671 protein-coding genes, 6 tRNA genes, 2 rRNA genes, 10 pseudogenes, 4 riboswitches and 2 other annotated features are annotated in these 745,719 nt (G+C 46.5%); of the genes and pseudogenes, 497 read left to right on the plus strand and 192 right to left on the minus strand.

What is annotated here, in order from left to right:
• From BLS14_RS15210 to BLS14_RS15230, 5 genes are all read left to right on the plus strand, one after another.
• Positions 1-89, plus strand: a 23S ribosomal RNA gene (locus tag BLS14_RS15210); the annotation flags it as partial.
• Between the two features lie 80 nt (positions 90-169).
• Positions 170-286 (plus strand): 5S ribosomal RNA (rrf, locus tag BLS14_RS15215).
• Between the two features lie 225 nt (positions 287-511).
• A complete protein-coding gene (locus tag BLS14_RS15220; protein WP_063568458.1) occupies positions 512-1,135 on the plus strand; it encodes a deoxynucleoside kinase in 624 nt (207 codons plus the stop codon).
• On the plus strand, positions 1,132-1,788 hold the full coding sequence (locus BLS14_RS15225) for a deoxynucleoside kinase (RefSeq protein ID WP_072735026.1): 657 nt from the start codon (positions 1,132-1,134) through the stop codon (positions 1,786-1,788). The genes BLS14_RS15220 and BLS14_RS15225 overlap by 4 nt, the downstream gene beginning before the upstream one ends.
• 264 nt (positions 1,789-2,052) lie before the next feature.
• Positions 2,053-2,535 carry a hypothetical protein gene (locus BLS14_RS15230; protein WP_090952694.1) on the plus strand — a complete coding sequence of 161 codons (483 nt, stop codon included), beginning with the start codon at positions 2,053-2,055 and terminating at the stop codon, positions 2,533-2,535.
• A gap of 385 nt (positions 2,536-2,920) precedes the next feature.
• On the opposite strand, the gene BLS14_RS15235 is transcribed toward BLS14_RS15230, so the two are convergent.
• The 12 genes from BLS14_RS15235 to BLS14_RS15290 form a co-directional block, all read right to left on the minus strand.
• Complete coding sequence (locus BLS14_RS15235; RefSeq protein WP_090807608.1) at positions 2,921-3,664, minus strand: MerR family transcriptional regulator; 744 nt, start codon at positions 3,662-3,664, stop codon at positions 2,921-2,923.
• 172 nt (positions 3,665-3,836) lie between these two features.
• Positions 3,837-4,502 (minus strand): thiamine phosphate synthase, encoded by a 666-nt coding sequence (thiE, locus tag BLS14_RS15240; protein ID WP_090807610.1) that lies wholly within the window; start codon positions 4,500-4,502, stop codon positions 3,837-3,839.
• A complete protein-coding gene (thiD, locus tag BLS14_RS15245; RefSeq protein WP_090952696.1) occupies positions 4,502-5,314 on the minus strand; it encodes a bifunctional hydroxymethylpyrimidine kinase/phosphomethylpyrimidine kinase in 813 nt (270 codons plus the stop codon). The genes thiE and thiD overlap by 1 nt, the downstream gene beginning before the upstream one ends.
• Positions 5,314-6,123, minus strand: a complete 810-nt coding sequence (gene thiM, locus BLS14_RS15250; protein ID WP_090952698.1) for a hydroxyethylthiazole kinase — start codon at positions 6,121-6,123, stop codon at positions 5,314-5,316. Before thiM ends, thiD begins: the two co-directional genes overlap by 1 nt.
• A gap of 257 nt (positions 6,124-6,380) precedes the next feature.
• Positions 6,381-7,448 carry an ABC transporter substrate-binding protein gene (locus BLS14_RS15255; protein WP_090953342.1) on the minus strand — a complete coding sequence of 356 codons (1,068 nt, stop codon included), beginning with the start codon at positions 7,446-7,448 and terminating at the stop codon, positions 6,381-6,383.
• A gap of 49 nt (positions 7,449-7,497) precedes the next feature.
• Positions 7,498-8,310 (minus strand): ABC transporter permease, encoded by an 813-nt coding sequence (locus tag BLS14_RS15260; RefSeq protein ID WP_371121641.1) that lies wholly within the window; start codon positions 8,308-8,310, stop codon positions 7,498-7,500.
• On the minus strand, positions 8,297-9,091 hold the full coding sequence (locus BLS14_RS15265) for an ABC transporter ATP-binding protein (RefSeq protein ID WP_256336495.1): 795 nt from the start codon (positions 9,089-9,091) through the stop codon (positions 8,297-8,299). Before BLS14_RS15265 ends, BLS14_RS15260 begins: the two co-directional genes overlap by 14 nt.
• A gap of 149 nt (positions 9,092-9,240) precedes the next feature.
• Positions 9,241-9,343: riboswitch (TPP riboswitch) on the minus strand.
• Positions 9,344-9,450: 107 nt separating this feature from the next.
• A complete protein-coding gene (gene hisC, locus BLS14_RS15270; protein ID WP_218133142.1) occupies positions 9,451-10,578 on the minus strand; it encodes a histidinol-phosphate transaminase in 1,128 nt (375 codons plus the stop codon).
• An 18-nt stretch (positions 10,579-10,596) separates the two neighbouring features.
• Positions 10,597-11,373: an ATP-binding cassette domain-containing protein gene (locus BLS14_RS15275; protein ID WP_090952704.1), complete on the minus strand. Its 777-nt coding sequence runs from the start codon at positions 11,371-11,373 to the stop codon at positions 10,597-10,599.
• Positions 11,374-11,396: 23 nt separating this feature from the next.
• A complete protein-coding gene (locus BLS14_RS15280) occupies positions 11,397-12,182 on the minus strand; it encodes an ABC transporter permease subunit (RefSeq protein WP_063568384.1) in 786 nt (261 codons plus the stop codon).
• A gap of 27 nt (positions 12,183-12,209) precedes the next feature.
• Positions 12,210-13,265, minus strand: a complete 1,056-nt coding sequence (locus BLS14_RS15285; RefSeq protein WP_072735036.1) for an ABC transporter substrate-binding protein — start codon at positions 13,263-13,265, stop codon at positions 12,210-12,212.
• Positions 13,262-14,404, minus strand: a complete 1,143-nt coding sequence (locus BLS14_RS15290; protein ID WP_090807622.1) for an iron-containing alcohol dehydrogenase family protein — start codon at positions 14,402-14,404, stop codon at positions 13,262-13,264. The genes BLS14_RS15285 and BLS14_RS15290 overlap by 4 nt, the downstream gene beginning before the upstream one ends.
• A gap of 295 nt (positions 14,405-14,699) precedes the next feature.
• Here BLS14_RS15290 and BLS14_RS15295 point away from each other — a divergent pair, with 295 nt between their 5' ends.
• From BLS14_RS15295 to BLS14_RS15335, 10 genes and pseudogenes are all read left to right on the plus strand, one after another.
• Positions 14,700-15,575, plus strand: a complete 876-nt coding sequence (locus tag BLS14_RS15295) for a radical SAM/SPASM domain-containing protein (RefSeq protein WP_090952706.1) — start codon at positions 14,700-14,702, stop codon at positions 15,573-15,575.
• A 365-nt stretch (positions 15,576-15,940) separates the two neighbouring features.
• Complete coding sequence (locus BLS14_RS15300) at positions 15,941-16,609, plus strand: pectate lyase (protein WP_090952708.1); 669 nt, start codon at positions 15,941-15,943, stop codon at positions 16,607-16,609.
• A 313-nt stretch (positions 16,610-16,922) separates the two neighbouring features.
• Positions 16,923-17,033, plus strand: a riboswitch (TPP riboswitch).
• A 241-nt stretch (positions 17,034-17,274) separates the two neighbouring features.
• Positions 17,275-17,868, plus strand: coding sequence for an ECF transporter S component (locus tag BLS14_RS15305; RefSeq protein ID WP_063566052.1), 594 nt, complete (start codon positions 17,275-17,277; stop codon positions 17,866-17,868).
• A 90-nt stretch (positions 17,869-17,958) separates the two neighbouring features.
• A pseudogene (locus tag BLS14_RS33565) lies at positions 17,959-18,309 on the plus strand (ATP-binding cassette domain-containing protein); the annotation flags it as partial.
• Positions 18,310-18,330: 21 nt separating this feature from the next.
• Positions 18,331-19,377 (plus strand): ATP-binding cassette domain-containing protein, encoded by a 1,047-nt coding sequence (locus BLS14_RS15310; RefSeq protein WP_371121648.1) that lies wholly within the window; start codon positions 18,331-18,333, stop codon positions 19,375-19,377.
• Positions 19,352-20,146 (plus strand): energy-coupling factor transporter transmembrane component T family protein, encoded by a 795-nt coding sequence (locus BLS14_RS15315; protein WP_072735040.1) that lies wholly within the window; start codon positions 19,352-19,354, stop codon positions 20,144-20,146. The genes BLS14_RS15310 and BLS14_RS15315 overlap by 26 nt, the downstream gene beginning before the upstream one ends.
• A 109-nt stretch (positions 20,147-20,255) precedes the next feature.
• Positions 20,256-22,538 (plus strand): outer membrane protein assembly factor BamB family protein, encoded by a 2,283-nt coding sequence (locus BLS14_RS15320; protein WP_090952712.1) that lies wholly within the window; start codon positions 20,256-20,258, stop codon positions 22,536-22,538.
• Between the two features lie 131 nt (positions 22,539-22,669).
• Positions 22,670-23,488 carry a methionine ABC transporter ATP-binding protein gene (locus BLS14_RS15325; RefSeq protein WP_090952714.1) on the plus strand — a complete coding sequence of 273 codons (819 nt, stop codon included), beginning with the start codon at positions 22,670-22,672 and terminating at the stop codon, positions 23,486-23,488.
• Complete coding sequence (locus tag BLS14_RS15330) at positions 23,478-24,146, plus strand: methionine ABC transporter permease (RefSeq protein WP_090952716.1); 669 nt, start codon at positions 23,478-23,480, stop codon at positions 24,144-24,146. The genes BLS14_RS15325 and BLS14_RS15330 overlap by 11 nt, the downstream gene beginning before the upstream one ends.
• 76 nt (positions 24,147-24,222) lie before the next feature.
• A complete protein-coding gene (locus tag BLS14_RS15335) occupies positions 24,223-25,062 on the plus strand; it encodes a MetQ/NlpA family ABC transporter substrate-binding protein (protein WP_090952719.1) in 840 nt (279 codons plus the stop codon).
• A 126-nt stretch (positions 25,063-25,188) separates the two neighbouring features.
• Here BLS14_RS15335 and BLS14_RS15340 read toward each other — a convergent pair whose 3' ends face one another.
• The gene (locus tag BLS14_RS15340) at positions 25,189-26,052 is read right to left on the minus strand and encodes a helix-turn-helix transcriptional regulator (protein ID WP_063566046.1); all 864 of its coding nucleotides are present in this window, start codon (positions 26,050-26,052) and stop codon (positions 25,189-25,191) included.
• Between the two features lie 140 nt (positions 26,053-26,192).
• Here BLS14_RS15340 and fabF point away from each other — a divergent pair, with 140 nt between their 5' ends.
• The 5 genes from fabF to BLS14_RS15365 all read left to right on the plus strand — a co-directional run bounded on the left by fabF (position 26,193) and on the right by BLS14_RS15365 (position 34,977).
• A complete protein-coding gene (gene fabF / locus BLS14_RS15345; protein WP_090952721.1) occupies positions 26,193-27,431 on the plus strand; it encodes a beta-ketoacyl-ACP synthase II in 1,239 nt (412 codons plus the stop codon).
• Positions 27,432-27,738: 307 nt separating this feature from the next.
• On the plus strand, positions 27,739-28,158 hold the full coding sequence (locus BLS14_RS15350) for a hypothetical protein (protein ID WP_063566044.1): 420 nt from the start codon (positions 27,739-27,741) through the stop codon (positions 28,156-28,158).
• Positions 28,159-28,181: 23 nt separating this feature from the next.
• Entirely contained in the window at positions 28,182-33,167 is a 4,986-nt protein-coding gene (locus tag BLS14_RS15355) for a DUF4132 domain-containing protein (RefSeq protein ID WP_090952723.1), read from the plus strand.
• A 313-nt stretch (positions 33,168-33,480) separates the two neighbouring features.
• Positions 33,481-33,939: an acetyltransferase gene (locus tag BLS14_RS15360; protein WP_063566042.1), complete on the plus strand. Its 459-nt coding sequence runs from the start codon at positions 33,481-33,483 to the stop codon at positions 33,937-33,939.
• 51 nt (positions 33,940-33,990) lie between these two features.
• Complete coding sequence (locus BLS14_RS15365; protein ID WP_090952727.1) at positions 33,991-34,977, plus strand: WXG100 family type VII secretion target; 987 nt, start codon at positions 33,991-33,993, stop codon at positions 34,975-34,977.
• 203 nt (positions 34,978-35,180) lie between these two features.
• Here the strand turns inward: BLS14_RS15365 and BLS14_RS15370 are convergent, their stop codons facing one another.
• The 4 genes from BLS14_RS15370 to BLS14_RS15385 all read right to left on the minus strand — a co-directional run bounded on the left by BLS14_RS15370 (position 35,181) and on the right by BLS14_RS15385 (position 37,673).
• Positions 35,181-35,969, minus strand: coding sequence for a formate/nitrite transporter family protein (locus BLS14_RS15370; RefSeq protein ID WP_053784134.1), 789 nt, complete (start codon positions 35,967-35,969; stop codon positions 35,181-35,183).
• Positions 35,970-36,073: 104 nt separating this feature from the next.
• Positions 36,074-36,292 (minus strand): hypothetical protein, encoded by a 219-nt coding sequence (locus BLS14_RS15375; RefSeq protein ID WP_256336496.1) that lies wholly within the window; start codon positions 36,290-36,292, stop codon positions 36,074-36,076.
• 36 nt (positions 36,293-36,328) lie between these two features.
• Positions 36,329-36,712, minus strand: a complete 384-nt coding sequence (locus BLS14_RS15380; RefSeq protein WP_090952729.1) for a hypothetical protein — start codon at positions 36,710-36,712, stop codon at positions 36,329-36,331.
• Positions 36,684-37,673 carry a quinone oxidoreductase family protein gene (locus tag BLS14_RS15385; RefSeq protein WP_090952731.1) on the minus strand — a complete coding sequence of 330 codons (990 nt, stop codon included), beginning with the start codon at positions 37,671-37,673 and terminating at the stop codon, positions 36,684-36,686. Before BLS14_RS15385 ends, BLS14_RS15380 begins: the two co-directional genes overlap by 29 nt.
• A gap of 137 nt (positions 37,674-37,810) precedes the next feature.
• Between BLS14_RS15385 and BLS14_RS15390 the strand changes: the two genes are divergently transcribed.
• The 4 genes from BLS14_RS15390 (at position 37,811) to BLS14_RS15405 (ending at position 41,399) form a co-directional block, all read left to right on the plus strand.
• Positions 37,811-38,686 (plus strand): LysR family transcriptional regulator, encoded by an 876-nt coding sequence (locus tag BLS14_RS15390; protein WP_090952733.1) that lies wholly within the window; start codon positions 37,811-37,813, stop codon positions 38,684-38,686.
• Positions 38,687-38,692: 6 nt separating this feature from the next.
• Positions 38,693-39,793 carry a threonine aldolase family protein gene (locus BLS14_RS15395; protein ID WP_090952735.1) on the plus strand — a complete coding sequence of 367 codons (1,101 nt, stop codon included), beginning with the start codon at positions 38,693-38,695 and terminating at the stop codon, positions 39,791-39,793.
• Positions 39,794-40,002: 209 nt separating this feature from the next.
• Entirely contained in the window at positions 40,003-40,473 is a 471-nt protein-coding gene (locus tag BLS14_RS15400) for an SMI1/KNR4 family protein (RefSeq protein WP_072735051.1), read from the plus strand.
• Between the two features lie 32 nt (positions 40,474-40,505).
• A complete protein-coding gene (locus tag BLS14_RS15405; protein ID WP_090952737.1) occupies positions 40,506-41,399 on the plus strand; it encodes a LysR substrate-binding domain-containing protein in 894 nt (297 codons plus the stop codon).
• 45 nt (positions 41,400-41,444) lie between these two features.
• Here BLS14_RS15405 and BLS14_RS15410 read toward each other — a convergent pair whose 3' ends face one another.
• A complete protein-coding gene (locus BLS14_RS15410; RefSeq protein WP_090952739.1) occupies positions 41,445-42,434 on the minus strand; it encodes an aldo/keto reductase family protein in 990 nt (329 codons plus the stop codon).
• A 141-nt stretch (positions 42,435-42,575) separates the two neighbouring features.
• A complete protein-coding gene (locus BLS14_RS15415) occupies positions 42,576-43,607 on the minus strand; it encodes a PocR ligand-binding domain-containing protein (RefSeq protein ID WP_072735054.1) in 1,032 nt (343 codons plus the stop codon).
• Between the two features lie 370 nt (positions 43,608-43,977).
• On the opposite strand from BLS14_RS15415, the gene BLS14_RS15420 reads away from it, so the two are divergent.
• The 4 genes from BLS14_RS15420 to BLS14_RS15435 all read left to right on the plus strand — a co-directional run bounded on the left by BLS14_RS15420 (position 43,978) and on the right by BLS14_RS15435 (position 49,900).
• Positions 43,978-45,120 carry a glycerol dehydrogenase gene (locus BLS14_RS15420; protein WP_090952741.1) on the plus strand — a complete coding sequence of 381 codons (1,143 nt, stop codon included), beginning with the start codon at positions 43,978-43,980 and terminating at the stop codon, positions 45,118-45,120.
• Positions 45,121-46,890, plus strand: a complete 1,770-nt coding sequence (gene dhaK, locus BLS14_RS15425; RefSeq protein ID WP_090952743.1) for a dihydroxyacetone kinase subunit DhaK — start codon at positions 45,121-45,123, stop codon at positions 46,888-46,890. It begins immediately after the preceding gene.
• A gap of 450 nt (positions 46,891-47,340) precedes the next feature.
• Positions 47,341-48,519 carry an alanyl-tRNA editing protein gene (locus BLS14_RS15430; RefSeq protein ID WP_090952744.1) on the plus strand — a complete coding sequence of 393 codons (1,179 nt, stop codon included), beginning with the start codon at positions 47,341-47,343 and terminating at the stop codon, positions 48,517-48,519.
• Between the two features lie 76 nt (positions 48,520-48,595).
• A complete protein-coding gene (locus tag BLS14_RS15435) occupies positions 48,596-49,900 on the plus strand; it encodes a DUF1963 domain-containing protein (RefSeq protein ID WP_090952746.1) in 1,305 nt (434 codons plus the stop codon).
• Between the two features lie 207 nt (positions 49,901-50,107).
• Here BLS14_RS15435 and BLS14_RS15440 read toward each other — a convergent pair whose 3' ends face one another.
• Positions 50,108-50,449 (minus strand): DUF1801 domain-containing protein, encoded by a 342-nt coding sequence (locus tag BLS14_RS15440; RefSeq protein WP_064641114.1) that lies wholly within the window; start codon positions 50,447-50,449, stop codon positions 50,108-50,110.
• A gap of 2 nt (positions 50,450-50,451) precedes the next feature.
• Positions 50,452-51,027 (minus strand): GNAT family N-acetyltransferase, encoded by a 576-nt coding sequence (locus BLS14_RS15445; RefSeq protein WP_079694987.1) that lies wholly within the window; start codon positions 51,025-51,027, stop codon positions 50,452-50,454.
• Between the two features lie 256 nt (positions 51,028-51,283).
• On the opposite strand from BLS14_RS15445, the gene BLS14_RS15450 reads away from it, so the two are divergent.
• The 7 genes from BLS14_RS15450 to BLS14_RS15480 all read left to right on the plus strand — a co-directional run bounded on the left by BLS14_RS15450 (position 51,284) and on the right by BLS14_RS15480 (position 65,505).
• Positions 51,284-51,739 carry a GNAT family N-acetyltransferase gene (locus BLS14_RS15450; RefSeq protein ID WP_090952748.1) on the plus strand — a complete coding sequence of 152 codons (456 nt, stop codon included), beginning with the start codon at positions 51,284-51,286 and terminating at the stop codon, positions 51,737-51,739.
• Positions 51,740-52,096: 357 nt separating this feature from the next.
• A complete protein-coding gene (locus BLS14_RS15455; RefSeq protein WP_143021545.1) occupies positions 52,097-53,449 on the plus strand; it encodes an amino acid permease in 1,353 nt (450 codons plus the stop codon).
• A 253-nt stretch (positions 53,450-53,702) separates the two neighbouring features.
• The gene (locus tag BLS14_RS15460; protein WP_090952750.1) at positions 53,703-56,804 is read left to right on the plus strand and encodes a hybrid sensor histidine kinase/response regulator; all 3,102 of its coding nucleotides are present in this window, start codon (positions 53,703-53,705) and stop codon (positions 56,802-56,804) included.
• Positions 56,779-57,882: a response regulator gene (locus BLS14_RS15465; RefSeq protein WP_079694990.1), complete on the plus strand. Its 1,104-nt coding sequence runs from the start codon at positions 56,779-56,781 to the stop codon at positions 57,880-57,882. Before BLS14_RS15460 ends, BLS14_RS15465 begins: the two co-directional genes overlap by 26 nt.
• Before the next feature lie 199 nt (positions 57,883-58,081).
• On the plus strand, positions 58,082-60,535 hold the full coding sequence (locus BLS14_RS15470; protein WP_090952752.1) for a X2-like carbohydrate binding domain-containing protein: 2,454 nt from the start codon (positions 58,082-58,084) through the stop codon (positions 60,533-60,535).
• Between the two features lie 4 nt (positions 60,536-60,539).
• Positions 60,540-63,452 carry an InlB B-repeat-containing protein gene (locus BLS14_RS15475; protein WP_090952754.1) on the plus strand — a complete coding sequence of 971 codons (2,913 nt, stop codon included), beginning with the start codon at positions 60,540-60,542 and terminating at the stop codon, positions 63,450-63,452.
• A 298-nt stretch (positions 63,453-63,750) separates the two neighbouring features.
• The gene (locus BLS14_RS15480) at positions 63,751-65,505 is read left to right on the plus strand and encodes a methyl-accepting chemotaxis protein (protein WP_090952756.1); all 1,755 of its coding nucleotides are present in this window, start codon (positions 63,751-63,753) and stop codon (positions 65,503-65,505) included.
• A 191-nt stretch (positions 65,506-65,696) separates the two neighbouring features.
• On the opposite strand, the gene BLS14_RS15485 is transcribed toward BLS14_RS15480, so the two are convergent.
• Both BLS14_RS15485 and BLS14_RS15490 read right to left on the minus strand, forming a co-directional pair.
• Positions 65,697-66,206, minus strand: coding sequence for a GNAT family N-acetyltransferase (locus BLS14_RS15485; RefSeq protein WP_090952758.1), 510 nt, complete (start codon positions 66,204-66,206; stop codon positions 65,697-65,699).
• A 167-nt stretch (positions 66,207-66,373) separates the two neighbouring features.
• Complete coding sequence (locus BLS14_RS15490; RefSeq protein ID WP_143021546.1) at positions 66,374-67,141, minus strand: AraC family transcriptional regulator; 768 nt, start codon at positions 67,139-67,141, stop codon at positions 66,374-66,376.
• Positions 67,142-67,335: 194 nt separating this feature from the next.
• On the opposite strand from BLS14_RS15490, the gene BLS14_RS15495 reads away from it, so the two are divergent.
• Positions 67,336-69,657 (plus strand): glycoside hydrolase family 127 protein, encoded by a 2,322-nt coding sequence (locus BLS14_RS15495; RefSeq protein WP_090952760.1) that lies wholly within the window; start codon positions 67,336-67,338, stop codon positions 69,655-69,657.
• 82 nt (positions 69,658-69,739) lie between these two features.
• Positions 69,740-70,306 carry a Uma2 family endonuclease gene (locus tag BLS14_RS15500; protein ID WP_090952762.1) on the plus strand — a complete coding sequence of 189 codons (567 nt, stop codon included), beginning with the start codon at positions 69,740-69,742 and terminating at the stop codon, positions 70,304-70,306.
• On the opposite strand, the gene BLS14_RS32615 is transcribed toward BLS14_RS15500, so the two are convergent.
• Entirely contained in the window at positions 70,289-70,477 is a 189-nt protein-coding gene (locus BLS14_RS32615) for a hypothetical protein (RefSeq protein WP_090952764.1), read from the minus strand. The genes BLS14_RS15500 and BLS14_RS32615 overlap by 18 nt on opposite strands.
• 189 nt (positions 70,478-70,666) lie before the next feature.
• On the opposite strand from BLS14_RS32615, the gene BLS14_RS15510 reads away from it, so the two are divergent.
• The 3 genes from BLS14_RS15510 to BLS14_RS15520 all read left to right on the plus strand — a co-directional run bounded on the left by BLS14_RS15510 (position 70,667) and on the right by BLS14_RS15520 (position 74,320).
• Complete coding sequence (locus BLS14_RS15510) at positions 70,667-71,398, plus strand: hypothetical protein (RefSeq protein ID WP_063566066.1); 732 nt, start codon at positions 70,667-70,669, stop codon at positions 71,396-71,398.
• Between the two features lie 12 nt (positions 71,399-71,410).
• A complete protein-coding gene (locus BLS14_RS15515) occupies positions 71,411-73,099 on the plus strand; it encodes a vWA domain-containing protein (protein ID WP_090952766.1) in 1,689 nt (562 codons plus the stop codon).
• Positions 73,100-73,180: 81 nt separating this feature from the next.
• Positions 73,181-74,320, plus strand: coding sequence for a toxic anion resistance protein (locus tag BLS14_RS15520; RefSeq protein WP_063566020.1), 1,140 nt, complete (start codon positions 73,181-73,183; stop codon positions 74,318-74,320).
• A 108-nt stretch (positions 74,321-74,428) separates the two neighbouring features.
• Here the strand turns inward: BLS14_RS15520 and BLS14_RS15525 are convergent, their stop codons facing one another.
• From BLS14_RS15525 to BLS14_RS15535, 3 genes are all read right to left on the minus strand, one after another.
• Positions 74,429-75,157 (minus strand): YoaK family protein, encoded by a 729-nt coding sequence (locus BLS14_RS15525; RefSeq protein ID WP_090952768.1) that lies wholly within the window; start codon positions 75,155-75,157, stop codon positions 74,429-74,431.
• 80 nt (positions 75,158-75,237) lie between these two features.
• Entirely contained in the window at positions 75,238-76,278 is a 1,041-nt protein-coding gene (locus BLS14_RS15530; RefSeq protein WP_063566019.1) for a cupin domain-containing protein, read from the minus strand.
• Between the two features lie 167 nt (positions 76,279-76,445).
• Complete coding sequence (locus BLS14_RS15535; RefSeq protein ID WP_063566018.1) at positions 76,446-77,054, minus strand: TetR/AcrR family transcriptional regulator; 609 nt, start codon at positions 77,052-77,054, stop codon at positions 76,446-76,448.
• Between the two features lie 190 nt (positions 77,055-77,244).
• Here BLS14_RS15535 and BLS14_RS15540 point away from each other — a divergent pair, with 190 nt between their 5' ends.
• Positions 77,245-78,003, plus strand: coding sequence for an SDR family oxidoreductase (locus BLS14_RS15540; RefSeq protein ID WP_064640518.1), 759 nt, complete (start codon positions 77,245-77,247; stop codon positions 78,001-78,003).
• Positions 78,004-78,127: 124 nt separating this feature from the next.
• Here BLS14_RS15540 and BLS14_RS15545 read toward each other — a convergent pair whose 3' ends face one another.
• A complete protein-coding gene (locus tag BLS14_RS15545; RefSeq protein WP_090952770.1) occupies positions 78,128-79,156 on the minus strand; it encodes a LacI family DNA-binding transcriptional regulator in 1,029 nt (342 codons plus the stop codon).
• A 457-nt stretch (positions 79,157-79,613) separates the two neighbouring features.
• Between BLS14_RS15545 and BLS14_RS15550 the strand changes: the two genes are divergently transcribed.
• The 4 genes from BLS14_RS15550 (at position 79,614) to BLS14_RS15565 (ending at position 84,629) form a co-directional block, all read left to right on the plus strand.
• Positions 79,614-80,900, plus strand: coding sequence for a sugar ABC transporter substrate-binding protein (locus BLS14_RS15550; protein WP_063566015.1), 1,287 nt, complete (start codon positions 79,614-79,616; stop codon positions 80,898-80,900).
• A 94-nt stretch (positions 80,901-80,994) separates the two neighbouring features.
• On the plus strand, positions 80,995-82,350 hold the full coding sequence (locus tag BLS14_RS15555; RefSeq protein ID WP_063566014.1) for a carbohydrate ABC transporter permease: 1,356 nt from the start codon (positions 80,995-80,997) through the stop codon (positions 82,348-82,350).
• Positions 82,347-83,183 carry a sugar ABC transporter permease gene (locus BLS14_RS15560; RefSeq protein ID WP_024628944.1) on the plus strand — a complete coding sequence of 279 codons (837 nt, stop codon included), beginning with the start codon at positions 82,347-82,349 and terminating at the stop codon, positions 83,181-83,183. Before BLS14_RS15555 ends, BLS14_RS15560 begins: the two co-directional genes overlap by 4 nt.
• A gap of 159 nt (positions 83,184-83,342) precedes the next feature.
• A complete protein-coding gene (locus tag BLS14_RS15565) occupies positions 83,343-84,629 on the plus strand; it encodes an MFS transporter (RefSeq protein WP_090952772.1) in 1,287 nt (428 codons plus the stop codon).
• A gap of 99 nt (positions 84,630-84,728) precedes the next feature.
• Here the strand turns inward: BLS14_RS15565 and BLS14_RS15570 are convergent, their stop codons facing one another.
• Positions 84,729-86,888 carry an alpha-amylase family glycosyl hydrolase gene (locus BLS14_RS15570; protein ID WP_090952774.1) on the minus strand — a complete coding sequence of 720 codons (2,160 nt, stop codon included), beginning with the start codon at positions 86,886-86,888 and terminating at the stop codon, positions 84,729-84,731.
• A gap of 714 nt (positions 86,889-87,602) precedes the next feature.
• Between BLS14_RS15570 and BLS14_RS15575 the strand changes: the two genes are divergently transcribed.
• The 3 genes from BLS14_RS15575 to BLS14_RS15585 are packed head-to-tail and all read left to right on the plus strand — an operon-like array spanning position 87,603 to position 91,803.
• Positions 87,603-88,976 (plus strand): alpha/beta hydrolase, encoded by a 1,374-nt coding sequence (locus tag BLS14_RS15575; RefSeq protein WP_090952776.1) that lies wholly within the window; start codon positions 87,603-87,605, stop codon positions 88,974-88,976.
• 2 nt (positions 88,977-88,978) lie between these two features.
• Positions 88,979-90,394 carry a cysteine peptidase family C39 domain-containing protein gene (locus BLS14_RS15580; RefSeq protein WP_090952778.1) on the plus strand — a complete coding sequence of 472 codons (1,416 nt, stop codon included), beginning with the start codon at positions 88,979-88,981 and terminating at the stop codon, positions 90,392-90,394.
• On the plus strand, positions 90,391-91,803 hold the full coding sequence (locus tag BLS14_RS15585) for an ANL family adenylate-forming protein (RefSeq protein WP_090952780.1): 1,413 nt from the start codon (positions 90,391-90,393) through the stop codon (positions 91,801-91,803). The genes BLS14_RS15580 and BLS14_RS15585 overlap by 4 nt, the downstream gene beginning before the upstream one ends.
• A gap of 194 nt (positions 91,804-91,997) precedes the next feature.
• On the opposite strand, the gene BLS14_RS15590 is transcribed toward BLS14_RS15585, so the two are convergent.
• Together BLS14_RS15590 and BLS14_RS15595 are read right to left on the minus strand one after the other, a co-directional pair.
• A complete protein-coding gene (locus BLS14_RS15590; RefSeq protein WP_090952782.1) occupies positions 91,998-93,767 on the minus strand; it encodes an alpha-glycosidase in 1,770 nt (589 codons plus the stop codon).
• 255 nt (positions 93,768-94,022) lie between these two features.
• Positions 94,023-94,601, minus strand: a complete 579-nt coding sequence (locus BLS14_RS15595; protein WP_063566008.1) for a hypothetical protein — start codon at positions 94,599-94,601, stop codon at positions 94,023-94,025.
• Between the two features lie 386 nt (positions 94,602-94,987).
• Between BLS14_RS15595 and BLS14_RS15600 the strand changes: the two genes are divergently transcribed.
• Together BLS14_RS15600 and BLS14_RS15605 are read left to right on the plus strand one after the other, a co-directional pair.
• Positions 94,988-97,072 (plus strand): pectate lyase family protein, encoded by a 2,085-nt coding sequence (locus BLS14_RS15600; RefSeq protein ID WP_090952784.1) that lies wholly within the window; start codon positions 94,988-94,990, stop codon positions 97,070-97,072.
• Between the two features lie 266 nt (positions 97,073-97,338).
• Positions 97,339-100,818 carry a glycoside hydrolase family 2 TIM barrel-domain containing protein gene (locus tag BLS14_RS15605; protein ID WP_090952786.1) on the plus strand — a complete coding sequence of 1,160 codons (3,480 nt, stop codon included), beginning with the start codon at positions 97,339-97,341 and terminating at the stop codon, positions 100,816-100,818.
• Between the two features lie 122 nt (positions 100,819-100,940).
• Here BLS14_RS15605 and BLS14_RS15610 read toward each other — a convergent pair whose 3' ends face one another.
• Positions 100,941-102,509: a stalk domain-containing protein gene (locus tag BLS14_RS15610; protein ID WP_090952788.1), complete on the minus strand. Its 1,569-nt coding sequence runs from the start codon at positions 102,507-102,509 to the stop codon at positions 100,941-100,943.
• Positions 102,510-102,708: 199 nt separating this feature from the next.
• On the opposite strand from BLS14_RS15610, the gene BLS14_RS15615 reads away from it, so the two are divergent.
• Positions 102,709-103,179: a DUF4362 domain-containing protein gene (locus BLS14_RS15615; RefSeq protein ID WP_090952790.1), complete on the plus strand. Its 471-nt coding sequence runs from the start codon at positions 102,709-102,711 to the stop codon at positions 103,177-103,179.
• A 102-nt stretch (positions 103,180-103,281) separates the two neighbouring features.
• Here BLS14_RS15615 and BLS14_RS15620 read toward each other — a convergent pair whose 3' ends face one another.
• Together BLS14_RS15620 and BLS14_RS33185 are read right to left on the minus strand one after the other, a co-directional pair.
• Positions 103,282-103,692 carry a VOC family protein gene (locus BLS14_RS15620; RefSeq protein WP_090952792.1) on the minus strand — a complete coding sequence of 137 codons (411 nt, stop codon included), beginning with the start codon at positions 103,690-103,692 and terminating at the stop codon, positions 103,282-103,284.
• 78 nt (positions 103,693-103,770) lie between these two features.
• Entirely contained in the window at positions 103,771-103,905 is a 135-nt protein-coding gene (locus BLS14_RS33185; protein ID WP_256336499.1) for a hypothetical protein, read from the minus strand.
• 236 nt (positions 103,906-104,141) lie between these two features.
• On the opposite strand from BLS14_RS33185, the gene BLS14_RS15625 reads away from it, so the two are divergent.
• The 13 genes and pseudogenes from BLS14_RS15625 (at position 104,142) to BLS14_RS15695 (ending at position 115,134) form a co-directional block, all read left to right on the plus strand.
• The gene (locus BLS14_RS15625; RefSeq protein ID WP_090952794.1) at positions 104,142-105,305 is read left to right on the plus strand and encodes a CdiA C-terminal domain-containing protein; all 1,164 of its coding nucleotides are present in this window, start codon (positions 104,142-104,144) and stop codon (positions 105,303-105,305) included.
• Positions 105,306-105,322: 17 nt separating this feature from the next.
• Positions 105,323-105,811: a hypothetical protein gene (locus BLS14_RS15630; protein ID WP_090807708.1), complete on the plus strand. Its 489-nt coding sequence runs from the start codon at positions 105,323-105,325 to the stop codon at positions 105,809-105,811.
• A 109-nt stretch (positions 105,812-105,920) separates the two neighbouring features.
• Positions 105,921-106,355 carry a hypothetical protein gene (locus BLS14_RS15635; protein WP_090807709.1) on the plus strand — a complete coding sequence of 145 codons (435 nt, stop codon included), beginning with the start codon at positions 105,921-105,923 and terminating at the stop codon, positions 106,353-106,355.
• Positions 106,356-106,411: 56 nt separating this feature from the next.
• Positions 106,412-106,885: a hypothetical protein gene (locus BLS14_RS15640; RefSeq protein ID WP_090807711.1), complete on the plus strand. Its 474-nt coding sequence runs from the start codon at positions 106,412-106,414 to the stop codon at positions 106,883-106,885.
• Between the two features lie 216 nt (positions 106,886-107,101).
• The gene (locus BLS14_RS15645) at positions 107,102-107,650 is read left to right on the plus strand and encodes a hypothetical protein (RefSeq protein WP_143021547.1); all 549 of its coding nucleotides are present in this window, start codon (positions 107,102-107,104) and stop codon (positions 107,648-107,650) included.
• A 423-nt stretch (positions 107,651-108,073) separates the two neighbouring features.
• The gene (locus tag BLS14_RS15655) at positions 108,074-108,355 is read left to right on the plus strand and encodes a hypothetical protein (protein WP_090807715.1); all 282 of its coding nucleotides are present in this window, start codon (positions 108,074-108,076) and stop codon (positions 108,353-108,355) included.
• Entirely contained in the window at positions 108,352-108,597 is a 246-nt protein-coding gene (locus tag BLS14_RS15660; RefSeq protein ID WP_090807717.1) for a hypothetical protein, read from the plus strand. The genes BLS14_RS15655 and BLS14_RS15660 overlap by 4 nt, the downstream gene beginning before the upstream one ends.
• A gap of 271 nt (positions 108,598-108,868) precedes the next feature.
• A pseudogene (locus tag BLS14_RS33570) lies at positions 108,869-109,095 on the plus strand (hypothetical protein); the annotation flags it as partial.
• Positions 109,076-109,285 (plus strand): EndoU domain-containing protein, encoded by a 210-nt coding sequence (locus tag BLS14_RS15665; protein ID WP_256336500.1) that lies wholly within the window; start codon positions 109,076-109,078, stop codon positions 109,283-109,285. The pseudogene BLS14_RS33570 and the gene BLS14_RS15665, both read left to right, overlap by 20 nt.
• A gap of 128 nt (positions 109,286-109,413) precedes the next feature.
• Positions 109,414-109,854 (plus strand): hypothetical protein, encoded by a 441-nt coding sequence (locus BLS14_RS15670; RefSeq protein ID WP_090808755.1) that lies wholly within the window; start codon positions 109,414-109,416, stop codon positions 109,852-109,854.
• A 722-nt stretch (positions 109,855-110,576) separates the two neighbouring features.
• Positions 110,577-111,059, plus strand: coding sequence for a hypothetical protein (locus tag BLS14_RS15685; RefSeq protein ID WP_090807721.1), 483 nt, complete (start codon positions 110,577-110,579; stop codon positions 111,057-111,059).
• A gap of 197 nt (positions 111,060-111,256) precedes the next feature.
• Positions 111,257-111,736: a hypothetical protein gene (locus tag BLS14_RS15690; protein WP_090807723.1), complete on the plus strand. Its 480-nt coding sequence runs from the start codon at positions 111,257-111,259 to the stop codon at positions 111,734-111,736.
• A gap of 260 nt (positions 111,737-111,996) precedes the next feature.
• Positions 111,997-115,134, plus strand: coding sequence for a DUF3427 domain-containing protein (locus BLS14_RS15695; protein ID WP_090952796.1), 3,138 nt, complete (start codon positions 111,997-111,999; stop codon positions 115,132-115,134).
• Positions 115,135-115,296: 162 nt separating this feature from the next.
• On the opposite strand, the gene BLS14_RS15700 is transcribed toward BLS14_RS15695, so the two are convergent.
• Positions 115,297-116,148, minus strand: a complete 852-nt coding sequence (locus BLS14_RS15700) for a hypothetical protein (protein ID WP_090952798.1) — start codon at positions 116,146-116,148, stop codon at positions 115,297-115,299.
• A gap of 243 nt (positions 116,149-116,391) precedes the next feature.
• Between BLS14_RS15700 and BLS14_RS33575 the strand changes: the two are divergent.
• The 3 genes and pseudogenes from BLS14_RS33575 to BLS14_RS15710 all read left to right on the plus strand — a co-directional run.
• Positions 116,392-116,582: pseudogene (locus tag BLS14_RS33575) on the plus strand (hypothetical protein); the annotation flags it as partial.
• A 122-nt stretch (positions 116,583-116,704) separates the two neighbouring features.
• Entirely contained in the window at positions 116,705-116,989 is a 285-nt protein-coding gene (locus BLS14_RS33580) for a DNA/RNA helicase domain-containing protein (RefSeq protein ID WP_090952800.1), read from the plus strand.
• Positions 116,877-117,242 carry a DNA/RNA helicase domain-containing protein gene (locus BLS14_RS15710; protein WP_371121642.1) on the plus strand — a complete coding sequence of 122 codons (366 nt, stop codon included), beginning with the start codon at positions 116,877-116,879 and terminating at the stop codon, positions 117,240-117,242. Before BLS14_RS33580 ends, BLS14_RS15710 begins: the two co-directional genes overlap by 113 nt.
• Before the next feature lie 73 nt (positions 117,243-117,315).
• On the opposite strand, the gene BLS14_RS15715 is transcribed toward BLS14_RS15710, so the two are convergent.
• Positions 117,316-117,657, minus strand: coding sequence for a helix-turn-helix domain-containing protein (locus tag BLS14_RS15715; protein WP_090952804.1), 342 nt, complete (start codon positions 117,655-117,657; stop codon positions 117,316-117,318).
• 141 nt (positions 117,658-117,798) lie between these two features.
• On the opposite strand from BLS14_RS15715, the gene BLS14_RS15720 reads away from it, so the two are divergent.
• The 4 genes from BLS14_RS15720 to BLS14_RS15735 all read left to right on the plus strand — a co-directional run bounded on the left by BLS14_RS15720 (position 117,799) and on the right by BLS14_RS15735 (position 120,590).
• Positions 117,799-118,320 (plus strand): hypothetical protein, encoded by a 522-nt coding sequence (locus tag BLS14_RS15720; protein WP_090952806.1) that lies wholly within the window; start codon positions 117,799-117,801, stop codon positions 118,318-118,320.
• A gap of 173 nt (positions 118,321-118,493) precedes the next feature.
• Complete coding sequence (locus BLS14_RS15725; protein WP_090952808.1) at positions 118,494-119,528, plus strand: WXG100 family type VII secretion target; 1,035 nt, start codon at positions 118,494-118,496, stop codon at positions 119,526-119,528.
• Positions 119,529-119,536: 8 nt separating this feature from the next.
• Positions 119,537-120,040: a hypothetical protein gene (locus BLS14_RS15730; RefSeq protein WP_256336567.1), complete on the plus strand. Its 504-nt coding sequence runs from the start codon at positions 119,537-119,539 to the stop codon at positions 120,038-120,040.
• Between the two features lie 229 nt (positions 120,041-120,269).
• Positions 120,270-120,590, plus strand: a complete 321-nt coding sequence (locus tag BLS14_RS15735; protein ID WP_090952811.1) for a nucleoside triphosphate pyrophosphohydrolase — start codon at positions 120,270-120,272, stop codon at positions 120,588-120,590.
• A gap of 76 nt (positions 120,591-120,666) precedes the next feature.
• On the opposite strand, the gene BLS14_RS15740 is transcribed toward BLS14_RS15735, so the two are convergent.
• From BLS14_RS15740 to BLS14_RS15755, 4 genes are all read right to left on the minus strand, one after another.
• On the minus strand, positions 120,667-121,338 hold the full coding sequence (locus BLS14_RS15740) for a metal-dependent hydrolase (protein ID WP_090952813.1): 672 nt from the start codon (positions 121,336-121,338) through the stop codon (positions 120,667-120,669).
• Between the two features lie 68 nt (positions 121,339-121,406).
• Complete coding sequence (locus BLS14_RS15745) at positions 121,407-122,174, minus strand: MerR family transcriptional regulator (protein ID WP_090952815.1); 768 nt, start codon at positions 122,172-122,174, stop codon at positions 121,407-121,409.
• On the minus strand, positions 122,149-123,075 hold the full coding sequence (locus tag BLS14_RS15750) for a DUF2268 domain-containing putative Zn-dependent protease (protein ID WP_090952817.1): 927 nt from the start codon (positions 123,073-123,075) through the stop codon (positions 122,149-122,151). The genes BLS14_RS15745 and BLS14_RS15750 overlap by 26 nt, the downstream gene beginning before the upstream one ends.
• Before the next feature lie 202 nt (positions 123,076-123,277).
• On the minus strand, positions 123,278-123,742 hold the full coding sequence (locus BLS14_RS15755) for a hypothetical protein (protein WP_072735102.1): 465 nt from the start codon (positions 123,740-123,742) through the stop codon (positions 123,278-123,280).
• Positions 123,743-123,876: 134 nt separating this feature from the next.
• Between BLS14_RS15755 and BLS14_RS15760 the strand changes: the two genes are divergently transcribed.
• The 18 genes from BLS14_RS15760 to BLS14_RS15845 all read left to right on the plus strand — a co-directional run bounded on the left by BLS14_RS15760 (position 123,877) and on the right by BLS14_RS15845 (position 141,000).
• Positions 123,877-124,617: a hypothetical protein gene (locus BLS14_RS15760; RefSeq protein WP_090952819.1), complete on the plus strand. Its 741-nt coding sequence runs from the start codon at positions 123,877-123,879 to the stop codon at positions 124,615-124,617.
• Positions 124,618-124,642: 25 nt separating this feature from the next.
• Positions 124,643-125,416 (plus strand): hypothetical protein, encoded by a 774-nt coding sequence (locus tag BLS14_RS15765; RefSeq protein ID WP_371121643.1) that lies wholly within the window; start codon positions 124,643-124,645, stop codon positions 125,414-125,416.
• A 162-nt stretch (positions 125,417-125,578) separates the two neighbouring features.
• Entirely contained in the window at positions 125,579-126,874 is a 1,296-nt protein-coding gene (locus tag BLS14_RS15770) for a galactokinase (protein WP_090952820.1), read from the plus strand.
• A gap of 388 nt (positions 126,875-127,262) precedes the next feature.
• Positions 127,263-127,709 (plus strand): tellurite resistance TerB family protein, encoded by a 447-nt coding sequence (locus tag BLS14_RS15775; protein WP_090952822.1) that lies wholly within the window; start codon positions 127,263-127,265, stop codon positions 127,707-127,709.
• 38 nt (positions 127,710-127,747) lie between these two features.
• Positions 127,748-128,341, plus strand: coding sequence for a TerD family protein (locus BLS14_RS15780; protein WP_090952824.1), 594 nt, complete (start codon positions 127,748-127,750; stop codon positions 128,339-128,341).
• A gap of 63 nt (positions 128,342-128,404) precedes the next feature.
• Complete coding sequence (locus tag BLS14_RS15785) at positions 128,405-128,980, plus strand: TerD family protein (protein WP_090952826.1); 576 nt, start codon at positions 128,405-128,407, stop codon at positions 128,978-128,980.
• 111 nt (positions 128,981-129,091) lie between these two features.
• A complete protein-coding gene (locus BLS14_RS15790) occupies positions 129,092-129,673 on the plus strand; it encodes a TerD family protein (protein ID WP_090952828.1) in 582 nt (193 codons plus the stop codon).
• Between the two features lie 24 nt (positions 129,674-129,697).
• Positions 129,698-130,942, plus strand: coding sequence for a TerD family protein (locus BLS14_RS15795; protein ID WP_090952830.1), 1,245 nt, complete (start codon positions 129,698-129,700; stop codon positions 130,940-130,942).
• Between the two features lie 29 nt (positions 130,943-130,971).
• The gene (locus BLS14_RS15800; RefSeq protein ID WP_076290336.1) at positions 130,972-131,706 is read left to right on the plus strand and encodes a TerC family protein; all 735 of its coding nucleotides are present in this window, start codon (positions 130,972-130,974) and stop codon (positions 131,704-131,706) included.
• A 122-nt stretch (positions 131,707-131,828) separates the two neighbouring features.
• The gene (locus BLS14_RS15805) at positions 131,829-133,043 is read left to right on the plus strand and encodes an HpcH/HpaI aldolase/citrate lyase family protein (protein ID WP_176854606.1); all 1,215 of its coding nucleotides are present in this window, start codon (positions 131,829-131,831) and stop codon (positions 133,041-133,043) included.
• Positions 132,979-134,379: a phosphoribosyltransferase family protein gene (locus BLS14_RS15810; RefSeq protein ID WP_090952834.1), complete on the plus strand. Its 1,401-nt coding sequence runs from the start codon at positions 132,979-132,981 to the stop codon at positions 134,377-134,379. The genes BLS14_RS15805 and BLS14_RS15810 overlap by 65 nt, the downstream gene beginning before the upstream one ends.
• An 11-nt stretch (positions 134,380-134,390) precedes the next feature.
• On the plus strand, positions 134,391-135,542 hold the full coding sequence (locus BLS14_RS15815; protein WP_090952836.1) for a cysteine protease StiP family protein: 1,152 nt from the start codon (positions 134,391-134,393) through the stop codon (positions 135,540-135,542).
• Positions 135,539-136,366: an HAD family hydrolase gene (locus BLS14_RS15820; protein WP_090952838.1), complete on the plus strand. Its 828-nt coding sequence runs from the start codon at positions 135,539-135,541 to the stop codon at positions 136,364-136,366. Before BLS14_RS15815 ends, BLS14_RS15820 begins: the two co-directional genes overlap by 4 nt.
• The gene (locus tag BLS14_RS15825) at positions 136,363-137,403 is read left to right on the plus strand and encodes an ATP-grasp domain-containing protein (RefSeq protein ID WP_090952840.1); all 1,041 of its coding nucleotides are present in this window, start codon (positions 136,363-136,365) and stop codon (positions 137,401-137,403) included. Before BLS14_RS15820 ends, BLS14_RS15825 begins: the two co-directional genes overlap by 4 nt.
• A gap of 153 nt (positions 137,404-137,556) precedes the next feature.
• A complete protein-coding gene (locus BLS14_RS15830; protein ID WP_090952842.1) occupies positions 137,557-138,279 on the plus strand; it encodes a hypothetical protein in 723 nt (240 codons plus the stop codon).
• Positions 138,280-138,294: 15 nt separating this feature from the next.
• The gene (locus tag BLS14_RS15835) at positions 138,295-139,398 is read left to right on the plus strand and encodes a toxic anion resistance protein (RefSeq protein ID WP_090952843.1); all 1,104 of its coding nucleotides are present in this window, start codon (positions 138,295-138,297) and stop codon (positions 139,396-139,398) included.
• Positions 139,399-139,766: 368 nt separating this feature from the next.
• The gene (locus BLS14_RS15840) at positions 139,767-140,336 is read left to right on the plus strand and encodes a hypothetical protein (RefSeq protein WP_090952845.1); all 570 of its coding nucleotides are present in this window, start codon (positions 139,767-139,769) and stop codon (positions 140,334-140,336) included.
• Positions 140,337-140,718: 382 nt separating this feature from the next.
• On the plus strand, positions 140,719-141,000 hold the full coding sequence (locus BLS14_RS15845) for a hypothetical protein (protein WP_076290328.1): 282 nt from the start codon (positions 140,719-140,721) through the stop codon (positions 140,998-141,000).
• 132 nt (positions 141,001-141,132) lie between these two features.
• Here the strand turns inward: BLS14_RS15845 and BLS14_RS15850 are convergent, their stop codons facing one another.
• A complete protein-coding gene (locus BLS14_RS15850; protein ID WP_090952847.1) occupies positions 141,133-141,663 on the minus strand; it encodes a hypothetical protein in 531 nt (176 codons plus the stop codon).
• A 148-nt stretch (positions 141,664-141,811) separates the two neighbouring features.
• Between BLS14_RS15850 and BLS14_RS15855 the strand changes: the two genes are divergently transcribed.
• Together BLS14_RS15855 and BLS14_RS15860 are read left to right on the plus strand one after the other, a co-directional pair.
• Entirely contained in the window at positions 141,812-142,180 is a 369-nt protein-coding gene (locus tag BLS14_RS15855; RefSeq protein ID WP_090807760.1) for a hypothetical protein, read from the plus strand.
• A 192-nt stretch (positions 142,181-142,372) separates the two neighbouring features.
• Positions 142,373-142,702, plus strand: a complete 330-nt coding sequence (locus tag BLS14_RS15860) for a hypothetical protein (protein WP_063565967.1) — start codon at positions 142,373-142,375, stop codon at positions 142,700-142,702.
• A gap of 154 nt (positions 142,703-142,856) precedes the next feature.
• Here the strand turns inward: BLS14_RS15860 and BLS14_RS15865 are convergent, their stop codons facing one another.
• Genes BLS14_RS15865 through BLS14_RS15875 form a run of 3 tightly spaced genes read right to left on the minus strand, consistent with a single transcriptional unit; the run spans position 142,857 to position 146,615 of the window.
• Positions 142,857-144,020, minus strand: coding sequence for a Ger(x)C family spore germination protein (locus BLS14_RS15865; protein WP_090952849.1), 1,164 nt, complete (start codon positions 144,018-144,020; stop codon positions 142,857-142,859).
• On the minus strand, positions 144,017-145,522 hold the full coding sequence (locus BLS14_RS15870) for a spore germination protein (protein WP_090952850.1): 1,506 nt from the start codon (positions 145,520-145,522) through the stop codon (positions 144,017-144,019). The genes BLS14_RS15865 and BLS14_RS15870 overlap by 4 nt, the downstream gene beginning before the upstream one ends.
• Positions 145,479-146,615, minus strand: coding sequence for a GerAB/ArcD/ProY family transporter (locus BLS14_RS15875; RefSeq protein WP_090952852.1), 1,137 nt, complete (start codon positions 146,613-146,615; stop codon positions 145,479-145,481). Before BLS14_RS15875 ends, BLS14_RS15870 begins: the two co-directional genes overlap by 44 nt.
• A gap of 196 nt (positions 146,616-146,811) precedes the next feature.
• Between BLS14_RS15875 and BLS14_RS15880 the strand changes: the two genes are divergently transcribed.
• From BLS14_RS15880 to BLS14_RS15905, 6 genes are all read left to right on the plus strand, one after another.
• On the plus strand, positions 146,812-147,705 hold the full coding sequence (locus BLS14_RS15880; protein ID WP_064640470.1) for an NAD(P)-dependent oxidoreductase: 894 nt from the start codon (positions 146,812-146,814) through the stop codon (positions 147,703-147,705).
• Between the two features lie 247 nt (positions 147,706-147,952).
• Positions 147,953-148,687 (plus strand): nuclease-related domain-containing protein, encoded by a 735-nt coding sequence (locus BLS14_RS15885; RefSeq protein ID WP_063565963.1) that lies wholly within the window; start codon positions 147,953-147,955, stop codon positions 148,685-148,687.
• A 338-nt stretch (positions 148,688-149,025) separates the two neighbouring features.
• The gene (locus tag BLS14_RS15890) at positions 149,026-149,925 is read left to right on the plus strand and encodes a hypothetical protein (protein ID WP_090952854.1); all 900 of its coding nucleotides are present in this window, start codon (positions 149,026-149,028) and stop codon (positions 149,923-149,925) included.
• A gap of 307 nt (positions 149,926-150,232) precedes the next feature.
• Positions 150,233-151,996 carry an ABC transporter ATP-binding protein gene (locus BLS14_RS15895; protein ID WP_090952856.1) on the plus strand — a complete coding sequence of 588 codons (1,764 nt, stop codon included), beginning with the start codon at positions 150,233-150,235 and terminating at the stop codon, positions 151,994-151,996.
• Positions 151,977-153,818: an ABC transporter ATP-binding protein gene (locus tag BLS14_RS15900; RefSeq protein WP_090952858.1), complete on the plus strand. Its 1,842-nt coding sequence runs from the start codon at positions 151,977-151,979 to the stop codon at positions 153,816-153,818. The genes BLS14_RS15895 and BLS14_RS15900 overlap by 20 nt, the downstream gene beginning before the upstream one ends.
• Positions 153,819-154,175: 357 nt before the next feature.
• Positions 154,176-154,598, plus strand: coding sequence for a hypothetical protein (locus BLS14_RS15905; RefSeq protein ID WP_090952860.1), 423 nt, complete (start codon positions 154,176-154,178; stop codon positions 154,596-154,598).
• Between the two features lie 186 nt (positions 154,599-154,784).
• Here BLS14_RS15905 and BLS14_RS15910 read toward each other — a convergent pair whose 3' ends face one another.
• A complete protein-coding gene (locus BLS14_RS15910) occupies positions 154,785-156,776 on the minus strand; it encodes a DUF4832 domain-containing protein (protein ID WP_090952862.1) in 1,992 nt (663 codons plus the stop codon).
• Between the two features lie 642 nt (positions 156,777-157,418).
• Between BLS14_RS15910 and BLS14_RS15915 the strand changes: the two genes are divergently transcribed.
• From BLS14_RS15915 to BLS14_RS15935, 5 genes are all read left to right on the plus strand, one after another.
• Positions 157,419-158,519: a Gfo/Idh/MocA family protein gene (locus tag BLS14_RS15915; RefSeq protein WP_072735120.1), complete on the plus strand. Its 1,101-nt coding sequence runs from the start codon at positions 157,419-157,421 to the stop codon at positions 158,517-158,519.
• Positions 158,520-158,530: 11 nt separating this feature from the next.
• Positions 158,531-159,421: a carbohydrate ABC transporter permease gene (locus BLS14_RS15920; protein ID WP_072735121.1), complete on the plus strand. Its 891-nt coding sequence runs from the start codon at positions 158,531-158,533 to the stop codon at positions 159,419-159,421.
• A 12-nt stretch (positions 159,422-159,433) separates the two neighbouring features.
• Positions 159,434-160,267: a carbohydrate ABC transporter permease gene (locus BLS14_RS15925; protein WP_053784043.1), complete on the plus strand. Its 834-nt coding sequence runs from the start codon at positions 159,434-159,436 to the stop codon at positions 160,265-160,267.
• A 70-nt stretch (positions 160,268-160,337) separates the two neighbouring features.
• Positions 160,338-161,681 carry an ABC transporter substrate-binding protein gene (locus BLS14_RS15930; protein WP_064640458.1) on the plus strand — a complete coding sequence of 448 codons (1,344 nt, stop codon included), beginning with the start codon at positions 160,338-160,340 and terminating at the stop codon, positions 161,679-161,681.
• Between the two features lie 252 nt (positions 161,682-161,933).
• Entirely contained in the window at positions 161,934-162,962 is a 1,029-nt protein-coding gene (locus tag BLS14_RS15935; protein WP_063565955.1) for a LacI family DNA-binding transcriptional regulator, read from the plus strand.
• Between the two features lie 59 nt (positions 162,963-163,021).
• On the opposite strand, the gene arr is transcribed toward BLS14_RS15935, so the two are convergent.
• Positions 163,022-163,438 (minus strand): NAD(+)--rifampin ADP-ribosyltransferase, encoded by a 417-nt coding sequence (gene arr / locus BLS14_RS15940; RefSeq protein WP_072735123.1) that lies wholly within the window; start codon positions 163,436-163,438, stop codon positions 163,022-163,024.
• Positions 163,439-163,679: 241 nt separating this feature from the next.
• A complete protein-coding gene (locus tag BLS14_RS15945) occupies positions 163,680-164,585 on the minus strand; it encodes a helix-turn-helix transcriptional regulator (RefSeq protein WP_072735124.1) in 906 nt (301 codons plus the stop codon).
• 187 nt (positions 164,586-164,772) lie between these two features.
• On the opposite strand from BLS14_RS15945, the gene BLS14_RS15950 reads away from it, so the two are divergent.
• The 3 genes from BLS14_RS15950 to BLS14_RS15960 are packed head-to-tail and all read left to right on the plus strand — an operon-like array spanning position 164,773 to position 167,376.
• Positions 164,773-165,414, plus strand: coding sequence for a carbohydrate-binding family 9-like protein (locus tag BLS14_RS15950; protein ID WP_072735125.1), 642 nt, complete (start codon positions 164,773-164,775; stop codon positions 165,412-165,414).
• Positions 165,415-165,461: 47 nt separating this feature from the next.
• On the plus strand, positions 165,462-166,310 hold the full coding sequence (locus BLS14_RS15955; RefSeq protein ID WP_072735126.1) for a sugar phosphate isomerase/epimerase family protein: 849 nt from the start codon (positions 165,462-165,464) through the stop codon (positions 166,308-166,310).
• 55 nt (positions 166,311-166,365) lie between these two features.
• Positions 166,366-167,376: a Gfo/Idh/MocA family protein gene (locus BLS14_RS15960; protein WP_072735127.1), complete on the plus strand. Its 1,011-nt coding sequence runs from the start codon at positions 166,366-166,368 to the stop codon at positions 167,374-167,376.
• A gap of 381 nt (positions 167,377-167,757) precedes the next feature.
• Here BLS14_RS15960 and BLS14_RS15965 read toward each other — a convergent pair whose 3' ends face one another.
• Entirely contained in the window at positions 167,758-169,395 is a 1,638-nt protein-coding gene (locus tag BLS14_RS15965) for a bifunctional metallophosphatase/5'-nucleotidase (RefSeq protein WP_090952864.1), read from the minus strand.
• A gap of 252 nt (positions 169,396-169,647) precedes the next feature.
• On the opposite strand from BLS14_RS15965, the gene BLS14_RS15970 reads away from it, so the two are divergent.
• From BLS14_RS15970 to BLS14_RS15990, 5 genes are all read left to right on the plus strand, one after another.
• Positions 169,648-170,631: a phosphate/phosphite/phosphonate ABC transporter substrate-binding protein gene (locus BLS14_RS15970; RefSeq protein WP_072735129.1), complete on the plus strand. Its 984-nt coding sequence runs from the start codon at positions 169,648-169,650 to the stop codon at positions 170,629-170,631.
• A gap of 181 nt (positions 170,632-170,812) precedes the next feature.
• A complete protein-coding gene (gene phnC / locus BLS14_RS15975) occupies positions 170,813-171,613 on the plus strand; it encodes a phosphonate ABC transporter ATP-binding protein (RefSeq protein ID WP_063565947.1) in 801 nt (266 codons plus the stop codon).
• Positions 171,610-172,473 carry a phosphonate ABC transporter, permease protein PhnE gene (gene phnE / locus BLS14_RS15980; RefSeq protein ID WP_083584827.1) on the plus strand — a complete coding sequence of 288 codons (864 nt, stop codon included), beginning with the start codon at positions 171,610-171,612 and terminating at the stop codon, positions 172,471-172,473. The genes phnC and phnE (BLS14_RS15980) overlap by 4 nt, the downstream gene beginning before the upstream one ends.
• Complete coding sequence (phnE, locus tag BLS14_RS15985) at positions 172,470-173,276, plus strand: phosphonate ABC transporter, permease protein PhnE (RefSeq protein ID WP_063565946.1); 807 nt, start codon at positions 172,470-172,472, stop codon at positions 173,274-173,276. Before phnE (BLS14_RS15980) ends, phnE (BLS14_RS15985) begins: the two co-directional genes overlap by 4 nt.
• 239 nt (positions 173,277-173,515) lie before the next feature.
• Positions 173,516-173,929 carry a hypothetical protein gene (locus tag BLS14_RS15990; RefSeq protein WP_090952865.1) on the plus strand — a complete coding sequence of 138 codons (414 nt, stop codon included), beginning with the start codon at positions 173,516-173,518 and terminating at the stop codon, positions 173,927-173,929.
• Positions 173,930-174,022: 93 nt separating this feature from the next.
• Here BLS14_RS15990 and BLS14_RS15995 read toward each other — a convergent pair whose 3' ends face one another.
• Together BLS14_RS15995 and BLS14_RS16000 are read right to left on the minus strand one after the other, a co-directional pair.
• Positions 174,023-176,833: a chitinase N-terminal domain-containing protein gene (locus BLS14_RS15995; RefSeq protein WP_371121644.1), complete on the minus strand. Its 2,811-nt coding sequence runs from the start codon at positions 176,831-176,833 to the stop codon at positions 174,023-174,025.
• A 206-nt stretch (positions 176,834-177,039) separates the two neighbouring features.
• Positions 177,040-177,516 (minus strand): RNA polymerase sigma factor, encoded by a 477-nt coding sequence (locus BLS14_RS16000; RefSeq protein ID WP_063565944.1) that lies wholly within the window; start codon positions 177,514-177,516, stop codon positions 177,040-177,042.
• 206 nt (positions 177,517-177,722) lie between these two features.
• Here BLS14_RS16000 and BLS14_RS16005 point away from each other — a divergent pair, with 206 nt between their 5' ends.
• The 7 genes from BLS14_RS16005 (at position 177,723) to BLS14_RS16035 (ending at position 187,518) form a co-directional block, all read left to right on the plus strand.
• Positions 177,723-178,436: a response regulator transcription factor gene (locus BLS14_RS16005; protein WP_024628875.1), complete on the plus strand. Its 714-nt coding sequence runs from the start codon at positions 177,723-177,725 to the stop codon at positions 178,434-178,436.
• On the plus strand, positions 178,433-179,896 hold the full coding sequence (locus tag BLS14_RS16010; protein WP_090952869.1) for a sensor histidine kinase: 1,464 nt from the start codon (positions 178,433-178,435) through the stop codon (positions 179,894-179,896). Before BLS14_RS16005 ends, BLS14_RS16010 begins: the two co-directional genes overlap by 4 nt.
• Positions 179,893-181,050, plus strand: coding sequence for a hypothetical protein (locus tag BLS14_RS16015; RefSeq protein ID WP_090952870.1), 1,158 nt, complete (start codon positions 179,893-179,895; stop codon positions 181,048-181,050). The genes BLS14_RS16010 and BLS14_RS16015 overlap by 4 nt, the downstream gene beginning before the upstream one ends.
• 233 nt (positions 181,051-181,283) lie before the next feature.
• Positions 181,284-181,988 (plus strand): ABC transporter ATP-binding protein, encoded by a 705-nt coding sequence (locus BLS14_RS16020; RefSeq protein ID WP_063565941.1) that lies wholly within the window; start codon positions 181,284-181,286, stop codon positions 181,986-181,988.
• Positions 181,985-183,349 (plus strand): ABC transporter permease, encoded by a 1,365-nt coding sequence (locus BLS14_RS16025; RefSeq protein ID WP_090952872.1) that lies wholly within the window; start codon positions 181,985-181,987, stop codon positions 183,347-183,349. Before BLS14_RS16020 ends, BLS14_RS16025 begins: the two co-directional genes overlap by 4 nt.
• 136 nt (positions 183,350-183,485) lie before the next feature.
• Positions 183,486-184,535, plus strand: a complete 1,050-nt coding sequence (locus tag BLS14_RS16030) for an efflux RND transporter periplasmic adaptor subunit (protein ID WP_176854546.1) — start codon at positions 183,486-183,488, stop codon at positions 184,533-184,535.
• Positions 184,536-185,085: 550 nt separating this feature from the next.
• Positions 185,086-187,518 (plus strand): glycoside hydrolase family 6 protein, encoded by a 2,433-nt coding sequence (locus BLS14_RS16035; RefSeq protein ID WP_090952876.1) that lies wholly within the window; start codon positions 185,086-185,088, stop codon positions 187,516-187,518.
• Between the two features lie 165 nt (positions 187,519-187,683).
• On the opposite strand, the gene BLS14_RS16040 is transcribed toward BLS14_RS16035, so the two are convergent.
• Complete coding sequence (locus BLS14_RS16040) at positions 187,684-188,148, minus strand: hypothetical protein (protein WP_090952878.1); 465 nt, start codon at positions 188,146-188,148, stop codon at positions 187,684-187,686.
• 491 nt (positions 188,149-188,639) lie between these two features.
• Between BLS14_RS16040 and BLS14_RS16045 the strand changes: the two genes are divergently transcribed.
• Entirely contained in the window at positions 188,640-190,982 is a 2,343-nt protein-coding gene (locus BLS14_RS16045; RefSeq protein WP_090953354.1) for a rhamnogalacturonan lyase, read from the plus strand.
• Between the two features lie 251 nt (positions 190,983-191,233).
• Here the strand turns inward: BLS14_RS16045 and BLS14_RS16050 are convergent, their stop codons facing one another.
• A complete protein-coding gene (locus BLS14_RS16050) occupies positions 191,234-191,836 on the minus strand; it encodes a histidine phosphatase family protein (RefSeq protein WP_090952880.1) in 603 nt (200 codons plus the stop codon).
• A 188-nt stretch (positions 191,837-192,024) separates the two neighbouring features.
• Between BLS14_RS16050 and BLS14_RS16055 the strand changes: the two genes are divergently transcribed.
• A complete protein-coding gene (locus BLS14_RS16055; RefSeq protein WP_256336506.1) occupies positions 192,025-193,032 on the plus strand; it encodes an AraC family transcriptional regulator in 1,008 nt (335 codons plus the stop codon).
• Between the two features lie 232 nt (positions 193,033-193,264).
• The gene (locus BLS14_RS16060) at positions 193,265-194,770 is read left to right on the plus strand and encodes an alpha-glucosidase/alpha-galactosidase (protein ID WP_090952884.1); all 1,506 of its coding nucleotides are present in this window, start codon (positions 193,265-193,267) and stop codon (positions 194,768-194,770) included.
• A gap of 48 nt (positions 194,771-194,818) precedes the next feature.
• Here the strand turns inward: BLS14_RS16060 and BLS14_RS16065 are convergent, their stop codons facing one another.
• The gene (locus tag BLS14_RS16065) at positions 194,819-195,406 is read right to left on the minus strand and encodes a hypothetical protein (protein WP_143021550.1); all 588 of its coding nucleotides are present in this window, start codon (positions 195,404-195,406) and stop codon (positions 194,819-194,821) included.
• 146 nt (positions 195,407-195,552) lie between these two features.
• Between BLS14_RS16065 and BLS14_RS16070 the strand changes: the two genes are divergently transcribed.
• From BLS14_RS16070 to BLS14_RS16100, 7 genes are all read left to right on the plus strand, one after another.
• Positions 195,553-195,912 carry a PadR family transcriptional regulator gene (locus BLS14_RS16070; protein ID WP_090952886.1) on the plus strand — a complete coding sequence of 120 codons (360 nt, stop codon included), beginning with the start codon at positions 195,553-195,555 and terminating at the stop codon, positions 195,910-195,912.
• Positions 195,909-196,601: a permease prefix domain 1-containing protein gene (locus tag BLS14_RS16075; protein ID WP_090952888.1), complete on the plus strand. Its 693-nt coding sequence runs from the start codon at positions 195,909-195,911 to the stop codon at positions 196,599-196,601. Before BLS14_RS16070 ends, BLS14_RS16075 begins: the two co-directional genes overlap by 4 nt.
• Positions 196,598-197,155 carry a DUF4825 domain-containing protein gene (locus BLS14_RS16080; RefSeq protein ID WP_090952890.1) on the plus strand — a complete coding sequence of 186 codons (558 nt, stop codon included), beginning with the start codon at positions 196,598-196,600 and terminating at the stop codon, positions 197,153-197,155. The genes BLS14_RS16075 and BLS14_RS16080 overlap by 4 nt, the downstream gene beginning before the upstream one ends.
• A gap of 130 nt (positions 197,156-197,285) precedes the next feature.
• The gene (locus tag BLS14_RS16085; protein ID WP_090952892.1) at positions 197,286-198,056 is read left to right on the plus strand and encodes an amino acid ABC transporter substrate-binding protein; all 771 of its coding nucleotides are present in this window, start codon (positions 197,286-197,288) and stop codon (positions 198,054-198,056) included.
• A 109-nt stretch (positions 198,057-198,165) separates the two neighbouring features.
• A complete protein-coding gene (locus tag BLS14_RS16090; RefSeq protein ID WP_090952893.1) occupies positions 198,166-198,825 on the plus strand; it encodes an amino acid ABC transporter permease in 660 nt (219 codons plus the stop codon).
• Between the two features lie 62 nt (positions 198,826-198,887).
• Positions 198,888-199,643 carry an amino acid ABC transporter ATP-binding protein gene (locus tag BLS14_RS16095; protein ID WP_090952895.1) on the plus strand — a complete coding sequence of 252 codons (756 nt, stop codon included), beginning with the start codon at positions 198,888-198,890 and terminating at the stop codon, positions 199,641-199,643.
• A 176-nt stretch (positions 199,644-199,819) separates the two neighbouring features.
• A complete protein-coding gene (locus BLS14_RS16100; protein WP_090952897.1) occupies positions 199,820-200,158 on the plus strand; it encodes a DUF4190 domain-containing protein in 339 nt (112 codons plus the stop codon).
• A 128-nt stretch (positions 200,159-200,286) separates the two neighbouring features.
• On the opposite strand, the gene BLS14_RS16105 is transcribed toward BLS14_RS16100, so the two are convergent.
• Positions 200,287-202,473, minus strand: a complete 2,187-nt coding sequence (locus tag BLS14_RS16105; RefSeq protein ID WP_090952899.1) for a YhgE/Pip domain-containing protein — start codon at positions 202,471-202,473, stop codon at positions 200,287-200,289.
• Positions 202,474-202,553: 80 nt separating this feature from the next.
• Positions 202,554-203,132: a TetR/AcrR family transcriptional regulator gene (locus BLS14_RS16110; protein ID WP_063567826.1), complete on the minus strand. Its 579-nt coding sequence runs from the start codon at positions 203,130-203,132 to the stop codon at positions 202,554-202,556.
• Positions 203,133-203,427: 295 nt separating this feature from the next.
• Between BLS14_RS16110 and BLS14_RS16115 the strand changes: the two genes are divergently transcribed.
• Positions 203,428-203,829, plus strand: coding sequence for a hypothetical protein (locus BLS14_RS16115; RefSeq protein WP_072735144.1), 402 nt, complete (start codon positions 203,428-203,430; stop codon positions 203,827-203,829).
• A 308-nt stretch (positions 203,830-204,137) separates the two neighbouring features.
• On the opposite strand, the gene BLS14_RS16120 is transcribed toward BLS14_RS16115, so the two are convergent.
• Positions 204,138-204,689, minus strand: a complete 552-nt coding sequence (locus tag BLS14_RS16120; protein WP_176854548.1) for a CGNR zinc finger domain-containing protein — start codon at positions 204,687-204,689, stop codon at positions 204,138-204,140.
• Positions 204,690-204,780: 91 nt separating this feature from the next.
• Here BLS14_RS16120 and BLS14_RS16125 point away from each other — a divergent pair, with 91 nt between their 5' ends.
• From BLS14_RS16125 to BLS14_RS16220, 20 genes are all read left to right on the plus strand, one after another.
• Positions 204,781-205,689 carry an arginase family protein gene (locus BLS14_RS16125; protein WP_090952903.1) on the plus strand — a complete coding sequence of 303 codons (909 nt, stop codon included), beginning with the start codon at positions 204,781-204,783 and terminating at the stop codon, positions 205,687-205,689.
• A 158-nt stretch (positions 205,690-205,847) separates the two neighbouring features.
• Positions 205,848-206,057 carry a tautomerase family protein gene (locus BLS14_RS16130; RefSeq protein WP_063567830.1) on the plus strand — a complete coding sequence of 70 codons (210 nt, stop codon included), beginning with the start codon at positions 205,848-205,850 and terminating at the stop codon, positions 206,055-206,057.
• A gap of 56 nt (positions 206,058-206,113) precedes the next feature.
• Entirely contained in the window at positions 206,114-207,031 is a 918-nt protein-coding gene (locus BLS14_RS16135) for an ABC transporter permease (protein ID WP_063567852.1), read from the plus strand.
• A 12-nt stretch (positions 207,032-207,043) separates the two neighbouring features.
• Positions 207,044-207,922: a carbohydrate ABC transporter permease gene (locus BLS14_RS16140; RefSeq protein WP_063567831.1), complete on the plus strand. Its 879-nt coding sequence runs from the start codon at positions 207,044-207,046 to the stop codon at positions 207,920-207,922.
• A gap of 42 nt (positions 207,923-207,964) precedes the next feature.
• Positions 207,965-209,002 (plus strand): response regulator transcription factor, encoded by a 1,038-nt coding sequence (locus tag BLS14_RS16145; protein ID WP_090952907.1) that lies wholly within the window; start codon positions 207,965-207,967, stop codon positions 209,000-209,002.
• Positions 208,999-210,837 (plus strand): cache domain-containing sensor histidine kinase, encoded by a 1,839-nt coding sequence (locus tag BLS14_RS16150; RefSeq protein WP_090952909.1) that lies wholly within the window; start codon positions 208,999-209,001, stop codon positions 210,835-210,837. The genes BLS14_RS16145 and BLS14_RS16150 overlap by 4 nt, the downstream gene beginning before the upstream one ends.
• Before the next feature lie 29 nt (positions 210,838-210,866).
• The gene (locus BLS14_RS16155; protein ID WP_090952910.1) at positions 210,867-211,634 is read left to right on the plus strand and encodes an SDR family NAD(P)-dependent oxidoreductase; all 768 of its coding nucleotides are present in this window, start codon (positions 210,867-210,869) and stop codon (positions 211,632-211,634) included.
• A 34-nt stretch (positions 211,635-211,668) separates the two neighbouring features.
• Positions 211,669-214,038, plus strand: coding sequence for a DUF4962 domain-containing protein (locus tag BLS14_RS16160; protein WP_090952912.1), 2,370 nt, complete (start codon positions 211,669-211,671; stop codon positions 214,036-214,038).
• 141 nt (positions 214,039-214,179) lie between these two features.
• The gene (locus BLS14_RS16165) at positions 214,180-215,730 is read left to right on the plus strand and encodes an extracellular solute-binding protein (RefSeq protein WP_176854550.1); all 1,551 of its coding nucleotides are present in this window, start codon (positions 214,180-214,182) and stop codon (positions 215,728-215,730) included.
• Positions 215,731-215,753: 23 nt separating this feature from the next.
• Positions 215,754-220,109, plus strand: coding sequence for an alpha/beta hydrolase fold domain-containing protein (locus BLS14_RS16170; RefSeq protein WP_256336507.1), 4,356 nt, complete (start codon positions 215,754-215,756; stop codon positions 220,107-220,109).
• Between the two features lie 227 nt (positions 220,110-220,336).
• On the plus strand, positions 220,337-222,322 hold the full coding sequence (locus BLS14_RS16175) for a CotH kinase family protein (RefSeq protein WP_090952914.1): 1,986 nt from the start codon (positions 220,337-220,339) through the stop codon (positions 222,320-222,322).
• A gap of 112 nt (positions 222,323-222,434) precedes the next feature.
• Positions 222,435-223,079, plus strand: a complete 645-nt coding sequence (locus tag BLS14_RS16180) for a Vat family streptogramin A O-acetyltransferase (protein ID WP_072735152.1) — start codon at positions 222,435-222,437, stop codon at positions 223,077-223,079.
• Between the two features lie 248 nt (positions 223,080-223,327).
• Positions 223,328-223,774 (plus strand): DUF1453 family protein, encoded by a 447-nt coding sequence (locus tag BLS14_RS16185; protein ID WP_072735153.1) that lies wholly within the window; start codon positions 223,328-223,330, stop codon positions 223,772-223,774.
• A gap of 54 nt (positions 223,775-223,828) precedes the next feature.
• Positions 223,829-225,046, plus strand: coding sequence for a sensor histidine kinase (locus BLS14_RS16190; protein WP_170867918.1), 1,218 nt, complete (start codon positions 223,829-223,831; stop codon positions 225,044-225,046).
• A complete protein-coding gene (locus BLS14_RS16195) occupies positions 225,046-225,732 on the plus strand; it encodes a response regulator (protein WP_090952916.1) in 687 nt (228 codons plus the stop codon). The genes BLS14_RS16190 and BLS14_RS16195 overlap by 1 nt, the downstream gene beginning before the upstream one ends.
• A gap of 203 nt (positions 225,733-225,935) precedes the next feature.
• Positions 225,936-227,747, plus strand: a complete 1,812-nt coding sequence (locus BLS14_RS16200; RefSeq protein ID WP_090952918.1) for an ABC transporter substrate-binding protein — start codon at positions 225,936-225,938, stop codon at positions 227,745-227,747.
• Between the two features lie 89 nt (positions 227,748-227,836).
• Positions 227,837-228,847 carry an ABC transporter permease gene (locus BLS14_RS16205; RefSeq protein WP_063567843.1) on the plus strand — a complete coding sequence of 337 codons (1,011 nt, stop codon included), beginning with the start codon at positions 227,837-227,839 and terminating at the stop codon, positions 228,845-228,847.
• A gap of 1 nt (position 228,848) precedes the next feature.
• Complete coding sequence (locus tag BLS14_RS16210; protein WP_063567844.1) at positions 228,849-229,685, plus strand: ABC transporter permease; 837 nt, start codon at positions 228,849-228,851, stop codon at positions 229,683-229,685.
• Positions 229,686-229,689: 4 nt separating this feature from the next.
• The gene (locus BLS14_RS16215) at positions 229,690-230,826 is read left to right on the plus strand and encodes an ABC transporter ATP-binding protein (RefSeq protein WP_083584831.1); all 1,137 of its coding nucleotides are present in this window, start codon (positions 229,690-229,692) and stop codon (positions 230,824-230,826) included.
• A 60-nt stretch (positions 230,827-230,886) separates the two neighbouring features.
• Positions 230,887-231,687 (plus strand): ABC transporter ATP-binding protein, encoded by an 801-nt coding sequence (locus BLS14_RS16220; protein ID WP_090952919.1) that lies wholly within the window; start codon positions 230,887-230,889, stop codon positions 231,685-231,687.
• A gap of 271 nt (positions 231,688-231,958) precedes the next feature.
• Here BLS14_RS16220 and BLS14_RS16225 read toward each other — a convergent pair whose 3' ends face one another.
• Both BLS14_RS16225 and BLS14_RS16230 read right to left on the minus strand, forming a co-directional pair.
• On the minus strand, positions 231,959-232,231 hold the full coding sequence (locus BLS14_RS16225) for an HU family DNA-binding protein (RefSeq protein WP_053783990.1): 273 nt from the start codon (positions 232,229-232,231) through the stop codon (positions 231,959-231,961).
• A gap of 134 nt (positions 232,232-232,365) precedes the next feature.
• Positions 232,366-232,566: a cold-shock protein gene (locus BLS14_RS16230; RefSeq protein ID WP_062320808.1), complete on the minus strand. Its 201-nt coding sequence runs from the start codon at positions 232,564-232,566 to the stop codon at positions 232,366-232,368.
• 169 nt (positions 232,567-232,735) lie between these two features.
• On the opposite strand from BLS14_RS16230, the gene BLS14_RS16235 reads away from it, so the two are divergent.
• Positions 232,736-233,662 carry a tyrosine-type recombinase/integrase gene (locus BLS14_RS16235; RefSeq protein ID WP_090952921.1) on the plus strand — a complete coding sequence of 309 codons (927 nt, stop codon included), beginning with the start codon at positions 232,736-232,738 and terminating at the stop codon, positions 233,660-233,662.
• Positions 233,663-233,728: 66 nt separating this feature from the next.
• On the opposite strand, the gene BLS14_RS16240 is transcribed toward BLS14_RS16235, so the two are convergent.
• Complete coding sequence (locus tag BLS14_RS16240) at positions 233,729-234,229, minus strand: hypothetical protein (RefSeq protein ID WP_176854553.1); 501 nt, start codon at positions 234,227-234,229, stop codon at positions 233,729-233,731.
• A 237-nt stretch (positions 234,230-234,466) separates the two neighbouring features.
• On the opposite strand from BLS14_RS16240, the gene BLS14_RS16245 reads away from it, so the two are divergent.
• From BLS14_RS16245 to mglC, 6 genes are all read left to right on the plus strand, one after another.
• The gene (locus BLS14_RS16245; RefSeq protein WP_090952924.1) at positions 234,467-236,086 is read left to right on the plus strand and encodes a response regulator; all 1,620 of its coding nucleotides are present in this window, start codon (positions 234,467-234,469) and stop codon (positions 236,084-236,086) included.
• Positions 236,083-237,900, plus strand: coding sequence for a cache domain-containing sensor histidine kinase (locus BLS14_RS16250; RefSeq protein ID WP_090952926.1), 1,818 nt, complete (start codon positions 236,083-236,085; stop codon positions 237,898-237,900). The genes BLS14_RS16245 and BLS14_RS16250 overlap by 4 nt, the downstream gene beginning before the upstream one ends.
• On the plus strand, positions 237,887-239,107 hold the full coding sequence (locus BLS14_RS16255) for a sugar ABC transporter substrate-binding protein (protein ID WP_176854555.1): 1,221 nt from the start codon (positions 237,887-237,889) through the stop codon (positions 239,105-239,107). Before BLS14_RS16250 ends, BLS14_RS16255 begins: the two co-directional genes overlap by 14 nt.
• Positions 239,108-239,228: 121 nt before the next feature.
• Positions 239,229-240,290, plus strand: a complete 1,062-nt coding sequence (locus BLS14_RS16260) for a galactose ABC transporter substrate-binding protein (protein WP_076290272.1) — start codon at positions 239,229-239,231, stop codon at positions 240,288-240,290.
• A 74-nt stretch (positions 240,291-240,364) separates the two neighbouring features.
• A complete protein-coding gene (locus BLS14_RS16265; protein WP_090952930.1) occupies positions 240,365-241,870 on the plus strand; it encodes a sugar ABC transporter ATP-binding protein in 1,506 nt (501 codons plus the stop codon).
• Between the two features lie 15 nt (positions 241,871-241,885).
• Positions 241,886-242,905, plus strand: a complete 1,020-nt coding sequence (gene mglC / locus BLS14_RS16270) for a galactose/methyl galactoside ABC transporter permease MglC (protein WP_076290270.1) — start codon at positions 241,886-241,888, stop codon at positions 242,903-242,905.
• Positions 242,906-242,968: 63 nt separating this feature from the next.
• Here the strand turns inward: mglC and BLS14_RS16275 are convergent, their stop codons facing one another.
• A complete protein-coding gene (locus BLS14_RS16275; RefSeq protein WP_090952931.1) occupies positions 242,969-243,304 on the minus strand; it encodes a hypothetical protein in 336 nt (111 codons plus the stop codon).
• A gap of 274 nt (positions 243,305-243,578) precedes the next feature.
• Here BLS14_RS16275 and BLS14_RS16280 point away from each other — a divergent pair, with 274 nt between their 5' ends.
• The 4 genes and pseudogenes from BLS14_RS16280 to lpxA all read left to right on the plus strand — a co-directional run bounded on the left by BLS14_RS16280 (position 243,579) and on the right by lpxA (position 248,020).
• Positions 243,579-245,135 (plus strand): ATP-binding protein, encoded by a 1,557-nt coding sequence (locus BLS14_RS16280; RefSeq protein ID WP_256336509.1) that lies wholly within the window; start codon positions 243,579-243,581, stop codon positions 245,133-245,135.
• Positions 245,136-245,414: 279 nt separating this feature from the next.
• Positions 245,415-246,201, plus strand: a pseudogene (gene lpxC, locus BLS14_RS16290) (UDP-3-O-acyl-N-acetylglucosamine deacetylase).
• Positions 246,202-246,221: 20 nt separating this feature from the next.
• Positions 246,222-247,247: a UDP-3-O-(3-hydroxymyristoyl)glucosamine N-acyltransferase gene (gene lpxD, locus BLS14_RS16295; RefSeq protein WP_090807864.1), complete on the plus strand. Its 1,026-nt coding sequence runs from the start codon at positions 246,222-246,224 to the stop codon at positions 247,245-247,247.
• Entirely contained in the window at positions 247,244-248,020 is a 777-nt protein-coding gene (gene lpxA, locus BLS14_RS16300; RefSeq protein ID WP_079695096.1) for an acyl-ACP--UDP-N-acetylglucosamine O-acyltransferase, read from the plus strand. The genes lpxD and lpxA overlap by 4 nt, the downstream gene beginning before the upstream one ends.
• Positions 248,021-248,117: 97 nt before the next feature.
• On the opposite strand, the gene BLS14_RS16305 is transcribed toward lpxA, so the two are convergent.
• The 9 genes from BLS14_RS16305 to BLS14_RS16345 all read right to left on the minus strand — a co-directional run bounded on the left by BLS14_RS16305 (position 248,118) and on the right by BLS14_RS16345 (position 258,847).
• Positions 248,118-249,953: an ABC transporter ATP-binding protein gene (locus BLS14_RS16305; RefSeq protein WP_176854612.1), complete on the minus strand. Its 1,836-nt coding sequence runs from the start codon at positions 249,951-249,953 to the stop codon at positions 248,118-248,120.
• Positions 249,937-251,658: an ABC transporter ATP-binding protein gene (locus BLS14_RS16310; RefSeq protein ID WP_063568244.1), complete on the minus strand. Its 1,722-nt coding sequence runs from the start codon at positions 251,656-251,658 to the stop codon at positions 249,937-249,939. Before BLS14_RS16310 ends, BLS14_RS16305 begins: the two co-directional genes overlap by 17 nt.
• Before the next feature lie 70 nt (positions 251,659-251,728).
• Positions 251,729-252,163: a MarR family winged helix-turn-helix transcriptional regulator gene (locus tag BLS14_RS16315; RefSeq protein ID WP_176854559.1), complete on the minus strand. Its 435-nt coding sequence runs from the start codon at positions 252,161-252,163 to the stop codon at positions 251,729-251,731.
• Positions 252,164-252,364: 201 nt separating this feature from the next.
• Positions 252,365-253,312: an iron-hydroxamate ABC transporter substrate-binding protein gene (locus BLS14_RS16320; protein ID WP_090952940.1), complete on the minus strand. Its 948-nt coding sequence runs from the start codon at positions 253,310-253,312 to the stop codon at positions 252,365-252,367.
• A 90-nt stretch (positions 253,313-253,402) separates the two neighbouring features.
• Positions 253,403-254,419, minus strand: coding sequence for a FecCD family ABC transporter permease (locus BLS14_RS16325; RefSeq protein WP_063568241.1), 1,017 nt, complete (start codon positions 254,417-254,419; stop codon positions 253,403-253,405).
• A gap of 2 nt (positions 254,420-254,421) precedes the next feature.
• Positions 254,422-255,393, minus strand: a complete 972-nt coding sequence (locus tag BLS14_RS16330; protein ID WP_063568249.1) for a FecCD family ABC transporter permease — start codon at positions 255,391-255,393, stop codon at positions 254,422-254,424.
• Between the two features lie 202 nt (positions 255,394-255,595).
• On the minus strand, positions 255,596-257,314 hold the full coding sequence (locus tag BLS14_RS16335) for a helix-turn-helix domain-containing protein (RefSeq protein ID WP_090952942.1): 1,719 nt from the start codon (positions 257,312-257,314) through the stop codon (positions 255,596-255,598).
• 33 nt (positions 257,315-257,347) lie between these two features.
• Entirely contained in the window at positions 257,348-258,097 is a 750-nt protein-coding gene (gene fetB, locus BLS14_RS16340; protein ID WP_090952944.1) for an ABC transporter permease, read from the minus strand.
• A 9-nt stretch (positions 258,098-258,106) separates the two neighbouring features.
• Positions 258,107-258,847 (minus strand): ABC transporter ATP-binding protein, encoded by a 741-nt coding sequence (locus tag BLS14_RS16345; RefSeq protein ID WP_090952946.1) that lies wholly within the window; start codon positions 258,845-258,847, stop codon positions 258,107-258,109.
• A gap of 227 nt (positions 258,848-259,074) precedes the next feature.
• Between BLS14_RS16345 and BLS14_RS16350 the strand changes: the two genes are divergently transcribed.
• Both BLS14_RS16350 and BLS14_RS16355 read left to right on the plus strand, forming a co-directional pair.
• Positions 259,075-260,076: a Gfo/Idh/MocA family protein gene (locus tag BLS14_RS16350; protein WP_090952948.1), complete on the plus strand. Its 1,002-nt coding sequence runs from the start codon at positions 259,075-259,077 to the stop codon at positions 260,074-260,076.
• 21 nt (positions 260,077-260,097) lie between these two features.
• Complete coding sequence (locus BLS14_RS16355; RefSeq protein ID WP_176854561.1) at positions 260,098-260,718, plus strand: pyroglutamyl-peptidase I; 621 nt, start codon at positions 260,098-260,100, stop codon at positions 260,716-260,718.
• Positions 260,719-260,979: 261 nt separating this feature from the next.
• On the opposite strand, the gene BLS14_RS16360 is transcribed toward BLS14_RS16355, so the two are convergent.
• Together BLS14_RS16360 and BLS14_RS16365 are read right to left on the minus strand one after the other, a co-directional pair.
• A complete protein-coding gene (locus BLS14_RS16360; RefSeq protein ID WP_063568235.1) occupies positions 260,980-261,822 on the minus strand; it encodes a 1,4-dihydroxy-6-naphtoate synthase in 843 nt (280 codons plus the stop codon).
• Entirely contained in the window at positions 261,819-262,691 is an 873-nt protein-coding gene (locus tag BLS14_RS16365; protein WP_176854563.1) for a futalosine hydrolase, read from the minus strand. The genes BLS14_RS16360 and BLS14_RS16365 overlap by 4 nt, the downstream gene beginning before the upstream one ends.
• Before the next feature lie 480 nt (positions 262,692-263,171).
• On the opposite strand from BLS14_RS16365, the gene BLS14_RS16370 reads away from it, so the two are divergent.
• The 10 genes from BLS14_RS16370 (at position 263,172) to BLS14_RS16415 (ending at position 273,946) form a co-directional block, all read left to right on the plus strand.
• Positions 263,172-263,561, plus strand: a complete 390-nt coding sequence (locus tag BLS14_RS16370) for a GntR family transcriptional regulator (RefSeq protein WP_053783970.1) — start codon at positions 263,172-263,174, stop codon at positions 263,559-263,561.
• Positions 263,554-264,456, plus strand: coding sequence for an ABC transporter ATP-binding protein (locus tag BLS14_RS16375; protein WP_072735169.1), 903 nt, complete (start codon positions 263,554-263,556; stop codon positions 264,454-264,456). Before BLS14_RS16370 ends, BLS14_RS16375 begins: the two co-directional genes overlap by 8 nt.
• Positions 264,431-266,455: a hypothetical protein gene (locus tag BLS14_RS16380; protein ID WP_090952949.1), complete on the plus strand. Its 2,025-nt coding sequence runs from the start codon at positions 264,431-264,433 to the stop codon at positions 266,453-266,455. Before BLS14_RS16375 ends, BLS14_RS16380 begins: the two co-directional genes overlap by 26 nt.
• A gap of 446 nt (positions 266,456-266,901) precedes the next feature.
• A complete protein-coding gene (locus tag BLS14_RS16385) occupies positions 266,902-267,795 on the plus strand; it encodes a hypothetical protein (RefSeq protein ID WP_176854565.1) in 894 nt (297 codons plus the stop codon).
• Positions 267,796-267,903: 108 nt separating this feature from the next.
• The gene (nikR, locus tag BLS14_RS16390; protein WP_090952953.1) at positions 267,904-268,371 is read left to right on the plus strand and encodes a nickel-responsive transcriptional regulator NikR; all 468 of its coding nucleotides are present in this window, start codon (positions 267,904-267,906) and stop codon (positions 268,369-268,371) included.
• 363 nt (positions 268,372-268,734) lie between these two features.
• Positions 268,735-270,378 carry an ABC transporter substrate-binding protein gene (locus BLS14_RS16395; RefSeq protein ID WP_090952955.1) on the plus strand — a complete coding sequence of 548 codons (1,644 nt, stop codon included), beginning with the start codon at positions 268,735-268,737 and terminating at the stop codon, positions 270,376-270,378.
• Between the two features lie 41 nt (positions 270,379-270,419).
• Positions 270,420-271,415 (plus strand): ABC transporter permease, encoded by a 996-nt coding sequence (locus BLS14_RS16400; protein ID WP_090952957.1) that lies wholly within the window; start codon positions 270,420-270,422, stop codon positions 271,413-271,415.
• Positions 271,412-272,395, plus strand: coding sequence for an ABC transporter permease (locus tag BLS14_RS16405; RefSeq protein ID WP_256336511.1), 984 nt, complete (start codon positions 271,412-271,414; stop codon positions 272,393-272,395). Before BLS14_RS16400 ends, BLS14_RS16405 begins: the two co-directional genes overlap by 4 nt.
• Positions 272,396-272,397: 2 nt before the next feature.
• Positions 272,398-273,354, plus strand: a complete 957-nt coding sequence (locus tag BLS14_RS16410) for an oligopeptide/dipeptide ABC transporter ATP-binding protein (protein ID WP_090952959.1) — start codon at positions 272,398-272,400, stop codon at positions 273,352-273,354.
• Positions 273,344-273,946 (plus strand): ABC transporter ATP-binding protein, encoded by a 603-nt coding sequence (locus tag BLS14_RS16415; RefSeq protein WP_090952961.1) that lies wholly within the window; start codon positions 273,344-273,346, stop codon positions 273,944-273,946. Before BLS14_RS16410 ends, BLS14_RS16415 begins: the two co-directional genes overlap by 11 nt.
• A 239-nt stretch (positions 273,947-274,185) precedes the next feature.
• Here BLS14_RS16415 and BLS14_RS16420 read toward each other — a convergent pair whose 3' ends face one another.
• On the minus strand, positions 274,186-275,382 hold the full coding sequence (locus tag BLS14_RS16420; RefSeq protein WP_090952963.1) for a MalY/PatB family protein: 1,197 nt from the start codon (positions 275,380-275,382) through the stop codon (positions 274,186-274,188).
• A 353-nt stretch (positions 275,383-275,735) separates the two neighbouring features.
• Entirely contained in the window at positions 275,736-277,736 is a 2,001-nt protein-coding gene (locus BLS14_RS16425; protein WP_090952965.1) for a S9 family peptidase, read from the minus strand.
• 343 nt (positions 277,737-278,079) lie between these two features.
• Between BLS14_RS16425 and BLS14_RS16430 the strand changes: the two genes are divergently transcribed.
• From BLS14_RS16430 to BLS14_RS16455, 6 genes are all read left to right on the plus strand, one after another.
• Positions 278,080-278,649 carry an STM3941 family protein gene (locus tag BLS14_RS16430; protein WP_090952967.1) on the plus strand — a complete coding sequence of 190 codons (570 nt, stop codon included), beginning with the start codon at positions 278,080-278,082 and terminating at the stop codon, positions 278,647-278,649.
• A 35-nt stretch (positions 278,650-278,684) separates the two neighbouring features.
• Positions 278,685-279,551: an aldo/keto reductase gene (locus BLS14_RS16435; protein ID WP_072735180.1), complete on the plus strand. Its 867-nt coding sequence runs from the start codon at positions 278,685-278,687 to the stop codon at positions 279,549-279,551.
• A gap of 189 nt (positions 279,552-279,740) precedes the next feature.
• Positions 279,741-280,151: a GntR family transcriptional regulator gene (locus tag BLS14_RS16440; protein WP_090807902.1), complete on the plus strand. Its 411-nt coding sequence runs from the start codon at positions 279,741-279,743 to the stop codon at positions 280,149-280,151.
• The gene (locus BLS14_RS16445) at positions 280,144-280,842 is read left to right on the plus strand and encodes an ABC transporter ATP-binding protein (RefSeq protein WP_063567684.1); all 699 of its coding nucleotides are present in this window, start codon (positions 280,144-280,146) and stop codon (positions 280,840-280,842) included. The genes BLS14_RS16440 and BLS14_RS16445 overlap by 8 nt, the downstream gene beginning before the upstream one ends.
• Positions 280,839-281,579 carry a hypothetical protein gene (locus tag BLS14_RS16450; protein WP_076290239.1) on the plus strand — a complete coding sequence of 247 codons (741 nt, stop codon included), beginning with the start codon at positions 280,839-280,841 and terminating at the stop codon, positions 281,577-281,579. The genes BLS14_RS16445 and BLS14_RS16450 overlap by 4 nt, the downstream gene beginning before the upstream one ends.
• 134 nt (positions 281,580-281,713) lie before the next feature.
• Positions 281,714-282,211, plus strand: coding sequence for an LURP-one-related family protein (locus tag BLS14_RS16455; protein ID WP_090807905.1), 498 nt, complete (start codon positions 281,714-281,716; stop codon positions 282,209-282,211).
• Positions 282,212-282,362: 151 nt separating this feature from the next.
• Here the strand turns inward: BLS14_RS16455 and BLS14_RS16460 are convergent, their stop codons facing one another.
• A complete protein-coding gene (locus tag BLS14_RS16460; RefSeq protein ID WP_090952969.1) occupies positions 282,363-283,256 on the minus strand; it encodes a WYL domain-containing protein in 894 nt (297 codons plus the stop codon).
• A complete protein-coding gene (locus BLS14_RS16465) occupies positions 283,204-284,559 on the minus strand; it encodes a helix-turn-helix transcriptional regulator (protein ID WP_090952971.1) in 1,356 nt (451 codons plus the stop codon). Before BLS14_RS16465 ends, BLS14_RS16460 begins: the two co-directional genes overlap by 53 nt.
• 435 nt (positions 284,560-284,994) lie before the next feature.
• On the opposite strand from BLS14_RS16465, the gene BLS14_RS16470 reads away from it, so the two are divergent.
• The 4 genes and pseudogenes from BLS14_RS16470 to BLS14_RS16485 all read left to right on the plus strand — a co-directional run bounded on the left by BLS14_RS16470 (position 284,995) and on the right by BLS14_RS16485 (position 288,056).
• On the plus strand, positions 284,995-286,488 hold the full coding sequence (locus BLS14_RS16470; RefSeq protein ID WP_090952973.1) for a TROVE domain-containing protein: 1,494 nt from the start codon (positions 284,995-284,997) through the stop codon (positions 286,486-286,488).
• A gap of 24 nt (positions 286,489-286,512) precedes the next feature.
• Positions 286,513-287,319, plus strand: a complete 807-nt coding sequence (locus BLS14_RS16475) for a nucleotidyltransferase domain-containing protein (RefSeq protein ID WP_090952975.1) — start codon at positions 286,513-286,515, stop codon at positions 287,317-287,319.
• Positions 287,306-287,557, plus strand: a pseudogene (locus BLS14_RS16480) (polynucleotide kinase); the annotation flags it as partial. The gene BLS14_RS16475 and the pseudogene BLS14_RS16480, both read left to right, overlap by 14 nt.
• 247 nt (positions 287,558-287,804) lie before the next feature.
• Positions 287,805-288,056, plus strand: coding sequence for an RNA-binding protein (locus tag BLS14_RS16485; RefSeq protein ID WP_063567677.1), 252 nt, complete (start codon positions 287,805-287,807; stop codon positions 288,054-288,056).
• A 196-nt stretch (positions 288,057-288,252) separates the two neighbouring features.
• On the opposite strand, the gene BLS14_RS16490 is transcribed toward BLS14_RS16485, so the two are convergent.
• Positions 288,253-289,173 (minus strand): AEC family transporter, encoded by a 921-nt coding sequence (locus BLS14_RS16490; RefSeq protein ID WP_063567676.1) that lies wholly within the window; start codon positions 289,171-289,173, stop codon positions 288,253-288,255.
• 120 nt (positions 289,174-289,293) lie between these two features.
• On the opposite strand from BLS14_RS16490, the gene BLS14_RS16495 reads away from it, so the two are divergent.
• From BLS14_RS16495 to BLS14_RS16505, 3 genes are all read left to right on the plus strand, one after another.
• A complete protein-coding gene (locus BLS14_RS16495; protein WP_072735185.1) occupies positions 289,294-289,809 on the plus strand; it encodes a mismatch-specific DNA-glycosylase in 516 nt (171 codons plus the stop codon).
• Positions 289,810-290,008: 199 nt separating this feature from the next.
• Positions 290,009-290,581 carry an RNA polymerase sigma factor gene (locus BLS14_RS16500; protein WP_090952979.1) on the plus strand — a complete coding sequence of 191 codons (573 nt, stop codon included), beginning with the start codon at positions 290,009-290,011 and terminating at the stop codon, positions 290,579-290,581.
• Positions 290,562-292,163: a DUF4179 domain-containing protein gene (locus BLS14_RS16505; protein WP_090952981.1), complete on the plus strand. Its 1,602-nt coding sequence runs from the start codon at positions 290,562-290,564 to the stop codon at positions 292,161-292,163. Before BLS14_RS16500 ends, BLS14_RS16505 begins: the two co-directional genes overlap by 20 nt.
• 112 nt (positions 292,164-292,275) lie before the next feature.
• On the opposite strand, the gene BLS14_RS16510 is transcribed toward BLS14_RS16505, so the two are convergent.
• A complete protein-coding gene (locus tag BLS14_RS16510; protein ID WP_072735188.1) occupies positions 292,276-293,334 on the minus strand; it encodes a LacI family DNA-binding transcriptional regulator in 1,059 nt (352 codons plus the stop codon).
• Positions 293,335-293,581: 247 nt separating this feature from the next.
• Between BLS14_RS16510 and BLS14_RS16515 the strand changes: the two genes are divergently transcribed.
• Positions 293,582-294,901 (plus strand): glycoside hydrolase family 125 protein, encoded by a 1,320-nt coding sequence (locus tag BLS14_RS16515; RefSeq protein WP_090952983.1) that lies wholly within the window; start codon positions 293,582-293,584, stop codon positions 294,899-294,901.
• A 51-nt stretch (positions 294,902-294,952) separates the two neighbouring features.
• On the opposite strand, the gene BLS14_RS32620 is transcribed toward BLS14_RS16515, so the two are convergent.
• The 3 genes from BLS14_RS32620 to BLS14_RS16525 all read right to left on the minus strand — a co-directional run bounded on the left by BLS14_RS32620 (position 294,953) and on the right by BLS14_RS16525 (position 297,267).
• Complete coding sequence (locus BLS14_RS32620; RefSeq protein WP_176854567.1) at positions 294,953-295,129, minus strand: hypothetical protein; 177 nt, start codon at positions 295,127-295,129, stop codon at positions 294,953-294,955.
• 119 nt (positions 295,130-295,248) lie between these two features.
• On the minus strand, positions 295,249-296,304 hold the full coding sequence (locus BLS14_RS16520; RefSeq protein WP_090952985.1) for a Gfo/Idh/MocA family protein: 1,056 nt from the start codon (positions 296,302-296,304) through the stop codon (positions 295,249-295,251).
• Between the two features lie 75 nt (positions 296,305-296,379).
• Positions 296,380-297,267 carry a sugar phosphate isomerase/epimerase family protein gene (locus tag BLS14_RS16525; protein WP_090952987.1) on the minus strand — a complete coding sequence of 296 codons (888 nt, stop codon included), beginning with the start codon at positions 297,265-297,267 and terminating at the stop codon, positions 296,380-296,382.
• A gap of 130 nt (positions 297,268-297,397) precedes the next feature.
• Between BLS14_RS16525 and BLS14_RS16530 the strand changes: the two genes are divergently transcribed.
• Positions 297,398-298,285, plus strand: coding sequence for a helix-turn-helix transcriptional regulator (locus BLS14_RS16530; RefSeq protein WP_090952989.1), 888 nt, complete (start codon positions 297,398-297,400; stop codon positions 298,283-298,285).
• A 126-nt stretch (positions 298,286-298,411) separates the two neighbouring features.
• On the opposite strand, the gene BLS14_RS16535 is transcribed toward BLS14_RS16530, so the two are convergent.
• Entirely contained in the window at positions 298,412-299,095 is a 684-nt protein-coding gene (locus tag BLS14_RS16535) for a hypothetical protein (RefSeq protein ID WP_063567667.1), read from the minus strand.
• A 264-nt stretch (positions 299,096-299,359) separates the two neighbouring features.
• Between BLS14_RS16535 and BLS14_RS16540 the strand changes: the two genes are divergently transcribed.
• Positions 299,360-300,277, plus strand: a complete 918-nt coding sequence (locus BLS14_RS16540; RefSeq protein WP_063567666.1) for a PD-(D/E)XK nuclease family protein — start codon at positions 299,360-299,362, stop codon at positions 300,275-300,277.
• Positions 300,278-300,428: 151 nt separating this feature from the next.
• Here BLS14_RS16540 and ald read toward each other — a convergent pair whose 3' ends face one another.
• Complete coding sequence (ald, locus tag BLS14_RS16545; RefSeq protein ID WP_090952990.1) at positions 300,429-301,562, minus strand: alanine dehydrogenase; 1,134 nt, start codon at positions 301,560-301,562, stop codon at positions 300,429-300,431.
• A gap of 190 nt (positions 301,563-301,752) precedes the next feature.
• Here ald and BLS14_RS16550 point away from each other — a divergent pair, with 190 nt between their 5' ends.
• The gene (locus tag BLS14_RS16550) at positions 301,753-303,423 is read left to right on the plus strand and encodes a PucR family transcriptional regulator (protein WP_072735194.1); all 1,671 of its coding nucleotides are present in this window, start codon (positions 301,753-301,755) and stop codon (positions 303,421-303,423) included.
• 51 nt (positions 303,424-303,474) lie between these two features.
• Here the strand turns inward: BLS14_RS16550 and BLS14_RS32320 are convergent, their stop codons facing one another.
• On the minus strand, positions 303,475-303,759 hold the full coding sequence (locus BLS14_RS32320; protein ID WP_143021552.1) for a hypothetical protein: 285 nt from the start codon (positions 303,757-303,759) through the stop codon (positions 303,475-303,477).
• 344 nt (positions 303,760-304,103) lie between these two features.
• Between BLS14_RS32320 and BLS14_RS16555 the strand changes: the two genes are divergently transcribed.
• Positions 304,104-306,173 carry an nSTAND1 domain-containing NTPase gene (locus tag BLS14_RS16555; protein WP_090952992.1) on the plus strand — a complete coding sequence of 690 codons (2,070 nt, stop codon included), beginning with the start codon at positions 304,104-304,106 and terminating at the stop codon, positions 306,171-306,173.
• A 280-nt stretch (positions 306,174-306,453) separates the two neighbouring features.
• Here the strand turns inward: BLS14_RS16555 and BLS14_RS16560 are convergent, their stop codons facing one another.
• Complete coding sequence (locus BLS14_RS16560) at positions 306,454-308,148, minus strand: sigma-54 interaction domain-containing protein (protein ID WP_090952994.1); 1,695 nt, start codon at positions 308,146-308,148, stop codon at positions 306,454-306,456.
• Positions 308,149-308,600: 452 nt separating this feature from the next.
• On the opposite strand from BLS14_RS16560, the gene BLS14_RS16565 reads away from it, so the two are divergent.
• The 3 genes from BLS14_RS16565 to BLS14_RS16575 are packed head-to-tail and all read left to right on the plus strand — an operon-like array spanning position 308,601 to position 312,588.
• A complete protein-coding gene (locus BLS14_RS16565) occupies positions 308,601-310,283 on the plus strand; it encodes a beta strand repeat-containing protein (RefSeq protein ID WP_143021553.1) in 1,683 nt (560 codons plus the stop codon).
• Positions 310,284-310,341: 58 nt separating this feature from the next.
• Positions 310,342-310,698, plus strand: coding sequence for a hypothetical protein (locus BLS14_RS16570; RefSeq protein WP_072735198.1), 357 nt, complete (start codon positions 310,342-310,344; stop codon positions 310,696-310,698).
• Positions 310,699-310,752: 54 nt separating this feature from the next.
• The gene (locus tag BLS14_RS16575; protein WP_090952997.1) at positions 310,753-312,588 is read left to right on the plus strand and encodes a beta-propeller fold lactonase family protein; all 1,836 of its coding nucleotides are present in this window, start codon (positions 310,753-310,755) and stop codon (positions 312,586-312,588) included.
• Between the two features lie 219 nt (positions 312,589-312,807).
• On the opposite strand, the gene BLS14_RS16580 is transcribed toward BLS14_RS16575, so the two are convergent.
• Positions 312,808-313,731: a proline dehydrogenase family protein gene (locus BLS14_RS16580; protein WP_063564617.1), complete on the minus strand. Its 924-nt coding sequence runs from the start codon at positions 313,729-313,731 to the stop codon at positions 312,808-312,810.
• A gap of 246 nt (positions 313,732-313,977) precedes the next feature.
• On the opposite strand from BLS14_RS16580, the gene pruA reads away from it, so the two are divergent.
• Both pruA and rpoN read left to right on the plus strand, forming a co-directional pair.
• The gene (gene pruA / locus BLS14_RS16585) at positions 313,978-315,525 is read left to right on the plus strand and encodes an L-glutamate gamma-semialdehyde dehydrogenase (protein ID WP_090952999.1); all 1,548 of its coding nucleotides are present in this window, start codon (positions 313,978-313,980) and stop codon (positions 315,523-315,525) included.
• Positions 315,526-315,643: 118 nt separating this feature from the next.
• Positions 315,644-316,948 carry an RNA polymerase factor sigma-54 gene (gene rpoN, locus BLS14_RS16590; protein ID WP_090953001.1) on the plus strand — a complete coding sequence of 435 codons (1,305 nt, stop codon included), beginning with the start codon at positions 315,644-315,646 and terminating at the stop codon, positions 316,946-316,948.
• Positions 316,949-317,106: 158 nt separating this feature from the next.
• Here rpoN and BLS14_RS16595 read toward each other — a convergent pair whose 3' ends face one another.
• Positions 317,107-318,537, minus strand: a complete 1,431-nt coding sequence (locus BLS14_RS16595) for an aspartate ammonia-lyase (protein WP_063564614.1) — start codon at positions 318,535-318,537, stop codon at positions 317,107-317,109.
• Between the two features lie 321 nt (positions 318,538-318,858).
• Here BLS14_RS16595 and BLS14_RS16600 point away from each other — a divergent pair, with 321 nt between their 5' ends.
• The 3 genes from BLS14_RS16600 to BLS14_RS16610 all read left to right on the plus strand — a co-directional run bounded on the left by BLS14_RS16600 (position 318,859) and on the right by BLS14_RS16610 (position 322,112).
• On the plus strand, positions 318,859-320,136 hold the full coding sequence (locus BLS14_RS16600; RefSeq protein ID WP_090953003.1) for a methyl-accepting chemotaxis protein: 1,278 nt from the start codon (positions 318,859-318,861) through the stop codon (positions 320,134-320,136).
• A gap of 169 nt (positions 320,137-320,305) precedes the next feature.
• Positions 320,306-321,151, plus strand: a complete 846-nt coding sequence (locus tag BLS14_RS16605) for a hypothetical protein (protein WP_090953005.1) — start codon at positions 320,306-320,308, stop codon at positions 321,149-321,151.
• Positions 321,152-321,398: 247 nt separating this feature from the next.
• Positions 321,399-322,112, plus strand: coding sequence for a stalk domain-containing protein (locus BLS14_RS16610; protein ID WP_064640268.1), 714 nt, complete (start codon positions 321,399-321,401; stop codon positions 322,110-322,112).
• 103 nt (positions 322,113-322,215) lie between these two features.
• Here the strand turns inward: BLS14_RS16610 and BLS14_RS16615 are convergent, their stop codons facing one another.
• A complete protein-coding gene (locus BLS14_RS16615; RefSeq protein WP_063564610.1) occupies positions 322,216-323,190 on the minus strand; it encodes a ring-cleaving dioxygenase in 975 nt (324 codons plus the stop codon).
• A gap of 225 nt (positions 323,191-323,415) precedes the next feature.
• Here BLS14_RS16615 and BLS14_RS16620 point away from each other — a divergent pair, with 225 nt between their 5' ends.
• On the plus strand, positions 323,416-324,177 hold the full coding sequence (locus BLS14_RS16620) for a YwaF family protein (protein ID WP_090953007.1): 762 nt from the start codon (positions 323,416-323,418) through the stop codon (positions 324,175-324,177).
• Positions 324,178-324,333: 156 nt separating this feature from the next.
• Here the strand turns inward: BLS14_RS16620 and BLS14_RS16625 are convergent, their stop codons facing one another.
• Together BLS14_RS16625 and BLS14_RS16630 are read right to left on the minus strand one after the other, a co-directional pair.
• Positions 324,334-325,128: an SDR family oxidoreductase gene (locus BLS14_RS16625; RefSeq protein WP_063564608.1), complete on the minus strand. Its 795-nt coding sequence runs from the start codon at positions 325,126-325,128 to the stop codon at positions 324,334-324,336.
• 157 nt (positions 325,129-325,285) lie between these two features.
• Positions 325,286-325,543: a YqkE family protein gene (locus tag BLS14_RS16630; RefSeq protein ID WP_063564607.1), complete on the minus strand. Its 258-nt coding sequence runs from the start codon at positions 325,541-325,543 to the stop codon at positions 325,286-325,288.
• Positions 325,544-325,671: 128 nt separating this feature from the next.
• Here BLS14_RS16630 and BLS14_RS16635 point away from each other — a divergent pair, with 128 nt between their 5' ends.
• A complete protein-coding gene (locus BLS14_RS16635; protein ID WP_024632483.1) occupies positions 325,672-325,854 on the plus strand; it encodes a hypothetical protein in 183 nt (60 codons plus the stop codon).
• Positions 325,855-326,041: 187 nt separating this feature from the next.
• On the opposite strand, the gene BLS14_RS16640 is transcribed toward BLS14_RS16635, so the two are convergent.
• Positions 326,042-326,692, minus strand: coding sequence for a peptidylprolyl isomerase (locus BLS14_RS16640; RefSeq protein WP_090953009.1), 651 nt, complete (start codon positions 326,690-326,692; stop codon positions 326,042-326,044).
• Positions 326,693-326,949: 257 nt separating this feature from the next.
• On the opposite strand from BLS14_RS16640, the gene BLS14_RS16645 reads away from it, so the two are divergent.
• The gene (locus BLS14_RS16645; RefSeq protein ID WP_090953011.1) at positions 326,950-328,161 is read left to right on the plus strand and encodes an MFS transporter; all 1,212 of its coding nucleotides are present in this window, start codon (positions 326,950-326,952) and stop codon (positions 328,159-328,161) included.
• 177 nt (positions 328,162-328,338) lie between these two features.
• Here the strand turns inward: BLS14_RS16645 and BLS14_RS16650 are convergent, their stop codons facing one another.
• From BLS14_RS16650 to BLS14_RS32625, 3 genes are all read right to left on the minus strand, one after another.
• Positions 328,339-328,548 carry a hypothetical protein gene (locus BLS14_RS16650; RefSeq protein ID WP_063564604.1) on the minus strand — a complete coding sequence of 70 codons (210 nt, stop codon included), beginning with the start codon at positions 328,546-328,548 and terminating at the stop codon, positions 328,339-328,341.
• 38 nt (positions 328,549-328,586) lie between these two features.
• Positions 328,587-328,955, minus strand: coding sequence for a hypothetical protein (locus BLS14_RS16655; RefSeq protein WP_090953013.1), 369 nt, complete (start codon positions 328,953-328,955; stop codon positions 328,587-328,589).
• Between the two features lie 205 nt (positions 328,956-329,160).
• The gene (locus BLS14_RS32625; RefSeq protein ID WP_017690239.1) at positions 329,161-329,322 is read right to left on the minus strand and encodes a hypothetical protein; all 162 of its coding nucleotides are present in this window, start codon (positions 329,320-329,322) and stop codon (positions 329,161-329,163) included.
• 144 nt (positions 329,323-329,466) lie between these two features.
• Between BLS14_RS32625 and BLS14_RS16660 the strand changes: the two genes are divergently transcribed.
• Both BLS14_RS16660 and BLS14_RS16665 read left to right on the plus strand, forming a co-directional pair.
• Positions 329,467-329,748 (plus strand): hypothetical protein, encoded by a 282-nt coding sequence (locus BLS14_RS16660; protein WP_063564602.1) that lies wholly within the window; start codon positions 329,467-329,469, stop codon positions 329,746-329,748.
• Between the two features lie 205 nt (positions 329,749-329,953).
• On the plus strand, positions 329,954-331,813 hold the full coding sequence (locus BLS14_RS16665; protein ID WP_256336516.1) for a sensor histidine kinase: 1,860 nt from the start codon (positions 329,954-329,956) through the stop codon (positions 331,811-331,813).
• 77 nt (positions 331,814-331,890) lie between these two features.
• Here BLS14_RS16665 and BLS14_RS16670 read toward each other — a convergent pair whose 3' ends face one another.
• Together BLS14_RS16670 and BLS14_RS16675 are read right to left on the minus strand one after the other, a co-directional pair.
• Positions 331,891-332,151, minus strand: coding sequence for an NHLP leader peptide family RiPP precursor (locus tag BLS14_RS16670; RefSeq protein WP_231952686.1), 261 nt, complete (start codon positions 332,149-332,151; stop codon positions 331,891-331,893).
• A 36-nt stretch (positions 332,152-332,187) separates the two neighbouring features.
• Positions 332,188-333,135 carry a hypothetical protein gene (locus BLS14_RS16675; protein ID WP_090953018.1) on the minus strand — a complete coding sequence of 316 codons (948 nt, stop codon included), beginning with the start codon at positions 333,133-333,135 and terminating at the stop codon, positions 332,188-332,190.
• A gap of 219 nt (positions 333,136-333,354) precedes the next feature.
• Here BLS14_RS16675 and BLS14_RS16680 point away from each other — a divergent pair, with 219 nt between their 5' ends.
• Positions 333,355-334,089, plus strand: a complete 735-nt coding sequence (locus tag BLS14_RS16680) for a hypothetical protein (RefSeq protein ID WP_079695152.1) — start codon at positions 333,355-333,357, stop codon at positions 334,087-334,089.
• Positions 334,090-334,139: 50 nt separating this feature from the next.
• Here BLS14_RS16680 and BLS14_RS16685 read toward each other — a convergent pair whose 3' ends face one another.
• Positions 334,140-335,390 carry an acyltransferase gene (locus tag BLS14_RS16685; protein WP_090953020.1) on the minus strand — a complete coding sequence of 417 codons (1,251 nt, stop codon included), beginning with the start codon at positions 335,388-335,390 and terminating at the stop codon, positions 334,140-334,142.
• Positions 335,391-335,553: 163 nt separating this feature from the next.
• Complete coding sequence (locus BLS14_RS16690; protein ID WP_064640246.1) at positions 335,554-336,543, minus strand: LCP family protein; 990 nt, start codon at positions 336,541-336,543, stop codon at positions 335,554-335,556.
• Positions 336,544-336,727: 184 nt separating this feature from the next.
• Between BLS14_RS16690 and BLS14_RS16695 the strand changes: the two genes are divergently transcribed.
• The 5 genes from BLS14_RS16695 to BLS14_RS16715 all read left to right on the plus strand — a co-directional run bounded on the left by BLS14_RS16695 (position 336,728) and on the right by BLS14_RS16715 (position 347,120).
• Positions 336,728-337,279, plus strand: coding sequence for an undecaprenyl-diphosphatase (locus BLS14_RS16695; RefSeq protein WP_079695154.1), 552 nt, complete (start codon positions 336,728-336,730; stop codon positions 337,277-337,279).
• A gap of 200 nt (positions 337,280-337,479) precedes the next feature.
• Entirely contained in the window at positions 337,480-339,216 is a 1,737-nt protein-coding gene (locus BLS14_RS16700; protein WP_256336519.1) for a methyl-accepting chemotaxis protein, read from the plus strand.
• 330 nt (positions 339,217-339,546) lie between these two features.
• Complete coding sequence (locus tag BLS14_RS16705) at positions 339,547-342,540, plus strand: glycoside hydrolase family 9 protein (protein WP_090953368.1); 2,994 nt, start codon at positions 339,547-339,549, stop codon at positions 342,538-342,540.
• A gap of 77 nt (positions 342,541-342,617) precedes the next feature.
• The gene (locus BLS14_RS16710) at positions 342,618-345,893 is read left to right on the plus strand and encodes a glycoside hydrolase family 48 protein (RefSeq protein ID WP_090953021.1); all 3,276 of its coding nucleotides are present in this window, start codon (positions 342,618-342,620) and stop codon (positions 345,891-345,893) included.
• A gap of 426 nt (positions 345,894-346,319) precedes the next feature.
• The gene (locus tag BLS14_RS16715) at positions 346,320-347,120 is read left to right on the plus strand and encodes a C40 family peptidase (RefSeq protein ID WP_063564594.1); all 801 of its coding nucleotides are present in this window, start codon (positions 346,320-346,322) and stop codon (positions 347,118-347,120) included.
• An 88-nt stretch (positions 347,121-347,208) separates the two neighbouring features.
• Here BLS14_RS16715 and BLS14_RS16720 read toward each other — a convergent pair whose 3' ends face one another.
• Positions 347,209-348,117 carry an ArsR/SmtB family transcription factor gene (locus BLS14_RS16720; protein ID WP_082935196.1) on the minus strand — a complete coding sequence of 303 codons (909 nt, stop codon included), beginning with the start codon at positions 348,115-348,117 and terminating at the stop codon, positions 347,209-347,211.
• Positions 348,118-348,296: 179 nt separating this feature from the next.
• On the opposite strand from BLS14_RS16720, the gene BLS14_RS16725 reads away from it, so the two are divergent.
• A complete protein-coding gene (locus tag BLS14_RS16725) occupies positions 348,297-349,802 on the plus strand; it encodes an arabinosylfuranosidase ArfA (RefSeq protein ID WP_090953023.1) in 1,506 nt (501 codons plus the stop codon).
• Positions 349,803-350,015: 213 nt separating this feature from the next.
• Here BLS14_RS16725 and BLS14_RS16730 read toward each other — a convergent pair whose 3' ends face one another.
• On the minus strand, positions 350,016-350,789 hold the full coding sequence (locus BLS14_RS16730) for an MBL fold metallo-hydrolase (protein WP_090953024.1): 774 nt from the start codon (positions 350,787-350,789) through the stop codon (positions 350,016-350,018).
• A gap of 127 nt (positions 350,790-350,916) precedes the next feature.
• Between BLS14_RS16730 and BLS14_RS16735 the strand changes: the two genes are divergently transcribed.
• Positions 350,917-351,348, plus strand: coding sequence for an Lrp/AsnC family transcriptional regulator (locus BLS14_RS16735; protein WP_090953025.1), 432 nt, complete (start codon positions 350,917-350,919; stop codon positions 351,346-351,348).
• A gap of 12 nt (positions 351,349-351,360) precedes the next feature.
• Here BLS14_RS16735 and BLS14_RS16740 read toward each other — a convergent pair whose 3' ends face one another.
• The 3 genes from BLS14_RS16740 to BLS14_RS16750 form a co-directional block, all read right to left on the minus strand.
• A complete protein-coding gene (locus tag BLS14_RS16740; RefSeq protein WP_090953026.1) occupies positions 351,361-351,876 on the minus strand; it encodes a hypothetical protein in 516 nt (171 codons plus the stop codon).
• 105 nt (positions 351,877-351,981) lie between these two features.
• Positions 351,982-353,727: an ABC transporter ATP-binding protein gene (locus BLS14_RS16745; protein WP_090901879.1), complete on the minus strand. Its 1,746-nt coding sequence runs from the start codon at positions 353,725-353,727 to the stop codon at positions 351,982-351,984.
• Between the two features lie 106 nt (positions 353,728-353,833).
• Positions 353,834-355,576 (minus strand): ABC transporter ATP-binding protein, encoded by a 1,743-nt coding sequence (locus tag BLS14_RS16750; protein WP_090894077.1) that lies wholly within the window; start codon positions 355,574-355,576, stop codon positions 353,834-353,836.
• 359 nt (positions 355,577-355,935) lie between these two features.
• Between BLS14_RS16750 and BLS14_RS16755 the strand changes: the two genes are divergently transcribed.
• The 8 genes from BLS14_RS16755 to BLS14_RS16790 all read left to right on the plus strand — a co-directional run bounded on the left by BLS14_RS16755 (position 355,936) and on the right by BLS14_RS16790 (position 367,691).
• Positions 355,936-356,859, plus strand: a complete 924-nt coding sequence (locus tag BLS14_RS16755) for an S-layer homology domain-containing protein (RefSeq protein WP_063564589.1) — start codon at positions 355,936-355,938, stop codon at positions 356,857-356,859.
• A gap of 1,197 nt (positions 356,860-358,056) precedes the next feature.
• Positions 358,057-359,028, plus strand: coding sequence for an ABC transporter permease (locus BLS14_RS16760; RefSeq protein ID WP_063564588.1), 972 nt, complete (start codon positions 358,057-358,059; stop codon positions 359,026-359,028).
• A 16-nt stretch (positions 359,029-359,044) separates the two neighbouring features.
• Positions 359,045-359,953, plus strand: coding sequence for a carbohydrate ABC transporter permease (locus BLS14_RS16765; protein ID WP_063564587.1), 909 nt, complete (start codon positions 359,045-359,047; stop codon positions 359,951-359,953).
• 42 nt (positions 359,954-359,995) lie between these two features.
• Positions 359,996-361,591 (plus strand): extracellular solute-binding protein, encoded by a 1,596-nt coding sequence (locus tag BLS14_RS16770; protein ID WP_064640230.1) that lies wholly within the window; start codon positions 359,996-359,998, stop codon positions 361,589-361,591.
• Between the two features lie 33 nt (positions 361,592-361,624).
• The gene (locus tag BLS14_RS16775) at positions 361,625-362,911 is read left to right on the plus strand and encodes an alpha-L-fucosidase (protein ID WP_090953027.1); all 1,287 of its coding nucleotides are present in this window, start codon (positions 361,625-361,627) and stop codon (positions 362,909-362,911) included.
• A 63-nt stretch (positions 362,912-362,974) separates the two neighbouring features.
• The gene (locus tag BLS14_RS16780; RefSeq protein WP_090953028.1) at positions 362,975-363,997 is read left to right on the plus strand and encodes a carbohydrate-binding family 9-like protein; all 1,023 of its coding nucleotides are present in this window, start codon (positions 362,975-362,977) and stop codon (positions 363,995-363,997) included.
• Positions 363,998-364,004: 7 nt separating this feature from the next.
• Positions 364,005-366,638 (plus strand): transglutaminase domain-containing protein, encoded by a 2,634-nt coding sequence (locus BLS14_RS16785; protein ID WP_090953029.1) that lies wholly within the window; start codon positions 364,005-364,007, stop codon positions 366,636-366,638.
• 6 nt (positions 366,639-366,644) lie between these two features.
• Positions 366,645-367,691: a glycoside hydrolase family 18 protein gene (locus BLS14_RS16790; protein ID WP_063564582.1), complete on the plus strand. Its 1,047-nt coding sequence runs from the start codon at positions 366,645-366,647 to the stop codon at positions 367,689-367,691.
• A 113-nt stretch (positions 367,692-367,804) separates the two neighbouring features.
• Here the strand turns inward: BLS14_RS16790 and BLS14_RS16795 are convergent, their stop codons facing one another.
• Positions 367,805-370,105: a helix-turn-helix domain-containing protein gene (locus tag BLS14_RS16795; RefSeq protein ID WP_063564581.1), complete on the minus strand. Its 2,301-nt coding sequence runs from the start codon at positions 370,103-370,105 to the stop codon at positions 367,805-367,807.
• Positions 370,106-370,510: 405 nt separating this feature from the next.
• On the opposite strand from BLS14_RS16795, the pseudogene BLS14_RS16800 reads away from it, so the two are divergent.
• Both BLS14_RS16800 and BLS14_RS16805 read left to right on the plus strand, forming a co-directional pair.
• A pseudogene (locus tag BLS14_RS16800) lies at positions 370,511-370,600 on the plus strand (helix-turn-helix domain-containing protein); the annotation flags it as partial.
• 42 nt (positions 370,601-370,642) lie between these two features.
• Positions 370,643-371,002: a winged helix-turn-helix transcriptional regulator gene (locus BLS14_RS16805; RefSeq protein WP_063564580.1), complete on the plus strand. Its 360-nt coding sequence runs from the start codon at positions 370,643-370,645 to the stop codon at positions 371,000-371,002.
• A gap of 86 nt (positions 371,003-371,088) precedes the next feature.
• Here the strand turns inward: BLS14_RS16805 and BLS14_RS16810 are convergent, their stop codons facing one another.
• Together BLS14_RS16810 and BLS14_RS16815 are read right to left on the minus strand one after the other, a co-directional pair.
• Positions 371,089-371,616 (minus strand): NAD(P)H-dependent oxidoreductase, encoded by a 528-nt coding sequence (locus tag BLS14_RS16810; RefSeq protein WP_176854569.1) that lies wholly within the window; start codon positions 371,614-371,616, stop codon positions 371,089-371,091.
• A 222-nt stretch (positions 371,617-371,838) separates the two neighbouring features.
• Positions 371,839-372,756, minus strand: coding sequence for an ArsR/SmtB family transcription factor (locus BLS14_RS16815; RefSeq protein ID WP_063564578.1), 918 nt, complete (start codon positions 372,754-372,756; stop codon positions 371,839-371,841).
• A gap of 351 nt (positions 372,757-373,107) precedes the next feature.
• Between BLS14_RS16815 and BLS14_RS16820 the strand changes: the two genes are divergently transcribed.
• The 7 genes from BLS14_RS16820 to BLS14_RS16850 all read left to right on the plus strand — a co-directional run bounded on the left by BLS14_RS16820 (position 373,108) and on the right by BLS14_RS16850 (position 381,762).
• Entirely contained in the window at positions 373,108-374,067 is a 960-nt protein-coding gene (locus BLS14_RS16820) for an arabinan endo-1,5-alpha-L-arabinosidase AbnA (RefSeq protein WP_090953370.1), read from the plus strand.
• Between the two features lie 132 nt (positions 374,068-374,199).
• Positions 374,200-375,540, plus strand: coding sequence for an ABC transporter substrate-binding protein (locus BLS14_RS16825; RefSeq protein WP_063564577.1), 1,341 nt, complete (start codon positions 374,200-374,202; stop codon positions 375,538-375,540).
• A 242-nt stretch (positions 375,541-375,782) separates the two neighbouring features.
• The gene (locus BLS14_RS16830) at positions 375,783-376,673 is read left to right on the plus strand and encodes a carbohydrate ABC transporter permease (protein WP_062324023.1); all 891 of its coding nucleotides are present in this window, start codon (positions 375,783-375,785) and stop codon (positions 376,671-376,673) included.
• A 26-nt stretch (positions 376,674-376,699) separates the two neighbouring features.
• Positions 376,700-377,542: a carbohydrate ABC transporter permease gene (locus tag BLS14_RS16835; protein WP_063564576.1), complete on the plus strand. Its 843-nt coding sequence runs from the start codon at positions 376,700-376,702 to the stop codon at positions 377,540-377,542.
• A gap of 56 nt (positions 377,543-377,598) precedes the next feature.
• Complete coding sequence (locus BLS14_RS16840) at positions 377,599-379,020, plus strand: arabinan endo-1,5-alpha-L-arabinosidase (protein ID WP_063564647.1); 1,422 nt, start codon at positions 377,599-377,601, stop codon at positions 379,018-379,020.
• A gap of 714 nt (positions 379,021-379,734) precedes the next feature.
• The gene (locus tag BLS14_RS16845) at positions 379,735-380,715 is read left to right on the plus strand and encodes a glycoside hydrolase family 43 protein (protein WP_090953033.1); all 981 of its coding nucleotides are present in this window, start codon (positions 379,735-379,737) and stop codon (positions 380,713-380,715) included.
• A 201-nt stretch (positions 380,716-380,916) separates the two neighbouring features.
• Positions 380,917-381,762, plus strand: coding sequence for an EcsC family protein (locus BLS14_RS16850; RefSeq protein WP_090953035.1), 846 nt, complete (start codon positions 380,917-380,919; stop codon positions 381,760-381,762).
• A 323-nt stretch (positions 381,763-382,085) separates the two neighbouring features.
• Here BLS14_RS16850 and BLS14_RS16860 read toward each other — a convergent pair whose 3' ends face one another.
• Positions 382,086-383,354: an MFS transporter gene (locus BLS14_RS16860; RefSeq protein WP_371121649.1), complete on the minus strand. Its 1,269-nt coding sequence runs from the start codon at positions 383,352-383,354 to the stop codon at positions 382,086-382,088.
• A gap of 217 nt (positions 383,355-383,571) precedes the next feature.
• Here BLS14_RS16860 and BLS14_RS16865 point away from each other — a divergent pair, with 217 nt between their 5' ends.
• Complete coding sequence (locus tag BLS14_RS16865) at positions 383,572-383,784, plus strand: hypothetical protein (protein ID WP_090807974.1); 213 nt, start codon at positions 383,572-383,574, stop codon at positions 383,782-383,784.
• 151 nt (positions 383,785-383,935) lie between these two features.
• Here BLS14_RS16865 and queF read toward each other — a convergent pair whose 3' ends face one another.
• From queF to BLS14_RS16895, 6 genes are all read right to left on the minus strand, one after another.
• Positions 383,936-384,427: a preQ(1) synthase gene (gene queF / locus BLS14_RS16870; RefSeq protein WP_063564570.1), complete on the minus strand. Its 492-nt coding sequence runs from the start codon at positions 384,425-384,427 to the stop codon at positions 383,936-383,938.
• Positions 384,428-384,553: 126 nt separating this feature from the next.
• Entirely contained in the window at positions 384,554-385,306 is a 753-nt protein-coding gene (queE, locus tag BLS14_RS16875; RefSeq protein WP_063564569.1) for a 7-carboxy-7-deazaguanine synthase QueE, read from the minus strand.
• Complete coding sequence (gene queD / locus BLS14_RS16880) at positions 385,299-385,790, minus strand: 6-carboxytetrahydropterin synthase QueD (protein ID WP_063564568.1); 492 nt, start codon at positions 385,788-385,790, stop codon at positions 385,299-385,301. Before queD ends, queE begins: the two co-directional genes overlap by 8 nt.
• Positions 385,787-386,476: a 7-cyano-7-deazaguanine synthase QueC gene (queC, locus tag BLS14_RS16885; RefSeq protein WP_090953372.1), complete on the minus strand. Its 690-nt coding sequence runs from the start codon at positions 386,474-386,476 to the stop codon at positions 385,787-385,789. Before queC ends, queD begins: the two co-directional genes overlap by 4 nt.
• A gap of 360 nt (positions 386,477-386,836) precedes the next feature.
• The gene (locus tag BLS14_RS16890; protein WP_090953039.1) at positions 386,837-387,541 is read right to left on the minus strand and encodes an AIM24 family protein; all 705 of its coding nucleotides are present in this window, start codon (positions 387,539-387,541) and stop codon (positions 386,837-386,839) included.
• Between the two features lie 18 nt (positions 387,542-387,559).
• A complete protein-coding gene (locus BLS14_RS16895; RefSeq protein WP_024632428.1) occupies positions 387,560-388,015 on the minus strand; it encodes a hypothetical protein in 456 nt (151 codons plus the stop codon).
• Between the two features lie 340 nt (positions 388,016-388,355).
• Here BLS14_RS16895 and BLS14_RS32630 point away from each other — a divergent pair, with 340 nt between their 5' ends.
• The 3 genes from BLS14_RS32630 (at position 388,356) to BLS14_RS16905 (ending at position 390,563) form a co-directional block, all read left to right on the plus strand.
• Positions 388,356-388,523, plus strand: a complete 168-nt coding sequence (locus BLS14_RS32630) for a hypothetical protein (protein WP_170867871.1) — start codon at positions 388,356-388,358, stop codon at positions 388,521-388,523.
• Between the two features lie 207 nt (positions 388,524-388,730).
• Entirely contained in the window at positions 388,731-389,435 is a 705-nt protein-coding gene (locus tag BLS14_RS16900) for a hypothetical protein (protein WP_139295681.1), read from the plus strand.
• A gap of 108 nt (positions 389,436-389,543) precedes the next feature.
• A complete protein-coding gene (locus BLS14_RS16905; RefSeq protein WP_256336528.1) occupies positions 389,544-390,563 on the plus strand; it encodes a helix-turn-helix transcriptional regulator in 1,020 nt (339 codons plus the stop codon).
• A 54-nt stretch (positions 390,564-390,617) separates the two neighbouring features.
• Here the strand turns inward: BLS14_RS16905 and BLS14_RS16910 are convergent, their stop codons facing one another.
• Positions 390,618-391,289 (minus strand): 3'-5' exonuclease, encoded by a 672-nt coding sequence (locus BLS14_RS16910; protein WP_090953043.1) that lies wholly within the window; start codon positions 391,287-391,289, stop codon positions 390,618-390,620.
• Positions 391,290-391,819: 530 nt separating this feature from the next.
• Here BLS14_RS16910 and BLS14_RS16915 point away from each other — a divergent pair.
• On the plus strand, positions 391,820-393,589 hold the full coding sequence (locus BLS14_RS16915; RefSeq protein ID WP_090953045.1) for a proline--tRNA ligase: 1,770 nt from the start codon (positions 391,820-391,822) through the stop codon (positions 393,587-393,589).
• A 582-nt stretch (positions 393,590-394,171) separates the two neighbouring features.
• Here BLS14_RS16915 and BLS14_RS16920 read toward each other — a convergent pair.
• From BLS14_RS16920 to BLS14_RS16930, 3 genes are all read right to left on the minus strand, one after another.
• Positions 394,172-395,971, minus strand: coding sequence for a 5'-nucleotidase C-terminal domain-containing protein (locus tag BLS14_RS16920; protein WP_090953046.1), 1,800 nt, complete (start codon positions 395,969-395,971; stop codon positions 394,172-394,174).
• A 191-nt stretch (positions 395,972-396,162) separates the two neighbouring features.
• Entirely contained in the window at positions 396,163-396,570 is a 408-nt protein-coding gene (locus BLS14_RS16925; RefSeq protein ID WP_062323893.1) for an ImmA/IrrE family metallo-endopeptidase, read from the minus strand.
• A gap of 42 nt (positions 396,571-396,612) precedes the next feature.
• Entirely contained in the window at positions 396,613-397,059 is a 447-nt protein-coding gene (locus BLS14_RS16930) for a helix-turn-helix domain-containing protein (protein ID WP_090953048.1), read from the minus strand.
• Positions 397,060-397,808: 749 nt separating this feature from the next.
• Here BLS14_RS16930 and BLS14_RS16935 point away from each other — a divergent pair.
• The 7 genes from BLS14_RS16935 (at position 397,809) to BLS14_RS16965 (ending at position 403,775) form a co-directional block, all read left to right on the plus strand.
• A complete protein-coding gene (locus BLS14_RS16935; RefSeq protein ID WP_053783401.1) occupies positions 397,809-398,291 on the plus strand; it encodes an ArpU family phage packaging/lysis transcriptional regulator in 483 nt (160 codons plus the stop codon).
• Positions 398,292-398,386: 95 nt separating this feature from the next.
• A complete protein-coding gene (locus tag BLS14_RS16940) occupies positions 398,387-400,057 on the plus strand; it encodes a GAF domain-containing sensor histidine kinase (protein WP_090953050.1) in 1,671 nt (556 codons plus the stop codon).
• An 18-nt stretch (positions 400,058-400,075) separates the two neighbouring features.
• On the plus strand, positions 400,076-400,798 hold the full coding sequence (locus tag BLS14_RS16945; protein ID WP_090953052.1) for a response regulator: 723 nt from the start codon (positions 400,076-400,078) through the stop codon (positions 400,796-400,798).
• Positions 400,799-400,980: 182 nt separating this feature from the next.
• Complete coding sequence (locus BLS14_RS16950) at positions 400,981-401,556, plus strand: NADPH-dependent FMN reductase (protein WP_090807990.1); 576 nt, start codon at positions 400,981-400,983, stop codon at positions 401,554-401,556.
• Between the two features lie 18 nt (positions 401,557-401,574).
• Complete coding sequence (locus BLS14_RS16955) at positions 401,575-402,045, plus strand: VOC family protein (protein WP_090807991.1); 471 nt, start codon at positions 401,575-401,577, stop codon at positions 402,043-402,045.
• On the plus strand, positions 402,042-402,677 hold the full coding sequence (locus BLS14_RS16960) for a VOC family protein (protein WP_090807994.1): 636 nt from the start codon (positions 402,042-402,044) through the stop codon (positions 402,675-402,677). Before BLS14_RS16955 ends, BLS14_RS16960 begins: the two co-directional genes overlap by 4 nt.
• Before the next feature lie 144 nt (positions 402,678-402,821).
• The gene (locus BLS14_RS16965; protein WP_090953374.1) at positions 402,822-403,775 is read left to right on the plus strand and encodes a hypothetical protein; all 954 of its coding nucleotides are present in this window, start codon (positions 402,822-402,824) and stop codon (positions 403,773-403,775) included.
• 55 nt (positions 403,776-403,830) lie between these two features.
• Here BLS14_RS16965 and BLS14_RS16970 read toward each other — a convergent pair whose 3' ends face one another.
• Positions 403,831-404,313, minus strand: a complete 483-nt coding sequence (locus tag BLS14_RS16970; protein ID WP_090953054.1) for a hypothetical protein — start codon at positions 404,311-404,313, stop codon at positions 403,831-403,833.
• Positions 404,314-404,893: 580 nt separating this feature from the next.
• Here BLS14_RS16970 and BLS14_RS16975 point away from each other — a divergent pair.
• From BLS14_RS16975 to BLS14_RS17175, 42 genes are all read left to right on the plus strand, one after another.
• Positions 404,894-406,747 (plus strand): DUF4127 family protein, encoded by a 1,854-nt coding sequence (locus BLS14_RS16975; protein WP_090953056.1) that lies wholly within the window; start codon positions 404,894-404,896, stop codon positions 406,745-406,747.
• 327 nt (positions 406,748-407,074) lie between these two features.
• Positions 407,075-407,986 carry a hypothetical protein gene (locus BLS14_RS16980; RefSeq protein ID WP_176854572.1) on the plus strand — a complete coding sequence of 304 codons (912 nt, stop codon included), beginning with the start codon at positions 407,075-407,077 and terminating at the stop codon, positions 407,984-407,986.
• Between the two features lie 181 nt (positions 407,987-408,167).
• Positions 408,168-408,368: a YqzN/YkzM domain-containing protein gene (locus BLS14_RS16985; RefSeq protein ID WP_090953060.1), complete on the plus strand. Its 201-nt coding sequence runs from the start codon at positions 408,168-408,170 to the stop codon at positions 408,366-408,368.
• Positions 408,368-409,831, plus strand: coding sequence for a phage tail sheath family protein (locus BLS14_RS16990; protein ID WP_090953062.1), 1,464 nt, complete (start codon positions 408,368-408,370; stop codon positions 409,829-409,831). The genes BLS14_RS16985 and BLS14_RS16990 overlap by 1 nt, the downstream gene beginning before the upstream one ends.
• 94 nt (positions 409,832-409,925) lie before the next feature.
• A complete protein-coding gene (locus tag BLS14_RS16995) occupies positions 409,926-410,333 on the plus strand; it encodes a phage tail tube protein (RefSeq protein ID WP_064640174.1) in 408 nt (135 codons plus the stop codon).
• 190 nt (positions 410,334-410,523) lie between these two features.
• Positions 410,524-410,958: a phage tail assembly chaperone gene (locus BLS14_RS17000; protein ID WP_053783415.1), complete on the plus strand. Its 435-nt coding sequence runs from the start codon at positions 410,524-410,526 to the stop codon at positions 410,956-410,958.
• A gap of 14 nt (positions 410,959-410,972) precedes the next feature.
• A complete protein-coding gene (locus BLS14_RS32635; RefSeq protein WP_162842432.1) occupies positions 410,973-411,116 on the plus strand; it encodes a hypothetical protein in 144 nt (47 codons plus the stop codon).
• Between the two features lie 25 nt (positions 411,117-411,141).
• Entirely contained in the window at positions 411,142-413,016 is a 1,875-nt protein-coding gene (locus BLS14_RS17005) for a hypothetical protein (RefSeq protein ID WP_090953064.1), read from the plus strand.
• A gap of 54 nt (positions 413,017-413,070) precedes the next feature.
• Positions 413,071-413,700 carry a LysM peptidoglycan-binding domain-containing protein gene (locus BLS14_RS17010; RefSeq protein ID WP_063564643.1) on the plus strand — a complete coding sequence of 210 codons (630 nt, stop codon included), beginning with the start codon at positions 413,071-413,073 and terminating at the stop codon, positions 413,698-413,700.
• The gene (locus tag BLS14_RS17015; RefSeq protein WP_090953066.1) at positions 413,697-414,683 is read left to right on the plus strand and encodes an XkdQ/YqbQ family protein; all 987 of its coding nucleotides are present in this window, start codon (positions 413,697-413,699) and stop codon (positions 414,681-414,683) included. The genes BLS14_RS17010 and BLS14_RS17015 overlap by 4 nt, the downstream gene beginning before the upstream one ends.
• Positions 414,676-415,086: a hypothetical protein gene (locus BLS14_RS17020; RefSeq protein ID WP_090953068.1), complete on the plus strand. Its 411-nt coding sequence runs from the start codon at positions 414,676-414,678 to the stop codon at positions 415,084-415,086. The genes BLS14_RS17015 and BLS14_RS17020 overlap by 8 nt, the downstream gene beginning before the upstream one ends.
• Positions 415,079-415,534 (plus strand): DUF2634 domain-containing protein, encoded by a 456-nt coding sequence (locus tag BLS14_RS17025; protein WP_090953070.1) that lies wholly within the window; start codon positions 415,079-415,081, stop codon positions 415,532-415,534. Before BLS14_RS17020 ends, BLS14_RS17025 begins: the two co-directional genes overlap by 8 nt.
• Before the next feature lie 4 nt (positions 415,535-415,538).
• Positions 415,539-416,678, plus strand: a complete 1,140-nt coding sequence (locus tag BLS14_RS17030) for a baseplate J/gp47 family protein (RefSeq protein WP_090953072.1) — start codon at positions 415,539-415,541, stop codon at positions 416,676-416,678.
• On the plus strand, positions 416,671-416,940 hold the full coding sequence (locus tag BLS14_RS32325; protein ID WP_143021555.1) for a hypothetical protein: 270 nt from the start codon (positions 416,671-416,673) through the stop codon (positions 416,938-416,940). Before BLS14_RS17030 ends, BLS14_RS32325 begins: the two co-directional genes overlap by 8 nt.
• Positions 416,900-417,490, plus strand: coding sequence for a YmfQ family protein (locus tag BLS14_RS17035; RefSeq protein ID WP_090953074.1), 591 nt, complete (start codon positions 416,900-416,902; stop codon positions 417,488-417,490). The genes BLS14_RS32325 and BLS14_RS17035 overlap by 41 nt, the downstream gene beginning before the upstream one ends.
• On the plus strand, positions 417,490-418,605 hold the full coding sequence (locus BLS14_RS17040) for a tail fiber protein (protein ID WP_090953076.1): 1,116 nt from the start codon (positions 417,490-417,492) through the stop codon (positions 418,603-418,605). Before BLS14_RS17035 ends, BLS14_RS17040 begins: the two co-directional genes overlap by 1 nt.
• 20 nt (positions 418,606-418,625) lie before the next feature.
• On the plus strand, positions 418,626-419,051 hold the full coding sequence (locus BLS14_RS17045) for a phage tail terminator family protein (RefSeq protein ID WP_090953078.1): 426 nt from the start codon (positions 418,626-418,628) through the stop codon (positions 419,049-419,051).
• A 56-nt stretch (positions 419,052-419,107) separates the two neighbouring features.
• Entirely contained in the window at positions 419,108-419,317 is a 210-nt protein-coding gene (locus BLS14_RS17050; RefSeq protein ID WP_090953080.1) for a YqzN/YkzM domain-containing protein, read from the plus strand.
• Positions 419,317-420,633, plus strand: a complete 1,317-nt coding sequence (locus BLS14_RS17055) for a phage tail sheath family protein (RefSeq protein WP_090953081.1) — start codon at positions 419,317-419,319, stop codon at positions 420,631-420,633. Before BLS14_RS17050 ends, BLS14_RS17055 begins: the two co-directional genes overlap by 1 nt.
• A gap of 1 nt (position 420,634) precedes the next feature.
• On the plus strand, positions 420,635-421,093 hold the full coding sequence (locus tag BLS14_RS17060; RefSeq protein WP_017690162.1) for a phage tail tube protein: 459 nt from the start codon (positions 420,635-420,637) through the stop codon (positions 421,091-421,093).
• A 172-nt stretch (positions 421,094-421,265) separates the two neighbouring features.
• Positions 421,266-421,688, plus strand: coding sequence for a phage tail assembly chaperone (locus BLS14_RS17065; RefSeq protein WP_090953083.1), 423 nt, complete (start codon positions 421,266-421,268; stop codon positions 421,686-421,688).
• A 201-nt stretch (positions 421,689-421,889) separates the two neighbouring features.
• A complete protein-coding gene (locus BLS14_RS17075; protein WP_090953085.1) occupies positions 421,890-423,863 on the plus strand; it encodes a phage tail family protein in 1,974 nt (657 codons plus the stop codon).
• Positions 423,864-424,559, plus strand: coding sequence for a LysM peptidoglycan-binding domain-containing protein (locus BLS14_RS17080; protein ID WP_090953087.1), 696 nt, complete (start codon positions 423,864-423,866; stop codon positions 424,557-424,559).
• Positions 424,560-424,572: 13 nt separating this feature from the next.
• Positions 424,573-425,583, plus strand: coding sequence for an XkdQ/YqbQ family protein (locus BLS14_RS17085; RefSeq protein ID WP_090953089.1), 1,011 nt, complete (start codon positions 424,573-424,575; stop codon positions 425,581-425,583).
• A 6-nt stretch (positions 425,584-425,589) separates the two neighbouring features.
• Positions 425,590-425,847 (plus strand): DUF2577 family protein, encoded by a 258-nt coding sequence (locus BLS14_RS17090; RefSeq protein WP_256336534.1) that lies wholly within the window; start codon positions 425,590-425,592, stop codon positions 425,845-425,847.
• Entirely contained in the window at positions 425,844-426,257 is a 414-nt protein-coding gene (locus BLS14_RS17095) for a DUF2634 domain-containing protein (RefSeq protein WP_063564533.1), read from the plus strand. Before BLS14_RS17090 ends, BLS14_RS17095 begins: the two co-directional genes overlap by 4 nt.
• Positions 426,250-427,308: a baseplate J/gp47 family protein gene (locus BLS14_RS17100; RefSeq protein WP_090953091.1), complete on the plus strand. Its 1,059-nt coding sequence runs from the start codon at positions 426,250-426,252 to the stop codon at positions 427,306-427,308. Before BLS14_RS17095 ends, BLS14_RS17100 begins: the two co-directional genes overlap by 8 nt.
• Entirely contained in the window at positions 427,305-427,850 is a 546-nt protein-coding gene (locus tag BLS14_RS17105) for a putative phage tail protein (protein WP_090953093.1), read from the plus strand. Before BLS14_RS17100 ends, BLS14_RS17105 begins: the two co-directional genes overlap by 4 nt.
• On the plus strand, positions 427,851-428,702 hold the full coding sequence (locus BLS14_RS17110) for a tail fiber protein (protein WP_143021556.1): 852 nt from the start codon (positions 427,851-427,853) through the stop codon (positions 428,700-428,702).
• Positions 428,702-429,325, plus strand: a complete 624-nt coding sequence (locus tag BLS14_RS17115) for a hypothetical protein (RefSeq protein WP_090953095.1) — start codon at positions 428,702-428,704, stop codon at positions 429,323-429,325. Before BLS14_RS17110 ends, BLS14_RS17115 begins: the two co-directional genes overlap by 1 nt.
• Complete coding sequence (locus BLS14_RS17120; RefSeq protein WP_090953097.1) at positions 429,326-429,721, plus strand: hypothetical protein; 396 nt, start codon at positions 429,326-429,328, stop codon at positions 429,719-429,721. It abuts the gene before it with no gap.
• Between the two features lie 167 nt (positions 429,722-429,888).
• Positions 429,889-430,386, plus strand: a complete 498-nt coding sequence (locus BLS14_RS17125) for a phage holin family protein (protein ID WP_090953100.1) — start codon at positions 429,889-429,891, stop codon at positions 430,384-430,386.
• Positions 430,387-430,510: 124 nt separating this feature from the next.
• Entirely contained in the window at positions 430,511-431,440 is a 930-nt protein-coding gene (locus BLS14_RS17130; protein ID WP_090953101.1) for a glycoside hydrolase family 25 protein, read from the plus strand.
• Positions 431,441-432,252: 812 nt separating this feature from the next.
• Positions 432,253-433,911, plus strand: a complete 1,659-nt coding sequence (locus BLS14_RS17135; RefSeq protein ID WP_371121645.1) for an ABC transporter substrate-binding protein — start codon at positions 432,253-432,255, stop codon at positions 433,909-433,911.
• Positions 433,912-434,065: 154 nt separating this feature from the next.
• Entirely contained in the window at positions 434,066-435,070 is a 1,005-nt protein-coding gene (locus BLS14_RS17140; RefSeq protein WP_090953103.1) for an ABC transporter permease, read from the plus strand.
• A 253-nt stretch (positions 435,071-435,323) separates the two neighbouring features.
• Entirely contained in the window at positions 435,324-436,223 is a 900-nt protein-coding gene (gene nikC / locus BLS14_RS17145) for a nickel transporter permease (RefSeq protein WP_090953105.1), read from the plus strand.
• Between the two features lie 844 nt (positions 436,224-437,067).
• On the plus strand, positions 437,068-438,948 hold the full coding sequence (gene htpG / locus BLS14_RS17150) for a molecular chaperone HtpG (RefSeq protein ID WP_063564526.1): 1,881 nt from the start codon (positions 437,068-437,070) through the stop codon (positions 438,946-438,948).
• 691 nt (positions 438,949-439,639) lie between these two features.
• Positions 439,640-440,890 (plus strand): hypothetical protein, encoded by a 1,251-nt coding sequence (locus BLS14_RS17155; RefSeq protein ID WP_176854574.1) that lies wholly within the window; start codon positions 439,640-439,642, stop codon positions 440,888-440,890.
• Between the two features lie 609 nt (positions 440,891-441,499).
• Positions 441,500-442,915: a deoxyguanosinetriphosphate triphosphohydrolase family protein gene (locus BLS14_RS17160; protein ID WP_063564524.1), complete on the plus strand. Its 1,416-nt coding sequence runs from the start codon at positions 441,500-441,502 to the stop codon at positions 442,913-442,915.
• A 30-nt stretch (positions 442,916-442,945) separates the two neighbouring features.
• Positions 442,946-443,941 (plus strand): LLM class flavin-dependent oxidoreductase, encoded by a 996-nt coding sequence (locus tag BLS14_RS17165; protein WP_240321366.1) that lies wholly within the window; start codon positions 442,946-442,948, stop codon positions 443,939-443,941.
• A gap of 362 nt (positions 443,942-444,303) precedes the next feature.
• Positions 444,304-446,016 carry a methyl-accepting chemotaxis protein gene (locus BLS14_RS17170; protein WP_176854578.1) on the plus strand — a complete coding sequence of 571 codons (1,713 nt, stop codon included), beginning with the start codon at positions 444,304-444,306 and terminating at the stop codon, positions 446,014-446,016.
• A 44-nt stretch (positions 446,017-446,060) separates the two neighbouring features.
• On the plus strand, positions 446,061-447,035 hold the full coding sequence (locus tag BLS14_RS17175; protein WP_256336535.1) for a TRM11 family SAM-dependent methyltransferase: 975 nt from the start codon (positions 446,061-446,063) through the stop codon (positions 447,033-447,035).
• A 137-nt stretch (positions 447,036-447,172) separates the two neighbouring features.
• Here the strand turns inward: BLS14_RS17175 and BLS14_RS17180 are convergent, their stop codons facing one another.
• Positions 447,173-448,129: a D-2-hydroxyacid dehydrogenase gene (locus BLS14_RS17180; protein WP_090953111.1), complete on the minus strand. Its 957-nt coding sequence runs from the start codon at positions 448,127-448,129 to the stop codon at positions 447,173-447,175.
• Positions 448,130-448,318: 189 nt separating this feature from the next.
• Here BLS14_RS17180 and thpR point away from each other — a divergent pair, with 189 nt between their 5' ends.
• Positions 448,319-448,927 carry an RNA 2',3'-cyclic phosphodiesterase gene (gene thpR / locus BLS14_RS17185; RefSeq protein ID WP_090808044.1) on the plus strand — a complete coding sequence of 203 codons (609 nt, stop codon included), beginning with the start codon at positions 448,319-448,321 and terminating at the stop codon, positions 448,925-448,927.
• Between the two features lie 130 nt (positions 448,928-449,057).
• The gene (locus tag BLS14_RS17190) at positions 449,058-449,915 is read left to right on the plus strand and encodes a cell wall hydrolase (RefSeq protein ID WP_063564519.1); all 858 of its coding nucleotides are present in this window, start codon (positions 449,058-449,060) and stop codon (positions 449,913-449,915) included.
• A gap of 277 nt (positions 449,916-450,192) precedes the next feature.
• Here the strand turns inward: BLS14_RS17190 and BLS14_RS17195 are convergent, their stop codons facing one another.
• A complete protein-coding gene (locus BLS14_RS17195) occupies positions 450,193-451,413 on the minus strand; it encodes an MGDG synthase family glycosyltransferase (RefSeq protein ID WP_090953114.1) in 1,221 nt (406 codons plus the stop codon).
• 357 nt (positions 451,414-451,770) lie between these two features.
• On the opposite strand from BLS14_RS17195, the gene BLS14_RS17200 reads away from it, so the two are divergent.
• Both BLS14_RS17200 and BLS14_RS17205 read left to right on the plus strand, forming a co-directional pair.
• The gene (locus BLS14_RS17200; RefSeq protein WP_063564517.1) at positions 451,771-452,352 is read left to right on the plus strand and encodes a TetR/AcrR family transcriptional regulator; all 582 of its coding nucleotides are present in this window, start codon (positions 451,771-451,773) and stop codon (positions 452,350-452,352) included.
• Positions 452,353-452,561: 209 nt separating this feature from the next.
• Positions 452,562-454,844, plus strand: a complete 2,283-nt coding sequence (locus BLS14_RS17205; RefSeq protein WP_072734356.1) for a YhgE/Pip family protein — start codon at positions 452,562-452,564, stop codon at positions 454,842-454,844.
• 422 nt (positions 454,845-455,266) lie between these two features.
• Here the strand turns inward: BLS14_RS17205 and BLS14_RS32640 are convergent, their stop codons facing one another.
• A complete protein-coding gene (locus BLS14_RS32640) occupies positions 455,267-455,407 on the minus strand; it encodes a hypothetical protein (RefSeq protein ID WP_176854580.1) in 141 nt (46 codons plus the stop codon).
• A gap of 110 nt (positions 455,408-455,517) precedes the next feature.
• On the opposite strand from BLS14_RS32640, the gene gltB reads away from it, so the two are divergent.
• Both gltB and BLS14_RS32645 read left to right on the plus strand, forming a co-directional pair.
• Complete coding sequence (gene gltB, locus BLS14_RS17210) at positions 455,518-460,116, plus strand: glutamate synthase large subunit (RefSeq protein WP_090953116.1); 4,599 nt, start codon at positions 455,518-455,520, stop codon at positions 460,114-460,116.
• 221 nt (positions 460,117-460,337) lie between these two features.
• On the plus strand, positions 460,338-460,493 hold the full coding sequence (locus tag BLS14_RS32645) for a hypothetical protein (RefSeq protein WP_157258495.1): 156 nt from the start codon (positions 460,338-460,340) through the stop codon (positions 460,491-460,493).
• A 102-nt stretch (positions 460,494-460,595) separates the two neighbouring features.
• Here BLS14_RS32645 and BLS14_RS17215 read toward each other — a convergent pair whose 3' ends face one another.
• Positions 460,596-460,964, minus strand: coding sequence for a helix-turn-helix domain-containing protein (locus BLS14_RS17215; protein ID WP_063564514.1), 369 nt, complete (start codon positions 460,962-460,964; stop codon positions 460,596-460,598).
• A gap of 332 nt (positions 460,965-461,296) precedes the next feature.
• Here BLS14_RS17215 and BLS14_RS17220 point away from each other — a divergent pair, with 332 nt between their 5' ends.
• The 24 genes from BLS14_RS17220 to BLS14_RS17330 all read left to right on the plus strand — a co-directional run bounded on the left by BLS14_RS17220 (position 461,297) and on the right by BLS14_RS17330 (position 483,763).
• Complete coding sequence (locus tag BLS14_RS17220; RefSeq protein ID WP_063564513.1) at positions 461,297-461,731, plus strand: hypothetical protein; 435 nt, start codon at positions 461,297-461,299, stop codon at positions 461,729-461,731.
• A gap of 151 nt (positions 461,732-461,882) precedes the next feature.
• Positions 461,883-462,641: a tyrosine-protein phosphatase gene (locus tag BLS14_RS17225; protein WP_072734354.1), complete on the plus strand. Its 759-nt coding sequence runs from the start codon at positions 461,883-461,885 to the stop codon at positions 462,639-462,641.
• 66 nt (positions 462,642-462,707) lie between these two features.
• Positions 462,708-463,460 carry a YveK family protein gene (locus BLS14_RS17230; RefSeq protein ID WP_063564511.1) on the plus strand — a complete coding sequence of 251 codons (753 nt, stop codon included), beginning with the start codon at positions 462,708-462,710 and terminating at the stop codon, positions 463,458-463,460.
• The gene (locus BLS14_RS17235) at positions 463,438-464,121 is read left to right on the plus strand and encodes a CpsD/CapB family tyrosine-protein kinase (RefSeq protein ID WP_063564510.1); all 684 of its coding nucleotides are present in this window, start codon (positions 463,438-463,440) and stop codon (positions 464,119-464,121) included. Before BLS14_RS17230 ends, BLS14_RS17235 begins: the two co-directional genes overlap by 23 nt.
• 260 nt (positions 464,122-464,381) lie before the next feature.
• A complete protein-coding gene (gene galU / locus BLS14_RS17240; RefSeq protein ID WP_063564639.1) occupies positions 464,382-465,290 on the plus strand; it encodes a UTP--glucose-1-phosphate uridylyltransferase GalU in 909 nt (302 codons plus the stop codon).
• Positions 465,287-465,955 carry a sugar transferase gene (locus tag BLS14_RS17245; RefSeq protein ID WP_205412004.1) on the plus strand — a complete coding sequence of 223 codons (669 nt, stop codon included), beginning with the start codon at positions 465,287-465,289 and terminating at the stop codon, positions 465,953-465,955. The genes galU and BLS14_RS17245 overlap by 4 nt, the downstream gene beginning before the upstream one ends.
• Before the next feature lie 33 nt (positions 465,956-465,988).
• Positions 465,989-466,951, plus strand: a complete 963-nt coding sequence (locus BLS14_RS17250) for an SDR family NAD(P)-dependent oxidoreductase (RefSeq protein ID WP_063564509.1) — start codon at positions 465,989-465,991, stop codon at positions 466,949-466,951.
• 25 nt (positions 466,952-466,976) lie between these two features.
• Entirely contained in the window at positions 466,977-468,170 is a 1,194-nt protein-coding gene (locus BLS14_RS17255) for a glycosyltransferase (RefSeq protein WP_072734353.1), read from the plus strand.
• Between the two features lie 113 nt (positions 468,171-468,283).
• A complete protein-coding gene (locus BLS14_RS17260) occupies positions 468,284-468,610 on the plus strand; it encodes a hypothetical protein (RefSeq protein WP_090953118.1) in 327 nt (108 codons plus the stop codon).
• On the plus strand, positions 468,607-469,770 hold the full coding sequence (locus tag BLS14_RS17265; protein ID WP_256336536.1) for a glycosyltransferase: 1,164 nt from the start codon (positions 468,607-468,609) through the stop codon (positions 469,768-469,770). Before BLS14_RS17260 ends, BLS14_RS17265 begins: the two co-directional genes overlap by 4 nt.
• The gene (locus tag BLS14_RS17270) at positions 469,763-470,845 is read left to right on the plus strand and encodes a glycosyltransferase family 4 protein (protein ID WP_063564637.1); all 1,083 of its coding nucleotides are present in this window, start codon (positions 469,763-469,765) and stop codon (positions 470,843-470,845) included. The genes BLS14_RS17265 and BLS14_RS17270 overlap by 8 nt, the downstream gene beginning before the upstream one ends.
• Before the next feature lie 39 nt (positions 470,846-470,884).
• The gene (locus BLS14_RS17275; protein WP_063564505.1) at positions 470,885-472,030 is read left to right on the plus strand and encodes a glycosyltransferase family 4 protein; all 1,146 of its coding nucleotides are present in this window, start codon (positions 470,885-470,887) and stop codon (positions 472,028-472,030) included.
• A 31-nt stretch (positions 472,031-472,061) separates the two neighbouring features.
• The gene (locus tag BLS14_RS17280) at positions 472,062-472,958 is read left to right on the plus strand and encodes a glycosyltransferase (RefSeq protein ID WP_063564504.1); all 897 of its coding nucleotides are present in this window, start codon (positions 472,062-472,064) and stop codon (positions 472,956-472,958) included.
• Positions 472,958-474,343 (plus strand): lipopolysaccharide biosynthesis protein, encoded by a 1,386-nt coding sequence (locus BLS14_RS17285; protein ID WP_090953120.1) that lies wholly within the window; start codon positions 472,958-472,960, stop codon positions 474,341-474,343. The genes BLS14_RS17280 and BLS14_RS17285 overlap by 1 nt, the downstream gene beginning before the upstream one ends.
• The gene (locus tag BLS14_RS17290) at positions 474,309-475,301 is read left to right on the plus strand and encodes a polysaccharide pyruvyl transferase family protein (RefSeq protein WP_090953122.1); all 993 of its coding nucleotides are present in this window, start codon (positions 474,309-474,311) and stop codon (positions 475,299-475,301) included. Before BLS14_RS17285 ends, BLS14_RS17290 begins: the two co-directional genes overlap by 35 nt.
• A gap of 47 nt (positions 475,302-475,348) precedes the next feature.
• Complete coding sequence (locus BLS14_RS17295) at positions 475,349-476,737, plus strand: sugar phosphate nucleotidyltransferase (protein WP_090953124.1); 1,389 nt, start codon at positions 475,349-475,351, stop codon at positions 476,735-476,737.
• Complete coding sequence (locus BLS14_RS17300; protein ID WP_090953126.1) at positions 476,734-478,065, plus strand: UDP-glucose dehydrogenase family protein; 1,332 nt, start codon at positions 476,734-476,736, stop codon at positions 478,063-478,065. Before BLS14_RS17295 ends, BLS14_RS17300 begins: the two co-directional genes overlap by 4 nt.
• A gap of 39 nt (positions 478,066-478,104) precedes the next feature.
• Complete coding sequence (locus BLS14_RS17305; RefSeq protein ID WP_072734349.1) at positions 478,105-479,022, plus strand: LCP family glycopolymer transferase; 918 nt, start codon at positions 478,105-478,107, stop codon at positions 479,020-479,022.
• Positions 479,023-479,042: 20 nt separating this feature from the next.
• Positions 479,043-479,633 carry a VanZ family protein gene (locus BLS14_RS17310; RefSeq protein ID WP_083584748.1) on the plus strand — a complete coding sequence of 197 codons (591 nt, stop codon included), beginning with the start codon at positions 479,043-479,045 and terminating at the stop codon, positions 479,631-479,633.
• A gap of 88 nt (positions 479,634-479,721) precedes the next feature.
• Positions 479,722-480,240, plus strand: coding sequence for a hypothetical protein (locus BLS14_RS17315; RefSeq protein WP_072734348.1), 519 nt, complete (start codon positions 479,722-479,724; stop codon positions 480,238-480,240).
• 243 nt (positions 480,241-480,483) lie between these two features.
• Positions 480,484-480,735, plus strand: a complete 252-nt coding sequence (locus tag BLS14_RS32330; protein ID WP_064640103.1) for a hypothetical protein — start codon at positions 480,484-480,486, stop codon at positions 480,733-480,735.
• A 32-nt stretch (positions 480,736-480,767) separates the two neighbouring features.
• Positions 480,768-481,676, plus strand: coding sequence for an ABC transporter ATP-binding protein (locus BLS14_RS17320; RefSeq protein ID WP_064640101.1), 909 nt, complete (start codon positions 480,768-480,770; stop codon positions 481,674-481,676).
• Complete coding sequence (locus BLS14_RS17325; RefSeq protein WP_063564496.1) at positions 481,669-482,463, plus strand: ABC transporter permease; 795 nt, start codon at positions 481,669-481,671, stop codon at positions 482,461-482,463. Before BLS14_RS17320 ends, BLS14_RS17325 begins: the two co-directional genes overlap by 8 nt.
• Positions 482,464-482,665: 202 nt before the next feature.
• Positions 482,666-483,763 carry an AI-2E family transporter gene (locus BLS14_RS17330; protein ID WP_063564495.1) on the plus strand — a complete coding sequence of 366 codons (1,098 nt, stop codon included), beginning with the start codon at positions 482,666-482,668 and terminating at the stop codon, positions 483,761-483,763.
• 352 nt (positions 483,764-484,115) lie between these two features.
• Here BLS14_RS17330 and BLS14_RS17335 read toward each other — a convergent pair whose 3' ends face one another.
• Complete coding sequence (locus BLS14_RS17335; RefSeq protein ID WP_063564494.1) at positions 484,116-485,459, minus strand: hemolysin family protein; 1,344 nt, start codon at positions 485,457-485,459, stop codon at positions 484,116-484,118.
• Between the two features lie 376 nt (positions 485,460-485,835).
• Between BLS14_RS17335 and cls the strand changes: the two genes are divergently transcribed.
• Positions 485,836-487,275 carry a cardiolipin synthase gene (cls, locus tag BLS14_RS17340; RefSeq protein ID WP_064640097.1) on the plus strand — a complete coding sequence of 480 codons (1,440 nt, stop codon included), beginning with the start codon at positions 485,836-485,838 and terminating at the stop codon, positions 487,273-487,275.
• A 347-nt stretch (positions 487,276-487,622) separates the two neighbouring features.
• Entirely contained in the window at positions 487,623-488,531 is a 909-nt protein-coding gene (locus tag BLS14_RS17345; RefSeq protein ID WP_072734452.1) for a YitT family protein, read from the plus strand.
• A gap of 59 nt (positions 488,532-488,590) precedes the next feature.
• Here the strand turns inward: BLS14_RS17345 and ligD are convergent, their stop codons facing one another.
• The 5 genes from ligD to BLS14_RS17370 form a co-directional block, all read right to left on the minus strand.
• Positions 488,591-489,481 (minus strand): non-homologous end-joining DNA ligase, encoded by an 891-nt coding sequence (gene ligD, locus BLS14_RS17350; protein WP_063564492.1) that lies wholly within the window; start codon positions 489,479-489,481, stop codon positions 488,591-488,593.
• A 75-nt stretch (positions 489,482-489,556) separates the two neighbouring features.
• Positions 489,557-490,522, minus strand: a complete 966-nt coding sequence (locus BLS14_RS17355) for an ATP-dependent DNA ligase (protein ID WP_090953128.1) — start codon at positions 490,520-490,522, stop codon at positions 489,557-489,559.
• A 68-nt stretch (positions 490,523-490,590) separates the two neighbouring features.
• Positions 490,591-491,688: a GerAB/ArcD/ProY family transporter gene (locus BLS14_RS17360; RefSeq protein WP_063564490.1), complete on the minus strand. Its 1,098-nt coding sequence runs from the start codon at positions 491,686-491,688 to the stop codon at positions 490,591-490,593.
• Between the two features lie 217 nt (positions 491,689-491,905).
• Positions 491,906-492,775: a VOC family protein gene (locus BLS14_RS17365; RefSeq protein WP_090953130.1), complete on the minus strand. Its 870-nt coding sequence runs from the start codon at positions 492,773-492,775 to the stop codon at positions 491,906-491,908.
• A 306-nt stretch (positions 492,776-493,081) separates the two neighbouring features.
• Entirely contained in the window at positions 493,082-493,993 is a 912-nt protein-coding gene (locus tag BLS14_RS17370; protein WP_072734330.1) for a non-homologous end joining protein Ku, read from the minus strand.
• A 198-nt stretch (positions 493,994-494,191) separates the two neighbouring features.
• Here BLS14_RS17370 and BLS14_RS17375 point away from each other — a divergent pair, with 198 nt between their 5' ends.
• The 8 genes from BLS14_RS17375 (at position 494,192) to BLS14_RS17410 (ending at position 500,414) form a co-directional block, all read left to right on the plus strand.
• Positions 494,192-494,488: a hypothetical protein gene (locus BLS14_RS17375; protein WP_063564487.1), complete on the plus strand. Its 297-nt coding sequence runs from the start codon at positions 494,192-494,194 to the stop codon at positions 494,486-494,488.
• Positions 494,489-494,490: 2 nt separating this feature from the next.
• Positions 494,491-494,667 carry an H-type small acid-soluble spore protein gene (locus BLS14_RS17380; protein WP_053783520.1) on the plus strand — a complete coding sequence of 59 codons (177 nt, stop codon included), beginning with the start codon at positions 494,491-494,493 and terminating at the stop codon, positions 494,665-494,667.
• 193 nt (positions 494,668-494,860) lie between these two features.
• Complete coding sequence (gene tsaE, locus BLS14_RS17385; RefSeq protein ID WP_090953132.1) at positions 494,861-495,343, plus strand: tRNA (adenosine(37)-N6)-threonylcarbamoyltransferase complex ATPase subunit type 1 TsaE; 483 nt, start codon at positions 494,861-494,863, stop codon at positions 495,341-495,343.
• Between the two features lie 2 nt (positions 495,344-495,345).
• A complete protein-coding gene (tsaB, locus tag BLS14_RS17390) occupies positions 495,346-496,194 on the plus strand; it encodes a tRNA (adenosine(37)-N6)-threonylcarbamoyltransferase complex dimerization subunit type 1 TsaB (RefSeq protein WP_090953386.1) in 849 nt (282 codons plus the stop codon).
• Positions 496,195-496,211: 17 nt separating this feature from the next.
• Positions 496,212-496,733 (plus strand): ribosomal protein S18-alanine N-acetyltransferase, encoded by a 522-nt coding sequence (rimI, locus tag BLS14_RS17395; protein ID WP_063564485.1) that lies wholly within the window; start codon positions 496,212-496,214, stop codon positions 496,731-496,733.
• Entirely contained in the window at positions 496,730-497,785 is a 1,056-nt protein-coding gene (gene tsaD, locus BLS14_RS17400; RefSeq protein ID WP_063564484.1) for a tRNA (adenosine(37)-N6)-threonylcarbamoyltransferase complex transferase subunit TsaD, read from the plus strand. Before rimI ends, tsaD begins: the two co-directional genes overlap by 4 nt.
• A gap of 88 nt (positions 497,786-497,873) precedes the next feature.
• Positions 497,874-498,231 (plus strand) — a binding site (T-box leader).
• Positions 498,232-498,297: 66 nt separating this feature from the next.
• Positions 498,298-498,644 (plus strand) — a binding site (T-box leader).
• Between the two features lie 5 nt (positions 498,645-498,649).
• The gene (locus BLS14_RS17405) at positions 498,650-498,874 is read left to right on the plus strand and encodes a hypothetical protein (protein WP_176854584.1); all 225 of its coding nucleotides are present in this window, start codon (positions 498,650-498,652) and stop codon (positions 498,872-498,874) included.
• Positions 498,858-500,414 (plus strand): 2-isopropylmalate synthase, encoded by a 1,557-nt coding sequence (locus tag BLS14_RS17410; RefSeq protein WP_079695244.1) that lies wholly within the window; start codon positions 498,858-498,860, stop codon positions 500,412-500,414. The genes BLS14_RS17405 and BLS14_RS17410 overlap by 17 nt, the downstream gene beginning before the upstream one ends.
• Before the next feature lie 524 nt (positions 500,415-500,938).
• On the opposite strand, the gene BLS14_RS17415 is transcribed toward BLS14_RS17410, so the two are convergent.
• Complete coding sequence (locus BLS14_RS17415) at positions 500,939-502,897, minus strand: ABC-F family ATP-binding cassette domain-containing protein (RefSeq protein ID WP_063564481.1); 1,959 nt, start codon at positions 502,895-502,897, stop codon at positions 500,939-500,941.
• Between the two features lie 278 nt (positions 502,898-503,175).
• Between BLS14_RS17415 and BLS14_RS17420 the strand changes: the two genes are divergently transcribed.
• The 10 genes from BLS14_RS17420 (at position 503,176) to BLS14_RS17465 (ending at position 510,178) form a co-directional block, all read left to right on the plus strand.
• Entirely contained in the window at positions 503,176-503,814 is a 639-nt protein-coding gene (locus BLS14_RS17420; protein WP_063564480.1) for a 5-formyltetrahydrofolate cyclo-ligase, read from the plus strand.
• Between the two features lie 15 nt (positions 503,815-503,829).
• Positions 503,830-504,333, plus strand: a complete 504-nt coding sequence (gene moaC / locus BLS14_RS17425; RefSeq protein ID WP_305367634.1) for a cyclic pyranopterin monophosphate synthase MoaC — start codon at positions 503,830-503,832, stop codon at positions 504,331-504,333.
• Positions 504,334-504,370: 37 nt separating this feature from the next.
• A complete protein-coding gene (locus BLS14_RS17430; protein ID WP_024630749.1) occupies positions 504,371-504,856 on the plus strand; it encodes a MogA/MoaB family molybdenum cofactor biosynthesis protein in 486 nt (161 codons plus the stop codon).
• Positions 504,857-505,058: 202 nt separating this feature from the next.
• A complete protein-coding gene (tatA, locus tag BLS14_RS17435) occupies positions 505,059-505,307 on the plus strand; it encodes a twin-arginine translocase TatA/TatE family subunit (protein WP_063564479.1) in 249 nt (82 codons plus the stop codon).
• Positions 505,308-505,385: 78 nt separating this feature from the next.
• On the plus strand, positions 505,386-506,168 hold the full coding sequence (gene tatC, locus BLS14_RS17440) for a twin-arginine translocase subunit TatC (RefSeq protein WP_063564478.1): 783 nt from the start codon (positions 505,386-505,388) through the stop codon (positions 506,166-506,168).
• An 86-nt stretch (positions 506,169-506,254) separates the two neighbouring features.
• A complete protein-coding gene (locus BLS14_RS33190; RefSeq protein WP_256336542.1) occupies positions 506,255-506,389 on the plus strand; it encodes a hypothetical protein in 135 nt (44 codons plus the stop codon).
• A 228-nt stretch (positions 506,390-506,617) separates the two neighbouring features.
• Positions 506,618-506,899, plus strand: coding sequence for a co-chaperone GroES (gene groES / locus BLS14_RS17450; RefSeq protein WP_024630746.1), 282 nt, complete (start codon positions 506,618-506,620; stop codon positions 506,897-506,899).
• Between the two features lie 73 nt (positions 506,900-506,972).
• Positions 506,973-508,604, plus strand: a complete 1,632-nt coding sequence (groL, locus tag BLS14_RS17455) for a chaperonin GroEL (protein ID WP_063564477.1) — start codon at positions 506,973-506,975, stop codon at positions 508,602-508,604.
• Positions 508,605-508,719: 115 nt separating this feature from the next.
• Positions 508,720-508,932, plus strand: a complete 213-nt coding sequence (locus BLS14_RS17460) for a hypothetical protein (RefSeq protein ID WP_256336543.1) — start codon at positions 508,720-508,722, stop codon at positions 508,930-508,932.
• A gap of 199 nt (positions 508,933-509,131) precedes the next feature.
• Positions 509,132-510,178, plus strand: a complete 1,047-nt coding sequence (locus tag BLS14_RS17465) for a flavin-containing monooxygenase (RefSeq protein ID WP_090953137.1) — start codon at positions 509,132-509,134, stop codon at positions 510,176-510,178.
• 178 nt (positions 510,179-510,356) lie between these two features.
• Here BLS14_RS17465 and BLS14_RS17470 read toward each other — a convergent pair whose 3' ends face one another.
• The 3 genes from BLS14_RS17470 to BLS14_RS17485 all read right to left on the minus strand — a co-directional run bounded on the left by BLS14_RS17470 (position 510,357) and on the right by BLS14_RS17485 (position 512,361).
• Positions 510,357-511,130 carry a hypothetical protein gene (locus BLS14_RS17470; RefSeq protein WP_143021557.1) on the minus strand — a complete coding sequence of 258 codons (774 nt, stop codon included), beginning with the start codon at positions 511,128-511,130 and terminating at the stop codon, positions 510,357-510,359.
• Between the two features lie 173 nt (positions 511,131-511,303).
• Positions 511,304-511,567: a DUF2642 domain-containing protein gene (locus BLS14_RS17475; RefSeq protein ID WP_064640066.1), complete on the minus strand. Its 264-nt coding sequence runs from the start codon at positions 511,565-511,567 to the stop codon at positions 511,304-511,306.
• 209 nt (positions 511,568-511,776) lie between these two features.
• Positions 511,777-512,361 (minus strand): TetR/AcrR family transcriptional regulator, encoded by a 585-nt coding sequence (locus BLS14_RS17485; protein ID WP_072734318.1) that lies wholly within the window; start codon positions 512,359-512,361, stop codon positions 511,777-511,779.
• Between the two features lie 265 nt (positions 512,362-512,626).
• Here BLS14_RS17485 and BLS14_RS17490 point away from each other — a divergent pair, with 265 nt between their 5' ends.
• From BLS14_RS17490 to BLS14_RS17550, 13 genes are all read left to right on the plus strand, one after another.
• Positions 512,627-513,691, plus strand: coding sequence for an LLM class flavin-dependent oxidoreductase (locus tag BLS14_RS17490; protein ID WP_072734317.1), 1,065 nt, complete (start codon positions 512,627-512,629; stop codon positions 513,689-513,691).
• A gap of 28 nt (positions 513,692-513,719) precedes the next feature.
• Positions 513,720-514,688, plus strand: a complete 969-nt coding sequence (locus BLS14_RS17495; RefSeq protein WP_090953389.1) for an alpha/beta hydrolase — start codon at positions 513,720-513,722, stop codon at positions 514,686-514,688.
• A gap of 221 nt (positions 514,689-514,909) precedes the next feature.
• Positions 514,910-515,821, plus strand: a complete 912-nt coding sequence (locus BLS14_RS17500) for a helix-turn-helix domain-containing protein (RefSeq protein ID WP_090953141.1) — start codon at positions 514,910-514,912, stop codon at positions 515,819-515,821.
• 26 nt (positions 515,822-515,847) lie between these two features.
• Positions 515,848-516,336, plus strand: coding sequence for a DinB family protein (locus tag BLS14_RS17505; protein ID WP_090953142.1), 489 nt, complete (start codon positions 515,848-515,850; stop codon positions 516,334-516,336).
• 179 nt (positions 516,337-516,515) lie between these two features.
• The gene (locus BLS14_RS17510; protein WP_090808113.1) at positions 516,516-516,803 is read left to right on the plus strand and encodes a hypothetical protein; all 288 of its coding nucleotides are present in this window, start codon (positions 516,516-516,518) and stop codon (positions 516,801-516,803) included.
• A gap of 235 nt (positions 516,804-517,038) precedes the next feature.
• Positions 517,039-517,560 (plus strand): GNAT family N-acetyltransferase, encoded by a 522-nt coding sequence (locus BLS14_RS17515; protein ID WP_090953144.1) that lies wholly within the window; start codon positions 517,039-517,041, stop codon positions 517,558-517,560.
• A gap of 388 nt (positions 517,561-517,948) precedes the next feature.
• Positions 517,949-518,800: a rhamnulose-1-phosphate aldolase gene (rhaD, locus tag BLS14_RS17520; RefSeq protein WP_090953146.1), complete on the plus strand. Its 852-nt coding sequence runs from the start codon at positions 517,949-517,951 to the stop codon at positions 518,798-518,800.
• Positions 518,801-519,084: 284 nt separating this feature from the next.
• Complete coding sequence (locus BLS14_RS17525) at positions 519,085-520,902, plus strand: APC family permease (RefSeq protein WP_063564464.1); 1,818 nt, start codon at positions 519,085-519,087, stop codon at positions 520,900-520,902.
• 498 nt (positions 520,903-521,400) lie between these two features.
• A complete protein-coding gene (locus BLS14_RS17530) occupies positions 521,401-522,267 on the plus strand; it encodes a carbohydrate ABC transporter permease (protein ID WP_371121650.1) in 867 nt (288 codons plus the stop codon).
• The gene (locus BLS14_RS17535; RefSeq protein ID WP_090953150.1) at positions 522,264-523,085 is read left to right on the plus strand and encodes a carbohydrate ABC transporter permease; all 822 of its coding nucleotides are present in this window, start codon (positions 522,264-522,266) and stop codon (positions 523,083-523,085) included. The genes BLS14_RS17530 and BLS14_RS17535 overlap by 4 nt, the downstream gene beginning before the upstream one ends.
• A gap of 293 nt (positions 523,086-523,378) precedes the next feature.
• On the plus strand, positions 523,379-524,752 hold the full coding sequence (locus BLS14_RS17540) for an ABC transporter substrate-binding protein (protein WP_063564461.1): 1,374 nt from the start codon (positions 523,379-523,381) through the stop codon (positions 524,750-524,752).
• A 487-nt stretch (positions 524,753-525,239) separates the two neighbouring features.
• Positions 525,240-530,804, plus strand: a complete 5,565-nt coding sequence (locus BLS14_RS17545; RefSeq protein WP_090953151.1) for an S-layer homology domain-containing protein — start codon at positions 525,240-525,242, stop codon at positions 530,802-530,804.
• Positions 530,805-530,960: 156 nt separating this feature from the next.
• On the plus strand, positions 530,961-531,173 hold the full coding sequence (locus BLS14_RS17550; protein WP_064640044.1) for an immunity 17 family protein: 213 nt from the start codon (positions 530,961-530,963) through the stop codon (positions 531,171-531,173).
• A gap of 167 nt (positions 531,174-531,340) precedes the next feature.
• Here the strand turns inward: BLS14_RS17550 and BLS14_RS17555 are convergent, their stop codons facing one another.
• Positions 531,341-533,932 carry a glycine betaine ABC transporter substrate-binding protein gene (locus tag BLS14_RS17555; protein ID WP_090953153.1) on the minus strand — a complete coding sequence of 864 codons (2,592 nt, stop codon included), beginning with the start codon at positions 533,930-533,932 and terminating at the stop codon, positions 531,341-531,343.
• Positions 533,898-535,127 carry a quaternary amine ABC transporter ATP-binding protein gene (locus BLS14_RS17560; protein ID WP_063564457.1) on the minus strand — a complete coding sequence of 410 codons (1,230 nt, stop codon included), beginning with the start codon at positions 535,125-535,127 and terminating at the stop codon, positions 533,898-533,900. Before BLS14_RS17560 ends, BLS14_RS17555 begins: the two co-directional genes overlap by 35 nt.
• Before the next feature lie 497 nt (positions 535,128-535,624).
• On the opposite strand from BLS14_RS17560, the gene BLS14_RS17565 reads away from it, so the two are divergent.
• Positions 535,625-536,197: a GbsR/MarR family transcriptional regulator gene (locus tag BLS14_RS17565; protein WP_063564456.1), complete on the plus strand. Its 573-nt coding sequence runs from the start codon at positions 535,625-535,627 to the stop codon at positions 536,195-536,197.
• 97 nt (positions 536,198-536,294) lie between these two features.
• Here BLS14_RS17565 and BLS14_RS17570 read toward each other — a convergent pair whose 3' ends face one another.
• The 4 genes from BLS14_RS17570 to BLS14_RS17585 all read right to left on the minus strand — a co-directional run bounded on the left by BLS14_RS17570 (position 536,295) and on the right by BLS14_RS17585 (position 541,292).
• Positions 536,295-537,923 (minus strand): helix-turn-helix domain-containing protein, encoded by a 1,629-nt coding sequence (locus tag BLS14_RS17570; protein ID WP_176854586.1) that lies wholly within the window; start codon positions 537,921-537,923, stop codon positions 536,295-536,297.
• A gap of 198 nt (positions 537,924-538,121) precedes the next feature.
• A complete protein-coding gene (locus BLS14_RS17575; RefSeq protein WP_063564454.1) occupies positions 538,122-539,408 on the minus strand; it encodes a hypothetical protein in 1,287 nt (428 codons plus the stop codon).
• Positions 539,409-539,560: 152 nt separating this feature from the next.
• On the minus strand, positions 539,561-540,394 hold the full coding sequence (locus BLS14_RS17580) for an ABC transporter permease subunit (RefSeq protein WP_064640038.1): 834 nt from the start codon (positions 540,392-540,394) through the stop codon (positions 539,561-539,563).
• A complete protein-coding gene (locus BLS14_RS17585) occupies positions 540,387-541,292 on the minus strand; it encodes an ABC transporter ATP-binding protein (protein ID WP_176854588.1) in 906 nt (301 codons plus the stop codon). The genes BLS14_RS17580 and BLS14_RS17585 overlap by 8 nt, the downstream gene beginning before the upstream one ends.
• A gap of 448 nt (positions 541,293-541,740) precedes the next feature.
• On the opposite strand from BLS14_RS17585, the gene BLS14_RS17590 reads away from it, so the two are divergent.
• Positions 541,741-543,576 (plus strand): HSP90 family protein, encoded by a 1,836-nt coding sequence (locus BLS14_RS17590; protein ID WP_090953159.1) that lies wholly within the window; start codon positions 541,741-541,743, stop codon positions 543,574-543,576.
• Positions 543,576-544,631, plus strand: coding sequence for a hypothetical protein (locus BLS14_RS17595; protein WP_090953160.1), 1,056 nt, complete (start codon positions 543,576-543,578; stop codon positions 544,629-544,631). Before BLS14_RS17590 ends, BLS14_RS17595 begins: the two co-directional genes overlap by 1 nt.
• Before the next feature lie 160 nt (positions 544,632-544,791).
• Here the strand turns inward: BLS14_RS17595 and BLS14_RS17600 are convergent, their stop codons facing one another.
• Both BLS14_RS17600 and BLS14_RS17605 read right to left on the minus strand, forming a co-directional pair.
• On the minus strand, positions 544,792-546,972 hold the full coding sequence (locus BLS14_RS17600; protein WP_090953162.1) for a serine hydrolase domain-containing protein: 2,181 nt from the start codon (positions 546,970-546,972) through the stop codon (positions 544,792-544,794).
• A 157-nt stretch (positions 546,973-547,129) separates the two neighbouring features.
• On the minus strand, positions 547,130-548,380 hold the full coding sequence (locus BLS14_RS17605; protein WP_090953164.1) for an MDR family MFS transporter: 1,251 nt from the start codon (positions 548,378-548,380) through the stop codon (positions 547,130-547,132).
• Between the two features lie 140 nt (positions 548,381-548,520).
• On the opposite strand from BLS14_RS17605, the gene BLS14_RS17610 reads away from it, so the two are divergent.
• A complete protein-coding gene (locus BLS14_RS17610) occupies positions 548,521-550,350 on the plus strand; it encodes an ABC transporter substrate-binding protein (RefSeq protein WP_090953165.1) in 1,830 nt (609 codons plus the stop codon).
• 43 nt (positions 550,351-550,393) lie between these two features.
• On the opposite strand, the gene BLS14_RS17615 is transcribed toward BLS14_RS17610, so the two are convergent.
• Positions 550,394-551,887 carry a serine hydrolase gene (locus tag BLS14_RS17615; protein WP_090953167.1) on the minus strand — a complete coding sequence of 498 codons (1,494 nt, stop codon included), beginning with the start codon at positions 551,885-551,887 and terminating at the stop codon, positions 550,394-550,396.
• Between the two features lie 295 nt (positions 551,888-552,182).
• Between BLS14_RS17615 and BLS14_RS17620 the strand changes: the two genes are divergently transcribed.
• The 6 genes from BLS14_RS17620 to BLS14_RS17645 all read left to right on the plus strand — a co-directional run bounded on the left by BLS14_RS17620 (position 552,183) and on the right by BLS14_RS17645 (position 560,851).
• Positions 552,183-553,385, plus strand: a complete 1,203-nt coding sequence (locus BLS14_RS17620; protein WP_090953168.1) for an outer membrane lipoprotein-sorting protein — start codon at positions 552,183-552,185, stop codon at positions 553,383-553,385.
• Positions 553,386-553,845: 460 nt separating this feature from the next.
• Positions 553,846-555,033 carry an alanine racemase gene (gene alr / locus BLS14_RS17625; protein WP_063564444.1) on the plus strand — a complete coding sequence of 396 codons (1,188 nt, stop codon included), beginning with the start codon at positions 553,846-553,848 and terminating at the stop codon, positions 555,031-555,033.
• 261 nt (positions 555,034-555,294) lie between these two features.
• Positions 555,295-555,576, plus strand: a complete 282-nt coding sequence (locus BLS14_RS17630; RefSeq protein WP_090953170.1) for a CopG family ribbon-helix-helix protein — start codon at positions 555,295-555,297, stop codon at positions 555,574-555,576.
• A 3-nt stretch (positions 555,577-555,579) separates the two neighbouring features.
• Complete coding sequence (locus BLS14_RS17635) at positions 555,580-555,930, plus strand: type II toxin-antitoxin system PemK/MazF family toxin (protein WP_024630714.1); 351 nt, start codon at positions 555,580-555,582, stop codon at positions 555,928-555,930.
• A 234-nt stretch (positions 555,931-556,164) separates the two neighbouring features.
• Complete coding sequence (locus tag BLS14_RS17640) at positions 556,165-558,354, plus strand: alpha-galactosidase (RefSeq protein ID WP_063564443.1); 2,190 nt, start codon at positions 556,165-556,167, stop codon at positions 558,352-558,354.
• Positions 558,355-558,628: 274 nt separating this feature from the next.
• Complete coding sequence (locus BLS14_RS17645; protein ID WP_063564442.1) at positions 558,629-560,851, plus strand: Tex family protein; 2,223 nt, start codon at positions 558,629-558,631, stop codon at positions 560,849-560,851.
• A gap of 153 nt (positions 560,852-561,004) precedes the next feature.
• On the opposite strand, the gene cmpA is transcribed toward BLS14_RS17645, so the two are convergent.
• Both cmpA and BLS14_RS17655 read right to left on the minus strand, forming a co-directional pair.
• The gene (cmpA, locus tag BLS14_RS17650; RefSeq protein WP_090808144.1) at positions 561,005-561,148 is read right to left on the minus strand and encodes a cortex morphogenetic protein CmpA; all 144 of its coding nucleotides are present in this window, start codon (positions 561,146-561,148) and stop codon (positions 561,005-561,007) included.
• 233 nt (positions 561,149-561,381) lie between these two features.
• Positions 561,382-561,738 (minus strand): hypothetical protein, encoded by a 357-nt coding sequence (locus tag BLS14_RS17655; RefSeq protein WP_024630711.1) that lies wholly within the window; start codon positions 561,736-561,738, stop codon positions 561,382-561,384.
• 120 nt (positions 561,739-561,858) lie between these two features.
• On the opposite strand from BLS14_RS17655, the gene BLS14_RS17660 reads away from it, so the two are divergent.
• The 5 genes from BLS14_RS17660 to BLS14_RS17680 all read left to right on the plus strand — a co-directional run bounded on the left by BLS14_RS17660 (position 561,859) and on the right by BLS14_RS17680 (position 565,000).
• Positions 561,859-562,320 carry a SprT family protein gene (locus BLS14_RS17660; protein ID WP_072734302.1) on the plus strand — a complete coding sequence of 154 codons (462 nt, stop codon included), beginning with the start codon at positions 561,859-561,861 and terminating at the stop codon, positions 562,318-562,320.
• 139 nt (positions 562,321-562,459) lie between these two features.
• Positions 562,460-563,161 carry a response regulator transcription factor gene (locus BLS14_RS17665; RefSeq protein ID WP_090953172.1) on the plus strand — a complete coding sequence of 234 codons (702 nt, stop codon included), beginning with the start codon at positions 562,460-562,462 and terminating at the stop codon, positions 563,159-563,161.
• A gap of 244 nt (positions 563,162-563,405) precedes the next feature.
• Positions 563,406-564,704 carry a sensor histidine kinase gene (locus BLS14_RS17670; protein WP_256336544.1) on the plus strand — a complete coding sequence of 433 codons (1,299 nt, stop codon included), beginning with the start codon at positions 563,406-563,408 and terminating at the stop codon, positions 564,702-564,704.
• 126 nt (positions 564,705-564,830) lie between these two features.
• A tRNA-Asn gene (locus BLS14_RS17675) sits at positions 564,831-564,906 on the plus strand.
• A 5-nt stretch (positions 564,907-564,911) separates the two neighbouring features.
• A tRNA-Ser gene (locus BLS14_RS17680) sits at positions 564,912-565,000 on the plus strand.
• Between the two features lie 115 nt (positions 565,001-565,115).
• Here BLS14_RS17680 and BLS14_RS17685 read toward each other — a convergent pair.
• Positions 565,116-565,814 (minus strand): ArsR/SmtB family transcription factor, encoded by a 699-nt coding sequence (locus BLS14_RS17685; protein ID WP_090953174.1) that lies wholly within the window; start codon positions 565,812-565,814, stop codon positions 565,116-565,118.
• A gap of 100 nt (positions 565,815-565,914) precedes the next feature.
• Here BLS14_RS17685 and BLS14_RS17690 point away from each other — a divergent pair, with 100 nt between their 5' ends.
• The gene (locus BLS14_RS17690; RefSeq protein ID WP_090953177.1) at positions 565,915-566,583 is read left to right on the plus strand and encodes a flavin reductase family protein; all 669 of its coding nucleotides are present in this window, start codon (positions 565,915-565,917) and stop codon (positions 566,581-566,583) included.
• 210 nt (positions 566,584-566,793) lie between these two features.
• Positions 566,794-567,465 (plus strand): MgtC/SapB family protein, encoded by a 672-nt coding sequence (locus BLS14_RS17695; RefSeq protein ID WP_079695276.1) that lies wholly within the window; start codon positions 566,794-566,796, stop codon positions 567,463-567,465.
• A gap of 57 nt (positions 567,466-567,522) precedes the next feature.
• Here BLS14_RS17695 and BLS14_RS17700 read toward each other — a convergent pair whose 3' ends face one another.
• Both BLS14_RS17700 and BLS14_RS17705 read right to left on the minus strand, forming a co-directional pair.
• Positions 567,523-568,419 carry a Cof-type HAD-IIB family hydrolase gene (locus BLS14_RS17700; RefSeq protein WP_063564437.1) on the minus strand — a complete coding sequence of 299 codons (897 nt, stop codon included), beginning with the start codon at positions 568,417-568,419 and terminating at the stop codon, positions 567,523-567,525.
• 3 nt (positions 568,420-568,422) lie between these two features.
• Positions 568,423-569,199, minus strand: a complete 777-nt coding sequence (locus tag BLS14_RS17705; RefSeq protein WP_063564436.1) for a DeoR/GlpR family DNA-binding transcription regulator — start codon at positions 569,197-569,199, stop codon at positions 568,423-568,425.
• A gap of 307 nt (positions 569,200-569,506) precedes the next feature.
• Between BLS14_RS17705 and BLS14_RS17710 the strand changes: the two genes are divergently transcribed.
• The 4 genes from BLS14_RS17710 to BLS14_RS17725 all read left to right on the plus strand — a co-directional run bounded on the left by BLS14_RS17710 (position 569,507) and on the right by BLS14_RS17725 (position 570,456).
• A tRNA-Glu gene (locus BLS14_RS17710) sits at positions 569,507-569,578 on the plus strand.
• A gap of 113 nt (positions 569,579-569,691) precedes the next feature.
• Positions 569,692-569,767, plus strand: a tRNA-Lys gene (locus tag BLS14_RS17715).
• Positions 569,768-569,784: 17 nt separating this feature from the next.
• Positions 569,785-569,867: transfer RNA gene (locus BLS14_RS17720), tRNA-Leu, on the plus strand.
• Between the two features lie 172 nt (positions 569,868-570,039).
• On the plus strand, positions 570,040-570,456 hold the full coding sequence (locus tag BLS14_RS17725; RefSeq protein WP_063564435.1) for a helix-turn-helix domain-containing protein: 417 nt from the start codon (positions 570,040-570,042) through the stop codon (positions 570,454-570,456).
• Between the two features lie 168 nt (positions 570,457-570,624).
• On the opposite strand, the gene BLS14_RS17730 is transcribed toward BLS14_RS17725, so the two are convergent.
• Genes BLS14_RS17730 through BLS14_RS17755 form a run of 6 tightly spaced genes read right to left on the minus strand, consistent with a single transcriptional unit; the run spans position 570,625 to position 575,397 of the window.
• Complete coding sequence (locus BLS14_RS17730) at positions 570,625-571,530, minus strand: urease accessory protein UreD (protein WP_161490572.1); 906 nt, start codon at positions 571,528-571,530, stop codon at positions 570,625-570,627.
• On the minus strand, positions 571,502-572,224 hold the full coding sequence (gene ureG / locus BLS14_RS17735; RefSeq protein WP_053781689.1) for an urease accessory protein UreG: 723 nt from the start codon (positions 572,222-572,224) through the stop codon (positions 571,502-571,504). Before ureG ends, BLS14_RS17730 begins: the two co-directional genes overlap by 29 nt.
• A 33-nt stretch (positions 572,225-572,257) precedes the next feature.
• Complete coding sequence (locus tag BLS14_RS17740) at positions 572,258-572,956, minus strand: urease accessory protein UreF (RefSeq protein ID WP_063564433.1); 699 nt, start codon at positions 572,954-572,956, stop codon at positions 572,258-572,260.
• 15 nt (positions 572,957-572,971) lie between these two features.
• The gene (ureC, locus tag BLS14_RS17745) at positions 572,972-574,690 is read right to left on the minus strand and encodes an urease subunit alpha (protein WP_090953181.1); all 1,719 of its coding nucleotides are present in this window, start codon (positions 574,688-574,690) and stop codon (positions 572,972-572,974) included.
• Positions 574,687-575,076 carry an urease subunit beta gene (locus BLS14_RS17750; RefSeq protein ID WP_063564431.1) on the minus strand — a complete coding sequence of 130 codons (390 nt, stop codon included), beginning with the start codon at positions 575,074-575,076 and terminating at the stop codon, positions 574,687-574,689. Before BLS14_RS17750 ends, ureC begins: the two co-directional genes overlap by 4 nt.
• Before the next feature lie 18 nt (positions 575,077-575,094).
• Complete coding sequence (locus tag BLS14_RS17755) at positions 575,095-575,397, minus strand: urease subunit gamma (RefSeq protein ID WP_063564430.1); 303 nt, start codon at positions 575,395-575,397, stop codon at positions 575,095-575,097.
• Positions 575,398-575,657: 260 nt separating this feature from the next.
• Here BLS14_RS17755 and urtA point away from each other — a divergent pair, with 260 nt between their 5' ends.
• The 5 genes from urtA (at position 575,658) to urtE (ending at position 580,521) form a co-directional block, all read left to right on the plus strand.
• The gene (urtA, locus tag BLS14_RS17760; RefSeq protein ID WP_064640007.1) at positions 575,658-576,908 is read left to right on the plus strand and encodes an urea ABC transporter substrate-binding protein; all 1,251 of its coding nucleotides are present in this window, start codon (positions 575,658-575,660) and stop codon (positions 576,906-576,908) included.
• Positions 576,909-577,057: 149 nt separating this feature from the next.
• Positions 577,058-577,963, plus strand: coding sequence for an urea ABC transporter permease subunit UrtB (gene urtB / locus BLS14_RS17765; protein WP_072734293.1), 906 nt, complete (start codon positions 577,058-577,060; stop codon positions 577,961-577,963).
• An 18-nt stretch (positions 577,964-577,981) separates the two neighbouring features.
• Positions 577,982-579,076, plus strand: a complete 1,095-nt coding sequence (gene urtC, locus BLS14_RS17770; RefSeq protein WP_063564427.1) for an urea ABC transporter permease subunit UrtC — start codon at positions 577,982-577,984, stop codon at positions 579,074-579,076.
• On the plus strand, positions 579,039-579,848 hold the full coding sequence (gene urtD / locus BLS14_RS17775; RefSeq protein WP_090953183.1) for an urea ABC transporter ATP-binding protein UrtD: 810 nt from the start codon (positions 579,039-579,041) through the stop codon (positions 579,846-579,848). The genes urtC and urtD overlap by 38 nt, the downstream gene beginning before the upstream one ends.
• Positions 579,826-580,521 carry an urea ABC transporter ATP-binding subunit UrtE gene (gene urtE, locus BLS14_RS17780; RefSeq protein ID WP_090953185.1) on the plus strand — a complete coding sequence of 232 codons (696 nt, stop codon included), beginning with the start codon at positions 579,826-579,828 and terminating at the stop codon, positions 580,519-580,521. The genes urtD and urtE overlap by 23 nt, the downstream gene beginning before the upstream one ends.
• Before the next feature lie 25 nt (positions 580,522-580,546).
• On the opposite strand, the gene BLS14_RS17785 is transcribed toward urtE, so the two are convergent.
• From BLS14_RS17785 to BLS14_RS17795, 3 genes are all read right to left on the minus strand, one after another.
• The gene (locus BLS14_RS17785) at positions 580,547-581,200 is read right to left on the minus strand and encodes a nitrogen regulation protein NR(II) (protein WP_063564424.1); all 654 of its coding nucleotides are present in this window, start codon (positions 581,198-581,200) and stop codon (positions 580,547-580,549) included.
• Between the two features lie 27 nt (positions 581,201-581,227).
• Complete coding sequence (locus BLS14_RS17790; protein WP_063564423.1) at positions 581,228-581,431, minus strand: hypothetical protein; 204 nt, start codon at positions 581,429-581,431, stop codon at positions 581,228-581,230.
• A gap of 277 nt (positions 581,432-581,708) precedes the next feature.
• Positions 581,709-582,410, minus strand: coding sequence for an urease accessory protein UreF (locus tag BLS14_RS17795; RefSeq protein WP_072734289.1), 702 nt, complete (start codon positions 582,408-582,410; stop codon positions 581,709-581,711).
• Positions 582,411-582,830: 420 nt separating this feature from the next.
• On the opposite strand from BLS14_RS17795, the gene BLS14_RS17800 reads away from it, so the two are divergent.
• Both BLS14_RS17800 and BLS14_RS33585 read left to right on the plus strand, forming a co-directional pair.
• Positions 582,831-582,913: transfer RNA gene (locus tag BLS14_RS17800), tRNA-Leu, on the plus strand.
• A 106-nt stretch (positions 582,914-583,019) separates the two neighbouring features.
• Positions 583,020-583,085, plus strand: a pseudogene (locus BLS14_RS33585) (hypothetical protein); the annotation flags it as partial.
• Here BLS14_RS33585 and BLS14_RS17810 read toward each other — a convergent pair.
• Positions 583,064-583,540: a glutathione peroxidase gene (locus BLS14_RS17810; protein WP_024629320.1), complete on the minus strand. Its 477-nt coding sequence runs from the start codon at positions 583,538-583,540 to the stop codon at positions 583,064-583,066. The pseudogene BLS14_RS33585 and the gene BLS14_RS17810 sit on opposite strands and share 22 nt — an antisense overlap.
• A 367-nt stretch (positions 583,541-583,907) precedes the next feature.
• Positions 583,908-584,083: riboswitch (cyclic di-AMP (ydaO/yuaA leader) on the plus strand.
• A 120-nt stretch (positions 584,084-584,203) separates the two neighbouring features.
• Between BLS14_RS17810 and BLS14_RS17815 the strand changes: the two genes are divergently transcribed.
• Entirely contained in the window at positions 584,204-584,599 is a 396-nt protein-coding gene (locus BLS14_RS17815) for an HAD family hydrolase (protein ID WP_024629322.1), read from the plus strand.
• Between the two features lie 165 nt (positions 584,600-584,764).
• On the plus strand, positions 584,765-585,457 hold the full coding sequence (locus BLS14_RS17820; RefSeq protein ID WP_176854590.1) for an HAD family hydrolase: 693 nt from the start codon (positions 584,765-584,767) through the stop codon (positions 585,455-585,457).
• A gap of 140 nt (positions 585,458-585,597) precedes the next feature.
• Here the strand turns inward: BLS14_RS17820 and BLS14_RS17825 are convergent, their stop codons facing one another.
• Entirely contained in the window at positions 585,598-586,893 is a 1,296-nt protein-coding gene (locus BLS14_RS17825; RefSeq protein WP_090953393.1) for an Nramp family divalent metal transporter, read from the minus strand.
• A 446-nt stretch (positions 586,894-587,339) separates the two neighbouring features.
• On the opposite strand from BLS14_RS17825, the gene BLS14_RS17830 reads away from it, so the two are divergent.
• The 16 genes from BLS14_RS17830 to BLS14_RS17905 all read left to right on the plus strand — a co-directional run bounded on the left by BLS14_RS17830 (position 587,340) and on the right by BLS14_RS17905 (position 601,750).
• Positions 587,340-587,759 carry an organic hydroperoxide resistance protein gene (locus tag BLS14_RS17830; RefSeq protein ID WP_063564421.1) on the plus strand — a complete coding sequence of 140 codons (420 nt, stop codon included), beginning with the start codon at positions 587,340-587,342 and terminating at the stop codon, positions 587,757-587,759.
• Positions 587,760-587,964: 205 nt separating this feature from the next.
• Entirely contained in the window at positions 587,965-588,210 is a 246-nt protein-coding gene (locus BLS14_RS17835; protein WP_024629326.1) for a zinc ribbon domain-containing protein, read from the plus strand.
• 98 nt (positions 588,211-588,308) lie between these two features.
• Complete coding sequence (locus BLS14_RS17840; RefSeq protein WP_024629327.1) at positions 588,309-588,587, plus strand: hypothetical protein; 279 nt, start codon at positions 588,309-588,311, stop codon at positions 588,585-588,587.
• Between the two features lie 143 nt (positions 588,588-588,730).
• Positions 588,731-589,153: a thiol-disulfide oxidoreductase DCC family protein gene (locus BLS14_RS17845; RefSeq protein WP_063564420.1), complete on the plus strand. Its 423-nt coding sequence runs from the start codon at positions 588,731-588,733 to the stop codon at positions 589,151-589,153.
• A 99-nt stretch (positions 589,154-589,252) separates the two neighbouring features.
• On the plus strand, positions 589,253-590,116 hold the full coding sequence (locus BLS14_RS17850; RefSeq protein WP_079695286.1) for a DUF6612 family protein: 864 nt from the start codon (positions 589,253-589,255) through the stop codon (positions 590,114-590,116).
• A gap of 266 nt (positions 590,117-590,382) precedes the next feature.
• The gene (locus tag BLS14_RS17855) at positions 590,383-590,766 is read left to right on the plus strand and encodes a VOC family protein (protein WP_063564418.1); all 384 of its coding nucleotides are present in this window, start codon (positions 590,383-590,385) and stop codon (positions 590,764-590,766) included.
• Between the two features lie 159 nt (positions 590,767-590,925).
• A complete protein-coding gene (locus tag BLS14_RS17860; RefSeq protein WP_090953190.1) occupies positions 590,926-592,149 on the plus strand; it encodes a nucleotide-binding protein in 1,224 nt (407 codons plus the stop codon).
• A complete protein-coding gene (locus BLS14_RS17865) occupies positions 592,146-593,450 on the plus strand; it encodes a TadA family conjugal transfer-associated ATPase (RefSeq protein WP_090953192.1) in 1,305 nt (434 codons plus the stop codon). The genes BLS14_RS17860 and BLS14_RS17865 overlap by 4 nt, the downstream gene beginning before the upstream one ends.
• Positions 593,451-593,469: 19 nt before the next feature.
• Positions 593,470-594,237 carry a type II secretion system F family protein gene (locus tag BLS14_RS17870; RefSeq protein ID WP_063564416.1) on the plus strand — a complete coding sequence of 256 codons (768 nt, stop codon included), beginning with the start codon at positions 593,470-593,472 and terminating at the stop codon, positions 594,235-594,237.
• Positions 594,238-594,249: 12 nt separating this feature from the next.
• Positions 594,250-595,119 carry a type II secretion system F family protein gene (locus tag BLS14_RS17875; RefSeq protein ID WP_063564415.1) on the plus strand — a complete coding sequence of 290 codons (870 nt, stop codon included), beginning with the start codon at positions 594,250-594,252 and terminating at the stop codon, positions 595,117-595,119.
• Between the two features lie 12 nt (positions 595,120-595,131).
• Positions 595,132-595,323 (plus strand): Flp1 family type IVb pilin, encoded by a 192-nt coding sequence (locus tag BLS14_RS17880; RefSeq protein ID WP_072734282.1) that lies wholly within the window; start codon positions 595,132-595,134, stop codon positions 595,321-595,323.
• Complete coding sequence (locus BLS14_RS17885; protein WP_090953194.1) at positions 595,304-595,981, plus strand: TadE/TadG family type IV pilus assembly protein; 678 nt, start codon at positions 595,304-595,306, stop codon at positions 595,979-595,981. The genes BLS14_RS17880 and BLS14_RS17885 overlap by 20 nt, the downstream gene beginning before the upstream one ends.
• Positions 595,982-596,056: 75 nt before the next feature.
• Entirely contained in the window at positions 596,057-598,189 is a 2,133-nt protein-coding gene (locus tag BLS14_RS17890; RefSeq protein ID WP_176854592.1) for a hypothetical protein, read from the plus strand.
• Positions 598,190-598,218: 29 nt separating this feature from the next.
• Entirely contained in the window at positions 598,219-599,286 is a 1,068-nt protein-coding gene (locus tag BLS14_RS17895) for a pilus assembly protein (protein WP_090953198.1), read from the plus strand.
• A gap of 8 nt (positions 599,287-599,294) precedes the next feature.
• The gene (locus tag BLS14_RS17900; RefSeq protein ID WP_072734279.1) at positions 599,295-599,807 is read left to right on the plus strand and encodes an A24 family peptidase; all 513 of its coding nucleotides are present in this window, start codon (positions 599,295-599,297) and stop codon (positions 599,805-599,807) included.
• 26 nt (positions 599,808-599,833) lie between these two features.
• Positions 599,834-601,750, plus strand: a complete 1,917-nt coding sequence (locus BLS14_RS17905; RefSeq protein WP_090953200.1) for a DUF6382 domain-containing protein — start codon at positions 599,834-599,836, stop codon at positions 601,748-601,750.
• Here BLS14_RS17905 and BLS14_RS17910 read toward each other — a convergent pair.
• Positions 601,739-602,650, minus strand: a complete 912-nt coding sequence (locus BLS14_RS17910; protein ID WP_090953202.1) for a TIGR01777 family oxidoreductase — start codon at positions 602,648-602,650, stop codon at positions 601,739-601,741. The two genes, BLS14_RS17905 and BLS14_RS17910, sit on opposite strands and share 12 nt — an antisense overlap.
• A 149-nt stretch (positions 602,651-602,799) precedes the next feature.
• Positions 602,800-603,270, minus strand: coding sequence for a DUF2621 domain-containing protein (locus BLS14_RS17915; protein ID WP_063564408.1), 471 nt, complete (start codon positions 603,268-603,270; stop codon positions 602,800-602,802).
• 170 nt (positions 603,271-603,440) lie between these two features.
• Here BLS14_RS17915 and BLS14_RS17920 point away from each other — a divergent pair, with 170 nt between their 5' ends.
• Together BLS14_RS17920 and purU are read left to right on the plus strand one after the other, a co-directional pair.
• A complete protein-coding gene (locus tag BLS14_RS17920; RefSeq protein ID WP_063564407.1) occupies positions 603,441-604,568 on the plus strand; it encodes a deoxyribonuclease IV in 1,128 nt (375 codons plus the stop codon).
• 22 nt (positions 604,569-604,590) lie between these two features.
• Complete coding sequence (purU, locus tag BLS14_RS17925) at positions 604,591-605,484, plus strand: formyltetrahydrofolate deformylase (RefSeq protein WP_072734276.1); 894 nt, start codon at positions 604,591-604,593, stop codon at positions 605,482-605,484.
• 80 nt (positions 605,485-605,564) lie between these two features.
• On the opposite strand, the gene BLS14_RS17930 is transcribed toward purU, so the two are convergent.
• Positions 605,565-606,065 carry a hypothetical protein gene (locus BLS14_RS17930; protein WP_090953204.1) on the minus strand — a complete coding sequence of 167 codons (501 nt, stop codon included), beginning with the start codon at positions 606,063-606,065 and terminating at the stop codon, positions 605,565-605,567.
• 433 nt (positions 606,066-606,498) lie between these two features.
• On the opposite strand from BLS14_RS17930, the gene tkt reads away from it, so the two are divergent.
• The 5 genes from tkt to BLS14_RS17955 all read left to right on the plus strand — a co-directional run bounded on the left by tkt (position 606,499) and on the right by BLS14_RS17955 (position 611,946).
• Positions 606,499-608,541: a transketolase gene (gene tkt / locus BLS14_RS17935; RefSeq protein WP_064639968.1), complete on the plus strand. Its 2,043-nt coding sequence runs from the start codon at positions 606,499-606,501 to the stop codon at positions 608,539-608,541.
• Between the two features lie 140 nt (positions 608,542-608,681).
• On the plus strand, positions 608,682-608,999 hold the full coding sequence (locus tag BLS14_RS17940; protein WP_053781719.1) for a pyrimidine/purine nucleoside phosphorylase: 318 nt from the start codon (positions 608,682-608,684) through the stop codon (positions 608,997-608,999).
• 186 nt (positions 609,000-609,185) lie between these two features.
• Positions 609,186-610,541: a glucose-6-phosphate isomerase gene (locus BLS14_RS17945; RefSeq protein ID WP_090953207.1), complete on the plus strand. Its 1,356-nt coding sequence runs from the start codon at positions 609,186-609,188 to the stop codon at positions 610,539-610,541.
• 164 nt (positions 610,542-610,705) lie between these two features.
• The gene (locus BLS14_RS17950) at positions 610,706-611,338 is read left to right on the plus strand and encodes a YigZ family protein (protein ID WP_090953209.1); all 633 of its coding nucleotides are present in this window, start codon (positions 610,706-610,708) and stop codon (positions 611,336-611,338) included.
• A gap of 5 nt (positions 611,339-611,343) precedes the next feature.
• Positions 611,344-611,946 (plus strand): TetR/AcrR family transcriptional regulator, encoded by a 603-nt coding sequence (locus BLS14_RS17955; protein ID WP_063564400.1) that lies wholly within the window; start codon positions 611,344-611,346, stop codon positions 611,944-611,946.
• Between the two features lie 194 nt (positions 611,947-612,140).
• Here the strand turns inward: BLS14_RS17955 and BLS14_RS17960 are convergent, their stop codons facing one another.
• Positions 612,141-612,542, minus strand: coding sequence for a secondary thiamine-phosphate synthase enzyme YjbQ (locus BLS14_RS17960; protein ID WP_090953211.1), 402 nt, complete (start codon positions 612,540-612,542; stop codon positions 612,141-612,143).
• 364 nt (positions 612,543-612,906) lie between these two features.
• Here BLS14_RS17960 and cysT point away from each other — a divergent pair, with 364 nt between their 5' ends.
• From cysT to BLS14_RS18040, 16 genes are all read left to right on the plus strand, one after another.
• The gene (gene cysT / locus BLS14_RS17965) at positions 612,907-613,722 is read left to right on the plus strand and encodes a sulfate ABC transporter permease subunit CysT (RefSeq protein ID WP_063564398.1); all 816 of its coding nucleotides are present in this window, start codon (positions 612,907-612,909) and stop codon (positions 613,720-613,722) included.
• On the plus strand, positions 613,719-614,516 hold the full coding sequence (locus BLS14_RS17970) for a sulfate ABC transporter permease subunit (protein WP_090953213.1): 798 nt from the start codon (positions 613,719-613,721) through the stop codon (positions 614,514-614,516). The genes cysT and BLS14_RS17970 overlap by 4 nt, the downstream gene beginning before the upstream one ends.
• A 1-nt stretch (position 614,517) precedes the next feature.
• Positions 614,518-615,582, plus strand: a complete 1,065-nt coding sequence (locus BLS14_RS17975; RefSeq protein ID WP_072734271.1) for a sulfate/molybdate ABC transporter ATP-binding protein — start codon at positions 614,518-614,520, stop codon at positions 615,580-615,582.
• A 55-nt stretch (positions 615,583-615,637) separates the two neighbouring features.
• Complete coding sequence (locus BLS14_RS17980) at positions 615,638-616,702, plus strand: sulfate ABC transporter substrate-binding protein (protein ID WP_072734270.1); 1,065 nt, start codon at positions 615,638-615,640, stop codon at positions 616,700-616,702.
• Positions 616,703-616,925: 223 nt separating this feature from the next.
• Positions 616,926-618,533: an ABC transporter substrate-binding protein gene (locus tag BLS14_RS17985; RefSeq protein ID WP_090953215.1), complete on the plus strand. Its 1,608-nt coding sequence runs from the start codon at positions 616,926-616,928 to the stop codon at positions 618,531-618,533.
• Positions 618,534-618,804: 271 nt separating this feature from the next.
• Positions 618,805-619,755, plus strand: coding sequence for an ABC transporter permease (locus BLS14_RS17990; protein ID WP_064639956.1), 951 nt, complete (start codon positions 618,805-618,807; stop codon positions 619,753-619,755).
• A 7-nt stretch (positions 619,756-619,762) separates the two neighbouring features.
• A complete protein-coding gene (locus BLS14_RS17995) occupies positions 619,763-620,608 on the plus strand; it encodes an ABC transporter permease (protein ID WP_053781729.1) in 846 nt (281 codons plus the stop codon).
• 260 nt (positions 620,609-620,868) lie between these two features.
• Positions 620,869-621,894: an ABC transporter ATP-binding protein gene (locus BLS14_RS18000; protein WP_090953217.1), complete on the plus strand. Its 1,026-nt coding sequence runs from the start codon at positions 620,869-620,871 to the stop codon at positions 621,892-621,894.
• Positions 621,891-622,826, plus strand: coding sequence for an ABC transporter ATP-binding protein (locus BLS14_RS18005; protein WP_063564391.1), 936 nt, complete (start codon positions 621,891-621,893; stop codon positions 622,824-622,826). The genes BLS14_RS18000 and BLS14_RS18005 overlap by 4 nt, the downstream gene beginning before the upstream one ends.
• A 55-nt stretch (positions 622,827-622,881) precedes the next feature.
• Positions 622,882-623,328 (plus strand): hypothetical protein, encoded by a 447-nt coding sequence (locus BLS14_RS18010; RefSeq protein WP_090953219.1) that lies wholly within the window; start codon positions 622,882-622,884, stop codon positions 623,326-623,328.
• Positions 623,329-623,485: 157 nt separating this feature from the next.
• Positions 623,486-624,265 carry an MBL fold metallo-hydrolase gene (locus BLS14_RS18015; protein ID WP_072734267.1) on the plus strand — a complete coding sequence of 260 codons (780 nt, stop codon included), beginning with the start codon at positions 623,486-623,488 and terminating at the stop codon, positions 624,263-624,265.
• Between the two features lie 133 nt (positions 624,266-624,398).
• Positions 624,399-625,265, plus strand: coding sequence for an RNA polymerase sigma factor (locus BLS14_RS18020; RefSeq protein WP_090953221.1), 867 nt, complete (start codon positions 624,399-624,401; stop codon positions 625,263-625,265).
• An 18-nt stretch (positions 625,266-625,283) separates the two neighbouring features.
• Positions 625,284-625,865 (plus strand): ATP-dependent Clp endopeptidase proteolytic subunit ClpP, encoded by a 582-nt coding sequence (gene clpP / locus BLS14_RS18025; RefSeq protein WP_062326868.1) that lies wholly within the window; start codon positions 625,284-625,286, stop codon positions 625,863-625,865.
• Between the two features lie 217 nt (positions 625,866-626,082).
• On the plus strand, positions 626,083-626,463 hold the full coding sequence (locus tag BLS14_RS18030; protein WP_063564387.1) for a GntR family transcriptional regulator: 381 nt from the start codon (positions 626,083-626,085) through the stop codon (positions 626,461-626,463).
• Positions 626,463-627,329 (plus strand): ABC transporter ATP-binding protein, encoded by an 867-nt coding sequence (locus BLS14_RS18035; protein ID WP_063564627.1) that lies wholly within the window; start codon positions 626,463-626,465, stop codon positions 627,327-627,329. The genes BLS14_RS18030 and BLS14_RS18035 overlap by 1 nt, the downstream gene beginning before the upstream one ends.
• Positions 627,322-627,948 carry an ABC-2 transporter permease gene (locus tag BLS14_RS18040; protein WP_072734264.1) on the plus strand — a complete coding sequence of 209 codons (627 nt, stop codon included), beginning with the start codon at positions 627,322-627,324 and terminating at the stop codon, positions 627,946-627,948. The genes BLS14_RS18035 and BLS14_RS18040 overlap by 8 nt, the downstream gene beginning before the upstream one ends.
• 186 nt (positions 627,949-628,134) lie before the next feature.
• On the opposite strand, the gene BLS14_RS18045 is transcribed toward BLS14_RS18040, so the two are convergent.
• The gene (locus BLS14_RS18045) at positions 628,135-629,583 is read right to left on the minus strand and encodes an aminotransferase-like domain-containing protein (protein ID WP_090953222.1); all 1,449 of its coding nucleotides are present in this window, start codon (positions 629,581-629,583) and stop codon (positions 628,135-628,137) included.
• A gap of 93 nt (positions 629,584-629,676) precedes the next feature.
• Between BLS14_RS18045 and BLS14_RS18050 the strand changes: the two genes are divergently transcribed.
• Positions 629,677-630,615 carry a DMT family transporter gene (locus BLS14_RS18050; protein ID WP_090953224.1) on the plus strand — a complete coding sequence of 313 codons (939 nt, stop codon included), beginning with the start codon at positions 629,677-629,679 and terminating at the stop codon, positions 630,613-630,615.
• A gap of 23 nt (positions 630,616-630,638) precedes the next feature.
• On the plus strand, positions 630,639-630,962 hold the full coding sequence (locus tag BLS14_RS18055; protein WP_176854595.1) for a hypothetical protein: 324 nt from the start codon (positions 630,639-630,641) through the stop codon (positions 630,960-630,962).
• A gap of 111 nt (positions 630,963-631,073) precedes the next feature.
• On the opposite strand, the gene BLS14_RS18060 is transcribed toward BLS14_RS18055, so the two are convergent.
• Positions 631,074-631,877 (minus strand): Cof-type HAD-IIB family hydrolase, encoded by an 804-nt coding sequence (locus BLS14_RS18060; protein WP_076291747.1) that lies wholly within the window; start codon positions 631,875-631,877, stop codon positions 631,074-631,076.
• A gap of 243 nt (positions 631,878-632,120) precedes the next feature.
• Positions 632,121-633,122: a lipoate--protein ligase gene (locus BLS14_RS18065; RefSeq protein ID WP_064639935.1), complete on the minus strand. Its 1,002-nt coding sequence runs from the start codon at positions 633,120-633,122 to the stop codon at positions 632,121-632,123.
• A gap of 211 nt (positions 633,123-633,333) precedes the next feature.
• On the opposite strand from BLS14_RS18065, the gene cobD reads away from it, so the two are divergent.
• The 11 genes from cobD to BLS14_RS18120 all read left to right on the plus strand — a co-directional run bounded on the left by cobD (position 633,334) and on the right by BLS14_RS18120 (position 644,549).
• A complete protein-coding gene (cobD, locus tag BLS14_RS18070; protein ID WP_090953228.1) occupies positions 633,334-634,482 on the plus strand; it encodes a threonine-phosphate decarboxylase CobD in 1,149 nt (382 codons plus the stop codon).
• A complete protein-coding gene (locus BLS14_RS18075; RefSeq protein WP_090953230.1) occupies positions 634,463-635,281 on the plus strand; it encodes an adenosylcobinamide amidohydrolase in 819 nt (272 codons plus the stop codon). Before cobD ends, BLS14_RS18075 begins: the two co-directional genes overlap by 20 nt.
• 44 nt (positions 635,282-635,325) lie before the next feature.
• Positions 635,326-636,306 carry an adenosylcobinamide-phosphate synthase CbiB gene (gene cbiB / locus BLS14_RS18080; RefSeq protein ID WP_090953395.1) on the plus strand — a complete coding sequence of 327 codons (981 nt, stop codon included), beginning with the start codon at positions 635,326-635,328 and terminating at the stop codon, positions 636,304-636,306.
• The gene (locus BLS14_RS18085) at positions 636,297-636,944 is read left to right on the plus strand and encodes a histidine phosphatase family protein (RefSeq protein WP_176854597.1); all 648 of its coding nucleotides are present in this window, start codon (positions 636,297-636,299) and stop codon (positions 636,942-636,944) included. The genes cbiB and BLS14_RS18085 overlap by 10 nt, the downstream gene beginning before the upstream one ends.
• Before the next feature lie 166 nt (positions 636,945-637,110).
• Positions 637,111-637,248, plus strand: a riboswitch (cobalamin riboswitch).
• A 199-nt stretch (positions 637,249-637,447) separates the two neighbouring features.
• The gene (locus BLS14_RS18090) at positions 637,448-638,452 is read left to right on the plus strand and encodes an ABC transporter substrate-binding protein (protein ID WP_371121646.1); all 1,005 of its coding nucleotides are present in this window, start codon (positions 637,448-637,450) and stop codon (positions 638,450-638,452) included.
• A complete protein-coding gene (locus BLS14_RS18095; RefSeq protein ID WP_090808224.1) occupies positions 638,449-639,495 on the plus strand; it encodes a FecCD family ABC transporter permease in 1,047 nt (348 codons plus the stop codon). Before BLS14_RS18090 ends, BLS14_RS18095 begins: the two co-directional genes overlap by 4 nt.
• Entirely contained in the window at positions 639,492-640,313 is an 822-nt protein-coding gene (locus BLS14_RS18100; RefSeq protein ID WP_371121647.1) for an ABC transporter ATP-binding protein, read from the plus strand. Before BLS14_RS18095 ends, BLS14_RS18100 begins: the two co-directional genes overlap by 4 nt.
• Before the next feature lie 47 nt (positions 640,314-640,360).
• The gene (gene cobT, locus BLS14_RS18105; protein WP_090953398.1) at positions 640,361-641,491 is read left to right on the plus strand and encodes a nicotinate-nucleotide--dimethylbenzimidazole phosphoribosyltransferase; all 1,131 of its coding nucleotides are present in this window, start codon (positions 640,361-640,363) and stop codon (positions 641,489-641,491) included.
• Positions 641,488-642,048 carry a bifunctional adenosylcobinamide kinase/adenosylcobinamide-phosphate guanylyltransferase gene (gene cobU / locus BLS14_RS18110; protein WP_090808227.1) on the plus strand — a complete coding sequence of 187 codons (561 nt, stop codon included), beginning with the start codon at positions 641,488-641,490 and terminating at the stop codon, positions 642,046-642,048. Before cobT ends, cobU begins: the two co-directional genes overlap by 4 nt.
• A complete protein-coding gene (gene cobS / locus BLS14_RS18115; RefSeq protein ID WP_090808229.1) occupies positions 642,045-642,935 on the plus strand; it encodes an adenosylcobinamide-GDP ribazoletransferase in 891 nt (296 codons plus the stop codon). The genes cobU and cobS overlap by 4 nt, the downstream gene beginning before the upstream one ends.
• Before the next feature lie 72 nt (positions 642,936-643,007).
• Positions 643,008-644,549 (plus strand): cobyric acid synthase, encoded by a 1,542-nt coding sequence (locus tag BLS14_RS18120; RefSeq protein ID WP_090953400.1) that lies wholly within the window; start codon positions 643,008-643,010, stop codon positions 644,547-644,549.
• A gap of 151 nt (positions 644,550-644,700) precedes the next feature.
• Here BLS14_RS18120 and BLS14_RS18125 read toward each other — a convergent pair whose 3' ends face one another.
• The gene (locus BLS14_RS18125; protein ID WP_090953234.1) at positions 644,701-646,401 is read right to left on the minus strand and encodes a methyl-accepting chemotaxis protein; all 1,701 of its coding nucleotides are present in this window, start codon (positions 646,399-646,401) and stop codon (positions 644,701-644,703) included.
• Positions 646,402-646,735: 334 nt separating this feature from the next.
• On the opposite strand from BLS14_RS18125, the gene BLS14_RS18130 reads away from it, so the two are divergent.
• Complete coding sequence (locus tag BLS14_RS18130) at positions 646,736-648,133, plus strand: L-cystine transporter (RefSeq protein WP_072734253.1); 1,398 nt, start codon at positions 646,736-646,738, stop codon at positions 648,131-648,133.
• Between the two features lie 259 nt (positions 648,134-648,392).
• Positions 648,393-649,076: a queuosine precursor transporter gene (locus BLS14_RS18135; protein ID WP_063564370.1), complete on the plus strand. Its 684-nt coding sequence runs from the start codon at positions 648,393-648,395 to the stop codon at positions 649,074-649,076.
• A gap of 104 nt (positions 649,077-649,180) precedes the next feature.
• Here BLS14_RS18135 and BLS14_RS18140 read toward each other — a convergent pair whose 3' ends face one another.
• Positions 649,181-650,272: a M24 family metallopeptidase gene (locus BLS14_RS18140; protein WP_064639917.1), complete on the minus strand. Its 1,092-nt coding sequence runs from the start codon at positions 650,270-650,272 to the stop codon at positions 649,181-649,183.
• A 262-nt stretch (positions 650,273-650,534) separates the two neighbouring features.
• On the opposite strand from BLS14_RS18140, the gene BLS14_RS18145 reads away from it, so the two are divergent.
• Positions 650,535-651,743: a PQQ-dependent sugar dehydrogenase gene (locus BLS14_RS18145; protein ID WP_090953236.1), complete on the plus strand. Its 1,209-nt coding sequence runs from the start codon at positions 650,535-650,537 to the stop codon at positions 651,741-651,743.
• Positions 651,744-651,844: 101 nt separating this feature from the next.
• On the opposite strand, the gene BLS14_RS18150 is transcribed toward BLS14_RS18145, so the two are convergent.
• The gene (locus tag BLS14_RS18150) at positions 651,845-652,576 is read right to left on the minus strand and encodes an MBL fold metallo-hydrolase (RefSeq protein ID WP_079695321.1); all 732 of its coding nucleotides are present in this window, start codon (positions 652,574-652,576) and stop codon (positions 651,845-651,847) included.
• 71 nt (positions 652,577-652,647) lie between these two features.
• Positions 652,648-653,193 (minus strand): hypothetical protein, encoded by a 546-nt coding sequence (locus BLS14_RS18155; RefSeq protein ID WP_090953238.1) that lies wholly within the window; start codon positions 653,191-653,193, stop codon positions 652,648-652,650.
• A 129-nt stretch (positions 653,194-653,322) separates the two neighbouring features.
• On the opposite strand from BLS14_RS18155, the gene BLS14_RS18160 reads away from it, so the two are divergent.
• Positions 653,323-654,186, plus strand: a complete 864-nt coding sequence (locus tag BLS14_RS18160; RefSeq protein ID WP_076291763.1) for an SDR family oxidoreductase — start codon at positions 653,323-653,325, stop codon at positions 654,184-654,186.
• A 120-nt stretch (positions 654,187-654,306) separates the two neighbouring features.
• Here the strand turns inward: BLS14_RS18160 and thrS are convergent, their stop codons facing one another.
• The 3 genes from thrS to BLS14_RS18175 all read right to left on the minus strand — a co-directional run bounded on the left by thrS (position 654,307) and on the right by BLS14_RS18175 (position 659,287).
• A complete protein-coding gene (gene thrS, locus BLS14_RS18165) occupies positions 654,307-656,286 on the minus strand; it encodes a threonine--tRNA ligase (RefSeq protein ID WP_256336553.1) in 1,980 nt (659 codons plus the stop codon).
• Between the two features lie 476 nt (positions 656,287-656,762).
• Positions 656,763-658,523 (minus strand): sensor histidine kinase, encoded by a 1,761-nt coding sequence (locus BLS14_RS18170; protein WP_090953240.1) that lies wholly within the window; start codon positions 658,521-658,523, stop codon positions 656,763-656,765.
• On the minus strand, positions 658,520-659,287 hold the full coding sequence (locus BLS14_RS18175) for a response regulator transcription factor (protein ID WP_090953242.1): 768 nt from the start codon (positions 659,285-659,287) through the stop codon (positions 658,520-658,522). Before BLS14_RS18175 ends, BLS14_RS18170 begins: the two co-directional genes overlap by 4 nt.
• Before the next feature lie 217 nt (positions 659,288-659,504).
• Here BLS14_RS18175 and BLS14_RS18180 point away from each other — a divergent pair, with 217 nt between their 5' ends.
• Positions 659,505-660,653: a M23 family metallopeptidase gene (locus BLS14_RS18180; protein WP_256336554.1), complete on the plus strand. Its 1,149-nt coding sequence runs from the start codon at positions 659,505-659,507 to the stop codon at positions 660,651-660,653.
• A gap of 100 nt (positions 660,654-660,753) precedes the next feature.
• Positions 660,754-661,257 carry a GNAT family N-acetyltransferase gene (locus BLS14_RS18185; protein WP_063564362.1) on the plus strand — a complete coding sequence of 168 codons (504 nt, stop codon included), beginning with the start codon at positions 660,754-660,756 and terminating at the stop codon, positions 661,255-661,257.
• Positions 661,258-661,344: 87 nt separating this feature from the next.
• Here the strand turns inward: BLS14_RS18185 and BLS14_RS18190 are convergent, their stop codons facing one another.
• The gene (locus tag BLS14_RS18190; RefSeq protein ID WP_090953243.1) at positions 661,345-661,845 is read right to left on the minus strand and encodes a DinB family protein; all 501 of its coding nucleotides are present in this window, start codon (positions 661,843-661,845) and stop codon (positions 661,345-661,347) included.
• 281 nt (positions 661,846-662,126) lie between these two features.
• Here BLS14_RS18190 and BLS14_RS18195 point away from each other — a divergent pair, with 281 nt between their 5' ends.
• From BLS14_RS18195 to BLS14_RS18230, 8 genes are all read left to right on the plus strand, one after another.
• A complete protein-coding gene (locus BLS14_RS18195) occupies positions 662,127-662,540 on the plus strand; it encodes a hypothetical protein (RefSeq protein WP_063564360.1) in 414 nt (137 codons plus the stop codon).
• A gap of 2 nt (positions 662,541-662,542) precedes the next feature.
• Complete coding sequence (locus BLS14_RS18200; protein WP_090953245.1) at positions 662,543-663,832, plus strand: ammonium transporter; 1,290 nt, start codon at positions 662,543-662,545, stop codon at positions 663,830-663,832.
• Between the two features lie 155 nt (positions 663,833-663,987).
• Positions 663,988-664,932: a DUF1963 domain-containing protein gene (locus BLS14_RS18205; RefSeq protein WP_072734245.1), complete on the plus strand. Its 945-nt coding sequence runs from the start codon at positions 663,988-663,990 to the stop codon at positions 664,930-664,932.
• A gap of 175 nt (positions 664,933-665,107) precedes the next feature.
• The gene (locus BLS14_RS18210; protein WP_256336556.1) at positions 665,108-665,575 is read left to right on the plus strand and encodes a DinB family protein; all 468 of its coding nucleotides are present in this window, start codon (positions 665,108-665,110) and stop codon (positions 665,573-665,575) included.
• 336 nt (positions 665,576-665,911) lie between these two features.
• Positions 665,912-666,634, plus strand: coding sequence for a response regulator transcription factor (locus BLS14_RS18215; RefSeq protein WP_063564620.1), 723 nt, complete (start codon positions 665,912-665,914; stop codon positions 666,632-666,634).
• A gap of 54 nt (positions 666,635-666,688) precedes the next feature.
• Complete coding sequence (locus tag BLS14_RS18220) at positions 666,689-667,825, plus strand: sensor histidine kinase (protein ID WP_090953247.1); 1,137 nt, start codon at positions 666,689-666,691, stop codon at positions 667,823-667,825.
• A 168-nt stretch (positions 667,826-667,993) separates the two neighbouring features.
• On the plus strand, positions 667,994-668,788 hold the full coding sequence (locus BLS14_RS18225; protein WP_090953249.1) for a HAMP domain-containing protein: 795 nt from the start codon (positions 667,994-667,996) through the stop codon (positions 668,786-668,788).
• Complete coding sequence (locus BLS14_RS18230) at positions 668,782-670,644, plus strand: transglycosylase domain-containing protein (RefSeq protein ID WP_090953251.1); 1,863 nt, start codon at positions 668,782-668,784, stop codon at positions 670,642-670,644. Before BLS14_RS18225 ends, BLS14_RS18230 begins: the two co-directional genes overlap by 7 nt.
• A 243-nt stretch (positions 670,645-670,887) precedes the next feature.
• On the opposite strand, the gene BLS14_RS18235 is transcribed toward BLS14_RS18230, so the two are convergent.
• The 12 genes and pseudogenes from BLS14_RS18235 to BLS14_RS18285 all read right to left on the minus strand — a co-directional run bounded on the left by BLS14_RS18235 (position 670,888) and on the right by BLS14_RS18285 (position 680,694).
• On the minus strand, positions 670,888-671,337 hold the full coding sequence (locus BLS14_RS18235; protein WP_063564353.1) for a threonine/serine exporter family protein: 450 nt from the start codon (positions 671,335-671,337) through the stop codon (positions 670,888-670,890).
• Between the two features lie 19 nt (positions 671,338-671,356).
• Positions 671,357-672,052: a threonine/serine exporter family protein gene (locus BLS14_RS18240; protein ID WP_231952780.1), complete on the minus strand. Its 696-nt coding sequence runs from the start codon at positions 672,050-672,052 to the stop codon at positions 671,357-671,359.
• 365 nt (positions 672,053-672,417) lie between these two features.
• Positions 672,418-672,723, minus strand: a complete 306-nt coding sequence (locus BLS14_RS18245; protein ID WP_063564352.1) for a hypothetical protein — start codon at positions 672,721-672,723, stop codon at positions 672,418-672,420.
• Between the two features lie 64 nt (positions 672,724-672,787).
• Positions 672,788-673,831 carry a S66 family peptidase gene (locus BLS14_RS18250; RefSeq protein ID WP_072734240.1) on the minus strand — a complete coding sequence of 348 codons (1,044 nt, stop codon included), beginning with the start codon at positions 673,829-673,831 and terminating at the stop codon, positions 672,788-672,790.
• Positions 673,832-673,943: 112 nt separating this feature from the next.
• Positions 673,944-675,263: a DUF4179 domain-containing protein gene (locus BLS14_RS18255; protein ID WP_090953253.1), complete on the minus strand. Its 1,320-nt coding sequence runs from the start codon at positions 675,261-675,263 to the stop codon at positions 673,944-673,946.
• The gene (locus BLS14_RS18260; RefSeq protein ID WP_090953255.1) at positions 675,260-675,775 is read right to left on the minus strand and encodes an RNA polymerase sigma factor; all 516 of its coding nucleotides are present in this window, start codon (positions 675,773-675,775) and stop codon (positions 675,260-675,262) included. Before BLS14_RS18260 ends, BLS14_RS18255 begins: the two co-directional genes overlap by 4 nt.
• 233 nt (positions 675,776-676,008) lie before the next feature.
• A complete protein-coding gene (locus tag BLS14_RS18265) occupies positions 676,009-676,416 on the minus strand; it encodes an NUDIX domain-containing protein (RefSeq protein WP_256336572.1) in 408 nt (135 codons plus the stop codon).
• A 201-nt stretch (positions 676,417-676,617) separates the two neighbouring features.
• Positions 676,618-677,109 (minus strand): annotated as a pseudogene (locus BLS14_RS32650) (GNAT family N-acetyltransferase); the annotation flags it as partial.
• Positions 677,110-677,338: 229 nt separating this feature from the next.
• Positions 677,339-677,749, minus strand: coding sequence for a flagellar basal body rod protein FlgB (gene flgB, locus BLS14_RS18270; RefSeq protein ID WP_079695340.1), 411 nt, complete (start codon positions 677,747-677,749; stop codon positions 677,339-677,341).
• A 181-nt stretch (positions 677,750-677,930) separates the two neighbouring features.
• The gene (gene speD, locus BLS14_RS18275) at positions 677,931-678,746 is read right to left on the minus strand and encodes an adenosylmethionine decarboxylase (RefSeq protein WP_064639879.1); all 816 of its coding nucleotides are present in this window, start codon (positions 678,744-678,746) and stop codon (positions 677,931-677,933) included.
• A 121-nt stretch (positions 678,747-678,867) separates the two neighbouring features.
• Positions 678,868-679,446: an SLOG family protein gene (locus tag BLS14_RS18280; RefSeq protein WP_072734237.1), complete on the minus strand. Its 579-nt coding sequence runs from the start codon at positions 679,444-679,446 to the stop codon at positions 678,868-678,870.
• A 114-nt stretch (positions 679,447-679,560) separates the two neighbouring features.
• Complete coding sequence (locus BLS14_RS18285; RefSeq protein WP_063564345.1) at positions 679,561-680,694, minus strand: RluA family pseudouridine synthase; 1,134 nt, start codon at positions 680,692-680,694, stop codon at positions 679,561-679,563.
• Positions 680,695-680,883: 189 nt separating this feature from the next.
• Between BLS14_RS18285 and BLS14_RS18290 the strand changes: the two genes are divergently transcribed.
• Positions 680,884-681,300 carry a hypothetical protein gene (locus tag BLS14_RS18290; RefSeq protein WP_063564344.1) on the plus strand — a complete coding sequence of 139 codons (417 nt, stop codon included), beginning with the start codon at positions 680,884-680,886 and terminating at the stop codon, positions 681,298-681,300.
• A 111-nt stretch (positions 681,301-681,411) separates the two neighbouring features.
• Here the strand turns inward: BLS14_RS18290 and BLS14_RS18295 are convergent, their stop codons facing one another.
• Entirely contained in the window at positions 681,412-682,122 is a 711-nt protein-coding gene (locus BLS14_RS18295; RefSeq protein ID WP_079695341.1) for a GT-D fold domain-containing glycosyltransferase, read from the minus strand.
• A 355-nt stretch (positions 682,123-682,477) separates the two neighbouring features.
• On the opposite strand from BLS14_RS18295, the gene BLS14_RS18300 reads away from it, so the two are divergent.
• The 5 genes from BLS14_RS18300 to BLS14_RS18320 all read left to right on the plus strand — a co-directional run bounded on the left by BLS14_RS18300 (position 682,478) and on the right by BLS14_RS18320 (position 687,581).
• A complete protein-coding gene (locus tag BLS14_RS18300) occupies positions 682,478-683,167 on the plus strand; it encodes a glycosyltransferase (RefSeq protein ID WP_063568332.1) in 690 nt (229 codons plus the stop codon).
• Between the two features lie 18 nt (positions 683,168-683,185).
• On the plus strand, positions 683,186-684,175 hold the full coding sequence (locus BLS14_RS18305) for a polysaccharide biosynthesis protein (protein WP_063568331.1): 990 nt from the start codon (positions 683,186-683,188) through the stop codon (positions 684,173-684,175).
• A 25-nt stretch (positions 684,176-684,200) separates the two neighbouring features.
• Entirely contained in the window at positions 684,201-685,628 is a 1,428-nt protein-coding gene (locus BLS14_RS18310) for a nucleotide sugar dehydrogenase (RefSeq protein ID WP_256336574.1), read from the plus strand.
• The gene (locus BLS14_RS18315) at positions 685,615-686,361 is read left to right on the plus strand and encodes a class I SAM-dependent methyltransferase (protein ID WP_063568330.1); all 747 of its coding nucleotides are present in this window, start codon (positions 685,615-685,617) and stop codon (positions 686,359-686,361) included. The genes BLS14_RS18310 and BLS14_RS18315 overlap by 14 nt, the downstream gene beginning before the upstream one ends.
• Positions 686,362-686,441: 80 nt before the next feature.
• Positions 686,442-687,581 carry a glycosyltransferase family 2 protein gene (locus BLS14_RS18320; protein ID WP_090953408.1) on the plus strand — a complete coding sequence of 380 codons (1,140 nt, stop codon included), beginning with the start codon at positions 686,442-686,444 and terminating at the stop codon, positions 687,579-687,581.
• Positions 687,582-687,661: 80 nt separating this feature from the next.
• Here BLS14_RS18320 and BLS14_RS18325 read toward each other — a convergent pair whose 3' ends face one another.
• Together BLS14_RS18325 and BLS14_RS18330 are read right to left on the minus strand one after the other, a co-directional pair.
• A complete protein-coding gene (locus BLS14_RS18325; RefSeq protein WP_090953257.1) occupies positions 687,662-688,183 on the minus strand; it encodes a DUF5412 family protein in 522 nt (173 codons plus the stop codon).
• 22 nt (positions 688,184-688,205) lie between these two features.
• A complete protein-coding gene (locus BLS14_RS18330) occupies positions 688,206-689,099 on the minus strand; it encodes an AraC family transcriptional regulator (protein WP_063568328.1) in 894 nt (297 codons plus the stop codon).
• 91 nt (positions 689,100-689,190) lie between these two features.
• Between BLS14_RS18330 and BLS14_RS18335 the strand changes: the two genes are divergently transcribed.
• The 14 genes and pseudogenes from BLS14_RS18335 (at position 689,191) to BLS14_RS32655 (ending at position 703,942) form a co-directional block, all read left to right on the plus strand.
• Positions 689,191-691,050, plus strand: a complete 1,860-nt coding sequence (locus BLS14_RS18335) for an ABC transporter ATP-binding protein (RefSeq protein ID WP_090953259.1) — start codon at positions 689,191-689,193, stop codon at positions 691,048-691,050.
• Entirely contained in the window at positions 691,043-692,851 is a 1,809-nt protein-coding gene (locus BLS14_RS18340; protein ID WP_176854598.1) for an ABC transporter ATP-binding protein, read from the plus strand. The genes BLS14_RS18335 and BLS14_RS18340 overlap by 8 nt, the downstream gene beginning before the upstream one ends.
• Before the next feature lie 19 nt (positions 692,852-692,870).
• Positions 692,871-693,139: pseudogene (locus BLS14_RS18345) on the plus strand (Rpn family recombination-promoting nuclease/putative transposase); the annotation flags it as partial.
• Positions 693,140-693,483: 344 nt separating this feature from the next.
• Entirely contained in the window at positions 693,484-695,364 is a 1,881-nt protein-coding gene (gene recQ, locus BLS14_RS18350) for a DNA helicase RecQ (protein WP_072734229.1), read from the plus strand.
• Between the two features lie 72 nt (positions 695,365-695,436).
• On the plus strand, positions 695,437-697,473 hold the full coding sequence (locus tag BLS14_RS18355; RefSeq protein ID WP_090953263.1) for a B12-binding domain-containing radical SAM protein: 2,037 nt from the start codon (positions 695,437-695,439) through the stop codon (positions 697,471-697,473).
• Complete coding sequence (locus BLS14_RS33195) at positions 697,474-697,596, plus strand: hypothetical protein (RefSeq protein ID WP_256336561.1); 123 nt, start codon at positions 697,474-697,476, stop codon at positions 697,594-697,596.
• A 209-nt stretch (positions 697,597-697,805) separates the two neighbouring features.
• The gene (gene xerA, locus BLS14_RS18360; protein ID WP_305367635.1) at positions 697,806-698,921 is read left to right on the plus strand and encodes a site-specific tyrosine recombinase/integron integrase; all 1,116 of its coding nucleotides are present in this window, start codon (positions 697,806-697,808) and stop codon (positions 698,919-698,921) included.
• Between the two features lie 184 nt (positions 698,922-699,105).
• The gene (locus tag BLS14_RS18365) at positions 699,106-699,978 is read left to right on the plus strand and encodes a phosphotransferase family protein (protein WP_090953265.1); all 873 of its coding nucleotides are present in this window, start codon (positions 699,106-699,108) and stop codon (positions 699,976-699,978) included.
• Between the two features lie 212 nt (positions 699,979-700,190).
• Complete coding sequence (locus BLS14_RS18370) at positions 700,191-700,886, plus strand: DUF1643 domain-containing protein (RefSeq protein WP_090953267.1); 696 nt, start codon at positions 700,191-700,193, stop codon at positions 700,884-700,886.
• A gap of 121 nt (positions 700,887-701,007) precedes the next feature.
• Positions 701,008-701,517: a GIY-YIG nuclease family protein gene (locus tag BLS14_RS18375; protein ID WP_090953269.1), complete on the plus strand. Its 510-nt coding sequence runs from the start codon at positions 701,008-701,010 to the stop codon at positions 701,515-701,517.
• Between the two features lie 152 nt (positions 701,518-701,669).
• Positions 701,670-702,053, plus strand: a complete 384-nt coding sequence (locus tag BLS14_RS18380; RefSeq protein WP_072734200.1) for a hypothetical protein — start codon at positions 701,670-701,672, stop codon at positions 702,051-702,053.
• Between the two features lie 262 nt (positions 702,054-702,315).
• The gene (locus BLS14_RS18385) at positions 702,316-702,720 is read left to right on the plus strand and encodes a DUF4259 domain-containing protein (protein ID WP_090953271.1); all 405 of its coding nucleotides are present in this window, start codon (positions 702,316-702,318) and stop codon (positions 702,718-702,720) included.
• A gap of 202 nt (positions 702,721-702,922) precedes the next feature.
• Positions 702,923-703,519: a GNAT family N-acetyltransferase gene (locus BLS14_RS18390; protein ID WP_090953272.1), complete on the plus strand. Its 597-nt coding sequence runs from the start codon at positions 702,923-702,925 to the stop codon at positions 703,517-703,519.
• Positions 703,520-703,741: 222 nt separating this feature from the next.
• The gene (locus BLS14_RS32655) at positions 703,742-703,942 is read left to right on the plus strand and encodes a hypothetical protein (protein ID WP_176854600.1); all 201 of its coding nucleotides are present in this window, start codon (positions 703,742-703,744) and stop codon (positions 703,940-703,942) included.
• A 365-nt stretch (positions 703,943-704,307) separates the two neighbouring features.
• Here BLS14_RS32655 and BLS14_RS33590 read toward each other — a convergent pair.
• A pseudogene (locus BLS14_RS33590) lies at positions 704,308-704,490 on the minus strand (hypothetical protein); the annotation flags it as partial.
• A 602-nt stretch (positions 704,491-705,092) separates the two neighbouring features.
• Positions 705,093-705,800 (minus strand): CAP domain-containing protein, encoded by a 708-nt coding sequence (locus BLS14_RS18410; RefSeq protein ID WP_090953276.1) that lies wholly within the window; start codon positions 705,798-705,800, stop codon positions 705,093-705,095.
• A gap of 622 nt (positions 705,801-706,422) precedes the next feature.
• Between BLS14_RS18410 and BLS14_RS18415 the strand changes: the two genes are divergently transcribed.
• From BLS14_RS18415 to BLS14_RS18540, 25 genes are all read left to right on the plus strand, one after another.
• Positions 706,423-706,977: a GNAT family N-acetyltransferase gene (locus tag BLS14_RS18415; RefSeq protein ID WP_090953279.1), complete on the plus strand. Its 555-nt coding sequence runs from the start codon at positions 706,423-706,425 to the stop codon at positions 706,975-706,977.
• A 122-nt stretch (positions 706,978-707,099) separates the two neighbouring features.
• On the plus strand, positions 707,100-707,483 hold the full coding sequence (locus tag BLS14_RS18420; RefSeq protein WP_256336562.1) for a nuclear transport factor 2 family protein: 384 nt from the start codon (positions 707,100-707,102) through the stop codon (positions 707,481-707,483).
• A gap of 189 nt (positions 707,484-707,672) precedes the next feature.
• On the plus strand, positions 707,673-708,440 hold the full coding sequence (locus tag BLS14_RS18425) for a nucleotidyltransferase domain-containing protein (RefSeq protein ID WP_090953281.1): 768 nt from the start codon (positions 707,673-707,675) through the stop codon (positions 708,438-708,440).
• Positions 708,441-708,650: 210 nt separating this feature from the next.
• Positions 708,651-709,055 carry a hypothetical protein gene (locus tag BLS14_RS18430; protein WP_090953283.1) on the plus strand — a complete coding sequence of 135 codons (405 nt, stop codon included), beginning with the start codon at positions 708,651-708,653 and terminating at the stop codon, positions 709,053-709,055.
• A 325-nt stretch (positions 709,056-709,380) separates the two neighbouring features.
• On the plus strand, positions 709,381-709,611 hold the full coding sequence (locus tag BLS14_RS18440; protein ID WP_063563999.1) for a hypothetical protein: 231 nt from the start codon (positions 709,381-709,383) through the stop codon (positions 709,609-709,611).
• Between the two features lie 29 nt (positions 709,612-709,640).
• On the plus strand, positions 709,641-709,898 hold the full coding sequence (locus tag BLS14_RS18445; RefSeq protein WP_256336576.1) for a retropepsin-like aspartic protease: 258 nt from the start codon (positions 709,641-709,643) through the stop codon (positions 709,896-709,898).
• A gap of 534 nt (positions 709,899-710,432) precedes the next feature.
• Complete coding sequence (locus tag BLS14_RS18450) at positions 710,433-711,494, plus strand: LacI family DNA-binding transcriptional regulator (protein WP_090953288.1); 1,062 nt, start codon at positions 710,433-710,435, stop codon at positions 711,492-711,494.
• Between the two features lie 599 nt (positions 711,495-712,093).
• Positions 712,094-713,056, plus strand: coding sequence for an ABC transporter permease (locus tag BLS14_RS18455; protein ID WP_090953290.1), 963 nt, complete (start codon positions 712,094-712,096; stop codon positions 713,054-713,056).
• Positions 713,057-713,071: 15 nt separating this feature from the next.
• Positions 713,072-713,956: a carbohydrate ABC transporter permease gene (locus BLS14_RS18460; protein ID WP_090953293.1), complete on the plus strand. Its 885-nt coding sequence runs from the start codon at positions 713,072-713,074 to the stop codon at positions 713,954-713,956.
• Positions 713,957-713,997: 41 nt separating this feature from the next.
• Positions 713,998-715,623 carry a type 2 periplasmic-binding domain-containing protein gene (locus BLS14_RS18465; protein WP_090953295.1) on the plus strand — a complete coding sequence of 542 codons (1,626 nt, stop codon included), beginning with the start codon at positions 713,998-714,000 and terminating at the stop codon, positions 715,621-715,623.
• A 43-nt stretch (positions 715,624-715,666) separates the two neighbouring features.
• Positions 715,667-716,938: a Gfo/Idh/MocA family protein gene (locus tag BLS14_RS18470; RefSeq protein WP_090953297.1), complete on the plus strand. Its 1,272-nt coding sequence runs from the start codon at positions 715,667-715,669 to the stop codon at positions 716,936-716,938.
• A gap of 319 nt (positions 716,939-717,257) precedes the next feature.
• Positions 717,258-718,382 carry a GntR family transcriptional regulator gene (locus tag BLS14_RS18475; RefSeq protein ID WP_072734219.1) on the plus strand — a complete coding sequence of 375 codons (1,125 nt, stop codon included), beginning with the start codon at positions 717,258-717,260 and terminating at the stop codon, positions 718,380-718,382.
• A gap of 419 nt (positions 718,383-718,801) precedes the next feature.
• On the plus strand, positions 718,802-720,103 hold the full coding sequence (locus tag BLS14_RS18480; RefSeq protein WP_090953299.1) for an ABC transporter substrate-binding protein: 1,302 nt from the start codon (positions 718,802-718,804) through the stop codon (positions 720,101-720,103).
• Positions 720,104-720,173: 70 nt separating this feature from the next.
• The gene (locus tag BLS14_RS18485; protein ID WP_063564007.1) at positions 720,174-721,109 is read left to right on the plus strand and encodes a carbohydrate ABC transporter permease; all 936 of its coding nucleotides are present in this window, start codon (positions 720,174-720,176) and stop codon (positions 721,107-721,109) included.
• A 17-nt stretch (positions 721,110-721,126) separates the two neighbouring features.
• A complete protein-coding gene (locus BLS14_RS18490; protein ID WP_072734216.1) occupies positions 721,127-721,963 on the plus strand; it encodes a carbohydrate ABC transporter permease in 837 nt (278 codons plus the stop codon).
• A gap of 341 nt (positions 721,964-722,304) precedes the next feature.
• Positions 722,305-722,889: a chloramphenicol phosphotransferase CPT family protein gene (locus BLS14_RS18495; RefSeq protein WP_079695367.1), complete on the plus strand. Its 585-nt coding sequence runs from the start codon at positions 722,305-722,307 to the stop codon at positions 722,887-722,889.
• Between the two features lie 111 nt (positions 722,890-723,000).
• Positions 723,001-723,297 (plus strand): hypothetical protein, encoded by a 297-nt coding sequence (locus BLS14_RS18500; protein WP_090953302.1) that lies wholly within the window; start codon positions 723,001-723,003, stop codon positions 723,295-723,297.
• Positions 723,298-723,433: 136 nt separating this feature from the next.
• Complete coding sequence (locus BLS14_RS18505; protein ID WP_090953304.1) at positions 723,434-724,474, plus strand: ABC transporter substrate-binding protein; 1,041 nt, start codon at positions 723,434-723,436, stop codon at positions 724,472-724,474.
• A gap of 1 nt (position 724,475) precedes the next feature.
• Entirely contained in the window at positions 724,476-725,252 is a 777-nt protein-coding gene (locus tag BLS14_RS18510) for an IucA/IucC family C-terminal-domain containing protein (protein WP_090953306.1), read from the plus strand.
• A gap of 45 nt (positions 725,253-725,297) precedes the next feature.
• Positions 725,298-727,019 carry a helix-turn-helix domain-containing protein gene (locus BLS14_RS18515; RefSeq protein ID WP_090953308.1) on the plus strand — a complete coding sequence of 574 codons (1,722 nt, stop codon included), beginning with the start codon at positions 725,298-725,300 and terminating at the stop codon, positions 727,017-727,019.
• Positions 727,020-727,312: 293 nt separating this feature from the next.
• Positions 727,313-728,050 (plus strand): UMP kinase, encoded by a 738-nt coding sequence (pyrH, locus tag BLS14_RS18520; RefSeq protein ID WP_063564016.1) that lies wholly within the window; start codon positions 727,313-727,315, stop codon positions 728,048-728,050.
• A 585-nt stretch (positions 728,051-728,635) separates the two neighbouring features.
• Positions 728,636-729,235 carry a hypothetical protein gene (locus tag BLS14_RS18525; protein ID WP_090953310.1) on the plus strand — a complete coding sequence of 200 codons (600 nt, stop codon included), beginning with the start codon at positions 728,636-728,638 and terminating at the stop codon, positions 729,233-729,235.
• A 375-nt stretch (positions 729,236-729,610) separates the two neighbouring features.
• On the plus strand, positions 729,611-730,216 hold the full coding sequence (locus BLS14_RS18530; RefSeq protein ID WP_090953312.1) for an oxidoreductase: 606 nt from the start codon (positions 729,611-729,613) through the stop codon (positions 730,214-730,216).
• A gap of 219 nt (positions 730,217-730,435) precedes the next feature.
• Positions 730,436-730,849: a hypothetical protein gene (locus BLS14_RS18535; RefSeq protein ID WP_090808340.1), complete on the plus strand. Its 414-nt coding sequence runs from the start codon at positions 730,436-730,438 to the stop codon at positions 730,847-730,849.
• Between the two features lie 37 nt (positions 730,850-730,886).
• On the plus strand, positions 730,887-731,435 hold the full coding sequence (locus BLS14_RS18540; RefSeq protein WP_090953314.1) for a hypothetical protein: 549 nt from the start codon (positions 730,887-730,889) through the stop codon (positions 731,433-731,435).
• Positions 731,436-731,941: 506 nt separating this feature from the next.
• On the opposite strand, the gene BLS14_RS18550 is transcribed toward BLS14_RS18540, so the two are convergent.
• Together BLS14_RS18550 and BLS14_RS18555 are read right to left on the minus strand one after the other, a co-directional pair.
• A complete protein-coding gene (locus BLS14_RS18550) occupies positions 731,942-732,382 on the minus strand; it encodes a hypothetical protein (RefSeq protein WP_090953316.1) in 441 nt (146 codons plus the stop codon).
• An 88-nt stretch (positions 732,383-732,470) separates the two neighbouring features.
• The gene (locus BLS14_RS18555; protein ID WP_090808345.1) at positions 732,471-733,304 is read right to left on the minus strand and encodes a hypothetical protein; all 834 of its coding nucleotides are present in this window, start codon (positions 733,302-733,304) and stop codon (positions 732,471-732,473) included.
• A 270-nt stretch (positions 733,305-733,574) separates the two neighbouring features.
• Between BLS14_RS18555 and BLS14_RS18560 the strand changes: the two genes are divergently transcribed.
• The 10 genes from BLS14_RS18560 to BLS14_RS18610 all read left to right on the plus strand — a co-directional run bounded on the left by BLS14_RS18560 (position 733,575) and on the right by BLS14_RS18610 (position 743,827).
• Positions 733,575-733,823, plus strand: coding sequence for a hypothetical protein (locus tag BLS14_RS18560; protein WP_090808347.1), 249 nt, complete (start codon positions 733,575-733,577; stop codon positions 733,821-733,823).
• 97 nt (positions 733,824-733,920) lie between these two features.
• Positions 733,921-734,331 (plus strand): hypothetical protein, encoded by a 411-nt coding sequence (locus BLS14_RS18565; RefSeq protein ID WP_090953318.1) that lies wholly within the window; start codon positions 733,921-733,923, stop codon positions 734,329-734,331.
• Positions 734,332-734,415: 84 nt separating this feature from the next.
• Positions 734,416-734,724, plus strand: a complete 309-nt coding sequence (locus tag BLS14_RS18570) for a hypothetical protein (RefSeq protein WP_090953319.1) — start codon at positions 734,416-734,418, stop codon at positions 734,722-734,724.
• A 143-nt stretch (positions 734,725-734,867) separates the two neighbouring features.
• Positions 734,868-735,332, plus strand: a complete 465-nt coding sequence (locus BLS14_RS18575; RefSeq protein ID WP_090953321.1) for a hypothetical protein — start codon at positions 734,868-734,870, stop codon at positions 735,330-735,332.
• A gap of 47 nt (positions 735,333-735,379) precedes the next feature.
• The gene (locus BLS14_RS18580; RefSeq protein WP_090808350.1) at positions 735,380-735,835 is read left to right on the plus strand and encodes a hypothetical protein; all 456 of its coding nucleotides are present in this window, start codon (positions 735,380-735,382) and stop codon (positions 735,833-735,835) included.
• Positions 735,836-735,886: 51 nt separating this feature from the next.
• Complete coding sequence (locus tag BLS14_RS18585; protein ID WP_256336564.1) at positions 735,887-736,321, plus strand: hypothetical protein; 435 nt, start codon at positions 735,887-735,889, stop codon at positions 736,319-736,321.
• Between the two features lie 108 nt (positions 736,322-736,429).
• Positions 736,430-738,235, plus strand: coding sequence for a serine hydrolase domain-containing protein (locus BLS14_RS18590; RefSeq protein WP_090953325.1), 1,806 nt, complete (start codon positions 736,430-736,432; stop codon positions 738,233-738,235).
• Positions 738,236-739,492: 1,257 nt separating this feature from the next.
• Positions 739,493-740,134 carry a hypothetical protein gene (locus BLS14_RS18600; protein WP_176854602.1) on the plus strand — a complete coding sequence of 214 codons (642 nt, stop codon included), beginning with the start codon at positions 739,493-739,495 and terminating at the stop codon, positions 740,132-740,134.
• A gap of 1,043 nt (positions 740,135-741,177) precedes the next feature.
• Positions 741,178-742,635 (plus strand): TIR domain-containing protein, encoded by a 1,458-nt coding sequence (locus BLS14_RS18605; protein ID WP_090953332.1) that lies wholly within the window; start codon positions 741,178-741,180, stop codon positions 742,633-742,635.
• A gap of 289 nt (positions 742,636-742,924) precedes the next feature.
• Positions 742,925-743,827: a DUF981 family protein gene (locus BLS14_RS18610; RefSeq protein ID WP_090953334.1), complete on the plus strand. Its 903-nt coding sequence runs from the start codon at positions 742,925-742,927 to the stop codon at positions 743,825-743,827.
• A 679-nt stretch (positions 743,828-744,506) separates the two neighbouring features.
• Here BLS14_RS18610 and BLS14_RS18615 read toward each other — a convergent pair.
• Complete coding sequence (locus BLS14_RS18615) at positions 744,507-744,758, minus strand: helix-turn-helix domain-containing protein (protein ID WP_090953336.1); 252 nt, start codon at positions 744,756-744,758, stop codon at positions 744,507-744,509.
• Between the two features lie 164 nt (positions 744,759-744,922).
• Between BLS14_RS18615 and BLS14_RS18620 the strand changes: the two genes are divergently transcribed.
• Both BLS14_RS18620 and BLS14_RS18625 read left to right on the plus strand, forming a co-directional pair.
• Positions 744,923-745,108 (plus strand): hypothetical protein, encoded by a 186-nt coding sequence (locus BLS14_RS18620; RefSeq protein ID WP_090953338.1) that lies wholly within the window; start codon positions 744,923-744,925, stop codon positions 745,106-745,108.
• Positions 745,109-745,145: 37 nt separating this feature from the next.
• Positions 745,146-745,448: a hypothetical protein gene (locus BLS14_RS18625; protein ID WP_090953340.1), complete on the plus strand. Its 303-nt coding sequence runs from the start codon at positions 745,146-745,148 to the stop codon at positions 745,446-745,448.
• A gap of 101 nt (positions 745,449-745,549) precedes the next feature.
• Here BLS14_RS18625 and BLS14_RS18630 read toward each other — a convergent pair.
• Positions 745,550-745,719 (minus strand): IS3 family transposase (locus BLS14_RS18630; RefSeq protein ID WP_143021564.1); only part of this gene is annotated, 170 nt, incomplete at its 5' end.

The following is a 745,719-nucleotide window of genomic DNA, read 5'->3' on the forward strand; positions in this document are numbered from 1 at the left end:
CCTTGAAGACGACGAGGTAGATAGGCTGGGGGTGGAAGTGCAGCAATGCATGGAGCTGACCAGTACTAATCGGTCGAGGGCTTATCCAATATGCAAGTTATAAATCACACATTTCGTTTCGGATCTAGTTTTCAGAGAATGATCTCTGAAGTGTAAGCTATGCTATGCGTTTGGTGGCGATGGCGGAGGGGTTCCACACGTACCCATCCCGAACACGACCGTTAAGCCCTCTAGCGCCGATGGTACTTGGACCGCAGGGTCCTGGGAGAGTAGGACGCCGCCAAGCAATCAAAAGACACGATCGTAGATAAGCGATCGTGTCTTTTTCTGTTATTATGATCATGGGAATGAATTATAACTCCTGTAGGCTGTTTTATATATCTTGGTCTTAGAGATAAAACTCATTTTATACATAAAATACTGGCCTTCCCATCATCCAAGCTGTGATACAATAGGTGGGGTCTATATAGAAACGGAAACACGCATGAGTACGAGGAGGAACTGAATCACGATGAAATCAGCCCCGTTTATTGCCGTGGAGGGTCCGATTGGTGCGGGGAAAACAACGTTAGCAACGATGCTTTCTCAGGAATTGAACCTTCCGCTGGTCAAGGAAATTGTAGAAGAGAATCCCTTTTTGGCTTCCTTCTATCAGGATATAGATGAGTGGAGCTTCCAGCTTGAAATGTTTTTTCTGTGTAACCGGTTTAAGCAACTGGAAGACACAGGCGTGCACTACATTAAGAAGAATACACCCGTCATTTCGGACTATCATATCTATAAAAATATGATTTTTGCCGATCGTACCTTAAAGGGCACGAAACGGGACAAATACCGTCAAATCTATCACCTCTTAACGGATGATCTGCCGAAACCCAATCTGGTGCTCTATATTGAGGCTGAGCTCGATACATTGATGAACCGGATCAACAAACGTGGACGGTCTTTTGAGCAGGATATGGACCCCGCTTATATGGAGCAGTTAATTGCAGATTATAAAACAGGTATGGACTACCTGGCTAGCAGCCCGAATCCGCCAATTATCATTAAGGTGAATGCGGAGCAGCTCGATTTTGTAGAACATCCCGAACATTTCAAACAGATTGTTAATCAGGTAAAGGAGTACATCACATGAACAATTATGGCATTCCGGCCAATGCATTAATTACGGTAGCAGGTACCGTTGGGGTGGGCAAATCCACTCTGACAGCGGCACTGGCAGACCGTTTGAGCTTCAAGACTTCGCTCGAGCAAGTCGACCACAATCCATATCTGGAGAAGTTCTATCATGACTTTGAACGCTGGAGCTTCCATTTACAGATTTATTTCCTGGCAGAGCGTTTCAAGGAACAGAAGAAAATCTTTGAACTGGGCGGTGGATTTGTACAGGATCGTTCCATCTATGAGGATACAGGTATCTTTGCACAAATGCATGCGGATCAGGGCACAATGTCGGCTACGGATTTCGAGACGTACAGCAGTTTGTTTGAAGCTATGGTGATGACACCGTATTTCCCTCATCCGGACGTACTGATTTACCTGGAAGGTAGCCTACCATCCATTCTGAATCGGATTACGGAACGCGGACGGGAGATGGAGATTCAGACGGACCGTTCCTACTGGGAGCATATGCATGAGCGCTATTCGGTATGGATTAATCAATTTACGGCCTGTCCGGTACTGCGTTTGAACATCGATGAGTATGATGTGAATGACCCAGCATCGGTGGATGCCATTTTGGCGCAGATTGCTGCTGTCATTAATCCTTCCAACGCGACGCAATTATAAACATTAACTTATCTAAGTATGTTATTCATAGGTTAATGAAAGAGTTATTAAATTAATAAGATTAAATGAGATCCCCTCGCTGCCAATTCAAGGCTGATAGAGGGGATTTTTTGCGTTATATTGAGATAAAAGCATTGGTGCAGAACCTATTTTAATGATTATAAGATAGTAGAAATTTGTTGAATAAAAGGAGTATTTGTGGTTTCATAGGAAAGGTGAATTCTGGAAAAGAAGCATAAGCATGACTCAGGAGGGAAAGACAACGTGGAAGAGAAACAAGGGATCAAGATCGGCATGCCAATCGTTGGTGGATTATTGGCAGCAGTTGTAGGGAGCATTGTGTGGGCAGTGATCGCTGCCATGACGGAAAGGGAGCTTGGGCTCATTGCTATCGTTATTGGGGCGCTCACAGGCTACGCGGTTGTATTGTTTTCGAACAAACGGATCGCGACAGTACACAAAGCCATTGCAGTCATCTTTGCACTTATCGGCATTTTGCTTGGGAAGTATCTGACGGTGGTGTATTTTACTTCCGAGTTGTTCAGCGATGCAAGCATGTTGGATCTGGTGTTCGATGGTGAGATGGTTAGTGCATTTGTGGACACCTTTACGGATTATTTCAGCGAGCCGGTTGACCTGTTATTCATCGTACTTGCGATCGTATCGGCATGGCAGATTCCAGGACGGATGGCGAAGACCAGTCTGGCATCGGATGCTTCCTCGTCAGATCACGCTCCTAGAGCTTAACCGATGGATAGAAGGAAGCAAGACCTGTGTAATACAGGGATTGCTCCATTAAAAAAAGTACTCAGAGTGAATAACTGTAAATGGCTTATTCACATTGCGGCTGAGATACTAAAAGAGGGACGTGACGCCTTAGGGCGTGCGTCCCTTTTTGTGTAAACTGAGTAATTGTTGAATCCTGGGCTGTCCAGCACATTGCATGAATACGGAAAAGATGTGACAGAACGGAGTTCTATTTAATACGAGCATATTGCCTATAACGAGAGAGCAAGTTTTCATTAGCAATAGAAAGTTCGAAATGGAACTACTTGTCTACAACGTATACCTGATTGCGAGGGGCATCGGATAATACGGATAATGCTATAGGTGGAATCAATGTAGGCCTAGATTAGCTGTTTCGATCAGCAAACACAGCCATGGCATCCCTCATAAATACAGCCAAGCCTTCGCCGAATTGATCAATATTACGTGTAAAACGTTCGTCGTCTACGTACATTTGGCCTAACCCTCTGAAGACTTCAGGAGAATAATTGCCCATGTTGTTCAGATAGCTGTACCATTCCGAGATTCCGGCTTGAGCTTCGGCAGAGTTTGGATCCGTGTGACGAATTGCTGCAAGACGAGAGTAGATTGAATTCATTTGATCGGATAGAGCTTTTTGCTCCCCAGTAGACTGGTTGTGTAACTTTTGATTAGCCTGATCCACTGCTTGGTCTCCCCAACGTTCCCGCGCTTCCTGCTCATACGGATTATGACTGAAATTAAACCCTTCAAATTGTTCTTTGGCTGTCATCTTAATTTCTCCTCTCACGTGTTGAACCGATTTATCAATGGTGGCGATCATTTGGTCCAACCGCTGGCGTTTCTCCAGCAAAATACGGCGATGCATATTCAGGGCTTCTTCTCGATCGAACGATGGATTGTTTGTAATCTCCTTGATATCTTTCAGAGAGAAATCGAGTTCTTTAAAAAATAAAATCTGCTGCAGCATTTCCAGATTGGCATCTGAATACAGTCGATATCCGGCAGAAGTCACTTCGTCCGGTGTTAACAGTCCGATCTCATCATAATGATGCAGTGTGCGCACACTGATCCCGACAAGTTCGGCCACTTCTTTTACTTTCATGGCCATGATGGAAACCTCCTTACACCACCGATTGTACAGCGTCACGTTACGTGAGAGTCAACAGGTGAAAATGAAAAAAATAAGATGCAGGCACGGAAGCTGCATCTTGAGAATAACTGAATGTGCTGCACCATCTATCTGGTGCAGCACACGGGCTAGCAGTGCAGGGAGCGCATGGCTACGCCTGCATCCCGTGCACCGCCGCAGCGAACTGCGCAGCCGCTGCGCGCACATCGGCCGCGCCCGCGATGGCGGAGATGACGGCTACGCCGTCGGCTCCTGCCGCCATCACGGCGGCCGTGGTATCGGGCGTAATGCCGCCGATACCCACCACCGGAACTGCGATGCCTGCGGCGCGCAGTTCGGCAACCCCAGCGGGGCCCAACACAGCGTGGGCATCCGCTTTGGACCGCGTCGGGTACATTGGCCCGACGCCAAGATAGTCGGCGCCCGCCTGCACCGCACGGCGGGCTTCCAGCGCGGAGTGGGCGGATACGCCAAGCATCCGCCCTTCTCCGATGCGGGCGCGTACCAGCGCCGCGTCCGCATCGTCCTGGCCGACATGTATGCCGTCGGCCTCCACCACCACAGCCAGCTCCACATCATCGTTCACGATGAACGGTATCCCGTGCTGGCTGCACACCTCGCGAAGCCGCATCGCAAGCGTGATGCGTGCTTCGCCAACCAGAGCGCCAGTTCCTTTTTCACGGAACTGGAACAGCGTAATGCCGCCAGCGATGGCTTGGCGCAGCACTTCCACGGGGTCACGCGTCGTATTCACGCTGCCCATTACCAAATACACCTGCATCGCATGCCGTACCGCTTCTGCATCCAGTGGGCGCATTACTGTTCACCCCGCAGTCTGCGCTGATAGGCAAAATGATTCGTCGGCCCATGTCCGGCCCCAATCCCCAGCTCATCTTCGATGGCTGCCTGAATGAATGCTCGCGCGGTGGTGACGGCAGCCGGCACAGCTGAGCCTTTCGACAATTCGGCAGTAATGGCCGCAGAATACGTACATCCCGTTCCATGGGTATGCCTTGTCACTACCCGAACGTTCTCCAGATAGTGAAAAGACTGCCCATCATAGAGCACATCGACAATGATGCCATTTCCCCCATCATGACCACCTTTCACCAAAGCATACGTGGAGCCCATCTGCACGATCTGCCTTGCGGCTTCTTCACGCTGACTCAAATTCATAATAGACATTCCTGTAAGAAGCTCGGCTTCCGGAATGTTCGGGGTCGTGATCAGTGCATGAGGCAGCAGCTCCGTAATTAGCGCTTGAACGGCCTCCTGTTGCAGCAGGGGAGCGCCGCCTTTGGCAACCATAACCGGATCGATGACCAGATTGCACCATCCGTATTGCTGCCATTTCTCGGCAACCAGTCGAATAATCTCAGCACTGTAGAGCATGCCCGTCTTCACGGCTGTAGGCTGAAAGTCATCACCGGTCGAATCCAACTGTTGAGCAATACCTTCATATGAAATAGGGAAGACGCCCTGCACACCTGTTGTATTTTGGGCAGCGATAGCTGTAATTATAGTCATGCCGTATACACCGAGCTCCTGAAAGGTCTTCAGATCAGCTTGAATTCCGGCGCCGCCACCATTATCGGAACCAGCAATCGTCAAAGCCTGCGCAATACTCATTACGCACCTCCATCAAACTGGCGAACCTGTGCCCGCTCTGCGAGAACGTCAGGTGTCACTTGGGCCAGTTGATTCAGCAATTCGATCTGGAAGCTGCCCGGTCCCAGGTCAGCGGTGCGTTCCGCCGCAATCTCTGCTGCAACGCCATAGAAAGCGAGTGCCTCCACAACACTGCCCAGCAAGTCTTCTCCCGGTTTAGCAATGGCTGCAAAAGCACCAATCACGGAGCTGAGTAAGCAGCCTGCACCAGTTACTTGGGTAAGCAAGGCATGTCCATTACTCGTCAGGAACGTTGTTTGTCCATCCGTAATGACATCCTCGCGTCCGGTAATGACGACCACACAGCCGAGTTTTTGTGCTGCCCGTTCCGCTATTCCGATTCGATCTCCATCGCCTTGACCTGCATCCACACCTTTGATGCTCCAACGCTCACCGATGACATTGGCGACTTCTGCCACATTGCCCCGCAACACCGTGAGGCGAAGCTCACGAACGAGCATCTGAATGGTTTCCGTACGATAGGCGGTTGCGCCAGCTCCAACCGGATCGAGCACAACAGGTACGTTATTTGAATTAGCTGATCGACCAGCCAAACGGATCGCCTCAACCACCTTTTCGTCCAGTGTGCCAATGTTCAGTACAACTGCTCCCGACATCTTGGCAACATCAGCAACTTCTTCATGCGCATAAGCCATAAAGGGAGATGCACCTAGTGCGAGCAAACCGTTGGCCGTAAACGGAGCGACGACAATATTCGTAATGTTATGAACAAGCGGATTTTGCGTACGAACACGTTCCAGATAAGACATATAAGTTCCTCCTAATAAATAAGCAAATTAATCAATAAAAGTGTCAGGGCAGGGTGGGCCATTAAATCATGGGAACTAAACGCTATTCTCGGATAGCTGGAAAGTCCATATAGAAAGCTTAATTAAAGAGTCCTTATCCTCGATAAAGATTCTAATCGTACAGTTATTGAATTCCGTAACTACTCATGTTATCGACATCTGATAATGAATTTACAACTTTCAAATTTCCCTTGATCTCGTCCAGTAATCGATTTTACTTACTCACCCTGCAAGTTGATAAAAGCATCCTCAGCCTTTACGGAATCCGGAATCAGTTCACTTTGAACCAACCATGCACGTACATTTTCCCAAGAAGAGGCGTCCTGCCTGCCAAACGGCTGACCTTCTTCATTCATCAGTGGCAGTAAAATGTTTAGACTTTTGATTTCGATCTCCGGGTCAAGTGGAGACGTTTCGTTCTCATGTGCGAGCAGAATGTTCAGCGCGTCCTCGGGGTGCTCTGTTACATATTTCTGTCCTTCCTGCATCGCTTTGATGAAGCGGGTAAGCTGATCTTTCTTCGCTTCAATGCCCGCATCACTTGCAGTGAGGACCAGTTCATAATAATCAGGTACGCCGTAATCGACGGGATTGATCGCTTTCATGGCATGGCCTTCCTTTTCCAGAATCAATTGTTCATGGTTAATAAAACCACCCATAATGGCATCTGCCTGCCCGGAAGCCAGGGAAGGGATCAGGTCAAATCCCACATCCACCAAATTCATCTTGTCGGGATTACCGCCATCCTGGCTGATCATGGTACGCACCATTGCTTCATACAAAGGGATTGAGGAATAGCCGACCGTCCTCCCTTCAAGATCTTTTGGCGATTTCACTTTACCGTCTGCTTCAGTCAACAGATGCACGAGCGGATGGCGAACGACGGCTGCAATCGAACGTACAGGAATGTTCTCCCCACGCGCGAGCAAAATTTGCGGCTGGTAGCTTAGTGCAAGATCGATTTTCCCGGCGGCAACAAGTTTGAGTGCATCATTCGTATCGGCAGGCATCTGGATATCGACATCCAGACCTTGATCCGCGAAGTAACCATTCTCCTGAGCAACATAGATGAAGGAATGCACTGCATTTGGGTACCAATCGAGCATGATGGACAGCTTGTCTTTGGATGTCGATGGCGTTTCTATCGCAGATGAGTCTGTATCGTTTGCATTGGAAGTTGAGCCTGTGGAGGGCGTATTGATGCCCGTTTTACCGCATCCGCTGACGATTAGCAAAAGAGACATGAGCAGAATGGGGAGCAGGGAATAGATATGCTTTTTATTCATAACGTAAAGTTCCTCGTTTCTTTTGTTTTTTTGTTTTGAAATCCGAAAGTTATCCAGCTTTTCTTCTACCTGCATGACGTGGTGTACCAAATCTTCTCTCCATCCATGCAATGAGTACAAACAGCGCGATACCAAGCAGGGATAATAGCATAATGGCGGCGAACATCGCATCCGTGTTCATATTGCTCGACATTCTGCGGCTGAAGTAGCCAAGCCCCTTGCTTCCACCAAGCCATTCACCGATCGTTGCACCGACCACACAATACACCACGGACATTTTCAGTCCCGAAAAGAAGGAGGGAAGGGCAAGTGGAATCTGGAGTTTGCGAAAAATATCCCACTTGGTGGCCCCCATCGTCAGCAGCAGTTCACGCTGCTCCGGATCACCCTTGCGCAGGCCATCGTAGGTGCTCACCACAATTGGGAAAAATGCGATCAGGAACACCACCGCCACTTTACTCCACAGCGTGTAGCCAAACCACAGGATAAAGACGGGGGACAGGGCAATCAGCGGGATCGTCTGACTGATCACGATGAAGGGATATAACGCTTTTTCAATCGACCGATTCATATACATACCCGTTGCAAGTGCAATTCCGGCACCAATGGACAAGCCAAAACCAACGACAACCTCCATCAAGGTAGCAGGCAGATGTGTAGCCAGCAGAAGGTGGTGATGTTCATACAGCGAACGGACAATCGCCGTCGGGGCTGGAATGATGAAGGAAGGCACCCATCCCATACACACAATCCACTCCCAGAGAGCAAGCAGCAAGATCATGAGCAAAAGAAACAGACCATAACGGGCAAGCCAACCTCTTACGCTATGCTTCATGCTATCTCTCAAGTTACCGTCTCGCATGCAATTGTTCCTCCAGTAGTCGTCTCATCTGAACGAGAGCCGGTTCGTAGATCATGTCCGAATGTCTTGGACGTGGCAAAGGTACCGTCAGATCCTGCAGCTGTTGGCCTTGGCCCACCGGAGTTAACAGGATAATTCGATCACTGAGCAGCAGGGCTTCTTCAATGTCATGTGTGATGAACAACACGGTTTTGCCCAGGCCTTCCCAGAGCTCCAGCAGCCAGCGATGCATCTCACGTTTGGTCAGGGCATCGAGTGCGCCGAATGGTTCATCCAGCAGCATCAGTTGGCCACCTGTCAGCAAAGTACGAAGCAGCGCGACACGCTGGCGCATGCCACCTGAAAGCTCGTCCGGGTAAGCATGCGCGTGGCCGGATAAGCCAAATCTGTCGAGGCCAGCCAGGATATCTGCTCGAATCCTTATCTTATCCTGCCGACCTGCAGCCAGTTCAGAGGGAAGCATGCAATTCCCCATGACGGTTCTCCAGGATAATAGGAGGTCCTTTTGCGGCATGTAGGCCACCTGCCCCAGTCGCTTTCCTTCTTGAACCCAAGGAATTTCAATGGTTCCGTGTGTTGGCTCAAGCAAGCCTGCCAGCAGCTTGAAAAGGGTACTTTTACCGGAGCCGCTGGAACCGATGAGCGAGACGAATTCGCCTTTGGCTACACGCATCGACACATTGGAGAGCACGGGGGAATCCCTTTTTCCCGGGAAAGCGTAGCTCATGTTGTGAATGGTTATATCGTTATCCATCTCGTTCCGTCCCCCCTTGTTATTCATAATTCAACTTCAAACCGCGGGATCTTTAATTACACCTTCTGATCTGCCCGCAGAACGCGAAAAAGACCCACCCATTTCCGGAGAAATGAGTGGGTCTGTAAGTTCAATTCACATTAAATTCCATCATCAACATGAAAAAATCCGCTTACTGAGAGGCCGCTCCACTTCCCTCCGCTGGTATGATCCAGATCAGGTTCAAAGGGTCCGAATCGTTCGATTCGTCTCAGCCGCAAGGCTCCCCTAGTGCAATGTTCAAGATATGCAGTTGTGTGTTCAGCATATATCACATGCAAGTGGAATGTAAAGAGGGCGGCTTAAAAGAAGTGTGCGTAATGTGAGTTAGGAAAGTAACTAGGATTCTAATCGTTTGAATGTAACAGTGAATCAAGCTCCCCGATCAGACGGGCAATCTGCTCCGGTGTACCAATCGTAATCCGAAGCCAGGTAGGCATACTGAATTGGGCACCGCCGCGGACAGAGATGCCTCTGTTCAACAATTCTTGGGTAATCGGGCCACTATCCTGCAACAGATCAACCATGATGAAATTTGTTTCGGAAGGGATGTAGGGTAAGTTCCACTGATCAAAGGACTGCATTAACGTTTCCCTTCCTTGACGATTGTAGTGCAGGCAGTGAGAAACAAATTCATGATCATCCAGGCTGGCCAAAGCAGCGGCTTGGGATGTGGCTGTCAGACTGATGGGCAGCTTGACCCGGTTAATGCCTTCAATAATGCTTTCATTCCCGATGCCATATCCAATTCGCAGGCCGGCAAGTCCATATATTTTGGAGAAGGTCCGCAAAATAATCAGATTATTATACTGCTCCAGCAGCTTAACCGTATCAGGATAATCTTCACTTTCCGCGAATTCATAATACGCTTCGTCCAGGACAACCACGACATGGGAGGGAACATGTTCGAGTAAACCAAGTAGGGCATCTGCCGTGAAAATGGTTCCGGTTGGATTATTCGGATTGCACAGCCAGATAATTCGGGTAGAAGCATTGATCCGTTGCCGGAATTGCTCCAGGTCCAGTGAATGGTTGACCAAAGGCACTTCATGAATGACCCCGCCTGCCAGCAGCGTAGCGCCCTTATACCAGTTAAAGGAGGGCACTGGAATGAGTGATTCCTCGCCGGGATTAAGATAGGCTTGGGCGGTAAGGGTAAGGAGCTCGAATGAACCACTGCCAAATACCAGTTGGGAGGTACGCACACCCAGACGGTCCGCAAGTTTGTCACGCAGCAGTTGGCTGGAACCGTCGGGGTATTGAGCCAAAAGATCGGAACCCAGCGATCTGACCGCTTCCGCTGCCAGGGGAGAAGAACCGAACGGATTCTCGTTCGCTGCAAGTCGATCTACACTTTCCAGTCCCAACTCCCGCCGGATCTGTTCCATGGATTTGGCAGGCGTATAAGCCGGAATTTGAGTTAAAAGGTCTTTAACAGGTGGAGAGGGAACGGGTGAGAGGGATTGCATAATCATGCCTTCTTTCCAGTGGAATTAGATCGAGAATGATATCTGTTTCTGGGCAATCTGCTGTGGTGTCTCTTGTGGCGGAGTCAACAAGCGATTCAGAATCAGGTTTTCAAAATGAGCAAACCCGCTGTCCCGAACGCGTGGCCGCTCCAGCGTAATTCGGGTATCCATCGTTATATGACCATCCTCAATTAACAGCACTCTGTCTGCCAGCGCAACCGCCTCACTGACATCATGCGTGACCAGAATGACAGTCAGATCTTCTTCTACCCACAAGCGTTCGATTAATTGCTGCATCTCAATTCGTGTCAATGCATCCAATGCACCCAGCGGTTCATCCAGCAGCAGTAAACGCGGATGACTTGCGAGTGCCCGTGCCAAGGCGACACGTTGTTTTTGTCCGCCAGATAATACCCCCGGCCAATCACCTTCACGCTCTCCAAGTCCTACATTGCGAAGCGACTGGCGTGCATCTTCCTTGTTCTTGTCGGGGATACCTAGTCGTACATTGTCGAGCACGGATTTCCAAGGCAGCAGCCTTGCTTCCTGAAACAGAAACCGTGTCTCGGGTGCTGTACTGCCAAGCTTTCTGTTGCCCAGCATAATGCTCCCGGAAGAGGGGGGTTCCAGCCCGGCGATCAGACGCAGCAAAGTACTTTTGCCACAGCCGCTTCGTCCAACGATGGCTACAAATTCCCCTTGTCTTACATTGACGTTGATGTCGGATAGTATCGTCCGCTGATCATACGATTTCTGAACCCCATCTACTTGAAGAATAGGACTGATCTGACTTGTGCTCATGGATCAATACACACTCCTTTGCTTTACTTGCGGGATAGGGCCGGGTTCCAGCGCAGCCAGCGCCGTTCCAGCCATTTAGCGATGGTATCGGACAGCTTGCCCAGCAGGGCATATAGCAGAATGCTTAAGACGATTACGTCCATCTGCATGAATTCCCGTGCGTTCATCGCCATGTATCCAATCCCCGCATCCGCCGCAACCGTCTCGGCTACGATAAGTGTCAGCCACATAATGCCAAGTGCATAACGAATGCCCACCAGAATGGAAGGCAGTGCACCAGGCAGGATAATGTCCTTATAAAGGGACCAACGGCTGAGGCCATATACTTTGCCCATTTCAATCAGACCGGGATCGACTGATCGTATGCCGTGAAACGTATTCAGATATACCGGAAAGAATACACCCAGGGAAACGAGGAATAATTTTGCTTCTTCACCGATCCCGAACCACACAATAACGAGGGGGATCAAGGACAGATGCGGAATGTTGCGGATCATTTGCACCGAGGAGTCGGCGATCTTTTCCGCAAGGGAGGAGATGCCGTTCAGCACACCCAGCAGGAAACCGAGACCCCCACCAATGAGGAATCCTCCCAAAGCTCGTCTGGCGCTAATACTGATATTGTTCAGTAGTTCACCGTTACGAAGCAGACGAATGAAGGCCTCCAGTACCTGAGCGGGCCGGGGCAAAATATTGGCTGCAACAACTCCAGATGCAGTCAGCCATTGCCACAGAGCCAGAATGAGTAGTGGTACAACAAAAGGAATGAACTGGTTAAACCATGCCCGGTTAAAGGTTTTGGACCGCACGTTATGCCTACCTCCTTGCTTCATTCGTTATTGGCTACCTGGAGCTGGAAGTTGATCTTGAAGTGCATCACTCCAGAATGTGCTCACATCGACTGCCTGCTCAAAAATTCCCGCTTGCTGAAACGTATCCGCTACGTCCTGTTCAGACTTGATGGCCTTTTCAGAAATGGCAACAATACGTGATGGGCGTTGTGCTTCTCCATCCGTGTAGGTTTTAAGGGCTTGATCCACGGGCTGGTGGGTGTTGTCTGCTGTAATTTGAGCCCACGCATCCTTATTGGCACGAGCCCAATCATTGAAATTGTTGATTCGCTCCAGATAATCGGCAAGGGCCTCTTTCTGTTCCGCATTTGCAATAGCCTGATCGGAGGCGGCTACAAGGAAGCTGCCTGACAGGATATCTTTGGCGCTGGCGAGCGTTGTTGCTTCATTCTGATGTGCTGAGATGATGGCATTGCCGTAACTGGCAAGTGCATCCACTTTCCCGCTTATCAGGGCGCTGAGTCCATCGGCTGTTGAAAGTTCGACCGGACTGATGTCACTCCAGGTTAATCCGGCTTCTTCCAGCATTTTGAGCAGGAAATAGTGGGCCGTTGTATTTTTTACGAAAGCAACTTTCTTGCCTTTCAGGTCAGCAACCGATTTGATCGATGAACCTTTGGGAACAACGACCTCCTGATTTAAGGTGCTGCCTTGTTGTACCGCAATAATCTTGAAGCTTCCACCATTGGCAGCTTGAGATGCAAAAATGGGCGGAATTTCACTGGTCACACCAAAGTCCAATTGGTTTGCAGCCATCGCTTCAAGGATCAGGTTACCTCCCTGAAATACGTTATAAGTGACTTTATAGGGGGTTTCATCGAGTCCGGCGGCTTTTAGCCCCAATTCGAGATTGCTCCATCCGGTCTGACCAACACGAATGGTAACGTCTTTATTCGAAGCAGCTGATGCCGCTGTCGGTGTTGTGCCTGTACCCGCGGCCTGATTGTCAGTTCCGGCAGAGCAGCCGGAGATCAGCATCAACAGAAGCGCGCTCAGAAAGGCAGTTAAGGGAAGAGTGTAATGGCGGTTTGGACGGATCATAGGGAGGAAACCTCCTTGGTGTATGTACTGCTTTCACTGGACTGACTGGATTCTATGAATGTTTGGCCGATACGGTCTGCCTGAAGAATGGCTTCGGTTACCTGCGCCGTACTAACTCCGAAGGAGAGATGCGCCGCACTGCCTTCCCGCAGCTGTAGTCCTGCTGCAATGCGCGCAGCAGCTTCCTTAGGCTGTTGTTGTATGCCAAGCTCGGCAAGAGTGATAGGCAGATTCAGCTTATGTAACAGAGTGATCAGCTCATGAAGCTCATCCCCTGCTTTGCCTTCAAGAATCCACTGGGTGAAGAGTCCAAAGGCTACCTTTTCTCCATGTAGTGAAGCGTGTGTTTCGGGTAATTTGGTGAGGCTATCATGTAGCCCATGAGCAATCGCGGCATGAAGTGATCCATCGCTAATGCTGCCTACAAGGCCTGCGAGCACAATAATGGCATCGGCAACATCACGGAATTGAGGTGTACTACCGGTTGTATCGGTGGATTCATAGACATCGATGGCGTGCGCTTCAAGAATATCGAGTGCAAGCTTGGCGGTGCTGACACTGTTTCGGAGAGTGAGGCTGGTGGCGTTGCCACTTAGATTAACGGCGAACTCATGCCATTTTACGAGTGTGTCACCGATCCCTGCGGCCAAATATCGCCTTGGTGCACTCGCCAGAATATGAGGATCAGCCAGAACGAGATCAGGCGAACGACGCAGGGGACGATATCCTGCAGATTTCCCCTGTTCATCATAGAGCACGGTTAAGGCGGACCAGGCAGCGCAGGTTGCGGCAATCGTTGGGACCGTTACAATGGGCAATTGGGCTTGCTCGGCCACCGCTTTGGACAGATCGAGCACTTTACCACCACCGACGCCGATAATCAGATCAACATCCAAATCGAAGGCTTGCTGTGTGAAAGTATCAATCTGGCCTGTTGTAACCTCACCGTGAAACAATTGCACATGGAACTTGATCTTATGCTCCTCCAATGAAGGAAGAAGGTAAGGCTGTACGGCTTTTAATGCAGACTCACCGGCGATGATGAGAACATGCTGCCCAAGCTGTGCAATCCGCGAACCACTTTGCTCAAGAATGTTAGCCTCGTGTACATATACTGCGGGTGCCTTAACAGTAATCATGAATACACTCTCCTTATAACTTATTATTCTTACGTTTTAACTTGGTTTTAAATTGCTTAGATTCTAGCATCGCGTCTCGGCAACTACAATGACCTGGACAATCAATACATCCTATACTTCGATTGAAAGAATCTATAGGTGAACGTAGTTAACGAATTCGATGAGAAAAAGGGAATTAACATCCTAGTCGATTTACCTTGTCCCTTGAACCCGATATAATAGTGGTGGCACACATGGGCCGGATCACAAATGAGGGTGGGACTGTTCTCCCTCTAAGCAGAATGGGGACCCCGAGTTGAAAACGTTCAAGAAAGTATATATTGAGATCACAAGTATATGTAATCTGGCATGCAGCTTCTGTCCACAGACCAAACGTGCCAAAAATTTCATTGACCCTGAAGTCTTCAACAATATATTGGATCAGATCAAACCCCATACCAAACATATTTATTTACATGTCAAAGGTGAGCCGCTGCTTCATCCCAAAATTGATCTGTTACTGGATTCAGCGCATGAGAAGGGATTCAAGGTCAACATTACGACGAACGGTACGCTGCTGCCCAAGACCCAGCACAAACTGCTCGGCAAACCGGCACTGCGTCAGATGAATTTCTCCCTGCACAGCTTTGATGGTCACGAGGGTTCCACAGACCGTGAGGGCTATCTGGGCAATGTGTTGTCTTTTGTCCGGGAAGCAGTGAAGCATAATGTCATTATTTCATTTCGACTCTGGAATCTGACACAGGATAACCTCACGAATGCGCAGATGAACCGAAACAGGGAGACGCTGGAGGTTCTTGAACGGGAGTTCAATCTAGATTTCCGTATTGAGGAGAAAGTGGTGCCGGGGAGCGGTGTCAAAATTGCCCCGAATGTGTATCTGAATCAGGATCATGAATTCCAGTGGCCGAGTCTGGATGCACCCGAAGATGATGGTAAAGGTTTCTGTCATGCACTTCGTAGTCAGGCAGCCGTGCTTGTCGATGGAACTGTGGTACCTTGCTGTCTCGATGGTGAAGGTGTCATTAACTTGGGCAACGTTCATGAAAAATCGTTCTCGGAGATTGTGGATGGTGAACGAGCCAACAATCTGTTCTATGGTTTCTCCAAACGGGAAGCCGTGGAGGAATTATGTCGGAAGTGCGGATATCGTCAGCGGTTCGGCGCTTAAAGCGTAATTTAATAAATAAAATGAGATTCAAAATAATAGAGATCACGTTGTCTGGAAACAGATGAGGTGGTCTTTCGTTTTTTCTAGAACGATAAAGGAGCATATCGCCATAGATTACAAGTTGTAAAAGAAGCATACCCGAAGTTGAGATCGGCACATTACACAATGGAGTACGATGCAAAAAATGCCGAGAACACAGGCATAATGCTATCATTTCTATATCTAAGCTAATGATTATTATCGTAACATCCCTTTTTTGGTAGGATCAGGGTAGGTTCCGAGCCGGAGGTGCACCTCTGATCGGTTCCTTGAGGACAAGCTTATGCTTGTACGCCAATTCATCAGAATAAGGGAGGATTTAAGTTATGAAAAAAATGTTGACGTTGCTGCTGTCTGCGGGTCTGGTCGCTTCATTATTCGGTGCAATTCCAGCTTTTGCTGCACCTGCTGTTGTAAACTCAACGATTATTGTAGCCAAGGGAGAAACTTTTGATGGCAAAGGCCAAACGTATGTAGCCAACCCTTCCACCCTGGGAGATGGATCTCAAGCGGAAGATCAGAAGCCGGTATTTCGGTTGGAGGCAGGCGCCACGCTCAAAAATGTGATTATCGGTTCACCTGCAGCTGACGGTGTTCATTGTTACGGTAACTGCACAATTTCAAATGTGATTTGGGAGGATGTCGGTGAGGACGCTCTGACTCTGAAATTAGCCGGAACGGTTAACATCACTGGTGGTGCAGCTTACAAGGCCTATGATAAAGTATTTCAAATGAATGCAGCCGGAACGATTAACATTAAAAATTTCCGTGCAGACGATATTGGCAAGCTGGTACGTCAGAATGGCGGAACAACCTTCGCCGTGAACATGACGCTCGACAACTCAGACATTTCCAATGTCAAAGATTCTATTATGCGTACGGACAGCAGTACATCGCAAGGGAAAATTACAAATACCCGTTACTCCAAAGTACCGACCTTGTTTAAAGGCTTTGCATCGGGCAAAACAAGTCAATCCGGGAATACTCAATATTAAAACAGAGCTTACCGGTTCTCAATAATTTTCCTCTAAAGGATATGAAGCATAACAATTAAAGGGGATGTCCTCATGAATATGACGGGGACATCCCTTGTTCGCGTTATCTTGGTCTAATGAACCTGGCACACATTATTCGCTCTCATTTGCACCTTTCTGAGATGTAACGAATTACAGAGACGTTATTTCTTGAAGCAGAGGTATATGACGCATAAATGAGACATATAGTTAATCACTCTTTCTTCTAGTTTAAACTGATTTTTTCTTATCGGGATTGTCACAAATACCCATGTGTTGTACAGTAGAAGCAATGAAATAAGTGAACCGGGTGCTCAATGAAGTTGGGCTGAGAGAGCGGCCTTGTGCTGCTGACCGTATATCTGATCTGGGTAATGCCAGCGTAGAGAACATGAATTTGCGATGAGCAATGGTAAGTGATAAGGGATAGAACATAAATGTCAGCGTTTCTTGGTTGCAACGGGATTTCTCTGATGTGACGGGGATGGTGTCGTTTGTTTTCTTCTTTCTCTATATCTGCCTAATGCGTTGCATCGTGAGAATTGTAAACTGTGCGTATGGCCTGCCTGTGAACCGGGGAGGCTTTTTTTGTTTGTTTTATTGTTTTTTTTATAAATCTAGGGAAACAGAGGAAGGAAGTAGAGAACATGTCAACAGCAGTAGGCAGCAACAGATTGAAGTTAACCGATATTTTGGTAACAATTGTGATTGCGGTAGTCTTTGGGGTGATCTACAAAATATGGGGACCTACATATGATCTGATGAAGCCATTCGGCGTTCATGCGGAGCAGATGATTTACGGCATGTGGTTCATGGCGGGCACCTTTGCCTTTGTAATTATTCGCAAGCCGGGTGTAGCCATTCTGGCCGAAGTTGCGGCATCAACGGTGAGTGCTTTTCTAGGTAGTGAGTGGGGCATGTCGACACTGGTGTATGGGCTGCTGCAAGGGCTGGGTGCAGAGATCTTCTTCGCCGCATTTCTGTATCGGAAAAGCAATCTGTTCGTTACCTGCCTTGCGGCTATTGGTGCAGCAGCGGCTTCGCTTGTACTCGATTATCAGTATGGGTACATTGATTCCCTCACGGCTTGGAACTACACGCTGTTTATCGGATTCCGCTTCATTGGAAGTATTCTGATTGCGGGTGTATTCACCTATTATCTCGCCAAAGCGCTGGAGCTTACAGGTGTAACACGATCCCTTAGACCGGTGTCGAAGCAGGATTATGAGGCGCTGGACTAGATGAATGAAGTGGAGAATGTGCAAGCGGTAGGTGTTACGAATCTAAGATGTAAGTTCCCGGGAGAGAAGGCCTTGGTGTTCCAAGGCTTGTCTCTCTCTGTGCGTCAAGGGGAGAAAGTGTTGTTGCTTGGACCAAGCGGCTCTGGCAAATCAACCTTGTTGCAAATTCTGAGTGGTCTGATTCCGCGATCTGTGGAGATTCCGATGAAATGTGATGACATTCAGGTGCCTGAGCAGCCCGGTATTGTTTTTCAAGATCCGGATACCCAGTTCTGTATGTCATATACGGATGAAGAGATTGCATTTGTACTGGAAAACCGGAATATTCCACGCGAGCAGATGCCTGCTCTTATCCATCGATATCTGGAACAGGTGGGGTTATGCTTTGAACATAACCGAACACTCATTCAATCCATGTCACAGGGGATGAAGCAGCGTCTTGCGATGGCTTCGATTCTGGCTATGGAGCCAGACGTACTCTTTTTGGATGAACCAACGGCACTGTTGGATGATGAAGGAACCTCTCAGGTGTGGGATACGGTGAAACAGATTGCACAGGACAAAACACTCATTATCGTGGAACATAAAATTAATGAAATTGTCGAGTGGGTAGACCGAATCATCGTATTGTCGCCTGAAGGAAAGATTGTGTCAGATGGCCCGGCGAATCAGGTATTTACAGATGAGCGGAATATGCTCAGGGAATACGGAATCTGGTATCCAGGAGTTTGGGAAGAGCGAGGGCAGACGAAAGCACAGACGTTGGTCACAGGAGAGTTTATTCGTTATGGGGCAACAGAAACTGAAAGTATGGATAACAAGGAGGAGCGAGCTTCTGCGCAGCCCCAACCAGCCCTGGAAATGCAGCAATTCACCGGATGGCGCGGAAAAACACCTTTCATTCAGGTGGAACAGGCCAAGGTATGGCACGGAGATTGGGTGGGGATTGTCGGGGCTAACGGGGCAGGTAAAAGTTCGTTATTGCTATCCATAATGAATATTCTAAAAACGACAGGTCATTATGTTGTGGAAGGACAATCGGCCGGAAAAACCGAGCAGCTTGCAGATCACATTGCCTTTGTATTCCAGAATCCTGAATTTCAATTCGTGACCAATACAGTCCGGGATGAAGTGGGATTCTCCTTGCTGAGCGGCAAGTTAACTGCCGAAGAAAGAGTTATCAAAACCGATAATATGCTGGAGCAATTCGGACTGAGTGAGCTGTCCGGCAGGCATCCATACCAATTGTCGATGGGACAGAAACGACGACTGAGTGTAGCATCAGCTCTGGTACGGGAACAGCGTATTTTGTTACTGGATGAACCTACCTTTGGACAGGATGCGCGGAATACTTTTGCCATGTTATCACAGCTGGAATGGCTGCGGCGTGAAGGGACCGCCATTGTGATGGTTACACATGACCGTGAAATCGTGAAGCGTTATTGCACCCGGATCTGGACGGTGCATGAGGGGAGGTTAACGGATGCAGCTCTCGTTTCCTCATCGTGAGACTTGGCTTCACGCGGTGAATCCGGGGTTGAAAATGATTTTCCTGACATTGCTGTTTGTCTTCGTCATCCTTATTCACAACCTGAATGTAATGGCTAATGTGGCAGTTGTCATGCTGTTACTGCTGGGCTGGACAGGTCACGCATGGCCCAGATTATTGCTGTATGCATCTCCGTTCATTCTGGTATTTATATCAACTTCCACAGGTATGATCATGTTTGGTAAAGGGGAGACCACCTGGTTTCAGTGGGGATTGATTCATATTACCGAAGAGAGCTTCTACCGCGGGTTGCACCTAGGATTTCGTTCCCTAAGTATGGCGGCAGCTGGATTGTTGTTCGGTCTGACGACCAAGCCTGTCCGTCTCTTTTATTCCCTCATGCAGCAGTGGAGGCTCCCACCCAAGTATGCCTATAGTTTTCTGGCGGCTATGCGTATGATTCCGATTTTGCTGGATGAATTCCAGACGCTGCGTTATGCCATCCGCATTCGGGGAACGAGGCAGCATGGTTCCCGCTGGAATGTATACGGCATACTGAAACGATATGCAATTCCACTACTTGCCCAGAGTATTCGCCGTGCGCAACGTATGGCGGTGGCGATGGAAGCAAAAGGATTCAAGGAAGGCGGGAGCCGGACCTATTACATTCAGATCGGGTATTCCCGAGCGGATGTATGGTTTATGGGGTATTTTATCATCATGTTAACGGCTGCTTATATATTGGGAACCACATTCCCTTATAATTCAACCCTATTGGATGTAAGGTGAGACCTGTAATTATTTCGTACCTTGTAAATATATTTGGGAGTAACAGTAACTTTTCCTAGTTCAAAACGTCTTAAATGGAAATAACTTCAAATGATTGGAGTGGACTGACGTGAAGACGGGGCGTAAAAGGCAATGGACGGGCTACCCATGGAATATCGCTGCGGGTGTCTTAGTTGTGCTGGTTACGGGGGGACTGCTGTTGTACAACCATGCCAGGGCGCTGGAGGGGCAAGGTTCGGGTTCAGTAACGCAAGTGCTATCGGTGAAGCTTAATTATAAAAAGGGGGATAAGGTCACAGTTGCAAAGGGAGTACCTATTTACAGCCAAGTGGTCGAGAGCAGTGTTTCCCCTGATCGGATGGACATAGACGGGTATAGCTCCGCTCAAGGGAGCTTGCAAATCGACGCTGTTCGCGGGGAATGGGTCAAACTAAAAGGTAGCGATTACACTGAATTCTGGATACCTGGCTGGTATACCTCCAAAGAAAGCCGAAGCCTGACGAAATCCATTCCACAAACGTTCAAGCTTCAATCGGGCAGCAAGCTGTACCTGTTTCCCGGAAGTCAGGCAACATGGTCTTCAGGGGCATTCCTGAAAGAGCAGGCGTTCATTGTTGCAGCGACGAAGGACTGGTATGGCGTGTCCATTGCCCCGCGCGTCTGGAACAAGGAATCGTCCACTTATCGTCCAGCATTGCTTTGGGTTAAGGCACAGGATGTAGCACAGCATACCAAGGTAGCGGATGGCTGGTTCAGTAGACAATTGGCGATGCCCACGTCCACTATACGTCATTTGATAGATATTTTGCTGAATTCAAAAACGACCTCAAAACAGGTGGCGCAGTGGCTTGGCGAACCGGATTGGCAAGAGCATTCCGGCAATTTAAACGATACGGGTTATGCCATGAGCATAGGAAAGACCTGGCGGTACGAACGAGCAGATGCTCATTTTCTCGTGACATTTAACAAGAACGGCAGGCTGGTTCGTACGCGCTGGAATATACCCCAGGACGATCGAAACGGTGTAGTGTCTAATTGGGAATTTGGTGGTTCAGATGAATATCAGTTCACGACTAAAATCTATGGCACAATGCTGCCTGCCACCTTACCCTGGAAATCGGTATGGACCAATCAGGGGGATATTAATTACACCTTTCTACAAGCAGCAACGGAGGATGTGCTCCTGATGAAAGGGGATGACGGTGGATTTAGCGGTGGATATTACGAAGGTTCCATATATGCTCTTGACCGACATTCCGGCCAAAAATTATGGGCGATCAATGGTGGGTTTGGAAGACAGCAGGCAGAGGTGGATGCGGGACGCCAATACGTTACCATCTACACCGATTATGACCCTGACAAGAAAAAATACGTGGATCGTATACGCCATCTGGGCTTGAAGAACGGAAAGGTCGAGTGGGAGTATATCCCCAAGCAAAATTTCAGATTGAATGGGATCACGGCAGCGAAGAATGTCGTCATTGTGGACAGCGCGGTTGTTGAAGGCTCAAGCAATAGCTGGTTAACGGTGCTGGACAGTGCAAACGGAAAAACATTATGGAAGCGAAAACTGACGACCGGTTATGAATTATTGAATAAGAGCGCGGAAGATCCTTATGTCATGTATTGGGAAAAGGATAAACTGATTGCAGCTGATCCGCGATCAGGCCGCACCGTGTGGAGCATTGCAGCAGGGAAGTCAACGATAGAGCATCCCGAACGGAATCCTTATTTTGACGGAATTGCTCGTATCGATCCGTTTGTGCCCGCACAGCCAGAACGCTGGATGCTGCTGGATGACCAGTGGGTGCTGGTTGATCTGAACAACGGACAGAAGCTTGCACATTTTCCGGCCCGGGTTGGACAGCAAATTGAGGTGCTGAATGACGGCATGGTGCTCATTCGAGAGAACAACAACGGGGAAATGTATGGTGAATACGAGGATTACATAACCACCTTGTATGATCCCAAGACCGAAAAAAAATGGTGGACGCAGAATAACAAGATCGAACGCGCACTTGTGGAGGGCGATCAATTATATGTAATCAAGAACGGTTATCCTGTAGCCCTTGCCTATGATACAGGGGAGACCCGCTGGACTGCACAAAACACGATTGCTGCCTTTCAATACCCTACCAATCAGGGGAGTTACGTGGTGATTGAAGATCAGCTTTTGCTACCGATGGGTGAGGATCTCCTGATCATGGATAAAAATGACGGTACCTTGATCGGCCGTGTGCATGACGTCGTGATGGGAAACCCAGAACATCGTGATCGGGATGCGAAGAATGGAACCATGAACCGGCTTGGAAATGAAGTCTATATTGGGTCATCCAACGGACGGTTTAGTATATATGATGCTAATGATTTGCACACAGATATCTCACGTTAAAGCTTGTTTCATGTCGAATGATGATTTATTATGAATAAACAGGATTGCTCGCGCTCCGGTTATCGGCTGTGCGGGCTTTCTTCATGTGTTCTTGAAGGACCATGTACGATCAATCGCAGGAGGAATCTCCCATGATTTCATTATACGGGGTAAGCAAGCGTTATAACGAGCGTGGGTCCCGTGAAGATCAGGGATTCGAAGCATTAAGCTCGGTTTCCCTGGAAGTAGGCCAGGGAGAGATCCACGGCATTATCGGCTCTAGTGGTGCAGGGAAATCCACACTTCTGCGCATGCTCAATGGATTGGAGAAGCCGGATGACGGCGAAGTCATTGTGAATGGGCAGCATTTGACCCGGATGAGTGAGCCGAGTCTGCGTCAGGTACGGAGGTCCATTGGCATGATTTTTCAGCACTTCAATCTGGTCAGCAATCGGACCGTAAGTGGCAATGTCTGCATGCCTCTGGAACTTGCGGGTGTCTCCCGGACCGAGCGGGTTGCACGAGGACTTGAGGTATTGAGATTTGTCGGACTTGAAGATAAGGCCAACCAGTATCCTGCGCAGTTAAGCGGAGGGCAAAAGCAACGTGTTGCCATCGCCAGAGCACTTGCCAGCCGCCCGGATGTGCTGCTCTGTGATGAACCAACATCTTCGCTTGATCCGCAGACCACGAGTGGAATTCTGGATGTGCTGCGTCATGTCAATGAAACGCTGGGGGTAACTATTGTACTCGTTACACATGAGATGGAGGTTGCCCGAAAGCTCTGCGACCGGATATCGGTGATGAAAGAGGGACGGATCATCAAAACGCTGTCGGAAGCGGAAGTAAGAAGCATACCGGCACCGAAGCCTGATCTTTTAACATCCTTGTTGATGGGCGAAGATGTATCCATGAGCGGACGAAATACCTCTAATCATGGCGATCAGGAGGACCATAAAGATGTTACCTGAGTCCGTTGTGAAGTATCAGCATGAAATTTGGCAGGCCATCGGAGAGACGTTTGTCATGGTGGGGATCTCTATCACGGCAGCCTTGTTAATCGGGTTGCCTCTGGGTACACTGCTGTATCTGTTCAGGAAAGGGCAACGTTATCAGAATCGACCTCTGTTCACGATTTTGGGAAGTCTCGTCAACATCATTCGTTCCTTCCCGTTTCTGCTGCTAGTCGTATTTATGATTCCGTTCACACGTCTGATCGTTGGAACATCCATCGGGACGCTCGCAGCAACCGTGCCGCTCTCGGTCATCGCCATTGCGTATTACGCCAGACTGGTAGAACAGGCCTTGCTTGATGTCCCGAAGGGTGTGGTTGAAGCTGCTTCTTCCATGGGTGCATCGACCATACAGCTTGTGGTGAAATTCCTGTATGTGGAGGCTCGCTCAAGTCTTGTACTCGGCTTAACAACGGCAACCATCAGTTTTATCTCTTACTCTACGGTCATGGGTATTGTCGGTGGTGGCGGTGTTGGTGATTTTGCGATTCGTTACGGTTATCAGCGATTCGAGACGGAGATTATGGTATTTACGATTATCATTATGATTATCCTGGTACAGATGATCCAATTTACTGGCAGCAGACTGTCCCGCTGGCTCGATCGCAGATCCTGAAGAAGGACAAGCATTGCAGAAAGATTGAATTACAGCATGAACAATACAGATTACATGATGAAGGGGTTTATATCAGATGAAAGCAAAACTAATGCTCATGCTGCTGGCAGTGACGCTGGTAGCAGCCGGATGCGGCAAAAAAGAAGAAACACCTGCGGCGGAAGGAAATAAGGAAAGCACTCAAGCCGGACAAGAAGTGACGTTGAAAGTAGCTACTTTGATTCCGCCAATGACGGATGTGCTGGATATTGTGAAGCCATTGCTGAAAGAAGATGGCGTTAATCTGGAAGTTGTTGTACTTTCCGATAATGTTCAACCGAATACTGCACTGGCGAACAAAGAAGTAGACGCAAACTTCTTCCAGCACGTTCCTTACATGAATCAGTACAATGAAGCAAATAACGCTAACTTGGTGGCTGTTCAACCGATCTACAATGCCATCTACGGAGCATATTCCAAAAAGTTTAAATCCATTGAAGAATTGCCTGAAGGTGCAACGGTAGCGATTGCCAACGATCCGTCCAACATTGGACGCTCGCTGGTGATGATGGAACAGAACGGCCTGATCAAGCTGAAAGAAGGCGTCGGTTTTAATGCAACGCAAGCAGACATCACGGAAAACACGAAGAACTTCAAGTTCAAAGAAGTGGATCTGTTGATGCTCGCCCGCATGTTGGATGATGCGGATCTGGTTGCCATGACTCCAGCCTATGCGAGTCCACTGGGACTTACACCGAAGAAGGATGCGCTGTTCACTGAGAAGGATGATTCCCATTTTGCCATTACCTTGGTTGCCCGGGAAGATAACAAGGATTCTGAAGCTATTCAGAAGCTGGCGAAGCGTATGGCGGGTCCAGAAGTGAAAGCCTTCTTTGAAGAGAAGTATGCAGATATTGCGATCCCGGCGTTTAAATAACATCCGTTAATCTGCAACTGAAATGATTGTACAGATAGGTTTCAAGACAAACATGAAGACCCAGGCCTCATCGCCTGGGTCTTTTTTTGTTAACTTGTATTACGGAGTAAAGAAGAAAAAGCAACATCAGCTTTTGTCAGAGTCGTGTTCTACCTTTGGTTCCATGAGGCGAATCAGTTTCCGCTCTGTAGCCGTGTCTGTTGCAGGTGTGTAGATGCTGCACCGCAAATCGGCATTTCCCTGAACCTGGAGTGAGGTAAGATCAAAAAGCATTTTGCCAGCTCTGGAATGTCTGAATTCAATCAACACATCCGGGGCGCTGCTAACACTGCTTTGTTTCCAAAGGGGTTGAAAATCGGGATATCTGTCCATCATGTCATCCAAAAACAAGTTGTACCATTCATCATCGACATATTGACCATAATAAGCACGGAAAATAGCCAGAAATCCGCTAACAAAATCCTCCCAATTGACGGCCAGTCTTCGAAATTCTTTTCGTTCAAACAACAAACTGATCATGTTCCGCTGTTCAGCCGGAATCTGTTCAAAGTCCATAAACACATGCCGCGCTGCGTCATTCCAGCCCACAATGTGGCAGCGTCGGTCTGAGATGATTGTGGGACAATTGCGAAGTTCCTGCAATATTTTTTGCAAAGAGGGATGTATTTGGAGTGGCTTCTCATCCAGGATATGAAGTTCCGAATGGTAGTCCAGACCAAGGGAAAACAAATACTTCCGTTCATCCGCTGTCAGCCTGAGAGCTGAGGCGATGTTATCCAATACGGAATGAGATACCTGAATATCCCGGCCCTGTTCAAGCCAGGTGTACCATGTAGTGCTCACACCTGCCAATTGGGATACTTCTTCTCTTCTTAATCCAGGCGTTCTTCTCCGGGAGCCCGCGGGTAATCCGACAGATTCTGGCGAGATTTTGGAGCGCTGGTTTTTCAGAAAAGCGGACAGTGCCTGCAGCCTGACATCATGGTTCATTCCATCACCTTCGTTCCTGAGTTTATCATGGTAGTCATTATACTATTATAATTGACAACTTGTAATAGGATAATACGAATGGCAATATAAGTGCATAACTTAACTAAACAAGTATGAAAAGCACTAAAGGAGGATGCATTATGGAGCGTGTTGTTATTACAGGAATGGGGATTATCTCTCCTTTGGGGAATGATGTGCATACATTTTGGAATGGATTGGTGGAAGGCAAATCAGGAGTTTCGCCAATTGAAGCATTTGATACAACGTCCTATAAAACGAAGATAGCAGGGGCGGTCCGTGATTTTGACGGAGAAGAACGGTTTGGACGGAAGGAAGCACGGCGTATGGACCGGTTCGTGCAATTTGCTGTTGCGGCAGCAGATCAGGCTTTATCTGACTCCGGTCTCGATATGGATCATGTGGACAGGGAGCGCGTAGGCGTGTATATTGGGTCCGGCATTGGCGGAATCCAGACCCTGATGGAGCAAGGTAAACTTCTGTCTGAACGCGGGCCTGCAAGAGTCAGTCCAACACTGGTACCCATGATGATATCCAATATGGCGGCGGCTATGGTGAGCATGAGATTTGGCTGTTGGGGACCTACTCTCTCGCCAGTGACAGCCTGTTCGATCGGCAACACCGCGATAGGTGAGGCTTTCCGGCTGATCCGTCACGGTGGAGCAGATGTAATTTTTGCTGGAGGGACGGAGGCAGCTGTCACCGAAGTATCACTGGCAAGCTTCGGCAATGCGACGGCACTATCTACACGAAACGAAGCGTACGAAGGAGCGAGTCGACCATTTGATGCAGGCAGAGATGGTTTTGTTATGGCTGAGGGTGCCGGGGTCTTGGTTGTGGAGTCTTTGTCCCACGCCCTTGCGAGAGGTGCAAACATCCTTGCAGAGATCGTAGGTTATGGTGCCAGTTCAGACGCGTATCATATGGTAGCAACCCATCCGGAAGGACGTGGTGCATACTTGGCCATGAAAGCCGCTCTGGCGGATGCACAGCTTCAGCCACATGAAATTGATGTCATTAATGCTCATGCTACCAGTACGGAAGCGGGTGATCTTTCCGAGACACGAGCAATTAAGCAGCTGTTTGGTGCGGAAGCCTATCATATTCCGGTAACAGCAAACAAATCGATGACCGGACATATGCTGGGTGCGGCTGGTGGGGCGGAAGCCATATCGCTCATTCAAAGCTTGCGTAGCGGTATCATTCCCCCGACAATCAATCAAGAGCAGAGCGATCCGGAATGTGATCTCGATTATGTACCCAACGTTGCAAGAGAAGCTGACCTGAAGATTGGCATGTCCAACTCATTTGGCTTCGGTGGCCATAATGCGGTCATTATTTTGCAGAAATATTCATCGTAAGCTTACAGAGAGCAGTGACTGCCCGAGGGCGCACTGTTCTCTTTTTATTTGCTGTGGGAAGACTGTTCCGACTGCGAAAGTGCAATATAGGCCATTAGTTCGCTGGTTGCATGTAAACATGAGAAATGGCCCATGAATATGGTCGGGATATTCGTTAAAATGTTCAATAGGGGCACATATGTACGTATAATTAAATGGATAACGAAATAGGCCGAAGTTTAAGTTTGGTCCGTTTTCCATGGTGGTATAGATATAAGGGCTGATAGAGGCTTCTTCTAACATAAAGCTATACATAGGAGGGTAAGCAGTGAATGTATGGATTACGGTGAAAAGTCTGGGTAAACGCAAGCCGGCACTTGCCAAACAGGCTGCCGAACTTCCGGAAACAACCGATACGTTGAGACAGCTTATTAAGAACATGGTGGCTCAACAGCTCAAGGCTCTTCAGGACAAGAAGAATGAAGCAGAATGGCTTGCCTACCTGATGCCCGAGGACATTCAAGAGCAGGGAGCAGCAGGAAAAGTAGGCTTTGGCACGATATATAACGAAGGGGTTCCCGATGTAGAAGGCGCCATGGATACAGCTGTAACCGCATATGAAGATGGGTTATTTAAAGTGTTTCTCAATGAGGAAGAGTTGCAGGCACTGGATGAGCCGTTAATTTTAAAGGAAGACGATAACGTGGTATTTATTCGCTTTACAATGCTTGCCGGGCGTCTGTGGTAGAGAGTGACGAGGAGGAGAATGGAATGAATCAGGAAGATAAAGTTCAACAGTATCAACAAGAGTTGCAGGAAAAAGTGAAATCGCTGAAGGGTGTGGAGCAGGAACTCGCGGGCTATGTTGCAGAGATGGCTGGATTTACCTATTTGCGCGAAGACGAAAAGGCCTATTTGGATGCAGAGCAGCAATTGCAACGTATGTCTGCTGAGACGAAAACTCCATTGTTCCCTCCATTATTGGATGTATTGGAGCAACTGGTCAGTGAATCCTTTTTGGCTCGGTTCCGTTACATTGCAGAACGTGCCGCAAATTTTCCATATAGTAAGAATTATGAGCGCAGACCATTTCGTACGACCGATCCCGAACAGCATATTGGACAGGTTCTTCGTAAAATGATTGCCTTGTTCCGTATGGAGATGCATGGCTTCTCTCTGAACGAATATGTATCCATTCGGGAGTACAAGTTTGATTATCTTCATGAGATTAGAGCCGTTTTACCGGATTGCATTGCCTATGAACTGGATCATGAAACCGGCGATATGAAGCAGGCGCTGCATGATATTATCTATGGCGACAATCAGAATGCATTGCTGACCACTGAAATGATCAAAGGTATCTTTATGAGCGATCAGGTGGATGCTTACCAGATGGTTGGAGAATTGCTGGTAGCAGCCAGACTGCAGGAGGGTTTGCGCCAGAGCATTGTGGAACGGATGGATGAAGGAACGCTTGAGGCGTATATATACATATTAAAAATAATCATCGACAACAACCTGATTCGGTTCAGTTCGGTAGTGAGAGCGCTCGCCGTATGGACAGGAATCGGAATTGAAGCGGCGAATCAGCGTGTTGCTGCGCAACTAATTACACAAGCACATCAAGCATTAACTGATCCTGCGGTGCGAGAGGAATGGCAGGAAAGCGCCAATGCAAACCAATTATTTATCAGTCTCTGGGCAACGGCAGTCATCGAAGAGAATGAGTTGGAGCGAAAAGTCATCCAGATCATGGATCATGGGCAAGTATATCAGCAGATTGTTGCACAATACGTACTTGCTAACAGTCAGAACAGAGGACTGCGCTTAAACATGGCACGTCAGTATCTTGAAGTACAGGATCTGGAGTTGCTGCATTGGGTGATTGAGAATTATGATGCCATGTACATGTTTAACTGGAGCTTTGAAAATGGGGAGAATCAACGTAGTGTTCATGTCTGGCCGCTGTCTGTTTTTGAAGATAAAGCCGTGCGTCGGCGTGACTTTGATCTGTTTAAACAAATGCTGGCCTACATTCCGCAGGGAGGTGCAGGTGGGCCATCCGGTGTTCTTGAATTTGTTCAATATCGGATCGATCCGGATGATGTAGTGAAAAAAATGCTGTACCTTGCTGCGTATGACATGGACCCGGAATGGATTGGCGAGGTCATTGCACTCAAGGACAAACTAAGCCCGGATTTGCGAGGAGAATTGTTGTCCCAATTTGTCCATCATCCCGAGAACGAAGTACAAAGACAGTTTATTTTTGATAGTCTGTCGGATAAGAGCATGAACAATCGTGAGAATGCTCTGCTCAAAGCCAAGCTGCTGACGCTTACGCTCGAAGAGATGCTGCAAATGGAGGCGTTGCTCAAACTGAAAACGGGATCTTTGCGTCAGAAGACCATTCAGGTGTTACTGCTTCAGCCAACCGATCAGCTGATGGTATCCCTGAAACGACTTGTACAATCCAAAACTGAATTGCAACGATTGGGTGCGCTGGAACTGTTGACCGAGATCTCCGCAGATTCACAACGCATGGAGCAGCAGGAGCAGATGCAGCCAATCATAGCGTTAATCAAGACACCAACAGCCAAGGAGCAGAAGCTGCTGGACAAGCTTACAGAGCAGAGCAGCAGGTATACGGCGGCTAATGGATTCGGTTTGTATGATCCTTCATGGGAAAATCCATTGCTTCAGGAAGAACGTGATCTCGGCAGCTTCAAGCCGAAGGACATGTTTACCCTTTCCCTGGAAAAAGCGAAGCAGTTTCTTGATGGTTTGGATGCGTTGTTACATGAGCACAGAGACCATGAATATGAGGCAGAATATTATGCCGGTTACAAAGAAACCTTGCTTGTAGGTGCGACATTGCGTGCCATGGTCTTCATTCCTTATGATCAGCGGCAAGATATAAAATTATTGGAGCAGTTCCCTCTCCATAACATATGGGGAGAATATGTTCAGAAGAGTGGTCTGGATAGTAAAGAACTGCTGCAAATTTTGTTTGTGATTCGTTTGGAGGATCTGAACAAGAAGCTGGATAGTTATTACCGTTACTATTCCAACATATACGAATATAGTGAATTGGAGAAACACTGGCTGCTGGAAGGATGGCGCAAGGAATTTGCCGAAGAGGTCTATCCGGTTCAGTATATCCAGGACATGAAAAAGATGGTCAGTGAGCTTCGTTACACAGATCAGGTGAAAACGCTGATTGAGGCCGTTTATGAGGACAGTGATAAGTCAGATACATTTGAAATCGCTGAGCGGACATTGTATGCGTTGATGAAAATGATGCCTGAGGAACAAATGGAAAAGGAATCGGGCATACTTGCTCTCTTGTCTGGTCCATGGTTCTATATTGTCCGGGATCGTGTATATGACGATGAGAGTTTCATGCGATATTTCCAGACGATAAGCCAATTCGACCGATTAAATAAGGAAAGTAACCGAGGCTCCTTCCTCACTCTGGACGATTACCTGCGTGCTTATGAATTGGACTTCATTGATGCACAGGAAGTCTACAAGCAGCTGCTTGTGGGAGATTCTCGTGCCCAGTTTATTCGGGAATTGACATCAAGCCGGTCCGACTGGATTACGGAGAAACCGGTATTGGCAGAACTGCGAAGAACAGTTGTTGAACGAATTTTGGAGATTGAGTTAACCCGAGGAGAGCTCTCAACAGAAGTAAGTACGCTGGCCATGAAGCTTGAACGCATTGAAGGTATGGAGCATTGGGTGCATCTCGTTGCAGCCATGGATCAGGATACCTTTGTCCGTGGATATATCTACAGCTACGGTGACAATACGACACGTAAAGAAACGTTCAGCCATCTGATCCAGGTTTGCCATCCACGTGATGGAGAGGACGAAGTACTGTTGGGACAATTGCTGGCGAAGCATCCCATCCAGGAGAAGAAGCTCCTGGAAGCCGCAATGTACGCACCGCAATGGATGGAGATTGTTGCGAAGCATCTCGGATGGGAAGGACTGCGCAGTGCAGCCTGGTACTTCCATGCTCATATCAATGAACGGTTCACTGCTGAAAAGGAAACCATTGTGGCGCATTATTCTCCAATTTCACCTCAGGACTTTAACGAAGGTGCATTTGATATCGCCTGGTTCGAGGAGGCATATGAAGCCGTCGGTGAGGAACGGTTCAGTCTGTTGTACGATTGTGCCAAATATATCTCCGGGGGAGCCAATCACCGCAGATCACAGTTGTTCGCGGATGCGGCACTTGGGAAACTGAAACTTGAAGATATGCGTCAGTCCGTGGAAGATAAGCGTAATAAAGATCATTTGTTGACCTACAGCCTGATTCCATTTGCAGAAGAACGGGAACAGGACCTGCGTGAGCGGTACGACTTCATTCAGAAGTTTCTGATGCAGAGCAAACAGTTTGGTGCACAGCGCCGTGCCAGTGAAGGTCTGGTATCCCAGATAGCGCTGGGCAACCTTGCCCGTAATGCAGGATATGCCGATGTTACCCGGCTGATGTGGGATATGGAAGCTCGCAAGCTGGATGAGATGAAATCCTATTTTGAGCCGCATGAACTGGATGAGGCTACTACAGCCCAATTGGTCATTGATGAAGAAGGCCAGCCGGAACTACTCATCGTAAGCAAAGGCAAAACACTCAAATCTGTACCTGCTCGGTTCAAGAAAGATGGATACATCACCGAATTGAATGAATTAAAAACAGATCTGGTTGATCAGTATCGCCGGGCAAGACAGGAATTGGAGCGTTCCATGACGGCAGGAACATCCTTTACGAGTGAGGAAGTTTCAAGTCTGCTGCAGAATCCGGTTCTTCGTCCACTGGTTCGCACGCTTGTGTTCCAAGCAGATGACAAGCTTGGAAGATTCGATGTAACGTCCGGTGGGTTGGTTACTCCGGCTTCGGATGATTCGACAAGCACGATACAAACCTTGGCGGCACATGATCGCCTACTGATTGCGCATCCATTGCATCTGTTCCAGAGTGGAAGCTGGAGTGAATTCCAACGGGATCTGTTCAACCGTCAGGAACGTCAGCCATTCAAGCAGGTGTTCCGTGAACTCTATCTTCCAAATGAGGATGAGCTGGCTAATGGAACGGTATCCCGTCGGTATGCAGGTTATCAGATTCAGCCGAAAAAAGCAGTTGCTCTGCTTAAAGGACGTCAATGGACCGTCAGCTATGAGGAAGGGCTACAAAAGGTAAGCTATGAGCATAATCTGATTGCCAATCTCTATGCCATGGCAGACTGGTTCTCGCCCGCAGATACAGAAGCGCCTACTCTGGAGACGGTGCAGTTCTATGATCGAAAAACGTATAAACCTGTTGCGTTGAAGGATGTACCGCCGGTCTTCTTCTCGGAAGTCATGCGTGATATTGATTTGGTGGTTAGCGTTGCGCATGTTGGCGGAGTAGATCCGGAAGCCAGCTTGACCACGATTGAGATGCGTCATGTGATTGTGAATGAGTCACTGCGTCTGTTGAAGGTCGATAACGTACGTCTCGATGGAAATTACGCTCGAATTGATGGTGAACTGGGCGAGTATGCCGTTCATCTTGGCAGCGGCAATGTGTTCAAACAGGCGACGGGCGCGCTTCATATCGTTCCTGTGCACAGTCAGCATCGAGGCAGAATATTCCTGCCATTCCTTGATGAAGATCCGAGAACGGCAGAAATTTTATCCAAAGTGATGTTATTGGCTGAAGACAAGAAGATCAAGGACCCGCAAATCCTTGCACAATTGCAGCATTGATTAGTAATGTTGAATGATGCTGCAGCCAAGCGGCATTAGATTGACGATGCCGAGTGAACTTATCGAATATCAGGCAGCTAGAGCACCAGGGTCAAGGTGACTTTAGCTGCCTTTTATTTTCTGTTTTTTTGGTAAGGAATCCTTAAATAGCAGTAAAAAGCTGTCTCAAGATTGGTAATGGTGGGTACAGATTGAGTATTGGGCATGGTAAAATATACGTAGAGTTATATAAAATTTGATGTATTAACCAAGTCCAATCGCAGGATCGAATGTTTACATAATTGTTTTCTAGGAAAAGGAGAATACGTTGGACATGTTAATCACTTCATATCGTGAACAGGATCATAACAAGTTGGTAGAGATTTGGGAGAGAGCCGTTCGGGCAACACATACGTTTTTGGAAGAACATCACATCCAGTTCTATAAAAAAGTAGTGAGCGACGTGTTGCAGCAAAGGCAAGTCGAGGTATGGGAAGCGCTGGATGCTGACAATGAACCCGTTGGTTTTATCGGTTTGGATGATAACTTTATTGAGATGTTGTTTGTAGATGTCAGTCAGCACGGGCAGGGCCTGGGGCGTCTTCTGATCAACCATACCCTTAACATCAAAGGTCGTCACCTCAAGGTGGATGTCAATGAGCAGAATGCTGGAGCAGCCCGATTCTACGAGAAAATGGGATTTGTACAAATGGGTCGTTCCGAGTTGGATGGTTCCGGTAATCCGTTTCCGCTGCTGCATCTGGAGATCAAGGCAGATCAGGCTGCAAGATAAAGAACGGTGGACCACGAAATAGGAGGAATATGACGAAGAGGAGCGTGCAGGATGACACAGATTAAGGTAACACCGGAACAACTGGATACAGTCAGTGGGCAATTCGCCCAGGCACATCAGCAATTGTCGGGGTTTATGTCCACATTGGATAGCCAGATCCGTGTCATGCGCAGCAATTGGGACGGAATGGAGCGGGAGCGCTTTTATAACGATTATGCAACGGCCCAAGCTACAATGAAGTCTGTCCTTGAGCTGGTCTTGTCCATCCAATCCGAACTCAAGAAAATTGCCGAGCGTTTCCGCACCACGGATGAAGATGTTGTGAACAAGGCTCTTATGGTGGCTTTGGCTGCGGCACAGACTCTTACGTCCCTCGGTAAACATAAAGGTGATGGCTCGGGCAAAACGTCAGGTCCTCCGGAGAATATGGAGGATTGGGATAAGAAGGACGCCGAGGATTACAAAAACTATGAGGAAATGTTGAAGAAAGCCGAGGAAATGGGTGACGAGAAACTGGCGCAGCAGCTTCAGGCCAGCATGAACGTTATTCGGCTTCAATATGAGGACGAAATCTATCAAACCGATCCGAACACAGGCAAGACGGTGAAAATTACCGAGGATTCGATTGTAGGTACGTATCAGGTTAAAAGCGACAAGGGTGAAACGACCAGCATCAGCTTGGATAAACAGGGTAACGTCGTGGATTACAACAAGGATACGAAAAAATACGAGTATTGGGAACAAACCCATACGACCAGTCAAGGGGAGCATCTCTTTGGCAAAGGAGCACAAACGGCTACAGCTTATGGAATCGGCCTGCTGTTGACCAGCAAGAGCGGATCTGCCTTTACAGAACATGCGACAGGGCTCGGTTCCTCCTTTGTTGCGGACAAGTTCCTGTTCTCCGTGCCGGAAGAAGGCGAGACGCGTACGATGATCTACCGAACCAACAAGGATACAGGCAAAATCGAGAATATGATTGTGGTCACGCGTGGCGACAACGATATTGAATATATTCCGTGGCGTGAGTATAACTAAGCCACGGAGCAAGCCTTGTATCCTCCATTCGGATACAAGGCAGATATAACCGAGGGCAGGCACATAGTGAGCCTGCCCATAAACAAACACCCGCGCAACCTTCATCACAGGATGGAAAGGTTGCGCGGGTGTTTGTGGTTTGGCTTACCGTCCAGCCAAGGTCAGGTGACCGGGCTAATAAGGGGGATTTTTTTGCCCAAAAATTAGTGTGTCTCTTCGTCCAGAAAAGGTTTGTTCACCGCATAATACATGAAACCCATCAGCAGCACGCCGCCCACCAGATTGCCGAGCGTTACCGGAATCAGGTTGTGAATAACCCCGCCGAATGAGATCGTCCCTGGATGGTTCAGTACCAGCGCAATCGCAAACGTACACATATTGGCGACGCTGTGCTCATATCCCGAGATGAAGAAACAGAAGACAAAGAGCATCATGGCGAACATTTTCGCACCATTCTCCTTCATGAACATTGGCACAAAGAACGCCAAACATACGAGCCAGTTACACAGAATGCCCCGGAAGAAGAGCTGCATGGCTGGTGCCTCCATCTTGTGCTCTACGACACTCAGCAGAAAACCATTCACCTGAGATGAATCGAACAGACCCGTCAGGTAGATTAACAGGGCAAATACCGCTGCACCCATCAGATTCCCACTGTAACTCGCGATCCACAGCTTCACCACTTCGAACCATTTCAGTTTTTTGCGTAAGGCAGCATAAGTGTAGTAAAACGTATTTCCAGTGAACAGATCACCGCCACCATAGGCAATCAGAATAATTGCCGCGCCGAACGTGAGGGCAGCCATAGGGTATGTAAAAGGGGAATCCTCCATATAAAAGAAGTTACCCGTCTTGAACGCCACGATGACGCCAAACCCGATAAACATGCTGGCGAGCATGGAGCGTGCAAGGTACCTGATCAAGCTTTGTTTGTAAATCTTGTGTTTCTTCAGCGCCAACTTCTCAACGTTGCGTAAACCTTCCGTTTCCATAATTCTCCTCCCGTTTTCCTGATGTCTTGTTTACATTATAACGAAAATATGGAAGTTGGGGAGGGTTGGCCTGGATTTGTGATGTTTATTTAATAGGATAAGAACTAAGGGCTGGGCGGAAGAATGATTGGACGAGCAGCTAGCGCCTCCTCCACAATCTGTTCGGGTGTCAGGTCTCGATCATCCCAGAAAATCAGATTGCTGATCTCCGCGTAAGGCATCTCTTGCTCTAACTCGGTTAGCATCTCATCCAGTTCATCTTCGGTTCCTTCGGCATTCATCAGCTTGCGAACCCTTTCTACCAAATGCAAATGGTTAGACATATCGATACCTCCTGAATGATTCATAGAGTGAACAAACTAGTCTTTCATGGGTTGATCCAATGGATCATACGTAACGATCACCGGTAAAAATTTGGGCTCAAGCATCAGGCTAATGAGTTGTTCGTCTTGATCAGCATAAGAAATGAGATAGCTTCCAAAATGAGATTCATAGATGAAATCCCTGTATTGAAAGGAGCGTTCGGGGTACTTTATGTTCACATATAGCGTAGTTACCCCGCGGGCAAAGGTTGCTTTCAACATCGGAATTTGGGACAAAAGTATAATTGCGACAAGAACAATGGCTGTACGTTTAGCGAGACGGGTCAGATGGATTCCCCCATTATCGTAAAATGATTTGTACCAATTAAGGAAGGTCCATCTAAACCAGATGTCACTCCACGAGTATAGCAAGATTGCCAAACTGCTCTCCCTTTTCCATACGTTCGAAAGCTTTCGCTGTGTCCTGTAGCGGATATATACCATCGATTACAGGATGTAAATTATGTTTCTCCACCCATTGCAGCATCTGGATAAACTCTTCACGGCTGCCCATGGAGGTGCCAATCAGGCTAACTTGCGGGAAAAAGATCGAGCGGATTGGAACAGCCAGATCATCTCCCGAGCTTGCGCCATACATCACGATACGGCCACCTGGTCTAATTATATCAAAATATTTTGGGAACATGCTTTGTCCGATGCTATCCAAGATGAAATCAACAGGATCAAGATCGTTCTGCAGACTCCAGTCTGCATGACTGTCCAGAGCTTGGAAAGCGCCCAGACGCAGAGCCTCATGTCTCTTGGCTTCACTTCTGGATGTAACGGTTACCTTGGCACCCGCAGCTACGGCCATGAGCAGGGCATAGGTCGCTACACCGCCGCCAATACCGGGAATGAGGATATGTTCACCCTGCTTAAGTCCGCCACGAGTGAATAAGGCGCGGTATGCTGTCAAAGCCGAAAGGGACAACACCCCTGCTTCCGCCCATGATAGATGAGAGGGTTTGGGCAAGGCATTTCTAGCAGGCAGCGTAATATATTGTGCGAGAGTTCCATCCGTAGGGCCTCCTACAATATCGGGCACAATGGGTACTTCAACAGCGTGGTCCCAACCGAGAGTAGGGTGGATAATGACCTCATCACCTACAAATAAGTTCTCTACATCATCTCCAATCGCTATGATTACACCTGCTCCATCGGAACCAAGAATGAGTGGTGTGTCCTGCAATGTACGACCTGCCATGATGAACAGATCACGATGATTAATTCCAGCAGATTTTAGTTGGATCTGTACTTCACCGGCTTTTGGTGCCCGAGATGTTGACTCTGTATATTGAAGACCTTCAAGGCCGCTTTGGCCGGAATGTATAATAGCTTTCATTTTCAAAATTCCTCCTTGTGTATACAAAAACTTCACTACTGAGCCTCATTGTACAGATGGGGCAGATTCACGTAAAATGAACAAAAATGAATGTCAGTATCAATTCAGATAATAGATAACAAGCAGGTGATCAGTGCATGGATGCAGGAGATTTGAAAATATTTCAGACGGTTGCCCGCGAAGGCAGTATCAGCAAAGCAGCATTAGCGCTGAATTATGTGCAATCCAATGTAACAACACGAATTAAACAGTTGGAAGATCAGCTGCAAGTACCGCTGTTTCATCGCTCCAACCGGGGCATGTCGCTCACACCAGCGGGTGAGAATTTACTGGGATATGCGGATAAAATATTACATTTGTTATATGAAGCGGAGCAGGCAACGCAGATCGGAAATCCACCTGCAGGGATGCTTCGTCTTGGTGCGATTGAGACCGCTGCCTCCAGTTATCTGACGCCGCTGCTCGCTGAATATCGTTTACGTTACCCCGAGGTTCAGCATTCGTTAATTACAGGGGGGACACATGAACTCAATCAGAAGGTCATTCAACATGAGCTGCATGGAGCTTTGGTATATGGCCCGATCGACCACCCTGAGCTGAACTATATGAAAGTGTACGACGAAGAGTTGGTACTGATTGCAGAACCCGGAACCCATGAAATGCATGCTCTATTGTGCAAACCGATGTTGTTTTTTGAAGTAGGCTGTACCCATCGCGCGCAGGCAGAAGCCTTTTTGAAAGATCAAGGCGTGCACACCCTCAACGTTACGGAATATGGAACACTGGACACCATTATGAATGGCGTATCTGCGGGAATAGGTGTGTCATTGCTCCCACGCTCCTCGGTTACGAAAGCAGAAGGGAGAGGCGAAGTTACAGTGTTATCTTTGTCTGATCCGTATCGCAGGTTGGAGGTAGGATTTGTGCATTCACGGAGTGAGCATCGATCCGGAGCGCTGGATGCATTGGTGCAGATCATAACGAACCAAAAAACCAGAACAATAAAGGAGTAAATAACCTTGAAGAATACAGAGTTAACATTAGCGGAAGCTTTTAATCAGGCAGAGTTTATTATAGGCGGCCACGGAAGACGTAAAGTCAAAGTACTTCAGGAAGCGCTGGAGCAGGTGGATGGGGAACAATATAGTGATCATTATGGCAACGGCAAAATCATTGATCAATTCCAGCAGCAGATGGCTGACGTTCTGGGTAAGGAATCGGCTGTATTTTTCCCCAGTGGTACGATGGCCCAGCAAATTGCCTTACGTATCTGGTGTGATCGCAAAGGCATCAAGCGAGTAGCCTATCACCCATTATCTCACCTGGAAATCCATGAGGAAGACGGACTGAAGGAACTGCATCAGATTGAATCCATTTTGCTGGCGGATAAGGACCGATTGATTCGATTAGAAGATGTGGAGGGGATGAATGAAGAGATTTCCTGCCTGCTGCTTGAACTGCCCCAACGCGAGATTGGTGGACAATTGCCTGCCTATGAAGAGTTGGAAGCAATCTCGGCTTATTGCCGTGAACGCGGAATCAAGCTTCATCTAGACGGGGCACGTCTATTCGAAATCACGCCTTATTATCAGAAGACACCCGCCGAGATTTGCAGTCTGTTCGATAGTGTCTACGTGTCTTTTTACAAAGGCATTGGAGGAATCGCTGGGGCTATATTGGCAGGAGATACGGATGTTATGCAAGAATCGAAAATATGGAAGCGTCGGCACGGCGGCGATCTGATCGGCCTATATCCATATATTCTTAGTTCTCAATATTATTTCAATGAACGGATTGGCAAAATGGGGCTTTATTATGAGCAGGCGAAGGAACTTGCTTCCTTGTTAAATGCGTGTCACGGTACACGTACATTGCCAGAAGTACCCGTCTCCAATATGTTTCACGTACATTTTCCCTTGGCCCAAGCCGAGGTGGAGCGTATTCTAGCATCCATGACCCAGCAATTCGGGATAGGGATTACTTCATACTTGCAGCAGACCAGTGCTCATAGCTGTGCCTTTGAATTGTCAACGGGGGATCGTTATCAGAATGTACCCAAGGACAAGCTGCATTCAGCGCTGCAATGGCTGGATGAAGAACTGCGGAAACATGTGAACTAAAATATGCCATGGTTATTATGTTTTATTCTGCCTTATCCACTTGCTGGATAGGGTATTTTTGTTGCAGGAAAAGAAAGATAGGTGACGAAAGGTACTTTAATGCAGCAATAACAGTAATAATGTAGCTTCTGGTATCATCGTGTCGTTAATAGTGAACATATTTTTGGACCAAAATTTCATTGATTTTCATTTATAGAGGAGGAGTTCAAGTGGAGTCGAAAGAATTGGAACCCATTCGTGATCTTTTGGTTGAAGCTTACAATACAACAATGGGAGAAGGGTGTACTCCTGAAACGCAACAGAGCATTGAGGATTTTGAGCAAAAGTATAACGTGAAATTGCCCGCAGTGTATCGTGAGCTCTTGCTTGAATTTGGTGCATGCAACTTCGGCGATCCTGCCTTGTATTCGGTGAAAGAATTGAATTGGGCATATCCCGAGTTCCTGGATGTATATCGTGAATATGAGAAGGAATACGAGTTGCCCGCTGATCTGCAACCATTTCCAATTGGTGGGTTTGGCGAAGGAAGCATTGCTATACTGGATCAAAATTCTGGCAAGGTCCTGATGTTAATCCACGATGCGGGAGAACTGCCTCTTCGTGAGATTGCCGTGGACTTTAATGAATTAATGACGATGCTGGCTGAATCAGCTGTTTGGGTTCAGGAACAGATGAAGTAACAGGCTAGTCGGAAGGGAAGTACACCAGACGTATGGATATTCGAAAACTACGATACTTTATCACCGTGGCGGAGGAGCTTCATTTCCACCGTGCGGCTGAGAAATTAAATATGACGCAGCCGCCGCTGAGCCAGCAGATTCAGAATCTGGAAGAAGAGCTCGGGGTGAAGCTGCTGGAACGCACGAAAAAAATGGTTCGTCTCACGGCAGCCGGTGCCGTATTTCTGGAACAGGCGAGGCTGATCATGGCCCAACTTGAGCGATCCATCCAGCTTACGCAGAAGGCTGACCAGGGCATCATTGGACATTTAACGGTTGCTTTTGTGGATTCGGCTTCAGGGAGTATTATGGTCGATGTGTTGAGAAAATTCCGTGCGGCGTACCCGCAGATTGAACTTACGTTGCACGAGATGACCTCGTCCGAACAATTGCAGGCACTAGCAGATGGACAGATCCATATTGGATTTTTGCGGTATCAGGATCATACCGGACATTTGTCGTTCCGGGTCTGTCAGACGGAAACATTAATCGCAGTGCTGCCAGACCATCACCCTTTAGCTTCACAGACTCAGGTGTCAATAACAGAACTAGCGGACGAAGATTTTATTTTATTCCCACGGCATCTGGGTTCTCCGTTCCATCGTCTCGTTCTGGATTATTGCAGGGAGCATGGTGTAGATCCTCGTATTACACAGGAAGCCATTCAGATGTACACGATTGTGAATCTCGTGGCAGCGGGTATGGGTATATCCATCGTTCCTTCTTCAGTAGATGTGTTCGAGCGGAGGGGTGTGGTATTTCTACCATTAGCAGAAAGTCCGCCCTCCGTACCGTTGTACACGGCATGGCGGACGGACATGAATCAGGAAGTGATTTCCCGTTTTATGAATATTGTAGATGAAATCGTTGATGGGAATATAAGTTGAGCTAAAGATTATTACACTTGCACTACGATGACCGAACAACCTGTTCTAACCCGTCTTGGCAGGGTTTCTCTCAATCCATTCACCTAATATTTCATCAATGCGGGACAGGATGTCCCGATCCAGTTGAACACCAGAGGCTTTCACATTCTCAAGGACTTGCTCTGGGCGCGATGCACCAATAATGACGGATGACACATACGGATGCTGGAGAACCCAGGCAACGGCGAGTTGAGGGAGTGTCAGTCCGATCTCTTTCGCCAATGGAACAAGCTGTTGCACAGCAGTTAGAACATCGTCACGTAACCACCGACCAGCCAGATTGTTGAAAAAGGGTGCTCCAGCATCGGCCGCTGCACGTGATCCGGCTGGCAGCGCTTCGTGCGGAATATATTTACCAGATAGTATGCCCTGGGCCAGGGGAGACCATGTAATGTGGCCAAGGCCTGCTTGTGTACTTGCTGGTACAACTTTCTGCTCAATAACCCGCCATAACATCGAATACTGTGGTTGGCTCGCAATAAAAGGCACGCGAAGCTCCCGAGCTAATGCGGAACCTTCTTCAATCTGAGCAGCAGTCCATTCGCTAACTCCAATATAGTGAACCTTGCCCTGACGAACCAGATCAGCAAACGCAAGGAATGTTTCCTCCAGCGGCGTATTTGGATCATAACGGTGAGCATAATAGACGTCGATATAATCCGTTTGCAATCTTCGCAATGAAGCGTTGCAGGCCTCCATGATATGTTTGCGGGAAAGTCCTCTGTCGTTGCGACCTGAGCCGGTTGGATGACAGACTTTGGTGCACAGTTCAATACTTTCTCTTCGGATCTCCTTTAGAGAATGTCCTAACACCGTTTCTGCCTTGGTGTTGGAATAAACGTCTGCCGTATCAAATGTCGTGATGCCAGCCTCCAAAGCAGCCCGGACACAGGCTTTTGCAGTTCCATCATCCACTTGTGCTCCATGTGTAATCCAGTTGCCCAGTGAAATCTCACTGACGGTTAAACCGCTGTTTCCCAATTTGCGATATTCCATTCGTGACGCCTCCCTAAGTAATCTGGACTCCATTGTAGCAATGGCAGATTAATAGGTGAAATATCTTTTAACCCCATCTTTGATACGAAAAAGATATCAATGGATCTTCCTCTGGTAACAAAAACGTATAGTTAAGCTTGCTCATTGTTCCTGCATGTATTTGCGATAGAGGGCAGGCGTAATCTCCTCGAATTTTTTGAATATTTTGATAAAATACCCCGATTCATTGAACCCCAGTTCATCACTAATCTGTGACACGGGCATGTCCGTAACCTCCAGCAATTGCTTGGCCCATTTGATTTTGAGTCGTGCAATATAAGTCGTGAAGTTCTCACCCGTTTCCTTGGCAAACAGCCTGCTGAAATAACTTGGACTCAGGTGGCACAGATCGGCCATTTGTTTAAGCGAGACCTGCTCACTCTTGTGACTGTGAATATATTCAAAAGCAGGTTGGAGCACCGGGCTGGAGCTCTCTGTATCACTTGCACTATTTTTAAGATAGGCATCCGCAATCGCATTGGTCATTTCTTTTTTGATCGACTCAATATTACGAATGGAGTATCCGGGCAGAATAGTGGACAGATTCAGAGACTCCTGATGACCCGAAGCTTTCTCGAACATTTCCACCAGTAAATTTTTGTTTAGTGCTTCCTCCACGATGTAGTTACAGAGTAAAGAAAGCATGTTGGAAATTTTCACAACCTCTTCATAGGTCATGACAGGCAACTGGTCATAATCGTCCTGTAATTCCTTTAGCTTTGCAGCATGCATAGGCACGTTCTTGGACGTGACGATCTGTTCCAGTTCCGTCCCTTTCTCCGGGTCAGCGAGCTTCACCTGTCCTGCCATTACCGCACCGATATATTTTCCATCAATGGTGATTGGAATCGCGATATCCACGATATTAAAATGACACAGATATACATAAGGCTCGTTCAATCGAACGGCTTCCAGACCACCACGAGAATCACATTTCTGGCAGTAGGGGAGCAGTTCGGGATCTTTGCGAACATTTTGGCAAAAGGCCTGACAGCTGCTATGGCTGGTTACGGGAATGCCTTTATAATCAACGGTTAGAATAGCCAGCTTGGTCACAGTGGCAAGAGAATCCTGTAGACGCTTCCATTTATTCAGGTCGAGGATTTTATTGATGTGCAGATATTCTTTAATCATGGGTGGAACCCTCCATAGCTAACCTGATGAATGATTTCGTTCGTTAAAAGTTAGCAAGTTGTACATATTAAGATGAGTTAATGACGGGTAATGTATAGATGATGTCAAAAATTAACCTATCGCATGACAATAAGATACCATGATTCCATTGAAAAGCAAAAAATTACGATTGCAAATTATAATAATTTGTTATCAAAATCCACTGTAAACCTCACATACATGGTATATATTTAGGTTAATTGTGAGTATTTAAATTTTAATGTTTAAGTTCATCTAAGAATTACATCAATTAGCCTTGTTGAAGGTATGCAGGACATTTATGCAGTAAACGAAAACGAACTTATATCATCCATAGGAGGCTTATATCATTATGAGAAAAGCATTTATTAGTCCAACGAAATATGTGCAAGGCGAAGACGAATTGTTGAACCTCGGTTACTTTGTAAAATCCTTTGGTGAATCTGCATTGCTGATCGCACATCCGGATGATGTACAGCGTGTAAAAGCGAAGCTCGATGCAACGGCACAAAAATTCAATATTACATTTGTTGAAAGCGGTTTTAGAGGGGAATGTTCCCGCGAGGAAGTTGCTCGTCTCCAGGAAATTGCGAAAGAAAAAGGATGCACATGTACAATTGGCCTCGGTGGCGGTAAAGCGATCGATGCAGCCAAATGTGTGGCAGAAGGCGAAGCGCTAATCATCTGTCCTACCATCGCAGCAACGGATGCGCCAACCAGTCACTCTGCTGTGTTGTATACGCCGGAAGGTGCTTTTGATGACTATGCGTATTTCAAACAAAGCCCAAGTGTTGTTCTCGTGGACACAACGGTTATTGCAAACGCACCAACACGTTTCCTTGTATCGGGTATGGGTGACGCGTTGTCTACGTACTTCGAAGCAAGAGCTACAGCGAAGTCGTACTCTCGTGTGAACGCAAGTCTGCCGATGGGTTCCCGTGAAGGATACACGCCATCCGCAGTAGGTACGAATGCAGCACTTGCTCTTGCAAAACTTTGTTATGAAATGCTGCTGACGGATGGATTGAAAGCAAAAGTAGCCAGTGACAGCAACGTCGTGACTCAAGCGCTGGAAAACATCGTTGAGACAAACATTCTGTTGTCTGGTCTTGGATTTGAGAGTGGCGGTCTGGCTGCAGCCCATGCGATCCACAATGGTTTGACTGTTCTGGAGGGTACACATCACTTCTTCCACGGTGAAAAAGTATCATTCGGTACGATTGCACAACTCGTCCTTGAAAATGCACCAACCGAAGAGCTGCATGAAGTCATGGACTTCTGTCTCGCAGTGGGACTGCCTGTAAGCTTGGCGGATATCGGTGTAGATACCATTAGTCAGGAAGAGTTGTTGAAGGTGGCCGAGATCGCGTGTATTCCTGAAGAATCCATTCACGCTATGCCGTTCCCGATTACTGTTCCTGAAGTGGCTGCTGCCATTGCGGCAGCTGACCGTATGGGACGGGACTACAAAGCAGCTCGCCGGGAGGCGAAATAAATGAAGAAAATCATCAATCAGGCTGAAAATGTTGTCATGGAAATGTGCAACGGCATTGCGCTGGCGCACCCGGAGCTTGAATTTTTGAAAAAATATAAGGTCATTAAACGCAGAGAGATTAATGGGGATAAAGTTAGCCTCATCAGCGGCGGTGGTAGTGGTCATGAACCTGCCCATGCAGGTTACGTTGGTAAAGGCATGCTGGATGCTGCGGTCTGTGGAGATGTATTCGCATCTCCTTCCCAGATTCAGGTATATCAGGCGATCAAGGCCACAGCTAGCAAGAAGGGCACGCTGCTAATCATTAAGAACTACAGCGGCGACATGATGAACTTCAAGAACGCGGCGCATCTTGCCGAGGAAGATGGCATTGATGTGCAATATGTACGGGTTGAGGATGACATTGCTGTTCAAGACAGTCTGTATACGGTAGGGCGCCGCGGCGTTGCCGGAACCGTACTGGTACACAAAATCGCTGGAGCTGCAGCCGAAGAAGGCCGCAGTCTGGCAGAGGTGAAATCCGTTGCTGAGAAAGCAGCCCAGAACGTTCGCAGCATCGGATTTGGATTCACTTCCTGTACCGTGCCAGCCAAAGGAACACCGACATTTGAAATCGCTGAAGATGAGATGGAATTCGGTGTGGGAATTCATGGTGAACCAGGCATTCGCCGCGAGAAATTAGTATCTGCGGATGAGCTTGCAGGACGCATGGTTGAAGCACTGCTTGCAGAAATGAAGCTGGACAATAATGCATCCGCTGAGATTGCAGTGCTTGTCAATGGATTTGGTGCGACACCTTTACAGGAGCTCTATCTGCTCAACAACTCGGTTCAGCGTGAGCTGGCACAGCGTTCAGGACTGGGTGTAGCCACTACGTTTGTTGGCAATTACATGACGAGTATCGATATGGCAGGAGCATCGGTAACCATCCTGAAACTGGACGATGAACTGAAAACATTGTTGTTTAAGGAAAGTGATACACCTGCTTTCAAAGTGTCTGGTCCTCCAGTAGCGCAAGTGGCATATTCCGAAGCATTGGAAGCCGTCGTAACTGAAGATGCTCCCGTATCCTATGAAGTGGAGACACCTGCAACGTCTGCGGTGATCAACAACAATCAATTCTCCCTGGATAATATCGTCTACCTGATCGATAAGATGAGTGAGATCATTATCAAGAACGAAGTGCCGTTCTGTGAACTGGATTCCCATGCGGGTGACGGCGACTTTGGTATGAGCGTAGCGAAGGGCTTCAGACAGCTCAAGCGCGAATGGAACCATATCGTGAACGAAGAGAAAAAGAATATCGGTTCATTCCTCGATGCCTGCTCTCTTGTCATTATGGAATACTGCGGCGGTGCATCCGGCCCAATCTGGGGTTCGGCATTCCGGGCAGCAGGCAAAGCCGTTGGTGACAAGCAGCAATTGAACGTTGCAGAGTTCGCTGACATGATGCAGGCGGCAGTGCAGGGGATTCAGTCTACAGGTGAACGTTCCTTCGGACGTGGTGCCGTTGTAGGTGACAAGACATTAATTGACGCACTTGTCCCTTGTGCAGACTCATGGACGCAAAGTTCGAAGTCTGGAGATGACTTCAAAACGGCGTTTGCCAAAGGTGCAGAAGCGGCAGTAGAAGGTGCGAAGAAAACAGAAGACATCGTGGCACGTATGGGCCGCGCGGGTGCTGTTGGCGATCGCAGTCTGGGCTACCCGGATGCTGGAGCGTATGCACTGGGTGTTATTTTCACAGAGCTATCCGAGTCAATGAAATAAATATGGAGTGCAACGAGATTACACTTGGCCACTCCGCTTGCAGACCATACTTGATTTAGACACTCAGGAACTACACAGACAGAAAACCTTTCGATCTCTCTTACCCCCGGATTTCAATGAGTTTCCCCTGAAGGGAGAAATTCGGTGATAAAGGAGCACGCTCCGCTTCTTCAGGTCCTTTCTGTCTGTTTCGCTCTTGTGTCTATACCAAATTAATATGACTGCATCTCGTTTTTGTGTAATTATAAGGTTCAATCCATATCCAACGTTTCATTAACGTGGATAGTGGATATAAGTATGGAGACCGATCTGTAGCTTGGCTTACAGAGCGGTCTTTTTTGATATGGAAAAGCGAAGATGTGAGTCGAAAAATTTGGCTTGGAGGTTCCAGATAGTGTAATCTGGAGAGTATGGACAGCCATTTGAACGAGAAGGGATCGGGATGATTCGATGACGCAAAAAATCTATTATGACTCCGCGTACACACGGGAGTGGCATACACAAATTACAGGCAGAGTGGACAAAGACGATGGTTTATATGTCACGCTGGCGGAGACGGCTTTTTATCCACATGGGGGTGGACAGCCTTGTGATCTGGGGCAAATCGGCGGCATTGAAGTGTTGGATGTAATTAGTGAAGACGGTGAGGTGCTGCATAAGCTGGAGCGTGCGCCGGAGCAGAACGATGTGGATTGCCACATCGATTGGCAGCGCAGATTTGATCACATGCAGCAGCATAGTGGGCAACATTTGCTATCGGCTATTACGCTGAAGCTGGCAGATGCGATGACGCTCAGTTTTCATCTGGGGACAGATTATATCTCGATTGATGTGGCTGCAGCCGAACTGGGAGCGAATCAACTGGCTGCAATTGAAATGGAAGTTAATCAGCAGATATACCGGAATGCCAGAATCAGCAGTTCATGGGTCACTGCGGAAGAGGCGGCACGTCTGCCGCTGGTGAAGCAGCCTTCCGTAACCGAAGATATTCGCATCGTGGAGATCGAGGGCGTGGAATATAACGCTTGTGGTGGAACACATGTGTCAGCCACAGGAGAGATCGGAATTATTAAACTGTTGAAAACCGAGAAAGTGAAGGGCGGCACCCGGATTTATTTTAAATGCGGATACCGAGCACTGAATGAGTTCAACGCCGCGCAAAGCGTGCTGACCGGAATTACAGCCAAATTGAAGACCAGCCGGGAAGAGCTTGCGGATCGGATCGACAAAATGGAAGCAGAGCAAAAGCAGCTGCAAGCAGAGCTGAACGCTGTGAAATCTTCCAATGACGCTTATTATGCACAAGAGCTTTTATCTGCACGGGAAGGGCTTGTCATTGCCCAAATCTTTGAAGACAAATCGCTCAAGGATATGCAGAGTCTGGCGACCAAGCTGACATCAGAACATGAGGGACTTGTACTCTTTGCGAGCATCTCGGAGGCCAAAGTTGTATTAGCACAGAACGGGCAGCCGCCGGAGTGGGCTTGTGGACCTTTCTTCAAGGGCAATCTCGGAGCCTACCAGGGCAAAGGTGGCGGCAGCGAAAAAATGGCTCAGGCGGGTTTTGCCAGCAGCGAAGATGCGCTCGCATTTTATGAATTTACGAAGGACCAACTGGGACATCACTAATCTACCATCCCACTGATCGACATGATTGAGCTTGTAGAACGTGAAGAAGGATCAAAAGCATAGGGGGTACCCATAGATGACAGAACGCATTCCGTGCATACGAGAGGGGTGCCCAAATACGATTTTGCCAGCAACGGCTGCCAGAACAGGTGGGTACTGCATGCCTTGCAAGCAGGAGATGGAGCGCGAGGCACATCAGAGATACATTGAAGCCAATCGGCGCGACGTTGACTTGTATGAGGGAATCACGGACCCTGTGGAGATTTTGAAAATCATGCATACACGTCAGGATCATGATCCACTAATCCGTTATGTGGCATACGAGCATTCCAAAGAACAGGTGTATCTGTCCTTGTCTACGGAGCAGCAAGCCCTCATGATCGATTATGCGATGCAACTGATTCGTACGGGGGATGACGATACAGGTAAAGATATTTTGGTGTATCTGGTCTGTTACCATGATACGTCGTTGTCTGCACAGATTCCTGAGCTGTTGGAGCACGAAATCTATTATCCTGTCATTTTGTATAAGAGCGCCTCGGCTGAAGTACGTGATCAACTGTTGCAGCGGGTGAACACCGATGATGAGAATCGGAATAATCTGTTGCTCATGCTCGCCTATATTGGAGATGAAGTGGTTGTACGTCAGTTCCAGCAATGGAGGCAGTCTCCGCCTCGCTGGGCAGATCAGCTGCATGTCGCACCTGAGCACTATACTACCGAAGCCGGTTGGGAGTTATCGAATGAAGGCCAGCGCAGGGATTTATTTATCACTCCAAGTTATTCACTCTATAAAGTAAAAGAGAATGAAGGGGCTGACGACACATCTATTGGCAATTCGATCTCCATGCTGTTGACCAGTACCGATAACTGTGAGTGGTGTGGCGGTCCGTTAACGACCTTAATTGATCTGGATGTACAGCATCCAGCACTGCAGGATGTTGCATGGAATAGTGAGCGGCTTCAAGTGCAGACTTGCGTTATATGCAGTTGTTATGGCGTCGTTTATATGGAGATGGATTCAGTAGGTGAACCGTGCTGGAGTGCGCATAATGTGATGCCGATGGGAGCGGATGATCTTGACCCGGACGACTATGTTCAGCTTGCACCGGATGCAGGCCGGCAGTTTTGGATTGCGACTGCACCACGTCATGCGTTCCATGGCAGTGAGTGGGCGATGGAGCCTTCTACATCCCAGATTGGGGGCCATCCCGGATGGGTTCAGGATGCGGAGTATCCGAATTGTCCATGCTGCTCTTCTAGGATGAGGGCCGTTGGACAAATGGACTGGAACGAGGTTGAGGAATACGGGGATGGCATGTATTACATGTTCATTTGCGAGCCGTGTCAGATGACGGCGGTAACTTATCAACAATCCTGATGAGGGAACTCTAATGATCTGTTATTGCATAGATGCGATTTAAATTTGTATTGACAGCTGCATACCCAAAAGGGGCTATCCCATATGTATTAACATTCTAGGAAGCCCCCTCGTATGATTAGGTCAACCAGATATGCTGGTTGGCCTTTTTAATAGTTGCTATAGTCGGTTGAAAGAAACTGAGACACCTTATATCTCAATTCCAGCTTAAAGTTCTGCGGATGCTTGTGTCAGAAGTGCAGCCAGCCACTCATAGTCAGGCGTATCTTTTTCCTTAATCTTAATTGTTTTACGTTCCGCTGGGCCTTCAAATATCCCATCTGGCAGCTCAAGTCCGGTTGCATTGAAGATCGTGAAGGATACTGCCGGCTTGGAAGGGGAGATGACCGCTGCATATTTACCGTTTTTCAGGAAATGCGGTTTCTTATATTGCACACGTTCCTCTACTTCAGGGATGGATTCATGTACCAACTCCCGCAGTTTACTTGCAACCTCGGCTTGCCAGGGAACCGGGATCTGTTCGATAAATTCAGTGACTTCCGCATTCATATTCATGCTTGTCCACCCTCCACATTGATCTGATTGTGTATTTCCCATTCCGGTCTTAGAATTCCCATCAATAAGCGATCAAAGCGTTTTCCATCACGATAAACGGCTGATCTAGCACGACCTTCCAACTGAAAGCCGACCTTCTCATAGGCACGGATGCCCTTGGCATTATAGGCGATGACATCAAGACCGACCCGGTCCAGATTCAATTCATGGAAGGCGTACCGCAAAATAAGATTCAACGCTTCCGTGCCGTATCCCTTGTTGCGATGCTCTGCGAGTCCAATGCCAATGGCAAGTTGTCCGCATCGGTTGTTCCATTCAATGCTGTGAATGACAACGAATCCGATCAGTCGTTCATCCTCAAGCGTTCGAAGCCGAAAGTAAACTTCCTTGTCCTTCGTCTCGCCTTCATCTTCAAGCTGCTTTTCCGAAAATGGAATGGCAATATCCGTATCCACATTTCGCAAATATTCGGGATCTTCATTCCATTGCAGCATGGTCTGCACATCTTCTGCACGGGGCGGAGTCATTTTCAATCGTTTGCTATAAAACAGATTTTCAGTCGATAGTGTCATGATGGTCTCCTTTTCACAAATTAAGTTTGCTTCACCTCAGTACGACAATTAGCTATATGCTTTCTACGCAATATTCCTCGCTCCTTTGTAATCAGATAGCCTCACTATAATGGAAATTTAAGGGTATCACAATAGACATTTCATTTGTGTTTTTGAAGCTGTTGTCAGAAAACCTGCCATGGTAGTACTATATAATCATTGGACATGTATTCAGTGTAAACAACACACAACAAAATTGTCGGCAGGAGTGGTAGATATGGAGATCAAAGTAGACGATTTGAGCGGTCATCAAGTCATTGGATTAATTGCAGAACATTTGCAGGGTATGGCAGCAGATTCGCCGCCGGAAAGCATTCACGCTCTGGATCTGGATGGGTTAAAGAAACCTGAGATTACATTCTGGTGCGCATGGGAAGCGGAAGAGCTGCTGGGCTGCGGTGCCATGAAGGAATTGAATTCGGAGCATGCAGAATTGAAATCGATGCGCACAGCATCGGCTCACCTGAGAAAAGGCGTAGCAAGACAAATTCTTGCTCATATTATCGAGGTTGCCAAGGATCGGGGTTACAAACGGATCAGTCTGGAGACGGGTTCGATGGATTCTTTTATTCCGGCGCGCAAGCTGTATGAAGACTTTGGGTTTGTATACTGTGAGCCATTTGCAGATTATAGTTTGGATCCGAACAGCGCTTTTATGACGAAGGAATTATAAATTACACGATAGGCAGTAAACATAGCAGGAACATTGGAAACCAGCATTCTGCTGCATACAGACCGCTGGTTTTTTTGCGTTTAATGATTGTTTTGCGAAGTGCTAGACTGCAACAAATCATACATATTGGAGATCGTAAGAAGAGTAGAATGTATTCAAATGAACGGATTGAATGGCATACAGATTGCTTTGTATCATTGTGGGGTATAAAACATAGGTCATGTCAGCATTCGTTTGGGATGAATTGGCCGTACGGAACTGCTGGGCTGATCCATGAACAATAGGGTATACTGGAAGTTATGTTTCAGAAAACATAACAGAAGATTACAGACGTTTTTTACATCAGGAGGACTTGAATTGGCTCAGACAGAAGGAACATTGCAGAAGAAACTTAAACCAAGGCATATTAGCTTTATGGCTATGGGCGGTGTCATTGGAACCGGAATTTTCAAAGGAAGCGCCGAAACGATTGGACTTGCAGGTCCAGGAGTCATTGTAACGTACATTTTTGCAGGCTTATTGTTACTGGTTGTCATGGCTGCGATGGCGGAAATGGCTACAGTGTACAAGAACAAAAATATGAAAGACTTTGTGCAGGAAGCGTTCGGCAGCAGAGTCTCCTTTATCATGGGATGGATGTATTGTTTCCTCTGGTTGTCGGTTTGTGTAATTGAGGTCATCGCAGCAGGGAGCTTTTTGCAGTACTGGTTCTCGGAAGTACCGCTGTGGATGCTGAGCTTGGCATGTGCGGTGTTTATTATACTGATTAATCTGCTGAGTGTAGGGGTATTTGGGGAATTTGAATTTTGGTTGGCTGGTATTAAAATCGCCATGATTATTATTTTTATTATCCTTGGGGCGGGTCTGATCTTCGGGATCATTCCAAGTGACAATACGCCTTATCTGCATAATTACACGCAAGCAGGCGGTTTCTTCCCTAATGGATGGTCATCGATCTTCTCAGCATTATTGGTTGTCATGTTCTCGTATGGAGGATCTGAGCTTATTGGCTTAACCTTAACGGAGACGGAAAATGCGGACAAGGTGATGCCCAAAATTGTAGGGAACTTCATGCTGAGAATTATTTTATTTTTCACGCTGCCGATTCTCATCATCTGTGGGCTCATTCCGTGGAATGAGTTGGGGCCCGAAAGCAGTCCGTTTGTACAGGTGCTGGCTTCCACGGGACTTCCGGGTGCAGCACATATTATGAACTTTATTCTGGTGACCGCCGTTCTGTCTGCTGCGAATTCGGGCATTTACGGCGCATCCCGTATGATGCATTCCATGGCGGTAGGTGGTGAAGCTCCCAAGGCATTATCACATACGAATCGCAACGGCAGTCCGGTAAATACACTGCTGGTATGTGCTGTGATTCTGCTTGGGGGCTCCATGCTGGGGCTATTCGCACAAGATCAGCTCTTCCGCGTGCTGCTGGCGGTTCCGGGGTTTGTCGTGATGCTCGTATGGATCTGTATTGCCACCTCACAGCTGAAGCTGCGGAAAAAATATCCGGTGCAACCGACATTTAAAGTTTGGGGATTTCCTTACGTAACTGGAGCTGCTGTGCTGTGTCTCGGCGTTATTGCAGTCATGTTCGTGTTTGATGAAGGCAACCGTTTCAGCATAAGCATCTGTCTAACTGTACTCGTATTACTGATTCTCTGGTCTCTGATTCGATTCAGGAAGACAAAGGGACGGGTTTTATAATCCTGTAAGAGTATAATATTTGTACAATATCAAAACATCCTGGCGCTTGCGTCAGGATGTTTTTTTGTCGAAAACGAGAAGCAGACAGCTCATTTGAGTTGGGTGAGATGTTTAATTTATACAATCAGCGGACGATCGATGTCAAAATTGTTATGATAATGTCGAAGGCTTTTTAATAGTTTTTTTTGAAATACTTCGATATGATAAATCTATTTCGAATCTTTTCTCCGATGACAGGAAGGAATACGCAGTCATGAGAACACAATTACTTGTTCTAATTGGTATGGTCGGCGTTTTTGCTGGAGCGACCTCAATCTTTATCTATGAATGGCTTCATCCCAACGTGCACTATCCGGAGGCGAGGGAAGGCGTACTGGATGCCAGACAGTGGGATTTTGCTGAACAGGGGATCATCCCGCTTCGCGGGGAATGGGAATTCTACAAGGATCAACTGCTGACACCCAGCGACTTCGCCAATCGGGGCGCGAATCAGCAACTAAAACCGCACATTCTTCCTGTTCCCGGAGGATGGAAGGGAGAAGTGTCGGAAAGCGGCTATGGTGCGGGGACGTACCGTCTGCGACTGTTGGTAAACGATCCCGAGGATTATGGACTTAGAGCCAAAAAGATTCGGATGGCGAGTCGTATTTATATGGAAGACGAGGAGCTTGGCGGTACTGGACAACCCGGATTATCGGCAGCCGAATTTGTGCCCAGCAATTTTCCGTTCTTTGGAATGATCAAGTCCGAAGACCGGACCATTGAGATTCTTGTCCAGGTGTCGAGCTATCGGTACTTGCAAGGTGGACTTGTGCAAGCACCTGAGTTTGGACTGGCAACGGATGTTATGACCCGGCGGGACAATGCCCGAATGGCTGACGTCATCGTTATCACCACGTTGTTCGTTTTTGGCATTTATTTTGCAGGCATGTTCAGGCAATGGCGGCGGGAGCCTTATCTAATTTTCTTTAGCTTGTTCTGTCTGACACTAGGATTGTTTTTCAGCATCGACAACGAGATCGTTATGGCGACTCTGTTTCCCTCGATGTCGTTTCTGCTGCTGCAGAAGCTGCTCTTCATTCTTCCGTATCTGGCGATCATGTTCTTCATTCACTATGTACGCATTTATCTAAACGAGAGAAGCGGATATTTGTTCAGGGGAGTTCGCTGGTTTTCCTATGTGTATCTGGTTTTACTGATTGGGTTTCCCAATGATCACCTTTTGTATCTGTTGTGGCCTGGCGTATTTTTGCAGATAGTGGCCTTCGGATTTATCTTTGCTTCAATTTTTCGCAATCGCCATCACGGGGTCAGAATTTACTATATTTTACTTGGTGTGTTCTTTTTGATTATTAGTTGGATTTTCGCACTGACCCGTTATCAATTGGCGCTGGACAGCCCGTATTACATCATCGTTACGCTACTGCTAGTCGTGTTGTCGCAATCATTCCTGATGGGGGACCGGATTCGTGAGGCTCTCCTGCGCAGTGAACGCCTGGCTGATCAATTGCTTATCTATGACCGGCAAAAAGATGAGTTTCTGGCCAAAACGTCGCATGAGCTTCGCACGCCTTTACATGGTATCATCAATCTGTCTGAAGCCCTGCTGGAGAATAAAGAAGCACCGCTTGCAGCGGAGCATCGTGAGAACGTCAGGTTGCTTCACCTGATCGGAAGGCGACTTGCCGGACTGGTGAATGACATCCTTGATATGAATCGGATTCGGTACGGTCAACTCTCCGTGCAAACGAAACCTGTAGACCTTTACATATCAACCGATTTTGTTATGGAGACCTTATCGATCTCGCCCGTTAAGAGCGGAGTCAGGCTTGTAAATGAGCTGCCTCCCAATCTACCTCTTATCATGGCTGATGAGAACCGGCTTCGGCAGATTTTGCATAATTTGTTGGAGAACGGATTGAAGTATACGGATCGTGGAACGGTCTCCATCTCAGCGGAGAGAAGGGCTAATATGCTGGCGATATCCGTTAGCGACACCGGAAGGGGTATTCCTCCGGAGATCATGGACGACCTGTTTCAGACGTTCTTTCAATATAATGAGCAGGGTGCGCATTCGCGGGGCGGTATTGGACTGGGGCTTGGCATAGCGAAGCAACTTGTCGAGTTGCAGAGCGGACATATGCAGATAGAGTCTGAGGTCGGCAAAGGTTCCAGGTTTACATTCATGCTGCCAATTGCACGGCGCGGGGAGAACCAGGTGGCGGCCACTATTGAATACGCTGGACATACCGAGTATAAGAATTATACGGAGTGTGAGGCACATATCAAGCCTGAAGAGAACCCAGCGTTGCTCCCTAGGGTTCAGCTAGCTGTGGAGGTGCCAGATGAGGCGCTCCATATTCTGATTGTTGACGATGAACCCTCCAATCTGAAGGTCGCCATGGACGTGGCAGCTTCCATGGGGTACACGTATACGGCTGTGGGAGGCGGCGAAGAGGCACTGGGGGTGTTAAGGCGCAAGAAGCCGGACCTTGTTCTACTCGACCTGATGATGCCCGGCGTATCGGGATTGGACATCTGTAAGGACATCCGGTCGATTCACGGGCTGGCTGAGCTTCCGGTGCTGATGCTGACCGCTTCGGGGCAGACGGGGGATATTCTGGCAGCCTTTGCAGCAGGGGCCAATGATATTGTGCAGAAGCCTTTTGAGCTGGCAGAACTTAGAGCACGAGTGCAATCGCTTCTGGCGATGAAAAGCTCCTCTGAGCAGGCGGTACGCCGGGAGATGGACTTTTTGCAGGCCCAGATTCCGCCGCATTTTCTGTACAATAGCCTGAATGCACTAGTTGGGCTCAGCTATAAGGACGTGGACAAGCTGCGGGAAACGATCCACCATTTGACCACCTATCTCCGCTCCAAGTTCACATTTATCTTCCAGGGTGATGCAGTACCGTTAGAGCGGGAACTGGAATTGGTACGCGCCTACCTTGCCATTGAGCAGCTTCGCTTCGGTCAACGGCTGAACGTGAGCTACACAATCGATGAAGATGCGCACGGTATGGTGCCCCCACTTACCCTCCAGCCTATAGTCGAAAATGCCGTCCGTCACGGGATCGGACAGAAGCCTGAAGGAGGGACCGTGAACATTATTGTCACCCGTAGCATTAACGGTGTGGAGATCGTTGTCGAGGATGACGGGGGTGGAATGGACGAACAAACGCTAAGATTACTGGAGCAAGGCAAGACTGGGGGAATCGGCATTGGTAATGTGAACCGCAGGCTACAAATGAGATACGGGCGGACTCTGGAGATTCATAGTCGCTTGGGCGAAGGAACCCGAATTACAATTTACTTGACGGAGGAGCCTTATGTGGAAAGCCATTCTGATCGATGATGAAGAGATCGCGCTTGACGTCATGGATATTATGCTGGCCGAAGTTGGCGGTGTGAAGGTTGTCGGCAGGTTTCAGCTGGTCGCCGAAGCGCTCGAACAATGTGGCGCGCTGCAGCCGGATTTAATCTTTTTGGATATCGAAATGCCTGGAGTAAGCGGGCTGGAGGTTGCGGAGGAGATCACTGCGTGCTTTCCCTTTGCTAAGATCGTTTTTGTAACGGCACATGATCAGTATGCGATTGATGCGTATGACACCGACGCCATCGGATATTTGCTTAAACCGGTCGCCAAGGACAAGCTGGCCAGGACACTGCACCGTTATTCCAATCTCCAGGCCAAAAATCGGATTCTAAGTAGCAGTCCTCTAGATCTTGACAGGGGAGTTGCCAACGTTGGTTCAAGCGAATTGGACACTGTCGTTGAAGGTAAGGTATTGCTTTCGCTTAAAGTACTAGGCAGCATGGAGCTGTATGCTGCAAACGGAAGGCTATTAACGTGGAGGACCAAGAAAACGAAGGAGTTATTCGCATTCCTCTGGCATCATCGCGGACAGCCCGTTTACAAATACGCCATATTGGAAAACTTATGGCCGAATGATGCGCCGGAGCGCGGGCAAAAATTGTTGCACACTTCCCTGTATTATTTGCGGAGTCTGTTTAAGTCGGTGGGCTATGGCGAAGTAGTAAGGTACGGCGACGAGCGCTACTGGATTAATCCGGTGTTTATCCGAAGCGATCTTGAAGAGTTGCTTGGTCGAATGAAGAGGGGAGTTGCCGGAACCGAAGCCAAGGACATGCTTCATCTATATAGCGGCAATTACTTCGAGATGGAGCATTATGAATGGGCGGATACTTACCGAATCGAGTTGCGTTCCATCCTGATGTCCTACTTGACGAATGCTCTGAATGGGGCGACGAACGAGCCACGGATAGCGATGCTTCGAAAGCTGATCGATCTGGAGCCCAGTCGGGAGGGTTACTACGATCTACTCATTGACTCCTTGAGGCATGCGGGAGATCTGGGCGGAGTCGGAAATGTGCAGGCTTTGAAGAAGCGAATGCTGCTGGAGGAAAATTAGAGTGTGACAAAACCGATCACAAAAAAAAGTATGGGTCTTAAGGTTTACGCCTTTAGCCCCTTTTTTTGTCGTTTTATGGGTGGAATGTTGTGAAAATGTTGAGAAGTAATTTGCTAGACTAATGCTGTTGATTGATAGATATCGGACAGCGGTCAACGGATTTGGGATGGGAGCAAAATGAGGGGGAGTGAAAGAAAAAATGATGACATTCAGAAAATGGATCTCGGTGATATTAGCGTTCCTAATAGTAGGAATGCTGGTTCCGCAGTATGCAATAGCCGAGTCGTCCGCATGGGAACTTCGAAGTCCTCTGCCGACGTCTCAGACGATGAACACGGTGGCCTATGGAAATAACATCTTCGTGGCAGTGGGCGAGTATGGAACGATTGTTACTTCCACAGACGGTGTAAGCTGGGCGAGTCCCAAGAGCAATACGTTATTCACTTTGTATAGCGTTGTATATGGCAATGGGAGATTTGTGGCAGTGGGAAGCAGTGGAACGGTTCTCACCTCAACCGATGGAGTGACCTGGCAAAGTCAAAAGGTGGGGAATACCAATATGTTGAGTGTTACTTTTGGTGCCGGCAAATTTGTGGCAGTAGGAGAAGCGGGATTAATACTGCTGTCAAGTGATGGTTCCACCTGGGTTAGCCAAACCAGTAGCGCAACGGGCTATCTCTGGGACGTAACCTATGGTGGAAACTGGTTTGTTGCTGTTGGTTTATCTGGTACGAGGATTGTCTCGAAAGATGGAGTGTCCTGGAAGGCGTACAACAGCACCAATGGAGATTCATATATCGGCGTGACTTATGGGAACAACCGCTTCGTGGCAGTTGATAACCAGGGAGCTATCGTATATTCGCAATCTATCTCGGATTCATCATGGACCTGGGCAATAGGCAAAAATAAAGGTAGTTCCGCTTCAGAGGGCTTTTCTGATGTCAGCTATGGCAACGGAAAGTTCGTGGCGGTAGGACATGGTGGTAAGGTGTACACTTCTTCCGATTCAGCCAGTAGCTGGCAAGTGCAGACTAGCGGCACGGGCAATAATCTTAACGGTGTTGTCTATGGCAGCAACAAATTTGTGGCAGTGGGCATTCGGGGAGCCCTCTTTAGCTCGGCAGATGGGACGATATGGACGAATCGGCTTCAAGGCTCCAGGCAAGCCATCAGAGAAATTAGTTTCATTAATAACCATTTTGTAGCGGTCGGTCCTTACGGAGAGTTGTTTTCCTCTACAGACGGTACATTCTGGGACAGAAAATTGATCGACTCCTCCGTTGGTTTAACAAATATCGAGTATGGTAATGACACTTACGTAGGGGTGGGGTTTAATGGGGCACTCCTTACTTCGACGGACGGAACAGTCTGGGCAAACAGGGCGTCAACCTGGACAGATGCTATATATGGCTTGAGTTATGGGGCTGGGAAGTTTGTAGCGACAGGTAATGCCGGTAAAGTTTGGACTTCGGCTGACGGAGTAATCTGGGCCTCCATTACGAGTCCTACATCAAATACGCTAAATGATACGATATACGCACATGATCGGTTTGTGGCGGTGGGGGTGGGAGGAACGATTATAACTTCGCCTGACGGGGAGAACTGGACGCTCCAAACGAGCGGTTCCCAGGTGAATCTGAAAAAATCAAGCTACGGAAGTGGAAAGTTTGTGGCAGTTGGTGAGTCCGGGACAATCCTGACTTCTGTCAACGGAATGGATTGGGTCGTGCAAGCAAGCGGGACAGCGAACACGCTTAATGGCGTGGGTTACGGCAATGGAACTTTTATAGCGGCAGGAAAAAGTGGGTTACTCTTAACATCAACGAATGGTACGAATTGGACAACTCAAGCGAGCGACAGGCAGGAAGAGCTTAACAGTGTAGGCTATGGTAACAATACCTTTGTGGTGGTTGGGCAAGATGGCATTATATTAAAGAAAATAGTGGAAGCAAACAGCATGATCAATCCGTTGGAGGAAAACTTCGACAAAAATACTACATCAGCGGGTTATGTCAATGTGAATGTTACGCTGACGTTGAACGGAAACATGTTAACCGGTATTGATAATCAGGCATCCTTATTGACTGCAGGCGAGGACTACACAGTTAGCGGTAATATAGTTACCATCAAAAAGGCGTATCTAGCGACACAAGTAGTAGGGACGACAAGTCTGAATTTCACGTTCAGCGCAGGAACATCCCAGACGCTGGACATTTCAATTCGTGATACGACACCGCAAGTTGCTACTGTCAGCTACGGATCAGGCGCTCATGGCACGATCAGCGGAACGAGTGAACAGGTGACAATTGGTGGGCATCCGGTGGCAGTTCCAACAGTGACGCCTGCAAGCGGCTACCGATTTGCAGGATGGAGCAGTGACGGTGGAGTTACGAAGTTCAGCAGTCAGCAGGTAGCGGCTACTAAGATAACTGCGGATGTTACCTACACGGCGCATTACACGTCGTTTGTCATGGGTGACGCGGATGGGGATGGTGTAGTTACGCCTGCTGATGCGCTGTTGTTGACAATGCATATTAAGGGCAAGATCACGCTGACGCCGGAGCAGTTGCAAGCGCTCGATATGAATGGCGACGGACAATGGGACGAAGCGGATATAAAAGCGATTCTCGCCATTGCCGCAGGAAAGGGCTGATTTTATGCTTTGGAAGAGATTAATATCGATTTTACTGACGGTTAGTATGATCTTGCCTTTTGGTACGTTTGTCAGCGCTGGTGCACCAGCTTCTAACTCGATGAAGGTGAGTGGTGGTGAAGGCTACCCTGGAGATACCGTTGACGTGGAGGTATACCTGATACCGAATCTTATCATCAACGAATACGATATTTCGATTGGTTTTGACACTTCTTCGTTGGAACTTGTGACTGGAAATGAAATTACGAATAATCTAGGTGTGAGTTCAAATGGAGATAGCTTCAATACGGATTTCTCCAGTGATGGGACTATCAATGTACAAGCTGATCTGGTGAACTACTCGATTTTTGATGAAGCGAAGGTATTCACTCTTCATTTCAAGATCAAGGATACCGCACAGCCTGGGGAACTGACGCTGAGTGTACCTACGCACAATCTCTATGAAGGGGGGACACTTTCGTCGACAACGGTTGAAATGGGCAAAATTCAGGTTAATGCTGTAAAGCATACTGTGGCGTTTGATGCACAGGGAGGTAGCGCCGTTGGCAGCATTACAGATGTAAGCAGCGGCACAACGATCAGTGAGCCGCCAGCGCCGACAAAGGCCGGTTATACCTTCGCAGGCTGGTTCAAGGAGGAAGCAGGCACGAATGTCTGGAACTTCGCAACAGATAGGGTAACGTCCGATGTGACGCTATACGCAACATGGACGGCTGTTCAGTTGGCACAATATACCGTTACGTTCGATTCAAAGGGAGGCAGCGTTATTGACAGCACTGCCAATGTGAGTAGTGGAACGACGATTAGCGAACCGCCAGCGCCGACGAAGGCCGGTTATACCTTTGCAGGCTGGTTCAAAGAAGAAGCAGGCACAAATTCCTGGAACTTCGAAACGGATATGGTAACGTCCGATGTGATGCTATACGCAACATGGAAGCGTCATGCAGCAGAGATTCAGATCGGCTCGGTGAGCGGAACGCCCGGAACTACGGTAAAAGTACCTGTCTCCGTAGCCAACTCAACATATGGAATCGGAGCCTATGGAATACAAATTGATTTTGATACAGAAGCGTTGGAAGTAACGAAGATTGAAGGGGAAACGGGCAATAACTTCGACTCCAACTTCGATAACGTAGCAGGTTGGTTGAAAGCGATGTGGGCAGACAGCGATGCAGGTGACACACCGATTGCATCGGGAGAAAAACTGTTCACCGTCAGCTTCAAGATCAAAAGTGGAGCAACAACAGGGAGCAAGAAATTAACAGTAGAAACGGAAGAATTGAGCCATTTCTCCATAGCTAACTCGTTCGCGGTTGGAATGGAAAAAACACTGATGCCTGGTAAGGTTACGGTTAATGATGGACCGGTGCAATACACAGTGACGTATGATTCGCAGGGAGGTAGCACAGTTCCTGGGCTTACCCAGGTGAACAGTGGCACCACGATAAGTGCTCCGACAGAACCAACAAAGGTTGGCTTTATGTTTGCGGGATGGTATAAGGAAGTAGCGGTAACGAATGTGTGGAACTTCGCAACGGATAAAGTAATATCTGATGTGACGTTATACGCAAAGTGGACGAGTAGTACTTCCAACAATTCAAATAACTCTGTTGCGCCTTCAACAAACTCAAGCACAACAACAGTTGAGAAACCTGCTGGTCTGCAAATCATCGTCGATGGTGTCTTGAAAGATCAGATTGCGACAGGTTCCCTCACTAAAGAGAACGGTAAGACTGTACTGAGGGTCACAGTCGATCAAGCCAAACTGGTTGATCAGCTGAAGCAAGCAGCAGACAAGTCCACCGTAGTCATTCCCGTGACTACTAATGTGGAAAAGGTATCGGTGGTATTGACTGGCGATGCTGTGAAGAGCATGGAAACCAAGCAAGCCGTTTTGGAGGTTCAAACGCCAGGCGGAATCTACAAACTTCCTGCAGGGCAAATAGCCATCGACAAGATTTCCTCGACACTTGGGATACAGGTCAAACTGTCCGACATTGTCGTTCGTGTAGAGATTGCCAAGAGTGATGAGGCTACGGTCCTTCTTGCAGAGAAGGCAGCTGTTCAAGGAAACTATGCTGTTGTAGCTCCACCAGTCACTTTTAATGTAACGGCTTCCTACAATGGCAAAACGGTAAACGTAGAACAATTCAGCAGTTATGTGGAACGAGAAATTCCACTTCCCGCAGGTCTTAATCCAAGCAGGGTGACAACGGCTACGGTGCTCAATCCAGACGGCAGTGTTCGTCATGTGCCTACGTTCATCACGACTAGAGAAGGGAAATATTATGCGGTCGTGAACAGCCTTACCAATAGCGACTACTCGCTGATTTGGCATCCAAAGACATTCGCGGATGTAGAAGGTCATTGGTCGAAACAGGCTGTAAACGATATGGCTTCACGAATGATCATCAAGGGGATAGATGAGAATCATTACAATCCGAATGCGGTCATTACACGGGCGGAATTCGCAGCGATTATGGTGCGCGCGCTGGGATTGGCCGACAATGGAAGCCAAACCACATTCATAGATGTGAAGTCCAGCGAATGGTATGCAGGAGCTGTTGCGAAGGCTGTGGAATACGGTTTGATCGAAGGCTACCAGAACCAGACATTTGCGCCTGCTCAGACGATTAGTCGTCAGGAAGCATTGGTGATTATGTCCCGGGCAATGAAACTCACATCGATTGAAACGGAAGGGGCAGATGTGGAGTCTGTGCTATCTCCGTTTGCAGATCAGACGGCGATTTCTTCTTGGGCCAAGTCGGCAGTAGCCTCAGCTGTGAATAACGGACTTGTGGAGGGCTCAGAAGAAGGTTTGATGCCGACAGGCAAGCTTACTCGGGCCGAAACTGCGGCGATTGTTCAGAGACTTTTGATCAAGGCCAAGTTGATCAATAACGGCGATTCTATCTAAAGTTAATCGAAAAAATTAAGACAGTTCAAAACCAGCCTCTTTTCCGATTAAGGTGGAAGTGAGAGCTGGTTTTGTCTGTTTATCGATGAATGGCATTCTGATTAGGAAAGGGACAAAGCATTAGACTCGGAGAAGGCCGTTATCTGGAAATCATCTTCCTGTGGGTGACCCGATATTTTCTTGCCTAATTCGACAACTTCATATAATATTTTCACATTACATAGTGCTTCAAGCATGTAGTTTTTGGGTAGTCGTAGTCGAAAAGGCTTACATACAGGTGTGAGAGGAAGAGGATTGGATGGTCGGTTTTTTCAAGAAACGTTTGGTTGTTCGCATTGTTGCCATTGTTACATTGGTCATTGTGATTATATCTGCGGGAAGCATGCTGCTTCAGCTGGCGAATATGAAGCTAGCCGCGCAGGAGGCCATATCGAGTTACAATATTCAAATTGCCGAGAGTTATGTGAAACAGCTGGATGCAGGGCCGTATGTGGAATTTGCCAAAGATCCCAAGGAAAATGACGTGTTCTTGAAGATTCGTGATGAGCTGGATGATTTTCGTGTGAGCATCGGTGCGATGTATGTGTATTTTGTGAAAATAGACGATACAGGCACGCCTCTCATTATGGTGGACGGCATGAAAGATGCAGATAAAGCATCACCGATCAATGAAGTGACGGATATCCCAGGTGATGCAGTCCAAAAGCTCCTGCAAGGGAAAACAGCCAGTTCCCCTATCATTAATAATGAAGAGTATGGCGAATATATTTCCTCATACGCTCCGATTTTGGACAGTAATGGAGCTTTGACAGGTGTGATTGGAATTGATACGGCTGTGTCGGTCATTGGAAGTATTGAGTCAGATATTATGAAATCCAGCATTCCGCTGTATGCCCTGTTATTATTCATTACGCTTGCAGGCATCGCGGTTGTATTGTGGTTCATCGTAAGAGGCCTGCGACCGCTGAAACCGTTGAAGGCAAGCGTCGAACAAATGGCGCAAGGTGAGCTGGCGGAAGCTAACCGAATCCTGACAGCCTATCGGCTGCAGAGTGAGGATGAGATTGGCAGCACATTCAAGGCGATGATTCATATGTCTGGGGACTTAAATAAAATGATCGGCGACATGGTCGCGGGTGTTTCGGTAACCACTGATATTCTCGCGGAATCAACGGAGCAATTCAATCGTGATGCAGAAGACATGCTTGAGATGAATAAGAGCGTTGACCAGTCCGTGCAGCAGATCAGACAGGGAGCACATACCCAGAAGCAAGGTGCTAGCGACAGCGCTAATGCGATGGAAGAGATCGCAAAAGGCATTACCGATATTTCAGAGTCCTCTACAGCCGTGTCCGACGCTGCAACAACTGCACTTGCTACGGCACAATCAGGTAAGCAGAGCATGACGCAAATGAAGAAACAGATGGAGAGCATTTCGGCTGTATCTGCTGAAGTTGTAGCCATGGTCCAAGTGCTTAACAACTTCTCGCAGCAAATCAGCGGTGCGCTTCATACGGTGCGGGATTTTGCGAGTCAGACTAAGCTGCTGGCGCTGAATGCTTCAATTGAAGCCGCTCATGCAGGAGAACATGGAAAGGGATTTGCCGTTGTAGCGGATGAAGTACGAAAATTGGCGGAGGCTTCAGGCACATCTGTGCAGACAATATCGGATTTGTTAATCGGTATTCAGCAGGAGTCACAGCATATCGGATCACAGATGGATGTTACCTCGCAAGAGATCGGCCAGGGGGTGACGAGCACAGCAGAAGCAGAGCTTGCCTTCACGCATATGGTTGAGGCGTTTCGTGTGGTGACACGTCGTATCCAGGAGGTTTCCGCAGCAGCGGAAGAGATATCGGCGGGTTCCGAGGAAGCGGCAGCATCGGTCAACACCATCTCGCAAATTTCATCCGGCGTTTCAGATCATTCAGATGACATTTATCGCTTAACAGGGGAGCAGTCGAGCATGTTCCAGAAGGTGGCACAAACGTCCATGCTGCTGAGGCAGCAAACGTTTGAGATGAGCGAAGCTGTAAGAAAAGTAAAGGTATGACCGACAAGAGCCATGCAAAAATTCTGGTGGAAATCGGCTGTTAATAGTGTGGAAAATGGAGCGAATAGCATTTGCTGCTCGATTTCGATTCTTTAGATTAGAATAACGCTAAAAAGGGATACCCTCTGTCATGTTAATGACTTATGGGCATCCCTTTTTGTGTTATCCACGCTTATTACCATTTGCGAGAATTATGAATCATAACGGTAGCAAATTGCTTTGCCTCCACCACTCTCGGAACTGAATTCCGGGTCTTCTACAAAACCGAAACGTTCGTATAATCGGATCGCGTTGACCATCTGGCCGCCCGTATATAAATACACCGTATTTTTGCCCATGTCTTTGGCAGATTCAACACATTGTTGAAGCAGTTCTCTGGCAATGCCGTGACCTCTCCATTTGGGATCAACACCCAACAGTCGAATAAACGGATAATCAATAGGCAACTCGAAGTTCGGGTAAGCCTTATGCGCTGTCTCAAACAATTGCACCGTTCCAACAATCTGATTATTAATTTTGGCAATCCATAATTGCTTAATATAAGGATTGCTCGGCGATTCCCGAATGTCCTTCAAATAATGTTCCCATTGTTCCTGTGTTTGGAACGTGTCCCGGTACTCGGAGTAACTTTCAATGAGAATATGTACAATTTCTTCATGGTCAGCTTCTGTAGCGGGATGAATCTTTACTGCCGTTGTCATCTCAAGTTCTCCTTCTGATCTTGGTTTGATAAGAGATATAGTTGACTTGAATTGTATCACACCCAATGGTACTGGATTAATTCAAATTTTCTATATATGACTCATGAAATTCTATGAGTTGGTATAATCCGCACAAGCACATCCAAGGTTCGCACGTATAAGGTTCATTATAGGCGATTGAGCTGTGTGGAATACAAATTATTGCGATATTCGGTGGGTGTATTGCCTTCGTATTGTTTGAACATGCGCAGGAAAAGTTTGTAATCCGAAAAACCGCATTGCCCCGCGATTTCTTTCACACTGGCATTGGTATTGAGCAGCATCTGCTTGGCCCGGCGAATCCGTTCCGTGAGGATATAGGTTTTGAGCCCAATGCCTTTCTCACGTTTCACCATTTTGGAGATATAGTCCTTGTTAAAATTAAAAGTCTCGGCAATCTTACCAACCGTAATGTCGGTATGCAGATGAATATCCACCCACTTGCAGATGTGGTCAACGATCGCATTGTGCGGCCGATAACCCGCCTGTGTGTTGCGTTCCAGTTCTTTGAGCAGCAGCAGCAATGCCGCGTCTGCTTCTTCTGGTGAGAACGATGAACTATGCAGCAATTGCTTGAACAGCTGATTGGCGGTGGACGGAACCTGAATAGTCGCATGGGTGGGATACTGGTCGAACTCTTTCTCAATCGAATCATAATGAACCCAGTAAAAGCTGACGGGAGCATCGCTAACCTGATATCCAGAATGGGTGCGTCCAGCTCTCAGAAATAGCAGATCATTTGCACGAACCACAAACTGCTCGTCCTCCTCGGCAATGTACATCTCGCCTTGCAACATCAAAATGACCTCGTGAACAGGCATGCTGCGCTTCATATGGCTCCAATTGCCTTCGGTTATGAACTTGCCGCACAAGTAATGTTCCAATGGCTTTTGCATAGGACGGATTTCTCCACCTTTTCTTGGATTATGAGTCTGATGTAGTTGTATTTTATTTGATAATATGAGGATATTCAAGGCCTGTATGAAGAAATTTCGTAAAGGACACATGAATTTAAACACGGATTTTACCCTTTGTACACTTATATAAATACTTCTAAATATCCACTATATACCGAGGAGGAGCGAGCAGAATGATTGAAACCAAAAAGGGATTTCTGGGACCTGAGCATGTAGATCTGTTAAATGGCGTTTTTCAAACGTCACAGGAAGTTGGAGAAAAGTATTTGTTATCACTGGACATTGATCGTTTTCTGGCACCGTGTTTTGAGGCCCATGGGTTACCGGCGAAAAAGGAACGATACGCGGGTTGGGAGGCACGCTCGATTAGCGGGCATTCTCTTGGACACTATCTGTCTGCCCTGGCTGTGACCTATCAGGCGACAGGTAATGAAACGTTAAAGCAAACGCTGGATTATGCCGTCAGTGAGCTTGCATCTATTCAGCTGACAACGGGCAGCGGGTATGTCGGCGGCTTATCCGAAGAAGCTTTCCGCATTGCATTTCGGGCAGAACACATTGGTGGTTTTAACATCGGTGAATATTGGGTTCCATGGTACAGCGTGCACAAGATCTATCGCGGACTAATTGATGCATACAAATTAACGGGCAATCAACAGGCCCTTGACGTGGTAACGCGGTTTGCTGATTGGGCGGTGGACGGTCTAAGCCCGATGACCGAGGAACAGATGCAGATCATGCTTCAATGTGAACACGGTGGAATGAATGAAGTGTTTGCCCATTTGTATGGAATCACCGGGAAGTCTGTATACCTTGAGATAGCCAACAAATTCACACATCAATTAATCCTCGAACCGCTGGAGCACAAGCAGGAAGATCTTCAGGGCAAACATGCGAATACGCAGATTCCGAAAGTCATCGGTGCAGCCGAAATATACAATCAGGATCATAATCACGAGAGCTACCGGACAGCGGCGGAGTTTTTCTGGGACACTACGATTCATCATCGGTCTTATGTATTTGGTGCTACGAGCATTTCGGAGCATTATGAAGCGAAAGGCATGGAGAGTCTCGGCATCAAAACCGGAGAGAGCTGCTGTACCCACAACATGATGCATCTGACGAAGCAGCTCTACACATGGAATCCCGACAGTGCCTACATGGACTATTATGAAAATGCGATCTACAACCATATCCTGGGCACACAGGACCCGGACACAGGCAACAAAACGTATTTTGCATCAACACTGCAAGGGCACTACAAAATCTACGGTACTCACGATACTTCCTGGTGGTGCTGCACAGGATCTGGCATGGAGAACCCGGGCAAATACGCCGAGGCAATTTACTTCGAGGATGAGCAGGATCTATACGTAAATCTATATATCGCGTCCCAATTGGACTGGAAATCCCAAGGCATATCACTGAAGCTCGAAACCGACTTTCCTTATTCGGAAAAGGTAACCCTTACGATCACCGAAGGCAGCGCCTCGGCCAATCTTAAACTACGCGTGCCCTCATGGCTGCAGGAGCCAATGACGGCAACGGTCAACGGGGATACGGCCCATCCGCATACCCGGATGGAACCCGGATACCTCGACATCGAGCGTACATGGACCGCTGGTGATGTCATCACCATCACGCTGCCGATGTCGCTCCACCAATACACGTCCAGGGACGATGCACACAAGGTGGCATTCCAGTACGGCCCAATTGTACTGGCAGGTGCTCTGGGAAGCGAAGGGCTGCCCGAGGATACCATCGTGGACGAAACGGCATTGAACCCCAAAACCGCACCTGTACCTGTAATTTGGACAGAGCAGGAGGATGTGCGTGAATGGATCAAGGTTGTAGACGCAAGTACGTTAACGTTTGAGATCAGCAAGGATGTCACCTCGGACGGCAATCCGGTGAGGCTGATCCCGTTCTATGATGTGCATCATGAGTTCTATACGGTCTATTGGCCGTTCAACGATGAAGGGGATGCGCTGGAGAAGGAATTGAATGATATCACCATCGACAGGGTGCAACCTGACGGTCAGCAGGATGAGATTGGACATCATCTGGATAGCAATTGCCGTGCAGAACAGCATAACGGTTCATATACAGACAGCCGCAATAAGCTGCATATGTGGCGAGAAGCATATGGTGTCAGCGGGGCTTACTTCAGCTACCAGCTGGCGGTGGATGGTTCTGCACCGAACTATGTATGCGTGGCATACTGGGGCGGGGATCATTCTCCTTTTGAACGGGAAGGAACACGGCATGAAAGAATATTTAGTATCGCCGTCGATGGAAATGTGGTCGGTGAACAGCGGATTCATATGAACAAGATCGGTGAAGTGTTCTTCGTTACCTATGACATCCCTCAGACGGTTACGTCAGGTAAAGACAGTGTGCGAGTTGCATTCCAAGCGTTGGACGACAACGGATGTGCCGGAAAAGTGGTGGAGGTACGTACAACGCGCAGCAAACCGGAATCTATCTTTTCGTAAAAGAGGCATTGTATGAAATTGGGCAAACACAATGGTATAATAATAGTAAAATGCTGATTAGGTAAAAGAGGAGGATGGAAGTGTGGCAAAACCGGATAATAAAGGCATCTATAGTTTTCAGGATTGGTTAACTTGGGAGGGGACTTGGGAGTTAATTAACGGCAAAGCTTTCAATATGTCTCCAGCCCCCACCTCATTACACCAGTTTATTGTGGGTGAGCTGCACTTCTCCTTGCGTACTTTTCTTCAGAATCGGAAATGTATCGTCTTTGTTGCTCCCTTTGACGTGTATTTCAGCGAGAATGAACAGTATGACGTACCTGATCATGTTGTCCAACCGGATTTATCGGTGGTTTGTTCCAAAGACCAAATATCCAAAAACGGCTGTCAAGGTGCACCGTCTCTAATCATAGAAGTATTGTCTCCATCAACTGCGTTGAAGGATTTTAACGAGAAGTTTAATCTGTATCAGAAATATGGTGTGAATGAATATTGGATTGTAGACCCTGGCAATCAGACCGTTCATGTGTACACATTGGAAGAAGGCAGTTACCAGAACCGTCATCTGTACACGGAGCAAGAAACGATTCAATCGGTGTTATATCCGGAACTGGAAATTCCGCTTCGGAATTTATTCAAGCTGAATTAGATTAGACAACAACATCATCACTCCGGCGCTGGCGTCGGGGTGTTTTTGCTTTTTATCGTATCGAATAAGCCCTATATAAAAAATGACACGTACTGCAAATTTCCACGTATTACCTGATAACATTTCTTTTTCCGCCACCGATTGTTCAAGGGCGCCAGGCTCGGTTCCCAAAGGTTACAAAATCTTATCCGCGTTGTCCCTCTAAAGATGAAATGGGATAAGCCCAAGCCACGTATATTATGAATATCCATATTAATCCACCCGAATGCGGCAACATCATGTACAATGAAATAAAGTTCCAATGGTAAATATCGACATAAAGCTTCAACACATAGCGCGAAAGGAGGTCTGATGATTTACATGATAAAGTACATAAAACTGCTGGGGCTGATCTTCGGCGTTGTGGTCATGAATGTTCTATTGTTCTCACCAGGATTCATCGGACTGGAGTTTGGCGGGGGAGCATTTACAACAGCGCTCTCGGTGACATTTCTGTTCGGTAGCGTGATGGCTCTTTTCTATGGAAGCTACACTTTATTGTTCAGACAGCCGGTAGTCTTGCCTGTGAAGAATATCGAAACCCATGAAGATTATGTGGAAGCGTTATCCTTTTATCGACGAATTAAAGTACTTGAGGAAGATATCACATTGGGATTATCTCAACTAAGCCGCATGAAGAAAAAGAAAGAAACCCTCCTGAACGTGTTGAATCAGCGATTTGATCCAGGGGAACTGAGTTACAAGAAATTTGCTTCGGTCACCCTCGAGGTGGAGAAGCTGTTATACCTCAACATCCGAAGTGTACTTAACCGACTCAATGTGTTCGATGAAGCGGAGTACGCCAGCCTGATGAAGTCCAAATCCGCTACACTTCCCCAAAAGCTCTTTCAGGAAAAGACCAAAGTATATAACGACTATCTGAGCTATGTGAAAAACTCGCTTCATACCAATGAGGAAATTCTTTTGAAGCTTGACCAATTGATGCTGGAAATCTCCCGCTTGGACAGCTTTGAAGCAGGAGATATTGAACAAATGCCATGTATGCAAGAAATTGACCAATTAATCAAGCACACCAAATTATACAGACAGTGAGGGGTTGTACGTATGGCTAAGAAGGGAAAGTTTTTTTTCATATCGATCGTGATGCTGGTACTCGTGTTTGGCCTCGTATATGCAGGGATTACGCTGACGTCGAACGTTGGTAAATCCAGTACACAGGTAACGACAGAGAATGCAGGCAAAGAGTTAGGCAAGTTGTATGCGGACATTGCGCCGGCAACGGCTGAACCTGTGAAGGGACAGATTGATCTCGATCCGGTGGATGTGGCTGAATCACTGCCGGACATCTCCAAATTTCCGATCACGGTCGAGAATACAACGAATGATTATGTAGAGATCTTTTCTTCCATTGAAAAGGCGGGAACCGGAGCAGATGGCTGGTTGACCGAGGTCACCGAAGAGTTCAACAAGGCTAACATTACCGTTGGCGGCAAACAGGTTTCAGTGAAATTACGTAATATCGCATCCGGTACGGCTGCTGATTATATTAAGTCTGGTAAATATGTGCCTGATGCGTTTACCCCTTCGAATGAGTTATGGGGTGAGATGGTAGCTGCCAGCGGAGTAAAGACAGATCTCATATCCAAAAGACTGGTGGGGAACGTTCCCGGTATCGTCATCTCCAAAGCCAAATATGATGCGTTGGTCGACACGTACGGCTCAGTTAATGTAAAAACCGTGACCGAAGCAATTGCCAACAATGAGCTCGCGATGGGGTACACCGATCCATTTGCCAGTTCCACGGGGCTGAACTTTCTCGTGACGGCACTCAACACATACGACAGCTCCAATCCGCTTGGTGAGAAAGCGATTGAGGGTTTTGAGAAGTTCCAAGCGAACGTACCGTTTACGGCGTCCACAACCATTCAGATGCGTGAGGCAGCCAAGTCAGGGCGACTGGACGCATTTGTACTGGAGTACCAGACTTACGTAAACACCGCAGATCTGAAAAGCGGATACGTCTTTACACCTTTTGGCGTAAGACATGACAGCCCGCTGTATGCACTGGGCCAATTGCCGCAGAACAAGCAAGAAATCATTAAGAAGTATGCGGAATTCGTAACCCAAGCGAAGTATCAGCAATCGGCTGAGGAATTCGGCTTCAATGGCTTGCAGGATTACAAGTCCGAATTGAACACAGTGGATGGTGGCACCTTGTTGTCCGCTCAGAAAGTATGGAAAGAGAAAAAGAACGGCAGTAAACCGATTGCAGCCGTATTTGTAACCGACGTATCCGGGAGTATGGACGGCGAACCGCTGAACCGACTCAAGGAATCATTGCGCAAAGGCCAGAAGTTCCTGGGCACAGATAACAGTATCGGCCTCGTCTCCTACTCTAGTGGAGTAACGGTGAATCTGCCAATTGCCAAGTATGATACGAATCAACAGTCGATGTTTGTTGGTACGGTGGATAGCCTGCAAGCGGGTGGCGGTACGGCAACCTTTGATGGAATCGTCGTGGCGATGAAGATGCTGGAAGATTATATGGCTACCAATCCAAATGTGAAGCCACTGATTTTTGTCCTAAGTGATGGAGAGACCAATGAGGGTCATACACTGAAGGATATTCGTGATCTGGTTGAGACGTACAAAGTGCCGATCTACACGATTGGTTATAACGCGGACATCAAAGCTTTGGAGAGCATCTCCAGCATTAACGAAGCGGCGAGCATTAACGCGGATACAGACGATGTTGTATACAAAATCGGTAACCTGTTCAACGTGCAGATGTAGCACGGGGATTGCACTCAAATTGACCTAATGTAAGGTACATTATTCCATTTTATATAGCACGTAATTGAAGGGGGAACTTGGATGTCGTTTTCGATGGAGATACCTAGCCAGAAGGAAATTCAGAAGGTGATTGAGGAGGAAATAAAGCCCGTACCTGCCGAGGTGGCGGAGCTGCAGCAAGTCGCAAATGCCAACGTGGAGATGATCATGACACTGGATCTCGAATCGTTGGAGAAACGCAAGGAGATTCTGCAATCCATTGATGGCTTTGGCATGAACACGATGAGATCCTCTTCCGAGAAAAACGCGTTGCTTCAAGTTTCCGTTGGACATCTGTCCAAGACGGGAGACGAGGGCGGGCAGGTCGCCAAAGGCTTGACCGAGCTGCATATGCAACTGAAGGATCTCGACCCTAGCGTGGTCGACTTTGCCAAGACCGGATTCCTTGGCAAATTGTTCAATCCGCTGCGGGCTTATTTTCTCAAATACCAGAAGGCTGACGCGGTCATCGCCGATATTGTGACCTCGCTGGATAAAGGCAGAGCGACCTTGAGAAACGACAATACAACACTGGAAATTGAACAGCAAAATCTGCGGGAACTCACCAAACGACTGCAAAAGGAAATTCAGCTTGGGGTGCTGATGGATGAGTCGATTGACGCACAGATCGAAGCCGCCAAAGTGCGTAATGAGGACCCGGAGAAAGTCCGTTTTATCACGGAAGAAGTGCTATTCCCGCTACGTCAGCGGGTCATGGATTTACAGCAAATGCTGGTGGTGAACCAGCAGGGCATCATGGCGATTGAAGTTGTCATTCGCAACAATAAGGAATTGATCCGCGGTGTGGATCGGGCCAAAAATGTAACGATCTCGGCATTGAAAATTGCCGTCACCGTCGCGAGTGCACTGTACAATCAGAAGATTGTATTGCAGAAAATTGAACTGCTTAACCGGACGACCAACGACCTGATCGCAGGTACGTCCAAAATGCTGAAAGATCAGGGCATTGCCATCCAGAAGCAAGCTTATGAGGCCAGCATTTCCGTGGATACGATGAAGCAGGCCTTCACAGATGTGCTTTCCGCGCTCGACTCCATCAGTCTCTATAAGCAGGAGGCTTTGCCACGGATGCGGGAGACCATTAATCAGTTCCGTGAACTGGCGGATACCGGAGAGCAGCAGATTCAGCGGTTGGAGAAAGGGCAGAAGCTGGGGCTGTAGTTTGAAAGGTAGTTAGAGGGGTATAGTGGAAGTATCGTACATGAGATCAAAAAACGGTTGAACACAGATAAGATCTGGTTCGACCGTTTTTTTTTACCTTTCTGCTGCTTAGGTCAAATCACGTTGAACATGGAGGACGTAGGGGATCAGCAGAAGAAGCAGAGCCAGTGAAGCTATCAGGGCAAGCAGCAGGCTTCCTTGGGTTAATAGTAATGCTCCCAGAGCTGCACCGAACACAAAAATAACCCAGGACAGGGCGAGTACTGCCCATTCGGAAGCAGGAGCCTTACCCCGAACGGCTTTGGCCAGTGCCTGTCCAATACCGAATAATGTGCCTGTCACAAAACCTTTGCCCACATCAGCATGAGCAACCATCTGGTGCATGGTGTTTTGCATACCCATGGCAACTGCAATCGGGAAAAGCACGCTCTGTGTATGGAGGAACAGCAAGAATACAATGGCGCCGGCAAACAGCAGGGATTCAAAGCCCAAGATGCCCGCCAGTCGCCATTTTCCCAATCGATCTGTGATCAACGTACCGATAAAGGCGCCTACAACGAATAAAAAAATGACCAGGCCTATATTCGTTAATACAGCGGAGTCTCCTTCAAATAGCGCGATACCAAGCTTGGTACTGTTACCACTCATGAAAGAAAGATAGATTTTCCCCAGCTGCAGATAGCCGACGGCATCAATGAAACCGGAGATCAGCACAAGTACACATGACAGTAGAAGCCGGGAAAGACCTGGCTCCAGTCGTTCTACGGTATGTCCCACACGTTTGCGATCACTGGTCGAATCGGAAGCAGAAGCCATGATGTCCAACCCCTTTTCCATGATAATGGATCGGTTCCGTGATATATGACAGAAGGATCACTACCGGTACCTATATTCAATAGGTACCGGTAGTGGTTGGACTATGACTTCGATTTATTCGGGTCCGGTGCGATAAAAAGAGTGTCATTCGGAAGCTGTTCGGCTTCCTCTTTGGACATTTCCAGATTTGTGGACAGCACATCATCCGGATTGCCCGCGAGCCACTCGCTCAGATCAATAGCTTCATAGTGTCCGCTGTTGAACCCGATTAACACACGGCAAACCTCATCTCCCGTATTTTTGATATAGTGACCTGCACCCATCGGTGCATAGCCCACATCACCTGCTTCGAATTGTTCTGTCACCGCATGACCTTCTGCCAGAAATACCGTCATTTCGGCAGTGCCGCTAATGTAATACTGCCATTCGTCGGCGTTGGGATGCCAATGCATTTCTCGTAATGCGCCTGGTTGCAGCTCGATCAATGATCCGGCCATCGTGGTGGAGATGGGGAAATCTTCGACAGTAACCGTGCGCTGGGTTCCGCCGCCTGGCGCGCGTCTTGGCTGTTTGGCATGCAGCGGGTATCGGTGGGGAGTCGTCAGCTCCGAATTGCGGCGATAGGTTCCAGAAGATGAGCTGTCATTAGGGACAGGCCCTTTGACGAAATAGGCTTCTCCCTGAGGCAGCTTCGCTGCACGCTCTGGGGTAATTCCAAGATTCTGGGCAACAATGTTGTTCGGTGTATGAGACAGGAAATCGGTAATACTGAACGTGTGATCTTCCGAGAAATCACCATTATCAAATATCAGAATAAAATGGCATTCGTCCGGTCCCAATCCCTGAATGGAGTGTCCGTAACCACGTGGGAAATACCACACATCTCCTGGCTCAAATGTATCGGTGTACGCATGTCCGTCCGGATGAATGACAGTGGTGCGACAGGAGCCGCTGATCACATAAGCCCATTCTGCCGCATTCGCATGCCAGTGCAATTCACGCATGCCTCCCGGTTCGAGGCGCATGGATACGCCTGCTATTCCAATGGACGCAGGAAAATCCCGAACGGAAGCACCGCGGGTAATACCGCCAGGGCCCGTACGGGGTTCTTTTTGTTCAAGCCGATATTTGAAAGATGTCATCATGATTCCTCCTCATATTATATTAGGTACACATGTAAATAGTTAAATATGGCGTTCATATCTTTTACCCATATTTTGCGAAACTATTCAATTGATTCCTGATTAATATGAGGCAAAAGAGAGACTTTCATTCAAACTTTATGCTGATCTGTATGTACATGTTGTACTTAGGGTGCTTTATACGAGGTGTGATACGCTACATTGCCAGGTTTGTAATTAATGATTTTAAATAACTCATCTGCCATATAAGTGGGACTATGCTTGAATTCCTGCCGAATCCATTCAATAATCATGCCAAAGATCGCATGAGATTGATAACTTGCCAGCAGCTCGCGATTGATGTGGGACGGAAATATTTCGTTGAGGTCCTGAAGAGCAAGGTCACGCAGAACATCGCAGATCATTTGCTGAAAATTGGACGATGCCTCCGATTTCACGACAAGGGTGTAGAATTGCGCATGCTGATGCACATGTTCGAAAATTTTGATTGCAGAAGAGGGCATATGACTTACTTCAAATATTTCTTTATCCAGATAGGGCTCACGATAGGATAAGACCAGATCCTTAATGATGTCATCAATAATCTCATTGAACAGGTCTTCTTTGTATTGATAGTGTCTGTAAAAGGTGCCCCGATTCAGATCTGCCAGCTGCACAATATCGGTAATGGATATTTCTTTGAATGACTGCTTTTGCATTAATTGAATGAGGGCATCCTTCAGCGCCGCTTTGGATTTCTTGATTCTTCGATCCATGGAACTCGGAAGTTCGGTCATATGCAGTACTCCTCGTAAATAGGTATTTTAAGATAAAGTACATTCGGTATTAGAAGTGTTGATTAACGTACAATTGGGAAAGCTTTTACTGATTGAACAGGAATGCTATGACTTATTATACTAAGGATAAGAGTTAATGAACATTTGTTTGTTAACTTATTGTAAACGAATACATGGAGGATGATACAACATGAGACTTCAAGATAAAGTGGCTGTAGTAACAGGTGCGGGTTCCGGCATGGGCAAAGCAATTGCAACACTGTACGCGCAAGAAGGTGCTAAGGTGGTTGTATCGGATATCAATGAAGCCTCAGCGCAGGCGGTGGCTGAGGATATCAAGGCAAATGGTGGAGAAGCGACGTTTGTGGTTGCGAATGTGGCGAAGGAAGAAGATATTCAGAACCTGATCGATACGACAGTTAACACATATGGAACAGTGGACATTCTGGTCAATAATGCAGGCATTATGGACAGTATGGAACCAGCTGGTGACATTGTGGATGACAAGTGGGAGCGTATCTTTGCAATCAACACAACAAGTGTCATGCGTGCTACCCGCAAAGTGCTGCCAATCTTCCTGGAAAAACAAAAAGGCGTTATCGTCAACATCGCTTCAGCCGGCGGGTTGCATGGTGCACGTGCAGGCGCGGCTTACACGGCTTCCAAACATGCAGTTGTGGGATTCACCAAAAATACAGGCTTCATGTATGCTCAACAAGGTATTCGCTGTAACGCAATTGCTCCGGGTGGGGTTGAAACCAATATTGCTTCCACAATGACAAACATTAACCACTTCGGTGCCAGCAGACAACAGCTGGGAATGGCGATCAATCCGCGTGCAGGTAAAAGTGAAGAAATTGCACAGGTGGCCCTGTTCCTTGGTTCGGACGAATCCAGCTTCGTGAACGGAACAGTCGTAACGGCAGATGCAGGATGGAGTTCATACTAATCCGTCGTCCATAACTGAAATATGCAAAGAAGCTCATACCAGTGTATGGGCTTCTTTTTGCATGTCCGTAACAGGCGAGAATGTGGAACATTAGGCAATAGGACAAACGTTTGCACAAACATGTCTACGCATTCCCGGATAACGTAAATAGGGACGAATCCCGAACAATCAAGCGGTGCGGAATAATAACTGGATTCTGAGGCAGGTGTTCACCGTTTAGAATTTTTAACAATACCTGAACAGCAGTATAGCCCAGCTGATAAGTTCCGATATCAATGGAACTAAGCGGCGGCGAAGCAAGTTCTGATAAAGCAATATTGTTAAAGCTCACAACACTTATATCTTCAGGAACGTTATATCCCAGCTCGGCCAGAGCACGAAGCACGCCAAAGGCAACATTGTCGTCGATGACAACGAGGGCGGTTGGTCTGTCGGGTAGCGACATGAACAGGGACATCGCCCGGAAGCCGCTTTCCTGCAGGAATTCTCCTTCCACGATCCAGTCATTGTTAGCATCAAGACCGGCTTCTTCAAGCGCATTTTTGTATCCGAGCATGCGATCATGAGACAACGTCAAATCTGGTGGTCCGCTAACAAATCCCACTCGTTTATGCCCTTGGGCAATCAGATGTGTGGTTGCATCGAATGCTGTCTGTACATTGTTATTGTCCACCATCGGTGCATCGGGATGCGTTTCACTACGGCCAATCAGCACAAAAGGAAACTTTTCCGCCTCCAAAAACGAAATAATCGGATCTTCCCTTTTGGAGCCAAGCAGCAAAATACCATCCACGCGTCGCCCATGTACCAGGCGGGATATAGCATTCAACTCATCGCTGGAAGACGTTTCGGTGGAGAGAAGAAGTTCATAATTCATGCGGGTGGCATGCGTAATGATTCCCCGAAGCAATTCTCCGAAAAAGTAGTTCTGAAACAGCTCTTCAGCAGGTCGGGGCAGCATGATACCCAGGGTTTGAGTCGTTTTGGAAACAAGGCTTTTGGCCATCATATTTGGATGATAATTCATTTCTTTCATGATTTGCTTCACTTTGAGTGACGTTTCCGAACTGATTCTGGGATGGTTGGAAATAACCCGTGAGACCGTAGAAGGGGATACACCCGCCAATTTGGCAATATCTTTGATTGTAATCATGTGAAAAATCCCTTCTGTACAAGCATTTCAACATGTCTCCTATGTTAATTCAAAGACTTCGATAAATCAATTGCTAACTGCATCATGGTGAAGAGGGAGAAGCAAAACAAAGGAAGACGGCGGGAGATCAAGCAAATCGGAAATTACAGGAACATAAGCCATAAAAGTGAAGGAAAATGGACGAAAATGACTTGTGCAAACGTTTGTGCAAATAAAGTTCGCTATTGTATGATGTGATTGTTATTATAGCGCTTACATGACTTGAATCAACATACTTCCTAGAAAATTCATCCCGATTACATAAGGATTGTACCCATCTGAGGTTAATATGAGCAAACGTTTGTATTACGTTCAAACGGATATAAGCTGAACTTCGGAATACAGGAACAGTACACAGAAAAACGGGTGAAAAGCGCGAGTACAGCATCGATCATGACTACGAAAAGGGGGAAATTCAATGAGAAAATGGCAGCAAGCAGCACTTGCAGGATTCATGGCACTCACACTTACCGCGTGTTCAAGCGGAGGTGGAGGCGCTGCGCCAACCACAACAGACAGCGGTGAGACTGGAGAAACCACAGTAACCGCGGAAAATATTCAGCCAGAAGAGGGCGCAAGCCTTGTCATATGGGAGGATAAAAATCAGCGCAGCTTTATTGAAGAACGGGCGAAGAAATTTGAAGAGAAATACGGCGTTTCTGTAAAAATCGAGGAATTGCCGCCGACGGATCAAGTGACCAAGCTCACTACGGACGGACCCGCGGGATTGGCTGCGGATGTGGTCGTTTTCCCACATGACAAGATTGGTAGCGCTTCAGAAGCTGGACTGATTTTGCCGAACGATATTTTTGAGCAACAGACTACACAATCCACTAGTGACAATGCGGTTAAAGCCGTTACCTTCAAAGACATCTTATACGGCTATCCCTACAGCGTAGAAACCTATGCGTTGTTCTACAACAAAAAGCTTTATCCCGAAGCACCGAAATCATTTGATGACATTATCAGCTTTGCCAAAACCTTTAATGACACCAAAAACAACAAGTACACTCTGATGTGGGAGCTACAGCAGTTCTATTACAACTTTGCTTATCTGGCTTCCCAGGGCGGATATATCTTCGGTGATGAAGGCATGAACAGCGAGGATATTGGCCTCAACAATGAGGGAGCCATCAAGGGCGGTCAGTTCTTGCAAACGCTGAAATCGGAAGTACTGCCTGTGAAGATGGGCGATGTGAACTATGACATCAAGAAAGGTCTCTTCTCAAGCGGGAAACTGGCCATGGATATTAACGGACCTTGGTCCATCGCCGATTATCGCAATGCTGGCATTGACTTCGGTGTTGCGCCACTTCCGGCGATTGAAGGCAAACCGATGACCTCCTTCTCTGGAGTCAAGGCCTATTACGTCAATGCATTTACAACCTATCCGAATGCTGCCAAGTTGTTTGCAGCTTATCTCTCCAGTGCCGAATCCCAGATGGTCAACTTTGAGATGAACGGCACTCTCCCAGCCAATAAAGACGTGGCGGCAGATCCGAAGATTCAAGGGGATGAAATCACGAAGGCATTCCTTGAGCAATTCAACAACTCTACCCCAATGCCTTCGCTTCCTGCCATGGATAGCGTATGGGGCCCCATCAGTGCAGCAATTACCGACATATGGGATGGAGGCAAGGATGTGAAAACCTCTCTGGATAACGCAGTCAAACAAGTCAAGGAGAGCCTTGCAACTGTCCAATAAAAAAGAAAGAGCAGGTGCAGAGGAAGTCAACATGTCCTCTGCACTCTGCTATAACTGATCGGTAACTTCGCTTGCCGGGAAGGAGTAGGAATGAATGAAACAACAGCATGTTCCAGTCACTGTTAAACCGAATCGAGAAAGACAGCATCGCATGACAGCGGCTGTGTTGTCCCTTGTCCTGCAAGGACTTGGACAGTTGTATAACCGTCAATGGATTAAGGGAATTTGTTTTCTGATCCTAGAGGGAGTAGGACTCGCTTATCTGATTCCCCGTTTGAATCAGGCTGTATGGGGAGTATGGACGCTGGGCGAGCAGACGCAGCGTTTCGTCAAGGTCAATGGATCAACGGTGCTGCAACAGGGCGACCACTCCATCTTTTTGCTGCTCAACGGAATCATAGTACTTTTGGTATTTTTCGTCTTTCTTCTTCTATATATTTTCAATATTCGGGATGCGTACATCACGGGAAAATTAAGAGAGGAAGGCAAGCAGGCCACTGGAGCTTCTGCTTCCCTGAGATATCTGCTCGATAAACAATTTCCGTATCTTTTCTTATCCATCCCTGCACTCGGCATCCTGTTTTTCACCATTATGCCGATTTTATTTACGATTACCCTGGCCTTCACCAATTACTCGGCACCGGATCATATTCCGCCCGCCAAGCTGGTGGACTGGGTCGGTTTCAAGACTTTTACGGATCTAATTCAGCTTAAATCGTGGAGCCATACCTTCTTTGGAGTATTAACATGGACCGTGATCTGGGCCATTTTGGCAACGGTGACTACGTATTTTGGTGGGGTGCTGGTTGCACTTCTCATCGAGCAGAAGGGTATTCGTTTCAAAAAGCTGTGGCGGACGATCTTCATTCTACCGTATGCCATTCCGCAGATTATCTCACTGCTTCTGATGCGTAATCTGTTCAACGGACAGTTTGGTCCCATTAATACGTATATGAAGGCTTTTGGCCTTGAGGGGTTGCCATGGTTAACCGATCCATTCTGGGCAAAAGTTACAGTCGTCATTGTAAACATGTGGATCGGAATCCCGGTCAGCATGGTGCTCATACTGGGCGTGCTAACGGCGATTCCACGGGATTTGTATGAAGCGGCTGAGGTAGACGGTGCGTCTGGCTTTCAGAAGTTCCGCATCATTACGCTTCCTTTTATCATGTTCGCTACGACACCGGTGCTCATTATGCAATTTGCCGGGAATTTCAACAACTTCAATGTCATCTTCCTGTTGACGAACGGTAATCCGCTGCGTGGGGATTATCAGTATGCGGGATCAACCGATCTTCTCGTGACCTGGTTGTACAAACTGACGTTGGATAACAACAAGTTCAATATGGCTTCGGCGGTCGGTATCATTATTTTCCTGATTATTGCGTCGTTCTCCATCTGGAATTTCCGTCGTTCCAAATCGTTCAAGGAGGAGGACATGATTCAATGAAAAAGCGCAACAATCCCATGCGTCTGACGATCAGCTATGTGCTGCTGGTTATCATTGCCATCGTATCGGTGTATCCCGTCTTGTGGATATTTCTCTCGTCACTGCGTCCAGGTGCGGCCCTGTTCAGTGAACGTCTGTGGCCTGAAGCGTTCACGCTGGCACATTATGGGGAACTGTTTAATAACCCGTCGTTCATGTATGGAACATGGTATCTGAACACGTTGAAGATCGCCTTTTTCACCATGATTTTCTCAACGCTCATGGTCACTTTAGGCATGTATGCCTTATCCCGGTTCCGGTTTCGCGGTCGCAAGACCATACTATCCACCATGCTGATTCTCGGGATGTTCCCGAGCTTCATGAGCATGATTGCCATTTATATTATTTTGCTTCAGATCAAATTGCTGGACACTCATGCCGCGTTGATTCTGGTCTATTCGTCTGGGGCCGTGCTGGGTGGATTTATTGTCAAAGGGTTCTTTGATACCATCCCGCGCAGTTTGGATGAAGCAGCACGAATTGATGGTGCCAGTCATCTGCGTGTGTTCACCAGCATCATTCTGCCGTTGTCCCGGCCGATGCTGACCTATGTAGCCTTAACCAGCTTTACTGGTGCATGGATGGACTTTATCTTTGCCCGGCTGGTACTTCGGACAAAAGAGAACTGGACACTTGCGGTTGGAATGTGGGATCTGGTTAGCCGCTATCAGGACAGTAACTTTACGATGTTTGCTGCCGGGGCGGTACTGATCGCTATTCCGATTACGTTGTTGTTTGTATTCTTGCAACGCTTCCTGGTGCAGGGGCTGACCTCTGGCGCCTCCAAAGGATAAAAGGATAAGAGGATAAACACCCAAATCGCATAGACAGCCTGTAGAACATACCCAGGCCACCAATCAGGCGCTTCTGAGAGGTTCCATTCATCGCTGGAACTGCTCCGGAAGCGCCTGCCTGCTGTTTGAGATCCGAATGACAAGAGGAGGAAAAGATCGATGGGAACGCTACAGTCCCCAGAACCGGAATTGGGACCGAACGGGGCTCTTGCTGCTGCGGAGAGTCAGAAAATGGCCAATAGGGCGCTTTGGCGTAATGTTGCTTATCGCAGAATTTTGTGTGGCTATGGCATCTCCGTATTTGGTGATTGTTTCAACGGCATTGCCATCAGTCTGTGGGTGTTGCAGACCACAGGAAGTGCGAAGAGCATGGCAGCTGTACAAGTATGTAACATGGTCGTCAGTTTTCTGTTCGGATCATTCGCAGGTACGTTTGCCGACAGACTGGATCGCAGAACATTGATGCTGTCGTCGGATTTGTTTCGTGGGGCTATGGCGTTTATCATCGCGGTGAGTCTGTTTGTGCTGCACGCTCCTTTTCCAATCGTACTGCTCATGCTTTCCCTTTCGATGTTTTCCAGTCTGTTTCAGGCGCCAGCATTTCATGCTTCGGTAACCAGTCTGGTGGGGAGGGAGCATCTGCAACAAGCTACAGGAACCATCCATCTGGTTGATAATATTGCCCGGATCAGCGGACTGGCCGCAGCGGGCATTGCAGTTTCTGCATTTGGAGGATTTACGGCTATTATGATTACAGGTGTGACCTTTCTGCTGTCTGCGATATGTGTGATATTGGCTGGGCGTTTTCCGGATGTACAACGCTCTTCCATGCATAGAGGATCGTTCGTAAAGGAGTGGGGCAGTTCATTTTCCTACATCTTCGCACATCCCCTGATTCGTTCAATCGTTATTCTTAATCCGCTGCTGATTCTCTTCTTCATGTCAGCCATCATGCTTGTTCAAGTCATGGCCGTCAAAGTATGGCAGGCGAATCCTGTCCAGTTCGGACTGATCGAGACATGTATTCCGCTGGGGTACATGCTGGGTTCCGGAATTCTGATTGCCTCAGGCAATCGGCTGAAACGAAGGGGGCGATGGGTGTTCATCGGTCTGCTGGTTCTCGGCCCACTGTATATGCTGTTAGCCAATGTATCTTCTCCTTTGGTGGCCTTGCCGCTGATCATTGCTGGGGGAGCCATGTTTGCGTGCTGTACGATGTTAACTCAGATCATGATGCGTGCCGAGGTTCCCGATGAGCTGCAGGGTAGAATCTACGGGTTGCTCGGAACCATAACAAGTACAGCCCCGATCCTGGGATTAACGGTGGTTTCTGTTTTGGCTGATCAGTGGGGTGCTCAAACCGTGCTGGAGAGCCTCGGAGCATTGCTGTTGGTGGTAGGAATTATTGCGGCAGCAGGATTAAAATCCATTCGGAACTATCGATAGTAAATGCATGCCATAGATAAGGACGAGCCTAATCAAAGAACCCGGAAGCAGGCGCTTGTCGCGTCTGACTCCAGGTTGAATGATAGGACGGTGAAGGAATTAAGGCTGCCAGTCCACTGTAACGGTTGCGGTTCCACTGGTTGGTGTGGTGAAGGTATGATTATTGCCATTTTCCCACGTAATCGTTGAGCCGTTCTTTTTGAAAAACTTGAATTCCAGATTCGTTCCGGCAGGCACGCTCACGTCATAATACCAGGTTGGATAAGAATAGATCACCTGATTGAAGACCGGACCAATGGCGAGAGGGCCTGTAGACCAGTTCCCTAGCTCCGCAACATTGCCTGTCAAATAGAGATTCTGACCGAGTGAAGTAGATGCATTGTTGATGACAAAACGGACGGAAACCTGGTTGCCACTAAGAATCGTGAAATTGTTATAAGTGTTGCTGTTGACTCCGCTCGCTGCGACTTTAACTGCATAGTTGCCGGCGGCAACAGCAGGGATGGTCACTTTGATCTGAGTATCTTCCCATGATGTGATGGCTGAACCGGTAACAGCGGTTGTACCGAAATAGACAGTGCCTTTGGTAGTACCAAATCCACGACCATCAATGGTAACAGTATTACCCGCTTTACCCATTACAGGGCCCACATGCCCGATAGTTGGTGTAGTGGTATTGGCTGTATACTGCCAGACCGCTGTAGCTCCTGCTGCCAAAGTGAAGTTAGCGACGTTACCTCCTGTAGAGGTAATGTTATTACCGCTTAATGCACCTGCAAGAACATCGTTGTATGTACCCGAAGGGAGTGAAGTGGTCAGACCACTGATGGATGTGGACGTCGAAAGATTACGGTTAACCGCTACGACAGCCACGTTGTTGCCGAATTTACGTTCATACACATACACATCGTTGTTAATCCAGCGCTGCTGAGTTGTTCCATAGGCGATGGCTGGATTGGTTTTGCGCAATGGAGCCAGCTTGCTGATGACGTTAAAAGCAGTTGTTGTTTTGGAGAACGAAGGCATTTTGGCACGGTTGTTAGGGTCGCCGTTACCTGTCAAATACTGCTCAGTGCCATAATAGATGGCTGGTACGCCCCGCGAGGTAAGTGTAAATGCAAGAGCTTGTTCCAAGCGACGGTTATTGACAGCACTTGTTTTGAAGCGATCCATGTCATGGTTATCAATGAAGGTCACTTGGTCATTCACCTGGGCATAATCAGCGGCTGTGCTGGTGATCATGGAATCCAGGGCAACCATCGTGGATGTGTTATCACGGAACACGTTACGTACTTCATTGTTGAAACGGAAGTCGAGCAGACTCATACCGGATTGGTTGGCGAAGTTGGTATTGTCCGCATCGGATGCAGATGAACCCAGGAACCATTCACCAAACGTGAATACCGGTTTGTAGCCATAGATGGAGGACATCCAGTTTTTTTGCCATCCCATCGGCATATGCTTCACCGCATCCACCCGGATTCCGTCAATACCCATATCCAGCCAGAGCTTGATCGCATCCTTGAAGTAGGTGTCAATGGTGCTGTTATTGTGGTTCAGGTCAGCGAGATCATAGAGATTTTTGTAGATACCGTTCTCCAGTGTGGAGAAGTCGGAGCCGCCATTGTGGTGGAATAATTTGTTCGTATCATTGGTGTAGCCACCAAGCAGAGTGCCGTTATTGTATAACTTTCCATTCTCTGCGAACGAGGTGTCGGTTTCCATGGCAGGAGAGGTATGGTTAGGAGCAAAATCAATGATGACTTTAATGCCTTTGGCATGTGCCGTATTGATCAGGTTCTGAAAATCGGTCATCGTACCGAAAGCAGGATTGGTCTTCTTGAAGTCACGTGCCCAATAGCCGTGATAAGCCGTATTGTTGACACCGGAATAGTTAATCAGTGAGTATATGTTCTCCACAGGCTGGGAAATCCAGAGTGCCGTAATACCCAGATCGGAAAAGTAGTTGTCATTAATCTTGTTGATCAGTCCTTGCCAGTCGCCCCCGCAATAGAGCTTCAGGTTAGAACAGGAGGCGTCATAGGCAGCCCCAGTAGGGTTGTTGGAGGGATTTCCGTCCAGAAAACGGTCGGTAAATACTTGATAAATAACATCGGTGCTGAAGTTCTGCTTGTTGGTTACAGCCGTATCAGCATCTGCAAATACGGAGGCCGCCGGGAATAATGGCAGTGCACTTCCGGCCAGCAAGCTGAAGCTCAGCGTGGTACTGAGGATGATTCGCTTGGTCCATTTGAACATTGGTAATCCACCCTTCGTTTATTATATAAATTGAACTAAAGAATATTTACACTTACCACTCCGATGACGGAACAACCTTCCGATCGCTGTTATCCCCAGATTTTTTTGATGCCCTTTTCAAAGGGGGAAATCCGGGGATAAAGGCGAAGCGTATGCTTCCGATGCAGCTTTCCTTCAGAAAGCTTTTAGCTTCACTTCTTCAGGTTATTTCTGTCCTCTCCGTTCTCGTGCAAATGTGTAGTTCAATTTATATAGATTTGTGGTCTCTTTTTTTGATTAGAAAAGCGCTTTCAACATTGGACGTTGGTAGGTTATTCTTAACGTTATCCCCCCTTTATGAATGCCAACAACCCCGGCACCTCCTGCTGGAGTTACCGGGGTTGTCCTAAACCGATTGGGTTTAAAAGCATGGCCCTCTAGTTATAATCACAACGTTATGATAATTAAATAATGGTTTGGTTGTCAATAACTTTTTCCTGAGCATTTTTTTTCTATTTCTATATTTACAAATCAGGCTCAACAGATTTAAACTATTCGCAGACCCACCAATATAAGGGCTATGCATTTTAGAACATTTCGGTGTTTTAAAACAACCCCGTCTCTTCAGAGACGGGGTTGTTTGTCGATGTAGCCAAGGGAAGAACGAAGCAGGACTAACAAGTAAATCCCGGTAGTTTAAAAGGGAAATCTATAGGAGAGGCGGTTGATGGATCAGTGAACACTCATTCTGTCATCGAATGTGTGGAAGGTTTCAAGGCATCCAGGCTGGACAACACAAGAAAGATTTTTGTCTATTTGCCACCAGGCTATAAGGAGCATGTGGATCAACGCTATCCGGTGTTATACATGCATGCGGGTCAGAGGGCCTTCGGCTCTTCGACTGCGGGAAATGAAACGTGGCACGTAGATCAGGCGGCAGACCAACTGATTGATCAAGGCTTGATGGATGGGCTGATCATTGTCGGAATTGCCCATGTTCGTCCAGTTACACACAATGAATTCTATCATTTCATTGCGCCTGCAAGAGAAGCGGTGAGTGTGGGCTGCTCAGGCCTGGATTATGAACACTTTATCATTCATGAACTGAAACCATTCATTGACGAGCATTACCGCACACTTCCAGACAAGGACAATACGGGACTGCTTGGTTCTTCCGCAGCGGCACTCAGCACCTTCCATATAGGAACACGTCATCCTGATATTTTTGGCAAACTGATCATGCTCTCTCCCTTTTTCGTGGATGTGCAGCTGGATGAAACGTCGGAGAGCAGGTTACAGGAAGAGGATATGTACTTCATGCCTGAGGGCAGTGCTCCCATTCAAATGTGGATGGATATTGGGGACGCAGAAGGATTGTTTCTGCCTTCCCAGGTAAGGAATGTCGTCCATCAGATGCTCGAACTGGGATATAAGCCTGGCAAGGATATCGCATTTCTGGAACAGCAGGATGCAGGTCATCAGGAAGCGGATTGGGGAGAGCGGGTTCACCTTCCGCTTCTGTACATGTTTGGCCGAATCGGCAATCCAGTCTCTCTGGAGCTGATGGGAAGGGACGTTATTGGATTGAAGGGCGGCATGAGCGGGTACATCAATGCGCTGCTTCATTACGACAGCGGGTTCACCATGAGTGTGCTTGAAGGGGATTATAGGTCCGATCACCCTGATGTTCTTGAGGTTCGACCCAATGGGGAACTGTTTCCTGTCAAGATAGGTCATGCAGTGGTTAGCCTGACGGTGGGAGAGTTGTCGGCATCACGCATGTACACGGTTGTGGAAGAATTATCGGGTCACGTGACTGTCTGCATGAGTGCCGAGGTACCCTTCCAGGACATGTATGATGACTCGATCTACGGAGGCATGGGCATGAAGCTTCTGCACACCGGAGGTGGTCATTATGAAGGCTGTTTCGAGGTTCCACGTGACAGCGGATTTCGGTTCAGGTTCACGCGAGGCTTCCGGCAGTTTGAAACCGATGCAGATGGCAAGGCACTGCCCAATCGGGTGTTTCGTGCCCATGCTAATCTGTCTCTTCATTACAAAATCCAGTCTTGGGGCAGCACGGCTGCCAAAGCCGGGAACAGGAGGTAGCCATGATTAGTCAACCATTTCAACCAACGATGGATATTCCGTATTATTATCCCTGTAATTTTCCTTTGATTCACGAAATCCTTCAGCGTCAGGGCTCGATAAGCAGTCTCGGCCTGTTAGCTTCCAGCCGCTTATATAGTCTGACTTCCTGTTCAGATCGTGGCCTGATTAAGCCTTACTTTCATAAGTTGGATTATGAGGGGCCGATGTGGGAAGTGTTTGGAGAACGGGAGTTTGACAGCTTCGAACAAGGAAAGGCCTATATTCGGGAACGGCTTGAAAATGAGGGGCCTTTGGTCGTTACAGGCACAAGTTACTGCTTGCCTTATGGGGATGATTATCGAAATCCCGAATATATTCATAAACTCGTTAAACAAGACTCACGCCTGCATCTGGTCGATCATTGGTTGGCTGTGTACGGAATGGATGAGGAGCAGTTCTATGTCTATGACCCCGTTCCCTCCAAATACATGGGAGCTGTGTCATCACCTGATTTCCAAGAGTTCTGGAAAGGAAACAAAAATATCTCCGAGCTCGAAATAGCCCGGCGCAAAGAAACATTACGAACATATGGCACGATGGAGATCCGTGCAGTGGAAACACTCGACTCCGCAGGCTATCGGAACATGCTGCGCTCTGCGCTGGCGACACAAGCCCATGAATTCATCGCGGGCAGAACGATCTGGGAGGGCAATCGAAGCTATTATTTTGGACAGGCTGTCACATCACAATTGTTACAAAGATTGCACCCGGATGCCGAGGTGGATCGGGAACAGGAGAAGGCTATCTCCGCGTTCCTGTTCGACATGCGCTGGAGCCGCTACTTTTTCCGCGATTTGCTGGAGGAGGCCGCCCAATGGCTCGATTCTCCTCATGATCAATATGTTGCGGAATTCGGCGCAATGATAGCCCGGTGGGAACAGGCGCATAAGCTGCTGCAGATCGCCAGAATGAAACGAAGCCCTGAATGGCGGGAGCAGTTAACAGATATTATCGAACAATTGGCGGCGGACGAATTACGCTGGTACGAAGCGCTAATGACGACACATCAGCATGCTGATCGCTTCAGACAGATCTCATCGACTGTGGAAAATCCCGCGCCTTCACATCGGGAAGTCATTGAGCGGATTGTGCTGGACAGCTGCGATGAGCTTAATCGGTACCATAACGCGCCCATTCCTCTAGAGCATGGCTTGCAGGCGCCCCTATATGGAAGTCGGGGAAGACTGGACTCCCTAGAACTTGTAACTTTACTTGCGGTTGTCGAGCAAAGTGTTGAAGATGCGTTCGGTGTAGGGATAACCCTCGCGGAAATGGCGGCAGCTTCCATGCCAGAAAGTCCTTATCGAACGGTGGAATCACTGGTTGAATATCTGGAGGCGCAATTGAAACCTTGCCCAAAGGATGATGAGGGATGAATATCACTTTTCTTCTGGAACGGTTCGCCGCGTATGACCATCTCCCTGCGTTAATATGGAAGGACGAGCAGTATAGTTATAACTGGTTATTGGATCAGGTTCACACCTTTAGCCAGTGGATTTCCAGAGAAGGGATTGAAGGGACAACCGTTGCGCTTGAAGAGGATTATTCTCCTTATGCGGCAGCGGCATTGATCGCTCTACTGGAGCGGAATTGTATTGTGGTTCCGATGGATCGACACTTGGTCGAGGCTAAAAGGAATGAGTATACAGCGCTCGCTCAGGCAGAATGGCGCATGAGTGTTGGGGAAGGGGAAGCTATAGCCAGACGTTGCTCCGTGCAAGGCTCTCGGTCCCCGATTTTGGATAGGCTGAGTCAGGAAAAGAACGCAGGTCTGGTAATCTTCTCATCCGGATCGACAGGGCAAAGCAAAGCTGCTGTTCACAGCGCGGATCGTCTGTTGCACGGGTTCAGGCGGCAAGTTCGGCCGCTCTGTACCATTCCGTTCATGATGTTTGATCACATTGGCGGATTGAATACGATGCTGCAATCCCTGTCTAGCGGCGGCTGTTTATGCGTCATACCGGATCGCTCCCCCCTGGAAGTATGCAAAGCCATTGAAAAGTACCGTGTTCAGGCCTTGCCAGTCTCACCAACGTTCATGAATTTGCTGCTCCTTAGTGGGGTCTATCAGGAGTTCGATCTATCCAGTCTCGAAGTGGTCTCCTATGGTTCAGAGGTTATGCCAGAGGCGCTGCTTACCGCATGGAATAGACAATTTCCGAATGTACGTACGGTGCAGGCTTATGGTATGTCGGAGCTTGGTATTCTGCCGACACGCTCCAAAAATTCCGGTTCATTGCTATTTACGGTTCGTGACGGAGAAGTCCGTTATCGGATTGTGGACGGGTTGCTTGAGATCCAAACAAAAACGGCCATGATCGGGTATCTGAACGCCCCTTCTCCGTTCACGGAAGATGGTTGGCTTCAGACCGGAGATGAAGCGGAGATGGAGGATGGTTACATTCGCATTTTGGGTCGCCGCTCCGAGATCATTAATGTAGGCGGACGTAAGGTTTATCCTGCGGAAGTGGAGAGTATTCTGGAACAAATGGAATTCATTGAAACAGCAGTCGTGAGTGGCGAGTCAAGTGGGATCATGGGACAGATGGTAAAGGCCACGGTCAGACTTACAGGTGAACAGCCTCTTACGGAACTGCGCAGACAAATCTGGGATTTTTGCCGAGACAAGCTACCCCAGTACAAAATCCCGCAAAAGATTGTGATTACTCAGGAGACATTAACAAGTTCAAGAATGAAGAAAATAAGAATTCCCGGTCCTATCTCCTCCGTTCGGGATGAGGTTGCGGCTAGCCTGGAGGAGGATATGGAAGGGACACAATACTGATTGAACGAATGAATAAAGTGACTCATGAATGCCAATGCAGCAGGGGACATCATGAGTTGTAATAGGAGAGGGGAACCTTCGGATGCATGACGCACCGATGGTTCCCCTTTTTTCACTTTGAGAGATAAACATACACAGTATTCTTGCGAATGATCTGGGATAGCATCTAGAAGGGCTGTTCATTAATGTAATTGTTATGCCTTAACGTGTGATTTGACATCCAACTGCAACAGGGAGAAACCGTACGCTTCCAAGTCCAGCTTCAGCTTGTTCTGCTGAGTTTCCCGTGCTGTGGCTGAGAATACATTACGCCAAGTTCCTTGGTGTATTGGCAACTCCATACTGCGCGGTTCTTCACTTGCATTCAGGACAAGCACGAATTGTTCCCCGGTCTCCTGATCCTTGCGTCCGATGGCAATGCACGGGTCTCCGGCTTCCGCGTAAATCATGGTGATGTCCGCACTGCGCAATGCAGCGTGTTGTTTACGCAGGGCAATGGCTTGGGTGAAGAAATCGAGCAGATCCTTGTTCTGCTTCTGTTCGTCCCACTCCATACATTTGCGACAACCTGGATCATAGCCACCATCCAGCCCTACCTCGTCACCATAGTAAATACAAGGAGCACCTGGGTACGTAAGCAGCAGAATGACAGCTAGCTTCATCTTGCGTACATCCCCTTCACATAGGGTGAGGAGTCTTGGCGTATCATGACTGCCGAGCAGGTTGAAAGCTGCTTCGGTTACAGGCTGTGAATAAGCAGCAAGCAGTTTGCCAACCTCGTTGGCAAATCCGAGGCCGTCCAGCTTGCCAAGCACAGCGTAATCCATGACTGAATTCGTGAAAGGGTAGTTCATGACTGCATCAAATTGATCCCCCTGCAGCCACATAATGGAATCATGCCAGATTTCGCCGAGAAGATAGGCATCCGGGTTAAGTGATTTGACCGTTTGCCGGAATTCACGCCAGAATTGATGGTCTACCTCATTGGCAACATCCAGTCTCCAACCGTCGATACCCATATCCTGAATCCAGTAACGGGCCACCTCCAGCAAATATTCCTTAACCTCGGGATGCTCCGTGTTCAGTTTAGGCATAAGGGGTTCGAAGGCAAAGGTATCATATGTGGGAATACCATCCTCGATACGTGCCGGCCATTCTCTGACATGGAACCAATCTGCATAACGGGAAGCAGCCCCTTTTTCAAGCACATCTGCGAATGGAAGGAACTCTCTGCCTGAGTGGTTAAACACCGCGTCCAGAACTACCCGTATGCCGCGTTCATGGCATGCATCCACAAGTTCCTTCAATTTCTCATTGGTGCCAAAGTGCGGATCGACCCTCAGGTAGTCTGCGGTATTGTACTTATGGTTGGTTGTAGCCTGGAACACCGGGCAGAAATAAATGGCGTTAATGCCAAGTGCGCTCAGATGATCGAGGTGGTCCAGAACACCTTGCAAGTCACCTCCGAAAAAATTGACAGGCGTCGGTTCACCGCCCCAGGGTTCAGCATTCTTTGGACTGATCGACGGATCACCATTGGCAAAACGTTCAGGGAAGATCTGATAGAATACAGCATCCTTAACCCAAGCAGGTGCCTCGAAGAAATCCACCGGATTCATAAATGGAAAATCGAAAAATTCCAACGGATGATCAGGCAGAGCCTGTTCGAATCCCCGTTCCGTCATCCAGACCGATTTCTCTCCCTCGATCAGTTGGAAGCCGTAGCGTAATCTGCGGTAGGGTGGTTGCGCTTCCACTTCCCAATAATCGAACAGGGCATCACGGGCAAAGATTCGCATCGGAAGGTGGAGAACCGTACGATCCCATGCATATTTATCCCCGATGATGGCGATAACAGCATCCAGGTCGCCCCGCTTGGAACGGAGCCTCAGGTGCATGGTGGAACGGTCATATACGTAGGACCAATTCATTTTGGGACGATGATAAATAGCTTCAAGTAACATAGCATTCACTCCTTATCTGGGATGGATCATGCGGCTATAAACGCAAAAAAGGCACAACCCCAATGTTTACGAGGTTGTACCTTTCGGCAGCATAGCCTTTTGATTATAGTGCTATTATACGAACTAAATCGGAAAAAGAAAACACTTTTTTTTCCTGAAATCTCAATATATCGAATTCGAAACACAGGGTGCTTTTCGCTTCATATATGAGGTGAAGGTGACTTGAATACACCGTTTAAATTTGGGTGTTATTTTTTAAAACTCATACCCGAGTTTATTGGCATAGGCAGACAATTCTTTTTGGAACTTCTCGATATTTTTCTTGCCAGTATCAATTTTGGCGTTGGCTTGTTTCAGGACAGCGCTGTTTACCGTTGTTTTGGAGACCGCTTTTTTCGCGAGTTGGAATCCTTCCAACTGAGTATAGCTTCCTTTGATCAAGTTGGCATGAATTTTTTGCAGCTCCGTATTTTGTGGTTTAATCAATTTCAGCTTGGATACATATTTGGTGTAGTTAGGAATCGCTGTGTTGGTCAATTTGAGGAAAACGGACTTGCGATTGGAAGATGTAATGTAAAATCCCCCGCCCAAAGCATCGAAAGCTTTCTCCTCATATACGGATGCGCTATCCAGTTGATCCATGTAGTTCAAGAAATCTGCTTCGTCGGCTGTAAGTTCCGGCTCTTCTTCTGTTGTGTCAACTTCGGAGTATGCGTCTTCCGAATATGTAGTAGTTGAGTCATCCGCAGCAGCGGCATAGGACCCTGCAGGTGCAAATACCCCGCCAAGCAAAACAAAACTCATAATGATGGATAGTACCCATGATTTCTTCACGTTCTAATTTCCCCTATCTATATATGTGATATTATTCCAATGGATAATCTAACATAGCGCGACAAGAAATTACAGGAATCGATTGACAGTAAATTGGTTGTTTTATATTGTTTCATGCATTTTCATATTGGTACACCATCATAGAAAGCTGTAATGACGGGGATGATTAAGTAGGTATAAAGAGATATCTCGATGTTTAAACGTGTACATTTGTTCGGGAAAAATGAGGCATCTGGTTCTTTCAGAATATTTTCAGAAAGGATATATATGAAAAATCATAATGAATTTTGGGTTTATTTATTAATACTTTAAACCTATTTCCGTTTATAACGGTACGCCCGATAAATAGCATTGGAGTTGATTCATAAATATTGGAGGAATAATTCATGAGTAGAAACAAACGATTTACCAAAATGATAATCCTGGCGTTAAGCATAAGTCTTGTGCTCTCGCTTGGGCTAATTCATCCCGTTCAAGCGGGTGGATGGACGCAGGATTCCTTTGAGAATGGGGATGCCCAATGGACGTCCACGAGTGGCAGTTGGTCTGTCGTTCAGGATCAGGGAAACGCAGTATATTATCAATCGGGCAAGAGCGAGGGCAGAAGTTCGGCGGGAGATGCGGAGTGGAGTAACTATGCCATTGCAGCGGATGTGAAAGTCGTCGATTTCAACGGATCGACTCGCACGTATGTAGCAGGCCGATATGCGGATGCCAACAATTATTATGCAGCGTCCTTGTACAACAGCAGTGGCGGGAAACTTGAAATTCGGAAAAAAGTGAATGGTTCTACCACAACGCTCGCCACAAAATCCGATTATAAGCTGACTGTGGATACATGGTATAACGTCAAACTTGAAATGAACGGTTCATCCATTAACATGTACGTGAATGGTGTATTAGAGCTGTCTGCTACAGATACCGACATGACCAAGGGGAGTGCAGGGTTGGTGACATTGAAGTCTCTTGTCATGTACGATAATGTGAATATCTGGAATATCGGAGATCCAACACCAGTCACACCACCGACAGATCCAACAACGGAACCATCCACGGGTACACCAAGCGATCCGTCAACAGAAACACCACCGACCGATCCTGGAACTGAACCTACGGAGCCAGATCAGACAACAGAATGGGCTGCGTATAATTTGACTGGTTTTGCCGCAGCGAATACGACCGGTGGTGGTATCATCTCGGATACTGATTCACGTTATATGCGGGTATATACCGCCAGTGATCTGGCTCTGGCCTTGAAGAAAGGCTCCAAAACCAAAGTAATTGAGATCATGAATGATCTGGATCTGGGATGGAACGAGCTTCCTGCGGCAGCTCAGGCTGCTCCTTTTAGCGCACATAATAATGCGCTGACACATCCTGTTCTGATGAAGACAGGGGTTAGCAGAGTGAGCATTGATAACTTCGATGGCCTGACCATTTTCTCGGCTAATGGAGCAACAATCAAGCATGCAGCTTTCACGTTCAAACGGAGCAACAACGTAATTATTCGCAACCTGGCATTCGATGAACTTTGGGAGTGGGATGAGGCTACCAAGGGCAATTATGATAAAAACGATTGGGACTACATTACCGTTGAGAATAGCAGCAACGTCTGGATTGATCATGCCACATTCCACAAAGCATACGATGGACTTGTTGATGTGAAAAAGGGCAGTACAGGCGTCACTATTTCCTGGTCATCCTTTGTAGGGGACGATCAAGGCCCTAATAGCTGGGTCACCCAGCAGATCAATGCGCTGGAAGCCAATAAATCGGCCTACCCGATGTATGCCTATCTGAGAAGCAATGCTGTTGGCATGAGTATGGAACAGATCATCGCAGTGGCGGCGAGCCAGAAGAAGGGACATCTAATTGGCGCTACTGAGTTCGCAAGTGACAATGCTGATCTGGAAGTCACCCTACACCACAATTACTACAAGGATATCCAGGATCGTATGCCACGCCTGCGTGGAGGGAATGTGCATGCATACAATATCGTCATGGATAATGCCTCTACCTGGGATTTGAAGAAAAACATCACGTCCAGTATGTCTAAAGCTATCTCGGCCAAAGGGTATCATTTTGGGATTACCAGCAATGGTGCAATTTCTACGGAAAGTGGTGCGGTGCTGTTAGAGAATTCGGTCATCCTTGGCGTGCAATATCCGCTGCGTAATAATCAGGCCGATGAGTCGAAAAGTAATTACACGGGGAAGATTGCAGCGATAGATACGACCTATTCACTGGATGGAAGCATCTTTAGAGGCAACAGCGACGATGCCAAAAGTCCACTTTCACCAGTACCGGCATCCTTGAAGCCGTTCTCCTGGAATGGATTAACCGCGCTGCCATACAGCTACACGGCAGAAGATCCTGCCGGACTTCAGGCAAGACTGAATTCTACATCCGGCGCCGGGGCAGGACAACTGTCTTGGACTCCGGCCCAGTGGCTGGCGACGAGTTATAATTAAGTTCACCAATTAAAATAGTAACAGACCAGGGGCTGCCTTGAAGTAGATCTTTCTACGGATGAGGCAGTTCTTTTCTATTGTCATATCTATTTTGAATGTAGTTTTTTCGATATAAATTCTCTGAGAAGTGACGTATAGAGGCGGTCAGGTGATATAATCAAGTGAAGTGTTATTATCTCACCAAGTATTTTCGAAAAGGTTTTCGGTAAATGTTCTATTTTTGTTTGTAACCGCAATCATAATACACACAGAAAGTGAGAGCTGAGATGAATCAGAAAAAGATTTTTACGGATGGATGGCAATTTGCGAAAAGTAAGCTGGATGTTACGGAGCCTGTGGGGTTACCGTTTGAACCGGTTGAGCTTCCTCATGATTGGCTGATCTATAATACGCTTGAACTGTATGAGGACAGCATTGGATGGTATCGCAAGACATTCCCATATACGAAGGATGAGCAGCAGCTTCTGCTTTGCTTTGACGGAGTGTACATGGATTCTTCCGTATATGTGAACGGGCAGCTTGTTGGGGAATGGAAGTACGGTTATTCGGCTTTTGAGCATGAGATCACGAGTGCTTTGGTGGAAGGTGACAATGAAATTGTAGTCAAAGTTGTGCATCAGAGTCCCAACAGCAGATGGTATTCCGGGGCCGGAATTTACCGCAATGTGTGGCTCAAAACGAGAGATCGGAATCATATCGTCACAGACGGTACTTATGTTTCGATTCAGCAGCAGCCAGAAGGCTGGCAGGTTGAGGTGGATACGGAGCTAAGTCTCAATCAGAACGCACAACTTGTACACACGATTTGGTATCAGGGTAATAAGATCGTATCCAGCAAAGAGGACGTTACAGCTACAGCGGGTCAAGACGCCGGACATGGAAAGATACAATCCAACAGCCAACAGCTGACGGTCGATCTTCCGAAGTTATGGAGCCCGGATGAACCGAATCTGTATGATCTGGTAACGGAACTGCAAGTAGCTACAGGTGAGCAGGGCTATGAGACGATCGAGACCGCCACACAGCGGATTGGTTTCAGGGATATCAAGTTGGATGCAAACGAAGGATTCCACCTGAATGGGGTCAAGATGAAGCTGAACGGCGTGTGTGAACACCATGATCTTGGGGCGCTGGGGGCTGCTTTTAACCTAACGGCGCTGCGCAGAAGATTTGTGCTGTTGAAGGAAATGGGCGTTAACGCTATCCGGACCGCTCATAACATGCCTGCCAAAGAGTTCATGGAACTTGCGGATGAGATGGGTATGCTGATCGTTTCGGAAGCGTTCGATATGTGGGAGAGAGCCAAGACCCCTTACGACTATGCGAGATTTTTCCCGGAATGGGCACATACTGATGTGAAGAGCTGGGTGAAGCGTGACCGTAACCATGCAAGTCTGATTATGTGGAGTATCGGTAACGAGATTTACGACACTCATGCGGATGAGCGGGGGCAGGAAGTAACCCGCATGCTGATGGATTATGTATTGGAATTTGATCCAAAAGGGAATGCAGGCGTGACGATCGGTTCGAACTACATGCCGTGGGAAAACGCACAAAAATGCGCCGATATCGTGAAGCTCGCAGGTTATAACTACGCGGAAAAATACTACGACAAACATCACGAAGAACATCCGGACTGGATTATCTATGGTAGTGAAACGTCGTCTGTGGTGCAGAGCCGTGGGGTCTATCACTTCCCATTCGAGCAATCCATACTGGCAGATGATGATGAGCAGTGTTCGGCACTTGGGAACAGTACGACAAGTTGGGGCGCGAAGTCGGCAGAATACTGCATTTTGGCAGAACGAGATACGCCGTATTCCTTGGGGCAGTTCCTGTGGACCGGATTCGATTATATTGGAGAACCAACACCGTATCATACAAAGAATTCATATTTTGGACAGCTGGATACAGCAACGTTCCCGAAAGATTCCTACTATATCTACCAAGCAGCCTGGACGGATTACAAGAAAAGTCCGATGGTTCACCTGTTCCCTTACTGGGATTTCAGTCCTGGTCAGCTGATCGATGTACGCGTGTGCAGTAATGCGCCGAAGATTGAATTGCAGCTGAATGGCAAGACAATCGGCACGTATGATATCGATCATGCAAAGGGAACCCAGCTGGTAGGCTGGTGGAAAGTCCCATATGAAGAAGGTGAGCTCAAAGCGATCGCTTATGATGAACACGGCAACGTAATTGCAACGGATGTGCAAAGATCCTATACAGATGCGAAGAAGATTCGTCTGAAAGCCGATCGAGAGCAGCTGCAAGCGGACGGTACAGATCTTATTTTCGTGGAAATTCAAGTGGAAGATGAAGCGGGCAATCCCGTGCAAAATGCAAACAACCGTGTGCAGGTCCAAGTGACAGGTGCAGGTCGTCTATTGGGTCTGGATAATGGAGATAGCACGGACTATGATCCATACAAAGGTCTTAGTAGAAGATTGTTCAGCGGCAAGCTGATGGCAATCATCGGGGCAACGAACGAATCAGGAACGGTACGGATCGAGGTGACCTCGGAAGGATTGGAAAGTGCAGCTGCCGAGTTCGAATCACGAGCTGTTGCAGGCGCAGGAGATCGTACCTTAGGTGATTTCGGGGCCGCTGCAGGTCAGAAGCAAACCGTACTCTTGAGTAATACGGAACGTCCGGTTCTGACGGGACGCGCGCAGGAGATTCCTTTGCGGAAAATCGAGATTATCAGCGAAGGTGGACAGCTATTCGATCCATCGAAAAAGCAGATGACGGTGAGCGCCAAGCTGTATCCGGAGAACACATCCTATCGGGATATTGAGTGGGCAGTTGTGAACGACGCAGGTATCGAATCCAACATTGCCAAGGTCGAAGCCAACGGTCTGGAAGTCATCGTATCCGCTCTGGGCGATGGGGAATTCCGTCTTCGTGCGACGAGCAGTAACGGTACCGATAAAACGAAACTGATTTCTCAACTGGAGTTCAAAGCAACAGGTCTGGGTACGGCTTACAAAGATCCATACGGCTTTATTACTGGCGGGCTGTACGATTACACCAAAGGGGATGTCGGTAACGGCAATGAACGAGGGGTAGCGACAAGCCGGGACGGGGAGACGCATGTGGGCTTCCGCAATATCGACTTCGGGCCGTACGGCTCCGATACCATTACGATTCCAATCTTTGCGTTGTCCAGTGAAGAGTACTTCATTCAGATCTGGGAAGGTATGCCGGATGAAGAGGGAAGCACACTGCTGGCAGATGTGGTATATGACAAAGAATCCAGATGGAATGTGTATCAGGAAGAGACGTATCATCTGTCCAAGCGGCTGAGCGGGATTACGTCGATCTGTTTTGTACTGAAGCAGAAGATTCATATCAAAGGCTTCTCATTCGAGCGCCAAAGCAGGGCATTTGAACAGAATACGGCTGCATCATGCGATCATCTCTACGGGGATACGTTCAAGATCGAGGGTGATCATGTTGAGGGGATCGGAAACAATGTGTCGTTGGAGTTTGAAAATATGGACTTCACGGCAGAAGGCACGTCCAAGCTTGTGATCTATGGACGTTCAACAATCGATAAAAACACGATTCATATCCGCTTTGCAGGTGAGGACGGACAGAGCAATCAGCTGGTCGAATTCACACAGTCCGATGGATATGAGGAGCGAGTGTTTGAGCTTGAGCAGGTTAAAGGTGTGCAGAAGGTGACCTTTATTTTCCTGCCGGGTAGTCAGTTTGACTTTGGCTGGTTCCGGTTCGAGAAGTAGGACGAAAGATATAGTAGTTCAGGGATAGAGATGATTTATATCAATCCTCTTCAAGTAAACGGTATTTGTTAAGAACAAGACGTTTACCTGAAGGGGATTTTTTTGTATGTTAAACGATTCGTTTAGCTTCCTGAATCTTTCTTATCAGCATCGTCAATGGTCAGCATTGCTTTCTCTGAATCCCAGGACACGTTCAATCCCAAACCATGCAATATCTCAAAAGGCACTGTAGTTGCTCCCGAGTAATTATTTATGGGTTCAGGTATCTGCACGACTCGCTCCCCAGAGGAATCGGCGGAGGTTATAACATACTGTGTCTCGTTAGGTCGCATTGTGATTGTCCGATTGTCGTATTTCAACGTATAGTAGTCCAGGCTACCTTCTCCCTTAAGAATCTCAAACTTTGCTCCGAGTGCTGTGGCGATTGATTTTATTGGAATTTGCACGGTCTTAGGCGTTTCAACAGCGGTATACATCGACTGGAACAGCTCGCCGTTCAGATATACATCTGTGCCAATTTTGGCTTGAACGGGTTTGTAGACCATTCCTCCAGATGACGTTGCAGGTGCACCCGCTTCCTCGTATTTATCACTTCCCCAGCCCCAGACGGTTCCATCCGAGGATAGGGCAAGACTGTGGTAATATCCTGCTGAAATATCGGTAATACCGGATAAATGGTTTACTTTTCCTTCTTTGCCGTTCACGCTTTTTCCGTAGCTGTACACCTCACCGGATGTCGTGAGTAATAACATATATTGCGTATTTCCATCCATCTTCTTCACCTTGAAGTCGTAATGAAAGGCAAATGCTTTCCCTGTCTCGTCCACACCCCAGACTTTCCCGTTCTTATCCAGTGCAAGCAGGGACGTATCTGTTCTTGTGATCGAAGATATGTTGGTCAGACCTTTTATCTTGGTAGGTTTGGACAGGACTTTCCCGGATTCGTCTGGCTCGTTCCACGTCCATACGGAGCCATCTTTCTTCAGAGCATAACCGTGCAGACCTGCGGAACCAACCTGGATGACATCTTTCAGTCCGCTAATTGCATGCGGTTTACGTACGAGATCAGAATCGCTTCCTTGAGCGGTAGGGCGCTGCCATGACCAGACTGTCCCGTTCTGGAGAAGGGCGACAGTGAAAAAACCTGTGACCACATCCTTCGCAGAGTTGATGCTTTCGACTTTGCTTGGTAGTTTGCCAGCACCCCACTCCCAGACCGTTCCATCTGCCTGAACGGCTGCGTTGATTCCACCACCGGCGGCTGAAATAGCTATTACATTAGATAGTTCCGGTACGCGGATGGGACTAAATGTATGACGATATCGAATGTTCTCGCTCACACCCAGCTCTCCCAACAGATTGCGGCCCCAGGTCCAGACCGAACCATCACTTCTCAAGGCGACTGTGTAATAATAAGCTCCCTCTACAGCGATATAGTGAAGTTTCTTCTCTGTGTTTGCTGCATTCGATTGAACAGAAGTGTTACTGGCGGAATGCTGTACGTTAGGGGCTGCATGAGTAGTTGGCTCAGCTGTCAGCTCCATCAACAAGCTTGATGCAACTAATGCGGCAGCCATTGCAATGGCGAATCGTCGGGACGATTTACTTTTACTATTAGGTCTATGATTCAAGCGTGAAGTGGAGCGTGGTTTTTCTTTTGCTATGTCATCGGATGGGTTAATCGAACGCATGGGTATCGCCTCTTTTTCAGATGAGATGGACGTGAATGATGCATTGTTATATAAACACTTTATGGTGGGTTGGAGTTACATACAAATGATAAAAATCCCTTTATATTGAAGATCCGTGCTGAGTGTGTTTACGTTATTTCTAACAGCACATAGGTAACATGTACGGAGAATTTAGCGTCTTAATTCATGAGGTGATTGGATGAAAAGAGTACTGCTCACGCTTTCGTTAGCGTTAATGCTGTTAACAGCCTGTGAGGCAAACGATCCAACAGTGGATTCTCCAGTGGTTTTGAATTCATTTCCGGAAATTATTGAGCCCCATAACCCTGAGCAAGCGGAGCAAAGCGGGGATGTCGTTGTGCTTCTCGAAGGCATGCGGAACAAGGATAAGTGGAAAACATTTGTGAAGAATGTGAAGAACAAGCAGCAAGATCAGGTTCGTGTGACGATGTATACCATTGAAGGTGGGGCCATCATCTATGAGTTGATATACGATGGTAAATCCATTCAATCGACTTATGATAACTCAAGGGATGCCTATGGCTCCAAACAGGGGATCACGACCAACACCTGCAAAGGGATCGGTACGATGAAGAGTGAGCAAGGACGTGTTTTTAACGTGTTAACCGGTTGTGAGAAGGAAGGCAGTACCTTTTCGATTCCCAAGTGATGAGAGCGGTATCTAACCGTAAATAGTTGAGCTATGTAATTATTCATGCTGTAAATCAAAAAAGATCCTGCGAAGCCGAGGCTTTTCAGGATCTTTTTGCTGCTATATGGAGAGCGAGAGCTGATGGTTTATGCATACAGCATTGGATAGTTCGATCAGATTACCGTCAGGATCACGTATATACACCGAACAGATTGGCCCCAGTGCACCTGTTCTCTTGACTGGTCCTTCTTCGATCTTCGTGTTCTGTCGTGTTAAATGCGCAATGACTTCCTCCAGCGGTGTGCTGACCAGAAAACAAAGATCTGCTGAACCCGGTGTGGGGATATGAGCTTTGGGTACAAACTCTTTGCCACGTTCATGCAGATTGATTTTTTGCTGTCCAAACTGTAATGCTTTTCGGCCTTGGCCGAATTCGACTACCTGCATACCTAAAACATTCGTATAAAATGCAATCGTTGCTTCCAGATTTTCCACGGTTAACACGAGATGATCAAGTCGTTCTATTTTCATGGATGAGCCTCCTTTGAATTGGATCATTAGCTCCTGTAAAACGAGGGTTGTATATAATAGTATGTCGTTTATTATACCTTAGAGCTTGGTGTGGTTAATCGGTTTAGGCAACGCCGATCCTTCGGACATATTAGTGGAAAAGTAGAATATAAAGGGAAGAGCGAGCAAGATAAGACCGATGATTACGGCGGTGATGATACTCTTTTTGTTCAATTTATAGCTCCTTTCGGAAAAATAGAATCTAGCACAATGGGTATATAACCTATATATTAACCAATTGATTGAAATTTGGAGTAATATGCACGAATGCGCAATAGTTCTGACGAAGAGTGTTTACCACGGCGCCGGATGATATATGTGAAAATGAATCCTCCGTTTGATTCCAATCCCCATTCTAACTTGTTAAAATTTAGGTACATATACTACGGTCAGGTTGGCGGTGAAGATAGATGCAGCGTATTCAGGTACATCCCGATGTATTAGAGGAAAAAGCCCGATTAGTTCAGCAAAAGAAGCTGGAACTGGAGCGAATGGTACGGGAACTTGAAAAATCAATTTACCTGTTGCAGTCCGAATGGTCTGGTGTCACAGGAGAGCGGTTCTTCTGGGATTTTATGCAGGTGAAAGAAGTTTTTCCTGCTACACTGGGTCTTTTGGATAAAATTCAGAACGAATTTATTTTTATAGCGAAGAATTTCAGAACAGCCGATGGTTCGGGTGAGGTTGCTCTATATATACCTGAAGAACTGAAACGAAATTTCGGTGTTGGACTGCTGGACAAGTCGGTGGGAGAAACAGTAACTGGAATTGGACAGACAGCGGAGGCGCTCTTTTATGATCCATTCGGCACGGTCGCTAGTGTGGCCTATGGGCTGACTTTGGGCAGAGTGGTCGATGTTGGACGAGGAATCGGATTCGCATGGGATGCCGCTTGGGGCACAGGAACAGCCAGGTCTGACATTGAGCAGTTTGTAGATGAGCAGAAGAAGCAGATTGATCAGGATGGACTGGGCTACTATGGTGGAGCCATAACGGGCCAGGCCTTGGCTTATGTTTTGTTTGGTAAAGCTTTTCGTTCGAAGGATGATATTGGATCGGGTGGTGGATCAACAGGAGGTAAAAAAGAGCCTGGAAAGGGAATTGACAGTCCAAGAGATCTAATAAAGCCCAGTGGATTACCTAATCCAGAAGCCTTACCAAGTGGAGCGAGAACAAAAATTCCGAATAATGCGGATAAGGCGACTAAACAGTCTTTAGAATTAGAAAATGATGCTGCTGATCAATTGGCGAAAAGTGGATATCGAATTGAACAGAACCCAAAAGTTCGGGATAGTGATGGAATTGATTCCAACAGAGATCCCGATTTTAGAATTGAAGAGCGTATATTTGACTGCTATGCACCAAATGAAAATAAAGGCATTAGAGGTATTTGGAGTGAGGTTCAAGAAAAGGTTGTGATTAAGCAACAAACCAAGAATGTAGTAATTAATTTAACAAAGTGGTCTGGAGATGACGCTGCGTTGCTTAAGCAATTTAAAGAATGGGAAATCCAAGGTTTACAAGAAGTTATTGCAATTAAAAAGGATGGTAAGATTATATCAGTATTCCCTTAAAGTAGAGGAGACAAGTTATGGAATATTCACTGAAGTTGAATGGAAAACAAGATGCGTCATGGTTAAAAAAATTAATTGAAAGTAAGAATGTTGAAGTGAATTATATGAACCGAAAAAACAATTCATTGTCCATTGATGAGTTTGATCTAAGCAGTGGTTTGAAAATAACTACTTATGATAATAATTTTCCACCTGATCATCCAGCAGCATCTTATGAAACGATGTTTCAAGAAGAGGATTTTATTTATCAACAAACGATATCTTATGAATTGGAGAATAACCAGCAATATGAATTATGGTATAAAACAATGTATGAAATTTCTTTTGCTATATTAGAATCACTTAGAGTAGATGGCGTCTTCTATCACACTTCTGGAGAAGAGATATTTTTCTTTAAAAACGGAAAGTATACGTTCAACGGAACATACCTTGAATTGCTCCAGACGCATTATGGAGAACTTCTTAAGAATATCGAGTATTCGGCTTTTACAAAATCTCACAACTGAATTACAGATAATGCATAAAGGCACTTCTACCGCGTAGAGGTGCTTCTTACTATAAAATCACTAGATTGGACAGATAACGAGATTAAAACCTGAAAAAGGAGAAAAAAATATGTTTGGTAATTTTTATTTTGGAGGTTACTCTGAATACAGAGAATTAAAAAATTCATTAACTAGATTATTTCAAAATGTTGAAATAATAGAAGAGAATAATAAGCTAACGGTCCCTTGCGACGGGTTCACACTATCCATTAATGAGGGAGGGCCTGGTACTATGTTTGCAAGTGAAGATTATAATATTGAATTAAAATTTTGTTGTTACATTGATATTATATCTTCTTATAGTCATTGGGCAGACGATCTAATGGTCTTCATTGGAAAATTAATTAATGGTATGGATGGAGACTGTCTTCTAGAGTTGAATGATAAACCAATATTAATGCGAAAAAACAGTGTAATAACTGTGGATGATAAAAAGCTAAATGGATCAGTTGAATTCCCTTTTCATGGATTAGGACTAAGTTATCAGGTTGGAGATATAATCTAGGGGATGCTCAGAAGTTTGCGTGGGCAACAAAGTCGAATTTGGGGAAGAAAAATAAAATGGATTTCGAATTATTTCTACGATCTAATTTAGATCTTAATTCTCTAGGAAAACTGTTAAAAAGATATACCACTGAATTTGTTAACGGATCGGCTTTTTTTAATAGTAACGATGAAGAAATTGTAATTGGTTCTGATTTTTTCTCATTGACTCTTGAGATAGAGGATATTTCCGATATCGCTTTTGTTAAAAAACATTATAACTTAGATGTTAATGTATGTATTAGGCTTCAATTGTTTGGTAGTACTTTTTATAAAGGGATAGAGTATACTTTCAGAATTATTAGTAAGCTTATAAAACATACTGAGGGTAATCTTTTATTCCTAGAAGATGGTTCTACTCAACTACTTAGAATGAAGAATGGTCTGTTGACGGTCAATAATCAGTTGGATGAATATCAAACTAAATATCTAACTTCAAGCCTTCTTCTTCTACTTGACCGTCCTTATATTGAAAGGGAGCTATCAAGCTAAAAAAATCAGCAGGTAAATGGAATAATGATACTACTTAAAGGCACTTCTACACACAAACGTAGAGGTGCTTCTTACTATAAAATCTTAGGAGAAAAGCTTGCCATGATACTAAAAAAACGACTTTTAATAATCGGATGTTGTATTGCCTTGGTGATCTTACTTGTTCTAACTTATAGCCTCTATAAAGAAAAAAGAATGTATGAGCAGTATCTAACGATGAATGTACGACAAGATATGGTTGATATGAAGAGTGCGATTATAAATAATGATATTTTATTTAACCGAATACTTAAGAATGAAATAATAACAAACGAGATGGTTGAGGATGGAGAACAAGGCAGCCAGCTCTATTACAACTTTACAGATATGACGCAGATTATGGATAAGTATAACTTGATGAATCTAAGTTTCAGCGAAGAAGCCAACTGGCTGGTAAAACCCGCAGCATTATTTACAAACGAATTAGGCCAAGATGACATTTTGCCACTTACACTTCACCGCATGCGAATGACGTTCGAGAGACTGGACATAACCAGTTATCCTGTAAAAGCTGAACTTAAAGCCAGAATCGAGGAGTACCAGCAGTTAAATCATCGATGGCTGAACATTGTTGGGGACTTTGAATCCAAGGAAATTAATGAGAATGATTGGCCCCAAATCTTGAATGATCTGGAGCAAGTGACCCGAGCTTATTTTAGTGAGAAAAAGGTTAATTTCGTGGATGATGACGTTTGGAGAGATGCTTTGAATCCAAGGTACGAATGATAATTATGAGTGTGATTGATGTCTAATAAAATTTAAGAGGTTCTTTAGTATGAAAGGAGATGAGGAGTATATCCATCCTAGAAACAATTAATGAATTAGCAGTGATTCTTTTACTCATTGGTACCTTCTTTTACTTTCTAGAGTTACGTAAAATCATAAGGCAAAGGAAACTAACGGTTATAGAATACATCATGTATGTCACGATTCAATTTGGGTACTTACTTTGGGCAGGAAGCCGATTACTAATGTTAATTTCATAATAGCTCACACCCAAAGTGTAGCACTACTACCGTTCAGAATGGGTAGAGAGTGCTCTTTTTTTATAACCAAACAACTAATGAATTTTCTCCCATGCTGGACGATAATAGAGCAGAGACCATATTTACTAATAACAAGCATCTAATGGTACCACTTACATAAGGCATGCTTGGGGAAGAAGAGTACAATGAATTGCAACTGGATGAGCAGGGGGAAGTACTGACCCATGTGTATTCCAAACTGAACAGCATTCGTGCGGTAGAGAATATGCATAGTGATCTGGGCGGATCGAGTGGAGGTAAGCGGCATAGTGGAGAAATTAAGTCTTTTGACCCGAATTATCAACAGGCTTTAGCTTGGGAGCGATTAATGAAAGGAAGCTATAATAAAAATGACATCTTATTACTCAATCATGAATTATTTAATATTAGGGAGGTAGAACATTGACTACTTATGTTCTGTTAGTTAAAGAAGAAGAGACAAGGGATTTTGTAGTATATAAATTTGGCCCGGATGAAAATTCATTAGGGAAAATTAAGTTAAGTAAGTCGGATGGGGAATGTGAAGAAATCGAAAAGGTTCCGGGTTCAACCACAAATTTCTATTTCTTACGCGCAGCTTCAAAATTAATTAGAATCTTAAAAGAGAATGATGGTATTTTCCCAGATAGAACATCCTACGCCTCTTAAGGGTCTAAGTTCATTTACACTTCAAATAGCATGTTTTTACAATTTACCAACAATCGTGTACTCTAAAAAATCCAAACTTTTTGATTAGAGAAATTTAAAAGCTTATTCCAACTTTTTCGAAGGAGGAATAAGCCTTTTTTATAGAAAAGAGGAGTGTCCTGCCATTCATAGGCAATAAAGAGCGCTCTTTTTTTATATACAAACAACTAATGCATATAAAATGATATCACTTACATATCCACAGCCATCCTAACTCTCGCGAGGTATATTCATGAACCAAGACATATATGAACAGCTTATTAACACTATCACCAGACAGGAGATTTCGGCGCTGAACCCAGATTAGAGCAGATTCGAACGTGTAATGAGATTATTGCTACTCTGAAAGGCACGCTTGGGGAAGAAGAGTACAACGAATTGCAACTGGATGAGCAGGGGGAAGTACTGACCCATGTGTATTCCAAGTTGAACAGTATTCGTGTGGTCCGGGATACCAAATATTAACGGTAAGATTGTCGGGAAAGTTGATACACCTAATGAGTTTGGTGTCTATCAAGCCAATGTTGAAATTAATGGAGTACCAAAAGGACCCAAATCCACATTTTTTCCAAAGGAATGGACACCACAACAGGTAATTGATTCAGTAAATGAAGCTTTTAATAGTAAAGTAAATATAATAAAACAATAAATATATAGGGAAAACAAGCACAGGTATGGAAATAGAGCTTATTTTGAGAAATGATAAGATAATCTCAGCATACCCATGAATTGGAGGGTACATTAGTGAAGATAAAATATAAATATAAATTAAAATATATGGATGAATTTAATTTGGTTGTAATGGATTTTGACGAGGAAAAATCACTTGAGTTCGCCACTATGATAAGTGATCCTTTAGGATCTGATATTTCTTGGAGATTTGAAGATTTGAGAAAAGATATTGAGAATTATTTTGAATTATTAAGGGGAGGAATCTCCGAATATAGACATGGAGGAAATGCATCCAGCGTTATATCACATAAAGACTATACAATAATTGAAGATCCATTTTATGATGAGGAAGAAGATGAAATTGAACCGATCTGTAAATTAGAGACAGTTGAATTTGTGAAAATTATATTACTATGGGCTTACGAAACTTACAAATTTAAAAGTAAAAAGGGAGTGATTGCTTTAAAGGAGGCAGAAATGGTTATGAAATGGGTTGAACAAAAGATGTTAGAAGTTGAGAGTATAGAAAATGAATCTATACAATAGATGATGTAGAGCTCATTCCTAATCATGGTCGGCAAGCAGTGAAGAGTTGTATCATCTTATTATTGGGAGATTTAATTCATGGGGATATCATCTTTTATACTATTTAGACTTGGAAAGAGCATGCGGACTTATCTTTTATCGAGTGCTGCTCGGAACATATGTAGAAAAGAGAAACTTTTCTTTGATAAGGATGAAGAAACTTACAATAGTGTAACCAGTCTTACATATGCTATGACAGTGGGCAAAATTGTGGACGTTAGGCCTGGGATAATTCGCAAATTTCGGAGGGAATTAAGGAATGTCTATTAGTGCTGTGATACATGAACCACAAAATGATTTTGAAAAGAGTTTTTTGTTCCAGTTGCAACAGAAACTTTTTTTAAGGATTGATGGTCACCCGCAGTTGAAGTATTAGATTTAAAATGGATAGATCTCTTCTCAACTGGTGTTGATATAGAAGGGGAAGATGTGCCGATGATTATTGAGGAACTACTTCTGGTAAAGGAATGGGCTATAAAGAATTAAAAAGGTGAGCAAAGGGATAAAATAGTCGAAAGAATAGAGGGACTTCGAGAAAAGTTGCCACTTGCATTTCAAAGACAGGACGTAATTGTTTTTATAGGGTAGAGGATCTAAATTTTAGGAGTTGCAAAATCAACTTCGGAGACGGATTATGAGATCGGGAAATCTAATCGAGAAGAATTGAAAGTGGGCTGTTTGAGATGAGTTCTGTCATATTCCTAAAAAAGATAGAAAATTATGTTCCTGAAAAAGCCATTGAGGATTTTAAGAAAGCAGCGCAAAAAGCGAATATGTTTTGCATCTTGATAAAAGATAAATACCGTGATGATCTCTTTATATCTGCTGAAGGGACTCTATCAGAAGTTGATGAATCTACTTTTAAAACCATAGATAATAAAGACAACTTAAAGTATTTCACATTTAATGTTAATCAAGTAGAAGAAGACTCAATTGATAGTTTCACTTGGCTTACTCAAGACGAAAATTACTTCTGGGCTTTAGATATTGAAAATATAAATCATGAGTACAAATTTATCTTTAGATTCGTTGTAGAGTATTTTAAAGATAACGGCGAGGATTATTTATGGTTTGATGATGCCGAATGGTATTACACCGCTGACGATATTATAAAATTAAGTAAGATGCCATATGACCCGAAGTGGTGTAGTGAAAAGATTGTATAGTCTTATACATCTATAGATAATTCATTTAAAGTGATTAAGCACTTCTACAAGAGAGAACCTAAATTAGAATTGCTTTTCTTCAAGAACGGGTGCAAGAGAAATCAGACATCGTGATGAAAGAACTTACTTTAGCGTAAGGGCAGTAAAATATACTCGACTATATAAGTGACACGCCATTCAAAAAGGTGGGTTGAACAATGAATAAAGATTTTCTTTACACTAAGCCCTATGTTCCCGGGATAATAGACGATACACCAGTGGACCTTGAATCGTGGTTTCTAGATGATTCAAGAGAGAGGATGGAAGAGAAATTAAGAAATATTCCTCTGAATGACCTTATCATTGAGTTAATTAATATATTTAAAGACGGAGATCCGAATTATCAAGTTCTCTTAGGGTTATTAGGAGAAAAAGTGGTTAAGGAGGCTAGAGAAGATAAGATTGTCTATTGTCTAGCTGATATTTTGCGTGCTGACGATGATATACAGAGAATTGAGATCGAAATTGATGATGAGGGTCTGAATATAAAGAAAATGAATGTTTTTGTTATTCCAGCCGAGCTTTTGGTACTACAAAAGGAGATAACTAGCCTGTTTGTTGATATTCAAACTCAAAAAACAAGCAATTACTTATCAATCTCTATTAAAGATAAAATGATAACCTTATTTTCAATTTAAGAGAGTAGACTGTCATACTAACTTATAATCCAATCGTTACAGTGAAAAGATGATATGAGCTGCGCGTATCTATGCATGACTTAAAGTCATATCATTGAGCACTTCTACCAAACCAAAAGTAGAGGTGCTTTTTCCTATGAAATCAAACAACTAATGAAATCTTCCATAGATTGGTCGATAATATAGAAGAAACAATTTTTAGCTCATCATATATATAGAGAACTATCCACAACTATCCTACACCCACACGAGGTACATTCATGAAACAAGGCATATATGAACAGCTTATCAACACCATCACCAGACAGGAGATTTCGGCGCTGGACCCGGCTGTGTATAACATTGGGACCGAGAAGCTGGATGCAGAGGAAGCACGTAAGCTGCTGGCTACATATTTGGCGGCCGTGACCCGGCGAGCGCTCAAGATTGTACGGGAACAGACAGAAGATAAGACAGCAGTGTTGGCACAGATCCGAACGTGTAATGAGATTATTGCTACCCTGAAAGGCACGCTTGGGGAAGAAGAGTACAATGAATTGCAACTGGATGAGCAGGGGGAAGTACTGACCCATGTGTATTCCAAGCTGAACAGCATTCGAGCGGTCCGGGATAGCAAAATCGTTCGTCCTGATACGCCAATCTCCCAAAGTTCATTATTCACAGGCGCGAAGTCCGAACCGAGTATGTTACTGGAGCTGCAAAAGGAGATCGTGACCGCCGATCGGATCGACTGGTTGGTGTCATTTATCAAATTCAGCGGGCTTCGCCTGCTTCTGGAACAGCTTCAGCAATTTACAGCAGGCGGCGGGAAACTGTGGATCATCACGACCACTTATATGGAAGCAACCGACCTCAAGGCCATTACTGAACTCAGCAAATTACCTAACACAGAGATCCAGATTTCGTATGATACCAAAGTGACTCGGCTACACGCCAAAACGTACATTTTCCACCGTGATACTGGATTCACCACAGCTTATGTCGGCTCCTCTAACCTATCCAACCCGGCGCTGACCAGTGGGATGGAGTGGAACCTCAAGGTGACGGAGAAGGACTCACTCGACGTGCTGCGCAAGATTGAAGCGACCTTTGAGAGTTACTGGAATGACAGTGAATTTACGCGATATGTAGCTGAGGATGAAGTGCATGAGGCACAGTTGAAGGCGGCTCTGAATCGTAAAAAAGATCAGTCCAACCACTTTCACCTCGACATTCAGCCTTACGATTATCAGAAAGAAGTGCTGGAGCAGCTGGACGCCGAGCGTACGCTGTATGGACGAACCCGCAACCTGATCGTTGCCGCCACAGGCGTTGGCAAAACGGTCATCTCTGCCTTCGACTATAAGAGATTCCGCGCAAGCCATGTGGGAGCAAAGCTGCTTTTTGTCGCCCATCGGGAAGAAATCTTGAAGCAAAGCCGGGACACGTTCCGGTATATCCTGAAAGATATGAACTTTGGCGAGCTGCATGTCGGGAATCACCGAGCGGAGGCGCTGGATCACCTGTTTGTTAGTATTCAAAGTCTTAACTCCATGAAGCTGACGGAGATCACTAGCTCAGACTATTACGATTACATCATTGTGGATGAATTCCATCATGCGGCGGCTCCTTCATACCAGAAGCTGTTGTCCCATTATGAACCTAAGATTTTGCTAGGACTTACTGCAACGCCGGAACGGATGGATGGCAAAGACATTACCGCCTACTTCGATCATACGATTGCCGCCGAGATCCGTCTAACCGATGCCATTGACCGGAAACTACTGAGTCCTTTTCAATATTTTGGCATCACCGATACTGTCGATCTATCCCAGGTAAAGTGGTCGCGCAAAGGCTACGATCTGAACGAACTGGAGAAGCTCTATACCCATAACAAAATCCGTGCCAACCAGATCATCCAAAGTCTGAACAAATACGTAACTGATCTGGACGATGTGAAGGGGCTTGGGTTCTGTGTTGGGGTGGATCATGCGATGTATATGGCAAAAATATTTAACGAAGTCGGCATTCCATCCATAGCCCTGCATGGCGGGTCGAGCGAACAGGAACGTCATTCTGCGAAAGGACAGCTGGTGAACGGGGAACTGCGCATGATCTTTGTCGTTGATCTGTACAATGAGGGCGTGGATATCCCTGAGGTGAACACCATCCTGTTCCTGCGTCCTACCGAGAGTCTGACCGTATTCTTGCAACAGTTAGGACGTGGACTGCGGATGGCGGAGGGCAAAGAGTGCCTGACCGTGCTCGACTTCATCGGGCAAGCGCATCAGGAGTACAGGTTCCAGGATAAATTCCGCGCCCTGATCGGCGCCACCAAACATTCCATCTCGTACTACGTCGAGAACGGCTTCTCGAACCTGCCTCGCGGCACGTTCATTCAATTGGAAAAGCAAGCGAAGGAATACATTATGCGCAACCTCAAGCAGATGAGTCGTAATCGCAGAGCGTTGATCCAGAAGCTGCAAACGTTCCAGCAAGACACCGGACTGCCGCTGACCTTGGCTCATTTTGTAGAGCATCACGGGATGACACTCTATGAATTCTATGGTGGACGTACGGGGAGAAGGTATTTTCGCGGTATGTTAGCCGAAGCTGGACTGACAGAGCCAATCGAGAGTGAGCAGGATGAGTATATCCGCAGACTGCCATCTGTGCTGACGATTAACTCCCGAAGCTGGCTGACGTTCCTGATCGACTTTATTGAAAAAGGCAAAGAAGCAACCACCGCCGATGAACAGCGGATGTTCACCATGTTCTATTACACCTTCCACCGGGCTGCGCCCGAAAAGCTGGGGCTGAGCAGCATCGAAGAGGGTGTGCAGCGTGTGCTGTCTTGTGAGGCATTCCGAGCAGAGCTTGTGGATATTTTCAAATATAATTTGGCTCATCTACGATTTGTGGATAAAAGCAATTCGTTCCCATACACTTGTCCACTGGATATCCACTGTATGTACTCCATCGACCAAGTTCTCGCCGCCTTCGGTTACTGGAATGCCCAGCAATCACCCGCCTTCCGTGAAGGTGTGAAGTATTTTGCCGATGAACAGACGGATATCTTCTTCATAACGTTGAACAAGTCGGACAAAGACTTTTCACCCTCAACGCTGTACGAGGATTATGCGATCAACGAGCGTTTATTCCACTGGCAGACACAGAGCAGGGTGTCGGAGCATACGGCTACGGCGCAGCGGTATATTCATCATCGAGAGACGGGCAACCGGATTGCCCTATTCGTGCGGGAGTATAAGGAGGAGCATGGATATACGTCTCCATTTGTTTTCTTGGGGGAAGCCGATTATGTGAGTCATGAGGGGAACAAACCGATGAGCTTTGTGTGGCGACTGCGTGAAGAAATGCCTGCGAAGATGGTGGCGGTGGCAAATAAGTGTATTGTGTAAATATTTTTTATTATTGTGCTATTGAGCATTGATCAAAAAAATTAAAAACGAGGTCTGAATGAAATTTAGATTCTAAAATACTCAAAAACACAACAGAATCTCTCTGGATTTGAGGAGATTCCGTTGTGTCTTTCAAACAAGAGTTTAAATAAACGCAGTGTTTTAATTTTTAAATTGAGGCCCTTCGTATCCATTGTTATCTGCTCCAGAGGGCCCAGCATCTATCCCTTCTTCAATTGTTGCCGGAACCTTGTCTTTACTAGTAGCTGATTCTTGACTTTCTGGTTTGGTTTTTGTCCAAACTTCATCGCCTAGAGCAGGGGACTGCCACCAATAAAAATCGCGGTACACTAGATCTGTTGTCAAATATAACAACGTTGAATTATTACTTTTATCATTAATGGTGAGTTCATATTGAGAAACTCCAATGCCATCAGAATTATTAAGCGCTGTGATCCATTGCTCAATTTTGGGAACAAGACTGTTCACCTCTGAGATTTCCGTTGTTAGCACGATCGAGGCGAGTTTTCCACCCAGTTCGTTATCCGTTACATTCGTCGATTCCACCATTACATCATTTGCTTTCAGTTCACTAATAATAGCGTTCTGGACTGATTCAGAATCAAGCTTGCCTACAATTTTAGCTGAGAAGTCTGGTATTTGGGTAATGTCGTTAGAGACACCGTTGTATATATTCCGGCCGTTTTTGTCTGTAATCGTAAGATCAACATTTTTAATTTGCGAGGTTCCATTAGAACCACTTCTTACTTCATTCCGAATTTTTCGGATGGTTTTAATATCATCTATCGTTGCTTTTCCAGAAGTGGAAGCTGAGTTTGTTTCCAATTTTAAATCATGCTCGTGGGTAGAAATCTTTGCAACCTCCACTCCTCCCTTAACAAGCTGATCTGGGATTAGTTGGGTAGGACTTTCAGCAGAAATAGAGTTCATGTAAAACGCCCCGCTTAGGACGATAACTGCTGCTACGACAAGAAACCACTTTTTATTTCTCATTATAATTATCCTCCTTATAAAAGGTTGAATTTAAGGACCATAGACTCGGAAATTTGCATTACTGGTCTTACTGACTGAATAAGGGCTTTCAGCGGTTGGAGCTGTGTCATTTACAGTCCAAACGCCACTTGAATTTTTATAAGATACACTTGTAAATCTAAACGGTCCCATCTGTGTATTTGTTGCATGACTTTCTGCGTTTGCTTGAACATTGTTATACGAACTTAGATTCCAAGGACAAAGGGCAAAGAATGCCTCAACGCGCTTGGACAAGCGCATCAGGAGTACAACTTTCAGTATAAGTTCCGGGCCTTGACCGGCACTACCAAGCACTCCATCTCACATTACATCGAGAACGGGTTCTCAAATCTGCCTCGAGGCACGTTCATTCAGTTGAAAATCAGACGAAGGAATATATCATGCGCAACCTCAAGCAGATGAGCTTAATCGCAGAGCGTTAGTTCTGAATCTACAAACGTCCCAGCAAGACATCAGACTGCCGCTGACCTGGGGTTGATGATGCATTGGAGATTCGTCCTACCGCTAATTTCGATGGATGGATCAAGATTCTTTTGAATTTAAGTTAACGAACACATCAAACGAAGTGTACGATCTAGTCAAAAGTAAAAACGATCAGGGGTATACGGCGAGGATGTTGGCAAATTTTGCTTGGAATTGGACAGCTGATAAAGAAGGTAATCGCAATGGAGAAATTCCGGATGCAATTATTGAAGAACATCGTTTTGCTATGCCTTGGAATGCTCGTTCAATATCAAGTACTTGGGCTATTCATGAGAGTGGGACTCCAGATTGGATGTGTTCATACTTCTCAAGGTCTTGAATTTGATGATGTAGGCGTAATTATAGGGAATGATCTAAAATATGATTCGGATAAAATGGAACTTTATTCAGATTATTATGAGTACAAAGATAGAATGGGAAGACGAGGGCTTAAATTTAAGAATGAAGAACTAGCCAAGCTTGTTAAAAAACATTTATTAGATTTTATGTCTAGGGGTATGAAAGGTTGTTATGTTTACTGTCGAGATCAAGAATTGATGAATTATTTATGTAGCAGAGCAAATTCAAAATGATGTGCACCACGGAATGGGCAAAGTAGAGAGAAACCCTATCATTCCATAAATGGACGGATAGGGTTTGCCGTTTTCACATCAATATTCCTTTAATAACATTTTTGGCTACACGAATATTATCAGGAGAAGAATCTCTTAGCAGCTGTACAATTTCTTTGATTTGTTTCTCATCTTCAGTTACCTCAAACTCTTCTTCTATATAAGCAAATAATTGAATCAAATTAACATCCAACGACTCAGCGATTTTCGCCAAGTTCACCAAAGAAACATTCTTTTCTCCACGTTCGATCTGTCCTATGTATGAAAAATGAAATCCACCTTTTTCTCCGAGGGCTTCCTGTGAATACCCTCTTTCTTTGCGTAGTGCGCGAATTCTAGCTCCGACCAGCTTCAAAACTTCTCTATCCTCGTTCATGGTATTCACCTCTCTATGTTCAAAAGTGTAGACAAGTTTCCTCAAGGTAAACACCAAACGAAGAATACAAATAATTTATTTGATTACTATATGTATCATTTTATTGTATAATACTGGTATTAACTCTTTGGAGGGATGACAATGGCAAGTAATTGGTCTATAACCGAAGCACATTGTAGTCACCAAGTAGATTTTACCCCACGTTTGCAAGACCATGATATCTCCACACAACCTAGGTCCAAACACATTCCTGCTTACCATATGCTAAGTACCACAATAATGGCCTATCACCAACATGCTAAGTATCATCTCAAACTTGCCACCATCATGCGTAATCACAATCAGTTCAAAGCCTGCCTCATTCTCTGCGATTGGGCTCTAGCCTCCATGATTAAGGCACTTTATATCCATAAGTATTATTCAGTTCATCCACCCAAAGAACTCACCATGAATGAAATCTTGCCATTAGTGCATACGGACACTGAACTCGGATTGGATATCGCTTTGTTCATCGGCACGATGCAACATATGTCATCTTTAGAGGAACGCCAAGAGGATCAATATTTAGACCTTGATAACATCGAAAAGCTTTTTCAACGAACAGAAGACATATTGGAGGAGTTAGCCACTCGATTGAATGATAATTCATCAAAATTTTTCTGATACAAGGCGTGCCATGATGATATGGAAGTTCCTTTCACAGGAATGGGACTGGAGGATTATAAGTACTGAAAGGTATTCATTTGAAAAAAGGGGAATCAGGATAATAGGTGGATGTATTTGTAACAAACTTCTGCTAACATTGTAAAATCCTAATTTTAACGGCGGAGAATACTATGAGTACAATTAAAGTGACACCAGAGCAACTGCTGCATGTATCCAGACAGATCGAGCAGGGTAGGCAGCAGTTGGAGGGTATACGTAATGACCTGACCGCACGGATTGGATTTATCCAGTCTCAGTGGGCGGGAGCAACGCAGGAACGATTCTTCTATGATTTTCAGCAATCACGTCCAGTACTGGACCGAGCACTGGAAAGTATGGTGAAGTCCTCTCAGGATCTAATGGCGATTGCCGAGAGATTCGAACAAGCAGATCAGGAACAGGTGGGCTTGGGAGCCGTTGCTGGACAGATTGCTGCCCATACAATGATGAACCATAATACAGGTAACACAGAAGAGCAACGAAGAATGGTATATAATCCTTTGTTTGGAGTTAACATGCCTGCCAGTGAAGCAGAGGATGGGATGCCAGGGCAAAAAGAGTTTGTTAAGTATTGGGAATATGGTGGCACCTATGAAGAAATGAGAGCCGGACCGAAGCAACCGGAGTCTGGTGGTGAGGATATATATGATGAACAGATCAGTGCATTTAAGGAAGGTCATCATCCCGTAACTGGAGAATCCATACCTGCATGGCAAGCAGCAATTTCTATAGGTGGTTTACAGACTGCTAAGCTCGTGTTGGCTTTTACTGGAACGTATAATAGGGGTTATAAGGTTCCCAATGGTGGATTAAAGTTTCCGAAGTCCAAGCTGGATAACTTGAATGGTGTAAACCCTGTGATATTTAACAGAGATACCGTTATTAGTTCTGCTATTGCCCCCAAAAAAGGTGGAGAAACCGTTGTAGGACATGCTTTGCAGAAACACGCAGGGCGAAACCCAGATATATGGGGGAGAGTTAGAGGTGGGCCTGAACAAATTAATCAAGTAGCCCAAAAACATTTACAAGAAATACTTGATGCTCCAGGTGAATTTAAGAAAATTACAAACAATAGAGGTATTACTTTCCTTGAAAAGGATTTATCTGATGGTCGCGGAGTAAGGCTTAACCAAGATGGTTCATTCAAAGGATTTATCGATCAATGATGGAGGTTGTGAATTTGGAAAGTTTAGAAATCATTTTAATTGATTTTAACAAAAATATTCTGGATCAATTCATTAAGAATGATTTAAACATTCAGGTGGATCAGATCAAAAGTTCTCACTTTTATGATAACCGTAGTGAGAACGATATTGAATTTCAGCAAATAGAGAGCCTTGAAGAGGTTCTTTCTCCTAAGGGAACGGGGAATATATTATTTTCTCAGCTTAACCTGGGTCATACCTTTAACGACGTGATGATTGTATTTTCATTCGATGAGGAATCTGGAGATATCGTTATGAATTTTCCTGAAGAGGAATTGTTCAGCGGAGAAAATCCAGAGACGATGTTAAAAGCTCAGACATTAATAGAGTATATTCTTAATATTAAGAACAAGTATGCAATTGAGAAGGTTAGAATCGGTTATGAACCAGCTATGGATGATGATACTTGCTTGGTCGAGATTGATAAAGAAACAACGAATATGAATGCTATTGTCGCAAAACTGTTGGCTTAGATCCTTCTGAACCAGAGTTGGATGCTGAACAATTAGACATTACGAATTACCGAAAGCCCATTTCAACTCGAATACAAGTAGTTATGGGCTATTTCTATCTCCTCATTCCAATCCAATTGCTTTACAAAATCAACCTATCTCCTTCCATAGCAAAGGGTATAATGGAAAAATGGGAGATTCTGGCGCGTGAGGCTGGAGAACTTTCACAGCAGAAAGGATGTTATACCACATGCCTACATACAACAAATTGGTACGGGACAAGATTCCGCATATTATCACATCCAGTGGTAAGGAATGCCGCACACGTATTCTGGACCCGGAGGAGTATAAGCAAGAGTTAAGAACGAAGTTGCAAGAAGAATCGGGTGAGTACGTAAATGCAGCGAGTGATCAGGAAGCTTTGGAAGAACTAGCCGACATGCTGGAGGTCATCCGGGCGCTGGCGGAGGTTCATGGTGCGAATGCGGCCCGGCTGGATAAGCTTCGGGCGGACAAAGCCGAGGCGCGTGGTGGATTCCAGGAACGGGTGTATCTGATCGATGTCGATTAAGTTTAACGTTAAAATCAACTCATTTCAGATAACTTGGCCGAGTAACTGATCACCCGGATGCATCATGCGTCCGGGATTATTTTGTCACTGTGAAATAGCTTCCCTTGCCGGAAATAATAGTGAGTTCATCAATTCTTACATAATAGTCCCAGTGAAATGGGGTGTTATCTGGATAGACAATAATATATTGTGGATCATTATAGGAATAACTTTGTTGCAAAGAATAACTTATTATTGCATTAGAGATTCCCAAGCTTACAACAAATGAAGCCGCTAGTACTAATAGAACTGTTGCAAGTGGTTTAACCTTTTTATAAATGAATGTGATTGCAGTGGCAATGGCTAACAAAGCAGAAATGATGAGTTCATTATTTGATCCCAAGATCGCGAAATTCTGTTCTTGGTTCGTAAAAGGATAGAACAAATTAATTCCATTACCAAGAAGGTCTATAAGAAGATGCCCGATGAATAATGTGGCCATCGTACTTATCCATGCCCAGAAGAATCGAACGTTTAAGGTTTTATAGATGATCCAGCCATATGCAGCTCCAATTAAGGGAACCATAGCAAGAGAATGTAACAATATATCACCAAAGTACTTAGTGATGTCAGGAGTGATAGCAATAATACAACCCAAAACAATAGTAATTATATAGTCTTTAGTAAGAAATAACCGCTTATTTAGAAAAAGTAATAGAATCGTTCCGCTTGTAATCAAGTGTATAGCCATATGAAGAAACATTTGCATCAAGTTACCTCCTGAGCCTAGTTCATACATTTAATTCTTTTAGTGATGTTTTCTCAATTCACACAAAATCACTTTTCCCCACCCTCCACATAAACCATAATCGCTTGATACAAAAACCTCAAAAAATCCTCATCACCAAACTGATCAAAATAACCCGCATAGCGACGATCTGTCGTATAGGCTTCTGCGATGCACCTCAGAATCTCTGCATTACAGACCATGAACTGTTCCAAACAACTCTTCCATTCACGCACTAACGCTTGCACCGCACCAGAAGCAGGGGACAGATCCTGATGTCTCGCCAACGCATGAAATACCTGCTCCATGTTGACCGAGAACTGCTGGTAGGCTTTTTCTTGCTCTTCCGCAGACAGTTGGTTCACATTGGCTTCAAATTCCTGATATTTCTCGGTGTCTCCATATACAAACTTCGCCTCGGATTCATATTGCTCTTGAATGGACAGAATGGAAGAGTCGTCAAACAGATGAAGATGAGAGATAATCGTCCCATTTACATACTCGTCCAATTGGTCGATGATGGTTTCAAGCTTTTGTTTTCGTTGAACGAGTTTACTGCGGTGCTCTCTTAGGATATCTTTCTGTTCTTCTTTGGAGAGTTGCATCATGGCTGCAATGTCTTTTAATGAGAAATTCATTTCTTTAAACAATAGAATCATCTGCAGATTCCCCAGTGCTTCCTGATCGTAATACCGATAGCCATTGTCCCCGACTTTGCTCGGTTTTAATAGATCTGTTTTATCGTAATAATGTAATGCGCGTTTGGTGATTCCAGTGATCTGAATGATATCTTTAACGGTGAAATAGGGTGTCTTCATTCCAAAATTCCTTTGTTTCAGCAAGGATAACACTTGCCGGAGTGATGGTTGCTTCGGTAATCGGTGTACCTGTCTTGTTCAGATAATATTGGATTAGGTGATAACCGCAGGCATAGCCAGCCGCATAGGGCATACCTACGGGAGTGAAGTTTTGCAGTGTGGCAAGTTCATCGCCGTATAGATAGGGATTAATCTGGTCAAAACCGGTGACATGCAGTTGGTCTTTTAATTTTGGTTTGATAACTTTATTCAAAGTCTCCATATCCGTTTTGGCTACCCAGGGGCCTAGCAACTCTTCTCCATACAGGGATGTCGCAAAGCTCTCGGCCAACCCCTCGCTAACAACCATTTCCCCAAGCGTAATCTGTGGATTCCACTGGATATATTGATACCTCACATTATGATTGCATTCATGGGCTAACACGGATTGGATACGAGGTAGAGTATATCTATTGGGGATCAGATTCGCAATAATATAACCCGGAATTCCACCATCTCCGCTGATGCCTTCGTTCATGGTGAGTGAAGGGCTGTTCTTATCGCCTAATAAAATCGTATATAGATATTCGGAGACCGATAGTTCAATTCCATGATCTGTAAACGTAGATAGACTCGTACAAACAGCTTCATGACACTGTTGCCAAAATGCTTCAGACGAGATCGCTGCTAACGATTCGTTAATCTCAGGTGTGATGTCTGCGGGAGCGATATTCATAAAGTTATTCATCATGATCACGTCGAAGCCGTGAGGCTCATGAGAGCGAAACGGAATCTGTTGAATGTTCCATTTGTTCATGAATGGACTCATCATTCGCTCGCGGTATAACTCCAATTTGTCATCAGGTGCAGCCTTGATGATCTCTTTATAGATTTTATCTGAGCGTAACGCGGTAATCTTCATCATTAATCTCTCCTTTAGGTGAACTTGAGCCCATTATCAAGTATGACCTTACGTAACAGTCAAGGAGGAAGTTGCGATACGTTTAAGTGCATTAATCGATCCGATTCTGAGATAAGATGTAAAAAACTTTGGCTGCAATCCAGATATCTATGGAGAAAACAACCAAAGTTTTTGAACGTTTATAATCGCCTCACACACGTTATTATCCACGTTTCATTAATCCCCAAACCACATATATGAACAACGCTACCAATAGAAATGCAGGTACGAAGATAGGTTGTGCCAGGTTGCCAACGGACATTGACGTGACCTGTGAACCAACCAAACTGACCGCGCCAACCCCAACAAACAAAGCGAGATTCCACAAGGCAAAAGGGAGTAATCTTTCTACATTTCTTCGGTACCGGGTAATCATCGTGATCATCACCAGTGTGAAGAGAACGAGGAACAGCGATTCAGTGATAGACGTCCCTTTTCCCAGCTGACTCATTGACTCGATCGCTTGGTCGCTTATGGAACCACCGGAAGTCCACTGTTGTGATTGAGCTATCCGATCCGATTCCAAGGAAACATAAATGCCATAAAATAAAATCATTAGTACGAGATACATAAGCATCGCTACGTTTATACGACGTTTATCTGGTTCTTTGTTTAAAATAACGTTCATAGATTCACCTCTTAACCTGAATAGTGGTTATCTCATGAAAATAACATTGAAACCGATCTGACACCAAAAATGGATATTTTTGTAGTATAATCCATTTGGTTCTGGATCGAAACCATGCACGAAGGAGGAGTGCTATGAAAAAGAAAATGTTCTTTTTGCTACTAGTTATAGTACTCGTTACTTCAGCGGTAATTATGATATGGTTTTCTGGGTTAGAACCTTCCGCATATCAGGTGGAAAATGATAACGATACCAACTCTTCAGGCTTGTATAACAAGGCATCTTCATTACCCAATATCATTGAAATCATGAATGAAGAAGCAACCCTACAATTACCTCTTAACGACGTCCCAGAGTATAAGCGCTACCTGATGAACGAACAGGACTTCCAAACTGAAATAGATCGTACACAATTGGAGGTATTGGAGGTGCCTTCTTCGGAAACATATTCGATGCTGAAGTATGGCTGTGGAACCAAAGCCTGCTCTACCCTTTTCGTGAAAATTGATGGTAGAGAGACCCATAGCTTGCCGATGCCTGAGGGCATTTTACAAGATTATAAACTTTCCTCTGACTATCAGCAGGTGTTAATTCGATATGCTTATGATGAAGGCGGTCTGGTTAAGAGACAAATCCTTGTTGCCGTGGATCTCAAAAAATTAGAAATCATCCCATATGCATCAACTGATTTGGAAGAAGCATTCATGTTGAAACCGACTTGGCCCATCATCTCTTATGAATGGATAGACAATAACCATTTCACGATTGAAACAGCAGCATTAGAAACAAGTGAATATAACGTACTTAAAGACTGGTTTGATTCCAATGATCGTGAAACGAGGAAGGTAACCATTCGGTTAAATTCATTGGATTAATTTTAGCTATTTAGATGAGAGGGGCATGGATTTGAAAAAAGAAATAGCTTCATTGATATTGTTGAGTGCAGTTCTTTTTGGAGGATGCCAATCAGATTCGTTAGTTTCTATACAGCAGGAACGGGTTGTGTCTCCCATCATGCAGGTAACTAAGAAGCCGAAACAAGAAACAAATTCAAAATTGAAATTAATCGGATCTTCTAAGGATGAACAAGTAAAACTTTATGCAATTAAAGAAACGAAAGATGCAATTGAAAGAGTAACTCTAGATATAAATGGGCGCGCAAAAGATTTTGATTGGAGCATTTCTCAACATTCGGGAACGGAGCCGCAGTTATTTTATACCGATCTTACCGGTGATGGTAAGGAAGAGGCTGTAATAATCTTTCAGACTGGCCGAGGGACAGGCTTGGATAACTATGAAATTCATGTCGTTAACTCCGATAACTTATCTGAAATTAAAGTACAGCGTTATGAGGATATTGTTGCTGAGCATATTGAATCGCGTGTTTCTAAAAATGGTGATGGTACATTAGCGATTACAGTGATTTCACAAGGACAAGAAAAAAACTTCAATTATGATTATGATCCGGCACCAGACTACCATCAAGATGAGCTTGCTTTCGGCGGTGTTGTTATTTATACATTGGATAATCACAAAATAAAATTAAGTCTTCCCGGCTCTGTTGGTATATCTCCTACATATGTGTGTGACTTCAATATCACGTATACCTTCGATAAAGCCGACAACGAATTTATCGTTGATCAGATTGAAGTTAAACCTGTTGAAGTAAGATAAAATGTCTTCAAAAAGCGCTTACAAACTTTCAATTCTACCCTACCTTTTACGAAACGAAGCTGAGATAATGGGAGAGTAAACGGGCATGAATTAATCCCTATATCGTCCATCATGCACCCACAATAGAAAAATAAATGCTGCATATCCATAGGAGGATTATCAATGACTACACAACCACTGGAACTGATCCAATCCACTTCAGGCCAAGCGTTGCTTGTCCAAATGTACGGTCAGCAACAACTAGAAGAACAGACAGCACGTTACACAAAGCTCAATGAATCATTCGAACAGTATTTTGGCGTACAAGAGGGCAGCAAATTGTTCAGCGCGGCTGGACGTAGCGAAATTGGGGGCAACCACACGGATCATAACCATGGTAAGGTGCTGGCGGGCAGTATTACGCTGGATACGATAGCGGTGGCTGCGCCAACGACGGAATCGGTGATTACCTTTTATTCAGAAGGCTATGACCAGAAATATGTAATCGATCTCACGGATCTGGCACCGAAGGGGGAAGACGACGGCACTACGGCGTTGATTCGTGGTATGGCTGCGGGATTTGAGAAGTTCGGATACAAAGTGGGCGGCTTCCAGGCGTACATCTCCAGTAACGTGTTCTCGGCGTCCGGGCTGAGCTCGTCGGCATCGTTCGAGATGCTGATTTGTACGATTCTGAATCATTTCTACAACGATGGATCACTGGATGTGGTGGTCATGTCCAAGATTGGTCAGTATGCGGAGAATCAATATTGGAACAAACCTTCCGGTCTGCTGGATCAGATGGCTTGTGCCTATGGTGGACTGATTGCGATTGATTTTGAGAACCCGGCCGAGCCTGTAATTGAGTCTGTAAAATGGGATTTCCAACAAAACGGTTACTCCTTGGTCATTGTAAACACAGGTGGGAATCACGCGGATCTGACGGAGGATTACGCTGCTGTACCATATGAGATGAGAGCGGTTGCTAAAGCGTTGGGCAGCGAATATGTCCGAGAAATTACGGCCGAGGCGATTTATGCCAATCTCAAACAGGTACGTGAAGCAGCGGGGGATCGTGCGGTACTGCGTGCGTTGCATTTCTTGGAGGAAAACAATCGGGTGGATGGTCAGGTACAGGCCTTGCGGGAAGGGCGTTTTGCTGATTTCCTGAATCTGATTACGGCATCCGGGAATTCTTCCTGGAAGTGGCTCCAGAATGTATACCAGAGCGGCTCGGTGAAGGAACAGGAGATTGGTATCGCACTGGCGTTAACTGAAAAATATCTGCAAAAGCTGGGTGATGGCGCTTGCCGTATTCACGGCGGTGGATTTGCAGGGGTCATTCTGACGATTCTTCCCAACGAAAAGGTTGAGGAGTATATGTCCTGGATGCACGGCATGCTGGATACGCCAATTATTGTGGTTAATGTGCGTACGCAGGGTGCGGTATGTTTGAATAAATGGCTAGATCGTTGTTAAACTAGATGTATGAAGTTATACGAATTTAACAGTCTTTATAAATGCATAAATGTGCATTGCTATGGGTATGTAAAATCTATAATATGGATCAAAAGTGAAGAACAGCCTCCTGAAACAAGACTATTTGGGGGTTGTTCTTTTTCTTTGTGTCGAAAATTGTAATTAAATGTAGAACATTAAAAAAATAGATGATATCTCTTTATAGATAACTTGATGGTATAGAAGTGATTTTTGTTTTTATATGTAGAAAAATGACAAAATATAGAGTATAGTAAAGGGATAATTTAACTATTTTTTTCTATGAATTGGGATGTAAAGACGATTGTTGGATTTTTCTAGTTTATAAAGGAAATTGAAGTGAAATGAATCTAGTAACGGAGGATATAGAATGAGCTCATTCAGAAATTGGCTTAACTCGACGAAACAGGGTCTTGAGGACCAGGTTAAACGATTCAAGAACAAGGATTTTATGGACGCTGTAGTTGCAGGTTGCGCTTTAGTTGCTTTCGCAGATGGAACCATCGATGCTTCGGAAAAGAACAAGATGGCGGGATACATAAACTTAAGTCAGGAATTGAAAGTGTTTGATATGGCTGTTGTCATTGAACGCTTCAACCATTATGTGAATAATTTTGAGTTTTCCCCCGAGATTGGGAAGCAGGAAGCTTTGAAAGCGATTGCCAAGTTTAAGTCTAAGCCGGAAGTTGGTCGTGTCATTGTGGGTGTATGTAGTGCCATTGGTTCTGCTGATGGCAACTTCGATGATCAAGAGCGTAGAGTCGTAGCTGAAATTTGCACTGTTCTTGGGTTGAACCCCGGTGAATTCAGCTTGTAACTCAATAAACAACTCAAACTGAAAGGGGGTGAATATCAGTGGCTGGTATTAATTTGGTTAAGGGACAAAAAATTGATCTAACCAAGGGTAAAGCAGGATTAACTCAAGTCATAGCTGGTTTGGGTTGGGACCCAGTAGCCTCCAAAGGATTTTTCGGAAGAAAAAAGCAGGCCAATATTGATTGTGATGCTTCGGCTCTGCTGTTGGATGAGAATGGGAAGTTAACGAAGGAAACCAATCTGGTTTGTTTTCATAACAAGCAAAGCTTGTGTAGATCTGTAGTTCATTCAGGAGATAATCTAACTGGCGAAGGTGAAGGGGACGATGAGCAAATCAAAATAAACCTCTCCTCCGTACCTGTCGATGTTCATAAAATTCTTATCGTCGTTAACATTTATGATTGCGTGAATCGCAAACAGGATTTTGGGATGATTGAGCGTGCATATATCCGCATTTTGGATGGAGGCAACTCACAGGAATTAGTAAAGTTTAATCTATCCGATAGTTATGCAGGTATGACAGCCCTCATCTGTGGCGAATTGTATCGACATGGTGCAGAGTGGAAATTCTCTGCAATCGGTGAAGGTGCTCATGCGGTACATATCGATGAGCTCGCTCGTCGCTATACGTAGAAAATAAATGGATTTCCAGAATAAAAGTTTATCTAATTTTATAGCGAAGCGGAGATGAGTAGAATGGCTATCAATCTATCCAAAGGTCAAAAGATCGACTTAACGAAAACTAATCCGGGGTTGGCCAAAATCACTGTAGGTTTGGGTTGGGATACGAACAAATATGATGGCGGTAAGGACTTTGACTTAGATGTATCCGTTTTTTGCACCAATGCGGACGGTAAGGTTGACGGAGAGAAGAATTTTATTTTCTTCAATAACCCGCAAAATGAGAATGGTTCTGTAGTGCATACGGGCGACAATCGTACGGGTGAAGGGGATGGCGATGATGAGCAAGTAAAAATCGATCTGCCTAACGTTCCGGCAAATGTCGAAAAAATTGCTTTTACGATTACGATTTATGAAGCTCAGGAACGTAGCCAGAATTTTGGACAAGTCTCCCGTGCATATGTACGTATCGTAAACGAAGCCAACTCCGAAGAACTGATCCGTTTCGATTTGGGTGAAGACTTCTCTATTGAAACGGGCGTTGTTGTTGGGGAGTTGTATCGTCACAGTGGCGAGTGGAAATTCAGCGCTATCGGTAGTGGTTATCAGGATGGTTTGGTTGGCCTTACGCGTGACTACGGTCTGCAATAGAACTCATTCATTAATTTGTGACCATATAAAAGACAGGGAAGCCGTCGATTTGGCGGTTTTCCTTTTCATTAGGGAAAAGGATTTTCAACATAAAGAAAGGTGGACGAATATATGACAATTAGCTTGGCTAAGGGACAGCGTATTGATTTAACTAAAACGAATCCAGGATTGACACGAGTTGTAGTGGGACTTGGATGGGATACCAATAAATATAGCGGCGGCGTCGACTTTGACTTGGATGCTTCAGCATTTCTGCTTCATGAAGATGGCAAAGCCAAAGGTACAGACGATTTTGTCTTCTACAACAATCCAACGGGTGGTGCAGGTTCTTTAACTCACACGGGGGATAACCGTACAGGCGAGGGAGAAGGCGATGATGAGCAGATCATCGTGGATTTCAGCAAAGTCCCTGCAAATATTACACGAATTGGTATTACAGTAACTATTTATGATTATGAAGCGCGCGCACAAAATTTCGGTCAGGTGTCCAATGCTTTTGTTCGCGTGGTAGACGCATCCAATGAGCGAGAGGTTTTACGTTATGACCTGGGAGAAGACTTCTCGACCGAGACAGCTGTTGTTTTCTGTGAATTTTACCGCTCGGGTACGGATTGGAAGTTCCAGGCGATTGGCAGCGGTTTTGCTGGCGGACTCGCAGCTCTATGCCAAAACTACGGATTGGACGCCCAATAAGCGAAGAAGAAAGGTGAATCTGTTATGGCTGTAACTGTCGTCAAAGGGCAAAAGACGGATCTAACCAAAACCAATCCCGGACTTTCCCGTCTTACGGTTGGCATTGGCTGGGATTCCTCCTCAGCGCTTGAACTTGATACATCTGCATTCCTACTTGGTGTTGGCGGCAAAGTATCGGGTGATGAAGATTTTATCTTTTATAACCAGCCGACAACAGCATTTATTACTTACAAAGACACACCCCAGCAATCCGATAAAAAGCAATTTGATATTGATTTGAGCAAAATCCCTGCTCGCATTGAGAAGATTGCGTTCAGTCTGACCATTTATGAAGGTGAGTCCAGAAACCAAAGCTTTGGGCAGGTTCAGCATACCTATATCCGCTTTGGGAATGCAATTAGCGGACAGGAAGCATTGAGATATGACCTAGCTAGTGGATTTACAGTGGAGACGGCGATCGTCATTGGCGAGCTGTACCGACATAATGGAGAGTGGAAGTTTAATGCGGTGGGTTCCGGTTTTGCTGGAGGGCTGAATGCGCTGTGTGGCAATTTTGGTGTGAGTGTTGAGAATGATGCTTCATCTTCACAGCCTGCTCCCCCCGTACCTCAGTCGCCCGCACCGAAGCCTCCAGCTCCGCCTGCTCAGCCACCTCAACCTAAGATTGAACTGAACCTTAACAAGATTGAGCTGAAGAAAAAGGGCGACACGATCAACCTGAAGAAAAATTCAGGCGGACTTGGGGAGATCCTGATTAATCTCAACTGGAATCAACAGACCAATCGGGGGTTGTTCGGGCGAAACAAGAGTGTGGATCTGGATCTCGGTTGCCTGTTTGAAATGAAAGACGGTAGTAAAGGTGTAATACAGGCCCTGGGAGAATCGTTCGGGTCCCTGAACCGATATCCGTACATTGCTCTGGACGGGGACGACCGGACGGGGTCAGTGAGGACCGGGGAGAATCTACGCATTAATGGTGAACGTATTTCCGATATCAAGCGTATACTCGTGTTTACTTACATTTATGAAGGCGTTACGAACTGGTCACAGGCCGATGGGGTCGTAACGATTAACCAGAAAGACGGTCCTGACATTATCGTCCGCATGAATGAATACGGCAGTTCCTTGGGGATGTGTGGGATTGCTATGTTCCAAAACGTGAATGATGAGACGTTCAGTATCGAGAGAATTGTCCAGTTCTACAAAGGACATCGAGCTCTGGATGAAGCCCATGGGTGGGGTATGCGCTGGACTGCCGGCAGTAAATAACAATTTGAGTTAGCGGAGGCTGCCTTTTCATGTTAAGCGATTTTTTCAAAAGTATTAGCGAGAACTATGGTCATTTTTTCTCTTGGACTGAGATTGTGGCTACACTCTCTGACCCTGTAAGTTGGGGGATTATTGGCAGCTTGATCTTGCTGGAAGGGCTTCTATCTGCAGATAATGCTTTGGTACTGGCTGTTATGGTTAAACATTTGCCTAAAGAACAGCAGAAGCGGGCGTTGTTTTATGGTATTTTAGGAGCTTATATTTTCAGGTTTATTGCCATCGGACTAGGGACATTCCTCGTCAAGATCACCTTAATCAAAGTGCTCGGAGCATTGTACCTCTTGTATATCGCCTACAAAGGACTATTTAAGTCTCAGGCAGAGGAGAATCAGGAAGGTAAGCAATATTCCTTCTGGAAAACCGTGCTTATGGTCGAGTTAATGGATATTGCCTTCAGTATTGACAGTGTTATTGCCGCGTTTGGTATTAGTGAGCAGATTTGGGTACTTTTCCTCGGAGGTATTATCGGGGTGCTCATGATGCGTGGTGTCGCACAGATTTTCCTTAAACTCATTGACAAGTTTCCTGAACTGGAAAAAGCAGCATTTATCCTTATTGCTATTATTTCTGTGAAAATGATGCTGAGTGCTTTTGGATTCCATATCTCAAACGTTATCTTCTTCTCATTACTGATTGCTGTATTTGCTGGAGCCATGCTTCTCAGTTCAGCAAGAAGAAAAAAAGAAAACAAAGGTCAAGCCTAACCATTTTGTCACATTTGCCACCAATCCCTCCGCATCTCGGAGGGATTGGTTTTTATACCCCGACAGCAATCATTTCATGATGCAGACTGACTCTAAGTCAGAAGTGCAAGGAGGAGAATAACCTGAAATATTTTAGTTTTTTAAATTCAGAGGAGGAAGAAGCACTGTTTTTTTCTTCGCCCGTATCGTTTAGTCACCGGACCTCCAAAGAAATACTGGCATACGCTGTTGGGGCTGCTTTGTACATGCCAGCCACCCGTCCGCATATTGCAGACGATATTATGAACGGTAAACATGAAGGACTCACAACCATCATTATTGATTTGGAAGATGCTGTAGGAGATGAGCAAGTCGAATTTGCGGAACAATGTCTGGCCCAGCAACTTACACTTGTAGCAGAGTACATGGACACGGGAATGTTGTCATCGAACAGATTGCCCTTGCTTTTTGTCCGGGTGAGATCCCCGAAGCAGTTGGAACATCTTTTTGAAATATTAGGAGAGCGAATGTCCTTGTTGACAGGTGTTGCTTTGCCAAAGTTCGACTGTGAAAATGGACGTGCTTATTTGCAACTTGTTCACGAATATAATCAGCAGAAAGATAGCGCACATCCGATCCTATACGCCATGCCAATTTTGGAGACGGCGGAAGTAATTTATCGAGAGACACGCTGGGATACATTGCTCCAGTTGAAGCAGATCGTAGATGAGCACGCACAGTATGTGTTAAACATTCGAATCGGAGCGACGGATTTCTCAAGCCTCTTTGGACTGAGAAGAAGTCCGGAACTTACCATTTATGATATTGCAACCATACGTGATTGCATTTCCGACATCATCAATTTGTATGGACGCATAGACAATGGATATGTGATATCCGGTCCGGTCTGGGAATATTTTAGCCAGCGTGAACGAGTATTCAAGCCGCAATTAAGACAGACGCCATTCGAGGAATCACTGGGTAAGACAGGTCGGAATCTCAGAATGAAATATATTACGAACTCTATGGATGGATTAATGCGTGAAGTCATGATGGACAAGGAGAACGGCATTGTGGGAAAAACGATCATTCATCCGACACATATCAAGCCGGTTCAGGCGATGTATGTCGTCACGCATGAAGAATTCATGGATGCACAGGGTATTGTAGCCCGTAACGACGGAAGTCTAGGCGTTTTCAAGAGCACATATACCAACAAAATGAACGAAATCAAGCCGCACTTGAGTTGGGCTAAACGAATTTTAATCCGATCACAAATATATGGGGTGTTACATGAACAGCAGCATTTTGTCGGGCTCCTGCCCAAACACGAACAAACTTACGTTTCCTATTCTTGATCAGTTCAATGTCACTATTGAGGCTACTCACAATCCTCTGGAGATCCCATTGGAGAATCTGTTCTCCATGGCGGCCCGTTTGAATAAAAAAAGATCATTTCTCTTTGTTAGTAAGTTGCTTGGCAAGCATATTGCCGTCAATCCCTATACCTCGCTGTTAAGCGGCGCTGCCTTAGCTATTCTTCTGTTTGAAGATCTAAGTCACGGAGAAGACAAGCGTATTTCGGAATGGAAACAACGAATGGTTAGCGGATTGATAGATCCGGATCAAGCCCGTGAGGTTTATGAGTATTTAATGAATGTTGAGATGACCTTGCCTGAAGAGGTGAAATTCGTCGGTTTCGCTGAGACAGCCACCGCTCTGGGGCACAGCATGTACGAGCTGTTCACTGCTCGTGCAACGTATATTCATTCCACAAGAGAGTACCTGCCTGAAATGGAACCGGATATTCAATTCGAGGAGGAGCATTCTCATGCGATGTCTCATCGCTGTTATGCTCTGGATTCCGAATCACTCGCAGAGGGTGGACCTCTTGTTCTTGTGGATGACGAGATTACAACAGGCAATACCACATTGAACATTATTCGGGATATCCAGCGCACTTATCCACGTAAACAATACTATATCGCTTCTTTACTAGATTGGCGCACAGATGCTGATGAGCAGAGATTCTCTGCACTGGAAAATGAACTTGGAATAACAATCATTCCATTAAGTTTGTTAAAAGGAAAAATTAAGGTAATGGGTGAACCATCCATCAATGCTTCTACAGAGAAACTAGCAAATGAATCCACATCGTTGATATGTGTTATGTCTGTAGCAGGTGAACTGGAGCCATGGGCCGCTGTATCTGCGGATTCGGAGGGGAATCGCTGGTCGGCTCCTTATCTTCGGTATACAGGACGATTCGGAATTCATTCAAGTCATAATGCTGGTCTGGGTTCGGGCATTTCTAGGATCGCAGCCATTTTGCGGGGGAAAAGGAAGGGTCAGCGTACCCTTGTCATGGGTACAGGGGAGTTTATGCATATTCCGATGCGAATTGCAGCTGAGATGGGCGACGGGGTTATGTACCAGTCCACGACTCGGAGTCCAATCCATACGGTAAATCGCTCAGGATATGCGGTTACTGCAGGGGAAGGATACGCTTCTCCAGAAGATCCAACTGTCCGGAATTATATCTACAATGTATCTCCAGGGCAATATGATGAGATTTTTGTACTGATGGAACGACATATGTCCGAAGAACGCATGCAGCCCATGCTGGATGTATTGTCACAACTCGGATGTAAGCAAATATACGTGGTGTACTGCGGTGTTCCACAGGAGGACTGAGAATACAAGCTATGAATCTATCTACAATTGAAAGTATGATCAAGCGCAAGATTAAACCACCTGAGCCACTGGGCAGTTATGACCCATCCGATGTTGTTTTTTTGCTAAAGGATTTAAGTAACATTCATTTGGAAAAAGAGACCGGAGAGCGTGAACACGCCATTCAGTCGGGTGTGCATTACTCGGAAATGCTACCCGTTGAGTATCACCCTACGGATGAATATATTGAGTTGTTCCATGATACATTAGCGCAATCGGCGGAGAAGGTAGCCATGGCTGCGGCCACGGTAGCAGAGATGATCGTGCGCAAGAGGGGAATGGATACCGTTCTGATCTCACTCGCTCGTGCCGGAACGCCAATTGGCATTCTGGTCAAACGTTATATTTCCATGAAATACAATGTGGATATGCCTCATTACAGTATTTCCATTATCCGCGGAAAAGGGATTGATGAGAACGCCATTCTATATATTTGGCAACAGCATGGAGTGGGTGCACCGATTCAATTTATCGATGGTTGGACGGGTAAGGGAGCTATTCGGAATGTGCTTGTGGAAGCTTGTGAAAGCCTGAATGAACGTTATGGCATCCAATTGGATGATGATCTTGCGGTGTTGGCTGATCCGGGGCAATGCTCGGCAACCTATGGCACCCGAGAAGATTATTTGATCCCAAGCGCATGTCTGAACTCGACAGTTTCGGGTCTGATGAGCCGGACCGTACTACGAGATGACCTTATTGGGCCAGATGACTTCCATGGGGCCAAGTGGTATAAGGAATGGGCTTCTTCAGATCTATCGACTGTTTTTGTGGACAAGGTGGCAGGTTATTTCTCCAAGGTAGAACAAGAGGCATCACTCCAAGCAGATGAAGCGTTGTCTCATCCCTCAGAAGTGACTTGGCAGGGAATGGAGGATATCAAATCCATCCAACATGCATTTGATATACAAGACGTAAATCTGATCAAGCCGGGGATTGGAGAGACTACACGCGTACTATTGCGGCGTGTACCTTGGAAGATTCTAATAGATCGCCCAAACAACCCTAATTTGAAACATATTATGCTGCTCGCAGAAGACCGAGGGGTTCCCGTTGAAGTGTTCCCCGGATTGAGCTATTCATGCTGCGGCATTATTCAATCTGTAAGGGGGGGCAGCGAATGATCTATGCAAGTGATCTGGATCAGACGCTGATCTATTCCCGCCGTTCAATGGGCGTCTCCGATGATGCCTCAGGAATAGCTCCAGTCGAATGGATCCGCGGAGAATTATCATCCTTTATGTCAGACGAAGCATTAAATCGGCTCAAAGCCCTTCCCGAAGATATCATTTTTATGCCTGTTACTACACGAACAGTAGAGCAGTACCAGCGCATTCAGATTTTTCAGCAAGACGTAATTCCGGCATATGCGGTAACTAGTAATGGGGGGAATATTCTGATTGCGGGGGAAGTGGACCAATCCTGGAATGGTTATGTCCGTTCTCAACTTCAACAGCATTCGGCTGAAGCAGTTGAGGTGAGACAGATGTTTGGCGATGTGCTAAATAGCGACTGGGTCGCGGGGGAGCGACTCTGTGATGAGTTGTTTTTTGCCTTTGTGATTCACCGTGATCGTATGCCAATAGAGCAAGTCACAGAGAAGATTCAGGCTTTGGAGTCGCTAGGATGGGAGGCCTCAATTCAAGGTCGCAAGCTCTACCTTGTTCCTTCTGGAGTGAACAAGAGAGCTGCAGTAGAATACGTTCGACATCAGATCGGAAATGTGCCTGTTATTGCTTCAGGAGATTCTCTACTGGACCGTTGTCTACTCGACTTCGCAGATTATGCTATTGCTCCACGTCATGGTGAACTTTACCGGGAAAAACAGCGGAATCCCGAGTTGATCCCTTACCGATTTACCGAAAAATCCGGTATATTTGCCGCCGACGAGATATTGGAATATGTCTGTTCTACACATCAAGTTGCGATAGGAGATGCTGTCTCATGAAAAAGACCCGTATTTATTTTAATCGTTGGTTTTCGGTGGCGTATCATTATATGAATCTGATTCGAAACAACGAAGATGGTTTAGAATTCGAGATCTACGGCACGCATTCCGATCCTAACAACATGGCGCTTCAGGGTTGTGACCATGCTGAGGTGGAGCCGAAAGTTACGGGAAGAGAGTATGTTGATTTCTGTCTAGATTTTTGCAGTAGACATCAGATCGATGTGTTTATTCCACGTCTCCATATGCTGGACATTAGCAAGCATGTTGACCTCTTTGAAGAGATCGGAACCAAAGTCTTGGTTTGCACGGATACGGAATTACTGGAGCAATTGATGGAGAAGGACCGTTTCTATGAATCCGTGCGTCAATTGGGAATTCTGAGCATCCCGGATTATTTCACCGTTTGCAACGCATCACAGTTCAAACAGGCTTATGACACACTCTCCGACTCTGGGCATGAGGTGTGTTTCAAACCATGTAACGGAGAAGGTGGGATGGGATTCAGGGTGATCGATAACAGTCGCAATCCGCTAGAGGAGTTGTTCGGGCATACCCAGAACCGTATCTCTTTTGAGGATGCATTCCGTGCATTTTCTTCCGTGGAATCCTTTCCCAATATTATGGTCATGGAACGCCTCGAAGGTTATGAATACAGTATTGATTGTCTAGCCGACAGCGAGGGGAAACTACTGGCGGCTGTCCCTCGCTGCAAAGCAGGTGGGCGTTTAAGAAGGCTTGAAGAGCATACTGAACTATTGAAAGTTGCCAGTGATGTCGCTGCTGCTTATCGTATTCCGTATAACTTCAACATCCAGATGAAGTATCGCAAGGAGACCCCGAAACTTCTGGAGATCAATCCACGAATGTCTGGAGGATTACACGTATCCTGTCTATCGGGAATCAATTTCCCTTATCTGGCTGTGAAGCTGGCTCTGGGATATGAGGTGGGGCCTCTTTATCCTCAATACGGTATACTGGGAAGTCATGTAGAACAGCCACTGATTATGGATGCGCAGAAGGTTAGGAACCATTAAAGATTAGTTTCCAAACATTGACACCTTCTGACTAGTTTTTTTACAATACGATTATATAGATGACCTTGAGAGTTACACAGAAACGAAGTGATCAAGTGTAGTCTTCATTTGTTCATTGTATACCATGTGTTGTTAAAGGCAGGAGGATAAAGGATGTTACGCAAAACAAAAATTGGACTGGGAGCTCTGATTGGTTATGTTTTAGCAGCCGTAAGCAGTCCCTTTGTTCCTGAATTTGTATCATGGGCGATTCCTGCTCTCGCTACAATGGTGGGCGCATTGATTCCATCACAGCAACGACAGCAACAAATTGAAACATCAAGTGCTACCCAACGGTCCGTTAAAGGTCAAGGTCATGGTGGAGAATTGGAGAGAACCACCCATGAGCAGTCTATCGTTCCACGCACGGATGAAAGATCCGATAAGATAGTACAGTCAATGGTACCGGGACATCAGCAGGATCAGCTCGAGCAGGACCCCGTTTTTGGACCTGTCATTGAATATCTCGAAGTGTTGGAAGATATGGTAATCTCTGAGGGACAAAAAAATGAACTGGACAATGAAATTGTCGAGAAGTCTTTAGCTCTATTTGCCAGATTACAGCGAGTCATTCCGGCACTAAAAGAGTTAAACAACGGTGATATTAACCATACGATGCGCAGATTGATTTTGAAAGATCTGAATGGTTTTATTAATCCATTTCTCCGTTTGAGTGGAGAAGCAAAGCGCACAAATCGTCGAATGTTGCTAAATGGCCTCAAGGATGTAGATTCCAAGATTTCAGAGATTGTATCCACGATCGAGCATAAAGATTTATTGGAGCTTCAGAACAAAGCAGAGCTTATTCATCAAAGGTATAATAGCTCCGAATTATAGGAGGCATGGTTGAGTATGGCAACGGAATATGTTCAATTAAAACAGGATGACCAGCAGCGGATTAACCAGGAGGCAACTCAATTGATTCAGAAGGTATCGCAGAGTGATGTGGTTCATCTGGATACTCTAATGGATGATATAGGAAAGCTGGGTGTAAGAACTCAGGAAAAGGCCGGTCAAACGCTAAAAATGCTGGATCGTCCTGTAAATGATCTAATGTCCGGCAACCGGGCTGAAGTGTCGAGCATGATATTGAAATTGCGTGATGAGTGTGAAAGTCTGCAACAGAGCAAAAACGTCAGCTTTGTTGGGCGTTTACTCCGAAAAAGTCCTTTGAAGAACTATGTATATCGTTATCAATCTGTTCGAACCAACATTGACAGTATTATCAACGGGTTACGTGACGGGAAGGACAATCTGGAAGAGAGTATCGTTAATATGCGTCAGCTGAAACGGTCCTCTATCCAAGAGATTTACAACCTGCAGACGAAGATTGCTTTCGGTAATCAGCTTAAAGGGTTGTTTGAGGCAGAGATTAGCAAGCCAGAAAATGAGAACCGTAAAGCACATCTGGAGCGCGGATTACGTAAAGTTGTTACACGTACACAATCTATGAGCGAGATGATCATGTTGTATAATCAGGCGATTGCGGCGACAGATATTATTAATGACAACAATGACAAACTCATTGATTCCGTGAATAATGCCATAGACAAAACCGCTAATCTGATTACGGTATCTGCCATGATTGCTATGGCATTAAATGATCAGGAGAAGGTCATTTCTGCTGTGGAAGCTACGAACAAGACGATTGAAGATCAGTTCAAGGAAAATGCGAAATTGCTTCGTACCACAACCGAGAAGACCAATGAGTTGTTATCCAAACCGTCTATGTCTATTGAGTCCGTCAATCAGGCGATCGGGGACTTGATGTCAGCGCTTGATCTGTCTGAACAGTCCAATCGTCGTATTATTGAGAGTTGCAATGACTATACGACCAAGATGACTGCACTAAACGCAGGTATGAGTGAGAGATTGGGACTGGAGGCTCCGAAGGCTGCAGCCATTCAGGGTAAAAGTCAACCTGATGCCAATTCATTGAGCTCTTATTTGGATTAATTAATTTTTTGTGAAGCAGAGACGCCGCGGCGTCTCTTTTTGCATTCATAGCATAGATTTATAGTAAAGCCTCACGCTACTATGGAAATTTGGTTTATAAGGATATTTACCCGGGAATAATAAGCATACATTGAACTCTCCTGCATACAATCTGGTAAGTACAGAATGATGCATTTTTCATAGAAAAGGGGTAGATTTATGCTTACGTTCGTTATTATCGGTATTGCTAGTGTGTTAATCATTGTCGCCAGTAGCGAGAAAGCTGAGTCAATTGCGGAGTTGAATGACCGTTAATCTTCTGTATTTTTTCAAGAGCGTTTGATAGAATGAAGGTAAACTTTGGAAGTGTGTGAAGGAGCTTACTCAACATGCTGGAATTTTCATTCGAGATTATTGATGAGACTAAGATTAATATTCAGTACAAATACGGCAATCAGTTTTTTAATTTTAATCTGTTTTTGTTCAATGGAAATTGGACATTGCATCCATTTGATGGCATTCTTATTGAAAATCGGGAGATGTGCAGCCTAATTGTAGCCGACCTTTTGAAGAACAAGGATTTTCACGTCATGCTTGCAAAAGAAAAGATTATGCTTTCTCAATTGCGTACTACCGTAAACCTTCAGCCGGAAGATCCAGAAGAGTTCGGAATAAATCATCGAATTGATGATCGGTCATACCAGGAAGATGATGGTCTGATGAGTTACATAGAAAATCATAGTTTTGAAGAGATCCTCCAGCTGGAGCAGCAGCAGATCCATGCAAGAGTGGAGTTTTTTCAGCAAATTATTCAGAGAATGTTTATGGAAGGTATTGGACCAGAAGATGCTGATTTTGGCAAGGTTCAATCGATTATTCGGATTTACAAGGATACGTTCGATAGGCTGGGGAATATCAATGATACCAATATGGGCGATTACAATAGTAAAAGATGGTAAAGTTATGGATTTGATGATATTTTGATGAGAGGTTGAATTAAAGATTGATAAAGAAGGGATTCCGATCTCTTCTTTTTTTAATTTTCACGCCCAATTTATTCATTACTATAGCGTTAACGAAAGAAGGAAAGCCCAATGATTATAACAATATATGAATTGCATCATGCCTGCCCGGGATTTTTGTTGCGTCCGAGTCGATCTGTTAAGAAAACATGTATAGGGAGCAAGTAGGATCTAAAATAAACACCAATAAAAAGTAAAACTCTTCATGTCGTTTACGTGTTTATTGGTTAGTAGATAAAAGGTATCTACAGGATAAGACGATGTGTTGTTTGGAGTTATATCAAGTACGTATATGTTTACATGGGAAGGAGAGAAGGCGATGAGTAGAGCCGCTGTACTGGATACGGAAGAGGAGCAATTGTATGATGAATTGCGACGTATGCTTGAAGAAGTGGAAGAGACGGATCAGCGGAAAAGGGAATTGAATCGTATGATCAGACAACTCAAGTTTACAAAATGGTGGAAAGAACGTCTGGTCAGAAGTGACGCGTCTTCGCAGAACATAAAACCTGCTAGGCTATGGATCATGCTGGCGACAGGGGCATTGACACCAGTGGTGGTATTTACCATTTTCATATGGGTATCGTTATGGGTTGAATGATGAAGTAATCTATCGGGTAACTTCCTCCAATCGATAAATTTGATTTAATGTTAGGCGATAATAGCAAGCGCTGGATCAGAAAGTAATTTCCGATCTAGCGCTCATTTGTTTTTTTACTGGTGTGCAGGTAGGTCAATGAGTCACACGGATGTCCTTTTCCGAATCCTCAACCTTCTTAGTCATATACTGGTGATACTCGCGAAAACTGCTGATGTGATGCAATGAATCGGAATTCTCAGACTGGATCTTAATTTTACCGTCCTGAGGCAGTTTTTTCATCTCAGCAACCACTTGTTTCGAGCCTTGAATATCTCCTGCCATTTCCTGGATTCGTTGTAACAGCGTTGGATGGCCCTCATGTTGCAACATTTCAGCGAGAGGTCTCATTTCCTCCAGCTTCTGGCTTGACCGCTCAAGTGTGGTCATTACTTTGTCTTCATCCATGCTCGCATTCAGCGAAACCATGCGATGAATATGATCCTTTTCCATCCGTTCCAGCGCTTCCAGATGGGAAGCCTCCAGTCGTTTGGGATCGTTCCAGCTCTCGGTTTGAACGGTATCCTTCTGCTCCGAAGTATGGTTCGTATTGGCATTGCCACAGCCCCATAACAGAGTCGAGCAAGTTAACACCGTTCCAACGGCGATGATGCTTTTTAACCTCATGTTGTCACTCCTTCAATAATTTCCTTATGGTAGTATGAGCCGTAAAATGGTAATTATGCATACAAACCAATGGATCAGAAGGTCCAACTTTTTAGCATGGGTATTGTTTATAGAGTAAAAGGGTTGTTTGTTACAAAGGGGGAAGCTTATGAGACTGTACACTAACAACATTTGGAAATGGAGCACGACGCTGTTGTATCCACTGCTAATATTCTTAGTTTGGAGCTGGATGGTTCCACTTCAAATGTGGTATCTGTTAACCATTTCCATTGTGTTTTGTTTTCTGTGGAGCGGGGTGAAGGAGTTGTTTATCTCTACCGGACTGACCTGCCTTGTTGCCATCCCGTGCTGGTGGTACTTCATTGAGCTTCCCAAACCATCGTTTGGTGCAGAGAATTTTGCCGCTCATCTGGTGATGATTGTGCCGCTTTTTATATTTGTGGTGCTACTGCCACAGACCCTGATTTTGACCACACGTATGCGAATAATGGAGTACTATAGGCAGAATGGAAAATAGTCTGATAGACGGTCGCTGCATAGGGTAAATACGATAATTTAACATCATTAATGACTTCCTAACCTGTATGGTTGGAGGTCTTTTTATTAATCAGTAAGGAATAAACTATTTATATTTCCATATCCATCCTGTAAAATCTTCTGATAAGGTTATTCAAGTTGGGAGATTACGTTCAGGCAATCAGGAGGGCATATGAGCAAGAGAAAAAATGAGAAGTTATACAATTATTTATTATTATTTTTGATTTTATATGGAGTTACTTTGTTTATTTGGCCTATGGCTCTTTTTGGACTTGGTATGTCCTTATCGGCACCGTATCCACACACATATGATACTTCCCGTGATCTAATGGGTAAAATTCTTTTCACCTATCCTTTGGGTGTATTATTCGCGATTTTTTATTGTGGGATTAGTTACGAGAACGGGCGATATAAAGCCCCTTACTGGGTCGTTCATGTTCCATTACTTTGGCCTGTTTCATGGATCGTAGTTGAATATTTAGGATTAAAATTTAGCTTTTAAAGAAAAGAAAGGTTGCATTTGCATACATCCCTGGACAACGAAGATTAGATGATCTGACGAATGTTATGAAACGTTTCAACCCCTACACAAAGTAATCGCAGCATCAAACCAAACAATCCCCTATCCGTTTCATACGGCAGGGGATTTGTTATGGCTACACTTTCCTACGGAATTTACCCGTATATGGAATCGTAATATGAATGTCCAGCTTCTGAATGGAATCTTCCGTCAAGATCATCTTTGTGCCGTTGTTGGACAGCTTGCGCCACAGGCTTGGATTTTTGCGATAAACCTTCTCCTGAAGTCCATAGACATCGACCCCACGTTTCAGACCTTCACGATACGTTTGCAAGATTTGCTCCCGCAATGTCTTCTCGCTGAATTGGACCATCTCGTCATAGGAAACAGGGGTGAGATATTCATACAAGGCGGTCAGGTATTTGGCATCGATGTTGAAATGAACCTCATTCCCACGAATGACAGGCACAATTTTGACGTTGGGCAAACCAACGCTGAGCGCGCCATAGATGGTTCCTTCGTTTTCAATAATCAATGGCGCACGCCGCATATCCTTAAGTAACCAATGAAATCCAGGAATTGTGCTATGGGGCAAATATTCAAATTTATCCCCGGTTCTTTCAAAAAAAGCACCGTCAATCATAAACAGTTCATAATTTTTTTTGTTCTGAGACCAGTGCTCCTTGTTCAAGGTGATGCAAGGCAGATAAGTTGTCGTGGACGCATCATTATGGGTGGCAATGAGTTTGAAACTAAGCACTGGAGGAAACAGCGATTCTTCCAGGAATGAGGGAAGAGGGTTATGCAGAATACTGTCCAGCGGCGACATATTGTATATGGACGTGGCGCTCAGAATATTTTCCAATGGATCGCGAGTGCCGTATACCCAAGTTGTATAACGTGATTCAGGGAAACGTCCAAGCATGTCGAACACTTCCGTAATATGCTTGCTTGTCAGGACATTTTCGGCCATGACAATGGCCGTCACATGGCCCCAAGCGATATGGAGCTGGGAACTTCGGAACAGTTCGTTTACCGCCAGATTCAATGTTCTCCCCGATGCATGTCCAACCCATACGGGTGGAGCTTCCGCAGTTTTGGTTGAATTTTCGCTCTTGGCTACACTGGCAAAGTCCATGCTTTGAACATACATGTGATACATCCCGTCCTTGTAATCGATCCCGATCGCTTTGGCATAGTCCACCTGTTGGATCTCATAGGCACTCCAGCACCCGCTGGTCACAAAACAAAGAGAGAGACTTAGCAGTCCTAGCAACCATCGTTGTACAAGCCGCTTCATCGCTCATTCCCTTCTTTGCGCGGCTCCTGCGTTTCCAAATAGACAGGTCTGCGTTTCATCCATCCTTTCGGAAGTTTGAACAACGAGGCCAGCGCCTGTTTGAAATTAAGCGGACTGAGCGGGGTCAGATAAGGAATACCGAACGATTTCAGATCGGTCAGATAGATCAGGAACAGGATAATGGACAGAATGAACCCATAGATGCCAAGGGATGCCCCCAGTACAAAACAGAAAAAACGCAGAATCAGAACAGAACTGGTCATAACCTGATTCACAATCGTTGCTCCGGCCACTACGGTTACGGCAATGACGACAATCATGAGCGGGGAAACCATGCCTGCACGGATGGCGGAATCCCCAATAATCAATCCGCCAACAACGGTCAGCGTCTGACCAATAGCGCTGGGAAGCCTCACCCCTGCTTCCCGGAATAGCTCCATCAGAAGCATAATGAGAAACATTTCCACACCAGACTCCATAGGTAAACCCATGCGCCCAACCGAAATCGTGGCTACGAGCGGAAAGGGTAGCTGGTCCATGTGAAAAGAAGTCAGCGCAATATAGAAACCAGGCAAGAACACGGTTATTAATAGCCCGATAAAACGCAGCATACGGCCCACATTCACCGGAAGAAACGGGAAGCTGGCATCCTCAGGGGATTTGAGAAGCAGAAACAAATTGACGGGTCCGATGATGACGCTGGGATTGCCATCCACGATAATGACGAAACGTCCGTTCAGAAGACATTCCGCCGCAAAATCAGGTCTGCCCGTGTAGTGGGTTACCGGAAACAATGTGACTTTGGAAGGGGACAATAATTCCTCCAGTTCATTGGCGGTCATAATGCGTTCGATATCGATTTTGCGCAGCCTATTCTTCACATCATCAATCAGCTCAGGATTGGCAATGTCCTTAATATACATCAGGGCGACTTTGGTCACGGAGCGAGAACCGATTAATTCAATGTTACAGGCTAATTCGGCCGTACGCAGGCGTGTACGAATTAACGCAATATTGACTGATAGTCGTTCGATAAAGCCATCTCGTGCCCCGCGGATCGATACTTCCGTAGTGGATTCATCCGGCGACCGTGTAGGAATGTTGGATATATCTATGCTCCACATCTTCTGGATGGAAGGAATGCAGATGAGCATGTGTCCCTCAAACACCCGTAAGGACATGAGTTCCTTTCCCAACGGATTGTTCTGTATGTCTATACTTGTCCATTGCAGGGTAATGGACTTCTCGATATCCGATGCACGAACAAAGTGAGTACTCTCGTACGTTCGCGTCAATTCGGGAAGAATAATATCATATATGGATTTGCTGTCGACCATACCGCTGCAATACACGATGACAATCTGCTGCGGAGACTCCCCAATCATATGGCTGCTGATGATCACATCGTCTGAACCTGTAAAAAACGTCGTCAGATTATGCTCATTGATTCGGAATGGTTCAGCCAGATGGGGGTTCTTCTTTGGTGTGGTTGTGAGCGGCATGGGCGGGAGCCTCCTTGTCTTTTTTGTGTATGAATGCGGCGAGGGTTAACAGGATTGTTACCGTGGATACATAGGTCAGCATCACGGGGAATTGAATATGGTTTACATAATAGTCAACGTAATCAATTCTCCACCACTGTACAGCTATGCCACACATGATGAAGGTGACAATTAGAACGGCAACGTACCTTTTCTTGGGTCTGTGAAAATCGAGCAGATCGACGATAAGATAGATGGAGATCGCCACTCTGGCAAATGAACCGCTTAGCCATTGATAGATGGACAAGAAGTCCACGTGCTGGAGCAATTTTCCTATATTCACCAGCTTCCATTGCTCATAGGGGCTATTTCGCTGTTTTGCTGCTTCCTCCGGACCGAACTCAACGATGGCTCCCAGCGTTGGACCAATCGCCATACTGAGCATGAATAACCCGAGCAGCAGAAGATGCCACCAGCGAATTTTACTTTTGATATCGTGTTGGAACAGCATCAAGATCCAGATTTCCATCAGTCCAGCAAGTGAATAGATCATGCCCCTTAGGACAGGACCGGCACCGTATTCCATGATGGGAAACAACTGACTATAGTCCTTGTATTTTATGTTGGCTGACATCACGAAATATCCAAGCAGGATCACGAACGGAAGCAGAAGACTTGAAGTCATGGCAATGGAACGGATACCTTTGGCAGCCGCCCAGGCAGCAACCAGTGCTCCCACGCCTGCGAGCACATAGGGTGGGGTGAATTGCAGATAGGTGGATACCGTCCAGTTTGTTGTTTCATATAAGGTATGTGATCCAAGTGCAAGCAGCATGAGTGAGGCAGTGATACGGAAAATCCATGAAGGAATTGCGCCAAATTCCCGCGTGATCCAGTCCGTCAAACGCTGTCCGCGTACCCGCCGGATAATAACGAACATCATACATAGAAATAACAAAAAGAAGGGAGCAGCAGCGACTACGGATAGCCAGCCGTCTCTGCCTGCATAATCCAGAATCGCTGGAATGGACAGAACATGGCACACGAGGCCTGCACTTAACAAAATGATGGAAAAGGACAGCCATATCGTGATTTCTCCCTTTTCACGGCTCATGGGGATCCTCCTTTCCGTTCAAGGAAGTTTCCGTTAGGTTGTACAGGAAATGGATTTTCGATTCCTATTTTATTTTTTTGAACAATAGAAGACGAAACAAGATAGACGGAAGAGACAGAAAGCATTAACATACAGATATAGCAAGTTTAGAAGACAAGCTCCAAACGAAGTATAGAGAAATAGGAGGAAACCTACGATGACAAATACAACGAAGGCACCTGGAGAGACGAAAGTTGGCTTTATCGGTACAGGCGTTATGGGCAAAAGCATGGCAGGGCACATCCAGCAGGCAGGCTATCCGCTCCATGTCTATACGCGCACGGCCGCCAAAGCGGAAGCGTTGGTGAAGGAAGGTGCCGTATGGCATGACACACCAGGCAAACTGGCAGCCGAGTGTGATGTCATCATCACGATGGTGGGGTATCCGAAGGATGTCGAGGAGATTTATCTTGGTGAAGATGGTCTCGTGGCGAACGCCAAACCGGGCTCATACCTGATTGACATGACCACATCCAGTCCACTGCTGGCTGAACGGATCTATGAAGCCGCGGAGGCTAATGGACTGCATGCATTGGATGCACCGGTTTCCGGTGGGGATATCGGAGCAAGGGATGCCAAACTGTCCATTATGGTAGGTGGTAGTACGGAGGCCTTTGAAGCGGTTCGTCCGTTGTTCGAGCAAATGGGCACCAATATTGTGCTGCAAGGCAAGGCGGGGGCAGGACAGCATACCAAAATGTGCAACCAGATCGCCATTGCTTCAGGCATGATGGGTGTTTGCGAGGCACTCGCTTATGCCAAGACATCCGGTCTGGACGCGGAGAATGTGCTGAAAAGCATCGCTACCGGTGCAGCCGGAAGCTGGTCACTTAGCAATCTCGGTCCGCGCATGATCGCAGGTGATTATGAGCCTGGATTCTATGTGAAACATTTTATCAAAGACATGGGTATCGCTCTCGAATCTGCCAAAGCCATGGGTATGAAGACGCCAGGGCTGGCCTTGGCTGAATCCTTGTATCAGGAAATATCCAGCAACGGTCTGGATGAGAAGGGTACACAGGTGCTTTACACATATTATTTACAGGCTTAATCCTAACAACCAAGACAACAGCGTGATCTTTTTCTTCAATAGAAAGGAATGCGCTGTTTTTATAAAAATTCTCCTTCCCGTATGCGTCTAAAGTCACAGTATTGGTTAAATATTGGTATATACTTTAGTTGAACAATGGATTTTTGGTCCTCTTCCCTTTATTTTTGCCCCTCTTTATCCGACATAAGTAATAGAAGTATACATAATGGATGTGCGAAACCCACACTACATAGAACGGAGCTTGCCCATGTTCAAAAAAATCCTGTCTCTGTTCAAGTCACAGCCAGAGCTCGCGAACCAGATCACAGCTTCCGCTTCATCTTTACCGTCAACGGCTCCCATTCCCACGCGTATGGTACGCAGTAGACGCAAAAAAACGAAATCAGATGGAGATTGGACCCGTCAGCCAGAGGAACCAAGCACTGCCCAGCAGCTGCATGCTCTTCCGGGTGAATACAAAGTGCTGAACGACTTGCTTGTTGCCAATACCAAGTCCCGCTCGGGTTACTCATCGATTGATCATGTCGTCATCGGTCCGCGGGGTATCTTCGTGATTGAGACACGAAACCTGACGACGGGTGAGATTCGTGGTGGTCGAAGAGAGGCCAACTGGACAGTCAGCAGCAGCCGAATCAAGATGTACAACCCATTGATGCAGCACCGAGGGCATGTGGAGGCCATTCAGGCACACCTCGGCGATTATAAAAGGGTTCGTCTCGTCTCCATGGTGACCTTCACCAATCGCTGCCGGATCAGTGTTGATCCCGCTGTGAGATATGTCAATTCGGATGAACTGATTATCTATGATCATGAATTGGTGGAGACCATTCTGCGCAAAACGGAAAGGCTTGAGACCGAAGTCCCCGAAACGTTGTATAAAGAACAGGATATTCAGGCGATCTACAACATGCTGTCCGCAGTCAATTCCACGGATCCCCAGATTCGGGCTGATCATATGGAGAAGGCGAAAGGCATTAAATAAGAGGAATCTGAATCTGTGGCAACATCCATGCGCGATGAATTGAAACGAATAATGCAACATAGCCAGTCAGACTTATCAACACGGTTGTCCTTCATGGATGACCGTGTTTTTTTGTTCTCTCCGTAAGTGAGAATAGGACAGGCAGAAATGTAGCATGAGCATGCAGGCACATTGTCTTATACACCCAGTATTTAACTTATGATAAAATAAAGACCAGATTTCATAGTGATCTATCTATGTTATCCGAAAGGATATTTATGGAGTGAACTGTTCATGGATTGAAGTAGAAGTGGATGTAATACAGGTACATACATAAGATAAGGGGAAGATTATACGATATGAGATGGAATCATAGAATCAAAATGTTTACGGCCATTTTCAGCTTGGTTGCCGTTCTGACCGCATGTGGCGGTGGGGCGAAGGAAGCAACAACGAAGGAGCCAATCCAGGATGCTGGTACAGTAGCAACAGCGACCAATAGCTCGGACACATCGACGGCTGACTCGTCGGCTGCAGATACGAATGCAGAAGACTCTGCGGACACCTCCTCAACTTCCGATACAACAGGGGCTTCATCTGAAGAAGGCAAGATCGGAGTGGACTCTACACTGGAGGAATTGAAGCAGAAGTATGCGGACAAGCTTGGCTATATCCGTGTGCCGCTTAATGATCATCCGGTGCGCAGGGTAAGTGAAGAAGGCTCCAAAAATATTAATATCGCCAACTATAGTGATGCGGTAGTGAATATGAACACAGGTATTCCAATCCATTCCGATTCACAGCGTTTGATCGATGATGCCTTTCCTTTTTTCACAACCGTTCAGGCACCAGAAGTATCCTATGTATCATGGGAAGAAGCAACCAATCTGGAGCGTGCCATGGTGAAGACGTTGTTTATCTCTCGTCAGGCGCTGCTACTTACGGAGGATGCCATGAAGAACAAGGATTACACCAGTCAGTCCTTTACGGACTCGATGGAATTTTTCAAGAATGCAGCGGAGTTCGACTCCATGGCACCTGTCGCGCAGCATACGTATGACATCACTTTAACGAAACTTTACGATAAAGCCCGCGAGTCGTGGGCCAAACTGGCTGCAATAGATCCGGAACAGGACGAAGCTGCATTTGCCGAGAAGTATACGGAAGCCAGAACAGAAGCGAATAACGTGATGGGGCTGCTGAACATTTTGCTGTCCACCAATGAAGAAGAACGTTTGGAACAGACGTACGGCAAATAAATGTGATCTGTCGTTGTAAGAGTAAGTTTGCTGTAACTGGAACATTTCAATCGAAAACAAAATCATCGCACCTGGGCAGTCTGCCCAGGTTTTTTTGTTGCAGATGCATGTTCTCTCACCGCCTATTTCAGGTTAATAATAAGAAGGAAAGAAGATATTAGCGATTTGAAGGTTCAAAATGCGATATAATAAGCGTATTGGATACGTGAAATTTTACATAGAGTTATGGAAAGAGACTAACGGAGCTGGCTGCGTGAACATACCAAATCGTCACGAAGATTAAACGCTCTGGGCCGGAGGAATGGTTATGATCAAGCTGTTGTACTACTTGAAGAAGTATCGAGTCGCCGCCATCGCAGCACTGGTCATGATGCTGATTGAATTGACGGTTGAATTGGCTCAACCCTATTTGATCTCGAAGATCATTGATAACGGTATCCAGCAAGGAGATCTGTCAGTGGTTTGGCTATGGGGTGGGGTGCTTGTGGGCAGTGCCGTCGTGGCGTTTGTCGCGGGTATTGCGAGTTCTTTTTTTGCGTCACATGCGAGTCTCGGCTTCGGTTACGATCTGCGGGAGAAGTTGTATGATAAAGTGCAAGCGTTCTCTTATGCGGTGTTTAACCGTTTTGCCACATCATCCTTGATTACCCGATTGACCGGGGACGTTACACAGGTGCAGGATACGGTGTTTATGAGTCTGCGATTCATGACACGTGTACCGCTGGTGGTGATTGGGAGCATGATTATGGCGGTTGTGGTGAATCCGAAGCTGGGTCTGCTGCTCGTTGTGATGGTGCCTGTACTGCTCGTGTTTGTCATCTGGATGATCAAAAAGGCAGCGCTGCTGTTCCGCAATGTGCAGCGCAGACTGGATGCCGTCAACGGAGTCATCCAGGAAAATCTGACAGGCATTCGGCTGATCCGTGTCTTCGTCCGGATGGGCCACGAGATTGAACGCTTTGCCGGATATAGCGGCAAGCTGATGAAGGGCACGATCTCCGCGCTGCGCTTGACGGAGACGACGATGCCATTCATGCTGCTCATGATGAATGGTTGTATCATCGCCGTACTATGGTTTGGACGACGTGACATTACTACCGGAAGTGCAACCGTGGGTGAAGTCGTCGCAGTTATTAACTATCTGCTTCGCACCATTGGCGCCATGTCTGCACTGTCCTGGATTCTGGTGACCTTCTCCAGAGCGAGTGCTTCGGCACAGCGGCTTAACGAAGTTTTTGATACGGAGGAAGTTTCTGAATCAGCTCAAACATTGAATACAGATCGTTCTGCACAAGCTATGAAAGGGAATCCTGTTATCCAGGGTGCAGTTGATTTTCAGGGTGTAGGATTCAGCTATCCGGGCAGTGAAATTACCGTGCTGGAGGATATTACATTCTCAGCCAAACGAGGCGAGCGTATCGCGATCATGGGAGCGACAGGCTCGGGTAAATCCTCACTGGTACAGCTCATTCCAAGGCTTTATACCGAAGATCAAGGCGAGGTTCGTATCGATGGTAATGACGCAGAGCGGTTGGACATTGCCACATTGCGCGGAGCTATCGGTTATGTGCCGCAGGAAGTGGTTCTTTTTACCGGATCGGTAAGGGATAACATCGCCTGGGGCCGGGAGGACGCAACGCTCGAAGAGATTAAGGAAGCAGCGCGGCGTGCCCAGATACACGAGACCATTGAGAAGCTGCCAAATGGCTATGATACACAGCTGGGTCAGCGGGGAGTCAATCTGTCGGGTGGACAGAAGCAGCGGCTCTCGATTGCTCGTGCATTGATTCGTCGTCCAAGCATCTTGATTCTGGATGACAGTACAAGTGCTCTTGATGTAGCCACGGAAGCAAGGCTGCTGGGTGCACTGGAAGATTTATCGTGTACAACGTTTATCATTACGCAGAAGATCAGTTCAACCACCTCTGCCGATCTGATTCTGTTGTTGGACGACGGGCGTCTGATTGGACAGGGGAAACATGAGGATCTGATGGATTCATCTGAATTGTATCGCCGAATCTATGAATCACAATACGGGGAGGGTACACCACATGTTCAAAGCATTCATTGAACCTTTCCGTCAGCCCCCACCGCCGATTGATCCCGAGACGCTGAAGGCAGGTGGAGGTCGTAAGCCGAAGGCACGGGCGAAGAACTGGTCCGGTACGTTAGGCCGGATCTGGGCGTATCTGGCCCGTCGCAAGGTCAAGCTGACGATGGTGCTGTTGATGGTATTTGCCAGTTCCGCGCTCGCTTTGCTTGGACCTTATATGGTCGGTGTAGCTGTGGATAAATTCATTGATGGAGAAGCAACGAGTTCCAGCTGGACGACATTTTTATTGGGCCTGTTGGCAGTCTATGTTCTCTTCTCCTTGTCGTCATGGCTTCAAAATATCTGGATGATTGAAATTGCACAGGAGACCGTATTCCGCATGCGGTATGATCTGTTCTCCCATCTGCACAAACTGCCGATTCCATTCTTCGGCAAGCGTCAGCAGGGGGAGATCATGAGCCGGGTTACCAACGACATTGAGAATGTCAGCGGTACGCTGAACAGCTCAGCGATCCAGATTTTCTCCAGTGTGTTAACACTGATCGGAACGTTTGGCGTGATGCTCTGGTTAAGTCCGCTGCTGACCTTGCTTACATTTATCGTGGTACCGTTGATGGCCATTGGTATGCGCTGGATTACGCGCAGAACCGGGCCGTTGTTCAAACAACGTCAGCGTAATCTCGGCGAACTCAATGGGTACATTGAGGAAACCTTATCCGGACAGAAGATTATCAAGGCTTTCTCGCAGGAAGAACGGGTCATTCGCGGGTTTGAGGAACGAAATACGAAGATCCGGTTGTCCGGTTTCTGGGCACAGACCATCTCCGGTTTTATTCCAAAGCTGATGAATGGCCTGAACAACCTGAGCTTTGCGATTGTCGCAGGCATCGGCGGGATCTTGGCGATTCAAGGTTCCGTTACCGTCGGCGTGATTATCATTTTCGTAGAATATGCCCGTCAGTTTACCCGGCCGCTCAACGATCTGGCCAACCAGTGGAACACGTTGTTGTCTGCGATTGCTGGTGCGGAGCGCGTGTTCGAGGTATTGGATGAGGATGAGGAAGCGAAGGATGAAGGCGCAGCAGTATCTCTCGAAAAGGTGGAGGGAGCCGTTCGCTTCGACAAGGTATCCTTTGGATATGATGAAGGACGCAATATTTTGCGTGAAATTAACTTTGAAGCCAAGCCTGGCGAGATGATTGCTTTGGTAGGTCCGACCGGGGCAGGGAAAACAACATTGATTCAGCTGTTATCCCGCTTCTATGATCCTACATCCGGTACACTAACGGTGGATGGACGTGACATCACGACCATTCGGCGTGAGAATTTGCGCTCGCACATGGCATTTGTCCTTCAGGATTCATTCCTGTTCCAGGGCACGATTCGTGAAAATATCCGTTTCGGCCGCTTGGATGCGACCGATGAAGAGGTGGAAGCTGCTTCGAGGCTGGCGAATGCCCATTCGTTCATCATACGGATGAAGGACGGATACGACAAAGTGCTTCAGGCCGACGGAAGTGGCATCAGTCAGGGACAGAAGCAGCTGCTTGCGATTGCACGGGCAATTCTGGCCGATCCGTCCATTCTAGTATTGGATGAGGCGACCAGCAGTATCGATACCGTCACGGAGATTAAAATCCAGGAAGGGCTGCAGCGCCTGATGCAAGGCCGCACCAGCTTTGTTATCGCTCACAGGCTGAACACGATCCGCCAAGCCGATCGCATTCTTGTCCTGAAGGATGGTCAGCTCCTGGAGCAGGGTTCGCATGATGCATTGCTGGAACAAGGCGGCTTCTACAGCGAACTGTATTACAGTCAGCTGCGGAACAAGGCACAGTAGTAAAAAAGAGGAATTACCTGAATCTTAAGCAGCCATAGCTGCATCAAGTAATCACAATAAAAAAAAAGAAATGCTCTTAATCGACGACTTGTTCCCAGATCTCTATCGGGGAAAGGTCGTCGTTTTTTGAGAGCATTTCTCTTTGTATAACATGGTCCATAATTTGGTTTAGTGTTCTTTCCAGATTCTGAGGCTTCTCCTCAGGAATGTGAGATGTAATGTATCTATAAATTTTTTTGAAAAAAATCAATAATTCAACAGGTGTTGTATCGCAATATATAGAATAACAAGATTATAAAAAAAGGTATTAAAACGGGAAATTATAATATCTCAATGAATTAAGGGGCTGATAAAACTATGGTTAATAGTAAAGTGAAGAAGATAAGTCTGTTTGGTGCAATTTCTGTTACGTTAACCATGATTTTTGTTTGTTCGTATCAAGTCTATCAAAATGTTGAAACGGTACATAATTATTTTTCTCCTAAAACGACTTCAATTCTCGCTCTTAATGTAGAAAATGATGAATGGAACAGTGTTAAATTTAATGGGAATGACTCTGTTAAATTTGATACTGTATTCTGGGATAAAACAATCATTAATGATGCAAACAGTGCGGGTAACATACGGATGAGAGTTAAAGATGAAAAGGGTAATATTGTAATAGCTGAGTTCGAAGTATTTCCAGGAACAAGTAAAAGCTTAAAGGATTTAAATAAGGATCAGCAGTACTACTTCGAGGTAAAAGCTGAAAATGGTCAATTTATCATTAATTTAATATAAGAAGAGGGACTCGGAAAAAAATCTGAGTCTCTCTTCTTTAGCATAATTAGAAAAGGTTTCAAATTATATACCTTCCTGGTCCCAAAAATTCAGAGTTTCAACGTTATGTCCATACAAAGCAGGAATGAGAGCATAGTGCCCTCATTCCTGCTCTTTTTCATCTTCACTAGTCGAAGCAACCTGAGATTACTTTGTTACACTGCTCAGTTTGAACGAGCCGTCGGTCAATTTATTTGTATTGGCAAAATCTACACCAGGTTTATTCGTTTCCGGGTCAATGATCGCAATTGCGATATCATAGGTTCCGGCAGCAAGACTGGAGACCGGAATGGAATCGGTCAGGGTGTAGGTACCCGTTTTCCACGTGGTCAGATTAACGGTTGTTGTTTTCTTGGCGACCACGGTATTGCCGCTGCGCAGTTGAATTTCAACCGGCCAGGCAAACGGGAAGTGCTGTACGCCTTTATTCTCCACCTTAATCATTGTTGTAAACGTGCTTCCGCTAATGGTGGATGGATGCGAAATTTCCTTCACCACAAAATGATATCCCATTCGTTTCTTGAGTGCATCGATATTGGCCTGTAAGGCATGATTCAGAGGAAGCGAGGCAGGGGAATTTGGTCCCAGCCAGCTTGGTTTACTTAGCTCCGTTTGACGCAACGTTTCCGTAAATCCGCTACCGGTAGTTAATGCTGCAAGCATGCCGGAAGCTCCCCCGTAAAATTCGCCGCCTGAGATACGTGTCTCCCAGAAGTTCGCATGTGCAGGCTGCTGTTGACCAATGTCATCCCAATAGCCATTCTGGGTGCCTGTGTACCAGCCCCAATCCGCATCGAAGCTGTCTTTATGTCCAAACACATCGTTGAACATGCCCATGACCATGCCTTTATTATTGGTTTTGGCGAGGGCGATACTGCGCCGGATCAGAACCTGCATTTTGTCCTCTTTGCCAGCAAAGGCATCAATATAATGCTGAACGTATTTGTTCGAGATGTCATTGGTAGGGAAAGCTCCTGTGTAATTGGTTTCACCATTTGGTCCGACATAAGGCCATGTATGGAACTCGCCCCAGTGCCCGAGGGAACCGATCTGGACAAAGGCGACCGGACGATCATTGGTGTTGTATCTTGCCGCAATGGCTTCGATGGCTAATTTGTGCCGTTCTTGCAGATAGGTGGAGTTGTAGTTGGGAGAGAAGCCCATGTTGTTCCCAGTACCCATGCCTCCGGTTGTATCGTTATATACGGTTCCAGGTGATTCTCCACGGGCAATCATGTCATTGTAGAGCCAGTCGGGAATATCTCTGTGAGCCTGTCCTGTCGGGCTGTCCAGAATGAAGCGGAACACCACTTTGACGCCTTTACTTTTCCAGTAGGCAAAATTGTTGGCGGCTTCAATCGCACTAAAATCAAATGTGCCTTTGGTGGACTCGAGCTCCTTCCAAGTCACTCCGGCATATACGAGCCTGTGTGGCTGTGCATAAGTTGTGCTCTTGGCCGAAGGGGCCCAGCCTTTGAATGGATTGTTGAGTGGGCTGTCCAGCTCTACGGGATTCACTACGGTATTGTTCCCCGTACCACCACCTGATCCACCCGAGGTCAGAAGGTAAGCTGGCAGTGTTTGTCCAGACGCGGGCAATCTCGACGAATCCGAGCTGTTGTCAATATACCCGACCCGCACTGTGCTGCCTGCACTGATTTGCAGTGTGGCGAGAGGAATAGCGATCTCAATGACGGTGGAGCTGCGGTAGAATTGGGAGCTGGTCAACGTGCTGTTGAAGTTCCAGACCCAGTCGGTTCCGCTGCCGCCATAGCGATATAAACCCGTATTTTCAAGCAGCCACTCCACACCTGTAACTCCCCAGCCCGCAGCCTGGTAACCGGTTGAAGTATTGTTATCGGTGTTGATCCAGAAGTTGCCCATCGTTGTACTCAGACCAGAGCCTTGAATAAGCAGATAGAGGTTAGTTCCATCATTGGTTACTTTGAGCGTCTGGGCAGTGCCGCTATTGGTGGTGAGAGCACTAACGCTGCTCCAGTCGCTGACATTGCCATCAATGGTGATGGTTGCAGCAGAGGCTTTGGGTAAGGCTGCTGCAGGCAATAGCAGGGTAATCATGAGGACAAAAGCCAAAAACAATCCAAGGCTCCGCTTGCTTCTATCAAATAATCTTGTCATGGTATACCTCCTGAATAATGGATTTTGAATGATGACTCGTTCTGCCCACCCCGAATTTCGTTATGAGGGGAGAGTTAGGAGAGCTCAACTCCTTTCTGATCCACATGAAGTAGCGGAATAGTAACGTTTTATGTAAGAGTCATGTTAGTAATCGGGAAATAAACAACTAAAAAGGTGTGAATTTGGTTTGCGGCAAATATAAAATGTGTTTTTGGTTCTTGGATTCCGTGTCTAAATTGCATTATAGGGGATGAATACGGGAGATTCAACAGATATTTTTCCAGGATTTATTGTGTTTTCTATTGAAAATAGGCTTGTTTCATTGAATTTTGAACATGATTATTCATAACTGGAATAAAATATTTGCCGCAAATAAAATAAATACAAATTAAATTATATGATAATAAAACAAAAATGTAAACGCTTAATTTATGATGAATAAAGAGTTATACTGTTTAGTAGTATATAAAATAGAGTGCAAATATGTTGCCGCAAAATAATATAAAATTTAGCCAAAATCAATTGACAAGGAATAAAAACTATTTTACTATCGTTACATAGTCACAGTCCTGTTAGATTTATTAACATCGAATTGGCTTCATGGCATTTGCCGCAAATTTACGAGCAACGGAGAGTGTAAGCATGGGGAAGATAAAAATGGCTTTTATCGGTGTAGGAGACATGGGGTCACATCATTGCATTGGTTTTGATTTGCTCGAGGATAGTGAGGTTCGTTATATCTGTGATATGAATGAAGCCAATGTGGCACGTACGCTGGCTGAACTCAAGAATAGCAACCCCACCATAGTTAGTGATTATCGTGAACTGCTTGCTAAGGAAGATTTGGATGCGGTGGTTATCAGTGTTCCGAACTATTTGCATCGCGAAGTGTCAGTCGCTTTTCTGGAAGCTGGCAAGCATGTATTTCTGGAGAAACCGGTCGCCCATACCATTGAGGACTGTGATGCCATTATAGAAGCAGCGGAAGCCTCGGGAGGGGTATTGCAGATCGGATTGGTTTATCGATATTCGAATCTGTATCGCCGAATGGAGAAGGAATTGGAGAACGGACGTCTTGGTGATGTGAAATTGATGTGGTGCAAGGAATTCCGTGACCCGTTCCCGCCTGCGGATTGGTTCTATGACAAGACCAAGTCTGGGGGAGCCATTGTAGAGAAGGATTGTCATCACTTCGATATTTTCAACTGGATGATCCAGGCGAAGCCTGTCCGCGTGTTTGCCTCTGGAGGCCAGCATGTCATGAAGCAAGGAGAGCCCAATCGGATTCAGAATTCATACAGTCACTATCCGACGAAAGAAATTTCGGATACCTCCATCGTCGACCATGCATTTATCACCATTGATTATGATAACGGCAGTAAGGCCAATCTGGGCTTGTGCATGTATTTAAAACCGCGCAATCTGATGGGAGAAGGGCTTGAGATTGGCCTGATCGGAGAGAACGGTGGCCAGATGGTTGCCCGTAATGACAAGACGATTGATATCGTTGGCGGGCAGGACTGGACGAAGGACCATCTGGAGATTGATGTGACCTCGGATTCCATTATGGGTGGACACACGGGTGGACAGACCCAACGCATTGATTTTCTGAAATGTGTACAGGAAGGCAGAAAGCCTTTTGCTAGTGCGCAGGTTGGTCGTAACGCGTTGCTTATTGCCCTGGCGGCAGAGAAATCCATTTTGGAAGAACGGTACGTCTATTTAGAAGAAATTTCAGGCTGAGGGGTGTCATCATGAACAGGTTGAGAAAATATGACACACTGCTGTTTTTTCTCTTCATTTTGCCTTGGATTATCGGATTTATCACCTTTTTCCTATTTCCTTTTGGGACTTCGGTTTTCTACGCCTTTACGGATGCGAGACTTCCGGGAGCGACCAACTTCAACTTTGTCGGCATTGATAATTTTACGCACATGATGGATGATCCCATCTTCTTGAAAAGCTTGATGAACACGATGTTTTTCGTTGTATTCGGTGTTCCGATCGTAACGGCAGGTATGCTGGGTCTGGCGATGCTGCTTAATTTCAATGTCAAAGGTATTGCCTTGTTCCGCACCTTCTTCTATTTACCGACCCTGGTGCCCATTGTGGCAACAGTTATTATCTGGCGGCTGGTGTTCAACTCCGAATTCGGCATCCTGAACGCCGGACTTGGCGCGCTGGGTATAGGCAAAGTGGACTGGATTGGCGGGGAGCATACGATCAAGCCAGTCATCATCATGCTTCAGGTCTGGATCTCGGGCAGTGGGGTTCTGATCTTCCTGGCTGCACTGAAAAATGTACCCAGACATTTGTATGAAGCTGCTGCCATTGACGGTGCAAGCGGGATTCGCCGATTTTTCCAGATTACACTGCCGATGATCAGTCCTTCCATCCTGTTTGTCATCATTATTCAGACGATGTATAACTTTCAGATGTTTACGGAAGCGCTGCTGCTATCCAAGGGTGGTCCGAACTACTCTGCTTATACATTTGTCTACAATATTTACAAGTCGGCCTTTACCGATCTGAAATTCAGCATGGCGATGACGCAGTCGATTTTCCTGTTCGCCGTGATCTCGCTTGTCACCCTGATCCTGATGAAAGTATCAAACCGCTTTGTGTATTACGAGGGAGAACGATAGGAGGAGAGTTACATGAACAGCCGAAAAATAGCGGTAAAAGCGTCCCAATATACCATGCTGATCGTAGCATTAATGCTGTTCGCAGGGCCTCTTGTATGGATGCTCTCGACCATGTTGAAAACCAAAGCGGAAACCTACAAGGTACCTCCAACCATCCTGCCAGACACATTCAGTCTGGAAGCCTTTGAACGGTTGTTCGCTGTGCAGCCGATGATGTGGCAGTGGATTCAGAACTCATTTATCATTTCCTTTTTTGTTGCGGCGGGAGCGGTGGTGTCCAGTTCACTTGTCGCTTACGGTTTCTCCCGTTTTGCAACCAAGTATCGGAATATTCTGTTCCCGGTTGTACTTGTTACCTTAATGATCCCTCCATCCATTATGATGATTCCCTCGTACGTTCTTTTTTCTAAACTGAACTGGATTGATACCTGGTTGCCTCTCATTGTGCCAGCCTGGCTCGGAGGCGCCTATTATATCTTCCTGTTCCGACAGTTTTTCATGACCATTCCCCAGGAGCTGGACGAGGCTACATATCTGGACGGCGGCAATCGTTGGACGGTATATGCACGAGTCATTATGCCGCTGTCCAAACCGATTATTATGACGACCATTATTTTTGCCTTTGTGAACTCTTGGCTCGATTTTCTGGGGCCGTTCCTGTATATCAAAAACCCAGAAATGTTCACGCTGAGTGTGGGCTTGCAGCTGCTGATTGGTCAGACGAGCCAGGATTTGCCGGCGCTCGCTGCGGGTGCATTTATCAGTATTGTACCTATCGGTCTGCTGTATCTGTTTGCACAACGTTATATCGTCGAGGGGGTGGTGCTTACGGGCACCAAAGGGTAGAGTGGCTGCCTGCTTTCCGGTTTTCAGGTGAACAGGACTTATTGATATGACTTAAAGGGGAGCTGTGTATATGAGAGCGAAGAGTAAACGGCTATTCAATGTTTGGGCACTTGTACTTGCTACAATGGTGGTGATCAGTGGATGTGGAAACGGGGGATCGTCCGAAAACGCCGACTCTTCTGGTTCCGGCGGCAGCCAGAGTGAACCTGTAACAATCACATACTCCCAGTGGGGGACGGCAGAAGAGCTTCATCGTACACAGGAACTGTTGGATCAGTTCATGAAGGCCAATACCGATATTAAGGTCAAACTCGAAGGCAAGGATTGGGGCAGCTACTGGGACGGACTGACAGCGAATGCAGCAGGGGGCACACTTCCGGACGTGTTCAAAACGAGTTATGCATACGTGGAGAAATACGCCGAGCTGGGCATTTTCAAGGAATTGGACGGCTTGCTCGCGGAAAATCAGTTTGATCTGAACAATGTGGACAAAAGTCTGCTCGGTCTTCACCAATATCAGGGCAAACAAGTATCCTTGCCTATCGATGCCAACGTCATCGTATGGTATTACAACAAAGCGATCTTTGAGAATGAAGCCACGAACCCTCATAAAGCTCCCGTTCCATCGCTTGAGCCAACTTGGGATGAAATTACCGACATTGCAACCAAGCTGACGCTGGATAAGAACGGGAAAAGCGCAGACGAAGCGGGTTTTGATGCCGGAAACATTGTGCAGTGGGGCTTGTCCATTTCACCGGGATCAACGATGGATTGGTTTCTGGAGCCAGAGCTGTGGTCCAACGGAGCGAAGCTGGTGAATGACGATGGTTCCCTTGCGCTTGAGACACCTGAAGCGATGGAAGTGCTAAACTATTTTATCGATATGACCAAAAACAAAAAGATTAACACCACACCTGCACAGATTGAAGGTTTAGGTGGACAGGTGAATCTTGCGATCACTACATCCAAAGTAGCGATGAATCCGGGTGGCAGCTGGAATACAACCAACTACCAGGAGGCGGGCGTGGATTACGGTATCTCCTATCTGCCGAAATTCAAAACCAACCAAACCGTTGTTCAGCCAGCAGGTCTTGCCATCAGCTCCAATACAAAGCATGAAGAGGCAGCTTACAAGCTGCTCGCTTGGCTAGCAGGTCCGGAAGGACAGACAGAACTGGCGAAACAGGGATACTCGATTCCCGCGAACAAGGCCGCAGCGGATGCTTATATTGCCACTGTAGGTGAAGATAATAAAATCTTCCTGGATGCGCAGCAGTATGGCATTGTATCTCCCTTTACAACCAAGAAAACCGATCTGGTCTGGACGTATGGTGAGCAATCACTCAAACTTCCACTTGCCGGAGATGGTGATCTGAACGCAGCGCTTAAGGATTTGGCCTCCAAGATGCAATAAGCAGATAAAGAGGTGGCAAAGCTTCATACGTTTTCTTAAAAAGAATTAAAATTGCGGCAGTTATGGGGGACAGCAAGCTCCCTGACTGCCGCTATTATTTTATAAAAGACTGCGCCTGTGCACCATTTCATTGACTTCTGTCCAGTAGAAATATAGAATTATATTTGCCGCAAATTTGTGTTTGCAGAGATGAAATTGCCCCAATACGAATGGGGTTTAAATACATAGGTTGAGAAAGGTGGGGGACTTCACATGGCAAAATTGAAGGATATTGCAGACCGCGTTGGTGTATCGATCTCTACCGTTTCACGTGTGATGAAGAACGATGTCAATCGATCAGTCAGCGATGAAACCCGCAAAAAAATATGGGACACCGCTGAGGAACTGGGCTATCGTTCACAGCGTCCGGCCAAGAAGAAGAAGGTCCAGCCCAAAACGGCATATGCGATCGGCTGTGTGGTGGCTATTCCCCAAAATAAATACAACAGTCCTTATTTTTCAGTCATTATGGAAGGGATTGAGAAGCAGCTTGCTGAAGCAGGCATGCGCCTGGAATTTGTGTATAGCATCGAAAACGATGGGGATATTGTTCAGTTGCAGTCTCTGGTGAAGGAACATCAGATTGATGGCATGATTGTGGTGGAACGGATTGATCCGGAAGCCTATCGCTGGCTTAAGACCAATGTAAGGACTGTTGTGGGTGTGGATATTACGGACCCGGACATTCCGGTCGTCGGTTATGATCGTGAAGAGGCTGCGAGGGAGGCAACGAATCATCTGATTGCCCAAGGTCATCGGATCATTGCTTACATTGGCGGAGCAGAATTCAAGAATGATTTTCTGGAGGAAAAACGATTTCTTGGTTACCGGCGTGCCATGACGGATGCGGGATTACCTATTGATCATGATTGGGTGATCGATGTGAAATGGGATGTTTCTCTGAGTTATGAATTGACCAAGCAGGCATTTACCAACAATGCGAACAGACCTACAGCCATCTTTGCAGCCAGTGATATGATGGCAATTGCGGCCATGCGTGCTGCAACCGAACAAGGGCTCCGCATTCCGGAGGATATCGCCTTTTTTGGGGTAGATAATATTGAAATATCCGAATTCACTTCTCCCCCGTTGTCGACCATTCATGTACCCAAGCTGGAGATGGGTATGTTCGCGGTTAAACAGCTGCTCGATTATCTGGATCATCCGTATGAAGTGGCTGTCAAAATGATCGTCCCGTACCGCTGCATATTCCGCCAGTCTTCCAATGGCAAAATAGAATAGCTTTTAACCAAAGAGTTCCCTTGTCCAGACTTGGACGAAAGGAACTCTTTGGTTATAAATTAATCGTAGATCACATTTTTCCCTTCTTCACTTAATTTTTTTAAAGATGTAAGCATATGATTGATCTCTTCATCGGAGTGTCTCTCCCATAAAGCTAATTCAGCTACTATTTTTAGAGGTGATTTAGATCTGTATGAGCGTGTTGGGTTGCCGGGAAATTTTTTATCCGTTAAGTTAGGATCATTTTCAAAATCTCCTAGTGGTTCTACAATGTAGATTCTTTCTTTTGCATTCGTTTTTGCTAATTCAGCACCCCACTTGGCAGCATTTAATGTTGCCGTAAAGTAAATATGGTTAGATTTTTTATCTTGGTAATTGGATAAGTATAGCGGTTCTAATACATCTCCAATGTTCAGTTCTGCTTTAGTACCATGAAAAAAGGGTCCATTATCTAAGACATTTTTTTGGTCATCCATACTGATGCACCTCTTTTTTTAGATTTGTATTAAGCAGTATAGTGTAGGAATCGCCAAAAAAACAGTCTATAAAAAACATAAAAATAAAGGTATAATCTAAGTAGAGGGAACGATATTGAGCGAAAATTACCTATATAAGCTGAATTAAAGGTTATGGTTTGACATGGGAAAATGAACCATTTGTCTTAACGTTATTTCAAAAAGCATGGAGCAGACTGCACATTGGCAGGCTGCTCTTTTTTTATAACATTCTGGACAATTTCCGGTATTCCCGGGGGGAAATGCCCTCATATCTGCGGAACATGCGGCTGAAATAATGAATGTCCGGGTAACCACTTTGTACACCGACAGCCTCAATGGAATGATCGGTTTCTCGCAATAGTTTGCGTGCCTCACTCAGGCGGATGGATTGAATGTATTCGTTGGGAGGCATACCCGCAATCTGTTTGAACAATTTGGCCATATGATCCACACTCAGGTTCAATTGTTTGGCGATGCCCGAATTGGTCCACGGGTCGGAAGGGGCGGCCTCTATACGTTTCATGAGTTCGAGCAGCTTCTCTCCGTGTACCGAATCATGGCGTGACGAACTTCGCCAGGATGAACGCAGGAGATGGGTCAATATTTGCAGCATCAAGGCTTTACATACCAGTTCATATCCCGGTAGGCGCATCGTAAATTCATGTACCAATTGCTCCATAAGCTGCACGGTAGCTGGAGAAGGGGTATACACCGGGTTGATAGATAGCGGCGTCATGCCCTCTGCGCAAGCTTCCACTGCAAATTTATGGTGCAGAACAGTCTCTTCGTTAACAACCATATCTGCCTCGGTCTGAATGGTCAATTCGTTGAAGAAATCAAAATGAATGCCAATGAAACGTGCTTCCGGGCTCGAAACCACCTCATTCTGATGATAGACACCGGCAGATAGCAAGATTAGCTGACCTGCCTTCAAAATATGGTGTTTATCCTTCATATAAGTTGCAGCTTCACCTTGAGAGACGTACAGAAGTTCAAAATCATACAAACGCCGCTTTGCCAGCTTGCCGGGAGGAAGACTCTGGAACTGAGCATAATGCACGTTGGGAGACCATTCTTTGTAAGTGACGGTTCGTTGCAGAGGATATACCGCTTGCTGGAGAGACATAAATTCCATCTCCTTTTTCAATGAGATTGGCACAAACAGATTTAATTAAAACTGAACGGAATTGTGCAAATAATCTCTTTATCTCCTAAATAAATAATCAGGTAATTTATTTATAATATATGTATTATCACATGTTCTTACGAGAGTGACAATATCACGGATTAAGCTAAAAAAGGAGAGGATTCAGATGGACTCTCTCCCTGTGGACCGGAGCACGAGTTATTGCTGCGAACCACTTAGGTCAGTTGCACAGAGTGGATTCCCCTCGACTGCGGATTGGGAACGATGTGTTCCAGTGGAACTGGTGGACACGGTAACAGGCAGACCACCTCATCAATCCACAGAAGTCCGTTTTGGCTGGAGTCCCGAATATTTGCATATTCGGTTTGTATGCCAGGATGATCACGTTGTATCTGATTTCACGGAAAGGGATCAGCCATTGTATGAGCAGGATGTGGTTGAACTGTTCATTGATGAACAGGGCGATGGCAGGAATTACATCGAACTGGAGGTCAGTCCGCACAACGTAATATTTGATGCACTCATTCACAATAACAGCGAAGGTTCCGAATTGAAGGCAGATGTAACCTGGCAGCTGGAGGGGTTGCAAACGGCTGTAGAAGTGGATCGTCAGGGCCATCGGGTGTATTTGATCCATATTCCAGCGAGTAACTTCAAGTCGCCCCTGACTAAAGGCGTATGCTGGAGGATCAATGTTTACCGCATTGATGAGAATGTGCAGGGAGATCGGGAGTATCAGGCATGGCAGCCCACGGGGGCTGTAAACTTTCATTTACCTGCCCGGTTTGGTCATTTTCAATTAGGATAGCTACGCGATGCTGAACAGGTATTCATATTTTGAAGGAGGGTATTCGGATGAAAAAAGGGATTAACATATGGTCGTTTCCAGGAGAGGCATCTATTGCGGATTGTATTCAGACGGCGAAGCAAGCTGGCTTTGAGGGGATTGAACTTTCGCTTAATGGAGAAGGCGAGCTGAGTCTGTCTGCCACGGATCAGGAGGTTCGTGATATTCAGGGACGTCTCGAAGAGGCCGAACTCGAAATCGCGGGACTAGCAACCGGATTGTACTGGGATTACCCGATGACGAGCGCTCGTCCAGAGATCCGAACGAAAGCTCTGGATGTGTGTAAAAAACAGCTGGAGCTTGCCGCAGCATTTGGTGTGGATACCATTCTGGTCATTCCGGGTGCGGTTGGTGTGGACTTTATTCCAGATAGCGAAGTGACGGATTATGAAGTTGCTTACGAACGAGCGCAAGAAGCCCTTGCGCATCTGCTGCCGTACGCGGAAAGTGCTGGAGTATCGATTGGTATTGAGAACGTATGGAACAAATTCTTGGTGTCACCGCTTGAGCTGCGTACCTTTATTGATTCTTTTAGCTCAGATTATATAGGTTCGTATTTCGATGTGGGCAATGTGGTGCAGAATGGTTACCCAGAGCAGTGGGTTCGCATTCTGGGTCACCGGATCAAGAAAGTGCACTTCAAGGATTACCGGCGTCAAGCGGGAGGACTTCATGGATTTGTGGATCTGCTGGCTGGAGATGTGAATTATCCGGCGGTTATGCAGGCATTACAGGATATTGGTTATGACAACTACGTGACTGCCGAGATGATTCCGCCATACACCCATCATTCGAAACAGATCATATTCAATACATCCAAAGCGATGGATGCTATTCTTGGACGTTCTCAGGGTTAAGTACAGATAACAACGTTTATTCGATATAAAATCTATTTTTATGGGAGGTAAAAACATGTTAAAAGTGGGATTGATCGGTTTTGGGTTTATGGGACGTATGCATTTTGACAACTATGTACGCCTTGCCTCAGAAGGGGAACCCGTGGAATTGGTAGCCATCTGCGATCTGAGAATAGAGGAACTGAAGAACGGTAAAGCAGCCGGCAATATGGCGACGGAGCAAGAGGTATATGATCTCACACCTTATCGTTTGTACGACAACATCGACGCAATGCTGGAACAAGAAGAACTGGATATCATTGATATTACGCTGCCTACGCCACTGCATGCTGAACTAACGTGTTCCTTGCTGGAGAAAGGCTTTCATGTGCTGTGTGAGAAGCCGGTTGCGCGCCATTCGGCGGAAGGCTGGAAGATGGCACAGACGGCCAAAGCGACCGGGAAAACACTGATGATTGGTCAATGTTTACGCTTCTGGCCAGCCTATGCGTATCTGAAATCCGTAGTAGAAGACGGGCGTTATGGAGCGGTCAACGCAGGTTATTTCTTCAGGGGTTCAGGTTTGCCTCAAGAGTGGTTTTTGGATGGGGAGAAAAGCGGTGGCTGCATATTAGATATGCACATCCATGATGCGGATATTATTCACTGGGTGTTTGGCAAACCGGATCAAGTATCCACGCTGGCTCGCAACGTCATTCCGGGAAGCGGCTATGATACCGTGTCGACCAATTATGTATACCCTGACGGAAAAGTACTGAATGCCCAAGCGGACTGGACGCTGGGGGGAGACTACGGTTTCTCGATGACCTATCGCGTTAATTTGGAGCAGGGGAATCTGGTCTTTGAGAATGGTGAGCTGAAAGTAAATCCGAACGATGCTCCCGGTTTCGTCGCTGAGCTGTCACCCGACTCGGGATATTACCACCAACTCAAATATTTTATCCAGTCTGTTCAAGCAGGTACGCCTGTATCTGTATGTACACCGGAAAGTGCAACAGGTACACTTGAGTTAATTGAAGCCGAGATGCGCTCGGCGGATGAGCGGGGGGCATTGGTTTCATTATAATAGAAAGAGCAGAACCTGTGATGCAGGTTCTGCTCTTTGCATTTCTGAAGTAGTACGGTCTTTGAAAAGAGAGGATTTATGAATTTATTTATATTCTTTTAAACTTTCGTTATTCATTGTGCGTTCAATTTCGGCAAGTCTACTATTAATTCTCTTGATCTTATTATTCATAGTAATCAAAAAGTAAACTAGAGATATAATGCCTATAATAAAAACGAATTGAATTATAGTTGCAGACCATATAAAGCTCATTCGTACACCTCCCGAATTTCTGTTGATTAACTATAATTATACATAATTTGGGAGGCGTACGATGAGAAAATTAATTTTATGATCTTGTGGTAATGATTATACTTCTTCAATTACAGTAATTACTCCGTACTATCCAACAACCCGCCAGTTATTCGCCTGCTCCACTGTTAGTGGTTGATGTCTGCGAATATAATCCTCCACCAGTGCCGCCATATCCGTGGCGCCTTCATGAAGTACCTTTTTGCCTGGATACATCGCATAATCACCGCCACCTGCTGCGCGATAACTGTTCATCACTACAGAGTACGTCGCGTCCACAGCAACAGGTATGCCCTCACGTTCCAGCTTCACCACACGACTTCCCACAGGTTTGGAGATATTCAGCTCATATTCGACGCCCGCCCACATGTCATAATTATAATGCTGTGGTTTCGGCTGCATGTAAGCAGGATTAACGACAACTTCGCCTGATGTCTCCACTTCAAAGTAACGCGCCGTTTGCTCTAATGCATCCCGAATTTCCTGACCACGAAGCTCCAGCACCGTTAGTGTATTGGGATAGATAAAGTTAGACAACACATCCCGGATGGTAATGAGGGAACCGAACCCACGGGCCTCTTCACTGAGTAATGCGGTATTCGATATTTGTGCTCCCGTTGCTTCCATCTGCACCTGATGTACAAAAGAAATAAAGGGATGCGCCGCGAGCCGCAATGCGGCAGGATCGGTGATGGATAAGTCTCCGGCTACCTCGCCAATCGGCTGGTCCAGCCATGCCTGTGCTTTTGCTTCCAACTCGTCCGTCAGTTTCATAACAGCCGCATCGGGCTGTACATCACTATCTTCATCCAAGAGCAACAAGCGAGCCTGTTTTCCGGCAATCTGCCACTTTCCATTCGATAACCGCTCCAACTGGGCGGATACATGACCCACACCGTTCCCACTAAATCCAGGCTGAACCACGGTCACACCATGTATTTCAGCGGTAAGCTGACGGTGTTGATGTCCGGTAAGCAGAACGTCAATCCCTTCAATGTCACGGCAGATCGCGTACGCCTGATTTTCCCCGGTTAACCGCTCAGCAGGTTCGCCTGTCTCCAGGTCACTCTCAAAACCACCATGGTAACTGACCACGAGCACATCCGGCTGTTCATGTTCACGAATATAACCAACCCACCCTCGAATAGTCTCCATAGCATCAAGGAACTGTAAACCTTCTATATTTTTCGGATGCTCCCAATTCGGAATATAGTGCGTCGTTGCGCCCAGCAAAGCAATTTTAACGCCTGAAGACAAGGTTTTGATCAGATAGGGAGGACCGAAGGCGGGAATGGCTGCTCCAGTAGGTGCAGTGTGTAGAACATCTTCGTCAGGCTTTCCTTCATTAACAATATTTGCAGATAGCCAAGGGAAATGGGAATCTTCAATTGCTTTACGCAGCAAGTCCTGGCCGTAGTTGAATTCATGGTTGCCCATTACGGCAGCATCATAGCCCAGTTCATTCAGAACATTAATGAAGGGATGCACTTCGTGATTCGAAACAAAGGAAGCAGCATACGAGGCCAAAGGAGAGCCCTGCAACAGATCACCGTTATCCACGAGCAGCAGTTCGGGTGAACGATCCCGTTCACGCCGGATCAGCGAAGCAAGCAAAGCAAGTCCGGCTGGACGATAGGCATTGGTGTTGTAATGTATGGGACGAATGGCCCCATGAAGGTCACTGGTTACCATGATGTCGAAGTTTGCCGTAGTTGTTATGGATGTCATTTTACAATCTCCTCTAAATATATAAGTTTAAACATATCAAATCACAGGTCATTCTAGCGGCAGAGTACAAGGGAATTCACCATTTCTACTTGTATTATCAACTGTAATGAGGCTATTCTAACAGATCAAAGCCGCTCTGACAGCCTGACAGGAAACTTTACAAAACTCCAAATTTCGTTTCACATCGCGCAAATAATTGACGACTATAGTAGACAAGTAATGAAAAATAGAAACTCTTTGGAGGGTGTTCGCTTGAAGAAGTCTGCTTTATTTTTACCATTGTTGATTTTGGTTCTGTTTCTAAGTGCTTGTGGGTCTAACAGTAGTACAACAGGTTCGGCTAACGGGGCTGATACGAGCTCGGATTCATCCAGTACTGACACGGCAGAGACAGACAAAGCCGCTGAAGGTTATGTGCCGACTGAGCTGACTGTACAATTCGTTCCATCACAAAATGCAGATACACTCGAAGCCAAAGCAAAACCGCTCGAGAAGCTGCTGGGTGACAAATTGGGTATCCCGGTGAAGGTCAGCGTATCCACAGACTACAACACAATTATTGAAGCAATGGCTTCCAATAAAGTGGACGTAGGTTTCCTGCCTCCGACGGCTTATGTACTTGCCAAAGAAAAAGGCGCAGCTGAAGTTATTCTTCAGGCACAACGTTTTGGTGTAAATGATGAGACTGGCGCTCCAACTGAGGAACTGGCAGATTCGTATAAATCCATGATTATTGTGAAAAAAGACTCGCCGATCCAATCCGTTGAGGATCTGAAAGGCAAAAAAATCGCTTACCAGAACGTAACTTCTTCTGCAGGTTATGTATGGCCGGCAGCCCTGTTGCTCGACAGAGGCATTAATCCTTTGAAAGATGTACAGGCAATCACGGTTAAAGGCCATGACCAAGGTGTGCTGGCAGTGCTGAACGGCGACGTTGATGCCGCAGCGATTTTCCAGGATGCTCGTAACACTGTAGTGAAAGACTACCCGACTGTATTTGAAGATACGCGTGTACTGGCGTTCACTGAGCCGATTCCTAACGATACCATCACAGTACGTACAGACATGAATGCAGATTGGACAGCGAAGATCAAACAAGCATTCATCGACATCGGTAAAGATCCACAAGGTCACGAAATTATCAAAGAAATCTACACACACGAAGGTTATGTAGAGTCTGATGACAGCAAGTTTGATATCGTTCGTGAGTACGGGGAGAAAGTAAAAACCGAGTAGTTCTCTGTTCAAGAAATATCGTGATGGATTGATCGCATTGTATTGCATTGATTATCTTTTCATTGGATAACTTCATCGGTTCAGCGGGCAGGCCAGTTCAGCGTGATACACGCTGCGCTGGCTTGTCCCATTACAGCGTGACCCTACGAAATACCATATTAATGAAAGAAGGATTACAGCCATGATTGAGCTTCACAACGTAACGAAAACATATGCTAACGGCACCAAGGGCCTGAATAATATTAATCTGAAATTTAAACAAGGGGAATTCATTGCCGTAGTTGGTTTGTCTGGTGCGGGAAAATCGACGCTTCTGCGTTCCATTAACCGACTTCATGATATCAGTGACGGTGAGATTTTGATCAATGGCAAGTCGATCACGAAAGCTCATGGCAAGTCACTTCGCATGATTCGCCGGGATATCGGTATGATCTTTCAGAGTTTCAATCTTGTGAAACGTTCCAGTGTGCTTCGTAACGTGCTTGCTGGACGCGTGGGATATCATTCCACGATGCGTACCATTCTGGGCCGTTTTCCCAAAGAAGATACAGAACTCGCATTTGGAGCACTGGAACGGGTAAATATCGCAGAAAAAGCCTATTCCCGTGCTGATCAGCTGTCCGGTGGGCAACAGCAACGTGTGGCCATAGCGCGAGTACTTGCACAGGAAGCCAAAATCATTCTGGCAGACGAGCCTGTCGCTTCACTCGATCCACTAACAACGAAGCAGGTAATGGATGATCTGAAACGCATCAACCAGGATCTTGGTATTACCACGATCGTGAACCTTCACTTTATCGACCTAGCCAGAGAGTATGCGACCCGTATTGTAGGATTGCGTGCCGGCGAAGTGGTGTTTGATGGTCCGGTATCCGAAGCAACGGATGAGCGTTTTGCAGAAATTTATGGCAGACCTATTCTGGCAGACGAGCTGCTGGATAAACAGGCTGTACAGGAACAGCGGGGAGAAGTTCTGGTATGAAGCAACCCGTAGACGTATCGATAGATGGATCATTGCAGAATGAATCAGGAAAGGGAAAGCGTCCTGACACAGGTTCAGGTTCGGCTGTCCATCGTCCCAAACCACCAGGGCGTACCAAACATCTGCTCACGCTAGTGATCATTCTGCTGCTTTTGTGGGCAAGTGCGAGACAGACTGATGCCAGCTTCAGTGAGCTGTTTGAAGGTTTACCCAACATGCTGGATCTGCTGCGTGAGATGTTCCCGCCGCGGTGGACTTACTTTGACAACATCGTTCAGGGCATGCTGGAGACGATCCGTATGGCTCTAATCGGTACAACGATCGGTGCGATCATCGCAATTCCGGTCTCGATTATCTGTGCAGGCAACTTAATGCCTAGCCGTTGGATCTACTATCCAGCGCGTTTTGTACTGAACCTAATCCGTACCGTGCCTGACCTGCTACTTGCGGCGTTGTTCGTTGCTGTGTTTGGACTGGGACCGATTCCTGGTATATTGGCACTCGCTGTATTCTCGGTGGGACTGATTGCCAAGCTGACCTACGAAACGCTGGAAACGATTGATCAGGGACCGCTTGAAGCGATGACGGCTGTCGGCATGAACCGGATTCAACTGATTGTTTATGGCGTGGTGCCACAACTGGCTGCCCAGTTTACTTCCTATGTACTGTATGCCTTTGAGATTAATGTACGTGCCGCTGCAATTCTCGGATTGGTTGGAGCTGGGGGCATCGGACTGTATTATGAAGCAACACTTGGATTCCTGGAATATGACAAAACGAGTGTAATCATTCTGTTTACCCTTGTCATTGTTCTGATCATTGATTATGTAAGTACTAAGCTGCGGGAGAAATTGTTATGATGAAAAATGAAACAAGCGTAATCCGGCGCAAACCACGGAAGAACCCGCTTCGCTGGGTCATTGTAATCTTGCTTATACTTGTGTACGCTTGGGCACTTGCCGGTGTACCGTTCACCGGTTTGAAAGAAACCGCTGGTCAGATCATGAAGGCGATTGTCGCCGGGATTTTCTCCCCGGATTGGGACTTTGTTTATCTGCCTGAGGGTGAAGATTTGCTGCGAGGATTGCTGGATACGCTGGCGATCTCGGTGCTGGGTACCGTCATTTCCGCTGTACTGTGTATCCCGTTTGCATTCTGGTCTGCCCGAAATATGAGCAGCTTCCGTCCTGTATCGGGTACGGGCAAAATGGTGCTCAGCTTTATCCGTACGTTCCCGGAGATTATTATGGCTTTGCTGTTCATCAAGGCGGTGGGTCCGGGTTCCTTCGCGGGTGTACTCGCCCTTGGGCTGCATTCCATCGGGATGCTAGGTAAACTGTTCGCTGACGAAGTGGAAAATATTGATTATGGTCCTTCTGAAGCGTTGCTCGCTTCTGGGGCGACTCGTATGCAGCAGCTGTGGTTTGCTGTACTGCCACAGGTTTTGCCTGGATTCCTTAACTACACGTTGTATCGGTTCGAGATTAATGTGCGTTCCGCAACCATTCTGGGGGTTATCGGGGCAGGGGGGATCGGTACACCGCTGATCTTTGCACTCAGCACACGGAACTGGCCGCGAGTAGGGATTATCCTGCTGGGGATTATCGTGATGATCACGATCATTGATCTGATCTCTGGCTACATTCGCAAGAAGCTGGTATAGAGAAGTAAAGGTAAAGTTTGTTTGCTAATAAAGACGAATAAAATAAAGAACATGATGGATATGTTTCAATCCATTATTGATCTACCGGAAGAGCAGCCCATGCAATAGCAGGTGCTGCTTTTTGTATTTTATAGGAAGTTAATATCAGCAAAATGTTGAGCCTATATGAAATTACTGTTTTAGAAGTAGACTCATCTTATGATACTGTATAGTTATAAATTTAGTAATGGAGGTAAATTGTGAGAAAAAACAATAACGTATTATGGGTGTCTATTTCTATACTTATTTTAATAGTCGCCATGTCTCTCACTGGTTGTTCAAAAATGCAAACAAGAATTAATCTCATGGGAGAGAGTGAACATTGGAGAGGCGAGCTAGATACGACAGTAACAAATGAAAGAGCGGAAAATGGAGAATATACTATATTTTATAAAAAAGATAATTTGGAAGATATTAAAGAATATAAAATTAACATTAATGAAGGAAGAATAATTAGAAAGGAGAGCGATTTAACTTCGAAATCTATAGGGTTCCCTATAACGAGTACAAAAGGTTCAATGGTTAGTAGGAATGAAGACCAAACTATTGTCATTGAGTGGACAGATATGAATGGTAACAATTTTGAAGAGAAACTGATCTTATCAGAAAAATAACCGAAAAAAAACCGAAGCGAGTGCCTGGAGTCCCGGCAAACTTGCTTCGGTTTTTCAATGCTTGGTTAAACGTTAGGCATTCCTTAGTGAGGCCTAGCTTGCTGCTGGCAGAGATACAGTGGATTTCGTTACTTGTACCGTAATCGTTTCAGTGCTTGTCACACCCGCTGCATTGATCAGCTCGGCGCGATACGTGTACGTTCCATTCGCGTGGCCGGATACATCTGTCACAGCGCTTTGTGCATTAGGTGTTACTGCGTTCAGTGCTTTGGTATCGATCAGTTGACCATTCTCATAGAGACGGTATTCTGATGCGTTTGTTCCCCACCACAGATTCATCGTCACTTTGTAGTTGCCGTCCCCATCCCAATTGTCTTGGGAGAGAACTGCTTTGCCAGGGGCAGCATTCGCAACTTGCACCGTGAGTACTTCACTGCGAGTTGTACCCTTGGAGTTCGTCAGCTCAGCTACGTAGGTATAAGTACCGTTAGCTTTACCATTGATCGTTGTTTGGGCCGATTGCGCCGCTGGTGTAGCGTCTGTCAGCTTTTGTGTGTCAATCAGCACGCCATCTTCATACAGCTTATAGCTTGTGCCATTGTCACCCCACCAGAGGTTCATAGTAACGGTATAAGACCCTTCAGAGAGACCGTTGCTGTAACCATTGTTGGATGTAAGCGCCGGCTTACCTGGTGCGCCAACAGCTGGCGTCGAAGGTCCTTCTTCGCCGCCTTCTTCAACGGCTACGAAATCGTTCAAGCTTCTAGGCTTCAGTTGAAATACATCTTTGAAAATAGCGGCAACACCTGTCACGCTGATTTTATCGCCTGCTGCATAAGGGAAGGTCGTTTGCGTTACACCTGTACGTGTATCCACACGTACATGCGTGCTTGTTCCGTCCGCTGCAACTGCATCGAATTCAAACGAACCTACCGGTGTTGCACTGATGATGTTCTGAACAGTTACTTCTTTCAATTGAACGAGTTGACCCTGGTTTGCAGCCGTAACTGCTGGCACTTCAATGGCAGCAGGGATGGAGGCTGTACCCGTTTTCTCGATCGCTACGATATCCGTAAGCTCAAATTCACTGTTGTATAGCGCCGTTGCTGCGGTTACTTTAACCACATCTCCAGCGTGGAAGCCGGCAGTACTTTGGAAAACATAAAGGCCACCGGTGGTGTCTTGAAGATAGAAGGATTGTCCACCAAAAGCACCTGGCTCTGTAGTAACTACACCCTCAACTGTAACCGTTGAACCAGCTGCTTTGGTGCGTGCATCAGCAATGCTGATCGTTGCCGGGATTGGTCCTTCTTCTTCCGGAAGCTGCTCAGCCGGAACATTGCCGACGGTAACTGCAGTCGTGATCAGGTTGCTGCCGTTCAGACGCAGACGCAAGCTGGCAGCGCCCGTTGTACCTGATTTAATGCGGACATTCAGGTCTTTGATTGCGCGACCTTTGCTGTCGGAAGTTACGCTAAAGTTGGAGCTATAACCGTACGAAGTCGGCCATGTACCACCTTCATTCTGAATCATGGCGACCTGTGTTCCGCCAGTCAGGTAAATTCCTGCACTGTAACCGGAAACGGTTGTGTTAGCAGGCATGTTCTCTACAACCACACGGATCTGGAAATCCTCCGCATTAGGCAGGGTTTCCTGCTTCACGATGCTGTAGGAAGCGTTCGCGCTTGAAGCTGGTCCACCATAAGAACCTGCTTTGAACGTGGAACGATCATACCACTTGTATCCTGCAGCTGGTGCAGCCCAAGGTTCAGCCTGTGGTTCTGTGGAAGCAGCAGGTTGTTCGAACGGAAGCAATGCTGTTGCATTATCCAGTTGAAGTCCGTTCACTTGAGTCAAGCTAGTGTAATTTTCTTGATTAGCAAGCCAGTTAACGGTATTGACCAGCAATTTGCCGTCATCAACTTCTTTGAAGCCGTCATACGTTGTTTTGCGAGCGCCAGTCTCTTCGCGAAGATACTTCGGTGAAGCATCTTCAACCGGAGAGGAATCGCCGATAAATGCTGCTTTACCTGCACCCAGCTTGGAAACGGCTACGTAAGGACCTTCCTCAACTCCACCGCCATTGTATACGCCCTGGTCAACAGCGTTCGGCCAAGCGTCATTCGTTTTCGGCAGGTATACAATACCTTTAGCCTTTGTTGGATCGGTGATCGCAAGAGTGGACCCTGCGTGCATGGCTACCGCAGATACACCTTCTGTAATGCCAAATGCCTGTCCAGCAGGCACAATGTTAGTAGCATTAATATCGCCTAATGCGTTGTAACGGAAGCGTACGCCGAAATTATCGGACAGCCAGTCGCTGCTAGTTACATTTTGCATAGCCTCAGAGTTACGCTCCTCTGTGCTCATGCCTTTGGCTGGATCTTCGAATGCGCCACGACGATAGCCGTTAATCGCTTCAGAACCGTCCCAGCGGTTTTTGTTACGGTCAGCATTGTAGTGATCTCCAATGAAGAAGATGCTGCCGCCTTTTTCTACATACTCTTTCAAGGCTGCCTGTTCTGTCGTTTTGAAGGGAACATTGGGTTCAGCAATGACAAACACGTTATATTCTTTCAGATCGTCATAGGTAAAAGGAGTCGTCTTGCGCAGTTCCTTTACATAATATCCATCATTCGCGAGTGCATTGCCGAAGTCTGAGAAGCCTCCGTCAATGACCCAGTCAGCTGCTCCAGCTGTCTGTGCATGAGTATTGTCGAACAATACTTTCTTGCCTGCATTACCGTTAACAACCTTTGCCTGAATGAACGGTGCAGGGTCTGTCGCCCATTCGGCCTGAACCGATGCATCTCCATTCCACAATCCAATCTGAAGCGGCAATGCCATGGACAATGCCAGGAGTGATTTTACCCATACTCCTCGCATACGTGTCAATTTACCCAACCAAATCCCTCCCAAATATTAGTTGAAACATGAGTTCGTCCATATTCTAACACACCAAAATCTCACATAGTCATAACAATTTGTAAAAACGAACTCGACTTTTGTAAAAATGAGTCCTTTGTCATGCTCCATCTAACAAATTTTGATACTTTCTAACATCAGATGTTGATTTCACGTCATTTCTGCTCATGAAAAAAAGCCATCTCTTATGAGATGACTTTGGCCCGAATCCGATTGACAGCATGGAATACTGAGGATTTGATCATGCCTTCACTACGGTTAACGAGCTGGGCGGTTTCTTTGATGCTGTACCCGTGAATCACGCGTAATTCAAGAATTTTGCGATGCTCTGTATTGTTAATGATCGACACAAGGTCGTTAACACCTTCAGAGATCTCCAATTCGGATGTATCACAGTGATACGTCTGCATCTCCAACTTACTGTCCCGCTTCAGTGTACGGGTCCGCTTGCGGAATGTATCCATGGCGAGGTTACGGGCAATTCTTTTGAGGTAGTAGAGAAGTCGTTCTTCCGGAATGTCTGCCGATACATTCATCATTCGAATGAAACACTCCTGCGTGAGATCCTCTGCATCCTGTTGATTTTTGACGATCTGAGATAGATACCGTGTCACTTCTGATTTATAGTTTACATAAGCATCATGAATGGTTGTTTTGTTCACGTGATGTTTTCCCCTTTGGATACCGATCTGGCTTTGTCCGGTCTGGTTTGTTCTCTGTGTTCCAAGTATATCGGGATGATGTTTCCAAAGACGCCAGACTTGTATCCGAGTTGTAACATTTCCGGTGAACCTCTGTTCAATCCAAGAGCAGAGATACAGAATATAAGGCAGATGAAATTCATAGAGCAGGGAGATTAAGATTCATCATGAGACCGAAACAGATTTTGATTATTGAAGACGAAGAGTCCATTCGCGACATCCTATCCTATTCGTTGCGTAAGGAAGGATTTGAGATGACCGAAGCAGCAACAGGCAGAGAGGGCTTGGATCTGCTCAGAGAGTCCAGACCAGACTTGATCCTGCTCGACCTGATGCTGCCGGACATGAGCGGGTTCGATGTATGCAGACAACTTTCCGTGAATTCGAAGATTCCTGTAATTATGATTACGGCGAAGTCCGATATGCTGGACAAGGTGCTCGGCATGGAGCTGGGGGCGGACGATTATATTACCAAGCCATTCGACATTCGTGAGGTGGTTGTGCGCATTCGGGCCATTTTCCGTCGGATTGATCTAATCAGCGAGACGCTGGAGAATCAGTCTTATGAAGTGGTACGGCTTGGCAGACATATTGAGATCCGCAAGGATGAGCGTGAAGTCTGGAAAGATGGGGAACGCGCCGGACTGACCAATAAGGAGTATGATCTGCTCTTATATTTGGTCAACCATCACCGCAAAGTACATACAAGGTCCGAGTTGCTGGATAAAGTGTGGGGATTTGATTTTCCCGGAGATACCCGGACGGTAGACATTCATATTCAGCGTATCCGCAAGAAGCTGGATAGCGGGGAGCAGGGGATTTCACTTATTGAGACGGTCTTCGGCGTGGGTTACAAACTGAATATTCAGGTGCATACATGAAGTGGACGATCCAGTTCAAAATGGTCGTTCTTTTCTCGGTCATCGTATTTATTGGTTTTTCGGCCTTGCTCATTATTTCGAATAAAGTGGGTGAGGAGAACATGTACAGGGAAGTGCAGGAAGACATGGTGCAATCCAAAAAAAATCTGGATATCGCGCTCAATCAATACTTCCTGATTCATAATAAACGGATTAGTGAGGACTCCCTGGGAACAGGGAATCGGGACCTCGCAGAACAGATCGGCTCCGCAGTAGGCGGCAAGGTCATAGTCTATCGGTCTGATGGAACTCTCTTTAGCAGCACGGGTGCGAAGGCGAAGCTGGCTGCTGCTCAAACCTCTGATCTACAGGCTGCCATGAAATCAAAGATCGCCTATACAACCGTGGTGGACAAAGGCAGAGTAACAGGGAATCTGTCTTTCCCTGTGCTGTCGGAGGGGAGCATCCTTGGCATTATCCAGCTGGAAAGGGATTATACGGATCTGTTCAAACGGCATCTGCGATTTCAGAACACCATCAAGGGCTTTGCAGCCGTCATTTTTGTGTTTGTTTTCATTGGATCTGTCTTTATTTCACGCCAGATTACGAAGCCGATTCGTGTGCTGACAAAACGTTCAGCCGAAGTTGCACAAGGCAGCCTGAATGCAGACATCCAGATCTCCACGAAGGATGAGATTGGAGAGCTGGCTTCCAGCTTTACCGTCATGATTGCTCGGGTAAAGGAGCAGATTGACGTGATTGAGAGAGAACGGGATGAGGTCAAGCATTTACAGGCACGCAACAAGGTTTTTTTTGACAATGTGACGCATGAATTAAAGACACCGCTGACCACGATACTGGGGTATGCCCAGATTCTACGGGATAATGGATTTACGGATCAAGCATTCTTCGATAAAGGGTTGAAATATATTATCAACGAGAGCCAACGCCTCAACGTCATGGTTGCGGATATCCTTGAAGTGACCGTATCGTCCACACCGATTCAGACCTTCCGTTTTGAGCGGGTGAATGTATCGAATATTATTCGGGAAGCCTGCGAAGACATGTCCATCAAGGCGGGCAAGTACAATATTGGCATTCGCTATGAGCTGGAAGAATTGCTGTATGTCCAGGGGGACTGGAATAAGCTCAAGGAAGTTTTTTTGAATGTGCTGGATAACTCGGTCAAATACGGGAATGTGAATTCCATCATTCAGGTCCAATCGTTTCGGCTGGGGGATTCGGTAGCCATACTGATTCGTGATGAAGGAGAAGGCATTCCGGAGGAAGCGCTGAAGCATGTATTTGAACCCTTTTACCGGGATAACGGGATGAACAGGACAGAGAAGGGAAGCGCGGGGCTGGGCTTGTCAATTGTGAAAAACACGGTGGAGCAGCATGGGGGAACGGTGGAGATGAAGAGTATATTAAACAAGGGAACACAGGTGAATATCAGTCTGCCTGGAGAATCGGACGTATGAAGAAACGAGGATTTTGGAGCAGATATCGCGATATGCTTATGTTATCCGGTTTGCTGATTGTATTTGTCGGAGGTATCTTTGGCATTGGTAGTCTGTTCAGCATTGGACATGGGAAGCCCAGGACCGTCATTCTGCCGGATAAACAGTTCAACAGCCGCCTCGCCCCACCGCCAAGCAGCACCATTCAGATTGAGTCGGCTACCAAGCTGCCCAATGACTTTGCCATTTATGATTTTGAGGTAGCTGATCCCAACACGGTCATATTGAATCGGCCGGATCGTTCCTATACCGGGATCAAGCTGTCGCAGCTGCATATGGATGATAATCTCTTGAAGGACATCGCCACGAATACAGAGTATGGGATTACTTTGAGTCCGGATCAGAGCAAGCTAATTTATTCACAGTACCGATCGACTCAGGCGCAGAAGACAACCTATGAATATGATTTGAAAACAGGAGAACATCTCAAGCTGAAGAATGACAACTCCTATTCACGCGTCTTTGTAGGTAATGAATCCTACATCGGATATGATGACCTGGTGTTCAACATGGTGGAGCTAAAGTCAGGAAAGAAACATGAATTGTACAGTTATGATGAGTTAGTTGCCAAGGTCGCAAAGACGAGCAACATTTCCAGTCCGGATGATACCCTGATTATGCTGGATTCATATGAGATTAGCCGGGATTTATCACGGGTGTATGTGCTGGTTAAATTGAAAGAAAATTACGCCGTCTATAGCTTCTCTCTGAACGACAAAAATGATATCACTGCCTACACCCCTGCCCAGGATATACAGCAGTTTAAGGTTTTGAAGAATGGGGACATGCTGATTCAGGGCATGATCAACAACGAACAGGGATTGTACAGATATCGAGTGGATACCAAGAAGTTTGAGCTGCTGGTCAAAGGGCCTATCTGGAGCTTCGATCTGGATGAGGAGGAGTCCCGCATTGCCTATTTTTTGACACTCGAAGGACAGAAGAATGAGGTGCACATTGCTTACCTGAATGACCGCAAGCTGGGGTCCGATACGGTTGTTTACCGGAATATCGATTACTTTATCAAGTTGAAATGGAATGACAGCAATCTCTTTGTTGTCGGGAGCTCCATGGAAAAAAGCGAGTTATACCGGTTTAGCTTCCGTGCTTGGTAAAGATGTGAATATGAAAGCTCAGAAATTAGGCCCTATGGAATGAAGTCGCTATGTTAAGGACTGAACCCATAGGGTCTTTTTGTGATTTGAACATGTTGCATAAATCCAAAGAAGGCCATTCGATCCAATGGTGTAAAAGGCTGATTTTACAAATTGGATACAAGTCCAGATTGGACCGATACATCTGATGGCTATAATTACCTCTATTACATCGATGAGAGGAAGCCGGATTCATGCTGCGAGTTGAACAGGTATCACACACGTTCCGCAATGCACAAGGGATTGTTCCCGTATTGCAGGACATTAACATATCCGTGGGTAAGGGTGAGATGGTTGCACTGCTGGGAAGCTCCGGTTCAGGCAAATCGACGTTATTGCATCTGATGGCAGGTCTGATGAAGCCGGACACAGGCAAGATCCTTATTGCAGATCAGGATATTGTGCGTATGAGTGAGAACCGACTGGCGGAATTCCGCCGGACACATATTGGCTTTATTTTTCAGGCGTATGAGCTGCTGGCGAACCTGACAATTCGGGAAAATGTGGAGCTGCCGCTCGTATTTCAGGGCATTCGCCCATCACGGCGTAAGCAAAAGGCGATGCACCTGCTGGAACAGGTTGGCCTTGTCGGCAAGTCCGAATTATTCCCTTCCCAGCTATCAGGAGGGCAGCAGCAGCGCGTCAGCATTGCGCGTTCACTGATTACGGAGCCGTCCGTCATATTCGCGGACGAGCCTACCGGGAACCTGGATACCCGAACGGAGGAAGAGATCATTTCCATTTTGCAACAGCTGAATCGGGAGATGCATACAACATTCGTTATTGTCACGCATGAGGCTGAAGTGGCGGAGCAGATGCAGGTTGTCATTACATTGCAGGACGGATGCTTGGTGGAGAGCGGCCAGTCCAAGGCAGTAGAGCAAGGAGAGCGGTTGTGAGAGTTCTGGATGTGTTGCGAATGTCATGGGGACAGATTGTGCGCAGAAAGGTGGTTACTCTTCTGTGCATGATTGGCCTGTCCATCGGCTGTGCGGCCATGATTATCGCATTAAGTGTGGGGCAGTCGGTACAGGTCTATGGTGAGAAAACGTTAAACGAGAATTACAAAATGGATGAGATTACAGTATCCCCCAATGAGGGAATCGGTTCGAGCGGAAGCAATGGGCAGACGTCCACCTTCGAACGAGGAGCGCTGACGGCTCGAAAAATCGATATTATTGCCAGCCTTCCGCATGTCGTCGCCGTTGCTCCGATGCTGAAGCTGGATATGCTGGAGATGGCTACATTGGATGGCAAAAGCTCCAATGTGGAAGTTATCGGTACAGAGCTTGGATCATTGAGCCGTTTCGGCTACCGTTTTGACAAAGGCGGGGCATCAGGGATCAGCGGAGCCGCTATTGTGAATTACGGTGCAACCTTCGGACTTGTGGACGCCGAGGTGATCCGCGAACTGAACAACAAGCTCATGGAGGATTCGTTTAATGACGAGTTTCTACAGCAATACATGGCGTTGATGTCAACCAAAACCGAATTGTTTCAGGCACAGTTTAACCTGAAATATCAGGACATGAATGATTCATCCAAAGCCAAAACAAGCTCGCCTTTGCGAGTGACGGGTGTACTGAAGGTGCCTGGCGGCATGAGTGAGAACAATGCCATGTATGACAAAAAGGTCTATGTTTCCCTCGAAACCGCCCGAATGCTCGCTGAACAGTTCCAGAGCAGTCAGGCACAGGCCGCAGCAGCAGGACGGTTGAACTCGGCGCTCGTGAAGGTAGAGGACAAGAAGTATGTGGCACAGGTGCAGGAGCAGATTCAGAAGCTGACGCTGATGACAGACAGCAATCTGTATCAGGAGCAGGCGATGAAGGAACAGCTTGGCATGTACCAGAAGGCCGCTATGGGCATAGGGATATTCGTTATGCTGCTAGCTTCTCTATCCATTATCGTTGCGATGATCATGTCCACACATCAGCGCCGCAAACAGATTGGCGTCATGAAGGTGCTGGGAGCCAATCTGTGGCAGATCAGGCAGATGTTCATTACTGAAGCTGCTGTACTTGGAGTGTTGGGCGGCATTGTTGGTGTCTTCATCGCTTACGGAGCCATTCAGGGGGTAAATGGACTACTCCAAGGACAAATCTCGATGGAGGCAAGCACACCTCTCCAAGTGGTTATTGAGACGTCGGCCCTGCCTGCTGGTATAGCGTTTGCGGTGTTGACCGGAGTACTCTCGGGAATCTATCCGGCGATTAGCGCCTCGCGTACAAATGCGTTGCAGGTAATTAAATCGGCATAAATATAAAGCAGAGATACAGGAAAGCACAGTTTAGGGATTTAAGGATTTAACAGACGGAAATCACCAGACAGATTCAATGAAGGGACATACGGCAATGAAGAATTCGGCAATAGGCAAATGGATAAAGAGAATCATCATGATCGGACTGCTCGCAGGCGCTGGATATTTTCTGTACCAGCAATATAAACCGGTACCCGAAGCGCCCATCGAGGCTCCGCAGCCCATTACATTTGGAGTCACACAGGAGACGATCACGCAGGAAATTCAGGTCAAAGGCAAGTCGGCTTATGCCAAACAGACGGATGTGTACGCTCCTTTTGCCTCGAAGATAAAGCAGTGGAATGTGGAGAATGGGGAGCCCATTCACAAGGGAGCCGTCATGTTCTCGCTTGATTCGAAAGCATTGCAGACGGAAGTGCAGCAGTTGGAGACCGATATTGAGAAATCGAGGCTGGAAGCTCAATTGAATGAGATTGGTCTTACTCAGGGAGAGGGTCCCGAGCAATTGGGGGTTACTGAAGAAGAACGGAAGAAAGCCTTCGCCGAGCGGGAAACCAAGCGACTGAGCAACGAAATGAACAAGGAATCCATCGCCGTAAAGGAGCAGGAGGTTCAGGCCAAGAAAGCGGTCATGGGTTTATCCACCGTGTACGCGCCTGTATCCGGTGTGTTTCTGATGAACGATACGGAGACCAAGACACGTATGGTGAGCGAAGGTCAGTATGTGGGTACCATTGTGGACACAGGCAAATTACAATTTGTGGCGGCCATTAGCGAGCAGGAGCTATTCAAAATCCAAACAGGCATGCCTGTAAGTGTACATATGACGGGAAACAAGGAGGTTCCGTTAACCGGAAAGGTCATCAAAATCTCCCAGTTTGCCAAAAAGGGAACGGAAACAGATCTGAAGCAGCCTTCCCAATTCGATATTGTCATTGATTTGAAGCCAAACGCCAAGCTGATCGGTGGATTAAGTCTGGAGGGCAAGATTGAAACGCTGCGCAAGGAGAAAGCGACGGTCGTTCCCACGCTGGCGGTCATGCGAGATCAGGATACGGCATATGTGATGCTGGATCAGGGCAACGGGCAATATGTACAGCAGACGATTCAAACAGGCATCGAGACAGATGACAAGACTGAAGTATTGAACGGCTTGAAACCAGGAGATATTGTTGTGCTTCCATAAAAAAATAGCATGAGAATATGCTATGTCAATTAGCTCATTACGGGGAATAAGCCCGTGATGGGCCTTTTTTATGGCTTGGGGAGGCACATCTCAGAATTCCTGCCTGATTTATGGAATTAAATATAATAATTTTTAATAAATTCAATTTACAGTAATATTTACATGGGTTATAATCGATTCATAAGGAGGTGGACACGCGATGTGAGGTTTGTATCGAGGGTAAGCCTTTTTTTAAAACCTCTAAAAGTAAGCGCTTACTTAACTTGAGTCTGAGCAATGCCTTGAAATCCGTTCACCAAAGATCACCCGCACACACCTACAGATGTTATCCCCCTTGCTTTGTCCCTTAACCTCAGTGTAAGACACCATTTCTGTTTCTTGTTTCACACCTTATTGTTGTTGACCTGGATTGTCCCAATTGAACTACATTCATGGAGGTGAAGTCCCTACAGCTCATCCATACGTTCTCTACCGTGCATAGCATCTTGCCGACACAGAGGATCAGACATGAGTATATACCCAATCCAAGTACAGGAAAGGTGGAACCCTAATGACTAAATCGAAAACCTTATCGAAAGGCGGAAAGGTGCTTCGCAGAAGTGTAAAACAAATGCTGGCAGCAACGCTGCTCGCGGCGGGCATTTTCCCGGGCATGGCTCCAGGAGTGAGTCAGGCAGCTGAAGCGCATGTGGATAATCCGTTTGTCGGAGCTACGTCGTATTTAAACCAGGATTATTCCGCTCTCGTGGATACGTCCATTGCTCTAACCAGTGATGCAGCGTTAAAAGCCAAGATGGAAACGGTGAAATCCTATCCAACGGCAGTCTGGATCGACCGTATTGCTGCCATTAATGGTGGAACAGACAATGCCGGACGCAAAAGTGTGGAGCAGCATCTGGATGCCGCCTTGGCACAAAAGAAGTCAGGTACTCCAATTACCGCTTCATTCGTTATCTACAACTTACCTGGGCGGGATTGTCATGCCCTTGCATCCAATGGTGAACTTCCACTAACACAGGCGGCCCTACAGACGTATAAAAATGATTATATCAATGTAATTGCCGATATTTTTGCAAAGCCCAAGTATCAGGACATTCGCATCATCGCCATCATTGAGCCAGACAGTCTGCCCAATCTGGTAACTAATCTCAGTACACCAGCTTGTGCCCAAGCGAGTTCAACAGGAATCTATGAAGCTGGCGTGAAATACGCATTGGAAAAGCTGCATGCTATTCCGAATGTGTACAACTACCTGGATATTGGTCACTCCGGCTGGCTTGGTTGGGATAACAACCGTAAAGGCGCAATCTCGCTGTATACCAGCGTTGTCCAAGGAACAGCAGCAGGTCTGAATAGCGCCGATGGCTTCATTACGAACACAGCGAATAGCACACCGCTGAATGAACCGAATCTGCCTAATCCCGATCTGAACATCGGCGGACAACCGATCAAGTCTTCCAAGTTTTATGAGTGGAACCCTTACTTTGACGAAACCGATTTCACTGCGGCACTGTATAGCGGATTTGTACAAGCTGGCTGGCCGGCCAGCACGGGCTTCCTCATTGATACCAGCCGTAATGGATGGGGCGGGGTGAATCGTCCAACGTCTGCCACAGGCAGTGATATTAACACGTACGTGAACTCCGGGCGTGTGGATAAGCGCGATCACCGGGGGAACTGGTGTAATAACAGTGGAGCAGGCATAGGTGAAGCTCCTAAAGCAGCACCAGGACCAGCCCATCTGGATGCCTATGTATGGGTCAAACCTCCAGGGGAGTCTGATGGCTCCAGCTCGGAAATTCCGAACAACGAAGGAAAAGGCTTCGACCGGATGTGTGATCCAACCTTTACAACTCGTGATGGTGTATTGACGGGTGCACTGCCTAACGCACCAGTGTCAGGTCACTGGTTCCATGACCAATTCGTCATGCTGGTGCAAAACTCATTCCCTGTTCTTCCAGCCAGCAATGGTGGAGGGGGTGGAACGACAGCTCCAGCAGCTCCGGCAACACTGTCTGCGACAGCAGGCAACGCACAGGTTTCCCTGAGCTGGACAGCCTCCACAGGTGCGACTAGTTATAACGTGAAACGGGCGTTGAGTGCGTCGGGTCCATTCACTACGGTTGCTGCGGGCGTGACAGGCACATCGTATGCCAACACAGGTCTGATCAATGGTACAACCTACTATTATGTGGTTAGTGCCGTGAATGCTGCGGGTGAGAGTGTGAATTCGGCTGTAAAAAGTGCGGTACCAGTAGCAGGTGTGACTGCCCCTGCTGCACCAACAGCGCTGACAGCTACGGCAGGCAATGCTCAAATCAGCTTGACCTGGGCGGCTTCGGCAGGAGCGACAGGTTATAACGTGAAACGGGCGTTGAGTGCATCGGGTCCATTCACTACGGTTGCTGCCAATGTGAGCGGCACATCCTACACCAATACGGGTCTGACCAATGGAACGACCTATCATTATGTGGTTAGTGCCGTGAACGCTGCCGGGGAAAGTGTCAATTCTGCCGCAGCTTCTGCAACACCGCAAAGTGTAGTTGTCCCGACCAGTGACCTGGTTCTGCAATATCGTGCGGGAGATACCAACGCGGCAGATAACCAAATCAAACCGTATTTCAACATCAAAAACGTAGGTAACACGGCTGTAAATCTGAGTGATCTGAAAATCCGTTATTACTTCTCCAAAGAAGGTACCGCAGCGATGGACTCTGCTATCGATTACGCTCAGGTTGGCGGAGCCAACATCCAGCGTACGTTCACTGATTCCTATGTGGAACTGAGCTTCACTTCTGGAGCAGGCGCGATCCAGGCAGGTGGACAATCCGGAGATATCCAGCTCCGCATGTACAAAACGGACTGGAGCAACTTAGATGAAACCAATGATTATTCCTACGATCCAACCAAAACATCCTATCAGGACTGGAACAAGGTGACCCTCTACAAAGGCGGTACCCTGGTCTGGGGCATTGAGCCTTAAAAGGGTGGCCAGATGATGGCCGAAGTGTTCAGTAATTAAGGCGAGTAAGATGATCTGATGCAGTGAAGGTCATAAGGGCGTTTCCAGCCCAACATAAAGTAGGGGCGTTTCGAAGTCATGTTCATGACCTTGGAACGCCCTTGCTGTTATTTTCAGCTTCACGTATCAACTGTTAATAGCTATGCACCAACTCTCATGGAGAGGGGCTTCAAAATCAGAGAGAGTAAGAGTGGAACGGGATAAGTTTTTTCTTGTAATGACTTCATCTTCATAATCATAGCCAAACCAGAGATGCCAGATTTCCAAATTTATTTCTTTATTAAGTGTAGTAACATAATTATATAATTCTTTCGTTAGATCTATTGGAGGAACATCAAATTTATAAATATGATTGAGATTAGTATATTTGCTCATGATTTTTAAAGCATATGAAGCACTTTCTATGTGAAAATGATTAGACGCTACCGGATCACCATAAAGAACCTTTGCATGTTCATTCATTTCTTTCCAAGGAATCAGGCCATCCGGAACATTCATACGAATCATATCCCCTACAGTTAAAATCTCTTGTCCTCTAAGTTTGATCTCGGGAATTGGACGATCTGCTGCTATGTAGAATTCGAAACTCATCTTCAATCACCCTGCCTTCATAAGGTACTCTTATATTATTGCATACAAGGGAATATTTTGAATATAAAATAACCGAAACGGCTGCTCCGCTGAACCGAAAGTAATATTTTCACATTAATCCTTCCTGAACAACACTGATTATTGATCGTTTTGGACGGATATTTGCCTATGTAAGCAGCAGGCAGGATGTCTATAATAATACCCGATGGGCAGGATGAAGCTGCTCTGATTGATGACAAAATGGAAAGGGGAGAGTCGAGAGAATCAGTATAGGAGGAAGCTTTTCTCTTGCACTTTTTGTAAGCGCATTCAGTAAAATTTGAAGGATATGAACGTCTGTATGGATTGACGGATGTCGCAACGATCAAGCACAGCCATAAGCATCACCCATTCTGTCTCAAGGAGAGTGAAGGTCGATGAAATCCAAAACATTAGCGCCGATACATAAAGGATCGGTTTCAGGTATGTACTCCAATCGCAGGAAGGTGCGTATGCCACTTGCAGCCAAAATGCTGTCTTCGGCACTAAGCGTTGCTTTGCTCGTTGCGGGAACAGCGGGTGCGAGCGGAGCAGCAGCTTCCAGTGAGAACAGCGCGGCAGAGGCCAGCGTGCAGTCACACAAGGGAGGGAGTTCTTTGAAAGAAATTCAGCTTGAGTATCTTGATCGCGGTCTGGTTGCGGCGTCTACTTCCGAGGGTGTTTTTCTCAGTTGGAGGTTGCTTGGTGACGAGGCCACAGGTTATAGCGATAAAGGTCTGACAGGCACGGATTTCAATGTATATCGGGATGGCAAGAAGATTGCTACGGTCACCGACAGCACCAACTATCTTGATGCCGCAGGCAAATCGTCGTCCCGTTATGAAGTGGCAGCGGTAAGCAAGAAGGGCAAGGAGAGTAAACACAGTGCATCCGTCAAACCTTGGGCGAACGGCTACGTCGATATTCCTTTGCAAAAACCGGACGATGGTGTGACGCCAGTGGGAGAAGCCTACTCGTATTCTGCGAATGACATGAGTGTGGGCGATGTGGACGGGGACGGTCAGTATGAGTTTTTTGTAAAATGGGACCCTTCTAACTCCAAGGATGTCTCGCAAAAAGGCTACACCGGTAAAACGTACGTGGATTGTTACACGCTGGACGGACAATTGTTGTACCGGATCGATCTCGGGGTTAACATCCGTTCGGGTGCTCATTATACACAGATGCTCGTTTATGATTTTGACGGGGATGGCAAGGCCGAGATGATGTTCAAGACTGCACCAGGAACCAAGATCATCCAATATAACAAAAAAGGAAAGGTCACTTCCGAAAAATACATCACCCTTCCGAAGCAGGATCGTAAGGCAGGATACTCCAACGAAGATGATTACCGTTTAAGTGCAGATGGCTACTATGATCATGTCGTGGATATGTTCAAAAACTGGCATAAACATGAAGAGGTCGTGAAGGGCAACTGGCCTGCTACGTTGGAGGAAGCTTTTGGGATTGAGAAAAAGTATAGTTATCCATTGTCTCAGAAGGATGCTGAGAGCTTGGCAGATTACTTCATTGATGTGTATGCACCAAGCCGCAGTGACAAGAATGAGCTGCGCAAGTTCGAAGGTTTTATCGTCGATGGACCTGAGTATGTAACGGTGTTCGAAGGAGAGTCGGGCAAAGAGCTGGAGACCATTCCTTATGAGCCGGGACGGCAGGACGATGGGTTGATGTGGGGCGATTACGCAATGGCGCGTATTGAACCAGCGAACCGGGTAGATCGTTTCCTGGCAGGCGTGGCATATCTAGATGGAAAGAAACCGTCTGCGATCTTTGCACGCGGGTACTACACACGTTCGACCATGGTCGCCTACAACTGGGATGGCAAAAAGCTCAAGCGTGAATGGAAAGTGGACAGTGGCTGGACGCCAATGAAGAACCCGTTCAATGACGGTCCGCATGGAGTGGACGGTACAGATCCGGTGTATGGCTCAATTACAACACAAGGCGCGCACTATTTCAGTGTCGCTGATGTGGATGGAGACGGTAAACAGGAGATTGTGTACGGCTCGGCCACGATTGATCATGATGGCAGTGTGTTGTACAGCTCCAAGGACCTGATGCCAGCGGAGAGTGCTGCTCCGGGAACGATTGCACGTCTGGGGCATGGGGATGCGCTTCATGTAGCGGATATTGATCCGGATCGTCCGGGGCTGGAGATCTTCATGGTGCATGAGGGTGGCCCTTGGGCACCATACGGATATTCCCTGCGGGATGCGAAGACTGGGGAAGTGATCTATGGCGGGTACACGGGCAAAGATACCGGACGTGGCATGATCGGTGATGTGGACCCGACTCGTCGTGGATTGGAGACATGGGCTGTGGGATTGTGGACAGCCAGCGGTGAGAAAATAACCGATAAAGCCCCTGGTACCAATATGAATATTCGCTGGGCCGCTGATATGACAACTCAAATCGTGGATGGTGCCATTAATGTCACGCCTACGATTAAGGATTGGAATCGGGGCACGCTGCTGACCGCGAACGGCACGTTGACCAACAATTATACCAAGGGTACGCCATCTCTCGTAGCGGATATCTTCGGGGACTGGCGGGAAGAGATGCTGGTGAGAACCGAGGACAGCTCGGCGATCCGCATCTACCTGAGCACCGAGAAGACTGACCGTAAACTGTACACGCTGATGCACGATGCGATGTATCGTGTCGGCATTGCTGGACAGAACAGTGGATACAATCAGCCGTCCTACCCATCCTTCTACATGGCATCGGATATCGACTGGTCGAAGGTTACGCTGCCGAAGTTCCACACGCCCAAGTCGGGTAAGGGTGAAAAGTGAGATTTGAGAAGTGTCCCAATCCTCAGATGATCATATGATGGTTGGGGTTTGAGGACGTAATACCAGTATGTTGATACTGTTGAACGTATTTGGAAAACCTAAATCCAAGTGTTTCCAACAGTATTATTTTGTTATAAAAAGTGTTTACTGTTGTATTAAGAGGCTCTGGAGTAACCTCGGTGCGTTTAGGCGTACGGGAGGTTACCCGGAGTTTTTTTGATATGGCTAAACTGAAGCAACAGACTACATCATCATTTCAAATGTGCTACGGATGCAAAATCTTGAATGGTGTACTTCCCGTTTTCATGAATCAATGTGGTGATGGAGCATTCGGGAATCAGTTGACTTTGCATGGCGATAAAATTAGGATGCCAGACGTTAAGTTCAAGCTCTGGGAATGTGTTTACTAGAAAATCCGTAATTAACCCGCCATGAGTAACGATAACGATATGGCTATCTGGTGGCTCTACAGTCGTCAATTCCGCTAGGAAAGAGGCCAGACGTTCGCCAGCCTGCTTAGAGGAATCACCCACGGGTGGGAGGTAGTCTGGTTCAATTGTACATCTGTCCCACATCGCGATGAATTCTTCAAAGGTTTGTTCAGGCAGGTCACCCCAGTTGGCGCGTTCCCGCAGACGCGGGTCTTCCATCACTGTAACGTTTGTTTGGTGAGCAATATGCGCCGCAGTGTCGATCGCTCTTTGAAGTGGGCTTGCAATGATCTTGGTGACAGGTACGTTAGCTAAACGAAGTGCTGTCGACTTAGCTTGTACAACTCCCTCGGATGTGATGGGAACATCACCGATGCGCTTTTCTTTTAATGCATGCCTCACCAGAAAAAATGTAGTTTTCATAGTCTCACTACCTCCTCGTTATAGATTAGATTAGATTAGATAAAATAAAATTGATTAGATTTATAACTAATTATATGTTTATCTAATTTATAATCGCAATGATTTTTCAATTACATGGTGAAATACATCGCCGAGACTTGCTACAATGGAAAAAAGTGAGGATCGTTGCAACAACGGAGGTGCAGGCATTGGAAGCAAAACATTGGACAGGCAGTCTGTTTCAGGAGAAACTGCGCACAGAGGACTATGGACCGCGTTTTTACGCGTATTATTACAAGCAATGGGACAACTACCAGATGTCCTATCACGATCATGATTCCACGGAGATCATGTACATTATTTCGGGAATGTGCCGGGTCGATGTACAGATGCCGGATGGCAGCTCGGAACAGGCAGTGTTAAAAAAAGGGCAGTTCATTCTGCTGGACGCGGGGGTTCCACACCGTCTGCTGGTGAAGGATGGCGTACCGTGCCGCATGCTCAATGTGGAATTTGGAGTTGCCAGATCGGAGCCAGGGCATCCATCCATTCGCCAGCTTGCGCTGGAAGAGGAAGAAGTCCATGCTTTTCTATCCGATGCCTCGCCTTATCTGGTTTTGCCTGACCCCGAAGAGGTGTACCATATTATGAAAAGCCTGGTGCTGGAGCTGGATCAGCGTGGACTGATGGAGCAGGGACGATCTTCTGCACCCATGCGGATCATTCCGCCGGAGGAACGCTCGCATCATCGCGAAGCCCGTGATCTGAAGTCACCTGAGCAAGGTACGCTGGTACGCACGTTGTTTATCCAACTGCTCGTTCGGGTCGCACGACTTCGCGGGGAAATCAACCGAAGTGCGCTGGATCAGACAGAGCTGTACGTAAAACGGACGATTGAATTCATGCATCACAATATGGATCGCAATATTCAAATGAAGGATATCGCGGCAGCGGTGAATCTGCATCCAGGCTATTTGCACCGTATTTTTCGCCAATACACGAAGCGCACGCCTACCGATTATCTCACGATGCTCCGAATGGAAAAGGCGAAGATGCTGCTGCAACAGACCGATATTCCAATCTCCGAAATTTCCGATTACGTGGGCGTGGGGAGCAGACAGTATTTTCATATGTTGTTCAAGAAATATACAGGCCGAACTCCGGTTGAATTCCGTTCCTCGATGGAGCGACATGTCAGTCATTATCCACTGGAATAATAGGGGGAATAGGTACTCTGTTTTTATCTGAGCAGGATAGGCTGAATGATCTTCGGACACAAAAGTGAGGATTTTTGACAGCTACTTCGTGAACTGGTCATGATTTTGATAACGCTTCCTTATGTACCGTTGTTACAATGATTTCATCAGGCAACTTCAATTCAATTGCAAGTGTTACTGAATGAAGTCATTAACCGAAGCCAATCGTTTCGGATTACGGGAGGAACTGTGCATGTCGTTTAAAGTGGCATTTATCGGGGCAGGCAGTATCGGATTTACGCGGGGGTTGCTGCGGGATTTGCTCGCGGTACCGGAATTCAACAATATTGAGATTGCGTTCTGTGATATCAATCAGCACAATCTGGACATGGTCACCGAGCTGTGTCAGCGCGATATCCGCGAGAATGGACTGAATATTCAGATTCAGCCGACAACGGACCGGAGAGAAGCGCTCAAGGACGCGAAGTATGTACTGTGTACAATCCGAGTGGGCGGGTTGGAAGCTTTTGCAACCGATGTGGATATTCCGCTCAAATATGGGGTAGATCAATGTGTCGGCGATACGTTGTGTGCAGGTGGGATTATGTACGGCCAGCGCGGAATTGCTGAGATGCTCGACATCTGTAAGGATATTCGTGAGCAAAGCGCACCGGATGTGCTGCTCCTCAATTATTCCAACCCAATGGCTATGCTGACATGGGCCTGCAACAAGTATGGCGGTGTTCGCACGATTGGATTATGTCACGGGGTACAGCATGGGCATCACCAGATTGCGGAAGCGTTTGGACTGAAAATGAATGAAGTGGATATCGTATGTGCCGGAATTAATCATCAGACCTGGTACATCAAGGCGTCCCATGAAGGTAAAGACCTTACAGGCGATTTGCTCCAAGCCTTCGAGAAACATCCAGAGTATAGTCGTACCGAGAAAGTGCGGATTGATATGTTGCGCCGATTTGGTTATTACAGCACGGAATCGAATGGTCACCTTAGTGAATATGTGCCTTGGTACCGCAAACGTCCGGAAGAGATCAAGGACTGGATTGATCTGGACAGCTGGATTAACGGCGAGACGGGCGGGTATCTGCGTGTGTGTACAGAGGGCAGAAATTGGTTTGAGACTGATTTCCCGAACTGGATGAAGGATGAGCCGATGCAATTTGCCCCGGAAAAACGAGGCGGAGAACATGGTTCCTACATTATAGAAGGATTGGAGACGGGACGCGTATACCGCGGACACTTCAATACCGTCAATAACGGTGTGATCTCCAATCTGCCGGATGATGCGATTATCGAAGCACCGGGATATGTTGACCGTAATGGTATTTCGATGCCACATGTAGGCGACCTGCCACTCGGCCCGGCTGCCGTGTGTAATGTGAGCATTTCCGTACAACGGCTTGCGGTTGAAGCTGCGGTACATGGTGACGACAAACTATTGCGTCAGGCGTTCATGATGGACCCACTCGTAGGTGCAGTATGTAATCCAAAAGAGATCTGGCAAATGGTTGACGAGATGTTGGTCGCCCAAGCCGAATGGTTGCCGCAATATGGTGATGCGATTGCCGCGGCAGAAGCAAGACTTGCTGCAGGCAACCTGATTCCTACGAAGGAATATGAAGGTGCTGCACGTCTCAAAGTGAAAACCGTTGAGGAGATGCAGCAGGATCGCGATGCTGCCAACAAAAATGCGGGTGAATCGGATAAAGGGAAAGATCGTGAGAAAGTGCAGCAATAGATAAAAATGAGTAGGGCCTCTCCAAAATTGGAGGGGCCTTGTTTGGTTCTATTTTTTTTCGACACCACGGATTACAAAGGCAAAAGAGGTATCACCCAAGGAAACCTGCGAATTTTTTGGGGAAGACCAGCCGATAAAGGCTCCATAATAATGAGTACCTTTTTCCTGTGCAAACTGGAATGATCCTTCTCGGAAAGAGATGGGACGTGCCTCCCCGTTCACATATTCAACCAGAGTGAATTCGTTAGGCGGTACATCCGTACTCAAGTTAATAGATATGTTCTCGCCCACCAACACCGAGACAGGTACTTTACCTTCCAGCAATTCCACATCACCTGCATAGTCAGCACACATACCTCCCCAGCAATAACTGCCCTGTACAGCTGGAATAGAGATGCCGCTTTCGCTCTGGATAGTTGGCGTAGGCAGTTCCTGGGGTAAGTTGGGTCCAGATTCCTTAGCGTTCTCCTCTAGTGAACCCAATTCAGCTTCCTTTGTATCTGGCGATGGGAGAGAGGGAGGTTCGTTTGTGCCGTTACTTGGAGTAGGATTACAGCCGGATAATATCAGCAAAGTTGTAAGGAACACGAGTGAAGCCAATGTTCTTATAGTAATGAGAAAATTTATTTTAGCCACCCCCCTAATATCTTCCAGACGAAGAAAAAGAGAAGAATGTTGCTCATTGCGACGCATATGTACCATGCGATACATATTACCTTTACAGACATAGTAATATGTCTTATAGTATACCCAGGATTGAAGAAAGTCGGTGAATCTGGCAGATGGATGAACAAGCGATTAACAGTGACCTCATTCGAGGCAACATTGACCCCATTATTCTGAGTGTACTTATATCGAAGGATAACTACGGCTATAGCATTATTAAGGAAATTTATCGCAAGAGTGGAGAACGGTTTGAATTAAAGGAACCGACACTCTATTCCAGTCTGAAAAGGCTGGAGAAGAGTGGATATGTGGAATCCTACTGGGGGGAAGAGACCCAGGGAGGACGACGCAAATATTACCGGATTACAACGCAGGGGCAGGAAGCTTATACCCAGCAAGTTCACGCTTGGCACGCAGCCAAAACATTGATTGACTGCATGATTATTTCCGGGGAAAAGGGAGATGAAGAGATATGACATTGGAAGATCGCATTACCCGCTATGTGAATCGTCTGTTCAATGATGCGCAGGATACATTGGCCAATCAGGAGTTAAAAGAAGAGATTCACAGTAATCTCGCTGCACGAATTGAAGATTATATGGAGCAGGGTATGGACGAGGAGCAGGGTTTTCAGACTGCCATACAACATGTGGCTGGCATGGAGCAGATCATGAGTAATCATCGCAGGGTGCATCGCGTTCCTTATTGGACTGCGGTGTTGCAGTCTGCCTTGATCTATAGTCTTATCGCCTGGATCATTACCATTCCAATGAGAGTCATGGTCCAGGGCGCAACCATTAACAATTTGCTTATGATCATGAGTGTGATCGTTGGTGGAGCGTATGTATTTTACATGATGAAAAATAAAAATACTTCGACTGATCCAGAGGACACTGCCGTTATTCGTACACCTGTGTTCTTACAATGGACGCGCAGAGTGTGGTGGTTATGGGCAGGGCTCATCGTTGTGTTATGGGGTACACAAGCGGCGCTGCGATTTGGAAGCAACATCTGGTATAGTCGACCGATTCAGGTAGAGGGGCCCTATCAATTTACGGTAATCGCGATTGCCTTTGCCATACCTTTATTAAGTATTATTATCCCTTTGATTGTGCAAAGGGCGTATCGGATCGTGGGCAAGTATGAGGTAGGTGATGTCATATGACGGGAAAGAATAAATGGATTATTGCATTGGTCATGCTCGGTATCTTTGGTGTTATTGTGGTTGAGGGCGTCGTTAATCCGAGAATAGAGGCGAAGCAGTCGCAGTATGAAGCAGAGCAGCAAGATCCGTTGACCCATGATTTTGCGGCATTAGTGAAATATCGCAGTGCTTATATGGGAGACTTCTCTAATCTCAGCCATTTGAATCAAGCCTTGCCTCTAAACGGCCAATTGAATGGGTATCAGTTGGTTCCAGAGACATTTACGGCTCAGATCAATTACAGGATGAATACCAGCGAGATGAAGCCCGAAGAGTTGGAACGAATACTTGTATATAATGCTGCTGCCAATTTTGTATGGATTGATAATTTGGAGCATGTGCTTTATTCATTTGAGGATGTTCAATATACTTTGAGCCGTGAAGCCGCCCAGCAATGGGCCGGAACGGAACTGAAAACCCTTCAGGAACCTGAGGAGTGGGATACATTGGTGCGTAAGAAGCTAGTGGAGCCCGCGCAAGTGAACGAAGCTTTTTCACAAATTGTTGACAATTAAGCTGGTTCAAAGATAAGGAAAAGGTAAGAGGCTCGACTCTTCTCCTATGCTATGTTATTATAAGACTCTGATAACGTGGTAACGAACTAAAGCGTTTGGGTTTGGTTATAGACATGGAGGGGTTAGAGAGATGAGAAAACAAGCGATATTTCTATTATTGATCAGCATATGCATGATTGTTGTTGCGGGATGTTCCAGCTCGGGAAGCAAAGATGAACATGCCATTATTGTGGGGATAGATGATAAATTTGCTCCAATGGGCTTCCGGGATGACAAGAATGAAATTGTTGGTTTTGATATTGACTATGCAAGAGCGGCAGCGGAGAAAATGGGTAAAGAAATTACGTTTCAGCCCATTGATTGGTCTTCCAAAGAATCGGAGCTGAACAGCGGCCGAATCGACCTGATCTGGAACGGGTACACGATTACGGATGAGCGAAAAGATAAAGTGCTGTTCACGAATCCGTATCTGGAGAACAGCCAGGTTGCAGTCACACTCGCGGACTCACCGATTACGAAGCTGGATGAACTGGATGGCAAAAATGTAGGATTGCAGGCGCTGTCCTCTGCGGCAGATGCACTCGCGGCAAGTCCTCTGAAGGATAAAGTGAATGCTTCCGAATTCCCGGACAACGTACTGGCCCTGACCGATCTCAAGACGAAACGTTTGGATGCTGTCATCATCGACGAAGTGGTTGCGAGATATTACATGTCCAAGGAAGAGGGAACGTTCAAACTGCTGGATGAATCCCTTGCTCCGGAACAATACGGCATTGGTGTGAAAAAAGGCAATGAAGAACTACTGAATCAGCTGCAAAAAGCATTGGATGAGCTGAATGCCGATGGCACAGCAGCCGAGATTTCCACCAAATGGTTTGGTGAAGATGAAGTTTTGAAATAGGATCAGGCCACTTGCCTGACATATGTAGTAAACAACATGACCCCGGATTCCAAAAAGGAGCAAGACTCCTGCGGAATGCGGGGTTAACAGATTAGAGGAGCCGATTGCGATGAGCTGGGAGTATTTATTGGGCGTCATGAAGCCCATGCTTGAAGGTGCACAGACCACGATCTTTTTATTTTTGCTGGCCATTATAGTGTCTGTACCACTTGGATTTGGAGTAACCTTATTGATGAAAAGCCGATTCAAGCCGTTGGCATGGATCGCTCATACGTACGTATATGTGATGCGGGGAACGCCGCTGATGCTTCAGCTGTTGTTCTTTTGCTTCGGTCTGCCGCTGCTTCCAGGCGTAGGAGAGTATCTTGTATTTGACCGCTTTACGGCGGCAACGTTGGCTTTTATTTTGAATTATGGTGCGTACTTTGCCGAGATTTTCAGAGGTGGATTGCTCTCGATTGATAAAGGACAACATGAAGCTGCACAGGTACTGGGCCTAAGCAAATGGCAAACGATGACGAAAGTCATCATCCCGCAGATGTTTCGGGTAGCATTACCTGCCACTGCAAATGAATCCATAAGCCTTATTAAAGATACGGCATTGTTGTACGCTGTTGCTGTACCTGAGCTGCTTCATTACGCACAGGCCGCAGTAAACCGGGATTTTAAATTGATGCCGTTTGTTATAGCAGCTATTATGTATTTGCTGATGACCATGGTACTTACCTTGTTCTTCAAGGCACTGGAGAAACGTTATACATTTGAGTAAACGCGCACGGAACAGAAGTATATAAAGTTATCTAATCTCATCAATTAAAGGACTGTCTGCATATGACACATATTATAGAAGTAAATCAATTAAGAAAATCATTCGGTACACTTGATGTGCTGAAGCAGGTATCGTTCAACGTGAAGCCAGGTGAGGTTATTGCCGTAATCGGGCCTTCGGGTTCGGGTAAAAGTACGATGCTGCGCAGCCTGATTCATCTTGAGGATATTTCGGGTGGCACCATTCGTATCCAAGGCCAGGCGCTGGCTGAGAACGGATCGTATGCAGGTGCCGCGGATATTCGAAAGATTACGGATCGCATGGGCATGGTCTTTCAGCATTTCAACCTGTTTCCGCATTTGACGGTACAGGCGAATCTGGAACTGGCACCGAAGACGTTGAAAAAAGAAAGCTCAGCGATCATCCGGCAGCGAAGTCTGGAGTTGCTCGGTAAAGTAGGGCTGTCTGACAAGGCGGATGCTTATCCCGCTAACCTGTCCGGTGGACAGAAACAGCGCGTAGCGATTGCACGCGCACTGATGATGCAACCCGACATTCTGCTGTTCGACGAGCCGACCTCGGCACTCGATCCCGAGCTGACTGGAGAAGTGCTGCGCGTCATCAAGCAGCTGGCACAGGAGAATATGACGATGATGATCGTCACCCATGAGATGAGCTTTGCCCGCGATGTTGCGGATCGCGTCTTCTTCATGGATAACGGCGAAATCGCCGAGGCGGGTCCGCCGGAGCAGATCTTCGGTAATGCCAAGCTGGAGCGCACGCGTACGTTTTTGCAGCGGGTGGAAGTGGAAGGGTAGAGGTTAAGACGAGTTAAGATATGAATGTAAACGGGATCCGAATTCATTGGTTCGACGAAAGTCGACGATGGATCCGGATTTTTTTAATAAAATCGGAATATTTACAAATAATGGAGCATATTTTTCCAGTTAATCAAGTATAATAAGACTACTTATTAAACAGGGAGGATTTACCTTTGGATCAACGTCACAATGATGTGGATCGTTATTATAGCGATCCGCTTCCGCCACCACCTTATGTAGTACCAAAAACCAATAGCAAGTCTATCGCAGCTCTTGTCTTGGGGATTTTGTCGCTAACCATACCTTACTTGGGATTTTTTATTGGTATCGTAGCTATCATATTTGCGTCGCTGGCACTGAAAGAACTTAGAATTCGTATGGAACAGGGGAAAGGTTTGGCCATTGCGGGTCTCGTCTGTGGAATTATTGGGACGGCCCTCTATGCTATTCTCATTATACTTGTACTGCTATTTACTTTTATGGTAAGTACCAATGTTACTTCTACATACTAAGTGTTTGAGCAGTTTCCTACCTCTTTTTCTCATGATCAAAAAAAGCAAGGCCGTGTATAAGCAAACACCCGCTGTTGTTGTGGCGAGGGTGTTGCTTACAACATGCCTTGCTTTTTATTTTCCATTTTTTATACGTGAAGCACTGCCTCACTATTTACTTCTTCTACCTCATTCGTGCGATGCATCATGAAATAGGTAAAGGTAGCTGCCAGACCAATCACCGCAAAGATGCACAGAATTCCGATCTGATCCCATGCCACATTAAACTGTCCACTCGAAATAACAGCTTTATACCCGGTTACCGAATAGGTCATCGGCAGCCATGGATTGAAACCTTTCAGCCAATTCGGAATGAGCTCCAACGGGAACGTACCTGCACTGGTGGTCAATTGGAAGATTAACATGAGGATCGCCAGGAAGCGGCCGGGATTCTCCAACCAAGTAACCAGAGCCTGAATGATATACATGAAGGTCAGGCTGGTAACGAAACTGAATAAAAGGAACAAAGGCACGCTTTGAACTTCCAGACCCAAGCCGGACAAGACAAGCCAGGAAGCGAGTAGGGATTGCACGGCACTCATGATCGTGAAAGCCAGCGTTCTGCTCACAAAACGATTCCAGCTGCTCGCATCGGCAACCGAGCTGCCGCGTGTGGGTACAACCAGCGTTGCAATCAATGCCCCGACAAACAGCCCCAATGATAGGAAGTATGGCGAGAATCCTGTTCCATAGTTGGGCACCTCATTATGTTTATGTTCATCCACCTGAACGGGCTCTGCATACATCGTTACAAGTTCATCCGTCTTTTTCACACTGCCCGTTTGATCGGCGGCATCATTCAGTTTGGTGGCAAGCTCACCAGAGCCATCGCTCAATTTGGCGGTACCTTCTTTTAAATCTCCTGCGCCGTTATCCAGCTTGCGGGAACCATCGGCAATGGTGGTGATTCCGTCTGAAAGTTGGTTCAACCCATCAACCAGTTTCCCTGCACCTGCGTTTAATTGACTAGAACCCTCTGAAAGTTTGGCTCCGCCAGCGGCAGCTTCAGACAACTTGGAGTTGAACTGCTGGAGGCCAGTCCCAAGCTGTACCTGTCCAGCGGATAATTGCGATGCTCCTTCTAGAAGCCGCTGCTCACCCTGCACTAACTGGCTGCTGCCTTGGTGCAGCTGCTGTTGAGCAGCTTGCAGGTTTTGGCTGCCTTCGAGCAATTGCTGTCCACCTTGATATACCTGTTCGCTACCAGCGGCAACAGCCTGGCTTGCTGCCAGAAGTTGCTGTACAGCTGGGTTAGCAGCTAACTCTGGACTAGCTTCAGCTAATTGGGCAAGACCTTGCGCAACGGCCTTGGCACCTTCACTTACTTTGCCACTGCCTCCGACTGAAGCCTGCAATCCAGCGGTCAGTTTGGCACTGCCCTCCTCAGTTGCTGCCAGTCCAGCATCCAATTTTGCGACTCCTTCCTGAGCAGATTGAATCCCAACCTGTAACTTTTTGCCGCCAGCTTCAGCCTGTGCTGCTCCGTCACCAAGCTTCGTACCTGCTGCCGCCAATTGGGACAAACCATTGGAAAGGGAGCTGGCTCCTGTATGAAGCTCATCAATACCCTGAGCTAAGGTGTTCGTGCCTTCTTTTAACGGGATAATGCCTGTTTCTAGTTTGTTGGTTCCATCGGCCAGTTTGGATAGGTTCTCTTTCAGCTTGGAGGCACCTTCATCCAGCTTAACCGCACCCTCGTTGATCTGACCTGCGCCGTCTCCGGCATCTGCCAAACCGCTAGAGATTTTCTCTACCTGATCCAGCAGGGTTTCCGTATATGATTCCGTCACTTTCGCAGAGACTTTGGATTTAATCTGTTTGACCGCTGTCCCGCCAATCTGACCCGCAAGGAAGTTGTATCCTTCATTGGGTTCATAGATCAGCTCTGCCGGTTGTGGATGGTCATCCATCAGAGTGGTTGCTTTCTCGGAAAAATCCTCCGGAATAACAATCGTCATGTAATATGTGTTGTCTTCCATGCCTTGCTCGGCTTCTTCTCGGGTCACAAATTGCCAGTTGAAGTCATCACTTTTTTTCAATTCATCGACCAGATTCTGTCCGACTTCCAGCGATTTGTCATTGTAGGTTGCCCCCTGATCCGTGTTGACCACGGCAACAGGCAGTTCATTCATTTTGCCGTAAGGGTCCCAGAACGCATTGAGGAACAGACCGCTATACAGTACCGGAATGAACAGCACCACGAGAATCGGAATAAATACTTTTGGTTTCTTGAAGGCGGATTTCAAATCCTGCCCAAATACAGTGAATGATTTCATCATGTTCTCTCCCCATCATTACGCTACTCGGTTGCTATATCTATCTCTAATCGATAAAGGATTCATATTCACATCTTTCTTTATGTAGGGGATAGTCCACTTTTGAGAAAGAGGCCCACGAAATCCTTGATCTGATCCTTATGCAGCGAAGGATGCGCTTTGTTCCAATCGGAAGTTAAGGTAACATACAGCTTCAGCAGGACAAAAGAGACCAGTCTGGGATCGTCTTCACGAATCTGCTCTAGTTCCATGGCGCGCTGAACTTGGCGTTCCAAATATTCGAGAATCGCGGTCTCTACTTTCTGCAAACCTTCTTTCGCCTGAGGCGTGCCGAACTCGTTCACCTCCTGAAACAGCTTGATTAACAGCTCATGTTCCTCTCTATACTCCAGCAAAGCGTCCATGCTCTGGTGTACGTTCTCAAGAAATGGTTTGTCGTCCTGCACAGTTTGCTCTGTAATCCGCTTCATATCAGTAATAATCGAGTGGAGGATCTCTCCGAACAGTTCTTCCTTGTTCTCGAAAAAAGTATAGATCGTACCTTTGCCCACATTAGCCAGTCTTGCAACTTGCTCCATTGTAGTGGCTTTGTATCCAAACAACGCGAACGATTTCTCAGCAGAATCAATGACCTGCTGCCTTCGATCGATGGTTTTCATGGCAGCTAACACCTCCTAATCATATGCAATGATAAAAGATAACTTAAAGTTGACTGGATTACTTATTCGGTCAATTGGTCGTAAACAAATGTACCATTGAATGGGGAGGGAGGAAGTGATGTTTATCATAATGTTGGATAAAAGCTTTTGAGGGGGATTAAGTGAAGCTAGTATGTATTCAGACAGGTGCTAACGAAAAAAAACGAGTTTTTGATAAGTAAGACTTTTTTTGTTTCAGAGAAGGATAAGATCTAGGGGGAAATGCCGATAACTGAAATGCATCTTATTTTAAACTATGTTATCAGCTAAATGGTTAAGAATCACAGATGAAGAATCGATAGATGAAGTTAAATATTATGCAGAGATCTCTAAAATTAATTTGATGGTATTAAATTTATTGGAAGGCAAAACAGAGGTTTTAGATGAATATGTATCATTTATTCTGCAAAGTAAGGAAGAGTTGATTACTGGGCTCTTAACGCTACTTGAAGCAAACCGATTAAGTGGGTTACCAATAAAAGAATATGAAAGTTTATTTGAAGAAAATATACAGATCATTGACTGGAAGAACATTTCAGATACTGATGCCTCATATTATCTAAAATTCTGCTATGAACTGGCGATGTATTACGGAAGGAGTGGGAGAAACACCCAAGCAGTAAGAGTATTATTAAACTGTACTGTAAGTCATACGTAGTTGAAATATCATGTTTGTCTAGGTTGAATAAGGTTTTTAAATAGAATAAATAACGTGGTTGAGTTACACTTGGATTTGTAGGTTTTGACGATAAAAAATGACTTTTATTGATTAGAGATTAACTTCCAAATTGCCTTTTGAAATTGCATAGATTTAGTTTTATGTATGACTCATAGCGCAAGGATAACGCTTGTCGATTTTCACAATGAAGGCCGCGTATTAACTCATTATCTGTTCGCCCTCCATACGGAGAGCGAGCAGAAGGTCTTATAACAGTTAAAAGAAAATTTCATAAACCAATAACTACTTCACAGATGGCCGAGCTGTCTGTGTTTTTTGACATGATATCGGGTGGAGCAACGTTTACTACAGAAGCGTTGCAGCCCGTTTTTGGAATGATCCATAAATATTTCCTCGCAAGGTGCAGAAGCACACGCTTTAAGGCGTGATCTACCGTATTCGGTTAATTCCATCCCTAATACCAATGAGCAGATGGAAAGCAGTGAATCGCTCAACGAATATCCTTTTCCTTCCGGTTGATCATATACAAACAAGAATTGCCCATCCGTAGTTGTAGATATGCTGGATTGGATTGGGGCACGTAAGAGATGTGTGTTTAGGAAAAGAGAGAGTTCTTCGTCCGTTGCCGTTCGAATAAGATCACGAAACGTATCGCGATAAGAATGTACAGCTATTAAATCTTTCGAGGCAGGTAACTTGCTTGAAAGCAACCCATGTTTACTCAGAAGTTCTGTGAGTAGAGCCACGCTACCGATTCTTTCGGGTTCTTCGTAAAAGGGATCATAGGTGTTGATTAGTTCAAATGTGAAAGAAAACCATGTTTCGTTGTAAGACTTCATATTAGTTTGACTCCTTACATTTTTCATTATATAGTAATGCTTAAATTATGTTTTAGTACTTACATAAAGTCAAGTGAGGAGATAGAAATCGGTGAACAAAACCATTCAAATGATACATGCACCTACGAATCTGGGGCTCCGCAAACATCCAGATGGACGTGAAAGAGGATGTGACAAGCTTCCAGATACACTTGAGCAGTTGGGCTTGCATTCAGCTATTGATGCGAAAGTTACTCAACGAATATCCAAGCCTGAGCATCCTATCGAAGAAGTTTTCGATGAAGGAACATTAAATGGCCGACAAGTGGCTACTTACTCCGTTAATTTAGCTAATGTGGTCCAAAAGGTAATAGAAGATGACGATTTTTCATTGGTATTGGGTGGGGATTGCAGTGTCCTGGTGGGGAGCGCTCTTGCCCTCTCGCGGAAGGGGACATATGGATTAATTCATATCGATGCTCATCCGGATTATTATCATCAGGGGAACAGAAAACAGGCTGTTGTTGGCGGAATGGATCTGGCAATCGTTACTGGAACGGGGACAAAGTTTCTTACCAATTTAGAGGGACGAGCTCCTTATATTCAACCAAAACACGTTCTTTCGATAGGTTACCGAGAATCTGATCCTGAACAGGACATTATAGAGGAAGCCACAATAGCTGGTATTTCTTTTTGCAGTGCGGAACAGATCAGGCGGGAGGGGCTAGAGAAGACGACAACGTTAATACAGAACTATATGAACCGAACCAATGAAGTTGAAGGTTATTGGCTTCATCTGGATGCAGATGTGCTGGATGCTTCGATTATGCCTTGTGTGGATTGCCCGGAATCCAATGGTCTTACCTGGCATGAACTGGAGCACATACTCCAGACGATTTTGGCTTCCAATCTAATTATAGGGATGACGGTAGCTATTTTGGACCCCGATTTAGACTTTACTCAAGAGGTTTCTCGAAAATTTTGCAATCTGCTTATTAAAGTGCTGCAAGGCAAAGAGTAAGCCCATCCGAAATATTAGTTATTAGCCCTCTCACCATCATCCCCACCTAAAGAAAACACAAGTGAACGAAAAGACAGTCCATTGTTGCTCTCTCACAGGAACGCTAAGATGAAGTTGTTGAAGCGTTTACATTATATGGTGAAGGGAGCTTAACTCGGATGCCAGAAATTACGATCAGGCTGTATGAAGGCAGGACGGATGAGCAAAAGCAGGAGATCGTGGAGGTGTTCACACGCGAGCTATCTCGTATTATCGACCGTGAGCCGGATTACATTTCCGTTGAATTCAATGAAATCCCATGGGATGAGAACGTTCCTGATAATTTGAAAGCCATGCAATCACAGAAGCAAGGAGGGGAGAAGACGTGAAGCCGGCGGATATTGCGCCGCCAAGCCGGGGAACAGCCAGACTTAACTCGTCTGGTCTGGGCACTCGGCTCGGAGATGCGGGACGTTATCTGTGGCGATACCGGATACTATATCTGCTCTCCGTACCGGGCATTTTGTATTTTTTCCTTTTCAAATATGTGCCTCTGTTCGGCTCGATCATTGCTTTTCAGAACTACAACATTTTCAAAGGCATTACCGGAAGTGATTGGGTAGGCCTGGAGCATTTCCAGAAGATGTTCAGCCATTATGACTTTTTACGAATTCTCAACAACACACTTCTGCTCGGACTATATGATCTGGTGATTGCATTCCCGGTTCCGATCTTACTGGCCATTCTGCTGAATGAAGTACGCATGATTGTGTTTAAGCGTTTGCTGCAAACGATTGTTTACATGCCTCACTTTCTGTCCTGGGTCGTCATTAGTGGTATCTTCATGGGTATTTTCTCGATGGATGCCGGGGTGGTGAACAAGGCACTTGGATTTCTGGGCATGCAGCCGATCTACTTTCTTGGAGAAGACTCGTACATTCGTTCCATTCTGATCGGTTCTGGGATCTGGCGCGACTCCGGTTACGGAACGATTATTTTCCTGGCTGCCATTGCGGGAATTAATCCCGATCTGTATGAGGCGGCAGAGGTGGATGGAGCCGGACGTTTGAAGCAAATATGGTCGATTACCCTGCCATCCTTACTGCCGACGATTATGATCCTGCTACTGCTGCACATCGGGAAGTTCCTCGATCTGGGCTTTGAGCGTGTGTTTGTATTCCTGAATCCGCTCAATCTGGAATCTGGAGAAATTCTCGATACGTATATCTACAAAGCCGGCCTGCTCTCACAGCAATACAGCTATACAACGGCCATCGGATTGTTCAAGTCGGTCGTGGGTTTGATGCTTGTTCTACTCGGTAATTTCTTCAGCAAAAAAACAACCGGCGAAAGCCTGTATTAGGAGGCGAGATAGATGCGTACCCCCAGTGTCCGTTACCGTATATTCCGCATTGGAAATCTCGTTTTTCTTACGCTGCTCTCGTTGACGATGATTCTGCCTTTCATTAATGTGCTGGCTCAATCTCTTAGCAGCTCGGAAGCGATCATGGGCGGAAAGGTCAGCTTCTGGCCAGTTGCTTTTACCTGGATCAATTATGAATATGTATTCGGCGATGCTTCGTTCTGGCGGGCATTTGCGGTATCGGTTGGGGTGACGTTGTTCGGGACGCTGGTCAATCTCGCTGCAACGGCATCGTTGGCGTATCCCGTTTCCCGTCCAGAGTACAAGGGGCGCTCCCTGGTTGTCATGTTTGTCCTAGTGACCGTTGTGTTCTCGGCGCCGCTCATTCCGAACTTCATCTTGATGAAGGAACTACATCTGGTCAACAACCCGCTGGTTCTGATTGTGCCAGGAGCGATTAATGCCTTTAACTTTTTCGTCATGCGCTCGTTCTTCGCACAGCTACCGGGTGAACTGATCGACGCTGCCCGTATTGATGGCTGTGGGGAATTCGGCATCATCTGGCGTATCGTCATTCCATTGTCCAAACCGGCCATGGCATCACTCGGCATTTTCTATGCGGTGGGCCACTGGAACGCCTATTCCACCGCGCTTTATTATCTGAATGATCCGGCCTGGTGGCCGATCCAGGTAACACTCAAGAAGCTGTTTGAGAGTGACGATATTTCCGTCGATCCAGGTTCTGCCGTCTACAGTACCCTTGCACATACATCGCCGGAAGGCATCAAAATGGCAACCATCATCATCGCCACCCTGCCGATTATTATCATTTACCCTTTCCTGCAAAAGCATTTTGTAAAAGGAATCATGGTCGGCTCCGTCAAATCTTAAGTACAAGAAGCATACAGATCTGACGGAAACGGGGGAATGGCGATGTTCAGAATCTTGATTACAGACGATGAACCGATGATTCGGATGGGTCTGGCGAAGATGATCAAGCAAGCGGGACTGTTCGACTGTGAGATACGTCAGGCAGCGCATGGGGAAGAGGCCCTTCAGGTGGTAGAGGCCTTTCGGCCACACATCCTGTTTACGGATATCCGCATGCCGACGATGGATGGTATTGAGCTGTGCCGACGTTTATCCGAGCAAGGAAGTACGATGCGCATTATTGTGGTTTCCGGTTATTCGGACTTTGAATATGCAAGAGCTTGTATGGATTATGGAGTAAAGCGATATCTGCTAAAGCCTGTGGGACGACAGGAGCTTCATGAACTGCTGCTCAAATTGCTGGCAACCGAAGAAGATAAACCTACGGTTTCCCTTGTACCCGTGAGGGAGCTGAATGATTGGGCGATGCGTCTGGAAGATGCCATATGGGAGCTGAGACAATCAGATGTCACGGAGCTGCTCGCAGCATGGTCTGGTCGTTACCCGTCATATTCCTTGATGCCTGAGCAGACAGCGGAGCTTTTTCAGGAATTGCTGGAATTGATTGTGGCCCGCATGAACGCACGTGGCAACGGAACGATGAGTACATCCTGCGAGATAAATGAAAGCGCTTCCTCTAAAGAATGCTTTGAGGCGCTGGGCAACGAGATCCACACGTTAATGAAGACGATCAAGGAAAAGCGCAGTGGCAAGCGCAAGCATCCAGTGGAAGAAGCAAAAGCCTATCTAGAGAAGCACTTGCGCCGCGAAGTGTCACTGGACGAGATTGCCGCCACGCTGGGCCTTAACCCGTCCTACTTTAGTCAACTATTTAAGCAGACGACAGGGCAGACCTTTATCCAATACCGGATACGCAGCAAAATGGAACTGGCCAAACGCATGCTGGAACAGCCGGGCAACCGGATTACGGATATATCCTACGAAGTGGGGTATGCGGATCATCCCCATTTTACGAAGACATTTAAGAAAATTACCGGACTGACCCCGTCCGAATATCGTAGCAAGTTGGGCATTGAATGATGAAGCGCAGCCTGTCCATCCGTCTGTTCTTTCATTTTGCCGTCGTGATTACGTTGTCACTGTCCGCCATCGGCCTGTTCACCTATACCTATGCCTCGACTGAAATGAACGACCAGCTTGCGGACAACATCGCCCAAACGATGCGCAATACGGCGTACCAGACCGATCTGTATTTGCAAAATTATGATCGTGCGACCTACTCCATTCTCTCGAACGGAAGTGTGAAGCATTTCCTCGATATGAATTCGGAGGACAGTTATGCCTATTACGAGTACAGCCGTCAGATTAAGACGAACGTGTTCCCGCCTGTTTTTATGTTATACCCACAGATCAAGTTCCTGTATGTTATCGGGGATAACGGGCGTGTTGTGATTGATGACAACCAGAATTCAGCTGGCATACCGGATATCGACGCGGCACAGCAATATAAGGAGTTGCTGGCTGCAACCCCTGCAAATGGAGAATCGACGTTGCTTACCCGCAGTATTCGCAGTGGACAGAGTGCCAATGTGATTACGATCGCTCGCCGGATTAGAGGGGTATCCTCCTATACGCCAAACGGAGTACTGGCGATGGAAGTAAATGTGCTGGAGCTTGACAAAATATGGGGAGAACTCGACCTCGGTCAAGGTGGGTATCAGTATGTGATGGATCAGAACGGAACTGTAATCTACACACCCGGGGACGAAGAGGCGCAGACAGCGATGCCGTCCAACACTGTGAACAGGCTTATGCACATGGAGGCAGGATCACTGGAACAGAACACGGATGGCACCAAACGGCTGCTCATATCGGAGCTTTCTGCATATTCGGGTTGGCGTTTTGTCGCTTCCGTGCCGCTGTCGGAGCTGCAAAGACCGATTGCAACGATCCGTTCAGCCACATTATGGGTTGGTGCAGGGACCTTGCTCGCCGCGCTTGTCGTGGCCTACCGGATCGGAGCATCTCAAGTGGAACCTATTCGTGTGCTGATGAACGGAATGAGACAGACGGAGAAGGGAATCTGGAACAAGGTGGAGATGAAGGAAAGGCGCGATGAAATTGGTGTGCTGATCCGCAGCTATAATCTGATGGTCAGCCGCTTGTCGGACATGATTGAGAGTGTATACGAGTCGGAGCTGCGCCGCCAGAAGTCGGAAATCGAGCTTCAGCAGGAGGCGCTGGAACGGCACCGTGCGGAATTTCAGGCGCTTCAGTTGCAGATCAATCCGCATTTTCTCTACAACACCCTGGAAACGATCAAATGTTATGCCGTCGTACAGGACTCCGAAGAAATTGCACAGATGGTGGAATCCATGGCTCATATGCTCCGTTATTCCATTCAGACCAATCTGGAGGAAATTACGGTTGCTAATGAGTTGAAGCATGTGCTGGCCTACCTTTCCATCATGAAACATCGCATGGATCGAGAGCTTGAAGTTGAGGTTATCATTGCGCCGGATCTGTTGTTGGAAAAAATGGTTCGACTCACCCTTCAGCCACTGGTGGAAAATGTGTTACAACACGCATTTCCGCGAGGCATGGAGCCCGGTCACTTTATCCGTATCGATGCTCGGCGCCTGGAAGATCGCTTTCTTGTCATCGTCCAGGATAACGGCATGGGCATGAGCGAGGAACGCCTAGAGAAGCTGCGTGACCGTCTGGAATTGAATCGTCTGGCAGGCGAAGATTCCGATGATGTCTACCATCGTGGGGGTATCGGACTCATGAATGTCCATCGGCGGATTCAGCTTGTATTTGGAGAAATGTATGGCTTGATGATTGAGAGTGAGCGAGGCTTGGGAACGACCATTACGATGGCGCTTCCCGCAGATCAGCATAGCAAACGGATTTAATTGAACCTATAACAGGGAGGAAGATCAAAATGAATATTAACTTGCAGAACAAAATTGCGCTGGTTACCGGCTCCAGCGGAGGAATTGGTGCTGCCATTGCTGGGGCATTGGCTCGTTGCGGAGCAAAGGTGGCTGTGAATGGCCTGCATAATATGGAGCGGGCGGAGGAGGTCGTGGCCGCCATCCGGGATGCTGGAGGTGAAGCAGCTGCATTCCAGGCAGATGTGACCGATACGAATGCCATAGAATCAATGGTTGGGGAGATTACGCTCCGCTTTGGCGGTCCGATTGATCTGTTGATTAATAATGCAGGGCATCTGGTGGAACGAAGCCCCATTGAAACGATGAGCGAGGAGCTTTACAGCCGAATTATGGATGTCAATCTGAAGAGCGCCGTATTTGTCTCCAAAGCGGTCATTCCTGGTATGAAAGCGGCTGGAGGCGGCCGAATTATCAATCTGACCTCGGTAGCGGCTCATAACGGGGGCGGTCCGGGTGCAGCTATTTACGCAGCCTCCAAGGCGGCTGTCATTGCGTTAACCAAAGGACTTGCCAAAGAACTGTCTCCTGGCGGGATTACAGTTAATGCCCTATCACCGGGCTTCATCGGGCAAACGGCATTCCACGCAACGTTCACCTCGGCGGAAGGTCGATCTTCTGCGGTAAGCAGCATCCCGCTTGGACGGGAAGGGACTCCCGATGATGTCGCAGGAGCGGCGCTATACCTGTGTTCCGAGCTGGGTTCTTTTATAACCGGAGAAACGATTGAAATCAATGGCGGAATGTACATGCGTTGATGCTACACCATTACGATAAGGAGGGGACGATACGATGGAAGTGAAGCGGAAGCTTGCAGAAAGACCGTTGTACCAACCAATCAGCGGGCCGTTCCATGTGGACTATGCTCCTGATGAACATACCGTTCTGGCAGAGAATCCGCCGAGATTTACCTGGATGGCGGCGCAGCAAGAGGATGAAAATGCTTATCTGCTGCAGGTGTCGGTGGGGCCTTCTTTTCAGGAAGAAGAGACGATGACCTATGCGCCGCTCCCGTATAACTTTTTCACGCCTGACCGGGTGCTGCAACCTGGGGAGTATTATTGGCGATATGCGCTGCTTGTAGATCAACCAGTGCAGCAAGATAGCGAAGTCAAAGCGGACGCCGTGCTGGGTAAGCAGCAGGAAATTTCGGCATGGAGTGAGGTGAGGCAGTTTACGGTGCCAGCGGGATTGCCCGAGACACCGTTACCTTCTCGAGCTCAGCGGTATGTTGCCACGGACACGTCTCACCCTCGGCTATGGCTCGGAGAGAGTGGGCTAAGGGCACTTGCGGATGGTATTGCATCAGATGCTACATATTGCGGCTGGGATGTGTTTATGGCAAATTCCGTGGAGCCGTGGGCCAATCGCGAACTGATCTGTGAACCGCTGCCTTACCCGGAGAACAAACGTGTCGCCCCGCTCTGGAGGCAAATGTACATTGACTGTCAGGAAACGTTATATGCGATTCGTCATCTCAGCATCGCAGGGCGGGTCCTACGTGACGAACGGTTGCTTGAAGCAGCCAAAACCTGGCTGTTGCATGTGGCGGCTTGGGATACGGAGGGAACGACCTCCCGTGATTATAACGATGAGGCGGCTTTTCGGGTCGCCGCCGCGCTCGCTTGGGGCTATGACTGGCTGCATGATGAGTTGACCAGTGATGAGCAAGAGGTGGTAAGGCGCAGCTTGCTGCGGCGGACAGAACAGGTGGCCCAGCATGTGATGGTTCGCTCGAAAATCCATCATGTGCCTTATGACAGCCATGCCGTGCGTTCATTATCCTCCGTGCTTGTGCCCTGCTGTATGGCCTTGTTGCATGAGGAGCAGCAGGCTGCAGAGTGGCTAGATTATGCGATCGATTATTATGCCTGTCTGTACTCCCCTTGGGGAGGAAGTGATGGAGGTTGGGCTGAAGGTCCGATGTACTGGACAACAGGTATGGCCTATGTGACCGAAGCGATGAATTTATTACGAAACTATGCGGGCATCGACTTCTTCCGTCGGCCATTCTTCCAGCGTACCGGAGATTTTCCACTCTACGTGTACCCGCCCGACGCTCGGCGTGCCAGCTTTGGAGATCAGTCTACGCTGGGTGACCCGGTAAACTTGAAAACAGGCTATCTTGTCCGCCAACTGGCAGGTGTTACAGGCAACCACTGGTACCAGTGGTACTTTGAGCGTGTACGCCAATCCGATCCGGGGACAGAGGGGGCTTTTTATAACTACGGTTGGTGGGACTTTAACTTTGACGACTTAGTATACCGCCATGATTATCCGCAGGTGGAGGAAGAGTCGCCTGTGGACATCGAGCCGCTCAAGTGGTTCCGTGATGTGGGGTGGGTAGCCATGCATCACCGGATGGACGATCCGGATGAGCATATTATGCTTCTTCTCAAATCGAGCCGTTATGGTTCCATCAGCCACAGTCATGCGGATCAGAACAGCTTTACCCTGCATGCATTTGGTGAGCCGCTTGCGGCGGATACGGGCTATTATATCGCGCACGGCAGCTCCTTTCACCGGGAATGGCGCAGGCAGACACGCTCCAAAAACAACCTGCTGATTGGCGGAGCAGGTCAGTATGCCGAGAACAACAAGGTGCTGAACATGGCTGCCACCGGGCAGATCGAAGAGGCCTATTGGCGGGATGGCGATGGTTATGTGCGCGCGGTAGCGACCGATGCCTATGCCAGCACCGTACCCCATGTGAAGCGTGTTGTACGGGAGATTCATTTTCTGCAATCCTCCTATTTCGTAATTGTGGACCACATTGATCTGGAGAAGCCGGACAGCGTTCAATGGCTGTTCCATGCACTGCACCCGCTACAGCTGAAAGGGCAGAGCTTCCGTCTGAACGGTAATAAGGCGGGGCTTGAAGGGACGTTTGTATATGCTTCCTCCGGTGAGTTGTCGCTCAGCCAGACGGATCAATTCGCAGAGGTGGACCCGGCAGAGTACGAAGGGTTGGAAAGACATTATCATCTGAGCGCAGAAACGCGGCCTGCCTCAAGCCATAGAATTGTAACGCTGCTTGTGCCATATAAGATCGAGGAGCCGAAGTATATCCCTTATTTCATTGATGACCAGGATCACGGTATTCATCTCTATTTTACCGACAACGGTGTAACGAAGAAGATCGAGGTATCCAAGACGTACTAGGGAGTGCTGACCTAAAGAAAACGCAATCTCATCTAAAACATCCCCATTGTTGCAGGCGGTGGGGATGTTTTAACATCTATTTGAAAGCGCTTCACCAACGAGTGGTACCTAAATCTAAATTAGGATGAAAAGAGGGGTAGCATGAAAAAGTGGATGGTCTCAGGCATGGCGCTATTGCTGGCGGCAGCTGTTATGACGGGGTGCAACAAAGGGAGCGGAGCGGCATCCGGTGAGGGAGGGGGAGACGGCAAAACAAAATTCTCCATTTCACTACGGACGCTGGCGTATACGTATGTGGAGAAGTCACCCGACATTAACAAGGATCAATGGGTGAAGAAACTGGAGGATCTGACCAATACCGATCTGAAAATTGTCCTGGTGCCCCATAAGGAATATGAACAGAAAATGGTCCAGATGTTTGCCACCAATGATATTCCTGACGTGGTGCAGGGTGACGGCGGCGTCAACGGCAAAGAGATGGCCGGATCGGTCGAAGCCGGGGTATTTCAGCCCCTGGATGAACTGTTGCAGCAGTACGGGCAAGATTTGCTCAAAGTCGTGCCGAAGGAAGCCTGGGACCAGGTAACTCATGACGGTCATATCTATGCCATCCCTGAATATTTATCCAATCCATCCCGCCGGGCAACCTGGATTCGCAAAGATCTGCTGGATCAAACGGGACTACCGGTACCAACTACAGTTGAGGAAACGATGGACGTTTTGCGCGCCTTTAAGAAGCTCGGCGTGGAGAATCCCTATATGGGACGTGAGGATTTCAAATATGCAGATACCTTTTTCGGTGCCTATGACGTACAGCAGTTCCTGTCCATGATGGAGCAGCAGGGCGACCAGGTTGTACCGAAGTTCATGGATAACGAGAATATGCAGCAAGCCCTAACTGTCTATAAGACGATGTACGAGGAAGGGCTCATCAACAAAGAGTTCGCCACCATCAATTCCACCGTATTCAAAAATACGATTCTCTCGGGCAAGGCAGGTATGTGGTCCATGAACGCCAACGAACTGATCCAATGGGAGAAGCAGATTAAAGCGTCGGTTCCCGATGCCAAAATCGAGATTATCCCTTCCCCAGTCGGCCCCGACGGAAAGGGCGGTTATTATCTGTACGGTCCGGTGACACGTGCCTACTTTATTAATAAGGATGCGGCTGATCCGGCTTCCATTATCCGTTTCTTTAACTGGATGGTGTCTGACGAAGCGGAGAAGTTCTTCACGTACGGTACAGAAGGAGAGACCTATACAGAGGATAATGGCGTGATTTCATATACAGCTCCAACAGACTCTGCTGGCGTGGACGAAGAGCGTTACCGTCAGTCGTTCTTATGGTTCGTACAGGACACGACGTACAATAAAGGCTCGTTATCGCTGACAGAAGAAGGCAGAAAGCTGATGAATATTTACGATACCATCTTAGCCAAAGAAGGTAGGGATGGCATCAACTTTGATCCGCGTTTGGAAGCTTTTGTACAGAATCCCGATATTGCTCCCAATTCGGATACACCTCCTCAGGTATTGCTCACACACATGATCAAGATGGTTTATGGTAAGGAGCCAATTTCCGATTGGCCGAAAGTGGTAGAGGAATGGAAATCCAAGGGCGGCGATCAGGCAATCGAAGAAGCCACGGAGAAATTTAAAAAAGGTGAAGGCGTGTCCGCACCTCGTCGCTAACTAAGAAGGATGGAACCAGTGTAGTGAGTCAGCTGAATACGGAGGGGATACAAGTGAATGACGTGTTCAAAACGTGGAAGAAGCGGGTTGTACTTGTTGCCATGTCTGTCATACTCATTAGCGGTATTACCGTTCCCGTGCATGAAGTCCGGGCGATGGAAGACGCTGATCCTCATTCTATTTTAAATACTACGCAGGAAGAAAATATCCCAGATCCGGAGGGTCCGGAGCTGGAGATTTACGCGGAAAACTTTGATGACCCGGACAATTTTGGCTCTACAGGCGGAATTGCACTGAGAGCTCCCTGGCTGCAGGAAGGAGTAGGTGGAAGCAAGGCCAAAACATCATCTTCCACAACTGCACCCTCGCTGCCCAACATGATCAAGATTGACGGAACCGATGCACTCGCGCTGCCACTTGATCTGACTGGATACGGAAATATTCGGCTGAGCTACTACACACGTGCGTCGTCCTATATAAGCGGAAGCATCATTATCGAATGGTCGAAGGATGGAGGCAGTTCCTGGGCAACGCTGGAGACATTTGAACTTCCCCCAGGCACTCCAGATGTGAAGAACAAGGAAGGGAATACGCTAAAAAGCTGGACGCTGGGTTCGGAAGCGAACAATAACAGCACGGTGAAAATTCGTTTTCGGACAGGAGATGCCATGCAGGCCAACATGTATATCGACAATGTTGCCATTTATGGTCAGGCTATTCCCGGTATAACGCCTGCCCCATCGCCAGTTCCGCCTGGAGAGGAGAATACTGAATTTACGCCACCACAAGGAGTGACTTTATACGAGGATGTGGAGATTGGCACGGCTGGTGGGCGAGCAATCTATTCATCCATTGCTGTTCCTGAGACAGCGGCAGCTGAACCGATGCCGGTCATGGTCTATATCCATGGAGGTGGATGGAATCACGGGGACCGAAAGCAGGCATTGAACTCCATTTGCAATTATGTACTCAAACGCGGTTACATCGGTGTATCTCTGGACTACAGGCTGACGCCTGAGGCGCCTTTCCCTGCCCAGATTCAGGATGTAAAGCTGGCTATCCGATATTTGCGGGCCCATGCGGCGCAGTACAACCTGGACCCGAGTCGTATAGGCGTCTGGGGATCATCTGCGGGCGGCCATCTGGCTGCATTGCTCGGTACAACAGGGGACATGGTTGCTGGTCACACCGTAATGCTCGATACAGGAGTGACGGTAGATGCACCTGATCTTGAAGGTTCTGGCGGATGGCCTGAGTATTCCGACAAAGTGCAGGCCGTTGCCGACTGGTACGGACCCGCTGATTTTACAACGACATTTGCCAATAACTATAGCTCGGTCACGGCTCTGCTTGGTGGGCAACGTGCGTTTGATGTTCCGGAGCAGGCCAGACTTGCCATGCCGGGCACGTATGGTTCACCGGATGATCCACCGTTCTGGATTCGGCACGGTGATGCTGATGCCACCATTCCTTACACAGACAGTGTTACTTTCGCGGGACAGCTTCAATCGGCGGGTGTCCCGATAGTGGATATGAAAGTCGTACCTGGTCAGGGCCATGGATTTACAGGGACGGCTTCCGAGGTTGCCAATGCGGAGGCATGGGCCTTTCTTGATGAACATGTGAAGAACCGGATCGTTACGGAGCCCATTATGTTCAAAAACAATCCCGAAGACACTTCGCCTGGAGCCGAAGAAGAGGAAGAAGAAAAACCGTTGATTGAAAAGGTCATCGCCAGCAAGCTGCCAAGTGACGATGCGGCGATTGACAGCAGCAAGCCTGATCTGAATTTCAATCAGGCAACGGGCTCCAGCACCGGATTACTAAGCATCTCTTCCACTTCATCGACCAAGAAATATGTGTATTTCAAATTTGATATGTCCGGAAATGAGCCCGAAGGAGATCGGTATCGACTACGGATTGCCGCCAAAAAAGGCACATCAAATATCAATACAGAGTTGTCTCTTTACGGTTTGAATGAAACAGACTGGAGCGAATCATCGTTAACCTGGTCGAATGCTCCGGTCCAAAGTCTCAGCGAAAGTTCGCTGCTTGGCAAATTCCAGGTCACGGCAGATCGTAGTGGAAGCCCGGCCGTCTGTGAAGTGGATGTAACCGATTATGTGAAGAGTCGTCCAGATGCGGGGCAGGTTGCATTTTTGCTCGCAGATGCGGAATCAACAGGTATTTCCGTGAACGTATACACCAAGGAAGCCAACGGAACGAACAATCCGCGTCCACAGTTATCGGTCATTGCTTTAATCGAAGAAGGCAGTGACGCGCAGTCACCAGAATGGGAGCAGGGAGCTATACTTGAGATTCGCAACTGGGGAACGGATTTTGCGGAACTGAGATGGCCCGCTGCCAGCGATGATACAGCTGTATCTGCCTACCGGATTTTTCGGGATGGAGTTTTGCTGGCTGAACAAGGCAAACAGTCATTTCGTGACAGCGGACTTGCAGCCGGAACATCGTACACGTTTCAAGTGAGGGCGATTGATGAAGCTGGCAACGTCAGCAGTGCCCTATCATCCGATTTGACCACCCTTACCGTTCCGGTATCGTCCCTTCCTGTTGCTTCCGTCTCGGCAAGTGGTAGCGACGGCAACCTGGCGACCAATACCATCGACAATAACAGTTATACACGCTGGTCTGTTGCCGGAGAGGGGCAATGGATCACATTTGATCTGGGGCAGGCACAGCAAGTGGGCTATGTTGGGATTGGTTTTTACAAAGGGGATGTCAGGAAGACCTTTTTTGAAATAGAAACGTCTGTTGACGGTGATCATTGGACCCAGGTATATGGCGGCGAAAGCAGCGGGGATACAACAGAAATGCAGGCATTTGATATCCCGGATACTTCTGCACGTTATGTACGGATCACCGGACATGGCAATTCTGATTCCAGTATTTATACAAGTCTGACCGATGTGCATTTGTATGCTCCTTTTGCAGGGGGAGGGACGCCTGTTGCCCTGATTCCATACATTGAGCCTCAACCACCGGAGGGAACAGAGCCCTTTATCGCTCCAGGTCTGACGGAGACAGATGGAACACCACATGCAGTCCATCCTCCTCATGCTGTAACCGGACGTACGATTGATGTACGGGATTACGGAGCAGATCTGGCTGATAATACGAGCGATGACCGACCTGCAATACAGGCTGCCATTGATGAGGCCAGCGTTGGTGATGAAGTATTTTTGCCTGATGGAGTGTACAATTTGTTGTCCGGGCCGGATGGAACTACCAACCTGATGCTCAAATCCGGGGTGAACCTGAGAGGAGAGAGCAGTGGAGGGACCGTGCTCAAGACATCGTTGGATCAGGTGACGGGCAGCGCCGTCCTGAAAGCATCGGCTCAGCACAGCATTCTCGTATCCAATATGACCCTAACTTCATCCTGGTCTGGCAGTTACACGACCGATCACAAATCCAACAATCCCTCCGCAGGGGGGCCGGATAGCATGATTCACATCGCTAACTATGGTGAGGAACCATCGTATGACATTACGATCGACGGTGTAATTGTGGAGAAATTCAAACGAATGGCTATCCGCATCGAACACAGCCGAGATGTCGTTGTGAAGCATGCAACATTCCGTAATGCAACAGATCTGGGCCCTGGGGGTTCAGGCTACGGAATATCCATTCAGGGAACGGCCAAGACTGATCGGCTCGGCTTTGACAATGATACGATATGGAATGTGGTGGAGGATAGTACGTTTGAGGGCCCTTATCTCAGACATGGAGCGTTGATCCAGTTTGTTGCCCATAACAACGTACTGCGTGGCAATACATTTAACGGAACAAAGCTGGATGCTATTGATCTTCATGGTGAACTGGAGTATTTGAATGAAATCTCGGGCAATGTGATTACGGATGTGCTGACAGGCGCAGGGATTGGACTTGGCAATACAGGGGGTTCAGCACCCAGCAACCACAGCAAGTCGGGCAAAGGAAACTACATTCATGACAACACGATCAGGAACAGCCAAATCGGCATTTCGGTAACCATGGGCACCCCCGATACTCTAATCGAGGATAATCTCATCGAGAATACAACCACGATTGCAGATGCGTCAGGAATCAAAGTGCTGAATGGACCGGGTACGGTGGTTCGAGGCAATGTGATCCGTAACAATACCGCCAGCGACTACTGGGGCGTGCGTCTTGAGCGCGACAAAGGTGATGCCGGAGCCGGCAATATTGGCGAAGGAAACCCCGAGAATGTGTTAATTGAAAATAACCGAATCGAAGGTAATACAAACGGAATCGGACTCTTTGCCGGAGTCGGTATTCTGCTGAAGGCCAACATTCTAAACAATGTGAATGAGGACTATTACAAAGCAGCAGGTGTTACAGTTACCGAGCTGTAAAGGATCAGAGCAAGTAGCCTAGCAGGCGTCTATATAAGTTGAAGCTCAATTTTACACCATACTGCAATCGGAGTGATCAGGTGTAACATTTATAGTTCAACTTATGTAGCCTGATGGGCTACTTTTTGTTGTGAATCATTTATTTAAGATTCATTAAAGGTTTGTCCTCTACCATGGTTTCATAAGCCTAAGTTGCTTAACAGAAACCAAGAAGGAGGATTCATCATTTGAATAGTTTACTACGTAAAGTTGCAGTAACGGCCTTGTCCGTGACGATGGTAACTTCATCTTTTGCCCTGGTAGGAAGCCCGAACGCTGCGTTTGCCGCAGAGGATACAAGCACTAGCACAGGCGTCACGCAAGCCTATGAATCGTTGTTCCAAACGGACAACGTCATTGATGTGAATGTTACGATTGATGATGCAGACTGGAAGAGCATGCTCGAAAGCCCGCTGGATAAGGATTATAAGAAGGTAAGTGTGGAAGTGGACGGCAACAAGCTAGATAACGTTGGTTTCTCCACCAAGGGTAATCTGACTTTGAAATCCGTAGCCTCCATGCAAGATTCTGACCGTTACAGCTTCAGACTGAAGTTCGATAAATACGACAAAACACAAACCTTGCTCGGTCTGGATAAAATGGTCCTGAACAACAACTATTCCGATCCATCGTACATGCGTGAAGTTCTTCACTATGAAGCGCTGCGCAGCATTGGCATGGATGTACCGATGACGAACTACGTTAATCTGTATATCAACGGCGAACTGGTTGGTTTCTATACCGGGGTTGAAGCAGTAGATGACAGCTACCTGGAACGCAATTACGGTGAAGATTATGAGGACGGTGTCCTCTACGATACGGATGAGAAGAGTTATCTGCAATATTCAGAAGGCAGTGACTACAGCACCATCACCGAAGATTTGGGTACGGACGAGAATAAAACCAAACTCAAAAACTTCATCAAAACGCTGAACGACATGCCTGAAGGTGAAAAAGGTGATATCGAGAGTGTGCTGGATGTGGATTCGACACTGAAATATATCGCGGGCAACATGGTCTTTGGTAACTATGACAGCTATAGCGGCGACAAAGGGCATAACTACATGCTTTACGGAGATGCGGCTGGCAAATTCACCGTTGTACCTTGGGACTTTAACATGTCCTTTAATGGATACTCGGGTGGAGGCGGACGTGGTACAACAACAACTGGATCAACCACGACCAACACCAATGCAACGAACGTATCCGTGGACGAGCCAGTACTGGGCATTAGCATGGAAAATGTACCGATGATTAACAACCTGTTGGCCGTGCCTGAGTATAAGGAAAAATACTTGAGCTACGTCAATGAGTTGACGGATTATATGGAAGGCATCCAGGACCGTATCACAGGTCTGGCTGACATCATTCGTCCATATGTAGAAGCAGATCCAACGAAGTTCTACACAACAGAACAGTTCGAATCCAACATTGCATACTCCGCCAACGCTGATGCAACAGGCGGAATGGGTGGCATGGGTGGTACACCACCAGAAGGATTCGAAGGCATGACACCACCAGAGGGCATGGAAGGTATGACGCCTCCGGAAGGTTTTGAAGGCATGACACCTCCCGATGGTACAACACCGCCGGATGGCACAACGGGAACAGGAACAACAGACAGCACAGGCAATACCCAAACACGTCCGGGCGGTAACTTTGGCGGAGGTGGAGGAATGGGCTCCATGGCAGCGGGGTCGCTGACGACGTTTGCCCTGAACCGACTTGCCAATCTGCAAGAGCAGCTTGGACGTGAAGTAACGCCTTTGCCAGAGACTTCAGAAGATACAGGCACGGATAACGGAACAGGAACGACCGACAAAGCGATTACGGTAACTCTCGATGGCAAAGCGATTACGTTCCCGGATCAGGACCCGCTAGAGCAAAGTGGCCGGGTTATGGTACCAGTGAACGCCATCCTTGAAGCTTTGGGTGCAGAAGTAACGTGGGACAAAACAGCGAAAACGGTAACAGCTGTACTGAATGACCAGACGCTTGTGCTCCAGATCGGAAGCAGCACAGCAACGGTGAATGGTGAAACGCTCGAAATTGATGCACCAGCCATTATCAAAAACAGTCGCACGCTTGTGCCGGTACGCTTCATCTCTGAAGGACTGGGACTGACCGTGGATTGGGATCAAACGGCTGCACAAGTAACACTTACATCCAAATAAGAAAATCTCTCAGGTATAGTTAGTAATGTTGTACTACGGAGAACAAGAAAAGGGATTCGATGATCAGATCGAATTCCTTTCTGGTACAATGAGGGAAAAGGAGGGAACACATATGGCTCCCGATAAAACAAAACTTTTCCCTAACGATAATATTCGTACCGTTTGTTACATTCAAAATTTGCCGCCGCGCTCTAATGTGCTGATCGGTGATTATACGTATTATAGTGACAACAGTCGTCCACCCGAACAATTTTATGACCGCATTCAGCATCATTATGATTTCCTAGGCGATCGTCTGGTGATCGGTAAGTTTTGTGCAATTGCCGAAGGTGTGACATTCATTATGAATGGTGCTAATCATCGGATGGAGGGCATGACAACCTATCCCTTCAATATTTTTGGTGGTGGTTGGGAGAGAGTAACTCCTACGCTGGATCAACTGCCTTTTAAGGGAGACACTGTATTGGGCAATGACGTCTGGATTGGGCAAAATGTAACTATCATGCCGGGTGTCACGATTGGAGACGGTGCCATCGTTGCTTCCAATGCGACAGTCACCAAGGACATCGAGCCTTACACCATTGTGGGTGGCAATCCGGCCAAACCAATCAAAAAGCGTTTCGACGACGAGATCATTGCTTTACTGCTGGAACTGAAATGGTGGGATCAAGATGAGGCGTGGTTGGACACACATTTGGAACGACTGGTCTCTACATACGATCCGCAGACATTGCGTGAGCTTCTGAAGAGTAAGTAGGTTGGTGTACGTGAATTGATTTGCAAAAAAACGAGAATATCGCTGGTTCCTTATGGAGCCAGTTTTTTTATTTTGCACTCCATATGCTCATCATCATCACACTTCATGGAACCTTGCATATCCACAATAAGCCCTTGGATGGAAGAAGTTAAGAGAGCCAATCCATCTATAGGTGGACTTAACTCCCGTTAAATTCGGCTACACTAAATGTAGATCAGAGAACACGTGGAGAAGGTGAGGAAAAAAACATGATGAATATTGTTATTGTAGCTGTCATTGTTCTATTGTTATCGCTAAGGGAGAAGGAAGTGAAGACATCCCGTTTATGGGTCTTTCCAGCGATTATTGCGTATTGGGTGCTTTCGAGCGTAGTAAATACACCATTAACGGTGGGCAACATTCTGTTATATATTGTTTTTCTCATCATAGGTTGCGGGATTGGTGCGTGGCGGGTACATCTGGAACAGCTTCGAATCCATCCAACTACAGGTAAAATGATGTCTAAGGGATCGCTGGCCAGCAGCTTGCTTCTGATCGCGGTTATGGTGTTAAGACAGCTCGCCAGCCAATGGGATGTGCATCATACGGTGGTTTCACTGAGCAATGCTCTTTTGTTTCTACCTCTGGGAAGCATCGTTGCCCGGCGTTATTTTCTGTATGCTAAAGTCCAGCGTTTTCAAGGCAGAGGTGTATAATATTTTCAAACTTTAGGATTGGAAAGGATAGCTATGCAGAACGATTCGAAATGGATGCAGATTCGAAAGGTGGTACTGGATCATACAGCAGATCTTATTTTAACGTTGTTGCTGCTCTCCAGTCTGATTGAGCCCTTCAAAGAATTGGCGTGGGTCGATTTGGGTGCAGGACTGATCGTTAGACTGCCCTACCTTATGTTGGTTTGGGTTCCACAGTCACTTCGAAATGAGCGGATGCGAACGTTAGGGATATTGGTGATTTGGATGGTGACGCTGCTCTATGCCCAGTTCTTCCAGGCCGAGTATCGCATATTTGAATTAACCTTTTATCTCATCGGATATACTGCGCTAAAATTGCCTATACATCGTTCTTCGTTGCTTGGCTTCGTTATCATCATTGGGAATGCGGCGCTGCTCTATATGGATGAATACGAACCCAATCAGATTCTGGTGTATTCGATGGCTCACGCTGTAACCTATATTCTATGCTGGGCTGCGAGAATCAGGCGGGAAAGCAGACAGGACAGCAAACGACATTATGAGGAATTGCAGAAGGTGCACGCTGAACTGACACATGCCCATCAGGAGCTTCAGGATACACATCAGGAGTTGGAGCAGGCTACCGTGCGATTGATGCAGTATGCCGTACTTGAAGAACGAAGCCGAATCTCAATGGATTTGCACGACAGTGTTGGTAACCGATTGACATCCATTATTGTTCAGCTTCAGGCATTGCCATATATGATGAAGATGGATGCAGCGGAAGCCGACAAAGCGATGGGTACGGTGCTTGAAGTAGTCCGACAATGTCTCCAGGAGGTTCGGACTGTTGCTCATCAGATGGGCAGCAATGAAGCAGGCCTCGGGCTGGTCGCCTTGACGAGTCTGGTGAATGAGATACGGGAGATGGCAGGTTTCACGATCAAACTGACCCCCCAAGAGCAGACGAGTCATTGGACGCCAGAAACGTCCGAATTATTGTATCGTGTACTTCAGGAAGCGTTAACGAATATCATTCGTCATGCCCAGGCTTCGCAAGTGAAGGTGGACATCTTGGAGAAGGAGCATCAGCTACATATGATTGTGGAGGACAACGGAATGTATCGCAAAGAGAATCCGATCTCTCCCGGTTTCGGACTGTCGAGTATGAGAGCAAGATGTGAAAGGGCAGGCGGTTCCTTATCCATTGATGCAGTCGATCCACATGGAATGAGGTTAACCCTTACCATCCCTCAAGATGTGAAGGAGATTATGGGAGGTGATGAACAATAATGAAGCAAGACATACAGGACATACGTGTACTCCTCGTGGATGACCAGCATCTGGTCCGGCATGGTTTACGTTTTATTATTAATGCACAGCAGGATATGGAAGTGGTAGGCGAAGCGGGCGGGGGACATGAAGCAGTCCTTCTGGCAGCAAAGGTTCGTCCACATGTCGTATTGATGGATGTGCAGATGGAAGCAGGAGACGGACTGGAAGCGACAGCGGAGCTGATTCAGATACTGCCTGACTGCAAAGTGGTCATCCTGACCACATTCGATCATGAGGACTATGTGTACAAAGGAATACGTGCCGGAGCTGTTGGTTATCTGCTCAAGGATGCGGCGCCAGACGAACTCGTTGATGCGGTTCGTGCTGCATACCGGGGGGAGGCGATCTACCGCACGGCGGTGGCAGCCAAGGTGATCGGTCTTGCTATTCGTTCAACTCCGAGTCATTCGGATTCAGTGAAGGAGACGGTAGCAAACGAACCATTGCCGGAACCGTTTACGGGACGGGAATTGGAGGTTTTGCAGCAGATGGCATATGGATTACGGAATGAGGAGATTGCTCGCAAGCTTTTTATCGGAGAGAGTACGGTCAAGACTCATGTACATCGCATTTTGCAAAAGATTCAAGTGGAAGACCGCACACAGGCGGTCGTCTTTGCCATTCGTAATGGATTCGTCAAGTAAACCTTTCTTGATCTTCTGTGGAGTAGTGATCCAAATTCAGCAAATAACCAGCTGCCCCATGCGGAGCTGGTTATTTTGTATGATCGCATAAACAATGTCTCAAAATTGAGAAAAGAGATGGAATGTTGTGTGAGATAAGTCATAGAATAACTTTAAGTAAGCGCTTCCAATAACATCAATATGAATTCACGGAGGGGTTCAGAATGCGATTTAAGAGAGCTGCCACACCGCTCGTCGCTCTGTTCATGTCGGTCACATTGTTTGCCGGATGCCAAAGTGTTCAGCCGCCATCAGTAAGTGAACCACAAGGGACGGTGGATACACCGACCACGACAACCCAGAACGAACCTGCGCCTCAGACCAACAAGGAGACACCACGTAATGAGACCTTGTATATCAATGGGTTGCAATGGGGGCCACCAACCAACTTCAATCTGTTGAGCGGAAATCCCGCATTTCCAGTGAATTACGGCAACTCCAGGGAACTGGTGTACGAAACCCTGTTTATGGTAAACCAGCTGGACGGTGGCCTTGAACCTCTCTTGGGCAATTCGTATGAATGGAAGGATGAAACGACTCTGCGCATTGAGTTGAATGCGGATGCGAAGTGGAGCGACGGAACGGCTTTTACAGCAGATGATGTTGTATACACCTATGAACTGGGCAAAAAATACGATATCAACTGGAGTAGCTTCTGGACCTACATCAGTGAAGTGAAAGCAGATGGAGCGCAGGCCGTGGAAATTAAGCTGAACCCTGAAAACCCTAACAAGCTTACCGTACTGGACAGCATTGAACTGATCCCGATGCTGCCGAAGCATATCTGGGAAGAGATCGAGAAGAAGAACAATAATGATCTGACCGCGATTCGTAAAGAGGTTAATGATAATCCAGTGGGAACCGGAGCCTATAAGCTTCATTTTTACAACGACCAGAAAATTACGATTGTCCGTGACGATAACTACTGGGGGCAGAAATTGTTCGGCAAATTGCCCGCACCGAAGTACATCACTCACGTGATCTACAAGGATAATGCCGCAGGTGATCTGGCGTTCAAGAGTGGGCAAGTGGACGTCTCCCAGCAGTTTATCCCTCAAGTGTGGAAGATGTGGGAAGGCGGGGCTGCTGTAAAAACGTATCTGAAGGATGCGCCGTATTATCTGCCCGGTTCCATGCCAAGCATTTTCTTCAATCTGTCCAAAGCCGGACTCGATAATGCTGACGTTCGCCGTGCGATAGCCATGAGCATCAACTATGACAAGATCTCGGAGTTGGCCATGAGCGGATATTCCGCACCGATGCAGCCTTCCCTGACCTTGAACTCGGATGCCGAGTCCAAATATATTGACCAAGATGCCATCAAGTCGTTGCAATGGACGATGGATATTGAAGGAGCCAACGCTCTGCTCGACAAGATTGGAGCAACCAAAGGTAAAGACGGCATCCGTGTTCTTAATGGCAAACGCCTTGGACCTTTCGAGGTTGAATGTCCTTACGGCTGGTCTGACTGGAACGCTGCCCTGGAGATCGTAGCGCAGAGCGCCAAGGCCATAGGGATTGAGATTCGCACCAAATTCCCGGAATCCCCGGTATGGACCAATGATCTGCAAACCGGCAAATTCGATATTATCATGAACACGCCTGCAGGCGGGGTCAGCCCAAGCCAGCCGTGGAACCGTGCGATGACGATCATGTACTCCAAAGGGGTTGCCCCAATGGGTGAGATGGCTTTCTGGAACTGGGGACGGTACCAGAATGACCGTGCAGACGCCATTATTGAAGAGATTCCATCCGTGTCTGACGAGGCGAAGCTGAAGTCACTGTACACTGAACTGAATACCATCTGGCTGAAAGATATCCCTTCTATTCCGCTAATGTACAGACCATGGGTGTTTGACACCGTGAACGAATCGGTTTGGAAAGGTTTCCCGACAGAAGGAGATGGCACCAACATTCCGCCGCAAATCTCGATGGACGGCGCAGGTATTAAGGCATTGTATCAGATCCACAATTAAGGAACTCATATTGAATCAGGACACGATGAAGTGACACGCCACTTCAGACATAAGGCCCTTATCCGCTAAACTCGGGGGTGCTAAATCCTATGAATGCCTATTCCAGATATGTCGCCAAAAAAGTATTCTGGTACGGCCTGACCCTGGTCATTGCCATCGGACTAAATTTTATTTTGCCTAGACTGATTGAAGGTAACCCGGTGAGCATGATCGCTTCCAAAATGACGTCAGGGATGACTGACTCGGATTCCATCAAGCGGGTGTATGAGACGTTTACGGTTGAATTCGGCATTGATCAGCCACTATGGACCCAATTCGGCATCTATTTGAAAAATCTGTTCACAGGCAATCTGGGCACGTCCTTTGGACTGTATCCGAAGCCTGTGACGGACATTCTGGCCTCCGCCGTCCCTTGGACGGTGGGGCTTCAACTTCCGGCCATCCTGGTCGGCTGGATCATTGGTAATTTGCTCGGTGCGATTGCAGCGTACCGGAAAGGTGTTTTTGATAAAGTACTGTTTCCGGTAGCTTTATTTATCAATTCCATTCCTTTTTTTACTCTGGCTATTATTATGCTGTATGTCTTTGCGTTATCACTGAAATGGTTCCCTTTATCGGGCGGATATGACTTCCAGATGGTACCGCAGCTGAGCTTCGACTTTATCATGTCCGTGGTTCGCCACCATACCTTGCCGTTCCTCTCCATCGTGCTTGTGACCATTGGTGGTCAGGCCATTGGCATGCGGGAGATGTCCATCTATGAGCTCAATTCAGACTATGTGTTATACAGTAAACTGCTGGGTATTCGCGACGGCCGAATTGCGCGTTATGTGTTCCGTAACGCTATGCTGCCGCAAATTACGGGACTTGCGCTCTCCATCGGTACGATGGTCGGTGGGTCACTCATCTGTGAGATTGTCTTCAGTTATCCAGGCATCGGCACATGGTTGTTCACGGCCATAAGGCAACTGGATTACCCACTAATCTCGGGGTGTACGCTGCTGATTGCCATTGCTGTATTGCTGGCGAATTTCACTATTGATGTCATCTACGGTTTCATTGACCCGCGCATCAAGGCCGCTCAAATGGAGGAACAGTGATATGAAGCATTCGATCTCTATTTTGCTGAAGTCACCCAAATTCATGATCGGTGCGGTGACTTTTGTCGGCATGCTGCTCTTGGTTACGATCTATCCACTCATTAATCGCAGTGATCCACTCGAGATGATTGCGATGGCGTTCCAGCCACCTGGCGATGGCCTGCTGCTAGGATCGGACAATTTTGGACGGGATATTTTCCTTGAATTGATGTATGGCATCCAGACATCCGTACGTGTGGGGCTAATTGCAGGTGTGTTTGCGACCGTTATCGGTTTGGTTATGGGTCTGGTGTCGGGATATATCGGGGGAATGCTGGATAACTTTCTGACGGCGATCACCAATATTTTCATTGTTATTCCTTCGTTCATCATCCTGATCTTGATCTCCGTCAGCATTGATTCACGCAGTTCCCTGGTGACGGCGATCATTATCGGTATAACTAGCTGGCCTTGGACGGCCCGGGCTGTGCGAGCCCAGACGACATCTCTGCGTAGCAGGGATCATGTGCATATTGCAAAAATTTCGGGACACAGTACGCCGCGTATCATTATCCATGAGATTTTGCCCTATATCGCGTCTTATGTGGTGATGGCTTTTGTGCTCCAGACGGCATCGGGCATTCTGTCCGAAGCATCCATCTCCATGCTGGGACTGGGGCCGTATAATACGATCTCGCTCGGCATCCTGATGAACTGGGCACTGGTGTTTGAAGCGCCAGTAGCAGGGGCGTGGTGGGCGTTCATTCCTGCGGCGCTGGCGATTGCCGTCATTACCTTCTCGCTTTATCTGATGAATACGGGCATGGACGAAATTTTTAATCCGAAAATAAGGAGCTAAGACCATGAACCAACCTATACTTCAGGTCAGCGGTCTGAAAACCTATTACCGTACCCGGCTCAAGGAGAATGTATTTGCCGTCGACGGGGTGGAGTTCGGACTGAAAGAAGGGCAGACGCTGGGCATTGCAGGTGAATCGGGCTGTGGAAAATCGACGCTGGCGCTCAGCCTGATGGGCTTTTATTTCCCGCCGCTTCATTATGGCAGTGGTTCGATCCGGATTAATGGTACCGATATTATGCAGCTGAACAAAGAGCAGCTTCGTTCGCGCATTCTGGGCAAGGAAATTGCTTATATTCCGCAGGCTGCCATGAATGCACTGAACCCAACGCTGCGTATTATCAGGTTTATTGAAGATATCATGAAGGAGCATCGTCCGGAGATGAAACGGTCGGATGTGCGGAAGATGGCTACGGAGCGCTTCCAATCACTGAACTTGTCGCCGGATGTGCTGGATATGTATCCAAATGAATTATCCGGCGGCATGAAGCAGCGAACGGTTATCGCCATCTCAACAATTCTGAATCCCAACGTGCTCATTGCGGATGAACCTACTTCGGCACTGGATGTAACCTCCCAGAAGGCGGTCATTCGTCTATTGAAGGATTTGTTGAAGCGCAAAGTAATCAAATCACTGGTGTTCATCACGCATGAGCTGCCGCTACTGTACCATGTCACGGATGAAATTATGGTGATGTATGCCGGTGAGATTGTGGAACGAGGCACGGCAGAGCAGATGATTTTCAATCCGCTGCATCCGTACACTCGCAAACTGATGGGTTCCATCATTGTGCCGGAAGAGGGCATGAAGGAGCACAAACTGGCTGCCATTCCTGGTGCACCACCAAATCTGAAGAATGTGCCGGAAGGCTGCCGCTTTGCAGAGCGCTGTACACTGGTGACCGACGAGTGCCGCCAGGGCAAAATCGAGAACATTCATGTCGATGGGCGCATATATCGCTGTCTCCTGACACCAGAAATGCTGGAGCAGATCAGGGAGCAGGAGCAGGACAGTCACTTACAGCAGGAGAGCATGAACGAAGAGCCCCAGGAGAGGGAAGAAAATCAGGAGGAGAATGACTCAAATAAAGAAGATGTCCGAGATGTTCAATCTGACACAGACGATATCGCAGACCAATGAAATGATTCTTTCTGGGCGTAATGGGCTCGGATCAAGGCTCCCCGAAAGGAGTGAGGTAGTATGGCGATGAGCAAGGTGCTGATCAGCGGCCGCCATCTGACCAAGGTGTACGGTACAGGCAATCGCAAAAAGGCAGCCGTGGACGATGTGAGCTTTGATTTTCATGAAGGGGAGATTATCTCCATTGTCGGAGAGAGTGGCAGTGGCAAGACGACACTCGCGAAAATGATCATGGGCTTGCTCAAGGAAACGGGTGGAGCGATTGAATACGATGGCAAGCCCAGACAAATGAAGCGGTACCGTGAGCGTAAAGCCTATTGGAAGGATATACAGGCCATTTTCCAGGACCCGTTCTCTTCGTTCAACGTATTTCACCGGGTGGAAAAGCTGCTGGTGGACTGTATCAAACTTCAGGGGCTGAAGCTGAACAAGGACGAGGAATATGCCAAAATGAAGGAAGCCTGTTCTTTCGTCAACTTGAAGTTCGAAGAGTTATACAACAAATATCCGTTTGAGCTGTCCGGTGGACAGATGCAACGGCTCATGATTGCCCGCATTTTCATGCTGCATCCTAAGGTGTTGATCGCCGATGAACCAACGTCCATGGTGGACGCATGCTCGCGTTCAACGATTCTGGATATGCTGCTCAAGCTGCGCGATGAGAACCGCATGACGATTGTGTTTATTACGCACGACGTGGGTCTGGCTTATTATGTGAGCGACACGATCTGTATTATGGAGCATGGACGAATGGTGGAGGCGGGGAGAGCGGAGGAAGTTATTCACCATGCGGAGCATCCCTATACCAAACAATTAATCAATGACGTACCCAAAATTCATTCTCCCTGGGTGCTCGATTGACACAAATCAAGCCCTGGACCGTTTTGAGCGGAACAGGGCTTCTTATTGTCCAAGATGAAAGGTTCGTTTTAGCGAGTGGGTAGTTGTGGTGTCTGTGCAGACTCTGTTGATGGGGGTGTTGAATGGGTGTGATCTTCCGCGTTATTCTGGTTTGTCTGCTTGCCCGAATAAAAGTTAATGATATCATCAACCGTAGAAAACACGACATTTACATCAAAATGTTCGTTGTGTGTTTGAATAAAAACCTCTTTTCCGATCTTGTTGTTGCTGTTTAGTTTAAAGCTTCTTTCATTGTTAATCCTGCTGTGAATACAGGAACTTTACCTGCTGGAAGTTGAATTTCCTTACCAGTTCGACGGCTTTTACCCATACGTGCTTCACGATTACGCACTTCGAATTTGCCGAATCCAACCAGTTGAACCTCTTTACCTTCTTTTAAAGCTTCCAAAATCGAATCCAGTACAACCGTTACGGCCTTTTCAGCGTTCTTTTTGGAGAATCCGCCGTTTTTGGCTACTTCTGTGATCAATTGTTCTTTATCCATTTGTCATACCTCGCTTTTCGTTTTTGGATGATAAGTTTATGAAGTCAGCATTTTGAAAGACGCTCTTTGAATCTATGCAAAATGCTCATGTAATAAAACAAAAAGCTGCCTTGTACAAGGCAGCTTTAATATAATTAAACTTTAGTAACGTTCTCAGCCTGTGGACCACGGTTACCTTGAGTTACTTCGAATTGGACGCGTTGTCCTTCATCCAATGTTTTGAAACCGTCGCCTTGAATTGCACTGAAATGAACGAATACGTCTGTTCCTTCTTCAGTTTCGATAAAGCCAAATCCTTTGTCCGCGTTAAACCATTTCACTGTACCTGTTTGCATGTAGTTCCTCCAAAAAATAAGTTTTTAAACGACCATTTTGAAAAGGTTAATTTTAGAATCAACGCTAATCAGGTATATTCAACCCACAGACTTGATGTCCGCTAATGTATCGATTAATATGATAATACCATGTCCGCTAATATAAGTCAAGATTTGGAGGTTTTTTCTAATGGATAAGGGTTCTGGTACTTCGGTACAAGGGGAAATGGTTGTTCAGGAATTCATACATATGCTTACGAACCAGGGAGAATTGACTCCCAAAACCTTGAAGGAATATGCGAGTGATTTGAAGCATTTTACCGAATGGTATATAGGGAACGATTCTCGGAGTGAAGAGATCTCATTTCGAATCGAAGACGTGCATACATCGACTTTGGTCCGTTATCGGGAAGATTCACAAAAGGTAATGCAATTGAAGCCGTCTACCATTAATCGTAGACTAATTACATTGAAGCGTTTTTTTAAGTGGGCTTCATCGGAAGCCAGGATCAAGAGTAATCCTTCCAAACCTTTGAAATTCATTCCGGAAGACAAGGTTAGCCCCCGCCGAATGACCACCGAGGAAGAACAATCATTCATATCTGCCGTCGAAGACGGTAACTCGCTTCGGGATCAGACCATCCTTACCCTCATGTTTCATACCGGTATACGAACGATGGAGATATGCAACCTCGCTCCCGGTGATATTGAATTGGGCAAAAGAAGCGGGCAACTTACAGTGCGGGCCGATAAACGAAACGGTCAACGGAAAATTCCGCTGAACATGACATGTATTGCTTTATTGAAGATGTACATGGTTGGCCTCGCACCGGATAGTCCTTACCTGTTTCCTTCCGAGAAAACTAGTGATCGCTTAACGGAGAGGGCACTGCGCCATTTGATCAAAAAGGTGATGACTACAGCCGGTCTGGAAGGGCTAAGTTCCCATGATCTGCGTCATCGGTTCGGATACGCTATGGCCGAGCATACACCACTGCATCGCTTGGCAGAAATGATGGGGCATATCAATCCGGATACCACGATGATTTATGTGAAGGGGTTAAATGCCAATTTATCTTCGTCAGCAGAAGAGGATGGAGAAACGGAACCGCATTAAAGTACATGCAGCACTCTTTATGAGGCATTACGAATGGATATAGGATCAATGATGCCCTGACCCACTTCAAGTGGATGAGGGTTGTTTGGTTATCCAAGAATGACTTACATCCCATTCAGACTTGTTGTTTGCATTGATTTGCAATTCTAATGTAATCATGGCATAGGTTCCATCAAGCTTTTCCCAAAAAAGTATCGCCTTTGTATGATCGGGATGTAAAAGCAAGGCAGGCATGACATCTCCGTTTTCCAGCATGGTTCTTCGTTCGTTACTATAATAGGCAGCGATGAAGGAAGAGTGATCTTTATGGGAAAGGGTGTTTAATGAATCCTCCAAGCTGTAAAACAGTTTCCATTCAGTTATATTCTCCTCCTCACTATTCTCATTCAGCGTGTTACGTATCGCCTCTATTCCTCCGCTCCATGATTTTGTTAATTTCTCTTGAAGTTCTTGAGGTTGGTTCTCCCAGAGTGAAGACTGGGTGGATGCTTCAAATCGATCGGTTCGAATCGTCTCCGTGATTGCACCGCTGCAAATTAATATTGCGGCAATACCGGTCGTTATCATTCCGGATTTCAAGTAATTCATCAGTTAATGGATTCCTTTCCTATTTCTTAATTTACTCCTTTCAATAATTTACCAAATATTTCGTTTGTGAGCGCTCATTATATCAATCTTATCATCTTAAAAGTAAGCGATTACATAATTAAATTTATATTGTATATTATGATGGCAACCTTGGATCGTATCGACATATACATTATTGCTTGGGCTTATGGCCCCTAAATAAAGGAGGAATCTGACGTGTACCGGGTATTGCTGGTGGATGATGAAGAGGATGTACGCGAAGGGTTGGTTGTAGAGGTAGATTGGGAAGCGCTCGATCTGCGCATAGTTGGTCTGGCGGAGAATGGACGTGAAGCACTGGAGATGGCAGAACGAGTGGAGCCGGATATTGTGGTAACGGATATCAGCATGCCATTTATGGATGGACTTGAACTTGCTCGAAGGTTGCGGGAGCGCAATCCGCTTGTGAAAGTGGTGATTTTGACTGGATATGATGAATTCGACTACGCCCGACAAGCGGTCTCGCTGAGTGTGGATGAATATTTACTGAAGCCATTCTCGGCGGGACATCTGACAGAACTGCTTACAAGGTTGCGTGCGCAGATGGCGGCTGAAGTGGCCGAACGAGAGGATGTACAGCAGCTGCGCGACCATTATTATACAAGCCTGCCCCTGTTACAGGCGGATCTGATGGCCACTTTGCTACATCGGCAAAAATCACCGGAATATATCCATGGCAAAGCAAAGCAATGCGGACTAGACCTGCATGGTGACCGCTATGGTGTATCCGTATTGACCCTGCATATGGACGGAGACCAATCCGAGGATGCGGAGTTGAAGCAGTTCGCTGCGCTGAACATTGCTGCAGAGGTATGGACGGAACACGGGGCCGGACATGCTTTTATGCATCAGGAGACGATTGTGCTGCTCTATGTAGATCGGTGGGGTGGAGAAGATGGGGAGAAACGACAGCAGCAGGCGCTGGAAAATGTAATGCGCAGCATCAATCACTATCTGCGTATTCCTGCCACTGTTGGATCGGGCTCAATCGTGAACACACTGGCAGGTGTGAAGCATGCCTATGAGGATGCACTACTGGCACTGGATTATCGGCTAGTACCGGGGACTGATCCCCTTATCTATATTGCAGATGTGGAGCGGCAGACGGCGGGCAAATTGCGTTTTGACGAGTTGAAGCAGCAAACGCTGACACGTTGTCTGAAAGCGGGTACGCAGGCGGAGCTGGTGGACGCGCTAGAGATCATTTTCCGGGAAATTACGGTGGAGCATGGGCGAAGTGACATTCAACTGTATCTGATTGAAGTTTTAACAAACGTTTGGAAGGCAGCTCAGGCATCGGGCGAGGCCATGGAGGACATTTTTGGGGCAGGGTTCCAGTTGTATGCCGATTTGTTCCGTTTGCCTGGGTTGTCTGAGGCACAAGGTAAGGTGCATGAGGTTTGTCTGCTCGTTCAACATCGCATTGCCAGCGGAAGGCAGCATGTATACAAGGATATTGTGGAACAGGCATTGTCGTTTACCAAAGAACACTACGCCGATCCGGATCTGTCCATTCAGAAAGTATGTGGGCATCTGCATATTAGCTCGGGTTATTTTTGTGGCATTTTCAAAAAAGAAGTACAGCTTACCTTTCTGCAATATCTGATGCAAATCCGGATGGAGGCGGCCAAGGAATTACTTCGATCCACAGAGATGAAGTCGTTTGAGATTGCTGGTCAGGTAGGCTTCGCAGAACCAAATTATTTCAGTTTTTGCTTCAAAAAACATATCGGCGTCTCGCCCAAAGAATATCGCAAACAGACTGCACTAACAGCTAGTGAAGGCACAAGTCGATGAGAACGTTTGCCGGATGGATAAGATCCCTTTGGCTCAAGCTTCGGTCCAGGTTGCGTTCATCAAGAGTCAGCAGTATCCGCTTTATTATTACATGGTCCTTCTCTGTCTTCATTGTATTGGTGCTGACCATCATGGCGATGCTGCTGCATGACAAATTCACGCAGGCCGCGGAGCGAAGTGCGGAGCTGACGACGAGGCAGATCGTGGATCAGGTCAGTTACAATCTGGAGGATTATGTTCGCAGCATGTCGCATCTGTATCGAGCCATCGAAGAACATATGCTGCGGGATGGCACGTGGGAAGGGGATCAGGTAGATAAACAGCTGGATACGCTGCTTAGCAGCCGCGAAGATATCATCTCCATTACTTTGTTGGATTCAACAGGGCATTTGCTCAAGAACAGACCTTCAGCTGAATTAAAACCGAGTGCGCATGTGACACAGCAAGGGTGGTTTCAATCTGCACTCCGAGTGCCGGATCACCTTAGTTTCTCACTGCCTCATATCCAGAACATGTACACAGGCCCATACAAATGGGTCGTTTCTATGAGCAAAGGCATTACTGTACGCCAAAATGGTCAGGATCGGCAGGTCATTCTGCTGGTGGATATCAACTTCAAACAAATGGACGAACTGAGCCGCCGAGTCAGTCTGGGGCAGCGGGGATACGTCTACATTATCGACGAAAGTGCAGGCAATATCGTCTACCATCCGCAGCAGCAATTGATGTACATGGGGCTCAAAAGTGAAAATATCGAACAGGCACTGGTTGCAACCGGCAGTTATGAAGATGAGGCGGATGGGCAGAAAAGGTTGAATGCGGTCAAGTCTGTCGCCAATATTGGATGGAAAATCGTAGGTGTGGCCTATCTGGATGAGATCATGACAACCCGCCAGGAGGTCAATGGATATCTGATTCGGGTACTGCTGGTTGTGCTGGTACTGGTCATCCTCGTCTCGCTGTTCCTCTCTTCCAGTCTGACACGTCCGATCCGGCGGATGGAACGAAAGATGAAGGCTGTGGAGCGAGGGGATTTTAACGTGGAGCTACCTATCGAAGGGCCGCTGGAAGTGGAACGTTTATCCCGTCGTTTTAACCTGATGGTCTATAAAATTCGGACCTTGATGAATGAAATCATTCATGAACAGGAGCAGAAGCGTCGTCTCGAACTGGAAGCTTTGCAGGCTCAGATCAATCCACATTTCCTCTACAACACGTTGAATTCGGTCGTGCGTATGGTGGGCATGAGCCGGAATGAGGAAGTCATTACGATGATCACTTCGTTATCCCGATTGTTTCGCATCAGTCTCAGTCAAGGCAAAACGATTATTACGGTCAGGGAAGAACTGGAGCACGCCCACCATTACCTGACGATTCAGCAGATGCGGTTCAAGCGCAAATTCAATTTTATCATGAAGGCGGATGAAGATACGCTGGACAACCTGACACTTAAGCTGCTGCTTCAGCCACTCATTGAAAATGCGATCGTGCATGGCATTGAATATCATATGGACGAGGGATGTATTGAGATTCGTGTATACCGGGAGGACGACAAGCTGGTATTTCGTGTTACGGATAATGGGGTCGGCATGACAAAAGATCAGATGTCGAAACTTTTGATGGGCAGTCCTAACGTGAAAAGTGGTGCAGGATCAGGTGTAGCTGTACGCAATGTGCATGATCGGATTCAGCTCTATTATGGCGAAGCTTACGGTCTTGAATTCGAGAGTGAGCTGGAAGAAGGCACAACCGTCTGGATTCGGATTCCGATCCAATCGGAACGAGAGGATGACGATGCTCATGAAGAACAATAAAGGGAACAGCACGTGCGCCAAGCGAACCAGCAATGTGAATAACATCGATAGAACGGATGGGATCTCGAATTGGGTTATGAAAATAAAAATCTGCAATCGCGTGGAAGTTATACGGATGAGAGTCCCTATCCTTCGTTATATGGGCATGTCAGCAGCAATCTTCTGCCTGTTGTTATGTATGGCGTGCGGTATGTCCAATGCTGATCCGGCGGGATCACCGCCGCGTATTGCACTGATTACGCCAGCGGGAACCGGAGAACTTGCAGAAGCGATACGTCTTGGGGCCGAAGCGGCTGCCAAAGAAGCGGGAGCGGAGCTCATTACGGTGGAGGCTTTTCCCTCAGAGGGGTTAACTTACGCGCCATCTAACCCTGACTTTACAGCAGGACAGGGAAAGGTCAAGCAAGAGCACTTGCAAAATGGGACTTATCCACTGAGCGAGCGTGAACAAGCCCAGGTGGATGCGGTATCACTGGCACTGGAACAGGGAGCATCGGCCCTGTTGATCGATCCCTTGAGTGAGAAGACACTCAGCGACATCATCCAGAAGGTACAGACTAAGGATGACAACGGAGTGATTATCCCCGTCATTTTGTTGAATGACGAGTTTCCTGTAAAAGGGATAACAAGTGTTATCTCGATAGATAACGTTGAGGCTGGACGGCAGGCGGGTCAGGCCATGGCTGTGCTTCTGGGTGGACGAGGACGTATAGCCTTGCTTGGTCCTGATCCTGTAAATCCTGTTCTGATTAACCGGGAGCTAGGGGTAGAGGAATCACTGGCTCAATATCCGGACATTCATGTGGAGACTCAATCCGTATGCAGCACGCGTGATAGTTGCTGGCAGGCGGCGAAGCAACTGCTTGACCAGCAGCAGGTGGATGGATTGATTGCACTTCAGGAACCTGCTTCTCTGGGGGCAGCGGATGAATTGAATCGACGTACGTCCGAGAACAATGGGAACATGGTGAAGATTGTGGGATTTGGCAGTGAACAGCAGCAGTTAGAGCAGTTACAGGAAGGCAGAATTCAACACTTGATCGTGCAAAATGGATTCAGTGCAGGTTATCTTGGTGTGAATCAGGCTGTTGCACGGTTGAACAATCAACAGGTGCAAGCCAGGGTAACGCTAGAAACGAAGCTTGTCAGTACGGACAATATGTTCTGGATGGATAATCAGAAGTTGTTGTTTCCTTTTGTACAGTAAAGGCTCAATTGAGGAAGATTTCGATAAAACAGAGGAAGATATTGTATTCGAATTTATTGTAAACCCTTTCATAATAAAGACATCGGTAAAGCCGAATGAACTTGGGGGAGGTCATTAGGATATGAAGAAAACGTGGATGACATTGTTGCTTACAGCGTGTATGGTTGCGGCGGCGGGGTGCAGCAGTGGCGGAGACAGCGCAGGCGGAAGTACAGGAACAGATACAGGAGGCCAGACGGCGGCAGGGACGGAAACGCCTAAGATTGGCGTGGCGATCTATAAGTTCGATGACACGTTCATGACGGGTGTGCGGAATGCAATGACCGCAGCAGCGGAAGGCAAAGCCACACTCGATATCGTGGATAGCCAGAACGCACAGCCGACCCAGAATGAGAAAGTCGATCTGTTTGTATCCAAGAAATACAACGCAATGGCTGTGAATCCGGTTGACCGGACCGCAGCAGGTGTCATTATTGATAAAGCCAAAGCGGCCAGCATTCCAGTTGTCTTTCTGAACCGTGAGCCGGTTGCTGAAGACATGAACAAGTGGGATAAAGTGTATTACGTTGGAGCCAAGGCGGAAGAGTCCGGCACGATCTCCGGTCAGCTCATTGTGGACTACTGGAAGGCCCACCCGGAAGCAGATAAAAACGGTGATGGCAAACTGCAATACGTCATGCTGAAAGGCGAGCCCGGCCATCAGGATGCTGAGCTACGGACCAAATATTCCGTTCAGGCCATCCAGGATGCCGGAATTGAAGTGGAAGCATTGGCGGAAGACACCGCGATGTGGGATCGGGTCAAAGGACAGGAGAAAATGCAGGCGTTCCTTGCCTCCCACGGAGATAAGATTGAAGCGGTATTGGCTAACAATGATGACATGGCACTTGGAGCCATTGAAGCGTTGAAAGCAGCGGGATACTTCAAAGACGGCAAAACGATGCCGGTTGTCGGCGTCGATGCAACGGCTCCGGCCATTCAGGCCCTTCAGGACGGAACGATGCTGGGCACGGTGTTGAATGATGCCAAGAACCAGGGCGCAGCAACGGTTGCACTGGCTTCCGTACTTGCGAAGGGAGAGACGCCAACGAAGGAAAACACGGGTTATGACATTACGGATGGCAAATACGTCTGGATTGCCTACAAAAAAATTACGAAAGACAACATTGCCGACGCCCAATAACAGCAGCAAACAGGGACGTCCGTCATGAGATGGCGTCCTTTTTTTGCCGGGTTTACGGAAGGGGAGGATGAAAGATGGAATCACCTTACCTGCTTGAGATGGACGGAATATCCAAAGCATTTCCGGGTGTGCAGGCACTAAGCCAAGTCACATTGAAGGTAAAGCCGGGTACGGTTCATGCGCTGATGGGAGAGAATGGTGCGGGCAAATCCACGCTGATGAAATGTCTATTCGGTATGTATCGCCCGGATGAAGGAACGATTCGGATGGACGGCAATCAGGTGGAAATTCCGAGTTCGAAAGCGGCGCTTCAGCATGGCATATCGATGATTCATCAGGAACTGAACCCGGTGCCACACCGTCCGGTGATGGAGAACATCTGGCTGGGGCGGTTTCCGATGAGGGGGTTGTTGGTGGATGAGAAACGAATGTATGCCGATACACTGGCTCTGTTCAAGGACTTGAATCTGGACATTGATCCGAAGGCTCAGGCGGGAACTTTATCCGTTTCCAAAATACAGTCGATGGAAATCGCCAAAGCGGTCTCTTTCCGATCCAAAGTTATTGTGATGGATGAGCCAACATCCTCGCTCACGGGCAAGGAAGTGGACCAGCTCTTCGCCATTATTAATCAGCTGCGCAGTCGCGGGGTGTCTATTATCTACATTTCGCACAAGATGGAGGAAATTCTGACGATCTCGGATGAGGTCACGATTATGCGGGATGGTTTTGTGGTCGGTACCTGGGATGCTGCTGATTTAACGACCGACCTGATCATTACCCGCATGGTTGGACGTGATCTGGATGAACGGTTCCCGGAAAGGACGAACGTACCTGGAGAAGTGATTTTGAAGGCAGAAGGCTTAACCTCCAGCCAGCCGAATTCGTTCCGTGATGTGACGTTTGAATTGAGGAAAGGCGAAGTGCTTGGAATCGGCGGCCTTGTTGGGGCACAGCGGACGGAATTGATTGAGTCATTGTTTGGCTTACGCGGACTTGCTTCAGGGACAATCTCGATTCATGGGCGCAAGGTGAAGATCAAGTCACCTGCCGCAGCAAAGCGTCATAACATTGCCCTTCTGACCGAGGAGCGAAGAGTCACAGGAATTTTTCCAGTGTTGTCTGTGTATGAAAATACGATTATCGCGAGTCTCGGACGTTACCGGAATCGGATTGGTCTGCTGGATGAGAAGAAAGGCCGAGATGAGGCACGTGAGCAGACTCTGAAGTTTAGAACTAAAACGCCTTCAGTTAACACGCTAATTCGCAACCTGTCTGGTGGTAATCAACAGAAGGTACTTCTGGCTAGATGGCTGTTGACTGACCCTGAAATTCTACTGCTCGATGAACCGACACGTGGGATTGATGTGGGCGCGAAATTTGAAATCTACACCATTATTACGGAACTGGCCCGCCAGGGCAAAAGCATTATTATGATCAGCTCGGAGATGCCCGAACTGCTGGGCATGTCGGATCGAATCATGGTCATGAGCGAAGGGCGGCTTACCGGAATCGTCGACGGTGCTGAGGCAACAGAGCAGGATATCATGAGGCTGGCCGCACAGCAGCGGATGGCTTAGTCAGGAGGGAAATACATGAATACACAAGTTATCAATCAGGTGAAGCAGTATGTGGCGCAGCGTGCGATCTTTATTGTGCTGATCCTACTCGTCATTGGCATTGCCATTGCCGATCCGCACTTTCTTGCTTTCTCTACACTGCGGGATATATTACAACAGTCCTCCACACGGGCCATCATTGCGCTGGGTGCTGCTTTTATCCTGGTAACGGGCGGGGTCGACTTGTCGGCAGGACGGGTCGTTGGTCTAACGGCTGTTGTATCCGCATCGATGCTGCAAATCGACGAATATGCCAATCGGTTCTTTCCCGATCTGCCACATTTATGGGTGTGGGCGCCCATGGTCTTCGGGATTATTGCCGGACTGGCAGTAGGACTGGTGAATGGTATCATAGTAGCCAAATTACATGTTCCACCCTTTATCGCGACACTGGGTACGATGGTTGCGGTATATGGTCTGAACTCGATTTACTTTGATACAGAGCCCAATCAGTCACAACCGATTGGTGGATTGAGACCTGATTTTACCGTTATTGGATCTGGTTACATTGATCTTGGTGGTGGTTATTCCATTCCGTATATCGTATTGATTGCTGTAGCGGTTGCGCTGATCTGTTGGGTCGTCTTCAATAAGACCCGCCTTGGGAAGAATATGTATGCCATCGGTGGCAATATTCAGGCTGCGCATGTGTCCGGCATTCATGTGGCACGCAACCTGATTGCGTTGTATGCCATTGCAGGTGCACTGTATGGACTGGGCGGTGTGCTGGAAGCCGCGCGTACGGGCGGGGCAACGAACAATTACGGTAACATGTATGAGCTGGATGCTATTGCGGCCTGTGTCGTGGGGGGCGTCTCCACAGCGGGTGGTATTGGTACGGTGCCCGGCGTTATGGCAGGGGTTCTGATCTTTGGAGTTATCAATTATGGTCTGACCTTTATCGGTGTAAGTCCTTACTGGCAGCTGATTATTAAAGGGTTGATTATTGTGGCTGCTGTGGCATTTGATATCCGCAAATATATGGCGAAAAAATAGAAGTGTAGTATTGAATCAAAGAAGCCAGCACTCTTGTCATTCAAGAGTGCTGGCTTCTTTATTTTATGAATTTACAAACCTGTCCACCAAATTAACCACAGGACCAACGATGCATAGAAGCAGCATAAACGCGGCTACGTTAAAGGCTACCTTTGTACCATAGTGCGAACGATACTTGCTAGCGATAATTACAGCAGGTATCCAGAAGATTGCCGCCGCCACGAAGGGAAGGTGAAGTCCCTGGTCTCCATTACTATAGATAGGCAAGTTCAGTAGATTAAACAAATAGTGGCTAATCTGTACCTTTTCTGTGCCCCAGGAAAAATTAAAGGCCAACCCCATTGCGAGCACCAGCAAAGAAAGTGTCCCGATGCCCAAAGGTTTTCTTTGTTCTATCATGCTTATCCCTCCATAACCAAGGTTTTATCCTAAATAAATCCATTAATGTATTGTAACACAGTATTGATCAATCTGATGTATGATAGTTTCGCAATCTCCGTTTTCCTATAAACCGTTTGTCCTATTTTAATTATAAATTTATACATTCATGTGAATTTGACAAGCTTCCACTAATCGACAACATTAGCTAAACATAATCGATATAATACATGTAATTGAGGTATTGATGTGAGTAAAATGTCAAAGGGGGCGAGGCCTTTTGCTAAGTTACACGATGAAAATGCTTATTTTCCCGCTGGGATGTCTGCTTGTTATCCTGTCCTCTTATTTTCTAGGGCTTACTCCCCATCTCGCGTTAATGATATGTGCTGGTGTGTTATTTGTAGCAAGTATATATGGGGAGAAACGTTATCCTGCACTGCGTAATATCCATTGGCTCTTTCTTGGTATATTCCACTATTTCAGTGAACTGAACTGGTGCAATATACTGTATTACCTGCTCATCATGTCGATGATTCAAGATAAACAACGTGTTACCCAGACGTTACCCATTTCGATGCTGCTTGTGCTCGAATATACAGTGATTCGGCTTTCCTATGTACCGATTGATACATATGCTTTGCTGGTATCCTTGTTTGACATGTTAACTGTGATTGTCATTATATTTTTATATCATACCTTGATTAACAGCGAGGCAGAGAAGCGCAGGCTACGGGAGAAAATTCAATTCCTCACCCTCCATGACCCACTCACCGGGTTGCTGAATTATGAAGGGTACATGGATGCTCTTAATAAAACGGTGGAGGAGCACCGCTCCTTTCTACTGATTATCCTGAATATTCAGAATTTCAACGGGTTTGACAAAGAGGTCGAAGACAACTGGTGCAGCGTAATAGGAAATACAGGCGAAATTATTACGACACAGTTTTCGGATGCATACGGTATATCCCGCTATGCAGGAGATCGCTATGCCGTCATTTTGCCTGAAATACAAAATATTGAAGAACGCATGTCGTCACTGCTGTCAGGGGAGTTACGGGGGTTGCAGGTGAACTACAGCATTTCCCTGTATCCGGGAATGTCTGAGACGTTGCAGCACTTTATTACGGTGGCGGAGGACAGGTTATTCCAGCAGCAGCGCAATAAATGGTTGAAAAACGAAGAGGAGGTCTTTCGTTCCGAAAGACTTCGGGCTGTTGGTGAACTGGCCGCGGGCATGGCTCATGAAATTCGCAACCCCCTGACTGCGATTCGAGGTTTCCTGCAGCTTTCACGTGGGCAGGCCTTCAATATCGCACCATGGTATGAAGTCATCATGGGGGAGATCACGCGTGTAACAGAGCTAACGGCTGAGTTTTTACAATTTTCCAAACCACACACCAATCACATGAAACCTGAACGAGTAGGGCATTGTCTCGAACGTGTCATGTCGTTAACCGAGTCGGATGCAGCATCACGGGGCCACCGAATTACACTTGAAATGACTGGGGAGCCAGTCGTGGTTAATATGGATCGGGACAAGATCGTACAGGTTCTAATCAACCTGATCCGTAATGCTTTTGAAGCGATGGAAGACCCTGGTGAGGTGCATATTGATCTGTTACATGATGGAGATAAAGCACTTATCTCGATTACCGACACGGGCAGCGGCATTCCAGAGAACTCTCTGGCGACGATCTTTAATCCGTTTTATACGACCAAGGAAGAAGGTACCGGACTTGGACTGGCTCTTTGTCAGAAAATCGCTCAGGATCATCATGGCAAAATTACCGTTCATAGTGAAATGGGGATTGGCTCTACATTCACCCTTCATTTACCTATGGGGGCATAATTCCAACAAACAAAAACGCTGAACTACTCCCCGTCAAGTAGACAGTTAAAAAAATGGTTCGGTTAGAAACCTTAGCTCGGATAACGTGCTAAGGTTTCTTTTATGCTACTCTGCGCGGTGACGCTTTTTTCAGCGTACTTGCGGATCATTTTATTCTCAGCTACATATCCGTGTGAATTTGACGAGCCTCCAAATATCGACAACATCAGATAATCATAATCGATATAATACATGTAAATAGGATCCGAATGTGAGAATTATGTCAAAGGGGGCGATGCTATGTACCAAAAAACGATTCGTAATAGTTTTACATTAGACGGTATTGCTATACATAGTGGGAATTTGTCAGAGATTACTCTGCATTCTGCACAACCAAACACGGGTATTATTTTTAGAAGAGTGGATATAGATCCATATGAAATTATTGAAGCTAAAATCGGTAATGTATCCAATACGGAACGTTGAACATACGCTGTCTGCTGTTCGAGGGATGGGTATCGATAACGTGATTATTGATGTTAATGGTGAAGAATTACCCATTTTTGATGGCAGCTCTACCGGTATTGCAGCAAAGATTTCAGAAGTTGGCCATCTGCAGCAAAAAATTAAAAAAACATATCTTCATTTACAACAAAAAATTAGAGTTGAGCACGGTAATTCTTTTCTTGAAGCTCATCCCTCTTCAATGATCTCCTATTGCGTGTGTTTTAAAAATGAACACAAAATTGCCTACCTCTCAGATCAAACATCCAATTTTAATTTTATAGAAAACAATTACTTAACGGATATTGCACCAGCTAGAACATTTTGTTTTGAAGAAGAAATAATGTACTTAAAAAGCAAAGGTTTAATTCAAGGAGCTTCTTTAGAGCATGGAATAGTTATTGGTGAAAAGAAAATTTATCCCAATTTACGTTTTCATGATGAATTATCTCGTCATAAGCTGCTGGATCTTATTGGCGATTTAGCTTTGAATCCTCCTTTTCATGCAAAAATCATAGGATCGGGAACCTCTCATTATTTGAACACTCTTTTTGCTAGAGAATTATTAAATAATCTAATCTAAATACAAAAGGAGACGATATCATGCCATGTAATTTAAATGAAATTTCTGAACAGTTAAATGGGATTCTAATAGGTGATGGCGATGTCGTTATAACAGGCGTAGGTTCAATTCATGCTGCTAAAGAGGGAGAAATTGCTTTTGTAACGGATAAAAATCTAAATAAATTAGATAAATGTAATGCTTCAGCGTTCATTGTGCCAGAAACGACAATAATAGAATTTAAAGTACCTGTTATTAAGGTGAAAAATCCCAGACTCGATTTTATTTGTTTAATTGAAATGTTTAGTGAGAAAATCAAAAGTAATGGTGTAGTATCATCAGAAGCAATTCAGCCTTCGGTAACGTTAGGCTACAATGTGCAGATCGACGAATTCGCGGTAATCAAAGAAGATGTGTCTATTGGGGATCATTCTGTCATTTCTGCGCATTCATTTATTGGAAAAAACGTGACCATTGGAACGAATTGCTTGATCCACCCTAATGTCACTGTTCTACAGGATACTTTCATCGGAGATAATGTCATTATTCACTCAGGCGCAGTGATTGGCGCTGACGGCTTTGGTTTTGAATGGGATGGTCAAAAACAAGTTAAAATACCGCATATCGGAAATGTCATTATTTTTGATGATGTTGAAATTGGCGCAAACACCACTATTGATCGCGGAACGATTGATTCAACAACCATTGGTAAAGGGACCAAAATGGACAACCTTATTCAAATTGGCCATAATGTTCAAATTGGTGAGCACTGCATTATCGCAGGTACAAGTGCAATTGGGGGCTCATCAAAAATAGGTAATCGTGTCATAATGGCTGGCGGGAGTGCGGTAATTAATAATATTACTATTGGAGATAGCTGCGTTGTTTTAGCTAAAACCATGGTTACTAAAAACATGCCCGCGAACTCAATGGTGTCAGGGTATACGGCTCGTTCACATAAGAGACAACTACGAGAATCCGCTGCACTTTCCAGACTCCCCCAAACGATAAAAAAACTAAATGAAAAACTTGATGAACTTTCCAAAACAAAGGAAGGTGCTAAATGATACATCAGTCAGCCATTATTCATCCTACAGCAGTAATTGGAGAAAATGTCGAAGTCGGACCCTTCAGTATTATTGAAGAAAATTCAAAAATAGGTAGCGGGTGTAGGATTGGAAGTCACGTTATCATAGGGGCTAACACGATATTGGGGGGGGATAACTATATTTCACATGGTGCCATTATCGGTTCAGATCCACAAGATAAAAGTTATCAAGGCGAAGAATCGTATCTCATTATTGGAGATAATAATACCGTGAGAGAGTATGTCACCATATGTAAAGGCACATCAAAAGGAGATTGTTTCACGAGAGTAGGAAGTAACAACTTTATTATGAATTATGCTCATATCGCACATGATGTATTGATGGGAGATCACAACGTCATCGTCAATAATGTGCAGATTGGCGGACATGTTAATATTGAAGACTATATCACTTTTGGTTGTGGTTCAGGTGTACACCAATCATGTAACATAGGAAGGTTTGCAATGATTGGAGCGGGAAGTAAAGTTTCACAAGATATCGTTCCATATTCTTTAGCAGATGGTCCGCGTTCGTACATACATGGAATCAATACCGTTGGTCTAAGAAGAAATGGATTTTCAAATGAAGAAATAAGCACGATAAAAAAGATTAATACCATTTTATTTCGCCAAAAGCGAACTCTTGATCAATCTATTGAAGAAATAAACAACTTACCTCCTTCTGAATTTAAAGAACACACATTGAATTTTCTATATAAATCTACACGCGGAATTGTACGAATGAAGCGATAAAATGGAAAACGCCGCAAAGGTCCGGAATGAAGCGGAACCTAAAGCGGCGTTTTTGTTTGTGTTTCTTTGTTTTAATCATCAATGAACACGAACCCAATCAGGTAAGCTGTCCCTGATGCAACTGATAATAGAAACCTTGCTGTTGCATCAACTCATCATGGCTGCCTCGTTCGGCAATTTTGCCGTCATCAATGACGAGAATCTGATCGGCCTCACGAATCGTGCTTAACCTGTGGGCAATGACAAAGCTGGTGCGATCCTTCATCAAGGTGCGCATCGCTTCCTGAATCTGCATTTCGGTACGTGTATCGATGCTGCTGGTTGCTTCGTCCAGAATAAGAATTGACGGATCAGCAAGAATGGCACGAGCGATGGTTAACAGTTGTCGCTGTCCTTGACTCAGATTGCTGCCACCGGAAATGATCGGGGTATCGTAACCCTGCGATAATTTGCGGATGAAGGAGTGGGCATTTGCCAACTTCGCCGCTTGCTGGATCTGTTCGTCCGTTGCATCCGGTTTGCCGTAGGCAATATTGTCACGAATGGTGCCGGAGAATAGATAGGCGTCTTGTAACACAATGCCAAGTTCGCGCCTTAGCTGGTCTTTCTCCAGTTCGGAGATGTCACAACCATCAATCGTAATCCGGCCGCCCGTAATCTCGTAAAAACGGGGAAGCAGGTTGATAATGGTCGTTTTACCCGCTCCAGTCGGTCCGACAAGTGCAATCATCTCGCCTGGCTTGGCGGTGAAGCTAACCTTTTTCAAGATTTCCCTCTCGGGGCTATACCCAAAGGATACATCTTCAAATACAACTTTACCCTGGATCTGCTGCAGTTGTTTCTTCTGTTCTTCCACGTATTCACTTGGTGTATCAATAATGTGGAATACGCGCTCGGCACCTGCAATAGCTGCCTGAATCAAGTTGTACTGGTTTGCCAAATCATTGATGGGCCGCTCAATCTGGCGGGAGTAAGCAAGGAAACTTACAATCAGCCCGATGGACGTCAGATCATGATAAGCCATCCATCCACCTACCGCTGCCAGTATGGCAAAGCCGATATTGTTCATGACATTCATCGTTGGCCCGACCAGACCGGATACGCTCTGAGCTTGGGTACTGGAAGTGCGAAGCTTCTCGTTCAGATTCTGAAAATGTTTTTGTGCCTGCTCCTGACGATTATAGGCTGCAACCACCTTTTGTCCGGCAATAGTTTCCTGAGCGTAGCCATTAAGCTCACCAAGCAACTTTTGCTGGGCGGTAAAATGTTTGCGTGTTCTTGAAGCGATCAGCCGAGTGGCAATCGTAATCAGGGGAACAGTGACCAGACTGAGCAGTGTCAGTCGGACATCCAGGGCTAACATAATCGACAGGGAGCCAACCAGCAAGATGGCGCTGGACATCAGTTGAGTTACACTTTGATTCAGCGTCGTGGACACGTTATCGATATCATTGGTAGCCCGGCTCATCAAATCACCGCTCTGATTTTTGTCAAAAAAGCTGATCGGCAGCTGTTGCAGCCGTGAAAACAGAGCATGGCGCAGATCTTTCACGGTCAGTTGGGAAACACCGATCATGACATAGGATTGAGCCCACATCATGAACGAGCCGAGGACGTATACGGTCAGCAATAACATGCAGTCTTTCAGCAGACCGTCCGTAATTTTGGGAACGATATGTTCATTGACCGCACGGCCGAGCAGATAAGGTCCTGCCAGATTAAGTAACGTTCCAAGAGCCGTCAGTACCAGAGCAGTGATAACCCCTTTGCGATGACGTCCCATGTATGACCATACTCGGATGATCGCGTGCCGTGCGTTCTTGGCTCTTACTTTGGGAACCGGACCTCGGCCGGGTGGCCCAGGTCTTCCGATCATCGGTGGGACAACGGTCTGATGGATGGAGGAAGAAGCGTTTTTAGCCAAATTGAACATCCTCCTTCCGTTGCTGCGAATAATAGATGGATTGGTAATGTGACGAATGGGCCATGAGATGTTCATGTGTACCACTTGCCACGATCTCTCCTTCATCAAGCACGTAAATACAGTCTGCATCCTTTACAGAAGAGATCCGTTGTGCAATCAAGAAGGTCGTACTATTTTTCATTAGTGAATGGAGCGCCTTCTGAATGCTTGCTTCGGTACGCAGATCGACGGCACTGGTGCTGTCGTCCAGAATTAGAACCTCCGGTTGCATGAGTAGGGCACGGGCGATAGAAATTCGCTGTTTCTGTCCACCTGAGAGATTGACCCCGCGCTGGCCCAACTCCGTGTCATATCCATCTTTCAGATTCATAATAAAATCATCAGCCGCCGCCGCTTGAGATGCGGCACGTAGTTCAGCTTCCGTTGCATCAGGTCTGCCGAAGCAGATGTTATCCCGGATGCTGCCACTGAACAGGATGGATTCCTGTAATACGATGGACACACGGCTGCGAAGATCCTGGAGATCCCAGTTACGCACGTTCACTCCATTCACGAGCACTTCACCCTGTGAGGCATCATACAAGCGGGGGATCAGCTGTACAAGTGAGGTTTTGCCTGATCCTGTAGATCCGAGCAGGGCCACTTTTTCTCCCGGCCGAGCCGTCAGTGTAATTCCGGAGAGGGTATGTTCTCCATCATAGCGGAAATATACGTCCTTGAATTCCACCTGACCTGCTCCTTTACGAGACATATCATCTCCCGATTGAATATCAGGCTGGGTGTGAAGCACCTCGTTGATGCGTGTTGCAGACACTTTGGCGCGGGAGAAGCTCATCATCATCATACCGATTGAAGTGAGCGACGAGAGTACAACCGTTACGTAGTTGATAAAAGCAATCAAGTCCCCGGCAGCAATATCGCCTCCAACCACCTGAAAGCCCCCAAACCACAGCACCGCTACAATGGTCGCATTCAGCATCAGGCTTAATACCGGTGCATTCAGCGATACGATGCGCCAAGCTTTCACTGCCGTATGGGTATAGTCTTCATTGGCTTGCTGGAAACGCTTCTTCTCCTGACGTGCGCGTGCAAAAGCTTTGACGACACGAATGCCGGCCAGATTCTCTTGAAGAACCGCGTTCACCTTGTCGAGTTTGTTCTGAACACTGGCGAACAGAGGATAGGAAGCGGATATCAGGATATATAAGATGATAAACAGAATCGGCACGGACAAAATGAGAATGAGCGCCAATTTGACACTGATCGTAAACGCCATAATAATACTGCCGATGATCAGCATCGGCGAACGGATAAACATACGCAGAAGCATCTGTACAAAGGTCTGCATCTGGGTGATATCACTCGTCAGGCGAGTAATAAGCGAGCCTTCCTGGAAGGTATCCAGATTACGGAACGAGAACTTCTGGATATGATCAAACAATTCCTGGCGCAGATCGGTTCCGTATCCAACGGCAGCTTTGCTTGAAAACAGCGTACATCCTGCACCGCCAACCCATCCGATTAACGCAAAAAGAAGCATAAACAAACCTGTAGTCATAATGTGGGACAGGTTCCCTGCAAGAACACCATCATCCACAATGCTGGACATCAGCTTGGGTTGAAGCAGGTCCATAGCAACCTCAAGGACCATGAGCAGCGGAGCAAGAATGGCCGCTGACTTATACGGGGTAAGAAATCGTTTTAACGTCCACAATGGGAAAAATCACCTCATTCGATATGAAATAATCATGTTGCAAAAATTTATGCAGACAGATGAATCTCACTTAATATTCTCGCAGATTCTGAACCATACGCTGGGCGAGCGCTGACATCAGCTGCGATTCTTCAGGTGTAAAATCTTTCTGGGCTTGGCGATCAAGCTCTAGGAATACTTCTCTCAGTTCCTTAAGCGCAGCACGGCCTTGATCGGTCAGATAGACACGCAGACTGCGCAGATCCTTCGGGTCAGCTTCACGCCGTATAAAACCCGAGCTTTCCATACGTTTCAGCATTACCGTTACCGTTGCAGGGGCGCGGCGAAGCTGTTCGGCCAGTTGTTTCTGGGTCTGACCATCTTCCCGTTCGAGCTGGAATAGCAGCGGCGGTTGTCCAGGATATAACTCAGGGTGGTTGATAAGTTTCTCATGAACCTTGTAACGCTGTAGCTTGACGAGTTCTGATAACTGTCCCATTAACCGTTCATTTCGATCTGATTTCATAAGCGCTTCCATCCTTTTAATTAGTCGACTAACTAAATGATAAGTTTCATTTGACATATCGTCAAGTGATTTTGATTTTTTAAAATGGATACAAAAAACCTCTGCTTTGAGTGGATGAAGAGAGCATGTTAGCTGACTCTGTTCCTATCTACAAAGAGAGGTTTTTTGGTGTTTTTTTATATGTCGTGGGTAAGGATCATTCTATTTCTTAGAAAACATTTCTTTGGCTTCATCCATGGCCATTTTATTGCCGATTGAAGAATAGTCCAGCCAAGGTTGAGCACCGATCGGGTAGACATGACCTGCTTTGACAGCCTTCAGTCCTTGCCAGATCGGATTATTTTGCAGTTCTTTGAACATGTTCTGAGCTTCATCATCCGAGTTCACAACAACGAAGATTGCATCTGCATCAAAGTCCGGCAGTATTTCACGTGAAACAACTTGATACGGTTTGGACGAATCGAATTCCTCAATGCCTTTAGCTGGAGTTAACCCCAGATCTTCATACAAAATTGGGCCCATTGGACGGCGTGTACTGAATACACGCAGTTCTTTGGCGGTAACACGGATAGCCATTACGGTGCCGTCACCGATTGTATCGTGAATCAGGGATTTCACTTCTTCCGTTTCAGTTGCATAATCCTGAATGTATTGCTCTGCTTCTTTCTCGCGGTTGACCAGTTTACCAATGTCTTTCAGATGGTCGCGCCAAGTGCCATCATCCAGATTGAAGACGTGTACAGGGGCGATTTTCTCGAATTTGGCAATATCATCACCGGAGAATTCTTCGTCCAGATAGATGACATCTGGTTTCAGGGCAAGCAAGGCTTCCATGTCCGGGTCCTTAACGGGACCGAGCGGCGTTGTATTTTGAAGACGGTCAGCAATATGGGACAGGAAGGCTTTGGCTTCCCCGCCGATCACCGAACCAACCGGTGTAATGCCGAGAGACAGCAGGTCATTGGTCAGATGGATCGACATGGATGCGATGCGTTGATCCCCGGAAGCGGAATTGGTATCCTGTGTAGCGTTCGAAGTGTCCGTAGTAGAACCTTCCGACGCAGAGGATGAATTATTGGCGTTCCCGCAGGCTGCGAGTACAAGCACCAGACAGATGCTCATGAAGAGCATAAGGTTTTTCTTTAACATGGGTAATCTCAATCTCCTTGAACATCTCATGGATGTTGTTTTTATGTTGGGTGTACCGGTGAAATTATTCGGATTGTTCCGATAAATTTATTACTTGGTTCGTACCAGCAGATATAAAAAGTAAGGTGCGCCGATCGCCGCGACCACAACACCTGCCGGAATGGAATTAGGCTGAAAGATCGTTCGCCCGACCGTATCGGCAGCAACCAGGATCACCATGCCGATGAGTCCGGCGGCTGGGATCAGATGGCGATGCATCGGGCCAACCAGTCTGCGGGCCAGATGCGGCGCCGCCAGACCAATGAATCCGATCCCGCCAGCCATAGACACACTGACGGCAGACAATGCTACCGTGCACAATAGTAAAATAACGCGTTGGGATCTGACGGGTGTACCAATACTGGTCGCGGCAGCATCTCCCAGATTGAAGGCATCCAGCGTTTTGGAGCGGCTCCATATGTACGAGATGCACAGCACAACCCATGGAAGCAGCGCCTGAACATGAACCCAGTCTCTGCCCCAGACGCTACCTGCCAGCCAGCGGGCGGCGAAGGAATAGGTGTCTTCATCCAAACGCAGGGACAGATAGAGCGTCAGGGCATGGAACCCGGCTGCTACGGCAATGCCCACCAGAATAAGTTTAATGGGGGATACTCCGTTATGTCGGTCATAGGATAGCAGCATGATAATTAACGCCGCGGCGACACTGCCTGCAAAAGCAAACAACGGAATCAGCAAGGCCACCGAACCATTCATGGAATGGGAGAAGCTTACGAATACCATCAATCCAAAAGCCGCTCCTGCATGCAAACCGAGGATGCCCGGATCGGCCAACGGATTGCGTGTAATGCCTTGCAGTGCAGCACCGGCAACACCGAGTCCCGCTCCGGCGAGTACAGTAACCAGAATGCGTGGCAGTCGATAGTCGAACAATACAATCTGATCATCCGGCGTACCATAGCCAATCAGGGTGTGAAGCACGGCTATTGGTGATAGGCGAATTGTTCCCGAGTTGAGGCTGATAACGATAACGGCACAGGCGATACAGAGCAGCGCAACGCTGACCGCTATGGAACGTTTGCCTCGTGAAGGTGTATTCGTGTTCATCGCTATAGGGCCCTCCTTTCTTTACGGGCCAGATAGAGGAAGAAAGGTACACCGACAAAGGCAACCATAATGCCTACAGCCAGTTCTTGAGGCGGGTTCACAATGCGTGATCCTAGATCGGCGAGCACCAGCAAGACGGCTCCGAGCAGGGAGGACATCGGAATGATGAGTCGATAATCCACGCCAACCAATTTGCGAGAAATATGTGGTATGACCAGTCCAACAAAGCCGATCGAGCCTACAGCAGAAACGGATACGCCAGCCAGCACAACAACCGCCGTCAAGGCAAACAGTCTGGTCCAGCGGAGGTTGATTCCGAGATTAATCGCAACTTCTTCTCCTAGCGACATGAGAGATATCCGACGGGCCATAGGCAAAGTGAGCACGAGAGTAACCAGCAGAACAGGCAGAATCAGCTTCAGATGCCGCCATTCAATTCCCCCGAAACCACCCGCATACCAGAAGGCTAAATCCTGGCTCAAGTCAAAATATATGGCGACACCGGTGCTAAGCGAACTCAGCATGGCTGCAATAACGGCACCCGCAACGGTAAGCCTGATGGACGTCAGTCCTCCGGGTGCCGCCATGCCCAGCAGGAAAATGAGCAGCGTGCCAAGCACAGCCCCTACAAATGACAGGAACATAATCCAGCCATAAGGCAATCCTGGCCAGAAGGCGAAGCTGAGCGCCACGACAAAGGTAGCGCCTGCATTGATCCCCAGAATGCCGGTATCTGCCAGCGGATTACGTGTGATTCCCTGCATGAGCGCTCCCGCCACAGCAAAGGCTGCGCCGATCACAGCAGCAGCAATGACACGTGGCAGCCTTAGCTCGTGAATAATCTGATGCGGCGTCAAAGCCGGATTGTACTGAAATATGGCAGTCCACACGGTCTCCAGTGTCAGCCCCTTGGCACCAAGAGAAATGGCGACAAACATACTAAGCAGCAGTGCGACAATGGCCGCCAAAAACATCAGGCCAACCGTCACTGCGGATTTTCTTGATTTGGACGGACGTTGTGACAGTCCCGGATGTTGAATGCGGGTCACTCCTTTGTTACCAACAACGCATTGCTGTTGTTATTGATTATCATTATCAATTAGTGAACATTATAAAATCTTAATTCAGGCCCGTACATGGCATAAATTAAGATTATAGAGATGGACATTTTTTAGATTACAGAAATGCTGGTTTGTTCGTCAACATAGAGAGCGCTTCATCAAGCTGGATGTTAATGGAATAAGGAGCATATACCACCCATGAATTCCAGTCTATGACATGAACACGTCCAGCTTTTACCGCAGGATAGTTTTCCCACAACGGATCAACAGTAATCTGCTGTAACAGAGTAGTACGTTCGTGCATGGACGTAACCGCAATCAGTAGCACATCCGCTTCGAGGCCATCCCATTCTCCAGGCGTGAAAGACATCCAGTTGAATCCCACACCGTCAGGTTTGCCTGTCAGTTCTTTCTGAATTCGATCTGGAGGTGACAGCTGCAGGCTGCGGTAAAATACATGACCGAAGTTGCGATTGCTGTACATGCGCGGTCCTTTTGCAGTTAAGGTACAGATCGCCACGGTGACCTGACCTGCTGTATCTCTGATCTTTTTGCGAGCCCGCTCCGCCTTACGCTCATGCCGATCCAGCCACTCCTTAGCCGCTTGAGTACGATCCACGATAGAGGCAATTTTCTGCAAATGACCAAACATGTCTGTCTGATTCCAAGGGACGGTAATGATTGGAGCGACATCTCCGATATGTTCTATCGCTTTAGCGGCTGCGTTGTCCTTGGTCAGAATTAAGTCGGGATTCACATCAAGGAATGCCTGTCGTCCCTGTTCCCACGGTTCATAGGCATGGAATGGCAACGTCAACGATTTGGGAACATGGGGCAGATGGCCCTGGATCTGGGCTGCGCATGGTGTGATGCCAAGAGTCATCAGGTGATCGGTGTATGGATAGGAGAGTGAGACGATATTTCGATGTACCTGCTTGGCATAGGAAGTTGGCGCATAACCGGCATGGTTCCTGAAGCGGCGGCTGAAATAGAATTCGTCCCGATAGCCTACCTGGCGGGCTACATCACGAATACGCAGATCTGAAGTCATGAGCAATTCCTTGGCTCGATTCATTCGTAAATGAGTGATATATTCGATAGGATTTTTCTGCATCCGACTCTTAAACAGCTGTGAATAATACGACGGATGCATACCTGCCAGTTCGGCCAGCTTTTCCAGCTTGATTTCGTTCATATAGTTTTCCCGCATATACTGCAAGGTGGATCTGAGCCACTGTTCAGGCTCGTCCTGTGCTTCCGCATGCACCTGACCTTCCTGCGGCCAGAGCGTATGAAGCAGATCGGTCAGAAGCAGCTGCACTTTCAAGCTGGTCTGTGAAGCTTCGGTTGTTAATTGTGCGGCAATTCGCTGTATCCCATAGTAAGGGCCCTGAATCCACCCAGTTACAGGTGAACCAAGATCTCGCTCATATATTCGCCGTTCTTTCGTTTTCTCAGCAACCCGAAACAGATCGAAATGAATGATATACAATTCAATCTCATGGTCCGCATCAGAGAAAAGCTCCAGAGAAGTTCCCGGTATAGACAAGAAGGCGGATTTACGTGTGACAAGGGATTCGATACCGTTCGCTACCAGCTTGCCCGTGAATTTATGCATGTAGACAAAGGTATGGTGAGGGAGTTCAGTCTGACTCCATTGCCAATGCGTATTCATGGTAACCAGCTCTGCCTGACGCAGTTCAAGCAACGCATCGTTCAGAAAAGCATCCATTTCCGTTCGTGTCATGGATTCATTCGAGCTTTTCGGCTGATCCGGTTGGGTCAACGTGTGGGAGGTATTGCGGTTATTATTGGTGCTTGGATGGGTTAACATGGTGTGACCTCCTTTCCTCGCGAGGTTGATATATCATAGTGAGCGCAGCCGCATATCCGATGTGAACCACTGTCGGTATGTCATCAGGCTGAGCAGAATGCTGGTAATGGCGGCTGAGCTGGTAAAAGCAAACACGATCAGAATCTGGTAACGCACGGCCTCAACCGGATCAGCACCCGCAATAATCATGCCTGTCATCATGCCAGGAAGCTGTACAAGTCCTACCGTTTTCATGCCATCGATCGTGGGGATCATGCTGGATTTTACAGAACGTTTCAATACGTCTTGAAAAGCACGTCTTGGCGTTGCGCCCAGTGCAAGCAGGGATTCAATCTCTCCTTTGGAGGATTCGACCTCGCGCTTCATCTGATTCAGGAACAGCCCGGACACTACCATGGCATTACCGATGGTCATCCCGCTCAATGGAATAATGTATTGCGGAGTAGGCTCTACAATACCCAGACCTAACAACAGCCCCATCATGAGCAGCTCCGTGACCGTAATTGCAGCCGCAATATATAAGGAAATCCAGCGAAGTCCTTTGCCACGTTTGCCAGCATTAATGGAGGCTACGATAATCATGAATCCGACAATGGCAATGATAAGAACGGGGTGGTCCGAGTTAAATATAAATTGAAGTACATATCCGACAAGCAACAGCTGTACAGCGGAACGAACGGTGCCTATAGCAATATCCTTTTCCAGATCAAGCTTCTGCCAGACAGAGATGAGCATGGTGACCATCACAAATATAATGGTAAAACTCAAAGCGATGAGTGACATGATTTCTCCTTATTCTGCCGCAGGGGCAGGGTGCATAATGAATTGTCTGGCCAGGTCCGTGGCCGGATTGTCAAAAAAATGAGCTGTCGGCTGGCGCTCCAACAATGTCTGATTGCCCATAAACCAGGTGGTTGTACTGAATGATTGTGCCTGTTCCTGATCATGGGTAACCCAGACGAGCGAAGTACCTTCCTGCTGGCTCCAGCGGGTCAATTGCTCCTCCACTAGGCGTGCGTTGGTCCGATCCAGGGAAGCAGTCACTTCATCCAGCAGCAGGACTTCAGGACGCAGCATCATGGAACGAATAAGAGCTATGCGCTGTTTCTCTCCACCGGAGAGGTCGATGGCCCGCTTATGAATATCAAGATTCTCCAATCCCATACCTGAAAGCAGGCGTCGGGCGAGATCCTGATCGTATGGCTGCCTGTGAAGCAGATGCACTGTTTTCAGGTTATCTTCCACACTGCCTGCCAGCATGACAGCTTGCTGTGCGACATAAGTCATGCGTGTGCGCCAGATACGAGGGTCCGACTCCCGATAAGAAATTCCTTTCCAGATCAGGTCTCCTTCATCAGGAATATCCAGCAGGGCGAGAATGCGGAGCAATGTGCTCTTCCCTTGGCCGGATGCACCGAGTATGGCAATACGTTCTCCCTTATCCACTTCTGCGTTCACATGTTCAAATAAAATACGCTGCTCGGTTAGACCGATACGTTTTACTAGTTTATCAATGGTTAAAAGTGTGGACAAAGTCGGGTCGTCCTTTCATCCGTGATCTGCAATCATCTTAGCAAAAATACGAAAAAATTGAAATGAGAGTGAATCTCAATTAGATCATTGAAATGACAACATGGAATGTAAGAGATGAAACGGGTCTGACGCAAGCGTTTCTTTTTGGTAAAATAAAGAAGACTCCGTGTTGCCTAATCGAGATCGTGATCTTTTTAAAATATGTTGATATCAGGGGAGGCTTTACGATGACGAAAGTTGTTGGACGGGACAAGGTAAATTGGGGCATTATGGGTACGGGATGGATTGCATCCCAGTTCGCACGAGATCTGGAGCATGCCGGAAACGCCGTAAAAGCGGCGGTGGGTTCACGAACATCTGGAAGCGCAGAGAAATTTGCAGCTGAATATGGTTTTGCACGCGCTTACGGTTCATATGAAGAGATGCTTCAGGACCCTGAAGTGGATATTATTTATGTGGCAACACCGCATCCGCTACATAAGGAAAATGTACTTGCTTGTCTGGAAGCGGGCAAAGCAGTACTCTGTGAGAAACCGTTTACGATGAATGCCCGTCAGCTGGAGCAACTGGTGGAGAAGGCGCGTGAGCGCAATCTTTTTCTCATGGAAGGTATGTGGACACGCTTTCTGCCACCGATTACCCAAGCCAGAGCATGGATTGCGGAGGGCAGAATCGGCGAGGTACGTTTGGTCAAAGCAGACTTCGGTTTCCGTGTAGGCTGGGAGCCGGAAGGCAGATTGCTTAACCCGGATCTGGGTGGAGGTGCTTTGCTTGATGCAGGCGTATATCCGATCTCCTTCGCGTCCATGATTTTTGGCGAGCAGCCTCAGCATGTGTGGAGTACGGCGAACATTGGACAGACGGGTGTGGATGAACAGTTCTCCGTACTGTTGTCTTATTCTGAAGGTCGTTCTGCATCGCTGAATGGAGCCATTCGTCTTAACTTGAGTAACGAGGCTGTCATATATGGCACAGAAGGGTACATTCGTTTACCACTTTTCCTGGCAGGCAAAGAAGCTTATCTACATGTGAACGGTCAGGACGAACCGGAGACATTTATCGATGACCGGACGTGTATTGGATATGCGTTTGAAGCGGAGGAAGCAGGTCGCTGCATCCTGGAAGGACGTACGGAGAGCAGAACGATCCAACTGGACGAATCCCTGGAAATCATGAAGTTGATGGACACGATTCGTGGACAGTGGGGCCTGCGTTACAAATCCGAGTAAATAGACAGGAGTGGAAAAGCGATGGTGAAAATTCTGATCTCCGGATTTGAACCTTTTGGCGGGGATGCTGTGAATCCGACGGGAGAACTGATGGAGGCACTTGCACATGAAGTGATAGATGGAGCGGAGCTGAAAACAGTGCTGCTGCCTGTGCATTTCGATGAATGTGCGGATCTGCTAATCGCAGAGATGGAATCCTATCAACCGGATGTTGTCATCGCCTGTGGTTTAGCCAAAGGCAGGACGGCCATTACACCTGAACGGATTGCTGTTAATGTCAAAGATATTCCTCCTGGCTCCTATGCGGACAACCAAGGGCAGAATCCCGTGGACGAGCTCATAGTGGAAGGCAGCCCGGATGGCCTGTTCTCCACATTGCCGATTCGTGCAATAGTGAATAACATGGGGGCAGCAGGCATCCCGGCTGCGGTGTCCAATACGGCAGGTACGTATATTTGCAACAATACGATGTACCGGGTGCTGGATCATATCCGATTGAGACAACTTCCGATTCGTGCCGGATTTGTACATTTTCCAGCTTCAACGGAGATGGCTGTGCTTCAGCCTTCCGTGTCGTCGCTGCCCATTCCCATGATGCTGGATGCTCTGCGGGTTATGATTCGCACGGTAGTGGCGGAGTAATTGAGTTTGGATCAACATTTTGTATAGGTTCGGTTTGTTGTTGGAATAAATTAATAAGGGCTGTCCTATTGTCATGAATATGACTTTATAGGACAGCCCTTTGTATTATCTAACGAACTAGAGTCACTTTTAATAAAATGTTAACGATTCGTTAGCGCCTTGGACACGCAGGTCAATAGCATAGCACTGAGATCGTGCCCAACAGAAAATAGGAAAACGAAATTGGGCACAGCCTCCTATTTTGTATTGATACCGTGCGAATTAGATCCGCAACAAATCTAGATCGAACTCGGGAACAAGTCCTTCTTTCATCGCTCGTCCAAGCAATGCTGTAATTGCACCGTAACCGTCATCGCCCAGGTTGGCGCTGAACTCATTAACGTACAGGCCGATATGCTGCGCAGTTACATCAGGGTCCATCTCTTGTGCATGTTCCATAACGTATGCTTTGGACTCATCTGGATGCGCCCAAGCGTATTCCACCGAGGCACGTGCCCAACCTGCAAGAGCATGAGCATCCAGGTTACGACGGGCGATGATTGCACCCAGCGGGATTGGCAGGCCAGTGTCGCTTTCCCACCAGTTACCGAGATCTGTCATAAGTTTGAGATCATAATTCTGGTACGTGAAACGTGCTTCATGGATAACCAAACCTGCATCGATCTTGCCGTCCCGTACAGCAGGCATAATCTGGTCGAATGGCATAACGACAATCTCGCCTACACCGCCGGGAACATTTTGTGCTGCCCAGAGACGGAATAACAGGTAGGCTGTTGAACGTTCGCTCGGCACGGCAACTCGGCGTCCTGAGAGATAGGCTGGATCGGTTGTACCGTTAGCGGTCAGAACCAGCGGACCACATCCTCTGCCAAGTGCGCCGCCCGCAGGCAAGAGCGCATAATCATTCAGCACATAAGGCAGTGCTGCATAGGATATTTTCATAACTTCAGGTGTATCTGGTCCATCCGGATTTGCCGCAAGGCCGTTGGTAATATCGATGTCCGCATAACGCACATCAAGCTCAGGTGCACCAGGAATCAGTCCATGCACCCAGGCGTGAAAGATAAATGTATCGTTAGGACAAGGGGAAAATGCAATTTTCATGATGTAAGTACCTCCCGTAAAATGGAACTTGCAGCCTGGAGCGCATCCAGAGCGTCCTTGATGCGCCAGGCGTCGCGGTCGCGTGGACCGACCGCGTTGGATATAGCCCGTAGTTCGAGTGCTGGTATACCGAACTGCTGGGCTGCAGTTACTACGCCGAAGCCTTCCATGCCTTCGGCGGCGGCATCCGGCACGCGGCGCAGCAGCTCCGCGGCCGTCTCGGCAGTTCCTGTCGCCGTGGATACGGTGACCGCCGTGCCTCCGCTGACAGCGAGCCCTGCCCGCTGCAGCTCATGGCGCAGGCGCGCGGCAAGCACCGCGTCCGCCGCCACACGGGACGAGCCGAAACCGAGCTCGTCCACGCTGAGGAAGCCGTCTGGCGTCTGCGAGCCCAGATCGGCGGCAACCATGGCGTCGGCTACCACGAGGGAGCCGACGTCCGCTCGGCCGGGGAACCCGCCGCCGATGCCGGCACTGACCACCAGCGTGTACGCTGGGGTCAGTCCGGTCCCGGCAAGGGGCCCCGGCCTTGAGGATGCGGCAGATGCCTGTGCCGCATCGGGTTCGCTTGGCGCGGCGGAGCCTTGCGCCAGCGCATTTGCGCCAGCCGCTGCTGAGGCAAAGGCCAGCGTGGCAGCAGTTCCTGCTGCGGCCGAGGCAGGGCCAACACCAGCAGCAATCACATCAAAGTGCGCAGCTTGGTCACCCAGGCCGCGTAGTACAGCCTCTTTTTCCGCATCAACGGCGGTTACGATTAATACACGCTGTGTCGAAGCTGTGGATGTCGCGTTTGTTTCAAAGCTACTTGACAAGCTTGCAGTTTCTGGGCGATTACGTTCTATAGAATCATTCTTTTTCTGTTCATTCATCCCGAATTCTCCCTCATGAGGTTTTTATAAAGCCATCTATAAAATATGTACGCATAGGCCAGACGGAGTGACAACTATACTGACAACGAGCGAAGCGAGCACGTGAACCAGTGAATGAGCACAACGTTCTTCTCCATCATAACGGAAGGGGAAAGATCAGAACAAGCTTTGAACGTATTTAGCCGGATAAGCGATTTAACGAACAGTAGCAACTCGCCCGAACCAACCAAACTGAACCCAAAATCATGCCTTTTAAATACCGGAGTGATCTATTTTTATTTGCCTATATGTCACTTTAATCATATATATAAACCTAACGCGAATCATACGAGAAGTCAAAGTAAATGGTTGACAATCTGTATTAACTGTACTAATAATAGTAATACAGTTAATACACCTTAGGATTGGATATATACACTTCAATATACAGTCATTGTTCATCAATAGGGTATTACAACTTTTATAGAGAGGAGGTGCGGGATGTTCGAATTGGATGTACGCAGCCGTAAGGCGATCTATGAGCAACTAGTAGACAAAATCAAAGAAATGATCGTGTACGGTGTTCTCCAACCCGATGAGCAGCTGCCTTCCGTTCGCACACTGTCCGGGCAGCTTACGGTTAATCCGAATACGATTCAGAAGGCGTACCGGGAACTTGAACGTGAAGGTTATATCTATTCATTGCAGGGAAAAGGGAGCTTCGTATCATCGTCCGTGGAACATCCGAATGCAGCCATGAGAGATGAAATCAGAGCCGCTCTGGTGAAGCTGATTGCGGAAGCTTCATATTCCGGTCTAAGCAAAGCCGATATGACGCTTTTATTTGAGGAAGCGATGGCCCGTATAGAGAAGGGGGAGCCTCATGATTGAGCTGAATCAGGTCATTAAGGCATTTGAACAGGAAAAAGCCGTTGATGGCGTCACGATGCAAGTACATAAGGGATCGATCTACGGTTTACTCGGTTCCAACGGGGCAGGCAAAACGTCGCTGCTCAAAATACTGGCAGGCATCTATCGTCAGGATAGCGGAACGGTTCGCATTGAGGGACAAGAAGTATATGAAAATATGGACCTCAAGGGACGCACCATTTTTATGGCGGATGCGCCATACTTTTTCCCGCAATCGTCCATCCATCAGATGGCTGCCTTCTACCGTTCGGTATATCCGCGCTGGAATGAGGAGCGTTTTGTACAGCTCGGCAGTGTATTTAAACTGGATGTGAAACGTAAACTGCATCGCATGTCCAAAGGCATGCGCCGTCAGGCAGCCGTATGGCTTGGACTTAGCTGCATGCCTGAAGTGCTGCTCATGGATGAGCCAATTGATGGGCTTGATCCGGTCATGCGGCAGCAGATCAAGAACCTGCTGTTCCAGGAAGCAGCGGAGCGTCAGGTGACGATTCTGATCTCGTCTCACAATTTGCGCGAGATTGAAGACCTATGCGATCATGTTGCCATCATGCACAAAGGGCGGATTATCGTAGAGAAAGATCTCGATGATCTGAAGGCTGATACACATAAAATTCAGGTCGCTTTCCGCCATCCTGATCATGCCAAGGCTATGGACGAACAGGTGAATATTTTGCATGAAGAGCAGCGTGGAAGTGTATCCCTGTTTATTGTGAAAGGCAATCGCGAGGCTGTGACGGAACGGTTCCGTGCATTTGATCCCTATCTGCTGGATGTGCTGCCGCTGACGCTGGAAGAAATATTTATCTATGAAATGGAGGATGCAGGATATGATATTCAACCGATTGTTCTGTAACCGGGGCATCCTGTTCCAAAATTTCAGGCAGCATGGATGGATCGGCATCTTGTACCTGATCACGTTGTTGTTTTCGCTACCGCTCCATATCAGTACAGAGTACCGGGATTTACCCCAGCAGATTACGAGTTTGTTCCAAGCGAATGGGGAACTACAAATTCTGTTTGCCATTACGTTCCCGGTAGCTGCGGGTATATTTTTATTCCGTTATATGCAATCAGGTGCTCCTTCGGATCTGTTCCACAGTTTGCCACTGCAACGAAAGCATCTACTCACGGTTAATCTGTTGACGGGGTTCGTCATGATTTTGGTTCCGGTCTGGATTACCACGGCAATAACCGGTTGGGTATGGGCAGTACTGGATCAGCCAGCCTATACTTTCGGTGGCAGTGAGATCTGGATGTGGGGGCTCAGTATGAGCATCTACTCGTTGTTTATGTTCATGCTGACCGTGGTGGTAGGCATTTGCATTGGACAGTCTGTATTACAGGGACTTACCGTATACGGCATCCTGATGTTACCGGTCGTTATCTGGTTTGTTTTCTCACTGCATCTGCACCACTATCTTCTGGGGTATGTTTATGAAGACGTGGGCTTTAATGCAGAGAAACTCTCACTTGTCCTGCGTATGGGTTCCATCAGCAGTGCTCCTGTAATTCGTTTGGAACTTATCATTTATTCGGTTCTAGCCATTTTGTTCATCCCGTTGGCATATGTAATTTATGCTAGAAGACAAGTGGAGTCCGCCACTCAGGCAGTCACGTTCCGTATTGTAAAACCGATATTCCGTTTTGGATTTATGTTTACACTGGTTCTGATAGGTGGGGCTTATTTCACCTCGATTGCACCCAGAGCTTCTGTAGGGTGGGACGTATGTGGTTACGTCCTTGGTGGAATTGTGGGCTATATTGGAGCAGAGATGATTATCCGCAAAACCTGGCTCATTTGGACCAGCAGATTGGTTCCGAAATTGGTTCTATACGGTATCGTGGCTGGATTGATCTTGTATGTACCCGTCGCTGATTGGAACGGATATGCTGCCCGGGTGCCTGATATAAGCAAGGTCAACAGTATTAAGCTTGGCGGAGATCGTTACATTTATAGCAATGGTATTAATGTGAAGGTGGATGATAGTCCATTCTATTCGAATGATCCGGAATATATGGAAGCAATCATCGCTCTCCATCAAAAAATTGTCGATACCGATCTGCCTTTGAGAGATCCAGTTAATCCGGACGATGATTATGATGAGAATGTATATATCAACTACAAACTGGAGAACGGCAGGGTGATGAAGCGCAGATATAATATCCCCGAAACCGAATTTCACAAGGAATTGATGGCTGTAAAACAGACAATAGATTACAAAAGGGTTGCGTATGATACGTTCAAATTGGATGAGGATGCGCTGAGTATTGGATTGCGCTCAAGTCTGAGTCCGTATCGTAAGGTATACATTAGCAATCCCAAACAAGTTCGTGAGTTCAAAGAATTGATGAAACAGGACATCTTGGATCAGACCTACGAAGAACAGCGCTCCCTTTGGCAGTCCTTTGCCTACGCGGAATTGAATCAGAGTTCAACATCTTCCGATCCTTATCAGCCGAAGGAGATGTGGAATTTTGATATTAAACCGAGTTATAAGCGAGTACTGGCATGGTTGGAAGAGAACAACTTATACGACCAGCTTCAAGTCCCGGCAGACGAAGTCGCTTCGGCACAATTTGTGAAGCAGGAGATTGATAGTCCGGGTAAGGCGAAGTGGGTTTACTCTGATTCGGATTATATAGACGGGAATTCAAGCGGTAACAAACAGATCGCAACTAAAAACAAAAAAATAATAAGCGATCTGCTTCAACGTCAACGAGCCGGATATCGGACAGAGAAGGATACGGTCTACCATATCAAGCTTAATTTCATTCGTGGTGAGAATATTTACATGATCCTGAAGGAAGAAGACCTGACAGAAGAAATGAAGGCCATCCTGGCCGAACAGTAAGATAATTTGCAAGTGGGAAGGGTTCTCCCGGTAAATATGCTGATTTCTCGATCTGACTTGACCAGAATACAAGTATGGAATATATTAGAAAAAAGGTAATGATTCGATTCGAAATGATGACCATTTCGGCGAATCCCATATGGAACGGCTTATGAGGGAAGCACCCGTAAGAGCAGGCAATACGCCTGACTTGCGGGTGCTCTTTTTGTTTTTTTGCCAGTTTGTATATCAGGGATCGTAATCGAGTCACCGCACAGATACTCCAGCAGGTTCTAACTATCAATTCAATTTGAAGGGAGCAGAAGAGAATGCAAATTGAAGTTTTGGAGGACAAGGGAAATCATCAGGTGGGTCATTGTTCATGTTCAGTGCAAGCCAGGCAAAGCCGTATAATTGAGGGAAATGATGACAGGCAAAAGACTATGAATCAATCCCATATGAGGAGCATGAGAGATCGTAGTTTCATGAGCAACCTTAGCAACCGATACGGGGCACGCCCTAACCTTTGTGCTAACGTATGGACGCGTATGAGTCTGGGACTCATCATCATCTTCAGTATCAGTGTGATTTACTATTCCTCCGCTGCTGAAGCGGCGGGTCCTGAGCTTGGCGTAACAGCCCAGAAGGCGTGGGAGACCGTGCTGAGCAAGGCAGATTCGCAGACCAAGTTGTCCCTGCAACGAGCGTACGAGAACGTTGGCAACTGGACGACGCAGGAACAAGCTTGGGAACAAAAGACAAAAACCATTCATGCCGCCAATACCAAGGAGCTGGAACAATTACGTGTAAGTATAAGGCAAATCGATGATACCAAGATCGCTGGTTTAACCGAAAAGGTAAAACAAACCGAGGCCCGGTATGAGTCTTTGTTTGCTTTGTACAGTTCAGTGAATAGGCAGCTCGACGCCGCCAAAGCGATCAAAAACAAAGAATGGAGTGCGGCTATTCGCACCCAAGCGGATACGTTGAAACCAGTTGTTCAGCTTGCCCGAGAAGACATTCGTTTCAAGAAAAAGGAGCTTGCCGAAGCTCGCAAACGGAAAAGCACAGAAGTGAAACGATTGCGTACTTTACTGGCTGGAGCGGATCCGGTGAAGAAGCAGATTCAAACGGGCGAAAAACAGGCGAGCCTATCGAAAGAGCGATATTCAAACGCGTTACAGCAGTTCAAGCAGAGTACGAAGCAAGGCCAGTCATCACGTGTGTTAAGTTCGTTGAACTCATTGGCTGCAGCGACAGAGAAATGGGCAGGCTCCAAACAACATATCTATACACTGGAACAGAAGGTAAGTGCTACCTACGCCAAAGTCAGACAGGAACTGACCAAGAGACCTAAATAAAAGCGAGCTACATTATCCTTTTTGCGACTACCGAGTAACAACAGTATAGTCGATGAGAAGACAGGACTGTGGTACACTCGAAGCAAACGAGGCGGCAGGAGGATATGAATGGCAGACAAAGAAGATTTGACCCGGTTCGGTGTGGCATTTCCCACGCCTCTGATCGAACAGTTTGACAGCTATATTGAAGAGCAGGGATACAAGAACCGTTCGGAAGCTTTTCGTGATTTGGTCCGTAAAACATTGCTGGAGCCCTCTGCATTGCATTCCGAGCAGGATGTAGCTGGAACTATTGTGATGGTGTATGACCACCATATCAGTGATCTTCCTATTCGGTTAATGGAGCTGCAGCACGAGGCACACCATGACATCATCTCCAATATGCATGTGCACCTGAACCATAATCAGTGTCTGGAGGTCATTGCGGTACGGGGCAACCTAGGACGATTGCGTCATCTGCATCAGCAGATCCAGGTTCAAAAAGGAGTACTATATGCAGAGCTGTCCGTAACGTATGTGGATGAACTCAACAAAATGGCAAGCCACCACAGTCCTCACAATCATGATCACAGCTAAAATTAACAAAGTCATCACCATCCTCACAATTCTCCTGATTCTTCAATGGATTAAATTTTAAAAATTTCAATAACCGATTCATTGGCTTTAGCCGACTTTGTCCATAGCACGTATTTAGAACAGCAGATTATTGGTCCAATACCGATAATTTGTTGTTCTTTTGTTTTGTTATAATACCTAACTTCAAATAGTGGATCATCTATTTACACCTCTATTAATCTCATTTAAATTCCCTGTAAATGAAAATAAATGGATTTTGAAGTTAAGTTTGTTGACACAATAAATCTATTTTGTGCTACAATTTTCAAAAAAAGTAACACAGAATTGGATTGAATCGTAAAAGTTAGAGGGGGAACAACGTAAATGCGTGGATTTTCATGGGGGAAACGATCAGTTAGAGCGGGAGTAGGCATTTTACTGATATGCACAGTTGGGCTGTCGGGATGTACACAGGGGACATCCTCAACAGAGAGCGTCCATCAGGCGGCGACTTCTCTTCCCAAAGAAGAATTGGTGCTGGCCGTTGGCACGGAACCGGAAGGTGGATTTGATCCCACTACGGGCTGGGGACAGTACGGTTCGCCGCTCTTTCAGAGCACTTTGCTGAAAAGGGATGCCAAGCTCCAACTGGTCAATGATCTGGCGACAGAGCATTTCGTCAGTGAAGATGGGATGACTTGGACCGTCACACTCCGGGATGATGTAAAGTTCTCTGATGGTGAGTCACTGACGGCCGAAGATGTCAGGTTTACGTTTGAAACGGCTGCCAAGAGCGGTTCGGTCATTGATCTTACCAATATGGCTGATGTGGAAGCACCGGATACAACAACTGTCGTCTTTACATTGAAGTCGCCGCAGTCCACGTTTATCAGTCTTCTGACTACACTCGGTATTGTGCCTGAGCACGCCTATGGTCCTGATTATGCCGAGCATCCGGTTGGGTCTGGTCCATACAAGCTGGTGCAGTGGGATAAGGGTCAGCAGGCGATCGTCGAGGCTAACGAACAATATTACGGGAAAAAGTCTACATTCCATAAACTGACGTTCCTCTATCTGGATGAAGATGCGGCATTTGCGGCGGCGCAAGCCGGAACAGTCGATATCGCAGCTATCCCTGCGGCATTCAGCAAGCAGCAGGTGAACGGAATGAAGCTGGAATCAGTGAAAACAGTCGATAACCGAGGCATCATGTTCCCGATGCAACCCGCAGGCGCGAAGTCTGGTGACGGCCTGCCCGCAGGCAATGATGTTACATCCGACATCTCCATTCGTAAAGCGGTAAATGTCGCAATTGATCGCACTGCATTGGTGGAGGGTGTACTGGAGGGGCAAGGTCGTCCAGCTTACTCGGTCAGCGACGACCTGCCGTGGAGCAATCCGGATTCTGTATTTGCAGATGCGAATCCCGATGAAGCGAAGCAGATTCTGGCTGATGGCGGCTGGGTGGATACAGATGGTGATGGAATTGTAGAAAAAAACGGCACAAAGGCCGAGTTTAATCTGATTTATTTTGCAGGGGATCTAACGAGACAATCTTTAGCGCTGGCTGCTGCGGATATGGTGGCCCAGGCAGGGATCAAGGTCAATGTAGAGGGAAAGAGCAGGGAAGAGACCAAAAAGCTGGCCTATACTAATGCCGTATTATTTGGGTGGGGAAGTCATGATCCGCTTGAGACATACAACCTCTACAGTAGTACCCATAAAGGGGAAGGTTACTACAACACTGGATTGTACAGTAACCCAACTGTGGACAACTGGATGCAACAAGCTCTCCAAGCGACAACGGAAGAAGAAGCACTGCCCTTCTGGCAGAAAGCGGAGTGGGATGGATCGACAGGATTTAGTTACCAAGGCGATGCGCCCTGGGCATGGCTGGTGAACATTGATCATCTGTATCTGGTGAAGAATGGTCTAAATATTGGTGAACAGCAGATCCATCCACATGGTCATGGGTGGCCGGTGACATCCAACCTGGAAGAATGGTCCTGGGAGGAAGAATTGAAATAGAAACGCTGCGGTAGCTTTAGCCTGAATTGGGGAGAGATTGGATGGAGGACAGGATGGGATGGGCCAGATTTGTCGGATTTAAAATGCTGCGGCTGTTATCTTTGCTGGCAGGAGTCAGTGTGGTGTCTTTTATATTAATGCAGTTCTCTCCAGTGGACCCGGTGGAGGCTTACATAGGTGGAGATATGATCAGGGTGAGCGCAGAACAACGCAGTCTTATTGAAGAACGTTGGGGACTCAATGATTCACCCGTAGAACGGCTGTTTTCTTGGGGGCAGGCACTAGTTCAGGGCGATCTGGGAACATCGATGATCTATAGACAGCCGGTTGCGGACATCATCCATGAACGATTCATGAATTCTGTCGCTCTTATGGCGGTGGCATGGGTGTTATCCGGTCTGATTGGATTCGGTCTGGGTGTCGCTGCTGCCATGAGGCGGGATTCGCGGCTGGATCGTCTGATCTGTTGGTACTGTTACACACTGGCTTCCACACCGGTATTCTGGATCGCGCTGTTACTGCTCATGGTATTCGGTGTATGGCTTGGCTGGCTGCCAATCGGACTTGGTGTACCTGCGGGCATGGCAGCAGATCAAGTGACATGGGGAGATCGGGCCATGCACATGATTCTGCCTGCGCTGACGTTGAGTCTGACGGGCGTAGCCGCTATTGCCTTACATACCCGGCAGAAGCTTTTGGATGTGCTGGACTCGGATTATATTCTTTTTGCGAGGGCACGAGGTGAGCGAGGTATTCAACTGTTTCGTCGTCATGGGTTCAGGCATGTGGTACTGCCAGCTTTGACGCTGCAATTTGCTTCATTTAGTGAATTGTTCGGTGGAGCTGTGCTCGCGGAGCAAGTGTTTTCCTATCCCGGATTGGGGCAAGCAACAGTCCAGGCTGGATTGCGCGGTGATGTGCCGCTGCTGCTTGGACTTGTGTTGTGCAGTGCGATCTTTGTGTTTACAGGCAATATGATTGCCGACATTCTATACCGTATTATTGATCCGCGCATGAAGGAGGAGGCTATAGGATGAAACAGACATTGGAACGTCCCTCCCGGCCTGCGGCTCAGACTGCACAGCATCCGAAAGTTAACTCTCCCGAAAGTGAGGCGGGGAACAAGAGAAATTGGAGGTCAGTACATCCACGTACTCATGGTGGGAAAGGTTATTCAGGTGGCAGTAATTCTCGTTTCCGTAATCCGCGCAAATGGGCGATAATCTGGGGTGGCCTGGGTGTGACATGGATTGCAACCGTGTGGCTGACAGGCAGACTGCTGCCCGCTGAATCGACGCTGACCTCCTTGATGGATCGGAATCTGGCTCCGGCTTGGGCGCATCCTTTCGGTACGGATTGGCTGGGACGAGATATGTTCTTGCGCACATTGAAAGGATTGGCAACGAGCATTCAGGTGGGGTTACTCGCGGCTTGTGGCGGCGGACTTATCGCGCTATTGCTGGGTCTTGCTGCTGCTTCAGGGAAAGCTGCGGACAGGGTCATTTCATGGATCATTGACCTCTTCCTGAGTGTTCCTCACCTGGTATCGCTGGTGATGCTAGCTTTTGTGTTCGGTGGAGGTTTGCCTGGGGTGGCGTTAGCCATTGCCCTGACCCATTGGCCGAATCTGGCCCGGATTGTACGGGCAGAGATGATTCAGTTGAGATCAGCAGAGTATATTCACATCTCACGCAGATTGGGTCATTCGCGAATTCGTATTGCGGTGCAGCACATGCTGCCTCATCTGATCCCGCAGCTATTCGTGGGAGTGCTGCTGATCTTCCCTCATGCCATTCTGCATGAGGCAGCGATTACGTTTCTGGGGCTGGGGCTGTCACCGCAGCAGCCAGCGATCGGTATTATTTTATCAGAGTCGATGAGATATTTATCTGCAGGGATGTGGTGGTTGGCTTTTTTCCCAGGTCTTGCATTGTTGATGGTTGTTCGTGCGTTTGATGTGTTGGGCGGTAGTCTGAAGACATTAACGGGAACCGGCAGTTCAAGGGAGGTGGTGTAGACATGGCGCTTCTTGAAGTGGAGGAAGTATCGGTTTCGTTCCGGCGTGCTCGGGGATGGTTTGGGCACGAGGAGACCCAAGTTATTCAGGATCTGAATCTGTCTGTCAATGAAGGGGAGATTGTCGCCGTTGTAGGGGCAAGTGGATCAGGCAAAAGTGTGTTGGCGCAGGCGATCATGGGCATTCTTCCTGCCAATGCGACGATAGAAGGCCGGATTAGCTATGCAGGCGAACCCTTGACCATGGACCGGCAGCTTCATCTGCGTGGAGATAAAATGGTGTACATTCCCCAATCGGTCAGTTATTTGGACCCGTTATTAAAGGTAGGCAGGCAGGTTCAACCTGTAAGCCAAAAGACAGGGCGTAAGCACGGATCGACGCTCCGATCCACGATGCAAAAGGCAGAGCAGGAACTGACGGGACGTTATGGATTGCCACAAGGCACGTCGGGAAAATATCCGTTTGAGCTGTCAGGTGGTATGGCTCGGCGGGTATTGATGGCAACGGCCACCTCCGGTGATCCGAAACTCATTATTGCAGATGAGCCCACACCTGGCATTCATTCCGAAGTGCTGGCTGAAACGATGAAGCATTTTCGTCAACTGGCCAATGAAGGCGTCGGCATCCTTTGGATTACCCATGATATTACGACTGCTTTGACGGCAGCAGACCGCATATCCGTATTTTACGCAGGCTCCAATGTGGAGACGGCGCAGGTTTGTGATTTTACGGGAAAGGGCGAAAGATTAAGACATCCATACACGAAGGCGCTCTGGAATGCATTGCCGCAAAATGATTTTCAACATTTGTCTGGTACCCAGCCTGCAGCAGGTCGGCAGCAGGTAGAAGGATGCTCATTTGCACCACGTTGCATTGGAGCGACCATGGCTTGCACGAACGAACGTCCTGAGCTGCGCAAGGTCCGAGGCGGGGAAGTGAGGTGCATCCATGCCACTTGAGGTTAGTGATGCAGGGTATCGTTATGGCAAAGGCGCTTGGGTATTTCAGGATATAAGTATGAAAGTACAGCAGGGAGAGGCCGTTGGCTTGTGGGGACCCAGTGGTTGTGGAAAAACAAGTATTGGGCGTATTCTTGCAGGATATGTGGAACCGTTGGCAGGTCAAGTGCTGCTGGATGGGAAACCGCTGCCCAAAACCGGAGCCTGTCCGGTCCAACTTGTATTCCAGCATCCGGAGAAAGCGGTGAATCCACGCTGGCGAATGCGCCGTGTCTTGAAGGAAGCCATGATCGAGGATCAGGAGCTGCTCAATGACTTGGGTATCCAGACGAATTGGCTGGATCGAAGGCCCGGTGAGTTGTCAGGCGGAGAATTGCAACGATTCTGCGTTGCACGTGCACTCGGCACAGCAACTCGTTACGTGATCGCTGATGAGATGACCACCATGCTGGATGCGATCACACAGGCACAGATCTGGCATACCGTGATGAATATCGCGCGTCAGCGCAACCTGGGACTGTTGATCATCAGCCATGATTGGGAGTTGCTGGACAGGTTATGTGATCGGATTGTGCAGATGCCAATTTCATAGCTTACGGGTATAAACCGTTTTCCAATATAAAAGGGGTGTCCGAGTAGTCCATCATGAACATTAATCATGGATATGACTACGGGGACAGCCCCTTTTTGCAATTTTAAAGAAACCAATGCTTTAACGAAACTAGCGCACGCTATTAGACGGAATTCTACACTTTCGGTGTTGGAACGAATCATAGACACCTTATATGCCCGATTCGTTAGCGTCTTTAATTTACTTTAACGTATTTCAACTTACTTGGTCGACAGCCTGCCCATTAACACAGACAATCTGCGCATGGCTTCTTCCACTGTTGAACGTGGGCAGGCCAAATTTATGCGCATGAATCCTGTGCCTTCTGCTCCGAAGATACTTCCATCATTGAAGGCGAGTCCCGCTTCCTTGAGCAGCATAGTACACAGCTGCGCATGTGGAATATTCAACTTTCGGAAATCCATCCACAGCAGGTAAGTCGCTTCTGGAAGTTGGATTCCGATTTGCGGCATATGCTCTGCGACATACTGCTGCACGTATTCCATATTTCCGCGGATATAGGCAAGACAGTCATCCAGCCATTCTTCAGCGCCGTTGTAGGCCGATTCGGCTGCTACTGCTCCCAGCGTGCTGATGTTGGCAAGTCCCATTGTTTTCACGCCTTGCGTGAATGATTCCCGCAGCTTGGCGTTTGGAATGATGATATTGGAGGTGCAGAGACCTGGTATGTTGAACGTTTTGCTTGGTGCTGTACAGATGATGCTGAGTTCAGCGACAGCTTCAGAAATAAGGGCCAATGGAGTATGCGCGCCGCGTTGGTGTACCAGATCGGCATGAATCTCATCCGAAACGATAATTACATTATATTGCACGCAAAGTGCAGCAAGGCTTTGAAGTTCTTCATGAGTCCATACCCGTCCAACCGGGTTGTGAGGACTGCACAGAATTAACATTTTGACCCGACCCGTCTTCAGGTAGGATTCCAGATGTTCCAAATCCATGGAGTAATGTCCATCGTTCTCCACCAACGGATTAGTCATCAGTTCTCTGTTTTGACCACGTACCACATCATAGAAGGGTGCATATACCGGAGTCTGAATTACTACTGCATCTCCCGGTTCGGTGAACCGTTGTACAGCAATGCTGAGTGCAGGCACAATACCTGGGGTGAATACAACCCATTCATTGTTAATACTCCAGTTGTGACGGCGCTCCATCCATCCCGATAGCGCAGCGTGATACGCATCTGTTCGCACCGTATAGCCAAAAATTCCATGTTCCATTCGAGTCTTCAACGCTTGAATGACCGACGGCGGAGCGGCGAAATCCATATCAGCAACCCACATGGGGAGTGCATCCGCAACACCAAAAATCTCCTCAAGCGCATCCCATTTCTCTGATCCCGTGGAGAGCCGATTAATCGGCTCGTCAAATGTATGATTATTGTTCTTGCTCATTGCTTAAATCCCCCTTGAAATCCGTTCCTTCGACTACAATCGACAGATTATTATCTAATAAATTTGGTGATTTCGCAACTTGTAACAGCGGATGGATTCCATTTTATATAGAGCTGCATCCAGGAATATATTCATGTAATAACAATGATTCGAGTGTGAGTATGGACAGTGACGCAGTATATACCCTATTTCCAAACGTCCAAACAGTAAAAACCACCAGGGAAGGTCCATGATATGACCGCTTCCACTGGTGGCTTTTTTGCTGATCCTGAATTCTTCTCGCTCAGGCAGACATGAAGAGCAGGAGGAAGAATATTTATCTTTTATTTCATAAATATGATCTTATTATGGCGTTACAAGTGCTCGTTAAACCATCCAGCAATATGCTCCAGACGACGTACCCGTAAGTGCGGGTGACCTCCGCGGGACAACTCGTGATTGGCTCCCGGGAAACGAACGAACCGAGTGGTCTGTTTGCGTCGCTTCAAGGCAACATATAGTTGTTCAGCTTGTTCAATCGGACAACGCAGATCCTGCTCACCATGCAAAATCAGCAGCGGCGTGCTGACATTACCCACATATGCAAGCGGAGAATGTTTCCATAACTTCTCGGTGTCATCCCATGCATTACCGCCAATCTGGTCTTCCGTGAAAAAGAATCCAATATCACTGACTCCGTAGAACGAGAGCCAGTTAGAGATGGAGCGCTGAGTGACGGCTGCCTTGAAACGGTCAGTATGTCCAACAATCCAGTTAGTCATGAAGCCACCATAGCTGCCGCCAGTGACGCCCAGACGGGACTCGTCGATAAACGGATATCGGGAAACCGCATAATCCATGGCTTCCATCAGATCACGATAATCCCCACCGCCATAGTCACCCCGGCAGGCATTCACGAATTGCTGCCCGTATCCGAGCCCACCTCTTGGATTAATATATACAACAGCATAGCCCTGTGCTGCGAGGATTTGGAACTCATGCATAAACGTAAAGCCATACATCATATGTGGACCGCCGTGAATTTCAAGGATGGTTGGGACTTTGACTCCTTCCACCATACCAGCCGGTTTCAGCATCCAGCCTTGCAGTCGCAGGCCATCAGAGGAATCGAACCAGAAGGTCTCGGGTGTGCTAAGTTGGATTTCTTCATCCAGTTGAGGATTGCTATGGGTCAATTGTATAGGCACGGCCCCAACTTCATCAGGTTGAGTATATAGAAAGAGATCACCAGGACGAAGTACGTCTGCTACGCCTGCCACAATCTGTCCATTTTCCAGCTCAGCAAACTGATAGAACTCTTTCTCGTCCGGCAAGATGTATTCGGCATGACTGCCATCACGTGCGAATCGGGCAATCCGGACGCTACCTTCAATAGTAACAAGACAGAGAATGGATGAACCATCACGACTGAATACCGGGCCCGTATTAGTTAAGTGTGAGCGCATATCACCAACGAGGCTATGATTGATCTGTACATCCCAATCCTTGCTCAGACATACAGGTTGGCCGCCTGAGATCGGAAGGGTATAGAGCTTGACCAACGTAGCATTTCCATAGGAACGGTCGCTGGCAAGCAGTGCAAGGGATTGTCCATCAGGTGCGTACGACAGCCGGCCGAAAGAGTATCCTTCCGGAGTCAACTGCTGCACGTCAGATCCGTCAGCCTTGGCACGATACACATGGTTTGTCAGGGTGTAATCGTTATGCTGCTCGCCTTCTTCCGGAAACTGAGCGATCCAGGCAATGGACTCTCCATCCGGCGACCACGCATAGTCCCCGACGTCATAATGGCCTGTAGTTACAGGGATCGCTTCTCCGCCTTCAGTTGGAACACGGAAGAGATGGGTTCGTCGACCGTTCCACAATCCACCGCTGTCAGATTTCATTCGAATTCGATCCACGACAAGTTCTTGCAGCAGTTTTTTATCTATGTCTTCAGTTTCATCTTCGTCTTTTTCACTCATGTCCACAGATGATTTAACAAGCAAAGTGAGCCCATCCGGTGACCAGAGCAGGGAGCTAACACCATGCTTTAAATGGCTGACTTGCTGTGCTTCTCCACCATCTGAGGCGATCAGCCACACTTGTGTTTTGCCTTCATGTTCTCGTAAAAAAGCAAGCTGTGAACCATCCGGCGACCAAGCAGGAGCGTGATCCTTATCTCCGGATGTGAAAGCTCTGTCCTTCTGGTTCTCCAGGTTAAGGAGTCTCAGGTGAGAAGAATAACCGTCTCGTGCTTCGTTTGTTTTCCGACTTACATATACCAGTTGTCCGCCCTGAGGAGACGGAGTTGGATCATTAACCCATGTAATCTGAAAAAGATCTTCCGATGTTATGCCGCGCAGACTATTCATTGTTTGTCCTCCCACCACGATCAGATTGTTTTAATTTCCTAACCTTTCCATTTATATTAACGGAAAGCATGAGGCAGGACAACACGATTCTGAACGAACGTACTCCTATTTCTTAACAATATCGCCTGTGCCTGAAAGGAATTATTGGAAGCATGACGAATCCTAATGTTGAATAGTCATGAAATGGACGAAAAGCTGTCTGAAAATGATGTTTATTGTCAGTTGAATCTGTTTAATGAACAATGATATTTAGGTATATTTGGAAATTCAGCTCATTTAATGAGCTGTACCCCGTTTATATAGATCATTCTTGTCTCAGTCACCATGAAGGAGGAGCATCACTTTGTCCACATCCTATGATCAACAGCACGTGGAATACCCGAGCCGGAAGCGAATGGCATGGCTTACAGTGGGGGCGGCACTTTTTGTAGCAGCCGGATTTTTTTTGATGTTTGATGGTTCTTCAGCCAAGGGATCTGCCATTTCTTCCGTTATAGGCTTGTTCTCCATTATATTTTTTGGGCTTTGTCTCTGCTACAGCCTGGTGAAGATGATTAAGAAGGAACCTTCCTTTGTTGTCGATGAACATGGGTTTGTGGATTCATCTTCTTACACATCAGGAGGGTTAATTGCCTGGAAAGATGTTGAGAATATTTTTATGTATGAATTCATGGGACAGAAGATGATTGGGGTTAAATTGTGGGACGAGAAAGCGTTTCTGGATCGTCAGAATGGGATGAAGCGCAAATTAATGACGGTAAACAGCAGCATAGTCGATGCTACGGTAAGCATTGCCCAGAACAGCCTCAAGTTACCACTGGATCAGTTGTATATCATGATGGTGGAGCGTTGGAAGCGATCGAATGAAAGGGCGAGTGAAGGGAGTAGCTTTGATCTGTTTAATAATGAATAGATAATGAGGAATATTGTCAGATTGGAGGAGTACAGATGCAACAAGGAAATCAGACGCGTACGATCCAGCTACCCGATGGGACAACACTGCCTGCAATCGGACAGGGAACATGGTATATGGGTGAGAAGCAATCCAGTCGGAGAGAAGAAGTTCAGGCACTGCGTTATGGTATTGAACGTGGAATGACAGTAATAGATACGGCTGAGATGTATGCTGAAGGCGGGGCGGAAGAGGTCACTGGTGAGGCGATAAAAGACTGTCGTGATGATGTATTCCTGGTATCCAAGGTGTATCCTCATCATGCGGATCGGAAGCAGATGATTACCGCTTGTGAGCGCAGCCTTTCGCGTCTGGGTACAGATCGCTTGGATCTGTATCTGCTGCACTGGCGTGGAGGTGTGCCGTTGGAAGAGACGGTTGAAGCTCTGGAACAGTTGAAACAATCAGGCAAAATTCTGCGCTGGGGTGTTTCGAATCTGGATACAGAGGACATGCAGGAGCTATGGAACATTCCAGCTGGTCAGCATTGTGCAGTGAATCAGGTGCTGTATCATGCAGCTTCTCGTGGTATTGAATACGAGCTTCTTCCCTGGTTGAGGGAACGCCGTATTCCTGTTATGGCCTATTGTCCGCTGGCCCAAGGTGGCAGGCTTCGTAAAGAATTGTTGGAGCATTCAGTCATCCGTGAGATTGCCAAGGATCGAGGAGTCAGTCCTTCGCAAATTGCGTTATCCTGGGTTATCAGGGATGGAGACATACTGGCGATCCCGAAAGCTGTACAGCTGAATCATGTTGCAGAAAATGCTGCGGCGATGGACGTTATTTTGACTCAAGATGAAGTTGTTCGGTTGAATGAGGCATTCCCTGCACCTAAGGGTAAAGTGCCTTTGGATATCGTATAGTAACTTCTTGTAAGATCGATTACATCATACAATGACCGTAATTGGAAGAATCAAGAGTAATAAGAGCAGATCTGAGGATCTGTTCTTTTTTTTGCATTTGGAGCTATTTTAAATAAATGGGCTTTACAACAACAAATCACTAGTGTACTATGTAACTAACACACAGATACAGAGAGGAGCGAGGACATTGTGAGCATCGAATTTGACAACAACTTGCCAATCTACCTGCAGATTATGCAGTACATCAAAAGACAGATTGTGACCGGGACACTTAAGGCAGGCGATAAAATCCCTTCGGTTCGTGAGCTCGCGGCCGAATTACAGATCAATCCTAATACAGTACAGCGAACATTTCAGGAGTTGGAGCGGGAAGAAGTGGTTGAAACCAAGCGAGGTCTGGGCCGATACGTGACAAGTGAGGAGTCGAAAATTATGACGATCAAAAAAGAGATGGCTGGTGAATTGCTGGAGCGTTTTCTGACAGGAATGCAGGAGCTGGGCATCGAAGAACAGGATATCGTAAATATCGTCGCTGTTGCCGTTGCGGAAGGAAAGCAATCACTGCATCGCGATGGAATAGGAGGAACAGTGAATGAGTAATATTCTTGAGCTGAACCATGTGAGCAAAACGTATGGCGGCAAGAAAGCACTTCATGACATCACGCTTGATATCGCACCAGGCCGAATTGTAGGTCTGCTGGGCAGTAACGGCAGCGGTAAAAGTACTTTGATGAAGCTGGTTGCAGGGCTTCTGCACCCTAGCAGTGGAGATGTTCGTGTTACGGGAAAAGCAGTAGGTTTGGAAACGAAGTCGCTGGTATCCTTTATGCCGGACCGCCCATTAACCGAGAGTTGGATGAAGGTACGGGACGCGATTGCGTATTACCGCGATTTCTACGCTGATTTTGATCAAGAGAAAGCGAGAGAGATGCTTGATTTCATGAAGCTTGGAGAGGGAGATAAGGTAAGACATCTGTCGAAAGGTATGAATGAACGACTGCAATTAACACTGGCTCTTTCCCGTAAAGCTCGTCTTTATCTGCTCGATGAACCGATTGGCGGGGTAGACCCGGTTGCACGTGGCAAAATTCTGGATGCGATTGTGAAGTTCTATGACGAAGACAGCAGTCTGATCATCTCTACACATCTCGTAACGGATATTGAACGAATTTTTGATGAAGTGATCTTCATCCGTGAAGGGGAATTGGTAATGCGGGAAGAAGTGGAGACACTGCGTCTCAAGTACGGTAAAAGTGTGGATGAAATGTTCAAGGAGGTCTATGCGGAATGATGACACTGCTGAAGTATGACTTTAGAAGGAATTGGAATACATTGTTGGCTGGGCTAGCCGTATTGATTATCGTTCAGATTGGGCTGGCATTGTTTTTTTCTGAAGTAACAGGGAGTGTTGTAGGTGTCATTGCATATGTCGGAGCAGGTGTGGCTATTTATGTGAAAATGATCAAGACATACCGATCCAATATCCGTTCGTTCAACCGCCGTCTTGTGCCGGTAACAGGGCTGTCTCACGTCTTGTCTCCGATCATATTCGGAACACTCTGCTGGCTGGGCTTAATGGTTGTTGCTGCCATTCACTACTTTATTTACAGTACCACGCATACAGGGATTAACTTTACCAGCTACATTAACGATTCGGGTATTCATGTTTCGGAGATTCTTAATGTGTTGCTGTTTCTCTGGTGGGTGGCTATGTTCAGCATCATAATCATCTTCCTCTCCATTTCTATCGGAGGCAGCTTCCGCTTTAAAACAGGACCGTGGATCAGTATTGTCGCATTTTTCGTACTAGTCAATGTCATTAGCTGGCTGGAGAATATCATCTTCTCGGGTCGTTTTAATTCGAACGAATTATTTCATTTCACTGAAGAAAGCACAGCGCTCTCCTTTACGTCCAATCGGATTACATGGTCAGATGGAACATGGGCCAGTATTATTTTTGAAATCATCGTGGCTGTGATTTTGGTTGGTGTTGCTGTGTATCTGAATAATAAAAAAGTTGAAGTTTAAGATAAGATTCTGTCAGCTGCAATTTAGCTGGCAGATTTTTTATTTGAAGCAATTCCCATTTCTTATACGTAAATAGGGATATATGTCGTTTTACAATAAAGGAGAAGGTTTATTTCTTGTAAGGGAGGGGTTTCATGGAACTCTATTTCAGAGATAATTTCTTTAATGCAGGGTACACCGAGATTATGAACCATGAACAGGAACAGGCAGGTCATCTCGATTTGAAAAGTGCCTTTGGTTCATCGCTTGATGTATTCGATAACTCGGGACTCATTTGCAGTGGTAAATTCCGCATGTTAAGTAACCGTTGGGATGTAACCTCAGCCGATGGAAGGGAATGGGGTGTCTTACGGGCGAGGATCAGTTTCTTCAGTAAGAAGTATGAGTACGATGCAGGACCGCGTGGTGTGTATGATGTCTCCGCTCCGGCGTTTTCACATGAATATGATATCACCGGGATGGGCGGTAAAGTTGTGGCAAGCTTCAGGCGTACAAGTGGCTGGTTCGGTTCAGGCACATTTGTGTTAGACAACCAATCAGAACATCTGGATACGTATGAATTGATAGCGGTTGTGATGGGTGTGCATGCGATTAATAAAAGAAGGAACTCGGCTGCCGGTAGTGGCGCGTAGAGAAAACATATGAACAAAGAGGCTGTCCCTTAGGTCGTTAGCATAACGGGGGACAGCCCTTTTTGTATTATATTATTCTAATGAAACGAACACACGCTATTTGTCCCCCTATGCATAAGTTGGACGTTTAACGAATCACAACTAACAAGAGCTATGCAGAATCACTGCCGTCTGCATTGGCGAAAGGCTTTTCAATGGTGTGGCTGCGCACTCCTCCAGAAGTCCGTTCAGGCAGTGCTTCAAGTTCGGTTTCCGCATAGCGTGCCAATACTTTGGCGGCTGTCTCGGACATTCGCTCTCGAAGCGCAGCATTGTCTGCAATCCGTACCCTTTTGCCCAGAAAACGCATTTTGGACAGCACATAATCCATCTCATTCCGCGGGATGGTCAGTTCAATGCGGTACGTCTGTTGGGCTTCCACAAATTCCACCTGCTTCTCGAAGCAGGAAAAGGCATACAGAATTCGGGACAACTCCTGATTGAACTCCGGCAGCACTTCGATCATTACAGTCGTCTTCCGGTTTTCCGTTAAAATCGCGATTTTGGCAGCATATTGAGAAGCAGTTTCCGGTTGAAGCGGCTGAGCTTCCGCGGTAATGATGCTGTGCAGCTTGGTGGACATCAGTTTGCTGTAGAGTGGAGCATACCAGAGTACGTACCATTCTTTTTTGACCATGGAATATTCGAGCTTGTAGGGGTATCCAAACTGATCCTGGCTGATTCGTCCATTGCGTACACGCCCTGTCAAGCGAAACCCCTGATGATGCAAAATCATCTGCCGTAATGGTTTGAGCAGCGGATGAAAGACACTGTTTTCTTCACTTTTGGCTTTTTCGGTCAGGTAATCCTGAAGGTCCAGATCCTGCTCTGCATCCAGCATGTCATGCATTTTGTGCAACGTGTCAGGGTGCAGCGCTTCTGGTGCGGCAGGGTGATTCAGCATCATGCGCAGCCAGGCCCGTTCCTGGGATGTCCAGGTGAATAGTCCGGTTTCATTCAATCTCGTCATCATCTGGTAGTTGAACATCTTCTCGAACAGATTCATAATATTGCGCAATCTCCTTCCATTCCTTAATCATCTCCTGACGCAGCCTCTGTGGAGCGATCACCTCACAGCTTGAGCCAAAACTCCGAAGCCACGGCTTAATCTCGGTGATACCGTTGACCTGGATTTCATAGAGGAAGGTATGTTCCGTTTCGGGCGTAATCGTTCCCCATTGGCCTTGCAAACGAACCCGATCCAGAATGAAGTTACGCTGGCCGTCCTGAGGATGGAAAAATCGGGCTTGAACCGTCACGGTGTTTCCCGTATCCACCAGCCAGCTGTAGCGGCTGATCTCGGCCCACTGTTGCTTCAATTCGAGCATATATTCTTCTTCAATCGAATCCTGTTCCTCCAGCTGTGTAATGCCTTCCATCCGGAATTTCACAAAGCCACGGCGTCCCTGATATCCAATGACATACCAGCGGCCATACTGATGGTCATAGACCACTTCAAGTGGTACGATCCGGTTGGATCGTCCGCCTGCTTCCCGTTCAAAGCGTGGATTCGTATTCTGCGAGCTGTAGCTGGACGGTTTTTTGGGTGAATAATACAGAAACTGCACATGTTTTCGTTGGCGAATCGCACTAAGCAGAGTGTACAGATGTGCTTCGTCCAGAATGCGTGAATAATAGTGGTATTTATATATGAATGGCTCGGTGGCTTCTTCCTGCGGATAACTTGCGGCAATGGCCTTTTTGAGACTGTCCCGCAATATATAGCCTTGTACGGACGGAACCTGAGTGTTTGCCATAATATCCACAAAATCATACAACTCCAACTGTTCTTCCACGGATAGACCCGTAAGTACGTCCTGCTGCAAAAGGTAACGATATGGCCTGCCGCCAGGTTCCTTGCGGATCACCCCCACTTCTTCCAGATACTTCAGATCGGAGCGAATGGTCTTTTCGTCAGGCAGCGCCAGTTCCTCTGGAAGTTCAGCGCAGCAGGCATCCAGTAATTCCATTGCGGTTAAAGCTTGATCTTGCAGGGTATGCAAAAGGACAGAAAGTCGCTGCACTTCAGTCTCTTTCATCGACTTGGCTCGAAAGAGGAAGAGCAGCATAGGCTCAGCAGATTCTCCGTACTGGAAGCGAACAAGGTCCGCCATTTCTTTGTTTGGTTCCGAGCCTGAGCGTTGGTCAGCGACGGTCTGCATGATTTCTTTTAATCTGCGTTGGGTTTTATCAAAAGTATGTACGGAGATGCCGAGTCGTTCGGCATACTGTTTACGGTTGTACGCACCACTTGTCAGGGACAACATGCGCAGAAATTGAATTTCTTTGTCAAAGCTTTCTTTAGCCATGAATATTCACTCCTTGGTGGCCTGGAGTCAGGCGGATATAGTGGATGACTATGTTGGCAGAACAATTCTGCGATATATAGAAACATTCGTGATCTTCCCATTTACTATATCCCTACATTGTATCAGGATGAGTGGCTGGTTTCATTTTAAACTTATGGAGGTCGCCATACTTTCGCCATGTTCGCGTGCAGACGTGTGAGGCATAATAAGGTTGTGAAGCGGGACAGCAACAAACTCTGCGGATCAAGGTTCCGAGGCGCCAGGGAGGGTTACTTCGACTGTTAATCGACCAGGTCGTTGGTTCGAATCCAATCGCCGCCGTTCATGGCGGTGTAGCTCAGCGGTAGAGCGGGTATTATACCTTCCCACCTTTTTCCTCGGAACATTTTATTATGGAATATCAGTAAATAGACTCACACCGGGAGGTCATGAGTGATGAGCAGAGCAAAACAATTATTTAACCAACCTCAGCCAACGACACGTAATCATGGGGGCTACGGAGCCTATGACCGATTGGTGGAGGAACAATATATACAGTTGTTGATGACCAATACATTGAACAATACGTTTTATGCAGATACACAGCAACTGATGGATGATGCGATGGTCAGTCATCAGGAGATGGCTGAGGTCGATGCAGGGTTTATGGCGCGGGCGCTGGTCTATGCTCGTAATGAAGGTTTGATGCGGTTACAGCCTCTATACGGGTTGGCACTGCTGTCTAAGGTGGACCCGGATCAGTTTGCGAAGGTATTCTCCAAGGTTGTACAGACACCGGCTGACTTGGCTGATTTTCTGACGATTCTAAGAGGAACGGGTCGGGGGCAGGGCGGTCGAGCGGTGAAGCGCCAGGTGAGTCAATTTTTGAACGGCATCACTGAATATTGGGCGATCAAATACAACGGGCGAGGGCGAGGATACAGTCTGGGCGATATGATCGCTACAGCACACCCCAAGCCAACAGATATGAAGCAACAAGCCTTGTTCCGTTATTTGCGAGGACATGAGGTGGATCTTACGGACCTGCCGCAGTTGCAGGCGCTGGAAAAGCTGAAGGCTACCCCAAATCCGGCAAGTCGGATGCATCTGATCGAAAAAGGCAAACTGCCGTATTCGGTGGTCACATCGATCATGCAGCCGACACGTACGGTATGGGAGGCGTTAATGTCCCAGATGCCGACCTTTGCATTGTTACGTCATCTGAATGCAATGGATCGGGCGGGAGTGTTTGAGAAATCGAAAAATATCGATTACGTAACGGGCCGTCTAACGGATGCGGAAGCCCTGCGTAAATCGCGCATCTTACCTTTTCGATTCGCCAGTGCGTATGAAATGATCGCAAGAGAAGAGCTGCGCTATGCTTTGCGGGAAGCGGTGGAGCTATCGATTGGCAACCTGCCATCGTTGCCGGGAAGAACCGCCATTTTCTTGGACCGCTCCGGTTCCATGCAAGGGGATTATTTGCGAATTGGATCGGTGCTGGCACTGGCGCTATATAAACAAACACGAGGCAACTCGCTGTTCTGGTTATTCGACCATATGGTTGAGGATGCTCGTCCCAAGATGGATGAAAGCATCCTTTCCCAAGCTCACCGGATTCGCGCACAAGGTGGAACCGACACGGGACGGCCTGTACGAGAGCTTCGGGATATCGGAGAAAAAGTGGATCAGATCATTATGATCACCGATGAACAGCAGAATGAAGGCAGTCCGTTATATGCTGAGCTTGAACGTTATCGACGGATGATGAATCCGGAGCTAAAGGCATTTATTGTGGATATTGCACCTTATCAGCAGGCAATGGTACCGCCACGGGATGGCAAAACCTTTTATATCTATGGGTGGAGTGAAACGGTACTGACGTATATTGCTGAGACTATAGCGGGATATGATACACTTGCAAACCGGGTGAGAGAGATAGAGATTTAAATTGGAAATGTGGAGGCCACAGAGATGACTCATGTTCATGAAGAAATGAGAGATACGATTAGACAGCAACTGAAGCAGATTGAAGAGGAGGAGCAGGTGCGGATCATCTATGCCTGTGAATCGGGCAGCCGGGCATGGGGATTTCCTTCACAGGACAGCGATTACGATGTTCGTTTTCTGTATGTGAGACCACTTGAATGGTACTTGTCCATTGAGGATAAAAGGGATGTTATCGAACGCCCAATCAGTGATCAGCTCGATATGAATGGTTGGGATTTGCGCAAAGCCTTGAAGCTGTTTCGCAAGTCGAATCCACCGCTACTGGAGTGGCTGCAATCCCCGATTCAGTATGACGAACCGTACAGCGTGGCAGAGCATATTCGTGCACTTTCGCCTTTGACCTTCTCGCCAAAGTCCTGTATGTACCATTATCTGAATATGGCGAAGGGAAACTTCCGGGATTATCTGCAGGGTGAGCAGGTGAAGATCAAAAAGTATTTCTATGTGCTGCGCCCACTGCTGGCCTGTGGCTGGATCGAACGTTATGATGCGATGCCGCCGATGGCCTTCGAAGAGCTGGTGCAAGAGCTTGTTCCTGAGACTACACCGCTGTATACGGAGATTCATGAGTTACTACGCCGGAAAAAGGCGGGCGAGGAACTGGATCTGGAGCCGCAGTTGCCAGCAATACAGACTTTCTTAGCGGAGAAGATCGAGCATTTTGACAGACTGGCCGGCCAGATGGAAAATGAACAGATTATTCAATATGAAGAACTGGACCAGATCTTCCGTTTTGCGCTGCAAGAGGTGTGGGCGGCAACCTGCGATTAAAGTACGAGGTCATGCGTATTTGCACATCATTTATGGTATGGATTACCTCGCACCGGACAATTTGTCCCGGCTCAGCAAACGCAAAACGTCCAAAAAAGAGCGCCACGCTCTGATGGAAAGTGCCTTGGGCATGGAGGGAATCGAGCGTTTTGTGCGCATGGAGCCTGTGGAAAGAGTGCATGAATGTGTGCTCGCAACATTGGCTTTGGAGTCTGAACCGGTGGACCCACGTTTGTAATAGAATCGGTGAAGCATGAGACTTCTGATTCCTTTGGATGCAAGGTAATAGGGCAGGTTTGGTATATCCAAGCCTGTTTTTGTTTATTTTTCGTCAAAATATTTCATTCGAGATAATTAAAATTAGGATTTTTAAGGTTAATATAAATAACTAAAGCCCTATATGTTTCCAATCCATTCTGGGTAATAATTAATAGTAAGCAAGTGGTCATTGGAATCTCACAACGTAACGATAGGGGGTAACCTGTATGGCGTCAATGATTCTGTTGGTGAAACAGACGGAAGACGATGAAAAGGTTATTTATCGATTCGGACCGAATGAGCGGAAGATGGGACTCATTGAAATGAATAAGGTCAAGGAAAGTGTGAAAGAACTGGAACCTGTTCAGGTCGAGGGTGTCAGTCCGAGTTTTTATTTCAATCGGGCCGCACAGCGACTGGTTCGATGTTTGTTCAGAGAAGGCGGTAAGTTCCCTGAACGGACGACATGTGAATCTTAGTTTTTTAAGGCTGGTAAGTCGAACAACAGACTTGATCAGATGGCATATGAAGATAACAAAAGAGGTCCAAGTGCATCCGGAATATGGATGCGTTGGACTTTTTTTAGTTGAGCTGTTATATCATCCATATCCGCATAACCAAAAAGTTCACTGCTCCTTGGAGGAAAGTGAACTGGACATTTTTTAAAATATGGTATCAGAACGTCTTCGCAAAGGAAATCAGTGCGGTAATCGTAATGATGTTAAGCAGCGTCGAGATCAAAACTGTCTGGGCCGCAAAGTCTGGCTCGTTATCGTATTCCTCGGCCAGAATGGACGCATTGACTCCAGTAGGCATACCGGATGCGATAATAAGAGCCTGAGCGGCGATACCTTGCAAACCGAGCAGCAATACAATCGAAATCCCGATGGCCGGGCCAATCAGCAAACGCAGAAATGTGCTAATATACACATCAAGACGATACAGGCGGATTGGATATTTCACAATTTGGGCGCCAAGTGTCAACAATGCTACAGCGACCATACTTTGCTGCGCGTAAGTCAGTGGCATAGACAGGAAAGTGGGCAATGGAATATTCCCCATATGAAACAAAATACCGAGCAACAGTGCATAAGGAACGGGCATTTTTAGAAATCCAATGATTACCGCACGGTAATTGCCTTTGAGCTTCGCACCCTGAATGGACAGCACACCATAGGTAAATGTCAGCAATGCCTGTAAAGACATGACCAGTGCCTGGATGGAAGAGGCCAGCGGATCACCACGAAATACCAGGGAGTTGATGGGCAGACCATAATTGCCTGCGTTGTCCAGCATGATGCTGTTGTTGAAGGCAGCCTTCATGCCTTTGTTCATGCGAAGCGAGCGTGCGAACACAGACCCCACAATATAGAGAATAAGTACATATAAGGCGTAAAAAAGCGTGACAGTTCCGAGCAATTCCCCCGACATATCGGAGTGATACATGCTCATAAAGACGGCTGCGGGGGTAATACAATAGAAATTGATTTTGGCGAGGGTGTACAAGTCCAACTTGAACACCTTTTGCATCCAGGACCCGACGGCAATCAGGAGAAAGACGGGCAGGACGACTTCAAGCATGATGTCTGCAATCATCAGTTCAGCTTCCTTTTTCATGAAAATTTCAGTCCGATTTCGAAAATACTTCAACCATTATATCATTTTATACACAGATGAAAGATGTAAATGACTAAAAAAGATAAGGGGCTTTTCATTATGATTCCAGATCATCTGGATTATGGTTTATCGATATTATTTATTGGATTCAACCCCAGCATCACTTCTGGAGAGACAGGTCATCATTATGCTTATAAAGGAAACCGTTTCTGGCGCATTCTTGAACGTTCCGGATTGACCCCTCGTTTATATGATGCACAAGAGGATGGAGAGTTGCTGAAGCTGGGGTACGGATTTACGAATATTGTGGCCCGACCGACAAGAGGTATGGACGATATTACAAAGGAAGAATATGCAGAGGGACGGCAGATTTTACGGCAAAAGTTGGAGGAATACCGACCAGACATCGCCTGTTTTGTTGGGAAAGGGGTATACACCCAGTACAGTCAGCGTGCCAAAGCGGAATGGGGATTTCAGGACGACCCGGTCGTCAAGGAAATTCATGAATTTGTAGCCCCGTCATCCAGTGGGTTAGTGCGTATGTCGATGGACGAGATCGTAGCGATCTATTCCCAGCTTAGTGATTTTGTCTCAGAGAAAAGCAGGGAGGACTGAAAAACGAAGCGAAAAAGAAACTCCACATGGCAGCAAGCGCCGCAGCAATAATGAAACTTCAATGGTTGCAGAGTTCGCCCATCCGGTTTACACCGGGTGGCGCGAATTCTTTTTTTTGGATAAAGTGAGAAGTTTCAGGAAGTGTTTCCGTCTATATAGTACAGAACCATGCATGGAAGCTGTAGAGAAGGGGGATTACATGACTCAACAGATACCAGAGGAGGAGCTCATTCAGCGTATTATTGCGGGAGACAAACAGCTATTCGCTGTGCTCGTGGATCGATATAAAAATAAAGTCTTCGGCATTTTGCGCGGAATGGGTGCGAGTCATCAGGATGCACAGGATCTGGCTCAGGATACGTTTCTTCGGATGTACCGCTATCTTCCGACACGAAGGGAAGGAAGCAGTTTCTCGTCCTGGGTATATACCATCGCTGTGAATCGGATGCGGGATTTTATGCGGCAACAGAAACCTATGATGACCGCTGTTCATACGGGCTTGGAACAGACCAACGGTGAAACACCAGAGAAACATGTACTGCATAAGGAAATGCAGCGTGAAATCTATCGCCAGATGGAGCAACTGCCGGAATCGTATCGGCTTGTGCTGCTGCTTAAATATACGAATGAGCTGAGCTATGAAGAGATTGCAGATATCACGGACATGAGTCCGGCTCAAGTGCGTAATGCACTTTATCGAGGGAAGAAAACGTTGAAGAAACAAATGGAGCGCAAAGGAGGTTTATCGACGTATGAAGCCTATTCCAAATGATGAGAATCGATTGTGGGAACAGCATTTATTCTGTGAGGAGCCGGATGCGGACTTTACGCTTGAGGTCATGCGGAAGCTGGAAGGGGTGTCCATGGAGAGTGCAGAAGACGGGGATCCATTTACGAAAAAGGCTTCCAAGTCCCATTGGATGCGCCGTACGGGAATCGTAGCGGCGGCAGTTTTGATCCTTGTGGGAGGGGCCTGGTTTGCTTTTGATCACACAGAAAAATTGACTCAACCCACGGTGAATGCCGTAAATAACCCGCCATTACCTAACATACCTGTTCCAGAAGAACTTAAGTATTCCTATTATGCCGATGATTACAAACGTTTGAAGCCACTCGGTCTAGTGGTTAATCCAAATATTAACATTGAGGATCAGGGCTACACGCTTAAGATTGAAAATGTGCTTGTAGATCGTTCTCAGATTGTAATGACCTTACAGCAAAATGCACCAGATGGCAGTATGATTAATCCGGTTTATCCCGATTTGGGAAGAGTTCATATTACAGATGAGAAAGGAAATTCGATTGCATCATTGTCTTCGCCTGGGGATCAGACTCTGTACAGTTCAAAATATCAAAGATTTGTATACCAGTTGCAGGACGAAATTCCGGATAAAATCGTTGTTCGAGGGGAACTTAGTCATTTAAAGATTCCCAGTTATTATAATTCCGAAAAGGAGGAATTTGTGGAATCTAGCGCAACAGTTGACTGGAGCTTTCAATTCAACATCGATATGACCAAAGCCAAATCACTGGCTGTTGAGGCTCCCATGAACAATACCTACACCACTCCTGAGGGTTTGAAAATAGATATGACACAGCTTGTACGTACGCCAAATGGGACCCGCCTTGATATGAACATCAGTCTGGATGATAAACTGCGTGCCAAAGTCGGAGAAGATTGGGCAGATGATATGGACTTGATGTATCACCTCGAAATTCCTGAAACGAGTGAGTATCGAATATTCAACGGGAGCAGACCAGATGCCCGTCAACCCAAGTTCCGGTTCCGAGATTTGAGTGGATTAATGGATGGTGGTCCATGGAAGTTATCGGAGACATGGGACCCTGCTTTTGTTACGGTGGATGCGAAGAAGATTCGCTTTGTCCTGGAAGGCTACACCATCCCAGTGTGGGGAGAGAAGTCGGTGGAAGTGGATCTGGAAAAGATGCGTAAGGATGCTGAAATTTACACCTACGTACTGCAATTTGAACAATATGGAGATGAAATTTTATTTTCTGATTTCAATTTCAAACCGGTGTGGGAATCCTATGACAAAAACTACTCACTAGTCCTGGAGGGAAGAGGGAAGTTCCGAAATGCTTTTAATGGCGATCGCTGGGTGGCCGTAGATTCGGAAGGGAAAGAGTATCCTGTTCAAGTAATCGGTTTTCCAGACCAGCCTAATAATGACGGAGAATACGTTGCAGACAATCTGAAATTGGTCATCCGTGGTTTTTACAAAGAAGATGGAACGAAATTAACCTTAAAACGAACCGTAGTTAATCGAGAGTATCGAGATGTGAATTGGGAAGTAGATCTTCCGTCGTACAGTAGCCTGCCTTGGCTGAAATAAAGAAACGGAACGGAATAAGCTTGGATGAATAACAAGATAGTGATAAAAGGCCTCGCATAATAACATGCGAGGCCTTTTTGATATTCAATAAAGTTAAGTTGTGCACATTGAGCTACGCCGATTCCCGTGGAATAAGGGATGTGGATAACATGACTGTTTCCTTCGGTGTACCTGGACGTTCAATTCTGCGCTGCAAAGCTTCGATAGCACGCTGACCGAGCTCCTCTTTGCACAGGTTGACTGTGGTCAGGGGCGGGGACGATGTAGCGGCGGCATGCACATTATCGATACCGATGACAAGACAATCCCCAGGTGTGGAGAAACCCATTTCCTGCAACTTATTCATCCACTGCAAGGCGATATCATCATTTACGCCAATCCAGGCATCAGGCCGTTCGTCGGCGGGCATGTTTTTGATTGTGGCAGCCAATTGGTCAATCCATTCGCCGTTCTCATAAGGAATATTCCATTCTCTGAACGTGGTCAACCGACTGCTGTCTGCGTGAAAATGGTTCAAAGCCAGTTCGATGCCGATCTTCCGCTGCGCAAAGCTGGCAGCCCGGCCATCATCCGTAATCAGACCGATCCGGCGGCACTGCATCGACATTAAATATCTAGCCACAGTAATGCCTGCTTCCAGGTTATCATGGCTGATGGTATCACAGTTCAAGAGTGGCTCCTGATGATCCACGAGCACAATGGGGCGGCCTGTCTGGCTCAGTCGTTGCAGGACTGCATGGGGGAAAGCGCCCATGGCGATGACTCCTGCACAACGTTCCCAATCCAAGTGAGGAGCGATTGCCCGTTCTGGAGGCGTGTGTTCATCAGCGACTCCCAGAGAGGGAGATACAATGGCATGATGCCATCCTCTTTCATTACAGGCAGAGATCATGCCGGAGAGGACGCGCTGCCAATAGTGGGGCTCACCCCGGTTGAGCTGATTCATGCAGATGAGAGCAAATGGGGGCTCGGATTGTTCCGTATTGGTTGCAGTTGGAACAGTGCTGCTTCCGGGGGTGCTTTGGCGATATCCCAAGGCACGGGCTAATTCCAGCACACGGGCGCGAGTCGCTTCGCTGACACCAGTCTTGCCACTGAGTGCACGGGAGACGGCATATTTGGATAATCCAAGCTGGTCGGCCAGCGACTGGATGGATACTTTACGTGACATTTCATTACTCCTTCATATGTAAACAATTTGCATAAATCCAACGAGCCATTTCAATCTACAAGATATGATCCAATTTATTTTTTAATATACCATCCGTTATGAATTGACGATCATCTTCCGGCACAGTACACTTACAAATAATAATGTTATTATAATTTATCATAACGAAAATAACAATGCGACACAAATCATTGAATGAAACGATGCAAACAAATATGGAAACTTCAATTCAAAGGAGACGACATCCATGGAACAGTTCAGATTACCGAAAATCCCCATGCCGCATCTGGAATTACCGCAAGCTGTGCAGAACATTCTTACCGAGGCCGAGGAACGACTGCAACATAGACCAAGATTGCTGGCACAGTTCCGTAACTGTTTTCCCAACACGTTGGAAACGACGACAAAGCTATTGGATGATGGGACAACCTTTGTTATTACAGGGGATATCCCGGCAATGTGGCTGCGTGATTCAGTGGAGCAGGTGATGCACTACGTTCCGCTGGCAAAGGAAGACGAACAGCTGCAGCGGATCATTGGCGGGCTGATCAAACGGCATACATTCTATGCGGACATCGATATCTATGCCAATGCGTTTAACGAAACGGCTAATGGATGGCATTGGGATGCGAATGATGAGACAGAGATGTCGCCTTGGGTGTGGGAACGCAAGTTTGAGCTGGATTCACTTTGTTTCTCTATGCGGCTCGCCTATGCGTATTGGCGTGAAACGGAATTGACGGATATATTTGACGAGCGTTTCAAGAGGGTGATGGAGAGCGTAGCACGTCTGTGGAAAACGGAGCAGCGTCATGGTGAGCAGTCCCCATATCGATTCATGCGCCGGAATTGTCCAGCCCATGATACGCTCCGTAACGAAGGATTGGGGATGCCGGTAAACTATACCGGGATGATCTGGTCCGGTTTCCGTCCTAGTGATGATGCATGTGATTTTCATTATAATATCCCGGCAAATATGTTTGCAGCGGTGACTTTGCGTCAAATGGGGGAGATTGCGAGGTGGGTTTTCAGAGATGAGAAGCTGGTCAGCGAGATGGCTCATTTGGAAGAAGAAATACGACACGGTATTTCCTTATACGGTACTTACCGTCACCCCGAGTATGGGCAGATTTATGCCTATGAGACGGATGGTTACGGCAACTTTTGCCTAATGGATGATGCAGGTACCCCGGGACTTATGTCTATTCCGTATTTGGAGTATGCTTCCACCGAGGACATCGTGTACCAGAATACACGGCGCTTTATTTTGAGCAAGGAAAATCCGTTTTATTATGAAGGACAAGCAGCCAAAGGCATCGGCAGCCCTCATACTCCTCCCGGCTACGTCTGGCATATGGCGCTGTCCATGCAAGGTCTGACCGCAGACAATGATAAGGAAATGCTGGAGATGATAGATCTGCTGGAGAACACAGATGCAGGTACCGGGTACATGCATGAAGGTTTTCATTCAGATGATCCAAACACGTTCACAAGGCCCTGGTTTGCTTGGTCGAACAGCCTCTTCTCGCAGCTTGTGTACAAGGCAATGAAAAAAGGAATCCTATAAAAGATACATGTAAAAAAAGATTGCTTACTCCTCGTAAAGCGGCCGTTTCGGTTACGAATCGTTCTTTCGATCGCTGTTATCCCCGGATTTCCTGATCGCCTTTTGCAAAGTCGAAATCCGGTGATAGCGTATGCTTCCGATGCAGCTTTCTTGCAGAAAGCTTTCAGGCGAACGCGCTGCTTCTCCAGAATCGATTTCGTCCCCTGAACTGCGTTTGCTATTTGGCATGACTTTTTTTGCCGACATCATTTCTAGAATAGAAGAGTAAGCAGACAAAAAGCCCAAACTGCAGAAGGTTCGCAGTTTGGGCTTGGTTTATGAGGAGGGCTATTTGACTCACGGCTTGGCTATGTGGTTTTCAGCAGATCGGCGATGAGGACCTTTTGACCTGTACGTGCGCTTTCCAGGGATGCGAGAACCATGGCCATACTGAACTGGTTGTCACTGCAATCGGTCTCAGGCAGTCGTCCGGATTCCAGTGCAGCGAACATGTCTTCGAGGCAGCCGTGATGTCCGGTTTTCTCCATGACGGGCAGGTATCCCTCAATCCGCTCACACGGTTGAAAAAAGGACGGTTTGCCTTCCGCATCCAGATGTTGCGCCGAGACAACTTCAGCATAAATGTCATCATTGCCATCCCAGATGGCGGTTCCTTTTTCTCCGGTTACGCGCCAGGATGCTTCCCATGAAGTAGGTACACCTTCTGCGCACCAGGACCCGCGATAGTTAAACACGGAGCCATCGGACATTTCGAAGATACATAGTGCCATCGCATTGCCTTGATACCATGACCCCGGAGGATTGAATTCGTGGCAGTATACCGAGACCGGGTTGGCACCGAGAATATAACGTGCCTGGTCGAAGGTGTGAATCGCCATATCCAGCAGCAATGGACTATCCATCAGGTCACGGAATCCTCCAAAATGTGGACCCAGGAAGAAATCTGCCCCTGCAAAACCGACTTGGCCAATCGTTCCGTCGGAAATCAACTGCCGATAGGCGCGAATACGTGGATCGAAACGGCGATTTTGCATCACAGCCTGAATATTGCCCGTACGGCGTGCAGTCTGAACAATATCTTCACAGTCAGAGAAGGATTCCGCCAGAGGTTTTTCGCCAAATACATGGCATCCTTGTTGTAACGCCGTCATTGCAATGCCGTGATGGCTCGCTGGAATGGTGACATCAAATACGATATTGGCATCAGTTGCTCGAATGGCCTCACTGATATCCGTAAACGTGGGACAGGAGAGACCGTGTCGTGCAGCGAGTGCAACGGCAGTCTGTTCATACAGATCGACAAGCCCCACAATTTCCGTGTCCGGTCTTTGCATGGCGTAATCAACCCAGGTGTTGGACATGGCCCCACAGCCTGCCACAACTACCCGATAAGGATGACTCATCCTATCATCTCCTTATGCTTTTCATTTTTTATGCTCTTGCAATGGATATCATGCAACTCAATGTTAATCCCGTTTCTATACCGGATTGGGAACAAAATCTCCACCACGACATTGTTTCAAATATTTTAAAGCGTGCACCTGTCCGGTCATTTCGAGTTCATCTTTGTAGACAGGATCATGCCAACCTTCAATATCAATCGTTCCCTGATACCCATTTTGGCGCAGAATCGTAATGATGTCGGACCAGTTGGTATCCCCGAATCCAGGCGTACGGTGCCAGACGAATTCTCGTGGGCCGTGCACGCCATATTCTTTGACGATGTCCCAGGCAATGGTGGCATCTTTGCCGTGCACATGGAACACTTTAGGCGCCCACTTGCGCAGCTGCGGAATCGGGTCGATCAGGCTGGACATTTGATGGCATGGCTCCCATTCCAATCCGATGTTTTCGTCAGGAACTGCATCGAACATCATCTCCCAGGCCGTTGGATTATGCGCAATGTTCCAATCACCCGTCTGCCATGTACCGCCCATATCACAGTTTTCAAAAGCAATGCGTACACCCCGGTCTGCAGCCCGGCGTGCCAGTTCTCCAAACACTTCCTTGAACCGTGGGATTGATTGGTCAATCGGTTGATCGGTCAGTCGTCCGGTAAACCCGGAGACGATATCCGCTCCGAAGAGGTGGGCATGGTCAATCACCCGTTCCCAACTGGCCAGTGTATCGGCATTATCCCCGGCTCCGGTGAGCGGATTGCCGAACACACTTACTGCAGAGATGACAATTCCCTGTTCGTCCACGATTTCACGGACACGTTTGGCTGTCTCAGTGAGGTCCAGATCACCAGTCGTTTGCCAGAAGGTCAGATTGAATGATTCGAAGCCATGTTTCATAATCTGTGGAATGACGCGGACTGCGTCATGTCCACCTACAAGTGTGCCTATACGTAACGGATTATTCATGGTTGTATTTCACTCCAATATTGGCTTATAGTACTTCGTGACACACTCATTATAGCCGGGCATCTGCCGGATGGCTCTATACAATCTTGTGCAATATTAGTCTGATCTTGTGGGGAGAGGAGGAGACAGCGTGCTGGACCTGAAAGCGCTTCACGAAAATACCCGCATTGACCATAAATCGCATCCATTTCAGCTGTTCCAGAATCGTTGCTGGGGGATGAAAACGGAAGAATGCATTCTGTACTTGCACTGGCATGAACACTTTGAACTGATTTTTATGCGGAAGGGTAGTGCACTGTTTCATATCGACAGCAGGCCTTATGTAGCTCAAGCAGGTGAGGTTATTATCATTCCTGGAGGGGCGCTGCATGTTGGGTATGCTCTGGAGGAAGGGGATATCCATTTTGATTCGGTTGTGCTCAACAGTGCATTATTTCATGATTTTACCCATGATCCCGTTCACTTGAAATATGTTGCTCCCTATCTGGAGGGGAAGGTAAGGTTCCCGGTAAAACCGGCGGAGCTCGACATAGCTTGCCAAGGCTATTACTCCCTGTTGGATGAAGCCATCGAGGAGATGGCCTCACAGCCGCTTGCCTACCAACTGGTTGTGAAATCCAAGCTGCATGCCTTGTTCACACTGCTTGCCCGTACATTTATGCCACACCAGCTTCCTGATAAAACAAAGGGATCGTATTTTCCCAATCGGGAACGTTTCAAACATTTGATTGAGCAGATTGAAGCGGAGCCAACAGGGAAAATATCCGTTACCGAGGCAGCCGGTCAGGTGGGTCTGAACACGTATCATTTTTGCAAAATGTTCAAAAAACTGACTGGACGCACCTTTGTAGAATATGTGAATGGGTGCCGAATGACGAAAGCCGAACAGTTGCTGCAGGAGAGCAGCCTTACCATTACCGAGATCGCTGCTCAGGTTGGCTGTGATAATGCTAACTATTTTACGAAGCTGTATAAACAATACAAAGGGATGACACCCTCGCAGGGGCGTTTAAAATAGGAAGGCCTTGCGTCAACAGGGTACAAACAAAAATCCGGATCACCGCCAGAGATGTGCCAGTAATCCGGATTATTTTATGAATATCAGATATCAGAACAAACATTTGATCTGTTTTATAAACATTGCTTATTTCATGAATTTCGAGAATAATCGGTTGGCCTTCTTGGAGAGGTCGTCCAATTTGATATTGGCCTGATCCAGTTGATTGTATCCCCATTTGATCGTTTGCAGCATGCGTGGGGAGATGGGCGTACCTTTGATCCGTGGATAAATATTGTGATAGGCCCAGACGAGATGCTCCCAGCGATTATCGTTGCCGTCCTGAATATACTCCGAGACGTCGATGACTTTTCCGCGTCCATTCTGGAGAATTACATTTTTTAGGTGAATGTCCCGTGGATTCAGGCCACGGCTGCGTACTGCCTCACGAGCTTCGTCCACATCGAGCATGACCTGCTCGGGGACCGGGATTCCTTTTTCCAGACATTCGAGCAAGGTATCTCCCGCTTCAAAACTAATCACAAGAACATTCCGGCCGCTGCCGTAATAGGTAGGGAAGTAGGGCAGGCCTTTGAGCTGCTCATATACCTGTTTTTCATTTTCAAGTTTGTCCAGGGCATGATCTGAGTACATCTTGAAGGCATACTGTGGCAAGCCGTCATACGTAAATACCGCCGCATCCGTTCCTGTACCAATACAATTCAGTCCTTCTACATGGCCAATGATGTTCACGAGCTCATTCCGGTCGCTTCCGATGACTTGGATTTGTTGTAATGCCTCTTCCGCCTGGAACCAATCCGGTCGATTCATGGGTGGTGCCTCCTTTTAGGATATGCCTGTACAATTCATCTGTCTAACTGCAAAATCCTGTACTCTTTTAGTATAGTATGTGTTCTGCGTTGTAATTTCATCTTTTGGTGATGTTACTATATAAACGTTACGCATTGAATCGGAAACGGTTGCGGATAGAAGAAAATTACGGAAGGGTGCTTGCGGCGTTTTTGCCCTTTCCTATATACTGTGAGCATTAAGGGATCTCATGCAGATCCGGCATACAGAAAGGCAGAATATCTTATGGCACAATACCCGCAGTGGTCTTATTCGCAGTCGCGGGCGAGTATGTTCGATGAGTGCCTGCGCAAATATTATTATCATTATTATGGAGCCCATAACGGCTGGAAGGCAGAGTCGGCTGATGAGATGCAGGTACGTCTGTATCGATTGAAGCAGCTCAGTAATCTATACCTCGTATTCGGTGACCTCGCACATCGGATGTGTGAATCGGCGGTACGTAGCAGGGAAGAAGGCAAGGATAAACCTCGTGAGCACTTCCTGGAACTGACGATGCGCAAGCTGCTGAATCAGGCGTATGTGGAATCCATGGATCAGGATCAGTGGCGGCTCGACCCCAAGAACCGGGTGATGTTGTCCGAGATGTATTACGGGGATGACACGTTGAATGACCGGATTGCCACGATCAAAGAACGAGCCTCGGCCTGTGTCGGCAATCTGTATCAGACGCTCACGTGGGAGGACTTGTCCCGTGCGAGTACGGATATTTTGGAGATTGAGAAATGGGATACGATGATGCTGCACGATACGCGTGTGTATGTGAAGATGGACTTGTTATATCGTCGCAGCAACGGCAACATCGTCATTGTGGACTGGAAAACGGGCAAGGAGGATGACTTCTCGGATCAGTTGATGCTGTACGCATCCTATGTGAGGGAGCATTACCGGGTTCCACTGGAGCAGATTGAGCTGCGGGTGGAGTACCTGTTAACCGGGACACACCGAGAGTTTACGGCAACGGAAGAGGATATCCTGAAGGTGGAGGAGAACGTGGGGCGGTATATAGCGGAGATGCGCTCCTGTGTGGATGATGAGTATTACAACCGTCCCAAGGACGTCTCGTATTTCACGCCAATGCCTTCACGCCGCGCTTGCCGGGACTGTAATTTCCGTGAGGTGTGCAGCGAACGTGTAGTATAGAGCGCCACCCGAAGCATCTTCAGATCTCATTCCTATTTCATGTAAAAATAAAACAAGAAGCGCCAGCCTGGACAGGATCTGCCCGGACTGGCGCTTCTATTACGCTCCACAGGCCGGCGACAAGGCGCCAGGTGGAACGGTCTTATCAAGATTACTGGACCGCGGCGGTATTCTCCAGCGCCTGTCCTGCGGGAACATAGGCATGCCCGAGATCACGGGCAACCGCCTCATACGTGATATGTCCATTCAGCACGTTTATCGCGCTGCGAATGGACGAACTGCCGCGAATCGCGACGGCTGCACCGTGGTTCGCCAGCTGCAGCGCATAAGGCATGGTGGCGTTGGTCAGCGCCACCGTAGACGTGCGCGGCACCGCGCCCGGCATGTTCGCTACCGCGTAATGCACCACACCATGCTTCACATAGGTCGGTTCATCGTGGGTCGTGATATGATCAATGGTCTCCACAATTCCGCCCTGATCAATCGCCACATCGACAATGACCGAACCGGGTGCCATGGTGGTGACCATTTGCTCGCTGACTAGGGTTGGCGCTTTGGCGCCTGGAATCAGCACCGCACAGATCAGCAGGTCGGCAGCCGCAACAGCCGACGCAATATTGGATGGACTCGATACCAGCGTATGAATCTGATTGCCAAAAATATCATCCAGCTGGCGCAGACGATTCAGATTCAAATCGAGGATGGTCACATCCGCACCCAGACCAATCGCGATTTTGGCGGCATTCGTGCCCACCGTGCCGCCCCCAATAACGACGACCTTGCCACGGCTTACGCCGGGTACGCCGGATAACAGAATGCCTTTGCCACCTTCCGTTTTCTCCAGCAGCTGCGCTCCAATCTGAGCCGACATCCGTCCGGCAACTTCACTCATCGGTGTGAGCAGAGGCAGCGTACCGTTAACTTCCAGTGTCTCGTACGCAATGGCGGTTACCCGGCTTTCAATCAGTGCCTTTGCCAGTGCAGGTTCCGCTGCGAGGTGCAAGTAGGTGAAGAGAATCAAGCCAGGACGAAAATAGGCGTATTCGCTGGCAAGGGGCTCTTTGACCTTGATGATCATATCTGCCTCAGCCCACACAGTTGAAGCTGTATCCCGAAGCTCCGCTCCAGCCGATTGATATTCGTTGTCTGTGAATCCACTGCCCAATCCTGCGCCACGTTCGATCATGACCTGATGTCCGGCTCTGACAAAATCAGCAGCTCCAGCTGGGGTCATTGCTACACGGTTTTCATTGTTTTTGATTTCTTTCGGAATTCCGATTCTCATCGCCATGCACCTCGTCCATTTAATGGTTGTTAGCTTATACTACAAGTTTATGACCTGGATCATCGTTTTGCACCTTACCTCATGTCTATGTTTTGAAGAATTGATTCAACATAATGTCGAGAAAAGACTATTCAGGACATTTGCCCATCGCTTATAATGTAAGAAAAAATGACACTATGAGGGATCGATATTGAGAAATGACCGCGTGTTTACGATAAAGGATATTCTGGCTCGCCCCGTCTTTGCCAAAGCCCGGCTTGCTGCGGGGAAAGAAGGAACATTACGTCAGGTTGGATGGGTTCATGTGTTGGAGATTACCAATGTTTCTCCATTTGTAAGTCCCCATGATCTTATTTTATCCACTGGACTATGGCTTCAATCGGAAGAAGGGCGCGAAGAATATCTGCTCCAGTTAATCCGGAGCGAAGCGGCGGGGCTCTGCGTGGAATTTGGTACGAGCATTCATGGCATTCCCGAAGAATTGATTGAACTGGCTGACAGGCATCAATTCCCACTTATCGTGTTTGAGCAACCGGTACGTTTTGTTGAGATCACGCAAGATATTCACGCTTTGCTTATTAATCATCAACACCAACTGCTGAAGAGTCTGGAAACCTATTCCCGTCAGCTTCAGCAGCGAACATTACAGAGTACAGACATGCCGGCTGTACTTCATCTTCTGCATGAATACGCGGCCAAACCGGTTGTGTATATCTCGTCCATGGAACCGGGCAGTTTTGTGCCGGAACTACCCACCGAGACACAGCAAGCGATCTACACATGGTACGAACAGGAGGTTGAGCATCTGGATCTCAATGATTCAGACACGGAGTTATGGTTCCATCTGGATGAGGAACAGGTGTTACTGTGTCACCCGGTCGTATGTTTTGGTCAGGTTTTTTCCGCGGTAGGCATGGTTGTACATCCTTCAGCACCCGTTGAGTATCTTAAGCTGTTGCTCGATTATACAGCAAAGGCTGCGGCGGCACTGACTCTGCGGTCGCAGTTTCTGGAGGAGAAGATGGTACGCAACCAGAATGAACTGATCCAGGATCTGATGAACGGTAACATTCTTCATGAAGAGCAGGCGCAGACCCGAATGGGGCTCCGTCTGCTGGTAAAGGGACAGTACTGGTTTGCCGGCGGGGTTATTGAGATGGAGCACCGTCTGAAAGGCATCGGCCGTGAGCGAATGGAAACCAACCATCAGGATATTCTGGTTCTGCTGCGTTCGTTACTCAAAAAGAACAATCTGGCCAGCCTCATCATGCTGAAAAATAATCAGGTATATGTATGCTGTGCCAGGGAAGAGAGCAAGACATCCACACGAAATCAACTGGTAAAGTCACTTGAAGGAACTATTGTTGATGTGAAGAGATTTGCGAGTCGCAACCTGAAGCAGGTTACGATCCATGCCGGATTTGGCAAGGTGCGTAACCGTTTAACAGGATTGCCAGACAGTCTGCGGGAAGCGTATCAGGTCATCGAAGTTTCACGATCCGTAGATCGGCTAGAACATATTCATTTTTACGAACGTATGGGTATATATCAAATGTTAAAAGCATTGCCCCAATCGTTTCTGCAGCCTTTTGTGAATGACCATCTGGGTGTTCTGATTGAATATGATCGGACACATCATCTAAGGCTGGTGGAGACCTTGGATGCCTTTCTGCAAAACTTCGGTTCCAAGCGGGATGCAGCTGCTCAATTGTTCATACATCGGCAAACTCTGTACAATAGATTGGAGAAGTTAGAAGAATTAATGGGACCTGATTTTATGGATCAGGAAAGAAGAATCTGCCTGGAGATGGCGCTGCTTGCTCATGCCATGATCGAGGAGGAACATGATTTTTCGTCTTGATGGATCAGGCTGGAAGACAGTCTAGACTGTGCACTATTGAACATGCACAGTCTAGCAATTTTTACTGATGCGACGAGTTTGTCGTAATGCTCTCGGTAATACAGGGTTGCCAGAATCCGGACGGCGGCCGCGAAACAGTCTCGGTTGGCCAGAGGAAGGTGCAAGGGATAATGAGGTGGGAGCAGCCAAGCGATATGGTGAAGAGCTGCGCTCCGGAAGAGTTCCCGTCTCCATTTTTTTGGATGTAACATTGGTTTGACGCAACCATTCATCAAGTCGTTCACGGTTGATTCCTAGTTGTCCGCTCAGATTACAGATATCGAGGTTTTTTCTCACACAAATCCGCCTTTCCTGGAATATCGGGCTGTATAGGTTCTGAAAGGGAAGCATGAAGTTTGAAAATAGTAGCTGCTTATGGACTTCAGCGTTCTGAATCACATCAAATGCCCACTTGATTGGTGTGCTCGATTAGCGGAATGGCGAATATGTTGAACATCCTCATGAAAGATGTATGTACCCAGTGTTAAACGTTTGCATACAGCTGTTTTGTGTATTTTACTATAATTTGGCTTTTATCTAGATTTTATCACTTCACATGTAACTGTGCGTCTCAATATAGTCTCAACTTGTGAGAAAATACGGTTAAGGGAAAGTACCAGTATCTAGTACGGAGGACACAGATGGAAAACAGTAGTGAGATTCAATACGACAGCCATTATGGTCATGGAAAACGTTTTGTGGGTCGAGCCAAGGAACTGATGCTGTTGGACCGATGGCTCAGCAATCCGGAAGCACCTTTAACCATTTTTTCAGTTACGGGCATGGGGGGGATCGGTAAATCATCCTTGCTGTCCGAGATGTTGTCCATTGCTCGAAACCAGGGAGCAACTGCCATATGGATGGATGGCAGATCCTGCGGCTCTACACCGTCAGTTTTTTTGGAGTATCTCTCCTCTACATTGGGACTTGAGACAATGGGGAGTGATGGTAACAAGCGGCCATTAAGCCTGCTGAGTGAAACTTCAGTTCAGAGGCGGCTGGTCCTTGCTGTGGATAATTATGAGGAGCTGGCTCTTCTGGAGAGTTGGTTTATGGAAGTCTTCGTATCCAAGCTCCCGTTATATGGAGTACTTATTATTCTGGCCTCACGACCGGAGCCGGCTTCAGCATGGCGGACACATCCAAGGTTGCGGCAGCGCCTCGTGCAGATGCCTCTTCAACATTTTACAGGTGAAGAAGTGTCCGAATACATTGCGGTGGCAGGATCATTGAACAGGAGCATAGCGGGGACGATTGCGCGTATGACGGATGGACATCCGCTCGGGCTGGCGCTTGCTGTGGAGGCAGCGGATCAGCGCAGGAATATTCCTATCTCCGATTGGACTGAATTGTCTCAGATGATTAGTGCCAGACTGCTGCTTGAATTGACGCTTCCCCGGCTGCACCCGATGGTAGAGGTATTAACGCTGCTGGAAACGGCGAATCAGGAATTGTTGGCATCTGTGCTGCAAACAGAGGTGACGCTTGAGGAATACAACGTCCTGAGGCGTATGTCATTTATCCGTTCCGGTCCTAATGGTTTGGCGCTGCATGATATGGCCAGACTGCATTTGCTTCGGGATTTCCGCCAACGTGAACCACAGCGTCTGCAAGCCATGCGTGTGCGAATAGCGGGGCTGTTGAAGCCGCTCCATGAACAAGCGGGTCCACATGAGAGACGCCAGATTACCAGGAAAATGCTCCTTTTGTGTCAGGAATCCATGCTACAGCATCGGAAGTATGCTGATGTATCGGCAGATTCACTATTTTCTCCGATGGAAGTGATGCGAGCGGAAGATTTGCCGGCGTTGCACAAATTGCTCCAACAGTGGTGTGAATATAGTGTGGAGCCCTGGCAGGCGCCGTCTTATCCTGCTTTTTTAGACGAACTTGCACAGCGTTATCCTGAGGGAATTGTACTGATGCGTGACAAGGAGGGCGATCCGATCGCGATGTTCATTACGGTGCTCGTGCACCGGGAGAGCAGCGGGATGTTGTGCAACTATTTTCCGGCCGAAATGCAGGAATGTTTCACACCAGAAGAGCTGGATTGTGATCCGGACCAGACGGATACTCACTTTGCGGTACTCGCTGCAGCAAGGGATGATGTGCCAGGTTACAAACGTGAAGAACTTGTGGGTTATATGTCGCTGGATCGGCTGTCACTACTGGGAGAAGGGGCCAGGGTCATATTGGTCGCAACCAATCCGTATCTGAAGCTGTTTTTGCAGAACATTGGTTTTCGGAGTAAAAGAGCACGTACTCGTTTATGTGACCTGTATGAAGATCAGGCATCTGTGCTGGATCTGGATTTACGTAGCGGGCAATTCGGTGACTGGGTGATGTCCCTTTTGGGTCCGGATACAAAGAGCAGCGGGTTACAACAGGGGACATCTGGCGTGAGTCAGGTTCCCTGGTCCGAACAGGATGTACGCAAAATGCTGACTCATCTGCACTCTCCCGGAGAATTGCATGGGTACGCAGCGCGAGTGAATGGCTTGACGGATGGAATTCAATTACAGACTCATATCCTGGATTTGCTGGAGGGCCGGGTTCATGGTATCTCCCAGCAGGATCAGATGCTGTTATACACGGCCTATTGGACACATGCTGGCAATCCAACTGCCGCAGCGCAAGCATGCTCGATGAGTCGTGCCACATTCTATCGGCATTTGCGAGCGGCTTTGGTCAGACTGGCAAGAGTGCTATAGGTGAGAGAAAGAATAATATGATTTCATTGGAAATTAGCATCATCGGAAATTAATATCATTGGAAAAAACAAAAAAACACACAGTAACCGGCCTTTAGAGCTGGTCCTGCGTGTTTTTTTTGATGGAATCATATAAGATCAAGGGTTACATAAGGTCGATAGGTTAGTGGAATTGAAGCATTAATGCTTTGTTTCCACTAATCAGTCGGCCGGTTCTTCTATCTGGATGATGGTGGCAATGGGGTTCCGTCAGTACCGTTATAACGACAAGAAGAGGCTGGTCATAGACCGAGCCTCTTCATGCGGTTATAGAGCGTTGCTCTGGAGATGCCGAGCTGCCGGGCGAGCGTTCTTTTGTTGCCTCCGGCGGCTTTCAGATATTGCAGCAGCAGTTCCGACTCATAGGTGTCCAACTGCTCCTGATAAGATAGGGTGGAAGTATCTTGCGACTCGTCTTGTTCTCCTTCATGTATTGAAACAGCTGGGTCCGAGCTGCCAGGTAAACGAGACGAGCCTGATTCCAGGCCAGGCTGTGGATGAAGCTGCACTGTCTCGTTCAATATGGATTGTGCCTGATCAATGGATGAAATGAAGGTGTCAGGGAGATATTCAGGCTTGACCTCGCCATCCGTGGTGAGAATGGTGATCCGTTCAATCACATTTCTTAATTCCCGTACGTTACCCGGCCAGTCATACTGGAATAACAGCTTGAACACCTCTGGAGGAACCAGTTCAATATGACGATTATAGAGCAAGGAAAACTCTTGCAGGAAGGTCTGTGTCAACTCGTAAATATCTTCCTTGCGCTTACGCAGGGGAGGGATGACGAGGTTAATGACATTCAATCGATAGTAGAGATCCTCCCGGAACTGATTGCGGGCAATCATGCCCAGTAGATTCTGATTGGTTGCGGCGATAATCCGACAGCTTGCCTGTTTCATGCGTGTTCCGCCAACAGGGAAGTAACTTTTCTCCTGTAATACACGCAATAGCTTCACCTGAAGCTCCAGCGGCATTTCACCTATTTCATCCAAAAAGAGCGTACCGCCTTCGGCCAGTTCAATTTTCCCTTTTTTTCCTTTGGGATCAGCCCCTGAAAATGCACCCTTCTCGTAGCCAAATAACTCACTCTCAAATAATGAACCAGGAATAGCTCCGCAGTTAATGGCGATAAATGGCGCTGTCTGCGGTTCACGCAGGTCGTGAATGGCTTTGGCGAATAGCTCCTTACCCGTTCCGCTTTCTCCAAGAATAAGCACGGTAGCTGAGGTAGTACTGATCTTGCGTATAGTCTCCAGACAATGGTTGATTACCGGACTGCTACCCTTGATTCTGGCAAACGGATCGGAATCCGGGCGCAGACGGGCAACGGCTTTCTCCAGATGCTGGACTTTGGATGTCATATGTAATAACTCTTGATGCAGACGAATTTCGGTTGTTATATCCACTTCGGCGGCAACCGCGCCTACAATACGTCCATCGAGTTGCACTGGACGTGCATTAATCAGGGCGAACAGATCGGGTCTTGGTTGGTGCTGCTTTCGATACACGGTTTCCCCTGTATATAACGTTTTGAGGGATTGAAGGCGATCCGGGGGAAAGAAATCCGCTGCCGGTTTCCCAATGATATCTTTTTTGTGAATGGAAAAAACATGCTCCGCACCCGATGTCCAGTAGGTCACCTTTGCTTCTTCATTAATCAACGTCAGAGCTGAGCCTGCTGTCTCCAGTGTTGTCTCGAAATAAGCTTCCATAAGCCGATGGGCATGCATCATTTCTTGCAGAACATCGGATACAGCGATATAGCCCAATAGAGGTCCATCATCCTGAATTAACAGATAAGGACTGGTATTGAAAAGGGGGATGGCATCTGCCAGTCCAGTGGTTGAAGGGATGGTGGGCATGGGGAGGCCCGAATCCAGGATACTCGTATCTGTACGTAATAAGGTCATTAATTCTGGAAGTAAATGTTTCATCGATATCACCTCAGTTAGGGCATAACTTTCGGAAAGTACACCTGTTGCACGAGCTACTTACAAGTGGCCCCCAATTGAAATGATTGGGGGATGATGGTTACCCATATTATAGCTTTCCAAATGTAGTGTGTATATATTTTTTGACATGAAGCATACATGTTATCGGCGCAGAAGAGAGGGATATTGATTTTTTATTTTGTTATGCGCTTACAATTTTATTGTTTAGGAATAATTGTTAATTGATATGAACGAATCAGCATTTCAAGTGAGGTGCGAGTCATTAAAACTGACATTTGAATGGTGAACTGCACTATTATCTCTCACCCTGATACCGGGCTGTTTAAGTGATTATTCATATAGAACATGAATTGTCCACACCATTAAGAAACTTCTGAATAATGCTATACGAAGGCTCAATCCGCATGAAGAAGAATAAAAAGGAGGATGATGAAATGGCCATTCTATCAACCGGACCCATTGAAAACAATATTTCAGGTGTAACCGGTACCCGCCCCACTCAATTCGTCACTGTCAAAATCGATAATCGGGATTCAATAGATGTATATAATGTTCTCCTTTTGGGGTACTATCTCGATGGAGTCAGAACGTTATATGTAGAAGAACTGTTTAATGTGTTGCCCAATCAGGTCATAACCAAAGATTATAGCGCAAATTTTGATGGGTTCGAGTTTATATTTTCCACAGCAGACCTCGCTGCCCCGGAAGCGCAAATTTCCGTATGGGGCAAAGACGCCGAAGGAGAGTTAGTCACGGCTCACCGATTGGTATCACAGGAGTTGCTGGGTGAAAACCTGAGCATAACAGGTGTAACCGGAGCGACAGGAGCCACAGGTGCAACAGGTGCCACAGGTGTAGGGGTAGGCTCAACCGGAGCAACGGGAGCCACCGGAGTGACGGGAGCCACCGGAGTGACGGGAGCAACAGGCAACACTGGAGTGACGGGAGCAACAGGCAGCACTGGAGTGACGGGAGCAACAGGCAGCACTGGAGTGACGGGAGCAACAGGCAGCACCGGAGTGACAGGATCAACAGGCAATACTGGAGTGACGGGAGCAACAGGTGACACTGGAGTGACAGGATCAACAGGAAGCACTGGAGTAACAGGAGTAACGGGTGCAACAGGAAGCACTGGAGTAACAGGAGTAACGGGTGCAACTGGAGATACTGGAGTAACAGGAGCAACAGGCGCTACCGGAGCGACGGGAGTAACAGGAGCAACAGGCGCAACAGGAAGCACTGGAGTGACGGGAATAACAGGCGACACTGGAGTGACAGGACCAACAGGATCCACCGGGGTTACGGGTGCAACAGGCGCCACCGGAGTGACAGGAGCAACAGGCGACACTGGAGTGACAGGACCAATAGGATCCACCGGGGTTACGGGTGCAACGGGCGACAACGGGGTTACGGGTGCAACAGGTGATACTGGAGTGACAGGATCAACAGGCAGCACTGGAGTAACAGGAGCGACAGGCGCCACCGGGGTTACGGGATCAACGGGCGACACTGGAGTGACAGGAGCAACAGGAGCAACAGGAGCCACTGGAGTAACAGGAGTAACAGGAGCGACAGGCGCCACCGGGGTTACGGGTGCAACAGGAGCCACTGGAGTGACGGGATCAACGGGGGGCACTGGAGTAACAGGAGTAACAGGTGCAACTGGGGATACCGGGGTTACCGGAGCAACAGGCGCAACAGGGCAAGGTTTGTCGTCCTATGGCTACATTTTTAATACTTCAACTCAGTCTGTAGCTACCGAGACGGATATAACCTTCGATAGCAATGAAAACCTTACTAACATTACTCATACACCGGGTACGGCTGGAATTATTATTGGTAATGCTGGGGACTATGCGATATTCTTCATCGTTGCAGGCGTTCAGGCAAACCAATTCACCCTTTATCAAAACGGAGCCCCTGTAGGCGGTAGTGTCTATGGTTCAGGAGCTGGCACTCAACCGAATCCAGGAATGATTATTATCACCGCCGCTCCCGGTGATGTGTTGACATTAAGAAATCATTCAAGTGCATCGACTGTTGATCTGCAAACTCTGGCAGGTGGATCACAGATCAATGCCAATGCGTCTATTCTTATTCAACAATTGAGCAGCTAACTCAAGCTGTGAGCTCTGAAGCAGAATGGGGAATAGGTTGCCTGAAGGAGGGGATTGTATGACTGTTCTATCAACCGGACCCATTGACAATAGTCCAGTTCTTGGTGTGAATCCTTCGAGTTTTGTAACGGTGAGGATTGTGAACAGGGATTTGGTCAATAGTTCAGCTCTTCAGATTTATGGTTACATCTTGAACGGTGAGAGAACGATGTATGTCAGTGAGTTGATCGAAGTGTTTCCTAACCAGGTACTCACAAGGAATTATAGTACAAACTTCGTTGCTTACGAGTTCGTATTCACCATCAGTGGTCCAGCTGTGAATGAGACCGAGGTTTCCGTGTGGGGAAAGACATCAATGGGTGAGTTGGTAGACGCGCACCGACTAGTATCTGCCGAACAATTAGGCTCGGGATGAAATAGAGAGGCAACTTGAGGGGAATTAAGTCATGGTACAAAGGAGGGTGATTGAATGACCATTTTATCAACTGGTCCCATTGAAAATAATATTTCAGGTGTAACGGGTACACGTCCCACTCAATTTGTCACAATTAAAATTGATAACCGAAATTTGACTGATGTGTATAATGTACTTCTTTTGGGGTACTTCTTGGATGGGGTTAGAACGTTGTATGTGGAAGAACTATTTAATGTGTTGCCTAATCAGGTTATGACCAAAGACTATGTGGCGAATTTTGATGGGTTCGAGTTTGTATTTTCAACTGCAGACACGGCTGCTCCGGAAGCGCAAATTTCTGTCTGGGGCAAAGATGCTGAAGGTGAGTTGGTGACGGCTCATCGGTTGGTTTCTCAGGAGTTGCTGGGTGAGTCTCAGGGTATAACAGGCGTTACCGGAGCAACAGGGGCAACAGGCAGCACTGGAGTTACCGGAGGAACAGGAGTCACGGGAGCTACCGGTGTTACCGGAGCAACAGGGGCAACAGGCAGCACTGGGGTTACCGGAGGAACAGGAGTCACGGGAGCTACCGGTGTTACAGGTGCAACAGGAGCAACGGGCGATACTGGGGTTACCGGAGGAACAGGAGTCACGGGAGCTACCGGTGTTACAGGTGCAACAGGAGCAACGGGAGCTACTGGAGTTACCGGAGGAACAGGAGTTACGGGAGCTACTGGTGTTACCGGAGCAACAGGGGTAACGGGCGCTACTGGTGTTACCGGACTAACAGGAGTAACAGGAGACACTGGGGTTACTGGAGCAACGGGAGCAACGGGAGTAACAGGAGACACTGGTGTCACAGGTGCAACAGGGGCAACGGGAGCTACTGGAGTTACCGGAGGAACAGGAGTCACGGGAGTTACTGGGGCTACAGGTGCAATAGGGGCAACGGGTGATACTGGAGTTACCGGAGGAACAGGAGTCACGGGAGCTACAGGAGTTACGGGAGCCACAGGTATACCTACTTCCGTGAATTTAATTTATGTAGCTAATTCTGGAAGTAATAATGTTAGTGTAATTAACGGGAATACCAATGCCGTTGTAACCACGATTCTCGTGGGCAGCGAACCCCAGTTTATAGCAGTAAATTCAAACACGAGCCTGATTTATGTAACTAATTTTGGGGATGATACTGTTTCTGTTATTAATGGAAATACCAACACCGTCGTCACAACCATTCCAGTGGGTGTTCAGCCAGAGGGAATAGCTGTGAATCTAAACACGAACCTCATTTATGTGAATAATTTCAGCGACAACACCGTTTCCGTTATTAATGGAAATACCAACACAGTTGTGACTACCATTCCAGTGGGTACTGAACCGTTTGGTGTAGGGGTAAATCCGATAACCAACCTCATCTATGTAACTAATGTAGGGGACGATACAGTTTCTGTCATTGATGGAGGTACCAATACCGTCGTAAATACTATTAATGTAGGAGCACAGCCGTTGGGAGTAGCGGTGAATCCAACAAATAACCGGTTATATGTGGAAAATAATGGGGACGATACGGTCTTTGTTATTAGCGGATTTTCCGATACCGTTCTAACTGCCGTTCCAGTAGGGACTGGGCCGTTTGAAGCAGGACTGAACGCAAATACGAACTTTGTCTATGTTGCAAATAACGGCAGCAATAATGTATCTGTCATTGATGGAGATACCAATACCGTCGTTGCCACCATTCCAGTGGGATCTGCACCATCCGGTGTAGGAGTGGATCCTTTAACTAATGGAGTTTATGTCGCGAACAATACGAGTGGCACGATCTCGGTTATTGATGGAAATACCAATACCGTTACAGCTACAATTACCGTAAATTCCGGACCATTGGGAATAGGGATAAATCCTTAATGAGAATGCATCAATTAATTAATTGATGTGTCCAAAAAAATAGACATTTTAAATTGGGGATGCTCATTTTTTAGACATTAAGAGATAAGCCGGAGAGAAGAAAAGTTGGATGCTCTGGAATGCTGTGTATACAGAAAAACCATGTGCCCTGAAAGAAAGTGGCAGCATGGTTTTTGTTTTTTTATGCTTGTGTTTTTATGTCTGAGTCCAGTCGAGAAATTATCTGAACATGTTTTTGACCACCATCCAGAGATTTGCTGGTTTCTCGGCCAGACGGCGGGTGTAATACGGGTACCACATGGTTCCATAGGGCACGTAACAACGAATACGATAGCCTTCTCTGGCCAGGCGTTCCTGTTCGCCCATGCGCAAGCCGTACAACATTTGAAATTCAAATGCATCCGGGGAGATTCCCCGATCCTTTGCATATTGCTTGGTCCAGGAAATAATGTGGTCATCATGTGAAGCAACCGCAGTGTATACCCCCTGATCGAGATGATTGCGAATCATCGTTTTGAATTGATCAATCACTTCTGAAGTGTTCTGATAAGCTACGGATGCAGGCTCCTTGTAAGCACCTTTCACCAGACGTAGCCGGATTCCTTCCCGAATCATATCACGTGTATCTTCTACGGTACGATGCAAGTAGGCTTGCAGTACCGTACCTGTATTATCCAGTCCTTCCGAGTGTAAACGGCGCACAATATCCAAAGTCGCTTGGGTAAATGGGCTGTCCTCCATATCGATCCGGACGAACAGATTATGCAGCTTCGCTTGGGTGGCAACCGCACGTATATTTCGATAACCTTCCTCAGGGTCCAGCGCGAGTCCCATTTGGGTAGGTTTTAGCGAGACATTGGAGTCTGCACCCTGACGGGCAATGCCTTCCACCAGACGTATATACTCATCCCGATACAACGCGGCTTCTCTTAAATGGGTAATGCCCTCGCCCAGATGATCCAGTGTAGCCATAATGCCTTTGTTGTTGAGTACCCGAATCTCTTCGAGAGCTTCTTCCAGTGTGTTGCCTGCGATAAACTTTCCAGCCAGCTTTTTGCCGTATTTGATGGAGAGATTCTCCACAGCTTTATTACCTGCGACGGTCAGCAGCGTTTTACGGTACATTTCGGTTCCGATACTCATCGGGGTTCCTCCTTAATGGATCATGTTTCTTTATAACAAAGATATCAAGCAATAATCATGCCAAGGTTGTTCTGCATAGAAGAAAATGGGCGGTAATTTTGAAGGATAATATTTATTTTTAAAAAATATTCCTTCATCAACCGGAGTTGGCACGGATCTTGCTACATATATTGGGTGATGAGTAAAATGCATGGCAACTCAGGCAAACAGCCAGCGAACCCCCACATCTGAAGGAGGAAATCATTCATGAATATCCCTTTTGTTAACGAACCATTCACATCCTTTGCAGTCCCGGCCAACCGAGAAGCTTTAGAGAACGCACTTCGCAAGGTGGAGGCTGAACTTGGCCAGGAATACTCCATTATTATTGGTGGACAAAAAATAACAAGCGCCCGCACGGTATCCTCCGTGAATCCTGCGTACAAAAATCAGATCGTCGGAAAGATCTATCAGGCCGATCAAGAGCTTGCTGAGCAGGCCATCCAAACGGCTGCGGAAACATTCCGCACATGGAAGCATACGGACCCGAATGAACGGGCCCGTTATTTGTACAAAGCGGCGGCGCTCATGCGGCGTCGTAAGCATGAATTCTCGGCATGGATGGTGTACGAAGCAGGCAAAACATGGCCAGAAGCGGATGCGGATACAGCGGAAGCTATTGATTTTATGGAGTTTTATGCCCGTGAGATGCAGCGTCTGACTGAACCACAGCCGCTCACACGAATTGCAGGCGAAGATAATGAATTGAGTTATATACCGCTTGGTGTGGGGGTTGTAATTCCACCATGGAACTTCCCACTCGCGATTATGGCAGGCATGACTTCTGCTGCATTGGTATCGGGCAACACGGTTGTATTGAAGCCAGCTAGCACAACACCGGTTATTGCCGCCAAATTCATGGAGCTGCTTGCAGAAGTGGGTGTGCCGGACGGCGTAGTGAACTATTTGCCAGGACCGGGCAGTGAGGTTGGCGATTATCTGGTGGACCATGCGCTCACCCGCTTTATCAGCTTTACAGGTTCCAGAGATGTCGGTCTGCGGATCAATGAACGTGCAGCACGCACCGCGCCGGGTCAGAAATGGATTAAACGGGTGATTGCTGAAATGGGCGGCAAGGATTCAATTGTTGTAGATAGCGACAGTGATCTGGAATTGGCTGCGGAATCCATCACGGCTTCAGCGTTTGGTTTCTCGGGACAGAAGTGCTCTGCGTGTTCCCGTGCCATTATTCATAAAGATGTATATGACGAGGTACTGCAAAAAGTGATTGAACGAACCAAGCAGCTGAGCATGGGCAGTCCGCTTGAAGTCGGAAATCAGGTAGGTCCGGTTATCGATGACAAGGCGTATGCCAAGATCACAGAATATATTGAAATAGGCAAGGGTGAAGGACGCCTTGTACTCGGTGGTAGTACAGGGAACGAGGCAGGTTATTTCATTGAACCGACCATTATTGCTGATGTGGACCCGCAAGCGCGGATTTCACAGGAAGAGATTTTTGGACCGGTGTTGGCCTTTATCAAGGCAGAATCCTTCGGGGATGCATTGGATATTGCCAATAATACCGATTATGGACTGACAGGTGCGGTGATCTCGCGCAATCGCGAACATCTGGAACAAGCCAGACGGGAATTTTTTGCGGGGAATCTATACTTTAACCGTAAATGCACAGGTGCACTCGTGGGTACACATCCATTTGGCGGATTTAACATGTCGGGAACAGATTCCAAGGCAGGGGGAAGAGACTACTTGCTGCTGTTCACCCAAGCGAAGTTGGTATCCGAGAAATATTAGTTGAAAATTGGGTCTGGGCCCGCTGTAATCGCTTGGTTTTTATGCTATCATTTCCTGAAATAGTCTTTGTTCGTCAGTATACTGGAGTAGCTTGAGTAGCGCTTAAGGGGGGAGACGGATGTTAGGATTTCAGTTGGTGCAGGAGGGGCGTATTCGATTATCCATTACGCCGGAGATGAAGCAATCCATTCATCTGCTGACCTTGTCGGGTCAGGAGCTGACTCGTTATTTGCAGGAGGCGGCGGATGAAAATCCGGTGCTTGAGCTAGAAGAGCCCTCTACCCTGCGCACCCGTCTTCCCCGACGGTTGAATCAGGAGAGGTTCTCCTCTTATGATCCGCTGTTACAGATGAAAGGCGCCGAACCTTCACTTGAACATTTGTTGATATCTCAGCTTCGGTTGCAGAATCTTACACCTGCAATGGAGACAACAGCTGTATATTTGGCTGGTTGTGTCAACGATGATGGCTATCTACCGATGGAATTGACTGAGGTTGCATCGGCAAGGGGAATATCGATGCCTGAGGCTGAAGCAGCCCTGGACATTCTCCAGTCGCTGGACCCGGCAGGTGTGGGAGCGCGCAACTTGCGTGAATGCTTGTTGCTTCAGATTAGGCGTGATCCATTAGCTAACCAGCATGCGGAGTACATGGTGGCGAAAGGTCTGGAGGAGTTGGTTCGTTTCCACCCAGGCAGAGCAGGAACAAGACTAGGGATTTCTTCACAGCAGGCTCAGGCAGCCTATGACTATATTGCTTGTCTAGACCCGAAACCTTGCAGATCCATCGGTTGTACGGAACGTCCACATTATATTATTCCGGATGCCGTTGTGCAGATAAGGAATGATGAACTTTCTCTACGTTTAAATTCAGCGGGTGTGCCGCGGGTATCCCTGAACGAAGCTTGTTGTCGCTGGATCAAGGAGATTGATGCAGATGAGGTATGGTCAGGCCGGGCAGCAGAGGCGAGAGCGATCATTCGCAGTGTACGCATGCGTCGCCGAACTCTGATGCGTGTCCTAGCTGCAATCATGAGTGAACAGGAATCTTTTCTGCGTGAAGGACCTGCCGGTTTGAAGCCGCTCAATCTGGCGATTATTGCAGAGGCCATCGGCATGCATGAGTCGACGGTGAGCCGTGCGGTCAATGGCAAATATGTTCAGACACCGCATGGTGTCTTTGAACTCAAGGCTTTTTTTGCATCAGGTCTTGAAACAACGAATGGAGAAATGGCCTCTGCGCCGGCGGTGAAGCTCAGACTGAAAGAGCTGATTCGTTCTGAACGGGCGGAACGCCCATACTCGGATAGCCAACTCACCGCATTACTCGCGAATGAAGGCATCGTTATCTCCCGCAGAACGGTTGCGAAATACAGGGAAGAGCTTCAGATTTTGCCTTCACTTGAACGGAAGCGCTGGGCATGAATGACGTTTGCCTTCATTATATATCCTAAACAAGTAACCCCCGCGAGCCGTGGTAACGGTCTGCGGGGGTTATTCGTTCCGATTTAACAGCAATCGGAAGGTTGTTCTATCATCGGAGTGTCAATGTAAATATTCATTAGTGGAACTTAAACAGCTTACTACCGTTCCATATTGTGCAGGAAGTGCTCACCTGCAATACCAGGAGTAGTCATCTGCTCCGGATGCAAAATTTCTTCCAGTTCTTCCGGTGTCAGTAGACCCCGTTCCAGAATGATCTCCTGCAAGGTGTTTCCGGTCTTCAACGCTTCCTTCACAATGGAGGCTGCCACATCATAGCCCAGATGTGGATTAAGCGCTGTAATTACACTAAAGCTCTGCTTCATAATCAATGCACAACGCTCACGGTTCGCTTCCATCTCTTCAACGGCATAACGAGTAAAGACGTCGATACCATTATTCATGATTTTCAGCGATTGCAGCAAGTTGAACGCAATAACAGGGCCCATGACGTTCAATTCGAATTGACCAGCTTCACAGGCCATGCAGATCGTATGGTCATTCCCCATAACCTGGAAGGATACCTGATTGATCACTTCCGCCATAACCGGATTCACTTTGCCCGGCATAATGGACGAACCTGGCTGACGCGGTGGAAGACGCAGCTCATTGAATCCTGCGCGTGGGCCAGAAGCCATCATACGAATATCGTTACAGATTTTGGACAGACTGACAGCACATACTTTCAGTGCAGCCGACAATTCCAGATAGGCATCCGTATTCTGTGTGGCATCCACAAGATCCTCGGCCGTTTGCAAATTCAATCCTGTCACATCGGACAGATGCTCCGTGACTTTAACGATGTATTCGGGTTTCGCGTTGAGACCTGTACCTACAGCCGTCGCACCCAAGTTAATGGTGAGCAGGCGGCGATTTGCGAACTCCAGACGCTCAATATCACGTCCGATAACACGCGCATAGGCACCGAACTCTTGTCCAAGTCGAATAGGCACAGCATCCTGAAGATGTGTCCGGCCTACTTTGACTACATCGTTAAATTCCTGTTCTTTTTTGCGGAACGCATCCTGCAAACGCTTCATCGTATCAAGCAACGTTTCCGACAACCGATATGCAGCAATGCGCAGTGCAGTTGGGATCACGTCATTGGTGGATTGGGACATGTTTACATGGTTATTCGGGTTACAGTGGAAATAGTCACCCTTGTTCTGCAATAACAGTTCCAGTCCACGATTGGCCAGAATTTCGTTCATATTCATATTCATGGAGGTGCCTGCACCGCCCTGAATGGAGTCAACAATAAAATGATCCAGATGATGGCCTTTCATCATTTCTTCAGCAGCCATGACGATGACATCGCCAATTTTGCGTGGCAGCATCTTCAGCTCCATATTCGTGATTGCCGCAGCCTTTTTCACCGCAGCCAGAGCTGTAATCAGTTCCCGGTGTACAGGAACGCCGGTAATCGGGAAGTTCTCTACAGCCCGAACCGTCTGTATTCCGTAATAAGCATAAGCAGGAATTTCTTTTTCTCCAATAAAATCTTTCTCCGTCCTTGTGGACATTGTAGACATTTCGTTCGCCTCCAGTGGCATCCAAAAATAGGTCAGCTCCGGCAATGCCGAAGCGCACTCAGTATATCATTTAAGCAAAATGGATGCCAAGCTAAATCATTTCACCCTTCTTGCCGATAAATAATTTAAATTAAGGATATCACCTTGGTGGATTAAAGGTTCAGTCAGTCAAAACTCGTCTTATCAATTATGCTCCACTTAGAGGAGAAGTCATGCATGAAGAATAAGATGGGGGTTAATTTGTCGTTTTCAGTGATCTAAATCACATGTAATTTGGTTATCTATTGGTAAAATAGGAAAAAAGGACTATGAGGTGTGAATATGAAATGGACTTTAGGCGCAAAAACCGTCGCAGGTTTGGTACTGATTTCACTGATTACGTACGGAACTAGCGGCTTTTTTATATTTTTCCTTCAGGATTGGCTCTCGTTCTCCATGCCAAGCTGGTTGTATATCTCTATCGTACTCATCATGGGCGTATGCTGGAACGCGATTCTGGGCTGGTTTGCCTCTCGTTGGTTGACTCGTCCAATTGTGCATTTGTCCCGTGCGGCACAACAAGTCTCATCGGGGGATTTGACGGCCGAGATTCCAGAGCGGAGAACACAGGATGAAATTACTGTATTATATGATGCTTTTCGAGTAATGGTTTTTAATTTGAGAAGTATTGTAAACGATATTACAGATAGTACACGTACAACCTCACAGAACGCCCAGTCACTTAGTGAAGCAATCGCCCAGGCAGCGGAGCAGATCGAGATGATGTCTGATGCGGTGGATCATATTGCTGTGGGTGTGGAAGAGCAGAAGACGACATCACATCAGTCTTTGATTACAGCGGATGAGATGTTGAACGATTTTCAGCGTATGCACAGTCAGTCGATTGGGATGACAGAGATGTCCGGCCAGATGGAACGTTCTGTAGATCATACGAAGCAGACCTTCTCTTCTTTGATGAAAGGAATGGACGAGCTGACGGAGTCACACAACCGTTCCCGGGACATCATGGTCCTGCTTGAGAAGGAAGCCTCGGATATTGAAGCCATTACTCAGTCTGTCAAAAACATTGCAGAGGAAACAGGGCTGCTTGCCCTGAATGCTTCCATTGAGGCTGCACGTGCGGGAGAAGAGGGATCGGGCTTTGCTGTCGTTGCTCAGCAGATTCGTAAGCTGGCAGATGAGAGCAAACAATCGGTGCATCGGATTAATGAGCTGATCAGCCGTGTTCAGCAGCGTATCAAGGATACAGCCCAACTGATTCATGAACAGCATGGCCTCGTTGTGAATGAGTCCGAGCGCACGATCTCTGTTGATCAGACGTTGCAGGAGCTTACAGGTACGGTAGAAGTGTTTATGAAGGGCGCTCATGAAATCGGATCCAAAATTGGGGAACAGACCAGCCGCGTAGAACAAACGCACGGCCATGTGAAAAAGATTCAAGGGAAAGCCGGATCTTTCTCGGATGAGGCAAGACGGATTATGGATGCGGCACATGAAGAGACGGCAATTATGCAGGAGATTTCATCCTCGGCTGAAGAACTGAGACAGTTAACAGATCGATTAATGGACAAAACGAAAGCATTTCGGATGCAGCCTTAAGCTGTTTCCGGGGTGTTTTTTTGCTTATTATGGTTAAAGCCGAACGTTCTTTCGTAGAAACTGAAATATGTAAAGATTTTTTTATGAAACATTAACAAAATCGCAACGCTTGGGCGATAAATGAAGATATAATGGTAGTATTCCACTACAGATTAAGGAGCCCAGCATATTGAAAACTTGGACAGGTATCCTGCTGATGATTATTTTGGCGGTAGCGACGATTAGTACAACTTCGTCTGCCAGAACCATGAATGAATCGCAAAAACAGCTTAACATAGATGATCAATCCAGCCAGACCTCAGCGGTCGTGGCTTCCAATATAGAAACAATGAATGAAGCAGCGTTTACAACGAAGGAATCGATTCCTGTAAAGGGAGAGTACGTTTCGGTTGCTCCAGAAAATGAGAATGTAAGACTATACCCCATGAAAGTCGAAGGTTCAGGATATATATATAACGGAATGGTGTTGGAAGTGAACGGCAAGAAACGTGAATTCAGCAAATGGCAAGGAGAAGGCGGATCCTACAAACCCGAAGTGCACGAACTGGATCTGAATGGAGATGGCAAGAAGGAGATTGTTGTGTTGTTTACAGCTGGTCATGGTACAGGCATCTATCTGGGTGAAGCACATATTATCGATCCAGAAACGCTGGAAGAGATGAAGATGCAATCACTGGATGAGATTGTGAAGCAGCATGTAAATTCGAAAATCAGTGTTACACCAGGTCAGGTGACGATCAACGTTACCGTTGATGGTGTTCATTCAGAACCTTCCCTAATGGAGGAAGACACGAGCGAGGGAGTGTATAACGAGCAGCTCAAGTTCGGCGGTGTTGTTTATTACAGTGTGGAGAATGGCAAGTTGGTTGTGTCGGCATCCGGTGCATACGGTATGGGTTTATATGACGGTGACTTGAACTTTGCCTATGACTATAAAGATGGCGAGTGGCAGGCTGTGGACTTGGAATACAGCACGGAAGAGTATGAAGATGAGTACTATGAATCTTTTGATTGAACGGAAGTAATCAGAGAAGCGCAGAATAGCTGAGAACAATGATAAAAAAATATGTCCCCACGGTCTGAAATGACAGAGGGAAACGGGTGAGGCTGAAAAAATGATGTACCTTTAGCCTCGCTTTGTGCTATCCAAAATCGAATTTTTTTTCAGAGATTTACCATGAAATGGTTGACACAAACACTTTAGTCGTTTAAATGTATAAAGGATGGAACTCATCTATTTCATACTTTAGGAGGGATCATTCATGAAGAAGAAGGTTGTATTGGGCTTAATGGTGGGTACACTAACTCTCGGCATCGGCACTGGCGCACTCGCAGCAACGGGTCTGGAACCGATCAAAGCATATTTGAACAGCAAGATATCTCTGAAATTAAACGGGACAACGGTAACAGCCAAAGATGCTAATGGGAAAACGGTATTGCCGATTACTTACAACGGAACGACCTATCTGCCAGTGCGTGCAGTCGGCACACTGCTCGGTACAGAAATTACGTATGACAGCGCAACATCATCCGTTAACATTGGCAGCAGTAATGGATCTGCACCGCCATCCGAAACCGGCAAGCTGACATTAAGTTCGCTGGGAACTGCAGCCTTGGGCACCTCGGACTGGCATACCAAAGATCCGGCCGAAACGGCGTACAAAGGCAAAGATTACAAAGATGTTTACCTGCATACCGACACAGCCAAGCAAGGCAAGAGCTTCCAAGTTATGACCCAGAAAAAGTATGCCAAGCTTCATCTCGATTTGGCTGTTCTTGGCGGTTCACAGAAGCTTGAGATTATGGACGAAAACAATACAACGCTCAAGACGGTATCGCTTGCTCCTGAAGACGGATTGGTTGGGGTAGACGTGGATGTTGCAGACACGGATGCCATCTTTGTTGAAATCGTTGATGAGGACCCGGGTGCCTCCCTGTTTGTTCCGTTGACGACCTCATATTTAACCAAAAAATAAACGAGATATTAAAAACGATTATCGCCTATGCATCAGCCGGATGGTTGTTCCGGATTGGCATAGTGATAATCGTTTTTTTGTTCTTTTGGGACGTATGATCAGGTTAGCGAATTGCTGTATCGAGCGGTTTGAGATTCGCTTCAATCTCTGCACGGCGACCTTCAAGGAATGGAGGCAATGCCAGGGACTCTCCAAGATGAGCCAATTCTTCATCCGTGTCGAAGCCGGGACCATCGGTTGCCAGCTCGAACAGAATGCCATTGGCTTCACGGAAGTACAGGGAGCGGAAGTAGAAACGGTCTACGAAACCGGAATTCGGGAATCGGAAATTATGAACCCGTTCTACCCATTGTTTCAGTTCTTCTTCATTATCGACGCGGAAGGCAACATGGTGCACGCTGCCTCGTCCAGGGCGTTCTTGGGCAAGGTCATTTCGTTCTTCGACATGCACCTCAGAGCCATTTCCACCTTCACCGGATTCGAAGACGAGTACATCGGGTTGGCCTGCGACAAAAGCAGGATAGGTTCCTTTTTGACGGAAGCCGAGCAGTTCAGTAAGAACTGGAGCCGTAAGGGACGCGTCTCTAACGGTAAGATGGACTGGGCCTAAGCCTACAATGCCATACTCGACAGGTACAGGGCTTTGTTCCCAAGGTTTGCCCCCTGCAACACCTGTATTGTGTTCATCAGAAACCAGAATCAGACGTTGTCCTTCAAAGTCCGTAAACGAGAGAGTGGCACGCCCACCGCGTTCAGTGATTTCTCCATGAGGAACATCGAATTCGTCAAAACGCTGTTGCCAGTACGTCAGGGCTGCATCGCTAGGAACACGAAGTGATGTTGCTGAGATACTGTTCACGCCTTCGCGTGTCTGTCCGGCCATCGGAATCTCAAAGAAGGTAAGTTCGGTACCCGGATTCCCTTTTTCATCTCCATAGAAGAGGTGGTAGACCGAAACATCATCCTGATTGACTGTTTTTTTGATCAATCTCAAACCCATGACGTTGGTGTAGAACCGATAATTCTCAGCGGCGTGTGCGGTCAGTGCAGATACATGGTGAAGTCCTTTGATTTGCATTATAAATTCCTCCTGTGGTTAATTTATTTTTATAATATTTCCGTTAAGAAAGTTACTAACTTTTTGTTTGTTTTGTTGTTGAATTTATCTTAACATGAAGATATTTAAAATACAATCCTAATTTAGAATTCCATCTGGACAGTGCATTCATTCAATGACAAAATGAAAAAGTTAACATTAAAGAGATAAACTGTGATTGTGTAATGAGAAGGAGAGAAGAGGAACATGGCTTATCCTCAGTGGCTAGACCCTTATGATGCAAAACCGTTTATACTGTTTTCCAGTTCCCACCTATGGGCGATCGGTGTGATTGCTGCACTGGTTCTATTGATGTTCCTGTTTCGGAATTGGCTGCGCTCATTTTCATCCAACACACGCCGTACCTTTCGGATCACTCTGGCATGTGTCATGTTGGGCTGTGAAATTGTGCTTCAGCTCTGGTATGTATATGGGGATGTGTGGAGTCTACAGACTTCATTGCCGCTGGAGTTATGCAGTCTGTCACTATTGTTATCTGCGCTGCTATTATTGACACGCAGCCGACTGCTGCATTCTGCATTGTTATTCGCAGGAATAGCAGGGGCATTGATGGCAATTGTAACGCCTAATCTCGGTTATGGTTTTGCACATTTTCGTTTCATTCAATTTTTTACTGCTCACGCTTGTATTATTGGGGCGTTGCTCTATATGACTTGGGTGGAACAGCTTCGTCCAAGCTGGAGATCTGTGTTGGGTTCGATGATATACGTGAACGTGGCTGCGTTGGTCGTATATGGTGTGGATGTCCTGCTTGAAGCCAATTATATGTTCCTGAGACACAAACCGAATACGCCTTCAGTGCTCGACATGTTGGGCCCCTATCCCTTGTACATTCTTGGGGAAGAGGTATTGGCGTTAGTCATGTTCTCCCTAATGTACGTCCTACTCTTTGCCATTCCGGAGCGGCTGAATAATCGAGTGAAGAGAGGAAAGAGTTCAGCGCTCTAGTTAAAGGTCATCCGATACCAATGGTAGGCAGTGGGAGCTGTTCTTCGTTCTTCTATAAAGATATATTTCAAACTAATCATCCCGCAGCGGTCTGGATATCCAGATCGTTAGCGGGATGTTTGGCTGTTAACTCCACAGGGAGCTTGTTACTAAATATCATCCACGGAGCAAAGATTCCGCTCCATCCACGTAGATCCGGGTACCCGTCACATGGGAAGATTCATCGGAAGCGAGGAAGAGCACCAGATTGGCGACTTGCTTCGACGTTCCGGGTTCACCTTTGAGTGGATGTTCATGACCTTCGGGAAATTCAACCGGGATCTGTACTTCTTTCAGATCGTCCGAAGGATAAGTGTTGTCATCGATGTTCGTGTCTATGGCTCCTGGGCAGACGGCGTTGACACGAATCTTGTAACGGGCCAGTTCCAATGCTGCCATCTTTGTAAAAGCCGTCTGACCTGCTTTACTGGAAGCGTATGCAGAGAACCCTATGCCAGAGAATACACGGTTACCGTTGATGGAACTCGTAATAATAATGCTTCCTCCGCGGTCTTTCAAATGGGGTATGGCGTACTTCACAGTTGCGAACGTGCCGCGCATATTGATGCCCATCGTCTGATCCCAGTCCTCAGGTTCCATCGTTTCAATGGGAGCCATCGTGCCGTTGATGCCCGCATTGGCAAATACAATATCGAGCTGTCCAGCTTGCTCTGCCACCTGATTGATTGCTTTTTGCACGTTGTCCGGTTTGGATATATCACATTCAATGACGTGGCCTTCTCCGCCTGCATTCTCAATCGTCTGTTTGGTTTTCTCAGCATTCTCCGGGGTCCGGTCCAGCATGAACACTTTGGCCCCATGCTCAGCGAAACGAATGGCGGTTGCCTGACCAATTCCTGAGCCACCTCCGGTTACAATCGCAACTTTTCCTTGCAAACGTTGTTCAGTCATCCTGATCCCTCCGTATCGTATGGATTATCAGTAACTCTCTATCTCTACATACCCGACTAAAGAGTGATGAATCATATGCACGATACAAAAAAACAGGACCGTTCAACGGCCCTGTTTCTATCATTTAGATATCATGATGATCTGATTGCTGCAAAAATTACTTGTGTTTCTTCCAGTCCAGCGAACTGTTATTCAACAGGTACTCAAAATCATTATCTTTTCGCTTCTGTTCCGCTTTACGAGCTTCTTCCGCCTGCAGGCGTTCCTGCTCTTTGCGGTCTGCCTCGGCAGCCTTGGCTTCATCCGCCTGAGCTTTCAGTTTCTCTAACACATCACTGCTCAGCAGATCCTTTAGTGTGGTCGGTTTATCCTGTGCTGCTTTGGGAGCAGGGGTGTGTTTTTTGGATTTTGCCATAGAATAATCTCCTCTCAAAAACATGAATCAGCTTCCATTATCGTTCAGTAAATATATTATATCAGGTTCACCAAACCCATTCCATGAAACTGAGGGACAAAAGCAGGAAATAGGGGGTTACGTGACGAATGAAGACGGGTATAAATTCATATATTATTACCGATACTGCGACTATTCCCTGGAGAAAGGAGTCGTTGTTCGTGGAAGTAAACCGTAGTTTACTGAAAGGGCTTGCATGGGGTGTTGCTTTCAGCTGTCCGCTATGGATTGCGATCATCGGTTGGTTGCGTTTGATGGGATGGATGTATTGAGATCAGCGGGTTGCAGAGCTGCTGCATATAGAGTTGTGCCAGAAGAGGGCATTTTTTATAAAGTCATTTATGTAAACGCTAACATTGAAAAAAGTTCTGCCTTGCGTGAATACGCAGGACAGAGCTTTTGTTTGTCTTACAGGTTGTGAATTAAGATGGATAACTGAAATCCGTTCCAAAGGTAAGGTTAAGGCATTTTTACCGGTTCAGGATATTCCAGACCGTGAGTGTCGACAGTGACTTTTTTCATCACCTGATCGGTAACCGGTTTGTCTTTTTCTCCTATTTGTTGAGCCGCTATTCCATCAACGACTTCCATACCTTCTGTCACTTTACCGAATGTGGCATATGCATTATCCAGATAATCAGCATCAGCTAACATGATGAAAAACTGGGAGCCTGCGGAGTCCAGATTATCGGATTTACGCGCCATGGAAATCACTCCACGAGTATGATTCAGATGGTTTTTGTGACCATTAGATGTAAACTCACCTTTAATGGTATATCCTGGGCCGCCCGAACCATCACCGTTTGGATCGCCACCCTGAATCATAAAGCCTGGGATAACACGGTGAAAGTTCAAACCGTCATAAAAACCTTTATTGGCGAGTGAGATGAAATTGTACACGCTATTGGGCGCAATTTCGGGATATAGCTCAATGACGATTTTCTGCCCGTCTTGCATTTCAATTGTGGCCACTGGATTTGGCCCTTCGGGTGCAGCTGGGACTGGTGTTTCCGTCGCGCTGCTTGCAGGGCGCCCACAACCACTAATGACGATAAGCAACATCGCTAGAACCAGCGACACAGCTGTTGTTTTTTTCCACCGAAAAGACATGAGAACGTTCCCCCTTGCATCTCTGCATAATATATTTAGTCAGAATTATTTTCGGATAATCCCTCAACTATCATACCGTTTTTGCGGACAAGATGGCAATGCAAGGCAGGATATTATGGGCGATAAGGGATGGTGTAAATGCTTACAGAGGTGTAAAATAAGGAAAATGCTTCCGCAGTCAGGGACGTACGGGTCTGTTCCGTCCGCTCCAATACACGGCAGTCCCGGCGTCAGTAACGGAAAGGGCGTGCGGGTATATGGACTTCTCGTGGAAGCGTAATCTGGTGATTTTGTGGATTGGTGTGTTTTTTTGCAGCACCGCTTATTCGATCTCCATCCCATTTCTGCCTTTGTTTCTGAGTGGCGATCTGGGCGTTCGTGATCACCTGGAGTTCTGGTCAGGGCTTGCCTTTGGCATCACGTTTCTGGCAAGTGCGCTGGTGTCTCCCTTCTGGGGATCACTGGCTGACAAATACGGGCGCAAGCCAATGCTGATCCGGTCGGGATACAGCCTTGCGGTTTTGTATTTGATCAATTATTTTGTGCAGGACCCCTATTCATTAATCGTGGTTCGTTTGTTTCAGGGATTGCTCGCGGGGTTTGTTCCGGCGGCGATTGCACTTGTCGGTACCAATACACCGGAAGAGAAGACAGGGTATGCACTTGGTATCATGTCAACAGCCGGGGCAACAGGAGGTATAATCGGCCCATTAATTGGTGGGGTGGTAAGCCACTATTATGGCAACCGGAATGCATTTTTATTTTCCAGCATCGTAGTATTGGTCTCGGCGTTGATCGCAACCTTCTGGGTCAAAGAAGAGAACTTCAACCGGAACAAGGCACGTTCTCATGTGATGGATGACATTCGTGAAGCCAGGGCCAATAAATTGTTTATTACGGTGCTTGGCATGATGGGCATATGTACCTTCTCCGTGATGATTCTGGAGCCGTTATTGACGGTATACGTGATGGAAATGGGCATTCAGCCCGATCGTGCTTCTCTCAGCTCGGGCATTATTTTCTCTGCGGTTGGTGTGGCTACGGTTATTATGGCACCGCGCTGGGGTAAGATCGGTTCGCGAATCGGATATGGGAAAGTACTGATCATTGGCCTCGTTGGAGGGGCGATTGGTAACCTGCTGCAGTTTTTCACTACAGGTTATATTGGATTCGGCATCTTGCGTTTTGTGTATGGATTGTTCTTTGCTGCGGTGTTCCCGGCGATTAATGCAATGATTGTGCAAGTGACAGAACCTGGCTTCCGGGGAAGAGCATTCAGCCTGAATCAGTCGGCTTCCCAGATCGGTACGATGGCGGGGCCGATAATCGGTGGTGTTCTGGGTGGCTGGTTGCCGATTCGTTGGATTTTTATCATCAATGGAGTGGCGCTGCTGATTACCGCCATTGTGGCGAAATGGTCCCGACTGGAGGAGAAGTTGCCGGAAGCGGGCAAACCTTTGGCGAAGTAATCAAAAAATGTTAAAACGTGAAATGGCTAATTGGATAGCAGAGAGAGGGATGGCACCGTACGAAGACGGTAGCCATCTCTTTTTCAGGATAAAGTCATTGTTATTACGAAATTAAAGCAAAAAGAAACCTCTTGGGCAAGAGGCTTCCTATATTCTTAATGAATCTGTAATGCGTTCCTATTCATCCAAGGATGAATCTTTTCGTGGACCTTCAACGCCTTCAACGTTCTCCTTCGGAACGGCATGTTCAACAGCATCAAGCTGATCCTCATCTGCTAGGGCTTCGGGAAAGGAATCTTCCGTGAACAATCCAAAATTCGGATCAATATCCCGCTCGGTTACCAGATTATCGGGCTCATGTACTTGTCGCTTGTGATTATCCTTCATCGTGTCTGCACCTCCTAATTCAGGCTGTGACAAGAGGATTAGCGCCGTGGTGGAATATCGTTCTCCGGTTGCGCATCTGCCCCAGCGCCGTTTAGCAGGTCCGTCCCGTGAAGAGCGTTGGGGTCGGGTGCCGCAGGATCAACCGGACTATTCGGTTGAATAAGATCAGCATCAGGTACGGATTCGAGTGCAGGCTCCGCTGTCCGTGACTCCAATTCCGGTTCTTCCGTAGCCGCTACAAGGGGCGGATACACTGTATTATCAGTATCGATACGTTTTCCCGTAACTTCATTAAAAGTGTCTATGTCACCTTCAGGGACTTCGGTTTCCAGTGGAATATCACGGGATCTCTGATAACGGTCGTAGTAACGTTCACTCTCTTCATTGCTAATCGGTCTGTCTGACATAAGTAGCACTCCCTCTCAGTGGATTATATTTATTGGTTGTTTTTTTTGATTGTGCAGTTATCTTGAAAAGAAAGGTTCTTATTTCGTAGTTACCCAAAGGGCTAACGTTGTAATCTCGCACCCATTATGATTCCCTTGTGTTCCCAAAATATAAATATAAGCTGAAAGTGAATAATGTACGGATTACAGATTCAACGTATATGCTTTAAAATTTAGGAAATACATATTTGACCAGAAAGTACAGAAATCCAAAGAAAATAATGATATAAGCCGCATACTTGATAAACGTGGAAGCGACCATACTTGAATCCGATTTGTGTTGGACATCCTTATGTTCTACCTCTACCGTTCTGTGTGGCTCATTCATTTGAATCACTCCTCATTGGTAAGTGTTTGCTTTGAGGAACATTACACCCGGAAGGGACGATTGAATCGCAGAGATCAGTTTTACAGCTTTTCATCTTTGGCCTATGATATGATGAAACATGGATATATGAGGGAGGGATTCCAATTGGATTGGTTTACGCTGGGGAATATGATCACTCAAATCCGAATCGGGCAAAAAGCGTCTACGCCCGGGTTTTCCCGTACCGTTATTCGTCGTCCGGACGGGCTGTTCTGGGTAGGCGGGATATGGTCAGGACAGATTGTCCAGTTGCGGGACTATCTTTTCTCGGATATATGGACGATCTATGACGATGAGGAAACAGAGCAGTGGTTGGAATATCGTACGAAGATTGAACAGAAAGAGCGCGAAATGATTGAGAACCAGTTCGAAGATCTGCGCGGATAATGGAGAAAACACTCGGAATCTATCAAATAAATGGAAATAAAACTATAAATCTACTAAAATGTGAATTTTCATTTTCCTACAAGAAGGTGACACGTCAAACTGTGGCGAATGATAAATGAGAGAACTTGGGGATAGAGAAAATAAGAACTTTGAGGTGCTGTGAATGAAAAATGTGCCCAAAGCTATCATCATCTTATGGATAAGTATGTTGAATATTCTCTGCTTGCCGCATGATTTCGTCTCAGCGACTGCAGGAGAAGTTGACAAACCTGTATCCATTACGGGATGGGAAGTAAAATGGGGGAACGTACACGATCAGGGATTCATCAGTGAGGTTCAAGGTACGGAGGAGATCTGGGAGAAGCAAGGTGCTGAAAAGCTGGAATACAGCAGCGTAGAAGCTCCTTCGGGTTCCATGTGGACTCGTGTGACCATTCCTAAAATAAACGAAGATAGCTCAGCAATCCGTTTTGAGAATATTAAAGGGAACCACATTGTAATCTACTTGGACGATCGTAGGGTATATGAGAATTATCATTACAATTATGATAACAACGCTGTGTTGTTACCCTTATCAAGTGAGAATTCAGGTGGAAAACTTTACGTATGGTCAGAGAATGAAAAAGGCAGACTTGGCATCTACGGAACGGTTCAGGTTGGGCCTTATGCTACATTACAGGAAAAGTACATTCACAATGGACTGCTTGATGTGATATTGGGAGCGACCTTTGTGTTCACGGCTCTAACGATGCTGAGTTGCACTTTTTTCCTGGGCAAATTCCATAAAGGGTTGTGGATTTCGCTATGTATCGTGATGGGTTCAATCGGAACGATGATTATCACCTATTCACAGTTTTTATATACGTTCTACCAGGTTTACGGTAATCTGTATTCCGTATTGTTTGACCTGGCTATGCTGATGGGCATGCCTGCACTCTGTTATTTTTTTGAACAAATTATCGGACCAGGTCGTTATGGCATCTTTACCAAACTAAGAAAATTCCAATTCATCTATTCTGTAGTTGCTGTGGCTGCTCTGATGATTGATTTTATTTCAGGCGGTCAATGGGACATGCTCTATAGTTTGTTGGTTCAGAACGTGATTGGATTCGTTCTCGTAATCCTGTTGAGCATCTTAATGATCGGCACCATCTCCAAAGCGCTTCAACGGAGCCGGGAAGCTCTTTTGCTTGCTACGGGATTCGGTACATTTGCCTTAATCAGTGTTGCTGAACTACTGTGGTATTACCAGCGTAATGGAACATATCATCTGATATGGTGGAAATGGTCCATGGTTGCTTTTATTATCTCACTTATTGCCATACTGGGAAGCCGATTTGCTGAAAAACATACCAAAGTGCTTGAATACTCGAAAGAGTTGGAATTGTTCAATAATGAATTGCAGCGATCCGAGAAAATGGAAATCATTAGTGAACTGGCGGCGTCAGTTGCTCATGAGGTTCGTAATCCGTTGCAGGTGACACGAGGTTTCCTTCAGCTCATGACAGAGCAGGAAGACAACAAAAACAAGGGATATGTGCGGATTGCTTTGGAGGAGCTTGATCGGGCTTCCGGCATTATTACCGATTTCCTAACGTTTGCCAAACCGGAGTTCGATCATATTGTCTCTCTCAATATCGCGGATGAATTTAATCATATTGAAGGCATTCTTGTACCGATGGCTAATCTGGAAGGCGGCAAAATAACAACTGACATTCCGCCAGATCTATGGATTAGAGGGAACTCTTCCAAGTTCAAACAGGCTTTTATTAATATTATTAAGAATAGTATTGAAGCGCTGCAAGGACAGGGTCAGATTGATATTTGGGCCTATGCTCAGGATGGGGTTATCAAGGTACATGTTAGGGATAACGGTGAGGGCATGGATGAGGAAGCGCTGGTCCGGCTTGGGGAGCCTTATTTCTCGAACAAAATTAAGGGGACAGGCCTTGGCATGATGGTGACCTTCCGAATCGTTGAAGCCATGCATGGGCAGATTAGCTTTACAAGCACAAAAGGGGTAGGAACAGAAGCCGTTGTATCTTTTGCCGCGTTCGTCGAATGACGAGCGGTAGAAGTGTACGATGGCTTTTTTGTTCGCTACCCCTTGTGCCGTTCAATTACATATTCAATCTAATCCGTTTAGCTTCTCCACGGTCCGCAATTTACGTCATAATCCACTTTGGCTGGATTGGGAGGAATTACGAGAACGTAGTCGTTCTGTTGTTCTTCAACGGTACGGACTTGAATGTGTTCAGGAATATCAATGCCAAATGCTTCGCGAAGCGCTTGCTTTGGGTTGGAGTGCAGTTGTTGTCTGAAGTGCTCATCGGTCCAGGCCTTTTCAATAATATCCTCGTGCAACGTTTTCTCTGATACCATCATCGTCAACATTCCCTTCATATTTAAAATTCAACTGTACCAGCTCTTCTTTTGTGATTAGGACAAATGTTGTTTCTCGCTGATCCAGTAATGAAACCCGCCTTGAAAAAGCACTTTTTTGTGTTGTTCAATGTCCTGAACAGTTTGTCCCAGAATGCCACATAAGTAAGAATTAAACGCTTCAAGATGCGAAATTCCCGAGTTAGAAGATGTTAGTCTGATGTTATATTGCTGAGCAATGTCTACATAGGAGTTCATCAATTGAGTATTGTATACATTATCATGTACACGTTCGCTTACAGGATGAGCCGGGTAATTGTGTTCCAGTGCTGCGGATATGTGGGAGAGGAAGCTGTTGTAATTTCCATGCACAGCATCTTGTTTGGTGTCTGTGAAGTCATCTGTCATCTGGAGAGTCATCAGTGCAATGTTGACGGCAGAACATACCGGAGTGACACGATGCTCCTGTTCCAAAAGAAGCAGTGATCCAGCAGCTCCAAGCAGAAGTGGGGCTGCTTTTTGGGCGATTAATAGCGGGCTTCTCTTGAAATAATCGATGGAGTTCTCACCGGTGACGCTCATGGCCCAATCCTCCACATACTGTCTGAAATACGTCCAGAACGGGGAAGAAAGGCTGAAAAGCTCTGAATAGGCACAGATCGCATCCACGTAGTAAAGATTACCCAGTGATAATTTCAGTGTCACATCTTCTGGCTGTTCGTCCATAACTTCATCCTGATTCAGAAAATATAGCATATGCAGGAGACAAGCAGTACTCAGTTTGTGTGCCTTCTCTGGAGGTAGACCATCCGAGAGTTGCATCCACAATGGAATAATGTAGCCAATGTAACTGTGACCCGAATCTCGTAACAAAGGATTGACCAAATGAAGTTGTTCTAGTGCATGTTCTGACATTGGTTCAGGATATTTCTGTACCAGCTGCTCTGCTGCAGCGAACACCACCTCCACATCGGATCTAAACGGATCAAACCATTCTCTCCGCATCGTTTGGTTACGCCCTTCCCAAAGTAAAGTAATAAGGACTATTCGACTAGATCATGAAGTTACTTCCAGTATACCGGAAATGAATTGAAAAAAATAGGAGGTTTTGTGATGAATTGTGAAAAAAACAATGACATTTTGTATTTTTATGGCATAAAAAAGCGGAAGTTAGGCTCAAACTAAGAGAGCACAGGATTTTGACATATGAAAGGAAGAAGAGAAATGAAATACAGATGGAAAAAATGGATGGCAGCCGGACTGGCAGCCGTATTTATAACAGCATCAACCGGCTATACGGCATCCGCTGATCCAAATGGATCTGTTGAGGATCATGTGGCGACACCATCTTCCTCCTCAAACCAGACCAAGCCATGCATGCAAGCAGGTCATGGCCTGTTTATGATTGGAGAAACCGCGGACCTGCTCGGTATTGGGCTCCGTGATTTAAAGGAACAGATGGAGCTTGGCAAAACGTTGACTCAGATTGCCAAGGAGCGCAAGGGACTTAGTGAAAATCAATTGTTGGAGAAGCTGAAGCCCTCGCTCTCTCAGCGATTGGATAAAGCAGCCGAAGAAGGCTGTCTCACGAAAGAGCAGGCAGCAGCAGCCAAAGCAGGAATGGATACCAAGCTGAAGAAGGTAATTAACACACCACTGCGGGAATTAAGACGTGAGTTCGCTCACCACGGCAACAGACGTCCGATGATGGACAAGGGGGCTATTGCACGCTTTATCGGCATCACCCCGGAGCAGCTCCATCAGCAGCTTCAAAGCGGGAAATCACTGGCTGAGATTGCTCGGGCAAAAGGCATCAGTGAAACGCAACTGGTAGACAAGCTGAAGGAGCAGTTGACGGGTGACCTGAAAAGGTTCGTTAATCAGAAGGGCAATGCACATCAAGCTCCTGGTCCTCACGAACCTGTACCCGGTCGATCCGCTTCAACAGAAGTGAAGTGACAAAGAGCGTCTTCCACGAAGGGAGACGCTTTTTCTATATTCGACTAGAATTAGCTGGTTTCCGGACTGCGGTTTGCGCTAGCTGACGGATTGCGCTCCGGTGAACTTGTTCTGCTCGCAGAAATAGTATCATGCAAACGGGGACTTAGGAGTTTCTTCCGTTGTAATCCTATGGTGAAGCGAGAACCAGGAAGTTGGGAAAGTCCCCAACTGATTGCAAGGGACATTGCTACGGTAACAAGAAACGAAAGCAATGTTATCGGTAGATGCCATCCGGTTAGTGTAAGTGGCCGGGTAATATACGCAATGCAATAGATAACCAGTGCATGAACCAGATAGCCACCAAAGGAATATCGGCCAATCCACGTCAGGAGACGCTGAAATGGTGTATCTTTGCCTCGCAGCAGTACAAGGAACCCATAGAACATGAACATCTGAGCCATGATGATGATGAATGTCGTGGGCTTCAGATAGGTTGAGATATTCAGATTAACGACATCGTCTGATCCCCGCAGCACATCATATCCAAGCCAGATGTACATGCCGATAAACAGACAGACCATCCAGGGCAATACCTTTGCAGTCCAACTTCTCCAACTATCCACTGACCAGGCACAGACTGCCCCCAGCAAAAAGTAAAACCAGTACATAACCCATGAATAAGAGCGATATTGCAGCAAACCCGACCAGGGTTGGGGTAAGGAAGCTGTCCACCCGCCCATATCGTAGTAGGACCATTTCATAAGTAAAGTGTATAATGCCATCCCAATGAGAATCAGCGTGATGACGGATTGCATCGGGGTGAAGCGTGTAACTTTTTCAATACGTCTCTGAACGAACTTGGCTCCCGCAAGAAACAGAGGAAACAGAATATAGAACTGAAACACCATAATCACAAACCACAGATGATATCCCGTCTGGGGGAGGAACAGTTCACGAACAAAACTCCGGAAGTCCGGCATACCCGAAAGCCAGAACTCAGGGGTGAATATCCGGACAAACAACCAATAGATGAATGTCCATACCACAAAGGGCACATAGATATCTCCAAACCGCTTACGGATAAAACGGGGGTAATCCGGTTTGGTGTGACTATGATGATAGAACAGCATTACACCAGACAGAAAGACAAATGTCGGCGTACCGAAACGAGTCAGATGATAAATCATGGTCAGCATGATGGAATCGGGTTGTTCAATATCGGCGCGATATATATATTCCGCGATGTTATGCTGCATTACAATAGCGAGAAATGCAAGGCCGCGCAGCTGAGTCCATTCCACGATTCGCGGTTTATTCACGTGTATTCCTCCTTCGTGTAACCGGAATTCATCATTTAAGGGTACCTGTTGAACATTAAGGCTGCATTAAATGGGGAAAATAGGTACAAAAAAAAGATGGCGGCAGCCATCTTTTTAATTGGAGTATCATTGCGATACCTGCCTCATTTTGTTTCCATTCCATTTAGTTTAAGTCTGGTACTTTTGTTGATTCATCCTCTGAGGATTTCGCATCTTCCTCAAACAAATTCTGAATGTATGCTTGGAGTTTCGGTTTATTCACACCGAGTACTTGGGCAGAACCTGCAAGTTCATTAGTAAGCAATTTGTTAGGAGGGATCTGCTGTTTATCGATTTCATTTACGTTAATATCGAATCCGAGCGAAGCTAATTTTAACATCTGTGTTGGACTGAGGTCTGTCTCGATATATGGAGCGACAGCTTCCAATATTTCAGGAATCTTGAAGAGTGACGTAGTGCTTTGCATCTTCTTAGCCAGCTCAGTCATGAAAATCCGCTGCCGTTCGGTACGCGTAAAGTCTGATGTGGCATCATGCCGGAATCGCACATATTGAAGGGCGGTCTTACCGTCCATATGCTGAAGTCCTTTTTTGAGATCAATATCGTACATATGTTTATCTGCTTTGCTGGTATAATACATGTCTTTCTCCACATCAATATCGATCCCGTCTACAGCATCAACCAGCGCCATGAATCCTATAAAATCGGTATACACGTAGTGCTGGATAGGGATGCCGAGCAAGTCACCGACCGTTTGTTTGGTTAATTCCGCTCCGCCGTAGGAGAAGGCCGCGTTGAGTCTGCTCTTTCCGTGTCCCGGAATATCAACATATGTATCACGCAGAACAGAGAAGAGATGGGCTTTCTTGGATACCGGATCAATGGAAGCGACCATGACCGAATCTGAACGGCCAGCATCATCCCCCCTGGTGTCACCTCCAAGCAGCAAAATGTTAACTCGTTCCTTCCCTTCCCATTTAGGAACAGGGGTGGTTGGAGTGTCCGTATTTTGGTTTGTGTCAGAAGTGGAAGTCTCGGAAGCGGTTGAGATGCTATTGGCAAAATGAACGATCGAGTATCCGTAATATACAATGACACCGGTTATAGCAAGTGCCAGGGTTAGGGATGTCCCCCATAACCATTTCTTAAGCATAATCTTCACCTTTCTATGAATGAACTATTATGTAACCCAAACTAGTTTAACAAAAAGTAAGAGAAATGTCCTCTTTGATTTCGAAAGTTCGGTTACTAGGCGACATATTTGACAAATAGTTAGTGTATATTTATTATGTAAAAAATAATCGTGATTTGTGTAATGGAGGTATTAAACGACTGTTATGAATCAATCTGTATTTAATTGGATCAACCAGTTTGCAGACCGAATTCCGTTTCTGGACTGGTTTATGATTACATCAGCTGAATATGCGGTTTGGGTTATGATAGGGCTTCTTGTGATTGTGTGGTTTCTTGGCAATCCGTCGAAGCAACGAATTGTGTTTTATGCGTGTGTAGCTTCGATCGTAGCACTTGTTTTGGCAAAATGGGGAATTTCACCTGTGGTAGGTCATCCAAGGCCGTTCGTGGAAGGCACGGTGCATCAACTGGTTCCGCATGTACCAGATCCATCATTTCCAAGTAAACATGCTTCCTTTGTATTCGCGCTCGCAGCAGCTTCGTTTTTTATCGGGCGTCGCTTCGGTATGTGGATGCTGTTGCTTGCTGTGCTGACAGGAGTGTCGCGTGTCTATGTAGGTGTACATTATCCTGGAGATATTCTGGGCGGATTCATTCTAGGTAGCCTGGTCAGTGTGATCTTGATCGCTACGCGTAATTATACCAAGTCGATTCCCGATTTCTTCATTAACATTCATCGGCGGATTTTCCGTTAGAAACAGTTGAATATAATAGGGATCAGAAGAGAAGTATCGGATACGAGAGCCTTAAGTTTTTGGTGAGCCAAAGACTTAAGGCTTTTTTGTGTTTATTTCGAAGTTAACTGAAATTTACAAAAATCGAATTCCGATATCTACAATTCATGACGATACGTGTCGATATACTATAAATATGTACTAGTTGAGGAGTGGGGAACATGAAAGATACGCGGGGAAACGTGAAGGGGAAATTGAGATTAACAATTCGAATGAAATTACTGACTGGATTTCTAATGGTAGTGGCTTTACTGGCTTTTGTAAGCATTTATGCGTTAACCCAAATTCATGATATGTCCAAAAAGGCCGATGAAATCGATAAGATGTGGATGCCCAGTGTGAGCCTGCTTGGGATGATGAATGGTGATATTTCGGACGTCGAGCGGCTTGCTCTTGCCGTAATTGTCGAAACAAATCCAACTGAAATCACCAAGATGAATGAAGTGTTGGAACAGCTCCAAGCCAAGATTGCGATTGAGCGCAAGGAACTGGTTTCACTCATCTCAGACAATACCGAAGCAGTGGCAATGTACAATACATTTAGCACGAACTATGAGGCGTATTTGGCGAAAATGCCGGAATTTATGAAATTGGGCATGGCTAACAATTACGAAGAAGCCAGCAGATTGCATTCAGAGGCCTATCCGTTATGGTATACAGCGAATGATACCATTGCCCAATTAATCACGATGGGGAACTCACTGTCGGATGCAGCAACGAATACATCGGTTGAGTCTGCTGAACAAGCATTTAATATTATATTGGGAGTCACTATTGTTGCTTTCCTGGTGGCCATGTTTATTGCCTTCTTCATTGCAAGCATCATCTCACGTCCAATTCAGAAGATGAATGCAGCAGCGATGTTGATTGCAGGTGGGGATCTGACGAGTGAGAAGATCGTGCTCAAGAACAAGGATGAGCTGGGAACGCTGGCCGACTCCTTCAATGTGATGACAGGCAACCTGCGGGAGATGATTCAATCCGTGTCGATGACATCCGAACAGGTAGCCGCTTCCTCCGAAGAACTTCTCGCGAGTGCTGAGCAGAATACAAGGGCATCGGAACAGATTTCCGAAACGGTTGAGGAATTGGCCGTTGGTACATCGGATCAAGTAGATATGGTGAAACGTTCTTCACAGGCGATGAGTGAGATGGCTCTTGGTTCGGAACAAATCGCTGAGCTTGCTCAAAGTGTATCCGTATCTGCTGTTGATGCAGCGAATCAGTCTGCCGAAGGAAATATGATTATTCAGCAGGCTGTTGAACAGATGGGATCTGTTCGCAATTCCATTGCATCACTGACAGAACTGGTTACAGGGCTGGGAGAACGTTCCGCAGAGATAGGTACGATTACCGAGGTTATCAACAATATTGCCCGTCAAACCAACCTTCTTGCATTAAATGCAGCGATTGAAGCGGCACGTGCAGGTGAGCACGGACGTGGCTTCGCAGTCGTAGCCGGAGAAGTGCGAAAGCTCGCAGAGGAGTCTTCTACATCTGCACAACGGATTACGGATCTTGTCCAATTGATTCAGAAGGATACAGATCATGCCGTGCAGGCTGTGAAAGTGAACAGCAATGAAACGGAAGCCGGAATTGAGATTGTAACAGCGGCTGGACAAGCCTTTGAACAAATTTCGAATGTAGTGAACAAGGTTGCTGGTGAAATCCAGGAAGTATCGGCAGGTTCGGAGGAAATGTCAGCAAGTACGAATGAAGTTGTAGGGTATGTGGATCAGATCTCTAACATTGCGGGAGAAGCAGCAGGCGGGGTACATAATGTATCTGCCGCAACCCAGCAGCAGCTGGCTTCGATGGAAGAGATCGCTTCCTCCGCAGGTTCTTTGTCCAAAATGGCTGAAGAGTTGCAGGAGCAAATCAACAAATTCAGAGTGTAAACGATCCAAAAGTAGGGTGTTCAGACTGGATAGTACCATGGATCATCATGCAACCTGTAGCACGGGTTATTCAAAATATCAGGACTGTTTCTCATATTGCGTTCAAGCGATATGAGGGGCAGTCTTTTTTGTCATATCACTACCCAAACATGTCACAACAATGTTATTTCAGAAGTCACCAGCGCTGATATTGCAACTGGAGCAAAAGGATATAATGGTAATTAATGGTGGAAATACATGGAGTCACACCATAGAAAGGAGCGGGTCATTACATCAGTGTAATTGGAAAATTACGAGACGACTATTGCAAAAGGAGATGAATGGTTGAAGATGAAGGGAAGCTGGTGGAGACGAATCGCTATCCTCGCGTTATCGGTAGGGCTACTGGCAGGAAGTACATCCATACAGGCATGGAGTGGTAAGGCAGATGCGGCTGCCGGAAATCATAACTATGCGGAGGCATTACAAAAGGCGGTTTATTTCTATGAAACACAGCGTTCAGGGAATTTGCCCGAAGACAATCGGGTGGAATGGCGTGGTGATTCCGGATTAAATGACGGAGCGGATGTTGGGGTTGATTTGACCGGAGGGTGGTACGATGCTGGAGATCATGTGAAATTTGGTCTGCCGATGGCCTATTCGGCTACGATGTTAGCTTGGTCTGTTGTAGAATACCGTGAGGGATACGAGCAGGCAGGGCAACTGGAGCAGATTAAGGATAACTTGAGATGGGCTACAGACTATTTTGTGAAAGCGCATACGAAACCAAATGAATTATGGGGACAGGTTGGAGCGGGCAATACAGACCATGCCTGGTGGGGGCCTGCTGAAGTGATGCAGATGAACCGTCCTGCTTATAAGATCGATGCATCCTGTCCGGGAAGTGAACTTGCGGGAGAAACTGCAGCGGCACTCGCTTCTTCATCCATTGTGTTCCGGGACAGTGACCCGGCTTATGCCAACAAACTACTTCAACATGCCAAGGAACTGTACAGCTTCGCGGATACGTATCGAGGCAAATATTCGGATTGCATTACAGATGCCCAATCGTTCTACAATTCATGGACAGGTTACTATGATGAACTCGCCTGGGCTGCAACATGGTTATATATGGCGACAAATGATAGCGCTTACTTGTCCAAGGCGATTGCTACAGCGAATCTGTGGCAGGCAGATGGACAGAACGGGAACTGGGCCTATACTTGGACCCAAGGCTGGGATGACAAACACTACGGAGCCCAGATTCTGCTGGCTCGCATTACGTCGAGTCTGAACATGCCAGAAGCGACGCGGTTCATTCAATCCACAGAGCGCAATCTGGATTATTGGTCTGTAGGCACGAATGGACAAAGAATCAAGTATACACCGGGCGGGCTTGCCTGGCTTGATACATGGGGATCGCTCCGATATGCAGCAAATGCATCTTTTATTGCTTTTGTATACTCCGACTGGGTCAGTGATCCGGTGAAGAAAGCAAGATATCAGGACTTTGCCGTCTCTCAAATGAACTACATTCTGGGGGATAATCCTCGCCAGAGCAGTTATGTGGTCGGTTATGGTCAGAATCCGCCTAAGCATCCTCATCACCGGACCTCTCACAGTTCATGGACGAACAATGAAAATACACCTTCAGAGCACCGTCACACGTTGTACGGAGCGATGGTTGGTGGACCGGATGCAACGGATGCCTATACCGATTCCATTGGCGACTATGTCAGCAATGAGGTGGCAACCGATTACAATGCAGGCTTTACAGGCGCGTTAGCCAAGATGAATCTGTTATTCGGTCAGAATGATCAGCCCATCGCGAATTTTCCGGCTCCGGAAGTGAAGACAGATGAGTTCTTTGTCGAAGCTGCCGTGAAGGCATCCGGTCCCAATTACACGGAAATCAAGGCTCAACTAAATAATCGTTCCGGCTGGCCTGCGCGGATGGGGGATAAGTTATCTTTTCGCTATTTTCTGGATCTAAGTGAAGTTTACGCTGCAGGATATACCGTATCTGATGTCAAGGTTACAACCGCATACGCCGAGGGTGCTACCGTATCCCAACCGGTTGTGGTTGATGCAGCGAAACGAATCTATGCTGTTACGGCGGACTTTACTGGAACCAAGATATATCCTGGCGGGGAAGGACATTATCGCAAAGAGGTCCAGTTCCGCATTACCGGCCCGCAAGGCGCCTGGAATGCGAATAATGATCATTCATTCCAGGGCTTGGGCACAGGTAATGTGGCGAAGAGCGTATATCTCCCAGTCTACGATGCGGGAATACGGATATACGGTCAGGAACCTGGTGTTACACCGGTTGTCACTCCTGTTGCACCTTCTGGCGTGCAGGCTATATCAGGGAATGCTCAAGTCATCCTGAGCTGGGTAGCATCACCTGGGGCAGAATCGTACACCGTGAAGCGTGCCGAGGTGAATGGGGGTCCATATACTTCTGTAGCGACAGATGTACATGGATTGACATACACGAATACGGGGCTTACGAACGGAAAGACCTATTATTATGTGGTGACGGCTGTTAATTCAGCCGGAGAATCGCCCGGGTCTGCACAAGCCTCTGCCACGCCGCAAGCTGGAACATCGTTGCCTGGCGAACTGACGTTAAGCGGTACGGCTGGCAACGCCCAGTCGATTCTGACCTGGACGGCAGCAACGGGAGCAGTGACTTATAAGGTACAGCGCTCCGTTGTGGGCGGCGCATATGCCGATGTGGCAACTGGATTGGCAGTTTTGAATTACATCGATGCAACAGCGGTAAATGGAACGGCGTACAGTTATCGAATCGCCGCCGTGAATGCGAGCGGACAGACGTTGTCCAATATCGTGACGGTGACACCGAGTGCGCCTCCGGTAACGACGGGCACGCTTGAGGTGCAGTATCGTAATGGAGGGTCAGGTGCTTCCGGCAATGCGGTGACTCCGCAGTTTAATCTAAAAAACACTGGCACTCAGGCGATTGATCTGAGTACCGTGAAGCTCCGATATTATTTTACCAAGGACGGTGCAGGGGATCTGACCTTCTGGTGTGATTATGCTCAGATCGGCACGGCTAATATTGAAGGCAAATTTGTCACGCTGACTCCGACAACGGGCACAGCGGATACGTATCTGGAGATCAGCTTCAAATCCGGGACTGGCAGCCTGGCTGCTGGAGCGGAGACGGGTGTGATTCAGGGGCGCTTTTCCAAGAACAATTGGAGCAATTTCGATCAGAGCAACGACTATTCCTATGATGCAACCAAGACTGCTTTTACCGCATGGAATCAAGTAACTGGGTTTCAGGGAGGTACGAAAGTCTGGGGCATTGAGCCGTAACCTAACAGGGAGTTCAACAGCATGGGCAGACCCACGGTAATTCTAATTGAATTTCACCATTCCAGGGAGGTATATACATGTTGAAATCAGCTGCGAAAAAAAGTTTGTCTGCCATGCTAGCAGGGACCGTTATGCTGACCGGGTACACCGGTTTGTGGGCAGGCCCCCAAACGGTTTATGCCGAAGAGCAGAACATTGATGCTCAGGCGGACGGAATAAATGAAGCTCGATTTTTGCAATTGTATGATCAGCTGAAAGATCCGGCGAACGGTTATTTTTCTCCAGAGGGCATTCCCTATCATTCCATTGAAACGCTGATGAGCGAGGCACCGGATTATGGGCACATGACGACATCCGAGGCATACAGTTACTGGCTCTGGCTGGAAACGATGTATGGTCACTATACGGGAGATTGGTCCAAACTGGAAGCGGCTTGGGACAGCATGGAGAAATACATCATCCCTGTCAATGAAGGTGACGGCAAGGAAGAGCAGCCTACGATGAGTTATTACAATCCGAACAGCCCGGCCACCTATGCAGCGGAAAAACCTTTTCCGGATCAATATCCTTCTGCCATTAACGGTCAATATGCGGCCGGAAAAGACCCACTTGATGCCGAGCTGAAATCTTCCTACGGCAACAATCAGACGTACCTGATGCACTGGCTGCTGGATGTGGATAACTGGTACGGGTATGGTAACCTGCTGAATCCGAATCATACAGCGGCTTACGTGAATACATTCCAGCGTGGAGAGCAGGAGTCTGTATGGGAAGCCATTCCACACCCATCCCAGGACAATAAAACGTTTGGCAAAACGGGCGAAGGTTTCATGAGCCTGTTTACCAAGGAGACTCAGACACCGGCTGCCCAGTGGCGTTATACCAACGCAACGGATGCTGACGCACGTGCGGTGCAGGTACTGTATTGGGCGAAGGAGATGGGCTACACCAATACAACGTATCTGGACAAAGCGAAGAAGATGGGCGACTATCTGCGCTATGGGATGCACGACAAGTACTTCCAGAAGATCGGAAGTGCCAAGAACGGCACACCAACTGCCGGTACAGGCAAAGACTCTAATATGTATCTGATGGCATGGTATACCTCATGGGGCGGCGGCCTTGGCGAGGGTGGGAACTGGGCTTGGCGGATTGGAGCCAGTCATACGCACCAGGCTTACCAGAATCCGGTGGCAGCGTATGCCTTGTCTGATCCGGCAGGTGGCCTGATTCCAAAATCGACAACTGCCAAGGCAGATTGGAATGCATCGCTGAAACGCCAATTGGAGTTCTACACCTGGTTACAGTCTCACGAAGGGGCAATTGGCGGTGGAGCGACGAACAGTTTTGATGGCTCTTACAAAGCTTATCCTGCTGGAACCAGTACGTTCTATGACATGGCTTATCAGGAAGCTCCTGTATATCGGGACCCCGACTCCAACACGTGGTTTGGTTTCCAGGCTTGGTCGCTGGAGCGTGTAGCTGAGATGTATTACATTCTTGCTGAGAGCGGGGACCTCAGTTCTGAGAACTTCCAGATGGCCAAAAAAGTCATTACCAAGTGGGTCGACTGGGCCAAGGATTATGTATTCGTCGATGAGCGTCCGGTGACGGATGCACAAGGATATTATCTGAATGCGGCAGGTCAACGGATACTTGGAGGTACCAATGCACAGGTTGCTACTACACCTGCACCGGGCGAATTCTGGATTCCAGGCAGCCAGGAATGGCAGGGGCAACCGGATAAATGGAATGGGTTCAGTGCCTTTACGCAAAATCCGAATTTCCATGTGGTAACCAAAGATCCTGCTCAGGATACAGGCGTACTGGGGAGCTATATCAAAGCCCTGACGTTCTTTGCTGCGGGGACTCAAGCCGAAGGCGGCGTACTCAGTGCCAAAGGCCAGGAAGCCAAAGATATGGCCGAGAAACTATTGAATACGGCGTGGGATTACAATGATGGTGTGGGGATCGTGACTGAAGAAGTCCGTAAAGACTACTTCCGTTTCTTTGCCAAAGAGATCTATATTCCGGCAAACTGGACGGGAACCTTCGGGCAGGGGAACACGATACCGGGTACAGCCGGCGTACCTTCTGACCCGGCCAAAGGTGGTAATGGCGTATACATTGGTTACCCTGACCTGCGTCCAGCCATCAAGCAAGATCCGGCATGGGCTTATCTGGATAATCTGTACAAAACGTCTTATAATCCAACAACGAAAAAATGGGAAAATGGCGCACCAACCTTTACGTATCACCGTTTCTGGTCACAGGTGGATATGGCTACCGCGTATGGCGAATATGATCGTCTCCTTGGTAACACAGGAGGCCCAGTGGTCCAAGTGCCAGCAGCTCCGGCGGGTCTGACAGCTGCAGCAGGCAGTGAGCAGGTTGCTCTGAACTGGACCGCATCCACTGGTGCCGCTTCTTACACGGTAAAACGTGCAGAGGTGAACGGTGGCCCGTATACTTCCGTAGCAACGGGTGTTACCGGTTCGACCTTCACAGATACAGCACTGACCAATGGAAAAACGTACTATTATGTGGTGACCGCAGTGAGTACGGCGGGTGAATCTGCACCTTCTGCTCAGGCCTCTGCAACACCGCAAGCGGGAACCTCTATACCGGGAGTGTTAACCCTTACGGGAACGGCAGGCAATAATCAGGCTGTGCTGACATGGACCGCATCGACCGGAGCTGCAAGTTACAAGGTACAACGCTCGGTTGCAGGTGGAACCTACGCCGATCTGGCTACAGGTCTGACGGCGCTGACTTACACGGATGCCACGGCAGTGAACGGTACCGCATACAATTACCGAGTGGTGGCAGTAAATGCAAGCGGGCAGACCTTGTCCAACGTAGTGACGGTGACACCAACAGCGCCTCCTGTAACAACAGGTGCACTTGAAGTACAATACCGCAATGGTGGTTCAGGGACGTCAGGCAATGCGGTGACCCCGCAGTTCAATATCAAGAACACAGGCACGACAGCAGTGGATCTGAGCCAGGTGAAGGTGCGGTATTACTTTACGAAGGATAGTGCATCCGATCTGAGTTTCTGGTGTGATTACGCTCAGATTGGCAGCGCCAACGTTGAAGCTCACTTTGTGACGGTAGATCCGGCTAAAGGGACAGCGGATACGTATCTGGAGATTGGGTTTAAATCCGGGGCAGGCAGTCTGGCTGCCGGAGCAGAGACGGGAATTATCCAGGGGCGCTTCTCGAAGAACAACTGGACGAATTTTGATCAGACCAACGACTATTCTTTTGATGCTTCCAAAACGGCCTTTAGCGCCTGGAACAAAGTGACCGCTTATATTAGTGGAGTCAACGCTTGGGGTATTGAGCCATAGTAGATTCATATTGAGACAGAGTACAGCCGGGGAGAGATCTCCGGCTTTTTGTATGATGATTTTAGGATTACAGGTGCTCATAATCGGGAAATGAACCATAGTAATGTTTACCAAATATAGAATTTAAATATTAAAATATAGGTCATATGACGCATGTCCTAAGTGATGCGCGGTTTAGGCCTCTTTTCTGCGTAAAACGAAGCGTAGCAAATAGTTACAATAATTTAACCTTTGAAAAAGAAGAGATTTGCGGCAGTTTTAGCCAACTGGTGTGAGAGGTTTCCCTGATTCTTAGTGCTCAAGCCTGCCTGATCGAATACAGGACTTTGGACTGATGATCGTTATGGACAGCCCGTTTTACAATGGGGCAAGCCCGGCGAATGAGGCCAGGTTAAAATTCTGTAACATCAGGGGGAACACGACATCATGAACTGGAAAAGCAAGATCATTACTGCAAGTGTAACAGCAACGATGCTGATGGGAAGTCTGACAACAGGAGCATTAACGACACCTGCATCAGCAGCGGCAGTTGATAATTCAAAAGTTAAAGTCATCTGGGGAGTTAATTTGCGTACATCGCCATCTTCTTCCGCAAGCATTGTTCGTTTGGTGCCAAAAGGAGAGACTGTCACGGTAGTGCAAAAATCCGGATCAGGCTGGTATAAAGTTACGGACTCCGGTAACCGGACAGGATACATATCTTCTTCTTCAAAATATACACAAGCTGTGAAAGGCAACACGACAACAGGAAGTGGCAGTACTAGTGGGTCTGGTTCAGTTACAGGCAGTGCTTCGGTGGAGAAAGTGATTGCTGCCGGTATGAAATATTGGGGGACGCCTTATGAGTTTGGCGCAAGTCGTAACAGTACGGCTACGTTCGATTGTTCAAGCTTTGTCCGCCAGGCATTTATTGATGCGCTCGGAATCAAGCTTCCATCCGATTCGCGTAAACAAGGTGCTTATGTGAAAGCCAATGGTACCGTTCAGACGAATTGGAAAAATCTGAAGCGTGGTGACCTGATGTACTTTATGTCCTACAAAGGCAGCTCGGCTTCATCGTATTCTAGTGTGAACAAATCTACTGCTACGATTACCCACACGGGAATTTATCTGGGTGACGGCAAAATACTGCACACCTATTCCAACGCTGGCGGCGGTGTAACGATTAGTGATATCTCCGGAAAACATTGGGAGTACCGTTTCTTGTTTGGTGGAAGTGCACTTTAAGTTCCAGCATACTTATTAAATAATGACCATATATAGAACCTTCCATCTCTGCTCTATACGGGGGATGGAAGGTTCTTTTTGTTGTTTATTAGTCCTGGTAGTACAGACGAAACAGAATATCCTGATCGTAGTTGCCGAATCCTTGACCATACAACGTTAGCCCACCCACATGCTGCGCATCTTCCTCCACGGAGAGGCGCAATGTCCACTGATTGCGTTCCACGGGGATATCCGCAAGCGTAATTTCGGACATATGCTGTCCATCAATAAATGTGCCCTCATGGGTGATCCGCAGCACCTTGAGCATGCCGTATTGATTGACACTGTCGCTCCACCATTCCGGGGTGAACATGCCTCGTCCATTTCCGGAATCTCCAGGACTTGTCCATTCACCGAGTCGAATTCCGTTGAGCATGAAGGTAATATCCGAAGGCCAGTTTGGGTTGACCGAAGGAGCTTCTGAACCTATCTCAAGTGACAATTCAATGGCACTGATCTGTTGACCTGACAAGATATAGTTTGGAATTTTGTATTCCACGAATCCGCGTCCAAACCAGAGAATATGGGCATGCATGCGTTCGGGATCTAGAAAATAGCGTGGATCATCATACTGTCCAATGACCTGATTGGATGTAGCTAGACCACAAGTTGGATACACATCAAAATGGGTGTAATGCCCGACAGGGATTGCCACTTCATGAAGCTTGCGGATGGTGCCCGTTTCCTGTGGCATAGAGATGCCAATCCAGTCGACTGCCAGGCTGTTCATTTTGTGCGTGCCGCCATCCTTGCGAATCATTTTGGACTGAATAATGCCCACATCCTGAAGCTTGCGAACATGCATGGTTACAATTGCGCTGCTCAGGCCGAGGGATGCGGCAATGTCCTTCACGTTCATTGGGGTCTCCGCGACAAGCCTGATAATCTGCAGACGGACTTCACTCGCGAGTGCCTCGTATAGGGGCAGCCATTCTGCATCGGTATTTGCTCTAATCACATCTGTTCCTCCATTTTTGATTTATAGAATTAAGTTAAACATAAATCCAGTCAAAAGAATAACATTTTGCAAAATTCAGGTTGAAATTGGTGCCATAATCGATTTTAATATAAATATGAACGTTGATCCATAGATTATCAATTAATTTTTATATTAATCTTAGGGAGCTGAACTTCACGATGGAAAAAGCAAAAATGACGGTAGACAAGGATTTCACAATTGGCGTAGTTGATAAACGTTTATACGGTTCGTTTATTGAACATCTGGGACGTGCCGTATACGGTGGAATATATGAGCCGGGTCATCCTACAGCGAATGAAGCGGGATTCCGTGGAGATGTGCTCGAGATGGTTAAGGAGCTACAGGTTCCGATTGTGCGGTATCCTGGCGGTAATTTTGTATCCGGTTACAATTGGGAGGATTCGGTTGGGCCTGTGTCTGAACGCAAACGCAGACTTGAACTAGCCTGGAGAACTATCGAGACCAATGAATTCGGGTTCAACGAATTTGTGGATTGGTCCAAACAGGCGAATTCGGAAGTGATGATGGCCGTCAACTTGGGAACAAGGGGTGTAGACGCAGCCCGCAACATCGTGGAGTACAGCAATCATCCTGAAGGTTCCTACTATAGTGATTTGCGTATTAAACATGGATACAAAGAGCCTCATGCCATCAAAACCTGGTGTCTTGGCAATGAAATGGACGGTCCGTGGCAGATTGGTCACAAAACAGCAGAAGAGTATGGACGGATTGCACTTGAAGCGGCAAAAGTGATGAAGTGGACAGATCCAACGATTGAGCTGGTCGCTTGCGGAAGTTCATCCCTGGGTATGCCATCCTTTCCGGAATGGGAAGCAACGGTGCTGGATCATACGTATGATCATGTTGAATATCTGTCGCTCCACCAGTATTACGGTAATGCTGAGCAGGATACGCCAACATTCCTTGCGCGTTCCCTTGAGATGGATCGTTTTATTGAGACGGTAAAAGCGACCTGTGATTATATCAAAGCGAAGAAGCGCAGTAAGAAGACGATGTTCCTGTCCTTTGATGAATGGAATGTCTGGTACCACTCCAATGAAAGTGACAAGAAGCTGGACCCGTGGCAGATTGCTCCGCCACAGTTGGAGGACGTATACAACCATGAAGATGCACTGCTTGTGGGATGTATGCTGATCAGCATGCTGAAACATGCGGACCGAGTTAAAATGGCATGTCTGGCGCAGCTCGTCAACGTTATCGCTCCAATCATGACGGATAATGGTGGTGCTGCATGGAGACAGACGATCTTCTATCCGTTCATGCATGCTTCCGTGTTTGGACGTGGAACTGCACTTGTACCGTTGATCCAGTCTCCGAAGTATGACACCAAACAAATTACGGATGTTCCTTATCTGGAGGGCATTGCGGTGCATAACGAAGAGCAGGGTGAAGTGACTGTGTTCGCCGTGAACCGTCATCTGGAAGAATCACTGCCGCTTGAAGTGGATCTGCGCAGCTTTGGGAAGTGCCGCTTGATTGAGCATATTGTGCTGGAAAGTGATGATCTAAAAGCAGCCAATACCGCAGCACAGCCGAATCGCGTTGCTCCGCATAATCGTGGTGATGCAGAAGTGTCAGATACACTGATCACGGCAAGCCTGGCCAAAGCATCGTGGAATGTAATCCGATTGAAAGTTCAATAATAGGTGAAATGAGACGAGGGAATCATTCTGGCTTTCACAGAGATACAGAGCACTCCGATGGCACAACTATCTTCGGATCGCTGTTTTCCTCAACTATAAACGCAAATAAAAGCTGGATGCGAACGAATCGCATCCAGCTTTTTTCGTGTTCCATGGAGAGAATTACTAGAGTATACTCCGTTTGTTAAAAGCCACTCACCGTATCAATGAACTTTATTTCAACTCAGTATCCGGTCCGAATACAAAGCTCTCGCCGTCGCGTGGAATGAGCACCTGTCCATCCAATTGTTCGGATGCCAGATAACTTGCGAGGTCCACGCGGGACATCATGCAATGGTTAATGGCATCCATATGCACAGCGATGACATGAGCATCCGGCGCATGGTGTTTCACGGCAGCTACGTCAGGCCCGTCCATCGTTATCGGATCTCCTTGCAGGAAGCGGGCACCGCCAGCATTCACCACAATTACCTCAGGTCGATATTGACGAATGGCTTCGGCGGGTTCTTCACACCAGATGGTATCCCCGGCGATATAGGAGACAGGTTCTTCGTCAGCTTCCAATACAAAACCAGACACTTTGCCCATACGTTCGCCGATTTCTCCAGTTCCGTGTTGTCCTGAGGTGCGGACAAAACGTACAGAATGATACTCATGTTTCTCATCCACGGCGGTAACGTTGGTAAATCCGGCTCCAGTGAACACGGCCTCATCTCCTGGTTGGCATAGCAGAGGTACATCCTTGCGTAGCTGCTTCGCTGCTGCTTCATCCCAGTGATCGGGGTGGGTATGCGTAACGATCACCAGATCGGGATTCACATAATCCGTTTCCGTCTCGGGTAAAGAGACTCTAGGATTGCGTAATTCATTGGGCGTGTTCGGGAAAGCGGGCATCACTTCTTTATCCATAAACATGGGATCAACCAGTATATTCAGATCCCCATATTCCAACCATAATGTAGCATTACGAATCAATTGAATTTTCATTGAACCTGCACTCCTTCGGGAATTAATGTTATTATCCTATATGTTATACAACCCGTTTATGGGCGTAAATAACACACTGAAAGAAAACAGGCCACTTTAATTTCAAGTTGAAAGGATTGCAAAATAGATGAATGAGACGATTGATGATACAGATATACGCATACTGAAAAGCCTGATCCGGGACTCCAAACGCTCTCACAAAGAGATCGGCGAAGAGGTGCATTTGACCGGACAGGCTGTAGGTGCGAGAGTACGCAAGCTGCATGATCTGGGTGTTATTGAAGGGTATACGGTAAAATGGAACCCGGAACGCCTCGGCTTGGGCCTGCAGGCATTTGTAATGATTTTTCTGAATTCCGGCGACCTACATGCCGCCTTCCGTGAATTTATGGCTGCACGTGAAGACATCGTGGAGGTTCACCGTGTCAGCGGAGAGGGCTGCTATCTGATGATCGTACGCACAGGAACAATGGAGCAGCTTGGCAGTTTGCTGGAAGCCATTTTGCCGTATGGAAATTATAGAATGAACCTGTCTGTTGGTATCGAAAAGTCGGAATGATGTGAGCTGAATTCAGATGTCCTGTTGCTGTTTCTCACGCAGCGTCTCCTGCAGAAGACCAACTGCTCGACTGAGCTCTTTTTTGGTTAGCAAATGATCGGTCTGGATATGACGCCGGGTGGCGTCTTTCAAATACAGGGCAATCATGGGGGAAGCAGACAATATCCATTTGCTGAAGGCGGGAGAGCCAATCTCAATTTTACGAATCTCATTCCAGGGAATGGTCCGTTTAAGGATACGAAGCCCTTCATCATTCCAGGATAATAACACAGGGGGACTTGCGATTGCCCGGGACAGAAACATAAAAAATATGGGCCCGATAAACCACATGCCAAGAATGGCTGCGATGGAATAATATAATGTCTCCAGTTGTTCAGCGTGATCTTCATAGATGATCCATAACAGGGTGACACATAATAGCAAGAACAGAAGACATATTGCTCCTTTCCATACAGCCGTGAAACGGCGATAGCCAATCTGTCGATGCTCCAGCTTCGACTCTGATGATTTATATAATTCAGGTTTCATAAATACGCCTCCTTAACATCATTTCCCAGAAAATATATCAAACATGCCGCCTGCATCGCAGAGCGGCACGTTCAACGTTTATTTAACCCCACTTGGTTCGATGAGCTATCCAGAAATAGCTGAATCATTACCGGCTTCACGAGCATGGGTGTAAAGATCAGCATATACCCCTTCAGCATCAATCAACTTCTGATGTGAGCCTTCTTCGACAATTTCACCATTCTCCATAACGAGAATCCGATCTGCATGCATGACCGTAGAGAGACGATGCGCAATAACAATTGTTGTTCTTCCCTGAGAGACGGATTCCAGCGCCTGTTGTACCAATTGTTCGGTATGCGAATCCAGATTCGCGGTTGCTTCATCCAGGATAAGCACACGGGGCTGAAAGACCACGATTCGGGCAAACGATATCAGTTGACGTTCTCCGGCGGACAGACCGCTTCCGCGTTCGGAAAGACGTGTATCATACCCTTGTGGCAAACGTGAAATCATGGCATGTGCTCCGACGAATCGGCAGGCCTGAATAGCCTGCTCTCTAGTAATATCCTCGCGGAACATTCGTACATTGTCAATGATGGAGCCCGAGAAAAGGAATGGTTCCTGCTGGATCAGACCAACGATCCGATGAAGATTGGCCTGCGGGAAATGGCGAATGTCTATGCCATCAATTTCAATGCTGCCCTGATTCACATCGTAAAAGCGATTGAGCAGGGAGATCAACGTACTTTTTCCAGCTCCTGTAGTGCCTACAATGCCCACCATTTCACCTGGATAGAGATGCAGATTCATATGCTGAATCAGGGGGCGATCTGCCCGATAACCGAACGATACATCATTAAAATCAATCTGTCCCATCACACTCCGTGGTTCAAGTGTGGAGGCAGTCCCGGGTTTGGGGTCAGCGACTTCCGGACGGGTACTCAGAATGTTCCAGATCCGATCCATGGATACGGTGGTTGATTGGAATGTGTTCCACTGCATGGTGATCTGGTTAATCGGCTGGAAGAACTGGCGGATGTAACTGATAAACGCATAGAGCACACCCACCTGCAATGATTCACCCAGCACGGCACGTCCTCCAAGCCAGACCATCATAACGAGCGCCGCATTGCCAAGGATATCAAACGTCCGGTTGAATATGACATTCGAACGGGCTTGTGTGATATTGGCCTTCAGGTGAAGTTGGTTCTGTTCCGTGAATCTTTTCTTCTGCTCTTCTTCCTGATGGAACGCCTGGATCAAAAACATGCCGGACAGGTTCTCTGCCGTGAATGCAATCAAACGGGAGAGACGAGTTCGGGCATTCTGATAAGCCCTGCGTAGTTGGCTCCGAAATAATACAGCAACGATGGCGATCACAGGCAGCACGATGAGAGAGTACCCTGCGAGTACCGGATCGAGCTGGAACATAAAGACGATAATTAGCACCAGCATCATGCCATCCCGGATGAGACTTAGCAGTACTTGAGTGAAGAAACTGCTGATCGTTTCCGTATCACTGGATACATTCGTCACCAGACTGCCGATATGGAAGCGATCGAAGAAAGACATCGACATTTTGGAGATATGCTTGAACAGGTCCTTACGAATGCGAGAGACGATGTTCTGACCGACATGTTGCAGCAGATTGTTTTGTACATAGGTAAAAATAAAGCTGATTACAGCCAGCCCCAAAAAGATAGCTGCCAACTGGACAAGAAAGCCTACACTAGTCTGACCAATTGCCAGATGATCATCGATCGCGATCTTCACCAGATAAGGCTGAAGCAGATCGGCGGAAATACCCAGCAGCGAACAGAAAAAGATACCTGCAAAGGCCCATTTATGAGGTTGGGCGTAGGACATCATCGCTTTGAAGGAAGTCCGCTTACTCTGGTCTGCGCCTGCATCGGAACCGGACCCATGGCCTGACGGTGCTTGTGCTCCCGCATCTGAACGAACTTCAGCGTTACGGTCAGTCATGATGTAATCCCTCCTCCTGCAAACGATAGGTTGCAGCATATAACCCTTTTGCGGCCATCAGCCCTGCATGTGTTCCCTGTTCAGCGATTCGGCCTTCATCCAGAACGATAATTTCGTCGGCATGCCGGACTGCACTGATCCGGTGGGAGATAATCAGCGTTGTTTTGCCTTTACCAATCTCACGCAGGCTGTGCAGAATGCCACTTTCGGTGACGGCATCCACAGCACTCATACTGTCATCCAAAATGAGTACCTGCGCTTTTTTGATCAAACCCCTCGCCAGACTGGTGCGCTGACGCTGACCGCCAGACAACGTGAGTCCACGTTCGCCCAGCAGGGTATCGAACCGATCCGGGAACCGGATAATGTTCTCGTATATCATCGCTTGTCGTGCGCTGTGCTCTACGGTGTCCAGCGGAACCTCGCGGTCACTAAAAGCGATGTTGTCCCGAATGGTTGTACTGAACAGGAATCCATCCTGCGGTACGTAGGCAATACGGGATCGCAGACTTTCCAGCGACAGCTGCCGAATGTCGGTGCCGTTAATGCGGATTGTGCCTTCAGGCGGCTCATATGTACGCAGCAATAGCTTCACAAAGGTACTTTTACCAGAACCTGTTTTACCCACAATACCCACGGTTCGTCCTGCCTGGATATTCAGACTGATATTTTTGAGCGCAGCGGATGAACTGCCGGGATAAGAGAAAGACAGATTCTCAATCGTAATGTCGTTCACGGCTTGGAGACTTGTCGCATTGGGAAGCTCGCGCACGTCAGGCACTTCCGTCAACAGATCATTTACCCGCTCAAGTGATGCTCCAGAACGCTGCATAGTATTGATCACATTACCGATTTGTTGAAGCGGTCCCATGATGATCCGCAAATATAACGTCAATGCGACAAAACTTCCGAGTGTAATGGAATTTTGCATCGTCAAAATTCCGCCGACAAGCAGGGAGACAACCAATGAAATGGCACCCAGTAGCGGTAGCAAGGCCTGAAATAGAGAGGACAGACGAACAAGCCGCAGCTGTTTACTTTTGATTGCATCTACTGTGAACCCAAATCGTTCACGGGCGCTGTCTTCAATGGCAAATGTTTTGGTTACACGAATACCACCGAGCTGTTCCTCTGCGGATTCCGTCATCGTTGCAAGAGCATCCTGCACATCACGAGAGCGCTTGCGAATTCGCGGACCGAAAAAAACGACCAGAAAGGGAATGGCCAGCAAAGGCACAATACTGATCAGAATAAGTTTCATCGGGATTCCGCTGAGCAGCATCATCACGATGCAAGATAATAATAGAAATGTTGCATTGGTCATCATGGTGACGCCGTTGGAGATGGCTTCACGTACAGAGGTAACATCATTCATGACGTAACTGAGCAGTTTCCCATTTCCCTGTTTGGAAAAATAGTACTCGCTAAGTTCGGAAAACTTGCCGAAAATGCGCTCGCGTGTCATGAATTCGAAGCGGCGTCCAAGCTTCATGATCATGAATTGTCCGGTACCGAATAACAGATTATAAGCGATGGCAATAGCCAAAAGCGAAAGACTGTACCGGATGACCGTATTCATCTGAAGTGTGTTCTGCATGAGTTGATCCGTGAAACTGCCCAGAATTCGGGGTAAGGACGCCTGACCCACATTGGAGGCAATAATCAGTAGTACAGCGAACAGATATACGGGCCAGTTGGCAATGACATAGCCTCGTAGTAATCCTTTCTTGGACATAAGATTTGTTCTCCTTTGTTCAGGGTGAGAGTCGGTTTGGAATCGGAGTCAAGAAAAGGGCCGACACCTGATAATAGCGCGTCGTGCCCTCTTACTTTATGCGATCCGGTTTGCAGTTTATCCGTTATTCGCTAGAATTCTCTATTCTTATTTTTGCGCTAAACGGTAAGGATGTCAACGAAGCAAGCAAGCATAATGGAAAGAAAGCAGATCGGCGCCCGTAGGGTAAGGGATATATGCAGTATTTCCATCATTTATTCACCAGATGTCGATTTTACTGAAACATTTCAGGGGGGGCTGCCGTCTGTAGGATTGAAGAGGTCAAAAATTGGGTTTACTAAATATGGAGGTGCCAAGAAATGAAACATAAAAAAGGATTGGCTGCAACGCTTGCGCTCTGCGTGTCTTTGACGGCAGGAGGTGCATCGGTACTTGCATTTTCGGATGTAAAAGATGAAGGACAAAAAACGATTGTGGACTCGTTACATTCCAAGGGTGTTGTTAATGGAGTAACGGCGGATCTATTTCGTCCGGATCTCGCATTGTCCGAGCCACAGGGTGTTCAACTGATTGTGAACGCTTTTGGTCTCAAAAATGAATACGCTGCCGCTTCGGCACAAAATAAAATTAGTCCAACGACTTGGTACGCCGATGCGGTTCAGGCTGCAACACAGAATGGTTTGTCCATTCCGGTGGAGTTGAATCCACAGGCCAAAATGACGCGTGAGCAGTTTGCCATTTTGCTCCTTGAAGGGATTAACACAACCGGAGAATATCCGGTGATCATGCTGTATAATGATATTAAGGACGAAAATAAAATCGGTAAGGACGCCAAATCTGCGGTCCAGAACCTGCTGAACATGGACATCATTGAACTGGATAAGGACGGAAACTTCCGTCCAGATCAGTCGCTTACCCGTATGGAGGCTGCAAGCATGATCTTCAATGCACTTGAATTTGTAGATAAGCACGGCAATGGCGGATCGACAGAACCGACTCCAACGAATCCAGGCGAAGGCCAACAAGGGATTGTGCCTACCGTGACATCAACCAAAGTGGATGACAAGACGGTAAAAGTCAAACTGACCGCGCAAATGCCTCATCCTGGTTATGGATTGAAGATTGAAGATGTGAAACTGGAGAAGGATGGACGTGCCATCGTGCTGTATACGATTATCCAACCTGACCCGGACATGATGTATCCAATGGTTATTACCGATGTAACCGCAGAGACAGACATTCCAACAGGATACACTGCAGAAGCACAGCCTTCTGGAAAGTAATCAAGCCTTGCCAGCGTGCTTCGATCCTTGATCGGAGCACGTTTTTTTGTTTTTTCTCTGAAACCGACGATCGATATGAAAAAGCTTGCGTAGGGAGAGCGGCCGTCTTTCAGTTCGAATCTTGATTAGTCCGACTGAAAAGTATTGATTCTATTTATTATATGTTATATTTTGTGACTCGTAAGTAATTTAAAAAGTGAAATTAAGGTAATTAATGTTATGTTAAATAACATTAAAATTGTCGTTTATAAGATGTAAATCAATATCTATTGAGGTGATAAAGCCGCTTCGTGTTAACGGAGCGGCTATTTTTCTGGCCTGATCCGGAAATTATCATTCATTCAATATCTCCATGTCATGTGCAAATTCAACATATATGACTGGATATACCCAGTGTTTATCTGCGTTTATGTGCCTTGTAGCCAAGGGTGAAAACGACATATTTACGGAGACGGGAAGAAACTCATAGAATAAAGCCAAGCCATAAGGGAGCTTGATGCAGGTGGTAAATGTGTGATAGAAAATATTACATTTATATGGTTGAATTAAATCTATCCTTATTACTTTTCCTAAGCATCAAGAGAGAAAAGGTGCGCCTCACCCATTACAAAAGTAGACCGAAAGACATTAGAAGGTCAAATACATGAGGAGGAGGTCGAAACGCAGTAGCAATGAAGAGGAACTTCTATTACATTCAAGATGGTAATGCGCTATGGATACTAAGATCTTGCGACCTGTATGACCGATGTGAATCCAGAATGCGACCTACACATGGAATAGCTCTTTCCTAAACATATGTGGGTTTTGACTTTAAGGTCTGTTTCTCAACTTTCATTCAGATCGGACATCTCTCAAGTTCATGCGAAGCTACTCCAAACGACAACTTCAAGAGGGAAATGGGTCAAATTCCACATGTTTTATGTCTCCAAAATGACAATGACAAGCTGGAACCAAAAGCGTAAACCCCTGTTTTAACAGTACTTTCCGTGTTTTTAAGAGTGAAGATCGAAATAGCATATTTACGAATTCGGAAATGATCCATAAACTCAGTATGTAAGCGTTACCAATTCGCGAGGGAAACAAGGGCCTCGCATGATAGAAATGTGGTCCGGGACTCATTCCTTACATTTGAACAGGAGTGTTTCGCTCTTCTTACAAAACGGACGGATTTTCATTTAGAAAAGGAGGAAACAACTGATGCAGCCAGAAGGGAAGTCCGCCTTGTCGCAAAACCTATCGGTGTACACGATTCCGAACCGCAAGAAAAATAAATTATGGAGAAGGATGATTCGAAACTGGGAGTTGTATCTGTTTATCGCGCCAGCATTTCTATACTTTCTGATTTTTCATTACGGGCCGATGTACGGCATACAAATCGCATTCAAAAACTTTATCCCGACGCTTGGTGTTACAGGAAGCCCGTGGGTTGGTTTCGATCATTTTATCCGGTTCTTTAATTCGTATTATTTCTGGGATTTGTTATGGAATACCCTCAGTATCAGCTTGTATGAGCTTGCTATAGGTTTTCCGCTGCCGATCATTCTGGCGTTAGCCTTCAATGAAGTAAAGGACTCCTTCTTCAAACGTACCGTACAGACGGTCACGTATGCACCACATTTTATTTCGGTCGTAGTCATGTCGGGTATGATCATTACCTTCTTGTCACCTTCGTCAGGCATGATTGTCAATTTGGTAGAGGCTCTTGGATTTCAGGCCCCTCAATTTCTGACGGACCCTGCGTGGTTCAAGACGGTGTACGTACTCTCAGGTGTCTGGCAGAGTGCAGGCTGGGGTACCATTATATACCTCGCAGCTCTCTCGGGTGTGGACCCTCAACTGCATGAAGCTGCCGTGGTGGATGGTGCGAGTCGGTTTAAGCGGATTCTGCATATTAACATTCCAGCGATCATCCCTACGATCACCATTTTGTTAATTCTGAATATGGGCAGTATTTTGGGCGTCGGATTCGAGAAAATCTTGCTGCTGCAAAATCCGTTGAACATGGGTTCGTCCGATGTCATCTCGACATTTGTCTATCGGTCCGGTCTGGTCGATGCACAGTACAGTTTCTCCACAGCTGTAGGATTGTTCAACTCGGTAGTTAATGCGATTCTGCTGATTACGGTGAACCAAATTGCACGTCGCACCAGTGAAAACAGTTTGTGGTAAAAGGAGGGGAAAACACATGTCAACCGCGGTTAAGGAAAGCAGAAGCGATAAAGTGTTCTTATGGTGCAACTACATCTATCTGACGATAGCGCTCGTCATTGTGCTTTACCCGCTGTTATACATCATTAGCGCCTCAATCAGCGATCCCAAATTTGTAAGCTCCGGTGAGATGTGGCTGCTACCCAAAGGAATTACGTTTGAAGGATATGCTCGCGTATTTGAGAACACCAACATCTGGATTGGGTACAAAAATACGATCATCTATACCGTCGTAGGTACACTCGTCAACCTGATGGTCACTCTTCCGGCAGCCTACGCGCTCAGTCGCTCTGATTTTGTGGGACGCGGATTCTTCATGGCGATGTTTATGGTAACGATGTTTTTCAGTGGAGGGCTTGTCCCGAGCTACCTGCTGATTAAGGATCTTGGTATGGTGAACAGCATGTGGGCGCTTATTCTGCCAGGAGCTGCATCTATCTGGAATATTATCGTATGCCGTACGTTTTTCCAATCGACCATTCCCAAGGAGCTGCAGGAGGCGGCCCATATCGACGGGTGTACCAACACCCGGTTGTTCATCCGGATTGTGCTTCCGCTCTCCATGCCGATCATTGCCGTGATGGCGCTCTTCTACGGAGTCGGACACTGGAACAGCTATTTCAGTGCCATGATCTATTTAAATGATTCCTCGAAGTATCCGCTGCAGCTCTTTCTTCGCCAAATCCTGGTACTTCAGGAGATGGCAGCACAGGGCGGTGGAGCTATCGATACCTCTTCAGCAACGGCGATGAATTCCAAAGCGGAAATTGCTGCGTTGGTCAAATATGCCGTCATTATTGTTTCAACCTTACCTGTGATTGCGATTTATCCATTCCTTCAGCGTTACTTTGTACAGGGTGTTATGATCGGTTCCGTCAAGGGATGATCTTAAACCATAATCCACACTAAAAAAAGGGGAGTTGTCGTCATGAAAAAGCTTCGCAAGGCTTCATCCATTGTACTCTGCCTTACCCTATCCGCAGCATTGCTTGCAGCTTGTGGTTCCAATGAAGATGGAGGTTCTGCGACTTCAAATGTCGAAGGGGTCAAAAAAGAAGGATTCCCGATTGTGGACAAACCACTTACGTTAAAGGTCATGTCCCAGGATGCGGGCGTTGCCGACTGGAACACGATGCCAGTCCTGCAAGAGATGGAGAAATTGTCAGGCATCAAGCTGGAGTACCAGCTTTCGCCGATCGACAGCTTTGAAACAAAGAAGAACCTGGTATTCGCAAGCGGCGATTTACCGGATATGTTCTATGCTGCGGATCTCAAGCCAGCTGAGCAGGTTACTTATGGAACTCAAGGCATTCTGATCCCACTGGAAAAATACATTGATGAGGGCTACGCCCCCAATATTAAGAAGATTCTCGACGAAAACCCGGATGTTCGCAAATCATTTACAACGCCTGACGGACATATGTATGCACTGCCATTTATTGATACAGCTGCCGTATGGTACAGAGGCCCGATGTGGTATAACGGGGAATTCCTAAAAGCACTTAATGTAGAGGAACCTAAGACTACGGAAGAATTATATACGTACCTGAAGCGTGTTAAGGAAGAAGACCCTAACGGCAACGGACAACAAGATGAAATTCCGCTTACTTCTGTAAAACTGGATGATCTCCGTATGTACTTCTTCGGATTCTGGGGAATGTACAACGAAGGAATCTATGCGGATAAGGACGGAAAAGTTCACTATCCTTACCAAGAAGAAGGCTACAAAGGTTATCTGACGTTCATGAACCGCTTGTGGAAAGAAGATTTGCTGGATCATGAGACCTTCTCCCAAACCGGCGATCAGAAAAAAGCAAAAGGCGAAAGCAACAAGCTTGCGCTGTTCAATGACTACCATCCATACTTCACACTCGGCGGCGAGCCTAGCACAAAACATCCGCTGATGACACCCGTGAAGAGTGAGATCGCAGACTCACCTGTATACGGTAAACACCCAGGCATATCGGCACGTGGTACCTTTGCTATTACTAGTAGCAACCCATCCCCTGAGGCAACTATGCGTTGGATCGATTATATGTACAGCTATGATGGGGCGACCCTGTTCAATCAAGGTCCTGAAGGTCTGTTGTGGAAATTCAAAGACAAGGAAAATCTCGTAAAAGAGTGGCTGCCTGTTCCTGGCGGCGGGGATCGTGAGGAATATCGCGGTAAAATCACGCCGAACTATGGCATTTTGACACCGGGTATTAATGATCCGGATATAGCGAAAGGTCTTCGCACCGAATTTGATGAATGGCTTGACCAGCAGAATCAAGAGAAGTTGGTACCTATCGGAAAATCTCCATTCCCTAACGTTTATTTAACAAATGAAGAGCAAAGCGAAGCGACCGCTTTATTATCTGATCTAGATACGTACGTCAAGCAGATGGAAGCGAAGTTCGTAACAGGCCAAGAGCCGCTTGAGAACTGGGATAAGTATATTGCGCAGATCAAAAAAATGGGCAGCGACCGTATCGTTGAACTGTATCAAGGGGCCTACGATCGCTGGAACACAGGCCAATAAGAACAAGGACTCCAGAAAGAGGTGTGAACAAGGATGCAGAAATGGTTTGAAGAGGCCAAGCTGGGAATATTCATCCACTATGGCATCTATGCTGTCGACGGGGTTTCGGAATCGTGGTCCTTCTATAATGGAAGGATCTCTTACGAAGAGTACATGAAGCAGCTGGACGGCTTTACGGCATCGAAGTTTAATGCGGAGAAGTGGGCGGACTTGATTGAGAAATCCGGAGCCCGATACGCCGTGCTGACAACGAAGCATCATGATGGTGTTGCTCTGTGGGATACGCAGTATAGTGACCTCAATGTCGTTAAACAGACACCAGCGAATCGGGATCTCGTGAGGGAATATGCGGAAGCAATTCGGGAGAAAGGCATACATCTAGGGATGTACTTTTCGCTGATTGATTGGTCGCACCCGGATTATCCTAGCGTGTTTGAAGGTGGAAAGGTACCAGAGGATCTCAGCAATGTCAATCGGCATACAAGTCCTGTAGATGGTGTTCAGGATCAGGAGAAATGGGAGAAATTCCTTGAGTTCAATAACCAACAGCTGCAAGAGATCATGACGAATTACGGAAAGGTGGATCTGCTGTGGTTCGATGGGGACTGGGAGCGGAGCGCCGAGCAGTGGAATCTGCCGGAGTTCAAGCATTACCTGCAATCTTTTAACCCGGATGTCATCATCAACTCCCGCCTTCAAGGTTATGGGGATTATAAAACGCCAGAGCAAGGTATTCCGATTACAAGACCAGAGGGACCATGGGAGTTCTGCACCACGATCAACACATCATGGGGCTATGTGCCAACAGACCATAAATACAAATCGTTAAATCAGATCATTCGGATGTTCTGTGATTGTATTTCAATGGGGGGCAATATGCTGCTGGATATCGGTCCACGCGAGGATGGCACCATTGATAAGAGGCAGGAGGATATTCTGCTTGGGCTGGGAGACTGGATCCGAACCCATGAAGAGGCCGTCTTCGGAACGGGTGAAGGTATTATGCCTCGCTATTATCTGGGGGGAAGCACCGTATCCGAGGATAGAAAGGCATTGTATCTGTTTGTTTATGACGATCCAAAAGAGAATGTATGCATCAAGGGACTATGCAATAAGATCAAGAAGATTACTGTGCTGCATTCGGGCAAAGAACTTAACCATGAGATTCATGGGGGCGTGCCTTGGTTCAATATCCCGGGGACAACGTGGATCAAAATGACTCCGGAGGATACACATGAGCAGGTGACGGTTCTTAAGCTCGAATTCGACGAGGAACTGGAAATGTACGGCGGTTCAGGGGCCGTTGTTACTCATAACTAACATTACGGGAGGGCATGCACCTATAGAGGCATGCCTTCCCTCATGAAGCGGAGAGAGAGCGATATGAACCAAAGTGAAGTACCTGAGCCGAAGATTGAGTATGCTCCCAAACATTATATATGCAAGCGTGCGCAGGAACCGCTGATGCTGGACGGCTGCGTAGATAAGGCGTTCTGGGGTGCGGCCGATTGGACGGAGAATTTCGTTGATATCGAAGGGGATCTTCGTCCGAAACCCGGAAAACAGACTCGGGTAAAAATGCTGTGGGATGACGACTATTTCTACTTTGCTGCCGAACTTATTGAAGATCAGATATGGGCTACGTTGACCGAGCGGGATTCTGTTATTTTCTATGACAATGATTTTGAGATTTTTATCGATCCCGACGGGGATACCCATCAATATTATGAGTTCGAGATCAATGCGCTGAATACAGTATGGGACCTGTTATTGGTGAAGCCATATCGGGATGGTGGACCTCCGGTCAACGGTTGGGATATCAGCGGTCTTAAGACAGCCGTACATATCGATGGGGAGCTGAACACACCTGGCGCCGATAACCGAAAATGGAGCGTCGAGGTCGCGATTCCCTGGACCAGCCTAAAGGAATGTGCCGAAGGTAACCGTCCGCCAGCACCGGGTGAGTTCTGGCGTGTCAACTTCTCACGGGTGGAATGGCAGACTGAGGTGCAGGATGGTGAGTACCGCAAAGTGCTGAATCCGGATACAGGCAAACCTTATCCGGAGGACAACTGGGTCTGGTCGCCCATGGGTATTATCAACATGCATTATCCGGAGCTATGGGGATATGTCGTATTTTCGGATGACGGAACGGATCAGCCCTTTGAGCTGCCAGAAGATGAACGAATTAAATGGGAGCTTCGCAGACTCTATTACCGTGAACGCAATTATTTTGAAGCCCATGGTGAATTTACACAAGATGTGAAGTTACTTATGGGTGAGGAATCGTTGATTTGCCAGCCTGTAATTGAAACGACCCGTAGCCTATTCCAGATTAGTACGCCTTCCTCGGATGGCACTACCTTAATCTGTATTCGGGAAGACGGAAAGCTGTGGAAGGAGTGAGATAGCGATGACCAGCCAAACCTTGGTGTTCTCAATGGATGCACAGTCCTTGGAGCGGATCGAGCAGAAGTTCCAGGAGAAGTTAAACTTTGCAGATACCTGCAAAGATAAACTGTTTCATGTGTTTCAGCAGCCATTAACTGAAGAAGAGGCATGGGCTTTGAAATATGTGTATGCCTACATGCCAGTGAACGACCTGGCTGATTATGATGGGGAACTGTTCCTCAGTCATGTGCGTCGGGCACTGGACATTCGCAAGCGTGTGCCTTGGGGGGAGCGCGTACCAGATCATCTGTTTCTGCATTTTGTGCTTCCCTATCGAATCAATACAGAGAATATTGAAGATTTCCGTGGCATTATCTTTGACGAGTTGGCCGACCGGACAGCGAAGTTATCCATGGCGGATGCCATTTTAGAGACCAATTACTGGTGTCATGAAAAAGCGACTTATATTGGCAGTGATCTGCGAACGATATCGCCACTGACGATGATTCGAAATGCCCGCGGCCGCTGTGGAGAAGAATCCACGCTGGCGGTAGCCGCTCTTCGTAGCATCGGCATACCTGCCCGTCAGGTCTACACACCACGCTGGGCTCACTGTGACAGCAATCATGCTTGGGTAGAAGCCTGGGCGGACGGCCAATGGTATTACATTGGGGCATGCGAACCGGAAGCCGGATTGAATCAAGGGTGGTTCAGTCCACCAGCCCGCAGGGCCATGCTGATTAATACGAGAATATTTGCCGACTATCCGGGACCGGAGGATATAACACTCTCCGAGAAGGGATATACGGAGATCAATTTACTGGAGAACTATGCGCCAGCGCATACCATCTGCGTGAAGGTGATAAATGAGCAGGGTGCGCCCGTGTCTGAAGCGAGTGTCCGCTTTGAGGTATACAATAGTGCTGAATTTTATCCGATCGCCGAAATCAAGACGGACGCACAAGGAGAAGCTTCCTTTAAGACAGGTCATGGCGACCTAGTGATTCGTGCGGTTAGTGGTGGCAAGTGGGGTGAAATTCTATTCAAAGCTCAGGAAGTCGCTCATGTTGAGCTCGTGTTGAATTCGTTAGAGCAGCCATCAGGGATCTTGGATTTTGATATGGTTCCTCCTCCGGAAGGGGAGGGAGAAGTAGTGGCTTCGTTACCAGAAGAGAAGATCCTGAATCACAACCGCCGCCTGGAAGAAGGTACGAAGATTCGGAGTGGATATGAGGATACATTCCTGAGTGAGGAAGATGCATTTGCATTGGCTCATACAACTGGACTGCCTCCGGAGCGCGTACGGGATATTCTACAGAAGGCACGGGGCAACAGCCGCGAAATCGCTGCTTTCCTAGAGGGGCGTTCCGGTGAATTTGGCGAGTGGCCACTACAGTTGCTGGAGTCGATGAACAAAAAAGATTTGATCGACACTTTTCGGCCGACACTGGACGATCATCTTATAGGTTCACTCTCGCAGCGTGGACAATGGGCAGAAGAGACGTTTGTGAAGTACATCCTGTGCCCAAGAGTCTCCTATGAAATGATGGTGCCTTATCGATCCGTATTCCAGAATGCTTATTCCGAGGAAGAAGCAGCGGCGTTCAGGGAAGATCCTTCGAAGCTTGTATGCGAGCTGGAACAGAGCTATTCGTATTATGAGGATCTTCCTAACCTGAAAGGTAAGGGAAACCCTGTAGGTACTTACAGCCTGATGAAAGGAGATCCACAGTCGCTCGATATTCTGTTTGTCGCGGTGTGCCGCAGTTTGGGCATTCCGGCCCGATTGCATCCGAGCGAGCAGAAACCGCAGTATCTTAGTGACAAAGGCTGGGAGGATGCGGTGTTCAGTCTAACTTCTTCTCGAAATCAGGAGAGCTCAAGCTGGGGAATGCTGCAACTTCTCAAGGATTCAGAGGCTCGGGAGGATGCGCCGTCAGCATCCTATGCGGAGAATTTCTCGTTGGCCCGTCTGGAGGATGGTGTGTACAAAACGCTGATTTATCCATATGGTCACACCGATGTTTATAGCGATCCATTTGAGGTTGAACCGGGAGCTTATCGCTTAACGACCGGTATCCGTCTGAAAGATGGAACGGTAAGAGTCCGCTTCATCTACTGCACCGTTCGCGCCGGAGACACCACAGAGGTAGCACTGACTTATCGCGAGACGGTGGTAGACATCCCTGTGCTGGGCAAACTGGCAACCGGCAATGAGCTGACTCGTCTGGATGGTTCAGAGGTGGTACTGAAGGATCTTTTGGGAGCTGAGGGGGCCATTGCTGCTTGGATTGAACCAGAACGTGAACCGACCAAACATCTGATTCGTGAGCTGTGTGAGCTGGCAGAGCCGTTGGATAAGCTGGGCGTGCCAATCGTGCTGGTGATCGGAGATACAGAATGGAACGCCTCCGTTGACTCTGGGGCTTATCCGAAGCTGCCGGTACGTACGATTTTTGTACGGGATTCAAGCTATGCGGCCTTGTCTGGTTTCATTTCGAAACCTGCCGCTCACGAAGCGGGCTATCCGCATCTGTTCGTGTTGGATAATCAGGATCAAGTCCGATACTCGGCCTCAGGGTACAAGATTGGTACAGGCAAGGAAGCTCTGCAGATTGCTGCTGCGATATCTCAATCATTGAATGGATCGGAGTGAAAGAGGATGACGAAATATATTGCTGCTGGTTATGTCGTCGATTCTGTTCTTCCCGACATGACGGATGAGGATCTGTTGAAGTTGACCCATCTGAATGTAGCCTTTGGACATGTCAAGAATGATGAAATCACCACCGAGCATTTAAAAAACGGAGAGGTTATCCGTAATATTAAGCGGAAGCATCCGAATCTAACGGTGCTGCTGTCCGTTGGCGGATGGAGCGCTGGTGGTTTCTCTGAAGCCGCCTCAACCCAAGCGGGGAGGGACAGCATGGCCGCATCAGCGGTTAGGGTGCTGGAGGAGTACCCTTTTGACGGGATCGATTTGGACTGGGAGTATCCTTCTTACGGTGAAGCCGGTATCGCATCCAGTCGTGATGACAAAAGGAATTTCACCTTACTTCTCAAGACGATCCGGGAAACACTGGATGCCAAGGGCTCCGAGGATGGCCGTCATTATCTGCTCACCATTGCGGCAGGGGCTGATCAATACTACGTCGACGGTACAGAGATGGCTGAGGTGCAGCAGTACCTGGACTTTGTGCAGTTGATGACCTATGATATGCGCGGCGGTTTTCAGGTTCTGACCGGACATCATACGAATCTGTATACGCCAACCGGAGATCTGTTCCGAATTAGTACTGATGCTTCCGTGAACCTGTTCATCCGTGCCGGCGTTCCGAAGGAGAAGATCGTTATCGGCGCTGCGTTCTACTCACGGATCTGGACTGAGGTTCCTAACCGAAACCACGGTCTTCACCAAATGGCTGGTAGCACAGGCGGCTATGGTCCGGCATTTGCCGAACTGGAAGCGAAGTACATCAACAAGAATGGTTACGTCCGTTATTGGGATGAGGAAGCCTGTGCACCGTTTCTCTTTAATGGGTCGAGCCTAATATCTTATGATGATGAAGAATCGATTCAGTGCAAATGCGATTACGTGAAGGATCAGGGCCTGGCCGGCATTATGTTCTGGGAATACGGCTGTGATCCGACCCATCGTCTGCTGGGTGCAATACATCAAGGGCTTCAAGATGTTCCGGTAGGGAAATAGAAGAAGAGAGTTGGTTGCAAGGATCGGCTTGCCTATATGAGCCAAAAACATACAAAAACCTCCCCGAACCAAAAGGTTCTGGGAGGTTTCTATTTATTTTACGAATCCATCCATTATCCAAGACATTCTTCGTCGTCATCTTCCGGGGAATCGGAGGAGTCATTGGGACGGTGCATTTTGCGGTACTGCCCTGGGGTATAACCCGTCTCTTTCTTGAATTTACGGATGAAGTTCGGTGTGTCCAGATAACCGACGCGAGTGATAATATCTTTTAACGGGTCTGTCGTATGCAGCAGCAGTCGGATAACCTCATCCATCCGTTTCTGCCAGATATATTGGGTAAAGTTCATGCCGATCTTCTCTTTGAAGGAACGGCTGAAATACGATGAAGAGATCGTGAATTTCGATGAAATCGTACCCAGGCTAAGGTCATAATCGGAGTAATTGGCATCAATATAAGCAACGATTTCATCCATCAGGGAGCTTTCTTCCGTCTCGCTCTTCGCCTCGACATGAGCACAGATCTCGGCAGCAAGTCCTGTCAGTTTTTTCTCCAAATCCTCTAACGAGTCGTAGGAAGTGATCCTTGGAAGTTGATTAACCACGTGATGAATGCCAAGTTCCGAGGCCGTTTTGAGCATCGTATTCAGAATATCGAAGCAGATGCAGCGCAGCAATGGTACAGACGGCATTTCGGATTTCAGCGTATTCAACGCAGTTGATACCATCTGTACCGCCACATCGTAACTGCCCTGTTTCAAGCTCTGAACTAGTTTCAGCAGCACATCCTTAGGTACCCAGAAGGAAGAATCCTGTTCACTAGAGCCGGAAAGGGCGTTGAAGAAGGTACTGCTGCCCTGTCCGTGCAGCATGGATGCTTCCAGCGCAGTTGATGCCTCGATATAGGATTGGTTCAGCTGCAATGGAGAACTATAGCTGTTACCGATCCCGATCGCGGGAGCAACTCCGACGTGCTCTGCCACCATCGATTGTAGTGATTCAACAATAGACTCCATACGAGCATTTAAGCTGGATTCATGCCCGACTTCGGCATCAAATCCGACGATGAGGGCTACTTGGTCTGGCTGTGGAAGCTCCACGCCGTAAGCAAAAGCAGACAACTCCGGCAGTTCCATATCGTTGATCAGCTGCATAACAGTACGCTGTTCGGGATAATCTCCGCGGGGAAGATCGTGCATTTCCAATCCCAAGGTCATAACAAAATAATGGGATCGGTTAAAGCGTATGCCGAGATTATCCGTAAACTCAGAAGGGAGCTCTCCGGTATGACCATGCTTCAGTAGCATAAGCAGAATATGATTACGAGCGTAGGGCTCCTGAAGGTCCACACGCTGGCTGTAATCATGCAGCGTTTTCTTGATCCATTCCAACTCATTGCTGGTTGTGGAAGGTTCAGGATTATTTTTTAAACGAATGAACTCCATCAAGTCTGATATCGGATGGTATTGTCTTCGGGCCAACAAAATGGCGAGGAAGGTGCCCATCACCACCATGAAGGAGAAAACAAGAACAACAAAGGTACGAATATGGACAATTCGGCTAAAAAATTGATTGCTTGGCATAGCGGTTACATAAGTCCAGCCCGCGTCTGATTTGACGGATACCACCGAATGCGGTTCTTGATTCAAGGAGAGGCTGTGTGTTCCCGGCTCAAGTTCAAACAGAGCTTTGACTTCCTGTTCGGTAATGGTCTCCCCCTTATAATTGGCGGCCAACACCTGCCCATAATTATCGAAAATATAAGTCATACCATGGTAGTCGCTGAGAATGGAATCAATCAATCCCGTCAGATTGGACTCGTGAATCAGGTACATGACAGTCCCGTGGGCGGGCGTATTGTTAGGTGCAATCGGTACAAGGTAGGCCAGCATGGAATTGGGTACTTTGGTTCCTTGAACGACTTGTTCGGCTGGTCGTATCGTGGGGAACTGAACGTTATTCAAATCCCGGATCATGTCCGTTTTGTTCCATGTATTAAATTTGTAGCGGCCCGTGAATACATCCAGGTTCTCAGAGCCCTGAGACGAGTAGATGCTATCATCTCCGCGGAAGAACAGGAATAGCTCATCGATAATGGAACTGGTGGCTTTGTATTTGACCAAGGCAGCAATTGATTCCCGGCTATAGTAGGGATGGTGTGTCCAATAACGGGTTAGCTGCTCATCATAGGCGATACGAAATGCGATGTCCTGCAATTCCTTCATGCGGTCATCAATGACCGTTTTCGCTTGGGTCAACTGATTGACATTGGTCTGTTCAATCTCTGAACGGAGCGTGTCCACAGCATTGTGATAAATAATAATAGTTAATATAACAAGAGGTATAAGGAAAATGGAGATATAGGATAGTGTGTACTTAAGCAGAAGCTTGGACTTGAAGTGGTTCCATTTCATATCTGCAACCTCCCGTTTTTCTTTAGAGCTGCAGCGATAGCGCTCTCATAAAGACAGTGAAGTATTACCATGATGCCGAGCCGCTGGGTGTTCCTACTAAAAATATTAGGAGAACTTCTCCAATAAATCAATGAATCTTTTCTAAGTTTCAGAGCAAACAGGAAGAAAGTCACATGAAAGAAGAGGAACTCGGTGAGAATAACAGGTGTAAAGCTATGGAAGGGCTTTTTTTATGAGAGGTTCATTTGCTTCTGTACATGAGGAATTATATCGATCCAAGGATCAGCAAACCTTGATTTTTCGGCCATGGAGTAGCATGATATAGACATTCATCCCAACATGAACTATGGAGGGCGAATTGTTGAGTAACGCCTATTTGAATTAGTTTAAAGCCAATTTTCTAATGAATGCGGGTTTAACGATAGCAATTATTTTACCCGGCAGTTCACAAAGGCGTATGGCATGTCTCCCAAAACGTACAGGCAATCTCTATAATAATCCGCTGTGGTGTGATGAACGAAAGAAGGAGGGGTGAGTATGAGAGAAACCTGTGTTCCAACTGGCGTGGCGCTAAAAGATACCGGCTTTGGATATACGCTGTCCTTGGTAAACGGTAAATATAAAATGGTTATTCTGTATTGGCTGTCTGAAAACAAGGTGATGCGACATAATGAATTGAAGCGAAGTATTGGTACCATTTCCCACAAAACATTGAGCGTTATGCTTAAGGAGCTGGAGGAACATGATCTGATTCTACGCAAAGAATATCCCCAAATTCCACCCAAAGTTGAATATTCATTGTCGGAACGAGGACAATCAATAATGCCACTGTTAGATATGATGTGTGATTGGGGAGAAGCCAATATGGTGTCTGCCCCGGGGTTAATGCAAGGCTAACGATCAGGTTGTGAGATTAAAAAATCAAAAAAGCAGTATCTTCCTGAATCGGAGATACTGCTTTTTTGATTTGCTTGGAGTGAGTGTTATAGGTTATCCATGAAACGTAAATAGTTTTGTGCGCTTTGTTCCAATTCATTTGCCGCAGGCTCGTGTTCTGCACCATAGAAGGCAAAGAATGGTCGGTAATCGGCATCGCAGTAATAGAAGGTCGTCTCAAAAGGAGATAACAGTTGTCCAAGGGTATAGCGATATTTGCCCTCTTCCGTGTAATCCGCCTCTTTGATTCCGGCAGATACGGCCAAGGCGACTTTGCGTTGCTGCAATTTGTCGCCCTTGGAGCCATAAGCCCAGCCATACGTGAAAACTTCATCCAGCCATTGTTTAAGGAGAGGTGGGCTGCTAAACCAATAAAACGGAAATTGCAGGACCAGATGGTCATGAGCTTCAATAAGCTGCTGTTCTTGCTGCACATCAATACGTCCATCAGGGTAAACTTTATATAGTTCATGTATCGTATATTTTTCCGGATATTGTTGGAGTTCTTCTATCCATCGTTTGTTAATGACCGACGTTTCCAGGTTGGGATGTGCTACGATGACAAGTGTTTTCAAAATGAATTCTTCCTCCCTAAGCTATAATGTTTCTTGAGTATAAAGGGAGTATTGCCGAGATGTAAGTACGCACTTTTAGTACATGTACTTACCTCAAGGTAAGCACCCTTCCTGAAGAACATCTTGGCGAGATTGGGTGAAAGAAATGAATATAGCCGTCAGTTTCTCAACTGACGGCTGTTATAATGCTTTGTTTTATGATGACAATGTCTATTCGTTGATCTATTCCTCTTGCACATTATAGAGTACACGCGCAAGCAGATTCTGCCCGTAATTGCCGAAATTTTTACCAAAGATCGTCAATCCCCGTTTGTTCACTGGTCCGTCCGTTACAGCGATTCGAAAGTGGATATCGCTTTTGTAATCCAGGCCAATCTGGTCCAGAGTAACATCGGAGATGCGGCATCCATCAATATAGCTGCCCTCTTGGGTGATGCGGATCAGCTTCAGCATCCCGTATTGATTCAGATGCGGTGGCCACCAGTCTGGATTGAACGTACCTCGGGTATTGCCAAAATCTCCTGGACTCGTCCAACAGCCAATCTCGATGCCGTTGACGTAGAAATAAATATCCGAAGGGTAGTTATCGCAAAAACCTGGTGCTTCTGAACCCAATTCCATGGACAACTGGATTTCGCTGAACGTCTGGTTAGGCTTAAGGTAGTTGGGAATGCGATATTCCAGATAACCTTCGGCCAGCCAAATCATCTCCGCATCAATACGGAGCGGATCAGCAAAGTAACGCGGATCATCGAACTCACCGACGATGCTGTCTCGGGTAGCGAGACCACATGTAGGAGCTGCCTGATAATCGCTATAATGACCTACCTGAATTTCAACCTCGTATCGGTTAAAAATCTCCTGTGAACGCAGGTCTACCATTAGTTTTTCCTCATTGAGATAACAAATCTTCTGGATCCCATGTTTGCCAACCGCAGTATTGATCTCAATCAGGCCGCTTTCTTCCAATTTCTTAATATGCATTGTAATGGCGCCATTGCTGAGCCCCAGTTTGGTTGCGAGATCATTGAGGTTAAGACTCTGGTTCTTGGCAAGCAACTCAATAATCTGGATTCGGATTTCCGAACTGAGTGCCTTGAAAATATTAACGCCAGACATCAGATCTTTAATATAAATCATAGGTGGTTTTCCTTTCCACGTTCTGAACAAAGCCCTTCTGATCCAGGCTTCTGCACATTTATATGGTTTGTTTTAGATAATTATAAATGATTACCGGATGGAAGGGAAGGGCGAGAAAAGAAAGCCGAATCCCTTGTATACATAGCATAAATGAGCGTATTATTCATAAAATGTTGAATATTTACTTTAAAAAATAACTTAAATCATTTCATATATATTTGAAATATACCATTGAAATGTAATGTAACCGCTTTTATAATCCTAGTATACCTAAATTGATTTAATACTTCATGAACCAAATTAACTATTTGATCAGGAGAGGTGGAATTCGGTTTGGAAAAGTTCAAAGGAATGACAGGATTCAGGAAGAAAGGTTGGGCATTACCTGCACTGCTTGTACTTGTTTTGCTATTGGCGGGCCAGTCCAGGGCATTCGCGGCATTTTGGAATCTGACCGGCGATATTGCCGTCCACGATCCATCCATCATCAAAGAAGGCAGCTCATGGTATACCTTTTCAACCGGTGCTGGCATTCAGGTACTGAAATCGGATAACGGGTCCTCATGGTACCGCGTTCCGCAGATTTTTCTGAGCAAGCCATCCTGGTGGGCCTCTGCCGTTCCGGGACAGAGTGGTCTGGATGTATGGGCACCTGACGTTGAGCAGTATAACGGAAAAGTGTGGCTTTATTACTCTATCTCTACCTTTGGCTCCAACAGATCGGCGATCGGGCTTGCGTCTGCAACCAGCATTGGAGCAGGCCAGTGGAAGGATGAGGGGTTAGTGCTTCAAACCACAACCGCCAACGATTATAACGCTATTGATCCGAATCTGGTCATCGATGCTTCAGGCAACCCGTGGCTCGCTTTCGGTTCTTTCTGGAGCGGTCTGAAGATTGTGAAGCTCGACAAAACCACGATGAAACCGACCGGAAGCATCACGTCTATTGCGGCGCGTCCGAATAATGGCGGGGCCATCGAAGCACCAAGTATTGTATACCGTAACGGTTATTATTACTTGTTTGCCTCGATTGATTCCTGCTGCCAGGGCGTGAATAGCACGTACAAAATGGTCTATGGACGTTCAACGAGTATTACAGGTCCGTATGTGGACAAAAACGGTGTGAACATGTTGAATGGCGGCGGAACCATATTGGATTCGGGGAATGCCAAGTGGAAAGGGCCGGGCGGTCAAGATGTGTATAACGGTAATGTAATTGCGCGCCATGCCTACGATGCTGACGATAACGGCAATCCGAAATTGCTAATTAACGACTTGCTGTGGGATTCCAGCGGATGGCCAACGTACTAATTTGTTTTAAATAAATATAAAATGTTTTAATAAAGTATTGACTAAAGTGATCTGGATTTGATAAATTTAACAACAGAAATCTTATTTCACCTAATTGAATACGGTTACAAATCCAGATCAGGAGGGGTTCAGATGGTAAAGAAAAAGAGTTTAGTCACACTTATGCTTCTAATGCTGGTAAGTGCACTCGTGTTTGCGGGTTGTGGAGGAAGCAGCGGTTCAAGCGGGGACAAGGAATTGACATTTATGTTCCGGGGCGGCACGGATGAACAGAAGGCATATCAAGCCGTTGTTAAGAAATTCGAAGAAGAGCATCCAGGTGTCAAGGTTAAAATTATCGTTACAGCTGCGGATCAATACGCAACCAAATTGAGAGCTGCCATTACAGGCAACAGTTTGCCGGACGTGTTCTATTTTAACCCTGGCGATATTAAAGCCTATGTGAACAGCAATGTGTTGATGAATCTGACACCTTACGTTGAAAATAATGCGGATGTAGATCTGAATAACATCTGGAAATATGGTTTGGACTTGTATCGCTATGATGGCAAAATGGCAGGTCAGGGCGATATCTACGGAATGCCGAAAGATCTGGGTCCGTTTGCACTCGGTTATAACAAGACATTATTTGAAAAAGAGGGCATCCCATTCCCTGATAAGGACAAGCCTTACACATGGGAAGAATTCATCAAGGTCAACCAACAAGCGACTAAGGATACGAATGGAGACGGTAAACCGGACGTATTTGGTACAGGCTTCAACGTACAATGGGCGCTGCAGTCCTTCGTATGGAGCAATGGTGCAGACTGGTTGGATGATAGCAAAACAAAGGTAACCATTGATGATCCGAAATTCGCGGAAGCACTGCAATTCTTTGCGGACATGCAAAATAAATACAAAATCACGCCTTCTATTGAGGAAGCGCAAACATTGGATACGTACCAACGCTGGATGAAAGGAGAAATGGCTTTCTTCCCAGTAGGTCCGTGGGATATGAGTACATTCGAGAAACTGCCTTTCGAATATGATTTGCTGCCTTTCCCTGCGGGCTCTACGGGTAAATCCGCAACGTGGATCGGTTCACTGGGTATCGGTGTATCGGCCAAAACGAAACATCCAGAAGAAGCCGCAGAGTTGGTGAATTACCTCACAGCTTCCAAAGAAGGCATGCAGCAGTTGGTTGATGCCAAAGTGCAAATTCCGAATCTTCTCGACATGGCTGACGAATGGGCCAAAGATACTTCAACGAAACCAGCCAATAAACAGGAATTCATTGATATCGTAGAAGATTATGGCCGTTCTCTTCCAGGGAACTACACGTACAATGCGGAATGGTATGACCTGTTCTTCACTGACATTCAGCCGGTATTGGATGGCAAAATTACAGCCGCAGACTATGTGAAACAGCAGCAGCCGAAAATGCAAAAGCTGTTAGACAAAGCAGTAGAACAAGAGAAGAAATCTCAGAAATAAGCATTTTATAAAATGCTGAAAAAATGTGGCTGGAAAGATTGAAACATAGGTTCTAGAGAGAATCAGCCTACGCCAAATGGATGAGTAGTAGATTCCGTTTTCAAAAAAAGCCGGTGCCAGCAGCCTGCTATTAACGCTGCTGGCATCATTTTGGATTCCATACGGGCATGTTGCATGAATTGATCAAGCAGGCATCCATCGATTCATGCAACATGCTGATATTAGAAACAGGGGTGAGCGCAGTGATTACAAAATCTAGTTTGTATCGCAAAGAGAGGCTGTACGGATATTTGTTTATTTTGCCTCCGGTTCTTGGTTTGCTGATCTTTGTTCTGTTCCCTTTCCTTTATTCCTTGTACGGTTCGTTTACGGATTGGGATGGCTTGGGACAGATGAACTTTATCGGTTTAGCCAATTTTAAGGATTTGCTCACGGATGATTTGTTTTACAAAGCGATGTTCAACACCTTTTATCTGATGCTGGGTATCCCGATTGGTTTGTTGCTCGCATTGCTGCTGGCGATGGGTCTGAATCGTAAAATCCCCGGCACAACGACGTTCCGTGTAATCTATTATATTCCGGTCATTTCTTCCCTCGCAGCGGTGTCCATCATGTGGAACTGGGCGTACAACGGGGATTACGGATTAGTGAACCAATTCCTTGATCTATTCGGTATTGAAGGCCCTAACTGGCTCGCAAACAAAGATACAGTTAAACCGGCCCTGATTATTATGACGGTGTGGAAAGGTCTAGGTTATACGATGTTATTGTATCTGGCTGCACTGCAAAGTGTATCACGTACATATTACGAAGCGGCTGAGTTGGATGGAGCAAACGGGTTCCAGATCTTCCGCAACATCACCTGGCCCATGGTGAAGCCGGTTACCTTTTTCCTCGTTGTTACAAACATTATTGGTGGTTCCCAAATCTTCACCGAAATGAACATTATGACCCCTACGGGTGGTCCTGAATATTCATCCGCATCCATTGTCTTCTACATCTGGCAGAAAGCATTCAGCAACCTGCAAATGGGTTATGCCTCTGCGATGGCCATGATTCTTGGTATTTTCATTTTTGTCATTACCTTGGTGCAATTCAAAATGAACGAAAAATCAGCCTATGATGGGGATTAATGGTCTAGGAAAGGAGTGAACCGGAGATGTCTTACAGTCAAAAGAGGAAATTAACAAACTCTATCATTTTTATCGTTTTGGCGCTTGGTGCTATTGCGATGATTGCACCACTGATCTGGATGTTGTCCACTTCCGTGAAGGAGAAGCAGGATGTGTTCGCGCTTCCGCCCGTGTGGATACCTGAAGTGTTCCAATTCGGAAAGTATAAGGAAATTTGGGAAGCAGGTCCGTTACTCAGCGGGGTCAAAAACAGCTTGATCGTGGCGGTCAGTGTTACCGTTGTCGGGACCTTTACGTCAAGTATCGCTGCCTTTGCTTTTGCCAAATTGAGATTTCCGCATAAAAACAAACTGTTTCTAGCTTTGCTCGCATCGATGATGATTCCGTATCCGACAGTCATGATTCCGCAATTCATCATGTTCTCGAAGCTGGGCTGGGTGGACACACTGCTGCCGCTTATTGTTCCAGGATTATTTGGTAACGTCGTCATGATCTTCTTCCTTCGTCAATACCTGCTTAGTGTGCCTGATGCCATTATTGAAGCAGCGAAAATTGATGGCAGCTCCTATTTCCGACTGTACTCGAGCATTACGTTTCCGCTCATTAAACCGGCGATTGCAGCTCAACTGATTCTCTGGTTCATGGGCATCTGGAACGATTATCTAGCACCAATTATTTATCTGAATTCACCTGAAAAACAGACCTTGCAGCTCGTTATAGCAAACTTCAATGCCACATATGCGATCCAGACGGATTACCCGCTAATTATGGCAGCGTCCATTGTTGCGCTGTTGCCGGTATTGATCATCTTCCTGATCTTCCAGAAACAGATTATTGAATCGGTAGCAATCTCTGGAGTGAAAGGATGAATCTGCGGAGAACATTCCGCGGGTGGATGAATTCAGGAAAAGGAGTTGTTGCTTCGATGTTGCTGCTGTTGTTGGTTGGGGCTACAGGCTGTTCTGGAGAAGGAGCAGGGGAAGCGGTGTCCCCGCCGGTCTTTCCTGAGGCTCCCCAAGATACCCAATTGTATGACACCTCCATTCTGGACGACGAATCCCGTTGGACGGTGAACAATGCGCATGATCCGGCCATTATCAAAACAGATCAGGGATATTACGTTTATTCGACCGATGTTCGTGTAGCAGGAGAAGCGAAACCCGGCGTCATGGTACGCAAATCGGATGATCTGATCAACTGGTCATGGGTAGGTCAGGCTTTGCCGGGTATTCCGAAGGAAGCCCTCGATTGGACTGGGGCAGTAAATCTGTGGGCACCGGATGTGATTCAGGTTGGTGACACCTACCGGATGTATTATTCGGCTTCATCTTTTGGTAGTACGCGTTCGGCTATTGGTTTTCAGACATCCTCGTCCCCAGAGGGTCCTTGGACAGATGAAGGGTTGGTTGTTAAAACATCCGAGAACGAAAAGGATAAGTTAAATGCCATCGATGCCAATCCGGTATTGGATGCCGAAGGCAATTCGTGGATGGTCTACGGTTCCTTTTTTGACGGGATATACATTGCACCTCTCGATCCGGAAACCGGAAAGTTCAAGGAAGAGGGGTATGGTACACGCATTGCCGCCCGTGATCGTGCTACGGAAGAAGGTGCGGTGGAGGGGCCATATATTGTGTATAACCCGGAGTTCAAAAAGTATTATTTATTCGTCTCGTATGATTCTTTATTCGAAGATTATAACGTGCGTGTAGCCCGTGCTGATTCGATTACAGGCCCCTACACGGATGTAAATGGCATGAACATGCTGGATACAGAGCATCTGCCTCAATACGAAGTCGGAACCAAAATTCTGGGTGGCTATCGCTTCACCGAAGGTGAGGGCTGGGTTGCACCTGGACATAACTCCGTCCTTAAGGATGGAGACGATTATTATATCGTGCATCATGCGAGAGGTGAGACCGATAAAAACTGGCCGTATCTGCATGTACGTAAAATGCTGTGGACCAAGGACGGCTGGCCTGTTGTGTCACCGGAACGTTATGCAGGTGAGTACGCACAGGACATTCCGAAGTCGATGATCGCCGGGGAGTGGGAAGGCCTAGCTGTTGACCCGTCGGTGGACGGACAGGTGCAGGCAGTACCTTACACCTTGCAAGCCAACGGCAAATTGAAAAGCGAAAACGGTTCAGGCAAATGGACGTTTGACGGCAAACAAACACTGACGTTGGAGTGGAAAGAAAGCCCGTGGGGCGGAGCTTCCACAGAAGAGCTGAAGCTGCTCCCATCCTGGGACTGGGAGCGAAGCCAGTCTGCGCTTGTAGTTACCGGCCTGAACGACCACGGCATTGCCGTCTGGGGTAAGCAGATTAGCGCAGCGGAGAAATAGAGAGCCGTAGATATGGCTCGAAGTTTGGAATTGGAGCTGGCCGAGAAAATACGGCCAGCCATGCATTTAGTGGGGAGAGTCGCCCGAGCGAAGCGATCGACCCCATAGATACAGAGCCACACCGATGGCTCGGAGTTTGGATTTGATTCCAGCGAGCGCGGTTAGAGCGAAGCTGTTGTTTTCAAGGTGCACAAGCAGCAAAGGGGGAAGAAGGAGCCGAAGGAGCGTCTTTGGCATCCGATTTCAACCGCCAAGAGCGGTGGGAAAAAGAAATCGGAGGACAAGAGAGCGACAAGGCCCTGCCACCCCCGAAGCGTCCGCGGTGCACCAAGAGCTGGCCCGAGAAAAAAGGCCAGCCATGCATTTAGTGGGGAGAGTCGCCCAAGCGAAGCGCGACCCCATAGATACAGAGCCACACTGATGGCTCGGAGTTTGGATTTGATTCCAGCGAGCGCGGTTAGAGCGAAGCTATTGCTTTTAAGGTGCACAAGCAGCGTAGGGGGAGGAAGGAGCCGAAGGAGCGTCTTTGGCATCCGATTTCAACCGCTAAGAGCGGTGGGGAAAAAGAAATCGGAGGACAAGAGAGCGACAAGGCCCTGCCACCCCCGAAGCGTCCGCGGTGCACCAGCAAAATAGTCTTTGCACTTTATCCATCAGCTGTTTACAAATATTCACTCCGAGCCATACACACACATTTGAAAGGGGAGCATTCCCATGACTGATTCCATTACATTTACCAATCCCATCCTGGAGCAGCGAGCTGATCCGTGGGTGTACCGTCACACAGATGGGTACTATTATTTCTCAGCTTCGGTGCCAGCCTTTGACCGGATTGAGATTCGGCGTGCACAAACCCTGGAAGAGTTGAGAGATGCCGAGCCGGTAACGGCGTGGCACAAACATGATACAGGACCGATGAGTGCCAACATTTGGGCACCTGAAATTCATTTTATCGATGGAAAATGGTACATACATTACGCTGCAGCCCATACCAGCGAAACCAATGAGGGCCTTTTCGACCACCGCATGTATGTGCTGGAAAATGACTCGGCCAACCCGCTCGAAGGCGCGTGGGTAGAGAAGGGACAGATTCGGACGCGTTGGGAGACGTTTGCCTTGGATGCAACGACGTTTGAACACAAAGGTACCCGTTATTTGGTATGGGCGCAAAAGGCCCCGGACATTCCGGGAAACTCCAACCTGTACATTGCCGAAATGGAAAATCCGTGGACTCTCCGTGGTGAGCAGGTCATGATTTCTACACCGGAATATGATTGGGAGATCATCGGCTTCAAGGTAAACGAAGGGGCAGCAGTGTTGCATCGCAATGGGCGGATCTTCATTGGCTACTCAGCGAGTGCGACCGACTATAATTATTGTATGGGTTTGCTCACTGCGGATGAAGATGCCGACTTGCTTGATCCAGCGAGCTGGATGAAATCGCCTAAGCCGGTATTCCAAACGTGTGAAGCGAATGGTCAATATGGTCCGGGTCACAACAGCTTTACGGTATCACCGGACGGCAAAACAGATATTCTGATCTATCACGCACGAAACTACAAGGACATCGAGGGAGATCCTCTCTATGATCCAAACCGTCACGCCCGCGCGCAGGTTATTCGCTGGAACGAAGATGGCACACCTGACTTTGGAGTCCCTGTTCCAGATGGGAAGGCTGCGGCTGAAGCGAAATAATAATACTGCTAAAGTTTTAATATAGTAAGCCCTTAGTCAGCGAGCCATGCTGATTAGGGGCTTTTACTTATGTACACATTGAGAAGGGAGACTTGAAGACATAAAGACGGATACGAGGGTCTGCATATTAGCAACCATCCCGTGACCAATGCGTATGAGGAGTATACAATTCACCATACACATAATATTAGGAGGCCATATATGGATTCACGCGAGACATTGGACCGGGAGCTGGAACAGATTTTAAAATGGGAAAAAGGGCAGAAGGACTTGTTTATTTGGGACAAAATTGGACGTTTGCCATTTGCCATGCTGGATAAAGTTATGCCCAAAGCGCTGAAACAGAAGATTGGAGACTCGCTGAACGAAGTCGGTCAGTATGTGCAGAATGGTGGGGAATTTCTCGTTCAGAAAAAGAAGGTAGCTGAGCTGCTCCGAGAGGAAGCGACCAAATCCGGTTATTCCATGAAGGCCGATACCTCTTACGATGAACAGGATGAAGAGGCAAGAGATACGACGAAAATCCACAGTGTGGAAGGTTTACCGCTTGAAGTATTGGATCGCACTGCTGATAACATTACGGACAGTCGAACGAGGTTTGCTGCTGCACAAGGGGCCGCAACAGGTATCGGCGGCATTGTAACGATTGCGGCGGATATTCCGATGGTGATGGGGCTTTCCCTGAAGGTGCTGCAGGAGATGGCGTTATGCTACGGATATGATCCCGACGAACCCCAAGAGCGCATATTTATCGTCAAATGTCTGCAATTCTCCTCTGCTGATATTGTGGGCAAAAAAGCAATAATGGATGAACTCGCCGATTACGATAATCCGGACAAGCAGGTTGAGGTTATCTCTCAAATGCAGGGCTGGCGGGAGGTTTTTAATTCCTACAGTGAATCGTTTGGTTGGAAAAAGCTGTTTCAGCTTATTCCGATTGCCGGCATGGTATTCGGTTCGGTAAGCAACAAAAATACAATTCGTGATGTTGCGGAAGCCGGAAAAATGCTGTACAAAAAACGGCTCATTCTTCAGCGTTTGAAATAATGTTACAGAAAACTTAACTGGAAGAGATGAATTTACATGTTAAACAAACAAGGTTTCTATGATCTTTTAAACCGCAACAACATAGTTTACGAGAGCTTTGAACATCCAGCAGTATACACTATGGAGGAAATATTCTCTCATAATGTTCCACATACAGAACATATCGTTAAAAATCTATTTCTACACAAAGCGGCGACCTCTCCCCGATGGAATTTCGGGAAAAGGTCGCCGCTTTTATCTTTTTTTATTGCTAACTTGAGGAGTTGTGACTAAACCAGATTGAGGCGAAAACCCCTTTTCAAGTGGCTGAATGTCTATATTCCTTATTCTTCGCTACCGTTCTCTTCCGCCCAGCGGTTCAGCAACTTATCCGATGGAAGCAGGAAGGTGAAGATACCGATCAGTGGCAGGAAGCTGCACATCTGCATAACTGGAGATACGCCGAACACGTCGATCCAGTTCCCCAGCACGAGTGCTCCCAGACCGCCCATACCAAATGCAAGACCAGTAATCAGGCCGGAGACGGTTCCGATTTTGCCTGGAATCAGCATTTGCGCATACACAACGGTCACCGAGAAACTGGACAACATGATGAACCCAATAATACTCAGCAACACGGCTGTCCAGAACAAATTGGCGTAAGGCAGCAGAAGCGCCAGTGGAGCGGCCCCGGCCATCGACAGGAAGATCATGTTACGTTTACCGAAGCGATCCGCCAGTGGACCACCAAAGAACGTACCAAGAGCCCCAGCCGCCAGGAACAGGAAGATATAGATCTGTGCGTCCTCTGTGGACAAGTTAAATGTATCCTTCAGGTTAAACGCATAGAAGCTGCCGATCGAAGCGACATACCACGAACGGACAAAGACAAGCAGAATCAAAATGGTTATGGCAGCAGCAATCTTTTTACGTAATGCTGGATTGGGTGCACGACGAGCTGCCGCCTGTCTGCGCAAATATCCTCCCGATTGCAGCATGCGTCCATACCAGCGAGCGATATAGATTTGAACCGCAATTCCCGCAGCTGCAATGCCCGTGAATCCGATGGCACCAAACAACCCAAACGGGATGAAAATCCATCTGGTGAGCAATGGGGCGAGAGACTGACCGGCATTACCACCCACCTGGAAGATCGACTGAGCCAGACCTCTACGAGGCCCTGAGGCCATATGGGATACCCGTGAACCCTCTGGATGGAACGCCGCCGAACCGAGACCAACAAAGATGACGGAGATCAGGACGGCCATATAACTGTCGGCGAAGGCAAGCAATAGCATACCGGTAAACGTAAAGCCCATGCCGATGGGCAGAATGGAGGGTGTCGGTTTTTTATCAGCAAAATAGCCTACAACAGGCTGCATGATGGACGCAGTAAAGTTAATAGCAAACGAAATCCATCCGATCTGTGTATACGTGAGATGCATGGAGTCTTTCAGAATTGGAAAAATAGCTGGAATGACAGATTGGATTGAATCGTTGAACAAATGGACCAGACTGATGGCAATTAAGATCCGATAAACGGTACCTTGAGCATCCAATCCGAGTGGAGCTTTTGAACGCGCAGCGGCGTCTTTGGATAATGAATTTTGCATGGACATGAACAGTTCTCCTTTGGTCGCGGTCACGAGGGATCAGCGCCTGATGATGTGATGTGCCTAAGCATATTGTTACATAATAGGACAGATTTGAAAGGTCGACAAGGGGAACAGGGGAAATTAACGTTCTCATTTTAATGTAAACTATTGATATACTTTAAAGAATCTACTATTAAATTTCTACTAAATCAGAAATGATAAAGGACTGATCCATATGAAATCGCTATCACCATATGTTCTTGCCAAACGTAATTTGGCGATGACCATTCTATTTATGGCAGTCATGACTTTTCTGGCTATCTATGTTGCATCGACGTCTCTGTACTTTGCTATCGGATTTTTTGTGGTTGTTCAGTCTATAGGTGTACTTATGCTGAGACATTACATCAAAAAAGTGAAAGAACTGAAGGAAGACAGTAACCCTTGAATGCTAGTCCAATCCATACGATTGGTTGCAAACGCTCACGTTCCATAGCATACAAAAAAACAAAAGCCGAACTTCTTCAGATCGAAGAGTTCGGCTTTTGTGTGTTCAATAATTTTATTTTGTACAAAGCATAATTGGTGTATCTACCAAATTAACGATTATCTATCGTCTCTGGATACATATCATGGTTCATCATGCGGTGCTCGGCCATTTGCTCATACTTCGTCCCCGGTTTACCGTAGTTGGTGTACGGATCGATGGAAATGCCGCCGCGCGGCGTGAATTTGCCCCATACTTCAATGAAGCGTGGGTCCATCAGCTTAATCAGGTCGTTCATGATGATGTTCACACAATCCTCGTGGAAATCACCATGGTTGCGGAAGCTGAACAGGTACAGCTTAAGTGACTTGCTCTCCACCATTTTCACATCAGGGATGTAGCTGATATAGATCGTTGCAAAGTCCGGCTGACCCGTGATCGGGCACAGGCTGGTGAACTCCGGGCAGTTGAATTTGACAAAATAATCCCGGTACGGGTGTTTGTTATCGAAGTTTTCCAGAATACCTGGATCATATTCAAACGTATATTTTACGCCCTGGTTACCCAGCAACGTTAGATCTTGCATTTCATCAGGTTGTCTCATGGATTCGTAAACGCTCCTTATTTCCGGCGACGCACGAAGCTTACCGGTATATATGATAGGCCATCTTAGCCTCTGGTTGTTCCCAAAATTACATCATGCCGCCCATTATTCCATCCAAATAGCCCATCAGACGCCGCGTTTGTTGCCCCAAACAAGGGTATGCAGCTGTGGCAGCACACGAACGTCGTTCAGATCATCGGATGCACTGACTTGATCAATCAGCCACTCATAACGGGCAAGCAGCGAAGTCGCCAGATCTGGGGTATCAGCAGAAGTGACATCCGGGTTCCCGGTTTGCAAAAATAAATCTGTGCCCGGATACCGTGCATGCACACGGCGGGCATAGTCCAAGTCTGTCTCATCGAAAATTACGATCTTCAGACTGTGACTTCGTTCCACCGGGCGAGCAGCCAGGCGATGGATCAGATCATCCAGCACAGCCCAGTCGGTGTTCATGCCTGAGCTGGGAGGCTTGGGCGAGACGGTGACTTCGTCAATGTCCGCCAGCCAAGACTGCCAACGGGAGCCCTGCGTTTCTACCGCGGTGCGGATGCCGTTCTCCCGAAGCAGCTTAACCAATCCGCCCAGCGAAGCGAGCAGGGCAGGGTTGCCGCCTGAGATGGTCACATGAGAGAAGCGTGAGCCGCCAACACGACGCAATTCCTCCCACACATCCTCCGGAGTAATCATCCGAATCAGGTCCTTGCCACTGCCGTCCCAAGTAAAGGCCGAGTCACACCAGGAACAGCGATAATCGCAGCCCGCGGTGCGGACGAACATCGTTTTCTGCCCGATAACCATGCCTTCACCTTGAACCGTCGGGCCAAAGATCTCCATCACAGGAATACGAGCCTCTTTGCTACGTTCCACGCTACTCATCGATCATCCACTCCCGTCTGGCCTCAGCGTAACTGGTCGGTGTCTCATATAAGCGGACAAACTCTGTTCGACCACCCTCGGTCAGTGCTGCATACGGTTCGGTCTGCAAGGCGTGTTCCATCTGCTCGAACAACCAGACGACCATATTTTCAGCAGTTGTGTTCATGAGGGGAAGGGTTTCATTCAAATACTGATGATCCAGATACCCTTCAATTTGTGTTTTCCATATCTCCTTGATATGTCCAAAATCAACCGTCAACCCGGTCTCACCCGGATAACCGCTAATGCCAAAAACAACTTTATACGTATGCCCGTGCAAATTCTTGCACTTGCCTTCATAACAATGCAGATGATGCGCAGCGTCAAACGTAAACTCCTTGCTGACAAGCACACGTTTGCGATGATAGCGAAGCTGGGCAGGAAGGATATCCTCCCCAATCCGCTGCAACCGCTCCACAATACGGAATGTTCCAGGCTCTCTCATCGAACATCCGCTCCCGCAGTTCCAACAGTAGCAGAATTCGTGCGTTGCTCCAGATAGCGATCCAGTCCGGCTTTGCGCAGTTTGCAGGCAGGACATTCTCCGCAGCCATCGCCGATAATTCCGTTATAACAGGTCAGTGTGCGCTCCCGCACATAATCGAAGGCACCGAGCTCATCCGCCATTTTCCACGTCTGGGCTTTGTCCAGCCACATCAGCGGGGTGTGAATGGCAAATGGGTAGTCCATCGATAGATTCAGCGTAACATTCATCGACTTTACAAACGAATCCCGACAATCCGGGTATCCGCTGAAATCCGTTTCGCATACACCTGTGACGAGGTGACGAGCCCCTTTTTGCTTCGCCATAATGGCTGCAAAACTGAGGAACAGCAGATTCCGTCCATCGACAAACGTACTTGGCAGTTCGCCTTCTTCATGCGTAATCTTCATATCCGTACGGGTGAGTGCATTAGGCGCGAGTTGGTTTAACAAGCTCATGTCCAGTACCGTTTGCTGTACACCCTGATCGCGAGCGATCTCTGCGGCGCATTCAATCTCCAGCTTGTGACGCTGGCCGTAATCGAAGGTAACCACTTCAACCTCGGCAAATTGCTGTTTGGCCCAGAACAAACAAGTTGTACTGTCCTGACCGCCGCTAAATACAACGACTGCTTTTTCTTCGTTCAACATAAAAAAACCTCTCCATCTTCTTAAGATCAATCCATGCACATAGGCACAGAGTGTCGGAAGAACAGAGAAGTTCATGAACTGGCATCCATCAAAAAACACACCTTCTCGTAGGCTGCTTCAAAAAAGCAGGACGATCTAGTGTCCTTAGTTTTTTACGTACGTTGTTACCTAAAATGTACGCAAGACTTATTGACCTTAATGAAGGTCGAGTCTTATAGAGGGAGTTCGCGAACCTCTCCCATGCCATAGGCATGGATTTTCTTCTTCAATTGTCCGGTACAGTATATCACATTTCCAATACGGTGAGCATGCTTTCCATGAGAACCCATTTATAACCGAGCCTAACGTCATCTGGACTTATTTGATTAATACATTTCCAAAAGGAATGACTTCCTTCAGAATTCGCTTAAATAAGCCTTCATCGTTCATATCCTGTTCCAGTCTATGATTTTCACGACCGGCCTGAAAGAGTACAGAGCCATGTCCTGTCATCTTCCAATGATAGTTCATATGCTGGCTGGCAAGGTTGTTCCCGTATACGGTAAGTTCCAGCTGCGCGTTCTCGGGATAGGCGATAATACTGCCTGCATCCACGTACAGTGGTGCAGTAGGGTGCAATTCCTGTTGGCAGACCTGACCTTGTGTCAGCAATCCAATTTTGCCTTTGCCCGAAAACTTCATTTTCACGGCATCCCGAGTGATGAGCATGTTTTTGATTTTCTGAATTTTGGTATGCATCGTGACGCCGTCGGAGTAGAAGAAAAGATGGCGGAAGTCATACAGCAGATCGCTGTTCTCACTCAGTTCAACTTCCTTCATGGTGAATCCGGGAGGCAGGGCGGCCACAAATTGACAAGGACCGGTAATTTCGGATTTGATGAGCTTTTTTTTGCGATAGATACCCGAAATATTCATGAATTTATCATTGCGACTGCTACTTGGGCCGCGAAAAGCGACAATTTGCTGGGGGTGGAGAATATGCAGGCGGTCGTTCTGGATCAACGAGAACGTGACCACTTGTCCGGCTCCGCCAGCTTCGGCATTATTCAGGTGTATGTGCATGCGGTTGCTCCTGTTCTTTTATACTCTGCCAGAACGGCGACGCATCCCCCAGCGCATCACCCGAATCAGAATAAAGTATCCCAATATGAGTGAAACGGCTGTGATAATCATCGTTTGAATGCGTTTGGCAGTTGCCGTTTTGGCATCCTGATCATTTTGCAGCTTGCTCACCATGTCGGTCAGTTTTTCGTTTTGTGCCAGCAACAACTCGTTCTGGGCCTTGAATGCTTCGACATTTGCCTGGGCTTGTCCCAATTGGGCAGAGGTCTGATTCAACTGCTCCAGCGTCTGTTTATAGCTTTCCTGCAAGGCGTTCACTTCTCCAGGTAGCTCGGAGACTCGTTCCCATCCACTATAGATATCGGAGAATATATTGGCATTTGCTGCACTGACTGTAGAAGTCAAAGAAACAGTAAACAATACACATGTGGTGAATAACACCCGAATGAAATAACCCTGAATGGGTTTTGGCATGAATGGCACCTTCTTTCGGTTACATAATCGTTTGCCGATTTCGTCGTCATTTGTTGAAATACGGCTCTTACATTATACGTCAAAACCGGGACAATGGGTTCAAGATGATATAGTTTTAATTACCCTATATGAGAATAAATCAATACATGTGGACAAGTGTTTAATTTTAAGAACGTCGGGGTAATAGAAGGACAGGGCAGCACTCCGGACGGCCTTGACATCATTCTTTTACTTCAGCTCTGGGTGCCTGCTATTCATATTAACGAAATTTGTAATTTAATGAGTGAAAACAATATATCCGATTTTTATGAAGATCGTGAATACGAAGGGGTAGAAACGTATGTACACAACTAAACAAGCTGCAACAACCAAAACGATTATGATCACTGTAAATGGTGAGCCGATCGGGCGTGAATTGATTATCGACAGTATTACTTATGCTCCAATCACAGAACCTGATTCTGTACAAAGTTTACACAAAATGGGAATTGATCCATCTACCATTTAAGATAGGACTTGTCATATAAAAGTGGTCTAAAAGCTTGGCATACTGCCAAGCTTTTTCGTCGTTTATTGTCGTAATTACGCGGATTTAGGGATGAGAAACTAATATTATGGAAAAATTTCCTGCGAACATATGTTCCGTGACAATATAGTGTCCATTTACCCTGATAACTTAGAAGATAATACATATAAATCGGGGGAGAGACTACCAGTGAACTCAGTCTTTGAAGTATCTTATTCGTGGAATAGAGAGGCCATACCGACAGGGGGAGCCGACCCCGTATATATGATGGTGGAGTGGCGTAACGGAGCCCCTGCCAAAAGACTCAGGAAAATAGCACCCAAAATTGTGTCACGAGACTTGGAACTTTTGCTCAAACCGGAATTTGGAATTCAGCTCAAGGGCATCTACGGCTGTCGTTCCAAAGAAACGGATATCGGTTGGGTTTTAAGACTTGGTGATGTATACAAGGGAGAGAGTAAACAAATCTTACTCGAATTCGCCATGGGACCGCGTGTATCGGGGAAAAGTGCCGTATGTTCAGCTTATTGGAGTACGCGAAAGTTGAAACAAAGCCAGAGAGTGCTGCTGCGCAGAGAACAGTTGTATATTCAGTATACAAGTCATCTGGGCATGCTGCGTCAGCCGGAAGATCCCAAGGTAGAGAAGACAATCAAATTAAACGAAACAGTTCCTCTGATTAAACAAGCTTTGCGTGCTTATGAAAGAGGCCGTACACAAGAGGGCAGTGATATGCTGCGTCGTCATGCAGATGCTTTGTTAATTGAAGCGGCTCGCAAACAGGATCTAGATTATTATGAGGAAGCCGAAATATTGGAGAAACTTCGGCACCATTACGGGATTACTTTTAATTCCATGGTTCATAATCGCGGAAAAACGATGTTAGGTGAATAGGGATAAAGAACTAGGCAAGATGGGGCGGAAAGGAATGTTTCTACATAATTTTTTGAAGGTGAAGTCAAGGAATAAGTCGAATGTACTAAACAACATAATAATAAAAAAATGGATGGAGTTGTATCGAATTTATTGAAACAACATCGTGGAGGGTCCGGCAAAATGACAGACCGACTGATCCGATTAATGCGCATTATAACTCTTGTGCAGGCCAAACCGGGTATTCTGGCCCGTGAGCTTGCCGAGCGGTGCGAAACAACGGAAAGGACGATATACCGCGACATGGAGGCCCTCAGTGCAATGCATATCCCCATCGCCAATATGGGACACGGGAGAGGATACATGTTTATCAGCCATTTTGCCATGTATCCGCTGAATTGGTCTGATGAAGAAGCTCAAGCCTTTATGCACCTGGCAGAAGTCATGGAGAATATTCGTCCGTTGCTGAAGCCTGCTTTTGAGAGCGCGTATGAGAAAGTGGTTGCTTCGAGTCAGAAGAACAAAACAGAGCGAGTGGAATGGTCTGAGCAAATTAGTGGGTTGTTCAAAGTGGGTACATCTGCTTGGCAAAATGAAAGTACCGAACTTCTGAATCATTCCCTGGTGACCTTGCTTCAGGCCGGAATTTCCCAGAACACTATTGAAGGAGAATATCTGTTTCAAGGTAAAAAGGGGATTGCGCGAATGGATCCCTACTGTCTTATTCCTCGTGAATACCGATTTGATCTGTTGGCATATTGTCACCTGTCAGAAAGACTGAGAATATTTCAAGTGAATCGTTTGCACAGGGTTCGGATTTTGCCACGCACGTTCCGCAAAGATGATTACCTTTTACAATCTCACTTCCGCACGCCACAGGAACTTAGCGGCAGTACGGAGTGGACTGCATTCAAGATCAGATTCTCGCTGCACGCCGTGGAGCGTGTCATGCAGGAGCAGTTTTTTGCACGCCCCATCTTGACGATCGAACCGGAGGGTACGCTGTTATTTGAGGCCATACTGAGTGATGAACAAGGGTTTCTAACCTGGTTGTCTCAATATGGACCCGATGCCGAAATTCTGGAGCCTCAGAGCTACCGTCTTTTGATGAAGGAACGTCTGGAACGTTGGAGAGAGATCTACAACTGAACGTCAGTGCAGATCATGGCTGGTCTGCCTTTGTTCAACATGCGTTGTATGCAATTACTCTTTGGTCTTGAACAGGTGTGCAAGGTTACCAAAAGGGGAATCTTCCTCGTCATCTTCTACACTGCTGGAATAGACCACTTTGGATGTGATGCCCTCATCATCTGCGGCGCAATTGGTTTCCAGTTTGAATTGATCAAATTGATGCATGAATACTTTGGCTGTATTAATCGCATCATCCAAAGCGCGGTGCTGAGTGCCATCGAATTCAATACCACACAGTTCCAGAGCCTGAGCGAGTCCAAGCTGACGGAATTTTCCTTCCTTACGCACAGTTCGCGACCATTGCTGCTGAAGATCATTGTGGTTGGTGATCCAGGCTACATCGAGCTGATGAGTGCGACAATGAGAGATCAGTTTGGTGCGGTCATCCGGTCCCCAGGAGCACATGTAATAGGATTCACTTCCCATCCATGCAATAAATTGATTCAGTGCTTCCGGAAAAAGAGGGGCTGCGTCGATGTCTTTCTGCGTAATACCCGTAAACTGAATTGTATCGGCGGATAGCACCGATTTATTGGATGGACGAACATAAGTGTGGAACGTATCCGACACGAACAGGCCGTTCTCACCTTCCGTTACTTTGACGGCACCGATATCTATAATTTCAGAAGAGTAACGTGTATTGCGACTTACCGTGAATTCAAGATCGTAAATAATATATGGCATAGGACAAACTCCTTTATCAATTAATACATGGTTTCTATTTCTCTATATTACAGGGAACGCACAGCCATGTCAGCCATCGCCCAGCAATTCATTTTAACGTAAAGCTGGCAACAGTGTGGTTGACAACTTCTTGTAAATACACTATGGTGATCAAAAATGATAACAGCGATCAACGAGGACACAATTACGTTAGCCAGCTTCTACAGAGAGGAAACCGCTTAGTGCAAGGTTTCTGTTGCTGTTTCGTTATTCCTACCTCGCGAGCTGCGGAGGAGAAGGCCCGAACGGCCTGTAACCTTCGCCGGATGGGCCCGTTATGCCCTGAAGGACTGCGCGTTCACGTTTTGCATCGGTTGCAAACGTAGAACCGGTTTATGGCAAATGACCTGATGATTTGAAGTCAGGTCAGCCGGCAAAGTGCAGTTAAATAAGGGTGGTACCACGACACATTCGTCCCTTGACGGATGTGTTTTTTTGCTGTTTATAACCAGATTTAAAATATCGATTAGAAGAATAAGGGGTGTGACAAGATGCGTCAAAGTGAAATGCTTGTTCCAACATTACGTGAAGCACCAGCAGAGGCAGATGCAGCAGGGCATCGCTGGTTATTGCGCTCGGGTATGATTCGCCAACTCGCAGCAGGGATATACAGTTATCTGCCCTTGGGACGTCGTATCTTGCTGAATGTCGAACGAATCGTTCGGGAAGAAATGGACCGTGCAGGATGTCAGGAGGTATTGCTGCCAATCATGCAACCTGCTGAGCTATGGGAAGAATCCGGAAGATATACACAGTATGGCCCTGAGCTGATGCGTCTGAAGGATCGCCATGCTCGAGAATTCGCCTTGGGTCCAACCCATGAAGAGGTTGTGACTGCACTGGCTCGTGACGAGGTTAATTCTTATCGGAAGCTGCCGTTTACACTTTATCAGATTGGAACCAAATTCAGAGATGAACGTCGTCCAAGATTTGGATTACTGCGGGGACGGGAGTTCATCATGAAGGATGCGTACTCTTTTGCTTCCGATTGGGAAGAGCTGGATCGCACCTATCAGGCCATGAATACGGCGTATTCGCGTATTCTGGAGCGTTGTAGACTGGAATATATTCGAGTGGAAGCCGATGCAGGCACTATTGGTGGTCAGGGGGAGACCCACGAATTCATGGCACTTGCTGATGTGGGAGAAGATACGATCGTAACCTGCAAACATTGTGGATATGCCGCAAATCTGGAGAAGGCGGGATATCAGACTTCTAAATCTTCTGCTAAGAATCCAGAAAAAGCAGAAGCTTCTGCTGACCTAAAAACGGTTGAAAAAGCTGATGGGAATACCGAGGGTGACACGTTGGTTCGTATCCAAACGCCAGGTGTACGTACGATCAATGAGTTAAGCGTCTTTGTGGGCAAGGATGCCCAGCATATGATCAAAACATTGCTTTATCAGGCTGATGGTCAACTGGTCGCTGCGCTTGTTCGTGGGGATCATGAAGTGAATGATATCGCGCTGAAGCAGGTATTGGGTGCAGAAGAGCTAATTCTAGCTGATGAAACTGCCCTTGCAAGTCATCCGAATTTAACTGTAGGTTTTCTGGGTCCTATTGGACTGGATCTGCCGATTGTAGTAGATGCGGATGTAGCTGCAATGGAATATGCCATTACAGGAGCGAATGAAATTGATGTACACTATTCGAATGTAGTTCCGGGTAAAGATTTTGCTTTGGACAGAGTAGATCGAATCCGTTTCGCTGCTGAAGGTGACGGCTGCCCAACCTGTGGAGAATCGCTTGTATTCACAAAAGGAATAGAAGTCGGGCATATCTTTAAACTGGGAACCAAGTACAGCGACGCTATGGGAGCATCCTTCCTGGATCGTAATGGACGGCAGTGCGCACCTGTAATGGGTTGTTACGGTATCGGTGTGTCTCGTCTGATGGCAGCTATTGCTGAACAATATGCCGGAGAGGATGGCATCCGTTGGCCAGCAGCCATTGCGCCTTATCATGTACATCTGATCGCAATGAGCTGGAAAGATGAACAGCAACGCGAGCTCACGCTTGAACTGGAACAACAACTAGTAGATGCCGGATACAGTGTACTGATCGATGATCGGGATGAACGGCCAGGGGTGAAGTTCAAGGATTCGGAATTGATCGGATTGCCTGTCCAGATTGTTATTGGCCGAGGTGCGGCAGAGGGACAGGTAGAATTTGGATCGCATGTGCTTGCAGCACAAGGCGAATCCAAACGAATCAGTATGACGGCACAAGAGGCTGTAAGTCAGGTGAAGGAACAACTATAGTCCAGAATTAAAAAAAATCCTTATGAAAACCATGCTACGTGTCTCTATATAATAGAGCGATGTATAATAGGTCCAGATATTATGCGGTAAGAGATGTTTGTGGTTATGTAACGGATTAAAGCGTTAAAAAGAGGGCTATAGTCATATAAGTATGCACCACTATTTGCGTATTGTCATACCAAATTACTAGAATTTGAAAAATTGTATTCTGTATACAGTCGGTTTGTCCATAAGAGCTTCTGGCGAACCATGTCAGGAATCTATGCAGGTGCAAATACGCAAATCATGGAACGAGAAATATATCGTTTGAATGTGAAATAACCGCATGAGAGTGGCAATTTTGGAGATATCTTCTATAGTCCATGGTAGAGGGCATGGGATGAAGTGATTTCTTAAAGTGGCTTTGGAGATTTATTTTTGCAGCAAAGCTATATTCATGTAAACATGGATGTGCAACTCGGTAGGTTAACTACTGAGTGATGTAATTTGTAAAATAAAAAAGGGTGTCCATCAGCCAGTTATGGCTTGAGGGACACCCTTTCTTTGAATCTTATTGGTACAACTATCTGCTCTTCTCAGAACTTAAGAGGCTGCAGGCAGTTTCAATTGTTGGCCTGGATAAATCCAGTGTGGATTTTTGATCTTATTCAGCTTTTGCAGAGCTTGCCAAGTGGTACCGTATTGTTTGGAGATGGAATACAGGGAATCTCCGGATTTTACAACATGCACTTTGGCTGGCGCTGGTTTACTTGGCGTCGGTTTCGACGGTGTTTCTGGTTTTGGTGTCTCTGGTTTCGGTGTAGTTGGAGCTGGTGTTTCCGTTACTGGAGCTTCCGGTTCAACCGCAGGAGCCTTTGCTTCCTTGATTCGACCGTCTGTTTTGATTTCTACAGCGCCCAGTTTTTGCATGTATTCGATCAACGCTTCATCCATAGCACCGTACATGCCGGACGTTGTGTATTTCGCAAACATCGTGTACTCGTCACCACCAACAGCAGTGAAATCATTCGTAGCCATTGTGTACGTTGCTTTTGGATCAAGGGCTTTATCTCCGATCATGACGGAGTGTACACGGCTGCCTTTTGCAGCTGAAGAATCAATACTGAATGTCATGCCGGATACTTGTGGGAATCCGCCACTTGGTTCTGGATAAGATCCTACTCCGTTTTCAAGGGCTGCGAGTACATCGGAGCCTTTTACTTCAAGCGTTACAACCTGATTACCAAAAGGAAGTACAGTGATAATATCACCTTTAGTTACGATACCTTTTTCAATAGAAGAACGAATACCGCCACCGTTTGTGAGTGCGATATCGGCTTTGCTGATGTCACGGATGGCATCTGCCAGCAGGTCACCCAGGTTCGTTTCACCTGCACGTACTTGTTCACGTTTGCCGTCCAGCAGAATCGCTGTATTGGCTACTTCTTCTTTCAGAATGGGTTCTTGCTCTTTCTGAATGGAGTTTACCAATGCGGCAACTTTCTCATTCGGTTTGATGTCTTTTGCTTCCGTTTCATCAATTAGTGTTGCTTGTTTTTTCGTTACTTTGCCGCCGTCAACCCACAGGTCGATCACGCCTACAAAGTTTGTATACTCTCCAGCGCTGGCGATCAGTGTTCCGTTATCCGATACAAGTCCATCTTGCAGAACCGTATGGCTATGACCGTCGATGAATACATCAATGCCAGGAACTTCTTTTACAACTTTGAAGCTAGTATCGGTGCTGGACGCGTCTTGTCCAAGGTGTCCCAATACAACAACAACATCTACTTTGCTGCGAATTTCGTTCACGAGAACTTTGGCTTCTGCAGTTGGGTCTGTAATATCAAGACCTTCCACATTTTTCGGATTCGTTTTATACATCGTTTCCGGTGTAGTCAGCGCAATGATACCGATCTTCACGCCGTCTACTTCTTTAATGAGGTAAGGATCGAAGAGACGAGTTCCGTCTTTCTTTTTCACATTGGCACTGAGCATGGGGAAGTTCATCATATCCGCAAGTTCGATGAGGCGCTCGGAACCGTAGTTGAATTCGTGGTTACCCGGTACAATCGCCTGATAACCGATTTCATTCATTACTTTGACAATGCTCTCACCGTTAACGAGTGTAGCAAAGGTTGTACCATGCACTGCATCTCCGGCATCCAGCAGAAGGGTATTTGGGTTTTCGCTACGGTATTTGTCCGCAATTCCAGCAACTTTGGCGAAACCCATCGCAGGTGAGGACTCAACTGCGCGTGCGTGTGTGTCATTCGTATGTAGAATAGTAATGTGCTTACCTGTGCCCGGAGTGGTATCCGTTGCAGCAGCGGCAATGCCCACACTGCCAAACAGCAGACAGAGCGTTAGCACAAGTGAAACATAAGTCTTCCAGATTTTCATATGAATCAGTAACCTCCCCAAAATAATAATCTACCTGAGCGTTTGCACAACTCATGTTGTATTTTACCAGACTACTATTAGGAAATCTCGTGATTTGTGTAAAAATAGGTAACCTGAAAGTGACATCTGATTTTCATAGTGGAAGATTAAGAGAGAACTTCACTTGTGAGGAACGTATGTTCTTAAAAAGGCTAAAAAAAATGCTGCACTTCACGTGGCAGTCCAGTACGCAAACAAAATTTCTCCAGTGATTCATCCGGCTCTGGCATCACCCCTGAAGTTAGAAGCTGTATGGCAAAACGATTGGCCTGTCTTTCCAGCTTGCCTGGGGCAAAATAGGAGTGTTCCTCCAGAAAGAACCGGTTTATGCCTTTGTGCAATCGGTCATGTCCAAGTTCATGGGCACACACAAAACGCTGCCATTCCGGCGGTAAATCATTGTGAATGACGATAAATCTGCGACGGAGCTTTCGGAAATACAGTCCTTTGGTGGACTTGCCCAGATTGGTGAACCGGATCTGTATTCCAATGGCTCTGGCAATGCTGAAAGGGCAGTTTGTCCGGTGTTTTCGAATCAGCTTTGTTACAATGTCATCCATATCATCTCACCTGCTGCTTTAGTTTGTTCAGCTTGAAATGCTTCATGGGCGCTTGTCCGGATCGTTCGTTTTTTTTCGTTTGTTCATCTGTTTGGCTTCCCAGAACAGACCTGTCAGGACATCCTTAATTCGTTTCTTATCCTCATCATCCAGCGGGATGCCGTCAAACATCAGATCATCCTCGTCCTCGAGCATCTTTTTAAAGTCCCGACGGTCCTTATAAGTTGCCCATTCTGGAGCGTCATGGAGCTCACTTGCTGTATTTCCGGTTTCCAGATAGCCGGCCTGTTTCATCATATCCGCGTAGGGAACCGAGAGTGCGTCCGAGATTTTGCGGATGGTAGCAGGCTTGGGAACTCCGCGAACCCCATTCTCAATGCGTGAAATTTGCGAGTTGCTGATTCCTGCTGCTTCGGCGAGCTGATTGATACTGTATCCCTGTTGCTCGCGCAGTTGTTTCAGATAAGGACCAAAAGCGTGCTCCACCATTCATTCCACTCCTTTGATTCGTACAAGTGCCTAAATTATATATTAAGAGAACTTGTCTCACACGAGTCACTCCGATGGCAGAACAACCTTTCGATCACTGTTATCCCCAGATTTCTTTGATTCCCTTCTCATAAGGGAAAAATCCGGTGATAAAGGTGAACGCTACGCTTCTCCAGGTTTTTTCTACCCTCTCCGTTAAACGTGCAAATCTGGCATTCAATCTTAAAATATAAAAAGTCGGACTTATACGAGGATCTTTAATTATCTGTACTATATCGTATATATACCATTAGGTAAAGGGATATGAAACAATTATGCCAAAAGGTAAAGGAAATGAGAGCGCGGGTTTTATTTTATAGTTAAAACGACCCAAAATGAAGGTTTACGCCGATCCCCAGAAAGTGGTATCCTCAAATAGAAATACGAACAAAATACGAACAAAATGTAAAGTTGAGACAAGTTGGATGATGAGGAAAATGAATTATTCCTGCTTCATACCTGACTTTAACTGATTCCAAAAGGCAACAGAAAAATTGAAGAATGCCGTTACTATTTGAGAGAACTGGATAACTCTAATAAAAGGAGTATTTTGTATTAATCCCAAAAGCGATTCAAATTAGCAATAGGTAGATCGAAAAGCTTCTATTCGTCTATCTATTGTACCCGTAAGCGACTGGAACCGAATAATACAAAATACCAAAGATGAGATGAATGCGAGTTTAACTGACCCTTTAAGGAGGAGAATGAATATGGAACTGATGCTGCCCGAATTGGACCGACGCAAAACACAGACTGCTGTTGAAGCCGCGCTGGAAAAATACCGGATTTATAAAACGATTGCTTTTGAAGAACGAGAGGTGATGGTGACGGCGAGTTACGCTGAGCGTTTCCATGGTGCAACGAATGTGACCGGGGATTCCACTGCCAGAACGGCAATCTATAATGTGGATGTACAGCGCGCACGTCAGGCGTACTGCGATACGATTGATTTTGTGGTATCTCGACTGAGCGAGAAGGAACGTGTACTTGTCAGCGAACGTTATCTGAAGGATGACGATGTATTTGACTATAAAGTGTATAACCATGTGTTTGACCCGCCTGTCAGCAAGGATACGTATACGAAGATTCGGACACGTGCTTTCTATAAAATGGCGCTGGCTCTGTCGGATCGGGGTCTGATTAATATGGAGCCTTTATCTGCATCTCGCAAAGAGCGACAGAAGCTGGGCTAGAGGTGAAGCAAGAAGTTCATCCTTTTATATCCTTCGCTGATTGTATACAATAATTGAAAACAATATTAAGGATCAGTCAAAGGAGAGGAATCCGCATGACGGAACAAGCCGGAATGCAGGAGATGTACACACTGAAGACGATCGCGGAAACGCTCAATACATCCAACGACCTGAATCTGATGCTGGATACGGTACTCGGTAAATTGTTGGAACTGACGGGATTGACTACGGGCTGGGTATTCCTGATCAATAATCAGGGAGAGTACTCCTGTATTGCTGATTACAGTTTGCCTCCTGCTCTGCTGCATCATGACAAGGAGCCGATGCGCTGTGGGTCTTGCTGGTGCGTGAATCGCTTCCGGGACGGGAGATTGGATAATGCCGTCAATATTATTAATTGCAAACGCCTAGAGGATGCCGTCGATCATCAATGGGGAGATACCCATGACATCACCCATCATGCAACGGTTCCGCTCCGCTCGGGGGAAAAGATGCTGGGACTGCTGAATGTTGCTGCACCCGGGAAAGAGCATTTCAGTGATAGTGAGCTGGCGCTTTTGCAGGCTGTAGCTTATCAGATAGGTAGTGCAATGGAGCGGATGCGATTATATAGCGCAGAGCAAAGGCGAGCGGATCTGTATGTCAGGCTGGGGGAGTTCAGCCGATCGCTGGGCGTGACGGTCAACAATTGCAGCAGTGGAGACGATATGGCCAAGATGGTTGTAAAGCTGCTTGGGCATCATTACGATTGGCCTTTTGCCGCACTGTTATCCCAGAAAAACGGAAGTTTTATGGTACAGGCGGCTTATGCTCATGGCAGGTCCGAAATGATGACAATATCTGGACTCTCTCCAGAGTTGCAGACTCGCATGCATCGTGTGATTGATTCTCATCGGGCTATGGTATTGTCGGCAACGGAAATCCAAGATGTTTCTGCCATCTGCAATACCGGGCTCCCTAAGTCTGTTTTGGCTTCAGGCTTGGCTGCTCCCATCCCATTAAGTTCTCCTGGAGAAACGGCAGTACTGGTGGTTGGATTGGGCTCGGCCAATGGCTTCCTTCAGGCAGATCGTGAGGTTTTCGATGCACTCGCTGAACATATTACAGCCTCGTGGGAGAGTCTGAGACTGGTATACAAACGGCGGGAATTGACCCGACTGGAGGAACGAAACCGTTTGGCTCGGGATTTGCATGATTCGGTGAACCAAATTTTGTTCTCCCTGTCTCTCACAGCCAAAGGGGCAGAGAGCATGTTAGCCGGATCACTACAGCTGCATCCGGCTGCGGAAGCGATGAAGGATATACGTTCCTTGTCGCAGGAAGCATTGAAGGAAATGCGTGCCTTGATTATGCAACTTCGTCCGGCGGGTTTGGAGTCTGGTCTGCTCAGTGCATTGCAGGAATATGGTACAGGACAGGGATTGCAGGTCGTTGTACATCGGACGGGTATGCGCTCCTTGCCTCAAAGTATTGAGGAAGGCTTATGGCGTATTGGACAGGAAGCACTCAATAATGTGCGTAAACATGCGGGAGTCCCTTCTGCTGAGATATCCCTCCAGCTAAGCGATCAGGAAGCGATATTAATCGTTACAGATCGAGGAAAAGGGGGGGCCAAAAAGCGTGAGGCTTTGCCTGCCAGTTCACTTGGTCTGTCCATCATGAGGGAACGGGCCCAGTCACTGGGCGGCAGACTTGAACTTGTGAGTTCATCCCGAAAGGGAACATCGGTAACGGTCGTCATTCCACTTCCGTCCGAATCTGTATAAAATCAGGGGGAAGAAGACATGCCGATTACGATTTTACTCGCGGACGATCATGCAATGGTGAGGCGTGGGTTGCACGTTTTTTTGTCCACTCAGCCAGATATGGAAGTCGTCGGAGAAGCCTCGAATGGACAGGAAGCACTGGAACAAGCAGAACAACTGCATCCGGATGTGGTATTAATGGATCTGCATATGCCCGTGCTTGACGGGATCGAGACGGCGAGAAGGCTTCGTTCGATCTTGCCTAGAATCCGTATCATCGTACTTACGTCCTTTTCCGATCAGGATCATGTCGTACCAGCCGTTCGCGCTGGAGTGAAGGGATATCTGCTAAAAGATATTGAGCCAGAGGATCTTGCCGTTGCCATTCGTAATGTGCATGCAGGTCAGGTAGAGCTTCATCCTGCAGCAGCAGGACAATTAATGCATGTGATGGCTTCGTCTGAAGTGTCGATGAATGAACCGCATGGGCGTGCAAATCCCCATTCGTCTACTCGGCTTCCAGAGCAAGAGCGGGTAGGGCTGGGAAAAGAAACTTCTCATGGACCGGACATGCTTACTCGTCGAGAACGAGAGGTTCTGGGGCTGATCGCACAAGGATTAAGTAATAAAGAGATTGCCATCAAACTAATCATTACCGAGAAAACAGTGAAAACCCACGTCAGTCATCTTTTAGACAAATTGGGACTGGCAGACCGGACACAAGCAGCGCTTCATGCCGTAAGAAATGGTTGGGTCGTCTGATCCATCTTCCCATATTCTCAGACTAAAGTTGTAGAAACTCAACCCAAAGGTTGAGTTTTTTTGTGCTGCAAGTTAAGTCTATCTGCCGACGATTCCGAGGTGGAAGCAAGGTAAGATGAGAGTAGAGAAAGTTGAATCGAAGAGATGGAATATCTATATAAAATCGAAGGAGAGTGACCTAGATGAATATTATCATTTTGGCAGGCAGTAATCGGAAAAATGCAACCAGTACACGTTTAGGGGAATATGCCGTGGAGGTAATTAGCGGTCAGGGGCATGAAGCCAGCTTGTTCGACTTATATCAGACACCGCTCCCATTCTATGCACCGGATGAAAAACAGAATGAAGATCAGCATCTGTCTGACCTGAACACACGTATGCTCGCAGCAGATGCCATTATCCTGTCTACGCCAGAGTATCATGGCAGCATCAGCGGTGTACTCAAAAATGCATTGGATCACCTGAGTCAGGCTCATTTCAGTGGTAAACCGGTATTGTCCATCAGCTCAGCAGGAGGTGCGGTGGGCGTAAGCTCACTTTTGCAGCTGCAGGTGATTATTCGCAATTTGCACGGTATTAACGCGCAGGAGTGGATTTCCATTGGTGGTGCACAGCGCAGAAGATTTGAAGCAACGTTTGACGGATACGAAGAATTTGAAGGCAGTCAGGACATTGAGGATCGGATCAAACGCGTGATTGGTTCATTTTTACACCTTGCCGAGACGTTAACTGCAGTACGGAAGCCGTCCGTGAGTTAAGAGAAAGAGGTTTTCATCATGATTAAAGGCATATTTGAGACTCATCTGAACGTAACGGATCTGGAGAGATCCCATCATTTTTATGAACAGATTGTTGGATTGCAGCATGCTTATGGGCAGAAGGAACGTGGAAACTCCTTTTACTGGATTGGCGGTGTAGGCAACGCGATGCTCGGACTGTGGCAAAAGGACCCTTCCGAGGTGCAGCGACAGCATTTTGCTTTTCAGGTATCGTTGGAGGACATGAAGCAAGCTGTCACTTACCTAGAGGATGAAGGGATCAAGACGCATAACTTTCAGGATGATGATATTGGCGAGTTATATGTATTTGGATGGATGCCGGCTGTGTCCGTGTATTTTACCGATCCGGATGGTCATTCTCTGGAATTCATATCGATGCTCCCGGATGAAGCGAAGCCGGAACTTGGCATGGTGCCTTGGAGTGAGTGGGAGAAGATGAACGGTCGGGTGAAGGAGGACACAGCATGATTTTTGAAGAGGTCAAATTATATACAGCACGATTGGAAGACATTAAGCACTTTTATATCAACACACTGGGTTTGAACATGGCTGAAGAGTCCGAGCATGCCTTCACGCTACAGATTGGTTTAACGAAAATGATATTCATGCGAAGTGAAACAGACCAGAATCCGTTTTACCACCTGGCCTGGATGATTCCAACCAATCGTTTTCAGGAGGCCAAGGCATGGGCAGCGGCACGTGTCCGTCTAAGTAGGCATGAAGGTGATGATGAGACCTATTCAACGAATTGGAACTCGAATTCGCTCTATTTCGAAGATCCTGTCGGTAACATTCTGGAGCTGATTGCTCATCATACCGTTCATAACGAGAGTGATCACGCCTTTTCGGAGAAAGATCTACTGCAGGTGTGTGAGGTGGGACTTGTCACGGAAGATGTGCTTTCTGCGGTAGATGAACTTGAGCAGATGGGATTGAAACGATGGAGAGCGATAAGTGATACCTTTGCCCCTATAGGGGATGTGAACGGTCTGTTCATTGTGGTGAAGAAGGAGCGAACCTGGTTCTTTTCGGAGCAAAAAGCAAACATCTATCCGCTGGAAGTGTCCATACGTGATGTTGGGAGACTTCGAATCGGCTAAAATGCGCGGAACAGCAGGCAAAACGGTCATATGTGCACCATTTGAATCATCTTATAGAAGTAAACGCTTTAAAAAGAGTGTTTTGCTAAAAAACTGTTGCTGGTCGTGTGTATATCAGGATTCGCATCGATGAAGGGTGGTGGCATGTTGGATCGACGTTTGTTGGAAGAAGGGCTGGCTGTTATTGTGTCCAGTCGGGAGCGTACAGGAGATTTGTGGCATGCCCATTATGGGGCGGGAGCTATTGCGGCTTATTTTTGGTTGCGGGAAAATCGCCTCACTGCCCTTGCGGCGGGCAGTGTTACGGCTGAAGCGAAAGCCATGCTTCGCCAGCACGGGTTGAATGATGGCTTGAACTCCCGGAAGGGAGAGGTTTTGCCAAGGGAAGAGGCCGAAGCGCGTATTACAGCAGCGCTGGATCGAACCATCGGAGAGCTACACTGGGTGGGTCATCAGGCCATCTATGGTGCCCTAAGTCTAAAAGCCATTCGTGAACTGGATGGTTGGGGCACGGAGCATGACATGGATCAGATGGTTGAACTTATTGATTCTTTTGAACGAACCATTCCAGGTAGATCCTGGGTAAACACAACGGTGAAAGAAATTCGCAGCTTGAAGTTAAGTGAGGCAGACGGATTCCCTGATATAGAACGCCCGGAACAATTGTCCCGGCTGATTCTGGATGAGCTTGGTGCATTTCGTACCATCTATCAGGCAGAAGCACATCATGATCTGATCGGCCACATGCTAACCTACGGGCACGCGCTTAATATATTATTTGAACTGGATTACCCTGCTTTGTTCCATAAAGGCGTTCCACCTTTTCTCAGGATGGTCAAGGCGCTGCGATTGAGCCGGGATGTGGATGCCGACCAGGAGATGCCAACACTGCAATCTCCAGTTGATCGTCTGCCATTGATCCGTGCAGAACGCTCTGTTGCACTTCCACATGAACTGGAGTACTGGCTCACCGACAGACGTTCCCGCGATTGGCATGGAGGTCATCTGTTCAAATTTCCATTCAGCTTCTACCATCATGCCAGAAACGGAAATTCAGTTCCGGAAAGCTGGGAAAACTTCCGCTATATTATCGCGTGAGCAAAATACGTTTAAGAGAGCACAGCCTGAGATGGCTGTGCTATTTTATATCTTTTTAACGGAGCCATATTTCAAGGATAAACACGATCAAAATGACTCTGGATGCCAGCATGTATGGTGATTTTCGTATGGGCTGACGCGCTGTCCATATTCCCCAGGAACTCATAAGTGCAATACTTACCCAGAACATCCATAAGGGAATGCCTTCAGGCGTAAATGGAAAGGACAGCGAGGGCAGACCTGTATTGCCAGCCCCAAGAAGAACAATGGTCATATAGACGAGCAGAAGGAAAAGTAACTCAAATAGCAGGGTTTGCAGCCAGAAATAATAGATGTGCAGCACTCGAAGCAGAATGACTGTGACCATGATAAACAGGATACCAACGGATGAGAATGTTGCAGCGGTCCATCCAATGAGTGAAGTAGTTACAATATCTGTTTCCTGATATAAGGTATACATTGTCAAAGCATACATAATGGGGCCGGCCATATAACTGGTAATAGCGATCCACAGATAGAACCAGAGCTTTTTATTCATGATCGTATCCATCCTTTATTGTAAATAGGGTTAGAAAGGCCACTTATATCATATAAACAGCACCAGAAATGGATTTGTTGGGTTATCCGGCTGAAGTCCCTGCAAGAAACCGACGTTTAACCGTCATGATGGCGACAACAAATAGACGTAATCCATACGGATAACCGTCAGCGCGACCGATTTAAACATGTAAGATTGTATTATCGGATCAGTAGCAAATGACATATCCCGATAAGCACATACGCTAATGTACAGACCGGCCAGGGGCCGGTTTTTTTATGCGGTGAGTGCACACTTGCTCTGATCGGGTACTAAAGAAAGACTGAATATATCATTATAAGTTGAATTTAATTTTTACACCAAAACGGAGAGTGCAGAACCAATCTGAAGAAGCGAAGTTAAAAGCTTTCTGCAAGAAAGCTACTTCGTAAGCATACTCTGGCCTTTAGCACCGGATTTTACCCTTGAACTAAGGGATCAAGAAAATCTGGGGATAAGAGCGATCGGAAGATGGTACTGCAATCGCAGTGACAAGGTGTAACATCTCTAGTTCAACTTATCTAACAGGAGGTTTTAGGATATGAAAACAGTATTGTATGTTCCACTGGATGATCGTCCAGCGAATCTGGATGACGTCGTTGTACAAGGAAAAGCAGCCGGTATCCATATCATTACACCGCACCTGGGTGACATTCAAAATCGTCTGGATTCCGAGAAAACGGTAGAAGGCACCACATTGCTTGGAACGTCTACACCTACGTATGGGAAACCGTCCAACATTCATGATTTCGTTTTGAAAAATGCCGCTAAAGTGGATGGCTTCATCATCTCTTCGGATATGCTGGCTTATGGTGGTCTGATCGGCAGTCGTCAGCTTCGTGAAGATGGAGGCGGAACATATCCTGATTACGACCAGGACACTACCCGTTTGCTCGATGTGATCAAAGCGATTAAAGGGAAATATCCACGAAAACCAGTGTTTGTGATGGATACCATTATGCGACTCGCTACCACCTCTTTTGCAGATGGTCTCGCATTGGATGCCTACAACGAGTCACGTGCACTGATGCAGCAGCCACGCCGGTCCTTTACGGCATTCGAGGATATTGTGAACGGGTACAACCTTTCTCCAGAGTCTACGGAATATGGGGAAACGACGTATTTTAATAAAGAACAGTACTACAACACCAGACAACATAAATTCAAAACGAATCTATACATTCTGGATAAGCTTGCTGGCAAAGGATATATTGATTTCCTCGCCGTAGGCGTCGACGATGCGAATACGCAAGGCGTTCAGATCAACGAAATCAATTATGTGGAAGCACGGATCAACGAATGGCTCGGTGGGACGGATGGACAAAATCCCGATCGGGCGATTATCCTTCCAGATGCGGATGGCCTGGGTCACGCTCTGTTGGCACGCATGGCTAACCAATTGCTTCGTGGTGGGAAGAAGACGCGTTATGCAGTGAAATATTTTGGCCCGCATGGTTCCACGATTATCAATGCCTATGAATATATGAATGTGCACGAGAATGTGGTGCGTCATGTGGATATTGTTGGTGGTGTGGTTGTAGCGGATTCCGCTTATCCACAGCCTGATGTGGTAACGGATACAACTCCCGATATGGAAAATGGAAATGAATTAACGAATGCTACATCTGTTGATGAAGCTTCTTCGTTTGATATGGCTTCTGAGCTGGATCGCATGACGAACCGTCATCCAGGCAAACCGGGTAATAAATCGGTGGACATTGAGATTATTGCTATTACGGCGCTGGATCAGGTGCAGGCGGCTGTGGCGCAATTGACGAGTAATAGTGAGAAGGGTCTTCCTTCGGTGCTGATTGATTTTGTAGGAAAAGGTCCGGCCAACGTCGATGTAGCCGAAGCACTCCTGAACAGTCCGTATACGGGTCGGGTCCTGGGGTACAGTGCATGGAATACGCCGGGGAACAAAATCGGTATGGCTGTGGGTATGGGACAATCCCGTTATGCTCTGATTACAACAGAAACACATGCCCATACGTTGCGAGATGCCATGAATGCACATGGTTCATTGTTGTTCAAACGTTTCCTGAAAGATTACTACTATAAAGCAGTAGCGATTGCAGATATCCGCACGTATTCCAGAGCGCATGCGCTGTATACCAATGTGGCAACCCTTGCAGATCAGAACATGGCACTCTTCAACTCTGAAGAGGATTACACTCATCTGCAGACTTTACTCAGGGATCTGATGCAGACCCACACCACGGCACTGGCGAACAAAACCGCCTTTGCTCAAGGGAACGTAGCGATAAAGCAAATTTGTAATGGCGAAGCAGCTTATGCGGAGTATTGCAGTGCACTGCTGGAATATGCGAATCCCGATTTCATCTGGGGACGTGCGTTTGAGATTACGTTGAATCCGAAGGTTACGCTGAAATAGGGTGTTAATGGCATGAGCCACGCTGAGTCGTCTTTTTTCCACCCCGGATGCACCCTTAATTGCACCTAAGTCGTACGAATCACCATCCGCGCTAGCGATGAAAGGGTGTAAGATTGTATTATCGGATCAATAGCAAGGACACACACCGAAAGCACATACGCTAATGTACAGATCGGCCACAAGGGGCCGGTCTTTTTGTTGCGGTGAATGGTGTCCAGCTTTGGTGCCGTAGATACGCAGAGGCTGAGTTAAAGGGGGAATTCGCTGCTGCAACATTGTTGCTGCACAATGCAGGCAGATCTCAAACTTGCAGCTGAAGGGGGCAACATGAATGTGTCTATGAGTAGTGGGTTAAACAACACCGCCAGCACAGGGCAAGTGAGCAACGTCATCAGGCGAACGCTGAAGCAGAAGCTGGAGGCTCTTGTCCCGGCATGGAATGACCGAGTACTGGATACTCCTGTACCGGGAGAGGTGTTAGCCGGACCCTGTGCCGTGATTGCTTTTGCAGAAGAGGTACCGAAGTCTGCTTGGGCGGGGTATAGGAGGATCATCAAAATCTCTCCATATGCACGCCCCGAAGATGGAGGTGCTGAACAAGTAGAAGTATGGTCAGCAGCGCTGATGGAAGGACTGCATCAGGTCAGGCTGGAGGATGAAGAAGGCGGGGCATTTACCTGTATTTATCTGGGTTCTTCAGATTGTGATCGTGTGGATGCCAGTTCTGGACTGGTTACGCGCAGCCTGCGGTTTGGGGTGTATGTTCCGGAAATGCTGGAATACACTCAGGCTGAAACCACAGATTTGTGGATGGCTGCACTTCAGGGCTGGACACAAACTCAGCTCGGACAGGAGTGGTCCGTATATGGGGATGCCTGGCCTGGAGGTTATAGGTCCAAGTCTATACTGTGGCGATTGACGGGATGCAGTACAACCACTGCAGGGACTTCTGCGCTGGAGATTCGTAAGCAATGGATTGGGCATGTGCTGGCTGCGAATGTGGGAGATGTCCGTCAAACGGTCACACATCTGGTTGAACAACTGGCTGTGCAACCCCGTATTGCTTTGACGGATACAGACGGTACGCGATATGTGACGGTGGATGAAGTTTCTGCCGACTTGCAGGCAGACGCTTACTTGAACGGGCAGATTCGTCTGACGTTGCAGCAGCGTATTCGCCGTCCGGGTACGGATGTGCCATTAATCCGCGAGATTCACCATAGCAAAGGGATAGAGTAAGCGCTAGTCGAGAGGGACTCTAGATGGGGTTCCAGATGAGAAATTCAATATCATACTTTAGCTTCAAATTCATAGGTTCATAGTTTCGTAGGTTCATAGGGACAAAAATTCATAGGTCAAAATTATGGTGCAAAGATCAGGTTCAACGAATTCAGTAGTCAAACAATGAGGTGAGATGGCCATGGCAAGCTCAGTGAAAAAAAATAAACAGACTGCCCCGCAATACACGCGGGCCGAGCTGATGAATCATGCCGAAGCCCTCTTTGCCGTTAAGGCAGAGGTGCTGTATGGTGCGCTGTACGAAGTAGCGCAAGAGACGTTTTCCATTGCGGAAGCGAAGGAACACATCAACCAATTTATGAAAGCGAAGGTGAAGGGATAATGGCAGGCGGAACTTGGGAGCAAACGAATCGTCCGGTACTTCCGGGCTTATATATGAATTTTCAGGCGGCAGCGTCTTCGGCCATTCAGGCTGGTAATCGCGGAACGGTTGTTGTGCCGATCAAGGCCAACTGGGGTCCGGTGGGCACTTTTGTAGAAGTCGGCAGTGAAGCTGCAATTGAGCGTATTTTCTCGGCGCATGCCCAGGATAATGGAACAGCTTATACATCCTTGAAGCTCGCTCTGTTGGGTGGACCGAAAAAGCTGCTCGCTTATCGGGTAGCCGGAGAGACGGCGAAAGCAGCCACGCTTACGCTGAAAGACAGCAGTGATACAGCCGTTCTGCAACTGGACGCCAAGTATCCGGGTGACCGGGGTAACGGGTTCTACGTCACCATTCAACCGGGTGTAATTGATAATACGAAGCATGAAGTGCGCTTGTTTGAAGGCAACCGGATGCTATATGCACTGCTGACTGCGGATATTTCGGCAGCGTCGCTGGCAAAAGAGATCAACGCGGATGAAAGCAACATTTGGATTAACGCGCAGGCGATTGGCGAGGGTACAGGTGTTGTTGCAACCGTTGCGGGAGCGGCGTTCAAAGGTGGTGCAAGTGGCAACGATGGACTGACCAATGCGGAGTATATCGCCGTGCAGGGCGCGCTGGAAGGTGAGCAATTTGACGTTTTGGCACTGGATCATGCGGCGGATGCGCCTTTGCTGGCGAGCTTTGCAGCTTGGGTGAAACGTGTGCGCAATGAGGGTAAACCCGTGATGGCTGTATTCGGTGGTACTACGGCAGACGACACCTCTGCGACTGCAGCACAGAAGGCAGCAGCACGTTCACTTACGTTGAATCATGAGGGTGTGATTAATGTTGGTACGGGTGTGCGTCTGGGAGATGCGTTCTACAGCTCGGCGGAAACGTCTGCTTATGTTGCGGGTCTGATTGCCGGACAACGTCTGAATGAATCCACCACATACGCACCATCTCCGTTCGATGACGTGACGCGTCGCTGGACGCGAGCAGAACAGGAGCAGGCGGTTCAGAATGGTGTATTTATTTTCTTCCATGATGGACGTCAGGTGAAGGCGCTTCGCGGAGTGAATACACTCGTGACCCCTGCCGCAGGACAGAATAATGCCTGGAAAAAAATCCGTTCCATTCGTGTTATGGATGCGGTTAATACGGATTTGCAGCGCTCTGCTGAAGATACGTATATCGGTAAAGTAAACAATACGGAAGAAGGCCGTCAGGCGCTGATTGGTGCGATGAAAGCCTATCTGGCACTGCTCGCACAGAGCAATGTCATTGAAGCTGAGAGATACGATGTCGTTCTCGATCCGGCGTATTATGGTGCTGCACCAATTCTCAAGCCGGAGGCGGATCAGGTATTCCTGCAATGGAATGTGAAGCTGACGGATGTAATGGAGCAGTTGTTCGGTACGTTTTACGTGCAATAAGGTTTGTTTAGAAGGAAACTGTCTTTTAAAAGAGACGCCGATTCGTTGAATGGATGGTTTATACGATATTTTCTAATCTCAAGGAGGAATTGTCATGTTGGATGCGTCAAGAGTAATTCTCGGTACCCATGGTCAGCTGCATATCGATGGTGTGTGGCAGACGAATATTAATAAGCTGGAGGCCAGCGTTGAAATCGAGAAGCGTGAACTGAATCTGGTCGGCAACGATTGGAAAGTACACAAGAATGGTGCGAAAAAAGGAACAGGCACGATGACGGGTTACAAAGTCACTTCGGACATGATCCAGCGCGGCTTCACCAAGTTCCAAATTATCTCGAAGGTGGACGATCCAGAATCCTACGGACATGAGAGTGTCCTGTTGAAAGGTTGCATGGTGGACAAAATCCAGCTTGCCAACTGGACTGCGGGTGAGGAAGTACCGGAGGAAACAAGTTTTACATTTGAAGGGTTCGAATTGTTGAACCCGATTGTAGCGAACTAAGGATGGAATGACTTTGAACTTCGGAAAGACCTCGTAACGAAGCTTGTCGCTTGTCTAATCAGGCATACGGGCAACGAGACTTAACAGAAGTGGGATACACAGGCAGGCCGAGAAATTCTCGGTCTCTTTGTTGTCCCTGGATGTGGAGATGTATTAACCCAATTGTGAAATGAGAAGGAGATCGCACCCCATGAGTATGAACGAGAATATGTCTGAAGAACAAATTTTGGATCAGTTGTTTGAAGCAGCAGAACGTTTGCCGGAAGAGAATGTACGCATTCAACGATTGGATCTGTTGCTGACCCTGCGTGGATTGACGTCCTCCAAAGTGGATCAGATCCGCGAACGCTGTACGATTCGCAAAACGGTCAAAGGCCGCACCGAGGAAAAGGTGGATACCGAAACATTTAACGCGCTGCTGATCTCTGAAGCAACGGTGAAAATGAATGTTCGCGGCTTGGAACTGTCCGGTTGGGGAGACAACCGCATCACGGGGCGCATGAAGCTGTCCGGTGGGGAACAGGCGGTTCGCCGCATGTTACTCGCGGGTGAGCTGGATGCCGTTGGCGACAAGGTACTTGAGCTTTCCGGCTTCGGTGTGGAGATTGAAGACCTAAAAAACTGATTCACTCCGGCGGGATGACTACGTTCTTATATCACATGTGGGTCCGTCATCATCTACGGCCCGGAGAATTTTGGTCTTTGCCGCGCGGTGAACGCTCGCTGTTGATTGCTTTTTCAGAAGAGGAAATGGCAGCGATCACCTCGCAAATGAATCGATGATTAGATCGGACAGGGGGTGAAAGAAATGGCAGAAATGATTGTGGGCTTGTCCAAATCAAACGCGGAAATGCGGACGACCATCCGGTATCTGGATCAGATCCAGCGTTCTACCGAACGTCTGGGCAGAGTTCGCTATCAGAGTCTGATCAAGGTGAACAATGAGCTGAGAACAACCGGGCGCAGGCTGGAGAGCATTTATAGTACGGCTGTGCGAATCAGCAGGCTAAGGATTACGCCCAAAATTGGATTGGATGACCAACTTAGTCCGGCACTGGATCGCGCACTAGTGAAACTGAATAGCTTCAGGAACCAGATGGTTAGGGCTTCGGGGGGTTTTTCTGTGATGGTTCAGCAGAAGGTTGAATTATCCATAGGGGAACTACCTAGTACACTGACAACAACGAATGGAGAACTGGCGAAGCTCACTATGTCTAATCAGGATTTGGCGATTAAAGTGCAGGAGAATACTGCTAAGCTGGGGATCACAACCAATATTTCTGGGGCGGGAACAGCAAAAGCTGAAGAAGACAAGGGTTGGTTTCAGAGTATTGTTGATGGAGCTGAAAAATTTAATCATTTAGCTGATGCAGTTAAGAATACTAGTGAAGGAATAAAGTTCGTAGGAAACCTATTTAAAGGTAAAAAATCAAAATTAGACGGAACTGCAAGCTCTGGCTCCCAATGCTGCTGCTGTTCTAGTGGAAGTTTGGTGGGAAGACTCTCAAGAGGTGGAGTGAAAGGTAGCAAAGCAAAAAAATTAGGTGGCGGCAGAGCTAAAAGTGTTGCAACTTCTGAAAGTAGTAAAAAAGGTTCTTACAAGAGCGGTTCCAGATCCTATCAAGAACGTGCAAGTGGAACTGTAGCATCACCAGCTTCCGATCCCACAAAAAAAATCATCACCAACATCTCTCCAGCAGAATCAAAAAAGCTCAGAATTGATTTTGATCAAAAAATGAATCCGAATCGACTGGGCCTTAGCGCTAATCAACCCTCTACTTCATCAATGTCCAAGCTCTTCTCAGGCAATGGCATGTTCGGCAAACTGAGCGGAGGGCTTGCTAAGGGGGCCGGGAAATTACTTGGGCCAATCAGCATGCTCGCTGATGTAGCGAATGTTGCAACTGCACCTCCCGAGGAGCGGGGCCGAGCTGTAGGCTCAATGATTGGCGGCACAGCAGGTACAGCGATTGGTAGCGCTATCGGTAGTGTTCTTTTGCCTGGGATAGGAACATGGGTTGGTGGTGCAGTAGGCGGTTGGGCTGGCAGTGCAGCAGGCGGCTGGATCGGCGATAATGCTAAGGATATTGGGAAGTTTATGTCCAACGCTACCGAGGGTGTGGGTAATGCATTGTCGGGTGCAGCGGATTACGTCTCTGAGAAAACGAAAAACATCACCGATGGCATATCCAGTTTCTTCGGTTTTGGCTCGGAGAAGGAGGACAAGACCGCATCCGCGGCAACGGTGGCTTCAACGTCGCAAATAGCAACAGGTCCTCAGATGCCACCTGCCTATATTCCACCGGCACTGACAATGACGGGTCCAGCAGCATATATGAACAATAAGGTCGGCCAGTCTACATCTGCTGGTTTTATGGGAACAAGCGTGATGCAGACACAAGCCATGGGTCTAGGTAACGGAGCTCAAACGAATGCTAATGGCAAATCGTCCACGATGACAGTACAAATATCCGAAGACCAGATGAGTAGTCTGTCCGGTTACCTGAAGGATTTCAAAACTGAGACGACCAACCAGATCTCCGTAAACGTACCACAAGGAGCTGTGCAGGTGACTGTCCGGGAGAATGCTATCGACTACGATGCCATCTCACATCAGGTTGGAATGAGATTTGCAGGCGAAGTGCGCCGTGCGATGGAAAATCGAAAAACGATTATGGCCTAAGCAGAAAGGAGGCCTGTCATGACTGTATTTAAAGATAACGTGGAAGGTATCAAAATGGAATTTACCCTGATCGATGGGAAAACGAAGTTTCAATTCCCGGTGAAACCGGAAGAACTGACGATCTCCCGATCCAAGGGATACGAAACGATTAATATGCTGGAATATGGCGAGTTTGATTTTGCGCAGGGAGAGAAGGTGAAGGAGATCACCTTCTCTTCTTTTTTTCCCAAAGAATATGATGCGTCCTATTGCATGTACGAGCCTTTGCCTGATCCGCGTGTAGCGATGAATATGCTAAATACGTTTCTTGTATCGAAAAAGCCGCTGCGCTTCATCATTACCAACACGGGGGTGAACGTGCCGGTGTATCTGATCTCGCACAATACGACCTTTCGGGGCGGTGAGAGCGGGGATATTTACTTTGACATTACGCTGCGAACGTGGCGGGATTCCAAAGTGGAGAAGGTTGGCGCGGCTACATCTGCGAGCAAGTCTGGTTCCCGTACTGATCTGAAAACGAGCAGCAAGACCTACACCGTCAAATCTGGCGATTCCCTGTCCAAAATAGCAAAGCTTGAGCTGGGCAGCAGTTCCAAATGGAACGAGATTTATAAGCTCAATGTGAAGACCATCGGCAGTGATCCGAACCGGATCAAGCCCGGACAAAAGCTGGTGATGCCATGACCTACAAGGTCATTGTGGACGACAAATATGACATCACCAAATTGGTGGAGACGATTACGCTGAAGGACTCGCTCGACCAGATTGCGTATCAGGCCAACATCCGGTTGACGGTGTCTGCTTCTTCGGGTCTGCCTGCGATCTCACCGGGTATGGCGGTGCGGATCAGCGGGATTCCTTTTGGTGAAAAATCAATGGTTCACTTGCTGCATCCTGCGGTCATCTGGGAAGTGGAAAGCTCCAACAGCGGTACCAAGCGACTGTCCCTGACCGTCTACGACCGGATGATTTATCTGGAAAAATCAGAGGATGAGTTCTTGCTGCCGAAAGACCAGACTGCCACGCAGCGACTCAAAACGTATGCTAAGGAATGGAAAATCCCATACGCCGCTCTATCGGATACCAAAACGAAGCTGAGCAAAGCGGTGTATCGGTCGCAGACGATTTTTTCGATGATGTTTGCCGATCTGAAGGAAACGGTGAAGTCTGGTGGAGATATGTATCATCCGCGGATGACGCCCGGCGGGCTGCAGCTGTTCAAGGTGGGCAGCAATGCGAAAGTGCATGAGTTGGATCGGCTGATTGATCTGACCCAGATGCGTACGCTCGAAGGCGCGGTCACCAGAGTTAAAGTGATGGCGGCCTCGGAGTCCAGCAGTGGCAAAGAAGTTCCTTCCAAAGTGCTCGCGATTGAGCAGGATGGTGTAGCCGAACTGGGCACACTGCAAAAGCTGATAGAGGACGATCAGGTGAAAACAGCGACTGCGGCCAAGAAGTTGGCGAAAAGCCGTCTGACGGGTATTCAGGAGACCTTTACCGTAACCGCACCGGATGTGAATACGATTCGTGCCGGAGACGCGGTGCTGCTCAAAGGGCTGAAACTGATCGTCATGTCGGTCAGCCGTGATCTGTCTGCCGGACCTGGAACAATGACATTGGAACTGGGGACAGCCGAGCTGGTGAAAAGGAGGTTTTACCTTGAATAAAGATGATCCGTATGGGCATTTTGCCGAGGTCATGCGGGGTGCGATGAGTACCCATACTCGTCAGGCCGTGAGCGGTCTGGGAGCAGTACTGGGTACGATGACTTCATCAGGTGTGAAGCTGGATGATTTCAAGCACGAAGTGCAGGATTATCTCGTGGCCGAGCTGCCGGGCACGCTTGGGTTGCCGGAGCGCGAGGCTGCTGGCGAGATTTCCGGTATACCTGACGTGGCAAACGGCGGAACGACGGGCACGGGACGGTTTCTTTTGCAAAAAGGGGAAGTGGAAGAAGCGGTGTGGTCACTTGGTAAAGGATTGAAGGCCGGTGACCGTGTACTGGCGATGCGGGTGAATGGCGGTAACGACATTGTGGTGCTGTGTAAGGTGGTGAGTGCGAATGCCTAGTTTGTTCCCGGAAACGGGTGTGGTATGGGGAGATGAGGAAGATCTATCGGGGGTGGCTTCGGAAGAGGTGAGGTTTGGACGGAGCTGGCGATTCGATTACGATGCGGGGGATTTTGTGCTGACCCCAAGTGGCAAAGTCGCTGCGGCGGGTGCGCATGAAGCCTGGGTACAGTGGTGTATCAAAGCAGTGAAGACGCCGCGGTACAGACATGTGATCTACTCCCGAAACTATGGCTCGGAGTTGGATGAGTTGGTTGGTCAGGGGGACAGCCGGGGTGTGATGGAAAGTGAGATAACCCGGATGGTTACGGAGACGCTGCAGGCTGATCCACGCACGGATTTGGTGGACCAATTTACGTTCGATTGGAATCGGGAGCAGTGCATGTTCTCGTGCCGGGTGGCGAGTGTGCAGGAAGAGATGTTTATTTTGGAAAGTGAGGTGATCTGACGGGATGGCTGAGATTCCGCGTTATTTGGAGGACCAGACGGAGGAACAGATTTTGCAGCGTATGCTGGATCGTCTGCCCGCGGATCTGGATAAGTCGGAGGGTTCGTTCTTGTGGGATGCTGAGGCTCCGGTTGCGTTTATGCTGTCTGAGGCGGCTTTGTGGGCCCAGGAATTACTGCGGCGCGGGTTTGCGAGTACGGCGGCGAGCAGTGATCCGAATTTTCGTTCGGAGGAGCTGGATTTGCGGGCGGGGGAGCATGGCCTTACTCGGCGGGCTGCGGTGGCAGCACAAGGTACGGTTAAATTTGCGGGTACGCCGGGCAAGGTGATTCCTGCGGGTACGGTTGTGGCTACGTTGGCAGATGAAATCTCCGGTGAGGCTTCGCTCGAATATGAAACCGTTGGTCGTGTGGAGTTGGGAGAAGATGGTCTGGGTAGTGTTGGCGTGCGGGCGCTCGTTGCTGGAAAAGAAAGCAATGTGCCTGCGGGCACCGTGACCGTGCTGTCCACACCAGTGAGTGGCGTTACCTCAGTAACCAACGTTGAGGTGATTAAGGGCGGTGCGGATATCGAGGCAGATACGGCGCTACTGGAACGTTTTTATGCCAAAGTCCGCAACCAAGGGACAAGCGGCAACAAATCGCAATATGTGCAATGGGCCAGTGAGGTGCCAGGTGTTGGTGCAACTCGTGTAATACCGCTATGGAAAGGCCCGGGCACGGTGGGATTGTATTTGCTGGATACGGACAAACGTGCCGCGGGAACCGATCTGGTGGCGGCGGTACAGAAGTACGTTGACCCAACGCAGGATGGACAGGGTGAAGGCGTTGCACCAGCTGGCCCCGTGGTGACTGTCATGCCGGCAGAGGAAGTGCCGATGAACATTCAGGTGAAGCTGACGCTGGCAAGTGATGCGACACTCGCTGATGTGCGGGCATTGATCGAACGCGGGGTGACTGCGTATCTGAAGCAGTTGGCATTTGCCGATCCACTTGTACGCTACACCCGGATTGCCGCGATCCTGCTGGACATTCCGCCGATTATCGACTATTCGGAGCTGACCGTGAATGGTGTGAGCGATCAGAATATTGAGATGACGGCGAGTCAGGTGGCGGTGCTGGGGACGGTGGATGTGCATGAGTAGCGTGCAGGGCCAGATGATAGATGATGATGCTATTCGTGAATGCGGCAATAAAGGCAGTATGGGACATCGGGAATGTTCTGACTATGCTGCATCCGGTTCAACTGGAAATGAAGAGAGTAGCGGGCACGAAGAGTGCTTGGGTCATGCGGTGCGCCGCTCGGGAACGGAGCATTTGAGCGAAGCTGTTTACGTTGATGTGAAAGGAAAGGAGGATGCAGGTCATGAGTGCACCTTCTGTTGTACATGTTGGACTGACGAGTGAGAAAGGGCGGGAGCTGTTCTCGTATTTGCCAAGCTATTATGAGACTTCCCGCGTGATGCAGGCCGATATGCAGTCCAAAGGAACCGAGATGGATCTGCTGTATCAGGCGCTGGATGAGACATTGGATCAGTTCTTTGTCCGCACGGCAACGTGGGGCTTGGATTTCTGGGAGCAGGAGCTTGGCATTGAGACGGATCGTCTCAAACCTGTGGATCAGCGGCGTGCGGTGGTCGAAGCGAAGCTGCGTGGCGCCGGAAAGTTTTCAGGGAGATTGGTTGCGAATGTCGCTGAGGCGTACGCTGGAGGCAAAGTAGATGTAACCTTTCAGCCGGAAGAGTGGAGCTTTACGGTGAGCTTTGTGGATACGATGGGCATCCCGCCCAATATTGACGATCTCAAACGCGCGATTGATGAACTAAAACCGGCCCACATGGCCGTAGAGTATGAGTATCGCTATCTGATCTGGGACGATTTGGATAAAAAACAGGTGACCTGGGATGAACTGGACGCCGCGTCCTTGACGTGGAATGAACTGGAGGTGTGGGCGTAATGCCAAAAGAAACGAATCGACTGAAATTGCCTCTGCCCTTAGGAAACGAGAACGTTACCCGGGAGAGTATTAATGGGATTTTTGAAAAAATTGATGCAGGCGTTGCGACGCAGGCAGATTTGGATGCGCTTCGTGAAGCGGTGAGCAAGATGGACATTCCCGATGCGTCTTTGACGCAGAAAGGGAAGGTGCAGTTGTCTAGTAAGACGGATGGCACGTCCGAGACAGTGGCAGCGACGGAGAAGGCGGTTAGGGATGCGAGGGTGGCGGCTATTAATGTAGCTACTACAGATGCGACAGCAAATGCTAAATCCTATATTGATACAAAGACATGGCAGAAACATAAACTTACGGCTGACGATGGTAAAAGTCAGTTGATTTCCGGTACTGACCTTAACTCATTGGTGGCCAATGGTCAATATAACGGAAATAGTTTAACTAATGCTCCAATCCCAGCGAATGTAGATGAATGGTGGTACATTGACGTACAGTGTCATTCAAATGGACTGGGTTATGTAATTCAAAGGGCAAGTCGGCTTAACGGTGGTACTCAGACTCTTTACCAGAGGACGAGGGAAAATAATATTTGGCAACCTTGGAGCCTTGATGTTTTTCAATCTGTCAGTGATGGAAAAAAAGCAATCGCAGCCGCTATCACTGGCAAGGGAGTAGCAGCATCAGGCAGCGAAACATTTGGTAGTTTGACTACAAAAATATCTCAGATATCAAGTGATTTAAAAAATATAAGTGGTAACACAGGCATAGCTGTTAATAATGAACAAGGATACAACGGTAAGGAAGTTACTAGCACTCTTTTAGATTTCGTTCCTAGGATTGTCACAGTGAATCTTGAAACATCGTATAGAAATTCAAATAGTTATGATTCTGGAAGTTTTAAAGCAGGAGCTTCTCTAAAATTTGATTCAAGAACCAATACTTTTCCATCAAGCTGGATTAGCTCTGAGGGACTTTGGGGAGGTTCTGGTGCAAAATTTTCTTTCTCTATCTCTGTAGGTTGGAATACTACAAGTCGCACATTAAGAATTAGTATAACGGATGAAGTAGGGTATAATCCAAAATATATTACCGTAGGTTGGAGTGTTTATGGATTATAAAACATAAAAGGAGGTGAACCATGACCACAAACCAACTAACTACAACCATCGCAAACACGCTCACACAGCATTTCCCACACATCCCGGTCCACCTAGCAAATGGCGGCAATACACCTGCTCCAGACACCCAAGGGCTTACCTACCGCTTGTTGTCTGCTAAACTTACCCGGGAACGCAGTGATCGCTTTGTGCAGTTCCATACTTTCGAAATTCGCTGGCTCGATGCAAGCAACATTCCAGACACTTTACCGGACAGGCTCTTCGAAGCACTGGAGACCATTGAAGTAGAAGGGACGCCGTATCGTGCTACCGAATTACGATGGAAAACTTGGGGGCAGATACCCAAGCTGCTGGTGTATTACACGATGCGAACCACCAAGGTGTCGGAGTCCACCACTACCATGCAACAACTGGAACAGCGACCTACTGCACTTAAAGCCCGCTAACGAATTACTAACTTAATGAGGGGATATACATGAAAGGAATAGGAGGCGCATTGGCAATGTTTACGAAAAAGGAACTGGACCCTAAAAACTTGGGCACCAAACAGAAAATCAACTCGAAATACAGCAAAGCACAGTTCGCCGAATCCCGGCAATTGAGCCGAATGGAGAAAGACATTCTGGCAGCGGTGCTGCTGGAACAAGAAACATACACAATGGAAGAAGCACAGCAATACATCCAACAATTTATGAATGGGGAGGCACAATAATGGCTGGAGGAACATGGACGACACAAAACAAGGTACGCCCCGGCGTATATATGAATTTTGCATCAGAGGGCTCATTGCCGGGTACGGTTGGTGAGCGGGGAACGGTGGCTTTGGCACTTCCATTGTCATGGGGACAAGCGGCCACAATCCTGACGGTACAAGCAGGTGAAGATGTACAAGCCAAACTGGGCTTTGACTGGACAGCACCTCAACTACTGCTTATTCGTGAGGCATTGAAACGGGCGCAAACTGTGCTCCTTTATCGTCTCAATGCGGGTACAAAAGCCAAGGCAACACTGGATAAACTGACAGTAACTGCTCAACATGGCGGCGTGCGCGGTAATGACCTGGCCGTTGTAATCTCCACCAATATCAATGACCCGGACCAATTTGATGTTTCAACTCTGCTTGCAGGTAAAGAAGTAGACAAACAAACAGGGTCTACCATCCAAGCGCTCGAATCCAACCCATACGTTACATTTACTGGTGAAGGTGCACTCACAGCTACAGCTTCACTTCCACTAACAGGTGGATTGGATGGTACAGCAACCAACCAGGAGCATGCCGATTTCTTGACCAAGCTGGAAGTACTGGATTTCAACACCGTCGGTCTGATCTCGGACGACGCCACATTGAAATCGGTCTACACTGCGTACATCAAGCGTTTGCGCGACACCGAGGGCAAGAAGGTACAACTGGTGTTATCGGATTATCCGGCTGCAGATCACGAAGGGGTCATCAGTGTTAAAAACGGCGTTGTGCTCACAGACGGTACCGTTCTTACGCCCAAACAAACCGTAGCATGGACTACCGGTGCAACAGCGGGGGCTAACCTGAATGAGTCTCTGACGTTCCGTGCCTATGACGATGCCGTGGATGTGAATGGGCGATTGACACATACCGAGACGGAAGCGGCATTGCGTAATGGCGAATTTGTTTTTACGGCGAGCAGCAACCGCGCAGTGGTTGAGCAGGATGTGAATACGTTCCGTTCCATTACACCGGATAAGGCACGTCATTTTGCCAAAAACCGTGTTGTTCGTGTACTTGATGGTATTGCCAATGACATGAAACGGATTTTCGAATCCTATTACATCGGTAAAGTGAACAACAACGAAGATGGGCGCAGCCTGTTCCGTTCCCAATGTGTCACCTACCTGAAGCAGCTTCAGGATATCGGGGCGATTCAAAATTTTGATTCGAAAACAGATATTACAGTTACTCCGGGAAATGAAACCGACAGCATTCTGATCGAAATTCAGGTCCAACCAGTAGATTCCGTTGAAAAAGTATACATGAAAGTGAAGGTGGTTTAAGATGGCATTTTTGAAAGCAAGCGACACAATCTCCGGCCAGGAAGGCCGCGCATATGCAACGATTAACGGACAGACGGAAGAAATGTTCTATGTGAAGACACTTGAAGCAACCGTGGAAAAGCAAAAAGCAGAGGTCAAAACCCTTGGCCGCCGCGGTGTCCAGCATAAAGCAACGGGGTGGTCTGGCTCAGGTTCTATGACGATCTTTTATACCACATCCCGTTTCCGCGAGCTGATGCTTCAGTACATGCAAAATGGTGTCGACACGTACTTCGACATTGAAGTGACCAACGAAGATCCTTCGTCTACCATTGGCAAACAGACCGTGACCCTCAAAGGCGTCAATCTTGACAGTGTGATCATGGCATCCCTGGATACCGAGGCCGAGGCGTTGGAGGAAGAAGTGAGCTTTACTTTTGAAGATGTCGATATGCCTGTATCGTTTAATCTGCCGAAGTAATATAGAAGTCGCGGACATATGAACCATAAACTATAACGAGTTTGACTTTGTAAGCGGGTTTGTAAAATAAACCTGTTCAACTTGCCTGTGTTACGGGCTATTTGGCGTGTCAAAAATTTGTTCCTCGCCGCTTCATGCGGTGGGGAGCTTTACTTTAGAGGAGGAATAATACATGAGCGGATTGAGTATGTTTTTTGCGCAAAATGCAGTGGCGGATACAAATGAGGAATTCATCGTATCTTCCCGTTTCAAGGATGAGAAAGGCGAACCGGTTGCATGGAAGCTACGCAGCATGACCGAAGACGAGAACCAGGAATGTCGCAAGGCGGCTACTCGCAAAATCAAGGGCAAGAACGGTGTATACACACCTGACATTGATGCCAATGATTACATGGCTCGCCTGATGAGCGCCAGCGTGGTCTATCCTGATCTGAAAAATGCTGAACTTCAGCGCTCGTATGGTGTGATGGGGGCGGAATCGCTTTTGCGGAAAATGCTGTTGCCTGGCGAATTTGCTTCACTGGGAGAACAGGTCCAGAAGCTGAATGGCTTCAATCAGGACATGAACGAACTGGTGGATGACGTAAAAAACTAATTAAAGAGGGCGATTCCGAAGCCAATCTGGCTTATTACGCTCTCCATGAATTAAACATTTTGCCGCATGAGCTAATGGCCTTCTCCATGCGAGAACGAGCGGCCATCTATGCCATGATCTCCATCCGGGTAGAGGAAGAGAAGAAAGAGCGGTCCAAGAGCCGCGCCCGGAAAAAATAAAAGGGAAAGGAGGGAGAAATGAATGTATGCCATGTTTGCAAGATTGTATCTGATGTCAAACAAGATGGTTCAGCAATTTCAAAATCTGCCTGCAACGATCAATTCGATTTTCAATCCTGGAAATCTGAGTCGAATCCAGTTGGCAGGCAATTTACTCCGAGGTGTGTCAGAAGAACAGGCTAAGGTAAATGCAGCCTTTGCAGAAGGGGCCGGGCGTGTGAGAGCCTGGATCAGCATGATCAAATCAGCAGGACAAGCTGTTCTTGTTCCAGCGGCGCAGGAGGAGGATTTAAAGCAGCGATATATGGCTGCTACTGGTGATAATACTCAGGGAGAGACGATATTTAATCGATACCGTGCAGAAGCTTTCAAGAGCGGACAGAATGTTACGGATGCTTTGAAAGGTGCACTATCACTCATCCCCTATGCACAGAATACGGATCAGGTTGACCAACTGAGAGATATGACTAAACGGTTGAGTATGCTTTCTCCAGATGGAAAAAGTATCTCGGATGCATCCGGTGCCTTGGTGGCTGCAATGAATGGTGATAACGGTGAACTAGCAAATTCTTTTAATATTCCAGAAGAGATTTTGAATGGGGCAGGTCTTCAACAAACCATCGATTCATCCAATCTGGATGCTTTTATACAAAAGCTTGATGTCATTCTACAAAAACAAGGATATACCCAACAAGCTTTTGACAACATGCTTGACTCACCACTACAGAAGTGGAACATGCTCGTGAATCAGTTCAACGGAGTTCTTGGCCAGATCGGACAAGCAGCCCTGGTTGCCTTAACACCTCTGCTGGATCGATTGAATGAGGCTTTTGCCAATGGAGAATTCACTGGCATTATTGAATGGATTAGCAATGCATTTACGGTTGCGGCAAACGCGTTGACGATGCTGGTAAACGGTATTTTATACATCGCAGCCGTGATTCAGCAGAACTGGGATATCATTCAGCCTATCCTGATGGCATTGGCGATTGTTGTACTAGCACTGGTCATCGCACAAGTATATAGTCTCGTTGCTGCATGGTTATTGTTGAATTGGCCGATTCTCCTTGCAATTGCTGCAATTGCGGCAGTCATTGGAATTCTAAACATGATGGGGATGTCAGGTACACAGATCCTGGGAGTTATTATTGGTTCATTTATGATGCTTGGGGAAATTGTAAGAGTAGTTGTGGCCACAGTGTGGAACCTGTTTGCTTCGCTAGGGGAGGCGATTGTTAACTTTTTCATAGATCCAGTATATGCCGTACAGAAATTATTTAAAGACATGGGTATTTTCATACTTGATATATTCTATAACGTAGTAACTGTAATTGAAGATGCCCTGGAACGAATTAATGGCGGACTTAACAGTCTGATCAAACTTGTTAATAAAACCTTTGGTTTCAATATTGGTTTGTTTCAAAATTCAGATATTAATTTAGGTGGCAAGCAAATAAAGGAATGGAAGAATAGTCTGGAATCCTGGGTTCCTACCAGTGATAAAGATGTGAAGACATTTTTCAAAATGGACGGAGAATACAATCCTAAAGCTTTTGAAGATGGTCAGAAGGTTGCGGAGGATTTGATTTCTGGGTTCTCTTCAACCTCGAATGCGGATTCCAAGGAAAAAGGATTACCCGGGAATTTCGGTGGCTCTGCTCCCAAAACACCTTCCATGCCATCGATGCCAACAGCACCTGCTCCCACGGTCGTTCCCAACAACAATATGAGTAACATCAACAAAATCAATAATATCGGACAGGTGGACAAGATCGGTGACGTGGACGGCACAGTGGATGTGACGAGCGAGGATCTGAAACTGATGCGTGAGCTTGCAGAGATGCAGGCTATTCAGCGATTTGTCAGTCTGACGCCAACTGTTCAGGTCACCACGGGTGATATCAACAGCGGGCATGATGTGGACAGCATCATCAGCAAAATCACCGATGGACTGAACAGTCAGATCGTCTCCAGTGCCCAGGGGGTGTATGGATAAGTGGAATATTATATTCAACTAAGCTTCAATAACCGCTCCGAATACATGTTTTTCCCGGTGACACCAGAGAGCATTGAGTTTTCGGATTCAGGAGACGGTAGCACGTTTAACGTTAGCGCTTTGGGTGACATTAACGTGATTAAGTCGCCGAAGCTGCGTGAAGTCAGTTTCAGCGGGATTTTTCCGGCAGACTACAGCCCGTATCATCTGAACTACGATGCAAGACATCCGGCAGTACAGAAACAGTTTTACCGTGATCCGTATGAATATGTGAAAAAGATCATCCGTTGGATGCAAACGGGCAGACCCGTCAGGCTTTTCTTTTCCAGTGCAAGGTACACCATTAATATGGCTGTTTCCATTGAGAGCTTCGACTGGAAGGAGACAGCGGGTACGGTGGGCGATATCCAGTATGATATCAAGCTGAAGCAGTTTATCTTTTATGCCGCCAAAAAAGTAGTGCCACTCAAGGACAGTAAGGATACTGCTGCTTCAAAAACAAAAACCAAAGCCTCCCGGCCCAATGAAAAAATTCAGCCGAAGACCGTCACACTTAAAGCAGGAGACTCCTTGTGGTCTGTAGCTAAAGCCCATCTGGGAGATGGATCTCGCTGGAAAGAGCTGCAGAAGCTGAATGGCATCAAAGATGCAGAACTGAAGAAGTTGCCGATTGGACTTGTGATCAAGCTTCCGTGAAAGGAGAGGGAATATGCAAGAGCAGATCAGGCTGGACGATAAGCTGGCAAACATGAAGGAACGGTTATTGCTGGATGACAAGCAGGGCAACATCTGGGACATTAGCGAAATTGCTGGCGATATTACGTACAAAACCTCCCGTATCGGCAAGCCTTCCTCTCTGGAATTCACGTTGATCAAGGGCAGTCTGTACCAGAATAAGAATTTCACATATGAGAATGGATATGTCGTGAAATATACCAGCAACGAGGTAGGCATATTTTATGGATATATCTTTTCGGTGGATAGCGGCAAGGACGAAAGTGTCAAAATCAAAGCCTACGACCAAACTCGATATCTGACCGCGAATCAGACGTATAAGTTCGTTAACGCAACCGCTACGGATGTGATCAAACGAATTGCTACCGACTTTCAGTTGAAAGTAGGCGAGCTGATTCAGCCGAAATATGTCATTCCTCGTATGTTGTTTGATAACAAAAAGCTGATTGACATGATCTGTGAGGCGCTCGACCGAACGTTGATCTATGGCGGCAAAAACTACATCTTCTACGATGATTTCGGCAAGCTTGTGCTTCGGGATGTGGAAGAGATGCCTTATGGATTTGTCATTGGGGATAACAGTCTGCTCACGGATTACAGTTACACTAGGTCGATTGACGACCAGACGTATAACAAGATCAAGCTGTATCGGGACAACAAGGATACGGGGAAAAGAGAAACGTTTGTGCATCAGGATTCAGGCAGCATCCGTCAATGGGGGCTGCTTTTTTTGTACCAAAAAGCGGACGATGGTCTGAACGAAGGCCAGATTGATGCCATGCTGAAAACCCTGATGACGCTCCGTAACCGCGAGACGCAAACGTTGAAAGTGGATGCGCTTGGCGATTTCAAGGTAAGGGCAGGCAGTTTTGTCAACATCCAAATCGATGAACTCAAGATAAATCAATATTTTCTGGTAGACGAATGTACGCATAAGGTACAAGGCGGCGTGCACACGATGTCACTAGATTTGAAGGTGGTGTAAGGATTTATGATGCTGGACGTGATTAAAAAGGCGGCGGTGGCCGCCGTGGATGCCAAAGCTCCTGTTCAGGTGATGTATGGCACGGTTACGAATACACAGCCCCTTGAAATTACCGTTGAACAACGGCTGGCTTTGTCTGAGCCTTTTTTGGTGCTGCCTGAATCTGTAGCGAGCAAAGCTTGGATATTGGGTGACCATGTCTTGTTGTTACGTGTTCAAGGCGGAGACAGCTTTGTCGTGCTGGATCGGCTGGTGAATCCATGATTCCACAGGGTGCGCAGATAAGTGCAGAAGATCAGGAAGAAGCTGCTGTGCTTCCAAGTCTGACGTATGTGTTTCAAGCTTCGGGACAGCGAATTGGAAGGTTACAACTGGATGGAAAAGATGCGGTAAAACAGGCGGTGTATAAAGCGTTGTCCACACGCCGCTACGAGCATCTAATCTACTCTTCGGATTACGGCATGGAATGGTCCTGGGAAGGAATGGCCGGGAGATCCATGGTTGAATCGGAACTGGAACGCTGGATTCGCGAAGCATTGCTTCCGGATGATCGCATTTCGGATGTAACCGAGTTCGATTTTGTCCACGAAGCTGATGGAGTGCGGGTGTCTTTTACCGTGGAAACAGATTTTGGCAGCTTCAGGGAAGAGACGGAGGTGAACATGGATGTATGAAGAGCAGACGTATGAAGTTATTTTAAACCGAATGCTGGATAGGGTACCAGATGGTGTGGATAAACGTGAAGGCAGCATTATCTATGATGCGCTTGCGCCAGCGGCTGTGGAAATGGCCCAGATGTATATCGAGCTGGATGTGAACGCCAATCTGAAGTTTGCAGATACAGCTTCTGGAGAGTATCTGGATCGGGCGGTGGCCTGGTCAGGCATCACTCGTAAAGGGGCAACTCGGGCACGCTGGCTCGGTAGCTTCCGAGATAACGGAGGTAAAGCCGTGGAGGTTCCTTTGGAGAGTCGTTTTTCCACAGGAGATCGGGTGTACCTGACTGTGGAACGAATAGCGGCGGGTCAATATACGTTGGAGAGTGAAGTCGCGGGAGCTTTAGGCAATGAATATTCAGGGGCGCTACTGCCTATCGATTATATTGCCGGCCTGACCACAGCTGAATTGACGCAGTTGCTGGTTCCTGGAGAAGACGAGGAAACGGACCAAGCCTTATATGACCGCTATCAGGACAAAGTTTCCCGACCGATTACGAGTGCCAACAAATATCAGTATGAGCTATGGGCACGGGAAAACTCCGGTGTTGGCAAAGCAAAGGCTTTTCCACTGTGGGATGGTCTAGGTACAGTCAAAGTGGCATTGCTGAATAATGAAATGCAAACACCTGCTGAGGCGGTCATTGAGGCGGTGCAGGAATATATCGATCCAACCCAGGATGGAATGGGAGAAGGAGCAGCTCCAATCGGACCTGTGGTCACGGTGGTGGGGGCGGAAGAAATACCCATCGATGTGGAGGTACAGGTTACGCTTGCTTCTGGTTCAACGTACGAGGGCGTGAAGACACTGATTGAAACGGGGGTTACAGCGTACCTGAAAGAATTGGCTTTTGCCGATCCGTTGGTTCGTTGGACACGTATTGCCAATGTCATTCTGGATATTCCGCCCGTGATTGATTATAGCGATCTGCTGGTGAATGGTGGTATGTCCAATCTGGAGATCGCCCCCGGCGCAGTAGCTGTTCTTGGGACGGTGAAGGTGACATGAGCAAAGCAGAGGTATTAATGACTCTGTTGCCCCCGTTGTATGAGAATGTGCTGGAGATGCAGCTCCTTACAAAGACCGAAGGTGTTGAGCTGGACAAGCTTACGGTGAGTTTTGAAAGTGTGCTGGATCAATTCTACCCGGAGTCTGCGACCTGGGCACTGGAGCGGTATGAGCGGGATTTGCAAATCCCGACAAATCAAGCAAAACCGGACGACCAGCGTAGATCCGTGATCATTTCCAAAATGCGTGGCAGTGGCAAAGTCTCAGGCTCCATGCTCAAAAACGTGGCGCAGGCCTACGAAAGTGGCGGGATTGATGTATCCGTTTCGCCCGAGAAATACTTGATCCGAATTCGCTTCATCGACACATGGGGCTTGCCGCCCAATCTGGACGATTTGAAGGCAGCGATTGAGGATATTAAACCAGCCCATATGACCGTGGAGTACCGTCTGCGGTATTTAACGATTACGGAAGTTGAAAGCATGACGCTGGATGAGATTGAACAGACCCGGCAGGATAAATTTGCAGGAGGTGGGGCTTAAATGAATGAACCAAAAACACCGAATCTTGGATTGAATAAGATTGACCGTTCTTCGCCATCGACAACCTATTTTGATCTGGATAAATATCTGGATCAGAACTGGGAGAAGGTTGATGAAGGTGTAGCAACGAAGGAAGAGTTGGAGGAACTTCGTAAAGCCGTAGGTGAGATAAATGTTCCCGATGCGTCTTTGACCCAGAAGGGTAAGGTGCAGTTGTCGAATGAGGTGGGTGGGACTTCTGAGACGGTTGCAATCACAGAAAAAGCGCTCAATGATGTAAGACAAGGCGCAATTAGCAAAAATCGTCCTTCCAACCTTTTACCAAACAGTTCGGGAGAACTAGGATTTATGGGGTGGTGGAATTTTGATCCTTATGCACCTTTTAGAATCGGAAATGGAGCACCGGAAGGGCCATCTTCATTTGTCTTTAATGGTAGCACATCAACAACTAAATCGACATTAATGGTTTCCGACCCACTCCCAACAAAATTGGAAGCAGGGAAAACCTATACGCTAAGTGTTGATATGTTAAACAGCGCAGGTGTGTCAAGCGAAATTAACGTAAATCTGCACACCCAAAATATTGACAATAGTGGCGGATCACTTGTAGCTACTATTAAATGTGATGCAACAACCGAGTGGCATCGCAAGTCGCTGACATTTACAGCTAAATCCGGAGTAACTTACAACGTATCTATTTCATTAGGATATGGCTTGCCTGCTGCAACAAGACAAGTTAGAAGACTCATGTTTACAGCCGGAAAAGATGGAGAGGCATGGAACCAAGATGCTAATGACAAATTTTTATTAATGAATATACAGAAATCAAATATATGGAGGCCGATCGTATAATGGCGGATGTAATTAAGAATCTTTATTCTGCAACGATTTCAACTACTTCGACTTCTACCGTTTATACTGTTCCAGATAAAAAGTTCTCAGTTGTAAAGTCTGTATTTATTTGTAATAAATCAACTAGCAGTTGTGCGGTTAAATTGATCATAGGAGGAATAAACGTTATATATGATCATGTTATAAAAGCAAAGGATACCTTGGTGATTAATGATTTGGACATCCCTATTATTCAAGGAGAAACGATACAGGTATCGACCACAATAGCTAATACTGTGTCGATTACATTAGTTGGGTTTGAGCGTGATTTTACGTACGATGGAGTATATCCTTATTTTAAATCAAATCTTACTTCCTTAGCTACAACTCTTAGCTCATTTGTAAATGTAGGTTCAGATTATATGGTAAGGAAAATTATTTTAGCCAATTTTTCTGCAAATGATGTTTCTGTAACCTTGGACATTGGTTCTAATAGACTTATGGATGCTTTTAAGATTAAGTCTAAAGATACATTAATTGTTCCCTTATACGCATTTTTAGCTAAATCGAATTCAATTTCTGGTTTTGCAAGTTTAAGTTCTTCTGTTTCTTGCGGGATAGTATTCGAAGGGTGGGGACAATAGATGCCATTAATTGATAGTTACTTATTGGATAATTACGGGTTGGATGGTCCTATAAAAGAAGTAAAGATGCAATCCGGCTTTTCTTCTAGCAGTAACAATACAATATCGAATCTTCCTTTCAAACCGTATTTAATAATTCTTAGTGTGTCCGGTTATAAATCCGATGGTACTACTGGGTCTACAGACTATGTAACAGTAGGCGGAACAATAGGAGCCTATTTGGATGAGGGCGGAAACGCGAGGCATTTTTCTTCATTAACGGGTAGTGGGTATTATGGGAGCGTAACAGTATATCCAGAGCATATTTCATTCGGGGAAAATGACGTAACTTATATGGTTTCTTACAACGGTTATAAAACCAATAATGGTGTTAATTACTACATTTTCGGAGTTTAAAAGTTACACATAGATATATAGTAAGATAATGTTGGAACGTGGAAAAAGGGTGGATATAACTCAAGTTCATATGAATTCATATGAATTAAGTAGCATGTCCAAAAGCGGAGCTTTTTAAATGCCTTTTGGATCAGATGTTATTCTTAAAAACCAAAGGAGGTGAAACCATGGAACGATGGGACACCCTATGGAAATGGGGAATTGCGCTCATGAGCAGCTCAGTAACATACTTCTTCGGAGGCTGGTCAGGCGTACTCGGCGTATTGCTCGTATTCGTCATCTTAGATTACCTAACCGGTATCGCAGCGGCAGGGATGACTGGCAAGCTGGAGAGTAATGTCGGCATGTTCGGCATCGCCCGAAAGGTATTTATATTTGCAATGGTATCGGTGGCACATCTGGTGGACGGTGTTCTGGGAGACGGACATTTGTTCAGGGATGCGGTCGCCTTTTTTTATATCGCAAATGAGTTATTGTCTATAATTGAAAATGGGGGCAAATTGGGAGCGCCGATCCCGCCTGTGATCCGGCAGGCTATTGAAGTGCTCAAGGGCAAGGGAGGAACCGGGGAACTCCCCGGTAACTTCTCCCCAAGTGCCAAAGACTCTTTTTCACAGGCAGATTCAGATGATACAGATTCACAAACAAGAGATGGCACAAAGTAGCTACACCCTAGTCATCCAAACTTACCTTTCACCAAAAATCAGGGACACGCACACAAGCAACCCCTGACCCCCAAGCATTAACTATATACAAACGGCAATTTGCCGCATAAAGGGTGTGAGAAACATGCAAACGAGAAGTCCAGGCAACACACAGGGCATTGACGTTTCCCGTTATCAGGGTACAATCGATTGGGCCAAAGTAAAGGCTAGCGGCATGACATTTGTGTTCATCAAGGCGACCGAAGGGCAGACGTATACGGATCCGAATTTCCAAACCAATGTGACTGGCGCACTGGCGGCGGGCATGCTGGTAGGGACGTACCATTTTTTTCGCGCAACGACTAGCGATGGTGCCAAGGCTGAAGCGGCGCATTATGCCACGACACTGCAAAAAGTAGGAGGCGCCAAGTCGCTGCAATTACCTCCTGTTATGGACTACGAGAACAATCCGGGTAACCTGAGCAAAGCTCAGATCAACACGGTAACCAAGGCTTTTTTAACGGAATTGCAACGTCTCACGGGTGTGAAACCGATCATATACACGGGCAATTCATTTGCTGGCAATTTTGAACCTTCGATGAACTCATACGATCTATGGATTGCGCGTTACAGCAACACACGTGTACCAGAAGACCAGCCGGCCTGGAAACGTTGGACGTTCTGGCAGTATACGGACTCGGGCAAGGTGAACGGGATCAGCGGCAACGTGGATATGAACGAGTTCCAAGGATCGGCAGCGGAATTGAAAGCAAAATATGCAACAGCAACACCAAAGCCACCCGAACCAACCAATCCCACGAATCCAACCGAACCACCGAAAGGGGGCGAACCGATGACAGCCGAAGAGAAAGCAGCGTTTGATGCGCTCAAATCCCAGGTCGATAAACTGCAGGCGCGCCAGCAGATGGAAGTTCCAGTCTGGGCGAAAGCGGCCGTTGACGCAGCACTGGCATATGACACCAAGAATCCGTTGTTCAGCATCGATAGTGGGGCGAGTTATGATTTTTACCGTTTTATCACGGTCATGTACCGCAGAGGTTTATTCAAAAAATAAGCTGACCTAACATAAAAATATAAGTTGGACCTGGTTTTAAAAGAGGGAACACAACAAGGGACACACGACACTTTTTGTCGAATAGTGTTCCTTTTTTGTGTTTTATGTAAATGATATTGACATATATAATAAAGTTGAAGACTTATGTCCGTAAATCTCTTGTCTAATTGATGAATGTGATGTAAAGTAAGTTACACGAAATCGTTTTTCACCACTGTTTATTTACACAATCCTCCTCATCATGACAAGACTTTAACATCAAAAGTTATTGTAATGTCTCCCTGTTGTAAAATCCAACATCTCTAGATCAATCTCGCAACGTTTTGAAACAATTCAATCCAACCCAACCTGTTTGAGAAACCACTAAAATGTTTTGTTTACCAACTTTCTGTTTCAGCTACTTACCACCATTAAATTTTTGCCTATTACACTTTAGCCATGACGTTTAACTCCAAGCCAAACCCTAAGCCAAACTCCACCCCAGACATTTACTCTCAAAATCAGCCTTGTCGGCCGCCACACAGTCTGTACCATTCTACTGTTGCTTATTGACCTAAGTTCAATTATTACGCAACAACCACAGGCATTTACAACTCGTCAAATCATCCGAAAAAACTTACAAAATGTGTACGGTTACATCCCGTTTTACATTTCATATATACGCTTTTACTTATCCAGATTTACATGACAGGTATCAAAGGCATCTAAAGCCTTTCATATGATACAAAGCACCAAACCGATCGATTGTAATCATTGGAGTTTTTTCACGCCAGTATCACACACATTATGAGACAGGGAAGGGTGTTGTACGTATGCGAATGAGAAAAAAGTGGTTATCCGGGGTCATGGCAATGGCCATGAGCACAGTGTTGATTCTATCGGGCTGCTCTAGCGCCAGTAACGAGGGTACAGGCAATTCCCCCGCTCCGGCGGAAGGTAGCGAGCCTCCGGCAGAAGTGGCAGCACAGGATACGATGATCATGGGACGCGGCGGAGATTCTGTGGCGCTGGACCCGGCAATTGTTACGGATGGGGAGTCGTTGAAGATTGGACATCAGGTATTCGACTCATTGCTGGACTACAAAGAAGGTGGAACCGAGGTTGTTCCTGGACTGGCTGAGAGCTGGGAGATTTCGGCGGATGGACTCAAGTATGACTTCAAGCTGAAGTCCGGCGTGAAATTCCACGATGGTACCGACTTCAACGCAGACGCTGTGGTGTTCAACTTCAACCGATGGAGTGATCCGGCCAGTGAATATAAATTCGAGGGAGATTCCTTCGACTATTATGATTCCATGTTTGGTCCGGAAGATGGACGTGTGATCAAGGAAGTAAAGGCGATTGACGAGACAACGGTCGAGTTCACACTGAACCAGCCACAAGCGCCTTTCCTGCAAAACATAGCGATGACGCCATTTGGCATTGCAAGTCCAACTGCGATTCAGGAGAAAAAGCAAAATTTCAAGAGCGAGCCAGTAGGCACAGGCCCATTTGTATTCAAAGAGTGGAAGCGAAACGACTCCATCACCCTGGAGAAGAATCCGAATTATTGGAAAGACGGACTGCCGAAGCTGAACAAAGTGATCGTGCGTTCGATTCCGGATAACACGGCTCGCTTCAATGCGCTGCAAAACGGCGAGATTGATATCATGGAGGATCTGAACCCGGATGATCTGTCCATTCTTGAGGGAAATAGCGAGCTGCAAAAAATCGAGCGTCCACCATTTAACGTGTCATACATTGGTTTTAACTTTAAGAAAAAACCGTTTGATAACGTGAAAGTAAGACAAGCCCTCAACCACGCGGTAAACAAACAGGGCATTATCGATGCTTTCTTTGCCGGACAAGCGCAACCAGCGGTAAACCCGATGCCGCCAACGCTGTGGGGGTATAACGATAGTATTGAGGACTATGCTTATGATCTGGAAAAAGCAAAAGCATTACTTGCCGAAGCCGGCTACCCTGACGGATTGCCTGACCCGGTAACATTCTATGCCATGCCAGTATCCCGGCCGTATATGCCTGACGGCAAGAAGGTTGCCGAAGCGATCCAGGCCGATTTTGAGAAAGTCGGAGTGACCGTCAACATCGAATCACCGGAGTGGGCGACGTACTTGGATGATGCCAAAGCTGGGGAGAAAGACGACATTTACATGCTTGGCTGGACCGGTGATAACGGTGACCCGGATAACTTCCTGTACACGCTGCTCGATAAGGATGCAATCCCGGGCAACAACCGCAGTTTCTACGTAAACGAAGAATTGCATACGTTGCTGACGAGTGCGCAGAAAGAAACGGATCAGGACAAACGTGCGGAACTGTACAAGCAAGCGCAAGTGATTATTAAGGAAGATGCTCCATGGATTCCACTTGTGCACACCACTCCTATTCTGGCAGGTAAAGCGAACCTGAAAGATTTCGTGCCGTCCCCATTGGGCACGGAATCCTATGCCAATGCCTACTTTGAATAACTTATATGCGAGCTGAACTTAGTATTATCACGATCCATTAGTTTAAAGCGCTGGCGTACACGCAATGCTTGGCAGAACCCACATCAGGATGTAACGATCTAAAGCATGCATGTCTGCCAGCGCTTTTTATACGTTAAAGGCAGGTGAATGAGGAGTGAACAGTTACATCGTCAAACGTGTACTCGTGTTACTGCCCGTGCTGCTGGGCATGACCCTGATCGTCTTTTCCATTATCCACGCCATTCCGGGTGATCCGGCCGAGACCATACTCGGGCAAAAGGCAACCGAACAATCCAAGCAAGCTCTGCGTGACCAGCTTGGACTGGACAAACCATGGTTTCAACAATATTTCGCATATCTGGCCGATCTGTTTAAGGGAGATCTGGGCACATCCATCCGCACCAAGGTTCCCATTGCCCAGGAAATTGTGCCCTATCTGACGGCGACCCTCGAATTAACAATGGCGAGTATGTTGTTTGCGATCATCATTGGCGTGAATGCCGGGATCGTCAGTGCGTGGAAACATAACTCGTGGTTTGATTACTGCTGCATGGTCATTGCATTGGTGGGTGTATCGATGCCAATCTTCTGGCTTGGGTTGATGGAACAGTGGCTATTTGCGAATAAACTGCACTGGCTGCCATCCATCGGAAGAATGAATGCGCGTGATCCCATTGAAGCCATTACAGGTTTGTATGTGCTGGATACGATGATTGCCGGACGCTGGGATCAGTTGTGGACGGTAACGAAACATTTGCTGCTGCCAAGTATCGCTCTCGGAACAATTCCGATGGCCGTTATTGCCCGGATGACGCGTTCCAGCATGCTCGAAGTGATGAGTTCGGATTATATCCGAACCGCGAAGGCGAAGGGACTCGGCCCGTTTTTTGTTATTTATGGGCATGCGTTGAAAAATGCGTTTATTCCCGTGCTCACCGTCATCGGCATACAGACCGGATCTTTGCTGGGTGGAGCCGTGCTGACCGAAACGATCTTTGCCTGGCCCGGTGTAGGTCGCTATATATATGAAGCAATTAGTTCGCGGGACTATCCGGTAATCCAGAGCGGCATTCTAATTGTGGCCTTTTTTTTCGTAGTAATCAACCTGATTGTGGACTTGCTGTACGCCGTATTCGATCCGCGGATTAGTTATAAATAGGAAATTCATCATTTGGGTTGATGAATGGAACTTAATATAAGATCTTTAAAAAATTACACGACACGAAGAGTGCAGAACCAATCTGTAGAAGCGAAGTGTTCGCATTTATCACCGGATTTCCACCTTTAAATAGGTGGATCAATAAAATCTGGGGATAACAGCGATCGGAAGATGGTGCTGCAATCGTAGTGCTTGAGTGTAATAGAACTCGTTGATCTTGTATTTCATTCATATCCAAGAAGGGAGACGCCGCATGGCCAAATTATCGACCAATACCGGAGCACCTATTGACGCCGCGTCGGCACCTGCATCAGGTCCATGGCGGGAAGCCTGGAGAACATTTCGGAAAAATCGGCTTGCGCTGGCAGGCTTAATTATTATCGTTTTTTTCATCCTGTTGGCCTTTGCTGCCCCGTATATTGCCCCGTATGACTACAAAGAGCAGGTGCTCGCAGATCGTCTGCAAGCCCCTTCGGCAGAGCATTGGTTTGGTACCGATGATCTCGGACGTGACGTATTTTCCAGAGTGCTGCATGGAGCGCGCATTTCATTGTGGGTTGGTTTCTTTTCTGTTATTGGCTCTATTATTGCGGGCGCATTGCTCGGTCTGATTGCTGGATATTATGGAAAATGGGCAGACATGCTCATCTCGCGTTTGTTCGATATCTTGCTTGCTTTCCCCGCTATCCTGTTGGCAATTGCCATTGTGGCGATTCTCGGTCCGTCTTTGCAAAATGCACTGCTCGCGATAGCGATCGTGAACATCCCGACCTACGGACGATTAGTGCGTTCAAGGGTACTTAGCTTGAGGCAGGAGGAATTCATTACGTCTGCGCGTACGCTCGGGGCTAGCAATATGCGAATTCTGTTCCGGCACATCTTGCCCAATAGCCTCACCCCGCTCATCGTACAAGGCACACTGGGGATTGGGACAGCAATTATTGAAGCGGCTGCACTTGGGTTCCTCGGCATGGGGGCCCAACCACCTGACCCGGAATGGGGCAAAATGCTTTCGGATTCCCGCCAGTTTCTGCAAAAAGCACCGTGGACGCTGATTTTCCCCGGACTTTCCATCATGTTCACCGTGCTCGGTTTCAACTTGCTCGGGGACGGCTTGCGCGACACCCTTGATCCAAGGATGGCCAAAAAGTAGAGGTTTGCATCTCTGGTTGCTCTTCTAGTTTCAACTCTAGTTGAATCTCTAACTAAGTCTACAATTCTGTTGCAATTCTAAAGAACCTAGAAAGCCTTATTCTGCGATTTCTTGCCAATGCTGCCCGTACTCATTACAATTTGTATCCAAGCCGGTTCGAACTTTGGTTCGAGGCGGCTTTTGTGTTGCATGATGTATTGCGCTAAAATGGTTAGAGGTGTGCAGAACATGAAGTGTTATTCGATGATTTTGTTAAAATAACCGCCTTCGTATTGACACCCAATTTTGCCATATGTTATATAAAAGGAAGGGTTTAGCACTCCGATCATCAGAGTGCTAACAAATGATGTTTTTAATACACGACTACATATGGAATGATTGTGTTTTGAATATGGATTAAGTTAACTTTAAATAGGATATGAGAATGGAATGAGCTAGAAAAGGCCTGGCACGCGAAAGATTGATCAATAGATTTTCAATTGAGAAAATCTCAATGTTTAAAATCAGTTCCTGATCAGATGCAAAAGTAGTGGAGGGGACGAAATCGATTTGGAGGAAGCGAAGCGTTCGCCTTTATCACTGAATTTCTCCCTTTTCAAAAAGGGAATCAAAGAAATTCGGGGATAACAGCGATCCGAAAAACGATTCGTAACCGGAACGGCTAGACCGCAGAAAATCATGCACTTATTTTAAATGAACGATTGAGTGAATCAAAAAAATCTAGGTATCAAAACGATTGAAGGCTTTTCTAGTAACGTAATATTCTGCATGGGAGTATTCAAAGGTTTACTTTCTATATTCAACCAATTCATTCTATCCCCAATTTGAAAGGAGACACACATTCATGGCTAAAAAAGAATTCCAGGCTGAATCCAAACGCTTGCTGGATATGATGATCAACTCCATTTACACCCAAAGAGAAATCTTTTTGAGAGAACTGATCTCCAACTCCAGTGACGCAATTGACAAAATATATTACAAAGCACTGACGGACGACACACTCGTCTTCAACAAAGAGGACTACTATATCAAGCTCACTATCGACAAAGAGAACCGTACGCTCACACTGACCGATACAGGAATCGGGATGACGCAGGAAGAGTTGGAGAACAATCTGGGCGTTATCGCGAAGAGCGGCTCGCTGGCGTTCAAGAAAGAGAATGAAGCCAAAGACGGCCACAACATCATCGGACAATTCGGGGTTGGTTTCTACTCCGCATTTATGGTGGCGGACAAGCTGACGGTAACGAGTAAAACGCTGGGCAGCGACGAAGCATGGAAATGGGAATCCGAAGGTGCGGACGGATACACGATCTCTCCAGCCGAGAAAGATTCCGTGGGTACGGAAATTGTCCTGACAATCAAACAAAATACCGAAGAAGATTCGTATGACGAATTTTTGGAAGAGTACCGCCTGAGATCCATCATCAAGAAATACTCCGACTTCATTCGTTACCCAATCAAGATGGATGTGACAGGTCAGCGTGCAAAAGAGGGTACGGAGAACGAGTTCGAAGAGTACAAAGAAGAGCAAACCGTGAACAGCATGGTGCCGATCTGGCGTAAAAATAAAAGCGAACTGACCGAAGAAGACTACAACAACTTCTATATGGAAAAACGCTACGGTTTTGATAAACCGCTCAAACACTTGCACATCAGCGCTGATGGCGCAGTGGTATATAATGCGATCCTGTTTATTCCGGAGAACACACCGTTTGATTATTATACAAAAGAGTATGAAAAAGGGCTTGAACTGTACTCTAATGGTGTATTGATCATGGATAAATGCGGTGATTTGCTGCCAGATTACTTCGGGTTTGTAAAAGGTATGGTCGATTCCGAGGATCTGTCTCTGAACATCTCCCGTGAAATGCTGCAACATGACCGTCAACTCAGCCTGATTGCGAAGAACATCAAGAACAAGATCAAGAGCCAACTGCAAAGCTTGCTCAAGGACGAGCGTGAGAATTACGAGAAATTCTATCAAGCGTTTGGCCGTCAGCTGAAGTATGGCGTATACAGCGACTATGGCGTGAACAAGGATACCCTGCAGGATCTGCTTTTGTTCTCTTCTTCCAAAGAGAAGAAATTGGTTAGTCTGGACGAGTACGTTTCCAGAATGCCGGAAGATCAGAAGTACATCTACTACGCATCCGGTGAATCCATTGAACGGATTGAGAAGCTGCCACAGATCGAGGGTGTACTCGACAAAGGTTATGAAGTATTGTACTTCACCGACGACATTGATGAGTTTGCAATCAAGATGATCACGAATTATAAAGAGAAAGAATTCAAATCCATCTCCAGCGGTGACCTGGGCATCGAGGACAGTGCAGACAAAGAAGAGACGGACGCACAGGACAACGACAACAAAGAGTTGTTCGAAGCGATGCAAGCGCAGCTTGGCGGCAAAGTAAAAGCTGTTAAAGCTTCCAAACGCCTGAGAAGCCACCCAGTATGTTTGTCCACTGAAGGTGAGCTGACGATTGAGATGGAGAAAATCCTGAAAGCCATGCCGAACAGTGAAAATGTACAGGCAGATAAAGTGCTGGAGATCAACGTAAATCACGATGTCTTCAAATCCCTCAAAGACGCATTCGCACAGGATAAAGAAAAACTAAGCCTTTACACAAGCTTGCTGTATCATCAAGCATTGCTGATCGAAGGACTACCAATTCAAGACCCGGTAGAGTTCACCAACGATATCTGCAAGGTTATGGTCTAAAATCCGCAATACTGCAGTAATACAACCGGTGTAATAAGAAAGCAGGATTACAACATTTTACGTAACGTAAGGGTTTAAGGTACGGTAGAGTTCTTCTGTAACCTGCAACGGCCTAACCCTTGCAACCACCATCTGCACTCCGACAGGGTATTTCCTTCCTGTCGGTTTTTTTTATTGTATCTTACCTCAGGGGAGGGACGTGAGAGACAGAGAATCATTGAAGTAATAAATGACATCAAGATTTGTTAATAAGAAACAGCGGAAGTAATGAAGGGATGGAATTGATTCTGGAGACAAAAAATGATCGGAAGAACGATCCGTAACCGGAACGGCCGCCGATGCACATTAAGCAATAATATTTCATGTATTTGAATTGTCTGAATATGAACTTTCATAGTGGAACTGTCGTACCTCATTTTACAATTCGTGATAATAACAAAATGAAGCTATGTAGATAAGTCATTTGTTATAAATAATGGTTCCTCCAGATGTAATTTTCAAAAAAATGAATGGAACTATTTTTTACTGAAAAATTACTTTGGCATTGATACAAACTGTTGGCCGTGATACAATTTGTATCAAAAGCGATGTTGAGAGGTGAAAGTATATTAAAGCATTATTCGCACCTAAACCTTTTGATAATTATTTTAAAATTTGGGCCGTTGTTTTACCTATAAATTCTTGGGTTTTAATGCCTTCAAATCCAGGAACCACGCCGGGGTTACTTTTATCCTTGTTATCAGTTGTTTTTGTGCTTTTATTTGCTATTAGTCTAAAATTCAAAAACAATATGGAAGTTAAACAGGTAACAAATTATTTTTATAGAGATATAATTATTTTCGTTTACGTGTTAACGCTATTTAACGGTTTAGCACAATTAACTGTCTTATTCAAAATGAATGAAGGATATGACTACAACTTTGTGCACAATGTTATATTAGTTAACGAAAATGGGCATGTATTTTTAAGAACTAGCCTATTTACTCAATCCATATATCTTATTGCTGCTTCAATAATTTGCTTTTACACTAAGTATTTTTACAAGAAAGAGTGGAATAAGTACATATTCATAGGTACTTCTATATTTCTTATTTATGGGTTTTACGAATGGATTTATTATTTAGTATTTGGAACAACTGGAGACTTTTTAAGTAACAGAGTATTTGCTTTAGATATTAACGGTGATCCTAGATTGGGGAGCATGAGTCAGAGAACTGATGCTTTTGGAATAAACACACTCAGAATGAAGAGTCTAACAGGAGAGCCAAGCGCTTTCGCGCTAACTGTATTACCTCTCTGGGTATTCGCAATACATTTACGCAAACCTTTATTCCATATCCCCATGCTAATAGCATTAATTTTATCTACCTCATCAACCGCATTTTTAGGAATACTGATTTATTTCATCTATAGAGTTTTGCGTTATCATTTAAAAGATAGGTATTGTCAAATACTAATATATTTTTCCACAATTTTAGTTATCCTAAATTATAAAAGGGTTGCATCTGTTCTTGAATTCTTACTATTTAATAAGATTGATTCCCACTCTGGAAATCAAAGATCCTCTTCTATGTTCACACATCTAGAATATTTTTCTCATATGCCATTTTTCAATAAGTTGTTCGGGCTTGGATTTGGATATGTTCGCTCAACCGATTTTTTCTCAACATTATTGGTTAATAGCGGTATATTTGGATTTATTTTCTTTAGTATATTTTTCTTATATCCAATGTTCAAATTAAAGAGAAACTATTTTAATGATGGTCTTAAAATTTCTTTGCTAATAATTTATGTCTCCTTAATGATATCCGTCCCGGAATTTTCCTACTTGACTACATGGTTATTTTTGGGGATAAGTTACAATCAGCTAGCTAGAGAAAAAAAATCAACTATTCTTCATAATTTGAATCCCGCAAAATTTCAATCATCAAAAGTAATGTGAATATGTAGGGACTTAGAATTAAATGTTCGGTAAAGTAGATTTCTCATTCTTTGAGGGATACTTTACCGAACTTTTTTTTAGAGAATTTAATCAATGGAATACGTTGTACTTATTAATTCAACTTTCGCACCTAGAATGTTAACTTAAACCCTTAAAGGCGTAAGTAAGAATTCAATACAGTTACTTCTATTGACAAAAAAACACCTCGCTTCTTTGATTCATGGAAGTATTGAGCAACCATGAAAAGAAAGGTGTATAAACCTATGTTACAACAACATTCCTTGTCCAAACAACCTCGTTTTTCTAAACTTTTTTCTACGCTTCACATCGTGAAAGCCCTCAGGCATGCAGCTATTTCCAAATCGTTTGCCCTTTCGATTTTAGCGATTTTTAGAGCTGAGAAAATTTGAGTAAATTGTGATTTCATTTTATATCATTATCATTTAGGTGCACGGATGATAGTCTGGCAGGGTATAATAAGAGAAGACGACTGTGCATCACAAGTTGATGTGAGAAGAGATGACAATCGCAGACAGGTTTTGCTTTTCGAAACTGCAGAATATGTGTATAATCACTCAAAATAGAGACAGTCGGCTAGGAGTGATCAACATGCAATGGAACGATCTGAGAGAACATAGACAATACCCTGAACTAACGAAACTGGACGGGGCTCGTGCAGCCTATGAGCGCGACTATTCCAGACTGATACATTCACCGACTTTTCGTCGGCTGCAAGGCAAATCGCAGGTGTTTGGCGCAGGAACGGGCGATTATTATCGCACACGATTGACCCACTCCCTGGAGGTGGCGCAGATTGCGCGAGAAGCAGCAAGAAGCTTGCTGCGTCGCTACCCGGAGGTGGAGTTGAACCAGGCGGACAGCCCCGGACTGATTATTGATTCGGAAGTGGTGGAGTGTGCCGCGATTGCGCATGACTTCGGTCACCCGCCTTTTGGGCATAAAGGGGAAGAAGTGCTGGATGGCATCCTCGATGATCTCATCAACACAGAGGTCAAGAAAATCATGAAGAAAAATCGCGGGGCCAAATCACCTCAACCGGAATCGGAAATTCGTGCAGAGCTCAAGCGGAAGTATGAGCACTTTGAAGGTAATGCGCATAACTTCCGTCTCATTATGTATTTGGAAAAACGGGAAGATATCGATGGGTTAAACCTGTCGGATGCGGTGCTGCTGGGCATCAATAAGTACCCGTATCCTGGTACGGAGAGCAAGAAAGGCATGTATCATCATGAATGGCAGTATATCCGCGAAATTCGCGATCGTTGGAACATTCCTGCTGGCAAAAAGACACTTGAAGCGCAGCTGATGGACCTCTGCGACGATATTGCGTATTCCGCACATGATCTGGAAGATGGCATTAAGGCAGGTAAAATCGAAGTACACGAGCATTTCCTGCAAGATCCACATATCAATCGATTGATTGTGGATAAGATTACCACACTGGAGGATCTGTTCTGGAACGGATGGACAAGGGAAGCGATTGGGAAAAAAGTCGAAGAAGTCCTCGCTTCGTTCCTGCGCATCTGGAATGAAAAGATGCCTTTCTGCGAGCATGATTACTCACGTACCCGCCGTGAGGTCAAGGCCTACTGGGTCAGCCTTTTTGTTGCTAGCCTGGGGGTTATTGATAACGGAGACTGGAAAAAGGTGACGTTTGTCCGTGAAGGAGCCGAGGATCTCGATATGCTGCGCACGGTGAGTGTGCTTAAGAGCTTTGCCTGGGTGACCATGATTCGTGACCTTCGTGTGCAGAGGTTGCAAAAGCGCAGTGAATGGATGATCAAGCGTCTGTGGGATGCTTTCCTTGACCCGGAAACGTCTAAATCCATTATTCCATCCGATTGGCTGCAACGCTATGAGAAGGATCAGGCGAAGGCGAATCCGATCTGGACTTGGGAGCATATGGTGATTGATTATATTGCCGGGATGACGGATGCTTTTGCCGAGAAAATCTACAATGAACTTTATGGTCTCAAGGTCGGTTCCATCTACGATCTGGATTAGAGATAAGCGAGACGAAGGGAGATGAGACGCTTGGGTGCGAACATCAGTGGAAAATACAATCTGGGCGTACTTGACCTTGTTCCAAGGTTGAACGGCGCCACAGCAGAACAGGCGCTGCAACAATCCGTTAGACTTGCGCAGCATGCTGAAGCATGGGGCTATTCAAGGTACTGGACATCGGAGCACCATGACATGGACGAACTTGCATCAGCATCACCGGAAGTGCTGCTTGCCCATATTGGCGCGCGAACGAACACGATCCAGCTTGGCTCCGGTGCCGTACTGTTACCTCACTATAGCCCGCTTAAGGTAGCGGAGTCGTTTCGACTATTGGCGGCGCTATACCCGGGGCGCATTGAGTTAGGCTTGGGACGTGCTCCTGGGGGAGGTCCCCATGCAACGATGGCCTTGAGTGGCAATTACTTGCAACATGTGTCCAAGTTGCCTGAGTCGCTCGCTGCACTGACCGAACTGCTGGAAGATCGTTACACTTATGAGGAACATCCGGTGACGGCCCGTCCGATTCCGGAGCTTCCATTATCCTTATGGATGTTGGGTACCAACGTGAAGAGTGCTGAGTTTGCCGCTCGCTTCGGTATGGGGTATGTATTCGGACAATTCATGAGTGATGCGGATGGTACGGAGGCTGTGCGGCGTTATCGGGAGGGCTTTATCCCCAGCGCCAATAGGAAAGAGCCGGAGGTTATGGTTGCTGTAAGTGTGCTGTGTGCGGAGACGCAGGAAGAAGCGTTGTCCTGTAGCCGCGAAATGGCGGAGAAACGCAGAGCTGTTGGGAAAGAGATTCCAACGCAATCTGACAACATCAACACAAGTACCAGCGCCAACGCCGATACCGATGCCAATGAGAATGAAGTACATCGACATTACGCCGGTACACCTGAACAGGTCTGGAATCAGTTGCAGCAGGTGTGCCAAAGGCTAAATACGGATCGGCTGCTTGTGGTGACAACTGGACCGGATTACGAGCGAAGGTTGGCCTCTTACAAGCTACTGGCGAACGCATAAGAGGGCGACTGTTAGTCGTTATGATACAAAGAATGGCTGGTTTCATACCCGCCATCTGCATGGAGTCAAATCGTAAGAGCTGCAGATCGGATATTTGCCGTATGCTGCAGCTCTTTTTTGCTTCATTTTAGTCTTAATTTTACATCCTTCGATTCCGTTCAACAGATGATGTGAAATAATCACAAGATTTTACAAAATAAAGCATGACTAAAACAAAAGAATGTTATAATACTTTACGTCTCTTTTCCTATAGATATAATATAGAAAAGAGTGTTTTGCAAGATGCCAAAAGAAGGGTAAAACAACGACAAAAGAACCTAAAATACGGAAGTGGCCGAAGATGGGCACAAGGGGGAAATCACATGTTCAGCAGATTCAGGATCAAGAGTATCGGTCTGCGTATCAGCATTGCGTTCTATCTATTAATCCTCTGTTTAATTCTTCTTAGTGTCACGATTGTTACACAAATGAACTCGATGGAAAAAAACACGAATATGATCACCAATAACTGGATGCCCTCCATCCAGCAGATTAACCGATTGAATTATACAACAGAACATATTCTGTCATTGAGCTATCGTCACTTTGATGCACAGGCAGGGGCCAAAGCGGACCTTGCTGAAGAGCGCACCAAATACATTCGCGAAACGGCTCAGGCTATTAAAATATATGATCAACAGCAAAAGACGGCTGAAGAAAAAGAACATTGGGAAGCATTAAAGACCAAGTGGGAAGCTTACCTCAAAATCAACACGCAATCCATCAAGCTGAGTGATGAAGGTCAGGAACAACTGGCTAAGGAAGTATCTGAAAAAGGGGCGGCCTCCTTCGATGCCATGCAAGTCCATCTGGACTATCTGGTAGATTACAATCAGGAGCAGTCCGATCTCTCTGCGGCTCAGACGATCAGATCCGTCCAGGATGGCCGAATCATTATCGTCATTGGTGTTCTCGTGATGATTATCATTACAGCAATTGCGATCCCTATTATCCGTTCACAAGTCGTTAAACCGCTGCTTCGGGTGATCAGTGCCGTGAAACTGATTGCGGAAGGTCAATTGAATGTCCAGGACATACATACCAAACATGAAGACGAAGTTGGTGTACTTGCCAAAGCCGTGAATGACATGAAAGGTAATCTGACCTCGATGGTATTGAATGTCAGACGAATCGCTGAGGCCGTCAATCGTCAAAGCAGCGAACTGGCCATTTCCTCTGAAGAGGTTAAGATCGGCAGTCGCCAAATTGCCATAACGATGGAAGAGTCGGCAAAAGCGGCGGAGAGTCAGGCGGAAACGGCTGTTGAATCCGCCCGTACCGTCGAGGGGCTGAACGCAAATATTCAGCAACATTCGGAACAGGGGAATCAGCTTCGTCTGATGTCAGAACTGATTCTGAAACAAGGACAGACAGGTCGCGAGTCCATGGAGCAATCCGTGAACCAAATGCTACAGATTGCTGGCGCAGTTTCCTCTTCCATGAACAAGATGGAACAGCTGGACCGCAAAAACGAAGATATATCGCAGTTGGTTCAAGTTATTCATGACATTGCGCGCCAGACCAACCTGCTCGCATTGAATGCTTCCATTGAAGCTGCCCGTGCAGGAGAGAGTGGACGCGGATTTGCAGTTGTTGCAGCAGAAGTGCGGAAGTTGTCCGAAGCCGTTCGGACTTCTGTAGAAGAGATTACCGTCATCACCGAGGATATCCAGAAGGATTCTCAGGGTGTTGTTGAGGAATTGCGAACAGGTGTACTGGAAACAGAACGAGGGCAGCAGCAAGTACGTAATTCCGGCAATCTGTTCCGTACCATTAATGAGTCGGTAGAGGGTATGGTTCAAGTCATTGGTACAATGACGGATGGTCTGGAAGGTATGCAGGAAGCGAGCGGACGCATGAATGATTTCAGTCAACAAATCTCGGCAGTGTCAGAGGAATCCGCGGCAAGTGTTGAGGAAGTGTCAGCGTCAGCCGAAGAACAGGTGAGTTCAATGGAAACGATTAGCGGCAATATTCAATCCCTAAAAGATCTGTCCGAGGATCTGCTTTCTTCCATTGAAAAATTAAAAATATAAAACCTCTTCTTATAATAGAAGAAACATGAAGGACGGCTACCATATTGAGCTCTACGAACAGCAAAGATTCAGTTGTCGGAAGTTACGTATATACCTTCGCTTGCCATGAGAATGAACTTGCCCTATGTGAATTGGAATTGGAAACGATGCTCGTTCCTGGGACAGATATTGGTTCAGGAGATCACGCCTATGTTTGCTCCAATATTTGCATTCCACCAGGTAGAAGTCCGTTTGTCCGGGGCAGACTGGATGTGACGGCCGAAGCGGATACAGTGGCAGGTCTGAAACCTGTCGCTTCACAAATCGACCTGTCATCTGGTGAAACGTTCAAGGTTGTCTGCTTGAAAGAGGGCGATGACATGCCGGATTATGCGCATTCCCGTCTGCTGGAAAAAGAGCTGGGCATGTGCATTCAAGGCAAAGCTATGATGAAACAGCCTGACGTGACTTTTGGACTAATGCTATTGAATGGAAAATGGCTCTTCGGTCAATGGACAGAAGCCGATCGCTCGTGGCAAACCCATCATCAGAAGCCGCAAAATTACTCCACAGGCCTTGGTGTTACGTTAGCCAGAGCGTTAGTCAATATTGCTATTCCGCAAGTGGAGGGGCATCAGTTGCTCGATCCATGCTGCGGAATGGGAACCGTTGTAATTGAGGCATTGTCGATGGGAATTGAGGCCAAAGGAAATGATTTGAACCCTTTGGCAGTACAGGGTGCTCGCATTAATCTTCCTCATTATGGGTATGATTCAGCCAGAATTACCCTCGGGGATATGAATGATCTGGAAGGTTTCTACGATGCAGTTATTCTGGACATGCCATATAATCTCTGTTCTGTTCTTCCGGATGAGGAACAACTTGCCATGTTGACCAGTTTGAAGAGACTTGCAGGACGGGCAGTGATCGTTTCCACCGAATGGGTGGAGGGGCACATTCTGGATGCCGGATGGAACATCGACCAGTATCGAACGGTGAGCAAAGGTACGTTTATACGTCACATTTGGCTATGCACTTAGAACGACTGCGCTGAAAATAACTGAAAAAAACCTCCGTACCGGAAAAAATCCATTTTCCGGTACGGAGGTTTTTGATTTTCGTAGGGAAACTACCTTACATGAATTTGTACAATTTCACATAGGAACATCTAGCATTTTTAGTATTTATGACTATAATTCACCAGATTGAGCGGGAGGGTTTTTCCGGCGATATATGCTTCCAAATTTTGAACAAAAATATCAAGTGCCCGCTCGGTGTATTGCTCTGTACTGCCTGCAATGTGCGGCGTAATCAAGACGTTATCCTTACCCCATAGTGGATGGTCGGCAGGGAGCGGCTCCTCCTCGAATACGTCAAGTGCAGCAAAGGCAACCTGTCCACTGTCCAGTGCACCCAGCAGAGCTTCCGTATTCACGCTTGGGCCACGTCCCACGTTGACGAAACAGGAACCGGATTTGAAATGCTCAAATGCAGTCTGATTATAGATATGATGGGTTTCATCTGTGAGTGGCAAAATATTGATAACGTAATCGCCTTGCCCTAGTGCTTCGTGTAAGCTGGACATATTGTACATTTGGTCTACATTTGGAACGTCTTTTCCGGAGCGCCGAACCCCAATGACGTTCATGCCCAGTGCTTTGAGAATGCGCGCAGTTTCTGATCCAATCTCCCCCACGCCGACGATAACCGCTGTTTTGCCATGCAGTTCAGGAAGTGGTTTGCCTGGGGATTTCCACTCCGCCTGCTGCTGGTGCAGCATTGCTTGTCTGAGCCAGCGGCTGTGGGACAACATCATGCCCAGAATAATTTCGGTAATGGGAATGGCGTGTACGCCATTAGCACTGGTTACCAATATACTTTTTTGTTCCAAATCTGAGAAAGGAAGGTTGTCCACACCTGCGGACCAGACCTGAACCCATTTCAATGGGCTATTTTCTTCAAGTGCATGTTCAGTTACCAGAGGAGACCAGCCTAAGATAATTTCGGCTTCTTTTAACTCCGATGTGTCAATCTCTTTGGCTTTGCCAACCGTAAGTGTATAACCTGGTGCTGCATCCAGAATACGTTGTTGCTGCTTTGTCGACAGGGATGGAAAACATACAATTTTACCCATAGTTAGTGGCCTCCTGAATTGAAATAAGTTGTGGTATTAGTGTAGCAGAAAAGAAGGTGATGTGCGTAAAAGGCAGGAATACAGCCTCTTGTGCAAATCCCAAAAATTGTGTCACTCTATACTTAACCAGCTTGAAACCATAGAGACGACTGTGAAATAATAAAACGAACTTTAGATGAGGTGTATACCATGAATAACTATTTACATTCACATACGGATCTTCCATCCCGACGGGAACGATTATTTATTGCACTCCGGGTGCCTGCACATATTCAGAATTCACTTCGGATGTCTGCGGAACAGGTGCAAGGAAAGCTAGATTTTCGCAAATGGACGGACTACCGGGATTATCATATTACATTGCAATTTCTGGGAGATATCCTTGTTAGTGACATTGGACAACTTCGGAAAGCGCTGCGTTCGGTAACGGCCGGGTTCCAGCCTTTTGAACTGCAATTATCCGGTTGGGGAACGTTCGGTTTGGAAGAGGCGCCAAAGGTGCTGTGGAAAGGTGTTGAAGGAGAAACGGATCAACTTCATCTTCTGCAAAAACGGATCGTCGACGCAACTTCCTCCCTTGGATTCGAGGCCGAATTAAGACCTTATTCTCCTCATATTACGATTGCGCGTAAATTTCTGGGTCAGGACCCAGGAAATGAAGATAAAGGGATATTTAAAGTGCTTCCAGGGCAATTTTTAAGTGTTAATTCTTGGATGGTGCAAGATTTTGTGCTTTATGTGACACAGCCAGGTCAGGCGCCGATGTATGGGGTTGTGGATACGTTTTCTTTTTCCTGAAACTCATTGATATGACATAAAATCACATTGACATTACGTTATTCCCTATGTAATATTAGCCATCGTTATTCAAATTCTTTTTTTGTGGTTACTTAGATTAGGGAATTGTTTCGACAGGAGGAATCTTCGAATGGATATTATAAGCAAGAATCGTTGGGTGGCACCGATGTTATCTGTGCTGCTTGTATGTATAGTGGGGGCTAACGTCGTTCAGGCGACTGGTAAGTGGAATGAGGCAAGTGATAGCAAACAGATGACCGAACTTGCGGCATCTGCAGAAAATAGCGAAAATTCTTTTAGCGGAGACAGGCGAATGATGGAAGACGGGACAAGTCTATCTACTGATGCGTCTATTCAGACTGATAACTGGACCAATTCGCTCCCGGCCAAGAACTGGCTGACGGCTGCCCAAGAAGAGCAGGAACAGAAAGAAGCCAAGGCTAAACATGCGGCCCGAGCTGCAGCTGCGGCCAAAGCGAAGAAAGAAGCTGCTCTGAAATTGGCCAAGATTGAGCATGCCAAAGCGTTAGCTGCAATTACGACTCCCCCCCAAAAACTTTACTTTACACGGACCAAACTCCTGAACCAGGAAGACTCGAAACTTGCAACCTGGTCATACAGTGTGTCCGATAAAGAGCTGCTTCTGCTGCAAAAAATCGTCATGGCAGAGGCGGAAGGTGAACCGTACGAAGGCAAAGTGGCAGTTGCCAATGTTGTCTTAAACCGGCTGCGGTCAGCCAATTTTCCTGATACCATTTACAAAGTAATCTACCAGAAATCTCAATTCAGTCCTGTTGCGAACGGGCGCTTGAAACGTGTTACTCCTAATGAGGACAGTATCAAGGCAGTTAATGCAGCGTTGAATGGGAAAAAGGAAGTCGCCGATGATACGTATTATTTCTTGTCATTGACGCTTGCGGATGATCTGACAGTGGCTCGCTCCCAGAAAAAAGTAAAAACGATCGGGCATCATACTTTTTACAAGTAATTGACCTGTAAATTCTGCAAACAGGCAGGGTAGTTAACTATGTATTTGCTACATAGACCTTGAAAAGCCCTGTAATGCAGTTTTATTTCGTCGTTTTTAATTTCATTGGTGATGAGAGTTTGTTATTTAAATTACCCTTTTGTGCAGCAAATCATACGTATATATGAATGAAATAAAAGAAGGTTCCCTTCCGGATCATTGGAGGGGAACCTTCTTTATGCATGTCCTTAAGAGATAAAACATCCTCGTAGAACGACTATAAGGGGTCATAGAGCTGCTAGAATGGGATTCGGGTACCTGACAGCGAAGTTGCCCCAAATCCGGCTGTGAGGCGTTCCTTAGGTACGGATGTGACTTCCGCTGTAGCCGGGAACAATAAATCATGGACAGCCTGGGCACAACACGTTGGATCGTAGGTGTTTCTGCTCCCTGGTTTGTGGACTGATTTCAGCTGGCTTTCAGCTTCACGTGGTGCATAGATCTGCTCACACAAATGTCTGAAGCGATTGGCGATAACGTCAGCAGAGTGAATGACTTGGCCGTATCCGGCTTGTACAAAATATTCACAGTTCTCTTCTTCCTGTCCCGGCAATGGAGGTACGAATAACATCGGCAGGCCTTTAGCCAATGCTTCTGTACAAGTCATACCACCTGGTTTCGTAATGAGCACATCGGATACGTCCATTAGTTTGCTGACCTCACGGGTATACCCAAGAATGCGTATATTGGGATGTTGGAAGCAGGACATTTCCTTCAGCTTGGCAATCATTTTCTCATTGCTTCCCAGACAGAACAGCAGCTGTACACGATCCGCCCATGATGTGAGGGCCTTCATATGCTCTTCATCAAAGGAAAGACCCCACCCGCCACCCATTAGCAGAGCAGTGGGCATGTTCTGAAGCCCCATTTCCTGTCGGAGGCTTACCTTGTCTCCTGCTTCCCAGAAGTCAGGATGAACAGGAATACCGGTGATTTGGATGCGAGAGGGTTCAACACCCCTGATCTCAAGCAGAGCCTTTACCTGAGGTGTGGATACCAAATATTTGTTGACCTCGGGATTAATCCACGTTGCATGTACGTCGTAGTCTGTGACCAGCGTATATAGTGGAATATTAAGTCCCTGACGTTTCAGCCGTGAGATGACCGCATTCGGAAATGGATGGGTACAGATTACGGCATCGGGTTTCAATTGGGATACGACTTGAGCCGTCTGTGTATAGAAAATCCGGTGCAAGGCCAGTTTCGTAAATCCGTTTAGTGATTTGTTATATTGTGTCCGATACAGCAGACTGACCAGCTTGGGCTGAACGGTTAGTGTCTTGCGGTATGCGGACAGAATAAGCGGAGCCATGGTTGGATTTAAAAATTTGCCGAGCTCAATGACCCGACTATGCACATGTGGACTGACTTTCTTAATGCCGCTTGCGAGCGCATGGGCGGCCTGGGTGTGACCGGTGCCGAAACCTTCGGATAACAAGAGCACTCTTGGTTTTCGCATGAGTTCACCTTTATTCATCAATTTAAATTTAACATTCACAGTTATACCGCACGTTGCATTACTACAAGAATATACAGCGAAGCGGAAAATCATGTTCATTCGTTACATATTTACACTATAGTTAATGTTCTGATACATCAAAACTTCGTCTTTATCCGTGTTATTGAAGTCATCATACACTATAGACGACGATAGAAGCAGTTTCCACTGCATTTCGGTTAAAAAAAATTAACACAATTTTTTAATGTTAGGGTTGCAATCTGATGATGAGAGTGGTAATCTTAATTTTGACCGAATGACCGAATTGTATTTTTGGTCATTTAAAGAGGACGATCAACGAAAACGAGGAGGGATATGATGGCTCCGATTGACAGGAGACAGCAGGTCATTCATGCAGCTGCGCAGTCTTTTGCCATGTTTGGATACAAGGCAACCACGATGGATCAGGTAGCGAAGATTGCGAATGTTGGCAAGGGAACGATCTACACGTTCTTTACGAATAAGGAACAATTGTTTGATCAGATTTTGGTGGAAGTAATCCAGGAAATGAAAAACATTGCTCATCGTGAAGTTCATCAGGAAAGTGCTTTTTTTGATAATCTGTTTCGTGTACTAGATTCATTGCTGGAGTTTCGTCGTGATCACGATTTGCTGGTTAAATTGTCCCAGGAGCTTAAGGATTTTGGAACTCTTCAGGCCAAGGAAGGTTTGGAGAAAGTGGAGAAAGTCATCTCCGATTTTCTGGCTCGGGAGCTTGAGAAGGCAAGAGACAACGGAGAGATTCGTGAGTGTGATCCACAGGTAGTAGCTTTTATGATGATTCGTTTGTACATTGCCCTCACCTCAGATTGGAGCAAGCAACACGAACCGCTGAGCAAAGAGGAAATCAAGAATTACTTTCGCCTTTTCTTAATGGAAGGAATTGCTGCAGCAACGTAACCCGAATTTATTCTTACTATAATATGGGTTAGTCATACGATTACAGGCAGTGAGGCTTGTCGAGAGACAGGTTTGTTTTTTTGCTCTAAAGTGACCGTTTGAGGAAAGTGGTCACTTCGTGTTTCGGTAAATTTTCCGGAACGCATCAAAATTAATTTCATTATGGTTATTCTGCTTGGAAAGCAGAGAGAACAAGGGGAGAAAATGACATGAAATCTTTATCCGTGTTTTTCAAGGATGTGGGATCGGCCGTGAGAAACCCGAAGGTGTTGATCCCCGTTATTGCAATTTTGTTTATACCGATTCTATATAGTGGTATCTATTTGGCTGCCTACTGGGACCCATATGGTCATGTCGATGAAATGCCGGTTGCGGTTGTTAACCTTGATAAAGGTGCAGAGCTGGAAGGCAAATCATTGCATGTCGGTAGTGACCTCGTTGATGAGCTGAAGAAGAATGCAGATTTTAAATGGGATTTTGTCAGTGCCAGCCAAGCTAAAGAAGGCATGGAAAACGACAAGTATTATATGCAAATTACGATCCCGGAAAACTTTTCTTCCCAGGCAACGACGTTGCTTGATGACAAGCCAGAGCCGGCTGATCTAATCTACGAACCGAATGGTAATTACAGCTTCGTGGGTGCGCAGATTGGCAAGACGGCTATCAAGGATCTGAAAGCTAAGGTTTCGGCCAAAGTAACGGAATCCTATGCGGAGACCCTGCTCGACAAGTTTTCCGAAGTATCGGACGGATTGGCTGAAGCTGGCGATGGCGCAGGAGACTTGAATACGGGCGCAGGCAAGCTGGATGATGGAGCTGTGAAGCTCAAGGATAATCTGGCGAAGTTGGCATCCGGTACATTGGAACTTCAGGATGGCTTGTCTCCATTAAGTGATGGTGTCAATGCACTGCACACGGGTGCAACCAAACTTGAAAGTGGAACATCGAATCTGGTATCCGGTTTGCAGCAGCTTCAAGCAGCCGCAACAAGCCAGCTTCAGAGCGGAGCAGACCAACTGAAGGACGGCAGTGCCAAGCTGGAAACTGGACTGAAGTCTTCCGTAGACGGAGCAGGCAAGCTCCAAGCAGGTCTGCAATCGTCTGAGCAGGGCAGTGCGAAGCTGTCCGAGGGTCTGCAAAGCGCAGTGCAAGGCAGCGGCACATTGGCCACTGGCCTGCAATCTGCAGTAGACGGCAGCAGCAAGGTTGCTGACGGTGCTCAGGGCGTTGCTGACGGGTTGAAGCAGCTAGCTGCATCCAACCCTGAACTGGCAGCCAGTGAGGATGTACAGAAGCTGCTGGCAGCCAGTGCAGCAGTCGCTGAAGGCAGTAAGCAATTGCATGAGAGCGAACAGAAGCTTGCGCAGGGTGCAGATCAATTGCACCAGGGCAATCAGCAATTGGCATCAGGTGCATCCGAGCTGCATGGAGGCCAAGAGCAGCTTCTGACGGGTGCGAACCAGTTGGTGGATGGTCAGCAGCAATTGCTGGCGGGCGCTGGACAGCTTAGCCAAGGCGGAGCGAAGCTCTCCGATGGTCTGAAGCAGTTTAGCGGCAAGTTGGGTGAAGCTGCAAGTGGCGGCACATTGCTGGCAGATGGAGCCAAGCAGCTGGGCTCGGGAACCACAGCCCTGCAAACGGGTGTAGGTAAACTGAGCGGTGGCGTGAGTTCACTAACGGATGGCTCCAAACAACTCGGTGATGGGGCAGGCAAGCTGGCAGATGGTTTAACTGAGCTGAAAGACGGCTCAAGCGAACTGGCTACCAAGCTGAACGATGCAGCTCAGAAAACGTCAGAAGTCAAGAAAACGGACGATGTGGTGAATATGTTCGCCGAACCTGTGAATACGTCCGAGAACACAACAGAGAACGTGAGCAATTACGGTACAGGGTTGACGCCGTTCTTCCTGTCCATCGGTTTGTTTGTTGGATCACTGATTTCAACGATTGTTTTGAAAATGCGGGAAACTTCCGTACCGGGCGCAACGGGTTGGAACCGTTTTGTCAGCCGTACACTCGTATTCGGTTTTGTGAGCATTATCCAATCCGTAATCGTGGCAAGCTTCATGCTGTACGGTCTTGGACTGGAAACGCACAGCGTACCGCTGTTCTATCTGTTCACGATCTTTACGGGACTAACCTTTATGTTTATTGTTCAGGCCCTCGTAACTTGGCTTGACTTGCCAGGTCGTTATGTTGTCATCCTGTTATTGGTCTTCCAGCTTGCAGCAAGTGCGGGAACCTTCCCGGTAGAGCTGATTCCGTCATGGCTCCAGTCATTTAGCCCTTGGCTGCCAATGACGCACAGCATCATGGGCTTCAAAGCAGTTGTATCCAGTGGCAATTTCGATGTGATGTGGCATCAGGTCGGTATTCTGTCAATCTATGCAGGTGTATCTGTGCTGCTGACCTTGGCTTTCTTCCTTTGGAGCGGCAAACGTCGCAAAAAAGAAGCTGAAGTGGCTGAATCCGGTCAAGTGGTGACGGCATAAGCCGAATTGAACCGGAATAGGACAGAATAGTGAAAATAAACTTTGAACTCAAGTATCAAAATTATGCAATATAGTAGTCAAATAGTGCAAAGAGTCTGTGACCCGAAAATGGGTTGCAGACTCTTTTTGTATACAAATGCATAAGGATGAAGATATTCGCTGGAGCATGGTATGAGAAATTGGCCCAACTATGGTTAAATGCAGGCCACATATGGAATGATTTTCTTTTGTCAGCAATTAAAATTAGTTGTACTCTGACATAAAATGTGTATAATTATTCGAAAAAGATATGAAATTTAGCATCAGCACACTAAAGCTGTACTGCAAAACATTTCTTATCAGAGGTATTAAAAAGTTTAAATTGCGCTGATGTTAGGTCGGTGTTAAAATAATAGAACTATATCAAAAAACGTCGCTCCATATCAGCGGCCGTGCCAGCGGTTGCGTGTTGTTATACCAAGCTGTTTACCGGGTGATCCGGACCAGCTCATCTCATGGATGGCCTCTGCCGCAATAGCAGCAATTATAAGATTGACAGCCCTTATTGCTGTCGCCTCGTTCATCTAGCAGGTGTTTATTCATATTGAAATGCCCGCTCCTTCCGTTTCATTGTTGCTTGTTGCCTATGTTCTTGATCTTTCCGAAATACTTTACTATAGAAAGGTTGCGTTCCATGAGACACATCGGATTACCTCCTAAACAGGGTCTGTACGACCCACAGTTCGAAAAAGACGCATGCGGAATGGGTTTTGTTGCCAACATCAAAGGAGTACCTTCACACGACATCGTTAGTCAGGCACTGACCATGCTGAGTAACATGGAACACCGCGGAGGACAGGGCAGTGAGCCGAATTCCGGTGACGGAGCCGGTATCTTGATCCAGATTCCACATCGCTATTTTGCGCAGGAAGCGGACCGACTTGGTTTTGCATTACCTGAACAGGGCTTCTATGGCGTAGGGATGCTGTTCCTTTCACAGGACCCTGTCATTCGGAGCGCGCATGAAGAGAGCCTTAAGAAGATCATCGAAGAAGAAGGCCAGACGTTCCTGGGTTTCCGGGATGTGCCTACGTTTGATGAGATGCTGGGACGTTCTGCGCTTGCAGCGAAGCCTTATGTGCGTCAGGTGTTCATTGGAAGATCGACTGATGTTAAGGATGAATTGGGATTTGAACGGAAATTGTACGTCATTCGTAGACGTGCGGAGCTGGCTATTCGTTATTCGGCGGATGAAGCAGAAGGTGGTTCATTCTACCTGCCAAGCTTGTCCTGTCGCAAAATCGTCTACAAAGGCATGCTGACAACGGAACAGGTGGGACAGTTTTATCTGGATCTTCAGGAAGATCTCGTAGAATCAGCGATTGCGCTTGTTCACTCCCGTTTCAGTACGAATACATTCCCGAGCTGGGAACGCGCCCATCCGTATCGCTTCATGATCCACAACGGTGAGATCAATACGATGCGTGGTAACGTGAACTGGATGCATGCCCGGCAGTCGCTGTTTGAGAGCGAATTGTTCGGTAACGACATCTCGAAAGTAAAACCGGTTATCAATCCGGATGGTTCGGATACAGCGATGTTTGATAACACGCTGGAGTTCCTGTATTTGAGTGGCCGTTCATTGCCACACGTGGCCATGATGATGGTTCCTGAGCCTTGGAGTACAGATGAGGGAATGGACCCTGCCAAAAAGGCATTCTATGAATACCACAGCACGATGATGGAGCCTTGGGATGGACCAGCAGCAATGGCCTTTACGGACGGTTTGCAGATTGGTGCAACTCTTGACCGTAATGGTCTGCGTCCTGCACGTTACTATGTAACGAAAGACGATCGTATTATTTTGTCCTCCGAGGTAGGGGTACTTGATATCGCTCCTGAAGAAATTCTCTATAAAGATCGTCTGCGTCCTGGACGTATGCTGCTTGTCGATACACAACAAGGACGGATCATCGCGGATGAGGAAGTGAAAGCTCTCATTGCGGCCGAGAATCCGTATCAGGATTGGCTCGATGAGCATCTGATGGATCTGAATGAGCTGCCGGATGCACCGGAACTGCCTGATCCAAAACATGATAACGTAACCCAGCTTCAGCTGGCGTATGGATATACATTTGAAGAATTGCGCAAAGTGTTGGAGCCAATGGCTTCAACAGGTATGGAAGCTACAGGCTCCATGGGTTATGATGCGCCGCTTGCGGTTCTTTCGGATCGTCCGCAGCGTCTGTACAACTATTTTAAGCAGATGTTTGCACAAGTTACCAATCCACCGATCGATGCGATTCGTGAAGAGATTGTAACGTCTACGGCAACAACGATCGGACCTGAGCGTAACCTGCTGAATCCTGAACCGGAGAGCTGTCGTCAGATTCGTTTGGATACACCGGTACTTTCTAATGAGGATTTTGCGAAGATTCGCCACGTTCGTCGTCCGGGCTTCCGTTCCATGACGATTCCGATCTTCTTTACAGCAAAAGAGGGCGCAGAAGGACTTCGCAAAGCGATGGAACTGCTCTTCGAAGCTTCAGACCGTGTCATTGACAAAGGTCACAACATTTTGATACTGTCTGACCGTGGTGTGGACGCCGAGAATGCGGCTATTCCAGCATTGCTGGCTGTAGCAGGTTTGCATCACCATCTGATTCGTAAAGGAACCAGAACCAAAGTTAGCATTTTGCTGGAATCGGCAGAGCCGCGTGATATTCATCACTATGCCTTGTTGCTTGGTTACGGTGTAAGTGCGGTGAACCCTTATCTGGCGTTTGAAACGCTGGATGACATGATTCAGCAAGGCCTGCTGCGTGGCATCTCACATGAGAAAGCCGTGAAGAACTATATTAAAGCGGCTACGAAGGGCGTTATTAAAATATTGTCCAAAATGGGAATCTCAACGATTCAATCCTATCGTGGAGCTCAAATCTTTGAAGCGGTGGGTCTGAAATCAGACTTCGTTGATCGTTACTTTACCTGGACGCCTTCGCGAATTGGCGGGATTGGTCTGGAAGAAGTGGCAGCCGAAGCATTGACTCATCACAACCGTGCCTTTACGGACAAAGATGGCAATGACAAAGTACTGGATTCCGGCGGGGAATACCAATGGCGTAACGACGGAGAAGAGCATCTGTTCAATCCGCAAACGATCCATACGCTGCAGCATGCAGTACGTACTGGCGATTACAAACTGTATAAAAAGTATTCCAAACTCGTGCAAGGCGAAAATGATCAGTTGCTGACCATTCGCTCCATGCTGAGACTGAAACCGGTAGGTCCTGCGATTCCTTTGGAAGAAGTAGAATCCGTCGAAGACATTATGCGACGTTTCAAAACAGGGGCAATGTCCTTCGGTTCAATCAGCAAAGAGGCACACGAAGATCTCGCTATTGCGATGAACCGTGTTGGTGGTAAATCCAATACAGGTGAAGGCGGAGAAGATCCGGCTCGCTTCATTAAAGATAGTAACGGTGATTCTCGTCGTAGTGCGATCAAACAGGTGGCATCCGGACGTTTTGGTGTAACATCCAACTATTTGGTCAATGCCGACGAGATTCAGATCAAGATGGCACAAGGAGCAAAACCGGGTGAAGGTGGACAGCTGCCTGGACGTAAGGTATACCCTTGGGTTGCTGAGGTTCGTGGATCAACACCGGGTGTAGGTCTGATCTCTCCGCCACCGCATCATGATATCTATTCGATTGAGGATCTGGCTGAGTTGATCTACGACTTGAAAAATGCCAATCCACGTGCAGAGATCAACGTTAAATTAGTATCCGAAGTCGGCGTTGGAACGATTGCTGCTGGTGTAGCTAAAGGTCGTGCCGACATTATCCTAGTAAGCGGTTATGACGGTGGAACAGGTGCTTCTCCACAAGGTTCGATTCGCCACGCGGGTATGCCTTGGGAGCTGGGACTTGCAGAAACGCATCAAACGTTGATGCTGAACAATCTGCGTGACCGTGTCGTGCTGGAAACTGACGGCAAAATGCTGAATGGTCGTGACTTGGCCATTGCTGCTTTGCTGGGAGCTGAGGAGTATGGATTCTCTACAGCACCACTCGTTGCACTCGGCTGTATCATGATGCGTGTCTGCCAGATGGATACATGTCCGGTAGGTGTAGCAACACAAAACCCTGAATTGCGTAAAAATTACACGGGAGATCCTGCTCATGTCGTTAACTTCATGCGTTTTGTCGCTGAAGACGTTCGTGAAATCATGGCTGATCTTGGTTTCCGTACGATTCAGGAAATGGTGGGTCGTACAGATTGCCTTGAAACAGTAGAGGCTGTAGACCACTGGAAGAAGAAAGGTGTAGATCTGTCCGTATTACTGCATGTGCCTGAAATGCCGGAAGGCTCTGCACGTTACCGTACACAGCATCAAAACCACCAATTGGAGGAGACGCTGGATATGCAGCAGTTGTTGCCATTGGCGCAACCTGCGCTTGAATCTGGTCAACCGGTTGAAGCGGTGCTTCCAATTACCAACGTTAACCGTGCAGTAGGAACCATTTTGGGTAGTGAAATCACGCGCAAATATGGAATTGCAGGATTACCGGAAGATACGGTTCAATTCAAATTTGTCGGCTCCGCTGGACAAAGCTTTGGGGCCTTTGTACCTAAAGGTATGACATTGACCGTTGAAGGGGATTCCAATGACTATGTAGGTAAAGGGTTGTCCGGAGGTAAACTGATCGTCATGCCTTCACCAAAAGCCACATTTGATGCCGAAGATAACATCATCATTGGTAACACGGCTCTATACGGGGCAACCAGTGGTGAAGCTTATATTCGTGGTATTGCTGGGGAGCGGTTTGCTGTACGGAACTCGGGTGCCAAAGTGGTTGTTGAAGGTGTAGGCGACCATGGTTGTGAGTACATGACAGGTGGCCGTGTCGTCGTTCTGGGTGATACAGGTCGTAACTTTGCAGCCGGGATGTCCGGAGGTATTGCTTATGTGTATGATCCAAAAGGCACATTCCTGAAACGTTGTAATCTGGAAATGGTACTTTTGGAGCGTATCGAAGATGTTTCTGAGAGTGCAGATCTGCGAGGCATGATTCAACGTCATGTTGCGAATACAGGTAGTGCGGTTGGTCAGCGCATTCTGGATAACTGGCAGCAATCTGTAGATCAATTTGTTCGTGTTATTCCGAAGGACTTCAAACGAATGACCGAGCAAATCGAACGGATTCAGGCAACGGGCCTGAGCGGAGAGGCAGCTTTGCTGGCTGCTTTTGAAGCCAACATGCGTGAACTTGCACGTACAGGAGGTTAATATATTCCTGTCCGATTGCATGAACGGGTTGTATTAAGAATAATAGGAGCTTTATGGCGGCCAAAACGGCGCTGTAGAGCTCCTATTTGGTTTTCGACAAAATTAGAACCCGCACAAAAAACGCTATCGCCATGAGACGACAACATTGAAGAACTTTCTCAAGTATAATTAGGCTAGTTTTGGAGTGCAGGGAAAGTATAAAGATAAGAGAGGTTAGCGGAATGAATATGAAGCAACCAAACAGGGGCGATCGTAAGCCGAAAGGTAAACCAGTCGAAGCAACCCAGATGGACATCATGAAAGTTTTACTGCAATGCGGAATCGACCCGGAGCGTTGGAACCATTTCGTATCCTCCGACAACAACAAGCGCGCTTGACAACACATCGACAAGCCTAGAATAGATGGAGGGAAATCAAGACATAAAAAAGCCCAGCAACCGGAGAGTGATGTTTTCTCGGTACTGGGTCTTCTTTGCGGTTTAATCCATACTGCGCTCCATGCGGACAAAAGCAATAAAACGACGTGCCTCTTCTTCTGTTAAGGGTTTGCCATCAATCATCAGGCCGAAGCGTTCCAGCACTTCCTTATCCGATAATTCAAGGGCGTCCACGAACTCCCTTACGTCCTCATCCATTACGACATCATTTTGTTTCGTCCGTCCAATGAGATAATCAATAGATACGCCAAAGATGTCAGCAAGTCTCGTTAACACTTCGAAATCCGGTTTGCGTCGGTTTTTCTCGTAGTGGGAGAGAGCAGCTCTTGTAATATGAATGGAGCTCGCAAGTTCTTCTTGAGTAAGTCCCCGCTGTTCCCTTAATTCAGCAATGCGATTTCCGTAGCTCATATGCTATTTCCCCCTGAACGCCATCAAATATATATTGAAACAATCCTGAGCCAAGTGTTTGATCAGGGCAGCTTTCCTGCATCATCGTAACGCCTTAGTAGTCCTAGTTGTATATAGGTCTGTCTAAGGACATCTCATATTGTCGTAAATCAAAAGAACCATGTCCAAATACTGCTTGACATGATACAAATTGTATCGTAAATTGGACGTATGGAGTTACAAAATGTATCATTTGGGATATTTTAAGTATGACCACGTTGCCTAGCCAATATACCTGTGAGAAGGAGTATAGGCAACTCTTGCAAGCTAATCCATTCTAAAGGAATGAAGCCATGAATTCAATGATTCAGGAATGGGCGGATCTCAAATTAAATGTCCATATGTACATTCAGGAGTTTCATGGCAAATTGGTAGACCGCAAAAGACGCCCCGTTCTGCTGCTAGGTATGGACACAAGAGCGATCACCTTCCTGAGCGACCTGGACTTGCCGATATCACCAGAGATGCTAATTGGTTTGGATGTAGAAGATAGCCATGTATGTGTGCGACTCCACGCAAAGCTGCAATGGAAACAGCCCTTCGGTGAGCTCACATTGTATCATTCAAACTTGCATATTCAGCAAGAGCAGACACTATATATAACGGGACAGTTAAATACAATGATTCGAGAAGTTCAGTTTCCGACCGTTTCCCGGTTTCAGTATGAGAAGGCATCGGAACAACCTAACTTGCAGGAAACCTATCATTACATTGATTTTACCATATGAAATGAACACATTCTAAACATATTCTGAACAAGCATGTACTTAACGCCATTTTACTATATTTCATAGCGTTATGCATTAGTTCTTTAACACCAAAAGCATTTGCGCAATGAATAAAGGGGCGAGGGGGATCATACATTGAGGAAGTTTGGATATGGTTGAAATGCACTGCCACATTTTATCCGGTCTGGATGATGGCCCTGTTCATATGGAGCAGTCCATTGCGATGGCTGAGAAAGCGGCAGCCTCAGGAATTACCTCGATTATTGCTACTCCGCATCACCTGAACGGGCAGTACAACAATCAACCCAACGTGGTCAATCAGGCAGTGGACCTGCTACATGCAGAACTTCGCAAACGCAACATTTGCTTGGAGATCCGTCCCGGACAGGAGATCAGGGTGCATGACAACCTGATTGCAGACTTATACGCAGGAAAGTGCTGCACACTCGCCGGGAGCCGATACATGTTGCTGGAATTGCCCTTTGGTCATATCCCCTCGCAGTTCCCCGGGATACTCCAAGAACTTAAGTTGGCGGGTATCATTCCTATTATTGCTCATCCCGAACGAAATCGTCTAATCCAGAACAATCCCGATTTATTGGTTGAATATCTTGGGCAAGGTGCTTTATGTCAAATCACGGCTCAATCGGTCATAGGACTTTTCGGGCGAAAAGTTCAGAGATGGTGTTTTCATTTTTGCAAAGAAAACGGATTTCATTTCATTTCATCAGACGCCCACAATATGGAAGGAAGAACATTTTCAATGAAGGCCGCATATCACCTGCTTGAACGCCGATTTGGAGATCGTCTAGTTCAAAATTTGCAAAATAATGCGTGCTCGGTATGGAACAATCAATTCGTAGAGCCGGAAGAACCCACGATCATGAAGCGTAGATTGTTGTTCTGGTAACAGCCAAATTATATATAAGACACCGTTCTTCATCATAATTGCTGATTTAAATGGGAGGAATACGAGATGGAGTTAAAAGAGTATATGCACATTTTACGTAAACGTTTTTGGATCATCGTAGCCTTTGTTGTTGTTGCTTGCATCGGAGCAGGTGTTAAAAATTATTTTTTTACCGTACCTGTTTATGAGGCAAATGCTAAATTAATCGTTAATCAGGCATATAACGCAGAAGGTTTCCCCAATCTTGATATTGGTTCAATCCAGTCCAACATTAAGGTAATCAACTCTTATATAGAAATAATTAAATCTCCAGCAATTCTCGATAAAGTTTCTGCTAAATACCCCGATCTAGGCATGAGTGGGAGCCAACTGGGGCAGAACATTCAGGTCACTACTGCCAAAGAATCCCAGGTTATGAGTTTAACCGCCATAGGTATATCTTCCGAAAAAGCGGCCAAAACGGTTAACGCCGTTGCCAAAGTGTTCAAATCCCAAATCCCCGCAATTATGAAAGTTGATAATGTAACCATTCTAAGTGAAGCGAAGACTACGGATTCCTCGAGACCCATTAATGTAAATCCTTCTTTAAACATACTCGTCAGTTTTCTTGTAGGACTTTTACTGGCTATAGGTTTTGTATTTCTTTTGGAATACTTGGATGACACCTTAAAAACTGAAGATGAATTAGAGAAAGAACTGGGTATTCCGGCACTCGCTGTTATATCCAAAATTAAGAAAGAAGAAGCTCGCATCTCTAAGCAGACAACATCTCAAAAGCAGGTAGGTGATGGCCAATATGCCACGGTTAACCAAAGATAAAGGGAGTCTAGTTACAATGGCTAATCCCAAGTCTAGTTCATCAGAGGCTTATCGGAAGTTGAGAACCAATATCCAATTTTCATCCATTGATAGTCAGATTCAAACGATCATGATTGCTTCTGCTTTGTCTGGTGAAGGAAAAACAACAACGATAGGCAATCTTGCAGTTGCCTATGCTCAAGAAGGAAAAAAGGTTCTGCTTATGGATACGGATTTACGTAAGCCTGCTGTGCATCGTATGTTTAACTTACCCAACCATGTGGGTCTGACCAGTGTTTTGTCAAGTCAATATAAAGTTAAAGAAGTCTTGAGGGAAACGGATGTGGAAGGATTGCAAGTCCTGTCTTCGGGTCCTATACCGCCCAATCCTTCGGAGATGATTGGTTCACGTAAAATGACGGCTCTGCTCCAGGATCTGAAAGAAGAATATGATGTGATTTTATTTGATACCCCCCCTGTTCTTGCGGTTACAGACGCACTAATTATTAGTTCACTGTGTGATGGCGTAATTCTGGTAGTGAGCGCAGGCAAGGTTAAGAAGGATCTGGTCAAAAAAGCAAAATCACATCTTGAACATGTGAACGCACGAATTCTTGGAGCGGTATTAAACAATATCCAGGTGCCGAAGGGTAGAAATGCTAACTATGGAGAAGATGCATAAAGATTAAGGGGATTGAAGTCAAATAATAAAAGCTTCAAGGTCATGTCTACTATACCTTTATCAATGTAGGCACTCGGTCACACTGTGGGTAGTGTACCTTAGACGTATATCGTCAAGGGTGTGATGTGAGGTTGGGTTTAATGCCCTTTTATGAAATTAAAAGTAAGAATTGCATCAATTTATTTCATGGTTTCATGGATTTAAATGATCCAACTCATGCTTTTAAACATAAAAAAATAATAATGGATAGGGTGGTATTTATGACTAAAGTGAGGAAAGCAATCATTCCCGCAGCCGGATTGGGAACCCGATTTTTACCCGCTACAAAGGCAATGCCTAAAGAAATGCTCCCTATTGTGGATAAACCGACCATTCAATACATCGTTGAAGAAGCTGTAGCTTCCGGGATTGAGGACATTATTATTGTAACGGGCAAGGGAAAACGTGCGATTGAAGATCATTTTGACAGCGCGTTTGAACTGGAGCAAAATCTGCTCGAAAAAGGAAAGCTCAGCTTACTGGAAGAAGTCCGGAAGTCCTCCAACGTTGATATTCATTACATAAGACAGAAGGAAGCGCTGGGACTTGGGCATGCTGTCTGGTGTGCTCGAAACTTTATTGGAAATGAACCGTTTGCTGTATTACTTGGTGATGATATTGTGGTTTCTGATGTGCCGTGCACGAAGCAGTTAATTCAGCAATATGAGAAGGTCAAACAATCAGTACTCGGTGTGAAAACCGTGAGTCCAAGTGAAACCTACCGCTACGGAATTATTGATCCATTGCATACAGAGGGGCGTTTGTCTTCTGTAAACAGCATGGTTGAGAAGCCACCATTGGGTACAGCACCTTCCAATTTGGCAATTATGGGTCGTTACATTTTGACACCTAAAGTTTTTGAGTATCTGGAAGAGCAAAATGTGGGTGCAGGTGGTGAGATCCAACTCACGGATGCGTTGCAAATGCTGAATCGGGATGAAGGAATTAGTGCTTATGATTTTGAAGGCTCACGTTTTGACGTGGGTGAGAAGCTGGGGTATATTCTGACCACACTTGATTTTGCTCTCAAAAATAAAGAATTGCGTGCGCCAGTCCTAATGGCTATTGAAGAGATTTTGATGAAGGAACAATTGAACCAAATGCTTGTAGCAGGAGGGGATAGTCTGTGAAACTTTCGAGACCGGAATACTTAGGGAGTGGAGATGCCCTGGCTAAGGATGGCACTTCGGCAGTATTGGAACAGCCTTACTCGCAACGTGTTGGCGGATATGCTGACGTAATAAAACCGTTTATCGATTTTATTATTGCGGCTGTGCTGTTGCTGATTACATCACCGGTCATGCTTGTTGCAGCGATTATGATTAAACTTGATTCCAAAGGACCTGTGATATTTAGACAAGAACGTTACGGGAAAAACGGAGTTAAATTTAGTATCTATAAATTCAGAACGATGCGTACGGATGCACCGAAATATAGCATATCGCCAACGACAAGCGATGATCCCAGAATTACCAGACTAGGAAGATTACTTCGGAAGACTAGCCTGGATGAGCTGCCTCAATTGCTTAATATTATCAAAGGAGATATGAGCTTCGTAGGTCCGAGACCTGAAATGAAACGAATCGTAGAAGAAAGCTACACGGATCTGGAGCGCAGACGTTTTCTGGTAAAACCAGGAATTACCGGGCTGTGGCAAGTAAGTGATGTTCGCAAGGAACCGATTCACCATAATCTGCAATATGATTTTCATTATATCTCCAACGTCTCTATGAAGATGGATATTATTATCATTTTTAAAACCGTTGGCGTTATGATCAAAAGTAATACATTTTAACCTACTCATTAGATAATATGGAGTGTGATCGCATTGAAACATGTTGTAGTGACTGGCGCGGCCGGTTTCCTAGGCTCACATTTAGTCAAATCATTAATTGATCAAGGACATCAGGTTACCGGAATAGATAACCTTTCAACAGGCGTTTCTAAAAATCTGCAAGAGGTGGCTAACAGCCCCCTCTTTTTTTTCCGTGAAGCTGATGTTACGTTGTCCGACTCACTGGATTTTCTGGTAGATCAGCCAGTAGATGAAGTCTATCATCTGGCTTCACCCGCTTCACCCAAGTTCTATCAGGCAGATTCGATCGGAACGATCTGGGTGAACACTCGAGGAACCTATCATTTGTTGGAGCTCGCCCGTACCAAAGGAGCAAAGTTCCTATATTCGAGTACGAGTGAAGCTTACGGAGATCCCGAAGTTCATCCGCAGCCTGAGAGTTATCGAGGTAACGTGAACACTTGGGGGCCTAGAGCTTGTTATGATGAGGCCAAGCGTTTGGGTGAAGTGTTTTGTTATGAATACTACACGAAACACGGTGTTTCCGTGAGGGTAGCACGTATTTTTAATACGTATTCATCAGGGCTTCGGAACGATGATGGCCGTGTTATTTCTAACTTTGTGACACAGGCACTTACGGGGCAGGACATTACCGTTTATGGTGATGGCTCGCAAACTCGTTCGTTCTGTTACGTAGATGATAATATTCGTGGTCTGCAAAAATTGATGGAAACGGAAGAAGCGAATGGAGAGATTATTAATATCGGAAATCCTACAGAGTACAGCGTGCTTGAAGTGGCGTATTTGGTAAAAAAGTTAGCCCAATCGGACAGCAAGTTGGTGTTCCTGCCTTTGCCTCAGGATGATCCTAAAGTTCGCCGCCCTGTTATTCAAAAGGCACAGGAAGTGCTCGGTTGGTATCCGGAAATTTCACTAGAAGATGGATTAAAACTAACGATTGAGAACGTTCGTGCCACGTTGCAGGAAACTCCGTGAAACCAATCAAAGTGAGATGAGATGAGTGCAAAAAATATTAATTGCCCACAGTTTGTATCCGCCGGATGTTATTGGCGGGGCTGAAATATCAACGCAAATTCTCGCTCAAACCCTCAATCCCACTTATGACGTTAAAGTCATTACCGTTGGGGGGCATAAGGAAGGAGAATTGCGGATAGATAAGGTCAATGAAATTGAGATATTGAGATTACCATTTAACAATCGGTACTGGATTGGTGACTCGGCCAAGCAATTATCAACTCCGGATAAAGTGCTATGGCGAGTTAAGGATATTTTTAACGTCAGGCAATATCAGCAAATTAAACGTTATCTTACGCAGACTCGTCCGTCTGTAATCCATACTCAGAACATTCCGGGGCTTAGCCTGGCGATCTGGAAAGCGGCGTATGAACTGGATATCCCGGTGGTGCACACGCTTCGAGACTTCTCTTTGATTGAGCCTATTAAGATCGCAGCCTACTCCAAAATGTACAGACAAATTTCCAAGAGATATAGCCGAATGATCTCTGCGGTTATTGGTATATCAGGGCATATTCTCCGGACGCATACAGTGATGGGGTTCTTCGAACACTCCACCAAACATGTGATTCATAATATTGTGGAGAAGAACGAAGTAGTTCAGGATCTGTATGCAAGCAAAGAGGTTCATCATAATCTGCCGCTGGATATTGGATATTTCGGGCAGCTGACCGAAGTGAAGGGTGTTCAGTATTTGATCAATGCAGTAAAACGAGTGGATGAAAAGATTGCGGGAAGATTATTTGTTTTTGGGGATGGTCCCATGCTGGATCAGTTGAAGGAGATGGCCGGTTCGGACACACGTATTATCTTTATGGGGAAACTGGACAAATCGCAAATTGCCCAAAAGATGAAAGACATGGATCTGACCATAGTACCTTCCACATGGAATGAACCGTTCGGCAGAGTGGTCATTGAGTCTTATCAGGTGGGTACGCCAGTCTATGCTTCAAGGGTTGGGGGGATGCCAGAGATTCTATTGGACGCTGAGCAATTTTCATTTGCTTCCCATAGCGTAGAGGAGATTATCAAGGCTATTTTCCACTATTACAATCTGTCTGGACCCGCCAAAAGAGATTTGAAGCATCAATGTTTTGCGCATTGCCAGTCCTTTAATGCAGATTATCTTCTTAAGGAACATAGTGATATCTATGAGAGGTTAATCACGCGTGGAGGTTAAGTTAACACCCAAATGATTTCACTGAATGACAGATCTCATCCATTCGTTCAGGTGAGATCAGAGTCTCCATCTGCTGTTTATGGTATCGCTGAGCTGCCAGCCGACGAACGCACATGATCGGGTTGAAATCGAATAACTTTGCAGTGGATAATCAATATTTTTCCTTTTACGAACAGACAGGGTGGATTGATTTAATATACTTTGCTGTCTTGTTTGTTTCGCTCGCTGTAGCGCTTGTTCGTAAAAAGAATATGCTGCCTAGTTTAGATGAGTTCCGTTTGCGGCAGGTGGCCATTGCACTACTGGCTGGAATTGCAGCTGCAAGTCTTACAACTAATGTACTTGAAATATTTCCTGCCAATGTGTTCTTATGGTTTGTTATTGGTAAGGCTCTTGTACAGTCTCGTGATGAATATGATAAGCCACAGAAAGCGGGGTGAGCACAGTGAAGATTTTGCATATTGGGGAATACGTTGTTGGTGGTATGGCAACCTATCTCAATGAGGTTGTTGCATACCAGCGGCAACATTATGATGTCTATTTGCTAATGAGCGCAAATAATAGCGCCACAAGTTTTGATTTGGAGCAGGATCATATTTTTCAATACAAATACAAGCGTCATCCTAAGTACTTTCTCTCAGCGATGTGGCAGATTTACCAGACTATACGTAAATTGAAACCGGATATTATTCACATTCACAGCTCATTTGCGGGATTGCTCGTAAGGGGCTTGTTTTTTGTTCTGCCAAGGAAGGCCCATATTTTTTATTGTTCTCACGGATGGGCATTTCTTATGGATACGAAGCCGTTATATAAGAAGGGCTACTTGTTTATCGAGAAATTGATGTCATATAAAACGGATGTAATTATTAATATTTCTAAACATGAGCTCGAAAGTTCTATAAAGCTGGGGCTGTCGGCCTCCAAGTCCAAGTTGGTGTATAACGGTGTGCGAGAGCGTGAAAGTGTCAATTTTAACTTATGGAATGAGGCAGACAGAGAGCCTGAAATCGTTCGGTTATTGTTTGTAGGCAGGTATGATCGGCAAAAAGGACTGGATGTGCTGCTGCAAATATTGAATGATCATCCTGAATTGCAGAATTATATTCGTTTATATGTTATTGGGGATAGCGTGTTGGAGAATAATGAATGGAACTTTCCAGACAATGTTATTCGTTTGGGTTGGGTGAATAATGCAGATATCGATCGTTATTATCAGCAGTGTGACGCAGTAATCATGCCTTCTCGTTGGGAAGGGTTTGGACTGGTCGCTGTGGAGGCTATGAAAAACTTCAAGCCTGTTATTGCAAGCAATCGCGGAGCTCTGCCTGAACTGGTTGAGCACGGAAGAAGCGGATATTTATTTGACATCGAACATTCTCATGAACTGCTGCAGATTCTCAAACATCTTAATAAGGATGAACTGAAGAGGATGGGTGAAGCAGGATATGCCTTGTATAAGACAAAGTTTAGCGCTGAGCGAATGAATGAAGAGATTGTAAGTCTCTATCATCATGCCTATGCAGGAAGTTCATCCCAGGGAGGGGCTGCAACGGGTCGTTTGGAACTTTCAAAGAGAGCTGGAGATGTTCATGACTAAAATATATATTAATGCCCGGTTTCTCACCCAAACTATTACTGGAGTGCAACGATATGCACTTGAACTTGTGAAAGAGATGGATGAGATGATTGATCGGGGAGAAATCGATCCTGCAAAGTACGAGTTTTGTCTGCTGTCACCTTCCAACATAGTCACTCAGCCTGATTTCAAGCATATTCATCACAAAGAAGTCGGTAAGCTGAAAGGACATCTATGGGAACAACTCGAGCTCCCCTTTCATGCGAAAAATGGGCTGTTAATCAATCTATGTAACACAGGGCCAGCTTTTAACAAAAATCAGATTGTAACCATCCATGATGCCGCTGTGTTCAACTACCCAAAGGCTTTTTCTTTTGCTTTCCGTGCTTGGTACAAATTTTTGATGGTTCGACTGGGGAAAACGTCCAAGAAGATTATTACTGTATCTCACTTCTCCAAAGGAGAACTGATGCAGCACTGTAAAATAGCGGAGCACAAGCTCGTGGTCACTCATCTGGGTATTGATCACATTCATCGAAAAAAGGCAGCTGCAGGAACGATCGAAAAATATGGTATTCAATCACCTTATGTCTTAGCCGTGAGTACGATGAATCCCTATAAAAACTTCAACTTGATTTTTGAAGTTTTACCTGAGATCGAAGCTCACAATCTGAACGTTGTTATTGTTGGGTCTAAAAACAGTAAAGTTTTTGGTGAACAGACATGGGCCAAATCCGATGCAGTTAATTGGGTGGGCTATGTTACAGATGAGGAATTAAAGGCGCTTTACGAGGATGCGGCTGGGTTTATATTCCCTTCCTTGTATGAAGGCTTCGGCTTGCCGCCTTTGGAAGCAATGGCGGCAGGTTGCCCGGTTATTGTATCTTCTCGTGCATCCATTCCAGAAGTTTGTGGGGATGCTGTTTTGTATTTTAATCCAGATAGTCCGAAAGAAGCAGCTTCACAATTGATTGAAATTACATCAAATCCGGAATTGAGCAAGCAAATGTCTTATAAAGGAAAAGATCACTCGGGTCTGTTTTCCTGGAACAAATGTGCTAAAGACACGGTGAACATCATTATGAACACGATGTAGATACTCTTTCCATAAGACCTCTCAAGGGAGATAAAATGTATGAATAAGGTATTTGTTGCTATTGATTTCCCGCCGGAAAAAGGAGGGATTCATGATTATGCTTATGGACTTATATCTCAGATTTCGGCAGAAGAGACCACGGTTCTAACGAATAAAATAAAGGATGTTGCAGCGTCCGAACAATTTGACCAGAAGACCGATTTCGAGATTATCCGGAAACGAATCTTTTGGAATTCCAATAAGCTCCTGCTCATCGTATCGCAGCTTATCCTAGTCTTCCAGCTTATTATTCTGAAATGGCGCAAAAAGGCCGACGAAATACACTTTGTTAACATATTCCCAGTAGGCATCGCCGGCCCGTTTATGAAAACTTTTTTTGGGGTTAAATATTTCCCTTATGTTCATGGCCTGGATGTTATGGGGATGGTGAACAGCAAGTTATTCCCACTCCTGTTGTTCATTTTGAGGCGGTCTGACAAGGTGATTGCCAATAGCCAGTATACCAAGTCAAAGCTGGTGGAGCTCGGCATTCCGGAGATGCAGATTGTCATTATTCCACCAGGGTTAAACGTAAGCAAACTAAACGGTGGTTCTGATTTCAATGAAGACATTCGCGATAAATATGATCTGCATGGCAAAAAAGTGATGATAACCGTCTCTCGTTTGGTTGAGCGCAAGGGACATGATGTCACTCTTAAAGCTATTAGTCATGTAATCAAGCGGATTCCTAATCTGAAATATCTAATATGTGGAGATGGTCCATACAGAGGCGAATTGGAACGTCTGGTGAAGCAGTACGGGTTAGATTCTGTAGTCGTATTCACAGGCGGTATCACTGACCACGAGCTGCATCAGTTATATGAAGGTTCTGATCTGTTTGTCATGCCTAGCCGTGATATTAAGGAAAAAGGTGATGTGGAAGGTTTCGGAATTGTATTTCTTGAAGCCAATTACTACAGATTACCTGTGATTGCGGGCAACAGCGGCGGAATTCCTGACGCAGTAAAGGACGAGATAACTGGTTATCTTGTAAATCCTCTGGATGAAAAGGAAATTGCCAATCGTATCGAAGAATTGATTACAGATGAAGGACTGGCCAGAACGATGGGAAATAACGGTCATGACTGGGTTATTAATCATTGCTTATGGTCGCATCGCGGACAGCTGTTGAAGCAATTAGCCTGAACAAATAAAACTGTATATTTGGGGTGAGATAATGAGGGCTTCAGTATCCATTTGCACACACAACAGAGCAATAGACACGATGCAAGCTGTTGAAAGTGTTTTGAATGGGGACACGGGTAGTGCTGATTACGAGATTCTGGTTATTGATAATAATTCAACGGATAACACAAAAGAATTATTCGACTCTCTTAACATGCCAGCGCATGTTCGCTATATTTTCGAGCCTCAATTAGGATTATCCTATGCAAGAAATAGAGCGATACAGGAAGCGAAGGGAGAGTTTATTTTATTCCTGGATGATGACGCACTAGCGTGTTCTACCTGGATTAAAGAAGTCATTAAAATTTTTGATATGGATTCCCAAATTGGTTGTGTTGGTGGAAAAATAGTACCTATCTGGGAGGGGGGGAAACCTGATTGGATACCACATGATATCGTTAGTCTGTACACGCTGATGGATTTTTCTAGCGAAATTGTGGAAATGCAGGCGCCCTCTATTCCTTTTGGAGCTAATGTAGCTTTCAGGATGAGTATTTTTCAGCAGATTAAACCATTTAGAGAAGATTTGGGACGTGTAGGTAGCAATTTAATGTCAAGTGAAGAAAGCGAGCTAATTGGTCGAGTTCGTCTAGAATATAAAGTTTTTTACAGTCCATACGCTATTGTAGAGCACAAAATAGCAAAAAGTAGGCTAACTAAACGTTGGTTACTGCGAAGAGTTTATTGGCAAGGCATTAGTGATGCAACACGTTATAAGAAGAGTGGATGGGGAATATTCAAGCATACTATTAGGATTGTTCAGGCGGCGTTATTAATATTAATCTCATTTAATAATGTCCAAAAGGTAATGAGTGAAATGGCAAAAATATCTTATCGTAACGGAACGATCGTAGGGTCTTTCCGGAACAGCAGAGGACTGAACACCTGATGAATATGGCAATTGCCAAAAAGCCAAGGCAGCTTAGCATGGTGCAGACCATTTTTATGACCAGTGTTGCCAATATTCTTATTATGGCTGTGACGACTCTCACTTCTATTATTACAGCTCGAATGTTCGGGGCAACAGGTAAAGGTGAACTTGCTGCTGTACTGTTTTGGCCCGCCTTTATATCTGGTCTAGCTGCATTTGGTCTACCAACCTCGTTAATCTACAATGTGAAAAAAAACATAAATCAATTACCAACATACATCAGCATGAGCTTTGCGGTTCAAATTCCTATCAGCTTGATAGCTGGGATTGTAAGTTGGTTTGGCATCTCTTTCTGGCTCTCCGGATATTCGGAATCGGTCGTTTCCATTGCGCGCTGGTATACCGTATCCATGGTTCCTGTAATGCTGTTTATGGGAGTGCTTGCAGCAGCCGCCCAAGGAACGGATAAATTCCATATTTATAATCTATCAAGGTTGTTTGCTCCCTTATTTAATCTTGTTGGTCTGGTACTGCTGTGGATAACAGGCATATTAACAGTGGAAAGAGCAATCATTGTTAGTTTTGCAGCTAATATACTTGTATTAATCTGTTACATGTATGCCATGAGGCAGCAAATATTCAGTTCAGCAAGCAAGCTGGTGAGTCAATTTAGAACCTGTATTCACCTATTCAGTTATGGTATTCGAGTATACGGTGTGGAGCTGCTTGGTACTTTGTATAACCAGTTTGATAAAATAATTATTTTGGCTTTACTTACACCCAAAGATTTTGGGTTGTATTCGGTTGTTTTTGCCCTCTCCCGAATGTTTAACGTAGTTCAGACTGCGATAACGAATGTGATCTTTCCAAAGGTCGCAGGCATGGAGCAGCAGAAGGTACTGACTCTTGTAGGCAGAGCCTTCCGTATTAGTATGGTTCTTATGACGATCATCATCATACCTAGTATGCTGATTGGTCGTTTTTTTATTGGAATACTGTTCGGACCGGAATTTCTTGAAGCTAGCGGTGTGTTTTATTTGTTATCTCTGGAATGCATTGTTGGCGGAGGATCCTGGATTCTGGCTTCGGCGTTTAATGCATTGGGAAGACCTGGTGTAATCGTACTCCGGCAGATTGTAGCATTGGCAGTGACGATTACTTTATTTTTTGTGCTCACTCCACTACTGGGCTTATACGGAATAGGGTTAGCATTATTGCTAGGTTCCTTTGTTCGCATGTTGATGTCACTTGCATCCGTATCCATTATTTTCAAAATGCCTATGCATAAGATGCTGTACAACAAGGAAGATATTACTTTTCTAAAGGAAAGATTGAGAGAGAAAAATATACTCAAAGGAGCCGGAAAAGATGCCAAACGTGCAAAGGATTCATCCCATGGATGAGTTAAAAAAGCGGCTTGAATTGATATTGGAGATCGTACCTCCTAAATCCAAAATTTATTATATTGATTATCCGGTTTATAGTAACGGCGGCGATATATTAATAATGAAAGGAGCAGAGGCTTTTTTTAAGAGCAACCACATTCACGTTTCAGCAAGATATAGCGTGCATGATTTTCATGAAAACATTCATATCCCAGAAGACCACATTATTGTTCTTAGTGGGGGAGGTAATTTCGGGGATTTGTATGATGCTCATCAGAAGGTGAGAGAAACAGTTGTTCAGAATTATCCTCGACACAAAATAGTGATTTTGCCTCAGACTATCTTCTATAAAGAGGAAAGCAATATTCTTAAAACAGCAGCAATTTTTAATAAACATACAAATCTCCATTTATATGTGCGAGATGAGTCATCTTATCTGTTGGCATCTACGTATTTTATAAATTGTCATGTTGCTCTTCTTCCAGATATGGCGCATCAACTTTGGCCAATAGAAGTGAAGATTAACCCAAGCAAAGAGAGACTCAATTTTTATAGAACCGATATTGAAAAAAATTCAGAACAAACACAGATGGAAGTACAAGGCGATAATCAGGATTGGCCAACATTATATAACAGATATGAAAAGAAACTTATTTATTACATCAGTAAAGGACTGAAAAAGCGGGCGTCACGAGCCATTTCACAGTTTCTATGGATGAAATATAGTGATTATCTGGTGAATAAGGCTATTCGTTGTTTCGCGGACTATCGCATGATTCATTCTTCCAGATTACACGGACATATCTTATCCTGCCTTATGTCAAAACCCAATGTACTGATTGATAACTCCTACGGGAAAAACTCGGGATATTATCGAATATGGACTCATGAAGTAAACACGGCAAACATGGATACCTCCTCAAAAACGATCTCTCAACCTACACCTAAGTATAGGGAAAAAACCGCAACAATTTAAAAAAATGGGCTCAATGTGTGTAAAATATAGAGAGTGGAGTGATAACCATGAGAATCGTACTTCTCTCCGGTGGATCAGGCAAGAGGTTATGGCCCTTATCCAACGATACGAGATCGAAGCAGTTCTTGAAAGTACTGGAGGGCCCTGAAGGGCAGACGGAATCCATGGTTCAACGGGTATGGAGGCAACTGCAGCATACGGGATTAAGCGAACAGGCCACGATTGCAACGAGTAAGCCACAGGTGGAGATTTTGCGGAGTCAACTGGGCGATAAGGTTGATCTTGTCGTAGAGCCGGAACGCAGAGATACCTTTCCCGCAATTGCCTTGGCAGCTGTATATCTGTATTCGGTACAGGGTGTCAGTCTGAACGAAACGGTTGCTGTACTTCCTGTTGACCCATATGTGGAGGAATCCTTTTTCTATAAAGTTACGGAGCTTGAAGGAGTGTTAGATGAGTCTGGCGCGGAGCTCGCATTAATTGGGGTAAAACCGACGTATCCTTCAGAGAAATACGGTTATATTATTCCTGATCCCCATGAAACCGAAAAACATAACCATTACGCCAAAGTATCGCGTTTTCAAGAAAAACCCTGTGAGACTGAAGCGGCAGAGATGATAGAGCAATCTGCCCTTTGGAATTGCGGGGTTTTTGCATTCAAGCTGAACTATCTGATTAATCTGCTGATCTCCCTTGAACTGCCAATTCAGTATGAAGAGATGCTCAAACAATACGGAAGATTACAGAAAATTAGCTTTGATTATCAAGTAGTCGAAAAAGCCAGTCACATTGTGGTTACACCTTATGAGGGATATTGGAAAGATCTCGGCACATGGAATACGCTGACGGACGAAATGAGTACCCATATTGTGGGCAAAGGTGTAATGACGAATAGCTCGGTAAACACACATCTGATCAATGAGTTGAATATTCCGGTGTGTGTGCTGGGAGTATCCAATCTTATTGTTGCGACCAGTCCGGATGGAATTCTGGTTAGTGAGAAAGAGGCAAGTCCACAGATTAAAGAGATTCTTAAGGATGATAATCAACGTCCTATGTATGAGGAACGCCGCTGGGGTTGTTACAAAGTGCTTGATTACACGCGTAATGCCAGAGGAGAAGAGGTATTAACTAAACGCATTATTGTTGAGGCAGATAAGAATTTTTCTTATCAATACCATCTCAAACGAAATGAAGTATGGACAGTTGTTTCGGGACAGGGCGAACTGATTCTGGATGGTGAACTGAGATTGCTTAATCAAGGGGATGTTATCTCCATTCTGGCAGGTAGTAAACACAGTGTGAAAGCCGTAACCGAACTTGAAATCATTGAAGTTCAGATGGGCAGTGAGCTGGTGGAAGAGGATATCGTACGAATCGAGATGGAATGGGCAGATATTATCCAAAATTGCGTGAATTGGGGGAAAACAAGATGAATATTGCGGTGATTGGAACAGGGTATGTAGGTCTTGTATCGGGAGTATGCTTTTCGGAGATCGGCAACCAAGTCATCTGTGTGGACAACAATGAGGCCAAAGTAGATATGCTCAACGAGGGCAACGTGCCCATCTATGAGCCTGGCCTCAAAGAGTTGATGGCTTCCAACATGCAAGCAGGCAAACTATCATTCACCTCCAATATTGCTGAAGCGATTAGCCAGTCGGATATTATCTTTATCGCTGTAGGCACGCCTTCTCTTCCGAGCGGCGAAGCCAACCTGAGCTATGTGGAGCAAGTAGCTATAGAGATTGGAAGTCACATTGAAAGCTACAAAATTATCGTGACCAAAAGCACCGTTCCTGTAGGCACCAATGATCGTGTCCGCGAGCTGATTAGCAGTATTTCATCTCAGCCTTTCGATGTGGCTTCTGTTCCCGAGTTCCTCCGCGAAGGATCTGCGGTGAATGATACGCTGAATCCTGACCGGATTGTCATTGGAACAGACAGTGATCGTGCAATTAAAACACTAAAGAAACTCCATCGGCCATTGACCGAGAACCTCATCATTACGGATATTCGATCAGCCGAAATGATTAAATATGCTTCCAATGCATTTCTCGCAACCAAAATCTCATTCATTAATGAAATCTCGAATATATGTGAAAAAGTAGGAGCCGACGTTACAAGAGTAGCCGAAGGCATGGGCTATGATAAGCGTATAGGAGCTTCCTTTTTGAAGGCAGGCATTGGTTATGGAGGTTCATGCTTTCCAAAAGATACACAGGCTTTAATTCAGATCGCAGGCATGGTCGATTATGATTTCAGACTGTTAAAATCCGTTGTCCAAGTAAACCAAGATCAGCGTTTTCATGTCATTCACAAACTGGAAGAGGCGCTGGGATCTTTAAAAGGAAAAACAATTGCTGTCTGGGGGTTAGCTTTTAAACCGGAGACAGATGACGTGCGGGATGCTCCAGCGATCGATATCATTCAGCATTTAAGTGATGCTGGAGCAGTCATTAAGGCCTACGATCCCATTGCAACTGCGAATTTCCGTAAAGAGGTAGATGTAGCTTCCATCACGTGGGAAGAGAATCCACTTCATGCTGCTGAAGGAGCAGATGCCTTGTGTGTGTTGACTGAATGGAAGGAATTCGCTCATATCGATTTGAATGAACTGGCCAAAATCATGAAGGACCCAATTATGATTGATGGTCGTAATTTGTATAGTGCTGAACAGGTGCAGGCATCTAATCTTCAATATTATTCTGTTGGTCGTCCAGGTTTGACGAAGCTGGAAGGGAAAGCGGCAGCAATCATTTAACCGCTATTCATCATCTTGAATGTGAGTGAGGAAGAACACATGAAAAAGTGGATGAAAGTTACCATCTGGATTGTTTCCTTGTTTGTAGTTGTTGTGTTTGGTTATGCCATATATCTCTATCAATCCGTTAAATCAACCGCTGACCAAATCTATGAGCCCCGGAATCCTGTAAAGCCCGTCTCGGTCACAGATAGCAGAGGTGGGCTACCAGTGGATATCAACAGTAAAGAGCCTTTTAATGCACTTATTCTTGGCGTGGATGAGCGTCCTAATGATCGAGGGCGCTCGGATACGATGATTGTACTGAGTGTGAACCCAGAAAAAAAACAAGTGCTCATGTTTAATATTCCAAGGGATACAAGGACAGACATTGTGGGACACAATACAGTAGATAAGATCAATCATGCTTATGCCTTCGGAGGCGTGGACATGTCGGTAAATACCGTTGAGCAATTTTTGGGAGTCCCCATTCATTATTATATGAAAGTGGATATGGAGGGCTTTGCCAAAATCATTGACCTGGTCGGAGGCGTGGATGTAAATAATCCTTTTGCATTTGATTATGAGGGCCAGAGTTATGATCAAGGGAATATTCATCTGGACGGTGTTGCTGCGCTCGGTTTTTCAAGAATGCGCTATGATGACCCGAAAGGGGATTTGGGTCGTAATGATCGACAGCGTGAGGTTCTGAAGCAGATGCTTAAGAATACGATGCAATTCTCCAGTGTACTTCATATCCAGAATATGCTTGATGAACTAGGTACTCATGTCAGAACGGATGTTACTTTTGATGAGATGAAGGAACTTCTCCTTGATTATCGTAATGATCTGGAGAATGTAGATACGGTGGAAATTAAGGGTAAAGGCGAGAAAATCAATGGGATTTATTATTACATCGTGGATCAGCAGGAAAAAGATCGCATTCACGGAATAATTGAAGAACATTTGGAGAAATAAACAGAAATAATGAAAGGCTTATGAAAGTGGTGAGGACCATGCTTATGGAGGAGGATTACGGGAAACGAAGGCATAAGCATAGACGTAATAAACGACCTTATGTTTATATCTTGTCACTGCTTCTGATTGCGGCGTGGGTTTTGGTGATTTGGCACTTTTCGACCCAATCATATCAGCAGCAGACAATCCAGCCTTGGCTGCATAAATGGTCTGAAAAGGTAAAGATCGGATTTGCGCTACCTGATGTGCAATTCACATACGGTGAGCTTGATTATTCCTTAAGACAACGACCGTATGATTTTGTTGAGTTCATATTTCGGAAAAGTGCACATTTATTTGTATATGCTGTGCTGGCGGTGCTTATCTATGGTGGGCTGAGATACAGGAAAATGCGGATGTTCACTTGTATCGCTGCTGCCCTGGCCGTAGTAGCGGTTATCGCCTCCATTGATGAATATATTCAACAGTTCAGCCCTAACCGGACGAGTTCAATCCGTGATGTCGGCGTAGATCTGCTTGGCGGATGTGGCGGAATTGCCTTATATATAGGGGTTAATGTCGTTTTCAGAAGATTCAGGTCTCCAAGGCGATCATCAGTCAAAAGAAAGTGATTTCCCAGGAAATGCTGCTCGCTAGTTCCCGCTTCTACTTGCTTGCTATCCATCATAAGTATGGAAGTAGGACAAGGGGGGACGGGGCATGCTGCGAAGAAGGAACCGGAATGCGTTACTTAAAAAGATCGGATTCATAGCACTTGTGCTGCTGCTGTTGTGGCTCATAGTCAGAACCATCCCATATCTGTTTCGTGCAGATGCACCAGATGAAGCTGCTTCCATTGCCCAAGAGTTTTACAAATATGAGCAGACGGGTGATTTCGGCAGTTCATGGGAGTTGTTTCATCCATTGATGAAAGAGCGCTTTCCCAAAAGCGCTTATTTACAGTCGAGAGCGCATATCTTCATGCAGCATTTTGGGGTGGAAACCTTTGATCTGGAGATGGAAAAACCAGAGCGAGAGTTTGACGTTACGGTAATTGATGGCGTTAAGCCATTTGCAGAGGCATATCGCATTGGTGTTACCCAGAAGTTTACGGGAACCTTTGGTCAATTTAAAATCGTGCAGAATTGTTATATCGTAAAGGATGGGGACGATTGGACATTGCTTTGGTATTATCCGAAGAATGGAGATACCGAGACTCAGCATGACAAAACTGAATGATAGTATTAACCCATACTATGTGCCGAATTGTATCATTTGTACTTGAAAAGGCTCTATGAATGCGAGACTTTAGTCGCATTTATAGAGCTTTTTTTGCATTTCATTTCTTTTTAAACCTTTAAGGGGTTGACATTAGTCCCGGTGTCAAGTAAATTACGAGTTAGATACAAAATGTATCAAAATTCAGCGTCTAACGACAAATAACAGGGACTTCAATGCTCCTTGTGAGGGGAAGGAATATCATTGATTGAAACGGACCGCTTTTACTGTGTCAGTTGTGGGATGATTGTGTCGGTCGCTAGGGGCTCTGTCGAACTAAAGGAAGAGGACTGTGGAGGCAATCACGTATTTCGCACCGGATTTTATCGGAGTGAGATGCCGCTTGGATGCTGTGAAGCGTGTGTAGTTCAAACGAAACGTCAGGGGAAATCCCAGTTTGCGGGACAATATACTAAAGATTATGATACACTATCTTCATATGAGAAGCGGGCATGATGTGAATGCCCGTTGATGAAGGAGGAAATGGAATGCAGCAGGAGCCGGTCGTCCGTCTTCAGGGCGTCAGTAAAATCATCTCCTCCCGATCATTGGTCAGTGACCTGACTCTGGATATTTCTCCGGGGCAGGTTTTTGGTTTTTTAGGACCCAATGGGGCGGGGAAAACAACAACGATTCGAATGATGGTAGGGCTGATGTCCATCAGTCAAGGAGATATCATCATCTCGGGACACAGTGTAAAGAATGAATTTGAACAGGCCATCGCTCAGGTTGGGGCTATTGTCGAGAATCCAGAAATGTACAAGTTTCTGACCGGATATCAAAATCTCGTTCACTTTGCCCGGATGTCACCTGGTATTACGAAAGAACGCATTGCCGAGACGATTGAACGTGTTGGGCTTACAGCACGCATTCATGACAAGGTAAAGACCTATTCTCTGGGTATGCGCCAGCGTTTGGGCGTGGCCCAAGCCATATTACATAAACCAAAGTTGTTGGTATTGGATGAACCCACCAATGGGCTCGATCCACAGGGAATACGGGAACTTAGGGATTATTTGCGTCAGCTCTGTCAGGAGGAAGGGATCACCGTCTTTGTATCCAGCCACTTGTTGTCGGAGATGGAATTGATGTGTGATACCGTTGCGATTATCCAAAATGGCAAATTGATTGATGTGAGAAATCTCAGAGCTGAGGCGGGAGCAGACGTACTTACTGAAGTTGCTTTTGAGGTAAATGATGCTCCACGTGCAGCCGAACTAATTAGCGAAGCTACAGTTCAGGGCAATGCCATTGTGATTCGTTTATCCCGTGAGCAGATTCCGGACTTGAATGCGAGGCTGGTCAGTGAAGGGTTCCAGGTATACGGTATCCGTAGCGTAACCCATACGCTGGAAGATCAATTTTTGCAGGTGACTGGGGGCGGAAGCATTGGGTAATTTCGGCAATCTCATTATGAATGAAAACATGAAAATTTTCCGTCGTCCGCGTACTTGGATTATGTTATCTATTCTGGCATTAATTTCGCTGTTGATGCCGGTTCTGCTCAATGAAGGCATGGGGTCCAGTGAAGTTCCATACTGGCAAGCAGCTATTACTACCGTTCAGGTCGTCTTTTTCCTGAATACTATCTTCTGTGTCGTCATTGCAGCCGAAGCGGTGGCCGGAGAGTTCACTTGGGGAACCATTAAACTACTGTTGATTCGTCCGTGGTCACGCAGCAAAATACTGGCATCCAAATATTTGTCCGTGATTGGATTCAGTATTCTGAGTACGTTACTTGTTGTTATTATGGCAACCGTAATGTCGTATATGCTGTTCTCCCATTCCGTAACTCCGGATGGAAGCGGTGCTTCTGCATCACACGCATTTGCACTATGGGGATATCTGTACGTGGACTTGTTTATTACGCTCGCTATTGCCTTTATGGTCTCCTCCGTGTTTCGTTCGGGAGCTCTGGCCATCGGTTTGTCTCTATTTATCATGTTTACACAGAATTTGTTCTCATTGATCTTCAATCCCGTTCGTTATGAATGGGCCAAGTATGTTCTGTTCAATAACATGGATCTCAGTCGGTATATGGATCCAGTGACGGACTTTAGTATGTTTGATGGTGGGAATACAGGCATGACACTTGGCTTTTCTGTTGCTGTGCTAGCTGTATATTATGTTGTTTTCATGTTGATCTCATGGGTTGTATTCAACAAAAGAGATGTGGCAGGCTAATCGCCTGCTTCTTTTTTTTACCCCATTTCTCCTTCAGGATGGAAAAGAGAGTATATTCAGCATTCGCTGTGGCATGACTAGCATTTAAGGGTACATATAATCATACATAAGAATACGGCTTGGAATGGAACACGCTGTCCAAGCTGTATTAAGTTGCATGACATACATATTATCGCCGCAGTCGTATTTGGCAGAGCAGCGTATGGAGGGATCACGTTTCTTGATAAACAACAAGTTTTACCGTATATGCACAGCAATTATTTTGCTGCTGCTCATCGTGTATTTGGGGGATAAAGTCAACTTTATTTTCAGCCCCCTGACCTCGCTGATTCACATCATCATTATTCCGCTGCTGATTGCTGGTTTCTTCTATTATCTGCTGCGTCCGCTCGTCGACTATATGGAACGGCACAAAATGAAACGTGCATTGTCAGTCCTTATTATTTACGTGGTGATTGCGCTGATTATGGCAGGATTCAGTGTGCTTGTATGGCCTTCACTGCGTGAACAACTGTTGAATTTTGTGGAGAATGCCCCGGTACTGGTTACTTCGCTCAGTGATCAGTTGGCTGAATTCGAAAAGAGTGGTTTCCTTTCAAAATATATACCTGAGGATTCCGATCTGTTCTCACGCTTCTCCGATTTTCTAAGTCAAGGCATTGCCCAGGTAACGGATTATGTATCCGGATTGTTTTCTGTCGTATCTAATCTGGTCATCATTCTGGCGACGTTCCCGATCATGCTGTATTACATGCTCAAGGAAGGCAGCAAATTTGGAACTAATCTTACACTGTTGCTCCCGAGACGTTACCGTAAAGATGGAGAAGAGACGGTACATGAAATCGATGAAGCTTTGAGCAGCTACATTGTAGGTCGTGTCATTGTCAATGTAGCCTTGGGCATCCTGATGTATATTGGTTTTCTCTTTCTCGGTTTGCCATATGCATTACTCCTGACGGCCGTATCCATTATTCTGAACTTCATTCCTTATGTAGGGGCTTTGCTGGCAGCCATTCCTGTCGTCATTGTGGGGTTCATTGAATCACCTTCAATGGCGATCTGGTCGCTTGTCATCATTGTTATCGCTCAGCAAATTCAGGATAATCTGATCTCTCCTTATGTCTATGGCAAACAGTTGGACATTCATCCGTTGACTACCGTCATCTTACTGCTTGTAGGTGCAGACCTGGGGAACATTCTTGGGATGATTATCGTTATTCCGTTATATATGATCATCAAAATTATTTTCCGGAAGATTCAGAATCGAATCGTCGAAGACAAGGCAGATCCAGCCAATTAATTCACACGATAAGGTGCTAACAACTCTAGGCACCTTATCGTGTGAATTAGCATGAGTGGCCAAGGCTAACGAACTTCAGGGTCTCTTTTACGCCGGAAAAATGCGAAAGGACCAGCAGATCAAGGCATTAGAGTGTCTGCGATTCGTTAAACTGTTGTAACAGTGAAAATAGGGCCAATAGAACGTGCTCGATTCGTTAGATATTCGCCGCGAGAGCGAACTATGCTAAACAGCAAGTATCGCTAACCGCGACTCATCCCAATACGCCTGCCATATGAAAAAGGTGGTGTCCATCATCTTCACGACGATGGACACCACCTTTTAGTGTATCTATATTGAAGAAGCGAGTTTATTAATTCGTCTCGTCTTCATCAGTGTAGTCGGACATGGTCAGTGGTTCCTTAGGAACAACGGCGACTTTGTAGAAGCGGTTTTTGTCTTTTTCCAGCAACACGAAGGTGAGATTCTCGAACTCATATTCTTCCTGTTCATTCATCTCTGGACGATGGCTATAAAGCCATCCGCCAATGGTATCCCATTCGTCAGCATCCAGGTTTGACGTGAACATATCGTTTACTTTGGACAAGGACACCTTGCCATCCATAATGACATAGTTTTCATTGATAACCTGAATATCCTCCACTTCGTCTGCGTCGAACTCATCCCGAATTTCTCCGACAATCTGTTCAAGCACATCCTCAATCGTTACAATCCCGGACGTACCTCCATACTCATCGACCAGCACGGCAATATGCACGCCATCCTTCTGCATTTTCTTGAGCAGGTCCTTGACCGGAGTCGTTTCGTGAACAGCCGATACCGGCTGAATGAGGGAAGACAGATCGACAGGTTCTTCGTTCCCGTACAACTCCAGGAAAAATTGTTTGGTATTAATGATACCGATAATATCGTCTTTGCTCTCATTTACTACTGGAAAACGGGTGTATTGTTCTTGACGGATAATATCCAGGTTTTCCTCGTTCGATCTATTGACATAAAGGCAGACCATATCAGTCCGGGGTACCATGATTTCTTTGGCAAGCATCTCATCAAAAGCAAAAATTCGGCTTACATATCCGAACTCGGCTTGGTTGATTTTGCCGCTCTCAAAGCTTTCATTAATGATAAACTGTAATTCTTCTTCGGAGTGCGCATCTTCATGCTCCGATGCAGGTTTGATTCCGAACAACTTGACCAGTTGATTCGCTGAGCTGTTTAACAGCCAGATAAAAGGATACATAATTCGGTTAAACCAGATGATAGGTGTAGACGTCAGCAGAGCAACGGCTTCGGCTTTACGGATTGCAATCGTTTTAGGTGCAAGTTCGCCAACTACCACATGCAAATACGTGATGGCAACAAACGCAATAACAAACGATAAGAATGAAGAAACTGCCTCAGGCATGTTCATGCTTTCGAACACAGGGTGGAGAATTTTCTCTACCGTGGGTTCTCCCAGCCAGCCCAGTCCCAGAGATGTAATCGTGATACCCAACTGACAGGCGGACAAATATCCATCCAGGTTGGCAACGGCTTGTTTAACAGCCAAGGCACGCTTGTTTCCTTCTGCAATCATTTGGTCAATCCGGCTCGGACGAATCCGTACCAGAGCGAACTCCACTGCAACAAAAAACGCCGAAAGTCCTATCAAAAATGCAACCAATACTAAATTTAACGCATACCTCTCACTTTCCATTAACTAGTCTTCTCCTTTAAGTAATAAGTTTTTAACGAATATTATATCTAATTTTACGTAAGAAGACCACCTTCCAATCAAGAAAAGAGGAAGAGTCTGGAAGGCAGAGTATGCGAAATGGCGATGGAGTGCTGATCCGCAGACTGGAATGAATCATATGTAGAGGGGAACACAGTCAGAATATACAACGCCAAAGCATGGCAAGAACTGGCTGAGCACTGTTACAGATGCGCTGTGTATGTAAAATTTTATCTAAGCAAGCGTTACGAACAGTGCATACATTGGGTATCTAATGATTAGCTAAAGGCTTTATCGTCAAAGCTTGTACAGTGAGAGAGAACGGCAAGGTTATCCCTTGCCATGAGGAGGAAGCCGAATGTTTTGGCTGGTCATTATATTGCTCGTATTTACTTTTCAGGCAGCCACCATTCTGTTGCTGGAATTCCGTAATCCGGCGAAAGCTGTGGCATGGCTTTTTATTTTATTCTGTGTACCCTTGATTGGCTTTGTTGTGTATTATTTTGTCGCCCAGGACTACAGCAAACGTAAGAAGGTCCGTAAGGGCGGTTCGCGAATCTTTCGGGAAATACGGGAAACGATCTGGGAGCAGGCTCATATTGTCGAGCATGCAGATCAGATGTCTGGCAGCCGATATAATCATCAGCATCGTTTGTTTAACCTGCTGTCACACCTGTCTGAGAGCCCAATTACAGGTTGCAATCGGAGTCAAGTACTGACGAATGGTGAAGAGACATTTGAAGCCATGTTGAGGGCAATGGAACAGGCAGAGCACCATCTGCATGTTGAATTTTATATTTTTCGGGATGATGTCATCAGTACAAAGTTTCAGGACGTGATGATTCGCAAGGCGAAAGAAGGCGTCAAAGTGCGTTTGATCTGCGATGGACTCGGCAGTCACAAGATGAGCTGGAGCTTTATCCGCAAGTTTCAGGACGCAGGCGTGGAGTTTCATTATTTTCTGCCGCCGCTCATTGCAACGATTGACCGAAGGGTGAATTACCGGAATCACCGTAAAATTGTTGTGGTGGATGGAAGGATTGGATTTGTGGGTGGAATTAATATAGGTGATGATTATCTCGGACAATATCCGGAGGTTGGATTCTGGCGCGATACCCATGTACAGATTGAAGGAGATGCCGTATATTTCCTGCAAAATACGTTCCTGAACGACTGGAAACTTGCTTCCGGCGAGCAGATTACAGAGCCTCAACTGACAGAGCTGTTCCCTCCACATATTTGCAGCGGGGAAGAGCGGATTCAGATTCTGGCCAGCGGGCCGGATCAGGACTGGGATGCCATTCAAGAAATGTGCTTTGGGGCGATTTCCGTGGCATGCGAACGCATATACATCACAACACCCTATTTCATTCCGGACCCCGCATTGTATGAAGCGATTAAGACAGCTGCCGTGAGCGGGGTAGATGTGAAAATCATCATTCCTTATCAATCGGATTCCCGGCTTGTGCACTTGGCCTCACTGTCCTATGTCGAAGAACTGTTGCGTGCGGGAGTGAAATTCTATCAATATCGCAAAGGTTTTGTGCATGCCAAGGTCCTGATTGTGGATGATTTGCTTGCGACGGTAGGCACAGCCAATATGGATATGCGGAGCTTTTTCTGCAATTTCGAGTTGACCGCTGTGTTGTTCGAAAAATCATCCATGGAACGGCTGACCGAGGATTTTGAACGTGATTTGGATGAATGCAGCCAGATTGACGTGAAGGTGTTTCAGCAGCGTTCACGGTGGCAAAAAGGGGCGGAAATGCTTTCTCGCATGCTTTCTCCGCTGCTTTAGCCGTTATAGGGCGGATTTCTCAAGATAAGTTCACTTTTTGTGAATTTATCTTCTTTTTGCTAACTATTTTGCTCAAATTTGATCTTTTATGATATAATGTTTATATAAATTATGTCTTGGCGAAGGAGGGGAGTCTGCGGGAAAACAGGCTCCCTTTTGCTCTCTTTTGGAAGTGTCAACCGGAATTAAGACATACTTGAATACATTTCATATAGCCTTTAGGTGCTTTTATAACGGGGTGCATATAGCGTTGGGACGGCGTTGTTCCTCTGTATGTAGGGTTCCTCTGGGGTACTTAAATGATTTATGAAATGGATTCACATCTTGATCAAAACGGGGGGGATACCATGTCCAATGTATCGGTTAAAGAACTAACATCCAAGCCGGACCGCAATGTGAAGAGTTCGGTGTTTTCACTGAAGCTTCTGCAGCGCATCGTGATGATTCTGGTCGGTGCTGCACTGATGGCTGTGTCACTCGAAGTATTTCTCGTGCCGAATGGCGTTATTGATGGGGGAATAACAGGGATTTCGATTATGGTGTCAGAGCTTACACATCTGCCACTCGGAATTTTCCTGACCTTGCTGAACTTGCCTTTCCTGATTCTGGGGTATAAACAAATTGGTAAAACGTTTGCGCTATCTACACTGCTCGGGATCGTTGTAATGTCCATTGGAACGTCATTGTTACACCGCGTTCCTGCACTGACGCCAGGTGAACCACTGCTTGGAGCTGTATTTGGTGGATTGATCTTGGGGGTTGGTGTTGGTCTCGTCATTCGTTCTGGCGGTTCACTGGATGGTACGGAGATTGTAGCCATACTGTTGAGTGAGAAATCACCATTGTCTGTAGGTCAGATCGTATTGTTCATTAACGTATTTATTTTTGCAGGTGCAGGTTTTGTGTTTGGCTGGCCAAACGCCCTGTATTCCATGATTGCTTATTATATTGCAATGAAGATGATTGATATTGTGAATGAAGGATTGGATCAATCCAAATCGGTATGGATTATCAGCGAGAAGTATCGTGATATTGGTTCAGCCTTAACCGACCGTCTGGGTCGTGGCGTCACTTTCCTGGATGGAGAGGGTGGCTTCAGCGGAGACGAGAAGAAAATTATCTTTGTGGTTATTACTCGTTTGGAAGAAGCTAAACTGAAGTCCATTGTTGAAGATTGGGACCCACATGCCTTTGTGGCGATTGGTAACATTCACGATGTGAAGGGCGGACGTTTCAAGAAAAAAGGTATACATTAGCGAATCTCATCGCGCGTAAACGAAAAGATAGCCGGTACCCTTGGTTTGAGGGTGACCGGCTATTTTTGTTTTAAATGCTGGATGATCAGTTCAACAGGCTGGGGTTCGACAGCTGCGATCAGATCCCCGGTCTTCGTCAGGCGTTCCACGATGTTCATCAAGTGGTAATCCTTGATCGAAACGTTGTTCCGCACTTCATCCCATGTGAGTGGAGTAGACACAGTGCCACCTGGCTTGGCGCGGGGAGTGTAAGGAGCTGCGAGCGTTTTGCCACCGTAATGCTGGAGGTAATCAAAATAAATGCGATCCCCCCGGTCTTTTTTTAGTCGTTCCAGTGTAAATAGATCCGGATGTTTTTGAGTGACGTATTTGCCTACAAAATAACCGATGTCTCTTAATTCATCGAAGGTTACACCTTGGCGAATCGGAACAATAATCTGTACACCTGTGGCACCGGATGTTTTCGGTACCGATCTCAAACCAAGTGAAGTTAGCGTTTCCCCCACGATTAAGGCCGCCTGCATAATGCGAGGTTCTTCTTCCTGCGAAGGATCGAGATCAATCATCCACTCGCAAGGCAGATGGTTGCCTACGGCATGCAAGGAAGGATGAAACTCCAGAGCGGCCAGATTGCCAAGCCATAACAGATCAGGGAGGTCGTTCATCACCACATATCGTATCCCGTCATGCATCTCGGTTCGCACAAACTCCGGAACGGGCTCTGGGGCATTTTTCTGATAGAAAAACTCGCCGCCTGCACCATGCGGATAACGTATCGTGGTGAGCAGCCGATTACGGGTGTAAGTAAGTAGGTAGGGAGCCAGTGCCGCCAACTTTTGCAAATAGATAGCCTTGGTTACACCTGCTTCGGGCCATAACAACTTGTCTGGATTAGTCACAGTAAGTTCCATTCCATTAATCGTTATGGTGCCCTTTATTGTATGGGCCATGAATAACACCTCCTCTGGTGAACAAGTATAATTTTAAAAGGAAAGCCTTTTTACTGTTTCAGGTGGATAATTAGTTTATCGTTCAGGGATAAGATGACTGATCTGGCTGATCTCACACTCATCTCGCTTTACCGAAGCAAAAGCCTGGATGCTTGGGTGACGTAGGGTAAGATGGTGGGTGAGTTCCATGAATTGCACTTTGACTCCGATCTGTGGTTCAACCCATGTCGTCTCCGCGCTTCTCTCAGGTATGTTATGGAATGGTCTATGCTTTCGGATGAGAGGCTGTACTTCTTCGGTTAGCTTACGCCAGGAGTCTGAGTTCAGTTTACCCGTGCCGACATGACCAATATAGACAAAGTTAGGCCCATCATATACACCGACTGCGATTGCATTGACGATACCACTGCGGTAGGTGACCCCGCCAATCATCGCATATAGATCGTGGAAAATCTTGACCTTCTGCCAGCGTTGATCCTTACCGTTGATTCCATAGGTACTGGAAAGGTCTTTACATACAATTCCCTCCATCTGGTGCTGTCTCATCACAGTGAGCAGGGTGTCCGGATCTGACGTGTTGGTCACCTCCTGAACATGGGGAGCAGGATTCAGAACTTGATGCAGCAGACGCTGACGTTTTGCAAGTGGTTGATCTGTGACCCATACCCCATCGCAGAAAAGAATATCAAATACCATATAAGTCACCGGAATCTGGTTTACAGCTTGGGCAATGCTATCCGGTCTGCTCATGCGATCTCGCCGCAACACGTGATAGAAGGACGGTTTTCCCGTATCCGGGTCAAGGGCAATAATCTCTCCATCTAAAATATAAGAAGGGACGGAGCACAGATTGCGTGGCTGAACCAGCTCAGGATATTGCGCAGTTCGGTTGTGCAATCTGCGATTAATTAATTGAATTCCCTGTCCGTCCTCGTAAGCAAGCATGCGGACCCCATCCCATTTGATTTGGGCAATCCAGTTTTGCCCGCTAGGGATCACATCTCGGGATATAGGTTCAAAAGGAACCAGAGGATTGAACATGTGCCTAAAACTCCTTTCCTCTTTCAAATCTGCCTGGAGGTTGATGCCCTAAGTTGACTGTCGCAAGTTTAACTCTTCCGCAGCCGTACCCTTAGTTTATGTACCATAATGAGCAGCAAAGGAATTGCAATGCCACAGGTCAGGTCCCAATCAATCCAATATGGAATAACAACCTTGAGATAGAAATTTTCGTTTGGAGCTAGAACAATGGACATGGCCAGAACCAACAGGGCACCAGGCAAAATGAGTGGACGATAGCTGGACAATTTGAAGAGATGAGTAATTCCGAGTACAAAGCTATAGAAAAACAGAATGCTTTTGAAAAAGACGGCAATAATCCAGACGGAAGCCATAAAGGCTTCGATTCGTTGCAAAGAGTTGCCTATGTTAATCTTCAGCGACAGATTAAATGCTGCGAACCAATGGTGCTGCGTCATAAATGGCCCCATGACCAGCAGACAGATGGTTAGCGTTAGGGTAAGCATCAATCCGCCTATAATGGCTGCCAGCAGGATATCCTTTTCCCAATGAGCTTCCTTTTTGGCATAAGGAAAGAGCATAAGAAAGATGCACAATTCACAATAAGGATAGGTAAGCACAGCGACAAAGCCTTTAAAGGGATTCAGAAATCCTTCTCCAAGAACAGGCTTGATGTTGTCCAGATGTGATTGCGGGAACAGACAGACGGTCAGAATGAGCAGAAATAGCACAATCAGGGGAAGAAATACCTCGGCGCTCCTGCCTATGGGTTCCAGACCAGATAAGAGCCCCCAGACAAGAGTGAAAACAAAGAGCAAATTCACAATGAAGAGCGGGGATTCAGGCAAGATCTGGGTCGTCATGAAATCCCCAATTTCTCGTATAAACGCGGAGGTACCCATTAGAAAATAGAATAGATAAAAACAGCTGATGAAGGCCCCGATCCAGGGCCCAAGAGTATGCAATGCATGTTGAATCAGATTCATCCGGGGCTGCAGTTTGTACACAACGAGCATAATGGACAGTATGCCTGCTCCTCCAGCAACGCCCAATAATGCGGACAACCATGCATCCTGATGCGCATATGAAGTGATCATCGAGGGGAAGACGATAATCTGTTCACCAATCGTGCATAAGAACATCAGCGAGCCCAGTTGTCTTACAGTTAAACGCCCCTTTTCAATCATGTGGGTTCTCCTTCGCATGTCGATCTAGATATTTGGTTAGGATACGCCAATTGCACCAATTTTATTAGGAAATGGATAAAGGCATATATCAACATAAAAAAAGGTAGGCAAAAAAGCCCGGACAACTGAATTCCCTATATGGAGCGAGGGAATTTGTGTCCGGGCTAATCAGAGTACTCAATTTAATACACAATATTCACGTCACGGATTTCCCGTGTTAGCTCGTTGTGGTCAAACGAATGCGAATATTCTGTGGGTCTACAGTAAACCAGTCCTTACCTTGCTGTTCGATAGATGTGTTCGACTGACGCAGTTGCTCTACAGCTTGTTCCAATTGTTCTTTCTCGTCATAAACGATGGTGAAGTAGTCAATGCCTGTCGCATTGTCAGGATTTACAGGGGCGCCTGTACCAGCCCAAATGTTCAGCCCGATGTGATGGTGATAACCGCCTGCGGACACAAACAGGGCGGACATATTGGCGAAGTTACCAACGATGTCGAAACCAAGGACTCCTGTATAAAAACGGCGCGATTCTTCCAAACCACGTACGTGGAAATGAACATGACCAATGACGGTTCCGGCGGGCAATCCCTGCCAAGGCTCGTTTGCGGCCAGAGCGAACAGGCTGTCTACATCAACAGGATCACTTGACATAATGTAGTTATTATCTGCATCTCGCTTCCAGGTGTCGCGGGCGCGGTCTGCATAGATTTCGATACCGTTCTGATCCGGATCTGAAATGTAGAATGCTTCACTGACCAAATGATCACCCTGACCAATTTCAATGCCGGATTCAGCCAGATTACGGAGGGCAAGGCCCAGCGATTTGCGGTCGGGCAGCAGGATGGCGAAGTGATATAGGCCTGAAGTGGAGCGAACAGGCATCGTCACGGCATCGGTCAACTGCTCAAGGCGTAGAAGCGAATGCTTTCCATCGGCAGTCATGGTAGCGACTTTTTCACTGCGTTCAAGCAGTTTCAGTCCGACCACTTCGGTATAAAATTGAATGGATCGCTCCAAATTGCTGATTCGCAGACTTACTTCACCCAGATGGGTTGTAGCAGGAATTTGATAAGTAGAAGTCATAAGGATTTCCTCCTGTAAACAAGTTTAGTTGGTTTGTTGCGGTTCGCCCATTGGCAATGGTAGGGGCTATTGTAATGTCATAGCTCATGTGGATATGAGACTCAACTGTACATTTATAAATAAGTTACTTTTCATAAGTTAATATAAAATATAAATCAACTTTCGTCAATTGTATTTTCGATTTTGGTGTAGTCATTCTTGGTTGAATATTACTTCTATTATGGAATACAAAACAAAAATCCGGCTTCATGGCCGGATCTCCAATGTTGATGTTGGTGACAAACGAATCTCTTTGTTGTTTGCCGCTTAAGCCTTAGGCTTAGGCGCAGCCTTCTTTCTTTTCGAAGGAGCAGGAGCCTCTGCCTCTCCTCCAGCCACTGCTTGGACCGAAGTTTTCTTAGGAGCACGTTTTTTGGGTTTGGCTGTGGTGGTTCCGGGATCGGTTGGAATGGGCTTCACAGCTTCAATACTTGCTTGCAATGCTGCCATAAGATCCATGACATTCGCTTCAGGCTTGGCAGGGGCAATTTTAATTTCTTCACCGGCTACTTTGTGATTGATCAGATCCAGCAGTTTGGCGCGGTAGTCGTCTGTATATTTACCAGGTTCAAAAGGAGTGGATAACTGATCGATCAGCAGTTTCGCCATCGTCAACTCCTTCTCGTTTACGTTCAGGACCTCGGGCAGGTTGGGAACCTGAGAGACGGGACGGATTTCGTCTGGATAGAAAATGGTTTCCATAGAGAGGCAATCGTCCAGTACACGGATCGCGGCCAAACTGCTTTTGGAGCGAATGGATATCTTGGCGATGCCAATCTTTCCTGTATCCCGCATGGCAGTCATTAATAGCTGGTAGGCGTTTCCTCCCGCTTGATCGGGGGAGAGGTAATACGTTTTTTGAAAATAAATCGGATCGATCTCCGTTAAATCTACGAAGTCCAGAATGGTAATGGTTTTGCTGCTGGAATCATTTAACGCTTCAAGCTCGTCCTTCTCGAACAAGACGAATTTGCCTTTCTCATATTCATATCCTTTGGTGATCTCTTCCCATTGAACCTCAACTTCGCAGGAAGGACATTTACGTACATAAGCGAGTGGGCTGCCGCAGACTTTGTGAATGTAACGCATGGAGATGTCTTTGTCTTCGGTAGCCGAAAACATTTTGACAGGAACATGAACCAGACCAAAGCTAATTGCACCTTTCCAGACCGTATGCATGAACGGCTCCTTTCCGAGAACATTTTATGTATAGTATGGGCATTTCACAGGAGGGATAACCGTATTTCCCCGGAAGCGGTATGCTTCAGAAAGAGTGGGGGATGATAACAGAAACATCCTTAAGATCTGTGCTGTATTGCGCTGGTTTTGGAAGAGGATGATGTTAGTTATTAACTATCACGTCAGGAGGCACCCCCTATGAAGAACAAACGAGACGAAGCTGAAGCTCACGCCCATACGTTCTCTCCGTATCCTCGTGCCGAGTCGGAAGGGTCTGAAGGTTTTCATACACCTGCAACAGCGGTTAACTGGGAGGCTATCACATCAGAAGAGCTGCCGCTTGACAGGGAGTCGTTCATGCTGGACATTGACCGGATGGTGAATGAGGGTCTGGGCGGTGGACAAGTCACGGAAGATAACGGTTATATCGGTGAAAGTACGACAGATAGCATGGTGCGGGAATCGCATGATGATCCGGAAGGGGAGTATGAATAATGTTGGATGTGAAACGCGCGAAAGCCATTTATGATTCCAAAGATACGATTGCAGTTACATTGGAAGGAGATCCGGTCTGGATCGAAAATGTGGATGAAGCTAATGGCATGGCAACGGTGCAGGTGGGCAGCAGACCGGGGAATACTCAGACGGTACGTGTAGACCGTTTGGAAGAGTAAAAGGCAAAGTGCTGGTGAAGGATGTCTAGGAAGGCCGGTGCCGTCAGGTACCGGTTTATTTGTCGTTCGTGTGAATGGTGGCCTGTCTTCTGCTCTGCTTCTGCTCCTTCGATGTTGCGGGGGGAGAATGGGACCGATATAATAAAGTTCAAAGTGAACTCAGGCGGCTTGACCGCCAAAGGTGGGGCGTATATTGAATCAGACGCATGAGCAGTGGGTGTATCACTCCCATGGCATTGCAGATACAGAAGTACTCGCGTCCGCACTCGCTGAACAGGCAACCGCCGGCATGGTGATTGCATTGGACGGTGATCTGGGCGCGGGCAAAACGGCATTTTCACAAAAGTTTGCCTGGCATTTGGGTGTACGTGATGTGGTCAACAGCCCCACGTTTACACTGATCAAGGAATACGAAGGGCGTCTGCCCTTATATCACATGGACGTGTATCGCATATCGCTGGAAGAAGCGGACGAGCTTGGACTGGATGAGTATTTCTATGGAACCGGAGTCAGTCTGGTTGAATGGTCCAGTATCATTCCCGAATTACTGCCGCAGGAACACTTGCATGTGCAGATTGAAACGACGGGTCCAGAGGATCGAACGATTACGCTGGATGGGTATGGCGAGACTTATGCTGCCTTGTGCCGACAGTTCAGACAGAATGGAGTCAAATGATGATGGAAGATTTACAAAAACAGCCGCGCCAGCGGTTTTTGGCGTTGGATACATCGACTGCGGTGATGGCAGCCTCAGTTATGGAAGGCCACGTCCTTCTGGAAGAACGGAATGAACGGGCAGAACGCAACCATTCGGTACACGTCGTGCCTGTAATGGAGCAGCTGCTGGAAGCTAGCAGCACGCAACCGGGACAGCTGGACGGCGTTGCCGTGGGCATTGGCCCGGGCTCGTACACGGGCATCCGCATTGCGGTGACCGCGGCGAAAACGTTAGCCTGGGCGTGGGACATCCCTGTTGTCGGGGTGTCCAGCCTTCAGGCTATGGCCTGGGGCGGCTGGCACAGTGGCCTCGCCGCCAAGGCCGAAGCTGCGCCAGAGGATGCCGCAGCAGGGGCTGGCGGAACGCCATCCGCGGACCAGGGTGGCACAGGTGCCGCCTCTGTCCACTGGATCGTTCCGCTTGTGGATGCACGGCGCGGTCAAGCCTATACCGCGCTGTTTGCCTCCGCCGGGAGCGCTGCGCCCCGGCGGCTGGCGCCAGATGCCATCCGTATGGTGGACGGATGGCTGGAAGCCCTCGCCGCCCGCATGGCGGAAGCGGCGCCGGAAGAGCGGCCCGCTGCCGTCTGGATTGTCGGCGAGACGGGCCCGCATGCGGTAGCAGCGGCTGAGCTTCGCTGCCCCGCAGGAACGGCGCTCCAGCTCGTACCCTATGAGCTGGAGGGCCGCTGGGTTGGGCGCTTAGGCGCCGAGGCGCTGCTTGCAGGTCAGCGAGATGACGTGCATGCGCTCGTGCCTAACTACACTCAGCTGGCTGAAGCGGAAGCCAACCTGCTACGCAAAGGCTAAAGGGGGAGGGGAAGCAGATGGACAACGTGGAGAATGATGAGCAGGAAGCAACGCTTCAGTTCAGGTTCATGACTCTGGATGATATTCCCGATGTCATGATTATTGAACATGAAGCCTTTACCCTGCCCTGGACGGAAGAAGCATTTCAAAATGAATTGACACACAATCATTTTGCTAAATATATGGTCATGGAATTGGAAGGTACAGCGATCGGCTATGCCGGCATGTGGACAATCATGGATGAAGCCCACATTACCAATATTGCAGTCCGGGAAGCTTATCGTGGGCGCAAGCTCGGTGAGAAGCTTCTGGACGAATTGATGAAAACGGCGGCTTATCTTGGGATGGAACGCATGACGCTGGAAGTCAGGGTTTCGAATCGAATTGCCCAGAGCTTGTATCAGAAAAAAGGGTTTGAATCGGCTGGTCTTCGCAAAGGGTATTACTCCGACAATGGGGAAGATGCGATGATTATGTGGGCGAATTTGCCGCCTGCGAGCCGGAGCGGCGAAGAGGAAGGAAGCGTAACGGATTCATGAAGGATTTCAATGAAAAGGTAAGTTCAGCACCATCTTATATATTGGCCGTGGAGACAAGCTGTGATGAAACATCCGTAGCGGTAGTCAAGGATGGACGGGAAGTGCTGTCCAATCTGATCTCCAGTCAGATCGAGACACATAAGGCATTTGGCGGAGTTGTACCTGAAGTGGCTTCGCGTAAACACGTTGAAGTGATTACGCTAATGTTGGAACAGGCTATTGAACAATCTGGCATCCGTCCGCGTGATCTGAGTGCAATCGCCGTGACGCAAGGGCCTGGACTGGTTGGTGCATTGCTGGTCGGTATCGTCGCGGCGAAAACCATGGCCATGGCACTTGGCAAACCACTCATTGGCACACATCATATTGCGGGACATATCTATGCCAACAGACTTACCCATGAGCTGCAATATCCAGCGATGGCACTGGTGGTTTCAGGTGGTCATACCGAGCTTGTGCATATGGAATCCGAAGGTAAGTTCAAACTGATCGGCCGTACGCGTGACGATGCTGTAGGTGAGGCTTATGACAAAGTAGCGCGTGCACTGGGTTGCCCCTATCCGGGAGGACCGCATGTGGACCGGATGGCTGCTGAAGCAGAGCAGGCGGTACCTTTGCCACGCGTCTGGCTGGAAGCAGATTCGTATGATTTCAGCCTGAGTGGTCTGAAGTCTGCTGTGTTGAATGTGCTGAATCAAGCCAAAATGCGCGGAGAAACACTTGAACCATCGGCTGTGGCACGGGGCTTCCAGGAAGCTGTCGTCGAAGTGCTGGTAGAAAAAGCAGTAAGGGCTGTCCGTGAGTATGGATCACGTCAATTGCTGTTATGCGGTGGCGTTGCGGCAAACCGGGGATTGCGTTCAGCCTTGCAGGAGCGTTGTGCGAAGGAAGGGCTCGAATTGCTGATCCCGCCGATGGAATATTGCACCGACAATGCAGCGATGATTGGAGCTGCAGCGTATTTGAAATGGCAGCGGGGAGAAATCTCGGAATTCGATGCCAAAGCTGATCCTGGACTTTCACTTGAGGCATGGTCTGTACAATCGCTATAAAATGATTCATGCATATGAAGACTTGACAGCCTCAAGTGAAGAATGTATATTAATTACAAATTAAAACAGGAATTATGATTCCTGAACTGAAAACGCAATGAACAGGAACAGTAGGGTATTTCCCGGTCTTAGAGAGCTGCGGTGTGGTGCAACGCAGTCGAAGGAAACCTGAAACTCACCTGGAAGCGGAACGATGGAACACGGTAACTCCTCGGGAGAAGCCGAAGGCCGATGATGGCCCAAAGTACATGGTTACGGGTTGCCTCCGTGAATGGGCCGTTGTTGATGGAATCCGGATGACATATCGGTAGAAGATCAACAATAACTGAGGGGGCTTTTGTCACTTTGGGCAATGATAACGGTATGGACGCATACAGGATCAGCTCGAAGGAAATGAAAGTCAACAAGAGTGGTACCGCGAAGGTGAACAGCCTGTCGTCTCTTGCATTATTGCAGGAGATGGCAGGCTTTTTTGATTTTCAAAATGGTGATTAAATTCATGGTCACATATCATAAATGTAATGAACGGGAGCAGTAAAACGATAAAGCGCACAGAGAGCTGCGGGGTGGTGCAACGCAGTGGCTGGAATCGTTTGAATCTCGCCCGGGAACGGAGCTGTGGAAACAGATGAGGCGATGTCTCATCCCTTGTCTTTGTAACCAAAGGACATCGTGGTACACAGCAACGGCTAACCTCCGTTATAGGGTGTTTCTCCGGCTGGATCGGTTGTTATTGTTGCGTGTACGCAACTGCAATGGATCTAGGCCGGGGACGACGAGGTGGATGGTGCCTGGCGCAAGCCTGGACCATCAAGCAAGAGTGGTACCGCGGAGGGGATAATAACCCGCCGTCTCTTAGATGAGATGGCGGGTTATTTGTGTTTGCTGCCGGCAGCAGGGTGGGCGATGGGAATCCATAATCATGGTTTAGAAAGAAATAAGACTGGCGTGCAAGTCGACGTGCACGCCGGCATGGAGTGCAAAATGAATAAACATAGAAAACGGGAAATGAACGCCTCGTTCCGATCCCAAAAATCCAATATACATTCAAATTTGATGGAGGTTGATGAATATGACAACGAACAATAACAAACGGATGATTGAGATTTTTGATACAACACTGCGCGATGGAGAACAAGCACCGGGAGCGAGTCTGCAACCTGAACAAAAAATTGAACTGGCACATCAATTGGCTTCTCTGGGCATTGACGTCATCGAGCCTGGATTCCCGATCTCAAGTCCAGGTGAGTTCGCGGCGGTTCAGGCGATTTCCAGACAATTGCAAAACGTGGAAATTTGCGGATTTGCGCGTGCGGTCAAAGGGGATATTGATGCAGCCGTTCGAGCAACGGCTGACGCAGCGCGCCGCCGGATTCACTTGTTTATTTCCTCTTCGGACATTCATATTGAGCATCAACTGCGCCGTCCGCGCAGCGAAGTCGTAGCTACCGCCCGGGAGATGGTCTCCTATGCACGTCAGTTCACGGATATTGTGGAATTCACTGCCATGGATGCGGCTCGCACGAAGATGGATGATCTGATTGAGATGGTTGAAGTAGCCATTGAAGCAGGAGCAAGTATTATCAATTTGCCAGATACGGTCGGGTACGCACTGCCGCATGAATATGGAGAGATGTTCCGTCAGGTGCGTGAGGGTGCAAGAGGCGGAGACAAGGTGCGTTACAGCGCACACTGTCATAACGATCTGGGACTTGCGGTTGCCAACAGTCTGGCTGCAATTGCCAACGGTGCTTCCCAGATTGAAGTAACCATTAATGGTGTGGGAGAACGGACGGGTAACTGTGCCCTGGAGGAGCTGATTATGGCTCTGGAGACGCGGGGAGATGTAATTGGCGCAACGACAAATATCAAACTGAACCAGATGTATGAGACTTCCCGTCAGATTAGCCGTGCGATGCATTTCCCAATTGCCTACAACAAACCGGTGGTAGGGCGCAATGCCTTCCAGCATGAGTCTGGTATTCATCAGGATGGTCTGCTTAAGAATCGGAGTACGTATGAGATTATGGACCCGGAAGCGCTGGGAATTCCACGCAGCATGATTATTCTGGGCAAACATTCCGGTCGTCACGCTTTGAAAGATCGGGTTCGTAAATATGGCTTTGAACCGGATGAGCAGCAAATGGAACAGCTGTATGAGATATTTAAAGAAACTGCCGATCAACAGAAAGTGGTCAGTGATGACCAGTTATTGCAGATGGTGAGCCAGACCATGAATATTCCTGCCCAGGATTATGAACTGGTTGAATTGCAGGTTACGGCCGGCAGCATGACGGATCGAATGGCAGCAGTTCGTATTCGCACGAGCGCAGGGGAGCAATCCTATTCTGCGGTTGGCGGTGGTCCGGTAGATGCAACGATTCGTGCGATTGGTCAAAGTATCTCGGACGACATTACTTTTGTCGATATGGAAATGCACGCACTGAGTGGAGGAGAGGCTGCGAGTGCAGAAGCTGCAGTTACTGTGGAACGTGCAGGACGTGAATTCAGAGGAACTGCCACGCACAATGATATTGTCATGGCAGCCGGTTTGGCTTATGTAGCAGCTTGCAATGCGGCCGGACTGAAGGCGGAGTCTTCCGAAAGTGATGAATCAGTGCACGCGTAATAGTACTCCAGTAAATCACATAACTTTATGTCAAAAATAAACCAGAGGCAGGCCTTAAATACAGAGGTCTGCTTTTGTCCTTTTATAGGAGAAAAATTTGAAAGAACGAATGTGTTTGTCAAGGTGTGATTATAGTTATCCACATATTCAGTGTAAATTGTGGGTAACTATCTCAAAGTCAAACCAGTAATGTTTTCGAAAATAAAAGGCTTTAGGGGATAAAATGGTCGAGTTATATTCACAAAGTTGTGGATAATGTGGATAACTCGGTGGATAAATATGGTTTTTGTGCAAAAAAAGCTATTCTACCGCCGTATAATTAAATGAATTGGATTGCTTGCTATCTTGCTTTCTTGTGGATAAATTAGAGGCTTTACAACGTAAAAATATTTTACTTGATTCGAGTGGATTTGACAAATAGGGAATCATCCTACTCAAATCTGTCTCGCTTTATGCTCAAAAAAAAGCCAATCCCGTAAGGAATCAGCTTTTGATATAAAATCCAGTCTATTTTGTTTTTTTTCTTATTCTAAAGCTAATTCTTCCCACTCTTCATAAGCCTTGGCAAGTTGAAGCTTGTGATCCTCCGCTTTCTCCTGAAGCTCTTGCAGCTTCATGTAGTCCTGATATATTTCAGGCAGAGCCATCTGAGCCTCAAGCTCTGTAATCTCCGTTTCCAGCTTCGCAATCTGTTGTTCCAGAGCTTCCTGCTTGCGTTGCCGGTTACGTTCTTCACGCTTGGCCTGCTTGTCCGCTTCGAATGAGGCGGCACCGGATTTTTCGGTTGCGGATAGACCTGGATCAGATTTGGCTGAGTTTTTGTTAGAGGCCTGGCGTGCTTCAGCAGCTTCGCGCGCAATATCTTCAAGCTCCTGTTTCTTCTCTACATAATCATCATAATTGCCGAGGTAATGCTCTGTTCCGCCGGGATGCAGCTCGACAATACGTTCAGCCATTTTATTGAGGAAATACCGGTCATGCGAGATGAACAGCAATGTGCCCTCATAGTCCATCAGCGCCGCTTCAAGCACTTCTTTGGCGAACAGGTCGAGATGGTTCGTAGGCTCATCCAGAATGAGCATATTGGCTTCCTTGAGCATGAGCTTGGAGAGGGAGACACGAGCTTTTTCTCCACCGCTAAGAGATGAGATCTTTTTGAGTACATCATCTCCACTGAACAGGAAGTTGCCTAGTACCGTACGAATCCGTGATTCTTCCATACCTGGATATGCGCTCCACAGTTCTTCCAATACGGTATTGGAAGGATTAAGTCCCGTCTGCTCCTGATCATAATAGCCAATCTGCACCTTGGTACCCCATTGGATCTCACCGCTTACAGGGCGCAAACTTCCGGTGAGGCATTTGAGCAAGGTAGATTTTCCGATACCGTTCGGACCGATCAAAGCAACCGTTTCCCCGCGTCTTAGATCAAAAGATACATTGCGGAATAACGGCGAAGCCTCATCGTAGGCAACGGAAAGCTGATCCACACGGAGCACTTCCTTGCCGGACATCACAGCCGGTTCGAACGAGAAATGAGCTTTCTTCAAATCTCCCATCGGTTTGTCGAGTCGATCCATCTTGTCGAGTGCCTTGCGGCGGCTCTGTGCCCGTTTGGTTGTTGAAGCACGGACGATATTCTTCTGAACAAACTCCTCCATCTTGGAGATTTCATCCTGTTGTTTCTCGTATTGCTTCATCTGGCTTTCGTACTCGGCAGCTTTCAGTTCCATGTACCGGCTGTAATTGCCCGTATATTTTTTGGAGCGGTGCCGTTCGATCTCCACGATGTTCGTTACAAGCCGATCAAGGAAATACCGGTCATGAGATACAACCAGCAGGGCGCCAGAATAACCTCTCAGGTAATCTTCGAGCCACGTCAGGGTGGCGATATCGAGATAGTTGGTAGGCTCGTCCAGCATTAGCAGGTCAGGGGCCTGAAGCAAAATGCGAGCAAGCGCAAGACGTGTCTTTTGCCCGCCGCTCAGTGTGGCAATCTGGGTATCTGGTGAGAATTCACCGAAGCCCATCCCGTGCAGTACACTGCGAATGCGGGTTTCCATTTCATAACCGCCATGATCCTTGAACCAGTCCGAGCGTTTCGCATAACGCTCAAGCAGATCGGCATACTTTTTTTCATCTTCCATTTGCGCGGGATCAGCAATATCCTGTTCCATCTGACGCAAATCTGCTTCCGCCTGAGTCAGGTGGCCGAATACGTTCATCATTTCTTCCCATATGGAGCGATCGGATTGCAGTCCGCTGTTCTGAGCGAGGTAACCAAGCGTTGTTTCCTTGGATTTGAAAATTTGTCCACCATCGTAGGACATTTCTCCAGCCACAATTTTGAGTAAAGTGGATTTCCCTGCGCCGTTAACACCAACGAGTCCGATGCGCTCGCGTTCTAATATTTGTAAGTTCACGCCGTCCAGGATTGGATCGACACCAAAACGTTTGATAATTCCGGATACTTGCAGCAGCATAAAATTAAGTTCCTCCATAGGTCCAGTTCTTGATATGACAACTATATCCCAGTTTACATGAAATACAGAGCAAATGCACCGATTAGGAGTGCTTGGGGCGTGTAGTCTTTTTGGTCAATCAATGATAAACTGAAAGAAGGCATGTTAATACATGAGGATTTTGCAGAAAATGAATCATTTTAACGATTCCAACACGATGACAACTGGTGCATAACATATAAATGGTTTTAATTGAGAGCTAGTTTACCTTCCCGATCAACAGGAGGTTATTCAAGGACATGCAGGATCATACGGAACAGAAAATCCGTCTTCGTTCCAAGCTGAGACAGAGCCGGGATCTGATGGATGAAAGCATGCGTCAGCAGGCGATGAGTGAGATTAATGATGTGACGAAACGGGAGCTGGAGCGCCTTAGACGGGACAAATGGAAGCTGGGGAACAAGCGGCTTATGATTTTCAGCTATTTGTCTTATGGAAGCGAAGCATCTACAGCTTTTTTATTTGAAGAAGGCTGGAAGCATGGAGATCAGATGCTCGCGCCGAAAGTGCTGACGAATCCGGCTCGCATGGAATTGCGACGTGTCATGGGTGAACAGGATATTCAGCCGGGAATATGGGGGATACCTGAACCCAAGGATTCCTCTGAAGTGCTGCAACCTGAAAGCTGGCCGGATATTGATCTTATCATCGTACCGGGGCTGGGATATGACCTTCATGGAGGGCGCATTGGTTATGGCGGCGGTTATTATGATCGTTTTGCAGAGACACTTGCAGCGAAATGTGCGATGACGGACAAAAGGCCACGGATGGCTGCATTGGTATTGCCAGGCCAGCTACAGGATGAAATTCCGATGGACCCACTTGATCTGCGAATTGATCTGTTGATAACAACCGAAGGTATATTACATATCGTATAAAGGGTTGTGATGTGATTGAATTCAGAAACGAATAACGACCAGGCTTCCGGCAATAAACTGACTCATTTTAATGAACAGGGACGAGCTCGGATGGTTGATATTTCGGGTAAGGAAAGTACCGTGCGTACAGCTGTTGCGGTATCCAAAGTGACGATGAGTCCGGCTACGCTTGAAGCGATTCGGGAGGGCCGAATCGGCAAAGGTGACGTTCTGGCTGTGGCTCAAATTGCGGGCATTCAGGGCGCCAAGAAAACGTCGGACTGGATTCCGATGTGCCATCCATTGGCATTGACGGGTGTGGATATTGGTTTTCATGACAACGGTGTCGATGAATTGCAGATTGAAGTTACGGTCAAAACCGAAGGAAAGACAGGTGTCGAGATGGAGGCGCTCACGGCGGCGTCGGCTGCGGCACTGACGATCTATGACATGTGTAAAGCCATGCAAAAAGATATGATTATCGGTCCAACCATGCTTAATTCCAAGAGTGGTGGCAAAAACGGCGATTTCAGCCGATAAGGGACATTTATTTTCATAGAGGAGAAGGGTGATCTTTATGGTGTGGAGAACAGCAATCCTGACAGCCAGCGACAAAGGGGCCCGCGGGGAACGTGAGGATACGAGTGCCCAAGTGATCCGGGAACTTGTGGAAGAAGAACTGGGTGGGGAAATCGTGGAGTACCGCATCGTTCCGGATGAACCCGATGAGATTATTGCGGCTTTGATTGAAATGACAGATTATTTTCACGCTGATTTGGTATTGACCACTGGGGGAACGGAGCTTGCGATTCGTGATATTACTCCAGAAGCGACCCGGCGGGTTATTGAACGGGAAGTTCCAGGCATGGCTGAAGCCATGAGATACAGTGTTATGGGCAAGAATCGTTCTGCCATGCTGTTCCGAGGCGTATGCGGCATTCGCGGACGTACATTGATTGTCAACCTGCCAGGTACACCGAAGGGTGTGCATGAGCATTTGGCGGCCATTATGGACCAGCTTCCGGAAGCATTGTTAATGGTTACGGGTCAGTTCAAGCAATAAGGGTGAAACAGCTATAGTAGCAGGTGTGAATTAAGCAGGAAAAATGATTGGATGTCGGGGTCTCTTTTGTGAATAATGTGGGTTATGTAAGTGGTTACATCTATGGTATGATTGACATAATTCAAAATGAAGCAAAGACATCCATGACCTTATGGCCTAGCGTGTGCATCTTTGAAGCTTGAAACGAGGAGGAATAATATCAATGTTAAGTTCCATTGGACCAACAGGTTTTATTTTGCTGGCCGTTATCGCGTTGCTTTTGTTTGGACCCAACAAGCTTCCGGAATTGGGGCGGGCCGTCGGACGCACTTTCCGTGAATTCAAAGAAGGCGCACGTGAGATTATTGCGGATGATGATTCATCCAGTCGCAAGGAGCAGGAAAAGGCGAAGCCGCTGGCATCTGAAACTGCATCTGCAGACAAGCCTGAGGACAAACGCCTGCCGGAATAACTTTGACGGCAATGAAAGAGAAATCCCTTCCTGCCGGAAGGGTTTTGTATTTTAAGCTGGCAACAATGGGGGGCAGGCATGACGCAGCAGAAGGAAGAAATGACGCTTACAGAACATTTGAGTGAGCTGCGCAAGCGGTTGATTTATGTGTTGAGTATTTTTATTTTGGGGCTGGTGGCAGGCTTTCTGGTGGCGGACCCGGTGTATCAATATCTGACGAAGGCAGAGACCGCTCAGGGCTTTGTACTGCATGCATTCTCGTTCTGGGACGGGATTGGCATCTACATGAAGATTGCTGGTCTGTTCTCACTGGTCATCACGCTGCCGTTTACGGTGTTTCAGCTCTGGAAGTTTGTCAGTCCAGGTCTCAGGCCGCGTGAGCGAAAAGCCACGTTGAAGTATGTACCTTATGTATTTCTGTTATTTCTGATCGGGTTAGCTTTCTCCTATTACGTTGTTTTCCCGATGGCACTTTCTTTTACTTCATCGATTACGGAAAAAATGGGGCTTGTCGAGACTTACGGAATGAAGCAGTATTTCAGTTTTTTGTTTGGCATTGTACTGCCGGTATCCCTGTTGTTCGAACTTCCGTTAATCATTATGTTCCTGACAGGACTGCGCATATTGAATCCCATCCGGCTTCGCAAAATGCGCAGAGTCGCTTATTTTGTCCTGATTTTCATTGCGGTTGTGGTTACACCGCCTGACTTTATTTCCGATTTTCTTGTGATGATTCCTTTGCTCCTGTTATATGAGATCAGTGTGTTTCTGTCTGGCTTTGTGTATCGCAAACAGCTTGCAGCTGATGCAGAGGCTGAATCCCGTTACATCCGTGCCGAGGATAAGCAGAGCGCAGTATAACAAGAGAGATCCATCTGATTGTTATGACTATGATAATCTTGTATGGTGCCCGTCCCGGGATAAGGCGACCAGTTCTTACCCGGGAAATGAAGGGCGACAAACTTTTACGGTTATATATTCTGATGGACGGGACAAGCAGGCATATTATGTTCAACAATGGATACAATGGAAAAGGGTTGCCTGAGAACGATGCAGGAGGACTTACGGATTCTGTGGAATAAGTTAATGAGGTATTATGGCATTTACGCAGGCCAATCGGGAGTTTTTTGGCTGGGTTGGTGTAAATACAACGTAAAATCTCGCAGGAATTCATGAAAAGGACTTGAAATCATGCTTCAAGTTGAAGTATCATAAAGTTGGTTGTTAGCACTGAACACTGTCGAGTGCTAATACATATGGCTACAACCTACAATGTAACGTTATATAATTTCAAAAGGAGGCTATTTTTCATGATCAGACCTTTAGGTGAACGCGTATTGGTAGAACCACTGGAGCAAGAGCAAACAACTTCTTTCGGGATCGTACTGCCGGACTCCGCTAAAGAAAAACCGCAAGAGGGTAAAATTATTGCTGTTGGCGCAGGAGTATTGAAAGACGGAGTACGTGTAGCTCTGGAAGTGAAAGAAGGAGATCGCGTTATTTTCTCCAAATATGCCGGTACAGAAATCAAGTTCGAAGGTAAAGAATATTTGATTATGAAAGAAAGCGATATTCACGCGATTCTCGACTAATTCAAATTTAATCGGTTAACCGAACCATATAGCAACACTATTTTACACAATATACTAGGGAGGTTTTCTTACCATGGCTAAAGACATTAAATTCAGTGAAGACGCTCGTCGTTCCATGCTTCGTGGTGTGGACGCATTGGCTAATGCAGTTAAAGTAACACTCGGTCCTAAAGGCCGTAACGTGGTTCTGGAGAAAAAATTCGGAAGCCCGCTCATCACGAATGACGGTGTAACGATTGCTAAAGAAATCGAACTGGAAGATGCATTCGAGAACATGGGTGCACAACTGGTTAAAGAAGTAGCAACCAAAACAAATGATGTTGCCGGTGACGGTACAACAACTGCAACTGTATTGGCTCAAGCGCTGATCACAGAAGGTTTGAAAAACGTAACTGCAGGCGCTAGCCCAATCGGTATCCGTAAAGGGATCGACAAAGCGGTTAAAGCTGCTGTAGCTGAACTGCAATCCATCTCCAAACCAGTTGAAACCAAACAATCCATCGCACAAGTTGCGGCGATCTCTGCAGCTGACGAAGAAGTAGGCGAACTGATCGCTGAAGCTATGGAAAAAGTGGGTAAAGACGGCGTTATCACTGTTGAAGAATCCCGTGGATTCGCTACAGAGCTGGAAGTGGTTGAAGGTATGCAATTCGACCGCGGTTACATCTCTCCATACATGATCACGGATACGGACAAAATGGAAGCTGTTTTGGACAACCCGTACATCCTGATCACAGACAAAAAAATCTCCAACACGCAAGAAATCTTGCCATTGCTTGAAAAAATCGTTCAACAAGGCAAACCGCTTGTATTGATCGCTGAAGATATCGAAGGCGAAGCACTGGCGATGCTGGTTGTGAACAAATTGCGTGGTACATTCAACGCTGTAGCTGTTAAAGCTCCAGGATTCGGTGACCGTCGTAAAGCAATGCTGCAAGATATCGCTGCCCTCACTGGTGGCCAATTGATCACGGAAGAACTGGGTCTAGACCTGAAATCCGCTGTTGTGGAACAACTGGGTACAGCTCGTCAGATCCGTGTAACGAAAGAAAACACAATCATCGTTGACGGTGCTGGTAACAAATCCGATATCGATGCACGTGTTAGCCAAATCCGTACACAACTGGAAGAAACAACTTCCGAGTTCGACAAAGAGAAACTGCAAGAGCGTCTGGCTAAATTGTCCGGCGGTGTAGCAGTAATCAAAGTTGGTGCGGCTACTGAAACAGAATTGAAAGAACGCAAACTTCGCATCGAAGATGCCCTGAACGCAACTCGCGCTGCGGTTGAAGAAGGTATCGTATCCGGTGGTGGTACAGCGCTCATGAACGTATACAACGCGGTTGCAGGCGTAGCCCTGTCCGGTGACGAGCAAACAGGCGTAAACATCGTCCTGCGCGCTTTGGAAGCACCAATCCGTACAATCGCAGCTAACGCTGGCGAAGAAGGTTCCGTAATCGTGGAACGTCTGAAAAAAGAACAAACTGGCGTAGGCTTCAACGCTGCGACTGGCGAGTGGGTTAATATGATCGAAGCGGGTATCGTTGACCCTGCCAAAGTAACACGTTATGCATTGCAAAACGCTGCTTCCGTAGCAGCAATGTTCCTGACTACTGAAGCGGTTATCGCTGACAAACCAGAACCTGCAGGCGCTGCTGGCGTTCCTGACATGGGCGGTATGGGTGGAATGGGCGGCATGATGTAATAAAGGTGTAAAAACCTTTTGTAATGCCGATAGATGAAGGCTCCCGAAAGGGAGCCTTTTTTCATTTACTAAGATCGAGGGAGGAAATCATCTGAGAAAGGGTACGAAGTGGACATTGTGGATTCTGGGCTTGATGCTCGCTGCAATTTTTATCAACTTCTATATGAATCTATATAGCTTTGCTTATGCGCTGATTACCGTGCTTTTACTTGTATTTATGGGATGGGGGTTCTTAGCCAAGTTAAAGAACGACGTTCGACAGCATGAAGATCATCATAGAAGAGAGCATCAAACTGCGATTGATGACATCGATCAATACACCAGGTAAAACTAACCAGCATATCAGGAATAGCATTAAAGATACGTTACAAGCAAACTAGGATTAAATGAGTAAAGGCTCCCGTGAGGGAGTCTTTTTAATTTTGATTAGTATGATGATAGTCTCTTCTATTGCTAAATAGACAGTAGTTAAGTAAAATAAACATATGAATAATTGCTCATATATTAATACATAAGCGATATTGGAGATGATACATATGTATGATGTATTAGTTTTCGGGGCTGGGCAAGCAGGCTTGGCGGCAGGTTACTATCTTCAACAGTCGGGGTTAACCTTTTTAATCGTTGACGCTGTCTCATCTGTCGGGGAATCTTGGCGTAAACGGTACGACTCCTTGCGTCTTTTTACCCCACGAATGTATGACGGATTACCCGGAATGCCTCTTAGTGGAAATAAAAATAGCCTGCCAAGCAAGGATGAAATTGCAGATTATTTTGAAAACTATGCTAAACAAATGGAGCTTCCAATAAAGTTAAACTGTTCAATCTCTCGTCTCTCGAAACGAGATGAGATGTTCTATGCTGAAACCAATGATGGAATGATAGAAGCGCGCAATATTATCGTTGCGACGGGACCTTTCCAGACCAAGAATGTTCCTCATTTTGCTACATCATTATCCGAGAATGTAATTCAACTTCATTCATCAGAGTATAAAAACCGCTCTCAATTGCTTCCTGGAACAACAGTAGTCGTAGGCGGAGGGAATTCAGGCGCCCAAATTGCTGTAGAGTTAGCATCAGATGATAGACAAACCGTATACATATCCATAGCTCGAAATATAACATTTAGACCTTTGCATATCAAGAAACGAAGTATATTCTGGTATTTCGAAAAGCTCGGAGTATTACGTGCAAGTGCAGATCGTATGGTCGGAAAATGGTTACGAAATCAGCCTGAGTACGTATATGGCTATGAGTTAAAAGAGTTGATCACTAAAGGGAAAGTTAACAAGCGTCCACGTGCTATAAATGCAATAGATAACCGCATCCTATATGAGGATGGGAGTGAGGCACCAATAGACAATATTATCTGGGCTACTGGGTTTAAACGAAATGATGGTTGGATTGATATCGCTACTGCTTTTGATTCCCAAGGTGAAATTTTACACGAGAGAGGAGTATCACCGGTTGCTGGACTATATTTTGTAGGGCTGCCTTGGCAAACATCACGAGGTTCAGCACTGTTGGGATGGGTTAAATACGATGCTCAGAGAATCGTTAATCATGTGATTTAAAGGTAAGACACATCATGCTAGAGCAGATGCTAGGGATGATTAGCGAATATCATAAGTCACATTTTTGGGTATATTCCTAAAAAGAGGAGATCACAATTACAAACACTGAACTATCCAAACAGTACATATCACACGTTAGGCCGTTCCTTCATGGAGCGGCCTCTTTACACATTGGGTCTTATTTCGCAACAGTTATTTCAAAAGTAGAGTGATCATGATCCTGTATGCTGAAGCGATATTCAAATCCATTTCGAACCGTTGCTCCATCAAAATTACTCTGACTTACATCGCGATCCAATATGCCGATATCCTGAATCACGTCTTGCGCATCATTATACGTGTACTCGCTATTGGTTGTCAGAATGAGTGTAGCGATAGCGGTCAAAAAGATTCCACCCGTTGGTTCGCTGACATCACCATTCTCGTACAACCTGACTTCTTGTACTTTTTGATCTGAATTTAATGTACCAACCAATCGTAATTTATCATTGAATACATACTCGAAAGCGCCAGTGCCCTGCTCGGAAGAGTCTTTCATATCCAAGCGGGTAATACTCAAACCATTTAGTCGGTATTTGCCCACGGCGCCATTAAACTTGTTTTTGAATTCCTCCGTTGTCATATGGAAGCCAGAGGCATTCGTTTGAGTTAGAGGTGCGTGATCTTCCTCTGTTGTAACAGCGCCAGATTCTTGTTTCTCCGTCTGATCTGTCCCAGATGATTGCGGAGGATTTGAAGGTAAAGCCAGCATACCATACATTCCTATCGAAGCAATTGCAAAACATGCCGCCGTTAGCAAAACATGCTTTATCGGTATCCGGTTATGTTTTCGTATGGATAAGACCATCAAAACAATAAATACGAAGAAAGCCATAAAGCCTAGGATGAATAGTATTGTAAACAGATATTGCAAATTCTCACCTCGTAATGCATCGTTATTTCGTACTCTCATTATAATGTTCCTTCGAGAAACTTTAAACCTGTACTCGTCTCTTTAAAAAAATATGAACAGCGAAGGCGAGCGGACGAAAAAAGATGACCCCTGTGCAGTACAGGAATCATCTCTTAAGTGTGGTCTAATCCCCCTGTTAAGAGGCGTTCGGTTCGTTAGCCCTCAATCGGTATTTAGTCAGGCATAATCCAGACGATTTCGGCAATGCGCACGAAGAATTTTCTATTTCTTTCCTCTAGTACAACATGGTCATGTTTAACAGCGACCACACATCCATCCAGTCTACCGCGAGTCGTTTCCAGGATAACCACTTTTCCCACCAGGGACATTAGACTTTCGACTACGCAATGATCCACTGGATGAACGACAATGTTATGGGGCATATGGGGCACATAATGTGAGTTAGCCATGGGATGCATCATTTGATAATTATTCAAGAAAAAACCTCCCAAATCATTTATACGGCATCCTATGCGATTGCCCACGCGAACGACTGGGCGTTTGACCAAAGTATATACTTTTGGAAAATCCGAATGAGGTATTATGTTTGTCAGCCAATCGCAGAGGGTCAAGTTTACAGTGAAATGAATGAAGCACTGCCGGCGTTTTAGCCAGCAGTGCTATTTTTTCTTATCATCACTTGGACTTAATCCAGCAAGGAAAGTGTGACTCGAATCGAGTTTTCTATAAATGAACGATTGGGACGGGACTTCATGAAAACGGTCAGTCCAATTAGGGATACAATAAGTGCTTGCGCGACAGCCTTAGCGTCCAGGGAGGGGTTAAGTTCCCCTGATCGCATTCCCCGCTCAATATTTTCCTGAAAGATGACCGACAGGTACATCTGATGTTCCCGGGTGAGAATTTCAAATTTCTCATCATGGGGTGCAAGCTCAACCATCGTATTGATGCAAAAGCATCCACGACTGAGTCGCTCTGCGTTGTATTCTTCGTCCACGATTTCTGCAAAAAAAGTACGAAAGGCCTCTTTAACCGATGTAATACCCGCCAGTCTGGTTCGCATCTCTGCGGCACGAGCCATCGTGTATTTCCGTAGCGAAGTTTCGAACAGTTCTCTTTTATCTCCAAAAGTGGAATATATACTGGGTCTTTGGATGCCCATTCTTGAAGTCAGATCACTTAATGAAGTGGCTTCATATCCTTTTTCCCAAAAAAGCTGCATCGCTGCATCCAGCACTTTCTCTTCGTCAAATTCGCGAGTTCTCGCCATAATAAATACTCCTTGTTACTTATATTTTCTCAAGTATAGATATTTCGTACTCATCAGTATGATATATAATATATAACTCTCAATAATTTGTCAAACCAACGTCTTTTTGATGATTTATTTAAGAAATGAGATACATATTTAATCAAAATAAATAAATTGACAGTGAGAGAAACACTGAGATATATTAACTACCTAAATAACATACCGATCGGTAATTTATTTTACGAGTAGTGATAGTCCAATTTTGAATAAGGAGAAATCAGTTATGGAAATAGGAATTACTTCTTTTGTGGAGACGACACCCGATCTTCGGACAGGTGAGGTCATAAGTCACGCACAGCGATTGCGTGAAGTGGTGGAAGAAATCGTGCTTGCCGATCAGGTGGGGTTGGATGTATTTGGCGTAGGAGAACATCATCGTAAAGATTATGCGGCTTCTTCCCCAGCGATGGTGCTGTCCGCAGCTGCATCCCTGACCAAGCGTATTCGGCTGACTAGTGCAGTAACGGTACTTTCGTCTGCTGACCCGGTACGTGTGTTCCAGGATTTTGCCACACTGGATGGCATTTCGAATGGACGTGCGGAGATTATGGCAGGGCGGGGTTCCTTTACCGAATCATTCCCTTTGTTTGGATATGAGCTAGGTGAGTATGATGAGCTGTTCGATGAACATCTGGAACTGCTGCTTAACCTGCAAAAGTCCGAAATAGTCAACTGGCGAGGTGGGCACAGACCTGCAATACATAATCTGGGCGTATATCCACGGCCTGTGCAGAGCCCTTTGCCCATATGGATTGGCAGCGGGGGCAATCAGGAATCGGTGGTTCGTGCAGGATTGCTGGGACTTCCGTTGACGTTGGCTATTATTGGCGGGAGCCCGGAAAGGAATTTTGGCCCCCTTGTACAGTTGTACAAGCAGGCAGCGGCACATGCCGGACATGACGCTTCGAAGCTTACTGTAGGGTCGCATTCGCTCGGATTTGTGGCTGAAAATACAGAGCTGGCGGCTGATCTGTTCTTTCCTTCTACCCAGGCGGGCATGAACAAAATCGGCAAAGAACGCGGATGGGGACATTACAGTCGTGCCAGCTTTGATGCTGCACGTAGCCATGACGGTGCTTTGTATGTAGGTGATCCAGAGACGGTTGCCCGAAAGATTATTCACCTTCGCAAGAATGTGGGCATTACACGTTTCATGATGTACGTACCGATTGCCACGATGCCACATGATCAGGTGATGAGAGCGATTGAATTGCTCGGAACAGAGGTGGCACCTCGAGTGCGCACAGAGTTGGCTGAGTGGGAAGCTGAGAATGGACAAAGAGCATAAAGAACATACACTGAAGGTGGAATTGCATATGAGTTTTGTAGATCGGGTGGTACCTGAATTAAGAGATGCATTGACCCAGTTTCCGGGCTTTAATTTGAAGGGGGCATTGCAGGTTAGCCGGGCGATGCTCATGAATCCACCGATTGAGAAGTCGGATGACGTACGCACAACAAAGAGAATTATTGCTGGGGCAGCAGGAGACATGCTGGTCAAAATATATGAACCGGCTGAGCGTACTGGAGATAAATTGCCAGCGATGTTGTGGATTCATGGAGGAGGTTATGTGCTGGGACATCCGGATATGGATGATGCATTATGTGAACGCTTTGTACAAGCGGCTCATTGCGTAGTTGTATCGGTTGATTATCGCCTGGCCCCTGAGCATCCTTATCCTGCTGGCCTTCATGATTGCTATGCAGGTCTGGTATGGATGACGGACGAAACGGAGTCGCTTGGCATTGATCTTAGCCGGGTCGCAATTGCCGGAGCAAGCGGAGGTGGAGGACTGACTGCAGCACTTGCACAAATGGTCCGCGATAAAGGTGGGCCGAGCCTGATCTTCCAAATGCCGCTGTACCCGATGCTGGACGATCGGAATATTTCGGCTTCGAGCCACGAAATTACGGAACAAAATGCCACATGGAATCGGACGAATAACCTGGAGGCATGGAGTATGTACCTTGGAGGAGAGATGGAGGGATTGGGGGAGAACGAAGAACACAACATGCCTTCTTACGCTGTCCCAGCAAGAACTGAAAATTTGGCAGGGCTACCCCCAATGTATACGTATATTGGCCAGCTTGATCTGTTTCGAGATGAAACTATTGAATATGTGACACGCCTTGCGGCAGCGGGAGTGGATGTCGAAATGCACCTCTATCCCGGTGCTTATCACTGCTTCGAAGTATTTGTGCCTGATGCGGAAGTTAGCCAGCGGGCTAGTCAGGATTATATCCGGGCCATGGCTAGAGCGCTTAATCCCTCATGGGAGCAATAAATGTCTCCGGAGTTGTCCATAAAAATTGATGTTCTTTTCATCTTCATTTCAGATTCCGTTAAGGTAACAGGGGTAAGATAAGTCTTGTAAACCCCTTCTCGTGTTAAATAGATGTGTGACTAGCCCCGTCGGATCGTCCGGCGGGGTACTTTTTTTCTTCATTTCATCGGTTGATGGTATGATAGATAAATACATAAATGCTAGTAACGGAGGGATGGTTCGTGGACCCCAGCCTGCATCCGCTGTTCAGACCCATTCAGATGAATGGGACAGATCGGAATACGTATTATATTGAACAAATACCTTCTATCTCCCTAATGGCTCATGTAGCCTGTTATTGGGAATCCGGTTCTATTCCGCACACAGGAGAGCAAGATCAGGAACCTATATCAGTGCCCGCTCGGGTATTGCCGGATGGCTGCACGGACATGCTGATTACATACGACTCGGTCCGTTCGGCTCATTCCTATGCATACTGTGGCAATTATACGCATCCATTTGCTGTGCCCGAGGCATCCGATGTAAGTCCTTCCGCAGATTACACATTTGGCGTACGTTTTTTTCCGGGTGGGGCGTACGTTTTTCATGGTTTGCCATTGGAAGGATTTACGGACATGCGAATTCCGCTTGAGGAATGTTGGCCAGTCAGGTTGAATGAGCTTCGAGAGCGGATGGCTGGAACAAGAACCTTTGAAGAACGGGTGGAGGTAATGAATGCCTATCTGAGTCCACTATCCGTGCAAACCAATACATACGAGAATGATTTGATGAAAAACGCGCTGCATCGCATCTTTATCGATGGGGGACGTATGAGCGTCAGTGAGCTGGCAATGCGAGAAGTTGTCAGTGAACGCCAGCTGCATCGGAAGTTTGCAGAATGGATCGGAATCAGTCCGAAGCGATTCAGTGAGGTGGTTCGTTTTCATCGTGTCCTGGGCAGTATTCATCAGGGGCATACGGCGGATGGGGTAGCGCTGGCCCTGAATCATGGTTTTTTTGACCAAGCCCACTTGATTCGTCAATTCCGCAAGTTTTATGGGGAAACCCCACTGACCGCTGCCAAGGAACATCAACAAAGGTTGTCCGATTTGTACAATAAGTCGGTTGCCCCTTCAGATATACTGAGATCGTGAGAATAATAGTAAAGGAGATATCATATATGAATGGAACATTGCAAATTCGGAATCATCTGCTCAATGAATTGGAGACGGGAGTACGTACGGGGGCGAGTCTGATCCGCCTAATCCGTCCAGAGGATTGGGCATACCGCCCGCAGGACAATATGCGTTCACTGGTGGAACTGGTCCATCATTTTATTCAGATCACGGCATCGGACCTTGCCATTATGCAGGAGAAGAGCGAAGCCGAGGTTGGTGTGGTAGAGAATAGCCTGTCAGGGATCGAGGATAATGAAAAATTGGAGGCAACACTTTGGGGCAATTTGGAGGTCTACAAAGCCTATATTGTATCACTCAGCGAAGAAGAGATGTTGAATCGTTCAACCAAAGCCTTCTATATGGAGCACGGTCATTTGCAGGCTCAATGGCAGATTGAAACGCTAACTCACGTATTCCATCACCGTTCACAGTTGTATAATTACCTCAAACAACAGGGGCATGAGTTGAACTTTTTCATGCTGTATGCTTAAAAATCTTAGAATATGAGTTTTGTGTAATTAGCTCCGCCTAATGACTGGCGGGGCTTTTTTTTTGTGTCTAGTATTCTAGCGTCTCTATTAAAATGGACGTTATCACACGGTCATTTTACCGTTACATTAATAGATTCCAAACATAGAATACTGTATCAAAGCAAAAGGAGGTGATTTCCATGGCCATCCTTTTACCGCAACAATTTTATGCCTTAGATGCAAGCGTGGGTAAATCGTATTATGAAAACCTCGCTGGAGGTACGAATGCCAGCATCACGGTGAACAATTTTGGTACTGCCCCGGTAGATCTGGTTGTGACTCGTGTTAACGCTCCAGTGATCACGTATATGATCCCAGCTGGCAACAGCCTTACGTTGTCTGTTGATTTGCTGCTCGTAGCTGCACTGCTGACTACTGCGGCAGGTGCTTCAACAGGCACGATTCAAATCGCGACATCTGATTTCTAATGAATGTAGCGTGCTTTGTGAACCTCTGTCGGACATGTTGTCGGCAGAGGTTTTTCTTTTTTTTTATGGATGCATCATATCGATTCAATCAAGAAACAGCCTCAGAAATTGTATGTGCGACCCCAGTGATATAATAGGTTTAGATCAAATTTTTGTTTACATAGGTTACTATTCGAGTAATTTATATTAGGAACATCGTGAAGACTGATGTTGTGAAACAGGAGGTTATTGGACGATGAAAAGACCAACGTTTCTTGAAACCGAGCGGCTTGTTTTCTCGACATGGAATGAAGAAGACCGTGCTCTGGCTTCCGCTCTATGGGGAGATCACGAGGTATCGAAGTGGATTAGCAGCAAAGGATTTCTGAGCGAGGATGAAGTGGAAGCGAGATTGACTCAGGAATTAAAAAGGCAAGAAGATGTGGGAGTGCAATACTGGCCACTCTTTGAGAAAGATTCGGAAGTGTTTGTTGGTTGCTGTGGCTTGCGCCCGTATTCTCCGGAAGAAGAGATATATGAACTGGGATTTCATCTAACCCGGGATCATTGGGGCAAGGGCTACGCCATGGAGGCGGCAGGGGCGGTGATTGACTATGCATTTGGCGAACTGAAGGCTAAAGCGTTGTTTGCCGGGCATCATCCGGATAATGAAGTGTCACGTCACATGCTGTCCAAGCTGGGCTTTGAGTATGTACGGGATGAGCGTTATGAACCGACAGGACTGATGCACCCGTCCTATTTGCTGAAAAAGGAATAAATATGTTCCAAAATGCAGCACAACGTCTTTAAATATATAGCATAAATGGATGGATAGCAGCGGTGACCGTCATTTTTTGGTAAAGGGGTTTTCATCGTTTTTTTATTTCATTTTCAGCTTCTATTAAGGTAGCAGAGGTAAGATAATTCTTGTAAACCCCTTCTCGTGTTAGATAGATGTGTGACTGACCTCGCCGGACGCCGGTGAGGTATTTTTTTGCTTGTTTTTATAAATATACACAAAACAAATATAAACAAAAATAAATAAAGCAAATAACGCTGTGTATTATTGACTAATAAAAGTAAACAAAGGTATAATGAATGTGAAAAAAGGAACTTACTATGTACGTGATGGGCATTCTATTTTTTATCATGAGGAGAGAATGATGATGAACGTGACCCTTACCAATGAAACAACGCAGGCTGCAGGCTTCCATATCCCATTTGTTCGTGAGATGGCGGAGATTACTCAACATATGTGGAAAAACGGGTGGGATGAACGCAATGGTGGCAATGTCAGCTATCTGCTGGGGGAAGAGGAAGTTGCCAAATATATCGATATCAACTATGTGATCCGCAAGATCAAACCAGCATTTTCGATGCATGAGCTGGCAGGCAAGTATTTTATTGTGACTGCTTCGGGCAAATATTTCAAAAATGTACTGGCTGATCCGGAGAGCAATCTGGGGTTGCTACGAGTATCGAATGATGGACAGGAGCTGGAAGTGCTGTGGGGGCTAAAGTCGGGAGCGAACCCAACGAGTGAATTGCCTACGCATTTTATGAGTCATATCGAACGTCTGAAAGTCGACTCGAAACACCGGGTTGTGATGCACAACCATGCGACCAATGTGCTGGCGATGACCTTTATACATGAGTTGGATGAAATGAAATTTACAAAGACGCTGTGGCAGATGTGTACGGAATGCGTTGTCGTATTTCCTGACGGTGTTGGTATTATTCCGTGGATGGTGCCTGGATCGAATGAAATTGGACGGGAAACGGCTGAGAAAATGAAGGAATACCATGCGGTCATTTGGCCGCAGCATGGGATTTTTGGAACAGGTACAACGATTGATGAAGCCTTTGGCCTCATTGAGACTATTGAGAAAGCGGCTCAGGTGTATATGCTGGTTGCAGGTCATGAGATCAGACAGAGAATTACGGATGAGCAGCTAGCTACATTGGCCCAAGCTTTCGGTGTCACTCCATGTCCTGGTATATTGGGCATAGAAGTTTGACGGATCGAAATCGTATAAAAGAAAGAGCTACAACACAGCCTAATATGAATGGTCTTTGGTTTATTAAACCGAAGGCCATTTCCTTTTTTTTGGCGAACAAACGCCATTTTGGTTCAAAAACGTTCAAAAAACTGATAAAGCGCGGCTTTGTTATCGATTATTGAATCGTAGAATGCATTATCACACGCTGGCGAAATTCGGGTGAAATGACGTATTGTCAATGGCTCGGCGATTTTGCATAATAACAATGCTTCACAGATGAAAGACGGAAGGAAGTTATGATCATGCTTGGCAAAATGAAGAGAATCTTAATAGGCAAGCCAATGAAATCGGCTGAATTGGATGCAGAAAAATTGGGGAAATGGAAGGCACTTGCCATTCTGTCCTCCGATGCACTATCGTCCGTTGCCTACGGTACGGAGCAGATATTACTGGTGCTCGTTGCGGCCGGATTCGCCGCCTTGTGGTACTCTGTTCCAATCTCCATCGCCGTGTTGGGATTACTCGTCATTTTAATTTTTTCCTACCGCCAGACGATTTTTGCTTATCCAACAGGAGGCGGCGCGTATATCGTAGCCAAGGATAATCTCGGCACGGCTCCGAGCTTGATTGCCGGAGGATCTTTGCTGGTCGATTATATTCTGACTGTTGCGGTAAGTTCGTCCGCAGGGACCGATGCGATTACATCTGCCTTTCCAATGCTTCATGATTACAGCATCGTCATTGCACTGATCATGATTGTATTTCTGACTATTATGAATTTGCGAGGGGTGACGGAATCAGCTTCCGTATTGGCGATCCCCATATATCTGTTTATCTTTTCGATTGCGATTCTGATTATCTCCGGAGGTATCAAATTTCTGGCTGGTGGCATGGAAGCTGCGGCCCCAGAATTCGGAACGAGTATGTCTCATGTGAGTCTGTTTCTGCTGCTGAAGGCATTCAGCTCGGGTTGTTCGGCCTTGACCGGGGTTGAGGCGGTGAGTAACGCCATTCCGAACTTCAAGCAGCCTGCGGAGAAAAATGCAGCAGGAACCTTGATGCTTATGGGATGTATTCTGGGAGCCATGTTTATCGGGATTACGTTACTTGCTTATGGTTACGGGGTGAAGCCTGATCCGAAAGCCACAGTCATTTCCCAGATTGCCGAAGCGACATTTGGCAGGGGTACGATGTATTTTATTATTCAGGGTGTAACGGCCTTGATTCTGTTCCTGGCAGCGAATACGGCCTATTCTGCTTTCCCGCTGCTGTCCTTCATGATGGCAAAGGATAAATATATGCCACATATGTTTATGGTTAGAGGAGACCGCCTTGGCTTCTCGAACGGTATTATTTTTCTCAGTGTGATGTCTGCCTTGCTGGTTGTTGGATTCAAAGGAAATACGGAAAGCTTGATTCCGCTCTACGCGGTGGGCGTGTTCATTCCATTCACCCTGTCGCAGCTGGGCATGATGATTCGTTGGATCAAAGTCAAACCATCCGGATGGGGTGTGAAGCTGCTCGTCAATACGATTGGTATGCTGACCACACTGTCGATTACATTGATTTTTATATTCACCAAGTTCACACAAACATGGGTTATCTTTATTTTCCTGCCACTCGTCGTTTATGTGTTCATGCGCATTCACCGTCATTACTGTAACATCGCGGATGAATTGAGGATTGATATCAAGCTGGAGAAACCGGTGAGAAAGGGCAATACGATCGTCATTCCGGTGGCTGGCATTACAAGGGTGGTCATGAATACAATCTCTTACGCCCAGACGATGTCAGATCACGTGGTTGCCTTGTATATCGGGTTCGATGATGAAGCCATTCGCAAGATGGAGCAGAAGTGGGAAGAGTGGAACCCTGGCGTTCGCCTGGTTGTCATTAAATCAAGATACCGCAGTATTATGGGACCGCTCAAGAAGTTCATTGATACCGTGGAATGGAAAACGGCCGAGACGGACCATATCACGATTCTAATTCCGCAGTTCATCACCAAGCATTGGTGGCAAAATGTACTGCACAACCAGACCAGCTTCATGATCCGCGCTTATTTGATCAATTACAAAGACGTGATTGTTACAACAGTGCCGTATCATCTCAATCGTTAAAAGGCTTCGTCTACACTGGCCAATGGCATGAAAAGAGTATGTCATATGCTTATATGCCATCCATTTTCTTTGGGATTCTCTACCGAAAATTTTGCGTTAACATTAAATATCCAGTTTTCTGTTAAATTGATTGAGTAGATATCGAATCGTTGTTCATCTTCCCTTAACACATAAAGCCGCACGAACGTTCCCGAATCAAGGGAGTTCTTGCGGTTTTTTTGCTGTTTGCTGAGCTTGTTATGAAGTCTATTTAACATCCCTTGTTTGGTAAAGTCGCTTGTCCACGATTAACGCTGCGTTGATTCAGAACGGATGCTGCTGTGACAGTTGGCTTTTACACTAGATAATGTGGGTGATGAAGTTCACACACCGAATGCGTAGATCAAGGGGGAAGAAAATCCGATGAGTGAGCTTGACAACCGGATCGGCTTGCCTGCTGCCAGACGGCGCGTATGGGGTACAAGTCAGCGCCGGACAGCTTCGCTGCGTGTGCAGCGAATGCGGGAGAATATGCTGGCCTATGGTTTCCTGGCACCATCGCTGCTTTTATTTGCAGTGTTTCTGTTTTATCCGATGTTCAAGTCGGTGTACCTGAGTCTGCATTCCACTGACCCTACCGGACAGATTGCAGCTTATGTGGGACTGGACAATTTCAAGGCGGTATTCCAGTCCGGACTGTTCCTGCAAGGCATGAAAGTGACGTTGCTATTTGTCCTGTTTACCGTGCCAACCGGCATGCTGGCAGCTCTGATTCTAGCGGCATTAACACACAACCGTTTCAAGGGAATGCGTATATTCCAGTTTGTATTCTCTCTGCCCGTGGTATTGTCTGTCGGTTCATCGGCGGTCATCTGGAAGTTCCTGTTCCATCCGACCTTGGGCATGCTTAATTATTTATTGGGAAAAGTTGAAATCGATCCAATTCCCTGGCTGACCAGCCCGGATTGGGCCTTAATATCGATCTCCATTATGACGATTTGGATGAATCTCGGATTCAATTACATTATTCTATCCAGCGGATTACAGGGCATCCCGGATGAAATTTATGAGAGCGCGAAGATTGATGGCGCAGGTCCTTTACTTACTTTTCGCAAAATCTCGATGCCACTGCTGTCGCCAACCCTGTTTTTCGTCACAGTTGTATCGATCATTGGTGCGTTCCAATCATTTGGTCAAATCAACATTCTAACCCGTGGTGGCCCGATGGACAGCACCAATGTATTCGTATATTCCATCTATCAGGAAGCGTTTGTTAATTTCCGCTTTGGGACGGGCAGTGCGCAGGCGCTTATCCTGTTCGCGGTCATTATGCTGCTGACCCTGATTCAGTTCAAATGGGTGGAAAGGAAAGTGCATTACCAATGAGGACACCATGGACCAAAACATTGCTGTATGTGTTGCTTACATTCTGTGCGGCACTTGTACTGTATCCGGTGCTGTACACCTTTTTCATGGCGGTCATGACGCCGGAGGATGCCAGTGCGTATCCCCCTCATATCATCCCGCAATCGATAGACCTGTCCAATTTCACGGAAGTATTCGATATCGTTCCGATTGGTTCGTTTATCGGCAATACATTCCTGGTGGCAGGACTGACGATGCTTGGTCAGCTTGTTACAGCGAGTATGGCGGCCTATGCATTCGCGAAAATGGAGTTTAAAGGCAAGAACGTCATCTTTAGCATGTTTGTGGCGACGATGATGATTCCTTGGGAAGTCACCATGATCCCGAACTATCTGACGGTGCGCAGTTGGGGCTGGCTCGATACGTATCAGGGACTGACCATTCCGTTCCTGGCAACAGCGTTCGGTACATTCCTGCTGAGACAATTCTTCATGCAGCTGCCCAAGGAACTGTTTGAAGCAGCGAAGATCGATGGCTGTGGGCATATCCGGTATTTTGTGTCCCATGTCCTGCCATTGTCTCGCCCGGCACTTGGAACATTGGCAATCTATTCGTTCCTGAGCATGTACAACTCCTATCTGTGGCCACTGCTTGTTACAAATACTCCAGAGATGAGGACGGTACAGATCGGGATCTCGATGCTGGAGTTCCAGGAATCCACAGCATGGAATCTGGTGTTTGCCGGCACAGCGCTTGTTATTTTACCGTCGCTGCTGCTTCTGGTCTTCGGTTTGAAACAGCTTGTCCGCGGTATGGCCGCAGGCGCGCTGAAGGGTTGATTAAGTTAAGAGTGTATGGATTTAACGGGTTAGTGGTTTGGATACCCAGGAGCGAATAAACAAGGCCTCACTCTTGAAATAAGTTCTTTAAAGGCTGCAAAAGCAGTGGAGGGGACGAAATCGATTCTGTAGAAGCGAAGCGTTCGCCTTTATCACCGGATTTTCTCCTTTGAGGGAGATGAAAAAAATCCGGTGATAACAGCGATCGAAAGAACGATTCGTAACCATAACGGCCACCTTGCAGAAATTAAAGCACTTATTGTGACGTGAGCCCCAAAAAAAGGAGAGCGATTATGATCGGGTTTCGTTTGAAAAAAAGAGGAACATTTGCATTGATGTTGGCTGCACTTATGCTGGTATTGTCCGCTTGTGGCGGAAAAACCGAAACAACAAGCACAACGGGCGGAGCGCAGGCAGATGCTGCAGCTGCTGAACCGGTACAACTGACGTGGTGGCATTCGATGTCGGGTGCAGGGGAGAAAGCCATTAATCAACTCGCTTCCGATTTCAACGCAAGTCACCCGGACATTCAGGTGAAGGCAATCTATCAAGGGAAATATGATGAGAGCCTGAACAAACTCAAAGCTTCCATGGGTTCGGACAGTGGTCCGGATATTATCCAAGTGTACGAGATCGGCAGCAAGTTTATGATCGATTCGGGCATGATTACGCCGGTACAGCAATTTATCGATAAAGATAAGTTCGATCTGTCCCAATTGGAGCCCAATATCATCCGTTATTACACCATCGATGGCAAATTAAATGCGATGCCGTTCAACACATCGAACCCGATTCTGTATTACAACAAAGATATGTTCAAAGCTGCTGGTTTGGACCCGGAGAACCCGCCTAAGACATATGAAGAGTTTGAGCAAGCAGCTAAAGCACTGGCGAAAGACGGTAAACCAGGTGCATCCATGGCCATCTATGGCTGGTTTATGGAACAGTTCTTTGCGAACCAGAATGCAGATTATGTAAACAATGGTAACGGAAGAACCGGTGCAGCGACTGAATCCATGCTGAACTCTGAAGCTGGTGTGAAGACTTTGACATGGTGGAAAAAGATGATGGACGAGAAAACCGTCTCTAATCTGGGACGCAGCACTGACGATACGACCGCTGCGTTTACCGCACAGCAAATCGGTATGACGCTGGATTCCACCGCTGGATTGCGCAAAATTGTAGAGGGTGCTGGTGGCAAGTTTGAGCTGGGAACAGGCTTCCTGCCACGTCCAGCAGATGCCAAAGAAGGCGGCGTCGTTGTTGGTGGCGCAAGCTTGTATATTATGAACAACAAATCCGAAGCTCAACAGCAAGCCGCTTGGGAGTTTATCAAGTACCTGGCTACACCTAAGGTACAAGCTAACTGGAGTGTTGCGACAGGATACTTCCCTATTACGACAGCAGCCTACGATGAGCAAGTATTAAAGGATAATATGGCGAAGTACCCGCAATTCCAGACAGCAGTCGACCAATTGCACGCTTCCGCTGATTCGACAGCAACATCCGGGGCTGTAATGGGTGTATTCCCCGAAGCACGTCAAATTGTCGAAGGAGCGATCGAGACAGTTCTGAATGGACAAGGTACACCGCAAGACGTATTGGATGCAGCAGCGAAGCAAATTACAGACAAGATTGGGCAGTATAACAGCACGGTGAAGAAGTAACTTATTTCTTGAAATAGGACAAACTTTAGGCTGGATATAGCAAAGTTGAAATGTATGGCTTAACTTAGGATTTCATAACGAGTGAGACGTATGCGATGGTCAACCCTGACTGTCGCATCGTTTTGCTGTGAAAATATCTTGAACAAAATTGCTTTAAGGCGAATTGGCTATAGGGATATCTAGCAATATATGTCGAATACAGAGATCCACATCTTTATTATGTCAGTTTAAGTTACTCAATATAGGTTTTTATACACAGAAATTCACTATAAAAGTAATAAATCTGACATATAAAAGCTGTGAAGTAGTACTTTTTTACCTATTTTTATTTTTTGTCATCAATTTTGTGATGTTTGTGTTCAATTTTATATCATTTAAAAAGAATATTGTTTACACGTAATAGAAGTTCAGTTATCTTATATTTGAACTAATGTACAAGCTTCATGAACAAATGATTATGAATTTAAAACATGGAGGTAGGTAAAAGATGCATGTTCTGCAAATGAAGAGGTGGCTCAGGTTGTTCCTGGCCATGGTCCTGCTCATCACGGGTGCCATTCCAGCCGGATTGTTCAGCAGTAAGGCAGCCGCGGCGGATGAGCCGTTAACGGTTGCTCAGGCGATAGCTCGCAACAATGATGGACTACCGGGGACAGTAGAAGGATACGTTATCGGGTACTTTAACAATAATTCTAAAAACCAACTTCAAACCGAAGCTCCGTTTAGTGGAGGAAGTAATTTCGGACTTGCCGATACTCCAGGGGAAAGGGATTTAAGCAAGATTATGTCTGTTCAAATTCCCAGTGATACCTCCGTACGTGACATATTTGGATTAAATAAAAATCCCGAGCTGTTTGGTAAAAAAGTCAGGATAACCAATGGAACGTTAGCTTCCTATCTTTCTCTTCCTGGCCTCAAATACATTGACTCCTCTTCAACAACCTTCCAACTGATCGATGAGACTCCAGTAACTAAAGTGGCAAACGTCACAGCTAATCCTACTTCCGGCGCTGTTCCAACAGGGACCCAGGTGGCCTTGGAAACAACCACAGTCGGTGCAACTGTATACTACAAACAGAATACGGATGTTGATTATCTTCCCTACACCGTGCCCATCACGGTAAATGATGCAACTCACATTGAAACCTACGCAGCCAAAGAGGGGATCGACAATAGTGATGTTATCAGTTTTGACTACACCATCATCGACAACAGCCCTATTTCCATCTCTGATGCAAGAAAAGCAATTGAAAATACGACCGTTACCGTTCAAGGCATTGTAACTTACAGCGAATTATCCGGAAGTGTATCCAATCTGTATATTCAGGCTAACGATGCCGGGATCGTTGTGCGCGGTAATGCTTCTGGTGTGGAAGTGGGAGACCGAATTGAAGTCTACGGCCCAATTACGATCTACAACGGCCTTATCCAGGTTGAAGCAAGCAAATCGGGATTTCAGGGTGGATATATTCGGACTGTCGAAAAGTCACAGGATATACCTTCACCTGTACCACTCAATTCTTCCCATTTTGCTTCTGGCGCGGGGGGGAGTAAGGGTTCTGGAGGGCAGTATGAAGGGATGCTTGTCGAAGTAAACAATATTCAAGTGACAAAAAGCAACACGCCCACTTACACGGCGACAGATGAACATGGCGGTGAAATGCTGATTTATGCCAAAAACAGCCCGTCTGCTCTCTCCGTTGGCAAATCTTATCATAAAGTGACAGGAGTCTTGACGTACCATTCCACTTACGGTCTGGAGTTGATTCCTCGAACGGCGTCGGATATTCTGGAGGATTTGCTCTCCGTAACAGCGAGCACACCTTCCGGTGGTATTGTAAAAGGAACGGAAGTTACGTTGTCTTCCCCTTATGTAGGTGCCCAAATTTTCTATACACTGGACGGTTCTGAACCAACTGTGAATTCAACGGAATACACACAGCCTATTACGATTAATCAAGATCAAATCATTAAAGCTGTTGCTACTGCTGATAGCAGAGTAAGCACCATTTTTTCTTTTGAGTATACTGCGGTGGATCGACTTGATGGTGTACGTATTCACGAAATTCAGGGAGCAGGCCATTATTCCATTTATGACGGACTGAAAGTCCAGAATGTAGAAGGTGTAGTTACATCTGTTGTTAACGTAGATTCATTCTATATGCAATCCATTCCTGGTCAGGAAGATGGAGATCCGGCAACTTCTGAGGGGATTTTAATCTATAAGAAAGATCATGGAATGAAAATCCAGCATCAAGTTAAGGTTTCAGGTCAAGTCAAAGAGTATGCAGCAAGCGCAACAGACCTGCCAACCACTGAAATTGTAGCTTCTGAGATTACGTTGGAACAACCCAATGTTGAATTGCCACAACCCGTAATCATTGGAAAAGGTGGTCGCGTAATACCGAATGTCATTGATTCGGATGGATTGAGCGAATTCAACCCGGACGTGGATGCCATTGATTTCTATGAAAGTCTGGAAGGCATGCGTATTCAGTTAGATAATGCTACTATTCTTGGACCTTATTCCTACAATCCTGGATTAGCAGTGACGGTAGACAACGAACTTAATAATCCATTGCAGACCCCGGCAGGAGGACTAATCTTAAGTAGAGATGGAGCTGGAGAGTTTGAAAGTTCTCTAAATCCTCAACGCTTATTCATTAATAAAAAACCTTCTCAAGCTGTGACCACGGGTGATAAATTTGCAGGCCCGATTAATGGTGTGATTTCTTATTCGAGTGGTAATTATAAGGTCACCTTGGAAGGCGATTTACCTCCGATTACATCCAGTGGTTTGAAACAGGCAACAACCTCAATTGAATCACAACAAGACAAGTTGACTATTGCTACATTCAACGTAGAGAACTTCAGTAAAAAAGATGCAGCACGTGGAAACAAAATCGGTAAAATTATCGTTAACAATCTAAAAAGCCCTGATATTATAGGGATCATGGAAGTTCAGGATAACGACGGCGCAACAGATAGCGGAAACACAGATGCGAGTGAGAGCTTCAAAACGCTTCTGGATGCAATTAAAAGCAATAATGGACCAAGTTATCAGTATACCGATATTGCACCGCTAAATAACATGGATGGTGGAGCAACCGGAGGCAACATTCGTGTAGGGTTCCTGTACAATCCGAATCGAGTATCCTTAAAAGCAGGTACCAAGGGTGAGGCAAAAACAGCACTGTCCCTTGATGCAAGTGGAAACCTGTCGCTGAATCCAGGGCGAATTAAACCGGATAATGTTGCATTTGAAGCGTCAAGAAAACCGCTTGCTGCGGAATTTGAATTTAACGGTGAACGTGTGGTCGTTATCGCTAACCATTTCAATTCCAAGGGTGGAGATTTAGCCCCATTTGGTAATGTCCAGCCTGCAACCCGCAGCAGTGAAGTGCGGCGTGCGCAGCAAGCAACGATTGTCAATGATTTTGTAACTGAATTAATTAACAAAGACCCTGACGTAAATGTCGCTGTACTTGGAGACTTCAATGACTTCCAGTTCTCCAAGACGCTGAACATTGTTGCAGGAGACAAGCTGGACAATCTGATAAACAAACTGCCAGAGAACAAGCGTTACTCCTACATCTATGACGGAAACTCTCAGACACTGGATCACATTCTGGTGAACAAAAATCTGTCCGAAACAGCGGCTATCGAAGCGGTTCATGTGAATGCTGACTTCGAAGATTCCCATGGTCGGGTCAGTGACCATGATCCGTTGCTCGCGCAGCTGAGCATTGGAAGCACGGCAGAAGAGGGCGACTTCAACCTGCGTGTATTGCATACCAATGATACGCACGCGCATTTGGATAACATCCCGCGCCGCGTAACAGCTATTAAAGAAACACGCAATGATAACACCCTGGTGCTGGATGCAGGGGACGTATTCTCGGGTACATTGTACTTTAACCTCTTTAACGGTCTGGCGGATCTCGAATTCATGAACATGATCGGATACGATGCGATGACCTTCGGAAACCATGAGTTTGATAAAGGCCCAAGCGTACTCAAGAAATTTATTGAAAAAGCGGAATTCCCATTTGTGAGTGCCAATATTGACTATACGAAGGATGCGAGTTTGGGTGGCTTGTACAACAGTACCATCGGAAATCCAGGTGAGAATTCCCAAATCTATCCGGCCATTATCACGGAAGTAAACGGCGAGAAAGTCGGAATCTTTGGTTTGACGACACCGGATACCGTATCCCTGTCATCACCGGGAGATGATCTGAAGTTTAAGGATTACAAAGCTAGTGCTCAGGCGACAGTGAACATGCTGCAAGATGAAGGTATTAACAAAATCATCGCACTGACGCATCTGGGTTACTCGGAAGACCTGAAACTAGCAGAAGCGGTAGAAGGCATCGACATCGTAGTGGGTGGTCATTCACACACTATTCTGAACAAACCGGTGGTTGTAGATACACACACCGATCCTACGCTGGTCGTACAGACAGGAGAATATGACGTTTCCCTGGGTCAACTGGATGTAACGTTCAACGAAGCAGGTGTACTGAAAACATGGAACGGCAAATTGCTGAACCTGGATGCGAAGGATGCCACCGGTAAGTATGTTTACGAAGATGATAAGGAAGCAGCCAAGAAATTAGAAAGCTATGCGAAACCTCTGGCTGAGTTCAAAAAAGAAGTTATCGGTAAAACGAACGTATTCCTTGATGGAGAACGCGGCAGTGTGCGTAAGCAGGAAACCAATCTCGGTAACCTGGTAGCAGACGGCATGCTAGAGAAAGTGAAATCTATTGTGAAGGAAAACAATGTTAAAGGATATGTAGCCATTCAAAATGGTGGAGGCATTCGGGAATCGTTCAAGGAGGGAGACATCACCCTGGAACAATTGCTGAAAATGATGCCAAATGGAAACAACCTGTCTGCGCTAAAAATGACAGGTAAGGAAATTACGGCTGCGCTGGAAAATGGCGTGAGTGGTGTAGAAACAGGCGAAGGGCGCTTCCCGCAAGTTTCAGGCATGCGTTTCTACTATGATTCCACGAAGCCGGGCGAGAAAGTTGACGCTATAACCAATACGGTGACCCAAGTCGGTCAACGCGTGCTCAAAGTACAGATTAAGAATGCCAATGGCACGTACACAGACATCGATCCAAACGCATACTACATCGTAGCGACGAACTCGTTTATGGCTAACGGTGGAGACTTCTATCGGTCCATGAGAGCGGCCAAGGATGACAACCGGTACTATGAACTGAATCTGGTCGATTATGAAGTCTTCCATGAACATCTGGACCGTGTAGGTACGGTAAATCAGACAACGGAAGGACGCAGTACCGATCTGAAGGGAGCTCCACTTCCGGGGGATGACAACGGAAGCAATCCGGGCAGTGGTAATAGTGGTGGAGGTACAACGACACCAACCACACCAACCACACCTGTAGCACCAACAGATCCAACAACTCCGACCACGCCTACAACACCTTCCGTTCCGGGGAATGGGAATGGTGGCGGTACTACACCAACCAATCCGGGTGTGATTTTGAAAGATATCGGTAATCACTGGGCAGCAGCTGCCATTGAGCAGGCCATTTCCCGGGGAATTGTGAATGGATATCAGGACGGTAATTTCCGTCCAAATGGACCGGCAACACGCGCCGAGTTCATTGTAATGCTGGCAAGAGCATTTGAACTCCCAGCCAGCAGCAAGACGTTGACGTTTAAGGATGCTTCCAAAATTCCAGCATGGGCACAATCCTTTATTGCTCAAGCTGTAGAACAAGGGATCATTAGTGGCTATACGGATGAGACGTTCCGTGCATCCGGCAAAGTATCCCGTGTAGAGATGACGGTTATGCTCGTAAGAGCGCTCGGACTTCCAGTTAAATCGAATGCCACACTAACCTTTGCAGATGCAAATAAAGTACCTGCATGGGCCGTACCTTATATCGCAGCTGCATATGATGCAGGACTGGTGAAAGGTACAGGCAAGAATATGTTTAACCCGCTCGCTGAAGCAACTCGTGCTGAAGTTGTAACCCTGTTGATGTCAGCGAGTGAGTTTCAGGCGAAGTAATAAGACTAATCAATCTTCCTATGAAAAGGGAGCCAATACTCTAATGAGAACAGCTTGCAGACCTTCATCTGCAAGCTGTTTTTTTACTAATTAATGACTGTTCATTTTTACCAGAGGAAGGTATAGTAGACAGGATTATATTGAAGGAGTGTTGAAATGCAAGATCAACCGGTTTTAATCGCACTATTGGCTATTGCCGCAGGGATTTTCAGTTTGTTGGGTGGAATCAATAATTGGGATTGGTTTATGAAGAGTTTTAGAGCAGGTCTCTTTGTGAAAACCATTGGACGTCAGGGTGCAAGAGTGGTGTATGGGATTTTTGGTATTGTGCTGATTACCATTGGCGTATTATTGTTGCTGATTGGGTAAGCATAGAAAAAGAAAAGAAATTTGTAGAGTCTGAGTACATAATTCAGTTTCACAGCTTTAAACACCTGATAGCTTACCTAATCAATTAAAAGTTACACTAAAAAAGACCACCGAAAAAATTCCGGTGGTCTTTTTGCCAAATTCAGGTTTATCCATCTCAATCTGGTTTAATTATCTTTTAAATCTTCAATGGAATTGATGTCCATATAGGTTGGTACAACCAGACCTGTTTTGGCACCGTCCATATTTGGACCGAGATCATCGATCTGATCCTTGTATTTGTTGAAATAATCTGCAGAGGTGAGCGGCAACCATGCAGCTGGAGTTGCATCTACATCACCATTGGCAATGCCGGTCCACATTGGACCGATCTCCACTTGAAGAGAGGTTACTTTGTAACCCAGTTTTTCTTTAAGGATGTACTCCAGCAAGTTCGTACTTGCAATCTCGGAGTCCCAAGCTACGTAACTTAGTTTAATGGAATCTCCATTCACCGGAGTCAGACCTTTGGTCCATTCAGCCACTTTGTCGCTATGCTTCTCTGCAAAAGCTGCTGCGGCTTTTTGGGGATCTTCTCCGTTTTGAATGGCAACCATGATTTCACCCATATCCTCAGGTGTCCAGGAGAAGCGATCCAGGAATTCATAAGCGACAGGTTTGTCTTCCTTTAACCCTTTACGGGCAATGGTATGAATTTGTTCTGCTTCACCGTAGACGCCTTCCGGATCGTCCAGGTATTTCAGGTCATATGCATTGAACATCCAATGCGGTGTCCAACCGGTAACGATAACCGGTTCCTTATTCTTAACCGCTTTATCCAGCGTAGCTGTCATTGCGGCTCCTGAACCTTCAACCAGTTTCCAGTCAGACAAACCGTATTTCTCAATGGCACTCGCTGTGGATTTCATAATTCCGGCACCTGGATCGATACCGATAATTTGGTGATTCACTTCATTTCCCACATTGGCATTCGCCGATGGAGTGGAGGAAGAAGCACCTGTTTCCAAATCTGCAATCGAATTAACGTCTGTCATGTATGCAGGAACAACGAGCCCTGTGCGTACACCGGTCATGTTGGCTCCCAGATCATCCACCTGGTCTTTGTAACGTTCCCAGTAGTCAGCGTGAGTCAATGGCAGCCAAGCTGCTGGAGAGGCATCTACGTCGCCTGAGGCGACACCCGTCCACATAGGTCCAGCTTCAACTTGCAGGGCGTTAACTTTATAGCCAAGTTTGCTTTCCATGACATATTTCAACAGGTTAGTACTAGCGATCTCGGAATCCCAGGCTACATAGCTAAGTTTAAATGCATCACCGTTAACTGGCGTCAGACCTTTGGTCCATTCGTCAATCTGGTCTGCATGTTTCTCAGCGTAGTCTTTTGCGGCTTCTTCTGGAGATGTACCATTTTGGATGGCACTCATCATTTCGCCCATTTCATCTGATGTCCATTGGAAACGGGACAGGAATTCATAAGCAACCGGGTGATCTCCTTTCAAGCCTTTACGTGCGATGGTGTGAATTTCTTCAGCATCACCGAAAGATTTTTCGGGATCATCCAGATATTTTAGATCATATTTGTTGAACATCCAGTGTGGAGTCCAGCCTGTAATAATGATCGGTTCTTCCGCTTTAATGGCTTTGTCCAGTGTGGCGGTCATCGCTGCACCAGATCCTTCAATCAGGGTCCAGTCCGTCAAATGATAATCTTCAATGGCTTTGGCAGCGGATTTCATAATGCCTGCACCCGGATCAATACCAATGATCTGATATTTGACTTCTTCACCTACAGCATTCGCTGGAGTGTTGTTACCGCCGGCAGAAGTACTGTTGCCGCCAACAAAGTATTGTGAGAAACCAGCTACGAGCACAACAAATGTGGCTGCAGCGGTAATCCAGGCTTTTTGTTTCGCTGAGAAGCGTGAGCTTTTCTTACGGCCTGGCATAAACAGATTTTGAGTGAAACGGTCAAGTACGATCGCAAGAACCACGACAGCCAGACCAGCTTCAAAACCTTTACCAATCTGCAACTGTGTTACCGCACGATAGACTTCCGCACCAATACCCTGTGCACCGATCATGGAAGCAATAACAACCATGGACAGCGACAGCATGATGGTTTGGTTAATCCCTGACATTACGGTAGGCAATGCGAGTGGAAGCTGTACTTTGAACAACTTTTGCATGGACGTAGAACCAAAAGCATCCGCTGCTTCGACCAGTTCGCCAGATACTTGCTTAATTCCGAGGTGAGTCAGGCGAATCGTAGGTGGAATCGCGAATATAACGGACGCGATAACACCGGGAACCACACCAAGGCTGAAGAAGGTTACCGCTGGCAGCAAGTAGACAAATGCAGGCATGGTCTGCATAAAGTCAAGCAATGGTGTAATAATCCGGGCTGCAGTTTTGCTGTATGCGAGCCAGATACCGATGGGAACACCAAGCAGAATGGAGACTAATCCTGACGTAATAACGAGGCCCAAAGTATCCATCGATTGGGACCAATATCCGAGGTTATCTACGAGCAAGAAACCGATAACTGTAAACAGGGTCAGTGGTATTCGGCCAACAAGATATGCCAATACACCGAGTATTACAATAAACAGGAGCGGATGGGGGAGCATGAACAGCCCGGAGAAAAATCCGACAACCTCCTGAATAACAACAGAAATGACTTTAAATAATCCGGAGAGCGAGGTGCTCATCCAATCAACAATCGCTTCAATCCACGATGCTAGTGGTATTTTGGGAATCATTCACAAGTTCCTCCTTTACTGCAACTTCACCGCTTAGTGCTCCAAGCAGGGCACCGCGGACGATAACACCTTGCAGACGGCCGGTTTCGCCAACAACAGCGAGCGGCACATGGGCTGAACTTACAATTTCGAACAATTCATGAATCAGGGTTTCAGGCGCTACAGTCGGCCCATCCGTAATCAGAATATCGTTCAACACTTTGTTTTCGCGCATTGCGCGGGTTGCATCCTCTGCTGTAATAACACCAAGCAGCTTCTTCGAACGGTCAATGACAAACAGGTTGGAAATACCACGTTCGCGCATTAATTCGAGGGCAACACGAGGACCACGGTCAAGCGTAATCGTTTCAGGACGTCGCATAACATGAGATGCGGTAAGGACCTTGGACAAGTCCACGTCTTCGACGAAGCGGGCCACATATGAGTTGGCCGGTTGAATCATGATTTCTTCCGGAGTACCGATCTGCACGACTGCGCCGTCTTTCATGAGGGCAATACGATCGCCGATGCGCAGCGCTTCGTCCAAGTCATGGGTAATGAAAATAATGGTCTTTTTCATTTTATCCTGAAGCTCAATCAGCTCATCCTGCATATCACGACGAATCAGTGGATCAAGTGCACTGAATGCTTCATCCATTAACAGGACTTCCGGGTCATTCGCCAGCGCACGAGCCAAACCTACACGTTGCTGCATCCCGCCACTCAGCTCATCCGGCATTTTGTCTTCCCAGCCTTTAAGGCCAACCAGTTCAAGCGACGTTTTTGCTTTTTCCCGACGTTCATCTTTATCTACCTTTTGAACTTCGAGTCCATACTCCACATTATCAAGAACGGTACGGTGCGGGAATAACGCAAACTTCTGGAATACCATGCTGATCGTTTTCCGACGCACTTCGCGCAATTGTTCTTTGTTCATCTTACGTAGATCTTTACCATGGACAAGAATCTCTCCCGATGTCGGTTCAATCAGACGATTGAACATTCGAACAAGTGTAGACTTACCACTTCCGGACAGTCCCATGATGACGAAAATTTCACCTTCCTGAATTTCCATGTTGACCCGGTTGACACCAACCGTTATCTGTTTTTCTTTGGCCAACTTTTCTTTGCCCCAACCTTGCTCCAGTAATTGTAGACCTTGCTCGGTTTGGGGTCCAAACAGTTTACTTACATTTTTTACTTCAAGTATGGTCATGTTTTCACCCCTTCTGATGTGTTGTGCACTTCGAACGGCTTTCAGCATCCACAAGCCCATACACTTGTGCGCCCAGCCACGAAATCCGGTAATCGTTGCTTCGCTTCCCGTCTTTCTGGGTAACGTTTTGTATTCTAACAATACTTAACCCGTATAGCAACCGAATAAACAGTACATAATGTTTGTACAGTAAAAACTGTACAAAGTTTTCCGTCCATATGCTCCGTCATTCTCCTTATTCTGGCTAATAAGACACCTTTACATTTGATATCGCTTTTTCTACAATAGAAAATGTGCTGAATCTAAGCAGTTTTTTTTGGTTAAAAGATAGTCGTAGGCGTTTGCAACTTGGTCAAGCTCCCATGAAATACATGGGGTAACCTAAAGCCTGTTGGCATATAGGATGTCCTGCCGGATACTTTCCCATGTAAGCCGGATCTTAAACAGTTGCAATTATTTTGCCGAGACTGGGAATGTTGAGAATGGAGGTTGCAAGCATGAGCTTGGACCATTTACAAGAGGAACAGCAGGCAACCGTTCTTAGGATCCGTAAACGCGTCATTGAAGCCATTGGGCGTAATATGGATCTCTACGGCGTTACGCTGTCCACGGGACACTTATATGGATTGCTTTTTTTTGCAGACAAACCTATGACCCTTGACGATATGGGCCGGGAAATGGAAATGAGCAAAACGAGCATGAGTACCGGCGTACGTACACTGCTGGATCTAAAAATGGTGAATAAAGTATGGAGCAAAGGCTCCCGGAAAGACCTATATGAAGTGGAGTATGACTGGCATCAGACGTTTACGGATTATTTTGTGATTAAATGGAGAAAAGCCGTGGAGAGTAACCTTCAGGTACTGCGCAAATCCGTTGATGAACTGAATCGTTTGATTGCTGATCTGGATGAACAAGCAGATGCTGAACTTCTTCACATTCTTAAGGAAGACAAGCATAAGGTGCTTCAAGCAGAGGCCTACTACAAATGGCTGGATCGCTTGATTGATACCATGGAAGATGAAGAAATATACAAACTGGTTCCGAAGGAAGAGATTAAGGAACATTAATAACAGCAAAAGCAAAGAGCCCTTTCCGAATTGGAGAGGGCTCTTTTGTCTTGGGGGTTACGCACTTGTACATTTATAATGAAGAAAAACACATGCTTTACAATTGGCCGATTAATCCCACACGTGATAAGGTCACAAGCTGCTGAACGATCTGTTCCAGTTCGTCCATGATCTGATGGCGTCCGCTGGGGGTCCAGGATCGTACAGACCAATCGGATATATCGTGTACGTTACCTTTCAACACGGCTGGAGATCGATTCCAGGCTGTAGTTTGTTTCATACGCCGAAGCAGTTTCTCACTGGCAGGAGTATTGGAGACGCGGTTCATGAACAGATGATCCGTATCCAGCATGGGGATGCTATCTGCCGCATACTCATCTGTCATTAAGTCTGTACATATGATCTGTGCAGGGTTCAGTCCAAGTTCACCGTAGATAAGGCGATTTAATGGATGCTCGATATTTTCCTGGAGCCGGATAGACTGATTCGTAACCTGCATAAGCATAATACGTTCTTGCCCGAAATGATGCTTCAAACGGAGTCCGATATCAAGGTTGCGAAGCTCAAGCTGTTTGAAATTCTGTAAGGCCTGCTGCTCCCGTCCGACCAGTTCAGCCAAGCGTACATGATTTTCTTTCCATTCATGGGCCTGATCCATGATAACCGTAGGTGCAATACTTTTGAGCTTATCGTAAAAGGGTTGATGATAAAAGTCACCGATAATCAGGTCCGGCTTGGCCTGACGTAATTTCTCCAATTGTGTGGATAGCCGCTGCTGCTGCTCGACTTCATCAAGCTCCCGATCATGGAATCCGTCCATTGCAGCTACGGGAGACAATCCGAGCGAAGAGAGGTTCTCATGAAGTCCCATTCTGGACGCGGTAGCCACGCGAATTTGGTCTTTTTTCATATATAGGCTGGGTGCGATCCCCAAGGTTTGTTTGAATTTGCGGCTAAAATAATATTCATTGCCATAGCCAACAGATACGGCGACGTCTTTGATTACACATGTTTCCTGCTTGAGCTGTTTTTTGGCCTCGTCAATCCGTAAGCGATTCAGATAATCGGTAGGTGACATGCCCTTGGCTTTCTTGAAACTGCGAGAATAGGAGCTTGGCGTCAATCCGGCAATTTTGGCCAGTTGATCCATGCTGATACCTTCACTCATGAACCTTTTCATATACATAATGCTGCGTTCAAGCGCCGGATCGACCTTCTCATAATTTTCTTCAAGCCGGTTCTCCGAGAGATACTGCAAAAGCTCGTGCAGCTGGCTATGTATACTGATAAAGTGATCGGGGTGAACGCCGCGGTAGGCTTCATACAATTGTTCAACTCGCGCTCTGGCTTGTTGGTCATGACGAACCATCAGTCTGCCTGTCTCCCAATCCAGCGGGAAACCAGAAGAGGAGGACATTTTCCATTGGCCACGCACTTGCTGCAAACATACCGTATCCATGCTAAGTATTATAAACTCCGTAACAGCCGAGCGTGCAGCCGCCTCAATCGTTGTTCCTGGCTTAAGAACATACAGTTGATTGGCTTCGGCGGTATAGACTGTATCGTTCAAGACCAGAACACCGTCTCCTTGTAAAATAAGACAGAGCATGGGCCGGGACACCGTCTTGCCCTGCACACGGAAATGCTCCCCGCGCCGTACACGGCACATGGAAGAGAGGAGCGGTAGAGATGAGGTTTCAGAAATGAAGGAAAGCTGTTCAGTCATACGGACCATCCTTTTGTCTTATTTTCTTAATGATAACAATTATCATTCTCATATGGAAGATGTTTTTGAAAAATAGTTTTGGACATGAAAAAAAGAGGATACCCAGAGCCGTGATGGCTTTAGAGTTATCCTCTATATTTGAAACTAGAATGTTGAGATAGCTATAAGTCTCTATAAGTCTATACCCACATGCGTGGGTTAGTTTGGCACGACCAACAGGATATCATCCAGGAAAACGTCGCTTAGCACCTTTTTGCCTGTGCCATTGGCTTGCACATGATACAGCCGATAGAGATCATTTGCGTTGATGTAGAACATGCCCGGAACATCGTCATGAAGCTGGAACGTTGACCATTCCTCTCCAGCAAGCTTGGTTACTTTGAGAGCTGTGCTCACGGAATAAAGACCATTTGTACCGGATAGATATGCAATAGTTGGTGTTCCGTTGGTCAACTGAGCAGTTACGAAAGTGACACTGTTCAAATTCAGGTTGGCAGATTTGGATACCTTGTTCCCGGCGATGGTTTTGGCATACGCCTTTTTGTCTGCATCCACAACGACAACCTTATCCGTACCCAGTGGATTGACCTCCCGGATGCTCTTACTATGAATCTGAAGTGTTTTGCCAGAAGTGGTTAATGCAAAGGCTTTGCCTGTTGAATAATCATAATCCTTGTTGCTATCCAGCTTGATGCCTTTGTTGTACACATACAGATTGTTGCCCCAGCCGCCAGCGTAAACAGCGTTCACATCCAGCTTTGCTTTGGGATTAACTGCTGTACCTTTGCCTGTATTGTAGTTTACCTTGTACATGATAATGGCGTTGGTAGAGTAGTACTGCTCGTATGGGTCAGTGTTCACCATCAATTGCAGTTCGTTTTTGGCCACGTTCATAAAATAACGACTCTCTACTGCACCAGCAGCAATTCGTTGCACTGCTCCGCTTCCATTGGATGCCTTAGAAACGATCCATGGGTTTCCATTAACGAGCCCGTTATAATATACACGGCCTTTCGTTACGGCGAGCAGCGGGAAATCTGTATCTGCTTTGTCTGCAATTTTGGTGGCAGCGGAAGCTTCGCTATTGCCATTTCCACGATAGATCGTTCCTTTGGAATCCATATAATAGATGAACCCGTTATCCGTAAAGTAGCTCAATACATCTGTCGCATACGTTTCAGCGGAATCACTAGAACCGTCATTGGGAACGCGAAGCAGCGTTGTGGAAGACTCGGAACGAGTGTAATAGAGATAGGTTCCAGCCGCAGACAGACCATCTCCTTCAAAATCAAGCAATACCTCTGTAGTTCCGCTTCCGTCACCGGATACTTTGTACAATACACCATCGGACTCATAATATACCGTAGTTTGGCTGAGGGAAGCTGCATGAGCATTGGCTCCGCCTCCAAGCACTGCTGCCGTGATCAGTGTGAACAGCAGCAAGGTGCAAACCGTGCGATGCATACGTGTAGACCATTTGTTCATAAATCAATCGTCACCCTTCTTTTTATGTATGTAAGTAACACATTATCACCTTACGTTATATCGGTAAACTATGGAAAATATGTTACACATCTCAGTCAGATAAAAACGACAGAAGATCAGATCTTCTGCCGTTATATTCAACCATATTCAGCCTAAATCTGACTTTCAGCCAGCTGTTGACGACTGTTCCACAAAGTAACCAGACGAAGCAAAATGAAACTGATGAGCAGAAGTACTGCTCCGACCAGGATTAACATGAGAGGACTGATAAGCAGCATGCCGCTCGCCTGACCAGCAATCAGCGCAAGCAATGGAAGAACGACCAGTCCTCCGAGTTGATAGGCCTCCTGAAATCCACGTACCTTCGCCGAGATCAGTACATTTAACAGAATGACCACAAGACTGCACGTTGGAACAACCCATAGAACCAGAATGATCCAGTTCAGATTGGGAAACATCCATGCCCCGAACATGGGATACAACAGGATATTGGCAATGATTCCGTAGATAATGAAGGTAATCCAGGATAACAGCAGGGAAGGAATAAGGGCAGCTAACACCTTGCCTTTAAACAACGTATCCATACTCATCGGAGTGAACAGAAGACTTTCCAGAGTCTTGCGCTCCTTCTCGCCTGCAAAACTGTTGGCCGTCAGAATGCTGGATGCCATCACCGGAATGATGAGAAACAGGGGTGCGAACATGTACAAGGCCAGGTAATAGACAATACGATGGTTATCCGTAGGCATCGAAGCAAGCTGCGGAATCCGCCCGGCACGGGTTAGGTTATCCAGTGTATCAAGCAGGAAACTCATATTGCCGAGGGAAGCAAGTTCCATCCTTGAGGCTGCCCAAATGAGTATCCCAGGCATGATGATCCCGATAACTAGCGGAACGATCAACATGGGCAGCCAAAGCTGCACGCTGGCTGTGATAGCTCGAATATCTTTACGAACAAGTGCACGTATGGCTTGTCGGTTATTCATGATGATGTGCCTCCCTAATGGCAAAATAAATACTCTCCAGATCGCTGCCCGTAATCCGGGCCTGATAGACTTGTCCACGCTCAGTCAATTGTCGCATTAACAACGGAATATCTTCACGGGTTTGAAGCTGAAAAACGGCTTTGTTCGCGGAAACCATCTCCGGTGTATACCCTGTTACCGTTTGCCAGCCATTCGGCATGGTCGCTTCAACCTCAATCCGGGGTGAGGTCAGGTATCGGTTGACGATCTCCTGCTCCGTACCTTCCTCAACCTTGCGCCCCTTTTCCATAAAAATATACCGATCACACACGGCCGATAGTTGGGATAACACATGAGACGATACGAGAATCGTCATATGTTCCTCTTGATTTAGCCGACGGATGATTCGGAGGACCATCTGAATCCCATCCGGGTCAAGCCCATTGGTTGGCTCATCCAGAAAGAGAATGGAGGGACGGTGCAGCAGCACCCGTGCTAGACCTACGCGTTTTTTCATGCCTGTGCTGTAGGTACCTACTTTTCGATGTTGATATTCCTGCAATTCGAACAGATCCACGAGCTCGTCAATCCGTTCTTTGGCGCGTTGTACACCGAAAGCTTCAGCAAAAAAGATCAGGTTATCATGCCCGCTCATATTTTCATACAATCCGCTCTGCTCGGTTAATGTGCCGCAGATGGCGAGTACGTTCTCCGTCTCACGGAAGGGATCGAGGCCGTTAATGCTCACTTGCCCACCCGAAGCACCGAGAACACCGTTCATGATGCGGATCAGGGTGGTTTTGCCCGAACCGTTGGGCCCGATCAGCCCGGTAACGCTGCCTTGTTCAACCGTGAAGCTGACATCGTTCAGTGCCTGATGCACTTTAAATTGCTTAGAAATGTTGCGAACTTCAATCATGCACATTCACCGTCCGATCTGAGTTTGGAGATTATACGTCCAGATGAGATATATCGTTCAAATGGAGGGCCGAAAAATAAAAATTATACGTCTTTAGTCCCAAACGCAAACAGCAACTTCACCCTAAAGTCCGGCGAAATCGGGTCTCAGGTTTGTTTTCACTGTGGTCTATACCATGTATTCTGGTTAAAAGGATGCAATATCTCGTTTCATTGCCATCCATAACGTGGTAATTAGACTTAAGGCCTCTTACATATCATGAATGCCTGAATATTCATCTAACGCCGGTCTTGGTTAGCCAAGGCCGGTTTAACGTCGTTTCTTGGCGTATCCATCCAATGGAACGCCTCATTTCTTGTGATTACATAACTATTTCGTCTAACACATCATATGAACACTTCCAAGTAGGAAACATCAGATGTGTTTGGACCAGAGGAAGGTGAGCGAAATGACAGCATCCAATGAGTATCGCTTTCAGGTAAATCTAAGCGGTATGATCCAGATTCTATCGAACCATCTATACAGCAGCCCTAAAGTATTTTTACGTGAATTAATGCAAAATGCGACTGATGCCATTACAGCTCGAACAGAAGCGGAATCAGGATATCAGGGTGAAGTACGTGTAGAACTGACCGGAACAGGCGAGCAGTTGACCATGATGGTGGAGGACAACGGCATTGGGTTGACGGAAGCCGATATCCATGAGTTTCTCGCGATGATCGGACAATCTTCGAAGCGCGGGCAGCAGGCCTTGATGGATGGAGAGACTTCGTTTATCGGGCGATTTGGAATCGGATTATTGTCCTGTTTCATGGTGAGTCATGAAATCGTCATGCTGACGCAATCCGCTAAGGGTGGACCTTCGATGGAGTGGCGGGGTAAGCCCGATGGAACGTATACGATTCGGCAATTGGAGACACAGTTGTCTCCTGGAACGAAAGTATATCTGCGTTGTACGCCGGACGCAGCGCATTATTTTGAAACGGAATATGTGAAAGAAGCCTTGTTCTATTATGGAGCGCTGCTGCCTTATCCAGTCATCCTGCATAGTGACGGTGTTCAACATATCGTCAATAGCGAGTCACCGATCTGGTTGATGGAGCCTGAGCTTGCACGTGGACGCAGAGCGGAAGTGCTGGCTTTTGGTGAACGATTGCTAGGAGAGAAGTTTCAGGATTTCATCCCACTGACGACGGTTTCAGGCCGTACAGGAGGCATCGCATTTGTTCTTCCGCATGCAGTTAATTTGAATGCCAAGCGTTCTCACCGGGTGTATCTGAAGCGAATGCTAATCTCGGAGAAGGCGGAGAATATTTTGCCGGAATGGGCCTTTTTCGTGAAATGCCTTATCTGGACAGACGAGCTTCAACCGACAGCTTCACGGGAACATTTTTATGAAAATGAAAAGCTGGAAGAGGTTCGCTCCGAACTTGGCGATGCCCTTCGTAAAGGATTGGCCGACATGGCTGAGCGCCAGACGGAACGGCTGCAAAAGCTGATTCGCCTGCATGCGTTGTCGATGAAAGCACTGGCTGTGCAGGATCAGGAGTTCTACGCGATGATTCACCGCTGGCTTCCGTTTGAAAGTACCCGTGGTCATCGGGAACTGGGTGAGTTGATGAGTGAGGGAGAGACGTTGTACTTCACTACCACAGTGGATGAGTATCGCCAGATTCATCATGTCGCGTCAGCCCAATCGATGCTGGTCATTAACGGTGGATACATCTACGACAGCGATTTGATGGCAATGCTGCCACTAGTGGTGCAGCATGTACAGACGCAGCGGTTGCAGCCGGATGAGGTATCCATGAGTTTCACCGATGTGCCACCAGCTGAACGGAATCAGTATTATGATGCCTTGCGCCTTGCTGACTCTGCTTTGCAACGTTTCCGCTGCCGTGCAGAGGTCAAGGGCTTCAAGCCAGCTGATTTGCCGGTGCTGTTCACGCTCTCGCAGGAGTCTTCCACGCTGCGTGCATTGGAAAAAGCAAGTGAGGAGAGTACAGAATTATTCTCCTCCGTCCTTGGATCATTGTCATCCGGAATTAGTTCCGCAGGTTATTCGACCCTGTACCTGAACATCAGCAATCCAATTATTCAGCGGGTCCTGACTTCACCGGATGCCCAAATGACTCCGATTGCTATTGAGATGTTGTATGTCAATGCATTAATGATGGGGCATTATGCGATGAATCGACAGGAGCTTGAGGTGCTGAATCAGGGCATCGTTCGTTTTATTGATTGGGGTTTGCGTGCGAATACAGATCGTAAGGGGGATGCCTGATGAAGACCGAAATGGATTTTGAGGATTTGATGGATGAGGCCTATGGCCTGCCTAATGGAACAGCGAAGCTTGGCATGCTAGAGGAAGCGGCAAGAGTCGCCGATGTGAATGGCATGGAGGAGGAAGCGTACGAAGCGCGTTCAGAGATCGTGGAGACCGCGACATTCTGCGGTTATCCGATGAAAGCACTGATTGCTTTTTCCTGGCAGCTGGGCAAGTTTGATCAAGAGCCAGAACGCTATGACGAAGAAACGTTAATGTGGTCGTATAAATGGATTTTGGGAGAACTATCCAGCTTCCCGGAAGTGTCTCGCGATAAAATGATGGAGCTGCTGGAGGACTTTGGACGTCGCTTCAAATCATTTGGGTACAGTGAACGTTCGTATTGGTATTATCGATTCCGCATATCCATGGATCTTGGCGATCTGGAGGAGGCGGGTACCAGTTATACGAAGTTCAGAAGTATGGATCGTGACTTTATGAGTGATTGTGAAGCCTGTGAGCAGGACGAGATCATGCGCTACTGGTTATTGGCAGGTGATGATGAGAAGGTATTGGAAGCAGCGAAGCCCATTTTGAAAGGGAGAATGAGTTGTGCCGAAATTCCGCACCTGACCTTATCGGAGATTTTGATGCCACTATACCGACTTGGTAAGATTGATGAAGCTGACAAACATCAGGCCAAAGGCTATCGCATGATCAAAGGACATAATGATTTTGTGCAGAGCTTTGCTGAGCAGATGGATTATCTTGCACGCACGAACCCGGCGAAGGGCATCGATGTACTGGAAGAAAGTATAGTGCTCGCGATGGATCATGAAGATCCGTTTGCCAAAATGATGTTCTATGCTAGAGCAGCACAACTGCTGCGCCGCTGGGCTGATGAATCTCCAGGATACCGATTGCGGCTTCCTGCTTCATTCTCTTATGAAGGAGATCCAGGAGATTTGCGTAAACTGGCCGACTATTTTGCGGCATATGCCAAAGCGGCCGCAGACAAATATGACCAGCGGAATGGCAATCAACATGTCTCTTCCATGTTAAGCGAGGTATAGGAGAAGAGGAAGACAGCAGAGCATTCCGGCTACAAATGGTCAGCGTACAAACCAAAACAGGCTTGTTCAGGGGGAGGAAGCTCCTCCTTCGAACAAGCCTGTTTAATTTTTTATGTTATGAGTGCGAGAGTAATACTGTTATTGCAATCTGGTGTTCAGGTTATTCAGGATTCACGGTTGCAGGTGCAGCCGAAGCATCTTCAGCAGGTTTTTCGTCTTCAGGGGAAGCCTCCGCTTTTGACTGTTTTGCCATCAACTCAGCTACGATTTTATCGGTTGGCTGCGTGAACAATTTATACATAATCGCTGCCTCTTCCTGGCGGATCAGTGGTTTGCGGGAGAGGAAGTCAACCGACCCATCCTCCAGCACCTTCACTTCAGGACCGTGGATGCCTAGCTTAACCATCATCTGGATCGCAGGCACAGCCCAGGCATCTGTCTGCCCGGCCAGCTTCACATCCTCGAACAGTTCATTTGGATATTGCAGCTGGAGAGTTCTCCAGATCATCACCATGGCTTCCTGACGTGTGATGACCTGATCTGGTTTGAACTGTTTCTCATCGGCACCCGCGATCATGCCGGATTCATAACCTAGCTGAATGTAACCGGCAGCAGGGTGAGTTGCCCAGTCGGTATCCGTAGGTGGCGTCGTTTTGCTGGCTTTCAGCCCGCTCATTTTAAGGACGTCCTCAATGAATTCAGCCCGTGTAACGGCATTTTTGGGTTGAAAAGCTTCATTTGCATCATTGGTATAGTATCCAAGGGATTGTAATCCATAGATGGCTTCAGCATAAGGAGTATTCGCCTGGACATCCCGGAAGCCTTGGGGTTTCTGTCCTTTTTTCTCATATCCGAACGGGTTGAGATAAGGTTCTTTCATGTAGATGGTTCCATCTGCATTTTCCTTAAACGCCGTGAACTGGCCTGTTAATTCATCCTTGAAGAGATGATCTTCAACCTGGATCAGATTACGTGGGCCTATGAAAGCATCTGAAATGCTCAATTGTCCGGGCTCTTTGCTGCCTTCTTTCAAGGAACTGACAAGCGTGCTAATCCGCAGATCCGCATAAAGTCCGTTGAACCGTTGCAATTTATCTGCCGATTGCGGCGTGTATTCCTTGAACTTAATCGGCTCGGCATATTGCGGGAAGAACGTCCGGATAAAGGCTGGATAGAACATATTGCGAAGTGCTCCAGCCTGATTATACGTTAGGAAGACACCTGTGTTTTGCTCCGGAATTAGAAAAAGATAAGAGCTGAACCCGGGCATGTCGCCTGCTTTGGTAATGATTTTGGAATTACTACCCGCGCCAGGAAGCTGGTAAGCGGCTTCAAATCCATACGTGGTGTCTGGTAACAAGGGATGAATGGAGGAACGATACTGTTCCATGCTTTTCACAGTCGATTCCTTGAAAACACGTTCGTTATCCTTCACACCATCGTTCAGGAAAGCAAGCATGAAATTCCCAATGTCCTCTGTGGTAGACAACATGCCACCTTGAGGCAAAGGCGTTGGAGAGATCGTGTACAGATCAATTGGTTTATGTGCCGCATCATAGGCTGTTGCCAGCTGTTTTTTGAACTTGCCATCCAGCATAAAACTGCTGTTATCCATGCCCAGAGGCTGGAAGATATGCTGCTGCATATACGATTCAAACGGCTCGCCGCTCACATTCTCCACAATCATGCCAAGCAGCAGGAAGGAGAAGTTGTCGTACATGTAGGCGCTACCAGGTTCTCTAACGACAGGTGGCATATGTAACTTGGCATAATCCTCCATCGATACACTTTTGTCAAAGTCATCATGGATGTCTTCCTGCTGCGGGTCGCGAATCTCGAATCCGGTGGTGTGTGTGAGCAGATTCTCTACCGTTACAGGTTTGTCAAAAGGATTATCGAATTCCAGTCCTTTCACATAGGTCTGGAAATCAGCCTTTAAATCCACCTTACCTTGCTCTACGAGCTGCATGACAGCGGCTGATGTGAATGTTTTGGAGACAGAAGCGATACGAAAAGTGGTATTTTTCGGATCAACGGGCTCTTTGCTCTCCAGATCGGAATATCCATAGCCTTTCTCTGCCACGACTTTTCCATCTTTGACAACGACTACGGAAGCACCAACATATTGGGCTTTCGCTTCGGCGGAATCAAAAAATGTATCCAGAAAGGCTGTCGCAGAATCTGTTGTCAGCGCTGTCACTTTTCCTTTTTCATTGACCGCAGCAGGTGCGGTCTCCGCCTGCACGGCGGGTGCCCATAGACTGAGGGACAGGACCAACGCCATGAACGCCCCTGTTATGGAGGTGAGCCTGAAGCGGGTGCTTCGATTGGATAAATGCATGTAAACACTCCTTCAAAAGAAAATTTTGTAAAAGGAACTCTCCTGTTTATTACTGATTACTGGCCCAATAGGTTTCAAGATAGTAGATTGTGATATCCATTCCTCAATAGAACTCACAACGATCAGGAGCAAAATACAGAATAAAGGATCCGAATATTTAGGAGGCGTCTGCGCATGGTTGTGGTTCTCTTTGACCCGTTGACGGGCGAAGCGACTGCCGGAAAAATACGAGAGCGCCGATCCCCATCAATACATACAGGCCAGCCATTGCATAGGAAGGCAGAAAGGCCCCCATCGTTAGGCCAAGACTACCCAGGAGAGCGGCCGCGTTATAACTCATGCCGTCTGCAGCCATATAGGCAGCACGGTCGGATTCAGGAATCATGCCAGCAAGCATGACCTGACGGACGGGCGCATACATGAGCTCACCGATGGTTAGCAGTACAGCGGATGTAATAAGCAGCCAGGCCCAATTGCTGAAAGCGAGCACGGCAAAACCAGTAGTGTACAGACACATGCCGACAGTCATAATAAATCTGGACTGGAAACGCCCCAGCCATTTGGAGAAAGGAATGGCCATGATTACGACGAGCACAGTGTTAATCGCCATGATCAGACTGAACATCTGCAGACCTGAGATGTCCCAACGGAACAGTTGGGCGTTGAATTCACTTTTCAGACGAACGGCGATGTATTTATCCATTTGGAATTCCAGAGAGACAGCCAGCACTGTTGCGGTGAAAAACACCATAAAACGTTTGTCCCTAAATACACCGCCATACGTTTTCAGTATGTTCCTATTAATCGGGGCATTAAGCTGATTCGAGTGTTTAATATCCATTGTTTCGTGAATATATAACAAGAGAATAAATAGTGTAACCAAGCTCTCCATGCATACCAGACTGAACAAAATGAAGCGGAAGGACTCGAATAATAACCCGCCCATCAGCGCACCAATCGTAACGGCAACGTTGGTGGTCCAATATTGCAGCCCATAGACATACTGACGTTCATGTTCACTGCTCACGTCTACAATCATGGCATTGGCAATGGGTCCGGTGATACCCGAACTGATGCTGCTAAGCAGAAACATGACACAAGTTAAAGGAACGGAGTCCATCCATGGGGAGTTGGCGGCAGCCAGCCAGAACAGGGCGAATACCTGCAACATTTGGGCGATGACCATCAGTTTCTTGCGCCCGACTCGGTCAGACCAGTATCCTGCGCCCAAGCCAACGATCATGGAGGCCACAATATTAACGGTTAACAGTATACCTGCCCAGCCTGCACCAATCTGGACACTCAGATAAATCGCCATAAAAGGAATAATGGATTTCTGAGTTAGATCCGTAAAAAAATCAGTAATGATACGAATTTTGATGTTGCGGTGCAAATCAGTATATTTCATGTGCAGTTCTCTTCCTTCCCGCTGGTGTTGTCGATGTACCTGAGTATAATGGAGGAAAACCTGAAGAAAAACTGTAGAAGCGTACGGGTCAATTTCGTATTTTACTCAGGGAAGGAAAGGCAGGGATAGTTGTGGAGGTCATGGATCATTATATTCAGCTTCGCGTGGCCTTTTCGAACGTGGACGAAGAGGAAGAAATACATACAACGATTGGTGAGCTGGCGAATCATTTATGTTGTACGATGCGCAATATGAATCTGATTATGAACAAATTTATGGATCATGGCTGGATCAGATGGAGCCCACAACGCGGCAGAGGGAAGACATCGGTGCTCGTTTTTTGCCATCCTCTGTTACAGGCTGTTCAGGAACGATTTGATCGACTGTTGCAGGGAAACAAGTTGGAGGAGGCCTATATGCTGGCTTCAACAATGCCGTTTTCGATGCGAGAAATATTGATGCAAGGATTACAAGGCCAGTTCGGTCTGCGTTCCAATCACGGCGCTCGAGGTAGAGTTGATACGCTGCGAATTCCACAGGAGACTGCCTTTGAGACATTGGACCCTACCCGGGCTTACATGTGGGGAGAAGTTGGAATTGTTGCGGAGGTATTTGATCGCTTGGTGCAGTACAACGCTGAACGCCAAGTCTGTGAACCGAGTCTTGCCGTTGCATGGGAGAGCAACCCTGAGGGAACAGAGTGGATCTTTTATTTGCACAAAGGCATAGTCTTTCACCATGGCAGGATGCTTAATGCAGAGGACGTAAGATATACGTTTGAACGGATTCTTTCCGATCAGGAGAACCCTTGCAAGTCACTGTTTGGCTCCATTCATCACATAGAAACGTTCGACGAGCTAACGGTGCGCTTTGTGTTGCGGTTTCCCAACTTTATGTTCCCGGATCTGATGAGCAGCATGAATGCATCCATCTTACCCCGTGATGTGGAGCTTGACCCGATGCATCCGATTGGTACGGGGCCTTACCGATTGACACGCAATCATCCCAAGCTGCTTGTGTTGGAGGTGTTTCCTTCCTATTTCAGGGGGCGGGCGTTTATTGATCGGGTTGAAATATGGCAGCTTCCTCAGACGGGTCTAGTGGAGTCAGTGATCAAACAGGACTTGTTTCCAGACGGACTGGCTCGCTTGATTCAACATGAGGTTCAGGGCGGTGTGTTTATGACTTTTAATATGCGAAAAGAAGGCCCACAGCAGGATTTATACTTTCGTCAGGCTGTTCAGCAACTGATGGATCCACAAGAGATGATGGGGGCGTTGGCACACACAGGTGTACATGCTGCATATAGCCTGATTCGGGACAAGTCCAAGGAAAAGCAGATACTTGAACGAATAGAATCGAAGCCAACAGCCCTTTCTGCTGACTTATCTCTCGTAAGAGCTTCAGAGCTGTTACAACGCAGCTGCTACGCAGGCCAGATCATGAATGTGTGGGTAGAGGAAGGCGAGAAAATGGAGACAGACATGGCCTGGTTCGCACAGCGTTGTGCACTTATTGGACTGAAAGTGAGTGTTACGCCAGGTAATCCGGTAGATGCCGTATACCATGATAAATTCGCCTCTTATGATTTGATTTACACGGGTGAAGTGTTCGATGAGCATGTGACGCTGAGTCTATTAACGATGTATACTTTCCAAAATACGCTGTTCCTTATGGCATTGGATGACGAGCGAAAAAGCGAGCTAGAACGTGAATGCAGACACGTCGTTATGATTCAGGATAGTGCTGAGCGGTTGCGTACGCTAATGACGTTGGAGGGGCGACTCATTCAAGAGGCCTTACTCTTGCCTACATACAGCTTCAGGGAAGAACATGCACACCACGTTTCGCTTCAGGATTACCGTGTCGTAGCATACGGTATGCCTGATCTGCGTCGATTGTGGGTGAAGAGAAGTCCAAATACAGAAGAAGATACTGCGAGTTATCCGGCGTATATCCCATTGTGGTAAAGAGTGTAATTACTACAATGGGATAGGCCGGTGGGGGATACTTTTATACTGAAGGTGTCTTTATAAATTCAATTGGATTCGTACTTGGTTCCAGCAGTAGCGGAATGGAGAGAGAGCTTATGGTGTCCTCTTCATCCGTCTTAAACGTAAAAGTGATTTTCAAGCCAAACAGGACAAGCTCTACGGAAAACGTATCTTTTCCAGTGTATTCCATAGGCATTTCAATGGCATTCAATGTGGCCTGTAACCCATCGTTCGTCTGTTGAATAACGATCTCGCCGTAACCCGGATGATTATAACTTCCCGCATACGCATGGATAGGACGATCATGGGGATGAACCTGAGCTTCCACTGGTTTTTCCTCAACCGAGGTTTCTGGCGTAGTTGGTGTTTCTATGTTGTCTGTTGCTGCTTCGGAATCAGTTGAATCTCCAGTCATTAATTTGGCTAATCTCCCACTCCAATCTACAGGTTTCAATTCAAGCAAACGATCAATAACATTAAAAGAAATCGTGTAGGGAAGAATGCTTCCATTGGTATTGCAAAGGACTACAACACCGATCTGTTCCTCTGGTAAAAAGGCGACCTGTGAAGCGAATCCATCGATTGCCCCGCCGTGATGAATCATGGCGTTCCCGCGATAAGAATCGATCATCCAGCCCAGACCGTACGTGCTAACAGGCAGCTCTTTGCTGTGGAATGGTGAATCACAAGCCATTTGCGGGCTGTGTGTAACAGCCAACTGTTCTTTGGAAATCAGTTGATTCCCACCCTGTTGCCCTTGATTCAACTGAAATTGCACCCAGGCGATCATATCGACCAGATTGCTGTTAATGGAGCCAGCAGGGCCTACGGCATCAATTTTCCGAAAAGGTATCCGCGTATTCTCACCATTTTGATCCATATAAGGGAAGGCGAAGTCAGGTTGATTCTGCATCTCATCGACAGAGAAGACACTTGAATTCATACCAAGTGGGTTAAACAGGGACTCCTGGACAACATTCTCCCATGAAGTTCCTTTGAGTTGACCCACCAGATAACCAGCGGCCATATACATCAGGTTCTGGTATTGCCATTTGTTCCGAAAGTCCTCATTAGGCTCCAGATACTGAAGCGCGTTTACGAGTTCTTCTCTGCTCCGTGATGAGTTATACCATGCCATATCGTGCCTTGGAAGTCCGGAGCGATGACAGAGCATATCGCGGATGGTCAGGCGTTCTGTAGCTACCGGATCGAACATTTTGAAGTCTTTCAAATAAGTTCTAACAGGTGTGTCCCACTTCAGAATGTCCTGATCGACGAGCAGGGCAGCGGTTGATGCTGTGAAGGCTTTGGTACTTGAACCGATCGCGAATAGGGTATGGGGTGTAACTTCAAGCTGGGACTCCAGATCGCGATAACCGTATCCTTTTTGCAAAATGACTTCATCCTTGTGAATAACCGCTACCGCCACACCTACTCCTTTCCAACGTTGAAGCTGCTCTTCCACAAAATCATCCAATCCATTCAGCAATGAGTGAAGATAGGTTGTGTTCATTATTTTCCTCCAATTTAAAATAGAGTTGTACATCAATTAAGCTACATAATCGTGGTATGTAATTACATGGGTTGGGTTGTTATCTGTATTTACTATGAAGAATCTGGTTGGATTTTACATCCTACCCGAGACTGATTTTGTTACCAGATAGGGTATTGCGGCACTGATTGATGGAATGCTTGTCAAACTAGTCCGCATATATCGAACAAGTCCCTCATAACATGTACTAATCAAGTAGGGGTTCTGCTGTACGCACAATCCTGAAGTGAAAACATGTGCTAAAGGGGATGATGTCATGCGCCGAATATCATGGATGCTTGCCATGGTATTGGTCTTATCGACCTTACTTGCCGCCTGCGGGAAGAAGGATGCGGCAGCCGTGGTCAAAGATCTGAACGAAGTCGTAGGAGAAATGGAAAGTTATCAGGGGGCAGGCGTTATGACGCTGCATACCGGAGATACGCCGCAGCAGTACAAGGTCGAGGTATGGCATCAAAAGCCTTCATATTATCGTATCGCGTTAACGAATGCCAAAAAGGATGTAACACAAATTGTACTGCGCAATGATGAGGGCGTATTTGTCCTGACACCGAGTCAGAACAAAAGCTTCCGTTTCCAGAGTAACTGGCCGGATAACCAAGGCCAGGTTTACCTCTACGAGACGCTGATCCGCAGCATAACAGGTGATTCGACCCGCCAGTTTGCCGATGAGAAGGAAAGCTATGTATTCGATGTAGCTGCCAACTACAATACACATGCATTGGTCAGACAGAAAATATGGTTAAACAAAAGCGATTACGCTCCAAAACAGGTAGAAGTATCCGACTCGAATGCCAATGTGGTGGTCGATGTGAAGTTCGATAGCTTCAAATTTGGTACCGAATTTGAGAAAGACGCTTTTGATATGCAGCGTAATATGACTGCTGCTAATGAAAATGGTGGCAAGGTTGGTACTGACTCAGGCGCGGCTCCTGCTGGGGAGGGTAAAGAGACTACCAATCCTCAAGCTGCAACAGAGGAAGGTTCTGCATCCAATCCAAGCGGAACCGTTAGTGATGGACAGACGGGTGTGAGTGATAACGCCGAGCAGCAAGGTTCTGAAGATCCAGCCAGTGGGAAAGGAACCGAAGAACCGACATCGGCCGAGCCGGAAGGTACAGGCAGCTTCGGGGTTATTCAGCCGACCTATGCACCGGAAGGCGTCAAGCTGAAAGACGATCAGATCGTGGAAGGATCAGGAGACTATTCGGTTATGCTTCGCTACGAAGGAACATATAATTACACGATTTTTGAAGCGCGGCCGCAGGACAGAGCGGTATCACTTGCGCCATCCAGTGTCGTGGATCTTGGATTCACGCTGGGTATGTTGAGTGGAGATGCCTTACAGACACTTACATGGATGACAGATGGAGTGGAGTACCGGATCACAAGTGCAGATCTTCCACAGAATGAGATGGTACAGATTGCGACATCGATGCAGGAAGAGTCAGGGAAATGATTTGCAAAGTATAGTCGTCCTAACATAAGGAATGCTAAGAAGCATCGGAGATGAATTCTCCGGTGCTTTGCTGCATATACAGGTCTTCGTTCCTGTTTTATATCAGTGATTCGCAGGATTTGATTTTCAGTTGAAGCTATGTGTATCAACAGCCAATGATCCTGCGTAAGATAAGCAAGGATTAGGTCCAGTGTACTCAATAATGCAAAACACGCTTCTACGCGGGAGGAACCGGGTAAATAATACGATATAAGCAGATGAGTTACGTTATGGAGAGATAAATATCTCATTCATGGTCTGGCTTATAGGTCTTATTCCGCGTTTGCTCCCGACTTCAGGATAGCGCTCCTGTATGTGTTTTGGACTACAGATCTTCCGTTCATTTGACAGTCACATGCTTGAGCATTACGATGGAGTCTGACGTGAGCCGGATTAAGATGATTAGAGAAGGTGACTTAACGTGCAAGAACAATATCGGCCGACCCAAGCGGAAATCAATTTGGATCATTTGTGCAACAACGTAGACGCTTTCCGTGAAACATTGCCGCAAGGCAAGAAACTGCTCGCTTGTGTGAAGGCTAATGCCTATGGACATGGGGCAGTGGAGATGGCCAGAGAACTGGAACGAGTTGGCGTGGATTACTTAAGTGTAGCTTTTCTTGACGAAGCGCTTGAATTGCGACAACACGGAATTACCCTTCCGATTCTGGTATTGGGCTACACGCCGCCAGAAGGCATCGCTGAAGCATGGAAACATGATGTAACCATTACGCTGTTCAGTAAGGAAGTACTCGAAGCCATTCAACATCTGGAGACGGGCACATCCTCTCGTAAGCTCAAGGTTCACATCAAAATCGACAGCGGCATGGGCAGACTTGGCCTGTTGCCTGGCGAAGAGGCAGTTGCTTTTATTCAGGAAGCAGCCAAGCTGAAGCAGGTGATGCTTGAAGGCATGTTTACCCATTTTGCCAAGGCGGATGAAAAAGACAAGACCTATACACTGGAGCAGTATCGACGGTTCCGAGGCGTGGTTGATGCGCTGCGGGATCAGGGATGTGTCATCCCGATTATACATACGGCGAACAGCGCCGCTACCATTGATACACCGGAGTTGTCCTACGATATGGTACGTGTGGGAATTAGTCTGTACGGATTGTATCCTTCGGGAGAGGTGAATCATCAGGTAGTGAAGCTGTCCCCGGTATTGACACTGAAGACGAAGGCGGTTCTGGTCAAAACGCTGCCACCTCATTGGGGTGTCAGCTACGGAACCCGTTATGTAACACAAGGGAACGAACGAATAGCGACCCTGCCTATAGGCTATGCAGACGGATTTTCAAGAATGCTGTCAGGTAAAGCACAAGTACTTGTGCGCGGCCGCCGCGTTCCTGTCGTCGGTACGATCTGCATGGATCAGTGTATGGTGTCGCTACAATCTTTTGCAGCAGAAGCAGAAGAAATTCAAGTCGGCGAAGAGGTTGTTCTCATCGGTCACCAATCGGGTGCAGTCATAACTGCAGACGAAGTGGCATCTCAGCTCGGTACGATTCCCTACGAAGTGATCTGCATGATGGCGCATCGAATCCCGCGGGTTTATACCCGTAATGGAGCAGTAGTCGCCAGAATCAACCCTCTTTTGACATCCTGATAGCTCGACTGGACGCTATTACCAATAAACTTTTTTTCAGAACAGAAGGAAAACTGTCGGAGCATCTCGAATTATGAATGATGACTGGGATGAAAAATCCTGAAAAGAGATGTTTGGTCTGTACGAATATTGTTCCCCGTGTTTATAATGGAGTACAGCATACTTGATATACTCGGGGCATATATATTCCTTTGTATAAAAGTTCTGGAAAAACGTAATACTGGTTCACAATGGCGAAAGGTTTGTGGGGGTGGAAGAAAGGTGGCCAACTTGCAGAACACCAAGCGGATCATGATCAGTTTGCCTGATTATCTTTTGCAAGAAGTGGATGGCATCGTAGCGCTGGAGAATTCCAACCGCAGCGAATTGATTAGGCAGGCCATGAAGCTGTATTTGACGGAGCGTAAGAAAAGTTACATCCGTGAATCGATGCAGCGAGGGTACATGGAGATGGCGAAGATTAACCTCACCATGGCATCCGAGGCCTTTCACGCGGAGGAAGATGCGGACAGCACTCTGGACCGCTTAGTTAGCGGGGTGTAGACATTGATCGTAAAACGCGGTGATGTTTTTTTTGCGGATCTTTCTCCCGTTGTTGGTTCCGAGCAAGGTGGAGTCAGGCCGGTTCTGGTCATCCAGAATGACATCGGCAACCGGTTTAGTCCTACTTGTATTGTGGCGGCGATCACCGCCCAAATCCAAAAGGCAAAGCTGCCGACGCATGTAGAGATTGATGCGGCGGCACACGGCTTTGACCGGGACTCGGTTATTTTGCTCGAACAAATACGGACGATTGATAAGCAGAGGCTGACCGACAAGATTACCCATCTGGACGAGGAGACCATGAAACTGGTCAACGAAGCCTTACAGATCAGCCTGGGTTTAATCGATTTTTAAGGCACCAGGCAGTTGTTTCTTTGTTCTGCCGTGCCATCCGTAGACAATGGATGTTCCTTGCAGGAACACACAATTTCAGACAGCAATCAAAAGAGCGTACAACAGCCTAATGGCTGGGGTACGCTCTTTTGATTAAAGCTTCATGAAAGCGTAGAACATTGTGAAGCTTTTCGTTATAATGATACCTGAGAAACCGTTTACGTTAATCGACATATATAGAGGTGGAGGAGACATATGAGCATTTATATTGATCAGGAGAAGCTTCAATTTCATCTACAGACTCAAAAGGCAAGCTATGTATTTCAGGTCCTGCCTTCGGGATATTTGGTACATTTATATTATGGCAAAAAACTGCGTGATACCGATCTGAGCTGGCTTCATGTGCGTACAGAGCGTGCTTCGTTCAGCCCAAATCCGGTGCCGGAAGATCGGACGATCTCTTTCGACACGTTGGCAGTAGAACTGCCGGTGTATGGTACAAGTGATTTCCGTAATCCGGCAATCCAATTGGAGCTTGAGAATGGTTCAACCGTTTCGGAGTTTACGTATACAGGCCATCGACTGATCAAAGGAAAGACAGCGCTTACCGGACTGCCTGCAACTTATGTTGAGTCCGACGATGAAGCCGAGACACTCATCGTTGAACTGGAGGACCGTGTTGCAGGGATCAAGATTGAACTTAGCTACACGGCCTTTACGGCCTTTAATGCGATTACGCGTTCCATGCGGATCATTAATGAGAGCGCTACCTCGGTGAATATTGCACGTGCGCTCAGCTCTTCCGTTGATTTCCCGCATGCCGATTACGAATTGCTGCAATTGTCAGGAGCATGGACGCGTGAACGGGACATCGTTCGCAGACCGCTTGCTTCCGGCCTGCAAGGCATCGAGAGTCGTCGAGGCTCAAGCAGTCACCAGCAGAACCCGTTCATTGCACTGATGACACCGGGTACAGACGAAGATCAGGGTGAAGTCTACGGGTTCAGTCTTGTATATAGCGGCAGCTTTACAGCACAGGCAGAAGTGGATCAGTTCCACACCACTCGTGTATCGCTTGGAATCAATCCATTTGAGTTCAGCTGGAAGCTGGATTCGCAGGAGTCATTCCAGACGCCTGAGACGGTCATGGTCTATTCGGACGCAGGTCTCGATGGTATGTCTCAGTCGTATCATAATCTGTATCGCGAACGCCTTGCACGTGGCAAGTTCCGTAATGCAGAGCGTCCGGTTCTGGTCAACAACTGGGAAGCGACCTATTTCGGCTTCAACGCAGATAAGATTGAACAGATCGCCCAGGCAGGCAAGAAGCTTGGCATTGAACTGTTCGTACTGGATGATGGATGGTTCGGACATCGGGACAGCGATAACTCCTCACTTGGTGACTGGATTGTGGACAAGAACAAATTGCCACAAGGCCTGGATGATTTGGCCAACCGGGTAACCAGTTTGGACATGCAGTTCGGACTATGGTTCGAGCCTGAAATGATTTCGCCAGACAGCGAATTGTACCGTGCTCATCCGGACTGGTGTTTGCATGTGCCGGATCGTCGTCGTACGGAAGGGCGTCAACAATTGGTACTCGATTTCTCCCGTCAGGATGTGCGTGATGAGATTGTACGCATGCTAAGCGATGTGCTTGGATCTGCGCCGATCACTTATGTGAAATGGGACATGAACCGGAATATGACGGAAGTGGGTTCTGCATTGCTTCCAGCAGATAGACAGCGTGAGACTGCGCATCGTTATATGCTTGGATTGTACGAAGTCATGGAACGTATTACTTCGGCGTTCCCGAATATCCTGTTCGAGAGCTGTTCAGGTGGTGGCGGCCGTTTTGATCCAGGTATGCTGTATTACATGCCGCAAACGTGGACCAGCGATAATACGGACGCGATATCCCGCCTGCGTATTCAGTATGGTACAAGCCTGGTATATCCGGTAAGTTCAATGGGGTCACATATCTCAGCGGTTCCAAATCACCAGGTCAACCGAATTACTTCTTTAGAGATTCGTGGACATGTCGCGATGTCGGGTAACTTTGGATACGAGTTGGATTTGACTCGTTTCACAGAGGAAGAGAATACTATTGTAAAGGCGCAGGTTGAACTGTACAAAGAAATTCGGGGAACCATCCAATACGGAACGTTCCGGCGCCTGCTAAGTCCGTTTGAGGGAAATGAAACGGCATGGATGTTTATTGCCCCAGATGGCAGCGAAGCCGTTGTATTCTACTTCCGTGTGCTGTCTGAACCAAATGCACCGCTCCAACGTCTGAAGCTGAAGGGCCTCGACCCTGATGCGGATTACCGCCTGAAAGGTGGTTCCGAGACGTTTACCGGGGATGCGCTGATGTATGGTGGGATCTCTGTAGGCCGTGCATCGGGAGACTATTGGAGTGAAATGTTCCGCTTCGAACGGGTATAATAAACTGGCGTGAATGCAGTGTTTGTCAGGGGAGACCGGAAGACGTCGGGGAGACGTTTTTCGGTCTTTTCTTATGGTTGAGATGAAGGTTTGATACGTAATCTCAATTGTAAGAACTTGTAACCAGGACGAATGCTGGAAATCTGAACGGGATTTTGTGATAATATAGGGGAGAGGAATCTGCATGAATGCAGGTTCGATACTGTGATTACAGCAGCAAAGCTGCCCTGAACAAGCTTCAACTGAACGATTCAGGAAGGAAAGAGGGATTTATTTGTCTGAACAGGAAACGGTTCTGGAACCCAATGAAGAAACAATAAAGGCAGAACGCCATGAACGAATCATCAAACAGGTAGCCAAGGAACTGTCACTGTCCTTGAAGCAGGTCCGCACAACGTCGGAGCTTCTGGACGAAGGCAATACGATTCCATTTATCGCCCGCTACCGTAAAGAAATGACTGGAGAGCTGGATGAGAACCAGCTGCGGCTCATTGAAGAACGCATCGTATACTTGCGTAATCTGGAAGACCGCAAAGTGGAAGTCATCCGTATTATAGAGGAACAAGGCAAGCTGACCGGAGAACTGAAACAGTCTATCACTCAGGCAGTTAAGCTGCAGGAAGTGGAGGACTTGTACCGTCCGTTTCGTCAGAAGCGGAAAACCCGTGCCAGTGTAGCGAAGGAAAAAGGTCTCGAACCACTCGCTGTCTGGATCTGGGGTCAACCAAAGCAAGGGAACCCTCTGGAGGAAGCTGCGCGTTATATCAATGCTGAACTTGGGGTAGAAGATGCAGAGGTTGCAATTCAGGGAGCCAAAGACATTTTGGCTGAGAATATTGCAGATGATGCTGCTATTCGTGCATGGATTCGTCGTTATACGCTCGATCATGGCATGCTGACTTCGGAAGCGAAGGATGCTGAGCAGGAGTCTGTATATGAGAACTACTATGATTATCGTGAATTAGCCAAAAAAATGCCTCCTCACCGTATTCTCGCCATTAACCGCGGTGAACGTGAAAACATTTTGAAAGTGGGTCTGGACGTGCAGCCTGAACCGGCTCACCGTCATATGGAAGGACAAATCATCAAGGGTGCATCTGCGGTCCAAGACGTTTTGCGTGCTGTGATTGAAGATGCTTACAAACGATTGATTGCCCCTTCGATTGAGCGTGAGGTTCGTGCAGAACTGACGGAAAAAGGTGAAAACCAAGCGATATCCGTATTCTCGGCTAATCTTCGTAATCTGTTGCTTCAGCCGCCAATTCATGGCAAACGTGTGCTTGGTGTCGATCCTGCCTATCGAACCGGTTGTAAACTGGCTGTGGTCGACGATACGGGCAAGCTGTTGGAAGTGGCTGTTACGTACCCAACGCCACCACACAACAAGAAGCGTGAAGCTGCCGAGGTTTTCCATCGGATGATCAAGCAATATGATATCGGGTTGATTGTTATCGGTAATGGTACCGGATCCCGTGAAACTGAACAGTTTGTTGCCGAGATTATTCAGGAGAACGGGGACGAAAGTCTCGTGTATCTGATCGTCAATGAAGCTGGAGCGAGTGTATATTCTGCATCCAAGCTGGCGCAAGAAGAATTCCCGGATCTTGACGTTGCTGAGCGGAGTGCTGCTTCGATTGCCCGTCGGGTGCAAGACCCGCTGGCTGAGCTGGTTAAGATTGATCCAAAAGCCATTGGTGTAGGCCAATACCAACATGACGTATCTCAAAAAATATTGGAAGAAAGCCTGAAGGCTGTTGTGGAATCCGCAGTTAACCATGTGGGCGTGGATGTGAACACGGCTTCGCCTTCACTGCTGTCCTATGTTGCGGGTGTAAATGCCACGATTGCCAAAAATATTGTGAAATACCGCGAAGAGAACGGCCGGTTCACGAATCGTCGCCAGTTGCAGAAAGTGCCGCGTCTGGGTGCCAAAACCTATGAGCAATGTGTAGGCTTTATGCGGATTGGCGAAGGTGAGAATCCGCTGGATCGCACACCGATTCACCCTGAATCGTATAAGGTCGTAGACCAGCTCTTTAAGGAGCTTCAGGTTGCGCTGGACAAGCTGGGCAGCAAGGAACTGTCTGTTCTCCTGTCGGAGCAACAACCGGAACAGCTGGCTGTGAAGCTGGATGTGGGTGTACCTACACTGCGTGACATTCTGGACAGCTTGCAGCGTCCGGGTCGTGACCCGCGTGAGGAAATGCCGCTACCGATCTTCCGCACGGATGTGCTCAAAATTGAAGATTTGGTGGAAGGCATGGAGCTGCAAGGTACGGTTCGTAACGTGATCGACTTTGGTGCTTTTGTTGACATCGGCATCAAGAGTGACGGGCTTGTCCACATCTCACAGCTGAGCAACGGTTACGTCAAACATCCGATGGATGTTGTATCTGTCGGGGATAATGTAACGGTTTGGGTGATGAACGTGGATACCAAAAAAGGCCGTGTCGGCCTCACGATGAAGAAACCTGCTTCTTCTAAGCAGTCTTCCTAAACCAGGCACAATGATCGGAAAACAGCCTTCCCTGTAATGGGAAGGCTGTTTGTTGTCAGTTATAATAGTACTGTTGCCCGTACTGTATCCTTCGAAGGGATTTTATGAAAGAAGTGAGAGCTTGAAGTGGACGGGGAGAGTGGCGTCAGATTCTTAGAGTTCGCTGTCCGCGCTGCGCGGGGTGCCACTTGTCGGTTTGTTTCGGTAAAAGAACCAGCATTCGTTCAGCAGCTTGATCTGTCTGCTGTCTTTTTTGTGAAATGCACGCATCAGTTGATTGCAAAGCCATTGAGGCAAGGGTATCTCCTCCTCTTGCATAATTCATCTGTACGTTAGCATATGTGGCAATAGCCTGGACTGTGCGAATTAACCCTTGATGAACTCGGAAAATTCAATATCTATACGGATATGTACTGAAGAGCGGGGCGTATGAATGTAGGGTTGAAAGAAAATGAAAAAAAGCGCAGCCCCTGTTTTTAGGAGATGCGCTTTTAGTTCCATCCTGCATTAATAATAAGTCCATAGGTGGATTAGAGTGATTCCATCTCTTCTTCATACCATTGCTCTAATTGAGCCTGAAGCGCCCGGATCTCAGTGAGCAGGGAAATCAAAGGATATTCACTCTCTCTTAGTGCTGCAAAGCTTTGTTCAAGCGCATTGATATAATCAAGGCCTCCGATGATGGAGAGTTGCTCGTCCAGAAGATCAAGATTGTCACATTCGGCGATTGCCCAAGGCAGAACAGGTACATCTGCTGCGGTAAGTTTGTCAATTTCTTTGTGCAGGCGCAGGTTGAGCGCACTGAGTTGATAAGCGTAATCGGCAGGCATTTCCACAAACTGCAATTGCTGTTCCTGCTGCAGGATGACGTAGCGCATTGTAGGCATAACGAGTAATAATCTCCCCTCATACATTCTACTTGACAGTGTAGCCTACGAAACGGTTAAAATTCAAGTATTATGGCGGAAAAACAAATGGCCCAAGAGGTGTGAAAGGAGGACAAACCGATGGAAAATGAGGAATTGCAGCAATGGATTGAGCAGGTGTCACTCGATCATTTCGGGGTTCCGTTCACTCACGAGGCGCTGTTTAACCGTCGTCTGACGACTACAGGTGGGCGTTATATGCTCAAGAGTCACCGAATAGAGATTAATCCTCATCAGCTCGAAGCCTATGGGCGGGAAGAGGTTGAAAAAATCATCAAGCATGAGCTTTGTCATTACCATCTGCACATTCGTGGACGCGGCTACCAACACCGGGACCCTGAATTCAAAGCCTTGTTGCAGAAGGTGGGCGGTTCGCGATTCTGCCAGTCCCTTCCGGATGGAAAGGGCAGAAAGCCATTACCGTATCGCTATAAGCTGGTGTGCAAGAGCTGTGGCACGGAATATTTGCGTAAACGCAAAGTTGATCCGAAGCGGTACCGCTGTGGTCGATGTGCCGGCAAGTTGCTATTGAGTGAAATATAGTGAAAATAAAGTCTATCCGAATTATATATAGCCATCTTAAGAAAATTGTAATGTTTTTATTAACATCCTTGTCATTATTTTGTAGTAAGCTGGTGTAGTTCAGATCACCAAAAGAGTAATGGCTAAGGAGGAAAGAAGATTGGCAAAGTATAGGGTACTTGTAGTAGATGACGATCCCGATATCCGCAACGCGATTGAGATTTATTTGCGGATTGAAGGAATCTTGGTGACTAAGGCAGCAGATGGGCAGGAAGCGATAAGAAAAGTCAGGGAAGAAGAAGTTCACCTCATTGTGATGGATGTAATGATGCCCATTCTGGATGGTATACAAGCAACTTTCAAAATACGCGAGGACTGCAATGTACCGATTATTTTTTTATCTGCCAAAACCGAGGACAGCGACAAAATTCTTGGTCTGAATATTGGAGCTGATGATTACATAGCCAAACCCTTCAATCCATTAGAACTGGTGGCTAGAGTGAAGTCCCAGTTGCGTCGATTTACAGGACTTGGAACACAACAAATCGACCGGGATAATGAACAAGAAATTGAGGTTCGGGGGCTAGTACTTAACAATAGGAGAAAAAAAGTAACGCTGGAAGGTGAAGAGATTCGATTGACTCCAACGGAGTTTCATATTTTAAAATTGTTGATGGAGAATACGGGACGCGTTTTTGCCATTGATGAAATCTATGAACGTGTTTGGAAAGAGCCGGCCTTTCAGCCGGAAAACACGGTGGCTGTACATATTCGCCGAATCAGGGAGAAGATTGAGTTTAATCCCAGAGAACCGAAATATGTAAAGGTGGTGTGGGGCATTGGCTACAAGATGGAAGGTTAATGTGATTCCCTATATGGTTCGATTTGTTTTGATCAGTTGCAGTACCCTCATGTTTTTTTATGCCGTCTCACGAAGTTTCCAGAATATTGATTTTGTTTTTCGAGGCTGGGGTGTTCAGAGTGATCCGTCTTTAATCATATGTTTGTTCCTGATCGCTGTTTTATTTGTGTTTAGGAACCGATTCCCACTGCCTCCGGAGAGCAGATATGTGAAGATGAAGAATTGGATGTCGGTCAGATTAACTATGGATGTACAAATATTGCTTTATTTTGTCATCGGTTTAGCGTTGTTCTATGGAACGATTCTTGTCATGCAGGGGAACGGCATACGGATGAGCCAACATGAGTGGATCAACGACTTTGTCATGTATTTATCTGCATTCCTGTTATCATCCTTGCTGCTCTGTTTTGCTGGGGAGTATGGTAGGGCGGGAATTCGGTTGATCTCAGATCGAGCCGCGCTTTGTCAGATTCTCAATGAATTATGGTTACGTACGACGATCCATATGATACGGGATGAACTGAAACATGGGACCCCACCTGGAAATAGGATCATCAAAACCCTCATCGTTTGTTTTGTATCTCAATTCGTATTACTGATCATTGCGTTTGTGGTAGAGGTATTTAGGTTTCCAATCCTACTGCTGATCGTGGCGTTCAGTGTGATTATCCTGGGTCAGATCGTACGAATCATTCATGGTTTGCAAGGTGTAACACAAGCCGCTTCGGCCATGGCTTTAGGACGTATGGACGTTCAGCTTCCTCAGCAGACAAACGGTATGCTTGACCAACTGACGATGCATATGAACGATATGAAGCAAGGAATTCAGAATACCGTCGAAAAAAGAGTGAGAAGTGAGCGAATGAAGTCGGAACTGATTACCAATGTCTCACATGATTTAAAAACGCCGCTGACCTCGCTGGTGAGCTATGTGGATTTATTAAAACGTAATGAAGGGACTGCTGAGGAAAAGGCAGAATATATTGAGGTGCTGCAACGCAAGACGAAGCGGCTGAGTGTACTTGTTGAAGATTTATTTGAGGCGGCTAAGATGGCCAGTGGGGATGTGGAGCTTCATTTGGAGCAGGTTGATGTTGCGGCCTTATTACATCAGGCTTTGGCGGAATATAGTGAGTCTATCGTACAGTCCGGTTTGATTTTCAGAGTAAGTAGTAGGGATGGTCCGATGTACGCTCACTTGGATGGAAAACGTACATGGCGTGTATTCGAGAATTTGCTTGGTAATGTCACTAAATACGGAATGAAGAATTCAAGGGTATTTATTGAATTATCAGAAGATGATGTGTATGTGATATTGTGTATCAAAAACGTTTCTACATATGAAATGCAGTTTGCAGCAGATGAAATATTTGAACGTTTCAAGCGGGGCGACCATTCCCGGAGCGAAGAAGGATCAGGGCTGGGTTTATCCATTGCGAAAAGTATTGTTGAGCTGCATGGAGGAAGAGTTAACATCGAAATTGATGGCGATCTGTTTAAAGTGACGGTCCATTTTCCAAAATGCATTCAGCAGAAGCAATAAAATAAGCGTTATGACCGACTTTTCTATGCGTTCGAATGAAAGATGCAAGGCTTCCAAGAAAGTCACCGAAGGCATGTTGACTTGGAATATTAATCATGATAAATTTAGGTTATTCAAGATTATTATTCCCTGATAGCTCAGTTGGTAGAGCACTCGACTGTTAATCGAGTTGTCACAGGTTCGAGCCCTGTTCGGGGAGCCATTCTTGGAGAGATACCCAAGTGGCTATAAGGGGACCCTCTGCTAAGGGGTTAGACTGCGTAAGCGGTGCGAGGGTTCGAATCCCTCTCTCTCCGTTCTGAACAAAACATAATCCCCCTCCTCAGTAACCTTTAACGGATACTGAGGAGGGGGATTTTTGATGTATCGTCATTTTGCCAATGTACAAGAAAAGAATGCCCGATTGCGTCCCTATAATGAAATGCCCAATACCTCGTACAAACCCTTCTTGCCAGCTTCCGTGACTTCCACGGAACGGCTGCCTTCCTTCTGGCGGGTCCAGTCCAGCTCAGACAAGCGGCGTCCCAGTTCGTCTCCCAGTACTCCGGAGATATGGTGACGACGCTCACTCCAATCCAGACACTTGCGAGCCACAGCGCGGCGTGATCCGGCTTTCCCTTCAAGCATAATGCCAAAAGAAGTGAACCATTGAATCCCTTTCTCTGTAATGTGGTAATCCTTGGCCTGCTCATCCTCAGGTTTTTCGAGATAACCTTCCCGTAATAAAGCTTCACACAACGATATCCCCAATTTTCCGGCAAGATGCCCATAACAGGTTCGAGCAAAGCTTAGATGTTGAAGCTGGTTGGACTGTTTGAGGGATCTCACTTGTACTGGTGCGGCGATACTTCCCATCGTCTCAATCAGAAAAGCAACCTCTTTGCCTGCGAGACGATAGTATCGATGTCGTCCTTGCTGTTCAACGACGAGCAGCCCGCCTTCTACCAGCTTGGCGAGATGACTGCTTGCTGTTTGAGGAGTAACACCCGCCATGTATGCAAGTTCGCCGGCAGGAAGCGCACGACCATCCAACAAAGCTTCCAAAAAAATAGCACGACTGGGATCAGCAATTAACGATGCAATCACAGAAATATTCGGATAGGTATTCATACTTCGATGATACCTTAACTATTGGTGTATTACAATTAATCATGCATGAATTAGAACCCAAGAGATGGAAGGGATGGATTGAAGAATGGAGGAAGAAACAATGTATACCAATGATAGATCGCAAGAAGAGTTTGGATCAGAGCATCAAGTGGGCTGGACCAGCGAATTGATACAGCACGAGGTGATAAATCCAAGTATTTTGTACTATGGCACACCGGTATTGCTGCTGAGCACGTTAAATGAAGATGGAACGACAAACTTGTCGCCCCTTTCTTCATCATGGGCACTTGGAGACTGCTTGGTACTTGGAGTCGGTATTCAGGGCAAAGCCTTTGAGAACCTGAGTCGTCATCCCGAATGTGTGATTAATCTGCCGGATGCATCCATGTGGGAGCAGGTTGAGGGACTGGGGCGTTATACCGGAATATATCCCGTTCCTGAGGAGAAAAGGAGGATGGGATTTGAGTTTTGCGATGATAAATTTGCCGTCTCTGGACTGACACCCCAAAGTTCAGTTCAGGTTGAGCCGGATAAAATAGAGGAATGTCCGCTCCAGATTGAAGCCGCGGTACAACACATTCGTATTCCCGAACATACACCTTTCATGGCGATTGTGGAAGTGAAAGCGTTGAAGGTACACGCACATACCCGACTGATTTCAGGTTTGAACAAGATTAACCCAGAGAAGTGGAACCCTTTAATTTATAATTTCCGACACTATTATGGACTTGGAGAAAGGTATGGGGAGAGTTTTCGGGCAGAGAAGTGATTTGTGGATTCTAAAATAGCATAGACTACCAATAAGTAATCCAGAATATATGAAGTGGGGCCAGTTGTGGTGCTACTTCTTTCTGTCTATATGAGGCTTCATTAAGGTTTCATGCGAGTAATCAAAGAATTCGGTTATTTTATTAGGCAGGGATTGGGTAAATAGTAAAGAAAGATACATGTAAGCATATACATAAGAGAGGTGATGAACATGGAAATGGAATACTTAATGCGTGTACTCATAGCTGGCATATGCGGCGTGTTGATCGGATATGAGCGCAAGAACCGAATGAAGGAAGCGGGGATACGTACACACTTTGTTGTTGCGGTGGGTGCAGCATTGATGATGATTGTATCTAAGTATGGCTTTCAGGATCAGGCAGGCTGGGCGAATCTCTCGCTTGACCCATCCAGGATTGCCGCACAGGTGGTCAGTGGGGTTGGCTTCATTGGAGCCGGGATGATCTTCACACAGCGCCACACGGTCCGGGGATTGACGACAGCGGCGGGAATCTGGGCGACTGCAGGAATGGGACTGGCTGTGGGTTCGGGATTGTATTGGACTGGGGCTGGGGTAACGCTGCTTATTGTAGTGGCACAGATGCTGCTGCATCGGCCGACACGCTGGTTGGTGTCCGCGAGAACAGAGACGCTGACCATTCGACTGCTAAAGGAAGGGGACACCCTCAAAACCGTTTTGGCTTTGCTTGGACAGGAGAAAATCTCGGTGGTTGGGTTCAAAACAGAACAGCAAATAAGCACAGACTCCGGGGAGGAGACTGTACTTGAATTCACTCTGCAACTGCCTGGATCATATCGGGCCGAGCAATTAATTGTTTTATTACAGGATGTGCCTCACGTTCGATCCGTTGATATGAGGTGAGCCCAGGCTATCGCTGGTTCGTTATGTCGCGCAATGCCGAGCTATCACGACAATCGATTACTGACCGCCTTCAACGACGGTCTCCGGCCGGGAAACGGGCTTGCCTTCAAGAACACACTGAATGGCATGTGCGACACCATGCTCCACATTGGTCAAAGAGATAGCCTTGGCAAGCGCCTTAATCTCCGGTTCAGCATTGCCCATGGCAATACCGAGTCCTGCCATTTTCAGCATGGATACATCGTTGAAGTTATCACCAATGGCTGCTGTATCTTCCATGGAAATGTTCAGATGAGCTGCCAGTTTGCTTAAGGCGTTACCTTTGGATACATCAGGATGCTGCATTTCAAAGTTGTGTTCAGAGGACACCACCATGGCTACATCGGAGCGAGAAGCAAAGTATTCGCGTCCCTGCTGCAATTGAGCCGGATCCATTGAAAAGGCCATAATATTGTAAATGTAAGCTTCGGAAGGGATTTCCTGATGGGAGTTTACGCGGTGATAGTCTTTCTTGTCATAGTGCTTCTTAACAGCTCGAATAAGGCGTTCAATATCCTCCCCAGGACTCGAACCCAGGATGCGATCCATCTCAGCGAGCATCGCCTCGTGGCTGCTTATAGGAGCGTAAATACCCTGTTGTGTGGAGGCCTCGTAGTAGCAATGATGATCCTCCAGCCACTGCATGACGGATGCGGCCGTTTCACGCTCAAGTGGAAGATGGAATAGGCGTTCACCGTTGGCATCGTGGATGGTAGCTCCGTTGGAGCCGATGACTGGTGTGTTAATTCCGCCTTCGCTGCTTATAGTTAATACGTCGGAATAGACCCGACCTGTAGCAATCGTAATCTTCAATCCTTCTTGTTGCGCCTTATGGATTGCAGCTGCGTTTTCCGGGCTGATCTGACTATCTCTGTTCAATAGGGTTCCATCTAAATCGGTAGCAAATAATTTCATATGTTACAACTCCTTTTCAATTGTAGGTTCAGGAATGAGAATCTCGACTTGTTGCTCGGCTAGAAAAGTCCGCCAATCTTGGGAAGGCCATTGATCTGTAATTAACATATCAACGAGTGACCAGTCCGCAAAACGATAACCATAACGCTTATCAAACTTGGAATGGTCAGCGAGTACAATAACCTGTTTTGCAGCCTGCATCATTTTGTGCTTGATCTTTCCTTCTTCTTCAGAGGCACTGAAGCCATCCATCGTAATTCCGCCAATGCCGATAAAGGCTTTGTCTACATAATAATGGGAAAGAGTTTCAATCACTGAAGTACCATAGACATAACGTTGCTCCTTATCGACTTTGCCGCCCAGCAAACGAATCTCGACAGCAGTATGATTGGAGAGAAGATCAGCTGAATAAATGGAATTGGTGATGACAGTACAGGACTTGCCATTTAGATTTTCGGCACAAGTCTGCACTGTAGTGGAAGAATCCAGAATAATGTGTTCGCCTTGGCGGACGATAGCAGCGGCTAGCTTGCCAATAGCTCTTTTTTCATTGGAAATGTGGAGCAAACGATCTTTATAGGATCGGTGCTCGTCTGGTGGAACGGGGAGAATTGCACCGCCGCGCGTTCGGATAATGGCATCCTGTTCTTCGAGTTTGATCAGATCCCTTCGTGCTGTGTCCCGGGAAACGTCAAAGAGGGATACAATATCATCAGCTGAGATGCGATTGTGTTTACGCAAATGTTCAATAATCAGCTGCATTCGTTCTTCCTGAAACAAACGTGCCGCCTCCTTATACGTAGCTGACCGTGTATATAACTGATAGGTTAATTATAAGTACTAATAATGATATTTGCAATATTATAAGTGAATGTAAGTGTATTTAAGTTTTTTGATATTAATTTAACAAAATGCGAAGATTACGATGATAAATTTGTGAAAGACATTTCAGGCGTGAGCAACGCTCTTGACCTCATGGAGAAGGGGAAAAGGAGTGCATAAAAAAAGTTTGAAAAAAAGTGTTGCACATTTAAGTTGGCCTATGATATACTCATTCTTGTCGCCAAGAAAGACAAGTTGTTTACAAGGCCCGTTGGTCAAGGGGTTAAGACACCTCCCTTTCACGGAGGTAACAGGGGTTCGAATCCCCTACGGGTCATTATCTTCACCACCTCAGGGATGTACAATCCTGATGAGGAATCCTCAAAAAGTCATAGCTCCTATACAAAAGAGTTACGCATGGCACACACACATTCGGTGAAGTTACAGCAAGAGCCATTAGCTCAGTTGGTAGAGCACCTGACTTTTAATCAGGGTGTCGAAGGTTCGAGCCCTTCATGGCTCACCATTTTTACAATTGAATATGCGGTCGTGGTGGAATGGCAGACACGCTATCTTGAGGGGGTAGTGGGTGTATACCCGTGGAGGTTCGAGTCCTCTCGACCGCATCACAGTAACAAACGTTATAAGATAGACTCTCATGATTATTCATGGGAGTCTATCTTTGTGTTATGAGAAATACCAGAACGTATTCCTGGGATTAAAAGGCTGAGGATTCAGGAAGGTTGTGGTATAATTTAGGTACATGTATTGATTATTACGGTTGGAAGGCGGTTCTGTATGCAGTCGATCTATGAGCGAATTGAACACCTGATTGCCGAACGAGGAATGACCAAGAAGGCTTTCTGCCAACAGCTGAAGATCAGCACGGGCAATCTGGGTGACTGGAAACGCGGTAAATCTATTCCGAGTACGAATAAACTAATTGAGATTGCTTCGTTTTTTGATGTGAGCCTTGATTGGCTCATGATTGGGCGTCCATCCAAGGAGGCGATGGTACGGGAAAAACGGGAGGATTATTTTTTTGACGTGTTGCGGCAATTGAATTGCCAAGAAAGCGAATTATCGACTGTGGAACAGTCTTTTATCAGTGAATATATTGAATTTACCCGTTATCGCAAATCCAAGGAAAGCAGAGATTCAGGCGACTTTCGTTACAAGGGAGAAGATAAGCCCAAAGGAGACGATCTGTTGTAGTACAAGTTAGTGGAAGCTACGACTTGACTGGATTATCTGCGTATATAAAAAAACCTCTGAACACATCCGAAACCCGTCGGAGAGTGGTCCAGAGGTTTTTTTCTTTGAAACTCGTTGCAACATGAACATGCGATTCCGAAAGTTGTTAGTCTGATAGACGTGTAGCCTTCACTTGCGGAATGTGAGGCTAGGTTTACCCAAAAGATCGGAGCGAAGGGTGTTCCAGATCTGAAGGCATTGCTCCTGAAGTTCCCAAGCAGCCATTCCGAGCAAACGAACACCAATCCCGCCTGTAGCGAGCAAACTAGCCCCGGCAAGCATGCGACCATCTGGGGGAAGAATGGACCGTACGGACTCCAACTGTGCTGCGCCCAATCCGGGGGCAATCATCCATAAAGCTGCAGTATGGGTGTAGTTTAACAACGCTGCGGATGATTTTGGATCGTCCGACTCTGGTTCGAGCCCGAAGCGATCCCATACGGCCAATTGCTTCCCTTGCCAGATTTCTGTCAGACTGCGATATCGCTTGAACTGAAAGACTTCTCCCCGATGAATCCGTCCAGCGGACCAGATATCAGCATACGCAAGTATTGCTTGTTCACCCAGCTCAAAGGTCGTGGTGAGTGATGATGAGCTGCCTTTAAACGGGATAACGCATTCAGGGAAGTACTCCAGCACCGCTCCTTGCTCCAGTCGAAAGTGATGGTTCACAGATGACGGAACAGTAGGTGTTGGATGAAGCCTCGTGGCTGATGTACTGCTTAGCATTAAGTGAGTGTTCTGGCCCAATTGCCATTCGGATCGATAATGATCACCGTTCAGCACGCCTGGAGAGACGTCTGAGGTGTATACACATAATTCATCTCCGCCACCCGGAGGTCGAAAGGATCGACTGAACCGCAGAGGGGCGCTATAATACCGATCGGTCATGACGGTGCGCCCGCCTTGGAGGGCGAAAGTGGCCCGAAGCTCGCTGCGGCGTATCACGGCCTCTCCGGTACTGCGGTTCGGTCCATGTTCAACTCCATGTGAAGAGGAAGAAGGATTAGTGGCTGTGAGTCGTTCCGTGCTCATGAGTGTGGGTATGCAGATGCGCAGCGGAAGCATCGTCATCCATATATTGATGTTCAAGCCAATGGACGATTTCGGATACCCCTTCACCACTCATCAGGTTCGACATCACATAAGGCCGTCCTTCGCGTACCCGTTCAGTATCATCCTTCATCACTTGCAGACTTGCGCCAACATAAGGGGCGAGGTCGGTCTTATTAATCAGTAGCAGGTCAGAACGTGTAATACCTGGACCGCCTTTGCGAGGCAGTTTTTCCCCTTGAGCCACATCAATAATGTAAATGAATACGTCCGCCAGTTCAGGGCTGAATGCAGCAGAGAGATTGTCGCCGCCGCTTTCGATAAAGATCAGTTGCAAGTCCGGGAAGCGTTCAATCAACTCATCAACGGCTTCAAAATTCATTGAAGCATCCTCGCGAATAGCTGTATGTGGGCATCCTCCTGTTTCTACACCGATAATACGTTCCGGCGCGAGCGCATTCTGACGCAGCAAAATCTCGGCATCTTCCTTTGTGTAAATATCATTGGTAATAACGGCCAGGCTGTAGCGTGTACGCAGTGCCTTGGACAGCTTCTCTACTAGGGCCGTTTTTCCTGAACCTACCGGCCCACCGATTCCGATTCGCATCGGGCGACTCCGATCAAATACCTTACGTTCCCACTCCGCATGATGCGTATGATTAGCTCCTCCACACATAACAAATTCCTCCTTGGTTTTGAATTATTGTAGTTAGGACATAAACAGACGGGCTGGCAGGCTCTCGTGCCGCATAGCGTAGATTTCCTGGGCAATACCGAAGCTGTGCATGTCTTCCGGGTCGTTATCCCGGATTTGAGACCATTCAGAATCAATATCATTCAAAAGTTTTTGGATAAGCATCTGTGCTTCGGTTTGCCCGATGGGCAGAAGACGCAGAGCGCTATTTACATAAGCATTAACTGAGGTGTACAGATGTCCGGTGACGGCTTCGTCCAGTCCAATTTCCAGCTGATAATTGATGTAGCCGTGAATGGTTGTAATGCCGCAAAATGCACCGTGTTCCTGTACGGCTTCATCGATTAGAGAAAAGTCCATCCACGGATATAGTGATCTCGCGAGTTTGAGTAATCGCTTACCCATCTTGTGCCCACTTTCCCGTAGTTCCCTGGGGGTTCGCTGGGCGTGTACACGTTTGTCGTAAAGGGCTAGAAGGGCGGCATCCTGTTGCTCAATGGCTTGGTAGACACCCTTGATGGCAAGACCATCGAGCCGTACGAGGCTGGAATGAAGCTGGCCGCGAATGAATTGTTCAAGCTGGGCGGTGGTCCGTATTCTACCGTCATGAGTGTATGCCTCCAGACCGAACGAGTGGGAGAACCCGCCAATGGGCAAGGCCGAATCCAGCAGTTGAACATAACGGAGTAATTTCGTGCCGCTGTGCATCATCATGCGTTTCCCCCTTTGTCAAAACATGAAATAGCGTTGTGCCATCGGTAATTCGTCTGCGGGCTCACAGGTGAGAAGCTCGCCATCAGCCCGTACCTCATAGGTTTCGGGATCGACTTCAATGATGGGTGTCACGTCGTTGTGAATCATATCCTTTTTGCTCACTGATCGGCAGCCTTTGACGGGTTCCACACGCTTGTTCAAGCTTAGCATCTCCTTGATTCCTGCATCTGCTGCGGCTTGGGAGACAAAAGTGATCGACCCTTTGGCAAGTGCACCGCCGTAAGCACCGAACATCCTTCTGCCGAATACGGGCTGCGGCGTAGGGATCGATGCGTTGGGGTCACCCATCTGGGCGAAAGTGATCATACCGCCCTTGATAACCATCTCGGGCTTTACCCCGAAATAGGCCGGGTTCCAGACGATCAGGTCTGCCAACTTGCCAACCTCCACGGAACCGACGAGATGGCCTATGCCGTGAGCGATAGCTGGATTGATCGTATATTTGGCGACATACCTTTTGATCCGATCATTATCGGACGGGGAGCCTGAGGTCAGTTCAAGTTTGCCTCGCTGCTTTTTCATCTTGTCGGCAGTTTGCCAGGTGCGAATAATGACTTCGCCAACCCGGCCCATCGCTTGCGAATCGGAACTGATGATGCTGAATACACCAAGATCATGCAAAATGTCTTCGGCCGCGATCGTTTCGGGACGAATACGTGAATCAGCAAAAGCAACGTCTTCAGGGATAGACGGGTCCAGATGGTGACAAACCATCAGCATATCAAGATGTTCTTCTACGGTATTGCGTGTGTAAGGACGTGTTGGGTTGGTCGAAGAGGGGATGACGTAAGACTCTCCGGCAGCGCGAATAATATCCGGCGCGTGTCCGCCGCCAGCACCTTCTGTATGGTAGGTGTGGATTGTGCGTCCGTTAATGGCCGCCAGTGTATTTTCGAGAAATCCGGTCTCGTTCAGCGTATCGGTATGAATGGCTACTTGAACATCATGTTCTCCGGCTGCGGTCAGACAGGCATCGATAGCGCTTGGCGTTGTGCCCCAATCTTCATGCAGCTTCAGTCCAATGACACCGGCTTCAATCTGTTCAATTAATGGAGCGGTGCTGGAACTATTGCCTTTACCTAGATAACCGATATTCATGGGAAATGCCTCTGCGGACTCCAGCATCCGGTGAATGTGCCAGGCTCCGGGTGTACAGGTGGTGGCTTTGGTGCCAGTTGCAGGTCCTGTACCGCCGCCGATCATGGTTGTTACTCCTGAAGATAATGCCGTTTGAATCTGTTGTGGACAAATAAAATGAATATGGGTATCAATGCCTCCAGCGGTCACAATCATGCCTTCTCCGGCAATGATTTCGGTCGATGCGCCAATAACCAGCGCGGGATCGACTCCATCCATCGTATCCGGGTTGCCGGATTTGCCGATTGCGCAGATGAGGCCATCGCGAATACCGATGTCCGCTTTGACAATCCCCCAATGATCGATGATGACGGCGTTGGTAATGACGGTATCAGGTGTGCCATCACTGCGAAGGGCAGATGTGGACTGACCCATCCCGTCACGAATAACCTTACCGCCACCGAATTTGCTTTCATCCCCATAGACAGCGTAATCATGCTCAATCTCCGCCCATAGTTCCGTATCCGCCAATCTGACGGCATCCCCGGTTGTAGGCCCGAACATGGACGCGTATTGTTCGCGGCTCATTCGTTTCATAAAGGGTCCCCTCCGTCCTGCATAGGGGGTGCAAATGTCTTCAGAAATGTTTCCAGTTTCTGTGGATCAGGTGGCTGATCTGCCGATCCTTCGGTTAATCCGTTAAATCCATAAATCTGACGTTTGCCACCGAATGTGGTGAGTTCGACCGGTTTTTCTTCACCAGGTTCAAAACGAACAGCGGTGCCTGCCGGAATATGCAGACGGTGCCCAAAAGCGGAAAGGCGATCAAAGTCCAGCGCAGCATTGACTTCATAGAAGTGAACGTGAGAACCGACCTGAACGGGACGGTCGCCGCGGTTCAGTACAATCAGACGCACGGTTAAGCGATCGGGATGACAGACGATCTCATCATCCTGTTTTAAGCGATATTCACCTGGGATCATGGAGTTCTCCTGCCTTTCTCAGCGTATAGGTTCGTGGACAGTGACCAGTTTTGTTCCGTCAGGAAAAGTGGCTTCCACCTGTACCTCAGGAATCATATCGGATACACCTTCCATGCAGTCTTCGCGTGTCAGGATCGTGCCGCCGTATCTCATCAACTCTGCAACACTCATCCCATCGCGTGCACGTTCCATGAGTTCGGAGGTCAACAATGCGATAGCTTCAGGAACATTCAGTTTAAGTCCACGTCCTCTGCGTTCGCGGGCGAGGTTAGCAGCCACGGTAATCAGGAGTTTTTCTTTTTCCTGCTCAGTCCAGTGCAAGGTAATCCGACCTTTCCCTTAGATAGTCTATGTCGTCATGGATCATGTTATATGTTAAATATACTCACACAGGGTGGACCCTTTGTCAATATGGTTCCAATTATATTAGCAGCATGCATGAAATGAGTATGCATAAAATAAAATTATGTAAGCATTATTGACACGGTGAGTGTGACCCTCCATAATTTGGATCAACGAACATTTCGGACATATATGACCTTAATGTTCGTCAATAGACTAAAAAAAGGGAGTGTAGGCTATTGAAGAAGAGGACGGTCAAGTTATGGAGTGTTTTGCTCGGTGCAGTCATTGCGTTGACAGGATGTGTGGAGGGTGGAACGCCGCCGGAAGCATCGGGCTCTGGTGGGGCGGGAGAATCAACTTCGTCCGGAGAACCGATTAAGGTAGGTGTTCTTCACTCCCTAAGTGGAACGATGGCAATCAGTGAAGTGTCGGTTAAGGATGCGGAGATGCTTGCCATTGAGGAGATCAATGCAGCGGGCGGAGTTCTGGGTAAACAGATCGAGCCAGTGGTTGAGGACGGAGCTTCCGATTGGCCTACATTTGCTGAGAAAGCAGGAAAGTTGCTGCAGCAGGATAAAGTAGCCGCTGTATTCGGCGGATGGACCTCTGCGAGTAGGAAAGCGATGCTGCCAGTGTTTGAGCAGAACAAGGGTCTCTTGTTTTACCCGGTGCAATATGAAGGATTGGAATCGTCCCCCAACATTTTTTATACAGGAGCCACAACGAATCAGCAGATCGTTCCATCCGTAACCTGGTTGCTGGAGAACAGGGGCAAGAAGTTTTATCTGCTTGGTTCCGATTATGTTTTCCCAAAAACGGCCAATCAGGTCATCAAAGCCCAGCTGGCAGCTGAGGGTGGCGAAGTTGTAGGGGAAGAATATACACCGCTGGGACATACGGATTACAGTACGATTATCAGCAAAATCAAGGCTGCCAAGCCGGATATTGTATACAACACGCTGAATGGAGACAGCAATGTCGCCTTTTTCAAACAATTAAAGGATGCCGGGATCTCTTCGGAACAGTTGACAACTCTGTCAGTGAGTGTGGCGGAGGAAGAAATTCGGGGGATTGGTGCGGATGTGCTGAAAGGGCATTTGGCTTCGTGGAACTATTATCAAACGACAGATACACCTGAAAATAAAACGTTTGTAGAGAAATATAAAGAAAAATATGGAGCTGACCGGGTGACGGCCGATCCGATTGAAGCGGGATATGTGGCCGTTTATCTGTGGAAAGCAGCCGTGGAAAAAGCCGGATCAACTGATGTCGAAAAAGTGAAGGAGGCAGCCAAAGGTCTGGAATTCGATGCGCCGGAAGGAAAAGTGACGGTGGATGGAGAGAACCAGCATATCTACAAAACGGTGCGGATTGGTGAAGTGCAGGAAGATGGACAGTTCAAGGAATTGTGGAACTCCGGAGCACCCGTCAAACCTGATCCGTATCTGAAAACGTACGATTGGGGCGCTTCCCTTAGTACCAAATAGCATGGGCATCTCACGTCAGAACTGCTGAATAAAAGACGAGGGTGAGACAACACACCCTCTTACAACATCACGGTAAAGCGTTGATGCGAAACGAAAATTGATGTCTTGTATAAAATTTCAGATGTTCACAGCATGAGGAGGGAAAGGCGATGGATATGTTTGTCCTGCAAATGTTCAATGGGTTAAGCATCAGCTCCATCTTGCTGCTGATTGCATTGGGACTCGCGGTTACATTTGGATTGATGAATGTCATTAACATGGCTCATGGTGAATTGATCATGATCGGTGCTTACGCTACATATGTGACGCAAAACCTGTTCATTTCGTATGCTCCGCAAGCGTGGTTCGATGTCTACTTTATTGTGGCTCTGCCTATCGCCTTTGGTGTGGCGGCTCTTATAGGCTGGTTGCTGGAAGTGGTGCTGATCAGGCATCTGTATGGGAGGCCGCTCGATAGTCTGCTTGCTACATGGGGCGTAGGCATGATGCTGCAACAATTGGCCCGAACGATATTTGGGGCGCCAAATGTAGGGGTATCCAGTCCGGCTTGGCTCAACGGAGGTCTGACCATAGCGGACGGTATTGTGTTTCCGTATAAACGTCTTTTCATTATCGCGCTGGTTTCTGTTGTACTGCTGTGCATGTATCTGTACATCTATCGGACTTCTTCCGGGAGACGGATGAGGGCCGTGATGCAAAATCGAAGCATGGCGGGCTGTCTCGGGATTTCCACCAGACGGGTGGATGGCATGACCTTTGCGATTGGTTCGGGCATTGCCGGCATCGCTGGATGTGCATTGACACTCATTGGCCCGATTGGCCCTTCGCTGGGGACGTATTATATCGTAGATGCGTTCATGGTGGTTGTACTGGGCGGTGTGGGGAAACTGGTGGGAACCGTGTGTGGTGCGCTTGGAATTGGCATGTTCAATACGTTATTTGAAACGTATACCTCAGCCTCTATCGGTAAGGTGCTGGTATTTGTCTGTATAGTAGCTTTTCTGCAATGGAAGCCGCGTGGGCTCGTTGCCATACGGACTCGGAGTCTGGATTAATGCGAAGAAGGGGGTTATATGATGTCGGCACTTCTCAAGACGGGTAGTCTGAAAATGAAGATCATCTGGGCGGTTGTCCTGATCATGATGTGTCTGGCTCCACTCATTTCCACGGAATTCCGGCTTAGTCTATTGGCGAAATTCCTGGCACTGGCCATTCTGGCGATCGGTCTGGATTTGATCTGGGGATATGGAGGGGTGCTTAGTCTGGGCCATGGTGTATTCTTCGGACTTGGTGGGTACGCCATGGCGATGTATCTGAAGCTGCAAGCCAGCGGTACAACACTTCCAGACTTTATGGGATGGAGTGGTCTTAGTGGTCTGCCGTGGTTCTGGGAGCCGTTCAGGTCATTCCCAGTGGCGCTATTGCTGGGCATTGCCCTTCCGGCATTGCTGGCCTTTGCCCTGGGGTGGTTCACGTTCCGTAACCGGATCACCGGTGTGTATTTTACAATCCTGACCCAAGCGTTAGTCCTCATTACCGTAACGTTATTTGTGGGCAAACAGGAATGGACGGGAGGGACCAATGGTATAACGGGATATAACGCGATCTTTGGTTTTACCCTTCATTCGGCAGGGACAACGATTGCTCTCTACTATATAACGCTTGCCGTTCTGGTGCTCGCCTACCTGCTTTGTCGCCGGGTTGTGAACAGCAGGTTTGGTCAGGTGCTTGAAGCTGCGCGGGATGGGGAGAATCGGGTTCGCTTTCTTGGCTATGACCCGGCAGGGTTCAAGACGCTGGCTTTCGCCCTTTCCGGAGCGTTGGCGGGAGTCGCAGGTATGTTATTTGTGCTCCAGGTAGGGATCATCTCACCTTCCATGATGGGGATCGTGCCATCAATTGAAATGGTATTATGGGTTGCCTTGGGCGGGCGTGGGACGCTGATTGGTGCGGTAATCGGAGCTGTGGTACTGAACGCAGCCAAAACGGGCATCAGTGAAGCTTATCCGGAAGGTTGGTTGTTTGTCATTGGTGGGCTCTTTGTAACAGTGGTCTTGTTCATGCCGAATGGACTTGTTGGTGTATATCGTCATGTGGTGCGCTTGCTGAAACGGAGAGGAGAGGTTGTGCATGTTCCAGTCAATCAGGAAAAACCAAAAGTCTACTGACGTTCCGGTAGTTCTAGTCGCCGAGGAAATTACGGTGGCATTTGGCGGTTTTGTTGCGGTCAAAGGTATGAATCTGAAGCTGCATGAACATGATCTGCATTTTCTGATCGGCCCCAATGGTGCGGGGAAAACAACGATGCTGGATGTGATTTGCGGCAAAACCAAGCCCTTGTCCGGTACAGTGAAGATGGCGGATGGTACGGATCTGACACGTCTGAAGGAGCACCAGATTGTTCGAAAAGGGGTAGGGCGCAAGTTCCAGGCTCCATCGATCTTTGCTGGTCTGACCGTGCAGGAGAACCTAACGCTGGCTGCGGAGACTCGTCGTTCTCCTTTACAGGCTCTGGGTATTCAACGGTATTCAAAAATAAGTCCGGCAATGGAGCAGATTACGCTCCAGATTGGTCTGCAGGACCGTGTGGACGCACGTGCAGGTGCTCTATCACATGGGGAAAAGCAGTGGCTTGAGATTGGCATGCTGCTGCTGCAGGAACCCCGTGTATTGCTGCTGGATGAACCGGCAGCGGGGATGACGGACGAAGAAACACACAAGACGGGTCGCCTACTGCAGGAGATTGCGCGAGAAAGGTCTGTTGTGGTAGTGGAGCATGATATGGAATTCGTCCGCGAGTATGCAGCCAAAGTGACGGTGATGCATGAAGGCAAACTTCTTAAGGAAGGTACGATGGCGGAAGTGCAGGAAGATCCGAGAGTGGCTGAAGTCTACCTGGGCAAAAGGAGGGATGACCATGCTGTCGCTGCAACGAATTGAGTCCGGCTATGGGGAAAGCAATGTGCTGCGCGGTGTGAATCTGGATGTCGAGCCAGGTCAGGTAGTATGCCTGATGGGACGTAATGGTGTGGGGAAAACCACCTTGATGAAGACGTTGATGGGGCTTCTTAAAACGCGCAAGGGAAGTATTCAGTGGAAAGGTCAGGAATTATCCACCCACGATCCGGCCAAACGGGCCAGGTCGGGGATTGGATATGTGCCGCAGGGGCGGGAAATATTCCCGCAGCTTACGGTAAAAGAAAATCTGCTGCTGGGTCTGGAGACAAGTGCAGCGGGTGTAAAGATGTTCCCGGAGGATGTACTTGCGATGTTTCCGGTGCTTGCCACGATGTATGGACGGCAGGGTGGTGATCTAAGTGGTGGGCAGCAACAGCAGTTGGCATTTGCCCGCGCACTGGCTGCCCGGCCGGGATTATTGCTTCTGGATGAACCGACAGAAGGTATTCAGCCTTCCATCGTAGAGGACATCCGGCAGGTCATTTTGCAAATTAAGGAAAAGGGTGAGATCTCCATCTTGCTGGTGGAGCAAAGCATTGATTTTGTACGCGGTGCTGCAGATTATATCTATGTAATGGACAAAGGGGCAATTGCACTGCAAGGAGCACCGCGAGAGCTGGATATGTCGCAGTTTGAGCACCATCTGTCTGTCTAGCTAAGGTTCATGGCGTAGGATGAGTTCAGGAGCGTTTGTCCAGAATGTTGGAGTACTTCGGATATAGTCTTCGGATGCAATCCGGGCAGATATCATGAGTGAATTCGGCATGGGTGTGCTTCTCCAAATAACTTTCAACAGAGTTCCAGCTGTCCTGTTCATCCTTAATCTGTTTGCAGACAGCGCAGATGGGAAGCAGTCCACGCAAAGTGCGCACTTCAGACAGAGCCTTCTTCAATTGGCGTTCTGTCTGTTTCTGTTCGGTAACATCCGTGTGTGCAATCAGTGCAAGATCAGACAGCAGGGATGGGTCGGCCTGAATCAATGGGGTGAGTTCCATACGGAACCATCGCTGTTCGCTGTGAGCAGTTTGAACGGAGATATCGTATGTATAACTGTCTTTAAAAGGTGCAGTGATACTTTTCAACTCCTGAACAATCTTCGCATTTTTTGCTTTCTCCTCGCGTAATGTCCACCCCTCTACAAGATGAAGGTAATGAGGCGGTTCAGGTGCTGTTCTGGAGGGGCTTGTTACGCTCTGTTTGGGAAGCAGTTGCCCAAGTCCATGTTGCCAAGCGGTGTTGCAGCTTCGAATGATCCAGTTGTGATCGACGATGATAAGTTGGTGTTGAATGGACTGGAACGATAATCTCTCCAGATCGGATATTAAGTATCTCATGAAATGAGCTCCTCCTTGGCAGAAATCTTATCTTAAATCATCTGGAATTTCCAAGATGTCTGCGACCTGGTTCCTGAACCGGGTTGCTTTGCGGGTACCGTGAATGAGATTGGACAGACGATATGGCGGAATGCCATACTGTTCACAAAATGTCTTTTGGTCGACCTGGAGTTCGGTTAGTCGTCGTTTAATGGCCCATCCGAAAGGAGTCACAGGTTTCTTTTTGTTCAAAAGGGTTCACCCCTCGTTGGAATGTAGTGTTCAGCTGGTTATTCTTGGTGTAAAATATATAGATATGCGAGCTGTATGTTTTATTATATACGCATTTGCGTCATCTAACAATTAAAAAAGACGGAAATAAGTGTATTTTAATGTGTTAAATGGCGTAAATGCGTTAAATAGACAAAATAAATGACATAAAAAACACGCCAGCAATGAGGTTGCGGCGTGTTTTTTTATATTTTACTGTGTGAGGAGGTGGGTTGTGTGAAGAAAAAGGGGATGGGAATTAGGCTCTGTATGCGTGAAGCCCTGCTCCAAGCATGTGAAAGCTTGGAAACAACGTTTTCATGGACAATGAGGTCGGTTGTACCGGTCCATCCGCAGCGGAGGCGCTGACGGTATCCCATTCATGCTCCAGGTCTGCGGCCAGGCGAACCAGCAGGTCCTGGGTTGTATCGGTGTTAAGGGGAATCACTTTGGAGGCTTCGGTTATGCAGGCACTCATGGCTGAATGCAGATAACCAAGGACCGCCTCCTCGACAGGGATTTCGAGGTGGTGGTTAATCCAGGCGTGAACAGTGGGGAGACAGCCAACAGATTCATACTTAGCCAGCGTTTGTTCGAGATGGCTAAAATCAATCCAGGGGTGTAGTGCGCGAGCTAGCTTAATTAGTCGTTTGCCCATAATGGAGGCATGTTCTCTAAGATTGACTGGGGTGCGCTGGACATGAACGAGTTTGTCGATGAGGGCTGTACGCCATGCGTCCTTGTGATCTGCGGCGGTGTATATGCCTTTAATCGCCATACCTTCCAGACGCACGATGCTGGGATGCAATTGACAGCGCATGAATGATTCGAGATCTTCAACACTACGAATGGTACCTTCAGCGATATGGGCATCCATACCGAAGGAATGGGTGAACCCTCCGACCTGGATAGAGGAATCAAGCAGTTTGACATAATCGAGCAGCTTATTCCCACGGTTCACAATCTTTCGCCTCCTACGTTCGTTAAATGTTATGTTAAATAACATTTATACTCCTTTTTGGTTCGCTTTATGTTTGTAAATCCGAATTATATGATATATATATTCACATAAATATCCGCTTTTTGTCAATAGTTTCTTTGTTTTTTGAATATTAAATCTATTTAGTGTTATTTTATATAACTTTATGAGTTACTTTATACTAAGGGATATGAAGGATGGTAATACAAATAAAGTAGAGTGATCGGCCTAATCGGGTATACAAACGGGATTAAATTTAATCATATGCACTTCGTAGGAGAAAATGACGAGATTATACGATTTATGGAAGGAAAAGCGCAGTTAAAATGATATTAAGAAAAATGCTTTACTTTTAAACATGAACCGGGTATAATCAATTTTGTTGCCGATTATTTACGACATGCGGTCGTGGTGGAATGGCAGACACGCTATCTTGAGGGGGTAGTGGGTGTATACCCGTGGAGGTTCGAGTCCTCTCGACCGCATCATAAGAACGATAAAAAAGAAGCTTCCCGTATGGGAAGCTTCTTTTTTTTGTTTTATTTACAGTACAGATGGGCCAGACAAAAAAAGGTCACCCGTTTCCCCTGAATGCATGCTCATTCTGTCTGCTGGGGTCGGATGGCCTTTACTTGTTATTTAAGCAATTCTTTGATGTCCGCTTCAATTTTATCAGGTGTTGTTTTGGGAGCATACCGTTTCAGAACACGTCCGTTCTGATCCACAAGGAATTTGGTGAAGTTCCATTTGATGGCTTTGGAGCCGAGTACGCCTGGCGCTTCTTTGGTAAGGTGCTGGAAAAGAGGGTGAGCGCTTGAACCATTCACATCGATCTTCTCAAACATCGGGAAGCTAACACCATAGTTCATCTGGCAGAACTCGGCAATATCATCAGAAGAGCCTTTTTCCTGTGCAAACTGGTTGCTTGGAAAACCAAGAACTTCGAATGGGGAGTCTTTAAACTTATCCTGAAGCTCTTGCAGACCTTTGAATTGAGGTGTGAGGCCGCATTGGCTTGCTGTATTCACGATAAGCAGTACTTTGTCACGATAGTTGGACATTTCAACTTCCTGACCGCGAAGGGTGTTTACTTTGTAGTCGTAGACTGACATGAAAATCGCCTCCATTTCATATTCTTCTTTCTTCTATTATATTGATTACAATTAAATAATGCAAAATTAATATTGCTTTTTTAACTCAATTTGAAGCTGTCGTGTATGATCTGTGACTGATTTGCTACCTGAATTTCGCTAAAGAGAGAATTAGAGAGCTTTGATGAGATGGGTAGAGAATGGATACGTTGTAAGCGCTATTATTGATGTGAAATGGCAAAAATCCGTCGATTCGGTGATCTGCGCAGACTTTACACCAATATGGCACGGGTGTATGATTCATATCGTAATTCCAATTTAAATTAAATTTTACATGAAAAACGAAACAAACGATAATATCGCTCTGATTAATGATTATAAAAGAACGATGTTTTAATCGCTGAGTTTCCATTCATTCATGGGTGGGAAACGGGGGAACCAACAGGATGAACTGTCCAGGACAGTAGGCATCCATGGGGTGAATTTTCCGGTGACAGCCGGAAATAGGGCGACTCTCGCGCCCGAATCCGTCAGCTAACCTCGTAAGCGTTAAAGGGAGAGGCAACAAGCCGTACGCTGGTTCATAGTGTCTTTTTGCTATGGATTATTGAAGAAGCGTCCGGGAGGCCTTGGTCCCCCACGCTTCTTTTTTGTTGTCTTTTCACGCCAAGGGAGGAACGAATGATGGATAAAGAGATGATCTTAGTGACTGCTCCAAATGAAGCAGGACGTAAATTTATCAAATTGCTGATGTACAAAAAAATGCCGTTTGCCGTTCTGACCAACAGTGCAGGGGAAGAGCGCAGGCTCCGGAGGATTGGTGTGGAGCATGTCATTCGCATGAACACAGCTGCTGCTCAGAAATGGTTTTTGCCGCAAGGTAGTGTCGGCAATGTTTTTATTTTTGAAAATAGCCTAAACCTGACCTGTCGATATTTACAGATCTGCCGCTCCTGGACATCCAAGTCCCTGTGTGTCATTACGGAACAAAGCCACCCCAAAGGGATCTATCGGGGAATGGGAGCAGACCGTATTGTATATTCCTTGAATGGGGAAGTTGGGTTTCTACTGAATGGCTAGTGGCTAGTACTATTCCTGTGATTGATCCAGTGTCAGCTGCCTGTTATAATTGAAATCATAAATAAACGGAAACTTGAGGAGACTCATGCATGTTGGTGGGTCTTCTTTTTTATGGTTTGGGAAATAGGGATATGGATTTCCTGTGGCTAACGAGGAGGAATAGGCGTGCCGGATGTACGTGGAATACAATGGTTGTTCTTTGATGTGGGGGATACGCTCGTGGACGAATGGGAGCCGGTAGATGATATTATCGGTCAGTTCGTTCGTGAAGCTTGTGCGCTTGGTTATCAGGTGGAGATGCAGACGGTGCGAGAACTATTTGCCGCCTCCTACCGAAATTACGAGCAATGGCCGATGAAATTGGCTATTCGTACCCTTATCAGCGACGAGGGGCACCGGGAACAGATACAGGAGAAGCTGAAGTTCCGCAAAGAGCTTGAGCGCCCCTTCGCGTCAGCCGACGCTGTTCTCCAGACGTTGTCGCAAAACTATAAGATTGGTATCATTGCCAATCAGAGTCCGGGGACGGAAAATCGGCTGGATAGCTACGGCTTGCGCAAGTATGTGGATGTGCTGGCCTGTTCGGCTGAAGAAGGAGTGTCCAAGCCTGATCCTGAATTGTATGCTGTAGCGTTGAAACAGGCGGGATGCAAACCTGAGGAAGCGGTCATGATCGGCGACAGGATTGATAATGATATTATTCCGGCTAAGAAGCTGGGTATGCACACGATCCGGATTTTGCAGGGTTATGGCAGATTCCAGCCGGAGCTTGCGGATGCAGAGCGTCCAGACTGGACTATTGAATCACTGGAGGAACTTCTTCCTTTGTTAATGGTAACTCAAAATTCAGACAACTAAATAAGAGCAGTATTTATGAACTATTCGGTATAATTAGGCTGCTGCTCTAACATATAAAAGGCTGATCGTCTCAAGGGGTACGTTACTTGAGTTGATCAGCCTTTTTGAGTTAGACAAAATACGGCGTAATTCCGTTTAACCTAGAACAACAGAATGGTCTGGATAATCAGATACACATTCAGGACAACGATAATTCCGGCAATGATCCAGGAGATGATTTTGAGCCACAGCTTGTTGGCAAAAGCCCCCATGCTTTTTTTGTCACTCGTAAACATTACCAGCGGAATGACGGCAAAGGGTAGCTGCAGAGACAGCACAACCTGGCTAAGAATCAACAGTTCTTCTGTTCCGTGCTCTCCAGCAATGGCTGTTACGATGACGGCCGGGATGATAGCGATCAGACGTGTAACCAGTCGACGAAGCCACGCTGGAATACGAATGTTCAGGAAGCCTTCCATTACAATCTGTCCGGACAACGTGCCGGTGAGTGTTGAGTTTTGGCCTGAAGCCAGCAGGGCTACACCGAACAGGATGCTAGCGATGGTGGTTCCCAGCAGAGGTGTCAACAGATGGTAAGCATCTGTAATTTCCGCCACCTGGGTCATACCCGCACTATGAAACACGGCAGCAGACACAATCAGGATGGCTGCATTAATGAACAGAGCTAGCGTTAAAGCGATGGTTGAATCCATGGTGGAATACAGAATCGCTTCTTTTTTTCCTTTTGGTGTCTGTTCAATCTGACGGGTCTGCACAATGGAAGAATGCAGATACAGATTATGGGGCATGACGGTTGCGCCGATAATCCCGATGGCGATGTAGAGCATAGCCGGATTTTGCAAAATCTCGACATTCGGTACGAAACCATGCATGACGCCACCCATATCTGGTTTAGCGAGAAACAGGTCAATCCCGAAGCAGAGGGCGATGGTAGCCATTAGTACAATTACGAGGGATTCCAATGCGCGAAAGCCTTTATTTTGCAGCAAAAGAATGACCAGTACATCGACAGCGGTAATAATGACGCCGTATAACATGGGGATGTTGAACAGCAGCTTGAGCGCGATGGCTGAACCAATAACCTCGGCAAGGTCAGTGGCTGCAATCGCAAGCTCACACAAAATCCATAATACGATCACAACAGGCATGCTGAATCGTTCGCGGCAGGCTTGTGCCAAATCCCGTCCTGTGACAATCCCGAGCTTGCCAGCGAGAGACTGTAACACAACAGCCATCAGGTTTGAAATCAGAATAACGGATAATAACGTGTATCCGAATTGTGAACCACCGGCAATATCCGTTGCCCAGTTCCCAGGATCCATATATCCAACGGCAACGAGGTAACCCGGTCCAACAAAAGCAAGGAACTTTTTCCACCAAGCAGCGTTCTGAGGCACCTTCATGGAGCTGTGGGCTTCCCCGAGAGATGGGGCCATGCCCGCAGCCAATGGCTCATTTGAAGGAGTGTTGAACGGATTTTTTTTACTCATAATATAATCACCCGACTTTGAAGTATTGATATTCTATATGAAGAGGAACGGTGTCATTCCTTTGATTAAATTGGAACATTGAAACCAAAATCTTAAAAGCGTAATTAAACGACTTCACATATGTCTAAACGTTTATGTTGATACTTACATTGTACTCCTTCAATTATTTTTGTCTAGTGCAACTTTTGTGTATGAGGACAAAAATTACCGGAGAGTGAATTGTGCCTTAGTATATTACCCAACCCTGGATAAATTACCTGTGTTCATCCCCAATGCATGAAAAAGATAAAGATGTAAAAGCTGAATAAGGAGCAACAACGTTTCAAAATGAGCCAGAAGTTTAAATTGAATTGTAGGCAACAAAAAACTTAAAGGTGAAGGAGAGATTCTTAATGGAAGCTTTATATACAGCAACAGCGACAGTTAAAGGTGGACGTACAGGTTCGGTGGCTTCTTCGGATGGCGTGCTCAAGCATGATCTGAAAATGCCAAAAGAACTTGGAGGCTCCGGTGGTGAAGGAACCAATCCTGAGCAGCTCTTTGCAGCGGGATACGGTGCATGTTATGAAAGTGCTCTTGCCAATGTGGCACGCAAAGCAGGCGTGAAATTGGAGAATGTGGTGGTCACAAGTAATGTATCCATCGGCAAGGATCCGGCAGATGATGGTTTCCAACTGTCTGTACGTTTGGATGTGAGCATGCCTGGCGTGGATCACAGTCAAGCAGAGGATCTTGCACGCAAGGCACATGATTTCTGTCCTTACTCCAAAGCAACACGCGGCAATATTGATGTGGTACTTAATGTAGTTTAAGACCTGACTCGTAGGAGTAAAGGGAACATATAGAGCAGGGTATCTTTGGATACCTGATGTTCGAGTACAAGACCCTGCTGGCCTTCGGCAGGGTTTTGTATTTTATAATACAGATGAGATGCAGGAGATTGCATGTTGAACAGCGTACTATTTTACATAATCTACTCTTGCTTGAAGTCATACATTCGAATAAGGGGGAACGACAATGAGTATTGAAGAGATGATAGAACGACGATTTGTATGTACCAAATGCAGGGGTACGGATTGCAATATTAAGGAAGTATCCATGTCAGGAGCAGGACTTAGCAAAATGTTTGATATTCAGCACAATCATTATCTCTTCGTCGCCTGTTCTTCCTGTGGATATGTAGAAGTATTCGATCCGGATGTGTTGAAAGGGAAAAAACAGGGTCAGGTGGGTACCATTCTTGATATTCTATTTGGTGGGTAAATGTGCGTGAGTTGACATCGAACTAAAATTTCTTTAATATGATTTAGTACTAAGAAGTGTCAATGCATGAACCAAATTTGAATTAACAGGTGATATCCATGTCTTATAGACCGCGTATTGCAAATTTAGAATTAGCTAGTGGCAACAAGGAAGACGGATTGTATGAATTTAAAATGAAATTGGTAGACGGTACACAATGCCGTGTATTCTACTCCCATTCCCCGGAATGGAAGCTGACCAATATCAGCCGTCTACAGAAAACACCTTGTCCGGTATGTCGCAAAGATTTCATTTGCAAATGCATGGACCAGTGGGCTGGTGACCTGCACCAACAGATGATCGACGACCAATGGATGGAAAAGGCAATTGCCGAGTAATTGCCAAAACAGATACGAGCGTGGGCATAGAGCCTGCGCTCTTTTTCTATTTTCCGTTTTACTTAAATAAAATGTGAAAAAGCGACCGAGATGACTCAAAACGGGTAAGTTATGCTAATAGCACACATGAGGAGGCCACGATTATGACAGTAAATCAAACGGATCAGCATCAGGGACACCCGATTGTGCTTGTGGACGGAGTCTGTCATTTCTGCCAAGGATTAACGAAGTGGATTATCAAGCGTGACCCTGAGGGGAAATATCATTTTGCATCACTCCAATCGGATGTAGCGAAAAAATTGCTGGAGAAGGGCAATCTGTCCACGGACAGCATGGATACTTTTGTACTCATTGAGGATGGAAAATATTATACACGTTCAACCGCAGCGCTGCGTCTGGCCAAAGGTTTGAAATTCCCTTATCCATTATTGTACGTGTTGATTATTGTACCGAAATTTATTCGAAATGCCATATATAACACTGTAGCTCGCAACCGATATCGCTGGTTCGGTAAAGATGAAGCGTGCATGCTGCCTACACCTGAAATTAAGGATCGATTCCTTTGAAAGGCTGAAGTGTGACATATTTTATCGGTGACGATTGATTAATAACGGAAATAATTGGGTAATGAGTACGGATCAACTCTATTTTGGGAGGCAAATAACTTGAAGAAGTGGACTACATTAATTATTGGGGCATTATTAGCAGTAAGCATGACAGCTTGCAGTAGCGATGCAGATAACAGTACAGCAACGCCGCCAGCTGGAAACGAAACGTCTAACGAGGGGAATACAACTGCGGAGCAGGAGACAAAGATCCCTACATTGGACGAGTTAATTGAGAAAACGAATGCAGCTACTAAAGATATGAAAAGCTTCACTACGGAAGCCAATATCGATCAAAATTTGAAACTGGTGGCTGGTGAGCAGTCCCAGGATCAACAGGTGAAAACATCGCTGAAGATGGATATCATCAAAGATCCGATGATGATCTATCAGGAGATGAAGATGGAAATGTCCGGACAGGAAGCACAGAATGTGAAGCAGTACATCACTTCGGATAACATTTATTCGCAGGTGGGAAACCAATGGGTCAAAATTCCTGACGAACAAACGAAACCACTGATTGAGCAGATGAAGGCAAGCATGAATCCGGAAGGTGAACTGGAGCAATTCAAAAAGATTGCCGAAGACACCAAGATTACGGAAGAAGGCGACAACTATGTCATTAACGCTGACGTATCTGGTGATAACGTGAAGGAGCTGGCCAAAGCGGTCATGGAACAAAACGGATCAGATGCCCAAACTCAAGCGATGCTTGATCAAATGAATATTACCAGCATGAAAATGAAATATATGATCAACAAAGAAACCTACCTGCCTGCAAGTACGGATGTCAACATGGTTATGAATATGGAGCAGGAAGGACAGAAAATCTCGATGGACATGAAGATGACCAGCACGTTCTCTAACCATAATGGCGTGAAAGAGATTAAAATCCCGCAAGAAGCATTGGATAGTGCTAAATAATAAGCGCAAGGCTAAGCGGGTGTGATTCTCTCTGATGAGAAGTTAACCTGGTAAAGTTGCTTATGATGTGGATCTTCTGGAGAAGGCACTTCTGATATGAATTTGTGTGAACCGACAGGTTCGCTGAATTCAATCAGGGGTGTTTTTCTTTTTTTGTATGCGTTGTGGTCAGAGTCCAAGGTGTTATAGTATAGTCGTGTAAGCGATTAAATTTAGAGTTGATGGGAAGTTGAAGGAAGGCTATTTCAGGCAGGAGGTCAAAAGAAATGATTGAATATGCACATATACACCATGTGAGTTTGGCTGTACGTGATTTGGAAGTTGCGAAGAAATTCTATTCCGGTTTGCTCCGTATGCAGGAGATTGAACGTCCGCCTTTCAACTCCACAGGCACTTGGTATGCCCTTGGTAGTCAGCAGCTTCATCTATTACAGCATCCGCAGGGACATACGCTTCGTGAGGCTGGCATCGATACAACAGATGGACATTTTGCGATCTGGGTGAAGAGCTACAGAGAGACTTTGGCCTGGCTGGAACAGCAGGGAATTGAATATGAGGCAAGACCAGATAGTGTTGCCGGGTTTGCACAGATTTTTGTACTTGATCCTGACCGCAATATTATTGAGTTCGATGCCCCTTATCATTCTTGAATGATTTGCGTTTGAATAAATCCCTTGCTCCTCCAGAAATTGTATGCTATATTATCCATACATTCATAGCACGTGACGGAAGCACCGTCCATACACTGCATATTTTTGCGGTTATTGGACGGTGCTTTTTTGTGCTTTTTTTCAGGGAGGGGAGAAGAAGTGATTGTTCTTAAGGCAGTGCTGGCTTCTAAAGACAGAGAGTATATCAGCGCCTGGCTTGATTTTGTACAAGGCAGCCCGTCCGGCTCCAGTATACGGTTTACCGCCTTTTCACAATGGGAAGCGTTCAGGGATCACATGAACGAACAGGAAGGCAGGGAACTGCCGGATCTGGTGATTGCGGAACCGGAATTTCTGAACAACTGGCTAAGTCACGGTGGCGAAACCTCGGGTATTCCATGGTTGATGCTTAGTGAAGGATTAGATGAGGTGGATGAGGATAAACGGCTGATGAAATATCAACCATTGCCTACGCTGATGGACGCTGTTCTTAATGCTTGTCGGCAGCCGCGTCGGAAGAAGGCCCATCGTCCAGGACAGGAGACGCTTTCTATTGGAGTTGTATCAGCCTCCGGCGGGAGTGGCAAAACGGCGGTGGCGATGCATATGGCGAAGCAACTGGGGCTTGCAGGATATGCTGTTCTGTATCTCAATCTGGAGACGCTGGATAGCTCAATGCCATTTCTGGAGAAGGGTATGTCTAGAAGTGGGCAGCGTATAACTGATGCAGAAACAGGGCTTTCACGTCTGCTATACGATTTGAAGGTGGGCAGGAAAGAATCAGGCAAACAGGGACAAGTGCAGTCTTCCTCCAAAGGGGTGGATGGATACGTGCTTCGTCACGAAGCGCTAAAGTCGGATGTATTCTGGCCGTTATCGAATCGGAAGGAATTGCTGCAAATGTCCCGTGAAGATACGAAGAGTCTGATCCGTTATTTGGGGGACTGTGGGCAATATGATGTGCTCATTCTCGATGGGGACTCAGGTTGGGATGGACGCAGTGAGGGGATTTTCGATGCTGCAGGTGTGTTCGTGTGGCTGGTTGAGGATGACATCTCTTCCATGCACCGCTGGGGTCAATGGATGCAGCATATGGAGCGTACGTGGCCGGATCTGCATGAAAGTGTACTGGATCGTGCCCGCTTCATTGTCAACAAGTATCGGGGCAGCGTCATCAATGCCTTGCCAAGACCTGATCTGCATCTGGATGCTGTACTGCCGTATATCCCTTCCTGGAAGCAGCTAAGCCAGGAGGAAGTGATGCTCAGCTCACCGATCTTTCAACGCGAAGTGAAGAGGCTATGCGCCCTGATCCTACAGGATGGGGAAGAAGAACTGAAGCAGACAGGACGAATCCAGAAGGGTGATGGTTGGTCACTATGACGGATTCATCCAAGATGATACTGGACCGTGAAGAGCAGTTTCAGATCATGCGTCGCGAGGTTAGGGCTGGCCTCGATTTAACGTCGTCTGCGGGAGACGAAGAACTGTGGCAGGGAATTGAGCGTAAAGTGCTCTCTGACCCGAAACTGGATGATCTGACCTCCGGGGAGCGTCATACGCTGGTACAACGGTTATTCGACTCCTTTCGAGGGCTGGATATTCTGCAACCCTTGGTGGATCATCCCGAAATTACGGAGATTATGATTAACAGCCACCGGGAGATTTTCGTTGAGCAGGAAGGTGAAGTCAGACAGATCACGCTGGAGTTCGAGTCCAGGGAACGACTGGAAGACATTATCCAGATGATTGTATCCGGGGTGAACCGGATTGTGAATGAGTCTTCTCCAATCGTGGATGCGCGGTTGAAAGACGGCTCTCGGGTCAATATCGTGTTGCCTCCTATTGCATTGAAGGGTCCGACTATGACGATTCGGAAATTCCCAAGTGAACCGATGAAGATGTCCGATCTGATTGGTAAAGGTGCCCTGCATGAGAAAGCGGCAGAATTGCTGCAGCAGTTGGTACGCAGCAAATACAATATTTTTATCGGCGGCGGAACCGGGTCGGGGAAAACTACTTTCCTAAATGCATTATCTCAGTTTATCCCGGCGGATGAACGGATCATCACGATTGAGGACTCTGCTGAATTGCAGATTGTTACGGTACCCAATCTGGTATCGATGGAGACGCGTAATGCCAATACCGAAGGCAAGGGGCAAATATCTATTCGTGATCTGATCAAGTCATCCTTGCGGATGCGTCCAAATCGAATTGTCATTGGTGAGGTGCGGGGGGCAGAAGCACTGGATATGTTGCAGGCCATGAACACTGGACATGATGGCTCGTTGTCAACGGGTCACGCCAATACGATCTCCGATATGATCAGCAGATTGGAGACCATGGTGCTCAGCGGAGCGGATCTTCCCATTGCGGTTGTCCGGCAGCAGATCAGCTCGGCCATTGATATCTTTGTACATTTATCCCGGCTGCGTGATCGTTCACGTCGGGTGACCGAGATTAGCGAAGTGATTGGCATGCAGGACGGAGAAGTACTGCTCAATCCACTGTTTCGTTTCCAGGAAATCGAAGAAAAAGAAGGCAAGATTATTGGCGGACTCGTGCAAGTTGGAACACTGAGACAAGTGGATAAAATTCAGATGGCTGGGCTAGCGGAATGGTTGAACGAGTACATAGAACGCAATAGTGATGAGTTGAATGGATCGGATAACAACGTGAAATAGTCGATTTTATTGGTAGGTGATGAAGTTGGGTGAGGCCAGACAAGCGTTAACGGACTACACCGTATATACGCTATCTCGAAGACAGCGGATTGTCTGCATGCTGATTAGTGGTTTGTTGTTCTTTGGTGTCGGTATTCTGTTCTATCATCAGTGGTTGGCCGGACTGATATTGGCTGCGGGGTGTATATGGGTACCAAAACACTGGACAAAAGTACTGCTGGAACGAAGAAGAATGACTCTCAGTTTACATTTTAAGCAGGCATTATATGCGTTGTCCTCTGCGCTGGCTGCGGGAAAATCAGTAGAGAACGGTTTTAAGGAATCAGTGGAGGATCTGCGCATGCTCAATCCTGAGGCGGATACAGATCTCATTCGTGAATTCACCATTCTGAGGACGCGGATGGAATATGGTCAGCCCATTGAAGAGGCGCTGCAAAACTTCTCGGATCGGGCCAAAATTGAGGATATCACAAACTTTGCCGATGTGTTCATCACATGTAAGCGAACGGGTGGAGATCTGGTCGAAGTGGTAAGGCGAACCTCGGCGGTAATTGGTGAGAAGCTGGATATTCAGCAGGACATCATGGTAGCGGTGGCACAGAAGAAGTTTGAATCTAAAGTGATGTTTGCCGCTCCATTTATTTTTCTGATTTTTCTAAACTTTACGGCCAAGGATTTTATGGAGCCGTTATACAGCGGGATGGGATATATGATCTCCAGCGGGGCATTGGCGTTACTTGCCTGCTGTTATTTGTGGATTACACGCATTATGGATATCAAAGTATAAGGAGCTGACACGATGCTGCTTCCCGTTATTTTCGGAGGGGTGCTCGGAGCAGGGTGGCTGGTGCTTGATCGAACGCGAGGGCAGACCTACCGACATTTGCGCAAACTGGATATGGAAGGAATACGTCTGAAGAAGCTGCATGGCCCCTTTTTGTTTTTACTGGACAAGTTCGAGGTGGGCCGCAGATTGCCTGTGCTCATGTTCCGTATGCAGCATGCCATTCAGAAAATGTATGGCATACAGCATAGTGGAGAGAAAACGATGCTCTACTGTGCTGAGATGCTGACTTATTCGTGGCTGATGTTGCTCGTAGGCTGCCTTCTGGCGCTCGTTGGGGACATGGGGCTTGGGGGTATGGTAGGTGGATTGGCACTCGGTGCTGCACTGCCCTTTGCGCTCTACAAAGATCTTAACACCAAAGTACAGCGAAGAGATCAGGACATACTCATGGAGCTGCCAGAGTTATTGAACCGAATTGTTCTGCTAGTTGGTGCGGGAGAAACGGTGCAGCGTGCAATTGTTCACTGTGTAGCCAGTCAGGGAGAACGGAATCATCCTCTCTATAATGAGCTGCGAAAGACGGTCGGGGATTGGAACAACGGTTACTCGTTTCAACAATCCTTTGAACAGTTCAGTCGTCGCTGTGGTGTACAGGAAGTGACGATTTTTACAACAACAGTGCTGCTGAATTTCCGGCGAGGGGGAGGTGACTTTGTACTGGCGCTGCGTGATCTGTCCCATGTGTTGTGGGAGAAACGCAAGGCTGTTAGTCGGGCTAAGGGAGAACAGGCTTCTTCCAAACTGGTGTTTCCGATGGTACTGATCTTTTTTTCGATTGTGGTGATGATCGGGGCACCGGCTTTTATGATGATGAATATGTAGGAGGAATTGGGGATGCTGGAATTGATGAAAAGCAAGGTAACTGGATTTTGGAAGGAAGAAGATGGGCTTGGTACGCTGGAGCTTATTCTGATCATCGGCGTTATTATCATTATTGCATTAATATTCAAGAAACAAATAACTGAACTAATTACGAGCCTCCTTAGTAAAGTGGACACGAAAAGTAATGAATTTTTCCCGGGTTAGTAGATTCAAAAAGGAAGAAGGGAGCTTCACCATTGAAGCCTCCCTGGTCTTCCCTATTGTGTTGTTTATTCTCGTGTTGCTTTTATTTTTCTCCATGTACATGTATCAAAAGACATTTCTGAACCAACATGCGTATGCAGCTTCTGAACGTGCCGCCTACAGCTGGGACAACAGCTACAAGCAGGCGATGACGGGTGAAGTTGTGGCTGGGGAACATGACAACTTGTACTGGAGACTGACCGATGATCGATTGCTCGGAGCACTGTTTGGTTGGGCGGGAGCGGACAATGAGGTTGTTGTGTCTGTACCCGCAGGAGAAGGTGGAAGTTTATCGGAAAAGAAGCTGTCCCAAGCAGCACAAGGCATGCCTTCTGGTATGAACGGGACAATTGAATACCAGAACTCGCTGATCCAGCGAAAAGTTACAACCAAGCTGGAGCAGGTGATTTCTTTACCGCTGCCTTCTTTTTTGTTTGATTCAGGTAACAATGTGCTAACACAAGGTTCATCTGCAGTTGTAGAACCGACGGAATTTATCCGAACGGTGGATCTGGTCCGTTATTATGCAGCCAAGTTTAAAGGCAAGGGCGGAGCCGCATCCAGTACTGCCGCTGAAGCGGGACAGGTTGTACAGCATTTTGGCAAAACCAAAAAATGAGGAGAGGAGGAGGAAACACTGTTCAGAAAAAAAGACGGTGAATCTGGTGCCGTAACCGTGTTCTTGATCTTGATTTTGGCTGGAATCTTTATGTTTGTTTCCATTTTCATTGATTATGCACGTATTGCTGCCTTCAAAGTACAGGCAGAACGAATGACACATGCAGCGATGAGATCTGTGATGTCAGCCTATGATACTTCCTTGCGGGAGTATGGTCTATTTGGATACGGTGACAGCAGTGGTGAGGCCATCATGGCCAAGGTGCTGAATGATAGTGTGAAGCCCTCGGCTGTGAAAGATGGCTTTCCAATTCTGGATATCCAATGGGATACGACTTCACTAAGCATGGAGCGTGAACTGGGCAGATACGATATTTTTAATCGCCAAATTCAGGAGGATATGAAATATCGTGCGCCGGTTGATTTTACCCTGGAAGTGGTCAACCGTTTTAAGCCGATGTCAGAAGAGATGAAAGAAGCTGCTCATACTGTGGATCTGCTCAAAAAATTGCAAAAACTGTATGACAAACGTGAGGAATTGCTAGACGAAGCAATAGCCAATCAGACGGAATCTGCCGATAAGCTGAAGGGTCTGCCCGCACTGATCATGAATCCGCCTTCCTCTGCCATTTACGATGAGATGTTAAGAGAGACGCCAGAGACAGCTGCCGAAGCAGCGGCGCGTTATGCGGATTATCTTAACAAAAAACAAATGGATGAGGGGCTGCCATTTAACCAGCAACAGTACATGCTAGAGCTAGCTCGTTATCGGACAGGTGTAGGGAATGTGGCGACAGGCATAAGCACGATCATACAACCAGCATTGCAGGCTCACCAGACAAAATTGGAGGAAGCCCAAGTCGAGATTGAAGAAGCTCGCAAGATCAATGAGGAAATGAAGCGGGTGATCGCTGAAGGGGAGAACCGTTCACAGAATGCCAGTTATGAAAACGTAGGCAACTCAACGCTGCCTGGGACGAGCCCTCCGTCTACCGGATCGGGAAGTGAAGCCAAGAGTACACGCTCCCTTGCTTCGGAACTTTTAAGAGCTGACACGCTGTTTGATCAGTTAAATGCACATGTACGCTCACAAAATTCGGATTTCACCAATGTCAGAAATGACAGTATGGAGCTTAATACACAGCTTCGCACTGTTACGGTAATGAGTGGTGTTTCCATTAAACCAGCGGTTAGACAGGCTAGTCAGGTCACGGAACGATACATGGACACTTATGTAAGAAGTGGTCCCTCCAATGTTATTCTCCAAAGCAAACAGCTGTTGGAGAGCGGTCGCGGATCTGATGCCCAGCGCAAAGCGAATGATAAGGAATCCAAAGGGAAGTTGAAGGAAGTTAAACGCATATTGTCACAAATCGAAAAGGGGAGCTCCGGCTCCATGGAAGCCTTCAAACAATTGGAGGAGTACTACAACGCCAACATCGCTTTTAACCAAGCGAGCCGTGAAGAAGCCAAGAAGGCAGAGATTGCTGGAGATCCGTATGACTCCGGTGGTGACGCAATGAACGGAATGGACAGTTTGTTCGGAGGAATGTCTAATTTGCTGGATAGTTTTGGCGATGAGTTGTTCCAGAATGAGTATGCACTGGCGTATTTCAACTCCATGGATTTTGGGCAATTGTTGGGCTGGACTGAAGGCAGTGGAGATGCTGGTGAAGTGTTCAAACTGCAAAATCAGGAATTGGAGTACATCGTATATGGTTTCCATAATCCTTCGGGGAACATTGCCGCTGCGTATGCTGAGATCTTTGGCATGCGTCTGGCGATTCGAACTGCAGAAGGACTAATTGAGAATAGCAAGCTTGGGAATCCACTACTTGTATTATCTGCTGCAATTTTATACGGAATTACAAACGCTATAGCAGATATGGTGAAACTGGCTAAAGAAGGTAGTGTGGAATTGTCCAAATATATCAAAGTCAAGCTTACATACAGGGACCATCTGCGTTTGTTCCTATTAATGCATAGCAACAATGAACGCAAAATGTCCAGAATGTTGGCTTTGATCCGATTGAATACCGGCGTGAATCCGGATGAGAAGCAGACATACGCTTCAGGAAACATGCGCAGCAGTATTAAATTGTGGTTTTTACCAGGAGTCACAAGAAGTATAGGTGCTCTCATGGGTAGTGCAGACCAGGTAGAGGATGGGCGATTTTTCATTGATCGAAAGGCCGATTATTCCTATTGAGTAATCTGGGTCGTTTCGGTGGAGGGATTATGGATAAGCAGCATCTGCAGGAAAAAATATTGGCACGATTACAGAGTCGACTTACACGAGTGCGTAGACTGGAAAGATTAAAGTCTCTGACTGAGCAGACACATTCAGTTTCCAAAGTGCGTTTTCCAAAAAAGACGGGTTCATCAGAAAAGGAAATGGGCAGCATCGTTTTGGAAGCCTCACTGGTTTTGCCTGTATTCCTGTTCTTTGTCATGTTCCTCATTTACATCGTACAGATGACGTTGGTATCGACAGCATTGCAGAGCACGGCAGGAGAGGCAGTAAAGCAGTTATCCACGAAAATATATCCGGTCTCTCTTGTATTCAGCCCCTCTGATTCCGCAGGTAGTGGAGGCTCGGAGGGTGGATGGAAAATACCGGAGCTTTCACTGACGGAATGGGCCAAAGAGTATGCCTCTTCACTGCCGGAGCCGCTAAGTGATTGGGTACGCGCAGCTGCTGCCAGAGGTGAACAACCGTTACAGGAGGTGAAGACATCCGTTCTTGAGACAGTACTTGATCCTACCGTTAAACCGCTGCTTGAGCCTTTTATTAATACTTCTGTACTGAATGTAGAGCGTGTGCATGTTAACGGTGTTTTCATACCTGATCTCAAAAATAAAACGAATCCTTACTTTCGGCTTGAATTGAGCTATGAATTGCCTGTTAAAGTCCCCTTTCTAGGGAAATCTTTACGTATTCAAGCGGCTGCGGCAGAACGGGTATGGATCGGAGATACCGGAGAAGGCTCCAATAGTAGTGGGGGAGACGCCGATTCTGCAGGAACAGTAACCGTGTTATCCAAGCCGGAGCCAGCATACATAGGCAACAATGCAACAATTAAGGTCAAAGTAGAGCCCGGAGCCACAGCGAACTTGACCATATTTTACAAGTCCGGTGAAAGTTCAGCCAAGCATATCGGGTGGGCGACTGCTGACGAAAATGGTGTGATTGAGTGGAACTGGTTTGTTGGTACACGTACAACGGAAGGCACATGGACATTTGTTGTAGAGACTGCGGATGGTGCCAAGACGGTGACCGAGTTTAATGTGGCTTCCAGAAAATAAGGAAGGAGATGGTGGAGGTGGAGTGGTTTTACCTGGCCTGTGGTCTGTATGTGATTGCAGCTTTTGTTACAGATGTTCGTTCGATGAAAATTCCAAATCGTTTAACTTTACCAGTGACTGTCGCTGGAGTGCTGGTCCATATTATCTGGGGAGGTTGGGAGGGGTTTCTGTTCTCCGCAGCCGGATTCGCGATGGGGTTTGGTGTCTTATTTCTAATGTATCTAATCGGGGCAGTGGGTGCAGGAGATGTGAAATTGTTTGGAGGAATTGGAGCTTGGACAGGACTGGCCTTTGGCGTTCACGTTATTATTTACTCCGTTTTGTACGCAGGGGCAATTGGATTAGTCATTCTATTGTTCCGAAGGGATTCTGCGAAGCGGATTCGCGGGATGGCAGGAAATCTTGCCGGTTTCTTCATGCTCGGTTCGCTCAAGCTGGTCAATCAGGAAAAGACATTGAAGTTTCCTTTTATGCTGGCCGTATTGCCAGGATTCATTAGCGCCTATATCTACATGATTTAACTAAGCAATGGAAAGAGAGGATTGGCATGTATGGATTAACGAGAGATTTCATTCGAAACGGCGGATCGTTTATGGTTTTGGAGAAAGCGGAAGGGCTGCGAATGGATGAACTGAGCCGTGTGCAGACGGGCATGTTGTCTTCAAATCAAATTCCCCGACTTCTTCCCGTTCATATTCGAGAGGTAGACCGAAATGTAACGTTACAATACGATATTTCAGGATATAAGATGTTACCTCAAATGTTGAAGTTGGGAAAAATCAAGCTGCGTGTGTTATATGGTCTATTGTTTCAGCTGGCAGACACGTTTACAGAGTGTAGACAATATATGTTGGATTCGCGTAAATTACAGATTCAGGAAGAGTACATATTTATCAATGGTTCACTTGAACTGGGAGAGCTTGGCTTAGTATATATTCCAATTGTCGATGCAGTTGAGGTAGATCCGACGCCTCAGCAATTCCGCGAACTGGTTATTAGGTTAATGGCCCATGTTCAGGAACTTCAGGGCGAAGGAATTCAGCGTGTCCTCCAGCTATGTGAGATTGAACAATGGGATATTAGACAACTGCGTGAACTTTTGCTTGAATTATATGCAGATGAGCAGAGTGGTTCAGGCCAGGCAACGTTTATGTCTTCACGTGGGTCATCCGGCTCAAGTGACAGTAAATTAGGAATGCCACTTTCTGCAGTTCCGGAGCAGGGAAATGATCTGTTTTCCAATAGAAGTGGGCAAGATCAGTATAGTCAGTTGGATCGAAATGGCGAAGCTGGGCAGCAGTTAAAATCAAATCATCAACCGAGGATATCTACTGCGGAGGATGACAAGCCACTTAACAAACCCTTTTCAGGATTTTCGGGCAGACGTTCACCGATAGAGTCCTCATTGCAAGCGAAAGGTGTTACGAATCCGTCACAGCGCCAAACGTTTGATTCAATACAGGACGATGATATGGAAAAGGACGAGAAGGACAAGAAGCAGGATTCTTCCAAAACGACCTATATCATTCTGGGCTGTATGATTGCCATCGCGCTGGTATGGAGATTCATCTATATGGAACAACCAGGGCAGACACAAAAGATTCTATCTGCAGCATTAAGTGCTGGCTTGCTTGGGATCGCGGGTTGGGCATGGGTGACCAAAGGGAAATTCGGAAATTCAAAATCCAATTTGCTACGCAAAAAGATGCCGAATGAAGAATATGCAGATGGCGAATTACAAGAGGGCTCTACCAATAAGAAATCTGCTTTTTTTGGATTGGGGAGAGGCAAAGATAAGCAGAAAGAAAGCCAAGAAGAGATGTTTCAGGAGAGCTGGCGTTGGAATGCATCTGAAATGTCACCAGAAGGTAACAGCTATGGACAAGGTTACATGAGTCAACAGAGCTCTGGTGATATACAAAATGCTCAATCAGAACGGGGGCAATCTTTTGAATCCAGGTCATCTGTAGCAGGAAATTCTCGCTTTCAAAATCTACATATACCATCTGAAGCTTCTGATGAACCTTTTGTTCAGCATACTGTCGAATCCGTGGCTGCAACATCGGAGCTCATTCGTCATCATGCGGCGGCTGATGCTACAGTAAATTTGCAGAGTGTTGCTGGCGGAAGCATTACAGGAGCAGGTCTAGTAGTACCTTCCTTTTATCTTGAACGCAGATCAGCAACAGGGGACAAAAATGAACGGATGGATGTCCGTGGAGCATCGTTTGTTATTGGCCGATCGGCGGAAATGGTCCAGTGGGTAGATTCAGCAACCGGTGTGTCCCGTGCTCATGTGGAATTGAGCCGGAACAAATCGGGCTATGTCATTAAGGATTTGGGTTCTGTGAATGGAACCATTCTCAAGGGCGATGTTCTTGCTCCGTACAAAGAATATCCACTGGAAGATGGGGATACCTTTACGTTAGCTGAGTCTGTTTACACGTATCGATCAGTCGGATAGACCCCGGTGTTTTAGATCTTCCAGTGCATCGGTTAATGTAGGAAAGGTGAACTGGAATCCGTGATCCAACGCTTTTTGCGGGATAACCCGCTGTCCTTGAAGCAGCACGACAGAGAGTTCTCCGACCAGTGTTTTGATCAGAATTCCGGGTACGGGGAACCAGTGCGGACGATGATACACTTTGCCTACCGTGCGTCCGAATTCATCGTTGGTTACCGGGTTGGGCGAAGAGGCGTTCACCGGACCGGAGATTTCTTTATTTTGGATCGTGAAATCAATCAAACGCACAATATCCATAATATGAATCCAACTGGTCCACTGTTTGCCACTTCCCACCCTGCCCCCAACACCAAGCATATAAGGCAGTTTCATTAATGGAAAAGCACCTTTTTTATGACCAAGCACGAGGCTAACGCGGATTTTCACAAGTCTCACATGTTTGATGGCATCAGCAGCAACTTCCCATTGTTGAGAAACGCGGGATGGGAAATTCACCGATTTTTGAGGACTGTTCTCATCAAATGTTTCTGTAGGAGAGGTGCCATAGATTGCCATGGCAGATGCCTGTACGACCACCTCCGGTTTGTGTTCCAACGAATCTACCAATTTGGCTACGCGCGCTACTGTAGTCACTCTGGATTCAACGATCTCTAGTTTCGCTTTGGTTGTCCAACGTTGATTCAACGTTTCTCCGGCCAGATTCACCAAGGCATCCATTCCCTCTAGCAAATGAGGCTGTTCCTCTACCTGTTCCCATGAGACATAAGTAAGGTTTTGGCTGGGATTATGTAAATTCGGCAGTTTGCGTGTAATAACTTTCACATGATGGCCTGCCTGAAGCCAGTAATCAACGAGCGCTCCTCCGACAAAACCGGTACCTCCGCAAATCGCAATCTTCATCTTGGCGACCTCCTTGTTATTTTGACTATGCTGACATGTAATATTGGATCGACAAACAGCCCCGGGCGGTAAGCACTGCCTTGCTGGGAATGACTTACCTGACGGAGCATGTTTGCAAATATGTAAGCCTAATACATGTTTTCCGTTTTCTATTTATTCATCAAATGTTTATAAGGCGAATAGTCAATTTGGTTCTTCTCCAAAAATTTCACCAGAAACTTATTATCCCGCTTCGGTGTGGCTATAATGTATCCTTTAATGCAATGATCTCTGGATACTTCAGGTGCATTATTTTCGTACGCAATTTTGCCGATTTCTGCTGCAATGGAATGTTTGGCGATATCTCGAAATGGGCCAGGAACAGGCTCCACAAGCTGGTCTAGAAAAGCTTTTGCTTCATCTGTCCATAAATGACGGCTGGTTTCAACCCAGTGGTTCTGCCAATCGAGTTTCGACTTCCCGTCTGCCTTCGGAAGCACTTTCAAAAACTTGCGCATCATAAAAAATCCGCCAACACACATACTTCCAAGCAAAAGAACGGTCCAGAATGCGATCGTGTTCATAAACCAATTGCTGGGGGAACTACTAGTCAACGTCCAAGCGTAGGAGCCGAAAATCATTGCGGAGTCACCTCGGTTTATTGATTTTCACGGAAAGACGGATTCCGCCCACCCATGTTCCAAATTACAGCTGTAAAAAATAGCCTATATCCCGAATTATAGCGCATTTCTAGATTTATTTCGATAATCGCGTTAGAATAAGGGATAATTCAGAAAAAGGGGGATTAATGATGCTTAAAATCGGCTCCCATGTGTCCTTTTCGGACAAGGGATTATTGAGTGCAACGAAGGAAGCGTCCTCGTACGGTTCCAGTTCGTTTATGATATATACAGGTGCACCGCAAAATACCCGCCGCAAGCCTATTGAGTCCATGTTTATTGAGGAAGGCAAGCTTGCGATGCAAGAGGGCGGAATGGAAGATATCGTTGTCCATGCGCCATACATTATTAACCTCGGATCCTACAAAGAAAACACGTATGAGCTAGCCGTAAGTTTCCTTCAGGAAGAGATTCGTCGCACACATGCGATTGGTGTCAAAAATATCGTGCTGCATCCCGGCGCATTTACGGATAAGGATGCTCACTACGGCATCGGACGTATTGCTGAAGGCTTGAATGAAGTGCTGGACGGAGTGAAGGAGACGGATGTGAATATCGCTCTGGAAACGATGGCTGGTAAAGGAACTGAAATGGGCCGCAGTTTTGAAGAAATTGCTCAGATCATGGAGAAGGTCACACACAATGAACGCCTTACTGTGTGTATGGATACATGTCACATTCACGATGCGGGTTATGATATCGTGAACGACTTGGACGGTGTTCTTGAACAATTTGATCGTACGGTAGGGCTTGACCGCATTGCCGTAATGCATATTAATGATAGTAAGAACCCTGTGGGTGCGCACAAGGACCGTCATACACCGATTGGATCCGGCTGGATTGGTTTTGAGGCGATTAACCGTATCGTGCATCACGAGGCTCTTCAAGGGCGTCCGTTTATTTTGGAAACGCCTTGGATTGGTAAAGAAGCCAAAACTCAGCGTCCTATGTATGAAGTAGAGATTGCATTGCTTCGCGGGGATGTTGCTGGTCGATTTGGTCCCGAGTTCCTGACAGAAGTGGAACAATTGCATCATTTCTTCAAAGGAAAAGAGATTGAGTCCCGTTCATATGTTCTGGATATCTGGACATTGCTCAAAAATGATGCCAAAGCAAAGAAAGCCGACCCACGCGAGCCGTTGGAACGTCTGTATGACCTCGTGGCTGAAGCCGCATTGTTCCCGCATTTGAATGAAGAACAACTAAATCATCGTTTGATCGCCTGGCTTGCAGGCAAAGAAATTTTTGTCACGGCCTAGTTGAAGGAGGAAGAATAACCCGATGGAGATTCACGCTAAACAAGTACGTCCTGATGTTAAAAACCGCGCCGATCGGGCGCGGATGCTCATTTCCTGTCCGGATGGACCGGGAATTGTTGCCGCAGTATCCCATTTCTTACACCAGCATGGTGCAAACATTGTACAGTCGGACCAGTACACAATGGACCCGGCTGGCGGAATGTTTTTTATGCGGATCGAGTTCGATCTTCCACAATTATCGGTGAACCTGCCTAAGCTGGAAGCTGATTTCGAAGAAGTAGCAAACCGTTTCAAAATGGATTGGAGTCTTTCTGCGGTTAGCCGCAAGAAGAAACTTGCCATCTTTGTATCCAAGGAGGATCACTGTCTGGTTGAGCTGTTGTGGCAATGGCAGGCTGGCGATCTGGATGCAGACATCGCGCTTGTTGTGAGCAATCATCTGGATATGAAGGACTATGTAGAATCATTTGGCATCCCTTATCATCATATTCCGGTTACAGCGGATACGAAGAAGGAAGCGGAACAACGTCAGTTGGACGTCATTGGTAATGATATCGACGTGATTATTCTTGCGCGCTACATGCAGATCATTTCCCCGATGTTCATTGAGCATTACCGCAATCGTATTATTAACATTCATCACTCGTTTCTGCCTGCCTTTGTCGGCGGTAAACCGTATGCCCAAGCGTACAACCGAGGTGTCAAAATTATCGGTGCGACAGCTCACTATGTTACGGAAGAGCTGGATGGCGGACCGATCATTGAGCAGGACGTTCAGCGTGTAAGCCACGGGGATGATGTAACCGAGTTGAAACGCATTGGACGTACCATTGAGCGTGTAGTTCTTGCTCGTGCCGTTAAATGGCATGTTGAAGACCGTGTACTGGTTCATGAAAATAAAACCGTTGTGTTTTAAGCTAATGCTTTAATACTGCGCAAGGTTGATTCGTAAAGATACAGTTCAGTTCTATTCCGAAAAAAAGAAAAGGCGGTCCCCTATTCATGTCTGAAAGGGGGATCGCCTTTTTGGTTGTGCTTCTGGCTGTGCTTCCATACATGACCGCACCAACCAACGACCACGCCAAATAACAGATGCCCTGTCAGCCAGTAAAGTATCGCTTTTATATCATATAGATCAGGCACACGACTCGACAGCTGGGAGAGTGGAATATACAGCAGGGAAGAGAGAGCGCCGATCAGGACGCCTTTGGATATCGGATGACCTGAACGCTGAATCCACCATATGTAGAAGTTGCCAATGATTATGGAAACGATAAGATGCAGCACAAATTCGATATATTCAGGTAATGTGGGCGGAAGCCATGGAACAAAATCAATGTTCAGCAGCAAGGTATAGACTTTTTCACCAGTGTAAGTCTGAATAGCCTTTAAAAAGAACCCGAGCACCAGTCCGGATGTAAGACCTGTTAAAACCCCGGCTTTCCAGGGTAATATGTGTTTTAGCGATTTTGGTGACTTAGCCAAATGTTCCGGCATATGTGAATCCTCCTTTCCATATGAAGTACAGCCTGATGTGCACAAAAGTCCGATTTTTCCAATCATGATCAAGGACCATTATATGCAAAATCAACTTCGATATCTAAAAAGAGTATGGTTTTCCGCTTAAAGGTTATACTTCATCCGATGGATTTGCGATGCTGGCTGAGCTAGAAGATATGCTGAAATGCTCAGTATGACACTCTTTTTGCGCAACTGGAAACAAATCCCTCGTCATAAACAGCCGAATTTTCCCGATCTTCTAAAAGAAGGTTATGGAAAACCTTCACGCCAAGTGATACAATACAAAAGTGAATAAGTCAAAATGAAACACTCAAGCGGATTCACTTATTGTGAAATTCGGTTTGCTTGTATGATGAGAGGGATTCGCTTGCGCAACCCGACTTATCTAAAGACATGAGGAGGACAAACCATGACTGACAAGAACGAAGCGATTCAAAAGGAAGAGAACAACACCATCGACAACCTGTCGATCACTACCGTACGTACACTGGCGATTGATGCAATCGAGAAGGCAAATTCCGGACACCCGGGAATGCCTATGGGCTCCGCTCCAATGGGGTACCAACTTTTTGCAAAAACGATGACACATAACCCGGACCACCCAACTTGGGTTAACCGGGACCGTTTTGTTCTGTCCGCAGGACATGGCTCCATGTTGCTGTACAGCTTACTTCACCTGAGCGGGTATGACCTGCCTATGGAACAATTGAAACAGTTCCGTCAATGGGGAAGCAAAACTCCGGGTCACCCGGAATTCGGACATACTGCAGGCGTTGACGCAACAACTGGACCACTGGGCCAAGGTATTGCAATGGCTGTAGGTATGGCTATGGCTGAAGCTCAACTGAGCGCAACATATAATAAAGACAAATTCAACGTAATCGACCACCACACTTACGCAATCTGTGGTGACGGTGACTTGATGGAAGGCGTATCCCATGAATCAGCTTCCCTGGCTGGACGTTTGCACCTGGGCAAATTGATCATGTTGTTCGACTCCAATGACATCACTTTGGATGGTAAATTGAACCTGTCTTCTTCTGAAAGCATCGCGAAGCGTTTTGAAGCTTATGGCTGGCAAGTGCTGCGCGTTGAAGATGGTAACGATCTGCCTGCAATCCAAAAAGCAATTGAGGAAGGTCAAGCAGATACGCTTCGTCCTACACTGATTGAAGTTAAAACTGTAATTGGTTACGGTAGCCCGAACAAACAAGGTAAAGGCGGCCACGGCGGTACTCACGGATCTCCACTGGGTGCAGACGAAGCTAAATTGACTAAAGAGTTTTACAAATGGGTTTACCAGGAAGATTTCCACGTTCCAACTGAAGTTCGCGAACACTTTGCACAAGTGAAAGATCGTGGTATCTCTGCTAACAAAGCATGGGACGAGAAATTTGCTGAGTACAAAAAAGCATTCCCTGAGCTGGCAGCTCAATTCGAAACGGCAATCAATGGCGATCTTCCAGAAGGTTGGGATCGCGATCTGCCTAAATATGCAGCAACAGACAAAGCTGTATCCACTCGTGTAGCATCCGGTAATGCACTGAACGGTTTGGCTCATAACGTGCCACAACTGACAGGTGGTTCTGCTGACCTTGAAAGCTCCACAATGACTCACTTGAACAACCTGGAGAACTTCTCACCTGAAGATTATTCCGGTCGCAACATCTACTTCGGTATCCGTGAATTCGGTATGGCTGGAGCAATGAACGGTATGGCACTGCACAGTGGTGTGAAAGTATTCGGAGGTACATTCTTCGTATTTACAGACTACCTGCGTCCAGCTGTTCGTCTGGCTGCCCTGATGGGTCTGCCTGTAACGTACGTCCTGACTCACGACAGTATCGCTGTTGGTGAAGACGGTCCTACTCACGAACCAATCGAGCAATTGGCATCCCTGCGTATCATTCCTAACCTGACAGTTATTCGTCCGGCTGACGGTAATGAAACTTCTGCAGCATGGGCTTACGCGCTTGAGAACAAGAGCAATCCGGTTGCACTCGTACTCACTCGTCAAAACCTGCCGATTCTGGAAGGTACCGTTGAAGGTTCACGTGAGAATGTGAAACGTGGTGCGTATGTTGTCTCTGATGCAAAAGACGGCAAAGCTGTTGCTCAAATCATCGCTACAGGCTCCGAAGTGCAACTGGCTGTCAAAGCTCAAGCAGCACTTGCTGAACAAGGCATCCAAGTTCGTGTAATCAGCATGCCGAGCTGGGATCTGTTCGAGAAACAGGACAAAGCATACAAAGAATCCGTCCTGCTTCCAGATGTTAAAGCGCGTCTGGCGATTGAAATGGCTCACCCAATGGGTTGGGAAAAATATGTCGGCGACCAAGGCGACATTCTCGGAATCAACACATTTGGTGCATCCGCGCCTGGCGACCGTGTTATCCAAGAGTATGGCTTCACTGTGGAAAACGTGGTTAGTCGCGTAAAAGCATTGCTGTAATAGCTTGAAAAATGCTGCAAGAGGGACAGTTAATTTCTGTCCTGCCGAGCAGTAAGTGATTTCCGGCAGAGAATGGGTGGGCAACCGCCCTGATCTGTTTTGCCTTTTGTTTTGATTAACTTCAGGGGGAGCGGGTACGCATGTCACAGTTTGATCAAGTCAGTGTAGTGAAAGAGGCCAACATTTATTATGAGGGCCAGGTAACTAGTAGAACGGTTATTTTGGGGGATGGCAGCAAGGTGACTCTGGGCATTATGCTTCCAGGCAGTTATGAGTTCGGTACAGATTCCCGTGAGATTATGGAAATTCTGTCCGGCGATCTGAGAGTATTACTTCCCGGAGAAGAAGATTGGCAAGAGATTCAAGGTCAAGCTACGTTCCACGTGCCTGCCGAATCCAAATTTAAACTGGAGATACGCAGCGTTACCGACTACTGCTGTTCGTACCCGGCGGAATAATACAAGAAGGGTAACCAGAACCGCGACTCGCGGATTCGGTTAACCCTTTTTGCTTCTTAAACTCTAACGACAAAGTTCGGGCTGCAAGCTTGTCAGCCCTGTGGATTTGAAGTATCCTTAGGCTAAGTTGTTTAGAATGGAAAACGGAAAAAAATACACTACCGATATCAGGAGGTTTTATAGATCATGGCAAAAAAAGTGAAGTTTGACTACAGCACTGCCCTGCAATTCGTCAATCAACATGAAGTGGACTATTTCGCTGAACCGATTCGTTTGGCTCACGAGCAGCTCCACAACGGAACGGGAACCGGATCGGATTATCTGGGCTGGATCGACCTGCCTACCGCTTATGACAAAGAAGAGTTCTCCCGTATTCAAAAAGCGGCTGCTAAAATCCAAAGCGATTCTGAAGTGCTGATCGTCATCGGTATTGGTGGATCATACCTTGGTGCACGTGCAGCGATTGAGATGCTTACGCACTCTTTCTACAACAACCTGCCTAAAGACAAACGCAAAACGCCTGAAATCTACTTTGCAGGAAACAACATCAGCTCCACGTATGTAACTCATTTGCTGGATATGGTTGAAGGCAAAGACTTCTCCGTTAACGTTATCTCCAAATCCGGTACAACAACGGAGCCAGCAATTGCTTTCCGTATCTTCCGTGCAGCACTGGAGAAAAAATACGGTAAAGAAGAAGCTCGCAAACGTATCTATGCTACGACAGATAAAGAGCGTGGCGCACTGAAAAAACTGGCGAATGAAGAAGGCTATGAATCCTTCATTATCCCGGATGATGTAGGTGGACGTTACTCCGTTCTGACGGCTGTAGGTTTGTTGCCAATCGCAGCAGCTGGCATCAGCATCGAAGAAATGATGCAAGGTGCGGCTGACGCTTCTAAAGAATACAGCAACCCGAACGTAGCTGAGAACGAAGCATATCAATATGCAGCTGTTCGTAACGCACTGTATCGCAAAGGTAAAGGAACAGAAATCCTCGTGAACTACGAGCCATCCTTGCACTTTGTATCCGAATGGTGGAAACAGCTCTACGGAGAGAGTGAAGGTAAAGACTATAAAGGGATTTATCCTGCATCCGTTGATTTCTCGACTGACTTGCACTCCATGGGTCAATTCATTCAAGAGGGTAGCCGGAACATCTTCGAAACTGTGATTCAGGTTGCTGAAGTATCGGAGCATATTTCGATCGAAGCGGATCCAGATGATCTGGATGGTCTGAATTTCCTTGAAGGTAAAACGATGGACTTTGTTAACAAAAAAGCGTTCCAAGGAACACTGCTTGCACACACAGATGGTCAAGTACCAAACTTGATTGTGAACATTCCAGATATGTCTCCATATTCTTTCGGATATCTGGTATACTTCTTTGAAAAAGCATGCGGCATTAGTGGTTACCTACTGGGAGTCAATCCATTTGACCAACCAGGCGTGGAAGCTTACAAGAAAAATATGTTCGCTTTGCTGGGCAAACCAGGCTTTGAAGAAGAGAAAGCAGCGCTTGAAGCGAGACTTTCTGAATAATTCATCGGTCTGCTCATATAGTTAAATAAGGTAATGTAATTACATTCGGGGAGTCATTGTGAAGCAATGATTTCCCGGATGTTAAACCAAGGCAGTTCGTCCGCGTGCGCGCGGGGAACTGCTTTCTTGTAAAATGGATCAAATTGGTGGAAAGTTGGATAGGGATGATTGAACGTTATCGCACGGCTCGAGGACCGGGCAATCTGGAAATTGTAATCAAAAAGTCGCGATTTATCGGTCACATTATGCCGGTCACGACAGAAGAAGAAGCCAACGCTTTTATTGATGAAATCAAGAAAAAACATTGGAATGCTACTCATAACTGCTCCGCATACATGATTGGTGAGCGGGATGAGATCCAGAAGCAATCCGATGATGGTGAACCAAGCGGAACCGCTGGAAAACCGATTCTTGAAGTCATCAAAAATCAGCAATTGAAAAATGTGGCTATCGTTGTTACACGTTACTTTGGGGGAATTATGCTTGGAGCAGGTGGGTTAATTCGCGCTTATACGGATGGAGCAGTTGCAGCCATAGAAGCCGGGGAAGCGATTACCAAAGTACTCCATCGTGAAGTGTTTGTTGAACTGGATTATACATGGCTGGGCAAAGTGGAAAATGAATTAAGGAGCCGGGAAGTCCGTACAGGTGAAACTGGGTTCACCGATAAGGTTACGTTGACTTGTCTTCCGCCGGATAGTGAAACCGAGGCATTTGTGGCCTGGATCACAGATTTGACGCAAGGGCAATCCCGGATCACGGAGGGACAGCGGCTTTATTTTATTGAAGGGGAATAAAATATATGGCTAGAAGAGCAGTCGAACAGGAGTTGTCGAGGGAGCGGATACTGGAGGCGGCGAGGCATCTTTTTATTACCAAAGGATACCGTGCCATTTCGATGCGAAGCATCGGTCAGCATCTAGGCTATAGTCATGGGTCGCTGTATTATCATTTTAAGGAAAAGGCAGAGCTGTTTTATGCCATCGTGGTTGAAGATTTCAATCATCTGGGGCATTTGCTGCTGCAAGCCATGGTCAGGCCAGTCATGGGCGGCGTGAGCAAGGTGGAACATATCATGATGGAGTTTATTCGTTTTGGTTTGGAGAATCCGTATCAGTACGAGATTATGTTCATGATTCGGGATGAGGAATTGCTATCGTATTGTCGTACAGAGCAAGGAAGATGCTTTGAATTGTTCGCCTCCATTATTCGGCAATACATGAATGAAGAGGGCTGTACAGAAGAGGATATTCAATGTGTACCACGTACGCTGTTTTTGTCCATGCACGGATTCATATCGTATTATATTCAGGATCGTTTAACCTTTGCAGAGATTGAATCGGCTGCGTTATCTCATGTCAAAGTACTCTGCCGTAATCTCCAACACCAGCCTGGCGTCCAATAAGGCGCTTTTGTCGCACTCCACACTTCAGGGCGGTGAATTGTCATAACATTAATTCTTTATAACGTTGTCTCGCGAAAGTTTTTGCGCGAAGAGGATCATTACAGGCGGGTTACATCCCTAGAATAGGGTGGGCCGCCTGTTTGTTTTTTTATTTTAATCAATGGCAAATCATTAGAAATGGGGTTGAAATGGAGCTAACCTTCCATGATTTTAAGGAAATATTCCCGGTGACGAGGACCATCAAATTCGCAAAAATAGATGCCCTGCCATCTGCCAAGCAGTAATCTGCCCTCATGTATAATCACCGTTTGTGATGATCCGGTTGTGATCGATTTCAAGTGAGAAGCCGTATTTCCTTCAGCATGCCGATATTCGGGATGTTGCCAGGGGTATACCTCGTTTAGACGAAGCAGCACGTCATGTTTGACATCCGGGTCTGCATTTTCATTAATTGCAATGCCTGCTGTCGTATGTGGACAATAAATCAATACAGTCCCATTCTGCACACCGCTGTCACGGACAACCTGCTCCACCTCCCGCGTAATATCCTTCATCTCATCCCGTCGGGATGTCGATAAATTCTTCGTATATAACATATTACTCCACTCCTTTGCTCCAAATTGTTCCTCTAGATTGTACCTTAACCATTACATACCAAACAAACCACTTAGATAAAGGGGGATCAAAGAAATCTGGGGATAACAGCGATAGGATGGTTGTTCTGGCCGTGTAGTAGGCAGTGTGATTTTTATAAAATCCATCTCATAGGTACCCCGATTTTATTCAATAAAAGCATTGACGATTAGCACTGCAAACTGGTAAAGTATCAGATAAGCAAAAACCAAGTAGACTAATGGGAATAATATTAAAGTAATAAAATCCAACTTAGGAAAATGGTTGTACCAAAGCAGGAAGACTGCCGACCGGACATAGAACCGGAGGCTGGGAGGGAATGCAGCAATGAATACCGTTCTTCGTCACAAGGGATGGACTTGGGGATTCCGCAGTACCGTATTGCTATATTTTATCGTACTCATTGTACTTCCAATCATCGGTGTGTACGTCAATTCCTTCTCTGAAGGATGGAGCAACTTTATCCAAAGCATTATGGACCCAATTGCATGGAAAGCTGTGCTGTTAACGATCCGGCTGGCTGTTATAGCTACGGTGATTAACGTCATTTTGGGAACCATGATTGCCTGGGTGCTGACACGTTATCGCTTTTTTGGGAGGTCGTTCCTTAACAGTCTGGTAGATCTTCCTTTTGCTCTTCCAACAGCCGTTGGTGGCCTGATGATTATGCTACTCCTGGGTCCGATCAGTGCCATTGGCAAACTGGCGGAATCCATGGGTTTTGAAATTGTGTTTCACCAGCCTGCGATTGTGATCGCAATGACCTTTGTTACGTTTCCATTTGTCATCCGTGCGGTGCAGCCTTTGCTCGAAGAGATCGATCCTTCAGAGGAAGAGGCATCCTACACGATGGGTGCGTCGAAGGCTCGCACGTTCAGGCAGGTCATTCTTCCGTCCATGGCTCCGGGCATGATTAGTGGGGGAATGCTCGCATTCTCCAGAGCACTAGCCGAATTCGGGGCTGTTGTGCTGGTGGCAGGCAATATTCCGGGAAGAACATTGACGGCTTCCGTATTTATTTACGGCGAGATCGAAAGTGACAATCCAACCGGTGCCGCAGCGGTTTCCGTACTGCTCTTAACACTCTCCTTCCTGATCCTCTGGCTCATTAATCTGGTGCAGATGCGGGGGAGAAGACGATGAGGCGACTATTAATCGGACTGACGTTTGCGGTGTTCATTGTACTGCTGATCATCCCGCTTGGACGTATTTTTATTGGTGCATTTGAAGACGGGGCAGGAGGATTCCTGGATGGGCTGTTGCGCCCTGAGGCGCTGCATGCCTTGATGATGACAGGACTTGTTGTACTTGTTGTCACGCTGTTAAATACATTGTTTGGCGTTATGATGGCCATCTATCTGGTTCGCGCCGGATGGCTGAGTGACCGGGTGAAAGGGCTGCTGAACAGCATTGTGGATCTGCCCTATGCCGTATCGCCAGTCATTGGCGGATTGATGATTGTACTACTGCTGGGTCCCAACAGCATTATGGGCGCTTTTCTTGAAGGAATTGGATTTAATGTGGTGTATGCCTTCCCGGGTATGGTCATTGCAACGTTGTTTGTTACTTTTCCACTGATGGTTCGAGAGGTGATGCCTGTCTTGCAGGAGCTTGGATCTCAGCAGGAAGAGGCTGCGTCAACGCTTGGTGCATACGGCTGGAGAACGTTCTGGAGTGTTACCTGGCCTTCCATCCGCTGGGCGGTTGTGTACGGTCTTGTGCTGACGGTTGCCCGCTCGCTTGGGGAATTCGGTGCAGTGCTGGTTGTATCGGGTAACATTATGAACAAAACGCAGACGGCAACAACGCTTGTATATCAGGATGTAGAGAATTTTAACGTAGCAGCCGCAAATGGTGTGGCATTGGTACTGGTTACCTTTTCCGTCGGGCTGCTGCTTATGATGGAATGGGCCAAGAAGCGAAAGGAAGTGCATTGAGATGCATGTGGAAGTCCGTGATCTGAACAAACATTTCGGTGATTTTCATGCGGTAAAAGATGTCTCGTTCGATATTGCCAAAGGCCATCTAATCGGTTTGCTGGGACCCAGCGGAGGTGGGAAAACATCCATACTGCGTATGCTGGCAGGGCTGGAGAATCCGGGTTCCGGAGAGATTCGTTTTCACGGAAAAGTCGTAAACCATCTGCCTCCGCAGGAGCGGGGAATCGGATTTGTATTTCAGAACTATGCTTTGTTCAAACATATGACGGTATTTGAAAATATCGCCTTTGGGCTCAAGGTTAAAAAGACACCCAAAGCCCAGATCCGTGATCGGGTCATGGAGCTGGTGGAATTGACGGGGCTGAAAGGTTTCGAACAGCGTTATCCACATCAGTTGTCTGGTGGACAGCGTCAGCGCGTCGCTTTTGCCAGAGCATTAGCTCCGGAGCCACAGCTGCTGCTACTGGATGAACCTTTTGCCGCCATTGATGCCAAGATCCGTCAGGAATTGCGTTCGTGGCTGAGAGAGCTGATTGAGCGGGTAGGCATCACTTCGATCTTTGTAACCCACGACCAGGATGAAGCGATTGAAGTTGCCGACGAAATCATGATTATCAGCCAAGGGCGCTTAGAGCAGAAAGGTACGCCATGGGATATTTACAAAAATCCAGAGACGCCTTTTGTTGCCACATTTATAGGGGAATCTACCGTTGTGGAAGACGCTTCACAGCTTAAGGGCTTCGAACATGCGGTGGAAGGAGAGCGCACACGTGCACTGATCCGGCCTGAGTATATCGAGATCGGTTTGAAAAACGAGTTTAGCATGCTGTCCGCTACTGAAAAGGGGATTGTCAAACACCTTCATTTCCGTGGAAGTGAATGGATGGTGGAAGTGGAAGTTGAGGGCCATAAACTCATTACGTATCGATCCCTGGAGAAAACAACGCTGCAAGTCGGCCAACAAATTCGAGTGCTTGTGCATCGGGCATATCTGTTCAATGATACCCATAGCTGGGTTGTTGAGAACCGATTGAAGGAAGATCCAATGCCGGTCATCATCTAATCGAAGATCACTTGATTCAGGAATGATCCTTATTTTTGGAAAAGAGGGGCTGCCCATGCAGACGAGGAAGAAGAAATTCAACCCTTTATATGTTGTCCTCATACTTCTGCTCGTCTGCATGACCGTTGGATGTAGCAAGCAGGAAGATGTGAGCGGACAGAACGGAACCTCGACGGACGACCAATCCAATACGCTGGTAATCGGTGCTTACAGTGTAGCCAAAGACGCCGTCGGAGAATTGCTGCCCAAATTTCAGGAAGAATGGAAGGCAAAGACCGGACAGACGGTTCACTTTCAGGAATCCTATGAAGCTTCTGGCACACAAGCCAGAGCCATTGTTGGTGGATTCGAAGCTGATGTTGCGCTTCTGGCGATGGAAAGTGATATCGACAAGCTGGTCAAAGCCGATCTGGTCAGCTCCAATTGGAAGCAGGCTCCGAATAAAGGCATGATCACCCGTTCGATTGTAGTTCTGGGTACAAGAGCAGGCAACCCGCTGGGTATTCGCGATTTTGAAGATTTGACCAAGCCGGGTGTTAAAGTGCTTTATCCTAATCCCAAGACGTCAGGCGGAGCACAGTGGGACATTAATGCCATCTATGGTGCAGGGTTGAAGTTATCTGAGAAGGAGCAAGGCAAGAAAGATCCTGCCGTGGCCAAAGCTTTTCTGGAAAAAGTACATGAGAATGTCGAGTCACTGGATAAGAGTGGTCGATCCTCCATGGCGGCTTTCGAATATGGCGTGGGTGACGTGATCGTCACGTATGAAAATGAATTGCTTGCCCGGATTGCCAAGGGTGTAAATTATGACATCGTGGTTCCCAAAAACACGATCCTGATTGAAAATCCGGCAGTTGTCGTGGACAAATATGCAGGTAAGCATGGCAATCGTGAATTGGCGGAGGCTTTTGTAGCCTATCTGCGAACACCGGAAGCACAGCGCATTTTTGCCAAGCATGGTTTCCGTTCGGTAGACCCTGAAGTGTTTGCAGAGACGAAGTCCTCGTTCCCAACGCCAGAAGGTCTGTTCGATATTAACTACCTCGGCGGATGGGACAAGGTACGCAGTACACTGTATTCCAAACGAGGCGTATGGTACCAGGTGTTAGCCGGGTTGTAAGCCCGTACGAGCATCGTCCTGTTATTGAATTTCAGAAGATGAATTGTCATCCAAACCTTCATTTCACGACACAACGTGAGCTGGAGGTTTTTTGCATTGCTAGACAATAATGTTATTTCATTTAAACCCGATAGGTTAAGTTGGAAAAAATCGTTGCAATTTGTCGAATCCTTGCCTATACTATCTAACAGAACGTTAAATTACAGCGAGGGGAAATATCATAATGAAATCGAAAAAAATGTGGCTGTCATTGATGCTGGTTCTGGTTGTGGCAATCATGAGTGCATGCGGAAGCAGCGGTGACGGAACAAGTTCTTCGTCTAATAACGCAGAAAATACAGAAACAACGGATGATGGGCAACCGAAAGACGGAGGAAGCATCATTATTGCCGTTCAGGACGATCCTAAAGTGATGAATCCGATCTACGCGGGTGACCGTGTAACGTTGACGATTGATCAATCCTTATATGCTCCACTGTTCAATGTGAATGATGGCAAAAAAACGTATGTGCTCGCAGAAAGCGACAGCTTCTCTGATGATCACCTGACGTATACATTGAAGCTGAAAGACGGTCTGAAATGGCATGACGGACAGCCTCTGACAGCCGATGATATTGTGTTCACAATGGATAGCATCCTTGATGAGAAACAGCACAGTTCTTCCCGTAGTCAGTATGTTTTTGATGGCAAACCGGTGAAAGTAACCAAGGTCGATGACCTGACGGTGGAATTCAAATTGCCGGAAGTATCTGCTGCTTTTGAAGGAGCATTGGTTTCTTTCTCTCCAATCCCTAAACACATTTTCGAAGGCGAAGCCGATATTGAGAAAAGCGACAAAAACAATAACCCGATCGGTTCCGGTCCTTTCAAGTTCAAGGAATACCGTCCGGGCGAATACGTAACACTGGAACGTTTTGATGACTACTTTGCAGGCAAAGCTCATCTGGATAGCGTGACGTATCGTGTAGCGAAAGATCCAAATGCAGCGAACCTGGCTTTGCAAAACGGCGAGATTCAAATGCGTATGGTCGACACACAGGATTACAACAAATTGAACGACACAGGCAAATTCAACATGCTGACTTACCCAGAAGGCCGCTTGCAATACATGGTGTTCAACCTGAACGTGCCTTCGATGCAAAAGAAAGAAGTTCGTCAAGCCATCGCTTATGCTTTGGATAAAAATGAACTGATCACCGCTTCGTATTCCTCAGCTGATTTTGCAGAACCGGCTCCGTCCATTCTCACACCGGACACGCTGTACCAAACGGATGATGTGGAGAAATACGACTACAACGTAGAAAAAGCAAAACAATTGCTGGCTGATGCAGGCGTTAGCAACTTGAAATTGCGTCTTGCTTACACAAATACGAACAAACCACAAACAAGCCAAGCGCTTTACATTCAGCAAAAGCTGAAAGACGTGGGCATTGAAGTGGAATTGCTGCCGATGGATGGAACGGCTTATGGTAACCGTACATTGGACATGAACAATACAGACTTTGAATTGTCCTTTGGTGGATACATCATGGGTTATGAGCCAGATGCTTATAAATCTCTCTTCTTGAGTGATGCGGCATACAACTACTCCCATTACAAAAATGCCGATTTCGACAAGCTGTGGAATGAAGCAGCCGTTCAAATTGACGAAACTAAACGTGGTGATTTGTACAAACAAATCCAACAAACTGTAGCAAACGAAATGACTGTATACCCAATTGCCTACACGAAAGCTGTAGTGGCTGTGGATAACACATACGGCGGCGTTGAAGATGCAAATCCAAAACCAGTCGTTATGCTTGAAGATCTGTCCAAAATTTATAAAAAATAATCATATAGAATGAACGTATTGTTTGAACCTTTGAGATTCACAAAGAACGTAGAGGGCAGAAAAAATCTGGAGAAACGACGTGTTCGCCTTTATCACTGGATTTCTTCCTCTAGAATACGAAATCAAGAAATCTAGTGATAACAGCGATCGGAAGATTGTTCTGCCATCGGAGTGGCCGATGTGAATCCTTTGTTCAATCCACTTGCGTTCATTCTATATAACAAGCCAATAACGCCGGCCGCGAGGCCGGCGTTGATTCGGAGGTGCCCATGTGAACAACTATATTGTCCGAAGGATCGCACAAGCGATCCCTCTTCTTTTTGTAATCTCCATCGTATCGTTCACCTTGATCAAGCTGGCGCCGGGCGATCCGGTGCTTTCCTTTGTTACCCCGAATATGGGGGCAGAAGATGTGGAGCGTATTCGGCAAAACCTCGGTCTTGATCAACCGATGTACGTGCAATATGTCGTATGGCTCAAAAATGTACTGTCTGGTGACCTTGGTTATTCACTGGTGAACCATCGCCCGGTTGCCGAAATGATTGTTGAACGTTTGCCTGCTACGTTTGGTTTAATGGGGGCATCGCTATTATTGTCTTTGCTGATCTCCATTCCGCTGAGCATGATTGCGGGTTCGCGTCAGAACAGTCTGTTTGACCGTGGACTCAGCCTGATCTCATACATCGGGATATCGATTCCTAGCTTCTGGTTCGGTATGATGCTGATCTATTTCTTTGCAGTAGAGCTGCACTGGTTGCCAAGTATGGGTATGCGAACGGTTGGTATGGACTCCGCATGGGATATTATCAAACACGGCATTTTGCCATGTACCGTTTTGACCTTCATGAACGTATCCGTGTACATGCGGTACATTCGATCGAATACAATCAGTCAACTGGAAGAGGACTATGTTCAAATCCAATATGCCTACGGGGCAACCAAAGGAACGGTACTGCTTCGTCATGTACTCAAAAATGTACTGCTGCCTGTAATCACGATTCTCGGTATGTCTTTGCCGGAGCTGATTGCGGGAGCGTTTATTACGGAGTCCGTTTTCTCGTGGCCGGGGATGGGATCTCTCGGGATTTCGGCCGTTCACGGTTTGGATTATCCAATTATTATGGGCATTACGATGATGTCCTCTGTGCTGCTGGTCGTCGGAAACCTGGTAGCTGATATCTTATATGGCGTGGTAGATCCACGAATCAAGACAACGGGGTGAGACAAAAATGAATTCAATGCGCTGGCGTAATCTACGGACGCAGTTCCGACAGCAGAAACTGGGCCTTGCGGCTGTCATCATATTGGGCATCTTTGTACTCGCATCCCTGTTTGCGTTTCTGTCTCCACATGATCCAAATGAAATTGTAGTGATGGAGCGGCTTCAACAGCCGAGTGCAGATCACTGGTTTGGTACGGACGATTACGGACGGGATTATTTGGCTCGGGCGTTATACGGAGGACGAGTGTCTCTCGCCGTAGGTTTCCTTTCGATGGCAATTGCCGTTATTATGGGAACACTGGTAGGGACGGTTAGTGGTTATTTTGGCGGCTGGGTGGATAATACGTTGATGCGTATTGTTGACGTGCTCATGTCGATTCCATCCTTCTTCCTGATGCTGATCCTGAACGCATATCTGAAGCCGGGGATCGGTACGATTATTGTCATTATCGGGGTGCTGAGCTGGATGAATATTGCCCGGATTGTCAGGGCTGAGGCGATGTCGGTCAAGCAGCGGGAATACGTACTGTATGCGCGTGTATCGGGTCAAAAGCCTGGCCGGATCATTATGAAGCACATTATTCCCAACATTATTCCAACCATTATTGTCGCAGCAACCATCAACATCGCGAGTGCGATTCTGATGGAATCGTCACTAAGCTTCCTCGGACTGGGTGTTAAACAACCGAACTCTTCTTGGGGCAGCATGTTGAATGATGCACAGGGCTTTATTAGTGAAGCGCCGTATATGGCAATTTTCCCGGGATTGTTTATTTTGCTGACGGTGCTGTCGTTTAACTTCCTGGGGGATGTGTTCCGCGTAGCCTTCGAGCCCAAAGCGAACAAGCGATAGATGATTTTCGACTAAATATAGGTTCGACTAAACATTTTACACGAGAACGGAGAAGACAGAAATAACCTGAAGAAGCGAAGAGTTCGCCTAAAAGCTTTCTGAAAGAAAGCTACATCGGAAGCATACGCTATCACCGGATTTTCCCTTACGAAAAGGGAATCAAAAAAATCTGGGGATAACAGCGATCGGAAGGTTGTTCTGTCTTTGGAGTGGCTAGTGTAAATATTCTTTGGTTGAACTTACACAGCGGGGTGAATACAATGACAGATTTATTATCGGTCAAACAACTGAAAACGTCCTTTGCAACTCGGGAAGGTGAGGTACAGTCCGTCCGGGGTGTGAGTTTTACGTTAAAAGAAGGCGAAGTGGTTGGGCTGGTCGGCGAGTCCGGAAGTGGCAAAAGTGTTACCGCCCGTTCGCTGATTCGGCTGATCCAGTCGCCGGGCCGGATTACGGATGGTCAGATTCTGTTCCGTGGAGAGGATCTGCTGACCAAGTCGGACAATGAGCTGCGAAAAATCCGGGGCAACCGCATCTCGATGATTTTCCAGGACCCGATGACATCACTTAATCCAGTGGTTCGTGTAGGCAAACAGATGACAGAGGTCATTCGTCGTCACCGGAAAATGGACAAGTCGGCTGCACGCAAGGAAGCGATTGAATTGCTGCGGCAAGTGGGCATTCCTTCTCCGGAAGAACGGATTGACCAATATCCACACGAGTTCAGCGGAGGCATGAGACAGCGGGTAATGATCGCCATGGCTCTGTCCTGTAAGCCGGAGTTATTGATCGCGGATGAACCGACGACAGCGCTGGATGTGACCATTCAGGCACAGATTTTACAGCTGATGCAGGAACTGAAAGATTCCACGCAGACATCCATTCTGATGATTACGCATGACCTTGGTGTCGTTGCTCAGGTCTGTACCCGAGTGATTGTGATGTACGGTGGACTCATTATGGAAGAGGGGCCAGTGGAGCGTATTTTCGCTCATCCCCAGCATCCATATACTCAGGGATTGCTGCGCTCCATTCCGAAGCATGGCGAGGAAGGTGGACGCCAGCGGCTGGCAACCATTGAAGGTACACCGCCCAATCTGCTTCATCCGCCAACCGGATGTCCGTTTATGGAACGTTGCCCACACGCCATGGAAGTATGCAAACAGATGCCTGCGTATACCGAGACTGCACCCGGTCATCGAGCGCTATGCTGGTTGCTGGACGATCAAGGTCGGGAACAACATCAAGTACAAACAGGAGCATCGTCAGAGGAGGTGGAGAAATGAGTACAGGAATCGATCAGCGTGAAGTACTGCTGGACGTGCGTGGTTTGAAAAAACATTTTCCGGTACGTGGTGCTGGCAAAGGCAAAGACGTCGTGAAAGCCGTGGATAACGTCAGTTTTCATATTCACAAGGGAGAAACATTTGGACTGGTTGGTGAATCCGGCTGTGGCAAATCAACGACTGGACGCAGCATCGTGAGACTCTATGATGTGACGGACGGAAGCATTATGTTTGGCGGACAGGATGTTGCGAAAATGAATGAACGCCAGTTGAAGCCTTTTCGCAAACGGATGCAGACGATTTTTCAGGACCCCTATTCTTCACTAAATCCGGGTATGAATGTCCTGCAGATTATTAGTGAACCCATGGAAATTCATAATTATGCTTCCAAAGCAGAGATGAAGGGGCGAGCGCTTGACCTGATGAACCGTGTGGGCCTGAAGCCAGAGCACGCGGAGCGTTATCCACATGAATTCAGTGGAGGGCAGCGTCAGCGGATCAGCATTGCCCGTGCATTGTCGGTGAACCCGGAGTTCATTTTGTGTGATGAGCCGTTGTCCGCTCTGGATGTGTCCGTACAGGCACAGGTGGTCAATATGCTTGAAGATTTGCAGGCAGAGCTGGGACTGACCTATTTGTTTATTGCCCATGATTTGTCGATGGTACGCCACATCTCCAATCGAATCGGTGTGATGTATCGCGGTAAGCTGGTGGAAGTGGCACCAACAGAAGAACTGTACCGTAATCCGGTACATCCGTATACCCAGGCATTGCTGGCAGCAATTCCTGTACCTGATCCAACGGTACGGAACGTTATGCCACCGATCTACAGTGGGGATACCGACCCATCCGCTCGGGGACGGGATGAAGAACCGGAGTGGATGGAAGTTTCACCAGGACACTTTGTATCCGGCTATCGAGACAGGATATAATGGATTAGGAATATCATGGAATAACGATATATAGTGACAGGAAGGTGTGAGTTGGATGAGTGCTGAGTTTAAGTTGTCCCAAAATACAGCCATTCGATTGGAACAGGCTCGTAGCAAAGGCATGTCGGATGCAGCTTTGTTGGAAGCGATACAGGCCAAAGATGTTGCTGCTTTTGATGCCGTGTCTGAGGAGCACTACAGATATGATGATCTTTTCTCCTATGCGGACGAGCATGGCGAGAATCTGGAAGGCGCGGTTAAAGACGGCTACCGGATTACCTTTAACACTCGTGGTGGTCTGGGGATCTACTTGGAGAAGTCCTTCGGATTACAGCCGGAGAAAGACTTCACTGTTGGTGAAGGCATCGTGACCAGGTTGAAATTAAAACCGGAGCAGGCAGATGTGCTGGCAAAACGCCTTGCATCAAACTGGGTGATTACAGAATCCAAAGATGTACCTGAGGGCCAAGAGCTGACGTTGAAGCTGCGGGCTTTGGTTTAGTGAAACAACAGACTGTCCCGTTTGCAGTGAATAACTGCGGCGGGATGGTCTTTTTTTTGCAAAAATAGAGGTGGGAGATTACAATTTACATATCATTAATCGGATGGAACATGAATTTGGGATGCATTGCTTCCGGGATAGAGAGGGGACTTTCATAATGAATCAGCTAACATTTCTGGGAACCGGGGATGCGATGGGTGTTCCGCGGGTGTATTGTGATTGTGACGTTTGCACAGAAGCCCGACTTACGGGGATCAATCGCCGCAAACGTGCTGCTGTTTTGATTCATAGTGATGGCGAGCACGAACCTTTCATGATTGACTGCGGACCGGACTGGAGATCACAGATGGAAGACCAGGGGATGCGGATGGTGCAGACGCTGCTGATCACTCATGCGCATTTTGATCATATTGGAGGCTTGCCCGAATGGGCAGATGCATGTCGATGGTTGGGTGTAAAAGGGCAGTTGTATGCACCACGGGAGGTGATCACGACCATCCAGAGTCAATTTCCATGGCTCGGTCGTCATATGAATTTCCTGGAAACGGATGCGGATATTGAGCTCGGTGGATGGAAGGTGCATTCCTGGAAAGTTTGCCACGGTCATAATGGCTATTCGTATGCGTATCGATTGGAACGTGAAGGATACACCTGGGCGTATTGCTCGGATGCCATTGATCTGAAAGCTGCGGAGAAGCAGCCGCTATACGGGCTCGATCTGCTGGTACTTGGAACGAGCTTTGTTCATGAACTTGCGGAATTCTCCACACGCTCAGTGTACGATATGGTTGAGGCGCAGGAGCTGTTGCAGGATTTAAAACCGGGTCATACCTATTTTACACATATGTCTCACGACGTCGATGTACGCCAGAATTATGATCTGAATCAGGGGATTACGCTGGCACTTACCGGTCTGAAGGTGAAGCTGGGAGAATAGGACAACAATGCTAAAAATAAATTCAGAAGAGCGTATCCTTTGCCGGAGGTTCTTCGTTTACATAGTGTAAGGCAATTACAGCAAGTGAATTGAAGCAAGATCAATCAGGAACCAACAAAGGGGGGCCCCAAACATGGCCTTTGTGAAGTCCGTGGATTGCAGAATCAACAGACCACATAATGATAAACAGGTTGCACCATATAGCCATTCCGGTGTTCAAACCGGATATACGTTAGAGCAAACGATTGAAGCTGCGCTTCCGAGCCTGCTGGGCTCGTTGTACGCCTATTGCATGTCATTGACTGGTTCAGTCTGGGAGACGGAGGATCTGGTTCAGGATACATGTGTTAAAGCATTATCCTTTTCAGCTACCCGAAGAACGGGAATGACAGAGGACATGAACTGGGAAGCCTATCTTATCCGTGTTGCACGCAACACCTGGATTGACGCCATACGGAAGCGTGAGAACTTGGCAAGCAAATTGGAAAGCATGAAGCCATTTATGCAGGAATTTGAGGAAGAAGAGCGATTCGAGGAAGTCGAGTCCGCTGTTCAAATCCTTGTGGATGAACTGCCACCGTGGCAGCGAGCGATATATATGTTACGTGATTTGATGGGATACACGACGGTAGAGACTGCTGAACTGTTGGATACGACGGAAGGGGCGGTCAAAGCTGCCCTAAGTCGTGCCCGCTCTGCTCTGGCGAAAGTGAGGCACAGCCTGAACGAAACGGATTCTGATCAGACGAATCGATTGGAGGAACATCAGCAAAATCGGGAGGAACTGCGCAGTTATTTACTGGCGTTCCGCAGCGGTGATACAGCCCGTTTAATTGATCTATGCCTGAATCAGACCGATGATCCGATGGCTGTGGCGGGAACGATTTTGCAGCAGACTCTGCCGTCTCAATCGATGCAGCCAGTGATGTACAGTTATTCAAGCTCCGGTACGAATTCCATGTCGTATGGGGGAGGATATACGGTCAGCATGGTTGCATAAACCGGGGAGGCAAAATGCATGAACGTGGTACCTTATGTTGTTGAACAGACAGCCCGCGGAGAGCGGAGCTATGATATTTATTCCCGTTTGCTGAAAGATCGGATCATTATGGTGTCCGGGGAAATTGAGGATCAGATGGCCAATGCGATCGTGGCCCAGTTGTTGTTTCTGACCGCAGAGGACCCGGAGAAGGATATCCAGATGTACATCAACAGTCCTGGTGGTTCCGTAACTGCTGGATTCTCCATCTATGACACAATGCAATTCGTGAAACCTGACATTTCCACGATCTGCACAGGTATGGCGGCTAGCTTCGGTACGATCCTGCTGGTTGGTGGAACAAAAGGGAAACGGCTGGCGTTGCCAAACAGCGAAATCATGATTCACCAGCCGCTTGGCGGAACGCGGGGGCAGGCCTCGGATATGCTGATTCATGCCAACCGGATTATCCAGCACCGTCAGCGCCTCAATAAGCTGCTTGCCGATCATACGGGACAGCCGATGGAGCGGATTGAAAAGGATACAGACAGAGATTATTTCCTGACCGCTGCGGAAGCCGTCGAGTATGGTCTTGTGGATAAGGTGATTTCCAGTACGTAAGAAAAAAAGGTACCATACGTGCCAAGAAACACGACTAAAAAACAAGGAAAATGAACAACAAAGTAGCCCGGGAGGTCATTCGACTTTTCGGGCTACTTTGCTGTTTTGTCTGTATTGGGAAAAAATTGAATGATTATTGACTCAGCCCATGTATAGTGTATATATTATATATATACACTATACATGGGCTGGGTTGAAACCAGTGAGGTGAGAGAACATGAACATACTAATATCAAACGCATCAAGCGATCCCATCTACATGCAGATTCTAACCCAGATTAGACAGAGCATTTTAAGCGGGGAACTGGTTGCAGGGGAGAGTCTCCCCTCCATCCGTCAACTTGCGAAGGATCTGCAGGTCAGTGTAATTACTACCAAACGTGTCTATGAAGAACTTGAGAAAGAGAAACTGATTGATTCTGTCGTAGGCAAAGGCTCCTTTGTTTCCGGGGCCAATCAGGAGTTTATTCGGGAACAGCGGCTGAAACGAATCGAAGATAAAATGCTCGATATCCTTCGTGAGAGCAAGGAACTGGGCATGAGTGTTCAAGATGTAGTTAAGCATTTTACGTTGCTAGTTGAGGAGGAAGAAGCATGATGAACGCAATTGAGTTGCGCAACCTATCCAAAACGTACCCCTTATTCAAGCTGGATCAGATCACTTTGGATGTAAAACAAGGTTATATTACCGGACTTATCGGCCCGAATGGAGCGGGGAAAAGCACACTGATCAACCTGATCACCGGTTTGATTCATCCGGACTCTGGGAGCATCAAAACATTGGGAAAAGAGATGCCTGCTCAGGAAGTTAACGTTAAAGAACGCATTGGTATTGTTTCAGATGAATGTTTCTATTATGAGCATCTTACGATCCGTGAAATGAAAAGCATGATTGCTCCTTTTTATAAGAAATGGGATGAAAAGCAATTTAACAACTACCTGGAGCAATTCGAATTGTCTCCCAAAAAGAAGATTGAAGAACTGTCCAAAGGCATGAAAATAAAATTTTCACTGGCTATCGCTTTATCTCACGATGCTGAGCTACTCATCATGGATGAGCCTACATCCGGGCTTGATCCTGTGTTTCGGAGAGAACTGCTTGACCTGCTTGCAGATATGATACAGGACGAAACTCGATCCATTATTTTCTCGACTCATATCACGACGGATTTGGAGCGTATAGCAGATTATATTACATTCATTAATAAAGGAAAGATTGTGTTTAATGAAGCAAAGGATGATGTGCTTGAAAGGTACACGATAGTAAAGGGGGACATGAAGCTGCTTGATGCGGACACGCGAGGACAATTCGTCGGAATCCGTGAGACAGCGGTTGGTTTTGAAGGCTTGGCAGATAACAAGGCGGAGGCAGAACGATTATTTGGCAATTATGCTCTTTTACATAGACCCTCCCTCGAAGACCTTATCTATTTTACGGCCAAGGGGGAAAAGCATCATGCTTAACTTGCTTCGCAAAGATTATATCGCTTTGAAAAGCTCGCTATGGTCCATCCTTTTTTATTTTGTTGTATTCAGTGTCGCATTTATCCCGACAGTGGAAATGTCGATGTATTTTGTAGGGATCTATACCGCTTTCGGTTCGATTATGCTTGCAACCATGATTGATATCAAAAACCATAATCATAAATTTCTTGTCACGCTCCCGCTTAGTCGCAGAAACATTGTGCAAGCAAAGTATCTGTCTGCCGTTCTCTATACGCTTTTTGGAGTTTTCGCTTCGTCAGGCGCTCACTGGCTGGTTAACTTTCTTTTTCCCGAACTGAACAAGCCCGACTTTTCGGTACTGGACATCCTGATTTCGATTGGAATGGTGCTGGTTTTAATTTCGATCTATATGCCTCTTTTTTACGCCCTTAGTAAAAAGGGAGCGGGAATAATTAATACGGTTTTCATGATCGTTCTTATTATTTTAGCGCAACCTGTCGCCTCGCTCTTATATATGGCAGGCGAGAACGGAATGGGTCGTGCTTCGGTTTATGTTTTTGTTTCAGTTTGCATTCTTCTGTTGTTCATTGTCTCCTATTTTGTAACGGTCCGACTGTTTGCAAGGAAAGATCTATAGGATGGATGAAGAAGAATTTCAATAAAAAAACTTTAAAACTTACTTTGCCAGTCGAGAACAGCAGAACAGCAGCCCAAAAAGTAAAGTCGCCAAACGGCGACTTTTTGTGTTACAGAAGATTTAAAATTTGTGACCTGCCAGACAAGCTGTCGTTAATCTGCAAATGCAGATTTTGCAAACGTATCATCACGTATTTTCAGCCAACGCAATAAGTCTGCTCATGCCTTCCCGGATTTGCTGCTCATGAGCATAGGAGAAGGAGAGACGCAGCTTGCGACTGGCGTTCGCATCTGAAGGATCGAATACCGTTCCCGGCACAAAAGCGACGGAATGCTCCATGCATCGGTGAAGCAAGCGCCCCGTATCTACACCTTCCGGAAGCTCCGCCCAGATGTTAAGTCCACCCTCAGGACGAGTCCACGTCCAATTGGTTTGTTGAAGGCATTGTTCCATCACTTCCATCCGTAGCTGAATAGCGGTACGCAGCTTGGAGAGGTGCTGGTGCATGCGTGGGGACTGGAAATAACGGAGGAAAAGCTTCTGGTTCAGCAGAGGAGATCCGTTATCTGTCAATGCTTTTACGGCTTGTAATCCTGGCATGAACCGGGGACGGCACATAATGGCGGCAATCCGCAGACCCGGCACGACATATTTGCTATAGCTGCGAATATAGAGTGTATGCCCTGTAGTATCGTATGTGAAGATTGGCGCAGGAGGTTTTTCCTTGAAATAGATATCATAGGTGCTGTCGTCTTCCACCAGAAAACATCCGTACTGTTCTGCCAGTTCAGGTAGCTGTTTGCGCTGCTCGGTCGGAATATTGATGCCCGTAGGGTTTTGGAAGGTCGGCGTCATATAAAATACTCTCGGCTTTTCCTGCTTCATCAGGCGTTCAATCTGTTCCAGATCGTAGCCATGAGGATGAATATCCGTAAAAATTAACTTGGCACCTTGTTTGCGGAAAATTTCCATCGCAGGGCCATACGTTGGCCTCTCCATGAGCACACGGTCACCGGGTCTGACGAGACTGCGGGAGATCACATCAATGGCTTGCTGTGCCCCGGAAGTGATCAGCACTTCATCAGCCGAGATGTAGAAACGTTCCCTCGTCGTCAGATGGCTTGCCAAGGCACTACGCAGCTCCAGATCTCCTTGAATCGTGGAATACGTCCCAAGCAGACGGGGATATAAATCCAGCAAATCCCGCATTAATTCTCCCCAATATCGGTTTGGCAGCAGGGCGGGGTCGATCAATGATTTGGAAAATTGGTATTCCGCCTCAAGGGATTGCACGCGGGCAAGTGAATCCCAATGCAACCAGGCAGAGACTGCCGGGTCATCGGCCTGATCTGTCACGGGAGAAGGGTCAGCAGGACTGACATAATAACCGGACTTATCCTTGACGTAAACGTTCCCCCGTTCCTTTAATTCCTGATAGGCCTTAAAAACGGTGAGGCGATGTACACCGAGCAGCTCGGACAGGCTCCGCACGGACGGCAGCTTCTCATGCTCTTTCCACTCTCCGGCTTCGATCCGTACAACCAGATAATGTACCACTTGCTCATATAGTTTCAGGCTGTTATCTGTCATCAACATGGCTTTGCCCACCCGGCTCACGCTCCTTTTGAACTCCATTGTAACAGCAAACGGGAACTAACTGTTCTGTTTTATTCATTCTGTTCTGTGGACAGTGCTATATGATGGAGAACAGATGAAGGAGGGGCTAGCATGGTTGCAGTAGCATTTACCGTAATGTGTCTTATTTTTGGAACAACGTTTCTAGCGATTAAAATTGGCGTGGAGGCAGGCATGCCGCCTTTTCTGTCGGCCGGACTACGCTTTATCATTGCAGGTGCTCTAATGTTTACATGGATGTGGATAAAAGGGAAAGTGAACCTGTCTTTATTATGGCGTAAAGAGATGCTCTTGACGGGTGCGGGACTGACATTTGGTACGTTTGCGACCTTATATTGGGCTGAGCAATATGTGAGCTCGGGTGTTGGGGCGATTCTGTCAGCAACAGGTCCACTGATGATTATGGTGATGCAGACAGCGTTGTTGCGTCAAAAAACGTCTGCACGCATGATTGCGGGCTGCCTGATCGGTTTTGCTGGAGTTATCCTCGTCGTGTTGCCGGGTGTATCGATTGGTGGTAGTTCCCTGTGGCTTTGGGGCTGTATTGCCGTATTGGTGGGTGAAGTCTGTTACTCGGCAGGTGCGTTGTACTCCAAAAAGGTCATTAACCAGTTTAAGGAGGCTAATCCTGTAGCGATCAATGCGGTGCAAATGATGTACGGAGGTGTACTGTTATCTGCGCTTTCGGCGGTGACCGAATCGTGGAGCACAACTGGACTGGATTGGATGCCAGCGGTATCATCCCTGATCTATCTGACGGTAATCGGTTCGATGGTCGGGCACAGCTTGTTCTACTGGATCATGTCTCGTACCAACCCGTTATTCCCGGCGACCTGGTTATACATTTCTCCTCCGATTGCGGTCGGACTTGGGGCGGTTCTCTACAATGAACATGTGAGCTGGATTACATGGTTAGGCGTTGCGCTGATCGTTTCAGGTTTGCTGGCGATGAATGAGAAAGTGATGGGGTGGCTTAAAAAGGGAAAACGTACAACTTCATTGGGTCAGACTTCCAAATCCATGGTAAAATAGGGGGATATATATTTTACGCAGGAATGAGGCGAGTAATCCATTTGAATAGACAGGGGATCGGTGCTGTTTTATTGTTTGCGGGAATCGTGCTCTATGGCATGATCCATATTGGGACCATTATTCATTTACCGGACGTAACGATCTGGTTCAATCAATGGGGCCGTTATCTGCAAGCCACTTTTGAAACGGGTGGTGTCATTGGACTTATCTTGGCCATTCTTTTTTTCATTATAGGAGTTATTCTCCTGCTCCCTAGGCCATTTGCCGATTTATCCAAAGGGAGAGTAATGAAGGAGATCAGTGAGCGGAATCGTGAATTTGACGATAAGTATGGCAAAATAGAATAATTAACAGTTTTATTACAGAAACAGCCCTGCACAAGCGATTCATCACCGTGCAGGGCTGTTTCATTGTATCTTGAAATAACTTGTTTTATATGGACTCGACCTCTTAAAAGCTTACTCTGCGTTCAGCACAAACTTCTCAATCACTTGCTTCACGCCGTCTTCGTTATTACTCGCGGTAATGTAATCTGCCAGCTCTTTCAGAGCAGGGATGGCATTCCCCATCGCTACACCAAGACCAGCGACTTCCAGCATCTCATGGTCATTCCAAGAATCCCCGATGGCAATGCACTCGCTCAATTGGTGACCGAAGTGATCTGCCAGGAAGGTTAGTGCATGGCCTTTCGTTCCTTCGCGGTGCATGATTTCAAGGAAGTATGGCTTGGACTTGGTGATGTGTACTTCTGATCCGAGCAGTTCGCGCAGGGCAACCGCAACCTCATCCAAGTAATCCGGCTCATCAATGATGAGCAGTTTCGGTGTTTTTTGCTCAATCACTTTGATGAAATCCGGTTCAATGTGGTACTGAGTACCATTCAGTTTAGCGTAGTCACGCAGCTTGTCGTTTTCTTCACGGGCGTAAAGTTTGTCGTCAATGTACGTTTGCAGGTGCAGATTATGCTCCAGGCAGTAGTCGTATAATTTGCGGGAAGCGTCCTGTGGAACGTAGCGCTCGTAGAGTACTTTTTCGTCCAGCAAGTTTTTCACCAAAGCGCCTTGATACGTAATGATTGGCACGTTCAGCTTCGTTTGGCGAGCGAGTGCTTGTGCAGAAGCATAGGCACGTCCGGTTGCCAGTGTTACAACGACACCATGAGCTACCGCTTGTTCCAGGGCAGTCTGTGTTGCAGGCGTTACTTCCTTGTTATCGTTGATCAGGGTATCATCAATGTCAATTGCGATTAATTTGTAGGTCATCTGTGTTTCTCTCCTTTTTTATCTGTATCTATAACAACGAACGAATAGATAAGCATTACACGAGACCACTCCGACTGCAGATTCATCTTTCGATCGCTGTTATCCCCGGATTTCATTGAATCCATTCCCCAGAGGGGAAATCCGGGGATAAAGGCGAACGCTTCGCTTCTTCAGATTGATTCTGCCTTCTCCGTTAACGTGTAATTCTGGAATTCGTTCTAAAATTATACTCACATCTAAATTTTATTCTTCAAGGAAAATGAGGCCAATAAAGTCCTCCAGCTCCAGGTTACCGAAGTAATGTTTTACATCCAGACCCTTAAGTGCAGTACGCACCTCAGATTCCTCGTAACGCTTGCCACGCAGCATATCTTCGATATCCGCCACATCGCCTACGCCGAAGAAATCACCAAAGATTTTGATATCTTCAATCCGTCCATCTTTGATATTCATGCGCAGATCAATGATGCCGACAGGGAATTTACGTGTATGCTTCACATTGCTTTCCGGGGAAAGCCCGTAGTTCCAGTCCCAATTGTTATAACGCTCAGCAGAGATTTCGTTGATCTTGTCCCAGTCTTTCTCTGTGAGTTCATATTGAGGAACATCTTGTGGCTCCATACGGAAAATATGGCGGAGCAGCTCGTCCCGGAATTGTTCAATGGTCAGATTGCTGTCAATCAAATCACGAATATTCGCTACACGAGAGCGCACGGATTTGGTGCTCTTGGACTTGAACTTCTCTGGATTAACGTTGAGTGAAGCCTGGACGTGGTCGAGGTTCAGGTTAAACATCAATGTACCGTGACTGAACATGCGGCCACGCGTAGAGAATTGGGCGTTGCCCGAAATTTTCTTTTCTCCGACTTGCAGATCGTTACGTCCCGTCAGTTCGGCATTAACTCCGAGCTCTTGCAGGGCCTCCACCACAGGCTGCGTGAATTTGCGGAAGTTATGGAAGGATTGTCCGTCATCTTTGGTAATAAAGCTGAAATTGAGGTTGCCCAGATCGTGATAAACGGCTCCGCCTCCCGAAAGACGACGTACGACTTGAACACCGTTATCCTGAACATACTCAATGTTGATCTCTTCAATGGTATTCTGGTGTTTTCCGATAATAATGGACGGGCGGTTGATGTAAAACAGCAAGTAACTGTCATCCATCGGCAAATGCTTCAGAATGTATTCCTCAATGGCGAGGTTTACAGAAGGATCTGTAATGCCCTGGTTATCAACAAACAGCATGGTCATTCCTCCATTAATGTATGTGAGGGATGTATATCCCTTATGTAGTGATGCTTTACGGAATCGAAATTCCTTCTCTATTGTAAACGAATTGTCGAAAGGACACAAAGAAATTGAAGCCGCAAAGGGCTTGAATAGTCAAATCAGGATTGACCCCTGCCTGCCACGACATCCATAATAAAAAGGACATGCAGAAAGGATGACGGACAGGATGACCGGTTTAATTGAAGTTTTCGGACATGGCGGTGATGTGGAGACGGCCGCGGCACGTTTTGGAGGGAATCCTGCAGATTTCCTCGATTTTAGCGCAAACATTAATCCTCTGGGTCCACCTCGGGAAGTGCTGAAGGCTTTGGAGCAAGGAATGCATACGGTACTTCGTTACCCCGATCCGGGTCATCGGGCGTTCAAAATATTGCTTAGTGACCGGCTGGATTTAACCCCGGATCACATATCTGTGGGCAACGGGGCGGCGGAAAGCATGGCTCTAATCTTACTTGGACTTGCGCCGCGTAGAGTAGGTACGGTAGAGCCCGGTTTTTCGGAGTACAGCACATTATCCAAACAATTTGGAGCAGAAGTCCACCATGTTCAAGGACGGGAAGAGCTGGACTGGCGAGCAGAACCGGAAGATATTGAGAAGCTGATGGAGCGGGTGGACCTGCTTTTCCTTGGACAGCCCAACAACCCCAATGGGGTTCAGTATCCGGTGGACGTTCTGCAACGGCTTGCTCGTAATGCAGAGACAACAGGCACGATATTGGTTGTCGATGAGGCATTTATCGATTTTATTCCTGAATCACAGCGGCAATCGCTTGCATCCAGCTTGAAAGAGTATCCGCAAGTGATCATCATTCGTTCAATGACCAAGTTTTATGCGATACCAGGCCTGCGTCTGGGTTATGCGATGGGGCGTCCCGAACTGATCCGTGCCATGACAGAGAAACAAGTCACCTGGAGTGTGAATGGGCTGGCACTGATCGCAGGAGAAGCCTGTTTGCGCAGCGGAGAGGATTTTGAACAGGAGACATTGGCACTGGTTTCACACGAGCGGGGGAGATTAACGGAAGGCCTGAAGGCTTTGGGATGTAAGGTGACGCGAGGGGAAGCGAACTTTATACTGGCAGCTCTGCCAGAGCCGTGGACAGCGACGTCCATCCAGGCTGCCCTCGGTGAACGCGGTATACTGATCCGAAGCTGCGCAATGTATCCCGGACTTGGGGAACGACATGTACGTTTTGCGGTCAAGGACGCGGAGGCTAACGGACGTTTTCTGGAAACGATAGGAAATGTAATTACGTCTAATCCGACAACCGGATTAGAGGCAGGGGGACAAAGCGATGGCACTGCCATTCTATAATTATTATTCCCATGTACAAAAGGACCAAAATGAATACAGATCTTCTGTATGGCCAGGATTATTCGTCTCTGCACATGAACGGCATATTAAAGCGTCCAGCCCCTCTGTTGTAACAGCACTCTCCAGTGCCGTGTATGGGGGCGGCATGATTGAACTGGATCGTATATTCAACATCTATGTGGACAAACATTATCGCTGTGACGATCCACCACGTGATATTGCTGATCTGTTGAGTGAATGGCAGGAGCAGCAGGATCAATGTGCCGGTCTTCTGACTGCCGTTCGATTGGAGCACACAGCGATCCAGGAATACGAAAGTGATGAGTTCGGATTACTTTGCTGCACTACAGCAGGGGTATCCAATGCTGCACGGGCGGGTTCTGCAAGAACCGTGTTTGATGCTGCGGGGAATGAGATGAGCAATGGGACGGTGTCCCAGAAAATTGGGAAGGTTTCGACTTCAACCTATACTCCCGGTACGATCAATATCATGTTGTGGATGAATGGGCGTATGACTGCTGGAGCGATGGTGAATGCCATTCAGACTGCGGTAGAGGCGAAGGCCGCTGCGTTAGCTGATTTCGGTGTGGCCGATTCAGAGAATGGTCTAACCGCAACCGGAACAACAACGGATGCCATCGTACTCGCGGTAAGCCAGGCTGAAGTAAATAAACCGCTCATAAGTTACGCCGGGACGGCTACGGTCATGGGTGCAGCGATCGGCAGGCTGGTGTATGACACGATAACGGAAAGCCTGCAAGCCGCGCAGGAGTGGAAAGAGAGGAATAACAAGCAATGACATCTCTGCTGATTCAATGGGCTTCTTGGCCGATCTGGACGGGAATGGCTGGAGCCTGGATTATTGTAGGAGCATACATATTGGATCGCTGCATCGGAGATCCACGCTGGATTCCTCATCCGGTGATTGGCATGGGAAAGGCCATCTCTGCACTGGAGCGGGCGATAAGATCGCGGGTGGACTCGAACCAGGCTCTCAAAAGAGCGGGCGTATTATTTCCCCTTTTGATTGCAGGCGGTTCTTTTGCACTGACTTGGGGATTGATCTATGTGCTGGGTCTTATTCATCCCGCTGTTGCGGTTGTGGCAGAAGTGGTGTTAATCGCAACCACCATTGCCTCGAAAGGTTTGAAGGATGCAGGTATGGAAGTTTACCGCCATCTGAGTCAACAAGATTGGCCTGCGGCGAGACGTTCACTGGGTATGATTGTAGGACGTGATACGGCTCATCTGGATGAACCGGAGGTTGTGCGTGGGACGGTAGAGACTGTGGCGGAGAATATCGTGGATGCCATCGTCTCTCCACTGTTCTATGCCCTGATTGGTGGTGCACCACTTGCCATGGCCTATCGAGCGGTGAATACACTGGATTCGATGGTAGGTTATAAAAATGAAAAATATCTGCATCTCGGTTGGGCGTCTGCCCGTCTAGATGATTGGGCCAACTGGATTCCCGCGCGGCTTACCGCCTTGCTGTTAATTATAGGAGCTTGGTTCATGAAGCTGGATGCCAGAGGGGCAGCACACATGGTGTCCCGGGATGCACGACTGCACCCAAGCCCAAATAGCGGTTTTCCCGAGTCGGCGGTGGCCGGAGCGCTGGGCATAAGACTTGGTGGACATAACGTATATCACGGCGTTGCTTCATTTCGCGCATATATGGGCGAGCCTACAAGACGGATGGAAGCAGAAGATATTGTACGAACAACACGGCTTATGTTCTGGTCGGCAGGTTCTTTTGTTTTATTATGTTGGTTGGTCACCTTCGGGATATGGTCTGCTGGAGGTGCACTGTTATGGAGATAGAAGCTGGACATGGTGGCATGCAAAGCCGTGAGATTATTTTGATACGTCATGGTACAACGGCGTGGAACTTGGAAAAAAGGTATCTTGGGCATACTGACATCGGACTGTTGCCTGAGGCAAAGCAGGAGCTATCTTCGCTGCGTGAGCAGTGTAGCGATATCACATGCGACGCCTTGTATTGCAGTGATATGCTGCGTTGTCAGCAGACACTTTCACACATTGCATCGTCCCAAATGGGACAGGCCAAGCTTGATGCCCGATTGAGGGAGATCGACTTTGGTCAGTGGGAGGGGTTGACCTACGATCAGCTCAAGGACAATTCGCAGTACCGAGACTGGATCGATGCGCCGCATGAGGTAACGCCACCGAGTGGCGAGCCTTGGACAGCATTTGCAGCGCGGATTGATTCATTTATGGAAGAGTGTCTGATGTCCTTTTCACCAATACTGCACTCTCGCAGCATAAACGTGCCAAAAGTAGCCGTGATTACGCATGGCGGTGTTATTCGTTATATTGTGTCACGTCTCATTCCGAATCAAGATTTCTGGGATACGCAGGTAGTACCAGGACAAGCGATAAAGATCCGGCTGGCTGGCGATGGGGATAGCTGGGTTGGAACCAGATTGACTTTTCCGTAAATCGGGTTGTAAGGATGTACAATATAACCTATAATCACAACAGAAGTGTGACTTAGCAAGTGCATCATCGGATGGAGGCTCAACAAGCCCTGCCAACGATGCAGGATGCTCACTTGAATGGTTAAACAATATTAGCGACCATGGGTCCCGAGTGCATGCAGTAATGTTTCATGCTTTTATATAAGGCGATGAACGGCAAACGGGTGAAATAGGGAAGCCGGTGTAAATCCGGCACGGTCCCGCCACTGTAAATCAGGATGAATTCCTGTAAGTCAGGTTACCTGCCCTGGACGTATAAACCGGTGTTCCTTCGAGGAAAGGACAGCGTTTCGGGCAGTTCTCTGTGCATATACAGCGCCAAGCTGATCATGCGCAGATCGCCACATGCGAGACGTCATCCCTGATCCTGACCCAAGGATTAGGGATTTTATTTTTTCGGAACACAAATTCAAGCGGAATTGGGACAGGAGCACTACTCACTAGAATGGATAGAGAAGGGGAGAATGAACACAATGAATTTCAAGACATGGAAAGGCGTAGCGTCACTGCTGAGCGCAGCGATGCTGGCACTGACGTTGGCCGGATGTGGTACAACAACAACGAACGAGGGTACAGGAACCTCGCAACCTGCACAGGAGCAATCCCAGGAACAGGCGAAAACAGATCTCAAAACACAATATCCACTCACGGTTACAGATGCTACGGGTGAATCATTTACCTTTGACAAAGCACCAGCCAAAATCGTATCCGTATCTCCGGCTGAAACGGAATCCCTGTTCGCACTCGGATTGGACGAGCAGATCGTAGGGGTATCCGACTATGACGATTATCCGGAAGCAGCAACAAAGAAACCAAAAATGGGCGGCATAACAAAGCCTAATGAAGAGTCGATCATTGCAGCTGAAGCTGACATCGTATTTACAGGTATCTCGATGAGCAAAGAGTCGGTGAAGAAACTGCGCGATCTGGGCATTACCATTTTCAAAACAGATCCTAAATCAGTGGATGATGTGATGAATAACATTGAAACTTTTGGTAAAATCACGGATCATCAGGAAAAAGCACAGGAGATCATCACCCAGATGAAAAAAGATGTGGCTGATGTAACTGAAGCTGTGAAGGCAGTTAAACCAGAAGAAAAGAAAAAAGTATACGTTGAATTCTCTCCAGGCTGGACTGTGGGTAAAGGCGAATTCATGGATGAATTGATCACACTTGCCGGAGGAAACAACGTAGCTTCCGACTTGACTGGCTGGAATCAGATTAATGAAGAGAACATTATTGCTTCTAACCCGGACGTCATTCTATATGCGAACGATGTCATTGATGAAAATTCCAAAACATTGGATCAAATCATCAAAGCACGCAGCGGATGGGATCAAATCACGGCTGTGAAAAACGATGCAGTCATCGGTCTGGATGCCAACCTGTTGAGCCGTCCGGGACCACGGGTAACCCAAGGTCTGAAAGAAGTAGCCAAAGCGATCTACCCTGATCTGTTCAAATGAGTAAAAAGCTGGCAGTGTACGGAACGGCCGGAATTGTGCTGCTTGTGTTAACCGTGCTCATCTGCACGGGCATCGGTTCGGTTGCCCTGCCTGTCCGGGACATTGCGGGCATCTTGCTTCATCGCATCCCCTGGCTGGGCGACTGGATTGTTCCTGACTGGAATACAGCAGCAGAACAGATTATATGGAAGGTCAGATTCCCACGTGTACTGCTTGCCGTGCTTGTAGGTGCATCGCTGGCGATTGCCGGAACTGGATTCCAGGGGGTTCTTCGTAACCCTCTGGCTGATCCGTTTACCCTGGGCGTATCGTCCGGTGCATCGGTAGGTGCGGCTTTTCTGATTTTTTTCGGATTGCAGTATGCACTGATTGGGATCTGGACTCTGCCACTGGTCGCGTTTCTGACGGGAGTAGTTACATTGTGGTTTGTGCTGGCCCTCGCTCGTGAGGGACGCAAAATACCGACACACAGCCTCATTCTGGCTGGCGTGGTCATGCAAAGTTTCCTGGGAGCCGTAGTCTCCTTCCTGTCGACCATGTCGAAGCAGACAATCAATGAAATTATATACTGGACGATGGGAAGTCTGGCACTGCGTGGGTGGTCGTATACGGCCATCCTTTTCCCGTATTTTGTGCTGGGGCTGATTTTCCTCTGGAGCCGTGCGCGTTCGTTGAATGTGCTTGCCTTGGGGGAACGACAGGCTGCTCATATCGGGGTTAAGGTGGATGGATTGAAACTGTCGGTGTTAGCTGTGGGTACGCTGCTTACGGCAGGCGCTGTCTCCGTATCCGGCGTGATTGGCTTCGTCGGATTGGTCATTCCGCATATTCTTCGGCTCATCGTCGGACCTGATTATCGATTGCTGGTGCCTTTGTCCGCGATTGGGGGAGCCATCTTCATGGTCTGGGCAGATACGATTGCACGCTCATTGCTGGCCCCAACCGAAATTCCGCTGGGTGTGGTTACGGCTTTCGTTGGAGCGCCATTCTTCGCGTATCTGCTACACCGGAACAAAAAGCTGCGGAAGGGGATGATGCCATGAGCACATTCATGAAAACAGACCTTACCGAGAGCCGGCCGATGATAGAGGTCACGGAAGCTGGTAAAATGTATGGTAACCATCGGGCTCTGCATGCAGTGGACTGGAAAGTCAAAGAGGGTGAATGGTGGGGCGTTGTTGGTCCAAACGGCAGTGGAAAATCGACCCTGATTCAGCTACTTGCCGGAACCGAACAGCCGAACGCAGGCAGCATACAGATTGATGGACGCGATATTTCCTCATACACCCGTAAAGATTTGTCACGTATGATTGCGGTCTTGCAGCAGGATGGTCTGCCGGTCATCTCTTATCCCGTAAGAGATGTTGTCGAGATGGGACGTTACCCTTATCAGAACTGGCTTGGCAAAGAATCGTCGGATGGAGCAGCAGTAGTTGATAAGGTGTTAGAGGAGTTGGGTCTGAGTGACATGGCCGAACGACCTTTGGATGCACTGAGTGGCGGGCAACGGCAGCGGGTTGCGCTTGCCAAAGTCATGGCTCAGGAACCCAGACTATTATTGCTGGACGAGCCAACCACCTTTCTCGATATCAAATATCAATTGCAATTCATGGAGTTATTATCAGCGTGGCGTCAAAAAAATCATATTACGATTGTGGCAGTGCTGCATGATCTGAATCTGGCCGCGCAATTTTGCGATCATATTCTGGCGCTACGTGACGGGACTTGTGTAGGCAGTGGCACACCCCATTCGTTGATGACGGAAGAGAACATTCGGGAGATCTTCCGGGTGAGCCCGGCCATGGTGAATCATCCCGACAATGGATTGCCACAGCTTTTGCTAAGACGAGAGAAGAAATGAATGAGGCGGGGGAGACCCCATATTTTGATAAAGGAAGTGCTGGCTGTATGAATAATGAACAGGTGTTGGAACAGTTAATGGGTCGGATCGTGGGTCCACATGAGGCAGTTGCGGCTGAAGCTTCCGCGCATGTGGATGCATTGACGAAGCCACCCGGCAGTCTGGGCAAGCTTGAACAGCTAGTTATTCGTCTGGCGGGGATCACCAGTGAGGCTCGGCCTTGCTTTGATCGAAGAGCTGTCATCGTTATGGCTGCGGATCATGGGGTGGTTGAAGAAGGGATTAGTGCTTTTCCTGCTGAGGTAACGCCGCAGATGGTCCTGAATTTCCTAGCAGGGGGAGCGGCTGTCAATGTACTTGCGCGCCACGCTGGAGCTCATGTGATCTGTGTGGATATCGGGGTGAATGCGGATCTGGATCATCCAGACCTGGTCTCCCGTAAAGTCCGTAAAGGAACAGCCAACATGGCGAAGGGTGCTGCCATGACCCGGGGCGAGGCGATTCAGGCCATTCTTGCAGGAGCTGAAGTGGTCTCCACCGAGGTTGCGAAGGGAACGCAGTTGTTTGTGACCGGAGAGATGGGGATCGGGAATACAACTGCTAGCGCTGCGGTGATGTGTGCATTAACCGGAACAGCACCTGCTTCAGCGGTTGGCCGGGGAACAGGCGTAGATGATATCGGTTTGCAGCGCAAAGCCGCAGTAGTCAGCCAAGCCCTCAGCGTGAATGCTCCGAATGCAGACGATGCACTCGATGTACTGTGCAAAGTGGGCGGACTGGAGATTGCCGGACTGACAGGCGTGATTCTTGCTGCTGCTGCAAACGGATGCCCGGTTGTCGTGGATGGATTTATCTCCACCGCTGCCGCGTTGATTGCGAGTCATCTTGCTCCGCTCAGCGCAGAATACATGATTGCTTCCCACACATCGCATGAAAGTGGACATGCAGCGTTGCTGCGTGAACTGGGCCTGAAGCCCATGCTGGATCTGGACATGCGACTGGGTGAAGGTACCGGAGGCGTGCTTAGTCTTCATCTGATTGATGCGTCATGCCGCATTTTGAACGAGATGGCGACATTTGCAAGTGCGGGTGTATCTGGTGGCACGAACGAGACTCAACCTACGGAGTCTTCATCAGCTTCTGCTGATTCCTCTGTACAAGGAGAGGTATCCTCATGAGTGTACTCGTGACAGGCGGGGCGCGAAGTGGCAAAAGTTCGTTTGCCGAGCGTCTCTGTATGCAGCGATCCTCTGAGGCTTGGTATGTCGCTACGGCTCAAGCTTATGATGACGAGATGCGCGAGCGTATACGCCTGCATCAGAGCCAGCGGGATGAAGCAGGATATCTATGGCATACGGTGGAGGAACCGCTGGCATTGCCTGAGTTAATTACACGAATGGGAGAGTCCCATACAGGTACGTTTGCACCGACCGTTCTGGTAGATTGTCTGACACTGTGGCTCAGCAATGTGCTGTTAGCGCATGAACATGAACCAGTGCAGGTGCTGTACGATCATATGGATGCGCTGGTAGCGGCCATCCAGTCGTATCCGGGTCTGCTCGTGCTTGTCACCAATGAAGTAGGGGACGGTATTGTGCCGGAGTATGCGCTGGGCAGAAGATATCGGGATCTGGCGGGCATTCTCAATCAGCGGATTGCCGCGGTTTGCCGCGAAGTGTTTCTGGTGACAGTGGGCATTGCGATTGAGCTGAAAAGCAGGGAGTATCGTTTATGAGTAAAGGCGATCTTGAACAAAAACATGCGGCTGCGGCCGCTTTTCAATTTCTGTCCCGTTTCCCGGTGAAAATGCAGCTTGATTTCGTCCCGCCATTATTGCGGGAGAGTGTAGTGTATTACCCGCTGGTTGGTGCGGTCATCGGATTATGCGTCTGGCTGGGCGGAGCCCTGACGGGTGCACTGCTTCCATCGTTTCCGGCAGCGGTGTTAACCTTGACGTTATGGGTATGGCTAACCGGAGGCCTTCATCTGGATGGCTGGATGGATACGGCAGATGGGCTACTCAGTTATCGAACCCGTGAGCGAATGCTGGAGATTATGAAAGACAGTCGTGTGGGGGCCATGGGCGTAATCGCCTGTGTCCTGCTGTTGATGATGAAAGCAGCATTGATTGCTGACTTTATCGCACGTGGTAACTGGGCCTATGGAGCTTTGCTCATCCTGCCGATGATCTGGAGCCGTTGGTTCATGGTATATGCCATGGCGGCCTGGCCGAATGCCCGCAAGGACGATGGACTCGCTGTCCTGTTCAAGGGATTGGGGGAACGGAGGGAAGTCCAGCGTGCACGAAGCTCCGCGGTTGGGCTAACCATTCTGGCAGGTGTGATCACATGGGCTGCGGTATGGATCTTCCAGCCGGATACAGCCATGTTCCAGGTACTGGCGACGGAGAATGGATTGGGGACGTTACCATGGTGGCTATATCCTGTTGCAGCGATCATTGTGGTACCATTGGCTGGTTATGTGATTGGCAAATTCGTTGCCGGGCGTATCAGCGAAAGGCTGGGTGGACTTACAGGGGACACATATGGAGCCATGAATGAGCTGCTTGAGGCCGCACTGCTAACGGTACTTAGTCTGTTACAGGGATTCTTTTTGATATAACGCTGAGAGTGGTGGTGAGGGAACGTGGAAGATACTTCTGCACAAACGTCCGAACAAAAGGCAGCAGTAGTAATGCTGCAAGGGACGGCATCGGATGTGGGGAAAAGTGTAATTACGACGGCCTTATGCCGAATATTCAAGCAGGATGGCTTCAGGCCGGCTCCGTTCAAATCACAGAACATGGCACTGAATTCTTACGTCACGGAAGACGGCAAGGAAATCGGAAGAGCCCAAGGAGCACAAGCCGAGGCATGCGGCATTGAAGCGACAACGGATATGAATCCAATCCTGATCAAGCCGATTCGGGATATGCATTCTCAGATTGTCGTGCACGGTGTGCCTCTTACACAGATGAGTGCGTGGGACTACCGGCAGCATTTCCTGCCCCAAGCCAAACAAACGGTCATGGATGCGCTGAATCGGTTGCGCGCGACGTATGATATTGTGCTGATGGAAGGTGCGGGAAGTCCTGCGGAGATTAATCTGAAGGATCGGGATATCGTTAATATGAATCTGGCAGGCTGGGCGGATGCTCCGGTTATTCTGATATCGGATATTGATCGTGGCGGTGTCTTTGCCTCCATTGTAGGTACTCTGGAGCTGCTGGAGCCGCATGAGGTTCAGCGTGTAAAAGGATTCATCATCAACAAGTTTCGTGGAGATCTGTCCTTGCTGCAGCCTGGGTTGGACTGGCTTGAAGAACGGACAGGCATTCCTGTATTGGGCGTATTGCCTTACATAAGCGATATTCAGATTGAAGCGGAAGACTCCGTGGTGCTGGACTCCATGCGACACGGCAAATCCGGTCAGCAGGAGCTGGACCTGGCAGTGATTCGTTATCCGCGTATTTCAAACTTTACAGACTTTGATGCCCTTTCCAGGGAACCGGATGTGAATGTGCGATATGTGACTTCTCCCGATGAATTGGGGCATCCCGACGCCATTCTGCTTCCAGGTACGAAGGATACGATCGGTGATCTGGCATTTCTGCGTGCGTCGGGACTGGAGCAAGCGATTGCCAGCCAGACGGAGCGTGAACATGTTCAGCTTGTTGGGATATGTGGTGGATATCAGATGCTCGGTCAGCATCTCAAAGATCCATTTGCGGTAGAAGCGAATCAGATTCAGGAAGCCCATGGATTGGGATGGCTGCCCCTATCGACAACATTTCTACAGAACAAACAAACGGTAAGAGCCTCTGGGCATGTACACGGTCTTCATCCAATTCGTTTGCCCAAGGAAAGTGATGCAGCAAACTCGTTGAAGATTAATGGATACGAGATTCATATGGGTGTTACCGAGTGTATTGAGCCTGAACGTGTAACGGCCTTATTCGAAATCGCCCATCCGGGAGGTCAATCCTTCAATGAAGGCTGGGGCACGACTGACGGCAAAGTGTGGGGAACATACCTGCATGGTTTGTTTGAAAGTGATCAATTCCGGCGTTCATGGCTCAATGGTCTGCGTGAAGGAAAAGGGCTTGCTCCGCTACTGGAGACGTACAGCGCACGTGAACGTAAGGAAATGGAGTTTGACCGTGTAGCTGAATCATTACGTTCTTCATTGAACATGCAGCGTGTATACGAGATTATGGGCGTTCAGCCACCTGAATAAAAGGAAGCATCCTGGTGTGCAGTCCAAAAGAATACCCCCATGTGTGGCAACGTTCCTTGAAACCTGGAACGATGCTGAGCATGGGGGTATTTGTGTACCTAATGTTAAAGTTTGATTCGAATATGGAAATAATGGGTTAAAGGTATTCCGGTTAGTTTATTTTGAAGTTCTTCATGGCGGATTGCAGTTCTACCGCTTGCTCATGTAGATGACGTACCGTGCTGGAATGGGAGTCCATTTCATTCAGTTGGAGATCCGCTGTAGAAGCAATCTCTTGCATGCTTTGACGGGATTTGGACGTGATCTGAGCCGTTTCTTCCACGGAAGCACTGACTTGTTCAGCTCCAGCTGATACTTGCTGGGTAGAGGCCGATACCGTCTGAATGGTCAGATTGACGTTCTGGATCAATTCGTTAAGCTGCTGGAATGCGGAGCCTGCCTGTTGAACCACGTGAGTACCTGATCCAATCTCTTGGGTTACGCGGTTCATAGCATCAACCGAACGTTCAGCATCTTCACGGATGGTTCCCAGGTAATCGGAGATTTCCTCCGTAGCTGTTTTGGATTGCTCCGCCAGTTTGCGTACTTCTCCGGCAACAACGGCAAACCCGCGTCCATGCTCTCCAGCACGTGCTGCTTCAATGGAAGCGTTGAGGGACAGCATGTTAATCTGTTTCGTGATTTCAAAAATGGATTGAACGATAGTTCCTATCGCGATCGAGCGCTCGTTCATCGTTTCCACATAACACAGAGATTCGCTCGCGGTCTGGCCGACACGTTCCATTTGCTGAATGGCATCCTGTGCCAGACGGTTACCGTTAACAGCTTCGTTTGCAGCATCTCCGATCTGCTCGGATACTTCGGCAGAAGAGGAGGCAATATGCATGATGCCTTGCGTGATTTCTTCCATGGCTCTGGCATTTTCGGCTGCGCTGGAAGCGATACTTACGCTGCCTTTCTCGGCACTTTCTGCAGAACGACTGGAGTCTTTCACCATACCGGACATGGATTCTACCCGTTTGAGCAAATCATTGGAGCCTTCCACAACTTCATTGGATGTGGAGAGGGCACGGCTAATCATTTCTTTCAGATTATGAGTCATCGTCTGGAAGCTTGAAGCGAGCTGTGCAATTTCATCCTTACCTTTAATCTGAAGTTCAGCAGTCAGATCTCCTTGTGATATCTGTTTGCTATGTTGAACGAGCTGAATGATCGGCTTGGTTACACGTTTGATCATGCTTGTTGAGATGAGCCATCCGAGCAAAAAGACCAATGCCGTGATACCGAGGCACAACCAGAAGATCTGTGCAATTTTGTCCTGAATGAATTGGGCATCCATGCTAACAGCCATGATCATGTTACTTCCTGCGATCGGAATAAAGGCTGCTTTATGTACACCGAAGGAATCGGCATAAACTTGGCTGATTTCCATTTCTTTTTTCTCAGTGGCCTCATTCATTGCTGCTTCTACTTTAATCTCATCTCCGGCTTTCATGCCCGAGGAGGTATTTGCGATGACAACCGTAGCTTTACCATCCTGAATAGAGACAACGTATGCTCCGTCCAGATTATGCTCTTTGGCTTTGCCAGCCAAATAGGATTCCACGGTCAGTGCAGCACCCTCAGAGCCAGCTCCGCCACTCTGTACTTGCAAAATTTTAGAAGCGGATGTGTTTTTGTATATATCCTGAATGGACGTGCCCAGGACCTTGTCGAACTGTGGAAGCACGTAACTCTGCATAATATTCATGGAGACAGCATAGAAACTGATACTAAACAACAGGGAAGCAACCAGCAGTACGAGGAACAAAGTGCCTCTGATTTTACCGGCAACGGTGCGATTTCGAAACATAGGATCATCCTTTCACGTCATGTTCATTAACATCGTCGCTTTTCCGTTATCGTAAGACTAAATACCAACGAAGAAAGGCCTAATTTTCACGTTGAGAAAACTTGGGAATAAGCGGATATACCTATATTACAAAATTAACCGGAGGTTGAATACAATAATTTTCACGATTCAGTGTATTTTTTTCAGGAATAGATGAATTTATTACACGCATATTACATAATATCAATTAATACCTACCAGAATAGTTTGTTATGTGATATATTGTTGAATATCGCTTTTGAGCGAGTAGAAAACCGGAATATCCGGTTACTCACACTGAGGAGGATTTATACAGATGAATACCTTTTTAATCATTTTGAACGTAGTGGTTATGCTCGCTCTTCTGGGTGTCCTGTACTGGATGCAGAAGAAACATATTTCCTTTACCAAGCGTGTATTTGCGGGTTTGGGCATTGGGGTTGTATACGGCGTCATTCTGCAACTGATCTACACATCTGATTCTGAAATCATTACCAAGTCGGTCGATTGGTTTAATCTGGCCGGTTCAGGATATGTTCGTTTGTTACAAATGGTCGTGATTCCATTGATCATGGTCTCTATCATATCGGCCATCATGAATCTGAAAGGCAAGCAGAATCTCGGTAAAATGAGTGTTTCGATTATCGCGATCTTGTTGATCACGACGGCTATTGCCGCAGGGGTCAGCATTGTGACAAGCTTGAGCTTCAACCTGACTTCCATTGAGATCGAAGGTGGAGACAGAGAGCTTGCACAAGGACAGAAGATGGAGGAACGTCTCGTTGACGTGAAGGATCAGACGATTCCACAGCAAGTACTGGAGTTCATTCCGTCGAATCCATTCGCGGACATGACCGGAGAACGTCGTACATCCACACTGGCGGTTGTTATTTTCTCGGCGTTTATCGGTGTGGCGGTGCTCGGATTGGATCGCAAAAAACCACAGCAGGCGGAAACATTCCGAGGCATGGTCAATGCGGTATATGCGGTGGTTATGCGAATTGTAACACTGGTGCTCAGGCTGACGCCTTACGGAATTTTGGCACTGATTACAAAGGTAACGGCCACCACGAATGCGGATGAGATTCTGAAGCTGATCAAATTCGTGATTGCATCCTATGTTGCGTTGCTCGTCATGTTCATCATTCATCTGATTATCATTGCGCTCTCTGGGTTCAACCCACTTACGTATCTGAAAAAGGTTCTACCTACGCTGGTATTTGCCTTTACCTCCCGTTCTAGTGCGGCAGCAATTCCGCTTAACGTGGAGACGCAGACGAAGAAACTGGGTGTATCCGACGGGATTGCGAATCTGTCAGCAAGCTTTGGGGCCACGATTGGTCAAAACGGCTGCGCCGGGATCTATCCGGCCATGCTGGCGGTGATGATTGCTCCAACGGTCGGAATCGATCCGCTGAGCTGGGACTTCATTATTACCCTGATCCTGGTTGTCATGATCAGTTCATTCGGTGTAGCTGGTGTAGGCGGCGGGGCAACCTTCGCTTCCCTGATCGTGTTGTCCACGATGAACTTGCCGGTAGCTCTGGCAGGATTGTTGATCTCGGTTGAACCGTTGATCGATATGGGTCGTACAGCATTGAACGTGAACGGGTCTATGACTTCAGGACTTGTGACCAGCAAAATTCTGAAAGAAAACGATCATGATACATTTAATGATCAAAGTCGTGATCTGGATTCAGCCGTTCAGGCGTAATTCAGATTCATAATAGGCGGATGGCAGTTACTGCCACAAGCCATGCAAGAGCTGCCGTTCTTCGGGTTAATCCGGAGGGCGGCTTTTTGCTTTTAGCATCCGTTGGGCATACGGTAAATATCATCTGAAGCCAGTTGGAGTTATTTAGTGCTGTTCAAGCTTGGGGAAATGTGATAGAGTATTCATGTTTTGGCCCAGAGTCAAACCGCGGTTCGTAACCATCCCGCGTAATCAAAACTAGGAAGGCAGTGTATTTATATTGTTTAATTTAGGATGGGGAGCGCTTTTCGTTCTTGTAACGTACGGCTTTTTTCTTTTGTGTTACCGCTTGTTCGGTAAAAAGGGTCTTTATGCCTGGATTGGTGTGGCAACAGTCATTGCCAATATACAGGTGACCAAAACGATAGATATTATGGGTATCGTTCTGACGCTGGGCAATACGATGTATGTCAGCATGTACTTGACCAGTGATTTGCTCAATGAGAAATATGGACCAGGTGAGGCACGTAAAGCCGTATGGTTCGGGTTCTTCACTTTGATTATGACGACAGTGCTGATGCAGATGGTATTGTTCTTTGAGCCAGCATCGACGGACTTTGCACAGGAGTCGATGGAAAAATTGTTTGGTATGCTGCCACGTCTGGCACTCGGTAGTCTGACAGCCTATTTCATCAGTCAGTTCCTGGACGTGCGACTATACACTTGGCTGCGTAAGGTGGCGCCAGGGCGTAATCAGTTGTGGATACGAACCAACGGTAGCTCGATCATCAGTTCGTTCGCGGATACACTGGTATTTTGCACGATTGCGTTTGCTTTCATCTATCCATGGGACGTTTGGCTTGAAATTTTCTTGACCACATATGTGATCAAATTTGTATTGACCGCGGTAGGAACGCCGTTTCTATATGCTGCACGAAGCTTTAAATTCAAGGATGAAGCCTAGATTCGTAGTTAAGTTCTTCTGCAAAATGCTGAATCCAAACACAAAAGTCCCGCAAAGCCATGCATTCATGGTTTCACGGGACTTTTGCTTATGACCAAAAAGGATTAGTCCGTCAGGATTTGCAGCTCTTTCGGATATGTCGTCAGAACTTCTACACCCGTCTCCGTCACAATTACATCATCCTCGATACGTACACCGCCTGCTCCGGTTACATAAATACCCGGCTCAATCGTAAATACCGTACCTTCCTCCAGAATGTCCATGTTCTGACCATGCAGTGAAGGATACTCATGCACGTCAATGCCCATTCCATGTCCAACTCTGTGCAGGAAACGTTCGCCGTATCCGGCTTCTTCCGTAACCTGGCGTGCTGCACGGTCAATATCCGCACAGGTGACACCTGGCTTAACTGCACGAATGGCAGCTTCGTTTGCTGCGAGCACAGTGTTATAGATGGTTTTAAGTTCAGGTGAAATGTCACCAAAGGCAAATGTGCGCGTAATATCTGATGCATACCCACCAGCGTAGACACCCATATCAAACATCAACAGATCGCCATGCTGCAATTTGCGTTCACCGGGTGTGCCGTGTGGCAAGCCTGTTTTGGGGCCAGTGAGCACCATCGTATCGAAGGAAGGGCCGTCTGCACCCAGTTTTTTCATCTGGTATTCCATTTCGGCAACCAGTTCGATTTCGGTTACACCTGTACGAACGTGAGACAGTCCTTGGCGGAGCGTCTCTTCGATCAGATGAATGGCGTGGCGAATGCGAGCGACTTCATCCGGTGTTTTTTTCACACGCAAGGTGCGAAGCAAAGGGCCGACATCTTCAAAGTTGGCAGCGCCCAGCGCGGCGGTCAACTGTTCATAACGTGCGACAGTCACGTATTCTTTTTCGAGACCTACACGGCCCAGGCGTCCTTGATAACGCTCAAATAAAGCGTAAGGATTGTCCGTATCTGAATGCGTGGCAATGTTCGAGACCGAAGAAGCGGCTGCTGCAGCTTCCTCGTCAAGTGCAGGCACGATCAACAGCGGATCTTCGCCGCGTGCAAGAACAAGCCCGAGGAAACGCTCATGCGGATTACTCGCAAAACCTGTTAAATAGTAAATATGCTTCGGATCTGTAATCAGCATGGCGTCCAATCCTTGCGTAGACAGACCAGCTTCCAGCCGGGATAAAGGAGTTTGATTCATAATTTATATGTCCACCTTTCATTCGTTCTATCTTTCTATTATAGAAGAATGTCGGGGAAATCCAAATGGAGGAAGGAATGATGACCGAAAATTAGCTTTAACTACCCGTTTGAGTGGCAGGTAGGGAGGGTAATACAGGGCGAAACCGCGTAGGGTTGCTAATTTGCTTACTCAATAACTTACCTATTTACTTACTTTGAAAATGGACAATCCTTGAAACTAGGATTACACGATATAACAAAATTAGAAGGGAGATGTATTCATGAATAATCGACTAAGCGTTCCGTTATATGCTTCTTTACTCAGTATGGCTTTGCTAACTGCTTGTGCTTCGGGTGAGCCAACGACAGAATCGCAGCAGACGTCACAAGGACAGGGTACAGGTCAGGGGCAGACAGCGGAAGGTGGTAATAACGGTGCGAGTGGTGGGGAAGAGGAAACAGACGAAAATACTGTAATCCCTTACGAGGCTTCCGTGCTGGTCGACGGACTCAATGTACCTTGGGAGTTGGTAAGCGTGCCTGATGGACGGATGTTTGTAACAGAGCGACCAGGTACCATTCAGGTCATCGAGAACGGAGAGCTGGCATCTGAACCTCTGATTGAATTTACTGCTCCATTTAATGAAGAAGGGGAAGGTGGCTTGCTTGGACTTGCTGCTGATCCGGACTTTGATGATAACGGTTATCTGTATGCATACCATTCCTATCTGGAAGGTGGTGGTGACATTGCCAATCGGGTATTGCGCTTGAAGGTAAGTGACGGGAAGGCGACTATAGACAAGGAGCTGCTCAGTGACATTCCTGGTGGGGTGAATCACAATGGAGGACGGATCAAGATTGGCCCGGACAATCTGCTCTATATTACGACAGGTGAACGCTATGAGCCGGAGTTGTCCCAAAACGAAGATAGCTTGGGTGGCAAAATATTGCGGATTGGTCTCGACGGATCGATCCCAGAAGATAACCCTTGGCCAAATTCACCCGTGTACAGCATGGGGCATCGGAACGCACAGGGCCTGGCTTGGAACCCGAACAATGGCTATCTGTACGCTACAGAGCATGGTCAGCGTAATTTTGATGAAATTAACCGGATTGAAGCAGGTGAGAATTATGGCTGGCCAGAGGTAGAGGGAGACGATGATAATAATGGCACATATCAGGCTCCGCTTGCCCATAGTGGAGATGAAACATGGGCTCCATCAGGTGTAGCCTTTATAGAGGAAGGTCCGTGGGCCGGATCACTGCTTGCTGCCAATCTGCGGGGTGAACAACTGCTTAAAATTACTCTGTCCGAAGATGGTACACAAGTAACGCAGGTGGAACCGATTTTTAAGAATGAGTGGGGACGTATTCGCAATGTGACTGCCGGAGAAGACGGGAAGTTATACGTGCTCACGAACAACCGGGATGGCAGGGGATCTCCACGCGATGGAGATGACCAACTGATCGTTCTGACGCCGAAACCGTAACATTTACAATAGAAAAGGGGTTGTCCCGTCATGTTTATGACGTATGGGACAGCCCCTTCGATTCAATATTTACGTAAATATAACTTAGTTGCAGGTACCAATTAGTCCGCGCTTTCCGCGAGTTCGGCAATGCGACGACTCGGCTCATCGGTGTACTCGCCACCATGGTAACAAAGTACCTTCTCCAGCTTCAGGCCAAGCAACCTCTTCAAGCTGCGTAATGCTTCAGGCATATCCGGTGTTGCGGGTGGAGCCGGACCCACCAATTCATCATCGACCACACGTAATTCATCGGCAGCGAGCAGGAATTGTTGCTCCCGGAAGTACAAGCAGATATGTCCAGGAGTGTGTCCTGGTGTATGAATGACCTGGATACCGCCTTGTAGAGGCAACATGTCACCGTCCTCTAACACTTTGGATATTTTGAACTCAGTCCGCTGTGAGATCAATTGTTCCGCCATCTCCGCTATAGGTCCAGGCAGCAACGCTTTGCGTTCTGGTGTGAACTTGATCATGGGCTCTTTGCCTGTGATAAACGGAATTTCATCGCTATGCGCCCAGATTTCCACTTCCGGAATAGCATTCACCAAGGCACCAAGGTTACCAATGTGGTCTATATCGGAATGGGTTACAATAATGCGCTTGATATCAGATAGCTGAACGCCTTCATGCTCCAGTGCGGACTGAAGTTCGGCGAATTGGCCAATCATGCCTGTATCCACAAGCGTAATGCCATCTTCATCGCGCAACATAACAGGGTAGATCGGGTTTTTACCCGCAGGTGTAACAATATGAAGATTTAGAACCGTAATATCCATGGGTTGATTGTTCATATTTGTTTCCGGAGCGAATCCGGAGCACCTCCTTTGTCGTGTATGACCATTTTGCATATATCATGTATTCGTCAGTTCTCTGGCTGATTATATTTCAAGTGTTTTCTATACTTCTTCACCGTATCCAGGGTGGATTCAAACTCTTGCCTTGCATCGTGACTTTCTCTAATAATGGAAGCATAAGAAAAGTTGGAGTGAATAAGTTTGTTTCTCAGTTGAAACACTTTGGCTATTTCTTCTTCAAATTTCTCTTCTTCCGATTTTAGGGACAGATGTTGATTTTTCAATTCAGCCTGAAGGATCTCGATATTGGATAATGAGCGGTATGCAGGAGTTTTCATCAACTGGATCGAATTAAATTTTTTTTGATACGTTTGCTGGTATAGTTGATTCAGCAGGTCTTCAATGATCGAGCATAATTCAATTGTCCATGAACTATATTTTCGCTCTTTTCGTTTTTGGGTAAGCTCACCAATCTCTTCATCGTTCCACAGTTTATCTTTTTCATACAGGGATGAGTCTATCTTTTGCTGGAGATTGTGAGCTTCCTGTTCGATTAGTGCAATCTCAAGTTTCGCTTCTTTTTTCAGTTTCTTGAAGTCTTCTTTGGTTAGCATACGTATCCTCCCTATAAGACCAATATGTGATCTTTCAATTATCTCATATTGACGTCAGCAGTGCTTAAAAAACAAAAGGATGACTGTCTCAAAATATGAAGAACCTCTGGTTCAGAAGGGAAGTACCTGATGTCCATTCCAACAGCCGTTGTTACGGGAGCCAACTCAGGCATGGGTCTGGCAACCACCATTGAACTTGCAAGGCAAGGGTATCACGTGATTATGGCATGCCGCAGTGAGAAGCGCGGACAGCAGGCACTGGAGGAGGCGCTGCGTCAGTCCGGCTCTACTGCGATTGAACTGATGCTGTGTGACCTGGGGTCACTGGAGAGCATCCGTCATTTTGCCCAATCCTTCCGTGAGCGTTACGACACACTTGACGTTCTCGTTAATAATGCGGGTGTCGTCATGTTGAAGCGTCAGGAAACCTCCGACGGTTTCGAACAAGCCATCGGTATTAACCATCTTGGACATTTCCTGCTTACCTTACTCCTGATCGAACCTTTGAAGTCTGCGAAGCAGGGGCGTATAGTGAATGTTTCGTCTGGTGCCTACAAAGCCGGGAAAATCCATTTCGAAGATCCCCATCTGCACAAAAGTTACAATCCAATCAAAAGTTACGCTCAATCGAAGCTGGCTAACGTGTTGTTCACCCGTGTTCTGGCCCGCAAATTAGCGGATACCCGAATCACGGTCAACTGCCTTCATCCCGGTGCGGTGGGTACAAGTATTGGCGTAGACCGCAATACCGGTTTTGGCACACGCATTATGGCTTTGGTGGGCAAACTACCGTTTTTCCTTTCACCTGAAGAAGGGGCACAAACGGCCATCTATCTCGCCACAAGCCCTGAAGTCGCCGGGGTAACCGGGCGTTACTTTTATCAACAAAAGGACCAGGAACTGAAAGCCCATGCGCTGGATGCGGCAGATGCTGAGCGTTTCTGGACATGGAGTGAAGAGCAAGTTGGACTTAGACCCGAAGAGAAATTGTAACTACTGATTGTTTGAAGCGGCAGATGCGGCTTACTTGTTTCCACATAATTAGAGGCAGCCGTTTTCCGTATTAATGGGCTGCCTCTAACGTTAAGTTCCAGCCGATTCCTGATTGAGCGCTTAGGCTTTGGCCTTCACAGCTTGCTGAATCAGCTCCATAAATGCTTCAATGCGCTGAATGCCTTGATCGCCCTGACCGTATGCACGGACAGAGGCGGATGAGGCATTTTTCTCATTTTCCCCGAGCACGAGCGAGTAAGGCACTTTTTCCATCTGAGCTTCACGGATTTTGTAGCCGAGCTTCTCACTGCGCAAGTCTGTTTCTACCCGAATACCGGCAGCCCGCAGCTGGCTCTGAACTTGAAGCGCATAATCTGCGTAATGATCTGACACTGGCAGCAGCTTCACTTGCACGGGCGCGAGCCAGAGTGGAAACGCACCTGCATAATGTTCAGTCAGGATGCCGATGAAACGATCAATTGAACCATAGATGGCACGGTGGATCACGACAGGACGGTGTTTCAGGCTATCTTCGCCAATATAAGTGAGATCGAACTTCTCGGGCATTTGGAAATCGAGTTGAATTGTTCCACACTGCCAGCTGCGCTTCAGTGCATCGAGAATGTGGAAGTCAATTTTCGGACCATAAAAGGCACCATCACCCTCGTTAATGCGGTATTTCACACTGCGCCGATCGAGTACATTTTGCAATGCGCTTTCCGCTTGATCCCACAGCTCTTCCGATCCCATGGAATCGTCCGGACGAGTGGACAACTCAATGTTGTATTCGAATCCAAAGATGTCGTACATGCGTCCGATCAATGAGATCGCCTGGTTGATCTCTTCCTCGATCTGCTCTGGCATCACATAGAGATGGGCATCATCCTGACAGAAAGTCCGCACCCGCATCATGCCGTTCAGAGCGCCTGAGAATTCATGGCGGTGGACCTGACCGAATTCCATCATACGAATCGGCAGCTCACGATAGGAATGGAGTGTATTTTTAAAAATCAGCATGTGTCCCGGGCAGTTCATTGGTTTCAGGGCAAAAGTGGCATCGTCCACTTCCGAGAAATACATATTGTCCTTGTAATGCTCCCAGTGACCGGATTGCTCCCACAGACGGTTGTTCATCATGAGGGGAGTGCGAACTTCCTGATAGCCTTCCTGTAGTTGCAATTCACGGGAGAATTGCTCCAGTTCTGTACGCACAGTCATGCCTTTGGGCAGATAGAACGGCATACCGGGTGCTTCTTCGGAGAACATGAACAATTCAAGCTCTTTGCCCAGTTTGCGGTGATCCCGTTTTTTCGCTTCTTCCAGCATGTGCAGATGTTCATCCAATTGGGCTTTGCTCGGGAAAGCAGTGCCGTAGATGCGTTGCAGCATTTTATTATCCGAGTTGCCGCGCCAGTATGCACCAGCCACATTCAGCAGTTTGAATGCTTTGATCCGACCAGTGGACGGAAGATGTGGGCCTCGACAGAGGTCGAAAAATTCTCCTTGGTCATAAATCGAAAGCTCAGCGTCCTCTGGTAAATCCTGAATGAGTTCAAGCTTATACGGGTCCTGAATCTCTCCAAAGATGCGAAGTGCGTCCTCCCGGCTAACTACCCGGCGGCTAATCTTTTCATTTTCTTTTATGATTTTGTTCATTTCTTGCTCAATGGCAGCCAAATCACTGATTGATAGAGCATGCTCCAGATCGACATCGTAATAGAATCCATCTTCAATGACAGGTCCGATGCCCAGCTTCACTTGTTCCGCACCGTAGATGCGTTTGAGAGCCTGCGCGAGTACATGAGCTGTGCTGTGTCGGTAACGATACAGACCTTCCGCGCTGTCTAAAGTAACGATGACGAGTTCGCAATCTTGCTCAAGCTCCCAGTCGAGATCGACATTCTTACCATTTACGATTCCGCCGATGGCTTGTTTGCCCAGACTTGTGCTGATGGATGAGGCGACCGCTCCTACAGTGATGCCTGCGTTGTAAGAACGTACAGCTCCGCCTTGCAGGCGAATTTCAATCGGATGCCCGGGTTGCTGTTGATCATTCTTCGATTGGTTGCTGGATTGGCTGTTTTTATTCAGATTACTCATGTGAACCACTCTCCAATATTCAAATTTGAAGCGCAAAAAACACCCGTCCCGGAAAAGGGACGAGTGCGCTCAGCTCGTGGTTCCACCCTAATTTGGTTATGAATGCTCCTGAACACGACCAGCCGCCGCAAGCAAGAACATCATAACCCTCATTGGAATCCGTTATCGGGGATCAGGCGGTGAACTCTACTGACAGCTTTGTCGGGAATTCATGAAGAAGACCGAAAAGCTGAAGTTCGAGGTCACGGCTGCAGAGGGGTAATTCCGGTCCGTTCGCTGAAGAAGGTTTCACCAATCCCTTCTCTCTCTGGGCAGCACGCAAACGGAATCTTGTCTCTGGTCATCGCCAAATATGCAAAATCGATATCGATTGAATTGATCTTAATATCGTTGAAGTCCATATCAATATATTGGAACAGGTGTTATTGAGTGTCGATTATATAGATTGAAAATGAAAAGGTCAAGCGGAATGTTTTTTACCCATGTTCTGATTGTCCATCCCATATTAATCGAATGACAGTACCTTCACCAGAAGTCGATTGCACTTCAATACGACCCTTCATCGCTTCAATTAACCCTTTCGTAACCGCCATGCCAAGGCCTGATCCGACATCGGACGTACCTGTATCGGTCCCTCGGTAATATCGTTCAAACAGCCTCCAGACCAGTTCCGGGTCCATTCCTTGACCGTCATCGGCAAAATGAACACTGAACTCACCTGTCTGCTTACCCGGATGCACACTAACGGTCAGAGTTGACTCCGCTGGATTATGCAGAAGGGCATTAGCGGTCAGATTATCCACAATGCGTTCAAACGAAGGAATATGCACATGGCCGTATACCGAAACTTTCGCAGGGAGGAACACAATACGTCCCACGCCATATACCGGGTTGCGTTCTGCACGCTGGACGAGATCATGCAGTAGCGTATTTACGTCAGTTTCTTCCACGGGTGGCTGGTATCCACCGCTTCGCAATCGGTACGTCATGGCAAGATCATTCACAAGTCGGTCCATATACGTGGATTTGTCCAGCATAATGCCCGCGAATTCCCGCACTTCTTCCGGGGACCAGCTATATTTCTGTGCTTCAAGCATATGGGCGTATCCCTGGATGGAGGATAGCGGTGTCTTGAGATCATGCGTTATTCCAGCGATCCATTCCTCACGCAGAGATTCGGTCTGTTTACGGAGCTCTTCGTCTTGTTTCAATGTTGCGGATAATGCCTGCATGGAGCGAAGCACTTCGGCATACACGTGGTATTTCCGTTTCCATTTGCCATTTCGTCGCTGACTGCGAGGTATGCCGCCAATGCCTTTGGGTTCTTCATAATGTCCTTGTTCCAGTCGTTGGAGCCATTGGAGCATATGCAGCATGGGGGAACCGAAACGATTAGCGTACCATAGGGCCAGCAGAATTAGCAAAATGACAACGGATAGGATCAGCACAATGAGCACAGGGGTCAAAATGAAGTTATAGGGATTTTCTTCCCCTGTAGCAGTTGGATCGACAGGTATACTGAGCATCCAGGTTGTGCCATTCTGTACATCGTAAAAGGTTGCGATTGATACTCCATATCGATTGGGATAACGAATACGCAAAGCCAGTTCCTGTATGTTGTAACTGCTAGGGACGCCCATGGCAGGTTTATTATAAGAAGCCAGCTCTTGACCGTAGGCATCCAAAATTTGCAGATAGGCACCTTTGGAACGGATGGCATCTTCTTGTTTGGGGAGAAGTATAAGCTCTCCATTGGTGTAATGACTGTCCTCACGGGCTTGATCGAGTAAGGATTTGGTCTGATTGCGTTCGCCATACAGCAAGGTGAACATCTCGCCGTTTTTCTCCCGAATCAGCATGACGATCTGGTACGGGAACGGTTTTTTTGCTTCCCAGTATGCGATCAACTCTCCAGGCTTGTATTGCTTCGGAACGTCATCCGGTGTATCAAAATCATCAATGACGTAGCCTTTTTCATCCACAACCTGAAGCCATCCCTGATTTTTCTCGACCTGCTTCAGCAGCCTGGGATCATAGCGGACCGTCCCATCGGGCATGATTTCTGCGGTATTAATCAGTTGGTCAAGACCACTGGTAGCGAAGTCATCCACCAGGCTTACTTCATTTACCTTTTGAACAACCCAATAGGTGGCTGCAGAACCCAACAGGATGATAAGGACTACTGCGCCAGCAAGCATAACGATAAATCGGGTCATTAACCTGCGACGAATACTCATGCGCGTGACACTTGGTTAGGCAAAATGAGTTTGTATCCCAGCCCCCGGACGTTGACGAGAAAGGCAGGGTTAGAGGGATCGGCTTCAATCCGCTCACGGATACGGTGAATATGAACCATAACGGTGTTGTCATCGCTGATGGCTTCCGAACCCCATACGCGTTCATACAATTCCGATTTGGTGAAAATACGATTGGGATGCTTGCAGAAAAAGAGCAGCAGCTGATAGACAAGAGCCGGACAGTTTACCGGCTGTCCTTCAACCTGAAGCTCACCGGCGTGTTCAAATACTTGAAAACGACCAAAATCATATACCCCTTCCTGCACGGCAGGAGATGACGAAGTTACGTCAGAAGAGGGTGGAGACGCCGTTGTAGTCGCCGCCATTTTGGTAGGTAAATAACGTTTCAGCAGTGATTTGATCCGGGCGACCACTTCCAGTGGATTAAAGGGTTTAACGACATAATCATCGCCGCCAACGGCGAATCCGGTTAACTTGTCATAATCCGTTGTTTTGGCGGTCAGAAAAAGAATCGGTGCATCGGTCACCTGCCGCAGGAAGGGACAGATCTCCAGTCCGCTTTTGCCGGGCAGCATGATGTCCAGCACGATGCAGTGATAGGTTTTATTTTCGCAGGCGGTAATCGCCTCTTCTCCAGTGGTAACGGTGTCGATGTCTACAAATTGCTCTTTGAGCAGGACGGTTTTGAGCATATGTAAAATGGCTTGTTCATCATCAACTAGCAGTATGGAGACGTGATCCATGATGTGAAATGACCTCCTAGGGCTTCCTGTTTGTTTATTGCTAATCATACCATCCGAAAGGACTATGTAGTGTGTGAGCTATCTTAACGGAATCTTAATTATGAAGCCATAGCAGACGCCACAGTTTAACTACATGTAAGGATGGGTTAGACGAAGGATAAGATTCATTCTGTACACTTAACTGGAAAGTATAACGAACACAGAAGGGATGTAGAGAATGAACAGTTTAAAAGAAGGATCTAAAATTCGTGCGAATCACTTAAATGGCGGGGAAATTCTTCCGAAATCTGGTTATGCTGCACATGAGAAGTTACAGAGCAAAAAGAGCTGGAAGTTGATTGCCATTACCCTTGGCGCCTGCGTGATGTTGTCTGCCTGCGGTAACAGTAGCTCGATTACATCCGATCAGGCGGAGCAGCAGTCCAAGGAACAGACGACAAATACCAATGAAGCGAGTGAGAGTACCCGTCAGGCAGAGAATTCAGGTACAGAGGTGAGCGCCATCATTACACCCGACAATTTCATTGATACGTTAATGAACGGTTCCAAGGATGCCATTTACAGTCAGATGAGTCCCGAGTTGAAGGAAGCACTAACGCTTGAACAGTTTACAACGTCTGCGGACCAATTTCTTGAGGGCGTAACTTCCTTTGATCTAGTGGTGGATGCCAAAGTGAACGATTTAACTGAGTTCGCCTGGAAGGATCAAACAGGTACCAAAGGCATTCAAGCTTATTTTACCGAAGCCAATCAAATTGAAGGTCTGTTAATCCAACCACTGGAACCCCATGAAGATACGGATCAAACATTCACCAAAACAGAATTTCAATTCCCAATGAAGGGTGAATGGTATGTGTTCTGGGGAGGCAATGATGTGATGTCGAACTATCATTACGAGCATGAAACACAGCGCTATGCGCTAGATATCATTCGCACCAAAGCAGCTTTCAGTTACAACGGAGATGCAAAGGTGAACGAAAACTACTACGCTTTTGGTGAGCCGCTCTATGCAGCTGCGGACGGAACCGTAGTCGATATCAAGAATGATATTCCAGATAATATACCAGGTGTTATGAACCCGGAAGAACCAGCGGGTAATAATGTGCTCATTGACCATGGAAACGGAGAATACAGCATCACCGGGCACATTAAGGAAGGCAGTGTGGCCGTCAAAAAAGGGGATAAAGTCAAGCAGGGAGACCTCATTGGAGAGCTGGGTAACTCAGGTAATTCCAGTGAAGCTCATCTGCACTTCCAGGTATCGGACGGCCCGGATCTATTCACTTCCCGTTCTGTTAACATTCGTTGGGCGGATCAGAGCCAGCAGTTAACCCGGGGTAACACGATTCAAGGGTTGTCTGAGTAAATATGGATTTGAGCTGAATGTTGGGGGATGACGTCGACTTCATTCCTCCGTTATAATACCGTCATAAGATAGAATCGATCTGGATGATGGAGGAGTAGACATGAAGCTGGATAGTGTACAGATTGAGTATGCGAGTCGTGAGGACTTACCAAGGATTGTGGAGATCTATAATTCTACGATTGAGAGCCGAATGGTGACGGCGGATTTGGAGCCGGTGACCGTCGAGCAACGTATTCCGTGGTTTGAGGAGCATTCTTCCGATCATCGCCCACTCTGGGTGATGAGACTTGAGGGACAGGTTGTAGCCTGGGCTAGCCTGGGTTCATTTTATGGACGACCTGCGTACAATGGGACGGTGGAAGTCAGTGTGTATGTGGATCAGCAGTGCCGGGGAATTGGGGCTGGCGGACGTTTGCTGAACACCATTTTTGACGCTTGTCCTGCGCTTGGAATCAAGACGATTCTGGGATTTGTGTTTGGACATAATGAACCGAGTCTGGGGTTATTACGCAAGCATGGCTTTGAACAGTGGGGCTATTACCCTGAAGTGGCTGTGCTGGATGGTGTCAACCGGGATTTGGCGATTTTGGGCAAAAAAATATAGCATGTTTCAAAATAAATGAAAACCTCCAGATCCACAATGCGTGGATTGGAGGTTATTTTTGCTTACATCGAGTAAATATGGGATGACTTAGGTGTGCGACACGCCAAGCCTTTGTTTAATATCCTGAATCTGTGCCAGATGACGCTCTTCATGATAGCTTGCAAAATCGACCCACTGAGCCAGATCCATCTCACCGAAAACCGGGTGAAGAAAGGACTTGCTTCGCAGCAGTTCAGCCTCATGATCTTGTGCGACATGCATCAACGCTTGATGGGAGTCTTCCAGGTCGTGGCGTACATTCGCCAGCGTTTCTGGTTCCGCAGGAGGCTGGAGATGAGACGGGGCGTTGACAGAGCGGCTGCGATCCAGCGTAAGCTCATATGGTTTTTTGTCTACAGAAACGGTCTGTTCCTTCATTAGCGCGGTGCGGGCTTGCTTCACAATGATGTTTTCCATCAAATTCAGGTGACGGAGAACTTGCATAATACTCCAGTGGTCAGGTGTGGGTTGGAGGTTCAATTGCTCTTCATTGAGTCCAGAGACGGCTTCCCAGATTTGGCTCCGAATGTCGTCATTACGAGTGAACATCGTGCGATCCTCTCCTTTAAATGAGTTCTATGATGTCAGCTTGTGTAAGTGCAGTGCCTAAAATGTGGATGCTTAATACACATCATAGAGGATATGAAAGGTGAATGCGAAGATGTGTTTGAATTACTTTGTTAGTTGAAGTTTTGTGCATGAGAATGAAGCTTTTTTTATAAATGGGTCATATGAAATCATGCCATCGCCAAAAAAGGATTGACGCTAAGTAGTGCTGGACTCTATAATCGATAACAAGTAACTTGATATGTAAGGAGTCCTGACATGATATGTTAGTAATTGACGAGGTGTATCACCATACAGCATTGCAAATATCATCGTCCGATTTATTGTACCTTATCCAACAGCTCAAGGTCAAAAAAGAAAATGAGATCGAAACGCTTAAACATAAAATTGAACAATTCGAACAAAAAAAACGTGCGGAAGAAGTGGCTTATCAATCCTTGTCGACTGTACGCAAATGGTTCGCAGGCCGCCCTGCATCCCATCACCAGGCGGTGGAATATATGGTCCAGGTGAAGGAGCGTTTTCGCAAAATGGAACAAATCCGGCGGCGGATACGAGAACTGGACCGCATTGCTGAACGAATCAAGCATCCGGACAGCATCGAACGGGATGAAATCGAGCTTACGCCCGAAACGATCCGGGAGATTAGACAGCTTAGGGAAACGGAGGATGTATAAGCATGACTTTGGAGACGTTAAGCTCCGGGATGGATACGGTCTGGGTCGTACTGAGTGCAGCCATGATTTTGTTGATGGAGGGCGGATTTGCGCTGCTGGAGGCTGGCTTTGTACGTTATAAAAATAGCGTAAATATTATTATGAAGGTTTTCGCTGACATTACGATTGGAACGTTGCTTTTCTATGGCATCGGATTTGGCTTGATGTATGGCTCTGATGCCGGAGGTTTTGTAGGCATAACCGGATTTTTCCTCAATGGAGACTTGTCTCACCTGGATGTACCCGTTTCATTGGAAACATTCTGGCTGTTCCAGGCCGCATTTACCATTGCTGTTATTTCCATCGTATCGGGGGCTGTTGCTGAGCGGATTAACTTTCGTGCCTATCTGCTGTACATCATATTGATGACGGCCATTATTTATCCGATTGGTGGACACTGGGCATGGGGCGGCGGTTGGCTCAGCAAGCTGGGGATGCAGGATTTCGCCGGTTCCGCAGTCATTCACGCGTTGGGGGGGTTCTCTGCACTGGCTGCAGCGATTATTATTGGGCCGCGTAAAGGCAAATACACACCGCTTGGCGTGAGTGCCATTGCGCTTCCGAGCAATCTGCCGCTGGCATCTGTAGGTGCATTTCTGCTGTGGTTCGGCTGGTTTGGCTTCAATGCAGGAAGTACGCTCAGTGCGACTGATGTAAGGATCGGTCACATTGCCATCGTTACGATGTTATCTGCTGCTTCGGGCGGTGCGGCTACACTGCTCTACACCTTGTTCCGATTCAATCGTTCAGACGCACCATCGGTCATTAATGGCTCGCTGGCCGGTCTGGTCGGTATTACGGCGGGGTGTGCTTTTGTCGGTGATGTAGCTGCGATATTCATCGGGGCGGTATCTGGATTACTCATGATGGCTGCAACGAATTGGCTGGACCGCAGGCAGATTGATGACCCAGTGGGTGCGTTCCCTGTTCATGCTGTATCCGGAATGTGGGGAACGATTGCCGTGGGTTTGTTTGCAACCGATGGTGGCTTGTTCATGGGAGGTGGCTGGAGGCTGCTGGGTGTTCAGGCGCTCGGCCTCACGGCTTTGGTCGTCTGGGGATTTGTCATGACCTGGATTGGTCTGAAACTGATTGGCAAGATCGTTCCTGTCCGTTCCACGGAAGAAGAGGAAGATTTGGGTCTGGATATTAGTTATCATGGTGTAATGGCTGCACACCAGTCCCATGAATTTTTGGATGGCGAGGAGCATATTCGTGCTTTCCAGAATGATTCACCGAATCGGGATCGTTAAGAATGAACCGACTGGATAATAAGGAAGCAGACTGACACCGGATGTCAGTCTCTTTTTTTGCAAGAAGCAGGGAAAGAAGACTCAGCGGAAGAATATACAGGTGTGAACCTGAATATGTCTCACCATAGATGTATTGTCAGAAGGGGAGGATCTGTATGATTAAACCTGAACAATGTGAACGTCTGACCAGAAAAGCCCGGAAAACTCTTGAGGAGTATGGATTGGGTAATGCTGCCGATCTGCTGTTATCTTCAAGCCGTTGGGGAATTCGCCTTGATGTATCGACAATCGATGAGTATCGCAGAACAGGAAATTCACGTGTAGGTGGAAATCCGGATCTGCCGAGCAACATGAAATGGCCTTTGACACAGGACGGGGTGCCCATGACGTTCCTGGCCCAGTTGAATCTCGTGGATTTGACGCCATATACGCCTAATGATGGGCGCGGGAGTTTGCCCGAACGGGGCATGTTATACTTCTTCATTGGTGTGGATGAACCGGCTTATCATATTGAGCATCGTGTGATTTACGAGCCGGACGCTCATAACCTGATAAGGCGAGAGCCTGATGGCGAAACCGCGCTGGGTAAGGACGATTTTGTAGCACATTCGGTAACAGTGCTGCCTAATCTCGAGTTTCCTACATATGCATACATTGATTCTCTGGCTCTGAATGCAATCGCCGCCCCGCTGTCTGGTGGAACGGTAGCTGTCGAAGGGGAGGAAGGTCTATATGACCGATACCTGGAATTTGAGTCCAGCTGGAATCATCCGAGTACGCAGAACTGGGGTGGCATGTTTGGATACCCTGACGGTCAGCATCCGGATGCCGAACACCAGGCGCTGTTACAGATCGTACTTGGTGAAGAGTATACTTATGACGAGCAGGCGTGTGAGAGGAAGCTGACTGAACATTATGGCGGGGATGAGAAACGGACACAACAAGAGCTTGCGGATACCTTGCTTCTATTAAAAATTGATACGCATGACGCTATCGGTTTTCAATGGTGGGATTGTGGGGAGTTGCAATTTTTCGTTCGTAAGGCTGACTTGTTCGCAGGACGATTCGATCAAACGTATTGTTCGTTATATTCAAGTTGAGTTCATGTTTGTTATCATCGGAGCAACAAAATGTCCCAAATTCCGTCTATATGGGGGAGGAGGGACTTTTTTTTGTTCATTATTGTTGGTTTTCGATCAAAGCTGGTTTATATATAAAGGGGGAATTTATGGTTGATTAGCGATCATACGTTCTATATAATGGGATAAAAAGGGAGTGTTTCTGTTGATTCAGTCTGCATTTAAACATATTGATGTGGCAGTGACATCATTAATCCATTTATGTGACCAACTGTCGGAGCAAGACTTGGCTTTGACTCCGATTGAGGGCAAACGGCCGGTCGGAGAATTGCTTTCTCATCTATCCGTCATTTGTCGTGCAGATGTACATATTTCGGAGGGAGCTTCCGAAGAAGAAATGGCTTTGTTTTACGAGGAAAATCAGCCGAATTCACTGAGTGAGATCAAAGAAGCGCTGATTGCGAATCAGATGTACCTCTATCATCGATATAGACAGTTTAATACAGAGGAATTATTACAGGTGACTGACTCCTATTGGGGAGCTTCGTACAGTCGTCTGGAGTGGCTGCTTGAGATCATGGGACATGTGTATCACCACAGGGGTCAATTGCATACGATGCTGACACTGACTGGTATAGAGCCCAAAGTAGCGTTGTTTGAATAGATAGATCCAGGTCCATAATGTGAGGTTCTGCCTAAATATAGAGCAAGATTTAATAGAATACATAGAACATGTTATCCGGAACAAGCAACGGTTAAGCAAGGATTAGATCGACGATACTATATGTTAATAATAGAGATTGCGAAATGGAAGAAAACAATACTACTGATGAGAGAGAGAGGAACCTATTCAGAAGCTGCATCGGGTTTCCATAATCGTTTCCATTATGGAGGGTACTCAGTTTACCGGAAATCCAACGTTTTTGCTTCTTTCCGAGGGCGATGATTTTCGCAGATTCATTTCCTAGTGGTATACTTTGATCAAGCAATGATTCAAGGAATGGAAAGGAATAATGCCGTGGCACAGCCAGCAACCATTCTGCTTGTGGATGATGAGCAGGATATTATTAAACTGATGGAGATTTATTTTGGCAATGAAGGATACCGGGTTCTGACAGCCAGTGATGGGATCGAGGCGCTTGAGCAATTGAAGAAAGAGCCAATTGATCTGATCATTCTGGATGTCATGATGCCGAATATGGACGGAATTGAAGCATGTATGAAAATTAGGGAAGAGCAGAAAATGCCGATCATTATGCTGTCCGCCAAAAGCATGGATATGGATAAAATCACAGGGCTGAGCATCGGTGCTGATGATTATGTGACCAAGCCGTTTAACCCGCTTGAACTTGTGGCACGGGCAAAGTCACAGCTTCGCAGGTACCATACCTTCAATGAGGGCCGGGAAAGCAAGGAGCATGAGTGGGTGATTGACGATCTGGTCATCAACACCGATACGCATGAGGTCTGGGTGGATGAGCAGCCTGTTCGCTTGACTCCCCGTGAATTTGCCGTTCTGGAGCTGCTGGCACGCCATCAAGGCTCTGTGCTGAGTATGGAGCAGATCTACAGGCAGGTCTGGAAAGAGGAGTTTATGGAGTCCAACAACACTGTCATGGTGCATATCCGTAAGATTCGTGAGAAAATCGAACTCGACAGCAAACATCCCAAGTTCATACAGACGGTATGGGGTGTTGGTTATAAGATGATCAAACCACAATAAGCACGTGCGTCTATGAGGTTAATTGGATACAGAGCGTGAGCAAGGAGTTCCGAAATGAATTCAAAATTAATTAACACAGTCCGGTGGAAATTTATCTACGCATTTCTGCTGAGTGGCATTTTGACGGCGGCTATTTTGTATGGGGGCAGCAAAGTTGTACACTCCATTCTGGCGGCTCAGACCTATCCTAATTATTCGATCCCTGCAAGGGGCATCAGGTGGCTGGTGAACCATATTGGGTCGGTGCCATTAATGATTATGGTTGGCATACTTGGCTTTGTGCTGTTCTTTTTCCTGTTCACGCGCAGGGTGATGCTGGTTCTGGACGAGATTACGGCGGGAATTCAGGAAGTTGCCAAAGGGGAGCTGTCTCATCGGATCGAAGTGAAGACATCGGATGAATTTGGCGTTGCGGCTGCCAGTGTTAATCAGATGGCTGAACAATTGCAGCTGTCATTGCAGGAGGAGCGCAGCGCAGTTGCTGCCAAAAATGAATTGATTACAGGCATTTCTCATGATTTGAGGACGCCGCTGACCTCCATTCTCGGATTTTTGGAATACATAGAGAAGGATCGGTACCAGGATGAAATTGAGATGCGCTATTACGTGAGTATTGCGTACGAGAAATCCTTAACATTGAGGAAGCTGATCGACGATTTGTTCGAATATACCCGTGTCAGTGGTGGTAGCTTACCCTTGTCATTGACTTCCTTGAACCTGAATCCATTCCTGATGCAGCTTGCGGAGGAGTTCGCTCCGATGCTGGAAGAAGCGGGCATGACATACAAGATCATTGGTGGACAAGAACCTTTATGGATTCAGGCCGCTCCTGGCGAGCTTGTTCGTGCGTATGAGAACTTGTTCAGTAACGCGATCCGTTATGGGGCACAGGGTAAAGTGATGGAGATTGCGTTGTCTCTTGAAGGTGAAGAAGCTGTGGTGCGCATTAGCAATTATGGTGAACCCATTCCGGCGCAGGATTTGCCGCACTTATTCGATCGATTCTACCGGGTGGACAAATCCCGCTCTCGCGACACAGGCGGCACCGGACTGGGGCTGGCTATTGCCAAATCCATGATTGAATTACATCGCGGGAGTATCACTGCATACAGTGAACAGGGCCGGACCGATTTTGTTACGCGTTTTCCGGTGACTGCTCCTCCGATGAACAGAGATACAGAGGAACGGTAACCTGGCAGAATCCTCTTCTTATATAAGAGAGTTTGCTTGATTCAGCATCTATGCTAGATGCTGAATTAAGAAAATGATAAGAAGTTACCCACTTCCTCCTTAAGAAATATTCGGTATTCTTAACCTCAATCGTACACATGAACTGCAAAATTGAGGAGGATACCGAATATGAGATTATTATTACGTACAGTCAGATTGAGCTACATATATATTTCCGGAGCAAGCGCGTTACTTAGCGTAGCGCTCCTATTTGTCGTTTATCACATGTTACGTTTTGCCCACCATCATATCCTATCGGAGACAACAGGAATAACTCGCATTATGTACTGGGTGATAAACCATATCGGTACAACGCCATTGGTTATATTCATCGGTGGGGGTATGTTTGCGTTGTTTTTTTGGATTCGATCCCAGAAGATTACAGATGACCTCAAGGTGATTGGTCGTGGAACTCATGAACTGGCCAATGGCCGAATTCCAGCACAGATTGAAGTGTTAAACGGAGGAGAGCTGCGACAGATTGCCGCGGATCTGAATGACATTGCGATACGTATACAATCGGAGCGCTTGAACAGTTCAGACCAAGAGTGGACAGATCGAGAGCCGAGAGACGAAGAATGGTTCAGTTCTAGTATGTATATGTATGGCAATGAAAGTAGCCGGCAACAAATGGCGTCAGAAAGTGAGAGAAGCCATAAGCAACGTATTCAAGAAGAATTGGTTGGATCACAATCTGGTCGCATAAGTGCCGACCTGCCGATTAAACTGACTCTCTACGGTGTTCGTTCTTCGCTGGATACGATCATGGAAGGATGCTGCCGGGATGAAGCGGAGGTTCAGCACTGGGTCAGGTTGGCGTATGAACAGACGTTAAGGCTGGAGCTTGCCCTGGATTCTATGGAAATGAAGCCGCAGGAACAATCAGGCTCCAATCCACTTGTATTTAGGGAGCCTGAATGTTGAGATCCAGCATAAGGCGCGGTATCTATCACATATTTGATGCCTCTGTAGTCATCGTTATTTTGCTAGCGGTCGGCTACATCTATATTGTTACTTACGGCGAAGGTGTACTTCGCAATCATCCTGAGGCCATTTCGGTGGCCTCTTCCACCATCATTACCAATGCGGATGGAACAGAAATTTCGAGATTACAAGTACAAACCAAGGGATATGCGGAGTATGCCGATTTGATGGATATGCCCGATCTGTTAAAGCAGGCGTTTCTGGCTACAGAAGATCGACGTTTCTATAATCATGATGGACTGGATTTTATCGGGATTGGCAGGGCGGTTGTGCAGGATGTTTTACATATGAACCTGAGTCAGGGAGGCAGCTCGATTACACAGCAACTAGCCAGAAATCTGTACTTGAACGGAGATAAAACGCTGGTTCGCAAGGTGAATGAAATGTCGATTGCCATGGCGATGGAAAAGAGATTTAGCAAGGATGAGCTATTAGAGCTGTATTTGAATCATATTTATATGGGACGCCAGCAATACGGGGTTAAAGCCGCGGCATGGCGCTACTTCGGGATTAAGGATCTACGACAGCTGGAGATCTGGCAAATGGCTACGCTGGCCGGAATCCCGAAGGGACCTTCCATATACAATCCGGTGGATCGGGAAGACCTGTCCAAAGAGAGGCGTTCTGTGGTTCTTGTACTCATGCATGAGCAAGGAATCATTACCAAGAAACAGATGGAGGAAGCGCGAAGTGTGGACTATACCCCGCCTAATTTAACATCTGCATCGGCTCCAGGATCAACAGTGCCTGCCTATGTGTCTGCCTTGGATGCGGTAATCGAGGAGGCTTCCCGACTCACAGGCAAGAGTGGAGCAGAGATTGAATCCGCAGGCTGGACCATTCGTACGGGATTGGATGATCAAGCGCAGCTGGCGATGGAGCAAGCATTCCGTGAATCTTCACGGTTCACCGATGATCGTGAGGATGAGCAAGTGCAGGCGAGTATGGTCATACTGGACCAGCATAACGGTGAAGTCAAAGCGATGATGGGCGGGCGTGACCCTGTAAAAGGAGGCATTAACCGGGCAACCACGGATGCAAGGCAACCAGGCTCTGCATTTAAGCCTATTATTGCATACGGACCTGCATTGGAATCAGGTCGGTTTAAGCCAGAAAGCATGCTGCCTGATCAACGCATGAAATATGGGAGTTATCAACCAAGCAACTTGGGTGGGCGTTACAGAGGTACAGTTACGATGTCGCAAGCCATTGAAAATTCCATCAATGCTCCGGCCGTATGGCTGCTGCATGAGACAGGACTGGGACGCGCACATCAATTTGCAGGTCGATTGGGCATTGAACTGGGCAGGGAGGATCTCAATCTGTCGATCGCTTTGGGTGGTTTGCATGAAGGGGTGTCTCCACTGAAAATGGCTCAGGCATATTCCGTGTTTGCTAATAACGGCAAGTTCAATACGGCACATCTGATTCGTGAAATTACGGATTCACGCGGCCGGACAATCTATGCTTTTAAGCCAGAGAACAAACAGGTGATCTCCAACAGTACGGCAACGGCCATGACCGGCATGCTCCAAGATGTGGTCAGTCAAGGAACAGGTAGCCGGGCACAGCTGAGTCAGCATAAGGTAGCGGGGAAGACAGGAACAACGCAGGCTGCATTACCTGGTGTAAGCAAGGAGGCTAACAGGGATCTTTGGTTTGTAGGATATACGAGCAAGTTGACGGCTGCAGTCTGGATGGGATTTGATCGTACGGATGCAGAGCATTATATGAGATCCGGAAGTGGTGTTGCGGCGGATTTATTTGCATCGGTTATGAAGCGTGTTTTGCCATAAAAGAGAATGGTTTACCGTACACCAATGGACAAGGATTGTCCAACAGACATGGGGAGTTCTTTTTTATGGATTGTACAGTTATCACACAAATGGATACAAGGATGAAAACAAAACACTGCAAAATTTGATGATAACGGCTCAACATTGGTTGGAAATATAGAAGACCCGTGAAGGACAGCGTTTACCCTGTCTCCAACAGGCCTTTATCGTTTTAGTTTAGTGATAATATATTCTTCTGCTGTGTTAGGATTTTGCTCGCAATGATTCAGGTATACGACGAATCATCTGGTTCAACACCTCGGACAATACAAGTCCGATCGCGATGGCACCGGATAACATGAGTGCTTTGGCAGCCATCTCCATGGCTGCACCGTAATCATTTTGCACAAAATTACGCATCGCATTGTAAGCCAGTCCACCGGGGACGAGCGGAATGATACCTGCCACGCTAAAGATAATGACGGGCGCGCGAAACATGCGGGAGAACAGCTGGCTGATGACACCTACCGCGATGGTCGCTGCCAGGGTAGCAGGAACAGCATCCGCAGCATATTCGAGCACAATATAGATGATCCAGCCGATCATGCCGACAAATCCACCGTGAAGCAGCATGCGCCGAGGAGCGTTGAAAATAATACCGAATGCGGCCGAGGCAACAAAGCTGGTCAGGGCCTGTTCAATAAAATGAAGCATTACCTGCAACTCCTCCATCTTACGTAAAAAGTGAAAAAACAACAGCAATGCCGGTACCGATCGCAAAAGCCGTCAGAAACGCCTCGGCTCCCTTGGATAACCCGGACACAAGATGCCCGGCCATCAGGTCACGCACAGCATTGGTAATCAGCAGTCCCGGTACCAGGGGCATGACTGAGCCAATAATGATTTTGTCCCGTTCATGACCCGCGCCCATATACACAAGCAAAAAGGCGAGCAGACCGATGACAAATGAAGCTGTCAGCTCGGCAAAAAATTTCACGAGTACCAGCCGATGGAAGGCAATGACCGCTGCATAGCCAATACCACCGCAGAGTACCGCAGGGAGAAAGTCGACCCAGCCTCCACCAAACATAATGGTAAAGCACCCACTGGATAATGCCGCCGCCGTAAGCCGCACAACTGCAGAATAGGAGGAGGGCTGTCCCTCAATTTGTTGTAACAATGCATAGGCATCCTCAACGGACAATTCACCTTGTCCAATACGCCGGGAAACGGCATTCACTTCGGATACCTTGTGCAAATCTGTGGTTCGTTCAGAGATCCGTATCAGCTTGGCAGGCTCGGTTGCATCAACCGAGAAGAAGATACCTGTGGGCACAACATAACTGTGCGAATGGGGAAGGCCCAGCGCGGCAGCCATGCGTTTCATCGTATCTTCCACACGATAGGTCTCACCGCCGCTTTGCAGCATGATTTTGCCTGCCAATAGACAGATTGCAATCACGCGGGATTGTTCAGTATGATTTGTCCCAACCAGCTCCGTCTCAGACTGAGGCACGGGTGGAGGATCATGAGGGATATATTCCAACCGGATCAAGCTCCGTTCATATGAGATAAGGCTTGGTGCCGACACCATTGTATCATATTTCACACGTTAGCAAGGAAACATACCGCACGAACTAAAGGAAGTCATTCAGGTTGCAGAGATTAATGCATACATTCACACCAAATTGATAACCCGATAACTCCTAAAACCCAAAAAGGCTTCGCTCCCGCGGCCTGATGGTCAAAGGGAGTGAAGCTTCTTGGGTTAGGCTCAATCGAGACAAAAAACAACTACATCAACAGGGTAATGACCAACAGCTCATACAGCACGAGTGGCAGAATGGTTGGTCCAAACAAGGCACGTGGCTCAGGATATCCATGCATCGGCGTAACCTGGAGATACAGTATTCCTCGATCTGCGCTGATAATGACACCTTCCCATACCTGACCATCGATATTCTGGACTTGCACATTCTTGCCTACATGCTGCCGGGCTGTATGATGAAGCATATTCCGCACACTTTGCACGGATTGGAGCATTGGTTGATTGGCTTGGTATACGACCCGTGCGGATGGTGTGGATGTGGATTCAGACATGATGCACAACCCTTCCTCAAAATAATTTCTTACTTCAAGGTATGCATCTGCCTACAAAAGGTGATCACACAAATGCCATCTCAAGTCTTCCATGCCCATTCTCATAAGCCACATTGCCCAGTGCGCCATTCACAAAAGTTAACTGTGGCGGGATGTGGCCAAGATCCACATCATACAGTACGGGAACATCCATATCTCCGAGAGCCGAAGACAGGGCATCGATGAAGTTGAAATCTCCTGTATCGGAATAACCAGCAGGTCGGCCGAACATGAAGCCTTTTACGCCTGCAAACCAGCCTGCCTGTCTCATCTGCCACAGATGACGGTAGATATCACCCGCATTCATCTCACAGCTTTCCAGATACCAGATCGTTCCTTCTTCTGCACAATACTGATCAAGATACGCTTCAACTGGTGCGTAAGGTGTGCCAATCAGACAGGTGATCGTATCCATGCAGCCGCCGATCAACCGACCTGAGAATGTAACTTGCGAGTCTGCTCCTTCGGACTGCCCTAGCTGTTTCCAGTGAGAAGGAGTATCCAGATTGAACGTCGACAACTCCGGTTTCCATTCCGATTGATAGTGAGTGGAGGAAGACTGAGTGATCTGGCCTCCCTGGCCTGTCTGTAATACATCAATCCAGCGGGCGGTCACCGGATCGAGATCGTTGGACCTTAGATCCACGTAGTTCGTACCATGTGCCGAAGCCGTTCCGGTGATCAGGGTGTATGCGAATAAAAAGGTGCTGATATCTGAATATCCCATAACCCATTTGGGAGGCAACGTTTTCAAAGCTTCCCAATCCAGCAGGGGCAGGATATCCATAAGGAATTCTCCACCCCACGGAGGGATAATAGCCTGAATCTCAGGGTCACGGAAAAATGCATTGATCTCGGCAGCGCGATCTTCCTTGGAGGAACTTACACATTTGGCGTTATGCCGTAGAAATGGGCTCTCCTGAACACTAAAACCAAGGCGCTCCATGTTGTGCCTGCTCTCTTCAAGGTAATGATGCAAGGATTCACTTACACCGCTGGATGGTGCAGCCACGCCAATGGTATTTCCCGAAGCGAGTGGTTGCGGGTAACGGATAGAACGGTTATTCATTTTGGAAACACCCTTTCTTGTGAACATATCGATTTAATTCTAGATGGTTGATATTTTCATTATAGTACATGGCTACTTCATGTGGCTTGCGATTATGGCTGTTACATTTCCTTTAGGGAGTCACAGGGATTTCAATAGAGAACGGTGCACGAATTTGATCAGGGTAAGAGTATATTTCCATTGTCAGATTTCCTTTGGCTGCGGCTCCATTTTTAATGACAACTCTTGCTTCAAAGACGGAAGGGCTCCAACCTACTTCATTAATGTCGAAAGGGTTTCCTTTGCTATCCTCGATATTGGTAAATGATAGCCCTGAAGTAGCATTTTGAGCGTCTGCAATTGAAAACTCGAGGATGAGATTTTTGCCCTGGACCGTGCTTTGCAGCAATTTCAAACTCGAGGGGCCACCTTGTATTTCACCTGAGGATGGATCGATGCTGATAACCAGTTCGTCCTTATCCACTGCTGAAAGACCAGACCCCTGCAGCGTCAGTTTTTTCGGAGTGGAGAAGTACATGCTCTCGAAAAAGACAGAACTTCCAGAGCCTCCGATGGAGGAGGAATCCGTTCGCCATGCTCGGCCTTGCTCATCTACCAATTGCAAATCACGAATTCCGAAGATTTTTTTGGTGTTGTTCCGATCATATTCGATATCAAGTACAAGGCGAGTGGGATACAGAACGGCCTGTTTTACATGAATACGCTGCCCGTCCACGGTCATTGTTTGGTTTACGGGAATGATTTTTTTCATGCCTTTCGTTAAGCTGCGATCCACTGGGAAAGTGACCTTCCACTTATTATTCGGTTCCTGACCTCGTTCCTTAAATACAACGGTCAGTTCTTGTGGCGGTAAAGACTCTGTGAATGAGACATCGATTTTATCCTCATAAATGCCACTTTCTGAAGCCGGCGTAGGAGAGAAGTAGCTAAACGCAACAGGCAGCTTTTTTCCATCCCTATCAAGCAAATCGATGTCATATCGACTCTTCTCCAGATCTTTCATGCCTTTCATTGTGTAAAAAATGACCATGCGTGACTCGTCTGTGATAATGCTGTCCACGGTCACCGAAGCTCCATCATGCTCATCGGTCACACCAACCTTCTGCAAGAGGGATTGATCGATAGCCATCATTAACCCTTTGTCCTGGCGAATCATACTGACGATGCCCTCCATGCCTGGCAGTTGCTCCACAAAGGACGCAAAAGCGGGGGAGACGCGGATACATCCCGTAAACACGAGGATGATTGCGGCTGCAGATATGGAGCTCATATACCAGCGCAGCAGGGACTTGCGCTTGCGCGCAGCCTGACGAATTCCAGCCTGAACAGCCTGATATGCTTCGGCATCCGGTACAGACATGGCGTCGTATTCTGTTTTACGATCATTCAGACGCTGCTCAATGGCTTCAAATGGCTTCATTTCATCGCTCATGATGTTACATCTCCTTTCGTTTCAAGTTGGTCCCGGAGCTGCCTAAGTGCCCGGTGCAATCGGGATTTTACGGTTCCGGTCGGGACTTCTAGAATATCAGCGACCTCTGTTAAGGAGAAACCTTCGAAATAGCTTAGAATAATAATTGGTTTGCAATCCCGATCCAGCGCAGAGACGGCTGCGGCCAGATCAGGGTCTGCGGGCTGGTCCCAGCTGCTGGGTTCATGAATTTCGGTAACGTGGCTGAACCGGCTCTTGCGTTTGCGTTCGTCTGCACAGTAGTTCAGCAGAATGCGGATTAGCCAAGTGGCGAAATAGGAGGGTTCTTTTAAATTCTTGAGCTTTCGATAAGCTCTGTAGGTGCATTCCTGTATCGCTTCCAGCGCATCGCCCTCGTTGTGCAGATAGGCACAGGCGATCCGGTACAGTCGGCTCTGATGCATCTCCATTAAGGCTGCAAAAGCCTCGGCATCCCCTTTTTGTGCGGCGATGGTCAGTTGAGCAGGGGTCACATGGCTCCTCCTTTCATGGATGTTGTTGCGTATTAGACCGTGCAAAGGGCCAAACGGTTCTTGATTTTGGAAAAAAAGTTATGTATACACGTACTGAGACTACCACAAAGAAGGAAATTGCGCAGAAAACTGAAAACAACCGCCAAGCTCCCCTAATGTTAGAGTGAGGAGTTCGGCGGTTGTTTTGCTTCATATGACTTGTCTGACCGTAATGAGATTCGTTTCTCCCGATTTCAATCTTCCGAATAAAGATGGAGTTTCTTCGCAACTTCCAGACCAGGCACCGCGAAACTAGCAAGCGGCGATGGCAGATCATCCAGCGGGAACCAACCGATCTCACCAATCGCTCCGCCTTCTTCGAGGTTACGAGCAACGCCGCCAATAACTCGAGTTGAGTAGAGGACGGAAATCCAATGTTCTTGTTTTTCAGGTCGGATCGTCTCTGCGGTGCAGAGCAGCTTGTCGATGACAATATCCAGATCGACTTCTTCCTTAATCTCCCGAATGACCGTCGTTTCAATGGATTCGTACGGGTCGACTTTGCCCCCAGGGATACTCCAGGTGTACTGTTCAGGCTGACGATTCCGCCAAACCAAAAGGACTTCATTACGTTCGTTGAGGATGACCGCTCCGACACCAATCCGAGGTTGGACAGGAGAGTTCTCAGTCCCTTTGGTGTTAAGTAAGGACAACGCAGATCCTTCGGCAGCGACCAATCGTGAGTCTGAGTGATCTTCGTTCTGTTTAGTTCCTTGGGCATGAGTGGACTGAAACGCGAGCGGAAGTTTTGTCTGCGTTGACCATTCTTCTGCAAGGATACTCATGGAGATCAGATCATAATGCGTGCCATCCCGTAGAACGGCAGAGCGCTGACGGCCTTCATCCCGAAATCCGGCTTTCAGATAGGCGCGCCTCGCAGCTTCATTGTATTCAATCACTTCCAGCGCAATCCGGTTCAGATTCAATTCATGGAATCCATAACGAATAATCAGGGCAAGAGCATCACTGCCGTATCCTTTACCCCGATCTTTGTCATCACCAATGCCAATGGCCAGGCGTGCAGAGCGGTTATTCCATTCGATTCGGTAGAGGGCCGTGAATCCGATGAACCGATTGTCCTCCAGTGTACGCAGTGCAAATTCAAAGCCGTTGTCTCTGCGAACTGCGGATGACCCCGTCTCATCCGGCGTTAGCGGAACAGCAATGTCGGTATCCAGATTACGCAAGTAATCATAACTGTCAGTGAAGCGGGAGAGCCGCATGCAGTCTTCTGGGCAAGGAGCGGCCAACCGGACTTTGGAGCCTTGAAAAGCATTTAAATGACGTGGAGCCATGTTGCACCTCTTTTATTGGATATGAAATCATACATTTTATCTCATTATACTACGAAACAGAGAGGATACCGAAAAAGGGCACAAGTAGGGGAGCATATCCTCCTGATTAGGAAAAGAAAAGCGACGCTAAATGCGTTTAATATAGATCAATATAATTCAATATAGATCATCTGGGTATTTCCGAATGTAGACAAAACAAAAAGCAGCCAAAGGGCTGCTCTACCATTCATTATTTCATATCCTGCAACAGGTTTTTCATTTTCTTGTAGTGCCCGCTGACCCGATCAACCATGTAGTTATACATAAGCTGATTCTCCGAGAGGTTCGCCATTTCCTTGTCAATATCAACGTTATTGTTGTTATTATTCATGGATGTTTCGTTGTTCTCGACAATACGGTAGTTTACGATGGAGTCATTGGGATTACTGACCGGAAAGTGTTTTTCATGAGTCCGCTTCATATCGAGCTGATCTGTTTTGCCATTCTCAATGATACGTCTAAGTTCTTCCTCAAACTCCACCGATTTCTTTTTGTAATTGGGTGTGTCTGCATTGGCAATATTTTCAGTGGTAACCTTGTGCTGCGCGTTCAGCGCTTGTAACAGAGATTCATTGCGTCTGGAAGTGTTCGTTTCAATCAACGGCTCAGTCTCCTTCAATGGAAAATGCAATTGCTTTCATCATAAAAAAATGAGCTGCTGCCTGTCAAGTTAGGCAAAAGAAAAGGACAAGCGCATGGCGGAGGTTTCATTACGAAATCCTACCTTTATGACATCTTATCCTTGTTCCAGTCCGTATGAATCAGTCCTCACGAATCAGCAATTAAGAAGGACGATTGATGTTTTTGCCATAATAAATCTCATCCATCTCCAGCTTCAACCACTCCGTAATTTCCTGTTGCTCGGCCTTGCTCAGTTTATCTTTGGTATAACCAAACAGATAATTATCGAGATCGAATTCTTTCAGTTTACACTTGGTGTGAAAAATGTTCTCCTGATAGACGTTCACGTCAATCATGTCGAAGCTGCTCTTGATCTCATCCGGAATGTAATTCTGGATTGAGCCGATCTCATGATCAATGAACAGCTTGCGTCCACTCGTATCCCGTGTAAAGCCACGTACCCGGTAATCCATCGTCATGATATCCGTATCGAACGAGTGGATCAGATAGTTCAGTGCCTTTAGCGGCGAGATTTCACCGCAGGTAGAGACGTCAATATCTGCCCGGAACGTACTGATGCCTTCGCTCGGGTGGAATTCGGGGTACGTATGAACGGTAATATGGCTTTTGTCGAGCTGCATGACGACATTATCGGGCAGAGGGCCTGGAGATTCATCGAAGGATTCTTCAGGGATCTCCACAATGGGGCCTTCCGAGACAAGCATCGTCACACTTGCGCCCTGGGGAACATAGTCCTGTTGGGCGACATTCAGCACATGGGCACCGATAATGTCAGACACGTTGTTCAGGATTTTGCTCAACCGGGCCGCATTATATTGTTCATCAATATATTCAATGTAAGCTTCGCGCTCATCTTTGGTTTTCGTATAACAGATATCGTACATATTGAAACTCAGCGACTTGGTCAGGTTGTTGAATCCATGCAGTTGAATGCGCTGCTCTGGCGTTAATGTCATGGTTGCAGTTCCCCTTTGTCCCATACGACATGGTAATCGCAGTTTTACTACTACTTATACCCAACCTACCGCCAAAAAAAACATATGTACGTCATTCTTTGCTACTCCAGTCGTGCGCAGATCAGAATGAAGAATCTTCATAATCCCCAACATCGTTCATCCGTTCATCTTCGGCGACCGATTGGATATCCTCTGAGGTGACGCTGATGATCGTATAATCTTCATTCTGCTGTTTTTTGACCGCTTTTTCCTTAATAAAACGGGGACTTCCATCCCCGGCATCTTCATCATACACGAGCAGGAGACCGTCGCTTTTGCGCAGCAGTAAGTCATCCCGCGCAGTAAACTGCCACGGGCCGATATACGGCTGATGACTAATCGCACCATAATAGTCCACACCTTGCAGAATGGAGCGATAATATTCCTGTTTGTCTTCCTTCCATTGTTCCTCGGGATTCTGAAAAGCGGTAATGATGGACAGCTTCAGATCCGGGAACGTCTTTTTCAGCTCAAGCACCACTTCGCAGGCCCACAGGTCTACACCGTATTGGCCCGGTGTCAGCACCCATTCCAGCCCGTCTTCGACCAGGGGCGTAAGACGGGAGGAGATCGCCTTTTTGATGAAAGGAATTCCCTCATGCTTCTGTCCAAAGATCTGTAGTTCATGTGCGCGATAACCGGTAATCAGCAAGTTTTTCAGTATCGCTTCCTCCTTTCAGGCGTGGTCAGTCCATCGGCCAGTTCCGGCACCGAGGCTTGTCCAGAATCGGCTGAAATCGCTGAGTCAGCAATGCCTGTTCTTTGAATCATCCCGTTAGTTCGCTGGTGGAGCATCCGTACGGAATGGATAGAGGAACTGTTTCGGAATGTCGGTCTCAAATCTCATCAACTCACCCGACGTTGGATGGATGAACGAGAGAACTCGTGCATGCAGTCCCAGGCGACCCAGTGTTTTGGTATGAGCACCGTATTTTTTGTCGCCTGCGATGGGATGGCCCAGATCTTCCATATGCACACGAATCTGGTTTTTGCGTCCCGTTTCCAGACGGACTTCCAGCAAGGAGAACTCGCGGTTCGACTGTAGACGTTTGTAGTGAGTAATGGCATGTTGTCCATCATTCGGGCGAGAACTAGAATACATTTTGAGCGTTTTGGTTTCTTTCAACCATGAGGAAATGGTGCCCTCTTCTTTCGCAACGGCGCCTTCCACAAGGGCAATATACAAACGTTCCTGTACATTCTCTTTCCAGTTGTCCTGCAGCTTCTGCTGCACTTCTTCACTCTTGGCAAACATCATGACACCTGAAGTGTCGCGGTCCAGACGATGGACAATAAATATTCGGTTCAGCGCGTCGGTACGGCGAACATGCTCGGTCAACTGGCGATAAGCGGTAAGATCATCACTTTTGTCAGCGGCAATGGATAGCAGTCCGGCTTCCTTGCGAATGACGATGATATCATCGTCTTCATGCAAAATGTTAATGCCCGTCAGGGAAGGAGCGGCAACTGCGCCTTCTTTGCTGATCGTTACGATTTGCCCTGGCGTCAGCTCCAGATTAAACTTGGTCACCACTTTCTGATCAACGGAAACCTGACCACGACCCAGAATGGATTTGACCGCATTCCGGCCGGACTTCAAGTGCTTCAGCAAGAAGTTGAGCAGCTCATCCGGTTCAGTAACCTTGTATGGGCGTGGTGGTTCTTGCTTGCGATAATAGGAATTGCCCGAGCGTTTGGCTGCTTTGGGTTTGGGTGCTCCGGCCTTCTTGGGAGCCGCGGAGGATTTGGCGGCTACTGGCTTCTTCGCCGCTCCTGCATTGCGTGATGCGGATGGTCCTGATGATTTGGCGGAAGTAAAAGTGGACCGACCAGACCGTGCTGTGGACGAACCTGCGGATGCTTTCCCCTTGGCCGATGTATTGCCTGTTGGGCGTTTACGTTTATTCATAAATAGTAATCTCCTTCTGAACAGCCTGTACCGCTTGTGTGCATACGATCCGTTCATTTCGTTATGCAGTTCAATATACCATTAACCGAGGGCAAATAAAAATAGGTGGATGGAATCTGTTACCCATCCAGTCCAAAGAGAGTCGAGATTCATAGAATAACGTATCCCATAGCATTGGAGGTGTTACTCATGGGTGTGTTTCTCGATATGAGAAGTTCGATGAACTCGGGATTCGTAGGACAGCCGGGTTTGTCCCTGTCTCCTTCGCCGGAAGCGTTTGGCTCCATTGGTCTGCAGACCCTTGGTGTCCCAAACCCCATTATCACCTTGAATGGCACGGTTGGCGTTACTGGAGAAGTGGGGGATACGTTCGTTGTTGAACTTGTACGGGGCAGTGTTTACGATCCGTTCTTTGTAATCTATCGCGCCGAAGGTACAGTAGGTCAGAACGGTGGCGCTGAATTTCATTCGTTCACTGCACAGGATCTGTCCGCACCGCCTGCACTGGAAAGTGTGTATACCTCGTTTATTTCAGGGGTATCCACATCGGTACGAACCGGACCCGAAGTGTTCTATGGTATTGCAGCCACCAATTGGTTCCTGTGAACAGAAGGTTCAACAGGAAGAGTGTTATCATATGGCATCTTATGATGAACAGACAAAAATCCCGGCTCCAAGGAGTCCGGGATTTTTTGTTGTAGTATCCACTTTTACAAACTAGTTGGCGCGGCCTTTCAAAATGATGTTGTTGGCTTTGCCGAAGTCGATGGCGACTTTGCCCGCAAGTGCCGCTGTCCGCTCCGCAAGGACAACCGCGTTTACGCCACAGGAGAAGAGAGCTACATCGAAGGTATCCTGATTCGTTTGAATCCATTGCAGTGTTTCCTGCATCTGATCCCAGCTGTCGAACCGCAGCGCAGCTGTAATATTCAGGTGATACGGCTCCTGAACGAGCATGGCCCGCAGCTGTTCAATCTCGCGGGTAACGAGCAGTATTCGCTTGCCTGCGAGCATACTCCAGAAGCGGGGCACCTGCGCGAGTTCCCGATTGACACAGGCATGGCAAGTCAGTGCCGGAGAAATGCCGAAATGCGCGAACACCGTGTCGGTCAGCTGTCTTTTGAGATGCTCCGGGGCTTTGATGGTACTGTCCCCGTGTGGAAGAACGCCTACGATATTCGCCCGTTGTAAGGAAGCGGCTACCTCATCCCGGAGCTGCAGATTGGGTAGACGCAGTCCTTTTTGACCCAGATTGGCCTTGATGGCCCAACGCTCTTGCAGAACCTGCTCCGTGGTCCAGACCGTTTCCTGGGACATGACGATATTCTCCCCATCGCCCACACGGACCAGAGAGAAAGGACGCTGCTCTCTCACAGCGGCTTCAAGTTGATCCAGCACACCATCCATTTCAAGATAGATTGCATTCATTCTGGTATAAGGCCCCCTTTGAAAATTCAATTGCTCTATTCTATGTTGCGGATTCGACTACGTATTGTGCGTTCGACCCGCAGGGCGCATCTTCGGGTATATATCAATCTACTTCCGGTACAGGTGAGCGCTGGCGGGCTTATGTAAAAGCTGATTTATGGAAGAACACGTGCAAGTGTCCGGACCGGTTCTATTATTTTTTCATACGTTATAGAGTCGGCTGGATTGACTAGAGCTTCTGTATGGCAGCTTCAAGCAGACAGAGGCCGTTTTTGGCGTGGAAAGGGCTGCAAAGACTATGAAAATAGTCTGACTGAATTGAAAGAAGATCACAGAATGAATGAGGAGGAAGGGTATGTCCAGAAGAGTGGTTATTGAGATTAACTTCAACAATTATGGGATGGACCCGCAGCGGCTGACGAGAGAGTGGTTGGAGCGGCGGGTGGGTATTTTTCGTAGATTCACCTTGCATTGCCTTAAGGCCCAGACGAATCAGGATTTCCTGACCGTGGTGAAGCTGTCCAAGGAATCCGGGGAACTGATGCAAGAGATTCTGGCCGAACAGGAGCCAATGCCTTCCAATATCCGTTTTGGAACAAATATCGAAAGTGTGCGTGCCATTCTGGCTTTTGCCGAGGGAGCAGAGGATATCTATATTGCCCGACTGGATTCGGATGATCTGTATCACAAGACGTTTGTTCAACAGCTCTATGATGTGCAGCCGCAGCCCGGAACGATGGCACTCATTAATCAGAATGGATATCTGTGGGACAGCGTGAATCATGAGATGGCACCAGCGTTCCATCGTTCCCCGCAGTTCTATGTCTACCTATATAAAACGGCGGAGTATGCAGCAGGATACCGGGTGAAGCTGCCGGGCCGAGGAACACATGGCAATGTCATTGAGCTTCCGCATGAGCTGCTAGCTCCGCGCAATTACGTGAATATTGTGCATTCCAGCAATACTTCCATCAAAAAAGTACCGCCCAAAGATCGGTTAAACCGGGAAGAGATGGCTGCGGTATTACGCGAATTCATGATCTGAACAAGGAGGGATTCAACCATGATTAAAGGACAAACGATTCTGATCACCGGAGGAACAGGCTCCTGGGGACAAAAACTGACCGAGGTACTGCTGGAGCAGAATCCAGCCGAGATTCGGATTCTCTCGCGTAATGAGTACGCCCAGATTGCGATGCAACGGGATTTCGGTCATGATGCACGTTTGCGTTTTGTCATCGGGGACATTCGCGACTATCGTGCTGTGGAGGAAGCCTGTCGTGGGGTGGATGTTCTCTTCCATCTGGCTGCACTGAAGCATGTTCCGGTATGCGAGGATCAGCCGGATGAAGCATTCAAGACCAACGTCATCGGCACGCAGAATATTATTCGCGCTGCGATTCGTATGCAGGTTGCCAAAGTCATTGACGTGTCCACCGACAAGGCGGTAGATCCGATTAACGTTTATGGTATGACCAAGGCTCTGGGTGAGAAGATGATGATTCGTGCCAATGGACTGAGCGAGTCCACCCGTTTTGTGTGTATTCGTGGGGGGAATGTGCTCGGAACCAGCGGCAGCGTTGTTCCATTGTTCCGTCGTCAGATTGATGAAGGCAAGAGCCTGACCATTACGGACAAAGGCATGACCCGCTTTTTCCTGACGCGAACGGAGGCCATCCATTTGTTATTGAAGGCGTCTGAGGCATCAGTGGGCGGTGAGACGTTTGTGATGAAAATGAAATCCTGCAAGATGACAGATCTGGCGTCGGTCATGTTGGAACAGGCAGGTCGTCCGGCTCACGATTATAAAGTAACCGGGATTCGTCCAGGCGAAAAATTGCATGAAGTACTCATTTCTCCATTCGAGGCACCACGTACCTACAAATATGACGAGCAATATTATGTGATTTTGCCACAAGAACCGGACAAAAGCCTGACAGATCCGTATAGTGGTCTGCCTCGTGTGACCTTTTCCGAGTATCGTTCGGATAGCGCGATGATGAACCGGTCAGCGATTGCCCAATTTTTGCGTGCAGGCGGCTTTATCGATTAATAGAAGGGAGGCGGACCGTTTGGAGGTGGAAGGAATGGTAGAGAGCAGCAAGCACGAAGGAAATAAGGAAACACAGGAACGTACCACGCTTCAAAACATAAACAACCGCTCCCTGAAAGCTGCCGTCATTGGTCTCGGGTATGTTGGGTTACCCATGGCGGTGGAGATGGCGCAGGCTGGATATCAGGTGCACGGAATTGACATCGATGGTGCGAAGGTGGCTAAGCTGCGTGCCGGGAAATCGTATGTGATCGGCATTGAGGATAAGGTGGTGCAATCCCTTGCTCAGGCCGGGTTGTTCATGGTAGGCACGGATTTCACAGCAGTGGCGCAGGCCGATGTCATAGTTATCTGTGTGCCTACGCCTTTGACCGCCGAGCATCAGCCGGACATTTCATTTATCGCTGCAGCGGTGGATGGCATAACGCCTTATCTTCAGGAGGGCAGCCTTGTCATATTGGAAAGTACCACATATCCTGGCACCACCGAAGAGCGTGTGAAGCATCCGATCGAAGCTGCGAAAGGGTGGAAAGTAGGACAGCAGTTCCATGTCTGTTATTCTCCAGAGCGGGTAGATCCCGGAAGTGTGCATTACGGGGTGAAAAATACACCGAAGATTATTGGCGGCTCCACGCCGTCCTGTCTGTCTTATGGAAAAGCATTCTACGGTTCGTTCCTGAACGAAATCGTTCCCGTTAGTTCAACGACAGTGGCGGAGACGGCAAAGTTGTTCGAAAATACGTTTCGCAGCGTGAACATCGCGCTCGTGAACGAACTGACACCTGCCTGTGAGCAAATGGGCGTGAACATCTGGGAGGTGCTGGACGCTGCGGCAACCAAGCCGTTCGGTTATATGCCGTTCTATCCGGGTCCGGGTATTGGTGGACACTGTATTCCAATTGACCCGATCTATCTGTCCTGGGCCGCTGGCCGTCAGGGATCGGAACTGCAATTCATTTCGCTTGCAGATGCGACCAATCGGCAAATGCCGGAAAGAGTCGTCAAGCGTGCCGCCGAGCTGCTCGAACAGAACGGTTCATCGATGCAGGGAGCCCGAATTGTGCTGGCGGGTATGGCGTACAAAAAAGATATCGACGACTTGCGTGAATCGCCAGCGCTGGATGTCTATAGACTGCTTCGTGAAGCAGGGGCAGACGTGGTCTTCACCGATCCTATGGTGCCTGTGTTCCGCAAGGATGATGGCACGGTTGCTCATGCTCAACCAGCATCACCAGCATTGTGGGCCGGGGCTGATCTGGTCATGATTACGACGGATCATACGGGATTCGATTATCAGGAGATGGCGGATCATGCCAAGCTGATCTTCGATACACGTAATGCCACAGCCGGATGTGTCGGTGGAAATATAGTGGTGCTTGGACAGCCGACTCGGCCGGATGTGAGCCCTGAAAGCTTGAGGGAAACGTCAGGAGGCAGCCATGGCGAATCATGATCGGGTAAGTGAGCGTTATTATGGCGAGATCAATTCGGAGGAATCGCATGAAGCCACACGTACCCGCATTCACTGGATGTGCCGGGAAGCGACAGGTAAACGAATTCTGGATATTGGATGCAGCCAGGGCATCACCTCCATTTTGCTGGCACGGGAAGGCTTTCGGGTAACGGGGATTGATCTGGAAGAAGAGAGCATTCGGTATGCCAAGCAAGAGCTGGCGAAGGAATCGAAGCCGGTACAGGATAAAGTGGATTTTCGTATGCTGGATATTACCCAGTGGAAAGGCAGAACACCGTTCGATACGGTGCTGCTGGGTGAAGTGCTGGAGCATTTTGCCCATCCCGAAACGTTGTTAATGAATATTCATCGCCTTTTGCATGAAAAAGGGACGCTGGTCGTCACAGTTCCTTACGGGTATCATCCGTTCTACGATCACAAGCAGACATTCTACGCCGGGAACCTGGCGATGTGCCTGATGCCTTATTTTGAAGTATTGAAGCTGGAAATTCATCATAAATATCTATGTTGCGTGGCACGCAGGCGGCGGGAAACGCAGCTGCATGTCTCACCTACCACAAGCCAACTGACGGAGTGGATGAAGCTGGATCATGTACATTTTGCCGCCGTGGAACAGAATCACCTTCGTCTGATGAATCAACGCAAAAAGGCGTTGGACAATGCGGTGGAGCAGGTTAAACGTCTGCGTCGTCAGGAGACTGGGGAAGGGTAGCAGATAAGGCTGAGAAGAAAAAAACTGCAATACGCGTAAGACAGGAAGGGGCTTAAACCGTGATCACCATCAGTCTGTGTATGATTGTGAAGAACGAACAACGCACGCTTGCTCGCTGTCTCGACTCGGTCGCCGGCATCGTGGACGAGATCGTTATTGTAGATACCGGTTCATCTGACCGTACGAAAGAGATAGCCGCGCAATACACCGACCGGGTCTACACGTATGAGTGGAAGGACGATTTTGCTGCAGCGCGGAATTATTCTTTCGACCAGGCCACGCAGGAATATATCCTGTGGCTGGATGCGGATGATGTGCTGCTGCCCGCGGAACGGGCGAAGCTTGAAAGGTTGAAGCAGCAGCTGCCGTCCGGCGGTGAGACGGCGGCTGTGATCTTGGGCTATACGCTGGCCGAGGGGCCGGAGGGAAGTCCGCTCGTGACGGACCGACGGTTGCGCCTCGTTAAGCGGGAAGCGGGGTGCCGCTGGCATGGCCGGCTGCACGAGCAGTTAGGCTTCCCACAGAGCGGTGTCATTACGGCAGACATTGCCGTCACGCACCGCCGCGAAGCGGGCCATCATTCGGCGCGAAACGTGCGCATTCTGCGCAAATGGATCGCCGAAGAGGGCGCAGCCCAGGGACGCCTGCTGTTCTATTATGCAGGCGAATGTTATGACCGCCGGCGTTATGCGGCGGCGGTTCGGGCGTATGCGAAGCTGCTGCTGGAGCCGAGCGGCTATCGCGAGGATCGGCTCATCGCCTGCGCGCGGCTGGCGGAATGTTATGAACGGCTTGGCGAGCCGGGGCGAAAGCTGGGTGCGCTGCTGCAATCATTTCAATTCGACCTGCCGCATGCTGACTTCTGCTGCGCCATCGCTGCCTGCTTCCAGGAGCGGCAGGAGCTAGTCTCCGCCATCTACTGGTATATGCAAGCGCTCGATGTCAGCAGTCGCGATCCAGGTCTACGTCCCGTGCCTGCGGCATGCCGCACTTGGCTACCACACGCCAGGATATCCCTTTGTTACGCTCACATGGGAAACTGGGAGCAGGCGCTTCTGCATAACAGCAAAGCAAGAGAGTATCTGCCGAATGACCCCGGCCTGCTCGCCAATCGGCTGAAGCTTGAAGCGGTGTTGAGTAAGGTGAACAGCGGCTTGGAAGAGAAAGAGAAAGAGAAAGAGAAAGAGAAAGAGAAAGAGAAAGAGAAAGAGAAAGAGTAGTGTTGATCCTTTCTAGAGGTGGAACAAGAGCAGCCCCGCTTGCCGTGAGAGTCGGCGAGCGGGGCTGCTTATTTGTGTTTTTATTTTTCGGGTGCTAGACACCGAATGTACTGGCCCTTCGTACGCAGGCTTTGGCATGCCCAGCCCCAACCGTCATAGATTTCTTCATCGATGTTTAGCGTAATGGTTTCATCTACATACTCATTCCAGTTTTCGATTCGGAGGGTATTTTCACTTTTCCATTCCAGATGGTCATGTCCGTGGTACTCGGCGCGATATATGTTTTTTACGATAGAATCATTCGGATCATTCGTTTTTTTCACATCCACCCAGATTGTGACTCCACCTGCCGCACCACCATAGGGCACACCGTAAATCTCGGCGGTATATTCTCCGTTTCTTGAAGGCATGGAGTAGCTCAGATCTCCTTGTTCGGATCGATCAAACGTGGAGAAGTAAGGGCGAAGCCAGAAATAGAGGAATACCGCGGCGAACAGCACAAAAATCAATATTGAAAGTGCAGTGAATATCGGGTGTCGGCGTATCCATAGTTTGCGTGGCTTTGTCATCGATGAATTGGTAGCTTGAGGATTCTGGTCCATATGCTTTGATCCCCCCTTTTTTTTAAAGCGAAGTTTGCTTCGCAGGAATATAAATTTCCATCTCCCCGTAATGATCCTGTGCGAGGCTGCCGTCGATCCTTTCAAAATAATACGAGTCACTCTTCGAATATCCTGAATGGCTCTGCCAGTACTCGTCTATAAACGTCCAGACACTGTCCAGATGATCAATGTTGATTAGACTGGGATGGAAATCACAGACGTATTTGAATACGGCATACTGGTTGGCCGGAACCTCGATCTGATCCAACTCTGCGGGTGCATTGTCGAGGCATGTCACTTGCACGGAAGGCAGATAGGTACTGTAGTCATCATTAATCTCGTTGGTGAACCCAATATATACATTAGGATGCATCGTATCGGGTATGGTGTGGAAATGATTTTCAAAAAAGCTATTGCCTTTTGCGTTGGATTCATAATGTTCCTCGTTATCGATATACCGTATCTGTGAACGTTCACCAACCAGCATCATGGCTGGTTTCCGTACATACGTAGGTTTGAAAATATAACCATACGGAAGCGTCGTAATCATAGACGAAGTCAAGCGTGCGGTAAGCTGGAGATCGCCAGTTCCTTGTTTGCGGTATTGCAGAGGCGTGATACCAAAGGCCTGTTTGAATGCGCGTATGTAGGACTGTTCATGCTCGAAAGAATAATGACCGCTAATATCGATGATCTTCCAGTTTTGATCGACCAACTGATCCAGACTGCGGGCCAGTTTGCGTGAGCGAATATATTCTCCGGGCAGTTGCCCGCTCATATGTTTGAACATCCGATGGAGATGGAATTTGGATATGTGAGCGGTTGATGCTAGATGATCTAGCGTTAATTTTTCATGGATATGATCCTCTATGTAGTTAAATAACTTATCAAAGGTATGTAGCTGATCGTGTTGCATATGAATCTCCCTTATCAATTCAAGTAGTTAGAGCAAGAAATGTTCATTTTTTCCTTATATCCGATGATATCATAACCAAGTACTTAATTTAATGACAAGATTGGAGAAAGCATCCATGTTTGCTGAAAAAAGAACTTATACCACACGAGGTATGATAACTCGTTTATGGACATTAACGGGCAGATATCGGATGTTCATCGTCCTTTTGCTCTTCGCCGCCTTTGCAATCTCATTGATAGAAGTGGGTTATATGGAATCCATACGAAGGCTGGTCAAAGGTGCCACGGAATCTCAATTTTCCCTGATCTACTCGGGGCTCGTGATTGGTGTTTCCATTGTTGCGTTAAGAGTCATCGTTACCGCAATCATGACGTGGATAGAAACCCTCTTTCAACAAAAGACGCTCTTGTCTTTACAGATGCTGCTGCTGTCCTCGCTGGGAAGCACTGCTTCACGTGAACTCACTCGTTATCATACAGGTGATTTGACTGCGAGAGTCTGGACATCTGCTAAAGAAGCGCAAAATGGGTTGAACCAGCATGGTATTGAGCTAGCAAAAAATATCATCCAACTCATTCTCGCGTTTGCATACTTTAGTTGGGTGAATCTGCCGTTGTCTTTGGCGATCATTGTATTCACTTTGGTCTATCCTGTTGTCACAATGCGTCTGGGCAGCCGCCTGCAAAGACGACATGATCAATTGAATTCAGATGCTGCGGCAAGGGATGCATTGCTAACTGAAGTGATTCAGGCTCCTGTGGAGATCCGAAGTTACGGACTGAAGGGTTACATATATGAACGTTACGAGGAACGTATGAATCAGGTATTCAGACAAACAATGTCTGTATCGGTCTTGCAGCGTCTTTCGGAAGCGGCTGGGCGAGTGTCAACTTATGGCGGGATGATTTTGATTTTGTATCTCGGTGGGATTCAGGTGTTAAATGGACATATGGATGTGGGAGGATTGGCAGCTTTTCTGGTTGCCAGCAGTCAGTTAACTCGTCCGATTGAGGCCATGTCCAGTCTCTGGAATGGTTTTATCGGATCAGCTTCTCATGCGGCGAGAATTTTTGAAGTGATGGATTTGGATAAAAAGAAAACCCTGACAAATGAGATGAAGCGGTCCTTGAAGAATACGGAGTCTGGTTCAATGAACGGGGATACATATGAGAACTTAGAAAAAACTGCTGCTGATCGCGAAGGACAGCTCCCGATGGCAGGTCTGCATATACAGCATGTGTACTTCAGCTACGCGGAGAAAGCAATGCTATTCGATGCCACCTTTACGGCTGAGATGGGAAAGCTCACTGTCATCACTGGACCAAGCGGATGTGGGAAATCCACGTTGCTAAAATGTATAGCTGATGTACATATGCCTGTGAGTGGATCGGTACAATTTATACCTGAACACAGTTCAGGCATGAATGACTATAGTCAGGTCTACGTACCACAGCAAGTTTTTATTTTCACAGGTACAGTGGAAGAAAACATCGCCTTTGGTCAAGAGTTGCTCTTGCCGGAACAAATAGTAGGCGCTGCATGTCTTGCTCAGGTGCATGATGCGATTATGCGTCAAACATCGGGATACCGCACGGTTCTAGAGCCTCAAGGAAGTTCGATGTCTGGCGGTGAACTTCAGCGAATCAGTATCGCAAGAGCAATTCTTAGGGAGCCAGATGTCATGTTGATGGATGAGCCCACATCTTCACAAGACCCCATAAATGAACAACGATTAAATGCCATGTTTACCAAACTTACTGAGGAGAAAAAAACGACGATTATTGCAGTTACACACCGAGTACCTCTCCTCGAAAAGGCAGATCGGGTGGTCTATATGAGGGAAGGCCGCGTTGTGGATACGGGATCACATCATGAATTGTTGGATCGCCCGAATGGGTATCGTAGCTATATTGAGGAGCAGGTCCTGGAAGTGGAGGAACGCCATGAGTAACATACATGTGGAAACGGAACGTGTGGATGAAAAGGTCCAAGTCAATGAACATAGGGTATCGGCAACTCTGGCGAATGTATGGCCTGTTATTTTTCGCTTCATGAAGCCTTATGGACTTGCTGTTGCTGTCTTGCTTGTTTTTATAGCAGCAGATGCCGTCTTTGATTGGGGACTTGCCTTTGTCCAGGGATTCTTCGTAGATTCCATTAATCAAGGAGGGCAGGAGCAACTTAACAAAACAGCGATTCTCGTCATAGGCCTCCTGACAGGTTTTATCGTTTTACTGGCGATGCATCGATACGTTCTTGTGTGGCTAAAAGAATCTCTATACAGGGATATGTCGATGAATCTGCTGACGCTGTTAAACCGAATGCCGTATGTGTGGGTGCGAAGGCAAAAGTCTGGAGATATCATGCTCCGTATTAAAGAGGACACCAAACATGGCGCAGAAGTCGTGGAGGCGATTGCGGAGGGTGTAACGGTTGTCTTTATTATTGTATTGTCACTTGGATATTTGTACCGAGCAGATCCATGGGTCGCTGTAGTTGCATTGGTGAGTGCGGCAGCGATTTGGTTGACGGCCAGACTATATGATCAGCGAATTGTACGTCTGTCTGATGAAGTAGAAGGGAAAGAAGGGGAGTCTCAGCAGCAAATTCAACAGTATGTTGAGGGGATACCATCGGTTCAAGCCTATAACGCATCCAACTGGTTTCTGTCTCGTTTTCGATCACAACAAGAATCACTCAATCGGAGTCAGGCGAAATTGCAAATGACTTTGAGCCTGTCAGATAACGTATCTATGGCCGTATTCGGTCTTGCCCAGTTGGCTGCTTTGTTCCTTATCGCTATGTCAGCGGCTAGAGACAGTTTGTCACCAGGTACGGTTGTAGCCAGCAGTCTGCTATTTGAGCTGGTCGTGTGGCCTGTACTTGGGCTGTCCAGTCAGTGGAGCCAAATGCAGGCGAGTGTAGGGGCATTTGGACGAATCTCGACATGGCTGAAGTTGGGGGAAGCAAATGGTGATATTAAGCTGAATGAACAGTGGAATATACAACAATCCGATGATCTTGCAGAACCTATCCTTCGACTTGAACAGGTTAGCGTAATCAATGAAATCAGTGGTCGTGTCGTCCTCGATGAGTTTACGTTGAATGTGAGGCAGGGGGAGATGGTAGCTGTGGTTGGCACCAGTGGTTCGGGCAAGTCGAGCTTGTGCCAAGTCTGTGCAGGGCTGATTGAACCCAAAGGCGGGAGAGTATTACTTCATAATAAACCGGTTGCTCAATATATCGGAATGGATGACCTATCCATTCTGACGTATATGCCGCAGGTACCGAACTTTTTTTCAGGCACAATCGACGAGAATATTCGCCTAACTGCAGAAGCTGCTTTACCGGGGGTAAGACTTGCGGCAGAGCGAGCGGTATTGCATGAATTTATTGAAACGCAGGAGGGGCAATATTATGCTCCTTTACAGGAGAAAGGCTCCAATTTGTCCGGAGGGCAACAGCAGCGGCTCGCGCTGGCTAGAATGTTCATGCGGTCATCAGATCTGTATATTCTGGATGAACCGACGGCATCGCTGGATATCCAGACGGAGCAAAAAGTAACGAGTAATCTGCTAAGTTTCATGGAAGGAAAAACTGCACTAATTGTTACTCATCGTATGGAAGTCGCTCGTCAGTGTTCCCGCATCATTGTGATGGAAGAAGGTCGACTTATCGAGGATGGAATACATGAGCAGTTGATGGAGAAGAGAGGATTGTACTATCGTATGAATATGCGGGAGAACTTTTGAGGATTGTGGGGTGCTGTAAATGAATGAACCTACATTGAAGAAAGGGATGGATACGCTAGAGTTTCTGAGTCTGGATCGTGAAGCACGTCGTTGTATGAAGAGCGGCAAAAGTATTTGCACGATGAAGCCTCAATGATTGAATGGGCTAGGGAAAAGGGATTAGTGGAAGGTGAAAAAAGAAAGGCTTTTGAAATAGCTAAAAATATGCTTTCATTCGGCATTGAAGTTTCTATCATTGTCAAAACGAGTGGTCTAACTGAATCTGAAGTTGAGGCGCTAAAAGATTAGCAAATGTGTTTTAAATCTAAACAATTGTCTTGTCCCCAAAAGGGCAGGCGGTTGTTTTTTAATTTGTCCTAAAATGTTCACTCACACCTGATTCTACTTGCATTCTTTCCGGATCACTCAGGATATACCGCTGTTACACATTTGCCAAAGATCGTTTTACAGTAAAACGCGGTTGCTCATTCGGGTCTGGGCCGTTAAACTAAAGGGAGCGGCGTTTGCTTGACGGACAAGTCATGAGAACGCCATTTTGTTGTCAAGGATGCGGTATATGCCGCTTTCGGATGTCAGAATCGGATCGGACCAAGCTGGTGGAAGAACACCGGTGATAAGTAAGGAGTCTTTACATGAGTGTGCAAACACCTACATTAGAAGAAGCGCAGGGTCTCCTGCAAAAATATTATGGCTACCCCGACTTCCGTGAGGGACAGAAAAAGATCGTAGCCAGCCTGCTTGAACGTGAAGATACGCTGGGTATTATGCCAACCGGGGGCGGGAAATCGATCTGTTATCAGATCCCCGCTTTGTTATATTCGGGATTGACGCTTGTCGTCTCCCCATTGATCTCATTAATGAAGGACCAGGTTGATGCCCTGACCACGGCTGGTATTGCAGCCGCCTATATTAATAGTACGCTCAGCGGCAAAGAAGTGAATGATCGCATCCGCGCGGCGCAGCGCGGTGAGCTGAAGCTGCTCTATGTCGCGCCTGAGCGACTGGAGCTGGATTGGTTCCGCGAGGAGATGGGCTATTTGCCGATCTCGTGCGTTGCTGTGGATGAGGCCCACTGTGTGTCGCAGTGGGGGCATGATTTTCGGACAAGCTACCTGGCGGTAGCGCCGTTTGTGGACAGTTTGCCGGAGCGGCCTGTGGTTGCGGCCTTTACGGCTACAGCGACGCCCGAAGTCATGGGAGATATTCTGCGGCTGCTGCGTTTGCAGGACCCGCAGACGTATGTGACCGGACTTGGGCGAGATAATCTGGCGTTTAGCGTGCTGCGCGGCGAGAGCAAAAAGGACTTTGTCCTGAATTACGCGCGCGAGCATGCCAGCGAGCCGGGGATTGTGTACGCCGCTACCCGTAAGGACGTGGACGATCTGCATCAGCGTTTGCTGCAGGCGGGATTGCCAGCAGGACGCTACCATGCCGGGATGACGGACGATGAACGGTCCCAGAGCCAGGAAGCTTTTTTATACGATGATATCCGGGTGATGGTGGCGACAAATGCGTTCGGGATGGGGATTGATAAATCCAACGTACGTTACGTTATTCATAACAGCATGCCGAAGAACATGGAGGCATATGTGCAGGAAGCCGGGCGTGCGGGACGGGACGGAGAGCCGAGCCAGTGCATTTTGTTATTCGGAGCACAGGACATTATCACCCAGAAGTTCTTGATCGAGCAGAACCCGATGGAGGGCGACCGCAAACAAAACGATTACCGGAAGCTGCAACAGATGGTGGATTACTGTTATACGACGCGTTGTCTGCGCAGTGCACAGCTGGATTATTTCGGTGAGGTGCATGAGGACAAGCCATGCGGCATTTGCAGTTCATGTACGGACGACCGCGAGCTTGTGGATATGACGATTGATGCGCAGAAAATATTCAGCTGCATTCACCGCATGCGTGAACGGTATGGTGTATCGTTGGTTGCTTCGGTGCTCAAAGGTTCCCGTGCCAAAAAAGTGCTCGATTACGGATTCAACTCCCTGCCAACCTACGGCGTGATGGGTAATCGTACGGAACGTGAGATCGCGGAAATCATCAACGTTATGGTGTCCGAAGGGTACCTGATGCTCTCCGAGGGGCAGTATCCAGTTGTTCGTTTGCAACCACTGGCAGTGGAAGTGCTGAAAGGTCAACGTGAAGTGATGCAGCGGGTGGTCCGCAAGACGGCGGCGACGGCTTCGGGTACAAACTACGGTGGACGTCGCGGACGCGATGCAATGCCATCTGCGGTTAACGAGACGGTATTTGAGCAGCTGCGTCTGATCCGCCGTGATCTGGCGGCGAAAGAGCATGTGCCGTCGTACATTATTTTCAATGATGCGACCTTGCGCGAGATGAGCGTGGTATGTCCAAGGACAGAACGTGACATGCTGGATATTAAAGGGGTCGGTGAGGTCAAGTACCGTAAGTACGGGCTGCCGTTCCTGGAGTTTTTCCAGAAGCAAACGGGCGAAGACGTGGATACGGATGATGATGCTTTTTATGAATACGAGTGAGATGTTGGATGAAGATTCTTACGTTTTGAAATGAAAAATATAGTCTGGTGGTCCAGACAAAGGTTGTGAACCATGAAAGTTATTCTCTCTACATTAAATGCAAAGTACATCCATACCTCTTTGGCCTTGCGGTGTCTGAAGGCGTACAGTGAGAAGGATTTTGATATTGAGCTGGCCGAGTATACGATTAAGGACCCGGTCATGAATATCGTGTCCGATCTGTATCAGCGCGGTGCTGACATGATCGGGTTCTCGTGTTACATCTGGAACATTGAAGAGACAATCAAGGTCATTGATATTTTGAAAAAGGTTATGCCAGAGGTGAAAATTCTGCTCGGCGGGCCGGAAGTGTCCTACGACACGGAATATTGGATGAACCGCATCCCCAATGTCGATTTCATCGTGATGGGTGAAGGGGAAGAGACGCTGCATCAGCTTTTGACGGAGCTGGAGGGGGACAAGAAGTTCCACTTCGTCTATGGACTGGCGTATCGCAAAGGGGAAGAAGTCATTCTCATGCCGGGACGGCCAAAAGCGGATCTGAACGATTTGCCGTCACCGCACCGTTTTGAAGAGGATATCCCGGAGCTCGGGAAACGGGTTGTATATTTTGAAACCAGTCGGGGCTGTCCGTTCAGTTGTCAGTTCTGTCTGTCCAGTATCGAGGTCGGCGTGCGGTATTACGATATTGAGCGGACAAAGTCGGACATTCTGTACCTGATTGAGAAGGGTGCGAAGCTAATCAAGTTTGTGGACCGGACATTTAACATCAAGCGGGATTATGCGCTCGAAATGTTCAAATTCCTGATCGAGAATCATCAGGGGACGGTGTTCCAGTTTGAAATTACGGCTGATATTATGCGTCCCGAGGTACTGGACTATCTGGCAGAGAATGCGCCGCCAGGCACATTCCGGTTCGAGATTGGGGTTCAGTCCACGAATGATCCAACGAATGAACTGGTGAAACGCCGCCAGAACTTCTCGAAGCTGAGTCGTACCGTGAACAAGGTGAAAGCCAGCGGCAAAATCGACCAGCATCTGGATCTCATCGCCGGACTGCCGGAGGAAGATTACAATACGTTCAGGAAGACGTTTAACGATGTTTTTGCTCTGGGGCCGGAAGAGCTTCAGCTCGGATTTCTTAAAATGCTGCGTGGTACCGGTTTGCGTCTGGATGCGCAGAAGTACAACTACACGTATATGGATCACGCGCCGTATGAGATTCTGGGCAGTGACGTACTGCCGTTCAGCGATATCGTGCGCTTGAAGCGGCTGGAGGATGTGCTGGAGAAATACTGGAACGCACACCGGCTGGATCATACGCTCAAGTATCTGATGGAGCAGGAGTTCGATTCGCCGTTTGACTTCTTCCAAGCGTTCGGCGATTACTGGGAGGGTCAGGGTTGGCAGAAGATCGGTCACCAACTGGAGGATCTGTTCACCCGTCTGCACAGTTTCCTGGAGTCGCGCAACACGCCGCATATGGATATCGTGCTTGGCCTGATGAAGCTCGATTATTTCCTTGGTCACAAGTACAAACCACGCAAAATCTGGTGGGAAGATCCGCTCCAGAAAGACCAGTGGGCGGGGTATATGAAAACGTTGGCTGAACGTCCGGAAGACGTTCGCCTGCCGCGCGTTGCCGGTGCCGCAGGCACGGCATGGCTGGAAAGCAGCGGCACGAGTGCGATTGCCGCTGCGGGAAGTTCGGCTGCTGCCGGAGAAGACTCTGCCGCAGATGCGGCTGGTGTGATCGGCAGCGATGGCGCAGCGTCGCTCCCAACGGGCGACGCAACAGGGTCCGCCGCGGATGGAGCGGCGGACGGGGTGGACGGCAACGCTTCGCGTGCGTTGCCGATGACCTCAGCCATGACCGCACAGACGGTCATGGGTGCCCGTGCTTTCGCCGACCTCGGTCTCGGCGAAAAGGAACTGCAGAAGCACACCGTATTGGATGTGCTTCCGTTCCGGCTTGAGCGAGTGCTTGCTGGCGCCAGCCCGCTTGCCGCGAAAGGCCGGACGCTGCTGGTCGTGGTGTACCAGCAGCATGAAGGGCAGCAGGCGCAGTATTACACGCTGCCGCTGGGAGAAGAAGCCGCTGCTATGTAGGTGCAGTGGCATTGGGGAGCTGCATGGCCGATGGCTGCATGCAGTGGGGGAAGCACCATGGCTTTGCCGTTCTGGTGCTACAACGTTGAGCACCGCGGTTATGGCCGCGGTGCAATCCCGTGAGGTGCTGCCCAATTGGGAGCAGCACCTCATACTTACGCGGCTTGCCACTGCACAAGCCGCGCTCCGCTTCACCTTTTCATCAAAACATATATGTTTCCGAAAGCATCGGAAGGTCGTCTGATTCCCTAGTGGATGAAGAAGGGCCTTCCTTTTTGTTTTTCCGAATCTGAGTCCAAAACATAACCTATCTAAATGAAGGAGAGTTTCCTATGAATAAATATGCTACAGCTGAAAAGGCGATTACCATAACTAAAGGTTCCGCTGAGTTACTGCACATTCATATCCCATATAACCTTGCATATATTGAACGGATTCGTCGAATTAAGGGCAGAACGTGGGAAGCCAAACAAAAAGTTTGGATCATCCCCTCCACCATAGCTGCTCTTCAAGAGTTCATGAATCAATTTGATCCTGATGACGTTCTGATTACCCCAGAGTTGTGGGTTGAAAATGAGAATTTACAGCAGTGGAAAGCTAGTAAGGCAAACCATCCATGGAGCAAAGATCCGTTACAGAAGGCATTAAAGTTACGAGGATACAGCCGCAAAACGATTAAAGCATATTGTAATCAGGTCGAACGTTTTCTGAGTAGCTGCCAACTTGAAAGTACAGCCGTGACTACTTCTGTAGTTCAGACGTACTGTTTAAATTTGCTTGAGCGAGGGATCTCTCATTCCAGTGTGAACCAGGCAATTAGCACAATTCGCTTCTACTGCCAGCACATACTCCATCATCCTACAGATATCCAGTATATTCGTCCCAAGAAGCAGACCAAGCTGCCACAAGTGTTGTCTGAAAAAGAAGTTGCTAAATTGCTCACATCCGTAACTAATCTCAAGCATAAAACGATTCTTTTTCTCACGTATTCATCTGGTCTTCGTGTAGGTGAAGTCGTTCGTCTTCGATGCAGCGATTTGGATATTGAGCGTCAGACCCTTATTGTAAGGCAGGGAAAAGGTCAGAAGGATCGGAGAACAATCCTATCGAGCCTAGCGTGGGATATGGTGCAGAAATACATCACTGAATATAGACCAACTCGTTGGCTCTTTCCAGGGCAATCTTCTGATCGGCATCTTACGGAGCGGAGTGTTCAGAAGGTTTTTGAAGAAGCCAGACAACGCGCAGGCATTGATAAAAAGGTTAGTATTCATGTCTTGAGGCACTCTTTTGCTACTCATTTGTTGGAAAACGGAACAGACCTGCGCTATATTCAGGAACTACTTGGTCACACGAGTGCACGAACAACACAGCGATATACCCATGTTAGTACGAAAAATATTCAGCGTATTCAGAGCCCATTGGATCGTTTGGATTTGGGAGATTGAGTGCTTAGTAAATCTCCCTTTTTCACCAAATTCTTCTTCGCAAATACTACACCATAGGTTATCATATACGTAGTTCACATATCATGCAGGGTGTGTGGTATTTACGAAGTACATAAATTAGATGTTATAGGAAATCAGCGACAATTCAAGTAAACAAAATATTTATTATTGAAGGAGCTTGTATATGATCTCTACCTACGTTCGACGCATTCAAGAAGTTTACCCAAATTTACATATTCAAGATGTTAAACAAAATGAGATCGGACAGAATAATAACGTATTTATTCTTAATGAATCTCTCGTTTTTAGGTTTCCTAAGTATAAGGAAGGATTAGAGAAATTAAAGCGAGAAACCGAGATGTTAGAAACTATTAGTAAGACTGTAACATTGCAGATTCCCTATCCAGCTTATAAATCCATTGATAAGATGGAGGTAGGTAAGGCTTTCATGGGCTATGAGCTGATTGAAGGTGCTCCTTTTTGGAAGGAAGAATTATTAACCATCAAAAGCCAAGACCTAATGGTTACAATTGCCTCACAACTTGTTACTTTTCTTATTGAACTCCATTCTATGGACATACCGAAAGCAGTTGTTATTCAAAAACAACATGAAAGTGTACATAGAATTATAGAAAATCTGTTTATTAGAATAAGAGAGAAACTCTTTCCATTTATGCGTGTAGATGCGCAAGAAAAAGTAGTAGATAACTTTAATACATTTTTAAATAATACTCATAATCAGAATTTAGAGAAAACCTATATTCATGGAGACTTTGGAGCAGGCAATATCATATGGAATCGAAAAGAAAACAGAATTGCAGGAGTTATTGACTTCGGAGGCTCAGGACTTGGGGATCCAGCATATGATTTCGCAGGAATTCTCTCCAGTTACGGAGAAGAGTTTTTTGAAATATGCACTAATCTGTATCCGGGTGGAAAACAAATTTCAGAACGAGTTCACTTTTATAGAAGCACCTTTGCTTTACAGGAAGCTTTACATGGGATAGATCATAATGACCAAGAAGCTTTTGAGAATGGAATTAAAGAATTTAAATAGTTCAAAGAGGGCTGACATCCTATAACATAATATCTACGCTGCGGGCCGTTCGGCCCTTGGTTCGCGAGAAGTGGAAAGCGGAGAAGTTGAATCAGCGAACAACCCTGAGAGGCTAAGTCCGTCAGACCCGGTCGCTGGTGCTCCCTTAAGCCTCTCGAGTTCGTAGATACAGGAACGTTAGATGAAATTCATGCAAAGAAGAGGATGAATGGATGATTGCTTACGATTGGACCAACATTGAGAAAGTAAAGTGTCACAAAGAAGTTGTTTGGAAGGATTTACAACATGGAGATGAAATTGAAAAGCGAGAATATTTAAGTGTGACTTTGAAATCGAGTGGAATCAAACAATTAACAGTTATTATGATGAATCCATCAAATGCAGATTCAGAAGAATCAGATGCAACCATAAATAAAATAGTAAAGCACTTTAATAAAAATGATAACAAGTTATATAGGGATATAAAAACAATAAATATAGTGAATTTATTTTCTATTTGTAGTTCAAAATCTAAAGAACTCAACGAAAAACTTGAAAAAATTATTTTAAATAATGTAATAGAAGTGTCAGATATAATTTTTAGTAATAGAAGCATGATAGAAACAAAGATTTCAGATAGTGAATTTATAGTTTTAGCTTGGGGAGATTGCCCAATTGATTTTTATGCAACAACTTACTTTAGAGAAATAGAATATGTAATGAATTTTTTGAAGAAATTTGAGAAGAAAAAAACATTTATTTTTCATGTAGAGAACAAGAGAGCTAAAGCTCGAGGAGTAGCATACGACAATGAACTGACAAGCTTAAAAAATCCTGTTCATCCTTCTAATGGTGAGATCAAAAGTATGATAAAAATAAAGATTGACGCCTTAAATAGAATAATCCCTTATAAACATATAAGGATATGAACATCATCTAACATAATATTCACGCTGCGGACATTCGTCCTTGGTCTGGCATTCGCCAGACACCCGACAGTCGTCGAGTCGTGAATACAGGAACGTTAAGCGAAATGCTAGGAGGTTTACTATGAGGGAATTACTTGAACCTAATGCTTTTATTCTTTATATTATCATTTGTTCATATAAAGAAGATTCATTTGTGAAGATTGGTCGAACAAGGAATATCTACAATAGAATTAAAAATATTCAAACGGGATGTCCACATGAAATAAGTAATGTATTTGTTATAACATCAGAGTTTGATTATGAAGAAGAAATTATAGGACTCGAAGGTGTTATACATAAACTGATTGATAAATATCAAATGAAAGGGGAATGGTATCTAGCAACAGAGGACTTCTTTCAGATTTTCAATAAGTTACTGAAACGAATAAACAATTGTGATCTTAGTGATTACGTTTTTGAGGATCAAGAATTATTTTCATTAGATGAAGTAGAGATATTGTTTCATAGCCATAACTACATTATCGTTGAATTGATTATGCCTATAAAACCAAATCAAATAGTAAAAGGCAGGAAAATGCGAGATTCAATAGAGATGTATACAAGCATTAAGAATTTGAAATTAAGTATGTAAGTTATACTGTCCGCACTCCGCTTAACACCATATTCACGCTGCGGACATTCGTCCTTGGTCCGGCGTTCGCAGGACACCCGAGATGCGTCGAGTCGTGAATACAGGAACGTTATATGAAAGACATGTAACTAATCATTTAAGGAGTTTTTTTGATGATGATAAGAAATATAGAAAGCATAGAACCGTTTATTGGTAACTTTACTATCCGTCAAATAGAATGGCTTTCGAATTTTCACTTCTATATTACTCAAGACAAGTATTTTGAGAACATATCAATACTAGATATAACTTTTTTAATTAAGGAGAGTTCAAAAACATATGAGTTAGTTATAAGATTTTCTAATATTGAAAGTCTTAAGCTTGAATCTGGAGGGGCACTAACTCAAATAAGTGGATTTAATATTAGAGATTTAAAGGATCATGGATATCACCCAATGAAATATTTAATTGAGGACTACGAGAACGGAATTATTAACTTCTATTGTAATGATATTGAATTTGTAAGTCTTAAAGAAAGTGAGAACATAACAATTTAGAGTACATAAAGAAATTTTGATTGTTGATCGAAGTGGACATGCCCATCATATAACATAGTATCTACGCTGCGGGCACTTCGGCCCTTGGTTCGCAAGAAGAGATAAGCGAAGAAGATGTATCAGCTCACAACCCTGCGAGGGTAAGTACGTCGGACCCAGTCGCGTACGCTCCTTTAAGCCTCTCGGGTTCGTAGATACAAAGACGTTATCTGAAATTCCCTAAGAGCTTTAAAACATAATGACACTTTTTGGAGGTTAATTGATGGGAGCATGGGGAACTGGAATTTTTGAGAACGATGATGTATTAGATTGGAAGGCAGATTTACTTGATTCTGATGACATCGAATTAATTGAAGAGACGATTGAAGAAGTATTAGAAGAAGAATATATTGACTCAGATTTAGCTTCAAATGCTCTAGGCGCAATTGAGATCCTTGCAGCATTACAAGGTAGTCCTGGGAAAGAGATATTGAATAATCAAAGTAATACAGAAGATCTATATGACTGGATCGATACACATAGAGGTATAGGAAAAAAACTCATTTCAAAAGCTAAACGAGCAGTTAAGAAAATTAAGAAAGATTCAGAACTAAAAGAGCTATGGGAAGAATCAGAAGAATATCCGATCTGGTTAAATACAATAAATGACTTAGAAAATCGATTGTAAAGAAATTGATAGCTTTTCGAGAAGAGGGAACTTCACATAACAAAATATTCAAGCAGCGTCTCCGATGGAGCCTTGGTCTGCGGGAAGGATTTCGAAGAGGCACTTCGGAAGACAACCCCTTCGGGGTTCGTGAATACAGGAAGGTTATCGGAAATCAATGCAAACAATATTAAGATAAGAGAGAATTGAGGAGGAACAAGCGATGGAGGAAAATTCAATAAAAATAGATTATAGTGAATATTTTTGGCAGGATAATAAAGTCAGATTACGTGCGATACATCCAGAAGATTGGAAAGGGGATTATGTTAGTAATTTTGATACTCCTGCACGTCGTCTTCTAGAATGTTCGACAGAATTGCCACCTACTATTGCGGGTTCAAAGAAATTTGCGGAAGAAAATGCTGATTTTTCATCAACAAATGGAAGAATTATGTTTACCCTTGAGACCTTAAAAGGGGAAAGCATAGGAGGTATCAATCTTAATAGTATTGATGAAAGAAATGGTACGTTCAGTATCGGCATAGTAATTGATAAAGAATATCGTGGTATGGGATATGGAACAAGAGCGATGAAAATTCTGTTAAGGTACGCATTCCTGGAAAGAAGGCTTAATAAATTCAATGATTATGTTCTTGAGGGAAATGAAGCATCTGCAAAGATGATGGAGAACCTCGGATGTATTCAGGAAGGTAGACGGCGACAGGTAGTCTATATCAACGGGAAATTTATGGACTTCATTTTGTATGGATTAACGAAAGACGAATTTATTGAAAAGCATAGAGAAGAGTTAAACCTCTAGCTCTGATTTAAGAGTTACAAAGGTGAATTAATCGAGGAAGGCATTAACATCCGATAACAATATATTCACGCAGCGGCTCCTTACGGAGCCTTGGTCTGCTGGATGGATTTCGGAGTGGTATTTCCAGCAGACATATCCGACTTTGTCGGACGTCGTGAATACAAGAACGTTAAATGAAAGGTTGGAAAAACAAGTAATTCAATAAAATTAAAGAAATAGAGGATGAATTCTGTGGCAATCTGTATTAAATACAAATTATATAGAATGGATGATAACAAAGCAGTATATGCGTATGGGGATTGTTCAGAAAACTTTGAGGGATTATTTGAACTGGATTTAGAAAAATTAATATCAGGCGAGATTTCAAGTGATACGGATATGAGGGAAATAGTGAAAGTAATTAAACCATGCATGCATAAGTGATATAGGTTACCAGCATAAAGCAAACAGGGCATTTAGTAAAATCTATAAACACTATATAGAGACAAGAACTTATTTATTAGAAGGCGGTTATTATGCATAGATTTTACTGATTAACACAATGAATAAATACAAAGTTGTGGAAGTAGTTCAAGATGCCCGATCCATCATATAACACACTATCTACGCTGCGGGCTCTGCCCTTGGTTCGCAAGATGGAGTAGTCAGAGAAGTGAATCAGCTCACAACCCTACGAGGCTAAGTCCGTTGGACCTGGCGCGTGCGCGCCTTAAACCTCTCGGGTTCGTAGATACACAAACGTTATACGACAGAATCAAAAACAATAGAAAAGAGGATCATATGATCCTTTAAATGTTAGAGTTTTGCAATTCACTAAAGAGTTGTAAAGCGTCTTTGAAACCTTGTAAGTAGATACTTCTTTCTAAGATGGATTGATCGGGCAAAGCATCACGAAGTGTTTTAAAGTATTGATCTGTCTCCGCAGAAAGCTGATTGTATTCCGTATGACATTCCAGAAGCTCCGCAGCAAGCTAGAAATCCTACATCGACAATTTAGCAACCTTCATTGAACGGAAAACACGCCTGTACACCGTGATTCAAATCTATCGATGGAGATTGCCTTTGGTGTAGCCGCTGCTCAGTATCTTGCTGTAGCTTTTCAAACTGCTACAACAGACCGTGACAAGGAATTTGTCTGCTACGCGAACTTGGAGGAAACGCACGACGTACAGATCTATTTTGCCGACCCTTTCTCTTCCTGGCAACGAGGTTCAAATTAGGATGCAAACGGCTTACTTTGTGAGTTTTTTCCCAAGGGCACAGACTTTACTCAAATATTAGATGCAGCATTGGATCGTTCGCTTCATTTAATCAACCATCGCCCTCGGAAATGTCTGGGCTGGAAAACCGCCCACGAATCTTTCACAGAGGAACTGTCGCACTTGGTTTGACAATCTATCACATAAAAACGGTGGGTGAAATTAATGCAAATAAGATAAAGATGGATAAAATTTACAATTAAATCCGGTTCGAGGAAACAAAAAAACTGGTGGCGTATGCAGGATCTGTAAGTATCAAAAACCCGACATAAATTGCGGGTTTTTGATACTTTATTGTTGGGAGATGAAAGGCGCTACCCAGTAAATTCCTGAACCCATGTGTTGTTATAATAAGCAATACCGATATGAGTATAACTATTATTCAGTATATTTGCTTTGTGGCCAGGGCTATTCATCCACTCCTTCATAACTTGAGTAGGGGTGGTTTGCCCTTTTGCGATGTTTTCTCCAGCGGTATTATATGTGATCCCGAATTCCTTCATCATATCGAAGGGGGATCCATGTGTTGGCGAATTATGATCAAAGTAACTGTTGTTGTACATGTCCTGTGCCTTGACCATAGCCACATTTGACAATTCTTCATTCCTACTCAAGGAACTTAATCCTGTTTTGGCCCTTTCTTGATTGACTAGATCCAGAACCTGCTGCTCAAAATCGGTTTTATCCGTAGTATTTTTTTTACCTTCCTGTACTTGTCCTGTTGGCTCCTTATTTTCAGGATTTCCTGCAGGTGCCTGGTTTACTGGATTTCCATCCGGTGTTCGAACCAGATCCAACAAATCCAATGGAATTCCATTTTGGGCTTCTTTTGTTGTAATAGATCTCTCTTGCCAAGATGTAGCGGTTGATGATGCCTGTGTGAGGACAGAGTTTGGTGCAGCAGCATGATCATGAATTGGAATTTGTTTTTGCTCAGGAGTCACTTGTTTTTGCATCATATTGTTATGGGACGAACAGCCTGCCACCAATAATAATATTATTAAAACGAAAAACTTTGCCATTTGCCGACCTCCTAGATCCGTTAGTTAATGAAGTTCCCGGATTTATGTTTTCCTGTATGCCATTTACTTATCCAGTACTTTTTTATGATCGATACCATTTAGATAGCCTTGTCTTTTTTTGTGTCTCGAGGAAAGCGTGTTGCGAATGGTTATGGATAAAGAAGGCCATATCGGGTCATAAATGCATCACGGGATGAATGTTATCTAGTTCAATGGGATTCCTGATGATTGGAGTATTTCGATGGATAATTGGGAGAATCTATTTCAAACTAATAGACAATTTTATAGAATATAAACCATATGCTGCATCATATAAAACAAACTGAAAGCAAATATTTGATCATTCGATGAAGTCAGCAACTGCGTTTAACACAGTATTCAAGCTGTAGGGCTATCGTCCCTTGATTGACAGATGTATAATGATGGAAGAAATATCAGTCAACAAACGCCCCAGCCTAAGATAAGAGCTATCTAAGGCCGGGGCGTTTCGTGAATACAAGAAAGTTATGAGAAATCATCTTAAATAAATTACAAGATAGGAACTGTATAATGCTACTCATTATATACAGTTATGGCTAAGTGCTTGAAATATCGTTTTAACTAATCTTATGAGGTGGTTATTATGCAAATAAGAAAAGCAACGATTAATGATGCAGAAGGCATTGCAAAAGTTCATGTGGATAGTTGGAGAACAACTTACAAAGGTATTATTCCAGATGAATTCTTATATAATCTATCATATAAAAAAAGAACTGAATTATGGATCAAAAATATTGAAAGAGAAGATAATTTTGTAGTTATAGCAGAAAACCCAGAAGGAGAAATTATTGGATTTGCAGATTCTTGGAAGAGAGAAACAAATATAGTAGCCAATTCTAGTGATTTAACATCTATATACATACTTAAGGAATATCACGGAAGAGGTTTAGGGAAAGAATTACTTAAACAACTGTTTCTACAATTTAAATTTTTAGGCTATCAAAAGATATTTGTTGAAGTTCTAGAAGATAATAAGACACGATATTTCTATGAACATTATGGAGCTAAATTATGTAAATCAATTCAAATAATAATCGGAGGAAAAGTTCTAAATGAATTAATTTATGAATGGGATAACATTGATGAGGTTTTAGCGAAATTCAGTAGAACGGAAGCGGACCCAGGCGACAACCACTGAGAGGCAAGTCCTGACGGACCCAGTCGCTACGCTCCTTTAAGCCTCTCGGATTCGTGAATACAGCAACGTTATCTGAAATCAGGACAAATATGTAATATCAAAATCTAGGAGTGTGATTCGACTTGGAGATCTCAAATTTAAAAGATCTTATTGAAAAATATCTGAGCGCATATAACACGTTTAACATTGACGGAATGATAGGAGTTTTGAATGAAAATATTCATTTTCGAAACATTTCTAAAGGTGAAGTGAATTCGGAAACAAAGGGGATTCAGGAATTTCGCACATTAGCAGAGCAGTCAATTCAGGTATTTTCTCAAAGGCGTCAAGTAATAAAGAACATTATTTTCGCAGGAGATAAAGCAGAGGTTGACATTGATTATGAGGGGATATTGTCCAGTGATCTCCCTAATGGAATGAAGGCAGGAGAAACATTAAAACTTCAAGGGAAATCAATATTTCAAATGAAAGATAAGAAGTTAATACTGATTGAAGATCATAGTTGAAACATTATGAAAGTTATTCATAGATTACCCTGAAATCAGATAACAATATATTCACGGATCGAGCATACGCCCTCGGTCCTGCAGAAGTATTTCAGGGAAGCAGAGGTTGCCGGACACACTTGGCATTCGCCAAGCGTCATGAATACACAACGTTAGTCGAAAGAAGTTCTTATTTTAGGAGGAGTCTATATGATATTAGAAAAAGTTATAAATAGAATTGTAATACAAAATGAATATAAGGATTTTGTTGATAAGTATGTAGATCTTATACTTAGCGAATTTAAAGGTAAGATTCATAGCATTTATATGTGTGGCTCGATTCCCAAAGGAACGGCTAAACCTTTTAAGTCAGATGCAGACTTTACTATTGTATGTGTAAATCCCAAAGATGTTGATTACGAAAGATTGTCAAATATTAAAGACAGGCTTTTGGAAAAATATCCAGTGTTAACTAAGATTGATACGACCATTTGTTCGATTGACGATGTATTAAGTAAACCAAATGAGTGGGGTTTTTGGGTTAAGATCATTTGTGTTTGTATATATGGTGATGACGTTGGTGAAAAAGTACCCCCGATAGTTATTTCTCCTGAGTTCATATTAGACTTAAATACAGAGACCAAGGAGGAAGTAGATCGTATACATCGTTTACTTTCTAGTGCTAGTGATAACACAATGAAAACTAGATATATTAAAGGTTACTCTAAGAGATTAATTCGTGCATTATACTCTTTGGTTTTAGAAGAAACAGGCGTATGGCAAGATGACTTTATTAAGATGAAGAATGCCATATTAGACTATTGTGATATTGACTCCGCTTTAGTTGATTATCTGTATGCTTGTTACTTGGATAGTAATGTACTTGTTGAAGAGTTTCTGGGAATTGCAGATGAAGTATATAGCTATTTTGAGAACGCCTTAAATGCAATGGCTGCTTCCAAAACTTCTGTCGACTAACAAAATATTGACGATTCGGGTCACTCTGAGAAGCGAATGACCACATCTAGCCCTCTAAGCCCGTCGGGACGTCACTGCATTAGTGTTCGGCAAGCCTCACAACTATAAGCAGCGACTCTAAGGGGCCAGGACGTCGTCAATACAAAACGTTAAGTGAAATTCCGGAGATCTAGTTCCAATTGAGTATGAATGTATTAGGAGGGAAGGATGATGAATAATGGTATGGCATCATGGCAAGAACTGAAAATAGATTATGAAATTAATCAAATATCTCCCAATATATCAACTAGACTAGAAGATATTGAACGTGTCCCTACGGGGCTTGGAATAAAAATACTCACTATCCTTATTGAATGGGCTTGCCAGCCACAAAATACCCACCCAATTGAAATAGCGAGGAAAAAGATTAAAACAATTCCTTCTGATTGGCTAATAGAACATCTTCCTAATGTAGCTAAAACAGCAATTTGTCTTGACGATGAATGGGAGTATCGTAGGTTGTTAGAGCTACTTTCAGAGGCAATTCCAAAATTACTAGATTGGGGAATTGAATTAGGAATTAATTCTAAAAATGAAGAAATTAAAGAGGCAGCAAATGACTATAAAGAAAAATAACAGTTTGTAGAGTGCAATGAAATGATTCAAACAAGGTTTGAAATGGTGGCCACAGAATGGACCTAAAGACGTACCTGGCAGAGCATTTCCCAAACCTGACCTTAGAACCGCCTCTTTTCTATAATTGGGATGTTGCAATACGATTCGAACTTGGCATTCCTCTGATGTTTGGAATAAATAAGGAGCATTACATGGAACGAGTTTACCATCGATCGCTTGAATTATTTAAGGCTCTTCATGATCAAGAAGAAAGAGCCGATTAGAATCGCGATATATGTTAAAATTACAGAAAGTAGAACTAACTCAATAACAGGAGGTAGAACACATGAAGTGGCAAGAAGTTAGAGAACTGTTCCCTGACCAGTTTGTTTTGGTTTCTATCATTCATTATCATGAGGAAGACAACAAAAAAATAGTAGATGAAGTTGCACCAATTCGTACCGTATCCGAACAAGATGCGAATAAAGAGTTTTTTCAAGTAGAGCCTGGTAACATCGTGTATCATACTTCGAATCAAGACTTTGTGATCAACCTCCGCAGAGATCCATTAATGTAATTATAGATACAGGCTCTTCACATACGATTATTAGTCCTGATGTACTAGAGGAAATCGGTGTGACCTATGAAACCGGAGATTCAATATATGAAGCATACGGGATTGGAGGAATTATTCCTTTCTACACCAAAGTCATGGACAGGATTGAAATAGGAACAAACAGCATTCAGAATATAGAAATAGATGTAGGCATATTGCCTAAAGAACATCAAGGGCTTCTCGGATTGGATATTCTGAAACAACAAAATTTTATTATTGATCTGAAAACATTAGAATTACATAATTGAAAATAAAATTTTATCAATGAACGAGTCCTATTTATAATGAGTATCAGATAAAAAGATACATATACAAGTGAAGTTCACCTAACAATTTTTGTTAGGTTTTTTGTTCTAGAGCCTGTCCGCTTTTCAACAGTTGAATTAAGTTCTTTTGGAGATATGGCTGATGTTAAAGCAAACAGGGATGTCAGCATGAAAGAAGGCTTCTACAATCATTCGCATCCCATTCAACCTTGTATATATTCATCGTATTCACCAGATTACAGTCAGACAGTGGGAACCTAAATTGAATGTATGGATCATCCCCTAAACCATCTCTGCTGTCCGATTGGCATTGAGTGGACGGCGAGGAATTCATCAAATCGCTCGGCCATCTAGGAATTAAGGGAAAAAGGGCAGTCTCGGGGGAAGTGTTGATAGTATAACAGAACTCGTATCGCGGCTTGTTTAATTGACGCCAAAATATTACAATATTATGATATGATCATTGCTAAACATGAATTTTGGCTCCAAATAAAGAGAGCAAGGGGAGGTGCTGTAATGCCAAAATTAAAAGATATCGCAGAACGTGTAGGCGTATCCATATCAACGGTTTCGCGTGCGATCAGCAATGATACCAATCGACCGGTCAATGAAGGGACAAAACGAAAAATTAGAGAAGCTGCTCATGAGTTGGGATACATTTTGGATGAATCCTCCAAATCCATTGGCAAAGAGAATACCTCAGCCAAACGGATAGCTTGTATCGTGCCACAGATTTTGATGGATGACCATCCGTACTTTTCACAGGTACTGACAGGTTTTCACGTTAAAATGACGGAACTGGGGCTGCCTCCAGCCATTGTCCGCACTTGCGAAGAACTTAGTGACACCGAACGGATAAAAATGATGCTTCAGGAAACGGGTACTCAAGGTATAGTCGCAATCAGCTGGTACGATGAAAAATTGTTTGAGCTGCTTGAGCAAGAGAATATCACTGTACTGGGTGTAAGTCTCAATGACGAAAGACTTACTGTACCGGTCGTTGACTGTGACCGAATATTTTCTGCTCGCACAGCAGTCCGTCATTTGATCGAGCAAGGCCATACCCGGATTGGGTTTATTGGTGGCCCCGCATATTCGGAACAAATAGAGAGCGAAGAAAGGTATGTCGGTTATAAATTTGCCATGCTGGAAGCAAACCTGAATCTGAATGAACATTGGATTATCAACACCAACTGGAATGTGAATCTCAGCTACAGCAAACTGACGGATCTCCTGACCGAGACGCCCAAGTCTGATTGGCCGACGGCCATTTTTTGTGCAAGTGATATGCTCGCTATTCCTGCGATGCGGGCAGTTGTTGAACAAAATGGTCGTATTCCTCAAGATATCGCATTCGTGGGCATGGATAATATCTCTATGGCGCAGTATACGACACCACCTCTGACGTCCGTACAAGTTCCAAAATATGAAATCGGCAAAGTAGCAGCACAATTAATTAACGATTATCTGGAAGGACGTTATTCATCTCTCCATAAAGTTTTGTTGCCCAGCACCCTTATTGTGAGGGAATCATCTGTTTATGATCGTACAAATCATACAAATCATACAAATGACTAGTTAGTTGTGTGATATTATATTACATATAAATTCAGATAACTGTCATATAAAACCTACGAGGAATGCATCCGCGTGGGTTTTTTCTTGTTTTTTTAGCCAAAAGTAATCCAAATAAAACCAAAAAAATGTTTGACAATCGTCTATGGGCTATATTATGATGTATGAAATTAAGCGTTTGGCGTTATTTTTTATGTTTTTGGATTTAGCCAGAAACTAAGATTATATGTTAAACCAAATTATTGATTGCGCTTTCATCCCCTTTAAATCAATGTTTATATAAAATATACAAGAAACCTCTAAAACTCTTATAAACTATTATCCAAACTGATACTTACCCATTTACATATAATATATTCCAAACTAGCACCAAATATATATCCAAAAAAAACAAATCCCCTTGCGTTAGATGATGAACTCATTTATTAACGTTATCCACTCACTTTGTGTAATAACTTCTAACATATAAGTACTTCAAATCAAATTTCAGAAATCAAAAAAGAAAGGTGGGAACTGCTTCGAGCAGCGTAAGGACGCTGGTGGTGTAACACAAAGACATTTTGCCAGGCAGAATTGTAGTGACGATTCCAGGGGGGATGTTCATGGCCAATACAACTGTACAACCTGCAATGAATGCAGTACAGGAAAAGAAGAGAAGAAGACGTCAAAAGTGGAACCCCATTTTACGAAATTGGCAGCTTTATTTGTTAATTTCACCAGTTGTTGCTTATTACATTGTCTTTCAGTACTTGCCGATGTATGGCATTCAAATCGCATTTAAGGATTTCATTGCAACGAAGGGAATCTGGGGAAGTCCCTGGATCGGTTTTGAACATTTTGAACGTTTTTTTCACAGTTATTACTTCTGGAGATTAATTAAAAATACGCTTGGACTTGGGTTGTACAGCTTGGCGGTAGGTTTTCCAGTCCCTATCATTTTGGCGCTTCTGATGAATGAGGTAAGGGCGGAAAAGTTTAAAAAATTTGTTCAGACCATAACCTATGCGCCGCACTTTCTATCAACCGTCGTGGTCGTAGGCATGATGATGATGTTTTTATCGCCGCGATACGGAATCATTAATCACTTCATTGGTATGTTTGGCGGTAATCCCATTAATTTCTTGTCTGAGCCTTCCTGGTTCAAGACCTTGTTTGTGATGTCGGATGTATGGCAGACCATGGGCTGGAGCTCGATTATTTATTTGGCGGCATTAGCCGGCGTGGACTCTCAGCTTCATGAAGCAGCGCGTGTGGATGGGGCAACCCGGTTGCAGCGGATATGGCATATTAATATACCGAGTATTATGCCGACAATTATCATTTTGTTCATTTTAAATATCGGAAGCATCATGGGTATTGGTTTCGAGAAAGTCCTGCTGATGCAGAACACACTGAATTTAGAAACCTCGGACATTATCTCTACCTACGTTTACCGGAGCGGGATACAAGATGCTGAATACAGCTTCTCGGCGGCGATTGGTCTGTTTAACTCCATAATCAATTTCATCTTATTAGTTACTGTTAACCAGATCTCAAAACGTATGAGTGAAACGAGCCTATGGTAAGGGAGTTGCTGATGCATGCTTGTTGAATCTAGAGGAGATCGTATTTTTAATGTAATTAACCATTTTTTGTTAATTATAATTACGCTCATTGTTATTTACCCGCTTGTTTTTGTGTTAAGTGCTTCGTTCAGCGATCCGCAGGCCGTCCTGCGTGGTGAAATGTTCCTATGGCCTAAGGGGATCAATTTCCATTCTTACGAGAAGATTTTTCAGAACAAAGATATCCTCAGAGGTTATACCAATACACTGATCTATACGTCAGTGGGGACGCTGATTAATCTTGTCATGACGATTCTGGCGGCATATCCGCTATCTCGAAAGGATTTTATAGGTCGCAATGCTATCATGGCCCTGTTTGTTTTCACGATGTTCTTCAGTGGCGGATTAATTCCAACCTATATGCTAATCAAAAACCTTGGCATGTTAAACACATTTTGGGTCATGATCATTCCAAATGCCGTTTCGATCTGGAACATCATCATTATGCGGACATTCTTCCAGCAATCGATTCCAAATGAGTTGCATGAGGCGGCGACGATTGATGGCTGCTCCAATATTCAAACGTTAACCCGGATTATCCTGCCATTATCCATGCCCATTATAGCGGTGACGATTCTGTTCTATGCTGTTGGGCACTGGAACTCCTTCTTTAACGCAATGTTGTATCTGTCAGACAAGGACAAGTTTCCACTTCAACTCATTTTGCGGGAAATTCTGATTCAAGGGCAGACGAACGATATGGTCAAAATGTCAACCGAATCTGCGATTAAGCAGCAAAGGGAAGTGGAAGGCATCAAATATGCTGTACTCGTCGTTGCCAATATACCGGTGCTCCTGCTTTATCCTTTCCTGCAAAGATATTTTGTTAAAGGCGTAATGATTGGTGCCATTAAAGGATGATTCCTTGTATGGATAACGATGGGACAAAGGGAGGAATAAGAATGACACTCAAAAAGTGGGGGAGTATCGCTCTGGTTTGTATCATGTCCGTTTCGATGCTGGCCGGGTGCAATTCTAAGGATGCTGATCCGGGAAGTGCCAAGGATAAAGGAGGTGCCAATGGCAAAGTCAATGCGAGTGGATTTCCGATCGTAAATGACACCATTAAAGTGAGCGGATTTGCCGGAAAGTTTTTTGCCAATGCGGACTGGAACGATCTTAGACTCTGGAAAGAGTATGAGAAGATGTCCAATGTTCATATCGAGTGGGATACGGTGCAGAAGGATAATTTGAAGGAAAAACGTAATCTCCTGCTGGCAGGCGGCGCTTACCCGGAGCTGTTTTACGCCTCGGCGTTTTCCAGATCGGATCTGCTGAAATATGGCAAGCAGGGCGCATTCATTCCTCTAAATGATCTGATCGACCAATACGCGCCTAACTTTAAGGCTCTAATGAAGAAGTATCCGGTTATTGGCAAAGGGATTACGATGCCCGATGGTAACATATATGGGCTGCCAACCTTGTATGATCCGGAATTCAAGTCGGTTCTGTACGGAACACCTTGGGTGAAGCAAGAGTGGCTTGATAAATTAGGTTTGCAGGAACCGCAGACGTTAGATGACTTCTATAATATGTTGAAAGCATTTAAAGAAAAGGACCCGAACGGCAACGGGCAGAAGGACGAGATAGCCTGGGGCGGTGTGGGAACGGCTGGTGTGGTGAACTACCTGAGAGGTTCATTTGGGTTGAATAATCATGGCACCTCCAACATTAACATTGATACAGATCCTCAGACAGATAAAGTACGCTTTATTCCAACCGATCCCCAATACAAGGAGCTGTTACAGTTCGTGAATAAGCTTTACAAGGACGGATTGCTTGAGCAGGACATTGTATCTGTTAAGAGTACCGAAGTAGATGCTAAAGGTATGGAAGGCCTGATCGGAGTTGTTGATAATGTCGATCCGGTTGCGATATACAATCAACAAGGTTATGTTGGCATGCCCGTACTGAAGGGTCCTCATGGCGATCAGACATACAACGCCTATGGTTCTCCACTCGGTAATATCGGGATGTTCGTACTGACAGATAAAGCCCAAAATCCAGAGGCCATGATCCGCTGGATGGATTATTTCTACAGCGATGAGGGCATCAAAACGTTCTTCATGGGCTGGAAAGATGAGACGTATAAAGAAGACGCAGACGGTAACGTAGATTATGTCGATAATATTAAAAACAACCCGGATGGCCTTAATCTGGACCAGGCGGTAGGTCAATACCTGATCTGGCCGGGTGGATACTACCCTGGTTTTGTGAAGCAGAAATACTTCAAGGGTGCTGAAGGTCTGCCAACTTCGGTGGATAATGCGAAAAAAGCAGAGTCTCACATCTTACCACAAGATCAAATTTGGCCTCCATTTAATTTCACGCAGGAAGAGCAGCGGGATCTGACCACTTTCCAGACGGATATTGAAACGTATGTAGATGAAATGCGTGACAAATTCATTACTGAAAATGAATCCTTTGACAATTGGGATCAGTATGTGGCAGCTCTCCAAAAGATGGGCGTAGAACGATATGTAGCCATCTATCAATCAGCAGCAGACCGTTATACCCAAGCGGATTAGAAGGTTCATCCGTAGATTTCAGATCATAAAGGAGTGAACAAATATGAGTCAACTGAAAGCAGTCCTGATTGGAGCAGGTGCGAGGGGAGCGGGTGGCTATGCACCCTATGCACTTGATTATCCGCATGAGCTTACCTTCATTGCGGTTGCCGAAGCCGATCCAGTGAGAAGAGCAAGATTTGCTGAGAAGCACGGGATTCCGCCGGAACACTGTTATGAGACTTGGGAGCCGCTGTTGGCTGAACCTAAGCTGGCTGATATTGCGGTTATTTGTACACAGGACAGAATGCATTATGGCCCAACGATGCAGGCTTTAGATAAGAAGTATCATGTTATGCTGGAGAAGCCGATGTCTCCTGATCCGAAGGAATGTCTTGAGATGGAACAAGCGGCCAGAGATAATGACCGGCTGCTGACGATCTGCCATGTGCTGCGGTACACACCGTTCTGGAATACAATCAAGAAGGTGATACAAGAAGGACGTATCGGAGAAATTGTCTCCATTCAGTTGAATGAGAATGTGGGTTACTGGCATATTGCCCACAGCTTCGTGCGGGGAAATTGGAACAATTCCAACACATCCAGCCCGATGATCCTGTCCAAGTCATGCCATGATATGGACGTATTATCCTGGCTTGTGGATCAGCCTTGCCTTAAGGTCAGTTCGTTCGGATCTCTTAAACATTTTCATGAAGGCAATGCACCGGAAGGTTCCGCTGACCGATGCTTGGATTGTGCTGTAGAACCAACCTGTGCGTATTCTGCACCAAGATTTTATTTGAGTGACCAATTCAGGGGTTGGGCAGGACATTTTACACAGGAGCTGACAAAGCCGAATATTATACAGGGCTTGCGTGATACCGATTACGGCCGGTGTGTATACCGGAGTGACAATAATGTGGTAGATCATCAGGTTGTGAATATGGAATTTGAAGGAGGAGCTACGGCCATGTTCAGTATGTGCGGCTTTACATTTGAGCAGGAACGTAGAATCCAGATCATGGGGACGAAAGGAGAACTTCGTGGTGAGGAAGATCAAATTACGGTGTACGACTTTTTGACACATCAAAAAACAGAAATCACAATCCCTTCTCAAACCAGTGGCCATGGTGGGGGAGATAGCGGCATTGTGAGGAATTTTCTGAATGAGGTGCGTCACTATAACGGTCAGGAAAGCCTGACATCGGCTGCAGCTTCCGTCCGGAGCCATCTGATTGCATTCGCAGCTGAAAAGTCGCGGCTGAACGGGGGCGAGTCTATCGATCTGAATGAATATGCCCGTCAGCTTATGGTGAAGGAAGAGCTATCTAAATAATCAGCAGTGTATCGATAAGCTGCCCCTCAAGGTATGAATATATTTTGAGGGACGGCTTTTTTTGTTCGTTTGGAATTCGAGAATTTTCTTCACGGACCTTCAATACCATCATCCACTAAGATAAACGGGAATCGGCTGTCGACTTAGGGCCAGTTATTCCATGACCCTACCAGGGGGGGCTAACTGTAAGGAGAGGTCTGACACAATAGACTTGGAAAACGCCATGCCACAGAAGTTCGCCGGTAAGCTGAGTGACTTTGCGAATTACTTCTTGTGTAATATACTTAGTATACTAATATTATGATGTCAGGGTGGTTTTGTGGAATTGCATTTATACGAGCAGATATATGTCTCTATTGTACAAGAGATTAAAGAAGGTCGATTAAAAGAAGGAGACCGAGTCTCTTCTGAAAAAGAGTTGGCTGAAAAATTTGGCGTCAGTCGTATTACATCTAAAAAGGCTTTGGAGAAATTGGCAGATTCTGGGGTTATTAAACGGATACAAGGAAAAGGTTCATATGTGGCCGATGGTATAATTGGAGGACAAGAACCGAAGCACTATTCAGAGGTAAAAACGACCTTGGTGCCTGAGGATGATAAGCGGTTGATCGGTTTTATTATACCGAATTTTTCTGACGAGTTTGGCCTACAACTTCTTAGATCGATGGAAAAGCGGAGTGCTGAGCATAATTATCAACTCATTATTAAACGAACTTGCGGGGATCGGGATGAGGAAAAACGCGCGATCGACTTATTTATTGGTTTGGGCATCAAAGGATTAATCGTGACCCCCATTCATGGTCAACACTATAATTCGGAGCTGCTTCGACTTGTATTAGATCGGTTTCCAATCGTTTTGGTCGATAGATATCTAAAAGGAATTCCGGTTTGTTCGGTATACACAGACAATAAGAAAGCAGCCATGGATCTTACGCGGCATCTGATTAGCAAAGGCCATAAAAAAATTGCCTTTTTATCTCCGCCGGAAGAGAACACTTCAACATTGGAGGAAAGGCTGCTCGGATATACGTTTGCCTTCACCCAAGAAGGAATGAACTTGAACAAAGATTATGTATTGACGAACTTGAAGGGCACCCTTCCCATGAACATAAACGGGACAGCGATTAATAGTGATAAAGAAACAGTAAAGCATTTTTTAAAACAACACCCTGATGTAAAGGCGTTTGTCGCGTCGGAATTTCTAATAGCTACCATGCTGGCTCAAGTCATCCACTCCATGGGGAAATCTTTGGAGGAATTCGAGATTGTTTGTTTCGACTCCCTGAACGATCACTTGGGTCAACCCATCTTCACACATATTAAGCAGGATGAGAATCAGATGGGTGAATTGGCAGTGGATATGCTAATCTCTCAGTTGCATGGAACAGCAGTTCCCGAGCTGAACATCATTGAACATCGTATGGTCGTGAAAAATAACAGGTAGGGTTAATACAAGCGCAGCTCAACAAAAGCAAGCATATTGTTCAAGGTGTCGAGAAGTCCCCGGGGGCTTATCGGCACCTTTTTTGATTTTTTTGATATCAGAAATAAACTTCGAAGCATGGACCTTCCTTACCTGATATCGCAAGAAAAACTTCTTCTAGAGGCGGTCTGTCTTCTGTGAAGTATGTCGTAATATTGCAATTGACATGCTTCGTGATGTCATATTAATATACTGAGTATAATTAGTATAGCCAGTAGGGTTCTTATAACAAATTCACTTTGTTCATCATTTTTTGATTTTAATAGTTCATATCACCAGTCTTGTTAGCGCTTACATAAAATGTGGATTGATCAGAAAATGGAGTGGATTCTATAGGAATTCAAGTTAAACTAATTAATTTAACTTAAGGGGGACTTTGAATGAGGAGATCCAAAAAATTCGCATTTCCAATTCTTGTTTACTTTCTGGCTATGTCACTACTTGTAACCGCTTGCTCAACGAAGGGAGACTCAAGTGATCAGGCCGGAGAGGGGAATACAACGGTTACGATGTGGCATGGTCTTACCTCCATTGATTTAGATAATTTGAATAAAGTCGTGAAGGCATTTGAAGAGAAAAACCCTACCATCAAAATGAAATTGGTTTATACAGAATCCAGTGAGGGATCCGATCAGAAGCTGCTGACTGCAGTCGCTGGCGGCAATCCTCCTGACGTTGCACTTTTCGACCGTTTTAAGGTCGGTACTTGGGCTGCGCAAGATTCTCTGACTGACTTATCCTCGATGGCAGCAGAATCTGGAATTCTTAAGGAAATGTATTATCCATTTGCTTGGGAGGAGTCCAGTTATCAAGGAAAGCTTTATGCAATGCCGATGGATACGGACTCTCGCCTGCTATTTTACAATAAGGATCATTTCAAAGAAGTAGGGCTGGATCCCAACAAACCACCACAAACGATCGCCGAGCTTGAAGCTGCCGCCGAAAAGTTAACCATCAAGGAAGGTAAACGTTTCAAACGGATCGGGTTCATCCCATGGTATTCGCAAGGCTGGCTGTATACTTGGGGATGGGCATTTGGAGGAGAATTCCAGGACGCTGCCACTGGCAAAATTACCGCAAATGATCCTAAAGTCGTTGAAGCGCTACAATGGATGACCGACTTTGGCAAAAAATACAATGTCGAGGATATTGCCGGATTTACAAGCGCAGCTGGCACGGAGGAAATGGATCCGTTCATTTCCGGTCAAGTCAGCATGAAGATAAGTGGAAACTTTACGGTGAAGGGTATCGAAAAATTTAAGCCGGATTTAAATTACGGTGTTGCACCAATACCGACCCCAACAGGTACTAATTTTACGACATGGTCGGGAGGCGGGTCCGCTATTATCCCTAAAGGCGCCAAGAACGTCGCTGCTGCTTGGAAATTCCTCGAATTCTTAGGGAAAGAAGAGGGGCAAACGTTATTAAACGCTGACTCTCAAATTTCCGTTATCGATTCGGTTAACGACAAGTACGGTTACAAGGACGATCCGATTATGAAGGAATTTATTAATATTTTGCCCAATTCACACAACCGCCCGGTTATTCCTGAAGGACAGCTGTTGTGGAATGAGTTAGCTTCCGCTACGGAAAAGGCTACCCGCGGTAACGGTACTCCGAAAGAGAACCTGGATAGAGTAACAGAGACTATTAATAAGGCTTTAGAAAAATACGACAAATAGGGTGCTCGGTAGGCAGGGAGAGAACTCTCTCCTTGCCTATTAATGAATGACTATTGGAAGGAGAATGCACATGGCGAAACTGGCCGATTCAGTTCAAGTAAACGCAATTCCATCGGCAAGGAAACGAGCACTCCACAGAACTAACGTGATTGGGTGGCTGTTTGCTTCACCTTGGGCTATAGGGCTGCTATGCTTTTATGCAATTCCGATGCTAATGTCCATCTACTTCAGCTTCACTACGTACAGCATTCTGCAGCCTGGTGAATTTGTCGGAATGAGTAATTATATAGATCTATTTCATGATCCTCTGTTTTGGAAATCCATATACAACACGCTTTATTTCACCGTATTTTTTGTTCCATTAAGTATATTTTTCGGTGTGGCACTCGCTATGATGTTGAATATGAAGGTCAAGGGGATGGCTATATTCAGAACGATCTTTTTCTTGCCTACACTTGTTCCACAAGTGGCTTTGGCTGTTCTGTGGATGTGGTTGTTACATCCAAACTTCGGATTGGTGAACGGGATGTTAGCGAATATCGGTATCGATGGGCCTTCTTGGCTTGGTGGTGAGTCGTGGTCCAAGCCTTCGCTCATCTTGATGTCGCTTTGGGGTATTGGGCAAGCCGTCGTCATCTACCTTGCTGGATTAGGAGACATCCCTGATGAGTACTATGAAGCAGCGCAGATCGATGGAGCTAACTGGTTTCAGAAAACGAGAAAGGTAACCCTACCTTTGCTCACTCCCGTTATTTTCTACAACCTTGTCATGGGAATGATCGGTGCATTCCAACAGTTTACTCTTCCCTATACGTTGACCAAAGGGCAAGGAACTCCTGCAAATTCCATGACTTTTTACGTCATGTATTTATATGAGAACGGATTCAGGTATTTCAAAATGGGTTATGCCTCCGCAATGGCCTGGATCTTATTTATTATCGTTATGGCATTAACCGGAATTATTTTTATTACGTCTAAACGCTGGGTTCATTATCAAGGGAAATAAGGAGGAGGAAGTAAGGGATGAATCCTACCGCTATCAAAAGAATCAATCGTGCTTTAGCCTATGTATGTCTAATTGTTGCTTCTGCATTTTTCATTATTCCGTTCATTTGGCTGCTTTCGACTTCTCTTAAACCACTCACACAAATCTTTACATTCCCACCAGAGTGGATTCCGCATCCAATTTTGTGGAGTAATTATTCCCGTGCCGTTGAGTATATCCCTTTCTGGACATATCTGAAAAACACAGCGATTATAACAATCGTTAGTACGCTTGGTGTGATCATATCCTGTCCCTTGGTTGCCTATAGTTTTGCCAAGTTAGAGTACCGTGGGAGAGGTATACTTTTCTTTGTTACCCTTGCTGTGATGATGATTCCCGGACAGGTGACGATGATTCCTCTATTCCTGTTGTTTACTAAATTAGGTTGGGTAGGAACATCTCTTCCACTGATTGTACCTCAATTTTTTGGAGTGCCCATTTACATTTTTCTATTGCGGCAGTTTTTCATGGGACTGCCTGATGCCCTGCGCGAAGCGGCCCGCTTAGACGGCGCTAGTGAGTTCCGCATATATTTACAGATCATGTTTCCACTAGCCAAATCCGCCGTTTTAGCCGTGGCATTGTTTCAATTTATGGGGAGCTGGACTGATTTCATGGGCCCCTTGCTCTATTTAACCAATGAACCATCTTACACGGTTTCGCTCGGATTGCAGCAATTTCAGAGTCAAAAGGGATCCGAATGGGGTCTATTAATGGCCGTATCCACCTTGATGACATTACCTATTATTGTTTTGTTCTTTTTTCTTCAAAAGACGTTTATTAGCGGCATTACATTTAGCGGTATAAAAGGTTGAACATCATAACGCTGGATAGGTCTGTTTGAAAAAAGTTAATAAGCAAATAGGCAGCGATGTGTAAAGCAGAAGCTGCCTTTTTGCGTACCAAAATAAGGAGATTCAGGAGCTTCTCGGCCACTCAAGCCTGAAGACAACCTATCGGAGATGGAGGATTAGCCCTCTCTTCGTCTAATAATATATATGGAACATTAAGCGAATTCGTATATTTTCTCCTACGCGGGAAATGGGGTAGAACACCATGGTAATAGCCCAATTAAGTGTACAGGTTAGCTCGAACTTAGCAAAACAACAATGTGATCTGAAAGGTAATGCCAATTTTAATGATAAGGGTGATTGATATGGAACGAGGACTCATTATATTTTTAAATGGTACGTCAAGTGCGGGAAAGACGAGCATCGCGATGGAATTGAAAAATCAGGGAGAGGTTCCGTTTCATCATCTGTCTGTAGATCAATTTGCCCAAAATTATGATCAGTTTATCGACAATACATACCCAGATATGAAACCAACAAGAGAAGTGGAACACCATGTGATGACAGATATCCTGTTCGACCCCATCAATTCGTTGTACTATGCAACCATTAAACTGTTTTCGGAAATGGGTTTGAATGTCATCGTGGATACGGTCATCAGCAATGACAAGTGGTTTAATGGTTTTTATGATTTACTATCGGATTATCCGATATTGTTTGTAGGTGTACACTGCTCGAAAGAAGAACTCACCAGAAGAGAGCAGAGCAGGGGAGATCGTGCGATTGGACTCGCCCATTCCCAGTTCGACTACATATACTCCTATAATGAATATGATCTGGAAGTGAACACGGAAGAGCTTAGCTCAGCTGCATGTGCGGAAAAGATATTAAGTTATATGAATTCCGAGCAGGAATACGCGGCATTTAAGAAGTTAAGTAGAAGAGATTGAAGGAGATTAGTAAATTAAACGATTAAAGATTATCATTGGAAAAATCCGAAAGAATTGAAAGGTTGTCTGATTCCCCATGGGAAGAAGGAGGGCCTTTCTTTTTTTGCACAGTTGAAATGGGAAAATTTTATGAATCCAGAAGATGATATCCAACACATGTTACAGGTAATCATTGAGAAAACACAATCCATCATCAACGACAGTCGTAAGCGATCTTTCGGCTCTTTGGAGTATTTCTTGGAACATGTTCTAGTGTATCGAGATAAACAGCAATATATGTCTAACGAGTGGCATATCCGCACACCGCGCTGGCTAGGGGAGTATGGAAATACGCCGGAGGAAGAAGAGCTCCTTTCAGACATCTACCGACTGCAAGCGTATATCGCTGAGAAATTAAAGGGCGGATAAGCGGCTGGTGATGTCGCATTAGTCCGACTCAAATGTCGCAAAAGTACATGGTAACGCGATGCGGAGATCGTTTATACTCTCTTTATGTTTCGATAATGAAAATCATTATCAGTATTATACATAAGGGGGATTCATCATGAATCAAGGAACAAAGGGGCAGGCTGCCGGAAGCAAGGCATATGCTGCTCGCAAATCACGATTATTCATGGGCTTGATGTTAGCCCTTATTCTTGTCCTGACGGCTTGCGGTGCCGGAACAGGTACAGATAGCAGCAATCCGTCTGCGGCAACGCCAGCGGAGACACCTGCGAATGCAGAAACACAGACGGACGGAGCTTTTCCTGTAACGATTAAACACATGAAGGGTGAGCTCACGCTAAAAGAAAAACCAAAGACCATTGCTGTGCTTGATGTCAAATTCCTGGATCAAATGTTAGCGGTTGGCGAGAAGCCGGCTGGCAGTGTTATCGCTGGAGGCAACACCGATTTTCCAGAATACTTAGGCGATCAGCCGAGTGATGTAAAGGTTCTGGGTACACGGGACGAGCCTAATCTGGAAGCAATTGTAGCACTAGATCCAGACCTGATTATCATGACGGACTTCCAGGAGAAGCAGTACGAGAGTGTAAGCAAAATTGCACCTACCCTGGTACTTGATTTTTACGAAGACTGGCGTGATACGTTAGCCACAGTTGCTAAGATTACAGACAAGCAGGACGAGGCCGAGAAAGTACGCACTGCATATGAGGACAAAGTCGCTGGATTGAAGGCGAAGTTGTCAGAGAAAATGGGAGATGAAACGGTAGCCCTTATTCGTCCGAGAAAAGAAGGCATCCGTGTTCATGGGATTGAGCATCGTACAGGTGTTATTCTGTATCAGGATCTGGGCTTGAATATGCCTGCACTGGTTGAGGGAATCAAGGATGATACTTCTGTTGAAATCTCAATGGAGAAGGTGCCTGAGATTGGCGCAGATCGTTATTTTGTACTGTCAGATGAACTGTTTGCGGCAGAAGCTGAGGCTATGGTAAGTAATCCGGTGTGGAAGTCCCTTGATGCTGTGAAAAATAACCGCACGTATGACGTAAACTCAACACTTTGGATCGCATATTACGGACCTCTTGCGATTAATCTAATTGTAGATCAGGCATCGGAAGCTCTGCTCGGATCGAATTAATATGACCCATTATCTCTCGACAGACTCATGGAAAGAGACAGTGAAGGATCATTCGATTTTGCTTGGTGAGCCGCCTGAACATAGTGTCCGTACCATTGCTTTGAGTGAACTGCATGACGAAGAGGCGTGCCGGGAGTATATCAGCTGGTTTCAGGAGTATATCGACGCGCCTGATATGAAGGTTGCCGCTTCGATGTTAGCCAAGCGAATTGGCTATCTGTGGACCGCGCCGCTGGTGACCGCGATGACTTTTCATCATCAGCATGTTTCGTTTCAGCTGGAGAACAGCTTTCTCTATCATCCGGCGCTCTCAGATCATGAAGGCGGCACACGATTTCCTTTTCTAGCGGTGAATGGACTTCGGGCAGAACCACTATCGGAAGACAGGGAATCCTCGCGGGAAAAGGTTGTAGAGGAGATGTTTGCGGTACAGCTTACACCGCTGTTAAAGATGCTTGCTGCCATTGCTCCACTTTCAATGAGTATTCTCTGGGAGAATATTATGGTACGCATTGGCCGCCTATACACAACGGATGAAAACGAGACGGAGCAGGAAAGAGAGCAAATTCAGGCAGACTTTGCCTATCTGACGCAGGTGGCATCCGGGCAGATTTTCGGCGTGAGAAAGAATCCGTTAACTCGCTTCACCGAATGCAAAGACAATGGCTACGTTGCCAAAAGCGAGCGGATCACCTGTTGTTTTTATTATCAGATGTCAGGGGAATATTGCAGAAAATGTCCGAAAATTGACAATGAGAATAAATCTCAATTAAAATGACAACAGCAACCATTTTACCTTTGCTATTGTCAGGAGATGAGAGAAATGCCGCTGCAAGAACAGACAAGTCTATGGAGTGATACGACGATCAAGATGCTCGACGGGTATAGCGGTACTTTGCAGACAGGCAGTGTTCTTAGCGAAACAGAAATAACTTCAAATGTGTTGCTGCTGGCATGCGGAGGGGAAGGGGAGCTTGCAATGAATGGTGAGGTTTGCCACATTGGAGCTTCTTTTGCCTGTCATGTGGTGGAGGGCACATCCTTCACGCTGACCGCCAGATCAGACGAACTTTATTATATCGTGATCAAGTATAAGGCTTCTTCCATGGAAGGAGCCTCTCATGTTATACCCTCGTATCGCAAACACCCACTGCAAACTTCGTTTATTCAGAACCCTGTGACTCAAGCGGAATGGATCGAGAATGCGGAAAAAATCGTTGCCAAATGGCGCCGCGGCGAAGGGCTGGAACGTTTTTATGCCAACGCACTGCTCCAGGGCATGATCTACGAGCTGATTATGGCGTATGAACGTGGTCAGGGAGGAGCGGAGTCCGACATGGTGGATGTTGTCGCTTCCTATATAACGTCGCATTATCGCCAGAATCTGGAGCTTAAAGAGTTGGCAGCCCTTGCGGGATGCGGTGTAAGACAGCTACAACGCCGATTCAAACAAGAGAAGCAGCTCGGACCGATGGAATATGTCATTCAGCTGCGCATGGAGAGTGCCTCGCGCATGCTGCGTCATACGGATGCTTCCATTGGCGAAATTGCTGACAAAATGGGCTATCGCGACATGTATTATTTCAGCAGGGCTTTTAAGAAATATGTTGGCGTTCCACCACTGCATTATCGGCTTGCCGCCGCTTCGAAAACGGATGCAGACTATGCAAATACTTTGCTTCAGAATCGCGCGGCTTCTTCGTATGAGTCAGCCCAAGGCCCGGTGATCTGCCATATGCGAGGAGAGTATACTGTCACCGAGCTACCGCAACGTATCGCTGTACTTGATGTCCAGTATGCCGATCATTTGCTTGCGCTTGGGTTGTCTCCAGCGGGAAGTGTAGGAGTAGGAAGTGCAACGTTCCATTTCCCGCAATATATCAGGGCAGGACTTCAGGCTACCGAATTGCTCGGAACGTATGAATACCCTGATCTGCTTGCTGTGGAACGACTGTCTCCAGATCTGATTATTTGCACCGAGGTGCATGATCAGCACGTTGAACGGTTAAGCCGGATCGCTCCAGTGATTATGTTCAAGCGTAATGAGAGCTGGCAGACCATTCTAAGCCTGTTCGGTGAACTGACAGGTAAGCGAGCAGAGGCAAAGCGAATACTTGCGGATTATCATCGACGAACCGCATTGCTGTCCGAAGAACTTGCTACAGTCCTTGCAGGTAAGAGCGTAGCACTGATTCGTCCACTAGATTCTCTGGTTCGCGTACATTCTGCCTCGCATCGTACAGGTGCTGTGCTGTACCGTGACCTAGGTTTACCTGCTCCATCATTTGTAGCAGATACTTCCGACACGGCTTATCATATTTCAGTTGAAAGACTACCGGCTGTACATGCCAGCCACTATTTTTTGCTTAGCAATGAAATGATGCAGGAGGAAATATCCGCAACAGAGCAGCGTGTCTGGGGGATGCTCGATGCGAGTAAGCGCCAGCACATACACTCGGTTGATGCCGCAACATGGATCGGCTGTTATGGACCGACAGGCATTAATGGCATTGTGGATCAGATTGAACAGGCGTTGTTGGCTTGAGGGGTTATGATTTTTTTGTTGTTTGTAAAGTGGCAAGGTAGCTCTTTGATACGGCGCATCATAAATCATTCTATAACTTATTGAAATTGCTTGCAGATTTAATATTGACGGTAATTGCAATTTAGCCTCACGTAATGTAAAATTACTTAACGGAAAAACATGGAAGGGGTGGGGGTATGAGGTGGAAACGGAAGACTTACATTCAGTCGACTTACGTAATTTCATATTTCCATTCCATTAGGACACTAAAGCATTTATTGCTTTAGTGTTTTTATTTTATGGGGGTGTAATAATTGTCAAGGTATAAAAGGGTTCTCGTTAAGCTAAGTGGTGGAGCAGTAGCAGGAAACTCTGAATTTGGTTTTGAGCCAGAAAGGTTAGACCATATTGCGGATGAAATTATGTCAGTAGTAAATTTAGGCGTTGAAGTATCGTTAGTTATAGGTGGGGGTAACATTTTCAGAGGCAATATGGCGGAAAGCTGGGGGATAGAAAGGGCAGAAGCTGATAACATTGGGACGCTTGCGACTGTAGTAAATAGTTTAATGCTTCGTGGAGTTCTTAAAGCCAAGACCAAAAAAGAAGTACGAGTAATGACCGCAATACCTATTACTTCAGTTGCAGAACCATACATCCGTCTAAGAGCAATCCACCATCTAGAAAAAGGCTATATTGTAATTTTTGCAGGGGGGAACGGTCAACCTTACGTTACAACAGACTATCCTTCAGTACAAAGAGCCATCGAGGTTAATTGTGACGCTATATTAGTTGCAAAGCAAGGTGTTGATGGTGTTCTTAATGCAGACCCTAAATTTGATAAAGATGCAAGGAAATTTCGTTCGCTTCATTACAACGACGTTTTAAAACACAACTTAAAGGTAATGGACCAATCAGCTTTCATTTTAGCAAGAGACTACAATCTGCCAATGCATGTGTTTAACTTCGATAAACCAGGCTCGATGAAAGAAATCTGTGAGGGTAAGAATAACGGTACGATAATTAGTGGCGAATCAGTTTCAGAGTTGGAATGAAATATGTTAGAAATACTACTCTCCCTTGATTTAGCGTTACGATAGTTCCACAAAAGAGAAGTTCTATTCAAAATCCCACTCGGCCATGGAGTGGGATTTTGTTTATGGCTCCACAAAGTCAGACCTCCCAAGCTTAAAGCAAGTTAGATATTCATAATCTTTTAAGTTGGGGTAATACCAGCGTCACTGTCACCAAATGCAAGCGTATGGGTTAGATTGGAAATTGTTGTTTGTGATTTAGATAACATATAGTTAACTTTGTTCTTAAATAATGTAAATTTTATGTCATTCCTCGCTTCAATTGCTCTGATAAAATTTCTGCTAGAGCGAGCCGCCCAGTAAACATGTAACAACTCAACCGGAAAAAAACACTGAGGCAAAACTGATAAATTCATCGGAAAGTAAAGAAAAAGTATCGCCCCATTTGTTATACAGCAGTGAAGAATTATTCGCTGTATGGAAGTAGCTTGTAGCACATGGTGATATAAAAAGAAGGAACAGAAGATTTTAATCCATACGGGGATTAATTCAGTTAGCAAGCGAGTAAACATGCGAAATCATAACTTCATAGTAGGAGTGTGAGATATGAAAAAAACAATATTGGCTTGTATGATGATAATGTTGATGCTAGCATCGGCTTGTGGAAATGTTGAAAAGACATCAAATCCCAATACTTCTAATGAGCCTAAACCTGAAACTCAGGAGGCTATTATTCAAAAAAACACATCCGATTATTGTACGGTAGACCGTATAAGCTTGGATAGTGAAACTGAAAAATATTTCTATGGAACTTGGAAAGTTGAGAAGCTTTTAGGATTTGCAAATTCATATAATGATGCTTCTGAATATCCAACAGGGCAAAAATTTATTGGAGATAAAATTATAATCGAAAAAGACTTTTTTTCATCAAAAGGACTTAAAAAGTATAAGAAATATCAATATGAACTAAAAAATCCATTATATCAGATTACGGCGACATGCTATAACTCTGACTCTTTTTATAGATATTATAAAATAGATATCCCAGACTTACATATAAATGATGAAATAAAGGCAATAGATATAAGTGACTCTTCTACAAAAATGAGCATACCTGTAAGTTTAAGCTTTTTAGCTGTTAATAACGATAGGCTTATCTTGTTATCAGAGGCAACTATTTTTGAGCTTAAAAAAATTATTGATTAACTGATTAAATGAATTAAGGTTATGTAATAAGTTCTGTGCTAATTTATAAACAAGAAAGGTCAACCTCTTTAGGCTGACCTTTTCTTGTTTATGTGGTAAACGAGTAAAATGCAGTGTATTAACTGGATATTTGCGAGTAAAACCCGTGCCTTTACTAATTTTGAACAATTATCGTTTTCTTCTTTTGATCCGTATGGATAAGGGTTTGAGAAAACTAATGATTATCCCTTATTCGCCAATTCACCTTCTTAAATGTAACAATATGGGTTATCATATACGTAGTTCAGGCACTGATAGATGGAATATGTTGTATGTTAGAAATGCAAAAAAATTAGATATTATATGAATTCAATGACATGATTACGAGGTGATTCAATGAGAAAAAATATTGCGATAATCATACTAATGGTTGGATTGATAATAAGCATGTACTTCAACTATCAATTCAAAGCGTACAAAGACAATCAAAAGGTTGATTACACGGTTAAACTGAATCATGGAACTCAAATTGGTATAAAAGAATCCATCTACAATTTAGATAATGTGATAAAAAGCTTAGAGAACAATTCTTCGAAGGAAACAGTCATACACGCATTAGGAAATGTGGCAGTATCTTTGAAAGTGGGTGAAGAATCATTCGTCTTTCTGAAATCCGACTTCCGGGAAGATCAATTATCTTCAACCTATTTAATCTATAATGTGTTTAGAGATATGTATACGCATATAAGAGTAGAAATCATAGGCGAAATATTATCGAATAAGGTTTCGCTAGAAAAAGAATCGAGAAATCAACTTATTCAGGATATAGGACTGCTCAAACAAGATTTGGAGTATATTGATAGTCAATTTAACGAGGATATTCTGAAAGAACAAAATCCTCAGTGGATTGAAAATAAATGGAAAGAGTTAATTGGAGAGATTGTAAATAGAAATACGGATTATAAGTTATATGAAAGAATGAAAATGAAGTACAACTTATAAGTAGTTTTTGGAAGTTAATTGACATCTAGATAACAACATATCTACGCCGTTGCTTTCGCTTCTTGGTCTGCCGAGGGTATTCGAAGAAGTGGAGTCAGCAGGTACCCTGTACTACCTTACTGATTTGCGACAAGTCGCTGCACTCTTTAAGGTAGTGAGGGTTCGTAGATGTAAGAACACTTTATGAAATTCTCGATAAAACTTTTTTGGGGAGAACTGATGAAACCATTACAAATTATCAAAATGCCTCCATATTTTAAGATTCTTAATTGTAATATCACCGAGGTTCTAGATGGATTATTAATAGAAGACAATTCTATTTTATTTTTAGACATTTACCATGAAGAAGATCTCGATACCTACTTATCTAAAAATAAAGTATTAAAGTTAGATAATGTGATACAAATAATCGATAACTCAAATAAGATGAGTTTTATACCATATATCAAATCTAAGAAAGATTTTAATCAATATAGGTATCAAGACTGGGACTTTTCTTGTATTGTCTTTGATAAAAATTTAAAGAGTCTTTTCTACATAAGAGGGATAGAGGACGCAGGAGAGAACGGAATTAGAATAAAAGAAATGGAGCCAAACTTATATAATAAATATTTTTTTAATTATCAAGAATAGAAAGTAACTCTTAAGTAGATGAGTAAGGAGGGACATCATGAAGCTTTTTCGTGGAAAAGAAGACTTAATTCAAGGTACTGATCTTATAAAACCTTCAATATATACGCCTTTTGGAACAATTGAACTTTCTCTTGCTCTCTCCAGCGAATGTTATCTTCCTACTCACTGTGCCCAGCTCAAACATGGCGGCTCACTATACCAGTATTACTACGACTCGTTTGATTACGAGTTATTGCTCTGTAATCTGGACCATAATCTTTCTTTACCTCAGGAAGTAGACGAATGCTGGGGAGCCGTATTTAGACTCAAACCCAATGCGTATAATCAGATAAGCACGTGTAGCTTTTCTGCTTTGTGGAAAGAGGGATATAGCTGGGAAGATTACGGAGATGACACTGGAGAAAATCTTGAAGCTGTCGAATATGAGAATGAACAATACCGTCTACACATAGGAACTCAAGAAAAACCACTGATAATGCGAAAACGAATCCAAGGTGATATGATTCCTAAATCTCTTGCTTTAAACTCTGATTTTGAGAAGTATAGTTTTGTCTTACATTTGATCAAGGTATTGAAGTATCTATGACAGAGATGGATTGCTTTCTGATCGACATCTTACTGAGCGGAGCTTGCAGAAAGTATTTGAAGAAGCAGGACGACGTGCAGGAATTGTGAAAAAAGGTGAGTATTCACGCTCTGAGACACTCCTCCGCCACTCATTTGCTGGAAAACGGGACAGATCTATGATACATTCAGGAGTTACTCGGTCATACGAGTGCATGAACAACTTAGAGATATATGCATGTTAGTACGAAAATATTCAGGTATTCAAAGCCCACTCGATGTATGGACATGGGAGTTTAAGTTTCCTGATTATTCAGAGGAACATCACTTAACATCATATTCACGCTACGCGGAAATTCGTTCTAGGTCTTGTATTCGCCGGTATGCATGATATGAAGCGTAAGAACGTAAAAGAAAAAAGAATCGGCGAACCGATTCTCAAAGTAAGTTTCATTATTAAGGCGTAAAAAAACAAATTTCACATGATAGCAAAATCTACGTCAATTTAACTGAATAGCTAAGCTTATCTCAATCTTGCACTTTATGATAATTACCAGTCCATGGATCAAAAACGTATGAATTTACTTCTGAATTTTTTTCTACAGAAAACATATAACCTTTTTTAATTTCATTAGATTCATCTTCTATTAAAGTATTCTTCTGCTTATTAACCACATAAGGTTCTTCTAAATTCTGAGTGACCTTATCTACCGCACTTTCATACGTGTATTGAGGAAGTGTAGTTATTGCATAAATTGGTATTAATATCAAAAAGAGTGTTTGTAAAAAAAATGCTATTTCTCTACGCTTTTTACTTAGTTGAACTTTTAAGAAATAACTCAACACTATGAAAAAGACTAACGCTCCAATAAAAGGAAACAGATCTAAAATATTATTGTAACGATATTGTAAAAAAATTAAAAAAGATATTTCTATCAGAGAAGCAATAATTATTAGTTTTCTATACATCATATCTCCTTTGAATAAGTAGTTGAAGCCAAATCAATGACATCAACTTATCTTAAATATATATTGAGTGGACTGTTTCGAAATAGCCTTAGTTAAGAAGCCAAGCATTATAGGCTCCGATTATGCAAAGATCAGTATTACTTCTTCCTTCGCCTTCAACTCTAATTGGTACCCATTCAACTTTTCCGTTCTTTGTATTAATCACTTTAGCATCTACGATCGTTCGCTTACTGCGCAGTCCAATCTTCCCGTTAGATCTTACTTCCAAGTCTTGTGCAGCAAATCTTCCATAAACTTGACCAGTAATAGCTTTGGTGATCTTATCAGCAACAATAGTTGAGCCCAGCGCTGCGAGAATAGCTACAATTATACCACCTGTGCCGACTGTGATAAGGCCGATAATCACGCCTACTATGATTGAAACTTTAGTTCCTTTATCATAATTAAGATTATAAGTTTGTCCAAAAGTGATTTTTTCTTGTTTATATAAATAACCCCATTGCTTCACATTTGGATTAGAATTGTATGCTGAATCTACAAACGTCCAATTACTAGCAGCACTAGTAGCAAAAGATTCATTGTTGCTAATCATCGGATCTGGAGCAACTTTTTCAATATAGTCACTCTCATTAGAATATTCTACTTTCCCATCATTATCAATTGTCATCATATCTCTTGTTTCTTTGTTTTTAATTGTTTGAGATTCTTTTTCGCCATTTACATAAGAAGTTACAATATATTCTTTGTCTGTTTCTTCAATTGAAACTTCCAATGTACTGCCATCCTCAGTAGGGATAACGTATGTACCCGATTCATTAGTGGTACTAGTAGTGGAGCTAAATCCACTAGCCCCTGCTACTTGAACACTTAAAATACCAACAATTAGCAGGCAAGACAACAATGACGTAAATAATTTTTTCATACGAACACTCCTTTAATTAATATACTTTTAAAACGTTTTATACCCAATCATTTCCTAATATAATACATAATATCATTTAAGGCAAATGATTATCTTTTCACCATGAGTTGTTTTTAAAGAAAGTCTGACCTCCTATAAATTGGTGAAGATGGATCCCCTCCATCTTTGTCTCGAAGGAAATGTTATGATACAGGAACAATATTTGAATTCAGGTGCATATGATAAAATGATAGAAAGTTTTAATAATACGAATAACAGGAGGTATAACACATGAAATGGCAAGAGGTTAGAGAACTGTTTCCTGACCAATTTGTTCTGGTTTCTATCATTCATTATCATGAGGAAGATAACAAAAAAATCGTAGATGAAGTTGCACCAATTCGTACCGTATCAGAACAAGATGCGAATAAAGAGTTTTCTCGAGTAGAGCCTGGTAACGTTGTATATCATACGTCGAATCAAGACTTTGTGATTCATCTCCGTAAAGATCCATTAATGAGAGTGAGACGTAATAGGTAAAAACAACAACAGTTTATTATTGACTTGAAGTTACTAGAGTTACGTAAGTAAATTTTGAAATAACGGCTATGGTGAAATCTACTTAGAAGGAGAAGCTATGAACGAAAAAGCTAAAGGGAAATTAAAAAAGCAATTGCTATTCATCGTTTTGTTTATATTTATCATTGGAATTCAACTAATTACCAACAACTTAGTGAATCATCCCCCTGTGTGGACAACTGCGCTGTCAACTTTTAGCTTTATTATATTTTGTATACTGGGCCTTGTAACTTACCTTGATCTCAAGAAACAAGAGCAGTTCATAACGGTCGGACAAATTGTAGATGTGAAGAAGAGCAAAAATATTATTATAGTCAGAGGATTGGGACGAGGTAATAGCAAAGTTTTAATCAAAGATACTCCTATTCTGAATATAATGCAGCCAAATGACCTGATTGAAATCACGAGATTAAAATATACAAAAATGATAACGAAAAAAGTGTATAAGGACCAAGAGATACAACTTTGAGCAAGTGGTGGAAGAGTTGTAGTACTTTACATAAAATAGAGGATGAATTTTGATATACGTCTAAGGTAGAAGGAGAGAATGTAAATGAACAACATAGACTCTCATAATTGCAACCTAAATATAAGGTATGACCTGCCTGATGAAATGTGGGATAAAGTTTCTAGCGTATATGAGCGTATGCCAGGGTGGATTGGTTATAAAAGTGGAATTCCATATTGGTTTGGAACTGAAGAGGAAGATGTTTTCATTGAAGCATCCGTTGAGCCCAGTGGATTATCATTTTATGCACAGATGGATAGCGATGTATGGATGTCTTGGATAGAAACATTTAAGTTGGAAGCGTCAAAAGTGTTGGGCTTTGATATTGGTGAACCTGAAGATGGATATGTGTGATGAAGCCCAGTTTTTTCTCCCAATGATGGGGGTGTTCGTATCTAGTGGCTTGTGATTACAGGAACATGATAGGAAAGAACTGAGAATAGATAATTAAAGAGACATTCAGGATTGAAGAAAAATAAAATAGAGGTGTTTCCGAATTGAAAAATCAAAAGCGTTCAATGATTTTAATATTTCTTTTAATAATAGTAGCTCTAAGTGGTTGTATTTCAAGCAGTGTAAAGACGGATGAAACTGTTGAGAATGGGTTGAACATAAACTCGATATCAATTGGACTGGGAGGGAGCGAAGAAGATGAAGGTATTACAGTCGTAACATATCATTTCAATCTATGGAATAGAACCAATAAATCAATAATGCTAAAAACAGTTGAGCCAATCATAAGTAAGGATATTCAGAATCAATTAATCGATAGAGACATTAAATTAAACATAAATGAGAAAATTGATGGTAATAGTTCGGAAGCAGTGGCGGGTACTTTTAGATTAGATACAAAAGGGCTTGATAAAGAAGGAATAATTAAGTTAAACATTAATGTTAAAGAATTTAATATAGCAATTGAACAAGTCATAGGAATGAATGAAGTGAATGAAGTAAATAACTAATTTCAGATAACTCCAAGAAAACATATCTAACAAAGAGGTGTATCTTTATGGAAAGAAAAAAAGAGGAAAACAATCAGATGGGTGTAATTCCAGAGCACCATAGCCCTGTACGACATATCCTTAATGAAGCAAACGGACTACACAACAATCAATTTATAGATAGTTTTAAGAAAGCTGCAGATACTCCAGATGCATATGTAATTATGGAAGGTGATGATGGAGGACAAATCTACTTGTCTTGCCCTATGAAACTAGTCAATTGCAGTGAGGAGACATTACATACTCTATTAAAAGATTTAGATACCATTGCATGGGACTGTAATGAGGGAGAAGGCCAAGGACTATTTTACGAAAAACTCTTTCCTGGTGATGGGATTAGTGGAGGTATGGGGGGAGGAGATGTTGAGGAAGGACTATGGATTCATGAAGAATTTATAGATTTACAATTATATGATGAAATTCATGAAGTCATATTAGGCAATAAAGAAAGAATAACAAAGTAATAAAATGAATGAATCATAAGGCCCATCAACATCGGATAACAAAGTGTTCATGTGGATGGGCAAACTGTTGAAGTACTGCATACAGAGAAAAAGGAATATGTGAGGTTAGCTATGGGCGTAAGAAAAAAATATAAACGTAAAATCGTTCGATCCAATCGATTATTTTATTGGTATGTTGAACCGGATATTGACGATGAAGGAATAATCAAATTACATATCGTTTCTGAGGATAAGAAGTTAATCGTCACTTATGAAGTGGGACAACACAGTGTTAAGAACAAACCTCCACATATAGTCATCATCGGAGAAGAATTCGAAGGCTGGACAACAGAATATATAGGATACAGAAGAGTACTAACACCGAAATGGAGCGATGAGATCATCACGCCAAAATTGATAGGTGAGATCATTGATTGGTGCCTCTTGAAAGATAAAGAAATAAACATCGTTAATTGGAAAGGTGAACTTCTCCGACCTATCTCCTGAATAGAGTGTAATTGTAGTTGAAAAAAATTTTATTCATGTGGACTCTTTTGAAAACGTATATGAAAAAAGAGTATGTAATTAACATTCGATACATAAGGAGAGAAGCTAATGCAGATGAATCGTGGATATCACGCGGTTAACAAAGTAATCGCTTGTGTTCTGTCATTCATATTTATCAGTATGGCAATAGCGGTACCTGCCCACGCCAAAGAGAAACAGATTGAGACTACACCGTCCAGGATTCCTTTATCCAAGCTAGAGGAAACGATTGATGCATATGTTGCCTCGTATGAGAAGTATACCGCTGCCGTTTCGGTTGTGGCTATCAAAGATGGTGAAACCATTGTGAATAAAGCATATGGTTACGCAGATATTGAGAATCAGCGAAAGGCAAATACCTCTACGGTTTTTGAATGGGCTTCGATCTCTAAACTGCTGGTCTATACGAGTGTGATGCAGCTTGTTGAACAAGGAAAACTTGATTTGGAGACGGATATCCAGGAATATCTACCAGAGGGATTTTTCAAAAAGCTGAAATACGATGATCCGATTACCCTCTTGAACCTGATGCATCACAATGCGGGTTGGGAAGATCAAACAGTCACTGAAGTGTATTATTACGCCGAGAATGAAAATGTTGATTTAGGAGATACGCTGCGTAAGAATGAGCCGAAACAAATCTATAAACCGAATAGCATAGTGGGTTATTCGAACTACGGCGTTGGTCTAGCCGGTTACATCGTGGAAGAGATAAGTGGTCAACCTTTTTATGAATATGTCAATCAACATATATTTAAACCGCTTCATATGAACGACACCTCGATTCATCCAACGGGGAAAGATCATCCAGACCTAGTACAAAGAAGAAATGAGATTGAAGGGTATACGAAAGATTTGAAACTGATCCCTGAGAACAAAGTATACGTTACGTTTTATCCTACAGGGGCAGCCATAGGCACAGCAGAAGATTTAGGCAAATTTCTTGCTGCGTTGATGCCTGTGGATGATAGCAATATATTATTTAAGAACAGGGATACGTTAAACGAAATGTTATCAACAAGTCTATATTATGATGGGACCTCTACTCCGCGATTTGCGCATGGGTTCGTTGAGATGGAATACTGGGTGCCTACACTGATGCATGAGGGGAATCTGAAAGGCTTTTCCAGCAAACTTGTCTTTGATCCCGCATCTAAATTTGGGATGGTCGTCATGACAAACCAGTCTTATGAGGAAATTTATTATTATGGACTTATTAAAGAAATTTTCGGTGATAACGTCAATTCTAATAGAGTTACTTCGGAGGAGGGAGGATATTTTCAATCTGCACGACGGGCAGCATCTAGATTTACTAATTTATTTACTGCCCTTGATATAAAGAAATTCACAAAAGCTGAATTAAGTAGTTCTTATAACGTTGTCGAGCATAATGGTGTTGTTGAGAAAATTTCCTTTACTCCTTACATTGATTATTTGCCAGTATCGAATCTAAAGGAGAACTTAATTAAGATATCTCTTATTCCTGTTGCGCTAGCCGCCATTTTCAGTTTATGTGCTTTGATTGGCTATCTAATCTTGATGCTTCTTAACAAACTAAATAAACGAGGAAATCTTACTACCAATTTTAATAAATATCATCTTGCCATTAATTTTGCAGGTGTGGCACTCTTTCTTAATCTTTTCATCCTACAAACGAAGTTGAGGTTTCCGAATTATCCTGCTTATTCTTCGATACGCATCAATTTAATGTTTAACCTACTTTATGTGGTTCTAGCAGTGGCGTATCTTGGCTTGCTTATTTATAAACTGCGGAAGAACAGTTACAGCAAAAAGCAAAAGGTGATGTACATCCTGTCTGGCATCTCGGCGTTCATCTTGGCTGCTTTTATTGTGGGATGGAATTTGTATGTGTAGAAGATTAAACGCTGAATATAGATATTCAAAGCATTACAATGGCTCACGGATGACTTCTATTCATCATTGATATTATAAGTGGGGAAAATTATAAAGAGTAAAGGCAGCAGTTCCTTATGTGGGACTGCTGCCTTTGTGTTAGTATGCCCTTTGGCAACGTGTGCCTCGGCATATTGAAGGGGGATCATGATCATTCTATTTTTTTGTCTCTCAATATAAATATTTTAATGAAACTGTAAATGACCACTAGAATATTTAATAATAATAGACCTATATATCCATCCGTTAACTTTGTTCTTTTAATCCACTTGTTGACTAACTCTCCGGCGAGAGCTTGTTTTTCTAAATATTTATTTATATCACTCTGATTTATTTCTTCTCTATATATAAGTAGAAACTCCATGCTGTTGGAAGAAGCAGCTAGCGGCGGATAGAACTCTACCCATTTTTGACTTGCCCATTAATCATACTTATAACTAATGTCTCCGCTGGAATCAAGGGTGTCCCATCTCAGAAAACCCAATATGACTAGAATACAAAGTGTAAAAACGCTAATTATTAGCGTATTGTTAGTCAAATACACCCTATCCTTATGTTTTTACTACCAACAATTTCACTGTGTGAGAACAACTTTATCATCCGTATATTTTATCAGCATTTTCCGTTATCTGTAAGTAGGTTGTTTCATTCCGAATGAAATACTAGTAAGTAAACAACTAGTGGAGCAAAGAACCATTGCAGAAGGCGCTAAAGTTACTAGGATACAGCCGCAAAACGAATTAAAGCGTATTGTAATCAGGTCGAACGTTCTCTGAGTAGTACGAGTTCGCAAACAACCTTATGTTACACAAATTAGAACAAAAAATATCCTTCTATTTAACGCCAGCTGAAATAAATAATTGGGGGAATAAGTAATCAGTTAGCTTCTATCTTTCATCAAATTTTTTCTTCGCAAAAAATATTTTCTGGGGTATTATGTATGTAGTTCAGATACCCAGGCTGAAAGAGTAGTGTTTACGAAGTAGATACATTTGATGTTTGACGAAATCAACATAAATCTAATAAGTATGAGGTAAGTGGAATTGTTAAATTCAAGAGAACAAGCAATATTAATTTGGTTTGGAATATTCATAATTTATGTTTTGTCTGTTAAGAATGTTAGATCATCAATACCGCAAATTCTTAAATCTTTTTTTTACTTGTTTAGGCATCCTGTTTTTATTTTTGCAAATTTGTATATACTATTTTTTTTGCCCTATGTTCTACTTTAAAATACTTGAAGTAGGAGTGGTTAAAGACTATGTAGTTTGGATTTTTTCTGCCTTATATCCTTTGGTTTTTCGAGTCTCTTCAGATTATAAAGAAATAAATATAAATAAAATTTTCAAAGCTACTTTTAAGTTGAGTGTAATTCCATTATTTATCATTAATGAGTATACTTTATCACTTGTAGCAGAACTAGTAATAGTACCAATTTCAGCATTAATTGCTGGGATCTTAGCTGTGACTGAAAGAGATGAAAAATACGTGAAAGCTAGAAATTTATTAAATAACATATTAATGATTTTTGGCTTTATATTTATATGTGCTGCACTGGGAGGCTTAATAGTACATCTGAATGATACATTAGAAGTGGGATTCTGGATAAAAATGTTTATCGATATAATAGGTATAGTGTTGCATATCCCTATTTTGTATTTTCTAAAGTATGTAGGTTTTTATGAACAAATTATTAACAAAACTAAAATTGACAGATTAAAGAAAATACATGCAATTGTTATTGTTTTCATGATTTATAGATTTAAAACAGAAAAATTATTAGAGATCTCAAAGAATTATAAACTATGGAGTATTAATAATACCAATGAATTAAGAAATCTTTTGAAGTTTGAGTCATGAAGAGTTGTCATAGTTTAACATAATACTCAAGGATCAGTTCCTCACGGAAGCCTCAGTTTTGCTGGAGGGATTTTTAAGAAAGCATCTCACAGACATATACGATTTTTCGGAGTTCATGAATTTTGTAACGTAAAAAAACTCTTTAAAAATACAAAAGAAATTTAATATGCATTAAATCAAGTGAAACCGAGATAACAAAAGGCTAAACAATTATACTAAGAGACATTAAAGAATTCTGAGCTAACTGAAATTCCTACACAGATTATTGTTCTAAATGCTTGAGGTTAGCTAGCTTAATAAATGTTTGGATTCTAATTGAAGCAAGGCAGAAATATATTTCACGCTCAAACGTAATACTTTGTATTGTAAAGTAAAAGTGAATTGTCAAGAAAAAATTGAGAAATTCATCTCAGTTTATGAGAACTTGAAATCAGATAATGATGAGGACTGGGCGATGTTGTACATACAGGTAGGGAATTATTTAAGAAGTTGCAAATTCGCTTTACCCTGTTTCAGTTGTTGAATTAGCAGGTGGTATACAATTAAAAGTTAGTAAAGATCAATATATGATATCTTGTGAAGGAAATAAGGTACGCATGCAAAAGTTTTTCAACGAAGAGGCATAAAGTCACATTGCATACATTTACTCAGTGCTAGGTGATATTGTGTCACTTTAAGTTTAAAAAAATCAAAAAGAAATTAGGCATTTATTTTATTAACGCTTTCAAGCATACGTCCTCGGTCTGACATCAAAGGTTACGGGAAAGCAAATGTAGCCAGACACCCCGGCCTTTGCCTGAATCGTGAATACAGAAAGCATTAGATGAAATAACTCTCGAAAAAGAGGAAAACAGTATAAGTATAATAGACCTATAGTGGCGGTTTCATGCTTGTCTATCGCCAATAAAACGATATTATACTATTTTATAGTATGTAAGAAGATGAAAGTTAAGGCATTGATTAATCTTTTAGTCAGCAAAATGATAAGGCTATACTAAAATGGAATGAAACCGACTTAATTATTGTAAGGAGAGGGAAAATTTATGAGACCGTCTATTTTTATTGCTTCTTCAGTTGAAGGATTGAATGTTGCTTATGCTATTCAACAAAATTTAAATCATGAAGCTGAAATTACAGTATGGAGTCAAGGAGTGTTTGACCCTTCCAATTATGCACTCGAAGATTTGATTGAGATGTTAGGTAGAGTCGATTTCAGTATATTTGTCTTTTCAGCGGATGATGTTACTGTTTTAAGGGGGAATGAACAGAAAACTGTAAGAGATAATGTTCTTTTTGAAATGGGACTATTCATGGGGAGGTTAGGAAGAAATAGGGTTTTTGGTTTCAAGCCAAATGATGCTGAAATTCACATAGCTTCAGATCTTCTTGGGTTGAACATTCTTAGCTATGAAAATAATAGAAGTGATAAAAATTTAGCTGCAGGCACTGGTTCCGCATGTAACGAAGTTAGAAACAAAATGAAAAAAGAAGGGGTGTTGCATGAAAATACAGAAGTTGCACCAACTGCTAATGAGCCAAATTCAACTGATAAGTTACAGGATAGTTTTGAAGAGGAGTTTATAAGATTTCATAAAAACAAAAATTTTCAAAAGTGTTTTGATATATTAAATGAGAAAATTGGTGAGTCAAAGATTGATAAAGAAAATATTGCGTACATATGTGTTAGAGCTGTGATGCTATTTAGGATTAATACTGAAAAGGGGGAGGCTGAATTTAGGAAACTGATCGAAGAAACAGACGAGAACATTAAATACGAAGCTCTGGCCTATACTATTCGCGGTCTAAATATAGAAGAATACTTTTTTAAATCTTTAAGTTTATTGAATATGTACGGTGTGCATACAGATAAATTGATCATACAGAAAACAGAGTGTCTTTTAGGAATTGGCAAGTGGCAAGAAGCAAAAGATTATTTGAAAAAAGAAATAGAGCAAAAAGATTCTACAAAATTAAAGTTAAAGTATTTTGATATTTTAGGAGAAAGCTATTCAAATGATATAGAAGACAGGCATTCTATAATAAGAGAATTGTTTTTAGAAAATCCAGGAGATGAAGAGGTATTACAAAAATATGCTCAGTTTTCAAGTGATATACTAAAAAACAATCACATTTCTTTATTTTTATGGACAAAACTAAGTGATATGTACCCTAAAGATCATAAATATTTAGCTAAAATAGGGGATATAACTTATGACTTAAAACTTTATAATGTGGCTTTAAATTCATATGAGAAAGCCAACGAGGTATCTGAAAGAAAAGAAAGCTGGATACTATCTAATACAGGAAACTTATTGAATAGCAGAGGCCTTTATAGTTTGGCAAGAAATTATTTCAAGGATTCATTGGGGATTAATCCAAATAGTTCCTATACATTACAAAGATTATCGGATATTGCCTCAAATGAAAAAATGGAAATTGAAGAAAAAAACAAGTGTTTGAAACAAGGTCAGACAGAGGTATATTCGGTTCTGTCAATCTAGTATAAGATCCGGTTACCGTATGTCTTTTCCAAAGAGCAACGTACATTTTAATAATGCGTGATATAAGACGTTCTTTCTTTTTTAATTGAAAAATTGTCATATGAAGGGTGACACCTTCTGGGGATAAAAGGAAAATGGCTGAATTCGTGTAGAATGAATTCACCACAGTAACATTAACAATCAAACAAGGAGAATTCATCAAGAAGTGTACCATCTTAGCAACATTGAATGAGGAAGCTAGAAAATTTGATACGGAAACATAAGATAATAAAAGATTAGGAGGGCTGGAATGAAATCAGTAACTGATTTTATGGCTAATGTGAAAGGACTTACAAGAAATCCTTTAGGAATAATAGCTTTATTTATCTCGTTAATATATGGAATTGCAGGATTAGTTTTAACTATCTCTAATAACACTTTAGATATTAATCAAAATTGGGTGCTAATATGGTTTGTTGTCTTCTTTCCTGTATTGATTCTTATTACATTTGTTTATTTGGTTGTAAATCATCATCAGAAATTGTATGGGCCTGGTGATTATAAGGATGAGCGTAATTTTTTTCGCCCATTGAACAGCTTTGAGCGTGAACAGAAATTAAAAGAAGATATTAAATTAATATCAGATGAACAACCTGAAATCGATGAGGAATCTATAAATTATACAAAGGGAAATACAGAAATTGAAAAAATAGATAATGAGAAAGATATTGAGTCAACTGATTCAAATAATAAAGATTCTAATGCTTTAGAAAAATTGAAGAAAACCTCTACGAACTTTATAGCTACATTGGAGAATTTTTATCTTCTTGTCGAAGAATTAGTCTTAAAGAGATTAGATAGTGAACTTAACGTACAAGTTAGTAGGCAGATGGCATTGGATTCAAATAAGGGAACTGTACAGTTTGATGGAGTTGCATTTAAGCAAAATGAAACAATTGGAATTGAAGTGAAATATATTAATAGCCTCGCCATCAGTACTGGAACAATTGAACAAATCCGAAAAAAAATTAGTAAAGTGGTCAATAATTATAAGTTGAATGACGGATTCAGATTTATCGTTGTGTTTGTCTCAGATAAACCTATTGTTAACTTTTCTCGAGCAACTAATGCTATAAAATCAGGGTTTGAAAACGAGATTGCAATAGATATAAGATATTATGATTTAGAAGACCTTAAACAAAATAAACTATAAAATATAATTTATTCAATTAAAGACTTTTTATACATTTTTGAAGACTGAAAAACTTAGTGCAGAACAATTAAGTAAGCGCCGCGTATCATTTCGGCGCTATTATTTATTCAAGGAGAAAATACTATGAATACATGTTAACCAACTGAATGAAATCGTTTTCAACGAAGGGACTATATAACTATTTTGATGAAGAACAGGATTTTCTTTTATACTTGGATGTCCCGGACCAATGATCAGACATTGATTACAAGCTAATGCTTAACATCATAAAATCCAATTTTGATTCAAAATACTTTGAGCGAGATGACCAAGTAAGAGCACTTTTATTTTCTTTTTCGTGGGTGCATTTATCACAATCATGAACTAGGCTATTCATCTGCTTTCACATACTTCTCAGTGAAAGCAAGTATAGGAAAGAAATAGCAAGTTTCTTCAGTCAGTAAAGCATTACTGATGAACATTTTTTTTAGTTAATAATCTAAATGGAGGATACAGAGGTAGTCTACTCGACAATTCGAAACTTTAAAAACTGGAGAAAAGAACTAGTTTGAAGTTTGTTCCCCCAGTTTGTTTCTTAGGTCTACTTTTCATTGTAAGTAGATCCGCTTTATTCTCGAATATGTAAAGTTGAAACTACTAATTCAGTTCTTACTGTAGTGATTCTTCTGATTATATAGGGTTACTCTGTTTCTTCCCCAAGCAAATCTCCCACAGATATCTCCAAAGCCTTAGCAATCATCACGACCTCATAATCTTGAACAAGACGATATTGTCCCTCCAGACGTGAGAGACTGGTCTGACTGATATCCAAACCTAGTGTTTGCAATCTGGCGAGGAATACTCGTTGTTTAATTCCTTTACTTTTACGGATAGCTACGACTCGGGAGCCAATAATATTTTTGTCGCCAGGTGGTTCTTGTCTATGCTTCATTATGTACACCCCTCATTTCAACCAAATTGTATGAGAAATAATGGTTGTTTTAATGCGAAAATCGAATTAAAATAAAATAAACCGATATTCGCATTAAAATTGACTGCTCACGTCTAGTCTTAACAAGACACGGCGCAGTTTAGACCCATCAGAGAGGTGGATGTATGAGCCGGTTGCTTGACTTATTGGAAGAGGAACGGCGCAAGCTTAATCAGCTTGGTGAGGCATCCTTGAAGCAAGCGATTCCGTTGTGGGACAATCCGGAGGTTCAGGAACAGAGCAGAAGGGTGGATGAACTGGTGGCACGAGTTAGTGAAATAAAGGCGAGACATAGCAGAGTGGTACGATGATGAGTGAGATTACATAATGCGTAGGGGAGGAGAAGCTATGGATTTTCCACCATGGATGCAACGAGCGATCAAGGCAAGACTGGATGAGGTATCTGCACGAATCGAGCATGATCCTGAACTGAGTCGATTACGTGGGGGAACAGACGAAGCGTTCGAAGGATTGTTTGCTGGCAAGGATATCGAGCAAACACCTGAATATGCTGAGTGGGAGAGCCGATACATTGTCACCAAAGGGATAGAGAATGAGCAGTTGTACATGCAAGGGCTGAGGGATGGCATTCAACTTACAGTATCCTTGCTTGGTGTGTCGACGCCGGATGAGATTGATACGAAGGCTTAATCCACTAACGCGAATCCATAAGTCAGGGGAAGTGGCCCCTATCTTAACTTAAAAAACCAGCCGAAGCGGTGAAGTGACCCCTTAAAGTTAGACAAATATTTTTATGCAACCTGTATGGCATGAATTCGGTATTGTACCGGGCTCATGCCTTTTAATTTTGACTTAATGCGTTTGTGATTGTAGTAATCGATGTATTGTGCTAGTTCTTGCTTGAAGTCATCTAGACTTTCAAACTCATTAAGATAGAGAAATTCTGACTTCATAATGCCAA

This window comes from Paenibacillus sp. OK060 (assembly GCF_900101205.1).
GTDB lineage: Bacteria > Bacillota > Bacilli > Paenibacillales > Paenibacillaceae > Paenibacillus > Paenibacillus marchantiae.

Excerpts from the sequence above, each read along its gene's own strand:
- BLS14_RS15220 (WP_063568458.1), top strand. The coding sequence starts at position 512 with ATGAAATCAGCCCCGTTTATTGCCGTGGAGGGTCCGATTGGTGCGGGG.
- BLS14_RS15225 (WP_072735026.1), top strand. The coding sequence starts at position 1,132 with ATGAACAATTATGGCATTCCGGCCAATGCATTAATTACGGTAGCAGGT.
- BLS14_RS15235 (WP_090807608.1), bottom strand. The coding sequence starts at position 3,664 with ATGGCCATGAAAGTAAAAGAAGTGGCCGAACTTGTCGGGATCAGTGTG.
- thiE (WP_090807610.1), bottom strand. The coding sequence starts at position 4,502 with ATGCGCCCACTGGATGCAGAAGCGGTACGGCATGCGATGCAGGTGTAT.
- thiD (WP_090952696.1), bottom strand. The coding sequence starts at position 5,314 with ATGAGTATTGCGCAGGCTTTGACGATTGCTGGTTCCGATAATGGTGGC.
- thiM (WP_090952698.1), bottom strand. The coding sequence starts at position 6,123 with ATGTCTTATCTGGAACGTGTTCGTACGCAAAATCCGCTTGTTCATAAC.
- BLS14_RS15255 (WP_090953342.1), bottom strand. The coding sequence starts at position 7,448 with ATGAATAAAAAGCATATCTATTCCCTGCTCCCCATTCTGCTCATGTCT.
- BLS14_RS15260 (WP_371121641.1), bottom strand. The coding sequence starts at position 8,310 with ATGCGAGACGGTAACTTGAGAGATAGCATGAAGCATAGCGTAAGAGGT.
- BLS14_RS15265 (WP_256336495.1), bottom strand. The coding sequence starts at position 9,091 with ATGAATAACAAGGGGGGACGGAACGAGATGGATAACGATATAACCATT.
- hisC (WP_218133142.1), bottom strand. The coding sequence starts at position 10,578 with ATGATTATGCAATCCCTCTCACCCGTTCCCTCTCCACCTGTTAAAGAC.
- BLS14_RS15275 (WP_090952704.1), bottom strand. The coding sequence starts at position 11,373 with ATGAGCACAAGTCAGATCAGTCCTATTCTTCAAGTAGATGGGGTTCAG.
- BLS14_RS15285 (WP_072735036.1), bottom strand. The coding sequence starts at position 13,265 with ATGATCCGTCCAAACCGCCATTACACTCTTCCCTTAACTGCCTTTCTG.
- BLS14_RS15290 (WP_090807622.1), bottom strand. The coding sequence starts at position 14,404 with ATGATTACTGTTAAGGCACCCGCAGTATATGTACACGAGGCTAACATT.
- BLS14_RS15300 (WP_090952708.1), top strand. The coding sequence starts at position 15,941 with ATGAAAAAAATGTTGACGTTGCTGCTGTCTGCGGGTCTGGTCGCTTCA.
- BLS14_RS15305 (WP_063566052.1), top strand. The coding sequence starts at position 17,275 with ATGTCAACAGCAGTAGGCAGCAACAGATTGAAGTTAACCGATATTTTG.
- BLS14_RS15310 (WP_371121648.1), top strand. The coding sequence starts at position 18,331 with ATGGAGCCAGACGTACTCTTTTTGGATGAACCAACGGCACTGTTGGAT.
- BLS14_RS15315 (WP_072735040.1), top strand. The coding sequence starts at position 19,352 with ATGCAGCTCTCGTTTCCTCATCGTGAGACTTGGCTTCACGCGGTGAAT.
- BLS14_RS15325 (WP_090952714.1), top strand. The coding sequence starts at position 22,670 with ATGATTTCATTATACGGGGTAAGCAAGCGTTATAACGAGCGTGGGTCC.
- BLS14_RS15330 (WP_090952716.1), top strand. The coding sequence starts at position 23,478 with ATGTTACCTGAGTCCGTTGTGAAGTATCAGCATGAAATTTGGCAGGCC.
- BLS14_RS15335 (WP_090952719.1), top strand. The coding sequence starts at position 24,223 with ATGAAAGCAAAACTAATGCTCATGCTGCTGGCAGTGACGCTGGTAGCA.
- BLS14_RS15340 (WP_063566046.1), bottom strand. The coding sequence starts at position 26,052 with ATGAACCATGATGTCAGGCTGCAGGCACTGTCCGCTTTTCTGAAAAAC.
- fabF (WP_090952721.1), top strand. The coding sequence starts at position 26,193 with ATGGAGCGTGTTGTTATTACAGGAATGGGGATTATCTCTCCTTTGGGG.
- BLS14_RS15355 (WP_090952723.1), top strand. The coding sequence starts at position 28,182 with ATGAATCAGGAAGATAAAGTTCAACAGTATCAACAAGAGTTGCAGGAA.
- BLS14_RS15360 (WP_063566042.1), top strand. The coding sequence starts at position 33,481 with ATGTTAATCACTTCATATCGTGAACAGGATCATAACAAGTTGGTAGAG.
- BLS14_RS15365 (WP_090952727.1), top strand. The coding sequence starts at position 33,991 with ATGACACAGATTAAGGTAACACCGGAACAACTGGATACAGTCAGTGGG.
- BLS14_RS15370 (WP_053784134.1), bottom strand. The coding sequence starts at position 35,969 with ATGGAAACGGAAGGTTTACGCAACGTTGAGAAGTTGGCGCTGAAGAAA.
- BLS14_RS15375 (WP_256336496.1), bottom strand. The coding sequence starts at position 36,292 with ATGTCTAACCATTTGCATTTGGTAGAAAGGGTTCGCAAGCTGATGAAT.
- BLS14_RS15385 (WP_090952731.1), bottom strand. The coding sequence starts at position 37,673 with ATGAAAGCTATTATACATTCCGGCCAAAGCGGCCTTGAAGGTCTTCAA.
- BLS14_RS15390 (WP_090952733.1), top strand. The coding sequence starts at position 37,811 with ATGGATGCAGGAGATTTGAAAATATTTCAGACGGTTGCCCGCGAAGGC.
- BLS14_RS15405 (WP_090952737.1), top strand. The coding sequence starts at position 40,506 with ATGGATATTCGAAAACTACGATACTTTATCACCGTGGCGGAGGAGCTT.
- BLS14_RS15410 (WP_090952739.1), bottom strand. The coding sequence starts at position 42,434 with ATGGAATATCGCAAATTGGGAAACAGCGGTTTAACCGTCAGTGAGATT.
- BLS14_RS15415 (WP_072735054.1), bottom strand. The coding sequence starts at position 43,607 with ATGATTAAAGAATATCTGCACATCAATAAAATCCTCGACCTGAATAAA.
- BLS14_RS15420 (WP_090952741.1), top strand. The coding sequence starts at position 43,978 with ATGAGAAAAGCATTTATTAGTCCAACGAAATATGTGCAAGGCGAAGAC.
- dhaK (WP_090952743.1), top strand. The coding sequence starts at position 45,121 with ATGAAGAAAATCATCAATCAGGCTGAAAATGTTGTCATGGAAATGTGC.
- BLS14_RS15430 (WP_090952744.1), top strand. The coding sequence starts at position 47,341 with ATGACGCAAAAAATCTATTATGACTCCGCGTACACACGGGAGTGGCAT.
- BLS14_RS15435 (WP_090952746.1), top strand. The coding sequence starts at position 48,596 with ATGACAGAACGCATTCCGTGCATACGAGAGGGGTGCCCAAATACGATT.
- BLS14_RS15440 (WP_064641114.1), bottom strand. The coding sequence starts at position 50,449 with ATGAATGCGGAAGTCACTGAATTTATCGAACAGATCCCGGTTCCCTGG.
- BLS14_RS15445 (WP_079694987.1), bottom strand. The coding sequence starts at position 51,027 with ATGACACTATCGACTGAAAATCTGTTTTATAGCAAACGATTGAAAATG.
- BLS14_RS15450 (WP_090952748.1), top strand. The coding sequence starts at position 51,284 with ATGGAGATCAAAGTAGACGATTTGAGCGGTCATCAAGTCATTGGATTA.
- BLS14_RS15460 (WP_090952750.1), top strand. The coding sequence starts at position 53,703 with ATGAGAACACAATTACTTGTTCTAATTGGTATGGTCGGCGTTTTTGCT.
- BLS14_RS15465 (WP_079694990.1), top strand. The coding sequence starts at position 56,779 with ATGTGGAAAGCCATTCTGATCGATGATGAAGAGATCGCGCTTGACGTC.
- BLS14_RS15470 (WP_090952752.1), top strand. The coding sequence starts at position 58,082 with ATGATGACATTCAGAAAATGGATCTCGGTGATATTAGCGTTCCTAATA.
- BLS14_RS15475 (WP_090952754.1), top strand. The coding sequence starts at position 60,540 with ATGCTTTGGAAGAGATTAATATCGATTTTACTGACGGTTAGTATGATC.
- BLS14_RS15480 (WP_090952756.1), top strand. The coding sequence starts at position 63,751 with ATGGTCGGTTTTTTCAAGAAACGTTTGGTTGTTCGCATTGTTGCCATT.
- BLS14_RS15485 (WP_090952758.1), bottom strand. The coding sequence starts at position 66,206 with ATGACAACGGCAGTAAAGATTCATCCCGCTACAGAAGCTGACCATGAA.
- BLS14_RS15490 (WP_143021546.1), bottom strand. The coding sequence starts at position 67,141 with ATGCAAAAGCCATTGGAACATTACTTGTGCGGCAAGTTCATAACCGAA.
- BLS14_RS15495 (WP_090952760.1), top strand. The coding sequence starts at position 67,336 with ATGATTGAAACCAAAAAGGGATTTCTGGGACCTGAGCATGTAGATCTG.
- BLS14_RS15510 (WP_063566066.1), top strand. The coding sequence starts at position 70,667 with ATGATAAAGTACATAAAACTGCTGGGGCTGATCTTCGGCGTTGTGGTC.
- BLS14_RS15515 (WP_090952766.1), top strand. The coding sequence starts at position 71,411 with ATGGCTAAGAAGGGAAAGTTTTTTTTCATATCGATCGTGATGCTGGTA.
- BLS14_RS15520 (WP_063566020.1), top strand. The coding sequence starts at position 73,181 with ATGTCGTTTTCGATGGAGATACCTAGCCAGAAGGAAATTCAGAAGGTG.
- BLS14_RS15525 (WP_090952768.1), bottom strand. The coding sequence starts at position 75,157 with ATGGAAAAGGGGTTGGACATCATGGCTTCTGCTTCCGATTCGACCAGT.
- BLS14_RS15530 (WP_063566019.1), bottom strand. The coding sequence starts at position 76,278 with ATGACATCTTTCAAATATCGGCTTGAACAAAAAGAACCCCGTACGGGC.
- BLS14_RS15535 (WP_063566018.1), bottom strand. The coding sequence starts at position 77,054 with ATGACCGAACTTCCGAGTTCCATGGATCGAAGAATCAAGAAATCCAAA.
- BLS14_RS15540 (WP_064640518.1), top strand. The coding sequence starts at position 77,245 with ATGAGACTTCAAGATAAAGTGGCTGTAGTAACAGGTGCGGGTTCCGGC.
- BLS14_RS15545 (WP_090952770.1), bottom strand. The coding sequence starts at position 79,156 with ATGATTACAATCAAAGATATTGCCAAATTGGCGGGTGTATCCCCTTCT.
- BLS14_RS15550 (WP_063566015.1), top strand. The coding sequence starts at position 79,614 with ATGAGAAAATGGCAGCAAGCAGCACTTGCAGGATTCATGGCACTCACA.
- BLS14_RS15555 (WP_063566014.1), top strand. The coding sequence starts at position 80,995 with ATGAAACAACAGCATGTTCCAGTCACTGTTAAACCGAATCGAGAAAGA.
- BLS14_RS15560 (WP_024628944.1), top strand. The coding sequence starts at position 82,347 with ATGAAAAAGCGCAACAATCCCATGCGTCTGACGATCAGCTATGTGCTG.
- BLS14_RS15565 (WP_090952772.1), top strand. The coding sequence starts at position 83,343 with ATGGGAACGCTACAGTCCCCAGAACCGGAATTGGGACCGAACGGGGCT.
- BLS14_RS15570 (WP_090952774.1), bottom strand. The coding sequence starts at position 86,888 with ATGTTCAAATGGACCAAGCGAATCATCCTCAGTACCACGCTGAGCTTC.
- BLS14_RS15580 (WP_090952778.1), top strand. The coding sequence starts at position 88,979 with ATGATTAGTCAACCATTTCAACCAACGATGGATATTCCGTATTATTAT.
- BLS14_RS15585 (WP_090952780.1), top strand. The coding sequence starts at position 90,391 with ATGAATATCACTTTTCTTCTGGAACGGTTCGCCGCGTATGACCATCTC.
- BLS14_RS15590 (WP_090952782.1), bottom strand. The coding sequence starts at position 93,767 with ATGTTACTTGAAGCTATTTATCATCGTCCCAAAATGAATTGGTCCTAC.
- BLS14_RS15600 (WP_090952784.1), top strand. The coding sequence starts at position 94,988 with ATGAGTAGAAACAAACGATTTACCAAAATGATAATCCTGGCGTTAAGC.
- BLS14_RS15605 (WP_090952786.1), top strand. The coding sequence starts at position 97,339 with ATGAATCAGAAAAAGATTTTTACGGATGGATGGCAATTTGCGAAAAGT.
- BLS14_RS15610 (WP_090952788.1), bottom strand. The coding sequence starts at position 102,509 with ATGCGTTCGATTAACCCATCCGATGACATAGCAAAAGAAAAACCACGC.
- BLS14_RS15615 (WP_090952790.1), top strand. The coding sequence starts at position 102,709 with ATGAAAAGAGTACTGCTCACGCTTTCGTTAGCGTTAATGCTGTTAACA.
- BLS14_RS15620 (WP_090952792.1), bottom strand. The coding sequence starts at position 103,692 with ATGAAAATAGAACGACTTGATCATCTCGTGTTAACCGTGGAAAATCTG.
- BLS14_RS15625 (WP_090952794.1), top strand. The coding sequence starts at position 104,142 with ATGCAGCGTATTCAGGTACATCCCGATGTATTAGAGGAAAAAGCCCGA.
- BLS14_RS15630 (WP_090807708.1), top strand. The coding sequence starts at position 105,323 with ATGGAATATTCACTGAAGTTGAATGGAAAACAAGATGCGTCATGGTTA.
- BLS14_RS15635 (WP_090807709.1), top strand. The coding sequence starts at position 105,921 with ATGTTTGGTAATTTTTATTTTGGAGGTTACTCTGAATACAGAGAATTA.
- BLS14_RS15640 (WP_090807711.1), top strand. The coding sequence starts at position 106,412 with ATGGATTTCGAATTATTTCTACGATCTAATTTAGATCTTAATTCTCTA.
- BLS14_RS15645 (WP_143021547.1), top strand. The coding sequence starts at position 107,102 with ATGAATGTACGACAAGATATGGTTGATATGAAGAGTGCGATTATAAAT.
- BLS14_RS15655 (WP_090807715.1), top strand. The coding sequence starts at position 108,074 with ATGCTTGGGGAAGAAGAGTACAATGAATTGCAACTGGATGAGCAGGGG.
- BLS14_RS15670 (WP_090808755.1), top strand. The coding sequence starts at position 109,414 with ATGGATGAATTTAATTTGGTTGTAATGGATTTTGACGAGGAAAAATCA.
- BLS14_RS15685 (WP_090807721.1), top strand. The coding sequence starts at position 110,577 with ATGAGTTCTGTCATATTCCTAAAAAAGATAGAAAATTATGTTCCTGAA.
- BLS14_RS15690 (WP_090807723.1), top strand. The coding sequence starts at position 111,257 with ATGAATAAAGATTTTCTTTACACTAAGCCCTATGTTCCCGGGATAATA.
- BLS14_RS15695 (WP_090952796.1), top strand. The coding sequence starts at position 111,997 with ATGAAACAAGGCATATATGAACAGCTTATCAACACCATCACCAGACAG.
- BLS14_RS15700 (WP_090952798.1), bottom strand. The coding sequence starts at position 116,148 with ATGAGAAATAAAAAGTGGTTTCTTGTCGTAGCAGCAGTTATCGTCCTA.
- BLS14_RS33580 (WP_090952800.1), top strand. The coding sequence starts at position 116,705 with ATGGATCAAGATTCTTTTGAATTTAAGTTAACGAACACATCAAACGAA.
- BLS14_RS15715 (WP_090952804.1), bottom strand. The coding sequence starts at position 117,657 with ATGAACGAGGATAGAGAAGTTTTGAAGCTGGTCGGAGCTAGAATTCGC.
- BLS14_RS15720 (WP_090952806.1), top strand. The coding sequence starts at position 117,799 with ATGGCAAGTAATTGGTCTATAACCGAAGCACATTGTAGTCACCAAGTA.
- BLS14_RS15725 (WP_090952808.1), top strand. The coding sequence starts at position 118,494 with ATGAGTACAATTAAAGTGACACCAGAGCAACTGCTGCATGTATCCAGA.
- BLS14_RS15735 (WP_090952811.1), top strand. The coding sequence starts at position 120,270 with ATGCCTACATACAACAAATTGGTACGGGACAAGATTCCGCATATTATC.
- BLS14_RS15740 (WP_090952813.1), bottom strand. The coding sequence starts at position 121,338 with ATGCAAATGTTTCTTCATATGGCTATACACTTGATTACAAGCGGAACG.
- BLS14_RS15745 (WP_090952815.1), bottom strand. The coding sequence starts at position 122,174 with ATGAAGACACCCTATTTCACCGTTAAAGATATCATTCAGATCACTGGA.
- BLS14_RS15750 (WP_090952817.1), bottom strand. The coding sequence starts at position 123,075 with ATGAAGATTACCGCGTTACGCTCAGATAAAATCTATAAAGAGATCATC.
- BLS14_RS15755 (WP_072735102.1), bottom strand. The coding sequence starts at position 123,742 with ATGAACGTTATTTTAAACAAAGAACCAGATAAACGTCGTATAAACGTA.
- BLS14_RS15760 (WP_090952819.1), top strand. The coding sequence starts at position 123,877 with ATGAAAAAGAAAATGTTCTTTTTGCTACTAGTTATAGTACTCGTTACT.
- BLS14_RS15765 (WP_371121643.1), top strand. The coding sequence starts at position 124,643 with ATGGATTTGAAAAAAGAAATAGCTTCATTGATATTGTTGAGTGCAGTT.
- BLS14_RS15770 (WP_090952820.1), top strand. The coding sequence starts at position 125,579 with ATGACTACACAACCACTGGAACTGATCCAATCCACTTCAGGCCAAGCG.
- BLS14_RS15775 (WP_090952822.1), top strand. The coding sequence starts at position 127,263 with ATGAGCTCATTCAGAAATTGGCTTAACTCGACGAAACAGGGTCTTGAG.
- BLS14_RS15785 (WP_090952826.1), top strand. The coding sequence starts at position 128,405 with ATGGCTATCAATCTATCCAAAGGTCAAAAGATCGACTTAACGAAAACT.
- BLS14_RS15790 (WP_090952828.1), top strand. The coding sequence starts at position 129,092 with ATGACAATTAGCTTGGCTAAGGGACAGCGTATTGATTTAACTAAAACG.
- BLS14_RS15795 (WP_090952830.1), top strand. The coding sequence starts at position 129,698 with ATGGCTGTAACTGTCGTCAAAGGGCAAAAGACGGATCTAACCAAAACC.
- BLS14_RS15800 (WP_076290336.1), top strand. The coding sequence starts at position 130,972 with ATGTTAAGCGATTTTTTCAAAAGTATTAGCGAGAACTATGGTCATTTT.
- BLS14_RS15810 (WP_090952834.1), top strand. The coding sequence starts at position 132,979 with ATGAACAGCAGCATTTTGTCGGGCTCCTGCCCAAACACGAACAAACTT.
- BLS14_RS15815 (WP_090952836.1), top strand. The coding sequence starts at position 134,391 with ATGAATCTATCTACAATTGAAAGTATGATCAAGCGCAAGATTAAACCA.
- BLS14_RS15820 (WP_090952838.1), top strand. The coding sequence starts at position 135,539 with ATGATCTATGCAAGTGATCTGGATCAGACGCTGATCTATTCCCGCCGT.
- BLS14_RS15825 (WP_090952840.1), top strand. The coding sequence starts at position 136,363 with ATGAAAAAGACCCGTATTTATTTTAATCGTTGGTTTTCGGTGGCGTAT.
- BLS14_RS15830 (WP_090952842.1), top strand. The coding sequence starts at position 137,557 with ATGTTACGCAAAACAAAAATTGGACTGGGAGCTCTGATTGGTTATGTT.
- BLS14_RS15835 (WP_090952843.1), top strand. The coding sequence starts at position 138,295 with ATGGCAACGGAATATGTTCAATTAAAACAGGATGACCAGCAGCGGATT.
- BLS14_RS15840 (WP_090952845.1), top strand. The coding sequence starts at position 139,767 with ATGCTGGAATTTTCATTCGAGATTATTGATGAGACTAAGATTAATATT.
- BLS14_RS15845 (WP_076290328.1), top strand. The coding sequence starts at position 140,719 with ATGAGTAGAGCCGCTGTACTGGATACGGAAGAGGAGCAATTGTATGAT.
- BLS14_RS15850 (WP_090952847.1), bottom strand. The coding sequence starts at position 141,663 with ATGAGGTTAAAAAGCATCATCGCCGTTGGAACGGTGTTAACTTGCTCG.
- BLS14_RS15855 (WP_090807760.1), top strand. The coding sequence starts at position 141,812 with ATGAGACTGTACACTAACAACATTTGGAAATGGAGCACGACGCTGTTG.
- BLS14_RS15860 (WP_063565967.1), top strand. The coding sequence starts at position 142,373 with ATGAGCAAGAGAAAAAATGAGAAGTTATACAATTATTTATTATTATTT.
- BLS14_RS15865 (WP_090952849.1), bottom strand. The coding sequence starts at position 144,020 with ATGAAGCGGCTTGTACAACGATGGTTGCTAGGACTGCTAAGTCTCTCT.
- BLS14_RS15870 (WP_090952850.1), bottom strand. The coding sequence starts at position 145,522 with ATGCCGCTCACAACCACACCAAAGAAGAACCCCCATCTGGCTGAACCA.
- BLS14_RS15875 (WP_090952852.1), bottom strand. The coding sequence starts at position 146,615 with ATGAGCCGTGAAAAGGGAGAAATCACGATATGGCTGTCCTTTTCCATC.
- BLS14_RS15880 (WP_064640470.1), top strand. The coding sequence starts at position 146,812 with ATGACAAATACAACGAAGGCACCTGGAGAGACGAAAGTTGGCTTTATC.
- BLS14_RS15885 (WP_063565963.1), top strand. The coding sequence starts at position 147,953 with ATGTTCAAAAAAATCCTGTCTCTGTTCAAGTCACAGCCAGAGCTCGCG.
- BLS14_RS15890 (WP_090952854.1), top strand. The coding sequence starts at position 149,026 with ATGAGATGGAATCATAGAATCAAAATGTTTACGGCCATTTTCAGCTTG.
- BLS14_RS15895 (WP_090952856.1), top strand. The coding sequence starts at position 150,233 with ATGATCAAGCTGTTGTACTACTTGAAGAAGTATCGAGTCGCCGCCATC.
- BLS14_RS15900 (WP_090952858.1), top strand. The coding sequence starts at position 151,977 with ATGTTCAAAGCATTCATTGAACCTTTCCGTCAGCCCCCACCGCCGATT.
- BLS14_RS15905 (WP_090952860.1), top strand. The coding sequence starts at position 154,176 with ATGGTTAATAGTAAAGTGAAGAAGATAAGTCTGTTTGGTGCAATTTCT.
- BLS14_RS15910 (WP_090952862.1), bottom strand. The coding sequence starts at position 156,776 with ATGACAAGATTATTTGATAGAAGCAAGCGGAGCCTTGGATTGTTTTTG.
- BLS14_RS15915 (WP_072735120.1), top strand. The coding sequence starts at position 157,419 with ATGGGGAAGATAAAAATGGCTTTTATCGGTGTAGGAGACATGGGGTCA.
- BLS14_RS15920 (WP_072735121.1), top strand. The coding sequence starts at position 158,531 with ATGAACAGGTTGAGAAAATATGACACACTGCTGTTTTTTCTCTTCATT.
- BLS14_RS15925 (WP_053784043.1), top strand. The coding sequence starts at position 159,434 with ATGAACAGCCGAAAAATAGCGGTAAAAGCGTCCCAATATACCATGCTG.
- BLS14_RS15930 (WP_064640458.1), top strand. The coding sequence starts at position 160,338 with ATGAGAGCGAAGAGTAAACGGCTATTCAATGTTTGGGCACTTGTACTT.
- BLS14_RS15935 (WP_063565955.1), top strand. The coding sequence starts at position 161,934 with ATGGCAAAATTGAAGGATATTGCAGACCGCGTTGGTGTATCGATCTCT.
- arr (WP_072735123.1), bottom strand. The coding sequence starts at position 163,438 with ATGGATGACCAAAAAAATGTCTTAGATAATGGACCCTTTTTTCATGGT.
- BLS14_RS15945 (WP_072735124.1), bottom strand. The coding sequence starts at position 164,585 with ATGTCTCTCCAGCAAGCGGTATATCCTCTGCAACGAACCGTCACTTAC.
- BLS14_RS15950 (WP_072735125.1), top strand. The coding sequence starts at position 164,773 with ATGGACTCTCTCCCTGTGGACCGGAGCACGAGTTATTGCTGCGAACCA.
- BLS14_RS15955 (WP_072735126.1), top strand. The coding sequence starts at position 165,462 with ATGAAAAAAGGGATTAACATATGGTCGTTTCCAGGAGAGGCATCTATT.
- BLS14_RS15960 (WP_072735127.1), top strand. The coding sequence starts at position 166,366 with ATGTTAAAAGTGGGATTGATCGGTTTTGGGTTTATGGGACGTATGCAT.
- BLS14_RS15965 (WP_090952864.1), bottom strand. The coding sequence starts at position 169,395 with ATGACATCCATAACAACTACGGCAAACTTCGACATCATGGTAACCAGT.
- phnC (WP_063565947.1), top strand. The coding sequence starts at position 170,813 with ATGATTGAGCTTCACAACGTAACGAAAACATATGCTAACGGCACCAAG.
- phnE (WP_083584827.1), top strand. The coding sequence starts at position 171,610 with ATGAAGCAACCCGTAGACGTATCGATAGATGGATCATTGCAGAATGAA.
- phnE (WP_063565946.1), top strand. The coding sequence starts at position 172,470 with ATGATGAAAAATGAAACAAGCGTAATCCGGCGCAAACCACGGAAGAAC.
- BLS14_RS16005 (WP_024628875.1), top strand. The coding sequence starts at position 177,723 with ATGAGACCGAAACAGATTTTGATTATTGAAGACGAAGAGTCCATTCGC.
- BLS14_RS16010 (WP_090952869.1), top strand. The coding sequence starts at position 178,433 with ATGAAGTGGACGATCCAGTTCAAAATGGTCGTTCTTTTCTCGGTCATC.
- BLS14_RS16015 (WP_090952870.1), top strand. The coding sequence starts at position 179,893 with ATGAAGAAACGAGGATTTTGGAGCAGATATCGCGATATGCTTATGTTA.
- BLS14_RS16020 (WP_063565941.1), top strand. The coding sequence starts at position 181,284 with ATGCTGCGAGTTGAACAGGTATCACACACGTTCCGCAATGCACAAGGG.
- BLS14_RS16030 (WP_176854546.1), top strand. The coding sequence starts at position 183,486 with ATGATCGGACTGCTCGCAGGCGCTGGATATTTTCTGTACCAGCAATAT.
- BLS14_RS16035 (WP_090952876.1), top strand. The coding sequence starts at position 185,086 with ATGACTAAATCGAAAACCTTATCGAAAGGCGGAAAGGTGCTTCGCAGA.
- BLS14_RS16040 (WP_090952878.1), bottom strand. The coding sequence starts at position 188,148 with ATGAGTTTCGAATTCTACATAGCAGCAGATCGTCCAATTCCCGAGATC.
- BLS14_RS16045 (WP_090953354.1), top strand. The coding sequence starts at position 188,640 with ATGCCACTTGCAGCCAAAATGCTGTCTTCGGCACTAAGCGTTGCTTTG.
- BLS14_RS16050 (WP_090952880.1), bottom strand. The coding sequence starts at position 191,836 with ATGAAAACTACATTTTTTCTGGTGAGGCATGCATTAAAAGAAAAGCGC.
- BLS14_RS16060 (WP_090952884.1), top strand. The coding sequence starts at position 193,265 with ATGTCGTTTAAAGTGGCATTTATCGGGGCAGGCAGTATCGGATTTACG.
- BLS14_RS16070 (WP_090952886.1), top strand. The coding sequence starts at position 195,553 with ATGGATGAACAAGCGATTAACAGTGACCTCATTCGAGGCAACATTGAC.
- BLS14_RS16075 (WP_090952888.1), top strand. The coding sequence starts at position 195,909 with ATGACATTGGAAGATCGCATTACCCGCTATGTGAATCGTCTGTTCAAT.
- BLS14_RS16080 (WP_090952890.1), top strand. The coding sequence starts at position 196,598 with ATGACGGGAAAGAATAAATGGATTATTGCATTGGTCATGCTCGGTATC.
- BLS14_RS16085 (WP_090952892.1), top strand. The coding sequence starts at position 197,286 with ATGAGAAAACAAGCGATATTTCTATTATTGATCAGCATATGCATGATT.
- BLS14_RS16090 (WP_090952893.1), top strand. The coding sequence starts at position 198,166 with ATGAGCTGGGAGTATTTATTGGGCGTCATGAAGCCCATGCTTGAAGGT.
- BLS14_RS16095 (WP_090952895.1), top strand. The coding sequence starts at position 198,888 with ATGACACATATTATAGAAGTAAATCAATTAAGAAAATCATTCGGTACA.
- BLS14_RS16105 (WP_090952899.1), bottom strand. The coding sequence starts at position 202,473 with ATGAAATCATTCACTGTATTTGGGCAGGATTTGAAATCCGCCTTCAAG.
- BLS14_RS16110 (WP_063567826.1), bottom strand. The coding sequence starts at position 203,132 with ATGAAAACCATCGATCGAAGGCAGCAGGTCATTGATTCTGCTGAGAAA.
- BLS14_RS16115 (WP_072735144.1), top strand. The coding sequence starts at position 203,428 with ATGTTATCAGCTAAATGGTTAAGAATCACAGATGAAGAATCGATAGAT.
- BLS14_RS16120 (WP_176854548.1), bottom strand. The coding sequence starts at position 204,689 with ATGAAGTCTTACAACGAAACATGGTTTTCTTTCACATTTGAACTAATC.
- BLS14_RS16130 (WP_063567830.1), top strand. The coding sequence starts at position 205,848 with ATGCCAGAAATTACGATCAGGCTGTATGAAGGCAGGACGGATGAGCAA.
- BLS14_RS16140 (WP_063567831.1), top strand. The coding sequence starts at position 207,044 with ATGCGTACCCCCAGTGTCCGTTACCGTATATTCCGCATTGGAAATCTC.
- BLS14_RS16145 (WP_090952907.1), top strand. The coding sequence starts at position 207,965 with ATGTTCAGAATCTTGATTACAGACGATGAACCGATGATTCGGATGGGT.
- BLS14_RS16150 (WP_090952909.1), top strand. The coding sequence starts at position 208,999 with ATGATGAAGCGCAGCCTGTCCATCCGTCTGTTCTTTCATTTTGCCGTC.
- BLS14_RS16155 (WP_090952910.1), top strand. The coding sequence starts at position 210,867 with ATGAATATTAACTTGCAGAACAAAATTGCGCTGGTTACCGGCTCCAGC.
- BLS14_RS16160 (WP_090952912.1), top strand. The coding sequence starts at position 211,669 with ATGGAAGTGAAGCGGAAGCTTGCAGAAAGACCGTTGTACCAACCAATC.
- BLS14_RS16165 (WP_176854550.1), top strand. The coding sequence starts at position 214,180 with ATGAAAAAGTGGATGGTCTCAGGCATGGCGCTATTGCTGGCGGCAGCT.
- BLS14_RS16180 (WP_072735152.1), top strand. The coding sequence starts at position 222,435 with ATGGCTCCCGATAAAACAAAACTTTTCCCTAACGATAATATTCGTACC.
- BLS14_RS16185 (WP_072735153.1), top strand. The coding sequence starts at position 223,328 with ATGATGAATATTGTTATTGTAGCTGTCATTGTTCTATTGTTATCGCTA.
- BLS14_RS16190 (WP_170867918.1), top strand. The coding sequence starts at position 223,829 with ATGCAGATTCGAAAGGTGGTACTGGATCATACAGCAGATCTTATTTTA.
- BLS14_RS16195 (WP_090952916.1), top strand. The coding sequence starts at position 225,046 with ATGAAGCAAGACATACAGGACATACGTGTACTCCTCGTGGATGACCAG.
- BLS14_RS16200 (WP_090952918.1), top strand. The coding sequence starts at position 225,936 with ATGCGATTTAAGAGAGCTGCCACACCGCTCGTCGCTCTGTTCATGTCG.
- BLS14_RS16205 (WP_063567843.1), top strand. The coding sequence starts at position 227,837 with ATGAATGCCTATTCCAGATATGTCGCCAAAAAAGTATTCTGGTACGGC.
- BLS14_RS16210 (WP_063567844.1), top strand. The coding sequence starts at position 228,849 with ATGAAGCATTCGATCTCTATTTTGCTGAAGTCACCCAAATTCATGATC.
- BLS14_RS16215 (WP_083584831.1), top strand. The coding sequence starts at position 229,690 with ATGAACCAACCTATACTTCAGGTCAGCGGTCTGAAAACCTATTACCGT.
- BLS14_RS16220 (WP_090952919.1), top strand. The coding sequence starts at position 230,887 with ATGGCGATGAGCAAGGTGCTGATCAGCGGCCGCCATCTGACCAAGGTG.
- BLS14_RS16225 (WP_053783990.1), bottom strand. The coding sequence starts at position 232,231 with ATGGATAAAGAACAATTGATCACAGAAGTAGCCAAAAACGGCGGATTC.
- BLS14_RS16230 (WP_062320808.1), bottom strand. The coding sequence starts at position 232,566 with ATGCAAACAGGTACAGTGAAATGGTTTAACGCGGACAAAGGATTTGGC.
- BLS14_RS16235 (WP_090952921.1), top strand. The coding sequence starts at position 232,736 with ATGGATAAGGGTTCTGGTACTTCGGTACAAGGGGAAATGGTTGTTCAG.
- BLS14_RS16240 (WP_176854553.1), bottom strand. The coding sequence starts at position 234,229 with ATGATAACGACCGGTATTGCCGCAATATTAATTTGCAGCGGTGCAATC.
- BLS14_RS16250 (WP_090952926.1), top strand. The coding sequence starts at position 236,083 with ATGAGAACGTTTGCCGGATGGATAAGATCCCTTTGGCTCAAGCTTCGG.
- BLS14_RS16255 (WP_176854555.1), top strand. The coding sequence starts at position 237,887 with ATGAAGAACAATAAAGGGAACAGCACGTGCGCCAAGCGAACCAGCAAT.
- BLS14_RS16260 (WP_076290272.1), top strand. The coding sequence starts at position 239,229 with ATGAAGAAAACGTGGATGACATTGTTGCTTACAGCGTGTATGGTTGCG.
- BLS14_RS16265 (WP_090952930.1), top strand. The coding sequence starts at position 240,365 with ATGGAATCACCTTACCTGCTTGAGATGGACGGAATATCCAAAGCATTT.
- mglC (WP_076290270.1), top strand. The coding sequence starts at position 241,886 with ATGAATACACAAGTTATCAATCAGGTGAAGCAGTATGTGGCGCAGCGT.
- BLS14_RS16275 (WP_090952931.1), bottom strand. The coding sequence starts at position 243,304 with ATGATAGAACAAAGAAAACCTTTGGGCATCGGGACACTTTCTTTGCTG.
- BLS14_RS16280 (WP_256336509.1), top strand. The coding sequence starts at position 243,579 with ATGAAAATGCTTATTTTCCCGCTGGGATGTCTGCTTGTTATCCTGTCC.
- lpxD (WP_090807864.1), top strand. The coding sequence starts at position 246,222 with ATGCCATGTAATTTAAATGAAATTTCTGAACAGTTAAATGGGATTCTA.
- lpxA (WP_079695096.1), top strand. The coding sequence starts at position 247,244 with ATGATACATCAGTCAGCCATTATTCATCCTACAGCAGTAATTGGAGAA.
- BLS14_RS16305 (WP_176854612.1), bottom strand. The coding sequence starts at position 249,953 with ATGTTCAATTTGGCTAAAAACGCTTCTTCCTCCATCCATCAGACCGTT.
- BLS14_RS16315 (WP_176854559.1), bottom strand. The coding sequence starts at position 252,163 with ATGAAATCAGATCGAAATGAACGGTTAATGGGACAGTTATCAGAACTC.
- BLS14_RS16320 (WP_090952940.1), bottom strand. The coding sequence starts at position 253,312 with ATGTTAAAGAAAAACCTTATGCTCTTCATGAGCATCTGTCTGGTGCTT.
- BLS14_RS16325 (WP_063568241.1), bottom strand. The coding sequence starts at position 254,419 with ATGAACACGAATACACCTTCACGAGGCAAACGTTCCATAGCGGTCAGC.
- BLS14_RS16330 (WP_063568249.1), bottom strand. The coding sequence starts at position 255,393 with ATGTTTTTGGCGGCCATTGTCGCACTGCTGCTTAGTATGTTTGTCGCC.
- BLS14_RS16335 (WP_090952942.1), bottom strand. The coding sequence starts at position 257,314 with ATGTTAACCCATCCAAGCACCAATAATAACCGCAATACCTCCCACACG.
- fetB (WP_090952944.1), bottom strand. The coding sequence starts at position 258,097 with ATGTCACTCATCGCTTTGAGTTTTACCATTATATTTGTGATGGTCACC.
- BLS14_RS16350 (WP_090952948.1), top strand. The coding sequence starts at position 259,075 with ATGACGAAAGTTGTTGGACGGGACAAGGTAAATTGGGGCATTATGGGT.
- BLS14_RS16355 (WP_176854561.1), top strand. The coding sequence starts at position 260,098 with ATGGTGAAAATTCTGATCTCCGGATTTGAACCTTTTGGCGGGGATGCT.
- BLS14_RS16360 (WP_063568235.1), bottom strand. The coding sequence starts at position 261,822 with ATGAAAATTGCATTTTCCCCTTGTCCTAACGATACATTTATCTTTCAC.
- BLS14_RS16365 (WP_176854563.1), bottom strand. The coding sequence starts at position 262,691 with ATGAATGAACAGAAAAAGAATGATTCTATAGAACGTAATCGCCCAGAA.
- BLS14_RS16370 (WP_053783970.1), top strand. The coding sequence starts at position 263,172 with ATGTTCGAATTGGATGTACGCAGCCGTAAGGCGATCTATGAGCAACTA.
- BLS14_RS16375 (WP_072735169.1), top strand. The coding sequence starts at position 263,554 with ATGATTGAGCTGAATCAGGTCATTAAGGCATTTGAACAGGAAAAAGCC.
- BLS14_RS16380 (WP_090952949.1), top strand. The coding sequence starts at position 264,431 with ATGATATTCAACCGATTGTTCTGTAACCGGGGCATCCTGTTCCAAAAT.
- BLS14_RS16385 (WP_176854565.1), top strand. The coding sequence starts at position 266,902 with ATGAGAGATCGTAGTTTCATGAGCAACCTTAGCAACCGATACGGGGCA.
- nikR (WP_090952953.1), top strand. The coding sequence starts at position 267,904 with ATGGCAGACAAAGAAGATTTGACCCGGTTCGGTGTGGCATTTCCCACG.
- BLS14_RS16395 (WP_090952955.1), top strand. The coding sequence starts at position 268,735 with ATGCGTGGATTTTCATGGGGGAAACGATCAGTTAGAGCGGGAGTAGGC.
- BLS14_RS16400 (WP_090952957.1), top strand. The coding sequence starts at position 270,420 with ATGGAGGACAGGATGGGATGGGCCAGATTTGTCGGATTTAAAATGCTG.
- BLS14_RS16405 (WP_256336511.1), top strand. The coding sequence starts at position 271,412 with ATGAAACAGACATTGGAACGTCCCTCCCGGCCTGCGGCTCAGACTGCA.
- BLS14_RS16410 (WP_090952959.1), top strand. The coding sequence starts at position 272,398 with ATGGCGCTTCTTGAAGTGGAGGAAGTATCGGTTTCGTTCCGGCGTGCT.
- BLS14_RS16415 (WP_090952961.1), top strand. The coding sequence starts at position 273,344 with ATGCCACTTGAGGTTAGTGATGCAGGGTATCGTTATGGCAAAGGCGCT.
- BLS14_RS16420 (WP_090952963.1), bottom strand. The coding sequence starts at position 275,382 with ATGAGCAAGAACAATAATCATACATTTGACGAGCCGATTAATCGGCTC.
- BLS14_RS16425 (WP_090952965.1), bottom strand. The coding sequence starts at position 277,736 with ATGAATAGTCTGCGCGGCATAACATCGGAAGATCTTTTTCAGATTACA.
- BLS14_RS16435 (WP_072735180.1), top strand. The coding sequence starts at position 278,685 with ATGCAACAAGGAAATCAGACGCGTACGATCCAGCTACCCGATGGGACA.
- BLS14_RS16445 (WP_063567684.1), top strand. The coding sequence starts at position 280,144 with ATGAGTAATATTCTTGAGCTGAACCATGTGAGCAAAACGTATGGCGGC.
- BLS14_RS16450 (WP_076290239.1), top strand. The coding sequence starts at position 280,839 with ATGATGACACTGCTGAAGTATGACTTTAGAAGGAATTGGAATACATTG.
- BLS14_RS16455 (WP_090807905.1), top strand. The coding sequence starts at position 281,714 with ATGGAACTCTATTTCAGAGATAATTTCTTTAATGCAGGGTACACCGAG.
- BLS14_RS16460 (WP_090952969.1), bottom strand. The coding sequence starts at position 283,256 with ATGAATCTGTTCGAGAAGATGTTCAACTACCAGATGATGACGAGATTG.
- BLS14_RS16465 (WP_090952971.1), bottom strand. The coding sequence starts at position 284,559 with ATGGCTAAAGAAAGCTTTGACAAAGAAATTCAATTTCTGCGCATGTTG.
- BLS14_RS16470 (WP_090952973.1), top strand. The coding sequence starts at position 284,995 with ATGAGCAGAGCAAAACAATTATTTAACCAACCTCAGCCAACGACACGT.
- BLS14_RS16475 (WP_090952975.1), top strand. The coding sequence starts at position 286,513 with ATGACTCATGTTCATGAAGAAATGAGAGATACGATTAGACAGCAACTG.
- BLS14_RS16485 (WP_063567677.1), top strand. The coding sequence starts at position 287,805 with ATGGCGTCAATGATTCTGTTGGTGAAACAGACGGAAGACGATGAAAAG.
- BLS14_RS16490 (WP_063567676.1), bottom strand. The coding sequence starts at position 289,173 with ATGATTGCAGACATCATGCTTGAAGTCGTCCTGCCCGTCTTTCTCCTG.
- BLS14_RS16495 (WP_072735185.1), top strand. The coding sequence starts at position 289,294 with ATGATTCCAGATCATCTGGATTATGGTTTATCGATATTATTTATTGGA.
- BLS14_RS16500 (WP_090952979.1), top strand. The coding sequence starts at position 290,009 with ATGACTCAACAGATACCAGAGGAGGAGCTCATTCAGCGTATTATTGCG.
- BLS14_RS16505 (WP_090952981.1), top strand. The coding sequence starts at position 290,562 with ATGAAGCCTATTCCAAATGATGAGAATCGATTGTGGGAACAGCATTTA.
- BLS14_RS16510 (WP_072735188.1), bottom strand. The coding sequence starts at position 293,334 with ATGTCACGTAAAGTATCCATCCAGTCGCTGGCCGACCAGCTTGGATTA.
- BLS14_RS16515 (WP_090952983.1), top strand. The coding sequence starts at position 293,582 with ATGGAACAGTTCAGATTACCGAAAATCCCCATGCCGCATCTGGAATTA.
- BLS14_RS32620 (WP_176854567.1), bottom strand. The coding sequence starts at position 295,129 with ATGCCAAATAGCAAACGCAGTTCAGGGGACGAAATCGATTCTGGAGAA.
- BLS14_RS16520 (WP_090952985.1), bottom strand. The coding sequence starts at position 296,304 with ATGAGTCATCCTTATCGGGTAGTTGTGGCAGGCTGTGGGGCCATGTCC.
- BLS14_RS16525 (WP_090952987.1), bottom strand. The coding sequence starts at position 297,267 with ATGAATAATCCGTTACGTATAGGCACACTTGTAGGTGGACATGACGCA.
- BLS14_RS16535 (WP_063567667.1), bottom strand. The coding sequence starts at position 299,095 with ATGAATCGACCGGATTGGTTCCAGGCGGAAGAGGCATTACAACAAATC.
- BLS14_RS16540 (WP_063567666.1), top strand. The coding sequence starts at position 299,360 with ATGGCACAATACCCGCAGTGGTCTTATTCGCAGTCGCGGGCGAGTATG.
- ald (WP_090952990.1), bottom strand. The coding sequence starts at position 301,562 with ATGAGAATCGGAATTCCGAAAGAAATCAAAAACAATGAAAACCGTGTA.
- BLS14_RS16555 (WP_090952992.1), top strand. The coding sequence starts at position 304,104 with ATGGAAAACAGTAGTGAGATTCAATACGACAGCCATTATGGTCATGGA.
- BLS14_RS16560 (WP_090952994.1), bottom strand. The coding sequence starts at position 308,148 with ATGAAACATTTACTTCCAGAATTAATGACCTTATTACGTACAGATACG.
- BLS14_RS16565 (WP_143021553.1), top strand. The coding sequence starts at position 308,601 with ATGGCCATTCTATCAACCGGACCCATTGAAAACAATATTTCAGGTGTA.
- BLS14_RS16570 (WP_072735198.1), top strand. The coding sequence starts at position 310,342 with ATGACTGTTCTATCAACCGGACCCATTGACAATAGTCCAGTTCTTGGT.
- BLS14_RS16575 (WP_090952997.1), top strand. The coding sequence starts at position 310,753 with ATGACCATTTTATCAACTGGTCCCATTGAAAATAATATTTCAGGTGTA.
- BLS14_RS16580 (WP_063564617.1), bottom strand. The coding sequence starts at position 313,731 with ATGAGTATCGGAACCGAAATGTACCGTAAAACGCTGCTGACCGTCGCA.
- pruA (WP_090952999.1), top strand. The coding sequence starts at position 313,978 with ATGAATATCCCTTTTGTTAACGAACCATTCACATCCTTTGCAGTCCCG.
- rpoN (WP_090953001.1), top strand. The coding sequence starts at position 315,644 with ATGTTAGGATTTCAGTTGGTGCAGGAGGGGCGTATTCGATTATCCATT.
- BLS14_RS16595 (WP_063564614.1), bottom strand. The coding sequence starts at position 318,537 with ATGTCTACAATGTCCACAAGGACGGAGAAAGATTTTATTGGAGAAAAA.
- BLS14_RS16600 (WP_090953003.1), top strand. The coding sequence starts at position 318,859 with ATGAAATGGACTTTAGGCGCAAAAACCGTCGCAGGTTTGGTACTGATT.
- BLS14_RS16610 (WP_064640268.1), top strand. The coding sequence starts at position 321,399 with ATGAAGAAGAAGGTTGTATTGGGCTTAATGGTGGGTACACTAACTCTC.
- BLS14_RS16615 (WP_063564610.1), bottom strand. The coding sequence starts at position 323,190 with ATGCAAATCAAAGGACTTCACCATGTATCTGCACTGACCGCACACGCC.
- BLS14_RS16620 (WP_090953007.1), top strand. The coding sequence starts at position 323,416 with ATGGCTTATCCTCAGTGGCTAGACCCTTATGATGCAAAACCGTTTATA.
- BLS14_RS16625 (WP_063564608.1), bottom strand. The coding sequence starts at position 325,128 with ATGACTGAACAACGTTTGCAAGGAAAAGTTGCGATTGTAACCGGAGGT.
- BLS14_RS16630 (WP_063564607.1), bottom strand. The coding sequence starts at position 325,543 with ATGGCAAAATCCAAAAAACACACCCCTGCTCCCAAAGCAGCACAGGAT.
- BLS14_RS16635 (WP_024632483.1), top strand. The coding sequence starts at position 325,672 with ATGAAGACGGGTATAAATTCATATATTATTACCGATACTGCGACTATT.
- BLS14_RS16640 (WP_090953009.1), bottom strand. The coding sequence starts at position 326,692 with ATGTCTTTTCGGTGGAAAAAAACAACAGCTGTGTCGCTGGTTCTAGCG.
- BLS14_RS16645 (WP_090953011.1), top strand. The coding sequence starts at position 326,950 with ATGGACTTCTCGTGGAAGCGTAATCTGGTGATTTTGTGGATTGGTGTG.
- BLS14_RS16650 (WP_063564604.1), bottom strand. The coding sequence starts at position 328,548 with ATGAAGGATAATCACAAGCGACAAGTACATGAGCCCGATAATCTGGTA.
- BLS14_RS16655 (WP_090953013.1), bottom strand. The coding sequence starts at position 328,955 with ATGTCAGACAGACCGATTAGCAATGAAGAGAGTGAACGTTACTACGAC.
- BLS14_RS32625 (WP_017690239.1), bottom strand. The coding sequence starts at position 329,322 with ATGAATGAGCCACACAGAACGGTAGAGGTAGAACATAAGGATGTCCAA.
- BLS14_RS16665 (WP_256336516.1), top strand. The coding sequence starts at position 329,954 with ATGTTGAATATTCTCTGCTTGCCGCATGATTTCGTCTCAGCGACTGCA.
- BLS14_RS16670 (WP_231952686.1), bottom strand. The coding sequence starts at position 332,151 with ATGAAGGGAATGTTGACGATGATGGTATCAGAGAAAACGTTGCACGAG.
- BLS14_RS16675 (WP_090953018.1), bottom strand. The coding sequence starts at position 333,135 with ATGCGGAGAGAATGGTTTGATCCGTTTAGATCCGATGTGGAGGTGGTG.
- BLS14_RS16680 (WP_079695152.1), top strand. The coding sequence starts at position 333,355 with ATGAAATACAGATGGAAAAAATGGATGGCAGCCGGACTGGCAGCCGTA.
- BLS14_RS16690 (WP_064640246.1), bottom strand. The coding sequence starts at position 336,543 with ATGCTTAAGAAATGGTTATGGGGGACATCCCTAACCCTGGCACTTGCT.
- BLS14_RS16695 (WP_079695154.1), top strand. The coding sequence starts at position 336,728 with ATGAATCAATCTGTATTTAATTGGATCAACCAGTTTGCAGACCGAATT.
- BLS14_RS16700 (WP_256336519.1), top strand. The coding sequence starts at position 337,480 with ATGAAAGATACGCGGGGAAACGTGAAGGGGAAATTGAGATTAACAATT.
- BLS14_RS16705 (WP_090953368.1), top strand. The coding sequence starts at position 339,547 with ATGAAGGGAAGCTGGTGGAGACGAATCGCTATCCTCGCGTTATCGGTA.
- BLS14_RS16710 (WP_090953021.1), top strand. The coding sequence starts at position 342,618 with ATGTTGAAATCAGCTGCGAAAAAAAGTTTGTCTGCCATGCTAGCAGGG.
- BLS14_RS16715 (WP_063564594.1), top strand. The coding sequence starts at position 346,320 with ATGAACTGGAAAAGCAAGATCATTACTGCAAGTGTAACAGCAACGATG.
- BLS14_RS16725 (WP_090953023.1), top strand. The coding sequence starts at position 348,297 with ATGGAAAAAGCAAAAATGACGGTAGACAAGGATTTCACAATTGGCGTA.
- BLS14_RS16730 (WP_090953024.1), bottom strand. The coding sequence starts at position 350,789 with ATGAAAATTCAATTGATTCGTAATGCTACATTATGGTTGGAATATGGG.
- BLS14_RS16735 (WP_090953025.1), top strand. The coding sequence starts at position 350,917 with ATGAATGAGACGATTGATGATACAGATATACGCATACTGAAAAGCCTG.
- BLS14_RS16740 (WP_090953026.1), bottom strand. The coding sequence starts at position 351,876 with ATGAAACCTGAATTATATAAATCATCAGAGTCGAAGCTGGAGCATCGA.
- BLS14_RS16745 (WP_090901879.1), bottom strand. The coding sequence starts at position 353,727 with ATGATGTCCTACGCCCAACCTCATAAATGGGCCTTTGCAGGTATCTTT.
- BLS14_RS16750 (WP_090894077.1), bottom strand. The coding sequence starts at position 355,576 with ATGTCCAAGAAAGGATTACTACGAGGCTATGTCATTGCCAACTGGCCC.
- BLS14_RS16755 (WP_063564589.1), top strand. The coding sequence starts at position 355,936 with ATGAAACATAAAAAAGGATTGGCTGCAACGCTTGCGCTCTGCGTGTCT.
- BLS14_RS16760 (WP_063564588.1), top strand. The coding sequence starts at position 358,057 with ATGCAGCCAGAAGGGAAGTCCGCCTTGTCGCAAAACCTATCGGTGTAC.
- BLS14_RS16765 (WP_063564587.1), top strand. The coding sequence starts at position 359,045 with ATGTCAACCGCGGTTAAGGAAAGCAGAAGCGATAAAGTGTTCTTATGG.
- BLS14_RS16770 (WP_064640230.1), top strand. The coding sequence starts at position 359,996 with ATGAAAAAGCTTCGCAAGGCTTCATCCATTGTACTCTGCCTTACCCTA.
- BLS14_RS16775 (WP_090953027.1), top strand. The coding sequence starts at position 361,625 with ATGCAGAAATGGTTTGAAGAGGCCAAGCTGGGAATATTCATCCACTAT.
- BLS14_RS16780 (WP_090953028.1), top strand. The coding sequence starts at position 362,975 with ATGAACCAAAGTGAAGTACCTGAGCCGAAGATTGAGTATGCTCCCAAA.
- BLS14_RS16785 (WP_090953029.1), top strand. The coding sequence starts at position 364,005 with ATGACCAGCCAAACCTTGGTGTTCTCAATGGATGCACAGTCCTTGGAG.
- BLS14_RS16790 (WP_063564582.1), top strand. The coding sequence starts at position 366,645 with ATGACGAAATATATTGCTGCTGGTTATGTCGTCGATTCTGTTCTTCCC.
- BLS14_RS16795 (WP_063564581.1), bottom strand. The coding sequence starts at position 370,105 with ATGAAATGGAACCACTTCAAGTCCAAGCTTCTGCTTAAGTACACACTA.
- BLS14_RS16805 (WP_063564580.1), top strand. The coding sequence starts at position 370,643 with ATGAGAGAAACCTGTGTTCCAACTGGCGTGGCGCTAAAAGATACCGGC.
- BLS14_RS16815 (WP_063564578.1), bottom strand. The coding sequence starts at position 372,756 with ATGATTTATATTAAAGATCTGATGTCTGGCGTTAATATTTTCAAGGCA.
- BLS14_RS16820 (WP_090953370.1), top strand. The coding sequence starts at position 373,108 with ATGACAGGATTCAGGAAGAAAGGTTGGGCATTACCTGCACTGCTTGTA.
- BLS14_RS16825 (WP_063564577.1), top strand. The coding sequence starts at position 374,200 with ATGGTAAAGAAAAAGAGTTTAGTCACACTTATGCTTCTAATGCTGGTA.
- BLS14_RS16835 (WP_063564576.1), top strand. The coding sequence starts at position 376,700 with ATGTCTTACAGTCAAAAGAGGAAATTAACAAACTCTATCATTTTTATC.
- BLS14_RS16840 (WP_063564647.1), top strand. The coding sequence starts at position 377,599 with ATGTTGCTGCTGTTGTTGGTTGGGGCTACAGGCTGTTCTGGAGAAGGA.
- BLS14_RS16845 (WP_090953033.1), top strand. The coding sequence starts at position 379,735 with ATGACTGATTCCATTACATTTACCAATCCCATCCTGGAGCAGCGAGCT.
- BLS14_RS16850 (WP_090953035.1), top strand. The coding sequence starts at position 380,917 with ATGGATTCACGCGAGACATTGGACCGGGAGCTGGAACAGATTTTAAAA.
- BLS14_RS16860 (WP_371121649.1), bottom strand. The coding sequence starts at position 383,354 with ATGCAAAATTCATTATCCAAAGACGCCGCTGCGCGTTCAAAAGCTCCA.
- BLS14_RS16865 (WP_090807974.1), top strand. The coding sequence starts at position 383,572 with ATGAAATCGCTATCACCATATGTTCTTGCCAAACGTAATTTGGCGATG.
- queF (WP_063564570.1), bottom strand. The coding sequence starts at position 384,427 with ATGAGACAACCTGATGAAATGCAAGATCTAACGTTGCTGGGTAACCAG.
- queE (WP_063564569.1), bottom strand. The coding sequence starts at position 385,306 with ATGAGTAGCGTGGAACGTAGCAAAGAGGCTCGTATTCCTGTGATGGAG.
- queD (WP_063564568.1), bottom strand. The coding sequence starts at position 385,790 with ATGAGAGAGCCTGGAACATTCCGTATTGTGGAGCGGTTGCAGCGGATT.
- BLS14_RS16890 (WP_090953039.1), bottom strand. The coding sequence starts at position 387,541 with ATGCACATACACCTGAATAATGCCGAAGCTGGCGGAGCCGGACAAGTG.
- BLS14_RS16895 (WP_024632428.1), bottom strand. The coding sequence starts at position 388,015 with ATGCCAAAACCCATTCAGGGTTATTTCATTCGGGTGTTATTCACCACA.
- BLS14_RS32630 (WP_170867871.1), top strand. The coding sequence starts at position 388,356 with ATGTACACAACTAAACAAGCTGCAACAACCAAAACGATTATGATCACT.
- BLS14_RS16905 (WP_256336528.1), top strand. The coding sequence starts at position 389,544 with ATGGATGGAGTTGTATCGAATTTATTGAAACAACATCGTGGAGGGTCC.
- BLS14_RS16910 (WP_090953043.1), bottom strand. The coding sequence starts at position 391,289 with ATGCCATATATTATTTACGATCTTGAATTCACGGTAAGTCGCAATACA.
- BLS14_RS16915 (WP_090953045.1), top strand. The coding sequence starts at position 391,820 with ATGCGTCAAAGTGAAATGCTTGTTCCAACATTACGTGAAGCACCAGCA.
- BLS14_RS16920 (WP_090953046.1), bottom strand. The coding sequence starts at position 395,971 with ATGAAAATCTGGAAGACTTATGTTTCACTTGTGCTAACGCTCTGTCTG.
- BLS14_RS16925 (WP_062323893.1), bottom strand. The coding sequence starts at position 396,570 with ATGGATGACATTGTAACAAAGCTGATTCGAAAACACCGGACAAACTGC.
- BLS14_RS16930 (WP_090953048.1), bottom strand. The coding sequence starts at position 397,059 with ATGGTGGAGCACGCTTTTGGTCCTTATCTGAAACAACTGCGCGAGCAA.
- BLS14_RS16935 (WP_053783401.1), top strand. The coding sequence starts at position 397,809 with ATGGAACTGATGCTGCCCGAATTGGACCGACGCAAAACACAGACTGCT.
- BLS14_RS16940 (WP_090953050.1), top strand. The coding sequence starts at position 398,387 with ATGACGGAACAAGCCGGAATGCAGGAGATGTACACACTGAAGACGATC.
- BLS14_RS16945 (WP_090953052.1), top strand. The coding sequence starts at position 400,076 with ATGCCGATTACGATTTTACTCGCGGACGATCATGCAATGGTGAGGCGT.
- BLS14_RS16950 (WP_090807990.1), top strand. The coding sequence starts at position 400,981 with ATGAATATTATCATTTTGGCAGGCAGTAATCGGAAAAATGCAACCAGT.
- BLS14_RS16955 (WP_090807991.1), top strand. The coding sequence starts at position 401,575 with ATGATTAAAGGCATATTTGAGACTCATCTGAACGTAACGGATCTGGAG.
- BLS14_RS16960 (WP_090807994.1), top strand. The coding sequence starts at position 402,042 with ATGATTTTTGAAGAGGTCAAATTATATACAGCACGATTGGAAGACATT.
- BLS14_RS16965 (WP_090953374.1), top strand. The coding sequence starts at position 402,822 with ATGTTGGATCGACGTTTGTTGGAAGAAGGGCTGGCTGTTATTGTGTCC.
- BLS14_RS16970 (WP_090953054.1), bottom strand. The coding sequence starts at position 404,313 with ATGAATAAAAAGCTCTGGTTCTATCTGTGGATCGCTATTACCAGTTAT.
- BLS14_RS16975 (WP_090953056.1), top strand. The coding sequence starts at position 404,894 with ATGAAAACAGTATTGTATGTTCCACTGGATGATCGTCCAGCGAATCTG.
- BLS14_RS16980 (WP_176854572.1), top strand. The coding sequence starts at position 407,075 with ATGAATGTGTCTATGAGTAGTGGGTTAAACAACACCGCCAGCACAGGG.
- BLS14_RS16985 (WP_090953060.1), top strand. The coding sequence starts at position 408,168 with ATGGCAAGCTCAGTGAAAAAAAATAAACAGACTGCCCCGCAATACACG.
- BLS14_RS16990 (WP_090953062.1), top strand. The coding sequence starts at position 408,368 with ATGGCAGGCGGAACTTGGGAGCAAACGAATCGTCCGGTACTTCCGGGC.
- BLS14_RS16995 (WP_064640174.1), top strand. The coding sequence starts at position 409,926 with ATGTTGGATGCGTCAAGAGTAATTCTCGGTACCCATGGTCAGCTGCAT.
- BLS14_RS17000 (WP_053783415.1), top strand. The coding sequence starts at position 410,524 with ATGAGTATGAACGAGAATATGTCTGAAGAACAAATTTTGGATCAGTTG.
- BLS14_RS32635 (WP_162842432.1), top strand. The coding sequence starts at position 410,973 with ATGACTACGTTCTTATATCACATGTGGGTCCGTCATCATCTACGGCCC.
- BLS14_RS17005 (WP_090953064.1), top strand. The coding sequence starts at position 411,142 with ATGGCAGAAATGATTGTGGGCTTGTCCAAATCAAACGCGGAAATGCGG.
- BLS14_RS17010 (WP_063564643.1), top strand. The coding sequence starts at position 413,071 with ATGGAATTTACCCTGATCGATGGGAAAACGAAGTTTCAATTCCCGGTG.
- BLS14_RS17015 (WP_090953066.1), top strand. The coding sequence starts at position 413,697 with ATGACCTACAAGGTCATTGTGGACGACAAATATGACATCACCAAATTG.
- BLS14_RS17025 (WP_090953070.1), top strand. The coding sequence starts at position 415,079 with ATGCCTAGTTTGTTCCCGGAAACGGGTGTGGTATGGGGAGATGAGGAA.
- BLS14_RS17030 (WP_090953072.1), top strand. The coding sequence starts at position 415,539 with ATGGCTGAGATTCCGCGTTATTTGGAGGACCAGACGGAGGAACAGATT.
- BLS14_RS32325 (WP_143021555.1), top strand. The coding sequence starts at position 416,671 with ATGAGTAGCGTGCAGGGCCAGATGATAGATGATGATGCTATTCGTGAA.
- BLS14_RS17035 (WP_090953074.1), top strand. The coding sequence starts at position 416,900 with ATGAGTGCACCTTCTGTTGTACATGTTGGACTGACGAGTGAGAAAGGG.
- BLS14_RS17040 (WP_090953076.1), top strand. The coding sequence starts at position 417,490 with ATGCCAAAAGAAACGAATCGACTGAAATTGCCTCTGCCCTTAGGAAAC.
- BLS14_RS17045 (WP_090953078.1), top strand. The coding sequence starts at position 418,626 with ATGACCACAAACCAACTAACTACAACCATCGCAAACACGCTCACACAG.
- BLS14_RS17050 (WP_090953080.1), top strand. The coding sequence starts at position 419,108 with ATGTTTACGAAAAAGGAACTGGACCCTAAAAACTTGGGCACCAAACAG.
- BLS14_RS17055 (WP_090953081.1), top strand. The coding sequence starts at position 419,317 with ATGGCTGGAGGAACATGGACGACACAAAACAAGGTACGCCCCGGCGTA.
- BLS14_RS17060 (WP_017690162.1), top strand. The coding sequence starts at position 420,635 with ATGGCATTTTTGAAAGCAAGCGACACAATCTCCGGCCAGGAAGGCCGC.
- BLS14_RS17065 (WP_090953083.1), top strand. The coding sequence starts at position 421,266 with ATGAGCGGATTGAGTATGTTTTTTGCGCAAAATGCAGTGGCGGATACA.
- BLS14_RS17075 (WP_090953085.1), top strand. The coding sequence starts at position 421,890 with ATGTATGCCATGTTTGCAAGATTGTATCTGATGTCAAACAAGATGGTT.
- BLS14_RS17085 (WP_090953089.1), top strand. The coding sequence starts at position 424,573 with ATGCAAGAGCAGATCAGGCTGGACGATAAGCTGGCAAACATGAAGGAA.
- BLS14_RS17090 (WP_256336534.1), top strand. The coding sequence starts at position 425,590 with ATGATGCTGGACGTGATTAAAAAGGCGGCGGTGGCCGCCGTGGATGCC.
- BLS14_RS17095 (WP_063564533.1), top strand. The coding sequence starts at position 425,844 with ATGATTCCACAGGGTGCGCAGATAAGTGCAGAAGATCAGGAAGAAGCT.
- BLS14_RS17100 (WP_090953091.1), top strand. The coding sequence starts at position 426,250 with ATGTATGAAGAGCAGACGTATGAAGTTATTTTAAACCGAATGCTGGAT.
- BLS14_RS17105 (WP_090953093.1), top strand. The coding sequence starts at position 427,305 with ATGAGCAAAGCAGAGGTATTAATGACTCTGTTGCCCCCGTTGTATGAG.
- BLS14_RS17110 (WP_143021556.1), top strand. The coding sequence starts at position 427,851 with ATGAATGAACCAAAAACACCGAATCTTGGATTGAATAAGATTGACCGT.
- BLS14_RS17115 (WP_090953095.1), top strand. The coding sequence starts at position 428,702 with ATGGCGGATGTAATTAAGAATCTTTATTCTGCAACGATTTCAACTACT.
- BLS14_RS17120 (WP_090953097.1), top strand. The coding sequence starts at position 429,326 with ATGCCATTAATTGATAGTTACTTATTGGATAATTACGGGTTGGATGGT.
- BLS14_RS17125 (WP_090953100.1), top strand. The coding sequence starts at position 429,889 with ATGGAACGATGGGACACCCTATGGAAATGGGGAATTGCGCTCATGAGC.
- BLS14_RS17130 (WP_090953101.1), top strand. The coding sequence starts at position 430,511 with ATGCAAACGAGAAGTCCAGGCAACACACAGGGCATTGACGTTTCCCGT.
- BLS14_RS17135 (WP_371121645.1), top strand. The coding sequence starts at position 432,253 with ATGCGAATGAGAAAAAAGTGGTTATCCGGGGTCATGGCAATGGCCATG.
- nikC (WP_090953105.1), top strand. The coding sequence starts at position 435,324 with ATGGCCAAATTATCGACCAATACCGGAGCACCTATTGACGCCGCGTCG.
- htpG (WP_063564526.1), top strand. The coding sequence starts at position 437,068 with ATGGCTAAAAAAGAATTCCAGGCTGAATCCAAACGCTTGCTGGATATG.
- BLS14_RS17155 (WP_176854574.1), top strand. The coding sequence starts at position 439,640 with ATGCCTTCAAATCCAGGAACCACGCCGGGGTTACTTTTATCCTTGTTA.
- BLS14_RS17160 (WP_063564524.1), top strand. The coding sequence starts at position 441,500 with ATGCAATGGAACGATCTGAGAGAACATAGACAATACCCTGAACTAACG.
- BLS14_RS17170 (WP_176854578.1), top strand. The coding sequence starts at position 444,304 with ATGTTCAGCAGATTCAGGATCAAGAGTATCGGTCTGCGTATCAGCATT.
- BLS14_RS17180 (WP_090953111.1), bottom strand. The coding sequence starts at position 448,129 with ATGGGTAAAATTGTATGTTTTCCATCCCTGTCGACAAAGCAGCAACAA.
- thpR (WP_090808044.1), top strand. The coding sequence starts at position 448,319 with ATGAATAACTATTTACATTCACATACGGATCTTCCATCCCGACGGGAA.
- BLS14_RS17190 (WP_063564519.1), top strand. The coding sequence starts at position 449,058 with ATGGATATTATAAGCAAGAATCGTTGGGTGGCACCGATGTTATCTGTG.
- BLS14_RS17195 (WP_090953114.1), bottom strand. The coding sequence starts at position 451,413 with ATGCGAAAACCAAGAGTGCTCTTGTTATCCGAAGGTTTCGGCACCGGT.
- BLS14_RS17200 (WP_063564517.1), top strand. The coding sequence starts at position 451,771 with ATGGCTCCGATTGACAGGAGACAGCAGGTCATTCATGCAGCTGCGCAG.
- BLS14_RS17205 (WP_072734356.1), top strand. The coding sequence starts at position 452,562 with ATGAAATCTTTATCCGTGTTTTTCAAGGATGTGGGATCGGCCGTGAGA.
- BLS14_RS32640 (WP_176854580.1), bottom strand. The coding sequence starts at position 455,407 with ATGAACGAGGCGACAGCAATAAGGGCTGTCAATCTTATAATTGCTGCT.
- gltB (WP_090953116.1), top strand. The coding sequence starts at position 455,518 with ATGAGACACATCGGATTACCTCCTAAACAGGGTCTGTACGACCCACAG.
- BLS14_RS32645 (WP_157258495.1), top strand. The coding sequence starts at position 460,338 with ATGAATATGAAGCAACCAAACAGGGGCGATCGTAAGCCGAAAGGTAAA.
- BLS14_RS17215 (WP_063564514.1), bottom strand. The coding sequence starts at position 460,964 with ATGAGCTACGGAAATCGCATTGCTGAATTAAGGGAACAGCGGGGACTT.
- BLS14_RS17220 (WP_063564513.1), top strand. The coding sequence starts at position 461,297 with ATGAATTCAATGATTCAGGAATGGGCGGATCTCAAATTAAATGTCCAT.
- BLS14_RS17225 (WP_072734354.1), top strand. The coding sequence starts at position 461,883 with ATGGTTGAAATGCACTGCCACATTTTATCCGGTCTGGATGATGGCCCT.
- BLS14_RS17230 (WP_063564511.1), top strand. The coding sequence starts at position 462,708 with ATGGAGTTAAAAGAGTATATGCACATTTTACGTAAACGTTTTTGGATC.
- BLS14_RS17235 (WP_063564510.1), top strand. The coding sequence starts at position 463,438 with ATGCCACGGTTAACCAAAGATAAAGGGAGTCTAGTTACAATGGCTAAT.
- galU (WP_063564639.1), top strand. The coding sequence starts at position 464,382 with ATGACTAAAGTGAGGAAAGCAATCATTCCCGCAGCCGGATTGGGAACC.
- BLS14_RS17260 (WP_090953118.1), top strand. The coding sequence starts at position 468,284 with ATGATCGGGTTGAAATCGAATAACTTTGCAGTGGATAATCAATATTTT.
- BLS14_RS17270 (WP_063564637.1), top strand. The coding sequence starts at position 469,763 with ATGACTAAAATATATATTAATGCCCGGTTTCTCACCCAAACTATTACT.
- BLS14_RS17275 (WP_063564505.1), top strand. The coding sequence starts at position 470,885 with ATGAATAAGGTATTTGTTGCTATTGATTTCCCGCCGGAAAAAGGAGGG.
- BLS14_RS17280 (WP_063564504.1), top strand. The coding sequence starts at position 472,062 with ATGAGGGCTTCAGTATCCATTTGCACACACAACAGAGCAATAGACACG.
- BLS14_RS17285 (WP_090953120.1), top strand. The coding sequence starts at position 472,958 with ATGAATATGGCAATTGCCAAAAAGCCAAGGCAGCTTAGCATGGTGCAG.
- BLS14_RS17290 (WP_090953122.1), top strand. The coding sequence starts at position 474,309 with ATGCCAAACGTGCAAAGGATTCATCCCATGGATGAGTTAAAAAAGCGG.
- BLS14_RS17295 (WP_090953124.1), top strand. The coding sequence starts at position 475,349 with ATGAGAATCGTACTTCTCTCCGGTGGATCAGGCAAGAGGTTATGGCCC.
- BLS14_RS17300 (WP_090953126.1), top strand. The coding sequence starts at position 476,734 with ATGAATATTGCGGTGATTGGAACAGGGTATGTAGGTCTTGTATCGGGA.
- BLS14_RS17305 (WP_072734349.1), top strand. The coding sequence starts at position 478,105 with ATGAAAAAGTGGATGAAAGTTACCATCTGGATTGTTTCCTTGTTTGTA.
- BLS14_RS17310 (WP_083584748.1), top strand. The coding sequence starts at position 479,043 with ATGAAAGTGGTGAGGACCATGCTTATGGAGGAGGATTACGGGAAACGA.
- BLS14_RS17315 (WP_072734348.1), top strand. The coding sequence starts at position 479,722 with ATGCTGCGAAGAAGGAACCGGAATGCGTTACTTAAAAAGATCGGATTC.
- BLS14_RS17320 (WP_064640101.1), top strand. The coding sequence starts at position 480,768 with ATGCAGCAGGAGCCGGTCGTCCGTCTTCAGGGCGTCAGTAAAATCATC.
- BLS14_RS17330 (WP_063564495.1), top strand. The coding sequence starts at position 482,666 with ATGGAGGGATCACGTTTCTTGATAAACAACAAGTTTTACCGTATATGC.
- BLS14_RS17335 (WP_063564494.1), bottom strand. The coding sequence starts at position 485,459 with ATGGAAAGTGAGAGGTATGCGTTAAATTTAGTATTGGTTGCATTTTTG.
- cls (WP_064640097.1), top strand. The coding sequence starts at position 485,836 with ATGTTTTGGCTGGTCATTATATTGCTCGTATTTACTTTTCAGGCAGCC.
- BLS14_RS17345 (WP_072734452.1), top strand. The coding sequence starts at position 487,623 with ATGTCCAATGTATCGGTTAAAGAACTAACATCCAAGCCGGACCGCAAT.
- ligD (WP_063564492.1), bottom strand. The coding sequence starts at position 489,481 with ATGGCCCATACAATAAAGGGCACCATAACGATTAATGGAATGGAACTT.
- BLS14_RS17355 (WP_090953128.1), bottom strand. The coding sequence starts at position 490,522 with ATGTTCAATCCTCTGGTTCCTTTTGAACCTATATCCCGAGATGTGATC.
- BLS14_RS17360 (WP_063564490.1), bottom strand. The coding sequence starts at position 491,688 with ATGATTGAAAAGGGGCGTTTAACTGTAAGACAACTGGGCTCGCTGATG.
- BLS14_RS17365 (WP_090953130.1), bottom strand. The coding sequence starts at position 492,775 with ATGACTTCTACTTATCAAATTCCTGCTACAACCCATCTGGGTGAAGTA.
- BLS14_RS17370 (WP_072734330.1), bottom strand. The coding sequence starts at position 493,993 with ATGCATACGGTCTGGAAAGGTGCAATTAGCTTTGGTCTGGTTCATGTT.
- BLS14_RS17375 (WP_063564487.1), top strand. The coding sequence starts at position 494,192 with ATGAAGAACAAACGAGACGAAGCTGAAGCTCACGCCCATACGTTCTCT.
- tsaB (WP_090953386.1), top strand. The coding sequence starts at position 495,346 with ATGGAAGATTTACAAAAACAGCCGCGCCAGCGGTTTTTGGCGTTGGAT.
- rimI (WP_063564485.1), top strand. The coding sequence starts at position 496,212 with ATGGACAACGTGGAGAATGATGAGCAGGAAGCAACGCTTCAGTTCAGG.
- tsaD (WP_063564484.1), top strand. The coding sequence starts at position 496,730 with ATGAAGGATTTCAATGAAAAGGTAAGTTCAGCACCATCTTATATATTG.
- BLS14_RS17405 (WP_176854584.1), top strand. The coding sequence starts at position 498,650 with ATGGCGGGTTATTTGTGTTTGCTGCCGGCAGCAGGGTGGGCGATGGGA.
- BLS14_RS17410 (WP_079695244.1), top strand. The coding sequence starts at position 498,858 with ATGACAACGAACAATAACAAACGGATGATTGAGATTTTTGATACAACA.
- BLS14_RS17415 (WP_063564481.1), bottom strand. The coding sequence starts at position 502,897 with ATGCTGCTGCAAGTATCCGGAATTATCAAACGTTTTGGTGTCGATCCA.
- BLS14_RS17420 (WP_063564480.1), top strand. The coding sequence starts at position 503,176 with ATGCAGGATCATACGGAACAGAAAATCCGTCTTCGTTCCAAGCTGAGA.
- BLS14_RS17430 (WP_024630749.1), top strand. The coding sequence starts at position 504,371 with ATGGTGTGGAGAACAGCAATCCTGACAGCCAGCGACAAAGGGGCCCGC.
- tatA (WP_063564479.1), top strand. The coding sequence starts at position 505,059 with ATGTTAAGTTCCATTGGACCAACAGGTTTTATTTTGCTGGCCGTTATC.
- tatC (WP_063564478.1), top strand. The coding sequence starts at position 505,386 with ATGACGCAGCAGAAGGAAGAAATGACGCTTACAGAACATTTGAGTGAG.
- BLS14_RS33190 (WP_256336542.1), top strand. The coding sequence starts at position 506,255 with ATGAAGGGCGACAAACTTTTACGGTTATATATTCTGATGGACGGGACA.
- groES (WP_024630746.1), top strand. The coding sequence starts at position 506,618 with ATGATCAGACCTTTAGGTGAACGCGTATTGGTAGAACCACTGGAGCAA.
- groL (WP_063564477.1), top strand. The coding sequence starts at position 506,973 with ATGGCTAAAGACATTAAATTCAGTGAAGACGCTCGTCGTTCCATGCTT.
- BLS14_RS17465 (WP_090953137.1), top strand. The coding sequence starts at position 509,132 with ATGATACATATGTATGATGTATTAGTTTTCGGGGCTGGGCAAGCAGGC.
- BLS14_RS17470 (WP_143021557.1), bottom strand. The coding sequence starts at position 511,130 with ATGAGAGTACGAAATAACGATGCATTACGAGGTGAGAATTTGCAATAT.
- BLS14_RS17485 (WP_072734318.1), bottom strand. The coding sequence starts at position 512,361 with ATGGCGAGAACTCGCGAATTTGACGAAGAGAAAGTGCTGGATGCAGCG.
- BLS14_RS17490 (WP_072734317.1), top strand. The coding sequence starts at position 512,627 with ATGGAAATAGGAATTACTTCTTTTGTGGAGACGACACCCGATCTTCGG.
- BLS14_RS17495 (WP_090953389.1), top strand. The coding sequence starts at position 513,720 with ATGAGTTTTGTAGATCGGGTGGTACCTGAATTAAGAGATGCATTGACC.
- BLS14_RS17505 (WP_090953142.1), top strand. The coding sequence starts at position 515,848 with ATGAATGGAACATTGCAAATTCGGAATCATCTGCTCAATGAATTGGAG.
- BLS14_RS17510 (WP_090808113.1), top strand. The coding sequence starts at position 516,516 with ATGGCCATCCTTTTACCGCAACAATTTTATGCCTTAGATGCAAGCGTG.
- BLS14_RS17515 (WP_090953144.1), top strand. The coding sequence starts at position 517,039 with ATGAAAAGACCAACGTTTCTTGAAACCGAGCGGCTTGTTTTCTCGACA.
- rhaD (WP_090953146.1), top strand. The coding sequence starts at position 517,949 with ATGAACGTGACCCTTACCAATGAAACAACGCAGGCTGCAGGCTTCCAT.
- BLS14_RS17525 (WP_063564464.1), top strand. The coding sequence starts at position 519,085 with ATGCTTGGCAAAATGAAGAGAATCTTAATAGGCAAGCCAATGAAATCG.
- BLS14_RS17530 (WP_371121650.1), top strand. The coding sequence starts at position 521,401 with ATGCGGGAGAATATGCTGGCCTATGGTTTCCTGGCACCATCGCTGCTT.
- BLS14_RS17535 (WP_090953150.1), top strand. The coding sequence starts at position 522,264 with ATGAGGACACCATGGACCAAAACATTGCTGTATGTGTTGCTTACATTC.
- BLS14_RS17540 (WP_063564461.1), top strand. The coding sequence starts at position 523,379 with ATGATCGGGTTTCGTTTGAAAAAAAGAGGAACATTTGCATTGATGTTG.
- BLS14_RS17545 (WP_090953151.1), top strand. The coding sequence starts at position 525,240 with ATGCATGTTCTGCAAATGAAGAGGTGGCTCAGGTTGTTCCTGGCCATG.
- BLS14_RS17550 (WP_064640044.1), top strand. The coding sequence starts at position 530,961 with ATGCAAGATCAACCGGTTTTAATCGCACTATTGGCTATTGCCGCAGGG.
- BLS14_RS17555 (WP_090953153.1), bottom strand. The coding sequence starts at position 533,932 with ATGATTCCCAAAATACCACTAGCATCGTGGATTGAAGCGATTGTTGAT.
- BLS14_RS17560 (WP_063564457.1), bottom strand. The coding sequence starts at position 535,127 with ATGACCATACTTGAAGTAAAAAATGTAAGTAAACTGTTTGGACCCCAA.
- BLS14_RS17565 (WP_063564456.1), top strand. The coding sequence starts at position 535,625 with ATGAGCTTGGACCATTTACAAGAGGAACAGCAGGCAACCGTTCTTAGG.
- BLS14_RS17570 (WP_176854586.1), bottom strand. The coding sequence starts at position 537,923 with ATGACTGAACAGCTTTCCTTCATTTCTGAAACCTCATCTCTACCGCTC.
- BLS14_RS17575 (WP_063564454.1), bottom strand. The coding sequence starts at position 539,408 with ATGAACAAATGGTCTACACGTATGCATCGCACGGTTTGCACCTTGCTG.
- BLS14_RS17580 (WP_064640038.1), bottom strand. The coding sequence starts at position 540,394 with ATGAATAACCGACAAGCCATACGTGCACTTGTTCGTAAAGATATTCGA.
- BLS14_RS17585 (WP_176854588.1), bottom strand. The coding sequence starts at position 541,292 with ATGATTGAAGTTCGCAACATTTCTAAGCAATTTAAAGTGCATCAGGCA.
- BLS14_RS17590 (WP_090953159.1), top strand. The coding sequence starts at position 541,741 with ATGACAGCATCCAATGAGTATCGCTTTCAGGTAAATCTAAGCGGTATG.
- BLS14_RS17595 (WP_090953160.1), top strand. The coding sequence starts at position 543,576 with ATGAAGACCGAAATGGATTTTGAGGATTTGATGGATGAGGCCTATGGC.
- BLS14_RS17600 (WP_090953162.1), bottom strand. The coding sequence starts at position 546,972 with ATGCATTTATCCAATCGAAGCACCCGCTTCAGGCTCACCTCCATAACA.
- BLS14_RS17605 (WP_090953164.1), bottom strand. The coding sequence starts at position 548,380 with ATGAAATATACTGATTTGCACCGCAACATCAAAATTCGTATCATTACT.
- BLS14_RS17610 (WP_090953165.1), top strand. The coding sequence starts at position 548,521 with ATGGATCATTATATTCAGCTTCGCGTGGCCTTTTCGAACGTGGACGAA.
- BLS14_RS17615 (WP_090953167.1), bottom strand. The coding sequence starts at position 551,887 with ATGAACACAACCTATCTTCACTCATTGCTGAATGGATTGGATGATTTT.
- BLS14_RS17620 (WP_090953168.1), top strand. The coding sequence starts at position 552,183 with ATGCGCCGAATATCATGGATGCTTGCCATGGTATTGGTCTTATCGACC.
- BLS14_RS17640 (WP_063564443.1), top strand. The coding sequence starts at position 556,165 with ATGAGCATTTATATTGATCAGGAGAAGCTTCAATTTCATCTACAGACT.
- BLS14_RS17655 (WP_024630711.1), bottom strand. The coding sequence starts at position 561,738 with ATGCCTACAATGCGCTACGTCATCCTGCAGCAGGAACAGCAATTGCAG.
- BLS14_RS17660 (WP_072734302.1), top strand. The coding sequence starts at position 561,859 with ATGGAAAATGAGGAATTGCAGCAATGGATTGAGCAGGTGTCACTCGAT.
- BLS14_RS17670 (WP_256336544.1), top strand. The coding sequence starts at position 563,406 with ATGGATGTACAAATATTGCTTTATTTTGTCATCGGTTTAGCGTTGTTC.
- BLS14_RS17685 (WP_090953174.1), bottom strand. The coding sequence starts at position 565,814 with ATGAATACCTATCCGAATATTTCTGTGATTGCATCGTTAATTGCTGAT.
- BLS14_RS17690 (WP_090953177.1), top strand. The coding sequence starts at position 565,915 with ATGTATACCAATGATAGATCGCAAGAAGAGTTTGGATCAGAGCATCAA.
- BLS14_RS17695 (WP_079695276.1), top strand. The coding sequence starts at position 566,794 with ATGGAAATGGAATACTTAATGCGTGTACTCATAGCTGGCATATGCGGC.
- BLS14_RS17700 (WP_063564437.1), bottom strand. The coding sequence starts at position 568,419 with ATGAAATTATTTGCTACCGATTTAGATGGAACCCTATTGAACAGAGAT.
- BLS14_RS17725 (WP_063564435.1), top strand. The coding sequence starts at position 570,040 with ATGCAGTCGATCTATGAGCGAATTGAACACCTGATTGCCGAACGAGGA.
- BLS14_RS17730 (WP_161490572.1), bottom strand. The coding sequence starts at position 571,530 with ATGAGCACGGAACGACTCACAGCCACTAATCCTTCTTCCTCTTCACAT.
- ureG (WP_053781689.1), bottom strand. The coding sequence starts at position 572,224 with ATGTGTGGAGGAGCTAATCATACGCATCATGCGGAGTGGGAACGTAAG.
- BLS14_RS17740 (WP_063564433.1), bottom strand. The coding sequence starts at position 572,956 with ATGATGATGCACAGCGGCACGAAATTACTCCGTTATGTTCAACTGCTG.
- ureC (WP_090953181.1), bottom strand. The coding sequence starts at position 574,690 with ATGAAACGAATGAGCCGCGAACAATACGCGTCCATGTTCGGGCCTACA.
- BLS14_RS17750 (WP_063564431.1), bottom strand. The coding sequence starts at position 575,076 with ATGATCCCAGGTGAATATCGCTTAAAACAGGATGATGAGATCGTCTGT.
- urtB (WP_072734293.1), top strand. The coding sequence starts at position 577,058 with ATGGATATGTTTGTCCTGCAAATGTTCAATGGGTTAAGCATCAGCTCC.
- urtC (WP_063564427.1), top strand. The coding sequence starts at position 577,982 with ATGATGTCGGCACTTCTCAAGACGGGTAGTCTGAAAATGAAGATCATC.
- urtD (WP_090953183.1), top strand. The coding sequence starts at position 579,039 with ATGTTCCAGTCAATCAGGAAAAACCAAAAGTCTACTGACGTTCCGGTA.
- urtE (WP_090953185.1), top strand. The coding sequence starts at position 579,826 with ATGCTGTCGCTGCAACGAATTGAGTCCGGCTATGGGGAAAGCAATGTG.
- BLS14_RS17785 (WP_063564424.1), bottom strand. The coding sequence starts at position 581,200 with ATGAGATACTTAATATCCGATCTGGAGAGATTATCGTTCCAGTCCATT.
- BLS14_RS17810 (WP_024629320.1), bottom strand. The coding sequence starts at position 583,540 with ATGTCAGTCTACGACTACAAAGTAAACACCCTTCGCGGTCAGGAAGTT.
- BLS14_RS17815 (WP_024629322.1), top strand. The coding sequence starts at position 584,204 with ATGGATAAAGAGATGATCTTAGTGACTGCTCCAAATGAAGCAGGACGT.
- BLS14_RS17825 (WP_090953393.1), bottom strand. The coding sequence starts at position 586,893 with ATGGCCCCATCTCTCGGGGAAGCCCACAGCTCCATGAAGGTGCCTCAG.
- BLS14_RS17830 (WP_063564421.1), top strand. The coding sequence starts at position 587,340 with ATGGAAGCTTTATATACAGCAACAGCGACAGTTAAAGGTGGACGTACA.
- BLS14_RS17835 (WP_024629326.1), top strand. The coding sequence starts at position 587,965 with ATGAGTATTGAAGAGATGATAGAACGACGATTTGTATGTACCAAATGC.
- BLS14_RS17840 (WP_024629327.1), top strand. The coding sequence starts at position 588,309 with ATGTCTTATAGACCGCGTATTGCAAATTTAGAATTAGCTAGTGGCAAC.
- BLS14_RS17845 (WP_063564420.1), top strand. The coding sequence starts at position 588,731 with ATGACAGTAAATCAAACGGATCAGCATCAGGGACACCCGATTGTGCTT.
- BLS14_RS17855 (WP_063564418.1), top strand. The coding sequence starts at position 590,383 with ATGATTGAATATGCACATATACACCATGTGAGTTTGGCTGTACGTGAT.
- BLS14_RS17865 (WP_090953192.1), top strand. The coding sequence starts at position 592,146 with ATGACGGATTCATCCAAGATGATACTGGACCGTGAAGAGCAGTTTCAG.
- BLS14_RS17870 (WP_063564416.1), top strand. The coding sequence starts at position 593,470 with ATGAAGTTGGGTGAGGCCAGACAAGCGTTAACGGACTACACCGTATAT.
- BLS14_RS17875 (WP_063564415.1), top strand. The coding sequence starts at position 594,250 with ATGCTGCTTCCCGTTATTTTCGGAGGGGTGCTCGGAGCAGGGTGGCTG.
- BLS14_RS17880 (WP_072734282.1), top strand. The coding sequence starts at position 595,132 with ATGCTGGAATTGATGAAAAGCAAGGTAACTGGATTTTGGAAGGAAGAA.
- BLS14_RS17885 (WP_090953194.1), top strand. The coding sequence starts at position 595,304 with ATGAATTTTTCCCGGGTTAGTAGATTCAAAAAGGAAGAAGGGAGCTTC.
- BLS14_RS17895 (WP_090953198.1), top strand. The coding sequence starts at position 598,219 with ATGGATAAGCAGCATCTGCAGGAAAAAATATTGGCACGATTACAGAGT.
- BLS14_RS17900 (WP_072734279.1), top strand. The coding sequence starts at position 599,295 with ATGGTGGAGGTGGAGTGGTTTTACCTGGCCTGTGGTCTGTATGTGATT.
- BLS14_RS17905 (WP_090953200.1), top strand. The coding sequence starts at position 599,834 with ATGTATGGATTAACGAGAGATTTCATTCGAAACGGCGGATCGTTTATG.
- BLS14_RS17910 (WP_090953202.1), bottom strand. The coding sequence starts at position 602,650 with ATGAAGATTGCGATTTGCGGAGGTACCGGTTTTGTCGGAGGAGCGCTC.
- BLS14_RS17915 (WP_063564408.1), bottom strand. The coding sequence starts at position 603,270 with ATGATTTTCGGCTCCTACGCTTGGACGTTGACTAGTAGTTCCCCCAGC.
- BLS14_RS17920 (WP_063564407.1), top strand. The coding sequence starts at position 603,441 with ATGCTTAAAATCGGCTCCCATGTGTCCTTTTCGGACAAGGGATTATTG.
- purU (WP_072734276.1), top strand. The coding sequence starts at position 604,591 with ATGGAGATTCACGCTAAACAAGTACGTCCTGATGTTAAAAACCGCGCC.
- BLS14_RS17930 (WP_090953204.1), bottom strand. The coding sequence starts at position 606,065 with ATGCCGGAACATTTGGCTAAGTCACCAAAATCGCTAAAACACATATTA.
- tkt (WP_064639968.1), top strand. The coding sequence starts at position 606,499 with ATGACTGACAAGAACGAAGCGATTCAAAAGGAAGAGAACAACACCATC.
- BLS14_RS17940 (WP_053781719.1), top strand. The coding sequence starts at position 608,682 with ATGTCACAGTTTGATCAAGTCAGTGTAGTGAAAGAGGCCAACATTTAT.
- BLS14_RS17945 (WP_090953207.1), top strand. The coding sequence starts at position 609,186 with ATGGCAAAAAAAGTGAAGTTTGACTACAGCACTGCCCTGCAATTCGTC.
- BLS14_RS17950 (WP_090953209.1), top strand. The coding sequence starts at position 610,706 with ATGATTGAACGTTATCGCACGGCTCGAGGACCGGGCAATCTGGAAATT.
- BLS14_RS17955 (WP_063564400.1), top strand. The coding sequence starts at position 611,344 with ATGGCTAGAAGAGCAGTCGAACAGGAGTTGTCGAGGGAGCGGATACTG.
- BLS14_RS17960 (WP_090953211.1), bottom strand. The coding sequence starts at position 612,542 with ATGTTATATACGAAGAATTTATCGACATCCCGACGGGATGAGATGAAG.
- cysT (WP_063564398.1), top strand. The coding sequence starts at position 612,907 with ATGAATACCGTTCTTCGTCACAAGGGATGGACTTGGGGATTCCGCAGT.
- BLS14_RS17970 (WP_090953213.1), top strand. The coding sequence starts at position 613,719 with ATGAGGCGACTATTAATCGGACTGACGTTTGCGGTGTTCATTGTACTG.
- BLS14_RS17975 (WP_072734271.1), top strand. The coding sequence starts at position 614,518 with ATGCATGTGGAAGTCCGTGATCTGAACAAACATTTCGGTGATTTTCAT.
- BLS14_RS17980 (WP_072734270.1), top strand. The coding sequence starts at position 615,638 with ATGCAGACGAGGAAGAAGAAATTCAACCCTTTATATGTTGTCCTCATA.
- BLS14_RS17985 (WP_090953215.1), top strand. The coding sequence starts at position 616,926 with ATGAAATCGAAAAAAATGTGGCTGTCATTGATGCTGGTTCTGGTTGTG.
- BLS14_RS17995 (WP_053781729.1), top strand. The coding sequence starts at position 619,763 with ATGAATTCAATGCGCTGGCGTAATCTACGGACGCAGTTCCGACAGCAG.
- BLS14_RS18000 (WP_090953217.1), top strand. The coding sequence starts at position 620,869 with ATGACAGATTTATTATCGGTCAAACAACTGAAAACGTCCTTTGCAACT.
- BLS14_RS18005 (WP_063564391.1), top strand. The coding sequence starts at position 621,891 with ATGAGTACAGGAATCGATCAGCGTGAAGTACTGCTGGACGTGCGTGGT.
- BLS14_RS18010 (WP_090953219.1), top strand. The coding sequence starts at position 622,882 with ATGAGTGCTGAGTTTAAGTTGTCCCAAAATACAGCCATTCGATTGGAA.
- BLS14_RS18015 (WP_072734267.1), top strand. The coding sequence starts at position 623,486 with ATGAATCAGCTAACATTTCTGGGAACCGGGGATGCGATGGGTGTTCCG.
- BLS14_RS18020 (WP_090953221.1), top strand. The coding sequence starts at position 624,399 with ATGGCCTTTGTGAAGTCCGTGGATTGCAGAATCAACAGACCACATAAT.
- clpP (WP_062326868.1), top strand. The coding sequence starts at position 625,284 with ATGAACGTGGTACCTTATGTTGTTGAACAGACAGCCCGCGGAGAGCGG.
- BLS14_RS18030 (WP_063564387.1), top strand. The coding sequence starts at position 626,083 with ATGAACATACTAATATCAAACGCATCAAGCGATCCCATCTACATGCAG.
- BLS14_RS18035 (WP_063564627.1), top strand. The coding sequence starts at position 626,463 with ATGAACGCAATTGAGTTGCGCAACCTATCCAAAACGTACCCCTTATTC.
- BLS14_RS18040 (WP_072734264.1), top strand. The coding sequence starts at position 627,322 with ATGCTTAACTTGCTTCGCAAAGATTATATCGCTTTGAAAAGCTCGCTA.
- BLS14_RS18045 (WP_090953222.1), bottom strand. The coding sequence starts at position 629,583 with ATGGAGTTCAAAAGGAGCGTGAGCCGGGTGGGCAAAGCCATGTTGATG.
- BLS14_RS18050 (WP_090953224.1), top strand. The coding sequence starts at position 629,677 with ATGGTTGCAGTAGCATTTACCGTAATGTGTCTTATTTTTGGAACAACG.
- BLS14_RS18055 (WP_176854595.1), top strand. The coding sequence starts at position 630,639 with ATGAGGCGAGTAATCCATTTGAATAGACAGGGGATCGGTGCTGTTTTA.
- BLS14_RS18060 (WP_076291747.1), bottom strand. The coding sequence starts at position 631,877 with ATGACCTACAAATTAATCGCAATTGACATTGATGATACCCTGATCAAC.
- BLS14_RS18065 (WP_064639935.1), bottom strand. The coding sequence starts at position 633,122 with ATGCTGTTTGTTGATAACCAGGGCATTACAGATCCTTCTGTAAACCTC.
- cobD (WP_090953228.1), top strand. The coding sequence starts at position 633,334 with ATGACCGGTTTAATTGAAGTTTTCGGACATGGCGGTGATGTGGAGACG.
- BLS14_RS18075 (WP_090953230.1), top strand. The coding sequence starts at position 634,463 with ATGGCACTGCCATTCTATAATTATTATTCCCATGTACAAAAGGACCAA.
- cbiB (WP_090953395.1), top strand. The coding sequence starts at position 635,326 with ATGGCTGGAGCCTGGATTATTGTAGGAGCATACATATTGGATCGCTGC.
- BLS14_RS18085 (WP_176854597.1), top strand. The coding sequence starts at position 636,297 with ATGGAGATAGAAGCTGGACATGGTGGCATGCAAAGCCGTGAGATTATT.
- BLS14_RS18090 (WP_371121646.1), top strand. The coding sequence starts at position 637,448 with ATGAACACAATGAATTTCAAGACATGGAAAGGCGTAGCGTCACTGCTG.
- BLS14_RS18095 (WP_090808224.1), top strand. The coding sequence starts at position 638,449 with ATGAGTAAAAAGCTGGCAGTGTACGGAACGGCCGGAATTGTGCTGCTT.
- BLS14_RS18100 (WP_371121647.1), top strand. The coding sequence starts at position 639,492 with ATGAGCACATTCATGAAAACAGACCTTACCGAGAGCCGGCCGATGATA.
- cobT (WP_090953398.1), top strand. The coding sequence starts at position 640,361 with ATGAATAATGAACAGGTGTTGGAACAGTTAATGGGTCGGATCGTGGGT.
- cobU (WP_090808227.1), top strand. The coding sequence starts at position 641,488 with ATGAGTGTACTCGTGACAGGCGGGGCGCGAAGTGGCAAAAGTTCGTTT.
- cobS (WP_090808229.1), top strand. The coding sequence starts at position 642,045 with ATGAGTAAAGGCGATCTTGAACAAAAACATGCGGCTGCGGCCGCTTTT.
- BLS14_RS18120 (WP_090953400.1), top strand. The coding sequence starts at position 643,008 with ATGCTGCAAGGGACGGCATCGGATGTGGGGAAAAGTGTAATTACGACG.
- BLS14_RS18125 (WP_090953234.1), bottom strand. The coding sequence starts at position 646,401 with ATGTTTCGAAATCGCACCGTTGCCGGTAAAATCAGAGGCACTTTGTTC.
- BLS14_RS18130 (WP_072734253.1), top strand. The coding sequence starts at position 646,736 with ATGAATACCTTTTTAATCATTTTGAACGTAGTGGTTATGCTCGCTCTT.
- BLS14_RS18140 (WP_064639917.1), bottom strand. The coding sequence starts at position 650,272 with ATGAATCAAACTCCTTTATCCCGGCTGGAAGCTGGTCTGTCTACGCAA.
- BLS14_RS18145 (WP_090953236.1), top strand. The coding sequence starts at position 650,535 with ATGAATAATCGACTAAGCGTTCCGTTATATGCTTCTTTACTCAGTATG.
- BLS14_RS18150 (WP_079695321.1), bottom strand. The coding sequence starts at position 652,576 with ATGAACAATCAACCCATGGATATTACGGTTCTAAATCTTCATATTGTT.
- BLS14_RS18155 (WP_090953238.1), bottom strand. The coding sequence starts at position 653,193 with ATGCTAACCAAAGAAGACTTCAAGAAACTGAAAAAAGAAGCGAAACTT.
- BLS14_RS18160 (WP_076291763.1), top strand. The coding sequence starts at position 653,323 with ATGTCCATTCCAACAGCCGTTGTTACGGGAGCCAACTCAGGCATGGGT.
- thrS (WP_256336553.1), bottom strand. The coding sequence starts at position 656,286 with ATGAGTAATCTGAATAAAAACAGCCAATCCAGCAACCAATCGAAGAAT.
- BLS14_RS18170 (WP_090953240.1), bottom strand. The coding sequence starts at position 658,523 with ATGAGTATTCGTCGCAGGTTAATGACCCGATTTATCGTTATGCTTGCT.
- BLS14_RS18175 (WP_090953242.1), bottom strand. The coding sequence starts at position 659,287 with ATGGATCACGTCTCCATACTGCTAGTTGATGATGAACAAGCCATTTTA.
- BLS14_RS18180 (WP_256336554.1), top strand. The coding sequence starts at position 659,505 with ATGAACAGTTTAAAAGAAGGATCTAAAATTCGTGCGAATCACTTAAAT.
- BLS14_RS18185 (WP_063564362.1), top strand. The coding sequence starts at position 660,754 with ATGAAGCTGGATAGTGTACAGATTGAGTATGCGAGTCGTGAGGACTTA.
- BLS14_RS18190 (WP_090953243.1), bottom strand. The coding sequence starts at position 661,845 with ATGTTCACTCGTAATGACGACATTCGGAGCCAAATCTGGGAAGCCGTC.
- BLS14_RS18195 (WP_063564360.1), top strand. The coding sequence starts at position 662,127 with ATGTTAGTAATTGACGAGGTGTATCACCATACAGCATTGCAAATATCA.
- BLS14_RS18200 (WP_090953245.1), top strand. The coding sequence starts at position 662,543 with ATGACTTTGGAGACGTTAAGCTCCGGGATGGATACGGTCTGGGTCGTA.
- BLS14_RS18205 (WP_072734245.1), top strand. The coding sequence starts at position 663,988 with ATGATTAAACCTGAACAATGTGAACGTCTGACCAGAAAAGCCCGGAAA.
- BLS14_RS18215 (WP_063564620.1), top strand. The coding sequence starts at position 665,912 with ATGGAAAGGAATAATGCCGTGGCACAGCCAGCAACCATTCTGCTTGTG.
- BLS14_RS18220 (WP_090953247.1), top strand. The coding sequence starts at position 666,689 with ATGAATTCAAAATTAATTAACACAGTCCGGTGGAAATTTATCTACGCA.
- BLS14_RS18225 (WP_090953249.1), top strand. The coding sequence starts at position 667,994 with ATGAGATTATTATTACGTACAGTCAGATTGAGCTACATATATATTTCC.
- BLS14_RS18230 (WP_090953251.1), top strand. The coding sequence starts at position 668,782 with ATGTTGAGATCCAGCATAAGGCGCGGTATCTATCACATATTTGATGCC.
- BLS14_RS18235 (WP_063564353.1), bottom strand. The coding sequence starts at position 671,337 with ATGCTTCATTTTATTGAACAGGCCCTGACCAGCTTTGTTGCCTCGGCC.
- BLS14_RS18240 (WP_231952780.1), bottom strand. The coding sequence starts at position 672,052 with ATGCTGCAAAGCGGCGGTGAGACCTATCGTGTGGAAGATACGATGAAA.
- BLS14_RS18245 (WP_063564352.1), bottom strand. The coding sequence starts at position 672,723 with ATGTCTGAATCCACATCCACACCATCCGCACGGGTCGTATACCAAGCC.
- BLS14_RS18250 (WP_072734240.1), bottom strand. The coding sequence starts at position 673,831 with ATGAATAACCGTTCTATCCGTTACCCGCAACCACTCGCTTCGGGAAAT.
- BLS14_RS18255 (WP_090953253.1), bottom strand. The coding sequence starts at position 675,263 with ATGAGCGATGAAATGAAGCCATTTGAAGCCATTGAGCAGCGTCTGAAT.
- speD (WP_064639879.1), bottom strand. The coding sequence starts at position 678,746 with ATGACATTAACGCCAGAGCAGCGCATTCAACTGCATGGATTCAACAAC.
- BLS14_RS18285 (WP_063564345.1), bottom strand. The coding sequence starts at position 680,694 with ATGAATAAACGTAAACGCCCAACAGGCAATACATCGGCCAAGGGGAAA.
- BLS14_RS18290 (WP_063564344.1), top strand. The coding sequence starts at position 680,884 with ATGGGTGTGTTTCTCGATATGAGAAGTTCGATGAACTCGGGATTCGTA.
- BLS14_RS18295 (WP_079695341.1), bottom strand. The coding sequence starts at position 682,122 with ATGAATGCAATCTATCTTGAAATGGATGGTGTGCTGGATCAACTTGAA.
- BLS14_RS18300 (WP_063568332.1), top strand. The coding sequence starts at position 682,478 with ATGTCCAGAAGAGTGGTTATTGAGATTAACTTCAACAATTATGGGATG.
- BLS14_RS18305 (WP_063568331.1), top strand. The coding sequence starts at position 683,186 with ATGATTAAAGGACAAACGATTCTGATCACCGGAGGAACAGGCTCCTGG.
- BLS14_RS18315 (WP_063568330.1), top strand. The coding sequence starts at position 685,615 with ATGGCGAATCATGATCGGGTAAGTGAGCGTTATTATGGCGAGATCAAT.
- BLS14_RS18320 (WP_090953408.1), top strand. The coding sequence starts at position 686,442 with ATGATTGTGAAGAACGAACAACGCACGCTTGCTCGCTGTCTCGACTCG.
- BLS14_RS18325 (WP_090953257.1), bottom strand. The coding sequence starts at position 688,183 with ATGGACCAGAATCCTCAAGCTACCAATTCATCGATGACAAAGCCACGC.
- BLS14_RS18330 (WP_063568328.1), bottom strand. The coding sequence starts at position 689,099 with ATGCAACACGATCAGCTACATACCTTTGATAAGTTATTTAACTACATA.
- BLS14_RS18335 (WP_090953259.1), top strand. The coding sequence starts at position 689,191 with ATGACAAGATTGGAGAAAGCATCCATGTTTGCTGAAAAAAGAACTTAT.
- BLS14_RS18340 (WP_176854598.1), top strand. The coding sequence starts at position 691,043 with ATGAGTAACATACATGTGGAAACGGAACGTGTGGATGAAAAGGTCCAA.
- recQ (WP_072734229.1), top strand. The coding sequence starts at position 693,484 with ATGAGTGTGCAAACACCTACATTAGAAGAAGCGCAGGGTCTCCTGCAA.
- BLS14_RS18355 (WP_090953263.1), top strand. The coding sequence starts at position 695,437 with ATGAAAGTTATTCTCTCTACATTAAATGCAAAGTACATCCATACCTCT.
- xerA (WP_305367635.1), top strand. The coding sequence starts at position 697,806 with ATGAATAAATATGCTACAGCTGAAAAGGCGATTACCATAACTAAAGGT.
- BLS14_RS18365 (WP_090953265.1), top strand. The coding sequence starts at position 699,106 with ATGATCTCTACCTACGTTCGACGCATTCAAGAAGTTTACCCAAATTTA.
- BLS14_RS18370 (WP_090953267.1), top strand. The coding sequence starts at position 700,191 with ATGATTGCTTACGATTGGACCAACATTGAGAAAGTAAAGTGTCACAAA.
- BLS14_RS18375 (WP_090953269.1), top strand. The coding sequence starts at position 701,008 with ATGAGGGAATTACTTGAACCTAATGCTTTTATTCTTTATATTATCATT.
- BLS14_RS18380 (WP_072734200.1), top strand. The coding sequence starts at position 701,670 with ATGATGATAAGAAATATAGAAAGCATAGAACCGTTTATTGGTAACTTT.
- BLS14_RS18385 (WP_090953271.1), top strand. The coding sequence starts at position 702,316 with ATGGGAGCATGGGGAACTGGAATTTTTGAGAACGATGATGTATTAGAT.
- BLS14_RS18390 (WP_090953272.1), top strand. The coding sequence starts at position 702,923 with ATGGAGGAAAATTCAATAAAAATAGATTATAGTGAATATTTTTGGCAG.
- BLS14_RS32655 (WP_176854600.1), top strand. The coding sequence starts at position 703,742 with ATGAATTCTGTGGCAATCTGTATTAAATACAAATTATATAGAATGGAT.
- BLS14_RS18410 (WP_090953276.1), bottom strand. The coding sequence starts at position 705,800 with ATGGCAAAGTTTTTCGTTTTAATAATATTATTATTGGTGGCAGGCTGT.
- BLS14_RS18415 (WP_090953279.1), top strand. The coding sequence starts at position 706,423 with ATGCAAATAAGAAAAGCAACGATTAATGATGCAGAAGGCATTGCAAAA.
- BLS14_RS18425 (WP_090953281.1), top strand. The coding sequence starts at position 707,673 with ATGATATTAGAAAAAGTTATAAATAGAATTGTAATACAAAATGAATAT.
- BLS14_RS18430 (WP_090953283.1), top strand. The coding sequence starts at position 708,651 with ATGAATAATGGTATGGCATCATGGCAAGAACTGAAAATAGATTATGAA.
- BLS14_RS18440 (WP_063563999.1), top strand. The coding sequence starts at position 709,381 with ATGAAGTGGCAAGAAGTTAGAGAACTGTTCCCTGACCAGTTTGTTTTG.
- BLS14_RS18450 (WP_090953288.1), top strand. The coding sequence starts at position 710,433 with ATGCCAAAATTAAAAGATATCGCAGAACGTGTAGGCGTATCCATATCA.
- BLS14_RS18455 (WP_090953290.1), top strand. The coding sequence starts at position 712,094 with ATGGCCAATACAACTGTACAACCTGCAATGAATGCAGTACAGGAAAAG.
- BLS14_RS18460 (WP_090953293.1), top strand. The coding sequence starts at position 713,072 with ATGCTTGTTGAATCTAGAGGAGATCGTATTTTTAATGTAATTAACCAT.
- BLS14_RS18465 (WP_090953295.1), top strand. The coding sequence starts at position 713,998 with ATGACACTCAAAAAGTGGGGGAGTATCGCTCTGGTTTGTATCATGTCC.
- BLS14_RS18470 (WP_090953297.1), top strand. The coding sequence starts at position 715,667 with ATGAGTCAACTGAAAGCAGTCCTGATTGGAGCAGGTGCGAGGGGAGCG.
- BLS14_RS18480 (WP_090953299.1), top strand. The coding sequence starts at position 718,802 with ATGAGGAGATCCAAAAAATTCGCATTTCCAATTCTTGTTTACTTTCTG.
- BLS14_RS18485 (WP_063564007.1), top strand. The coding sequence starts at position 720,174 with ATGGCGAAACTGGCCGATTCAGTTCAAGTAAACGCAATTCCATCGGCA.
- BLS14_RS18490 (WP_072734216.1), top strand. The coding sequence starts at position 721,127 with ATGAATCCTACCGCTATCAAAAGAATCAATCGTGCTTTAGCCTATGTA.
- BLS14_RS18495 (WP_079695367.1), top strand. The coding sequence starts at position 722,305 with ATGGAACGAGGACTCATTATATTTTTAAATGGTACGTCAAGTGCGGGA.
- BLS14_RS18505 (WP_090953304.1), top strand. The coding sequence starts at position 723,434 with ATGAATCAAGGAACAAAGGGGCAGGCTGCCGGAAGCAAGGCATATGCT.
- BLS14_RS18510 (WP_090953306.1), top strand. The coding sequence starts at position 724,476 with ATGACCCATTATCTCTCGACAGACTCATGGAAAGAGACAGTGAAGGAT.
- BLS14_RS18515 (WP_090953308.1), top strand. The coding sequence starts at position 725,298 with ATGCCGCTGCAAGAACAGACAAGTCTATGGAGTGATACGACGATCAAG.
- BLS14_RS18525 (WP_090953310.1), top strand. The coding sequence starts at position 728,636 with ATGAAAAAAACAATATTGGCTTGTATGATGATAATGTTGATGCTAGCA.
- BLS14_RS18530 (WP_090953312.1), top strand. The coding sequence starts at position 729,611 with ATGAGAAAAAATATTGCGATAATCATACTAATGGTTGGATTGATAATA.
- BLS14_RS18535 (WP_090808340.1), top strand. The coding sequence starts at position 730,436 with ATGAAACCATTACAAATTATCAAAATGCCTCCATATTTTAAGATTCTT.
- BLS14_RS18540 (WP_090953314.1), top strand. The coding sequence starts at position 730,887 with ATGAAGCTTTTTCGTGGAAAAGAAGACTTAATTCAAGGTACTGATCTT.
- BLS14_RS18550 (WP_090953316.1), bottom strand. The coding sequence starts at position 732,382 with ATGTATAGAAAACTAATAATTATTGCTTCTCTGATAGAAATATCTTTT.
- BLS14_RS18555 (WP_090808345.1), bottom strand. The coding sequence starts at position 733,304 with ATGAAAAAATTATTTACGTCATTGTTGTCTTGCCTGCTAATTGTTGGT.
- BLS14_RS18560 (WP_090808347.1), top strand. The coding sequence starts at position 733,575 with ATGAAATGGCAAGAGGTTAGAGAACTGTTTCCTGACCAATTTGTTCTG.
- BLS14_RS18565 (WP_090953318.1), top strand. The coding sequence starts at position 733,921 with ATGAACGAAAAAGCTAAAGGGAAATTAAAAAAGCAATTGCTATTCATC.
- BLS14_RS18570 (WP_090953319.1), top strand. The coding sequence starts at position 734,416 with ATGAACAACATAGACTCTCATAATTGCAACCTAAATATAAGGTATGAC.
- BLS14_RS18580 (WP_090808350.1), top strand. The coding sequence starts at position 735,380 with ATGGAAAGAAAAAAAGAGGAAAACAATCAGATGGGTGTAATTCCAGAG.
- BLS14_RS18590 (WP_090953325.1), top strand. The coding sequence starts at position 736,430 with ATGCAGATGAATCGTGGATATCACGCGGTTAACAAAGTAATCGCTTGT.
- BLS14_RS18600 (WP_176854602.1), top strand. The coding sequence starts at position 739,493 with ATGTTCTACTTTAAAATACTTGAAGTAGGAGTGGTTAAAGACTATGTA.
- BLS14_RS18605 (WP_090953332.1), top strand. The coding sequence starts at position 741,178 with ATGAGACCGTCTATTTTTATTGCTTCTTCAGTTGAAGGATTGAATGTT.
- BLS14_RS18610 (WP_090953334.1), top strand. The coding sequence starts at position 742,925 with ATGAAATCAGTAACTGATTTTATGGCTAATGTGAAAGGACTTACAAGA.
- BLS14_RS18615 (WP_090953336.1), bottom strand. The coding sequence starts at position 744,758 with ATGAAGCATAGACAAGAACCACCTGGCGACAAAAATATTATTGGCTCC.
- BLS14_RS18620 (WP_090953338.1), top strand. The coding sequence starts at position 744,923 with ATGAGCCGGTTGCTTGACTTATTGGAAGAGGAACGGCGCAAGCTTAAT.
- BLS14_RS18625 (WP_090953340.1), top strand. The coding sequence starts at position 745,146 with ATGGATTTTCCACCATGGATGCAACGAGCGATCAAGGCAAGACTGGAT.